General features: G+C 38.0%; 802 protein-coding genes, 8 tRNA genes, 1 other RNA gene, 76 pseudogenes, 2 riboswitches and 5 other annotated features (2 of these 894 cut by a window edge). Of the genes and pseudogenes, 431 read left to right on the top strand and 456 right to left on the bottom strand.

The window, feature by feature from the left end; genetic code table 11:
• A protein-coding gene (locus R2H34_RS11550; RefSeq protein ID WP_004912398.1) for an alpha/beta hydrolase crosses the window boundary here: on the top strand, positions 1–400 show its final stretch. Its footprint begins 473 nt before the window's first position; 400 of the gene's 873 nt are visible here — the last part of the coding sequence; its start codon lies beyond the left edge, outside the window; its stop codon occupies positions 398–400.
• Positions 401–417: 17 nt separating this feature from the next.
• Here R2H34_RS11550 and nudC read toward each other — a convergent pair.
• Positions 418–972 (bottom strand): annotated as a pseudogene (gene nudC, locus R2H34_RS11545) (NAD(+) diphosphatase); the annotation flags it as partial.
• Between the two features lie 52 nt (positions 973–1024).
• On the opposite strand from nudC, the gene R2H34_RS11540 reads away from it, so the two are divergent.
• Positions 1025–2244, top strand: a protein-coding gene (locus R2H34_RS11540) for an IS3-like element ISAba29 family transposase (protein ID WP_318342272.1) whose coding sequence is annotated in 2 segments (ribosomal slippage) — positions 1025–1301 and positions 1301–2244 — 1221 coding nt in all. Because the reading frame shifts where the segments join, the coding sequence is not laid out codon by codon here.
• Positions 1300–1416 (top strand) — a sequence feature (AL1L pseudoknot). It overlaps the preceding gene by 117 nt.
• Positions 2245–2287: 43 nt before the next feature.
• Here R2H34_RS11540 and R2H34_RS11535 read toward each other — a convergent pair.
• From R2H34_RS11535 to dnaQ, 3 genes and pseudogenes are all read right to left on the bottom strand, one after another.
• Positions 2288–2482 (bottom strand): annotated as a pseudogene (locus tag R2H34_RS11535) (NADH pyrophosphatase); the annotation flags it as partial.
• Complete coding sequence (locus R2H34_RS11530) at positions 2482–4128, bottom strand: chemotaxis protein (RefSeq protein WP_087540537.1); 1647 nt, start codon at positions 4126–4128, stop codon at positions 2482–2484. The pseudogene R2H34_RS11535 and the gene R2H34_RS11530, both read right to left, overlap by 1 nt.
• A 126-nt stretch (positions 4129–4254) precedes the next feature.
• Positions 4255–5601, bottom strand: a complete 1347-nt coding sequence (gene dnaQ, locus R2H34_RS11525) for a DNA polymerase III subunit epsilon (RefSeq protein WP_004912389.1) — start codon at positions 5599–5601, stop codon at positions 4255–4257.
• A gap of 280 nt (positions 5602–5881) precedes the next feature.
• Between dnaQ and R2H34_RS11520 the strand changes: the two genes are divergently transcribed.
• From R2H34_RS11520 to R2H34_RS11495, 6 genes are all read left to right on the top strand, one after another.
• Complete coding sequence (locus R2H34_RS11520; RefSeq protein WP_087540539.1) at positions 5882–9127, top strand: lytic transglycosylase; 3246 nt, start codon at positions 5882–5884, stop codon at positions 9125–9127.
• Positions 9128–9133: 6 nt separating this feature from the next.
• Entirely contained in the window at positions 9134–10972 is a 1839-nt protein-coding gene (locus tag R2H34_RS11515; protein ID WP_087540541.1) for an extracellular solute-binding protein, read from the top strand.
• A 24-nt stretch (positions 10973–10996) separates the two neighbouring features.
• On the top strand, positions 10997–12067 hold the full coding sequence (yejB, locus tag R2H34_RS11510; protein WP_087540543.1) for a microcin C ABC transporter permease YejB: 1071 nt from the start codon (positions 10997–10999) through the stop codon (positions 12065–12067).
• Positions 12067–13077 carry an ABC transporter permease gene (locus tag R2H34_RS11505; protein WP_318342271.1) on the top strand — a complete coding sequence of 337 codons (1011 nt, stop codon included), beginning with the start codon at positions 12067–12069 and terminating at the stop codon, positions 13075–13077. The genes yejB and R2H34_RS11505 overlap by 1 nt, the downstream gene beginning before the upstream one ends.
• Complete coding sequence (locus R2H34_RS11500) at positions 13052–14638, top strand: dipeptide ABC transporter ATP-binding protein (protein WP_087540547.1); 1587 nt, start codon at positions 13052–13054, stop codon at positions 14636–14638. The genes R2H34_RS11505 and R2H34_RS11500 overlap by 26 nt, the downstream gene beginning before the upstream one ends.
• A gap of 112 nt (positions 14639–14750) precedes the next feature.
• Positions 14751–15995: an NADH:flavin oxidoreductase/NADH oxidase family protein gene (locus tag R2H34_RS11495; RefSeq protein WP_318342270.1), complete on the top strand. Its 1245-nt coding sequence runs from the start codon at positions 14751–14753 to the stop codon at positions 15993–15995.
• 5 nt (positions 15996–16000) lie between these two features.
• Here the strand turns inward: R2H34_RS11495 and R2H34_RS11490 are convergent, their stop codons facing one another.
• From R2H34_RS11490 to pyrC, 4 genes are all read right to left on the bottom strand, one after another.
• The gene (locus R2H34_RS11490; protein WP_087540550.1) at positions 16001–16684 is read right to left on the bottom strand and encodes a glutathione binding-like protein; all 684 of its coding nucleotides are present in this window, start codon (positions 16682–16684) and stop codon (positions 16001–16003) included.
• 163 nt (positions 16685–16847) lie between these two features.
• Positions 16848–16923 (bottom strand) — tRNA-Glu (locus R2H34_RS11485).
• A 19-nt stretch (positions 16924–16942) separates the two neighbouring features.
• Complete coding sequence (gene rnt, locus R2H34_RS11480; protein ID WP_004912370.1) at positions 16943–17608, bottom strand: ribonuclease T; 666 nt, start codon at positions 17606–17608, stop codon at positions 16943–16945.
• Positions 17593–18627, bottom strand: a complete 1035-nt coding sequence (pyrC, locus tag R2H34_RS11475; RefSeq protein ID WP_005402315.1) for a dihydroorotase — start codon at positions 18625–18627, stop codon at positions 17593–17595. The genes rnt and pyrC overlap by 16 nt, the downstream gene beginning before the upstream one ends.
• A gap of 162 nt (positions 18628–18789) precedes the next feature.
• On the opposite strand from pyrC, the gene R2H34_RS11470 reads away from it, so the two are divergent.
• A complete protein-coding gene (locus tag R2H34_RS11470; protein ID WP_087540552.1) occupies positions 18790–20052 on the top strand; it encodes a GGDEF domain-containing protein in 1263 nt (420 codons plus the stop codon).
• A gap of 62 nt (positions 20053–20114) precedes the next feature.
• Here the strand turns inward: R2H34_RS11470 and R2H34_RS11465 are convergent, their stop codons facing one another.
• Positions 20115–21314: a L,D-transpeptidase family protein gene (locus R2H34_RS11465; protein WP_087540554.1), complete on the bottom strand. Its 1200-nt coding sequence runs from the start codon at positions 21312–21314 to the stop codon at positions 20115–20117.
• Between the two features lie 202 nt (positions 21315–21516).
• Between R2H34_RS11465 and hemE the strand changes: the two genes are divergently transcribed.
• The 4 genes from hemE to R2H34_RS11445 all read left to right on the top strand — a co-directional run bounded on the left by hemE (position 21517) and on the right by R2H34_RS11445 (position 26047).
• On the top strand, positions 21517–22590 hold the full coding sequence (gene hemE, locus R2H34_RS11460) for a uroporphyrinogen decarboxylase (protein ID WP_004912363.1): 1074 nt from the start codon (positions 21517–21519) through the stop codon (positions 22588–22590).
• Between the two features lie 42 nt (positions 22591–22632).
• Positions 22633–23427 carry a DUF817 family protein gene (locus R2H34_RS11455; protein ID WP_004955231.1) on the top strand — a complete coding sequence of 265 codons (795 nt, stop codon included), beginning with the start codon at positions 22633–22635 and terminating at the stop codon, positions 23425–23427.
• A gap of 184 nt (positions 23428–23611) precedes the next feature.
• Entirely contained in the window at positions 23612–24082 is a 471-nt protein-coding gene (locus tag R2H34_RS11450) for a DUF3015 family protein (RefSeq protein ID WP_004912357.1), read from the top strand.
• An 84-nt stretch (positions 24083–24166) separates the two neighbouring features.
• Complete coding sequence (locus R2H34_RS11445; protein WP_087540556.1) at positions 24167–26047, top strand: DUF4105 domain-containing protein; 1881 nt, start codon at positions 24167–24169, stop codon at positions 26045–26047.
• Positions 26048–26084: 37 nt separating this feature from the next.
• Here R2H34_RS11445 and R2H34_RS11440 read toward each other — a convergent pair whose 3' ends face one another.
• The 4 genes from R2H34_RS11440 to R2H34_RS11425 all read right to left on the bottom strand — a co-directional run bounded on the left by R2H34_RS11440 (position 26085) and on the right by R2H34_RS11425 (position 28418).
• On the bottom strand, positions 26085–26447 hold the full coding sequence (locus tag R2H34_RS11440) for a cupin domain-containing protein (protein WP_087540557.1): 363 nt from the start codon (positions 26445–26447) through the stop codon (positions 26085–26087).
• A 13-nt stretch (positions 26448–26460) separates the two neighbouring features.
• Positions 26461–27009 (bottom strand): GTP cyclohydrolase I FolE, encoded by a 549-nt coding sequence (gene folE / locus R2H34_RS11435; RefSeq protein WP_017397502.1) that lies wholly within the window; start codon positions 27007–27009, stop codon positions 26461–26463.
• A gap of 90 nt (positions 27010–27099) precedes the next feature.
• The gene (locus R2H34_RS11430) at positions 27100–27789 is read right to left on the bottom strand and encodes a Smr/MutS family protein (protein WP_004955223.1); all 690 of its coding nucleotides are present in this window, start codon (positions 27787–27789) and stop codon (positions 27100–27102) included.
• Positions 27790–27932: 143 nt separating this feature from the next.
• On the bottom strand, positions 27933–28418 hold the full coding sequence (locus tag R2H34_RS11425; RefSeq protein ID WP_087540559.1) for a GNAT family N-acetyltransferase: 486 nt from the start codon (positions 28416–28418) through the stop codon (positions 27933–27935).
• Between the two features lie 129 nt (positions 28419–28547).
• Between R2H34_RS11425 and R2H34_RS11420 the strand changes: the two genes are divergently transcribed.
• Positions 28548–29294, top strand: coding sequence for an IS5 family transposase (locus tag R2H34_RS11420; RefSeq protein WP_004912080.1), 747 nt, complete (start codon positions 28548–28550; stop codon positions 29292–29294).
• A gap of 119 nt (positions 29295–29413) precedes the next feature.
• On the opposite strand, the gene trpC is transcribed toward R2H34_RS11420, so the two are convergent.
• A complete protein-coding gene (trpC, locus tag R2H34_RS11415) occupies positions 29414–30220 on the bottom strand; it encodes an indole-3-glycerol phosphate synthase TrpC (protein WP_087540446.1) in 807 nt (268 codons plus the stop codon).
• 9 nt (positions 30221–30229) lie between these two features.
• Positions 30230–31279, bottom strand: coding sequence for an anthranilate phosphoribosyltransferase (trpD, locus tag R2H34_RS11410; RefSeq protein WP_087540444.1), 1050 nt, complete (start codon positions 31277–31279; stop codon positions 30230–30232).
• A gap of 258 nt (positions 31280–31537) precedes the next feature.
• On the opposite strand from trpD, the gene R2H34_RS11405 reads away from it, so the two are divergent.
• Entirely contained in the window at positions 31538–32329 is a 792-nt protein-coding gene (locus R2H34_RS11405; protein ID WP_087540443.1) for an MOSC domain-containing protein, read from the top strand.
• Between the two features lie 81 nt (positions 32330–32410).
• Here R2H34_RS11405 and R2H34_RS11400 read toward each other — a convergent pair whose 3' ends face one another.
• Together R2H34_RS11400 and R2H34_RS11395 are read right to left on the bottom strand one after the other, a co-directional pair.
• Positions 32411–33769, bottom strand: a complete 1359-nt coding sequence (locus R2H34_RS11400; protein ID WP_087540441.1) for an L-cystine transporter — start codon at positions 33767–33769, stop codon at positions 32411–32413.
• A gap of 357 nt (positions 33770–34126) precedes the next feature.
• A complete protein-coding gene (locus R2H34_RS11395) occupies positions 34127–34711 on the bottom strand; it encodes an anthranilate synthase component II (protein WP_004912335.1) in 585 nt (194 codons plus the stop codon).
• A gap of 621 nt (positions 34712–35332) precedes the next feature.
• Here R2H34_RS11395 and glnA point away from each other — a divergent pair.
• From glnA to R2H34_RS11370, 5 genes are all read left to right on the top strand, one after another.
• The gene (glnA, locus tag R2H34_RS11390; RefSeq protein WP_005402324.1) at positions 35333–36748 is read left to right on the top strand and encodes a type I glutamate--ammonia ligase; all 1416 of its coding nucleotides are present in this window, start codon (positions 35333–35335) and stop codon (positions 36746–36748) included.
• Between the two features lie 124 nt (positions 36749–36872).
• Positions 36873–37364: a chorismate--pyruvate lyase family protein gene (locus R2H34_RS11385; protein WP_004912332.1), complete on the top strand. Its 492-nt coding sequence runs from the start codon at positions 36873–36875 to the stop codon at positions 37362–37364.
• A 15-nt stretch (positions 37365–37379) separates the two neighbouring features.
• The gene (ubiA, locus tag R2H34_RS11380; RefSeq protein ID WP_087540440.1) at positions 37380–38261 is read left to right on the top strand and encodes a 4-hydroxybenzoate octaprenyltransferase; all 882 of its coding nucleotides are present in this window, start codon (positions 37380–37382) and stop codon (positions 38259–38261) included.
• Positions 38262–38367: 106 nt separating this feature from the next.
• Positions 38368–39708 (top strand): prolyl oligopeptidase family serine peptidase, encoded by a 1341-nt coding sequence (locus R2H34_RS11375; protein ID WP_087540438.1) that lies wholly within the window; start codon positions 38368–38370, stop codon positions 39706–39708.
• Between the two features lie 116 nt (positions 39709–39824).
• The gene (locus R2H34_RS11370) at positions 39825–40031 is read left to right on the top strand and encodes a hypothetical protein (RefSeq protein ID WP_004912325.1); all 207 of its coding nucleotides are present in this window, start codon (positions 39825–39827) and stop codon (positions 40029–40031) included.
• An 18-nt stretch (positions 40032–40049) separates the two neighbouring features.
• On the opposite strand, the gene R2H34_RS11365 is transcribed toward R2H34_RS11370, so the two are convergent.
• The 6 genes from R2H34_RS11365 to R2H34_RS11340 form a co-directional block, all read right to left on the bottom strand.
• Positions 40050–40493 (bottom strand): DUF2726 domain-containing protein, encoded by a 444-nt coding sequence (locus R2H34_RS11365; RefSeq protein WP_004912322.1) that lies wholly within the window; start codon positions 40491–40493, stop codon positions 40050–40052.
• Positions 40494–40549: 56 nt separating this feature from the next.
• Positions 40550–40625 (bottom strand) — tRNA-Asn (locus R2H34_RS11360).
• A gap of 197 nt (positions 40626–40822) precedes the next feature.
• Positions 40823–40898: transfer RNA gene (locus tag R2H34_RS11355), tRNA-Asn, on the bottom strand.
• An 8-nt stretch (positions 40899–40906) separates the two neighbouring features.
• Positions 40907–40982 (bottom strand) — tRNA-Asn (locus tag R2H34_RS11350).
• A 146-nt stretch (positions 40983–41128) separates the two neighbouring features.
• Positions 41129–41755, bottom strand: a complete 627-nt coding sequence (locus tag R2H34_RS11345) for a superoxide dismutase (RefSeq protein WP_004963006.1) — start codon at positions 41753–41755, stop codon at positions 41129–41131.
• Positions 41756–41899: 144 nt separating this feature from the next.
• A complete protein-coding gene (locus R2H34_RS11340) occupies positions 41900–42658 on the bottom strand; it encodes a Nif3-like dinuclear metal center hexameric protein (RefSeq protein WP_087540436.1) in 759 nt (252 codons plus the stop codon).
• Positions 42659–42847: 189 nt separating this feature from the next.
• On the opposite strand from R2H34_RS11340, the gene R2H34_RS11335 reads away from it, so the two are divergent.
• Entirely contained in the window at positions 42848–44026 is a 1179-nt protein-coding gene (locus R2H34_RS11335; protein ID WP_039047493.1) for a trypsin-like peptidase domain-containing protein, read from the top strand.
• Positions 44027–44259: 233 nt separating this feature from the next.
• Here the strand turns inward: R2H34_RS11335 and R2H34_RS11330 are convergent, their stop codons facing one another.
• The 4 genes from R2H34_RS11330 to map (R2H34_RS11315) all read right to left on the bottom strand — a co-directional run bounded on the left by R2H34_RS11330 (position 44260) and on the right by map (R2H34_RS11315) (position 49367).
• The gene (locus R2H34_RS11330) at positions 44260–45474 is read right to left on the bottom strand and encodes an alginate export family protein (protein ID WP_318342269.1); all 1215 of its coding nucleotides are present in this window, start codon (positions 45472–45474) and stop codon (positions 44260–44262) included.
• 75 nt (positions 45475–45549) lie between these two features.
• On the bottom strand, positions 45550–46896 hold the full coding sequence (locus R2H34_RS11325) for an MFS transporter (protein WP_004682636.1): 1347 nt from the start codon (positions 46894–46896) through the stop codon (positions 45550–45552).
• 391 nt (positions 46897–47287) lie between these two features.
• Entirely contained in the window at positions 47288–48349 is a 1062-nt protein-coding gene (locus tag R2H34_RS11320) for an OmpW/AlkL family protein (protein ID WP_087540432.1), read from the bottom strand.
• Between the two features lie 193 nt (positions 48350–48542).
• Positions 48543–49367, bottom strand: coding sequence for a type I methionyl aminopeptidase (gene map / locus R2H34_RS11315; RefSeq protein WP_004912307.1), 825 nt, complete (start codon positions 49365–49367; stop codon positions 48543–48545).
• A gap of 223 nt (positions 49368–49590) precedes the next feature.
• On the opposite strand from map (R2H34_RS11315), the gene rpsB reads away from it, so the two are divergent.
• Both rpsB and tsf read left to right on the top strand, forming a co-directional pair.
• The gene (gene rpsB, locus R2H34_RS11310; protein ID WP_004912304.1) at positions 49591–50343 is read left to right on the top strand and encodes a 30S ribosomal protein S2; all 753 of its coding nucleotides are present in this window, start codon (positions 49591–49593) and stop codon (positions 50341–50343) included.
• Positions 50344–50480: 137 nt separating this feature from the next.
• Positions 50481–51359, top strand: a complete 879-nt coding sequence (gene tsf / locus R2H34_RS11305) for a translation elongation factor Ts (protein ID WP_004955180.1) — start codon at positions 50481–50483, stop codon at positions 51357–51359.
• A 65-nt stretch (positions 51360–51424) separates the two neighbouring features.
• Here tsf and R2H34_RS11300 read toward each other — a convergent pair whose 3' ends face one another.
• The 8 genes and pseudogenes from R2H34_RS11300 to gloB all read right to left on the bottom strand — a co-directional run bounded on the left by R2H34_RS11300 (position 51425) and on the right by gloB (position 62725).
• Complete coding sequence (locus tag R2H34_RS11300) at positions 51425–52666, bottom strand: multifunctional CCA addition/repair protein (RefSeq protein ID WP_087540428.1); 1242 nt, start codon at positions 52664–52666, stop codon at positions 51425–51427.
• 94 nt (positions 52667–52760) lie between these two features.
• Positions 52761–55031, bottom strand: coding sequence for an NADP-dependent malic enzyme (locus R2H34_RS11295; RefSeq protein WP_087540426.1), 2271 nt, complete (start codon positions 55029–55031; stop codon positions 52761–52763).
• Between the two features lie 189 nt (positions 55032–55220).
• Positions 55221–58095, bottom strand: a pseudogene (locus R2H34_RS11290) (EAL domain-containing protein).
• A gap of 116 nt (positions 58096–58211) precedes the next feature.
• Complete coding sequence (locus R2H34_RS11285; protein ID WP_004962992.1) at positions 58212–58931, bottom strand: 16S rRNA (uracil(1498)-N(3))-methyltransferase; 720 nt, start codon at positions 58929–58931, stop codon at positions 58212–58214.
• A 22-nt stretch (positions 58932–58953) separates the two neighbouring features.
• The gene (metF, locus tag R2H34_RS11280) at positions 58954–59790 is read right to left on the bottom strand and encodes a methylenetetrahydrofolate reductase [NAD(P)H] (RefSeq protein ID WP_004912291.1); all 837 of its coding nucleotides are present in this window, start codon (positions 59788–59790) and stop codon (positions 58954–58956) included.
• Between the two features lie 74 nt (positions 59791–59864).
• Positions 59865–61247: an adenosylhomocysteinase gene (gene ahcY, locus R2H34_RS11275; protein ID WP_004912289.1), complete on the bottom strand. Its 1383-nt coding sequence runs from the start codon at positions 61245–61247 to the stop codon at positions 59865–59867.
• 298 nt (positions 61248–61545) lie between these two features.
• On the bottom strand, positions 61546–61752 hold the full coding sequence (locus R2H34_RS11270) for a hypothetical protein (RefSeq protein WP_004676939.1): 207 nt from the start codon (positions 61750–61752) through the stop codon (positions 61546–61548).
• A gap of 241 nt (positions 61753–61993) precedes the next feature.
• On the bottom strand, positions 61994–62725 hold the full coding sequence (gene gloB, locus R2H34_RS11265; RefSeq protein WP_004912285.1) for a hydroxyacylglutathione hydrolase: 732 nt from the start codon (positions 62723–62725) through the stop codon (positions 61994–61996).
• Between the two features lie 369 nt (positions 62726–63094).
• Between gloB and R2H34_RS11260 the strand changes: the two are divergent.
• Both R2H34_RS11260 and R2H34_RS11255 read left to right on the top strand, forming a co-directional pair.
• Positions 63095–64080 (top strand): annotated as a pseudogene (locus tag R2H34_RS11260) (hypothetical protein).
• Positions 64074–64943, top strand: coding sequence for a histone deacetylase (locus tag R2H34_RS11255; RefSeq protein ID WP_318342268.1), 870 nt, complete (start codon positions 64074–64076; stop codon positions 64941–64943). The pseudogene R2H34_RS11260 and the gene R2H34_RS11255 overlap by 7 nt, the downstream one beginning before the upstream one ends.
• A 55-nt stretch (positions 64944–64998) precedes the next feature.
• Here the strand turns inward: R2H34_RS11255 and R2H34_RS11250 are convergent, their stop codons facing one another.
• The 9 genes from R2H34_RS11250 to R2H34_RS11210 form a co-directional block, all read right to left on the bottom strand.
• Entirely contained in the window at positions 64999–65694 is a 696-nt protein-coding gene (locus tag R2H34_RS11250; protein WP_004912277.1) for a methionine ABC transporter permease, read from the bottom strand.
• On the bottom strand, positions 65691–66716 hold the full coding sequence (locus R2H34_RS11245) for a methionine ABC transporter ATP-binding protein (protein WP_004912274.1): 1026 nt from the start codon (positions 66714–66716) through the stop codon (positions 65691–65693). The genes R2H34_RS11250 and R2H34_RS11245 overlap by 4 nt, the downstream gene beginning before the upstream one ends.
• A 68-nt stretch (positions 66717–66784) precedes the next feature.
• Entirely contained in the window at positions 66785–67657 is an 873-nt protein-coding gene (locus R2H34_RS11240) for a MetQ/NlpA family ABC transporter substrate-binding protein (protein WP_004955163.1), read from the bottom strand.
• Positions 67658–68238: 581 nt separating this feature from the next.
• The gene (gene purD, locus R2H34_RS11235; protein WP_087540422.1) at positions 68239–69525 is read right to left on the bottom strand and encodes a phosphoribosylamine--glycine ligase; all 1287 of its coding nucleotides are present in this window, start codon (positions 69523–69525) and stop codon (positions 68239–68241) included.
• A gap of 105 nt (positions 69526–69630) precedes the next feature.
• On the bottom strand, positions 69631–71205 hold the full coding sequence (gene purH / locus R2H34_RS11230) for a bifunctional phosphoribosylaminoimidazolecarboxamide formyltransferase/IMP cyclohydrolase (RefSeq protein WP_318342267.1): 1575 nt from the start codon (positions 71203–71205) through the stop codon (positions 69631–69633).
• A gap of 83 nt (positions 71206–71288) precedes the next feature.
• Entirely contained in the window at positions 71289–71558 is a 270-nt protein-coding gene (fis, locus tag R2H34_RS11225) for a DNA-binding transcriptional regulator Fis (RefSeq protein WP_001086304.1), read from the bottom strand.
• A 375-nt stretch (positions 71559–71933) separates the two neighbouring features.
• Positions 71934–72797, bottom strand: a complete 864-nt coding sequence (locus R2H34_RS11220) for a DUF3426 domain-containing protein (RefSeq protein ID WP_087540420.1) — start codon at positions 72795–72797, stop codon at positions 71934–71936.
• Positions 72798–72811: 14 nt separating this feature from the next.
• Entirely contained in the window at positions 72812–73717 is a 906-nt protein-coding gene (gene prmA, locus R2H34_RS11215) for a 50S ribosomal protein L11 methyltransferase (RefSeq protein ID WP_004955154.1), read from the bottom strand.
• Positions 73718–73901: 184 nt separating this feature from the next.
• On the bottom strand, positions 73902–74276 hold the full coding sequence (locus tag R2H34_RS11210; protein WP_087540418.1) for a hypothetical protein: 375 nt from the start codon (positions 74274–74276) through the stop codon (positions 73902–73904).
• Positions 74277–74527: 251 nt separating this feature from the next.
• Here R2H34_RS11210 and mnmG point away from each other — a divergent pair, with 251 nt between their 5' ends.
• On the top strand, positions 74528–76408 hold the full coding sequence (gene mnmG / locus R2H34_RS11205) for a tRNA uridine-5-carboxymethylaminomethyl(34) synthesis enzyme MnmG (RefSeq protein ID WP_125272011.1): 1881 nt from the start codon (positions 74528–74530) through the stop codon (positions 76406–76408).
• Between the two features lie 118 nt (positions 76409–76526).
• A pseudogene (locus R2H34_RS11200) lies at positions 76527–76858 on the top strand (DMT family transporter).
• Between the two features lie 65 nt (positions 76859–76923).
• On the opposite strand, the gene R2H34_RS11195 reads toward R2H34_RS11200, so the two are convergent.
• From R2H34_RS11195 to R2H34_RS11185, 3 genes and pseudogenes are all read right to left on the bottom strand, one after another.
• Entirely contained in the window at positions 76924–77547 is a 624-nt protein-coding gene (locus tag R2H34_RS11195; protein WP_125272010.1) for a hypothetical protein, read from the bottom strand.
• Positions 77548–77628: 81 nt separating this feature from the next.
• Positions 77629–78639: pseudogene (locus R2H34_RS11190) on the bottom strand (AraC family transcriptional regulator).
• Positions 78640–78838: 199 nt separating this feature from the next.
• Entirely contained in the window at positions 78839–80911 is a 2073-nt protein-coding gene (locus R2H34_RS11185) for a TonB-dependent receptor plug domain-containing protein (RefSeq protein WP_004962957.1), read from the bottom strand.
• A 271-nt stretch (positions 80912–81182) separates the two neighbouring features.
• On the opposite strand from R2H34_RS11185, the gene R2H34_RS11180 reads away from it, so the two are divergent.
• The 4 genes from R2H34_RS11180 to R2H34_RS11165 all read left to right on the top strand — a co-directional run bounded on the left by R2H34_RS11180 (position 81183) and on the right by R2H34_RS11165 (position 86599).
• Entirely contained in the window at positions 81183–83387 is a 2205-nt protein-coding gene (locus tag R2H34_RS11180; protein WP_151760570.1) for a TonB-dependent receptor, read from the top strand.
• A gap of 319 nt (positions 83388–83706) precedes the next feature.
• Positions 83707–83901, top strand: coding sequence for a hypothetical protein (locus R2H34_RS11175; protein WP_004912232.1), 195 nt, complete (start codon positions 83707–83709; stop codon positions 83899–83901).
• 297 nt (positions 83902–84198) lie between these two features.
• The gene (locus R2H34_RS11170) at positions 84199–85518 is read left to right on the top strand and encodes an NCS2 family permease (protein ID WP_004912229.1); all 1320 of its coding nucleotides are present in this window, start codon (positions 84199–84201) and stop codon (positions 85516–85518) included.
• An 82-nt stretch (positions 85519–85600) separates the two neighbouring features.
• A complete protein-coding gene (locus R2H34_RS11165) occupies positions 85601–86599 on the top strand; it encodes an adenosine deaminase (protein WP_005402349.1) in 999 nt (332 codons plus the stop codon).
• Between the two features lie 42 nt (positions 86600–86641).
• Here the strand turns inward: R2H34_RS11165 and R2H34_RS11160 are convergent, their stop codons facing one another.
• Positions 86642–87196 (bottom strand): cytochrome b, encoded by a 555-nt coding sequence (locus tag R2H34_RS11160; protein WP_042892535.1) that lies wholly within the window; start codon positions 87194–87196, stop codon positions 86642–86644.
• Positions 87197–87409: 213 nt separating this feature from the next.
• Between R2H34_RS11160 and R2H34_RS11155 the strand changes: the two genes are divergently transcribed.
• The 3 genes from R2H34_RS11155 to rnhB all read left to right on the top strand — a co-directional run bounded on the left by R2H34_RS11155 (position 87410) and on the right by rnhB (position 88923).
• Positions 87410–87787 (top strand): hypothetical protein, encoded by a 378-nt coding sequence (locus R2H34_RS11155; RefSeq protein WP_004955128.1) that lies wholly within the window; start codon positions 87410–87412, stop codon positions 87785–87787.
• A gap of 139 nt (positions 87788–87926) precedes the next feature.
• Positions 87927–88229, top strand: coding sequence for a hypothetical protein (locus tag R2H34_RS11150; protein WP_227556711.1), 303 nt, complete (start codon positions 87927–87929; stop codon positions 88227–88229).
• A gap of 127 nt (positions 88230–88356) precedes the next feature.
• Entirely contained in the window at positions 88357–88923 is a 567-nt protein-coding gene (rnhB, locus tag R2H34_RS11145; protein ID WP_004962936.1) for a ribonuclease HII, read from the top strand.
• A gap of 80 nt (positions 88924–89003) precedes the next feature.
• On the opposite strand, the gene csrA is transcribed toward rnhB, so the two are convergent.
• The 3 genes from csrA to alaS form a co-directional block, all read right to left on the bottom strand.
• Entirely contained in the window at positions 89004–89267 is a 264-nt protein-coding gene (gene csrA, locus R2H34_RS11140) for a carbon storage regulator CsrA (protein ID WP_004912217.1), read from the bottom strand.
• Between the two features lie 240 nt (positions 89268–89507).
• The gene (locus R2H34_RS11135) at positions 89508–90788 is read right to left on the bottom strand and encodes an aspartate kinase (RefSeq protein WP_004955120.1); all 1281 of its coding nucleotides are present in this window, start codon (positions 90786–90788) and stop codon (positions 89508–89510) included.
• Between the two features lie 63 nt (positions 90789–90851).
• Positions 90852–93500, bottom strand: coding sequence for an alanine--tRNA ligase (gene alaS, locus R2H34_RS11130; protein WP_171425400.1), 2649 nt, complete (start codon positions 93498–93500; stop codon positions 90852–90854).
• Between the two features lie 261 nt (positions 93501–93761).
• On the opposite strand from alaS, the gene R2H34_RS11125 reads away from it, so the two are divergent.
• The 4 genes from R2H34_RS11125 (at position 93762) to R2H34_RS11110 (ending at position 98091) form a co-directional block, all read left to right on the top strand.
• Complete coding sequence (locus R2H34_RS11125; RefSeq protein WP_004962928.1) at positions 93762–94781, top strand: type I glyceraldehyde-3-phosphate dehydrogenase; 1020 nt, start codon at positions 93762–93764, stop codon at positions 94779–94781.
• Positions 94782–94819: 38 nt separating this feature from the next.
• Entirely contained in the window at positions 94820–95134 is a 315-nt protein-coding gene (locus tag R2H34_RS11120; protein WP_087540449.1) for a hypothetical protein, read from the top strand.
• Positions 95135–95549: 415 nt separating this feature from the next.
• On the top strand, positions 95550–96716 hold the full coding sequence (locus R2H34_RS11115) for an ATP phosphoribosyltransferase regulatory subunit (protein ID WP_087540451.1): 1167 nt from the start codon (positions 95550–95552) through the stop codon (positions 96714–96716).
• A 55-nt stretch (positions 96717–96771) separates the two neighbouring features.
• Positions 96772–98091 (top strand): adenylosuccinate synthase, encoded by a 1320-nt coding sequence (locus R2H34_RS11110; RefSeq protein WP_004912203.1) that lies wholly within the window; start codon positions 96772–96774, stop codon positions 98089–98091.
• Positions 98092–98462: 371 nt separating this feature from the next.
• Here R2H34_RS11110 and R2H34_RS11105 read toward each other — a convergent pair whose 3' ends face one another.
• Positions 98463–99470, bottom strand: coding sequence for a helix-turn-helix transcriptional regulator (locus tag R2H34_RS11105; RefSeq protein ID WP_004912201.1), 1008 nt, complete (start codon positions 99468–99470; stop codon positions 98463–98465).
• 212 nt (positions 99471–99682) lie between these two features.
• On the opposite strand from R2H34_RS11105, the gene R2H34_RS11100 reads away from it, so the two are divergent.
• The 4 genes from R2H34_RS11100 to R2H34_RS11085 all read left to right on the top strand — a co-directional run bounded on the left by R2H34_RS11100 (position 99683) and on the right by R2H34_RS11085 (position 103448).
• Complete coding sequence (locus R2H34_RS11100) at positions 99683–101233, top strand: circularly permuted type 2 ATP-grasp protein (RefSeq protein WP_125297981.1); 1551 nt, start codon at positions 99683–99685, stop codon at positions 101231–101233.
• Between the two features lie 86 nt (positions 101234–101319).
• Entirely contained in the window at positions 101320–101922 is a 603-nt protein-coding gene (locus tag R2H34_RS11095) for an alpha-E domain-containing protein (RefSeq protein ID WP_125272006.1), read from the top strand.
• The gene (locus tag R2H34_RS11090; RefSeq protein ID WP_004955099.1) at positions 101919–102698 is read left to right on the top strand and encodes a transglutaminase family protein; all 780 of its coding nucleotides are present in this window, start codon (positions 101919–101921) and stop codon (positions 102696–102698) included. The genes R2H34_RS11095 and R2H34_RS11090 overlap by 4 nt, the downstream gene beginning before the upstream one ends.
• A gap of 15 nt (positions 102699–102713) precedes the next feature.
• Positions 102714–103448 carry a proteasome-type protease gene (locus tag R2H34_RS11085; protein WP_125272005.1) on the top strand — a complete coding sequence of 245 codons (735 nt, stop codon included), beginning with the start codon at positions 102714–102716 and terminating at the stop codon, positions 103446–103448.
• A 36-nt stretch (positions 103449–103484) separates the two neighbouring features.
• On the opposite strand, the gene alr is transcribed toward R2H34_RS11085, so the two are convergent.
• The 14 genes from alr to ppsA all read right to left on the bottom strand — a co-directional run bounded on the left by alr (position 103485) and on the right by ppsA (position 118796).
• Positions 103485–104555, bottom strand: a complete 1071-nt coding sequence (gene alr / locus R2H34_RS11080; protein WP_125272004.1) for an alanine racemase — start codon at positions 104553–104555, stop codon at positions 103485–103487.
• A gap of 56 nt (positions 104556–104611) precedes the next feature.
• Positions 104612–106057 carry a replicative DNA helicase gene (dnaB, locus tag R2H34_RS11075; RefSeq protein WP_004912188.1) on the bottom strand — a complete coding sequence of 482 codons (1446 nt, stop codon included), beginning with the start codon at positions 106055–106057 and terminating at the stop codon, positions 104612–104614.
• Positions 106058–106240: 183 nt separating this feature from the next.
• Complete coding sequence (gene rplI, locus R2H34_RS11070) at positions 106241–106687, bottom strand: 50S ribosomal protein L9 (RefSeq protein ID WP_004912185.1); 447 nt, start codon at positions 106685–106687, stop codon at positions 106241–106243.
• A gap of 12 nt (positions 106688–106699) precedes the next feature.
• On the bottom strand, positions 106700–106927 hold the full coding sequence (gene rpsR / locus R2H34_RS11065) for a 30S ribosomal protein S18 (protein ID WP_000090661.1): 228 nt from the start codon (positions 106925–106927) through the stop codon (positions 106700–106702).
• Between the two features lie 11 nt (positions 106928–106938).
• A complete protein-coding gene (gene rpsF, locus R2H34_RS11060) occupies positions 106939–107322 on the bottom strand; it encodes a 30S ribosomal protein S6 (RefSeq protein WP_004912183.1) in 384 nt (127 codons plus the stop codon).
• Between the two features lie 132 nt (positions 107323–107454).
• On the bottom strand, positions 107455–108186 hold the full coding sequence (locus R2H34_RS11055) for a DUF3142 domain-containing protein (protein ID WP_087540459.1): 732 nt from the start codon (positions 108184–108186) through the stop codon (positions 107455–107457).
• 12 nt (positions 108187–108198) lie between these two features.
• Positions 108199–110313, bottom strand: a complete 2115-nt coding sequence (locus R2H34_RS11050; RefSeq protein ID WP_087540461.1) for a hypothetical protein — start codon at positions 110311–110313, stop codon at positions 108199–108201.
• Positions 110314–110399: 86 nt separating this feature from the next.
• Complete coding sequence (cyoE, locus tag R2H34_RS11045; protein ID WP_087540462.1) at positions 110400–111278, bottom strand: heme o synthase; 879 nt, start codon at positions 111276–111278, stop codon at positions 110400–110402.
• 10 nt (positions 111279–111288) lie between these two features.
• Positions 111289–111618 (bottom strand): cytochrome o ubiquinol oxidase subunit IV, encoded by a 330-nt coding sequence (locus R2H34_RS11040; protein WP_004912170.1) that lies wholly within the window; start codon positions 111616–111618, stop codon positions 111289–111291.
• Positions 111618–112238: a cytochrome o ubiquinol oxidase subunit III gene (gene cyoC, locus R2H34_RS11035; protein ID WP_004962899.1), complete on the bottom strand. Its 621-nt coding sequence runs from the start codon at positions 112236–112238 to the stop codon at positions 111618–111620. Before cyoC ends, R2H34_RS11040 begins: the two co-directional genes overlap by 1 nt.
• Positions 112239–112242: 4 nt before the next feature.
• Positions 112243–114225: a cytochrome o ubiquinol oxidase subunit I gene (cyoB, locus tag R2H34_RS11030; protein WP_004962896.1), complete on the bottom strand. Its 1983-nt coding sequence runs from the start codon at positions 114223–114225 to the stop codon at positions 112243–112245.
• A 3-nt stretch (positions 114226–114228) separates the two neighbouring features.
• Complete coding sequence (cyoA, locus tag R2H34_RS11025; protein WP_005402364.1) at positions 114229–115284, bottom strand: ubiquinol oxidase subunit II; 1056 nt, start codon at positions 115282–115284, stop codon at positions 114229–114231.
• A 297-nt stretch (positions 115285–115581) separates the two neighbouring features.
• The gene (locus tag R2H34_RS11020) at positions 115582–116349 is read right to left on the bottom strand and encodes an RDD family protein (protein WP_039047564.1); all 768 of its coding nucleotides are present in this window, start codon (positions 116347–116349) and stop codon (positions 115582–115584) included.
• A gap of 68 nt (positions 116350–116417) precedes the next feature.
• Complete coding sequence (ppsA, locus tag R2H34_RS11015; RefSeq protein ID WP_318342266.1) at positions 116418–118796, bottom strand: phosphoenolpyruvate synthase; 2379 nt, start codon at positions 118794–118796, stop codon at positions 116418–116420.
• 158 nt (positions 118797–118954) lie between these two features.
• Between ppsA and R2H34_RS11010 the strand changes: the two genes are divergently transcribed.
• Together R2H34_RS11010 and R2H34_RS11005 are read left to right on the top strand one after the other, a co-directional pair.
• On the top strand, positions 118955–119791 hold the full coding sequence (locus tag R2H34_RS11010; protein WP_087540464.1) for a pyruvate, water dikinase regulatory protein: 837 nt from the start codon (positions 118955–118957) through the stop codon (positions 119789–119791).
• 70 nt (positions 119792–119861) lie between these two features.
• On the top strand, positions 119862–120578 hold the full coding sequence (locus R2H34_RS11005; RefSeq protein ID WP_087540466.1) for a hypothetical protein: 717 nt from the start codon (positions 119862–119864) through the stop codon (positions 120576–120578).
• A gap of 40 nt (positions 120579–120618) precedes the next feature.
• On the opposite strand, the gene R2H34_RS11000 is transcribed toward R2H34_RS11005, so the two are convergent.
• Both R2H34_RS11000 and R2H34_RS10995 read right to left on the bottom strand, forming a co-directional pair.
• Positions 120619–121620 carry an LLM class flavin-dependent oxidoreductase gene (locus R2H34_RS11000; protein WP_087540468.1) on the bottom strand — a complete coding sequence of 334 codons (1002 nt, stop codon included), beginning with the start codon at positions 121618–121620 and terminating at the stop codon, positions 120619–120621.
• Between the two features lie 126 nt (positions 121621–121746).
• Positions 121747–122247: a hypothetical protein gene (locus R2H34_RS10995; protein ID WP_004955072.1), complete on the bottom strand. Its 501-nt coding sequence runs from the start codon at positions 122245–122247 to the stop codon at positions 121747–121749.
• 246 nt (positions 122248–122493) lie between these two features.
• Between R2H34_RS10995 and R2H34_RS10990 the strand changes: the two genes are divergently transcribed.
• Positions 122494–123207, top strand: coding sequence for a pseudouridine synthase (locus R2H34_RS10990; RefSeq protein WP_087540470.1), 714 nt, complete (start codon positions 122494–122496; stop codon positions 123205–123207).
• On the opposite strand, the gene R2H34_RS10985 is transcribed toward R2H34_RS10990, so the two are convergent.
• The 4 genes from R2H34_RS10985 to R2H34_RS10970 all read right to left on the bottom strand — a co-directional run bounded on the left by R2H34_RS10985 (position 123208) and on the right by R2H34_RS10970 (position 125388).
• Positions 123208–123651, bottom strand: coding sequence for a GNAT family N-acetyltransferase (locus R2H34_RS10985; protein WP_004912141.1), 444 nt, complete (start codon positions 123649–123651; stop codon positions 123208–123210).
• Positions 123652–123746: 95 nt separating this feature from the next.
• Positions 123747–124055, bottom strand: a complete 309-nt coding sequence (locus tag R2H34_RS10980; protein ID WP_004955067.1) for a type II toxin-antitoxin system RelB/DinJ family antitoxin — start codon at positions 124053–124055, stop codon at positions 123747–123749.
• A 110-nt stretch (positions 124056–124165) separates the two neighbouring features.
• Entirely contained in the window at positions 124166–125080 is a 915-nt protein-coding gene (locus tag R2H34_RS10975) for a pseudouridine synthase (protein WP_087540472.1), read from the bottom strand.
• A gap of 20 nt (positions 125081–125100) precedes the next feature.
• Positions 125101–125388 (bottom strand): hypothetical protein, encoded by a 288-nt coding sequence (locus R2H34_RS10970; RefSeq protein ID WP_004962871.1) that lies wholly within the window; start codon positions 125386–125388, stop codon positions 125101–125103.
• A 121-nt stretch (positions 125389–125509) separates the two neighbouring features.
• Here R2H34_RS10970 and tsaE point away from each other — a divergent pair, with 121 nt between their 5' ends.
• The 5 genes from tsaE (at position 125510) to R2H34_RS10945 (ending at position 130441) form a co-directional block, all read left to right on the top strand.
• Positions 125510–125986, top strand: coding sequence for a tRNA (adenosine(37)-N6)-threonylcarbamoyltransferase complex ATPase subunit type 1 TsaE (gene tsaE / locus R2H34_RS10965; RefSeq protein WP_004912134.1), 477 nt, complete (start codon positions 125510–125512; stop codon positions 125984–125986).
• Positions 125976–127949, top strand: a complete 1974-nt coding sequence (gene mutL, locus R2H34_RS10960; RefSeq protein ID WP_087540474.1) for a DNA mismatch repair endonuclease MutL — start codon at positions 125976–125978, stop codon at positions 127947–127949. Before tsaE ends, mutL begins: the two co-directional genes overlap by 11 nt.
• Positions 127950–127955: 6 nt before the next feature.
• Positions 127956–128900 carry a tRNA (adenosine(37)-N6)-dimethylallyltransferase MiaA gene (miaA, locus tag R2H34_RS10955; protein WP_004912131.1) on the top strand — a complete coding sequence of 315 codons (945 nt, stop codon included), beginning with the start codon at positions 127956–127958 and terminating at the stop codon, positions 128898–128900.
• Between the two features lie 91 nt (positions 128901–128991).
• A complete protein-coding gene (gene hfq / locus R2H34_RS10950; RefSeq protein ID WP_005160898.1) occupies positions 128992–129501 on the top strand; it encodes an RNA chaperone Hfq in 510 nt (169 codons plus the stop codon).
• Positions 129502–129580: 79 nt separating this feature from the next.
• Positions 129581–130441 carry a DMT family transporter gene (locus R2H34_RS10945; protein WP_005402375.1) on the top strand — a complete coding sequence of 287 codons (861 nt, stop codon included), beginning with the start codon at positions 129581–129583 and terminating at the stop codon, positions 130439–130441.
• A gap of 27 nt (positions 130442–130468) precedes the next feature.
• Here the strand turns inward: R2H34_RS10945 and R2H34_RS10940 are convergent, their stop codons facing one another.
• From R2H34_RS10940 to R2H34_RS10930, 3 genes are all read right to left on the bottom strand, one after another.
• Positions 130469–131122, bottom strand: a complete 654-nt coding sequence (locus R2H34_RS10940; RefSeq protein WP_004962856.1) for an oxygen-insensitive NAD(P)H-dependent nitroreductase NfsB — start codon at positions 131120–131122, stop codon at positions 130469–130471.
• Positions 131123–131264: 142 nt separating this feature from the next.
• Positions 131265–131981 (bottom strand): UDP-2,3-diacylglucosamine diphosphatase, encoded by a 717-nt coding sequence (locus R2H34_RS10935; RefSeq protein ID WP_004955030.1) that lies wholly within the window; start codon positions 131979–131981, stop codon positions 131265–131267.
• Between the two features lie 21 nt (positions 131982–132002).
• On the bottom strand, positions 132003–132512 hold the full coding sequence (locus R2H34_RS10930) for a peptidylprolyl isomerase (protein ID WP_004912121.1): 510 nt from the start codon (positions 132510–132512) through the stop codon (positions 132003–132005).
• Positions 132513–132681: 169 nt separating this feature from the next.
• On the opposite strand from R2H34_RS10930, the gene R2H34_RS10925 reads away from it, so the two are divergent.
• Positions 132682–134406, top strand: a complete 1725-nt coding sequence (locus R2H34_RS10925) for a glutamine--tRNA ligase/YqeY domain fusion protein (RefSeq protein ID WP_004962850.1) — start codon at positions 132682–132684, stop codon at positions 134404–134406.
• Positions 134407–134448: 42 nt separating this feature from the next.
• Here the strand turns inward: R2H34_RS10925 and R2H34_RS10920 are convergent, their stop codons facing one another.
• The 5 genes and pseudogenes from R2H34_RS10920 to R2H34_RS10905 form a co-directional block, all read right to left on the bottom strand.
• Positions 134449–135603: an IS4 family transposase gene (locus R2H34_RS10920; protein ID WP_201897687.1), complete on the bottom strand. Its 1155-nt coding sequence runs from the start codon at positions 135601–135603 to the stop codon at positions 134449–134451.
• 171 nt (positions 135604–135774) lie between these two features.
• Positions 135775–135891, bottom strand: coding sequence for a hypothetical protein (locus R2H34_RS17960; protein ID WP_371863846.1), 117 nt, complete (start codon positions 135889–135891; stop codon positions 135775–135777).
• Between the two features lie 196 nt (positions 135892–136087).
• On the bottom strand, positions 136088–136798 hold the full coding sequence (locus R2H34_RS10915; RefSeq protein WP_087540346.1) for a glutamine amidotransferase: 711 nt from the start codon (positions 136796–136798) through the stop codon (positions 136088–136090).
• 43 nt (positions 136799–136841) lie between these two features.
• Positions 136842–137886 (bottom strand): annotated as a pseudogene (gene eat / locus R2H34_RS10910) (ethanolamine permease).
• A gap of 472 nt (positions 137887–138358) precedes the next feature.
• Complete coding sequence (locus R2H34_RS10905) at positions 138359–139324, bottom strand: alpha/beta hydrolase (RefSeq protein WP_004912105.1); 966 nt, start codon at positions 139322–139324, stop codon at positions 138359–138361.
• A 159-nt stretch (positions 139325–139483) separates the two neighbouring features.
• Here R2H34_RS10905 and R2H34_RS10900 point away from each other — a divergent pair, with 159 nt between their 5' ends.
• The 5 genes and pseudogenes from R2H34_RS10900 to R2H34_RS10880 all read left to right on the top strand — a co-directional run bounded on the left by R2H34_RS10900 (position 139484) and on the right by R2H34_RS10880 (position 146256).
• On the top strand, positions 139484–141196 hold the full coding sequence (locus R2H34_RS10900) for an AAA family ATPase (protein ID WP_039048083.1): 1713 nt from the start codon (positions 139484–139486) through the stop codon (positions 141194–141196).
• A 9-nt stretch (positions 141197–141205) separates the two neighbouring features.
• The gene (locus tag R2H34_RS10895) at positions 141206–141568 is read left to right on the top strand and encodes a 5-carboxymethyl-2-hydroxymuconate Delta-isomerase (RefSeq protein ID WP_087540340.1); all 363 of its coding nucleotides are present in this window, start codon (positions 141206–141208) and stop codon (positions 141566–141568) included.
• 136 nt (positions 141569–141704) lie between these two features.
• Positions 141705–144485, top strand: a pseudogene (locus tag R2H34_RS10890) (type VI secretion system Vgr family protein).
• A 9-nt stretch (positions 144486–144494) separates the two neighbouring features.
• On the top strand, positions 144495–145772 hold the full coding sequence (locus R2H34_RS10885; RefSeq protein ID WP_227556710.1) for a hypothetical protein: 1278 nt from the start codon (positions 144495–144497) through the stop codon (positions 145770–145772).
• A 154-nt stretch (positions 145773–145926) separates the two neighbouring features.
• Positions 145927–146256 carry a hypothetical protein gene (locus tag R2H34_RS10880; RefSeq protein WP_087540338.1) on the top strand — a complete coding sequence of 110 codons (330 nt, stop codon included), beginning with the start codon at positions 145927–145929 and terminating at the stop codon, positions 146254–146256.
• Between the two features lie 108 nt (positions 146257–146364).
• Here R2H34_RS10880 and R2H34_RS10875 read toward each other — a convergent pair.
• The 3 genes and pseudogenes from R2H34_RS10875 to R2H34_RS10865 form a co-directional block, all read right to left on the bottom strand.
• Positions 146365–147126, bottom strand: a pseudogene (locus tag R2H34_RS10875) (IS5 family transposase); the annotation flags it as partial.
• A gap of 116 nt (positions 147127–147242) precedes the next feature.
• Positions 147243–148058, bottom strand: coding sequence for a hydroxyethylthiazole kinase (gene thiM / locus R2H34_RS10870; RefSeq protein ID WP_087540336.1), 816 nt, complete (start codon positions 148056–148058; stop codon positions 147243–147245).
• Between the two features lie 36 nt (positions 148059–148094).
• The gene (locus R2H34_RS10865) at positions 148095–149255 is read right to left on the bottom strand and encodes a hypothetical protein (RefSeq protein WP_087540334.1); all 1161 of its coding nucleotides are present in this window, start codon (positions 149253–149255) and stop codon (positions 148095–148097) included.
• Between the two features lie 337 nt (positions 149256–149592).
• Between R2H34_RS10865 and R2H34_RS10860 the strand changes: the two genes are divergently transcribed.
• A complete protein-coding gene (locus tag R2H34_RS10860) occupies positions 149593–150066 on the top strand; it encodes a DUF2147 domain-containing protein (RefSeq protein ID WP_318342265.1) in 474 nt (157 codons plus the stop codon).
• Between the two features lie 210 nt (positions 150067–150276).
• Positions 150277–150750 (top strand): DUF2147 domain-containing protein, encoded by a 474-nt coding sequence (locus tag R2H34_RS10855; protein WP_004955003.1) that lies wholly within the window; start codon positions 150277–150279, stop codon positions 150748–150750.
• Between the two features lie 59 nt (positions 150751–150809).
• Here R2H34_RS10855 and R2H34_RS10850 read toward each other — a convergent pair whose 3' ends face one another.
• Entirely contained in the window at positions 150810–151067 is a 258-nt protein-coding gene (locus R2H34_RS10850; RefSeq protein ID WP_087540331.1) for a hypothetical protein, read from the bottom strand.
• A gap of 346 nt (positions 151068–151413) precedes the next feature.
• Here R2H34_RS10850 and pepN point away from each other — a divergent pair, with 346 nt between their 5' ends.
• From pepN to R2H34_RS10825, 5 genes and pseudogenes are all read left to right on the top strand, one after another.
• Positions 151414–154020: an aminopeptidase N gene (pepN, locus tag R2H34_RS10845; protein ID WP_087540329.1), complete on the top strand. Its 2607-nt coding sequence runs from the start codon at positions 151414–151416 to the stop codon at positions 154018–154020.
• Between the two features lie 129 nt (positions 154021–154149).
• Positions 154150–155530, top strand: a pseudogene (locus tag R2H34_RS10840) (L-serine ammonia-lyase).
• A gap of 134 nt (positions 155531–155664) precedes the next feature.
• Positions 155665–156339, top strand: coding sequence for a dienelactone hydrolase family protein (locus R2H34_RS10835; RefSeq protein WP_087540328.1), 675 nt, complete (start codon positions 155665–155667; stop codon positions 156337–156339).
• 81 nt (positions 156340–156420) lie between these two features.
• The gene (locus R2H34_RS10830; RefSeq protein WP_004912070.1) at positions 156421–156840 is read left to right on the top strand and encodes an RDD family protein; all 420 of its coding nucleotides are present in this window, start codon (positions 156421–156423) and stop codon (positions 156838–156840) included.
• Positions 156841–157005: 165 nt separating this feature from the next.
• Entirely contained in the window at positions 157006–158838 is a 1833-nt protein-coding gene (locus R2H34_RS10825; protein WP_318342264.1) for a monovalent cation:proton antiporter-2 (CPA2) family protein, read from the top strand.
• A gap of 38 nt (positions 158839–158876) precedes the next feature.
• Here R2H34_RS10825 and R2H34_RS10820 read toward each other — a convergent pair whose 3' ends face one another.
• The 4 genes from R2H34_RS10820 to R2H34_RS10805 form a co-directional block, all read right to left on the bottom strand.
• A complete protein-coding gene (locus R2H34_RS10820; protein ID WP_039048074.1) occupies positions 158877–160055 on the bottom strand; it encodes a benzoate/H(+) symporter BenE family transporter in 1179 nt (392 codons plus the stop codon).
• A 108-nt stretch (positions 160056–160163) separates the two neighbouring features.
• A complete protein-coding gene (leuE, locus tag R2H34_RS10815) occupies positions 160164–160814 on the bottom strand; it encodes a leucine efflux protein LeuE (RefSeq protein WP_004962781.1) in 651 nt (216 codons plus the stop codon).
• A gap of 73 nt (positions 160815–160887) precedes the next feature.
• Positions 160888–161877 (bottom strand): transaldolase, encoded by a 990-nt coding sequence (gene tal, locus R2H34_RS10810; protein ID WP_004962779.1) that lies wholly within the window; start codon positions 161875–161877, stop codon positions 160888–160890.
• Between the two features lie 113 nt (positions 161878–161990).
• On the bottom strand, positions 161991–162884 hold the full coding sequence (locus tag R2H34_RS10805; protein ID WP_004962775.1) for a LysR family transcriptional regulator: 894 nt from the start codon (positions 162882–162884) through the stop codon (positions 161991–161993).
• Positions 162885–162972: 88 nt separating this feature from the next.
• Between R2H34_RS10805 and aceI the strand changes: the two genes are divergently transcribed.
• From aceI to R2H34_RS10785, 4 genes are all read left to right on the top strand, one after another.
• The gene (gene aceI / locus R2H34_RS10800; protein WP_004912058.1) at positions 162973–163401 is read left to right on the top strand and encodes a chlorhexidine efflux PACE transporter AceI; all 429 of its coding nucleotides are present in this window, start codon (positions 162973–162975) and stop codon (positions 163399–163401) included.
• Positions 163402–163666: 265 nt separating this feature from the next.
• Positions 163667–167128: a transcription-repair coupling factor gene (gene mfd, locus R2H34_RS10795; RefSeq protein ID WP_318342263.1), complete on the top strand. Its 3462-nt coding sequence runs from the start codon at positions 163667–163669 to the stop codon at positions 167126–167128.
• 181 nt (positions 167129–167309) lie between these two features.
• Positions 167310–167744 (top strand): HIT domain-containing protein, encoded by a 435-nt coding sequence (locus R2H34_RS10790; protein WP_004912054.1) that lies wholly within the window; start codon positions 167310–167312, stop codon positions 167742–167744.
• A 48-nt stretch (positions 167745–167792) separates the two neighbouring features.
• Positions 167793–169232, top strand: a complete 1440-nt coding sequence (locus tag R2H34_RS10785) for an adenylate/guanylate cyclase domain-containing protein (RefSeq protein ID WP_004962768.1) — start codon at positions 167793–167795, stop codon at positions 169230–169232.
• An 89-nt stretch (positions 169233–169321) separates the two neighbouring features.
• Here R2H34_RS10785 and fdx read toward each other — a convergent pair whose 3' ends face one another.
• From fdx to R2H34_RS10745, 8 genes are all read right to left on the bottom strand, one after another.
• The gene (fdx, locus tag R2H34_RS10780; RefSeq protein WP_318342262.1) at positions 169322–169660 is read right to left on the bottom strand and encodes an ISC system 2Fe-2S type ferredoxin; all 339 of its coding nucleotides are present in this window, start codon (positions 169658–169660) and stop codon (positions 169322–169324) included.
• Between the two features lie 17 nt (positions 169661–169677).
• On the bottom strand, positions 169678–171537 hold the full coding sequence (hscA, locus tag R2H34_RS10775) for a Fe-S protein assembly chaperone HscA (RefSeq protein ID WP_042891976.1): 1860 nt from the start codon (positions 171535–171537) through the stop codon (positions 169678–169680).
• A 38-nt stretch (positions 171538–171575) separates the two neighbouring features.
• Positions 171576–172094 (bottom strand): Fe-S protein assembly co-chaperone HscB, encoded by a 519-nt coding sequence (hscB, locus tag R2H34_RS10770; protein ID WP_004912040.1) that lies wholly within the window; start codon positions 172092–172094, stop codon positions 171576–171578.
• 84 nt (positions 172095–172178) lie between these two features.
• On the bottom strand, positions 172179–172499 hold the full coding sequence (gene iscA / locus R2H34_RS10765) for an iron-sulfur cluster assembly protein IscA (protein ID WP_087540324.1): 321 nt from the start codon (positions 172497–172499) through the stop codon (positions 172179–172181).
• Between the two features lie 31 nt (positions 172500–172530).
• A complete protein-coding gene (iscU, locus tag R2H34_RS10760) occupies positions 172531–172917 on the bottom strand; it encodes a Fe-S cluster assembly scaffold IscU (protein WP_004639432.1) in 387 nt (128 codons plus the stop codon).
• 78 nt (positions 172918–172995) lie between these two features.
• Positions 172996–174213, bottom strand: coding sequence for an IscS subfamily cysteine desulfurase (locus R2H34_RS10755; protein ID WP_004954960.1), 1218 nt, complete (start codon positions 174211–174213; stop codon positions 172996–172998).
• Between the two features lies 1 nt (position 174214).
• Positions 174215–174688: an Rrf2 family transcriptional regulator gene (locus tag R2H34_RS10750; RefSeq protein WP_004912027.1), complete on the bottom strand. Its 474-nt coding sequence runs from the start codon at positions 174686–174688 to the stop codon at positions 174215–174217.
• 108 nt (positions 174689–174796) lie between these two features.
• Positions 174797–175444 (bottom strand): hypothetical protein, encoded by a 648-nt coding sequence (locus R2H34_RS10745; RefSeq protein WP_087540322.1) that lies wholly within the window; start codon positions 175442–175444, stop codon positions 174797–174799.
• A 209-nt stretch (positions 175445–175653) separates the two neighbouring features.
• Here R2H34_RS10745 and R2H34_RS10740 point away from each other — a divergent pair, with 209 nt between their 5' ends.
• From R2H34_RS10740 to R2H34_RS10730, 3 genes are all read left to right on the top strand, one after another.
• Positions 175654–176109 carry a phasin family protein gene (locus tag R2H34_RS10740; protein WP_004912022.1) on the top strand — a complete coding sequence of 152 codons (456 nt, stop codon included), beginning with the start codon at positions 175654–175656 and terminating at the stop codon, positions 176107–176109.
• Positions 176110–176276: 167 nt separating this feature from the next.
• The gene (locus R2H34_RS10735; RefSeq protein ID WP_004878739.1) at positions 176277–176549 is read left to right on the top strand and encodes an HU family DNA-binding protein; all 273 of its coding nucleotides are present in this window, start codon (positions 176277–176279) and stop codon (positions 176547–176549) included.
• A 139-nt stretch (positions 176550–176688) separates the two neighbouring features.
• Positions 176689–178560: a SurA N-terminal domain-containing protein gene (locus tag R2H34_RS10730; RefSeq protein ID WP_087540320.1), complete on the top strand. Its 1872-nt coding sequence runs from the start codon at positions 176689–176691 to the stop codon at positions 178558–178560.
• 61 nt (positions 178561–178621) lie between these two features.
• Here the strand turns inward: R2H34_RS10730 and R2H34_RS17955 are convergent.
• Positions 178622–179041 (bottom strand): annotated as a pseudogene (locus tag R2H34_RS17955) (tetratricopeptide repeat protein); the annotation flags it as partial.
• A gap of 119 nt (positions 179042–179160) precedes the next feature.
• Positions 179161–179485: pseudogene (locus R2H34_RS17950) on the bottom strand (YbgF trimerization domain-containing protein); the annotation flags it as partial.
• A 325-nt stretch (positions 179486–179810) separates the two neighbouring features.
• Between R2H34_RS17950 and ffs the strand changes: the two are divergent.
• An RNA gene (gene ffs / locus R2H34_RS10720) (signal recognition particle sRNA small type) lies at positions 179811–179907 on the top strand.
• 10 nt (positions 179908–179917) lie between these two features.
• On the opposite strand, the gene R2H34_RS10715 is transcribed toward ffs, so the two are convergent.
• The 4 genes from R2H34_RS10715 to R2H34_RS10700 all read right to left on the bottom strand — a co-directional run bounded on the left by R2H34_RS10715 (position 179918) and on the right by R2H34_RS10700 (position 182770).
• Positions 179918–180400, bottom strand: coding sequence for a regulatory protein RecX (locus R2H34_RS10715; RefSeq protein WP_005402405.1), 483 nt, complete (start codon positions 180398–180400; stop codon positions 179918–179920).
• Between the two features lie 46 nt (positions 180401–180446).
• Positions 180447–181493: a recombinase RecA gene (gene recA, locus R2H34_RS10710; protein WP_004912011.1), complete on the bottom strand. Its 1047-nt coding sequence runs from the start codon at positions 181491–181493 to the stop codon at positions 180447–180449.
• A 160-nt stretch (positions 181494–181653) separates the two neighbouring features.
• The gene (locus R2H34_RS10705) at positions 181654–182082 is read right to left on the bottom strand and encodes an RNA-binding S4 domain-containing protein (RefSeq protein ID WP_004912009.1); all 429 of its coding nucleotides are present in this window, start codon (positions 182080–182082) and stop codon (positions 181654–181656) included.
• Positions 182066–182770, bottom strand: a complete 705-nt coding sequence (locus tag R2H34_RS10700; protein ID WP_005402406.1) for an HAD-IA family hydrolase — start codon at positions 182768–182770, stop codon at positions 182066–182068. Before R2H34_RS10700 ends, R2H34_RS10705 begins: the two co-directional genes overlap by 17 nt.
• An 11-nt stretch (positions 182771–182781) precedes the next feature.
• On the opposite strand from R2H34_RS10700, the gene R2H34_RS10695 reads away from it, so the two are divergent.
• From R2H34_RS10695 to R2H34_RS10685, 3 genes and pseudogenes are all read left to right on the top strand, one after another.
• Positions 182782–183639 carry a 3'(2'),5'-bisphosphate nucleotidase CysQ gene (locus R2H34_RS10695; protein ID WP_005402407.1) on the top strand — a complete coding sequence of 286 codons (858 nt, stop codon included), beginning with the start codon at positions 182782–182784 and terminating at the stop codon, positions 183637–183639.
• A gap of 53 nt (positions 183640–183692) precedes the next feature.
• Positions 183693–184424 carry a histidine phosphatase family protein gene (locus R2H34_RS10690; protein WP_004912000.1) on the top strand — a complete coding sequence of 244 codons (732 nt, stop codon included), beginning with the start codon at positions 183693–183695 and terminating at the stop codon, positions 184422–184424.
• A gap of 187 nt (positions 184425–184611) precedes the next feature.
• Positions 184612–187311: pseudogene (locus R2H34_RS10685) on the top strand (M66 family metalloprotease).
• Positions 187312–187421: 110 nt separating this feature from the next.
• On the opposite strand, the gene rpsT reads toward R2H34_RS10685, so the two are convergent.
• The gene (gene rpsT, locus R2H34_RS10680) at positions 187422–187688 is read right to left on the bottom strand and encodes a 30S ribosomal protein S20 (RefSeq protein WP_004639414.1); all 267 of its coding nucleotides are present in this window, start codon (positions 187686–187688) and stop codon (positions 187422–187424) included.
• Positions 187689–187901: 213 nt separating this feature from the next.
• Here rpsT and R2H34_RS10675 point away from each other — a divergent pair, with 213 nt between their 5' ends.
• From R2H34_RS10675 to R2H34_RS10660, 4 genes are all read left to right on the top strand, one after another.
• A complete protein-coding gene (locus R2H34_RS10675) occupies positions 187902–188567 on the top strand; it encodes an NAD(P)H-binding protein (protein ID WP_004962725.1) in 666 nt (221 codons plus the stop codon).
• A gap of 12 nt (positions 188568–188579) precedes the next feature.
• Positions 188580–189092 (top strand): ribonuclease E activity regulator RraA, encoded by a 513-nt coding sequence (gene rraA / locus R2H34_RS10670; protein WP_004962721.1) that lies wholly within the window; start codon positions 188580–188582, stop codon positions 189090–189092.
• 12 nt (positions 189093–189104) lie between these two features.
• A complete protein-coding gene (locus tag R2H34_RS10665; protein ID WP_004911986.1) occupies positions 189105–189893 on the top strand; it encodes a glutathione S-transferase N-terminal domain-containing protein in 789 nt (262 codons plus the stop codon).
• Positions 189894–190002: 109 nt separating this feature from the next.
• The gene (locus R2H34_RS10660) at positions 190003–190356 is read left to right on the top strand and encodes a hypothetical protein (RefSeq protein ID WP_004962718.1); all 354 of its coding nucleotides are present in this window, start codon (positions 190003–190005) and stop codon (positions 190354–190356) included.
• Between the two features lie 77 nt (positions 190357–190433).
• On the opposite strand, the gene R2H34_RS10655 is transcribed toward R2H34_RS10660, so the two are convergent.
• Positions 190434–191960, bottom strand: coding sequence for an acetyl-CoA C-acetyltransferase (locus tag R2H34_RS10655; RefSeq protein WP_004962714.1), 1527 nt, complete (start codon positions 191958–191960; stop codon positions 190434–190436).
• 224 nt (positions 191961–192184) lie between these two features.
• Between R2H34_RS10655 and R2H34_RS10650 the strand changes: the two genes are divergently transcribed.
• The 5 genes and pseudogenes from R2H34_RS10650 to R2H34_RS10630 form a co-directional block, all read left to right on the top strand.
• Positions 192185–193576, top strand: a complete 1392-nt coding sequence (locus tag R2H34_RS10650; RefSeq protein WP_005402414.1) for a 3-oxoacyl-ACP reductase — start codon at positions 192185–192187, stop codon at positions 193574–193576.
• Between the two features lie 68 nt (positions 193577–193644).
• Positions 193645–194499 (top strand): MaoC family dehydratase, encoded by an 855-nt coding sequence (locus R2H34_RS10645; protein ID WP_004962709.1) that lies wholly within the window; start codon positions 193645–193647, stop codon positions 194497–194499.
• 79 nt (positions 194500–194578) lie between these two features.
• Complete coding sequence (locus R2H34_RS10640) at positions 194579–195832, top strand: serine hydrolase domain-containing protein (protein WP_042891992.1); 1254 nt, start codon at positions 194579–194581, stop codon at positions 195830–195832.
• 100 nt (positions 195833–195932) lie between these two features.
• Entirely contained in the window at positions 195933–197087 is a 1155-nt protein-coding gene (locus R2H34_RS10635) for an IS4 family transposase (RefSeq protein WP_151762501.1), read from the top strand.
• Between the two features lie 392 nt (positions 197088–197479).
• A pseudogene (locus R2H34_RS10630) lies at positions 197480–198460 on the top strand (metallopeptidase); the annotation flags it as partial.
• Between the two features lie 34 nt (positions 198461–198494).
• On the opposite strand, the pseudogene R2H34_RS10625 reads toward R2H34_RS10630, so the two are convergent.
• A pseudogene (locus R2H34_RS10625) lies at positions 198495–199034 on the bottom strand (IS3 family transposase); the annotation flags it as partial.
• Between the two features lie 124 nt (positions 199035–199158).
• Here R2H34_RS10625 and R2H34_RS10620 point away from each other — a divergent pair.
• A complete protein-coding gene (locus tag R2H34_RS10620) occupies positions 199159–200127 on the top strand; it encodes an IS30 family transposase (RefSeq protein WP_014538385.1) in 969 nt (322 codons plus the stop codon).
• A 9-nt stretch (positions 200128–200136) separates the two neighbouring features.
• On the opposite strand, the pseudogene R2H34_RS10615 reads toward R2H34_RS10620, so the two are convergent.
• Positions 200137–200723: pseudogene (locus R2H34_RS10615) on the bottom strand (transposase); the annotation flags it as partial.
• A gap of 61 nt (positions 200724–200784) precedes the next feature.
• Here R2H34_RS10615 and R2H34_RS10610 point away from each other — a divergent pair.
• Positions 200785–201087 (top strand): annotated as a pseudogene (locus R2H34_RS10610) (MFS transporter); the annotation flags it as partial.
• Positions 201088–201127: 40 nt separating this feature from the next.
• Here R2H34_RS10610 and R2H34_RS10605 read toward each other — a convergent pair.
• The gene (locus R2H34_RS10605) at positions 201128–201721 is read right to left on the bottom strand and encodes a Maf family protein (RefSeq protein ID WP_004962694.1); all 594 of its coding nucleotides are present in this window, start codon (positions 201719–201721) and stop codon (positions 201128–201130) included.
• Positions 201721–202104 (bottom strand): DUF2237 family protein, encoded by a 384-nt coding sequence (locus R2H34_RS10600; RefSeq protein ID WP_004911941.1) that lies wholly within the window; start codon positions 202102–202104, stop codon positions 201721–201723. The genes R2H34_RS10605 and R2H34_RS10600 overlap by 1 nt, the downstream gene beginning before the upstream one ends.
• A gap of 140 nt (positions 202105–202244) precedes the next feature.
• Between R2H34_RS10600 and R2H34_RS10595 the strand changes: the two genes are divergently transcribed.
• Positions 202245–203432, top strand: coding sequence for a phosphoglycerate kinase (locus R2H34_RS10595; protein ID WP_004911938.1), 1188 nt, complete (start codon positions 202245–202247; stop codon positions 203430–203432).
• 154 nt (positions 203433–203586) lie between these two features.
• Complete coding sequence (locus R2H34_RS10590; RefSeq protein WP_004911935.1) at positions 203587–203829, top strand: hypothetical protein; 243 nt, start codon at positions 203587–203589, stop codon at positions 203827–203829.
• Positions 203830–203878: 49 nt separating this feature from the next.
• On the opposite strand, the gene R2H34_RS10585 is transcribed toward R2H34_RS10590, so the two are convergent.
• Complete coding sequence (locus tag R2H34_RS10585) at positions 203879–204262, bottom strand: hypothetical protein (protein WP_005402421.1); 384 nt, start codon at positions 204260–204262, stop codon at positions 203879–203881.
• Positions 204263–204457: 195 nt separating this feature from the next.
• On the opposite strand from R2H34_RS10585, the gene R2H34_RS10580 reads away from it, so the two are divergent.
• The 18 genes and pseudogenes from R2H34_RS10580 (at position 204458) to ahpF (R2H34_RS10495) (ending at position 222905) form a co-directional block, all read left to right on the top strand.
• A complete protein-coding gene (locus R2H34_RS10580) occupies positions 204458–205036 on the top strand; it encodes a nitroreductase (protein WP_004962686.1) in 579 nt (192 codons plus the stop codon).
• 51 nt (positions 205037–205087) lie between these two features.
• The gene (locus tag R2H34_RS10575; protein ID WP_004954899.1) at positions 205088–206161 is read left to right on the top strand and encodes an NAD(P)H-dependent glycerol-3-phosphate dehydrogenase; all 1074 of its coding nucleotides are present in this window, start codon (positions 205088–205090) and stop codon (positions 206159–206161) included.
• A gap of 56 nt (positions 206162–206217) precedes the next feature.
• A complete protein-coding gene (sixA, locus tag R2H34_RS10570; RefSeq protein ID WP_087540994.1) occupies positions 206218–206673 on the top strand; it encodes a phosphohistidine phosphatase SixA in 456 nt (151 codons plus the stop codon).
• A gap of 44 nt (positions 206674–206717) precedes the next feature.
• Positions 206718–207857, top strand: a complete 1140-nt coding sequence (gene gspL / locus R2H34_RS10565) for a type II secretion system protein GspL (RefSeq protein ID WP_087540992.1) — start codon at positions 206718–206720, stop codon at positions 207855–207857.
• Positions 207857–208336 carry a type II secretion system protein GspM gene (gspM, locus tag R2H34_RS10560; RefSeq protein ID WP_004911921.1) on the top strand — a complete coding sequence of 160 codons (480 nt, stop codon included), beginning with the start codon at positions 207857–207859 and terminating at the stop codon, positions 208334–208336. The genes gspL and gspM overlap by 1 nt, the downstream gene beginning before the upstream one ends.
• Before the next feature lie 79 nt (positions 208337–208415).
• A pseudogene (locus tag R2H34_RS10555) lies at positions 208416–209446 on the top strand (transposase).
• Between the two features lie 246 nt (positions 209447–209692).
• Positions 209693–210700, top strand: coding sequence for a quinone-dependent dihydroorotate dehydrogenase (locus R2H34_RS10550; protein ID WP_039047123.1), 1008 nt, complete (start codon positions 209693–209695; stop codon positions 210698–210700).
• Position 210701: 1 nt separating this feature from the next.
• Complete coding sequence (locus R2H34_RS10545; protein ID WP_004911917.1) at positions 210702–211295, top strand: CvpA family protein; 594 nt, start codon at positions 210702–210704, stop codon at positions 211293–211295.
• A gap of 40 nt (positions 211296–211335) precedes the next feature.
• Complete coding sequence (purF, locus tag R2H34_RS10540) at positions 211336–212874, top strand: amidophosphoribosyltransferase (RefSeq protein ID WP_087540976.1); 1539 nt, start codon at positions 211336–211338, stop codon at positions 212872–212874.
• A gap of 104 nt (positions 212875–212978) precedes the next feature.
• Complete coding sequence (locus R2H34_RS10535; protein ID WP_087540974.1) at positions 212979–214868, top strand: M48 family metalloprotease; 1890 nt, start codon at positions 212979–212981, stop codon at positions 214866–214868.
• A 124-nt stretch (positions 214869–214992) separates the two neighbouring features.
• Positions 214993–215793, top strand: a complete 801-nt coding sequence (locus tag R2H34_RS10530; protein WP_004911912.1) for an undecaprenyl-diphosphate phosphatase — start codon at positions 214993–214995, stop codon at positions 215791–215793.
• A 104-nt stretch (positions 215794–215897) separates the two neighbouring features.
• Positions 215898–216695, top strand: coding sequence for a PaaX family transcriptional regulator C-terminal domain-containing protein (locus R2H34_RS10525; protein WP_020899868.1), 798 nt, complete (start codon positions 215898–215900; stop codon positions 216693–216695).
• Positions 216696–216812: 117 nt separating this feature from the next.
• A complete protein-coding gene (locus R2H34_RS10520) occupies positions 216813–217796 on the top strand; it encodes a fatty acid desaturase family protein (RefSeq protein WP_042893046.1) in 984 nt (327 codons plus the stop codon).
• Between the two features lie 21 nt (positions 217797–217817).
• Positions 217818–218231 carry a PaaI family thioesterase gene (locus R2H34_RS10515; protein WP_004911902.1) on the top strand — a complete coding sequence of 138 codons (414 nt, stop codon included), beginning with the start codon at positions 217818–217820 and terminating at the stop codon, positions 218229–218231.
• Between the two features lie 123 nt (positions 218232–218354).
• Entirely contained in the window at positions 218355–219131 is a 777-nt protein-coding gene (locus R2H34_RS10510) for a tellurium resistance protein (RefSeq protein ID WP_075696626.1), read from the top strand.
• A gap of 12 nt (positions 219132–219143) precedes the next feature.
• Positions 219144–220271 carry a toxic anion resistance protein gene (locus R2H34_RS10505; RefSeq protein WP_004962654.1) on the top strand — a complete coding sequence of 376 codons (1128 nt, stop codon included), beginning with the start codon at positions 219144–219146 and terminating at the stop codon, positions 220269–220271.
• Positions 220272–220295: 24 nt separating this feature from the next.
• Positions 220296–221210 carry a hypothetical protein gene (locus tag R2H34_RS10500; protein WP_004911883.1) on the top strand — a complete coding sequence of 305 codons (915 nt, stop codon included), beginning with the start codon at positions 220296–220298 and terminating at the stop codon, positions 221208–221210.
• 129 nt (positions 221211–221339) lie between these two features.
• Positions 221340–222905 carry an alkyl hydroperoxide reductase subunit F gene (gene ahpF, locus R2H34_RS10495; protein WP_151730581.1) on the top strand — a complete coding sequence of 522 codons (1566 nt, stop codon included), beginning with the start codon at positions 221340–221342 and terminating at the stop codon, positions 222903–222905.
• A gap of 47 nt (positions 222906–222952) precedes the next feature.
• On the opposite strand, the gene R2H34_RS10490 is transcribed toward ahpF (R2H34_RS10495), so the two are convergent.
• From R2H34_RS10490 to R2H34_RS10465, 6 genes and pseudogenes are all read right to left on the bottom strand, one after another.
• Positions 222953–224971 (bottom strand): esterase/lipase family protein, encoded by a 2019-nt coding sequence (locus R2H34_RS10490; RefSeq protein ID WP_151730580.1) that lies wholly within the window; start codon positions 224969–224971, stop codon positions 222953–222955.
• 120 nt (positions 224972–225091) lie between these two features.
• Positions 225092–225991, bottom strand: coding sequence for an ABUW_2363 family tetratricopeptide repeat lipoprotein (locus tag R2H34_RS10485; protein WP_087540892.1), 900 nt, complete (start codon positions 225989–225991; stop codon positions 225092–225094).
• A gap of 113 nt (positions 225992–226104) precedes the next feature.
• Complete coding sequence (gene cysE, locus R2H34_RS10480; RefSeq protein ID WP_087540890.1) at positions 226105–226917, bottom strand: serine O-acetyltransferase; 813 nt, start codon at positions 226915–226917, stop codon at positions 226105–226107.
• Positions 226910–227755: an RNA methyltransferase gene (locus tag R2H34_RS10475; RefSeq protein WP_087540889.1), complete on the bottom strand. Its 846-nt coding sequence runs from the start codon at positions 227753–227755 to the stop codon at positions 226910–226912. The genes cysE and R2H34_RS10475 overlap by 8 nt, the downstream gene beginning before the upstream one ends.
• A gap of 14 nt (positions 227756–227769) precedes the next feature.
• Complete coding sequence (dnaE, locus tag R2H34_RS10470; protein WP_087540887.1) at positions 227770–231333, bottom strand: DNA polymerase III subunit alpha; 3564 nt, start codon at positions 231331–231333, stop codon at positions 227770–227772.
• 169 nt (positions 231334–231502) lie between these two features.
• Positions 231503–232570: pseudogene (locus R2H34_RS10465) on the bottom strand (type II asparaginase).
• A 553-nt stretch (positions 232571–233123) separates the two neighbouring features.
• Between R2H34_RS10465 and R2H34_RS10460 the strand changes: the two are divergent.
• Positions 233124–234026 (top strand): SEL1-like repeat protein, encoded by a 903-nt coding sequence (locus tag R2H34_RS10460; RefSeq protein ID WP_039048233.1) that lies wholly within the window; start codon positions 233124–233126, stop codon positions 234024–234026.
• Between the two features lie 40 nt (positions 234027–234066).
• Here the strand turns inward: R2H34_RS10460 and R2H34_RS10455 are convergent, their stop codons facing one another.
• On the bottom strand, positions 234067–235497 hold the full coding sequence (locus R2H34_RS10455) for a pyridoxal phosphate-dependent aminotransferase (protein WP_075696621.1): 1431 nt from the start codon (positions 235495–235497) through the stop codon (positions 234067–234069).
• A gap of 240 nt (positions 235498–235737) precedes the next feature.
• On the opposite strand from R2H34_RS10455, the gene msrB reads away from it, so the two are divergent.
• Together msrB and R2H34_RS10445 are read left to right on the top strand one after the other, a co-directional pair.
• Entirely contained in the window at positions 235738–236157 is a 420-nt protein-coding gene (gene msrB / locus R2H34_RS10450) for a peptide-methionine (R)-S-oxide reductase MsrB (protein WP_039048235.1), read from the top strand.
• The gene (locus tag R2H34_RS10445) at positions 236154–236642 is read left to right on the top strand and encodes a glutathione peroxidase (protein ID WP_004954840.1); all 489 of its coding nucleotides are present in this window, start codon (positions 236154–236156) and stop codon (positions 236640–236642) included. Before msrB ends, R2H34_RS10445 begins: the two co-directional genes overlap by 4 nt.
• A 56-nt stretch (positions 236643–236698) precedes the next feature.
• On the opposite strand, the gene R2H34_RS10440 is transcribed toward R2H34_RS10445, so the two are convergent.
• Both R2H34_RS10440 and R2H34_RS10435 read right to left on the bottom strand, forming a co-directional pair.
• A complete protein-coding gene (locus R2H34_RS10440; protein ID WP_039048236.1) occupies positions 236699–239848 on the bottom strand; it encodes an efflux RND transporter permease subunit in 3150 nt (1049 codons plus the stop codon).
• Between the two features lies 1 nt (position 239849).
• Entirely contained in the window at positions 239850–241040 is a 1191-nt protein-coding gene (locus R2H34_RS10435) for an efflux RND transporter periplasmic adaptor subunit (protein WP_087540884.1), read from the bottom strand.
• A gap of 137 nt (positions 241041–241177) precedes the next feature.
• On the opposite strand from R2H34_RS10435, the gene R2H34_RS10430 reads away from it, so the two are divergent.
• Positions 241178–241855, top strand: coding sequence for an IS1595-like element ISAju1 family transposase (locus R2H34_RS10430; RefSeq protein ID WP_108565305.1), 678 nt, complete (start codon positions 241178–241180; stop codon positions 241853–241855).
• Positions 241856–241930: 75 nt separating this feature from the next.
• On the opposite strand, the gene R2H34_RS10425 is transcribed toward R2H34_RS10430, so the two are convergent.
• A complete protein-coding gene (locus R2H34_RS10425; RefSeq protein WP_004962624.1) occupies positions 241931–242383 on the bottom strand; it encodes an Lrp/AsnC family transcriptional regulator in 453 nt (150 codons plus the stop codon).
• 155 nt (positions 242384–242538) lie between these two features.
• On the opposite strand from R2H34_RS10425, the pseudogene R2H34_RS10420 reads away from it, so the two are divergent.
• Positions 242539–242805 (top strand): annotated as a pseudogene (locus R2H34_RS10420) (LysE family transporter); the annotation flags it as partial.
• Between the two features lie 28 nt (positions 242806–242833).
• Here the strand turns inward: R2H34_RS10420 and tnpC (R2H34_RS10415) are convergent.
• The 3 genes from tnpC (R2H34_RS10415) to tnpA (R2H34_RS10405) form a co-directional block, all read right to left on the bottom strand.
• Positions 242834–244438, bottom strand: coding sequence for an IS66 family transposase (gene tnpC, locus R2H34_RS10415; RefSeq protein WP_004684361.1), 1605 nt, complete (start codon positions 244436–244438; stop codon positions 242834–242836).
• Between the two features lie 74 nt (positions 244439–244512).
• The gene (gene tnpB / locus R2H34_RS10410; protein ID WP_318342261.1) at positions 244513–244848 is read right to left on the bottom strand and encodes an IS66 family insertion sequence element accessory protein TnpB; all 336 of its coding nucleotides are present in this window, start codon (positions 244846–244848) and stop codon (positions 244513–244515) included.
• The gene (gene tnpA / locus R2H34_RS10405) at positions 244845–245228 is read right to left on the bottom strand and encodes an IS66-like element accessory protein TnpA (RefSeq protein WP_004684363.1); all 384 of its coding nucleotides are present in this window, start codon (positions 245226–245228) and stop codon (positions 244845–244847) included. The genes tnpB (R2H34_RS10410) and tnpA (R2H34_RS10405) overlap by 4 nt, the downstream gene beginning before the upstream one ends.
• A gap of 85 nt (positions 245229–245313) precedes the next feature.
• Between tnpA (R2H34_RS10405) and R2H34_RS10400 the strand changes: the two are divergent.
• Positions 245314–245529: pseudogene (locus tag R2H34_RS10400) on the top strand (LysE family translocator); the annotation flags it as partial.
• A gap of 55 nt (positions 245530–245584) precedes the next feature.
• On the opposite strand, the gene dapC reads toward R2H34_RS10400, so the two are convergent.
• Genes dapC through purT form a run of 3 tightly spaced genes read right to left on the bottom strand, consistent with a single transcriptional unit; the run spans position 245585 to position 250688 of the window.
• Entirely contained in the window at positions 245585–246754 is a 1170-nt protein-coding gene (gene dapC, locus R2H34_RS10395; protein WP_087540779.1) for a succinyldiaminopimelate transaminase, read from the bottom strand.
• Positions 246755–246779: 25 nt separating this feature from the next.
• Positions 246780–249446: a [protein-PII] uridylyltransferase gene (gene glnD, locus R2H34_RS10390; RefSeq protein ID WP_004911835.1), complete on the bottom strand. Its 2667-nt coding sequence runs from the start codon at positions 249444–249446 to the stop codon at positions 246780–246782.
• A 24-nt stretch (positions 249447–249470) separates the two neighbouring features.
• Positions 249471–250688: a formate-dependent phosphoribosylglycinamide formyltransferase gene (purT, locus tag R2H34_RS10385; RefSeq protein ID WP_171293847.1), complete on the bottom strand. Its 1218-nt coding sequence runs from the start codon at positions 250686–250688 to the stop codon at positions 249471–249473.
• A gap of 268 nt (positions 250689–250956) precedes the next feature.
• Between purT and R2H34_RS10380 the strand changes: the two genes are divergently transcribed.
• Positions 250957–251418 carry a hypothetical protein gene (locus R2H34_RS10380; protein ID WP_004911833.1) on the top strand — a complete coding sequence of 154 codons (462 nt, stop codon included), beginning with the start codon at positions 250957–250959 and terminating at the stop codon, positions 251416–251418.
• A 143-nt stretch (positions 251419–251561) separates the two neighbouring features.
• Here R2H34_RS10380 and R2H34_RS10375 read toward each other — a convergent pair whose 3' ends face one another.
• The gene (locus R2H34_RS10375) at positions 251562–252266 is read right to left on the bottom strand and encodes a Crp/Fnr family transcriptional regulator (protein ID WP_004911831.1); all 705 of its coding nucleotides are present in this window, start codon (positions 252264–252266) and stop codon (positions 251562–251564) included.
• A gap of 106 nt (positions 252267–252372) precedes the next feature.
• Between R2H34_RS10375 and R2H34_RS10370 the strand changes: the two genes are divergently transcribed.
• Together R2H34_RS10370 and R2H34_RS10365 are read left to right on the top strand one after the other, a co-directional pair.
• Complete coding sequence (locus tag R2H34_RS10370; RefSeq protein WP_087540782.1) at positions 252373–252903, top strand: DUF962 domain-containing protein; 531 nt, start codon at positions 252373–252375, stop codon at positions 252901–252903.
• A 128-nt stretch (positions 252904–253031) separates the two neighbouring features.
• Positions 253032–253601: pseudogene (locus tag R2H34_RS10365) on the top strand (hypothetical protein).
• A gap of 85 nt (positions 253602–253686) precedes the next feature.
• Here R2H34_RS10365 and ychF read toward each other — a convergent pair.
• The 7 genes from ychF to R2H34_RS10330 form a co-directional block, all read right to left on the bottom strand.
• Positions 253687–254778, bottom strand: coding sequence for a redox-regulated ATPase YchF (gene ychF, locus R2H34_RS10360; RefSeq protein ID WP_042892112.1), 1092 nt, complete (start codon positions 254776–254778; stop codon positions 253687–253689).
• Positions 254779–254877: 99 nt separating this feature from the next.
• A complete protein-coding gene (locus R2H34_RS10355; RefSeq protein ID WP_087540784.1) occupies positions 254878–255537 on the bottom strand; it encodes a methionine ABC transporter permease in 660 nt (219 codons plus the stop codon).
• Complete coding sequence (locus R2H34_RS10350) at positions 255518–256588, bottom strand: methionine ABC transporter ATP-binding protein (RefSeq protein WP_087540786.1); 1071 nt, start codon at positions 256586–256588, stop codon at positions 255518–255520. Before R2H34_RS10350 ends, R2H34_RS10355 begins: the two co-directional genes overlap by 20 nt.
• 11 nt (positions 256589–256599) lie before the next feature.
• Positions 256600–257430, bottom strand: coding sequence for a MetQ/NlpA family ABC transporter substrate-binding protein (locus tag R2H34_RS10345; RefSeq protein WP_087540788.1), 831 nt, complete (start codon positions 257428–257430; stop codon positions 256600–256602).
• Positions 257431–257457: 27 nt separating this feature from the next.
• Complete coding sequence (locus R2H34_RS10340; protein ID WP_087540790.1) at positions 257458–258870, bottom strand: LLM class flavin-dependent oxidoreductase; 1413 nt, start codon at positions 258868–258870, stop codon at positions 257458–257460.
• Positions 258870–260093, bottom strand: coding sequence for an SfnB family sulfur acquisition oxidoreductase (locus R2H34_RS10335; protein ID WP_087540792.1), 1224 nt, complete (start codon positions 260091–260093; stop codon positions 258870–258872). Before R2H34_RS10335 ends, R2H34_RS10340 begins: the two co-directional genes overlap by 1 nt.
• 13 nt (positions 260094–260106) lie before the next feature.
• Positions 260107–261318: an SfnB family sulfur acquisition oxidoreductase gene (locus R2H34_RS10330; RefSeq protein WP_087540794.1), complete on the bottom strand. Its 1212-nt coding sequence runs from the start codon at positions 261316–261318 to the stop codon at positions 260107–260109.
• Between the two features lie 357 nt (positions 261319–261675).
• Between R2H34_RS10330 and R2H34_RS10325 the strand changes: the two genes are divergently transcribed.
• Positions 261676–262446: a glutathione S-transferase family protein gene (locus R2H34_RS10325; RefSeq protein ID WP_087540796.1), complete on the top strand. Its 771-nt coding sequence runs from the start codon at positions 261676–261678 to the stop codon at positions 262444–262446.
• A gap of 459 nt (positions 262447–262905) precedes the next feature.
• Entirely contained in the window at positions 262906–263376 is a 471-nt protein-coding gene (locus tag R2H34_RS10320; RefSeq protein WP_087540798.1) for an Lrp/AsnC family transcriptional regulator, read from the top strand.
• Between the two features lie 43 nt (positions 263377–263419).
• Here the strand turns inward: R2H34_RS10320 and R2H34_RS10315 are convergent, their stop codons facing one another.
• Positions 263420–264169 (bottom strand): YebC/PmpR family DNA-binding transcriptional regulator, encoded by a 750-nt coding sequence (locus R2H34_RS10315; protein ID WP_004954784.1) that lies wholly within the window; start codon positions 264167–264169, stop codon positions 263420–263422.
• A gap of 142 nt (positions 264170–264311) precedes the next feature.
• Positions 264312–264866 (bottom strand): 1-acyl-sn-glycerol-3-phosphate acyltransferase, encoded by a 555-nt coding sequence (locus R2H34_RS10310; protein ID WP_004962575.1) that lies wholly within the window; start codon positions 264864–264866, stop codon positions 264312–264314.
• Between the two features lie 222 nt (positions 264867–265088).
• On the opposite strand from R2H34_RS10310, the gene R2H34_RS10305 reads away from it, so the two are divergent.
• Positions 265089–265655 (top strand): lysozyme, encoded by a 567-nt coding sequence (locus R2H34_RS10305; RefSeq protein WP_004962571.1) that lies wholly within the window; start codon positions 265089–265091, stop codon positions 265653–265655.
• 76 nt (positions 265656–265731) lie between these two features.
• Here the strand turns inward: R2H34_RS10305 and R2H34_RS10300 are convergent, their stop codons facing one another.
• The 4 genes from R2H34_RS10300 to R2H34_RS10285 all read right to left on the bottom strand — a co-directional run bounded on the left by R2H34_RS10300 (position 265732) and on the right by R2H34_RS10285 (position 267862).
• Complete coding sequence (locus R2H34_RS10300; RefSeq protein ID WP_004962567.1) at positions 265732–265965, bottom strand: hypothetical protein; 234 nt, start codon at positions 265963–265965, stop codon at positions 265732–265734.
• 277 nt (positions 265966–266242) lie between these two features.
• Positions 266243–266464 (bottom strand): cold-shock protein, encoded by a 222-nt coding sequence (locus R2H34_RS10295; RefSeq protein WP_004911781.1) that lies wholly within the window; start codon positions 266462–266464, stop codon positions 266243–266245.
• A 274-nt stretch (positions 266465–266738) separates the two neighbouring features.
• A tRNA-Met gene (locus tag R2H34_RS10290) sits at positions 266739–266815 on the bottom strand.
• A gap of 117 nt (positions 266816–266932) precedes the next feature.
• Positions 266933–267862 carry a lauroyl acyltransferase gene (locus tag R2H34_RS10285; protein WP_087540799.1) on the bottom strand — a complete coding sequence of 310 codons (930 nt, stop codon included), beginning with the start codon at positions 267860–267862 and terminating at the stop codon, positions 266933–266935.
• 196 nt (positions 267863–268058) lie between these two features.
• On the opposite strand from R2H34_RS10285, the gene R2H34_RS10280 reads away from it, so the two are divergent.
• The 5 genes and pseudogenes from R2H34_RS10280 (at position 268059) to R2H34_RS10260 (ending at position 272970) form a co-directional block, all read left to right on the top strand.
• A protein-coding gene (locus R2H34_RS10280; RefSeq protein WP_108565306.1) for an IS3 family transposase occupies positions 268059–269281 on the top strand; the annotation gives its coding sequence in 2 pieces (ribosomal slippage) (positions 268059–268335 and positions 268335–269281; 1224 coding nt in all).
• Positions 268334–268450: a sequence feature (AL1L pseudoknot), on the top strand. (Overlaps the previous gene by 117 nt.)
• A gap of 202 nt (positions 269282–269483) precedes the next feature.
• A pseudogene (locus R2H34_RS10275) lies at positions 269484–270418 on the top strand (IS3 family transposase).
• A gap of 234 nt (positions 270419–270652) precedes the next feature.
• A complete protein-coding gene (locus tag R2H34_RS10270; protein WP_017395466.1) occupies positions 270653–271330 on the top strand; it encodes an IS1595-like element ISAju1 family transposase in 678 nt (225 codons plus the stop codon).
• Positions 271331–271716: 386 nt separating this feature from the next.
• Positions 271717–272685: an IS30 family transposase gene (locus tag R2H34_RS10265; protein ID WP_014538385.1), complete on the top strand. Its 969-nt coding sequence runs from the start codon at positions 271717–271719 to the stop codon at positions 272683–272685.
• A gap of 208 nt (positions 272686–272893) precedes the next feature.
• Positions 272894–272970: transfer RNA gene (locus R2H34_RS10260), tRNA-Ile, on the top strand.
• Positions 272971–273122: 152 nt separating this feature from the next.
• On the opposite strand, the pseudogene R2H34_RS10255 reads toward R2H34_RS10260, so the two are convergent.
• Positions 273123–273287, bottom strand: a pseudogene (locus R2H34_RS10255) (IS5/IS1182 family transposase); the annotation flags it as partial.
• Between the two features lie 807 nt (positions 273288–274094).
• Positions 274095–275024, bottom strand: a complete 930-nt coding sequence (locus R2H34_RS10250) for an IS5-like element ISAba10 family transposase (RefSeq protein WP_036801691.1) — start codon at positions 275022–275024, stop codon at positions 274095–274097.
• 317 nt (positions 275025–275341) lie between these two features.
• Between R2H34_RS10250 and R2H34_RS10245 the strand changes: the two genes are divergently transcribed.
• From R2H34_RS10245 to R2H34_RS10225, 5 genes are read left to right on the top strand one after another with little or no spacing between them, the layout of a single operon-like run.
• The gene (locus R2H34_RS10245) at positions 275342–275824 is read left to right on the top strand and encodes a hypothetical protein (protein WP_087541022.1); all 483 of its coding nucleotides are present in this window, start codon (positions 275342–275344) and stop codon (positions 275822–275824) included.
• A gap of 42 nt (positions 275825–275866) precedes the next feature.
• On the top strand, positions 275867–277585 hold the full coding sequence (locus R2H34_RS10240) for a hypothetical protein (protein ID WP_004962478.1): 1719 nt from the start codon (positions 275867–275869) through the stop codon (positions 277583–277585).
• Positions 277586–277618: 33 nt separating this feature from the next.
• On the top strand, positions 277619–277852 hold the full coding sequence (locus tag R2H34_RS10235; protein ID WP_004962476.1) for a hypothetical protein: 234 nt from the start codon (positions 277619–277621) through the stop codon (positions 277850–277852).
• Positions 277849–278463, top strand: coding sequence for a hypothetical protein (locus R2H34_RS10230; RefSeq protein WP_087541024.1), 615 nt, complete (start codon positions 277849–277851; stop codon positions 278461–278463). The genes R2H34_RS10235 and R2H34_RS10230 overlap by 4 nt, the downstream gene beginning before the upstream one ends.
• Positions 278464–278505: 42 nt before the next feature.
• The gene (locus R2H34_RS10225; RefSeq protein WP_004962472.1) at positions 278506–280062 is read left to right on the top strand and encodes an AAA family ATPase; all 1557 of its coding nucleotides are present in this window, start codon (positions 278506–278508) and stop codon (positions 280060–280062) included.
• A gap of 415 nt (positions 280063–280477) precedes the next feature.
• Here R2H34_RS10225 and R2H34_RS10220 read toward each other — a convergent pair.
• Positions 280478–281572, bottom strand: a pseudogene (locus R2H34_RS10220) (IS3 family transposase).
• A 407-nt stretch (positions 281573–281979) separates the two neighbouring features.
• Here R2H34_RS10220 and R2H34_RS10215 point away from each other — a divergent pair.
• Positions 281980–283145, top strand: a protein-coding gene (locus R2H34_RS10215) for an IS3 family transposase (RefSeq protein WP_318342260.1) whose coding sequence is annotated in 2 segments (ribosomal slippage) — positions 281980–282226 and positions 282226–283145 — 1167 coding nt in all. Because the reading frame shifts where the segments join, the coding sequence is not laid out codon by codon here.
• A 217-nt stretch (positions 283146–283362) separates the two neighbouring features.
• Here R2H34_RS10215 and R2H34_RS10210 read toward each other — a convergent pair.
• The 3 genes from R2H34_RS10210 to R2H34_RS10200 all read right to left on the bottom strand — a co-directional run bounded on the left by R2H34_RS10210 (position 283363) and on the right by R2H34_RS10200 (position 284956).
• A tRNA-Arg gene (locus R2H34_RS10210) sits at positions 283363–283438 on the bottom strand.
• Between the two features lie 120 nt (positions 283439–283558).
• Positions 283559–284122 carry a hypothetical protein gene (locus R2H34_RS10205; RefSeq protein WP_004962465.1) on the bottom strand — a complete coding sequence of 188 codons (564 nt, stop codon included), beginning with the start codon at positions 284120–284122 and terminating at the stop codon, positions 283559–283561.
• Positions 284123–284266: 144 nt separating this feature from the next.
• On the bottom strand, positions 284267–284956 hold the full coding sequence (locus R2H34_RS10200) for a putative quorum-sensing-regulated virulence factor (RefSeq protein ID WP_039048314.1): 690 nt from the start codon (positions 284954–284956) through the stop codon (positions 284267–284269).
• Positions 284957–285204: 248 nt separating this feature from the next.
• On the opposite strand from R2H34_RS10200, the gene R2H34_RS10195 reads away from it, so the two are divergent.
• Positions 285205–286437 (top strand): alpha/beta hydrolase, encoded by a 1233-nt coding sequence (locus R2H34_RS10195; RefSeq protein ID WP_004962461.1) that lies wholly within the window; start codon positions 285205–285207, stop codon positions 286435–286437.
• A gap of 58 nt (positions 286438–286495) precedes the next feature.
• Here the strand turns inward: R2H34_RS10195 and R2H34_RS10190 are convergent, their stop codons facing one another.
• Positions 286496–287284, bottom strand: a complete 789-nt coding sequence (locus R2H34_RS10190) for a DUF695 domain-containing protein (protein ID WP_087540995.1) — start codon at positions 287282–287284, stop codon at positions 286496–286498.
• 194 nt (positions 287285–287478) lie between these two features.
• Here R2H34_RS10190 and glyA point away from each other — a divergent pair, with 194 nt between their 5' ends.
• A complete protein-coding gene (gene glyA / locus R2H34_RS10185; RefSeq protein ID WP_318342259.1) occupies positions 287479–288732 on the top strand; it encodes a serine hydroxymethyltransferase in 1254 nt (417 codons plus the stop codon).
• Positions 288733–288780: 48 nt separating this feature from the next.
• Here glyA and R2H34_RS10180 read toward each other — a convergent pair whose 3' ends face one another.
• The 5 genes from R2H34_RS10180 to yiaA all read right to left on the bottom strand — a co-directional run bounded on the left by R2H34_RS10180 (position 288781) and on the right by yiaA (position 292922).
• Positions 288781–289029 (bottom strand): YfhL family 4Fe-4S dicluster ferredoxin, encoded by a 249-nt coding sequence (locus R2H34_RS10180; RefSeq protein ID WP_004915219.1) that lies wholly within the window; start codon positions 289027–289029, stop codon positions 288781–288783.
• 3 nt (positions 289030–289032) lie between these two features.
• Positions 289033–290400, bottom strand: coding sequence for a tRNA 5-hydroxyuridine modification protein YegQ (yegQ, locus tag R2H34_RS10175; protein WP_042892633.1), 1368 nt, complete (start codon positions 290398–290400; stop codon positions 289033–289035).
• 152 nt (positions 290401–290552) lie between these two features.
• A complete protein-coding gene (locus tag R2H34_RS10170) occupies positions 290553–291707 on the bottom strand; it encodes an IS4 family transposase (protein WP_318342258.1) in 1155 nt (384 codons plus the stop codon).
• 115 nt (positions 291708–291822) lie between these two features.
• Positions 291823–292251, bottom strand: a complete 429-nt coding sequence (locus tag R2H34_RS10165; RefSeq protein WP_004953900.1) for a hypothetical protein — start codon at positions 292249–292251, stop codon at positions 291823–291825.
• A 212-nt stretch (positions 292252–292463) separates the two neighbouring features.
• On the bottom strand, positions 292464–292922 hold the full coding sequence (gene yiaA, locus R2H34_RS10160; protein ID WP_004915237.1) for an inner membrane protein YiaA: 459 nt from the start codon (positions 292920–292922) through the stop codon (positions 292464–292466).
• 247 nt (positions 292923–293169) lie between these two features.
• Between yiaA and prfA the strand changes: the two genes are divergently transcribed.
• Positions 293170–294258, top strand: coding sequence for a peptide chain release factor 1 (gene prfA / locus R2H34_RS10155; protein WP_004953903.1), 1089 nt, complete (start codon positions 293170–293172; stop codon positions 294256–294258).
• Complete coding sequence (gene prmC / locus R2H34_RS10150; RefSeq protein ID WP_042893660.1) at positions 294258–295076, top strand: peptide chain release factor N(5)-glutamine methyltransferase; 819 nt, start codon at positions 294258–294260, stop codon at positions 295074–295076. Before prfA ends, prmC begins: the two co-directional genes overlap by 1 nt.
• Here prmC and R2H34_RS10145 read toward each other — a convergent pair.
• Together R2H34_RS10145 and R2H34_RS10140 are read right to left on the bottom strand one after the other, a co-directional pair.
• Positions 295073–295705: an FMN-binding negative transcriptional regulator gene (locus R2H34_RS10145; protein WP_042893662.1), complete on the bottom strand. Its 633-nt coding sequence runs from the start codon at positions 295703–295705 to the stop codon at positions 295073–295075. The genes prmC and R2H34_RS10145 overlap by 4 nt on opposite strands.
• A 12-nt stretch (positions 295706–295717) precedes the next feature.
• Entirely contained in the window at positions 295718–296779 is a 1062-nt protein-coding gene (locus tag R2H34_RS10140; protein ID WP_042893664.1) for an AraC family transcriptional regulator, read from the bottom strand.
• A gap of 142 nt (positions 296780–296921) precedes the next feature.
• Between R2H34_RS10140 and R2H34_RS10135 the strand changes: the two genes are divergently transcribed.
• The 3 genes from R2H34_RS10135 (at position 296922) to R2H34_RS10125 (ending at position 299619) form a co-directional block, all read left to right on the top strand.
• Positions 296922–297692 carry a 3-hydroxyacyl-CoA dehydrogenase gene (locus tag R2H34_RS10135; protein ID WP_004953914.1) on the top strand — a complete coding sequence of 257 codons (771 nt, stop codon included), beginning with the start codon at positions 296922–296924 and terminating at the stop codon, positions 297690–297692.
• Positions 297693–297848: 156 nt separating this feature from the next.
• The gene (locus R2H34_RS10130; RefSeq protein WP_042893666.1) at positions 297849–298532 is read left to right on the top strand and encodes a superoxide dismutase; all 684 of its coding nucleotides are present in this window, start codon (positions 297849–297851) and stop codon (positions 298530–298532) included.
• A gap of 58 nt (positions 298533–298590) precedes the next feature.
• Positions 298591–299619, top strand: a complete 1029-nt coding sequence (locus tag R2H34_RS10125; protein WP_080632252.1) for a transposase — start codon at positions 298591–298593, stop codon at positions 299617–299619.
• Between the two features lie 74 nt (positions 299620–299693).
• Here the strand turns inward: R2H34_RS10125 and R2H34_RS10120 are convergent, their stop codons facing one another.
• Both R2H34_RS10120 and R2H34_RS10115 read right to left on the bottom strand, forming a co-directional pair.
• Positions 299694–300266 (bottom strand): flavin reductase family protein, encoded by a 573-nt coding sequence (locus tag R2H34_RS10120; RefSeq protein WP_042893821.1) that lies wholly within the window; start codon positions 300264–300266, stop codon positions 299694–299696.
• A gap of 58 nt (positions 300267–300324) precedes the next feature.
• Positions 300325–300693, bottom strand: a pseudogene (locus tag R2H34_RS10115) (helix-turn-helix transcriptional regulator); the annotation flags it as partial.
• A 99-nt stretch (positions 300694–300792) separates the two neighbouring features.
• Between R2H34_RS10115 and R2H34_RS10110 the strand changes: the two are divergent.
• From R2H34_RS10110 to R2H34_RS10080, 7 genes are all read left to right on the top strand, one after another.
• A protein-coding gene (locus R2H34_RS10110) for an IS3 family transposase (protein ID WP_100223103.1) occupies positions 300793–301931 on the top strand; the annotation gives its coding sequence in 2 pieces (ribosomal slippage) (positions 300793–301051 and positions 301051–301931; 1140 coding nt in all).
• Between the two features lie 312 nt (positions 301932–302243).
• Positions 302244–302972, top strand: coding sequence for a HesA/MoeB/ThiF family protein (locus R2H34_RS10105; RefSeq protein ID WP_153569912.1), 729 nt, complete (start codon positions 302244–302246; stop codon positions 302970–302972).
• 57 nt (positions 302973–303029) lie between these two features.
• A complete protein-coding gene (locus tag R2H34_RS10100; RefSeq protein ID WP_042892714.1) occupies positions 303030–304328 on the top strand; it encodes an ABC1 kinase family protein in 1299 nt (432 codons plus the stop codon).
• A gap of 26 nt (positions 304329–304354) precedes the next feature.
• On the top strand, positions 304355–304735 hold the full coding sequence (gene folB, locus R2H34_RS10095; RefSeq protein WP_004911755.1) for a dihydroneopterin aldolase: 381 nt from the start codon (positions 304355–304357) through the stop codon (positions 304733–304735).
• Complete coding sequence (locus tag R2H34_RS10090) at positions 304692–305126, top strand: 2-amino-4-hydroxy-6-hydroxymethyldihydropteridine diphosphokinase (RefSeq protein WP_004911752.1); 435 nt, start codon at positions 304692–304694, stop codon at positions 305124–305126. Before folB ends, R2H34_RS10090 begins: the two co-directional genes overlap by 44 nt.
• Positions 305127–305159: 33 nt before the next feature.
• On the top strand, positions 305160–305711 hold the full coding sequence (locus R2H34_RS10085; protein ID WP_042892711.1) for a DUF2799 domain-containing protein: 552 nt from the start codon (positions 305160–305162) through the stop codon (positions 305709–305711).
• A gap of 140 nt (positions 305712–305851) precedes the next feature.
• On the top strand, positions 305852–306316 hold the full coding sequence (locus tag R2H34_RS10080; protein WP_042892707.1) for a hypothetical protein: 465 nt from the start codon (positions 305852–305854) through the stop codon (positions 306314–306316).
• Positions 306317–306379: 63 nt separating this feature from the next.
• Here the strand turns inward: R2H34_RS10080 and coq7 are convergent, their stop codons facing one another.
• Positions 306380–307015, bottom strand: coding sequence for a 2-polyprenyl-3-methyl-6-methoxy-1,4-benzoquinone monooxygenase (gene coq7, locus R2H34_RS10075; RefSeq protein WP_042892706.1), 636 nt, complete (start codon positions 307013–307015; stop codon positions 306380–306382).
• 3 nt (positions 307016–307018) lie between these two features.
• Positions 307019–308341 (bottom strand): MFS transporter, encoded by a 1323-nt coding sequence (locus tag R2H34_RS10070; protein ID WP_004962381.1) that lies wholly within the window; start codon positions 308339–308341, stop codon positions 307019–307021.
• Between the two features lie 162 nt (positions 308342–308503).
• On the opposite strand from R2H34_RS10070, the gene R2H34_RS10065 reads away from it, so the two are divergent.
• From R2H34_RS10065 to R2H34_RS10040, 6 genes are all read left to right on the top strand, one after another.
• Positions 308504–311218, top strand: a complete 2715-nt coding sequence (locus R2H34_RS10065) for an autotransporter assembly complex protein TamA (RefSeq protein WP_151711520.1) — start codon at positions 308504–308506, stop codon at positions 311216–311218.
• A 46-nt stretch (positions 311219–311264) separates the two neighbouring features.
• Positions 311265–315770, top strand: a complete 4506-nt coding sequence (locus R2H34_RS10060) for a translocation/assembly module TamB domain-containing protein (RefSeq protein ID WP_318342257.1) — start codon at positions 311265–311267, stop codon at positions 315768–315770.
• Positions 315771–315901: 131 nt separating this feature from the next.
• Positions 315902–316351 (top strand): DUF4124 domain-containing protein, encoded by a 450-nt coding sequence (locus tag R2H34_RS10055; RefSeq protein ID WP_087540828.1) that lies wholly within the window; start codon positions 315902–315904, stop codon positions 316349–316351.
• A 102-nt stretch (positions 316352–316453) separates the two neighbouring features.
• Complete coding sequence (locus R2H34_RS10050; RefSeq protein WP_004911726.1) at positions 316454–316813, top strand: hypothetical protein; 360 nt, start codon at positions 316454–316456, stop codon at positions 316811–316813.
• Between the two features lie 259 nt (positions 316814–317072).
• Entirely contained in the window at positions 317073–319712 is a 2640-nt protein-coding gene (locus R2H34_RS10045; protein ID WP_318342256.1) for a bifunctional aconitate hydratase 2/2-methylisocitrate dehydratase, read from the top strand.
• Between the two features lie 73 nt (positions 319713–319785).
• Complete coding sequence (locus R2H34_RS10040) at positions 319786–320511, top strand: hypothetical protein (RefSeq protein ID WP_087540826.1); 726 nt, start codon at positions 319786–319788, stop codon at positions 320509–320511.
• Positions 320512–320570: 59 nt separating this feature from the next.
• Here R2H34_RS10040 and R2H34_RS10035 read toward each other — a convergent pair.
• A pseudogene (locus R2H34_RS10035) lies at positions 320571–322028 on the bottom strand (DASS family sodium-coupled anion symporter).
• A 253-nt stretch (positions 322029–322281) separates the two neighbouring features.
• Between R2H34_RS10035 and R2H34_RS10030 the strand changes: the two are divergent.
• Complete coding sequence (locus R2H34_RS10030) at positions 322282–323265, top strand: ion transporter (RefSeq protein ID WP_004962361.1); 984 nt, start codon at positions 322282–322284, stop codon at positions 323263–323265.
• 112 nt (positions 323266–323377) lie between these two features.
• Here R2H34_RS10030 and R2H34_RS10025 read toward each other — a convergent pair whose 3' ends face one another.
• A complete protein-coding gene (locus tag R2H34_RS10025) occupies positions 323378–324406 on the bottom strand; it encodes a transposase (protein ID WP_080632252.1) in 1029 nt (342 codons plus the stop codon).
• A gap of 54 nt (positions 324407–324460) precedes the next feature.
• Between R2H34_RS10025 and R2H34_RS10020 the strand changes: the two genes are divergently transcribed.
• Both R2H34_RS10020 and R2H34_RS10015 read left to right on the top strand, forming a co-directional pair.
• Positions 324461–325072 (top strand): LysE family translocator, encoded by a 612-nt coding sequence (locus R2H34_RS10020; RefSeq protein WP_087541030.1) that lies wholly within the window; start codon positions 324461–324463, stop codon positions 325070–325072.
• Between the two features lie 61 nt (positions 325073–325133).
• Complete coding sequence (locus tag R2H34_RS10015; protein ID WP_087541029.1) at positions 325134–325745, top strand: DUF2238 domain-containing protein; 612 nt, start codon at positions 325134–325136, stop codon at positions 325743–325745.
• 20 nt (positions 325746–325765) lie between these two features.
• Here the strand turns inward: R2H34_RS10015 and R2H34_RS10010 are convergent, their stop codons facing one another.
• The gene (locus tag R2H34_RS10010) at positions 325766–326980 is read right to left on the bottom strand and encodes an MFS transporter (protein WP_004953971.1); all 1215 of its coding nucleotides are present in this window, start codon (positions 326978–326980) and stop codon (positions 325766–325768) included.
• A gap of 246 nt (positions 326981–327226) precedes the next feature.
• On the opposite strand from R2H34_RS10010, the gene R2H34_RS10005 reads away from it, so the two are divergent.
• On the top strand, positions 327227–328147 hold the full coding sequence (locus R2H34_RS10005) for a LysR family transcriptional regulator (RefSeq protein WP_005402501.1): 921 nt from the start codon (positions 327227–327229) through the stop codon (positions 328145–328147).
• A gap of 73 nt (positions 328148–328220) precedes the next feature.
• Here R2H34_RS10005 and R2H34_RS10000 read toward each other — a convergent pair whose 3' ends face one another.
• From R2H34_RS10000 to R2H34_RS09990, 3 genes are all read right to left on the bottom strand, one after another.
• Positions 328221–328676 (bottom strand): DUF441 domain-containing protein, encoded by a 456-nt coding sequence (locus tag R2H34_RS10000; protein WP_042892691.1) that lies wholly within the window; start codon positions 328674–328676, stop codon positions 328221–328223.
• 211 nt (positions 328677–328887) lie between these two features.
• The gene (locus R2H34_RS09995; RefSeq protein WP_201897680.1) at positions 328888–329634 is read right to left on the bottom strand and encodes an IS5 family transposase; all 747 of its coding nucleotides are present in this window, start codon (positions 329632–329634) and stop codon (positions 328888–328890) included.
• Between the two features lie 147 nt (positions 329635–329781).
• Entirely contained in the window at positions 329782–330642 is an 861-nt protein-coding gene (locus R2H34_RS09990) for a hypothetical protein (RefSeq protein WP_004911677.1), read from the bottom strand.
• 447 nt (positions 330643–331089) lie between these two features.
• Here R2H34_RS09990 and R2H34_RS09985 point away from each other — a divergent pair, with 447 nt between their 5' ends.
• A complete protein-coding gene (locus R2H34_RS09985) occupies positions 331090–331650 on the top strand; it encodes a TetR/AcrR family transcriptional regulator (protein ID WP_004953978.1) in 561 nt (186 codons plus the stop codon).
• 118 nt (positions 331651–331768) lie between these two features.
• On the opposite strand, the gene R2H34_RS09980 is transcribed toward R2H34_RS09985, so the two are convergent.
• The gene (locus tag R2H34_RS09980) at positions 331769–332548 is read right to left on the bottom strand and encodes a ferredoxin--NADP reductase (RefSeq protein ID WP_004911671.1); all 780 of its coding nucleotides are present in this window, start codon (positions 332546–332548) and stop codon (positions 331769–331771) included.
• Between the two features lie 100 nt (positions 332549–332648).
• Between R2H34_RS09980 and tsaA the strand changes: the two genes are divergently transcribed.
• Entirely contained in the window at positions 332649–333371 is a 723-nt protein-coding gene (gene tsaA, locus R2H34_RS09975; protein ID WP_042890955.1) for a tRNA (N6-threonylcarbamoyladenosine(37)-N6)-methyltransferase TrmO, read from the top strand.
• A 24-nt stretch (positions 333372–333395) separates the two neighbouring features.
• On the opposite strand, the gene R2H34_RS09970 is transcribed toward tsaA, so the two are convergent.
• Positions 333396–334661, bottom strand: a complete 1266-nt coding sequence (locus tag R2H34_RS09970) for an MgtC/SapB family protein (protein ID WP_042890956.1) — start codon at positions 334659–334661, stop codon at positions 333396–333398.
• Positions 334662–334894: 233 nt separating this feature from the next.
• Between R2H34_RS09970 and R2H34_RS09965 the strand changes: the two genes are divergently transcribed.
• The 4 genes from R2H34_RS09965 to R2H34_RS09950 all read left to right on the top strand — a co-directional run bounded on the left by R2H34_RS09965 (position 334895) and on the right by R2H34_RS09950 (position 339208).
• Positions 334895–336652: a GspE/PulE family protein gene (locus R2H34_RS09965; protein ID WP_004962328.1), complete on the top strand. Its 1758-nt coding sequence runs from the start codon at positions 334895–334897 to the stop codon at positions 336650–336652.
• A gap of 85 nt (positions 336653–336737) precedes the next feature.
• Positions 336738–337103, top strand: coding sequence for a NirD/YgiW/YdeI family stress tolerance protein (locus R2H34_RS09960; protein ID WP_004953988.1), 366 nt, complete (start codon positions 336738–336740; stop codon positions 337101–337103).
• Between the two features lie 103 nt (positions 337104–337206).
• Positions 337207–337866 carry a response regulator transcription factor gene (locus tag R2H34_RS09955; RefSeq protein ID WP_042890959.1) on the top strand — a complete coding sequence of 220 codons (660 nt, stop codon included), beginning with the start codon at positions 337207–337209 and terminating at the stop codon, positions 337864–337866.
• Between the two features lie 4 nt (positions 337867–337870).
• The gene (locus R2H34_RS09950; RefSeq protein ID WP_087539659.1) at positions 337871–339208 is read left to right on the top strand and encodes a sensor histidine kinase; all 1338 of its coding nucleotides are present in this window, start codon (positions 337871–337873) and stop codon (positions 339206–339208) included.
• 79 nt (positions 339209–339287) lie between these two features.
• Here the strand turns inward: R2H34_RS09950 and hemP are convergent, their stop codons facing one another.
• On the bottom strand, positions 339288–339458 hold the full coding sequence (hemP, locus tag R2H34_RS09945; RefSeq protein WP_004638676.1) for a hemin uptake protein HemP: 171 nt from the start codon (positions 339456–339458) through the stop codon (positions 339288–339290).
• A gap of 176 nt (positions 339459–339634) precedes the next feature.
• Between hemP and R2H34_RS09940 the strand changes: the two genes are divergently transcribed.
• On the top strand, positions 339635–340543 hold the full coding sequence (locus R2H34_RS09940) for a thiamine phosphate synthase (protein ID WP_171488071.1): 909 nt from the start codon (positions 339635–339637) through the stop codon (positions 340541–340543).
• 4 nt (positions 340544–340547) lie between these two features.
• On the opposite strand, the gene R2H34_RS09935 is transcribed toward R2H34_RS09940, so the two are convergent.
• The gene (locus tag R2H34_RS09935) at positions 340548–341108 is read right to left on the bottom strand and encodes a tetratricopeptide repeat protein (protein ID WP_087539662.1); all 561 of its coding nucleotides are present in this window, start codon (positions 341106–341108) and stop codon (positions 340548–340550) included.
• A gap of 20 nt (positions 341109–341128) precedes the next feature.
• Entirely contained in the window at positions 341129–343534 is a 2406-nt protein-coding gene (gene mrcB / locus R2H34_RS09930) for a penicillin-binding protein 1B (protein ID WP_087539663.1), read from the bottom strand.
• 234 nt (positions 343535–343768) lie between these two features.
• Here mrcB and R2H34_RS09925 point away from each other — a divergent pair, with 234 nt between their 5' ends.
• From R2H34_RS09925 to R2H34_RS09890, 8 genes and pseudogenes are all read left to right on the top strand, one after another.
• Positions 343769–344677: an NAD(+) kinase gene (locus tag R2H34_RS09925; protein WP_005402512.1), complete on the top strand. Its 909-nt coding sequence runs from the start codon at positions 343769–343771 to the stop codon at positions 344675–344677.
• Positions 344674–344946 carry a YeaC family protein gene (locus tag R2H34_RS09920; protein ID WP_004911635.1) on the top strand — a complete coding sequence of 91 codons (273 nt, stop codon included), beginning with the start codon at positions 344674–344676 and terminating at the stop codon, positions 344944–344946. Before R2H34_RS09925 ends, R2H34_RS09920 begins: the two co-directional genes overlap by 4 nt.
• A 225-nt stretch (positions 344947–345171) precedes the next feature.
• Positions 345172–347932: pseudogene (locus R2H34_RS09915) on the top strand (type VI secretion system Vgr family protein).
• A gap of 1 nt (position 347933) precedes the next feature.
• On the top strand, positions 347934–349436 hold the full coding sequence (locus R2H34_RS09910) for a hypothetical protein (protein ID WP_052417813.1): 1503 nt from the start codon (positions 347934–347936) through the stop codon (positions 349434–349436).
• Complete coding sequence (locus tag R2H34_RS09905) at positions 349433–349852, top strand: hypothetical protein (protein ID WP_042890968.1); 420 nt, start codon at positions 349433–349435, stop codon at positions 349850–349852. Before R2H34_RS09910 ends, R2H34_RS09905 begins: the two co-directional genes overlap by 4 nt.
• A 139-nt stretch (positions 349853–349991) precedes the next feature.
• Positions 349992–350312, top strand: coding sequence for a hypothetical protein (locus R2H34_RS09900; RefSeq protein WP_227556706.1), 321 nt, complete (start codon positions 349992–349994; stop codon positions 350310–350312).
• Between the two features lie 25 nt (positions 350313–350337).
• Positions 350338–350586, top strand: coding sequence for a hypothetical protein (locus R2H34_RS09895; RefSeq protein WP_227556704.1), 249 nt, complete (start codon positions 350338–350340; stop codon positions 350584–350586).
• A complete protein-coding gene (locus R2H34_RS09890) occupies positions 350586–351044 on the top strand; it encodes a hypothetical protein (RefSeq protein WP_042890970.1) in 459 nt (152 codons plus the stop codon). The genes R2H34_RS09895 and R2H34_RS09890 overlap by 1 nt, the downstream gene beginning before the upstream one ends.
• 169 nt (positions 351045–351213) lie before the next feature.
• Here the strand turns inward: R2H34_RS09890 and R2H34_RS09885 are convergent, their stop codons facing one another.
• A complete protein-coding gene (locus R2H34_RS09885; protein WP_042891048.1) occupies positions 351214–352212 on the bottom strand; it encodes a glycosyl transferase family protein in 999 nt (332 codons plus the stop codon).
• Positions 352213–352455: 243 nt separating this feature from the next.
• On the opposite strand from R2H34_RS09885, the gene R2H34_RS09880 reads away from it, so the two are divergent.
• On the top strand, positions 352456–353601 hold the full coding sequence (locus R2H34_RS09880; RefSeq protein ID WP_087539665.1) for an acyl-CoA dehydrogenase family protein: 1146 nt from the start codon (positions 352456–352458) through the stop codon (positions 353599–353601).
• 40 nt (positions 353602–353641) lie between these two features.
• Here R2H34_RS09880 and R2H34_RS09875 read toward each other — a convergent pair whose 3' ends face one another.
• Positions 353642–354268 (bottom strand): hypothetical protein, encoded by a 627-nt coding sequence (locus tag R2H34_RS09875; RefSeq protein ID WP_087539706.1) that lies wholly within the window; start codon positions 354266–354268, stop codon positions 353642–353644.
• Positions 354269–354572: 304 nt separating this feature from the next.
• On the opposite strand from R2H34_RS09875, the gene pheA reads away from it, so the two are divergent.
• The 5 genes from pheA to R2H34_RS09850 all read left to right on the top strand — a co-directional run bounded on the left by pheA (position 354573) and on the right by R2H34_RS09850 (position 361988).
• Positions 354573–355682 carry a prephenate dehydratase gene (gene pheA / locus R2H34_RS09870; RefSeq protein ID WP_004911627.1) on the top strand — a complete coding sequence of 370 codons (1110 nt, stop codon included), beginning with the start codon at positions 354573–354575 and terminating at the stop codon, positions 355680–355682.
• Positions 355683–355789: 107 nt separating this feature from the next.
• Entirely contained in the window at positions 355790–358039 is a 2250-nt protein-coding gene (locus R2H34_RS09865; protein ID WP_151769488.1) for a bifunctional prephenate dehydrogenase/3-phosphoshikimate 1-carboxyvinyltransferase, read from the top strand.
• 268 nt (positions 358040–358307) lie between these two features.
• On the top strand, positions 358308–358691 hold the full coding sequence (locus R2H34_RS09860) for a hypothetical protein (protein WP_075696570.1): 384 nt from the start codon (positions 358308–358310) through the stop codon (positions 358689–358691).
• Positions 358692–358931: 240 nt separating this feature from the next.
• The gene (locus R2H34_RS09855) at positions 358932–360362 is read left to right on the top strand and encodes a formylglycine-generating enzyme family protein (protein ID WP_171133336.1); all 1431 of its coding nucleotides are present in this window, start codon (positions 358932–358934) and stop codon (positions 360360–360362) included.
• A gap of 165 nt (positions 360363–360527) precedes the next feature.
• Positions 360528–361988, top strand: a complete 1461-nt coding sequence (locus R2H34_RS09850) for an aminoacyl-histidine dipeptidase (protein ID WP_042890977.1) — start codon at positions 360528–360530, stop codon at positions 361986–361988.
• Between the two features lie 33 nt (positions 361989–362021).
• Here R2H34_RS09850 and rtcA read toward each other — a convergent pair whose 3' ends face one another.
• The 6 genes and pseudogenes from rtcA to R2H34_RS09820 all read right to left on the bottom strand — a co-directional run bounded on the left by rtcA (position 362022) and on the right by R2H34_RS09820 (position 368213).
• Complete coding sequence (gene rtcA, locus R2H34_RS09845) at positions 362022–363068, bottom strand: RNA 3'-terminal phosphate cyclase (protein WP_042890980.1); 1047 nt, start codon at positions 363066–363068, stop codon at positions 362022–362024.
• 258 nt (positions 363069–363326) lie between these two features.
• On the bottom strand, positions 363327–363785 hold the full coding sequence (locus R2H34_RS09840) for a DIP1984 family protein (protein WP_042890982.1): 459 nt from the start codon (positions 363783–363785) through the stop codon (positions 363327–363329).
• 26 nt (positions 363786–363811) lie between these two features.
• Positions 363812–364369 (bottom strand): annotated as a pseudogene (locus R2H34_RS09835) (hypothetical protein).
• 59 nt (positions 364370–364428) lie between these two features.
• Positions 364429–365573, bottom strand: a protein-coding gene (locus tag R2H34_RS09830) for an IS3 family transposase (protein ID WP_115613877.1) whose coding sequence is annotated in 2 segments (ribosomal slippage) — positions 364429–365309 and positions 365309–365573 — 1146 coding nt in all. Because the reading frame shifts where the segments join, the coding sequence is not laid out codon by codon here.
• Between the two features lie 110 nt (positions 365574–365683).
• On the bottom strand, positions 365684–366952 hold the full coding sequence (locus tag R2H34_RS09825; RefSeq protein ID WP_042890985.1) for an RtcB family protein: 1269 nt from the start codon (positions 366950–366952) through the stop codon (positions 365684–365686).
• A 298-nt stretch (positions 366953–367250) separates the two neighbouring features.
• Positions 367251–368213, bottom strand: a complete 963-nt coding sequence (locus R2H34_RS09820; protein WP_087539669.1) for a ribonuclease Z — start codon at positions 368211–368213, stop codon at positions 367251–367253.
• 240 nt (positions 368214–368453) lie between these two features.
• Here R2H34_RS09820 and R2H34_RS09815 point away from each other — a divergent pair, with 240 nt between their 5' ends.
• The 5 genes from R2H34_RS09815 (at position 368454) to rtcR (ending at position 372641) form a co-directional block, all read left to right on the top strand.
• Entirely contained in the window at positions 368454–369035 is a 582-nt protein-coding gene (locus R2H34_RS09815) for a hypothetical protein (RefSeq protein WP_318342255.1), read from the top strand.
• A 69-nt stretch (positions 369036–369104) separates the two neighbouring features.
• Complete coding sequence (locus R2H34_RS09810; RefSeq protein WP_014538385.1) at positions 369105–370073, top strand: IS30 family transposase; 969 nt, start codon at positions 369105–369107, stop codon at positions 370071–370073.
• A complete protein-coding gene (locus R2H34_RS09805; RefSeq protein ID WP_318342254.1) occupies positions 370066–370338 on the top strand; it encodes a hypothetical protein in 273 nt (90 codons plus the stop codon). Before R2H34_RS09810 ends, R2H34_RS09805 begins: the two co-directional genes overlap by 8 nt.
• A 123-nt stretch (positions 370339–370461) precedes the next feature.
• A complete protein-coding gene (locus R2H34_RS09800) occupies positions 370462–371043 on the top strand; it encodes a hypothetical protein (RefSeq protein ID WP_318342253.1) in 582 nt (193 codons plus the stop codon).
• 2 nt (positions 371044–371045) lie between these two features.
• Positions 371046–372641 carry an RNA repair transcriptional activator RtcR gene (gene rtcR, locus R2H34_RS09795; protein ID WP_042890996.1) on the top strand — a complete coding sequence of 532 codons (1596 nt, stop codon included), beginning with the start codon at positions 371046–371048 and terminating at the stop codon, positions 372639–372641.
• Here rtcR and R2H34_RS09790 read toward each other — a convergent pair whose 3' ends face one another.
• The gene (locus R2H34_RS09790) at positions 372642–373712 is read right to left on the bottom strand and encodes a membrane protein (RefSeq protein ID WP_042890999.1); all 1071 of its coding nucleotides are present in this window, start codon (positions 373710–373712) and stop codon (positions 372642–372644) included.
• A 93-nt stretch (positions 373713–373805) separates the two neighbouring features.
• The gene (locus R2H34_RS09785) at positions 373806–374435 is read right to left on the bottom strand and encodes an alpha/beta hydrolase (RefSeq protein WP_042891001.1); all 630 of its coding nucleotides are present in this window, start codon (positions 374433–374435) and stop codon (positions 373806–373808) included.
• Positions 374436–374559: 124 nt separating this feature from the next.
• Between R2H34_RS09785 and yaaA the strand changes: the two genes are divergently transcribed.
• The 4 genes and pseudogenes from yaaA to R2H34_RS09765 form a co-directional block, all read left to right on the top strand.
• A complete protein-coding gene (gene yaaA, locus R2H34_RS09780) occupies positions 374560–375342 on the top strand; it encodes a peroxide stress protein YaaA (protein ID WP_005402524.1) in 783 nt (260 codons plus the stop codon).
• Positions 375343–375363: 21 nt separating this feature from the next.
• Complete coding sequence (locus tag R2H34_RS09775; protein ID WP_004962254.1) at positions 375364–375627, top strand: hypothetical protein; 264 nt, start codon at positions 375364–375366, stop codon at positions 375625–375627.
• 9 nt (positions 375628–375636) lie between these two features.
• Positions 375637–376254 carry a metal-dependent hydrolase gene (locus R2H34_RS09770; protein ID WP_042891004.1) on the top strand — a complete coding sequence of 206 codons (618 nt, stop codon included), beginning with the start codon at positions 375637–375639 and terminating at the stop codon, positions 376252–376254.
• A gap of 50 nt (positions 376255–376304) precedes the next feature.
• Positions 376305–376559, top strand: a pseudogene (locus R2H34_RS09765) (NUDIX domain-containing protein); the annotation flags it as partial.
• Between the two features lie 30 nt (positions 376560–376589).
• Here the strand turns inward: R2H34_RS09765 and tnpC (R2H34_RS09760) are convergent.
• The 8 genes from tnpC (R2H34_RS09760) to R2H34_RS09720 all read right to left on the bottom strand — a co-directional run bounded on the left by tnpC (R2H34_RS09760) (position 376590) and on the right by R2H34_RS09720 (position 382044).
• On the bottom strand, positions 376590–378194 hold the full coding sequence (tnpC, locus tag R2H34_RS09760; protein WP_004684361.1) for an IS66 family transposase: 1605 nt from the start codon (positions 378192–378194) through the stop codon (positions 376590–376592).
• Positions 378195–378268: 74 nt separating this feature from the next.
• Positions 378269–378604: an IS66 family insertion sequence element accessory protein TnpB gene (tnpB, locus tag R2H34_RS09755; RefSeq protein ID WP_004642106.1), complete on the bottom strand. Its 336-nt coding sequence runs from the start codon at positions 378602–378604 to the stop codon at positions 378269–378271.
• Complete coding sequence (tnpA, locus tag R2H34_RS09750; RefSeq protein ID WP_004684363.1) at positions 378601–378984, bottom strand: IS66-like element accessory protein TnpA; 384 nt, start codon at positions 378982–378984, stop codon at positions 378601–378603. Before tnpA (R2H34_RS09750) ends, tnpB (R2H34_RS09755) begins: the two co-directional genes overlap by 4 nt.
• A gap of 330 nt (positions 378985–379314) precedes the next feature.
• A complete protein-coding gene (locus tag R2H34_RS09740; RefSeq protein ID WP_004639328.1) occupies positions 379315–380100 on the bottom strand; it encodes a thiazole synthase in 786 nt (261 codons plus the stop codon).
• Positions 380101–380123: 23 nt separating this feature from the next.
• A complete protein-coding gene (gene thiS, locus R2H34_RS09735) occupies positions 380124–380321 on the bottom strand; it encodes a sulfur carrier protein ThiS (RefSeq protein ID WP_004962247.1) in 198 nt (65 codons plus the stop codon).
• Between the two features lie 9 nt (positions 380322–380330).
• Complete coding sequence (locus tag R2H34_RS09730) at positions 380331–380696, bottom strand: DUF423 domain-containing protein (RefSeq protein ID WP_004954058.1); 366 nt, start codon at positions 380694–380696, stop codon at positions 380331–380333.
• A 107-nt stretch (positions 380697–380803) separates the two neighbouring features.
• Complete coding sequence (rpoH, locus tag R2H34_RS09725) at positions 380804–381673, bottom strand: RNA polymerase sigma factor RpoH (RefSeq protein WP_004911572.1); 870 nt, start codon at positions 381671–381673, stop codon at positions 380804–380806.
• A 131-nt stretch (positions 381674–381804) separates the two neighbouring features.
• Positions 381805–382044: a sulfurtransferase TusA family protein gene (locus R2H34_RS09720; protein ID WP_004962240.1), complete on the bottom strand. Its 240-nt coding sequence runs from the start codon at positions 382042–382044 to the stop codon at positions 381805–381807.
• A 354-nt stretch (positions 382045–382398) separates the two neighbouring features.
• On the opposite strand from R2H34_RS09720, the gene R2H34_RS09715 reads away from it, so the two are divergent.
• The 3 genes from R2H34_RS09715 to fba all read left to right on the top strand — a co-directional run bounded on the left by R2H34_RS09715 (position 382399) and on the right by fba (position 385107).
• Positions 382399–382611 (top strand): cold-shock protein, encoded by a 213-nt coding sequence (locus R2H34_RS09715; protein WP_004911569.1) that lies wholly within the window; start codon positions 382399–382401, stop codon positions 382609–382611.
• A gap of 99 nt (positions 382612–382710) precedes the next feature.
• Complete coding sequence (gene rhlB, locus R2H34_RS09710) at positions 382711–383862, top strand: ATP-dependent RNA helicase RhlB (RefSeq protein WP_004911568.1); 1152 nt, start codon at positions 382711–382713, stop codon at positions 383860–383862.
• A 207-nt stretch (positions 383863–384069) separates the two neighbouring features.
• The gene (fba, locus tag R2H34_RS09705; protein ID WP_318342252.1) at positions 384070–385107 is read left to right on the top strand and encodes a class II fructose-bisphosphate aldolase; all 1038 of its coding nucleotides are present in this window, start codon (positions 384070–384072) and stop codon (positions 385105–385107) included.
• A gap of 96 nt (positions 385108–385203) precedes the next feature.
• Here fba and R2H34_RS09700 read toward each other — a convergent pair whose 3' ends face one another.
• Both R2H34_RS09700 and R2H34_RS09695 read right to left on the bottom strand, forming a co-directional pair.
• A complete protein-coding gene (locus R2H34_RS09700; RefSeq protein WP_087539673.1) occupies positions 385204–386517 on the bottom strand; it encodes a peptidylprolyl isomerase in 1314 nt (437 codons plus the stop codon).
• Complete coding sequence (locus R2H34_RS09695; RefSeq protein WP_087539675.1) at positions 386517–388979, bottom strand: LPS-assembly protein LptD; 2463 nt, start codon at positions 388977–388979, stop codon at positions 386517–386519. The genes R2H34_RS09700 and R2H34_RS09695 overlap by 1 nt, the downstream gene beginning before the upstream one ends.
• Before the next feature lie 118 nt (positions 388980–389097).
• Here R2H34_RS09695 and R2H34_RS09690 point away from each other — a divergent pair, with 118 nt between their 5' ends.
• The 27 genes from R2H34_RS09690 to R2H34_RS09560 all read left to right on the top strand — a co-directional run bounded on the left by R2H34_RS09690 (position 389098) and on the right by R2H34_RS09560 (position 410582).
• Positions 389098–390111 carry an aminoglycoside phosphotransferase family protein gene (locus tag R2H34_RS09690; protein WP_004911562.1) on the top strand — a complete coding sequence of 338 codons (1014 nt, stop codon included), beginning with the start codon at positions 389098–389100 and terminating at the stop codon, positions 390109–390111.
• On the top strand, positions 390111–390800 hold the full coding sequence (gene murU, locus R2H34_RS09685; RefSeq protein ID WP_042891008.1) for an N-acetylmuramate alpha-1-phosphate uridylyltransferase MurU: 690 nt from the start codon (positions 390111–390113) through the stop codon (positions 390798–390800). Before R2H34_RS09690 ends, murU begins: the two co-directional genes overlap by 1 nt.
• A 172-nt stretch (positions 390801–390972) precedes the next feature.
• Positions 390973–391605, top strand: coding sequence for a 16S rRNA (guanine(527)-N(7))-methyltransferase RsmG (gene rsmG, locus R2H34_RS09680; protein ID WP_004911557.1), 633 nt, complete (start codon positions 390973–390975; stop codon positions 391603–391605).
• Positions 391606–391626: 21 nt separating this feature from the next.
• A complete protein-coding gene (locus tag R2H34_RS09675) occupies positions 391627–392409 on the top strand; it encodes a ParA family protein (protein ID WP_042891010.1) in 783 nt (260 codons plus the stop codon).
• On the top strand, positions 392406–393293 hold the full coding sequence (locus tag R2H34_RS09670) for a ParB/RepB/Spo0J family partition protein (protein ID WP_318342251.1): 888 nt from the start codon (positions 392406–392408) through the stop codon (positions 393291–393293). Before R2H34_RS09675 ends, R2H34_RS09670 begins: the two co-directional genes overlap by 4 nt.
• 46 nt (positions 393294–393339) lie before the next feature.
• Positions 393340–393969 carry a MotA/TolQ/ExbB proton channel family protein gene (locus R2H34_RS09665; RefSeq protein ID WP_042891015.1) on the top strand — a complete coding sequence of 210 codons (630 nt, stop codon included), beginning with the start codon at positions 393340–393342 and terminating at the stop codon, positions 393967–393969.
• 14 nt (positions 393970–393983) lie between these two features.
• Entirely contained in the window at positions 393984–394412 is a 429-nt protein-coding gene (locus R2H34_RS09660; RefSeq protein WP_039047961.1) for an ExbD/TolR family protein, read from the top strand.
• On the top strand, positions 394409–396136 hold the full coding sequence (gene msbA / locus R2H34_RS09655; protein WP_042891017.1) for a lipid A export permease/ATP-binding protein MsbA: 1728 nt from the start codon (positions 394409–394411) through the stop codon (positions 396134–396136). Before R2H34_RS09660 ends, msbA begins: the two co-directional genes overlap by 4 nt.
• A gap of 2 nt (positions 396137–396138) precedes the next feature.
• The gene (lpxK, locus tag R2H34_RS09650; RefSeq protein WP_005402537.1) at positions 396139–397146 is read left to right on the top strand and encodes a tetraacyldisaccharide 4'-kinase; all 1008 of its coding nucleotides are present in this window, start codon (positions 396139–396141) and stop codon (positions 397144–397146) included.
• Between the two features lie 9 nt (positions 397147–397155).
• Positions 397156–397917: a 3-deoxy-manno-octulosonate cytidylyltransferase gene (kdsB, locus tag R2H34_RS09645; RefSeq protein WP_039047964.1), complete on the top strand. Its 762-nt coding sequence runs from the start codon at positions 397156–397158 to the stop codon at positions 397915–397917.
• A gap of 1 nt (position 397918) precedes the next feature.
• Positions 397919–398905, top strand: coding sequence for a DNA polymerase III subunit delta' (locus tag R2H34_RS09640; protein ID WP_282896507.1), 987 nt, complete (start codon positions 397919–397921; stop codon positions 398903–398905).
• A gap of 226 nt (positions 398906–399131) precedes the next feature.
• Positions 399132–399476: a PilZ domain-containing protein gene (locus R2H34_RS09635; protein WP_005402539.1), complete on the top strand. Its 345-nt coding sequence runs from the start codon at positions 399132–399134 to the stop codon at positions 399474–399476.
• A 22-nt stretch (positions 399477–399498) separates the two neighbouring features.
• Complete coding sequence (locus tag R2H34_RS09630; RefSeq protein WP_005402540.1) at positions 399499–400272, top strand: TatD family hydrolase; 774 nt, start codon at positions 399499–399501, stop codon at positions 400270–400272.
• 38 nt (positions 400273–400310) lie between these two features.
• On the top strand, positions 400311–400919 hold the full coding sequence (locus tag R2H34_RS09625; RefSeq protein WP_020899852.1) for a TetR/AcrR family transcriptional regulator: 609 nt from the start codon (positions 400311–400313) through the stop codon (positions 400917–400919).
• Between the two features lie 12 nt (positions 400920–400931).
• A complete protein-coding gene (locus R2H34_RS09620) occupies positions 400932–401480 on the top strand; it encodes a Tfp pilus assembly protein FimT/FimU (protein ID WP_282896508.1) in 549 nt (182 codons plus the stop codon).
• A gap of 133 nt (positions 401481–401613) precedes the next feature.
• On the top strand, positions 401614–401967 hold the full coding sequence (locus R2H34_RS09615; protein WP_042106585.1) for a type II secretion system protein: 354 nt from the start codon (positions 401614–401616) through the stop codon (positions 401965–401967).
• Entirely contained in the window at positions 401964–402692 is a 729-nt protein-coding gene (gspJ, locus tag R2H34_RS09610; protein WP_227545354.1) for a type II secretion system minor pseudopilin GspJ, read from the top strand. The genes R2H34_RS09615 and gspJ overlap by 4 nt, the downstream gene beginning before the upstream one ends.
• Positions 402689–403648, top strand: coding sequence for a type II secretion system minor pseudopilin GspK (gspK, locus tag R2H34_RS09605; protein WP_282896509.1), 960 nt, complete (start codon positions 402689–402691; stop codon positions 403646–403648). The genes gspJ and gspK overlap by 4 nt, the downstream gene beginning before the upstream one ends.
• A 106-nt stretch (positions 403649–403754) precedes the next feature.
• Positions 403755–404351 (top strand): 6-pyruvoyl trahydropterin synthase family protein, encoded by a 597-nt coding sequence (locus R2H34_RS09600; RefSeq protein ID WP_004954093.1) that lies wholly within the window; start codon positions 403755–403757, stop codon positions 404349–404351.
• Between the two features lie 38 nt (positions 404352–404389).
• The gene (ung, locus tag R2H34_RS09595; protein WP_004911491.1) at positions 404390–405103 is read left to right on the top strand and encodes a uracil-DNA glycosylase; all 714 of its coding nucleotides are present in this window, start codon (positions 404390–404392) and stop codon (positions 405101–405103) included.
• Positions 405100–406224: an enoyl-CoA hydratase/isomerase family protein gene (locus R2H34_RS09590; RefSeq protein ID WP_171053792.1), complete on the top strand. Its 1125-nt coding sequence runs from the start codon at positions 405100–405102 to the stop codon at positions 406222–406224. The genes ung and R2H34_RS09590 overlap by 4 nt, the downstream gene beginning before the upstream one ends.
• Positions 406225–406230: 6 nt before the next feature.
• Positions 406231–406734, top strand: a complete 504-nt coding sequence (tadA, locus tag R2H34_RS09585; protein WP_282896510.1) for a tRNA adenosine(34) deaminase TadA — start codon at positions 406231–406233, stop codon at positions 406732–406734.
• 66 nt (positions 406735–406800) lie between these two features.
• On the top strand, positions 406801–407241 hold the full coding sequence (locus R2H34_RS09580) for an SRPBCC family protein (RefSeq protein WP_075696895.1): 441 nt from the start codon (positions 406801–406803) through the stop codon (positions 407239–407241).
• 10 nt (positions 407242–407251) lie between these two features.
• Positions 407252–407932, top strand: a complete 681-nt coding sequence (cmk, locus tag R2H34_RS09575; RefSeq protein ID WP_099948597.1) for a (d)CMP kinase — start codon at positions 407252–407254, stop codon at positions 407930–407932.
• A gap of 114 nt (positions 407933–408046) precedes the next feature.
• On the top strand, positions 408047–409729 hold the full coding sequence (rpsA, locus tag R2H34_RS09570; protein ID WP_004954100.1) for a 30S ribosomal protein S1: 1683 nt from the start codon (positions 408047–408049) through the stop codon (positions 409727–409729).
• Between the two features lie 157 nt (positions 409730–409886).
• Positions 409887–410189, top strand: coding sequence for an integration host factor subunit beta (locus R2H34_RS09565; protein WP_004911476.1), 303 nt, complete (start codon positions 409887–409889; stop codon positions 410187–410189).
• 30 nt (positions 410190–410219) lie between these two features.
• A complete protein-coding gene (locus R2H34_RS09560) occupies positions 410220–410582 on the top strand; it encodes a lipopolysaccharide assembly protein LapA domain-containing protein (protein ID WP_004954101.1) in 363 nt (120 codons plus the stop codon).
• An 80-nt stretch (positions 410583–410662) separates the two neighbouring features.
• On the opposite strand, the gene R2H34_RS09555 is transcribed toward R2H34_RS09560, so the two are convergent.
• The gene (locus R2H34_RS09555) at positions 410663–411328 is read right to left on the bottom strand and encodes a hypothetical protein (protein WP_075696549.1); all 666 of its coding nucleotides are present in this window, start codon (positions 411326–411328) and stop codon (positions 410663–410665) included.
• Between the two features lie 162 nt (positions 411329–411490).
• Here R2H34_RS09555 and pyrF point away from each other — a divergent pair, with 162 nt between their 5' ends.
• Positions 411491–412186, top strand: coding sequence for an orotidine-5'-phosphate decarboxylase (pyrF, locus tag R2H34_RS09550; RefSeq protein ID WP_099948600.1), 696 nt, complete (start codon positions 411491–411493; stop codon positions 412184–412186).
• A 9-nt stretch (positions 412187–412195) separates the two neighbouring features.
• Here pyrF and R2H34_RS09545 read toward each other — a convergent pair whose 3' ends face one another.
• Positions 412196–413113, bottom strand: a complete 918-nt coding sequence (locus R2H34_RS09545) for a lysine exporter LysO family protein (RefSeq protein ID WP_075696548.1) — start codon at positions 413111–413113, stop codon at positions 412196–412198.
• 47 nt (positions 413114–413160) lie between these two features.
• A complete protein-coding gene (locus tag R2H34_RS09540; protein WP_004911459.1) occupies positions 413161–414675 on the bottom strand; it encodes a flavin-containing monooxygenase in 1515 nt (504 codons plus the stop codon).
• 155 nt (positions 414676–414830) lie between these two features.
• Between R2H34_RS09540 and R2H34_RS09535 the strand changes: the two genes are divergently transcribed.
• From R2H34_RS09535 to R2H34_RS09520, 4 genes are all read left to right on the top strand, one after another.
• Positions 414831–415850, top strand: a complete 1020-nt coding sequence (locus R2H34_RS09535) for an AraC family transcriptional regulator (RefSeq protein WP_075696547.1) — start codon at positions 414831–414833, stop codon at positions 415848–415850.
• 118 nt (positions 415851–415968) lie between these two features.
• Positions 415969–417114: a cell division protein ZapE gene (gene zapE / locus R2H34_RS09530; RefSeq protein ID WP_004911455.1), complete on the top strand. Its 1146-nt coding sequence runs from the start codon at positions 415969–415971 to the stop codon at positions 417112–417114.
• 293 nt (positions 417115–417407) lie between these two features.
• A complete protein-coding gene (locus R2H34_RS09525) occupies positions 417408–419570 on the top strand; it encodes a malate synthase G (RefSeq protein ID WP_075696546.1) in 2163 nt (720 codons plus the stop codon).
• 56 nt (positions 419571–419626) lie between these two features.
• Positions 419627–420295, top strand: a complete 669-nt coding sequence (locus R2H34_RS09520) for an SOS response-associated peptidase family protein (protein ID WP_075696545.1) — start codon at positions 419627–419629, stop codon at positions 420293–420295.
• 53 nt (positions 420296–420348) lie between these two features.
• Here R2H34_RS09520 and R2H34_RS09515 read toward each other — a convergent pair whose 3' ends face one another.
• Both R2H34_RS09515 and R2H34_RS09510 read right to left on the bottom strand, forming a co-directional pair.
• Entirely contained in the window at positions 420349–420813 is a 465-nt protein-coding gene (locus R2H34_RS09515) for a MarR family winged helix-turn-helix transcriptional regulator (RefSeq protein ID WP_004911447.1), read from the bottom strand.
• A 654-nt stretch (positions 420814–421467) separates the two neighbouring features.
• On the bottom strand, positions 421468–422325 hold the full coding sequence (locus tag R2H34_RS09510) for an alpha/beta fold hydrolase (protein ID WP_075696544.1): 858 nt from the start codon (positions 422323–422325) through the stop codon (positions 421468–421470).
• 119 nt (positions 422326–422444) lie between these two features.
• Between R2H34_RS09510 and R2H34_RS09505 the strand changes: the two genes are divergently transcribed.
• Complete coding sequence (locus tag R2H34_RS09505) at positions 422445–422906, top strand: hypothetical protein (RefSeq protein WP_075696543.1); 462 nt, start codon at positions 422445–422447, stop codon at positions 422904–422906.
• A gap of 32 nt (positions 422907–422938) precedes the next feature.
• Here the strand turns inward: R2H34_RS09505 and R2H34_RS09500 are convergent, their stop codons facing one another.
• The 3 genes from R2H34_RS09500 to brnQ form a co-directional block, all read right to left on the bottom strand.
• Positions 422939–423178, bottom strand: a complete 240-nt coding sequence (locus tag R2H34_RS09500; protein WP_004911434.1) for a hypothetical protein — start codon at positions 423176–423178, stop codon at positions 422939–422941.
• Positions 423179–423437: 259 nt separating this feature from the next.
• Positions 423438–424184, bottom strand: a complete 747-nt coding sequence (locus tag R2H34_RS09495) for an IS5 family transposase (protein ID WP_004912080.1) — start codon at positions 424182–424184, stop codon at positions 423438–423440.
• 212 nt (positions 424185–424396) lie between these two features.
• Complete coding sequence (gene brnQ / locus R2H34_RS09490; RefSeq protein WP_004962146.1) at positions 424397–425698, bottom strand: branched-chain amino acid transport system II carrier protein; 1302 nt, start codon at positions 425696–425698, stop codon at positions 424397–424399.
• Between the two features lie 344 nt (positions 425699–426042).
• Here brnQ and map (R2H34_RS09485) point away from each other — a divergent pair, with 344 nt between their 5' ends.
• Positions 426043–426837: a type I methionyl aminopeptidase gene (gene map, locus R2H34_RS09485; RefSeq protein ID WP_318342250.1), complete on the top strand. Its 795-nt coding sequence runs from the start codon at positions 426043–426045 to the stop codon at positions 426835–426837.
• Between the two features lie 25 nt (positions 426838–426862).
• Here the strand turns inward: map (R2H34_RS09485) and R2H34_RS09480 are convergent, their stop codons facing one another.
• On the bottom strand, positions 426863–427786 hold the full coding sequence (locus R2H34_RS09480) for a LysR family transcriptional regulator (protein ID WP_004962142.1): 924 nt from the start codon (positions 427784–427786) through the stop codon (positions 426863–426865).
• Positions 427787–427838: 52 nt separating this feature from the next.
• Positions 427839–428264, bottom strand: a complete 426-nt coding sequence (locus R2H34_RS09475; RefSeq protein ID WP_004962139.1) for an HD domain-containing protein — start codon at positions 428262–428264, stop codon at positions 427839–427841.
• 79 nt (positions 428265–428343) lie between these two features.
• Here R2H34_RS09475 and R2H34_RS09470 point away from each other — a divergent pair, with 79 nt between their 5' ends.
• The gene (locus R2H34_RS09470; RefSeq protein WP_004911419.1) at positions 428344–428667 is read left to right on the top strand and encodes a hypothetical protein; all 324 of its coding nucleotides are present in this window, start codon (positions 428344–428346) and stop codon (positions 428665–428667) included.
• A gap of 34 nt (positions 428668–428701) precedes the next feature.
• Here the strand turns inward: R2H34_RS09470 and grxD are convergent, their stop codons facing one another.
• The gene (gene grxD / locus R2H34_RS09465) at positions 428702–429043 is read right to left on the bottom strand and encodes a Grx4 family monothiol glutaredoxin (protein WP_004772459.1); all 342 of its coding nucleotides are present in this window, start codon (positions 429041–429043) and stop codon (positions 428702–428704) included.
• Between the two features lie 163 nt (positions 429044–429206).
• On the opposite strand from grxD, the gene R2H34_RS09460 reads away from it, so the two are divergent.
• Positions 429207–430421: an aspartate aminotransferase family protein gene (locus tag R2H34_RS09460; RefSeq protein ID WP_099948607.1), complete on the top strand. Its 1215-nt coding sequence runs from the start codon at positions 429207–429209 to the stop codon at positions 430419–430421.
• Positions 430422–430473: 52 nt separating this feature from the next.
• Here the strand turns inward: R2H34_RS09460 and R2H34_RS09455 are convergent, their stop codons facing one another.
• From R2H34_RS09455 to R2H34_RS09445, 3 genes are all read right to left on the bottom strand, one after another.
• On the bottom strand, positions 430474–430905 hold the full coding sequence (locus R2H34_RS09455) for a CBS domain-containing protein (protein ID WP_004911413.1): 432 nt from the start codon (positions 430903–430905) through the stop codon (positions 430474–430476).
• A gap of 133 nt (positions 430906–431038) precedes the next feature.
• A complete protein-coding gene (locus R2H34_RS09450; RefSeq protein WP_004911409.1) occupies positions 431039–431419 on the bottom strand; it encodes a DUF2750 domain-containing protein in 381 nt (126 codons plus the stop codon).
• A 257-nt stretch (positions 431420–431676) separates the two neighbouring features.
• Positions 431677–431910 (bottom strand): hypothetical protein, encoded by a 234-nt coding sequence (locus tag R2H34_RS09445; RefSeq protein ID WP_004911406.1) that lies wholly within the window; start codon positions 431908–431910, stop codon positions 431677–431679.
• 226 nt (positions 431911–432136) lie between these two features.
• Between R2H34_RS09445 and R2H34_RS09440 the strand changes: the two genes are divergently transcribed.
• From R2H34_RS09440 to R2H34_RS09425, 4 genes are all read left to right on the top strand, one after another.
• Positions 432137–432496, top strand: a complete 360-nt coding sequence (locus tag R2H34_RS09440) for a hypothetical protein (RefSeq protein WP_004954146.1) — start codon at positions 432137–432139, stop codon at positions 432494–432496.
• A 106-nt stretch (positions 432497–432602) separates the two neighbouring features.
• Entirely contained in the window at positions 432603–432932 is a 330-nt protein-coding gene (locus R2H34_RS09435; RefSeq protein WP_004962130.1) for a hypothetical protein, read from the top strand.
• Positions 432933–433050: 118 nt separating this feature from the next.
• Complete coding sequence (gene ftsY / locus R2H34_RS09430; RefSeq protein WP_004911397.1) at positions 433051–434190, top strand: signal recognition particle-docking protein FtsY; 1140 nt, start codon at positions 433051–433053, stop codon at positions 434188–434190.
• Between the two features lie 245 nt (positions 434191–434435).
• Positions 434436–435032, top strand: a complete 597-nt coding sequence (locus R2H34_RS09425; RefSeq protein ID WP_004962126.1) for a nitroreductase family protein — start codon at positions 434436–434438, stop codon at positions 435030–435032.
• 55 nt (positions 435033–435087) lie between these two features.
• On the opposite strand, the gene R2H34_RS09420 is transcribed toward R2H34_RS09425, so the two are convergent.
• Entirely contained in the window at positions 435088–436242 is a 1155-nt protein-coding gene (locus R2H34_RS09420; RefSeq protein ID WP_075696541.1) for an IS4 family transposase, read from the bottom strand.
• 292 nt (positions 436243–436534) lie between these two features.
• Here R2H34_RS09420 and R2H34_RS09415 point away from each other — a divergent pair, with 292 nt between their 5' ends.
• Together R2H34_RS09415 and R2H34_RS09410 are read left to right on the top strand one after the other, a co-directional pair.
• Entirely contained in the window at positions 436535–437212 is a 678-nt protein-coding gene (locus R2H34_RS09415) for a DUF2057 family protein (RefSeq protein ID WP_004962118.1), read from the top strand.
• A 53-nt stretch (positions 437213–437265) separates the two neighbouring features.
• Positions 437266–437796, top strand: coding sequence for a GNAT family N-acetyltransferase (locus R2H34_RS09410; RefSeq protein WP_026057441.1), 531 nt, complete (start codon positions 437266–437268; stop codon positions 437794–437796).
• Positions 437797–437881: 85 nt separating this feature from the next.
• On the opposite strand, the gene R2H34_RS09405 is transcribed toward R2H34_RS09410, so the two are convergent.
• The 8 genes from R2H34_RS09405 to R2H34_RS09370 all read right to left on the bottom strand — a co-directional run bounded on the left by R2H34_RS09405 (position 437882) and on the right by R2H34_RS09370 (position 443720).
• Positions 437882–438178 carry a cyd operon YbgE family protein gene (locus R2H34_RS09405; protein WP_004911382.1) on the bottom strand — a complete coding sequence of 99 codons (297 nt, stop codon included), beginning with the start codon at positions 438176–438178 and terminating at the stop codon, positions 437882–437884.
• 4 nt (positions 438179–438182) lie between these two features.
• Positions 438183–438284, bottom strand: a complete 102-nt coding sequence (cydX, locus tag R2H34_RS09400; RefSeq protein WP_004653762.1) for a cytochrome bd-I oxidase subunit CydX — start codon at positions 438282–438284, stop codon at positions 438183–438185.
• Positions 438285–438298: 14 nt separating this feature from the next.
• Complete coding sequence (gene cydB, locus R2H34_RS09395) at positions 438299–439444, bottom strand: cytochrome d ubiquinol oxidase subunit II (RefSeq protein ID WP_004962111.1); 1146 nt, start codon at positions 439442–439444, stop codon at positions 438299–438301.
• The gene (locus tag R2H34_RS09390) at positions 439441–441018 is read right to left on the bottom strand and encodes a cytochrome ubiquinol oxidase subunit I (protein ID WP_004962109.1); all 1578 of its coding nucleotides are present in this window, start codon (positions 441016–441018) and stop codon (positions 439441–439443) included. The genes cydB and R2H34_RS09390 overlap by 4 nt, the downstream gene beginning before the upstream one ends.
• On the bottom strand, positions 441018–441209 hold the full coding sequence (cydP, locus tag R2H34_RS09385; RefSeq protein ID WP_004911375.1) for a cytochrome oxidase putative small subunit CydP: 192 nt from the start codon (positions 441207–441209) through the stop codon (positions 441018–441020). The genes R2H34_RS09390 and cydP overlap by 1 nt, the downstream gene beginning before the upstream one ends.
• A gap of 543 nt (positions 441210–441752) precedes the next feature.
• Complete coding sequence (locus tag R2H34_RS09380) at positions 441753–442364, bottom strand: OB-fold-containig protein (protein WP_004962107.1); 612 nt, start codon at positions 442362–442364, stop codon at positions 441753–441755.
• Positions 442365–442384: 20 nt separating this feature from the next.
• Positions 442385–442690 carry a Rieske (2Fe-2S) protein gene (locus R2H34_RS09375; protein ID WP_017397586.1) on the bottom strand — a complete coding sequence of 102 codons (306 nt, stop codon included), beginning with the start codon at positions 442688–442690 and terminating at the stop codon, positions 442385–442387.
• A 16-nt stretch (positions 442691–442706) separates the two neighbouring features.
• Positions 442707–443720: an adenosine kinase gene (locus R2H34_RS09370; RefSeq protein ID WP_004962104.1), complete on the bottom strand. Its 1014-nt coding sequence runs from the start codon at positions 443718–443720 to the stop codon at positions 442707–442709.
• A gap of 278 nt (positions 443721–443998) precedes the next feature.
• Here R2H34_RS09370 and R2H34_RS09365 point away from each other — a divergent pair, with 278 nt between their 5' ends.
• Genes R2H34_RS09365 through R2H34_RS09355 form a run of 3 tightly spaced genes read left to right on the top strand, consistent with a single transcriptional unit; the run spans position 443999 to position 448650 of the window.
• Positions 443999–446938 (top strand): insulinase family protein, encoded by a 2940-nt coding sequence (locus tag R2H34_RS09365; protein ID WP_004962102.1) that lies wholly within the window; start codon positions 443999–444001, stop codon positions 446936–446938.
• Positions 446939–446958: 20 nt separating this feature from the next.
• Positions 446959–448122, top strand: a complete 1164-nt coding sequence (locus R2H34_RS09360) for a phospholipase A (RefSeq protein WP_318342249.1) — start codon at positions 446959–446961, stop codon at positions 448120–448122.
• Entirely contained in the window at positions 448123–448650 is a 528-nt protein-coding gene (locus R2H34_RS09355; protein ID WP_004962096.1) for a cysteine peptidase family C39 domain-containing protein, read from the top strand.
• Here the strand turns inward: R2H34_RS09355 and R2H34_RS09350 are convergent.
• From R2H34_RS09350 to ilvA, 3 genes are all read right to left on the bottom strand, one after another.
• Entirely contained in the window at positions 448638–449975 is a 1338-nt protein-coding gene (locus tag R2H34_RS09350) for a TrkH family potassium uptake protein (RefSeq protein ID WP_318342248.1), read from the bottom strand. The two genes, R2H34_RS09355 and R2H34_RS09350, sit on opposite strands and share 13 nt — an antisense overlap.
• A complete protein-coding gene (locus tag R2H34_RS09345) occupies positions 449976–450626 on the bottom strand; it encodes a potassium channel family protein (protein WP_004911349.1) in 651 nt (216 codons plus the stop codon).
• Between the two features lie 162 nt (positions 450627–450788).
• Positions 450789–452333, bottom strand: coding sequence for a threonine ammonia-lyase, biosynthetic (gene ilvA / locus R2H34_RS09340; RefSeq protein WP_171065564.1), 1545 nt, complete (start codon positions 452331–452333; stop codon positions 450789–450791).
• A gap of 98 nt (positions 452334–452431) precedes the next feature.
• Here ilvA and rpiA point away from each other — a divergent pair, with 98 nt between their 5' ends.
• Together rpiA and R2H34_RS09330 are read left to right on the top strand one after the other, a co-directional pair.
• The gene (gene rpiA / locus R2H34_RS09335) at positions 452432–453103 is read left to right on the top strand and encodes a ribose-5-phosphate isomerase RpiA (RefSeq protein WP_039047349.1); all 672 of its coding nucleotides are present in this window, start codon (positions 452432–452434) and stop codon (positions 453101–453103) included.
• Positions 453103–453795 carry a M48 family metallopeptidase gene (locus R2H34_RS09330; protein ID WP_004962085.1) on the top strand — a complete coding sequence of 231 codons (693 nt, stop codon included), beginning with the start codon at positions 453103–453105 and terminating at the stop codon, positions 453793–453795. Before rpiA ends, R2H34_RS09330 begins: the two co-directional genes overlap by 1 nt.
• Here R2H34_RS09330 and R2H34_RS09325 read toward each other — a convergent pair.
• Positions 453788–455305, bottom strand: a complete 1518-nt coding sequence (locus tag R2H34_RS09325; protein ID WP_004962082.1) for a hypothetical protein — start codon at positions 455303–455305, stop codon at positions 453788–453790. The genes R2H34_RS09330 and R2H34_RS09325 overlap by 8 nt on opposite strands.
• 297 nt (positions 455306–455602) lie before the next feature.
• Between R2H34_RS09325 and argC the strand changes: the two genes are divergently transcribed.
• From argC to clpS, 3 genes are all read left to right on the top strand, one after another.
• Positions 455603–456658 carry an N-acetyl-gamma-glutamyl-phosphate reductase gene (gene argC, locus R2H34_RS09320; protein WP_171057558.1) on the top strand — a complete coding sequence of 352 codons (1056 nt, stop codon included), beginning with the start codon at positions 455603–455605 and terminating at the stop codon, positions 456656–456658.
• A gap of 81 nt (positions 456659–456739) precedes the next feature.
• Positions 456740–457489: a DUF6776 family protein gene (locus R2H34_RS09315; RefSeq protein WP_004911333.1), complete on the top strand. Its 750-nt coding sequence runs from the start codon at positions 456740–456742 to the stop codon at positions 457487–457489.
• 22 nt (positions 457490–457511) lie between these two features.
• Positions 457512–457922, top strand: coding sequence for an ATP-dependent Clp protease adapter ClpS (gene clpS, locus R2H34_RS09310; protein ID WP_005402579.1), 411 nt, complete (start codon positions 457512–457514; stop codon positions 457920–457922).
• 61 nt (positions 457923–457983) lie between these two features.
• On the opposite strand, the gene R2H34_RS17945 is transcribed toward clpS, so the two are convergent.
• Complete coding sequence (locus R2H34_RS17945; protein ID WP_017397588.1) at positions 457984–458151, bottom strand: hypothetical protein; 168 nt, start codon at positions 458149–458151, stop codon at positions 457984–457986.
• Positions 458152–458201: 50 nt separating this feature from the next.
• On the opposite strand from R2H34_RS17945, the gene clpA reads away from it, so the two are divergent.
• A complete protein-coding gene (clpA, locus tag R2H34_RS09300) occupies positions 458202–460487 on the top strand; it encodes an ATP-dependent Clp protease ATP-binding subunit ClpA (RefSeq protein ID WP_004962073.1) in 2286 nt (761 codons plus the stop codon).
• Positions 460487–460849, top strand: a complete 363-nt coding sequence (locus R2H34_RS09295; RefSeq protein WP_004962070.1) for a YnfA family protein — start codon at positions 460487–460489, stop codon at positions 460847–460849. Before clpA ends, R2H34_RS09295 begins: the two co-directional genes overlap by 1 nt.
• Positions 460850–460889: 40 nt before the next feature.
• On the opposite strand, the pseudogene R2H34_RS09290 reads toward R2H34_RS09295, so the two are convergent.
• Positions 460890–462460, bottom strand: a pseudogene (locus R2H34_RS09290) (ATP-binding cassette domain-containing protein).
• 608 nt (positions 462461–463068) lie between these two features.
• On the opposite strand from R2H34_RS09290, the gene R2H34_RS09285 reads away from it, so the two are divergent.
• Positions 463069–464109, top strand: a complete 1041-nt coding sequence (locus R2H34_RS09285; RefSeq protein ID WP_039047343.1) for a 3-deoxy-7-phosphoheptulonate synthase — start codon at positions 463069–463071, stop codon at positions 464107–464109.
• A gap of 48 nt (positions 464110–464157) precedes the next feature.
• On the opposite strand, the gene R2H34_RS09280 is transcribed toward R2H34_RS09285, so the two are convergent.
• Positions 464158–465078 (bottom strand): alpha/beta fold hydrolase, encoded by a 921-nt coding sequence (locus tag R2H34_RS09280; RefSeq protein WP_039047342.1) that lies wholly within the window; start codon positions 465076–465078, stop codon positions 464158–464160.
• The gene (locus R2H34_RS09275; RefSeq protein WP_004962055.1) at positions 465078–465638 is read right to left on the bottom strand and encodes a PadR family transcriptional regulator; all 561 of its coding nucleotides are present in this window, start codon (positions 465636–465638) and stop codon (positions 465078–465080) included. Before R2H34_RS09275 ends, R2H34_RS09280 begins: the two co-directional genes overlap by 1 nt.
• A gap of 124 nt (positions 465639–465762) precedes the next feature.
• Between R2H34_RS09275 and R2H34_RS09270 the strand changes: the two genes are divergently transcribed.
• The 4 genes from R2H34_RS09270 to R2H34_RS09255 all read left to right on the top strand — a co-directional run bounded on the left by R2H34_RS09270 (position 465763) and on the right by R2H34_RS09255 (position 470132).
• Positions 465763–467787, top strand: coding sequence for an NADPH-dependent 2,4-dienoyl-CoA reductase (locus R2H34_RS09270; RefSeq protein WP_213075448.1), 2025 nt, complete (start codon positions 465763–465765; stop codon positions 467785–467787).
• A gap of 73 nt (positions 467788–467860) precedes the next feature.
• A complete protein-coding gene (locus R2H34_RS09265; RefSeq protein WP_004962049.1) occupies positions 467861–468268 on the top strand; it encodes a nuclear transport factor 2 family protein in 408 nt (135 codons plus the stop codon).
• A 33-nt stretch (positions 468269–468301) separates the two neighbouring features.
• Positions 468302–469018, top strand: a complete 717-nt coding sequence (locus R2H34_RS09260) for an SGNH/GDSL hydrolase family protein (RefSeq protein WP_136695222.1) — start codon at positions 468302–468304, stop codon at positions 469016–469018.
• A 19-nt stretch (positions 469019–469037) separates the two neighbouring features.
• A complete protein-coding gene (locus R2H34_RS09255; protein WP_004962042.1) occupies positions 469038–470132 on the top strand; it encodes a YheT family hydrolase in 1095 nt (364 codons plus the stop codon).
• Positions 470133–470177: 45 nt separating this feature from the next.
• Here the strand turns inward: R2H34_RS09255 and R2H34_RS09250 are convergent.
• A pseudogene (locus tag R2H34_RS09250) lies at positions 470178–471020 on the bottom strand (metal-dependent hydrolase).
• Between the two features lie 230 nt (positions 471021–471250).
• Complete coding sequence (locus R2H34_RS09245) at positions 471251–471694, bottom strand: internalin (RefSeq protein WP_136695360.1); 444 nt, start codon at positions 471692–471694, stop codon at positions 471251–471253.
• A gap of 368 nt (positions 471695–472062) precedes the next feature.
• On the opposite strand from R2H34_RS09245, the gene R2H34_RS09240 reads away from it, so the two are divergent.
• From R2H34_RS09240 to R2H34_RS09170, 15 genes and pseudogenes are all read left to right on the top strand, one after another.
• Positions 472063–473700, top strand: coding sequence for a CTP synthase (locus tag R2H34_RS09240; protein ID WP_004911289.1), 1638 nt, complete (start codon positions 472063–472065; stop codon positions 473698–473700).
• Positions 473701–473732: 32 nt separating this feature from the next.
• Positions 473733–474590, top strand: a complete 858-nt coding sequence (gene kdsA, locus R2H34_RS09235; RefSeq protein WP_004954227.1) for a 3-deoxy-8-phosphooctulonate synthase — start codon at positions 473733–473735, stop codon at positions 474588–474590.
• A gap of 45 nt (positions 474591–474635) precedes the next feature.
• Positions 474636–475925, top strand: coding sequence for a phosphopyruvate hydratase (gene eno, locus R2H34_RS09230; RefSeq protein WP_004911285.1), 1290 nt, complete (start codon positions 474636–474638; stop codon positions 475923–475925).
• A 10-nt stretch (positions 475926–475935) separates the two neighbouring features.
• Positions 475936–476307 carry a cell division protein FtsB gene (ftsB, locus tag R2H34_RS09225; protein ID WP_004911282.1) on the top strand — a complete coding sequence of 124 codons (372 nt, stop codon included), beginning with the start codon at positions 475936–475938 and terminating at the stop codon, positions 476305–476307.
• Positions 476291–476995, top strand: a complete 705-nt coding sequence (gene ispD, locus R2H34_RS09220) for a 2-C-methyl-D-erythritol 4-phosphate cytidylyltransferase (protein WP_125318648.1) — start codon at positions 476291–476293, stop codon at positions 476993–476995. The genes ftsB and ispD overlap by 17 nt, the downstream gene beginning before the upstream one ends.
• A 118-nt stretch (positions 476996–477113) precedes the next feature.
• Positions 477114–477587, top strand: coding sequence for a DUF6438 domain-containing protein (locus R2H34_RS09215; RefSeq protein ID WP_136695359.1), 474 nt, complete (start codon positions 477114–477116; stop codon positions 477585–477587).
• A gap of 570 nt (positions 477588–478157) precedes the next feature.
• Entirely contained in the window at positions 478158–478577 is a 420-nt protein-coding gene (locus R2H34_RS09210) for a YeeE/YedE family protein (protein WP_136695358.1), read from the top strand.
• Positions 478574–478984, top strand: a complete 411-nt coding sequence (locus R2H34_RS09205; protein WP_004911272.1) for a DUF6691 family protein — start codon at positions 478574–478576, stop codon at positions 478982–478984. The genes R2H34_RS09210 and R2H34_RS09205 overlap by 4 nt, the downstream gene beginning before the upstream one ends.
• Positions 478985–478998: 14 nt before the next feature.
• Positions 478999–479871, top strand: coding sequence for an MBL fold metallo-hydrolase (locus R2H34_RS09200; RefSeq protein ID WP_004962018.1), 873 nt, complete (start codon positions 478999–479001; stop codon positions 479869–479871).
• A 129-nt stretch (positions 479872–480000) separates the two neighbouring features.
• Positions 480001–480590 (top strand): annotated as a pseudogene (locus tag R2H34_RS09195) (uracil-DNA glycosylase family protein).
• A 73-nt stretch (positions 480591–480663) separates the two neighbouring features.
• Positions 480664–481499, top strand: a pseudogene (locus tag R2H34_RS09190) (IS3 family transposase); the annotation flags it as partial.
• Between the two features lie 358 nt (positions 481500–481857).
• Positions 481858–483684 carry an allophanate hydrolase gene (gene atzF, locus R2H34_RS09185; RefSeq protein WP_318342247.1) on the top strand — a complete coding sequence of 609 codons (1827 nt, stop codon included), beginning with the start codon at positions 481858–481860 and terminating at the stop codon, positions 483682–483684.
• 16 nt (positions 483685–483700) lie between these two features.
• A complete protein-coding gene (uca, locus tag R2H34_RS09180; RefSeq protein WP_318342246.1) occupies positions 483701–487306 on the top strand; it encodes an urea carboxylase in 3606 nt (1201 codons plus the stop codon).
• Positions 487307–487317: 11 nt separating this feature from the next.
• Positions 487318–488013 (top strand): GntR family transcriptional regulator, encoded by a 696-nt coding sequence (locus tag R2H34_RS09175; protein ID WP_004639207.1) that lies wholly within the window; start codon positions 487318–487320, stop codon positions 488011–488013.
• A gap of 31 nt (positions 488014–488044) precedes the next feature.
• On the top strand, positions 488045–488353 hold the full coding sequence (locus R2H34_RS09170; protein WP_075696518.1) for a hypothetical protein: 309 nt from the start codon (positions 488045–488047) through the stop codon (positions 488351–488353).
• A 235-nt stretch (positions 488354–488588) separates the two neighbouring features.
• On the opposite strand, the gene tnpC (R2H34_RS09165) is transcribed toward R2H34_RS09170, so the two are convergent.
• The 3 genes from tnpC (R2H34_RS09165) to tnpA (R2H34_RS09155) form a co-directional block, all read right to left on the bottom strand.
• Positions 488589–490193 (bottom strand): IS66 family transposase, encoded by a 1605-nt coding sequence (gene tnpC / locus R2H34_RS09165; RefSeq protein WP_004684361.1) that lies wholly within the window; start codon positions 490191–490193, stop codon positions 488589–488591.
• Between the two features lie 74 nt (positions 490194–490267).
• Positions 490268–490603: an IS66 family insertion sequence element accessory protein TnpB gene (gene tnpB / locus R2H34_RS09160; protein ID WP_004642106.1), complete on the bottom strand. Its 336-nt coding sequence runs from the start codon at positions 490601–490603 to the stop codon at positions 490268–490270.
• A complete protein-coding gene (gene tnpA / locus R2H34_RS09155; protein WP_004684363.1) occupies positions 490600–490983 on the bottom strand; it encodes an IS66-like element accessory protein TnpA in 384 nt (127 codons plus the stop codon). Before tnpA (R2H34_RS09155) ends, tnpB (R2H34_RS09160) begins: the two co-directional genes overlap by 4 nt.
• Positions 490984–491048: 65 nt before the next feature.
• Here tnpA (R2H34_RS09155) and R2H34_RS09150 point away from each other — a divergent pair, with 65 nt between their 5' ends.
• From R2H34_RS09150 to R2H34_RS09135, 4 genes and pseudogenes are all read left to right on the top strand, one after another.
• Positions 491049–491906, top strand: a complete 858-nt coding sequence (locus R2H34_RS09150) for an AraC family transcriptional regulator (RefSeq protein ID WP_318342245.1) — start codon at positions 491049–491051, stop codon at positions 491904–491906.
• A gap of 7 nt (positions 491907–491913) precedes the next feature.
• Positions 491914–492918: an NAD(P)H-quinone oxidoreductase gene (locus tag R2H34_RS09145; RefSeq protein ID WP_005402600.1), complete on the top strand. Its 1005-nt coding sequence runs from the start codon at positions 491914–491916 to the stop codon at positions 492916–492918.
• 106 nt (positions 492919–493024) lie between these two features.
• Positions 493025–493904 (top strand): annotated as a pseudogene (gene hchA / locus R2H34_RS09140) (glyoxalase III HchA).
• A 145-nt stretch (positions 493905–494049) separates the two neighbouring features.
• Positions 494050–495051 (top strand): annotated as a pseudogene (locus R2H34_RS09135) (2-dehydropantoate 2-reductase).
• A 63-nt stretch (positions 495052–495114) separates the two neighbouring features.
• On the opposite strand, the gene R2H34_RS09130 reads toward R2H34_RS09135, so the two are convergent.
• Together R2H34_RS09130 and R2H34_RS09125 are read right to left on the bottom strand one after the other, a co-directional pair.
• A complete protein-coding gene (locus tag R2H34_RS09130) occupies positions 495115–495990 on the bottom strand; it encodes a bile acid:sodium symporter family protein (protein WP_252665979.1) in 876 nt (291 codons plus the stop codon).
• A 250-nt stretch (positions 495991–496240) separates the two neighbouring features.
• A complete protein-coding gene (locus R2H34_RS09125; RefSeq protein WP_004911212.1) occupies positions 496241–497752 on the bottom strand; it encodes an aldehyde dehydrogenase family protein in 1512 nt (503 codons plus the stop codon).
• Positions 497753–497891: 139 nt separating this feature from the next.
• Here R2H34_RS09125 and R2H34_RS09120 point away from each other — a divergent pair, with 139 nt between their 5' ends.
• Positions 497892–499073: a hypothetical protein gene (locus tag R2H34_RS09120; protein ID WP_004911210.1), complete on the top strand. Its 1182-nt coding sequence runs from the start codon at positions 497892–497894 to the stop codon at positions 499071–499073.
• Between the two features lie 222 nt (positions 499074–499295).
• On the opposite strand, the gene mdh is transcribed toward R2H34_RS09120, so the two are convergent.
• The 15 genes from mdh to R2H34_RS09045 all read right to left on the bottom strand — a co-directional run bounded on the left by mdh (position 499296) and on the right by R2H34_RS09045 (position 514512).
• The gene (gene mdh, locus R2H34_RS09115; RefSeq protein WP_004911209.1) at positions 499296–500468 is read right to left on the bottom strand and encodes an iron-dependent methanol dehydrogenase; all 1173 of its coding nucleotides are present in this window, start codon (positions 500466–500468) and stop codon (positions 499296–499298) included.
• A gap of 176 nt (positions 500469–500644) precedes the next feature.
• Positions 500645–501898 carry an OprD family outer membrane porin gene (locus R2H34_RS09110; protein ID WP_318342244.1) on the bottom strand — a complete coding sequence of 418 codons (1254 nt, stop codon included), beginning with the start codon at positions 501896–501898 and terminating at the stop codon, positions 500645–500647.
• 52 nt (positions 501899–501950) lie between these two features.
• On the bottom strand, positions 501951–503315 hold the full coding sequence (locus R2H34_RS09105; RefSeq protein WP_087540120.1) for an aromatic acid/H+ symport family MFS transporter: 1365 nt from the start codon (positions 503313–503315) through the stop codon (positions 501951–501953).
• Positions 503316–503503: 188 nt separating this feature from the next.
• Positions 503504–504277, bottom strand: a complete 774-nt coding sequence (pcaD, locus tag R2H34_RS09100; protein WP_087540119.1) for a 3-oxoadipate enol-lactonase — start codon at positions 504275–504277, stop codon at positions 503504–503506.
• On the bottom strand, positions 504277–505509 hold the full coding sequence (pcaF, locus tag R2H34_RS09095; RefSeq protein WP_171425349.1) for a 3-oxoadipyl-CoA thiolase: 1233 nt from the start codon (positions 505507–505509) through the stop codon (positions 504277–504279). The genes pcaD and pcaF overlap by 1 nt, the downstream gene beginning before the upstream one ends.
• 11 nt (positions 505510–505520) lie before the next feature.
• Positions 505521–506180, bottom strand: a complete 660-nt coding sequence (locus R2H34_RS09090) for a 3-oxoacid CoA-transferase subunit B (protein WP_087540115.1) — start codon at positions 506178–506180, stop codon at positions 505521–505523.
• An 11-nt stretch (positions 506181–506191) separates the two neighbouring features.
• The gene (locus R2H34_RS09085) at positions 506192–506878 is read right to left on the bottom strand and encodes a 3-oxoacid CoA-transferase subunit A (protein WP_087540114.1); all 687 of its coding nucleotides are present in this window, start codon (positions 506876–506878) and stop codon (positions 506192–506194) included.
• 18 nt (positions 506879–506896) lie between these two features.
• Positions 506897–508129: a benzoate/H(+) symporter BenE gene (benE, locus tag R2H34_RS09080; protein WP_075696515.1), complete on the bottom strand. Its 1233-nt coding sequence runs from the start codon at positions 508127–508129 to the stop codon at positions 506897–506899.
• Positions 508130–508168: 39 nt separating this feature from the next.
• The gene (gene benD, locus R2H34_RS09075) at positions 508169–508954 is read right to left on the bottom strand and encodes a benzoate diol dehydrogenase BenD (protein ID WP_318342243.1); all 786 of its coding nucleotides are present in this window, start codon (positions 508952–508954) and stop codon (positions 508169–508171) included.
• A 17-nt stretch (positions 508955–508971) separates the two neighbouring features.
• Entirely contained in the window at positions 508972–509988 is a 1017-nt protein-coding gene (benC, locus tag R2H34_RS09070; protein WP_004954308.1) for a benzoate 1,2-dioxygenase electron transfer component BenC, read from the bottom strand.
• A gap of 70 nt (positions 509989–510058) precedes the next feature.
• Entirely contained in the window at positions 510059–510559 is a 501-nt protein-coding gene (benB, locus tag R2H34_RS09065) for a benzoate 1,2-dioxygenase small subunit (RefSeq protein ID WP_318342242.1), read from the bottom strand.
• Positions 510560–510570: 11 nt separating this feature from the next.
• Complete coding sequence (benA, locus tag R2H34_RS09060; protein ID WP_004911181.1) at positions 510571–511947, bottom strand: benzoate 1,2-dioxygenase large subunit; 1377 nt, start codon at positions 511945–511947, stop codon at positions 510571–510573.
• An 82-nt stretch (positions 511948–512029) separates the two neighbouring features.
• Positions 512030–512950, bottom strand: a complete 921-nt coding sequence (catA, locus tag R2H34_RS09055) for a catechol 1,2-dioxygenase (RefSeq protein WP_243484847.1) — start codon at positions 512948–512950, stop codon at positions 512030–512032.
• 143 nt (positions 512951–513093) lie between these two features.
• Positions 513094–513384, bottom strand: coding sequence for a muconolactone Delta-isomerase (catC, locus tag R2H34_RS09050; RefSeq protein WP_318342241.1), 291 nt, complete (start codon positions 513382–513384; stop codon positions 513094–513096).
• 12 nt (positions 513385–513396) lie between these two features.
• Positions 513397–514512: a muconate/chloromuconate family cycloisomerase gene (locus R2H34_RS09045; protein ID WP_151958985.1), complete on the bottom strand. Its 1116-nt coding sequence runs from the start codon at positions 514510–514512 to the stop codon at positions 513397–513399.
• Between the two features lie 111 nt (positions 514513–514623).
• On the opposite strand from R2H34_RS09045, the gene R2H34_RS09040 reads away from it, so the two are divergent.
• The 3 genes from R2H34_RS09040 to R2H34_RS09030 all read left to right on the top strand — a co-directional run bounded on the left by R2H34_RS09040 (position 514624) and on the right by R2H34_RS09030 (position 519294).
• A complete protein-coding gene (locus R2H34_RS09040; RefSeq protein ID WP_318342240.1) occupies positions 514624–515556 on the top strand; it encodes a LysR substrate-binding domain-containing protein in 933 nt (310 codons plus the stop codon).
• A gap of 198 nt (positions 515557–515754) precedes the next feature.
• Positions 515755–516828, top strand: a complete 1074-nt coding sequence (locus tag R2H34_RS09035; protein WP_004961937.1) for an amidohydrolase family protein — start codon at positions 515755–515757, stop codon at positions 516826–516828.
• A gap of 261 nt (positions 516829–517089) precedes the next feature.
• Positions 517090–519294: an OsmC domain/YcaO domain-containing protein gene (locus R2H34_RS09030; protein WP_004961935.1), complete on the top strand. Its 2205-nt coding sequence runs from the start codon at positions 517090–517092 to the stop codon at positions 519292–519294.
• Positions 519295–519429: 135 nt separating this feature from the next.
• Here R2H34_RS09030 and R2H34_RS09025 read toward each other — a convergent pair.
• A pseudogene (locus R2H34_RS09025) lies at positions 519430–520460 on the bottom strand (transposase).
• Between the two features lie 284 nt (positions 520461–520744).
• On the opposite strand from R2H34_RS09025, the pseudogene R2H34_RS09020 reads away from it, so the two are divergent.
• A pseudogene (locus tag R2H34_RS09020) lies at positions 520745–521817 on the top strand (amidohydrolase family protein).
• Between the two features lie 15 nt (positions 521818–521832).
• Positions 521833–522663, top strand: a complete 831-nt coding sequence (locus R2H34_RS09015; RefSeq protein WP_004961928.1) for an SDR family NAD(P)-dependent oxidoreductase — start codon at positions 521833–521835, stop codon at positions 522661–522663.
• 75 nt (positions 522664–522738) lie between these two features.
• Here the strand turns inward: R2H34_RS09015 and R2H34_RS09010 are convergent, their stop codons facing one another.
• Entirely contained in the window at positions 522739–523377 is a 639-nt protein-coding gene (locus R2H34_RS09010; protein ID WP_004961925.1) for a LysE family translocator, read from the bottom strand.
• A 130-nt stretch (positions 523378–523507) separates the two neighbouring features.
• Between R2H34_RS09010 and R2H34_RS09005 the strand changes: the two genes are divergently transcribed.
• From R2H34_RS09005 to R2H34_RS08980, 6 genes are all read left to right on the top strand, one after another.
• Entirely contained in the window at positions 523508–523987 is a 480-nt protein-coding gene (locus R2H34_RS09005; RefSeq protein WP_004961922.1) for an Lrp/AsnC family transcriptional regulator, read from the top strand.
• 131 nt (positions 523988–524118) lie between these two features.
• A riboswitch (guanidine-I (ykkC/yxkD leader) is annotated at positions 524119–524227 on the top strand.
• A gap of 24 nt (positions 524228–524251) precedes the next feature.
• Positions 524252–524995: an urea amidolyase associated protein UAAP1 gene (locus R2H34_RS09000; RefSeq protein WP_412176802.1), complete on the top strand. Its 744-nt coding sequence runs from the start codon at positions 524252–524254 to the stop codon at positions 524993–524995.
• A 17-nt stretch (positions 524996–525012) separates the two neighbouring features.
• Entirely contained in the window at positions 525013–525666 is a 654-nt protein-coding gene (locus R2H34_RS08995; RefSeq protein WP_004961917.1) for an urea amidolyase associated protein UAAP2, read from the top strand.
• Positions 525667–525669: 3 nt separating this feature from the next.
• The gene (gene uca, locus R2H34_RS08990) at positions 525670–529275 is read left to right on the top strand and encodes an urea carboxylase (protein ID WP_004961915.1); all 3606 of its coding nucleotides are present in this window, start codon (positions 525670–525672) and stop codon (positions 529273–529275) included.
• 740 nt (positions 529276–530015) lie between these two features.
• The gene (locus tag R2H34_RS08985) at positions 530016–530450 is read left to right on the top strand and encodes a CopG family ribbon-helix-helix protein (protein ID WP_004961909.1); all 435 of its coding nucleotides are present in this window, start codon (positions 530016–530018) and stop codon (positions 530448–530450) included.
• A gap of 64 nt (positions 530451–530514) precedes the next feature.
• On the top strand, positions 530515–531537 hold the full coding sequence (locus R2H34_RS08980; RefSeq protein ID WP_004961905.1) for an ABC transporter substrate-binding protein: 1023 nt from the start codon (positions 530515–530517) through the stop codon (positions 531535–531537).
• Positions 531538–531708: 171 nt separating this feature from the next.
• Here the strand turns inward: R2H34_RS08980 and R2H34_RS08975 are convergent, their stop codons facing one another.
• Entirely contained in the window at positions 531709–532587 is an 879-nt protein-coding gene (locus tag R2H34_RS08975) for an ABC transporter ATP-binding protein (RefSeq protein WP_004639185.1), read from the bottom strand.
• Positions 532587–533532 (bottom strand): annotated as a pseudogene (locus tag R2H34_RS08970) (ABC transporter permease). The gene R2H34_RS08975 and the pseudogene R2H34_RS08970 overlap by 1 nt, the downstream one beginning before the upstream one ends.
• A 214-nt stretch (positions 533533–533746) precedes the next feature.
• Here R2H34_RS08970 and R2H34_RS08965 point away from each other — a divergent pair.
• The 3 genes from R2H34_RS08965 to R2H34_RS08955 are packed head-to-tail and all read left to right on the top strand — an operon-like array spanning position 533747 to position 536396.
• Positions 533747–534013 carry a hypothetical protein gene (locus tag R2H34_RS08965; protein ID WP_228144191.1) on the top strand — a complete coding sequence of 89 codons (267 nt, stop codon included), beginning with the start codon at positions 533747–533749 and terminating at the stop codon, positions 534011–534013.
• A 9-nt stretch (positions 534014–534022) separates the two neighbouring features.
• Positions 534023–535333: a DUF2306 domain-containing protein gene (locus R2H34_RS08960; protein ID WP_228128836.1), complete on the top strand. Its 1311-nt coding sequence runs from the start codon at positions 534023–534025 to the stop codon at positions 535331–535333.
• A gap of 25 nt (positions 535334–535358) precedes the next feature.
• Entirely contained in the window at positions 535359–536396 is a 1038-nt protein-coding gene (locus R2H34_RS08955; protein ID WP_004961892.1) for an AraC family transcriptional regulator, read from the top strand.
• A gap of 90 nt (positions 536397–536486) precedes the next feature.
• Here R2H34_RS08955 and R2H34_RS08950 read toward each other — a convergent pair whose 3' ends face one another.
• On the bottom strand, positions 536487–539960 hold the full coding sequence (locus tag R2H34_RS08950; RefSeq protein WP_004961890.1) for an indolepyruvate ferredoxin oxidoreductase family protein: 3474 nt from the start codon (positions 539958–539960) through the stop codon (positions 536487–536489).
• A gap of 200 nt (positions 539961–540160) precedes the next feature.
• Between R2H34_RS08950 and R2H34_RS08945 the strand changes: the two genes are divergently transcribed.
• Entirely contained in the window at positions 540161–541117 is a 957-nt protein-coding gene (locus tag R2H34_RS08945; protein ID WP_026057409.1) for a LysR family transcriptional regulator, read from the top strand.
• 100 nt (positions 541118–541217) lie between these two features.
• Here the strand turns inward: R2H34_RS08945 and R2H34_RS08940 are convergent, their stop codons facing one another.
• The 5 genes from R2H34_RS08940 to R2H34_RS08920 are packed head-to-tail and all read right to left on the bottom strand — an operon-like array spanning position 541218 to position 547731.
• The gene (locus R2H34_RS08940; protein WP_004961885.1) at positions 541218–542120 is read right to left on the bottom strand and encodes a hydroxymethylglutaryl-CoA lyase; all 903 of its coding nucleotides are present in this window, start codon (positions 542118–542120) and stop codon (positions 541218–541220) included.
• Complete coding sequence (locus tag R2H34_RS08935) at positions 542117–544108, bottom strand: acetyl/propionyl/methylcrotonyl-CoA carboxylase subunit alpha (protein ID WP_004961882.1); 1992 nt, start codon at positions 544106–544108, stop codon at positions 542117–542119. The genes R2H34_RS08940 and R2H34_RS08935 overlap by 4 nt, the downstream gene beginning before the upstream one ends.
• Positions 544109–544119: 11 nt before the next feature.
• Positions 544120–544923: an enoyl-CoA hydratase/isomerase family protein gene (locus R2H34_RS08930; RefSeq protein WP_075696509.1), complete on the bottom strand. Its 804-nt coding sequence runs from the start codon at positions 544921–544923 to the stop codon at positions 544120–544122.
• 9 nt (positions 544924–544932) lie between these two features.
• A complete protein-coding gene (locus tag R2H34_RS08925) occupies positions 544933–546534 on the bottom strand; it encodes a carboxyl transferase domain-containing protein (RefSeq protein WP_151708112.1) in 1602 nt (533 codons plus the stop codon).
• A 24-nt stretch (positions 546535–546558) separates the two neighbouring features.
• Complete coding sequence (locus tag R2H34_RS08920) at positions 546559–547731, bottom strand: isovaleryl-CoA dehydrogenase (protein WP_004961873.1); 1173 nt, start codon at positions 547729–547731, stop codon at positions 546559–546561.
• 145 nt (positions 547732–547876) lie between these two features.
• Here R2H34_RS08920 and R2H34_RS08915 point away from each other — a divergent pair, with 145 nt between their 5' ends.
• The 5 genes from R2H34_RS08915 to R2H34_RS08895 all read left to right on the top strand — a co-directional run bounded on the left by R2H34_RS08915 (position 547877) and on the right by R2H34_RS08895 (position 554094).
• Entirely contained in the window at positions 547877–548494 is a 618-nt protein-coding gene (locus R2H34_RS08915; RefSeq protein ID WP_004961872.1) for a TetR/AcrR family transcriptional regulator, read from the top strand.
• 108 nt (positions 548495–548602) lie between these two features.
• Complete coding sequence (locus R2H34_RS08910; RefSeq protein ID WP_004961870.1) at positions 548603–550297, top strand: AMP-binding protein; 1695 nt, start codon at positions 548603–548605, stop codon at positions 550295–550297.
• A 65-nt stretch (positions 550298–550362) separates the two neighbouring features.
• Positions 550363–551064, top strand: a complete 702-nt coding sequence (locus R2H34_RS08905; RefSeq protein WP_004961867.1) for a class I SAM-dependent methyltransferase — start codon at positions 550363–550365, stop codon at positions 551062–551064.
• Positions 551065–551347: 283 nt separating this feature from the next.
• Positions 551348–552634, top strand: coding sequence for a DcaP family trimeric outer membrane transporter (locus R2H34_RS08900; RefSeq protein ID WP_318342238.1), 1287 nt, complete (start codon positions 551348–551350; stop codon positions 552632–552634).
• Positions 552635–552729: 95 nt separating this feature from the next.
• Positions 552730–554094 carry an MFS transporter gene (locus R2H34_RS08895; RefSeq protein ID WP_151708113.1) on the top strand — a complete coding sequence of 455 codons (1365 nt, stop codon included), beginning with the start codon at positions 552730–552732 and terminating at the stop codon, positions 554092–554094.
• A 291-nt stretch (positions 554095–554385) separates the two neighbouring features.
• Here R2H34_RS08895 and R2H34_RS08890 read toward each other — a convergent pair whose 3' ends face one another.
• The 5 genes from R2H34_RS08890 to R2H34_RS08870 all read right to left on the bottom strand — a co-directional run bounded on the left by R2H34_RS08890 (position 554386) and on the right by R2H34_RS08870 (position 558707).
• The gene (locus R2H34_RS08890; RefSeq protein ID WP_125318749.1) at positions 554386–555558 is read right to left on the bottom strand and encodes a thiolase family protein; all 1173 of its coding nucleotides are present in this window, start codon (positions 555556–555558) and stop codon (positions 554386–554388) included.
• 76 nt (positions 555559–555634) lie between these two features.
• Positions 555635–556282: a CoA transferase subunit B gene (locus tag R2H34_RS08885; protein WP_004911117.1), complete on the bottom strand. Its 648-nt coding sequence runs from the start codon at positions 556280–556282 to the stop codon at positions 555635–555637.
• Between the two features lies 1 nt (position 556283).
• Positions 556284–556988 (bottom strand): CoA transferase subunit A, encoded by a 705-nt coding sequence (locus tag R2H34_RS08880; protein ID WP_039048228.1) that lies wholly within the window; start codon positions 556986–556988, stop codon positions 556284–556286.
• A 230-nt stretch (positions 556989–557218) separates the two neighbouring features.
• Positions 557219–558100, bottom strand: a complete 882-nt coding sequence (locus R2H34_RS08875; RefSeq protein WP_075696506.1) for a LysR family transcriptional regulator — start codon at positions 558098–558100, stop codon at positions 557219–557221.
• A 175-nt stretch (positions 558101–558275) separates the two neighbouring features.
• Positions 558276–558707, bottom strand: coding sequence for an SRPBCC family protein (locus tag R2H34_RS08870; protein ID WP_004911109.1), 432 nt, complete (start codon positions 558705–558707; stop codon positions 558276–558278).
• 217 nt (positions 558708–558924) lie between these two features.
• On the opposite strand from R2H34_RS08870, the gene R2H34_RS08865 reads away from it, so the two are divergent.
• The 5 genes from R2H34_RS08865 to R2H34_RS08845 all read left to right on the top strand — a co-directional run bounded on the left by R2H34_RS08865 (position 558925) and on the right by R2H34_RS08845 (position 565102).
• A complete protein-coding gene (locus R2H34_RS08865; RefSeq protein ID WP_318342237.1) occupies positions 558925–561147 on the top strand; it encodes a TonB-dependent siderophore receptor in 2223 nt (740 codons plus the stop codon).
• Positions 561148–561534: 387 nt separating this feature from the next.
• A complete protein-coding gene (locus tag R2H34_RS08860; protein WP_279979369.1) occupies positions 561535–562530 on the top strand; it encodes a DUF1852 domain-containing protein in 996 nt (331 codons plus the stop codon).
• 23 nt (positions 562531–562553) lie between these two features.
• The gene (locus R2H34_RS08855) at positions 562554–563582 is read left to right on the top strand and encodes a methionine synthase (RefSeq protein ID WP_004911103.1); all 1029 of its coding nucleotides are present in this window, start codon (positions 562554–562556) and stop codon (positions 563580–563582) included.
• 186 nt (positions 563583–563768) lie between these two features.
• Positions 563769–564263: a flavin reductase gene (locus R2H34_RS08850; RefSeq protein ID WP_004961839.1), complete on the top strand. Its 495-nt coding sequence runs from the start codon at positions 563769–563771 to the stop codon at positions 564261–564263.
• Between the two features lie 41 nt (positions 564264–564304).
• Positions 564305–565102, top strand: a complete 798-nt coding sequence (locus R2H34_RS08845; protein WP_004961834.1) for a sulfite exporter TauE/SafE family protein — start codon at positions 564305–564307, stop codon at positions 565100–565102.
• A gap of 59 nt (positions 565103–565161) precedes the next feature.
• On the opposite strand, the gene R2H34_RS08840 is transcribed toward R2H34_RS08845, so the two are convergent.
• Positions 565162–565860 carry a DUF1826 domain-containing protein gene (locus R2H34_RS08840; RefSeq protein WP_004961833.1) on the bottom strand — a complete coding sequence of 233 codons (699 nt, stop codon included), beginning with the start codon at positions 565858–565860 and terminating at the stop codon, positions 565162–565164.
• Between the two features lie 277 nt (positions 565861–566137).
• On the opposite strand from R2H34_RS08840, the gene R2H34_RS08835 reads away from it, so the two are divergent.
• The 3 genes from R2H34_RS08835 (at position 566138) to R2H34_RS08825 (ending at position 568521) form a co-directional block, all read left to right on the top strand.
• Positions 566138–567469, top strand: a complete 1332-nt coding sequence (locus R2H34_RS08835) for a type II toxin-antitoxin system HipA family toxin (RefSeq protein WP_004961830.1) — start codon at positions 566138–566140, stop codon at positions 567467–567469.
• Positions 567466–567774, top strand: coding sequence for a helix-turn-helix domain-containing protein (locus tag R2H34_RS08830; protein ID WP_004954417.1), 309 nt, complete (start codon positions 567466–567468; stop codon positions 567772–567774). Before R2H34_RS08835 ends, R2H34_RS08830 begins: the two co-directional genes overlap by 4 nt.
• Before the next feature lie 72 nt (positions 567775–567846).
• Positions 567847–568521, top strand: a complete 675-nt coding sequence (locus R2H34_RS08825) for a HEPN domain-containing protein (protein WP_004961827.1) — start codon at positions 567847–567849, stop codon at positions 568519–568521.
• Positions 568522–568643: 122 nt separating this feature from the next.
• Here the strand turns inward: R2H34_RS08825 and R2H34_RS08820 are convergent, their stop codons facing one another.
• The gene (locus tag R2H34_RS08820) at positions 568644–568880 is read right to left on the bottom strand and encodes a VF530 family DNA-binding protein (RefSeq protein WP_004961824.1); all 237 of its coding nucleotides are present in this window, start codon (positions 568878–568880) and stop codon (positions 568644–568646) included.
• Between the two features lie 228 nt (positions 568881–569108).
• Entirely contained in the window at positions 569109–570107 is a 999-nt protein-coding gene (locus tag R2H34_RS08815; RefSeq protein ID WP_004915828.1) for an AraC family transcriptional regulator, read from the bottom strand.
• 123 nt (positions 570108–570230) lie between these two features.
• Here R2H34_RS08815 and R2H34_RS08810 point away from each other — a divergent pair, with 123 nt between their 5' ends.
• Positions 570231–570929: an NAD(P)H-dependent oxidoreductase gene (locus tag R2H34_RS08810; RefSeq protein ID WP_087539328.1), complete on the top strand. Its 699-nt coding sequence runs from the start codon at positions 570231–570233 to the stop codon at positions 570927–570929.
• 66 nt (positions 570930–570995) lie between these two features.
• Here the strand turns inward: R2H34_RS08810 and R2H34_RS08805 are convergent, their stop codons facing one another.
• Positions 570996–571742 (bottom strand): TenA family transcriptional regulator, encoded by a 747-nt coding sequence (locus tag R2H34_RS08805; protein ID WP_004954430.1) that lies wholly within the window; start codon positions 571740–571742, stop codon positions 570996–570998.
• A 343-nt stretch (positions 571743–572085) separates the two neighbouring features.
• Between R2H34_RS08805 and R2H34_RS08800 the strand changes: the two are divergent.
• Positions 572086–572214 (top strand): annotated as a pseudogene (locus R2H34_RS08800) (GGDEF domain-containing protein); the annotation flags it as partial.
• 8 nt (positions 572215–572222) lie between these two features.
• Here R2H34_RS08800 and R2H34_RS08795 read toward each other — a convergent pair.
• Positions 572223–573191: an IS30 family transposase gene (locus tag R2H34_RS08795; protein ID WP_014538385.1), complete on the bottom strand. Its 969-nt coding sequence runs from the start codon at positions 573189–573191 to the stop codon at positions 572223–572225.
• Positions 573192–573304: 113 nt separating this feature from the next.
• Here R2H34_RS08795 and R2H34_RS08790 point away from each other — a divergent pair.
• Positions 573305–574405 (top strand): annotated as a pseudogene (locus R2H34_RS08790) (GGDEF domain-containing protein); the annotation flags it as partial.
• A gap of 99 nt (positions 574406–574504) precedes the next feature.
• Here the strand turns inward: R2H34_RS08790 and aroC are convergent.
• The 11 genes from aroC to R2H34_RS08735 form a co-directional block, all read right to left on the bottom strand.
• Entirely contained in the window at positions 574505–575596 is a 1092-nt protein-coding gene (aroC, locus tag R2H34_RS08785) for a chorismate synthase (protein ID WP_004954434.1), read from the bottom strand.
• A gap of 11 nt (positions 575597–575607) precedes the next feature.
• Positions 575608–576618 carry a 50S ribosomal protein L3 N(5)-glutamine methyltransferase gene (prmB, locus tag R2H34_RS08780; RefSeq protein WP_042893544.1) on the bottom strand — a complete coding sequence of 337 codons (1011 nt, stop codon included), beginning with the start codon at positions 576616–576618 and terminating at the stop codon, positions 575608–575610.
• Between the two features lie 125 nt (positions 576619–576743).
• Positions 576744–577949 (bottom strand): tryptophan synthase subunit beta, encoded by a 1206-nt coding sequence (trpB, locus tag R2H34_RS08775; protein ID WP_151974673.1) that lies wholly within the window; start codon positions 577947–577949, stop codon positions 576744–576746.
• Between the two features lie 37 nt (positions 577950–577986).
• Positions 577987–579174, bottom strand: coding sequence for a vWA domain-containing protein (locus tag R2H34_RS08770; RefSeq protein ID WP_004915807.1), 1188 nt, complete (start codon positions 579172–579174; stop codon positions 577987–577989).
• Positions 579175–579186: 12 nt separating this feature from the next.
• Positions 579187–580038, bottom strand: a complete 852-nt coding sequence (locus R2H34_RS08765; RefSeq protein ID WP_004915804.1) for an AAA family ATPase — start codon at positions 580036–580038, stop codon at positions 579187–579189.
• 39 nt (positions 580039–580077) lie between these two features.
• Positions 580078–580464 carry a hypothetical protein gene (locus tag R2H34_RS08760; RefSeq protein ID WP_125298695.1) on the bottom strand — a complete coding sequence of 129 codons (387 nt, stop codon included), beginning with the start codon at positions 580462–580464 and terminating at the stop codon, positions 580078–580080.
• Entirely contained in the window at positions 580457–580717 is a 261-nt protein-coding gene (locus tag R2H34_RS08755; protein WP_236763253.1) for a YcgL domain-containing protein, read from the bottom strand. The genes R2H34_RS08760 and R2H34_RS08755 overlap by 8 nt, the downstream gene beginning before the upstream one ends.
• A gap of 147 nt (positions 580718–580864) precedes the next feature.
• Positions 580865–582007, bottom strand: coding sequence for a ribonuclease D (locus R2H34_RS08750; protein WP_125272451.1), 1143 nt, complete (start codon positions 582005–582007; stop codon positions 580865–580867).
• Positions 582008–582294: 287 nt separating this feature from the next.
• Positions 582295–582891 carry a recombination mediator RecR gene (gene recR, locus R2H34_RS08745; RefSeq protein ID WP_318342236.1) on the bottom strand — a complete coding sequence of 199 codons (597 nt, stop codon included), beginning with the start codon at positions 582889–582891 and terminating at the stop codon, positions 582295–582297.
• Positions 582892–582958: 67 nt separating this feature from the next.
• Complete coding sequence (locus R2H34_RS08740; protein ID WP_004915785.1) at positions 582959–583288, bottom strand: YbaB/EbfC family nucleoid-associated protein; 330 nt, start codon at positions 583286–583288, stop codon at positions 582959–582961.
• A 12-nt stretch (positions 583289–583300) separates the two neighbouring features.
• Entirely contained in the window at positions 583301–584488 is a 1188-nt protein-coding gene (locus R2H34_RS08735; RefSeq protein WP_087539322.1) for an O-succinylhomoserine sulfhydrylase, read from the bottom strand.
• 345 nt (positions 584489–584833) lie between these two features.
• On the opposite strand from R2H34_RS08735, the gene R2H34_RS08730 reads away from it, so the two are divergent.
• The 5 genes from R2H34_RS08730 to R2H34_RS08710 all read left to right on the top strand — a co-directional run bounded on the left by R2H34_RS08730 (position 584834) and on the right by R2H34_RS08710 (position 589313).
• Positions 584834–585919 (top strand): alpha/beta fold hydrolase, encoded by a 1086-nt coding sequence (locus R2H34_RS08730; RefSeq protein WP_004915776.1) that lies wholly within the window; start codon positions 584834–584836, stop codon positions 585917–585919.
• A gap of 3 nt (positions 585920–585922) precedes the next feature.
• Positions 585923–586795: an NAD(P)-dependent oxidoreductase gene (locus R2H34_RS08725; RefSeq protein ID WP_151707773.1), complete on the top strand. Its 873-nt coding sequence runs from the start codon at positions 585923–585925 to the stop codon at positions 586793–586795.
• 351 nt (positions 586796–587146) lie between these two features.
• Positions 587147–587416, top strand: coding sequence for a YARHG domain-containing protein (locus tag R2H34_RS08720; protein ID WP_004954451.1), 270 nt, complete (start codon positions 587147–587149; stop codon positions 587414–587416).
• Between the two features lie 89 nt (positions 587417–587505).
• Positions 587506–587919, top strand: coding sequence for an HIT family protein (locus tag R2H34_RS08715; protein WP_004954452.1), 414 nt, complete (start codon positions 587506–587508; stop codon positions 587917–587919).
• Between the two features lie 248 nt (positions 587920–588167).
• Positions 588168–589313, top strand: a complete 1146-nt coding sequence (locus tag R2H34_RS08710; RefSeq protein WP_282896455.1) for a porin — start codon at positions 588168–588170, stop codon at positions 589311–589313.
• Between the two features lie 61 nt (positions 589314–589374).
• Here R2H34_RS08710 and R2H34_RS08705 read toward each other — a convergent pair whose 3' ends face one another.
• Positions 589375–589998 (bottom strand): YidB family protein, encoded by a 624-nt coding sequence (locus R2H34_RS08705; protein ID WP_087539317.1) that lies wholly within the window; start codon positions 589996–589998, stop codon positions 589375–589377.
• A gap of 166 nt (positions 589999–590164) precedes the next feature.
• The gene (locus tag R2H34_RS08700; RefSeq protein ID WP_087539315.1) at positions 590165–590626 is read right to left on the bottom strand and encodes a DUF6231 family protein; all 462 of its coding nucleotides are present in this window, start codon (positions 590624–590626) and stop codon (positions 590165–590167) included.
• A 37-nt stretch (positions 590627–590663) separates the two neighbouring features.
• Between R2H34_RS08700 and R2H34_RS08695 the strand changes: the two genes are divergently transcribed.
• A complete protein-coding gene (locus R2H34_RS08695) occupies positions 590664–591533 on the top strand; it encodes a DUF2797 domain-containing protein (RefSeq protein WP_087539314.1) in 870 nt (289 codons plus the stop codon).
• Positions 591534–591575: 42 nt separating this feature from the next.
• Here R2H34_RS08695 and lpxB read toward each other — a convergent pair whose 3' ends face one another.
• The gene (lpxB, locus tag R2H34_RS08690; protein ID WP_168153921.1) at positions 591576–592751 is read right to left on the bottom strand and encodes a lipid-A-disaccharide synthase; all 1176 of its coding nucleotides are present in this window, start codon (positions 592749–592751) and stop codon (positions 591576–591578) included.
• A gap of 244 nt (positions 592752–592995) precedes the next feature.
• Between lpxB and R2H34_RS08685 the strand changes: the two genes are divergently transcribed.
• The 8 genes and pseudogenes from R2H34_RS08685 to R2H34_RS08650 all read left to right on the top strand — a co-directional run bounded on the left by R2H34_RS08685 (position 592996) and on the right by R2H34_RS08650 (position 601143).
• Positions 592996–593289, top strand: a complete 294-nt coding sequence (locus R2H34_RS08685; protein WP_087539310.1) for a hypothetical protein — start codon at positions 592996–592998, stop codon at positions 593287–593289.
• Positions 593290–593292: 3 nt separating this feature from the next.
• A complete protein-coding gene (locus tag R2H34_RS08680; protein ID WP_087539309.1) occupies positions 593293–594849 on the top strand; it encodes a PepSY-associated TM helix domain-containing protein in 1557 nt (518 codons plus the stop codon).
• The gene (locus tag R2H34_RS08675) at positions 594846–595136 is read left to right on the top strand and encodes a hypothetical protein (protein ID WP_005402619.1); all 291 of its coding nucleotides are present in this window, start codon (positions 594846–594848) and stop codon (positions 595134–595136) included. The genes R2H34_RS08680 and R2H34_RS08675 overlap by 4 nt, the downstream gene beginning before the upstream one ends.
• Positions 595137–595252: 116 nt before the next feature.
• On the top strand, positions 595253–596140 hold the full coding sequence (locus R2H34_RS08670; protein ID WP_039047918.1) for a sulfite exporter TauE/SafE family protein: 888 nt from the start codon (positions 595253–595255) through the stop codon (positions 596138–596140).
• Between the two features lie 118 nt (positions 596141–596258).
• Positions 596259–597350, top strand: coding sequence for a 3-deoxy-7-phosphoheptulonate synthase (locus tag R2H34_RS08665; RefSeq protein WP_318342235.1), 1092 nt, complete (start codon positions 596259–596261; stop codon positions 597348–597350).
• Positions 597351–597526: 176 nt separating this feature from the next.
• Positions 597527–598033 carry a hypothetical protein gene (locus tag R2H34_RS08660; protein WP_039047935.1) on the top strand — a complete coding sequence of 169 codons (507 nt, stop codon included), beginning with the start codon at positions 597527–597529 and terminating at the stop codon, positions 598031–598033.
• Between the two features lie 76 nt (positions 598034–598109).
• Positions 598110–599648: pseudogene (locus R2H34_RS08655) on the top strand (TonB-dependent receptor); the annotation flags it as partial.
• A gap of 32 nt (positions 599649–599680) precedes the next feature.
• Positions 599681–601143: pseudogene (locus R2H34_RS08650) on the top strand (PepSY domain-containing protein).
• 51 nt (positions 601144–601194) lie between these two features.
• Here R2H34_RS08650 and R2H34_RS08645 read toward each other — a convergent pair.
• The 15 genes from R2H34_RS08645 to ybaK form a co-directional block, all read right to left on the bottom strand.
• A complete protein-coding gene (locus R2H34_RS08645; RefSeq protein ID WP_039047916.1) occupies positions 601195–601935 on the bottom strand; it encodes an adenosylcobinamide-GDP ribazoletransferase in 741 nt (246 codons plus the stop codon).
• On the bottom strand, positions 601932–602531 hold the full coding sequence (locus R2H34_RS08640; RefSeq protein ID WP_039047915.1) for a histidine phosphatase family protein: 600 nt from the start codon (positions 602529–602531) through the stop codon (positions 601932–601934). Before R2H34_RS08640 ends, R2H34_RS08645 begins: the two co-directional genes overlap by 4 nt.
• Positions 602521–603591, bottom strand: a complete 1071-nt coding sequence (gene cobT, locus R2H34_RS08635; RefSeq protein ID WP_282896454.1) for a nicotinate-nucleotide--dimethylbenzimidazole phosphoribosyltransferase — start codon at positions 603589–603591, stop codon at positions 602521–602523. Before cobT ends, R2H34_RS08640 begins: the two co-directional genes overlap by 11 nt.
• Before the next feature lies 1 nt (position 603592).
• A complete protein-coding gene (gene cobU, locus R2H34_RS08630; protein WP_004961751.1) occupies positions 603593–604111 on the bottom strand; it encodes a bifunctional adenosylcobinamide kinase/adenosylcobinamide-phosphate guanylyltransferase in 519 nt (172 codons plus the stop codon).
• Position 604112: 1 nt separating this feature from the next.
• Entirely contained in the window at positions 604113–604736 is a 624-nt protein-coding gene (locus R2H34_RS08625) for a 2'-5' RNA ligase family protein (protein WP_039047913.1), read from the bottom strand.
• A 75-nt stretch (positions 604737–604811) separates the two neighbouring features.
• Complete coding sequence (gene mtlD, locus R2H34_RS08620) at positions 604812–606941, bottom strand: bifunctional mannitol-1-phosphate dehydrogenase/phosphatase (RefSeq protein WP_039047912.1); 2130 nt, start codon at positions 606939–606941, stop codon at positions 604812–604814.
• A gap of 197 nt (positions 606942–607138) precedes the next feature.
• Positions 607139–608398 carry an MFS transporter gene (locus R2H34_RS08615; RefSeq protein WP_039047911.1) on the bottom strand — a complete coding sequence of 420 codons (1260 nt, stop codon included), beginning with the start codon at positions 608396–608398 and terminating at the stop codon, positions 607139–607141.
• Between the two features lie 24 nt (positions 608399–608422).
• Positions 608423–610693, bottom strand: a complete 2271-nt coding sequence (locus R2H34_RS08610) for a TonB-dependent receptor (protein WP_318342234.1) — start codon at positions 610691–610693, stop codon at positions 608423–608425.
• Positions 610694–610702: 9 nt separating this feature from the next.
• Positions 610703–611938, bottom strand: a complete 1236-nt coding sequence (locus R2H34_RS08605) for an MFS transporter (protein ID WP_039047909.1) — start codon at positions 611936–611938, stop codon at positions 610703–610705.
• The gene (gene actB, locus R2H34_RS08600; RefSeq protein ID WP_004281762.1) at positions 611935–612306 is read right to left on the bottom strand and encodes a protein ActB; all 372 of its coding nucleotides are present in this window, start codon (positions 612304–612306) and stop codon (positions 611935–611937) included. Before actB ends, R2H34_RS08605 begins: the two co-directional genes overlap by 4 nt.
• On the bottom strand, positions 612303–612941 hold the full coding sequence (acbD, locus tag R2H34_RS08595; protein WP_004915699.1) for an acinetoferrin biosynthesis acetyltransferase AcbD: 639 nt from the start codon (positions 612939–612941) through the stop codon (positions 612303–612305). The genes actB and acbD overlap by 4 nt, the downstream gene beginning before the upstream one ends.
• A 27-nt stretch (positions 612942–612968) precedes the next feature.
• Positions 612969–614786 (bottom strand): acinetoferrin biosynthesis protein AcbC, encoded by a 1818-nt coding sequence (acbC, locus tag R2H34_RS08590; protein ID WP_282896452.1) that lies wholly within the window; start codon positions 614784–614786, stop codon positions 612969–612971.
• Positions 614783–616264, bottom strand: a complete 1482-nt coding sequence (acbB, locus tag R2H34_RS08585) for an acinetoferrin biosynthesis monooxygenase AcbB (protein ID WP_039047907.1) — start codon at positions 616262–616264, stop codon at positions 614783–614785. The genes acbC and acbB overlap by 4 nt, the downstream gene beginning before the upstream one ends.
• Complete coding sequence (locus R2H34_RS08580; protein ID WP_151730831.1) at positions 616257–618041, bottom strand: IucA/IucC family protein; 1785 nt, start codon at positions 618039–618041, stop codon at positions 616257–616259. Before R2H34_RS08580 ends, acbB begins: the two co-directional genes overlap by 8 nt.
• A 316-nt stretch (positions 618042–618357) precedes the next feature.
• Positions 618358–618825, bottom strand: coding sequence for a Cys-tRNA(Pro) deacylase (gene ybaK / locus R2H34_RS08575; protein WP_004954520.1), 468 nt, complete (start codon positions 618823–618825; stop codon positions 618358–618360).
• Between the two features lie 161 nt (positions 618826–618986).
• Here ybaK and R2H34_RS08570 point away from each other — a divergent pair, with 161 nt between their 5' ends.
• From R2H34_RS08570 to R2H34_RS08555, 4 genes are all read left to right on the top strand, one after another.
• On the top strand, positions 618987–619292 hold the full coding sequence (locus R2H34_RS08570) for a hypothetical protein (protein WP_004915688.1): 306 nt from the start codon (positions 618987–618989) through the stop codon (positions 619290–619292).
• 196 nt (positions 619293–619488) lie between these two features.
• On the top strand, positions 619489–620862 hold the full coding sequence (locus R2H34_RS08565) for an ABC1 kinase family protein (RefSeq protein ID WP_151730832.1): 1374 nt from the start codon (positions 619489–619491) through the stop codon (positions 620860–620862).
• Between the two features lie 236 nt (positions 620863–621098).
• On the top strand, positions 621099–622385 hold the full coding sequence (locus tag R2H34_RS08560; RefSeq protein WP_318342562.1) for an acyl-CoA dehydrogenase family protein: 1287 nt from the start codon (positions 621099–621101) through the stop codon (positions 622383–622385).
• A 22-nt stretch (positions 622386–622407) separates the two neighbouring features.
• The gene (locus R2H34_RS08555; protein WP_039047903.1) at positions 622408–623607 is read left to right on the top strand and encodes an acyl-CoA dehydrogenase family protein; all 1200 of its coding nucleotides are present in this window, start codon (positions 622408–622410) and stop codon (positions 623605–623607) included.
• 69 nt (positions 623608–623676) lie between these two features.
• Here the strand turns inward: R2H34_RS08555 and gorA are convergent, their stop codons facing one another.
• Positions 623677–625029, bottom strand: coding sequence for a glutathione-disulfide reductase (gene gorA, locus R2H34_RS08550; protein WP_318342233.1), 1353 nt, complete (start codon positions 625027–625029; stop codon positions 623677–623679).
• Positions 625030–625195: 166 nt separating this feature from the next.
• A complete protein-coding gene (locus tag R2H34_RS08545) occupies positions 625196–626434 on the bottom strand; it encodes an alkane 1-monooxygenase (RefSeq protein ID WP_087539290.1) in 1239 nt (412 codons plus the stop codon).
• 187 nt (positions 626435–626621) lie between these two features.
• Here R2H34_RS08545 and R2H34_RS08540 point away from each other — a divergent pair, with 187 nt between their 5' ends.
• Positions 626622–627548: an AraC family transcriptional regulator gene (locus tag R2H34_RS08540; protein ID WP_318342232.1), complete on the top strand. Its 927-nt coding sequence runs from the start codon at positions 626622–626624 to the stop codon at positions 627546–627548.
• A 57-nt stretch (positions 627549–627605) separates the two neighbouring features.
• Here the strand turns inward: R2H34_RS08540 and lpxA are convergent, their stop codons facing one another.
• From lpxA to rimO, 12 genes are all read right to left on the bottom strand, one after another.
• Positions 627606–628394 (bottom strand): acyl-ACP--UDP-N-acetylglucosamine O-acyltransferase, encoded by a 789-nt coding sequence (lpxA, locus tag R2H34_RS08535; RefSeq protein ID WP_042890730.1) that lies wholly within the window; start codon positions 628392–628394, stop codon positions 627606–627608.
• Positions 628391–628876 (bottom strand): 3-hydroxyacyl-ACP dehydratase FabZ, encoded by a 486-nt coding sequence (fabZ, locus tag R2H34_RS08530; RefSeq protein ID WP_004915652.1) that lies wholly within the window; start codon positions 628874–628876, stop codon positions 628391–628393. Before fabZ ends, lpxA begins: the two co-directional genes overlap by 4 nt.
• A 6-nt stretch (positions 628877–628882) precedes the next feature.
• A complete protein-coding gene (gene lpxD / locus R2H34_RS08525) occupies positions 628883–629953 on the bottom strand; it encodes a UDP-3-O-(3-hydroxymyristoyl)glucosamine N-acyltransferase (protein ID WP_042890727.1) in 1071 nt (356 codons plus the stop codon).
• Between the two features lie 3 nt (positions 629954–629956).
• A complete protein-coding gene (locus R2H34_RS08520; RefSeq protein ID WP_004961701.1) occupies positions 629957–630439 on the bottom strand; it encodes an OmpH family outer membrane protein in 483 nt (160 codons plus the stop codon).
• Between the two features lie 43 nt (positions 630440–630482).
• On the bottom strand, positions 630483–633014 hold the full coding sequence (bamA, locus tag R2H34_RS08515; RefSeq protein WP_318342231.1) for an outer membrane protein assembly factor BamA: 2532 nt from the start codon (positions 633012–633014) through the stop codon (positions 630483–630485).
• 32 nt (positions 633015–633046) lie between these two features.
• Positions 633047–634402, bottom strand: a complete 1356-nt coding sequence (gene rseP / locus R2H34_RS08510; RefSeq protein ID WP_126131958.1) for an RIP metalloprotease RseP — start codon at positions 634400–634402, stop codon at positions 633047–633049.
• 5 nt (positions 634403–634407) lie between these two features.
• On the bottom strand, positions 634408–635604 hold the full coding sequence (ispC, locus tag R2H34_RS08505) for a 1-deoxy-D-xylulose-5-phosphate reductoisomerase (protein ID WP_126131959.1): 1197 nt from the start codon (positions 635602–635604) through the stop codon (positions 634408–634410).
• On the bottom strand, positions 635605–636429 hold the full coding sequence (locus R2H34_RS08500; RefSeq protein WP_004954552.1) for a phosphatidate cytidylyltransferase: 825 nt from the start codon (positions 636427–636429) through the stop codon (positions 635605–635607).
• Between the two features lie 2 nt (positions 636430–636431).
• Positions 636432–637181: a polyprenyl diphosphate synthase gene (gene uppS / locus R2H34_RS08495; protein WP_004915632.1), complete on the bottom strand. Its 750-nt coding sequence runs from the start codon at positions 637179–637181 to the stop codon at positions 636432–636434.
• A gap of 5 nt (positions 637182–637186) precedes the next feature.
• Positions 637187–637741, bottom strand: a complete 555-nt coding sequence (frr, locus tag R2H34_RS08490) for a ribosome recycling factor (protein WP_004915629.1) — start codon at positions 637739–637741, stop codon at positions 637187–637189.
• Between the two features lie 77 nt (positions 637742–637818).
• Complete coding sequence (gene pyrH, locus R2H34_RS08485; RefSeq protein WP_004662027.1) at positions 637819–638547, bottom strand: UMP kinase; 729 nt, start codon at positions 638545–638547, stop codon at positions 637819–637821.
• A gap of 51 nt (positions 638548–638598) precedes the next feature.
• On the bottom strand, positions 638599–639942 hold the full coding sequence (rimO, locus tag R2H34_RS08480; protein ID WP_004915625.1) for a 30S ribosomal protein S12 methylthiotransferase RimO: 1344 nt from the start codon (positions 639940–639942) through the stop codon (positions 638599–638601).
• Between the two features lie 328 nt (positions 639943–640270).
• Here rimO and glnL point away from each other — a divergent pair, with 328 nt between their 5' ends.
• The 5 genes from glnL (at position 640271) to R2H34_RS08455 (ending at position 645337) form a co-directional block, all read left to right on the top strand.
• On the top strand, positions 640271–641380 hold the full coding sequence (glnL, locus tag R2H34_RS08475) for a nitrogen regulation protein NR(II) (RefSeq protein WP_004954561.1): 1110 nt from the start codon (positions 640271–640273) through the stop codon (positions 641378–641380).
• On the top strand, positions 641367–642866 hold the full coding sequence (glnG, locus tag R2H34_RS08470; RefSeq protein WP_087539284.1) for a nitrogen regulation protein NR(I): 1500 nt from the start codon (positions 641367–641369) through the stop codon (positions 642864–642866). Before glnL ends, glnG begins: the two co-directional genes overlap by 14 nt.
• A gap of 132 nt (positions 642867–642998) precedes the next feature.
• Positions 642999–643640 (top strand): TetR/AcrR family transcriptional regulator, encoded by a 642-nt coding sequence (locus R2H34_RS08465; RefSeq protein WP_004954566.1) that lies wholly within the window; start codon positions 642999–643001, stop codon positions 643638–643640.
• Between the two features lie 113 nt (positions 643641–643753).
• A complete protein-coding gene (gene argF / locus R2H34_RS08460) occupies positions 643754–644674 on the top strand; it encodes an ornithine carbamoyltransferase (protein WP_004915611.1) in 921 nt (306 codons plus the stop codon).
• 138 nt (positions 644675–644812) lie between these two features.
• A complete protein-coding gene (locus tag R2H34_RS08455; RefSeq protein WP_087539282.1) occupies positions 644813–645337 on the top strand; it encodes a fused DSP-PTPase phosphatase/NAD kinase-like protein in 525 nt (174 codons plus the stop codon).
• On the opposite strand, the gene ispF is transcribed toward R2H34_RS08455, so the two are convergent.
• Positions 645325–645816, bottom strand: a complete 492-nt coding sequence (gene ispF / locus R2H34_RS08450; RefSeq protein WP_004915605.1) for a 2-C-methyl-D-erythritol 2,4-cyclodiphosphate synthase — start codon at positions 645814–645816, stop codon at positions 645325–645327. The two genes, R2H34_RS08455 and ispF, sit on opposite strands and share 13 nt — an antisense overlap.
• Before the next feature lie 98 nt (positions 645817–645914).
• Between ispF and R2H34_RS08445 the strand changes: the two genes are divergently transcribed.
• The gene (locus tag R2H34_RS08445; RefSeq protein ID WP_151730765.1) at positions 645915–646562 is read left to right on the top strand and encodes a hypothetical protein; all 648 of its coding nucleotides are present in this window, start codon (positions 645915–645917) and stop codon (positions 646560–646562) included.
• A gap of 47 nt (positions 646563–646609) precedes the next feature.
• Here the strand turns inward: R2H34_RS08445 and R2H34_RS08440 are convergent, their stop codons facing one another.
• From R2H34_RS08440 to R2H34_RS08425, 4 genes are all read right to left on the bottom strand, one after another.
• Positions 646610–647854 carry a D-amino acid dehydrogenase gene (locus R2H34_RS08440; protein WP_087539278.1) on the bottom strand — a complete coding sequence of 415 codons (1245 nt, stop codon included), beginning with the start codon at positions 647852–647854 and terminating at the stop codon, positions 646610–646612.
• A 179-nt stretch (positions 647855–648033) separates the two neighbouring features.
• Positions 648034–648123: riboswitch (glycine riboswitch) on the bottom strand.
• Positions 648124–648260: 137 nt separating this feature from the next.
• The gene (locus R2H34_RS08435) at positions 648261–648752 is read right to left on the bottom strand and encodes a hypothetical protein (RefSeq protein ID WP_042890791.1); all 492 of its coding nucleotides are present in this window, start codon (positions 648750–648752) and stop codon (positions 648261–648263) included.
• Positions 648753–648871: 119 nt separating this feature from the next.
• On the bottom strand, positions 648872–650266 hold the full coding sequence (fumC, locus tag R2H34_RS08430; protein ID WP_087539276.1) for a class II fumarate hydratase: 1395 nt from the start codon (positions 650264–650266) through the stop codon (positions 648872–648874).
• 117 nt (positions 650267–650383) lie between these two features.
• The gene (locus R2H34_RS08425) at positions 650384–651391 is read right to left on the bottom strand and encodes an SDR family NAD(P)-dependent oxidoreductase (RefSeq protein ID WP_318342555.1); all 1008 of its coding nucleotides are present in this window, start codon (positions 651389–651391) and stop codon (positions 650384–650386) included.
• A gap of 63 nt (positions 651392–651454) precedes the next feature.
• Here R2H34_RS08425 and tusD point away from each other — a divergent pair, with 63 nt between their 5' ends.
• The 4 genes from tusD to R2H34_RS08405 are packed head-to-tail and all read left to right on the top strand — an operon-like array spanning position 651455 to position 652857.
• On the top strand, positions 651455–651823 hold the full coding sequence (gene tusD / locus R2H34_RS08420; RefSeq protein WP_004954585.1) for a sulfurtransferase complex subunit TusD: 369 nt from the start codon (positions 651455–651457) through the stop codon (positions 651821–651823).
• A gap of 44 nt (positions 651824–651867) precedes the next feature.
• Positions 651868–652218, top strand: coding sequence for a hypothetical protein (locus tag R2H34_RS08415; protein ID WP_004915593.1), 351 nt, complete (start codon positions 651868–651870; stop codon positions 652216–652218).
• 13 nt (positions 652219–652231) lie between these two features.
• Positions 652232–652516 carry a hypothetical protein gene (locus R2H34_RS08410; protein ID WP_004915591.1) on the top strand — a complete coding sequence of 95 codons (285 nt, stop codon included), beginning with the start codon at positions 652232–652234 and terminating at the stop codon, positions 652514–652516.
• Positions 652517–652545: 29 nt separating this feature from the next.
• Positions 652546–652857 (top strand): TusE/DsrC/DsvC family sulfur relay protein, encoded by a 312-nt coding sequence (locus tag R2H34_RS08405; protein WP_004915588.1) that lies wholly within the window; start codon positions 652546–652548, stop codon positions 652855–652857.
• A gap of 110 nt (positions 652858–652967) precedes the next feature.
• Here the strand turns inward: R2H34_RS08405 and R2H34_RS08400 are convergent, their stop codons facing one another.
• The 7 genes and pseudogenes from R2H34_RS08400 to R2H34_RS08370 form a co-directional block, all read right to left on the bottom strand.
• Positions 652968–653450, bottom strand: coding sequence for a winged helix-turn-helix transcriptional regulator (locus R2H34_RS08400; protein ID WP_151730309.1), 483 nt, complete (start codon positions 653448–653450; stop codon positions 652968–652970).
• A gap of 177 nt (positions 653451–653627) precedes the next feature.
• Positions 653628–654857 (bottom strand): molybdopterin molybdotransferase MoeA, encoded by a 1230-nt coding sequence (locus R2H34_RS08395; protein ID WP_042890701.1) that lies wholly within the window; start codon positions 654855–654857, stop codon positions 653628–653630.
• Positions 654857–655780 carry a bifunctional molybdenum cofactor biosynthesis protein MoaC/MoaB gene (moaCB, locus tag R2H34_RS08390; RefSeq protein WP_039047881.1) on the bottom strand — a complete coding sequence of 308 codons (924 nt, stop codon included), beginning with the start codon at positions 655778–655780 and terminating at the stop codon, positions 654857–654859. Before moaCB ends, R2H34_RS08395 begins: the two co-directional genes overlap by 1 nt.
• Before the next feature lie 15 nt (positions 655781–655795).
• A complete protein-coding gene (locus R2H34_RS08385; RefSeq protein ID WP_282896443.1) occupies positions 655796–656338 on the bottom strand; it encodes a molybdenum cofactor biosynthesis protein MoaE in 543 nt (180 codons plus the stop codon).
• A gap of 2 nt (positions 656339–656340) precedes the next feature.
• On the bottom strand, positions 656341–656592 hold the full coding sequence (locus tag R2H34_RS08380; RefSeq protein ID WP_004638937.1) for a MoaD/ThiS family protein: 252 nt from the start codon (positions 656590–656592) through the stop codon (positions 656341–656343).
• Positions 656593–656613: 21 nt separating this feature from the next.
• Positions 656614–657651, bottom strand: coding sequence for a GTP 3',8-cyclase MoaA (gene moaA, locus R2H34_RS08375; RefSeq protein ID WP_373865843.1), 1038 nt, complete (start codon positions 657649–657651; stop codon positions 656614–656616).
• A gap of 271 nt (positions 657652–657922) precedes the next feature.
• Positions 657923–660204 (bottom strand): annotated as a pseudogene (locus R2H34_RS08370) (molybdopterin-dependent oxidoreductase).
• 404 nt (positions 660205–660608) lie between these two features.
• Here R2H34_RS08370 and R2H34_RS08365 point away from each other — a divergent pair.
• Positions 660609–661940, top strand: coding sequence for a D-serine ammonia-lyase (locus R2H34_RS08365; protein WP_151730316.1), 1332 nt, complete (start codon positions 660609–660611; stop codon positions 661938–661940).
• Between the two features lie 42 nt (positions 661941–661982).
• Here the strand turns inward: R2H34_RS08365 and R2H34_RS08360 are convergent, their stop codons facing one another.
• The 5 genes from R2H34_RS08360 to R2H34_RS08340 all read right to left on the bottom strand — a co-directional run bounded on the left by R2H34_RS08360 (position 661983) and on the right by R2H34_RS08340 (position 671264).
• On the bottom strand, positions 661983–662612 hold the full coding sequence (locus R2H34_RS08360; protein WP_087539257.1) for a molybdenum cofactor guanylyltransferase: 630 nt from the start codon (positions 662610–662612) through the stop codon (positions 661983–661985).
• A complete protein-coding gene (locus R2H34_RS08355; protein WP_151730312.1) occupies positions 662609–665389 on the bottom strand; it encodes a nitrate reductase in 2781 nt (926 codons plus the stop codon). Before R2H34_RS08355 ends, R2H34_RS08360 begins: the two co-directional genes overlap by 4 nt.
• Positions 665390–665705: 316 nt before the next feature.
• Positions 665706–667325 (bottom strand): nitrite reductase small subunit NirD, encoded by a 1620-nt coding sequence (gene nirD / locus R2H34_RS08350; protein WP_004761324.1) that lies wholly within the window; start codon positions 667323–667325, stop codon positions 665706–665708.
• A gap of 11 nt (positions 667326–667336) precedes the next feature.
• Positions 667337–669883 carry a nitrite reductase large subunit NirB gene (gene nirB, locus R2H34_RS08345; protein ID WP_318342554.1) on the bottom strand — a complete coding sequence of 849 codons (2547 nt, stop codon included), beginning with the start codon at positions 669881–669883 and terminating at the stop codon, positions 667337–667339.
• Between the two features lie 28 nt (positions 669884–669911).
• Positions 669912–671264 carry an MFS transporter gene (locus R2H34_RS08340; protein WP_075696440.1) on the bottom strand — a complete coding sequence of 451 codons (1353 nt, stop codon included), beginning with the start codon at positions 671262–671264 and terminating at the stop codon, positions 669912–669914.
• 528 nt (positions 671265–671792) lie between these two features.
• Between R2H34_RS08340 and R2H34_RS08335 the strand changes: the two genes are divergently transcribed.
• The 5 genes from R2H34_RS08335 to accC all read left to right on the top strand — a co-directional run bounded on the left by R2H34_RS08335 (position 671793) and on the right by accC (position 676380).
• Positions 671793–672383 (top strand): ANTAR domain-containing response regulator, encoded by a 591-nt coding sequence (locus tag R2H34_RS08335; protein ID WP_004915545.1) that lies wholly within the window; start codon positions 671793–671795, stop codon positions 672381–672383.
• A complete protein-coding gene (locus tag R2H34_RS08330; RefSeq protein ID WP_151730314.1) occupies positions 672384–673397 on the top strand; it encodes an ABC transporter substrate-binding protein in 1014 nt (337 codons plus the stop codon). It abuts the gene before it with no gap.
• A gap of 703 nt (positions 673398–674100) precedes the next feature.
• The gene (gene aroQ, locus R2H34_RS08325; RefSeq protein ID WP_004954622.1) at positions 674101–674550 is read left to right on the top strand and encodes a type II 3-dehydroquinate dehydratase; all 450 of its coding nucleotides are present in this window, start codon (positions 674101–674103) and stop codon (positions 674548–674550) included.
• 26 nt (positions 674551–674576) lie between these two features.
• The gene (gene accB / locus R2H34_RS08320; protein WP_004915532.1) at positions 674577–674999 is read left to right on the top strand and encodes an acetyl-CoA carboxylase biotin carboxyl carrier protein; all 423 of its coding nucleotides are present in this window, start codon (positions 674577–674579) and stop codon (positions 674997–674999) included.
• Between the two features lie 16 nt (positions 675000–675015).
• Positions 675016–676380, top strand: coding sequence for an acetyl-CoA carboxylase biotin carboxylase subunit (gene accC, locus R2H34_RS08315; RefSeq protein ID WP_004915529.1), 1365 nt, complete (start codon positions 675016–675018; stop codon positions 676378–676380).
• A 49-nt stretch (positions 676381–676429) separates the two neighbouring features.
• Here the strand turns inward: accC and R2H34_RS08310 are convergent, their stop codons facing one another.
• A complete protein-coding gene (locus R2H34_RS08310) occupies positions 676430–676906 on the bottom strand; it encodes a hypothetical protein (RefSeq protein WP_004915526.1) in 477 nt (158 codons plus the stop codon).
• 204 nt (positions 676907–677110) lie between these two features.
• On the opposite strand from R2H34_RS08310, the gene R2H34_RS08305 reads away from it, so the two are divergent.
• Positions 677111–678601, top strand: a complete 1491-nt coding sequence (locus tag R2H34_RS08305; protein WP_087539245.1) for an amidase — start codon at positions 677111–677113, stop codon at positions 678599–678601.
• A 1-nt stretch (position 678602) separates the two neighbouring features.
• Here R2H34_RS08305 and R2H34_RS08300 read toward each other — a convergent pair whose 3' ends face one another.
• On the bottom strand, positions 678603–679775 hold the full coding sequence (locus tag R2H34_RS08300; RefSeq protein WP_087539243.1) for an MFS transporter: 1173 nt from the start codon (positions 679773–679775) through the stop codon (positions 678603–678605).
• Positions 679776–679955: 180 nt separating this feature from the next.
• Positions 679956–681344, bottom strand: coding sequence for an amino acid permease (locus tag R2H34_RS08295; protein ID WP_004954630.1), 1389 nt, complete (start codon positions 681342–681344; stop codon positions 679956–679958).
• 355 nt (positions 681345–681699) lie between these two features.
• Here R2H34_RS08295 and fahA point away from each other — a divergent pair, with 355 nt between their 5' ends.
• The 4 genes from fahA to R2H34_RS08275 all read left to right on the top strand — a co-directional run bounded on the left by fahA (position 681700) and on the right by R2H34_RS08275 (position 685292).
• Positions 681700–683007 (top strand): fumarylacetoacetase, encoded by a 1308-nt coding sequence (gene fahA, locus R2H34_RS08290; RefSeq protein WP_087539241.1) that lies wholly within the window; start codon positions 681700–681702, stop codon positions 683005–683007.
• Positions 682994–683620, top strand: a complete 627-nt coding sequence (gene maiA / locus R2H34_RS08285) for a maleylacetoacetate isomerase (RefSeq protein WP_087539239.1) — start codon at positions 682994–682996, stop codon at positions 683618–683620. The genes fahA and maiA overlap by 14 nt, the downstream gene beginning before the upstream one ends.
• A 25-nt stretch (positions 683621–683645) precedes the next feature.
• Positions 683646–684194: a VOC family protein gene (locus tag R2H34_RS08280; protein WP_004954640.1), complete on the top strand. Its 549-nt coding sequence runs from the start codon at positions 683646–683648 to the stop codon at positions 684192–684194.
• 318 nt (positions 684195–684512) lie between these two features.
• On the top strand, positions 684513–685292 hold the full coding sequence (locus R2H34_RS08275) for an IclR family transcriptional regulator (protein ID WP_004915500.1): 780 nt from the start codon (positions 684513–684515) through the stop codon (positions 685290–685292).
• A 52-nt stretch (positions 685293–685344) separates the two neighbouring features.
• Here R2H34_RS08275 and hppD read toward each other — a convergent pair whose 3' ends face one another.
• Positions 685345–686400 carry a 4-hydroxyphenylpyruvate dioxygenase gene (hppD, locus tag R2H34_RS08270; RefSeq protein ID WP_004954650.1) on the bottom strand — a complete coding sequence of 352 codons (1056 nt, stop codon included), beginning with the start codon at positions 686398–686400 and terminating at the stop codon, positions 685345–685347.
• 514 nt (positions 686401–686914) lie between these two features.
• Here hppD and R2H34_RS08265 point away from each other — a divergent pair.
• Positions 686915–688583 (top strand): annotated as a pseudogene (locus tag R2H34_RS08265) (FMN-binding glutamate synthase family protein).
• Positions 688584–688640: 57 nt separating this feature from the next.
• On the opposite strand, the gene R2H34_RS17940 reads toward R2H34_RS08265, so the two are convergent.
• The 8 genes from R2H34_RS17940 to R2H34_RS08220 all read right to left on the bottom strand — a co-directional run bounded on the left by R2H34_RS17940 (position 688641) and on the right by R2H34_RS08220 (position 695325).
• A protein-coding gene (locus R2H34_RS17940) for an IS5 family transposase (RefSeq protein WP_410487167.1) occupies positions 688641–689460 on the bottom strand; the annotation gives its coding sequence in 2 pieces (ribosomal slippage) (positions 688641–689076 and positions 689075–689460; 822 coding nt in all).
• Positions 689461–689554: 94 nt separating this feature from the next.
• Positions 689555–690193 carry a hypothetical protein gene (locus R2H34_RS08250; protein WP_004954654.1) on the bottom strand — a complete coding sequence of 213 codons (639 nt, stop codon included), beginning with the start codon at positions 690191–690193 and terminating at the stop codon, positions 689555–689557.
• Positions 690194–690210: 17 nt separating this feature from the next.
• Positions 690211–690939: a hypothetical protein gene (locus tag R2H34_RS08245; RefSeq protein ID WP_017397306.1), complete on the bottom strand. Its 729-nt coding sequence runs from the start codon at positions 690937–690939 to the stop codon at positions 690211–690213.
• 46 nt (positions 690940–690985) lie between these two features.
• Complete coding sequence (locus R2H34_RS08240; RefSeq protein WP_075696434.1) at positions 690986–691510, bottom strand: DUF4124 domain-containing protein; 525 nt, start codon at positions 691508–691510, stop codon at positions 690986–690988.
• Positions 691511–691589: 79 nt separating this feature from the next.
• The gene (locus R2H34_RS08235; protein ID WP_004954660.1) at positions 691590–692618 is read right to left on the bottom strand and encodes an alpha/beta hydrolase; all 1029 of its coding nucleotides are present in this window, start codon (positions 692616–692618) and stop codon (positions 691590–691592) included.
• Positions 692618–693754 carry a YdcF family protein gene (locus R2H34_RS08230; protein WP_318342553.1) on the bottom strand — a complete coding sequence of 379 codons (1137 nt, stop codon included), beginning with the start codon at positions 693752–693754 and terminating at the stop codon, positions 692618–692620. Before R2H34_RS08230 ends, R2H34_RS08235 begins: the two co-directional genes overlap by 1 nt.
• Positions 693755–693761: 7 nt before the next feature.
• On the bottom strand, positions 693762–694796 hold the full coding sequence (murB, locus tag R2H34_RS08225; protein ID WP_004954664.1) for a UDP-N-acetylmuramate dehydrogenase: 1035 nt from the start codon (positions 694794–694796) through the stop codon (positions 693762–693764).
• 16 nt (positions 694797–694812) lie between these two features.
• Positions 694813–695325, bottom strand: coding sequence for a low molecular weight protein-tyrosine-phosphatase (locus R2H34_RS08220; protein WP_004915470.1), 513 nt, complete (start codon positions 695323–695325; stop codon positions 694813–694815).
• Between the two features lie 117 nt (positions 695326–695442).
• On the opposite strand from R2H34_RS08220, the gene R2H34_RS08215 reads away from it, so the two are divergent.
• On the top strand, positions 695443–696603 hold the full coding sequence (locus tag R2H34_RS08215) for an iron-containing alcohol dehydrogenase (protein WP_004954669.1): 1161 nt from the start codon (positions 695443–695445) through the stop codon (positions 696601–696603).
• Entirely contained in the window at positions 696600–697040 is a 441-nt protein-coding gene (locus R2H34_RS08210; protein ID WP_039047860.1) for an acyl-CoA thioesterase, read from the top strand. Before R2H34_RS08215 ends, R2H34_RS08210 begins: the two co-directional genes overlap by 4 nt.
• A gap of 39 nt (positions 697041–697079) precedes the next feature.
• Here the strand turns inward: R2H34_RS08210 and dnaX are convergent, their stop codons facing one another.
• Positions 697080–699149 (bottom strand): DNA polymerase III subunit gamma/tau, encoded by a 2070-nt coding sequence (dnaX, locus tag R2H34_RS08205; protein WP_151830559.1) that lies wholly within the window; start codon positions 699147–699149, stop codon positions 697080–697082.
• A gap of 197 nt (positions 699150–699346) precedes the next feature.
• On the opposite strand from dnaX, the gene R2H34_RS08200 reads away from it, so the two are divergent.
• Entirely contained in the window at positions 699347–700507 is a 1161-nt protein-coding gene (locus R2H34_RS08200; protein ID WP_125272223.1) for a cupin domain-containing protein, read from the top strand.
• Between the two features lie 119 nt (positions 700508–700626).
• Here R2H34_RS08200 and R2H34_RS17935 read toward each other — a convergent pair.
• Positions 700627–701446 (bottom strand): IS5 family transposase gene (locus R2H34_RS17935; RefSeq protein ID WP_378222793.1). Its coding sequence is split into 2 segments (ribosomal slippage): positions 700627–701062 and positions 701061–701446, totalling 822 coding nucleotides; the frame shifts between segments, so codons are not numbered across the junction.
• A gap of 325 nt (positions 701447–701771) precedes the next feature.
• Here R2H34_RS17935 and R2H34_RS08185 point away from each other — a divergent pair.
• From R2H34_RS08185 to R2H34_RS08155, 7 genes are all read left to right on the top strand, one after another.
• Positions 701772–702338: a TetR/AcrR family transcriptional regulator gene (locus R2H34_RS08185; protein WP_318342550.1), complete on the top strand. Its 567-nt coding sequence runs from the start codon at positions 701772–701774 to the stop codon at positions 702336–702338.
• 498 nt (positions 702339–702836) lie between these two features.
• The gene (locus tag R2H34_RS08180; protein WP_004915442.1) at positions 702837–703148 is read left to right on the top strand and encodes an ArsR/SmtB family transcription factor; all 312 of its coding nucleotides are present in this window, start codon (positions 702837–702839) and stop codon (positions 703146–703148) included.
• 81 nt (positions 703149–703229) lie between these two features.
• A complete protein-coding gene (locus R2H34_RS08175) occupies positions 703230–704927 on the top strand; it encodes a SulP family inorganic anion transporter (RefSeq protein WP_318342549.1) in 1698 nt (565 codons plus the stop codon).
• 201 nt (positions 704928–705128) lie between these two features.
• Positions 705129–706325, top strand: coding sequence for a serine/threonine transporter SstT (gene sstT / locus R2H34_RS08170; RefSeq protein ID WP_004915436.1), 1197 nt, complete (start codon positions 705129–705131; stop codon positions 706323–706325).
• A gap of 12 nt (positions 706326–706337) precedes the next feature.
• Positions 706338–707018 carry a YoaK family protein gene (locus R2H34_RS08165; RefSeq protein ID WP_004954688.1) on the top strand — a complete coding sequence of 227 codons (681 nt, stop codon included), beginning with the start codon at positions 706338–706340 and terminating at the stop codon, positions 707016–707018.
• 3 nt (positions 707019–707021) lie between these two features.
• Complete coding sequence (locus R2H34_RS08160) at positions 707022–707561, top strand: DUF2058 domain-containing protein (RefSeq protein ID WP_004915432.1); 540 nt, start codon at positions 707022–707024, stop codon at positions 707559–707561.
• 109 nt (positions 707562–707670) lie between these two features.
• A complete protein-coding gene (locus R2H34_RS08155; RefSeq protein ID WP_004961559.1) occupies positions 707671–708933 on the top strand; it encodes a mechanosensitive ion channel family protein in 1263 nt (420 codons plus the stop codon).
• Between the two features lie 88 nt (positions 708934–709021).
• Here R2H34_RS08155 and R2H34_RS08150 read toward each other — a convergent pair whose 3' ends face one another.
• Positions 709022–709216, bottom strand: a complete 195-nt coding sequence (locus tag R2H34_RS08150; protein WP_005402717.1) for a hypothetical protein — start codon at positions 709214–709216, stop codon at positions 709022–709024.
• Between the two features lie 271 nt (positions 709217–709487).
• Here R2H34_RS08150 and R2H34_RS08145 point away from each other — a divergent pair, with 271 nt between their 5' ends.
• The 6 genes from R2H34_RS08145 to putP all read left to right on the top strand — a co-directional run bounded on the left by R2H34_RS08145 (position 709488) and on the right by putP (position 716704).
• Complete coding sequence (locus R2H34_RS08145) at positions 709488–710423, top strand: metal-dependent hydrolase (protein WP_075696425.1); 936 nt, start codon at positions 709488–709490, stop codon at positions 710421–710423.
• Positions 710424–710645: 222 nt separating this feature from the next.
• Positions 710646–712496, top strand: coding sequence for an ABC transporter ATP-binding protein (locus R2H34_RS08140; protein ID WP_075696424.1), 1851 nt, complete (start codon positions 710646–710648; stop codon positions 712494–712496).
• Positions 712496–712936 (top strand): MaoC family dehydratase, encoded by a 441-nt coding sequence (locus tag R2H34_RS08135; RefSeq protein WP_075696423.1) that lies wholly within the window; start codon positions 712496–712498, stop codon positions 712934–712936. Before R2H34_RS08140 ends, R2H34_RS08135 begins: the two co-directional genes overlap by 1 nt.
• Positions 712937–713065: 129 nt before the next feature.
• Positions 713066–714091, top strand: coding sequence for an AraC family transcriptional regulator (locus tag R2H34_RS08130; protein ID WP_318342548.1), 1026 nt, complete (start codon positions 713066–713068; stop codon positions 714089–714091).
• Positions 714092–714187: 96 nt separating this feature from the next.
• Positions 714188–714562, top strand: a complete 375-nt coding sequence (gcvH, locus tag R2H34_RS08125) for a glycine cleavage system protein GcvH (RefSeq protein WP_004915409.1) — start codon at positions 714188–714190, stop codon at positions 714560–714562.
• Positions 714563–715207: 645 nt separating this feature from the next.
• Entirely contained in the window at positions 715208–716704 is a 1497-nt protein-coding gene (putP, locus tag R2H34_RS08120; protein ID WP_004954704.1) for a sodium/proline symporter PutP, read from the top strand.
• Positions 716705–716746: 42 nt separating this feature from the next.
• On the opposite strand, the gene R2H34_RS08115 is transcribed toward putP, so the two are convergent.
• Positions 716747–717238, bottom strand: a complete 492-nt coding sequence (locus R2H34_RS08115) for an Lrp/AsnC ligand binding domain-containing protein (RefSeq protein ID WP_004915403.1) — start codon at positions 717236–717238, stop codon at positions 716747–716749.
• A 120-nt stretch (positions 717239–717358) separates the two neighbouring features.
• Here R2H34_RS08115 and putA point away from each other — a divergent pair, with 120 nt between their 5' ends.
• From putA to R2H34_RS08100, 3 genes are all read left to right on the top strand, one after another.
• The gene (gene putA / locus R2H34_RS08110) at positions 717359–721123 is read left to right on the top strand and encodes a trifunctional transcriptional regulator/proline dehydrogenase/L-glutamate gamma-semialdehyde dehydrogenase (RefSeq protein ID WP_087540710.1); all 3765 of its coding nucleotides are present in this window, start codon (positions 717359–717361) and stop codon (positions 721121–721123) included.
• 214 nt (positions 721124–721337) lie between these two features.
• On the top strand, positions 721338–722423 hold the full coding sequence (gene trmA, locus R2H34_RS08105) for a tRNA (uridine(54)-C5)-methyltransferase TrmA (protein ID WP_129262646.1): 1086 nt from the start codon (positions 721338–721340) through the stop codon (positions 722421–722423).
• A 249-nt stretch (positions 722424–722672) separates the two neighbouring features.
• Positions 722673–722900 (top strand): hypothetical protein, encoded by a 228-nt coding sequence (locus R2H34_RS08100; RefSeq protein WP_004954718.1) that lies wholly within the window; start codon positions 722673–722675, stop codon positions 722898–722900.
• A 41-nt stretch (positions 722901–722941) separates the two neighbouring features.
• Here the strand turns inward: R2H34_RS08100 and R2H34_RS08095 are convergent, their stop codons facing one another.
• The gene (locus R2H34_RS08095; protein WP_318342547.1) at positions 722942–723703 is read right to left on the bottom strand and encodes a phosphodiester glycosidase family protein; all 762 of its coding nucleotides are present in this window, start codon (positions 723701–723703) and stop codon (positions 722942–722944) included.
• Between the two features lie 151 nt (positions 723704–723854).
• Between R2H34_RS08095 and R2H34_RS08090 the strand changes: the two genes are divergently transcribed.
• Complete coding sequence (locus tag R2H34_RS08090; RefSeq protein ID WP_004954724.1) at positions 723855–724388, top strand: lecithin retinol acyltransferase family protein; 534 nt, start codon at positions 723855–723857, stop codon at positions 724386–724388.
• 51 nt (positions 724389–724439) lie between these two features.
• On the opposite strand, the pseudogene R2H34_RS08085 reads toward R2H34_RS08090, so the two are convergent.
• Positions 724440–724895 (bottom strand): annotated as a pseudogene (locus R2H34_RS08085) (nucleoside deaminase).
• Positions 724896–725228: 333 nt separating this feature from the next.
• On the opposite strand from R2H34_RS08085, the gene R2H34_RS08080 reads away from it, so the two are divergent.
• Together R2H34_RS08080 and R2H34_RS08075 are read left to right on the top strand one after the other, a co-directional pair.
• Positions 725229–725486, top strand: a complete 258-nt coding sequence (locus tag R2H34_RS08080) for a YjhX family toxin (protein ID WP_151723305.1) — start codon at positions 725229–725231, stop codon at positions 725484–725486.
• Between the two features lie 78 nt (positions 725487–725564).
• Complete coding sequence (locus R2H34_RS08075) at positions 725565–726071, top strand: GNAT family N-acetyltransferase (protein ID WP_087540714.1); 507 nt, start codon at positions 725565–725567, stop codon at positions 726069–726071.
• Between the two features lie 81 nt (positions 726072–726152).
• On the opposite strand, the gene R2H34_RS08070 is transcribed toward R2H34_RS08075, so the two are convergent.
• The gene (locus tag R2H34_RS08070; RefSeq protein WP_004915385.1) at positions 726153–726731 is read right to left on the bottom strand and encodes a YceI family protein; all 579 of its coding nucleotides are present in this window, start codon (positions 726729–726731) and stop codon (positions 726153–726155) included.
• 227 nt (positions 726732–726958) lie between these two features.
• Here R2H34_RS08070 and R2H34_RS08065 point away from each other — a divergent pair, with 227 nt between their 5' ends.
• Positions 726959–727366, top strand: coding sequence for an OsmC family protein (locus R2H34_RS08065; RefSeq protein WP_087540716.1), 408 nt, complete (start codon positions 726959–726961; stop codon positions 727364–727366).
• A 54-nt stretch (positions 727367–727420) separates the two neighbouring features.
• Here the strand turns inward: R2H34_RS08065 and tkt are convergent, their stop codons facing one another.
• Positions 727421–729409 (bottom strand): transketolase, encoded by a 1989-nt coding sequence (gene tkt / locus R2H34_RS08060; RefSeq protein ID WP_004961512.1) that lies wholly within the window; start codon positions 729407–729409, stop codon positions 727421–727423.
• A gap of 384 nt (positions 729410–729793) precedes the next feature.
• On the opposite strand from tkt, the gene metK reads away from it, so the two are divergent.
• Positions 729794–730960, top strand: coding sequence for a methionine adenosyltransferase (metK, locus tag R2H34_RS08055; protein ID WP_087540718.1), 1167 nt, complete (start codon positions 729794–729796; stop codon positions 730958–730960).
• Between the two features lie 50 nt (positions 730961–731010).
• Here metK and R2H34_RS08050 read toward each other — a convergent pair whose 3' ends face one another.
• Complete coding sequence (locus tag R2H34_RS08050) at positions 731011–731268, bottom strand: hypothetical protein (RefSeq protein WP_004915370.1); 258 nt, start codon at positions 731266–731268, stop codon at positions 731011–731013.
• A gap of 243 nt (positions 731269–731511) precedes the next feature.
• Between R2H34_RS08050 and R2H34_RS08045 the strand changes: the two genes are divergently transcribed.
• Positions 731512–731694: a hypothetical protein gene (locus R2H34_RS08045; RefSeq protein WP_087541038.1), complete on the top strand. Its 183-nt coding sequence runs from the start codon at positions 731512–731514 to the stop codon at positions 731692–731694.
• Between the two features lie 43 nt (positions 731695–731737).
• On the opposite strand, the gene R2H34_RS08040 is transcribed toward R2H34_RS08045, so the two are convergent.
• The 8 genes from R2H34_RS08040 to R2H34_RS08005 form a co-directional block, all read right to left on the bottom strand.
• Positions 731738–732301, bottom strand: a complete 564-nt coding sequence (locus R2H34_RS08040; RefSeq protein ID WP_318342546.1) for an FxsA family protein — start codon at positions 732299–732301, stop codon at positions 731738–731740.
• A 188-nt stretch (positions 732302–732489) separates the two neighbouring features.
• The gene (locus R2H34_RS08035) at positions 732490–732924 is read right to left on the bottom strand and encodes an I78 family peptidase inhibitor (protein WP_042892400.1); all 435 of its coding nucleotides are present in this window, start codon (positions 732922–732924) and stop codon (positions 732490–732492) included.
• A gap of 151 nt (positions 732925–733075) precedes the next feature.
• A protein-coding gene (locus R2H34_RS08030; RefSeq protein ID WP_100222571.1) for an IS4-like element ISAba1 family transposase occupies positions 733076–734166 on the bottom strand; the annotation gives its coding sequence in 2 pieces (ribosomal slippage) (positions 733076–733626 and positions 733626–734166; 1092 coding nt in all).
• Positions 734167–734318: 152 nt separating this feature from the next.
• Positions 734319–734588: a hypothetical protein gene (locus tag R2H34_RS08025; protein ID WP_087541041.1), complete on the bottom strand. Its 270-nt coding sequence runs from the start codon at positions 734586–734588 to the stop codon at positions 734319–734321.
• A 16-nt stretch (positions 734589–734604) separates the two neighbouring features.
• Positions 734605–735759, bottom strand: a complete 1155-nt coding sequence (locus R2H34_RS08020; protein WP_318342545.1) for an IS4 family transposase — start codon at positions 735757–735759, stop codon at positions 734605–734607.
• Between the two features lie 439 nt (positions 735760–736198).
• Positions 736199–736417 (bottom strand): cold-shock protein, encoded by a 219-nt coding sequence (locus tag R2H34_RS08015; protein WP_004915353.1) that lies wholly within the window; start codon positions 736415–736417, stop codon positions 736199–736201.
• Between the two features lie 375 nt (positions 736418–736792).
• On the bottom strand, positions 736793–737011 hold the full coding sequence (locus tag R2H34_RS08010; protein ID WP_087540801.1) for a transposase: 219 nt from the start codon (positions 737009–737011) through the stop codon (positions 736793–736795).
• 177 nt (positions 737012–737188) lie between these two features.
• Positions 737189–737265, bottom strand: a tRNA-Met gene (locus R2H34_RS08005).
• Positions 737266–737541: 276 nt separating this feature from the next.
• Between R2H34_RS08005 and ruvC the strand changes: the two genes are divergently transcribed.
• Entirely contained in the window at positions 737542–738087 is a 546-nt protein-coding gene (gene ruvC / locus R2H34_RS08000) for a crossover junction endodeoxyribonuclease RuvC (protein WP_039046964.1), read from the top strand.
• A gap of 3 nt (positions 738088–738090) precedes the next feature.
• Here the strand turns inward: ruvC and R2H34_RS07995 are convergent, their stop codons facing one another.
• Complete coding sequence (locus tag R2H34_RS07995) at positions 738091–739593, bottom strand: NAD(P)H-hydrate dehydratase (RefSeq protein WP_087540803.1); 1503 nt, start codon at positions 739591–739593, stop codon at positions 738091–738093.
• 23 nt (positions 739594–739616) lie between these two features.
• Here R2H34_RS07995 and queG point away from each other — a divergent pair, with 23 nt between their 5' ends.
• Both queG and bioB read left to right on the top strand, forming a co-directional pair.
• Positions 739617–740741 (top strand): tRNA epoxyqueuosine(34) reductase QueG, encoded by a 1125-nt coding sequence (gene queG / locus R2H34_RS07990; RefSeq protein ID WP_039046965.1) that lies wholly within the window; start codon positions 739617–739619, stop codon positions 740739–740741.
• Between the two features lie 79 nt (positions 740742–740820).
• Complete coding sequence (gene bioB, locus R2H34_RS07985) at positions 740821–741810, top strand: biotin synthase BioB (protein ID WP_087540806.1); 990 nt, start codon at positions 740821–740823, stop codon at positions 741808–741810.
• 49 nt (positions 741811–741859) lie between these two features.
• On the opposite strand, the gene R2H34_RS07980 is transcribed toward bioB, so the two are convergent.
• Together R2H34_RS07980 and R2H34_RS07975 are read right to left on the bottom strand one after the other, a co-directional pair.
• Positions 741860–742072 carry a hypothetical protein gene (locus tag R2H34_RS07980; RefSeq protein WP_004915346.1) on the bottom strand — a complete coding sequence of 71 codons (213 nt, stop codon included), beginning with the start codon at positions 742070–742072 and terminating at the stop codon, positions 741860–741862.
• Positions 742073–742196: 124 nt separating this feature from the next.
• Positions 742197–742544: a hypothetical protein gene (locus tag R2H34_RS07975; RefSeq protein ID WP_004954754.1), complete on the bottom strand. Its 348-nt coding sequence runs from the start codon at positions 742542–742544 to the stop codon at positions 742197–742199.
• A gap of 474 nt (positions 742545–743018) precedes the next feature.
• Between R2H34_RS07975 and R2H34_RS07970 the strand changes: the two genes are divergently transcribed.
• Complete coding sequence (locus R2H34_RS07970; protein ID WP_004961480.1) at positions 743019–743552, top strand: fimbrial protein; 534 nt, start codon at positions 743019–743021, stop codon at positions 743550–743552.
• 84 nt (positions 743553–743636) lie between these two features.
• Positions 743637–743990, top strand: a pseudogene (locus tag R2H34_RS07965) (fimbria/pilus periplasmic chaperone); the annotation flags it as partial.
• 181 nt (positions 743991–744171) lie between these two features.
• Here the strand turns inward: R2H34_RS07965 and R2H34_RS07960 are convergent.
• On the bottom strand, positions 744172–744810 hold the full coding sequence (locus R2H34_RS07960) for a glutathione S-transferase family protein (protein WP_042892980.1): 639 nt from the start codon (positions 744808–744810) through the stop codon (positions 744172–744174).
• A gap of 15 nt (positions 744811–744825) precedes the next feature.
• Positions 744826–745844: pseudogene (locus tag R2H34_RS07955) on the bottom strand (NADP-dependent oxidoreductase).
• A gap of 143 nt (positions 745845–745987) precedes the next feature.
• On the opposite strand from R2H34_RS07955, the gene R2H34_RS07950 reads away from it, so the two are divergent.
• Positions 745988–746596 (top strand): TetR/AcrR family transcriptional regulator, encoded by a 609-nt coding sequence (locus R2H34_RS07950; protein ID WP_039046972.1) that lies wholly within the window; start codon positions 745988–745990, stop codon positions 746594–746596.
• Between the two features lie 221 nt (positions 746597–746817).
• Here the strand turns inward: R2H34_RS07950 and R2H34_RS07945 are convergent, their stop codons facing one another.
• From R2H34_RS07945 to R2H34_RS07935, 3 genes are all read right to left on the bottom strand, one after another.
• Entirely contained in the window at positions 746818–747117 is a 300-nt protein-coding gene (locus R2H34_RS07945) for a DUF1330 domain-containing protein (protein WP_004961451.1), read from the bottom strand.
• 3 nt (positions 747118–747120) lie between these two features.
• Positions 747121–747804: a type 1 glutamine amidotransferase domain-containing protein gene (locus R2H34_RS07940; protein ID WP_087540810.1), complete on the bottom strand. Its 684-nt coding sequence runs from the start codon at positions 747802–747804 to the stop codon at positions 747121–747123.
• 85 nt (positions 747805–747889) lie between these two features.
• Positions 747890–749047: an iron-containing alcohol dehydrogenase gene (locus tag R2H34_RS07935; protein WP_039046974.1), complete on the bottom strand. Its 1158-nt coding sequence runs from the start codon at positions 749045–749047 to the stop codon at positions 747890–747892.
• 186 nt (positions 749048–749233) lie between these two features.
• On the opposite strand from R2H34_RS07935, the pseudogene R2H34_RS07930 reads away from it, so the two are divergent.
• Positions 749234–749568, top strand: a pseudogene (locus R2H34_RS07930) (IS3 family transposase); the annotation flags it as partial.
• Between the two features lie 85 nt (positions 749569–749653).
• On the opposite strand, the gene R2H34_RS07925 reads toward R2H34_RS07930, so the two are convergent.
• The 4 genes from R2H34_RS07925 to R2H34_RS07910 form a co-directional block, all read right to left on the bottom strand.
• Complete coding sequence (locus tag R2H34_RS07925; protein WP_136695447.1) at positions 749654–749956, bottom strand: putative quinol monooxygenase; 303 nt, start codon at positions 749954–749956, stop codon at positions 749654–749656.
• A 240-nt stretch (positions 749957–750196) separates the two neighbouring features.
• Entirely contained in the window at positions 750197–751027 is an 831-nt protein-coding gene (fghA, locus tag R2H34_RS07920; protein ID WP_125318858.1) for an S-formylglutathione hydrolase, read from the bottom strand.
• Between the two features lie 228 nt (positions 751028–751255).
• Positions 751256–752368, bottom strand: a complete 1113-nt coding sequence (locus tag R2H34_RS07915) for an S-(hydroxymethyl)glutathione dehydrogenase/class III alcohol dehydrogenase (RefSeq protein ID WP_004682263.1) — start codon at positions 752366–752368, stop codon at positions 751256–751258.
• A 21-nt stretch (positions 752369–752389) separates the two neighbouring features.
• Positions 752390–752665 carry a metal/formaldehyde-sensitive transcriptional repressor gene (locus R2H34_RS07910; RefSeq protein WP_001133624.1) on the bottom strand — a complete coding sequence of 92 codons (276 nt, stop codon included), beginning with the start codon at positions 752663–752665 and terminating at the stop codon, positions 752390–752392.
• Between the two features lie 468 nt (positions 752666–753133).
• Between R2H34_RS07910 and R2H34_RS07905 the strand changes: the two genes are divergently transcribed.
• Positions 753134–754129: a zinc-dependent alcohol dehydrogenase family protein gene (locus R2H34_RS07905; RefSeq protein ID WP_151730932.1), complete on the top strand. Its 996-nt coding sequence runs from the start codon at positions 753134–753136 to the stop codon at positions 754127–754129.
• A complete protein-coding gene (locus tag R2H34_RS07900) occupies positions 754119–755135 on the top strand; it encodes a zinc-dependent alcohol dehydrogenase family protein (protein ID WP_151730931.1) in 1017 nt (338 codons plus the stop codon). Before R2H34_RS07905 ends, R2H34_RS07900 begins: the two co-directional genes overlap by 11 nt.
• A 50-nt stretch (positions 755136–755185) precedes the next feature.
• Here R2H34_RS07900 and R2H34_RS07895 read toward each other — a convergent pair whose 3' ends face one another.
• The gene (locus R2H34_RS07895) at positions 755186–756085 is read right to left on the bottom strand and encodes a LysR family transcriptional regulator (protein ID WP_136695443.1); all 900 of its coding nucleotides are present in this window, start codon (positions 756083–756085) and stop codon (positions 755186–755188) included.
• A 135-nt stretch (positions 756086–756220) separates the two neighbouring features.
• On the opposite strand from R2H34_RS07895, the gene R2H34_RS07890 reads away from it, so the two are divergent.
• From R2H34_RS07890 to R2H34_RS07880, 3 genes are all read left to right on the top strand, one after another.
• Positions 756221–756961 carry an SDR family oxidoreductase gene (locus R2H34_RS07890; RefSeq protein WP_042892996.1) on the top strand — a complete coding sequence of 247 codons (741 nt, stop codon included), beginning with the start codon at positions 756221–756223 and terminating at the stop codon, positions 756959–756961.
• Between the two features lie 71 nt (positions 756962–757032).
• Complete coding sequence (locus R2H34_RS07885; protein WP_151730930.1) at positions 757033–758031, top strand: zinc-binding alcohol dehydrogenase family protein; 999 nt, start codon at positions 757033–757035, stop codon at positions 758029–758031.
• Between the two features lie 20 nt (positions 758032–758051).
• Positions 758052–758336 (top strand): putative quinol monooxygenase, encoded by a 285-nt coding sequence (locus tag R2H34_RS07880; RefSeq protein WP_087540822.1) that lies wholly within the window; start codon positions 758052–758054, stop codon positions 758334–758336.
• Positions 758337–758437: 101 nt separating this feature from the next.
• Here the strand turns inward: R2H34_RS07880 and R2H34_RS07875 are convergent, their stop codons facing one another.
• Complete coding sequence (locus tag R2H34_RS07875; RefSeq protein ID WP_108565311.1) at positions 758438–759592, bottom strand: IS4 family transposase; 1155 nt, start codon at positions 759590–759592, stop codon at positions 758438–758440.
• Between the two features lie 398 nt (positions 759593–759990).
• On the opposite strand from R2H34_RS07875, the pseudogene R2H34_RS07870 reads away from it, so the two are divergent.
• A pseudogene (locus R2H34_RS07870) lies at positions 759991–760176 on the top strand (ATP-binding protein); the annotation flags it as partial.
• Positions 760177–760633: 457 nt separating this feature from the next.
• Here the strand turns inward: R2H34_RS07870 and dld are convergent.
• The 4 genes from dld to lldP form a co-directional block, all read right to left on the bottom strand.
• Entirely contained in the window at positions 760634–762334 is a 1701-nt protein-coding gene (gene dld / locus R2H34_RS07855) for a D-lactate dehydrogenase (RefSeq protein ID WP_042893003.1), read from the bottom strand.
• A 230-nt stretch (positions 762335–762564) separates the two neighbouring features.
• Positions 762565–763710, bottom strand: a complete 1146-nt coding sequence (gene lldD, locus R2H34_RS07850) for an FMN-dependent L-lactate dehydrogenase LldD (protein ID WP_004961411.1) — start codon at positions 763708–763710, stop codon at positions 762565–762567.
• A gap of 3 nt (positions 763711–763713) precedes the next feature.
• Complete coding sequence (gene lldR, locus R2H34_RS07845; RefSeq protein WP_087540999.1) at positions 763714–764457, bottom strand: transcriptional regulator LldR; 744 nt, start codon at positions 764455–764457, stop codon at positions 763714–763716.
• Between the two features lie 17 nt (positions 764458–764474).
• Positions 764475–766139, bottom strand: a complete 1665-nt coding sequence (gene lldP, locus R2H34_RS07840; protein WP_087541001.1) for an L-lactate permease — start codon at positions 766137–766139, stop codon at positions 764475–764477.
• 423 nt (positions 766140–766562) lie between these two features.
• On the opposite strand from lldP, the gene R2H34_RS07835 reads away from it, so the two are divergent.
• From R2H34_RS07835 to R2H34_RS07825, 3 genes and pseudogenes are all read left to right on the top strand, one after another.
• Complete coding sequence (locus R2H34_RS07835; protein ID WP_004915280.1) at positions 766563–767294, top strand: Fic family protein; 732 nt, start codon at positions 766563–766565, stop codon at positions 767292–767294.
• Positions 767295–767570: 276 nt separating this feature from the next.
• A pseudogene (locus R2H34_RS07830) lies at positions 767571–767783 on the top strand (helix-turn-helix domain-containing protein); the annotation flags it as partial.
• Between the two features lie 48 nt (positions 767784–767831).
• A pseudogene (locus R2H34_RS07825) lies at positions 767832–768912 on the top strand (IS3 family transposase); the annotation flags it as partial.
• Positions 768107–768223 (top strand) — a sequence feature (AL1L pseudoknot). It overlaps the preceding pseudogene by 117 nt.
• Positions 768913–768928: 16 nt before the next feature.
• Here the strand turns inward: R2H34_RS07825 and R2H34_RS07820 are convergent.
• Positions 768929–769340 (bottom strand): annotated as a pseudogene (locus R2H34_RS07820) (metallophosphoesterase); the annotation flags it as partial.
• A gap of 32 nt (positions 769341–769372) precedes the next feature.
• Positions 769373–770356, bottom strand: a complete 984-nt coding sequence (locus tag R2H34_RS07815; RefSeq protein WP_087540948.1) for a hypothetical protein — start codon at positions 770354–770356, stop codon at positions 769373–769375.
• Positions 770357–770458: 102 nt separating this feature from the next.
• Between R2H34_RS07815 and R2H34_RS07810 the strand changes: the two genes are divergently transcribed.
• The gene (locus R2H34_RS07810; RefSeq protein ID WP_087540946.1) at positions 770459–771331 is read left to right on the top strand and encodes a competence protein CoiA family protein; all 873 of its coding nucleotides are present in this window, start codon (positions 770459–770461) and stop codon (positions 771329–771331) included.
• A gap of 122 nt (positions 771332–771453) precedes the next feature.
• Here the strand turns inward: R2H34_RS07810 and R2H34_RS07805 are convergent.
• Positions 771454–772146 (bottom strand): annotated as a pseudogene (locus R2H34_RS07805) (5-methylcytosine restriction system specificity protein McrC); the annotation flags it as partial.
• 96 nt (positions 772147–772242) lie between these two features.
• Between R2H34_RS07805 and R2H34_RS07800 the strand changes: the two are divergent.
• From R2H34_RS07800 to R2H34_RS07765, 8 genes are all read left to right on the top strand, one after another.
• A complete protein-coding gene (locus tag R2H34_RS07800) occupies positions 772243–773178 on the top strand; it encodes an ABC transporter ATP-binding protein (protein ID WP_087540944.1) in 936 nt (311 codons plus the stop codon).
• On the top strand, positions 773175–773948 hold the full coding sequence (locus R2H34_RS07795; RefSeq protein ID WP_087540942.1) for an ABC transporter permease: 774 nt from the start codon (positions 773175–773177) through the stop codon (positions 773946–773948). Before R2H34_RS07800 ends, R2H34_RS07795 begins: the two co-directional genes overlap by 4 nt.
• On the top strand, positions 773945–774760 hold the full coding sequence (gene queF, locus R2H34_RS07790; protein ID WP_087540940.1) for an NADPH-dependent 7-cyano-7-deazaguanine reductase QueF: 816 nt from the start codon (positions 773945–773947) through the stop codon (positions 774758–774760). The genes R2H34_RS07795 and queF overlap by 4 nt, the downstream gene beginning before the upstream one ends.
• A 33-nt stretch (positions 774761–774793) precedes the next feature.
• Positions 774794–775453, top strand: a complete 660-nt coding sequence (locus R2H34_RS07785) for a hypothetical protein (protein ID WP_004915166.1) — start codon at positions 774794–774796, stop codon at positions 775451–775453.
• Positions 775454–775618: 165 nt separating this feature from the next.
• Positions 775619–776761 (top strand): rod shape-determining protein RodA, encoded by a 1143-nt coding sequence (gene rodA / locus R2H34_RS07780; RefSeq protein ID WP_004915164.1) that lies wholly within the window; start codon positions 775619–775621, stop codon positions 776759–776761.
• 19 nt (positions 776762–776780) lie between these two features.
• Positions 776781–777782 carry a lytic murein transglycosylase B gene (gene mltB, locus R2H34_RS07775; protein ID WP_151708303.1) on the top strand — a complete coding sequence of 334 codons (1002 nt, stop codon included), beginning with the start codon at positions 776781–776783 and terminating at the stop codon, positions 777780–777782.
• A 287-nt stretch (positions 777783–778069) separates the two neighbouring features.
• Positions 778070–778681: a septal ring lytic transglycosylase RlpA family protein gene (locus R2H34_RS07770; protein ID WP_039046986.1), complete on the top strand. Its 612-nt coding sequence runs from the start codon at positions 778070–778072 to the stop codon at positions 778679–778681.
• A gap of 144 nt (positions 778682–778825) precedes the next feature.
• A complete protein-coding gene (locus R2H34_RS07765; RefSeq protein WP_004915160.1) occupies positions 778826–779278 on the top strand; it encodes a DUF962 domain-containing protein in 453 nt (150 codons plus the stop codon).
• Between the two features lie 39 nt (positions 779279–779317).
• Here R2H34_RS07765 and R2H34_RS07760 read toward each other — a convergent pair whose 3' ends face one another.
• Entirely contained in the window at positions 779318–779791 is a 474-nt protein-coding gene (locus tag R2H34_RS07760; RefSeq protein WP_042893512.1) for a DUF3465 domain-containing protein, read from the bottom strand.
• 80 nt (positions 779792–779871) lie between these two features.
• Positions 779872–781287 carry a Si-specific NAD(P)(+) transhydrogenase gene (sthA, locus tag R2H34_RS07755; protein ID WP_004915155.1) on the bottom strand — a complete coding sequence of 472 codons (1416 nt, stop codon included), beginning with the start codon at positions 781285–781287 and terminating at the stop codon, positions 779872–779874.
• A 191-nt stretch (positions 781288–781478) separates the two neighbouring features.
• On the opposite strand from sthA, the gene lipA reads away from it, so the two are divergent.
• Complete coding sequence (gene lipA / locus R2H34_RS07750) at positions 781479–782492, top strand: lipoyl synthase (RefSeq protein WP_004682327.1); 1014 nt, start codon at positions 781479–781481, stop codon at positions 782490–782492.
• 56 nt (positions 782493–782548) lie between these two features.
• Here the strand turns inward: lipA and R2H34_RS07745 are convergent, their stop codons facing one another.
• A complete protein-coding gene (locus R2H34_RS07745) occupies positions 782549–783703 on the bottom strand; it encodes an IS4 family transposase (protein WP_318342544.1) in 1155 nt (384 codons plus the stop codon).
• 457 nt (positions 783704–784160) lie between these two features.
• Between R2H34_RS07745 and R2H34_RS07740 the strand changes: the two genes are divergently transcribed.
• Positions 784161–785864, top strand: coding sequence for a DUF4394 domain-containing protein (locus R2H34_RS07740; RefSeq protein ID WP_042893378.1), 1704 nt, complete (start codon positions 784161–784163; stop codon positions 785862–785864).
• A gap of 55 nt (positions 785865–785919) precedes the next feature.
• Here R2H34_RS07740 and R2H34_RS07735 read toward each other — a convergent pair whose 3' ends face one another.
• The 3 genes from R2H34_RS07735 to R2H34_RS07725 form a co-directional block, all read right to left on the bottom strand.
• Positions 785920–787026 (bottom strand): beta-ketoacyl-ACP synthase III, encoded by a 1107-nt coding sequence (locus R2H34_RS07735; RefSeq protein ID WP_004953654.1) that lies wholly within the window; start codon positions 787024–787026, stop codon positions 785920–785922.
• A gap of 46 nt (positions 787027–787072) precedes the next feature.
• Positions 787073–790927, bottom strand: coding sequence for an ATP-dependent RNA helicase HrpA (gene hrpA, locus R2H34_RS07730; protein ID WP_042893381.1), 3855 nt, complete (start codon positions 790925–790927; stop codon positions 787073–787075).
• A 112-nt stretch (positions 790928–791039) separates the two neighbouring features.
• The gene (locus R2H34_RS07725) at positions 791040–792200 is read right to left on the bottom strand and encodes a sterol desaturase family protein (protein WP_004915145.1); all 1161 of its coding nucleotides are present in this window, start codon (positions 792198–792200) and stop codon (positions 791040–791042) included.
• Positions 792201–792671: 471 nt separating this feature from the next.
• Here R2H34_RS07725 and ahpC point away from each other — a divergent pair, with 471 nt between their 5' ends.
• Both ahpC and R2H34_RS07715 read left to right on the top strand, forming a co-directional pair.
• Positions 792672–793235, top strand: a complete 564-nt coding sequence (gene ahpC / locus R2H34_RS07720; protein ID WP_004662563.1) for an alkyl hydroperoxide reductase subunit C — start codon at positions 792672–792674, stop codon at positions 793233–793235.
• Between the two features lie 230 nt (positions 793236–793465).
• Complete coding sequence (locus tag R2H34_RS07715; RefSeq protein ID WP_020899936.1) at positions 793466–793681, top strand: KTSC domain-containing protein; 216 nt, start codon at positions 793466–793468, stop codon at positions 793679–793681.
• A 24-nt stretch (positions 793682–793705) separates the two neighbouring features.
• Here the strand turns inward: R2H34_RS07715 and R2H34_RS07710 are convergent, their stop codons facing one another.
• Complete coding sequence (locus R2H34_RS07710) at positions 793706–794899, bottom strand: alkane 1-monooxygenase (RefSeq protein WP_004915142.1); 1194 nt, start codon at positions 794897–794899, stop codon at positions 793706–793708.
• Positions 794900–795021: 122 nt separating this feature from the next.
• Between R2H34_RS07710 and R2H34_RS07705 the strand changes: the two genes are divergently transcribed.
• Positions 795022–796068: an AraC family transcriptional regulator gene (locus tag R2H34_RS07705; protein ID WP_004953637.1), complete on the top strand. Its 1047-nt coding sequence runs from the start codon at positions 795022–795024 to the stop codon at positions 796066–796068.
• Here the strand turns inward: R2H34_RS07705 and R2H34_RS07700 are convergent.
• Positions 796045–796632, bottom strand: coding sequence for an O-methyltransferase (locus R2H34_RS07700; protein WP_042893386.1), 588 nt, complete (start codon positions 796630–796632; stop codon positions 796045–796047). The genes R2H34_RS07705 and R2H34_RS07700 overlap by 24 nt on opposite strands.
• A 37-nt stretch (positions 796633–796669) precedes the next feature.
• Complete coding sequence (locus tag R2H34_RS07695) at positions 796670–796888, bottom strand: DUF1653 domain-containing protein (protein WP_042893382.1); 219 nt, start codon at positions 796886–796888, stop codon at positions 796670–796672.
• A gap of 223 nt (positions 796889–797111) precedes the next feature.
• On the opposite strand from R2H34_RS07695, the gene ahpF (R2H34_RS07690) reads away from it, so the two are divergent.
• Entirely contained in the window at positions 797112–798677 is a 1566-nt protein-coding gene (ahpF, locus tag R2H34_RS07690) for an alkyl hydroperoxide reductase subunit F (RefSeq protein ID WP_108565313.1), read from the top strand.
• Positions 798678–798835: 158 nt separating this feature from the next.
• On the top strand, positions 798836–799180 hold the full coding sequence (locus tag R2H34_RS07685) for a hypothetical protein (protein WP_004966800.1): 345 nt from the start codon (positions 798836–798838) through the stop codon (positions 799178–799180).
• Between the two features lie 52 nt (positions 799181–799232).
• Here the strand turns inward: R2H34_RS07685 and R2H34_RS07680 are convergent, their stop codons facing one another.
• Complete coding sequence (locus R2H34_RS07680; RefSeq protein ID WP_004915125.1) at positions 799233–799844, bottom strand: glutathione binding-like protein; 612 nt, start codon at positions 799842–799844, stop codon at positions 799233–799235.
• 205 nt (positions 799845–800049) lie between these two features.
• Entirely contained in the window at positions 800050–802488 is a 2439-nt protein-coding gene (locus tag R2H34_RS07675; protein ID WP_318342543.1) for an ExeM/NucH family extracellular endonuclease, read from the bottom strand.
• A 184-nt stretch (positions 802489–802672) separates the two neighbouring features.
• On the opposite strand from R2H34_RS07675, the gene trmB reads away from it, so the two are divergent.
• Together trmB and R2H34_RS07665 are read left to right on the top strand one after the other, a co-directional pair.
• Positions 802673–803389 carry a tRNA (guanosine(46)-N7)-methyltransferase TrmB gene (gene trmB, locus R2H34_RS07670; protein ID WP_004662584.1) on the top strand — a complete coding sequence of 239 codons (717 nt, stop codon included), beginning with the start codon at positions 802673–802675 and terminating at the stop codon, positions 803387–803389.
• A gap of 347 nt (positions 803390–803736) precedes the next feature.
• Positions 803737–804096 (top strand): hypothetical protein, encoded by a 360-nt coding sequence (locus R2H34_RS07665; RefSeq protein WP_004915115.1) that lies wholly within the window; start codon positions 803737–803739, stop codon positions 804094–804096.
• A gap of 201 nt (positions 804097–804297) precedes the next feature.
• Here the strand turns inward: R2H34_RS07665 and R2H34_RS07660 are convergent, their stop codons facing one another.
• From R2H34_RS07660 to R2H34_RS07640, 5 genes are all read right to left on the bottom strand, one after another.
• Complete coding sequence (locus R2H34_RS07660; protein WP_004915112.1) at positions 804298–805080, bottom strand: Rossmann-like and DUF2520 domain-containing protein; 783 nt, start codon at positions 805078–805080, stop codon at positions 804298–804300.
• Between the two features lie 132 nt (positions 805081–805212).
• The gene (locus R2H34_RS07655) at positions 805213–806445 is read right to left on the bottom strand and encodes a dihydroorotase (RefSeq protein WP_004915109.1); all 1233 of its coding nucleotides are present in this window, start codon (positions 806443–806445) and stop codon (positions 805213–805215) included.
• An 11-nt stretch (positions 806446–806456) separates the two neighbouring features.
• On the bottom strand, positions 806457–807473 hold the full coding sequence (locus R2H34_RS07650; protein WP_004915106.1) for an aspartate carbamoyltransferase catalytic subunit: 1017 nt from the start codon (positions 807471–807473) through the stop codon (positions 806457–806459).
• 235 nt (positions 807474–807708) lie between these two features.
• Positions 807709–808065 carry a hypothetical protein gene (locus R2H34_RS07645; RefSeq protein ID WP_004915099.1) on the bottom strand — a complete coding sequence of 119 codons (357 nt, stop codon included), beginning with the start codon at positions 808063–808065 and terminating at the stop codon, positions 807709–807711.
• 119 nt (positions 808066–808184) lie between these two features.
• Complete coding sequence (locus tag R2H34_RS07640) at positions 808185–809213, bottom strand: transposase (RefSeq protein WP_151730688.1); 1029 nt, start codon at positions 809211–809213, stop codon at positions 808185–808187.
• A gap of 191 nt (positions 809214–809404) precedes the next feature.
• On the opposite strand from R2H34_RS07640, the gene rlmKL reads away from it, so the two are divergent.
• On the top strand, positions 809405–811609 hold the full coding sequence (gene rlmKL / locus R2H34_RS07635; protein WP_004915096.1) for a bifunctional 23S rRNA (guanine(2069)-N(7))-methyltransferase RlmK/23S rRNA (guanine(2445)-N(2))-methyltransferase RlmL: 2205 nt from the start codon (positions 809405–809407) through the stop codon (positions 811607–811609).
• 22 nt (positions 811610–811631) lie between these two features.
• On the opposite strand, the gene R2H34_RS07630 is transcribed toward rlmKL, so the two are convergent.
• Both R2H34_RS07630 and clpB read right to left on the bottom strand, forming a co-directional pair.
• The gene (locus R2H34_RS07630) at positions 811632–812054 is read right to left on the bottom strand and encodes a hypothetical protein (RefSeq protein ID WP_004915093.1); all 423 of its coding nucleotides are present in this window, start codon (positions 812052–812054) and stop codon (positions 811632–811634) included.
• Between the two features lie 164 nt (positions 812055–812218).
• On the bottom strand, positions 812219–814798 hold the full coding sequence (gene clpB, locus R2H34_RS07625) for an ATP-dependent chaperone ClpB (RefSeq protein ID WP_004915091.1): 2580 nt from the start codon (positions 814796–814798) through the stop codon (positions 812219–812221).
• A 261-nt stretch (positions 814799–815059) separates the two neighbouring features.
• Between clpB and R2H34_RS07620 the strand changes: the two are divergent.
• Positions 815060–815860, top strand: a pseudogene (locus R2H34_RS07620) (peptidoglycan DD-metalloendopeptidase family protein).
• Between the two features lie 45 nt (positions 815861–815905).
• Here the strand turns inward: R2H34_RS07620 and R2H34_RS07615 are convergent.
• Complete coding sequence (locus tag R2H34_RS07615) at positions 815906–816334, bottom strand: OsmC family protein (RefSeq protein ID WP_004953612.1); 429 nt, start codon at positions 816332–816334, stop codon at positions 815906–815908.
• A 147-nt stretch (positions 816335–816481) separates the two neighbouring features.
• Here R2H34_RS07615 and crp point away from each other — a divergent pair, with 147 nt between their 5' ends.
• Together crp and R2H34_RS07605 are read left to right on the top strand one after the other, a co-directional pair.
• Positions 816482–817189, top strand: a complete 708-nt coding sequence (gene crp / locus R2H34_RS07610) for a cAMP-activated global transcriptional regulator CRP (RefSeq protein ID WP_004915082.1) — start codon at positions 816482–816484, stop codon at positions 817187–817189.
• 205 nt (positions 817190–817394) lie between these two features.
• Positions 817395–818174: a M48 family metallopeptidase gene (locus R2H34_RS07605; RefSeq protein ID WP_004915079.1), complete on the top strand. Its 780-nt coding sequence runs from the start codon at positions 817395–817397 to the stop codon at positions 818172–818174.
• Positions 818175–818226: 52 nt separating this feature from the next.
• On the opposite strand, the gene R2H34_RS07600 is transcribed toward R2H34_RS07605, so the two are convergent.
• From R2H34_RS07600 to R2H34_RS07565, 8 genes are all read right to left on the bottom strand, one after another.
• On the bottom strand, positions 818227–819960 hold the full coding sequence (locus R2H34_RS07600; protein ID WP_042892513.1) for an acetyl/propionyl/methylcrotonyl-CoA carboxylase subunit alpha: 1734 nt from the start codon (positions 819958–819960) through the stop codon (positions 818227–818229).
• Entirely contained in the window at positions 819961–821535 is a 1575-nt protein-coding gene (locus R2H34_RS07595) for an urea amidolyase family protein (protein ID WP_087540704.1), read from the bottom strand.
• A 30-nt stretch (positions 821536–821565) separates the two neighbouring features.
• Complete coding sequence (locus tag R2H34_RS07590) at positions 821566–822324, bottom strand: 5-oxoprolinase subunit PxpA (protein WP_318342542.1); 759 nt, start codon at positions 822322–822324, stop codon at positions 821566–821568.
• A gap of 186 nt (positions 822325–822510) precedes the next feature.
• A complete protein-coding gene (locus R2H34_RS07585; protein WP_042892507.1) occupies positions 822511–823386 on the bottom strand; it encodes a class I SAM-dependent methyltransferase in 876 nt (291 codons plus the stop codon).
• Between the two features lie 95 nt (positions 823387–823481).
• Positions 823482–825002, bottom strand: a complete 1521-nt coding sequence (locus R2H34_RS07580; RefSeq protein ID WP_004953594.1) for a flavin-containing monooxygenase — start codon at positions 825000–825002, stop codon at positions 823482–823484.
• 94 nt (positions 825003–825096) lie between these two features.
• Entirely contained in the window at positions 825097–825921 is an 825-nt protein-coding gene (locus tag R2H34_RS07575) for an SDR family NAD(P)-dependent oxidoreductase (RefSeq protein ID WP_004639500.1), read from the bottom strand.
• A gap of 36 nt (positions 825922–825957) precedes the next feature.
• Positions 825958–826932 carry a metal-dependent hydrolase gene (locus tag R2H34_RS07570; RefSeq protein ID WP_042892505.1) on the bottom strand — a complete coding sequence of 325 codons (975 nt, stop codon included), beginning with the start codon at positions 826930–826932 and terminating at the stop codon, positions 825958–825960.
• A 300-nt stretch (positions 826933–827232) separates the two neighbouring features.
• A complete protein-coding gene (locus R2H34_RS07565; protein WP_042892503.1) occupies positions 827233–828192 on the bottom strand; it encodes a metal-dependent hydrolase in 960 nt (319 codons plus the stop codon).
• Positions 828193–828681: 489 nt separating this feature from the next.
• On the opposite strand from R2H34_RS07565, the gene R2H34_RS07560 reads away from it, so the two are divergent.
• Positions 828682–829299: a TetR/AcrR family transcriptional regulator gene (locus tag R2H34_RS07560; protein WP_042892500.1), complete on the top strand. Its 618-nt coding sequence runs from the start codon at positions 828682–828684 to the stop codon at positions 829297–829299.
• A gap of 1 nt (position 829300) precedes the next feature.
• On the opposite strand, the gene R2H34_RS07555 is transcribed toward R2H34_RS07560, so the two are convergent.
• Entirely contained in the window at positions 829301–829489 is a 189-nt protein-coding gene (locus tag R2H34_RS07555; protein WP_318342541.1) for a hypothetical protein, read from the bottom strand.
• A gap of 44 nt (positions 829490–829533) precedes the next feature.
• Positions 829534–830352, bottom strand: coding sequence for a hypothetical protein (locus R2H34_RS07550; protein WP_318342540.1), 819 nt, complete (start codon positions 830350–830352; stop codon positions 829534–829536).
• 230 nt (positions 830353–830582) lie between these two features.
• Between R2H34_RS07550 and R2H34_RS07545 the strand changes: the two genes are divergently transcribed.
• Positions 830583–831995 (top strand): PLP-dependent aminotransferase family protein, encoded by a 1413-nt coding sequence (locus tag R2H34_RS07545; protein ID WP_042893759.1) that lies wholly within the window; start codon positions 830583–830585, stop codon positions 831993–831995.
• Here the strand turns inward: R2H34_RS07545 and R2H34_RS07540 are convergent.
• Entirely contained in the window at positions 831992–833056 is a 1065-nt protein-coding gene (locus tag R2H34_RS07540; RefSeq protein WP_087540737.1) for an AraC family transcriptional regulator, read from the bottom strand. The genes R2H34_RS07545 and R2H34_RS07540 overlap by 4 nt on opposite strands.
• A gap of 117 nt (positions 833057–833173) precedes the next feature.
• On the opposite strand from R2H34_RS07540, the gene R2H34_RS07535 reads away from it, so the two are divergent.
• Together R2H34_RS07535 and R2H34_RS07530 are read left to right on the top strand one after the other, a co-directional pair.
• Positions 833174–833890: an enoyl-CoA hydratase/isomerase family protein gene (locus R2H34_RS07535; RefSeq protein WP_087540735.1), complete on the top strand. Its 717-nt coding sequence runs from the start codon at positions 833174–833176 to the stop codon at positions 833888–833890.
• Between the two features lie 37 nt (positions 833891–833927).
• The gene (locus R2H34_RS07530) at positions 833928–834755 is read left to right on the top strand and encodes an SDR family oxidoreductase (protein ID WP_042892901.1); all 828 of its coding nucleotides are present in this window, start codon (positions 833928–833930) and stop codon (positions 834753–834755) included.
• 64 nt (positions 834756–834819) lie between these two features.
• Here the strand turns inward: R2H34_RS07530 and R2H34_RS07525 are convergent, their stop codons facing one another.
• From R2H34_RS07525 to R2H34_RS07485, 9 genes and pseudogenes are all read right to left on the bottom strand, one after another.
• On the bottom strand, positions 834820–836091 hold the full coding sequence (locus tag R2H34_RS07525; RefSeq protein WP_042892898.1) for a Glu/Leu/Phe/Val family dehydrogenase: 1272 nt from the start codon (positions 836089–836091) through the stop codon (positions 834820–834822).
• A 49-nt stretch (positions 836092–836140) separates the two neighbouring features.
• The gene (gene hutG / locus R2H34_RS07520; protein ID WP_042892896.1) at positions 836141–837061 is read right to left on the bottom strand and encodes a formimidoylglutamase; all 921 of its coding nucleotides are present in this window, start codon (positions 837059–837061) and stop codon (positions 836141–836143) included.
• A 30-nt stretch (positions 837062–837091) separates the two neighbouring features.
• Positions 837092–838297, bottom strand: coding sequence for an imidazolonepropionase (hutI, locus tag R2H34_RS07515; RefSeq protein ID WP_042892894.1), 1206 nt, complete (start codon positions 838295–838297; stop codon positions 837092–837094).
• A gap of 51 nt (positions 838298–838348) precedes the next feature.
• The gene (locus tag R2H34_RS07510; protein WP_042892891.1) at positions 838349–839761 is read right to left on the bottom strand and encodes an amino acid permease; all 1413 of its coding nucleotides are present in this window, start codon (positions 839759–839761) and stop codon (positions 838349–838351) included.
• Between the two features lie 64 nt (positions 839762–839825).
• Positions 839826–841364: a histidine ammonia-lyase gene (gene hutH, locus R2H34_RS07505; protein WP_087540731.1), complete on the bottom strand. Its 1539-nt coding sequence runs from the start codon at positions 841362–841364 to the stop codon at positions 839826–839828.
• A gap of 84 nt (positions 841365–841448) precedes the next feature.
• On the bottom strand, positions 841449–843116 hold the full coding sequence (gene hutU / locus R2H34_RS07500) for a urocanate hydratase (RefSeq protein WP_087540730.1): 1668 nt from the start codon (positions 843114–843116) through the stop codon (positions 841449–841451).
• Between the two features lie 248 nt (positions 843117–843364).
• Positions 843365–843946: pseudogene (locus R2H34_RS07495) on the bottom strand (HutD family protein).
• Positions 843943–844695 (bottom strand): histidine utilization repressor, encoded by a 753-nt coding sequence (hutC, locus tag R2H34_RS07490; protein ID WP_042892885.1) that lies wholly within the window; start codon positions 844693–844695, stop codon positions 843943–843945. Before hutC ends, R2H34_RS07495 begins: the two are co-directional and overlap by 4 nt.
• 148 nt (positions 844696–844843) lie before the next feature.
• Positions 844844–845899 (bottom strand): aromatic ring-hydroxylating oxygenase subunit alpha, encoded by a 1056-nt coding sequence (locus R2H34_RS07485; RefSeq protein ID WP_087540728.1) that lies wholly within the window; start codon positions 845897–845899, stop codon positions 844844–844846.
• A gap of 176 nt (positions 845900–846075) precedes the next feature.
• On the opposite strand from R2H34_RS07485, the pseudogene R2H34_RS07480 reads away from it, so the two are divergent.
• Positions 846076–847000, top strand: a pseudogene (locus R2H34_RS07480) (LysR family transcriptional regulator).
• A gap of 131 nt (positions 847001–847131) precedes the next feature.
• The gene (gene puuE / locus R2H34_RS07475; RefSeq protein WP_087540726.1) at positions 847132–848082 is read left to right on the top strand and encodes an allantoinase PuuE; all 951 of its coding nucleotides are present in this window, start codon (positions 847132–847134) and stop codon (positions 848080–848082) included.
• A 118-nt stretch (positions 848083–848200) separates the two neighbouring features.
• Here the strand turns inward: puuE and R2H34_RS07470 are convergent, their stop codons facing one another.
• From R2H34_RS07470 to R2H34_RS07455, 4 genes and pseudogenes are all read right to left on the bottom strand, one after another.
• Positions 848201–849643 (bottom strand): amidohydrolase family protein, encoded by a 1443-nt coding sequence (locus R2H34_RS07470; protein ID WP_042892879.1) that lies wholly within the window; start codon positions 849641–849643, stop codon positions 848201–848203.
• Positions 849640–850433: pseudogene (locus R2H34_RS07465) on the bottom strand (ABC transporter permease). Before R2H34_RS07465 ends, R2H34_RS07470 begins: the two are co-directional and overlap by 4 nt.
• Positions 850426–851247 carry an ABC transporter ATP-binding protein gene (locus R2H34_RS07460; protein WP_042892877.1) on the bottom strand — a complete coding sequence of 274 codons (822 nt, stop codon included), beginning with the start codon at positions 851245–851247 and terminating at the stop codon, positions 850426–850428. Before R2H34_RS07460 ends, R2H34_RS07465 begins: the two are co-directional and overlap by 8 nt.
• Before the next feature lie 52 nt (positions 851248–851299).
• The gene (locus tag R2H34_RS07455; protein WP_042892876.1) at positions 851300–852280 is read right to left on the bottom strand and encodes an ABC transporter substrate-binding protein; all 981 of its coding nucleotides are present in this window, start codon (positions 852278–852280) and stop codon (positions 851300–851302) included.
• 672 nt (positions 852281–852952) lie between these two features.
• On the opposite strand from R2H34_RS07455, the gene R2H34_RS07450 reads away from it, so the two are divergent.
• Positions 852953–853966 (top strand): isopenicillin N synthase family dioxygenase, encoded by a 1014-nt coding sequence (locus R2H34_RS07450; RefSeq protein WP_087540722.1) that lies wholly within the window; start codon positions 852953–852955, stop codon positions 853964–853966.
• 33 nt (positions 853967–853999) lie between these two features.
• On the opposite strand, the pseudogene R2H34_RS07445 reads toward R2H34_RS07450, so the two are convergent.
• Both R2H34_RS07445 and alc read right to left on the bottom strand, forming a co-directional pair.
• Positions 854000–854512, bottom strand: a pseudogene (locus R2H34_RS07445) (ureidoglycolate lyase).
• Between the two features lie 250 nt (positions 854513–854762).
• On the bottom strand, positions 854763–855767 hold the full coding sequence (gene alc, locus R2H34_RS07440; RefSeq protein ID WP_087540720.1) for an allantoicase: 1005 nt from the start codon (positions 855765–855767) through the stop codon (positions 854763–854765).
• A 165-nt stretch (positions 855768–855932) separates the two neighbouring features.
• On the opposite strand from alc, the gene R2H34_RS07435 reads away from it, so the two are divergent.
• The 3 genes from R2H34_RS07435 (at position 855933) to hpxO (ending at position 859405) form a co-directional block, all read left to right on the top strand.
• Entirely contained in the window at positions 855933–856646 is a 714-nt protein-coding gene (locus R2H34_RS07435; protein WP_042892870.1) for a FadR/GntR family transcriptional regulator, read from the top strand.
• Between the two features lie 157 nt (positions 856647–856803).
• Entirely contained in the window at positions 856804–857958 is a 1155-nt protein-coding gene (locus tag R2H34_RS07430) for an IS4 family transposase (protein WP_252665764.1), read from the top strand.
• 289 nt (positions 857959–858247) lie between these two features.
• A complete protein-coding gene (gene hpxO, locus R2H34_RS07425) occupies positions 858248–859405 on the top strand; it encodes an FAD-dependent urate hydroxylase HpxO (protein WP_042893797.1) in 1158 nt (385 codons plus the stop codon).
• A gap of 72 nt (positions 859406–859477) precedes the next feature.
• Here hpxO and R2H34_RS07420 read toward each other — a convergent pair whose 3' ends face one another.
• Positions 859478–859825 carry a lysozyme inhibitor LprI family protein gene (locus tag R2H34_RS07420; protein ID WP_005402800.1) on the bottom strand — a complete coding sequence of 116 codons (348 nt, stop codon included), beginning with the start codon at positions 859823–859825 and terminating at the stop codon, positions 859478–859480.
• Between the two features lie 146 nt (positions 859826–859971).
• Here R2H34_RS07420 and R2H34_RS07415 point away from each other — a divergent pair, with 146 nt between their 5' ends.
• Positions 859972–860718, top strand: coding sequence for an IS5 family transposase (locus R2H34_RS07415; RefSeq protein WP_201897680.1), 747 nt, complete (start codon positions 859972–859974; stop codon positions 860716–860718).
• A 276-nt stretch (positions 860719–860994) separates the two neighbouring features.
• Here the strand turns inward: R2H34_RS07415 and R2H34_RS07410 are convergent.
• Positions 860995–861906 (bottom strand): annotated as a pseudogene (locus R2H34_RS07410) (solute carrier family 23 protein); the annotation flags it as partial.
• 53 nt (positions 861907–861959) lie between these two features.
• On the opposite strand from R2H34_RS07410, the gene R2H34_RS07405 reads away from it, so the two are divergent.
• The gene (locus R2H34_RS07405) at positions 861960–862637 is read left to right on the top strand and encodes an IS1595-like element ISAju1 family transposase (RefSeq protein WP_004960139.1); all 678 of its coding nucleotides are present in this window, start codon (positions 861960–861962) and stop codon (positions 862635–862637) included.
• Positions 862638–862650: 13 nt separating this feature from the next.
• On the opposite strand, the pseudogene R2H34_RS07400 reads toward R2H34_RS07405, so the two are convergent.
• The 3 genes and pseudogenes from R2H34_RS07400 to uraD form a co-directional block, all read right to left on the bottom strand.
• Positions 862651–863117 (bottom strand): annotated as a pseudogene (locus R2H34_RS07400) (solute carrier family 23 protein); the annotation flags it as partial.
• A 43-nt stretch (positions 863118–863160) separates the two neighbouring features.
• Positions 863161–863496 (bottom strand): hydroxyisourate hydrolase, encoded by a 336-nt coding sequence (gene uraH, locus R2H34_RS07395; protein ID WP_042893107.1) that lies wholly within the window; start codon positions 863494–863496, stop codon positions 863161–863163.
• A complete protein-coding gene (gene uraD, locus R2H34_RS07390; protein WP_042893108.1) occupies positions 863496–863996 on the bottom strand; it encodes a 2-oxo-4-hydroxy-4-carboxy-5-ureidoimidazoline decarboxylase in 501 nt (166 codons plus the stop codon). The genes uraH and uraD overlap by 1 nt, the downstream gene beginning before the upstream one ends.
• Before the next feature lie 261 nt (positions 863997–864257).
• Between uraD and R2H34_RS07385 the strand changes: the two genes are divergently transcribed.
• The 4 genes from R2H34_RS07385 to R2H34_RS07370 are packed head-to-tail and all read left to right on the top strand — an operon-like array spanning position 864258 to position 866479.
• On the top strand, positions 864258–864824 hold the full coding sequence (locus R2H34_RS07385; protein WP_042893111.1) for a nuclear transport factor 2 family protein: 567 nt from the start codon (positions 864258–864260) through the stop codon (positions 864822–864824).
• A gap of 36 nt (positions 864825–864860) precedes the next feature.
• The gene (locus R2H34_RS07380) at positions 864861–865229 is read left to right on the top strand and encodes a hypothetical protein (protein WP_042893113.1); all 369 of its coding nucleotides are present in this window, start codon (positions 864861–864863) and stop codon (positions 865227–865229) included.
• Positions 865230–865278: 49 nt separating this feature from the next.
• Positions 865279–865776, top strand: a complete 498-nt coding sequence (locus R2H34_RS07375; protein ID WP_042893116.1) for a chalcone isomerase family protein — start codon at positions 865279–865281, stop codon at positions 865774–865776.
• 13 nt (positions 865777–865789) lie between these two features.
• Entirely contained in the window at positions 865790–866479 is a 690-nt protein-coding gene (locus tag R2H34_RS07370; protein WP_004959303.1) for a response regulator transcription factor, read from the top strand.
• A gap of 2 nt (positions 866480–866481) precedes the next feature.
• Here R2H34_RS07370 and R2H34_RS07365 read toward each other — a convergent pair whose 3' ends face one another.
• From R2H34_RS07365 to R2H34_RS07320, 10 genes are all read right to left on the bottom strand, one after another.
• Positions 866482–867810, bottom strand: a complete 1329-nt coding sequence (locus R2H34_RS07365) for a sensor histidine kinase (protein WP_039047254.1) — start codon at positions 867808–867810, stop codon at positions 866482–866484.
• A 28-nt stretch (positions 867811–867838) separates the two neighbouring features.
• Entirely contained in the window at positions 867839–868888 is a 1050-nt protein-coding gene (locus R2H34_RS07360) for an SAM-dependent methyltransferase (RefSeq protein WP_282896783.1), read from the bottom strand.
• Between the two features lie 9 nt (positions 868889–868897).
• Positions 868898–869677, bottom strand: a complete 780-nt coding sequence (locus R2H34_RS07355) for a DUF1295 domain-containing protein (RefSeq protein WP_042893117.1) — start codon at positions 869675–869677, stop codon at positions 868898–868900.
• A gap of 33 nt (positions 869678–869710) precedes the next feature.
• A complete protein-coding gene (locus tag R2H34_RS07350) occupies positions 869711–870910 on the bottom strand; it encodes a cyclopropane-fatty-acyl-phospholipid synthase family protein (RefSeq protein WP_318342539.1) in 1200 nt (399 codons plus the stop codon).
• Complete coding sequence (locus tag R2H34_RS07345) at positions 870885–871700, bottom strand: DUF1365 domain-containing protein (protein ID WP_075696384.1); 816 nt, start codon at positions 871698–871700, stop codon at positions 870885–870887. Before R2H34_RS07345 ends, R2H34_RS07350 begins: the two co-directional genes overlap by 26 nt.
• Before the next feature lie 15 nt (positions 871701–871715).
• Positions 871716–872990 carry an NAD(P)/FAD-dependent oxidoreductase gene (locus tag R2H34_RS07340; RefSeq protein ID WP_087540872.1) on the bottom strand — a complete coding sequence of 425 codons (1275 nt, stop codon included), beginning with the start codon at positions 872988–872990 and terminating at the stop codon, positions 871716–871718.
• The gene (locus R2H34_RS07335; RefSeq protein ID WP_004959315.1) at positions 872990–873976 is read right to left on the bottom strand and encodes an acyl-CoA desaturase; all 987 of its coding nucleotides are present in this window, start codon (positions 873974–873976) and stop codon (positions 872990–872992) included. The genes R2H34_RS07340 and R2H34_RS07335 overlap by 1 nt, the downstream gene beginning before the upstream one ends.
• 200 nt (positions 873977–874176) lie before the next feature.
• Positions 874177–874974 (bottom strand): sulfite exporter TauE/SafE family protein, encoded by a 798-nt coding sequence (locus tag R2H34_RS07330; protein ID WP_004959321.1) that lies wholly within the window; start codon positions 874972–874974, stop codon positions 874177–874179.
• Between the two features lie 105 nt (positions 874975–875079).
• A complete protein-coding gene (locus R2H34_RS07325; RefSeq protein WP_004959324.1) occupies positions 875080–876735 on the bottom strand; it encodes a bifunctional protein tyrosine phosphatase family protein/NAD(P)/FAD-dependent oxidoreductase in 1656 nt (551 codons plus the stop codon).
• 14 nt (positions 876736–876749) lie between these two features.
• Entirely contained in the window at positions 876750–877433 is a 684-nt protein-coding gene (locus R2H34_RS07320; RefSeq protein WP_087540870.1) for an MBL fold metallo-hydrolase, read from the bottom strand.
• 194 nt (positions 877434–877627) lie between these two features.
• On the opposite strand from R2H34_RS07320, the gene R2H34_RS07315 reads away from it, so the two are divergent.
• Entirely contained in the window at positions 877628–878926 is a 1299-nt protein-coding gene (locus R2H34_RS07315) for a sigma-54 interaction domain-containing protein (protein WP_004959328.1), read from the top strand.
• A 56-nt stretch (positions 878927–878982) separates the two neighbouring features.
• Here R2H34_RS07315 and R2H34_RS07310 read toward each other — a convergent pair whose 3' ends face one another.
• Both R2H34_RS07310 and R2H34_RS07305 read right to left on the bottom strand, forming a co-directional pair.
• Positions 878983–881448, bottom strand: coding sequence for an acyl-CoA dehydrogenase (locus R2H34_RS07310; RefSeq protein WP_075696382.1), 2466 nt, complete (start codon positions 881446–881448; stop codon positions 878983–878985).
• Positions 881449–881793: 345 nt separating this feature from the next.
• Positions 881794–882851: pseudogene (locus tag R2H34_RS07305) on the bottom strand (IS4 family transposase); the annotation flags it as partial.
• A gap of 61 nt (positions 882852–882912) precedes the next feature.
• On the opposite strand from R2H34_RS07305, the pseudogene R2H34_RS07300 reads away from it, so the two are divergent.
• The 9 genes and pseudogenes from R2H34_RS07300 to R2H34_RS07260 form a co-directional block, all read left to right on the top strand.
• Positions 882913–883074: pseudogene (locus R2H34_RS07300) on the top strand (dihydroorotase); the annotation flags it as partial.
• 318 nt (positions 883075–883392) lie between these two features.
• Positions 883393–884886 carry a DUF4331 domain-containing protein gene (locus tag R2H34_RS07295; protein ID WP_042893740.1) on the top strand — a complete coding sequence of 498 codons (1494 nt, stop codon included), beginning with the start codon at positions 883393–883395 and terminating at the stop codon, positions 884884–884886.
• 15 nt (positions 884887–884901) lie between these two features.
• Positions 884902–885141, top strand: coding sequence for a hypothetical protein (locus R2H34_RS07290; RefSeq protein ID WP_318342538.1), 240 nt, complete (start codon positions 884902–884904; stop codon positions 885139–885141).
• Positions 885142–885197: 56 nt separating this feature from the next.
• Entirely contained in the window at positions 885198–886313 is a 1116-nt protein-coding gene (locus R2H34_RS07285; RefSeq protein WP_042893738.1) for a tetratricopeptide repeat protein, read from the top strand.
• Positions 886314–886410: 97 nt separating this feature from the next.
• Positions 886411–887856, top strand: a pseudogene (locus tag R2H34_RS07280) (TonB-dependent receptor); the annotation flags it as partial.
• Positions 887857–887905: 49 nt separating this feature from the next.
• A protein-coding gene (locus R2H34_RS07275; RefSeq protein ID WP_318342272.1) for an IS3-like element ISAba29 family transposase occupies positions 887906–889125 on the top strand; the annotation gives its coding sequence in 2 pieces (ribosomal slippage) (positions 887906–888182 and positions 888182–889125; 1221 coding nt in all).
• Positions 888181–888297, top strand: a sequence feature (AL1L pseudoknot). It overlaps the preceding gene by 117 nt.
• Positions 889126–889165: 40 nt before the next feature.
• Positions 889166–889839: pseudogene (locus R2H34_RS07270) on the top strand (TonB-dependent receptor domain-containing protein); the annotation flags it as partial.
• A gap of 30 nt (positions 889840–889869) precedes the next feature.
• Positions 889870–890718 carry a hypothetical protein gene (locus R2H34_RS07265; RefSeq protein WP_042893393.1) on the top strand — a complete coding sequence of 283 codons (849 nt, stop codon included), beginning with the start codon at positions 889870–889872 and terminating at the stop codon, positions 890716–890718.
• A 668-nt stretch (positions 890719–891386) separates the two neighbouring features.
• Positions 891387–891671, top strand: a pseudogene (locus tag R2H34_RS07260) (integrase); the annotation flags it as partial.
• Between the two features lie 112 nt (positions 891672–891783).
• Here R2H34_RS07260 and R2H34_RS07255 read toward each other — a convergent pair.
• From R2H34_RS07255 to R2H34_RS07220, 8 genes are all read right to left on the bottom strand, one after another.
• Positions 891784–892149, bottom strand: coding sequence for a copper-binding protein (locus tag R2H34_RS07255; RefSeq protein ID WP_004912811.1), 366 nt, complete (start codon positions 892147–892149; stop codon positions 891784–891786).
• Between the two features lie 33 nt (positions 892150–892182).
• Positions 892183–895329, bottom strand: a complete 3147-nt coding sequence (locus R2H34_RS07250; RefSeq protein WP_087540645.1) for an efflux RND transporter permease subunit — start codon at positions 895327–895329, stop codon at positions 892183–892185.
• A 14-nt stretch (positions 895330–895343) separates the two neighbouring features.
• Positions 895344–896843 carry an efflux RND transporter periplasmic adaptor subunit gene (locus R2H34_RS07245; RefSeq protein WP_042893403.1) on the bottom strand — a complete coding sequence of 500 codons (1500 nt, stop codon included), beginning with the start codon at positions 896841–896843 and terminating at the stop codon, positions 895344–895346.
• The gene (locus tag R2H34_RS07240; protein ID WP_075696214.1) at positions 896843–898147 is read right to left on the bottom strand and encodes a TolC family protein; all 1305 of its coding nucleotides are present in this window, start codon (positions 898145–898147) and stop codon (positions 896843–896845) included. Before R2H34_RS07240 ends, R2H34_RS07245 begins: the two co-directional genes overlap by 1 nt.
• Positions 898148–898226: 79 nt before the next feature.
• The gene (locus R2H34_RS07235; protein WP_042893404.1) at positions 898227–898688 is read right to left on the bottom strand and encodes a hypothetical protein; all 462 of its coding nucleotides are present in this window, start codon (positions 898686–898688) and stop codon (positions 898227–898229) included.
• Positions 898689–898733: 45 nt separating this feature from the next.
• Entirely contained in the window at positions 898734–899654 is a 921-nt protein-coding gene (locus R2H34_RS07230) for a copper resistance protein B (RefSeq protein WP_042893405.1), read from the bottom strand.
• Positions 899641–901560, bottom strand: coding sequence for a copper resistance system multicopper oxidase (locus R2H34_RS07225; RefSeq protein WP_087540643.1), 1920 nt, complete (start codon positions 901558–901560; stop codon positions 899641–899643). The genes R2H34_RS07230 and R2H34_RS07225 overlap by 14 nt, the downstream gene beginning before the upstream one ends.
• A gap of 88 nt (positions 901561–901648) precedes the next feature.
• Positions 901649–901999: a hypothetical protein gene (locus R2H34_RS07220; protein ID WP_002058521.1), complete on the bottom strand. Its 351-nt coding sequence runs from the start codon at positions 901997–901999 to the stop codon at positions 901649–901651.
• Between the two features lie 150 nt (positions 902000–902149).
• Between R2H34_RS07220 and R2H34_RS07215 the strand changes: the two genes are divergently transcribed.
• Both R2H34_RS07215 and R2H34_RS07210 read left to right on the top strand, forming a co-directional pair.
• Positions 902150–902833 carry a heavy metal response regulator transcription factor gene (locus tag R2H34_RS07215; RefSeq protein WP_002058525.1) on the top strand — a complete coding sequence of 228 codons (684 nt, stop codon included), beginning with the start codon at positions 902150–902152 and terminating at the stop codon, positions 902831–902833.
• A complete protein-coding gene (locus tag R2H34_RS07210) occupies positions 902823–904199 on the top strand; it encodes a heavy metal sensor histidine kinase (protein ID WP_042893650.1) in 1377 nt (458 codons plus the stop codon). The genes R2H34_RS07215 and R2H34_RS07210 overlap by 11 nt, the downstream gene beginning before the upstream one ends.
• A gap of 73 nt (positions 904200–904272) precedes the next feature.
• Here R2H34_RS07210 and R2H34_RS07205 read toward each other — a convergent pair.
• Positions 904273–906381: pseudogene (locus R2H34_RS07205) on the bottom strand (copper-transporting P-type ATPase); the annotation flags it as partial.
• Between the two features lie 62 nt (positions 906382–906443).
• Positions 906444–906640: pseudogene (locus R2H34_RS17930) on the bottom strand (YHS domain-containing protein); the annotation flags it as partial.
• Positions 906641–906899: 259 nt separating this feature from the next.
• Here R2H34_RS17930 and R2H34_RS07200 point away from each other — a divergent pair.
• The 3 genes from R2H34_RS07200 to R2H34_RS07190 all read left to right on the top strand — a co-directional run bounded on the left by R2H34_RS07200 (position 906900) and on the right by R2H34_RS07190 (position 908515).
• Positions 906900–907280 carry a copper resistance protein CopC gene (locus R2H34_RS07200; RefSeq protein WP_002058523.1) on the top strand — a complete coding sequence of 127 codons (381 nt, stop codon included), beginning with the start codon at positions 906900–906902 and terminating at the stop codon, positions 907278–907280.
• Between the two features lie 66 nt (positions 907281–907346).
• Positions 907347–908228, top strand: a complete 882-nt coding sequence (locus R2H34_RS07195; protein WP_318342537.1) for a copper resistance D family protein — start codon at positions 907347–907349, stop codon at positions 908226–908228.
• A 14-nt stretch (positions 908229–908242) separates the two neighbouring features.
• Positions 908243–908515 (top strand): hypothetical protein, encoded by a 273-nt coding sequence (locus tag R2H34_RS07190; RefSeq protein WP_004880446.1) that lies wholly within the window; start codon positions 908243–908245, stop codon positions 908513–908515.
• Between the two features lie 212 nt (positions 908516–908727).
• Here the strand turns inward: R2H34_RS07190 and R2H34_RS07185 are convergent, their stop codons facing one another.
• From R2H34_RS07185 to R2H34_RS17915, 8 genes and pseudogenes are all read right to left on the bottom strand, one after another.
• Positions 908728–909516 (bottom strand): hydrolase or metal-binding protein, encoded by a 789-nt coding sequence (locus R2H34_RS07185; protein ID WP_371863832.1) that lies wholly within the window; start codon positions 909514–909516, stop codon positions 908728–908730.
• 138 nt (positions 909517–909654) lie between these two features.
• Positions 909655–910834 (bottom strand): annotated as a pseudogene (locus R2H34_RS07180) (YqaJ viral recombinase family protein).
• A 32-nt stretch (positions 910835–910866) separates the two neighbouring features.
• Positions 910867–911787, bottom strand: a pseudogene (locus R2H34_RS07175) (type I restriction endonuclease subunit R); the annotation flags it as partial.
• Positions 911788–911823: 36 nt separating this feature from the next.
• A protein-coding gene (locus R2H34_RS07170) for an IS3-like element ISAba29 family transposase (RefSeq protein ID WP_318342272.1) occupies positions 911824–913043 on the bottom strand; the annotation gives its coding sequence in 2 pieces (ribosomal slippage) (positions 911824–912767 and positions 912767–913043; 1221 coding nt in all).
• Positions 912652–912768: a sequence feature (AL1L pseudoknot), on the bottom strand. (Overlaps the previous gene by 117 nt.)
• 50 nt (positions 913044–913093) lie before the next feature.
• Positions 913094–915430, bottom strand: a pseudogene (locus R2H34_RS07165) (type I restriction endonuclease subunit R); the annotation flags it as partial.
• Positions 915427–915540, bottom strand: a pseudogene (locus tag R2H34_RS17925) (type I restriction endonuclease subunit S); the annotation flags it as partial. The pseudogenes R2H34_RS17925 and R2H34_RS07165, both read right to left, overlap by 4 nt.
• 117 nt (positions 915541–915657) lie before the next feature.
• Positions 915658–916032: pseudogene (locus R2H34_RS17920) on the bottom strand (restriction endonuclease subunit S); the annotation flags it as partial.
• Between the two features lie 41 nt (positions 916033–916073).
• A pseudogene (locus tag R2H34_RS17915) lies at positions 916074–916518 on the bottom strand (restriction endonuclease subunit S); the annotation flags it as partial.
• A gap of 181 nt (positions 916519–916699) precedes the next feature.
• On the opposite strand from R2H34_RS17915, the gene R2H34_RS07155 reads away from it, so the two are divergent.
• Entirely contained in the window at positions 916700–917668 is a 969-nt protein-coding gene (locus R2H34_RS07155) for an IS30 family transposase (protein WP_014538385.1), read from the top strand.
• Positions 917669–917844: 176 nt separating this feature from the next.
• Here R2H34_RS07155 and R2H34_RS07150 read toward each other — a convergent pair whose 3' ends face one another.
• Positions 917845–920130 carry a type I restriction-modification system subunit M gene (locus R2H34_RS07150; protein ID WP_151814531.1) on the bottom strand — a complete coding sequence of 762 codons (2286 nt, stop codon included), beginning with the start codon at positions 920128–920130 and terminating at the stop codon, positions 917845–917847.
• A gap of 301 nt (positions 920131–920431) precedes the next feature.
• On the opposite strand from R2H34_RS07150, the gene R2H34_RS07145 reads away from it, so the two are divergent.
• Together R2H34_RS07145 and R2H34_RS07140 are read left to right on the top strand one after the other, a co-directional pair.
• Positions 920432–920602 carry a YhfG family protein gene (locus tag R2H34_RS07145; protein ID WP_000935322.1) on the top strand — a complete coding sequence of 57 codons (171 nt, stop codon included), beginning with the start codon at positions 920432–920434 and terminating at the stop codon, positions 920600–920602.
• Between the two features lie 12 nt (positions 920603–920614).
• Positions 920615–921211 carry a putative adenosine monophosphate-protein transferase Fic gene (locus R2H34_RS07140; RefSeq protein WP_042893590.1) on the top strand — a complete coding sequence of 199 codons (597 nt, stop codon included), beginning with the start codon at positions 920615–920617 and terminating at the stop codon, positions 921209–921211.
• Positions 921212–921278: 67 nt separating this feature from the next.
• On the opposite strand, the pseudogene R2H34_RS07135 reads toward R2H34_RS07140, so the two are convergent.
• From R2H34_RS07135 to merA, 4 genes and pseudogenes are all read right to left on the bottom strand, one after another.
• A pseudogene (locus tag R2H34_RS07135) lies at positions 921279–921854 on the bottom strand (ISL3-like element ISPpu12 family transposase); the annotation flags it as partial.
• Positions 921854–921934: pseudogene (locus R2H34_RS07130) on the bottom strand (mercury resistance protein); the annotation flags it as partial. The pseudogenes R2H34_RS07135 and R2H34_RS07130, both read right to left, overlap by 1 nt.
• On the bottom strand, positions 921931–922293 hold the full coding sequence (gene merD / locus R2H34_RS07125) for a mercury resistance co-regulator MerD (RefSeq protein WP_025467726.1): 363 nt from the start codon (positions 922291–922293) through the stop codon (positions 921931–921933). The gene merD and the pseudogene R2H34_RS07130, both read right to left, overlap by 4 nt.
• A gap of 16 nt (positions 922294–922309) precedes the next feature.
• Positions 922310–922746, bottom strand: partial view of a mercury(II) reductase gene (gene merA / locus R2H34_RS07120; RefSeq protein WP_042893591.1) — the final stretch only. Its footprint extends 1249 nt past the window's final position; only the last 437 of its 1686 coding nucleotides appear in the window; the start codon falls outside the window, past its right edge — the gene reads right to left on this strand; the stop codon is at positions 922310–922312.

The following is a 922746-nucleotide window of genomic DNA, read 5'->3' as shown; positions in this document are numbered from 1 at the left end:
AGTTTATTCTCCGTACGCTCAGAACTTCAAATATACTGATAAGATCAAAGCAATCGTGGGAATGGCTGGTCCATATCATTTTGATTATAAAGATGATCCTCTTTCTGAACATGCCTTTGATCAGCATGTACCGTATAAGCAAGTGATGCCATATTATTTTGTCAATCCGAACAAGATTAAGCACTATTTGTTGATGGCGGAAAACGATCAGTTAGTAGGTAGTCATAATACATTTGATCTGGATAAAGCACTAAGAGAAAAAGGCAATCATAGCCATGTGATGGTGATTCCAAAAACTGGACATATTACCATCGTGGCAACACTTGCAAGTTTTGTCAGTCATTACTTCAAAACGAAACGCACCATTATGCATTTCTTGGAAGAGGCTTTAGAAGACTAAATAAAAAAGCATCTTAATTAAGATGCTTTTTTTTGACCTATGATTTGAGTAATCATACTGTGGGCAATACTGCCTTTGAATGGGATTTCAGGTAATTCATTAAACTTGAAGAACTGAGCGTCACTAATTTCTTCTACTTGCAATTCAATGTCACCCGATTCGTATTCAGCATGAAACGCTATCATTAAGTTACTAGGGAATGGCCAAGGTTGGCTAGACATGTAACGAATATTTTTGAGCTTTAAACCAACTTCTTCAAGCGTCTCACGTTGTACAGCTTCTTCGAGAGTTTCACCGACTTCAACAAAGCCTGCAATCAAACCATACATATTTGATTTGTTATGAGCGGATTTTGCTAGAAGAATCTCGTCAGACCCTTTTGTGATCACTGTGATAATACAAGGTTGAACTCGAGGATATTGGTGGTACCCACAAGCAGGGCAAACCATCGCATATTCTCTCGAATGCACTTCGGTCATATGACCACAATGACTACAGAATTTATGGTTACGACGCCACTCAAGTAATTGGACAGCACGGCTTGCTTGTAAGAAATCCGAAGTATCCCATGATTTGAACCGTACCAGGTTTGTCGGAGACTCAATATTCTGAGAGACTATTCCGATGAAAAAACCAAACTATACCCCCGAAATTAGAGAAAGAGCGGTTCAATTACTAATTGAATCTGAAAAAGATTATCCTTCTACTTGGGCAGCAATCACAGCTATTGCTCCTAAAATCGGTTGTACTCCTGAAACATTGCGTGTTTGGTATTTAAAGCATATGGATCAACTAAATCCTGCCAAAGTACAACAGAAATCTGACCAAGAAAAAATGAAGCAAATGGAACGTGAAATTAAAGAATTAAAGCGTGCCAATGAAATTCTACGCAAAGCAGCCGCTTTTTTCGCCCAGGCGGAGCTCGACCGCCCACACAAATAATGGTGGATTTTATCCAGAACAATAAAGATCGATATGGTGTTGAAGCGATTTGTAGAATTTTACCGATTGCAGCTTCGACCTATTATCGGGCTTTAGATCTCGTTGATAACCCAGAACATCGAGCGAAACGTGCTCTGCATGATTTACATCATGCAGAGCAAATCAAACGTATTTGGAAAGAAAGTTTAGGTCGATATGGTGTGCGTAAGGTCTGGCAACAATTGAAACGTGAAGGTTATGTTATCGCACGTTGTACAGTTGCTCGATTGATGCAGAAGCTAGGTATACAAGGTGTTTGGCGTGGTAAGAATAAACAAACCACCCGTAGCCGAGATGATCAAAAACGAGCAGATGACTTAGTAAAACGCAATTTTAATGCAGATCATCCTGACCAGCTGTGGGTCGCTGACTTCACGTATATTCAAACTCATTCAGGCTGGGTCTACACCGCATTTATTATTGATGTGTTCTCGCGAACAATTGTTGGATGGAAAGTATCAACACGGATGAATACAGATATGGTACTTGATGCACTGGAGCAAGCATTGCATGATCGAGGCATGCCAAAGAATGTGATTCATCATTCCGACAGAGGTGTGCAATATCTTTCCATTCGCTATACCAATCGTTTAGAAGCAGCAAATTTACGAGCATCAGTCGGTACAACGGGTGATTCATACGATAATGCTCTGGCTGAAACGGTGAATGGCTTATACAAAACAGAGGTGATTGAATATTTAAAAGCAGATTGGCAAGGTTTAGCGGATGTACAACTTGCGACATTAAATTGGGTAGATTGGTTCAACAAAAAGCGTGTACACAGTGCACTGGGTTATGTATCGCCTTTTGAGTTTGAAGCAATGTACTATGATAAGATTAATCCGTTAGGTCAGGTGGCCTAACTTAAATAAAAAAGTCTCCGATAAACCCGGTACGGTTCAATTGTATGAGTTCTCTGATCGGAACTAATTGATAGCCCTCTGGAATTGGCTCGTCATCAAGAAGATCACGTGCAATTACTTGATCATCGTGATGAATAGGCAAATCACTTGCTAACTTTTCAACTTGAGGTAACTGTAAATTTTCATCTACTAAGAGCTTTTGATGTTGAAAAATATAAGCAAGTGATAGTTGGGTCATTATGCCGCTGCGCTTTGTAACTGTTGACTGTTTGATAATGCCACATCAAACATAGATTGCAACACAGGTTGTTTGTTCTTTAAGTTATCAACTAATAGATCAAGTCCTGCGACAACATTTAAAATACAGTTAATGTGTTCAGCCTCAAAAGTTTCATTTTGAGTAAGTCGATGTTCTGCAAATTGAACTGCACCTAACAAAGCGGTTTGTTGTGCAGTACTTCCCAAGAATAGGGCAGCACCTGATAGTTCTTTGAGATAAATAGGCAGAGACTCTAAATTGTGTGCTGTAGAGTCTTGAGCGTAAAGACTAAGTGTTTGGGTAAGCGTTTCAATGAGAGTTTTGGTTTCGCTTAATAAAGCTTTGTGCGCCTCATCTAAACGATCCAAAGAGATTTGCATGTTATTCACACGTAATTGTAAACGACTTGAAGTATAGTTACGCTCAAGAATCCCGATAGAATTCATCGAAGCCAAGATACTATTCATTAAATGTTGTACTGATGCTGCATCAGTCAATGTATTTGTTTGGCTGAGTTTTTCTGCTTGCTGCGTCAGTTCTTTTGCCGCTTCATTTAGATTGAGAATTTTAAATACATTTGAGAGCTGATGAAGTTTTTGCTGAAGTTCTTGAGTTTTTTCAGCAGACATATTTTCATGGTTATATTCAATCTCGTTGCGGATTTGAGCCATCTCATCCGTCATTAGTTGGCTAATGGTATGAATGGTTTCGTAGTCTGGTCCGTACAAATGGCGACTCAAAACTTGTAGCTGAGTATCACTGAGTAACTCATCACCAATATTAAGCTGTTCACGAATATGATGAGAAAGATCATCTTCTTGACTGATACAAATACTCAAGATATCTGCTAAATCATTTAAGTCAGTTTGAAATGCATTTGGATTAGCAAGAAATTGACCAATATTGGTTTCAATCTTAATAAATGTACGTAAGCGTGCTTCGGTAATTAGTAGATCTTCAATATGTCCTAAACCTACATTCACAAGTTGCCAATATTGTTGACTTGGCAAACCCGATGCTAAACCAGCCATATAAACCGCAACAAGTTTTAAGCCCTGTAAATCCAAAGGTGTTTCTGCTTGTTTTATCAGTTTATTTAAGCACAATTTATATAACTGATGGACATACTGTGATTTTTCTAAATCAGGGGCCTTTGGCAAATCAAAATTTGGCGTAAAGCAATCCAATAAAGGTTGAATCGTTTGACCTTCTTTAGTGATTGGCTTGCCTAATGCTTTTTCTAAACGATTGAGTGTATCTAATAGGAACTGTGGAACTTTAACTTCACGTAAACAAATGAATTCGATATAACGTTTCAGCATGGTTGTGCCTTCGCTCAAAGCCACAACATCACTGGTTTTAATTTGTTCAGGTTGAGCCATGATTTTACGCATAAGCTCAGCAGAGTATTGCGTAATCTGCGATAGGTGTGGGATATCAATCAACGCTAGAACATTCGTGCATTGTTCAAACTGATTGAGAGCATCATCAATCCCAAATGGCAAGGCTTGTTCTTCGGCAAGAGTATTGACTGCAGTCTCTACCAATTTAATCGAATTATCGATCTCATTTTTTATTATTAATAATGCCGTTGGGTCGAAATGAATCGAGGTTTGGTAAGACATATGACCTACACCTTTCCTAAGTTGTTATATCCATGAACCCTCTATGGAGAGGGTTTAAATCTTTAAGAGTTAATATAACTTAACTTTGAAAGCTTGAAACAAAAAAACCTGAACTTATAAGCAAATTTATTTTGCAAAAAAGCATGGTTTTCCATGTTTTTCTTCGAATTGTTTGACCCAAGTCTCATGTTGCTGAAGTTCATCATCAGTCGGGTAAATAATTGGCAAATCAATTTGTACGCGTTGGCGAGTGGTTTTATTCTGTTGTTGTTCTGTTTGGGATAAGGCATCCATATCAAATGAGACTTGTCCACCTGTCATCGCCAAGTAAACATCAGCCAAAATTTCAGCATCGAGTAATGCACCGTGGAAGGTACGATCGCGAGCAGGAATTTCATAACGACGGACTAAGGCATCAAGTGAATTTTTTTGACCAGGATGCTTGTTTTTAGCAAGGGCGAGTGTATCCGTAACTTCACAAACTTCTGATAATGCTGGAAGCCCCGCGCGTTTAAACTCCATATCTAAGAAGTTCATATCGAAGGTCGCATTATGTGCAATAATTTCAGCACCTTTTAAAAATTCGAAAAGTACATCTGCGATTTCAGCATATTTAGGTTTGTCCGCTAAGAATTCATCAGTGATACCGTGTACATCGACTGAGTCGCCAACTGGTTTTTCTGGGTTAATATAAATATGAATTGAACTACCAGTAAGCTTACGATTAATCATTTCGATTGCACCCACCTCAATGATTCGATCGTTGTCTTGATAATAGAAACCTGTCGTTTCTGTATCTAGAATCAATTGGCGAGGGCCTTGTAGATTTAATTTTGCATCTGTAATTACAATGTATGAGTTTGAAGATTCATTTACAGATTTAACCTCTATATTTTCTTCGATTTGCTCTGTAACTTGTAAATCAATTTCAATCTCTTCAATCAACTCATCTGCTTCTGCATCAAGGTCCAAACCGAAGGGATCATCAAGCAGCCAATCAGATTCAGGCTTTTTTGTATCAGCGTTAGCCTGCGTCATTTTTGAGCTTTGTTTTGCAGTTTGTTCAGCACCCATGTTTGCTAGTTGATCAGCCATTTCATTTCCTCGATGGCCCGCATGACCTTTGATCCAGTTCCACTCGATATTTCTATTTGCGCACACGGCGTCTAATTTTTTCCACAAATCAGGATTTTTGACATCTTTCCAATTTTTCTTTTTCCAACCATGTATCCATTCAGTGATACCTTGTTTTACATAGTTTGAATCTGTCCAGATAATGAGGTGAGCATCGACTGGGCAAAAAGAAACACCTTCTATCGCTGCAGTTAATTCCATTCGATTATTGGTTGTTTCTAGCTCACCACCATAAATTTTATGTTCTTCGGTTTCTGTAATGATATAAGCCCCCCAACCACCTAATCCTGGATTGCCTTTACATGCGCCATCTACATAAAGTGTGATTGTTTGAGACATAGTTGAACCTAAAAGTTTAAACGAGAATGGTAAAGCGGATCATCATCAAAATAAGCAGAGTACTTTTAAAAAGTACAAGCGAAAACAGTGTATCACCCCTTGATTACGGGCGGTATTGTAAAGCTAAATTGCATTGATGAACGTTACAAAACTCATCTTTTTTAATTTCTTGTAACATTTCGATGCGAATCACGTTAAATTATTGCCTTGTCTAAGTGACATGCTTTACTACAATGGCAAATCGAAGAAATAAACTAGCGTGAGTTGACTGGAAGTTTTTATGTATAAATCGACCACATTGGTGTGGCAACAATCTGCAACATCATTATTTAAAATTACTGTACTGACTTCTGCTTTAGCTGCGCTAGGAATCACGACAGGGTGTTCAACTACACCTCAGTCTTCTAAAGTCTCATCATCAAAACAATTAGGTTCTGGCTATTTGGATGCTAGTAGTTTGGATTCGCTTGAGGATTTACTATCAGCAACCGATATGCGTGCAGTAGAGGGTGATCGATTACTTGTTTTAAAACACGGTGATGTGTGGAAACGTATGACTGTTGGATTCAAAATGGATTTAAACCATTGGGATTCACGTATTGAAGCACAGCGTGGTTGGTTTATTTCTCGTCAACCTTACTTAGATCGTTTGAGTGCGCGTGCCAGTCGATATCTATATCACACTGTGAAAGAGGCTGAACGCCGTGGTATGCCAACTGAATTGGCTTTGCTACCAGTTATCGAAAGTTCATACGATCCAGCAGCAACGAGTAGTGCAGCAGCAGCAGGATTATGGCAATTTATTCCTAGTACTGGACGTATTTATGGTTTACAGCAAACCAGTCTTTATGATGGTCGTCGTGACGTAGTTGAATCTACGCGTGCTGCATATGAGTTTTTAGGTAGCTTGTACAACCAGTTTGGATCATGGGAGTTAGCATTAGCTGCTTACAACGCAGGTCCTGGACGTATTCAACAAGCGATTAACCGTAATAAGGCAGCTGGCTTACCAACTGATTATTGGTCATTAAAATTGCCACAAGAAACAATGAACTATGTACCTCGTTTCTTAGCAGTTGCTCAAATTATCAAAAATCCAAGTGCTTATGGCGTGGCTTTACCTCCAATTGCCAATCGTCCTCACTTCCGTGAAGTCAGTTTGTCAGCACCTTTAGATCTGAATCAAATTTCATCTATTACAGGTCTAAGTCGTGCAGAGTTATATGCGCTCAACCCTGCATATCGTGGTGAAACGGTTGATCCAACAAGTCCGATGCGTATTTTGATTCCTGCAGATTTGAGCCCATCGATCGATGCAAAACTTCGTTCGGGTAAATCAAGTTCTAGTGGCTTCTGGGCAAGCAATCAGACTCCACCTGCTATGAATAATACATTGAGTACTTCAACGACAACGCGTACAAGTACTGGACAGGCCATTAGTCCTTCGACAAAAACACCTCCGCCATTAACGGCAAGCACTACAACGCGTCCAACATCTACCACAACGACGAAGATGAGTACGCCTAAAGGTGCTGATGCATTGGCATCTTTTGCTGCTGCTGCTGATGTACCAAGTGCACCTCGTATTCCAGTGGCGATTACACCTGCGCCTAATGTCAAACCTGTGAATATTGAACCACCAATTTCACTAAAAGAGCGTGAGCAAATCGTTGCAGCGGTAAAAGACGAAGGTGAGAAGAAAACTGTTGCTCAAGTTTTAGAGCCTCAACCTACGCAGGCTGAAAAAGACCAAGTTGTTGCTGAAATTAAAGCAATTGCACCGAAAGGAACTGAAATTGTTGATCCTTTTGATGGCAAGATTAAGCTCACTGCGATCCAAACTAGCCAATCAGTTGCTGATGAAAAAGGTCAAGAAGTCACTAAAGGATTCGCTTATCCAAAAAACTTGGTTGAAGACGAAACGACTGCGAACAGTGATGATGCTAAACGAAACCAAGGTAAACCTTATATTAAAACGGACACCGATGTTGTTGTTGTAGCACCAAAAGGCAAACGTAGTACTTATGTCGTATTACCTGGTGACACATTGGCTGTGATTGCACAGAAAAATGGAGTGAACTGGCGTGATATCGCGCAGTGGAACCAAATTGATCCAAATGGAACCTTGTTTGTAGGTACTAGCTTGTATCTCTATGATGCAAAACCACAAGCTGAAGTTGTGAAAGCAACAGAAAATAAGCCTGATAGCTATGTCGTTCAATCAGGTGATAGTCTTACCAATCTTGCTGCTCGTTTTGATTTGAGTATCAAACAACTAGCCGATTTTAATAATTTATCAGTTACTGATGGATTATTTGTAGGGCAAAAACTGAGCTTAAAAGAGCCAAAAAATTCAATACGTAGTTCTCAACAAAGTAGTCGTGAGATTGATAAAGTTTCCACTAATAAAAAAGTGGCAACAAAATCATATACTGTGAAACGCGGTGAATATCTCAAATTAATTGCTGATCGTTATGCATTATCAAATCAAGAGTTGGCTGACCTAACTTCAGGTTTAACGGCTACGAGCAATTTGATGGTTGGTCAAAAAATCAATGTACCTCTACATGAGGTATCTAAAGTAGATGAGCCTACTGAATCAAATGCTAAGGTTAACTATAGCAATGTGACAGCTTCAACAAGTTATAAAACTGAAAATTATACGGTTCAACGTGGTGATACCTTATCCAGTATTGCCAGTAAATCGAAAATAACATTGAGTGAACTGGCTGATCTAAATAACTTGAAGTCCAACAGTGGTGTGCGTTTAGGTCAAACCTTGAAGATACCAGCAGGTTCATCTGTTCCAGAGCAGTACGTCGTTCAATCAGGTGATAGTTTAAATGCAATCGCTGGCAAATATGATTTAAGTGTAAATTATATTGCTGATTTGAATGGATTGGAGCGTACTGCTGGATTACGTGTAGGACAACGTTTAAAACTTGCTGGCGATGCACCTTCCAAGTCATCAAATGTCACAGCGACAAAAGTCAAAGATAAAGATGAAACGGCACCTGATATTTACACCGTAAAATCAGGAGATACTTTAAGTAATATTGCTAGTCGTTATTATCTACAGCTCGATTATGTAGCTGCATTAAACGGCTTGTCACGTAACAGTACAGTTCGCATTGGTCAGAAGCTCAAACTTTCTGGTGATGTACCAAAAACAGAAACAGCAAAAGTTGAGTCAAGTAAAACGAGCTCGAAATCTGTTTCTAGTAAAAATACGGAAAAATATACTGTAAAAGCTGGTGAATCCCTCAACAGTATTGCAAATCGTTTTGGTATGTCGACTCGTGAATTAGCTGATCTTAATGACTTGAAAGCAAATGCTGGCTTGCAGCGAGGTCAAACGATTTCTGTTCCTAAAGTTGTCACTGAATACAAGGTGAAGCGTGGTGATACCTTAATTGGTTTAGCAAGTAAATATGGTATGGAAACTAGCGCTTTGGCTGAGATGAATGATTTAACGCCAAGTACACAATTGCGTATAGGTGATGTTATTAAAGTGCCAAACCTTTAAGTACTGATGCTTTCATTATCTACAACTCAAAAGCTTAGTCTATTCGGACTAAGCTTTTTTGCTCAAACCGCATTTGCAGCCCTTCAAACCACTCCATACTTAGCGATGCATGTGCAGCCTAAATATGCCAATTTTTCAGTCATGCCATATGCGGATGTTAAAGCACCTAAAGGTGGTTTATTTAGCCAATCCACATTAGGCACTTTCGATAATTTAAATAGTATGAATGGAAAAGGGAGTGCAACAGAGGGCGTGAACTATCTTTTTGATAGTTTAATGGATCGTTCTTTGGATGAGCCACGAGTGATGTATCCACTACTGGCTGAAAAAGTAACTTACGATCCTGACAATCTGAAGTTCGTAATTTTTCACCTGAATCCTAAAGCACGATTTAATAACGGGCAGGCATTAACATCGGATGATGTGAAATTTACTTTTGATACATATCAAACCAAAGCAAATTTTGGTTTGCAGATGTATTTATCAGATTTGGCAAAAACCGAAATTCTATCAAAGCACCAAATCAAATTTATATTTAAATCCAACAAAAATGTTGAAATGCCATTAATTGTGGCGAGTCTTCCAATTTACTCAAAAGCAGATTGGAAAAACAGAGATTTTACTCGCATTACGCTGCAACCTATTATTGGCTCAGGGCCTTATATAGTTGATCGTATCGATGCGGGTCGTAGTATTACTTATAAAAGCAGTCCAAATTACTGGGCGAAAGACCTCGCTGTTAACCAAGGGCGTTATAACTTTGATCGACTAAAATATGTGTATTATCGAAACTTAGAAGTGAGTTTCGAGGGATTTAAATCTCAACAATTTTATTTCTATGAAGAAAAAAATATCCGTAATTGGGTGATGGGGTATAATTTTCCATCTTACCGATCAGGTTGGGTTAAAAAGTATAAGGCTCAATTAAGCACCCCACTGGATATACAAAGTTTAGTATTTAATACACGACGATCACCATTTCAAGATATTTATTTCAGACAGGCATTAACTTACGCCTATGATTTTGAATGGCAAAATAAAGCACTTTTTTTTAATCAAAATAGACGACTACAGAGTTTTTTTGATAATACTGACTTAGCCGCAGTTTCTAAACCGAGTTCTGCTGAGCTGAAGATTTTAAAACCTTATCTAGCGAAGCTTCACCCGATCATCCAACAAGGTGTAGTCGCAGATTGGCGTTATCCTAAGTCGGACGCTAGTGGATTTAATCGTAATAACTTACTACACGCACAAACAATCCTGAAACAAGCAGGATATAAGATCGTTAATGGTAAATTGCATGATCCTCAAGGTCGATTGATTCAAATAGAATTATTACTTCAACAAGAGAATCCACAACGTGAGCTGATGCCATTCGTGCGTAATTTAAAGCGACTTGGAATACAGGTCAATTTGCGTCAAGTGGATGTCCCGCAGTATATGGAGCGGATACGTCGTCAAGATTTCGATATGATGGTTTTTAAAATGCCGCAGACTTTGACCCCTGGAAAAGAGCAGGCACAGTTTTGGGGAAGTAGGGCTGCAAATGAAGCAAATAATTATAACTATGCAGGAATACAATCTCCTGTAATTGATCAAATTATTGGAAAAATAATTGCAGCTAAAAGTCGAGATGAAGTTGTACTCTATACTCGAATTCTAGATCGCTTACTGCGTGCGGGCTATTACCATATTTTGACATATGGTAAACCAGATCGTTGGTTTGCTTATTGGGATATTTATCAGCAACCAAAAACTAAACCAAAACTTTCTGTCGGGTGGGAATATTGGTGGGTTGATGCAAAGAAAGCCAAGATGCTCAATCAATCTTCGATTAAACATTAAATCAAATAATGAAGGATTAAGTTTATGCTTCACTATATTCTGAAAAGAATGATTTTGATGATTCCGACATTATTTTTTATTCTGTTAATCAATTTTATCATCGTACAAATCGCACCTGGCGGCCCAGTTGAGCAAGCCATACAACAAATACAAAATGCTCAAGGATTGGGTGTAAACCCAAATAATTCAAATACGCTGGGTGAATTGGCTCAGTATGAAGGCGCTCGCGGCTTAAGCCCTGAGATGATCGAAAAAATTAAAGCGCAATATGGGTTTGATCAGCCTGCTTATGAACGGTTTTGGATCATGCTCAAAGCATATTTAACCCTTGATTTTGGAACAAGCTTTTTCAAGGATAAAACAGTTGTACAATTACTGTATGAAAAACTTCCTGTTACCTTGTCCTTAGGTATATGGAGTACTTTCCTGATCTATATGATTGCAATTTCGCTAGGGATCAGCAAAGCCAAAAAGAATGGTTTGCTTTTTGACCGTGCGACCTCATTGTTATTGGCAATTAGTTACGCCGTCCCATCATTTGTATTTGCTATTGTACTTGTGGTTTTTTTTGCAGGTGGAAGTTATTGGCAGTGGTTTCCTTTACAAGGATTAGTGTCGGAAAATTTCGAGCATTTAAGCTTTATAGGAAAAGTTAAAGATTATCTTTGGCATATGTGCTTGCCGATTATCAGTATGGTATTGGGAAGTTTTGCTGCTTTGACGTATTTGACGAAATATTCTTTTGTTGAAGAACTTAATAAGCCTTATGTGCTGACAGCAAGATCAAAGGGATTGAATGAAAATCAGGTACTTTTTCGACATGTATTCCGCAATGCGATATTGATTGTTGTTGCTGCTTTACCTGAAACCTTGGTTGGTATTTTCTTTGTTGGTAATTTATTTATCGAAATCATTTTTAATTTGGATGGCGTAGGATTATTGGGTTTTGAAGCGATTACGCAACGTGATTATCCTGTGATTTTTGGTACTTTATTTCTATTTACATTCTTCGGTTTAATTCTTCGCCTTATAGGGGACGTACTTTATCACTGGATAGACCCTCGCATTGATTTTGAATCACGAGGTGGGCGTTGATGTCACCTTTAATGAGAAATCGACTATATCGTTTTAAGCAAAATAAATTGGGATTTTTCAGTTTAATCTTATTTTTGATTATTTTTAGTCTTTCTATCTGCGCTGAGTTTATAGCAAATGATAAACCTCTGCTTGTTAGTTATAAGCAGTCACTCTATTTTCCCATATTCAAAGATTATCCTGAAACAACATTTGGTGGCGTATTTGAAACTTCGACTGATTATCAGGATCCTGCTGTAAAACAATTGATCCAACATCATGGCTGGATGATTTCACCAACTGTAGCTTTTTCATATCAAACTCCAAATTTATCTCTCACTGTTCCTGTACCATCTCAGCCGACATTACAAAATTGGTTAGGGACAGATGATCAAGGTCGTGACGTATTTGCTCGCATCTTGTATGGTCTAAGGGTTTCACTTTTATTTGGAATCGGGCTAACTATAGCGGCAGCTTGCATCGGAATAGTTGTAGGTGCAGTACAAGGGTATTATGGTGGTTGGATTGATCTAATTGGACAGCGACTCTTGGAGGTGTGGGGGGGCTTACCCATGCTGTTTATTGTGATGATATTGGTCAGTATGTTTAGCCCAAATGTATATTGGCTCTTTTTAATTATGTTGTTATTTGGATGGACTGAATTAGTAGGATTAGTAAGAGCTGAGTTTTTGAGAGCACGAAATTTTGATTATGTATGCGCTGCTCAGGCTTTAGGTGTCAAAGACCATAATATTATTTTTAAACATATTTTACCAAATGCAATCAGTTCAAGTTTGTCGCAAATACCATTTATGCTTACAGCAAATATTATTGCTTTAACGGCATTAGATTTTCTTGGGTACGGATTACCTGCGGATGCAGCATCGTTAGGCGAGCTGTTGTTGCAAGGGAAAAATAATTTAGATGCACCATGGCTAGTATTGTCTGGCTTTTTTACTTTGGCAATTGTGCTATCACTTTTGATTTTTATTGGGGAGGCTGCTCGTGAAGCATTTGACCCAAAACAATAATATTGCCTTATTGAAAGTTCAGAAATTAAGTATTGAAAATCAATCAGGCACTAAGCTTGTTGATAACTTCAACTTTGAACTTCATCATTCACAGACTTTGGCAATCGTTGGTGAAAGCGGTTCAGGAAAATCAATAACTTGCCTTGCGATTTTGGGATTGTTATCTGATAGCCTTAAAGTAAAAGGTGAGATCCTGTTTGATGGTGTGGATTTGCTTAAAATGAATCAGCATCAATGGCAGCAAACTCGTGGCAAAAAAATTGGGATGATTTTTCAGGAGCCGATGACAGCACTTAATCCATTGCATTGTGTAGAAAAAATCGTTGGAGAGAATTTGTTGTTGCAAGGATTGTGTAAATCTGAAGTCAAAGAAAGGACTCTCGAGTTGTTGAATGAAGTCGGTTTAGAAGAAGCTACTCATCTCTTGAAACGATTTCCACACGAGCTTTCTGGTGGTCAACGGCAGAGAGTCATGATTGCTATGGCATTAGCATTGGAACCTGAAATTTTAATCGCTGATGAACCGACTACAGCTTTGGATGTTGTTTTACAAAGACAAATTCTTGATTTGCTCAAACAATTACAACACCATCATAAAATGGCAATTTTATTGATTAGTCATGATTTAAGTGTTGTTAAACAGTATGCAGATCAAGTGTTAGTTGTTAATCAAGGACGAATTGAACAGCAGGGTGATATAAATGAAATTTTTCAACATCCCAAAAACGAATATACCAAAAGCCTGTTGCACCATGATTTTGGGATTGCACTAGAACAAAATAGTGGAAAAACATTGCTTGAAATTCAAAATCTGTCAGTACGTTATCCGATTAGAAAAGGATTATTCAATCAAATAAAACAATATAAAACAGCTGTTAGTAATATTAGTTTCTCATTAATGTCAGGTGAGGCGTTAGGTATTGTGGGGCAAAGTGCCTCAGGCAAAACATCGCTAGCACTAGCAATTGCTCGACTTATTCCTAGTGAGGGAGAAATAAATTTTGAGACACATAATTTAAATCAACTAAATCAAAAACAGTTAAGACCTTTGCGTCAGCAATTTCAAATTGTCTTTCAAGATCCTCTAAGTAGTTTGAATCCTCGACTATCAGTTTTTCAAATCATCGCAGAAGGGCTTGAACTGAGTGCAGTAAAATCAAACCTGATCGAAAATATGATCGATGAGGTGTTAATGAAAGTTGAATTAACACCTTCTGAAAAATTTAAATACCCACATGAGCTTTCTGGTGGGCAAAGGCAACGAGTCGCTCTAGCGAGAGCCTTGGTTTTGAAACCAAAGTTGCTGATCTTAGATGAACCGACCTCAGCTCTTGACCGTATTACACAACAAGCAATTATTTTGCTTTTACGAAGGTTGCAACACCAAGAGCAGATCAGCTATTTAGTGATCAGTCATGACTTACAAGTCATAAAATCCCTCTGCCAAAATGTTTTGGTAATGCATGAAGGTAAAGCTTTGGAATATCAAGCTTCACAAGATTTATTTCGTGATCCTCAAAATGAATACACAAAATTATTGATTGAGGCGAGTTGTATATAGCATTGTAATTAAACTGACATATGTTATTGTCAACTTATCGGAAGATATCTTGACATCAACAATAATCAGATTAAATTAGAGTAATTACTCTAATTTGTAGCAGAGGATGACCATGAGTCAGATTGCAGACAGTATCCAAATTCGCAACACAACATTCAAAAATCGTATTATCAAAGGTGCTATGAGTGAAGCTTTAGCTAATCACGAAGGTCAGCCGAATGATTTACATATTGGATTGTATGAAGCTTGGGCTAAAGGTGGCTTGGGTTGTGCAATTACAGGAAATGTAATGGTTAACATTGCGGCTAAAAATGAGCCAGGTGTCGTTGCGATCGAAACTGAACGTGATTTGGCGAAGTTGCAACAATGGGCTGCGGTAGGCAAAAAATACGGTATGGTACAATTAATTCAGTTGTCACATCCGGGTCGTCAATGTCCAAAAGGATTAAACAAAGAAACAGTAGCACCGTCTGCTGTACCTTTTAGCCCGATGTTAGCAACGATGTTTGGTACTCCACGTGAGTTACGACATGAAGAAATTCTAGATATCATCCAACGTTTCGCTACAGCTGCTGCAGTTTGTGAAAAAGCTGGATTTGAAGGTGTACAGTTACATGGTGCTCATGGTTATTTGATTAGCCAATTTTTATCACCACTAACCAATAAGCGTACTGATGAATGGGGTGGTTCAATTGAGAACCGTATGCGTTTCTTAATTGAAATTTATAAAGCCGTTCGTGCTGCGACTTCAGAAAACTTTATTATTTCGGTAAAACTCAATTCAGCTGATTTCCAACGTGGTGGTATTACTGAAGAAGATGTGATTGCAGTATTTAAAGCAATTGATGCTGCAGGAATTGATATCATCGAGATTTCTGGTGGTACTTATGAAGCACCTGCAATGGCTGGTGCAAAGGCAGAATCACACAAAGCAAGCACTATTGCACGTGAAGCATATTTCTTAGAGTTCGCTGAAAAGATTCGTCAGCATGTCACATGTAAGTTAATGGTGACAGGTGGTTTCCGTACAGTCGCAGGTATGAATGCTGCACTGGAAAGTGGTGCATGTGATTTTATCGGGATTGCACGACCATTAGCGGTTGAAACAGATTTAACAAATAGCCTAATTGCAGGTAATGATGTGCGTTATGCTGTAAACCAAATTAAAACAGGCATTCCTTTTGTTGATAAAATGGCAATTATGGAAATCATTTGGTATGCGGCACAATTCAAAGCAATTGGTCAGGGTAAAAAACCAAATCCTAAATTATCACCATTACTTGTTTTCTTGAATTATGCCAAAGGCAATATTAAAGCGGTTGTTAAAGGTCGAGTGAATTCGCGTAAATCGGCATAACTGAATTACCACGCAATCGTCCAATAGGACTGAAACGTAGAAGCAGACCATTGTCCTTTGATTAAAGATTTTTTAAAGGCGGGTCTGTTTTCTATTTGGGCTAAATAACGCTGTATATGTTTAAATTGATGGTCATTTGCCGAGCAAGCCAATAATGGAAACCACATCAAAATATCTGCAACCGTAAATTGATTCCCAGCAAACCATAAATGATCTTTTAAATGCTTATCAATCATGGTCATTTGTTGCTGTAACGATGGATTTAAATAGCTTTGATCAAATCCATATTTTAAAAACTTTGAAACGAAGCGAACAGGAAATGGTGTACGTTGTACAATCTGGTGAAAAATTTGTTTGAGTAATAGGTCTGGAATAAATGTGGCTTCACAATAATTTTTCCAATAATAAAAACTTTGAAGTTGCGATCCTAATAATTTACTTTGCCCTAATTGAGGGTATAGATAAGATAAGTAATCAATAATCGCTGAAGTTTCGGCTAAGATAAAAATTTGTTCTTGATTTATTATTTCAACGGCAGAAAATTTCGATAATTGATGCGGTGAATTTTTCTTTTCATCTAAGTCCGAATGATGGTTGATGACTAATTCGTAGGGAAGTCCTAATTCTTCTAAAAACCAAACGATGCGTTGAGAACGTGAATTTTGTAAGTGGAATAAACGGATTTGCATATTAGGTTTAAATTTATAGTTTTGATCAGTTTTCAGTATAGGGTAGAAAATATGCTAAGGATAATAAAATAGATTTTTCAAAATAATTATTTTTTAGCAGCTCTACGTATAAAAAACTAATAAAAAAGCCACTGTCTGAATGATACAGTGGCTTTTTTGAATTTGGCGTCCCTACGGGGATTCGAACCCCGGTTACCGCCGTGAAAGGGCGATGTCCTAGGCCTCTAGACGATAGGGACTTCTTGAGGTGGATGTATATTAGGGCTCTGTCACCAAACTGTCAAGAAGGTGGGGTGATAGTTTGTTCAAAATATAGCAAAACAGTTCTGCTGTCTTTTGCGTATCGTATAAAGCAGAGTGAGCTTCTTTACCATCAAACTCAATTCCAGCTTGAATACATGCTCTTGCCAATACAGTTTGTCCAAACATCACCGCGCTAAGCGTGACCGTGTCAAAAACTGAAAAACTATGAAAAGGATTTTGGTTTTTAGTTCCTGAACGTGCGATAGCTGCTTGTAAAAAACCTAAATCAAAGTGTGCATTGTGTCCAACCAGTACAGCATGTGTGCAATGCTGTGCTTTTCGGACTTCATTCAATGATTTAAAAATACGGCGTAAAGCACCGCGTTCATCTTCAGCCATTGCAACACGCATAGGATTGAAAGGATCAATTCCAATAAAGTCTAAAGAACGACGATCGAGATTAGCACCTTCAAATGGATTAATGTGTGCATGAAAAGCAGGACCAGGTATAAATTGTCCCTGTTGATCATAGACAATTGGGATACATGCTATTTCAAGCAAAGCATCCGTTTGTGAGTTAAAACCTGCTGTCTCAACATCGACTACAACAGGTAAGAATCCACGGAAACGTTGACCAATGACAGGAGCTTGGTTTTCTTCGTGTGTCACACTTTTCTCCATTGCAGTGTCTTACCTGCATGAAGTGGGATAATTTTTTGACCATCAAGATAATCAAATGATTCTGCAACGGTATTTTCTTCTTTCACCAACGTAATGGTTGATGTATTTCTTGGCAAGCCATAGAAATCAGCACCGAACATACTTGCAAAACCTTCCAAGCGCTCTAACTTGCCAACTTGATCAAATGCTTGTGCGTAAAGCTCAATCGCATTTGGTGCACTATAGCAGCCTGCACAACCACAAGCATTTTCCTTGGCATTTTGAGCGTGTGGCGCACTATCAGTACCTAAGAAGAATTTTGGACTACCGCTTGTTGCCACTTCTAATAAAGTTGTTTGGTGTGTTTGACGTTTTAAAATCGGCAAGCAATAGAAATGAGGCTTCACACCACCAACCAACATATCATTTCGATTAAAAAGTAAATGTTGAGGTGTAATTGTTGCAGCTACATTACGATCTTGTTCAAGAACAAAATTTGCTGCATCACTGGTCGTGATATGTTCAAGTACGACTTTGAGCTTAGGGAATTGTTTCAATAAAGGAGAAAGAATTTCATCCAAAAAACGTTTTTCACGATCGAAAATATCTACATGGTTATGAGTTACTTCACCGTGAAGTAATAAAGGGACTTGGTGTTCTTCAAGTTGTTCAATGACAGCATAAACTTTGCGAATATCACTAACGCCATTATCAGAGTTTGTCGTTGCACCAGCAGGGTAAAGCTTGATTGCATTTACAAATTCTGATTCTTTGATTTTTCTAACTTCATCAGGCGATGTAAAGTCAGTAAAATAAAGCACCATGCGAGGATCAAAATTTAAGCCTTCAGGTACATGAGCAAGAATACGTTCACGATACGCTACAGCTTCTTCTACAGTTTTGACGGGTGGAACAAGGTTCGGCATACAAATCGCACGTGCGAATTGTTTAGCCAAATCGGGTACTGTGCGTTTTAATGCTAAGCCATCACGTAAATGAGCATGCCAATCATCGGGTTGTAAAAGCGTAATAGTATTCAAGGTGAACTTCAAACTTAAAAATAATACAAATAATAATGCATAAAGTGTGAAAATGGTAACTACATTTACGGATAAGTGGTTAAGCAAAGTGCATGACAAAATGAGAAATTGTGTTATTTTTATCCAGCACAAAAATACATCACCATAAGAAGAGTAAAAAGGATGGAAAATCAATATGATCTTGATGAATTACAGAGGTCTAAAGAGGATCTAGAGCAGCTTGTTGCTCGACACTATAAAGGTCAAAAAAAACAAAAAACTTTACCAGCAAAACTAGAAGAAGATTTCTGGAAATTTAACATTGATCGCACACGTATTAATGCGATTCAGTTTTTTGGACAAGGTGTCATTACTTACACGATTTTTGTCTTATTAATCTTACCTTCTAACTATTTGGTTATTCGTTCCAGTCCTCATTTTATTGTTGATTTTGTTTATAGCATTTTAAGTTTACTCATCATTGGTGCAGCATTATTTTTATTTTGGACTTTTTCTAGATTTAGAAAATTGAGCCGACTTTTTTATCCAGTTGCTTGCGTTATTGTCTTTTGCACAATTTTCTTTCCATCTTTATTGATGATGAGTGTGTCTAACGTTGTATTACAGAATCAGGCAATGGTACTGATTGCATTTTTGTATATGTTAGGCTTTATTCTGAGTGGAATAAAACCCAATCATATGCTGTGGATTGGAACACTGGCTGCAGTATGTATTTTATTATCCCTCTATTATTTTAATATACCGTGTGATTTTTTGATGCTTGGGCGCACGTTTATAGGAAGCTTGCTCTTAGGTTTTTCTATCAGCATCATGTTGACCTCAAAAGAAAGAAAACTATTTTTAAAAACTAAAATTTCGGAAATAAATGAGAGAATTCTCCGTTTACAAGCATCAGAACTTTTACATTTAAGCCAGCATGATGAATTAACAAAGGTTTCCAATCGACGAACTTTCGAGGAAATGTTTAGTTATTACTATGACATCGCTTGTAAAGAAAATAAGTCGATGTCAGTTCTGTTTATCGATATTGATTATTTTAAAAATTATAATGATTTTTATGGCCACCAAATGGGAGATCAGGTTATTTCGTCTATAGCGAAGACCATTAAAAGTTCAATTCGGCACATGGACTTTATCGCGCGCTATGGGGGGGAGGAATTTGTTGTATTACTTCCTGAAACATCGGCTCAAGGTGCTTATGCCGTCGCAACGAATATTTATAAAGCAATTGATCGGCAAATGATTCCTCATGAAAAATCATTAGTTTCAAATCATGTCACGATCAGCTTAGGAATTACGGTATTTAATGGTAATCCTAAAATTAGCCAAGAATTATTGATTCATACTGCTGATAAAGCACTTTATAGAGCCAAACAATTAGGTCGAAATCAAATCTATTATCAGCCACTGCCTGTTGTTGAATAATTATAGAATCAAAAAAAGCCAAATCATAAAATTCGGCTTTTTCAATTATGAAATGATTGGAATTATTCAAGGAATTTTACAGTCACACCTGAGCGAACTTTGTTACCCAAATCATTTGCATCCCAGTTCGTTAAACGAATACAGCCATGTGAAGCTGTTTTAGAGATTAATGAAGGACTTGGAGTACCGTGAATACCAAATGATTTTTTACTTAAACCAATCCAAATATTACCCACTGGCGCATTAGGACCTGGTGGTAAAGAAAGAGGTTTAAGGTTATTACCTTGAACAAAGTTAGACGGTGAATAGCTATACCAAGGATTTTTTGCAACGCCGACTACTTTATACGTACCAGTCGGAGAAGGCGTGTCAGTACTACCAATTGTTGCAGGAAATGAAGCAATCATTTGGTTGCGACTGTTGAAAAGATAAAGCTGACGAGCACCTTTATGTGCAACGATCAAGTGAATATCTTCTGGTAAATCATTACGCACATTGGCAACAATAATTTTTTCACCAGCTTTTTTGAAAGTTGCTGTTGGGTTGATCTTTTTCAAGAAGTTTTCATCCATATGAAACTTCTCACCCAACATTTCTGTTACACGTGTGTAATACAAACCTTTCATTTTTGCTTGTAAAGCATAATCAGAAGGAATTGATTCGGCATATGGACCTTTCAAATCTGCTTCTGTAATTGTGTATTCTACATAAGCTGGTTTAGTTTGTTTCGCAACTAATGCATCCCAAGTTTCCTTGGTAAGTTCACCTGTCGGTGTTAAACCATTCATCTGTTGGAAAGATGCAATTGCTTTTAAAGTGTTTTTACCATTTGAGCCATCAATTGCACCAGGTGAAGCATGTGCATTGTTTAGCATTACATGAGCACGCGCATATACCGGAAATTGACCCTTACCAATATTTTCATACCATTCTGAATTGTTCAGACTGTCTAAAGTCCAAGTAACTTTTGGTGCTGGGTTTGTATTGGTTGTATCAGGAGTATTTTCTAGTTTTGAAGAAACTGCTGAAGCAACACCTGTGTTTACTTGAGGATCAGAAACTGCATTATCAGCGACACTAGATGCTGGTTGAGCAACAACGCTTGAAGCAGCTGAACGATCTACTGCTAAAGGATCAATCGGATCTTGAACAGGTGCCGAGATTTTTTTTGGATTTAAAGGTTGCTCAGTTGTTGGGGCAGCAAAAGCAACATTGGCAATAATACAACTTAAACTCATAGCGAGTAATGAGCGAACGAACATGTAATTCAACCTTAAGAATTATTCATATTGAGATATAAGATGTTGCAAGTATTACAGAAAATCAGTGAGCTTGCAGTAGCAGTTTTGTGTCTAAGTAAAAAAATAATGTAGGAAGTCTGAATTTTTGTATGGATTTGGAATTATAAAAATTGGATTAACTTTGATATCATGCGTTTCACATGAAAAAATTTAGAGATTGGTAATGACAACGTTGAAAAATGATCGTTTTTTACGAGCTTTGCTACGTGAGCCTGTAGACACCACACCAGTGTGGATGATGCGTCAAGCAGGGCGTTATTTACCAGAATATAGAGCAACTCGTTCACAAGCGGGTGATTTCTTATCTCTTTGTAAAAACACTGAATTTGCTTGTGAAGTTACTTTGCAACCGTTGCGCCGCTATGAGTTGGATGCTGCGATTTTATTTTCTGATATTTTGACGGTTCCAGATGCGCTTGGATTAGGGCTGTATTTTGAAACAGGTGAAGGCCCAAAGTTTCATAAAACAGTACGGACAGAGCAAGATGTTGCTAACTTGCCGAAATTAAATTCAAAGTCTGATTTAGCCTATGTGATGAATGCTGTGTCCACGATTCGTTCTGCATTAGGTGGTCAGGTCCCTTTAATTGGGTTCTCTGGAAGTCCTTGGACTTTAGCAACTTATATGGTTGAAGGTGGCTCAAGTAAAGAGTTTCGTTTCACTAAAAATATGATGTACGCGCAACCAGAAGTGTTACATGCATTACTTGATCATCTTGCAGATTCAGTAATTGATTATTTGAATGCACAGATCGATGCAGGTGCGCAAGCGATTCAAATCTTTGATAGCTGGGGCGGAGCACTTGCACATCGAGAATATGTGGAATTCTCATTGAATTATATGACAAAGATTATTGCAGGGCTTCAACGAGAAAAAGATGGTCGCCGAATTCCGATTATTGTCTTTACCAAAGGTGGTGGACAATGGTTAGAGACGATGTTAACTACAGGTGCAGATGCATTTGGCTTAGATTGGACGACACCTCTTTATACTGCACGCGAAGTTGTAAATGGTCGTGCAGCATTACAAGGAAATCTAGATCCAGCGGTACTTTATGGATCAGCAGCATCAATTGAAAAATCTGTAAAAGCGATGCTCGATGACGCTTATAAAAATGGTGAAAAAACAGGATATATTGCAAATCTTGGTCATGGTATTACTCAATGGGTTGATCCAGCTCAGCCGAAGATCTTTGTAGATACTGTCCATGCATACAGCCAGAAATATTTAGGTTAATCCCTTCGAATTTTTCATGATTAAATTGATTAGGATCATTTCGTGCATTTGATTGGATTAGCTTTAAATTTTGGAACTAAGGCAGCTTCGGCTGCCTTATTTGGATTGTTACTTTTAATCGCTTTTGCAGTAACAGCACCGATGGGAAGCCAAGAATATTATGGTTTCTTCCGTTATGATTATCTATTGTTTTATGCATTGAGCATTCAAGTCTGCCTAATCTATTTAAAGTTAGAATCTTGGGCAGAGGCAAAAGTGATTGCTTTGTTTCATATCATGGCGATGGGGATGGAAATTTTCCTAACCCATCCAGCAATTGCTTCTTGGCAATATCCACAACCTGCAGTATTCAAACTATTAACTGTGCCTCTATTTGCGGGTTTTATGTATTCAGCTGTAGGTAGTTTTTTTGCTCGTTCATTGAGATTATACAAAGTTTCTTTTGAGAACTTGCCAAGATTTGCAAATATGTTGTGTTTGGCAGTTTTATCCTATTTAAACTTTATGACTAAGTTTTTTATTCCAGATTATCGGTTGGTTCTATTTGCATGGAGTATCATTATTTTCTGGAAAACAAAATTATATTTTCAGTTAAGCGATTCACGGTTCAAAGTGCCGATGCTTCCAATCTTACTTTTACTTGCATTTTTGATTTGGATTGCTGAAAACATTAGTACATTTTATAAAATTTGGCTGTATCCAAGCCAAGTCGATGCTTGGCATATGGTGGGATGGGGGAAATTGGGGTCTTGGTATTTATTATTACTCTTAAGTTTGGTTTTGGTATTAAAAATCTTAGGAAAACGAGATAAAAAAGGTACTTGGCAGTTAAACTAGCTCAAGAGTTAAGTTTAAAATGAAGTGATTATTAACTTCTATATAAATATTTCAACTTTATTTCAAATTTTATTTGCTAAAAAAAGCTAACCTCGTTATTTTAATTCACGTGCGTATAGATTTAATGCTAAGCACGATAGTGATAACAAATACCAATAAATAATTGATACTGGAGATCTTTCCTATGTTAAAAAAAATTGCATTAGCAGCTTTGTTAGCAGCTGGTTCAAGTGTAGCTATGGCAGACAATGATGTTGGTTGTGGTGCTGGTACACAAATTTGGGCAGGACAAAAAGGTATTGCACCTAAAATCCTTGCTGCAACTACAAATGGTATTTTTACTAACCAGTTATTAGGTATTACTTTCGGTACTTTAGGATGCCGTCAAGGTGGAACTGTTACAGCTCAAGTCGTTACATTTACAAATGAAAATGCTGAATCTTTAGCGCGTGATATGGCGGTAGGTCAAGGTGAAAGCTTAAACGTACTTGCTGAACTTATGCAGATCAAAGCAACAGATAAAGCGCGTTTCTTTGCTGTTTCTAAAGCAAATTTTGCTGAAATTTACTCAAGCAAAAATAAAAATACGCTTCAAGTTTTAGATTCTTTACAAAGTGTAATGGCGAAAGACGCTGTACTCAAAGCTTACGTTTAATACGTTTGAACATAAAACCCTGTCTTAATGGCAGGGTTTTCTTATAGATAATTTATTCTTAATAATCTTAAAATTTGCGACTGAATGAAATTAATAACTTGCACCATTACTACTTTAATGTGCCATTTTGCACATGCTTCAGTTGAAACCGATATACAAAATTATTTGAAGATTGCCGAGCAGAAACAACTGCATCAAGACATCACATGGCAACGCCTAATGTATGCTGACCAATCGCAAAAAAGTGAGGTTACTTATGATGGATATTTTTATGCAAAAGATGGAAAAAATAATTTAAAAAATGAATTAGAAGCCGATGTAAAAGCTTTATTTATTAATTCAGCTGAGAATCAATCGATTCGTTGTAAACTTCCTGCTCGTAGTCGTTGGTTGATCCAACAACTCAATATTGATACCGAAAAGCTTCCAATCGTGAAGTGTCCTGAGTTTGATCAATGGATTAATCAAATTAAACCTTATAAAGCCACGTTGATTTACGCAACTGACTTTATGGGGAATCCAAGTTCGATGTTTGGACATACCTTACTGCGTTTAGACCCTAAAGATCAGAAACAACTGAACTTAGTTTCATACGCAGTAAACTATGCAGCGACAGTCAGTGGTGAAGATAATTGGTCATATGCTTGGAAAGGTCTAACAGGGCAGTACCCTGGTGAATATTCTTTAATGCCTTACTATCGTAAAGTAAAAGAGTATGGTGACTTTGAAAGCCGTGATTTGTGGGAGTATGAGCTCAATTTAACGCCTGAAGAGACTCGTTTCTTAGTCGAACATATTTGGGAAATGCAACATGTGAGTTTTCCTTATTATTTCGTAAGTGATAATTGTGCATATCGTTTGCTTGGATTAATTGATTTAGTTCGTCCGAACTTAGATTTAAAAAAACAATTTAATTATGCTGCAATTCCGATTGAAACGTTAAAGGCAGTTGATCAACAAGACTTAGTCAAAGAGGTTGTCTACCGTCCAGCCTTGGAAACTCAATTATTATCACAAGCAAAACAACACGGTACACCGCTGGCTAAAGTTGCCCATCAAATTGCATTTCAAGATATTGAAAAGGCTCAACCTTTATTAGAGAAATATAATCAGCACGATCAAGCAAAAATCTTAGAAATGGCATATGACGATTTGTATCTGCAATATATCAGTCGTCAGGTTGATGTAGACTTTGCACAGCCGCAGTTAAGACAACTTCTTGCCGAAAGAAGCCAAATTGATGTTGAAAAGCAACGTCAAGAGCCTGAGCGTCCTAAAATGCAACCTGTTGAAGGACACCATGCGCGAAATCTATCTGTAAATGTCGGTGAACTACAAGGAAAGAAGTTTATCGAGTTAGGACATCGTCAGGCTTACCATGATCTGATTGATCCTCAAGGTGGTTATCGTTTAGGTACTCAATTATTGTTTTTAGACGGCAATATTCAATATCGTGATGATCAACTCAAGCTCGAACATTTAGATTTATTGACCGTGAATTCCTATAACCCTATTCAGCCATTTAAATCACCCATTACTTGGGGATTTAATTTAGGTTGGAAACAAGAAGCTCTAGATCAAGGAAATTTTAGTGATGATCAGCAGCATGGTGTTATGAACCTAAATATGCAGGTGGGCTACAGCTTAGCTGATTATGATCGTCGACATTTGTGTTATGCCCAAATGCAAAGTCATTTTCAAGGTGGTCGTTCGCTCGATAAAGGCTGGAGAGTTGGTTTTGGGCCAACGGTTGGTTGTATGAATATCTGGACGGATAAGATTAATAGTGTTGTGCAAATTGAATTGCCGTATTGGGAAGATCAAAGTCAGTGGAATCTAAGAGTAGGTTCTCAACTCCAATATAGTTTAAATTCAAATAATGCTTTAAGGTTGAATTGGGACTTCGAACAGCAAGATCATAAAGACTGGAATAAAGTCGGTTTGGGTTATGTTTGGTTCTTCTAGTATTAAATTTTAAAGAGTTTGATAGATTAAAAATCTATCAAACTTCAACAATAACAAAGTATTTTTTTACAGCTTCAATCACTTCAAATGTACCCACAAATGCAGGTGGGATAATACCTGCATGACCCGCAGAAACTTCAATATATGAATCTGTTTTGGGATCATGAATACGAACAACACCTTCAATGACTTGAAAGAACTCTTGTTTATTGTCTGCAAATTGAATGTTCCAAGCACCCACTTCACATTGCCAAATTCCACATCCCATATGTGGGTGTGTATATAAGTCATAGGTAAGACGTTGTGGATTGCCCTTAACCAAACGATCAGGCCGAGGATAATCAATGCTGGCTTCAGATTGAATTAACTCACCAAAGCCTGCTAATTGGATTGAAGACATGACAATGCTCTGATTAATAACTTTCAGGGACAGCGCTTAAAAACTCACGACGTGCATCTTTGTCCGTTTTAAAATCACCCACAAAAGAAACAGTACGAGTGGTAGATTCTTGCTTACCAACACCGCGCATCATCATACACATATGTGCAGAATCGATCACTACAGCCACACCACGTGCTTGTGTCACCTCGGCAACAGCTTCAGCAATTTGTTGTGTTAAGTTTTCTTGAATTTGCAAACGGCGCGCAAACATTTCTGTAATACGTGCAAACTTAGATAAACCTAAAACCTGACCTTCAGGCAAATATGCAATGTGGACACGACCGTAAAAAGGGAGTAGGTGATGTTCACAAAGTGAATAAAATTCAATATTTTTAACCAATACCATTTCATGGTTATCGGATGGAAAAACCGCACTATTTGTAACTTCTTCAAGTGTTTTACTATAACCAGAAGTTAAAAAAGAAAAAGCTTTAGCCGCACGCATAGGCGTATCTTTGAGGCCAGGACGATTCAAATCTTCGCCAACGGCAGTTAAGATATTTGCGTACGATTGCTGCATAGACATAACAATGTTCACTTAGGTGGGTTGAACAAAACGGGAATTGTATCAGAAAACGATTCAAAAACTTAATTTTGAGTCAAATGCCGATTATTGTTTGTACTTTGGATTCTTTTCTGCACGTTTTAGTAGCACGAGAACAGCACCCGTACCACCTTGATTTTCAGGTGCACTGACAAAGGCAAGTACATCACGATGTTGTCTAAGCCAGCCATTTACATAGGTTTTTAAAATCGCTTCTGGACCTTTACCATGAACAATTTTGATGACATTTTGATTTTCGTCTTTAGCCATCTGAATGATTTGTAAAACTGCGGCACGTGCTTGCTCGACAGTACAACCATGTAAATCTACAGCTTCAAACCAACGAATTTTACCTGCTTTTAAGTCTTCGAATACTTTGTGCTGTAAAGTTGCAATTCGATAGCTTAATGCAGCTTGGCTTGCCACAGGATTTAAAATCGCTTGAGTATCTGAAATCTCAGTGAGTTCCTGTTCGGCGCTACCTTCAGCTGCTGCACGTTTTGCAAGGGTTTGCGCATCAATTTTTTTTACGCGTTTTGGTTTGATTTGTGCAATGTTACCATTATCAATTGGCTTTACGCCTGTTAAGGCTTTTTTAAAAAGCTCAGTATCTTCCATTTCTTCTTCAACAGCTTGAGATTTTTTCATCTCTGCTTGTTTAACAAGATTGCTGGATTGAGGATTTGAGATTTGCTTTTTAAAAGCTTTCAGTAAATTAAACTGATCTTTAGAAAGCGAAGAATCATTTTTACTCATAATTTTAAGAAAATATGTAAGATACGAGAGGGATGGAAAATTATAGTCTGAAACCGTGTTGATTTGAACTGAATCAGATTCACATAATTTTTTGATCAATGAAAGCTTGGTAGTGGTCTATTCTAAAAACAATGATTGATTATCTAAATCATCTTATTTGATATTGATGGTTTATATAGCCTATATTTTATAAAAAGTTCTCCACTAAGCATAATTTCACTTTCAAACTCAAATCCTAATAAATAAATTCTTTTTAATTTATTTCTTGTAGGGGGTAATAAGATCGTGATTGATTCCATCCCCATTTCATTAAATGCTCTTCTTATAATTTGATTAAAGATTTTCTTGCCGAATCCCCAGTATTGAGGATGTAACACGAGTGCTAAATCAGCATCTCCATTTTCATATTGTAAGCCACCCCAACCTGCAAATTTATTGTCAACTAGAAATGCCCAAGGACCATAACCATGGTCTTGCCATTGTTTTTCTTTAACCCAATCGAGACATTGTTTTTCATCAAATAGGCTATCTTTAGCCAAAGGCATATGTTTGAGCACTCGGTCGTTAGTTAGTAACGAAATAATGTCAGCGATTTCAATATGACTTAGATGACAAAACTCAATATTCAATGTTTATTCCTAAAAATATGAATGGTTCTTTATTATAAAATTTAAATGATTAGGGTGTGTTGACACTTTTAGCTTAAAAAATAGCGAAGTAGTAAAATCAAATCGCCAAACCCAATTTTACTATTCGCTATGCCTCGTACCATGCTGACAGATCAACACTGGCAAAAGTTGAAAACTATTTTGCGTAATTTATCTATTCATCACAACTCAAATTTACGTAATTTTATTGAAGCTATTCTCTATAGAATTAGAACAGGCTGTCCGTGGCGAGATATTCCTTCCTATTTCGGTCAATCAAACTCTATTTTCAAACGTTTTAATCGTTGGTCAAGCAGCGGTAAGTTGCTTAGATTATTCAAATTATTAGCATCATGCCCCGATATGGAGTGGATTTTTATTGATGGCTCTCACGTACGTGCTCATCAACATTCTGCCGGTATAGCGAATCAATCCATTTCTAAAAGTGTAGGAGGAAACTCCTCAAAAATACATTTGATTGTTGATTCACATGGCAATCCTATTGATTTCATGATTACCGATGGCACTACACATGACATCAAAGTTGCACCTGATTTAATAGCAACATTAGATTTAAAAGAGACAGAAGTGGTATGCGCAGATAAAGGCTATGATTCAGAACCACTGCGTGAGCAGATCAGAAAAACAGGAACAAAAGCGAATATACCAAAGAAAATAAATAGCCAATCGAACAATGATCATATGGACTGGTATTTATATAAAATCAGGCATTTAGTTGAAAATATGTTTTGTAGATTAAAACAATTTAGAGGGATAGCTACTCGATATGACAAGCTCAAAAGAAATTATCAAAGTGCTGTTGCCTTAGCCTGTATATTTTTATGGCTACCTTTATAGGTTTAATTATGAACAGTAAATGTCAACAGACCCTATTCATAATTATTCTTTTTCAAAATAAGATTGAGATATGAAAAAAGCCCAATCATAAGAATTGGGCTTTGCATTGAGCTATGAATTTAAATTTGCTCAGGCTTTCCAAACAATGCTGCAAATGCTTGATCTGGTTTAGGTTGTTTCATAAAGCTCTCACCAACTAGGAAAGTATGAATATCATTTTCCTGCATCATTTGGACATCAGCAGGAGTGGCGATACCACTTTCAGTGACTAACACACGAGAAGTAGGTAACAACTTCTTCAAACGGATAGATGTATTCAAATCTACATCAAAGGTTTTAAGGTTGCGATTGTTCACACCTAAAATGCATTGTTCAGAGAGTTTTAATGCACGCTCTAACTCATGTTCATCATGTACTTCAACGAGTACATCAAGCTGATGTTCAAATGCGGTCTTTGACATTTCTTCAAGTTGTTGATCAGATAAACATGCCACGATTAACAAAATACAATCTGCATGTAAGGCACGTGCTTCAACAACATTATAAGGTTCAATCAAGAAATCTTTACGTAATGCTGGTAGGGCACAATGCTGACGCGCAATTGCAATATTCTCATCAGCACCTTGGAAAAAGTCTACATCTGTTAAAACAGAGAGACATGCTGCACCTGCTTGTTCATATTGCTGTGCAATTTCCGCAGGATTAAAGTCTGCACGAATCACGCCCTTTGACGGTGATGCTTTCTTGATTTCAGCGATTACAGCGGGGCGTTTGTGTTTTAAAGCATTCGCAAAACCACGAACAGGTGTTGCTTCTTTTGCCCACTGTTCTACATCATGCAAACTACGTTGTTTTAAACGTGCAGTAAGCTCCTCATGTTTGCGGTCAACAATTTTACCTAAAATGGTATTTTGAATATCGATCATGAGAAGTCCTTAGTCAGCCTGATATTGTTTCAATGTTTTAGTAAATTCAGCCAAGATACTCATTTTTTCCAAGGCTTGACCGCCATAAAGAATATCTTGAGCGAGTTCAACTGCTTGTTTATATGTTTTAGTCATGCCAGCCACGTAAATACCAGCACCAGCGTTCAAAGCAATCATATTTGCTGCTTTTTCACCAATTTCAGACTTATCTCGACTCAAAGCATCCTTGATCAACTTTAAACTTTCTTCTGAGCTATTCACCACTAAACCTGTAAGGGTTTGCGATGGGATACCTATTTCATCAGGTGTAAGTGTCCATTCAGTGATTTCACCATCTTTAAGTTCAGCCACAGTAGTTGGCGCAGCAAGACTGATTTCATCTAAACCATCTTTAGAATGTACAACCATTACGTGCACAGCACCGAGTTGTTTTAAAACCTCTGCGATTGGTCGGCAAAGTTCATCTGAGAACACACCTATGACGAAACGATTGACACCAGCCGGATTGGTAAGAGGGCCGAGTAAATTAAAAATACTGCGAATACCTAGCTCACGACGTGGAGCAACCGCATAACGCATTGCTTTATGATGATTTGGCGCAAATAGAAAACCTACACCAATTTCACGGATGCAACGTTCAGTTTGCTGCATATCCAAATCAAGTTGGATACCCATCTGTTCAAGTACATCAGAGGAACCAGATTTACTCGATACACCACGATTGCCATGTTTCGCAATGGTTGCACCAGCGGCAGCAATTACAAAACTAGATGCTGTAGAGACGTTAAATAAATTTTGACCATCGCCACCTGTACCAACAATATCAACCAAATGTGGAATATCACTGACATCAATTTTAATCGCAAACTCACGCATGATACGCGCAGCCGCAGTTATTTCATCAATACTTTCACCCTTCATACGCAAGCCCATCATCAATGCGCCAATTTGTGCATCAGTTGCTTCACCTTGCATGATACTGCGCATTACATCTTCCATTTGAGGTTGGGTAAGATGAATATTTTTAGTAATGTGATTCAGTGCCTGTTGGATATTCATAGTCATGAGTTACAGTATTAGGATTGATTAAAATTTGAAAATAACCTGATTTGGTCGCAATTGGTTCGGTATGACGAAAGAGTAATACTTGAGCTAAAAGCTAGAGAGTTATGTTATCAGAAAATAAAGTGGATTTTATATGCTTTGAATAAAAAGCTGATGTGCTCTAAATATAGACATATTGCTATAATTTTCCACTATTATACTTGGTTGATAAAAATTGAATTTATAAATTACTGTCTTGATGAGAATATCGATATGTACGTCAGTCAACTTTTAAATTATCCAGTGAAATCTTGTAAAGGAAATCAACTATCTGAAATGGAGATTGATAGTTTTGGACCAAAGTGGGATCGTAGGTGGATGCTAGTTGATTGCGATGGTCGTTTTGTGACTCAGCGACAAATTGCTGAAATGGGACAAATAGGAGTTGCTATTTCATCAGAAATCATTCGCTTTTATTATCACTCTGAACATATGGAACTCAGTTTAATTGAGGCTCAGGGGCATAAAGACGAACGCCTTGTAACTGTTTGGCAAGATCAGGTAAAAGGAAATCGTATTGATCATCCCGTGAATGATTGGATCAGTGATAAATTAGGCAAAAAAGTACAGTTGGTTTATATGCCACAGGAAACGATTCGCCAAGTCGATCTTGAATACGCACAATTTGGAGATCGTGTAGGTTTTGCAGATGGTTTTCCCTTTTTGATTTTAAGTGAAGCATCTGTCCAATTTCTTTCCGAAAAAGTTGGATATTCATTGGATGTACGACGTTTTAGACCGAATATTGTCATCTCTGGTTGTGAGGCTTTTACAGAAGACACATGGCAGCAGATACAAATTGGTGAAATTGTATTTGATCTAGTTAAACCATGCTCACGCTGTGTCATTCCAACGATTGATCTTAATACTAGTCAAAAGCAACCTGAAGTCATGCAGGCGATGTTGGCTTATCGAAAACAAGGTAATAAAGTCATGATGGGGCAAAATGCATTACATCGTGGAGAAGGTATTATCAGAGTTGGAGAAGAGGTTAAAACTCTCTGATAGAAATGATTGAATTAAAAAAATTTGTACTAAAAAAGCCAATCACAAATAGCATGATTGGCTTTTATGACCTGACAAATCTTAATCCTTAGTCACGGTATCTCTAACACCGAGTAGTTGACTTGTTGCTACACCAGCTGTCATAGATCCATTTACGTTTAGCGCAGTGCGTCCCATATCAATTAATGGCTCAATTGAGATAAGTAAAGCGACTAATGTTACGGGTAAACCCATAGCTGGCAATACGATTAAAGCTGCGAAGGTTGCTCCACCACCGACACCAGCAACCCCAATCGAGCTTAAAGTTACAATTACGATAAGTTGAGCAATCCATAAAGGGTCTAAAGGGTTGATACCAACTGTTGGTGCCACCATAACTGCAAGCATAGCAGGATATAGTCCTGCACATCCATTTTGACCAATGGTCGCTCCGAAAGAAGCTGAAAAACTAGCAATACCTTCTGGTACGCCCAGTTGTTTTGTTTGAGCTTCAATATTCAGAGGAATACTTGCAGCACTGGATCGGCTGGTAAAAGCAAACGTTAAAACAGGAAAAACCTTTTTGAAAAACTCGATGGGATTGACACGGACAAATAGCAAAATCAACGCATGGATGATGAACATAATCGCAAGACCCAGATAGGACGCGATAAGAAATTCACCTAGTTTCACGATATCAGCAACATTTGCCGTAGCAACCATTTTTGCCATTAATGCGAATACACCATACGGTGTAAATAGCATGACTAAACGAACTAAGCTAATGATTAATGCTTGTAGAGCTTCAATTCCATTTCGAATTCTCTCACCATTGAGTGAATCTTTATCCATCAGCTTAAGTGCTGCAACCCCTAAAAAAGCAGAGAAAATTACAACACTAATAATTGCGGTTGGACGAACTCCAGTCAGATCAGCAAAAGGATTTTGAGGAAGTAGCGAAAGTAATAACTTGGGAATATCAAGGTTGGTGACTTGACCGATATAATCAGTTTGAATTGCAGCAAGTCGGGCTGTTTCTTGAGTGCCTTGAACTAAGCCCTCGGCAGTTAAACCAAATAAATTGGTTACACTAATTCCGACAAAAGCAGCAATCGCCGTGGTAAACAATAAAATACCGATAACGAAACTACTTATTTTACCGAGCGAAGTCGTTTGATGAAGTTTAACAACAGCACTCAAAATCGAGATGAAAATAAGAGGCATGATCACCATTTGTAACAGTTGAACATAACCATTACCAACTAAATTAAACCATGTCACCGACTCTGCAATAATCGGACTGTCTGCATAAATCGTTTTTAATCCTAGACCATAAACGATACCGACACCCATACCGATGAGCACTTTTTTTGCAAGGCTCCAATCTGGTCGATAAGTAAAAAACAATCCTGCCATGAGCAAGAAAAATACAATAATATTCAATAAAACCAAGGTATTCACAATAAGGCTATCCTGATTGGTAATTCAGGGGGAGATAAATAAAAAATAATATTCAGATTCTATCATCCAGTAACCCTGAAGCTTAATCATTCCTATGACTATAGTTAATCTAAAAAATTAAAAAGGAGTCTAAATTGTCAGAAACCTATGTTTTAATTTTCTTCTGAAAATGCATGAAAAGTTGATTAATTATTGAAAAAGAATGAATTGTTTTAAATAAATGTTTCTTTCTTGATTTTAATGCTGAAAATTTAACTAGTGTGTATAAGTTCTATATTGATTTTATATGTTCAAAATAAAAACAGCCTATTCATAAAATAGGCTGTTTAAAGAATGAGAATTTGTTAATTCTTGCGATTATGCATAAATATCCAAGAAGTTTTTAAAAATTTGATGACCATGTTCGCTTAAAATTGACTCAGGATGAAATTGAACACCTTCAACAGGTAAGGTTTTATGCTTTACACCCATAATTTCTTCAATCGTGCCATCTGGTTGATTCGTCCAGCAGGTAACTTCTAAGCAATCAGGCAGTGTTTCTTGTTCAATCACTAGAGAGTGGTAGCGAGTAGCAGCAAAAGGAGAGGGTAAATTACTAAAAATACCTTTATCACTATGGTGCATATCAGATAAACGACCATGCATGACTGTTTTAGCACGGATAATATTGCCACCAAAAGCTTGTCCAATCGCTTGATGCCCTAAACAAACGCCTAGTAATGGAATTTTTCCAGCAAAATGATTGATTGCAGGTATCGAAATCCCTGCTTCAGTTGGTGAACAAGGACCAGGGCCAATCACTAGGTATTTAGGCTGCCATCGTTCGATGTCCTCTAATGTCACTTGATCATTACGAACAACTTTTACTTCTTGATTCAACTCGCCAAAGTATTGAACGATGTTGTAAGTAAAACTGTCATAATTGTCAATCATTAGAAGCATGATTATAACCTTTTGAAAATATGCACTTTATTGTGCTTTTAGGATTCAATTGACCGACCAAAACAATTCAATATCCGTTACTAAGAATATATAAAAATATGTTCAAGATCGTTAGGGTAAATAATCATAGCATAAACAGAAGCTCAATGTTCAATATTTCTAATTTGGTCGAGTAAGTCGTCAGTTCAAAATGAGCTTATGACACACAAATAATTATCAATATTATTTTAAAATTTAAAGGTTTGATAAAAAAACATGTCGGTGAATCGAAAGTCCAGTGGAATTGATTGGAATGTACTCCAAAAGAATGATATAAAAAGCCAATTTATGCTAGTAAATGATGGCGTAATTTAGCACTACAATAGTTCTTTGTTGCATATATTGCACTATTTTGGTTCATTATGTCTTTTTTGGGGACGGGCTGGAATGGAAATGTGTGAATATGGTGCATTTGCGATTGCAAACATTATAGAAGACATAGGACATGGAGCTTAAAGCATTTTTTCTGCAAAGAATTTCAATGTTTTAGGTATGCTTTAAAATTGTTGGTATGATAATTGCTAATTGTACACCAACAACTAACACGCACTTAACAAGTGCATATAAATTTCATTGGAGCAAATGAGCATGGCGAACAAGGTCCTTCAACTCATCAAAGAAAGTGGCGCAAAATGGGTCGATTTTCGCTTTACTGATACTAAGGGTAAAGAGCAACACGTAACTTACCCAGCTGACACGATTGATGAAGATACATTTGAAGATGGTAAAATGTTCGATGGTTCTTCAATCGCTGGTTGGAAAGGCATTGAAGCTTCTGACATGATCTTACGTCCAGATGCTGAAACAGGTTTTCTTGACCCGTTCTTTGCTGAGCCAACTGTTGTTGTGACTTGTGACGTTATTGAGCCATCTACTGGTCAAGGTTACGAGCGTGACCCACGTTCGATTGCTCGTCGTGCTGAAGAATATTTAAAATCTACAGGTATCGGTGATACAGCATTCTTTGGTCCAGAACCAGAATTCTTCGTTTTTGACGAAGTTAAATGGGATATCGATATGTCTGGCGCTCGCCATACACTAATCGCTGAAGAAGCTGCATGGTCTACTGGTAAAGATTACGAAGCTGGTAACTCTGGTCACCGTCCACGTGTAAAAGGTGGTTACTTTCCAGTTCCTCCAGTTGACTCACATCAAGACATGCGTGCTGAAATGTGTGCACGTATTGAAGACATCATGGGTCCAGGTCGTGTAGAAGTACATCACCATGAAGTTGCTTCTTGCCAATTAGAAATTGGTGTGAGCTTCAATACATTAGTTCGTAAAGCGGACGAAGTTCAACAATTCAAATATGCAGTTTGGAACGTTGCTCACCAATATGGCAAAACAGCGACTTTCATGCCTAAGCCAATGGTAGGTGATAACGGTTCTGGTATGCATGTTCACATGTCTATCTCTAAAGATGGCAAGAACTTATTTGCTGGTGATGAATATGCTGGTTTATCAGAAATGGCATTGTTCTTCATCGGTGGTGTAATCAAACACGCTCGTGCATTGAATGCAATTACTAACCCAGGTACAAACTCTTATAAGCGTTTAGTTCCACACTACGAAGCTCCGATTATGCTTGCTTACTCGGCACGTAACCGTTCTGCTTCTATCCGTATTCCTTACGTTTCTAGCCCTAAAGGCAAGCGTATCGAAGCACGTTTCCCAGATCCATTAATGAACCCATACTTAGGTTTTGCGGCATTGTTAATGGCTGGTCTTGATGGTATCCAAAACAAGATTCATCCAGGTGAAGCTGCTGACAAGAACTTGTATGACCTTCCTCCTGAAGAAGAAGCAAAAATCCCTACAGTTGCTCACAACTTAGAAATGGCGATTGATGCTCTTAAAGCGGATCACGAGTTCTTATTAAAAGGCGGTGTATTCACTAAAGAAATGTTAGATGCTTACATTGAACTTAAAACTGAAGATGTACGTCGTCTAAACACGACTACTCACCCAGTTGAATTTGATATGTACTACAGCTTGTAATACATCCCAAATAAAAAAGCTCGCTTCGGCGAGCTTTTTTTATGCTTTTGATTCAATTGAAAGTCATACGCTTTTTATTAAAAAATTCATGTAAACTAGATGCGATGTTTTTAGTGAGCCAAGCATGCGAAATTTACGACCAAACACAATAAATTCAAAGCAGATTCCTAAAGAATTAAAAAAATGGTTGTACGCATCAGGTTCATTAACTCAACAACTTACTGATCTTGCTCGTGGTGATTTCCATGTTGAGCGGATTAGAGAGCATTATCAACGTTTAACATTTGCTGACAGTAAATGGATGTTAATGCCTTACCATCATGTTGCTTGGGTACGTGAAACTCATTTATATGGTAGCGAGCGAGAGCCTTGGGTGAAGGCAAAAAGTATTTTCCCGATTCTTAGTCTACAAAAAAAAGCAAGAATATTTAAATATATACGCAATAAGCCAATCGGTTGGTTCTTATTTCAAAGAACTGATCCTCAGTGTGAACGACGTGTTATTCAACTTGATGAGGGCTGGACTAGGCAAAGTTGTTATACATGGCATGGGTGTAAATTTATTGTGCAGGAAACTTTTTTACCTGCTTTTGAACAGTTTATTCGACAGCATTGACTCTCAGGATTACTCATGGAAACAGTGCAACATATAACATGGCGACAACGTTTAGAAGCCTATTATTATCTATGTAGATTTGATAAACCGATTGGTACGGAATTGGTTTTTTGGCCAACCATGTGGGCGTTATGGATTGCATCTAAGGGCATACCTGATCTTAAGATATTACTAATCATGGCTTTGGGATGCTTATTTATGCGTGCTGCGGGTTGTGCAATTAATGATTTTGCTGATCGTAAAGTAGATGCACATGTAGAACGAACGAAAAATCGTCCTTTAACCACAGGTGTGATCAAAGCCAAGGAAGCAGTGTTTGTTTTTTTAGCCTTGGTAGTGCTTAGTGCAAGTTTGTTGTTGTTCTTGCCTATAGAAGCATTTTATTGGTCATTTGGAGCGTTATTGTTAGCGTTCATATATCCATTTATGAAACGTTATACGCATCTACCACAAGTTTTTCTCGGTGCTGCATTTTCTTGGTCAATTCCAATGGCATATGCCGCTGTTGGACAAACCCCAGATTTGACTTGTTGGTTGCTTTATTTTGGCAATTTGGCATGGACTGTAGCATATGACACCCAGTACGCAATCACAGATCGTGAATATGATTTAAAGATTGGGGTCAAATCGACGGCTATTCTATTTGGTCGCTACGATATACAAATTATTAGTGTGTTGCAGCTTGTGAGTTTGGTATTGATCGGTTTTGCATTGTATATCGAAAGTCTGCTTGCACCTTTTGGAATAGCTGGATTGATTGTTGTTGCTGGAGATTTTATTTATCAAACATTTAAGACTCTAGATAGGGATCCGCAACTTTGTTTTTGGGCATTTCGTCACAATAGATGGGTTGGAATGATAATTTTTCTAGGAATCTTTTTACAATTAGTGGTTTAAAATGACCAATTAGTTGAAAAGTGTTCTATGCAGAGCACTTTTTTTATGCCTTAATAAAGTCGCATGTAGTTTCGTGCACACAAAAACAAGACTAAAAGAAAATTTTATGAAACGGTCTAAAATTGGATTAGCAATTAGCTTTTCAATCTCTGCTTTATTTCTATTTGCGTGTAATGACAGTAATGATGGTTATTCAAGCAGCAATAAAGATAAAACATATATTTCAGAAAGTAGCTATTCAAAAGATAATTTGACTTTTGCAGCATCGATCAAAGTTATGACCTATAACATGACTAATGTTCAGGGTAAAACAGCAAAAGCGACTGCGATGGTTATGTTTCCTAAGGTTGCTGCACCAAGCGATGGTTATCGTGTAGTGGTATGGGAACATGGAACAGTGGGAGTCGCAAATAGCTGTGCTCCTAGTAATAATGTGCTTAATCCGCGTTTTAGAATTTTAGCTGAAACTCTACTTGCTGCTGGTTATGTGGTGGTTGCACCTGATTACGAGGGTTTGGGAACGGCTGGTATCCATCCTTATCTTAATTTGGCAAGTGAAGCAAAATCTGCTATATCAGCGATGCAAGCGGTTAAAGACCGTTATGGCACCCAATTAAATGGTGCATGGATGTCAGTAGGGCAGTCACAAGGTGGGCAAGCTTCTATTGGTACGGCTGAATATGCAAATGCTGATGTATCTTATAAAGGGGCGGTTGCTGGAGCACCAGCTTCAAGTTTAGGTAAGATTATTCTTGAAGTCGCTCCAGCTGCATTGGCAAACATCGAACAGGCAGAAGTAGCCAATAATGTTCCGTTAGTCAATCGTGTATCTGTAGATTCTTACGCGACGCTACTGGCATACGCTGCTTTAACGGGTGTTGGTATCAAAGCATATGAACCAAGATTTGATTATCGAGATATTTTCCAAGATCGCGCTAAATCATTAGCAGAGTTTGCTGAAGGTACAACAGGTGAAAATGGTTTATGTCTTGATAATGAAAGTGACCCAAGTGCAAGCCTCATCGAGAAGTTTAAAGCAGATATCATCAAATTTATGACGGATAATCCAGATAAAAAAGTGATGGATTACCCTGGATTAGATACAAACAATTTTAAAACCAATCCAACTGTTCAGAAGTTTTTGGTAGAAAATCAGCCTGGAACTAAGCGAATTGATAAGCCTGTCTTAGTTGTACAAGGTACAGCTGACACTAACGTTCCTTTCCCTGTGACTCAGGCATTGGTAGCTAATTTACAGGCATTAGGTTCTGATGAGGTGGAATTAAAACCTGTGCTTAATGCAACACATACCCAAGCGATTGTATGTAAAAACTTAGATATTTATAACTTTATTCAAGCGAAAATGCCTGCTAAGACAAATGTGGTGATTGATCCTGCAAAAATTGATGCAAGCAAAGACCCGCAGTGTACAGGGGTGAGTTCTTAATTATTCAACGATATGGTGATTAGATTGTAGAACTTGTAAATCAAAAAAGAGTCTCATCAGTGAGGCTCTTTTTTGTTATATTGTTGCATCGATTTTGATAGCGCATTTTGAATACTATGAGTCAGAATTCAGTTGAAAAAAAGCAAATCCCATGGGGTTTAATGGCTTTAGGTTTATTGATACCAATATTTATTGTTGGTATGGCTTTTATTGCAGCAAGAAGTGATGCAGAAACAAAACGTAAATATGATCAACAACGTGCTGAGATTGCAAAGAAGTTTGAAGATCAAAAAAATGCTGAACAAGCTAAGAATGCTGAATAAATGCTTGTACCATTGTTTTTAAGAACGAATATCCATCTGTAATTGTTTTATGGATGGAATTTCAGTATAGCGAATGACATCATAGCCAGCCTCTTGTAACATTTGATCTCTTTGTTTGTCTTCCTGCTCTTTTCCGAGATGACTCGGATCATCTAATTCAATAATCACAACAACTTTCATATCTTTATTGAGTAGCACGAAGTCTGTAACTTTACGATTAAATTTGCTTCGAATTTTATAATGATCACTAGTAATTAATGCACTAAAAGCCACTTGAGTCAGAACGTGGTAGTGGGGGAAGGCTTGTTTTAATCGAAGGAACATTTGAGTTTCAAATGAACTAATGACTGATCTAGGAAAGAATTTTTGTTTAGGTAGAAAAAAAGGAACAAAGCTAACAAGAAGAATAATACTACTTATGCATCCAATAACTAGGAAAATAGTTTGAAGTAAGTCCAGCATATTCAAATCAAATAGTTAACAAAAAACCCACTCAAAGTGAGCGGGTTTTTAGAATTTGGCTCTCCCACCTGGGCTCGAACCAGGGACCTGCGGATTAACAGTCCGTCGCTCTACCGACTGAGCTATGGGAGAATCTAGGTAGGCATTCTATGCATGAAGCAGATGTAGGTCAAGTGAGTTTAAGCTAAAAAATTTAAATATTGATTTAATTGTATTTTTTATCATCATTTTCTAGATTTTAGCGATAAAAAATGAAAACTGATTATACTTGACAGATTTTGGGGAAATAAAAAAGCCTACATCAATGATATAGGCTTTTTTTTGAATCTTGGCTCTCCCACCTGGGCTCGAACCAGGGACCTGCGGATTAACAGTCCGTCGCTCTACCGACTGAGCTATGGGAGAATAGTAGATGGCTCTCCAACCTGGGCTCGAACCAGGGACCTGCGGATTAACAGTCCGTCGCTCTACCGACTGAGCTATTGGAGAATCTGATGCGCATTTTAGGGATGAATTTCAGATGCGTCAACAAGAATAGTAAATAAAATGAATTGTTTGCTTGATAATTATTCTTTTATGATTGGATAAATAAAAAAACTGCCCGAGATGGGCAGTTTTTACGCAAGAAATAAAAATTATTTCTCTACACCAGCTGGCTGACCAGCTAATTTAGCGTTAGCGTAGTCCCAGTTCACTAAGCTTTCTAAGAAAGTAGCGATGTATTTTGGACGTAGGTTACGGAAATCGATGTAGTACGCATGTTCCCATACGTCAATTGTTAATACTGCAACTTGACCGTGTGCAAGTGGAGTATCTGCGTTTGAAGTTTTAGTAATTGATAATTTACCGTTAACTTCATCAGCAACTAACCAAGCCCAACCTGAACCGAATTGAGTTGTTGCAGCAGCAGTGAATTCTTCTGCAAATTTTTCATAGCTACCAAAAGCTTCTTCGATTTTTGCAGCGATCGCGCCAGTTGGTTTACCACCACCGTTTGGCTTCATGCTGTTCCAGTAGAATGTATGGTTCCATACTTGAGCAGCATTGTTGAAAATTCCTGCTTTAGAAGCATCACCAGCAGATGCTTTGATGATCTCTTCTAAAGATTTACCTTCAAGGTCTGTGCCTTTGATCAAGTTGTTTAAGTTAACAACATAAGTATTGTGATGTTTATCGTGATGGTATTCTAAAGTTTCGCGAGTAATATGCGGAGCTAAATCATCATAGCCATATGGAAGTGCAGGTAAAGTAATGGTTGTCATGTTCCAATCCTTGCAATTGCTGGGTTTTACGTTAAGTCGCTCTATTGTAAATGATTCCAAACACAATAGGGCAGTCTTTTAAAGAACGATATACAATAAAGGTTCAATTAAAAACGATAAATGAAATCGGATTATTCAATTTAATTAAATCGGGTTGTTTAACTCAAAATAATCTGTTTCTACTGAAAATTGTGTTGCGATTGCCTTAGCTAAACGTTGAACGCCATAACGTTCTGTTGCATGGTGACCACATGCAAAATAATGGACATTTTGCTCTTTTGCTTCGTAGAAAGTGCGTTCGCTGACTTCACCAGATATGTATGCATCACAATTAGCTTCAGCTGCTTTTGCAATGAAGTCTTGAGCGCCTCCAGTACAAAAACCTACCTTGTGAATAGTGTTCTTGCTGCAAGGTAAATGGAGAATATTAAAATCAAAAATATTTTTTAACTTTTCTTGGAACTGTTCAGTGCTTAATGGACTTTCTAGGTAGCCAATATTGCCAATTGGATGCTTTTCAAATGGATCCAAAGCTTCCAAATGGTTTAAACCAATTAAATCTGCAATTGCGGCATTATTACCAAGCGTGGGATGTGAATCCAAAGGTAAATGGTAAGCCACTAAAGAGATATTATTTTGGATTAATTTTTTAATTCGATTTCCACGCATTCCTGTGATTGGATACGGTTCGCCTTTCCAAAAGTAACCATGATGTACGAGCAAAACATCAGCATTTTGCTCAATTGCTGCATCAATTGCATCTTCAGATGCTGTGACAGCGCAAAGAATTTTATTAACTTCAGTTCGACCTTCAATTTGTAAGCCGTTAGGAGCATAGTCTTTAAATTCGTTGGTTTTTAAAGTTTGATTACACCATTGCACAATTTCATGCAAATTAGCCATGCTTATCCTCAGATTGTTAACACTCTCATTGTGAATAATAAAAACATATTTTTAAATGTAACTAAAGCTAGACAAAACTTTTTTAACTTTTGCATTGATTTTAAGGTATTTACTTTACAATGATAGAAATTTCTAGTTCATCAATATTTTACTTACTCATAAACTAATTTCGCCTAGAGGATAATAGACGTGCGCCGTGCATTTACATGGTTACCTTGGGTATTACTCATTCTTGTTATATTTAGTTTTCTGGCTTGGCAGAGATTTCATCAACCTAAACCAACAGTTGCAGCTGATGGTGTAAAAATGCCTGCTGAAAAAGTTGAACCTCTGATTGATACGACACGAGCTGGTGGCGTTGTTTCATATAGTGCTGCAGTTAAAGTTGCTGCACCTGCTGTAGTCAATATTTTTACTACACAAAAAGTGAAACAGTTGAATCATCCATTGCTCAATGATCCTGTATTTCGTGAGTTTTTTGGTAATCAGGTGCCACAACAACCACAGAATGAAAATAGTTTAGGTTCTGGAGTAATCGTTCGTGCAGATGGTTATATTCTGACGAATAATCATGTGATCGCTCAGGCTGAACATATTGTGGTTGCTTTGCATGATGGTCGTCGTGCAGAAGCGAAAGTGATCGGCACTGACCCTGATACTGATCTAGCTGTGATCAAGATTGAGTTGGATAAGCTTCCTGTATTGCCATTCAAATTGAGTGGTAATGAAGTTGGTGATGTCGTTCTCGCAATTGGCAATCCATTTGGTGTAGGGCAAACCGTGACTCAAGGGATTATCTCTGCCACTGGTCGTTCTGATCTTGGTATTAATACTTACGAAGACTTTATTCAAACAGATGCTGCAATTAACCCAGGTAACTCTGGCGGTGCATTAATTGATGTCGCTGGTAATTTAATCGGTGTAAATACCGCTATTTTCTCGCAATCAGGTGGATCACTTGGAATTGGTTTTGCGATTCCTGCAAATGTCTGCCAACAGGTTCTAAATTCAATTTTGAAAGATGGACGTGTTGTGCGTGGTTGGTTAGGTATTAGCTTAATTCCGAACACGGTCGAGCAAGATGTATTAGCAGCCAAATCTGTGGGTGTTGTTGTTGCAGATGTTTTACGTGGTGGACCTGCGGATGAAGCAGGGGTGAAGCGTAATGATAAAATTATTCAAGTGAATAATGAGCAGATTACATCCGCATCTCACTTAATTAATTATGTAGCATTACAAGCACCTGAAAGCATCATTAATGTGATCGTTGAGCGTGATGGAAAACAACAAACGCTGCAAGTGAAAGTTGGTGAGCGAAAAGTTCAACAAAATGCTCAGTCACAGTACATACCATTACCAAAACGTTAATCAAAGAAAAAAGCTTGCTGAAGGTCAATCAGCAAGCTTTTTAGTTTTTTTTAAGCTTTTTTATTTTTCATTTAACCAGTCAATTCTTATGTTTTGATGACAGTTTTATGATGCTTTGATGACATTTCATCGCAACTTAACCTTTTCAATTTCTGCAACTTGGTTAATAAAGTGAATCAAATGAAATGATTAAGTGCATTCAATTTCACTGGATTAAAGTGAATGGTTGTTGATCAATATTTATAATCGACCTGTAACCATAATTTTTGTGTATCAGCACCAAAATCATTTGCTTGATAGTCTGAATATTTTGCTAGAGCAGATAAACCTTTGATTGGTAGGGTATGGCTATAAGAAATTGAATATTCTTGACCGTAATCTATATTCTTTTCCTCGCTTCGATATTGATGCAATTCCGTACCCAGTTTTCCTTTGCTGAAAATATTAAAGTTAGATGTGATGTACAAGTCTTTCAAACCATTGGCAGGTGTCGTTAAGAACATATCCGTCCAACCATTAAATTTATGTTTGGTTGCTAATGGTGTTTGGAATGCAATTTTTCCATCATCACTACCAAGAACTTCATAACCAATCGAAATGTCCCCAATAGTTGTTGATTGACTCGATATATTGTAACCCAGCTCAAGAGCATAGTAGTCAGCATCATAATCGGTTGGTTGGTCTGCATATTCTGTTTGATTTGCATATTCTGCTGAATATTTGAAGTCATTTTTCTTACCTGTCACTCTCAAACCATAGGTTTGATTTGACCATGCAGCAAGATCTTCAAAGTCCATCAAATAACCATAAACCACAGCATTTAAAAGAGGGTCGTAATTCATTTTGGCTTGAATCAAATGAATTTTACTTTCTTGTTTACTCGCTTGGGCTTGAATGAACTTAGGCTCAGGTTCTTCACTACCAAAAATTGTATTGACTTGATCAATATATGAATAAAATAATCCAAATTCTTTGCAAGGTTTATAGTTCAAACTTACAGCGTCAAAGGTTTGATCATTCTGTCTCCAAGCAACTGCACCTACAAAACGTTGATTATCTAAATTAATTGTTTGACGACCTACGGTTAAATCAAAATTAGGGTTGTAAACATATTTTAAATAGGCTTGATTGAGTTGCAAGTTTTCAGCATCAGGAACAGTGCTGTATTGAGTTTGACTATTTCGAGTGCTATTAAATTCATCATTAATCTCGACTGTACCTTCACCTTGAACGAATGCACTTAGACCATACCATGAACCCGTTTGGATCGCAGGACGAATACGTAATGTCCATGCATCAGCATTTTTGAGCGTATTATCTTGATCAACAAGATCATAACGTAAGCGAGTATCTAAGCTAAGTTTTGTTTGAGAGAAAAAATTATCTGATGCTGAAGTAAGGGTAGATAAACATGCAAGCGTGATTAATGAATACGAAAATTTATTCATCGCAGTATCCTTAATAAAGTATTTGAATTTGGAGAGAGGGAGGATGAGAAAGCCCCATCCTCTAAAAGTACGCATTTAGGTTGTTAAATTACGCTCAAGCAAAGCTTGTTCATATAATTCTTTTTCTTTGTCTTTGTGTTCAACTGAGAAGCGAATGAGAACGACAGTGAATGCAGCTACAGTCACAAGGCATCCCAAAATCATCAGACAAGTTTGAACATCAAGTAAGCCTTTTAATAAGAAACCTGCTGCGACTGCACCCACATTTCCGCCTGCACCAATAATACCTGCCACGCCACCAAGTGCATTACGATCAATAAATGGTACTAAGGCATATGTCGCACCGCATGACATGTGTGTAAATAATGCAAACACAGTCATCGTGATGATTGCCAAACCAATTGTATTCATTTGAGAGAATAAAATGAGGAATAAGCCTTCAAGTAAAATCAGGATGAATAAAACTTTTGTACGACCATCTAATCCTTTAGTAAGTGCCACTTTATCCGATACGATACCACCAAGTGCACGAGCGAATAGTGCGAGAAGACCAAAGATACCCGCAGTTAAACCTGCTTCTTTTAAACCCATGTTGAAGTGGTCGACGTAGTACATTGCTGCAATATTATGAATGAAGATTTCGATACCGAAACATGCTGCATAAGAGACAAATAGGATCCATACGCGGTAGTTACGTGCTGCCTGCATTAAAATCGCCATTCCACCTTTTTTACCGCTACCAACTTCGACACCGTTCGCACGTAATTCTTTGAAATCACCTTGTGGACAGTCTTGAGTGAGTTTCCAATAAAGTACACCGACAATCACCATCATAATGCCAGGTACAAGCAGTGCAATTCTCCAGCCCATTGCTTGTTCTACACCAAACATCACAATTGCACCGAGAATTAACGGCATGATTGCTTGTGTTGCACCACCACCTGCATTTCCCCAACCTGCAGATGCTGCATTTGCTGTACCGACAACGTTAGGCGCAAACATAACGCTGGTATGGTATTGAGTAATAACGAAGCTCGCACCAATTGCACCAATTAAAAGGCGGAAGAAAAGGAACGACTCATAGGTATTTGCTGCTGCAACACCGAATACTGGGATACTCCCCAAGATTAATAATGCGGTGTATGTTTTACGAGGTCCGTACTTATCGCAAAGTGGACCAACGATTAGGCGAATCAGAATAGTGATGGCAACAGCCGCAATATTGATATTTGCAATCTGATCTTTGGTTAAATTAAATTCCCCTTTAATAACTGGCATTAATGGCGCACATGCAAACCATGCGAAGAAACACACGAAAAATGCAAGCCATGTCATATGGAAGGCGCGCATCGCAGGAGTGGAAAAGCTGAATAATTTTATTTCAGTCGCTTTTTTTGCATCTAAATTCATATTTGAAGACATAGCCTTCTCCTGAACTGAACGTTATTAATTTTGCTTCGCAATATTTGCGAGAGCACATCGAACAGAACGGACATCGTTGGCCGTCAACAAAAAAGTTTGTGAATCTACGTTGATTCATCATGAAGGATATATAGCAAGTGTCATGCCAGAAATTATTTTCAACCAAATGAATAATTTAAAGTTCTAATTAATAAAATTTTTATAATTAAAATCTATTGTGTTTTTTGTTTAAGTAAAAAATAGCGCAATCTTATGTATGAGTTATGTTTAATTCTATTATCAGAAATTGCACTGAAATGGCTTTTTTTGTGTGCGCAATTATTCTTCATAATGTTTTAAAACATGGCGAAAATAAAAAAGCAGCCGAAGCTGCTCTTATACGTAACTCATCTTAGAATCGATAACCGACTCCGACATAAGTGATAAGTGGGTCAATATCAATTTTGGTATTAGCTCGAATAAGCTCTTTACCTGTATTTTTATCAGTTACGTAAATTTTGGCTTCATTATTCATTTTTGAATATGAAACAGAACCAACAGCAAACCAATTTGGATTAAAGTCATACGTTGCTCCTAAAGTTACGATGGGGGCGAAAGTATCTGTTGCTTCGAGTTTAACAATAGGATCGGCTGAGGATGTTTTTCCATCCAATGCTGCACCCGCTTGTCCATCGTGAATGTTTTGGATCATGTGACCCGCTTTGATGAGATCAGACTCAATACCAGAATTCATTTTTAAGTCATTAAAATATGCATACATCACGCCTGCACCGACATAAGGACGAAATTTATTTACTCCAGATTTTCCAAACTGATAGTGCAGTTCAACGGCAGGTAACCACGCCCGTGCTGTTGCTGCTTTACCACCTTGTGTCAGATCAGTGATATGAATATCTTGCTTTAAATCGATTGACCCAAGTGATGTATTGGCTGAACCTGATAATGGGGCATAAATATTTCCTTTGCCTTGTATATCAACTTTGGGCGGAATTCCTGCTTTAATTTCCAGTGATAAATTATCAGTGAAATGGTAATTGGCCATAATACCTAAGGTATCAACATCATCAGCTTCTAGTCCAGTGCCTTGAGCCTGCCAATTAGATAAACCATTAATCGTTGCAGTTCCTGTTAGTAATGAAGGAAGAGTATCAGTAGGTAAAATTTTGATGGCGTCGTATAAAAGTGGGTTTGAACTACGATCTGCAGCATCCAATACAGATTGTTTAGATACAGAACCTACCTTAGATGACGTTCCTTCAGCTACGCTGGTATTGATATTAACTGGATTGGCACTTCCTTGAGGCATAGCATGTAACCAACCTGCTGAAATGGAAAAGCGTTTAAAACCATCACCATCTTTTAAACTAAAATAAGATGATTCAGCAAAACTAATAGTCGGTAATAGGCTAGCAACTCCTAAACTTAGGGAAAGGTAAAGCTTGTGTTTTTTCATCAGAAGGACTCCATGTCCGATTTATTGAAACTTTTTATTCTCAAAAGATAGCGTTTTTTACTAAATAGTTTGTTTAGTTAAAATTTATAATTGTTATTCTTATGAATGTTTTTTGTTTAATTCAATTAACTAATAAATTTTTTTAAGCATAAAAAAAGCTACCGAAGTAGCTTAAATGAAACAAAGAAATCGCTTACATGAAGCGAGATAAATCTTCTTCTGGACGAGCGGTAAGGACTTCAATACCAGTTTGAGTTACTAAAATAGTATGTTCATATTGTGCGGACAACTTATGATCTTTTGTGACAACAGTCCATTTATCACCTAATAATTTTGTTTGCCAAACACCAGCGTTCACCATTGGTTCAATAGTAAAGGTCATGCCAGCCTCTAAACGCATTCCTGTACCTTTTTGGCCGTAGTGTAGAACTTGTGGTTCATCATGGAACACATTTCCAATACCATGACCACAATATTCTCGAACTACGCTAAAACGCTCAGACTCAACATATTGTTGAATAGCATGTCCGATATCACCTAAATAAGAACCATCACGTACAGTCGCCATACCACGATACATGGCTTCTTGTGCAACCTGACACAAACGGTTTGCCAAAATAGACGTCTCACCACCTACGATATACATCATATTGGTATCGCCGTGATAACCGTCTTTGATTACTGTGACATCAATATTTAGAATATCGCCGTTTTTTAAAATTTTATTTTCAGATGGAATACCATGACAAACGACATGGTTAACAGATGTGCAAATTGAATGTTGAAATGCAGGTCGACCTGGAGCTGCACCATAACCTACACAAGCAGGAATAGCATCTTGTACATTTTCAATATGATTGCGACAGATTGTATCGAGTTCTAAAGTACTCACTCCCGCTTTAATATGCGGTTTAATCATGTCTAAAACTTCAGCCGCCAATTTCCCCGCGATGCGCATTTTTTCAATTTCATCGGGAGTTTTGATTAATCGACGAGGAGCTGTATAAGTCGTGTTCATGATCTCTAAAAACTTTTGGTAATTCGCAAGCGTCTATGGTATAAATAGCCGCCTATTTTATCAAATGCTTTTCGTGACTATTTTCTAAATAAGAAGTGGTTCGAAAAAATGATAAGTAGTTATACAAAATCCGCACATATATCGTCACATTACTCTGGGTGCCTAGCAATAGGTGGAGAATGCGGATATATGGAGGCCTAACCCAAACTTTAAGGTAAAGAAAATGGCAGATTACAACGTAAGCATGCGCGACCTTCTTCAAGCAGGCGCACACTTTGGTCACCAAACTCGTTTCTGGAACCCAAAAATGCGTCAATACATTTTTGGCGCGCGTAACAAAATTCACATCATCAACCTTGAGCACACTGTTCCTGCGTTAAATGATGCATTGAACTTCGTTAACAACTTGGCGAGCAAAAAGAACAAAGTATTATTCGTTGGTACGAAACGTGCTGCTTCTAACATCATCCGTGAACAAGCTCAACGTGCTGGTCAACCATATGTAGATCACCGTTGGTTAGGTGGTATGTTGACGAACTGGAAAACTCTTCGCCAATCTATCAACCGTTTAAAAGATCTTCAAACTCAATCTCAAGATGGTACTTTTGCTAAGCTTACTAAACGTGAAGCTTTAGAGCGTACTCGTGAGATGGACAAGCTTGAACGTGCTTTAGGCGGCGTTAAGAACATGGGTGGTTTACCTGACGCATTATTTGTAATCGATGTTGACCACGAAGCGATTGCAATCAAAGAAGCTAAAAACTTAGGTATTCCTGTAATCGGTATCGTTGATACAAACTCAAACCCAGATAACGTAGATTACGTTATTCCTGGTAATGATGATGCGATCCGTGCAGTAACGTTATACGCTTCAGCTATGGCTGACGCTATCATTGCTGGTAAAGAATACGCTCAATCACAAGCGAACGCTCAAGCAAAAGGCGATGACGCTGCGAAAGACGCTTCTGAGGCTTAATGCGTTTTGACGCAAGCTTGTCATTTTTGCGACATGTAATGGTGGCAAATTAAAGCGTCGAGATTGCAAACGGTCCAGAGTTTCTTTGGGCCGTTTTTGTTGAACAGATTTATTTTCTACCGATTTAGGAGATCAACATGACTGCAATTACTGCAAGCATGGTAAAAGAATTACGTGACCGTACTGGTCTTGCAATGATGGAATGCAAAAAAGCATTAACAGAAGCAAACGGCGACATCGAACTTGCAATTGATAACCTTCGTAAATCAGGTCAAGCAAAAGCAGCTAAAAAAGCTGGTAACATTGCTGCTGATGGTGCGATCACGATCATTCAAAACGGTAACAAAGCGATTCTTGTTGAAGTTAACTGTCAAACTGACTTCGTTGCTAAAGACGACAACTTCAAAAACTTCTCTGACAAAGTTGCTACAGCTGCTCTTGCTGCTGGCGAAACTGATGCAGCAAAAATTGCTGAACTTAAGCTTGAAGACGGTGCTACTGTAGAAGAAGCTCGTGTTGCGCTTGTTCAAAAAATCGGTGAAAACATCCAAGTTCGTCGTGCACAAATCGTTGAAGGCGAAAACTTAGCTGTTTACAAGCACGGTTTAAAAATCGGTGTTGTTGTTTCTTATACAGGTGATGCAGACACTGGTAAAGGTATTGCAATGCACGTTGCTGCGTTCAACCCAGTTGCAGTTAATGCTGAAGCTGTTCCAGCTGACTTAATCGCTAAAGAGAAAGAAATTGCTGAAGCGAAAGCGTTAGAATCTGGCAAGCCAGCAAACATCGTTGAGAAAATGGTAACTGGTTCAGTAGAAAAGTACTTGAACGAAGTTGCTCTTGATCGTCAAATGTATGTTATCGACAACGACAAGAAAGTTGCTGATGTATTAAAAGCAACTGGTACAGTTGTAGCTCAATTCGTTCGTTTCGAAGTAGGCGAAGGTATTGAGAAGAAAGCTGAAATGAGCTTTGCTGATGAAGTTGCTGCTGCTCAAGCTGCTGCTGCTCAATAATTTTTATTGAATCAGTAAAATAAAAAAACCCAGTCACTTTTGACTGGGTTTTTTTTATGCAAAAATTATGATGCAGATGATGGCTCATCATGCTGTTCTTTAAATTTAGCCAAAGCATCAATGCGATATTGAATCAACATTTCACCTATTTCAACACCTTGAATATCTGGCGGTAAATCTTGAGCGCGTATTTTTCTCACAATTTCCATCGCATCTAAGATGTATTGTGCTTGTGGATAGGGGCGATTCTCTAAACCTAAACGACCTTTGGCATCACATTCACATGCCTGAACAAATGCCTGAACTTTCTCAGGTTTGCGTAATACATCTAAACGTTGTAATAAGCGCCATAGCGTGCCAGGTTTAAGATTTTTGGCTTGGTGACATTTTAAATGCTCTTTACAAACGATAAGCGCCAAATTCTTGAGTTGTGTAGGAACTTTTAAGCGATCAGAAATATCACCAACAGGTTTTAAACCTCTTTCTTCATGCATAATATGCTTCGGTAATTCCTCAGCAGGTGTGAGCGCCTTTCCTAAATCATGTACAAGTACTGCATAACGAACGTCTAGGGCGTAATTTGCTAAACAAGCTTGTCTTAATGACATTAATGTATGAATACCACAGTCAATTTCTGGGTGGAATTCGGGGCGTTGTGGAACACCAAATAATGCATCAATCTCAGGAAACAAAACTTTGAGACCATTACAGTCTTTGAGTGTTTGAAAGTACACATCGGCATGATCTTCCATCAATGCACGAGAGGTTTCTTTCCAAACCCGTTCAGGTGTTAGTGCATCTAATTCACCAGAACTTGCGATTTCGCTCATTAGGTTTAATGTTTCTTCAGCAATCTTAAATCCGTAAGCTGTATAACGTGCAGCAAATCTTGCAACGCGTAAAACACGGAGTGGATCTTCAATAAAAGCATCTGAGACATGACGAAGAATTTTTTGGTTAAGATCATTTTGACCACCATATGGGTCATAAATATTTCCATTTTCATCCATTGCCATTGCATTGATGGTGAGATCACGACGTATTAAGTCTTCTTCTAATTTGACTGTTTTATCGGTATGAAATTGAAATCCATGATATCCCACGCCAGACTTACGTTCTCTACGCGCGAGAGCATATTCTTCTTTTGTTTTTGGATGAAGAAATACAGGGAAGTCTTTACCTACAGGTTGAAATCCATCTGCGAGTAATTGTTCGGGTGTTGCTCCGACCACCACGTAATCTTTTTCGTGATAGGGGTGCCCAAGTAAATGATCTCTGACAGCACCGCCTACTAAATAAACTTGCATAAAAAACCTCTATTCTTCACACAATCATGCAACAGAATAGAGGTTTTCTCAAGCATTAAGCGAAGCTTTTCTCGAAAAGCTCTGCTTAAGATAATCAGTTTTGACTTTGCTGAATTTCTGCAACCGTCAATGCTGTCATATTAACTAAACGACGTGTTGTTGCCGTTGGGGTTAAGATATGAACTGGCTTAGCAGCACCTAATAAAATAGGACCAATAGTAACGTTGTTACCAGAAGTTGCTTTTAAGAGGTTAAATGAAATATTCGCTGCATCAAGATTAGGCATGATCAAAAGATTTGCTGAACCTTTAAAGCGTGAGTTCGGGAATGCAAAATGACGAATATTGTCGTCTAATGCTGCATCACCATGCATTTCACCTTCAACTTCAAGCTCAGGAGCTTGTTCTGAAAGTAAACGGAAGACTTCACGCATCTTTTGAGCACTTGGGTCAAACTGATCACTACCAAAACTAGAATGAGAAAGCAGAGCAACACGAGGTGTCATACCAAAGCGACGAACTTCTTCAGCAGCTAAAATTGTCATTTCAGCAAGCTGTTCAGCAGTAGGGTTAGTATTTACATAGGTGTCTGCAATAAATAAGTTGCGATCTTCAAGCATCAGCGCATTTAAAGTAAAGAATGTACTGCGACCTTCTTTTAGTCCAATGACATTTTTAACGAAATCTAAATGGATATCGTAGCTTGAATAAGTACCACACAACATACCATCAGCTTTGCCAAACTTCACCATCAATGCTGCGATTAGTGTTGAGCGACGACGTGCTTCACGCTGAGCATACTCAACTGTTACACCTTTGCGCTGCATCGTTTGATAATAGTCTTTCCAGAACTCATCATATAAAGGGTTTTGTTCTTGATCTGCGATTTCAATGTTTACGCCATGTTGTAAGCGTAAGCCTAATTTCTTGATATTCGCTTCGATCACAGTTGTACGACCAATCAGGATTGGTTTAGCAAGACCTTCATCAACAACGATTTGTACTGCACGCAACACGCGTTCGTCTTCGCCTTCAGCATAAGCAATACGTTTAGGATCAGATTTAGCTTGAGAGAAAATAGGCTTCATCAAGAATGCTGAGTTGTATACAAATTCAGAAAGACGCTGACGGTAAGCTGAGAAATCTTCGATAGGACGAGTTGCTACACCTGAATCCATCGCTGCTTTAGCAACTGCTGGTGCAATTTCAAGAATCAAGCGTTGATCAAGTGGGCGAGGAATTAAATAATTACGACCAAATGAAGCTGATTTCTCGCCATACGTTGCAGCATCTGCTTCAATATGAGCCATGCGAGCGATTGCATGTACACATGCGATCTTCATTTCTTCATTAATTGTAGTTGCACCGACGTCTAGTGCACCACGGAAGATATATGGGAAACAAAGCGCATTATTAACTTGGTTCGGATAGTCTGAACGACCAGTCGCCATAATAACATCAGGACGAACTTCGTGAGCATGCTCTGGTAAGATTTCTGGATCTGGGTTGGCTAAAGCAAAGATAATTGGGTTTTCAGCCATTTCTTTAACCATTTCTTTGGTTAAAATGCCAGCTGCTGAAAGACCTAAGAACATATCAGCGCCAGCCATTACTTCATGTAATTGCGTTGCTTGAATGTCTTGTACATAACGTTTCTTTGATTCATCTAGACCATCACGTGAAGTTGTGAGTAAACCACGAGAGTCAGCCACGATGATATTTTGTTTATTTACACCGAGTGCACACAATAAATCTAAACAAGAGAGGGCAGCTGCACCCGCACCTGAAGCGACAATTTTAATATCTTCGATTTTTTTATTTACGATTTGCAATGCATTTAGAAGTGCAGAACCAACAATAATACTTGTACCGTGTTGGTCATCATGGAACACAGGAATTTTCATGCGTTCGCGTAATTTTTTTTCGATATAGAAACATTCAGGTGCTTTGATATCTTCTAGATTGATACCACCAAATGTTGGTTCAAGAGATGCCACGATATCGACGATTTTATCTGGATCATTTTCAGCGATTTCAATGTCGAAAACATCAACGCCAGCAAACTTCTTGAATAAAACGCCTTTACCTTCCATTACAGGTTTAGAGGCAAGAGGACCAATATTACCCAAACCAAGCACGGCGGTACCATTACTCACGACTGCGACTAGGTTTCCGCGAGCTGTGTATTTCGCAGCAGCAGAAGGGTCACGTTCGATTTCCAAACATGGAGCAGCAACACCAGGAGAATATGCAAGCGCTAAATCTCGTTGGTTAACGAGCTGCTTGCTAGGTGTCACACTGATTTTTCCTGGGGTTGGAAATTCATGGTAATACAAAGCGGCTTGTTTTAAAGATTGATCGTCCATCTGAGTCTCGATTGTTCCGATAATAATCAGGATATATGTCTGATTATTATATTAAGATAAGTGCACAAGAATATAGCACTAGTTCACGCATTCGCCCAGTCAAAATAACTTATTTTCACTGAACGTATGTGCTTATTGACAATTTATTTTTTGATCAAAATAAACATTCAAAAAGCTCGAATTGTAATGTTATATGGAATATCTCGCGGTTGACATTCTCATGTGTTGTTGCAAGTAGTCTGTAGCATCCGAAGCAGTTAAAGGTTTCGCAAATAAGTAACCCTGTAATATGTCACAATTTTGTCGCTTCAAGTAGTCACGTTGCTGTTCAGTTTCTACACCTTCAGCAACAACTTTTAAGCCAATGGTTTTACCCATGGCAATCATGGCATTAACTATCGCATCTTGCTTTGGATCACCAATTTTTGAAATGAATGCACGGTCAATTTTTAAAATGTCAATTGGATATTCGGTTAGGTAGGCGAGTGAAGAATAACCAGTCCCGAAGTCATCTAATGCAATTGAAATATTGCGTTCTTTGAGTGCACAAAGCACCATTTTTACGTTTTCAGTATTTTCTAAAAACGCAGATTCAGTGATTTCTAATTCAAGATTTTCCCCACCAATTGAGTATTGATCTAACACAGCATCAATATCTTGAAGCAATTGTCCCCGCAAGATTTGTTGAGCAACAATGTTTACAGCAACGTGTATGTGTACAAAGCCAAGTTTTTGCCAAACTTGAAGTTGACGAGCTGCCTCATAAAGTACAAAACGACCAATATCAGAAATTAGACTTGTACTTTCAGCAAGTGGAATAAAGATATCAGGCATGATTAAGCCTTTTGTTGGATGCTTCCAACGAATCAGGGCTTCAAAACCTGTAATATTGGAATTTTGAGTATTTATTTTTGGTTGGTAATACACCACAAGTTCTTTATTTTGAATTGCTTTTCTTAGATCAAGTTCCAAATCCGTATGTTTAGCCACAAAGTTTGTGCGTTCGCTTGAGTAATAACGGATGGTATTTCCACCTAAACGTTTGGCTTCTGTGAGTGCTTGTTCTGCATGAGTATTTAAATTATCTACTTGGCGTCCATGTTCAGGGTAAATTGCAACACCAATCGAAATACTAACCACATGTTCTTGATCTGCAATGTAGAAAGGTTTGCTAAAGGCTTCCACGATATTATTGCAAATTTGATGAATTGGAGGGTGCAAAGGGGACATTTCATAGATGATTGCAAAATCATCAGCACTTAAATGAGCGACCAATAATGCATCTATATTGCTGATTCGTAGGCGTTGTTCAACTTGTTTTAAAAGCTCATTACCAGCTTGATTACTTAATAATTCATTTAATGCACGGAATCGATCTATATTTAAGCGAATGACGGCTAGATGCTGAATCGATGCTTCATTTACCAAGTATTGATGGAGTTGTTGATGGTAATAAAAGCGATTTGGTAGATCAGTTAAAGTGTCATAATTGGTTAAATATGATAAGCGTTGTTCTTGGTGTTTACGTTCACTTTGATCTGAAACGATACCGATATAATTTAATACTCGATCAGACTCATCTTTAACTGCATTGATATGTATCCAAAGAAAACAAGATTTTTCAGATAGATAGGTTTCTTGGAACTCTCCTTCATATTCAAATTCTTCATGTAAAGTATCGAGAATAGAGAGATGAAAATTTAAGTGATGTTGTTTAGTCTGTTTTGTGATTTCGAATAAATGTTTATTCAAAATATATTGTTTGTCTAAACCAGTAAGTTGTTCATATTTTGGATTGACTTCAAGATAGTTAAAGTTTTCATCTAGAATAAAAATACCTTCAGATGCTTGTTCAAAAACACTTGCGGCTAATTTTAGTCGTTCTTGATCTTTCTTTTCTTGATTAATGTCTCGATGAATACCAACCATTCTTAGTGGAGTACCGTCTTTTGGATTTCGCTGAATCACCTGACCAACATCATGAATCCAACTCCAATCACCATTCGAACGTTTTATTCTGAAGGTTTCTTCATAACGTTTGGTTTGACCACACAAATGACTATATATCGTATTTTTTACACGTTCAGCATCATCAGGATGAACGATTTTAATCAATAGTTCGTAATGATTCTCTGAATTGCGTGTCACTTCTTTTTGGTGAGAATTTGTTACACCAACCGTATTCTCTTCAAGATTCCATTCCCATGGACGGATTCCAGCAGTTTCATGCGCAAATGCTAAATTTTGACGATGCTCTTCGAGTCGCTCATTCATCTTAGTAAGATCCTATGTCCGTTCACGTACTTTCTGTTCCAATAAATGGTTATTGAATTGCAGTTGTGCCTCGATATCTTTAGATTTATTTACTTCTCGCTGCAATTGTTGGCATAGTTCTTCAGTCCATTGGTTATGTTGTTCTGCAACATCTATCAGTTGCTTATTTTTTTCAAGGATCAAAGAAACGTTTATGAATTTTGAACGTTGCATGTGCACATAATAAAGTTGCAACAAAAGAAAAATAATAGGCTACATAAAACAAAGTATGTTCTTGGTCTCTATTTATAATTTGAGAAAGAACAAGAGGGAGAACACTAGGAATAAAAAACAAGAAAAAATAGCGAATATGCTGTGTTAAAAAGGTCAGCGAAATAATGTGTGATGATGTGAGGAGTAGTGCAGTTAATCTGAGAATATGAGAGTGTGAGAGATGGGGAACATCTTTAATAAGCATTTGGCTAATTACCACACTGCCTACACCCAGTAAGCTACCTATACAAAGACAAATCAGTTGAAAAGTCAGATTGGTTTTTTTTGCATGACGAACGGATGTGTAATGTTTAAGCGAGAAGTTGCAGATAATTAAAAAAATACTTAATAGAATTAGTGAACTTATCGTCCAAATAGAGAAGATGTTTAAATCAAATGAATAGAAAAAACCGAATAAAAAATAATCGATTAAAATAATGAAGATTACGCTTACAACAAATAGACGTATATGGTTAGGATAATTAATCTGATCCGTATATATAAATTGTGGCAAATTTTTTTCCAGAACCCCTGACATATAAAGAATAATCCTTTTCGTTTTTTATCAGTGTTCACAGTCTTTATTTTTTTGTAAACACTATAGAGTTTTGTTTTAAATTAACGCTAAACACAACTGAAAGCAAATGAAATGTATCAATTGCTAGCAAAGTGATAATTTAAAATTGATAAAGCCACGACCGGAGCTGTTTCTGTCCTTAGAACACGATCTCCGATACACCAATTTACAAATCCATGTTGATTCGATAGCCCAATTTCTGATTCACTCAGACCACCTTCTGGGCCAATCAATAAAGCGAGTTCTGGTTGTGCATCTAGTAATACATTTTTCTGATCTTTGTTCGGCGCCATTACAAAACGTGATATCGGCAGATCTGTTTGAATCCATTCTTCGATTGAAATTGGAGCTAAAACTTTGGGCACAATATTCATCCCACATTGTTCACAAGCTGCGACTGCAACTGATTGCCAATGGTCTAATTTCTTTTGATCACGGTCATATTTAAGACGCATTTCACAACGATCACTGGTTAATAATTGAATCGTTGTCACACCAAGTTCAGTTGCTTTTTGAATCGCATAATCCATGCGATCACCTTTGCTCATCACTTGACCCAAAATCACCTTGAATGGTGCAGTTCGATCGATTGCTTCAAAATGATCAACAGATACGAAAGCATTTTTCTTGTTAATTTCAGTTAGCGTTACACGATATTCACCACCTTTTCCATTAAAAAAGATGGCTTTTTCTTGTACTTTCGCACGAAGTACACGAACCCAATGATGAAATACTGACTCAGTTAATTCAATCGTGTTGCCAGTATTTAATTCAGTTTCGATATAAAAACGATTCATGCTTGGGTCGTGCTCGTAGAAATTAGTTTAAACCTAAATCAACAACAAGTTGTCGGGTTGGTTCAGTTTGGTTCATTGAGTAAAAATGTAGCGTAGGTGCTCCACCAGCAATTAAGCGTTCACAAAGGTTAACGATGACTTCGTGACCAAATGCTTTAATGCTTGCGCTGTCATCACCATAAGCTGCAAGTTGCTTGCGAATCCAACGTGGGATTTCTGCACCTGTACCATCCGCAAAACGAATCAAGTTGCTTGCATTTGTGATCGGCATAATACCCGGTGCGATAGGAATATTAATTCCTGATTTCGCTAAGCGTTCGATGAAATAGAAATATGCATCAGGATTAAAGAAGAATTGGGTAATTCCTGCATTTGCGCCAGCTTGTACTTTTTCGACGAACCGTTGGATGTCTGCATCAAAACTTTCAGCTTGTGGATGCATTTCAGGATACGCAGCAACTTCGATATGGAAATGATCACCTGAATGTTCGCGTATGAATCGAACTAAGTCTTGAGCATACGGAAGTTCACCTAAGCCAACCTGACCAGAAGGCAAGTCACCTCTTAGTGCAACGATGCGGTCAATTCCTTGTGATTTGTAAAGATCAAGAAGTTCAGCAATACGTGCTTTGTCATCACCAATACAAGAAAGGTGAGGTGCAACTGGTGTGCCCTTACCATTAAAATCATTAATCGCTGCCAAAGTGCGTTCACGGGTTGAGCCACCAGCACCGTAAGTAATAGAAAAAAACTCAGGGTTGAGAAGTTGTAACTCTTGATGAACAACACGTAATTTTTCTGCACCAGCATCAGTTTTCGGTGGGAAAAACTCGAAAGAAATAGGCACTCGTTTCGTCATTTCAAATCCTTTTATAAATTACTGAGAAGATTTTATAAAAAAGGGCAGTCCGTGAAACGTCTGCCCTAATTGTCTTAGTATTTATAAGCGTCAGATTTGAATGGGCCTTCAACAGGTACACCTAGATAGTCCGCTTGAACTTGAGTTAATTGAGTTACTACACCACCAAAGCCTGCAACCATTGCCGCTGCAACTTCTTCATCTAATTTCTTAGGAAGAACTTCAACACGAATAGCCGCTTGCTTTTGATCAGCTGGTAAATCTGCAAATTTCTCAGCGAAAAGATGCATTTGTGCGAGCACTTGGTTTGCAAAAGAACCATCCATAACGCGTGATGGGTGACCTGTTGCATTTCCAAGGTTCACTAAACGACCTTCAGATAAAAGGATGAGATAGTTATTTTCATCTTCTGAGCGGTACACTTGGTGAACTTGAGGCTTCACTTCAACCCATTTATAACCACGTAAGTATGCCGTGTCGATTTCAGTATCAAAGTGACCAATGTTACATACCACAGCACCAGCTTTTAAGCTGTCTAACATTGCTGAATCACACACGTGGTAGTTACCAGTAGTTGTGACAACAAGGTCGGTATTTGATAACAAGTCTTGATTAATATCTTCTTTCTTGCCAGTTTGAACGCCATTTTTATATGGAGAAACAACCTCGTAACCATCCATACATGCTTGCATTGCACAGATAGGATCTATTTCTGTCACACGAACAATCATGCCTTCTTGACGTAAAGACTGAGCTGAACCTTTACCCACATCGCCATAACCAATCACTAAAGCACGGCGACCAGAAAGTAACATATCAGTTGCACGTTTGATTGCATCATTTAATGAGTGACGGCAACCATATTTATTGTCGTTTTTAGACTTAGTAATCGAGTCATTAACGTTGATTGCAGGAACTTTAAGAGAACCATCTTTCCACATTTCCAACAAACGTTGTACACCTGTTGTGGTCTCTTCAGTAATACCGTGGATGCGCTCTAAAAGAGCAGGGTATTTGTCATGAACAAGTGCAGTCAAGTCACCGCCATCGTCCAAAATCATGTTGGCATCCCAAGGTTTGCCGTTCACATTGATTTGTTGCTCTAAGCACCACACATATTCTTCTTCAGTTTCGCCTTTCCAAGCAAAAACAGGAATACCACGAGCTGCAATTGCAGCAGCAGCATGGTCTTGTGTTGAGAAGATGTTACATGAAGTCCAACGAACTTCTGCACCGAGTTCAATCAAAGTTTCAATAAGAACTGCTGTTTGGATTGTCATATGAATACAACCCAAAATTTTAGCGCCAGCAAGTGGTTTAGCAGCTGCATAACGCTTACGTAAGCCGATCAAAGCTGGCATTTCTGCTTCAGCAAGTTTGATCTCTTTACGACCGTAGTCAGCAAGGGAAATATCAGCAACTTTATAATCTGTAAATGAAGCATTCACCGCGTTCATCAGGATCTCCTAGAAAAAATAGTATTGATCATTCAGTTCGCGGATGCCGTTGTTGGTTAAAACGAATGTTTAACCGATCGTCGAGCCTGGCATGTGATTTATAGTCATAAATCAAATGTCGCAGCATCCCTCGACTAGGACATTATAATACTTGGAAAACTGTTTTGTTCCAATGTTATTTTTTCGAGAGATGGTTATTAAGTGAGAGATTGAAATTAAAAAAGCAAAGTTTGATTAGGTCTCTTTTATGTTTTAGGGCTTCATGTCCGTTTGAAACCCTAAATAATTAGCATGAACATTATGCTTTTAAATGGTCTTCAAATTCTTCACCGAGTTGCATTGCTAAAGCATTTCCTGATAAGTCACCTGTAACCAAGCCGTATTCTTTTTTAAAACTGAAAGTGAACCCGCGATTGTCTGCTAAATTTTTCACCGAATAACCTAATTTTTCTAACCAAATACGGAAAGCCAATAAATTTTTTGCTTTAACAACTCTGTTTTTCATAACCAGTACTCCTTGTGAATCATTATTCATTAATAGGGGTTGATGAATTTTTTTTAAAGGGGGATTGCATATATTTATTTTTCTAGATGTAAATAATGTAAAACTAGAGTAAATTTTTAATACTAATTTTTGAGAATTAAAAAAATAACTAATTGTATTATATTGAAAAATAAATTATTAAAGTGATATTTGATAAGCTGAAAAGCAATAAATCTGTGAAATTATTGATTAACCTAAAATTTTAAAATTGATCTTTCAGACTGCGAATGCGAGCAAACTCTTCAGCATTTTCTGTGCGTAAAAATGGATTGGTTTCTAGCTCAAGTTCTATCGTAGAGGGTAGGGTGATTTGATCTGATTCTCTTAGCATTTTTACTTGCTCGAAACGTTCTTGAAGAAGAACATTGTGAGGTTCTATGGTTAACGCAAATTCAGCATTCGAAAGTGTATATTCATGAGTACAATATACTTTTGTCTGAATAGGCAAAGCTGCCAATCTATTCAATGAATGATACATTTGCTCAGCAGTACCTTCAAATAAGCGACCGCATCCCATTGCAAACAAAGTATCTCCACAAAACAAAGAATCTATTTCTTCAATAAAATAAGTGATATGACCTAAAGTATGCCCAGGAGTTGCAATTACTTCAATTTTTAAATCATTAAAGAAAAAATGGTAATCATGCTGTAAAGGGTTTGAAAGGTAGGGAATTTTGCTGAGTTCATCACGCGGACCATAAACCAGAATGTTTTGCTCAGCCAACAAGCCTTCTACGCCATTTGTATGATCAGGATGCCAATGCGTCAGCCAAATTTGTTTAAGGTGTAATTGATGTGTTTCACAAAAATCCGTGACTAGTTTCGCTTCTGTTGGATCTACAACAATCACTTCATTTGTACGTGTATCTTCTAACAACCAAATGTAATTTTTTAGGTTGTTTTTAACATCGATAACGTGGATTTTGTATTGCATAAACTATCCCTAAAACAGTTATTAAAATAACTTTTGTAGATCAATCAGAAAATCATTACTTAACAGTGTAAGTCCAAATTGTGACAAGTGCAAAAGCATGAACAGCTTATCAAGTGACTTATTGACCTTTCACGTCATTATATGACCTATCTAATCTAGGGTTGTATTTAAGGTTGACAAGTGTAGTAAATTGCATGAATATGAAATCAGAAGTCCTTATAAGATTATGATTTTTATGGGGCTTTGACAAAGAGTGGAAACTCGATATTTGAATAATAAACTCGAGCTAATATATCTAAATAAATAATTATGAATAAATGAAAGGGATGAAGTGGTGCTTGTGGGATATAAGAAGAATGAGGAGGGATTATGTCTGAATTAGTTGATCATGAAGTTGTCACTATTTTTAAAAAATATTTGCATCCCTTATCAGCAAAACTCACTGAAATGTTGAATGAACATTTCAGCCATCAAACTGAAAGACGGGGATGTGGTTATACACAAGCCACACGGGTAATAGCGGAGTTTGTTTCACAACCACGTGATTTAATTGGCTTTCAAGACTTACGCATTTTTGATGACTACGATACCAAAGCACTAAGAAATATTTTAAATCAATCTTCGTCATATGGTTTGGAGTTATCTACATGGCGCAATTTGGATCAAAATCCACAAGTGATTGAGAGTTTAACTCGTTTGAATCCCCAAGAAACATTTACCCAAAACCTGCAACAAGAATATGATTTTCAATCGAAATTAAGAACACTACATCAATATGCAGAGTTAGAAGAAAGTATACTGATATGTCAGTTACTTGCAGATATTATTCTTCCACAAGATTCAACAGCCTTAGATATGATTGAATGTCTTGCGCTGACCGAGAAGCCTAAAGTAGGTTCCTGTCCTATGGCGGAGAAGTTCTTTTTAAGAATTGCACATCATCGACTTCTTAGACAAGGCGAGATAAATATTTTTGTAGATGAACATGATCAACCGATAATGATGGAAAAATGAATATGGGTGATAATCATTCCTGTATCAGTTTAGTTCCTTTGATCATGAATGGTGTACGGTTACCAGCAGGGAGTCTGTTTTCTGCACAATATGAGATAGAGAACTTAGAGAAATCAAAAAATAAACAATATAAAGGTTATGTGATTCCGATTTCTCAGATGAATGGTTTTTGGTTTTTAAGATTGACGACATTAGCTGTATCTCCTCAAAATCGAGCGCGCGCTTTTGGTTATCATTTCAAGCAACAAGTCGATAACGGGCTATTTAGACCTGATTCAACTGAATTGAGTCAATTGATGGAAATTGCTCGAGATCAGTTATGCGTAGAGCATCCATGCTAAAAGCTTGTTATTCACCTCGATATTACGCAAAGACACATACCAACAGTATGGAGAAGCTTTCAGCTGTGGCGGAGGTCTTGCACCAGCAACAAATGGTAGAATTTGTTGATCCCGGAATAATAGATGTTGAGATTTTAAAAAAGTTACACAACCCTCAGTTTGTTGACGCCTTTGTAACAGGTGAAAGTTCTTTCGCAACTATCCAAGGATTTAAACCGTGGAATGAACAATTACGTGATGCAATTTTGTCAGTACAAGCAGGACAGTTGGTTGCTGCTGAGATCGCTTTTAAAGAGGGTGTGGCAGCCAATATTGCCCAAGGTTTTCATCATGCTAGTTATGAGTCGGGTGCTGCATATTGTACTTTTAATGGCCTAGCATTGGTGGCAAAACAATATCCAGAAAAGCGAATTTTTATTTTGGATTGTGACCAACACGGTGGTGATGGTACTGCCATTTTTACTAACCGCCTGAGTAATCTTGTGAATTTTGGAATTTTTGGGATTCGATTTGGTTGTAAAGCTGGTGAGCGTAGTCTGACGCGCTATATACATCCTAAACAAGGGAATTTTGATTTATATCGGGAAGCTGTATATGAGGCATTTCAATACGCTTCTCGTTGGGAAGCAGACTTAATTATTTATCAAGCAGGGATGGATTGCCATCAGCATGATAAGTATGGGTCTAAATGGTTTACGACAGAATTGTTATATGCTCGAGACTATTTGGTTTTTGATATGGCAAAAAAAATGAAAATTCCAATTTTGTTTGTTTTAGCTGGTGGATATCAACAATTAGAGGATTTGGTACCATTACATGTAAATACCTTCAAAGCTGCAAATGAGATTTACTATTCTATGTAAATAAAAACTCTCAAAATAAACAAAGATCATTTTGAGAGTTTTTTTATGTTTTAACTTATCGAAGTTTAGCTAACCAGTCACCAAAAGATTGAACGAATTGAACTAAAAGCAATAGCACGATCACGGTTAAGATGACCACACTAGTATCAAAGCGTTGATAACCGTATGAAATCGCTAAATCACCAATACCGCCCGCACCAACTGCACCTGCCATCGCCGTTGCGCCAATTAAAGAAATTGTGCCAGTGGTTAAATTAAGGATAAGGGAGCTACGTGCTTCAGGAATGATAAACTTGAAAATAATTTGCCAAGGTGAAGCTCCCATTGCTTGTGCAGATTCAACAATCCCTTCGTTAACTTCAAGCAAAGATGTTTCGATGAGACGACCTAAATATGGTCCTACATAAATCGTTAGAGGTACGATCGCAGCCCATGTCCCAATTGATGTACCGACTAACAGTTTAGTCAAGGGGATAACAGCAATCAGTAAAATAATAAAGGGCAAAGAGCGGAGTGCGTTTACGATGGGGTTTATGGCATAGTAAATTGCTTTATTCTGTAAAATACCACCTGTACGCGTAACAACTAAAGTTATGCCTTGAATGAATCCCCAAATGCAGCCGAACAATAAGGCGAAGAAAACCATTTGAAATGTTTCTTGCAATGCTGTAACAAACTGGTCGATTGTTAAAGCACTTTTCCAAAAAGGAGCTGTCACTTCAGTGAGCCACTGTACAATTAAATCTCTCATTGACTGACTCCTGATTGCTCAACTTTTACACCTTGACCCTCAAGAAATTTGATTGCTTCCTGAATGATGAGTTGATCGCCCAAAAGTTGAATAAACATTTGTCCGATTACAGTGCCATTAATTTCAGTCATGTTTGCAAAAAGAATATTTAAGCTGATATCGAATTTTTTAATGACGGCTTGAATAACAGTTTCTTGGGCTGACGTGCCGAGAAATTGCAAGCTATAGATACTATTGTGATTTTGGTGTTCTAAATTATCTAAAATATTAATCGGCAATTGCTGTTGTAAAACAGTTTGAATAAAGGTTTTGGTTGTGGGATGTTGAGGCTGACTGAAAATATCTAAAGTTGGACCAGTTTCAATCACTTTGCCCGCTTCCATGACCGCAACATAATCGCAAACAGATTCAATTACATCCATTTCATGGGTCACCATAACAATCGTAATATTCTGCTCTTTATTAATCTTCTTTAATAATGCTAGTACTGATTTTGTGGTTTGAGGATCTAGAGCGGAAGTTGCCTCATCGCAAAGCAGGATTTTAGGATGATTGGCAAGTGCACGTGCAATACCCACGCGTTGCTTTTGACCGCCAGACAACTCATCTGGATATGCATCTTTCTTATGTTTTAGATCAATAAAGTCTAACAGCTCATTCAAACGCTTTTCACGTTCAACTTTGCTATGACCCAGTAATTTTAGTGGCATCTCGATATTTTCAGATACCGTCTTGGTCTGTAATAAATTGAAATGCTGGAAGATCATGCCAATATTTGCACGTTCTTGACGAAGGCTACGGGCATCTAAAGCCGTAAAATCAGTCTGATTGATAATGACTTGACCTTGAGTAGGGCGTTCAAGCAGATTAATCAAACGTATTAGCGTACTTTTCCCCGCACCACTATACCCAATAATGCCAAATATACTGCCTTCTGGAATCTCTAAATTAATTTGATCCAGAGCGTTGATCGTTTGACCTTTTAGCTGGTAATGCTTTGAAATATTTTTAAATTGGATCATATCGTCAATACTAAGCAAAAATGAAAAAAACAGGCAAAGTGATTTGCCTGTTTCCTATACAGATTATATTACGAATTTGTTTCTGTGAGATAACTAACAGGTTTATTCACGTCAACTTTCGTACCAGCAAAATGTTCTTGAACATATTTTTTCACCGCTTCAGTGTGATAAAGAGTTCCAAGCTTTTGTAATACAGGATCATTTTTTCTTGAATCAGCTACAGCTAAAATGTTGACATTCAGCTTCGTGCTTTGGTCAATTGGTTCATAAAAGATAGAATCTTTTAGAACATTTAAACCGCCTTCCATTGCAAGGGTATTCCCCAATACAATCGCATCAACTTCATCTTTAACGCGTACAGCAGTTGCCATTTGAATTGGTTTAATATCGAGTTTTTTCGTATTTTCGATAATATCGCTTGGTGTGCCTTTTGCTGGATCAAAGTCAGCTTTTAATTTGATCAAACCCGCACTTTGTAATAACAATAACGCACGAGCTTCGTTTGCAGCATCGTTTGGAATTGCGATTGAAGCACCTTCAGCAAACTCTTCAACTTTTTTGACTTTGCTTGAATAGATGCCCATAGGCTCTAAGTACGTCGTTGAAACTGGTGCAATCTTATCTTGATTTGAAGCATTAAAAGCAACAAGGTAAGCATATGATTGGAATGCATTCACATCGACTTCTTTATTTGCTACAGCTGTATTCATAGCTACATAGTCTGTAAAGTTTTTCACTTCAAGCTTGATACCAGCAGCTTTAGTTTCTGGCAAGGTCGCAATAAAACGCCAAATATCTGCATCTGAACCTGTTGATGCCATTACAACGGTTTGTAATCCACCCGCTTCATTTTTTTGTTCTGCTTTGGTGTCAGGTTGTTTACTGCACGCTGCAAGTAATAACACAGACACACTTAAAAAAAGACTAATTAGCTTTTTCATGTGTAAATCCTAATCGGAATAATGCTTAGTAAATAATCCGCTAATGCATTACTAAAGAGCTATAGGGTTCTTGTTACAAAGAGGTGAGTCGGTTCAAAATTTAGTGTTATGAACAGGCGACTGATCGGATTATTTGCAACAACAGAAAATCAAGAACGTTGATCTTAAGGGTTTGACTTAAGCATACTGGTTCAATAATTTTCATATCAAATCGAGATTAGCTGATACTTTTCTAGTTAAATTTCATATTCTTATTCATATATAAAAGAATATGTATAAAACTAAAAGTACTCGCCGAAAATTTTGGCAATCATAACAATAATTCGGGTTCTGTTATAGTGTTCTATTTTGTACTTGTGGGTATAAATATATGATTATTAGAAAAATAGTTTAATTTTGGTAAAAGTAAATAAATGATACTTTTGTAGTTTTTTCTAATGGTGGAAATGTCAGATTTTATTGAATTAGTGATATATATTTTTCTGAATTTAATATTTAAATAATGAATAAGGAAATGATTTTTATGCTCATTAAAGAATAAAAAAGCCTTCCGAAGAAGGCTTTTGTTAATTAACCAAAGCTTATTCTGCTTTTTCACGTGCAATTGCGCGATAACCAATATCACTACGATACTGCATACCTGTAAATGTCACTTGACCACATACTTCTAGTGCATTGATTTGAGCTTCTAGAACGGTGTCTCCAAGCGCAGTCACGCAAAGCACGCGACCGCCTGCAGTAATCACATGACCATCTTCAGTCGTTGCAGTACCTGCATGGAAAATTTTTGTATCTTCTGGAGATTGACCAATACCTGATATCACATCACCTTTGCGTACAGTTTCAGGATATCCTTCAGCTGCAAGTACAATGCCGATTGATTTGCGATCATCCCATTCGGCTTCACTTGGCAAGTTACCAGCAATACCAGCTTCTACTAAATCAACTAAAGATGATTTTAAACGCATCATGATTGGTTGAGTTTCAGGATCACCAAAACGACAGTTAAACTCGATCACGCGTGGTTGACCTTGTTCATCAATCATTAAACCAGCATACAAGAAACCAGTATAAACATGACCATCTGCTGCCATACCATCAACAGTAGGACGCATAACTTCGTTCATTACGCGTTCAAATACTTCCGGTGTAACAACTGGAGCAGGAGAGTACGCACCCATACCACCTGTATTTGGACCTTTGTCACCTTCAAAAATACGCTTATGGTCTTGTGAAGTTGCCATCGGTAAAATGTTTTTACCGTCGATCATGCAAATGAAGCTTGCTTCTTCACCTTCGAGGAATTGTTCAATCACAACACGTGATCCAGCATCACCGAATTTGTTGCCCGCTAACATATCATCAATGGCATCAAATGCTTCTTGGTTTGTCATCGCAACGATAACGCCTTTACCTGCAGCTAAACCATCAGCTTTAATTACAATAGGGGCGCCATTCTGCTCGACATAAGCCTTAGCAGCATCCACTTCAGTAAATACATCATAAAAAGCAGTTGGAATGTTATGACGTTTTAAGAAATGTTTAGCGAATGCTTTTGAACCTTCAAGTTGAGCTGCATATTGAGTTGGACCCCAAATTTTTAGACCAGCTTCGCGTGCTGCATCCACAACACCATTTACTAATGGAGCTTCAGGTCCTACGATCACTAAAGCAACATCATTTGCTTTGGCAAAAGCGATAATTGCTGGATTATCTAGAATATCAAGTTCAACGTTTTCACATTTGTCTTCAGTTGCAGTACCAGCATTGCCTGGCGCAACAAAAACTTTAGTCACTTGTGCATCTTGTGCGATTTTCCATGCAAGTGCATGTTCACGGCCACCGCTACCCAAAACTAAAATATTCATTATTAATTTATTTCCTTTTTAAGTATCTCAAGTACATCCACTAAAAATAGAAAATTCCCCCTTGAGATGCAACTAAAACATCGCAAGAGGGATTTTTTAAATCTATTAGTGACGGAAGTGGCGCATACCAGTGAAGACCATTGCAATACCAGCTTCATCTGCTGCAGCAATCGTTTCTTCGTCGCGCATAGAACCGCCTGGTTGGATGATACATTTGATACCTGCTTTTGCAGCGTTATCAATACCATCACGGAATGGGAAGAATGCATCTGATGCCATAACTGCACCTTCGACCACTAAACCAGCATGTTCAGCTTTGATCGCAGCAATACGAGCAGAGTTCACGCGGCTCATTTGACCTGCACCTACACCAATGGTTTGACGGTTTTTGGCATAAACAATTGCGTTTGATTTCACATATTTTGCAACTTTCCAAGCAAAAATCATGTCATCAATTTCTTGTTCAGTTGGCGCTCGTTTAGTCACAACTTTAAGATCATCTTTAGTGATCATGCCTAAGTCTTGATCTTGAACTAACAAACCACCATTGACACGTTTATAATCAAGTTGCGGTGCACGTGCATCAATCGCTGGAAGCTCACCGCAAACCATGACACGGACATTTTTCTTCGCACCAGTGACTTCAAGTACACCTTCTGCAATGCTTGGAGCAATAATCACTTCAACAAACTGACGATCAACAATCGCTTGAGCAGTCTCTACATCTAATTCACGGTTTAATGCGATGATGCCACCGAATGCTGATTCTGGATCTGTAGCATATGCAAGATCATAAGCTGCCTTAATGCCATCTAAAGAAACAGCAACACCACATGGGTTTGCATGTTTAACGATGACACAAGCTGGTTTTGCAAATGATTTTACACATTCAAGTGCAGCATCAGTATCAGCGATGTTGTTATAAGAAAGTTCTTTACCTTGTAATTGCTTTGCAGTTGAAACTGATGCTTCTTTAGCATTTGCTTCAACATAGAACGCTGCATTTTGGTGTGGATTTTCACCATAACGTAAATCTTGTGCTTTATTTAACTGCGTATTGAACGTGCGAGGGAATAAATCTGCTTCACCCTCAGCTTTACCAACACGTGCTCCTAAATAAGATGCGATCATGCCATCATATTGAGCAGTATGTTCAAATGCTTTAACTGCTAAATCAAAACGAGTCTCGTAAGAAAGAGCTCCATTTGTCTTTAACTCTGCTATTACAGCATCATAGTCAGATGCATTCACAATGATACCAACTGAAGCATGGTTTTTCGCAGCGGCGCGAACCATAGTTGGACCGCCGATATCGATATTTTCAATCGCATCTGCAAGAGAGCAGTTTGGTTTTGCAACTGTAGCTGCAAATGGATAAAGGTTTACAATCACCAAATCAATCGGATCGATGTTGTGTTCTTGCATTACAGCTTCGTCCAGACCACGACGAGCTAAAATACCACCATGAATTTTAGGATGTAGTGTTTTTACACGACCATCCATCATTTCAGGGAAACCTGTATGCTCAGAAACTTCTACGACAGCGATGTTGTTGTCTTTCAGCAACTTATAAGTACCGCCAGTAGATAAGATCTCTACCCCTAGAGCAGCAAGGTTTTGAGCGAATTCAACGATTCCAGTTTTGTCGGAAACAGAGATTAAAGCACGTTTGATAGTCATGATTTTGGTCAACAGTTTGAAGTCTACAGATTAAAACAATTAAGCATAAAAAAATGCCCACGAGAACGTGAGCATTTTATCAATTATTCACTCATTAAACCGTGAGCTTTTAACTTTTTACGCAAAGTACCACGGTTAAGGCCTAAAATCTCGGCAGCACGAGTTTGATTGCCACGAGTATATTCTAAGACCACAGATAAAAGAGGTTTCTCCATTTCTGCTAAAACCATGTCATATACTTGAGATGGTTGCTCACCTTGCAACTGTGCAAAATAATGACGAACTGCGCGATCTACATGGATGCGAAGAGCGACATCAGATTGAGCCGTAAAAATAGGAGATTTGCTATTCATGCGTGTTAATCCGAAAAATCAAATATCACTTGGGTAAAGTGATATATAAATGTGGTCTAAATTACTGAGCCCTGTTTTAGATCCTAAAACAGTGACTCTAAAACAAAAGGACTATTAGCTTGCCACAAATCCTCGAATTGTGTAAAAAATAAGCGTAACAATAGTTAAATATTTGTTACAGCCTACTTTCAAAAACAAAAAAACCAACAATGCGCTTATAGTATTAAAGCACAGTTCGTTTAACGATTTTATTGTTTATAAATAACGAGGAGTAAGTAGGTCAAAGCATTCGTGGCGCGTATCATACCACTGTCTGCGAAAAAGTGAGCAAATTAACTGCACTTTTTTTTATTTTTTTGTCACTTTTTTATGCTTTTAGGGCTGTACAATTTCTAAACTATAGTTATCGAAGCTATTTTTACTTTGTTCAACGGTAAATTCGAATTTAAATGGGCTGTTTGAAGGGATGCGTTGAATCGGTTTTAGACTGTCTACTAAATAGTCTTGGGGTTTGAGTGTGATATCCGTAACGGTCTTACCTTTGTCTTTAAGGATGAGTCTAATCGAAGGAATCAAGACACTATCTTTATGATGATTGATCAGCACACCCGAAAACATTGTTTCGTTTTTACTGTAGCGTTTAACTTTAACTTTCTCAAAACTTAGATATTTGTATTGTTCATCTAGTGTTTTGCAAGTCAAAACACCACATGCATAGTTAAAGATACGGTTTAAAGCAGGGCTTTCATGCATAAGCTTTGGGTTAAACCATAAGATTTGAAAAGCGAAAACCAAAATGAGGACAATATTACCGATCCCCCAAAGACTGTAATATAGCCACCCGTGTTGTTTCGATGTTGGTTCATGATCAACCAATAAAGCATCTTCGGATAAATTTAAATTTGGTAAAGCCGTGACAGGCTCAGTATTAAAATAATTTAAATTGTTTAGATAGGTCAAAAGATCGATATTTGAGTTTTCAATTTTTTGATCGAAAATACTTAAAATTTGCATTTGCTTTTCAGCAAAGCTGCTATCAGGTTGAATAGAGGAGAATAGCGAACGATTGGTTTGTGTAGGAATCGTTTCGTTTGTCTCTGTATTTAAAAGATTGGTCAGAGCATTAAAGTTAATAACGCACTTAGGACAACAAACCATGCCCTGAGCAACACTGAGTTGTGAAGGGGTCACTTTATACACGGTTGAGCATTTAGGGCAGCGGGTTTGTTTTTCACTCATGAGGAACAATATTCTCAAATTGTTGTTTTGCGTTTTCCTGAAATGCGACACCAGTTCTCTTCGCGCTTTTCGATCTCTAATATATCAAAAAACTCAGAGTAAACACTAGAAACATCAGCAACTTGCTCTTCTATTACACCAGCAAGTGCGAACTCTCCCTCATTTTTAATTAAAGTTGAGAATTCTGGCGCTAAAGCCATTAGAGGTGCAGCTAGAATATTTGCAACTAGTATGTCCGATTGTTGACCTTTAAACTCGTTATTGAATTCTTCTGGTAAGCCAACGTACAGACGCTCAAGTACACCATTCAACTCTGCATTTTGTTTTGTTGCTAGAACAGCCTGTGGATCAATGTCTGTGGCATATACTTTTTTAGCACCTAATAGAAGAGCAGCAACACCCAAGATGCCTGACCCACAGCCGTAATCAATCACGATTTTATCTTTTACATCAGTCTTACCTAGCCATTGTAAGCATAGGAATGTACTGGCATGGTTACCTGTACCGAATGCTAAGCCTGGATCCAGTTTAATGTTGGTTGCATCCGCTTCAGGTGGCTCTAACCATTCTGGTACGATCCAATATTTTTCACCAATTTGAATTGGTTCGTAATAATCCATCCATGCGCGTTCCCAAACTTGGTTTTCTAAATACTCATGGCGCATTGGAACATCAGGGAGTTGTGCTTTTAAAAATGCTTCTAAAGTATCAACATCAATTGGGTCATCTTCTTCTTGTTGATAAATGCCCGTTACAATGACTTTATTCCAAAGAGGGGTTTCACCTGGTAATGGCTCAAGCAGTGCTTGATCTTCGGCATCATCTAGCGTAACGCTTACAGCACCCAAAGAAAGGAGCAAAGTTTCAGTTAGTTCAACTTGTTCTTGATCGACAGTAATATGAATTTGTAGCCAGTTCACAGGAAAACCTAAGTTAATGTATTTTGGTTATTGTAATAGATTCAGACCATGCAGAGGGATTATAAAATAGACTGATTACAATTTTAAGATGTTTTTTCAAACATAATTCTTTTGATATAGCCTGAACAAAAAATAAGGATGCTGAACAGCATCCTTATATAACTATATATAGGTGTCCAATTTCTTATGGAGCGGTTTGTTCAATTTGTGGAGCTGATTGTTCTATTGGAGGAGGTGTCATTTCCATAGGCTGAACAGGCGCACTCACTGGTCGAGGTTCTGATTGTGTTTCTGAAATCTTAGTTTGAGTTTCAGGCATTGCATTATTTGCAGGCATTGGAGGTTGGAATGCTAATTTACCAGCTTCATTTGGCTCACATGTACCATTAAAGACAACACCTTTGTAGGCAAATGAAATCATATCACCTTGTTTTTTGCCCTTACATACTTGTTGATACTTTTGAGTTTGTGCATCAACTGTGGTTTTTGCGTTGGTTTGTGCTGTTACAGCAAAACACAGGCTACAAATAAGCGTCGAAAATAAAAGCTTAGTGTTCATATCATTTTCCTAAAGTATTTGTTATGCACTAATAATGATAAGAATTTTTTGAATCGGAACAGTGGATATCAGGTTAATAGTTATAAGTCCATGTGTTAACAATGCATGAAAAGTGCAACATTAAGTTTTATTTTGTATATATTTAAATCAAGCTAAGCAGATAGGGATTACAAGAATATTGACGGATTTTGTCAACTTAATAGAAAACTTCTGTATAATACTCTGTCATTTTTTAAATACACATTACCACTATGCACTATCCTAAAGTTTACGACGTTATCGTAATTGGTGGCGGTCACGCTGGTACGGAAGCTGCGCTTGCGGCGGCTCGTATGGGAAGACAAACATTATTGTTGACGCATAATATTGAGACTTTGGGGCAGATGAGCTGTAACCCAGCGATTGGTGGTATTGGTAAATCGCACTTAGTTCGTGAGATAGATGCGCTTGGCGGTGCAATGGCGCTTGCTGCTGATAAGGGCGGTATTCAATTCCGTATTTTAAACTCGCGCAAAGGTGCTGCTGTGCGTGCGACGCGTGCTCAAGCAGACCGTGTCCGTTATAAAGCTGCCATTCGTCATACTTTAGAAAACCAAACGAACTTGGATATTTTCCAACAAGCTGCTGATGATTTAATTGTTGAAGGCGATACCGTTAAAGGTGTTGTGACCCAAATGGGTATTCGTTTTGATACCAAAACCGTTGTACTCACCACGGGTACTTTCTTAGGGGGTGTCATTCATATCGGGTTGCAAAATTCGAGCGGTGGTCGTGCAGGTGATCCTCCTTCGATTGCTTTGGCGCATCGTTTACGTGAGTTAAAACTTCCAGTAGGTCGTTTAAAAACGGGTACACCACCGCGTATTGACGCGCGTACCGTTGATTTCTCTGTGATGACACCACAACCAGGTGATTTCCCATCTCCAGTGATGTCATTTATGGGTGATGTATCGATGCACCCTGAACAAGTGAACTGCTACATCACTCATACCAGTGAAAAAACACATGAAATTATTCGTGGTGGTTTAGATCGTTCACCTATGTATACAGGTGTGATTGAAGGGGTTGGTCCTCGTTACTGTCCTTCGATTGAAGATAAAATTCATCGTTTTGCTGATAAAGATTCGCATCAGGTATTTCTAGAGCCTGAAGGTTTAGATACGCATGAGCTTTATCCAAATGGCATCTCAACTTCATTGCCATTTGACGTTCAGTTCAATCTAGTGCGTTCGATTCGCGGTATGGAAAATGCTCATATCTTGCGTCCAGGTTATGCAATTGAATATGACTATTTCAACCCGCAAGCATTGAAATTTACGCTTGAAACTAAAGCAATTCAAAACTTGTATTTTGCTGGTCAGATTAATGGTACCACTGGTTATGAAGAAGCAGGTGCTCAAGGTTTACTTGCTGGTTTGAATGCAGCACGTCGTGCTTGGGAACAAGAAGAGTGGACACCAAAACGTGATCAAGCATATATGGGCGTACTTGTAGATGACCTGATTACATTAGGGACTAAAGAACCATATCGCATGTTTACCTCACGTGCAGAATATCGTTTGATGCTTCGTGAAGATAATGCAGATCAACGTTTAACTCCAATTGGTCGTGAACTTGGTTTGGTTGATGACGAACGTTGGGCTGCATATAGCGAAAAAATGGAAGCTGTTGAACGCGAGACATCACGTTTACAACACTTATGGGCAGCACCGAATAACCCGATGGGTAAAAAGTTTGTTGAAATGACTGGTGCGGACCTAAGCAAAGAGTGCAGCGCGATTGATTTATTGAAACGTCCAAATATTAATTTTGGTCAAATTGCTGAACTTACAGGCTCAGAGGTTTCTGAACAGGTCGGTGAGCAAATTGAAATTGCTGTGAAATATGAAGGTTATATCAACCGTCAACATGATGATGTTGCTCAGATGAAACGCCTTGAAGAAACGAAGATTCCAGCTGACTTTGAATATGATGGTGTTTCAGGTTTATCTCGCGAGATCACTCAAAAGCTTAAAACAGTTCGCCCTGAAACTTTAGCGCAAGCAAGCCGTATCCCAGGTGTCACTCCTGCAGCAGTTCAGTTGGTGATGATTACGATTCGTAAAAATAATATGGCGAAGAAATCTGCTTAAATATTATTAATAGATTCTTGATCTTAGAACTAGAAAACACCCTTTTTATTAAAGGGTGTTTTTTTATGATTCAATTAATAGATGTGAAATGTTTGTTTGGATAGAGCAGGTGTGGTAAATGAAAAGTTGGATATTTTTATTTGTAGCGATCACAGCAGAAGTGATTGCGACATCTGCACTGAAAAGTAGCGAAGGGTTTACAAAGCCATTTGCCTCTATCGTTGTGATTTTAGGTTACATCATTGCATTTTATTGCTTATCTTTGACACTGAAAACAATTCCAGTTGGTATTGCTTATGCGATATGGTCTGGGGTGGGAATTGTATTGATCACGACCTTTGCTTGGTTTTTCTATGATCAAAAATTGGATCTATGGGAATTATCGGCATAGCATTAATTATGTGTGGTGTGTTGATTCTAAACCTTTTATCAAAATCTAGTCCGCATTGATTTATTTTCGAATAATAATTAAAACCGAACGAAGCGTTTGGTTTTAATTTCATGTTTAATCATTTTTATAAAGTAACTTCGATACCTAGACGCAGATTTTTCTGATCAGATTGAGTATTTGCATCAATTTCCGCATAAGCTTTTGGCAATAAACGACGAGCTAATTTATTGACCCTGTTTTCCATCCATTTAGGCATACTGATTGCCAAAGGGTTGGTCTCTGTTTCAGAAGCATCAGTCATCACTCGTGTACCCATAATGTAATCAAACCAAGGTTTAGTCACACACCAATTCGCGTTTTGATTGCTGGTCATGTGATGATCATAATGCCAAGGGATACGTTTCTTTGCATACTCAGGATCGAGATGGGATTTGGCGTGGACTTTCCAATAATTCCAAATCCCATAATACAAACCTGCCGTAAAAAATGGAGCAACAGGTAGAAAAACCGTTGCAGCGGCTGTTAAACCAAGCAATGCCGTTTTCTCATTATAGATTTCAGCATTTTTAAACATCGATTCAGCGTAACCTTCATCATGAAAAGCATTTAAACGTGCACGTTTATGGTGAGCAATATGTGTGAAAAAAGGGCTATTTCTGTTTTTACTTGGAAACTCATGAAGCCAAACTTTGTAAAAATACCATTCCATCCCATTTGCTACAAAAACACCGACAGGAAAACCGATCATGTTAGATTACCTCTAAAAGCAATGATCGAAGTGTATAAATATTAAATATTTTGACTGCACTGACACTATTTTTATGCCTGATCAATCAAATCCATTTCTCTTATGTTGTCGATATGCGGTCGGGATTTCCTTAGTCCAGCGTTTAAATGCTCTCGAAAAAGCAGAAGGTTCAGAAAAACCTGTTAGGTAGACAATTTGATCAATCGACTCATCGGTTTGGGAAAGTAGGCGTCGTGCTAATCTTTCGCGATATAGAGCAATCACTTTTTCATAGGTGGTATTCAGTAATTGTAAATCTGCTCTTAAACTACGTGTGCTTTTGTTGAGATGCTCCAGCCACAACATTCTGATCAAATTTTCCTGATTCTAATAAACCATTAGCAAGAATTTTCTCAATTTCTCCAATCAGTTGATGCTTAATCAAGAGATCAAGTTGAGATTCTGCATGATGTTAATGCATTTTTAATAGTTCGGGTTCATGTGCAGGCGAAGGATAATTAAGAATTTTAGATTCAAATAAAATAGCACCATGTCTTTGACCAAGCAGAACATTGCAATTCCAAACTTTTTCATATTCTTCTTGATCAGCAGCATTTTCATATGGAAGCAAAACTTGAAATGGGATGAATGCATCATTCGTAATGTATTTGAAAAAATTAAGTAAAATACCAATCGCACATTCCAGACAATGTCGTACAGGATGCTCTAATCCATATAATCCAACAGTATTCTGATCAACTACTTCTAACTGAAAAGACATCGCATTGGTGAGAAGAGCTTGGTATCGTAGTGTTCGTTTTAGTCCTTCGCCAAATGTGGGACTACTAAGAAAAAGATATTCTATAACTTGACCACGAAATGGAGGTACATTTCCTCCGACATGAAGTCCGATATCTGAATCTGCACTAATTTTCTCAGCAGCATCCCAGAAACGTCTTTGTGTAGAATTATCTCTTCTCACTGACTTGTCAGGAGGTTGATCAGGTAAATGAACACTTGCAAAAATGTTTGCGGCATCTAAATCCATTTTTTGCATGGTTTGATACACCATACATAAAAAATGCCAGCATCGCTTGCTTTATTTGTGATCATGTTTGAAGGTTAAATGAACTTTTAAAACAATATACTATGTTCTTTTATCATAGAAATGAAATGTTTGTTAGAAGCTTCTTACAGGCTTCTATTAAATAAACTTTATATCTCATTAAAAATTTTTCTCTGTCATACAATCAAAGAAATAGCCATCAACTGGAATAAAAAAGCCAGTTGTAATAACTGGCTTTCTTGAATATTAAAACTTCTTTTCAAGACTAAATTGAAGAGAAGGGATTGATTCATTAATTCGTGCTTGAAATAAGCGCCCATCGTATTGATTGGTTAATCTTTCTTTATAATTTGTTCCTAAAATATTGTTAGCATTTACACTAGCAGACCAACCATTTTTGAATCGTTTAGTTGCACTGAGGTCTAAACTGATACGAGCATTTGTAGTTCGATCATAAGGTTGATTATTTAAAGCACGAGTATATTCAGGGGTATAACTGATATTTGCACTTGTAGAAAGTTGCCAAGGTTTAAAACTATATGAAACACCAGTGCTTGCATTGTATGGCGCAATGTCACTGACCAGTCGCTCAGATTTTTGCTCATCCTGAATTTTTGCACGGACAGTTGAGATCTGACCATTTAGCATGAATGAATGTCCAGCATTAGTTTGTTTTAATGCATAGCGGCCACTTAGTTCAACTCCATACGTTGTTGCCTTATTTTGGTTTTGAGGGCGTTCAACATAGCGTTCGCCTTCGAGCATAATCACTTTTTCGATATAATCTTTAATTTCTCTATGGTAAGCGGTTAGGCTCATACCACCGCTCGCAGAATCATAAGCAAGCGTGGACTCAGCGGCACGAATCTTTTCAGGTTTTAAATTTGGATTCCCACCACGGTCAGGATTATTTAAGCTACCTGCATCACTGTCAGTGGAAATGGTCACATTAGAAATTAGGCGGTCTGCATTCGGATTCCGAAATGCTTGGCTGATATTGGTTTGTAGTGACCATTGATCAGTTAAATCATACCGATATGCAAAAACAGGACTCAGGTGCTGGTCTTGATAATCGACTAAACCCGAACGTTTTAACCATTCTTGGCGAGCGCCTAAAGTAAACGTGTGTCGATCAATAAAGCGCCAACTTCCTTCGCCATAAACGGCATATCGCTGTTCATCTAGACTTTTACTAATATTGCTATCTAATTGATTATTTCGTGCATCAAACCCAAATTTAATTTGACGATCTTGATCTAACTTTCTTGTTCCATCGTATGCAAGACCATACTCATCAATGGTTTCATCTGTGTATGTCTTCGTTTCAGGTGTAAGGGTAAGTTGGCTTTCCGTTTGATATTCTACCGAGAGTCGTAACTTATCACTTAGATCTTGATCTTTACGTTCGTAACGAGTGTTGAGTTTGATACTGTCATTTTTATCATCTTGAATTTGATTTCCTGAAGTGCCTTCCATCTTGATATTGCGATAAAATAATTCAGCGATTAATTTTTGTTGATCATCAAGTTCGTATTGTAAGCGTGGAGCAAACATTTGCATGTTGCGATTTACGGTACGTGACTGTTCTCGCGTTCCGATTAAATTTTCAGTTTTAGTCACAGACGTATTGTCAAACCACATTTGGTTAGCTGAAAGGCTGTATGACCATTGGTTTTCACGACCATCTGCTTGAACATTAATTTGTTTACGTTCAGCTTCTTGTTGCTCACTTTCTCTCAAGCCATAGCCGATTTTTACTGATCCATTTATACGTGTATCCAATGGTTCTTTTAGAATGATATTAATGACAGCTGAGGATGCAACAGAACCCTGAGCAACACTCGGTTGTTTAGTTACTTCGATTCTTTCAATCATTTCAGGGCTAATGGTATCTATGACAGACATCCCACCACGTGGGCCACTTTGAATAGGTTCACCATTTACGAGAAAAGTTGGTGCACCTCCACCACGAAAACGCATGCCTGAAGCACCACCTCCACCACGAGGTCCTTGTCCAAATACTGGAATTTGAAATCCTGCGGCACGGCGTAAAGCATCCATGACTGTTTGATCACCGTATTGAAGCATTTCTTCTCGTGTAATAATTGTTTTTGCAACTGCGCTGATATCTTGGTCTTTTTGTTTTTGAGTCTCAGATGTGGCTTTGAAAGAAAGCGTTGGCAGGACTTGAGTAGGTAACTCTGCGACTGCTGACGAATTTGTATTAGTTAGTGTATCAGTCGCAAATAGTGAGCTACTTATACTCAGTAGAGTAGAGCCGAGCACACTTAATTTTCCATAATTATGTGAGATTTGCATTGAAAATGCCCCAAAAGAAAGATCAAATTTTTATGGGCGTAGATTAATGTAAAATCATGAAGAAAAATCGAATTTATGCATGAACAGAATTAGAAATGGAAAAAATAATCTTTAATTTTGAGAATCATATTGTTATGAATAAGTTGTGTGTTTAATAAATAGACGTTAGTGTCGTATTGTTGCGAAATATGATGAAAATGAGAATTGCTTTTATTAAAATTGTATCGTTTTAATATTTTATGTTTCTCCTATTTTTGTCTTTCGGAACGTTATGATTTATCCATCTTTGAAATCAAATTCTAAGCCTGTATTTAGGCTTAGTATGCTTAGTTTAATGCTTATACAAGTTCAATATGCAGTTGCAAATCAAGATAATCTGCAAACAGCAGTTATGCCGACTATTAAAATTGAGGCAATGAGTGAGTTAGATCCAATCAAAAGTTATATTGATTATGATCAAGCAAATGTGACACGTAATGGTCTCAAGAAAAAAGATATTCCTCAGACTATCGACACAATCGATGTACAAAAATATAAGATTTATGGGGCAAATGATTTAAGCGTTATGCTTCAAGGAACCCCAGGTGTATCAACAAATTACGATACTCGTGGTGATGGAATTTCGCTTCGTGGGTTCAAAGCGGACGAGGGTGATATCTATCGTGATGGCGTCCGAGAAAGTGGTCAACTACGCCGTAGCACTGCAAATGTTGAGCGAATTGAAATATTAAAAGGTCCTGCTTCAGTACTTTATGGACGTGGTGCGGGTGGTGGTGTCATCAACATGGTGACTAAGTTTGCCAACTTTGATTCTAAAAGCTCAATAGGTATGTATGCTGGCTCATACGAAAATATTGGTGCAACTTTAGATCTTAATCAAATCATCAATGATAACTGGGCTATACGCTTAACTGGTGAAAAAGCTGATTCCAATAGTTTTCGTAAGGGGATTGGTTCGCAGATCGAAATGCTTTCTCCAAGCATAAGCTATCGCAGTGACGATGAAAAAATACTTTGGACTACCCAATATACCTACGATAAATTGGAACGTACTCCAGATCGTGGTCCATCATATCAAAATCTTCCAAACAACGTTTCTATCAAAAATGCATTTGCTCGTAGTACTGATTTTATTGATGATGAATTGCAAACTGTGCGAACTGATTTGAAATATGAGTTTGCATCAAATTGGAATTTTCATTGGGCTGCAAGTTATCGTCAAGCTTATCAAAATTTTGATAATTTCTTTGGCGGAACATATTGTGAAAATGATTTAACCTTAGAGGCTAAGCCAAAAAGTTGTGATTGGAATGGTTATTTGCGTCAAAGTTACGCATGGCAGGAAACCATGAATAAAACCGTCATGAATACATTCGATATCACTGGGAAATTTGATACAGGGATATTTGAACACAATTTTATGATTGGAGCTGATTGGTCACACGAAAATCGTGATCCTAAGTTAGGTAACTATTCAAGTGGTCAATTTGCTGGAAAATATTATGGTTATATGAACCCATACCATCCAAATGATCATTATGAATCTTTTGATTTAGCGGATGGTCGTCCGCCAATTACATCTTATAGCCAACATAAATCTGAAAATAAAGGTATTTTTATTCAAGATTTAATCAGTTTGCTGCCTAGTTTAAAGATGATGTTGGGTGCTCGATATGATCACTTCGAATTCAAAACGCAAAATATGCTAACCGACAAAAAGCAATCTTATGATGGCGAGAGTTTTAGTCCAAATATAGGATTTGTATGGCAACCAAATGAGAGTCACAGTTTCTATACATCATATAGTAAGAGTTTTGCTCCATATGGTGGGCGAGGGATGATTAGTATTGATCCGACTTTGAACCCAAGTGTTTATGATGCTGAGCCTCAATACAACGAACAATATGAAATAGGAATTAAGAGTGATTGGTTGGATAACCGTTTAAATACTCAGATTTCTGTTTATGATATTCGAAAAAATAACATTCGTTATCAACCTGATGCACAAAATAATCCTGATGAATGGGTAGTCGGTGGCCAACATCGATCGAAAGGTCTTGAATTTAGCTTTATCGGTAAAGCTTTAGAGAATGTTTTTGTTCGTGGTGGATATGGTTATACAGATGCAACGGTTACCCGTGATGATGTAACGCCTCAAAATATTGGCAAACCGCTCAACAATACACCTATGCATACAGGAAATTTGTTTATTCGATATTTGCCGACAGATCAAATCTATACTGAGCTAGGTGCTACATATGTGGGTGATGCGAAAGTTTATCCAAATGGTAATCTCAATAGTACAGCCACTGATTTAAAAGGTTTTACAAGACTTGATGCTGCGATTGGTTATAGTGCAAATCCTTGGAATATTACGCTTGCCGTGAATAATTTAACCAACAAAGAATATTGGCGTTCGGACTCTATGCCTGGAACACCACGTAACTTCTTAGTAAGAATTAACTATCAGTTCTAAAAGCGATTTTTAGCAATATCAAATAGTACCTTTTAGCGATAAAGGTACTATTTAAGCTTAATTTATTACTGATTTAATAAATATTAATTAATCAATTGATAAAATATTAAAATTATCTAATTGAATTTATGTAAAAGTTGTTGATTAAAATACTTTATTATTCTAGTATTTAAGTGTGTAAAAAATGTTCAAATTCAGCTTTTATCGGAAAAATTTATTGTGACATTACATTTGTTTTTGATTTAAAAGTGTTAATTGATATACATTTTTGTACACATTTGTTAGTATTTAAGAAAAGCATACATCAGAGATAATAATAATGAAGATAGTACTTTCAATACTTATTCTCTGTTCTGTTTTTATTTTGGGTTATGCGGTTTATGTTGATTCGCAGAACAAAAAAAGACAAGAGCTGATGAAGATTGTGAACGATGCAGAACATAGCCTAAATTCGATTCAACACAATCCAAATTATGTGAAGCATTCTCGATTAGCGACCTACCGAAGCGAATAATTAAGTTCTCAGGTGAAATGTCACAGGATTTAGCTTTTTTTATCGGGTTGTGTCCAAGTTTTTATTAGAATCTGTTAAAATATTTACCATTAAATAAAAAAGCTGCATCTTGTTATGCGGCTTTTTATATTTTGAAATCGGAACCAAATTTATACATCTCCTCTGTATAGCAAGCGTGAAACTGGCATGTAGATTGCTTTTAGCCTTGTATACCATTTTGTGTACATTCAAAAAATTATTTGAAACACAAGCGTATAGATTTCATATTCTACGATCTTAGATTTTAACAGGTGCTATATGACAACGCCTAATGCTTCAGTTGGACTGTTAGAACGCTTATTTAAATTAAGTGATAACAAAACCAACTTTAGAACAGAAGTTCTAGCAGGTGTAACCACATTTTTGACCATGTGTTACATCATCATTGTAAATCCACTCATTCTTTCTGAAACCGGAATGGATCATGGTGCTGTGTTTGTTGCAACCTGTTTGGCTGCTGCAATCGGGTGTTTGGTCATGGGGATTGTGGCGAATTATCCGATCGCACTCGCACCAGGTATGGGTTTAAATGCATATTTTACCTATTCTGTGTGTTTGGGCATGGGGGTGCCTTGGCAAACTGCTCTAGCAGCGGTATTTGTCTCAGGTCTTGTTTTCCTTGCTATCAGTTTCTTTAAAATTCGTGAGGCAATCGTCAATGCAATTCCGATGTCTTTAAAGTTTGCGATTGGTGGGGGAATTGGTCTTTTCCTTGCATTGATTGCGCTTAAAAATGCAGGAATTATTGTAGATAATCCAGCGACATTGGTTGGATTGGGTGATATTAAACAGCCAACAGTATTGTTAGCATTATTCGGATTTTTAATGATTGTTGTTTTGCATCAATTAAAAGTTCGTGGTGCAATCATCATCAGTATTTTAGTTGTCACTGCAATAGCGACTGTTTTGGGTTTGAATGAATTCAAAGGTGTTGTAGGACATATCCCATCAATCGCACCTACTTTTATGCAAATGGATTTTGAAGGTCTATTTACTGCAAGTATGGTCGGGGTTATTTTTGTATTCTTTATCGTTGACTTGTTTGATAGTACCGGGACTTTGGTTGGTGTTTCACATCGTGCTGGATTGCTTCAAGATGGTAAATTACCACGCTTAAAGAAAGCCCTATTTGCTGACTCAACTGCAATTGTAGCGGGAGCTGCATTAGGTACATCATCTACCACCCCGTATATTGAATCAGCTTCTGGTGTAGCAGCTGGTGGTCGCACAGGTTTAACTGCGGTTGTGGTTGCTTTACTTTTCATCGGCTGCTTATTCTTGGCTCCTTTGGCACAATCCGTACCAGGTTTTGCAACTGCACCAGCACTATTATTTATCGGTGTGCTAATGATTCAAGGAATTACGCACATTGATTGGGATGATATTACTGAAGCTGTACCTGCATTTTTAACGATCGTATTTATGCCATTTACCTATTCAATTGCCGATGGTATTGCAATGGGTTTCATTAGTTATGCATTGGTTAAGCTGTTTACGGGTAAGGCAAAAACAGTACCTTATATGGTGTGGATTATTGCTGCACTTTGGGTATTTAAATTTGTTGCATTTGGTGGCTAAGCCACTTAAAACTAAGTGATAAAACCTTTAAAGGGTGTACCGTGTTAGGCAGCACCCTTTTTTATTTAGACGTGGAGTTTATATGGATCAAATCGAGCTGATTCGTGCTTTGCCCAAAGCCGAATTACATGTGCATATTGAAGGGACATTTGAGCCAGAGTTGATGTTCGCTATTGCACAGCGCAATCAGATTCAGATTCCTTATCAATCTGTTGAAGAAGTGAAACAGGCTTATAACTTTCATAACCTTCAATCTTTTTTAGATATTTATTATGCTGGCGCCAATGTGTTAGTGCATGAGCAAGACTTCTACGATTTGGCTTGGGCATACTTTGAAAAATGCGCAGAAGATCGAGTGGTACATACAGAAATGTTCTTTGATCCACAAACACACACTGAGCGTGGTGTTAAGTTTGTTACCGTTTTAAATGGTTTAAAACGTGCATGCACCGATGCAAAAGAAAAGTTGGGTATTAGCTCTCAATTGATTATGTGTTTCTTACGCCATTTAAGTGAAGAAAAAGCGTTTGAAACGTTAGAACAAGCCTTGCCATTCAAAGATGACATTATTGCGATAGGTTTGGATTCAAGTGAAGTTGGGCACCCACCATCAAAATTTGAACGTGTTTTTGCCAAAGCACGAGAAGCTGGTTTCTTGATCGTCGCACATGCTGGAGAAGAAGGTCCTCCAGAGTATATATGGGAAGCTTTAGATTTACTTAAGGTGAATCGTATTGATCACGGTGTTCGTTCAGAAGAAGACGAGCAACTGATGACGCGCCTAATTGCAGAGAAAATGCCATTAACAGTGTGCCCGTTAAGTAACTTAAAGCTCTGTGTCGTGAAAGATATGACTGAGCATAACATTCGTCGTTTGCTACAAAAAGGTGTGCATGTCACTGTAAACTCGGATGATCCTTCATATTTCGGTGGATACATGAATGATAACTTTATTGCGATTCAACAAGCTTTGAATTTATCAAATGAAGAATTAAAGCAGCTTGCGATTAACTCTTTTGAAGCTTCGTTTATTTCTGATGATGATAAGCAGAAATGGATTACCGAAGTTAGAAAAATCTAATGCATAAAAAAACCGCGATAAGCGGTTTTTTTATATCAATTTTTATTTGGGTTGTCTTAGCATGCTGAGCAATACATTATCTTTGTCGATGAGATGATGTTTAATCGCTGCGAGAATATGACCTGCAATGAGTAAGCCCGCAAACCACGATATATAAATGTGTAGGGGTTTAACGATTGCTAATAAATCTGGATTGTCTTGAACTAGACGAGGAATTTCAAATAAGTATAAAACAGGGGCAGGGTGACCAGCGCTCCAACTGAATAAACAGCCTGTAATGGGTAGGGCTAATAACATTAAATATAATAAGAAATGACCAATATGTGCCAAGGTTTTCATCATTGGTGACATGGTATTTGGTAGTTGTGGGGCTGGATGGGTATAACGCCAAAAAATTCTTATAACGACTAAAAAGATAATGGTTGTTGCAATATTCTTATGAAGTGTAATAACAGTGCCTTTAAACGTTCCATCAACTTCATAACTTAAAAAATTTCCACTGTAAAATCCAATAAGCCATGCAACGATAAAAATAGCGGCCATGAGCCAATGTAATACTTGTGCTGTGCGAGTGTAGTACTGTGCTGAGGTTGACATCGCAACATCCTAGCTGTGATATGATTTTGTAGATTTTAAATAGCGTTATTTATTCCTCATACGGTGTATATGTAACAGAGCGTCTTGTCCTTGCAACGATTATTAATCGAACTCGTTATGTTTAAATATGTAATAAGTCGGTAGTTACAATTGCTTAATAAAATGCTTTGTGCAAAATACGACTGCAAATAAGTCGCTATAAGGTTAAAAGTTGTGAAAAAATTATTGTTGGCTCTGCCAGTATTATTTGTTTTAAATGGATGTGTTGCGCCAAATACAAATACTTCTACAACACCATCTACATCTCAACAGTTAGGTGTAACGGCATTAAAGGTTGCGGTTAATGCTAAATGTATGAGTGAAATCAATACATTACCTGCATGGAAAACAGCAACACGTTTGATGACCACTGAACAGCGTGAAAATATTCAGATGGATGTTTGTGGGTGTGTAAGTGAAAAAGCGCCCAATAGTGTAACGACTTTGGAGTTGGCTACAGCTGCAATTGATCCAACTGCAAGAGCAACGATCGTGAATCAAGTGGTTGCTGAAACTGTTAATGCCTGCGTGTCTGAAGCATTAAAGAAATAGAAATAAAAGTAAGAAATTAGACAAAGCTGGATGATTTTCAGCTTTGTTTCTTAGAAGATATTCTTATAATTTCAAATCATTTTTAGTTTCTTAGAGTGCTAGATTAATCATGATATTATTCAACTAAAATGATAGTTACATGTATAAGAATAAATTTGTTTTGGCAATTTCAATGGTCTTTGCTTTGGCGGCTTGTACTACTGTGCAAAGTGGCGAGCAAAGTAATTTAAAATTAGGAACATCTGCAATTCAGTTTGCTGCACAGACTAAGTGTAATCATGATATTGATGATTTTGCAGCTTGGAAAATTGCAAGTAAATTAATGACAAAGACCCAGAAGAAAGAGAAGAAAACCCAAATTTGTAAATGCGTTGGCAAAAATGCATCTACTGTTTTATCACCTTCAGAATTGGCACTTGCTGCAGTGGATTCTAAAGCGTGAACAGCTTTAACAGGTGTAGCAGTAGCTAAAACTATGAATGCTTGTGTATCAGAAGTGGTAAAATAGTTCTGTATTCAATTGACTTTGATTGGCTGCTAAAATGCAGCCAATTTTTTGCGAGTAAATTATGTTTGTTGCTGGTGTAGATGAAGCAGGGCGCGGTCCTCTAGTGGGTTCAGTTGTTGCAGCTGCGGTGATCCTAGATCCTAATAATCCAATCGAAGGATTAAATGATTCTAAGAAATTAACTGAAAAGAAACGCGAAAAGTTGTTTATAGAGATTAAAGAAAAGGCATTAGCTTGGTCGATTGCTGAAGCGACACACACTGAAATTGATGAAATGAATATTTTGCAAGCCACATTTCTTGCAATGCGCCGTGCGGTCGAAAATTTAAAAACCACGCCACATAAAGTAATTGTAGATGGTAATCAAATTCCAAAAGGGATTGAGATTGCATGTGAAGCAATTGTGGGAGGTGATGCGACTCATGCTGAGATTAGTGCAGCCAGTATTTTAGCTAAAGTTACACGTGATCATCAAATGAAGACCTTAGATGAATTATATCCTGATTATGGGTTCGCAAAGCACAAAGGTTATCCTACAAAAGCGCATTTTGAAGCTATTACAGCACACGGCGTGATTGATCAACATCGTCGTAGTTACGCGCCTGTAAAAAAAGCTTTAGGTTTATAATTTCTTATAAATTGAGGTTTTAAATACAATTAAAGCGACCATCTTGTGTCGCTTTAATTATGTGGGGAGAATTCTGAAAATTAACGATTAAAGTTATTATGTCGCGGAAAATCGCTATTATCTTCTTCATACGAAAGTTGATAATCCTGATCAAGATGTTGTAAATGCTCATGCATGGCACGTTCATGTTGGATGCGTTGGTAAATTTCCTCACGATGCACAGAAACTTCTTTTGGAGCATTAACACCAATACGCACCTGATTGCCTTTTACGCCAAGCACAGTAACACTGACTTGATCCCCAATCATTAATGTTTCTCCGACACGACGGGTCAGAATCAGCATGTTTATCTCCTTGCTAAACGCTTAAACTTGCGACAGGGAATTCATTGTTCGAAAGCACAGCCTTAATATACAGAAAATTCCAACAGAAATATGTAAAAAACATTATTTTTCGTACGTTCTGTTGAGAATCACTGAAAAACCTCAAAGGTTAATATAACAGAGCCACTGTAGTAAAAACTATAGTGGCTCTGTTTTTTTTTGCTATTTACTTGAAAGTAAATATGTTTAACAAGCTATTAATTAAGCACGTGCACTGCTTTCGCCGTGTTCACGATCTAGACCAAAAGCTGTGTGTAAACAACGTACGGCAAGTTCTAAATAGTTTTCTTCGATAAGTACAGAAATTTTGATTTCTGATGTTGAAATCATCAAAATATTAATGCTTTCATCAGCTAATGCAGTAAACATTTTGCTTGCAACACCTGCATGAGAACGCATACCCACACCTACGATTGATACTTTAACGATATCATCACGAGTAACAACTTCGCATCCTTCAATGCTGCTTGCTGTTTGCTCTAAAATCGCTTTAGCTTTAGCTAAATCATTGCGATTTACAGTGAATGTGAAATCAGTTGTACCATCTTCTTCAACGTTTTGGATAATCATATCCACTTCGATGTTGGCATTGCTGATAGGTGACAAGATTTTAGATGCAATACCTGGTTCATCAGGAACACCTAAGATCGTTAATTTTGCTTCGTCACGGTTAAATGCAATACCTGCGATGATTGGTTGTTCCATATCGTCTTCAGCCTCAGTCGTAATTAGTGTGCCTACATTTTGTTTGAATTCTTCATCGAATGCGCCGTCATCGTCATTATCAAAACTTGATAATACACGCAATGGAACTTGATATTTACCTGCGAATTCAACAGAGCGAATTTGTAAAACTTTTGAACCCAACGATGCCATTTCTAGCATTTCTTCAAAAGAAATACGATCAACCTTTTTCGCTTTAGGTGCGACACGTGGATCAGTTGTATAAACACCATCAACATCAGTGTAAATCTGACATTCATCAGCTTTTAATGCAGCTGCAATTGCAACACCAGAGGTATCAGAACCACCACGACCTAAAGTTGTGGTATTTCCTTCGGCATCAAAGCCTTGGAAACCTGCAACAACGAGAACACGACCTGCATCTAAATCTTTGGTCATGACATCAGTATCAATAGATTCAATACGCGCTTTGGTAAAAGCACTGTCCGTTTTGATACCAACTTGACGACCAGTATATGACTTAGCTTCTACACCAATTGAATTCAGTGCCATAGCTAACATGGAAATCGTTACTTGTTCACCCGTTGACACCATTTGATCTAATTCACGTGGGTCAGGGGTGTTGGTAATGGCTTTTGCAAGCGCAAGTAAGCGGTTCGTTTCACCACTCATTGCAGACACAACAACGACCACTTTGTGACCGTGATCATGCCAGCGCTTGACACGACGAGCAACATTTAAAATGCGCTCAGGAGTACCCATAGAAGTACCGCCATATTTTTGAACGATTAATGCCATAGTTGTTCCATATAAGCCATGACCCTGAGAGGCATCAGGGTCAGTTACACAAAAGTGAAGTTCTTATTGCTCAAGCCAAGCAGGCAATGCTGCAAAAACTTGGTCAAACTTCTCGTTTAGTGGCGCGCCACCTTGTGCTAAGTCAGGTTTACCACCACCTTTACCACCTAGCTCTTGAGCCAAGTGTTTGATGATGTCACCCGCTTTTAGATTTGCAGCATATTGTTTAGCGACGGACGCGATTAAACTCACTTTATCGCCTTCAACGCCAGCTAAAATAATGACTGCATCTTCCAATTTTGATTTTACGCTGTCATGCAAATTGCGTAATGACTTGGCATCTAAACCTTTTACGGTTGTGATTAATGTTTGACGACCAGCAATTTCTTTAACTTGGTCTAATAAATCAGCAGCTTGGAAACTTGCTAATTTTTGATTTAACTGTTCAATTTGTTTTTGCAAACTTGATGCAGTCTCAACAATTGCTTCAACTTTTTCTACAGTTTGGTCTTTCTGAGCTTTCAACAAACCATTAATTGTTTGGATATCGCTGTCAGCTTTTTGAACAGCTTCTAAAGCTTTAGTTCCTGTTACAGCTTCAATACGACGAACGCCAGCTGCTACACCACCTTCAGAAGTGATCTTGAATAAGCCGATATCACCTGTACGTTTAACGTGGATACCACCGCAAAGTTCGATTGAGAAGTTTTTCTCTTCGATAATTGAACCCATCGACAGAACGCGAACCTCTTCGCCATACTTCTCACCAAACAGCATCATCGCACCTTTGGCTTTAGCAGACTCGATGTCAAGCAATTCAGTTGTCACAGGAGTGTTTGCAATAACTTCAGCATTCACTAGACGTTCGATTTGTTGAAGCTGTTCAAATGTCACTGGCTGGTCGTTAGCAAAGTCGAAACGTAAAATATCGCTAGCAACCAATGAGCCTTTTTGCTGAACATGATCACCTAAGATTTGACGTAAAGCTGCATGTAGAAGGTGAGTGGCAGAGTGATTACGCGCTGTTGCAGCACGAATATCTGCTTTAACTGTTGCTTCAACATTTTGAGTTGCTTTTAAGCTACCCATCGTCACGATACCTTGATGCACAAAAGCACCACCAGATTTCTTGGTATCTTGTACTTCGAAAATACCTGTATCGTTTTTGAATATACCTGTATCGCCGATTTGACCACCGCTTTCTGCATAGAAAGGTGTTTGGTTTAAAACGATAAGCGCTTCATCGCCCTCATTGATTTCATCAACTTGAGTACCGTCTTTGTAGATTGCAACGATTTGACCTTGACCTTGAGTTGCATCGTAGCCATCAAATTGAGTTTCACCTTCGACTTTGACAATACTATTGTAGTCAACTGCGAATTTACCTGCGTCACGTGCACGTTGACGTTGTGCAGCCATTTCAACTTCAAAGCCAGCTTCGTCGATGGTAAAACCACGTTCACGTGCAATATCGGCAGTTAAGTCAGTTGGGAAGCCATAAGTGTCGTAAAGTTTAAATACAGTTGCACCTGGAATCACAGTATCTTTCAATTGTGCAAGCTCAGCTTCTAAAAGCTTCAAACCTTGTTCAAGTGTTTTTGCAAATTGTTCTTCTTCACGTAGTAAAGTCGCTTCAATCACATCTTTACGTGATGCAAGCTCTGGATAAGCTTCACCCATAACTTCGACTAATGGTTGTAGCATCTTGTAGAAGAATGTACCTGTAGCGCCTAGCTTATTACCATGACGTACTGCACGACGGATAATACGACGTAGAACATAACCACGACCTTCATTTGATGGGTTTACGCCATCAGCAATCAAGAAGCAGCAAGAACGAGCATGGTCAGCCAGTACACGTAATGATGGTTGTCCTTCATCTTGAATGCCGATGATATTTGCAGCAGCTTTTAGCAAGTGTTGGAACAAGTCGATTTCGTAGTTAGAATTAACATGTTGTAGAACAGCAGAAATACGTTCCAAGCCCATACCTGTATCTACAGATGGAGCTGGGAGAGGGTGCATCACACCATCAGCAGTACGATTGAACTGCATAAATACGTTGTTCCAGATCTCGATAAAGCGATCGCCATCTTCTTCTGGAGAACCAGGTAATCCACCCCAAATGTGATCACCATGATCATAGAAAATTTCAGAACAAGGACCACACGGACCAGTATCACCCATAGCCCAGAAATTATCTGATGCGTACTGACCACCTTTGTTGTCACCGATACGAATGATACGGCTTGCATCTAAACCAATTTCTTTGTTCCAAATATCAAATGCTTCATCATCAGTATGGTAAACAGTGACATATAAACGATCTTTAGGTAATGCTAGCCATTGCTCGTTCGTTAAAAAATCCCAAGCAAATTTTAATGCATCACGTTTGAAGTAATCACCAAATGAGAAGTTACCTAACATTTCAAAGAAAGTATGGTGACGTGCTGTGTAACCTACATTGTCTAGGTCATTATGTTTACCACCTGCACGTACACATTTTTGAGAAGAAACAGCACGTACATAGTCACGCTTTTCTAACCCAAGAAAACAGTCTTTAAACTGGTTCATACCAGCATTTGTGAATAATAAAGTAGGGTCGTTGGCGGGAACGAGTGAACTCGAAGCGACACGTGTATGCCCTTGCGATTCAAAGTAACGCAAAAATGCTTCACGAATTTCAGCTGATGTCATAAAACGAGTACTCACAACCAAGACACTCCATAATTTTGAATTTGGCTATATGTAAAATAGGCGAGTTGTTTTTGAATTTTTGCAAACAAAGCGCATTTACATGGCGTAGATTTTAAAAGTGCTAAATTATAACGGAAAATGTGTGCCCGACCAACGATTTTGCAAGCAATATCATATAAAACTGTGTTTCAGCTAAAAATCTATATTCAACAAGGCTGATCATGTTTTACCATATAGCAAGAAAATATGATGTTTTGATGAATATAAGGGCTTTGCATGCAACGTGTCGCTATCAATGGATTTGGTCGAATTGGTCGAAATGTATTACGTGCATGGTTTGAAAGCCCTAAGCAATTTCAATTTGATATTGTAGCGATTAATGATATTGCTGATGTTCAAACTTTAGTTCATCTCTTTAAATATGATACAACGCATGGTCGTTTTGCTGGTCAAGTCGATATTGAGATTGAGAACGAACAAATTTTTTTAAATATTCATTCAAATCAAAGACAATTAAGACTGCAAGTATTTAAACAGGCTCAGCCTGAACTATTGTCTTGGGCTGGTTTGGTTGTAGATGTTGTGCTCGAATGTACAGGTTTATTTCGATCGAGAGCTGATGCAACACGTCATATAGATGCAGGTGCAAAGCGAGTAATTATTGGTGCAGCACCATTTGATTCTGTTGATGCAGCTATCGTCTATGGTGTTAATCATGCTGATGTCAAACCTACTGATCAAATTATTTCTAGCGTTTCTTGTACGACACAGGCCTTAGTGCCTTTGGTCAAAATTATTGATGATGCTTTTGGCATTGATACTGCTCTCATGACCGAGATCCATGCAGTGACTGCAGATCAATCAGTTTTGGATCATGCTCATCGTGATCTACGAAGAGCCAGAGCGTCTGGACAAAATATTATTCCTACTACTTCAAGTGCTTTGGGCGCATTAAAACGCGTGATGCCAAAAATGGATGGTCGTATAGATGGGTACTCTATTCGTGTACCGACTATCAATGTTGCAGCGATAGATCTTTCATTTGTTTCACATTCACCGATCACAGTTCATAAAATTAATGAAGTTCTAAGTAAAGCTGCTAAGTTTGACTATGCTCAAATTATGCAAGTGACCGATGAAGATTTGGTATCAAGCGATTTTAATCATTCGCCATATTCATTAATTGTTGACCTGACGCAAACGATGGTCGTGGGGCATCAAGCAAAAGTTTTTGCATGGTATGATAATGAGTGGGGTTATGCGAATCGCTTATTAGATTTGTGTGAATCTTTTTAATATTTAAATAATAAAAAAACAATTTATTGGGGAATGTAATGGGCTTAATGATGGTTTGGGGATTTATTGTATTATTGCTATTCGCAGTTTTATTTTTGTTTTGGTTCTTGTTTAAAAATAATCAACCTACTGATACTGCAAAAGATATCGTTAGGCTAGAGGAAAAAGTCTTGCATTTAGAGCTGCACCTCAAAAAAGGTCTTGAAATTATGCAAGATATGGCAAAAAAAATGCATGTCCAACAAGAAGTATTAGACAAGACGATTGCGAATGTTGCTGCTTTAGAAAAGCAGAATGCTGAATTGGTGGGGGTTCTAGAAATCGTGGTAAAGGGCACAAAAGGCAAAAGCTAAGTTCATTTGTTTATTTGAGTTATTTTATAAATCTACTGCTTAGTCCAGCAGTTTCTTATTTGGGAAAATACTATAAGCATATTTTACTTTAATTGTTTAAGTAACATTCACCATCAAAAAGTAATATCTCACCAATCGAGAACAGTCCAATAGTACAGATGTTGGGCACTTCTTTTCATGGAACATAAGTGTTGTTTGTATTGATGAGTGATCTTAATGTATTGAATCTATTTGTTAAATTTAAAATAACAAGTTGGTGGCTTTCTAGTTAAATGGTAAAGAATTATTCAAATTCGAAGGTGCATCACATAAATCTTCATGCTACACTACGCTGAATCGGGCATTCACCCGATTTTTTTATGTGGTTGCTTTTTATGTGGATGCCTCCACGTTAAACAGATTTTAGGTTTGGAACATGACCATTTCAGAGACATGGTTGCTCCCTGACGGGGTGGCAGATGTATTACCCGAACAAGCGCAAGTTGTCGAAACATTGCGCCGAGAAGCTCTAGATTTCCTCGCAGTTCGAGGTTATCAATTGGTGTATACGCCATTTATTGAATACATCGAATCGTTGTCTTCACTTTCAGAATCAAATCAAGATTTAGATTTAGTTACTTTCAAAGTTATAGATCAACTTTCTGGTCGCTTGTTGGGTGTTCGTGCTGATATGACACCTCAAGTAGCGCGTATTGATGCACATGTACGACCAATTGAAGGCGTCGCTCGTTATTGCTACGCAGGCACTGTGCTTCATACTAAACCACAGAATTTCAATGCAACGCGTGCGCCTTTACAATTAGGTGCTGAGCTATATGGTCATGATAGCATCGAAGCTGATGTTGAAATGATTGATGTGATGTTGGGTCTAATTGAACAAGCGCATACTTTAGAAGGCGCTCATTTAGACTTAGGTCATGTAGGTTTATTCCGTAGCTTAGTTAAGCGCGCTGGTTTAAATAAAAATACAGAGAATCAACTTTCTGATCTTTATCAGCGTAAAGCTTTACCAGAATTAGCTGATTTTACCCAAGACTTATCAATGGGCTCTGATTTTTATGCATTAGGTCGTTACGCAAGTGATTTGGGTGCATTAAAAGCGAATCTTAGCCAAGATATTTTAAATGATGCTGACTTCAAAGCTGCATTTGAGGCTTTAGAAAGCACATTTACACAAATTCAGTCTAAATGGTCGAATTTAAACATCGGTATTGATGTGATTGAGCTTCGTAGTTATCACTATCACACTGGTTTAATGTATGCCATTTACGCACCTAATCGCGCAGCACCACTAGCTCAAGGTGGTCGTTATGATGGAATTGGTGAACACTTTGGTCGTTCACGTCCTGCGACTGGTTTTAGCTGTGATTTATATGCATTAGGATCTACTCAGTTTACTGAAATTGAAACGATAGTAGCTCCTTGTGGAAATGATCAAAATTTATTGAAAGCAATTGCAGATGCACGTCATCAAGGTATGCGTGTAGTGCAACTGTTAGGTAAAGATGATTTAAACTCTGTTCCTTATGCGACGCATCAAATGGTGTCACAGAATGGGCAATGGGTAATTGAAAAAATTTAATTGCTAAGTTTTGACTTAGTTTCCAATTTTAACAGCATGATGTAATGAGGCTATTATGGGCAAAAATGTTGTGGTACTTGGTACCCAATGGGGCGACGAAGGTAAAGGTAAAATCGTCGACCTGCTCACAGACCAAGCGGCTGCGGTAGTTCGCTATCAAGGTGGACATAACGCGGGTCATACTCTAGTGGTCGGTGGTAAAAAGACTGTATTACACCTCATTCCATCTGGTATTTTACGTGAAAACGTATTGTGCTTAATTGGTAATGGTGTTGTGCTTTCACCTGAAGCATTAATCAAAGAAATGGCGATTTTGGAAGCTGAAGGCGTACCTGTTAAAGAGCGTCTTCGTATTTCTCCAAACTGTCCATTGATTTTGCCAAATCATATTGCACTTGACCAAGCACGTGAGAAAAAGCGTGGCAATGCTAAGATTGGCACGACTGGTCGTGGTATTGGTCCTGCTTATGAAGATAAAGTTGCTCGTCGTGCTGTACGCGTAGCTGATCTTGTTCGTGGTGGTGCAGTACTTGAAGAAAAACTCAAGGAAATGCTTGAGCTTCACAACTTCCAACTTTCTCAATTTTATGGTGTTGAAGAAGTTAAGTTTGAAGATGTGATTGCACTTTGCAATGAATGGCGTGAGGTTCTTGCACCATTAGTGATCGATGTAACTAAAGTGTTACATGATTATCGTAAAGAAGGCAAAGCAATCATGTTCGAAGGTGCACAAGGTTCATTACTTGATATCGATCATGGTACTTATCCTTATGTAACTAGTTCGAACACAACTGCTGGTGGTGTGAGTTCTGGTTCGGGTATGGGTCCATTACATTTAGATTATGTACTCGGGATTACTAAAGCATACACAACACGTGTAGGTGCAGGTCCATTCCCTACAGAGTTGCACTATGATGCAGCAACAGATACAGGTGATGCAATTGGTCGTCATTTAGGTACAGTGGGTCATGAGTTTGGTGCTTCTACTGGACGTCAACGTCGTTGTGGTTGGTTTGATGCCGAGATTCTTCGCCGTTCTGTTGAAGTGAACTCTTTATCTGGTATTTGCTTAACTAAGCTAGATGTACTTGATGGCTTAGAAGAAATTAAAATCTGTGTAGGCTATGAAGATGTTGATTCAGGCTGTGCAGGTTCTTCTGACGCGATCTCATTTGAAAGCTTGAAGCCTATCTATGAAACTATGCCAGGTTGGAGCGAATCTACAGTAGGTTTAACTCAGGTTGATCAACTTCCTGCAAACGCTTTGGCATATGTTAAACGCCTTGAGCAGTTGATCGAATGTCCAATTGATATCATTTCAACTGGTCCTGATCGTGCGGAAACAATTATTTTACGTCATCCATTTTCAGCTTAAGCTGAGTGAATGATTAAAAGCTCCCTTATAGGGAGCTTTTTTATTTTAAAAGCTTTATATATTTAAAATCCCTAGCAGATAATTAGATTTTCATTGCGATCTTTCTTATTTCACAGCTTGAAAAATCTTGATTATATTGATTGTACGTTCAAACAAAGAGGGCTTTAACTATGACGAAAAAGACGATTCGCTATAATGGATACGAACTTGCGTGCCGATGTTAATTCATTATCAGCTTTTCATCGTTGGAGGGACTTATTTTGATCTGGCGGGCGAAAAAATAAGTCCTATACAATATGTATAAAAATAAAAACCTTATCTTTAAGTATAAAAATTTTAATAAGTCTAAGAGAACCAAAAGGTTCTCTTTTTTATTCATTATTTTCAATCTCTCTCACTGCATTATAAACAGCCGCAGGTTCGATATTGAGTAATTTTTTACCAAAACTTCTCAGCCACCAAACGAGTTGTGATGTAAATGGAACTGTTGCCACAACTTCTACAATATTTTCTTCTAGAGATGTAATCGTTTGATCTTTGCTAAGTTGGCTTTCATAAAAGCTTTGAGCTGTGCTTTCGCTCATTGTGAGTTTTAGCTCAATTTGTTCGGTTGGTTTGCTGTAGTCCACTCTAAAACCAAGAGCACCCGAATCAATATAGTGATCAATATCAAAGTTAACGGGATGTAGAGCACGACTTTCAAGAACAGTCGCTGCTTTAAAACGGTGCAAGGCAAATGTTTGAACTTCTGTTTTATCATTACGTGTACAAATAAGATAAATCACAGCACCTTTTTGAACCAATGCTAGGGGATTTAAGATATAGGTTTTATCTTCGCCTTGATTAATTCTGGCACGATAAACACATTCGATTTGTTTATCTTGCAACAAGCCTTCATAAATGGCTTGTTGTGCATTTTTATCGACCATTGGCGGTATTAAAGGTTGGTTCGCTGGCACGATACGAACTCGATTAATCCATTGGCGCACGTTATTTTGTGTTGAAAGACTACGTTTCGCTAAATCAAACCAAGGCGTCATCTCTTCGAGTAGACTCGGCGGTAGTAAATGGCGTAGGTGTTCTTCTACCATCATAAAAGTTACTGCTTGTGAACTAGTCATATGCGGTAAGCTTTGGATCGGTGCATCTGAACGCCAGCGCCAACCTTGTGGTACGGTTTTGTTGCTCTCAATCGGGAAGCGTTGTGCAATTTGATTTAGATCTCTTTGAATGGTGCGCAAACTTATATCAATGCCTTCGCGTTCCAATATTTCTTGTAGTTCACGTGTACCCATCCATTTACCAGTAGATAGGCGAGACAATATTTGCCATTGGCGATAAAGGCTATTTGAAGTTTCTTTTTCTTGTATGGATGACATAAGTTCTGAATTTAACTCAATGCTCTAAAGTGTACACAATAAAAAAACTCACTTGATTTAGCAAGTTCATAACACAGAGATTACGCATTTACGACTGAAACATGGCTAAGTTTAATAGAGCATATAAATCTTGGTTAAAAAATATACATATATTATAAGTGGCATTGAAATTGCTTATTAGAGATATAAATAAATGATGAGACGAGGTTTCTATGTCAGAACAAGAACACGATCTATTTATCACGACTGATTACTATGCGACGGAGCAAACAACAGCAGTAAATTTACAATCGTCTACATTTATTTCACAGCTCAAAGTTAATACAAATTTGTTTGAGCAGCTTAAATCAAAATTCTTTAATGAGATGCTGGATGATAAAAGTTTTAACGGTGAAGCTTCTAAGAAGATCGAGGAATGGTTAAGTCAGCGAAGTCTTGATGAATTAAAAAATCTAGGTGCAGCCGCTAAACAGCATTTTCTATATGAAGGGATTACGTTTAATGTTTATGGAGATCAAGAGGGCACGGAACGTACCATTCCTTTTGATTTGATTCCACGTGTTATTGAAAAAAAACAATGGGAAAAAATTTCTTCAGGCTGTGAGCAGCGTGTTAAAGCTTTGAATTACTTCTTGGATGATATTTATCACGGTCAAAATATCTTAAAAGAAGGCATTATTCCTGCGCAACAAATTATGACTCATGAAGCTTTTCAGCCTCATATGCTGAAGCACCACCTCAAAGGAAAGATATATTCACAAATTAGTGGTATCGATATTATCAGAGATGATCAGGGTGATTTTTTTGTACTAGAGGATAATTTGAGAACACCTTCAGGTGTGTCATATATGCTTGAGAGTAGAAAAATTAGTCAAAAATTGATGCCTGATTTATGTGTGAGTAATAATTTACAAGGTATCGAACACTATCCGAGTCTGTTGAAGCAAGTGCTGACGGAGAATGCTTATGTGGATCAACCTTTAATCGTGGTGTTAACACCAGGGCGTTTTAATAGTGCTTATTATGAACATGCATTTTTGGCACGGGAAATGGATGTACCCTTGGTTACGAGTCGAGACCTATTTGTTGAGAATGATAAAGTATTCGTAAAAACAATTCGTGGACGTCAACAAGTGGATGTAATTTATCGTCGTGTTGATGATGATTTCTTAGATCCTTTAGTCTTTAGACCAGATAGTACTTTGGGTGTTGCAGGATTAATGTCAGCATATTTGCAACATAATGTTGTGATTGCAAATGCACCAGGTACAGGTGTTGCTGATGATAAATCTGTTTATCCTTATGTTAGTCAAATGATTGAATATTATCTAGGTGAAAAACCAATTCTAAATAACGTACCAACATATCAATGTCGCGAAGATGATCAATTAGATTATGTATTAAATCATTTAGAAAAATTAGTGGTAAAAGAGGCCCAAGGCTCTGGTGGATATGGAATGCTGATCGGACCACAAGCAGATCAGGCACAGATAGAAGCATTTAAATTAAAGATTATGGCGACGCCACATTTATATATTGCTCAGCCTACTTTAGCGTTGTCTGTGGCGCCAACACTAACTGTCGATGGGCTAGCTGAACGACATATTGATTTACGACCATTTGTATTAAGTTCTCCTTATCGTACTGAAATAGTACCGGGAGGATTAACGCGAGTTGCGATGCAAGCAGGTTCGCTTGTTGTAAATTCCTCACAGGGTGGGGGTATTAAAGATACTTGGGTGGTAGAAACGTTACGTTCCTAATTTTCCTTCTCATTGTTCAATCGACTCACTCATTTAATTGACTTGGATGGGTGATTTGGAAATTTTAAAAATAAAGGAGGATATCTATGACGTTACTCATTTCAAGTGCTCAACATGTATATTGGTTAGGTCGTTATTTATTTAGAATCGGTTATGTTGCGGAGCAACTCCCTTTTGTGGATGCTCAAAAAGCAGAAGTGTTTGCTCAAGGTTTATGTTTGCATATTGAAGATGCAGAAAATTTGAATCAATTTATGCTAGATGAGAAACAACCTTACTCATTAATTAATCAACTCGAAATTGCTCGTAATAATATCCAAGAACTTAGAGCTTTGTTTTCAGCAACTGCATATGCTGAATTAAACACGTTGATAAAAAATGCGACCAATACACCTGACATGATTTTAGAGCTAGTTCAAGATTGTCGAGAGATTTTAAAAAATGAGAAAGAGGAGATTTTTCTATTTTTTCATCTAGGTCAGTCTGTTGAACAAATCGACACACATTTTAGATTCCATAAAAATATACATTCTGTTATTGATTCAATTGATCCGATGATAGTTCAGCTTTCTAATTTGGGTTGGAGTGATCTTCAACACAGCTGGAATGGATTGAAAGATCAACCATATCTGAATCAGTTTTATGAATTTACTTATAAATTGGAAAATCAATTTGAGGTGTATGCATGAAACTTATGGTAAATCATCAAACACACTATCGATATACACAAAATGCACGTAATAGCGTGCAGTCAATTAAGATGATGCCGCAAAGTTCTAAGCATCAGATTATTGAGAATTGGCATATCAGTGTACCAGGCGAATATCGTTGCCAACGCGATGCCTTTAATAATCTCTGGTTAACTGCAACACAGCGTCATGATTACCGATATTTGACGATCATGGCTCAAGGAATTGTAGACCTATTTGAAACTGAAATCGGGCATTTCGAAAATGAAATTTCGCCTTATATTTTTCTGCAAAGAACCAGTCTGACTCATTGTGATCAGGAGATGTTGCATTTCGCACAAGATATCGTTCGTGCCAAAGATCGACAGCATTTAATTCTTTTATCTGAGAAGATATTAGAAAAAATGCCATACCAACCTGAGAGCACATCTGTCACAACATTGGCTACAGATGCATTTTATGCTGCTAAAGGTGTTTGCCAAGACCATGCACATGTCATGATTGCAATGTGTAAAGCATTACATTTACCTGCACGCTATGTTTCTGGTTATTTGTATGATCAGAATCAACCGCACCTTGCCAGTCATGCATGGGCAGAAGTATTTGTTGACAATCAATGGTATTGTTTCGATGTTAGTAACCAGATATTTAGCCCTCAAAATCACATCTATGTTGCAGTTGGTCGAGATTATCTTGATGTTGCTCCTATTCGTGGGGTTCGTGAACAGGGTGGTGTGGAGAGTATGATGTCGGTTGTTCAGGTTTTAGCGTGTTGAAGAAAAGAGAGCAAGATGACCTATTGTTGTGCATTAAGATTGGAGCAAGGTTTAGTACTCATCAGTGATACTAGAACAAATGCAGGGGTCGATCATATTTCAGTATTTCGTAAATTACATACTTTTGGTACTGAGGGTGAGCGTTTCATCGCACTTCAAACCGCTGGTAATTTAGCGACAACACAAGCGGTTTTAGGACATCTACAAAACTCTTTAACACTGCATCAAGAGCCAAATCTATACACTGTAAATACAATGTTTGAGGTAGCTGAACTTGTTGGTAAAACTTTGCGCAGAGTTTTAGAAGACATCACAAGTAATACGCAAGAACAGATGAATTATTCATGTAGTATCTTGGTGGGTGGACAGATTAAAGGTGAGGAAATGCAGCTTTATAATGTTTATCCTCAAGGAAACTTTATTTGTGCGACTACGGATACACCTTATTTTCAGATTGGTGAAAGCAAGTATGGTAAACCTATACTAGATCGTGCTTTGCACTATACGATGCCACTTGATGATGCTTTACGCTGTTCTTTGATTTCATTTGACTCAACGCTACGCTCAAATGTATCTGTAGGTTTACCTTTGGACGCTTTGGTATATTACAAAGATAGTTTCGTTATTCCTGAAGGTAAACGAATCAGTGAGGAAGATCCATATTTTACTCAAATTAGTAAACAGTGGTCAGAGACGTTACGTCGAGGTTTACAAGAGTTGCCAAAACCTACAGCGGATTACGGTTTATAAGAAAAAAATCCAAGCTTTTGCTTGGATTTTTATTGATTAGATACGTTGTCTTTGTGGTCTATTACTTAGTCTGCATAAAAGTTCATAACCGATCGTACCATTTGCATTTGCGACATCATCAACCAATCGTGTTTTACCCCAAAGTTCAACTTTGGTGCCGACTTTAACTTGAAGTTTAGTCGTGTCGATCGCAATCATGTCCATACTTACTCGACCAATAACAGGAGTTAGTTGCTTATCAATCGCTACGTAATTAGGTTTTACATATGCACGTGGATAGCCATCACCATAGCCAATAGAAACAATTGCAATTTGCATACTATTCGTTGCTGTAAAAGTAGAACCATAACCAACGCTTTCGCCTGCATGTATTTGATTTAATGCAATAATTTCTGCTTCAAAACTCATTACAGGTTTCAAATCAAGTTCATTAACATCTTTATCTGCAAAAGGTGTTGCACCATAAAGCATAATCCCAGGACGTACATAATCAAAATGTAAGTTTGGATATTTATAGATAGCAGCAGAATTACAACAAGAGGCTAATATTGGTTTGCATGCATTTTTTACGTCTAAAAATTGTTGAATCTGTTGCTCATTTAACGGGTGATCTACATCCGCATTTGCAAAATGCATAGTGAGTACACAGTTAAAATTCAATGATTTTAGTTGATGAATAACGGCTATAATTTCATTACTCTTAAAACCTAAGCGATTCATCCCGCTATTTAGTTTTACCCAAACCTTAAGTCCTAAGGCATTATAGGCTTCTTTATTTTGGATTAACCATTCTACTTGCTCATGTCGATGTACAACGCATTCAAGTTTCTGTTGAATAACATCTTCCATCTCATCTTCAGTAAATACACCTTCAATTAAGGTAATGGGTTGCGTATACCCCAGTCGCCTAATCTCTAAAGCTTCTTCCAAACAAGCTACACCAAAAGCATCCGTTGCATTTAAGGCGGCTAAACAATCCTGTACTCCATGCCCATATGCATTGGCTTTCACCATACTTACAATTTGGGAATGTGGTGCAAGTTGTTTAACACGGTTTAAATTATATTGTAGTGCTTTACTATCAATATAAATTGTTGCTTGGCGCACCCTGAGTACTCCTTTGGGACGGCTAGAAAATAAGTCAGATTACAAAATATTATGCGTTATTCTTCATCATCAAATTGTGCGTAGAATTCAGGTGAAAGATTACTAAAGCGAGTATATTGTCCTTCAAAGGCGAGACGGACAGTACCAATAGGTCCATTACGCTGTTTACCAATGATGATTTCTGCTGTGCCAGCTTCTTTAGATTCTTTGTTATAAACCTCATCACGGTAAATAAACATAATCAAATCGGCATCTTGCTCGATCGCTCCAGATTCACGCAAGTCAGACATTACTGGTCGTTTATTTGGGCGATTTTCCAGACTTCGGTTGAGCTGAGATAATGCAATTACAGGACAGTTCATTTCTTTTGCTAATGCTTTTAAGCTTCGCGAAATTTCAGAAATCTCACCAACACGGTTATCACCCATACCTGGAACTTTCATCAACTGTAAATAGTCGACCATGATGCAACCGATTTTTCCATCATGCATTTTGGCAATACGCCTTGCACGTGCACGAACTTCAGTTGGAGGTAATGCAGATGAATCATCAATATAAAGATGTTTTTCCTGTAATTGTAAAATCGTACCAGTTACTTTTGACCATTCGTCGCCGTCCAATTTACCTGAACGTAGATGCCCTTGATGAACCTTCCCATAAGAGGAAATCAAACGCATTGCGATTGAATCTGCTGGCATTTCCATAGAGTAAACAAGAGCAGGGAGGTTACAATTAAACAGTACACTCTCGACTAAATTCATGGCAAACGTGGTTTTACCCATCGAAGGACGTGCAGCAACAATAATTAAATCGCCCGCCTGCATACCATAGGTTTTATTGTCTAATTCAAGAAAACCTGTAGAAAGTCCTGTGATGTTGCCATCCATTTTGGAAAGCTCATCTAATTTGCTAATTACGTCAGCTGTTACTGAGCTGATCGACTTTGGACCTGAATCTTTTTTATTGTTGTTGTGCTGTTCCGCTAAAGAGAAAATATTAGTTTCAGCTAAGTCTAGAATTTCACTAACAGGACGACCTTTGGTGTCGTAAGCATTTTGTAAAATATCAGTACTGACTTTGATCATACTGCGTAAGGTTGAAAATTCCTTAATTTTGCTGGCATAGATCTCAAGGTTATAGAAGCTCGATGGTGAATCCGCCATCAATTGCATTAAGTATTCTTCACCGCCAATCGCATCGAGTAGATTCTGCTTAAGTAACCAGTCATTGACTAACACTGCATCATAAGGTGAGTTTTCTTGCGCTAATTTTTCAATAGCTCGATAAATATATTTATGTCGAGTTGCGTAAAAATCATTTTCCTTGAGTAAGTCACCCACTTGTTCAAATGATTCTGCTACCGTCATTAATGCAGCTAAAACAGCTTGCTCAATCGCAAGATTATGAGGAGGCGTTCTAAACTCTTTTAGTTGACTTGAGTCATTCACTTTACTCTCAGCGTTGGGAGTATTTTTTGCAAAATTGGCATTTGCCTGTGACATAACAAGACCTAATAAAAAGATGAAACCGTAAATGAATGACTATCTTAATCCAAATGGATACCAACAGGATAAGTTTATTAAAGAAAATTGTTTAAGTGATGAAAAAGTAGAATCAAAGCTTAAATCTAAATTATGGACATAAAAAAAGAGCATGTAAAAACATGCTCTTTTTTTTTGCAGAAATTACTCAGATACGATAGTAACGAGAACTTCAGCAACAACATCATGATGCAATTGGATTGCGATGTTGAATTCACCAGTGTGACGAAGCGCACCGTTTGGTAAACGAACTTCTGCACGATCTACTGCTAGACCAGCGTTCGTTAAAGCGTCAGCGATGTCACGAGTACCGATAGAACCGAAAAGTTTACCTTCATCACCAGCTTTAGCAGTGATAACGATATTTACTTCGTTCAATTGTTCAGCACGTGCATTCGCAGCAGCTAAAATAGCAGCTTCTTGTTTCTCAAGTTCAGCACGACGAGCTTCAAATGCAGCAGTGTTTGCTTCAGTTGCAGCTACAGCTTTACCTTGAGGGATCAAGAAGTTACGACCGTAACCAGCTTTTACTGATACTTTGTCGCCTAATTTACCAAGGTTCTTAATGCGTTGTAATAAGATAACGTCCACAGCTCACCTCACTTACTTATGGTTGTCAGTGTACGGAATCAAAGACAAATAGCGAGCTTGTTTAATAGCTAACGCTAATTGACGTTGATAACGAGCTTTAGTACCTGTAATACGGCTAGGAACAATCTTGCCGTTTTCAGTGATGTACTGTTTTAAAGTGTCGATATCTTTGTAGTCGATGTACGCAACATTCTCAGCTGTAAAGCGGCAGAACTTGCGACGACGGTAAAAACGTGCCATTGATGTTCTCCTTATTCAGCTTCTTGAATTGCTTGTTGTGCTTCTTCACGTTGAGCTTTACGCGCACGTTTTTCTTCAGCACTCTTAGCAAGTAAAGATTCTTCAGTAATTGCGTGTTCACGACGGATGATGATGTTACGAATGATTGCATCGTTATAACGGAACAATTCTTCTAATTCATCAAGAGTCGTTTGACCACATTCAACATTCATAAGAATGTAGTGTGCTTTGTGAATCTTGTTAATCGGGTAAGCCAATTGGCGGCGGCCCCAATCTTCTAAACGGTGAATTTGACCATCAGCTTCTTTGATCTGAGAGATATAGCGTTCAACCATACCTACAACTTGATCGCTTTGGTCTGGGTGTACCAATAGTACGATTTCGTAGTGACGCATTGTCAGCTCCTTACGGTTTAAGCAGCCCCTAACTTAAAATGAGTCAGAAGCAAGGAGTCATAACTTAAAAAGTTATGTCGCAAATTGCGAAGCTGCGATTTTAGACACCTTTCACCCAAATCGCAAGTAAATTCACGGTTTTTCACGCAGTAAAAAGATCACATAGCCTTTAAAATGCGGATCATGAATTGTCTTTAAGTCACTATATAATTTTCCATATTGCACAAAACCAATTTTATAAGGCAGTTTAAGATTTGCTATACGTTTTAAATATTCAGGGTAATTGGGAATAGAGGTGGTGCCTTGATAGGTTTGGATCACTAGTTCATCAATATTTTGTCTAAGAAGTTTTAGGGTGTCTTGCTCTTTAAAATTTGTCCAATCAAGTAATCCTGTAATACTTAGTTTATATTGAGCGGGAAGTTGACTTCTGAATTGACTTAAAAAATATGCGTATTCATTTAGATTGCGGGTTTTACTGTCAAAATCAATTTGAATCCCTTCAATCTGATTGCCTAGATTTTTCCAATGGTTTAAGCGAGTTAAGATGGTTTGGTAATTTTGTGAACTCCAATCTAAGTGGTGGGTTCGAAAAACGAGCCAAATTTTTTGATTGGGTAGTTTTAAAGTACCAATACCTTGCGGTATCAAAATTGAAGTCTGTTTTTGTTTTGAATAACGAATTTCACCTTGCAGAATATAAAGCTCTTTAGCCTTTGAGAGATAGGGGGCAGATTTTATCTCACCCCAAATCCAAAAGGATTGAAATTGATTGGCATCGATAGTTGGAGTTGCTGGTCGACTCGGTTGGTTTAGCCCCAATATCAACAGCAACATACTAAAAAGAATACACCTTAACCACATTAAAGGATAAACCTACCAATAATATTTCAGTGATTTAGCCCATGCACTTGTTGGATAATCTCTTTTGATTTGATCGTACCATTGCTTACGCGTGTTTTTAGCCACTTCGGTACCCCCGCAATCATTTATTCCACTCGGTGCATAACATTGAATTGCCCTATACAGTGCATAAGCATGTAAATCATCTTTTCGAGAAGATTTGATAATGTCTTTATAAATTTCACCGCGTGCGAAAATTTTTCCACTTATAGTTGGTTTTTGTTGCTCGTCATAGCTGAGTTGTTGCAGGCTATAACCTTGCTCACTTCGCATAAACTCTCCCAAACAAATGTTGAGTAGGGGATCATTTGGCAATTTACTGAGTTGTTGGGTCAATGTTAAGAGATTATCGCATTTGAGTTGAGCCGTGATCTTTGATCCATTCCAAATAAAACTAGCAAACTCAGGTTTGTTTTTTAAGTGTTCTTTTGCGCTTGAATATCCTTTGTATTCACTCGCATTTTTAGGCAAATATGAATATTTCTGTTGAAATAAATTGAATCTCTGGTGAACTAAACTTTTGCTTAATAAGGTATGAATAGCAGCTTGCTTTTGATCGACTGTGCTTTGATTTGATTGAATAATCTTGTCTAAACTATCTATATTTGCTTGTTGAGTTATAAATTGTTTTTGTAGATTTGGTTGGCTTATTTTGGCTTGCTTTCCTATAAAAGCTGAATAATCTTGTTTGATATTCAAATGTTTAGATAATGCGGTTTCAAATAAACCCTTCTGATAAAGTGTATGTGCTTGAGCAAGCTGGTTAGTCCAGTATTCTTCAGCAGTTTGGTTTTGACCGAGTTTTTCCAATATTTGACCTTTTAAAAAAGTTTGGCTTAGTTGTAAATAATTAGTATTTTTAATATTTGACTTTGGTAAATAATTTAAAGCATCTTGGGGTTTATTCTGAATAAAAAATAAATGAATCGCTCTTAAATAGTTAAATAATTCAGGTTGAGTTTTAAAGAAATCTTTTTGTGCATTAAGTTGAGACCACGTAATAGGTTGGTAATGTTCAGTTTTGTAGTCACGCATATTCATTAAATTATATATCGTCAAGAAAAAAGGGTCCTTGAGATTTTTGAGTTCAAATGAATTGCTACTAAAAATACGTCTATCAATTTCAGCAGGAAGTTGTCCCATATCTAAATTGTAAAATTTAGATTTAGGATTTTGAATTTGCCATACGATCTCATTGACTAAAAGATCTTGGCGTTTAGATAACCAAAAACCACGACGTAAAAATCCACGCGCACTTGCTACATAACGACCATTAGGGTAAGCATTTAGATAGTTCGTGATATGACCTAAGAACTGTTTTAGTAAGTTTTGATTAATATTATCAAGGTATACATCACCGTATTGATCAACACCTGTTGCATAAGCTGAATTGAGTGACGTCCGAATCAACATATATTGAGCTGTTTCTTTCAACCATGCATCTTCAACCGAAGTTAATACCGTAAAAATTTTCGTAGAAGATGAATAGTTAGCGTTATAAAACAAAATACTCGCATTTAAATAAGATGCGTATTGACGCGTGGTTGTTGACCAATTTGGATCGATAGAGATCAATGCAATTTTATTGTCACATTGATTCATCTTCTTGCGTTCGTTGATCAGAACAAGCTTTTCATTTGCTGGAATTAGTTTATGGGTTTTAACTTGATTAATAAAAGCATAGTTGCCTGAATTAAAACTATAACAACGTTCATCAAATATGATTTCATCTTTTACTGTTAATTCATTTCTCTGATTCTGAATTTTATTTTTTGTTGCCAACGATACATTTGCAGCATCAAAAGGCACATAACCAAAAGTCGCATCCCATAAGTTTTGATCTATCTGCATTGGTTCGATTTCAGCTAGACCCAAATCGCTTAGTAATAAGGCAGTATTAGTTTGACTATCGTTTGAAGGATATAAAACAGGTAAATTACTGCAACCATTTAGATCGCGATCATCTAAGTGTAGATTTGGTTCACAGATATTTTCAGCTCCAGCATAAATACTTTGAGCTTGAATAGAAATTGCTGTGATAAAAGTATAAAAAATGGGTTTTAAAATCGATATATTTTGAAGTTTCATTTAGGCAATAAAGTATGAATGTTTTTATTGCACGAAATGATAACAATTGAAGCAGAGAATAAAAAGATAGAGGTTCCTCTATCTTTTTAGAAAATAGGGAAGGTGGGTGCAGGACTATTAAAAGTAAAACTGAAACTTAAACTAATTACAGTAATCAAAATCACTGAAAATAAGAAAAAGCGTTTTGCCCAAAGTTGGTCATTTTCAGCTTTAAAACCTAAAATACCAATGTAGAACCAGTAAGCACACAGTAAATTACAGATCACCAAGAATACAATATTGGTATATCCATAGACATATAAACCATTCATCGCAATAGTAAATAAAATCACATAAATTAAGGATTCTATTTTTGTGCGTAGAATAGAGCGTGCTACAGGTAAAATTGGTACTCCTGCGTTTTTATAATCATCAAAACGATAGATAGCAATCGCCCAAGAATGTGGCATTTGCCATAAAGCATATGCAACAAAAATTAATAGGGCAGCCATATCGAATTGTTGAGTTACAGCCGTATAACCAATAACAGGAGGACTCGCTCCAGAAATACTACCAATTACAGTTTGATGGATTGTAGTACGTTTAGTCCACAAACTATAAAAACCGACATAGACAACAAAACCAATGACAGCAAACAAGAATGCATATGCATTTACAAAGAACCATAAAATGCCAAATCCAATAACTCCTAAGACCAATGCATAGAGCATTGCAATTGTTGGAGAGATTGTCTTTTTAACAAGAGCACGATTCATCGTACGCTGCATTTTTTGATCGATATCTTGGTCAATCACATTATTCACGACACAACCAGAAGCAACTACAAAAGTTGTACCCAGTAAGGTCAATAATAATAAGAGGATATCTATAGCGCCTTGGGCGGCTAAAAAGAAGCCGCCCAAGGTGGTAATAAAATTACCGAAGAGAATTCCTGGTTTAGTCAGGAATAAATACTTTTTCCACATGACAATCAGTTTAGATCATCATGTTGTAGTGTAGGTAATTCATAATCCACACTGAACCAACAAGAAGAACAGCGATACATAGGATTGTGTAGATGAATGCAATCAAGTTCCAGCGTTGTTCTGATGATGTATTCATGTGTAGGAAATACACAAGCTGTACCAGCACCTGAGCAACCGCTGTAATTGCGATTACAGTCATTAAAATACCACGACTAAAACCACCCGCCATCACCATTCCAAAAGGAATGATGGTGAGGACAACAGACAGGATGAAACCGACCGTGTACTGTTTGAAGTTACCGTGTGATGCACCTGCAGCATTATGGTCATGACCACTCATTAGAGAACTCCCATTAAGTAAACGACGCTGAATACACAGATCCAAACGATGTCAAGGAAGTGCCAGAACAAGCTTAAGCAAGCAAGACGACGTGTATTCGGTAGTGTCAAACCATTCTTTTTAATTTGATACATAAGTACCAGCATCCAAACTAAACCAGAAGTTACGTGAATACCGTGTGTACCAACTAAAGTAAAGAATGCTGATAAGAACGCACTATGAGTTGGACCATGGCCAGCATGTACAAGGTGCTGGAATTCATAAATTTCCATCCCAATGAACGTTGCACCAAATAAGAAAGTAACAAACAACCAAGCAATCACTTGATTAACGTTCTTTTTATAAGATGCAAGAACAGCGAATCCAAATGTTACCGAAGAGATCAAAAGGGCAAAGGTCTCAGTTAAAACAAAACCTAAAGAATCACCAAAAAGATCTTTCGCACTTGGAGTACCAGGCGGAATATGACTGCTTAATACAGCGAACGCAATGAAGAGTGATCCGAAAAGAATCAAGTCACTCATCAAATATGTCCAGAAACCAAAGACCGTTAAGTCTGTGTCATCGTGTTCGTGATGACCGTCATGACCGTGGTTGTCGTGATGAAGTACTTCAGCCATTTCCTTAGTCCTTCTTCAAGTGTTTTTCAAGTAACGCATAGCGTTCATTTTCAATACGTTCAACTTCTGCAGCAGGTACGTAGTAATCAACATTCTTAGTGAATGAGCTTACGATCAAGCTAACAACTGAAGCAACGAAAGAAACAACTACAAGCCACCAAATATGCCAGATCAATGCAAAACCAAGAACAGTAATGAACATTGCAATGATGAAACCAGCTGCACGATTAGTCGGCATATGGATATCTTCATATTTAGTATCGCGAGCGTAAGCTACACCATTTTCTTTATCTGTCCAGAAGCGGTCGATACCGTCAGCTGCTGGTAGATGTGCAAAGTTATAGAATGGAGCAGGAGATGAGGTAGCCCATTCAAATGTACGACCATCCCATGGATCGCCTGTGTAGTCCATATTTTGATGACGTTGTAAGAAACCAACGATAATCTGCATAAGGAAACAAGCAATACCGATAGCAATCAATACTGCACCGAACAATGCAATTGCTAAGTATGGATCCCATTCAGGGTTGTCATATGTATTCAAACGACGTGTCATACCCATGAAGCCAAGGATATAAAGAGGCATGAATGCAAAGTAGAAACCAATAAACCAGAACCAGAACGCAGCTTTACCCCAAGCTTCATTGAGTTTCCAACCAAACATTTTTGGCCAGTAGAAGATGATGCCGGCAAACATACCAAACACCACACCACCGATAATTACGTTATGGAAGTGAGCAATCAAGAAGAGTGAGTTGTGTACAAGGAAGTCCGCAGGTGGAACAGCCATAAGTACACCAGTTAAACCACCGATACCAAAAGTCACAAGGAAGCCAAGTGTCCAAAGCATCGGGGTAGTATAAGTAATGCGTCCCTTATACATTGTGAATAACCAAGAGAAGATTTTCACACCTGTAGGAATCGCAATAACCATCGTCATAATACCGAAGAATGCGTTAACGTTTGCACCCGCACCCATGGTAAAGAAGTGGTGAAGCCATACAACGAACGCAAGTACAGTAATTGCGATAGTTGCATATACCATTGATTTGTAACCGAACAACGTCTTACGAGAGAAAGTTGCAACGATTTCTGAGTATAGACCAAATGCTGGTAATACTAAGATGTAAACTTCTGGGTGACCCCAAGTCCAAATCAAGTTCACATAAAGCATTGGGCTACCGCCAAGCTCATTTGTGAAGAAGTGGAAACCGAAGTAACGGTCTAATGTCAACATTGCAAGCGTACCTGTTAATACAGGGAAAGATGCAATGATTAACACAGCTGTGCAGAGTGATGTCCAAGTAAAAATTGGCATGTCCATTAATTTCATGCCAGGTGCACGCATTTTAATAATGGTAACGAAGAAGTTAACACCAGATAAAAGCGTACCTAAACCTGAAACTTGCAGTGCCCAAATGTAGTAGTCAACACCTACACCAGGAGAATATTCGATGCCAGATAGAGGTGGATAAGCCATCCAACCTGTCGCAGCGAATTCACCTAACGCTAGTGAAGCCATCATCAACCCAGCAGCACCAGCAAATAACCAGAAACTTAGTGAGTTCAATAATGGGAATGCAACGTCACGAGCACCAATTTGTAGCGGTACTGAGATGTTCATCATACCTACAACAAGACCCATTGCCACGAAGAAGATCATGATTACACCATGTGCGGTAAAAATCTGATCGTAGTGTTCTGGGTGTAGGTAACCTTCACCACCGCCTTTAGCGAGGAAAAGTTGTAAACGCATCATGATTGCATCAGCGAAACCACGCAATAGCATGATTACAGATACAATGATATACATAATACCGATTTTTTTATGGTCTACAGATGTGAACCATTCGTTCCACAGATAGCCCCATTTTTTGAAATAAGTAATACCAGCAACAAGCGCGATACCACCTAAAACCATCATTGCAACTGTGACCAACACGATCGGATCGTGCGGAATTGCATCAAGTCCTAACTTTCCAAACATGTCTTATTCCTCTGCAGAAGCTGTGGCATGTTCATCATTGGTATGAGTTTCTTCAGTTGCATGCTCAGCAGGAGCTGAGTGGTCTGCACCATGATAGTTGCTCATATAATGATTGATAACAGATTCGAATAATTTAGGCTCAACTGAAGAATAATAAGTCACAGGATGTGGCTCTGTAGGGTAAGGCTTCATTTCTTCAGCCTCTTGCTTTTCTTCTGGAGTCTTTGCTTTTGCTACAAGTGCTTCGATCTGATATTTAGAACGATTGCCATCTTTAAGAGTCGCTAATTCAGCTTGGTCAAGTGTACCTTTTTGAATTGCTTCAGCATTGATACTTGTACCATTACCCGCTTTAACAGCTTCTACCCACTGTGCAAACTCTGGTTCAGTTACACTATGTGCCTTGAAGCGCATTTGTGAGAAACCATAACCTGAATAGTTAGCTGAGAAACCACGGAATACACCTGGTTCGTCTGCTAAAAGGTGAAGATGAGTCTGCATACCCGCCATAGCGTAGATCTGACCACCTAACTGTGGGATGAAGAACGAGTTCATCGTAAAGTTAGAAGTAATCTTAAAGCTTACAGGCGTTTTTTCTGGGAAGCGTACTTCGTTTACCGTTGCAATATTTTGCTCAGGATAGATAAAAATCCATTTGAATTGTTCAGCGATGGCTTGAACAGTTAAAGGCGCTTTATCTGACTCTAACGGACGGTAAGGGTCGTACTTGTGGGAACCCCACCAAGTTAACCAAGCTAAAATACCAATAATAATGACAGGAACACCCCAAACAACGATCTCAATTGTCGTAGAGTGTGCCCAAGTAGGTTTATAGTCTGCATCTTTATTCGATGCGCGATATTGCCAACCAAACCATAATGCCATGATAATTGATGGAATTACCACCAAAAGCATTAGATAGATCGCAGTCATCATGAGGTCACTTTGACCTTGACCAACTGGACCTTTATTGTTTAGTAGTACCATATCACCACCACACCCAGTCAAGAGTGCAGCCATCGTTGATAAAGACAATACAGCTAAAATCGTTTGTCTCATTTTACAACCTCGGTGAAGAGTCCCATTCCCTAATTAAATTATGGGATAGCGATTAAAGTGTCGCATGATTGATAAGAATTTTTTGTGAAATGCTTGTCAATTATCCGACACCGCTACGTTGTAGGGCATTATGCCTCATATTGAAAAACTAAGCTACTGATAAAGTACGCTGAAATGTTTGTTTTCAAACCCGATTTATCTTGTAGGGATTCGGGTTCAGTTGTTATTTTTCTCTATAGATATCAATTTAATATACAAAAAAGAGGAGTAAATCCTCTTTTTTATATCTTCACTTATTTATCGCTTTACGACTTTCGTTTTGGCTAATTTATCATGCAAAGTTTGACGTTTTTTGTTCAACATGAAGAATCCATAATCAATAATTGTGATAAAAGGCATAAATAGTAGATTCAGAATGATGAAAAGTATGCTTCTCACCCAGAAAGCACGAATTGTACTTACATTTGTGGTTGTCTCAGCATCTACGATTTTGATTTTGGCAATTTTCTTTCCAAGACTTTGACCTGATTTTGCAATCATGAATGCTTGTAACATCAACATGATAATAAGATATGCAAAAATACTGATCCATGCTTCATTTGGAATTAATTGAATAAGTTGTTGTTGCAGTTCAACAGCTTTACTAGATGCTACGTCTGTAGCCTGTAATTGTTTTTGAATTTCAAACAATTGAGTGTATTGGCTTTGATCAAAAAAGAAAGAGGGAATTGCTGCCATCGGTAGCCATAGCATTAGATCAAATATTTTTGCCAACGCACGCGACGCAAATGACGCCAGTTCAAAATTATCAGACTTCGTTTCAAGTTTAATTTTGAAGCTTGAATTTTCAGCTTCATTTTTAATTGGTGTATTAAAAGTTGAATAACCTACAGGTTCGTATACAAGTTTGCCTTGAGTTAATTCTCCAAGAGTTTTCCATTCAGTCATACCTTCATGCCATGCTAAGTCAGTAAGTAAAACTTGTTGACTTGCGAGCATTTGGTTTACTTGTTCTAAACTGTAAGGTCCAGCTTGTTGATTGTTACGAGCCAAGTAAATTTGCATAATTTTAAAATCTCAAGAACTAAAGATGAAAAAAGACCCTACGAAAGAGGGTCTTTTTCTAATAAAGATTAAGCCTTTTTGATCTGCTCTTCTGCAAGGAAGAACCAAGTATCAAGTACTGAGTCTGGGTTCAATGACACCGATTCAATACCTTGTTCCATTAACCATTTAGCAAGATCAGGATGGTCAGATGGGCCTTGACCACAAATACCAACGTATTTGCCTGCTTTGCGACAAGCATGAATTGCCATTGAAAGAAGCGCTTTAACTGCTGCATCACGTTCATCAAACAAGTGAGAAACAATACCCGAATCACGATCTAAACCTAGTGTTAACTGCGTTAAATCGTTTGAACCTATAGAGAAACCATCGAAATGTTCAAGGAATTGTTCAGCCAATAAAGCATTGGTTGGTAATTCACACATCATGATGATTTTTAAACCATTCTCACCACGTTTTAAGCCGTTTTGAGCAAGTAATTCGATAACACGTTTTGCTTCAGAAACTGTACGAACAAATGGAATCATGATTTGTACGTTAGTTAAGCCCATTTCGTCACGCACTTTTTTCAATGCGCGGCATTCAAGCTCGAAACAATCGCGGAAGTTATCTGATACATAACGACTTGCACCACGGAAGCCCAACATCGGGTTTTCTTCCTCTGGTTCGTATAATTTACCACCAATTAAGTTTGCGTATTCATTTGATTTGAAATCAGACATACGAACAATGACTGGTTTTTCCGCAAATGCAGCAGCAAGAGTCGAAATACCCTCAACTAATTTTTCAACATAGAACTCAATCGGAGAGGTGTAGCCAGCAGTTCGTGTCATCACTGCTGCACGTGTTTCGCGTGGCAAACTTTCAATATTTAATAAAGCTTTAGGGTGGACGCCAATCATTCGGTTAATAATGAACTCAAGACGTGCAAGACCGATACCTTCATTTGGAATTTGTGCAAAGTCAAATGCACGGTCTGGATTACCAACGTTCATCATAATTTTGAACGGTAGTTTTGGCATGGAATGAATAGAGTTACGTTGAACTTCAAAGTCTAACGCACCTTCATAAATAAAGCCTGTATCACCTTCAGCACAAGAAACAGTGACTTCTTGACCATCAGTTAATACTTCCGTTGCATTACCACATCCAACAATTGCAGGTACACCAAGTTCACGAGCAATAATGGCTGCGTGACATGTACGACCACCACGGTTAGTTACAATCGCAGCAGCACGTTTCATTACTGGTTCCCAGTCTGGGTCAGTCATGTCAGATACAAGTACATCACCGTCTTGTACTTTATCCATTTCTTTAATCGAAGTTACGACGCGAACTTTACCTGAACCGATGCGTTGACCAATAGAACGTCCTTCACAGATAACTGTACCGCGTTGCTTTAACAGGTAACGTTCCATTGTGCCGACATTTTGGCGACTTTTTACGGTTTCTGGACGTGCTTGAACGATGTAGATTTGACCATCATCACCATCTTTTGCCCACTCGATATCCATCGGTGAACCGTAGTGTTGTTCAATGATTAATGCTTGTTTTGCAAGTTCATGAAGCTCATGATCATTTAATGCGAATTGTTGGCGTTCAGGTTTTTCTACATCAACCACAACAACAGATTTACCCGCAGAACCTTCTTCACCATAAATCATTTTTTGGTGTTTAGAACCAAGATTACGACGTAATACTGCATGTTTGCCATTGTTTAAAAGGGGCTTAGATAAGTAGAACTCGTCAGGGTTAACTGCACCCTGTACAACCATTTCACCCAAACCATAAGAGGCTGTAATGAATACAACATCACGGAAACCAGATTCTGTATCAAGTGTAAACATAACACCAGCAGCACCAGTTTCAGAACGAATCATACGTTGAACACCAGCTGAAAGCGCAACAACACTGTGTTCAAAGCCTTGGTGTACACGATATGCAATCGCACGATCGTTATATAAAGATGCAAAAACTTCTTTAATCGCGATCAGGATATTATCGATACCACGAATATTTAAGAAAGTTTCTTGTTGACCTGCAAATGATGCGTCAGGTAAATCTTCTGCAGTTGCAGAAGAGCGTACAGCTACAGCGATGTCTGGATTACCGTTTGAAAGTACTGCAAATGCCTCGCGGATTTCTTTTTCTAATGCGGCGGTCAGTGGAGTATCAACAATCCATTTACGGATTTTTGCACCAGTCTCAGCAAGTGCGATTACATCATCTACATTAAGTTGTGCAAGTTCAGCCTGAATACGAGCGTTTAAACCGCTTTGATCCAAGAACTCACGATAGGCAGCAGCAGTTGTTGCGAAACCACCAGGTACCGATACACCAGCATTGGATAAATGGCTGATCATTTCACCCAAAGATGAGTTTTTCCCACCTACGAGTTCGACATCGTGTTTCCCTAATTTTTCCAGACCGATTACGCGCGCTTCCAAAGTATTTACTCCACTTTTTTTGCAGTATGAATGACCATCATTGGTATGAAATTATACGAAAGTGCCTAGATTAACCGTTTTACTAAGCGACAGTCATGTTAGATGAGTTTACTATAAAGATTATAGAGCACTAAGACAAATGTTTAAGGAGAATTTTGATGCCCGTAAGTAAAGAAATTAAACGGAGCGTATATTTTATTTCAGACGGTACAGCGATTACAGCTGAAACCCTTGGGCATTCACTACTTGCTCAATTTCCGAACGTTGATTTTGACATTCATATTATGCCTTATATCACCACTGAAGAAGCTGCGATGAACGTTGTTGCTGAGATCAATGCTTGTCAAAATAGAGACGGTTCTTTGCCCCTTGTTTTTGACACTTTGGTTGATCCACATGTTCGTGAAATCATCAACACAGCAAAAGCTGTAAATTTGGATGTTTTTGAAGGCTTAATCAGTAAATTATCTGATGAGCTTGGGACACCACCAACGACTTTAGTTGGTCAAACACATGCAGTAACGGATTCTGAATATTATAAGGCTCGTATTGATGCGGTTCACTTTTCGCTAGACAATGATGATGGTGCAAGAACTCGACATTACGATAAAGCAGATATTATTTTGATCGGAGTATCTCGTTCAGGGAAAACACCGACTTCAATTTACCTTTCTCTGCAATTTGGTATTCGTGTTGCGAATTATCCTCTCACAGAAGAAGATTTGGATGACAATCGTTTGCCTAAAATTCTCAAAGAACATAAGAATAAATTGTTTGGCTTAATGATCGATGCTGAGCGTTTGGTTGCGATTCGCAATGAACGTAAAGCGAATAGTCGTTATTCGAGTTTTAGTCAATGCCAAATGGAGTTGCGTGCGATTGAAGGTATTTATATTTCTGAAGGGATTAAATACTTAAATGTGACTGAAATGTCGATTGAGGAAATTTCAACGCGTGTTTTACAGATGACGGGTTTAAAACGTCGTATTGGATAAAATGAATGTTTATTGAGTATAGATAAAAAATCTATACTCAAATTTCTAATAAGAAAAACGGATAGATAAAATGAAAAACATCTTCATTTTTATTGCATTAATATTTAGCTCAATTATTCATGCCGAGACTTTAGCCCAGTTTGAAAGTAGGGTAGTTAAAAATTATAAAGACAAATCTTTTTATGATGTGAATCAGTCAATAGAGACTGAGATAGTGGCTAAAATTCAAAACGATAAAACAAGCTTTAGTTACTCTTTTCCTGCATTTCAAGATCACTATAATTTGAGAACACATTATTCTCCTGACAAAAAAATAAAATTTTATACCTTCGATATCGGTGGAGGAGGAACAATGGGGGAGTTTTCTTTTTATTCACAAACACTTATTTACGGAAAGAATGTAGTTACTCCCATTGAGACTGGTTTCATTTTGGATGTTAAACAAAGTTTGTTGAACAAACAGCCAATTTATTTGATTGAGAGTTATTATAAAGGAAGCAGTTGTGTTGGAACATATGTTATTCAAGGCTTTAAATTGTTAGCATCAGGGGAGTTGGAGCTTACAAAGATTTTTCAAACCAAGAAATCGTTGTTGGATCAAATTACAGTTGATTATGATTGTAATCATCATATGGGCAGCAGTGACACACCTGAATATATTCGTATCAGTAAAGATTTGATTACCATAGATATTCTTTTATTAAACCAAAATTTCAAACCACTACATAAGTATTTAAGATATGTCAAAAAAGATGCAGCTTATCAATATTTGGGTACAGTGAAGTAAGTATTTTTCTAAGTCATACTTACTTCATAATCTAAAGTACTTAACTGTGTTTAATTTCCATCAGTAGGCTAAAGTTGTCTAAACGTTTTTGGGTATCGTATATATCACACGTGAAAATAAACTCATCAACATCATATTGTTGGATAATTTTACTTAAGCCTACTTGAACAGTATCTTTCGAACCAATTTGAGCCATCGCATAAAAGTTTTGTATAGCTATTTGTTCAGCGCTACTTGCAAGACCTTCAGTCGATTTAACAGGAGGTTTAAGTTTTAAACTATCACCACGAATCAAGTTTAAAATACGTTGATAAGAACTAGTTGCTAAATATTGAGCCTCCTCATCCGTAGATGCAACAACAGTTGGAATACCCATTGATACATATGGTTGATCAAGATATTCAGAAGCTTGGAAATTGTCGCGATAAAGTTGAATAGCTTGTCCTAGCATGCGTGGAGCAAAATGTGATGCGAAAGAATAAGGAAGCCCAAGTTTCGCTGCTAACTGAGCACTAAATAGACTCGAACCCAATAACCAAACGGGCACATGAGTATTTTGTCCAGGTGTGGCAATAATTTTTTGATTGGGTTGAGGCGCTTTGAAATATTGCAGTATTTCTAATACATCCTGAGGGAATTGGTCTTCAGTCTCTTGGCGACCACGTCGAAGTGCTCGCATAGTTAAAGGGTCTGTGCCAGGCGCACGACCTAAGCCTAAATCAAATCGATTGGGGTAAAGTGTTGCTAGGGTACCAAACTGTTCAGCCACAACGAGTGGTGCATGATTAGGCAGCATAATGCCACCAGAGCCTAAACGAATATGTTGCGTGTGTGCGGCGATAAAACCTAAAAGAACAGCGGTAGCGGAACTTGCGATACCATCCATATTATGGTGCTCAGCTAGCCAAAAACGTTCATAATTTAGTTGCTCTACATGTTGTGCGAGTTCAAGTGCATGGTGAAGTGAAAACTCAATACTTTTATCTTCGCGAACAGGTGCCAGCTCCAAAACTGAAAACTTTATCTCTTGTAATGATTTCATCGATATAACCTAAAACAATATATCGAAATAATACGATATATTGTTTTTGATGTATATTGAAATTTTTCGATATATTACCTCAATAATAAAAAAGCACCCGAAGGTGCTCATATTAAATATTTAAAATCAACGATTTTTGTACCAACCACGGTGTAAACCATTGTCGTGACGGTATTTGTAACGAGAGTTGTAATAACGTCTATCATCGTATGAGCGACGATTTTCATAGCGGTCATCATATCTACGATTGTCTAGATCACGATCTTGACCTACTTTTTGACCTAAAACAGCACCACCTGCAGCACCTAGAGCAGCACCTACATAACCGCCATTGGTTCCTGCAACATTACGTCCTACAGTATAACCACCTACACCACCTAATCCTCCACCAATAGCAGCTTCAGTTCGATCGCGTTTATTACTTGACGCGGCTGCACCACCTGCACCACCAATCGCTGAACCAATCATAGCTCCAGTATTGCCACCGAGTTGTTGACCGATTGCAGTTCCAACAACACTACCCAGTGCTGAAGTCGCGGCAACACGAGTTGAATTATCCGCATGAGCAACAGACAGCATAGATGAGGTTGCAATAATAGTACTGTATAACCAAATTTTAGATTTCATACTGAAACTCCTTGTCCATTTTTTGGGACAATATTTTTGCTTGAAACAAATGTAACAAGAATTTTGAGCCAAAATATGGAGTGCAAGCCTCAGAGTTTGATTCTTTTAGAAGGGTTTTGTATTGCTTGTATTACAAATGGAGAAATTGTGAAGATTGCCTATATCGGATATACATACAGTTCAACATACAGCAGTATGGGTAAGGAATAGAGTACAATAAACGGAGTTTTTGATCGGATTTAAAAGATGTTGTTGGAAAAAATTTTGCAATCGCAAGGGTTTGGTTCTCGAAAATACTGTCAACAAATTATCAAAAATGGTTCAGTGACGATTGAAAACCAAATTTGTGATAATCCGAAGCAAAATTTCCCAACAGAACATTTAAGTTTTGAAGTTTTTGGCGAAGAGTATTTATTTCGCGAGAATGTTTATATCGTGTTAAATAAACCTAAAGGTTATGAGTGTTCTCACCAAGCAACGCATCATAAAAGCGTATTCAGTTTATTTCCCGAAATTCTTCTACATCGTGGTATTCAATGTGTTGGGCGGTTAGATCAGGATACAACAGGATTATTATTATTAACTGATGATGGTCAATATTTGCAAGCTTTGACCAATCCGCGTAAACATGTTCCAAAAGTTTATCATGTCACAACAGCAGACCCTATTACACAAGAGCAAAAACAGGCTTTAGAACAAGGTGTTGAGCTGAGAAATGAAAAAGGAATTTACGCTGCTACGGATGTTCATTTATTTTCTGAACATCAGCTTTCTATGACGATTCACCAAGGCGTCTATCATCAAGTTAAGCGAATGTTAGCTGCAGTTGGGAATAAGGTGGAAGATTTACATCGTCATCAAGTTGGTTTATTTGAATTGCCAAAAATTCCAGAGGGTGAGTGGCTGTATTTATCTGCTACACAAAAACAGCTTAGTCATAATATTGCACTGGAAAAGTAATTATTTGAGGAAGCAATGAAAGGTGTTGAACTCATCATCCCGCATAAAACCCATTTGCTCATAAAGTCTATGAGATTCAATATTATTTTTTTGAGTTTCTAAACTAATGCGTAAAGCATTTTCGTGTCTTGCAAATAAAATAGCGGTGTCGATGAGTTGTTTTGCCGAACCTTGTTTACGGTAGGATGGGGTTACATAGACATCATCCAAAATATAGTAGGTTTCACAAGCAACTGATGAGAACGCAAGATAAAGTAAGACAAATCCTGTAAAGACATTATCTTTTACGTGAATAAAGATAACACTTTCCTTATTGTCAAATCGGTGCTTCAAAAATTGGTAGGATTGCTTAATGTTTGCAGAGGCACCATAAAATTGACGATATTCATCAAATAAAACAGCAAGTTGCTCTAGGTCTTCACGTGTTGCTCTCTTGACAATCATTCCTAAATCCATGAGTTATAATTTTATTTGGATTGTCAGAATATCTAAAAAGATTCAGCTTAAAAATTAAAAACTTGTTTAAAAATGCAACATTGTTAACTTTTGTCACTTTCACCAAGCAAAGCATTTAGTTCTTCAAACAAATCTTCATGGTCATCTTCTAAGTCTGTAGATGTTGAATGATCAGCGGTTGTAGCATTTTTTGATTTTCTTAATTTGAGTAACTGTTCCATGTTGATGTTTTGGTTTTCAATCGCAAACGGGATAGATTTTGTCAAAACTACTTGTTTGAAGAAAAGTCGAACTGCTTGAGCAGGGGAGATACCTAACTGCTTAAAAACAGCAAAAGCTTGTTTCTTTTCCTGTGAATCAAGACGAACCTGATAAACTTCTGTTTTTCTCATGAAAAATATGACCAAATATTTTTTAATTATCGCTAGGTATTTTAAACGATCAAAAGCTAATTTCAATCGTTTTGAGTTGAAATAATGCTTTTTTTGTCATTACGTCATACTTACAATGTCAATTCATGGTTGGATCTAAAAATTCTTTGTAAATTACTGATCGGATCAATAAAACTAATTTCTTTTGCTAACAGTTGAAGTGGATGATTAAAGTCATCGTCTGCTTTATGTAGTACGGTTGGATAAAAAGGATCATTTAGAATAGGAATATTTAGATGATTGAGATGCACCCGAAGTTGGTGTTGTTTTCCAGTTTTGGGTGAAAGTTGATATTTAGCATGTTGGAAATTGTGTTCAAGTAATTCTATAAATGTTTCAGTATTTGCTGTTTTGTCATAGTTCACTCGCATGGTATAGAAAGGATGACCTTTTTCCATGTGTAATTCCAAAGACATTGGAAATTTGATTTCTGGTCGATATGCAGCGATAGCATGATAAGTTTTTTGTACTTTTCGTTCGGCAAAAAGTTGCTGATAGATTCCACGTGATTCTGCTTTCTTACAGAAAAGCACTATGCCTGCAGTTTCACGATCAAGTCGATGTATTGGTGTTAGTTCAGCATATCCCATTTGTTTTTTTAGTCTTACCAATAATGTTTCTTGAACGTATTGACCTGTTGGAGACATCGTCAGGAAATGTGGTTTATCTACGACAAGCAAATGTTCATCTTCAAATAGAATTTGATGCTCAAATGGCACATGTATTTCATGCGCCAGAAAACGATAATAGAAAATAAAAGTATTGGGCGTATAGCTATCTCGAATACTTAATTTCATACCGTCTGAGGCATAAATTAATCCATCCTCAAAGCGTTGTTGCCACTCTATTGCTTGTATATGAGGGAATTGAACACATAAGTATTCAAAAATAGTCAATTCAGAGACATCATTGGGTAGAAAGACTTTACTGGCACTAACACCATTTATTAACGGAGGAGTAAATAGTGATTTTGCTGCTTTCATCATAAGATATTAAAGTAGGTAATTTAAACTGAAGGATGTGGGTAGATATTGTGTTTATTTTTAATGCTGTCATAGCATTCAATACACACTACTGCCATTTGGTTGAAATTACGAAATACATCAGTCATTTCTTGTTCTTGTGTAAAAACATATTCACATGCTAAACACCAACCTTGAGGATTGGTTCGATCTGAAACGTTTTCAATAAATCCTAATGGATGTCCATGATTTTGAACTAAATGCCCACATATGACAGCAGCATAGTTTTGACCGTGGCATGCACAGTCAATTAATAAAGCTTCAGAAGACATATTGATCCTTTAATTTTTGAGATCATAATTGCATTAAAATGTAGCAGCTTTTCTTTACGGATTAGGCTTTAAAGCAGGGCAATGTTATCATAGCTGCCATCCCAATTTTGTTTTATTTGCCATGTCGTATTCAGTGAAATTTACCCTAAATCATGAACAAGACACTCAACGTTTTGCACAAGTCTTATCTCAGCAGATTCGTTCAGGCATTATTTATTTGATTGGTGATTTAGGTGCTGGTAAAACGACTTTCACACGCTATTTTCTTCAGAGTTTGGGGCATCAAGGTTCTGTAAAAAGTCCGACATATACATTGGTTGAGCCTTATACCATCAATGGTCAAGAAGTTTTCCATTTTGATTTATACCGATTAGATGATCCATATGAATTGGAGTTAATGGGTATTAGAGATTATCTTGAAACGCCAAATGGATTATTTTTATTTGAATGGCCATCAAAAGGTGGTGATGAAATTCCACAAGCTGATGTTGTTATTGATATACAAAAATCAGATGATGAATTAACTCGTTTTGTGACATTAGATGTAAATTCACAACAGCTAGCCGATACTTTGCAGGAACAATTGCATGGTGCATGATTCAATACGTCGTATTCATACTCTTGATGCCGCACTAGCGAACCAAATTGCTGCGGGTGAGGTGATTGAACGTCCCTCATCAGTGGTCAAAGAATTATTAGAAAACTCGATTGATGCTGGTGCGACTGAGTTGATTATTCGCGTAGCTCAAGGTGGCTCAACACTGATAGAAATCATAGATAATGGTCATGGTATTCATTCAGATGATTTACCTTTGGCTGTAATGCGCCATGCTACGAGTAAAATAAAAACTTCTGAAGATCTTCATGCAATTGTCAGTTTAGGTTTTCGTGGGGAGGCGCTTGCGTCGATTGCTGCGGTGTCACGTTTAACATTAACCAGTAGTCAAGATGAACAAGGAATTGGCTATCAGGTCGAAGTGAATGGTACTGCGTTTGATCATCAACAAGTTCAAGCTGTCGCTGCACAGAAAGGAACACATATTCGTGTGCAAGATTTATTTTTTAATGTACCTGCGCGCCGTAAGTTTTTAAAGAAACCAAGTACTGAATTTGGTCATATTGAAGAAATAGTTCGCCGTTTGGCTCTGACTCATTTTGATATTCGTTTTGTTTTAGAACACAACGACAATATTCGCCTGAATTTACCCGTCGCAGATAGTGGAGAGTTACGCTATCAACGTGTTCAACAACTATTAGGTCAACAATTCATTCAAAATGCGTATTGGATAGATGCTGAAAGTATCAATATGCGTTTGTCAGGTTGGTTGGGTCATCCATCTGATGCACGCGCTCAAGCAGACTTGCAATATGTGTATGTAAATGGTCGTATTGTAAAAGATAAAACAATTTCACATGCTTTAAGAATGGCTTATGATGGAATTCTGCATGGTCATCAGCATTCTTCGTACTTACTTTTTTTGGAAGTTGATCCAGAAAATATTGATGTAAATGTACATCCAACGAAGCACGAAATACGGTTTTTGAATCAGCGTGAAGTTCACGAGTTTGTGCGACACTATGCAAAAGAAACCTTGTCACAATTTCAAACTGCAAGTGCTGATTTAGCCCAAGCGATGAAAGTGGAAGAATCCACAACAAATTTTAATTATCAATCGCAACCTAAGTACCAAGAACAATTTAATTTACATCGTAATCATGTTGAAACTGAATCCTCAATAAATGATCAAAATCAGATTTCAACTGATTTACTCACAGAGTTTAATCAAAGTCGTCCACAGGCTGTGCAATATAATTCAGTACCGCAAGAACCTCGTTACAATGGTTCAGTTCAACTCAATAATGCACTAAAAACTTATCTAGCTCCTTTACGAGATGAGAAAACATCATTTGAGCGTGAAGATACTTCATCTGTGAAAAATGGTGACCTAGAGGGATTTAAAACTCGAGTAGACGAATTTCCACTCGGTATCGCAATTGCACAGCTTCATGGAATCTATATATTAGCTCAGAATACTGAGGGTTTAATTATTGTTGATATGCATGCCGCGCATGAACGTATTTTGCTGCAACAAATGAAATCAGCATGGGATAAACCTGAATTTTGGACATCACAGCAACTCTTAATTCCAAAAGTTGTTTCTATAACCCGTATGCAAGCCGTGCGAATTGAAGAATTACAATCTCAATTACAGCGTTTGGGTTTAGAAATTAATCAATATGGTGATGAGCAAGTGATTGTGCGTGGCGTACCTGCCATTTTACAAAAAGCTGACTTTGATCGTCTGATTCCAGAGCTGTTAAATGATCTTGATCCAAATGATGAAGCAAGAGGCTTATTGCAAAAACGTGATGAACTTTTAGCAGGAATGGCATGTCATGGTGCTGTTCGTGCACATCGTCAATTGAGTTTATCTGAGATGAATGCTTTATTACGTCAAATGGAACAAACTGAATTTGCCAGTCAATGCAACCATGGTCGTCCAACGTGGCGTGCATTTCCACTTCACCAACTAGATAAATTATTTGCTCGAGGAGAGTAGTTCTACATGTCAAATCAATTGCCCGTCATCAATTTAATGGGGCCTACCGCAAGTGGTAAAACAGCATTGGCATGTGAACTTTATGAGCGTGGAAATTTTGAACTTATTTCAGTCGATTCAGCTTTAGTTTATAAAGACATGGATATTGGTACTGCAAAACCAACTAAAGAAGAGCAGGAACAATATCCTCATCATTTGATTGATATTATTACACCATTAGAAGTTTATTCTGCAGCGCAATTCGTCGAGGATGTATGTCCACTGATTGATGATATGCACAAGAGAGGCAAGACCCCGATTTTAGTGGGTGGCACGATGCTTTATTTCAAAGCATTGCTGGAAGGGCTTGCAGATAACTTACCTAATGCAGATGCTAAAACGCGGGAAGAAATCGTAGCAAAAGCGGAACAAGAAGGCTGGCAAGCAGTTTATGATGAATTAGTAGCGGTTGATCCCATTGCTGGGCAGAAATTTAAAGTCTCGGATAAACAACGCATTATTCGTGCGCTCGAGGTGTATAGATTAACTGGCGAGCCGATAACAAAACTACAAGCAGAACAACCTAAAAATCAACCATACCGTTACACTTTTCATAACTACGCTTTGATGCCTGATCGGTTAGAATTACATAAACGCATTGAGCAAAGATTGAGCAAAATGTGGGATATTGGTTTTTTGAATGAAGTGGAGGAGCTAATTGTTAAATACGATTTAAATGACAATTTACCATCCATGCGGTCTGTTGGTTATCGTCAAGCTTTAGATTTTTTATTAAAAAGTGACTTAAGTCTCAAAAATAAAGTAGAAATGGAGAACAAAGCGCTATTTGCGACACGGCAACTTGCCAAACGTCAATACACTTGGTTACGTTCTTTGCAAGAAATACACGATTTTAAAACTTACGTGACGATAAAGCAGGCGAAAGAAGACTTGCGAAACTTCTTTGGATAAAGCAAAATTCGCAGGCTGTCTTTTTATAATTTTTAGTTGAAAAATAAAGATAGTTTTTTTGCGCTGATTTAAAATTTTTTTGGAGTTAAAAATGTCTAAAGGTCAAACTTTACAAGATCCGTTCTTAAATTCTCTCCGTAAAGAACGTATTCCAGTTTCTATTTTCCTTGTGAACGGTATTAAATTGCAGGGGCATATTGAGTCTTTTGACCAATATGTTGTTTTGTTAAAGAACACTGTAAGCCAAATGGTTTACAAACACGCTATTTCTACAGTTGTTCCTGCGCGTAACCCTCGTCCAGCTGGTGCTCAAGGTACTGGTGGCTTCCCAGCTCAAGGTGCTACAGGTGGCTTCGGTGGTCAAGGTGCTGCTGGTGGCTTCGGTGGTCAAGGTGGCGGCTTCGGCGGTCAAGGTGGCTTCGGTGGTCAAGGTGGCTTCGGTGGTCAAGGTGGCTTCGGTGGTCAAGGTGGCTTCGGTGGTCAAGGTGGCTTCGGTGGTCAAGGCGGCTTTGGTAGCCAAGGTGGCTTCGGTGGTCATCAAGGTGGCTTCGACAGCGAAACTAAATTCGAAGATGGTCAAGAAGACGAAAATAATCGTTAATTGATCATGATCGTTAAGAAAATGCCAGTCTAATTTCAGACTGGCATTTTTTTGTGTTTAAAAAGTCAGAATAAATATTATGGAAATGATTATTGCTGCTGCGTGTTGCAGTGTACTGGTATCGATTTTATTAAAGTTTTTAAAAACAAAAGGGTTTGATGTCTTTCAAATGATCGCATGGAACTATTTGAGTGCAAGCATCTTGTGTTTTTATTGGTTTAAAACTGACATCACGCATATCTCAATTCAGAATACTCCTTGGTGGCTTATTTTTCTTTTAGCTATTTTACTCCCTAGCATTTTCTTATGCTTAGCTAAATCATTGCAATTTGCTGGAATTCTTAAAACTGAAATAGCCCAAAGATTATCAGTTATACTTTCTTTACTTGCGGCCTACTTTATATTTTCAGAACAATTTAGCCAGTTAAAATTAATTGGTGTCGGTGTTGGGATAATCGCAGTCTTCGCTATTATTTTTGGACAGGCGACTGAGAAATCGCTTAAAGGCACCAGTGTAAGATCAGTGCTTTTCCTGTTAAGTGTTTGGGCTGGATATGCTGCAATTGATGTATTGCTTAAATATAGCAGTACTTTAGGGCTGCAGTTTGCAGTGACATTAAATTTAACATTTATAGCTGCATTTATTTTATCAATAGGCTATCTCGCATTTGCGCAACCAAATTGGCAACCTAAAAATATATTTATGGGTCTACTTCTTGGTGGGGTAAATTTCGCGAATATTGCCTTGTATGTAAAAGCACATATGATTTTTAAAGAGTCACCTGCAATCGTATTTGCTGGAATGAATATTCTTGTCGTCATGTTAGGTGTAGTTAGTGGCGTAGTGTTTTTTAAAGAAAAACTAACTACTTACACATGGATTGGTTTATTTGCTGGAATACTTGCGGTGCTGTGTTTAGCTAAATCAATGATGAATTAAGGGAGCTTTGACTCCCTTAAATAAAAATTATAAGCGAGTGAATACGACTTGATCTGGCAGTCGAGATTTAGGCAATTTTGCATTAAAGTCATTTTCACTACGATAACCTAGAGAAACAACAACGGATGCCTTTAAACCTTTTTCAGCTAATCCAAATTCTTGATTGATAGTATCTCGATCAAAGCCTTCCATTGGGGTTGCATCAATTCCTTCTAATCCTGCAGCGAATAGTAGTTGCCCAAGTGCAAGATAAGTTTGATTTTCCATCCAAGCAGAGAGATTTTTGAGTTCATTACGATAAAACTCAACATAGCCTTTACGAGTATCTCGTTGCCCTTGTTTTGCGGTTTCATCTTTGAAGCGACCATTTAGTTCATCTTGTTGTAGTAATTGTTCTAAGTATTCAGCGCTGATATCAGTACGAGTACAAAATACAAGAGTATGCGAAGAATTTAAAACTTTTGCTGAATTATAAATATAATTACCAGTTAGGGCCTTCGCAATTCTTTGTTTCGCCTCATCGGTTTCAGCAATTAAAAAGTGCCAAGGCTGAATATTTACTGAAGAAGGGCTAAAACGCAGAACTTCGAGTAGTTTTTCAAATTGTTGTTGTGGAATTTTTTTCTCTGCATTATATGCCTTTGTTGCATAGCGTGTTTTGGCAGTAACTAGAACATCCATCCGTCTTTCACTCAATTAGAAATTTTAATGATTTTACTTGATATTAATTACATCGAAAGTAGCTAAATGTGATTTTTTATATAGATTTAAGTTTTACGAACGGTGAATAAGTTAGTCAAAAATATTCTACGTATTTACTCGATTAATATGACCATTTTTTGAAATCTAGCTTAAAGTTTTCTTGCTCATTAATCTCAAGTATCCAAGCCGTATCTTCACGCCAATCACCAAGGACAATACGCTTTTTATTGATAACTTCGTGAATTTCAGGGCGATGGGTATGACCGTGGATTAAGAAATCTACTTGATGAATTGCATTTTCAACGGCATGTAGATTCACATCCATAATGTCATAACTTTTTAGTTGTTTAGTTTCACTACTTTTTTTACGAAAACCATTGGCAAGTTTTTGTCTAAAATTTAAAGGTGTACGCTTTAGAATGCCCAATAAGATTGGATTACGTATCACTTTGCGAAAACGTTGATAAGCAACGTCATCAGTACATAAAGCATCACCATGTTCGAGGCGAAACCTTTTATGATTAATTTCTAGAATATAAACATCAGGTAAAAGCGTAGCATTAAATAATGCTAAAAACTTCTTGCCCAAAACAAAATCTCGATTTCCAACTTGGAAATAAACATGATTATTCGCAGCTGTGAATTCTTGTAAGGCTGTAATAATTTCATCTAGCCATGGGGCACTATAATCATCACCAATCCAAGCATTAAACCAATCACCTAAAATATAGAGCTGAGTGTTATTATTTTTATATTCTTTTAATAAAGCCAAAAACCCTCGAACGAGTCGAGGGTGATCAGGTGACAAGTGTAAATCTGAAATAAACAGATAAGTCACAAAGAATCCTGTTGGATAAAACTATTCAGAGATAATTTTAGCAGATTCGATAACTACATTCTCTAAAGGAACATCAGCATGGTAACCACGGTTACCAGTACGCACACCTTTAATTGTAGCTACAACATCCATACCTTCTACAACTTTACCAAATACTGCGTAACCCCAACCTTGTGCTGTTTTACCAGTGTGGTTTAAGAAAGAGTTATTTTTTACGTTGATAAAGAATTGAGCTGACGCAGAATGAGGAGCTTGCGTACGTGCCATAGCAATTGTGCCTTCATCGTTGCTTAAGCCGTTGTCAGCTTCATTTTCGATAGAATCACGAGTAGCTTTTTCTTTGAAGTTTTCGTCCATGCCACCGCCTTGGATCATGAAACCATCAATCACACGGTGGAAAATTACGCCGTCATAGAAACCGTCACGTACATATTCTAAGAAATTTGCAACCGTTTTTGGTGCTTTTTCAGCGTTAAGCTCAAGAACAATACGACCTTTGTTGGTGTTTAATTCGACTTGAGGAAAACTCATTACATTAATCTCCTAAACATGGGCAAATTGACCATGGGTTTTTGGTTGAGAGAAGCATAAGCAAACTGTAAACTACAAGGCAAGTAAAAAACGTTAAAATCTTTGATAAAAACCAAAGTTTGCGTTTTAATTTTCTATTTTTTAACAAGCAAGAAGTGATTTACACCTTATGAAGCCAAATGATGTTGTTTCAGAACTGCCAAAGACCCCGACGAATACTCATGCCTCTGTCGATGCTGCGCAGCAAGAACAACAGGCAGGCTTAGATTTCATTCGCCAAGTAATCACTGATGATTTAAAAGAAGGTCGTACTCAGAAAGTTGTGACACGTTTTCCACCTGAACCAAATGGTTATTTGCACATTGGTCACGTGAAAGCGATTTGTCTAAATTTCGGTATTGCCGAGGAATTTGACGGCTTATGTAATCTGCGTTTTGACGATACAAATCCTGATGCCGAAGATCAAGAATATGTAGATGGTATCGCCAATGATGTAAAATGGTTAGGTTTCGACTGGAATGGTGAACCTCGTTATGCTTCTGGCTATTTTGATCAACTTTATACATGGGCGGTTCAGCTCATTAAGCAAGGCGATGCTTATGTCGATCTGCAAACGCCTGAAGAAATTAGACTTAATCGCGGTAACTTTGTAGAGCCAGGTAAGAACTCACCTTATCGTGATGCGACCGTAGAAGAAAACTTAGCGCGTTTTGAACAAATGCGTAACGGTGAAATTCAGGAAGGTGGTGCTGTTTTACGTGCCAAAATTGATATGGCTAGCCCAAATGTTCACATGCGTGATCCGATCCTTTACCGTGTATTACATTCAGAACATCATCAAACAGGGGATAAATGGAAAATTTATCCGATGTATGATTACGCTCATCCATTATCAGATGCTATCGAAGGAATTACGCATTCTTTATGTACATTAGAGTTCCAAGATCATCGTCCATTCTATGACTGGATTATCGAAAAAGTTCACTCTGATGCAGTTCCTCGTCAGTATGAGTCTTCGCGTCTAAATGTGGATTATACGATCACCTCTAAACGTAAACTACGTAAATTGGTTGAGGGTGGTTATGTGAATGGGTGGGACGACCCACGTATGCCTACTGTTGTTGGTATGCGTCGTCGTGGTTTTACTCCAGAAGGTTTACGTGATTTCTGTAAGCGTGTAGGTGTGTCTAAAACGGATGGTATTGTTGATGTAGCAATGCTTGAATTCTGTATTCGTCAGTCATTAGAAAATACCGCAGCACGTGGAATGGCTGTATTGAATCCTCTTAAAGTGACTCTGACGAATTTAGCTGAAGAGTTAGATCTAACGCATGCCCGTCATCCAAACGTAGATATGGGTGAGCGAATTATCCCTTTAACTCGTGAAATCTATATTGATCGTAAGGATTTTGAAGAAGTCCCACCTAAAGGTTTTAAACGTTTAATTCCTGATGGCGAAGTACGCTTACGTCATGCTTATGTGATTAAATGTGATGAAGTGATTAAGGATGCGAACGGTGAAGTTATTGAACTTAAATGTTCAATTGATCCTGAAACTTTAGGTAAAAACCCTGAGGGGCGTAAAGTTAAGGGGGTTATTCATTGGGTATCAGCAACTAAAGGTGTACCTGCAGAAGTTCGAATCTATGATCGTTTGTTTACTGAAGCGGCACCTGATGCAGATGATGATTTCTTGGCAAATCTTAATCCTGAATCATTAAAAGTTGTGCAAGCTGTGATTGAACCTGCTTTAGCTCAAGCAAAGCCTGAAGATCGTTTCCAATTTGAACGAGAAGGGTATTTTGTTGCAGATCAGCATGATCATAATGCTGATAAATCTGTATTCAACCGCATTCTTGATTTGAAAGATAGTTTTAAAGTCGATAAGAAATAAGACAGCAAAAAGGGGGAATATCCCACTGCTGTCCCACAAATATCACAAGAAGAACCTCAATTGAGGTTCTTCTTGTTTTCGCCATTTTTTATCAGGCACAAAGAGTGACCTTAAAAGTTTCCTTTCAAATAAATTGACCTGAATAATTCTCAGTAAACGCTGAACACTCCATCCTTCTTGTGCCATGTGTTTAGCGAAGTTCACCAGCAAATAGGCAATTAATGCAATCCATATTTGCGTTTGTATCGCATTGCGGCTTCGACCTAGAAATGACTTCAGTTTTAAATTCTGCTTGATGGCTTTAAAGAATAACTCAATCTTCCAGCGGTCTTTATAAATTGCAGCAATGGTGGATGCTGCCAGATGAAAGTTGTTGCTCAGAAATTCGAATGTTCTTTTCTTATCTGTATCATAAAACTCTATACGTCTTAATAATTCAGGTGCGCCTCTTTTCTTGGCATACTCACTGCTCAATTCAATACATTCATCCGCAATAATCCCTTTAGTCGCTAATACGCTGCGGCTTGATTTAACTTGATAAACTGTCTTTGGGCGTAGCCGGGTTACAAAGCTGACGTTCTGAAGTGTCAACTGAGCAAACCATTGATAATCAATATATCCTTTATCAAAGACGATAATGCTACCAGCAGGAAATTTAAATGCTCTGCCTTGCACCATATCATTTTCAATACCATCCCCAAGCGCTACAAATTCAGGAATGGTATTGCTGTGATTTAAGCCAACACTGAGTTTAATACTGGCTTTGGATTCATGTACTTTTGCCCATGCGCACAATGACAGTGAAAGATCAATATGACTGGCATCTAGTGAATACAGCGGATTTTTGAATCTAAATTTATGTGCAGTTTTAGAGTTTTCACAGCGCTGAAGCAGCTGTGTGAACAATTGCTGATACAGGCTGGCGGGCTGTTCTTCGTTGAGTCTTGCTAAGGTGCTTCGCGCAATTCTCTTCGTGCCAAGATGATAGAGCTTTTCCTGCTGGGATTCGAGATTGGATTGAATGTCTCTTAAGCTTTGCCGACAAGAAAGTTGGGACATCAATATGGCAACAAACTGATCCCAGCGGGTGGCTGATCTTAATTTTTGCCCAGAGTGGTGCAGTTTAGCCAGACGTTCAAAATCTTGTCTTAAGATGGGTTTGAGTAATTGATGAAATACGGTATTCTGATGTGACAAAACCTGAGTCCTTTATAGTTAAAGTGTTTGTTTGCACTCATATTTTAACTATTTAGACTCAGGTTTTTTTATTTAAAGCAAACTATGGGACAGCAGTGGGAATATCCCCCTTTTTTAACTTTAATAACTATAAAGTTTATTTAGTTACTCTACTTACACAGTAATTCTTACTTAGTTATTTGGATTTAGATGATAAAAATAAATAACTAATGTACAAAGCAAAAAAATTGCTAATGTTAAGTATGTGTTAACCGTATTGAAACTTTTGATAAATTTTAAGATGTCCATTTCACTACCACAAAAATATTAAATAAAAATGTATTTTCATAACATTTAGGTAACAATTGTAACTGCATACGATATTTTTGCAATAATTCTAATCAGTTCAATAAATTTTTTCTTTGTATTAAATTGTTAATATTAATAATAGTTCTTATTTGTTAGATAAAATTAATATCTAATCAATAAACAACGTAATCATGATTTAGCAAATTTGAGATAAATATTGCTGAATAGCCATAGAGCAACTTTGTTCTAACTTATCAGCATATAATTGATTATCTGTTCTTAGTTGTGAAATCGAAACGCCTGTTTGTCTTATTTCACAAGTATGACCGATTAACCATCGTTCGAAATTATCTTTATTAATTTCGATATGAAATTGTAATCCCAAAATATTCTTTCCAATTTGGAATGCTTGATTTGGGTAAAGTTCAGAGCTTGCGAGTAGCGTAGCTTCGTCTGGCAAATCAAAAGTATCTCCATGCCAATGTAAAACATGAATATTTTCAATAGGATTTAAAAGATTATGCTCTTTCTGATTTATTTTTAATTTATCCCAACCGATCTCTTTAGTATGACCAGCATAAACTTTTGCACCTAGAGCATAAGCAATCAATTGCGCGCCTAAACAAATCCCTATAGTAGGTTTGTTGTCTTTTAAGCGTTGTTTTAGTCCTTCGATTTCATGAATTAAAAATGGGTAATCTTCTGATTCATATACGCCAATTGGACCACCAAGGATAATCGTTAATCCTTCATAGTTTAGTGCTTGAGTTAGATCATCTACACCAGCCTCAAAATACCTTACTCTAAAACCTAATTGATAGAATACATCTTCAAGAGAGCCGAGGTCTTCAAACGCAAGATGTTGAATTGCATAAATTGTCTTTGGAAATGAAGTTTGAAGATTCATAAATTTGATTAAACTCTTTTATTAATTTTGATTGAATTTTTATTCAACAAGCTGAGCTTGTGATATTAACTGGTACACCAATCGGAACGCAGTAAGCTGTATTGTAGCAAATCATGAAACTGATGTGACCAATGACCACCTTCTCTAAGACAACCTTTAAAATCAGTGCATCACCTTGTTTGGTCAATGACAGGAAAAAACCGATGATACCTGGGATAATAATTGCCAAATAAGGCGCTTTGTTTTTATTGGTCAATGATAAGGATGTAGGAAGATAACCAGCGCGTGATAATGCAAAAAATTGGCGAGAATAAGCATAAATAATGGAAAAGAAGCTTGCAATCAGTCCAGCTAAACCAACGAAATTAACAAAAGTTGCTAACCAAGAATCCTTACCATACACAGTAATGAGTGCATCAACTAAAGGGGCTCCAGAATTTTTTAATGTATCTTCACCTGCGGCACCAACACCTAAGATCAAAATCAGTAATGCGAAAGTCGTCAGGATCAACATTGCACCAATTAGTCCACGAGGGAGAGATTTCTGAGGTTCTTTTGCTTCTTCAGCTGCTAGAGGGACACCTTCAACGGCGAGAAAAAACCAGATGGCAAAAGGTACTGCTGCCCATATGCCTATATAGCCATTCGGTAAGAAGGCGTTTGCACCTGCTGCTGAAGTGGTAGATATATTAAAAAGATTATAAAATTGGAAATGTGGCAGCATTGCTGCAATAAAAACAATCAATGCTAGAACTGCAATCGAAGTGATTGCAAAAATAATGCTTAGCGCTTCACCAGCACCCTTTAAATGAATCTCCATAAAAATGAGATAACAGGCTAGATAAATCATCCACCCATTGATACCAAATAATGATTCACAATAAGCGCCAATAAACACAGCAATTGCAGCAGGAGCGATTGCATATTCAATCAATATCGCTGTGCCTGTCAGGTATCCGCCGAAAGGTCCAAATGCTACGTGCAAAACTATATCCGCCACCTGCAGTTGGCATCATAGTCGACATTTCTGACATTGATAGGCATAAGCACAAATACATAATCGCAACTAAAATGGTGGCAATAAACATTCCGCCCCAACCACCTTGAGCGAGTCCAAAATTCCAACCAGCGAAATCCCCTGAAATGACATAAGCTACACCGAGTCCAATCAATAATATCCAACCAACAGATCCTTGTTTAAGTTGGCGTTGTGAAAAGTATTCATCTGAGTTAATAGACGTATCATTTGCAGTAAATGAGGGAGATTTTGAGTGATTCATAAAACACTCCAATAAGATTTATTCATCTTATGAGGTGCAAACTGATGCCTAAAATGTCGTCAGATGGGTTAGAAGAGTGTTTTTTATTCCATTTGGTAAAATATTTGGGGTTTTTATAAATTTATGACTATTTTTTATGCACTGAATTTGTTTGTTTTTAGCGTTGATGGCTTGGCTTTTTTTAGAAAATGCTAAAATTTGGTGCATTTTTAAATTGAAGCTGACCAAATCAGAACTAGTTCATAACTGCTCTGATTCAATCAGCCAAATATAAATATGATTATTGAATTTTTTGTTCTAACCATTGGAACAATTGTTGGTAAACGTTTTCACGAACAGGTGGCGCCGACAGAACAAGATCATGTAAACCATTATGAATTGCTAAAGTTTGTACATCACCTTTCATTTTCTTAGCATTGTGAATCATATCTTTCACATCAAGAATCACATCGCTTTGCTGCGCATCTATACCCCATTTTTTAGGATATTTAGATTGATGGGAATGCATGATCAGCGTTGGAATTTTCAAACTTACACCACGATGAATTTCTTTTTGCGCTTCATGAATCGCGTGAACGAAACACAAATGTACAAATGGCATAGATTTAGGTTTCCAATCTAAATTGAAATCCCACTCTCCATAAAAGTCTTTATGCAAACTTGGGGTATACCAAGGGTTTAGTCCACTTGGAAATTTGGCATTGGGTAAATGTTTACCTGCTTCACTTAATAGAGGAATACCGACTTTTTTCTCAATCACACTTTTATAAAAGTCATAAAATGGGCTATTTGCCCATAATGCTTTAATTAAACGATGATCAGGATAATGCGCAGCATATAAGGTTGAGATGAGTCCACCCGTTGAATGTCCTGCCAATAGAACTTGATTATGATTTTCTTTAGCTATGATCTCGAGTGCTTTACTGATTTCAGCATCATATTCTCTTAAATCAAGTACATAATACAATTTCTGATGCGGAAGCTTTGAACGACCATATTTTCTTAGGTCGAGCGCATAAAAGTCATAACCATGTTGATTAAATTTTTCAGCCATTTCAGTTTGAAAAAAATAATCAGCAAAACCATGAATATACAAAACAGCTTTTTTTGTTGGGTTGTGGGCTTTTTTTCGAATTAATGTTGCCACGACTTTGCCATCGTAATCATCAGCAAAATTTAAAGTCAGTTGCTGATAATCCTCACCTAATATATCTGTTTGATATGTATGAAGGTTTGAAGTATTCATTGTTATAGATCGAGTCAAAATTCATTAGCAAACACATTAAATGAAAACCATAAGTTGTCAATCCAAATCTGCGACATTGGCAGTTCTCTAAACAGCTAGATTTTTATTTTTATTAAAAAATCGTTAAGCTATGTGCTGTTGTTTTTGACTGACGAAATTATGAAACAAGAAACTGCACTGAATATACTCAAAGCTGGGGAAAATGTTTTCCTAACAGGTTCAGCTGGTGCAGGTAAAACCTATACGCTCAATCAATACATCATGTACCTCAAGGCGCGTAAAGTTCCAGTAGCGATCACTGCATCCACTGGAATTGCCGCGACGCATATGAATGGTATGACTATTCATACTTGGGCAGGGATTGGAATTAAAGATAGCTTGAGTGATGATGATCTTAAGCGTATGAAAGAGCGTAAGTATTTAAAAGAACATTTAGAAAATGCTCAGGTTCTTATCATAGATGAAATTTCAATGCTGCACGCTAAGCAGCTAAATCTTGTTAATCAAGTCTTAAAATATTTTAAAGAAAGCGATGAGGCTTTTGGTGGCATACAAGTGATTGTTGCGGGAGATTTTTTCCAGTTACCACCCGTAGGTCGAAACGGTGAAGCCAACCGTGATAAATTTTGCTTTATGTCTGATGCATGGGTTGAAGCTAAATTTCGAGTTTGCTATTTAACCGAACAACATCGTCAAGACGATGAAATTCTTAACCAAATTTTAAACGCTATTCGTGCTCAAAGTATTGAAAATCACCATATCTCAGCTTTGCAGCAGTCTAAACATCACGATATAGGTGAGACGTTTACACGTCTTTACACACACAATATGGATGTTGATAACATCAATTATCAGCATTTGAATGAAATTGATAACGAGAGTCATCAATTCAATGCGGTTGTTGATGGGAATGAAAAACTGATTGAAACCTTGAAATCATCTGTTCGCGCTCCAGAAGAACTTACCTTGAAAAAGCATGCCAAAGTTATGTTTGTAAAAAACAATTTTGATATGGGATATATCAATGGAAGCTTGGGAGAGGTGATTGGCTTCGAGGAAGATGATACACAAGGGATCTTGCCAAAAGTTAAATTGACGGATGGAACAACATTATTGGTTGAGCCAGAAACATGGTCAATTGAAAATGAAGCAGGCAAAGTGATTGCAAGTTTTCAACAAATTCCATTACGTCTAGCATGGGCGATTACGATTCATAAAAGCCAAGGAATGACTTTAGAAGCTGCCGAAATCAATCTTACCCATACTTTTGAAAAAGGTCAGGGGTATGTGGCTCTTTCGCGTTTAAAATCACTAACAGGTCTAAAACTTCTTGGATTTAATGAGCAAGCTTTAGAGTTGGATAGTTTAGCAATAAAAGCTGATCGTCGTTTTCAAGAGCTTTCGAGTGAGGCGGAAATCAACTTTGAACAGATGGATTTGACAACTCAACATAATGCCTTTATTCGACACTGTGGGGGAACTTTGAACCCGACTGAAATTAGTCGAAATGAGAAAAAATTAAGCAAAGGAGCTAAGCAAAATTATGCGGCTGCTACTTTGGATGAAACGAAGGCATTGTTTGAGGGTGGTTATGAAATTGAAGATATTGCTCACGAGAGAGGTTTGACTCCAGCTACCATCATCAATCATTTATCGCGCCTTCACAAAGAGCAAGGTTTGGATATTTCAGTTGCACATCCTGGTGATGAAGTTGTTGAGGAAGTTCGAAAAATCTATAAACGATTGAGCAAGCGTAAAAATCCAGAACATTTTACGGATGATGGCTCTATTAAATTACGCCCGATTGTTGAAGCAACTAGTCCGAGAATGGCTTATGATCAGGTGCGTTTGGCATTGTTATTTATAGAATAGGATGATTGTATGCCTCATATCATAGTGAACTATTCAGCAAACTTGATTGATTTAGATGAAGTTCAATTATTAGAGCGAATTAATTCAACATTACTTGACTCGAAGCAATTTGTCGAACAGGACATTAAGTCACGAATTTTCAAAGATCAGAGTTTTTTAATTGGAATAAATCTGCCTTTAGAAGCATATATTCATCTCAAGTTATATCTGTTAAGTGGTCGAACTGCAGAACAGAAAAAGCAACTTAGTGAAGCACTTTTACAGGCACTTAAGATAAAAAAATATTTACAATCTGAATCAGATTTTAAAACACAAATTTGTGTTGAAGTTGTTGATATACCTAAAGAAAATTATTTTAAGTCTACCGTATGATTGAAATTACGAGATTAATTTTGAGAATTCAACAGATTAGTTAATTTGTTGCAATAAATTAACATTAAAAATATAGACAGATTAGTCTATCGTTTATAGAATGCGCGAAATTTAAGTCAATATTAAATAACAAGAGATGTTGAATAATATATTTCGCGCATTAGATCAATTAGGCATCACTTCACAAAAACGTGCCCTCCATATTCAATTTTCCAATCCTATATTAAATGCCGAAGTCTTTTTACAACGCATAGATGGGCAACATGAAATCAATCAAGGCATCCGTGCGGAACTGATTTGCTTATCCACTGATGCTACGATTTCATTAAAACAATTCATTGGTAGCCAAGTCGCGGTTGATCAAGTCACTGACTCAGGACAATTGTTTCGCACTACAGGTCTTATTACTCAGGCCTTTCAGGGCCAATCCGACGGCAGTTTAAGCCTCTATAAACTTACACTTGAAGATCCTACTGCACTGTGGAAAAAACGTCGCAATAGCCGTGTGTTTATCAATAAAACTGTGGTTGATGTTATAGAGATTGTATTTAAAGAATGGCAACAAAAAAGCCCACTCTTCGTTGCGAGCCTAAGCCTTGATTTAAATGGACTACAACAAGACGATGGTGTCCGTCCATTTATCATGCAACACAACGAAACGGACTATGAGTTCTTAACTCGATTATTACGTAGTGAAGGCATCAACTGGCTTATTGATGAAGCACTGCTGATCGTGCCAAACAGCAGTGCAGCCATCCAACCCCAAAAACTCCGTCTGATTGATGACAACAGTCAATACCGAACTTTAGCGCGTCGACAGATTCGATACCATCGCAGTAACGCCACAGAACAATATGACAGTATGACTAGTTTGATAGGACAACGCTCACTGCAACCCAATAGTGTGTATATCCAACGCTGGCAAGCTGATGTACTGAAACAAGAACAGGGTGCAGGACGTGTACAAAGTACCCATCAACATAGTGCACACTACGACAATGCCAGTCTCAGCTTAGAGGATGCATGGCACTTTAGCCCAGCATGGATGCAAGACCTCAACGGAGAAGATGGAGCGACCGCATCAGGCAACTCACAAATCGAAAAGTTTAACCAAATCTTAGGACACTATCACGACCTACAATCCAAATACTTCACCGCTCAAACTACGGTACGTGATACACAAGTAGGCTACTGGTTTCAACTGACTGAACATCCTGAAATAGACCAACACAGTGGATCAGATCAAGAATTTCTGATTACAGGCAAAAGCTACTATAATCAAAACAACCTTCCCAAAGATCTGAACCAGCAAATTAACCAATTGCTGCAACAAAGCAATTGGCAAAATGCCAATATCCAAACCAATAAAGAAGAACGCCAAGCCAATACACTGACCTTACAACGCCGTAACATCAAAACAATCCCTGAATATCAACCAGAGCAACACCGACCCACAGTACACCCACAACGCGCTAAAGTGGTAGGGCCAAGCGGTGAAGAAATCCATGTGGATGAATGGGGCCGTGTCAAAGTCCGTTTCTAGTTTACCCGTAGTGAAGACCATAACCACGATGGTGGTGCGGGGGCCAATGACAACGATACCGATTCAGCCTGGGTCGATGTACTGACCCCTTGGGCTGGTGAAGGCTATGGTGCACGCTTCCTGCCACGTATCGATGAAATCGTGGTAATTGACTTCTTTGATGGCAACATTGACCGTCCATTTGTGGTCGGACGCATTCACGAAGCCCATCGCAGTCCAACCAAGTTCGACAATGCCGGCAAGCTGCCAGACACCAAAAAACTGGCAGGGATTAAGTCCAGAGAATATCAGGGCGAAGGTTTTAACCAACTGCGTTTTGATGACACTACAGGTCAGATCAGTGCGCAACTGCAAAGCAGTCATGCTGCCAGCCAGTTGAATCTTGGTAAACTGAGCCACCCAAAAGCTACAGCGGAAAGCGAAGACCGCGGTGAAGGCTTTGAATTGCGTACAGATCAATGGGGTGCAGTACGTGCATGTGAAGGTTTACTCGTTTCCACGCATAAACAGGATAAGGCGCAAGGTGAACATCTTGATGTACAGCCTGCCAAGCAGCAGCTGGAAGGCAATCAAAACAATGCCAAAGCCTTAAGTGAAGTGGCCAAGAACCAGCAGACCGATGAAATTGAATCCGTTGATCAACTCAAAGAATTCGCTGAGCAGATTCAAGATAAAATTGCTCAATTTAAAAAATCACTATTATTGCTGAACTCACGTGCGGGTATTGGTTTAAGTACCAATGAAGATATTCATTTATCTGCGGATGGGCAGATCAACCAGTTTGCAGGTGATAGTATCAATTTAAGTACACAGAAGAACCTGATTACGCATGCACAAAACAGGATTAGCCTGTTTGCCGCAGAGAGTGGGATTAAGCAGGTTGCTGCCAAAGGTAAGTTTGAGGTTCAGGCTCAATCGGATGGCATGGACTTACTGGCCAAGCAAGGCATTCAGATTATTTCAACCGAAGACCGCATTGAGATCACTAGCCCCAAAGAAATTGTGATTACTGCCGGTGGTTCTCAGATCAAACTGAATGGTTCAGGTATTTTCCCTGTGACCAGTGGCAAGTTTGAAGCAAAAGCAGGGCAGCATTTGTTTATAGATGGGGCAACTATATCACCACAAATGCCTGTTTTGCCTGAAATGGATAACCCCTATATTCTTCAATATTTAGTTAAAAATAAAGAAAATCAGGCATTAATGAAAAGACCTTATCTTCTTATTGATGAAAGTGGGAATATCCAAAAGGGTGTAACGGATAGAAATGGGTTTATGAATTTAAAAACCACGGCTTCAGCTCAATCCCTGACAACAAGGGTCATGGTCAATGAGATTGAAGAAGCTGAAGAAGATGGAAATGCGGAAGAATAAGGAGCAGATATGCATCACAGTCGATTAAAGCTTAATGTACAAGCTCCTTTAAAGTTAAAAGATTTGACATATAAGTTTGTTGTTCATAACAAAAGTACGAATAAACAAACAATTTTTGAAGGCCGTTTTGATGAACAAGGTTTTACTCAATGGTATGAAATTCATAATATAAATACTGTTTTGATTTATGAGGTTTATATTCGGGGAGAGCTACTGCAAAAAATTTCTGCCAAAGCCTATTCAACAAAAAGTAATTGGAGTGCTTTTAGCATAAAAACGACAAGTGCAATTACTAAAAAAGCTACTGAAAACATTAAAGAAATTTATTTAAACGATGGTAAAGTCGGTTGGTATTTGGTTAAACAAAAAGAAACAATGATGGATTGGTCTAAACGAGTATTTAAACGTCCATTAACAAGTTCTGATTGGGATGTTTTAAGAAGTAACAATGCACACATTGAAAATATCGCGCCTATAAAAATTTTAATACCAGGCCAAATTCTTATTTTGTCTAACAGTACTACTGCAAAGGACTTAGCTGATTATCGTGTAAAAGCAAGTCAAGCTGAGTCTAAATTAAAATCGCTGTTAAAAGACTCGAGTTTTGATCCTTTATATTTTGCTAACACATACGATCAATTACAAGAAATAAAGAAACAGAGTGATCTAGTTTGTTTTGTAAAGGAACCGATAACTCCTGATTTTCATGAACTTTTTGCAGAAAATTTAAAAAAAGATCCATTTGTTTTTGCTGCAAAAGAAGGGGTGGATAGTGCCGTTAATTTAATAGGACATGCAAATAAGGAAGCTGCTAGTAGCTATACTGCTTTACTTAAATATATGGACTATGAAAAAAGTATAAAAAGTAAAATATCGACAAGGAGACACTTTGCTGGCTTTGAAAGGCAATATGCCAGTGATATAAAAAGAATGAACCAAGCTGCAGGCCAAAAATTTTTTTCATGGAATCATGGAATTAATTATAAGAATGATAGAGATGCAATAAGACGTACTGTTTTTGTTCGAGCTAAAAATAATAGTAGTATTGATGAATATATTAAAAATATGGATGAAACCTCGAAAGTTAGTAAAGGTTTAAAATATGGTGGTCGTTTAGTTTTTGCTTGGGATATTATTAGCAGCGGGCAATCTGTTGCAGATGTTTATAAGACTGGTGATTCAGAGGCTACTAGAAAAGAAATTATTAAGCAAACTGGAAAAATTGAGGGGGGCTTATTGGTGGAGTTCTGGGAGCTAAAGCTGGAGCTGCAGTTGGTGCTATTGTAATAGGTGTTGCTGGAGGAACTGTTGGACTTCCAGTCCTTGTTGTATTAGGAGTAGCTGGTGTTGTATTTACTTTGGGTGGAGGATATTTGGGTGGAGTTACTGGTGCGACAATTGCAGAATATAGCTATGAAAGACTTAAATAATTGGGATTTATATGTTGCTTAAAGATTTATTAGTAATTTATTTATTATTATCTGTTGTGTTGTGGGCGATTTTTCACCAATTGGCTGCAAGATACGTGAATAGTAATGAAGGTTTGAAGAGTATATTTTATGGTAACTTGTATAAAAACAAATCAATGGATGTTGCTAATATTGAGGCAGTAATTTTAGGTGTTACTTTTATCAATATAATTTTCTTTATTTCGGAAAAAAGCTTAGAAAACTTTTTTGAAAAAAGAAAACTATTCTATGGGTTGAATTTTAACTCGGCAATAGAAGTAATAGATCAACATAAAAAAATATGGTTTTATATTAAGTCGTGAATTTTTTTTGGTTTTGCAATAGTAATAAGTTCCATTTTGTTCTTTTGGTTGTAAACGGCTTTGTTGCACAAAGGTTTGAAAGATAATGCTACCCTAATTGAGCTAAATTCAAGTGACAACTTCGGTATGAGGGCGACCTAATTCTGTGAATTTATTCAAAACTGCTACATGTGCATGAATCTCATTCACATGAATAGGAAAACTCCTTGCTGTTAATTTATCGTCTAATAATTTGATGCAATGCATTTTGGTTTCCGCTAAACTTCGACGATGATAACCAGACCATTTTTTCCAAAGTAACCTACCTAGTCGTTTGACTGTTTTTAATAATTCATTCCTCTCTAAAGATCTCAAGTTCTTATCTTTCCCAAGGCTTTGCATTCTTCCTAGGTGGAATGGCTGCATGTGCATCTCGATCTAAAATGACTTGTCGGCAGTGCTTTGTGTCATAAGCACCATCTGTGTAGACTGAATCAATTTGTTCATCCAACGGAATTTGATCAAGCAAATCACCAAGCACCTGTGAATCACTCACATTGTTTGTTGTGAGCTGAACTGCTCGTATTTGAAGGGTCTTAGCATCTATACCAATATGAAGTTTGCGCCATTGGCGACGATATTCATGCTGATGTTTCTTACGCTTCCATTCGCCTTCATCTAAAAATTTTAACCCTGTAAAGTCGACGAGTAGATGTAACCCGTCACGACTTTTCTGATAGCTTATCGCAATATCAATATGCTTTTGTCGTCTACAGAGGGTGGAGTAATCTGGTGTGTCCACTTCAAACCACAGAGTTTAATCAGGCTTTGAGCAAAGCCAGTGACCATATGTTTAAAAAGACAGAATAGAGATTTAATCATTAAACAGCATTAAATCGCTGTATCGAAGCCTTCAAGAATAGCTTTGTGCAACAATGCCGTTTGAACTCAACTGATAGCCTTAATATTTATTTTTTTAAAATTCTATGGCTCATCCATAATTCGGATTATAACAATTCAATATCGACATATTGCCGAATCAAATTATCATCCAACATATGTACATAATCTAAAAATGCGACATTGAAACTACCCACAGTTTGAGCATGTTCATACGCCAATTTTCCAGCTATAGCTAAATGTATATGTGAAGCAAGTGCAGCAATTGTAGGCGTGCTAACAGCGTGATACGCAGCAGTCAATGCACCTAATGCACAGCCTGTTGCCGTTATTTTAGGTTGAAGATAGCAACCACCATTCACCTGAATCACTGTATTTAGTTGTTTTGAAATGATGAAATCGGATTCACCAGAAATCGCAATACACTCTGAATATTGCAATAAGCTTTTTGCTTGTTCATAAACATCTTGGCTGTTTAATGTGCTGTCTACACCTTTCGATTCTGTTTGATTACCAGCTAGGGTGCTAATTTCAGAAGCATTTGCCCGAATAATATTGGGTTTAAAGTTTAATAACTGGTCTACTGTCTCGCTCCGCCATCGCAAAACTGCTCCATAACCTACTGGATCAAGTACCCAAGGCGTTTGCTGCTGCTGTGCTGTCCGTGCAGAAATGAGCATCGCTTGCGTTTGTTCCGTCGTGGGGGTCCCAGTATTGATACTAAGCGCGGAACTAATTTTAGTGAATGCTTCAGTTTCAAAAGGATTGTCGATCATGGCTGGAGAAGCACCAGCAGCAAGCAAGATATTCGCAGTGTAATTCGTTGCAACGCTATTGGTGATACATTGAACAAGAGGAACTTTGTCTTGTAAGGAATGCCAAGCCTCAATCACTTGATCAATAAGCTGTTGTTTTAAAGACATATCGAATCCTTACTTTATGAAACTAGTTGCTAAATTTTAGCGTGTAAAATAGTGGTCTTGATGTTTACATTGGCGACAAATCAACGAAACATAATCTTTTGCATCATAATCAACCGCAAGATCATTCGAACCACAATACATACAACGCTTTACTGAATAAAAATTTAAACGTGGTTCAATCTTACGCCATGACTTCCAAATTGGTTGGAAAAAAATACTTTCATCATAACCAAGAAATTTAAATAACAAGACTTCACTCATTTTACTCAACGGAATGTTATGAGGTCTTGGTAAAGTGCTTGTTTCCCAACGCTCAGTTGTTGCTCGTTCTCGATACTGCTCTAAGGTTTTTTTCAAGAGATTGGTGTTAATAAACTTTTCATTTTTAACTTGTAGCGCTTTTTGCTTATACAAATATTCCAATGCAGTTTGAATCAAATAAAAGAGTTGACCAACAGCTAGATTTTCCATTAATCGATAGCAAAAGCCTTGAAAAGAGCGATTACCTGCAATTTGGATACCCCACGTACGACAGTAAAATTGCATAAACTGGACAATTTCTTGATATAAAACAAGATAAAGTGCATCTTTTACTTCATCTACTGTTTTAAATGGAATGCCTAAACTTAAATTTTCGTAAAACCAATATCGAAGTTGCTGAGCAACACTGAATAAACTCGGATCAGAATAGCCATCAAGTCTTATATTTAAGTAAAAACTTTCTGTCTCGATACTTGAATCCGGAGATTTTAAGATTCCACTATTTAATAGCTCTTTAACAATTTGATTTTGAAATAAATAGTTTGGAGTAATCTCATGATACTTAATATTTTTCCAATGAATGAGTTCATCATGTTGAACATCTTCACGGGCATATCCATCAAGTAGACTTAATAAGAACAACTTATGAATAAAGCTGAGCTGATTCAAGCTGTAGATGACTTCGTCTTTGACTTTGTATTTACGTTGTTCTTGAATTTTTGTTTGTTGTGTTTGTTTCTTACGCTGAGCTGTACATTGATCACAATGGCAATTTAACTTACTGCTACTTGTAAAGACTCGATGTTGGCAATGGCTACATTCGTGAAATTGAATTTCTTGTGAATATTGTTCAGCCTCAACCCAATACATTGAAGCTTGGCATAAAGGGCAATGGCTACTTTCATCTAACTGTTTTTGTAGAATCTGTAATTCCATTGAATTATTACCTCTGAACCTCAAAACGGTAATTATACATGTAGAGCATATTCTATGATGTAAAGATTAAAATAGATTTACAACGATGGGAGGAGTTGGATATGTGGCAATAGTTTTGAGGTGAAATTGAAGATATTTAGATTGGATAGAATCTCAAATGGTGTTGTTGAATAATGCTAAAATGTGAAGTGGTTAATATTAGTTTTTCAATATGTGATTTTATTAAGAAATATTTTGATTTTAAGTAATTAAATATGCTCAAGTCTGATTGACTGCCAGTCAGCATTGTAATACATATGTATCTTAGATGGATCTATTTTGCATTACGGAGCGATTTATGCAAAAAAACTCACTCATGAAAGGACTCATGAGCATGTCATTAGCCTTATCTAGTTTGATGACTTTTGCAGCTACATCTGAAGGTTTTTGGAAAAGTATTGACGATCGAACAGGCGAACAACTTTCAATTATCGAATTAAAAAAGAAACCTGATAATACGTATACTGGAACGATTGTGTATCGCTATCCAGTGCCAGGTGGAGCAGTATTGACGAACTGTGTTAAATGTCCTGAACCTTTTAAAAATAAACCAATCTTAGGACTGCAAATCGCTTGGGGTTTGAAAGAAGATCCTAAGAAACCGAATCAGTATATTGATGGTCGGGTCTTAGAGCCTAAAACTGGTAATATTTACAAAGGTAAAGCTCAGTTAAGTGCAGATGGTAAGCGTATGCGTATGCGAGGCTATATGGGCATCTCTGCACTAGGTCGTACCCAGGTATGGATTCGTACTGATAGCGCAAATCCATAATTTATACTTATTAGGAAAGCCCGAACAAAAATGTCAGGCTTTTTTATTTGAATAAAATATTGAAATTATGTGAACAATAACGATTAATCATGTTGCTTTTATAGTCAAAAGAACTCATGCGTACAGTGTAAATTATTTAAAACTATGTTAGTTTTCGCGCATTAAATCTATAAAGATGAATAATTTAGTTTTTAAAATGACGGGGTTAATATGTTGAATCAAATGCTCATGAAAGGAATCATGGGGCTTAGTTTATCGTTTGTGAGTGCGTTAGGTTTTTCTGCGTCTATCGAAGGTTACTGGAAAAGTATAGAAGAGCGTACAGGTGAGCAGCTTTCAATTGTTGAGATCCGTAAAGGAAATGATGGGCGTTATCACGGGAAAATTGTCTATCGTTATCCAAATTCACATGGTATTGCCTTAACAAACTGTTCAAAATGTCCTGCACCTTTTACCAATAAGCCGATATTGGGACTGCAAATTCTTTCAGGATTTAGAGAAGATCCAAATAAACCTGACTCATATATAGATGGTCGTGTGTTGGAACCGACTTCGGGTCGCATCTACAAAGGCAAGGGTGTTGTAACTGGCGAAGGAAAGCGTCTTCGTATGCGTGGTTATATGGGTGTTTCTGCTCTTGGGCGAACGGTTGTTTGGCTAAGAACGGATAGTGCTAATCCATAACTTCTAAATGAATAAAAAAACCTCGATTAATTCGAGGTTTTTTGTTGGGTTGAATTTGATTAAACAGGGCATGGTAAATTTTCGTCCTCCTGACAGATTTTTTTAGCAGTGAGTAAGGCTTGTACCTTTTTGGTTGGGACTTTTTCTTTACCTAAGGCATCGTAAGTATTCACAATATTTGTTACTTCAATTGGTGTAATACAAATGCCTTCTGCTGATAAAAAGACTGAAATAACTTGATGATCAATTCCAGCCGTTGCGAGATCGTGAATTGCTTTAATGTTTTCTAAACGATATAGATGCGCTTTTAATTCCATAATAAAACCCTCACTTGTTATTTTTACATACCTACTTTGGCATATATGATTAAGCAATAACCGTGCACAAAATGTTAAACACAGCAAAAAAATGTAAGTTAGTCGATGAGTGACATTTGCTTTTGTATTTTTGATTTAAGAATGGAAAACAGTGTTGTAATTTTGTCTAAACGATAAGTTGATTCAACGTTTAAATTTGAAATTCGTTTATACAAACCCAATAAAACTAATCAAAGTGATACTGTGGTTCTAAAGACAGGATTTATAAGTTGGCGTATGATTTGCAAATCAAGAAGTCTTGCCAACAAGACCATCTAACGACATGATGAAAGATTAAGGATTACTGATGAATATTGCGGCGCAACCTCCTGTACAAGCAGATCAAACCATTTATTTGAAAGACTATCAAAAACCATCTTTTTTAGTTGAATCAATCAACTTAGATATACAAGTCTATGATGATCATACGATTGTTGATTCAACATTAGTGATGAAGAGACAAGCGGCAGGTGCTTTAATCTTATTAGGACGTGATTTAGAACTTAAATCTATTCAACTCAACGGTGAATTATTAACTGCCGATCAATATGAGTTAGATACAGAGCAATTAAAGATCACCGATGCACCAGATGAGGTCATTATTCAAACTCAGGTGATCATTCACCCAGAGTCTAATACCCAACTGGAAGGTTTATATAAGGCAGGTGATTTATTTGTTACCCAAAATGAACCTGAAGGTTTCCGCAAAATTACCTTTTATCCAGATCGTCCTGATGTATTGTCTGTCTTCACAACGCGTGTAGAAGCAGACAAAAAATATCCTGTTTTATTGGCAAACGGTAACTTACTGGAAACGGGTGAGGCAGGTGAAGATCGTCATTTTGCAATTTGGCAAGATCCAACCAAGAAACCAAGTTACTTATTCGCCTGTGTCATTGGTGATTTAGCGGTATTGAGAGATCGTTATACAACTTCTGAAGGTCGTGATGTTGCCTTAGAAATTTACGCGATCGAGAAAGATATTCCAAAATGTCATATTGCGATGGAAGCATTAAAGCATTCGATGCGTTGGGATGAGGAACATTATGGTCGTCCTTATGATCTCGACAACTATATGATTGTGGCTGTCAGCCAATTCAATATGGGTGCGATGGAGAATAAAGGCTTAAATATCTTTAATACCTCTTGTGTACTTGCTGATGAAGAATATACGACTGATGCTGCAATCATGCGTGTTCAATCGGTGATTGCACATGAATATTTCCATAACTGGACTGGTAACCGTATTACCTGTCGTGATTGGTTTCAGCTTTGCTTAAAAGAAGGCTTAACTGTATTCCGAGATCAGTCTTTCTCTGAGGATTTACAGTCGGCAGCAGTACAGCGTATCGATGATGTTGCTGTATTAAAAGCACATCAATTCCCTGAAGATGCAGGTCCTTTATCTCATCCTCCTCGTCCAGATCATTTTGTGGAAATCAATAATTTCTACACAGCGACAGTTTATGAAAAAGGTGCGGAAATTAACCGCATGATGGCAACACTTTTAGGTAAAGAAAAATATCGTAAAGGCACAGATGAATATTTCCTTCGTCATGATGGTCAAGCGGTTACTGTTGAAGATTGGGTTGCTGCTCTCAGTGCAGGTTCAGGTGTGGATTTATCAAATTTCCTCACGTGGTATAACCAACCTGGTACACCTAAGCTAGAAGCAAAAGGTGAATACGATGTGGCTGCAAAGACCTATCGTTTGAACTTGAAACAAAGCCTAAAAGCACATCCTAAATATCCAAACTTGAAAGCTGTGCCAATCCCAGTTGCTTTAGCATTGTTCAATGCAAAAACAGGTGAGCAGTACACTTTGCATAGTGCTGATCTGTTTGTAAATGATGTAAAAGATGGCGTTTACCTATTTGATCAAGATGAAGCTACTATTGAATTCACAGATGTGACCGAACAACCAGTCGCTTCATTACTACGTAATTTCTCTGCACCAGTGAATTTAAGCTTTGATTATTCAAATGATGATCTGGCTTTCTTGATTCAACATGAAACCAATGGTTTTAACCAATGGCAAGCGACACAAACGTTGCTAGAACGTATTTTATTAGAAGATCATCAAGCAGATACCTACATCCAAGCAATTAAAAATACTTTGCCTGATTTGGTTAATAAAGATCCTTTACTTGCATCACGTTTGTTTGATGTTCCAAGTGAAAGTTACTTAGGTAGCCGTATCGATCAAGATTATGAACCAGAATTAGTACGTGAAAAACGTGAAGCAGTTATAAATCGTTTGGCACGTGAACTTGGCTCGTTCTGGAAGGAAACCTATTTAGCGCTTGATCCTGACTTGCAGAAAGAGTTTTCTTTGGCTATGGGTGTACGTGCACTGAAAAACATCATGTTAAATATGTTGGCACGTCAAGGTGATGAATCTGCTTTCGATTTGGCTTATCAGCAGTATCAGCAAACAGGAAATATGACTGAGCGTTTAGGTGCTTTGCGGGTTCTTGTTTGGAATGATGCACCTCAAGCCCAGTCGGTATTGGATGATTTCTATAATCGTTTTAAAGATGAAGCTTTATCTTTAGATCAATGGTTTACGATTCAGTCATCTAACCCTAATGCGACAGCTGAAACCATTGAATACCTCACTAAGCATCCTGATTATGATCTAGCTACACCGAATCGTATTCGCTCTGTGAGTGGTGGATTATCTAATAGTCCCGTGAATACATGGAGTTTTGGCGTTGAACATTTCATTAATCTTGCGACTTATCTAGATGAGAAAAATCCAATTTTAGGTTCTCGTTTATTACAAGTGTTGTCACGTTGGTACACCTTAGCCGAACCTCAGCGTTCTCAGGTACAGCAAGCACTTAAAGCAATGCAGCCGAAAGTTAAATCTAAGAATGTTTCTGAAACACTAAATTCTTTACTCAGTATTTAATCTAAAGTAAGTTTTACCTTTAACCACAATCGTTTACGGTTGTGGTTATTGTTTTTATCATTTATAGAATTTCCCTCAATTAAAAAATTATAAAAAATAGAAATGGGAGCATTATAGGAATAATCACACATGGCTTTGAGTGTATTTGATCTTTTTAAAATCGGTGTAGGTCCTTCAAGTTCACATACTGTCGCACCGATGCGAGCAGCATATCGTTTTGTCGAGGTATTGCAACAACGCCGTGATTTAGAAAAGGTCAAACAGATTAAAATTTACTTATACGGTTCATTATCTTCAACAGGAATTGGTCATGCTACAGACAAAGCAACTTTACTGGGGCTAATTGGTAATGATCCTGAAACAATCAATATTTTAGAAAGTCATTTAACTCTAGAACACGATTTAAACTCTAAAATTTTAAAAATTGCAGGGACTCACTCCATTCCATTTGATGCGAATCAAGATATCCTCTTTATAGATGAAGCTTTGCCTTATCACCCGAATGCAATGAAAATTATTGCATTTGATCAGCAAAACAATGAAGTCTATGCCAATACTTATTATTCGATAGGGGGCGGTTTTATCTTAGATGAGAGTCATATAGACCAAGGAAGTTTTATTGAAGATAAAACTCGGATTCCTTATCCATTTCAAAGCGCAAAGGAACTTTTAGCACTTTGCAAAAAGTATCAGTGCAGCATTAGTTATTTGATGCTAGAAAATGAAAAAAGCTGGCGAACTGAAACTGAGATACGTGAAAAAATCATGGCAATTTGGCATGTGATGCAATCTTGTATTCAAAGTGGTTTACAGCATGATGGCATTTTGGCAGGTGGATTAAATGTAAAACGTCGCGCGAAAAGTATTCACCAACGTTTATTAAGAAAAGAACATAGCAATCTGATCGCGACCACTTTTAATGCAATGGAATGGGTGAATTTATTTGCACTTGCAGTAAATGAGGAAAATGCAGCAGGTGGTCGAGTCGTGACTGCACCGACCAATGGTGCGGCTGGCATTATCCCCGCAGTTTTATCTTATTACGTGAATTTTTCCGAAGATGAATCTGAGGATACGATTGTAAAATTCTTTTTAAGTGCCGCAGCAGTTGGGATTTTATGTAAATTGAATGCTTCTATTTCTGGTGCTGAGGTTGGCTGTCAGGGTGAGGTCGGTTCAGCATGTGCAATGGCCTCTGCGGGTTTAGCTGAAATTCTAAATGGAACACCTGAACAAGTTGAACATGCTGCCGAAATTGGATTAGAACATAATCTAGGACTGACTTGTGATCCTGTGGGGGGGCTTAGTACAAATTCCATGTATTGAGCGTAATGCTATTGCTGCTGTAAAAGCCATTAACGCAGCACAGATGGCGCTCAATGGTGATGGTGAGCATTATGTTTCTTTGGATAAAGTCATTCAAACCATGAAAGAGACAGGCAAAGACATGTCCGATAAATATAAAGAAACCTCAAAAGGTGGTTTAGCTGTAAATTCGATAGAGTGTTAAGCATCATTTAAATGATTGAAAAACAGAAATTGGAAATCTCATAGAAAGGATGTTTATAGCATCCTTTTTTATTTGACAATTAATATTGTCATAAATAGTATGTGATTAATTTTAATACAAGATGGATCATTAAGATGGAAATAAAAACAATCACATTACCCACACGTGACATAGAAGTAGAAGTTTATGCACCTGCTGAAAAATCAGAAAAAGTACCTGCTATTTTATTGCTACATGAGTTGTTTGGCGTACTTGATGTCTATCGTGAAGATGCTCAAGATTTAGCAGACCGCGGTTATTTGGTTTATGTACCCAATTTATTTAGTGGAGGTGCAGTTAAATACTGTATTCGTGCAATGGTCAGTAAGGCTGGGCGTATCAATGCCACTGATAGTGATGTTAATCAAGAGATTCATGTATTACTTGATGCATTAAAGGCTGACCCACGCTCAAATGGTCGACTTGGTATGCTTGGTCAATGCTTAACAGGTGGTTACGTTATCCAAATGGCAAAACGTGAGGATATGCTTGCACCTGTGGTTTATCATCATTCTTTGGGTATTCAGGGTGCAGGTGTACCGAAAAAAGAATCCTTGGATGATATCCGAATTCTACAAGGTCATTGGTCAACTGTAGACCCATTTTGCCCAGCAACGAAACGTAACAAACTCATCAATCAGTTAGGTGATCGTGTAGAAGCTTATACTTATAATATGCCGCATGGTTTCCGCAGTGTGAGTCGAGGTTTACCCGAGGCGAAAGTCGTTTGGCAGCGAACCTTAGATTTCTTTGAAAGAGAACTAAAATAAAATTCAATATAAATAAAATTAAGAGAAGTTTATTATTCTTCAATGTTTATGAATATTTACAAAGAAAAAGGAGAGGGGTAAATGTCTTATAAATACGAATATGCTGGTTTTTGGATTCGTTTAGTTGCTTCCATTATCGACTCAATCATTGTCGTTGTTGCTTTGCTACCAATTACGCTTTTATTTGGTAGGGAAGCAACGAGCTATTCATTTCAAATGACTACAGCATCAGATTGGTTTTGGCAAATTTTGATGGCAGTGTTCTATATTTTTTGTTGGGTTAAATTTGCAGGTACACCTGGAAAACGGTTATTACGTTTAAAGGTACTGGATGAAAAAACAGGTGAAAACCTGACGGTTGGGCAAGCCATTCTTCGTTATATCGGTTATTTCCCATCTACGCTGGTTTTCTTTCTAGGTTTTATCTGGATTGCATTCGATAGCAAAAAACAAGGTTGGCATGACAAAATCGCAAAAAGCGTAGTGGTGCGTGAGCTATAACTTTAGATTTTCAAGATGAACACAAAAAAGTCGTCATGGTTGACGGCTTTTTTGTTTCTATCCGCATGAAAATAAATGAATTGATAGGTTATGTCTCATAAATGATATATCAGTCTTTTAAGCTTTCACATAGAATAAAATCGCATTGATAAAAATGAGAACAACATGAGTTCAGAGGCACATTCAATTAGCTTAATTGCACCCGTGGTTTTATTGGCCGCGGCTGTGATTGCAGTCCTTATTTTTAAACGAATAGGTTTGGGGTCGGTATTGGGTTACTTAATTGCAGGCTTGATCATTGGACCATTTGGCTTTGCTTTTTTCCACGACTCCACATCAATTTTACATATTGCAGAATTAGGGATTGTCATGTACCTGTTTGTGATTGGTCTAGAAATGCAGCCTTCACATTTATGGGGACTCAGACGCGAAATCTTTGGCCTGGGGACATTGCAGATAGTAGTCTGTGCGACCGCATTAACAGGTGTGGGGCTATTATTTGGCTTCACATGGCAGGTGGCTTTTATTGGGGCGGCTGGTTTTGTACTCACTTCAACAGCAATTGTGATGCAGTCACTGGGAGATCGGGGTGATATTGCCCAGCCACAGGGCCAGAAGATTGTTGCCATTTTATTGTTTGAAGATTTATTGATTGTACCTTTATTGGCTATCGTAGCATTTATGGCGCCCAACCATGTGGTTGAAAGTACCTCGGCGCGTTTAGAAAATATTGGTATTGGTTTAATTGCAATTGCAGGTTTGATTGCAGCAGGTTACTGGTTGCTGAATCCTCTGTTTAGATTGCTGGCGGCTGCAAAGGCGCGGGAAGTCATGACCGCAGCAGCGCTGCTGGTTGTGCTGGGTGCTGCATTGCTGATGCAAGTCAGTGGTTTGTCTATGGCGATGGGTGCTTTTCTTGCAGGTGTGTTGTTATCTGAATCAACATTCAGGCATCAAATCGAGGCGGATATTGAACCATTCCGAGGGCTGTTACTGGGCCTGTTTTTCCTCGGGGTCGGGATGTCGCTTGACTTGTCCGTGGTTGCCCAAAACTGGCAGCTTATTCTAAGTGGTGTGTTGGCGATGATGTTTGCCAAGGCACTGATGATCTATATTGTTGCTCGCCTGACCAAAAGTAGGCATACGGAAGCTTTGGATCGTGCTTTATTGATGGCTCAAGGTGGTGAGTTTGCCTTTGCTCTGTTTTCTACTGCTGTCTCCGCTCAAGTCATTGATAATACCGTTAAGTCGAATCTAACAGCAATTATTGTACTGTCTATGGTATTGACTCCAATCTTAGGCATTGTGTTTAAACGTTTTACCGAAACCAAAGATCAGATCAATTTAGACAATGTCAATATTGCTGAAGGCTTGAGTGGCAGTATTCTAATGATTGGTTTTGGCCGTTTTGGACAGGTGACCAGTCAATTATTACTGGCAAGAGGCGTTGATGTCACCATTATTGATAATGACATTGACATGATTCAAAACGCGGAAAAATTCGGTTTTAAAATCTATTATGGTGATGGTTGCCGTCTGGATATTCTGCATGCTTCAGGGGCGGCTACGGCGCAGGCAATCGTGGTGTGTGTCGATAGTAAAGAAACCACCAATCGAATTGTGAAGCTGGTGACGCACGAATTTCCACTGGCCAAGCTGCTGGTACGTTCCTATGACCGCGAACACTCACTTTATTTAGTCAAGCAAAAAGTGGATTATATGATTCGTGAAACCTTTGAATCTGCAATCAAGTTTGGCGGCGTGATTTTGCAAGAACTGGGTGTCGATGAAGATGAGGTTCAGCGCATCACCGATGAAATTCGTGAGCGTGATGATGAGCGTTTTGAAACAGAAATCGCTGCGGATGACGTTTATGCAGGTGTGGGTCTGCAATATACCAATGCACATCCACGTCCAACTGCACCATTAATTCGACCTAAACAGGCTGGACGCATTTTAAATGATGAAGAGGCGCAGAAAGATTTGGATGAAAAATAACGGTTAGCCAATTATATTCTTAAATAAGCCTTAGGATACTAAGGCTTATTTTTGAGTTTAAACTTGAATAAGATTAAAACAAAAATACCTAAGATCAATCCCCAAAAAGCAGAACCAATCCCCCAGAACTGCACACCAGAAGCGCTACATAAAAAAGTCAGCAAGGCGGCTTCACGTTCTTCGACATCGGCAAAAGCAAGTGCAACGTTATGGCTAATGGTTGCAAACAGGGCAATTCCAGCCAACGCCACAATAAAGATTTGTGGAAATGACATTAGCAGGCTAACCAGCGTTGCTGCAAACAGTCCCATCAAAATATAGAAAACGCCGCAACTGATGCCAGCAATGTAACGTTTGGCGGGGTCAGGGTGAACTTGATCATCCAGACTGACAGCCGCACTAATCGCAGCCAAATTTATCGAAAAACAGCCAAACGGGGCAAAGATGGTATGGGCAACACCCGTCCAGCCGACCAGTTGATTGACATGCGGTTGATAGCCATAACTCTTGATCATGGCAATCCCAGGCAAGTTTTGTGAGGTCATATTAATCACAAACAGCGGTAAAGCCAGACCGAGTAAGGCAGACCATGAAAATGCAGGTTGCATCCAGACAGGTTGTGCCAAAGACCATGTGATGGAATGCAATTGAAACTCGATAAAGAATGGGCAAATCATCGCTCCTAAAATCACGGTGAGTACGATGCTGTAACGCGGAAACAGTCTTTTTGAGAGCAGATAAATCAGCAGCATACTCAGGATAAACCCCAGATGAGTTTGCATACTGCTAAAAATCTGTATGCCAAATTTTAATAAAATTCCTGCAAGCATCGCACAGGTGAGGCTTTGCGGAATATGCGCCAATAGTTTTAGAAAAATTCCAGAAAATCCGACTATTGCAATCGCAATCCCACAAACCAGAAAAGCACCAATGGCTTCATACAGATCATAATGGCCTGTAGAAGCGATAATCAACGCAATCCCAGGGGTCGACCATGCTGTTGCAACGGGATATTTATATTTCCATGACAGGATTAAGCCTGATAGACCAATTGCCAAACCCAGTGCCCAAAACCAAGAGCTGATTTGTGCTGTATTTGCCCCTAAAGATTGTGCGCCTTGGATCACCAAGACCGCAGAAACGCTAATCCCGATTAAAAAGGTGATAAAACCAGCAAATACCGCAGGAATGGAAAAATCTTGAATAAGGCGTTGCATCTATGCATCTATAGTTGATTAAAATTTGTTGAAAAGTATATCGTTAATATCCGCTAAATCGTAGTTCTAAAATGATTGGATAAATTGATCATTCGATCAAAAGTAGCATTAAGCCAGCGTTGAGCTTGCGAGTTTAAGACCGAAACCAAAAAACAGGATACCGACCAGACAAATACCACTTGCTGCCAGTTTAAGGTTATGTTTAAAGAAAGCTGCCAATTTAATACCAGAAAAGATCAAGGCGGTTAAATAACTAAAGCTAATCAATTGCAGAATAATCGCCAGAATTAAAAAACTTAATGCAGGATAGGCATAGTCTGGCTTGACGAACTGCACAAAGAAAGACAGAAAAAATAGGATGGCTTTGGGATTAAGCAAGCTGATACTCAATGCTGTACGGTAAGGATGAACTTGATCTAATTGAGGTAAATCAGGCAGTTCAGCATGCTGTTGTGGTGTGTTCCATGTTTGATAAGCGCCCTGTAATAATTTAAAACCTAAATAGGCTAAGTAGGCACCCCCGATTATTTTTAAAATCACAAATAAAATTGGAAAAGCTTGTAACAGGGATGCTGCTCCAAAAATAGTCAGCAGGATTAAAATAGAATCACCTGTTAATACGCCTAATGCACCCCAAAAACCTGTTCGGATCCCATAACGTGAGGCAACCGACATTACATATAACGAGTTGGGGCCAGGTAATAAGATGATCAACACTGTACCAATGATGTAAGCGGTTAAATCTGTGATACCAAACACAATCAACTCATTAAAAAACCGATTCTTGCTATAGTAACAAAAATCGGTTTTTTATAGTTGAAAAATCGACTAATTAAGGCTTGATTTCAGCATCAATACCAAAAGATTGGCGCAGTAATAAACTGAGCTGGTCACGCGCCTTGATAAAGCCATCAATACCGCTTTGCAGTAACTGGAAAGCCATCAAGTCGTGTTCAAGTTCTGCCTTAAAGCTTTCTTTGCTTTGGGCAGGACGTTCAATTTTTTCTGCCTGTTGTGCTGCTTCGGTACTGAGTTGAGCTGTAACCGTTTGCTGATCCTGTTCCAGTTGCGCCAATAAATTTGGCGCAATGGTCAATAAATCACAACCTGCCAAGCCTAAAACTTGCGCTGTGCTGCGGAAGCTTGCACCCATGACCTGTGTTGGAATGCCGTGTTGTTTGTAGTAGTTATAGATTTTCTTAACCGACAGCACTCCAGGGTCTTTTTCAATAGGATATTGATCAACACCCTCAGCTTTTTTATACCAATCCAGAATACGACCTACAAATGGGGAAATCAGCGTGACTTTGGCATCTGCGCAAGCTTGTGCCTGATGCAAACCAAACAATAATGTTAGGTTACATGGAATCCCTTCAGCCTCTAAAACTTTAGCTGCTTGAATGCCTTCCCATGTTGACGCAATCTTGATCAGGATGCGTGACTGTTCAATGCCATAGCCCTGATAAAGCTTGGAGAGTTCACGTGCCTTGGCAATCGTCGCTTCGGTATCATAAGACAGTGAGGCATCTACCTCAGTTGATACACGGCCATCAATCAGCTTTAAAATTTCAACACCAAATTTCACAGTTAAAATATCAATGGTGCGTTCAATCAGTTCATCACTTTGATAACCTTCTTGTTTTGCCTGTGCATAGGCATCTTCAATCAGTTCTTTACTTTCTGGTTGTTCAGCAGCAGCCGTGATCAGAGATGGATTGGTAGTCGCGTCCAAAGGGCGGAATTTTTCAATCGCTTCCAGATCGCTACTATCAGCAACCACAGTGGTTAATTTTTTTAATTGATGTAATGCAGATTCAGTCATTGCTATAGGTTTCTTGCTAAACAATATTATTGGTAACTTCTGTTATAGCATAATCTCCGTGAAAGCAAAGCCCTGCTTTCATTACAGATTAAGATTTATCTATTCGCTTTTGATTATTTGTGGTCAAGCTGACGTTTTTGGCGAACATGTTCAATTAAGAAACGTGCTGCTGCACCCAGATCACTTTCACGGCTCCAGACCAAGTCTACATAATATTCAAACTTTGGCGTAAAATCATAAAGTTCCATGATTTTTAACTTTTTCTTCAATTCTGGATTTTCATTAAACATTTCAAGAGGCAATACTCCCCAGCCAAGATTTCGCACAATCATCATGCAGGCGGAATGATGGTTATCGGTGCGCCAGTAATCTTTGGAAAATAACAGTTCAGGCTTGATGGTATGGTCTCGACTCGCCACCACAATCTGACGGGTTTGCACCATTTGCTCAAATGACACTTGTTTGAGTTGAGCAAGAGGATGATGTTTTGCAATAACAGGAACCAAAGCCTCTCTTTTTAATTCAACAAACTGTTCCCGACTATCTAAATGCTCCCGTTCAAACATCAGTGCTAACTGGGCGGTTTGATCAAGTAGCATTTGCAGGGCATCTTCCTGTGGGGCAGAGACAATATTGATTGCTAAACTCGGAAAGTTTTGTTCGAGCAATGTGATGTAATCTGTCCAATTGGTGTGCAATAGTTCTGATACCACGACAATATTTAATGTGGATTCCAGACCATTACTCAACGCGTGAGCATGCTGTTTCCATTGATTCATTTCAATCAAAAGCAAATGAGTTTTTTCATACAGCATTTTTGCTGCATCAGTAGGAATAGGTTCTCGTCCGATACGGTCAAATAAATTGAGGTTTAAATCAATTTCTAAGTTTGCAATCGACATGCTTATCGCAGATGGGACTTTACCTAACTTTCGTGCTGCTGCTGAAAATGAACCTGTTTCCATGACGGTTTGGAACATGAGTAGTTGTTCTTGATTTATATTCATCTGTCAATAAAACTGAAAGAATCTGATTGGATTGATCAAAATTATAAAAATAAAATGAGCCATATCCAAACAAAAGAGTGTTTTAAAAATGTTGATTTCCAAAAGAAGGCTCATTCATGCGATCAGTTATGAAGTGATTTTATTGGTCATCATCGCTATCGCGTTAAGTTTTATTTTTAGTATGCCACTTGAGGTCACAGGTGTTTTAGGTGTGATCATGGCTGTTATTTCAGTGATCTGGAATATGATATTTAATCACTATTTCGAGAAAATTGAGTTTAAATATCAGTGGGAAAGAACGATACCTGTTCGTATTATGCATGCTATTGGGTTTGAGGGCGGTTTGATGCTCGCAACTATTCCAATTATTGCTTATATGATGAATATGTCATTTATCGAAGCATTGATTCTAGATTTTGCTTTGACCATGTGTATTCTGGTTTATACATTTATTTTCCAATGGTGCTATGACACGATTGAAAACCGTTTCTTTCCAAATGCAAAATTTGCTTCTTAAAAGTAAATGAGTTTATAAAAAGCACTTTTCTGAGTGAGTTGAAGAGTGCTTTTTTTATGCAAAGAGATTCAATTTAGTGAGCATAAAGCTTGGATTATAAATTTAGATTTTAAAATTGAACTATCAAAATGCGATCTTTTTATTAATCTTCAAAAATAGCCTAAGTGAAATTCAATGATAATTATCAAATATAGAATTTCTTATTTATCTAAAAAACATCATGCTAAACTAAGCCACTTGTCCTTTAAATTGCACGATTTTCTCTATGTTTCAACAAGAAATCTCTCAATTAAACTTACAACAATTCAAAGCTGGCGAAAAACGCTGGATTGGTTCGCTTCTTGGGTCATCTGCTGCACTACTATTCAAAGAAATTGCCACTCAGAATTCTAATTTATATGTAATTGTTGCACGAAATAATCAACATCTTGCACAGCTTGAAAGTGAGCTTGAATTTTATGGCATAAAACCAACAATCTTTCCTGACTGGGAAATTTTGCCATATGATCGCTTATCTCCGCACCAAGATATCGTCTCCGAGCGTTTGGCTATTTTATCTAATATGCCACAAAAGGGGATTTTATTAATTTCTGCTAGTACTTTGGCTCAACGTGTTGCACCTTACTCATGGGTTGTTGGTGAGCATTTTGATATTAAAGTTGGTCAAAAACTTGATTTAGAAGCACAGAAAAAACAATTAGTCCAAGCAGGCTATCGCTTAGTTGATACTGTTTATGATCATGGTGAGTTTGCAGTTCGTGGCAGTATTATGGACATATATGCATCAGGACAAGATCAACCTATTCGTATCGACTTATTTGATGACGAAATTGAAAGCCTGAAGTTTTTCGATTCTGAAACTCAAAGAACAACTGAATCATTAAAGAATTTTACTGTATTACCTGCCAAAGAGTTCCCTCTCAAAGAAGGTAGATCAACATTCCGAGATCGCTATGCGGAAAGTTTTCCTACCGCAAATCCCAAGAAAAATCCTATCTATCAAGATGTACTCGAAGGTATAGCAACACCGGGGTTAGAGTTTTATTTTCCTTTATTTTTTGATAAAAAGTTAATGGAAGCGCAAAGTATGTTAATGACATACTTACCAAAGAATTGCGTTGTCATTACAAATAATGAAGTTGAAGATGAATTAATTAGTTTTTGGAAGGAAGTCGTTCGTCGTTACGAAGATCGTCGACACAATATTGATCAACCGATCCTACCTCCTGAAGATCTATTTTTAATGCCTAATCATGTTTTGCAGGCATTAAATCAATTTCCAAGAATTCTTGCTTCGGCAGATACTTTCGACGAGAAAGCTGGTGTTCTAAATTTATCAGCAGAGCAACCTCCAAAACTCGCTGTAGAACCTAAAAAAGAGCAGCCTTTTCAAGCTGTTAAAAATTATATCGATCAAATTAAATTTCCTGTGCTTTTAGTCGCTGAAAGTGCAGGACGACGCGAAACTTTAAAAGATGCGCTGCGCTCAGTTTTAGGAGAAATTCAAACAGTCGATAGCTTTGCTCAATTCCAAAAGGATAAGCTAAAAGTTGCGATTACCAGTGCTCCTTTAGACCGTGGTTTACTTCTCACAGATCAATTATCAGTTATATCTGAAAATCAACTTTACGAACACAGAGTTGTTCAACGTAGACGAAAACGTCAGCAAGAAGTTTCCGAAGAGTTTTTAATTCGGAGTTTAACCGAACTGAGTATAGGTGCGCCTGTCGTACATATTGATCATGGTGTTGGACGTTATGCTGGATTAGTCACTTTAGAGATTGATCAGCAAGATCATGAGTTTTTACAACTTGATTATGCTGATGGGGCTAAGGTCTATGTTCCTGTCACCAATTTACATTTGATCAGTCGCTATAGTGGTGGAGATCCTGATCTTGCACCTTTGCACAAGTTGGGTACAGATACATGGAGTAAAGCTAAGCGCAAAGCCTTAGAGCAAATTCATGATGTAGCGGCTGAGTTATTGCATATACAAGCTCGTCGACAATCAAAACCAGGTTTTGCATTTGAGCTAGATCACACGGCATATATGCAATTCGCAAGTGGCTTCGCTTATGAGGAGACACTAGACCAAGCCAATGCGATTGAATCAACTCTTCATGACATGCAACTTGCGAAACCTATGGATCGTTTGGTTTGTGGTGATGTTGGTTTTGGAAAAACTGAAGTTGCGATGCGAGCAGCCTTTGTAGCAGTACAAAACAATAAACAAGTTGCAGTTTTGGTACCGACGACCTTACTTGCGCAACAACATTATGAGTCATTCAAAGATCGCTTTGCGGATACAGCAGTTCGTATCGAAGTTTTATCACGTTTCGGAAGCAACAAAACGCATCTAAAAATCATTGAAGATTTGGCTGATGGCAAAGTTGATATCGTGGTCGGAACCCATAAAATTCTGCAAGAAAATGTACAGTTTAAAAATTTAGGTTTAATGATCGTCGATGAAGAACATCGTTTTGGTGTGCGTGATAAAGAGCGTATCAAAGCACTTCGTGCCGATGTGGATATGCTTACGCTCACAGCAACCCCAATTCCTCGTACCTTGAATATGGCATTCTCTGGAATGCGTGATTTATCTATTATTGCGACGCCACCAGCACGCCGTTTAGCCGTAAAAACTTTTGTTCAAGAGCATACGGATGACTCTGTGAAAGAGGCAATTCTGCGTGAATTATTGCGTGGTGGACAAGTCTACTTCTTACATAATGAAGTCGATACAATAGAACGAGCTGCAGAAAGTATTCGAACCTTGGTTCCAGAAGCTCGTGTAGCAGTTGCTCATGGACAAATGCGTGAGCGTGAACTTGAACAAGTCATGCAGCAGTTCTACCACAAAGAATACAACGTACTGGTTTGCTCTACGATTATAGAAACGGGTATTGATGTACCGAATGCCAATACAATCATTATAGAACGTGCCGATAAACTAGGTTTGGCCCAGTTGCATCAACTTCGCGGTCGTGTTGGGCGTTCACATCACCAAGCCTATGCTTATTTGCTCGTACCATCACTCAAACATTTGAAAGGTGATGCCGAAAAACGTTTAGATGCAATTCAAAGAGCTTCAACACTTGGTGCTGGTTTTATGCTGGCGACAGAAGATTTAGAGATTCGCGGTGCTGGTGAGCTCTTAGGTGAGCAGCAAAGTGGTTCAATGCAAGCAATTGGCTACAGCTTGTATATGGAGATGCTTGAAAAGGCAACCAAGGCGATTCAAAAAGGTAAAACTCCTAATTTCGATGCTCCGCTTTCACTTACCGCTGAAATTAACTTACATATGCCAGCATTGATTCCAGATGATTATTTGGGCGATGTTCATCAACGCTTATTGTTCTACAAGCGTATTAGTAATACAGACACACAAGAGAAACTGGATAATATCCGAATGGAGTTGATTGACCGTTTTGGTATTCCACCTCAAGCAGTTAAACAGTTGTTCAGCGTTCATCAAGTGCGCCTTAAAGCGGAACAACTTGGAATTACAAAAGTCGATGTGAATACAAACGGTGGGTATATCGAGTTTTCTCCTGATACACCTGTACAAGCAATCAGTATCATTCAGTTGATGCAGAAGAATCCAACTCACTATCGTATGGAGGGTGGTCAGCGATTGAAATTGACAGTTCATTTGTCAGAATATGAAGAGCGTATCCAGTTTATTGTGACCTTGTTGAACAAGTTGTTAAGTGAGTTGAATGGCTAATTAGAAAATCAGATTTGAGGGGAGAAGTATCATTCGATACAGAATCATTTTTTGGTCAGATGATGCATCAATAACTGAGGAAAATCATTGTTATTTGTAATCAAACAGGTTACTAATAATATTCACATCACAACTGATGTGATAGTATTGACCATTATTATTTTGCATCATTTATAAAGATATGTTTAGTTTGCATCCACAACTTGCTCAAGATACATTTTTTGTAGGCGACTTTCCGCTTTCAACATGTCGTTTAATGAATGATATGCAATTTCCTTGGCTAATTCTTATACCACGTGTTCCTGGAATCACTGAGTTATATGAACTCAGTCAAGCTGATCAGGAACAATTTTTACGTGAATCGAGTTGGTTGTCTAGTCAGCTTTCTCGCGTATTCCGTGCTGACAAGATGAATGTAGCGGCACTTGGTAATGTCGTACCACAGCTTCATTTTCATCATGTTGTACGTTATCAAAATGATGTTGCGTGGCCTAAACCAGTTTGGGGTACTCCAGCTGTACCATACAGCAGCGATGTTCTTGCTCATATGCGTCAAACCCTTATGCTTGCATTACGTGGTCAGGGTGATATGCCTTTTGATTGGCGCATGGACTGATTTAGTCAAGAGGATTGTAGGTCTTCTTAGATAAGGAAGGAGTAGAGGGTGCTACTAGATAGGTTAATCGATAAAGAACCTAGACAGTTCGCTTATTTCCATCGTTTGATGGGATATTCGATTTTGTCATTAATTTTGGTTATTTATACTTTTACTTCTTCTAGCGCTAATCACCAACTCTATATTCTTCCAATTTTATTAGTTTTCTTTTTACTGTCTCCTAAGCTTGAAAAATGGCTTCAATACAAATTTGATCGTGATACAGAGAAGAATGTCTTATTTGGCATAGAAGCTGTTATCGTTGCCATTGTTTTAGCTGGATTACATTTAAGTCTAGTACCTACATTTACAATCCTATTTGCACTACTTTATGTAGGTTTAAACAATAAAATTACTTTACCAGTAGCATCATTAATTATTTTGATTGGTGTGCTGACCTTTTATTTTTCAACATTTTTTATATTTGGTGCGGAAGAATATTTTGAACCGACGAATCCTGAACTTACAGTGGTGAGTTTACTTGGATTGATGATGTTCATTGTGATTGGTAACTACTATCAACATCGTCGTTTGAATATTCTAGGTCAGCAACGTCAGCATTATCATAATCAGATGACTCGTTATATTGCCTTTGCAAATCAACTAAGTCGTTATGCTCCATTACAGTTGTGGCAGTCGATTATGCGTGGCGAGGCTGAAGCAAAAATCGAATATAAACGTAAAAAATTAACGATCTTCTTCTCTGATATTCAAGGTTTTACAGAGCTTTCTGAAAGCTTAATTCCAGATGATTTAGCTTTCTTATTAAATGATTATTTAAGTCATATGACGGAAATTGCAAAACAGTATGAAGCAACCGTCGATAAGTTTATGGGTGATGCGATCCTGATTTTCTTTGGTGATCCAAACTCTCAAGGTGTAGAACAAGATGCGAAGTCTTGTGTTGAAATGGCCATCGCAATGCGCCAACAGATGAAATTGCTACGCGAACGCTGGAAAAAAATGGGTTATCCAGCATTACATATTCGCATGGGAATAAGTACAGGATATTGTCACGTTGGGAATTATGGTGCTTCACATCGTATGGCATATACGATTGTAGGTCGTGATGTAAATCTGGCAGCCCGTTTGCAATCAGCTGCTGAAGTTGATGAAATTTTGATTGCAGATGATACGCATCAGTTAATTAAAAATGAATTTCTGTGTGTTCCTAAAGTGCCGATCTATTTGAAAGGGATTCAAGGTCCTGTGAAAACATGGCAAGTCATGGAGAAATTCACAGGCAAAAAATCAGATACACAAAAATGGTTTGATTTTGAATATAAGGGTTTTCATTTGGTGCTGAATTTTGAAGAAGTACAAAATTATGAATACCCTGAGCTGGTAGAAATTCTAGAGAAAATGATTCAGAGAATCAAAACACAGCAAAAAATTACTAATGCACAAGGCATTCCACGTTTAAATCTCGATGATGAGGTTAAACAATAGATTATTTTTTTCTTCTGTATTGCAAATACTCTACCACATAAAAAACTCCTCATTTAGAGGAGTTTTTTATGTCACTAATTTTTGAAAATTTAGCGATTTTCTGAAGCATGGTTGATTGTGTATTTAGGAATTTCAATTTCTAAATCTTCATCAACAATTTCAACTTGACACGAAAGGCGAGAGTCTGGCTCCAAACCCCATGCACGGTCAAGTAAATCGGCTTCCACGTCATTCATTTCTTCGAGGCTGTCAAAACCTTTACGGACAATGACGTGACATGTGGTACATGCGCATGACATATCGCATGCATGTTCAATTTTGATGCCTTGCTTAAGTAAGCTTTGGCATAAATTTGCATTTTTTTCCACTTCGAATTCTGCACCTTCAGGACAGAATTGAGCATGAGGGAGAACTTTAATACGTGGCATATTGATCACCTATACCTTTAGTTTGAGTTTGACCAATCTTCGAGTTTTGTACCCTTTAAGGCATGGTCAATATGTCGATTCATACGAAGTGCTGCAAACGCATCGCTGTGGGTTTTAAGTTGTTGAACAGCATTTTCAATTGCTTCTAACTCATTAGTTTTTAAGCGAGCTTTAAGTGCTTCAGCAGCGAGAATTAAATCACGAGCTTGTTGCTGAGAAAGTAAATCTTTATCAGCTTTTAAAGCTTGTTCTAGAGCTTCTAATTCACGTTCTGCTTCAACTTTTGTTTCTTGCAAATGGCGAAGTTGTTTATCTTCTTCAGCATGCTGGAAACCTTCAATTAATAAACGTTCCGTATCTGCAGCTGATAAACCATAAGAAGGTTTGATATCAATTTGTGCTTGAACACCAGAGGTTGTTTCTTTTGCAGAGACTGTTAATAAACCATCAGCATCAACTTGGAATGTAACTTCAATACGCGCTTGACCAGCTGTCATCGGTGGAATGCCATGCAAAACAAAGCGACCTAGTGAACGACAATGTTCAACTAAATCTCGTTCACCTTGTACGACATGAATCAGCATGGCAGTTTGTCCATCTTGATAAGTCGTGAATTCTTGACGGCGAGCTACAGGAATTGCTGTATTGCGCGAAATCAAACGCTCTACCAGACCGCCCATAGTTTCTAAACCTAATGAGAGTGGAGTAACATCAAGCAATAAAGAGCCATCTTGGCTGTTACCGATGAGCTGATTTGCTGTGATTGATGCACCAATTGCAACTACTTCATCTGGATTAATTGTACATAAAGGTTCACGTTTAAATATATCGCGAACTGCTTTTTGTACTGCATAAGAACGAGTAGAACCGCCAACTAAAACAACATGTTCAATTTCATCTAATTCAAGTTTTGCATCGCGTAATACGCGTTTACATACACTGATTGTTTTATCGAGTGCGACCTGAATGATTGATTCAAATGTTGGGCGATCTAAAACTAGACGATCATCGAATAATTTTAATTCAGCAGATTCATGATCAGTGAGTTGCTCTTTAGCTTGGCGTGCAGCAACGACAAAAACTGCGTATTCTTCATCACTTAGAGTTTCAATGCTAAGCTGTTTTTTTGCCCATTTCACGATTAAGCGGTCGAGGTCATCACCACCTAATGCAGTATGACCACCTGTGGCTAATACTTCAAACACACCTTGTGAGAACCGCAAGATAGATACGTCAAACGTACCACCACCTAGATCATAAATTACATAATTACGATCTGTACTGAGATTGGTATCCTGATCTAAACCATAAGCAACAGCAGCAGCTGTTGGTTCATTAAGTAAGCGCAGTACATTTAAGCCAGCTAATTGAGCAGCATCACGAGTTGCTTGACGTTGTGCTTCATCAAAATATGCAGGAACCGTAATAACTGCACCATTAACTGGATTTTTTAAGCTTGCCTCAGCACGTTCTTTTAATTCTTTTAAAATCTCAGAGGAAATCTCAACAGGTGTTTTTCGACCTGCAGCAGTTTCAAATGCTGGCATTTCATTTTCAGCACCAACAAGCACATAAGGATGTTGGAATTTAATATCTGCTTGAGAACGTCCCATGAAACGCTTAACAGAAACAATTGTATTTTTAGGATCAGTCAACATGAACGGCTTAGCTTCATAGCCGAATGTAGTTGTATCCTTTGCATAATGAACGATAGAAGGGAGTAAAACTCGGTCTTTATCGTCTTGTAGAACTTTCGGTTTTCCCGATAGCACTGTCGCCACTAAAGAGTGGGTTGTTCCTAAGTCTATACCGATCGCAATTCGATGTTCGTGCGGCGCAGTAGATTGACCAGGTTCAGCAATTTGCAAAAGTGCCATGCGTGAGGTATCCCTTGAAAATAATTGGTAACGGCAGACTAAAAATCATCATCTAAGTCGAAGCTATCTTCTTCGTCTAACATGCGATCTTCGGCTTTATCAATATCGTTCATTACGCGTTGGAAAAAGCGTAATTTACGTACCGTATCACGAGCTTCAGCCCAATCTTCGTCAGCATAATCAATTTTGAATTCGCGGACTAATCCATCAATCCATTGTTGAACGTCTACTTTTAATGTACGTAATTGATCTGTTGATCTAGCCTCATCAAGTTGCTCGCGCATCTCAAGTGCTGATTGTAGAAATTCAAAATCATTGATGGATTGATCAAGATGGTGATCTTGCTTTTTTAAGGCAAGTAAATATGCAGCACGACTATCAACTTGTGAAAGTACTTTAAACGCTTGATTGATTTCACTTGACTTAATTAACGCCTGATCTTTGTCAGCAGCTTTATCTGGATGATATTGCTGTTGCAAATTCAAAAACTGTTTTTTTAAAGCTGCCAAATCTATATCGAGTGCTTCGGGTAATTGGAACAACTCAAAATGATTCATGGGAGATGAATTCCGCTATTGATAAATACATTAAAACAGTGCGGAACACACTGTTTTAATGGATAAAAAGAGGGTGATATAGTTTTAGACTGTAAATGATTCACCACAGCCACATTCACCTTTTTGATTTGGGTTGTTGAACTCAAAGCCTTCATTGAGACCATTTTTAACATAGTCCATCTCTAAACCATCGAGATAAACCAAGCTTTTAGGATCCACAAAAACTTTAACACCGAACTGCTCAAATACTTGATCATGTGTGTCAACATCGTCAACAAATTCAAGTACATAAGCTAATCCAGAGCAACCCGAAGTTTTCACACCAACACGAATGCCTTCACCCTTACCACGATTCTGTAGGTAATTGCTGATGTGAGTCGCAGCATTTTCAGTTAAATGGATCATGAAAACTCCAATGTGTTACGTCGTTAAACTATTAAGCTTTGGCTTTTTTGCCACGATAATCTTCAATCGCAGCTTTAATCGCATCTTCAGCCAATACAGAGCAGTGTACTTTTACTGGTGGAAGGGCAAGCTCTGTTGCAATATCAATGTTTTTGATTGCTTGAGCTTCATCAAGAGTTTTACCTTTTAACCATTCAGTTACAAGGGAGCTTGATGCGATTGCAGAACCGCAACCATAAGTTTTGAAGCGAGCTTCTTCAATTACGCCATTATCATCGACTTGGATTTGTAAGCGCATTACATCACCACAAGCTGGTGCACCGACCATGCCTGTGCCAACGTTTTCAGCATTTTTATCCAAAACACCCACATTACGAGGATTTTCGTAATGATCAATTACCTTTTCACTATAAGCCATTTCGCTTCTCCAAACCTCGGGGTCAGCCTAATATTAATATGAGGGTTAAAACACGTTTTTCAATTCAAGTTGAATGAATTAGTGTTCAGCCCATTCAACTGTTGAAAGGTCGATACCTTCTTTGTACATATCCCAAAGCGGAGAAAGTTCACGAAGTTTCTCAACAGCAGCTTTGGTAATTGTCAATACGTGATCGATATCAGCTTCAGTGGTGTACTTACCAAAGCTAAAGCGAATTGAACTATGTGCCAATTCATCAGATAAACCTAGAGCACGTAATACATATGATGGTTCTAGTGTTGCAGAAGTACATGCAGAACCACTTGAAACGGCTGCATCTTTCAATGCCATCATTAAAGATTCACCTTCAACAAAGTTGAAGCTGACATTTAAATAATTTGCAACGTTTTGAGTAGGGTGGCCATTTAAGAAAACTTGTTCTAAGTCTTGTAAGCCATTCCAAAGTTTGTCGCGTAATTGGCGTAGACGTTCTTGTTCAGCATGCATGGTTTTACCAGCAATTTCGAACGCTTCACCTAAACCAACGATTTGATGTGTTGGTAAAGTACCAGAGCGCATACCACGTTCATGACCACCACCATGCATTTGCGCTTTTAAGCGAACGCGCGGATTACGGCGAACATATAATGCACCGATACCTTTAGGACCATAAATTTTATGACCAGAGAAACTCATTAAATCGATTTTCATAGTTGAAAGATCGATATCTACTTTTCCAGCAGCTTGAGCGGCATCTACGTGGAAGAATGTTTTATTCGCACGTGTTAATTCACCGATTGCAGCAACATCAGTAATTGTACCAATCTCATTATTCACCATCATAAGTGAAACAAGGATCGTATCTGGACGTAAAGCAGCTTTTACCATTTCAGGTGTAATTAGACCTGTACGTGGTTCTGGCTCGAGATAGGTGATTTCAAAGCCTTCTTCTTCAAGCTCACGACATGGGTCTAAAACAGCTTTATGTTCAATTTTACTTGTAATAATGTGCTTGCCTTTTGAACCATAAAACTGAGCGATACCTTTGAGTGCTAAGTTATCAGATTCAGTCGCACCAGAAGTCCACACAATTTCACGTGGATCAGCTTTGATAAGATTAGCGACTTGTTCACGCGCGTATTCAACTTTTTCTTCGGCTTGCCAACCATAAGCATGCGAGCGAGATGCAGGATTACCAAAAGTCCCTTCGAAGGTTAAGCATTCCATCATACGTTCTGCAACTTCAGGAAGGACAGGAGTGGTTGCTGCGTAATCAAGATAAATTGGACGTTTCATGTCAAATACCTGTAACCGATAAAAGAGCTGAGTCAAAGCTTGTAGAGTTTTGGCGCAGAGCGACAGTTTGTACATTATCGCGTGCAATTAAATCTGCAAGTGTGATTTTGGCGAGATAATCGGCAATATGGTGGGAGAGTTCTTGCCATAAGTCATGCGTTAAACACATTGCACCATTTTGGCAGTTTCCTTTATGGTCGCAACGAGTCGCATCAACAGTTTCATTTACAGCTTCGATGATTTCTAGCACTGTGATCTCACTTGCAATACGCGCAAGATGATATCCGCCATTTGCACCACGAACGCTTGAAACTAACCCATGGCGCTTAAGCTTTGCGAATAATTGTTCGAGATAAGCGACAGAGATGGATTGGCGTGCTGCTATTTCCGCAAGCGTGATCGTTTGTTCAGTTGGCTGCAAAGCTAAATCAAGTAGAGCAGTCACTGCGTAACGACCGCGAGTTGTAAGACGCATGATTCGGTACACATGGTTAGACTAGATGTCTAAATTTTATGAATTCCGACTAAAATAGTCAAGTTTTTTAATTGCCAATATGTGTGTGAAAAGTGAAATATAAAGTTTTTATTGTATCCACATATTATATACAAAAAAACCAATCAAAATAAAGCTAAATACAGCAAAGCTGATATTGATCAAGCGTTGGCGCTTTTGGAGTCTATGGATTCGATTTTGATATTGTTTAACTTCCACGAGTAATGAGTTTATTTCAGAGCGTTGTTGATCAATTTTATCTAGCAAGGGTGCAATTCTTTGCTGTGAAGCTAAGGTTTCAGCATCATCATCGAATGCACTAAACCACTGTTTCCAGTTAGCAAATATGCTTGGGAGTGTCAAATGCGGTGATAAATCTAAAAACTCTTCGGCAAGTGAGGTTTCACCTAAAAGTCGCATGTTGTGAATGCTGCGCTGATTATTAAACACAAATATTTTAGTAAGATCGATCAGCGTACTATTGATTTCAAGATCAATTTTTCGATCTAAAGACTGCATATCAAATAGCAATCCTTTGTCTGTGAACTGAATATAAAAATCAAAGAAAGGGATATAGCTATTGATACGTAAAGTCACACGCTGGTCAATAAATCGTTTCGCCTGTAGACGAAGTGCTGAATCATGAGTCAGGATAAATGAGAAAAAAGTTTCTAAAACAATGATAACAAAGTTTAGCAACAAATGAGGATGTCTATGTCTTTGTTGCGTTTCACTCATGAGTCTCTTTTTCCTTACCAGTCAATAGATATAGCCATAAAGCATATAAACTTGAGCATCCTTGCTCAATGATTAATATTAATTTACATGACTTTGTAGCTTTGTAGAACAGTTTTTTAAAACGATCAAGTCTTAACTTTGATATTATAAAAACATTTTTATGGTTAAATACGACATACTGTTTGTAAAGTGCTTAGGAGCATTGGTCTATGGATAACACTAACCTTGAAAATTCAGGTGAAGAAGCCGAGGTAAAAACCAAATTAAAATCAAAGAGTTCTAAAAAATCTGCTTTGGATTTCAAAAAATATACACAACAAATTTGGCTGGCAGGTTTAGGTGCATTTTCACGTGCTGAAGAAGAAGGAAATAAATTATTTGACTCGCTTGTAAAAGTTGGTGAAGAGCTTGAGTCAAAAACTGTTGATTTTGCAGATAACACCGTTGGGAAAGTCACTGAAAAGGCAAAAGAGTCTGTGACTGACACTAAAGACAAAGTAGAAAAAATTTTAGATACAGGTGTAAATCACTCTTTAAATCGAATCGGTTTGGTTACTCCTAAAGATCTACAGCATATTGAACAGCTTTTGGTGCAGCTTCATATCAAAGTTGATGCTTTAATTGAAGAAAATAACCAATTAAAGGCCAAATTGAATAAAAAGTAAAAAAACTCCTGACGCTCGTCCGTTTATGTCGTATTTCAGTATTTATTTTGGTTAAAACGCCTTTCTAGTATTGCGTTCTCCCCTAAAGCATTGCTATAAAGGCGGCATGGCCTTTTAAACTATAGCCTTGGATCTTAACAAACGATATTAAGAGGATATTTTTTATCATGAATAAATCAGAATTAATTGATGCGATTGCTGAAAAAGGGGGAGTATCTAAGTCGGATGCTGGTAAGGCACTTGACGCAACAATTGCATCGATCACTGAAGCACTAAAAAAGGGTGATACGGTTACTTTAGTCGGTTTTGGTACTTTTAGTGTTAAAGAGCGTGCTGCTCGTACTGGTCGTAATCCTAAAACTGGTGAAGAGCTACAAATTAAAGCTAGTAAAGTACCAAGTTTTAAACCAGGTAAAGGTTTGAAAGATTCAGTTGCGTAATCTTTTTAAATCAATAAACGCACCATCTCGGGTGCGTTTTTTATTTATCGAATGAAAAAGTTGATTTGAGCTTTATTCTGCATTCATTCGCTTTTATTTTTCAGTTAAAATTGCCCCGAAATAAAATATTGGAATTCTCATGGAATCTTTTCGTACACTCATTAAGGGTTGGCTTGGCAAAGTCCTTCTAGTTTTGTTTTTGACCCCTTTAGCGCTTGTAGGTATTGAAGGATATTTTAGTGGAGGCAATAAAGCAGATGTTGCAAAATCTGTAAATGGCCAAGATATTTCTAATAAAGAATTAGAAACAGCAACTAAAAATTATAAAGATCAATATTTATCCTTAGTAAAGGGTGATGAGTCTCTTTTGAACCTCTCTCTTATTCAAGAAAAAGCATTAGATGCACTGATTGCTCGTAGCTTGTTACAACAACAAGCAGAAAAACTAGGGATTTCCCTAAGTGATACGCAACTTGAGCAAATGTTGGCTCAACAACCTAGCTTTCAAGAAAACGGACAATTTTCACAAAAGCTCTATGAAAATTATCTACGCTCTGTTGGTATGACCAATCAAGGCTTGGTTGCTAGTCTGCGTCAAGACCATGCTTTAAAAATGATTTCATCGACATTGATGGATTATGCTTTGGTGAGTAAATCTGATTTACAGCAACTTGCTAATTTACAAACAGAACAACGTACTTTGCATTTAGCTAGCATTAAGTTAGATGATTACAAAAAGGGTATTACTGTTTCTAATCAAGAAATTGCAGATTATTACAACAAGCATAAAAACCAATTTAAACAGGTTGCTAATGTTGATGTGGATTATGTGGTTTTAACACCAGCATTATTGCCACAAGCAAATGTAGCTCCTTCTGAAGCTGAGTTACAGCAGGCATATAAAGCATTCATTGATAAACAACAGAAAGATGTGAAGCGAGAAGTTAAACATATTCTGATTACAACGGATTCAAGAGATGCAGCGACAGCTCAGAAATTGGCAAATGATGTATACGCTAAAATTCAGTCAGGCATGTCATTTGCTGATGCTGCAGCGCAATTTTCAGAAGACCCTTCTTCTAAAACACAAGGTGGTTTAGTTGAAGCTTATGCTCCTGGTGTGTTTTCAGCAGACTTTGATAACGCTGTTAATTCTTTGAAGAATGGTCAGATTTCTAAACCAGTTAAGACACAGTACGGTTATCATATTATCGCTGCAAACGCTCCTGCAATTGATATCCCATCGTATGAAGCTGAAAAACCGCGCTTAATTGCTGAAGTGCAGAAAACAAAACAAGCCAATTTATTTAGCGATACAGTGAATAGTCTAAATGAAATGGTTGTGGGGAATGATTCATTAGATGCCGTGGCTCAAGAAGTTAAAGGCGTTCGTGTTGAATCTGCTAAAGGTGTGACTTTAACAACGCAAAATCCTTATTTAAGCGATTTAAATGTAAAAGCAAAATTGTTTAATGATGATGTAAAAAATGGTGATCGCAATGCATCATCAAGTATTCAATTAGCAAATGGTGATGTGATCTGGATCAAGGTGCGTGATTATCGTGCTGCTGGAGTCAAGACACTTGCTCAAGCAACTGCTGAAGTAAAAGCTAAGGTGATTGAGGAAAAAGCATATAAGGCTGCCCAAGCGAAAATCGCATCAACTTTAGCTGAATTTAAGACTCAACCTGCTGCACAAGTTGTTGCAAAGTCAAAAATTATTTTTGAGGATGCAGGTACTTATGCTCGTTCACAAGGTTTAAAGCGTGCTATCGAGCGCGCAGCATTTAGTATCCCTGCGCCAACTAAAGAAGGTATGTGGTCAGTTACAACGACTCAACTACCTAATGAGTTGGTAATTGTGGCGGTCTCTACGGTGAATACAAATGCCGCAAGTGCTTTACAACCAGAACAGTTGAATGAGTTAACCAAGTTATATCAGCAGTTCCGTGGTCAGCAAATTTTAGAGGACTATACTGAGTATCTAAAATCACAAGCAAAGATTAAGTAAGACTTAAGCAAAAAAAACCAGTTCAAATGAACTGGTTTTTTTTATAGGTAAAAGTTTTGAATTACTTTTTTTGAATAAATTTTGCTTCTTCTGTTTGTGGGTATTGGCTTATCAGCTTGTTTTTATACTGATTGGCTAGAGCTGTGTTTTTGTCCACTTCTTTAGCAATGCTGTACAGTTGGTAAATTGCTCTTGGTGCTTTAGCAGAGTTTGGATAACGTGTAGCCACGATATTGTAATTCTGTTTTGCAGCTTTATAGTCAACAGGCTCTACAGCTAGATAAAATTCAGCTAACCAAAAATATGCATTTCCAACATAAATACCATTCGGATGATTTTTAATAAAGTTTTGCATCGGTTGGATCGCTTTTTTTGCTCCACCTTGTTTGTAAGCATCTAAAGCAACGGTATATGCAGCTTTTTCTAATTCAATTTGAGCGTTTGTTGTATTCGTGGTTGCAGTATTTTGTGTTGCCTGTACCACAGGTGTAGATGTTGAATTAGTGGTGTTTTTAGGGGAGTCTGGTTGTATTGTATTGGCTGGAGAAGGAGGTTCTGATTTTGGTGCTGCTGCAGCTTCTGCTGTTGACTCTGTTGTAGCTTCCGTTGTTTCTTCAGGTGGATCAATTTTTTGTGATAAAAGTTCTAAGCGTTGATCTAAGTCTGTATATCGATTAGCTAATTCTTTCTTTAATAGTTCAATAGAGTTTTCATGCTCTTCCAATTGACCACGTAATCTACGAACTTCTTCTTCGAGCTTCTGATTTTTCTGAATCAAATCCCAGTTTAGATTTGTGCTTACGGGTGCTGAAGTTGTGTTGTCATTAAATTGTTGGCTTAACGCACGAGATTCAATAGGAATATTTGCATACAAATGTGTACTGCTAAGTAGTGCAATAAAAATTGCAGAATGCTTTTTTAGCATGAAAATTCATCCATAAAGTTGAAAATAAAGCTGTGGGGTGAATAAGCTTTGTTTTTTACTTGAGACACACCAAACAAACATTTTTAGATTTAGCCATTAAAACAGCAACACATTTAAATGCAATACGTGTTTACAATCTTCAAGCACTTTTGGAGAAAATACGTTTTGTTTTGTATAAACATTAAACAAATTATAATGTTCTCAACGAGCCAAAAAACATAGTTGGTGTTGATTTAAGCAGTTGAATCAAAAACTGAATTAAAAATGGAGACAAGCCTTGCAACTCCAATAAAAATCTCTATACTTTGTCAGGCAATGGTAGCCCTGCTGGTAGCTTCGCAATTGTACTCTATGAACCCCGCCAGGACCGGAAGGTAGCAACGGTAGTAGATCTATGATGTGCCGGAGTCTTGCTGGTAGGGTTGCCACCAATTATTCTTCATCGCTCGTTCGAGCAATCGCTTTCATAATTACACTCATATCAAACCCTCTATACTGTAAAAATCGAATTTGTTTTGCCTTGATCTTTTGATCTTTTGAAACCTCAGTACCAAATTTTTTGACCTTTAGTTGATATGCTTGTTCTAACCAATCAACTTCTTTTAACTCTTCTGTAATAAGCTCTTCATCTAATTGTTTTGCTTTCAAAGCTTGTTTTATGCGTTGTAGACCTTTCCCTTTGCGTATTTGACTTGCTAAGGTTTGCTCAGCAACACGTTGATCGCTTTGATAGTTATTTACTGCTAGCTCTTCGACGAGTTTTGCAACTTCATCAGGATTAATCGCATATAGATTTAGTTTTGCTATAAGTTCAGCTTGCGAATAATCGCGACGAGTCAGGAGTGCAAATGCATAAGAACGAAGTCTTTGACCTGTGAGTGTTTTAGGTTTCTCTGTTTTCTCATAATTAAACAAGTTTTATATCCTCATGAAAGAAAAACGCCCCGAAGGGCGTTTCAGTTTAACTTTCTAAAAAATCTGGTTCTTCTACATCTTCTGTAGGGGCTGCTTCAGGATTGTTTTTAGTGAGTAATTGCTCGCGAACAACCTTCTCAATTTCAGCAGCGATTTTCGAATTCTCTTCAAAATAACGAATTACGTTGTTTTTACCTTGTCCGATTTTGTTGCCTTGGTATGAGTACCATGCACCCGCTTTTTGAACAATATCTTGTTGTACGGCGAGGTCAACTAATTCACCTAGTTGATTAGTTCCTTTACCGTACATGATTTGGAATACTGCTTCGCGGAAAGGAGGTGCCATTTTGTTTTTTACAACTTTGACTTTAGTTTCAGAACCAACGATTTCATCGCCTTCTTTAACTTGTCCAATACGACGGATATCTAAGCGCACTGACGCATAGAATTTAAGTGCATTACCACCTGTGGTTGTTTCTGGACTACCAAACATCACACCAATTTTCATACGAATTTGGTTGATGAAGATCACCATACAGTTAGAGCGTTTTGCGTTACCAGTGATTTTACGCAATGCTTGGCTCATCAAACGAGCTTGTAAGCCCATATGAGAGTCACCCATTTCGCCTTCAATTTCAGCTTTTGGTGTTAATGCTGCAACTGAGTCGACAACGATTAAATCAATTGCACCTGAACGAACGAGCATATCTGCGATTTCAAGCGCTTGTTCACCATTGTCGGGTTGAGAGACTAGTAGGTTGTCAATATCAACGCCTAATTTGCGTGCATATTGTGGGTCAAGCGCATGTTCAGCATCGATGAATGCACAAGTACCACCATTTTTTTGACATTGAGCAATTGCTTGCAATGTCATTGTTGTTTTACCAGATGATTCAGGACCATAAATCTCAATAATACGACCTTTCGGTAATCCACCAATACCTAAAGCGATATCTAGTGTTAATGACCCTGTAGATACAGCTTCAACTGCTTGTACAGTATTGTCACCTAAGCGCATCACAGTGTTTTTGCCAAATTGTTTTTCAATCTGGCTTAACGCAGCTTGTAACGCTTTACTTTTATTATCATCCATCTCAAAACCTCAAAACTTTATATTCTTAACGACTAACCCAAGTGGATGTATTGAATCTCAACTTGTTGGGACTTGAGTATAGTGGCAGATTCTAGTTGTTTATTCTACATCTGACCTGCGTCAATACGACACAAGATGACGCACCTTAAATTAGAAAAAATTACTCATCATGATAAGACCATGATTGAACATTTTCTTGTTTAAAACGATTGATATCACGACGATCTTTTTTGCTTGGTCGATGATCAGGTCGGGCTAGATTATGCAATTTTCGTTGCGATGCATGCAACTCTCTACGCTCAATACTTTCAGTTGTTTCTTCATAGAGTAACTGAGCCATAGGAGCACCGCCACGTATAGACGATAGGGCTTTGACGATGACAGTTTTCTTGTCAAATCCTTGTTGAATGGTCAGTTCCATTCCAACCCGAACATCTTTGGATACTTTGACGCGTTCATTATTGTGATGAACTTTACCACCTTCAATGGCTGCTTTTGCGATGGAGCGTGTTTTGAAGAAACGAGCAGCCCAAAGCCATTTATCAATTCGCATGGCTTCCATGCTTTCTGGTTCATGCTGTTTTGGCATCTGTTACCTGTAAATGGGTTTCTAGACAATCAAATAAATCAGTGAGTTCATCAAGTGCGGGGTAAGGAAGTTCATTGGAATTCCTTGCAGCTTTGCTACTTGATGGTTGTACTATGCTAAATAGTTTTGAAATTCCAAAACTTTCTGCGCCTTTCAATACGGCAACTGTATCATCAATAAAAATTGCTTTCGTTGGATCAAATGGATGCAGTTGCTGAAGTTCACGCCAAAAAGAAACATCTTCTTTTGCGTATCCTAATTCTTCACTACTAATCATAAGTTCAAAGTAAGGGCTCAGTGCAACATTTTCAAGTTTTAGCTGTAATCCTGCTTTATCCGCGTTAGTAAGTAACCAACAACGATAGCCCTTTTGTTTGAGTTGTTCTAATAATTCAAAGCAACCGGAACGCGCTTTGATTTTATTTCGATGCTCGTATTGGAGTTGCAAAACATCGACTCCAACTTTTGTAGTCCAGTACGCAGAAGAATACCAAGATAGTGTATGCTTATGTTGTTGGTAAAATTGAAATAGTGTCTGTTTACTCTGTTCTAGAGTGCATTGATGTACTTGAGCATGGCGTTCAGGTAGACACTCATTCCAAATAAAATCATCAAAGGCTAAATCGAGTAATGTGCCATCCATGTCGAACATGGCAATAGGCTTTTGCTGTAAATCTGAATATGACATAAGGTTGGTCTATGTTTATAAAAACGCTCGCTCCACAAGATGACTTGATTATGCAACTTGTTCCAATTATGGCGCAGGCTAGTCAAATATTGTTGGAAGAATACCAAAGTTATTGTGCTGGTTGCGAGTTTAATATTCAGGAAAAAAGTGATGATTCTCCTGTGACTCAAGCTGATCTAAAGGTAAATCATTTTCTACTCAAGCATTTGGCAACGATAACACCGCAATTACCTGTCTTATCTGAAGAGAGTGATTATTCTGAGCGTAAGTCATGGAAAAAATGTTGGATGCTTGATCCACTAGATGGAACGAAAGAGTTTATACATGAGCGTGATGAATTTACGACTAATTTAAGTTTGATCGAAGACCATCAGACAACTTTTGCGATTATTGCAGTGCCTTGTGAACAGGTCATGTATATCGGTTATCGCAATCAACTTCCTTATAAATACAGTTTTAGCCGTAATGAATGGTTTCAATACAAAATAGAAGAACATGACTTAAATACGCCTCTCCAAATTGGATTAAGTCACAACAGTAAAAATCCTAAATATCAAAATTTTATTCAACCATTACTCAAGCATCGTGCTGTTGAGCGACGTGAAGCTGGTAGTGCTTATAAGTTTTGTATGATGCTTGAAGGTGATATAGATATTTATCCACGGTTTCATCCAACATCGGAATGGGATACGAGTTCAGGTCAATCATTATTAGAAAGTATTGGCGGTGGTCTACTGACTCTAGAAGCTAAGCCATTTTTGTATAATCAGCGAGAAACTGTTCTTAATGGTGGCTTTATCGCATTTAAAGATCAGTACTGCAAAAAAATTGCATATGAAGCATTAAAGCATTCTGGGATTTTAGATTGAGAGTTATATTACCCATGTTATAGTGAGTTAAATTTTTATATTACATAAATATTATGGCGCTACATTTATTGCCTAAAAGTATGTTTGAAGCTGTGGATTTATTGCCAGACACTTCAACTCCAGTCACCTTATTTACACGTCATTCATTGCGAGAACTTGTCAATGGGCAGGGATTTGCTGGTTATGATTTGCAGTTGACTGAGCAGGGGCGAGAGCTTGCATATGCTTGGGGGCAATATCTCATACAAAATACAGATCGAGCCATACATCACTGTATTTCTAGTCCTATCCAACGATGTGTTGATACTGCAGCCTTAATGATTGAAGGTGCTGATCAGTTACGTAAGGGTGAAAACACTCATACGATAGAGATTGTTGAACAGCGATTATTGGTTGAGCCAGGTAGTTTTGTATTAGACATTCAACAAGCTGCACCATATTTTCGTAAACAAGGTGCATTGGGGTTTATCAACAGTTTTGTGAATAATGCTTTGCCTGGCATGAAACACCCTATTACAGGTGTATTTGATGTACTTGAGTTGCTTTATCACACACATCCAACACATCAAAATGGTTTAAGTATTGCTGTTAGTCATGACACTATTTTGGCTGCAATTGTAGCTGTCATTTCAGGTCAAACAGAAATTCAACAATCAGACTGGCCAGATATGATGGAGGGATTATTTGTTTGGTTTGAGGGTGAGGATTTTGCAAATAGCAAGTTAAAATGGATTTGGCGTGGTCAAAAACAAGAATTATTAATTAAAGATTTTAAAGAAAAATAACTAACCCTTAGAGCTGACCAGATCACGATAACTAAATCTTTAGATATTTTACGATATCCTAAATTTATATTTTTTATCTTTTAGTAAAGATGATATTATTTTTAAATGCATGATTTTATTAATATTAATTAATAATCGTAAACTTATCTTTATTGATAATTTATTACGGTTTATTGGGGGAAATGTGATGTGTTTAAAACTTAAATATTTGTCATTATCTGTTCTTGCAGCAATGTTAAGTGCTTGTGGCGGCGGAAGTGGTGGTGCTTCATCAACAGAAAGTAATATGGGGTCAGGAAGTTCGGGTGATTCTCATCCATCTTTTTCTGAAAAATACCCTGAGCCAGCAAAAGATGTTATCGATGATACGGTTCTTGGTTTTTATGATTACGATAAATTAGGTTTAGCTCGTACTTTGAGGAATGATTTGAATGGAAGCTTTTCAGCTATGATTCAATTTGCTCAAAGTCATGTGGTTAATCCAAAAAATAATGAAAAAGATTACATGCCTCGTTTAACCTCTGAGAAAGAGGCACTTTTATTAGTGACACCATTAATCGAGATGGGGAATATTCAATCTTTAAAAGCTGAAATTTATCAGGGTAATCAATTGCTGAGAACGGTAGATTTAGATGATCCATCTCGTTTGGCTGCATCTGATCAATCAAATAATGATGGACGACCACAGGTGAACTATTCAAAACGTGCTTGGAGCACTGCTTTGAATTGGAATGAAGTTAAAGCTGGTTTGCATATTCGAATTATTGATCCCTTAACTAATCGTAGTGGTGACTTAGCAGAGATAGATATTGACTTTGCCGCTCCAGGTGAGTTGGTTGTGCAAAATATTCGTTTGGGATTACTTACCGATCCACCTCAGTCTAACGGTCACTATATGCTGTTAGAACCAACAAAAGCAGGAACAGATTATTTTCAGACTATTCCAGCTGCTCGAATGATTGTCACCTAATATGACGATTTAAAACTCGATAAAGTCATGGTTGCTAGTGGGGTAATTTATGATGCTGCCAGTGTAACGACTGGTGATGTCTATAGTGGTGATATGCGCGAAAATACGGCAAAGTCAACATTTGGGGTAGGTATTAATCTAGCAAATTGGGGAATTACCAGTGCCTCTATGGCGAGTCAAGAACAGCCTCAACTGACACAAAGTGTAGTTACACATCATGCTCGCGGTAAATACAGTAATGGTGACGTCACGCATGGTTTGAGTGGTGGTAATCGAATGCTAACACTGATTGACTCTGTAGGTAATGAGTTTAGTCATGAGATTGGACATCACTATGGTTTGGGACATTATCCTGGTTCCGTGAATAATAATATGTTTTGGGCTGCACATCATGCAGATAGTGGCTGGGGATATATCGCCTTTAGAAATAAAATGCGTGGTAATCTCAATTGGACATCGACAAATCTTGGAGATGGTAGTAATGGCGTTCCAAACTTTTTAAATAAGTATGCTTATGGTTGGGATGCGATGTCTGGTGGTTCGACTGCGAGTTCGATTTCGAAATATACACATTACACAGGCTATAGCACGTATCTCAAGATTCAACCTGCCTTTGATCGTTATGTCTGGGATAAAAACTCACCAACTGGTTATAAAAAGTGGAATGCTACAACACGAGCTATGGAAGTTGCACAGCCCAAAGTACCGAACTCTGGAAATGTTTGGTATGACTCAGCTGATGGAAATTACTTAAAGCCAAGATTATTCGGTGTTCCTGTTTATACGATTCTGGGTGGATATGATCCTGTAAATCAAGTGGGTTTAATTTATCCAGCTGCAAGAGGGAATTGGGGTAATGTGTTTAACTTGCCTCAAATCAATCCAAATGATTCTACGGCAAGTTGTTGGTTAAATATTCGATTTGCATCAAATGAGCAAAATATTGCTCTAGCACCTCAACGTATGAATACGAATAGTAATGCCAATAAGTTCCATATTAATGTGGCTCAAAGTGAATCACCACAGCAAGTAGATTTGTATTGTAGAAAAGCCAATCAAAAAGCAGTTTTACTTTCAACAATAATGATTCCAGCAAACAATGTACAAATTTCACCTTATGCAGAAATTGGTAAAAATGTTGGGTATTCAGCATTAAAACAAATTGAACTTCCAGTACTTGAGCAAGCTCTTTTGGAAAATGCTACAAGACCCGTGGTGAATTTGTCAGCTGATAATAAATTGTTGTTCGATTCATATCAAAAATTCAAAGATCAGCTTTCGATTGCAGCGCAGAACGAAATGAATCGTTATACCCAACAGCAAAACACGCTGTATCGTTTGAATCGCTGGATGAATGTATATCGCTCTGATTTAGTGAATCTAAATGCTGATGCAGTTAACGCTTTTCATGTTTTCCTAGATAAGCTCGAACTGAAAAGTGATTTTAATTTGGGTTCTGCGATGAGTTTAATGAATCGAACAAATTGTTTAAAAGCTGAAAAACTTGAAAATGGTCAATTCAATGCATTTATTAGTGGTGCTTCTGGTTGTATAGGCGATGACTCAGAAAAATGGGTTTACGATGCATTAGGAAAAATTCACAGCAAAAAATATATAGATCAATGCTTAGCAACTACTTCGGGTAATGTAATTAATTTACAGCCTTGTAATAACAATCAAACTAATCAAGTTTGGACTACCGACATGAGTGCTCAAGCGATTAAGCAGGCTAATCAATGCTTTGATTTGGAGGGTGGTTATCTGACGAATAATCGTGCACGCTTAATTCGCTATCGTTGCACAGGAGGAGCTAACCAGAAATGGACGATTCCAACTGCTAATAATAGTTTGATTCTTTCAGGTCTAACGGCTAAGAATTTAGTATTAACGACAAAAGTATTTGGATTAAACGAATAGCTTATACATAAGAAAGGGGTGGTAGCTCTGCCTCTTTCTATTATGATAAAATTTGAAAATCAAGAGACAATAAAAAAGCCCGAAAATCGGGCTTTTTTATGTGCAACAAATTAGTTAGCTAATGCTTTAATTTGAGCGTTTAAGCGGCTCTTGTGACGAGCAGCTTTATTTTTGTGGATGATGCCTTTGTCAGCCATACGGTCGATTACAGGTACAGCTGTTTTGTAAGCTTCAGAAGCTACAGCATAATCACCAGCAGCGATCGCATTTACAGTACGTTTGATGTAAGTACGAACCATAGAACGCAAGCTTGCGTTGTGTTTACGTGCTTTAACGTTTTGACGAGCACGTTTTTTAGCTTGAGCAGAGTTTGCCACTCGTGCACTCCTTGAAAATAAGTTGGTCTGGGCGGGCTGAAGTTAAAACCAATAAAATATTAGCAACATTCACCAGCCCGTAAACAAGTGCCATATTTTGAGGAAACTACGCCCCGAAGTCAAGCCTTGTGATACTTTTAAGTACATTTAACAGGTGATTATCTTGCAAGAAAACGTTACATTAGTCCAAGTGATAACTTGAGCGAAATAAAAATGAAAATAGGTGCGAAGAAGGCAATTATTATTGGTGCGACAGGTTTAGTCGGTTTGGCTTTGATTGAACAATTACAATCGTCTGATGACTTTGAATCAATCACGGTGGTTGTTCGTAAAAAAACTGATAAATTAGATGCTTATACTAAAGTGACGCAGTTCGTTCTTGAAGATTTTTTATTACTTAATGACGAAGATGTAAATGGTTTTACCCATGCTTTTAGCTGTTTGGGAAGTACGATCAAACAGGCTGGTTCTAAAGATAAATTTTATGCAATTGATTATGAAATTAATGCGCATTTTGCAGATTTAATTCAAGATAAAAACATTCATCTGTTAATTGTTAGTGCGCTTGGAGCGAATGCTAATTCGCCGATTTTTTACAATAAGGTAAAAGGTCAGTTAGAAGATTATTTGAAAAAATTGTCAATTTATAAGTTATCGATCTTTCAGCCTTCTTTGTTGATTGGAAAACGCAGCGAAGTTCGTTTATTGGAAGATACAGCGCAAACACTGTTTAAGCTTGTAGAAAAAACGTGGACTAAACCGTTTAAATATAAGCCTATCAGTGCAGAACAATTGGCGCATACTATGGTGATTGCAGCTCAAACACAATCAGCAGCATTTAAATTATATGATAATTTAGCGATTCAGCAGACCCAATAAAGGAGAACTTTTGTGACAACAGTATCTTTCGTTACCTGTGACCTATTAGATGATAATCCAGATAAAGAGTTGCAAGTTGTAACACCTTGCATGGATGGTAAATTTTTTAAGAGCTACGGCGCACGTAAGACGTTTGGTGGTCAGATCGTTACCGTTAAATGTTATGAAGATAACTCTCGTGTTAAAGAACTTTTAGCGACCGATGGTACGGGTAAAGTCTTGGTTGTTGATGGTGGTGCATCAATGCGTTGTGCTTTGATGGGGGACTTAATTGCTGATTCGGCTGTAAAAAACCATTGGAATGGGGTGGTAATTTATGGTTGTGTACGTGATGTCGATGCAATTGCGGAATTAGACTTGGGTGTGCATGCATTGGCTGCAATACCGCAAAAAAGTAATCGTAAAGGCATAGGAGAAGTAGACATCACATTGTATTTTGGTGGTGTGACCATCAATTCTGGCGATTATATCTATGCAGATAATAACGGAATTGTGATTGCCAAAGAAAAACTAGTCGACTGCTAAAAGGATAACAGTATGCTTAAAATGGTGAGCCATCAGTTTAAAGTTTTACAATCAGTAGCTGCAACACTTATCGAAGGTGGGCGTGGTGTGTCAGGAACACCATTTCCGAATCAGCCTGAAAAACCAATCAAGCTATATGAATTTGAAGGTTCACCATTTTGCCGACGTGTTCGTGAAGTTATTACGCTTCTGAATTTGGATGTTGAAATCTATCCATGTCCGAAAGGTGGTGAAAAATACCGTCAAATCGTAAAGCAAAAAGGTGGGAAAAAGCAGTTTCCATTTTTAATTGATGAAAATACAGGTGATCAGTTATACGAATCACAAGACATTATTCATCATTTATTTAAGCATTATGGAAAAACGGGACAAACTCCAAAAAAATATAGTCATTATCCTAAATTACCGTATGTTTCGACTTTGGCTACTGTTGCAAATGCAGCTCGTGGTGTTTGGATTAATAAGAAAATTATTAATCGCCCAGCGCCAACGGAGCTTTTAGAGCTATGGAGTTTTGAGGCTAGTCCGTATACGCGTTTAGTCCGTGAAGTATTATGTGAATTAGAATTACCTTATGTGTTGCACAATGTGCCGAAAGAGCGTTGGCAAGATATGGGTCCTGCGATTTTGCGTTTAAAACCAGGAAAATATATTCCACTACCAAATGGTAAGCGTGAAAAGACTGTTGAAATCATGGGGCGTGATATTCAGGTTCCATATTTGGTTGATCCGAACACGGGTGTGAAAATGTTTGAGTCAGCTAAAATTGTTGAGTATCTAAAGAAACAGTACGGACAATAAATATTGAAAAAGCACCTTCAAGAAGGTGCTTTTTTTATCATTTGGTTGTTGCACTCATGATTGTTTTGCAGGTTAAATACTTTAGTTAATATTGTGATGTGATCAACTAATGTTCAGTCAGTTATCTAGTTTATTCAAAAGCTCAAAAGAGACACCAGAACAATTGTTTTTGAAAGAGCATGCTTTAGCCTTTGATAAGGAGCATGGTGTTATATTGAAGGGTATAAAACTGAATGAATTGGGTTTTCGTCTGGAGTATTTTTCAAATCGAAAATTAGATCACTTTGATGATTTGGCAAAGTTGTTTGAAATCAGTCCACAGATAAATGAAAAAATTGATTTAGAAATTTATTCGCAACGTTTTGTAGAACGCTTGGGGAATACAGAAGAAAATCTCAAAGAGTTCAAAGAAATGATTAAAGTTTTGAATGATTATTATGTGAAATTTCAAAGATCAAGATAAGCCAATATGTCCTTATGAATAGTAGTATAAAAAAAGCTGAATCAGATGATTCAGCTTTTTTGTGGGTAATCTAGCAATTATTTTTCAATAATAGCAGTTACACCTTGACCACCAGCAGCACAGATCGAAACTAAGATACGACCTGAACCTTTTTGGTTTAAGATTTTCGCAGCAGTGGCGATGATACGACCACCAGTTGCAGCGAATGGGTGACCCGCAGCTAAAGAAGAACCTTTAACGTTTAATTTGCTACGATCAATTGAACCTAAAGGTGCATCTAAACCTAAACGCTCTTTACAGAATTTCTCATCTTCCCAAGCTTTCAAAGTAGAAAGTACTTGTGATGCAAACGCTTCGTGGATTTCATAGTAGTCGAAGTCTTGAAGTTTAAGACCAGCACGCTCAAGCATACGTGGAACTGCATAAGCAGGAGCCATTAATAAGCCTTCTTTCTTGCCAACGAAATCAACCGCAGCAGTTTCAGTGAAAGTTAGGTAAGCAAGAACTTCATGACCATTTGCTTTAGCCCACTCTTCAGAAGCTAAAAGTACGCATGAAGCACCGTCAGTCAGTGGAGTAGAGTTACCCGCTGTCATGGTTGCAGCTTCGCCCTTGCCAAAAACTGGTTTTAGTTTTGCTAATTTTTCAGCAGTAGAGTCAGCACGTAAGTTGTTGTCACGGTTTAAACCCAAGAATGGCGTGATTAAGTCATCGAAGAAACCTTCTTCGTATGCTTTTGCCATTTTTTGATGAGAAGAAGCTGCTAAAGCATCTTGATCTTCACGGCTAATGCCCCACTCAAGAGCAGTAATTGCCTGATGGTCACCCATTGAAAGACCTGTACGTGGCTCACCATTTTTCGGTGCATCCATCAAATCTTTAACATTGATTTTTTTCAATGCTTTAAGGCGGTCTTTACCTGTTTTAGCGATGTTCAGCTCAAGCAAAGCTTTACGTAAACCGTCACCTAAAGCGATCGGAGCGTCAGATGTAGTATCAACACCACCAGCGATACCTACTTCAATTTGACCTAGAGCGATTTTGTTCGCCACAAGGAAAGCTGCCTGTAAACCAGTACCACACGCTTGCTGAATGTCATAAGCTGGCGTTTCTGGTGCAAGTTGAGTGTTTAAAACACACTCACGAGTCATGTTGAAGTCACGGCTGTGTTTTAATACTGCACCTGCAACCACTTCACCTAAACGTTGGCCTTGTAGGTTAAAACGCTCAACTAAGCCGTTTAATGCCGCGGTGAACATATCCATGTTTGAAGCAGTGAAATATGCGCCGTTTGAACGTGCGAAAGGAATACGGTTACCGCCAATAATGGCAACACGGCGAACAGTGTTTTGGCTCATGCTTTTATCCTGTTGAACAGAAGGTTTGGTTGTTTTAGCTGGTGCTACTTTTGTAGATGTAGAAGAAGCAGTGCTTTTTGTACTACGACTGGTAGAACGAGGGCGAGTCGTTTTAGTTGTCGTACTTGCTGCTTTAGGAGTTGCGTCAGCACTTTTACTTGGAGTAGAAGTTGCTTTTGATGTATTTGACACAGTCTCTTGAGCAGAATTCTCGACTGCTGGATTTTCTTGAGTTGTTTTGCTCATAAGGCTTTTCCAAGCATAATTGCGATATTCTTGCTATAACCATAGCATATTTCCAATACTGCTGTATTGACTAGAATGACGCTTTAGACCACATTCAGGTCAAGACATCCAGACATGAAGTCAAGTATGATTTATTGTGAGTCAATCAAACATTGGTTTCATGTTATTTTGCTGACATGGTTTAGATGTTTGTAAAAAATTCATTTGTATGAGAGATAATAATCATGACCGATCAATACCAAGCATTTACACAATCACCTTTGGGTAAATTTGTTGTAAAAAATTTAGGTTTACCATCGCCAGCTGCTCTAGATCGTTTTGAAAGTGGCCAACCTGTTGTAAATGGTGCCGTATTGCTTGGCGCAGCACCTTCAAGCACGATTTCCGCTTCTATTGCACAGGTTCTTAGTAATATCCATGCAGATAGCTACGTAGGCAATAACGTTGAATTACAGCAAACTGCTGCAAAAGTAGGTTTAAACCTTCGTCCTTTGAATGCAGATGATAAAGAATCTAAGTTTAAAGCAGTTGTATTCGACGCTTCTGGTATCCAAAATTCAGAACAATTAAAAGAGTTGTACAACTTCTTTAATCCAATCGCTCGTCAAATCTCAAGTTCTGGCCGTGTAATTGTAATTGGTACAACACCTGAAACAGCTAAAACAGTAAAACAAGCGATTGCTCAACGTGCGCTTGAAGGTTTTGTGAAGTCTGTTGGTAAAGAATTCAAAAAGGGTATCACTGCTCAAGTGGTTTATGTAGATCAAGGCGCTGAAGCAAACTTGGAATCTACTTTACGTTTCTTAATTTCACCACGCTCTGCTTATGTATCTGGTCAAGTGATTCGCGTATCTAAAGCAGATAATGTTGACCTAGATTGGGCTAAACCTTTAGCGGGTAAAACTGCTTTAGTTACTGGTGCAAGCCGTGGTATCGGTGAAGCGATTGCAAATGTATTGGCACGTGACGGCGCGCATGTAATTTGTTTAGATGTTCCACAACAACAAGCTGACTTAGAGCGTGTTGCTGGTTCTATTGGTGGTTCAGTATTAGCAATCGATATTACTGCTGCTGATGCAGGTGAAAAAATCAAAACTGCTGCTGCGAAGCAGGGCGGTTTGGACGTGATTGTTCACAATGCTGGTATTACACGTGACAAAACTTTGGCGAATATGAAGCCTGAGCTTTGGGATTTAGTGATTAACATTAACTTATCTGCTATCGAGCGTGTTAATGATTACTTACTATCTAATGATGGTTTAAATGCAAATGGTCGTATCGTTTGTGTATCATCTATCAGTGGTATCGCTGGTAACCTAGGTCAAACGAACTATGCTGTTTCTAAAGCAGGTGTAATTGGCTTGGTTAAATTTACTGCACCAACTTTGAAGAACGGTATTACAATCAATGCTGTAGCACCAGGCTTCATTGAAACTCAAATGACAGCTGCGATTCCATTTGCGATTCGTGAAGCGGGTCGTCGTATGAACTCAATGAACCAAGGTGGTCAACCAGTCGATGTAGCTGAAGCGATTGCATGGTTTGCTTCAACGGGTTCAACAGGCGTAACGGGTAATGTTGTGCGTGTATGTGGTCAAAGTTTACTAGGTGCTTAAGCATTAGGGTTTTGAAGAGGGGGTGCGATAGCATCCCTTTTTTATAGAAGAATATCAAAAGGTTAACTATGAATACTCGTCATTTTAGTGAATTACCAAAGCCTTACTTAGCTTATCCAAAAGTTATTCAAGGTCTTATCTTTAAAAAGCCAAAAGGCGAAAAAGTATTACCACAAGTTGAATACGTGGTTGATACTCTTAAAATTGATACGAAACATTTAGAAAGCTATAACGAAATTTGTGGTTTCAAAAATGATGGTTTCGTGCCAGCAATTTACTTAGCTGTGTTATCTCAAAGCTTACAAATGCATATGATGACCAGTGAAGCATTTCCATTTGCAATTTTGGGTTTGGTGCATATTCGTAACCAAATTAAACAAACTCGTAAAATTGGTGTGAATGAGCAAATTACGCTTTCTTGCAAATTTGGTGAGCTTAAACCACATGATAAAGGTTTGCAGTTTGATTTTATCACGACTGCAAAAGTAGGTAGCGAAGTGGTGATGGAAAGCTTAACGACTTATTTGTCTCGTCAAAAGGTTGAGAAAAAAGCTGCTGAAAAATCTAAAGAAGCTCAAGAACCTTCATATCAACCTCAAGCTGAATGGAATATCTCTGAGAATACTGGTCGTCGTTATGCGATGATTTCTGGCGATTTTAACTTGATCCATATCCATGCTGTTACAGCAAAAGCATTTGGTTTTAAACAAGCGATTGCACACGGGATGTGGAGTAAAGCAAAAGCTTTGGCGAACGTTCAACTTCCAGATGCTTATGAAGCGGATGTATGGTTTAAATTGCCTATGTTCTTACCATCTACAGTTGAATTTTTAACTGCTACAGATGCTAAGCAAACTGATTTCCTGATCCGTAACGTGAAATCGAAAAAACCTCATGTCGCTGGGACTGTAAAAGCAATTTAAGATGTAATTTTCATTGAGATCTATCTTTTCTGTTCGCAGGAGAGATTTTCTTAAAAATAATATTATAAGGATGTGTGCTTTGATTAAAGAATTTCTTTTTGCCAATACTGAAAACTACCATGGCACTGTTGATGAACGATTCAAAGATTTAGCGACTCAATTTAGCCGATTCCAAGATGCTCGAAGCCATGAAGGCGGAGCTGCTTTGGTTGTGTATTTCCAAGGTCAAAAAGTTGTTGATATTTTTACTGGTAAGAAATCACAAAATGAAGCTTGGCAAGCTGATACTTTAGCAATGTGTTATTCAACGGGAAAAGGGATTCTAGCGACTCTTGCACATATCTTGGTCAGTGAAGGTCTATTAGACTATGATAAGCCAATTGCAAAATATTGGCCTGAGTTTGCTCAAAACAATAAAGAAAATATTACCTTGCGTCATGTCCTTTCACATCAAACTGGTTTATTTGATATTCGTAATCTCATCGAGACCGCAACAGAAATGCTCGATTGGCAACATATGTTAGATGTTGTAGCTGCTGCGACACCGAGATTTGCAGCAGGACAAAGTTATGCTTATCAACCATTAACCTATGGATGGATTCTTGGTGGTGTAATAGAGAAAGCAGCCAAGCAACCTTTAAGTTGGTTGATGCAACGTTATCTAGTCCAACCTCTTGAATTAGATGGTGCTTATTTTGGAACTCCGACTAGTGAATTAAGTCGAGTGGCTCGCTTATTGGAAAGACCGAAACCTGCAACATCAGCTAAACCTCATTCCAAAAAAGACAAGCAACCACGTAAAGCCTCATTGTCTGAAAAATTATTAGAATTATCTGGTCAAAGCCCGCAAGATTTTCAGGATGCCATGATTCCAAAAGGTATGCGGAATTTTAGTTTTTATAGTGATGAAGGATTGCAAGCTGTTATTCCAGCAGCAAATGGCGTATTCACAGCGAATAGCCTTGCTAGAGTCTATGCAATGCTTGCAAATAAAGGACAATGGAAAAATCAGCAACTGATTCGCCCAGGTGTATTTGAGCAGTTAAGTTCAGTTCAAACCACTTCACGAGATCGTGTTATGCCAATTCCGATGCACTGGCGTTTAGGTTATCATCGTATTTTGACGATGGGTAAACGCGCACCACATGGCTTTGGACATGTCGGCTTTAATGGTTCTGGTGCTTGGTGTGATTCAGATCGAGAGCTTAGTTTTGCTTATACACATAATTTTAATATTACCTCCGCAACAGGAGATTATCGTTTGTGGGGGCTAAGTCAAGAAGCTTTACGCTGTGCAGATGCAGTGATTAAAGGAAGAAAAGGGTGGTTTTAACCCACTACTGTCCCATAGTTTGCTTTAAATAAAAAAACCTGAGTCTAAATAGTTAAAATATGAGTGCAAACAAACACTTTAACTATAAAGGACTCAGGTTTTGTCACATCAGAATACCGTATTTCATCAATTACTCAAACCCATCTTAAGACAAGATTTTGAACGTCTGGCTAAACTGCACCACTCTGGGCAAAAATTAAGATCAGCCACCCGCTGGGATCAGTTTGTTGCCATATTGATGTCCCAACTTTCTTGTCGGCAAAGCTTAAGAGACATTCAATCCAATCTCGAATCCCAGCAGGAAAAGCTCTATCATCTTGGCGCGAAGAGAATTGCGCGAAGCACCTTAGCAAGACTCAACGAAGAACAGCCCGCCAGCCTGTATCAGCAATTGTTCACACAGCTGCTTCAGCGCTGTGAAAACTCTAAAACTGCACATAAATTTAGATTCAAAAATCCGCTGTATTCACTAGATGCCAGTCATATTGATCTTTCACTGTCATTGTGCGCATGGGCAAAAGTGCATGAATCCAAAGCCAGTATTAAACTCAGTGTTGGCTTAAATCACAGCAATACCATTCCTGAATTTGTAGCGCTTGGGGATGGTATTGAAAATGATATGGTGCAAGGCAGAGCATTTAAATTTCCTGCTGGCAGCATTATCGTCTTTGATAAAGGATATGTTGATTATCAATGGTTTGCTCAGTTGACACTTCAGAACGTCAGCTTTGTAACCCGGCTACGCCCAAAGACAGTTTATCAAGTTAAATCAAGCCACAGCGTATTAGCGACTAAAGGGATTATTGCGGATGAATGTATTGAATTGAGCAGTGCGCATGCCAAGAAAAGAGGCGCACCTAAATTATTAAGACGTATAGAGTTTTATGATACAGATAAGAAAAGAACATTCGAATTTCTGAGCAACAACTTTCATCTGGCAGCATCCACCATTGCTGCAATTTATAAAGACCGCTGGAAGATTGAGTTATTCTTTAAAGCCATCAAGCAGAATTTAAAACTGAAGTCATTTCTAGGTCGAAGCCGCAATGCGATACAAACGCAAATATGGATTGCATTAATTGCCTATTTGCTGGTGAACTTCGCTAAACACATGGCACAAGAAGGATGGAGTGTTCAGCGTTTACTGAGAATTATTCAGGTCAATTTATTTGAAAGGAAACTTTTAAGGTCACTCTTTGTGCCTGATAAAAAATGGCGAAAACAAGAAGAACCTCAATTGAGGTTCTTCTTGTGATATTTGTGGGACAGCAGTGGGTTTTAACCACCTTTTTTTATTATTAGAACATTAAGTTACTTGTAGTTTCTCTTTGAAAACATCTCATTTTCAATCATAAAGTATGGCTGCTTATAATTAATAATTGTTAAATAAAACTTAATAAATAACTGCATCGTGTGCGCTATTAGACATTGTTTTTATCATTTTAGATTTAGTCCTAATTAATCAAGTTATGCCTGCATTAATTGAAGGTTTTTAAATTAAATTTGAACGTATATGCAAAAAATATAAAAATATATTCAAAAATAAGTTTATGATATATATATTTATATAGTGAAAAATAAACTTGATTGCTATGGTTGGTTTTTGATATTGTTGATCGTGCAAAAAAACACAAAAAGAATTATTATATGAAATTTGGATTAAAAGCCATCTGTTTTGCTGGGATGATAGCTGCTTCTGCCGTGTATGCATCAACAATTTTATCTCCAAATCAGATTAACAATACAGGTAATATCCCAAGCGGATACAGTGACTTAACTTTTGTATTGTCGAATGGAAATTGGGTAAAAATGTTTATTTGCCGACGACTGCTAACCATCTTGATAAAGTGACGATTCAATCAAGTGCAGCTTATAAAAGTTATTTAGATACATCGAATACCAATTTGCCGATTGAAGTATTAGAAATCCAAAGTGGTGATAGTTTTCAATTTGTATGCGATGCAAACTTAAAGAAGTGGTTAGTCCAGCTCACCACAGTTAGCCCAGTGAGTGGTTCACAATATGAGCAAGTTGCACTCTCAACAGCAAAAATTCAGCATGTGCTTATTGCTGATGGTAAGTGGGCAGGCACAGTTGCATTACCTTCGAACGTAAATAATGGCACTTTGGTTCAAATTACTTCAACTGCTGGCTATCCATCACAGTTAGCAAAAGATAATTTACTTTTCCCGAGCAGTTTTAACTTAAATAAAGGCACTGAATATTGGTTTAAGTACAATTCAGCATTACAAAAGTGGGTGCCTGAATATATTAAATCATTGAAATTAAATGTGAAGAATATTGGTAGTTCGCTTAGTAGTGTAATTAACTGAAGTAAGTTTTGGTGATGCAAATTGGGTTCCAAACTTCACGCTACCATCAACTGCAAATGATCGAGATCGTGTAGTCATTAAGTCCTCAGCGACTTGGTCAGCAAAAATCGCAAATACTCATGTAAATACTGCAGCTACCTTAACTTTGAAAAAAGAGGATCAGTATGAATTTATGTACGTAAGTGATCGTGCGCACTGGGTATTAATGTCATCTCCGATCAAAACAATCGATGCAAATACAACTATTCCTTCAATTTTACCTAGTATGAGTGAGCCAACTTTAAAGGTAAAAATTGGACTGCTCCCAGTATCCTAGACATGAGACCGCCTCATTTTGAAGCTGTCTCAAATGCTTCTGGGCTCATCCCATCGAGATGCGAATGACGCCTGATTCGATTGTAAAACATCTCGATATAATCAAACACATCCGCACGGGCCATTTCTCGTGTTTTATAGATCCTCTTTTTAATTCTTTCCTTCTTTAAACTACTAAAAAAGGATTCAGCAACAGCATTGTCCCAACAGTTTCCACGACGACTCATACTCGGAACTAAATTATGCTTTTGACAGAATTTCTGCCAGTCTCCGCTACTGTATTGTGAGCCTTGGTCTGAGTGTATGATCACAGGTTCATTGGGTCTGCGTCGCCATACCGCCATTAAAAGTGCATCCAAAACGATATCCTTGGCAAGCGTAGGTTTCATTGACCAACCGATGACTTTCCTTGAATATAAATCGAGAACCACAGCCAGATATAACCAGCCTTGCCAAGTACGGATGTAGGTAATATCAGTCACCCAGGAAGTATCAGGGGTGCTCACAGCGAACTCTCGATTTAAGTGATTTGGTGGCACAATCGGGGGACGGCCACAACCATAACTTGGCAGAGTAAAACTTGAAGTGCGACATAAACCACCTAATTAATTTAAAGGGTTTATGGAGTATATAAAATTGTCATACCATCATCTTAACTTTGAAGATCGTACTGCATTAATGCTTGAGTCAAGAAAAGAAGGCTTTTCAGCCAGAAAATTTGCTGAACTTATTAAAAGACATCCTAGTACGATCTATCGTGAGCTTAAAAGAAATAGCATCAATGACGTTTATCAAGCTCGATATGCTTCTGATAACACTTTTGCTAGACGTAGACGTGGTCACAGAAAACTCAAAATCGATTCAATCCTCTGGAAATTTATTGTTGAAGCGATCCGTTGTTTATGGTCTCCTCAGCAAATAGCAAAGCGTTTAAAGACATTTCCTGATTTGGATCAAACAATGAATGTAAGCCATACAACGATTTATTCAACGATACGAGCATTACCCAAGGGTGAGTTGAAAAAAGACTTATTATCCTGTCTACGTCATGAAAATAAAAAGCGAAAAGCTAACGGTGAACCTAAAAAAGATTCTATATTACAGGATATTAAAACTATTCATGAGCGCCCAGCCGAAGTTCAAGAAAGAAAAATACCGGGTCATTGGGAAGCTGATTTAATTAAAGGTAAAGACAATAAAAGTTCGATAGCAACACTTATTGAACGAAATACACGGCTCTGTATCTTGGCAACATTACCTGATGCAAAGGCAGAATCAGTGCGCAAGGCTTTAACTGAAGCTCTGAAATATTTACCTGCAGAACTGCGTAAAACGTTGACCTATGACCGTGGACGCGAGATGGCAGAACATAAAATACTTGAAGAAGATTTAGGCATAGATGTATATTTCTGTGACCCACATTCACCCTGGCAAAAAGGCACATGCGAAAATATGAATGGTTTAATTAGGCAATATTTACCTAAAGGGATTGATTTAAATCAGGCAGATCAGCATTATTTAAATCAAGTTGCCATGTCACTGAATACTCGTCCTAGAAAAGCGTTAGATTGGCTTACACCATTAGAGAAATTTGCTCAGCTTGTTGATTATCATAAGACTTTTCAAACTGTCGCACCTCATGTTTGAATTCGCCCTTTTATGCTTTTTATATCCTCGAACAGCGGCAATGCCATTGTTCTTCATGATCTTCAGCACACGATTGGGGCCACAGCTTTCACCTAGCTCTTTAAGATCCAGCGTGATGCGACGATAACCATAGATGCCATAACTGGCATCATAAGAAGAGCGGATCAGTTGTAATAACCGTTTGTTTTCAATTGTTCTGCCTGATTCGGGTTCATGTAGCCAGGCGTAATAGCCAGCACGAGCAATCTTAAGAACCCGACACATCGTTTTAATCTTAAATTGATGGCTGTACTCAAGGATAAACTGATACTTTACTCGGGCAGGCTTGCAAAGTACCTTGCGGCCTTTTTTAAGATATCTCGCTCTTCTTCAGTTTGCTTAAGCTGACTTTTAAGACGAAGGATCTCTTTCTTTGCTTCGAGTAGTTCATGTTCATCAGGGTTGTTGCGTAAAGGCTGTACGGCCTTTAGCCATTTATAAATGCTGTGCTGTGATACACCTAAACGTTCAGCCACATCAGTGACAGAATATCCACGTTCGGTAATCAATTTAACAGCTTCATCTTTAAATTCTGGGGTGTATCGTTGTCCACTCATAATGTTCTCTCCTATGCAAAAAGAATAGACGAAATTTGTCTAGGAGAGTGGTGGCAGTCCAGGTGCAGGTCTAGGCATTGCCTTTTTCGGTTTGATGTTGTCATGGTTCTACGCAAACTCGATTATGCTACCAACTAATGTACCGCATAGCATGATTGAACAGTTGAGCAGTTCGATTGGTGAGGCAGTTCAAGCTGCTAAGCAATTAGATCCTACGATTGCTCATCATGTAATTACAGCTGCGAAGCAGGCATTCAGTCAATCGCATCGTTCAGTATTGAATGTCGCTGCTTTATTGTTTTTGATTTTATCGATTTTTATTTTGTTTACATTGCCAAAGAAAGTAATCGCAATTGATGAGTAGCAATCACCCTTATCCAAAGCAAGCTTGGGTAAGGGAACTCTTAAGGAACATTGATTCTAAACTCTCGTAATATCTTACAAAGTTGAATCATTGGTAGTCCCATTAAAGTGGTTTGATCATCACCAATCATTTTTTCAAATAGGCTGATACCCAAGCTTTCACATTTAAAACTACCAGCGCAATTTAAAGGCTGATCAATTTCAATATACCGTTTTATTTCGTTTAATGTGAGCTCTCGAAATTTAACTTGATAATGTTCAACTAGTGTCGTCTCAAAACCTGAATCTAGGTGTTGAACACTAAGCGCCGTACTGAAAAAAACAGTTTTTCCTGAGTTTAATTGGAGCTGTTGAATTGCTTTTTCAATTGATAGCGGCTTGCCAATAAAATCCGATGGGGTATGTTCACGCCATGCGACTTGATCAGAACCAATCACAATCGCATTGGGATGTTGCTGTGAAATAACTTTTGCTTTTTCATAAGCTAAACGTTTTGCTAAATCATCAGCATGAAGTTCATCTTTAGCCGATTCATCAATATCAGGTGAAATGCTACGATAATCCAAGCGTAAACGATCCATTAAATCTTTACGTGTTTGGCTGCTTGATGCCAATATTAATTCAATATTGCTCATCAAACTGCGTATTCCACTAAAACATTCAGTGGTACGTAATGCAGAACGGCATTGTGGCAGGCATTTAACTTAATAGGTGGAGCATGCCCAGCTTGATAAGCTTCAACCCAACGAGTCACACATATACACCAAAAATCACCAGGTTTTAGCCCAGGAAAGCCTACTTCAGGTAATGGTGTAATTAAATCATTACCAACTTTTTGAGAGAAGTTCAAAAAATCTGAGGTCATTTGAGCACACATGGTATGTTGACCTAGATCGGTGATCGCTGTGTGGCAGAAACCATTGCGAAAATATCCAGTTATCGGATCGTAACAGCAACTCGCTAAAGGCTCACCAAGTACATTTAAACGATTAATTTTAGGATCTGGATGTATAGACATAATATGTATATAGATTTAATGACGATGTTTATCATAATCAAAAGTGACGCTTTCGCCAGCTTTTCTGCAAAAAAACTCACCTTTATTTTTGAGAATCATTTAAAATTGTGCCGTTTTTAAAATCAACTAGAGAGCCATCCATGAATTTTCAGCGCATGACTGACCTTGATTTAGCAGGTAAACGTGTTCTTATTCGTGAAGACTTAAACGTACCTGTAAAAAATGGGGAAATTACCAGCGATGCACGTTTACGTGCTGCATTGCCAACCATCAAAGCGGCTGTAGAAAAAGGCGCAGCAGTTATGGTGTTTTCTCATCTTGGTCGTCCTGTAGAGGGTGAGCCAAAACCAGAACAATCTCTTGCACCTGTAGCAGCGTATTTAACGAAAGCTTTAGGTCAAGAAGTAAAATTATTTACTGATTACTTAGATGGTGTGGAAGTTGCTGCGGGTCAAGTTGTTTTGCTTGAAAACGTGCGTTTCAACCATGGTGAAAAGAAAAATAACGAAGAGCTTGCAAAAAAATATGCAGCACTTTGTGATGTATTTGTTATGGATGCATTTGGTACGGCACACCGTGCTGAAGCATCAACTGAGGGTGCAGCACGTTTTGCTCCAATCGCAGCAGCAGGACCTTTATTAGCGGCTGAATTAGACGCTTTAGGTCGTGCAATGCAAACACCAGAAAAACCAATGGTTGCAATTGTTGCTGGTTCTAAAGTTTCAACTAAATTAGATGTATTGAACTCACTTTCTACAATCTGCGATCAATTAATCGTAGGTGGTGGTATTGCGAATACTTTCCTTGCAGCAGCGGGCTTCAATGTAGGTAAATCACTTTACGAAGCTGATTTGGTAGAAACTGCAAAACAAATCGCTGCTAAAGTAAGCGTTCCATTACCAACAGATGTCGTTGTGGCTGATGCAAGTCAAATTGATTTTGGTGACTTCCTAGGTTCTTTAGCAAATGCACAAGCAATTGTTAAAAAAGTAGAAGATGTTGCTGATACTGACATGATTTTAGATGTTGGTCCTGAAACAGCGAAAGCATTTGCTGAGATCTTAAAAACATCTAAAACAATCCTTTGGAATGGTCCAGTAGGTGTGTTTGAGGTAGATCAGTTTGGTGAAGGTACTAAAGCGCTTTCATTAGCAATAGCTGAATCTGCAGGTTTTTCAATTGCAGGCGGTGGTGACACACTTGCTGCGATTGATAAATACGAAGTTGCAGATCAAATCGGTTATATCTCGACAGGTGGTGGAGCTTTCTTAGAGTTTGTGGAAGGTAAAACTTTACCAGCTGTTGCCGTTTTACTTGAGCGTGCATAGTTGTTACTAATCTTTTGATTTATATACAAAGATAGAAAAGAAGAGCCGATGTAAATCGGCTCTTTTACTTTTATATTACAAATCAGTCATAAAACTGTCACATATTTGAAATATGCTTGTCATCAACTTAACCAAGTAACTGTGGAAAGCCGTGATGAAATTTAAATTAACTCTTGCCGCTTTAATTATTGCTCCAATCATGTTAACTGCATGTGCAAAAAAAGAAGAAGCGAACAACGCTGAACAGCAAGAACAAGCAGCTTCAACTGTATCTACACAGACTACTCCAGAACAACAAGCTGCGATTGATGCAATCGACAAACCGAATTTAGATGAGAAAAATACTGATGTTGTCGAAAGTGCAGCATCAGAAGTTGCAGCGAGCGAAGTTCAATAAGCTCCTCGCTAATGAAGAAAGCCGATGTGATAACATCGGCTTTTTTTATTTAAGTATTTGCTTTGCAGTAGAAGGTCAATGTTGTTTGATAATCATCATCTTTGGCTAAAGAGGCATTCTTGCCTGTTAACGTACCAATTACGCCAGCAGCAGCTTCAACTAATCTTCCAGTTTCTTCATCCACAACATCTTTTAATACACCTTGATATGCTGTTTTTTCGTCCACAACAACAGGGCTAGTATTTCGCGTACAGGTCTTTTGAGCTGCGCTAATCGCATTATTTTTAGAGATTAGGTTGGTTTTACCAATCCCAGTGACTTCATATTGATTATTTTCTTTTTGTATTGCCAAAGTGTTGTTTGGGGTAGATGCACAAGCTGTTAAACCGATTGCCAAGCCGCCAATTAAACTCATTACTAATGCTTTATTCATTGCTTATTCTCAGGTCGTTAGATAGTTGTATTATTTGAACATATAATTTTTGAACGCTTTTGCAGGTTATGTACAGTTTGTAGTGAGGCTCTGTTAAATTTCTCAAATTGATGATTAAGCAGGGATTAAACGTGGTGGAAAATAGTGAGATTATGCTAATCTAGCAAAATCCATGTGTTAGTTAGATTCATTTAAATGACGGACTCAAATATAGAGACAATTCATCAAAATATTCATCAACGTCAATCTATTGGGCAATTAATTGAGCCAGCACCAAATACACAACAACTTGAAAAAGCAGTGCAAGCTGCACTTACTGCTCCTGACCATCATCGTTTGAAGCCTACTAGATTCGTTGTAGTAACACCTGAATTGCGTGCCGCTTTTGGTGAGCATTTAGCTAAAGCTTTAGCTGATTTAGGTGAAACTGATTCAGCTCAGTTAGAGCGTGTAAAGCAGCATCCTTTTCGTGCACCGTTATTGGTATTAGCATTAACAACTATCCAAGATCATCCAAAAGTTCCGCATTTTGAACAGATTCTAAGTACTGGTGCTGCTGTTCAAAACTTCTTACTCTCTTTGCAAGCTCAAGGTTTTGCTACGATGTGGCGATCTGGTGCTGTCGTGGAGTCTACATGGCTCAAGCATCAATTGGGTTTAAACGACCAAGATCTTATTTCGGGTATTATTTATATTGGAACTGCTGCTAAAGCGATTGCTCCACGCGCAGAGATTGCTACTCAAGATTTCTTAAAAAATTGGCAAGCAAGCTAACTTTTAGATTGAATGATGAACTAAACGAATAAATGAATTTCAGGATAAAAAATGGCAGAGTTAAAATTTAGTGATTTAGTTGAACCAGTTGCAGTAGATCAAAAAACAGCATTAAGAATTACCGTGTTAGGTGGTGGCAGCTTTGGTACAGCAATGGCGAATTTGGCTGTACGTAATGGTTGTGACACGATGATTTGGATTCGTGATGCAGCTGCAGCTGAAGAGATCAACCAAACACATATTAATAAACGTTATTTACCTGATTACACCTTAGAAACAGGTTTACGTGCGGTTTCTGATTTGGAAGTGGCTGTGCGAGATCGTGATATTATCTTAGTCGCGATTCCAAGTCATTCATTCCGAGATGTGCTCAAGCAAATCGCACCATTTATCACTGCTCAAGCGGTTGTTTCGCTTACTAAAGGAATTGAAGCAAAAACTTTTAGTTTCATGAGTGACATTATTCGCGCAGAGTTACCTGAAGTACCTTATGGGGTTTTATCAGGGCCAAATTTGGCAAAAGAGATTATGGCGGGTATGCCATCTGGTACAGTGATTGCGAGCGAATCAGAACTAGTGCGATATGCAGTTCAGCATGCATTACACAGTGCGCTATTTCGTGTATTTGGTAGCGATGATGTACATGGTGTTGAGCTGGGCGGTGCATTGAAAAATATTTACGCAGTCGCAATGGGGATGGGGGCTGCTTATAATATTGGTGAAAATACTAAGAGTATGATTTTAACTCGTGCTTTAGCAGAAATGAGTCGTTTTGCTGTCAAGCAAGGTGCTAATCCATTGACGTTCTTAGGACTGTCAGGTGTTGGAGATTTGTTTGCCACCTGTAATAGCCCATTGAGTCGTAATTATCAAATTGGTTATGCACTTGGTTCTGGAAAAACACTTGATGAAGCAACTAAAGCATTAGGTCAGACTGCTGAAGGGATTAACACGATTGTACAAGTGCGTGCTAAAGCTCAAGAATTAGATGTATACATGCCAATTACCAATGCATTGTATGAAGTTATTTTTGAGAATGCACCACCGATGACGATTGCGCTTTCTCTAATGAAAAATGGTCATCGCAGTGATGTTGAATTTGTTTTGCCTCACCATGAAGTCTAATCAAAAAAATGTCATCATATTTGGTTAAACTCAAGCATTAATAATAAGGTATTTATATGCAATTAACATTAGTACGACATGGTGAAGCGTCTCCTGCGATTAATGGTGATGATATGCAACGTCCTCTGACAGAGCGTGGACATCAGCAAGCTGAAGAAACAGGAAACTTCTTAAAAGATATTATTCAACCAGAAGTTTTTGTAGTTAGTCCATTGCTACGTGCACAAGAAACTTTGGCACATATCAAAGCGCATTTTGAAGGCGTTCCTGTTTTAATTTGCGATAAAATTAAACCAGATGATGATGCTAAAGATGCGATAGAATGGCTATCAAAATTATCATATGAATCAATTGCAGTTGTATGCCATATGAATGTAGTAGGGCATATTGCGGAGCAATTAACGTATGAGAATTTTAATCCATTTGCATTAGCTGAAGCTCGAATTTATGATCAGACTGTGATTGCAAATGGCTTATCAACACAGAAAAAAAGTTTTACGCCAACAATATAAAATCTTATATCCTATATTTGGATAAAAAAGGGTACTAAACACCGATGCTGTATTTATGGATGCCTGAAACCAATGGAACATGGTATTGGTCGACTGGGGAAAATTGGTTGCAGGCCAACAGCCTAGAACAATTAATTCAAGACTTACATGAGCACAACGGAAAAGAAACAGTTGTTTATTTTCCAAGTCGAAATGCTCAATTAATGCAGCAAACTATGACGAAGTTGCATTTCAAGCAATTAGGTCAGGAAGGCGTTAAGTTTTTGCTTGAAGAGTTTGTTACGCTTCCGATTGATCAAATGAAAATAGTACATCATTTTCAGAGTGATCAGCTCAGTGTGCTCGGTGTTGCTCAATCTACTATTGAAACTTGGCAACATGCTTTAAGCCTATTACCAATACAAATTATCGCTTTTTTACCTGATTTTTTAATATTGCCAGAACCTGAGCCGAATCAAATCATCATTGCAAATTTGTACGGTAATCTACTTGCAAGAGAAAATGAATGGTCAGGTAATTCAATAGATGATTTGGCACTATTCTTAGAATTTCAAAATCCTGCTACTGAATACAAATTTGCAAATTTAAGTCCTGCACAATTGGACTGTTTAGCTGCAGCATCAACACAAGATCAAGTAACAGAATTTAGTTATCAATTTCATAGCCTAAATCGTCCTAAGCAACATCCATTGAATGTCTTACCAAAAGCAAAAAATAAAGAAGTTGAATGGTCAGGTTACTGGAAAGCTGCTGCATGTGTATTGGTTGCAGTCATTTCTGTTCAGTTGGTTTATGATGGTTTACGCTGGTCTAAATTAAAACGCGTTGCTGATCAAACTGCGGTTCAGGCGATTGATCAATATAAATATTGGTTTGGTGAAAATAGTCGAGTAACTGAGCAAAATATTAAAAGCCAGTTTGAAAGCCAGTTAAGAATGAGTCAGCTTGGAGATACACAGGCTTTATCTTTATTGAGTCGAGTTGGTCCTATTCTTATGCAAAAGCAAATTGTGGCTCAGCAAGTGAGTTATGATGCATCTGTGTTAGCGATGTCGCTCAAGGCAAAATCAGCGGATGATCTTCAAGGTTTAACGCAACAACTAAATCAACAAGGATTTCAGGCTGAACTTGGTAATGTTCAAGCTGATACAGTCGGCGCAATTGGCTTGGTTAAGATTAAATAATGAAAGCATTGAATAATATACAAAACCGTATTGATCAAAATATTGAAAGATTAAATCACTATCTTCAAGGACTATCGGTTCGTGAACGAGTCATGGTTGTTTTTACAGCAGTGTTTTTAACTGTTGTCATTATAGGTTTTGCATTGTGGAAAATGCATTCTCTTGCCGATCAGCAGCAAAATCGTTTAAATGAGCTGAAAGATTTAACGGTTTGGATGCAAAGTAACGCAGCAACAATGAAACCAGCAAATGATTTGGATCTTTCTCCTGCAGATAAGATACAGCGTACTGCTCAGCAACAGGGTTTAGCAGTATCATCTCAGCAAAATGGCGATCAAATACAATTGATTGCAGAACATCAAAATTATGCGGTACTTGCGAATTTCTTGATGCAACTCTCTCAAATGGGTTTAAGTATTCAAAAAATGGATATGATTTCTACCAATAATCAGATCAAATTAACGGCAACGGTGCAATAAATCATTTCTAATTTCTAGATATTTAGGACTTACGCATTGACGGATTCAAAAAAGTACTAAAATACTTTATAAAGTATCTGTGATCAGACGAATTAAACATGCTTCTACAGCAACTTGTACTCTACCCATTTATATGGGCTTTCTCATGACAGAACCGAACTCTATTAGCTGCACACAACTTGCCGAGACTTATAATATCTCGCATGATAGTGTAAATCGCTTTCTAGAGCGTGAAGATTACACACCTCACGACCTATATCAAGAATCAATTCAACATATTGATAATAACAAACTTATAGTCAGTATTGATGATACTGTTTTAGATAAACCATATAGTCAACATATGGACTTAGTTAGCTATTTTTGGTCAGGCAAACACCACCGATCCGTCAAGGGTATTAATCTGATTACCTTGTATGCGACAGATCAAAATGGTCAAAATATTCCAATTAATTTCCGAATTTATGACAAATCTGAAAGTAAAACCAAGAATGATTACTTTATGGATATGTTAAGTGAAGTACTCAGTTGGGGTGCAAAGATTCAATTTATTACAGGTGATAGTTGGTATTCATCGACTGGAAATCTAAAAACCATAAGAAAATATGGTATTCGATTTATGTTTGGTATCGACTGTAACCGTAAGGTTTCCCCAGAAAAAGGACAATGGTTTCAACTGCGTTTATTGCCAGATTTCCATCAGGGTCAAGTAGTCTGGCTCAAAGATTTTGGCTTTGTACAATTATTTAAGAGACTCAGTTAAAAGAACAGCAGAGGTTTTATATTGTGCATCAAGATGAAGATGATTTATTGTCCTTTGAGGGTTTTCATGAATTACATTCAAGTCATTGGAAAATAGAGCAATATCACCGGGTGATTAAACAGGTTTGTCATATTGAAAAGTTTCAAGTAAGACGATCTAAACTGATTTTGAATCATATTTTTTCAGCCTTGATGGCCTACGTTGAGATACAAAAGAACCATTTTGAGCGGATCTTTGAAAATATATATCGTTGGCAGAAGAAATTATTTAGACCAATGATCAAAAACTTCATTGATGACTTTATTCTCGATAAAAATCATCTGCTACCACAGAGAATCTATAAATAATAGTGCGTAAGTCCTAATATTTATTATTACTAAAAATTGAGATATGGCAGCATTTAGTTTTTTTTAAGGCTTTTACATTAAGTACAGCCATATTTTTAAATCTAGATTTCCAATTACTGTTTTAAGTATTGATTCAAGGAGCATTAAAGCAACGACTCTACAAAATAAGCGCCTGTCAAGCATGGTGTTTTGTTTAGCCTAAGCCTATAATACGCATACTTGAAAAATCAGTAGACTGTGATTGGTATGTTATATTCATTGGCCCGCCCTCTGTTGTTTACTTTAGCACCAGAGCGTGCACATGAACTCACACTTTCTATGCTCGACAAAGCTTATAAGCTAGGTTTTATGCATCAAAAAGTTGCAAATAAACCTGTAACTTGTATGGGAATTGAATTTCCAAATCCAGTAGGTTTAGCTGCTGGTTTAGATAAGAACGGTGCACACATTGATGCATTGGCAGCACTAGGTTTTGGTTTTATTGAAATTGGTACAATCACACCACGACCTCAAGCAGGAAATCCTCAACCACGTTTATTCCGTATTCCAGAAGCCAAAGCAATTATTAACCGTATGGGATTTAATAATGATGGGGTGGACAAGCTTGTTGAGAATGTCAAAGCTTCAAAATTCAAAGGTATTCTAGGCATTAATATCGGTAAAAATGCGGATACTCCTGTCGAAGATGCAGTATCAGATTATCTAATTTGTTTAGAAAAAGTTTATAACTACGCATCATACATCACTGTGAATATTTCATCTCCAAATACAAAAAACTTACGCAGTTTGCAAAGTGGCGATGCATTAACAGAGTTGTTACAAACATTGAAAGATAGACAACTAGAACTTGCTGAACAATATAATCATTATGTTCCTTTGGTTCTTAAAGTTGCACCAGATTTAACGATTGAAGATATTAATTTTATTTCTACACAATTACTGAAATTTAAAATTGATGGGTTAATTGTAACCAACACTACGCTTGGAAGAGAAGGTGTTGAAAATCTCCCGAATGGAAATGAAGCTGGTGGATTATCAGGTGCGCCAGTGTTTGAAAAAAGTACTGAATGTTTACGCCAATTTTCTAAGATCCTAGATGGGCGTATGCCTTTAATCGGTGTTGGTGGAATCGTTTCTGGTGATCAAGCCGTTATTAAACAGCAAGCTGGCGCAAGCTTAATACAAGTCTACAGTGGATTGATTTATACAGGTCCAACACTTGTTAAAGATTGTGTTGATGCGATGACAGTGTGAAATGAACACGCTTGATATCATTATTCTGATCATTTTGCTCATTGGAGGGCTAAACGGTTTGCGTCAAGGATTTATCAAAGCCTTTGCGAACTTGATCGGATGGATATTTGCATTGATCATTGGGGCAAAATACGCAGTCATACTGGCACCTGCCATGAGCAGTTTAAGCCAAGACCCTGTAGTGCAAAAGATTGCAGCATTTGCATTTATTGTGCTCATCATTGTTGTTTGTACATGGGTTATTACCGCACTTTTAAATGGTCTCTTGAAAAGTTTGAAATTGGGCCCATTAAATCGTTTAGCAGGTGGTGCTTTTGGTTCTTTAAAAGGTCTACTTATTGTTTTGATTGCTATGCAAGGTGTGGGACCATGGGTTGACAGTTCTCCGCATTGGAAACAATCAAAATTTGTACAAATCTTATTGCCATATGCTCCTTTAGCGACAGAGTTGTCTAAAGATGCTGCAAATCAAGCGATACACGAAATGACATCTGAAGGTGCTTTGTTACATCGCCCTTCTTCAGAAATGGACGAATCGGAGCGTGCTTCCACAGAGCAAGCTGCTGATCATTCGACAAAAAACCCTTTTTATTAAGTGGGGTTGAACCCCATTCCAAGCTTGTCGCGAGGTTATTATGTGTGGAGTTGTTGGGATAGCCGGTAAATCACCAGTGAACCAAATGTTATTTGATGCCTTGACGATGTTACAACATCGCGGACAAGATGCAGCAGGTATAGTAACTTGTCATCAAGGGCGTTTATTCCTTCGCAAAGATAATGGTATGGTACGTGATGTATTCCATACTCGTCATATGCGAGCTTTACTTGGCAACTATGGTATTGGGCATGTGCGTTACCCTACAGCAGGCTCTTCAAGTAGTGCAGAAGCTCAACCATTTTATGTGAATTCACCATATGGTATTACCCTTGCACACAATGGTAACTTGACCAACGCCGCAGAAATTCATGATGATCTGTTTAAAACAGATTTACGTCACATGAATACTGATTCTGATTCTGAAGTTTTACTCAACGTGTTTGCACATGAGTTACAGAAGATCGGTACACTCAACCCAACGCCAGAAAATATCTTTCACACCGTATCTCGTGTTCATGAGCGTTGTAAAGGTGCTTATGGGGTTGTTGCGATGATCACAGGTCATGGGCTTGTTGGTTTTCGTGATCCAAACGGGATTCGTCCTTTGGTTTATGGTTCTCGTGAAACTGAGCAAGGCACTGAATATATTATTGCCTCTGAATCCGTTGCGATTACAGCGCTAGGTTTTAAAGTTGAGCGTGATATTGCACCAGGTGAGGCAATTTTCATTAATTCAAATGGTGAATTGTTTACCAAACAATGTGCAGTAAATCCTGTATATCGTCCATGTATTTTTGAATATGTGTACTTTGCTCGTCCAGATGCAACAATTGATGGCATTTCAGTTTATAAAGCTCGTTTAAAAATGGGTGAAAAGCTGGCTTATAAAATTTTGAAGGAATGGGGTGAAGAGCACGATATTGATGTGGTCATTCCAATTCCAGATACCAGTCGTACTTCAGCATTAGAATTGGCTAATATTTTAGGCGTGAAATTCCGTGAAGGTTTTATGAAAAACCGTTACATCGGACGTACCTTCATTATGCCAGGTCAACAGCAGCGCAAAAAATCAGTTCGTCAAAAGCTAAACCCAGTTGAGCTTGAATTTAAAGATAAAAATGTACTGTTAGTGGATGATTCGATTGTACGTGGTACAACCTGTAATGAGATTATTCAAATGGCACGTGATTCTGGCGCGAAGAAAGTATTCTTTGCTTCGGCTGCACCTATGGTGAAATATCCAAACGTGTATGGCATTGATATGCCAGCAAAATCTGAATTGATTGCTTCAGATCGTACAGTTGAAGAAATTCGTGAAATTATTGGTGCAGACCGTTTGATTTTTCAGGATCTTGAAGATTTGAAAAATGCGGTTCGTACCAGTAAAGTGCCTGATCTGAGAGAGTTTGAATGCTCTGTTTTTGATGGAGTCTATGTGGCTGGTGGGATTGATAGTGATTATTTGATCAATCTTGAACAAAAACGTAATGATAGTGCGAAGAAAAAAGCTGATGGCTATATCGATGTGAATATTGATGCTGCTTCAGTGGATTTAACTGGTATTCGAGAAGAGTAAAATTACTTTAATATCGAGAAAAGCGGGAATTTCCCGCTTTTTTATTTTATGATACTCAAGGCATAAAGCCTCTTACCCAAACAATGTAATAAGGAAAATTTACATTGAAAGAAATAAGCCATTATTTAATTGAAAATAAGAATATTGCTTGGTCAGTAAGCTTTTGTATTCTTGCAATGTTACTTACATTATTTATTCTCAATTGGATTTTGGGTTTAGTTGTTCATTTCTTTGATTATACTCAGCCGATTTGGTGGCATTTTTTAAGTCCTTATTTTATTTGTTTATTATTTTTAGTATTAGTATGGTCAGTAGGAGCTGAGCTGTATGTCCTGCGTGAAGGGGGGCACTCTCTAGCAAAGCAATTAAAAGCACGTCGATTGGTTTTTGATGAAAGTACTCCTGAAGAAAATACTGCTCTGAGAGTCGTTGAACAAGTTGCAAAAAGTTTTTCGATAGATACACCTGCAGTGTATGTACTACCAGATGAGATTGGCGTAAATGCGCTAACAGCTGGTTTTAAGTCGCAAGATATCGCAATTATTTTGACGTGGGGTGCATTGCAGAACTTGGATGAGCTTGAGCTATATGGATTGCTGAGTTATGAGTTTAATCAAATTCTATCAGGCGAAGCTGTTGAAAACACGAAGTTAAAAATCTTATACAGTGGTCTAACAACATTTAGTCAGTGGGGCAGTAAATTAGCTCAAGCGGGGTACAGCCCGTATGCCACATCATATAGAAATAAATTTGAAACTATTTTTGTCGCGATTGGTGGTGTGATTTGGTTGATTGGGAGTTTGGGAATTTTAATTACCCGTCTAATCAAATATTTAACTTTAAGTGGTCGTACATTTAGAAATGATCTGAAAACCATGAAACTAATGAATAATAATGCCAACGTTCAAACATTGTTGCGTATTTATGTTCATCACTCAGGTTCACAAATTCATAGTGCATATTCAGAATCAATTTCTCATATGTGTTTTGCAAACTCATTAAGTCCACAAAGCTGGATGAATATTCATCCAAGTATTAAAGATCGAATCTTTGAATTAAATCCAACATTATTGCAAGACCTACAATTAGAAAACCTGAGAAAATTGCGTAATCGTCCTTTATTTAGTCTGTTTCGTTCTTTAGAAGAAGAGCTGACAGATATGACAGTTCCTTGGAGTTCACCTCAGCCTTTACCTTTACTTAGATTGTCACCCATTAGTTTTGCCTTAAATGATGCAATTAAACCACTCAATCCAGAGCTTCGAAAAAATAAAAAACGTCCTGAGCTGATTCAGCGTGCGATGCAAACAGCTACGGGTTCTAGAGAAGTCATGGTTGCGATTTTAATGATTCGTCAATATCGTGAATTTATTCCACAAGAAGCGGCAGTGAGTCATGCAATCGTAGATGCGTTACTCAATTTAGATGGTCGTATCCATGTTCAGATTTTTCATGATGCTTGTAAAAACATTGGGCACATGCCGACAAGTATTGCACGTCAGTTTCTCACTAAGCTTGCTTGTATTATTCAAGAAGATGGAGAGGTTGGTTTATTAGATGCGTTGCTTTTAGAGAAAGTGAAGCATGAATTGAATTTGATGCCAGCCCATCTGCCTACAGCATTTGAAGATGTAAAATCACAAATTGTTCATTTAATTGATGCGCTGTTGCACGTCCAGCAAATTAATAGTCCAAACCAATTAGAAGTTCGTGAACGAATTTTACAGCAAATTTTGACAGTTGAAGAAATGCAAATTTATGCGGATATTTCTGATGAACCTTTAGATCTAGCGGAAATTCTAAATGATGTTTCAGGTTTGCTATTACGAGATCGACTCAATATCTTGGCAATTGCAGAAAGATGCTTATGGAGTGATCGCATCATCACTCAAGATGAATTAGATGTTTTGGAACTTTTATATTGGCGCTTGGGTTTTGATACTCAGGATGTTGTTGAACAAATGCTGAAGAAAAATAGTTTGATGATTATTTGATGCTGCTATCAAAAATTGACTATTTATTTGATCAAAGGTTACGTGACAAACACATAATTTGGTCTGATTTCAGAGTAAGCTTGCCATTTATTTTTATTTTGTATTGTGTGTTTTTGAGTAAGTTATGGAACATATTGAAATTTTAAAAGCTTTGTTTCTAGGTTTTATTGAGGGTCTCACCGAATTTCTACCGATTTCAAGTACAGGACATTTAATCCTGTTCGGTCATTTAATTGATTTCCATTCAGATGATGGTCGAGTATTTGAAGTCGTTATTCAGCTAGGTGCAATTTTGGCGGTATGTTGGTTATATCGCCAAAAAATCTTTAATTTACTCAAAGGTTTTTTTAGTGGTGATGCAGAGGCTCGACACTTTGCATTTAGTGTTTTGATTGCATTTTTCCCTGCTGTGATTATTGGGGTTTTCGCTGTTGATTTCATTAAGAGTGTGCTTTTTAGTCCTTTAGTGGTCGCGATTGCCCTAATCGTTGGTGGTCTTATTATTTTCTGGGTTGAAGCAAAGAATTTTGATCATAAAACAACTGAAGCGACAAAAATCACCTATAAACAGGCGTTATTAGTGGGTTGTGCGCAATGTGTGGCGATGATTCCAGGAACATCTCGTTCAGGTGCAACCATTGTTGGTGGTATGTTTGCAGGCCTATCGCGTAAAGCAGCAACAGAGTTTTCTTTCTTCTTGGCGATGCCAACGATGTTAGGTGCTGCGACATTTGATTTAATTCGTAATGCTGATGTTCTCACACAAGACAATATGCTGAATATTGGTGTTGGTTTTGTGGCTGCGTTTATTTCTGCATTGTTGGTAGTTAGTGCTTTAGTTAAATTTGTTGAACGTCATACTTTGCGTGTATTTGCTTGGTACCGCATTGTTTTGGGTGTAATTTTACTTTTCGTATTCTTATAAATATAAATCAGCCTCTTTTTTTTGATTAGAAAAGAGGCTTTTTTACTAATTTTTGGATCTTATTTTTTTTATATTCACTAGTTATGTATTGGTTAAAACATACTATGACAATAGCAAAACTGAATGCCCGTGATTTGATTGTTGATCTCCTTTTGGGGTTACAAGGACGAGAAATTTCAATCAAGCAGATCATCATTGCAGCTCGACTTTTTGAGATTAGTGAAAATAGCATCAGGGTTGCTGTGACTCGATTATCGAGTGAAGGAGTCATTGAGGCGATTGAGCGCGGCGTCTATCAGTTTACCAATCAGTCACGTGAGTGGGCTGATGTGATGTTAAATCGAAAAAATGGTATTAAACAAACCAAACCATGGAATCAGCAATTTATCGGTGTATTTACAGGGGCTTTGGGAAGAGTCGATCGAACGGCTTTGCATAGAAGAGAACGCGCTTTGAAACATTTGGGATTCAAAGAGTTAGAGCAAGGCATTTATATTCGCCCAGACAATTTAGCAATTTCTTTCGAGCAGCTTGTTAACGAACTACATGCTACGGGTCTGGAGCAAACTGCAAAAGTCTGTTTGATCCAGTTTTTCGATGCTCAAACTATAAAAATAATAACTGAACTATGGTCCACCAAGACATTAAATCAAAATTATCAAAAATACGCTCAAATGATTGAACAATGGTTAGAAACAGCGAATGAGTTGGATTTAGATATCGCAACGAAAGAATCTTTATTACTTGGTCGGCAAACAATTTCACAATTAATGAATGATCCATTGTTACCAGAAGATTTTGTTGACGTAAAATTACGCGATCAATTTGCTCAAAGTGTTCAGAGGCTAGATCAAATTGGTTTAGAACTATGGCGAAGATTTTATGAACAGCATGATGAATAGTTAATTTAAAATATTACTAAAAATTTAATTATATTTTGTTGACAGAAATATTACATGTTTTAAAATAAAAATATAAGTTGTGTAGTTTTAAAATTAAAAAAAATATGGGATAAGGATATGAATACGCGTGTTGCTATCAGTGATCTATTCACAAGAGATGAAATCAGTGAGCTAACTAGTAAATCAGATTTACATGGGGGCTGGGCTGTTTTTTCAACTTGGGCTGTGATTGGCGGTACCTTTGCTGCCGTTGCTAGCTTTTGGGACTATGTGCCAGCTTGGGGAAAATTATTATTGTGTATCGTAGCGCTAATCATTCTTGCTGGTAGGCAATTAGCGCTTGCTATTCTTATGCATGATGCTTCGCATCAAAGTTTATTTAAAACTAAGTGGTTGAATGACACATTAACTGATTGGTTATGTGCTCGTCCGATTTGGAATGATTTACATAAATATCGCGCTCATCATATCCGTCATCACAGTAAAACCTCTACTGTTGATGACCCTGATCTAACATTGGTTTCGGGCTTTCCAACTTCCAAAAAATCATTAATGCGCAAATTTATTCGGGATTTATCTGGTTTAACGGGAATTAAATTTGCGATTGGGCGAGTGTTGATGGATATTGAGAAGATGGAATGGACAGTTTCAAATGATCGCCGTTGGATTCCTCAAGATGGACGTCATTGGAGCGATTATGCAAAAACATTTATAAAAAATAGTGGCGGAGCGATAGCCACTAATGCAGCTATTTTCGGAGCATTGTGGGCTTCAGGTCATCCTAAGTTGTATGCATTGTGGATCTTGGCATATCTCACCCCATTTCCTTTGTTTCTCCGTGTCCGTTCAATGGCTGAACATGCAGGAATGCCAACAAGTAATAGTGCTTTAACAAATACTCGTACAACTAAAGCAGGATATTTAGCACGTGCATTAGTCGCGCCAATACATGTTAATTATCATAAAGAACATCATCTTATGGCTGCTGTTCCATATTTCAAATTACCGAAAATGCATCAGATGTTACGTGAGCGCGGACATGTAGAAGAACCGCCAACGTATTGGCAAGTTTTACATGAACTATCTAACCAAGCTGATTAATTCAAGAATAGAGGAATAGATATGCTATTAGCAAAAGAACAGATCATTAGTTTTTTAGCTCAAGAGTTTCCACAAGCACTGGAAAAAACATCAATTGTTGAGATTACCCCAAAAGGTGCAGAGCTATTATATCGTGTCGATCAAAGTGACTTACGCCCCGGACAAACCGTGTCAGGGCCAACATTGATGCTTGTAGCTGATTTTGCATTGTATGTTGCAATTTTAGGTGACTTGGGATTGGTGGCCATGGCAGTCACAACCAATATGACGATTAACTTTTTCCGCAAACCAAACGGAATGCAAAATATTAAAGCTGTTTGTAAATTGATTAAAGTCGGTAAAACCTTGGTGACTGGTGAGGTATGGTTGTATTCAGTTGGAGACGATGAACCTGTTGCTCATGTTATCGGTACATATGCAATTCCAAAGCAATAAAAAATTTTAGAAATAACAACGAATAGAGCAGCAAAACATAACAACAATTCAGTATGAGAATTGGTAAGAACATGCTAAAACTAAGTTTGTTCAAATTTATTTGTTCTTACCATTTTTACTTATATGCCCATAGAACTCGACTTAATACCTCTATCTCAGATTTCGTTTGATCACGAGCAACTTTTAGCGATTAAGCGAAATGATCTATTGCCTTTGATGGATGATCCGCATCGTTTGAATGCCTATGCCGATCATTTAGTTCAAGCTCAAAGTGTTTTACTGAATGGTATTGACCCAAAATTAAATCAACAGTTAAGTGCGGTTATCTCACAGATTATTCAACAGCTGTCACTCTCAAAAAAGTATCTACGTGGTCGTCGATTCAATGCATTGCAAAAATGGCTCGGCATTGATGTGGAGTATGATGCAGGTCAGGTAAAATATTTAAAAGACCTTGATCGCTTAATTGATGAAGCAAATCATTTAAGTCAAAAACTGCAAATAGAAATACAGAAGTCACAATCACGAATACAGCAGGTATTGGGCTTACGAGAACAAATGGCAGCCTATATTGGCGCAGCTCAAGAGTTTTTGAATGAATATCCTGAGTTTAGTCGCCAAAAAACTTTAGATCATTTTCTTGAGCGATTGTCTAAAAAAGTGAATACCTTACAAACTTTACAAACGAGTAATGATATTGCGATCAAACAAATGCAGTTATCTCAGCATTTATCTTTTAGTTTATTAGATCGATTTAAAGAAGCTCAGCAAGTTTTGATTCCAGCATGGCAATATCATTTACAGCAAAGTCGTCACTCAAATTCAAGCATCACTCTTGAAAAATTGGATAAAAGTCGAGAAGATTTGATTCAAAATCTTAAAAAATCATTAGAGAAATAAGAGGGGAAAAGTATGTCTGGTTCAGAATTGACTCAAGCGTCAACTCAAGTCGAATTAAAACAAGAGGAACGCTTTGAACAATTGAATTTAAAAGAGCTAGGATTGCAACCGCATGATTTTGCGGAGGTGATGGATGCACATAAGGAACTCGCTGAGATAAGCACAACTGTTGTAGCTGAATATGGGAAAAATATTGCCAATAAAACATCGACTTATACAGATGAGTTACTTGATCTCGTTCAAAATAAAGATTTAGATGCAACAGGGCAAAAATTAAATCAGGTCGTTCAGGTTGCTCAGCAATTAAATACTTCGAGTATTTTGAATAAGTCTAAAAGTTCAGGATTTTTTGGTGGTTTACTTAGTAAATTTAAAAGCGCAAAGCATAGTTTTGATCAGCATTTTAATACAACCAAAGAACAGATTGATGCTTTAGTTAAAGAAATTGAGAGTTCACAATCTGGTTTGAAAGCACGTGTTGGAACTCTAGACAAAATGTTTGATGCTGTGCAGGAAGAGTATAAACAATTGGGTGTATATATCGCAGCAGGACAATTGAAGCAACAAGATATTCAACAGCAAATTGTGGCCTTAACTAATCAAGAGCAAGATCAGCAGACCACGCAACAAATTTATGATCTCAATCATTTAGCGAATAATCTTGAAAAAAGGGTGAGTGATTTACAAGTACTTCAACAATCTGCAATGCAAACCCTACCTATGATTCGTATTATTCAATCTAATAATTTGATGTTGGTTGATAAGTTCTATGCAATAAAAAATATTACATTACCAGCTTGGAAGAATCAGATTAGTTTAGCGATTTCACTACAAGAACAGAAAAATAGTGTGCAATTAGCGAAAGCGATTGATGACACGACCAATGATTTACTTCGTCGAAATGCGGAATTATTGCATCAAAACTCAGTTGATACTGCAAAAGCGAATCAACGTTCAGTGATTGATGTTGAAACACTTGAACATGTTCAAAACACCCTCATTAAAACAGTAAATGATGTAATTCAAATCCAGAAAGAGGGAATGCAAAAAAGAGCTGAAGCAACAACGCGTTTGCGTGCATTGCAAGAAAGTCTTAATCATCTCGTTCTGGAAAATAGTGGGCAAACGCCTAAATCTTAAAATTTATTATGAAAGGAAAGATCATTGTCACCCATAAATGATTTAAGTGTGGAACCTATTGATCAGCGTTTGCAGGTGTTGAAAAAACGCCAACGCAATATAGTCATTGGGCTTGCTGTAAGTATAGTCTTGATGGTTTTAACTATTGCGGCATTCTTTCTACAAAAAGAATTTATTTATCGGTTTTTTGATCTTTCATTGCATGTTCAGAGTTTAGATTTACCATATCAAGTACAAGATTTGGTACCTTTTAAACAACCTGTGGATTATTTTTTTAATCTTCTTTCTTGGTTTGGTTGGCTGTTTCTGAAAGTCCTTGTTTCCTTTGTTGGTGCATTTCTAATTGTGCGTTGGGTGAAGAAATTTAAGTTCTTCCAACAACGATTTCAAGCTTGGACGCAGCGATTTTTGGCATGGATCATTTCGTTTATATTGCTATGGTCGGGATTAAGCTATATTCAATATGACTGGAAAAACGAAACAGAAGAAGCTTATCAGCGTTGGATGAGCTATCAAACAAATATTGTCGAAAGCCAAATTGCTCAAGATTTACAAGATATAAATATTTCTCAAACAGAAAAAGCTTATGTCTTAGCTCAGGTTGCTTTGTTACATGATCCGATTGATCGCAAAACTGCGAATATTTATGTCAATCAATTGATCGAAGCTGAGAAAAAGGTTCCCACTGAATTTCGTAAATATGATTTTAAGCCTGAACAATTGTGGGTGATGCAACAACAGCTGTATGGGAAAAGTATTACTTTGATTACTCAACCGCTAGATATCCAAGCGCAGCAAGCAGAAAAAATTTCAAAGTACGTGAATTTCTTTTTGTTGGTCTTTCTAATTATCAATCTCGCAATGAGTGTGGTTTTGTACATGCTAGCTAAGCATTTTAAAAACCGTCGATATCGAATTACGCAGAAACTTGATCTATAAGTTTGTTATGTTCGGTTTGTTCGATTGATATTATGAAAACAACCTGTTTTACCTATTTAAATAATTTGCGTACTATAGCCCCATTGAAAGAATTTAGCTGATTGAATTGCTGAGAATTTGGAGAAAGACATGTTAGATCAAAATATTAAAACTCAATTAAAAGCTTACTTAGAACGTTTAGAAAGTCCAATCGAGTTGGTGGCTGCTTTAGATGAATCCGATAAAGCTGCAAAAATCAAAGAACTCGTGACCGAAATTGCTGAACTTTCTGATCAAGTTACGGCGCGTTTTGACGGTTCAAACGCTCGCCGTCCTAGTTTCGGTGTGGCTAAAGCAGGTGAGCAACCTCGTGTGTTCTTCGCTGGTCTACCAATGGGACATGAGTTCACCTCTTTGATCTTGGCATTGTTACAAGTTTCAGGTTATGCACCGAAGGTATCTGATGAGGTTTTAAACCAGATTAAAGGCTTGAACTTAAAATCAAACTTTGATGTGTTTGTTTCGTTGAGTTGTCACAACTGTCCAGATGTGGTTCAGGCTTTGAACCTGATTGCGATCTATAACCCAAATGCAACTGCGACCATGATTGATGGTGGTTTCTTCCAAGAAGAAGTTGAAGAACGCAAAATCTTAGCAGTCCCAATGTTGTTCCAAGACAATCAACATATTGGTCAGGGTCGTATGACTTTGGAAGAAATCATCGCGAAGTTAGATAGTAACTCAGCGGAAAAAGATGCAGCACTTCTCAATGCGAAAGATGCTTTTGATGTATTGGTGATTGGTGGTGGTCCTGCAGGTGGTACAGCAGCGATCTATGCAGCGCGTAAAGGGATCAAAACTGGGATTGTGGCTGAACGTTTTGGTGGTCAAGTCATGGATACCATGGATATTGAAAACTTTACTACGATTCAAAAAACAGTTGGTCCTAAGTTTGCTCAAGACATGGAAGCCCATGTCCGTGAATACGGTGTGGACATCATGAACTTGCAACGTGTCAGCAAGATCACAGGTGCAGATCAAACAGCCAATGGTTTGGTTGAAGTTGAACTAGAAAATGGTGCTAAGCTTGAGTCTAAGACCATCATTCTTTCAACTGGTGCTCGTTGGAGAGAAATGAATGTTCCAGGTGAAGCTGAATACCGTACACGTGGTGTTGCGTACTGCCCACACTGTGATGGTCCATTATTTAAAGGTAAACGAGTTGCAGTGATTGGTGGAGGTAACTCGGGTGTAGAAGCTGCGATTGATTTAGCAGGGATTGTTGAGCATGTGACTTTGGTTGAGTTTGATACCAAACTTCGTGCTGACCAAGTCTTACAGGATAAGTTGAATAGCTTGCCAAATACCACAGTTATTACCAATGCATTAAGTACTGAAGTGGTTGGTGATGGTTCACAAGTGACAGCATTGAAGTATAAAGATCGTGCGACTGATGTAGAAAACACAGTAGAACTTGCGGGAATCTTTGTACAAATTGGTTTATTGCCAAATACGGATTTCCTAAAGAACAGTGCAGTCGAACTCAGCAATCGTGGTGAGATTATGATTAACGATCGTAATGAAACCAATGTACAGGGTGTATTTGCTGCAGGTGACTGTACGACAGTACCATACAAGCAAATCATCATCGCAACAGGCGAAGGTGCGAAAGCAGCATTATCTGCCTTTGATTACATGATTCGTTCTACGAATTAATTAGAACTAGTAATAAAAAAGCCCAAAGTTAACTTTGGGCTTTTTGTTTAGTTTTGCGGTTTATATAAACCGTGTTCCACAAGATGTTGTCGTAAAATTCGTCTTAATTCCAAGACTGCTTCGGGAGTTTGTTGAATTGAATGACCACCTGTAATAATTTTTTCAGAAACAGCTCCATCTAGGTGAGCACTTTTATAGGGAACTATTCCATCTGTCATGACGTTAGGGTCTTGGCTCTTTGTGATATTTCCCATGATGGAATGAAACAGTAGACCTTTCTGTGGAGGAATATCAGCCGTTAACTCCATAAATTTGGATTTTTTACTTAGATCACTTGGACCATTCTGAATAACATCATTAGTAAGTGTTTTTACAAAATCTTTAAGCTCAACATCATTACTTGTTAAAGTATCTGCCAGTGTTGTGAGAAATGTGGTCGGTAGTTTAATGATTTTTCGTGCTGCGAGAGTAAACCAACGATCAGCGTAATCTGTACCTTTATGCGGTGCTGCAAGAAAAATCGCACGATCAAAATTAGATATAGGTTGCATTTTTAGTCGCTCACCAATTACGGGATGCTTGCGTAAACGAGTTTGCTGACGACTACTCATCATCACTAATGCTTCTTTTGATATATCAGCATTGCTCACTAAAAGACGACTGATAATACCACCCATACTATGTCCAATGAGAACAGCATCTTTTGCTGCAGCATCTTGCAAATTCACCGAGCCAAATGCTTGTTTAAGTAGAGCATATATTTGAAAACGACTTTCTAAGATTGGCATATTGGTTGAATAAAAAACTTGCCAAACTTGATAATGTTCACGAAGTACAGGATCACCCATAATATCGTTTGTTACCGCAATCCATGCTTCAGGACTACTCGCTAAACCATGAACCAATACGATTACTTTTTTATTAGGATTGTAAGGTTCCAGCATATATAGATGCGGCATGGTTAGGTGTTGATCACGATCAATTAAAGTTAAGTAAGCTGCTGCTCCTAAATTATTTTCAGACAACCATAAACCATATGGTGCAGAGAAATTTGCAGCCAATGAATAAGGTTTTCCAGCGATATTAACTTTTTCAACGCTATATGGATCATAAACTTTAATCTCAAATTCTGGGCTATTTAACACTTCATCTGCTGTTGCAGCGGCGCGTTTAGGTTGAGCAATAATAGTCGCAGCTAAATAACGAGCTTTATGAATATTCGGATTTGTACCTCTAGGGTAGTTGTAGTTGAGAGGGTCTAAAATATATTTATTCTCAAACTTATTGGCATTGTCAGCAGGGAATACTGCTACAAAATCAGAACCAAAACCATCGCGTCGGTTAATTGCTCTTAATCCTGAGAAGTTCATGTTATAGCTAGAGACAAATTTTTCTAGCTTCATATTCTGTAAACGTTGATAAGCTTGGATATCAATCGTATACGTACTTTTCCCAATTTTAATAGTCGGTGTGAGGTCTTTGGATGGATTTCTTAGACTAAGAATATTGACCAGTTGAGTTAATGCTTGGTTGTAAAAGTCACGAATTTGTACTTGGCGGTTATCAAAAAGTCGTTCTTGTGGTGCGCGACTGGTTTTAAATAGATAAGCATAGCTATAGCGAATACTTTTATCTAAAGCTTCTAATTGTTGATCTAAGCACTGCTCATAATTTTTCTGAATATTCTTTTGTTCTTCCTCAGATTTGTGTTTGCTTAGTTTACTTATTTTGCATTCTGATGAGTCCGCTAGAGCTTTGGATTTCGCTAGAAATAATTCACTGCTAGTCGATAAGAGCTGTTCATCTAAGATTTGAGGAATCTTATGTAAATCCGCAATGCACTCATCAGCAGATTGCATGCAATACTTTGCTTCTTTACCTGACATCGATAAAACATTGAGACTTGCTTCGCTGAGTCTTTTTTGAGTCAGGATACTATTTCTCTCATTAGCAATTGTGACATCAATGGCTTGCTGTTTTAGACTTACAACTTGGCAACCACTCATGACGACTGTACTGAGTAGCGTTATTGCAAATAGGCGATGTGAAGAATTAAATGCACGCATTAGGGTTTCAGTAAATTGAGAGCAGGATTACCGCTATAATACGAAAAAAGGATGCATTTTCAATCAACATAAAAAAATAGACCGTATAAAACGGCCTATTTTTACAAAAAAGAGAGTAATTTAGTTAAGAACTTGCCACATGTTCCAACGTTTTCCTGATTCAACTTCTTGAATCAAACGGTCAACTACTTCTGCTTCATCAGGATAATTAATTTTGTAATTTTTGAGCGTTTGAAGCGCATTTTTCTTCTGTTCAAGCCATAAGAAATTGTTTGCAGCAGAAAGATAAGCCTCTTGCACTCCACCTTTAATCGCTTTATCTAGGTATGGAATCGCTTCACGTTGTCCACCACCTTCTGATAATCCAAAACCGAACCAAAAATTGGTTTCAGGATCGTTAGGGTTAATCTCTAAAATTCGTTGAGCATAAGTTAAAGACTTAGATGTGTAAGCTGTACCCAAGTCAAGGTTGCGAGCCATCACACTGGCTTTAAATGCACGGGTCAAAATATCCATAGATGCATTTGGTTTCTCAGCGAGAGCATCTAGTTTGTGTGTGATTTCTTTTAACTTTACTTCATATCCTTTGCGTTCTTGGCGTTCAGTAAATCGAGGAGGGTAATGGCGTGCTTTTCCTTCAACTAGTTGTAAGAAGTCATCAATTTCCGTTACATCAATTTCATTTTCGCCTGCAAGAACCGCATATTTCATCCGTCTTTCAGAGCTATCAATTGTTGGGACAATCAATTTATTAATATCTAAAGTTGCAGATTTTGTTGGGTCATTTTGCAAAGAAACAACCATCTTTGTCACTGGTTGTGTAGAGGCATCTTTGATGGCAACTTCAAAGCTTGGTGGTGCATCATATTTGATTGGATTTAAAGCATAGAATGGTGGTGTCGGATCTGGTTCTTTGAACACAAATGGTTCAACAATCTTCTCTTTTTTGGTCGGCGCAATACCACATGCGGTTAAAAATGTGGTTGAAATTACAAGTAATGCCAAAGGCTTAAAATTCATGCTTTACATCCATTAATTTTAGTAAAATGAGAAGTAGTTCGTTGGTTTTACCAGTCTAGGAAAAGCAAAACCAACTTGCAATGAAAAGCTTGTTACATTTCTTATAAATTATATTATGTTGTTGATGTTTTGCTTTGTGCTTCACACTCTCTTCTAACTTCTTCAATAATCTTAAGTTCTTCTTTACTCAATGATTGATTTTTACCACCTTGAGGTTTGAATGTTGGGTCAAGCTCAGATAGACGCTGACATAGAATATTCATACGCTTTTCATTTTTCTGCATACGATCTAATAACACGCGTATGCCTTCTAAAATAGGGTCTGATTGATCCTGAGTTGTTGCATAAGGTTGGAAACCGATGCTTTCTGCATAATCGCGACGGTTTGCTTCATCTTGCTCAACTTGATTTTTATCTTTAAAGATATAACGTGCTGGGTTACCTACAGCGGTAACTCCTTCCGGAACTTCTTTGGTCACAACAGCATTTGAACCAACTTTCGCCCCTTTATGGACAGTAAATGGTCCTAATATCTTTGCTCCAGCGCCAACAATAACACCATCTTCTAGAGTTGGGTGACGTTTACCTTTATTCCAAGTAGTACCACCAAGCGTAACACCATGGTATAGGGTGACATCATCACCAATTTCAGCTGTTTCTCCAATCACAACGCCCATGCCGTGATCAATAAAAAAACGTTTTCCAATTTTTGCACCTGGATGGATTTCTATCCCAGTTGCAAATCGACTAAATGACGAGAGCAGGCGAGCTGTACCTTTGTGATCTTTTTTCCAGAGTTCATGTGCTACACGATGCATAATTAATGCATGAATACCAGGATAAGTGGTTAAAACCTCAAGTGTATTTCGAGCCGCAGGGTCACGTGCAAATACAGCTTCAATGTCTTCTTTTAGCTGTTTAATCATGAGAGTGATCCTCCGTCTGTGTTTTTTTCCATGAACCATTGGCTAAAGCTTGTACTCGACTGAAAATACCGCGCAATAAATGATATTCCATACGATCTAATTGTATTCTTCCAAATAAACGACGCAAACGCAAAGGCAATAAACGTGGATTATTTGGATCTAAGAATTCAATTTCAGTTAGCATTTTTTCTAAATGAGGATAGAACTCTTCCATTTGTTTCTGTGTCACCAATGGCTCATCCCATTGCATACTTTGATTTTGCTTTAGCTGCATATGTTCTTGCGGGTCAGTCTGATCAGTGTTTTGCTGATTGAGCTCAAGTGCTGCCATCCTTAATTCATAGCATACCACTTGAATTGCTTGAGCTACATTTAAAACGCCATAACTTGGATTGACTGGAATAGTTAAATGGTAGTTTGCTAATGATAACTCTTCATTGGTCAGACCACGATCTTCGCGACCAAAGACGATTGCAATATTTTGATCTAAATTGGCTGCTTTTAAACTTTCTTGAGCTGCAGGGCGAACATCAAGCAGAGGCCAATGAATAGTACGGCTGCGAGCACTGGTTCCAAACACCAGATGGCAGTCTTCAATTGCTTGTTCCAAAGTATCAACGATTTGTATTTTTTCGATTAAATCTTGGGCGCCAGCGGCTAAAGCATCAATATCAGGATGAGGATAGGTTTTAGGTGCTACCAATGTTAATTTAGACAATCCCATCGTTTTCATGGCACGAAGTGCACTACCGATATTGGCAGGGAGAGTCGTATTTACCATAACAATACGAACATGATCCAATTGTTTGGACACGTCATTTTGGTCAAACAGGTTCATAAATGATCCAATTTTTAAGAATATTGAGAAACTTCGGCTTGATACAGATCTAAAGCATCATCTATAGACATATTTGCAGGTGGAGGAGGAACCACACTTACTTTGGGTGTTTCAATGACTTTTGCTGCTTTGGATTTTACTTGATATTCAATATATATCGCATCTTTGCCAAAGTAGTCACGTAATTTACCAAGCAGTTCATCTAAAGGAGCAACTTTCCACTGAGCACCTAAATGCAACTCAGCTGTCGCAAAACTTTGATCGATAAGAAGCTGTATACCGATATGCTGACACATATCTACATTGCAATATGGTAAGAGAATGTTTTGCATATCTTTTGCTAAAGATTTAGTCATGAGATCGTGTGGCATACGTATTTGAATGGATTGAGCACGTTTTTGACGAATTTCATTCAAACTAAATGCTTTACTTAAACGCGCCATTGGGCGGTCAAAGCCTTCACGCTCATAAATCTCGCCTTCGATCACGACGACTTGTTCTAAGCGCACAATATCATTATATCGTTGAAAACGTTCATGATTGCAACTAACTTCAATTCGTGCAGTACCATCGTCTAAAGTGATCATGATACGGTTTGGAAAGTTTGCTACATCGAGTACCAAACCAGCAAATACGGTGGTTACACCACGACGTGTCGGGGTAACTTCATTCAGTTTTGCAGGAATGAATGCTTTTAATTCTGAACGATAGACATCGATTGGATGTCCTGTTAAGTAAAGTCCAAGTGTATCTTTTTCACCTTTTAAACGAACTTCATCTGACCATGGTTTAACAGGTTTAGCTGGTTTACGCTGAACTTCTTCAACTTCACCAAATAAATCCATAATTCCTGTTTCACGATTGCTTCGTGCTTGTTCCGCAGCTTGAACGGCTTCAGGAAGCTGAGCCATAAGACTAGAACGTTCTATTCCTAAACAGTCGAGTGCACCAGCACGAATAAGCGCTTCGAGTGTACGTTTGTTAATTTTTTTCAGATCAATACGATGGCAAAAATCAAACAAATCTTTATATGGTCCATCTTTAATACGTGAATCGATCACAGACTGCATTGCCTGCTCACCAACACCTTTGATTGCACCTAAACCATAGACGATTGTACGCTCATCAATGGCATGGAAATGATACAAGGACATATTTACAGAAGGGGGAAGAACTTCGAGTTTGTTATTACGACAGTCATCAATTAAGAATACGACACTATCCGTATTCTGCATTTCTGATGACATTACCGCTGCCATAAATTCAGCTGGATAATGCGCCTTTAACCATGCAGTATGGTAAGCAACTAAAGCATAAGCGGCCGCATGTGATTTGTTAAAACCGTAACCCGCGAATTTTTCCATGTAATCGAAGATATGATTCGCTGTTGCTTCATTAATGTCTTTTTCTGCCGCACCTTTAATAAAGATTTGGCGTTGTTTTACCATTTCTTCAGGTTTTTTCTTACCCATTGCACGGCGCAATAAGTCGGCTCCGCCAAGCGTATAGCCAGCGCAGAACTGTGCTGCCTGCATTACTTGTTCTTGATAAACCATAATCCCATAGGTAGGTTCTAAGACACTTTCAAGCAAAGGATGCAAATATTCAAATTCTCCACCGTGCATACGATGGATAAAGTCTGGAATGAGGTCCATCGGACCAGGACGATACAAGGAAACGAAAGCAATAATCTCTTCGAATTTGCTTGGTCTAGCTTCCTTCAACATCTTTTTCATGCCGACGGATTCAAACTGGAAAACCGCAGTCGTATTTGCCTCAGCAAATACGAGATAAGCATCTTTATCATCTAATGGTACATTAGCGATATTTAGTGGGACATCTGATTGAATTCTTTTATTAATATTTTGAACAGCATCTTCAATTACTGTTAAATTTCGCAGTCCTAAGAAGTCGAATTTAACCAAACCTGCTGCTTCAACATCATCTTTATCATATTGAGCTACACGGTTTGTGCCATCAGGATCACAGATAACGGCCGAGTAATCTGTAATTTTTCCAGGTGCGATGACAACACCACCTGCATGTTTACCTGTGTTACGTGTAATGCCTTCTAATTTGAGCGCCATTTCCCAAATTTCAGCAGCATCATCATGATCAGGGTTTGCAGGGTTGGTGACGATATCTTTCAGTTGTGGTTCAAGCTCTATGGCTTGTTTTAAGTCTACACCCAATGGTTTTGTTGGAACCATTTTGGAGATACGGTCAGCTAAACCATAAGATTTACCTAAGACACGTGCCACGTCACGAATTGCACCTTTTGCAGCCATTGTTCCAAAGGTTGCAATCTGTGAAACTGCTTCACGTCCGTAATTTTGTGCAACATATTCAATAACACGGTCACGACCTGCGATACAGAAATCGACATCAAAGTCAGGCATTGAGACACGTTCAGGATTTAGAAAGCGCTCAAATAATAGGTCGTATCGTAAAGGATCAAGGTCAGTAATTTTTAAACTATATGCAACTAATGAACCTGCACCCGAACCACGCCCTGGTCCTACAGGTACACCATTGTTTTTTGCCCATTGGATAAAGTCCATGACGATAAGGAAGTAACCTGGGAATCCCATCTTAAGGATGATATCGACTTCATATTTGATTCGTTCATCATACGGCTTTCGAATATCAGGCCAATCTTCATCGCGTTCATCAATTGGATATAGATGATTTAAACGTTCTTCTAAACCTTCTCGTGATAAATGTTCGAAATAGGTATCAATGGTATAACCATCAGGAATAGGGAAATCAGGCAAGAAATAGGTACCAAGCTGCAAGGCAACGTTGCAACGTTTAGCAATTTGGTAAGTATTTTCAATCGCACTAGGAATGTCAGAGAATAACTCAGACATTTGTTCTGCTGTTTTAAAGTATTGTTCAGGACTATAAGGTTTAGGACGCTTATCATCACCTAATACGTATCCGTCTGCGATACAAACACGCGCTTCATGAGCATAAAAATCGTCTTGCTCGATAAAGTGGATATCGTTATGAGCCACTACACCGATTTGGTACTTAGCAGCAAGTTTTACCGCCTCAACAATAAAATCTTCTTCCCCAACACGATCTGTGCGCGTCAAACTAAGGTAGACACGATTTCCAAATTTACTAATCCAGTCTTCAAGAAGAGGTTCTGCTTTCTGAGGGTTGGAAGAGCAGAGCATTTTGCCTACATCACTGTGTTGCCCCAATAGAATGATTAAATCTTCTGCTTGTTCTAATACCCATTCTTTTTGAACACAAGGAACACTAAGTTGCTGACCTTCGATGAATCCTCTAGACACTATTTCCGTTAAATTTCGCCAACCTGTATTGCTCATCGCAAGTAAAGTTGCACGATGTTCAGCATCATTCAATCGAATAACACTGCCCATAATAGGCTTAATCCCTTTACCTAAGCATGCACCATAGAATTTAACAGCAGCATGTAGGTTCGAAAGATCAGTAATTGCTAAAGCTGGCATTTCTTCAGCAACAGCAGCTTTGACCAAATCAGGTATGCGAACTATCGATTCTGTAATCGAAAACTCTGTGTGAATACCAAGATGAACAAACTGCATAAATCTATCCTAAACGCGATTGAAGAATATTCTAACACGCTCTGTTTAGGACAGTTGTCTAATATTTTTGCAATAGAATGCTGTTCGGAATGATCTAACCAAGAATAAATAAAAAAACGATGCTAATCAGATCAATTGATTAACATCGATTTGGATTTCAGCTTAGCAATTAGTATTGCCAAAAGATTCGCTGAATTTCTTTTGCATCATTAGTTTTTGTCAGTGCTAAAGCAGTCAAAATACGAGCTTTTTGTGGGTTTAGATCATGTCCAGCCACCCAACCGTATTGATCATCAGGTTGTTCTGCATTTCGTAATACAAAACCTTGGCCTACGCGAGATGAACGGACAATTTGAATGCCTTGTTCATCATGTAGTTGCTTCAATGTCGGAACAAGATATTTTGCTACCAAACCATTCCCTGTTCCTGCATGAATAATCGCTTTCGTTCCAGCTTTTGCATAAGCAAGATAAGCTTCTTGTGTCATTGAACCTGAACCATATGCGATTTGAACCAATGGAAGTTGATCACCTTTGATGTTTTCAATATTAAATTCAGAGTTGTTAGTATGACGTTTGATACTATTTCTGAACCAATAAGGTTTGCCCTCAACGATTGTACCTAATGCGCCCCATTGGCTTATAAATGCATTGGTATGAATGTTAATCCCTTTGGTTGCATCACGCGCAGCAAAAATTGAATCATTCATCACAATGAAAACACCTTTATTTTTTGCTTCGCCAGATGCAGCGATTGCAACGGCACTATAAAGGTTGTGTGGGCCATCTGCTGAAAGAGCAGTTGATGGACGCATAAAACCAACAAGAACGATAGGTTTTTCAGTGTGAATAACTAGATTTAGAAAGAATGCCGTTTCTTCTAGCGTATCGGAACCGTGAGTAATCACAACGCCATTTACAGATGGTTTTTTAACTAAATCATTGACTTGGCGGGCAAGGGAGAGTAACTCTTTGTCAGTGATATTTTCAGAAGCGATTTAAAGGGCTTGAATACCACTTACATTTGCTAGATCTTTGATTTGAGGAACAGCATTAATTAAACCATCGACTGGAACTTTGGCTGCGGTATATGTCGCACTGTTCGTTGAACTTGCACCCGCACCAGCAATTGTTCCGCCTGTTGCTACAACTACGACATTGTTTTTCGCATGTAACGCAACTGATGAAGCAATCAGTGTTAAAGCTAATCCAAATGATTTAACCGTTTTAGTAATCATTAATCACAATCCTGTATTTTAATTTTCCATAGATGTGCTATGTCTACACACGATATGACACTGGAATATTATTCAAATTTTTATGGATCAAAATCATTGGCATTATATTTTTTTCGACTACATCTAATTTATGTCGAAACAATGAGAAGTTGGGTTTTAAATTTATAATATTTAATTGCTATTTTAAGGTGTGAAAATCATGAATTTCATAAGGTATTTATGATCAAATGGTCAATTTTTTATTTTTCATATGAGGACTTTATGCTTTAGTCGTATTGTAAGAACCATAATTTTCAATACTTGTGCTATGGCAAAAAGCAAACATTGATATTTTTTAACACATTTATCCATTTCCCATTATTTTATTTTTCATGTGATATTAGGTGGTGAAAAAACTTGTTCTGAATCATTCACCTCAAAGTGCTACGGATATAGTGAGCTTTTAAAAGATGGGTTTATTTCATCTAATTGGTAAATTTAAATTTAAGTTTACTTGGATGTTTTTGACGTTAAAATAGAGACCAATAAAAAATTTATCCATGAGAAATTTATAATGAAATTAAAGAATATTGTTCTTTCAATACTATTAAGTAGCAGTGTCACTATTTCGAGTACTGTTTATGCCGAAGATGTTCCGTTTAGCCAAGAACTCGTAGAGCAGGCAAAATCAGGTAATGCTGAAGCACAAAATAATTTAGGTGATGCTTATTACTACGGAAATGATGTTGATCAAGATTTTGGTAAGGCTTTAGAGTGGTTCAAAAAGTCAGCTGCGAAAGGAAATGCAGATGCACTTTTTTCGGTCGGTTACATGTACGACTATGGTGAGGGAACAGAAGAAGATAATCCAACTGCATTGAAGTGGTACACTCAAGCTGCACAAAAGGGGCAACTTTATGCTCAATACTACCTTGGTTTTCTCTATTTGTATGGAGATGAAGGAGTTGGGGTGAATAGTAAAAAAGGCTTGGAGTGGATGACTAAATCTGCTGATGGAGGATTAGATTTAGCTCAGGCTGAATTAGGTCACTTATATAATGATGGGAGTGATGGAGTCACTCAGGATTTCAAAAAGGCTCTCCATTATTATCAGCTAGCGGTAAAACAAGATGAGCCAACAGCGATCAATAATCTTGGGATTTTCTATCTAGAAGGTAAGGGTGGTATAAAGCAGGATTATAAAGAAGCGCTAAGATTGTTTACCCTTGCTTCTGAGGCAGATAACGGTTTGGGGTCATCAAATATTGCTTATATATATGAAGAAGGCAAAGGCGTCGTAAAAAACTATAAAAAAGCGGCTGAATATTACGAGCTTGCAGTTGATCAGGGTGAGAACGAGTGTTTGTTGGATTTAGCTCGTATCTATGAAAAAGGTGGTTTTGGTCTGAAACAAGATCTAAAAAAATCAAAAGAATACGAAGCTCAGTGGGATGAAACTCAAAGTTCAGAATACTAATAAAAAATCCCCCTTTAGATAGGGGGATTTTTTTAGATGCTTAGCGCATTTTTGCCAAGAAACGGCTTAAACGATTGATTGCTTCACGTAATTCATTTTCAGCTGGTAAAAATACAACACGGAAGTGGTCTGGTGTTGGCCAGTTAAATCCTGTGCCTTGTACTAAAAGTACTTTTTCAGCTTTCAGTAAATCAAGCATGAGCTTTTCATCATCTTCAACTGGATAAATCTCAGGATCAAGTTTAGGGAAACAATACATCGCCCCATCAGGTTTCACACAACTTACACCTGGAATTTCATTTAACATTTCCCATGCAATATTGCGTTGTTCATATAAACGACCACCAGGACGAATCAAGTCATTAATTGATTGATAGCCGCCTAATGCTGTTTGAATCGCATACTGAGCTTGATGGTTTGAACACAAGCGCATTGACGCTAGCATATCTAAACCTTCGATATAATCAGCAGCTCGTGCCTTGTCACCTGTAATCGCCATCCACCCAGCACGATAACCTGCGATTCGGTATGCTTTAGACAAACCATTAAATGAAATACACAATTGATCACCAGCTAATGCTGCTAGAGCAACGTGTTCAATTCCGTCATAAACGATTTTGTCGTAGATTTCATCTGCAAATAAAATGAGATCGTATTTCTTCGCTAAAGCAACGATCTGTTCTAAAACGTGTCTAGGGTAAACAGAACCAGTTGGGTTGTTTGGATTAATTACAACAATACCACGAGTATTTGGTGTAATTTTGCTTTCCATATCTGCGAGATCTGGATACCAATAATTTTCTTCATCACACTTATAGTGGATCGCTGTGCCGCCTGACAGATTTACCGCAGCTGTCCATAAAGGATAGTCTGGCATTGGAACAAGCATTTCATCGCCATCATCTAGCAAACCTTGCATTGCCATTACGATTAATTCTGAAACACCATTACCTACATAGACATCGTTGACATGCATGTCAAAGACGCCTTTTTGCTGATAGTACTGACAAATGGCTTTACGAGCAGGGAAAATCCCCTTTGAGTCTGTATATCCAATTGCATTCGGTAGGTTTAATGCTACGTCATTAATAATTTCTTGTGGTGCTTCAAAACCAAAAGGTGCAGGGTTGCCAATATTTAGCTTAATAATTTTATGCCCTTGCTCCTCCATTTCATTGGCGGCGCGTAATACTGGTCCACGAATGTCATAACATACATGCTCAAGCTTTGAAGACTTTTTGATTTGTCGAGGCATTTGAGCTGAGTGGGGTGTAGCAGTATTTTTAGGCATAGCGGGATTCACTTTTGCATATCGATATAGATAACTTTTAAATGTTTCAACTGTAACCAGATCAAGATCATGTTGATCTCTCAGTAATTCAACAATTTTTTCATGCGTAAAACCAGATTGTTGATACTGTCTGATGGTTGGTAATAGATTTTTAAAAACCACACTTTTTTTCTGTGACATTTTTTGTCCAATACAACCGCGCTGAACAAGAATACCACTATGACTGCTTACTTGAAAGGTGTTTTAAATGAAAATTGCTTACTTGTGTAAAAATATTTTGCTTACTATTTGCTATTTTAATATAAGTGCTTAAATTACGATAAATTACACATTGAAAGACTAGAGTTTTTTTTTTGAATGGCGTAAATATAAAGCATGATCATCAAGATATTTTTTACAACAAAATAATAGGTGCTGGCTATGGGAAAAGTGAATAAAACAGATCGAGAATGGCAAAGAGAGTTGTCACCAGAAGAATATCGTATCACTCGTAAAAAAGGCACAGAACCCGCATTTACAGGTCAATATTGGAATAGCAAACAACATGGCATTTATGTATGTCGTTGCTGTGGTGCTGAGTTGTTTTCTTCAGAAACGAAATACGACAGTGGTTCGGGCTGGCCAAGTTTCTATCGACCGATTGATAATAGTGCAATAGAAGAGCACGAAGACATATCACATGATATGGTCAGAACAGAAATTGTCTGCCATGATTGCGATGCACATTTGGGCCATGTGTTTGAGGATGGTCCACAGCCGACAGGACTGCGTTATTGCGTGAATTCGGCATCATTACAACTTAAAACAGAAGAAAAGAATGACGAGGAAACGTATCCATGAGTAACATTTATCAGTTTGAAGCTGAATTGTTAGAGGGAGAAACAAAGGCGCTCGCTGATTATAAAGGCAAGGTCATGCTGATTGTGAACACCGCAAGTAAATGCGGTTTCACTCCGCAATTTGCAGGACTTGAGAAGCTTTACGAAAAATATAAATCTCAAGGATTAGAAATTTTAGGGTTTCCTTGCAATCAATTTGGAGGGCAAGATCCAGGGACAAATAAGGAAATTGGAAATTTTTGTCAAAGGAACTATGGTGTAACTTTTCCAATGTTTGCAAAGGTTGATGTGAAAGGGCCGGAAGCACACGTTATTTTTAGATTTTTGACACGTGAGGCAAAAGGTATTTTGGGTAGTCAAAATATCAAATGGAACTTCACAAAGTTCTTGGTTGGTCGTAATGGTGAAGTTCTGGGGCGTTATGCACCGACTACTAAACCTGAAGCTTTAGAAGCTGATATTGAGAAAGCTTTGGCGAAAAAGTAACAATAATATAAGTATTAAAAAAAGACGGTCATAAGACCGTCTTTTTCACATACAGATCAAAGCTGTTCAACCGCTTGATCTTTGGTTTTTCTAAAGCTATGCAGCTTGCGATTAATATCATCAATAAAGGTATACACCACTGGAATAACCAATAAAGATAAGAAAGTGCTCGTGATTAAACCACCAATTACTGAAATTGCCATTGGTGCACGGAAGCTTGGATCTGTTCCGATACCCAAAGCGATAGGTAGCATACCTGCACCCATAGCAAGGGTTGTCATAATAATCGGGCGTGCACGTTTATGACAGGCATCAAGCAAAGCATTAAATCGTGAATAATCTTTCTCTTTTCTTGCGATGATCGCGTAATCGACTAAAAGAATAGAGTTCTTACTTGCAATCCCCATCAGCATAATTAGTCCAATCAAACTTGGCATTGAAAAGCTGCTTTTTGCCAAAAGCAACAATACAAATGCACCGCCCAAAGACAATGGTAATGCGACCAAAATAGTAATAGGTTGTAAGAAGTCTTTGAATAAGAGCACTAAAACGACATAGATACATAGTACCCCTGTGAGCATTGCCAATCCAAAGCTTGAGAAAAGCTCCTGCATTACCTCAGCATCACCAATATTGGTACGTTTCACGGTAGGTGGTAAGTTTTTCATCGTTGGTAATTGATCAACTTTTGCTGCTACATCACCAAGCGGTTGGTTATTCAACTCAATATTAAAATTAATATTACGCAGGCGATTGAAACGATCGATTTGTGATGGACCGCTTTCAATATTGACATCAGCAATTGTGCCTAACATTACTGGACCATGACTTCCTTTGATCATTAAGCGTTTAATTAATTCCTGATCTTGACGTGCAGAAAGCGGAAGTTTGATCACGACAGGAACTTGTCGTTGCGATAAATTTAATTTTGCTAGGTTTTGGTCGAAATCACCTGCAGTGGCAATTCTCAGTGTTTCTGCGATATCAAAAGTTGTAACCCCAAGATCAGCTGCTTTAGCAAAATCTGGGCGGATAACCAATTCTGGACGAATGAGTGCTGCACTGGAAGTAATACTGCCGATGTTTGGAATTGTGCGTAATTCGCGTTCCAGCTTACGTGCTGTTGAAATAAGAGCTTCAGGGTCATCACCTGATAAGGCGAGTTGATATTGGCTATTGTTCCCTGCGATACCGACTTGAATACGAGCACCGGGTAAAGGAGCGAGTAGTTGACGTATTTCACTTTCGATTTCTTGCAAACTTAAACTACGATCTGAGCGCTCTGAGGTTTGGATTGTCAGAGTTGCTTTTCGAGGCTCACTGGATGCACCACCAGAAAAAGGATCTGAACCTGCTGCACCACCGCCGATGGTTGTATAGATGCTTTTGATTTCTGGATGATCTTTAATAAGATTTCGTGCGTATTCGGCAGTTTTTAAGGTGTCTGCGAATTGTGAGCCTGGAGTGAGTTCTAATCTTACTTGAGTTTGTCCTGTGTCAGGTGGTGGAACAAAACCTGTAGGCAGAAGCGGAATCAGCATAATGGAGCCGATGAAAAACAGAATAGCACCACCAAGCGTAACCCAACGATGATGTAGACACCACGTTACTAAACGCATATAGCCACGCATAACACGACCATCTTTTTCTCGGTCACGTGCGAGTTTTGATGTCCCTTGATCATTTAATCTATCTGCATCTGAGTTTTCTGCCGTGTTTTCAACTTTACCAATCCAAGGCTTCAGAATATAAGCTGACATCATAGGTGTTAATAATCGAGCGACTAAAAGCGAGGCAAATATCGCTAGCGCTGCTGTCCATCCAAATTGAACAAAGAATTTTCCTGCGATGCCGCTCATGAATGCGGTGGGAAGGAATACAGCAATCAATGTAAATGTAGTTGCAATAACAGCTAGTCCAATCTCATCGGCTGCTTCCATAGCAGCTTCATAAGGTGTTTTACCCATCCGTAGATGCCGAATGATATTTTCAATTTCAACAATTGCATCATCCACCAAGATACCCACGACGAGTGACATAGCGAGTAGTGTTACGGTGTTTAAGGTAAATCCAAAATAATACATGCCGATTAAAGCAGGCAAAATAGAAAGAGGTAAAGCAGTTGCTGCAATAATCGTAGCTCGCCAATCGCGTAGAAATAGCCAAACCACTAAAATTGCAAGAATTGCACCTTCATAAAGTAGTGACATGGAACCTTTATAGTTGTCAGCAACAGGCTTAACGAAGTTAAAGGCTTCTGTGATTTTGATATCTGGGTGAGATGCCTTAAGCTTATCTAATGCTTCAATAACGCCTTTTTCAACATCAACTTCACTTGCACCTTTACTTCGTGTGATCTCAAAACCGATTACTGGCTGTCCATTCAGTAATGCTGCAGAACGTCGTTCCGCTATTCCATCTCGAATTGTAGCCACTTGATCAAGTCTGATATGTCGACCATCACTTAAAGCGATATCCATGGCACCAATTTCAGCAGCTGTTTTTACAGTTGCAATCGTACGAATGGATTGTTCACTGCCACCAATCTTGGTTTGTCCACCTGAAGCATCTTGTTGAACCAAACGAAGCTGGCGAGTGATATCAGTTGCAGTCGCATTGAGTGCCAATAATTTTTCAGGATCGAGTTCGACTTCAACTTGGCGGGTGACACCACCAACACGTGCAACAGCACCCACACCTTTAACCTGTAACATAGCACGAGCAATATCGTAATCCACGAACCACGAAAGAGCTTCTTCATCCATTTTAGGGGATTGGATGGTATAGGTGAGGATAGGTGAACCAGATAGATTAATTTTACTAACAATCGGGTCTCTTAAATCAGCAGGTAGGTCTGAACGTACTTGTGAAACAGCATTACGCACGTCATCAACAGCTTCTTGTAGTGGCTTTTCCAGCTGAAATTCTGCTGTGACTGTCACAACACCATCTTGAATGTTGGTGTACTGATTTCTCAGACCTTGTAGCGTTGCAATTGAGTTTTCAATTTTTCGAGCAACTTCTGTTTCTAACTGTGGTGGAGCTGCACCTGGTAATGCGGCGGAAACAGTCACCATCGGTAATTCAATATCGGGAAATTGTTGTATTTTCATCCAGTGAAAACACAACAGACCTGCCAATCCAAGCATGATGAATAAAAGAATTCCTGGAATTGGATTTCGGATTGACCACGCTGAGAAATTCATTTTATTTCTCCTGCGATTTCACAAGTTTTTGAGTAAGTGGCGTTTCAGGAATTGCTTGCGCAACATTCACTAAATCACCATCAGTCAAGAAACCTGTACCAGAAGAAACCACTTTTACATTTAACGGGAGGTCTAAGATTTCAACTCGATCATTTTGTCGACGTCCTGTTGTTACTTTTTTCTGTGTTACACGGTTGTTTTGATCAAGTACAAAAACATAGGAAAATCCATCACGTAGCAGTAGAGCGGTCTGAGGAATGGTGATCGCTGTTTTTTCACCTAGATCAAACTCTCCCTTTACAAACATTCCCATACGAATTGCTTGAGTTGTTGGCAAATCAACATATACCAAACCATAACGTGTTTGAGGATCAATTACTGGTGCAATCATTCTAACTTGACCTGTCACTTTGGGTTGTGAAGGATCAGGTGAAATAACGTGAGCAGTCATACCTTGTTGAAGTTTGTATAAATCTGTTGTTGTAACTTCAGCTCTCCACTCCAAGCGATGATCTCTAATCAAGCGGAATAATTCTTGACCTGTTTGTGCTAAAGAGCCAACGGTTGCAGTTCTAGCAGAAATGACACCGTTGTCAGGAGAAACGACTTGTGTTTGGGCTAAGCGCAGTTGATTACTTTCAATTTGTGCTTTTGCTGCATCTAAACGTGCTTGAGCTGTTGCTTGTGATGTTTGATATTGTGTTGATTCTTGAGCTGAAATAGCACCAGTATTTTTTAACTGCTGAATGCGCTTATTATTGGTAATTGCATCAGCCAAGACAGCTTGAGCTTCTGCATAGCTTGCTTTTGCTGCCGCTAAATCAGCACGAATAGTTTCACTATTAATTTCAGCTAAAATTTGACCACGTTTTACTTCATCACCGACATTTACATTCACGCGTGTCAATCTCTGTCCAGATAGCTCACTGCTAATTACAACTTCTTGCCAAGCTGCAATATTTCCATTCGCAGTAAAAACTTGTTTCCAGTTTTGTTGTTCTGGTGAAACTACTGTTACGGTCAGTGCAGCTTTTTGAGTGTTTGTTTGAGCATTTTTTTGCTTATCATCTGTATCTGAGTTTTTACTTGAACTCGTTTTCCACATAAAAAATGCAACAGTCATAAGTACAATAATGATTGCAGCAATCAACCAAACCTTTTTCTTTGTATTTTGTGAAGTTTGAAGAGCCATCTTTCCATAGTCACCAAATTTTGATGCCTAAGTATAGACGAACATTTCAACAGATGGTCAATAGTTAATAGACAGATGAATAGCTTTTAAGGGGCTTAGGAAGTTAAGCATATCAAAAAGTATGGTAACTTCCTTATATGAAAGCAAAAAATAGATACTATTCCCGTTCAAGAATCACAGAGGCAAAATTCAGACAGATCATTCGCTTTTTTGCCATGGATTTAACTGCTTCAGATACAGCTAAACTCACCAATATTTCTGTACGTTCCATCAATACAATTTACATCAGGTTGCGTAAAAAGATTGCGGCTCAATGTGAGGAAATATCTCCTTTCAACGGTATCGTTGAACTTGATGAATCCTACTTTGGTGCTCGTCGTATTCGAGGAAAACGTGGACGTGGTGCATCAGGAAAAACCATTGTATTTGGACTACTCAAAAGAGATGGAAACGTATACACAGAAATTGTGCCTGATTGCTCCAAAGCTACGCTACAGGGTATTATTCGAGGGCATATAGAGCTTGATTCTGTGATCAATACAGATGGATGGAGAGGCTATGATGGTTTAGTTGATATTGGTTTTGACAAACATTTAAGAGTGAATCATGGGGACAACGAATTTGCATGCGGGGAGCGTCTTATTAACGGCATAGAATCATTCTGGGGATATGCTAAAAAGCGACTCGTCAAGTTTAATGGAATTGACAAAAAGATGTTTTATTTGCATCTTAAAGAAACGGAGTATCGCTTCAATCATCGGAACGGTAATTTATATCTCGATTTGCTTAAATTACTCCGTAACAATCCTCTTTAACTTCCTAATCCCCCTTTTAAATGCACTATATGTCGGGAGACAAATGAATAGAAAGCGGCTACATATTATGAATATTTAAAGAGGTAATAAGCGGTTGATCACCACATTTTTCATCACAATTGTTGATGTGAGTCGTTGCACATTTGGTAATGCCGATAAACTATCATCATAGAGTTTTTGAAAACTAGCTAGATCTTTGGCAACCACATGGAGAAGATAATCAGGATTACCAAACAGACGTTGTGCTTGAATAACGTTGGCTATTTCACTGACTTTTTCTTCAAATTGAGATAGTGCGCTTTTATCTCCATCTTTAAGTGTCACAAAAATGATAGCTGAGAAATTAAATCCAATTTGAGATGCTTCCAAATCCGCATGATAGCCTTTGATTACACCTGATTCTTCCAGAGCCTTTACTCTACGATGGCAAGGAGACAAGCTTAGACCTACTTTTTCAGCGAGTTCTGTGATAGATAGTCGCCCATTTTTTTGTAATTCAGCAAGAATTTTCTTATCTGTGCGATCCATTTAGAAGAATCTCCTGAATAAATAGAAATAAAAGAAATTAATTAGGAAAACATTTTAACCATTTAAGCATATTCTCTCCAATAGATTTTTCAACACATGGTTGAAATAAAAATTCATTTCAATCGTAGTGTATTGAAATAAATAGAGTTATGGATATGGATTTAAATGTAATTATTGCCTTTTGGTGTGTTTCAATCTTGTTTGTTTTAACACCTGGTGCTGACTGGGCGTATGCAATATTGGCGGGAATAAAAGGGAAGTTTATTGTTACAGCTGTTTCAGGGCTTGTACTGGGGCATTTTTTAGCGATTTTGTGTGTTGCGGCTGGAGTAGGTGCTTTAGTTAGTCATTATCCAATTTTATTGACATCTTTAACGATTGTTGGCGCATGTTATTTACTGTGGATGGGAATAAGCTTGGTAAGCGTCCGCTGAACCCCATGCCTATTTTTTAATTTGAGTTGGATTTCCAGCGATGTGGTAGTAATTCTTCTATTTGGGTCGCTTTATGCGTCGGCAGCCTTTTCAGCACATCACTGAGATAGGCATACGGATCCAACCCATTCAGCTTTGCTGACTGGATTAAAGTCATGATATTTGCCGCTCGCTGTCCACTGCGCAGCGAACCTGCAAACAACCAGTTCTTACGGCCCAATGCCCAGGGACGCATTGAGTTCTCTGCCCAGTTATTGTCAATGGGTAGATTGCCATCATCCAGATAGCGGCTTAAGGCTGGCCAACGCTTCAGACTGTAATTGATGGCCTTGGCGGTTGGAGAACTCGATGGCACCGTCAGATAATGTTGGTTGAGCCATTCACACAGTTGTTGCATCACCGGTTGGCTGTGCTGTTGTCGGTATTCGCGGCGGTGTTCTGCTGTACCATCGGTCTTTTTCCTGAGTTCTGCTTCTATCGCATACAGTTTCTGAATCATCAGTAATGCCTGTTCAGCGATCTGACTTTTCCCGGTCACATGTAGCTCATGGAATTTACGACGTGCATGCGCCATGCAGCCCACCTCTATGACATCGCCTGATTTAAAGCGTGCTTTATAACCACTGTAATCATCACAGACCAGATGGCCCTGCCAGCCATTCAGGAACTCTTCTGCATGCTGACCTGAACGGCTATCCTGAAAGTCATAGATCACCGCTTGAACTGGATTGTACTGTGTAGTGGCATAGGCCCAGACATAACCTTTCTTCGGTTTTTTCTCATCATCACCCATCCGCATGATGGTGACCGGCGTTTCATCGGCATGGATCACCCGCTGTTGCAGCACCACCTGTTTTAAGGCATTGGCCAGAGGTTCCAGTTCCACACCGCAGCGACCTATCCAGTCAGATAACGTTGATCTAGAAAGCTCGATTCCCGCCCGCTGATAGATCAGACGTTGACGGTACAGCGGTAAATGATCGGCATACTTCGATACCAGCACATGGCTGAGCAGTTCAGGTGAAGCAATGCCTTTATCAATCACATAGGCAGGCATCGCTTGCTGAGTCAGGGTGTCACACTGATCACAGACCCATTTGCCACGCACATGCTGTTCCTTATAGAACTGTGCCGGTCTGAAATGTAGTTTTTCACTGATATCTTCGCCGATACGACGCAAGGTGCAGCCACAAGCACATTGGGTTGATGTTGGTTCATGCTCGATACGGATGGTGTGTAGATGATCGGGCAGCAGTCGACGTTTAGGTTTGTTGACTGTGGCTTTGTGTGTCGCTGCATCAGTTTTATCTGCATTCAGCCGTTCCAGTTCCAGATCAACAGCGGCAATATCTTCTTCGACCGCTTCATCCCACAGATGGATTTGTTTTGCGGTGAGATGTTCGTTTTTACTGCCAAATTTGTGCTGTTTAAATAGTGCGAGCTCATGCTCGTATTTTTGCGTGAGAATGGAAAGATGTTGAACTTTGGCATCCAATTGCTGGTTTGATTTTTCTAATTCTTGATTTGATTGTGCCAAAGACTGATGCTGCATTGCCAACTGCCGGGTAAATTCCAGCAGTTGTTCATGGGTCAGTTGGCTTAAATCAGGCAGCGTATTCATGACCGCAGTATGCCTGAGGTCATGACGCAGAGGAAATAGAACGTTTGGAGAATAGCAGAATGGACCAAGCTAGTTTAGAGCATCGTCACCACCTGCTGTCGTCCAATGCGCTGCCAAGGCAAACCCTGGATCAGTGCCTGTAACTGTTCTGGGCTGAGGGCTACGCTTTCACCCTGGTGAACTTTAGCCCAGTGAAATTTTCCCTGTTCCAACCGCCGGGCACACAGCCAGATGCCCAGTCCATCATGTACCAGCACTTTCATGTGATGGCCACGTTTATTACAGAACAGGTAAGCACAATGCGGTTTGATGTAGCCAAAGGCTCTCACCACCTGAGCCATGGCCGTATCCATACCTGCACGCATGTCCATGGGCTGAGTAGACAACCAGATTTCATCGATACGGATCATGTTGTAAGTGCCTTGAGTAATTCTGCTAAAGCAGATATTTCTGATACTTGCCATTTCAAGCCAATTTCTGCTTTTGAGTGGGGTAAAGTAATTTGAACCGTTAACATGCCAGTAGGGATAGGATCTAATGGTGCGGAGCAAGATAAGGTAATAAATGCAGGTTTATTCGGTAGTAGTGAGCGATCATTCCCTGGCTTAGCATCAATTAAGCGAATCCATTTGGATACAAGATTTGTATTCAATCCATGTTGCAAAGCGACCGAAGCAATTGAAACCTCCGATGCTTTACACGCCTGAACGATCTGCTGTTTAAATTCAGCACTATATGTTCTTCGTTTTATCGTAAGAGATGCGATGGATGTCTGGTTATTTGTAGTCATAAATTTAAGTTCCCACTTGTTTTTAAGTCAGGACTAAATTAAGGCTTATAGGACGAATTCATAAGGTGTGTTCAGCGGACGCTTACCATTTATTCACCCAAACTTGCAGTTTTCAGCTACAGCTCAGATCCTTTCTTTAGGTATTATTCATTTAATTAGTTGCGCGATTGTTTATGTATTGGTTGGATTGGCAGCAAAGAAACTATTAAGTACTAGACCCTATGCGGTTAGGGTGGTAAGTCGAATTTCAGGTACGTTGATGGTTTTGATAGCCACAATTCTAATTATTGGTCAGGTTTAAGTTTTATTTCGGAATCTGTAATAGAAATCACTTACAGATTCCGAACTCATTGTATTTAAAGAATTGCTTTTAAGCGTTTAACCACTTCTTCACATTGAGCGAGATCAGCAACTAGAGCCATGCGCACGTGACCTTCGCCTGGATTGCCTTGTTCAGTATCACGAGATAAATAGCGACCTGGAAGAACTTTGATATGTGCTTTTTCCATAAGCATTTGAGCAAAAGTTTCATCATTGTCAACTTTTAACCAATAGTAGAATCCAGCATCTGGCTTTTGTAGTGGTAATAAATGACCAAGTTCGCTTTGGAATAATTCAAATTTCGCACGATATTGTTGGCGGTTTTCTTCCACATGTGCTTCATCATTCCATGCTGAAATAGATGCAAGCTGATGTTGAACAGGCATTGCTGCGCCATGATAGGTACGATACTGTAAATAAGGTTTTAATAATGCTGCGTCGCCTGCAACGAAACCAGAACGCATACCTGGAAGGTTTGAACGTTTTGAAAGTGAATGAAATACGATGCAATTCTTATAGTCATCACGTCCAATTTCAGCGCAGACTTCTAAAAGGCCAATTGGTGCTTGGTCAAACCAAAGTTCTGAATAACATTCATCAGAAGCAATAACAAAACCATATTGATCAGACAGTGCGATTAGCTTCTTAAATTGTTCTTTTGAGAGTACGGTTCCAGTTGGATTTCCTGGTGTACATACAAACAATAAAGCTGTTTTTTCCCAAACTTCTGCAGGTACAGCATCAAAATCGCCTAAATAACCATTTTCTTCTGTACAGTTGATGAAATATGGTTTTGCACCAGCAAGTAACGCAGCACCCTCATAAATCTGATAAAAAGGGTTTGGCATCACAATATAAGGTGCATCTTCTCTTTTAATTAAAGCTTGTACAAAAGAAAAGATTCCTTCACGTGTGCCAGAAACAGGCAAAATATGTTCTTCTGCACTGATTTGATTCAGTGAAAAGCGATTTGTAAGCCATTGTGCAATACTTTGGCGCAGCTCAGGTAAGCCCTTACTGTTTGGATAGGTTGATAAATGTGCAAAGTTTTCAATAATTGCTTGTTTAACGAACTCAGGTGCAGGATGTTTCGGTTCACCAATAGACAATGGAATCAAAGGTAAATTGGCTGGTTGCACATTTTTAAAAAGTTGATTTAACTTTTCAAAAGGATACGGATGCAATAAAGACAAGCTAGAGTTCATTTAAACAGTTACCGAACAATAAAAATTAAGAGGGTGGATTACAAATTTGGTTTGATGCTTCATCAAGAGCCGCTTTCAGTGTCTCAGCAAAGAGTTTGACCTCTTCATCAGTTAACAACACACCATTTTTTTTGGTCACAAAGAAAATATCTTCAGCACGTTCACCTAGGGTAGCAATCCTCGCTGAGTGGATATCTAAACCTTGTAGCATGAAGAGAGCGCCAATACGTGCAAGTAAACCGGGTTGGTCAAGTGTCGATATTTCAACCATATGCTGTTGTAAAGCAGGGTTTAGTGCGATATCGACAGTGTTCTGAACATCGAAATGGCGCAAATGTCTTGGTATACGACGTTGCATGATACCAGGGTATTGGTCAGGATGGCTGAGCGCTTCAACCAATGCCAATTTCACTTTTCGTTCCCGTTCTGGGTCAGTCAGTAAGGTACCAAAACGATCTAAGACTAAATATGTGTCTAAACTAAACGCAGTACTTGCCGTAATAATTCGGGCGTCTTGAACATCAAGGTTCATACGATCTAGTACGGCTACTGTTGTGGCAAATAAGTTTGGCTGATCACGGGTATAAATAAAAATTTGTACTGCATCTTGCGCAGCATTGCGGTGAGCACGTAACAATACCAACGGAGCAGGGTTATCGCCGTGTTGTAATATGGCTTGAGTATGCCAAGCGATTTCATTTGCAGATTCTTTTACAAAGTATTCATCACCAAGTTCTTGCCAAACCTTTTCTACTTCAGCGAGTGAAAAATCATTCACTAACAATTCACTTGCAGCGAACTTGGTATCTTCAATCAGCATTTGATAATCAACTGGTCGACCTAGACCTGATCGAATCACATCACGTGCATAGGTATACAACTGACGCATTAATGAAGCACGCCACGTATTCCACAGTTTTGGATTTGTCGCATTGATATCTGCAACCGTAAGCGTGTATAGATAATCAAGATGCTCCATATCACCAACTTTTTCAGCGAATTCTTTCACTTCATCAGGGTCAGAAATATCTTTTTTCTGAGCAGTGAGTGACATCAGTAAGTGATTGTTGATTAACCATGCAACAAGTTTACATTCACGTTCAGTAAATCCGTGTGTGCGACAGAATTCAATCGCATCCAAAGCACCGAGTTCACTGTGATCACCGCCACGACCCTTGGCAATATCATGGAAGATTGCAGCAAGATAAACGATGTCATGACGTGAAATACGTTGAAACACTGAACTCACGACAGGAAATTCTTTCGCAAATTCAGGCTCTTTGAAACGACTTAGGTTGCGTAGCAATAATAAAGTGTGAGCATCGACTGTATAAATATGGAAAAGATCATATTGCATCAGCCCAGTAATTTGACCGAAAGCAGGGATGTAATTACCTAATACGCCATAACGTTTCATCGCGACCATAGTGTCATATAAATCGGGTGAACGAATAATCGACATAAATAGTGCTTGATGCTCTGGATTATCGCGGAAGCGTTGATCGATTCGTTTAGCTGCGAGCACAAGTAGTCGTAATGTACGCGCACGAATCCCTTTTATTTCAGGACGATTGGCGAGTAAATAGAATAACTCTAATATTGCACTTGGCTCTTCAGAGAAAACTTTGTGGTGCTGTACTGCAAGTTTACCATCTACGATTTTGAAACGTTCATTGATGTCTTCGATTTGACGTTCATAGTCTGGTAAGCGAGGGGTAATCACTGACTCGTTAAAATATGCTAAAAGCATTTCGTTCAGTGTTGAAACTTGCTGTGCTGTTCGATAGTAACGTTTCATAAATTGTTCAACGCCATAGTTGGCAGGTTGACCTTCTTCACGAACATAGCCAAATTTAGCAGCTATCTCTCTTTGATGATCGAATAAAAGTCTATTTTCATCACGTTTAGCTAAACGATGTAAATGGCTACGAATTTCCCATAAGAAGCTTTCTGCTTCTTCTAAAACTGCAAGTTCAAATTCTGTAATAAAGCCTAAATGCACAAGATCATAAATACGATTTACACGAAAATGGCGTTTAGCAATCCAACCAATTTGATTGATGTCACGGATACCGCCAGGCGCATTTTTAATATCTGGTTCGAGATTGCTTTCAGTATTATTGTGTTGAGCATAACGCTTAGCTTGCTCTTCCATTTTCGCATCATAGAAGGTTTTATCCGTCCATGTCTGTGCGACAATTCGACGTGGCCATTTTGCTAAGTTTTCATTGCCTGTGATCAAGCGTGCTTCAATCAAGGTAGTAGCGACTGTTAAATCATTTGATGCTTGATCTACACAGTTTTGAATCGTGCGTACACTGGTACCTGGTTTAAAATTACCAACATCCCACAAAGAGGAAATGAAAGAAGAAATCAGCTTTTCATGTTCTTCACTGATCTCATCTTCAGACAAGATCATAATATCTGTATCTGAATATGGCAGCATTTCACGGCGACCATATCCACCTACAGCGAACAACCCTAAATTCGTTTGATCTAAACCTGCATGATTCCATAAAAAAATCAGTGCTTCATCAATAGAGTTTGATCTAGCTTTAATTACTTCACGAATAGATTGCCCATTTTCATAACTCTCTTGTAATTGCTTTTCTACATCGGTTCGCCATTGGTTAATAGCTTTAATATCATGATGGCTGGTGACATAGTTCAGCAATGGAGATGTATTGATCATGAAAATGGGTCTACTCAATTTAGGTTAAACGTTGGTTTGAACATTCACTTGATCTGCGGCTTGTTTTGCCAGTTCACGAGCCAAGTCTGTATTTTCAGCACGTGCCGTAGCAACACCCATACGGCGGCGTTTGAAACCTTCAGGCTTACCAAACAAACGCAAGTCAGTGTTCGGGTTTGCTAAAGCAAAATTCAAGCCAGAAAAGTTAAGATTTTTTGCATCAACACCCGCATAAATCACTGCGCTTGCAGCAACACTATGGCGTTCAGTATTGACTGGTAATCCTAGAATCGCACGTGCATGAAGTTCAAATTCACTTTGGAACTGAGAAGCGAGGGTAACTAATCCAGTATCATGAGGACGAGGTGATACCTCACTGAACCAAACTTTATCGCCTTTAATAAATAACTCTACACCGAAAATACCACAACCACCCAAAGCAGTCGTAACTTTATTAGCAATTCGTTTTGCTTCTTGTAAAGCTGCAGCAGTCATTGCTTGAGGTTGCCAGCTTTCTACGTAATCACCAGCATCTTGGCGATGCCCAATTGGATCACAGTAATGTGTTTCAATCTCACCAGTTTGAGGATTTTTAGCACGAACTGTAAGTAGGGTAATTTCGAAATCAAAATCAATTTGTGACTCAATGATCACCGTGCCTTGATTAACTCGACCACCTTGCATTGCATAATCCCAAGCTGCATCAACTTCATCAAAGTTTTTTACTCGAGATTGACCTTTGCCAGAAGATGACATTACAGGTTTTACAAAGTTTGGATAACCAATATCATCGCATGCAGCACGGAAGCTTTCCAAAGTACTCGCGAAACGATATGCAGAAGTTGGTAAACCAAGTTCTTCAGCAGCTAAACGGCGAATACCTTCACGATTCATCGTAAGGTTTACAGCTTTTGCTGATGGGATCACCGTTGCCGTTTGAGACTGTTCGATTTCGACGAGAACTTCAGTCGCAATTGCTTCAATTTCTGGGACGATTAGATTAGGTTTGATTGTTTCAATCAGTTGTTTTAATTCGGTAGGATCAGCCATATTCAAAGTATATGAATAATGAGCAACTTGCATAGCAGGTGCATCGTCGTAACGATCAGCAGCATGAACTTCGACACCTAAACGTTGTAAAGATATAACAACTTCTTTACCTAGCTCTCCAGAACCTAACAGTAAAACCTTAAATGCAGAAGATTGAAGTGGAGTTCCAAGAGTGACGCTCATGCGCATAATCCTATCCTGAGTAATTTGTGTTTAAGCATAGCAGAACTTTTTGTTGAATTAAGCTCGCTAGGAACAAAAATAATAGGTTTTTGTTAGACAAATAATGGCTTTAAGTTTCTTTATCCAAGATGGAAAGACAACTATTTATATAAATTAAATGATTTTATTGAGTCTAAAACGATTAATGTCATAGCTGCATGATAATGTGTCAACAGCCGTTGAGAATTATGACTAAATTGACTAGCATAAAGACCAAATTTTTCATCGGCGAATTGATATGTTAAATGCAAGAGTTCATCTTTTAGCAGCACTGATGATTTGTCCTTTTTTAGCTGCATGTGGTAACTCAAACAGTGAAAGCGAGAAAAAGGTTGAAATCAAACCAGCTCCAAAATTAACGAATGACGCTACAACATATGCAAATGCTGCTTGGAAGTTAATTAATGAGATAGATGTACTTGTATATAACAAGCAAGTTACTGATATCGAAGAGAAGGTGAGAAAGCCTATCCGTCAGTTGAGTACAGATTGGCGTATTAATGTCAAAATGACTGATTCTGTGACGGAAGGGAAATATGCTTTATGTCGTAAAGCGCTCACAAGCCTAGATAGTTGGGCTAGAGATGTTAAAGACAATGCAAATAACTCAGGTCAGAAGCAATCAGATTATGAGCGCGATAAAGCCCAGTGTAAGGATGCAATTGACAATCCAGCATTAGGTAATACTTCACCGAAGTAAATTTAAATTTGCGCCTAAAGCGAGAATACGATTTTCGCTTTAGGTTTTATGTAGCTTCTATTTTTTTAATTTTTTATTTTCAGGTTCTTAGATTGCTCATTATTAGAAAAATAAATCTGGGATATCAAACAAACATTTTACTTTTATTGATTCAGATTATTCACCGCAGCTAAATGTCTCAACCCATCTAAATTTATAACGATGATTTTTTTAAATCCTAATTGAATGATTCCTTGTTTTTCGAAAGCATTCAATTCTTGATTTACAGTCTGCCTAGAGACTGTCAGCATATTGGCAAGTTGATCTTGTGAGATTTGAATATTTAGATCTTGAATGGATGAGCGGTTACCGTAACCTTCTAATATAAATAACAAGCGTTGAGCAAGACGCTGACTGATCGTTTGAGTTTGAATTGCAATTTGCTCTAAAAAGACATAGCGAAGTTTTTGACTGGTCAGTAGGGCAAAGAAATACCAATAATAGGGATTTTTAGATAAAAACTCGTTCAGAGGTTGAGCTGGGATTTGAAGCACAACACTTTTTTTCAATGCAATAGCATCATGAGAGCGTGGTTGTTTGTCTATGAGAGAAATCTCGCCAAACCACATGATTGGTTCAGCGATAGCAGCAATTGCTTCATTACCGTTAACGTCTATGTAACCCAAACTAATTGAGCCATCGAGAACACCATACACACCATCGAATTGATCTTGAGCATTAAACACAGCGGCATTTTTTTCAATTATAAGTTTCTTACCATGATCCAAAATGAACTGCTTGAAAGGCTCTGCAAGATGACTAAACCACGAATTTTGCTGTAAATGGTGAATATGAATGGGATCTAACACTCTATTTCCTTTAAAAAATATAAATCCATTTGTCAGCTACATGACAATTTTATTTGCTGATTTGTAATAGATTAATAACATACAGAAATAATATGAGGAATTAAAAATGACAAATTTGGAGCGTCTACTCAGTCAGTATGCTGCATATCATTTGGATCAGAAAAATATTGTGACCCATTTTGTGGGTATTCCACTGATTGTTTTTTCAATTTTATGCTTAACTGCGCGTGTGGGAGTAGAAATATCAGGAGTTTCAGTGACTTTGGCATCGATACTGATTGTATTGAGTGCGATTTACTATATATCACTAGATATATTTGGCATTCTAATGTTGATTATATTCATCGCAGCATATCCACTTGCAGTAAAAATAGCCGTATTACCGATGTGGAGCTGGTTAGGAGCGAGTATCGGTATTTTTGTAGTAGGTTGGGTATTTCAATTTGTAGGGCATTATTTCGAGAAGAAAAAACCTGCATTTGTTGATGATTTGATTGGTTTAGCAATAGGACCTCTATTTGTATTGGCAGAGTTCGTTTTTCTACTTGGATTCCGTAAGCCATTACATCAACGTATTTTAAAAGAAGCACAAATGAAACGTGCAGAAATGGATATGAAACCGCAAACAGCGTCTTAATTGATCTATTGCAAGTTAAAAAGCCAAGCTCATAACGACTTGGCTTTTTCATTTACTGATTCTAAAAGCTTGATCTAATTGCTAAGCTTATTTTCAGTTTAGGTTGATGATTTATTATTAAAGAGCAAATGACAGGAATTTATGAATATTGGTCCTTACCTGAAAAATTAGAAATTAAATGTCCATGTTGTGTCGATAAAGCTAATTTCGAATTTGCCAGAATAGCCAAGATAACACTCAAGAAAGATGTCGAGTATTTCCAACAACATGCTGATTTTGAATATGAGCGCTTTCAGGATAGTTGCGGAGCTTATTGGCATGCGGCATTTTATTATCCAAATCTATCAATTCCGATTTAACAAATTCAAGACTTACCTAAAGGCTATGATGCAAAAGTTTGGCATGCACGTTATTCCAGACTAAGTCATGGAGGAGTCGTTTGCGAATCATGTAATTGTCAACAAAAGCATCATTTAAACTGGCCGAATGATGCTTATTACACTGTGACGTATAAACAGCAAGTTTTATGGGCGTTTCATCGTGAGGCTGCTTTGGATCTGTATCATTATCTAAATGAAAACCTAAGAGACCACAAAAATTATCGACATTCTTTCTTTTTATTACATATCCCAACTATCTTTAAGCAGAAAAAAGCGAGATTGCATGTAACGCAACAATTGAAAAAGTTATTGTTATAAGTTGTTTTTAAATTTAAGTGGTAATAAATAAATAAAAAAACCGCCAATCAGGTCAAATTGGCGGTTTGGAAATCAAAACTTTGATTTATACGTTGAAACGGAAGTGAAGGACATCACCGTCTTGAACGACATAAGTTTTACCTTCTAGACGCCATTTTCCTGCTTCTTTCGCGCCGTTTTCACCGTTGTATTGAATAAAGTCATCGTAAGAAATACATTCTGCACGAATAAAACCTTTTTCAAAATCAGTGTGAATCACACCAGCCGCTTGTGGTGCAGTCGCACCCACTTTAACTGTCCAAGCACGAACTTCTTGTACGCCTGCAGTAAAGTATGTTTGTAAGCCAAGTAAGCTATAGCCTGCACGAATCACTACGTTTAGACCTGGCTCTTCCATGCCCATTGCTTCTAAGAATTCAGCACGGTCTTCATCTTCTAATAATGAAATTTCAGCTTCGATTTGGTTACAAAGTGGTACAACAATCGCATTTTCTTGAGCAGCAAGTTTTTTTACTGCGTCAAGATGTGGATTATTTTCAAAACCATCTTCTGCAACGTTAGCAATATACATAGTTGGTTTAAGTGTCATTAAACCAAAACCACGAACAGCTTTACGTTCATCATCTGATAGATCAGCGGCACGTGCTGGTTTACCTTCATCGAGTAAAGGTTGGATTTTTTCTAAGGCTGCTTTAGTAGCAATTGCATCTTTGTCACCACCTTTAGCTGCTTTAGTTAAGCGTAGTAATGCTTTTGCAACAGTATCAAGGTCAGCAAGTGCAAGTTCAGTATTGATGGTCGCGATGTCATCTAATGGGTCAATTTTACCATTTACATGAATCACGTTTTCATCTTCAAAACAACGAACCACGTGTGCAATTGCATCTGTTTCACGGATATTGGCAAGGAATTGGTTACCCAAACCTTCACCTTTTGAAGCACCAGCAACCAAACCTGCGATATCAACGAATTCCATCGTAGTTGGAATAACACGTTGTGGTTTAACAATTGCTGTAAGTTTGTCTAAACGTGGATCTGGAACAGGAACAATGCCTGTGTTTGGTTCAATGGTACAGAACGGAAAGTTTTCAGCTGCAATCGCTGCCTTTGTTAATGCATTGAACAATGTAGATTTACCTACGTTTGGCAGACCAACAATACCGCAATTAAAACCCATGAAACCACTCACAAATGTGTTATTTAAAAATTGCTGCTGATTTTACATGAAAGCCATGACAAAGTCAGGTCATGGCGAGTGTGGATTTTTATTTCAAGCTTAAACTTTTCGTTTATCGAGTTGTTTGGCAATATTATCACCTGTCGTTTGTACCAACATGACCAAAACAATCAGGACTAAAATAACCGCCAGCATGACTTGCATATCAAAACGCTGATAGCCATAACGATAGGCAATATCACCGAGCCCACCTGCACCAATCGCACCTGCAATGGCAGAGGAACTGATCATGGTGACAATAGTCACGGTAAAACCTGCAATAATTCCGGGTAATGCTTCCGGAAGCAGCACGTGCCAAAGAATCTGCTTGCGGTTACAGCCCATTGCTTGTGCTGCTTCAATCAACCCTTGATCGACTTCACGTAGACTGACCTCCGCAATACGGGCGAAGAACGGAATCGCAGCAATGGTTAAGGGCACAATTGCAGCCAAGACGCCGTAACTGGTGCCGACGATCCATCGGGTAAATGGAATCAAAGCCACCATCAAAATCAGGAAGGGGACTGATCGAGTGATGTTAATGATCCAGCCTAAGGATTGATTGATTTTCTTGGAAGGATAAATGCCAAAATCAGCAGTACTCACCAAAATTAAGGCAATGGGCAGACCAATCAAAAAGGCGAGAATTGCAGAAACACCGACCATGATTAAAGTATCGGTAGTGCCTGTCAGTAATAGATCAATGAGTTGATTGTACATAACCGATCACCTCAAGTTGTGTTATAGCAGGATGTTTTTCAGATTGTGAGTGGTTTAGATCAAAGTCGAGATTGCGAATCCCGATGATTAGTGAACCGATGGTACGTTGCTGAATGGTATCTATCTGACTGTAATACACCTGAACGGGGCTATTAAAGCCATCCAATAGTTCATATAAATCAGGCACCGATTTCGACTCACTGACATATTTCAATTTTAAAATCTGATGCGTACTCTGAGGCAGAATGGTTTGGCTCAACTCAAAGGGTAAATTCACCTGTTCAAAGTTGAGTAATTCCTGCGTGATCTGTTGTTGTGGATTGGAAAATACCGACCAGACTTGCCCGGCTTCAACAATTTCACCCTGATCAATTACGATCACTTGATCGCAAATCTCTTGGATAACTTGCATTTCATGGGTGATCAAGACAATGGTTAAATCAAGGTCCTGATTGATCTGTTTTAATAAGGACAGAATATTTGCGGTACTTTCAGGGTCTAGTGCTGAGGTGGCTTCATCACAGAGTAGGATCTCGGGCTGAGAAACCAAGGCCCGTGCGATCCCCACACGTTGTTTTTGTCCACCAGACAGTTGAGCAGGGTAATCATTTCGCTTTGCCTCTAAGCCAACCAGCGTCAGTACCTCACTGACGCGTTGTTCAATCTCAGCTTTGTCATAACCCGCTATACGTAGCGGTAAAGCTACGTTTTCCCACACCGTTTTGGCAGACATTAAATTAAAATGCTGAAAAATCATGCCAATTTTCTGCCGGGTCTTGATCAACTCGGCATGTTTGAGTTCAGCAATATTTTGTTGATGAATCAGGATGCTGCCAGTATCAATCGACTCCAGTCCATTGAGGGTGCGGAGTAGGGAGGATTTACCCGCACCGCTTTTTCCAATAATCCCAACAATCTGTCCTTTGGGAATATCGAGATGAATGTCTTTTAAGGCATGTAAGCGTTGGCCCTGTACATCATAAAACTTATTTAAACCACGTATTTTTAGATGTGGAACTGAAAAATCGACCTGTGAACCAAAACTCACCATGATTGTTCTCCTTATTTCCAACCTGGGAACCACAACGTTGGACCGAAATCGCTATCCAAGGCTGTTTTAACTTTTGTTGAGTTTTGATAAATCTCGACAAATTTCTGTAGTTTGTTGTCTTTGTCCTGATAATCATCACGCACCACAAATAAAATCGCATAACGTTTATTGGTGTTGTCATCAAACAACAAGGCACTTTCAGGATCAGCCGTTTTGGCTAAACGTAAGTAATGTGGATAGCCAAAAGCGAGATCAACATCATCAATGGCACGTGCAGTTTGAGGGCCTTCAACTTCGGTAAATTTCAGGTTCTTCGGATTCGCTGTAATGTCCTTCAGTGCAGAAAGGTGATTATTGCTGTCTTTCAGCTCAATCAACTTAGCTTGTTGCAATAGCAATAAAGCACGCCCTTGATTGACAGGATCATTCGGAATCGCAACAGTTGCACCATTCGGAAGTTCATCAAAACTTTTATATTTTTTTGAATACAGTCCAACATGTGAAGCCGCACCCGCAGCAAATGACTTTAATTTAAAGCCAGTTTCTTTAATGACATTATCCAAAAAAGGTTGATGCTGGAAAAAGTTCGCATCAATATCGCCATGATTCAAAGTGATGTTTGGGGTATTCCAGTCTGAAAACTCGACCAATTTGACATTCAAACCTTGTTGTTTGGCTTCATCTGCTGCAACTTGCAGTGGATGAGCAAAAGAAGGACTGATCCCAATCACCAGTTCAGTGCTATGGTTCTGTCTTTGTTTATTCCAAATCAATAAGGCAATAATCGCAACAACGACGACAAGGCCAATACCAAGCCATTTTTTAGAGGCTGTTTGAGCCATATATTTCTCCAATTCTTTTCTTAAATGTTAAGCACTAATTTCTTCAATTATTTTTAGGTAATCTACGTTGTTATGCTGTCTACATCGGAACTGATCGGCAGGATGGCTGGCAGCTAAATGGTCCCCTTGGGTAAACAGTTTGTTCCGCAGTGAACCCGTTGCATATTCAGTTTTATAACGTCCACGTTGCTGTAACTCAGGGATCACCAGTCGAATGAAGTCATGGTGTGATTCAGGTACAACCGTACGCGTTAGGTTAAAACCATCCATGCCAGTTTGATCGAGTAGTTCAATGAGATATTCAGCAACTTCAGCACCACTGCCTACAATGAGCGGATAACGTCCACCCAAAACATGCTGTGCTTTCAGATCATTTTTGCTGATGCGCTGTTCTTTAAACTTCTCATTGACGGAAGCAATGCTATTGCTCTTTTGATAAGGAATCACTTCTTCATCTGCAAACTTAGAAAGATCAATTCCGACTGAACTAGCATAATGCGCTAGACCTGCTTCAGGGCTGGCATATTGACGATATTCAGCCAGTTTTTGCTGGGCAAGTTCATGTGTTTCCGCGACGACAACGGTAATGCCGACAAAGATTTTAATCGCATCTTCATCTCGCCCTTGTTGCTGTGCTTGTAGTCGTATCTTATCGACTTGCTGACGAATCTTTTCAGGCTGATCACCACCAATAAAAATACATTCCGCATGACGTGTAGCAAACTGTAAACCTTTCGGTGATGCACCAGCTTGGAATAAAGTTGGAGTACGTTGCACCGAAGGTGCAACCTGAAATACACCTTGGCTTTGGTAATATTGACCTTGATGATTGATCGTGTGGACTTTATTGGGATCAGTAAAAACGCGCTGTTGCTTATCTTTTTTTAAGGCATCATTTTCCCAAGAACCTTCCCAATATTGATAGCAAAGTTGTAAAAACTCCTCGGCCTGATCATAACGAGCATCATGATCTTTTAAACCTTTTTGCCCAATTAAGCGTTCGGCACTATCCAGATAGCCTGTGACAATATTCCAGCCGAGACGACCTTGGGTTAAATGATCAAGACTGGCAAAACGCCGTGCAAATTGATAGGGCTGCTCATAACTGAGATTGACGGTCACACCAAAACTTAAATTCTGTGTCACCAAAGCCATTGCCGAAATCAAGGTGGAAGGATCATGACTTGGTAGTTGAATTGATTCTTTTAAAGTCAGCTCAATCCCATTTTGATAAACATCATAAACACCTGTAATATCTGCAAGGAATAAGCCATCAAACAAACCTTGTTCTAAAGTTTGTGCCAGTTCAGTCCAATAACTCAGTTCATTAAAGCGATGTGATTGATCCCGCGGATGTGCCCATAAGCCATGATTGATATGACCGACACAGTTCATATCAAAGGCATTTAATAAAATTTTTTTAGCAGTCGTTTGACTCATTACAAAGTCCCCCGACGTGGCGGCAGAATGCCATTCAACACATAATTACCGATAAAGTAATATTTCCAGCGTGCAGCATCATGCAAGGTATGTACACGTGCATTACGCCAATGTCGATCCAGACCGTCAGCACGTTGACTGCCACGACTACCTGCCAATTCAATCAGTTTCGATGATGCCTTTAATGCTGTTTCAGTACTATGTGCACGTATTTTTGCAACATCAATCGAGGCTTTGGCTAAGCTCTCAGCATTCAACTCATATTTAGCAGCATCAACAGATCGAGCTGCTTGTTTGAGGAGTAATTCGCTGGCTTTGACATCGGTTGCCACACGACCCAGCGCAGACAGGGTTAAAGGATCTTGAGTGGCGGAATCAATATTGGCATCAATCCAAGGACGCGCCACACGTACACGCTCCAGTGTTTCTTCAAAAGCTGCACGGGCAATGCCGACTTCAATCGCGGCATGCATGATTTGAGCAAAGGGGCCAACCAAAGACAGTTGCTTAAAGGCGGTATCAAAAGGAATCACATCCTCTTTGGCAACGAAGACCTGATTAAATTTGACTGTACCGCTGCCCGTGGTGCGTTGCCCAAAGCCAGACCAGTCATCAATCAACTCTAAGCCTTGACTGTCTCTTTTTACAAAAGCCAGAAATTCATTACCCGCTTCATCCACCACTAAGGTTGGAATACGATGGGCGAATAGGCTACCTGTGCAATAAAACTTTTCCCCTTGAATCAAATAGCCGTTTTCACTGGGAATCAATGTGGTTTGCTTATGTGCAGAGGTGCGTGTTTTAAATTCAGCCAGTGCATTACCAAAGCGCGCACCTTGTAACACTTCTTGATAGAGACGTTTCTTTTGCGCTTCCGTACCAGTATTGCGCAATACTTCCAATGCATAAAAATGGTTTTGTGGAATCTGACCGATTGAACCATCCGCGCCGCTAAACAGCGCAATCACTTTGGCAACGGTAAGACTTGAAACCTCTGCACCGCCGTATTGCTTAGGTACGGTAATTGCCCATAAACCTGACTGACTATAGGTTTCGATTTCAGTAAACGGCAAGTTTCGATTGGCATCACGTTCAACCGCATTTTGTTTAAACTGTTGACTGAGTTGAGTTGCAATTTCCAGTGCTTCGCTATCGCTCTGAATAACATGCGCTGCTTTAAAATTGGTTTTGGCAAAACCTTGTAGTTCTTGATAAGAGGTCATGATGATGTGCTCCTTAAATCCAAGCATGGCGGGCAGGCTGTGTACCATTGAGGTAATAGTCACCGATGGCATGGAATTTCCAACGCACAGGATCGTGTAAGGTATGTACGCGAGCATTGCGCCAATGCTGATCAAGATTATGTTGGCTCAGGCTGGCACGGCTTCCACCAAGTTCCAGTAGTTTTTCTGAGATATGCAGGGCAGCATCATTGGCATAGATCTTTGCTTCCGCTACTAAAATAGAGGCATGTGCAGCTTGCTCAGCAGAAATTGCAGCGATTTGATCAAGTTCGTCTAGATATTCAGCAGCATCATCCAGTAATAAAATGGCTGCATCGAGCAGGATATTGAGCTTGCCAACTTCTTGTAAGGTGTAATGTTCTTCACTGGCTTTTTCTACACCTGCATCAATAATGGGACGTGCTTTACGAATGCTAGATAAAGTGTCATCAAAAGCTGCTTCGGCGATTCCAACATCAATCGCGACTTGCAGCAGTTGAGAATAGGCACCACGAACATTTGGAGTATCTGCAATAATGCGTTCATCAAAGAATAATGTGGGATCAGCGATGACATTGTGGAGTTTTATTGTTCCGCTGGCTGTGGTGCGTTGACCAAAGCCATTCCAGTCATTAATCACTTCAACACCAGCAGCATGTCGGTCAACGATCGCCAAGACGGTGTAGCCATCTGGATGCAAGGCACGAATCGCTAACCAATCTGCAAAGCTGGTCCCAGTCGAGTAAAACTTTTCCCCGTTTAAAAAGTATTGACCATTTTCCAAGCTTAAAGTGGTTTGAATGGCTTTGGTATCTTTGGAATTTTTTTCAGGTCCACCATTTGCAATGCGTTTACCTGCAAGAATTTCAGTGTAGATAAACTGTTTTTGTGCATCTGAACCCGTGATATTAATAAAATTTAAAAGACCGAATTGGTTTTGTGGAATTTGCCCAACATTGGCGTCTGCTTTACTCAAAATACGAAACACATGGGCCAAAGTTTTATTGGAGACAAAAGCACCACCATATTGTTTTGGAATACGGATACCGCCTAAACCCTTTTGACTAAACTGATTGATTTGTTCCGTTGGCAAAATACGATTTTGGTCTCGTTTATTTCGTTCTTCTAATGCAAAGTCAGCAACTTGATAGGCAGCATTAATGGCCTGCTGATCATTTAAAATCAGTTGTACTGGAGCTTGGATCACTGATAGATTACTGGACATGTAGACACCTCTAATAGATAAGAGGAACTTTACAAAAGTTTTACTTTTCCACTAAACCATCAGTTTTGGCTTGTATATCACAATAATTGTTAAGCATTTTTTATGAGAAAAATGAAATAAAAAGTGATATTTAAATTTTAGTGAAAACAATTGTTTATCACTTTTGATGTAAACCTAAAGCTACAAAAATAGTTTTTTTATGACTAAATAGAATAACTTCATCTAAAAAATGTATAGCAAGCTTTAGCCAAAATTAAAAAAGATAGAGCAAAAACGACATTGTAATCATTCACTTTTACTTCTAAAGTAGGGAAAAGTTTATGTTTGATCGAATAGAAAAATAAATTTGGAGTGTCTATGCGGGTTTTATACCAATTTCCTTTATCTCACTATTGTGAAAAAGCTCGCTGGTTGTTAGATCATAAGGAATTGGACTATGTTGCACATAATTTAATTCCAGGTTTTCATCGCGCGTTTACCTATCTCAAATCAGGGCAATTTTTTTTGCCAATGTTGAAAGATGACAAACGCTGGGTTGCAGATTCAACCAAGATCGCCCTCTATCTTGATGCGACTTATCCCGAACATGCATTACTTAGACGTGACGAAAGTTTACGCAAACAGGCTCTTGATATTGATGAGTTTGTGGGTGAATTAGGGATTCATGTACGCCGTTGGACATTAGCACAGGCACTTTCTATTGGTGATCATCCACTTGAAATTATGATGGGTGAACAGGGTTACTTACGCCAATTTGAGAAAATCTCAAAACCTATTTTGAAGAGTTTAGTTTCAACGAATTACAAACTGAATCCAGAAAAAGTTGAAAAATCGAAAATACGAATGACGGAATTGATTGCAGATTTAAATCAGCGTTTGATCGATAATCAAGGACGTTATTTGGTTGGAGATCGTTTGGGATTAGCCGATATTGCAGTCTGTTCTATGCTGGCACCGCTGCTTGTGATCAAGGGTACTCCTTGGGAACTTGAAAATGATGATCTTGAGCAATTTTCAGGTGAATTGAAACAATATCATGACGATTTACTTGATCTACCATTAGGACAATATGTACAGCGTATTTATGCAACTGAACGTAACGCGCGAGTGGATTGGCGTGGAATGTGATCGCTAATCCACACCAATATTAGCCTTGATACAAAATATCAGGGCTTTTTTATGAGAAATTAAATGGGGTAACTATCAAAAATCTAAGAAATTATTAATGAATAACATGATTTATTAAAAGAAAATTCGTTTTAAGCTAAAAATATTAGAAATATTTTCCAAATTTACTTTAAAAAAAGTTAAAAGAGGGAAATAATTGTAAGAAGGCTTTGTTATCTTATGTTTCAGGGTGTGATGGGGATCGAAACGAGTTGTTTGACTATTGGGAGATGAGTCGAACATTTACTCAAAAGGTTTTGTTTCGGCTTTGAGACAAAGATAAACCAAAAGTTTATCGGAATAATGTTCGTGTTATCCATACAACATTGTCAAAAGTTAAACGTATGTTTTCCCTTGACCCTTAAAAATTTGTTTTAAGCAGTTCCGATAAAATAAGTTAGAAATCATATGGACTGTACTATGGAATTAGATCGATTTGATAAGCAAATTCTTGAAATTTTGACTCATGAAGACGTAAATCTGAATGAATTGTCAGAGCGTATTAATCTATCTGTAAGTTCAGTGCATCGCCGTATTAAAAATTTAATTGAATCCCAAGTAATGGGGCAACTTAAACGAGAAATTAACTTTAATAAGCTTGGTTTTAGTCTGCACATTCTTTTGCAAGTGTCGCTTAGTAAGCATGACAGCGAAACTTTTGATAAGTTTTTAGAAGAAATTGAAGATATTCCAGAAGTGATCAATGCATTTCTGGTAACAGGGCAGAGTGCAGATTTTATTTTAGAACTGGTAGCGAGAAATATGGATGACTACAGTGAAATTTTATTACGCCGTATTGGTAAGATCGACAGTGTAGTCGCACTTCATTCGAGTTTTGTGATCAAAGAATATAATGTTTTCAACTGTTATAAGCTTTTAAATAAGCTATAAAAAATGCATCTAAAAAGATGCATTTTTTACTCATTTGAATCAGTTAAGCATCGAGTTGAGCTAAAACTTCTTCTGTAAATTCCACGTTTGTATAAACGTTTTGAACATCATCAAGATCTTCAAGCATATCAATCATTTTCATGATCTGTTTAGCTTGATCGATATCGTTGATTTCAGCTTTAGTCGATGGGCTCATGACCACTTCGGCATTGTCAGATTTTAATCCTGCTGCTGTAAGCGCATCTTGAACATCACCAAAACTTTCTGGACTAGTGATAACTAAGATACTGTCTTCATCGATCTCGATGTCATCAGCACCAGCTTCTAAGGCAACTTCCATCACTTTGTCTTCTAATGAAACATCATCAAAAGAAATTTCGCCGCGCTTAGTGAATAGGTACGCTACTGAACCGTTGGTACCCAAGTTGCCATTGGTTTTACTAAAGCAATGACGAACATCTGGAACAGTACGGTTTAAGTTATCAGTCATGGTTTCAACGATAACTGCAACACCACCAACACCATAACCTTCATAGGTTACTTCTTTTAAATCATCATTATCTTCGCCACCAGCACCACGTTGGATCGCACGGTTGATGGTGTCACGTGTCATATTCACAGAAAGTGCTTTTTCAACAACGGCACGTAAACGAGGGTTACTCGCTGCATCTGGCCCGCCTAAACGTGAAGCTGTTACGATTTCACGGATGTATTTAGTAAAAACTTTACCGCGACTTGCATCTTGTTTAGCTTTACGATGCTTAATATTGGCCCATTTAGAATGACCCGCCATGGAAGTAACTCCAAAAAATTAAAACTCAAAAAAGTGCGTGAATATTAGCATAGCGATAGTTTTGTTGAAAACCACCGCATTAAGCATTCAAAATTTAAATTCCTGATCATGTATTAAAGATTGATCAGAAAGAATGCAAAAATTAGTTAATCTTTACGTCAATATCGTATTCAGCATAAAGAGCTTTGATTTGTTCCAAATCTTTTTGTAAATCTGTAGGATAAATTTTTCCTAAAATACCACCTTGTTTTGTACGTGCATTGGCATACATCAAAATAATAGGTACGTTGGCTGCTTTAGCAATATGCCAAAATCCTGTACGAATTGGTTTGCGATCTTCACCATTTTTTGCGCGTGTTGCCTCTGGAGCTATGACTAAATTAAAGCGCTCATTACGCTTAAATAAGTCGACCATTTGCGTCACTATGTCTTTATTTGCTTTACGATCAACAGGAATGCCACCTAGCTTTTCTAAAATAGGTTTAAGAGGACCTTTGAAGAGTTCCTTTTTAATCAATGTATGAACTTTGAGTTGTAAAATTTCAAACAAAGCGAGTGAAAGAATAGTATCTAGATTTGATGTATGTTCAAATCCAATAATCACTTGTTTTTGTTCCAAAATTGCGGGATCAACTTGATATGTCCAGCCTGCTGCCTTAAAGATTGATTTTCCAATAATTTTTTTCATAGCAGTCATTCATCGTTCAAAAGAATCACAGCAGTTTAATATGACTTATTGTGAAAATATATATCCTTAACAACCACAACTTCATGATTTCGGCAAATTGAATATTTTTCAAGGAATAGCAAATAATTCTGATCTGTTGATTCAGTGATATGTAAGGTTGTTACCATAACAAACTCGTAATCACAGCATGAATATGCTGAACTCACTTAATTTAGATTCGAGAAAAACTTGGTGAAAAGCTTTAAGAAGTGGCTAAAACAAATGATCAATCAATACCAAGTGAGTTCTAGATCAGAGACATCGAACTCTAATATAGCAACTGCATATGATGAAACTGAAGTTGAAGCCATAGTGCCTATGCAAATAAGCCATGCTGGAATGCGCTTCATCATGGAGTTTGAAGATCTGAGATTAAAATCTTATGATGATGGAGCAGGCACTTGGACTATTGGATATGGAACAACGATTTATCCAAATGGAGTGATAGTTAAAAGAGGTGAAACCTGCACTGAAAGTGAAGCAAAAGCTTATTTTCAACATGATTTATTAAGGTTTCAGCGTACAGTAAATCAGCTTGTTAATGTTTCATTAAAGCAAAATCAGTTCGATGCCCTTGTATCATTGACTTATAACATTGGTGAAAATGCATTTAGAACATCAACATTATTAAAGTATCTAAATATGGGTGAATATTCAGCAGCAGCCGAACAATTTGGGGTTTGGAATAAGGCTGGAGGGAATGTGATGCGTGGATTGGTGAGACGTCGACATGCTGAAAAAGAACTATTTCTAAAATAATTATTGGAATTCTATTCAATAAATTAAGATTGAAACAGTAAATACGTTAAGGGGGACTTTCTAATAACGAATAGAGCTATCGTAACTCTAACTGGTGATCATCTTGAGTTAGCTTAATTTTAATTTTTCTGTACTTACGCTTATTAGGTTCTATAGCAGAATGTTTTAATTCGTCTGAAAATTTCTTTTGATGCATAAGTTCAGTATAGGTTTTATAACCTAAAATAATTCGACTTGGATATTGTCCATTTCTATTTAAATAGTACTCAATAGATTGGTTTAATTCTTCTAATATACTAATATTGCACATATTTATAAGATGATCTTAGATTCGATCTTATCCTAACATAAAAATTAAGCTTTGTAATGTAAATGCAATATTTAAATTCTATGAAAATTTTATTCGAGAGATTTTAATTTTATATTCTATTTAATGGTTTATCTAATAAGAAATAAGCCCACTTCTATAAGTAGGCTTGCTGAGCAAATTTAGTAATATTCTAAGACCGTAAGATGAAAAGTTTATGGTATTTTCAGCTATAAGTTTTGATATTTTTGACTGGAATTAACTAAATTAGCAAATGGAGTTAAGAGTTCAATGCAAGAACAGAAATATTACTTGCTTGTAAACCTTTTTTACCTTGCATTACGTCAAATTTAACGCGTTGACCTTCAAAAAGTGTTTTAAATCCGTTGTTTGCAATTTCGCTGTAGTGAGCGAAAACATCTTGACCATTATCTGACTGAATAAAACCAAAACCTTTAGTTTCGTTAAACCATTTAACTGTACCATTCATACCATTTGACATAATAATAATATCCTTTCTCTTGATGAGAATAAATTTATAAAAGACTGATTTTAAAATAATAAACTTGAAACTAAAATATCAAATAAGCGGGAAGTATTCATGCAAAATGAGAATTTTAATGAGACAAAAATATATTTTCTTATCGTGTATATTCACTATACGCTTTATATGTGAATTAGCAATCTTTATTTTTAGATTAAAAAATGAACCAATATTAATGTTATGAATTACATAAGATTAATACAGAATATTTTTCTAAAAAAACTTAAATAATTGGATGCGGGGGTTGGATTTGAACCAACGACCTTCGGGTTATGAGCCCGACGAGCTACCAGACTGCTCCACCCCGCACCAGTGAGTTGACGTTATACGCGGTATAATTGATAAGGTCAAATAAATCTTCAATAAATAATGCTATCTGAAGTATTTTTAACCTTTATTGAGGTTTTAACATGATTTTATCTATAATTAATAGATCTTATCTTGACCTACTAATCGTGTTTTAAAGCGGCGATGGAACCACATATATTGTGTTGGTTGAGTACGAATTTGATTTTCTAATATTAAATTTACACGAGTCGCATCATTAATTTCATCATTTGTGGGAAAATTCTCAAGCTGCTTCTCTAATAAAATATGATACTGAGGATTTTTAATATCACCAGTTCGATAGAAAAATAAAGGAATCGCTACAGCATTTGCAATTTTAATTAGACGCCTATGTGCGGTTAATGTTGCTGCCTGTACACCGAAAAAGGGGGCCATCACACCTTGTTTCAGTCCAAAATCTTGATCGGGACTATACCAGATAGCTCGTCCAGCTTTTAGACTGCTAATTAACCCTTTCATATCATCTTTTGAGATTTGATGTTTATAGCTAGATGCTCTGCATCTTGTAATCATCATATCAAGTAGAGGATTGTTTTGAGGGCGATAAACTACATCTAGATCAAAGAAGCGACTACTGATAAATCCTCCAGCATCCAGTAGCGTGGTATGACTTCCTAATAGTAATATTCCATGTCCTTTTGCTGATTTAATGTGTTCGATACCATGAATATGAATTCTATTTTCATACCATTTAGGGCAATACCATGCATTTAATGCTTCAAATACCCCAAGCATGGTATTGAAAAAGACCTCTTGACCATCTTTGTATAATGATTCAGCATCTTTTTCGGGAAAACATATCATTAAGTTTTTAAGTGTAGTTTTTCTTCTTGAATGAAGATATTTCCATGCAAATTTTGCTAAACAATTTGCAACTCTGTGCTGAATAGACCAAGGTAATATTGCACCGATCATAAGTAAGGATATTGCAATCCAAATACCCCAGTATTTGGGCAGTAAAAAAGCCCACTGAAACTTTCCTGCCTCATAATGTTTGTTGGTTTTCATAGCAGTCTGTTTCGTTTAAAAAACTCACCAGCCTAGCATATTTTAGATTTATTTGTTTTAGAGAAATCTTTACTTCTAGAAAAGCATATTCACTATATTCTTAAGTTATTATTTTACATTAGATTAATGTATCTAGAATTGAGATGTGAACCGTACCGGGTTTGTCGGAGAGTCAATATTCTGAGAGACTATCCCGATGACAAAATTAAAATATACCCCTGAAATCAGAGAAAGAGCGGTTCAATTATTGATTGAATCTGAAAAAGATTATCCTTCTACTTGGGCTGCAATCACAGCAATTGCGCCTAAGATCGGTTGTACTCCTGAAACACTTCGTGCCTGGCATCAAAAGCATTTAGATCAGCAAAATCCTATTAAAGTACAACAGATATCTGATCAAGAAAAAATGAAGCAAATGGAACGTGAAATTAAAGAATTAAAGCGTGCCAATGAAATTCTATGTAAAGCAGCCGCTTTTTTCGCCCAGGCGGAGCTCGACCGCCCATACAAATAATGGTGGATTTTATCCATAACAATAAAGATCGATATGGTGTTGATGCGATTTGTAGGATTTTACCGATCGCAGCTTCAACCTATTACCGAACTTTAGATCTCGCTGACAATCCAGAACATCGAGCGAAACGAGATCTACATGATGAGCATCATGCTGAACAAATTAAACGAATTTGGAAGGAAAGTTCAGGTCGATATGGTGTACGTAAAGTCTGGCAAAAATTAAAACGTGAGGGTTATGTTATTGCACGTTGTACAGTTGCTCGATTGATGCAAAAGCTAGGTATACAAGGTCTTTGGCGTGGTAATAAGAATAAACAAACCACCCGTAACCGAGATGACCAAAAACGGGCAGATGATTTAGTGAAACGTAATTTTAATGCTGATCATCCAAACCAACTATGGGTGGGTGACTTTACCTATATTCAAACTCATTCAGGCTGGGTATATACCGCATTTGTTATTGATGTGTTCTCACGAGCCATTGTTGGATGGAAAGTATCTACACGGATGAATACAGATATGGTGCTCGATGCATTGGAGCAAGCATTGCATGATCGAGGCATGCCAAAGAATGTGATTCATCATTCCGACAGGGGTGTGCAATATCTTTCGATTCGCTATACCAATCGTTTAGAAGCAGCAAATTTAAGAGCATCAGTCGGTACGACTGGTGATTCATACGATAATGCTTTGGCTGAAACAGTGAATGGCTTATACAAAACAGAGGTGATTGAATATTTAAAAGCAGATTGGCAAGGTTTAGCGGATGTACAGCTTGCGACACTAAACTGGGTAGATTGGTTCAACAAAAAGCGTGTACACAGTGCACTGGGTTATGTATCGCCTTTTGAGTTTGAAGCAATGTACTATGATAAGATTAACCCGTTAGGTCAGGTGGCCTAACTTAAATAAAAAGTCTCCGACAAACCCGGTACGGTTCAATGTTATTCACGGCTCAATTCTTTGGGTAACGTTCATCTGATGGCGAACAGTACTTATATTTTCGTAAATGATTTTACGCATACGATTGATAGGGTAATCCCCCCTAAAAATAATAGGATCTAAAAGTAGAATTTTCTCTTAAGATACGAGCAGGAGATTCTGCATGAAAACATCTAAATTTACTGACAGTCAGATCATGTCCATCTTGAAACAGGCAGAATCTGGCACACCTGTAGCGACCCTTTGCCGTGAACACGGCATGAGTAATGCTACCTTTTATAAATGGTGTGCCAAATATGGTGGTATGGATACATCATTAATGGCTCGACTGAAAGAGCTAGAAGCCGAAAATACCAGACTTAAAAAGATGTATGCGGAAGAGCGATTAAAGGCCGAAATCATCCAGGAAGCGATGACAATGCACTCATTGCTGAACAGCTCATTGAACTCACTGAGGAAAATTCCGATTGGGGCTTTGGTTTGTGCTTCTCGTATTTACGGCATGTTGAGAGTTGCTGCTGGAATCACAAGCGGGTTTACCGCATTTACTGTGAGTTGGCACTGAATCTGCGTATTAAACCGAGAAGAAGACTAAAACGGCATGCGCCTGAACCATTGAAAGAACCAATCCGAGAAAATCAGATTTGGTCATTAGATTTTATGCATGATCAGCTTTCCGATGGTCGCAAGTTTCGATTATTGAATGTGATTGATGATTACCGCCGCGAAGGCCTAGCCATTGAAGCAGGGTTCTCATTGCCCACAATCAGGGTTATTCGTACGTTGAATCAATTGCTGGAGTGGAGAGAAAAACCGTTAGTGATCCGATGCGATAATGGTCCCGAATTTATCAGTCACGAATTTGTGCGCTGGGCTACTGAGCACGGTATTCGTATTGAATATATTCAACCGGGTAAGCCACAGCAGAATGCGTATATTGAACGCTATAATCGGACCATACGTTATAGTTGGCTGAGCAAGCATTTATTTGATACTTTGGATGAAGTACAAGATTATGCAACAAACTGGTTGTGGCATTACAACCATGAAAGACCACATCAAGCTAACAAAGGAAAGCCACCTCTAATGGCTGCTTAACCTCTACTTTTAACTTCGGTTATTTATGGGAGGATTACCGTAGAAGAAGGAGCTTTAGCTGATTTACTGTTAGTAAATGTGAATCCACTTGAAAATATAAACTTAGTTTCCAATCCCGAAACTAACTTTGTGGTAATCATGAAAGATGGTGTGTTTTATAAGAATACGGTTGCTAAGTAATTTATAAGGGGCTTAGGAAGTTAAGCATATCAAAAAGTATGGTAACTTCCTTATATGAAAGCAAAAAATAGATACTATTCCCGTTCAAGAATCACAGAGGCAAAATTCAGACAGATCATTCGCTTTTTTGCCATGGATTTAACTGCTTCAGATACAGCTAAACTCACCAATATTTCTGTACGTTCCATCAATACAATTTACATCAGGTTGCGTAAAAAGATTGCGGCACAATGTGAGGAAATATCTCCTTTCAACGGTATCGTTGAACTTGATGAATCCTACTTTGGTGCTCGTCGTATTCGAGGAAAACGTGGACGTGGTGCATCAGGAAAAACCATTGTATTTGGACTACTCAAAAGAGATGGAAACGTATACACAGAAATTGTGCCTGATTGCTCCAAAGCTACGCTACAGGGCATTATTCGGGGGCATATAGAGCTTGATTCTGTGATCAATACAGATGGATGGAGAGGCTATGATGGTTTAGTTGATATTGGTTTTGACAAACATTTAAGAGTGAATCATGGGGACAACGAATTTGCATGCGGGGAGCGTCATATTAACGGCATAGAATCATTCTGGGGATATGCTAAAAAGCGACTCGTCAAGTTTAATGGAATTGACAAAAAGATGTTTTATTTGCATCTTAAAGAAACGGAGTATCGCTTCAATCATCGGAACGGTAATTTATATCTCGATTTGCTTAAATTACTCCGTAACAATCCTCTTTAACTTCCTAAGCCCCTTTATAATTATTGGCTGCTGACTTATTCAAGCTAAAGTATTCAATACATACTTTAGCTTATTTATTTTATGATCTTTAAATTATAAATAGAATTAAAAGCTTCATGTTTTAAAGTCTTCCAATTTATTAGAGCAATCGATTGTATAATTTGTTGATTTTAATGCTTATGAGTTTTGAACCATTTAAATAAAAAATATTAATGTATACTTTTACTATGTATTGAAGAGAAGCAGATTTGGTTTTACGATTCTCCATGAAGATAGGCAGAGTAAAACTTGAAGTGCGACATAAACCACCTAATTAATTTAAAGGGTTTATGGAGTATATAAAATTGTCATACCATCATCTTAACTTTGAAGATCGTACTGCATTAATGCTTGAGTCAAGAAAAGAAGGCTTTTCAGCCAGAAAATTTGCTGAACTTATTAAAAGACATCCTAGTACGATCTATCGTGAGCTTAAAAGAAATAGCATCAATGACGTTTATCAAGCTCGATATGCTTCTGATAACACTTTTGCTAGACGTAGACGTGGTCACAGAAAACTCAAAATCGATTCAATCCTCTGGAAATTTATTGTTGAAGCGATCCGTTGTTTATGGTCTCCTCAGCAAATAGCAAAGCGTTTAAAGACATTTCCTGATTTGGATCAAACAATGAATGTAAGCCATACAACGATTTATTCAACGATACGAGCATTACCCAAGGGTGAGTTGAAAAAAGACTTATTATCCTGTCTACGTCATGAAAATAAAAAGCGAAAAGCTAACGGTGAACCTAAAAAAGATTCTATATTACAGGATATTAAAACTATTCATGAGCGCCCAGCCGAAGTTCAAGAAAGAAAAATACCGGGTCATTGGGAAGCTGATTTAATTAAAGGTAAAGACAATAAAAGTTCGATAGCAACACTTATTGAACGAAATACACGGCTCTGTATCTTGGCAACATTACCTGATGCAAAGGCAGAATCAGTGCGCAAGGCTTTAACTGAAGCTCTGAAATATTTACCTGCAGAACTGCGTAAAACGTTGACCTATGACCGTGGACGCGAGATGGCAGAACATAAAATACTTGAAGAAGATTTAGGCATAGATGTATATTTCTGTGACCCACATTCACCCTGGCAAAAAGGCACATGCGAAAATATGAATGGTTTAATTAGGCAATATTTACCTAAAGGGATTGATTTAAATCAGGCAGATCAGCATTATTTAAATCAAGTTGCCATGTCACTGAATACTCGTCCTAGAAAAGCGTTAGATTGGCTTACACCATTAGAGAAATTTGCTCAGCTTGTTGATTATCATAAGACTTTTCAAACTGTCGCACCTCATGTTTGAATTCGCCATATTTTGGTTGAATAATAATCTAAGGATTTTTTAGGCTTTGTTCTTGCCAGTATCATTATGAATGATCCTGATCAAGTAAAATGATGTATTAATGTACAATAGAGCTAAACGTCTGCACAAAAATTATTGCATTGCAAAACTGAATTATGTAGAATCTGCCACAAGTTAAATTATTGTATTCAATCATTTTAACGTTTTAGGGCCTATAGCTCAGTTGGTTAGAGCAGCGGACTCATAATCCGTTGGTCGACAGTTCAAGTCTGTCTGGGCCCACCATATAAAACAACCACTTACGTGCACTAATCGTAAGTGGTTTTTTGTTTTTAGATTCTGGTAAGCAAATGGTAAGCAGCTTAAATCAACATTATTTTTAATTGGCTTTATGGCATAAAGATTTTAAAGATAGAGTTGTCTGTAGTTATTAAAATTCAAGTGACAACGTGGGTATGAAGTCGGTCTAATATCGTAAACTTTTTTAAGACTGCCACACGTGCATGAATCTCTTTGACTTGACTGTCAAAATTCCTAGCACTGAGTTTATCGCCTAATAATTTGCTGTAATGCTTTCTTGTTTCGACCAACTTATCGCCATGGATATCTTAACCATTCTTCCAAATGCTTCTCCGCAGACAATTAAGCACCCACTGAAATCCACTTTTTTATCCGCGCAACATCCCCATATAATTTTCTTTAGTAAGTAAACCAAAATGTTTTTTTGCGATAAAGCACTCTATTCTAGAATCTGTTTACATAGACGCGGATTTAAAAGGCTCTCATCTATGCAAGGAATTAAATGATTAAGTTTAGAATGAGCATGAAGATCTACTTCAGCTTTTATAGATATATTTTTAATTTCATTAGACCAATTACTATTTCTATATTGTCTCCAATTTAATTTAATTTTGATTGGTCTATTATAACCATTTAATTCCATAATAAAAATTTGATTGAATAATTCATCAAATAACAAGACATGTGAACGATGGAGGTGAGGATTTTTTTTAAGTAGTAGCTCTAATGAATTTATGAGGAGTGAACAGCAATCATTAGACAGAGCAGTACTATTAATGGTTACTCCCCAGTGATGTAATAAATACAATGTACAAAAGCTGTCGAGTGAGCCATAATTTGCTATATATTCCAAGTCAATCTTATCAAAATCTCTTATACGTCGATTAGATAAGATAATGTCTACGATATATTTAGGTAAATCATTTAAATCTAATAAAATAAGGTTTTCATCAAATGTTTGGTATTTTAAAATTTTCCAAATGGGATGATTAATAATATTAGATTAACCAATACATTTAGATGGCTTTGTTGCATAAATAAATTTCATCCCCATACAGGCTTTGTTGCACAAATAGACGAAAGGTAGAGTTGTTCTAATCTTCAGATATTTATGCAACAGCCACCGTTTTAGCTGTACCAAGTTGAGTAAATTTATTCAAAATATCGACTCTTATTTGCAAGTCAACCACCTGACGATTAAAGCATCGACTAGATACACCTTGTCCAAGTCGTTTCAAGGCAAACATTTTAGCCTCTATTCGGGATCGTCGATGATAACCAATATCTCGTTTCCACTGCTTTTGACCCTTGTCCCAACAGCCTTGTACTGCATGATTCCTTGCTTTACCAATTTCATTTTCCGCCCATAAAGCAGCATTGGAACGAGGAGGGATAATTACATTTGCTTGCCGTTTCAAAATCGCATCATAACAATTCACTGTGTCATAAGCACCATCAGCCGTGACAGATGCAATGGGTTCATCAATTTGATCTAAAAGAGGTTGGAGCATTTCAGCATCACCATATTGGCAGGTGGTGACTTCAACCGCTTGTATTTCTCCACTGTTTGCATCTGTCGCAAGATGTAATTTCAGCCATTGACGATGTTGGTTTACGCCATGTTTTTTACGCACCCATTCCCCATCACCTGTAACTTTGATCCCTGTGCTATCAACTAAAATATGCAAGTCTTCCTGTGGATTTTTTGCTGATTTATGTAGAAGTGGCTGGAGCTTATCTGCTCGCCGACTCAATGTTGAGAAGTCTGGAACATTCCAGTCGAGGTGAGCCATTTGAAAAAGGCTTTGAATGAAACCTTGTGTTTGGCGTAAAGCCAGTTGGAACAGGTTTCGTATCGTCAGGGCAAATTGAATTGCTATATCAGTGTAGGTAGGTTGACGTCCTTTTTTTCCAGTAGGTGTTGCAGACCATTGCATTTGGGGATCAAACCAAATGGTGAAAGCACCCCGTTGACGTAAAGCCTGATTGTACTCAGACCAGTTCGTTGTTTTGTATCGGCTTTTTGATTCTGTATTCATCTAACATGTATGGGGGGCTTTGTTGCATAAATATGTAAGCATCTGATTTAAATAAATTTAATTTTGGATCAAAAAATAATCAAAACTTTTAAAATCATATAGTTATGAAATCTTTGTGCAACAAAGCCGTAAAAACTATAAAATTAAAGAATTATAAATTTTTTGATTCATCTATTCATGCTCATAATTATTGTGTAAATTACTAATTATACAAGTTTTTTATTATTAAGAATGTATTAACAATAGAGTATATCAAATAGATTTATATAGTTTTTTAGTATTCTATTTAAGAATTGAAGGTTCACAAGGAAAAGTATATGAGGAAACTGTTAACTGCAGAGTCTGCTAAAAAACAAGATACAGATTTGCGGCTTTCATCTAACTCTATCTTAACAGGTACAAAGGTAAGCTCACCTGTTGAGTTGGAGAGGGCTTTAAGAATGCCAAGAAGTAAAAAGTATCTTGAATATATAAAAATATTGGATACTGGAACTCACCATAGTAACAAAACTTCATTGCAAGAACTGAAGGAGAATATACAAAAAGAATTGCCTGAAGCGGCAATGGGCTTACTTATAGGGATCGTTTCTAAGTGTTATTTAGGAGCTCCTTACGAAGTTCATACCTTAGACTTTTTTGGTCAGATCATTGAACACTATAAAGTAGGGGAAAGTATGAAATCAGAATTAGAAAGAGCTCGTACTTTAGCCAAACATCACAACTATATGTGCATTGAAGTTTATTCTGACAGAATGGTGGCGATTTCAGATGATGGTACGGCGGCAATAATAAACAAATAAATTTTTTAACTTAGCAATAACTCAATATAAAAGGGGTGAAATATGGCTGAACGTATTATACAGACGGCGGATTTGTCAAATATTAATAGAAGTCTATCAGCATTAGGAAACAGCCTAGATCAGATCTCAGGTCAAATTGACGTAGTTGATCAAAATTTAAATGCTACACAGCAGGACTTAGTTAATCTTTGGCAAGAGTTCCGTGATTTTGTAGCGGCTGATGTTAGGGCTAAAGAAATTAGCTTGGCTGAAACTCGTCAAGTTAAAATCAGACAAGAGCTTGATACAAGTTATGGTCACTATGGGCAAGTAAGGCGTATTGCAACAGGTATCTTGCAGGCGGCTGATATTAAGATTGTTCGTCAAGAAACAATGCAAAATGCTACTGAAGAATTAATGTTATTGACGCCTAAATATTGGTTAGCACCAGCATTAGTCGCTTTAGGTGCTTGGTTAAACGATAATAAGGACCTTGCACAAAAAGCATTGAGCGAAGCGTTAAAGCGTGATGATGAAAAAACGACACTCTTTTTTGCATTGGTGTCACGTCGTGCACAGCGATTAGCTGCATGCCAGACATGGTTAGATCGTTATTTAGGACAACAAGATCCATTTAATTTAGATCGTCAAACTGTAGTATTAGTGGATGCATTGGTAAATGGAGTTTTTGGTGCCAGTGTAAGAATGCAATGTTCATCTAGAATTGAACAATGGGTAACTGAGTTAGAAGCTCAAGCAGGTTTTGTCGAAGAACAGCGTTCCCAATGGGAAGATGCAATTAAAACAAAATATCCAAATCAGGATTTTTCTAAAAATTATCCTAGATTGTATAAAGCAGTTCCAAGTAGTGATTGGCAACAAATCAGTGAGTCATTGAATCACACACAAATTCATTCAATTCTTCATAAATATTTTAGCGATATATTTGAGGGGGAAATTAAACCATCCCCTAGTTTGAATGATGAAGTGGATTTGCTCTTAGATAAGCTTGTGCAAAACTTTGATGATGAAGAATTGCCTCTTAGACAGCAAGAACATCTATGCCAGCTGATTATTGATGAAATGGGCGATCGTTCTGTCGCTGAAGAGAAATATCGCTTAGAAGAGAAAACATTAAGCGACATGGTAAGCTTTACGCAGTTACTTACCAACGCTGCTATGCATCCGCAACTTTCACATGCCTCTGTAGCGACACAGCGTTATGCTATTGCACTTTCTAAACAATGGATTGTAGATGCCCATCAAGATTTGACAGCTAGTATCAGAGCAGAATTTCCACAAAAGTTGACCTTGAACTTAGCCGAGTGTAATTGGACCGGTGAAACTAACAATGGAAGTAATGAAGCATTATTGCTGCAAGATTTAGAAAGACATATCGAAGCGCAAAAACAACAGGCAATTGCAAATGTCAAACTTCAAATGCCAACTTATATTAAAGCGGTTATTGGTGGTGCATTAATTTTACTCACCGGTTTTGCTGTTTGGGCAATTGTAATAGGTGCTGCTTTATTATGGTGGGCGTTCATGGATTATAAGAATTTAGATAACCAGAAGAAAAATGTTGCTCAGCATTATGAATATCTTAAAGAACAGAGTGCCAATGAGCTTAAAGCTATCTTAGCTGAAGTTGTAGATATGCGGAAACAGTTAATGCACCAAGACAGTGAATCAAGTCTAGTTTCAGATTTCTTTAATGAACTCTCATCGAAAGAATATCTGATGTCTGCTCATGATAAAGGCCGAAATTTAATGGCTGGCTAACACAAATACTAATTAAGATAGAGGGGATAAAACATGGAAAATCATGAGAATGCAACAGATACAAATATTTCTTCCAAAACTAGAGTGTTTCTACATGAGGCAACTCAGAATGACGCACCTCAAGCACAAGTGAAGGAAGCAACTGTGAATATTGCGCAATCACAGCTGAATACAGGCAATACTCAATTCTTTGTGGGAGAGTTTCCTGAATGGGATTTGTTGCCTCAAACTGGATTTGTACGTCGATTTAAAAAGAGCAAAATATGAGTCGAAAATTGACTTGGGCCGGTACATCGGAGAAACACAACCCTGATGTACATGTGCAGGTGCCACATACATATTCAGAGTGGTGTGATTGTTTGGGCTATTTGAAAGACAGCCAATATGACAAAGATATTAAAGTGCTCCTGTCAAAAGGTAGCTTAAGCTGGACTTCCGGTGTCGCTGAGCGTTTTTCAGAGCGTTTGGCACTGGTTTTTAACATGCGTCTGCAAGAGTGTGCTCAGCGCCTAGATCGTAATATCTCATACAGTAATGACGAGTCGGGGCTGATCACGGGATTGCTTAGTGCACGAAGAACATTAAGCTTTCTTCATGAAATTGCAACCTTAGAGTGTTTTCCAGAACTATTGCAAAAACACTTGACTACTGAGCTTGAAAATTATGCTAAAAGGACGCAAAGCAGTTTGGAAAATAGTGCATCCCGAGATAGAACAGGCCGTTTACTTAGTATTATTAAGCATAATTCGATATTGAATTTTACGAAAGTAAATGTGCCATCTAAGGATATGCCGTATATATCTCAAAAGAACCAGCCACTAACTGACACTGCTATTTCTGAGACTTCTACAAAATTTAAAAGACGTAATTTTCTGTAATTAATTTCAATAATTTATTCGAATGAATGAGAAATCAAAATCATGAGTGATACAAAGGAATTTAAACAAACTCTAACTCGATATTTAAAAGCACGTATACCGTTTATCTCTATACGTAGCGCAGAGCGAGCTCGTGTTCTTGATATTTGCAAAGAAATTATTTCTGAGCTTAATGCTAGCTTCTATGTACATACCTTATCTCAAGGTACTCGAGAGATTATAAGCAATCGAGGTGTAAATGATGATCGTTCAGTTATTGGAGCTTTGGACTTTGCAAGTAGTCAAATGATGCAGCGTCAGCAGTTATCTTTTTTGTTAACGGAAGTAACTGATTTAGAAGATGATACTAATTTTGCTCGTCAAATGCAGGACGTTGTGATGTTGGCGGCTGAAAATGGTGGAAGTGTAATAGTCATTACTTCAAAACCAGTCTGGAGTCAGCTTCAGCGTTTAGGTATGTCCTTAACGTTGTCAATGCCGACAGAAGATGAAATGGCTGAGCTTATTCATGAACAAATTACGGCATATCGCGAGCATTTCCCAATTGAATGGGATCTCAACGATGAGAAACAAGCAGCAGCAATTTTAACTGGTATTTCCCGTATTGAAGCTGAAAATATTATTGCAACTTTTTTAGCAAATGGGAGAGTTACAAAAGCAGACCTTAAGGAGTTAATGCATGTTAAGGATCGTATTTTTGCTGATATCTCAGGCGTAGAGCGAGTGGTAGTCCGAGAGGACAGTCTTAGTGTAGGCGGTTTAGCTGGACTACAAGCTTGGCTGGATAAAGAAAGACCTTTATTAACAGCAGATTTGCGTGAACGTGGTATCAGACCGCCACGAGGGGTTCTGCTAGTTGGAGTACCAGGGTGTGGAAAATCCTTATCAGCGAAAGCAATTGCGGCCAGCTGGGGACTCCCATTGTACCGCTTGGATTTATCGACTATCCATGGACAATACTTAGGTCAAAGTGAAGGCAGGTTAAAAGATGCATTAACCACAGCAGATCATGTTGCTCCTTGTGTGCTGTGGATTGATGAAATTGAAAAAGGATTGGCTGGTGCCGGTCAATCCAGTGATGGCGGAACCGCAACGCGTCTAGTAGGACAGTTTTTATATTGGTTGCAGGAAGCAACATCGAGAGTATTTGTTGTAGCTACGGCGAATGATGTTTCGATGCTCCCTCCAGAGTTATTACGCCGTGGCCGATTTGATGAATTATTTTTTGTTGATTTGCCTACACCGATAGAGCGTAAAGAAATTATTGAAATTTATATCAGACGTGGTTTGAAGAGAGATATTGATCCTACACTCATGGATGAATTAGTTCAATTGTCGGAAGGTTTCGCTGGATCTGATTTGGAAGCAGCTGTAAGAGAAGTAGTTAAAGAAGCATATCTTAATGGGGATGATGTCATTAATACGGATTTATTCAGACAAAGTTTTGAAAATGTGGTGCCTCTCTCTCAAACAAGTCCTGAACAGATAGAAGCTATACGTAATTGGGGAAGAGAAAGGGCTGTACCTGCTTCAGGACACATGCAGATGAATAAAATTGATAAGAGTACAGTGAAGATGCGCAGGGCTGTATTACAGTAAATTATTGATGTATTCGTCCTAAATAGAATTCATTTATAAAAAATGCATTCTATTGATATAAACAGTGAGGCCTAGAAAAAATAGGGTTTAATTCACGTCAAAAGTGATATTGGCCTGCTCAAGCATCCAATTCTCATATTCTGTATGCCATTTTCTTAGTAGATCAATTAGCCGAACAGTGTAATGCTTCTCTTCGGTACCGCTAGGTTTGTGTCCCGCAATTTGGGCAACGATACCGCTAGGTAAAGATAACTATTCTGAAAAGAGTTTTGAGTGAACGCCGTGGTCGATACTATTCCTAATCCTCTGAATCTGGATCATCTTTTAAAACTCGTGGCTGTTTTATTATCAAAAAATTGTAGAATGGCATAGGAAGGGTAATCCTCCCATAAATAACCGAAGTTAAAAGTAGAGGTTAAGCAGCCATTAGAGGTGGCTTTCCTTTGTTAGCTTGATGTGGTCTTTCATGGTTGTAATGCCACAACCAGTTTGTTGCATAATCTTGTACTTCATCCAAAGTATCAAATAAATGCTTGCTCAGCCAACTATAACGTATGGTCCGATTATAGCGAGCGTTCAATATACGCATTCTGCTGTGGCTTACCCGGTTGAATATATTCAATACGAATACCGTGCTCAGTAGCCCAGCGCACAAATTCGTGACTGATAAATTCGGGACCATTATCGCATCGGATCACTAACGGTTTTTCTCTCCACTCCAGCAATTGATTCAACGTACGAATAACCCTGATTGTGGGCAATGAGAACCCTGCTTCAATGGCTAGGCCTTCGCGGCGGTAATCATCAATCACATTCAATAATCGAAACTTGCGACCATCGGAAAGCTGATCATGCATAAAATCTAATGACCAAACCTGATTTTCTCGGATTGGTTCTTTCAATGGTTCAGGCGCATGCCGTTTTAGTCTTCTTCTCGGTTTAATACGCAGATTCAGTGCCAACTCACAGTAAATGCGGTAAACCCGCTTGTGATTCCAGCAGCAACTCTCAACATGCCGTAAATACGAGAAGCACAAACCAAAGCCCCAATCGGAATTTTCCTCAGTGAGTTCAATGAGCTGTTCAGCAATGAGTGCATTGTCATCGCTGAGTTTGGCTTGATAGCGGTAGCAGGTTTCACTAATGCCAAATGCTTTACAAGCCAAACGAATACTAATGGCATGCTGGGCAACTGCCTGTTGTGCCATCTTACGCCGGCAAGATGGCTTTACCCTTGCGCAGCAGTGCTGCTCATTGCCATCGCTTCCTGGATGATTTCGGCCTTTAATCGCTCTTCCGCATACATCTTTTTAAGTCTGGTATTTTCGGCTTCTAGCTCTTTCAGTCGAGCCATTAATGATGTATCCATACCACCATATTTGGCACGCCATTTATAAAAGGTAGCATTACTCATGCCGTGTTCACGGCAAAGGGTCGCTACAGGTGTGCCAGATTCTGCCTGTTTCAAGATGGACATGATCTGACTGTCAGTAAATTTAGATGTTTTCATGCAGAATCTCCTGCTCGTATCTTAAGAGAAAATTCTACTTTTAGATCCTATTTTTTTTAGGGGGGATTACCATTCTGATTAGAAAAGATAAAGTTTTCATTGATGTAACTTGTTGCACATAAAAGAATGGTGTGTAACTCAAGTAACTTGTAGCCTCTGACTTCCATGTAATACCCACATAAATAAAATGCTTTAAAAGTAATAAATAATTACTTTAATTATCGTGTGAATTTTATATTGGAAACTTATCTTTATGCGTCAAAATGAAAAATACTTTAGTCTAAAGAGAATCATCATTTTTATTTAAATACTTTCTTTGCTTAGTCGTAAAATATTGAACCTAGCCAAAATAATGGACAGATAGTCCCTCTAAAGCTAACGTAAAGTTAACTTTGGAGATACAAGAAATGGCGAAACGCTTTAGTCCTGAATTTAAACAACAATCGATAGAGTACGCACTAGCAAACACACATGAACCATTAGCTGTCATAGCCAGGAAGTTAGGTGTGGGTTATTCAACACTAGATAAATGGGTACGTGCAATGAATCTGGCTGGAACCAGTATACGACAACTTACACCAGAACAACAACGTATTGTTGAACTTGAGAAGGAAAACAGACAACTCAAGGAAGCCAATGATATTCTAAAAAAGGCGCATGTGTACTTTCTGACCGCCGATCAAACCAAGAAAAGTACACGGTAATAGCGGATTTAACGATGAAAAAGGCAGTCACTATATCTTCCGCCTGTAAATACTTAGCCGTCAGCCCTTCTGGTTATTATGCTTGGCGTAAGCGACGAGTTGATACTGCTCAGAAATATAAGGATTTAAAAGCAGTGTATTGGTACCATCATGCTCGCTTAGGTGCCCCATCACTAGTTCATGATATGCATGATTTGGGTTATAACCTGAGCGAACGTACGGTAGGAAGAATGCTCAAGCATCTCGGGTTACGCAGTAAAATTTCCCGTAAATATAAACATACGACAGATTCAAATCATCGTTTGCCTACAGCTCCCAATCTATTGGATCGCCAATTTACCGTCACAAAGCCGAATCGGGTATGGACGACAGACATTACATACATTCGAACCAAAGAAGGCTGGTTATATTTATGCGTGATGTTAGATCTGTTTAGCCGTCGTATTGTGGGTTGGCAAACCAGCTATCGAATAGACCGTCAATTGGTGTGTGACGCATTTAATTATGCAATGGCACGTCAGGGTTATCCAAAGGGGGTGATGGTTCACTCAGATCAAGGATCACAGTACTGTAGTCGTGATTTTAGAGCGATACTATTGACGAATGGGTGTATTCAAAGCATGTCTCGCAAGGGGAACTGTTGGGATAATGCTGTTACAGAAAGCTTCTTTCATACATTGAAAGGTCATGTGGTACACGGTAGTGTGTTTACTACTAGAAAAGAAGCCAATGCTGTCTTGTTTGAATATATTGAGATTTACTACAATCGAATGAGGCGACATTCTGCCAATGGTTGGTTAAGTCCAGAAGCCTTTGAACAGAAATATTTTAAGAATTTAGAGGGATCGATTGTTCACAATTCTGTCTAGGATCATATTTATATTAAAGAAATTATGATAGCGATTTAATACAGTAAACTTTTATATAAGTTAGATAACTAATTGGTCAGAATGAAATATGAGAAAGACTTATCACTTACCGTAATCTATACGGTAATTATTGAGAATGCATCAGAAGAGGTAATAATAAGCTCAATCAAAAAATTGTTATATTGAAATAGTTTTGAAATGATTTGAGATAAGATTGTGGTGCGCTCAGCGGGACTCGAACCCACGCCACAGGCTTCGGAGACCTGTACTCTATCCTGTTGAGCTATGAGCGCATGCGAGCCACATGATAGGCAAAAAAATCATATAGGTAAATATAAACATGAACACCAAGTGATTTCTTGCTTATTAAAAGAGCAATTATTCAAATTATGTTCTTATTTATAAGGTCAAATTTATAAATGTTGAACTGAATAATTAATTAGCTTAAGTGTTTGATTCAGTTGAGTCGGTGGAATGCGGCTTTCTTGTAAGGAGGTAATCCACTGCATTTGACATGCTTTTAATTGTTGCACGGTTTTTATTGTTTGAATCTTTTGGATTAAAGGACGAGCCATCAAACCGCAATAGGTGGTTAGTGTTTGGATCATCACTTGTTGAATCTCTACAAAAGGTAATTTTTCAAGTTCAATATTTTCAAATGTTTCTTCATCAGAGCTTGGTGTTGTTGAATGATTATTTTCAAGCGGTTCTGTAATTGCTGATTGAATGATAGGAGCAGTTTGTTCCAAAGGTATTTCTTTTATATTTGTTGGCTCTGCCTGTTGGGCGAGTAAACCCATGTCAATCAGTTGTTGAACAAGCTCAGATGGTGCAATTTTTTCTTTGTAGTTATGGTCTAGTTCTTGAAAGTCTTCGTGATCAATAAGTAATAGTAGTCGTCGTTGTTTTGCAGTCAAAGCGATATTGCGTTGTTGCAATGCATTTTGTCCAAGTTCCGTTTTAAAAAAATGTGACATCTCTTAATCTCCCCCAGTCAAGATCTAGATGGAGATTAAGATATAGTTGAAAAGTGACAGAAATGTTAACAAATTATTAAATATCATCTATTTGCATAAAGTAAATAGAAAATAATTGAACTTATTGAAAATTAACGTGCTTTTTTAGACGATATTTTTTTCTAGTGCCTTTCTTAAGTACGGATCGAGATCATCTTGTCGCATTAACCATTGCACATAATCTGTTGGTAAATCAGAGATCGAAGTGCCTTTGTGTTTACCGAAGCTAATTGATTTTGGAATGCGTGCCTCTTCTGAAGCTACATAGAGTTGTTCAATTGTTTGGATATTTAAATGATGGATGATATGCATCAAAATATTGGCTGTTAAAATAATATCTGCATCAGCTCTATGTGCGCCTTTCAGCATTTCACGAGCTTTATCACTTCCTTTCGAAATTAAATAAATTAATGCAGAAATATTATGCGCTTCTGCATTTTCCCATACGCGACGAGCAAGCGCTAGCGTACAAATAGGCTTTAATTTGGAAACATCAACACCACATTTCGCAATTGCTGAAATATCGTAATCAACATTGTGACCAATGATATACGCAGTTTGTTCTGGTAATTCGAATTCATTATAAAAAGGTTGATCTATCAAATCCGATTCAAGAATATGATGAACTGCCATAGCGGCGTATGAGATCGGTTGACCGACTTGATAGAGTTGATCAAAAATTTTGGTTTTATCTAAACTTAATTTACCACTCTCTATCTCGATTGGTGCATATGCAATTTCTATCGGTAAGCCATTCAATGTATGGGTTTCAGTATCTAAAATGATAGCTTGCATTGGGTCATGACCTAAGTGAAGTAGAGTGGATTTGATATCTTACTCGAAATTATGCCTCAACCAAGATGTGTTCGATTCGCAATCGCTATATTCCTCTGGTAATTCGATTTTTTGATTAAAAATAAATCTTATTTTGCTGATGAAAAGACTTGAAACGCATTTCGAATAAGCGTAATTGTTGACAGTGAAATGCTTTAGAAAAGATCTAAAGATGCATCAAAAATAAAATAGTTAAGGAAAAACTATATATGAAAATGAAATTATTAACGGTTGTTATGCTGAGTTCAAGCCTTGTTCTAACGGCTTGTGGTGGAAGTGACGATTCAAGCTATACATCGAAACCAAGCATTCCTGAAAACAACTTTAAAAATCCAGTAGTTGGAATGCCCGTTGCTTACACAAAAACTGATTTCTCGGCATTTGCTTCTGAAAGCTCTGTCATGACATATAAAATGTTGGGACAAAATGGCAAAGAAACATTAGCGACTAGTTTGATATTCGTTCCAAAGGGAACGATGCCATCAGGTGGTTGGAAAGTTGTCGTTTGGGCACATGGAACAACGGGAGTTGCTGATCAATGTGCGCCTAGTCGAAATGCAACGAATATCTATATACAAGACATGATTAATAAATTTCTTGCAGCTGGCTATGTTGTTGTAGCTCCAGATTACGAAGGTTTAGGTGAACCAAGTGGGAGAGAATTACATCCATTTTTAAATGTTAAGAGTGAAGCATACTCAATTACGGATGCTGTTGTTGCAGCAAGATCTTATTTGGCGAGTCAGGGGAAAGTGCTTTCACGTCAATGGGTGACTGTAGGGCATTCTCAAGGTGGGCAGGCAGCACTGGGTGCAGCGCAATATGCGAGTCGCGCTAAATTGGATTATAGAGGCACGGTCGCAGTAGCTCCAGCATCGAACTTAGGAGCAATTCTAGTTAAAGGTGAGCAATCTGTTGAAAATGCACCTATCGCTCAGCAAATTCAAATGTATGCTCAACTTGATACTTTTACTGCATTAATCACAGCAGGGATAAGAAATCTGCAACCTACTTTTAATTATATTAATGTCTTTAAATCACCAACGGATGAGATTGCAAGTCGAGCAGAATTAGATTGTTACGATCAGGTTGGTCAGAAGTTCGGTGCGGCAATGCAAACGTATGCATTCACAAATGGTAGCCTAGCTAACTATCCAAGAACTCAAATTAATTTTATGGCAATTCCATTGGTTAAGACTTTCTTGGAGAATGATTCACAGCCTGCACAAGTTAAACTGAGCCAACCTGCGCTAATTTATCAGGGCGGTAAAGATACAACGGTTCCTCGTGAAGCAACGGACGGTCTTGTCTTGTTAGCACGAAGTAAAGGATCGAAAATTCAATATTTTACTGATGCGGAATGGGATCATGGCACTGCTTATGTGCTAAATATCTCAAATATTGTTAACGATGTGAAAACATTGATGCCTGCGAGCAATTAATTTAAAAATCGCGTTTATTCGCCCAGTATTTCAGCTAAAAGAAATACTGGGCTTGCTGTTAATTAATAACTACTTCCGTTTCCCAACCATCATATTCAGCATTGTAAAGCTTGCATAACTCGAATAATTCTAAAGTACAACGATCTATTGAATATTGATCAACGTGATCTATACGAGAAATTTGTAGAGAAAACTTCATATGTTCATCATCAAGCTGATCGATTTGTACAACTTCAAAACCTAAAGCTTGAGTCTTGAGTACACATTCAGCTAAGTCTGTTTCATTTTGGAAGAAAAGCCAATGACATACAGGTCGTGCTATCTGTAGACGATCACCATGATGAAGAAGATTCTCAACAACAGCTCGATTAGATATAGTCTGTAATATTTCTGGAGTAGGGTACATGCATTTAAAATATGAAGACCAATCTGGTTCATCGCGGTGACCAGTTTGATAGGAATATTGAGAGAATTTTTGCATGATAAGTTGAATTTTATGTTTTAAGACAGTCGCATCCTCACAATAAAAATAGAATTCTCTGATTTTATTATGTGTCAATCTCCCTACATATATGCTCTGACTTCCATTAATTAGGCTAGGTATGATTTCATCCTCAAAAACCATTAAATGGTCAAATTCTTCACTTAAAGATAAGCCATCTTCTCGAGGTTGATTCATTTTAATTTCTAGCCAAATTAATTGTAATCTTTGTGATATAGGTGCGATTTCAGCTAAGGCTAAATTAACAAAATAGCTTGCAGGCATCTCATCAATTTGACACATGTAGTAATTCCAGTTTTCTGGAAGTTGGAATTCATGATTGTTCAGAGTATTTTCGAAGTCCATTTTTTATACCAAATTTTAATTATTTAAAAGCTTGTTAGATTCTTCATCATTTTCATTGATATCGGAACATTCAGAATGAATAAAATTCACGAATAATTAAATAAATATCAATCTGTGAAAAGGCAAACTTCATGCTACAATACGCACCAATCTTTAGCACGGCTTAAAAGCCCTAATTTATAGGACCCCCGCTAATGTTTGCCAATATTTCTATTGCTCAATTTGATCCAGAATTAGCTCAAGCGATTGCTTCTGAAGGCGAACGCCAAGAAGCTCACATTGAGTTAATTGCATCAGAAAACTATTGCTCTCCAGCAGTTATGGAAGCTCAAGGATCAAAACTTACGAACAAATATGCAGAAGGTTATCCTGGCAAACGCTATTATGGCGGTTGTGAATATGTTGACGTAATTGAACAACTTGCAATCGACCGTGCGAAAGCATTGTTCGGTGCTGATTATGCAAACGTTCAACCACATGCAGGTTCACAAGCAAACTCGGCTGTGTATTTAGCGCTTCTCAACCCAGGTGATACAGTACTTGGTATGAGCTTAGCTCACGGTGGTCACTTGACTCACGGTGCTAAAGTAAGTTTTTCTGGTAAAACATACAACGCTGTTCAATACGGTTTAAACCCTGAAACGGGTGAGATCGATTATGAAGAAGTTGAACGTTTAGCTTTGGAACACAAGCCGCGTATGATCGTTGCTGGTTTCTCTGCGTATAGCCAAGTTGTTGATTGGCAGCGTTTCCGTGAAATCGCTGATAAAGTTGGTGCTTATCTTTTTGTTGATATGGCTCACGTTGCAGGTTTAGTTGCTGCTGGTGTTTACCCGAACCCAGTTCAAATTGCTGATGTAACAACGACTACTACTCATAAAACGCTTCGCGGTCCACGTTCTGGCTTAATCCTTGCAAAAGCAAATGAAGAAATCGAGAAGAAACTTCAATCTGCAGTATTCCCTGGTAACCAAGGTGGTCCTTTGATGCACGCAATTGCTGCTAAAGCAATTTGTTTCAAAGAAGCGATGTCTGATGAGTTTAAAACTTACCAACAACAAGTCGTGAAAAATGCTCAAGCTATGGCTGAAGTATTAATTTCACGTGGTTATGATGTTGTTTCAGGTGGTACAGAAAATCATTTATTCTTATTGTCTTTAATCAAACAAGACGTAACGGGTAAAGATGCTGATGCATGGTTAGGTGCAGCACACATTACTGTAAACAAAAATGCAGTTCCAAATGATCCACGTTCGCCATTCGTTACTTCTGGTATCCGTATCGGTACTCCAGCTGTTACAACTCGTGGTTTTGGTGAATCTGAAGTTCGTGAACTTGCAGGTTGGATTGCTGACATCATCGACAGTAAAGGTGATGAAAAAGTTATCGCTGAAGTGAAAGCTAAAGTAGAAGCTGTTTGTGCAAAATTCCCAGTATATGTAAACTAATTTGTATATCTAAAAAAAGCGCCGTAAGGCGCTTTTTTTATTTGTAACTTACTGTGATTTTAATCTTCGAAACTTTTCTAAAAGTTCTGAATGTGATTCATTATGTTGTGGATCAGGTTTAACGCAATCTATCGGGCAAACTGCAATACAAGTCGGTGCATCATAAAAACCGACACATTCTGTGCAACGTTCGGTATCGATTTCATAAATTTTAGCACCTTCATATATTGCTTCGTTTGGACATTCTGGTAAGCACATATCACAGTTGATACATGCGGTAGTAATCATAAGAGCCATGAATTAATGTGCTGAGTATGCTAAAGAGGCTGATGATAATTGCTGTTTTGCTTGAGGTAAGTTCCGAATCAGCAATGCGTAACGAATATCAATTTCTTGTGGAAATTGTATTTCAACCGTATGACCTGAACCTTTGGCATTATCGATAAGATTACCTTTGAGATCACGCATTTGTTCGAGCACAAAGTGGACATTGCCTTTCGGTGTCATTAATTCAAGTGAGTCCCCGACAATAAATTTATTTTTGACTTCAACTCGGATGAAGTCACCATTCCTTTCTAATACTTCTCCGCAGAATTGTTGAAAGTCAAAATGTGATGATCCATCTTCATAATTTTGATATTCACTGTGAGTATGGCGACGTAAAAAACCTTCTGTGTAGCCACGGTTAGCTAAACCTTCAAGTTGTGTCATTAGACTTTGATCAAAAGATTTACCCGATAATGCATCATCAATTGCTTTTCGATAAATTTGTGCGGTGCGGGCACAATAAAAGTAAGATTTGGTTCGACCTTCAATTTTTAGTGAAGCGACGCCCATTTGACTCAGTCTCTCGACATGTTGCACCGCGCGAAGATCTTTAGAATTCATGAAATAAGTACCATGCTCATCTTCTTCGGCAGCAAACATATCCTCATCGTTGCGTTGTACTAATACTGGATTGATAGTATTACGCTCATGTGATGATTTAGAACAACATGATTTTGAATTTTCGAAATGTTGAACAGGGATAACATCTCCATTTGAATCTTCTTGTGCGTCATGGATTTTATATTCCCAACGACAAGCATTGGTACATGCTCCTTGATTGGCATCACGTTTATTCATGTAACCCGATAGTAGACATCGACCAGAATAGGCCATACATAAGGCGCCATGTACAAATACTTCTAACTCAATATCTGGCACGTTATTTTTAATTTCTTCAATTTCGTCTAAAGATAACTCACGTGAAAGAATTACACGGCTTAAGCCATAGTCTTTCCAAAACTTAACTGTAGCCCAATTGATGGCATTTGCTTGTACTGATAGGTGAATTGGCATATCAGGAAAATGCTCACGAACCATCATGATTAACCCTGGGTCGGACATGATTAATGCATCTGGTTTCATTTCAATAATTGGGGATAGATCACGTATGAAATTTTTTAATTTACTATTATGTGGCTGGATATTGACGACGACATAAAATTTTTTACCAAGAGAGTGAGCTTCTTCTATGCCAATTTTAAGATTGTCATGATCAAACTCATTATTTCTGACACGTAAACTATAACGTGGTTGCCCTGCATAGACAGCATCTGCTCCGTAAGCAAAAGCATAACGCATATTTTTTAGTGAACCAGCAGGAGAGAGTAATTCAGTATTCATGATGCAATAAAGGCATATTTAAAATAAGGGATTATTTTAAGAAGTTCAAACTATAGATTCAACCAAGTAATTTACTCAGGATTTTTAATGTGTTAGACCCAATTTAAGTGTCAATAAAAAAGCACCCGAAGGTCACTGCTGTCCCACAAATATCACAAGAAGAACCTCAATTGAGGTTCTTCTTGTTTTCGCCATTTTTTATCAGGCACAAAGAGTGACCTTAAAAGTTTCCTTTCAAATAAATTGACCTGAATAATTCTCAGTAAACGCTGAACACTCCATCCTTCTTGTGCCATGTGTTTAGCGAAGTTCACCAGCAAATAGGCAATTAATGCAATCCATATTTGCGTTTGTATCGCATTGCGGCTTCGACCTAGAAATGACTTCAGTTTTAAATTCTGCTTGATGGCTTTAAAGAATAACTCAATCTTCCAGCGGTCTTTATAAATTGCAGCAATGGTGGATGCTGCCAGATGAAAGTTGTTGCTCAGAAATTCGAATGTTCTTTTCTTATCTGTATCATAAAACTCTATACGTCTTAATAATTCAGGTGCGCCTCTTTTCTTGGCATGCGCACTGCTCAATTCAATACATTCATCCGCAATAATCCCTTTAGTCTCTAATACGCTGCGGCTTGATTTAACTTGATAAACTGTCTTTGGGCGTAGCCGGGTTACAAAGCTGACGTTCTGGAGTGTCAACTGAGCAAACCATTGATAATCAACATATCCTTTATCAAAGACGATAATGCTGCCAGCAGGAAATTTAAATGCTCTGCCTTGCACCATATCATTTTCAATACCATCCCCAAGCGCTACAAATTCAGGAATGGTATTGCTGTGATTTAAGCCAACACTGAGTTTAATACTGGCTTTGGATTCATGTACTTTTGCCCATGCGCACAATGACAGTGAAAGATCAATATGACTGGCATCTAGTGAATACAGCGGATTTTTGAATCTAAATTTATGTGCAGTTTTAGAGTTTTCACAGCGCTGAAGCAGCTGTGTGAACAATTGCTGATACAGGCTGGCGGGCTGTTCTTCGTTGAGTCTTGCTAAGGTGCTTCGCGCAATTCTCTTCGCGCCAAGATGATAGAGCTTTTCCTGCTGGGATTCGAGATTGGATTGAATGTTTCTTAAGCTTTGCCGACAAGAAAGTTGGGACATCAATATGGCAACAAACTGATCCCAGCGGGTGGCTGATCTTAATTTTTGCCCAGAGTGATGCAGTTTAGCCAGACGTTCAAAATCTTGTCTTAGAATGGGTTTGAGTAATTGATGAAATACGGTATTCTGATGTGACAAAACCTGAGTCCTTTATAGTTAAAGTGTTTGTTTGCACTCATATTTTAACTATTTAGACTCAGGTTTTTTTATTTAAAGCAAACTATGGGACAGTAGTGCCCGAAGGTGCTTTTTATCAATGATGACGATGTTTGCGTTTTTTCTTATATTTTTTTGACTGATAGTTGTCGTAGTCTCGGTCTTGACCTACTTTACGACCCAAAGCGGCACCACCTGCTGCACCCGCAGCTGCGCCAATATAACCACCAGTTGTACCAGCAATATTGCGACCAACAGTATAACCACCTACACCACCTAAACCACCACCAATTGCAGCTTCGGTACGCGTACGTTTACTGCTAGCAGCAGCTGCACCACCAGCACCACCAACAGCTGAACCAATCATGGCACCACTATGACCACCAATCTCTTTACCTATTGCTGTACCAACAACACTACCTAAAGCTGAAGTGGCTGCAACACGTGTTGCATTATCTGCATATGCAGTGCTTGCAATAGTAGAACCTGCAAGGATTGCACTCAGTAACATAAAATGCGCTTTCATTTTGACTCCATGTGCCCGCTGTTCAGGCATCTTTTGTAATGGAAGCAAATGTAACAAAGCTTGTGGAGTGAAATTGTGGAGATGCATCCTGTTATTATTGTGATTTGGTAAGTTGATTGTATGGTTTTGTTTAAATCAGTATTAAGATTAATCAAATAAATTCAATTTTCATTAATGATTAAGCCAATATGAAATTATAGTGCTGATGTCATTTATGAATCTTGATGAGAAGAATCTTCAAGTTTTAATTGATTTGTAGACTCTCGCTTCTGTAAACGTAAATGTTCGAGATCACGAATATTTTTCTGGGTAGCCGTAACACCAAATAAGCTCAATAAAAAGGACATAATGTAATAACCTTTTTCGCTCAGGCTAAGTGTCGCATTCGATAAACTAAATAATAGTAACCCAATACAAATACCGACTGAGGTCCAACAAAGTGCAACGTAGATTGCAGTCACAGGTATATCTTCTAACTTATCACGCAATGTTTTTTGTAGGGATACAGCAGAGAAAAGACCGTAAAGTAAAATAACGAGATAAAAACCTTTTTCATGTAAAGGCATTGAAGCATTCCATAAGCCAATCATAAAACCAACAGCACCGATCACGACTGCAAGCCAACTTGCCCCAATAAATGCCAATGTTGGGCGGTTAATTAAATTACTCATATTGATTATCCTGTTGTTTTATCATTTTATTTGTCTCTCATATTTATATAGAACGGCAAAAAAGAGAACAAGAGCCTACAACTAAAAATGAACAATTTATGATGAAACGAAACTTGATCACGCAGTAGTGAAGTTTCACTATGTCATTTAAGCGGTAGAATCTGTAAACTATGCGCAATTTTTTGATTTTACTCATGCTTCAACTTTGTAATGGCATTGAGTCTTTGGATTTCGAGATATTCCGCCCATGAAAGCATCACTCCGCTTAAGACTAGATCAACTCTGTGATCGTCATGAAGAGCTGACGGCATTACTTGCTGATGTAGAAGTTATTTCTGACAACAAACGTTTTCGTAAATTGTCACGAGAACATAATGATTTAACTGAAATTACAGAAGTTTGGGGTAAATATCGTCAAGCTGAAGAGGATATTGAAACAGCTGAAATGATGAAATCTGATCCAGATTTCAAAGATATGGCAGAAGAAGAGATTAAAGAAAACAAGGCACTTTTAGTTGAGCTTGAAGAACAACTCAATGTGTTAATGATCCCTAAAGATCCTAATGATGCGAATGCTGCTTATTTAGAAATTCGTGCAGGGACGGGTGGTGATGAAGCTGCTATTTTCTCTGGCGATTTATTCCGTATGTATAGTAAATATGCTGAAACTCAGGGTTGGCGAATTGAAGTCCTGTCTGAAAATGAAGGTGAACACGGTGGTTACAAAGAAGTAATCTGTCGTGTTGATGGCGAAGGTGTATATGGTCGCTTAAAGTTTGAAAGTGGTGCGCACCGCGTACAGCGCGTACCTGCCACTGAATCACAAGGTCGTGTTCATACATCTGCATGTACAGTCGCTATTTTGCCTGAAGTAGATGTAGATACAACAGTCGAAATCAATCCAGCTGATCTCCGAATTGACACTTACCGAGCATCAGGTGCAGGTGGTCAGCACATTAACAAAACCGATTCTGCTGTTCGTATTACTCATATTCCATCGGGTGTGGTTGTGGAATGTCAGGAAGAACGTTCTCAGCACAAAAACAAAGCCAAAGCGATGGCATTACTTGTATCTCGTTTAGAAAATGCAAAACGTGCAGCAGCGGATGCAGCTACTTCTGAAATGCGCCGTGACTTAGTTGGTTCTGGTGACCGTTCTGAGCGTATTCGTACGTATAACTATCCTCAAGGTCGTATGACGGATCATCGTATCAATTTAACGTTATATAAATTAGACGCGATCATGGAGGGTGATTTAACCGAATTGCTGGATAGTTTGCATCGTGAATATCAAGCGGATCAATTAGCGATGCTTGCTCAGGAAAATGGCGGCTAATGAATATTGCTCAGGCATTAGAAATTAAGGGTGAAATTGATAGCTATGAACGTCAAGAAGCTGCGTGGCTGCTTGAACATATACTGGGTATCAATTCATTAGAGTTAAAACTAAGACTTGAGCAAGAGTTAACTGAAATTCAAGAGCAAGCTTATTTGAATGGGCTTGCTCGTATTGATCATGGTGAACCACTAGCTTACGTAACAGGTTCACAACCGTTTTGGACTCTGGACTTAAAAGTCACACATGACACATTGGTCCCACGTCCAGATACAGAAATATTGATTGAAACTGTGTTAAAGCTTGAACTTGATTCAACATCTAATGTCGTTGATTTAGGTACTGGAACGGGTGCTATTGCATTAGCTCTAGCAAGTGAGCGTCCTCAGTGGAAAGTTACGGCAACAGATATTTATCAACCTACGCTCGAAGTCGCACAGGAAAATGCCATTCGTCATGGTTTAACGCATGTTAAGTTTGCTTGTGGTGCTTGGTTTGATGCGTTAGAAAAACAATTTTTTGATCTAATTGTTTCAAATCCGCCGTATATCGATCCAGAAGATGTGCATATGCAAATGCTTAAATCAGAACCTGAACGAGCACTTATTGCTGATAAGCAAGGATTGGCGGATATAGAAACTATTATTGTACAAGGTAAAAATTGGTTAAATCCAAATGGATGGATTGTGCTTGAACATGGTTATGATCAAGGTGAAGCAGTCCGTACCATTTTTGAGAAAGAAGGTTTTAGCCAAATTCAAACCATCAAAGATTATGGTGGTAATGATCGTGTTAGCCTTGGACAGAAGTTGAATTAATCTTCAATATATTGTTTGACTGCTTCAGCTAATTGAATCTGACCCTGTTTTTCTAAATTATTTACCACGTTTACAGCATCAGCTTGGTCTCTATTTTGGCTAAGTTTGAATTTTCCAATCATGTGCTGGATTTCAATCTCTATACCAATTATTTCTTTGAGTTCTGCTGCGATGTAATCGCTAGGTGCATCAGACATTTTCCATGGTTTTTCTTGCTTGGCTTCATGTGTCCGAGTAAGTTTGGCGAGTATGCCCCGTAAGGATTTTTCATCTTCTAAAAATTTAATTTTCCCTTTTACGTGTACGACTTGATAATTCCATGTTGGTACATGACGGTGATGCAATTGTTTGCTTGGATACCAGTTGGGGGAAATATAGCCTTGTTCACCTTGGAAAATAACTAAAACATCAGTACCACTCTCAATCAAAGTATGCAATTCATTATTTCGTGCAATATGAGCGATAAGAATGGCGTGATTAGATTTAGGCTCGTGTAAAAGTTTAAAGGGTAAGTGATTTGCTTCTATACCATTCGTGCTGTGAGTGACTAATGTACCTAATGGATATTTTTCAATAAGTTGAAATAGTTTCTCAGTATTTTTTTCTTCAAAAATTTCAGGTAAATACATTTTTCAAACCATTCAGTCTTCAAATTGGTTAACAAGTAGTTTTTTGCTTGGGGATGTTTTTCGATAGCTACCAGGGCTTACACCACTCCATTTTTTAAAAGCACGATGGAAAGCACTTGGATCGTGAAAATTAAGATCATCACTAATACTTTGAATTGAATCATTCGTTTTGCTCAGACGTTCAATTGCAATATCACATCGAATATTATTTTTAAGCTGTTGATAGCTGACACCTTCTTGTTTTAGTCGACGTTGAATAGTTGCTGTGGACATATTCATTTGTTGTGCAATATCTTTTAACTCAGCCCATTCAGAAGGTGGTTGGAGAATCAATTGTCTGCGGATTTGTAGGCTTAATGAGTTTTCATTTTTAAAGCGCACAATTAAATTATATGGGGCATGTTTTAGAAACTCATTTAATGCCTGTTTGTCTTTCTTGATCTTATGCTTGAGATAGTGAGCATCGAATTCAATTTTATTCTGTTCAGCATTAAATTCTATATTTTCACAAAAGCGTACTCGATAATCTTGTATCTCAACAGGTTGGTGGCATCTAAATGACATTCGGTGAAAACTGATACGCTGATCGCTCAACCAACACATCAAACTATGTACGAGCATTAAAAAAGTCGAATAGGTAAACATTCGTTTGGGTTGATCACGGTCATGCAGGATAAGAAATGCTTTCGAACCTTCCTGAACTAATTCCCCATGAATGTCATCTAAAATCAAAGCTAAAAATTTTAAGATATCTTGTATAGCCTGTTCTAATGTATTCGCACCAAAAGCAAGTTTCGCCAATACTTTATAACTTCCTCGGCGCATTGGATGAGTATCCATGCCGAGAAATTCATCATTCATACTTTTTGCCAGTTCAACCCAAAGCTGTGCAGATTGGTTAACAGGGACTCGTGCTTTGGTTGAAGTTAATAATTCAGCTGAAATACCCGCTTTGTTAGCGATATTGACGATATTTAAGCCGCGGCTAGCTGCAACACTCAATGCTTCACGAATAAGTGCATTTGAAATCGTATCCTTTGCAGAATTGATATCTTGATTTGGAAGTTTGCTCATAAAAGATGAAATACAGGAGAGTGAATGAAATAAATGCTCAAAAATCGCATTAAATTTGCTACTTTTTGAAATTGTATCGGAAAAAAGTTGCCTTTACTCTTTGTTATAAAAATTTATCACTTTAATTTGATAGGAAACGTAAATGAAAATTCAGGGAAAACACTTTGTTATTACTGGCGGTGGTTCTGGTTTAGGCGCAGCGACAGCTGAATATTTGGTTCAGAAAGGTGCATCCGTCACTTTAGTTGATATGAATGCTGAAGTTGGAACTCAGCAGGCACAAGCATTGGGTGAAAAAGCTGAATTTGTCCAACTCGATGTTACGGATGAGCAAGCTGCTGAGCAATTTTTTAAAGATGTATTAGTCAAGCATGGTGCAGTGCATGGTTTAGTTAACTGTGCTGGGATCGGACCATCAGCGAAAGTTGTTGGTAAAGATGGTGTACACGATTTAGGTATGTTCTCTAAAACGCTTCAGATTAATGTCACTGGTACATTTAATATGCTGCGTTTAGCAGCGGAAGCCATGAGTAAAAATGAAGTTGCAGAAGGTGATGAAGATCGTGGAGTAATCGTCAATACAGCTTCGGTTGCTGCGTTTGATGGTCAAATTGGTCAAGCTGCATATTCTGCTTCAAAAGGGGCAGTAGTTGCCATGACTTTGCCGATTGCAAGAGAGTTAGCACGTCATGCAATTCGTATTATGGTGATTGCACCAGGTATCATGGAAACACCGATGCTTAAAGGTCTACCACAAAATGTACAAGATGCATTAGGTCAAATGGTTCCGTATCCATCGCGTTTAGGTCGTCCTGAAGAATTTGCGCGCTTGGTTGCACATATTGCTGAAAACTCATATTTAAATGGTGAAGTAATTCGCTTAGACGGCTCGATTCGTATGGCTGCAAAATAAAAATATCTTTATATAAATAAAAGCGATGATTGGTTCATCGCTTTTATGTTTTTAATAAGTAGTAAAATGTATCTTTGGTATATAGTTATTTGACCTGCTTTGGATTTGCTTATATTTTTGATAATGAAAATGATTATCAATTTATGGGATCTAATGATGCGTATGTTAAATAAAAGCCTATTTTCATTGATGTTATGTGCAGGATTAAGTTTGCCTGCCTATGCGGAATTTAAGCAAGCACCATTGCCTTACAAAAGTGATGCACTAGAACCTGCGATTGATCAAAAAACGATGGAAATACATTACGCAAAGCATCACAAAGCCTATGTTGATAATTTAAATGCTCAGATTAAATCCTATCCAGAGCTAGATAAATTAAGTATTGAACAAGTCCAAGCACAAATTTCTAAATATAATTCAGCAGTACGAAACAATGGTGGTGGGCATTTTAACCATGCTTTCTTTTGGGAAAGTTTAGCACCGACTAATAAAACTGGTAAGGTTAGTGCAAAGCTACTAAAACAAATCAATCAAGATTTCGGCTCATTTGAAGCCTTCCAAGATAAATTCAATCAGGCTGCAACAGGTCGTTTTGGCTCGGGTTGGGCATGGTTAATCTTGAATGATGCAGGTCAATTGGAGATTGTTTCAACGCCAAATCAAGATAATCCTTTGATGGATATTGTGGAGAAGAAAGGACAGCCACTTTTAGGTTTGGATGTTTGGGAACATGCTTATTATCTTAAATATCAAAATCGCAGAGCAGACTACACCAAAGCTTTTTGGTCTGTTGTAAACTGGAATACTGTAAACCAGCGTTATGATGCTGCAATTAAATAGTCTAGGACTTACGCATTGACGGATTCAAAAAAGTACTAAAATACTTTATAAAGTATCTGTGATCAGACGAATTAAACATGCTTCTACAGCAACTTGTACTCTACCCATTTATATGGGCTTTCTCATGACAGAACCGAACTCTATTAGCTGCACACAACTTGCCGAGACTTATAATATCTCGCATGATAGTGTAAATCGCTTTCTAGAGCGTGAAGATTACACACCTCACGACCTATATCAAGAATCAATTCAACATATTGATAATAACAAACTTATAGTCAGTATTGATGATACTGTTTTAGATAAACCATATAGTCAACATATGGACTTAGTTAGTTATTTTTGGTCAGGCAAACACCACCGATCCGTCAAGGGTATTAATCTCATTACCTTGTATGCGACAGATCAAAATGGTCAAAATATTCCAATTAATTTCCGAATTTATGACAAATCTGAAAGTAAAACCAAGAATGATTACTTTATGGATATGTTAAGTGAAGTACTCAGTTGGGGTGCAAAGATTCAATTTATTACAGGTGATAGTTGGTATTCATCGACTGGAAATTTAAAAACCATAAGAAAATATGGTATTCGATTTATGTTTGGTATCGACTGTAACCGTAAGGTTTCCCCAGAAAAAGGACAATGGTTTCAACTGCGTTTATTGCCAGATTTCCATCAGGGTCAAGTAGTCTGGCTCAAAGATTTTGGCTTTGTACAATTATTTAAGACTCAGTTAAAAGAACAGCAGAGGTTTTATATTGTGCATCAAGATGAAGATGATTTATTGTCCTTTGAGGGTTTTCATGAATTACATTCAAGTCATTGGAAAATAGAGCAATATCACCGGGTGATTAAACAGGTTTGTCATATTGAAAAGTTTCAAGTAAGACGATCTAAACTGATTTTGAATCATATTTTTTCAGCCTTGATGGCCTACGTTGAGATACAAAAGAACCAGTTTGAGCGGATCTTTGAAAATATATATCGTTGGCAGAAGAAATTATTTAGACCAATGATCAAAAACTTCATTGATGACTTTATTCTCGATAAAAATCATCTGCTACCACAGAGAATCTATAAATAATAGTGCGTAAGTCCTATAGTCTTTATATTATTCATGTGAGAAGCGATGCTGAGTGCATCGCTTCTGTGTTTGATTTACTCTGCTTTCACTTCTTCGCCAATTAAATAAAACGTACCACCAGCAATATAGTGTAGGCTTTTCAGGTTTTTATGCTCTTCCGAAAAATGCCAGTGACCATCGCGGAAAACACGCGTATCAGCCCAAGCAGCGATAACAGAGCCGATAAATAAATCATGGGTTTGCTGATTGTGTGCTTCTGGTATCAGCTTGCATATTAACCAACCAATACTTCCACTGACTAATGGTACAGAATAGTTTTCTTGATAAAAGACTTCAGTTTTACAGGTTTGTAATTTCTCAGGATCATCAAATTGACTGATGTTTCCAAGCTGATGAACCATGTTGAGTTGTTCATAACACGGAACCTGTAATGCAAAATAGCCACTTTTCTCCACGAGTTCTCTCGTCTTCGTGGTTTTGTCTAAAACCACAGTAACTTTTGCTGGTGAAAATTCTAAAGCACATGCCCATGCTGCCGCCATAACATTGACTTCATCATTATGCTGAGCAGAAACAAGTACAGTTGGACCATGATTAAGTAAGCGATAAGATTTAGATAACTCGACGGGGGCGATGTGTTGATTCATTACTTCATGTCCTAAAACAGCAATTCAAATGTATCTATATTTGATTTTAAGCGAAGGCTTATTCAAGCGCCCAGCGTTTAACTGCGCGATTAAAACTTGAAGTTGAAGCATAACCTAACTGTTTTGCGATTTGATCTTTTGAGGCGAAGGGACTTAACATCAATTTTTGTGCCTTTGTTTTGCGTACATCATCGTATAAGCTCTGAAAACTTACAGATTTTTCTTGAAGCATTCGTTGTAAAGTTCTTTTGGTAAGGTTTAATTTTTGAGCAACTTGATCAATTCCAAGTAAGCCCTCGATTGGATCATCGATTAGCTGTTTAACCCTATATAAAATATCCTGTGTGGCAACTAATTCATCGAGTTCTTTTTGACAAAGTTGTTTAAACTTTTCTGAAGTTAAAGGGTCTGAAAGACTCAATGGCTGAATAGCCACCAAAATTCTAGACACACATAACCATCTTTTGGACTGCCACCACTCTCCTAGACAAATTTCGTCTATTCTTTTTGCATAGGAGAGAACATTATGAGTGGACAACGATACACCCCAGAATTTAAAGATGAAGCTGTTAAATTGATTACCGAACGTGGATATTCTGTCACTGATGTGGCTGAACGTTTAGGTGTATCACAGCACAGCATTTATAAATGGCTAAAGGCCGTACAGCCTTTACGCAACAACCCTGATGAACATGAACTACTCGAAGCAAAGAAAGAGATCCTTCGTCTTAAAAGTCAGCTTAAGCAAACTGAAGAAGAGCGAGATATCTTAAAAAAGGCCGCAAGGTACTTTGCAAGCCTGCCCGAGTAAAGTATCAGTTTATCCTTGAGTACAGCCATCAATTTAAGATTAAAACGATGTGTCGGGTTCTTAAGATTGCTCGTGCTGGCTATTACGCCTGGCTACATGAACCCGAATCAGGCAGAACAATTGAAGACAAACGGTTATTACAACTGATCCGCTCTTCTTATGATGCCAGTTATGGCATCTATGGTTATCGTCGCATCACGCTGGATCTTAAAGAGCTAGGTGAAAGCTGTGGCCCCAATCGTGTGCTGAAGATCATGAAGAACAATGGCATTGCCGCTGTTCGAGGATATAAAAAGCATAAAAGTTATGGTTGTGGCCGTCCTCCGATTGTGCCACCAAATCACTTAAATCGAGAGTTCGCTGTGAGCACCCCTGATACTTCCTGGGTGACTGATATTACCTACATCCGTACTTGGCAAGGCTGGTTATATCTGGCTGTGGTTCTCGATTTATATTCAAGGAAAGTCATCGGTTGGTCAATGAAACCTACGCTTGCCAAGGATATCGTTTTGGATGCACTTTTAATGGCGGTATGGCGACGCAGACCCAATGAACCTGTGATCATACACTCAGACCAAGGCTCACAATACAGTAGCGGAGACTGGCAGAAATTCTGTCAAAAGCATAATTTAGTTCCGAGTATGAGTCGTCGTGGAAACTGTTGGGACAATGCTGTTGCTGAATCCTTTTTTAGTAGTTTAAAGAAGGAAAGAATTAAAAAGAGGATCTATAAAACACGAGAAATGGCCCGTGCGGATGTGTTTGATTATATCGAGATGTTTTACAATCGAATCAGGCGTCATTCGCATCTCGATGGGATGAGCCCAGAAGCATTTGAGACAGCTTCAAAATGAGGCGGTCTCATGTCTAGGATACTGGGAGCAGTCCAGTTAAAATTTCAAAATAAAACATAGAGTTATTTCTAAAAAAATAAAATAACCAAAGTTTTAATCTTAATTCATAAGTAATTGATTTTATTATGCTGTTAAAGAGTGCCTACAATATTGGGTTAAAACCTAGATATAGTCAAAGTTAAAATGTATGTATGGAAAAAATTATCTTCCATTAGCACATTCATATACTTAAAATCTAAAGTCTTTAGTGCTAGCAAGAGAATCAGTGTGTCAATTCATCCAGAAAACGAATTTGAATTAACTAATGATGAAATGCATCTTTATAGTCGTCAAATCTTACTTGATGGTTGGGATATTGAAGCTCAAGAAAAATTAAAATTAGCAAATGTACTGATTATTGGAGCTGGTGGAATAGGGTGTACTAGTGCGGAGCTACTCGCACGAGCAGGCGTTGGAAAAATTACGATTGTAGATGCTGATACAATTGAAATGAGTAATTTACAACGTCAAATTGCATTCACTCCAAATGATATCGGTCGCTACAAAGCCGAAATACTTGCAAAACACTTACAAGTGATTAATCCGCACATACATGTTAGCTATAAAAACATACGATTTGATGAAACGAATGCTGATGATTTAATACAGCATCAAGATGTAGTGTTGGATGGGTGTGATAACTTTACGACACGTTATTTAGCCAATGCGATCTGTAAGAAATATCAAGTCCCTCTAATTAGCGCTTCTGCAATCGGATTTGAAGGACAAATGTTCATGGTGGAGTCAGATTCTGCTTGTTATGAATGTCTATTTCCTAAAGAAGATCACGCAAATGAGGGTATGCGTTGTGCAGAGTCAGGCGTGTTAGCAACAACTCCTGTAATGATAGCGTCATTACAAGCACATCACACATTGCTATTTCTAGGCTTGGGATTAACACCACTGAAGCAAAAGCTATTACTCTGGAATGGTTTAAATTTATCGCAACGTATTCTTAAATTTGAAAAAGATGCAAATTGTCCAGTTTGTCGGGCAACTTAAACAGTAAAGTTTCTGAAATTTGCTAAACTAATGCCATCTATGAGGCAATGAAAGATTATGAAAAGAAATATCTTATTTGATGGATTGCGTTCTGTTGCACGGATAGGTGAAACAGTGATTGTTGCTGCCCAGGCAGGTGTGAAATATGCAACTGAGAAGCCAAGCAATGCAAAACTAATGCGTGAGACATTTGAGTCGCTAGGTTCTACATATATTAAATTGGGTCAGTTTATTGCAAGTACACCATCACTATTTCCTCGTGAATATGTCGAGGAATTCCAAGGGTGCTTAGACCAAACACCAACTTTACCGTTTAGCTATATCCAAGAAGTACTTGCACAAGAGTTTGAAGGTAAAAACTTGAATGAAATTTTTAGTTTCATTGATGAAAAACCATTAGCTTCAGCTTCTATTGCTCAGGTGCATGCTGCAAAACTTGTGACAGGTGAAGATGTTGTACTAAAAGTACAAAAACCAGGTGTTGAAACCATTCTTTATACTGACTTAAACGTCGTACATTGGGCGACTAAGCTATTAGAGCGTGCAGTTCCAAAAATTAAATTTGCGTCATTATCTGAAATAGTAGATGAAATCAAAACACGCATGGTGCGTGAAGTGGATTTTATTGAAGAAGCACAAAACTTGGATGACTTTGTACAGTATCTCAATGTTTCGGGCAATCAAGCTGCAACAGCGCCAAAAGTTTATCATCAGTTTTCAACGCGCCGTGTTTTAACGATGCAACGTTTATATGGCGTATCTTTGACTGATTTTGATGTGGTAAAAAAATACGCTAAAGATCCAACTCAAGTATTAATTACAGCGATGAATACGTGGTTTGGTAGTCTAATGCTATGTAAGAGTTTCCATGCTGATTTACATGCTGGAAATTTAATGCTCCTTGAAGATGGTCGTGTTGGTTTCATCGATTTTGGGATTGTAGGTCAACTAAAGCCTGAAGTATGGACGGCTTGCATGGCATTTATGGATGCTTTACAGCATACCAATTACGCTGCGATGGCAGAAAATATGCTTAAGATGGGGATGACGCATCATAAGATCGATACTCAAGTCTTAGCAGATGATTTAGAACGGTTATTTAGTGGTGTGCTACTAGCAGACCCTCAAGAAATTTTAAGTTCCAACCCTGCTGATTTGAATGACATCATGATGGACATGATTGGGGTTGGTGAGCGTCATGGCATCAAATTCCCGCGTGACTTCGCTTTGTTATTCAAACAAATGCTATATTTTGATCGTTTCATGCGAGTTTTAGCGCCTTATACTGATATTTATGCTGACCAACGTTTGAAAATGGTTCACAATATTGAACCTGCTTCATTTCTAAAGCATTAATTAAATTATCAGTTTATTGGGTCATTATGGATGCCATTATTATAGAAGGATTAAAAGTTGATACGGTGATAGGGTGTTTCAATTGGGAGCGCCAAATCATTCAACCTTTAATGTTAGATCTAACCATTCATAATGATCTTAATCAGGCTGCACAATCTGATGAGCTAGACGATACATTAAACTATGCACAAATATGTGAACTAGCTGCTCAAGTGATTCAACAAGCAAAACCTAAGTTAATAGAGCATGCAGCACAGTTAGTTCTTGAAAAATTATTTTTAGTATTTCCCTCGATTGAGTCAATTATTATAACAATTCGTAAACCCGCAATTATTGCACAAGCAAATGCAGTAGGAATTCGCCTTGAACGCAACAGAAACGATTTTTGCGCTCGCACTGGCGAGTAATGTTCAACAGCAGCAGAATTTCACTTTTGCATATGCTCAGCTTGCGCAATTAGGAAAAGTGGAATTTTCAGCGATTTATCAAATTCCTTGTAGAGATGCCGTAGGTGCAGACTATTGGAATTCAGCATGCTTATTAAAAAGTGAGCTGACCGTGGATGAAGTCTTGGATATTCTAAAGAATCTTGAAACTCAATCAGGTCGTGTTCGTCCATCTCATTATATTAGCTTGGACATAGACGTTATTGCTTGGGGGAAAGATTTAGAGCATATGCAATTCAATCCTAAAAAATTACCATTAGCAAATGATGTTAAAATTCCATTGCTTGAATTGTGGCAGCATGAAGCATTAAATTATGATGACAAGCTACAATATCCAGTCATCAAAATATAATTTTAAAGATTACGATAATAAAAGGACTCATTTATGAAAGTCATTTTCCTGCTTACAACATTGTCATTTTTGCTTTCTGGCTGCGCAGCAATGAGTGTTGAGCAATGTAAAACTGCAAATTGGTTTAATGTTGGTGAGAAAGACGGTTCGGCAGGTCGTGAATCTAGACTTGATCAATATTATTCTTCGTGCCAAAAAGCAAACATTACTCCTAATCAGAACTTATATGAAAAGGGTTATCAGAAAGGATTGAATTTTTATTGCCGTCCAGAGACAATCTTTGATGAAGCTTTGGAAGGACGTGGTGATTATCGTGTTTGTCCGATTGAAAAACGTGATTCATTACGTACATATTATCAAGTCGCGCATGAATACTACCAAGCTAATTCTGAGTTTGAACGTTCACAGACAGATATTAGTTATTATTTAAAAGAATTAGAGCGTAAAGATTTATCCGTAAAAGATCGGGATGATTACAAAAAGCGTTTATATGATTTGCGTTTAAATAGCAGTAGAGTCCAGTATCGTTATCAAGATGCTGTAAGAAATCTCGAGCGATTCAAAGCAGAGCGCGGATTACAGTAATTCATTCAAGAAAACTTGGTATATATAAATAGAACCCATTGAATAAATGGGTTTTATTTTTTGATTCAACAATTGTGATACATACATGTTGAGTTTATCAGTGTTTGAATAACTCTTATAAGCTTTTAAACGGTAATAATATGAGAAATATACTTCTTGTTTTGTCAATTCTTCCGAGTATCTTGATCACCAATCAAGCTTTTGCAATTGATGAAAAATATAGACACCAATTAGAACAATCAGGTTGTACTCAGCTGAGTGAATTGCAAGGTTGTGATATAAGAAAATCTAAATCTAAACAAGAGAATATAAAAGCAGGATTTGTAGAAAATAATACACAGGATGCACTGGAAGGTAAAAGAAGTATTGAACCACACTGGATCGCTGAAAGAACGGATGGGAAGATACTTGCTCGTATCAAAATTGATGATAAAGAGCGAGTATGGGTGAATGATTATCGAGTCATTGCAATTAAGAAAAAAGGTCAATTAACTTTTAGGCAGGGAAAAATTAATTACACGATTTTCACGGATCTGGAAAAAGGATCTGAAAGTTTCTGGTATGACCGTTACTCAAAAGATAAAGGAAAAATTGTTTTGCAATAATTAGTACTATTTTAATGAAGTGTAGGGAGTTACATCATCGCAACTCCCAGTATTACACAAATTTTAAAGGTAATAACTTGTTTTAGTCATCAATTTTGAGATGGCCGTCATCGTGATTCTAACAGGCACAGGAAGTTCTACGCCGCCAGCATTTAATGCTGTTTCGCGATGATGCAATTCATCTTCATTCATTTGTTCTAAAATTTTACGTGAACGTTCATCATGAGCTGGAAGCTGCTGTATATGCTCTTGTAAGTGTTGGCTGACTTGACGTTCTGTTTCAGCAACAAACCCCAAGCTATATTTATCACCTGCAATGCCTGCAATTGCACCCATACCATAAGATAAACCATACCATATCGGATTTAAAATGCTGGTATGACTGTCTAATTCTTTTAAACGATCTTCACACCATGCTAAGTGGTCTTGCTCTTCAAGTGCTGCTTGTTGCATTTCTTGTTTAACATGTGGAAGCTTTGCGGTCAGTGCTTGTCCATGATAAAGCGCTTGAGCGCAGACTTCTCCGCTATGATTAACTCGCATTAATCCCGCAACATGACGAGCATCGCTAACACATAACTGCGAAGGGGTTTCTTCTGCAGGATTGTTGCGTTGTGATGTCGTAGCACCAGGAACTAAGCTGCGTAATGCTTGGTCAAATGAATTGATCATCTTATCGAGACCTGTGTAATGACGCATATATTAATCCTCTAGAGTATGGGGAGCTTTTGCTAACAGAGGTTGTAAGCGCTTCAATAACCAAATTGAGAAAAAAGCACTTAAAACGGCTGTGATGATAAATAAGATTTTAATATCAATTTTTAAAATGCTTAAGATTAAAATTGAAAAAATTGCTGAACTGACCATGAAAACAGCGTTTAGAATATTGTTTGCAGCAACGACACGAGCACGATGTGAACGTGGTGAATATGCTTGCATCATGGCATATAGAGGAACGATATAAAATCCACCACTAATTCCAAGTAGCGTTACAGCGATCATGACATGGTAGTAAACCAAACCTTGCGTAAACATATCTTTTAAATTAAGAAGTTCACCAGTGCGTTCAGGTACAAATGCAAGACTTGCAGCTAAGTAAAGTGCAAATACAGTCAAACCAATTGCGCCATAAGGAACCATCTTGATATTGATGTCACTGCCACCGATCTTACGGCATAGTAATGAGCCGACACCGATCCCAACCGAAAAGAAAGTGAGTAATAAGCTTACGACATTTTCAGATGCATGAAGATTTTGTTGAGTGAGTTGGGGGATTTGAGTGAGGTACGTCGCACCATAAAACCAATACCAAGAGTTTCCAAGTAGAATCATGAATACAACAGGAATTTTTTTTACATAACTCAATGTCTGAAAACTGGTTCTAATAAAATTCCAATCAATTTTTAAATCAGGAGATGCAATCTTTTGCGGAAGAATAAAGCGACTGCTTAAATAGCCTAAGCAGGCAATGGTAACAACTGTGACACTAATCCACAATAAATTACCTTCTGAAGATGCAATAACAGCACCTCCTAAGATCATGCCAAGTAAAATTGCGATAGAGGTTCCAGATTGAAACAGTGCGTTTCCTGACATTAACTCATTAGGTTTTAATATTTCAGGCAAAATAGCATATTTGATGGGACCGAAACAGGTCGAATGTGTGCCCATTAAAAATAAAGCAAAAAGCAAAAGCCATAAGTTTCCGAGTAAGAAACCTGCTGTACCAATCAACATGATCACGATTTCAAGGATTTTAATAAAACGAATTAGTTGTGAACGTTCGTATTTATCCGCGATTTGTCCTGCTGTAGCAGAGAAGAAGAAATAGGGTAAGATGAATAGCAAGGCAGCTAAATTATTTAAAGTGCTAATCGGTGCGCTTTGTTGTTGGATCCACCCATAAGTTATGACCAAAAGAAGTGCTTGTTTATATACATTATCATTCAGTGCCCCAAAAAATTGAGTGAAAAACATCGGGACAAACCGACGTGATGTCATTAAGTGGTCATCTTGTTTCATCATGTGTTCACTTCATTGTGTTTTATAAAAAAATGTGACTTACTGTAAAAATACTAGAAAATGCATGTATGATACTTTCAATGTTTGATTGGATGAAAATCAAAGATTTGAAGAAATTTTCACCCATCAAAAAAAGATAAATTAAAAATAAGTTTAGAGTTTCACATGCCATCTAAAGATAAGTTTAAACAGTCAACACTGGTTCATTCTATGCATTTAATATTTAAAATGCAGGGATTTCCTAAACTTATTTGTAGTAGTTTTATAATTAGTTCTTTTATATCAGTTGCTTGTGCTCAAGAGCAAATTGCTGATATGTCTAAAATTAATTCAATAGAGACACCATCATCTTCTGATCAAACATTACAAACTCTAGCATCGGCTGATGTGAATGTGTCGGCAAAAGTAGAGCCATCGACTGTAACTGTTTCAGAATTAGATAGTCTCGCTGCATTAAAACAACAAGAACAAACAATCAATCAAATTGAAGAATTAAAACCTATACAGTTCGATGAAAATCTAGAGGATTTGCCAGTAGTTTCAGTTGATCAGAACATGGCAAACGAAATCTATCGTGTTGCAGAAGAAGCTAAAAATGAAGCTAAAAACTATCGAGCAAATGCCACACAAACCACAGTCAATGATGTTTCTCAAGCAGAACTGACAGAAATAACAAAAGCACCTGTAAACATCAATCAATTAATGCAGGAAATTCAGGCTGATAGTAAGATTGTTGTAGAAGCAAATGAAACTGGGAGAACATTAGCTGACTTCCAAGCTAAATCTGAACCAGCACCTGAAAAAGTTGGATTTTTTAAGAAAATTATTAATCGATTCAAACCCGAAAATATTTTAAATACGGACAAAGTTCCTCGTATTAGTGCAGATGTATCTGGTGCGCCACCTGAATTAGCAGCAAATATCAAAGCGAAACTTTCGAGTTTTACGCAAGAATCATTTGATGATTTTGCAGCAGCTTTACCTCAATTACGTGCATTATCAAATCAAGCAGCTCAAGCTGTAGGATATTACAATGCAGAGTTTAAGTTTGAAAAAGTCAGTGAAAGTAAAGTTAAAGTCAATGTTACACCAAATGAACCTGTAATTATCAACAAGCAAAATATAGACTTTACTGGAGCAGGTGAAAATTTACCTCAGTTTCAAGTTATTCGCTTAGTTCCGATCCAAGATGAAAAAGATATTTTTAATCATGGAAAATATGAAGAGACAAAAAGCAAAATTGTTAATACTGCTACAGATAATGGCTTCTTCGATGCATACTGGCGACTCCATGATGTGAAGATTAGTCAACCAAAAAAAATTGCAGATATTAATTTAAAATATGAAACAGGCGAGCGATATAAACTGAAGAAAGTTGAATATCGAATGAGTGATCCAAGTAAGCCTTTACCACTCACTCAAAAAGTTTTAGACAGTTTGGCACCTTGGAAAGAGGGTGATGATTATGCTTTTTGGCGTGTGAATCTATTAGCAAATAACTTAACGAATACACGATATTTTAACTATACCTTGGTTGACACAATTAAGCCTGATCCAATTCAACCACCTTTAGAGCTTCCTCCTGATTTGCAAGCTTTAGTCGATCAGCAACGTATTCAAGAATCTCAGTTATTAAATAGTCAACAAAAAGCAGATTTAGCTAGGCAGAAAGTCACATCCTCTCAAGAGGTTACACAAGATGTAGTTGATGAATCCCAGTTCTCTGGGGGGCAAGCTGCTCAGCCATATGCTTTGGCTAGAGCGATGCCACTTGCTCATGACCATGATGATGAAGAGGAAGAACGTCAAAAATTAGAACAACAAACTCGTATTGAGAAAAAAATTCCTGTAGTCGTGACTTTAAATGCAGATCGATTGAATAGCTTAGAGACAGGTATTGGTTACGGAACTGATACGGGTGCCCGTATTCGTAGTCAATACAGACGTGCAATCGTAAATAAATATGGCCATGCATTTGATGCCAATATTGAACTTTCACAAATTCGTCAATCAATCGATGGTCGTTATAGTATTCCATATAAACATCCACTCAACGATTACATTAACTTAGTTGGTGGTTATGAGCGTGAAGAACGTGATGATATTGGTCCTGATATAAATCTATTGGTTGAATCAGCAGTTATAGGTGGAGAGCGAATCATTAAGAATCCTCTTGGTGATTGGCAACATACGATGGGTTTTCGTTATCGTCTAGATCGATTAACAAAAAAAGGTGATGTCAATGTTGACGAATTACCTGATGCATTTAAAGTTTCAGGTATTGATTCAGAACAAGAGTCATTGTTATTCGGTTATGAGGCATCGAAAACGAATGCAAACTCTCGGTTAAATCCGACAAAAGGATTTAAGCAAACTTATAAAGTCGAATTGGGATCAGAATCCTTATTATCTGATGCTAACATGGCTATTTTAACTGCTGGATGGCGATTTATTTATTCATTAGGTGAAAATGAAGACCATCAGTTTGTAGGTCGTGGCGATGCTAGTTATATTTTTACCGATGATTTCAATAAAGTTCCTTATAATTTAAGATTCTTTACAGGTGGTGATCAATCATTACGTGGTTTTGACTATAAAAGCTTATCACCTGAAGAAGATGGCTATAAAATTGGTGGTCAAGCCCTAGCTGTTAGCTCATTTGAATATAATTATCAATTTAAAGATGGTTGGCGAGCAGCCATATTTTCCGATTTTGGTAATGCTTATGATAAACAATTTAGCAACCCTACAGAATATAGTATAGGTGTTGGTATACGTTGGCGCTCACCAATTGGTCCAATTCGACTGGATGTCGCTTCTGGTATATCCAACGACAATAATCCAATTCGTTTACACTTTTTTATTGGTCCACAACTTTAATAATCTTAAACAAAACCTATTCAAAGGTTAAAAAATCAGGTTGATTATGTCGGAAGTAGAACAGCAATTAACGCCTTCAAATGGACCGAAAAAACAGCGTCATACGATAAGAACTATTGTTTTAGTCCTGTTAATGACGCTTGTAGTACTTATCAGTTCATTACTTGTCATGATGTCTACGGATAAAGGCAGCCGTTTTCTACTTGATCGTGTTTTGCAAAGTCAAAAGATGATTCGTTATGAATATGAAAGTGGTAATTTACTTTCAGGAATCATTTTAAAAAATGTTCTTGTCCAACTGAAAGCTGTAGATGTTTCACTTGATCGTGCTGATGTATCTTTGGGTTGGCGTGCAGTATTCAAAAAAGAAATACATTTAAGCCATGCTGATGTTCAAAATTTCAAAGTTATTAATAAAAAGCCACCATCAGGAAAACCATTTGCATTTGATGCAATCAAGCTTCCTTTTGTATTAAGAGTTGATGAGGCGAATTTAGATCATTTGGTCATTAAGACAACAACATCTGAAGTGAAGTTTAATGATATTTATTTGAAAGATGCCCTATGGTCAGGTACCAAATTAGAGTTTGAAGACTCACATATGGACATGGGATATTTGGCTGTAAAGAATGCGACAGGTCAGATGGATTTTAGTGGTAAATATCCGATTGATGCAAAAGCTGATCTTATTATTCCATCTCTTAAAAGTTTAGATATCAATGTCATAAAGGTAGTTGCTTCAGGTACATTAGATACGCTAAAAGCAGGTGTAGCAACGCAAACACCAGATTTGGTCACAGGCTGGACTGTTTTACATCCAGTACGTGATGGTGTGCCAATGCAGGGCGAGCTTTTATTCAAAAACTATCATTTGCCTTTATTAAAAGAACAAAAATTATTTGCTAAAGATGGTGTTGCACGTTTTAACGGTAACATCAAAAAACTTATTTTAAGTTTAGATACCGATCTTAAAGGTGAGCAAATTCCTGAAGGAAAATATAATGCTTTGATGGAAACGGACCTTAGAAACCAGTTAAATATTCAGGATTTTAACGGTCAGGTGATGAATGGTAGCGTTTCACTAAAAGGGATTGTAAGTTGGAAAGATCATGTTGCATGGGACATTAAAGGTCGACTTGATCGACTTAATCCTAAAAATAAAATCATCCCTCAGGTAGCTCAAGACTTTTTGCCACCAACGTTGGACGCAAATCTGAGTTCAATTGGTTCTATGGAAAAAGGGTTGGCATTGAATGCACAGCTGGCTTTTGATCAATACGAGACTTGGAATGTAAAACTTAATCAAGCAAAAGCGATATCCAATAAACCTCAACCGATGCTACTTGATATTGCTTGGCAAGGAATTGATCGAGCAGTGCCATATATCGGATGGTTAAGTAGTGATAATGGTCAAACCAACATTACACTTAAAGAAGGTCAGCAAGATATCTTTGTTTCGACTACTGTAAAGCCACATGAAAAAACAGTATTGCCAACGGGTAAATATGATGCTCGCTTAGATGTTAAAGGTAGTTTGTTAGATATCGAAAATTTTCGTTATCAGGCAGAAAATGGAAGCTTATCGGGTCTAGCAAAAATTAAACTTCCAACTGAAAAACAGCAACTCTCATGGAATGCAACGCTTAAAGCAGATAATTTCAATCCGCAAACTGTAGCTACAGCGGCACCAGTAAATTTATTAAATGGACAAATTGTTGCTAAAGGTTTTGCTAAACCAAATCAGCAGATTATTCAATTTGATAATATTGATTTAAATGGTCAGTTAGCCCAATCAAATACATCTGAAAAAATTGCAATTAAAGGGAAAAGTACAGTAGCTTTAATTTTCCATGATCAAAAAAATGGTGGTGGATTTAAGAGTTATGCGGTTCAGTATGATGGTTCATTAAATGCTTTAAATCAGGCAAATGGATTATTAAAAATTGATGTTGCTGGCACACCAGATTACGTCAAAATTAATGAGTTAAAGCATGATGGTGTGGCTGGTAAATTATTTGCAACAGGTTCAGTCAATTTAAAAGATAAATTAGGTTGGAATATCGAAACTTCATTAGTTCGTTTCAAGCCCCAATATTTTGTTTCTAGTGTCAAAGGTGAAATTTCAGGACATGTCAAATCACAGGGTGTGTGGTCTGATGACCTAAAACGAGTTGATATACGTCAACTCAATGCCGCAGGTTTTATTAACAATAAACCAGTTCGAGGACGAGGTAATTTAACACTTTTGCTTGATTCAAATCAAAAAGGGTTCTTACCACAACAGTTTGAAGCAAATGATTTATTTTTTGCATATGCACAAAACCAATTACAAGCAACAGGTAATGCACAAAGCTTAAAAGTTAAATTAAACGCACCAGCTTTGTATGAAATCTATCCGGGATTGCAAGGTCGAGCGTATGGTAATTTAAATATACAATCTCAACCGAAACTGAAAGCAACAGCAAACATCGCTGTAGATAATTTTGCATTTAACAACCTAGTTAGTATTAAGTCATTACGTGTGCAAGGCGAACTACCAACTTCAGAGACGACACCAACGATTTTGACTGCGAAGGTAAATCAAGTACGCAATGGAAATCGTGAAATTGAAAATGCAGTTGTGAATCTCGCTGGTACTCGCAAAGCGCATTTGTTAAAAGTCGAAAGTAAAAATAAGCAGTCTAATTTTTATGTTCAACTCGCAGGTGGATTTAATCAAAACAACGATTGGTTAGGTCAGTTGCAAAAAGGTAATTTCACTTCGCGTAGAATTAGTCTAGTACAAAATCAAAGTGCGCCGATTATATATACCTCATCTGCTGCTGAACTGTTTGTGGGGCAGCATTGTTGGTCAAGCTCTCATAGCCAGTTATGCCTTGATCAGGCTGCACGTATAAGTAAAACTAAAGGAAATGTTTCTTTTCTCACAAAAAATCTTGATTTAAATGATTTTGCCGCATTTATGCCAGAAGGTTTAGCTGTTACAGGACAGTTAAATGGTTATGCACGTGCATCATGGGCAAATGGTACGCGACCAAAATTAGATGCGACATTAGTAACTCGTAAAGGTGAAATTGGTCTTGCTGCTGCTGATCCCCAAGATCCTGCGACAACAGTCACTTATGATGAACTTAGTTTGATAGCAAAAAGCGTTGGCGAAGGATTGTTATTCAGAGTGGATATGAAAACACCTGATATTGGAACAGGTTATGCCAATGTGATTATTAATCCATTCCAAACAAATATGCCAATGCGCGGTGAAATTGCTTTTGATGAAGTTCAGCTCAAAGTATTTAAGCCATTTATTAAAGATGTACGTTCTATGGCTGGCACCTTATCGCTTGCTGGAAAAGTGGACGGAACTTTAACACAACCACAATTTACAGGTGAAATGCGTTTGAAAAATGGCGCTATTAGCATGATTTCATTACCTGTGAATTTAAATAATATTCAGCTTTACTCTTCGATTCGACAAGATTCAGCAAGCATAGATGGTGCATTTAATAGTGGACAAGGTGTAGGTCGTTTAAAAGGGAGCTTTGACTGGAAAAATGATCCTCATTTAGCATTAACACTTAAAGGCGATAATCTATTAGTTCGCCAAGCACCAATGATTACAGCGATTGTTAAACCCGATTTAAGCCTGGATGTTTATCCATTTGCTCAACGTTTAAGTTTAAAAGGTACGATTGATGTTCCTCGTGCTCGTATTTCCATGCCAGAAAGTTCAGCAACGGTGGTGAATGTTTCTCCTGATGTACGCGTTGTGCATCAAGGACAAGATTTACTCGCTACTTTAAAAGCAGCGAAACCATGGGATATCCGAGCTGATATGACGGTAAATCTAGGTAATCAAGTTATTTTCCAAGGCTTTGAAAGTAATATCCCATTGGTCGGACGTCTACATCTGTCACAACGTGGTTTAGAAACAGCCATGCGAGCAAATGGTGCAATTGGTGTAAGCCAGAAAGTGAAGATCGAAGCTTATGGTCAGAGTCTCGACTTGAATCGTGCAATTGCTCGTTTTAATGGACCTCTTGCAAACCCAACCTTAGATATTGATGCAAATAAACCTGTACAAGGAAGCATGGTTGGTGTGCGTGTTACGGGTACAGCGACCGTCCCTAATGTTCAAGTGTACAATGATGCAGGTCTGTCTGAGCAAGAAGCACTCAATGCATTATTAACAGGACGTATTAATGAAGGTGGTAGTGGTTTAAGTAACACTGAAGGATTCAAATCTGATGTTAATAATACAATCGCTGCCGCTGGGATCAGCATGGGTTTAGGTGGAACTAGAGCTTTAACGAATCAAATTGGACGAACTTTTGGCTTAAGTGGATTGGCATTAGATGCTCAGGGAACTGGCGACGATTCCCAAGTGAGTTTAACGGGTTATATTACCCCAGACTTATTTATTCGTTATGGTATTGGTGTATTTACACCTGTCAATAAATTGACTTTGCGATATCAAATGAATCGTCGACTTTATCTGGAAGCAAGTCAGTCCTTAGAACGAGCTATCGACTTATTCTACAACTGGCGCTTCTAGATAAACATTATAAAACCTGCCTTGTTTAGATAAGGCAGGTTTTTTTATAGTACTTTTACAATATAAATGTGATATTGTTATATATAAGTAATTGAAAAATATAGATAAATGACATTTTTGGGAGGAAGGGGATGAAATGTGTCACTTTTAGTCAGCTTTTGGCAATCGTTAGTATTGGTTTGATGAGTAGTTCATTTCAACTTAATGCGAAAGAATACTACAAATGGGTAGATGCGAAGGGTGTAACTACATATTCAGCGACACCGCCACCCACCAAGAAACAAGAGCCTCAACTTCAAAATATGACGGTTGGAAATACAGCCAATCATGCTGTACCAACTCAAGCACAGGCTCAAGTGGTTAAAGAAACAAAAACAGCAGCAGTTGCAACAACACCTCAAACTAAAAATGTAGCACTTGCAGCAAAAACAGATGTTTTAATTCCGATCAAGAATTGTAATGGGGTTCGTTGTTGGGACACTAAAGGTAAAGCTTACAATCTAGTACAAGGCAATACATATCTCTCTTCGACTGGTGGCAAATGTCTCAAAACAGCAAACAACATGTCGTGTACAAAATGATATGTAATTTTTTAGCGATAGCTAATTTTTTTAAATGCATCTTTTTTGCAAAATGCTAGAGTTTGAGTATGATGTCTACATCTAATTAGCTGCAGTATGAAGATGAAAAAGGTTGTATTGATTGCACTCGGTTTGATTTTGATGGGTTGTGGTAAGAAAGAGCCTTTAACACCAGAACAACAGTGGCATGGCTATTGCGTAAGTATTGGCAATGCAGCGCGTTCTATTGCACTAGATCGTCAGAATGGAATTGAAGAAAAGCAAGCAAAAGAACATGCGAGCAAGATTGAAGATGAGATGACGAGTAAATTTATTTTCGAAATTATTGAAACGGTTTATAGACTTCCAGTAGATCAGTTGAAGTCTGATCCTGATGCGATCCGTGAGGATTTAAAGAAGAAATTTACGGATCAATGTTTGGTAACACCACATGATAAGTTACCGAACTATAAATCATTTTAATTTAACCATTGAAAAGACAACAAGAGTTGTCTTTTTTTATGTACCTAATTCGTTGTTTTATTAGGCTTTGATCTAAGACCAAAGCGGTATTCAAAAGTGACAAACATTTCGCTATAAAATAATGGGCATCACGTAGAAATACGGTAGTTCCATTAACTTTTAAGTCGAAGTCTAGTAAAATTTTGCTGTCCATATTACTTGTAGAGCTTGAAAAAAGCTGGAACTTACAAGTAATTTTTTAAAAAAGAGGAATAACACTGTGCTAGAAGCTTACCGCCAACACGTTGAAGAACGTGCCGCACTCGGAGTCCCACCGAAGCCGCTTGATGATGCTCAAACTGCTGAACTTGTAACTTTATTAAAAAATCCACCAGCAGGCGAAGAAGCATATTTAGTAGATTTGCTTGAAAATCGTGTTCCAGCGGGTGTTGACCAAGCTGCATACGTTAAAGCTGCTTTCTTATCTGCGGTTGCGAAAGGTGAAGCGACTTCTCCACTTGTAACTAAAGAACGCGCAGTTTACTTACTAGGCACGATGCTTGGTGGTTACAACGTAGCTCCTCTTGTTGATCTTTTAGATAATGCTGAGCTTGCTGAATTAGCAGCTGAAGCATTGAAAAAAACACTTCTTGTATTTGATGCATTCCATGATGTAGCAGACAAAGCTAAAGCAGGTAATGTTGCTGCTAAAGCTGTATTGCAATCTTGGGCTGAAGCAGAATGGTTCACAAGCCGTCCTGACGTTCCAGAAGAAATCAAAATCACTGTGTTCAAAGTAACAGGTGAGACGAATACTGATGACTTGTCTCCAGCTCAAGATGCTTGGAGCCGTCCAGATATTCCGTTACACGCTAACGCAATGTTGAAAAATGAACGTGATGGTATCAACCCTGAAAAACCAGGTGAAGTTGGTCCATTAAGCCAAATCAAAGAATTGATCGCGAAAGGCAACCAAGTTGCTTACGTGGGTGACGTTGTTGGTACAGGTTCTTCTCGTAAATCTGCAACTAACTCTGTACTTTGGTTCTTCGGTGACGAACTTCCACACATTCCAAACAAAAAAGATGGTGGTGTGTGCTTAGGTTCTAAGATCGCTCCAATTTTCTTCAATACAATGGAAGATGCAGGTGCATTACCTGTTGAAATCGACGTTGCGAACATGAACATGGGCGACGAAGTTGTATTGAAAATCGATCACGCTGCTGCAAAAGTTACAGCGTTTAAAGATGGCGTACAAATTTCTGAAGCTGAACTTAAAACTCCAGTACTTTTAGACGAAGTACGTGCTGGTGGTCGTATTAACCTGATCATTGGTCGTGGTTTAACAGCTAAAGCGCGTGAAGAATTAGGTCTTGAGCCTTCTACTTTATTCCGCACTCCAGTACAACCTGCTGACACTGGTAAAGGTTTTACTCAAGCTCAGAAGATGGTAGGTCGCGCATGTGGTCTTCCTGAAGGTCAAGGTATCCGTCCAGGAACTTACTGTGAACCTAAGATGACGACTGTTGGTTCTCAAGATACAACTGGTCCTATGACTCGTGACGAGTTAAAAGACTTAGCGTGCTTGGGCTTCTCATCTGATCTAGTGATGCAGTCTTTCTGTCACACCGCTGCATATCCAAAACCAGTTGACGTAACAACTCACCACACATTACCTGACTTCATCATGAACCGTGGTGGTGTATCTTTACGTCCTGGTGACGGTATTATCCACTCTTGGTTAAACCGTATGTTACTTCCAGATACAGTAGGTACTGGTGGTGACTCACATACTCGTTTCCCAATCGGTATTTCATTCCCAGCGGGTTCAGGTCTTGTTGCGTTCGCAGCTGCAACTGGTGTTATGCCACTTGACATGCCTGAGTCTGTACTTGTTAAGTTCAAAGGTAAAATGCAGCCTGGTATCACTTTACGTGACCTTGTACATGCGATTCCTTACTATGCGATCAAAGCTGGTGACTTAACTGTAGAGAAGAAAGGTAAGAAAAACATCTTCTCTGGTCGTATCCTTGAGATCGACTTAACAGAAATGGAAAATGACTTGACTGTTGAGCAAGCATTCGAACTTTCTGATGCATCTGCTGAACGTTCTGCTGCGGGCTGTTCAATCACTCTTTCTGAAGAGAAAGTTGCTGAATACTTACGTTCTAACATCACAATGTTGAAGTGGATGATCGCTGAAGGTTATGGCGATGCTCGTACACTTGCTCGTCGTGCTGAAAACATGCAGAAGTGGTTAGATAACCCAAGCTTGTTAAAAGCTGATGCTGATGCTGAATATACGAAAGTATATGAAATCGATCTTGCTGACATCAAAGAACCAATTCTTTGCTGCCCGAACGATCCAGATGACGCTAAACTTCTTTCTGAAGTTCAAGGCGACAAAATTGATGAAGTATTCATCGGTTCTTGTATGACAAACATCGGTCACTTCCGTGCTGCAGGTAAATTGCTTGAGCAAGTACCAGGTGGTTCTTTATCAACTCGTCTTTGGATTGCGCCACCAACGCGTATGGATGAGCATCAGTTGATGGAAGAAGGCTTCTATAACATCTATGGTAAATCAGGCGCACGTACTGAAATGCCAGGTTGTTCACTCTGTATGGGTAACCAAGCACGCGTAGCACCGAACACAACATGTGTATCAACTTCTACTCGTAACTTCCCGAACCGTTTAGGTCAAGGTACAAACGTTTACTTAGCTTCTGCTGAGCTTGCATCTGTAGCTGCGGTACTTGGTAAATTACCAAGTCCAGAAGAATATCAACAGTACGCGTCGCAAATCGACAGCGCTTCTGCTGACATCTACAAATACTTAAACTTCGACAAGATGAGCGAATATACAAAAGAAGCTGATCAAGTTGATACTAAGAAAATCCAAGCTGCTCAGTTAACTTAATTTATTGATAATTAAGTTTTAATGAGTTAAAAATAAGGGCTGAGTAATCAGCCCTTATTTTTGAGCAATTAGAATGAAAAACTTTTATGACTTAGAACAAAAATACTTAAAAATACTTTCTAAAGTTGACGAGTCTTTTTTTAATACACTACATGATTATAGTAAGTATAAAGAAGGATTATCTGGTCTTTTTCTTGCTAGTGAGCCAGATCATTACTGGAATGCTAAGAATAAAATTATGATTGTGGGTGCTGAAACTAGGGGATGGAACATCACGTTAGATCAAGTGTATTCTTTAGACCACTACATAGTTAAATCAATTGAAAAGAATAAGAGCTTTTTCCAAAAAATGATGCTTGAACCTAGAACTAAGAAAGTTACCTTTCATGATTTCACGCGAGCTATTGCGGACAAATCTGGTGTTGAAGGATTAATTTACTATAATTTATTTTGTTTTGCATGGAAGGAAAAAAGTCCAATAAAATCAAAATATTTCGAACAGATAAAAAGTATTTCATTTGAACTACTAAATGCACAAATTGAGTATTTTGAACCTAATATCATTATTTTAGCAAATGGAAGCCAGAATACTATTTATAGAAGGGAGTTTTTTGATCCAAAATTATATTCCCAAGGGCAGGATTATAAAGGTGAAAACATAGCAAAAAATCAACTCTATAAATTTATATATGATCAAAAATACTTGTGTTACAGAATACAGCATCCATCTACGATTAGAGGAAAAGTAGCGGCTTTGGGTGCACGGAAAAAATTAATATCGTTACTTCCTGAAATATAAATAGTATTTTTTAGTTATACGGGCATTTCAATTGGAGTGAAATACCCGTGTAAATCAAATCACCAATAACCCAACACTTTCCACCAAAGTCCACCAATCACTACAAAAATGATGATATTGACGACACTCATGACAAAGCCCGCTTTCCACCATTCACCCAGTGTGGTGTAGCCTGAGCCAAATACCACAGGTGAAGTTCACGTTGCATAATGGGTTAAAGTCATCATGATACTGGAAGCGGCTGCCATCATTAAGGCAAACAACATCGGTGGCGCACCTAATGCAAGTCCAGCCGTATAAAAAGCTGCAAACATAGCTGTGATATGTGCTGTAGTACTGGCAAACATATAATGTGCATACAAATAGGCAAGCATTAACAATAAACAGGCAGGCATCCAGACTAGCCCTAATGAACCGATGCTGCTTTCCAAGACAGCTGAAAACCAAGTGATTAACCCCAGTTTATTTAAATAAGTTGCCATCATCACTAAAGCTGCGAACCAAGTGATGGTATCCCACGCACTTTTTTGCGTCAGGATATCTTCCCAAGTTAAAACACCAGTGAGCAATAACAAAGTCAAACCAATAAATGCTGTGGTAGTTGGATCAACAGCCCAAGCTGAACCCAAGATCACGGCAGGAATACCTGCCCACAACAGCAATAATATTCCGAAAACACCAAGCATAATGATTTCATCTTTACTCACTGCACCCATTTCTTTAAGTTTTGTTTTTGCAAATTGAGCTGCATTAGGAGTTTCCTTCACTTCAGGGGGGTACATCCAGTACATGATCAATGGCATGACGATCAATGCAACTAAACCAGGGAGTAACATTGCAATTGCCCAAGTGCTCCAGCTCAATGAAATTTCACTATTTGTCGCTTTAGCAACAAGATCAACCACCAATGGGTTTGGGGCGGTTGCTGTTATAAACATTGCTGAGGTAATCGGATTGGCTTGATAATTGACGAGAGATAAAAATTTCCCCATACGACCCTCAGTGCCTTTGGCTGGATCAGAGTCATAACTGGTAGAAATTGCACGTACAATCGGATGGATAATTCCTCCACCGCGTGCTGTATTACTTGGCGTTACAGGAGCAAGGATCAATTCAGACAGTACCATACTGTATCCGATACCGATGGTCTTTTTGCCCCAAACAGCGATAAATAAATAGCCTAAGCGAACACCTAATCCAGTTTTCTGCAATCCTTTGGAGATCATGATAGAAATACCGATCAGCCAAATGAGCGGATTAGCAAAACTACTCAAAGCGTCTTTTATAGCATCACTGGGATTGTTGCTAGTGACACCTGTAACGGCAACCAAACTGATAGCAAGTATTGCAATAGCCCCGATCGGCATAGCTTTACCGATAATAGCGGCAATTACACCGATAAACATAGCGAGCAGATGCCATGCCTGAGGGCTAACACCTGACGGCACAGGAATAATGAACCATATGATTAAAGCGATACCAATTGAAATCAAAGTGTGAATAGGTTTAAAGCCCATATAAATTTCTCGTTCTGTTCATGTGTAAGATGGAATTTGTTTTTATAAAAGTGATAGGTTCAAATCATTTTTGAGATATGAACTTGATTAAATGATAATTTATAAGCAAGCAAACTACTGTTGCTGCAAAGTTATTTTTTTATTCTTAGCAATGTGATTTATCGAAATAATTCAGGAAATGCTCAAATAACGTATCCAGTGCTTGATCAACATGATACATTTTTGTCTTGGTTGAGATAACTATAAGTATGGTATGGCAAAGCTTTCAATAAAACGGTTAAGACTTTTTGTTTATAACAATTTACAAAATGATGATCATCAAAGCACCTTTAGTTTGTGCGTAAACTATTTTTTGATTTTTTTAATCGTTGGAAACGTTGCGGCAGTTATTTTGGAGTCAATCACTGAACTGTATTTGGCGTACCAAGTCTATTTTGATATGTTTGAAAATATATCAATCGCACTATTTTCCATCGAGTACGTACTAAGACTTTGGAGTATTGTTGAAAAGGAACCTAGTCTTCCAGCAAGCCAACAGCGTTTGAAATGGATGCGTAGCGGGGGAGCTATTATCGACTTGGTTGCAATCTTACCTGCTTATCTTAATTTCTTCGTGCCAATTGATTTACGCGTGCTGCGAATCTTACGCTTGTTGAGACTACTTAAATTAACCCGCTATTTTGTGTCATTACAGATTTTACTCAGGGTCATCAAGCGTGAAAAAGGATCATTCCAAGCTGTCATTTTTATCTTAGTGATTCTTATCGTGATGGCTGCCTCTGGTATTTATGTAGTCGAAAACAAAGCACAGCCTGAAGCATTTAGTTCAATTCCTCACGCGATGTGGTGGGCAGTCGTTACGCTTACAACAGTAGGGTATGGTGATGTTACGCCTATCACAAATATGGGTAAGTTTTTAGGTGCAATTATTACGATTTTAGGTGTGGGGATTGCAGCTTTACCTGCGGGTATTTTGGCTTCTGGTTTGGCTAATGAACTCAATCAACGAAATCAGCGTCTGGAACAAGAGTTCCGTGAGCTTGTTCAAGCGCATGGTTTTGAGGTAGTTCACAATACGATCGAATTAGAAAAGTTAAGACAGCGAGTAGGATTACCCAAAGAGCAAATGCATGAAATTATTATCCAACTTTTGCGAGAGCATGTTTTAGAAGAACAAGAGCAACAAAACTCAAAGAAACACTATTGTCCTTATTGCGGCGAAAAGCTACCAGAATAAAAAGTTTTATTGTTTGAAATAAACTGACTTAATTGGCTGTTATAGTAAGTGTAAATTTGAACAATTGTTTTGATTTTGTATATGAGTTTACTGACCTAGGACTTACGCACTATTATTTATAGATTCTCTGTGGTAGCAGATGATTTTTATCGAGAATAAAGTCATCAATGAAGTTTTTGATCATTGGTCTAAATAATTTCTTCTGCCAACGATATATATTTTCAAAGATCCGCTCAAACTGGTTCTTTTGTATCTCAACGTAGGCCATCAAGGCTGAAAAAATATGATTCAAAATCAGTTTAGATCGTCTTACTTGAAACTTTTCAATATGACAAACCTGTTTAATCACCCGGTGATATTGCTCTATTTTCCAATGACTTGAATGTAATTCATGAAAACCCTCAAAGGACAATAAATCATCTTCATCTTGATGCACAATATAAAACCTCTGCTGTTCTTTTAACTGAGTCTTAAATAATTGTACAAAGCCAAAATCTTTGAGCCAGACTACTTGACCCTGATGGAAATCTGGCAATAAACGCAGTTGAAACCATTGTCCTTTTTCTGGGGAAACCTTACGGTTACAGTCGATACCAAACATAAATCGAATACCATATTTTCTTATGGTTTTTAAATTTCCAGTCGATGAATACCAACTATCACCTGTAATAAATTGAATCTTTGCACCCCAACTGAGTACTTCACTTAACATATCCATAAAGTAATCATTCTTGGTTTTACTTTCAGATTTGTCATAAATTCGGAAATTAATTGGAATATTTTGACCATTTTGATCTGTCGCATACAAGGTAATGAGATTAATACCCTTGACGGATCGGTGGTGTTTGCCTGACCAAAAATAACTAACTAAGTCCATATGTTGACTATATGGTTTATCTAAAACAGTATCATCAATACTGACTATAAGTTTGTTATTATCAATATGTTGAATTGATTCTTGATATAGGTCGTGAGGTGTGTAATCTTCACGCTCTAGAAAGCGATTTACACTATCATGCGAGATATTATAAGTCTCGGCAAGTTGTGTGCAGCTAATAGAGTTCGGTTCTGTCATGAGAAAGCCCATATAAATGGGTAGAGTACAAGTTGCTGTAGAAGCATGTTTAATTCGTCTGATCACAGATACTTTAAAAGTATTTTAGTACTTTTTTGAATCCGTCAATGCGTAAGTCCTATGACCTTTTTTTCTTTTGTTGTTTATTCGATTGTCACGTCTATAACACCTGGACCCAATAAAATTATGTTGGCAGCATCAGGTTTGAATTTTGGATTTAAGCGAAGTATTCCGCATATTTTAGGCATCGGATTTGGCTTTGGTGTGATGGTTATGCTTGTTGGGTTCGGCATAGGAGCCACACTTGGACAATCTCCTTTGATGTATGAAATATTGAAAATAGTTGGGATCGTATATTTACTTTATCTAGCTTATAAAATTTATGGTGCAGGACGAGTAGATGGAGAAGAAAAGCCTGAAAAGCCATTAAGTTTTATGGGGGCTGCCTTATTTCAGTGGGTTAATCCTAAGGCTTGGATTATGGCATTGGGTGCGATTGCAACCTATAGCTCTGTAAATAGCCATTTAGCTGAGTTTGTTTTTATTGGCGCGATTTTCGGATTGGTTAGCATTCCTTGTGTTGGAATTTGGGCTTATATGGGACAACGCTTGCAAAGCATTGTGAATGATCAGAAGAAGGTTCAGTATTTTAATACAGCTATGGCATTATTATTGGTTATCTCTGTGGTATCGCCGATTGTTGAATCATTTAAATTTTTCTTTTCGATCTAAATACAGATTAATATGGACATGAAGAATGTCCTTATAAAAATTAAAGAATTGAGAGGCGACGATGAATCAAAAATTAGTGTTGTTGTTTGCGATGCTCTTTTTAGTTTTGAGTTTAATTATTTCGGGAATTGATCCTTTTGACCGTGGTACATGGTTTATGGAAGTATTACCTGTATTAATTGTCGTTCCACTATTGATTCACACTTATAAAAGATTTCCTCTGACTAATCTTCTCTATGTATTAATTTTTATTCATTGCATGGTATTGATTGTTGGTGGAACATATACCTATGCACGTGTGCCATTTGGATTTGAAATGGCTGAATGGTTTGGTTTAGACCGAAATCCTTACGATAAAATTGGGCATTTTATGCAAGGTTTTGTTCCAGCAATTGCAGCACGTGAAATTTTGCTGAGAAATGACATCTTAAAGCATGGAAAAATGCTGATTTTTATTGTCATTTCTATTGTGCTTGCGATAAGTGCTAGTTATGAGTTAATAGAATGGGCTGCAGCACTTGCGCTTGGTGAAGGTGCAGAAGAGTTTTTAGGAACACAAGGTTATGAGTGGGATACCCAGTCAGATATGTTTTTCGCCTTGATAGGATCGGTCAGTGCTTTGTTGTTATTGTCTAAATGGCATGACCGACAGTTTTATAAGTTAGTACACTAACGAAAAAATTCGTCAGTCTGTCATTGAAGAATAACAGACTGTTTATTTGCTGAATATTTAGCGTAGGCAAGGGCAATTAATAAAATAATTAATCCACCTAAACTTAGAACAAAGCCAACCCATATTGGCGCTAACCATCCCATATTGTGACTCAATACCCATCCACCTAGAAATGCACCTAAGGCATTTGCTAAATTGAATGCTGAATGATTCAAAGATGCTGCTAAAGTTTGTGCATCACCCGCAATATCCATCAAATGTGTTTGTAAGGCACCGCCTAAACCAATTACGGTGAATCCAATTAAAAATAAAGCAAGGATGGCAGTATAAAGATTTGTCATCATAAAGCTTGCAAATACAAAGGCCAATGCTGAACTTATAAGAATACCAATCATGGTTTTGAATAGGCTTTTGTCAGCCAACCAACCAGCTACTAAGCCTCCGATGACCATGCCTGTTCCCCATATTGCTAAAGCGATTGGCACAATGCTGATATCTGCATGTGTATATTCAGTCAGTATCGGAGACACATAGCTATATACAGAGAACATACCACCAAAACCAATTGCTCCAACTGCCAATGTCAGCCACATATTAATATTTTTTAGCCCAGCTAATTCAGCTTTAATACTAGCTGTTTTTTGCAAAGGGATATTGGGTACAAATAAACTTACGCCTATCAGTGTAATGAAAGCGATTGTCGCAGAAAATTCAAATCCAGCCTTCCAACCAAACTGTTGTCCTAACCAAGTGGCTATAGGAACACCGATCACATTCGCAATAGTTAAGCCCATCATAACTTGTGCAATCGCTGTTGCACGACGATGTTTACCCGCTAACTCTGCCGCGACTAATGCTGCTACTCCAAAGTATGCGCCGTGAGGAAATCCTGCAATGAATCGAGAAATAAGCATTGCATCTGAAGACGTGGCAAAAGCAGTAGCAGCATTTGCGAGACCGTAAAACAGCATTAGTGATAATAATAAAGTTTTTCTAGGCACTTTAGCACCTAAGATCGCAATGATAGGAGCACCCACCATCACACCTAATGCATAAGCACTGATGAAATAACCTGCATGTGGGACACTGACATGAAGATCAGTTGCAATTTCTTGAATAAGCCCCATTGCGACAAATTCAGTAGTACCAATACAGAAACTACCAACAGCCAAGGAGAAAATTACAAGAAATAAGGAATATTGTTTTGTTTGATTCAATTCTGAGGGAGATGACATAACATATTAAGGAAAAAGTGACGCTACTATTATATTCAAGACAGTTGCAAAAATGTGAAAAGGAACGTAAATGAACTCAAGGCATTTGTTAATTCAAAGAAATAGTGTCGTGTGTTCACATGAATTTGACACATGATGTATATGATGTAAGTCGTTTTTTAGACATTTGGAATAGCAGGAATATATAGTGAGGTTAACTCATTAATTTTGTGCTAAGATGAAATAAATTCAATAATGGTTGATGCTGTGTTAGAGCTTAGACATTTAAAAACACTACTCGCTTTAAGAGAGCATGGCTCTTTAGTTGCCGCAGCGGCAGATTTATGTCTGACTCCATCTGCTATTTCTCATCAGTTAAAAGAATTAGACCATTGGTATGGTGTAGAAGTTGTCAATCGACGTAGCCGTCCTGTGAGTTTTTCTAATGTGGGTGAGCGTCTCCTCAAATTAGCTGATGATGTGTTACCACAAGTTCAAATTGCACAGACGGATATCACTCGAATCGTACATGGGCAAACAGGTCGCATAATTTTTTCTTCTGAATGTCATAGCTGTTTCGATTGGCTAATGCCTTTGTTAAATCAATATCGTCAACAATATCCTGACGTAGATTTAGACTTTGCAGCAGGTTTTGAGTCAAACCCGCATGAACTTCTTCAAAACGCTGAATTTGACTTACTGATCACGGCAGATCCAATTGCGCTAAAAGGTATAGAATACTTCCCAATCTTTGAGTATGAATCACGTCTAGTTTTATCAAATACACATCATTTGGTGAGAGCAGAACATATTACCGTTCAAGATCTGGCTGAAGAGACTTTGATTACCTATCCAGTCGATAAGCATCGTTTGGATATTATGGCTCATCTGTTTTTACCCGCGAATATTTTGCCAAAACACATTCGTACTACTGATTTGACTCAGATGTTAATTCAACTGGTAGCGAGTGGGCGCGGTATTGCAGCTTTGCCTGATTGGGTTGTGAATGAATACGAGCAAAAAGGATGGGTGGTGAGTCGTCGCTTAGATTGTGTTTCACCAAAAGGTTTGAGAAGAACGCTCTATGCGGGTTATCGTACTGACGAAAAAGAGAAAAGCTATTTTGAAGGCTTTTTAAAGCAATTAGAAAAATTCTCACAAAAGCGTGTGATGTATTACGAACGTTAATTTGATCGTTTTAAAGTCTGCGTTATAGATTTGGTACATTTATAACTGCATGTTATCTGATTGGTTTGAGATATTAACTCTTACCAATCAATATCGATAATATGCCTGCTGCAATTAGGGGACCGACAGGTACTCCACGTAATAATGCAACACCCGCGACTGTTCCAATCAATAATCCTGCCACAACGTCCGGTTGATGACTCATCAATTTCACACCTCGTCCACCTAACCACGCCACGAATATGCCAACAGCAATAGCCAAAAGAGATTTGTAACTTAGGAATGATTTTAAAATACTTTCACCACTGAGTTTTCCACTTGCGATTGGGGAAAGAACACCAATGGTTAATATGATAATTCCGATGTTTAAACCATGTTGCTGAATGTAAGGAAAAAGCTGATTGAGCGGAGTGATTTTCACGATGATTAGTACAGCTGTTGCAATCATAACAGCCGTATTTTGACTGAAAACACCAAATCCTAATAAGATCAGCAAAACTAGAAGATTGAAATCGAAGTGTGCAAACATTGGATTGAAAGGTAATAAAACTTGAATTGTAACGCAATTGGCTACAAGTTTGACAGCTTATGTAAACTTCGCTGTTAAAAGGCAGAATCATTCAGAAACACTAAAAAGATTCGCTTCAAGCTCACTATGATTGGCGAAAGTTTTTAGCAGTTGATCTTATTTACATCAGTATTGATTAGGGTCTGTTGACATTTACTGTTCATAATTAAACCTATAAAGGTAGCCATAAAAATATACAGGCTAAGGCAACAGCACTTTGATAATTTCTTTTGAGCTTGTCATATCGAGTAGCTATCCCTCTAAATTGTTTTAATCTACAAAACATATTTTCAACTAAATGCCTGATTTTATATAAATACCAGTCCATATGATCATTGTTCGATTGGCTATTTATTTTCTTTGGTATATTCGCTTTTGTTCCTGTTTTTCTGATCTGCTCACGCAGTGGTTCTGAATCATAGCCTTTATCTGCGCATACCACTTCTGTCTCTTTTAAATCTAATGTTGCTATTAAATCAGGTGCAACTTTGATGTCATGTGTAGTGCCATCGGTAATCATGAAATCAATAGGATTGCCATGTGAATCAACAATCAAATGTATTTTTGAGGAGTTTCCTCCTACACTTTTAGAAATGGATTGATTCGCTATACCGGCAGAATGTTGATGAGCACGTACGTGAGAGCCATCAATAAAAATCCACTCCATATCGGGGCATGATGCTAATAATTTGAATAATCTAAGCAACTTACCGCTGCTTGACAAACGATTAAAACGTTTGAAAATAGAGTTTGATTGACCGAAATAGGAAGGAATATCTCGCCACGGACAGCCTGTTCTAATTCTATAGAGAATAGCTTCAATAAAATTACGTAAATTTGAGTTGTGATGAATAGATAAATTACGCAAAATAGTTTTCAACTTTTGCCAGTGTTGATCTGTCAGCATGGTACGAGGCATAGCGAATAGTAAAATTGGGTTTGGCGATTTGATTTTACTACTTCGCTATTTTTTTAAGCTAAAAGTGTCAACACACCCTAATCGAACGAAAATTTTAAGGTCATCTTAATCCTTGATTTGGAGATGACCTTATTATTAAGAAGAAAATTATGCAAGTTTTCTAAACGATTCAAATTGATAAGTTGCAATTTGTTCATCCCAGAATTGTTGCCATAAATCACAATATTCTAAACAAATTTGTCGGATATAAGGATAGTCAGATTCTACACAGGCTTGAGCTAGAACAAACCAGAGATCATCTTCATGGTCATCGTCAGCAGCTTCAGCAGTTTCATCTTGTGAAACACCATGTACATAGTAGTAACCACTATCTACATTAAAGCCTACAGCTTTAGTTGCTTGACGCAAGGCAGGACTAAAAAGAATAACTTCTTCTTCTGCAACAGCCAATAACGCTGTTACGGCTTCATAACGATCGAAAGCATATTCAAGATAGTTCTTCACTTGTTGAGCAATAATCGAGGGCTGATAATTGTTGCGCTCTGCTTGTGTTAATTCGAAATCATCGAGTACATCTTCAAATAAAGGATAATGTGCATAATCAGGATTACCAGCATAGTATCCATTGATATCTAAGGCCGGACGATAGCCATACTCATCTAAGACATTGAGGTTGAGTAAGAAGCGGGCATACATCTTTGAACCTGATTTCAGGCGAGGTTCGAGTTGTTTGGTTTGGAATTGAGCCATCAATAAAGCATCTGTAAATACTTGCACTATGGCATGTCGGTATTCTAGATGAATATGCTTTAAGGTTTCTTTATCAATTGAGCCATCATTTAATAGCTGAATTGCAGGGTGTTTAGACACAGGATGTTGTGAAATCTCTTCGCGCAAAGTTTTGAGAAACTGTACGTTTTTACTCCATAAATCCTCAGAAATACTATTTTTCATTCCGTCTATAGCTTTCTGTCTTGGGTTATCAAAATCTTCAAATTTTTTTGGCATAGTCTTCTACTCAATGAATTAATATTATTGCTTTTTCCAATTATATATTGCCGATTTCTTTTGGTCGCTTATAAATATATCTTTTAGTTCAACCAAAAATCTTTTTATTGGATTAATAAAATATAAGACGATTTTTTTTTGAAAGCAATTGATTCTCGTTTTTGAAAATTAAGAGATGTACTTAAATAGCTAATTTGTTATTGTAAAAAAGTGATTTAATGCACACAATAATGACTGTTTTATTTATAAGAAAAATTTTTTTACAAATTATCTTGTGTATTCCTACTTTTTTGCTTAACTTAATCATGAGTTGTTTAAGAAAAGTTTCCATATTTTCGATAATGCTCTTAAAATAATATGAATAAGCATAGTAGCCAGAATTATCCAGCATTTACTATGTCTAAATAATACATTAAGTTTTTTGATAAAATTCTAAAGGATAATAAAATGTCAAAAAAAGAAGATATTATTACAACGGCACTGAATTTATTTAACCGTCATAACTATAGTTCTATAGGAATTGATCGAATTATCAGTGAGTCAGGCGTCGCTAAGATGACTTTCTACAAGTATTTCCCATCTAAAGAGAGTCTAATCGAAGAGTGTTTATCTAGAAGAAATAAAAGCATTCAGCAAGCGATTGAGCAACAATTAAATCAGATTGATGAGGGTGATTATTTAGGAAAAATTAAAGCAGTATATTTTTGGCATGTGTCATGGTTTAACTCGGATGATTTCCATGGTTGTATGTTTCAAAAGGCTTCATTGGAAATTTTACAACAATACCCATCTATTATTGGTCCAATTGTCGACTATAGAAATTGGTTAATGAATTTAGTTGAAGATCTATTTGAAAAGGCAAAAGTATTTCAACCTCATGTGTTAACTACGATGTATATCAATATTCTTGATGGGATGACGACACTTGCAAAGGTAAATCAAGATCATGTTCAAATTGAAGAGTGTTGGTATTATATTGAGCGATTAATTTCTTTAGAAGCTGCTTAATAAATAGTTTTATTGCTCTAAATAATATTATTAAAGATCACTAAATAAGCTATTAATAAGATTTAATAATAAAAAAGCCGAGGATATCTTTCTCGGCTTTTTTATTAATGCATAGGTATTATTTTTCTACGAAAGCACGTTCGATTACATAATCACCCATTACACCCATACGTGGTGATTCAACGAGACCATGTTCATCTAAAAGTGCAGCTACATCTTTCAAGAAAGCAGGGCTACCACATAACATTGCACGGTCAGTTTCACGATTGAAACGTGGTAAACCAATTTTTTCAAATAATTGACCTGTTTCAATAGCAGTAGTCACACGACCTTGTGTATGGAATGGTTCACGCGTAACTGTAGGGTAGTATACGAGTTTATCTTTAATTCCTAACTCTTCGAAAAACTCATGATTTGGAAGCTCATTAAGAATCAAATCTTGATATGCAAGTTCAGAAATATAACGTGTACCGTGTACAACGATCACTTTCTCAAACTTTTCATAAGTTTCAGGATCACGAATAAGTGAAAGGAAAGGTGCTAAACCAGTACCAGAAGATAAAAGGTATAAATTTTTACCAGGCAATAGATCATCATGTACTAAAGTACCTGTTGGTTTTTTTGAAATAAGGATTTCGTCACCAACCTGAACTTTTTGTAAAATAGAAGTTAAAGGACCATCAGGTACTTTAATCGAGAAGAATTCTAATTCTTCTTCATAATTCGCACTCGCAATCGAATAAGCACGCATTAAAGGCTTACCATTCACTTCAAGTCCGATCATTACAAACTGACCATTTTTAAAACGTAAGCTTGTGTCGCGTGTAGTTTTAAAACTGAAAAGCGTGTCATTCCAGTGGTGAACATGAGTAATGCGTTCAACGTTAAAAGCAGCCATTAAAGGTCTCGATCACAGTTAAAAGAAACAGATTGCTATTCTAATCTAAAATCATTCTCTATAAACTGAATATATTTAATTGTCTTTATAAGAAAAAGTGATGAATCCCGTTGTTACAATTCCGATCATTGGTTATATGCATTCACCTTATTGTGAAAAATTTGGCATTCCACGACAACCAAATTTAGTTCAGGTGGAGTCATATATCGAAATGATCGAGCCTTATAACGATATATTGGCTTTTGAAGGGATAGATGAATTTAGTCATTTATGGCTACTTTGGCAGTTCCATGACAATAAGCATCAAGCAAAAAACACTGATGCTGGACATAAATTTCGAGCACAAGTTCGACCACCTAGATTAGGTGGTAATCAAAAAATTGGTGTTTTTGCCACAAGAAGTATGTACAGACCATCTCCGATTGGACTATCTGTAGTGCAATTCTTGCGTATTGAAAAGTTATCAGATCGTGTTCGAATTTATGTTACAGGTGCTGATTTGCTAGATGGTACGCCGATTGTAGACATTAAACCTTATATTCAATATTCGGATTCTATTGCAAATGCATTAAGTGGATATGCTCAAGAAGAGCCTCAGCGTAAGCAAGTTATTTGGAGTGAGATGGCATTGCATCAACGACAACAATTTATCCAAAAAGACCAAATACCTATTCGCATATTTAATGAAATGGAGCAAGTATTGGCTTTAGACCCAAGACCTGCATATCATGAGGATGCTGAACGGATTTATAAAATGAAGTTTTCCCAATTCGATGTAAATTTCAAAGTCATAGCGAATACCATCGAAATTGTGAAACTTTAATGTCAGCTTTGGCTATTCTATTTATCAACGGGATACCCAAACTAAAATAACTAAAATAGCCATATGAAGAATCTGTGCTGGAACGAATGCAAATGCATATTTATAACCGCCTGTAAGTCCAGCATTAATACTTTTTGACATCGCGTGGGCACATAGACCAACCATTAAAGCAATTAGCAATGGTGTTGCCTGAGCCGTATTTGGATCGCCTTGGACAACTATTGCGGCAATTGCCGCATGAATTTCAAATAAAGAGGCGATGAATGTTCCAATAATAAGTCCGCTATTACCTAACCATAAATTTAAGCCATAAACGGCTGCTTGTATGGTGGATAATGCTACTGTAATGACAATCGCATTTTTAAAACTAAACATTCGACTTTCATCAGTTTTTTGACTTAGCTCATTTTTAGTAGATTTACGCAACAGATAAATAGACCATGCAAATAGTAATAAGGTCGAAATTAAACTGGGTATTAAAAGCAGCTCTAACCATGCCATGCTGATACTAGCGACGATAATCAGCATTTGAACTAAAGTTGCAACGCATGACATCAGCGCAGCACCTGCATTGATTTTAGGGTCGGCATGATTATTACGAACTTCCATACCTAAGTTTGCGACAGTTGCAGTACTTGATACAAAGCCTGAAGCTAAGGAGGAAAAAACGATCGCATTTCTAGAAGATAACAAGCGTTTGGCAAAATGAGCTAACGCTTGAACCAACAAAATCAAGCTGAGTAACTTGAGAATCGTATAAGGATTTAAAACGGGTCCCCAATACGCTTTATCAGGTGCTAAAGGTAATCCAATAAGAATAAGTGCCAATAATAAAACACCATCCCTTAATTCTGTCTCGCTAATCCATTGATTAGCCAATCCATGTAATGTTTCTTTGGCAAAGAGCAGTATGGTCAAAGTGACAGCAAGACCTGCCGCTAAATTGATATTCCAAATACATACTGCACCTATAAAATAAGTCATGATAAAGGCAAGTTCTGTTGTAACCCCTGGATCATCTTGTTGATTACGTAGCGATGCGATACTAATGGCACCGACTAGAATTGCCCCCGTGATTCCAATTTCTAAGTTAAATAAAAAACACAACGTACCTAAAAGTGAGGTGATTGCAAAAGTTCGAAAACCTGCAAATGTTTTAGTTTTATGTCTACTTTTACTGCGTTCACGTTCTAAACCAATCAATAATCCACAGCCCAAAGACACTGCAAAAATCATCATAAGTTGGCTGAATGATGTATTTTGTATCGAATAATTCATGAGTTCAGCCATAGTTTATCTCTGTTGTTATATGTTCATCATGCAGCATTGATATGGAAGGATGAAACATTTCAAATATTTAATCGTTTCTAAAACTTATATCACAATTTTACAAAGTTTATAGTCAAATTATTGAACTTATGTCTATGTTTTCAAGGCGTATTTACTGAGTTGGAATCTACAAAATGATCTGACAGATTCTGCTGGTTCTCTGTTATATTATAGAAATTAGTTGGGGTATAACAATGACGTTTAACTTTGAAATCGATATTTTTTGGTGTTTAGAACAATTACAAAAAGACGGAAGAATTAATGAGCGTGATAAATTATTGGTACAAACTACACATCGCCAAAAAGAACAATTGAAATGGCATCCTCTTCAATGGATAGCAAACTTTAATTTAAAAGACCAGCTAAATGCTGGGCAAACCTTAACACTAAATCGCTTATGTCTATGGTTGGCTGAAAAGTCTCAAGTTCCTTTGTTTGTTATTGATCCATTAAAAGCTGACGTAGCAGTTTTAACTGGGGTTATGTCGCAGGAGTTTGCTGTACGGAACCATATTCTTGCTGTTGAAGTACATGCAGATCGTATTCTGATCGGTACAGATCAACCATTTTCTTTGGAGTGGAAAAATAATTTAGAGAGGAGCCTCAGCCCTAAAAAAGTTGAACCCGTTCTCCTCAATCCTGAACAGCTTCGTCGCTATTTGGTTGAGTATTATCAAGTCAGTCGAGCTGTAAATTCCTCTCAAAACTCTAGTCCTTTCGATCGAGATAATAAGGGTGTTGAAGCTCTATTACAGCTTGGTGATACCCAAAATCCTGATGCTAATGATCAGCACATTGTTAAATTGGTGGATTGGGTGTTGCAATTTGCTTTCGAGCAAGGTGCAAGCGATATCCATCTAGAACCTCGCAAGGAAAAGGGTAAGGTGCGTTTTCGTATCGATGGTGTATTACATACAATTTATAATATGCCTGCAAATACTCTCACAGCAGTGATTTCACGGATTAAAATTCTTGGTCGAATGAATGTCGCTGAAAAACGTAAACCACAAGATGGTCGTTTGAAAACACGAACACCTAAAGGACAAGAAACAGAGTTACGTTTATCAACTTTGCCTACAGCATTTGGTGAAAAGTTGGTAATGCGTATTTTTGATCCGGAAGTGTTGGTTAGAAGTTTTCAACAACTGGGATTCGAAGGACATTTATTACATAGTTGGCAGCAATTAACGCAACATAGTCATGGGATTATTTTAGTAACAGGTCCAACAGGCTCTGGTAAAACCACAACTCTATATTCCTCATTGAAGCAGTTAGCTACTGAACAAGTGAATGTATGTACGATTGAAGATCCAATCGAAATGTTGGAGCCAAGTTTTAACCAAATGCAGGTTAATCCAACGATTGAATTGGGATTCGCAGATGGTGTACGAGCTTTGATGCGTCAAGACCCCGATATCATCATGGTGGGTGAGATTCGTGATCACGATACTGCAAATATGGCAATTCAAGCCGCACTCACAGGACATTTGGTACTCTCAACTTTACATACCAATGATGCACCTTCAAGTTTAACTCGTCTGCATGATTTGGGTGTTCAACCATTTTTAACAGCTGCTACCATTCTTGGTGTGTTGGCACAACGGTTGGTCCGTCGTTTATGTCCACAATGTAAACAAGAAACCTCAATGAATGAACAAGAGTGGGAACACCTGACTTTTGATTACATTATGGAAATGCCTGAAACGATGTATAAGGCGGTTGGATGTGAAACCTGTCGTCATACAGGTTATAAAGGTCGTGTAGGAATTTATGAGTTTATGCCAGTGAGTCTCGAACTCAAATCTTTGATTAGTGCACATGGAACTTTGAATGATTTAAAAGTACAGGCAAAAAAAGAGGGTGTTGAACCTTTGAGAATTGCAGGTGCACGTAAAGTGATTGAAGGCGTAACGACTTTGGAAGAAGTTCTACGTGTCGTACCATTGAGTTAAGCATCATAGAAATCTTAAGATTCACCTCATCTAGCTTTGTTTAAATAGCTTTATCAAAAGTGAATACATAAACAAGGGTTAATAGATGAATATGTTCTCTAAAATTGCTGTAATTTCAGGCTTAGTTGCTACAACAACATTTGCTGTAGCGAATACAGGTGCAGTTAATCAACAGGCTTTAGCACCAACACAAACGACATCAGTTAAACAAGCTTTGACACTTAAAGATGATTCACCTGTTATGCTTAAAGGTTATATTGTGAAAGCAACCGGTGATGAAAAATACCAGTTTAGTGACCAAACAGGTTCTATGACTGTCGATATTGATGATGATTTATGGAAAGGTAAACCAGTATCTGCTAAAACTCCTGTGACTTTGATCGGTGAGATTGATATCGATTATAAGCCGATGAAACGCGTTGAAGTTGATGTCGATCAAGTACAGTTTTAACTGATTGAATTAAACAAGCCATATGAGAAATCATGTGGCTTTTTGCTAGTTTGATCTTTTCAAGGCATCATAGATTGTAGTCATTCATTATGAGAACCTTATAATGCGAATTTTATTAGCAGAAGATGATGCTTCTCAGGCTGAAAGTATTAAAGACTGGCTGGAAATGGATGGTTATAGTGTTGATTGGGTTGAACGAGGCGACCACGCTATCTTGGCAGTAAAACAGCATCACTATGATTGTATTTTGCTGGACAGAGGTTTACCTAATGCATCAGGTGATGACATTCTGAAGCGTATTTGTGAACAACATTTGTTGATTCCAGTGATTTTTATCACTGCAAAGGATCATATTCATGATCGTGTGGCGGGATTAGATTTAGGAGCAAACGACTATTTAGTTAAGCCTTTTAACTTAGAGGAACTTTCTGCAAGAATCCGCGCACAACTAAGACAATCTCAGAAGCAGACAGGAGCATATCTTTGTTTTGCTGATTTAAAACTCGATCTTAATGCGAAGACCGTTTTGAAAGCAGGTGAAACGGTAAATTTAACTGCTAAAGAGTTTCAAATTTTATATAAGTTAATGCAAAATCCAAATCATATTGTCACCCGTGAGCAACTCGAAGAATCATTATATGCTTGGGGAGAGGAGATTGAGAGTAATGCGATAGAGGTCTTCATATATCAAATTCGAAAAAAAATTGGTAGCCAACTAATCAAAACTATTCGTGGTTTAGGTTATAGAATGAACTTGGGTTGAACCAATGAAAACCGTCTCATTGCAAAATCAATTAATTAAGACCTCCTTAATCAGCTCAGTCATGGTAGGCAGCTTAGCGCTACTCATATTTGTAGTTGTCTCTGTTTATCAAACCATGCATGTGCAAGATGAAATCATGGATGAGATATCAGATATGCTGCTTCTTTCTGATCTAACCACCAGCTCAGGGAAGCAAATTGATGAGTTAAGTGAACAATTTGATATTCAATACAGATTGAAAAATTCACAACTTGTTTTAACACAATCAGAAGGTTTTCCATTAGATCAAGAACCTCACATTTTTCCTAATGATCATCAGTACGGATTCTTTTGGCAGAATCATCAATTGTGGCGGAGTTATGTTGCGAAAGATCATCAAGCAAATATGAATGTATTGGTGATACAACCGTTAGAGGAAAGATTTGAAGAATTATTGCACAGTTTCGCAGCTTACATCTTGATTTTACTTATGGTGTGGTCATTACAATGGATGATCTTATATTTTTTAATTAAGCGACAGTTCAAAGCAGTACATAAACTTTCTAAGCAAATTTCAGCAAAAAATGCAGAAGACTTAAGTTCCATTAAGTTTGCTGAATTTGAGGTGAAGGAATTACAACCAATCCTAGCTCAATTGAATTATTTGCTTAAACGTTTAGATAATTCATTAAAAGCAGAACAACGCTTTACTGCTGATGCTTCCCATGAGCTAAGATCACCGCTCTCTGCGATTCAGTTGCGCCTACAATTATTACAACGAAAATATCCAGAACGTGCGAAAGAGCTAGATAGCATACAATTAGATGTCTCTCGTGGAATTCAAACACTGGAAAATTTACTTTTACTCGCGCGTTTAGATCCTGAACATCCAGAACATTTGCCAAAGACATATTTTGATTTAAATGAGATGGTGAAACTTCTTTTATCTGACTTTTCAACTGTGATCGAAACAAAAAATTTGGAAATTGTTTATAAAAATATCTTAATTGATAAGAAGTTAGATATTTTTGCTAATGAACAATTAATTTATACCTGCCTGCGAAATATTTTAGATAATGCAATTCGATATTCAGAAGTGAATCATCTAATTCATATAAAACTCGATGATGATTCAGATTACATTAATTTAACAATCGAAAATCAAGGTGCTGGACTCGATACAGAAGTGTTAGAAGGTTTAGGTGAGCGATTCTTTAGGGTGTTGGGAACGAAAACACAAGGTTCAGGTTTAGGGTTATCAATTTGTAAAAAAATAATAGAACTTCATCGTGGTAGGATCACTTTTGCACAATCATCAATTGGTGGATTAAAGGTACAAATACAATTGCCTAAAACTATTTAACGAACAAAAAGAGCAGTACGCGCTGACATACTGCTATTCCCACGTTTATTGTTCTTATACGTTTATTCTTCTATTAATCTTATTTAGTTAAAATTAATCGATTGTTACGAGTAAGGCGTAGGCGATACTCTTCACCTGCATGCATGATACGAATTTCACGTCCTAAGGCAAACAAGTTGTTTGAATGTAACATTGGCAAAGATTGAGCTGAATCTGTACTGCGAGTAAAAAGATTAAAAGGTGCGTTCATTTGTTATGCTCCGTGGTGTGTTTTTTAATGTTTTAAATGATAATCATTATCGAATAGGCCTGTCAATGCAAATTTCATTATTTTACAAAATGATCAAATTATTTATTCTTTGACATGTGAATTGGGTTACAAACTCATTAGAATGAATTTTAAAATATCAAGGATTTTAGATGGTTATGGCAAAAGCTACTGTTGATGTTGCAATCGCAATTCTATTACATAAATCTAAAGTGCTAGTTGGATGGCGACAAGCAAACCAACATCAAGGTAATAAGCATGAATTTCCTGGCGGGAAAATTGAGGAAGGTGAAATACCTGAGCAAGCTTGCCGCAGAGAGGTCTATGAGGAGGTAGGAATCGGATTAAAGGAGTGGCATCAGTTCGATGTTATTCGACATGAATATGAAGATATTATTGTTACTTTACATCTATTCCATGCGTATGTTCCTGATGAGCTTTTAAATTTAATCCATCAACCATGGTCTTGGTTTAGTAGAGATCAACTCGCGGACTTAAACTTTCCAAAAGCAAATTCAACGATTATAGAGCGATTGATCTGGTCTCACTTGATCAAAATTAGTGATCAAGTTGATGAATTACCGAAAACTAATTCACAAATGTATTTACGTATAGAAAGTAAAGACATTGAAAGACTTCAACAGCAATTAATTAAATTGTCTGAACAGCAATTATTGAAGCTGATTGTTAATGTGGATGTTTGGCAACAATTAAATACAGTGTTGCAAGAAAAAATTAAGACAGTCCACCTTAAACAATCTCAGTTAATGCAACTGAAAAAGGGTGATTTGGTTGTAGCTAAACGTTATATCGCAGCTTGCCATGATGCTGTTTCAGTACAACATGCGCATCAGATTGGTTGTGATGCGATTTTTTTAAGCCCTGTAAATCCTACAGCAACTCATCCAAATAGCAAAGTACTTGGTTGGGATGGATTTGCAGCATTAGCTCAAAATAGTGATATTCCAGTTTTTGCTCTAGGAGGCGTTGCGCCAGCAGATTTAGAACAAGCCCAAAAACACAATGCTTATGGGCTTGCTGGAATACGACAATTCAGTTCAATTTAACCAATTAAAGAGCTTGAATTGCTCGACGTGCTTCTTGAGCTTTGACAGGATGATTTCGTGCTTCGCTGGCTTTAAGTACGATCATCCAGAGTTGTTTTTTCATTGAGTTGCTTTGTGCATAACTTAACCCACGACGTGCTAAAGCTTCAGCATTTGCATACTGTTTGCGTTGATCTGCAATTAAGGCTAGATAAAGGTAAGTTTCAGACGCTTGAGGTGCAATACGCTGAGCCTGCAAAGCATATCGTTCAGCTTCAGCGAGTTGCTTCTGTTTATATGCCGCTTGAGTCTTCTGCATTAATGTTCTAAATGCAGGTAACTGACTCCCGTCATTAAATTTCTGCTGTACTTTTTGTTGTGGGACAACAACCTCCACATTTTTACGTTTTATTTCTTTTTGCTCATAAGGTGTAATTTTTACACCCGAAGAAGGTGGTGTAACCTTCTTCTTTTGAGTTGTGGTGGTTGATGGCTGATTCGTCGGTTTTGAAGTGCTCTTTTCAGGTGTTAGGGTACAGCCACCCATAACTAGCATAGCAGTAAGTACTGTTACTTTTTTCATCATTTCAAATCATTCCTTTGAGTTTAATTCTCGCCGTAGTAGCTACCGCTAGAAATAATTCTTGTAGAAGAGTGATTTGATAAATCATTGTCCATTTCTGTTTCACTTTCTCGAATGTAGTTACTAATACCATCGCTTTCATTGCCTTGATTGTCTTCAGTCGATGGGTTGTAAGTCGGTTCAACTTCATAGTGCGATAAACCACAAGTAGTAGCTCGACGGGGAACTGTTTGGCGAAGCAAAGGAATATACATTGCACCATCACAACCTTGAGCAGATAAATCACCGCTAGCACTATCAATCCATTGCCATTGAACATTATCTGTTTGACGTAAATTCACGGGTTCTTGGCGAAGTTGCTTCATGACATTCGTCCAAACAGGTAAAGCGCCTGATGAACCTGTTAAACCTGTTATTTTATTGTCGTCTAAACCCAACCAAACTACCGCAACATGATTACCAGAATATCCTGCGAACCAAGAGTCACGCGTATCATTTGTTGTGCCTGACTTACCAGCTAAATTTAGAGACTGAGGTAAACTGCTATATGCTGAACGACCTGTACCTGAACGCATTACTTGTTGTAAACCATAATTCAAAATATATGCCGCAGCAGGGTCAATCGTTTGTTGTACGTTTAGACCATATCGTTCTAATAAACGACCTTTAGCATCAACAACAGTGCGTATTGTGCGAGGTGGATATTTGAAACCACCAGTAGCGAAGTTTCCATAAATACTTAATACCTCCATCGGTGACATATTGACTGCACCTAGATAGATTGAAGGATAAGCTGGAATGTCTGAAGTTACTCCAAATTGCTTTAATTTATTACTAAAGGTTGATAAGCCAAACTCATTGGCAAGACGTACTGTAGATAAGTTGTATGAATTTGCTAATGCCTGTTGCATTGGTACTACGCCATGTTCGCCACCACTATAGTTTTTAGGCGTCCAACTTTTATCTCCATCAATAGGGATATTGACAGCAGTATCTTCAATAGGGGTAGCCCATGTGTAGCGACCAGATTCTATTGCATTCAAATAGATAATTGGTTTGAGTAATGAACCAACCTGACGTTTAGCATCAAGTGCGCGGTTAAATCCAGTAAAATCTTGAGTAGAACCAACAGCTGCGATTAACTCACCATTTTCAGGATGGGCAACAAGAACAGCACCTTGAAGGTTCTTTAAACGAGAAGGGTTGCTACCTGCTAAGCGTTCTACAGAGCTTTTAAAAGCACTTTGAACTTGAGTTTGAGCTATTGGATCAAGTGTCGTAAAGATTTTTAAGCCTTGATTGGTAATATCACTTTCTTGATATTCTGTGCGTAGTTGGCGACGAACAATATCAAGAAAATCTGGGAATTTAGCAGGTCCTAAAGTTGGTTTACTGACAACATTTAAAGGACGTGCAATTTCATCATGATATTCAGCTTCTGTTAAATAGCCCATGACCAACATGTTATTCAATACGATGTCACGACGTTTTTTAGCTGATTCTGGATTGCGCCAAGGATTGTATAATGATGGACCTTGAACCAAGCCTACTAGGAATGCTTGCTGAGAAATATTAAGTTCACGTAATGGTAAACCAAAATAAAATTGTGAAGCTAAACCGTAACCATTAATTGAGTAGTTGCCATTTTGTCCAAGATTAACTTCATTTAGATACGCTTCAAGAATTTCATCTTTGCTGTAATGAAGTTCAATCAATAAAGCCATTAACGCTTCATTTACTTTTCTTTTGAGCGTTTTTTCAGGAGAAAGGTAGAAGTTCTTGACCAATTGTTGTGTTAGTGTTGAACCACCTTGTCGTTTTCCGCCAGTTGCGTTACTCACTAAAGCACGAGCTGTACCACGAATCGAGACACCATGATGTTGATAAAAATTTCGATCCTCTGTTGAAATGAGTGCTTCAATCAACGGTTTTGGTACTTTATTTAATTTTATGAGTACGCGATCTTCATTATGTTGAGGGTAAATACCACCAATCAATAAAGGCTCTAAACGAGCAACACCCGTATTTGATGGTTTAGTTGATCTAATTTCACTCACTTGACCGTCGATAAATGCAACTTCAAGCACTTGCTCTGGTTCAGTTGTATCACCGTAATCAAAACCACGAGTGTGGACATACATTTGATTACCTTGAATAACATAGCTTCCAGATTTATCGTAATTAGAAGTGTTTTTATAGCCCAAGAGTTTTAACTCTTGAGTAAAATTCTCTTGAGTAATCGGCGCGTTCGCATAGATTTCTAAAGGACGAGCAAATACTTTGGCAGGAATATCCCAACGCTGCCCCTCAAACTTATTGCGGATAATATTATCTAAACGGATCAAATAGATACTAAAAGCAATAAATACACCGATCACTAAAATTGAAAAAATTAGTGCTAGAAAACCGATACCACGTTCACACTTCATAGATTTGCGATAAAACCAAAACAATGAGGGTAATGATGCGATAGCTTATAAGCAATTTGCAATCATAAAACTGTCAATAAATAGCAACATGAAATAAAAACTTTAAGAAAGTGTTGACATTATTCGTATAAAAAAACAACGAATATACATTTTTATACTTTTTAATCAATCATCAACGAAATTTGCACTGTTAATGATATGATAGGCAGGAATCGCGACGGAGCTGAATTATTCGTGCAAATTTCACATAAATCCTTTCGAAATATTGGTCTAATTGGGCGACCAGACAAGTATTCTGTTGTAGAAACGTTATGTTTAATCCATGATCATTTGATCACTTTAGGTTTAAACCCTGTATTCGACCAAGAAACTGCACAACTAGTTCCGTATAGTCATGGACAAACGGTTAGCCGAAATTTACTTGGTGAAGTTGTAGATCTTGTGATTGTTGTAGGAGGGGATGGTTCTTTACTCCATGCAGCACGTGCTTTAGTTCGTTACAACACACCAGTGATTGGGATTAACCGAGGTCGATTAGGATTTTTAACCGATATCAAACCTGCTGAAGCAATTTTTAAACTTGATCAAGTTTTGCAAGGACATTTTCAGTTAGATCGCCGTTTCTTATTAGAAATGGAGGTAAGAACTAACAATGAAACGATTTATGATGCAATTGCATTAAATGATGTAGTTTTGCACTCAGGAAAATCAGTTCATATGATTGATTTTGAGCTGAGCATCGATGGCCAGTATGTTTATCGTCAGCATAGTGATGGTTTAATTGTTTCAACTCCAACAGGATCAACAGCATATGCTTTATCTGGTGGTGGACCTATTTTACATCCAAGCATGGATGCGATCGCTTTAGTTCCGATGCACCCACATACGCTTTCATCAAGACCAATCGTCGTTGGTGGGCACAGTGAAGTTAAAATTACGATACGAGAAAATCGCGTATTACCAATGGTGAGTGCAGATGGACAACACAGTGTGGCATTAAATGTTGGCGACACAGTGCATATTCGTAAACATCCGTTTAAACTAAGCTTATTACATCCACCTGGTTATGATTTTTATATGGCTTGCCGTACTAAACTGGGTTGGAATCAAGATTTTGAATCTTTTCAACAGGATGAATCATGAATATTGAACAAATGCTCGCTATTTTAAATCCTGAAATCGTTGAGCGTCTTAAAACAGCTGTTGAAATTGGTAAATGGCCAAATGGTATTGCATTGACTAAAGAGCAGCGCGAGATTTGTATGCAAGCTGTATACGCTTGGGAAATGGAAAATTTACCTGAAGAACAGCGTAGCGGTTATATCGATCGTGGTACAAAAGAAGAAGGTGAGGAATGTGATGATGATCATCATAAGAATGAGCCTGAATTTAAACCGATTCGTTTCGTTTAAGAAAAATTGAATTAAAAATGCCCTAGATTGCTAGGGCTTTTTTATTGTTATTACTAGTTTAAAATTTAATTATCAGAATTTAGTCTGCTAAATTGTGGTTATAGATACCAAAAGACTTATTAGAAACTATATTTCCACAAAGAATAACGATAGCTATACAAATTAGACAAACCGTTCTGTTTTGTTTATGATCGCCGAAATTTGAGTGATTTTTAATAACAAGAGATGTTAGATCATATATTTCGTGTCTTAGAAAGCCTAGGTATAACTTCACAAAAACGTGCCTTACATATTCAATTTTCTAATCAATATTTAAATTCCCAAGTCTTTTTACAACGCATTGATGGTGAACATCGAATCAATGATGGGCTAATCGCTGAGCTACTATGCTTGTCAACTAATGTAATGATTCCATTAAAACAATTTATTGGTTGTCATGTTGCGATTGATCAGGTGACTGATGCAGGAAAATTATTTCGTACTACAGGGATAATTACCCAAGCACTTCAAGGGCAATCTGATGGAAGTCTCACACTCTATAAACTCACCCTAGAAGACCCAACTGCATTGTGGAAAAAACGCCGCAATAGCCGTGTATTTATGAATAAAACTGCGATTGATGTAGTGGAAATCTTATTTAAAGAATGGCAACAAAAAAGTCCTTTGTTTGCATCAACACTAGTGCTTGATCTCAATGGGTTAAATCAAGAATATGATGTCCGTCCGTTTGTTATGCAACACAATGAAACGGATTATGACTTTCTAACTCGGTTGTTACGTAGTGAAGGTATCAATTGGCTTGTTGATGAAGTAGAACTTATTGTTACAAATAACTTGAGCCCAATCCTAGCCCAAAAGTTACGATTAATTGATGATAATAGTCATTACCAAGCCTTAGAAAGAGGGTCAATTCGTTATCATCGTAGTAGTGCAACAGAACAATACGATAGTATGACCAGCCTTATCGCTGGACGTTCGCTACAACCGACAGCGGTACATATTCAACGCTGGCAAGCCGATGCTCTTGAACAAGAACAAGGTGCAGGTAGTGTCCAAAGTACACATCAACACAGTAATCAATATAATAATGCCAGCCTACAATTAGAAGATGCATGGCATTTCAGTCCTGCATGGATTCAAGATTTGAATGGTGAAGATGGAGCTACAACCTCAGGTAATTCACAAATAGAGAAATTCAACCAAAACTTAGGACAGTACCATAACCTAAAATCTAAATACTTTACGGCAAAGACGACTGTACGCGATACACAAATTGGATACTGGTTTGCATTAGTTGATCACCCTGAAATCGACCAACATATCAGTTCAGACAAAGAATTTCTAATTACAGGTAAAAACTTTTATAACCAAAACAATTTACCCAAAGAACTAAATCAACAAATCGAGCAATTACTTGAACAAAGTCATTGGAAAAGCTCTATTACTAAGATAAATACAGAAGAGCGGCAAGGAAATACACTGTCTTTACAACGACGAAGTATTAAAACTGTGCCCGAATATCATCCACTACAACATCGCCCAGCAGTATCACCACAACGTGCTCAAGTAGTAGGGCCGAGTGGAGATGAAATCCATGTTGATGAATGGGGACGTATAAAAGTTCGTTTTCTATTTACTAGACAAGAAGACCATAATCATGATGGTGGTGCTGGTGCCAATCATAATGACACCGATTCAGCATGGGTAGATGTACTAACCCCTTGGGCTGGTGAAGGTTATGGAGCTCGGTTCTTACCACGTATTGATGAAATCGTAGTTATTGATTTTTTTGATGGCAATATTGATCGCCCTTTTGTAGTGGGAAGAATCCACGAAGCACAACGCTATCCAACAAAATTTGATAATGCAGGTCAGTTACCTGATACCAAGAAATTATCAGGGATTAAATCCAAAGAATATCAAGGTGAAGGATTTAACCAACTACGTTTTGATGATACTACAGGACAGATCAGTGCTCAGTTACAAAGTAGTCACGGCATAAGTCAACTTAACCTAGGTAAGTTGAGTCATCCGAAAAATCAGGCAGAAAGTGAAGAACGTGGTGAAGGTTTTGAATTACGTACTGATCAATGGGGTGCGCTTAGAGCTGACGAGGGTCTGCTCATCACAACTCTTTCACAAGACCAAGCAGAAGGTGAACACCTTGATGCTCAATCAGCTAAACAACAATTTGAAGTTAATCAAAGTAATGCAAAAGCTTTAAGTGAAGTCGCAAAGAATCAACAAACCGATGAAATAGAATCAGTTGAACAATTGAAAGCGTTTGCTAGTCAGATTGAAGAAAAAATTGCCAAATTTAATAAAGCTTTATTGCTACTGAGCTCGCCTGCAGGAATTGGTTTGAGTAGCAGTGATGATATTCATTTATCTGCTGATGGACAGATTAATCAGTTTGCGGGTGATAGTATCAATTTGAGTACGCAGAGAAATTTGGTTGCGCATGTGAGTGGCAAGGTTAGTTTATTCGCTGCTCAGAATGGAATCAAACAAGTAGCTGCTAAAGGTAAGTTTGACATGCATGCTCAAGGCAATGGCATGGATTTACTTGCTAAGCAAGGTATCAAGATTATCTCTACTGAAGATCGAATTGAGATCACTAGTCCCAATGAGATTGTGATTACGGCGGGCGGTTCACAAATTAAAATTAACAGCTCCGGTATTTTTCCTGTTACTGGAGGCAAGTTTGAAGTTAAGGCAGGGCAACATTTGTTTATGGGGGGCAAATGCTCAGGCTGAAATTCCTTTAATACCGACCCTAGGTCAATATAATATCCAATTCGAACTACGTGATAAAGAAACGCAAGACTTAATGCCTTTCACTTCTTACATGTTAATGAACGATCAAGGGCATGTAAGCTATGGAAAAACAGATGCGAATGGTTTGACTCAGGCATTTGTCACCGATAAACAGGAGAATTATTATCTACATGCAATCAATGACAAAATAAAGAAATTGGATAACTAAGATGGCAAAGTATTCTCAACCTAAGTTCGCACAAGCTGTATTAAAGAATTTGCCAAAACATATTGCTTTGTCACGTTTGAAATATGTTATTACAGCAAAAACATCCGAAGCTAAATCTACCTATGTATCTAAACTGACACCTTTTAATAAGTTTATGAAAACCCATAAAATTGAGGTGAACTATGATACTGCGGTTGTTCAAGTTGATATTTTCTTAGATGATAAATGGTATCAGGGGGCAATTCTTCCACATTTAGCACAATCTGAAAGCGGAAAGTTTACCGAGATCAAGTTTAAATACCATCACTCGAAAAGTTCCCCGATAGAAGAAAATAAAATCCAAAAAGTTTATATAAAAGAAGGTATGGAAGTTGGTTGGTTATTGATTCGAGAAGATGAGACTGTCGATGCATTATTAAAACGTATCTATGCATACCATCCTACGGTAAAGGAATTTTCGATTTTTAAAAATAACAATGCCCATTTACCAGAATTATCAACTAATGGACCAATGACTGTGCTTAAACCGTGTCAGGTGGTCATTTTGTCGAATAAATATGGGAACGATCCTAAGTTGAGTGAATATAAGCAGTTAGCAAGTAGTGTTGAGAGCAAATTAAAACTTTTAAGAAAAATAGATAAATTTGATGCAAAGTTTTTAGCCCATAATTATGAGCTTTTATATGATTATTGGAACATGGCACAAGAAATGGTTTTGGCGAACGAAGTCCCCAAAGATAAAGTTGCTGAATTCAAAAAAGTATATTGTGATTCTGATAGAGAAAACACAACTTTGGAGAAAGTAGAAGACAAGGCAGGAGCAATCGTCGGTTATCGAGAGGAAAAAGATAGAGATTTGCGTACTTTAAAGGCAAATGAGGTAAAAGAACTCAAAGAAGAAGCTATTAAAAAGGCAAATAATATTGCAAAGAAAATTGATCAGGCCTATGTCTATGAGGAAAGTATTAGATCACCGTTAGCAAGAGCTGTAAATAGACAGAAGTTTAGAAAAAAATATATCAAGTTATTTAATGAGCTGGATGCTGTAGCAAAGAAAGACTTCCAAGCGGTGAAACAAGTAAATTATTCTCCAGCATTAAAGAGGTTTTTAAAAACTGATATTTTGTTAAGAGATGAAGCATTTAAAGATGGTCTTAAAGCATTTGACCAAAAAATATTAGATTTAGGAAAAATTAGTGCTGGTTTAAAAGATGCTAAACGTTTAGTCATCGGTTTAGGGGTAGCAGTTGGAGTTGTACAAGTTCTGGAAGCATATGCAACTGGTGAAAAAGAGCTTGCCAAAAAAGTGGCATATGTTGAAACAGCAAAATTTGCTGGAGGGATGGCTGGAGGGGCTTTAGGTGGATTTATTGCTGGTATAGTGGTTGGAACATCAGGGGGTGGTGCTATAGTAATTATTGCTATTGCTGCTTATTACGGTGGAAAACAAACTAGTGATTTAATTCAAGAGAAAGCATCAAGATATTTAGAGATTTGTAAATGATTAGTTTAGAAAATATACCAACCGAAGACGTTGTTTTCTTTAGTGTAATTGTTTTTGGAGGACTATATACCATTTTTTTCTATATTATGGTTGGATTCTTCATTAAGAAAAAGAAAGATAATTTTGCTGAAAAATTATTTGGGGATAAAACACACAATTTAAGTTTAGATTTTGAAAATAAATTTATTATATCCACTACATTTGGTCGTTTATATATTTTTTACTTATTCGAAGTGGTTTTGATGAGACGTAAATATATACATATTTTTAAGCAGAAAAAAAATTATATTTTCCCAAATTTGACAAATGAAATTTTTATGTTGGTAATAAATGAAAATAAATTTTTCCTAAATTTTATTTTGGTCTACTTTATTTTCTGTGTATCTTTTTTTGTGTATCTTTTTTTTGTTAATTGAAAAATAATTTTTATATCATTGGGGATGGAGCGTGACAAAAAGTTAACAAAAATTAATTAAAGTTCCAGAAAGAACAGTCTTTAGAAAAAGTCACTTAAGCCAATAATTCAATCATGTTGATGTATGCAATGAACGGTAAATGGGCTCAAGACCTGCCAACCCTAAACACTTTTCAGATTTTAAGAAAAAACATGCCTCACTTTATAGCCAGTTGGGTACAGCACTCAAGGATATGCATATTGTTGAGCCTCAGACTCAAATCCCTTTAATGAGAAAGTATATGAAAACGGATTCTCTTATTCGCTCTGATGCTGTAAGAGGTGGTTTGAAGCATTACGATAAAATGATTGTAGATTTGGGGAAAATCAGTGTTGGCTTAAGAATGGGTAAACAATTGGTTGTGGGTTTAGGCGCTTCAATATTTTTAAAAAAATACAATGGATGCCTACAACACGGGTAATATGGAGCTTACAAAGAAGGTAGCTGTGATAGAAGGTAGTAAGATTGCTGGTGGTATTATCGGAGGAACTGTTGGTAACTTTGGCGGAAAAGTTGTAGCAAGAGGGGTAATTTATATTATTGGTGTTGTGGCTGGGGCAGCTGGATATACAATTTCCTTACCTGTTTCCTTGACTATTACAGCTGTAGTTATTGGTGCAGGTGTGATTGGAGGGGTTAAATATGGTGCAGATTTGGCTGAAGATGAACTCAAAAAAAGGACAGGAGTATGCTAATGGAAAGTCAATTAGTTGATTTTCATGGTAGCATTTTAATTGGCTTACTTGTTATTGGGTTAATGTTACTATTATGTATATATATATATAATCTATTATTTATCAAAAAAAATAGTAAAGAACTTTCTGAAAAAATATATGGTATTGAAGAATATTTAGATGAGGTAGGTATCTCTTTTGAAAAAGTATTACAACTTAATTTTATATTCTCCACGATGTGGTTTTCATATTTTATATCATACAAACGTAATAAAAAGATGCCGTATTTTGCAAAACGTGGAGAAAAGAGTCCAAGGTTATATCCAAATCTGTATCAGGATAATGTTATTTATTTATGTGAAAAATTTAAAAAACAAATTATTATAAATGAGGTTTTATCTTTGTTAACGTTTATTTTTGGAATCGCATTTTTTTTCTATGAGTCTATTGCTGATTTTTTAATATATTTAGGTTTTTAATACTTCTAAAAATAAGTTGGAGATTTTAGCAAATATATGGCTAAAAAATCACAGGAATATGTAAATTGTACTAGCTTAAATTTAGCCTGACAGTCTTAAGCAAATATCGGTAACTGTCAGATCAGGTTTGAGCTAATACATTTCTATTTTATTTTATAATAAGTCTCATTTAACTCAAACGAGATTCCCAAAGTTCTTTCGCTTTAGCCATAGCTTCAACATAACTATTTACAGTACCCATCGTATATAAAGCAATTCCCATTGTTTCAATCACAGCCATTTCACCATATTCATGTGTTTGCTCACCCAACCAAACTGCTTTAAAGACTGCTAAATCAAGTTCTTCTTCAATAGGACTACGATCTGGTGTCAGTTTAGGTAGTTCATGCTCGTACAATTCACCGTTTTTAATCCCACAAATTAAAGTCTTGGCATCAGGATTACGCTCAAATTCACCACCTTCACCTTTTATCACAGCACTATTTTTATAACCTAATCGAAAAGCTGTTTGTTGATGTGATGATCTGTAAGCAGGATGGAAAATTGCCTGTAAAGTTGCCTTTGCATTAAATGGATTAATTAAACGTGCCAGTGTATGAATTGGTGAGCGAAGACCCATTACATTTCTGAGTGATATTAGATCACTTAAAATAGGTGATATTGCTTCAAGTGGTAAGTAAGCAAAATGATGTTGTTCAAGTTGCTGTTTTACCTCTTGTTGATTATGGCAAATTGGGTAGCCTAAATATTCTAATACCTGTTCAGTATAAACACGGTTAATTGTGTGACCTGATGCTCCATGCATTACAATTTTATAACCATGATGAGCCAATGTTAAAGCTGCAAGAATGAACCATGGATAATGCTTACGTTTTCCAGCATATGAAGACCAATCTAGATCAACATCTAAAGATTCAAAGTTGAGTTGATCTCGTGTTGCTTGAACAAAACCTGCAAGTTCATCAACAGATTCCTCTTTGACACGCAAAAGCATTAAAAATGCGCCAAGTTGAACATCTAGCACTTCATCTTTCAAAATCATGCTAAATGCTTGATATGCTTCTTCATAGCTTAAAGAGCGCGATCCTGTTTTACCTTTACCTAAAATACGAACATATTGAGCAAACGGATGTTCTGCGGTTTTATAAATATTTCGTTTGGTATTCATGATAATTCTGATGTGATCGATAACTAGAAAATAATATGACATAAAGTTGGCTATGTTGAGTAATAAACGCTGAGATAAATTCGGTTTAATTTGTTTTGGCGAAATATTAAACATTACAAGCGAAATTATTGACCGAATCAGTCTAGTGAATTGATGCAAACGGACCATGACATCAACTTGAAAAATCATTAGCATGACTGCGAAACAAACTTTTAAGAACAAAGAAAGCGAAAGGAAATAGCGATGTTAGCTTACGATGCAGATTTGGAACTCTTCCGTGATAATTTCAAACGTTTTATGAGTGAGCATGTTGCTCCACATTACGATCAATGGGAACGTGAAGGCATTATGCCGCGCTCAGTTTGGAATTTACTGGGTGAAAATGGTTTTTTATGTGTAGATGTACCTGAAGAGTACGGTGGCTATGGTGTGCCAACACATTATTCATTGATGTTGGTTGAAGAATCTGCTCGTGCGGGATATTGTGCTTTATCGACAGCAATTTCATGTCACTCTGAAATTGCTGCTCCTTATATTCAACATATTGGTACAGAAGAGCAAAAACAATATTGGTTACCAAAAATGGTATCAGGTGAGGCAGTTGGTGCAATAGGTATGACCGAGCCAGGTGCGGGTTCTGATTTGCAGGCGATGCGTAGTAGTGCAATCCTACAAGGTGATCACTACATTCTAAATGGATCAAAAACATTTATTTCAAATGGTCAACATGCAGATGTTGTTGTTCTTGCAGTAAAAACTGATCCACAAGCACGTGCTAAGGGTGTATCGTTACTACTGGTCGATACACATCTCGAAGGTTTCAAGAAAGGTACTAACCTCGATAAAATTGGCTTGCACTCGCAAGATACATCTGAATTGTTCTTTGATAATGTCAAAGTACCTAAAGATCAATTGCTTGGAAATGCTGGATCTGGTTTTGCTTATTTGATGCAAGAATTGCCTCGTGAACGTACAGCAATTGCATCTACCGCTTTAGGGGCAATTCGTGGTGCAATTGATTTAGCTACTGCTTATGTAAAAGAGCGTCAAGCATTTGGTCAGGCAATTTCGCAGTTCCAAAATACGCGTTTTGTATTGGCTCAAGCGAAGATTGATGAGTTGGCAACAGCAGCTTTCTACAATCAGAACGTAGAGCTTTATATGGAAGGTAAGTTAGATGTTGAAACGGCTGCTGCACTGAAGAGTTTCAGTACAGATATGCAAATGAAGGTATCTGATAACTTACTTCAGTTATTTGGTGGTTATGGTTATATGACTGAATATCCAATCTCACGTTTCTTTGTTGATGCTCGTATTCAGCGTATTTATGGTGGTACCAACGAGATTATGAAAGAAATCGTAGCTCGTGGATTGATTGGTAAATCATAAGCCGACTTTGATATCCTAAGCCTGCTTTTAGCAGGCTTTTTTATTGTTCTTCTGTTGAATATTGAATCACTGGATAAGTTTTCTGTTTAGGGAGCTTTTGTAAAGCACGATTGATATCAAGCAGAAATTTATCTGCTTCATCTTGATTTGGCCAATGATTATTATATTGGCTTCTTTTTTGAATATTCACACTACATCCTGTAACTTCCATATTCTCTGGATTAAATGACCAATCATTTGGATTTTTCAAAGTAACGTCCAATGCACTATCACAACTTTTCCAGAGCTTTACGAATGAATTTTCTGTTTGAGGTTTCAGCTCTTTAACAGGATAAATAGAATAGCCTTTCATTTCTGAATTAAAAAATTTGATAAATAGATAAGAGGGCATTCCTCCCCAATTGATCGCAGTATTTGGTGGAAGTTCAATGCTTGTTAAATCTTTTTCATTTAATGGATGTTGCTGTTGGTCTTTTTGAAATGAATTTTTTGATTTGTATTTGAGTTTGGTTGCGTTAGGAACAGTTATTCCTCTGATTTGAGTTGTTGTCGTTGTAACATAATAGGGTGAAGAATCTTTATTACATCCTGTTGGATTATAGCAGCCTATGCATCCTGTTAGACTTGTGGCGATTAAGCTAATCAGTAAAGGTGTTTTTATATTCATTATCATCATGGATGGCATCAATTTTTATTTATTACAGATTTTATCAAATTCGATTGAATTTTGTCTGTAGTGATTGAATAAAGCGGAATCTGATGCTTGATAAATAATTTTAAAAACAAAGGTCGGGATTGTAATGATTTGCGAAAAACCATTTATAAAAATGCGCAAGGGCTTTGACCTAAGCAAAAAGAGTTAAATCTTCGCGTGTTTAAAGCGTTAAAGTCTTGTTATACTAGCTTCGCATAACAGTTCATAGATGAATTGTAACCCATTTATATAGATGATTTTGCTGAGGCTGCATTCAATGGTAAACGATGGACAAAACACATCGACGTCACTTAATTTAGAACAAATTCGTAATGATATAGATAGTGTTGATCAACAAATCCAAGAATTACTTAACCGTCGAGCTACGCTGGCTGAAGCTGTAGCAAAAGCGAAATTTGCAGCTGAAGAAAACCCATTATTTTATCGTCCTGAACGTGAGGCTCAAGTTCTCCGTAAGGTGATGGAACGTAATCAAGGTCCATTGTCTGATGCGACGATGGCACGTTTATTTCGTGAAATCATGTCCGCTTGTTTAGCACTTGAAGCACCTCAAAGCATTGCATTTCTAGGTCCTGAAGGTACATATACGCATTCAGCTGTGCTAAAACATTTTGGTAAAGATGCAGTTGTGCGCCCATTGCCAACGATTGATGAAGTGTTCCGTGAAGTTGAAGCTGGTGGTGCGCATTATGGTGTTGTTCCAGTTGAGAATTCATCAGAAGGTATCGTAAACCACACTTTAGATTGCTTTAAATCATCTACTTTAAATGTGATTGGTGAAGTAGAACTTCGCATTCATCATCAATTTCTCGTATCTGAAAATACTCGTAAAGACAGCATCAAACAGATTTATGCACATCAACAAACCCTTGCTCAATGTCGCAAATGGTTAGATGCGCATTATCCAGGTGTAGAGCGTGTAGCGCTTAATTCAAATGCGGAAGCTGCTCGCCGTATTCGTAATGAGTGGCATTCTGCCGCTATTGCTTCAGATATTGCTGCAAGTATGTATAACTTAGAGATATTACATAGCAACATTGAAGATAACCCTGAAAATACGACTCGTTTCCTTGTGATTGGTCGCGAGAAAATTCCACAAAGTGGTAATGATAAAACGTCTTTACTAATCTCTGCACATGATCGTGCGGGTGCTTTATTGGAAATCCTTGCGCCATTTGCCAAACATAAAATTAGTTTGACTAGTATTGAAACTCGTCCAGCGCTTCCTGAGAAATGGGCTTATGTTTTCTTCATTGATTTGGAAGGGCATATTGATCAAGAAAATGTAGCTGCAGCATTAGATGAAATTCGACCTAATGTAAAAGAATTGCGAGTATTGGGTTCATATCCTATCGCTGTTTTATAGTTCAATTTATTTTAAATCCGTTCCAGTCTCCCTTTTTAAAGGGAGATACTTTCCGATCTTTTTTTAAAGAGAGGTTAGAGAGATTTTCAGATAGGCAAAAATGTTTTATGTCTCAACCATTATTTAAGAAAGTTGCATTTATTGGGCTTGGGCTGATAGGGTCGAGTCTTGCTCGTGTGATTGTGGCAGAACAGCTTGCTGGTCAAATTGTTGCGTCAACACGCTCAAAAAAAACATTAGAAGATGCCAAAACACTAGGGCTTATTCAATACGGTTATGCAACACCTGAAGAAGCTGTTCAAGATGCAGATTTAATTGTTTTAGCCTTACCTGTCAGAGCGACGCAAAAAGTACTTGAACAGATCAAACCTTACCTAACTGAAAATGTCATTATCACAGATGTTGGTAGTACTAAAGGTAATGTGGTTGAAGCTGCTAAAGCGGTCTTTGGTGAAAATTTACCTATAGGTTTTGTACCAGGACATCCAATTGCAGGTGCAGAACATACAGGTGTGCATGCGGGTAAAGTTGATTTATTTGCCAATCATAAAGTGATTTTGACGCCACTGCCGACTAGTGCAGATTGGGCTATTGAGAAGTTGATTCAACTATGGTCTGCTGCAAAAGCAGAAGTTATATGCATGGATGTGAAGAAGCATGATGAAGTGCTTGCACATACAAGCCACTTACCACATTTGATGGCATTTAATTTAGTTGAGCAGCTTGCAAACCGTGAAGATAATTTAGACATTTTTCGCTATGCTGCAGGTGGTTTTCGTGATTTCTCACGTATCGCAGCAAGCGATCCTCAGATGTGGCATGACATTTTCTTTGCCAATAAAACTGCAATCTTGAATGCTGTAGAGGGTTTTGAACAGCAGTTATCAGTTTTGAAGAAACTGATTGAACAAGAAGATTCACAAGCATTGATGGGTTTGCTTGGCCATGCGCAAGCTGCACGCCAACACTTTAATCATATGTTAGCCAAAAAACCTTTGATGGAGAAAAACAAGGTGACACAGCAATTTACCATTTTGCCCGGAAAGAAAACATTTACAGGTAAATTCACCGTACCAGGTGACAAGTCTGTGTCACATCGCTCAATCATGTTTGGTGCGATTGCAGAAGGCACAACTCATGTAACAGGTTTTTTGGAAGGCGAAGATGCTTTAGCAACTCTCCAAGCTTTTCGTGATATGGGAGTGAGCATCGAAGGTCCAAAGAATGGTGAAGTGACGATTCATGGCGTTGGAATGCAAGGTCTAAAAGCACCTGCTGGTGCTTTATACATGGGTAACTCAGGCACAAGTATGCGCTTGTTGTCTGGAATGCTTTCTGCTCAAAGATTTGATTCAGTCATGACAGGTGATGCGTCGCTGTCTAAGCGTCCAATGGAGCGTATTGCAAAACCATTGCGTTTGATGGGAGCGCAAATTCAAACCACAGGTGAGAAAGGTACACCACCAGTCAGCATTACGGGTAGCCAAGTTTTAAAGGGTATTGATTACGACTTACCAATGGCTTCTGCTCAAGTTAAATCAGGTATTTTACTAGCAGGTTTATGGGCTGAAGGTGAAACTTCGGTAACAGAACCAGAGCCAACGCGTGATCACACAGAACGTATGTTGCGTGCTTTTGGTTATGATGTGAAAACCGAAGGCAATAAAATCTCACTTGTGGGTGGTGGTAAGTTAGTCGGTACTGATATTCAAGTTCCTTCTGATATCTCATCGGCTGCATTCTTCATGGTGGGTGCCGCAATCACAGAAGGTGCTGATGTAATTCTTGAAGCTGTTGGAATCAATCCAACACGTACTGGTGTGATTGAAATTCTTAAACAGATGGGTGCTGATTTGACGGTAGAAAATGAGCGTATTGCAGGTGGTGAACCTATCGCAGATATTCATATCAAAGGTTCTCGTACACTCAAGGGTATTCACATGCCTGAAGATCAAGTACCTTTGGCAATTGATGAGTTCCCAGCATTATTCATTGCTGCAGCATGTGCGGAAGGTCAAACAGTATTAACTGGTGCTGCTGAATTACGTGTCAAAGAATCTGATCGTATCCAAGTGATGGCAGATGGTTTGAAAATCATGGGCATCGATTGTACGCCAACAGAAGACGGTATCATTATCGAAGGTAAAGGCAAATCAGGTGATTGGTCTGCAATCTTTAATGGTGGCGAGATTGAATCACACCATGACCATCGCATAGCTATGAGTTTCAGTATTGCTGGTTTAAGAACCGCTGGTGCGATTACAATTCATGGTACAGAGACGGTTGCGACTAGTTTCCCAACTTTTACTGAACTAGCAAATGCTGCTGGTTTGGATTTACAAGTTGTGAACCAATAATGTGTAGGATAGCAGCATTTAATTCAATAAATGCTGCTATCTCAAGCTGATTTATAACAATAAAGTTTCAAATCTCTCATCTCGATTGAAAAATAATTAAGTTTTGCTTTGTACATATCTAATCGGGTCGAAATTCCTAAAATTTGAACAAGAAGTAAGACAATCGGCTAATCAATTAAAGACAATTGTATATATAATAATTCATACCGCTGCAGTAGGCTTTACTCTGCGATCCAGAGTTAAAAAACATAAAAATAGAGGGAATACCATGAGAACGTTGCAATTCATAGCAGATTGCCCAAAACATGGATTGATCGATCATTCACCGAATGAATGTTACATTACTCAAGAGTATGTAGCAGCGTTATTGTATAAGCAATTAGAACAATATGGTTTTGATGCTCAACACATTCGACATGAACATCAAAAAATTGAAGTTCGTATAGATAACCATCATTTGCCACTCTCTATTTTATGTTCTCAGCAAGATGTGGAAGGACATATCTTGTGTCAAATTTCAGCCAATCCACAGCAAGAACAAGCATGGTTTGAACGTATAGAGACACAAAGCATCATTCGTCAATTAGCTCAAGCTGTTGAAAATAGTTTAAAAGCTGAACATAGTTTTTCTGATTTTGTTTGGAAATCTTAATTACATATTTTTTAGCTCTATATATCTAAAGTGGATAACAAATCTGTTGATCCACTTTTTTTATTAATATTAATTAGAAATATTTATTTTTATAGTGACATTATTTAATAAAAATTAACAAATGAAAAAAATAATAGTGTTTGGATTTTGAACTACTTTTCAATTAATTTAAAAATGTTTTTTAACAAAGAATTACTCAATCTCCTCCTTTTATTCATAATACTTTTCCAGAGAATTAATATGACCACTATATCTAGTAATTATCTTAAAGGCTTTAGTGTATTGTTCGTTTCTTTACTTGCGGCATGTAATAGCGATGATAAAAATACAACTAACAATGCTTTTAACCAAAAACTAGTCGATGGAACAATTTCGTCACTACAAACACTTAGTCAAAATTTAGTATGGCAAGAAAATCAATGTGATAGTGTTTATTCAAAGGTGATAAATGATGCAGAGATTGCTGGGAAATCAGCTTTAGAATTAAGAACAAAACTTAATAGTACAAATAACTTAAGTTTGTTATTGGAACAGCAAATTATTCCAAAACTTATCCAGCTTACTGAAGAGTCCACTACTTTAAGAGCTAGATGTAATGCTCCAGATTATGACGGCACAGGGGTAAGTAGTGAAAGACCAGCGATGTTAAGAGAGATGTTAAGCGAATGGCAAGGGACTATAAATTTATTGATTCGTCAAATAAATAACACTCCTAATATGAATCCTAAAATTAAATTAGCAGCTTTAACACATACAAACATTAATGAAGCAACACCAGAAAAAACAAAGTTTAAAGACTGTTCGGATAGTTTTTGTCCAGAAATGACGGTTATTCCTTCTGGTAGTTTTTTGATGGGTGGAAATCTGCAAGAGCAACAACAACAAAATGTTCCCACTCAATCGCGACCCTATGAATTACCTCAACACATGGTGAGAATCGAAAAGCCATTTGCTATGTCTACATATGAAACAACCATTGCGGAGTTTCAAGCATTTCAAAAGGAGACTGGCTGGCAGGTACAAGGCTGTCGTAATTGGGAAGCACGTGATGGGATTTTTAATATGTGGTATCGAGATGATTTAAACCCAACTAACGCAGGTATGAACCAAACGCCGCAAGATCCTGTTGTATGTGTACGCCGTGAAGATGGGAGAGCATTTGCAGAGTGGTTATCCAAAAAAACAGGGCAAACCTACCGTTTACCTACAGAGGCCGAATGGGAATATGCTGCTCGTGCAGGAACTTCGACTGCATTTTACTGGGGTGATGATTTGAATCGAGATCAAGCTTGTAAATATGCAAATGTGTTAGATCCAACCACAGTTTTTGCATTGCCACAAACAAGCTCGTGGAACTTATTTAATTGTACTGATGGCTATGCTTATACCTCACCTGTTGGGAAGTTTATACCAAACAACTTTGGTTTATACGATATGACAGCAAATGCACGGGAGTGGGTAGATGATTGTTGGCACTCAAATTATGAGAATGCACCTGTAACTAATCATATTTGGGGTGAGGAGAATAACGGACAATGTAATTTCCCTGTGTTACGTGGAGGTGCGTGGATATACAACACTTATAATGCTCGAACAGCCTATCGAAATGCTTATGTAACTTCTCAAGCACGTTCGATCATGTGGGGATTCCGCTTAGTTCGTGAAATTTAGTTATCACTTTTAGTTTACTAAGGAATGATTGATCATTTTTATTAAAAATCGACGTAAGTTTTAAGCTAAGAAATAAACTAAATTTACGTTGATTGAATATTTACTTTTTAATGATTTAAGTATATTTAAATCCATCATATACATTATTTTTGTGAGTATAACTGTATGATACAGTTTGATTTTTCTAAACTATCTCCCCAAGTGGTTTGGCGACATTTTGAGACTTTGTGTACGATTCCACGACCATCAAAACACGAACAACAGTTAAGACAACATCTAAAAGATTGGGCGGAACAGCGCAACCTAGAAACCTATGTTGATGACATTGGCAATTTAATTATTCGAAAAGCTGCTACAGCGGGTAGAGAGCAAGTTGCAGGTGTGATTTTGCAGGGACACTTAGATATGGTGACTCAGGCAAATCGTGGTACTCAACATGATTTCTTTAAAGATTCCATTCAACCTGTATTAAAAGATGGCTGGCTTATTGCTGAAAACACAACATTGGGCGCAGATAATGGTATCGGAGTAGCGCTTGCACTTGCTGTATTAGAATCAAATGATGTTGCGCATGGTCCGATTGAAGTCCTACTCACTATTGATGAAGAAGCAGGAATGAGCGGTGCTTGTTTGCTTGAGTCGGGTGTTTTAACAGGGCAATGGCTATTTAATATTGATACCGAAGAATGGGGTGAGCTCTATCTTGGCTGTGCAGGCAGTATTGATCTAGAAGTAGGACAGTCACTTCAATATGAACCAGCACCTGAAAATTTGATTTTTGTTGATCTTTTGGTATCTGGATTGAAAGGTGGTCACTCAGGTGTTGATATTCATTTGGGGCGTGGAAATGCCAATGTGATTTTAGCCAATTTCCTGAATGATTATTTATCGCAAACAAATGGACGATTGGTTGAGTTTATCGGTGGAACCGCACGCAATGCTATACCACGTGAAGCTGTAGCAACAATTGCAATTAAATCGGGACAATTACCTGAGCTAGAAAAAGCAGTTGCTGTGATACAAGCTGAATGGCAAAAAAAGTTACAAGGTATTGATGATCAGTTGCAAATCATCGTGCAGCAAAATTCCAATCAGATTGATGAAGTTATTACATTGCCGCAGCAACAAGCTTGGTTGCAGGCATTGGCAACGTGTCCATATGGTATTTCACAGTGGAGTCGTGCTTTACCTGATGTGGTTGAAACCTCGAATAATATTGGTGTGGTCAAACTGACTAAAGATGAGGCGAAGACTTTAATTATGGTTCGTTCTATGGTGAACCAAGAAGCACTAACATTTGCCCAGAATATCCAACTGCACTTTGCAAAGTTTAGTATTCAATCCGAGTTAACACCTTTAGTTTCAGGTTGGACACCAAATCCCGATTCAGCTGCGTTGAAATGTCTGCAACAAGCTTATCAATCTGCATTTGAAATTGAGCCGAATTTAAAAGTCATACATGCAGGTTTGGAGTGTGGAATTATTGCTGAACACTATCCAGATTTACAGATGGTATCGTTTGGTCCTGATATTCAAGGTGCGCATGCACCAGGTGAACGAGTTAAGGTAGATACGGTAGAGAAGTGCTGGAAGTTACTGGTCACGGCTTTGGAATCTGTAAGATAAATTTCATAGAAAAGAAGCTCATTCATGAGCTTCTTAAACTTTGACAATGACCTGAAACAGATTTTTGTCTAGTTCAATAAATTCAATTTCACAATCAATAAATTTTTCAATCATCACGGCTTGTGTGCGGGTATGTTCGCTAATACATTGTGCGGTAAATTCACCACCTTGCCCCAATGCCAAAGGTAATAGTAACTGATCCGCTAAATATTCATCTACTACAGCTTGAGAAGCAATATATCGCTTCACCTGTTCCGCCAAATGATTGGCTATTTGTTCTGCACTTTTGCGCATTTCACCTAAAGTAGTAAATAGCTGAACGTGATTTTGATGTGCAACTTTGACGTACGCTGTATTGCCTTGACTGATGCCATTTAAATGGAATTGCTGCTGAGTATCTAATTTCAATCTTTTATTTAACGTTGCCAGTTCACGTTGTGCAATTTGTGCTTCTTCGGAAAGGTTGAGTACTGCTGCGAAAGCCTCTGTGCTTTGCAAAGTACCACGATCTAATAAATTTAGTTTGTTCCGATGTTGCCACGGTTGAATCTTGATTTGAATTTCACCAGCACCAATCGGGAAGAAACCTGCTTTATTTAATTTAAATTCGACTTTTATTCCAAGTTTTTCTAATGCTGGTAAAAAGCAATGCTCGATAAAATCTGCAGTTGGTGCAAGCGGGTTATGTGTACCTCCGAAAATTGTGAGTTCACTGGCTTCATTTTGTAATAACAAAGCAGGTAAAAGAGTTTGTAAAACCAGTGTTGTGCTTCCAGCTGAACCAATCTGGAATTGGTATTTTCCATTTTGTACATGCTGTGGCGCAAAATATAAATGCTGGCTATGGAGTTCAGCACCTTCTACATAAGCTTGGCTGATGTGTTGAGATGCCTGTACACAGACTAAATGCTGACGCATTAAGCCTGGTTTTTTACGCCCAGCACGAATGTTGATTAATTCAAATGCTTGACCTGTAATCATCGAAAGAGCGAGGGCAGTTCTTAAAATCTGCCCACCACCTTCACCTTGTGAACCATCAATTTGGATGGTTGCTGGCATATTTGCCAAAGCCTTATTCACGTCTATTTTCCTTATTTTCTAATTTAATGAACATACTGTCAGTACATGGTAATGCGAAGTAACGCGTGACTTTGCTTTTGGCAAAGTTTTGCTAAGTACATGGTGCTGAGCCTAATCAGTGAAGATTGATGCACGGCTCACATGCTGCCATAGCCGCCTGAATTATTTTCAATCCCTCAGATCGGAGTAAAGCAGGATCTTGTACTCGCCCAGTATGTCCAAACTGTGCTTGTGAACTAAATTCACAAAATCTGTTGTCTATTCAACTAAATCAATCTGCCAATTTACAGCTTGAATCTTGATGTTTATATCACGCAGTTTGGCACTGATATCATCAGCTTTTTTTTGTAAAATAGAAACTGGGATAACTTTCTGCCACTTGATTTCACGAGCGCTATAACGGTCGGGTTCACGATGTGTGTTGGCAATCGCATCAATGAGAATCTTATGCTGTTCGGCATAACTATCACGTAAGCTTAATAGGGACAGCAATATTTTGTCATCCTCTAATTTTGCTTGCGCATTGGTTAAATGAATACGGCAAATCAACTGATTGCTTTCTTGGGTTAAAGCAAATACCTGTTTGATCAGTTCATTTGGATCTTCACTCGGTTCATCACCATCTTGTACCAATACATTGGCGTTGATCCGTTGTTTTAATGAAGCGAGCTTTTTTTGTTGATCGCTTCGAAGTAAAAGTGCTTCTGCGAGTTTCATCTTTTATTTTCCTAAAAATTTATTCTTTAATCTGTTGAGCTTGCAAGTAGTAAACAGCCTTTCTTTAGCTGTGGTGAGTAGACAGTTAGGCACCAATTCCCCCACCATTCTCGGCCGGGTTCAAAATAATCATTCCATTCGGAATCGTTATCTCGACCACTACCTGGCTAGCCAACCCAATCATATATTTCACAGTCTTTTTCAGTTAAAAGACATAATTGCGTGAATGTTTTGAAGAATGCTACTCGATGAGACTGGGCAAGGGTTGTTTCATAGGGTGGATCAATGATTGCCTCTAACAAGCTTAAAAACCAATTGTGTCCAAAAAATAGATTAGGTTTGTCCAAACAATTAAGATTTACTAGGCTGCGATCTAATTCCTCTATGGCTAGTGAGTTCAAGTCTGACGTTCTTTCTAAGGCTAAACTTTCACAATTCAATAGCATCTGTTGATGAATAGTCAGCGTATTTGAAGATTCTGTTTGATGTGTGACATCAAACAATAAAACTTCAAATACGGCTTGTATGGCATCAAGATTAGATTGTAAATCTTTGGTCTTCAAATGATCTAATTGGACAAACAGAGGTGGTCCCACATGTTTGAACAACTAAAAGCTTATTTATAAGTGATACTCTGCTCTAGTTAAGCTACCTTATTTTGTTGTGGTAGCTGGTCATAGTAAAACTCATCTGGAGTCATTTTGTCCAGACTCGAATGAGGTCGTTTCAAATTATAAAATTCAAAATATGCGTTTAATTGCTTCTTCGCATCCAAAACATTGCTGTAGGCTTTGAGATACACCTCTTCATATTTAACGCTCCGCCATAATCGTTCAACCATCACATTATCAACCCATCGACCTTTACCATCCATACTGATTTGAATGCCATTTGATTTCAATACATCAATAAATGCATCACTGGTAAACTGACTGCCTTGGTCTGTATTAAATATTTCAGGTCGACCATATTTTTCAATAGCTTCATTTAATGTTTCTATGCAAAATGTAACCTCCATACTAATCGATACTCTATGCGCAAGTACCTTGCGGCTATGCCAATCAATCACAGCACATAAATAAACAAAGCCTTTTGCCATAGGGATATACGTTATATCCGTAGACCACACTTGATTACTGCGCTGAATAGCCAATCCTTTGAGCAGATATGGATATTTGCGGTGAGCTTGATTAGCCTGGCTTAAATTTGGTTTGCAATATAACGCATTAATGCCCATTTTCTTCATTAAAGTACGTGTATGACGTCGTCCTATATGATGTCCTTGACGATTCAACAAATCACGCATCATACGGCTACCTGCAAAAGGATATTGCATATGTAATTCATCCATACACCGCATCAGCTTCAGATCTGATGCACTCGCAGGTTTTGGGCGATAATAATAACAACCACGGGAGACTTTCAGCAGCTTAGCTTGCTTAGATACTGAAATCTGAAGTGAGTCGTCGATTAACTTTTGTGGTTGAAGCGGCCCAGTTTCTTCAACACACCTTCTAAAAAATCAATTTCTAATGCTTGCTCACCAATTTTTGCATGTAGTTTTTTTAGATCGATGGGTGGTTCTGTTGGAGCTTTTGATTGATCGAAAGCTTGCGAGGAAGCTGAAATTAATTGATTTTTCCAGTCGATAATTTGGTTTTGATGAACATCAAATTCAGCACTCAATTCAGCAAGTGTTTTTTCTGCTTTAATCGCAGCAAGTGCTACCTTAGCTTTAAAATCATTTGAATGATTTCTTCTTGGTCTACGTGCCATAAAATACTCCATATATTGATGTTTATAACATCATTTGGGGAGCAAAATATCACTTATAAGTGTTGTTCAAATTTCCTGATCCACCTCTAACATATGCTCACCTTCTGGTTGTGCTCAGGTATCTATCCCTTAACACAAACTACTTGTCGTAATGTATAAACCACTTCAACCAAATCTTTTTGTGCATTCATCACATCTTCAATCGGTTTATACGCCGATGGAATTTCATCAATCACAGCCGCATCTTTACGGCATTCCACACCTTCAGTCTGGGCAATCTGATCTTCGACAGTAAAACGGCGTTTGGCTTCCGCACGGCTCATCACACGACCTGCACCATGCGAACATGAACAAAAGGATTCCTGATTTCCAAGACCACGAACAATAAAGGACTTAGCACCCATTGAACCTGGGATAATTCCATATTGTCCAAGTTTGGCACTTACAGCGCCTTTACGTGTCACCATTACTTCTTCGCCGTAATGTTCTTCCTTTTCCACATAGTTGTGGTGGCAGTTTACTGCTTCCAATTTGGCATTAAATGGTTTTGGAATAATCGTTGCTAAAGCTTTAATCGCTGATTGCATCATGATTTCACGGTTTTTCATGGCAAAGCGTTGTGCCCAACCCACAGCAAACCAGTAATCATCAAAATGTTCAGTTCCTTCAACTAAATACGCCAAATCTTTATTGGGTAAGTTAATAAAGTGTTTCTGCATATCTTTGCGTGCCAGTTCGATAAAATGGTTACCGATGGCATTACCGACACCACGAGAACCTGAGTGCAACATAATCCAGACATGATCATGTTCATCTAAACAGATTTCTACAAAGTGATTTCCTGTACCTAAAGTTCCCAACTGCTTGCGGTTGTTGGTATTTTTTAGGCGAGGGTGTTTAGCACAAATCAACTCAAAGTCTGCAACCAAACCTCCCCAAGCTTGATCTACCATTTCAGGTGGTGTTTCCCAAGAACCTTTATCTCGTCCACGTTTGGTCATTCCATGTGGAATCAAGCGTTCAAGTTCGGTTCGTAAAGCATGTAAATTATCTGGTAAATCCGATGCTGTTAAGCTGGTACGAGTCGCCATCATTCCACACCCAATATCCACACCGACGGCAGCAGGGATAATGGCACCTTTGGTTGGAATTACGCTTCCAATCGTTGCACCTAAACCAAAGTGAACGTCTGGCATCACAGCCATCCATTTATAAATAAAAGGCATTTGAGCTGTTTGTAATAACTGCTGTTTTGAGTTGTCATCAACAATTACGCCATTGGTCCACATTTTTACAGGCATGCCTTTTTCATTCTGTAGAACTTGATAAGTACGTTTTTGTTGTTCTTGTTCAAATTGAGCTTGTTGGTTAATTTGTTCAACGACAGACATTTTCATTTTTCCTTTCAAAGCCTGCCTGCCAAGCGTTTGCAGGCAGGTGATATTCACAATATCCCAGTGATGTTGTGTACTTATGCTATTGCAGTGACTATGCCAACTTTTTTAAATTTAATTTGAACCCTATGTAAATATTTGATAATTAATTAAAATAAATTTTTAAATATTTTTAAAAAGCATGTTTGTAGATGATTTTTTCGATATTTGTATATCTAGAAAGATATTTGAGTATCTTAATGGATAGATTATCTATCCTTGGATGTTATTGATAGATCAAATATAAGGTGATCTATTAAGATTTATCAATTTTTGTAAGTTGACCTGTCATATCTAAGCTAAATTGATCGAAATCATCAGCTAAATAAAAGTTGCCTTGATAGTATTGGTGAACTTCATCTGCAATTGCTCTTTGTCCAATTTGGTCCTGATGAGGTGGACTGAAATGCGTCAGAATGAGATTGTCTAAATTATGTTTTTGTGCAAATTCAGCCACCTTTTTGGCGGAACTATGCATTGGGCCTGAACCCACTTTATCTAAAATAGCTTGAGTGTAAGTGCTTTCGTGAATTAGGAGTTGAGCATCTTGGCAAGCTTGTGCCAACAACTCAGGGCTATCATTATCTCCACCGACAATCGCATGTACACGTTGCGTTTGGGTTTGAATAAAATCAACTGCTTTTAAGGTTTGCTCATTTAACTGGACGTCTAAGCCTTGCTGTAAATCGCCCCAAACTTTGCCTTTTGCTACGCCGAGTTGAATTAAAGCCTGAGTATCTAATTTCTTTTGGGTGTATTGCGCAATAATACTAAATGCAAAACTGGGTACACGATGACTGAGTGGATGGGCTTGAATTGAAAGTTCATCTGTTATCTGTAGTATTTGAGCGGCTTCATTCACATTGATAAAATTGAGTGAATAGGGCAAGTGTAAATCCGTTAATTGGGCTGTAACTTCAATCCATTGTTGAATTTCTTTTGGGGCAATAATGGTTAAAGGTGCAGTACGGGCATTCATACCTGCACTGGCCAATAAACCAACTAATCCATAACAGTGATCACCATGAACATGGGTAATGCAGATCGCAACTAAGTTCTGTAATGAAAGTTTAGCCTGTTGAATGCGATGCTGTGTGCCTTCACCAGCATCGACCAATATCCAGTCTTTATTCTTGCTATTGCGGATTGCTAGGGCAGAAACGTTACGTGTGAGTGTAGGTACACCTGAAGATGTACCTAAAAAAGTAAAATGAAGCATATTGTTGGAATTTTTCATCGAATTGCGTATTGTAAATTATAGGCCTTTATAAAATATTATAGAAATCATGGCATTTGAAATGAGTATAATTAACGGATGTTACTACCTACACTCTATATTTTGATTTACATGAAATCGTGAACATAATATTTTGTATTACCCATTCATAAATATAGGGTTGCTGCGTAAAAAACCTTTTTAACTTCTTAAGCCCCAAGATAAATATATGATTTAATAAATATGAATAAAATAACTCAATTTTTTGCAATTTTTGCTCTTGTTCTTTACTTGAGTTCGATATTTCTGCCATTTACAGACGACTTTTCGGGTTGGGCTCTATTTTTGGGAGCAATGCTCTCACAGTTTACAATTATTTATATACCTGTAACTTTTCCTGTTTGGGCAAATTTTACTTTGATCTATGCACTATCGATATTAAAGGAAGATAAATCAATAGCTTTGGGTCTAGCGACTGCTACAACAATATTAATGGCGTTGGGATTGATTTTGATGTTTGGTAGTGATGGGTTTGGTTGGGGTGCTGTGATCTGGTTTTTATCAGGAGTGATGTTGTTGGTAAGTACATTAGTCCAGAATTATGGCTATAAAAACTTAATAACGTTTTCTGCCCTAAGTTTATTTGTGTTGGTTATATATTCGGCATATGCCTTGAGTGAAGAACAGAAGAAATATGCAACATCAAATTTATGGCATGATATGTCAAATGGTATCTTATTATCAGGTCGTATCAATCATTATAATAAAAGTAAAAAAATAGTTGGCAGAGTAAAACTTGAAGTGCGACATAAACCACCTAATTAATTTAAAGGGTTTATGGAGTATATAAAATTGTCATACCATCATCTTAACTTTGAAGATCGTACTGCATTAATGCTTGAGTCAAGAAAAGAAGGCTTTTCAGCCAGAAAATTTGCTGAACTTATTAAAAGACATCCTAGTACGATCTATCGTGAGCTTAAAAGAAATAGCATCAATGACGTTTATCAAGCTCGATATGCTTCTGATAACACTTTTGCTAGACGTAGACGTGGTCACAGAAAACTCAAAATCGATTCAATCCTCTGGAAATTTATTGTTGAAGCGATCCGTTGTTTATGGTCTCCTCAGCAAATAGCAAAGCGTTTAAAGACATTTCCTGATTTGGATCAAACAATGAATGTAAGCCATACAACGATTTATTCAACGATACGAGCATTACCCAAGGGTGAGTTGAAAAAAGACTTATTATCCTGTCTACGTCATGAAAATAAAAAGCGAAAAGCTAACGGTGAACCTAAAAAAGATTCTATATTACAGGATATTAAAACTATTCATGAGCGCCCAGCCGAAGTTCAAGAAAGAAAAATACCGGGTCATTGGGAAGCTGATTTAATTAAAGGTAAAGACAATAAAAGTTCGATAGCAACACTTATTGAACGAAATACACGGCTCTGTATCTTGGCAACATTACCTGATGCAAAGGCAGAATCAGTGCGCAAGGCTTTAACTGAAGCTCTGAAATATTTACCTGCAGAACTGCGTAAAACGTTGACCTATGACCGTGGACGCGAGATGGCAGAACATAAAATACTTGAAGAAGATTTAGGCATAGATGTATATTTCTGTGACCCACATTCACCCTGGCAAAAAGGCACATGCGAAAATATGAATGGTTTAATTAGGCAATATTTACCTAAAGGGATTGATTTAAATCAGGCAGATCAGCATTATTTAAATCAAGTTGCCATGTCACTGAATACTCGTCCTAGAAAAGCGTTAGATTGGCTTACACCATTAGAGAAATTTGCTCAGCTTGTTGATTATCATAAGACTTTTCAAACTGTCGCACCTCATGTTTGAATTCGCCGTTCCTCCATTAAATCAAGTGAAATCTAATGATCATAATCGCGTGCATTTTGGTGATAAGAGGGTAGTTAAAAAATACAGTTTTACTATTTCTGAAAATGATCTCATTGAGATAGATGATTATGATGTGAATTATCATTTGAAAAAATATAATGGGAATTTAAAATATTCGCAGGATTCATGTGAATTAATAGGTAAGAAAGTATTGCCTTTTCAAAAATCATTATTTTATTTAAAAGATGGATACTACTGGAGGTAATATTCTTATCATTATTCAATAGATAGTCAATTCTCAGTAGGTGTTAAGAGTGATAAAAAACCTAATTATATTTACTCGATTAAGAATGAAGATCGAAAATATTCTCATATTTCTTTGAAAAGGGTGAAAGATAATTCTATTTTATATGAGCAAATGTTGTTGTCAAATGAAACGGTTTTGAAATGTCAATATGAACCAGCAGTTTATGCAAATGAAATAAATTCTATTTTTTTATCAATGTCAAAAAGTTTAGACGATGATGATCATCTACATCTAAAATTTGAAGATGAGCAATGGAAAACAGATATCTTGAGTCAAAGTTGTGATTTTCAGGCTTTAACCCAAGAAAATGTATATCAATGGGAGGATAAAAGAATAGACTTTCAAGAGCTTGATTTAGTTCATTTGAAAACATTATGTTCTGATCATTATTTGGCATTTATTCATTTAACTAAAGATGATTATTATTCTAAAGAGTTGGGTTTATCTAGTAGAGTGCAGTTAAAAATATTGAGGAAAAATGACTTTACTCCTCTGGGTTGTAGTCATTTTTCATTTGATATTAGTCGTGATTTATTGAAAGGTTATTATGAAGGAAAAGTTCATATTAGAAATGTATATGTACATCCCATACCTAATAATTGTGCTATAGCAAAGATCGAGTTGGATAATGGAATGGTTTTTAATCAAGATGAGAGATATTGAAAATGAATAAAAAAACCATCGTTATCGGCTTCGTCGGTTCTACTTTAGATCAAGGAAAGCGTCCTGACCGATGGCAACGCTGGCGTCCGACGCTAAGTCTTATGATGCATGAAGATTTGATTGTAGATGAGCTGGTACTATTGCATGATCGGCAACATCATAATTTAGTCAAATTTATTGCTGAAGATGCTCAAAATGTGTCGCCATCGACTACTGTGTCGGGTCAGCGAGTGAGTATCCGAGATCCTTGGGATTTTGCTGAGGTTTATGGTGCGCTATATGACTTTGTGAAAAGTTATCCCTTTGATACTGAAAAGAACAACTATCTTTTACATATCACCACAGGTACACACGTTGCACAAATCTGTTGGTATCTACTAGTCGATGCCAATTATTTACCTGCCAAGCTGATTCAAAGTGCACCCAATCAACAGAAAACGCCAGAAGGTGAATATCGCATTATTGATCTAGATTTATCCCGATATGATGTTTTAAAGCAACGCTTTGAAGATGAGCAACAACAAAACTGGCAACAGTTGAAAGCCAATATTTCAACCTATAACCCTGAATTCAATCAACTAATCACAGAAGTTGAGTTGGTAGCAACGCGCTCTAGTGCGCCGATTTTGATTATGGGGGCGACAGGTGTAGGTAAATCGCATTTAGCCAAACAAATTTTTCAGTTAAAAAAAGACAACTTTCATTTAAGTGGGCGTTTTGTTGATGTGAACTGTGCGACGCTGCGTGGTGATAGTGCCATGTCCAGTTTATTTGGACATATCAAAGGCGCTTTTACAGGGGCAGCGGCTTCAAGAACAGGCTTATTAAAAAGTGCTGATCAAGGTATTTTATTTCTGGATGAAATTGGGGAGCTTGGGTTAGATGAACAAGCGATGCTGCTCAAGGCGCTTGAAGATAAATCTTTTTTTCCCGTTGGAAGTGATAAAGAGGTTCAGGCAGATTTTCAGTTGATTGCAGGGACTAATAGAGATTTAAGAGCCGAAGTGCAAGCTGGGCGTTTCCGTGAGGATCTGTGGGCACGACTGAATACATGGACATTCTTTTTACCCAATCTTAAAGATCGAATAGAAGATATTGCCCCGAATATTGAATTTGAGTTGCAACGTTTTGCTGTAAATCATCAGCGTCAATTACGATTTCAACGTGATGCCCTTGATGCATATTTGAAATTTGCCAAGTCTAAACAAGCATCTTGGCAGGGGAATTTCCGAGATTTAACCGCCAGTGTGACGCGGTTAGCGACATTATCCAGTGGTGAGTTGATTCGTTCGGAAACGGTAGAAAAAGAGATTCAGCGTTTAAAGCAACTTTGGTCTATTCAAGCCAAACAAAATCATTCTAAAGATATCGATATTCTCCTTAAATATTTAGATCAAACACAGTTGAGTGAGATTGATGAGTTTGATCAGATTCAGCTGCGTGGCGTACTCCTAGTTTGTGAAAATGCCAAAACGATGGCTGATGCTGGACGGCAGCTATTTGCTGCTTCACGCCAGCAACGGAACACCACAAATGATAGCGACCGAGTCAAAAAGTATTTGGCTCGGTTTGGCTTGAGTTGGAGTGATTTTCAGTAATTATTCAACGGGATGGTCTTTCTTTATTTGTGATTGAGTTGGTAGAAACTCTAAATTCCAAAGTTTTTCGGCGTGTCGGCCAATCCACCAGAAAGATGCAGCGAGCAAGATAAAGAAAATGGCTTTGTGCATGCCATTCCAAAAGAACTCAAAATACTTGGTGTAGAGATTAATAAATAAGAAGGTGATACCAAAACCACGTGAGGTAGCATCATCATGTTTTAAACCATAAACAATCGCGATGATGGCAATAAATGCGAAAAGCACACCCCAATGCAAGAGTTCATATTGTTTAACGTTATACCAGCTATTCAAATCACCGTAATTACCAAAGATCGAGAGAATCCATAAAGCAATAAACAGATAAAGTAGTCCCATGACATAAGTTGAATGGGCGAAATCTCTAAAATGCGCATAGCGTTGAAACAGCAAGCTTAAACCAATCAATACGCCGCCAAAAAAGACAAAACGTAAAGGAAAGTTCATGCCTAGGTAATATGCTCCCCAACCTGACATATAGCCAGTTTCCGTCCCAAACCATGAACCGAGTGAAAGTAAGGAAAATACCCAAATCAGTTTAGAGGGGAACCAGAAGGCAAGTGCTGCATAAATAATGGTGGAGAGCAGGAATAGCAAAGAGAAATGCCCACTGCCTGTATCAATCACTTGACCGAAATAGGCGATGGATGCTGCCGTAGAAAGCACGCCTGCAAAAATAATCGCTTCATTGCTAAATTGATGTAAGGGTTTGGTTTTACGTCGACGATAGGCAAAGCCATAAAAAGCTAGAGCAACAGCAGCAAAAACTAGACAAGGAATAATTTTGGAATCTATAAAGATTCTTTCAATCAACTTCATCAAATAATCATCAAGTGTGATAACGGCTATTGCGATCACTGTACAAATCATCGAGATCCAGAATGAATATTTTGCGAGTCGTTCCCAGTCAAAAGGCCGAATCGAAAAACTCTGATTTAATTCATTGGCAACATCAGGTGTAATCGTACCTTGTAGTTGCCAATGCTCAATGGTTTGCTTTAAAAAAAGTCCCTGTTTTTTATTTAATTTCATTATTTAAGAACCTAAATGCCTGTACATCTAAACTGATATAATAGACATTGGATTCAAAAGGCGTATATTTTTCTTAGTAATTTGTTGTTAAGTCTAAATTTTTAAAAAACGAGTGATAATTTGACGCAACTGTTTTAGATAACCAGTAAAAAAATGATTGGCACCTGGCAGAATCGTGATTGGATGCTTTTGTGGCTTTGCCCACGCGATCATATCTGAGAGCAGGGTAATATCATCTTGCTCGCCGTGTACGAATAAAATATCGCCGTCAATTGCAGGGGTTTTATAATGACGTAAATCCACTACTGAGCCTGTTGGTAGTCCGCAGAGCACTAATTGTTTTGGACGTAACTCTTCACTGAGCTGTGCTTGGCATTTAGCTAATACATGAGAACCGAAACTAAAACCACCGGCATAAAAAGTTAAACCCGCATGTTTTGCACGGGCATATTCAATCACAGCCATAATATCATCAGTTTCGCCATGACCTTGATCATGAGTACCTTCACTGCCAGCCAAACCACGGAAGCTAGGGCGATAAACGACACAACCCATTTCATTAAAAATCTGAGCCAGTAAAACAGGGACTTTATGATGTGGTGTACCACCTTGCAAAGGATGTGGATGGCAGACGACAGCAAAACCTGTGATTTCACCTTGGGGTTGATCTACAAACATTTCAATTTGACCAACAGGACCTTGGATGAATACTTGCTCAGACATAAGATACGCAATGGATAATGGAAGAATCCACTATTTTACCGATAAAACTGAACGAGAACACGAATTGGCATTAAAAATTATCAACTGATATAGTTTCACCAAGATAAATTTATTCTGATTGATTATGCTTGCTTTAATTTCTCCAGCGAAAACACTAGATTATGAAACTGCTTTACCGACTGACACATATACACAGCCTCGTTTATTAGAGCAATCACAACAATTGATAGATGTATGTCGCAAACTTTCGGCAACAGAAATTGCATCGTTAATGACCGTGAGTGAAAAAATCGCCAATTTAAATGTAGAGCGTTTTCGTGATTGGAATGCGGAATTTGATTTTTCTAATGCACGCCAAGCTTTATTTGCATTTAAAGGTGACGTGTATACAGGTCTAGATGCTTATCACTTAAAAGATCATGATATTGATTTTGCCCAACAGCATTTGCGCATGTTGTCTGGTCTTTATGGTTTGTTACGCCCATTGGATTTGATGATGCCGTATCGTTTAGAAATGGGTACTAAATTAAAGAATAGCCGTGGAAATAATTTATATGAGTTTTGGGGCAGCATTATCACTGATCAAATTAACCAAGATTTAGCTGAAATTGATGCAAAATTATTGGTAAATTTAGCCTCTGACGAATATTATAAATCTGTGAATGAAAAGAAAATTCAGGCAGAAATTATCAAGCCTGTATTCTTGGATCAGAAGAACGGGAAATATAAAGTCATTAGTTTCTATGCGAAAAAAGCGCGTGGTCTAATGGCAAGATACTTGATTGAAAATAAATTAAGCCAAGTAGAACAATTAAAAGCATTTGATAGTGAAGGGTATTACTTTGATGCTGAAAGTTCATCGGATAAAGAGTTGGTCTTTAAGCGAGATGAACAGCACGCAGCTTAGATTTGCCTTGGGCGGGATGGGATGTTAACCAAAGAACATTTGTTGAAAAATGCTATATCGCTTGATCAAGTCCGAATCAAAGGGCATCTGACAGAACCTCGGAGTTATGGCGTGTATGCACTGCCTTTAGATCGTGATGGTACTCGGCGCTTTCGATTTGGTAATCACCCTGTACGTCAGCAAGAACTAAAACATGAGTTTGGTTCTTGCACTTTGTATCAGCTCTTTCTTGAGCGTAAGGATGCAGAGTCTTTAGCAAAGTGGCTTAATAAGGAAATCCAATAAGGATGAGTAATGCAGCAATATTTAACTATATTGGAAAAATCATGGTTTGAGCTGCATAGGCATTATCATTTTTCTGAACCGCAGAAAATTTTTAACAAGTTGATTGCTGCCTATAGTGAAAAGCAGCGGGCTTATCATACGCTACAACATTTGTATGAATGTTTGGTTTTACTTGAATCGATTCGACCTGATTTAAAAGATGCTTATTCAGTTGAGTTAGCACTGTGGTTTCATGATGCGATCTATGATCCCCAAGCAAAAGACAACGAACTAAAAAGTGCTGAGCTATTCGAGCAGTATTTGGCTCAAGATTTATCAGCGGATGACGTTCAAAAGATAATCCGATGGATTCTTGCAACCCAAAGGCATGAAGCAACGGATGAATTAGATTTGCAGTTTTTACTGGATATTGACTTAGCGATTCTAGCGGCTTCGCCAGAGCGTTTTGCGGAATATGAGCAGCAGATTCAACAGGAGTATGCTTGGGTTGATCCCGATGTCTATTCGATTAAAAGAAAAGAAGTTCTAACGCATTTTTATCAGACTGAACCACTGTATCAAACGGAATACTTTCAACAGAATTTTGAACAAAGGGCGAAAATGAATTTAAAGAATATAATAGAATAAATGATTAAAATGAAGCCATTGAGTTATAAGTGAAAGATTAAACATTAGATATTGCAGAGGGAAAACTTAATATTCGTGTGGCTGCTTGGATAGAGCATGAAGATCAGATTTTGGTTTCTACATTTCCTGATGGAAGTATTTCTTTAGTGGGTGGTCGATTAAAATTTTCAGAAACAACCCTAGAGGGAATTCAACGAGAAGTGCTTGAAGAAACAGGAGAGTATTTTAATTCGCCTGTGCTTTTTGCGATTGTTGAAAATTTTTTCTATGATCCCGTTGTAGGGCGAAATTTTCATGAATTTCTGTAAGCGTCCGCTGAACCCCATGCCTATTTTTTAATTTGAGTTGGATTTCCAGCGATGTGGTAGTAATTCTTCTATTTGGGTCGCTTTATGCGTCGGCAGCCTTTTCAGCACATCACTGAGATAGGCATACGGATCCAACCCATTCAGCTTTGCTGACTGGATTAAAGTCATGATATTTGCCGCTCGCTGTCCACTGCGCAGCGAACCTGCAAACAACCAGTTCTTACGGCCCAATGCCCAGGGACGCATTGAGTTCTCTGCCCAGTTATTGTCAATGGGTAGATTGCCATCATCCAGATAGCGGCTTAAGGCTGGCCAACGCTTCAGACTGTAATTGATGGCCTTGGCGGTTGGAGAACTCGATGGCACCGTCAGATAATGTTGGTTGAGCCATTCACACAGTTGTTGCATCACCGGTTGGCTGTGCTGTTGTCGGTATTCGCGGCGGTGTTCTGCTGTACCATCGGTCTTTTTCCTGAGTTCTGCTTCTATCGCATACAGTTTCTGAATCATCAGTAATGCCTGTTCAGCGATCTGACTTTTCCCGGTCACATGTAGCTCATGGAATTTACGACGTGCATGCGCCATGCAGCCCACCTCTATGACATCGCCTGATTTAAAGCGTGCTTTATAACCACTGTAATCATCACAGACCAGATGGCCCTGCCAGCCATTCAGGAACTCTTCTGCATGCTGACCTGAACGGCTATCCTGAAAGTCATAGATCACCGCTTGAACTGGATTGTACTGTGTAGTGGCATAGGCCCAGACATAACCTTTCTTCGGTTTTTTCTCATCATCACCCATCCGCATGATGGTGACCGGCGTTTCATCGGCATGGATCACCCGCTGTTGCAGCACCACCTGTTTTAAGGCATTGGCCAGAGGTTCCAGTTCCACACCGCAGCGACCTATCCAGTCAGATAACGTTGATCTAGAAAGCTCGATTCCCGCCCGCTGATAGATCAGACGTTGACGGTACAGCGGTAAATGATCGGCATACTTCGATACCAGCACATGGCTGAGCAGTTCAGGTGAAGCAATGCCTTTATCAATCACATAGGCAGGCATCGCTTGCTGAGTCAGGGTGTCACACTGATCACAGACCCATTTGCCACGCACATGCTGTTCCTTATAGAACTGTGCCGGTCTGAAATGTAGTTTTTCACTGATATCTTCGCCGATACGACGCAAGGTGCAGCCACAAGCACATTGGGTTGATGTTGGTTCATGCTCGATACGGATGGTGTGTAGATGATCGGGCAGCAGTCGACGTTTAGGTTTGTTGACTGTGGCTTTGTGTGTCGCTGCATCAGTTTTATCTGCATTCAGCCGTTCCAGTTCCAGATCAACAGCGGCAATATCTTCTTCGACCGCTTCATCCCACAGATGGATTTGTTTTGCGGTGAGATGTTCGTTTTTACTGCCAAATTTGTGCTGTTTAAATAGTGCGAGCTCATGCTCGTATTTTTGCGTGAGAATGGAAAGATGTTGAACTTTGGCATCCAATTGCTGGTTTGATTTTTCTAATTCTTGATTTGATTGTGCCAAAGACTGATGCTGCATTGCCAACTGCCGGGTAAATTCCAGCAGTTGTTCATGGGTCAGTTGGCTTAAATCAGGCAGCGTATTCATGACCGCAGTATGCCTGAGGTCATGACGCAGAGGAAATAGAACGTTTGGAGAATAGCAGAATGGACCAAGCTAGTTTAGAGCATCGTCACCACCTGCTGTCGTCCAATGCGCTGCCAAGGCAAACCCTGGATCAGTGCCTGTAACTGTTCTGGGCTGAGGGCTACGCTTTCACCCTGGTGAACTTTAGCCCAGTGAAATTTTCCCTGTTCCAACCGCCGGGCACACAGCCAGATGCCCAGTCCATCATGTACCAGCACTTTCATGCGATGGCCACGTTTATTACAGAACAGGTAAGCACAATGCGGTTTGATGTAGCCAAAGGCTCTCACCACCTGAGCCATGGCCGTATCCATACCTGCACGCATGTCCATGGGCTGAGTAGACAACCAGATTTCATCGATACGGATCATGTTGTAAGTGCCTTGAGTAATTCTGCTAAAGCAGATATTTCTGATACTTGCCATTTCAAGCCAATTTCTGCTTTTGAGTGGGGTAAAGTAATTTGAACCGTTAACATGCCAGTAGGGATAGGATCTAATGGTGCGGAGCAAGATAAGGTAATAAATGCAGGTTTATTCGGTAGTAGTGAGCGATCATTCCCTGGCTTAGCATCAATTAAGCGAATCCATTTGGATACAAGATTTGTATTCAATCCATGTTGCAAAGCGACCGAAGCAATTGAAACCTCCGATGCTTTACACGCCTGAACGATCTGCTGTTTAAATTCAGCACTATATGTTCTTCGTTTTATCGTAAGAGATGCGATGGATGTCTGGTTATTTGTAGTCATAAATTTAAGTTCCCACTTGTTTTTAAGTCAGGACTAAATTAAGGCTTATAGGACGAATTCATAAGGTGTGTTCAGCGGACGCTTACGAATTTCTTTATATTTATAAAGGCGATATTCAAATAAAAGCTTCTTATCTTGATGATGCGACTGAAGCTCAAGTGATTTCATGGATGCCAAAGTGTGAGATCAAATTGCTAAAGCCAGATGTTTTACATGATCTTGCTTTGCGATCAACTGAGCAAGTTATACATCTTGTTAATCTGGAATCAAGATAAATCATAATTGCATTAAAAAAGGGAGCAAAAAAAGCTCCCTTTTATCATTCTTTTCTTATTTAAAGAAATACCCCGTCTCAGGCGAGCTCGCATTTGCCATACGTTTACGTGGCATACGACCCGCTAAGAATGCCTCACGACCTGCTTCAACTGCTTTTTTCATAGCAGAAGCCATCAAAATTGGATTTTGAGCAGCAGCAATTGCCGTGTTCATCAGTACGCCGTCACAACCGAGTTCCATCGCAATCGCAGCATCACTGGCAGTACCCACACCAGCATCCACCAGCACAGGAACTTTAGCGTTTTCTTTGATGATAGAAATGGTGTGTGGATTCAGAATACCGAGACCAGAACCAATTAAGCTGCCTAAAGGCATGATCGCAACACAACCCATGCTCTCAAGTTCTTGCGCAACAATCGGATCATCCGAGGTGTAGACCATGATCTCAAAACCATCATCAATCAGGGTTTGCGCTGCTTTCAGTGTTGCAGTGACATTTGGGTATAAGGTTTTTTCATCGCCGAGTACTTCTAGCTTTACCAGATTGTGGCCATCAAGCAGTTCACGAGCCAGCATACAGGTACGAATTGCGCTATCTGCATCAAAACAGCCAGCAGTATTCGGCAAAATTGTATATTTCTCAGGTGGAATGACTGAGAGTAAATTTGGTTGATCGGCATGTTGACCAATGTTTACGCGACGAATTGCAACGGTCACAATTTCAGCGCCACTTGCTTGAATTGCTAAATCGGTTTCATTGAGATCTTTATATTTACCAGTTCCGACAAGTAAACGAGATTGGAAAGTACGTGAACCAATAATTAAAGGGGAATCTTGCATAGGCTTACTCCATTTTTAGCCGATTAGCCGCCACCAACAGCTTGAATAATTTCAATACGATCTTCTGGAGCAATTGTTGTTTGCTCAAGTCTACTTTTCGGAATAATCTGTTGGTTCTTCTCTACAGCAAAGCGTTTGCCTTCAAGTGCCAAGCTTTGAACCAATTGCTGTAGATTTTCACATGACGTGTCTGTTGACTCGCCGTTTAAATAGATATGCATGATAAATCCTTATTTCGCATGTTTGATCGCATACCATGCGAGTAACAGCCAACCTGCAATCATAAATGCACCACCAATCGGAGTGATTGCACCTAATATTCGAGGTAAACCAAGCGACATAATGTATAACGAACCGCAGAAAAATATTATGCCAATTTGAATCAAAATAAAAGGAATTTTTATTGGGAATGTTGGTGTGGTTTTTTTGAGTACAGCTAAAATGAGTAAACCTAGAGCATGGTAGAAAAAATATTGCGTTGCAGTGCTCCACCAAGCGAGTTGCTCTACTGTAGCAATAGATTTAAGCCCATGAGCACCAAAAGCACCTAACATAACTGCAAGTGCAAGATTAAGCGCAGAAATTGCTATCCACATAATGAAAATGGAACTGGAAAATTGATGAACAAAGTTAACATATTCGAAGCTTTTAACAAAGCTGGATAAAACAAAAGGGCATTGTCGCCCTTGTGTTTGTGCTGAATTTAACTTGCTGACATCGCAATTTTAATTTTTTCCATTGCATTCTTTTCAAGCTGGCGAATACGTTCAGCAGAAACATTATATTCAGCAGCCAATTCATGCAAAGTTGATTTGTCATCATCTAACCAACGACGCTGTAAAATATTACGAGAACGATCATCGAGTTGATCCATGGCCTCATGCAATGCAGAAGTACTTTGTTCTTCGTAATCTTCTTCTTCAATTAGGCGTGCAGGGTCGTAACGATTATCTTCTAGATAAAGTGCAGGTGCGGTGTGCGGTGTATCATCGTCATCATCACCTTGCGCTTCAAAAGCAGCATCGTAAGCGGTTAAACGACCTTCCATTTCAAGCACTTGCTCAGGAGTCACATTCAAATCATTTGCAATTGATTGAGCTTCTTCCAAAGTCAAACGTTTACTTGATTTTTTTAGACTACGCAAATTGAAAAATAATTTACGTTGAGCTTTCGTAGTAGCAATTTTAACAATTCGCCAGTTACGAATAACATATTCATGAATTTCGGCTTTAATCCAATGCACAGCAAAAGAAACTAAGCGCACACCCATATTAGGATCGAAGCGCTTAACAGCTTTCATCAATCCGAGGTTACCTTCTTGGATGAGATCACCTTGTGGTAATCCGTAACCTGCATAGCTGCGTGCAATATGTACGACAAATCGTAAGTGTGACATTACCAAAAGTTTGGCAGCATCCAGATCTTGATCATAATAATAACGTTCAGCAAGTTCTTTCTCTTGCTCTGCCGTTAAAATAGGAATTTGATTGACAGTACTGATATATGCACCAAGGTTAACGCCTGGCGCAGACAATGACAGGGGCATCAATTGATTGCTGCTGTCAGTAGTCATGGAGTCTCCTTATAGGATGGTATTAAAGTCAATAATTTCATCTTAATGCGAATGTTCTTCATCACTAAGGAAATTTGAGTATAGAAATGTAAATATTTCAATTTTATCTTTACCGAGAGTTTAGCAAAGAATCAAATAGATTCAATTAAATAGTGAAATTCTCGGTCTGAAATTTTCTGTGTTTGACATTGAAGTTGTTGAATTTGGCAATATCGTGTTACATCAATTTCACTATGCGGGTCTGATGATTTTAAAAGATATTGCTTTGATCCTGACGATTTCTTAATAGCGCGTTTCAACATCAAAAGTGGCATAGGGCAAGGTTGTCCTAGCGCATCAATTATTTCGGGCGAGCCTTCAATTTTAGACATAGTAATAAACAAAGCTTAATTGAAAATTATCTTAACAAACTTTCACTATTTTACACGGAAAATTTTTAGCAAAAAAAGCGCTAAATGGTTGAATAAAACAGATAGAGTGCTAGGAAATTACTAAAAATAAATCTATTAATTGGAATAAACCCGTGTTAAGCTCGATGCGTTTTAGAAAGTGTTTAATATAAATTTCTTGTATTAAACCCTATAACAAATGGATGTAACCGGAAATTGTTGATAGTTTTACAGAATGATTACAAGCTTTAAAATTATAAATATTTTAAAACCTTGTTGGCTCTGCTGTTTGCAACACCGGAAGGTCCTTATCTTTCAATATCTGAGGATTGACTTATGACAGCTCGTGAACAAGGCGTAGTAAAGTGGTTTAACGACACTAAAGGCTTTGGTTTTATTCAGCGTAATGGTGGTGATGACGTATTTGTTCATTTCCGCGCAATTGTAGGCGAAGGTCACCGTTCATTACGTGACGGCCAACGCGTAGAATTCAGCGTAGTTCAAGGACAAAAAGGTTTCCAAGCTGAAAACGTTCAGCCTTTAGACTAATTTGTTGCTTTAACGCAATAAAAGGCGCTCCAATGTTATTTGGGGCGTTTTTGTTTATAATAGCCACTTTCTTTAGTCATTGATGGTTCGAGAGCATATATGACGTCTGGTTTTGAAACCTTAAATTTACATCCGCAGTTGAAAAAAGCCATTGATGCTTTGGGGTTCACACAAATGACTCCTATTCAACAAAAGGTTTTAAAATATACATTAGCAGGGCATGATGCCATTGGTCGAGCACAGACAGGGACAGGTAAAACAGCTGCCTTTCTAATCAGTGTGATTAATGATTTATTAACCAATCCAGTACAAGAGCAACGTTTTCGTGGTGAACCACGAGCATTAATCTTAGCTCCTACTCGTGAGCTTGCATTACAGATTGAAAGTGATGCCCAGCATTTGACAAAGTTCACTGATCTACATCTTGTCACTCTATTAGGTGGTGTAGACTTTGAAAAACAAAAGAAAATGTTGGATCGCAACTTTGTTGATATTATTGTTGCTACGCCAGGGCGTTTAATTGATTTTGTTGAACAAAAAGAAGTTTGGTTAGATAAAATTGAATTTTTAGTGATTGATGAAGCTGATCGCCTGCTTGATATGGGATTTATCCCATCCGTAAAACGAATTGTTCGTTTTTCTCCATTCAAAGAGCAACGCCAAACTTTGATGTTTTCAGCAACATTTAGCTACGATGTATTGAATTTGGCAAGACAATGGTTATTTGAACCTGTTACGGTAGAAATTGAACCTGAACAGAAAACCAATAATGATGTCGAGCAACGAGTTTACGTTGTAGAAAACAAAGATAAATATAAATTGCTTCAAGAAATTCTTCGTGAAGAACCTATTGATAAGGTCATGATCTTTGCAAACCGTAGAGATCAAGTTCGTCGTTTATATGATCACTTAAAGCGTGATGGTTATAAAGTAGGAATGTTGTCTGGTGAAATTGCGCAAGACAAAAGGTTGAAGATGCTCGATCAGTTTAAACAAGGCAAAAACAATATTATGATTGCGACTGACGTTGCTGGTCGTGGTATTCATGTTGATGGTGTATCGCACGTCATTAACTTTACCTTGCCTGAGCAATCAGATGATTATGTTCATCGTATTGGTCGTACTGGACGTGCAGGTGCTCAAGGTGTAAGTATTAGCTTCTTATCAGAAGATGATGCGTTCTATTTGCCTGAGATTGAAAAGGCGATTGGGAAGAAATTACCCCTTACGCGAATCGAAGGATATTGTTGATTTGATTGAAGCAATTTCAAATTAGAATTTGTTTATTAAATCATTTAAAAAGCTAAATCATGCGACGATTTAGCTTTTTTTATTTTTTAGTATGTTTTGCTACCCAAATGATACAAAAGATTAAGAATTTTTTTGAAATCCTGTGATTAGTTGCTGAATTGAAACAAATCAACATGTAGAATATGGCGCATTACCTGGGAGGATATTATGGCTCTAATCTCAATGCGCCAGCTCTTGGATCACGCTGCAGAACATAACTACGGCGTACCAGCGTTTAACGTAAACAACTTAGAACAAATGCGTGCAATTATGCTCGCAGCTGATGCAACGAATTCACCTGTAATCGTACAAGCTTCTGCTGGTGCGCGTAAATATGCAGGTGCACCTTTCTTACGTCATCTTATTTTAGCTGCGATTGAAGAATGGCCACATATTCCAGTGGTAATGCATCAAGATCACGGTACAAGCCCTGATGTCTGCCAGCGCTCTATCCAGTTGGGTTTTAGCTCAGTGATGATGGATGGTTCTTTGGGAGCTGATGGTAAGACACCAACTTCATATGATTACAATGTTGATGTTACTCGTCGTGTTGTAGCTATGGCTCACGCATGTGGCGTTTCTGTTGAAGGTGAGATTGGTTGCTTAGGTAGCCTTGAAACTGGTATGGCTGGTGAAGAAGATGGTGTTGGCGCTGAGGGCGTACTAGACCATTCTCAATTGCTAACTTCTGTAGAAGAAGCAACACAATTCGTTGCTGATACTGATGTTGACGCTTTAGCGATTGCTGTTGGTACTTCTCATGGTGCATACAAGTTTACTCGTCCACCTACAGGCGATATCTTGGCAATTGATCGAATTAAAGAAATTCATGCTGCACTACCAAACACGCATCTTGTAATGCATGGTTCAAGCTCTGTACCACAAGAGTGGTTGGCGATTATTAACCAATATGGTGGTGATATTAAAGAAACTTATGGTGTACCGGTAGATCAGCTTGTAGAAGCGATTAAACATGGTGTTCGTAAAATTAATATTGATACTGATTTACGTTTGGCATCTACTGGCGCGATGCGTCGTATGATGGCTGAGAAGCCAAGTGAATTTGATCCACGTAAATTCTTTGGTGAAACAATTGAAGCAATGAAAGACATTTGTATTGTACGTTATGAAGCATTTGGTACAGCTGGTAATGCAGATAAGATTCGCCCAATTTCTTTAGAGAAGATGGTTGATCGTTACAAGTGATTAACTTGTAATTTAAAAAATAGCGGCATTTGCCGCTATTTTTATATTTGTATGAAAAAAATGCCAGCATATAGCTGGCATTTTTTGAGGCAGAATTTATTTTTGCTGCGCTTTTGAGTCTAAATTGACATCTTTAATTTCAACGTAGGCATTGGCGCGAAGCTCACGCATCCAAGTATCTACTTCTGTATCAAATTGACGTTCACCGAGAATCTGACGTGCCATACGTTCTTGTACTTCTTTGGTCATGTCTTGTTGGCGAGTATCCATCACTTGCAGGATATGCCATCCGAATTGTGTTTGGAATGGTTTGCTAATTTGACCTACAGGAGTATCTTTCATTGTTTGTTCAAATTCAGCAACCATAACGCCTGGGCTAACCCAACCCAAGCTACCTCCATCACGAGCTGAGCCTGTATCATTTGAATATGTTGCAGCAAGTGTTGCAAAATCTTCGCCAGCTTTAGCACGATTGTATAGACTATCAATCATTTGTTTAGCACGGTCTAAAGATACAACTTCAGAAGGTTGGATTAAAATATGACGTGTTTGGTACTGATCCACTAAAGCCTTTTGATCATTCTGCTTACGTTCAAGTAATTTGAGAACGTGGATACCATCACGAACATTAATTAGTTCGGTTGTTTGACCTACTTTCAATGGGGTGATTCGCGCTGCGAGTTCAGTTGGAATTTCAGAAAGTGATCTGAATCCCATGTCTGCACCATCAACTTTCACAGAAGAAGTTGATAATTTAGAGCTGATTGCTTTTGGATCATCACTATTCGTAAGCGCATTTTTTACTTCTAAGGCAACTTTTTGTGCTTCTGCTGCATTATCTCCTGAGATACGCATATGAATCACATGAGCTTGAGTGCCTAATGCGGCTTGACCTTCAGGTGAATTTAGGAAATTTTCAACATCTAAGTCGCTGATTTTAATTCGCGACATTACTTGTTGTTGACGTAAGCGTCCGATTGCTAAATCTTCAGCAATACGGTTTCTTAAGTTTTCATATGTACCTGGCGCAATTGCGTCTAGTTTTTGTTGGAACGCTTCTAAGGTAGTAGCGCCAGATTGATTTGCTACTTTCATAACAGCAGCATTTAAACTTTTTTCGTCTGCTTTAATACCGTAACGTTTAACTTGTTCTAATTGAGCTTGTCGGATGATCAACTGATCTAAAACTTGCATCTGTAAGTATTGTTGTGGTGGCACAATTTTATTTTGTGCTTTAAGTTGATGCTCAGTTTCAGCAATTCCTTGTTCTAAATCACTTTTAAGAATGACACTACTATCCACAATTGCTACAACCTCATCCGTAGGTTGAGCAAAGCTATGCATTGATGAAGAAATTAGGGCGGCTAGAACAGTAGCTCTAAAGATATGTTGAATAGAATTTATCTTCATTAACGTTGTGTCCAAGATTGATTAATTTTGTTGAAACCTAAAACTCTGCTTTCTAAAAGTGAGGCAAGCTTATTATTTAAGGCGCCTAAACCTTTAAGTGTAAACTCAGCCATTACAGCACGCTTTCTACGTACATCAGGAGAATTAGGATCATCTAAATCGTTGTAGTACGAGCGTCCATATACAGAGACAGCCCAACAACAAGACTCATAATTGACGCCAAGTAAATACTCGCGCATCAAATTATTGTCTAAGTCATATTGAGCATGTCCCATAATACGCCAATTATCTTTTACAGGTTGTATAAAGGATGCAACAGCTTGATCATAAGAATCTTGACGGTCTGGAATGTCTTTACGATAAAAATAGCCTACATTGTAGAGATTACCTTTATCGCCGACGTAATATGCTTGAAAATCACGTTGTGCATTTTCACCATTAGACATCCATGCAGAATTGGCAGCTAAGGTGAAGTTCTGATTCAATTGACTCGCTAGGCTAATAATCGGACCTGTTCTTTTTTGCGTGTCGAACTCATCAGGCTCTTCGTTCAGGGTTACACGTCTGTCATTAAAATAATAACTTTGACCTAGACTCGCTCTAATACGCTCTAAGCCTTCTGTATCTAGTAAGCTGTATGTAACACCCAAAGATAAGAAATTATTATCCTCTAAGCGGTCGTGCCCATAAAAGCGGTAAGGGTTAAATAATTGATCATAACTAATAGATGCAGTTGTAGAGTCAAAGTTTGGATGATCATCTTGCTTTTTATAAGGTGAGTAAGCATAGAACGCTCTTGGTGAGATGCTTTGAAGATATTTGCCATCTTTCTCAAAAGTGACACCAGTTGCGAACGTAAATTGCGGCACAACGACAGACTTCTCTAAATCATCGGAAGCCGATAAGCCTAAACCCTCTTTAGTATCTTGATCGTAGAATGTATTAATTGTACGTACGGATAATTCTGGAATAGCGTAGAACCATGATGGTGTTATGTAGTTATAACGAACAGCAAATTGGTTATAGATACGAGTACCACTTGATTCTAAAGCTGAGCCATCATTTATAGACTTTTTAAAATAAGCTGTATCATTATTAAACTCGTATTGTAAACCTTGAGGATTACCTGTTACATAATTGAGAAGGAACTGAGGTAAGCGAGCATAGGGTTTGTCTTTATCCTCAATCGTTTCATCTAGGGTTTGGAAATCTTCGACTTTTAACTGAGCTTTTAAGCCAGGAATGCCATTTTTGTAATTCAATTCCCATGCACGGCGTAGGTTTAAATCAGTTTTTGAATTTGGGCTTGAGTTAAAATCAGAGAAATAATCTTTATCTGATGCATGGTTAAATTCTAGGTTCGTAGACCATTGATCTGTGATGTTCCAATTGTGTTCAAAATGTAAGTCATCACGATCTTTGTTGTCGTATTCGTTGTCATTTGGTAGATAGCCACCCCAAATACGTCCTGAACCAAAATTCTCAGTCATATATCTAAATTCTGCATCCAACTTTGCTCCACGTTTGCTCATAAAGCTTGGTGCGAGTGTTAGATCATAGTTAGGTGCAAGATTAAGATAAACAGGAACGGTAAGTTGAGCACCACCATCATTGCTATAGCCAAAATTTGGACTTAAAAGACCAGTGGTGCGTCTATCATCAATTGGGAAATTAAAATAAGGAACAGCTAAGACAGGAACATCTTTTACATATAGTTTAGTTCCTCTAGTCACACCACGACCAGTTTCTTGATTCAGTTCAATTTGTTTAGCCTGAATTTTCCATGCAGGTTTTTGTTCAGGTGGGCAGGCTGTATAACTAGCATCCTTAAGAATAACTAAATTTTCATTTTGGCGTTTGATTTGGCTTGCATGGCCATGAGCATGTTGTTGTTCAGAAATATAAAAACTGTTATTTAAGTCGCCAGTTTGGGTTTTTAAGTTGTAATTGATTTGATCGCTTTGGGTGAGTAAACCTGATTGAGCGAGTTGAACTCGACCTTTCGCATTTGCATATGTTTGAGATGAATCTAAAGTAACCTCATCTGCACGAATATTGCGACCTTCTTGGTCAATAATTACGTCACCTCGTAAAACCGAATCACCATTTGGATTGTAGTGACCATAGTCTGCCGTAATAACAGAGGTGGTGCTATTCGCATCTTTGGGTCTGCTTTCAGGGTTGATAGGCGTAATCCATGTACCTTGGCAAAAAGATGAGCTTAGATAGCGATTGTCACGCAATTGAGCTTCTGGTGCCGATTTGTCTACATAGTATTGCTGAAAAAAACTTTCGCCAGGGTAGGTTTCTTGATCTTTCTGAATTTTGGCTTTGAGTTGAGCATTGTCTAGTGTAGAGACATGAGACGTGTTGGTTGCTGCGAAACCTGATTGAATCGAGCCGCCACACAAGAGTGTCAAAATAGCAGTTGCTAAAGGATTAAATTTAAACTGATGTTTCATTGTCTCATTAACCAGTATGCTAATTCACAATTAATTATTGTCGCATCATAGAGAAAAAGTTGATAAGTGGCTACACTTAAGCTTTCAAAATCTCAGCTAGTTTTAGATTTTATTGCAAATGAATACACAACGTGAACAATTGATACAAACTTGGCTTGAAGCCGTTCTCAAATCTGATCAGTTTGAAATCAACTTTCTTGCTGGAGATGCGAGTTTCCGCCGCTATGCACGAGTTGGGTTACAAAACAAAACATATATGCTCATGGATGCGCCTCCTGAAAAAGAAGATTGCGTTCCGTTTGTGACGATTGATGAGTTCTTTGATGCGAATGGGGTGAGAGTTCCTCATATCGTTGCTAAAGATTTGGAGCAAGGATTATTATTGTTGGAAGATTTTGGTGATGTAGTGTTGTCAACATTGTTAAATGATAAAACAGTTGATCAATATTATGCCCAGAGCTTTAAACAACTTATTGAATTGCAGCAAATTGACGGGAAATCTCATTTGCCGGCATATTCATATGAGAAATTAATGACAGAGATGCGTCTGTTAACAGAATGGATGCTACCTTCATTAAATATTCAACCAACAGAACAGCAATTAGAAACAATTGAGCAAGCTTTCGATTTTCTTGCGATTGAAGCCACTAATCAACCTCAAGTAATCGTTCATCGTGATTTTCACAGTCGTAATCTGATGAAAATTGAAAATGAGCAAGAACTCGGTGTTATTGATTTCCAAGATGCGGTAATTGGTGCTGATACTTATGATTTAATCTCGATTACACGAGATGCCTATGTACAGTGGAATGCCGAGCGCGTTTATGAATGGTTTGAAGTCTTTTATAACTTGTTGCCAGCAAAAGCGAAAGAAAATCGGAGTTTTGAGCAGTTTAAGCGTGATGCTGATCTTATGGCGATTCAGCGCCATCTTAAAATTTTAGGTATTTTTGTTCGTTTATTCGAGCGTGATGGAAAATCAGGTTATCTAAAAGATCTGCCAAGAGTGATGTGGTATCTGCTTGAAGAAAGTCAAGGTTATGATGAATTGAATGACTTTATGCAATTTATGCGTGAAATCGTTATGCCAAAGTTCATTGCAAAATATGGTGATTATGAGGTTGCTGCATAATGAGAGCTATGATTCTTGCCGCAGGTCTTGGAAATCGTATGCGACCGCTAACGTTGCATACACCAAAACCTTTGCTTGAAGTTGGTGGAAAGCCTTTAATTGTTTGGCATATCGAAAAATTGCAAAAGATAGGTGTCTCTGAAATTGTGATCAATACTGCTTGGTTGGGAGACAAACTTGCGGCTGCTCTTGGAGATGGTTCTCAATTTGGTGTAACTATTTTGTGGTCGCATGAGGGTGAGGGGCTTGAGACGGCAGGTGGTATTATCAATGCATTGCCTTTATTGGGCGATAAGCCTTTCATTCTAGTCAATGGTGATGTCTGGACAACTATGGATTTCTCTTCATTGCTGAATGTTCATTTAGGTGACAAGCAAGCGCATTTAGTATTGGTTGACAATCCTCCTCAGCATTTGAAAGGTGATTTCATTTTATCCAATGATTTGGCTTATACATTTGAGCAGGAGCCATTGGGTGAAGCATTAACCTATAGTGGTATTGCGGTATTATCACCGAATATGTTTAAAGGTCTGGAGAATGGTAAGAGACCATTAGCACCTTTACTTAAACAGGCAATGTCACAAGAATTAGTTTCAGCTGAGAAAATGCAGGGTATTTGGGTTGATGTTGGTACGCCTGAGCGGTTAGAAGAGCTTGATAATAAAATTAAACAAGGTGAATTTGCCTAAGAAGATATTTGTCGTGCTTTGATGTTGTTGAACCAAGGCAGAAAATTTGATGGATTGTGCAGTTTATCATGAACATAGATGATTAACTGCATAATCGTTCAACAAGTCCTACTGTGTCTTGTATCAGAAATCGGTATACTGCACAGCAAATTTATCGAGATGTTACACTGTCATGCATCATTTTTTTCAAGAATTAAAGCAAGGTAGTCAAGCTTTAGGATTAAACCTCAGCGAAGAGGCTTTAACACTCTTATTAAAATATCAAGATGCGCTAGTATTGTGGAATAAGGCATATAACCTAACAGCAATACGCGACCCTAAAGAAATGCTGGTTAAACATTTATTAGATAGTTTAAGTATCTTGAATGATCTACCAAAAGGGCGTTTATTAGATGTAGGTACAGGTGGTGGAATGCCTGGAATGATTATTGCTTTATGTCAACCAGAACGTGATTGTGTTTTGCTTGATTCAAATGGTAAGAAAATTCGTTTTCTGAAACAGTTTATTGCTGATTTAAAACTGAAAAATGTAATTGCAGTGCAAACACGTGTTGAAAATGAAGACAGTATCAATGAACTTGGTCAGTTCGATGTAATTACAAGTCGAGCATTCGCTTCACTAACTGACTTTGTAGATGCTGCACAGCCATATATGCATGAAAAAAGTATTATTGCAGCAATGAAAGGTTTGATTCCAACTGATGAACTTGATCAATTAAAAGGTCAATATCAGTCTCAGATTGTCGAATTGAAAGTACCAAGATTAGATGAACAACGTCATTTGCTTTTGCTTCAACGAATTTAATAAAAAATATTAAGGGTAATCATGGCACAAATTATTGCAATTGCTAACCAAAAAGGTGGCGTAGGGAAAACAACAACCGCAGTTAATCTTGCTGCTTCTTTGGCGATTTTAAAGAAGCGTGTCTTGTTAGTTGATATGGACTCACAAGGTAATGCAACAATGGGGTCTGGCGTACAAAAGAATGATCTTTTGTATTCTGTTACTGATGTCTTATTAGGTGAAGTGCCGATCGAAACTGCAATTCAAAAAGCAGAAGTAGGATATAAAGTTTTGGGTGCAAACCGTGAGCTTGCAGGAGTAGAGCTAGCAATCGCTGAGCAAGAAGGTCGTGAATTTATCCTCAAAAAAGCATTAGAAGAGGTAGATTCAGCTTTTGATTATATTATTGTGGATTGTGCTCCAAGTCTAAGCTTGATTACTGTAAATGCCCTTGCAGCAGTGAATGGTGTGATCATTCCGATGCAATGTGAGTACTATGCTTTAGAAGGCCTTGCAGATCTAACGCAAACCATCGACCGTATACAAAAAGCACTCAATCCAAACTTGGAAATCATTGGTGTGTTACGTACCATGTATGATGCAAGAAATGCGTTAACACGTGATGTATCTTCTGAGCTTGAGCAATATTTTGGTAAAAAGCTCTATGATACGGTTATACCTCGTAATATTCGTTTGGCTGAAGCGCCAGCACATGGTTTACCTGTGATCTATTTTGAAAAGAGTTCTAAAGGTGCCGTTGCATATTTAAATTTGGCTGCGGAAATGCTTAAAAAAAGTAAAGTGAAAAAAGGAAGTGCTGTATGAGCATCAAAAAACGCGGATTGGCTAAAGGTCGTGGTTTAGATGCGTTGCTAGGTTCGATTCAAAAAGAAAAACTGCAACTAGAAGCACAAGCCTTGGATCATGGTCAACTCAAGCAAATTGATGTTAACTCGTTAAAGCGTGGAGAATATCAACCACGTCGTTTTATTCAAGAACAGGATTTACAAGAGCTTGCATCATCGATTGAAAAACATGGTGTAATGCAGCCTATCGTGATTCGTCCTGTGGATGATGAACAACATCCATATGAAATTATTGCGGGTGAGCGACGTTGGCGTGCTGCAATTATGGCGGGATTAACTGAAATTCCTGCAATTGTAAGAGAGTTGAATGATCAGGTCGCGATAGCATTAGCCTTAATTGAAAATATTCAACGCCAGGATTTAAATCCTATTGATCAAGCACTTGCTTTGCAACGTTTTCATGATGAATTTGGTTTAAGTCACCAAGAAATTGCAGATACTGTTGGTAAAGCACGTACTACAGTTAGTAATTTGTTGCGCTTATTAAGTTTAGCAGACCCAATTAAAGATTATATGCAACAAGGTCAGATTGATATGGGGCATGCCCGTGCAATTTTGACTTTAAAGACTAAAGAACAAATTGAAATTGCAAAAATCGTGATTGAAAAAGGTTTGTCAGTGCGTCAAACTGAACAATTGGTTCGTGAGTGGAGTGAACCAAAACCAGAAAAGGAGAAAGTAAAAATTTCTCCAGATATTGAACAATTAACTCAAAAGCTATCTGAACGCTTTGGTGCGAACGTCAAAATTGACCATAACCAACAAGGAAAAGGGAAAATGGTCATTCACTATCACTCATTGGATGAGTTGGATGGGATTCTAAATATTTGTTTGCCTAACTAATATTTAGGATTCGTCCTAATTATTTGAAATATTATTGGGGAATAATATGTGGGAACTGGTAAAAGCGGGCGGTTGGTTAATGCTGCCGCTTATTCTCTCATCAATTTTTACGGTTGCAATCACAATTGAACGCTACATTCGTTTGAAGCGTTCTCAAGTATTACCTAGAGATTTATTTGTAAATGGTTCTAATGCTGAGACTGTAATTTCAAATTTACAGCAAGAGCAAGCAAAGAAATCACCTTTAGGACGTATTCTACTTGCTGGATACGAACACAAAGAACAGGGTGAACAATTTGCGCGTGCGCAAATGGAGGCGGCAGCTTCACAAGAAATTTCATTCTTAGAGAAGAACATCAATTTCTTGGGCACATTGAGCGCAATAGCCCCTTTATTGGGTTTGCTTGGTACGGTTTTAGGTATTATTGAATCTTTCTTGGTGATTGATGTGGGATCAGCAGGAAATGCAAGTATGATGATGCCTGGTATTTCTAAAGCCTTAATCACAACGGCTGTTGGTATGTTAATTGCTATTCCAGCGATGATTGCTTATCGATACTTTCAACGTGTTGTACACGAATATACTGCTGAGTTAGAACAGCAATCTACCTTGTTCCATGCTGCACTTTTCTACAAAAAAGTACCACATGTACAAGAACATCGCCTTGCAAGCTAAGCATAGGTGATCAAATGAAATTCAAACGCTCTCAAGTTGAAGATATTCATATCAATTTGACACCAATGATTGACTGTATGTTATTTATTTTGGTGTTTTTATTACTTTCGACGACATTTAGTCAGCAAAGCCGTATAAATCTAACTTTGCCCGATGCTCAAGGTGTACCGCCTAAACAATTCGATCAAAAAATTGAAATCATGGTAGACTCCGCAGGCCATTATTCCGTGAATGGTCAAGCATTATCGACAAAAGATACAGCTGATCTCAGTACAGCCATTAAGCAAGTTGCACAAGAACGTCGCGACTTTATGTTTATCATCGCTGCTGATGCTAAAGCCGCCCATCAGGATGTAATACGCGTGATGGATGTTGCAGGTCAGCTTGGGTTTGTAAACGTTAACATTAGCACTAAAGTTCCAACTAGAGGTTTTACCGAGTGAATCAAGATTTTAAGGTTTATTTGCGCCTTTTAGCTTATTTAAAATCTTATTGGGGTATTGCCTTATTTGTATTACTTGGTTTTGGTATCAATGCGGCTACCGAAGTCTCGGTAGCCAAATTGCTGAAGTTTATTATTGATGCAATTCAAAATGGAAGCAGAGAAAACCTAAATCTATTTCCTGCATTGATCGTGTTGTTAATGTTCTTTAGAGGTGTTGGATTATTCTTAGGTGGATATTTTACCGCTGTAATCTCAAGACGTTTGGTTTTTAGTATTCGCCAAGAGGTTTATGCGAAGCTGCTTAGATTGCCTGCACAATATTATTTAGATAATACCTCTGGTCATATTAGTGCAAAATTAATGTATAACGTGCAGCAATTAACAGCTGCATCCTCTGATTCTTTACAGACATTAGTCAAAGATGGCCTGATTGTCATAGGTTTATTAAGTTATTTGTTTTATACCAACTGGCGCTTAACGATGTGTATTATCGTTTTTATGCCAGTGATTGGTATTTTAGTTCGTGTAGCAGCAAAGCGCATGAGAAAGCTTTCGATACAAGTACAAAATACCATGGGTGATGTCAATCATGTGGTTCAAGAAACCATCAATGGTAATTCTGTAGTTAAAAGTTTCACTGGTGAAGCTTTTGAGCAACAACGCTTCTATAAGTCATCTGAAGAAAACCTTCGTCGTGGTTTGAAGATGGTGGTTGTTCAGAATATCAATAGTCCAGTGGTGCAACTGATTTTGTCTTGTGCAATGGCAATCATTTTATGGTTAGCTTTGCGCCCGCAGGTTTTTGGTGACACATCCGCTGGCGAATTCGTCTCTTATATCACCGCTGCTGGTTTAATATCTAAGCCCGTAAAAAACTTAACTGACATCAATGAAAAACTTCAGCGCGGTTTAGCTGCAGCACATTCGGTTTTTGAATTATTGGATTTACCTGAAGAAGAAAATAAAGGGCAATTGAAGCCTCAATTGAAAGGTAATATTCGATTTGATCAAGCTTGCTTGGAATATTCTGATGGTACCAAAGCCATTAAAGATTTCTCTTTAAATATTCAAGCTGGTCAAACTATTGCACTCGTGGGGCGGTCAGGGGCTGGTAAAACCTCATTGGTAAACATGTTGCCGCGTTTCCAAGAGTTAAGTAGTGGCGGTATATATTTTGATGATATTCCTGTTCAAGAAATCGAGTTGCTGTGTTTAAGATCGCAAATTGCAATGGTGAACCAACAAGTCGTTCTGTTTAATCGTTCAGTGCGTGACAATATCGCCTACGGACAATTGCAAAATGCTAGTGATGAGCAAGTGATTGCTGCTGCTAAAGCTGCCTATGCACATGATTTCATCATGAGTTTGCCTCAAGGTTATGACACTATACTTGGTGCTCAAGGTCTGAATTTATCTGGTGGACAACGTCAACGTATTGCGATTGCGAGAGCAATTCTGAAAGATTCGCCAATTCTAATTTTAGATGAGGCAACAAGCGCGCTTGATAACGAATCAGAATACTTTATACAACAAGCCTTTGATGAAGCGATGCAAGGTCGTACCACGATTGTAATTGCTCATCGATTATCTACTGTTGAAAATGCCGATTTGATTGTTGTGATGGATAAAGGACAAATTATCGAGCAAGGAACTCACTTAGAATTGATCGCTAAACAAGGAATGTATTATCAGTTGCATCAGCGCAATTTTGAGGAAAATTAATCATGTCACTGGCACAGACGATTCAGACTGCTTGGAATAACCAAGAGAAATGGCTGATCGTTTTAAGACCTTTGTCATGGCTTTATCGCTTTGCATTTTTGATGAATAAAGCGATGTACACATACAGGCTGAAGAAAATCTATACGGCACCAATCCCAGTTATGGTGATTGGAAATATTACAGTTGGCGGAAGTGGAAAAACTCCTTTGCTAATTCAACTAGTAAAATATTTGCAAAGCAAAGGGTTGTCGGTAGGTGTAATTAGTCGTGGTTATGGAGGGGTTGGTCCATTTCCAGCGCTGGTACATAAAGAGTCATCGCCTGAGATTATTGGTGATGAACCCGCTTTAATTGTTCAATCGACTGGTGTTGCAATGGCAGTTGGTCCAAATAGACAATCTTCTATAGAGTTATTATTGCAGAACTATTCATTGGATTTGATTATTAGTGATGATGGTCTTCAGCACTGGGCTTTAGATCGTCAAATTGAATGGATTGTTTTAGATCAAAATCGTGGTTTAGGTAATGAAAAGCTTTTGCCTGAAGGTTATTTGCGAGAGCCAAAATCACGTCTACAAAATAGTAGTGTGATTGTACATAGCAAACAGCCTCAATCATTGCTCAATATGCATTTACAAGTGGGTAAGCCTTATTTGCTCAGATCTGATAATTTATCTAATCAATTCGATTCAAAGCAAAGCTATCATGCTGTGGTTGGTATCGGTTTTCCACAGCGTTTTTATCAGACTTTGCAAAATTTAGGAATTGAGCAATTTCAAGCTCATGAGTTTCCGGATCATCATGAATATAAACTGAGTGATCTAAGTTTTCAGAATCAGAATGCGATTATCACAACAGAAAAAGATGCTGTTAAATTAAAAGAAATTTTAATTCAACATCCAGAATTCAATATCCCTATTTGGGTTGTACCCGTAGAAGCCGTTTTATCATCCGATTGTTATGACTTGTTGGAGCAACAATTACAACAAGTTGGTATTCATTTGTCTTAGAGATATACCATGAAACACATTGTCATTCCTGCACGTTTTGCAAGTTCGAGATTACCAGCTAAACCATTATTGCTGATACATGGTCGTCCAATGATTTTACGGGTGGTTGATCAGGCAAAAAAAGTTGAGGGCTTTGATGATTTATGTGTTGCGACAGATGATGAGCGAATTGCCGAGATATGCCGTGCAGAAGGCGTTGATGTAGTATTGACAAGCCCTGATCATCCATCCGGTACGGATCGTTTGAGTGAAGTAGCTCGTTTAAAAGGATGGGCTGAAGATGACATTATTGTGAATGTTCAGGGTGATGAACCTTTATTACCTGCAAAATTAGTTAAACAGGTTTCACAACTTCTAGTTGATAATCCAAACTGCTCAATGTCTACGTTGTGCGAGCCAATCAGCGCTTTGGATGAATTTCAGCGGGATAGTATTGTCAAAGTTGTCATGTCAAAACATAATGAAGCATTGTATTTTAGCCGCGCAACTATCCCTTACGATCGTGATGGGGCGAAACAAAAACAGCAATCAATGCATAGCAGTGCCTACCGCCATCTAGGTTTGTATGCCTATCGAGTTAAACTATTACAAGAATATGTAACTTGGGATCAAGGTGTGCTTGAAAAATTAGAAAGTCTTGAGCAACTTAGGGTGCTTGAAAATGGTCATCGCATTGCCATAGCTATTGCTGAAGCAAACCTTCCGCCTGGAGTTGATACTCAGGAAGATTTAGATCGATTAAATTCAATGTCTATCAGTTTCTTTGAATAATATGACAAAAGAAGTTCAAGTCTATGAACATTACCCTTGGCATCAGCAAACGTGGGATCTTTTAACTTCGCGTTTTCCTGATGTTGGGCATGGTTTATTGTTTTATGGAAAGAAAGGATGTGCTAAACAAGAGTTTACCGATAGATTTGTAGCATGGGTGTTATGTTTAAATAAACAATCTGAAAATGCCTGTGGCGAATGTAGTAGCTGTCAATGGTTAAAGTCGGATACACATCCTAACTATGTTCACATCACAACAGATGAAGATAATAAAAAGCAAAATGCAAAAATTAAGATTGAAAAAATTCGAGATCTTTTACCTTTTGTTCAGCAAACTGGTGAAGGCTGGCGTGTTGTAGTCATTGAACCTGCTGAAGCTTTAAATATAGCTTCATCAAATGCTTTATTAAAAACTTTAGAAGAACCTGGTGAGAAAGTTGTTTTGATCTTGGTTGCAGATCATTATTTGAAATTACCTGCAACTATTCGGAGTCGATTGCAACACTTTGCATTAGATCGCTTAAAAGATGAGGATGCTCAGAATTTTTTGAAAGAAAGAATTTCTGACCTGAAACCACTACAACTGTCTTTGCTACTCAATCTTGCTAATGGAATGCCATTAACTGCAATCGAAATACAAAACAGTGAGTGGTTAGATAAACGAGCATCATTTTTAAAAGATTGGTCTAAGCTTTGTTCTGAAAAGAGTATGCCTTTGCATTATGCTAATAAATGGTCGAAAGAGCTAAGTTTTGCAGATTTTATGGTTATGTTTGAATACTTGTTTGCGGATGTTATTCGTCTAAAGCTAAATCAGCAATTAAAAAATCAAGATTTAGTTTTTGATGATTTGGCTCAAATATATAACTTAGAAACTCTGTTCTCAATTTATTCGGATTTCCAGCAGAAAAAACTAATGTTGGAGCAAAATGTTCAGTCGCAATTAGTTATGGATGAGCTATTTATTCAGCTAATGAATGTTAATTAGTGACGATATTTTTTAAATGCTTATAAATAGATAAGTTATTTGAAACATTATTTGTTGTTTCTATTAATGTTTCTTATAATTCAAAAAATGAAAGTTGATTGGGTTCAGCTAAGTAGATTGACGGTGTTTATTGCACTTGTATTTGAAACCATGAGCGTTCATGCTTTATTACGGTTAATCAGCATCATATAAGAAACTTTAAGTAAATTAATAACAGGGGAATGTAATGCAACCACAAATGATGGGCGGGATTATACAAGTCAATATTCCTGACAAGGCTACCTTGCAAGCGAGTTATATGCCTTTTGTACAAGGTGGTGGTTTATTTGTTCCGACTAAGCAAGCGGTAAAAATGGGACAAGAAGTTTTTATCCTTGCGACTCTGCCTGATCAATCACAGAAAATTCCTTTAACTGGTAAGGTGATTTGGATTTCGCACAAGCAAACCCATTTTAAACCACAAGGTTTTGCGATTCAGCTTGCCGGTGATAAAGGTGTTTATTATCGAACAGAGGCAGAAAGAATTTTAGCAGGTGCTAAAAGCCTTGATCGTCCAAGTTATACTATGTAATTAAATTTTTTAGGAACAAAGCGTGTTTGTTGATACCCATTGCCATTTAACCATGTTAGATCTTACGCCATACGGTGGAGATCTAGATCAAGCGCTCGATGCTGCACGTCAGGCAGGCGTAACTAAGTTCATGGGGATATCTGTGGATTTAGAAGATCATATAAAATTGGCAGAAATTGCATCACGACACGATGATGTTGGTTACACAGTAGGGGTTCATCCATGTGAAGATCAATATGTCATGGCCCGAGCTACAACAGATTTTTTGGTCGAGTTGGCTCAATCAGAAAAAGTCTGGGCTTTAGGTGAAACAGGTTTGGATTATTATCACAGTACTGATTTTGTTGAAGATCAGAAGCAATGCTTTGCTAGGCATATACAAGCATCAAAAATTGTAAAAAAACCTGTGGTTGTACATACGCGCTCGGCAAAACATGACACTGTAGATATTATTCGAGCTGAACAATCAACACACGGCATATTACATTGTTTCACAGAAGATTGGGAAACAGCGAAAGCGGTCTTAGATTGTGGTTACTATATTTCTTTTTCAGGAATCATTTCTTTCAAAAATGCTCAATCCCTTAGAGATGTTGCTAAGCAAGTACCACTTGATCGTGTATTAATCGAAACAGATAGTCCGTATCTAGCACCTGTGCCATATCGTGGTAAAACAAATGAACCAAAATATGTGCCCTATGTAGCAAAAGCTCTTAGTGAAGTATATGATAAATCGCTTGAAGAGATTGGCATGATTACCATGCAAAATTTTGAAAATCTCTTAAATTTTAAATAACGGTTTGTAGTACTTGAAAAGAGAGTTATCACGTGAAGATGGATCGTCAAGCTCAGTTTAGAGCACGAGAAGCGTTAATTTTTCAAATCGCTGAACAACTCTTATTAGAAAATGGTGAAGCGGGCATGACGCTTGATGCCCTTGCAGCAGAATTGGATTTAGCTAAAGGCACTTTATATAAGCATTTTCAAAGCAAAGATGAGCTGTATATGTTGCTGATCATTCGCAATGAAAAAATGCTGTTGGAAATGATCCAGGATACTGAAAAATCATTTCCGGAGCATTTAGCTTTTTTTATGCTTCATCATTTACATCATCCTGAACGTACCGCATTATTTCATCAAATAGAAGAGCGTCTTTCAACAACTGGACAAGGAATACAGCTACTATTCAGTGAATTATATAAAATTCGACGTCAAAGATTGCGCATTATTATTCGTATGACTGAGAGTTACCTGATTGATATCAATAGTAAGATGACGACACGAGATTATTTAGCCTCGATATGGTCTTTAACCTATGGCGCTGCGGTTATACTAAATTCAAGTTTCTATCAGCGTTACTTGGGTTCAAGAGATACACTACGTGTAGCTTATATAGAACAGGCTTTGGCGATGCCCAAACAGCTTGAACATGCATTAACATAGTTGATTATGATCATGAAATCATCACTTCGATTACAGCAAGGTTTTACCCTAATTGAGATCATGGTGGTGATTGTAATCATGACGGTCATGGCATCACTTGTTGTTCTGAATATTGGTGGTATAGATCAGCGTAAAGCAATGCAAGCCAGAGAGCTATTTATACTTGATATTAAAAGAATAAATAAACAATCTGCTGATCAATCAAAAGTATTTGCATTGAATTTTCAAAATGCAACGGATGTTTCGCCATTTATCTATAATTTATTTGAATATCACGACCAGAGTCTACAGCTCGTTCAGCAAGCTGATAAAACATGGCAGGAATATAAGGAATTTAAGTCTCGCCAATTACCAGATAACGTGTCCTTCAGCTTACAAGTTGTTGATGCTGAGCGGTACTCTAAAGCAAACAACGAGGATCTATTGGGTGGTAAATCTCCTCAACTAGTTTGGTTTGGCAATGGTGAAGTTAAACCTGTGAGAATTCAATTTTATTATCAGCAGCAACCGATTGGTAATGAATTGGAATTAGATTACTTGGGGAAAATACATGAAAATTAACACCTCAAATAAGATGACTAATCGACAATTCAGTTTGCTTTATAAAAAATCAGATAGTCTTAATTTTCAAACAATTGCTGAGGTTAAACTACATTCTCTCAAAATACAGAAAGGTTTTACGCTGTTAGAGGTGATGGTTGCTTTAGCTATTTTTGCGGTCGCTGCAATCGCGTTAACTAAAGTAGCTATGCAGTATACCCAATCAACTTCAAATGCAATTTTACGTACTAAAGCCCAATTTGTGGCAATGAATGAAATTGCAACCATGGAAATAAATCAAGAGTGGCTTGAGGGAACACAATCTAAACAAGTGACTGCGCAGGGAGAAACTTGGCAAATCGATAAAAAAGCACAATCAACATTAAGCCCCAAAATCCAACGTATCGAGTTACAAGTAAGTTTATATAACACTGAACAAGGCAAAGTTGAGGCAGGAATTACCAATCTTGTATTCTTTAATTATCCTGCTAAAGTCAAAACATCATGAAAATCAAGAATGTTGTAATGAGGTTGGGTTTCAGATTTAATGTTGTCTCAGAATGTCAGCAAAGTTCAACTAAGTCTTATTTACCTAAAAAAATTAAGAGTAATTTAGGTTTTACTTTAGTTGAGTTGCTTGTTGCGATTGCGATATTTGCAGTGCTTTCAATGTTGGGGTGGAAAGTTTTTGATTATCTCATCAAAGTGAAAGATAGAAATGCAGAACATGAAACACACTTATTTGAATTACAGGATGCTTATCAGCAATTTTTAAAAGATAGCATGCAGATAATTCCATTGACTGCAAATGATGGGCGACAATTACAAGCAGCTATGGTTTTGAATGATCGAAGTTTTAGTTTTAGTAAGGCTGGGGTATCTGATCCATTGAAGCAAGATCTTTCACCATATGAGCGAATAGAATACAGATATGATGCGCAACAAAAAAAAGTTTACCGTTTGAAATATACAAATTTAAATATTCCAAATCGTGTGCAACCAGTATCAAGCACTTTACTTGAAAATGTAGATCAATTTAGAATTTTGATTTTAAATCCACAAGAAATTAGCCAATGGCCTGAAAATATTAATGATCCAAATAATGTAAATGAATTAAAGAAGTTACCATTAGGTTTTAAAGTTCAATTGACGATTGCTGGTTCAGATTATGAGTGGATTTATAGTTTATTAAATGCCAATCAGTTATTGGTCAATCTGGAAACTCCACCATGATCAAGATTAAATCTTCTGAACAAGGTATAGCACTTCTTACAATATTGATCATGGTCGCATTGGCTACTATTTTGGCTGCAACAATTGCAAAACGTCAAAGCAATACTGCTGAAAATACGGGCTATTTGATGCGCCAAAATCAGTCTTTACTTTATGCAAAAAGCGCAGAGGCATTTTTTTCTGAATTATTGATTCAAGATAGTGAAAATGCAGGTAATCTTGATCATTTACAGGAAAGTTGGGCGAAACCTATGCCTCCGTTTCCAGTTGAAGATGGTGCAGTTTCTGGACGTTTAATTGATGATTCGGGAAAATTTAATTTAAATAATTTAGTTAAGCCAGACGGAAAAGTGGATGATTCGGCTCGTCGCTGGTTTGAAAAACTATTAGTCAGAGTTGGATTGCCAGCGGAGTTGAGTCAAGCTGTCATTGATTGGCAAGATGTGGATGATGAAACTTCGGGTGCAATGGGAGCTGAAAGTAGTATTTATCAAGGAAAGGAACCTGCATATTTGGCATCAAATACAAAGTTCCATAATGTTGAAGAATTAAAGTTGGTTAGAGGTTTCGAAGGTAAAAAAATTGATTTGATTCGTCCCTATGTTTCGGCCTTACCTGAACCAACAAAAATAAATATAAATACTGCACCTGCTTTATTGCTAGCAAGTATAGACCCTAAGGTGGATATGAAAGCGGTAGAGCAGGAGATCAAAGCAAACCAGGCAAACTTGACTTATTTTAATAATCTAGATGATTTATGGAAATTGAATGCATTTTCTGGCATTGATGAGCAGAGTAAAACTGATGCAGGTAGCTTAATGGATGTGCAATCGAATTATTTTACTGCACAGATTGATGTGCTTTTAAGTGAGCGTAAGCGTCAATTCACAAGTTCTATGACTAGAAAAGATAATCATGTAATTGTTTACTCACGAAGTCTTGCACCTTTCAATTGATTTGATAATTGAATTATCAAATATCGACAAGGTTTAAAATCAATCCCAATGCTTGTTTTTTTGCTTTATAATAAAACTCGTTCGCAGATAAAGATTAGCTTGGTGCATGTTAATTCGTAAATTATTTAAGTTTGAAAATGCTCATATTGTACGCAATTGTACATCGGATCGCTGTAAGCGTTCGATTCATGGGCATAGTTATAAAGTTGAATTATTACTCAAAGCGTCAAAGTTAGATCATGGTCAGATGGTTTACGATTTTGGTTTGCTCAAAGGTGTTATAAAAGAACTTTTTGACAGTTTTGATCATGCCATTTGTTTTTGGCAAAAAGATGATGCTGCTTATATTGATGCATGTAAGACATTTAGCGCAAGATGGATTTCTTTGCCTGTTTCGCCTTCTGCCGAACAATTTTCACGTATTTTTTTCTATTTAGCTCAACAAGTCCTTCGCTCAACTACAACACAAAATGGTGAGGGTGATGTTCAAGTATATTCTGTGATTGTTCATGAAACTGATACGGGGTACGCTCAAAGTTTTCAGGAAGACATTGAAAATGAGCAAATGGGTATATTGAGCTTGGATCAAATAGTTTTTTCAGAGCAAGTCGTATCAGAGTGGAGTGATCCACAGATATATGAGAACTTGAAAAAAGGAATTAAGTTCGAAAATCCAGAAGTAGAATTACAAGTAACACTTTGAGTTTACTTGATTAAGTGAACTCAAATTAAGGAAAGTTGATGCAATTTACGGAACAACAGCTCAATAAATTAAATAAAATTCAGATTGATGAATCTTGGAAATATTCACTTTCTGAATTTTTACTTGGGCAAAAAATGGATAATTTACGCGAGTTTTTGCAACAAGAGAAACTTGCCCAAAAAACGATTTATCCGCCAAGCAAACAAATTTTTAATGCATTTAACACCACTCCACTTAACCATGTGAAAGTCGTCATACTTGGTCAGGATCCTTATCATGGACCGAATCAGGCGAATGGTTTAAGTTTTTCGGTACAAAGAGGGGTTGCATTACCTCCATCTTTACGTAATATTTTTCATGAATTGAATACTGATTTAGGCATACCTGTTTCTCGACATGGTGATTTGAGTAAATGGGCTGAGCAAGGTGTGTTATTGCTGAACAGTGTGCTGACGGTTGAAGCTGGTCAACCCACCTCACATCAGAAACAAGGTTGGGAAGATTTTACTGATAATGTGATTGATGTGTTGAATGAACATCGTGAACGTATCGTATTTATATTATGGGGAGCTTATGCTCAACGTAAAGGACAGCGCATAGACCGTAACAAACATTTAGTTTTAAGTGCAGCCCACCCGTCACCTTTATCAGCAAACCGTGGTGGTTTTTTTGGCTGTAAAGTGTTTTCTAAAACAAATCAATATTTGAAACAACATGGCATTGAGCCTATAGACTGGCAATTGGACGCATAATGAATTCTCCCGATTTAAATAGCTATCATCCTGATTTGATTGTCGAGCACGCTAAAAATGGTTGGCGTATTGTTCGTTTGAACCGACCTAAATCATTACACGCATTGGATGAATCGATCGTAAGTGCTTTACTCAAAGTGTTCGAACATTTCCATGATGATGAAAGTGTAAAAGCGATTTGGTTTGATTCGACTACACCAAAAGCATTTTGCGCGGGTGGTGATGTTCGTAAATTGCGCCAATTGGTTATCAATAATGAAGTTGATACGGCTAATAAATTCTTTGAGCAAGAATATGCACTAGATTTACTGCTGCATAACTATGCTAAGCCTATTGTGGTTTGGGGTGAAGGTTATGTCATGGGTGGCGGACTAGGCTTATTTATGGCTGCACCATTTCGTTTGGTCACACCATATTCTCGTTTGGCTATGCCTGAGATTAATATTGGATTGTATCCTGATGTTGGTGGTAGTCGCTTCCTTGCTGATCGTGGTCAAATTGGTCTATTTACTGGTTTAACGGGTTCAATCATGACAGCTGCTGGAGCTTTCAGTATTGGTTGGGCGACACATATTTGTGAAGCTCAGCGTGATAATGTGCTTCAAAAAGTATTGAATGTTGATTGGAATCATTATCCAGCTGGCGCATTTAGAGCAATCGATGACACCCTGAATAGCCTGCATCGTCCAGTTGCTTCTGGACCATTACAAAATTCTATTGATGTTATCCATAGTGTTTGTCGTGGACAAAGCTTTGAGTATGATTACCAAGCTATTATAGGTTTGAGTGATGCAAGTAGTGACTGGTTACGTCAAGCTAGTGAGAATTTACAGAAGGGTTCTCCGAGCACTGCTGCGATTACTTGGTTGCTTTGGCAATGGGGTAAACAAGGTCATGCATGGGATGAGGTTTTTGCTTTAGAGTCACAAATTTCTGATTGGAAGATTCGTCATCCTGATTTCGTTGAGGGTGTGCGAGCACGTTTGGTTGATAAAGATCTTTCACCTGAATGGAAGTCTGCTGAAAAAATCACTTTGAAAGATATATTGTCTGATTGTCCACCAATTACAACAATTGATAGTTGGAATGCGTTATTAAGACAATATGGTGTAATTTCTTAAGTAGATATGACTGTTAATAAAGATGAATATTGGATGCAGTTTGCCTACGAGCAGGCTGCAATCGCAGCATCACAAGGTGAAATACCTGTTGGCGCTGTAATCGTGAGTCAAGATAAAATCATTGGCTCGGGTTACAATGGACCTATCCAATTGTCTGATCCTACGGCACATGCAGAGATTCAAGCGCTGCGCTCAGCTTGCCGAGCGATTGAAAATTATCGATTACCAGATGATGCTGTTTTATATGTGACGCTTGAACCTTGTACCATGTGTGTTGGTGCATTGATTCATGCAAGAGTTCAAAAAGTGATTTTTGCAACGACTGAGCCTAAAGCTGGTTCTGTTGTTAGCGCTCGTCAATTGTTAGATAATGGCTACTACAACCATAAATTTGTATTTGAACAAGGTTGTTTACAACAACAATGTTCAGCTCAACTAAGTGATTTTTTTAAGCAAAGAAGAAAAGAAAAGAAGCAAGCCCATTTATCTAAAACGTCCTTAAATGATTAAACATGTCTTTTGAGTTGTGGCAAACTAAGCCGCGATGATTTTGGTCAAATTAAAAAAGGCAAAGCTATGCGTAATGCAATCACTGTAAAAAAAGAGTTTCATGCACCTCTTTCAGAAGTGTTTGATTTATTGTCAAAACACGCAACTTATAATAAAGCTTTTGCTCCATTACAAGTGGTACGAGTTAAAGATTCGGCTGATCCAAAACGTCCAGATGGAATTGGGTCGGTTCGTCGAATGGGATTTGGTCCTGTAAAACCATTGCAAGAAGAAATTACATTATTGGAAGAAAATAAACGTATTGAGTATAAGTTGATTAACAATCCACTTGTAAAGCATCATTTGGGTCAAATTGATTTCAAAGAAATTACACCCTACGTAACATTGGTAACTTACAAGATTGAATTTACAGCAAAAGCACCTTTTGTGAGTAAATTAATTCTTGCACAACTTAAAGCAGCAATTACACTAGGTTTCTCAAAACTAGCGAAATCAGTTGCTCCATAAAGAGAAGAGAATGACAGTTCATATTATTACGATTGATGGTCCAAGCGGATCTGGAAAAGGTACGTTAGCTGCTAAGATTGCTGCACATTACCAATATAATTTATTAGATTCTGGTGCGTTATATCGTTTACTTGGACTGTCTTTGGCTCAAAAAAACTTATTAGAGCAACTTGAAACTAAGTTGGATGAATGTGTCGAAATTGCAACTCATTTAAATATCGAATTTAAATCAACAGAATCTTCCACGATTATTCTACTCGATGGTGCTGATGTGACGAATGTGATACGTACTGAGGAAGTGGGGGAATATGCTTCTAAAGTTGCAGCAATTCCAGCATTACGTAAAGCGTTATTTGATCGTCAAAGAGCTTTTATCCAGTCTCCAGGATTGGTTGCTGATGGTCGTGATATGGCAACTTCTATTTTTCCCGAAGCTCAGGCAAAGATTTATCTCACCGCATCTGCACAATCACGAGCGGAGCGACGTGTAAAACAGTTGCAGGGTATGGGTCTTGATGCTAAAATAAGCGACATTTTATCTAACATACAGGCTAGAGATAAGCGAGATATGGAGCGTACAGTTGCTCCACTCAAGCCGGCCGAAGATGCTTATATCGTTGATAGCTCTGAGATAGGTATCGATGAAGTATTTAAGCTCATGGTTGACTATATCGACAGTCGTATAAAATAGATATTGATTTAACTTTCAGTTGAAGCATTGCTTGATCAGATCTTTTGGACAATGTAACAACTTAACTTAACCGGCCTTGTCTGATCCAAGACCGCTGACTTTATCAGGTATATCATGACCGAATCTTTTGCAGCCCTCTTTGAAGAAAGTGAATTAAACCTCAACGTTGAAAAGGGTGCAGTCATCCAAGGTACTGTTGTTAGTATCGATTCTGACTGGGTTACTGTCGACACTGGCCTTAAATCTGAAGGCGTTGTTGATCGTGCTGAATTTTTAAATGAACAACGTGAACTTGAAGTTCAAGTTGGCGATACTGTTGACGTAGTTGTTGAAGCGCTTGACAACGGTATGGGTCAAACTGTTTTGTCACGTGAAAAAGCGAAACGTGCTGAAACTTGGACTAAACTTGAGAAAATCTTTGAAGACGGAGAAATCGTTACTGGTGTTATCTCTGGTAAGGTTAAAGGCGGTTTCACTGTTGACATCGGTCCTGTACGTGCATTCTTACCAGGTTCTTTAGTTGACACTCGTCCTATTCGTGACACAACTCACCTTGAAGGTAAAGAGTTAGAGTTCAAAGTAATCAAGCTTGATGCTAAACGTAACAACGTTGTTGTATCTCGTCGTGCTGTTATGGAAGCTGAATCTTCTGCTGACCGTGAAGCATTACTTGCTCAACTTGAAGAAGGTCAAACAGTTACTGGTACTATTAAGAACCTTACTGACTACGGTGCATTCGTTGATCTTGGTGGTATTGATGGTCTTCTTCATATCACAGATATGGCTTGGAAACGCATCAAACACCCTTCAGAAGTTGTTGAAGTTGGTCAAGAAGTTACAGTTAAAGTACTTAAATTTGACCGCGAGCGTAATCGTGTATCTTTAGGTCTTAAGCAATTAGGCGAAGATCCATGGTTAGCGATCATGAGCCGTTACCCTAAAGGTTCTATCGTTAAAGCGCGCGTTACTAACTTAACTGACTACGGTTGCTTTGCTGAAATCGCAGAAGGCGTTGAAGGTTTAGTACACGTTTCTGAAATGGACCACACAAACAAAAACATCCACCCATCTAAAGTAGTTCAGATTGGTGATGAAGTTGATGTTATGGTTCTTGAAGTTGACGAAGAACGTCGTCGTATTTCTTTAGGTATCAAACAAACTCGTGCTAACCCATGGGAAGAGTTTGCTAAATCTCATGAGAAAGGCGAAAAAGTTTCTGGTACGATCAAGTCTATTACTGACTTCGGTATCTTCATCGGTTTATCTGGTGGTATCGACGGTTTAGTTCACTTGTCTGATATTTCTTGGAACGAACAAGGCGAAGAAGCTATCCGTCGTTACAAGAAAGGTGACACAGTTGAAGCAGTTATCTTATCTGTAGATGCTGAAGGTAACCGTATCAGCCTTGGTATCAAGCAATTAAACAGCGATCCATTCAATGACTTCTTAGCTGCGAATGAACGCGGTGCTTTAGTTAAAGGTACTGTTACAGCTGTTGATGCTAAAGGTGCTACAGTTAAATTAGCTGATGACATCGAAGCAACTCTTAAAGCTTCTGAAATCAATCGCGACCGCGTTGAAGATGCAACTAAGTTCTTAGAAGTTGGTCAAGAAGTTGAAGCTAAGATCATCAACGTTGATCGTAAGTCTCGTTCTATCAACTTGTCTATCAAAGCGAAAGACGAAGCTGAAGAGAAAGAAGCTGTAAACAACGCTCGCCAAGCTGCTGCAACTCAAGCTGCAGAAAGCAATGGTCCTAAGACTATTGGTGACTTAATTAAAGCTCAAATGAAGTAATTTGTTAAAAAGTACATTTCTTGTAACAGAGATGTACTTTTTTATACAAAAATACTGTAAACGGTAGCGTAGTATTTATGTACTGCGCTACCGTTTTGTATTTAAACAGGTTATTATTAAAAACATTGAAAAGTAGCGATAATTAAAGAGGTCATCAATGACGACTGAAGCACTTAATAAATCTGATTTAATTGAACGGATTGCACTTAAAAACCCACACTTAGCTGAGCCTTTGGTTGAGGATGCAGTTAAGATCATGATTGATCAAATGATTGAAGCGCTCTCGAGTGGTGATCGTATTGAGATTCGTGGTTTTGGTAGCTTTGCATTACATCATCGTGAACCACGTCTAGGCCGTAATCCTAAAACTGGTAAGGCAGTTGATGTTGCAGCAAAAGCAGTACCACACTTCAAACCAGGTAAAGCTCTTCGTGATGCAGTAAACGAGTCAATTAAATAAAAAATAAATTAAATAAGTGAGGTGCCAATTATGCGCTATGTATTAATTGCATTACTTGTTGCTATATTTGGTTACGCATTAGCATTAGTTTTACAGAATCCAGCTGAATTGCAAGTAGATTTATTATTTACTCAAGTTCCAGCGATGCGATTAGGTTTATTGCTTTTGTTAACACTTGCTTTAGGTGTCGTGGTTGGATTATTACTGGGTGTACAAGTTTTCCGAGTTTTTCAAAATAGTTGGGAAATTAAGCGCTTGCGTAAAGATATTGATCATTTGAGAAAAGAACAGATTCAGCTTGCTCAGCAAGCTGCAGCTGAAGCTGCTGCGAGTGTTCGGCATGAGAAAACTGTTTTAGATGTTCATGCCAATGATAAAACGACAACGTTCTAATATTCGAAAGGCTATTTCATTAGTGAAATAGCTTTTTTATATTTTTAGACACTTTTAATTTTAAATCTTCAACCAAAGACCTATTCTTTTAATTTATTTTCTAGCTGATCCATAAATTTGGCAAAAGCATTAAAGCTTTTTTCAATCACGATAATCGATTTTAATTTTATATCTGTAGACGTTGGATAATCATCAAAAACATCTGTTCCAGCACCAATAGTATGCCCAGTCTCATGTGATAAATGTATTTCACTACAAAATTTTAGATTTAGATGTGTCTCTTTAGTTATCTCATTAAGAACATTGAATACAACATTTCCTGTAGCCTCCATCACTTCAATAGCAACATATCGAATAAAAGGACATTGATTTGAGGTTAGTGAAACTAACTCATACGATAATTTTCTACTAGGGGACATTTCATCTCCCCATAAATATTTTAATGTATCGCTCAATAATTGAGACTGATCTAAATTTAGTTTTTTTAGATCATATAGATACCAAGGCCAATGGTTTGCATCTTCCTTGCAATGTAGGTTTATTGCCTCTTCGTATTTATTCTGTGGGTTTGCATAAGGTAAGACATATTTATTAAGATCTGAAAAACTCATAATAAAGTGAGCTAAATCTGGTAAAAATTTTAACCTTTGATCAATTGTCAGATCTTCATTTTTAAGAATATGAAAGAAGTGATGATTGCTAAACTGTATTTTTTTGTGCTGTACTGTCGATTTGATAGCTTGCATTATTATTCCTTATTGTCGTTATTTTAGGATTAAAATATAACTTATTTTACCATTTGTTTTATTTTTAAATTGTAGCGGTTATGCACATACATCAACCAAAGACCTGCTAATCATATTTTACACTTCTGCAAAAACCTATTTATAATAGCGCTTTTAACTGACTTGGAAGAAAAGCTCTTGAGTATCATTGTTGCATTAGATGCAAAAAGCCAATACGAAGCTATGACTATTGTTGAACAACTTGATCCAACACTTTGTCGAGTAAAAGTGGGCAAAGAGCTTTTCACGCATGAAGGTCCATCGATTGTAAAAAAATTACAAGATACAGGTTTTGAAGTTTTTCTCGATCTTAAGTTTCACGATATTCCAAATACGACAGCGCAAGCTGTTTGTGCTGCTGCTGATCTAGGAGTATGGATGGTAAATGTTCATGCTTCAGGTGGTCGTAAGATGATGGAAACTTGTGTAGAACGTCTTAAAGCAGGTAAGTACAAAACTCAACTCATTGCTGTGACAGTCCTTACATCTATGGCAAGAGAAGATTTGTTTGATATCGGTTTAGATGTCGAACCTGTTGATCATGTAAAACGTCTAGCAAAGCTTACTAAAGATAGTGGTTTGGATGGAGTGGTTTGTTCAGCTCAAGAAGCTAAAATTCTTCGTGAAATGCTGGGTCAAGATTTTGCTTTAGTTACACCTGGTATTCGACCTGAAGGTACAAATGCAGATGATCAAAAACGAATCGTAACACCTAAACAAGCGATGCTTGATGGATCTACTCATTTAGTAATTGGCCGCCCAATTACCAAGGCGGCTCAACCAACTGAAATGTTAAAATCTATTTTAGCTTCCATCTAATTCAATAAATTAGATTTTTAGATTCAGAAATAAGCTGATCAAGAGTGGAGCTAATAAAGATAATATTAGCCCGCTCATCATTGCGTGTGGTACGTAATGAGTCCCGCATGATTGCTTGACTATAGCCAAAGTGACATCCATAGATGTTGCACCTGCACTCGATATCGCGGAACGAGGAAAACGCCAACCTAAGCAATACATTAATAAAATTGCAAAAATTTCACGAAATAAATCAGTGAGTAAGGCAATCCCTCCGTACTTTGCAGAATGCAATTCAGTAAATAGAATGCCAGACATTGAATACCAGCCATAACCCTGTGATAAAGCTAAAACTTCATTTAACTTAAAGGCTTTAGGTAAAAGATAATAATTTAATATAGACGCCAAGCATGAACCTACAAATGCAGCAAATGGTACTAAGAGTATTTTCCAACTTAACCAACTACGATCAAACGGTGTATGTGCGAGTTCGATACCGATTAAAAAGATAAAAACTAAAAGTAGATACCAGTTATTAAATGTAAACTGTATATTGCTATGGTTAATTATTAGTCCTAATAGAATACCAATTCCTAATGCTAAAAAAGCTTTCGCTATATTTTTTAAAGCGTTAAAAAAAAGATTAAATGAAATTTTGCCTTGTACGCTTTGCCGATCAATAAGCTTATATGTAATTAAACAAATACCAAATGCGAAAATAGAGGTGGTAAAAGCTATTAAAAGTGCAGGAGGGAGGATTGTGGTCGGGTTGTCAATATGGTTGAGTGCTTGTGTCAATTCAAAAGCAACACTGACCAATAACACATATGAAAAATATGGAAGAATTTTAAAAATGAGATTGTTCAAATTTTTAGAAAGTCTTGGTGCAATAAAATAGCCTAAGCTAATTGCAATAAAAATTTGAAAAATTAAAATGACAGATTGCATAAAAAAAGCAGGTTACGAATAACCTGCTTATTATGAAGAATTATTGACTACGCTGCATTTGTTTTCGTAATTGCTGAGTTATTAAGGAAATTATAGTCAGCAACATTTACTTTGCGAGTCTCTAACCAATATTTCCAAGTGTACGTCGGCCATAATGAGAAATTCTTTCCATCAGCAGCTTGATACCAACTACTGCATCCGCCGGCTTGCCAAACAGTGCCTTTTAACTGCTCTTGTACGCGATCGTTAAATTGATCTTGAACAGCATGCTTAACTTCAACAGCTTGAGTTTTAGTGCTATCAACAGTTTGAATTAACTGTAAAATATAATTTACTTGTGACTCAATCATAAAAATTACAGAGTTGTGACCAAGGATCGTATTCGGACCTAATAATTGGAATAAATTAGGGAAATTCTTGGTTGCAATACCATAATAGCTTTCTGCACCATCTTTCCAAGCTTGTTTCAGCTCAATACCGTTACGACCAAAGCAATCAAAGTGTTTGAGATAGATACGTGGATCAGTAATAAATCCAGTACCATAAATCAGACAGTCGATTTGACGTTCTTTGCCATCTTTAGTCACGATTCCATTCGCTGTAATTTCTTGAACGCCATCAGTGACTAGTTCAACATTTTTACGATTGAATGTAGGGAAATATTTATTTGAGATTAGAATTCGCTTACAGCCCATTACGAAATCTGGAGTAAGTTTTTTAGCGAGTTCTTTATCTTTTACTTGGAAGCGGATAAAGGCTTCAGCAAGCTTTTGACCATATTTCATGATTTGTGGTTGTACAATTGGCACAACTCGTGACTCATTTGTCCAATACAAACGACTACGATGAATTTGACGATAGATATTTGATGCTTTGAATAAAGATTTGCTTAGTTGAGAGTATTTACGTTCATCACGTGGAATCACCCAAGCTGCTGTACGTTGGAACACATAAAGTTGTTTAACATCTTTTGCAATTTCAGGAATATACTGAATCGCACTTCCACCAGTACCAATTGAAGCTACAGATTTACCATTCAAATCATAATTGTGATCCCACTGAGAAGAGTGGAAAACTTTACCTTTGAAGTTTTCAATTCCTTTTAAATGTGGAATTTGTGGAACATGTAATGGGCCAGATGCGAAAATTACAAATTGAGCTTCAAGTGTAGGTTGGTCTTTAAATTTTAAAGTCCAAACATTACGATTTTCATCAAATGTAGCATTGGTAACTTCATGATTGAACTTACAATAGTCTCTTAGCTTGTATTGAGTTGTGATTTCTTGAATATAATCAAAAATCTCATCAGCCTCAGCATAACGCTTTGACCAATCTGTTTTAGGCGCAAACGATAGAGAATACATGTGTGATTGAACATCACAAGCTGCCCCTGGATATTGGTTCTCTCTCCATGTACCACCAACATCGTTGGTTTTTTCTAATATTACAAAATCATTGATTTGGCTTTGTAATAGTCGAATACTCATTGCTAAACCACCAAAACCTGCACCGATAATTGCAACTTTTGTTTTTTGAATGGCATCTTTGGTTTGATCACGCATAGTCCACGCCCTACACATCTAAATTTTGTGCAAGTTTAAAGGTTTTGGTGAGATTAAATATGATTGTACAGACGCAAAACTTGATCATTTCGGCAATACACTTATTTGTATATTTTGAGTAAAACATTAAAGTTTAGTGAATAGTAATTGGGATTATGAAGCGATCTATCCTCGGATTGATGTATTTAATTCAAGGCATGCGACATGTTGGGATAGATGTAGACGCACGTTTGGCAAATATGGGGATACATGCTGACGCTTTAGATCCAAGTACCATAATTCCAGACGAAATCGAATGGGATATCTTAAAACATATTAGCGAGGATATATCTCCAGAACAAGGTCTCGAAATAGGTCAGCACTATGCATTAGCTGGTTACGGTCCTTTTTTGATGTTACTAGTCACCAGTGAAAGCTTACATAAAGCACTTTTGAACGGTATACGTTTTCAGAAACTTACACATTTGTTTGGTTCACTACAGCTAAATATTACCGATAATAAAATTTATTTGTTTTACACTCCAATAGATTTGAATACTCATTTGGGGCAGTTGCGTGCTCAATGTGAGATTTCTGGTACATATAAATTCCTGCAAGATATTTTTAAAATGATGGGATTAGACATCCCTAAAATCCAGATTGAATTACCTTTTGAACATCCTAAAGATCTGCGATGGACTGAGGCTTACCAAGCTTATTATGGACATGATGTTAAGTTTGGATGTCATCAAGCGGCATTTATTATGCATGGCGTAGAAATTCTAGACATAAAAGTACCTTCAGCAGATGTATTAACTTATCGAATTTATGAAGAAAAGTGCCTACAAGATATCGAGAAATTCGAAAAAAGCTCTGATGGTATTTTAACAATCGTAGAGTACGTAGAAGGGTATCTTGAAATGCAAAATGGGGTAATTCCCACGATGTCAGAAACAGCATGCGCACTCAATATTCCTGAACGAACATTAAGGCATCAACTGCAACAGCTACAAACCAGTTATAAAGAAATTAGAGAGCGATTAATTAAACAAAAAGCCATTAAATTTATAGAAAATAGTGCCTATTCGATCGAGCAGGTTGCAGAAATGTTGGGATATTCAGAGCCAGCAGCCTTTAACCATGCATTTAAACGTTGGTTTGGACGAAGTCCTCGACAATATCATCGAAAAAACTAAATGCTTAAAAATGATACATTATGATGTTTAAACTCTATGATAATTAAGCCTAAAATCTAATGTCTTTGAACTCAATGTTCGATATAATTTTCACCAATTAAAATTGCAATAACGCCTTATGTTAAATTCTAAACCAGACTCACATAGCACTGCATATACACCAACATCGCCTGCTGAGCGCTATGCTCAAGCTCTTGAGTCAGGGCAATTTATGCCTGATGAAGCTCAAGCGCAGGCAGTGCAAGAGTTAGATCGAGTATGGAAAGAGTTACTCACTCGCTATAAAGCTTCAAAAAAAGCATTTCGACGTTTCCGCAGACAAACATACCCAAAAGGTGTTTATATGTGGGGAGGTGTTGGTCGTGGTAAGACATGGTTGATGGATCAATTCTATGAATCTGTGCCTTTCCGCCGCAAGATACGTCTGCATTTTCATCACTTTATGCAGCACGTGCATAAAGAGTTAAATAAACTTTCTGGTCAGCGCAATCCTTTGGATATGGTTGCAGATCAGATTTATAAAGATGCTGTTGTAATTTGTTTTGATGAGTTTTTTGTATCGAATGTTACGGATGCCATGATCCTGAGTGATTTGTTTCAAAAACTATTTGAACGTGGTATCACACTGGTTGCAACTTCAAACATTGCACCCGAAGGCTTATATAAAAATGGTATCCATCGTGACCGTTTCATGCCAACGATTGAATGTGTACAAAAAAATTGCACAGTATTAAATGTTGATGCAGGAATTGATTACAGACTACGTGTATTGAAGCAAGCTCAATTGTTTAAATATCCATTGAGTGCTGATGCTCAAGTATGGATGTTAGAGCGTTTCAATGCATTAACTCAGACTCAAGTGAAGTCAAACTCACCGATTATGATTAATAATCGTGTAGTTGAAACACTCGGGCATACAGAAGATGTTTTATGGTGTGAATTCTCAGAATTATGTTTTAAACCGAGAAGCCCCGCTGATTTTATTGAAATCGCAAATATCTACAACACTGTGTTAGTTAGTAATGTTCCACATTTAACAGATTTCCTTTCGGAAGGAACTCGTCGCTTTATTTATTTGGTCGATGAATTCTATGACAGAGGCGTTAAATTATTGATTAATTCAGAAGATTCGATTATTGAGTTATATGAAGGATCTAAATTAGCATTTGAAATTGAACGTACACGTTCCAGATTGTTAGAAATGCAATCAGATGCATATCTGCACTCTGAACATCGCCAAATTGATATGGCTAAAACTTCATAATTTATAAAGGCATTCTTCGGAATGCTTTTTTTTATATTTTGATACTGAGAAAGCTTTATTCTTGGTTGATTTTTGTTATAACTAAATGTGTTTTTAAGACTGTGAGATCATTACATCCTCATAGAATAAGTAAAATTTTAATTTAAAGTTTTGATTTACTAAATCTCGTAGTTGTCAATACTTCTAATTGAGAAAATGCTTACTATTTAGGAATGTGATATTACTATTCAGGCTAGTATAAATCAGTATACTAGGATTCTTGTTATAAAAAGTTAGCACCATCAGGAAAGACAATGACTGTACGTATTCAAAAAGGCAAGCTAGCGATTGCTAAAGAACTTTACGATTTCATCGAAAATGAAGCTTTACCAGGTTCTGGTTTAGATAGTGAAACTTACTGGAAAAATTTCGAGCAAGTCGTTGTCGATCTTAGCCCTAAGAACAAAGCATTATTAGCGAAGCGTGAAGAGCTACAAGCTAAAATTGATGAATGGCACCGCAATAATAAATTTGAGTTAAATGCTTATAAGGCATTCTTAACTGAAATTGGTTATCTTGTTCCTGAAGTTGAAGACTTCAAAGTTACAACTGAAAATGTTGATGAAGAAATCGCATTATTAGCTGGTCCACAGCTTGTTGTACCTGTACGTAATGCACGTTATTGCTTAAATGCTGCAAATGCACGTTGGGGTTCATTATACGATGCACTTTATGGTACTGATGTAATTTCTGAAGAAAACGGCGCTGAAAAAGGCAAGGGTTATAACCCTGTTCGTGGCGACAAAGTTATTGCTTTTGCTAAAGATTTCTTAAATCAAACTTTCCCATTGGCACAAAGTTCACATGCTGATGCGACTAAATACGCAATCGAACATAACCGTTTAGTTGTTACGTTGAAAGATGGTTCTACTACTTCTTTAGCTCATGAGTCACAATTCGTTGGCTTTAATGGTGAAGCAGAAAACCCTACAGAGGTTGTTTTATTAAACAATGGCTTGCATGTAATTATCGATATCGATGCGAATAGCCCAATTGGTAAAACTGATGCAGCAGGCGTTAAAGATTTAACACTTGAAGCGGCAATCACAACCATTCAGGATTTGGAAGATTCTGTTGCGGCTGTTGATGCAGAAGAGAAAGTTGAAGGCTACCGTAACTGGTTAGGTTTAATGAAAGGTGATTTGCAGGAGTCAATCGAGAAAAATGGTAAAACCATTACTCGTTCTCTAAACAAAGATCGTACAATTCAGAACTTAATCGGTGGTACTACAACGTTACATGGTCGTTCGTTGATGCTTCTTCGTAATGTTGGTCATTTAATGACTAACCCAGCGATCCTTGTGGATGGTGAGGAAGTGTTTGAAGGTATTATGGATGCATTAGTTACTCCATTACTTACAATTTCAGATATTCGTGGCGAAAACGAAAATAAGAACTCTCGTAAAGGTTCTATGTATATCGTTAAGCCAAAAATGCATGGCCCAGAAGAAGTTGCATTCGCAGTTGAATTGTTTGAGCGTGCGGAACAGGCACTTGGCTTACCTGCGAAAACACTCAAAATCGGTATCATGGATGAAGAACGTCGTACTTCAGTTAATTTGAAAAACTGTATTGCTGCTGCAAAAGACCGTACGATTTTCATTAACACTGGTTTTATGGATCGTACGGGTGATGAAATCCATACCTCTATGGAAGCAGCGCCAATGGTCCGTAAAGAAGCTATTAAAGCTCAGAAATGGATTGCTGCTTACGAAAATCGTAACGTTGCGATTGGTTTGGCATGTGGCCTACAAGGTAAGGCACAAATTGGTAAAGGCATGTGGCCAAAACCAGACAGCATGAAAGATATGTTGGCGACTAAAACTGCACATCCAAATGCAGGTGCATCTTGTGCATGGGTTCCATCTCCAACAGGTGCGGTACTTCATGCATTGCATTACCATCAAATCAACGTGAAAGTACGTCAGGATGAGTTGGCTAATGAAGATATGTTGTCTCTGGATGACTTGTTAACACCTCCTTTTGCTCCAGAAACCAACTGGACTGCTGAAGAAATTAACAACGAACTTGAAAATAACTGTCAAGGTATTCTGGGTTATGTTGTTCGTTGGGTTGACCTAGGCGTAGGTTGTTCTAAAGTTCCAGACATCAACAACGTTGGTTTAATGGAAGATCGTGCAACTTTACGTATTTCTTCTCAGCATGTTGCAAACTGGTTGCGTCACGGTATCGTAACGCGTGAACAAGTTGAAGAGGTATTGAAACGTATGGCTGTAATTGTAGATCAACAAAATGCGAATGATCCACTTTATACGCCAATGGCACCAAACTTTGATGGCATCGCTTTCCAAGCTGCTTCTGATTTAATTTTCAAAGGCGCTAAGCAACCATCTGGTTATACAGAGCCATTGTTACATGCTGCACGTTTAAAACTTAAAGGTTATACAGGTGATTAATTTCATCTAAAATAAAAGCCTCTTCGGAGGCTTTTATTATTTTGAAGATCATTTTTATGTGTGCTAACTTTAAACCCATCACATTGGAACAAGTAAAGCAACTTGAATTGCCGCTTGTATCTTTTGCCTATGAAGAAGAGGTTTATCCAAGTTATAAAACTCCATTATTGTTTAAATCTGAACAAGGTTTGGTGTGGAGGGAGGTTCTGTTTGGTTTAGTACCCAAATGGGCAGAAGATATTAATATTTCAAAACATACTTATAATGCACGTCACGAAACTATTTTTCAGAAACCAAGTTTTCAAGAATCTGCCTACAAATGTAAGTTTGGCGTAATCCCTGTAACTGAGTTTTATGAAAGCAAATATACAAATAACAAACCACAACGCTGGGCTGTAAAGCGTAAAGATGGACGGGCATTTTATATTGCTGCACTTTATGAGATTAGAAAATTAAATGACAAAATAATTCGTTCATCAGCGATGTTAACCATGGACGCTATAGATCATCCGATGATGAAGGATTTCCATGAACCTGGTGATGTTAAAAGATCAGTTGTAGTTATTCCTCATGAACAATTAGATGAGTGGTTAACATTAAAACAGCCATATCAATTAATTAATTTTATGAATGGTTTTCCTGTAGAGGAGTTTGAATGTTTACATGTACCAAAACTCAAAATTGAGAAAATCACACCCCAGCTCAATATGTTTGATTTATTTTAGATTCGAAAATAAAAAAGCTTCTTTTATAGGAAGCTTTTTTAAATTTGATTAAATCAACGTGATAAATTCTTAAACATATGTTTTAAGATTTCCATTGTTTTTTCTATTTGCAATGGAGTTAAACCATCGAAAGATTGTTCTAAAATGACTGAAGTCAGGTCATTAATTTTAACAATCATTTCTTTACCTTTGTCTGTCAGAAAAACTCGCGTAATACGACCATCTTCTTTGCAAGAGTAAGTTTCGATATAGCCTTCATCTTTCAGGCGATAAACGATTTTAGTGGTCGTAGACATCTTTGAAATGACCATATCTGATAGTTCTGATACGCTGGCATGAGGTTTTACATTCAATGCAAGTAAAATACGACGGCGAGAATTGTCTAAACCATACTTTTTAAGTACGTTGTCGATGTTTTGAACGTACTGAGCATTTACTTGAGAAATCCAGTAATATGGAAAGTCTTCTAAGTTAAATGATTCGGCTGTAGGTAAAAAACGCGCATATTTTTTAGGCATTTACTTATTTCCTATGCTTGTTACTGTGAATTGGTTAACCAACTCTTGAATTCCATGAAGTGTCTTCACGACTTGCTGAAAAATCCAAGATTGATTGAATTTTCCACCATTTCATTTATAACAAATCTTCCTTAAAGAAGCTCTACAGCTATCTTTATTTTGAATAAAAAATCATCGAAAAAACATATAAAAATGTTATTTATGATGGTTTTATCTATTCTACACACTCTTTCAGATAGACAGTTTTTCTATAAATCAGTCTATCTCAAGAACATTGCTATTGTAGAAAATAAATACAATATTTGACGTGACTTTAAAGGCAAAAACTTCTGTCTCAAATGTCATAAAATATAGAAATCAATATATTTATATAATAAATACTATCAAATACAGATAATTGGGTTAAACATATGGTTAAAAAATAACTAGAATAAATAATCTAAAAAGATGAATTAATACATTCTTTATCACATTTTTATGCTGTTTTTTGATCAATAAAATATACAGATGTAGAAAATTTAATAAATTTGGCGGTCAATTTAGTTTGATTAATTAATTTTGGAATGATGAAAGGTGGAATTTGATGTTATTAAAAAGACGCATCTAAACAGGATTACATATTTAAATGCGTAAAGTGAAGAGGGTACTTATTTATTAGACGTTGATTTCTTTTTCAATGATTGACCATAGTTGCTTATGGCTCTTTTTAAACATCGACATATGTCCGATCTCATTAAAACCATGTTTCTGTGGATCAAGTTGAACTAGTTTGGTTTCAGCGTTTGGATACAGTCGTAATAAATCTTTGACATTCGCTTCTGTGGCGATTTCATCGTCTGTAGCCCAAAACGAAACGATAGGGCACTTAATCTGCTGATGATAGTCATTAAAAATAGTTTTACCAATCGTATTCATTACATAACCAGGTTTACTACAAAACTCAGCCCATTGTCTTGCAACATTTTTCGGTAGGTTTTCACCCATGCCGATGAATTGTGTCGCACCGTATCCTTTAAATAAACTTGAAACAGGGAAAATAATGTTGAACATAACAGGAGCTAATAACTTAGTTTTTCCCTTTAGACCTTTGATGTGACCTGTAGAACCCGCAATAGCTAATACCTTGGCAACTTTTTCATAAGAAGGGTTGATACCAAGCAACTGCCCGCCAGCACTATGACCAATAATAATCACCTGTTGTGCGTGGGTTTTGTTGATTAGTGAGTCAATTGCAGCTGGTATATCCAATAAACCCCAATCATCAATACTTGCTGTAGAATCTTTTAATTTGCCATGTAATGATTCACCAATTCCTCTGAAATCAAAGGTGAGAACTTGATAACCTTGTTGATTCAGCCATTGTGCAAATGAATTGTAAAAGTTCTGAGTAATGCCAGTTGCTGGACAAACCAGAATTGGAAACTGTTTTGTATTATTTTCAGAAGCGTAGTATCGAGCTGAAAGTTGATAACCATCTTTACAGCTGATCCAAAAAGATTCATAGGTATTCATAACGGAGAACTCAATACTATCTCTAATTACTTTACACAAGTTCTAAAAAGAAACTTATATAAAAAATGACTAAAAAGTCAAATAAAGGTAGAATCAAGATTATTAATTAAACAAATCAAATGGATATAGTTGTGGAATTTAACCAAGCAATGGAATTAGCAATAATTTTCAGTGGAATTTTTCTTTGGGTAGGAATGTTAACAGGCGTTTGGAAATATTATCAAATTCGAAGATCTCAACAATCAAGAGCTCATTATTATGTAGATATTGCGCATCGTAGTAGTTTGTTATATGCGAGTGCCAGTTTAATTTTGGCATGTTTAAGTTATTTCAGTATGTTAAGTGAAACTACAAAATTATTTTGCGTTGTTGCGAATCTGTTCTTTTTCTCGATGTCGATCCTAACTTACATAATCCATGGCTTTTTAAAAGACACAACCAACCAATTTAAACAACCTCATCAATTGGGACGTTGGACACTACCAACTTGGTGTATGAGTTTTATAATGTTTAGTTTGATAGTGGTTGAGCTGGGTGCAACAGCTATATTGCTTTACGGAACAATTATTTATTTCCAATAAAAAATGGATGATGACTCATCCATTTTTGTAAATTAGTTTTTTTGACGCTCAGCGCTCATCTGTCGAAACTTTCGGTCCACAATACCCCACGTACAAAAGGCTAGTGAAACGATCAATGCATAGGCAAAATATTCAGGTTTCAAATTACCTTTAATTGTGCCTTGTAATAACAACGTAGCCATAAGTGCCAGTGTTGTGATTGCATATACGATCGAATCGTTTGCCTTCAGAGTGTTAATGAAGACTTGCTTGTTGAAATGTAATGATAACATCTCCATCCCTCCTTGAGTCGTGATGACAGAAACCTAATCGTTTTTGTCAGAATTGAATTTAAAGTTGTACTGCTTATTTTTAGGGATTTCAATAGGTAAAAAGACTATTTTGAAAATAAATTTTAGAATGTATTGATTTATATATGAAAATATTATTTTATTTGGTGATTGTTGGTATTTTTAATTATGATATTGTTGGTTTTTTTACATTTAGAAATAGAAAATAGGGTCTGTTGACATTTACTGTTCATAATTAAACCTATAAAGGTAGCCATAAAAATATACAGGCTAAGGCAACAGCACTTTGATAATTTCTTTTGAGCTTGTCATATCGAGTAGCTATCCCTCTAAATTGTTTTAATCTACAAAACATATTTTCAACTAAATGCCTGATTTTATATAAATACCAGTCCATATGATCATTGTTCGATTGGCTATTTATTTTCTTTGGTATATTCGCTTTTGTTCCTGTTTTTCTGATCTGCTCACGCAGTGGTTCTGAATCATAGCCTTTATCTGCGCATACCACTTCTGTCTCTTTTAAATCTAATGTTGCTATTAAATCAGGTGCAACTTTGATGTCATGTGTAGTGCCATCGGTAATCATGAAATCAATAGGATTGCCATGTGAATCAACAATCAAATGTATTTTTGAGGAGTTTCCTCCTACACTTTTAGAAATGGATTGATTCGCTATACCGGCAGAATGTTGATGAGCACGTACGTGAGAGCCATCAATAAAAATCCACTCCATATCGGGGCATGATGCTAATAATTTGAATAATCTAAGCAACTTACCGCTGCTTGACCAACGATTAAAACGTTTGAAAATAGAGTTTGATTGACCGAAATAGGAAGGAATATCTCGCCACGGACAGCCTGTTCTAATTCTATAGAGAATAGCTTCAATAAAATTACGTAAATTTGAGTTGTGATGAATAGATAAATTACGCAAAATAGTTTTCAACTTTTGCCAGTGTTGATCTGTCAGCATGGTACGAGGCATAGCGAATAGTAAAATTGGGTTTGGCGATTTGATTTTACTACTTCGCTATTTTTTAAGCTAAAAGTGTCAACACACCCTAATAAAACCATAAATTATTAATTTAACAGCTAAAAAGATTTGTCGTAAACAAAAAATGAACGTTGGATAAAAGAACATTTTCTGTATAGCTAAAATCATGTCTGGGTAAAACATCATTTTAACGACAAATCATTTTAAATTTTTTCTTTACGCATTTGATCAATAGCAGTAGTTACCACCAGTACAATAAGAGACGGAAGTAGCCATGCCAAATTTTGTTGATTCAAAGGTAGATGTTGAATGAAAACTGGTAAATATTCGTTGAATCCCGCAGCTTTTACCGCTTCTATAATTCCGAAAATAAAAGCAACCGTAGTAACTGATCCAACAACTAATGATGGTTTATTCCAAAATTTCCAGAAAAAACTCAACATAATAACCACTATAGCTGGTGGATAAATAGCACTAAGCACTGGTACTGAAAATGCAATAAGTTTTGTTAAGCCTAGATTCGAAATGACCAATGAAAAACCGATCAAGATAAAAACAAGTAATTTATATGGTAGGCCAGTCAATTCTGTAAAGTATTCAGCACAAGCACAGGTTAGCCCAATAGCAGTCACCATACATGCTAAAAAAATTAATCCAGTCAGAAAGATAGAACCCAAGTCGCCAAATGCGTGTTGAACATATGCATGCAAAATAATAGCACCATTGTCAGCATTTGCAGCAACTTCATGACTACCCAAACCAAGTTTGAATAGGCTGATATATACGAGTGTAAGTCCAACACCTGCAATTAAACTTGCAATAATTGCATATTTAGTTATCAGTTTTGAGTCTGTCACACCACGTGATTGTATTGCTTGAATAATTACGATACCAAAGACCAATGCACCAAGCGTGTCCATGGTGAGATAACCATTAACAAAGCCTTCAGATACTGGACTACTCACATAGTTGTTGATCGGCGGTGAGATATAACCAGTCGGAATAACAATTGCTGCAATACCTAAAATTGCCAGTGCAATAATTTTTAAAGGCGCAAGAACATGCCCTACAGTGTCTAACAGCTTATTTGGGTAGAGTGATACAGCAGTCACTAGAGCAAAATAAATCACACTATATATAAATAAACTACTACTCGAAGTTCCAAAATAAGGAGCAAAACCAATTTCATATGAAACTGTCGCAGTCCGTGGAGTAGCGAATAATGGACCAACAGAGAGATAACAAACAATTGTTAATAAAAGGCTAGCAAATCGACCTAAAGGAGAACTAATAATCTCGATTGAGCCTTGCATTCGCGATAAAGCCATAATGGTAAGCACTGGTAAACCAACTGCAGTGATTAAAAAACCAAAAGCAGCAAGCCAAACATGTTCACCTGCTTGTTGTGCGACAATAGGTGGGAAAATAATATTACCTGCACCAATAAACAGTGCGAAGGTCATAAAACCTAAGGCAATAATATCTCCTGTACGAAGATGATTCATAAAATGGGAGGTTTAAAATAAAAGTGCGAATTCTAGACCAAAAATGTTCTCTTTTGAAACTAATTTTATGTGAAAATTGATTGATTTTTGACTAAAAAGAAAGCTTGTAAATCATATAATTAGGATTGGTAAACATAATTGTTTGAAATGATTTTAAAAGTGAAAAAATGGGTTAAACATGATGATATTATGATAAAAATCTAAATTAAATGTACAATTAATTGGTGTTAGTCCATAAAAGGATTGAACATTTGAAAGCTAAGGCGTAAAACTATAGAAATGATGAATGCAACGCCTATGCATTATTTTTTGATTTTATTATTTTTTAATAAGGAATATCTCGAATGAGAGCTTCTACTATGACCATCAAAACGGAACAAGATATTGAGAAGTTAAGAATCTCAGGACGTTTAGCGGCACAAGTTTTAGAAATGATAGGCGAGTATATTAAGCCTGGCGTAAGTACAGAATACCTAGATGATATCTGTAATGATTACATTGTAAATACGCTGCAAGTGATACCTGCCAATGTTGGCTACCATGGTTTTACGAAGACTACGTGTATCTCCGTCAATGAAGAGGTTTGTCATGCAATTCCTTCTGCAAAGAAGATTTTAAAAGACGGTGATATTTTAAACATTGATGTAGCTGTCATCAAAGATGGTTACTTTGGTGATACCAGTAGAATGTACTTTGTGGGTGAACCTACTCCTGAAGCAAAAAAATTAGTAGAAACTACCTACGAAGCGATGCTTGCTGGTATTCATACTGTGAGGCCTGGTGCGACTTTAGGTGATATTGGTCATGCAATTCAATCTGTAGCACAGCGTGAAGGCTATAGTATTGTCCGAGAGTATTGCGGTCATGGAATTGGGCGCGTATATCATGAACAGCCAAACATTTTGCACTACGGGCAAAAAGGTCAGGGTATGGTGCTGAAAAAAGGCATGGTATTTACGATTGAACCCATGGTTAATGCTGGGAAACCATTTGTTAAAGAGTTGAGTGATGGTTGGACGGTTGTTACTCAGGACAAATCTTGGTCAGCGCAATGGGAGCACATGGTTGCTGTGACTGATGATGGATTTGAGCTATTGACGCCATGGCCAAATGGAACTGGACATTATCCTTCAATTTAAAGGGTTTCGAATCATCAAGGCTTGATTAAAAATCAGGCCTTTTTCTTGTAGAGCACATCGTTAGTTGTTCAACCAGATAATCAATAAATACACGTACGGCAGGTAGCAAACCTCTTCTCGATGGATATACAGCGTGAAAAATACCATGAGGTGCAGTCCACTCTGGTAATACTTTTACTAATTGTCCTGATTTTACAAAATCTTGAGCAATACTATCTGGTAATAAAGCGATACCGCAATTTTGGCTTGCAAGTTGTGCCAACATTAAAAGATTGGAAGCCATAATCACTGGGTTAACTTTAATTTTTTGTTGTTGATTATTTGGGCCACTTAATAAGAATTGTTGATCGAGATGATCTTCTGACATACTAATAATACGGTGTTTGCTCAGTTCTTCAGGTGTATTTAGGTGTCCAAATTCATTAAGATATGCTTGACTGGCAAAAAGACGTTGTTCTATTGCTTCAAACTCTCTTAATACGAGATTGGGGTCATCATCTAATTTAGAACGAACCCTTAAAGCTAGATCAATACCTTCATTAATAACATCAACACGACGGTTACTGACCATCATTTGTACGCGTACTTCGGGATATTTCTTCAAAAAAGCGGGTAGTATTTTGGCCATTTGGTTTTGGGCGATGTCGACAGGAACGCTCACTTTGATCACGCCACGAGGTTCGCTACTTAAGTGATTAACCACATCATGTGCTGCTTGCGCGGCATTCATCATGACTTGTGCGTGTCTATAGACATCCATACCGATATCAGTGACAGCAAAATGTCGTGAACTGCGTTGAATGAGGCGAACGCCTAGTTGTTCTTCTAAATTATAGACCCTACGGCTAAGCTTAGATTTTGGGATGTCAGTTGCACGTTCGGCTGCGCTAAAACCACCATGTTCTACAACCAGTGCAAAGCAGTAAAAATCATCTAAATCCGTTAGCATTCCGCCATAAACTCCAACTTTTACAAGTTCTAGGTTAGTATAAACCGGTTGATTAAATACTTTGTGTCAAAATATCGCGAACCAGTTGATATTCTTTAATTCGTTCAAAATCTTTATCTGTAGGTGAGTGAATCCTCGATAAGTCCATATTGTCAGTGATATCTGCAATTTTCACAACACGTGCTATAGGGTTTTGAAGGGTGCGTTTTGCAGCCTCAGTTCTAGATTCACCCTTTAGTTTAGTCAATGCCAGAATTGCTTCAACAATATCGTTATCACATCCTAATTCATATAGTTCATCTACAGTAGTATTAGTATCTTCGAGAACATCATGCAACACGGCTACAATTTTTTGCTGAATCGTTGAGACGTTCATCATGACGCGTAAAGGATGTAATATATAAGGGGCATTCGCCTTATCGACTTGTCCCATATGCTTTGTAGCGGCAAAAGCGATAGCTTGTTCTATAGAGACCATGTGCTAAATACTCCTGAGCGGAATAGCTTTGATTACGATATTCTTTTAAACTGTTTTTAATTTCTTAAGCTTTATCATCATGTCTTATCAACTTATTAATATTGCCGATTCAACTCAAAATATTGTCTGCCCATATTGTCAACAAGCTGTACTAGATTGGGAACAAGAGCAATATATCCAACCATGTGATCATACGTTATTTATCGCTATGGACTTGGGATTTGAATATATAGCAGATCGTTTTGAAGAAACTTTGTCACAATCTGTTGATGAAATTCATGAAGATGCCAATATGAATATCTTTTCTAGTATTTCAAAGTCAACATATGAAGATGTAATTATTTTAAAATCAGATTTGGGCGTCGAAGGGATGTTTCGTTATATCGGTTTAAGTTGTAAGTAATAAAAAAGCCAATCAAGAGATTGGCTTTTTAAACTTATGCTTCAGGTGCTGGGCTATATTGCTCAACTAATGGTTTTAATTCACCATTTTGGAACATCTCAAGCATGATATCGCTACCACCAATAAGCTCACCATTTACCCATAACTGTGGGAAAGTAGGCCAGTTTGCAATTTGAGGTAATGTTGCACGAATATCTTGGTTTTCTAAGATATTTACATAGGCAAATGGACGACCAATTTGACTAAGTGCTTCAACTGCACGAGCTGAAAAACCACATTGCGGGAATTGTGGAGTGCCTTTCATGTAAAGTAAAACAGGGTGTTTCGCAATTTGATCACGAATTAACGCTACTGTATCACGCGCTTGTTCCGTCATAGATAGATCCTCAACTAATCTTCCCAAATTATATACCGAAAAATTAGTTGCGGGCTATTGCTAAAGATTTTTCTTGTATAAATGTGAGTTTAAGCTTTCAATCTACACAGGTTTTTGCTTATATAACCCTTTTCAACACAACTAACGATAGATTGAGTTTGTTATGACTAATATCACTCTTGCTCCTGTGCAACCTGATCAACCTTCACATCTTATGGCTACTTATGGTCGCCAAGCGATCAGTTTTGTTCGAGGACGAGGGGCGTATCTGTATACAGCAGATGGTACTGAATATTTGGATGCTTTGACAGGTATTGCTGTATGTGGTTTAGGTCATGCTCATCCTGTGATTGCAGAAGCAATTGCAGAGCAAGCTGCAACATTAGTACACACCAGTAACTTATTTGAAATTCCTTGGCAGACAGCTGCTGCGCAGAAACTTGCTGAAGTTTCAGGAATGGAAGAAATCTTTTTTTCAAATAGCGGTGCTGAGTCAAATGAAGGTGCAATTAAAATTGCTCGTAAATTTGGTGCGCAGCAAGGTGTGAGTAATCCTAAAATTATCGTTGCTGAACAATCTTTTCATGGTCGTACTTTGGCAACCTTGTCTGCAACAGGGAATAAAAAAGTTCAGGAAGGTTTTGCGCCATTAGTTGAAGGGTTTATTCGAGTTCCATTTGGTGATGTTGAGGCAATCCAAGAAGCTGCGATCAATCATCCAGACATTGTTGCTATCTTGATTGAGCCAATTCAAGGTGAAGGTGGTGTCAATACCGCTCCACAAGGCTTCAGCTATTTAGAAGAAGTTCGCGCACTTTGTAATCAGCACAATTGGTTGATGATGCTTGATGAAATCCAAACTGGTAATGGTCGTACAGGTAAATATTTTGCATACCAACACACCAATATAGTTCCTGATGTGATGACAACTGCAAAAGGTTTAGGAAATGGTTTTCCTGTTGGTGCGGTTATGACTCAAGGTAAAGCAGTTGGACTATTGGGTGCTGGTAGTCATGGTTCTACTTATGGTGGAACTGTTTTAGGTTCACGTGTTGTTTACACAGTGATTGACACACTTCAAAATGAAAATGCAGTAGAAAATGCGGCTAAAGTAGGCGCATACATAGTTGAGCAGCTCAAAGTGCATTTAAATGATTTGAATGTTCAAGTTCGTGGTTTTGGTATGATGATTGGTATTCAATTACCTAAAGATTGTGCTGAAATTGTTGCAATCGCTCGTGATGAATACAAATTAATTGTTAACGTAACCGCAGGTTCAGTGGTTCGTTTACTTCCTCCATTAAACATGACACAAGAACAAGCAGACGATCTTCTTAAGCGTCTTGTACCAACCATTCAGAGTTTCTTGAAAGGTTGATCTTTGTAAATAAAAAAAGGGCAATTAAATTGCCCTTTTTTATATTAATCAATTAGCCAGAAATATACTGTTGTAACTGTTCAATTAAAACACGCTGATCTTCCATGGCAGCTTTGACTAAATCACCAATTGAAATAAAACCAACTAATTTTTCATTCTCAAGAACAGGTAAATGGCGTAAATGACGATCTGTCATTAAGTTTAAGCATTCTTCAACTGTATTGTTTAAGCTTACAGAAATCACTTTTGAAGTCATAATGTCCGAAACAAGCGTATTATTTGAAGAGCGCTCCATCAAGGCGATTTTACGTGTATAGTCACGCTCAGAGAAAATTCCAACCACTTTTTCATCTTCTGCAACGACTAAAGCACCAACACCTTTATCTGCCATGATTTTAATTGCTTCAAGTACAGTCGCATTTGGTGAAATCGTAAAAATAGATTGTACAGCTTTATTCTTGATGACTTGAGCAACGATTGTCATTATTTATCCACCTGTGTTGTATTGTCATTTTCATTTAACTTAACGGTATTTTTTTTAAATGCAAAGCCCTAATTTATCTTCGATGATGACTTTTTAATGTAAGTGCTTAAAAAGTCATCATTGATTAGATGCTTTATACTGCTGGCATTACAGTGTCTTTTGGCATAAAGAAAAAGTGCTGCATTTGTTGAGTAGAAAGTTTGAATTTTCTGTGCGAAGAATTAAATAAAGCAGGTTCAACTTGTAATCGGGTCAAAGTAGGAAGCAACGATTCGTGAAAGTCTTTGGGTGTGATTTTACGTGGTTGGTAATGTTTCCAATGTGATTTTGCATAACGGTGTGCTTGGACGCCATTTAGCCAAAAAGGGAATACGTGACCATCTTGATCAGATTTGATTGCCCAACCTTGATGATAAAGACCCCAAAGTACACCGCAATACATCATTGTTTTTAGGATTGAAATTTTAATCATCAACTCACGAGAAACAGGTTGAAAATGGTTAAACCGATACATATTCTTAAACTTATATAGTTATAAACTCATGTTTTATTATAAGAAATATACTTTGCATTTATGTTTAATCAATTCATCAAAATGGTAAGCAAATATTCTAATTATTTCAATAAATCGTAATCTGCATCACATTTATTGAAAAAAGTAAGCTCTAATTAAATTTTAGATGCTAAAGAAATTACATTTTTTAACTCAGATAAAGATAACTTTTTATCTTTGTTGCAGGCATAAAAAAACGCCACCTAGGTGACGTCTCTTTATGCTTGTAAGGTTGCCATCTTTTGCCAGTATTGAGCTTTAAGTGAATCACGCTCTACTCGGAAACCTTGATAATACAATTCTGCTAGAAATAATGCTGCTTTACCATGACCTGCTTTTGCTACTTCTTCAAGTTCTTTCACTGCATCTTGAAAGTTTTTTTGCGATTGAATGGTATTAACCGCATTTGCATACACATGCTCTAGTTCGTGTTGTGTGAAATGTTGAATCATATATAACTCCTTATTTTAATTATGATTACCGCAAATTCTATCCAAAGACACTTTACTTTGAATATAAGCTAATTTAACTTTGAATTGTTAAATTATTATGACAAAAATAATGGAATTGTCAAATATATCGAGTGTCTTTCTGTAAATAAAAGCTTACACGATTAAACATTTCTAGCAAATAATTTTAAGTAAAATCAAAGTGAAAATAATAGAAAAGGAGAATAACATGTCAAACGTAATCGATGGTTTAACCTTTGATGTTCCACCATCTGAAAATCAAATTATTGAATTGGCACATCATCATCGAAAATTACTTGATGAGGCTATTTTCCATCAAGAAATTCATTTGGGTGATTATTGTTTAGCTCAGCGTAAAAGGGTTTATGATTTTGCGAGTACGCTTAGCCCAGAGCAAAAAGATCGTTTTTATGAAATTTATAACGGAGAGCTGCGCCGTATAGCAGATGATGATGATTTACATCCAGCAGATGCAGAAAGTGGTGTGGGAATGTTTGCTGTATTTGTTAGTTTAGTGATTATTGCATTTATCCTTTACTTCGCCTTTGTACGTACATTAGTGAGTTGACCTATAACCATCACGTTCAATAAACGATATTTTGGCGGCTTATTGAACGTGAGTCTTGTACTGAGTTACGTAGGCACATACACTACTTCTAATATTGAGGTTAGTCATGCTGTCTAAACATTTAAAACATAAAATCTTAGAGCTAAAATTAGGGCATAAATTAGATCAGTTTAATGTCTATTTAGTGATATTTATTCTAATAGCCATTTTTATTCTTGCATTTAATGCTCTACTACGACCAGTGAATCAGGATCAATATCTGAAGGTTATGCAATTGGCTGAACAAGCTAGTCATCCCAAAACGCAGGCTATGGCTTTGAATGTTTTACAAGCTCAAAAAATTCGTCGGGTCGAATATTTAAAACTATTAAATGCGTTTCAATTTGAATCTACACGTATCCAAGAATATCCTGCACTTTCGCTCGATGATGAATGAGTTTTAATCAAAGTAATTTATTTATAAATGAGGGATTTGTAGCAGTCGGGAAAATAAAATCTATTTATGCTAGACTGACCATCTTTTTAAAAAGCTGCTTTATTCTCAAGGAATTGACATGCAACAGCAATCGAATATGCAAAATAAATTCTTGATAGATGCTGATATCGGCGATGATGATGTCACATTACCGAGTTTACCTGCTGTCGATGTTCCCATTATTGAGCCAGCTGTAAAAACAACAGTTGAAACAACACCTGCGCCAGCTACTAACGTCGAAATAACTGAGCAACATCAATCAGTATCTTCAGAAGAGGAAGAAGAAACCAAATCAACAGGTTTCTTTGGACGTATGAAGGATGGATTAATCAAAACTCGTCGTAGTTTTACCGATGGTATGGTCAATATTTTGATCGGTGGTAAAGAAATCGATGATGAGCTATTAGAAGAAGTTGAAGAACAACTTTTGATTGCAGATATCGGTGTTGAGGCAACAAAAACAATTATCGCAAATCTGACAGAGCGTACAGCACGTGGAGATTTGATCTATTCGCATGCTTTGTATAAAGCATTGCAAGAGGAGTTGGTAGCATTATTGGCTCCTCGTGTGAAGCCACTACATATTGATCCTAACAAGTCTCCTTATGTCATTTTAATGGTAGGTGTAAATGGTGTTGGTAAGACAACAACCATTGGTAAGCTTGCAAAACGTTTACAGGCTGAAGGAAAGAAGGTCATGCTTGCCGCTGGTGATACTTTCCGTGCCGCAGCGACTGAACAACTGCAGATCTGGGGCGAGCGTAACGATATCCCAGTTGTTGCACAGGGTCATGGTGCAGACAGTGCTTCTGTGATTTTTGATGCATTCGAAAGTGCCCGTGCAAAAGGCATCGATGTTCTCATTGCCGACACGGCAGGGCGTTTGCAAAACAAATCTAACTTAATGGAAGAGTTAAAAAAAGTTAAGCGCGTAATGCAAAAGATAGATGCGACTGCACCACATGAAATTATGCTTATTGTGGATGCTGGTACAGGGCAGAATGCGATCAATCAAGTACAGCTTTTTGATGAGGCTGTTGGCTTGACTGGTATTACAATTACTAAGTTAGATGGTACTGCTAAAGGTGGTGTCTTATTCAATATCGCAAGTCGTACTCATGTGCCGATTCGTTATATCGGTGTTGGGGAAAAGATTGACGATTTGCGTCCTTTCTCTGCTAAATCATTTGTTGCTGCTTTGTTCGAGACTGAGAAATAATTTTTAATTATTTAGCTCATTCTTTTAAAAAGAGGTTCTTAGAGCCTCTTTTTTATATTCAAAGCAATCAAAGGAAATTAAGGTAAATCTACAGTTTTATTGTGATCTAAAAATAGGCAACCATTTACGGTCGTTTCAAAAATAAAACGATCTGTTATATTTTTTGGTCTACTAATAAAAAATAAGCCGTTATACACTACATTCAATCCAAGATAACACCCAAAGGGTAAAAGAGGAATAACAACATGAGTAACTTTTTAAACAGCATCAAAGCTCGTCGTACGATTTATGCAATTGGCAAAAACGTGACAGTAGATCAAGCGAAAATTGAAGAAACGATTCGCGAAGCAGTAAAACAAAGCCCTTCAGCATTTAACTCACAAACATCTCGAGTTGTGACGCTTTATGGTGAATCACATACAAATTTCTGGAACATCGTTCGTGAGACTTTACGTAAAATCGTACCAGCTGAAGCATTTGAAGGCACAAATCAAAAAATTGATAGCTTCGCAGCAGGTTTCGGGACTGTATTATTTTATGAAGATCAAGATGTTGTAAAAGGTTTACAAGAACAGTTTGCTTTATATGCTGATAATTTCCCAGTATGGTCTGAACATTCAAGTGCGATTGCTCAGTTTGCAACTTGGACGGCGCTTTCTGAAATTGGTATCGGTGCATCATTACAGCACTATAATCCGATTGTAGATGCGGAAGTTGCTGAGACTTATGATATTCCTGCAAATTGGAAATTACGTGCTCAGTTAGTATTTGGTTCAATTGAAGCGCCAGCAGGCGATAAACCATTTATGGATGACGCTGCACGTTTCAAAACTTTTAACTAAGTTTTTCAAGATTATTAAAAAAGGGCACTTTCAAGTCACTGCTGTCCCACAAATATCACAAGAAGAACCTCAATTGAGGTTCTTCTTGTTTTCGCCATTTTTTATCAGGCACAAAGAGTGACCTTAAAAGTTTCCTTTCAAATAAATTGACCTGAATAATTCTCAGTAAACGCTGAACACTCCATCCTTCTTGTGCCATGTGTTTAGCGAAGTTCACCAGCAAATAGGCAATTAATGCAATCCATATTTGCGTTTGTATCGCATTGCGGCTTCGACCTAGAAATGACTTCAGTTTTAAATTCTGCTTGATGGCTTTAAAGAATAACTCAATCTTCCAGCGGTCTTTATAAATTGCAGCAATGGTGGATGCTGCCAGATGAAAGTTGTTGCTCAGAAATTCGAATGTTCTTTTCTTATCTGTATCATAAAACTCTATACGTCTTAATAATTCAGGTGCGCCTCTTTTCTTGGCATACGCACTGCTCAATTCAATACATTCATCCGCAATAATCCCTTTAGTCGCTAATACGCTGCGGCTTGATTTAACTTGATAAACCATCTTTGGGCGTAGCCGGGTTACAAAGCTGACGTTCTGAAGTGTCAACTGAGCAAACCATTGATAATCAACATATCCTTTATCAAAGACGATAATGCTGCCAGCAGGAAATTTAAATGCTCTGCCTTGCACCATATCATTTTCAATACTATCCCCAAGCGCTACAAATTCAGGAATGGTATTGCTGTGATTTAAGCCAACACTGAGTTTAATACTGGCTTTGGATTCATGTACTTTTGCCCATGCGCACAATGACAGTGAAAGATCAATATGACTGGCATCTAGTGAATACAGTGGATTCTTGAATCTAAATTTATGTGCAGTTTTAGAGTTTTCACAGCGCTGAAGCAGCTGTGTGAACAATTGCTGATACAGGCTGGCGGGCTGTTCTTCGTTGAGTCTTGCTAAGGTGCTTCGCGCAATTCTCTTCGCGCCAAGATGATAGAGCTTTTCCTGCTGGGATTCGAGATTGGATTGAATGTCTCTTAAGCTTTGCCGACAAGAAAGTTGGGACATCAATATGGCAACAAACTGATCCCAGCGGGTGGCTGATCTTAATTTTTGCCCAGAGTGGTGCAGTTTAGCCAGACGTTCAAAATCTTGTCTTAGAATGGGTTTGAGTAATTGATGAAATACGGTATTCTGATGTGACAAAACCTGAGTCCTTTATAGTTAAAGTGTTTGTTTGCACTCATATTTTAACTATTTAGACTCAGGTTTTTTTATTTAAAGCAAACTATGGGACAGTAGTGCTTTCAAGTGCTCTTTTTTGTTTTGAAGTAATGGGTTCGTCTAAAGTTCTATTTTTTATATCACTAAAAAAGATGTATATCTAATAAAAGCCGAATTGTAAGCACTGTCGGTTTGGTTTATTGTCATAAAATAGTCACAATCTCGTAGCATAGTGCATACGGTTTCATAAATAGTTTATATCGAGAAGAGTCTAATGTCTTTAAGAGTTGGTGTTGCTGCTTTAGGTTTATTTTTAAGTAGTTCAGTTTTTTCAGCAGTTACAATCACTGCACCAGAAGAAATTGTCATTCTTGCTGTAAACGGTCAAGAAGTGAATAATGGTCTTCTCGCATCAAAAAAGAATAACTATCAAGTTGATCCTGGTAATTTGACGGTCAATGTACGCTATCGTGAATATTTTGAGCATTTAAATGGTGAGCATGACATCGTTAAATCTGGCGTTGTAACTTTACAAGCTACAGAACTTAAGGATAACCAGTCTTACGTACTTGGATTAGTGAATGCGCCTAAAAGTTTTGAAGCTGCAAAGAAATACGCTGAACAACCAACAGTTGCTTTGTATGATCAAAACAAAAAATTAGTTGTACAGCAAACAGGTGCGAATAATGAAGCTCAACCATGGTTTACTGGTAGTAATTTAATCAGTCGTACTCTAGATTTAACTAGTAAGAATAAAAATAATGCAGTAAATCAACCAGCACCAGTTTATGGTGCAGCAGCAACAAATCAAGTTATCGAAGCACCGATTGCAACTGTTGCGAGTACAAATTCGATCAAATCTACAGATCAGCAATTAGTGGATTTATGGCAGAAAGCATCTAAAGCTGAACGACAAAAGTTTATGGCTTGGTTAGCAGGTCAAACTAATTAATTTTTTAGTATCTGCTTAAAAAACCGATGTTATCATCGGTTTTTTATGGGCTAATGATTATTAAAATGTACTTAGATATAAGAAAAGCAAGAATTGAAGATATAAATCGTTTGGTTGAAGTCATTAATGCAGCTTATCGAAATCAATTTGGTCGAAGTTGGACAACAGAAAAAGACTACGTAAAGGGTGCACGTATATCTAAGCAGCAATTAATTTCTGATCTTAATAATAAAAATTTTGAGTTGTATATAGCCCAATTTGAAGAAAAAATAATTGCTTGCATTGGGCTGACCCTCATGCGTGAATTTGTAGAAATAGGGACATTTGCAATTGATCCCGATCTACAAAATTTAGGCATAGGGCATCGAATGTTGAGTTTTGCTGAAAAATATATACGTGACACTTATACCGATGTTTTGAATATTAATCTATATGTACTTAGTGTACGTAAAGAACTTATTGAATATTATGAACGTAGAGGATTTAATCGCACTGGTGTTGTTGATGATTATCCAATAACTGCGGAGGTGGGAATATCATTAATCCCAGTAAGTCTAGTTGAAATGACTAAAAAAATTAGGTGATTGTTTTGTGTGTAAAGTAATTTAATTGTAATTACATTATGTGGAAAAAGAGGAAGTATTAACTTCCTCTTTTATTATTGATTAGTTAATTACCTAACCAAATAAAATATCCCAAAAGCATTAAAGGCCATGCGATAAAAGGGCTAAATAACCACTTCCATAACCAAAATCTAGGTACAAATCCTACACCATGAATAAAACCACCTGAAATCCCAATCATGACTAACATGAGTATGCTGTGATTATAGTGACCATTTTCATCTAGCATGAGTGCAGGATGAACTAATAAAATTGCAGCAAGAGGCAATGCCAACAAAAAGGAAACGGTCATTGCAACAATTTGCGCTTTACTATTCTTTGGTGTTGACATGACTTGAGCCATTTTATTATTCCTCATCTAAGTCTTGGTGATGTTCAATATAGAGTGCACTAAGTACCCCAGCAAAACATGCCATCAGAACGCCTAGAATCCATGCAAAATACCACATTTCACATCTCCTGATTAATACAAACTATGAGAGTTTTCTTCAATATGTTTGTTGGTGATGACACCCCACATTTTGTAGTAAGACCAAGAGGTATAGATCAAAATGATAGGTACGAAAATACAAGCAGCTACTGTCATCACACCCAGTGTTTTATGACTAGAAACAGCATCCCACATGGTTAAGCTTGATGTTGGATCAATACTTGACGGTAATAAGAATGGGAACAATGAAAAACCTGCTGTTAAAATTGCACCAACAATCATGAGGCTTGTACCTGTAAAACTAGCTGCTGCTTTATGTTTTGCTGCGCTAATAATGACCAGTAAGGCTCCAAGAATTGCGGCAATAGGTGCTGCCATCGTGATTGGGTAAGTTGAATAATTATTTAACCAACCATGATTTGCATTTGTAACTACATTTTTTGCAAGTGGGTTTAATGCCGCATTTGTATCAACTGCCACTGCATAACTATAGCCTGAGATATTTCCAAAGAATAACCATGCACCTGCAGCCAAAAAGCATACTAGGAATACAATTGCCATGATTTGAGTTGCTTTGGCTGAGCGATTATGGAGATCACCATCTGTGCGCAACATTAACCATGCGCCACCATGTGCAGACAGCATACTTAAACTCACCAAACCACAAATAAGTGCAAATGGATTCAATAATGCAAAGAAACTACCTGTATATTGAGAGCGTAGAGTTTCATCTAGTGTGAATGGTACACCTAAGAATAAATTACCAAATGCAACGCCAAATACTAGAGCAGGAACAGCGCCACCAATACAAAGCCCCCAGTCCCAAGAGTTACGCCATTGGGTATTTTCTAGCTTAGAGCGATAATCAAATCCAACTGGTCTGAGGAACAAGGCAAAAAGTACCAATAATAGAGCCCAATACATTCCTGAGAATGCAACTGCATATACCATCGGCCATGCTGCAAAGAGTGCACCACCAGCAGTAATAAACCAAACCTGATTGCCATCCCAGTGTGGCGCAATCGTATTGATCGCAGCACGACGTTCTGAATCAGTTTTTCCTACAAATGGCATCAATGCCATAGAGCCCATATCGAAACCATCGGTGAGGGCAAAGCCAATGAGTAGTACACCAACTAAAACCCACCAAATAATTTTTAGGAGTTCATATTCGATCATGATTGAGCCTCCTTAGTGTTTGCAGCTAGTTTCTCAAAGTGATATTTACCAGTATGCAAAGAACTTGGACCTAAACGTGCAAATTTGATCATTAAGTACATCTCGATAATGAGCAATACTGTATAGAAAGCAGCTAGGGCGATAATTGAACCCCATACATCACCAGCACTCACACTAGAAGCAGAAAGATGTGTAGGTAAGATTTCACCAATTGACCACGGTTGACGACCACCTTCTGCGACATACCAACCCGTTTGTGCTGCAATCCAAGGTAGTGGTAAAGCAAATAATGCAAATTTAAGTAACCAAGGTTTATTCTCTGCATTACGTTTAGCCACAGCCCAAGTTGCAAGAATGAAGAGCAAGAGCATTAGGAAGCCTGAAGCAACCATTGCACGGAATGAGAAGAACAGTGCTGCTACGTTTGGAATAGTGTCTTTTGTTGCTGCCTGAATATGAGCTTCAGTTGCATCAACAACGTTTGGTGTATATTTTTTCAATAATAGACCGTAGCCAAGATCTTTTTGATTTTGCTCAAAAGATGCTAGCAATTCTGGAGAGCGATCACCAGCACGTAACTTTTCCAACTCGCTGTAAGCAATCATACCATTACGGATACGGACTTCATGTTCTTTCATGAGGTCATGTAAGCCTGTAACCTGTTTATCCGTAGAACGAGTAGCGATGATACCCATCACATAAGGGATTTTAATCGCATAGTCTGTACGCATCTCTGCTTGGTTCGGGATACCAAATAGAGTGAAAGCAGCAGGTGCAGGTTCTGTATGCCATTCAGCCTCAATCGCAGCGAGTTTAGTTTTTTGGACGTCACCTAACTCATAGCCTGACTCATCACCAAGTAAGATGACTGAAAGTGTAGATGCTAGACCGAAGATCGCAGCAATAGCGAATGAACGACGTGCAAATGGTAAATCACGTTTCTTTAACAGGTAATAGCTTGAGATTGCCAATACAAAGATTGCGCCAGTGACATAACCAGCAGAAACAGTATGTACAAATTTTACTTGAGCAACTGGGTTGAAAATCAAAGCGCCGAAATCAACCAACTCCATACGCATGGTTTCGTAGTTAAACGCTGCACCAACAGGGTTTTGCATCCAACCGTTTGCGATCAGAATCCATAGCGCAGACATATTCGAACCGATTGCCACTAACCAAGTTACACCTAAATGCTGGACTTTAGATAAACGATCCCATCCAAAGAAAAACAGACCGATAAAAGTGGATTCGAGGAAGAAAGCCATTAAGCCTTCGATGGCAAGTGGTGCACCAAAGATGTCACCTACATAGTGAGAGTAATATGCCCAGTTTGTACCAAACTGAAACTCCATTGTTAAACCAGTGGTAACACCTAAGGCAAAGTTAATCCCGAAGAGTTTTCCCCAGAATTTGGTCATATCTTTATAAATCTCTTTGCCTGAAATCACATATGTGGTTTCCATGATGGCAAGAATAAACGCAAGACCTAAAGTTAGAGGGACGAAAAGAAAGTGATACATTGCGGTCATTGCGAATTGGAACCGCGAAAGATCGACCACGCTTTCAGAAATCATCAACGTGTCTCCTGATTGTTGGACATGTCGCCAGCAATACGCTCAGCGACTTCATTGTTAAAATCTTTGGGAATTGTTGGGGCATCAAACCAGATGTTTTTAATCACAAGTAAAATCACAACTTTAATAATAAGAATGATTGTGATTTCACGGATTAATTTCCGATTAGGATCTTGAGAACTCGTGTTCATAGAACTTAGCCTCATATTAAAAGATATAAAACATTATTAAATAAAATTTATTAAAAATAAACCTTTAGAATAGTTTAAATAAATATAAGCAATAAAAATTATCAAAAACAACTATTTATGAGTATTGTTGATTAATTTTAATTCTAATTATTATCCAACTAAATTAATTGGTTTTTATCATTTTAAACTTGATTAAAACAGTTGTGATTTAATAATATTTTTCCGATTAAAAAGGTTTGATTTAATGTTAATTAATTTAATCTAAAACCAAGTAAAATAGTATGATAATAAAATATCTAGTATTTACATATGCTTATAGAGTTACTTACATAAATAAATAAAATTAATGATGAAGCAGTACTAAAACCTAGTGTAATTGTAGAGTTTATTGTTGAAATTGTGATGCAATTCGCTATATGAGCTTTTAGCTAAAGTAGAGTGATAGGAGGGCTGATCTAAATGACAAATATTGTTGCTCTTTTTGTAACTGTTTGTAATTTTTGATCGTTTGGTGAGCGTTTTGCTTTTGATAAGAATGAAAAATTAATCAGGCGTAAAAAGTTTGTTCGAAATAGATATTTTTTTTGCCAAATAATGAGAGTTGGATCTTCGGCTAATGAGTAGAACCTGAGACTGTAACTCCAGTTCACCGTATTCTGGCTCAACCTGAACATAATAAAGTTGTCCAAATTCATCTCTTACACGCGCTTGTGCTGAAAAACCAGGACGCGCGTTCCCTGTTGAAATGGTTGCTAAGCGACCAACAAGATTTGAATGAGTGTGGGTAACCTTGGGTTTAATGACCTGATCCAGACAGTGAATCATAAAAACGGTAAAGAATATGTCGATGACTAAAGCTGGAATGAATAAATAGTAAGGTGAAATAAAATAGTGTTGAAGTGCAAAAAAGGATAGTTCAAGAAAGTAGCCGGCAAAACTAAAGTTAATCAGTAGGAACACTACGATTAAATATTTTGAGAATTTAACATCTAAAAGGGGTGAGTTCAGTAACCATTCTGGTGTTAATTTCTTAACTAAAGAACTTGGACGTAAACCTATAAAAATCCCAATAGTTTCCGCTATGCTGAGAAAAATCAGAGCCACAACACTCATGTGAAATGGCATAAGATAATAATTAAGAAAAAACTCAGTCATAGCAGAAGTCTTATTGCGTATTAATCAATATAAATACCACCATCAGAGTGGACTTCCAAATTTACCTTCTGAAGATGTTCACCTAGGCATGGACCTGAAATACATTCGCCAGTTTCGACTGAAAACAAAGCCCCATGAGTTGAGCATTGAATGTATTCACGATCTTGATCCAAGAATTGATTTTCTAAGTATTCCAGTTCAGTTTGTAAATGTGGACAAATGTTTTGATATGCATAAAAACTTCCATCTTTTTGTGTAATAAAAATGGTTGTTCCCTTCATGGTGTCAAATGCACGTGACTCACGTTCTGGGACTTCCTCAGTCATGCAAATTTTTTCCATCTTAAGCACATTCCTGTTGAGCATTTTTAAATTGTTCAAAAAGTTTAGCGTAATTTTCTACACTTAAACGAGGACCAAATTGAGCGACAACTTCACTTGATATCAAGATTGCGAGCTGTGCTGCTGCATCCAGTGAAAGTCCAGCGTTAATTGCATATAAAAACGCACCCGCAAAGGCATCACCAGCACCATTTGTGTCTACAGCATTCACATGGCGACCTGCAACATGAAATTGCTTTGCAGGATCAATAATGACTGCGCCATTTGCCCCTTGAGTAATCACGATATGTTGGTTGTTAGATTTTAAAACCTCAATTGCTGCATCGAGCGTTTCAGTATTCGTGAACATAAGTGCTTCTTGTTCATTACAGAATAATAAATCTACACCATCATCCATTAACTCTTCGAGACCTTGACGTGCATATTGCACCATCGCAGGATCTGAAAGAGAAAGGGCGATTTTAACACCATGTTCTTTAGCAAGAGCACGAGCTTGTTTGACAGCAGCTCTTGCTGTGTCGCTCGTAGATAAATAACCTTCGATATATAGCCATTTAGCAGTTTTTAATGGTTCGAAATCTATTTGCTCAGCAGTCAATTCTGCTGTGATGCCGAGAAAAGTGTGCATTGTACGTTCAGAATCAGGGCTAATCAGTACCATGCAGGTACCTGTAACACCATTGCTGATTGACTTACTTGTTGTTGTAATCCCAGCTTCATTTAGTCCATTTAAATAAATGGAACCTAATTCATCGTTACCTACACGGCAGCCATAAAAAGCTGAACCACCCAATGCACTGAAGGCTACAGTTGTATTTGCTGCAGAACCACCACTTGCCTGACCTTTATAAGTTTGCGTTTTTTGTAGCTGTTGAAAAAGAGCTGTTTGTGTTTCACCATCGGTCAACTGCATCGTACCTTTTTGCAAAGCATGTTCTGTTAAGAACTCATACGAAACTTTAAATTCTTGGTCAATGAGTGCATTACCAATTGAAAAAAGATCAACAGTTGCCATGTTTGTCATCACAGTTAAAAATCAAAACATAAAGTTTACACGAATGCTCAAGATTACAGTAGTTTGTTGAAGAAAATTCACTTCATTTACGGTGAGCTTTCTATGCTTATTATTTTGAATGTTCAAGGACTGGAATTAAAAAATATCAAACATCAATTTTGTGTCACTCGCTGCATTTTTCTACAAAAACATAGTAATTTACATGGATATCTGTAGGGATTGTTCGGTAGACTCAGTATCATAAATTGTAATCATTTTATTAGATAATTGGAGAACTCATGACTGTCGATGTTTCTGAAAGCATTAAACAAACTATTCATCCTGCGTTTCAGCTATTACGTCAACACCATGTAGAAGCACTTGATATTCAAGTATCTGAATATAAACACAAAGTGACAGGCGCAATTCATTACCATTTGGCGACTTCTCACGACGAAAATGTCTTTTTAGTTGCGTTTAGAACTCAGCCAATGGATTCCAAAGGCGCTGCACATATTCTTGAACATACTGCATTATGTGGCTCAGAAAAATTTCCTGTACGTGACCCATTCTTTTTAATGATCCGTCGCTCATTAAATACATTTATGAATGCATTTACAGCCGCAGATTGGACAGCATATCCATTCGCCACTCAGAATAAAAAGGACTTCCAAAACTTATTGTCTGTTTATTTGGATGCTACATTTGCTGCAAATTTAAATCCTTTAGATTTTGCGCAAGAGGGTATTCGTATTGAGTTGGAAAATGATCAGGCAGTTTACAAAGGTGTAGTTTTTAATGAAATGAAAGGTGCAATGAGCTCACCTATAGATCAACTTTACCATCAACTTGCTCATCATTTATTCCCTGAAACTACCTATCATTACAACTCTGGTGGTGATCCAAAGGATATTCCTGATCTGACGTATGATCAGTTAGTTGATTTCTACAAAACTCATTATCACCCAAGTAATGCCGTATTTATGACCTTTGGTAATCAAAGTGCTTATGATTTACAAGAGCAATTTGAAACTTTAGCGCTTCATAAATTTTCTAAAGGTACTACTTTATATTCAAAACCAGAAAAGCGACTCACAGCTCCACTTGAGGTGATTGAGAATTACGCGGTTGATAGTGAAGATTTGAAAGATAAAACTTATCATGTTTTATCTTGGTTACTGCCTGAAACAAGTGATATTAAATTACGTTTAGGTATGCGTTTGGTTGAAGGTATTCTTCTTGAAAACTCTGCTTCACCATTACGCCACTATTTGGAAACTTGCGGATATGCACAATCAACTGGTCCGTTAATGGGGGTTGATGATAGTAATTTTGAAATGACTTTCTATTGTGGTGTTCAAGGCTCAAATCCAGAACACGCAAATGAATTCCGTGATGGTGTGTTAAAAGTTTTGAATGATGTTGCTGCTAAACCAGTTGATACGGATTTAGTCGACGCGATATTGCATCAAATCGAATTGCATCAACGTGAAATTAATGGCGATGGAACACCATACGGACTTAGCTTGATCTTAAATGGTTTAGGTAGCGTTATTCACCATAATGATCCTGTTCACGTTTGGGATGTTGATTCTGCGATAGAACAAGTCAAAGAAGAACTCAAAGATCCAATGTGGCTATCTAATCTAATTCAAACGCATTTGTTAGATAATCCACATCGTGTACAAATGACGCTGGTACCAGATGCCACTAAATCAATCAAAGAACAACAAGCTGAACAAGCACGTTTAGCTGAAATCACTGCAAATCTAAATGATGAACAGAAGATTGAGATACAAAAGCAGACTGAAGCTTTAAAGCAGCGTCAGGATACACCTGATGATTTAGATTTATTACCAAAAGTTGGTTTGGAAGATATTCCAGCAGAGTTGCAAATTGTACAAGGTCAATTACGTGAGATCATTTCAAATGGATTAGACACTCCATTGAATCTCTATCACGCTGGAACTAATGGTATTTACTATCAACAAGTTTTAATCCAAATCCCAAATGAAATTGTGCAATCGCCATATTTTAATCTGCTTTCAATTTTGATGGGCGAGGTTGGTGCAGGAGAATATGATTATTTAGAACTTCAACAAATTCAAACAGCCGTCAGTGGAGGTTTGGGTATGGGAGCTTCATTACGAAGCAAAGTTGATGATAAAGATCGTATCAGCGCATGGTTAACTTTAACGACCAAATCACTTACACAAAAATTAGATGCGATTCAATTGTTGAAGTTAGCATTTGAGAAACTAAGATTTGATGAAAAAGATCGAATCATAGAGCTGTTACAACAACGTAAAACACGCTGGCAATCTCGTTTATCAGGTTCTGGGCATAGTTATGCTATGCAGACCGCTTCACGTCAAATGAGCGCATTGGCACGCCGTGATTATCACAATACGGGTTTAGGTGCATTAAACTGGTTAAGTGATTTAGTGGCTAAAATCGATAATGATGAAGCAGCTTATCAGGCATTAATCGATGAGCTTAAGACAATTCACCGAAAGCTTTTACAAGCACCAAAACAGTTCTTATTGGTTTGTGAAGAACATCATTCAGACCGTTTAGTGGAAGAAATCCAAAATGTCTGGGATAAGTTAGATGTCAGCAAAGAACCCGTAACATTAACTACTGTGGACCACGTAGATACAAATTATGATGAAGCTTGGTTAATTCAGTCAAATGTTCAGTTCTGTGCATCCGCTTATCAAGCTGTAGATGTTGCACATGTTGATGCGGCTCCACTTATGGTATTAGCGGCATATTTGCGTAATGGTTATTTGCATAGTGCTATTCGTGAAAAAGGTGGGGCGTATGGTGGTGGAGCAAGCTATGATGGTAATGCCTGTGCTTTCCGTTTCTATAGCTATCGTGATCCTCGTTTAGCAGAAACCTTTAATGATTTTGAAGCGAGTATCCAGTGGCTATTAAATGCTGAACAAAAAGAACATCAACTTGAAGAAGCAATTCTTGGACTGGTGTCTGGTATGGATAAGCCTGGGTCACCTGCTGGAGAGGCAATAACGGCATGTTATGCATTACTACATGCACGCACACCAAAGTTCCGTAAACTTCTACGTGAACGATTATTGAATGTTACTTTAGCTGATTTACAAAGAGTTGCAAAAGAATATCTATTGGAGCAAAAACCTGTGAGAGCAGTAGTGGCTCCATTTGCTAAACGTGAGGAGTTACAAAACTTAGGTTTTGAAATTCAGCAAGTCAATTAAAAGAAAAATTGGAGACCGCTATGACGTTCAAAAAAATTGAACGTGCTCAATTGGAGCTAAGTATACTCGCTATACTTAGTTCTTTTGCTGCATCAAACACCTTTGCACAAGTCGCAGAACCTGCCACTCCAGCTACTGTCGAAGCATGTGTTGCATTAAGTTCGAGTGCAGACCGCTTGGCTTGCTATGACAGCATGTTTAAAGCTCCAACCGTCACTGAGCCACAGGTTGCAGAACCAATGGTAGCGGCTGCACCTCCCGTTAAATCAAAAGAGTTAGAAAAAAGCCCGCCTGAAAGTTTAAAAGATAAAGTGGTTCAAAAGGTCAGCGATTTGAATCTGATTGGCGCTGCTCCGAAATTTGATCCAAATGTATCTTTACTAGATCGACGTTGGGAGTTGTCTGAAGAGAGTAAACTGGGTGTTTGGAATATTCGTGCGTATCAGCCTGTTTATTTACTGCCAGTTTTTTGGACAAGTGATAAAAACGAATATCCAGAGAGTCCGAATCCAAATAACACAGTAACAGATAAGCAAAATTTGACTTCTTCTGAAGCTAAATTCCAGATTTCCTTAAAAACCAAAGCTTGGGAAAATATTTTCGGAAATAATGGTGATCTATGGTTGGATTATACGCAATCATCACGCTGGCAAGTTTATAACTCAGAGGAGTCTCGTCCATTTCGAGAAACCAACTATGAGCCAGAAGCGAGTTTAATGTTTAGAACAAATTATGAACTTCTAGGGTTAAATGCACGCTTATTAGGTGTGACGCTGAATCACCAATCAAATGGTCGTTCAGATCCATTATCAAGAAGTTGGAATCGAGTTATCTTCAATCTTGGTTTTGAGAAAGATAATTTTGCTTTGATGCTGCGTCCTTGGTATCGAATTGAAGAAGATGTGAAAGATGATAACAACCCTGATATTAAAGATTATATTGGGCGCGGAGATTTGACAGCTTTCTACCGACACAAGGAAAATGATTTTTCACTTATGTTGCGCCATTCACTGAAAGGTGGTGATAAGTCACATGGGGCTGTGCAGTTTGATTGGGCATTTCCAATCAAAGGTAAGTTACGTGGTCATCTACAACTGTTTGAAGGCTATGGTGAGAGCTTGATCGACTATAATCATCGAGCAACATATGTCGGACTTGGCGTTTCTTTGATGAACTGGTACTAAATGAGTTTAGACATTCCTGATCCATTATTGCAGCTTGAGGCAAATTGTGGGGTTTTTGCAGTATGGTTGATTCTAAAGCAATATCAATCAAATATTGATATTGCTGAGCTTATTCAATTATGTCGGCATGATTACAACGAAGGAACCTTTACAATTGCTTTGGCTGTGGCATTGAAAAAGTTAGGATTTGAAGTCTCATTCTATACCGCTCCTGACCCTGATATTGATGAAATTGAAAAGAAAATTTACTTAGAGGCGAAGCAACTTCAGATCCCAATTAGACCTGCTTTGACGTATGAGAAGATTCAGCAAGCCTATGAAGATGGCAAATTCGTTATTGTGTTTTATGACACATTAGATGGGGCGGGAAATCAGTCGTTGATCTATTCTATTGATGAGCAAGAAATTAGTTTTTGTGATCATTTTGAGGTTATGTCAAAGGCTGTATTCGAGCAACAATACCAAGCTGATGAAATTTGTCAGCAAGCTATCGTGGTCGAGCAGCCTTTAAACTTTTATCCAATCTGAATATTCGCATTTGCATGTTTCAAGCGGCTCTTTTTAGGGGTTGCTATGAGATATGCAAGGGTGAGTGGACCTAGTCGTCCTGTATACATAAGCAAGCTTAATACAAATAAACTACCGTCATGTAATTCGCCTGTCACACCACGAGAAAGTCCAACCGTACAAGCAGCTGAGACGACTTCAAACATCAAATCTAAAACATCTAATTTTGGTTCAAGCAGAAAAAGCGTAAAACACCCAATAAATACTAACATGCCTGTAATCGCAGTTACGGCTAAAGCTTTATAGGTCGTTTCATGAGAAACAGAGTGATTAAAAATACGAATTTCTTCGTTACGTCGTAAAAATGAAACAACAGTAAGTAATAAGATCACAAATGTTCCAACTTTTATACCGCCTGCAGTACTTAAAGAACCACCACCAATAAACATCAATAGCATAGTAAGTAGCGCGGTACTATGCTCCATTGCACTGGTATTGATGGTATTAAAACCTGATGAACGAGGAACAGTAGCCTGAAACCAAGAGTTCATCGCTTGTTCACCTAATGTCATTGGACCAAGTGTTAATGGGTTATTTGATTCTAAAAGCCAAATAAGAATAAAAGCGATAAGATTTAAAACAAGAATAGTGCTTAGTATAAGTTTGCTATTCGGTGTTAATTTACTCCATTTCTTATTCTGTTTTATATCAATTAGTACTAGAAAACCGATACCACCCAGCGTATAAAGCATACTAATCGTTAAGCAGATCAAATAATGACTTTGAAAGTTGATTAAACTATTGTCAAATAAAGAAAAGCCTGCATTGTTAAAAGCGGAAATACTGTAGAAAATCGAATAATACAATCCTCGCCCTACACCATACATTGGAATAAATGATGTACTCAGGATGATTACACCAATCAATTCAAATAATAAGGTATAAAGTACAACGCCTTTTGCTACGAATGTAACTTTAGATAAGCTTGTTTGCCCTAGGCTGTCTTGAGCCATCATTTGTTGTTTAAGACCTAATTTGGGTGCCAAACTGAGAGCAGCCAAAATCGCGAAGGTCATAAAACCTAAACCACCAGATTGAATCAATAATAAAATTATAACTTGTCCGAGATGGTTAAATGATTCATTTAAATTCACTACAGATAGACCAGTAATCGTGACCGCTGAAGTTGCAGTAAACAAAGCATCCATCCAGCTTAAGTTTCCTTTGTTTGCAATCGGAAGTTTAAGCAGTAATGTTCCAATAATGATAAAGCTTAAGAAGCCAATCGCGAGCAATGTCGGTGGGCTAAGATTAAATATCTTTTGCGAATTTATTTTTATGGTCATTTAGAGGAAGCATCCCGATAATTTTTTTAGATGGGTGAGTAATCCTTCTAATATGAGTACGTCACCTGTTTGTAAGGTAAAACTAGAGTCGATTTCATAAATAATTTGTTCATCACGTTTAAGTAGTAAAAGTTTGATATGAGGTTCTTGTTTGAGAATGCCTGATAGATTTACCTTGTTTAGTTTCTCATGCACAGGCACTTTAATGATGTAATGATCATGATCAAGTGCCATGTAACGGCTAACCATAGGATAGTTAAGCGCTTGCGCAACTCGAACACCCATGTCTTCTTCAGGATGAATAATTTTAGTAATATTTAAGTGAGAAAGAATTGTGTGATGAGCTTTGGTTTTAGCTTTTACTAAAATTTTTTCTACACCCAAATTTTTGAGGTTTAAAACACACAAAATACTTGCTTCAATATCTTCACCAATTGCAACAACAACGGCATCACAATTTTGAATATTCAATTCTTCTAGTACGTGCTCATCTGTAGCGTCAGCAATAACGGCATGAGTGATTTGATCAGCCAAATTTTCCACATTGCGCTTGATCGTATCAATTCCAATAACATCATGATTCAGTTTAGTGAGTTCTAATGCAACAGTCGCCCCAAAACTTCCTAAACCAATGACTGCAAACTGTGCCATAACAATCCTTAACTAAATGAAAAAAATATCTTTTTAACTATTTTAAGACGGAATAATTTGAGCGTGTGTAATCATTTGTGTGCAAAGAAAATCAACTTATAAAAAGACAATATTCAAAATAAAACCGACATATTTGTCGGTTTTAAATCAGATCAGATTTACTTATTTGAGGAAACGTTTATATCCAATATTATCGCTAATTTCAGCATATGGATATGTGATTTGCTCTAAAGTTTCAATCAGACCATCTGGATTTTGCTTCGCATCAGTTGCCTCTAAACCAACCAAAACACGACCTTCAGCTGCACCATGATTACGATAATGGAATAAAGTGATGTTGTGGGTTGGGCCGAGACGCTCAAGGAAGGTTAATAGTGCTCCAGGTCGCTCAGGGAATTCAACACGGAATAGACGTTCATTTTCAATGTTAGCGTGTCCACCGATCAAATAACGGATGTGAAGTTTAGCTACTTCATCATCAGATAAATCATCTACTTCATATTGCTGTTTGAGCATTTCATGAATTTCATGGCGTTCAGTTTCACCACCTTTCAAGCTAATTCCGACAAACACTTGAGCTTGATTGCTATCACTTGCACGATAGTTGAACTCAGTAATGTTGCGTCCTTGCAATGAACGGCAGAAATTCAAAAAAGCACCTTTCTGTTCTGGAATCGTAACAGCGTAAATTGCTTCACGACGTTCACCGAGTTCGGTGCGCTCAGCAATATAGCGTAAGCGATCAAAGTTCATATTCGCGCCACACACAATTGAAACCATGTTCTTATTATTTAATTGGTGTTCAGCTACATACTTTTTGATACCAGCTAATGCCATTGCACCAGATGGTTCAACAATACTACGGTTTTCATCAAAAGTATCTTTAATGGCAGCGCAAATTTCATCTGTATTTACTGTCACGATATCAGGTTCTACGATAGGTCCGGAATTATCAGATTTGCGTAGACGAACCATTTCGAAAGGTAATTCGCCTATTTGTGCTACTGCTGTACCATCCGCAAATAAGCCAACATGAGGTAGAATTACACGTTCATTTGATTCTAGTGCTGCTTTTAAACAAGCTGATTCTTCGTATTCAACACCAACAACTTTAACATGTGGTGCAACTTCACCTAGATATGCTGCAACTCCAGCAATCAAGCCACCACCACCAACAGCAACAAAAACATATTCAACATCACGCCATTGACGCAATATTTCATTTGCTATGGTTCCTTGACCTGCAATGACCAATTCATCATCGTAAGGCGGAATGAAAACTAAACCTTCATCTTCTGCGCGCTGTTTGGCATATTTGTTCGCAACATCAAAGCTATCGCCGTGTAAAACGACCTGACCACCAAGATTTTTAACAGCCTGAACTTTAATATCAGGTGTTGTACTAGGCATAACAATGATCGCATGAATTCCTAGTTTTTTTCCTGACAGTGCAACACCTTGAGCATGATTACCCGCAGATGCGCAGATAACACCACGTTCCAATTGATCTTTTGGTAATTGACTAATTCTGTTATAAGCACCGCGTAATTTGAAAGAGAATACAGGCTGTAAATCTTCACGTTTAAATCGAATATTATTATTAATTTTTTGACTAATTCGTGGAGCTGCTTCAAGCGGTGTTTCAATCGCAACATCATAAACCGTTGCTTGTAAAATTTGTCGTACCACACGAGACAGCATGTTCATCTTCCCTATAACAGTTTAAAATAGTCAGTCATTGTAGCAAACCCCTGTGCATTTGCGCTGTTTTCTTGCAGCAAATGTCAAAATAGTTGAGTGAAGTCATGAGTCTATATGCAACCCAAGATGAAAAAAAACAAGCTGCGGCAAAAGCAGCTTTAAAGCATTTGCCTAAAGGCGGCATTTTGGGCGTAGGAACAGGAAGTACCGTTAATTTTTTAATTGATTTATTACCTGAATTGCAATTAGAAGCTGCAGTTGCGAGTTCAAATGCGACAGCAGAGCGCTTAGAAAAACTTGGCATCGAAGTTGTAGATATGAATTCAGTAGGTGGTCTAGATGCTTATGTTGATGGTGCAGATGAAATTGATCGTCATATGCACATGATCAAAGGTGGCGGTGCTGCTTTAACTCGTGAGAAAATTGTTGCTTCAATTGCGAAAAAATTTGTATGTATTGTTGATGACTCAAAGTGGGTTGAGCAATTAGGTCGTGAATTTCCTTTACCTGTTGAAGTCATTCCGATGGCGCGATCAGCTGTTGCACGTAAAATTGTAGCTTTAGGCGGTGATCCTGTTTATCGTGAAGGTGTTGTGACAGATAATGGAAATGTAATTTTGGATGTTTATAACTTAAATATTTTAAATGCGATTGAGTTAGAGAAAACACTCAATAATATTCCTGGTGTTGTGACAAATGGAATTTTTGCTTTAAATGCAGCTTCTATTGCAATCGTAGCTACCAATAATGGTATCGAAGAACGTACTGCTCAATAATGCAATCTGTAAAATCAGACGAGAAACTACCAGAAATTAAAATGGTTCGACACGCAAGAGCTAAGAATTTACGCCTGCGTGTGGATCCAACTGGAATTCGTCTGACCGTGCCTTTATTTTGTTCACAGCGACAAATTCAGATGTTTCTCAATCAATCAGAACAATGGTTGATTGAGACATGGGAAAAACAACAAAAGCAAAATCCCAAGTATTCAGAATTTCCTGAGCACTTACAATTGTTTTATCATTCAAAACCATTTTCTGTAATTCAACAATCTCAACGTATGATTTTTAAATTTGATTGGGAAAATAACATATTGCATGTTAAAAATGATCAGATTGAAAGAGCACTACAATCTGCTGTTTTATCTTACAGTAAAGAATTTTTACCCATATTCCTAAATGAGATCAGTAGAGAAATTGGGTTGAGTTTTAGGGACTGTTCAATTCGAAAACCAAAAACACGATGGGGTAGTTGTAGTTCGCAGCATGACATCATGCTAAATGCGGGTCTAGTACTTATGCCTGAATATTTAGTTCGATCTGTATGTATACATGAATTGGTTCATACGGTTCACTTTGACCATAGTGCAGTTTTTTGGGCTGAAGTTGAAAAACATGACCCAAATTATTTGGAGAACCGCAGGCAACTGAAAAATAATCAATTACCTGCGTGGTGGTATGTTAAATAAACTTACATTCAAGTTGTGTTTTTGATAATTGATCAGGTGCCTTTCGCACATCTAAACCATAACTAGCACTTTGAACTTGATTTTCCTTAATTTTTACTTGAAGGAAAGCATATTCTAATGAAACATTATTTGGTTCAGTTGAGCTACTATTTAGAATATATTCTCTTGTCGTTTTGTTGACTTGTAAAAGATTATCTGTACTGTCTGCATCAAGTACTGAACGATAAATTTGAGTTCCTTTGATAAGTTCAACCGCACCATTAGCACGTATATTGAGTGTGCAGTTATTCGTATTGTCTTTATAACTACCAATTAAATATTCAATAGATGGCAAGTTGGGGTTTAGATTGTTAATGCCAGTTATTCCTTGTTTGCAGGCAAATAATGACCCATTACAAGTCTCAGTACTATCTATGAAACCAACAGCTCGGCGATAGTCTCCAGCACCAGACACTCTGAATACTTGTGAGGAGTTAAATCTAGGTTCCTCACCAGCATACAATTTATCCTCTAATTGACGATAGCCATCAGGATTAACAGTCGCTTGTTGGTAATTGTTTGCAAGTTTCAAAACCGCTTGTTTTAAAGAAGATGCGAATAAATTTCTGGTGTTCTCTTGATTCTTGGCAATATCAATAAGATTGTTTTTTGCAGGATCAACATTATCGGGTGGGGTTACCACTAATGTTTTTAAGACACTATTGTCCCCGCGAATAAGTTTTGCATCTAAATAGCCATCTTTTAAATCCAGTGCAATGTTCTTGGTAAATTCATCATATGAATTTGTTGGATATACATTTGCCCATTGTTGAATATAACCAAAACTAAAGTAAGTGTTTATATATAGTGCAAGTCGAGAAACAATATCCTGTTGTGTGAACACATTAAGTTGGTTAGAAGTATTTAAATTAGGAAAGTCATTGCGGTGAAATGCTCTTAGAAGTGCTGTGTTTACATCTTGAGTGGCTAAAGATAAATGTAGCTCACTAATTTGAGTTGGATCTACTGTCTCATTTGGTAAATGACCAGACCGGATTAACGCACGCTGGTAGATAGCCTCAGAACTTGGATTGATGAAGATTGGTTGTGTTAAATTGCTAGTATCTACTTCGATCAATGCATGTTGTGTAATATTCAACGGTTTGTATAGACCACTTAGAAAATCAAAAACTAAAGAACTAGGTTTTGTTGATAATTCGATTCTATAAAGACGTTTCGTGTTTAAAACTGAAGGAAGTGTAACTGTAAGATTAGATGTCGTGCTCGCTTGTTGCTCTAAGACAAGTGTGTTGTCAAAGTTATCATATAACTTAACGACTACATCACGCATCTCAACAGGAACTTTGATATCGAAATTCTTTGGTTTAGGAACAGTTACTATAGGTGCTGGGTCATTTTTTGCTTCACTTTCACCACTACCACAACCAACCAAGGCTGTACTGATTAGTAAAGTGCTAACACCAAGACATAAAAATTGATTTAATCTTTGTTTTGTTCTCAAAGAAGGCATTCCAGCTCTCCAAAATTCTGCATCCATGAAAATTATTATTTCCGCTTGGGTTTTATTCTATGCGAATATCCTATTCATTCAATAGAAATTCATGATCAATGGTCGTTTGGTATCATTTTTTATAAATTAGATGCTTAAGTTTGACTTGTTCTGTGCAATTAAGCCATCCCATGACAATTATTTAATGATACTTGAATTTAGTTTTCTTATAGAAATCTTCATACGTGGTGCAGACTTATAGATTGAGAAATATGAGTCAAACTGCCATACTAGCCAACAAATTCAAGTATTGAGGTGCTGCACGTGATTTCTGTTGGTATTGTTGGGGGAACTGGATATACAGGCGTTGAATTATTACGTCTTTTATTAAGACATCCGCAAGCCCGAGTTGATGTTTTAACATCACGTACAGAAGCAGGAAAACGTGTAGCTGATATGTTTCCAAGTCTTCGTGGACACACTGAATTAGAGTTTTCTGATCTTGATCTAGATCGTCTCAAACAATGTGATGTTGTTTTTTTTGCAACGCCACACGGTGTAGCAATGCAACATGCTCAAGAATTGATTGATTCCGATACTAAAGTTATTGATCTAGCAGCTGACTTTCGTTTGCAAAATCTTGCTGAATTTGAAAAATGGTATGGCATGCAACACAGCTGTCCAACTGTTTTAACTGAATCGGTTTATGGTTTGACAGAGCTTAATCGTGAAAAAATCAAAAATGCGAGAGTAATTGGTAATCCAGGATGCTACCCGACAACAGTTCAATTGGGTTTGGCTCCGCTTCTAAAAAATGATACAACCCTTATCAATACTCAAAATATCATTATTGATGCGAAATCAGGTGTATCGGGTGCTGGACGAAAAGCAAATCTTGGCATGATTTATAGTGAAAATGCAGATAACTTCAAAGCATACGGAGTTGCAGGTCACCGACATCATCCAGAGATAGTTGAGGCGCTTGAAAATATTTCTGGGCAAAAAGGGCAATTCAATCAAATTTTATTTGTGCCACATTTAGTGCCGATGATTCGTGGCATGCTAAGCACTATATATGTAGATTTAACAGCGCAAGGTCAGAAGTTGGATATTCAAGCTCTGTATGAAGATTTTTATAAAAATGAAAGATTTGTTGATGTTATGCCTGCTAATAGTTCACCTGAAACTCGTAGCGTACGCGGAGCGAACGAATTACGTATCGCTTTATATCGTTTGCAAGAAAATAAGCTGATTATACTTGTCGCTCAAGATAACTTGGTTAAAGGTGCCGCTGGTCAAGCGATTCAAAATATGAACTTAATGTTTAATTTTGATGAAGCTGCTGGCTTAGAAGGTATTGGTTTATTACCATAAAAAACGGTTTTGTACTTCACACACATTTAAATTTCGATTTAAATGTGTGTTTTGATGTAAGTCATAACGATAGAGATGATGATGGATAACGTTGATCCGACTATTTCACCAGATAGTTCCGCTAACAAAAATAACTTTCTCAAAACGAATTTACCTTTAGTGATTGCTGCTACAGTATTAATCGGTGGCAGTTTTATGCTTGGTTATACCGTAGGTCATCGTCAAGGATTAACAGTTGTTGGTTATGATGCAGATGCAGAGCAGTTAGTTGAAGTTGTACAAAAGCAAAAGACTGCTTTAGATTCTGTTAGCAAAAGCTTAAATGCAGCTGTTCAAGAAAGAGATATGGCTGTAGGAAATGCTGATGAGCTGTTTAAAGCGATAAATCAAGCAAATGCTGATAAAACTCAATTTGAAACAATGAATGCAATTTATCGTGAGACATTGAGACAGCGTGGCGGCGTTAGTTTAACAATTCAGAATCTAGCAGTTAAATCACTTCCTGAAAATGCTTATGAGTATCAAATTGATTTAATCCAAGTAAGTCCAAGCAAGCGTCGTGCTGTAGGTACAGTTGAGTTGCGATTGATTAAAGATACAGAAATACTTGTAGTGCCATTAGAAGACAAGAACTTTAATTTTGATGATTTTGAACGATTGACTGGCCGTTGGACAATGCCAAAAGGTTTTGTCCCTCAGTTTATTGAAGTAAGATTATCAAGTGGTGCTACACCTGTGATTAAGAGATTTAGTTGGCAGCGTGGTCAACCAGTAGATGTAAGCTCTGCATTTGTTTCTGAAATTCCACAAGCCGAAGCAAATGCCCAATAATTTAGTAGATCAAGTAACCAATATGCGAAGATATAAACGTCAGATGAGTTTAAGTGAAGTGAAAAGTTCTTTTCAGCAGTCAGGATTAATTGATTGGCACTTAGGTCCACGTTTGAGTGACTCGCATGAGGATCATGAAGGAGAGGTTGTTGTGCAAACAGCTCCTCCTGAATTAAAACGCCCACCTTTATACGCAGTTGTTTTATTGAATGATGATTACACGCCAATGGACTTTGTCATTGAGATTTTACAAAGTTATTTTGGGATGGATTTTGATCAAGCGAGTCAAGTGATGTTGACCGTTCATTACGAAGGTAAAGGCACTGCGGGTGTATACCCAAGAGATATTGCTGAAACCAAGGCGAATCAGGTAAATAATTATGCTCGATCGCAGGGTCATCCATTACTTTGTCAAATTGAGCCAAAAGCATAATTTTCTATAAATTTAGAATTAAAAAATAGATTTGCTGTCAATTTAAACAGTTGATTGACTTTTATGCTGTTTGTAATTGAATTTTTACAACAATATGTTGTTTTGAATCTTGACCAAGATGCTCAACTAATGCTAACAGTAGATTATGAAGCAAAGAGTATAGTAGCCGCCAAATTTCATTGCGATTACAGCAGCTCAAGCGGATTAAATCCATAATTAGCTCTTTCATGAAAATTCATATATTTCGGAATGAAAGAGCCCAAGAGATAAGGGGGTTACATGCTCAGTCGTCAATTAGAAGTATCGTTACGTTTGGCTGTTAGCATGGCTCGTCAAAAGAGACATGAGTTTTTGACAGTTGAACATTTGTTGCTTGCCTTGCTAGATAATGACTCTGCCGTAAATGCTTTAAAAGCATGCGGTGCAGATATCGTTACTTTGCGTAAAGAATTAGAGGAATATGTAGAGCAACATACCCCAAAACTTGGTGATAATAACGAACAAGCTCCTCATCCAACAGAGAGCTTTGATCGTATTCTACAAAGAGCGATTTTCCACGTGCAATCGAGTGGCGGTGATCGTACTGTAGAGGGCGCTGATGTACTCGTTGCGATGTATTCTGAACGAGACTCTTTTGCGGTTTATTTATTAAAACGCCATCAAATCAATCGTCTTACTTTAACTCAGTACTTGTCTCATGGAACTCGCAAAGATGAGATTCAAGTTGAAGAAGAAGTGGAAGATATTGAAGGTGAAAATGCAGCCTCTGCGAATGCTGGCCCTTTAGAACAATATACGCTTAATCTTAATATTGAAGCACAAAAGGGTAAAACAGATCCATTAATTGGGCGTGAGAAAGAAATTGAGCGCGCTGCACAAATTTTATGCCGTCGCCGTAAAAACAATCCGCTGTTAGTTGGTGATCCAGGTGTTGGTAAAACATCTATTGCAGAAGGTTTGGCATGGTTGATTGTGAATGGTAAAGCACCAAAACCACTTGCTAATGCTGAAGTTTATAGCTTAGACATCGGTGCTTTGGTTGCAGGCACGAAGTATCGTGGTGACTTTGAAAAACGTTTAAAACAATTGTTAAATGCTTTGAAAAAGAATCCGAACGCGATTTTATTCATTGATGAAATTCATATGATTATTGGTGCAGGCTCAAGTATGGGTAGCACTATGGATGCATCGAACTTAATCAAACCAGCTTTGGCAAATGGTAGTTTACGTTGTATTGGTTCAACTACTTTCCAAGAATACCGTCAAGTATTTGAAAAAGATCATGCATTATCACGCCGATTCCAAAAAATTGATGTGAATGAGCCGAGTGTGGGTGAAACAATCGAAATACTTCGTGGCTTAAAAAGTAAGTTTGAGGATTTCCATCACGTTGAATACGAAGACAAAGCACTTGTTGCAGCAGTAGAGTTGTCAGCTAAGTTTATTCATGATCGTTTCTTACCAGACAAAGCAATTGACGTAATTGATGAAGCTGGTGCTCAACGTCGTCTTAAAGCTGAAGCTGATGGATCAATGATTTCAGTAGAAAACATTGAAGATATTGTTTCCAAGATTGCGCGTATCCCACCTAAGACTGTTTCTAAAGATGATAAGACTGTTTTAGAGAACTTAGAGCGAGATTTAAAACGCGTTGTATTTGGTCAAGATGAGGCGATTACAGCACTTGCTTCAGCAATTAAATTGTCGCGCGCAGGTTTAAAAGCACCTGATAAACCTGTCGGTAGTTTTGTATTTGCTGGGCCTACAGGTGTAGGTAAAACAGAGGTCACTAAACAACTTGCTAAATTACTAGGTGTTGAGTTAGTACGCTTTGATATGTCTGAATATATGGAGCGTCATGCTGTATCGCGTTTGATCGGTGCGCCTCCAGGTTATGTTGGTTATGATCAAGGGGGGTTACTGACTGATGCGATTCATAAAAATCCACATTGTGTACTGTTGCTTGACGAAATTGAGAAAGCACATCCAGATGTATTCAACTTGTTATTACAAGTAATGGATCATGGGGCTTTAACCGATAATAATGGTCGTAAGTCTGATTTCAGAAACGTTATTATTGTGCTCACGACAAATATTGGTGCAGAAAGCATTTCTCGCGCAAGTATTGGTTTTACAGAGCAAGATCATAGTGCAGACAACCAAGACGCAATGAAACGAGCATTCTCTCCCGAGTTCCGTAACCGTTTAGATGGTGTGATCCAGTTTAAAGCACTTCCTACGACTGTGATTGAATCAGTAGTTGATAAATTCTTAACTGAGTTACAAGCACAGTTGGATGAAAAGCAAGTTGTTCTTGAAGTTGATCAAAGTGCGCGAGATTGGTTGTCAACCAATGGTTATGACCGTCTGATGGGTGCTCGCCCAATGCAACGTTTAATTCAAGAGCATCTGAAAAAGCCGCTTGCTGAGATGATCTTGTTCGGAGAGCTTGCTGAGCATGGTGGAAATGTTGCCGTTTCTGTGAAAACTGAAGATGGTAAAGATGTTGGTCTGAAACTAGAGGTATTTGAAGATCATATTAATCCGAGTGCTGAACCTGCTTAATGTTTGAATTGTCATCTTCTATAACCCAAATACTCAAAGTGTTTGGGTTATTTTTCATTACAGCTATTGCTGAAATTTTAGGTTGCTATTTTCCATACTTGATTTTGAATCAAGGGAAGTCACATTGGTTGTGGATACCCACAGCATTAAGTTTAGCTATTTTTGTATGGCTGCTTACATTACATCCAGTAGCTTCAGGTCGTATTTATGCGGCATATGGCGGGATATATATTTTTACAGCACTGTTGTGGTTACGTTACATCGATCAAGTGATGTTATCCCGTTGGGATATTTTAGGTGTACTTATCGTGTTATGTGGTGCGGCAATTATTATTTTACAACCACAAGGTTTAGTTCGCTAATCATCAGCATGACAAATTCATTTGCCATGCTGATTTAAGATTAATTCAATAAATAACTTTCTTCTATGCTGCATTCTTTTACAAAGAGCTCATCATGAGAAACTAAGATGACGGAACCATGAAATGAACGGATAGCATGAGCTAAAAGTTCTCGTGATTCTATATCTAAATGGTTGTCTGGCTCATCTAAGAGTAATAGTTCAACTGTTTGGAATTTCAAAGCAACTAAAGCGACCTTTAAACGCTCTCCACCACTCAGAGTACTTATCGGAGCAAGCGATTTATCTCTACGAATTTGTAGATTTCCTAAAGCTGTTCGTATTTGTTGCTCAGATAGATTTGAGTCAATACTTTTAAGAAATGCATAAGCGGATATATTTTGATTGAGTAAACAAAGATTCTGATCTAAATATAATAATTTCGCATTTGAATAGATTTCTCCAGCTATAGGTTTGATTAAACCTTGAATAGTTTTAAAAAAGTCGATTTACCGCAACCATTTACACCCTTCAAATGTATTTTTTCTCCTGCTTTAATCGCAAGCTGAATTGGATTTGTACTGGCGTAAGCTATTTTTAATTCATAACAGCGTAATATTTTTCCTGATATTTTTGTAGGATGTGTAAACTCAAATGATTGTGATTTGTAATATTCCAGTTGATGTTGTTTATGCTGTAATTCATCTTTTGCTTGAGTAAGCTGTTTGATCTGTTGTTTTTTTAGTTGAGAGAGTGATTGTTCAGATTGCTCCTTTTTTGCATCAAGTAAGATTGTCGCTTGAGATCCTGAAGCTCTTAATTTCTCACCTGTTTTCTTTCTTTTTTGTGCTTTCTTTTGGCTTTGATGTTGTTGCTCTTTGAGTTGTTTCAAATCACGCTTTTCTTGTAGAACTGAATGAGATAATGCTTGTATTTGCAACTGATGCTGTCGGTGATAAAGATCATAATTTCCTCCATAGTAGTGCAAACCTAAGTGGTTTAAATTGAAAATACCTTCTACATGAGCGAGTAGTAGGCGGTCATGACTAATAATGAGTCCGCCTGTTGGATGTAGTTCCATTTGCTGAGCGAGCCATTTTCTTCCTTGCGTATCCAAATGATTGCTCGGTTCATCCAGTAATAGATAATGATCTTTAAGTAAGAATAAACGACAAAGTGCAAGTTTAGTCTTTTGTCCTTCACTTAATTGATTTGTACTTTTACCTAGATCAGTGGGTAAGTCTGCACTTTCTAATAGTTGTTGCCATTCAGAAGGTAAATGCCAAAGATGTTCAACTTGATCAAAATCAGTCAATGTTGCAGTTCCATTACTAATGCGTTCAAAACAAAAATATAAGTCTTCTATTTCCAGTGTCTCAGCAATAGTCGCTGATTGGATACGTTGAAGCTGGTGAAGATCTTGATGTGGGCGTAACCAAGATATTTGACCTGAATAGGGTAGAGTTGTTTTTTCTCCATGAAGAATAGACATCAGAAGAGATTTGCCTTGTCCATTTCTTCCAATTAAACCAGTGAATTGTCCAATTGGAAGTTGGAAAGATAAATTAGTAAATAGTTTGTTTTGTGCTAGTTCGAGCGATAAATTTGAAACGACACATGCCTGTTGAGTCATAAGAAACCTCATAAACAGGATATGCAAAAATAGATCGAAATCAGTTTTAGAATATGAGTGGTCCAACCATAGATAAGTCTATTTTGCACATCAAAAAAGAAATTGAATTTGATGATGAAAAATAGGACTTACTTCATTGGCGTATACTCGTGGTGATGTATTTTTGTGCTATTTTATTGAAGCTTGGTTAAAAGATCAATTACTGTCTATTTTTTAGGTAAAATTAAAAAAACATAAAAAGTGCTTGTCAAATACAGAAATAGTGCGTAACTTAGAACTAAGCAACAGTTTTTAAGATATTTGAAATAAACATGTTAAAGCATACTGTAAACACGAACGCATACTTTTACTTTTGGCAATATATCTAGTTGCCTGATGCGTTTCGGGCAGCGAAAGGGTTGCCCAACCAGTTAATACCTGATCGGCAACACCGATCAGGTTTTTTTATGCTTTAAGATTCATTAATTTAGGAGAAATATTATGTATACATCAAACATTTCATATTTTAGCAAGATTTCTTGGTTTTACTTTGCAAAAAAATCAACATCACTTAGATCACTCTTGCTCAAATAAATACTCGGGCTGATTTCAGTCCAAAGGAAATGAAAATGAATGCTTTAAATACGGCTTTGAAACAATCATCACAAACGCAAATAAAAGAATCAATGCTTAGCTTGCCATCACAACTCAAAGCGCAGTATCCATTGTCTGCAAATTTAGTGCAGCAAATTTCAAAACATCGTCAAACGATTCAGAATATTTTATCTGGTCATGATCCTCGACTTATGGTGATTACAGGTCCATGCTCGATTCATGATCCTATCGCAGTACTTGAATATGCTGATCGCCTACAAAAACTCCAAGAAAAAGTTAAAGATCAAATATTTCTTGTAATGCGTGCTTATATTGAAAAACCACGTACAACAGTTGGCTGGAAGGGTTTTTTATATGATCCAAACCTAGATGGATCATCAGATTTACAATTGGGATTGGAAAAATCTCGTGAGCTATATATTCAACTTATTGAAAAAGGTTTGCCGATCGCGAGTGAAATTTTAAGTCCGATGGCAACAGGTTATTTTGATGACTTGTTGGCTTGGGGAGCGATTGGGGCACGTACAAGTGAATCTCAGATTCATCGTGAGATCGCAAGCCATATGCCATATAGTATTGGTTTTAAAAATGGTACTGATGGTTCGATTCAGATTGCTTTGGATGCAATTCAATCTGCTTTAAATGGTCATCAATTCCTTGGAATGACTCAGCAAGGTTTACCTGCTATTTTGCATAGCAATGGCAACCCTTTACCGCATTTAATTTTGCGTGGTTCAAACCATGGTACAAATTATGATTTGGCTTCAATTCAAGCGATGCACTTCAAACATAAACATTTACCTGCATTAGTAATTGATTGTAGTCATGGCAATAGTGGTAAAGACCCATTACAGCAACCAAATGTACTAAAACAAATTATTGCAGAACGTGCAGAATCCAAAGTACGTGGTGTGATGATCGAAAGCCACTTGGTTGATGGAAATCAAAAGATTTCATGTAATATGACTTACGGTCAGTCGGTAACGGATGGTTGTTTAGGTTGGGATAAAACTGAACAAGTTCTCTTGGAAATCGCTGAGCAAATGAGATCCTGATTGATCATAAAAAGCCAATCTTGTTGATTGGCTTTTTTATTGTATTTTTTATGCAGCATCCAATGAATTACTACTAAGAAAACGCCCAATTTCTTGAGAGAATTTTCTTGGTTCGGTAATTAAGGGAGTATGCCCTGAACGTTCAAAATAGATTGTTTGAGCATTTGCTAGACTATTAGCAACTAAAGTTTGTCCAGTTTCTGGATAAAGCGTAGAGTCTCGGCCAATAAAGAACGTTGTTGGACACTCTAATTGACTGATGGCATCACGGTAATCTTCATCATGATTCAGATAATTTTCAACATACCAAAGTAAATAGTCTAGTCGTTGAATAGGTAGTAAATACTTTTGTAAAACTGGTCGATTTAATGCCAGTTTAAAGATTTTTGGACTATAAGCATTATTGCTTTGTAACTCAATAAATGCACTCCAAAGACTTACAAGTTGATATCGAATGTCTTTAGGTAAATCTTCAAGCCTTTTTGCAGACTTATAATCCAATAAAAGTGTTTGAATATCGAGAAGTAAACTTTTGAATTGAGAATACTTTGTTCCAAATAGACCATATTGCCAAGTATCATCAACAGCAATTTTTGGTGTTTGATCAATATGAAGGTAGGCTTTAATTTTTTTAGCTAAATCACCATGTTTCATTCCATGCATAGCAGTCGTTGCACCCATAGAATATCCCATCAGGATAAACTGGTCTAAATTAAGCAGTTTGATGAGTGCATCTACATCATTCCAATGGCTTGAGATAGCATCCATTGATGGAATTACACAATTTTTAGAGCCGCCGAATCCTCTCCAATCTGGGATAATAAATTCATATTGATTGCGATTGGAAAATAAAAAAGGTAGCCATTGCCAGCTTTGCATACCAAGTCCTGATAAGACGAGTACAGGTTCTCCTTCGCCAACACGTCGTACAAATAATTTTTCTTGATCAGGCATGGTGTAAAACGGCATTATTTTTCTCCAATCTTGTCCGCTTCCTCAAACTTTTTGAGCTGAGGGATCATTTTCTGTAACCATTTTATCCATTCATTTTCTTTAATAATACCGAGTTCAAGAATCATTTTATGGATAAATAAAATACGATTTGTTGGCTCGTTATTTTTAAAGTCTTTGTCATGAATGGCTTGGTACAATTTTAACTTCTCTTTGTGTAACTCTAAGTGGCGAATCAACTCAGGTAATATCGTATTGCCACCTAATTGTGCTTCAGCCCTCAACCTAACCATCAAATCATCTCTTAGTTGCGCAGGTTCACTTTGTTGCTCGATCCATGCAGCTAATTGTATGCGACCTAATTGTTCGACTTGATATGTTTTTTTACGACTGTTTGTTGTTTCTTCTTCAATGGTTGATATCCAACCTTTTTTGAGCATTCCATTGAGTTCACGATAAATTTGTTGATGTGTCGCGTTCCAAAAGAAGCCCATAGAGCGATCAAAACGACGAGCAAGTTCGAAACCAGTGCTTGGTTTTTCTAATAAACTCGTCAATAAAACATGGGCAAGAGACATAAACATCCAAAAATAAAATGTGACTATGAAGATTATGCAAAATGTTGCATAAAAATCAAATATTGTTTATAACTTTATGCAACAAGTTGCATTAGCAAGCAGATTGCTAGCCATAGGAGAATTTATGTCAGCTTATCCACATTTACTTCAGCCACTTGATTTAGGCTTTACGACTTTAAAAAACCGTGTGCTTATGGGGTCTATGCATATTGGTTTAGAAGAAGCGCCACAAGGCTATGAACGCATGGCAGTATTCTATGCTGAACGTGCGAAAGGTGAGGTTGGATTAATTGTTACAGGTGGTGTATCTCCAAACGATGATGGTGTTGTTTTTGCGCATGGAACAAAATTAGATTCAATCGAAGAAGCAGAAAAACATAAAGTGATTACCCAAGCTGTACATGATGCAGGTGGTAAGATTGCTATGCAAATTCTTCATACTGGTCGCTATTCTTATCAAGCAAATAACGTTGCACCTTCTGCAATTCAGGCTCCAATCAACCCAATTAAGCCAAAAGCATTAAGTTCTGCAGAAGTTCAACAAACCATTGATGACTTTGCGAATTGTGCAAAATTAGCACAATATGCAGGTTATGATGGCGTAGAAATCATGGGCTCAGAAGGCTACCTGATTAATGAGTTTATTGCCGCACGTACCAACCATCGTGATGATGAGTGGGGTGGTAGCTACGAAAATCGTATCCGTTTTCCAATCGAAATTGTTAAACGTACGCGTGATTTAGTGGGCGAGAACTTTATTATTATTTATCGTTTATCTATGCTCGATTTGGTAGAAGGTGGTTCTAGCTTAGAAGAAGTGATTCACCTTGCTAAAGAAATTGAAAAAGCGGGTGCAACAATTATTAATACAGGGATCGGCTGGCATGAAGCACGTATTCCAACGATTGCTACAAAAGTACCTCGTGCTGCATTCACTTGGGTAACGGAAAAACTTAAAGGAAGTGTATCTATTCCATTAATCACTTCGAATCGTATTAACACACCTGAAATGGCTGAGCATGTTTTAGCATCAGGTCATGCTGATATGATTTCAATGGCTCGTCCTATGTTGGCGGATGCAGAATTTGTATTAAAAGCTAAAGAAAATCGCAGTGATGAAATCAATACCTGTATTGGTTGTAACCAAGCATGTTTAGACCATATTTTCTCTATGAAGATTGCGACATGTTTAGTCAATCCGCGTGCATGTTATGAAACTGAACTAATTTTCAAGGAAACAAATGCCGTAAAAAATATTGCAGTAATTGGTGCAGGGCCTGCAGGGTTGAGTTTTGCAACTTATGCAGCTAGCCGTGGTCATAAAGTTAAAATCTTTGATTCAAGTAATCAGATTGGTGGACAGTTTAATATCGCTAAAACGATTCCCGGTAAAGAAGAGTTTTACGAGACACTGCGCTACTTCAAGCGTCAAATCGAATTACAACCAAATATTGAGTTGGTGCTGAACCATACAGTAACTTATGAAGAGTTAAGCAAAGCAAACTATGATGAAATTGTTGTAGCTACTGGTGTAACACCACGTCAATTACAATTTGAAGGCATTCATCATCCAAAAGTTCTAAGTTATATCCAAGTACTTAAAGAGCGTGTACCAGTAGGAAAACGTGTGGCGATTATTGGTGCTGGTGGTATTGGTTTTGATACTGCTGAGTATTTAAGTCACGAAGGTGAAAGCGGTAGCTTAAACCCTGAAAAATTCTATGCAGAATGGGGTATTGATACAGCGTACGAGCATGTTGGTGGTCTGAAACAACCTGAACTTGAAAAATCTGAACGAGAAATTTATTTATTACAACGTAAAGCTTCGGCAGTAGGTGCAGGTCTGGGTAAAACAACTGGCTGGATTCACCGCACAGGCTTAAAACACCGCGATGTAAAAATGATCGCAGGTGCAAGTTATGACAAAGTAGATGATCTAGGTTTACATATTACTGTTGATGGAAAAACAACAGTATTAGAAGTTGATAACGTTGTAATTTGTGCGGGCCAAGAATCATATACAGCGATGTATGATCAACTCAAAGCTGATGGTAAAAATGTTCATCTTATCGGTGGTGCAAAAGAAGCAGGCGAGTTAGATGCGAAGCGTGCAATTCGTCAAGGTGCTGAACTAGCGGCAATTCTATAATAAATAAAAGGGTGTTTTCTATTTTAAGAAAATGCCCTTTTCAAGACCATATAAATTTAATAGGACAATAAAAATGACACTTGCAACAACTCAAATATCAATCAAAAAATGGCATCAAATGTTAGAAACCAATGATATGTCCATCTTAAATGATTTATTAGCAGATGAAGTGGTATTTAGATCACCTGTCGCTTATAAACCGTATGAAGGGAAACAGGTTGTTTTCTTTATTTTGACCAATGTTATCCAAGTTTTTCAGGACTTTACTTATCATCGTGAGTTCTTTACGGAAGATGGTGAAAATGTAGTGCTAGAATTTAGTGCGAATGTGAGTGGTAAATCATTAAAAGGTATCGATATGATTCGCTTCAATGATCGAGGGCAAATTATTGATTTTGAAGTGATGATTCGGCCAATGAGTGGTTTGGCTGCCTTAGCAGAGCAAATGGGTCAAAGAATCTCCCAATATCAAGCTACTTAATATTAAAAATAGCCTAAGTAAATTTGAATTAAGATGTGGTTAAAAATATCGACATTATTTCTACTACCAGTCATAGTTGCTCAAGGAATTGTTGTTAAACAACGTACACCAAAACTTATAGAGCCAATTGGAGAACGTCAAGGAATTGTAGGTCTTGGTCGACCATTATCATTGCTTATTTTAGGTGATTCTGCTGCTGCAGGAGTTGGTGTTGAATATCAGCATCAAGCTCTTTCAGGCGTATTACTTTCACAGCTTATGAATGAATATAAACTGACATGGGCTTTACATGCTAAAACTGGTAATAATACTAGACAAGTCATTGATGCAATTAATGCTTTAAAGCCGCAAGTTTATGATGTGATCGTCACTTCAATTGGGGTAAATGACGTGACTAAACTTACCTCAACTCGCTTGTGGATAAAGCAGCAAAAACAATTGTTTACCGAATTACGAAAGAAATTTGATCCAAAATTGATTATTGTAACTGGTGTTCCACCTATGCAGCATTTTCCAGCTTTACCTCATCCACTTGCTTGGATATTTGGAAAACATGCTCAACAAATGAATAAAAAATTACAAGGCTATTTATCAACTGAACCAATATTTAAGTTTATTGAATTTGATCTTGAACATTTTCAAGAGATGAATCTACCCATGGCTATAGATGGGTTTCATCCAAGTAAAGAAATTTACGAGATCTGGGGGAAACAGGTCGCGTCGTTAGTGCGAGAATTCTTCACCTCATAATTTAAGGCTATTGTCATCTATGGGTATTTCTAATTTAAATAAAATTAAAGTTTTGGGCTTAGAGTTATTTGATCTTGTGGTTGGTGCAGAGAAACCAAAGACATATTATTCACCAAATGGAAAGATTAAAAATATCTTAGAGAAATTGCCTCAGCTAAAACAAAAGTACCGCCCAACACCTTGGTTGTCTAACAATCACATGCATCTGTTGTATTTTGATGTTATTAGAAAAAAAACGATAAAGCTTCAATATGATCGTATTGAACAACTCACTATGCAGGATGGTGGTGTTACAGGAATAGCATGGTATGGATACGACTTGCCTAAGCAAACACCGACGATTGTTATTATGCATACCATTACGGGTTCACCTGAAAGTATGCGAGAACTAGTAAAAGATTTGCATCAATACACAGGATGGAGAATCGCGCTATGTTTACGTCGTGGACACGCTGGTTTACCAATGCCTGTACCTCGCATTTCACTTTTTGGATCGACAGATGATTTGAAAGAACAACTTACGCATATTCAACATATATTTCCTGAGTCTGATTTGTATGCTGTTGGTTCTTCTGCTGGAACTGGACTATTAGTGCGTTATTTGGGTGAACAAGGTCTAGACACACCTTTTAAAGCTGCATTTGCGATGTGTCCTGGTTATAACACCGAAATTGGATTCAAAAATGTTCATCCGTTTTACACAAAGTTAATGACGAAAAAATTGTTTAAACATTTTATTTATCCTTACCAATCTACATGGAAACAGCTTGATTCATTAGAAAAGGTTTTAGCATCAACAACTCTTGAAGAGTTTGAAAAAGTCTATTTTGAAATGGCAGGTTTTAGAGATTATGAGAGCTACTGTAAAGCGATTAATCCGATATATGTTTTTCAAAATATAAAAATTCCATTGATGATTCTAAACTCTGAAGATGATCCTGTGTGCTCGATCAAAAACTTTCATCCATATAAATCTGCTATAGAGCAAATGGATAATATTGCTGTGATTACAACGAAAAAAGGAAGCCACTGTGGATTTTATGAAGGCTGGCAAACTTCATCTTGGTCAGCACGACTTATTTCAGATTATTTTCTTATTCAGCGTTCAAGCTAAGTAATTTAAGGAATAAAGCCCATGTGTGAATGGGCTTTTTTTATTTTAAGATACCAAAGCAGGTGTATCTTTTATTCCAAGTTTTATTTTCGTGGTTGCAACTAAATTTTTTTCATTAGTCTGGTTAGGGTGAAAGTCATATCTATAGTATTCAAAGAATTTGGGAATAAATGTTTTATATTGCTTAGCTGCAAAATTAAAGAAGTTTTGCCTTTTAAGATTTGATAATTGTTTATCTCGTTTCATTAAAACTATTTGGTAGATTGTTGAAAGTCCAGTAATAAGAATCAGGCTTAAAGTGAAAATTGTGACCCGAGGAAGGTAAGCATTTAATCCATTTCCATATAAATATTCATATAAATCAAAAGCTACCGCTTTATGCTCGGTTTCTTCAACACTATGCCATAACCATAAATCTCGTATAGTTTTATCCGTCATATACTCATTTACAGTTTCCATCATACTTACGACAAGTACAGCTGTGTAATGCTCTAAACCTACAGTAACAAGTAAATTCCACTTTTTACTAAATACTTTTTCAAGACCTTTGAGAACAATACCAATAACTTTTTCCAAAGATTCAGGATTCATGCCATGTTGTTGAGCGCTAATATGAAAAGCATGATGTTATTTTGAATGCATAGCCTCTTGGCCGATGAAAGCACTAATTTCTCTATCTAATGCTTCATTCAGTTTTGCATGTTCTCGTAATGCTCTTACTGATCGCACGAAATAAGATTCACCTTCTGGAAATAAGGTTGAGAGTCCGGTGAAATAATGCGTCATTGCTGGATCATTAGCACACCAGTATTTAGGTGTATTTTCGAAATTGTAATCCATGCGACGTACAGGAAATGAGGCAGGTAAACGGGTTGAGTTAGTTTTCATTATTTACTCCATTTATTATGGGTTCTAAAATAGAACTTATGAGGTGGAAGCTAGTTCTATATTCTTTTCCTGTCAATTAATTTTGAAGAAGATAGATAATATTGTCCCTAACTGATAGATAGAGAATCGTTTCTGACATGTGTTTCAGAGTAAAAGGATAAAAGAAGATAAAATTTTTTATGAATTAAATACCCAAACCATAAGTTTGATTTGGGTATTCATAAGATAACTTAATTATTAAGCGCAGGTGTAGCTGCCGCAATTGCTGCTGCAACAGCATCTTCTTCAGATTGAGCTGGAGTAGCTGGCTTCTGTGGTTCCGTCTTTACTGGTTTTGGCTCAGTTTGAGTCGGTTTAGGTTGTTCTGTTGTAGAAGATTGAGTTTGGCTGCTAGTAGTTGTTTCAGCAGGGCGAATCTCACGACGAACTTCAGTTGTCGTATTTGGAGTTTCTTCACGAATAGTTTCGGTAACAGGAGCTGTAGTTTCTTGATTATCTACGCTTTCAAGCGTTTCAAACTCACTGTTCTTAAGCTCAGTTTGTGCTTGACTCGTTTCAGTTTCAGCAGTTTGTTCTTGCTGATCTTCGTTTTTAGGCTCTTCTTTTTTGACGCACGCAGTTAATAAAAGACCAGTAGCAATCGCTGCACAAAGTAAAAGTTTTTTATTCGCCATTGTTAAAACAACATATTAAAAAAGGACAGGGGGAATTATATCAGCAAATTAAAAGAATAAATCACTTACATCAAACAGCTTTGTTGATATTTTATAGTTGCTTGCACCGGCTATACTAATTTTTTAAAGTGATAAAAACTAAAAAATCATAATCTAAACTTGAAAATGATTACTGTCAGCCAAGCAAAAAGAATTTATGTATGAAATATCCACAATTCCGATAAATTTTTATCGAAAATGCTGATAGAATAGCCAGTTGTTTATAGTTCTTTGAATTGATGCGGTTTGACTTTGCTTTATTAGGGCAGAGTACAGTAAAATTGCACAACATTGTAGGCCGATTTCGGCTCGATTGTACGAGAAACTCAATGACCCATTTTATTTTTGTCACTGGTGGTGTAGTTTCATCACTAGGTAAAGGTATTTCTGCTGCTTCTGTTGCTGCACTTTTGGAAGCCCGTGGCTTAAAAGTCACTATGGTGAAAATGGATCCATACATTAATGTCGATCCAGGTACCATGAGTCCATTCCAGCACGGTGAGGTTTTCGTCACAGAGGATGGTGCTGAAACTGACTTAGATTTGGGCTATTACGAACGTTTCTTACGTCGTGCGAAAATGACCAAATTAAACAACTTTACAAGTGGTCGTGTTTATCAAGATGTTTTGAATAAAGAACGTCGTGGTGATTACTTAGGCGGTACAGTTCAAGTAATTCCGCATATTACTGACAATATTAAAGAGCGTGTTCTTCGTGCAGGTGAAGGTTACGACGTTGCTATTGTAGAAATTGGCGGGACTGTTGGTGATATCGAATCACTTCCATTTATGGAGTCGGTTCGTCAACTTATGGTTGAGTTGGGTCATAAACGTACAATGCTCATGCATTTGACTTTGTTGCCGTATATCAAATCAGCTGCTGAGTTAAAAACAAAGCCTACTCAACACTCAGTTAAAGAATTACTTTCAATCGGTATTCAACCTGACATTTTAATCTGTCGTACTGAATATGATGTTGATGCTGATACTAAACGTAAAATTGCTCTTTTCACTAACGTAGAAGCGCGTGCAGTTGTTGTTTGTAAAGATGCGAAAACAATTTACCAAATCCCACGTAATTTTTATGAACAGAATGTTGACGATTTAATTTGTGAACGTTTTGGTTTTAATGATCTTCCTGAAGCAAATCTTGAAGATTGGGATAATGTTGTTGAAGCATTACTCAATCCAGAGTACACGGTACGTGTAGCTATGGTTGGTAAATATGTTGAATTGCCAGATGCATATAAATCTGTCAATGAAGCACTTTTACATGCTGGTATCCAAAATCGCGTAAAAGTTCAGATTGATTATGTAAATGCTGAAGATCTTGAACAACAAGATATTAGTGTTTTAAATACTGCTGATGCGATCCTTGTGCCAGGTGGTTTTGGTGAGCGCGGTACTGAAGGTAAAATGCGTGCGATCCAGTATGCACGTGAAAATAAAATACCTTTCTTGGGTATTTGTTTAGGTATGCAACTCGCTGTAATTGAATATGCTCGCAATGTAGCAGGTATTCCAGAAGCAAGCTCTACAGAGTTTAATCGTTCAACTAAATATCCATTAATTGGCTTAATTACTGAATGGTTAGACGAGCGTGGCGAATTACAACAGCGCAGTCTTGAATCAGACTTAGGCGGAACAATGCGTCTTGGTGCTCAAAAGTCAGAATTGGTTGAAGGCACGAAAACTCGCGAAGTTTATGGTAAAGCTGAAATTACTGAGCGTCATCGCCATCGTTATGAAATGAATGATCGTTTCATTCCTACGCTTGAAGAAGCTGGTATGAAAATTTCAGGTTATTCTTCTGTACAACATTTAGTTGAAACTGTAGAAATTCCTGAACATCCTTGGTTTATTGCTGTACAATTCCACCCAGAATTTACAAGTTCACCACGTGATGGACATCCATTATTTGCTGGTTTTATTGATGCTGCGAAAAAACAGCACCAACAAGGTAAATAATGCAGTTCTTTAAATAAACTGGGAAAGTTTAAATGTCACAATTAAAACCACAAGAAGTTGTACGTTTAGGCGATATACAAATGGCAAATCATTTGCCATTTGTATTATTTGGCGGAATGAACGTATTAGAATCAAAAGATTTAGCTTTCGAAATTGCTGAAACTTATATTGACATCTGCAAGCGCTTAGATATTCCTTACGTGTTCAAAGCGAGCTTTGACAAAGCGAATCGTTCAAGTTTGAATTCTTTTCGCGGCCCTGGTTTAGAAAAAGGGATTGAATGGCTTGCTGACATTAAGAAACAATTTAATGTCCCTATCATTACTGATGTACATGAACCATATCAAGCAGCTCCAGTTGCTGAAGTTGCTGACATTATCCAATTACCTGCTTTTTTAAGTCGTCAAACTGATCTAGTTGAGGCGATGGCTAAGACTCAGGCCATTATCAATATTAAAAAAGCACAATTCTTAGCTCCACATGAAATGCGCCATATTTTGCATAAATGTCTTGAAGCTGGAAATGACAAACTAATTCTTTGTGAACGTGGCTCAGCATTCGGTTATAACAACTTAGTTGTTGATATGCTTGGTTTTGACATCATGAAAGAAATGAATGTCCCTGTGTTCTTTGATGTGACGCACTCATTGCAAACACCTGGTGGACGTGCTGATTCAGCTGGTGGTCGTCGTGCCCAAATTACGACGTTAGCACGTGCAGGCATGGCGACTGGTTTAGCTGGTTTGTTCTTAGAAGCACATCCAGAGCCTGAAGTAGCGAAATGTGATGGACCATGTGCATTACGCTTATCTCAATTAGAGCCATTCTTGGCACAGTTAAAAGAATTGGATACTTTAGTTAAAGGATTCAAAAAGTTAGATACCCATTGATGTATGAAAATACATCTTTTTATTCATTAAACAGAGGAATTGTTCATGAGCCAAATCGTTGACATCCGTGCACGCGAAATTTTGGACTCTCGTGGTAACCCAACCATCGAAGCAGACGTAATTTTAGAATCTGGGGTTGTTGGTCGTGCATGTGCACCATCTGGTGCTTCAACTGGTTCTCGTGAAGCTTTAGAACTTCGTGACGGAGATAAATCTCGTTACTTAGGTAAAGGTGTTCGTACAGCAGTTAACAATGTTAACACATTGATTCGTGACGCTTTGTTGGGTAAATCAGTTTTTGAGCAAAAAGACATTGATAATACAATGATCGCGCTTGATGGCACTGAAAACAAAGAAAAATTAGGTGCAAACGCAACTTTAGCAGTTTCTTTAGCTGCTGCGCGTGCTGCTGCTGAAGAAAAGAAACTTCCTCTTTTTCAATATATCGCAGACCTTCGTGGTCAAACTATCTTGACTATGCCTGTACCGATGATGAACATCCTCAACGGTGGTGAGCATGCAGATAACACTGTTGATATTCAAGAGTTCATGATTGAGCCAGTTGGATTCACTTCATTTGCTGAAGCGTTACGTGCTGGTGCTGAAGTATTCCATTCTTTAAAATCAGTTTTAAAGAAACAAGGTTTAAATACTGCAGTTGGTGATGAAGGTGGTTTTGCACCTAACTTACGCTCTAATGAAGAAGCGATCCAAGTTATTTTACAAGCAATTGAGTTAACTGGTTATAAAGCTGGTTCTGACATGATGCTTGCTTTAGACTGCGCATCTTCTGAGTTCTACAAAAACGGTCAATACGTTTTAGAAGGCGAAGGTAACCGTGCTTTCACAAGCCATCAATTTGCTGATTATTTAGCTGGTCTTGCAAATCAATATCCTATCATCTCGATCGAAGATGGTTTGGATGAATCTGATTGGGAAGGTTGGAGCTACTTAACATCAATTCTTGGTGACAAAATCCAATTGGTTGGTGACGATTTATTCGTAACAAACCCTAAGATTTTACAACGTGGTATTGATGAGAAAGTAGGTAACTCTATTCTGATCAAATATAACCAAATCGGTACTTTGACTGAAACATTAGATGCTATCTATCTAGCTAAAGCAAATGGCTATTCAACTGTTATTTCACATCGTTCTGGTGAAACAGAAGATTCGACTATTGCTGATTTGGCAGTAGGTACAGCAGCTGGTCAAATTAAGACTGGTTCTCTATGCCGTTCTGACCGCGTTGCAAAATATAACCAATTACTTCGTATTGAAGAATTGACTAAAGCAGCTTACCGCGGTAAAGCTGAATTCAAAGGTTTAAAATAATCTCTGAATTATGCTAGAAGTCTTTCGATCAACTTCGAGTAAATTGATTCTGTTGCTTGCAATCGTTCTGATTGCAAGCTTACAGTACCAATTTTGGTTAGGTGAGGGAGGATATTTCCCTCATCAAGCTTTAGCTCAACAAATCACGCAGCAAGCTGAAATCAATGAAGAGCTAAAAGAGCGTAATCGCATTTTAGCGGCTGAAGTTTTTGACTTAAAAAATGGAACTGAAGCGATTGAAGAACATGCACGTCTCGATCTAGGTTTAATCAAACCAAATGAGACCTTTGTGCAAATGAGTACGATCAGTACCCATTACAAACCGATCTATATCGATCCAAATGCAAAATTAGATGCCCCAACCAATGAAAATCCAGACTAAATTATGGGCTGTTGTACCAGCAGCAGGCTCAGGTAGTCGTTTTTCAAAATCTGAATTAAAACAATATCAATATATTGCTCAGCGTACAGTAATTGAGCATACGGTCAACAGGCTCAATACTTTGCAGTTAGCTGGATGTGTTATCGCTATAGGTGAGAGCGATAACTTTGCCCAGACATTAGCTTTTGAGCACTTAGATAGGCTTCACTTTTGTAAGGGGGGAGCTGAGCGTGTTCATTCGGTATTAAATGCTTTGATGTATTTATTAAATATTGCAGATGAAAATGATTGGGTTCTCGTACATGACGCAGCACGCCCTTGCGTTACAACAGATTGTCTCGAAAAATTGATAATTACTGCTATAGAGTCAGATCAGAGTTCCATTTTAGCTATACCTGTTCGAGATACATTAAAACAAGTAGTTGAAGACCATCAAATAGAGAAAACAGTGAGTCGTGATCTATTGTGGCAAGCTCAAACACCACAAGTGGCAAAGATAAGCATATTAAAAAATGCAATAGAGACAGCACTGAAAGATCAAATTGTAATTACTGATGAGGCAAGTGCACTTGAATATGTAAATGAACCCGTACAAGTTGTACAAGGTCGTTCAGATAATATCAAAATCACTTATCCAGATGATTTAGAACTCGCTCGTTTAATATTGCAATCACAAGCCATAAATTAATTTTTTATAAAAATAGCCTAAGCATAATTGAACATTTAATCATTGTAACACCAATATAAATGACAACTATTTCACTATTTGATAAATTTATTGACTAAACTTTACAACGGATTAACAAATGAAAAAATTATTACTTTCAGGTTTTTTTACATTGGCATTAGTTGGTTGTGCTTCAACACCTGAGCAATCTCAAAATGTAGCTCAAGAAACGATCCGTTATTCAACAAGCCCATGTTTTGGTGCATGTCCAATTTATTCAGTTGAAGTTTCACCTAATGGAACAGTTCATTTCGAGGGCAAACAATACACTAAAGTAACGGGCACACGCGATCTTCAAGTAGATCCAGCTGTGTATAAGAAATTACAAAGTGAATTAAAAACGTATCGTCCAGAAACTGGTTCTAATGTAAAAACAACAGGTTGTGTGCAAACTGCAACAGATAAACCTAGTTCTTATTTTTGGTGGAAACAAGCAGATGGTACTACAACACGTTTGAGTCATTACACTGGTTGTATTTCTCCTGCAAATGATGAATTAAACAAATTAATTGATAAGTTACCTACATTAATAGGAATTGAAGAACTGATATAAGTGTTGTCTTATGCCAAGAGCATACTGCTTGTAGAAATTTCTTAGATTGTAAAAAACTATCTGTCGTATAACTGTGTACGGCAGCTTAGATAGAAAACTATTGAGAATTAGTCTGTAAAAAACCATATAAAATTAATAAATTAAAATCAGCTCAAACTTGAGAATCGCTTGATTAAAAACTTTATGTTTTAGTTAACAACCCAACCATTATTTATGCTAATGATAGTTAAACTAGAAAAGACGATATCAAATTTTCTAAGCATTATTACCTAGTTTTTTAACTTTAGATAACATCAACTTATGTCTCTAACGGTTGTTTAAATTAAAAGGACGAGGTTTTAAAGTGTAAATAGAGCAGAGCGTTGAATTTTTTCCAATGGTCAAAAAATATTTTTTGTTAAAAATTAAATTAAATAAATTATTAAATTAAATCATATGTTTGATTTAATACACATAGAGAATTGTTGAAAAAAGGTACAAAAAGATTTGTATAGTTTTTGAATAATTACTTCATTAAATATGCAAAATAATATATTATAAAAACATATAATGTTTTAAAAGAGTAAAACAATGTCTAGCATTATTTTAGCTTTGATTGGCGGTGCTATCCTTGGAATTGCAGTAGTGGGCTATTTGTATGTAAATGGTCGTATTGCAGGGATTAGTGGCTTGCTTGCGCAGGTTTTACAACCTAAATCACTTTTGAATAATCCTGCATTTTGGTTCTTGTCTGGCTTATTCATCATTCCTTTCATATACCAATTATTTGTTGAACCTGAGGTTGTGATTAAATCCTCACCAATTGGATTAATCATTGCTGGAATCTTGGTGGGTTTTGGCACGCGATTAGGTTCGGGATGTACTAGTGGTCATGGTATCTGTGGTATGAGTCGCTTATCAGTGCGTTCGATCGTTGCAACGGTCACATTTATGCTAGCTGGAATCGTGACTGTATTCGTTATTCGCCATATTTTAGGAGTTGCGATATGAAAAATGTATTTGCGTTCATATTTGGCGGATTATTTGCACTAGGACTAATGGTCTCAGGTATGTCAAATCCTGAAAAAGTTTTAGGATTTTTAGACATTTTTGGTGAGTGGGATATTAGCCTAATGTTTGTGATGATTGGGGCTATTGCGATTGCCATCATTCCATTCCAAAAAGCGATCCGAAATCCAAAAACATTATTCGGTGAAGTAATTTCATTACCCACTAATAAGCAGATCGATAAAAAATTGATCGTTGGTTCGATGCTGTTCGGTATAGGTTGGGGGATAGCTGGTGTATGTCCTGCACCTGCAATTACTCTGATTGGGTTAGGCTATGCTGAAGCATGGTATTTTATCGGAGCAATGTTCCTCGGTATCTTTATTCATCGCATATGGGCAGAACGATAAGTAGGAGAGATTAGATGCAACATCCTAAAGTCAAAGCATTTTTTGATGAAAATACAAATACATTTAGTTATGTGGTGACTGATCCAGAAACTAAAGTATGTGCCGTAATTGACAGTGTTCTAGATTATGATGCTGCATCTGCTACTACATCAACTCATAGTGCAGATCAAATTATTGATTTCGTAAAGACTCATCAGTTAAAGGTTGAGTGGATACTAGAAACACATGTCCATGCAGATCATTTAACTGCATCTCAGTATCTCAAAGAACATTTGGGTGGAAAGACTGCGATGAGTGAAAAGATCGGTATTGTGCAAGAAACATTTAGCTCAATATACAATCTTGATGTGAAAATGTTTAATTCACACCAAACCTTTGATTATCTCTTTAAAGATGATGAGCATTTTAAGATTGGTCATCTAGATGCTTATAATATTCCAACGCCTGGACACACGCCAGCGTGCTTGAGTTATGTCATTGGTGATTCTGTCTTTGTTGGTGATACTTTATTCATGCCAGATTATGGTACGGCGAGATGTGATTTTCCTAAAGGAAGTGCGGATATACTTTTTGATTCTGTTCAAAAGTTATATGAACTACCTGATGATACGCGTGTTTATCTATGCCATGATTATAAGCCTGAAGGTAGAAATGAGTATTTCTATGAGACAACAATTGCTGCACAGAAACAAAGTAATATTCATTTGAAATCTGATACCGATCGACAAGATTTTGTAAAGATGCGTCAGGCACGTGATGCGACTTTGGCGATGCCAAAGTTGATTCTGCCATCTATACAAATCAATATGGATGCAGGTCGTTTTCCAGAACCAGAAAGTAATGGTGTGCGGTATTTAAAGTTACCATTCAATTTTTTTAAACGCTGATTAAAAAACTGATAAAAAAGGAAGATACACGTTATCTTCTTTTTTTATTTTCTATTAGAAATGTGAAAGCTATTTTGATACAGAATAATTGATTAAACTGTTTTAAATTTTTCATGTTTTTAGATTTTAATGACTATTTTTGAAATTGAAACACATCCACTGAAGCCATTCTTACCATATAATGCTAAGTTGCTAATGTTGGGAAGTTTTCCTCCTCCTCAAAACAGATGGAAGATGAATTTTTACTATCCAAATTATCAAAATGACATGTGGCGAATATTCGGATTGATATTTTTCAAAGATAAAAACTATTTTCTTGATTTATCAAACAAAAACTTTAAAGAACAAAAAATTCGTGAATTTTTGATAGAAATTGGCGTAGGAATATTCGATACCGCATTTCAAATTAAAAGATTACAAGGCAATGCATCTGATAAATTTCTAGAAATAGTTACGCCTACAGATTTGTCAGAATTACTCATCCAAATTCCTGCATGTCACACCATTATGACGACCGGTGATAAAGCGACAGATACACTGATGCAACATTTTCCTGAGAACCCCATTAACCGATGATTGGACAATCTGTGCAAGTAAACTATATGGAGCGAGAGTTAAGTTTATATCGTTTACCTTCATCGTCACGTGCTTATCCTTTAGCTCTAGATAAGAAGGCAGAAGCATATAAGCTATTTTTTGAAGAAATTGGCTTGGTTTAGTTAAATACAGAGTGGACTGCCACCACTCTCCTAGACAAATTTCGTCTATTCTTTTTGCATAGGAGAGAACATTATGAGTGGACAACGATACCCTGAAGAATTTAAAATTGAAGCAGTAAAACAGGTCACTGAGAAAGGTCATAGTGTGGCTGAAGTTGCTGCACGTTTAGGAACCACCACTCATAGTCTGTATGCATGGATTAAACGTTATGATCCACAGCAGCCCAAGATAATAGAATCTAATGATCCAAGCGCAGAATTAGCAAAGTTAAAAAAAGAACTGCAACGGGTTACTGAAGAAAGGGACATATTAAAAAAGGCCGCGGTGTACTTCGCAAGCCAGTCCAAATGAGGTACGCCTTTATTCAGGACAATCAGCACATATGGCCTGTTCGTCGTTTATGTTCAACGTTAGATGTTCATCACAGTGGTTATTACGCATGGTTAAAGCAACCCACCAGTAAAACTGCAAGGAAACGGCAACAGCTTTCAGGACTGATTAAACAGTTCTGGCTGGAATCTGGCGGAGTCTATGGCTATCGCAAAATTCACTGTGATTTGAAAGATGTTGGCGAAAGTTGCGGGATCAATCGAGTACATCGGCTGATGAAAGCAGATGGTCTTAAATCACAGCGTGGTTATCGTAAGCCTAGAGCTTGCGCTGGTACTCCGGCTGTCATTGCCGCAAATAGCTTAAATCGACAGTTTAATCCAACTCAGCCGAACCAATTATGGGTGACGGACATTACCTATATCCGTACACATGAAGGGTGGTTATATCTTGCGGTGGTGATTGACCTGTTTTCACGTCTTGTTGTTGGCTGGTCTATGAAATCAAGAATCACGACAGATTTGGTTTTAGATGCGTTATTGATGGCTTTGTGGCGAAGAAATCCAAAGAACAAAATTAAGCATCTCAAAGCCACATATCAAAAAATACCTAAAATATAGAGTTCTAACGATCAAGATTTTTGTTCTGCTCAAAACTGAACTGACAATGATCAAATTCATAGCTTCAATTTCTCAAATTGCAAAATTCAAGAAAAACTTTGCTCTAAAACTAAGCTTAAGCCCTTAAATAAAATCGCATCTTGCTGAATTGTGGCGCAAGCGCATTAAAACAAAGCCTTTTTAGCACCATTAGTTAATCTACAAGTTTAAAATTTCATGGTGAATAAGTTAATTAATTGAATTTTATGTAAAAAATAAACTGGCACACTTTCTGCATTTATTTATCCAAACTTGTATACAAGATGGGATTCATAAAATGAATGAGATAAAAACTTTAGGTTGGACAATTTCAGAGTGGCAAACAGCTTATTCAAAAAATGAAATCCAACTTGATACTTTAAAAGATTTAGTTGCATCAATTGATCCTCAAGATAATGCGTGGATTTCAATTGCGACCGTAGAACAGATTGAACAGCAAATTCAATTTCTCAATGAATTAACTAAAGAAGCTGAGAGTTTAGCAAAACAATTTCCACTCTACGGCGTTCCGTTTGCAGTTAAAGATAATATTGATGTTGCAGGGTTTGTAACTACCGCAGCTTGTAAGGCATTAAATACAATTGCAGTACAAGATGCCGAAACAGTGCGTTTGTTGAAGCAAGCGGGTGCAATCGTAGTTGGTAAAACTAATCTTGATCAGTTTGCAACGGGTTTAGTGGGAACGCGTTCACCTTTTGGTATTGTTGCAAATACATTTAACTCTAAATATGTCAGTGGTGGCTCAAGTTCTGGTTCAGCAAGTGTGGTTGCTCGTGGATTTGTCCCATTTGCATTAGGCACAGATACCGCAGGTTCTGGACGTGTACCAGCGGCATTTAACAATATTGTTGGGCTAAAACCAACCAAAGGGCGATTTTCAAATCGTGGTTTATTGCCTGCATGTAAAAGTCTAGATTGTATTTCGATCTTTGCTTTAACTGTTGCAGATGCAGACTTAGTTGCAAATGTTTTAGAAGCATATGATCCATTGGACAGCTATTCACGTAAGCATCCAAAGAATGTGCCAGCGCATTTCTCTAGCAAATTAAAATTTTCCATTCCAGAAAAACTAAATTTCTTTGGAGATGAACAGGCTGAAAAAGCGTTTCAGCAAACAATCCAATTACTTGAGTCATTAAATGCTGAAATCACTAAAATTGATTTTTCAGATTTTGAGCAATTGGCAGCGCAACTATATCAAGGTTCATGGGTGGCAGAACGTACCGCAGCCGTTGAAGATTTACTGAAAGCTAATCCTGATGCATTTGATCCAACGGTATTAGAAATTATTAAAAACGGCGAAAAATATTCAGCGGTGGATGCTTACAATGCAGAATATTTAAAACAAGATTTAGCTCGAAAAATCCAACAAAGACTGGCTGACTTTGATGCCTTAATTGTTCCAACCGCACCTACAATTTATACCATTGAGCAGCTTGAACAAAATCCGATTGAATATAACGCTCATTTAGGAACCTACACTAACTTTACCAACTTGGCAGATTTGAGTGCTTTAGCTTTACCAGCAGGATTTAGAGCTGATCATTTACCATTCGGGATCACTCTAATTGCACCAGCTTGGCATGATGCAGCATTAGTTCATTTTGGCAAAGCTTGGCAAAACTATCTTGCACTGAAATTAGGGGCATTGGATAAAGCTCTGCCTTTAAGTTCTTCTACACCTATTTCACAACATCATATTCGCGTTGCAGTCGTCGGTGCTCATTTGACAGGTATGCCGCTAAATTTTCAGCTCACCACACGTGATGCCGTACATATCGAAACCACAACGACCTCTAAAAACTATGCGCTTTATGCTTTGAATGGCACCGTTCCACCGAAACCCGGCTTAGTACGTCAGCAAGATGGTCAAAGCATAATTGTTGAATTGTGGGATGTCCCAACTGCTCGATTTGGTGAATTTGTGGCTGAAATTCCGACACCTTTAGGCATGGGTAATGTCGAGTTAGAAGATGGACGTTGGGTGAAAGGATTTATCTGTGAGCCTTATGGCATAGATGATGCAGAGAATATTAGTCATTTTGGTGGATGGAGAGCCTATATCCAGCATCGTAACAGCCAAGCAGCAAACACAGCGAATTAATTGGGGGGAAATCATCATGTTTAAAACTGTACTTATTGCAAACCGTGGTGAAATTGCTGTTCGAGCGATTCGCACACTTAAAAAATTAGGTATAACCAGTGTTGCTGTGTATTCGGATAGTGATCGTTATGCGCAACATGTCGAAGATGCTGATATTGCGATTGGATTAGAGGGTTTAAAACCAGCCGATACTTATTTGAGTATCGAAAAATTGATTCAGGCAGCTAAACAAACTGGCGCAGAAGCAATCTTTCCTGGGTATGGCTTTCTTTCTGAAAGTGCAGATTTTGCTCGTGCTTGCGAAGAAAATAATATTGCTTTCATGGGACCAACGGCTGAGCAAATTCTAGAATTTGGTCTAAAGCATCGTGCTCGTGAATTAGCTGCTGCTGCCAATGTACCAATGACACCGGGAACTGGATTGTTGGATAGCTTAGAAGAAGCACTGATTGCCGCAGATCGTATTGGCTATCCAATTATGTTGAAAAGTACTGCTGGCGGTGGTGGTATTGGTTTGACTCGTTGTGATTCGCCACAAGTCTTGACCGATGCATATGAAAGTGTAAAACGTTTGGGCGAACAATTCTTTAAGGATGCAGGCGTATTTATTGAATGCTTTATTGATAAGGCTCGTCATGTTGAAGTACAAATTTTTGGTGATGGAAAAGGGCAAGTTGTTGCATTCGGTGAGCGTGATTGCTCTTTGCAACGTCGTAACCAGAAAGTGGTCGAAGAAACGCCTGCGGCAAACTTACCTGAGGCGACACGTAAAAAACTGCATCAAGCAGCGGTAGAACTGGGTAAATCGGTTAATTATCGTAGTGCAGGAACAGTAGAGTTTATTTACGATGCCAATCGAGATGAGTTTTATTTTCTAGAAGTGAATACACGCTTACAGGTTGAGCATCCAGTCACTGAGATGGTGACAGGTTTAGACTTAATTGAATGTATGCTCAAAGTGGCTGCTGGTGATGAACTTGATTGGACATATCTCAACAATATTCAGCCGAAAGGTGCAGCGATTGAGGTTCGTGTTTATGCCGAAGATCCTGTGAAAAATTTCCAGCCTAGTCCCGGTGTACTGACAGAAGTTGCCTTTCCTGAGGGTACACGTGTTGATACTTGGGTCAAAACAGGCACAGAGATTTCTCAATACTTCGATCCAATGATTGCCAAGATTATTGTGCATGCTGACGATCGTGCTAGTGCTATTGAAAAATTAAAGCATGTATTGGCTGAAACTCGATTGAATGGCATTAGTACCAACTTGGATTATGCACGTGCTATTGTTTCAGATCAGCGCTTTGAATCTATGCAAATTTGGACAAGAATGCTGGATGATTTCAATTACACGCCAAACGTGATTGAAGTTGTTCAAGCAGGAACTTTAAGTTCAATTCAAGATTATCCGGGTCGTACAGGCTACTGGGATATTGGTGTTCCGCCATCTGGTCCAATGGATGATTATGCATTTCAGCTTGCTAATCGTATTGTTGGAAATGATGCTAAAGCCGCAGGTTTCGAGTTTACCTTAGTTGGGCCAACATTAAAGTTCCATACAAATACGATTATTGCTTTGGCGGGCGCAAGCTGTAATGCTTTGTTAGATGATCAGGAAATTGATTTTTGGAAACCTGTTGAAGTTAAAGCAGGACAAATTTTAAAAATCGGTCAAGTTGGATCAGGGTGTCGCACATATTTAGCGGTACGAAATGGTTTGGATGTCCCTTTATATTTAGGCAGTCGTTCTACTTTTGCGCTTGGTAATTTTGGTGGTCATGCAGGTCGTACCTTACGTGTCGGTGACATGATTAAAATGGTTGATCCAGCATTTGCTAGTGCAGAATTGCCACTTGCACATGATGAACCTCAAGCGTTATCGGCTGAATTGATTCCTGAATATAGTAATGAATGGGAAATTGCGGTGTTATATGGCCCGCACGGCGCACCAGATTTCTTTAAACCTGAATATGTAGAAGAGTTTTTTGCATCAGTGTGGACAGTTCACTTTAACTCAAATCGTTTAGGCGTTCGTTTATCAGGACCAACGCCAAGCTGGGCACGAGAAAATGGTGGTGAAGCAGGTTTACATCCATCAAATGTCCATGACTGTGAATATGCGATCGGAGCAATTAACTTCACAGGCGATTTCCCTGTAATTCTGGCTAAAGATGGTCCAAGTTTAGGAGGGTTCGTTTGTCCTGTGACGATTGCCAAAGCCGAACTTTGGAAAGTGGGACAACTTAAAGCCGATGATAAAATTCGTTTCTATCCGATTAGTGTTGAACAAGCCAATGAACTTGAACGTCAGCAAATTGAAAATATCCAAAACTTTGCGGAAGCAAGTAAAGTTGTAGAAACGATTGAGCCAATTCAAGAAGTTGTCAGTACGATTTTGGCACAACGTGAACCAACGGAATTGTCGCCAAAAACAGTGTATCGTCAAGCAGGTGATAGTTATATTCTCTTAGAATACGGCGAAAATGTTTTAGATTTAGCTTTACGGTTACGTGTGCATCAACTTATTCAAATGATTCGTGATGCAAAAATTGCAGGCGTATTGGAACTGTCACCGGGTGTTCGTTCACTACAGATTAAATACGATGGCTTAGTAATTCCACAATCACAATTGATTGCTCAATTACTTCAACTCGAAAAAGAGATGGGTGATTTGAGCCAATTAAAAATCCCATCTCGTATCGTACATTTGCCGATGGCATTTGAAGATAGTGCGACTTTAGGAGCTGTAGAACGCTATCAAGAAAGTGTTTGCTCTAAAGCACCGTGGTTGCCAAATAACGTTGATTTTATCCAACGCATTAATGGCTTGGCAGATCGAAATGAAGTTAAAGATATTATTTTTGATGCGAACTATTTAATTCTTGGCTTGGGTGATGTGTATTTAACAGCACCTTGTGCCGTACCGATTGACCCACGCCATCGTTTACTCAGTTCTAAATATAATCCAGCTCGTACCTTTACCGCAGAGGGAACGGTTGGGATTGGTGGTATGTACATGTGTATCTACGGCATGGATTCACCAGGCGGATATCAATTGATTGGGCGTACTCTGCCAATTTGGAATAAGTTTAAGAAAAACAAACAATTTGGCGATAAACAATGGTTCTTACAGTTCTTCGATCAAATTAAATATTTTGAAGTGACAGAAGAGGAATTGAATCAATGGCGTGCAGACTTTGAAAATGGTCGTGCTGAGATCAAGATTGAAGAAACAGAATTTGATTATGCAGATTATGTAAAATTCTTGGAGAATGAAGCTGAAAGTATTGCCGAGTTTAAAGCTAAGCAACAACAAGCATTCACAACTGAAGTGGATCGCTGGAAAGAGGAGTTTTCAGCTCAACCTGAAGAACAAATTCAAGAAAATAACCATGCTGATTACAGTCATTTAGCATCATTAAATGCATCGATGACAGGTAATATCTGGAAAATTTTTGTTGAACATGGTCAAGAGGTTAAAAAAGGTGAAACTGTTGCTATTATTGAAGCAATGAAAATGGAACTTCCTGTTTATGCAGAAGAAGATGGCATTGTAAAAGCCATTATTTGTAGAGCAGGGCAAACCGTACATAGTGGTGAACCACTGGTTTATATGGAATAAGGCAAAGTTGCATGAAAGAAACCAAAATAAAAACAACAAAAAGCTCAGACAATTTGTCTGAGCTGGTTTACCAACGCATCAAGAATGATATCTTTGATTTCAAACTGATGCCAGGTGAACGTTTCACTGAATCTGAAGTTGCTAAAGCTTATGATGTAAGTCGCACCCCAATCCGACAAGCACTATATCGTTTGCAACAAGAGGGTTATGTTGATGTGAGTTTTCGTAGCGGTTGGCAAATCCGACCGCTCAATTTTCGGTATTATGAAGAACTTTATGATGTGCGGATCGTATTAGAAAAAGATTCGATTCGTAAACTTTGCCAGATGGATCATCAAAACTCGGTTGAATTATCCGTTCTAAAAGATTTATGGTTGATTGAACCTCATCAATATCTAAAAGACATTAAACAATTGTCACAACAAGATGAGGATTTCCATTGCGCTTTAGTTCGTGCCTCTGGAAATAATGAAATGGCGAGAATTCATCGTGATTTGAGCGAGCGAATCCGTATTATTCGTCGTTTAGACTTCTCTAAAGATTATCGCGTTGAAGCGACTTATCAGGAGCATCAGAAAATACTGGGTTATATTTTTAATCGTAAAGTAGATGAAGCCATTCAAGCGATTGAAGCACATATTATGCAAAGTCGTGATGAAGTGAAAAAAATTACTTTACAGATGTTGGATTCAAGTCAGTTTTATTAAGATTAGAGTATGGTGAGCAATAAGGATTTTTATGGATAACTGGCATTATGCCGTTGTAGCTTCAATTGTGACTATACTTGGAATGAGTTTAATTTCATTTCTCAAACTTTTTAAACTATGGAAGGCTTCCTTAAGTATTTTTTTTATTTCTAGTATAGGGTTTTGTATCATTGGAGGATTAGGTAGGAAATCTGAAAATCATGGCTTTGATGGTGCGTGGGGAAAACATGGTATATTGATGGAGTTTATGAATCTAGAAATAATTATGGTTAGTTTAGGTGTGGGTGCTTTCATAACACTATTATTTTTCTTAGCTATTGTTTTTTCTGATAATAAATAAGATTTAGTTTGCTAGATCATTTTTATAAATCTATATCACATGTTCAAATGAAATTCACAAAACTCTATTTTCTATGCCTAATCCTGCATAAAACTAACATCTTTTATTCATTTTCTATTTAATAATAAAAATCAAATTTAGAATCATCAGATGACACATGATGAATAACCAAATACTTAGCTCACTGTTTTTAAAACTTGTTGCGTAAGCGTCCGCTGAACCCCATGCCTATTTTTTAATTTGAGTTGGATTTCCAGCGATGTGGTAGTAATTCTTCTATTTGGGTCGCTTTATGCGTCGGCAGCCTTTTCAGCACATCACTGAGATAGGCATACGGATCCAACCCATTCAGCTTTGCTGACTGGATTAAAGTCATGATATTTGCCGCTCGCTGTCCACTGCGCAGCGAACCTGCAAACAACCAGTTCTTACGGCCCAATGCCCAGGGACGCATTGAGTTCTCTGCCCAGTTATTGTCAATGGGTAGATTGCCATCATCCAGATAGCGGCTTAAGGCTGGCCAACGCTTCAGACTGTAATTGATGGCCTTGGCGGTTGGAGAACTCGATGGCACCGTCAGATAATGTTGGTTGAGCCATTCACACAGTTGTTGCATCACCGGTTGGCTGTGCTGTTGTCGGTATTCGCGGCGGTGTTCTGCTGTACCATCGGTCTTTTTCCTGAGTTCTGCTTCTATCGCATACAGTTTCTGAATCATCAGTAATGCCTGTTCAGCGATCTGACTTTTCCCGGTCACATGTAGCTCATGGAATTTACGACGTGCATGCGCCATGCAGCCCACCTCTATGACATCGCCTGATTTAAAGCGTGCTTTATAACCACTGTAATCATCACAGACCAGATGGCCCTGCCAGCCATTCAGGAACTCTTCTGCATGCTGACCTGAACGGCTATCCTGAAAGTCATAGATCACCGCTTGAACTGGATTGTACTGTGTAGTGGCATAGGCCCAGACATAACCTTTCTTCGGTTTTTTCTCATCATCACCCATCCGCATGATGGTGACCGGCGTTTCATCGGCATGGATCACCCGCTGTTGCAGCACCACCTGTTTTAAGGCATTGGCCAGAGGTTCCAGTTCCACACCGCAGCGACCTATCCAGTCAGATAACGTTGATCTAGAAAGCTCGATTCCCGCCCGCTGATAGATCAGACGTTGACGGTACAGCGGTAAATGATCGGCATACTTCGATACCAGCACATGGCTGAGCAGTTCAGGTGAAGCAATGCCTTTATCAATCACATAGGCAGGCATCGCTTGCTGAGTCAGGGTGTCACACTGATCACAGACCCATTTGCCACGCACATGCTGTTCCTTATAGAACTGTGCCGGTCTGAAATGTAGTTTTTCACTGATATCTTCGCCGATACGACGCAAGGTGCAGCCACAAGCACATTGGGTTGATGTTGGTTCATGCTCGATACGGATGGTGTGTAGATGATCGGGCAGCAGTCGACGTTTAGGTTTGTTGACTGTGGCTTTGTGTGTCGCTGCATCAGTTTTATCTGCATTCAGCCGTTCCAGTTCCAGATCAACAGCGGCAATATCTTCTTCGACCGCTTCATCCCACAGATGGATTTGTTTTGCGGTGAGATGTTCGTTTTTACTGCCAAATTTGTGCTGTTTAAATAGTGCGAGCTCATGCTCGTATTTTTGCGTGAGAATGGAAAGATGTTGAACTTTGGCATCCAATTGCTGGTTTGATTTTTCTAATTCTTGATTTGATTGTGCCAAAGACTGATGCTGCATTGCCAACTGCCGGGTAAATTCCAGCAGTTGTTCATGGGTCAGTTGGCTTAAATCAGGCAGCGTATTCATGACCGCAGTATGCCTGAGGTCATGACGCAGAGGAAATAGAACGTTTGGAGAATAGCAGAATGGACCAAGCTAGTTTAGAGCATCGTCACCACCTGCTGTCGTCCAATGCGCTGCCAAGGCAAACCCTGGATCAGTGCCTGTAACTGTTCTGGGCTGAGGGCTACGCTTTCACCCTGGTGAACTTTAGCCCAGTGAAATTTTCCCTGTTCCAACCGCCGGGCACACAGCCAGATGCCCAGTCCATCATGTACCAGCACTTTCATGCGATGGCCACGTTTATTACAGAACAGGTAAGCACAATGCGGTTTGATGTAGCCAAAGGCTCTCACCACCTGAGCCATGGCCGTATCCATACCTGCACGCATGTCCATGGGCTGAGTAGACAACCAGATTTCATCGATACGGATCATGTTGTAAGTGCCTTGAGTAATTCTGCTAAAGCAGATATTTCTGATACTTGCCATTTCAAGCCAATTTCTGCTTTTGAGTGGGGTAAAGTAATTTGAACCGTTAACATGCCAGTAGGGATAGGATCTAATGGTGCGGAGCAAGATAAGGTAATAAATGCAGGTTTATTCGGTAGTAGTGAGCGATCATTCCCTGGCTTAGCATCAATTAAGCGAATCCATTTGGATACAAGATTTGTATTCAATCCATGTTGCAAAGCGACCGAAGCAATTGAAACCTCCGATGCTTTACACGCCTGAACGATCTGCTGTTTAAATTCAGCACTATATGTTCTTCGTTTTATCGTAAGAGATGCGATGGATGTCTGGTTATTTGTAGTCATAAATTTAAGTTCCCACTTGTTTTTAAGTCAGGACTAAATTAAGGCTTATAGGACGAATTCATAAGGTGTGTTCAGCGGACGCTTACCTTGTTGCTAAAGAAGGCTTCTTTGCTACGGCAATAGATGGCATCACTTTGATGCGTGTAGATCACAACACACCACCATTAGCCGTATTGCAAGAACCGACCTTAGTTTTTGTTTTACAAGGTAGTAAACGTGGTTATATCGGAACTGAAACCTATGCATTTCAGCAAGGTGAATGCCTTATCGTCTCTGTGTCTATGCCATTTGATTGTGATACGTTTGCGAGTCCTGAATTACCTATGATTGCGGCCAGCATGAAACTAGAGGCGAATACGGTAAATGAGTTATTAGCAAAAATATATTTTGAAAATGATAAATTTAAAGCACTCACTACAGGCATGAGTGTCATTCAATATGATGAAACCATTTCGAATGTATTGATACGATTATTAAAAACTTTAAGTTCTGAACAAGACAGCTTGATTTTAGGTGAACAAATTAAACGAGAGTTATTGTATCGAGTTATTCAACATTCGGGTGCTGATGCTTTAACAGGATTAGTAGTTCAAGGCAATTTACGACAGATTTATAAGATTTGTGAATATATTCAACATCATTTTACAGAGAAATTAACAGTGGAAATGTTTGCTGAGCAAGCCAATATGAGTATTTCTGCGTTTCATAAAGCATTCAAACAAGTCACATTACATTCACCTTTGCAGTATCTCAAAGTCACGCGGTTGCATAAGGCAAAACAAATGTTGCAAAACGAAAACCAAAGCGTTGCTCAAGCAGCTTATGCTGTTGGTTATCAAAGCTCATCTCAATTTAGTCGAGAGTTTAAAAAGCAGTTTGGTTTTTCTCCTAATCAAACTGAAGTAAATATACATAAGGAATGAGTAAATCATGAATCAAAATAGTAGCGAACAAATGAAATATATCGAAATTACTCAAGCTGGCGGTCCTGAAGTTCTAAAAGTTGTACAAGGTAAGAAACCTGAGATTAAAGAAGATGAAGTATTAATTGAAGTCTATGCCACAGGCATCAATCGCCCTGATATTTTGCAACGACAAGGGTTGTATCCGATGCCGAAAGGTGTAACGCAGATTCCAGGATTGGAAGTTGCTGGGATCATTTCACAAATTGGTTCAAAAGTAGAAAAATTTAAAGTCGGTGATAAGGTCTGTGCGCTGACCAACGGTGGAGGGTATGCAGAATACTGTGCTGTCCCAGCAAATCAAACTTTAGTGATTCCAAAAAATCTGAGCTTTATTGAAGCAGCAGCTATTCCAGAAACTTATTTCACAGTATGGGCAAATCTATTTCAGATCGGACAGTTAAAAAAGAATGAAACCGTGTTAATTCATGGAGGAGCGAGTGGAATTGGTTCTACAGCGTTGAGCTTATGTCATGCGATGGGTATTCAAACTTTTTCCACAGTGGGAAGTGAAGAAAAAGTAGAAAAATTAAGCTCAATTTCGACGGTTATTAATTACAAGACACAAAATTTTGAGCAAGAAATCTTATCACTCACAGATCAGCAAGGTGTAGATGTGATCTTAGATATTATCGGTGCTGCTTACTTTAATCAGAATCTGAGATTGCTAAAAAGAGATGGGCGACTGGTAATTATCGGATTTATGGGCGGTCGAAAAGTAGATGGCTTTGATATTCAAGAACTCATGCTCAAACGCGCTGTGGTGACTGGCTCAACGATGCGTGCTCGAACCAATGATGAAAAAGCAAAAATTACCCAAGAATTGGAGCAGTTTGTTTGGCCACTAATCGAAACAGGTCAATGTAAACCGATTATTTATAAGACTTTTGCTTTTGAAGAGGTTGCTGCAGCACACCAATGTTTGGAAAGCAGTGAACATATTGGAAAAGTAGTACTCGAAATTAAATCGTAATTGTGCCTAATCGTATTCATTCTATGCCTATTTATAGATCAAGCTTGAGAATGATCACTTGGAAAAGCAATATGTAAATCAAACATATCCTACGAGGAATTTGAACATGACAACAAATACAGATGATCGTAACCCAACCTCAGATTTAGCTGAAGATAATGCTTTTTTTCCATCACCTTATTCTCTAAGTCAGTATACGGCTCCAAAAACTGACTATGACGGAACTACATATCCAAATCCATATCAGGGCGATAAAAAGATCCTCATGATTGCAACGGATGAACGCTATATCCTGATGCAAAATGAGAAATTCTTTTCTACAGAGAATCATCCAGTAGAAATGTTGTTACCGATGTTCCATTTGGACAATGCTGGTTTTGCCTTTTGATGTTGCAACACTTTCAGGTAATCCAGTTAAACTGGAAATGTGGGCGATCCCAAAAGAAGAGCAAGTGGTTTTGGATACCTATCATAAGTACGAGAAACAACTTAAATCTCCACTTAAATTAGCTGATATTTTAGATCAAGCTTTAAGCGCTGACTCACCATATGCAGGTATTTTTATCCCTGGCGGACATGGTGTTTTAGCTAAAATTCCTGAGAGTAAAGAAGTTAAGGCTTTATTAAAATGGGCAGTGGATCATGATAAATATGTGATTACCTTATGTCATGGCCCAGCTTCTTTATTAGCAGCCGCAGTTGGTGAAAGCCCAAATGATTATATTTTTAAAGGCTATCAAGTCTGTGTTTTCCCAGATTCATTAGATAAAGGTGCCAATATTGATATTGGATATATGCCTGGACAATTGCCGTGGCTCGTCGGCGAAAAGCTTGAAAAGCTTGGTGTAGAAATCCTAAATAAGGGAATCACAAGGCAAGTTCATCAAGATCGAAAACTGTTAACGGGTGATAGTCCCTTAGCCTCTAATAATTTGGGGAAACTTGCTGCTGAAATTTTATTAGCTGATCCAAGTCTTAACGCATAATCTTTTTTAAACTTAAAGCCCAATCTTAGATTGGGCTTTTTCTTGAGAAAAATTTAAAACCTGTAAGCTAGCTGACAAATCATGTCCGCAATCTTGATTATGTTAGAAAAGTAGCAAGATATAATTAAATAGTTAGAGATCATCAATGAAAATATGTATTTATGGTGCAGGCACTATTGGATGCTATCTTGGCGGTAGATTGGTTGCAGCTGACTATGACATAGATTTTATTGTTCGTCCTAGAGTTCAGCAAGAACTTCAAACTTACGGTTTAACTGTTTCAGATTACACAGGATTCAAGCAAACTATTTCTGTAAATCAATTACAAATGAGCATTGATCCCAATGGTGCAGCTCATGCTGATATTGTCTTTGTTTGCGTAAAATCAACATCTACTGAACAAGTAGCCCTTGAATTAAAAGATATTTTAAAGAAAAAGACCATTATTATTAGTTTTCAAAATGGCTTAAGTAATGTGGGAATTCTAAAACGAATTTTAACAGACCACACTATACTCGAAGGAATGGTACCTTTTAATGTCGCAGCTTTGGGGAATGGTCGATTCCACCAAGGAACAGATGGTGCTTTGTATGTAAAAAACCATGAGCAATTAGCTGAACTCGTGCTTGCATTTCAAGAAGCAAAGTTAGAATTTCAGTTAGAACAAGATATGCAAGCTGTGCAATAGGCAAAATTATTATTGAACTTAAATAATTCAATCAATGCGCTATCCCAACTTCCACTGAAACAAGAATTATCTATTCGAGAATATCGTCAGTGTTTGGCACTTGCTCAATTAGAAACATTAAATCTATTAAAAATAGCCAAAATCAAACCAGCAAAACTTACTCCAATTCCAGCACAATTTATTCCTAAAATTTTAAAACTACCCAATCCTATATTTAAGATTATCAGTAAAAAAATGCTCGCGATTGATCCACTTGCGCGTTCTTCGATGGCTGATGATTTAATGGTTGGAAGAAAAACTGAAATCGATTGGATTAATGGTGAAGTTGTTAATTTAGCTAGACAGTTGAATCTTACAGCACCAATTAACCAAAAATTAATTGAGCTAGTCAAACAGGCAGAATCAGAACCGAAAGTATGGTCTGGATCAAAACTTAAAGCACAGTTAATGCAATTGTGATTCGATTATGCATAAAAAAAGCGTATAGCATCTCTATACGCTTTTTTTGATAAAAATCTTAGATCAGACTGTTTTTACAGCATCTTGAGGGGCAAATTTCGTAATTAATACGCCGAATATAGTCGCGAAGATATACATGAAAATGGAATATACCGCGGCAGGCATCGCGATGGTGGTACTTGCCATAATGGTGAGAGCAATCGTCATGGCTAAAGTGCTGTTATGAATCCCGATCTCAAATGCACATGCACGTGCTTGATATGAACTAATGCCTAACATTCGTGGCACGAAATATCCAACCATTAAACTAATAGCACAGAATAGTGCGGTTGCTAAACCAATCTGTCCCAAATAATCTATCAAGTTGCTTCGCTCTTTAATAATTGCGCCTAGAATGATAATCAGCAGAAAAACCACGGCAAAGATTCGTACAGGACGATTCAGTTTTTCAGCAATATGCGGTGCATAATGACGAATAAGCATTCCAATGCATACAGGTACTAAAATAATCAGAAAAACTTGTAAAACTTTGGTAAATTGCAGACCGACTTGCTGTCCTTCATTCATAAAATGCAGAATCGAGAAATTTACAATTAAGGGTAGGAACACCGCTGCGATAATAGCGTTAATGGCAGTTAACGTAATATTGAGTGCGATATCACCTTTATATAAATAGCTAAATAAATTGGCTGTCGTACCACCAGGTGATGCAGCCAATAGCATCAAACCGACTGCTAAAAGCGGTGGTAAAGCAAGTATTTTACAGATTAAAAACGCTATCCCTACTAATAAAATGAGTTGGCAGAATAAAGCAATTAAAACAGCTTTAGGGTGTTTGCTGACTCGCGCAAAGTCTTTAAGTGTTAGTTCTAGCCCCATACCTGCCATAACAATGGCTAAGGCGATAGGCAAAAATATTGTGATCAGTCCTGAATCCATAAACCGTGCTTTCCTAAATGAATTTTATTTTGATAAATAATTGATATCGTTTTAAAAGTGACCATCATCGTGTACAAATCAAAGATGATCTAAGTTTCGATCTAGCACTTTAAACATATATTTATTTGAAAATCTGTCAACTACACGACAACTGATATTTTTATGTGAATTTCTAATAACTAAAAAAGGCAAGTACAACTCGTGTACTTGCCTTTACTTTAAACTGACTTATCGAGATAAATAAGCTTTTTTAAAAGAAACCCGCTGGTTTAGTTGAGTAGCTCACCAATAGGTTCTTGGTTTGTTGGTAATGGTCTAACATCATGCGATGGTTTTCACGACCAATACCTGATTTTTTGTAACCACCAAACGCTGCATGAGCAGGGTAAATGTGATAACAATTTGTCCATACACGACCTGCTTCTATTGCACGACCTGCACGATATGAAGTATGTGCAGAACGTGACCAAACCCCAGCTCCTAGGCCATAAATGGTTTCATTGGCAATTTTGATTGCTTCATCAAAATCTTTGAAAGTAGTCACTGACAACACAGGTCCAAAAATTTCTTCTTGGAAAATTTGCATACTGTTGTGTCCTTTGAACACCGTCGGTTCAATATAGAAACCTTCACCAACTTCTTGACGAGCACCACCACCTACAAGTACTTCAGCACCTTCCTCGCGACCTGTGCTGATACAACGTAGAATTTTCTCTTGCTGTTCTAAGGAAGCCTGAGCGCCAACCATGGTTTCAGTATCTAATGGATGACCCAACTTAATTCGTTTAACTCGCTCGATTGCTTTTTCTAAAAACTTATCTGCGATACTTTCTTGAATTAAGGCACGAGAAGGACAAGTACATACTTCACCTTGATTCAATGCAAACATTGCAAAGCCTTCTAGCGCTTTATCAAGATAATCATCATCTTTGTCCATCACATCTTCAAAGAAGACATTTGGTGATTTACCCCCAAGCTCCAAGGTGACTGGAATAATATTCTCAGTTGCATATTGCATGATGAGCTGACCGACTTGAGTAGAACCAGTAAATGCAATCTTCGCAATACGGGGACTAGTTGCTAATGGTCGACCCACTTCAGCACCAAAACCATTAACAACGTTGAGAACACCTGGTGGAAGTATGTCTTGGATAAGTTCTAAGACCAGTAAAATACCCACAGGTGTCTGTTCTGCTGGTTTTAAAACAATACAGTTACCCGCCGCGAGTGCTGGTGCGAGTTTCCAAGCCGCCATCAAAATCGGAAAGTTCCAAGGAATGATTTGACCTACAACGCCTAAAGGCTCGTGAAAGTGGTAGGCAATCGTATCTTCATCAATCTCTGAAATTCCGCCTTCTTGTGCACGAATACATCCAGCAAAATAGCGGAAGTGATCTATCGCTAACGGGATGTCCGCGGCTAAAGTTTCACGTACTGGTTTACCATTGTCCCAAGTTTCTGCAACTGCAAGAAACTCAAGGTTTTGTTCCATACGATCCGCTATTTTTAATAAAATATTTGAACGCGTTGTAGCAGAGCTTTTATTCCATTCAGCTTTTGCTTTATGTGCTGCATCGAGAGCAAGTTCAATGTCTTCAACTGAAGAACGAGGGATCTTTGTAAACACTTTGCCATCGACAGGTGAAACATTATCGAAGTATTCTCCTCTTACAGGAGCTACCCATTGACCGCCAATAAAGTTCTCATATTGAGATTTAAATTGGACTTTTGAACCAGGTTGGTTAGGATCGATGTAACGCATATATAAATTCCTTTGCTTATAATTGATTTAACGATCTACAGCTTTGGTATAAGGTACTTTTGTACGTTATTTCTTTAGGATATAAGTGCGAAGGTTGGAGAAAGGTTGGAAACCATGATCAAGTGTGAGGGATACACAAATGTTTACAAAACAAGAGTTATTGCAACATCGTTCGTCCGTTGATCAGCTAAAAAAACAAAGTAGTCTGTCGCCACAAAATGCTGAAAAACTTGGTCAAAGTATTGCGAGTTCATGGCAGCGATCTGTTTCGTCCTCGATTCCTAAAGAACGCTTAGCAGCACCACTATTAAGTCAAAATAAAAAGAACAAAAGCAGTTTGGACCTAGCACTTGAGACCTGTTCCGATGAACTAAGTCATATTGCAGAACAATCCTCAATGGTTATCGCGGTAGGTGACGTTGGAAGTACGATTATTTGGACTGCATCTAGTAATCAAATGCAAAGTGCAGCTGAAAAAGTGCATTTTATTGCAGGTGGGCAGTGGGCTGAAGATATGGTCGGAACCAATGCTCTAGCACTTTCTTTAAAAACTCAACAATCAAGTTGTGTGTTCTCAAATGAACATTACATGGAGTCTATTCATGATTGGGTGTGCTATGCAGCACCAATTTTAGACCCGTATTCAAAACAGGTATTGGGTGTCGTTGATTTATCTACGACATGGAAAAAACACAATACACTTGGTGTATTAGCTGCTGAACGATGTGCATCTATTATTCAAACTGCTTTAATCGAACAACAGCGCCAACGTTTATATATTCGTGCCTTTGCCACGCCTCAAATTATTTTTAACCATAAATCATTGGTATTAACTCCAAGACAGGTCGAGATATTAGTCATTTTAGCCTTATGTCCAAATGGCTTGAATTTAGAAAATTTACATCAAGCATTATATGGTGAGCGTAAGGTGAGTATCGGTACGCTCAAAGCAGAAATGTCTCAACTACGGGATATTTTAGGTGGTATGTTGGGTTCTCGCCCATATCGTCTACTGGCTGATGTTGAAGCTGATTTTCTGTCAGCAGAGCAGGCTTTAGATGCAGGTTATGTCGCGTCTGCACTTCAATTATATAAAGGTGTTTTCCTCGCTAAAACTGAAAGTCCATTTTTATGTGCATGGCGTGATTGTCTTGAGTCTCGTTTAAGTGATGCGATTTTCAAAACTAAAGAAACAGACCTACTCCTTAAACATGTGGCCCATTTCCCAGAAGCAATCGATGCTGTAGAACGTCTAATGGAATTGTTCCCTAGCGAACATCCTGCACGCTTATCTTTGAGTAAGTTTAAAGACGTATATTGATTGAATATTTGAGATTAGAATTATCTAGCGTTAATTAAAAAATGAAATTTGCTTTGCCTGAAAAAGAACTCGATGTTCTGTAGAAAGATCAAAAAAATAAATAAATCATTGTTTACTTTGAATTTTAATTTATACAAAAAAGTGGGAATATAACCATTTTAATATTCCCACAAAAAAATAAGCCAAGTCTCGGAGTTCTGGCTTACTTTTGAGAGGAAAGCGTTATAAAGCAGCTTTAAAAATTTCTACAACTTGAGCATGTGTTGCTTTACGTGGGTTGGTCAGCATACATGCATCTTTTTGAGCATTTTCAGCCATTATTGCCAAGTCTTCAGTTTTCACACCAAGTTCAGTTAATCCTGATGGGATGCCAATTGATGATGAGAGTTCACGAATCGCATCAATTGCGGCAAATGCAGCTTCTGTTTCAGTGAAACCTTCAACATTAACGCCCATTAACTCTGCAATTTTTGCATAACGATCTTGGCAAGCGATTAAATTAAATTCGCATACATGTGGTAAAAGCACCGCATTACATACGCCATGAGGAAGATTGTAGAACCCACCAAGCTGATGTGCCATTGCATGGACATAACCTAGAGATGCATTATTAAATGCCATACCCGCTAGATATTGTGCATAGCTCATTGCATCGCGTGCTTCGATATTTTCACCATTGGCTACAGCAGGGCGTAACCATTGACTGATCATAGTAATGGCTTTCTCAGCACAGGCATCTGTAATTGGATTTGCGGCTGTAGAGACATAAGCTTCGACGGCATGGGTTAATGCATCCATTCCTGTAGCTGCCGTTAAACCAGCAGGTTTTGCAACCATAAGCTTAGGGTCATCAATTGCAATCAGAGGTGTACAACGCCAGTCTACAATTGCCATTTTGACATGAGTATCCGTGTTGGTAATGATGCAGAAACGCGTCATTTCTGAGGCTGTACCTGCTGTAGTATTGATTGCAATCAAGGGAGTCATCGGAACTGTACTTTTATCAATTCCTTCATAATCACGAATATGTCCGCCGCCAGCAGTTACAAGACCAATCCCTTTTGCACAATCGTGTGATGAACCGCCACCTAATGAAACGATAAAATCACATCCATTGTCGTTGTAGGCTTTAACACCGTTGTGAACATTAATATCTGTTGGGTTAGGCTCTGCACCTGGAAAGATGTGGCTATCTACACCAGCTTCTTTCAAATATCCTGAAATAGTATCTGCTACACCAAATTTAAATAGACCTTCGTCTGTAACGATTAATGCTTTTTTTGCACCGAGATTTTGTGCTTTCGTTCCAATCTCTTTTGCACAGCCTGGACCAAAGAGAGAAACGCAAGGGATATAAAAACCGTTTGTTTGATCTGCAATATTTTTAAAAGCCATGGAGTGATTCCTTCTTCCATTTTCCATTGTTTGTTATTCAGGTGAGTTACACCTTGAACTTAGTATGGAGTGCTTAAAAAAATTTCCTACCTACCAAATACCTACCAAAATATTGTTTTAAAAATAAAAGGGATACGCTACATAAAGTTGAGTATCCCTATACAAAGTTTAAGTCTTTAGAATTTATGAGTGTAGTTTACAAACATGCGATCCTCACCAAAATCATTTCCATGCTTCACATCATAATCAATTCGAATATATTGCAATGCCAAACCTTTGAGATAGGGCTGTTGAAAAGCATAGTTCAAGATAATATTAGACTCACTTTCATGATTTTTTTTACCATCAGCCGTTTCGAAATCCTCACCATAAACATATTTTACGGCTGCATTAAAACCAGGGGTATAATCTTTAAAATTATAACCATAAATAAAATGATATGACTTTTCATCTTTCTTAAAGAAACCTGTAGCATTCCAATTAATGAAATATGTTTCAGGAAGAAAACCATCTGGTAATGGATAGGCAGATTCACCAATAATTTGCTGATAGCCTAAACCGAAAGTATGATTATTTACTTTCAATGTTTCTAATAAACCAATATTTTGTGCATCAATATTAAAATTATTTCCATCTTCTTGAGCATTAAAATATTTAAATTTTGAATTAAGCACATAATTTTTACCTTTCAAATTATGCTCTAAACCCAAATAATGTTTATTGTATAAATCCTCCATGTTGCCATAATAATATTCTCCCTTTAAATCAGGGGAGAACTGATAGCGTAAATCAATATAATTTAAGCCATCTGAGTATTCTGTCTTTCCATTTGAAGTAAAAGAGAATTTACGAAAATCTTCTTCATTACGAGGGGATACTTTTTCAACATGACCTATTTCTGCGTAAAGTTGATCAGTTAATTGTGACTTAAGGTTTGCACCCCAATAAGATGTTAAGAGCTGACGACTGGTATCTACGGCAGTAACAGGTAAGTCTAACCAAAGCTCACCAACACTCAACAAGGTTTGGTCATAACCTAATTTTAAAGTGGCGCCGTGTTTTAAATAATCGGAAGCCTGTGATTGAGTCGCTTTATCAAATGGTAATACCGTATCAGCCACATGTTTATCTGAACTTAATCTAACAGCATATTGAACGGAAGCATCCACACCGATTGTCAAAGGTTTTTCGGCAATACTTAATGGTGTCTCAAGCATTCGTGAGTTATAAAACAAAGAGGCAGCTTGAGACCAACTTCCAGTATCCTTCAGTGCTTCATTCTCAAAATTACGATTGATGTAGGCATTTTTTAAGGTAAATTTCCATTCTTCTTTAGCGCTTACATTATCAGCCCAAAGTGAAGTTGAAACTAATCCACTTAGGAGTGAAATAGAGGACAAAATAAGCTTATTACATTTAAATATATGCATTTTTTAATTTCCATTTTGAGTTGAGTTGCGCCAATCCTCGGCGCAACATTACTTATTGCTGGTTGACTGAAGCTTGTGTTTGAAGAGTTGATTTTGAACTTTCAGGTACATTGACCGCGACTTTTAGATTGACGAGGAAGATCGCAAATGCAGCAATCACACCAGGAATTGCAATTGCTAAGAAGTTCATTTGATGAGGTAGTTCAAAAGTGAGCAATGCACCTGTAAGTACAGGCCCAATGATTGCACCTATACGACCGATACCTGATGCCCAGCCCATACCTGTTGAGCGAACAGTAGTTGGATAAAATTGTGCGACGAAAGTATATAGAAGAATTTGTGAACCGATTGTTGCTGCACCTGCCAAAGCAATTAAGCTATAGAGAACAATTTGAGGACTGTTGAATCCCAATAGTATTAAGGCAGCAGCTCCGATTACAAACATTGAGGTAATGACTGGTTTTAAATGGAATCGATCAGCTAAAGCACCGCCTCCAATTGCACCAACCATACCACCAATGTTCAATGCAAATAAGAACAGCATACTTGCGCCTAAAGAATATCCTGCTTGCAACATCAATTTAGGTAACCAACTTCCCAATGCGTACACCATTAATAGGCACATAAAGAAAGCGATCCAAAACATGAATGTACTAAATGCACGACCATCTTGGAAAAGGGCTTTTACTGGTGCTTCATGATGAATATTTTCATTGAAAACCAATTGAGTATTTTGATGAATGTCTCGTGTAGGTAGCAGCTTATTGATGATCTGTTTAGCTTGTTCTTCCTTTCCAGATTTGATCAGAAATGCCAATGACTCAGGTAGAAATCTCCAAATGATAGGCAACATCAATAATGGAATCCCTGCAATCAGGAACATGATTTGCCATCCCATATCTTTTACCAACCAAGCACCTAACAATGCTGAAGTCATACCGCCAATAGCATAGCCACTAAACATAATTGCGACTAAAGTACTTCGAATTTTTTTAGGTGCATATTCCGTCATTAATGCAACAACGTTTGGCATTACACCGCCTATACCTAATCCTGCTATGAATCTTAAAATTGCAAATTCAACGGGATTGGTTGCAAAAGCCCCTAGAAATGTAAAACCACTAAACAAGGTGACACAGATCATGATGGTTTTCTTTCTTCCTAAACGATCTGATAATGTACCGAATATCATTGCACCAAACATCATTCCAAATAGGGCAGCACTTGCTAATAATCCTGCTTGAACAGCCGTTAATGACCATTGCTGCATTAATAATGGTAATGCGACACCGTAAATAACCAAATCATAGCCGTCGAAAATAATAATTAGTAAGCACCAAACTAAAACCTTCCAATGAAATAAACTAAATTTGGCATTATCAATTGTTTCATTGATATTGACTTTTTCCATATACATCCTTCACCTCCAATTTGTGAAGCTTTGTTTTATTAATGTTTAAACTATTTTGTTATGTGGATTCAGTCAAAAACTAAATTGATATATCTTTATGTCTTTAAGGTATTGAATTTACTATTTTCTATCTAAATTTTAGACGGCAAAAAGCAGAGTATTTTATACTCTGCTTTTTTATAACAATAGGTATATTAAATAAATTGATTTATATACTGATTAAACTCAACAGGTGCTTCAACGTTTGAAATATGTGAAGCATTAATTTCAACCAACTGAGCCTTTGGTATGTGTTGCAACATCCATTCAGCATCTGTAACTGTGGTCACTGGATCAAGAGTTCCTGCAATAATTAAAACAGGTATCGTGATTTGTTTTAGTTCACCACGAAGATCCGCTTTAGCCAAAGCCTCACAACAATTGGCATAGCCCAGTGCACTGCCAGCACTTAAGTCGTTACATAGGTGGCTAACAACTGAAGGATGACTTTGGATAAAAGGATCAGTAAACCAACGAGATGCTGCGGTTGCAGCAATTGGTTCTAAACCTTGCTTTCGTACCAGTTCGGCACGATCTTGCCATGCTTGTTCCTGTCCAATCTTCGCTGCGGTATTGGCAATAATCACATGACTAAAACGCGATGGATAATGAATCGCTAACCATTGTCCAGTTAGACCGCCCATTGAAATTCCACAAAAGGCGGCTTTTTCAATCTTCAAATGATCTAGTAAAGCAATCACATCTTCACCTAACTGTTGCAAAGTGTAAGGACCAGTTGGAGTAGAAGATGAACCATGACCACGAGTGTCATAACAAATCACAAAAAAACGATCTTTAAAAAAATTAAACTGCTGTTGCCACATCCCAAAATTCGTACCTAGGGAGTTGGAGAACACCAGAGCAGGGGCATTTGCATCACCAAAGGTCTGATAATGAATCATGACATCTGCGGATTGAAACATCGGCATTACTGTACTCCTGTATCTAGATCAACACGCTGAATAATCAAAGCAATCCCTTGACCCACACCGATACACATTGAACACAAAGCATATTGTCCCTTGATCTGTTCAAGTTGGTTCAGCGCTGTGGTCACTAATCTCGCACCCGATGCACCGAGTGGATGACCTAAAGCGATTGCTCCACCATTTGGATTGATACGCGCATCATCATCTGTTAATCCTAAATCACGAGTCACCGCTAGAGCTTGAGCTGCAAAGGCTTCGTTTAACTCAATCACATCCATTTGTTCTAAGGTCAGATTGGCTTGTTTCAGTAACTTTTTGATTGCAGGCGCAGGGGCAAAGCCCATAATGCGGGGTTCAACACCCACCGTAGTGGCTGCAATGATTTTGGCACGAGGCTTAAGTTGGTATTGAGCAACCGCATCATCTGAAGCGATCAATAGTGCTGCTGCACCATCGTTAATACCTGAAGCGTTACCCGCAGTCACTGTACCTTCTGCTTTCACCACGCCTTTGAGTTTCGTCAATGCTTCAATCGTGGTCGATGCACGTGGGTGTTCATCGGTATCGATAACGACCGCATCACCTTTACGTTGTGGGATCGTGACTGGAACGATTTCTTGTTTAAAAAAGCCTTTGGCTTGTGCTGCTGCAGTCCGTTGTTGGCTGTTTAGGGCAAAATGGTCTTGATCGATCCGATTAATCTTGAATTGTTCTGCGACGTTTTCTGCAGTTTGTGGCATGGTGTCTACACCATACATTTCTTTGAGCTTTGGATTGATAAAACGCCAACCCATTGTGGTGTCTTCAATCTTTTGACTACGACCAAAAGCACTGTCCGATTTACCCATCACATAGGGTGCACGGCTCATGCTCTCGACACCACCTGCAATAATGAGATTTGCTTCACCTGCTTTAATCGCACGTGCAGCCATGGCAATCGCATCTAAAGATGAACCACATAAACGGTTCACTGTGGTTGCAGGGACTTGATAAGGCAAGCCAGCCAATAATGCGGACATACGCCCCACATTACGGTTGTCTTCACCCGCTTGATTGGCACAGCCGTAAATCACATCATCCACCTGTTGCCAATCGACCGTTGGATTACGTTGCATTAAGGCTTGAATTGGAACTGCACCAAGGTCATCTGCACGTACAGGGGCTAAACCACCTGCATAACGTCCAAAGGGGGTACGAATGGCATCAATGATGTATGCATTTTTTAAAATCATGGTCATGTCGCTTATCCTTTAGCCTGTGTTGCATCAATCAACTGAGCACCCGTCAACGCCTGTAGTTCTTCAAAACTCAGACCATCCACTTTCTCAATCACTTTTAAACCTTCTGTGGTCACATCAATCACACACAGATCGGTATAGATACGATCAACACATTTCAGACCTGTTGCAGGATAAGAAAGCTCCTCAACAATCTTCGGTTCACCTTGTTTGGTGACATGATCGGTGGTGATAAACACTTTCTTTGCACCTACAGCCAAATCCATTGCACCACCCACAGCAGGAATCGCATCAGCTGCACCTGTATGCCAATTGGCAAGATCACCGTTGGCTGCGACTTGGAATGCACCCAGTACTGCAATATCTAAATGACCCCCACGCATCATGGCAAAGGAATCCCCGTGATGGAAAAAGCATCCCCCTGTGAGCATGGTCACATACTCTTTGCCTGCATTAATCAGCTCAGGATCTTCTTCGCCTGTGGCTGGTGGTGGGCCAAATGCCAATAAACCATTTTCAGAATGCAGAAAAACATCTTTATCCGCAGGTAAGTAATTTGAAATCTTAGTGGGTAAGCCAATACCTAAATTGACATAGGCACCATCAGGAATATCTTGTGCAACACGTTCTGCAATTTGGTCACGGCTGAGTTTTTGATAGCTCATTGTTATTCTCCTTATTGTGCAGCGACAGGTGATGTTGCTTTAACAGCAACCACATGCTGAACAAAAATCCCTGGGGTAATAATGTGTTCAGGATCAAGCTGACCGAGTTCTACTACTTCAGAAACTTGAGCGATGGTGACATCTGCAGCCATGGCCATGATCGGTCCAAAGTTACGTGCCGATTTATTAAAAACTAAATTTCCCCAACGATCGCCTTTGTGAGCTTTGATTAAGGCAAAGTCAGCTTTGATTGGATATTCCAATACATAGTCTTTGCCATCGATATGACGGGTTTCTTTGCCTTCTGCCAATAATGTTCCGAAGCCAGTTGGGGTGAATACTGCCCCTAAACCCATCCCAGCAGCTTGGATACGGCAAGCGAGATTACCTTGTGGGACGAGTTCTAATTCGATCTTGCCTGCATGGTAGAGTTCATCGAACACCCATGAATCCGCCTGACGAGGGAAAGAGCAGATGATTTTACGGACTGCACCTGTTTTTAGGAGTTTGGCAAGACCATAATCGCCATTGCCTGCATTGTTATTGACGATGACAAGGTCTTTAACCCCGAGTTCAATCAGAGCATCGATGAGTTCAGCAGGTTGTCCTGCGGTTCCAAAACCACCAATCATGATGGTTGAGCCATCTTGGATTTGGGAGAGTGCTTCAACCAGTGAAGCTTGTGATTTGTCGATCATAATAAATTCATCCTACAATCAAGTCTTGCTGATCTGTTTTTCAGAAGATGACTGGGTCATCACAGTATTTGGGTGGGCGTGAGGATTTAAAAGAATCTGGGCAATAACACCGATACAGATGCCCCAAAAAACTGAGCTAAGTCCAAGAAAGTGCATTCCTGAAACCGTTGCAAGAAATGTGATTAATGCTGCATCGCGCTGATGATCATCTTTCATCGCAATCATGACATTTGTCCCAATCGCCCCAAGCAGAGCTAATCCTGCTAAAGCTGCGATGAGTTCTTTGGGAAGAAGGCTGAAGAGCATGACAATACTGCCAGCAAATAAGCCACCTAAAATATAGAAAATACCATTGGCAACACCTGCGATATAACGCTTCTCTTTGAGTTCATGAGCATCTTTACCCATACATAGAGCAGCAGTAATTGCAGCAAGTACAATCGTAATTCCACCTACACATGCGACTGCGAGTGAAGCGATGCTTGATGCTGTAATAATCGGTTTAGCAGGGATGTCATAGCCACTCAGTTTCATAATTGCCATACCTGGCAAAAACTGTCCTGTCAGACTCACAAGAATTAAAGGTAAAGCCAAGTTAAATGTAGAGTGCCAAGTCCATTCTGGATAAATGAAATGAGGAATAGCAAAACTAAACTGCATTTCAACGGGATTCATTTTTCCCAAAATTAAGCTGAGTGAAACACCACACAACAAAACCCACAGCATGGTATAACGAGGTGAATATCGTTTTGCTAATAAATAACAAAGCAACATGCTGAAAACGATCAAAGGCATGGAATCCGTTGCTACAAATAATCCGAGCCCAAATTGAAATAAAATCCCTGCCATCATGCCTGCTGCGATTCCTTGAGGAATCCATTTCAGCAATTTGTCAAAATATCCTGTCGCTCCAACTATAAAAATGACAATCGCTGAAGTGATATAAGCTGCAACAACTTCATTCAAAGAGATATTTGGAAACAGTGAAACCAATAATGCCGTACCAGGAGCTGACCATGCTGTGATGACAGGGGTTTTATAACGAATTGAAAGATAGATTCCAGCAACAGCAGCACCAATTGATATGCCCCAAATCCATGAAATCATCATTTCTGTTGAGATATTGGCTTTTTGTGCTGCTTGGAAAAAGATAATAAGCGGACCAGAATATGAAATCAGAACCGCTAAAAATCCTGCAATAGTTGCTGAAATAGACCAATCATTTTTTAAACTCGTCAACAGGTTAGTCATAGCGCCTCCTTGCAAGATTTCCTGCTGTTTAGATCAGAATTACCCCTGATCACCACCACCAACTGCAATTACACTGCCAGTCATATAAGACGACTCTTCAGATGCTAGAAAAAGAATGGCATTTACCTGTTCATCGATAGTTCCATATCGTCCCATCAGACTTCTTTCTTTGGTTTGATCTACAACCTGTTGCATCCAAACTTTTTCATCTTCGCTAAGTGGAGTTGAATTACGAGGTACTTTACGTGGTGGAGCGTCTGTTCCACCCGTAGCAATCGCATTCACTCTGATGCCATTTTTGGCATGCTCAAAAGCCAACGATGCGGTAAGTGCATTTACACCACCTTTAGCTGCCGAATATGGAATGCGATTGATACCACGGGTAGCGATAGACGATACGTTGACAATGACCCCATATTGATGCTTCAACATTTCAGGGAGAACTGCACGACAACACCATAAAGTTGGAAACAGAGAACGATTGATTTCCTTGATAATTTGCTCTTCTCTAAATTCATCAAAGGGTTTCATCCAGATCGCACCGCCAACATTATTGATGAGTACATCTACTCGGCCAAACTCCTGAATCGCTTTGTATACAACAGCTTGTGCACCGTCATAGCGCTCTAAATCAGCTTGTACTGTGATTGCATGACCACCTGTGCTACGGATTTCTGAAGCAACTTCATCGACCAACTCTGAACGATCGGCTAAAACCACATATCCATTTTCAGCGGCTACCCGAATTGCAACGCTACGTCCAATCCCTTGAGCAGCACCCGTTACGATGACGATTTTGTTCTTAAATCTATCTTGAAATATCATGCTGATCTCCGATTTGATTAATTTGCAGAAAATTTTTCAAATAAGAAATTGGCAGGTTTAATTCCTTCTTGATCTAACCAACTACGAACAGCTTCAACCATTGGTACTGGCCCACAGAGGTATACGTCAACATCCCCATTGTTAAGCCAATCATTTTCAATATGACCTGTTACATAGCCTTTGCGCTCATGTTGACTTTCAGGATGTGCAACAACCGTTCGATATTCAAACCAAGGATACTTACTTTGCAATTCATCTAACTTTTCTATTGCGACAAGATCAAAGTCATTTGTCACACCGAAAACTAAACGAATAGGGTGGTCTGAACCCTTTTCTTCAAGTACTTGAAGCATTGACATAAAAGGGGCAATACCAGTTCCACCTGCGAGCATCAAAACGGGTCTAGTGACATGACGTAAGTAGAAGCTTCCAAATGGACCTGTGAAGTGCATTTTGTCACCAGCTTTTGCATTCTTACTCAAAAATTCGCTCATTTGACCATTTGGGACATTACGTACCACAAAACCCGTTAAACGATTGCCTGGTTTTGAACTAAATGAATATGAACGTGTTTCAGATGTTCCTGGAATACCGACATTTACATATTGACCAGCTAAGAAGTGAATTTCAGGTTGACCATCATCTAGTTGAATATCAAATGTAATTGTTGAGTCAGATAGGTTTTCGACACGTGATAAAGTGCCTTGAAAGCTATGAATTTCTGTCTTACAAACATCAGATGATGCTTGAATTTGGAAAACTGCATCCGAAGTAGGACGACACTGGCAAGCAAGTATGTAGCCTTGTTCAGCCTCTTCTGGTGTTAAAGCATCTTCGATATAAGTTTCTTCTGGCATGTTATAACTACCAGATTCACAGAATGCACGACATGTACCACATGCACCATCTCGGCAATCCAAAGGGATATTGATCTTCTGACGATAGGCTGCGTCAGATAAAGTTTCACCTTGTGTAACTGTAATAAAACGGGTCACACCATCTTCAAATTGAAGTGCTACATTATGGTTAGACATGGCAATCATCCTATTTAAAAATTTTGATCTCGCTTACCCAACCAAAATTCCATTTGGCTGGGCTTACTGGTTAGAGATGATAGATATCAATCACTTGATTGATATAATCGTTCTTTAACACCACATATTTGCTCATGATTTTTGGTTGTTCCTTAGAAAAATCGATCACATAACGAGACATACCAAAATAGCTGTAGTTGGTTTTGTAGCGAAAACTCAATGTGTTCCAATTAAACCGCACAGTGACTTTGTCTCCATCGCGTTCGAGCACCTCAATATTGCTAATATTGTGGCTGGTCCGTGTATCTGGCATCGTTGCTGATGAACGTTCAGTTTTAATACGAAATACACGATCTTCTAAACCTTGACGGTTTGGGTAATAAATCAGTGAAATTTCAGACTGTGGATCTTCAGTTAAATGATCGTCGTCATCCCATGCAGGCATCCAAAAAGAAGCCTCTGGTGAATAACAACTTAACCATTCATCCCATTGTTCATCGTCTAGAAAACGTGCTTCACGATAAAGAAACTGAGCAATATTTTCTAAAGTTGCTTGAGTTGTTGTGTTCATTTGGCATCTTCCTAAATTTGGCTTTCAGCTAACTTTTTCTCAGTTGCGATAGCATTCTTCATCGACTTTAACCAATACTGATGTTGAGCTAGATATAAGCCTTCATCTTCAGTTTTGATGCCACTTAATTTAGGTTTTAAACCAATTTCATTTGCTGCATCATCGGGTCCATGTATCCAATGTTTTGAACCACGGCACATATCATTCCATTCCAGCTCTAAGCCTGCATAACCTGCTTGGCATGCGCGGAACTCTTCCAAATCATCAGGTGTCGCCATTCCAGAAGCATTAAAGAAATCTTCATATTGACGAATACGACGAGCACGCGCTTCAGGCTCTTCACCAACTGGTGCGATACAGTAAATGGTCACTTCGGTCTTATTGACACTGAGTGGGCGAAGCACACGAATCTGTGAACCGAACTGATCCATCAAATAAACATTTGGGTAAAGACATAAATTGCGCGAACGCTCAATCATCCATTTAGACATTGCAGCACCAAATTTCTCGGTGTATTCATCTGCTTTTGGATAGTTTGGACGATCTTCTGGATTTGCCCACTGAGTCCACAACAACATATGACCATGTTCGAAACCATATGATCCACCGCCTTGTTTACCCCAAGAACCAGCGCTCATTGCACGGATGTTATCTCCAGCTTCAGTTTCTTTACGATGTTGTGTAGTAGCTGCATAGTTCCAATGCACAGCAGATACGTGGTAACCATCAGCACCATTTTCAGCGGTGAGCTTCCAGTTACCCTCATAGGTATAGGTTGAAGAGCCGCGTAATACTTCTAAACCTTGTTCTGACTGACCAACGATCATGTCAATAATCTTGGTTGTTTCCCCAAGAAACTCTTCTAGAGATGGAACATCAGGATTCAAACTACCGAATAAGAAACCTTTATAACTTTCAAACTTCGCAACTTTCTTTAAATCGTGTGAACCATCTTGGTTAAAACAGTCAGAATAACCCGCATCGGTAGGATCTTTAACTTTGAGCAATTTACCGGAGTTGTTAAATGTCCAACCATGGAAAGGGCACGTATAAGTCGCTTTATTGCCACGTTTATGGCGACAGAGTTGTGCACCACGATGTGAACAAGCATTAATCATGGCATTTAATTCGCCATTACGATTGCGAGCAATAATGATTGGTTGACGACCAATATAAGTCGTATAAAAGTCATTATTTTTTGGAATTTGGCTTTCGTGAGCTAGGTAGACCCAATTGCCTTCAAAAATATATTTCATTTCAAGATCAAACATCGCTTGATCTGTAAATACTGAACGATGAAGTTTGTATTCACCTGTTTCTTCATTATCAACAAGCAATTCATCAATTCGATCAAGATGCGTCGTGTTGATTACTGGAATTTTTGGCATGTCCGTTCTCCGACTTTCCTAAGGAGGAAGCCCCGAGTTATTTGATTAAATCTCAATAACTCGGTTCCTAAATTACGCTTGCTTATGCAGATGCACGACGACGATCAACTTCAGTAGAAGGTGCAGAAGCCGCTTCTTTGACTAACTCGATGTTGAAAGTGATGTGTTTGAATGGTTTATCTAAACCACGACGCTGAATCTCAGCCTCATCAGTGACATCGACAGCAGTCGCTACAAGACCATCACGTGTTGCAAAAGCAAAGTCATCCCACAGGTATTTGTCGCCTTCGATATTGAACTGTGTCGTTAACTTACGGAAACCCGGTGCAGAAACAAAATAATGAACATGCGAAGGGCGGTTACCATGACGACCTAACTTATTCAGAACAAACTGAGTCGTTCCTTCAGGTGGGCAACCATAACCTACAGGCATGGTGGTCAAAGCCACATATTTACCGTTCACATCAGAAAGAATGGTGCGACGTAAATTGAAATCAGATTGAGACTTATCAAAGAAAGAATAGTTCCCCAAACTATTCGCATGCCACATTTCAACTTTGGCACCTTCGATGATATTGCCGTCTGTATCCGTCACTGTACCTTCGATAATTAAAGTATCGATTTTGTCTGATTCAGAACCATCATCCATACGGGCGAAACCTACAGACTCAGGTGCACCCGCAACATACAGTGGACCTTCAATCGTACGTGGCGTACCACCAGAAACACCTGCTTTGGCATCGGCTTCATCAGCACGCAAATCTAAATAATGCTCTAGACCTAAGCCCGCAGCGAGTAAGCCCAATTCATTGGCTTGACCTGCATCTGTAAAATACTCTAGACCTTTCCATACTTCTGAAGCTTGGATATCCAAATCCTCAATTGCTTGGAATAAATCTCCCAATAAACGTACCACGATGCTTTGAACACGTTGATCGACTGCACCTGTAGCAGTATCAACATTCATTTGTTTCACTAATGCATCAATATCCTGACGATTCATATGATTTCTCCTTAACTATGCATCTCGCGTAGGTAGTGGGGAAACGGAGAGTCATTCAATCCGTTATGCCGTACCACTGTCCTTATCTCTACGACACTCTGAGCATGTGATGACGCTGTCGAGTGACGATGGGGTGTTGTGAATTAACGATCATCCTCATGGATCGAAGAGGGATGACGATTCAATGCCATCACTTCAATGTCCATGTAGGGGTACAAGGGCAAGCCCTGTAAAATGTTGTGTAGCTCTTCGTTGCTTTCGACATCAAAAATACTGATGTTTGAATACTGTCCTGTAATCCGCCAAATATGACGCCACTTACCTTGACGCTGTAGATCTTGCGAATAAGCTTTCTCAACCGCTTTAATCTGATTGGCTTGTTCAGCAGGCATCTCCACAGGAAGATGCACATCCATACGAACCTGAAATAACATGTGCTTTCTCCCTTAAGCCTTACGACGCAACTGCTCGATTTTGTCTTCGTCAATATCGATACCTAGACCTGCAGTATTTGGCACCACCAATTCAAAATTTTCATAACGCAATGGTGTTTTTAAAATGTCTTGAGTCAGTAAGAGAGGACCAAATAACTCTGTACCAAAGGCAAGGCTGTCAAAAGTACTAAAGGCATGCGCCGAAGCGATGCTGCCGATCGGACCTTCCAACATAGTGCCGCCATAAAGATCAATTCCCGCCAACTTAGCGATTTTGGCTACTTCACAAGCCTCAATCAGACCACCTGATTGTTCGACTTTCACAGCAAAAACATCTGCCGCATGCTGTTTCGCTAAACGATAAGCACTGTCAGGACCTGTCAAAGCTTCATCTGCCATGATGGCTACATCAAAACGCTGCGTAAGGCGAGCCAACACTTGAGTTTGTTCAATCGCACAAGGCTGTTCGATCAAATCAATGCCGCCATCCTGCAACTGTTGAATGCCTTGGATACATTCCAATTCTGACCAAGCACGATTTACATCAACACGAATACTGATTTCTGGTCCTAAAGCTTTTTTGATAGCAATCACATGATCAACATCGTGTTGTACAGGATTGGAACCGATTTTTAACTTGAAAATATTGTGGCGTTTGAGCTCAATCATTTTCTTTGCTTCAGCGATGTCTTTTTCAGTATCACCCGAAGCCAAAGTCCAAAGTACAGGGAGACGATCACGTAGACGACCACCCAATACTTCGCTCAGTGGCAAATTGAGTTGTTTAGCTTGAATATCCAAGAGCGCAGTTTGAATGGCACATTTTGCAAAGCGATTGCCATTGATACTTTTACGAACCAATTTGAGTGTTTGAGCCACATTTATTGAAGATTTGATCGACAATAAGAGCGGGGCAAAATAAGTATCGATATTTGCTTTGACACTTTCAGGGCTTTCCTCACCATAATTAAGTCCACCAATCGTGGTCGCTTCGCCCCAACCCACAAGACCATCCGTTGTTGTGATTTTGACCAATACCAAGGTTTGGGTTTGCATGGTCGTCACAGATAGCTTATGTGGACGTATCGTTGGGATATCGACTAATATGGTTTCGATTGTTTTGTACATTTCACACCATCACTGGTTCTTTATGCTCTTCCTATACCTTAAAAGAATGATTAAACTGTGTCTAAGACTGAATATGTATTTTTTTATACCTATTAGGTATGGAGATAAAGAATGGAACTCAGATATTTACGCTATTTTGTCGCAGTGGTGGAAGAGCAAAGCTTTACCAAAGCAGCAGAACGGCTGTTCATCGCACAGCCACCTTTAAGTCGGCAAATTCAAAACCTTGAAAATGAACTAGGTGTGCAGCTTTTTGAACGAGGAAGTAGACCACTTCAAACCACAACCGCAGGTCAATTTTTGTACCAACATGCCTTAAAACTTTTGTCTAATGCGGAAGAGGTTAAGAGTATGACGAAGCGAATTGGTTTGATTGAGCGAACCTTAACCATTGGTTTTGTAGGTTCATTATTATTTGGTTTATTACCTAGAATTATTTATCTCTACCGCCAACAACACCCACATTTAAATATTCAGTTGATAGAACTCAGTACCAATGAACAACTTCAATCACTCAAAGAAGGGCGAATAGATGTTGGTTTTGGTCGGTTGAGAATCAGCGATCCTGCTGTAAAAAGAGTACTTTTGCGCAAAGAAAGACTAGTTGTTGCAGCCCATTCAAGTCATCCAATTGCTCAACGCGTCGAGGGAGTGCATTTAGCAGATTTGGTTGATGAAAAATTATTTGTTTATCCCAATACACCAAAACCTAATTTTTCAAGCCAACTTTTAAATATTTTTGCTGAGCATAGTTTGGTGCCGAAAAATGTCCGTGAATTACGAGAAATTCAATTGGCTTTAGGTTTGGTGGCTGCAGGAGAAGGCTTATGTGTCATTCCTGCTAGTGCCGATACCATTCGATTCTCACATTTACTTTATATTCCAATCCTAGATAGTGGTGCAGTCAGTCCGATTTTTATTACAGCAAGAGCCATGGATAACAGTGAAGATATCCAGTCTTTATACGATACGATTTATCAGGTTTATGATTTAGAAGGGATAGAATACAAGAGAACGACTTTTCAATGGGGTCAAACAGTATAGCCGTATATTTAAAGATACTTACTTGTGGTAAGTGTCTTTATTTGAGTTATAAATAATGAATCTATTTCATATGGATAGATTCATATAAATCATTTGGTTGTAATCAAACGATCTAGTAACTTCAAAATAATTATAAATATGATAGGCCACTTCAAGTTAAATAAAACTTGAGAAAAGGATTTTAGAGAGATTATAAAAATGAACCAATTAAACTTCCCAATTCTTGATGCCCATATTCATCAGTGGAATCCATACACTACGCCACACTCAGCAGCGAGATTGGTCAAGGCATTTGGTAAATATCCTAAATTGATGGACAAAATTGTACGCGTTGTTAAACCTAAAGACTTAATCGAAACTTTAGGCATCACTCAATATGCTTTATCACCATATCTACCTTTTGATTATCGAGTTGATAGTGCAGGATGTTCGATTGATAGTGTTATTCATGTTGAGGCGAATTGGCATCACCAAAAAAACTTTGGTGTGGTTGAAGAAACAAAATGGATTCATCATTTACCTTTTAATCAGCAACAACTAAAACTTGCGGGTATCGTGGCTACAGCAGATCCAAGAAATAAAAGATTTTTGGATATTCTCAAAGCTCATCAAGATGCCAGTCCACATTTTTGTGGTATTCGTAAAATGGCAGCATGGTATCCAGATGATGGTATTCATCGCTGGTGTGATCAGCCACATTTATACACCCAGAAAAAATTCCTGAAGGGCTTTGAGCATCTAGCAAAGATGAATTTGTCATTCGATGCTTGGGGATATTCCACTCAAATTAAAGAAATCAAATCACTCGCACAAAATTTCCCTGATACAAAGATCATGGTAGATCATCTTGCAACACCAGTCGGATTATTTGGAAAAGTCGGAAAAAGAACGGGGCGAACACCAACTGAGCGTGAGCTTATATTTGCAAAATGGAAAGAGGATATTTCAGAACTAGCTGAACAAAAAAATGTTTATACCAAAATTTCAGGATTAATGATGCCAGTACTGGGACATCAATTTTATAAACAACAAATAACGGCGAATGTACTGCAAATACAAGATTTACTTTCACCACTCATTGAACATGCGATTCAGAGTTTTGGTACCCAACGCATTGTATTTGCATCCAACTTTCCAATGGATAAACCAAACACCACCTTAAAAGATCTCATTCAAGCGTATATTGAAATGACAGCACCACTAGGTGAAGAGGCGCAGCGAGCAATTTTTAGAAGTAATGCGGAAACCTTTTATCAAATAAATAAACATTAGTTGTCATTGGAATTCCAATGTATTTGTTTTGACCAAATCCAATAAATAATTTGCAAAGTTCAATAAAATTACTCAATTTCAGCGCATAATTCTGTAAAATTAGCCGTCCTTATTAGCATTCCTGATTTAAAAGTGATTTTAAATGAAGTAATGCTAATTAATCCTTTCTAAGTCAGTCTCTTATCTTCGATTTGGCTTATTTATTCATTTTTAAACTTATATTTCTTGCAATAGAACTATAAGCATATTTTAGGTGCCAGCATGGAAATCAAGGTAAATTACCTCGACAACCTTCGACAAGAAGCCAAATTCGATGACTTCACAGTAATTGCAGATCAACCGATCCGATATAAAGGGGATGGTTCTGCACCTGGTCCATTTGACTATTTCTTGGCATCATCAGCACTTTGTGCAGCATATTTTGTGAAAGTCTATTGCGCTGCACGTGATATCCCAACGGACAACATTCGATTATCTCAAAACAATATTGTTGATCCAGAAAACCGCTATAAACAGATTTTTAAAATTCAGGTTGAACTTCCAGCTGATATTTCTGAAAAAGATCGTCAGGGGATTTTACGTTCAATTGACCGTTGTACCGTAAAGAAAGTTATTCAAACGGGCCCTGAATTTGTCATCGAAGAAGTAGAAAGTATCGATGCAGATGCTCAAGCTTTATTGATGCCAAATCTTGCATCTGAAAGTACTACTTATATTCAAGGCAAAGATTTACCTTTAGAAGAAACCATTGCCAATATGTCAGCAATCTTGGCTGGTCTAGGCATGAAAATTGAAATTGCATCATGGCGTAATATCGTACCAAATGTTTGGTCACTGCATATTCGTGATGCACAGTCGCCTATGTGTTTTACCAATGGTAAAGGCTCAACCAAAGAAAGCGCATTAGCATCTGCATTAGGCGAGTTTATTGAGCGTCTTAATTGTAATTTCTTCTATAACGATCAATTTTGGGGCGAAGAAATTGCAAACGCAGAGTTTGTGCATTACCCAGATGAGAAATGGTTTAAACCAGGACCAAATGGTGAGCTACCAAAAGAAATCTTAGATGAATACTGTCTTGAGATTTACGATCCTGAAAAAGAGTTACTAGGTACGCATTTATACGATACTAACTCTGGGAATATTGAACGTGGTATTTGTTCACTGCCTTTTGTGCGCCAATCTGATGGCGAAACAGTTTACTTCCCATCAAACTTGATCGAAAACTTGTATCTGAGTAATGGTATGAGTGCAGGGAATACATTAGAAGAAGCTCAAGTTCAGTGCTTATCTGAAATTTTCGAACGTGCAGTAAAACGTGAAATTATCGAAGGTGAAATTGCACTACCTGATGTTCCTGAAGAAGTTTTGGCTAAGTATCCAAGTATTGTTGCAGGTATCCAAGGCTTAGAAGAACAAGGTTTTCCAGTATTGGTTAAAGACGCCTCTCTGGGCGGTCAATTCCCTGTGATGTGTGTCACTTTGATGAACCCACGCACAGGTGGTGTGTTTGCTTCATTTGGTGCGCATCCAAGTTTTGAAGTCGCTTTAGAGCGTAGTTTGACTGAGTTATTGCAGGGTCGTAGTTTTGAAGGTCTCAATGACTTACCTCAGCCAACCTTCCAAAGTGAAGCCGTGACTGAACCGAATAATTTTGTGGAACACTTTATTGATTCAAGTGGTTTGGTATCTTGGCGTTTCTTCAGCTCAAAATCTGATTATGATTTTGTAGAATGGGATTTCACCAATGAGGGTGAAAACTCGAATGCAGATGAGGCTGCTGAATTATTTGGCATTCTTGAAGAAATGGGCAAAGAAGTCTACATGGCTGTCTATGAACATTTAGGTGCTACAGCTTGTCGTATCCTCGTGCCAGATTATTCTGAGATTTATTTAGTTGAAGATTTGATTTGGGACAATACCAATAAAGCATTGGCATTCCGTGAAGATATTCTAAATATTCATCGTTTAGATGACACACGTCTTGAAGCACTGGTTGAACGTTTAGAAGAATGCGAACTTGATGACTATACTGAAATCACAACCTTAATCGGCATAGAGTTTGATGACAATACGGTTTGGGGACAATTGACACTACTGGAATTAAAACTTCTTATTTATATTGCTCTGAAGCAATTTGAAGAAGCTAAAGATTTAGTTGAGCAATTCCTCCAATACAACACCAACACTGTAGAACGTGGTTTGTTTTATCAATGTATGAACGTCGTGCTAGAAGTTATTCTTGATGACGAGATGGAATTGCAAGATTACGAAAAGAACTTCCGTCGTATGTTTGGTGATGAACGAATGGACGCTGTTATTGGTTCAGTAGAAGGTAGTGTTCGTTTTTATGGTTTAACGCCAACTAGTATGAAACTAGAAGGTTTGGATCGTCATTTACGTTTGATTGAAAGCTACAAAAAATTGCATGCGGCTCGTGCAAAAGCAGTCGGTTTAAATAAATAATTAACAGCATGAGTTTTTAAATTCATACTGAATACACTTGACTATCCACGATATAGGCGTTTTTAGTCAAGTGTATTTTTTTATTAAAATCAGAAAAATAAATTAAAATTATATTTTATTAGGACTTACGCACTATTATTTATAGATTCTCTGTGGTAGCAGATGATTTTTATCGAGAATAAAGTCATCAATGAAGTTTTTGATCATTGGTCTAAATAATTTCTTCTGCCAACGATATATATTTTCAAAGATCCGCTCAAAATGGTTCTTTTGTATCTCAACGTAGGCCATCAAGGCTGAAAAAATATGATTCAAAATCAGTTTAGATCGTCTTACTTGAAACTTTTCAATATGACAAACCTGTTTAATCACCCGGTGATATTGCTCTATTTTCCAATGACTTGAATGTAATTCATGAAAACCCTCAAAGGACAATAAATCATCTTCATCTTGATGCACAATATAAAACCTCTGCTGTTCTTTTAACTGAGTCTCTTAAATAATTGTACAAAGCCAAAATCTTTGAGCCAGACTACTTGACCCTGATGGAAATCTGGCAACAAACGCAGTTGAAACCATTGTCCTTTTTCTGGGGAAACCTTACGGTTACAGTCGATACCAAACATAAATCGAATACCATATTTTCTTATGGTTTTTAGATTTCCAGTCGATGAATACCAACTATCACCTGTAATAAATTGAATCTTTGCACCCCAACTGAGTACTTCACTTAACATATCCATAAAGTAATCATTCTTGGTTTTACTTTCAGATTTGTCATAAATTCGGAAATTAATTGGAATATTTTGACCATTTTGATCTGTCGCATACAAGGTAATCAGATTAATACCCTTGACGGATCGGTGGTGTTTGCCTGACCAAAAATAGCTAACTAAGTCCATATGTTGACTATATGGTTTATCTAAAACAGTATCATCAATACTGACTATAAGTTTGTTATTATCAATATGTTGAATTGATTCTTGATATAGGTCGTGAGGTGTGTAATCTTCACGCTCTAGAAAGCGATTTACACTATCATGCGAGATATTATAAGTCTCGGCAAGTTGTGTGCAGCTAATAGAGTTCGGTTCTGTCATGAGAAAGCCCATATAAATGGGTAGAGTACAAGTTGCTGTAGAAGCATGTTTAATTCGTCTGATCACAGATACTTTATAAAGTATTTTAGTACTTTTTTGAATCCGTCAATGCGTAAGTCCTATTTTATTATGAATAGAACTCATAATTTAAGATTATAAAAAATCATTTCATGCATATTTAGATTTTTTGTAGGCTATTGAAATCAAGGGAATAGAATTAGGTACGGAGCGACCAATGAGAACCTATATAAATAGCTTATCGGTTCTATAAGATTTCAACAGAGTTTCTGAACTGTTATGAAAAAATTAATTTTCAAAAAAAAGATATTACAACGCTAAAGAGTAGAACAATGAAACAGCTCGATTTTTCTATTATTGATCCGCACATACACCAATGGGCTCCTTACCATACTCCGCATTCAGCTACTTTATTGGTTAAGACATTGGGGAAATATCCATTGCTTATGGATAAGATTCTTCGCATAGTAAAACCAAAAGCGTTGTTGGACACTCTAGGGCATACGCAACATGTATTAAGCTCTTATTTACCGATACATTATCATCAAGATTTAGATGAGATACAGGTTAAAAGCGTTGTTCATGTCGAAGCCGATTGGCATCATCATAAAGGGTTTGGCGTTGTTGAAGAAACGAGATGGCTAAGCCAGTTAGATTTTTCAAAATATGATTTAAAGCTTGCTGCAATTGTTGCTACGGCAGATCCAAGTCACCGCAAATTCGTCGATATTTTAAAAGCTCATCGAGATGCAAGTCCTTTGTTTAGAGGAATTCGAAAGATGTCTTCTTGGCATGAAGATGACGGCATCTATCGCTGGTCTAAAACACCTCATTTATATCAGTCTAAAAAATTCTTAAAGGGATTTGAGCAACTCGCCAAAATGAATCTGTCTTTTGATGCTTGGGGCTATTCAACTCAATTAAATGAGATCACTGCCTTGGCCAAGCAGTTTCCAGAAACAAGGATCGTGGTAGATCATCTTGCAACACCTGTTAGTTTGTTTGGTGCAGTAGGGAAGAAGACAGGGAAAACGCTGCGCAACGTGATGCAATATTTCAGCAATGGCAAAACGACCTAAGTGCTTTAGCGAAGCAGCAGAATGTGCATGCAAAAATATCAGGGCTTATGATGCCAGTATTGGGACACACATTTTACAAAGAAAATCGGACGGCGACTGTAGATGAAATTATTCAATTATTAACCCCATTGATACAGCATGCGATTCGTGTTTTTGGTACAGATCGAATCATGTTCGCTTCAAACTATCCAATGGATAAACCTAATGCGCGTTTAACCGACTTAATACAGGCTTATATCAAAATGATTGAGCCTTATGGTTCTGAAGCTTTGCAAGCGATTTTTAGACAAAACGCAATCCATTTTTATCAATTAGACATCAACTAAACAAAGAGCTATGCTATGAAAAATTTTAATCAAAAAGTTGCCGCGATTACAGGTGCGGGTTCTGGAATCGGCCAACAACTCGCTATCTTATTGGCACAACAAGGTGCACATTTAGCCCTAAGTGATGTCAACGAGCAAGGCTTAGCTGAAACATTGGAACTTGTTAAATCCTATCCAGTTAAAGTCACGCTTAGCACCTTAAATGTGGTTGATCGCACTGCTGTAGAGGAATGGGCTGCGAATACCGCCCAAGAACATGGAAAAATTAACCTCATTTTTAATAATGCAGGCGTGGCATTGGCAAGCACGGTTGAAGGAATGAGTTATGAGGAAATGGAATGGGTATTTGATATTAATTTTTGGGGTGTTGTACATGGTACCAAAGCATTTTTACCCTATTTAAAACAAAGTGGTGAAGGGCATATTATCAATATTTCCAGTCTATTTGGCTTAACAGCACAACCTACGCAAAGTGCATACAATGCGACTAAATTTGCAGTACGTGGTTTTACCGAATCACTTCGTCAAGAGCTTGACTTACAAGCCAACGGTGTAAGTGCAACTTGTGTCCATCCAGGGGGGATTCGCACCAACATTGCGAATAGCGCACGCATGAGTGATAGTATTCGTGCCTTAGGATTGAATCCTGCAAAAGCCAGTAAAGCTTTTAACAAGGTACTTAAAACCCCACCTGAAGAAGCTGCAAAAGTAATTTTAAATGCGGTTAAAAAAGATCAGCGCCGAGTTTTAATTGGCAATGATGCCAAAATTTTAGATCTAATTCAGCGTGTAGCACCATCACATTATGCGCAAGCATTGAATTTGTTCACCAAAAAGAAAAAGTAAGATTTGAGTTCATCCTCTATTTGATTCACAAAGCTCTAAAGTAAAATGTAATTTAGGGCTTTGTGAATCAATAGTTTATGCTAAATATTGAATGTTAAATTCTCTATAAAACATTCCCAAAGCCAATATACCCATCATGACAGACAGCGTTGTTAATAAAATGGTTTGTACTTTTATATCACTGAGTACTTTCTTTAGATTCAACAAAAAAAAGACATAAAGACCACCAATGATGGCAAGCGTGAAGATGGTAATAGACACTAAAAACCAGCTTTGCTTTTGCAATGACTGCGCGCCGAAGATAGCAGGTACAATCGCAAGATAAAATGAAATGGTTTTAGGATTACTCAAAGTAATTAACAGCCCATCTTTATAGGAAAAAAGCGTGTTTTTGAGATTTTCAGGTGCTTCATTTTCCAAAAGATTACCTTTAAAAAACCAAAACTTATAAGCTAAGTAAAGCAGATACGAACTTGATAGTAGTATCAAATAAAAAACCAAATGTGGACTGAAATGATGAAGAGAAGAAAAAAGAAAAATTGAAATCAATAAAAAAGTGATATCTCCCGTGATGAGACCACATAGCATCATCAGTCCATTTTTATATCCCTGTACTAAAGTCTTAAACATAAGACCAGTCATGCCTGGTCCAGGGAGGATTGCGGCTAATCCTAAAGTTAAAACATAGGTCATTGTCTGTGTGAGATGTTCCATGTCAATTAAAACCCAATGAAATCGGATCTCTATTTTTTAATAAATACATAGGTAAATTTGATCTATATGTTCTAGCAAATATAAAAAATAGGATATAAATAACCCTATATTTAAATTTAATAGAAATTTTATGCCTAAATTAAAAATTGATAAAACTGATGCAAGAATTTTAGAGTTGTTGCAAAAAGACTCAAGAACCACAAATGCTGACTTATCAGAACAGTTAGGTCTTTCAACCTCGCCCTGTTGGCGAAGAGTCAAACATTTAGAAGACACCAAAGTCATCAAAGGATACGGCGTTTTACTTGATCGCAAAAAACTTGGCTTAGGTGTGATGGTGTTTGTCCGTGTATCGATTGATAGTCATAGTGAAAGAGAGGCAAAGAAATTTGAGGAAGAAGTCACTGCTTTAGATTATGTCGTTGCATGTTATAGCATTGGAGGCGATGCAGACTTTTTGTTGCAAGTCGTATCACCAGATCTCGATACCTATGCTGAATTTTCAATGACGACCATTCGAAGATTGCCCGGAATCAAAGAAATGCAAAGTATGTTTGTGCTGAAGGAAATAAAGCCCTTTTTATGTTTTCCAGTAAAGCCTCAGAAATAAACACTAGTGCACTGATTTTGATTGATCACAGTGCATAAAAATAAAAATGCCTTGTTTTGAGTCAAAAAAGTATGACGAAATCAAAAAAACGTATTACTAAACTGGCATGCCATTTGCTTTATTAGTTCCATCATAAAGTGATCTAGGGTTCCGATAGCCAACGGATAAAAGTTGACTATGACTGAGACCGAGAGTTCACGGTTCGCAAGAACTACACGGAGGGATAAAAGCCCGGGAGGTTGGACTTAAACCTTATAAGAGGTCATGCGAATGGGCGAATATCATAATAATCAGAGTCTTTGGACTGAAAAACTACCAGGTGGCCATCATTGGTCTGGACGAGTTCAGAAAGGGAGCGTTCTTCAGTATAAAGCTCTGGCTTCAAACGCCAATGTTTCACTGTTTTGTGTGAATGCTGAAGATAAACTCGAACGTTACAACATGCCAGACACCTTAAAAGGACAACATACTGCATTTTTAACGACGGGCAATGTTTTATATTCAGATTTAGGGCGTGTCATGGCATCTATAGTTAAAGATGACCATGGTTGGAATGATACTTTCTGTGGGGCGAGTCGTCCTGAGCAAATCAGCAAACAATTTGGTCAACGTCGTTTTCAAGATGCACGAAATGAAATGTACCAAAACGGTGTCGATGGCTTATTGGTAGAGATGGCGAAATTTTCACTGTCACAAACTGATTTAAGTGCAACCGTAAACCTTTTCTCAAAAGTGAGTCCCAATGATCAAGGTGCTCTAAGCTATACCCAATCAGACAATACCAGCCAAATCATTGAATTACGTTTTGAAATGGATTGTCTGGTTTTCCTTTCTGCTGCTCCACATGGTTTAGATAACAGATCGCTCTATCAACCAAGCGATATTCAATTGTCTTTGTATAAAGCCAACTCTTTAGCCGACCATGATATTTGTCGTGATGCCTGTTCACAAAATCAACGTGCTTTTCAAAACAACGCACGTTACTACGCATTGAGTTCAGCATATTAAGCTATAGGAGAAGCATCATGACGGTTTTACATACTTTTGAAAAAGCTACATTAAGTGAAGTTTGTCCTGCGGGTGAAGCATGGATGTGCGAAGTCAAAAAAGGTCAATACTTTCGGATTATCGATTTAGAGGGCAACCAAGCTGTTGATACGTTGTTTATCTCAGCAGAAAATCCTGAAGAGCGTTATAGCGCTACAGATACGCTTGCCATGAATCAATATATCTATTTAGAAAAAGGCACACCTTTATACAGTAACTTTGGACGGTTAATTGCAGTCATTCATGATGATAACTGTGGTCGTCATGATACGTTAGGTGGCGCATGTTCTTGCGAAAGTAATACTGTGCGCTATGCACATGAAACTTATCCTATGCATAGTTGCCGTAACAACTTCATGTATGCCTTAGCTAAACATCCCATCGCGAAAAAGCACAATTTGAATGTGCGTCACATTGGTCCAAATATCAATTTCTTTATGAATGTTCCTGTTACATCTGATGGACATTTGAAATTTGATGATGGTATTTCTGCACCGGGTAAATTTGTCGAGATTAAAGCAGAAATGGATTTAATCGTACTGATCTCTAATTGCCCGCAACTGAATAATCCATGTAATGCCTATAACCCGACACCGATCCAATTAGTGATTCGTGATGGAGAGGAGGCTTAGTCTATGTTTAATAAAGTTTTAATTGCCAATCGTGGGGCGATTGCATGTCGTGTTATTCGAACACTAAAAAAATTAGGTGTCCAATCCATTGCTGTCTACTCTGAGGCAGACCGAGATTCATTGCATGTGACTTTAGCAGATGAAGCGATTTATATCGGTGATGCACCCGCGAGTCAGAGTTACCTCAATGTTGATAAAATTTTAGAAGTCGCCAAACAAACAGGTGCGAATGCCATTCATCCGGGTTACGGTTTTCTATCTGAAAATGCTGATTTTTGTGATTTGTGTGAATCACAAGGAATTGCATTTATCGGCCCAAACTCAGCTCAAATGCGTGCATTTGGCTTGAAACATACCGCTAGAGAGCTTGCAATCGAAGCAAATGTGCCACTATTGCCGGGTAGCCAACTTTTGGCTGATGAAGCAGAGGCATTGGTTGAAGCAGAGCGCATTGGTTATCCTGTGATGCTAAAAAGTACCGCAGGCGGTGGTGGTATCGGCATGCGCTTGGTATGGAATGCTGATGAACTAAAAGATGCTTTCGCAACAGTTTCTTATCTTGCGCAGGCAAACTTTAAAGATGCAGGACTGTATTTAGAAAAATTTGTACAGAATGCTCGCCATATCGAGGTGCAAATATTTGGTGATGGTCAAGGACAAGTTTTAGCGTTAGGTGAGCGAGATTGTTCTGTTCAACGTCGCAATCAAAAAGTTATTGAGGAAACCCCAGCACCACATTTAAATGATCAACAACGTTCATATATTCAGACTGTTGCAATTCAACTCATGCAATCCGTGAATTATCGTTCAGCGGGTACTGTTGAATTTGTGATGGATACGGACACGCAAGACTTTTACTTTTTGGAAGTAAATACCCGCCTACAAGTTGAACATGGTGTCACAGAACAAGTATACAGCGTGGATTTGGTAGAATGGATGGTCACACTTGCGAGTGGCGACTGGACAGCACCAACACAATCTTTGAAATCAGTAGGGCATTCGATACAAGTTCGTTTGTATGCAGAAGACCCGATCAAAAACTTCCAACCGAGTGCAGGTTTACTGACCTTTGTTGAATTTGATGATCAAGCACGTAATGAAACATGGGTAGAAACTGGCTCGACTGTTTCCTCATTTTACGATCCTATGATTGCTAAAATTATCGTCACGGCAAATGATCGCGATGCGGCTATTCAAGCAATGAATCATAGCTTAGCCAAAACTCAGGTGGCAGGTATCGAAACCAATCTTGAATATTTACAGAATATTATTGATTGTGAAGTGTTTAAAGCAGGTACTCAAACCACTCGTTTCCTCAATACTTTTGAGTGGAAAACTCAAAAAATCGAAGTATTGCAAGCTGGCATTCAAACTTCCATACAAGATGTTACTGGGCGTTTAGGTTACTGGGATGTGGGTGTACCACCGTCTGGAGCGATTGACCCTTTATCTTTAAACGTGGCAAACCAACTACTTGGCAATGCATCCAATAGTGCAGGTTTAGAATGTACATTGCATGGACCTACTTTAAAGTTTCACTGTGATAGCCAAATCGTGCTTGCAGGTGGTGACATGCCGTCAACCTTAGATGGTGTGCACATTCCAATGTGGCAAACGGTGAATGTCAAGAAAGGGCAAATCCTTAAATGCGGTAAAATCATCACAGGATGTAGAACTTATATTGGCATCAAAGGTGGTTTGAATGTTCCTGAATACTTGGGTTCACAAGCGACTTTTACCTTAGGTCAATTTGGTGGTCACGCAGGACGTAATTTGCTAATTGGTGATATGTTGCCAATCACTTCTTTTAGTTCAGACCAACAAACAAGTTTAAATGCAGAACTAGTCCCGACATTCTCAAACAGTTGGGAAATTGCAGTGATGTATGGTCCGCATGGTGCGCCTGATTTTTTCACCAAACAAGATATTGATGCCTTCTTTGAACATTCCTTCGAAGTACATTTCAATTCAAGCCGTACAGGAATTCGATTGATCGGACCAAAGCCAGAATGGGCGCGTGAAGATGGTGGTGAAGCAGGTTTACATCCTTCCAATATTCATGACAATGCCTACGCTATTGGAGCAATCGACTTTACTGGAGACATGCCAATCATTTTAGGTCCTGATGGTCCGAGTCTTGGTGGTTTTGTTTGCCCAGCGGTCGTTGTTCATTCTGAACTTTGGAAATTAGGTCAATTAAAAGCAGGAGACAAAGTCAAATTTGTTCCTATTCGATATGAACAAGCAGCCGAATTAAATCAAACCTATCATCATATGCTTAGTACTGAGCATCTTAATGATGTGCAATTTGGTCAAAGCTTTTATGCTGAGTTTGATAGCTTAAATGATGCTGTATTAGATCGTTTAGATGGTCAAGATCATACTCCAAATGTAGTGTATCGCCCCGCTGGTAATAACTACATGTTGGTTGAGTATGGTGAATTGGTTTTAGACCTGAATTTGAGATTCCGCATACATGCATTAATGCAGTGGGTTAAAGATCAAAACATCATAGGTATCATTGATCTAACACCGGGAATACGTTCACTTCAAATTCATTATGACTCACTCAAACTGGATCAACAGAATTTATTGAACCTACTCAAACAAGCAGAAACAGAATTGCCTGATGTGACTGAAATGCAAGTTCCTTCACGTACTGTCTATTTACCTTTGGCTTGGGAAGATTCACAAACGCAGTTGGCAACTGATCGTTATATGCAAACGGTGCGTCCTGATGCACCGTGGTGTCCAGACAATATCGAATTTATCCGTCGCATTAATGGTCTAAAAGATAAGCAAGCCGTAAAAGACGTGGTATATAACGCAAATTATTTGGTGATGGGCTTAGGTGATGTATATCTAGGTGCACCAGTTGCAACACCGCTTGATCCACGTCAACGACTCGTAACGACTAAATATAATCCTGCACGAACTTGGACACCTGAAAATGCTGTTGGAATCGGCGGTGCTTATATGTGTGTCTATGGAATGGAAGGACCGGGTGGCTATCAATTTGTGGGTAGAACGACTCAAATGTGGTCTCGCTATCGTAGAAATGCAGACTTTGAGCAAGGTAAACCGTGGTTATTGCGCTTCTTTGATCAGATTAAATTCTATGAAGTTTCTGAAACAGAACTCATGCAGATGCGTGAGGATTTTAAGGCAGGACGACTCAAACTCAGAATTGAGGAAGGTGTTTTAAACCTCAAAGAATATAATCAATTCTTATCAGACAATGCTGAAACCATTTCAAGTTTTAAAGCAACTCAACAAGCTAACTTTGATGCTGAACGTCGTCGTTGGCATGAGGCAGGTCTTGCAGAATATGTCTCAGAGAGTTTGGATGCTGTTGATGAGGGTGAAACCGTCATCATTCCTGATGGTGGTTGTGCAGTTGAATCACATATGCCGGGTTCGATTTGGAAAATTGAATGTCAATCTGGCGATATTGTCGAGGAAGGAGCAACGCTAGCAGTCATTGAAGCCATGAAAATTGAAATCCCGATTGTTGCGCCCGAACGCATGAAAGTTGAAAGCATTACGATCGAAAAAGGACAAACTGTTAAAACAGGGCAGGTGTTATTTACACTAGCGCCAGTGGCTTAATGAGATTGAAATAAAAAAGACCGCTTAAGCGGTCTTTTTAAATTTAAGAATTACATTTTTGAATGTGTTTATATTCGACGGCTTTTTTTCTTAAATGCTCTTGTTCCACACAAAATAAGAGTTGACCCAACCTGAGTAAAATATAGCCACACTTTGATGCATTCAGCGTAACTAAATGGTGCGAGTTGATACATTTTTTAGGCATTTTTAAGATTGGGAAATCAGCTTCATACTTGCTTTCAATACTTATGTAGCTTATTTATCTTACGTTTTGATCGAATGCAAACTATCTAATATTTTGGCATGCTTTCTGCTTTTATTTATATACAGCATAAATAGAGGAGAGCAACCAACTTGATCACTAAATCACAAACATCGGTTCATTCCAACATGTATAAAAAGAATAACCAGAACATGAGTAATAACAACGGAATAAACTGATGCCATACAGTACTTTAAACAAGCCCCACCTCAGCGTAGTGGGGCTTTTTTTATTATTTAATTTAACTTTATTCAACAAATCTCAATCACTAAAAATTGGCACATATCCTGCATTCTAAACAAGTAATACAAAAACTAATTTTAGTAATACCCTTGTAGGAGCTGCGATATGAGTGAAGTCAAAACTAACGCTGTAGAAAGACATCCTATTAAGAAATTTCTAGTCGAATTATTTAGTGCTAGGGCAGGTTTGTATATCAAACAAAATCACCAAGAACGCAAAATAAAGGTATGAGACTGTGGCCAAGCAAAAGTTAGCTCGAATCAGTATTACTGTGCCCGAAACCACATTGAATGCACTTGATCAAAAAATTGTAGATCAACATTACGAAAGTCGTTCACAAGCAATCTTGGACATGATCAATCGGCACTTAATCGATGATCTAGCTAAAAACGATGAGGTTATGGTTGGCACTTTGACATTGTTGTATGACGTGAGTTTAAAACCACTTCGAACACAACTTGTTGACCTTCAGCAACAACACTTAGCTCAGGTAATTAGTTCATTACATATTCAATTGGATGATGACAAGGTTCTACAAGTCATGTTGATGCAAGGTGTCAGTAGTGATTTGAAAGCCATTACTCAGCAGTTCATTGCATTAAAAGGGGTAATTAAAGGGCATTTGGAATTGATGGATGCCGTCATGCCGCCAATTGCACAAAACACTTAGACACATAAGCATTCATAGTGACAAAAAGTTCTAAATATCAAAGCATAATAGGAGCAAGCATAAGATGATCAAAAAAACTCTGATTTCAGCATCTGTGCTGACAGCGATTTTTTTAGGGGGCTGTGACAACACAGCAAAACTACCAGAATCAAAGGCAAAAACTGAAGGCAGTACTAATAGTAAGCCAATTACAATTGGCTATAGTGATTGGCCAGGTTGGGTGGCATGGCAAGTTGCTATTGAAAAGGGATGGTTTAAAGAAGCGGGGGTAAATGTCGAATTCAAATGGTTCGATTATTCTGCATCAATCAATGCATTTTCTGCCAATCAGCTCGATGCTGTTTCTGTATCCAATGGTGATAACTTGGTGATCGCTTCAGGAGGCACCAAAGGCATCATGATTTTGGCAACTGATTATTCCGCAGGAAATGATGTCATTATTGCCAAAAGTGGAATTAATAATATTGCTGATTTGAAAGGTAAAAAAATTGCAGTTGAGAAAGGATTGGTTGATCATCATTTACTCAATACAGCTTTAGATGATGCCAAAGTAGCAAACTCTGAAGTGACATTAGTGAATGCAGTCACCAATGAATTACCTCAAGTGTTTGCAAGTCCTGATGTGTCAGCAATTGCAGTTTGGCAACCTGTAGCCAATCAAGCATTAAAAGCGGTTGCTGGTTCTAAAATCATCTACTCATCCAAAGATAAGCCGGGACTGATTTATGATACTTTGACCGTCAATATGACACACCTTGCTGCAAATAAGGAAGATTGGAAAAAAATCATTCAGGTATGGGATAAAACTGTTAAATATATCAATGATCCAGCAACACGAGACGATGCTGTAGCAATCATGGCAAAACGAGTCGGTTTAGATTCTGCTCAGTATGCTCAATTTATTGACGGAACTCATTTACTTGATCTGCAAGCAAATAAGAAGGTATTTACCAAGTCCAACAGCTTTGACTCTATCTATGGCTCAAGTTATCACGTCAACGAATTTAATTTTAAAAATGGAGTCTACACCACTAAAGTGGATGTTGATGGCGTGATATTCCCAACGCTTATTGAAGAGGTGAAATAGTTTTAATATATTGAGTAATAATACTTTTAAATTTAATCATTAGCTCTTAAAAATCTCCCTTTCATGAGGGAGTTTTTTTATCTATCAGATATATCAATGAATACTTCAATATAAAAAACCCACTCTTATAAGTGGGCTGTAAATTTTTTACTTTATTGACGTATCGGCGTTTCAATCTTCGCTTACCTTAGTCATACGAGGAATCAACGGCAAATCCTCAAGTGCTGGATCGAGTTGATCTTCATCGGCATGAACGAGTTGATCCACACGTTGACGCAATGCTTTAAATTCAGGGCAAAGCATTTGATCTGGATGACGTGGGCGAGGTAAATCTACTTCGATAATTTCTTTTATTTCACCAGGATTGGCTTTCAGTGCGACGATACGGTCAGCAAGTAAGATCGCTTCATCCATATCATGAGTGACAAAAATAATGGTGATATCAATATTTTGCCATAAATCCATCAAGTGCCGTTGCATCTTCTGACGGGTATGTGGATCAAGTGCACCAAATGGTTCATCCATCAATAAAATTTTGGGTTCATTCACCAATGCTCTAGCAATCGCAACACGCTGTTTCATTCCACCAGAGAGTTGATGAGGATACTGATTTTCATATTTTTCTAAGCCGATAATATTAATCCATTCCCGTGCTTGAGCCTCGGCCGTACTATCACTTTGTCCCTTCATTTTTGGGCCGAACATCACGTTTTCTTTGACTGTTTTCCACGGAAACAGTGTATATCCTTGAAACACCATACCGCGCTCAGGACTAGGACCCATGATCGGTTGTCCATCAATCAAAATCTCTCCACCCGAATAAGAATCAAGTCCAGCGACAATCCGACTGAATGTTGACTTTCCACAGCCAGAAGGACCGATCACACAAATAAACTCACGTTTATGAATCTTTAAATCAATTTGGTTTAAAACAGTTCGTTCAGTTTTACCGTGTTTGAAGCTTTGCGTGAGTTGTTTTGCTTCTAAGATGACAGCACGCTCATAAATATGATCAAAATATTCACGAGCATTGAAATGGGTATTTGTCATTAGTGTGCTCCTGATTTCCATTTTAAAAAGCTGCTGCCCAAGTTTCATTAAAATGACATCACAAATCAGACCAATCACACCAATGATGAGAATGGCTGCATAAACATTGTCAAAATTTTGGTAACGTGCTTGTTGGGTAATAAACCACGTAATACCTGATGTGCTCCCAATCAATTCAGCAACGATCAAGTAAGTCCACGCCCAGCCTAATAAAACTCTCAAATCTCGATAAATCTCAGGCAAAGCAGCAGGAATCACCACATGAATTAAGCTTTTGGTTTTGTTCGTTCCAAGTGTAAAACCCGCTTCAATTAAACTGCGATCAACTAATCGAGTTGTATTGGCAATAATTAAAATCTGTTGAAATAACGTACCTATGATAATAATGGCTATTTTTGGTGCATCGTTGATACCTAATATGGCAACTGCCAAAGCACCAAAAGCAGGGGCTGGTAGATAACGAAAAAACTCAACAAAGGGTTCGGTAAGTTGAGAAATTGTTCTAGAAAAACCACACAAAATACCTAAGGGCACCCCGACCAAAGAAGAAATAAAAAAGGCGGTAAATACGAGTTTAATACTCTGCCAAAGACTTTCATGAAACCACGGATCATTAGCTTGCGCGGGTGGTGTTGTAAAAGCGGTTACTAATGCAATAGCAACTTCATGCGGTGCTGGCAAATAGATAGGATTAACAAGAACACCTTGTGGCGGTGTGTTGCCTTGGTCTAAAGCACTTTGTGCTTCGGTATAGAAAATATCTTTAGCAATTCGACTATCGACCTGTAAATAGGTCACGCTGCCAGAATCTGTAATCTTTACTTGTGGATGCCAAATAAATGGAAAGTAACTCACAGCACACCACAGTAAAATCGGTATTAGAAATGACCCGAAACCAAATAACATTTTGCTTTTTTGGCTGAGCTCGCGTGCAACGTAACTCATATCTACTGCCTCTTAATATTACAATTTTTATAAAACGTAATACTGTTTAAGCAAAATAGATGCCAAGCAGGCTTATTTTCAGTTTGAGACTGAAGTTAGAGCAGAATAAATCTGTTTTATAATAAAAAATGGCTGATTTTGATAAGTATTGGCTGAAAATAAAACAAAAAACTTGTTTGAATGCCCATTATCACTTTTTGCGCGGACTGAAACGATGACGGATAGTTCAAATCCATTATTTCCAATGAAAAATAAAACTGTTTGGCGTAATTGGATATTAAAGTTCCTCGTAATTTTTGTTGCATCTTTATTAAGTCTATACGCTATTTTTGCAATTGATATGGGACGGGTAAATATTGCACCAGCAATCTTTGGTTCAGAACAAATTTTAGAGCAACGTCACCAAACCAACAAAGCTGCTAATACTGATCATTCTGATGATCCTGCATTGAATCAAGCTTGGCAACACTCTGGGGTATAGTTATATGCAATGAGTAAAGTTACATCTGATCAACACTCGTATGGTACAGATAGTTATTTTACCTATTCGATGTACCATTATGCAGAAATGCCAATAAAGAACATGGTCTTACTGTCATTTCATAATGTAATGGGAGGAATCTGTATGCTGTTTGGTGCCTTACAGTTTTGGCCAGCCTTTCGACATAGATATCCACGTTGGCATCGAGGCTTTGGTGCTTTATACATGGTGACTGCACAGCTTGCGATGATTGCAGCTGCAATTTATCTCACGATTACACCTGTTCAGACCATTTACGATTCGTTTTCATTTTATGTAGGTCTATGGATTTTAGTAATCATTGTAACTATTAGTTTATGGTTATCTATTTATCATTTAAAACGCAAAGAATACGCGCAACATCAAGCTTACATGGCGATTAATTTCGGCGCTTTGTTAACTGCACCAATCCTGCGCTATAACTGGGTTTTAGGAGGTATATTATTTCCTGATGTAAGCTTTAATACTTCAAATTATTGGGGCGCGGGGATTTTATTACCGCAGTGTTTTGTTATGGGGTACTTATTGTTGTGTTTATCTCGTAGCTTTCAAAAAGATCGACCATTTAGTTTGGTAGCAGCTCAACAAATCATTTCAAAAACTCAATATCTTATTGTGAGTGGACTAATTGGCATAATGCTCCTGTGTTTATTAACCAATATCTATTATTTGTCTATCACAACAGATCTTTCATTATTTTCAAATGCTGAACGATACATACCTTTAGGTCTTATCGAGGTCTACAATCAAGCTGTTTTGCAACACCAAGGATTACGTTATTGGTTTATAGCCGCATCTATCGGCTTAATTGGCGTTGGTATTTGCTTTATCAATGCGAGTTTCTTGAAAATTGAAGTAAATCATAGTCGTGTAAGATTACTTGCAGTTTGGCTAATACTATTTGGACTAATTCTTGGAACTATCTTAATGATCTGGGCTAAGTATATGGGAGCACCAAGTATCACGACGCTTAGTGGTGGTACGCATATGGGGTTATTTGCTGTCCTAAACTTTTTATTTGTAGCACTATTGGCGTATGCTGTGATTCAGAATAAGCCTTATTTGATACGTGAATGGGGATTATTCCTCATATTGTGTAGTGTCAGTCTGCCAATGTCATATCTCATCTTACACTTTTTAATGTTGCTTCCAATTCCTGAGATATTTATTCAGCAAGGGCATGTCTATCGTTTAGCCGCAGATGCAGGTCCTATTTTGCTAGTTTTTGGATTGTTTTACGCTGCTTATAGTCAAGCGACATTAAGTAAGTTTGCTCGTTAATCATTTGGATAAAGAGTAGGGAACAATGGCTTATACACCTCTTAGCAACTTACATTTTCCAATCCAATATATTGAAGTTTGCGACAACCTAATCAGGGCTAAAGGAGGTGATTTAGCCTTGTTTCATACACAATGTGGATTAAATACATCTGACTTACTTGACCCATTATTGATGATCAATGGTGAGCAATTACTTCGAGCGTATAGTCTAGTTCAAGAGTATTGTACTGATGATCGTCCAGAATCATTACAAGTTCTTGAGCATTTCCCACTCACGTCACATGGGATGTTAGGCATGTTAGCTTTGGCAGCACGCTCAATAGGCGAAGCTTTACAAGCTGCTTTGGAGTTTTTCCCATTGATGATGCCTGCATTTAAAGTTCATAAATCAAACCAAAACGAGCATGTTTATTTGTCTTTTGAACGAGTATGTGATTTTGGTGAGCAAAATAGATTCTTCACAGAGTTAGTGATGATGGTTCTTTATAAAATAGAACCATTTACTTTACATCCTTTAAAGAACATTGTGATTGAGTTTGAACATCCAATTAGTGATGCTTATCAAGCATTTATTAAAGAAATCAACGCTGAATTCATTATTCATGATTCAAGCCATAGAAATGTACTTTATTTTCCGCAAGAAAATTTAGATATTCCTTTGATTACCCAAAGCCCAACCATGTTTCAGCTTTTACAAGACAACTTAAGACAAAGAATGCAGATGTCTCAGCAGTTAAAACCTGTTTCTATGCAAGTGAAACGTCTGATTGAACTCTTATTGGATGAGAATCGATTAATAAATGCGGAAGTCATAGCCAATCATTTGCATCTATCAAGCCGAACTCTAACAAGGCGTTTGGCAAATGAGGGGAATAATCTCGCTCAACTACATCGTGAGGTTGCAGTTGAATATGCAGGATGGTTATTAATAAATTCCACAAAAACCATCGCCCAAGTGGCACAAAAATCAGGATTTAGTAATGAATCTAATTTTTCCAGAGCCTTCAAGAGTGTAATGGGCTACACACCTAGAGAACATAGAGAAAAACAAAATAAAATTTGATGAAATAAAAGGAAGATGATCAGTTCATATCAGATTTTAAATAAAAAAGGCTGAACATTAAAATGCCAGCCTTACAAGTTGAATAAAATTTTAGGATTTCTTGAGTGATGTTGTAAGCTCATCCCAACGCTGTATCGCACTGTTCATCGCTTGCGCTTTCACATGCCCAAAACCTCGCACCTCAACAGGAAGTTTGGCAATTTCCTCCGCAACGACCAGATTGTATTTTTCAGGTGATTCAATTAAAGCCTCGACAAAGCTGATATAACGGTCACGCCACGCTTGTTCGTGCTGACGTTCTGTTTGACGAGAAAACGGGTCTAGGAAAGTTTCACGTAGCCATTGTAAACGTACCAATAGCATCAAAGGGAAACGGATCCAATATCCAAAAGCACGTTTACGAATATTTTGATGTGCGCCCAGTACAGGTGGAGCTAGGTGATAGGTTAGACGTAAGCCTTCTCCAAACTGTGAGGCTATAGACTGTTTGAATTTTTTAGCTGTAAGTAAACGTGCAACTTCATACTCATCTTTATAAGCCATCACTCGATAAAGTTGAGTTGCAATTGTTCCAGCTAATGATTCAGGTAATTTTTCCGCAGCGCTCTCTACTAAGTTTTTATACTTCAAGGCGTAAGCTTCATTCCAATATTCACGCAGACGAGTAGTACGATCTTCAATTAGTTCCGACATGGTCTGAGGTTTATTAAGTTTTGGCATCGCTGCGACTAAACGCTGAATTAAACTAGGATCACTGCTCAGATGACAACCGATGCGGAAAGCCTCGATATTCTTATCAACCGCCGTACCATTTAATTGAATTGCTTTCTCTATACTTTCTCTTAGTAGCGGTATTTTTCCTGATTGCCAAGCCATACCTAAAAGAATCTGGTTGGTATAGATCGAATCTCCGAGTACTTGAGTGGCAATACTAGCTGCTGGTAATGTAACTAGTTTTCCGTGATGTACACGTCCTTTCAAACGAGTAATTAAGTCTGTAATCGGAGCATACCAGTCCCGAGATTCAATAAAACTTAACGTTGGAGAGGCATCTTCATTCACGATCACCACTGCTTCATCTCTTAGGCGTGATAACGCAGCTTTGCTACCTGCTACGATTGCATCAGCGCCGATTAAAATATCACATTGACCAGCAGGAATTTTTGTTGCTGAAATTTGCTCGTCGTCTGAAGCAAGTTGTACATAGGAATATACTGTTCCTCCTTTCTGTGCTAATCCTGCCATATCCATAACACGTGTTGCTTTACCTTCTAGATGCGCAGCCATTCCTAACAATGCACCTAAAGTAACCACACCTGTACCACCAACACCACCCACCATGATTCGGCTCGGTGTATTTTCCAAGCTAGGAATGATTGGTTTTTCTGGCCAGCCAGCAGGAAATCCTTCAAATTTTTCAAGGCGTTTCATATCACGTGTATGTACAGTGACAAAACTTGGGCAAAAGCCTTCGACGCAAGTAAAGTCTTTATTACAGGTACTCTGGTTAATTTGACGCTTAGTACCTAATTCTGTTTCTACAGGTTCGACAGATAAACAGTTCGATTGTTTTGAACAGTCACCACAGCCTTCACAAATATCAGTATTAATAAGTAAACGTTCAGCAGGGTCAGGGTAGGCATTACGTTTACGACGACGACGTTTTTCACTGGCACAAGTTTGAACATAAATTAGGGCTGTTACTCCCGAAATATCACGTAATTGACGTTGGATTGCATCTAATTCATTACGGTGATGAATTTCTACATCAGGTGCTATACCTTCTTCGGCATGTATCAGCTCAGGTTCATCTGTGACAATAACCTGTTTTTTTATCCCTTCAGCGGCTAACTGACGCGTTAGTTGAGCAACACTCAAATGTCCATCCACATGTTGTCCGCCCGTCATTGCAACAGCATCGTTGTAGAGGATTTTGTAAGTAATATTAATTTTTGCAGCGATGGCTTGGCGAATAGCAAGATAACCTGAATGGAAATAAGTTCCATCGCCTAGATTAGCGAAAATGTGTTTTTCATTATTAAAATGCGATGCACCAGCCCAACTCACACCTTCACCACCCATTTGTGAATAGGTTTCTGTACCACGATCAAGTGAAACTGCAATGTAATGACATCCAATGCCACCTAATGCACGACTGCCTTCGGGTAATTTAGTCGAAGTATTATGAGGACATCCGCTACAGAAAAAAGGCTTGCGATCAGCAATATCTAAAATACGTTGAGATTCTTGTTCAGCTGTTTTTAATAAGCCAACTCGGTTTTGAATTTGTTCTTTTATATGTACTGGAATATCCAAGTCAAGAAAACGAGCTGCCAACATTTTTGCAATCGGTTCAGGCTGAAACTCGTAATATCCGATTAAGGGAGCTTCCTCAGTAGATGTACTCCATTCGCCCTTACCATCACAAGCTTTACCAATAATATGAGGGCGTTGATGATCAGGTAGTGAATACAACTCATCTTTAATTTGAGATTCAAGAATCGGGCGTTTTTCTTCAACAACGATCAGCTCTTTTAAACCTTCTGCAAACTCATGTAATCCTTGTGGTTCCAAAGGCCAAATAAGACCGACTTGATAAACTTTTAAGCCAATTTGTTCAGCAATATCGTTATCAATCCCTAATATACGCAAAGCTTCAATCGTATCGAGATAACCTTTGCCACTCGCAACGATACCGATACGGGCATTTTCAGATGACCAAGTGACTTTATTGAGTTGGTTAGCACGTGCATATGCTAAGACAGCAGGTAAGCGGTATTTGTAAAGTCGTTCTTCTTGTTGGATACCATGATCTGGCCAGCGAATATTAACGCCATCATCAGGAAATTTAACATCTTTAGGCAAGACTGGAATGACACGATCCTCATCAACATGCACAGATGCTGATGTCTCTACGATTTCACTCACGAGTTTTATGGAAGTCCATACACCCGCGAATCGTGACATTGCGACCGCATGGATACCAAGATCAAGAATGTGTTGTACTGAGGTTGGATAAAAAATAGGAATGCCGCAACCCATCATCACATGTTCAGACTGGTGCGGAACAGTAGAAGACTTACAAGAATGATCATCACCAAATAGAGCAACAACACCACCGTGTTCGGCTGTGCCTGCGAGGTTAGCATGACGTAGTACATCACCTGAGCGATCTACACCTGGACCTTTGCCATACCACCAAGAAGTAACACCATCAAATTTACCTTGACCTGCTAAATTGGCTTGTTGGGTACCCCAAATCGCGGTAGCAGCTAAATCTTCATTAACACCAGGTTGAAAGACCACATCATGATCTTTCAAAATTCCTTCAATTTGCCAAAGAAAATTATCATAATTACCAACAGGTGATCCGCGATAACCTGAAATAAATCCAGCGGTATGGTAACCATTTTTACTATCACGGCGGGTTTGAGCGAGTGGTAAACGCACCAAAGCTTGAATACCTGTCATATAAGCCGTGCCGTTATCGCTTATGTATTTATCATCAAGGGATACATCTTTAGTCGGTATCTTTTTAGGTGTAAATGTCGTAGCGATATTCATTTATGTCTCCTTTGTATTATGTAGTTCGAGCTACTTTCTTTTCTCAACATCCGAGTTGACTTTTGGAGTTATAGACATACAACGATCAAATCATGCGCTGAACCGTCAAAAAAATACGCATGGATGTATGTACATATTTACCATTGTGGTTGATCTAAACTGGTGCAACAATGCGTAATTTAGGAAAAGATATTTACGTTATGCGCAAAAATCTCGATGGTGGACTGTTGCATGCAATGCATGCTTTCCTGAAAGTGATTGACAGTGGAAGTTTTACAGCAGCTGCTGAACAGATGGATTTGACCACAGCTCAGGTATCACGTCTGATCAGCGAGTTAGAGTCACGGCTTGGTGTTAAACTGATGCAACGCTCTACACGGCAGCATGCATTGACAGATATTGGTGCGCTTTATGCTGAGCGTTGTCGACAAGTTCTATCGATCATAGATGAAGCAGAGTCTGAAGCGACAGGAACGGCAACAAAGCCAAAAGGACGGTTGCGTATTTTGAGTATGGCAAGCTTTGGGCATTATTATATATCGCCTGTAATGGCTAAATTCTGCCAAAGTTATCCAGATTTGACGGTTGAATATCGAACTTCGCAGAACACACCAGATCTTTTAGGTAAGGGAATTGATGTCAGCTTATATTTAACTGAATCACTGACTGACTCCAGATTCGTATCGCGTCGTATCGGCACAATATTTTCAGTGTTGTGCGCATCTCCTGCATATTTAGAAAAGCATGGCATACCAAACTCACCTGAAGATTTGTACAACCATGCATGTCTACGTTTGGTCAATCCATCAATTACACCTGAATGGCATTTGATTAATGAAAAGGGGGGTTTTCATGAGATCAGTACGAGCGGTCAAATTGTGGCTGATACTCCTGAGTTATTATTAGATGTCGTACAACAAGATATGGGAATCGCATTATTACCGATGTTTTCAGTGATTGAAGCTGTTCGGGCAGGTCGATTGTGTCATGTCTTACCCGATTGGCGTTCACCTGATATTGGTGTTTATACCTTATTACCGTCAAGAGATTATATTGATGCAAAAACTCGTGCTTGGTTGGATTGGGTAGAACAATATATTTCACCGAAAATTAAATCAGATACTTCTTATTTTTATCAATTAACACATACTGAATGATCTATATTTAAGTCAAAAATAAGTGATTAAAACAAAAAACATGAATGCTCCTTCAAATTTATTTTTAGTGGAGCATTTATCAATGATCGCTGAGATTTATTTATGCACATGACTGTTGAAGATAAGTATTTGCATAATTTGATAAGTTTTTTCGGTTCAATGTTTGATTGATATTTTGACTAGCCAACATCAGTTTTTCTAGATTAATGCCTGTTTCATAACCAATGTGAGACAGTAAATAATATAAATCCTCTGTTGCAACATTCCCTGATGAACCTTTGGCATAAGGACAACCACCCAGTCCAGCAAGTGAGGAATCAAAAACTCGAATACCTTGCTGTAAGGATTGATAGATATTGGCGATTGCCATACCATAGGTATTATGAAAGTGTCCAGCCAAAATCTTGCTATCCAATTCTGCTAAGCATGCTTGCCAAACTTTTTGCACTCGATCTGGTGTCGCTGTCCCAATAGTTTCACCCAATGAAATCTCATAACATCCCATGTCATGCAGCTGTTTCACGACATTCACGACTTGTTTGGGATCAATTGCACCTTCGTAAGGACAGTCCACCATACAAGAGACATAACCACGTACACGAACATTGTTTGCCTGCGCCGCTTTGAAAATTTCAGAGAATCGTTCTAAGCTTTCATCGATCGAGCAATTGATATTCTTTCGAGTAAAACTCTCAGAAGCTGCGGTAAAGACAGCAACCTCTTTACATCCAACTGCTAGAGCGGCTTCGAAGCCTTTAAGATTAGGCGTGAGCAAGCTCAAATTTAAATCATTGCGTTGTGGCAACAATTTAAATAACTCATCGCTCTGCGCCATTTGTGGTACCCATTTGGCTGATACACATGAACCCACTTCAATTGACTTTAAACCTGCATTAATTAAATCATTGATAAAACGCAATCGCTGCTCAATGCTTAAAGCTTGTTTCTCGTTTTGCAAACCATCACGAGGCCCAACTTCTACAATCTTTACATAGTCACTCATGCAACTTCCTCCTCAGCAGCTTGGAAGTCCACAAGCTCATCACCAGCTTTGACTTGATCTCCCACTTGGAAATAGGCATCCAAAATCACACCATCTTTTGGAGCGCGAATGGTATATTCCATTTTCATCGCTTCAAGCGTCAAAAGCACATCATCTTTCTTCACGGTGTGATTTGCGCCCACAAGTAATTGTGTCACCACGCCTGGCATTGGGGCTTTGAGATGTCCTTGCTCAGATTGACCATCAGTTTGATTATAATCCTGACGTAAGTAGCTAAACTTATAGCTTTGTCCAGCCTTGAACAGGGTAATACCTTGCACACCTCGATTAAAGGCAAGTTTTTGCTGGATTCCACCAATTTGAATATTTGCACTGTGTTGATCAGTCAATTGACCTGTGATGTGATACTGCTGACCATTAAATTCTGCATTAAACCCTTGTTCAGCAGCAGAAAACTTAATTTGAATATTTTGATTTAAATAATTCAATTTAATGCTGTGCTGATAAGACACATTACTACGCCATAAGGGTTGTGCTAGCCACAGTTGTTTTTGAGTTGATTGATTGCTTTGCATTTGGCTTAGAAATTCAATAAATGCAGTCGCAACAACAAACTCAGGTTTTGTATTCGCTGGGCTAAACAAGAACTGCTCTTCACGTTGGATTAGATTCGTATCCAACTTTGCTTGTTTGAATGAATCACAACGTACAATCTTTTCCAAAAAGGCAATGTTATTGCCTAAACCATCGACATGGAATTGACTAAGCGCGTGTTGCATTTGAATCAAAGCAGCTTCACGGTTTTTCCCCCATACGATCAATTTGGCAATCATTGGGTCATAGAAAGTGGTAATTTCATCACCTTCAACGATGCCACTATCTACACGAACATATTGGTTTTGCGCTGGGTAGCGTAAATAGTCAATTTTACCGATTGCAGGTAAAAAGCCTTTTTCTGGTTCTTCGGCATAAATACGTGCTTCGAGCGCATGCCCATGAATTTGTAATTCATGTTGGAGTTTTGGTAATGGCTCACCATACGCAACTCGTAATTGCCATTCTACTAAGTCCTCTCCAGTAATCATTTCAGTCACAGGATGTTCGACTTGTAAGCGTGTGTTCATTTCCATGAAATACGCCGTACCATCTTGTTCAACGATAAACTCAACCGTACCTGCACCGACATAATTTACCGCACGCGCAGCATCGATTGCAGCTTGACGCATAGCATCGAGCTTTTCGCTTGGCATTTGCGGAGCAGGGGCTTCCTCTAATACTTTTTGATGACGACGTTGAACAGAACAATCCCGTTCAAATAAATGTACATAGTTGCCATGTGTGTCGCCAAATACCTGTACTTCGATATGACGTGGTTGAATCACATAACGTTCAATCAGTACGTCATCATTACCAAAACTCGATTTGGCTTCACGCTTACACGACGCAAGAGAATGTAGGAAATCTTCGCTACGTTCCACTAGACTCATGCCTTTACCGCCACCACCAGCACTTGCTTTAATCAATACAGGATAGCCAATCCGATCTGCTTGTTGTTTTAAAAATTCAGCATCTTGATTTGTTCCGTGATAGCCCGGTGTTAGAGGTACACCGGCTTTTTCCATCAACGCTTTAGAGGTTGCTTTCAAGCCCATCGCTAAAATGGCATCGACTGGAGGTCCAATGAAGCAAATATTATGCTGCTGGCAAGCTAAGGCAAATTGATCGTTTTCCGAAAGAAAACCATAACCAGGATGAATCGCTTGGCTTCCTGTATCAATCGCCGCTTGAATAATACGATCAACTTGTAAATAACTTTGTGTTGCAGGAGATTGACCAATATAAATCGCTTCATCAGCAAGTTTAACGTGTTGTGCATGTGCATCTGCATCTGAGTAAACCGCAACCGTCGCAATACCTAATTTTTTGGCGGTACGAATCACACGGCAAGCGATCTCACCACGGTTCGCAATTAAAATCTTTTCAAACATCTTAATCATCCTTAATTGTTGTTATTAGAATTTGAAGTCCACGCAGGGGCTTGCTTATTTAAGAAAGCGGTTAAACCTTCTTTTGCCTCACTGCCTTGACGGACTTGTGCTATGTGTTGAGCAGTTTGTCGAAGTAACTCATCGTTCATACTTTGATTGCTAACCATTTGAATCAGTTGCTTAGATGCTGCTTGGGCATGTGGTCCACCCAGCAGTAAAGCATCAATAATCTCTTGAACTTTTTTATCTAAATCTTCTGCATCCGCAATTTCATGTGCCAAGCCGATTTGTTTTGCTTCGTGCGCTGAGATACGTTCAGCAGTTAAAAAATAGCGTGAAGCTTGTCTAGCGCCAATCGCACGAATCACATATGGACTAATCGTAGAAGGGGCAAGACCTAGTCGAACTTCAGAGGTTGCAAACTTTGCATCGGTACTGGCAATGCAAATATCACATGCAGATGCCAAACCCATACCACCACCAAAAGCAATGCCATGAACACGTGCAATCGTCGGCTGTTTTAAGGTTGCGAGTGCTTCAAGCATCTGTGCGAGTTTTAAAGCATCGGCTTCATTTTCTTCTGCAGAAGCTTGCCCCGCTTGTTTCATCCAATTCAGATCTGCACCTGCTGAAAAGCTTTTACCACGACCTGCTAAAACTACAACTCGAATATCGTCACGGATAGCAATTTGCTTAAAGCAAGTATGCAATTCTTCAATCACCGTTGTATTGAAGGCATTGTGTAGCTCAGGGCGATTCAGCCACACATATGCCACCTGATCATGCTGTTCCAGTTGTAAAAATTGATAGCTCATAAACACCTCTTACATGCGGAACACGCCAAATTTAGTTGGTTGAATCGGTGCATTTAAAGCTGCAGCAAGACTCAATCCTAATACTTGACGCGTTTGCGCTGGATCAATCACACCGTCATCCCACAAACGGGCAGAAGCATAGTAAGGATGACCTTGACGTTCATACTGATCACGAATCGGTTGTTTAAATTCATCTTCTTCTTGTGCTGACCATTCTGCGCCTTTTTGCTCGATCTGATCATGCTTCAAAGTCGAAAGTACGCTGGCTGCTTGCTCACCACCCATGACTGAAATACGCGAGTTTGGCCAAGTCCATAAGAAACGTGGAGAATAAGCACGTCCACACATACCGTAGTTACCTGCACCAAAAGAACCGCCAATGATGAGTGTAAGTTTTGGTACATTTGCAGTTGCAACCGCCATCACCAGTTTAGCACCGTGCTTGGCAATGCCTTCATTTTCGTATTGGCGACCGACCATAAAGCCCGTGATATTTTGAATAAATAACAACGGAATATTGCGTTGGGTACATAGCTCAATAAAGTGTGCGCCTTTTTGAGCTGACTCAGAAAATAGAATGCCATTATTGGCAATAATTCCGACTGGCATCCCATAAAGTGATGCAAACCCTGTGATCAAGGTTGAACCAAAACGAGCTTTAAATTCATCAAAACGAGAACCATCGACGATACGTGCAATCACTTCTCGTACATCAAATGGCTTGCGCGCATCGGTTGGGACTACACCATACAACTCTTTCGCATCAAACAATGGTTCATCAATCTGTTTATTGAGTTCATTTGGTTTTTTATTCAAATTGGCAACGATATTACGTGCAATCGCAATCGCATGTTCATCATTTTCAGCGAGGTGATCGGCAACACCTGAAAGACGCGTATGTACATCACCACCACCCAAATCTTCGCTACTTACAACTTCACCTGTTGCAGCTTTAACCAAAGGAGGACCACCTAAGAAAATAGTCCCTTGATTACGCACGATGATGGTTTCATCTGACATCGCAGGAACATAAGCACCACCAGCGGTACAGCTACCCATCACGACCGCAATTTGGGCTATACCTTGGCTCGACATACGTGCTTGATTGTAGAAGATACGTCCGAAGTGATCACGATCAGGGAATACCTGATCCTGCATAGGTAAATACGCACCACCTGAATCTACAAGATAAATACAAGGTAAGTGATTTTGTTCTGCAATTTCTTGAGCACGTAAATGCTTTTTAACCGTAAGTGGATAATAGGTACCACCTTTAACCGTTGCATCATTGGCAACGATCATGCATGTCACACCATTAACCTGTCCAATACCCGCAATCACACCCGCAGCAGGAATATCATCCTCATAAACCTTATACGCAGCAAGTTGTCCGATTTCTAAAAAAGCTGTGCCAACGTCAATCAATTGATCTATACGTTCACGTGGAAGCAATTTTCCACGTGCTAAATGCTTTTGACGTGCGTTTTCTCCGCCGCCTAATGCAATATTTTGGGCAACTTGTGTTAAATCATTAACCAACGTCTGCATAGCTTGTTGGTTTGTTTTGAAGTCTTCACTTCGCACATTAATTTTGCTTTGTAATTGATTCATATGATGCATCCTGATTTATCGTTATTATTTGGTTTCATTAAACAATTCACGTCCGATCAACATACGACGAATTTCAGATGTGCCTGCACCAATTTCATAAAGTTTTGCATCACGCCATAAACGCCCCGTAGGGAATTCATTGATATAGCCATTGCCACCTAAAGTTTGAATCGCTTCACCCGCCATCCATGTCGCTTTTTCTGCTGCATATAAAATGGCACTGGCTGCATCTTTACGTAAGCTACGGTCATGATCTCCTTTATCACACGCTGTACCAACGGCATATACAAGCGCTTTACAAGCCAGCCAAGTTGAATACATATCAGCAAGTTTGCCTTGCATTAATTGGAATTCACCTAAAGCTTGTCCAAATTGTTCACGTTGATGTAAATACGGAATCACGACATCCATGCAGGCATCCATAATGCCAAGTGGACCTGCGCTAAGAACTGCACGCTCATAGTCCAAGCCACTCATCAGGACTTTAGCGCCGTTACCGACACCACCCAACACGTTTTCAACAGGTACTTCTACATTGTCAAAAAACAATGGATAGGTATTTGAGCCACGCATACCAAGTTTGTCTAAGTGATGACCATGACTAAAACCTTTCATGTCCTTTTCAATTAAAAAAGCGGTCATGCCTTTTGCGCCTGCATGTGGATCAGTTTTTGCGTATACCACTAGGACATCAGCATCACCGCCATTGGTAATCCACATCTTGGAACCATTCAAAACGAAATGATCACCTTTTTGTTCAGCACGTAATTTCATACTGACTACATCAGAACCCGCATTCGGTTCAGACATCGCTAGGGCACCGACATATTCTCCAGAAATTAATTTAGGCAGATATTTCTGCTTTTGTTGCTCATTACCGTTGCGATTAATTTGGTTAATACATAGGTTTGAGTGTGCGCCGTATGAAAGTGCAATTGCTGCAGAAGCACGAGAAATTTCTTGCATAACAATAATATGAGCAAGATAACCAAGGTTGGTGCCGCCGTATTCTTCAGAAACCGTTAGGCCTAATAAGCCCATATCACCGAACTTTTTCCATAGATGGCTCGGGAATTTATTGTCTTGATCTACTTGCTGAGCAATTGGTGCAATTTCTTTTGCACAAAATGCGGCAACTGAATCTTGAAGGGCAATCAATGTTTCATCCAGACCAAAATTCAAGCTACGTAGGTTCATTGTGTTCATCCTATTGGTTATATTTGTTGTTCCATAAGCATTCTTGTTTGTGCTTAGGAAGTACCATACAATGAATTTTTGAAAAAGTGAATATAGATTCATAAAATGATTTACAATTCACTTTATTTGTTAGAGAATAAATTTCATGAGTTATAAACGATCATCTTTAATGCAAGAACGGATGGAACAAAATCGTAAGTCGATTTTGAGTTCAGCCAGAAAATTAATTTCAGAAGGAGGGTTTAAAGACGCACAGATACAAACAATTGCTGAGCAAGCAGGTGTTTCAAGTGGGTTGGTTTATCGCTACTTTGACAATAAAAGTCAGGTACTTATTGAAGTTCTGTCAGAAGCGATCAATACCGAACTTTTAGTGATTGATGCGATTACGGAAAGTGATCTAACGGCGGAACAGAAGTTACATAAAGCGGTAACAACCTTTGTAAAAAGGGCACTAAACAGCCCTCAGCTTGCATATTCACTCATGTTTGAACCTGTTGATTCATTGGTAGAGCATGAGCGTTTTCGTGTTAAGCAGTTGATTAAACAAAGTATTATTAAAATACTCGCAGATGGAAATGCAAGTGGCGAGTTTATGTTAGAGAATTTAAATACCACTGCACTTTGTGTGGTTGGCGCGATGACTTTTGTAGTCGTAGAACCTCTAGACCCAGCTCAAAATACAAAGTTTGATCAGCAACACAAAGACTATTTTTCAAAGCAGATTGCTGATTTTTGTGTGGATGCCGTGAGGAAAAAATAGGCATAAACAACAATAAAAATCAAAACAAGGCAGTTTGAAGAATAGTTGCAGTAATAACAATGAGATGAAATCAGAACAGAATTAGAAAGAATCAAGGAGAATGATTCAATGCAACAACAACGGTTAAGCTATGCCTCTGGACCAAGTGCACAACCCTTATTGGGGATGACGATTGGAGAAAAATTTGATCAAGCTTGTCAGCAATATGCTGATCAAGAAGCGATTGTAAGTTCACATCAGAACAGACGGTTGACCTATAAACAACTACAAGATGAAGTGAATACTTTTGCCTGTAGTTTGCTCAAACTCGGTTTAAAGAAAGGCGATCGACTAGGCATCTGGTCACCAAACTGCGTGGAATGGACGATCACTCAATTTGCTGCTTTTAAAGCAGGGATTATCCTAGTGAACTTAAATCCTGCCTACAAAAGCCATGAGTTAGAGTATGTATTGAATAAAGTTTCCTGCAAAGGATTGATCATCGCCTCACAATTCAAAACGACTGATTATCAAGAGCTTTTGACACGAATTGCACCAGAAATTGTTTTCTGTACAGACAAAATTATTCATTCAGAACGTCTGCCTTTCTTAAAGTTTGTGATCAAAATTGATGAAAAACAGCATACAGGTATTCATCGTTTCAGTGATCTAGTCGTTCCTCCAACTCAAGAACAACTCGATCAATTACAATTGGCTACGCAGCAATTGCAATTTGATGAAACCATTAATATTCAATTTACGTCAGGAACGACTGGTAATCCGAAAGGCACAATGCTCACCCATCATAACATTCTGAATAATGGTTATTTTGTAGGAGAGGGTATTCGTTTAACGCCACAAGATAAAGTATGCATCTCTGTGCCTTTATTCCACTGTTTCGGTATGGTCATGGGAAATCTAGCTTGTATCACACATGGTTCTACTATGGTGTATCCATCAGCTGTATTTAATCCATTAGAAACACTAAAGACAATTCACAACGAACGTTGTACGGCAGCATACGGCGTACCAACCATGTTCATCGCCACTTTAGAGCATGAACAATTTAATGAATTTGACTTATCTAGTTTACGTACAGGGATCATGGCGGGAAGCCCATGCCCACGTGAAATTATGCAGCGTGTGATTGATCGTATGCATATGTCAGAAATCACGATTTGTTATGGCATGACTGAGACTTCACCTGTCAGCGTACAAAGCTCAGTGAGTGACACCATTGATAAACGCGTCAGTACGGTTGGACATGTTCATCCACATGTCGAAATCAAAATTGTCGATCCTGAAGGGCAACTCGTACCACAAGGAACCTTAGGCGAGCTATGCGTCAGAGGTTACTCGGTAATGGCAGGCTATTGGGGTGAAGAAGAAAAAACCCGTGAAGTAATTGATGCCGCAGGTTGGATGCATACAGGTGACATTGCGGAGATGGATGCTGAAGGCTTTGTCAAAATCAAAGGTCGCATCAAAGATGTCGTCATTCGTGGTGGAGAAAATCTCTTTCCTAAAGAAATCGAAGACTTCTTATATACCCATCCTGCGATCTGTGATGTGCAAGTGATTGGTCTACCTGATACGCGTTACGGTGAAGAACTATGTGCTTGTATTATTTTGCATGAACATCATCAGACCAATGAAGACAACATCCGTAGTTTCTGTAAGGAACACATTTCACATAATAAAGTGCCTCGTTACGTAAAATTCTTTAATGAATTTCCTATGACTGCATCAGGCAAAGCGCAGAAGTTTAAGTTACAGGAAATTATGCGTGCTGAACTGAATTTAACTGGAAACGTATTCGACTAAATGATGTCTTACATCGCATAGAAAAAAACAGCATTTTAAAGTCATAAGGAAAAGGATCACAGTGAATGGCAAAAGATTTTAATAGTCCAAAGATCGTTGAAGAATATGATCAGCATATCCGTAAGTTAATTCCTGGATATGAAATCATTCATCAACAAGTGGATGCCATTTTACAGTCTGTACTTCAACCAATTGCACACATACTTATTGTTGGATGTGGAACAGGTTATGAGTTGGAATATCTGCTAAATAGACATCCTAATTGGAAATTTACTGCCCTTGATCCTTCCTTAGCTATGCTTGAAAAAGCAGAAATACGTGTCAAACAAATGGGGAAGTCTGCACAGGTACAATTTGTACATGGTGATCACTTTGCTTTAACTGAAGGTGCTGGTTTTGATGCTGCACTTTCTATTTTAGTCGCGCACTTTATAGCAGATGAACAAAAAACTGACTTCTACAGCAGTATTCATCGTTGTTTGAAAAATAGTGGACTGCTATTGACCTATGATTTGATGCCTTGCAGCAATCCTCAGCATCTACAAGCTTTACGTTATTTATGTATGGCTCAAGGTTTAACTGAATTGCAATGCCAAAAAATGTTAGATCGCATGGAAAATGACTTTTTCACTATTTCATTCAGTGAATATCAGCAACGACTTCAAGGCATTGGTTTTGAAGACGTGCACTCATATAGTCAAATCTTAATTTATCAGGGTTTGATTGCGAAAAAGGCAGAAATTGCCGAGTTTGCTCAAGCCTCATAACCCAAGGGACTCATTCATAATGGAATAAATGATTAGAAGAATAATTTAGCTTTTATTTTTACCAAATGTTCAATTAACAGTGACTTTTATAGTTATTGTGAGGTTCTTTTTGTCTAAATAAAGCGTTAAACAAAACAATGAAAGGAGGTAAAACCAAATAAAATCAGAACATTAGGTTTTAAAACAAGAAATGCGATGCAGTCATCAAGTACTGCAAAGGATACAACGCAAACAAAAAATGAACTTGAAAAGTAAAGTTCATGAAACAAGGAAATTGATTTTAATGAAAAGATTCATCTTAACGGTTCAACAAAGTGTTTTAGCACTATCTGTACTCACTGCCATGTCTGGAAGTTATGCAGGCTCAGAAAATGCAGAAATAGAACAACTTCGTCAAGAAGTAAAAGAGTTGCGTGCAATGCTGCAAAATTATGTCCAGCAAACTCCGCCTGCTCAGCCCACTACTCAGGTCATGGTTGCACAGACATCTGAACCTGTTCAAACAACAACGCCGAAATTATCACTCACCAAATCTGGTGCAGAGGTTAATTTATATGGTTATTTGCGTGCGGATGCATCTTATCAAGCCAAAGGCGCATCTACGATGTACAACAACATTAGCGGTGTACCATTAGAAGAGACAGCTGAAGAAGCGCAACAAAAAGATCGTTTGCATAGCACTGCAAGTGTTTCTCGGATAGGTCTAAATTTTAAAACACCGACTGCTATGGGCGATGTCGGTGGAAAATTAGAAATGGACTTCTTTGGTAGCGCATCACGCGATCAATTCCGTATCCGTCATGCCTATTTAACCTTTGATAAATGGTTATTAGGTCAGACATGGTCTACATTTATCGCACCTGAATATTATCCAGAAACGATTGATGCTGCGACCTATGTAGGCGGAGCATTACAACGCTCACCATTGGTTCGTTATAGTGACAATATTACGGCAAATACCAGCTTTGCTTTAGCAGTAGAAGATCCTAAATATACAGCAAGCTCTGATCCTGATAATGAAATGCGTTTACCTGCCTTTGTTGGACGTGTAAATCATAAGTTTGCCAATGGCTCTATGCTTTCAGGACGTAGTTTTGTCGCTGAAAAGAAAACTAGTCAAGATGAAGAATGGGCTTGGGGTGTCGGCATCGGTGGAAAATATCATTTAACACCAAAAACTTTTCTCAAAGCAGACTATAACCATATCAAAGGCGACGGACGCTTCCTGATGTGGACCAATAGCAGTTATGCAATTGATGATCAAAAGCATATTCAAAGCAATGAGTTTGATTCGATTTCAACAGGGATTACCCATCAATTTAACACTCAATTTCGTTCAACATTGGGTTATGGCTATATGAAAGCCAAAGACAACAATGCATTTGCACGAATCAATAAAGACAACACAGCTCAAAATAAAGAACTATGGCAAGGCTGGATCAATGGCATGTACAACCCTTACAAGCCAATTACCTTAGGGATGGAATATGTCTACGGTGAACGTGAAACCTTCGATGGTCGCACAGGGACGGATAACCGCATCAACATGATGGCGAGTTATGACTTTTAATACTAATAAAGCCTTGAATAATAATATTTTTCTTTAAGGTGCATTATGTCGTTTTAAATAATGATTAGGAATTTATCTCATTGAGGAGATGCAGAATGACAACATCTACGGTTAATGTAAATGCAGTAATTGATCAAGCAAAATTTACACCTTTTCACTGGAGTATTTTACTTTGGTGCTTATTGATTATTATTTTTGATGGTTACGATCTCGTCATTTTTGGCGTTGTTCTACCTTTACTTATGCAAGAGTGGTCTCTCACTTCTGTACAAGCAGGCATGCTTGCCAGTACTGCTTTGTGCGGGATGATGTTTGGAGCCATGTTATTCGGTGCTTTGGCAGATAAAATCGGACGAAAAAATGTAATTTTAATCTGTGTGACCTTCTTTAGTGGTTTTACTTTTTTAGGTGCGTTTGCATCAAATCCTTTTGAATTTGGTATTTTACGCTTTTTAGCAGGTTTAGGGATAGGCGGGGTTATGCCAAATCTCGTCGCACTCACATCAGAGTACGCACCCAAACGTATTCGCAGTACCTTAGTTGGCACGATGTTTAGTGGTTATGCAATCGGTGGAATTCTATCTGCGCTTATCGGAAGTTATTTAGTTGAGAGTCAAGGTTGGCAAATCATGTTCTTGATTGCTGGTATTCCTTTAATTTTATTACCTGTTATCTGGAAATTCCTACCTGAATCTTTAACCTTTTTGGTTAAAACTGGCAAAACTGATCAAGCACATAGCATCATTCAAAAAATTTCACCTGAACAAAGCATTGGTATTAATACGCGTTTAGTGTTGAATGAAGATAATGTTCCAACAGGTAGTTCTGTAAAAGGCTTATTTCAACAAGGACGTGCATTCAATACGCTTATGTTTTGGGTATTGTTCTTTATGTGCTTATTAATGGTTTACGCACTAAGCAGTTGGTTACCAAAACTTATGCTTGCAGCAGGTTATTCACTCGGCAAGAGTATCTTATTCTTATTTGCTTTGAATGTTGGTGCAATGATTGGTTCGATTGGTGGTGGCATTCTCTCAGACAAATTCCATTTGAAACCTGTGATCATGGGAATGCTGATGGCAGGTGTAGTGGCACTGATCGGCTTAGGATTTAACTCTCCAGCTTATGTTTTATATGGTTTAGTAACTATTGCTGGCGCAGCGACGATTGGTACTTCAATCCTTCTTTATAGCTATGTTGCGCAATACTATCCATTAAGTGTTCGCTCGACTGGAATTGGTTGTGCTTCTGGTGTAGGTCGAATTGGTGCGATTGTCGGTCCGATTTTAACAGGCTTGTTATTAACCTTGAACTTACCGCATACCATGAATTTTGTGATGATTTCTGTCCCTGCAATGTTAGCAATTTGCGCGATATTGAGTTTGAAACGTCATAAATTTGATGATGAGCAACAAGTAGAAGAAGTAAAAACTAGCTTGACCGAATCAAGTAATGCTTAACTTAATATGACTTGATCTTTCTTTAAAACATGAAAAGCACATCAGATAGGCTGATGTGCTTTTTTATTTCAGACAGAACCTAAAATCAAAAGGATAAGAATAGAGGTGAATTGGCTCAATTCCTGACTACCCTTAATTCTTTAAAACACTTGGATTTACATGAAACTGGTATTTGTTTTTTCATTCAATCTAGAAAGAAAAATGAATCTAAATTAGATCAAACCTTTTCCACACATCATTTTTATGCAAAAAAAGCATCTCGATTGAGATGCTTTATTGATATTTGATAATTTAGATTTCAATTGCAACAGCCGTTGCTTCACCGCCACCAATACATAATGCAGCGACGCCTTTCTTCTTGCCTAGACGTTTTAATGCATAGATCAATGAAAGAATAATACGTGAACCTGTGGCACCAATCGGATGACCTAAGGCACATGCGCCACCGTGAATATTGACTTTGGCTTCATCAATACCTAACTCATGAATCGGAGCCATAGCAACCATCGCGAAAGCTTCATTGATTTCCCATGCATCGACATCTTCAACCGACCAGCCAGCACGATCAAGTACTTTTTGAATCGCACTAATTGGAGCAATCGTAAACTCACTTGGATGTTGCGAATGACTCGAAGTAGCTACAATCTTAGCCAATACATTTAGATCATTTGCTTGTGCATAATCTTCTGTAGAAAGTACTAAAGCCGCAGCACCATCGGAAATCGAACTCGAATTGGCTGCCGTAATCGTACCGTCTTTGCTAAAAGCAGGGCGTAGTGTCGGAATCTTATCAAGATTTGCTTTCAGAGGTTGCTCATCTTGGTCAATCACCTCAACACCTTTACGTGTTTTAACTTCTACAGCGACGATTTCATCTTTGAAATATCCTTCTGTAATCGCTGTTTGAGCTTTTTTGAGTGAAGAAATCGCAAAGTTATCCATTTGCTCACGGGTGAAGCCCTTGGTATTTGCCATATCCTGAGCAAATGAACCCATTAAACGACCCGTTTCAGCATCTTCTAAACCATCCAAGAACATATGATCTTTGATTTCACCATGTCCCATACGATAGCCACCACGTGCTTTAGGTAAGATATATGGTGCATTGGTCATTGATTCCATACCGCCCGCAACCACAATATTTGCACTACCAGCTTTTAAAGCATCTGATGCCATCAATACTGCTTTCATCGCAGAACCACATAGTTTATTGATGGTCACTGCGCCAACATGATCTGGAACTCCAGCTTTACGCATTGCTTGACGAGCAGGACCTTGACCAATGCCTGCACTCAATACACAACCAAAAATCACTTCATTGACTTGCTCTGGTGCAATACCAGCACGCTGGATAGACTCACGGATTACAGCAGCACCTAATTCTGGAGCAGTTAAACTAGCAAGGCTACCTTGAAAACCGCCCATCGCGGTACGACTACCTGACACAATAACAATAGAACTCATTTTTATATCTCTTTAAATGTATGCTGTCATAAAACTGCTCCAGTTCAACAGACTAGAGCAGAATATCTCATCTCATTTATGCCACTAAAGATTTATCAAAAGTTAGCGGCACACCTGTTACTGCCCGAATTTGTTCCAGCGTCACATCTTTTGCGAGTTCAATCAGCTCAACACCTCCAGACGTAATATCCATGACACCTAAATCCGTTATTACACGATGAACAACGGCTTGACCTGTCAGTGGTAAGCTACAGTTTTTCACAATTTTAGGCGTACCATCTTTCGCACAGTGTTCCATCAGAACCACAACTTTTTGAACACCTGCAACCAAGTCCATCGCACCGCCCATGCCTTTGACTTTCTTACCTGGAATCATCCAATTGGCTAAGTCGCCTTGTTCAGAAACTTCCATAGCGCCTAAAATCGCAATATTGACATGACCGCCACGGATCATTGCGAAAGATTCTGAACTTGAGAAAAATGCCGCACCTGCACGTGCAGTAATCGTTTGCTTTCCAGCATTGATCAAATCTGCATCTAAGGTTTCTTCAGTAGGAAATGCGCCGATACCAAGCAGCCCATTTTCAGACTGCAACCATACATTCATGTTTTTTGGAATATAGTTGGCAACAAGTGTAGGTAAGCCAATACCCAAGTTCACATAGAAGCCATCTTCGAGTTCTTGTGCAGCACGCTGTGCCATTTCATTACGTGACCAAGCCATTTTAAACTGCCTCCATGCTTAAAGTTTTTTGTTCGATACGTTTTTCTGGTGATGCATTTAAAATAATGCGATTCACATAAATCCCTGGTAAATGGATTTCATCTGGATCTAATTCACCAATCTCAACGATTTGTTCCACTTCAGCAATGGTGATTTTCCCAGCCATTGCACATTCAGGATTAAAATTCTGAGCCGTCTTACGGAATATTAAATTTCCAGCTTTATCTGCTTTGTAAGCTTTAATAAGAGAAACATCAGCAGTAAGCGATTCTTCTAAAATGTATTTTTTACCATGAAAATTACGTTCTTCTTTGCCTTCAGCAATCAGAGTTCCTACACCAGTTTTCGTATAAAAAGCTGGAATACCAGCACCACCAGCACGTAATTTTTCAGCTAATGTTCCTTGTGGAGTTAATTCAACTTCAAGCTCGCCATTTAGATATTGACGTTCAAATTCTTTATTTTCACCCACATAAGATGAGATCATTTTTTTGATCTGTTTGGTATGCAATAAAATACCTAAGCCAAAATCATCAACACCTGCATTATTTGAAATACAAGTCAGACCTGTTACACCACTTTCTTTAACCGCCACAATAAGCTGTTCAGGAATTCCACATAACCCAAAACCGCCCACGGCAAGGGTTTGGTTATTAGCAACCACATCTTTGATTGCAGCCTCAGCACTGGCATATACCTTATTCATTCTATTATTGTCCCATCGTCCCTTAGTGATTTAGTTTTAGCATTAGGACTAGGTAGATAGAAGTTGATTTTTCTCAAGGATTAATGAGTTTAATTAATAAATTGATTTATTTGGACAGATTTTAATCTAAAAAAACAATAAACTTAAGATTATAAATTATTGAAATTATTAATAATAAATATATTTATTTACAAGTGAAAAATATAAGACCAATTGCAATAATGAGTTATTTAAAATTTATACCTTTTCAATGACTGAATAAATTGTGCCGAAATATGTGATATTTCAAAATTCTTTTTATAGACGATACCAACCGTTTTATGGATGGTTCCATCTTCCAGTTCGAGTAATACATTCTCTGTTAAGTCTATATGCTTGGCAAAATGACGTGGAATCGCGCTTACCCCAATACCATGTGCAACAAAACTAGATAATGAAGAAATCTGATGACACTCAATTTTCAAATCCAAAGTCATATTGTTGCGCAAACAGTTTTGCTCAACCAAGTGACGAACAATCGATGGCTTTTGTAGGGTAATAAAAGGATTAGCAAACAATTGTTGCCACGAAATACGTGCTTTGTCTGCTAAGAGATGATTTTTAGGAAGTAAGGCGAGAAAGTCTTCATCAAACAAAGACACAAACTCTAAGCCTTCGGTCAGTTCTGGTTCAAAACAAATACCTAGCTCAAAGATGCCATCTTGAACTTTTTCTATAATGGTTTCATTTGGAATATCATGGATCGAAAAATTAAGGTTTGGATGCTCAGATAAAAAAGAATGAATCACATCAGGCAAGATCGCATGGGTAAAAAAGGGCATCGAGGCGATACTGAGTGTGCCGCGATTTAATTTAAAGCGTTGTTTAACGTCATTTTCCATTTCATCCCAATTTGCCAATAATTTTTTTGCGTAGGGAATGAGAGATTTGCCTTCTTGAGTCAGTTCAACACGACGTGTATTTCGATTAAACAACTTACCGCCGAGTTCATCTTCTAAACTTTTTATACTTAGACTTAAAGCAGATTGACTTAAGTGCAGTTCCAGCGAAGCATTGGCATAATTTAAAGTACGCGCAAGTGCTAAAAATGCCTTTAGCTGCTTAAGAGTCATCGCTTTTCCTAAGTAAATTATTGAATAGATCTAATTTATCGTAAAAATAAGCTGAATGTTATTTTAGAAATTAATTTTGAAAGAAAAGTTGATCTATACAGCAAATAAAAACTCCCACAATCAGAAATTATGGGAGTTAAGATTCAAATTAGAGAATACGAAATTTCTCTAAAACTTATACTTTTAGTTTTTTAAGTCCACGGCTCACACCATTTTGTAATGCCAATTTGATAATTGGCCCAATAAAAGGCACACGACCCTTAAAGCTAATCGTATAGTCCAAACGACTACGATTATTTCCCAAATCAGTAAACTTCATTACGCCGCGATGCGCTTTAATTGGTGCAATACCACTGGTAATCGCGTATTCAATCAATTCATTTTCTCTATAGACTAAATTTGTTTCAACAAATGAAGGTGTGAGTGGTATAGATAACTTACGCGCTGAACCAACCCCATTACGTGCATCTTGACCATCACTCAAACGAGTCACTTTTGCTGGAGCGAAGAGCTTATTCAAATTTTCATGTTCGCTGAGGATCGCAAATACCTTTTCGACAGGGGCATTGAATTCTTGAGTGATGTTGATTTGTTGCATTTTTAGCATAGCAATTCCTTTCTTTTTAATTTGACATGATGAATTGTCATTTTCAAATACTAACACGGTTTGGCTGAACTGGTCATTTTGTTTGTCGGATTATCGGAGTAGCTAAAAATTCAGATATATGTAAGCAAAGGCGCTTGTTCAAGCATCAAAAATTGTGAATACTCAGCCTCGAAAATTCAGGTTATACCATTATCTTTTTTGGGGTTAGGCAACTACTGTGAAAACTTATCCATTTTCATTTTCTCGTTTACAAAAAGCGCTTCTAACCGTTGGTTCATTTTCGTGTATGGGACTAAGCTCAGTCGTCGCAAATGCAGAAGATGAAAACACTGTTTCGCAACTTCCAACTATCACTTTAGCAGCACAATCCATTCAAAGTGTGTACTACCAACCTCAAATCAATTTATCAGGTTTTAATCAACAAACCGTTGCCAAAATTCCTGCTTCAGTGAGCACGATTACTGCCGAACGCATTGCTGATCAGCATGCTAAAACACTGGCTGACGTTGTGAAAAATGATGCTGCTGTAGGGGATGGTTATGCGCCTATTGGCTATTACTCAAACTTTATTATGCGTGGTTTCGCGCTCAATCTAGGTTCAAGTTATCTACTGAATGGCAACTTACTTAGAGGCGAACAAAATGTTGCGCTAGAAAATAAAGAACAAGTCGAGATCTTAAAGGGTATCAGCGCAATCCAAAGTGGTATGTCTACGCCAGGTGGAATAGTTAACTACGTGACTAAACGTCCAAAGGATATTCGTTCAGTTACCTTAGAAACAGATAGTCAGGGTGGTTATCGTATCGCAACAGATATAGGCGATATCGTGGGTGAAAATCAACAATTTGGCTATCGAATCAATTTAGCTCACGAAGAGATTCATCCGTATGTAGAGCATACAAATGGGAAGCGACTTTTTGGTTCAGTTGCTTTGGACTGGAAGATTTCTGATGATTCAAAACTTGAGTTTGATATTGAATCACAACGCCAAGGTCAGCGCTCGGTACCAGGCTATCAATTATTAGATGGAAAAATTGTACCGACTAATGTGGAATGGGATCGTTTACTGGGTTATCAAAGTTGGAGTAAACCCGTTACTAATGAAAGTCTGAATACGAGTTTAAAATATACGCATCGTCTCAATGATGATTGGACAGCAAACTTATCCGCTTCGCAAAGCCGTGTAGTCGTTGATGACTATTCAGCATTCCCGTGGGGTTGTTATAGTGAGATTTGTGAATTTACAGGTTTAGGCAATACCTTTGATCAAAAAGGTAACTACGATATTTATGATTTCCGTAGTCCAGATGATAGTTATTTAACAAATCAATTTAAAACAGGATTAAACGGCAAGTTCGCAACAGGGACATGGCAGCATAGCTTAAATGTCGAGTTATCTCATACCTATAAACGACGTGCTCAATATGATGCAATCTTCCAATTAGTAAATGATGTACCTAAAGAATCTATAGGAAACATATATAATGACCCAATCACATATAAGCCAAGTACAAAAAACCTAGGTAATCATTACAAATCTCTTGATAGTCAGCAAACCGCATTAAATCTACTAGACCAAATCCGTTTCAATGACGCATGGTCAGTTCATATGGGTGGAAAAATCCTTTCTTTAGATGAGAAAGCTTATGATGCGGCAGCGAATAAGATTCGTGATACAGATTTAAACCGATTCTTGCCACAATTTGCAGTGATGTACCAACCTTGGGAAAATACGCAAGTTTACACATCATTTAGCAAAGGTCTAAGTGATGGCGGACAAGCGCCATGGTATGCCTTCGGTAATGAAGAAAAAGGGATTGTCGGTAATGCATTTGAAACACTTGCTCCAATCAAATCCACCCAATATGAACTGGGATTCAAGCATCAATTACCATCTATGTTATTTACAGCGGCAATATTTGATCTAGAACAAGATCATCAATATACGAATGCTGATAACTATTACTTAACTGATGGTAAACAACATAACTTAGGTTTAGAACTTGGTTTGCAAGGACGTTTGACACAGAATTTAGATATGGTCTCGACTTTGGCGCTGACTCGTTCACGCTTAAAAGAGATCGATGTCGCTGAATATCAAGGCCATCAAACTCAGAATGTTCCTAAAGTACGCTTTGCAACTTACTTATCGTATCAATTGCCACAAGTAGAAGGCTTAAGACTACTGGCTAGTACACAATACAGTTCAAGTAAATATGCCAATAAAATAGGCAGCGTAAAAGTTCCAAGCTACACAGTTTTTAATGCTGGTGCAGCTTATAACTTTAAAGCTAATGGCTATGAAAACACGTTAAGATTCAATGTAGATAATCTATTTAATAAAAAATATTGGAGAGATGCGGGAAGCCTCTTTGGAGATGATTATTTGTTCCTAGGCGCTCCACGCATCGCACAATTCTCTTGGTCGGTGAATTTTTAAATCCAATTCACTGATATGAATAAAGACGATCTAACTTAAAATTAGATCGTCTTTTTTACGAGATTCTGCTATTGGATTAATAAAATTCAAGTTTTTATATCGTTGTAAACAAAAAATAGAAACGAAACATTGTATGTCATCATCTAAAGAATAATTCCAAATTACAAACACGCCCTTATAGCAATAATTCAATCAATATCCTGATAGTTTTTCAGCTCATGATGAAGCTCGTTCAGGTTAGAGCACTGAAACCCATAAAAACACACAACAATGAATTTTATTCATCTTTTGGTTAGATTAAATCATTTTTACTCATGTGAACATTCATGTATAAATTCTTTCATACAGAAATTCAGGTTTTATCTTAGAGATTAGGGTAGTAGTACAATGAGTAAAAAATTTACATGTTCTATTAAAAGTATTCGTTTTGATGAAAATTATCATCCTTCAGAAAGCACACGTCTTACAACTAACTTTGCAAATTTAGCAAGAGGTGAGAGCCGTCAAGAAAATCTACGTAAAACCTTACAAATGATCAATAATCGTTTCAATGGCTTAGCACATTGGGATAATCCAAAAGCGGATCGTTATTCGGTTGAAATCGATATTATTTCAGCAAATATGGATATCGAAGGTAATGGTCATGCATTTCCAGTTATTGAAATGCTAAAAACAACAATTGTTGATCATCAGACAAATAAGCGTATTGATGGCATGGTAGGTAATAGTTTTTCATCTTATGTGCGTGATTATGATTTTAGTGTCTTATTACTAGAACACAGTAAAAATCAAGCAAAATTTAGTGCGCCAGATAACTTTGGTGTATTACACGGCAAGCTTTTTAAACACCTAATCAACTCAGCGGCATACAAAGCGAATTTTGATAAAGCACCTGTGATATGCCTGAGTGTATCGAGCACAAAAACATATTATCAAACTGCAAATGTACATCCTGTATTGGGCGTTGAATATCAACAAGATGAATATTCTCTAACTGATGAATACTTCAAGAAAATGGGGTTAAAAGTACGTTATTTCATGCCTGCTAACAGTGTAGCGCCATTAGCTTTTTATTTTTCAGGTGATTTGCTAAGTGATTACAGTAACCTAGAACTGATTAGTGCAATCAGCACAATGGAAACATTCCAAAAGATTTACCGACCTGAAATTTATAATGCTAACTCTGTAGCGGGCAAATGTTATCAACCAAGTTTGAAATACCAAGATTACTCTTTAACGCAAATCGTATACGACCGTGAAGAGCGTAGTCAGTTAGCTGTAAAACAAGGCAAATTCACTGAAGAGCAATTTATCAAACCTTATCGAGAGATTCTCGAACAGTGGGCTGAGAACTACACCGAACAAAATTATGCTGCTGTGTAAACCGATATAGAAGATTACTGATTATGAAACGATTATTACCGACATCAACTGCTGGCAGCTTACCAAAACCTTCTTGGTTAGCTGAACCTGAAAAGCTTTGGTCGCCATGGAAACTCCAAGATGAACAACTTTATGAGGCTAAGCAAGATGCTTTAAGACTGTCACTGCACGAGCAATTACACTCCGGCATCGATATCGTAAGTGATGGTGAACAAACACGCCAACATTTCGTCACAACGTTTATTGAACACTTAGATGGCGTTGATTTCCAGAAGCGTGAAACGGTTCGAATTCGAAATCGTTACGATGCAAGTGTTCCATCCGTTGTGGGTGCTGTCAGTCGTCAAAAACCTGTATTCGTTGAAGATGCTAAATTTTTACGTCAACAAACCAATCAACCGATCAAATGGGCATTACCAGGTCCTATGACCATGATTGATACCTTATATGACGGACATTATAAAAGCCGTGAAAAACTAGCATGGGAATTCGCAAAAATTTTAAATCAGGAGGCGAGAGAACTCGAAGCGGCTGGTGTTGATATTATCCAGTTTGATGAACCTGCATTTAATGTATTTTTTGATGAGGTCAATGATTGGGGGGTTGCAACTTTAGAAAGAGCGCTAGAGGGTCTGAAATGTGAAACAGCCGTACATATTTGCTATGGCTACGGTATTAAAGCCAATACAGATTGGAAAAAGACATTAGGTTCAGAATGGCGTCAATATGAAGAAGCCTTTCCTAAGCTTCAACAATCTAAAATTGATATCGTTTCGCTAGAATGCCAAAACTCTCGTGTACCAATGGATCTAATTGAACTAATTCGCGGTAAAAAAGTGATGGTAGGCGCGATCGATGTTGCTACTAATAATATCGAAACACCTGAAGAAGTTGCCGATACCTTAAGAAAAGCTTTGCAATTTGTTGATGCTGACAAACTTTATCCATCAACCAATTGTGGCATGGCGCCATTGTCTCGCCATGTAGCGAGAGGCAAACTTAATGCCTTAAGCGCAGGTGCAGAAATCGTTCGAAAAGAACTATCTAACTAATATTTTGAGCTAAATAGGATTTATGGTTTGCAATCAAAATGATGATCAAGCCATGAGTCTCTTTTAGCGTCAATCTTGATCAAAGATCGCATCTATTTAAAAACACATGCAGATGGTGTGCCTAAGAAATGGAATAGCATGATATTGCTAAATCTAAAAGGTACGGTTCAATTGAGGAACAAGTTAATGATTGAAGCAATAGACTTTAGAAATGCAATGTCTTTACTAACAAGTGCAGTGAGTGTTGTAACAACGATTGGCTCTACAGGTCGATATGGATTTACGGCATCAGCTGTGTGCAGCGTGACAGATTCACCACCAACACTTTTGGTATGTATGAATATCGCTTCTAGCTCACATACACACTTTGTTGAAAATAAAATTCTCACTGTGAATGTCTTGGCAGCACATCATCAGCATATGTCTAAAGTGTTTTCATCAAAGATGAGTCCTGAAGAACGTTTTAAATATGGCAGTTGGACAGAATTAGAAACTGGCGCACCTGTGTTAAAAGATGCTTTGGTTAGTTTTGATTGTCAAATTGAGCAGATTCAGGAAGTTGGAACACATACCATTTTTATTTGTCGTATCGTAGCTATCCAACAAGGTCAGCATGATCAAGGGTTAGTCTATTTTAACCGTACTTATCATCAAGTTGGGCAGATTGCAGAAATTGCCTGAGCCAACTATCTATTCATCCCTTTATTTTAAGAAAATATCTCGTGGAATTAATCATTTTTTTAGCCATCGGGGCTTTAGCTGGTTTCGCTGCTGGACTCTTTGGTGTCGGTGGTGGGCTCATTATCGTTCCACTTTTATACATCGTATTCACTCAAATGGGATACCAACCAGATGTCATCATGCATATGGCTTTGGGAACCTCATTGGCAACAATCATTGTGACTTCTATTAGTTCATTGATCGCCCACAATAAAAACAGCGCCGTGATTTGGCCTGTATTTAAAAATCTAACACCAGGACTAATCCTTGGTTCATTTTTAGGAGCTGGTATTGCGGGATTACTTTCTGGGGCAAATTTACAATTGATCATCGGGATATTTGTGATCTGGGTTGCTTACAAAATGTTCTTTGGGGCGAAAAATGTAATCGATCAGGGTAAGGTATTACCATCAACAACTCGACAAATATTTGCAGGTACAGGCATCGGAGTTGCTTCCGCAATTTTTGGTATTGGGGGAGGGAGTTTAACCGTTCCTTATCTAAATCATTATGGTGTAGTCATGCAAAAAGCCGTCGGAACCTCGGCAGCATGTGGCTTACCAATTGCCATCGCAGGTGCTTTAGGATTTATTTTTTTTGGTATGAAACAGCATATAAATGTGCCTAACACTATTGGTTTTGTACATATCTATGCATTTTTATGTATTAGCATTATGAGTTTTATGACGGCTAAGCTTGGAGCTAAAACAGCACATATTTTATCGCCAATCGTACTTAAAAAATGCTTTGCTTTAATGTTATTGATCGTTGGATGTTTCTTTCTTTACAAAGGCATGTGATAAAAATCTTCTCCGTATAGCTCACTTTTCTGTGAGCTTTTAAAATCTTTTTCTAGTATTTAACAAATCAACAGCAATCTATATTCTCCATCTATCTCTATCGGTGCTCTATGCACACAGGGTAAAACTTGTTGTGTTGGATGGTCGACTGCCAAACGCCAAAGATGACCTAAACCTAAATTAACAGGTTTACTCTCAGGTTTTGCTCGGTAGTGCAAATCAAAGAAATATTCTTCTAAAAAATTCTCAAATTCGGCTTCTGGTCCATCATGTAGATTTTTTAGTTTTTCTCTAATTTCAGGAACTAGAATCTTTTGCTCAACTTGATCGTTTGGCAGAATCTCACTTGCCGCACCGTGATAGGTACATAAAAAAGTATCTGTTGGAATAGGCGAGCGATCAACATGAAATGAATAAACATCTGTCGAAATAAAATCTAACTCATCATCACGTTCGTAGTTTTGAATTAAGTTAAGCGTAGGTGATGCGCCAAGCTCTGTTAATTGCTGAATATCCGCAATTATGATTTCTCTTGCTAAACGACCATATTCAGAAAGTTGTAAAGCCAATAAATCATCAACTGAAATCTCAGTGATATTTTCCTTTAGCTGAAGTTTTTTGACGATTTCTTGAAAATCCCCATTAAGATTTCTATACCAACAAATCGCATTTCTATCTCCTTGAAAATTAGAACTGACAAGTTCGGAGAAACTAGAAACCACGCTAATTTGCTTGTGGTTAGAAAATGCATTCTTCATAAAAAGAAGTTTATCAAAAAGAAAATATGTTTAATGATACACAGTTCGATCACGTTAACAACGATAGATGGAATAGTATTTTTCAAACATTTAATTTTTCATACCTTATAACAATGAAATAAAGGGTTTTAAATAAACACTGAGTAAGTTATTTTCCACAGATCGTTATGAGCAAATTTATGCTCAAAAACTTACATAAAAAATAATTATGCGCAAATATATTCACAAATATAAAAAAAAAGAGTATTTTTGAGAAAATAATTGCTCATTTACATCAATGAAAAAATTAACAATACAGGCGTTACTTGATCAAAGTTGGTTTGATATTGCTGAACTAACATTATTAGAACCTAAACTAGGCTCAGCAAGTGCCAGTGAATTAGCTTACGATTTAGAATACGCAATCCACAATTTGGACAAGCGAGATGAGCATGCCTGTAGTTTGTCGCTACCTGTACAACTACTAATAAAACATGAATCTAGTTCATGGTTTGGTTTTTTAGATGATATTGTTCCATCAGGTGCTGCACGCCGTTATTGGGTGAATTTTCTAGGTCTACAAAGACTAACGCATGCTGAGCAAGATAGTATTTTATTAGAAAAAGGTGGCATCGCACCCGTAGGCAATTTGAGAATAAAAGAAGCTCTTCCACCAATCAATCCTGAATCAACTCTGCATTTACGTTATTTTAGTCAAAGTGATGTTGCTGACCGAAATGTAGATTTTCTTGAATATGCACAGCAAATGGGTGCAATTAGTGGTGGTGCAACAGGAGCGGGTGGTGAAGCTCCTAAATTATTGATTCGTGCTACAAAAGATCAAAATATTTGGATTGATACTTATCAACAAAACTTTGATCAACCTGATCAACACTATCTAGTTAAATTCCCTAGAAATAATCGTAGTGAGATCGACTGTAATATTCTCAGAGCAGAATACTATTACTATCAAGAGCTAAAAGAGTTGGGTTTCAATACCATTGAAACTACAGAAATGAAGCTGATCGAAGGTGAAAAATATCCATCATTATGGCTACCAAGATTTGATGTTGAATGGCACAACCAAAAATGGCATCGTCATGGGCTTGAATCTGTCTATTCCGTATTAAATAAAGCTTCGGGTAGCCATCTCAATCACTTTGAAGTGATTGAAAATCTATGCAATTTACTGAAATCTATTGATTCAGAGTTTGATTCAGAACAATTCGTTTGTGAGTGGTTACAGCGAGATTTACTCAATATTATTTTTGGTAATTCTGATAATCATGGGCGAAATACTTCATTTCTAAAACAATCTGGAAAAATTTCGCTTGCTCCAATTTATGATTTTGCTCCAATGAAAGCTGATCCAGAAGTTGTTACAAGATCAATAACTTGGGGAAGTCCTTATGAGGAAGGAGGAGAATATCGATGGGAGCAAATTACACAAAAGCTTGCACATTTATGCGATCCGAATTTATCTCTAACTACATTGAAATCTTTAGCAAGTCATCTTGTTGGGCTAAAACAAAGATTAATAGATAAAGGTGTACCAAAACAAATTATGGAGATGCCAGCGCTTTCATTTGACTATGTTGAAGCTAAATTAGAAAGATGGGAACTATTATGAATACAAAAAATCAGACTCAAGATCGTCAACAAGTTCTTATTGATCTATATATGCAGTACTTATTGAATGAAATCACATTAGGGCAATTATTGGCGTATTTGCGAAAAAATATTCTTGGTATGTCTCAGGAACAATATGCAAATTTAGTCGGTGTAAGTCGTAGGACGTTAACTGATATTGAACAAGATAAAGGAAAACTTACGCAATCTGTTTTAGACAAGGTATTTAAACCACTTGGATTGAAAGCAGGACTTGTACCGACTCATGAGCATATTGTGAGAAAGATCATTAAACCATCAGAGTGAAATGAACCAAATACCTAAAGAAAAGTTTGTTCCAGTATTTGTTCAAAAATCAATAAAAATTAGAGGAATATTATGAGCCAAAAAATACTAAATCGATTTGAACAATTAATTGATGAAGCAGAAATTATAAAATCTTTCATAAAGAAAAAATATTCTGAATATTCTGGAGAATATTATGACCTTGACGAAGATAAGAATGCTCAATATTTACAATGGAAAGTAAAGGTGAAAAATTTACTTAATTTATCTTGTGGTGAAAATTCTGTTCATTGCAAAGAGTTTTCTTTAGCAGAAGAGGTTCAAAGTTTTGATACAAATGCTAGAGTCCTTATACGGTTATTTCCTATTTTGGTAGCTACTTACGATGATTTTAAAAATGGTTTTTTAGTTTCTTTTAAACAGATAATTCAAGCTGAAGTTTTTGATAGTGAACTTGAACAATCAAGATCTCTTTTAGAAAATGGTTACAAGAATGCTGCGGCTGTAATTGCAGGCGTAGTCTTAGAAACCGCTATAAAAGAGGTATGTTTGAACAATAATATTGAAATCGAAAGAAAAAAATTAACTCAGTTAAATGACGATCTAGCCAAAGCTGGAGTTTATAACAAGCTTCAGCAAAAACAAATTACAGCCTTAGCTGATATAAGGAATAGCGCAGCTCATGGAAATTATGAGCAATTCACGAAAGAAGATGTAGAACGAATGATTGATGACATAGAGAGATTTTTACTGAATCATTCATCCTGATTCAATCTTGTGTAGAATCGACAGATACGCAAGTAGAGTAGCGAATTATGTAACTTTTGAATACTCAACAACGAGGTGATAGTCCACCACCAATTAAAATGCTGAGACTAGTGTTTTGATGGCTACGATTTCTGTTTGGCTTTCTGGCGTAAAACATACAAATATAAGTTTTCTACTTTTTCACGTGCCCATGGTGTGGTACGCAAGAATCGCAATGATGATTTAACACTTGGATCTATGCAAAAACATCTAATTTCAATTTTACGACTTAAGCCTTCAAAGCCACCGTAGTAATCCAATAATTCATCCAAAATGTCAGCAAGTTTTTTGCCGTGTAGAGGGTCATTGGAGGCGTTCATAATAGAGCAACAATATTTTGGAAGACCATCATTATAACCTAGGCTAGTTAAAAATGAGAGGGTTGGAATTTGAACGTAATTAAAACAGAAATCACTTAAGTTATTGAATAGTGGTTATGGAATAGAAAAGATGAAGTTATTGCCAGGTGTAAGTCATTTAACATAATATACATTATGCGAAATTTAATTAATACGTTTGAAAAATCTACACTACATATCTATTCATACTTACTTCCTAAATGCTTTTGGCGTAACCCTAGTCCAATTTTTAAAAGCTCTTGAGAAATGAGAAACGTCTGCATAACCTAAAGACTCAGATATTTCTTGTATAGATAGTTCGTTTTGAATTAGCATGGCTTCTGCATATTGTTTTCTAACTTCAGCAATCAAAGCCTTGAATGTTGTGTCTTCAATTTCCAAATAACGCTGCAACGTTCTTGAAGACATATTTAACTGCTTGGCAACCTCAGATAAGTTCAATTGACCAATATTCTTTTGGATCAGACTTGTTTCTATGAGCTCAATGATTTGCGATCGCATAATAGATTTTGTTTGTCTACTTTTTATATGTTTCTCCGTATCACGAATACACTGTTTCTTTGCAAGTTTAAAAACAATCTCGTCTGCAGTCTTTAAATGTATATTTAATAGCTCTCTGTCAAAGCAAACAGCATCAGTTACTTGCTCAAATTTATAAGCAAAATTATTATTAATAAATGATTGTTTTTGTTTAAGAAAAATAAGAATATCTGATTCGGTTTTTATCAACTTACTTATGATATTCGCAAAACTTGCCACAAGAAATGCTATAAATTTATTTGTACTCTCAGATTCAACTAGTATATGAGTAAGATATAAAAATGCTGTTTCACCTTCAATTTCCAATCTCAGCTTGAATACACTACAGTATAGACCAATAAATTCTTCTAACACTCTCAATGCCTGCTCAAGGTTTTTTGAGGACATTGCAGCAATACCAACATTTCCATAATGAGATACTTTCATTTTGTTTGCCATAAGGATTGGAAATGCAGCATTACCAGTTAAACGTACTGATTTTTCAAGTAATTGAATAAAAACTTCCGAATCAACATACCAATACGTTTTTTGTAAATCTTCAAATGTAATATGTGTGTCAACAAGAACTTCCTCTGATGAAATCCCCCATTCTTCTATAGTTTCAATCAATAGATTTACATACGTACCTGGTAACTTAGAAAGTAACATTGACACTCCATTAATCATTTACATTGGCGTGAAATGGTAAATATTGTCGGGTCATGAACTATGACAGCTTTTTTATTTACGGCATAGTAAAAAGATGAAATTCTTCATCAAGGCAAATATTAAATGCATATTTTGATTGTTCATGCACATCCTGAACCCAAGTCATTCACATCATCTTTAAAAAATACTGCTAAAGAAAATCTTGAAAAACAAGGACATTATGTAGAAATCTCTGATTTATATGAGATGAATTTCAATCCAGTTGCTTCACAATTAGATTTTGAATCACTCAACCAAACTGATTACTTTAATTATGCACTTGAACAACGTCATGCACAAAAGAATCAAACACTTGCGCAAGATATTCAGATAGAAATCGATAAAGTTAAACGTGCAGATCTCGTTATATTCAGCTTTCCACTATATTGGACTTCTGTTCCTGCAATCTTAAAAGGATGGATTGATCGAGTATTTGTTGCTGGTCTCTTTTATGGTGGAAAACGCTTTTACAATCATGGCGGAATGACTGGAAAAAAAGCGATGCTGTGTCTGACTCTGGGCGGTCGTGAGCATATGTTTGGTGATAAATCAATTCACGGCTATTTAGAGACTTACCTATCTTCAATCCAACGAGGGAGTTTGGCTTATGTAGGTTTTGAGGTACTTCCGCCATTTATTGCTTATCATGTTCCTTATATTAAAGATGAAGATAGAATGAATATCATGGAAAATTTTGAAGATTATTTAAACAATATAGATCAATTAACGCCTTTAGAGTTTCCAAAATTAGAAAACTTTGATGAGAAACTTTATCCGCTTTAACAAAATCAAACTTATAAAAAAACAGTCACACTTTTATAAAAATGTGACTGTTTCTATCATTAGAACTTAGTTTTTATGTTGAATTTTATAGCACTCATCCAAAGCCAACTCATAATAAGCCAAACCATCTTGAGCTGCCTGAAAAGCTTTTTTCTGTAAAACAGGATCTTTGTCACATAATCTTTTGATTAATTCCATCGCTTCATATGGATGTAAATCATCATAATGCGCATGAGCTCTCAACCAAGCCAATGATCTTTTATTGATATTGACTTCAGGATGTGAAGTATAAGTTTGAATCCCTTTGTAGACTTGGATTGTCCAATCACCTGTCGCCCACTCAATGGCTAAATTTGTTGCAGCAATACTTTCAGCCAAGCCACCTCTAAAATTTACATCCCACAAATAATGATTCACAGCATTCATCGCCGCAGGAGGTCTAACGTTATTTAACATCTCAACAGTCAAACCGAATCCACCTGCCCAATCTTGATACCAATTTAAATGTCTTTCTTCAACTTTGATATTTTGGATTAACCAGTCTCGGGTTTCGGTTACACCATCTAGAGCAAAGTTAGTCGCTTTAGCTAATGCACCTGCCATGTATGACGGAAAATGAGCAACCAATGGATAAAAATTTAATAATGCAGAACGAAAGCACTCAAGGCTTAAATCCCCATTTGCCATGTCCACAAATAATGGATGTTTACTCACTCTTTCTTTAGCAGGTACAAGCTCATCCCAGAACTTTTGCGCCCAATCAGAATGAGGAGTGATTTCTAATTTTGTGCTGTATTGATTCATGGCAGTCATTGCGATGCATCCTATTTCGTATGACTTAATTCAATCACTCTGTATGTGATTGATGCTTTTTTCTAAATTGTATCTTATTGCTCCAAATATACAATCATTCTTGGTAAATTTGTAACAGTTTTTAAGGGTTTGATATTTTATTCCTCTGAATCATTATATTATTTAATAGATTTTAATAAATTCGATCAATGGATGATGCGTGGGGACTAATTAAAGTTGAATTTTGCACTAATTATTTTTTTATTATCGAATAAAAATTTTTAATTTAATTCGATGCAACATAGTTTTTTAAATAATCCCTATTTTACATGTATAAAAATATTTGGGAGTGGTGAGAGATAAGATGAAGTTGAAGGCTTCCAATATTTTGGGACAAGAACAAATCGACTTGTTAATTTCTCGCGGGCTAAATTTAGTTTGGTTTCCTAAAGAATTAGAATCGATCTACAAAGATCAGTATAGAAATGAAGCAGGGCGAATTCAAACATGAGGTGCGACAGTTTGAAAAGTCTTATGATAATCAACAAGCTGAGCAAATTTCTCTAATGGTGTAAGCCAATCTAACGCTTTTCTAGGACGAGTATTCAGTGACATGGCAACTTGATTTAAATAATGCTGATCTGCCTGATTTAAATCAATCCCTTTAGGTAAATATTGCCTAATTAAACCATTCATATTTTCGCATGTGCCTTTTTGCCAGGGTGAATGTGGGTCACAGAAATATACATCTATGCCTAAATCTTCTTCAAGTATTTTATGTTCTGCCATCTCGCGTCCACGGTCATAGGTCAACGTTTTACGCAGTTCTGCAGGTAAATATTTCAGAGCTTCAGTTAAAGCCTTGCGCACTGATTCTGCCTTTGCATCAGGTAATGTTGCCAAGATACAGAGCCGTGTATTTCGTTCAATAAGTGTTGCTATCGAACTTTTATTGTCTTTACCTTTAATTAAATCAGCTTCCCAATGACCCGGTATTTTTCTTTCTTGAACTTCGGCTGGGCGCTCATGAATAGTTTTAATATCCTGTAATATAGAATCTTTTTTAGGTTCACCGTTAGCTTTTCGCTTTTTATTTTCATGACGTAGACAGGATAATAAGTCTTTTTTCAACTCACCCTTGGGTAATGCTCGTATCGTTGAATAAATCGTTGTATGGCTTACATTCATTGTTTGATCCAAATCAGGAAATGTCTTTAAACGCTTTGCTATTTGCTGAGGAGACCATAAACAACGGATCGCTTCAACAATAAATTTCCAGAGGATTGAATCGATTTTGAGTTTTCTGTGACCACGTCTACGTCTAGCAAAAGTGTTATCAGAAGCATATCGAGCTTGATAAACGTCATTGATGCTATTTCTTTTAAGCTCACGATAGATCGTACTAGGATGTCTTTTAATAAGTTCAGCAAATTTTCTGGCTGAAAAGCCTTCTTTTCTTGACTCAAGCATTAATGCAGTACGATCTTCAAAGTTAAGATGATGGTATGACAATTTTATATACTCCATAAACCCTTTAAATTAATTAGGTGGTTTATGTCGCACTTCAAGTTTTACTCTGCCCAGCTTATGAGTTTCGTTATAGAGCTCCTATTATTTTAGGGTTATATGCATTTCTAAGCTTTGGTATCTATCAAGTTCTTCCTTCAGGCATGCGTTTTGAATGGTTTGCTTATTATGGCTGGGTCGGCATTATCATTATGTTTGCTTGGCTACTTTCTTTTGTGCCAAATCTTAATAAATGGTTTGATCATTACGTTTGTTTAGGTTCAATGGGTGCCGTTGCAATCACATTTACCCTCATTAACGTACTTGAGCAAGGTCAAAATAACGTTTTATTCCATGCATCAATGATGTATGCCGTTGTAATTATTTATGGCTTCGTTGGAATGCGTTTTTACACAGCCATTATTGCTGGTTGGGCTGGTGGATTGATTGGCGTAGCTGCAAGTACTTGGCTAAATGGTTCTATTGATTGGACTTATTTACATCGCACATATACTTTCAGTAGTTTTTTAGGCATGGCTTTAGCTTATGCAACTGATCGACAACATCGAGAAAACTATCTACAAAATTGCATGATTGAACTGAATCGTCTTGAGTTGATGCGTCAAGCACAGCAATTATCAATTTTATCTCAACAAGATGCTTTAACGGGCTTAGCAAATCGTCGCTATCTAGATGAAGTACTAGAGAACGAATGGAAAAGAGCCACTCGACATGAGATGCCACTTACCATCATGATGATTGATATTGATTTCTTCAAACTCTATAACGATACACTAGGTCATATTCAAGGTGATCAATGCCTTAGACGTATCGCAATTATGTTGGGTTCGATTGCATCAAGAAGTGGAGATTTAGCTGCTCGGTATGGCGGTGAAGAGTTTTTGCTATTGTTCTCTATGACTGATCGAGATCAAGCTATTATTCAAGTTCAGCGCTTAATGGAACTAATCAGAAATATTGGTATTGTGCATCCTCGAAGCAATATATCTAAGCACGTTACGATCAGTGTTGGTGTGGCAACCATTACACCAACATTAAATGACAGTCTTTCAGAGTTTGTATCTCAAGCAGATCACGCATTATATATTGCTAAAAGTAATGGTCGAAACCAATATCACATTGCAACATCGAATAATAAAGTTTCAGAGTTATTATAACTACTAAAATGTAATTTAAATTTATTTAAATAATTTTATATTATTTTAACCACTGATAAAAAAGACACCTATTAATTTAATAATAGGTATCTTTATATTTTATGGTTCTATAGGTTTAAATGGTGGAACTACATCTGCATTTTGAGCACGATGTCTTAAAAAATGATCCATCAATACTATTGCCAACATTGCTTCTGCAATAGGTGTAGCACGCACACCTACACACGGGTCATGTCGCCCTTTCGTTAATACATCTGTATTTTCACGATCAATCGTGATTGTTTTACCCGGTGTTGTAATACTAGCAGTCGGTTTTAGAGCGATTGCAACACGGATTGTTTGTCCACTTGAAATACCACCTAGAATTCCACCAGCATGATTTGCAAGAAAACCATCTGTAGTGAGTTCATCACGAGTTTCGTGACCAAATTGACCCGCAACAGCGAAACCATCTCCAATCTCAACGCCTTTTACAGCATTAATGCTCATCATCGCATGTGCAATATCAGCATCTAATCGATCAAAAACAGGTTCACCCCAACCCACAGGAACCTTCTCAGCGAGGATTTCCAGTTTAGCACCACAACTTGTTCCTTGCTCACGTAATGAAGTCACAAGTTGTTCAAAACGAGGGACAGCATCAACATCACCACAAAAGAATGGATTATTTGGCACTTCATTCCAATCTAATTTCTCAGCAACCTCATTACCTATTTGAGTGACATGACCACGAATATCGATTCCAAATTTCTCAGCTAGGTATTTTTTTGCAATAGCACCTGCAGCAACACGCATAGCTGTTTCTCGAGCGCTTGAACGACCACCACCACGATAATCACGGAAACCGTATTTTTGCGTGTAAGTATAGTCAGCATGACCAGGGCGGAAAGTTTGAGCAATATTACCGTAATCTTTTGATTTTTGATCTGTATTACGAATTAGTAAACCGATCGAAGTTCCGGTTGTTTTTCCTTCGAAAACACCTGATATGATTTCAACTTCATCAGGCTCTTTACGTTGTGTTGCGAACTTAGAGGTACCTGGCTTACGGCGATCTAAATCACGTTGTAAATCTGCTTCGCACAGTTCAAGACCTGGTGGCACTCCATCGACAATTGCCATTAAGCCAGCACCATGCGATTCACCACAAGTTGTTACCTTAAAGAGTTGCCCAATACTATTCCCTGCCATGTTTTAGCCCCTTAACTTTGAACTGATTGCTGAAATATTTCTTTATAACGGCGGCATTGTTCAGCAGTTAATGCAAAAATACCAGAACCGCCTTTTTGGAAAGTGAGCCAATGGAAGTCAACTGTATTGAAGTTTTGGCGCATTGCCCATTCTGAGTTACCCACTTCGATGACGATTAGACCATCTTCAGTCAAATAATCAGCAGCTTGAGCTAACATTTTGCGCACTAAATCCAAACCATCCTGACCCGCAGCAAGTGCCAATTCAGGTTCATGCAAAAATTCTTCTGGTAAATCGGCCATATCTTCTGCATCCACATATGGTGGATTGCTGACAATAAGGTCATATTGATTTTCAGCTGGGATTTTTGCAAACAAATCAGATTCCAGTAATGCAACTTGATATTGTTTGTTGTGATGTTCTGTATTAATGGAAGCAACTTCTAAAGCTTCTTTAGAAATATCAGTAGCATCTACTTCAGAATCAGGAAATGCATAGGCTAATGCAACTGCAATACAACCAGAACCTGTACACATATCTAAAATACGTTGCGGTGTTTTTGGATTTGGATTAACAGGTAAGCTATTTAAAGCTTCAAGCATTTGTCCATTTTCATCTAAGCAGTATGGTGCAAAACGCTGTTCAATTAATTCAGCAATTGGTGAACGCGGAATCAAAACACGCTCATCGACATAGAATGGCTTATTAAAGAAATATGCCAAATTCAATAAGTATGAGGTTGGAACTCGTTCGTTGATTCGACGTTCTAACAAACTGAGGAATTCAGCCTTTTCACTCGGCAAAAGTTTCGCATCTAGAATTTCTGAATCTGCATTCCACTCTAGTGATAAAGTTTGTAAAACCAAAGCTGAACTTTCTGCAAAATAATCTTCAGTACCTTGTCCTAAGTGTGCGTCATATTGACGAAGTGCGGTTACACCAAAACGAATAAAATCTCGAATGGTTACTAAATTTTCAGCCGCTTCTTGTAAATGTTCAGGGCTGATTGTAGGTCGCTCCACTTAGGCGTCTCCAAAATGCAAATAGCAAAAACGCTTTATTCTAACGGGATTCAAGCCTATTTAACAGTAAAAAACCGCTTCTACAGACTAGAAACGGTTTATGAAATTTAAATCAAGGTAGAAAATTACAAACCCAACTTTTGAGCAACATAGTCTGAATCCTTATCTCCGCGACCAGAAAGATTCACGACGATCTTCGTATTTTTATCCATTTTAGGTGCTTCACGTAATGCCCAAGCCACCGCATGGGAGCTTTCTAGAGCAGGCACAATACCTTCGACACGCGAAAGCGTCATAAATGCATCTAAACACTCTTGATCTGTTGCTGTTTCATATTGAACACGTCCCAACTCTTTAAGAAAACTATGTTGTGGTCCTACACCAGGATAATCCAAACCTGATGCAATAGAATGTACAGGTAGGGGTTCTCCTTGATCATCCTCAAGCACATAACACGCCATACCATGAATTTGACCTGGTTTACCTAATGTGAGTGTAGCTGAGTGTCTATCCGTATCTAAGCCATGACCTGCTGGCTCAACCCCAACAAGTTTTACTTCAGGGGTATTTAAGAATGCAGTGAAAGCACCAATTGCATTTGACCCACCGCCTACACATGCAACTACATAATCAGGGTTTTGTCCAAAACGTTCGTTTGCTTGAGTTTTAATTTCATTTCCAATAATCGACTGAAAGTCACGTACCATTTTTGGAAATGGATGCGGACCAACTACAGAACCAATCGCGTAAATATAATTTTTAGGATCTTTTAAATATTCTTCAAAAGCACTATCAACTGCATCTTTTAAAGTTGCAGTCCCCTGAGTAACTGAAACCAAATTTGCACCCAAAATTTTCATCTTAACGACGTTTGGATGTTCTTTTTCGATATCTACTTGTCCCATATGAATTTCACAGGGAATACCGACTAATGCACAAGCAGTTGCTAGAGCAACACCATGCTGTCCTGCACCAGTTTCAGCTATGACCTTGCTTTTGCCCATATATTTAGCAAGCAAAGCCTCACCTAAACAGTGATTAATTTTATGTGCACCAGTATGATTAAGATCTTCTCGTTTTAAATAAATCTGTGCCCCACCTAGTTGATCAGATAGACGTTTCGCATGAAATAAAGGGCTTGGGCGACCAACGTAATTTTTAAACAAATCATTAAGTTCATCTTGAAATTCAGCTGTATGACGAATTTCTTCATAAGCATTGTTAATTTCGTCCATTGCCTCTTTTAAATGAGGAGGGATAAATTGACCGCCAAAATTACCAAAAAAGCCTAATTCGTTAGGCATAGCAATGCCGTTAATTTGATGTTCCATGTCTTTTCCTGTTCTTATAAAGTATTAATGTCAATTTTTAGCGTGATAAATATCGTGTCATATCCTCAATCCCCTTGAGGGTCATCGGATACATATGATTTTCAAAAATCTCTTTAATCCAGCCAATAGTCTGTGTGTAATGCCAATAGCCTTCTACTTCAGGATTTAACCAAGCTGTTTTATCAAAATGTTGGCGTAATCGTCTTAACCAAACCTCACCAGCTTCATCATTCATATATTCAACTGAGCCACCCGCTGACTTTAGCTCATAAGGCGCCATACTCGCGTCACCTACGATGATGACACGGTAGTCACGTCCATATGTATGAAATAAATCCCATGTATTCATACGCGTTGAACTACGACGATGATTATCTTTCCAAACATAGTCATAGAGACAGTTATGGAAATAGAAATACTCTAATGTCTTAAATTCTGACTTGGCAGCACTAAACAACTTCTCACATTCAGCAATATAAGCATCCATGGAGCCACCAACATCAAATAGCATCAAAACCTTAATACGGTTACGGCGCTCTGGAACCAGTTGTACGTCTAAGATACCCTGTTTTGCAGTCTCTCGGATCGTACCATCTACATCTAACTCTTCTGCTGCGCCTTGTCGCGCAAATTTACGTAAGCGACGTAAAGCAATTTGCATTTGTCGTGTACCTAAAACTTGATCATCATCAAGGTTTTGGTATTTACGTTGCTCCCATACTTTTACAGCCGAACGTTTGCGTCCTGGCCCACCAATACGCACACCTTCAGGATGATCACCAAAGGCGCCAAAAGGTGAAGTTCCACCCGTACCAATCATCCGATTGCCACCTTGATGCTTTTTATGTTGTTCGCGCAAACGCTCTTCCAACATTTTCATCAATTCTTCGAGGGAACCAGCCTTTTGTAGTTCTTCACGTTGCTCTGGTGTTAGATGTTTCTCTAAAAGCTCAAGATCAAACCAATCTTTAGGTAGTTTATGAACCTGTTTAAGCAATTCATCTAAATCGAAAGTTTCGATGCCATCAAAATAATCTTTCATAGCACGATCAAACTTATCAAAATATCGTTCATCTTTGACTAAGACAGTTTTAGCCAATTGATAGAACTCGTCTTGATCTGCGAAAACAAGACCTGAAGCCACAGCCTGATTAAGATCAATCAATTCACGGGTGGTAACAGGAACGCCATATTTACGTAAGGTGTAAAACAGTCTCACAAACATTGGTAGACACTCTTAACGGCGTGACATAAAAGCTAAACGCTCGAGTAACTGCACATCTTGTTCATTTTTAATCAAAGCACCATACAGTGGCGGAATTGCTTTTGATTTATCATGATTGCGCAATACATCTTCAGGCATATCATCAGCCATAAGTAAGCTCAACCAATCAATCAATTCAGATGTTGACGGTGGTTTTTTCAGGTTTGGGACTTGGCGTAACTTGAAGAATATTTGTAATGCTTCGCTCACCAATGTATTAGAAATACTTGGGAAATGAACAGCAATAATGTCGCGCATAGTTGCTTCATCAGGGAATTCAATATAATGGAAGAAGCAACGACGCAAGAATGCATCTGGAAGTTCTTTTTCATTATTTGAAGTGATGATAACGATAGGTCGTTGAGTTGCAGTAATTGTTTCCCCTGTCTCATAAACATAGAACGACATTTTATCGAGTTCATGCAACAAATCATTTGGGAACTCAATATCTGCCTTGTCAATTTCATCAATTAACAATACACAACGTTCTTCGCTGGTAAATGCTTCCCACAACTTACCTGGTTTAATATAGTTTTTAATGTCATATACACGATCATCGCCTAACTGGCTATCACGTAAGCGAGATACAGCATCATACTCATACAAACCTTGTTGTGCTTTAGTCGTTGACTTGATATGCCAAGTAATCAATTTCAAACCTAAGCTTTCAGCAACCTGCTCAGCAAGTAAAGTTTTACCGGTCCCTGGCTCACCTTTAACTAATAAAGGCTTTTGTAAAGCTCGTGCAGCTTTGACAGCAAGTTTGAGGCTATCGGTTGCGATATATTGATCTGTACCAGTAAAGTGTTGTGTATCAGCAGACATTTTAAAACCTTATTTTTCTATATTTAACTGTGTGTAGATTTAAACCGTGTGTCCTGTTTTATTTGCAGTGTATTTAGACCAGCAAAACCCAACCAGTAATCCTAATCCAATTACAAATAAAATTAAGGATAAATTTGACCAAATAAGAACATGCTCTTTGGTAAGTACACCGAAGATCAGTCCAAAGATTGCTGGGGCTAATGCAGAATTAGGCCCCTCAGAGATGGTTGGTGTGACTAAAATTGCAAAAACAATAATCCAAAGTATTCCACCTACTGGATTAGGTAAACGCGACATCAAACGATACCAGCACCATAATGCAATCAATGTTCCAGTCACATAAACAATAATGGCTACATTTTCTTCTGGAAATTGATCAAAGATCGAAAGAATTTGTGACCATATTGCCGTTAGAGTCTCAAGCACCGCGTAATCCCTCAGGTTCTACAGCATTCGGGTTGATAAGACCTTCTGGTGGCATTTGAATAAAAAAGCCTTTGGTTTGCAAAGAGTCTAATACATGTAAGACATTTACACGTGCAAGCTTACGCTCAGCATGCAACTCTAAGTGCATTATAAATGTTGCTTTACCAAAAGCTTGCAAGACATTTTCAGGAACGACTTCTAGAGGATTCTCTTGATCTTTATCCTCAGGATAGTTTGGACGAGCAATATAAATATACATTTCGTCTTTTTTACTCGATCTATAAATATCGCAGTGCATGTTTACTCACAACCATTATCAATCAAAAACAGCATACATGAAAAAAACTGTAGGTACATTAAGGAATGTTAACGCTACAGTCGTATTTTATACTGTTCTTATTTACCTAGAAATCTTCATTTGAGTTGTTAAAAACTCAATATCTTCTTTGAAAAGTGCAATTAACGGCTCTGTCAAAAGATCATAGCGCCAACCTAATAAATAGCTGGGTAAATCTTGCTCATCGAGATGAAAGACCACATGCTCATAAATCGCATTTAACCACTTCTTACGTAACAACACCTCCTTTGGAATACCTGTTTTATTGACCACCATTTCGATCAATAGATCAACACGAGGTGCAATTTCTTTGGAGTTGTTTTTGACAGGACGCGCCAAACGCAATGGCCATTCATCTTCTGGGGGTAAAAACTTCAGTAGATCTAAAATTGTTTTACCATGCTCACGCACAATATTTGGTCGCATGTCTTTAACTTGTGCCAACTGGAAAGTATTTCGCGGATTCTTTTCCACTAGATCAATCATTGTGGCATTTTTAAGTATGAAACTACGCGGTTGATTCATCGCTTTGGTAATTTGTTCACGCCAGATGCTTAATTGTTGCAATTGCATCAACTCACGCCTAGAGTGACGATAATTACCAATATCCGTATAAAGTTCAGATAATGGTGTCTCTAATGCGATTTCTTTAGTTAGATTTTGGCAATCCTCTAAAACATAGGAATATAAACCCTTTGTTTGAAGATCAAACTTCAGTCTTTCTGCCAGCTTATTTAAATATAGTACGTCATTTGCAGCGTAACTCATTTGCTCTTGACTAAGTGGACGTGCTAACCAGTCCGAACGTGTTTGGTCTTTATCGATATCAATATTCAAACAAGTTTTTAATGCATTTTGATAGCTGACCTGCAAACCATGACCAAGAAAAGCCATCGCGACTTGCGTATCAAATACATTTTTTAATGGCTTTTGATCTGCGTAATGATAAATCAGATCAATATCCTCACCGCATGCATGAAAGATATTCTGCTGAGCTTCAAAAAGCTTACGCCAAAAATCAGATAAATCTAGCGCAGCGCCATCTAACAACGAAACCTGATCATTTACATTGATTTGGCAAACGCCTAATTTCGGATATAAGGTATCAACCTTAATAAACTCAGTATCAAGTGCGTATGTGGAACAATATTCCATTTGATTGAGGAGAACAGCTAGATCTTTTTGCTGTTGGATAAACTGAAACATAATTGCTCAAGTAAAAAAATTAAAAACATAGCGATGCAACGATTTCATTGCAGTTATTGCTCAAGCGAGATCAGATGCAAAAATTTACTCAGTATTCCACATGCAAAACATGAAATTACTCCCTATTCCATTTGTAAATCAGCGAAAGTCCATTTCGCCAGCCAATAGTGCCACAAATTTAAATAATTATAGCTATGATAATGTAAGACAAAATGTAAAATTTAATTACTTGTTTAAATTAACAGCATGAATTTAAAATAAATATATAAATTATATCGACCTTAGTCTTATTTCATACGCATTCGATTATGTACAGCCTGACTCAAAGTGTGACTGTCTACATATTCCAATTCACTACCCTGAGGTACGCCTTGTGCAATTCGAGTCATATGTATTGGCAAGTGTTTTGTCGCTTCAACCAAATAATGTGCCGTTGCTTGCCCCTCAACTGTTGCATTAGTTGCTAGGATCACTTCTTCAATTTGACCTTCACTTAAACGCTGCACTAAATATGGGATGCCTATTTCCTCAGGTCCAATACCATCAAGTGGTGATAGATGCCCACCTAAAACATGATATTTACCTCTAAAGCTTCCACTTTGTTCAATTGCCATAACATCAGCGGGTGACTCAACCACACACAGTAAATTTGAATCACGCTCTGTCGACGCACAAATATCACAAATCTCATTTTCAGTGAGTGAATGACAAATTCTGCATTCGTGAATATGACTCGAGGCCTCATGCAATGCATACGAGAGTGCAAAAGCACCTTCACGGTTCTTCATCAATAAATGTAATGCCATACGCTGTGCAGACTTAGGACCTACACTCGGCAAAATACGCAATGCTTGAACCAATTGTTCAAATCGTTCACTAAACACAAATTAACTCGAATATTTGTAGAAAGAATCCCCCTAAGCTTATTTTTCAAACTTAGGGAGTAATTAATTAGAACAAGCCAGATAAGCCCGGTGGTAAACCCATACCAGAGTTTGCACCTTGCAATTTCTCTTCTGAAATCGCTTCAGCTTGACGAGCAGCATCATTCATCGCAGCTGCGATCAAGTCTTCAATCATGTCCGCTTCATCTTGCAATAAATCAGGACTGATCTCGATGCGTTTTACAACATGGCGACAAGTCATGGTTACTTTAACTAATCCACCACCTGCTTCAGCATGAACTTCAGTTTTCGCAAGCTCTTCTTTGGCCTTTTTAAGATTTGTTTCCATGTCTTTTTGCATGCGCTGAGCTTGCTGCATGAGCATATTAATGTTCATATCTTTCTCTCGTTAAATTAAATCTAAACCACGTGACAGATCACGAATAATATCATTGATATCTTCTAAACCAACAGATACACGGATTAAACCTTCCTCAATACCTGCTGCTTGTTTGGCTTCAGCCGACATTCTACCATGTGAGGTCGTCGCAGGATGTGTAATTGTTGATTTGACATCACCAAGATTACTTGTAATGGATAAGAATCTTGTATTATCAATTACAGTCCAAGCACCTTGACGCTCTCCCTTCACAACAAATGAGACAACCCCACCAAAACCTTTTTGCTGTTTCTTAGCCAATCCATGGCCTGGGTGATCTGGCAATCCAGCATAATATACCTTTTCAACTTTATCATGCTGCTTGAGCCATTCAGCTAATATCTGAGCACTCGCACAATGTGCCTTCATACGTAAGCTCAATGTTTCTAAGCCTTTTAAGAATATCCACGCATTAAAAGGACTCATTGAATTGCCTAGTGTACGGATCACACCATTCACTTCTTCGAGTAAATCATTTTTACCAACAACGGCACCACCCAGTGCACGCCCCTGACCATCAATATATTTAGTTGCAGAATATAGAACTAAATCTGCTCCGAATTTGATGGGTTGCTGTAATGCTGGAGTACAGAAACAGTTATCTACAGCGAAAAGAGCACCATGTGCATGTGCAATATCTGCAATCGCCTGCATATCACCAACTTGCGCTAGAGGGTTTGACGGTGTTTCTATAAATAACAAACGTGTATTTGGCTGTAAGGCATTTTTCCAACCTTCAAGATCGTCTAAATCGACAAAAGTGACTTCAACCGCGAATTTAGCTACATATTTTTCAAATAAGGCAATAATTGAACCGAATACAGCACGTGAACAAATGACGTGGTCACCCGCTTTCAAATACGCCATACAAATTGCATGTACAGCAGCCATACCAGAACTTGTTGCAACTGCACGCTCAGCACCATCAAGCGTAGCTAATCGTTTCTCAAAGGCTTGTACTGTTGGATTGGTATATCGAGAATAAGTATTGCCTGCGACTTGACCTGAAAATTTCGCAGCAGCATCAGCAGCGCTTTCACATACAAACGATGAGGTTAAAAAAATAGGTTCACTATGCTCACCTTCAAAAGTACGGTTATGACCAGTACGAATTGCAAGCGTATCTAGTTGATATTCTAAATCATCATTTGGATTCATCGTTTTGTATGCCTTATGATTAATGGGTTCAGGAACACTCTATTCTATACTCTGGACAGTTTTGCAAATTGCAAAGAATGAACCCATAGGTTTCTGCCCATTTTAACTGTGGCTAAAATTTTCTCACATTTGAATATAAAACCAAGCAATAAGATCACTATTGCTCTCTTCTAGAATCCTATCTGATTAATTTACGCACAAAAATTAAATTCATATTACAAAGTGTTATTAAATCCGCCTAAATGTGCCAACATTTTGAGCGCCTAAGGTATTTAAGGTCAAGGCGAAAGATACAATAATCGCTTAGACTTCGTGCAATCTTGACTCATGATGAGACTTAAAAAGATGAAATCGCTTGTGGAACAGCAAAAAATAAATTTTAAACATCTCGCTATGCGTGTATTTGAAGCAGACAAATTAGTCTTATCCCAATCTACACCTTATCAAGTTATTGCCGAATTTAAACAAACACGTGTCAGATTCTATGCTTCTGAAAACAAGCGTTATAAGGAGCCTCTTGTCTTCGTAGCACCACTTGCGATTAATATGGATATATACGATTTATATCCATACCGTTCTTTAGTTAAACACTTTCAAGAAAGCGGTTTTGACGTTTACCTGATTGATTGGGGTAAATTAACTTATAAAAATTATCATATTGATTTCTTATCATTCATCGATAAGTTCATTCCACGTTGCATTGAAGCAATTCAAAAGCATTCGAAATCTAAAGAAATCTCGTTACATGGTTGGAGTATGGCTGGCATCTTTGTCACACTATATACAGCACGCCATCAACCAGATGCAGTAAAAAATTTAATCGTATTGGGTAGTCCAATTGATAGTTATGCATCAGGTTATATTGGTAAGCTATATAAAACGCTCGCTTATGTGACAACACGTAATGCGACGATTAAAGACTATATTTACAATCGTCTCCCAAAACTCATGATTCATTCACCAGGTTTTTTAAATTCTTTGGGCTTTAAGTTACTCGATCCTAAAGGTTGGATCGACGGCAATATCCAACTGCTTAAAAATCTGGATAATCTAAAACTGGTTCAGGAAGATGCAACTTTAAGTCATTTTCTTAACAATATGATTGATTATCCTGGTGGCATTAATCAAGACATGCTGTTTAATGTTTGGATGCAGAACCCATTAAAAAATGGTGCAATCACACTAAAAAACAAAACCATTGAATTAAAAGGTATCAACTGCTCTCTATTAGTTGGCGCTGGGAAAAGTGATCAACTGGTAACGGCTGATGCTGCTTTTCCATTAACTCAGTTGACAAATAGCCAAGATGTCACGTTTACTCTTATACCTGGCGGACACTTAGGTTTAATGTCTAGTCAAAATAGCTCAATCGAGTTTTGGCCGACACTTACAAAATGGCTAGAAGAACGTTCAACACATTTAAAAAGGTAAACTATGACTCAATCTGTTGCATTTATCGGTTTAGGTGCCATGGGATATCGCATGGCTGCTCATTTACCAAAATATTTCGACACCGTTTATGTTTGGAATCGAAATTTTAGTAAAGCCGAACAACATGCAACAGAATTTGGAACAATTGCTGTTGAACTCGAACAAGCAGCGCAAGCCGATGTGATTTTTTCTTGCTTACCGACCAGCCAAGATGTTGAAAACCTAATAAGCAGTATCAAAATCAAATCAGGTGCAATTTGGATTGACTGTACCAGTGGTGTCCCTGATGCAGCGCGTCGTCTAGCTGAACAGCTCAAAGCTCAAGATGTAGCATTTTTGGATGCACCCGTCAGTGGTCAAACTATAGGTGCAGAAAATGCAACCTTAACATTTATGGTAGGTGGTGATATTGATGCATTTGAACGAGCCTATCCTGCTATGTCTGCTTTAGGAAAACTTATTCAACACGTAGGCGAGTCTGGCGCAGGCTTTGCAGTAAAAGCCATTAATAACATGTTGCTCGCTGTAAATTTATGGTCAGTAGCTGAAGGTTTTACAACATTAAAAGCGCATGGCGTAAATCTAGATGCCGCCTTGAATTGTATTAATGCTTCTAGTGGTAAAAGCCTAGTCACTGAGAATATTTTCCCTCAACGTGTTTTAAGTCGAGAGTTTCCTGTTACTTTTGCCCTGCCTTTATTAGCAAAAGATACGGGAATTGCCCTAGATTTGGTACACGATGCAAAATTACCTGCACCTATACTATCTTTGGCACAAAGTCTCATTCAAGCTGCAAACTTAACTGCTGAATCCAATAGTGACTTCTCAGCTGCAATTAAAATGTATGAATCTTGGACTAAAATCACGCTTAAATAAGACCCTTTATTTATGCAATATTCTATTCATCGACACTTTTGATATCTGAAATTTATGAGATAGCATTGCATAAATATGTGGTGCTTTAAATATTACATTTATTTCAATGCTTATAACTTGAGATTATTAAATTACATTTAAAACCAATTAACTTACTTTAAGTCAATGAAAAATATATTTTTTATTTTTGAATATGAATAAATCATGAAGTAAAAATTACACTCAAACAATACACATTGATTGAAATTTCATGAATAAGCCTTATATTGGTAAGTACGTAGGGATCAAATGCCATATGAATATCGTTTCATAAAGCCTTGATTTATACCTTTTTGAATAGAGGAACACCTCATGAATAAGTTTACGGTTGCAGTTATTGCAGGATTAATCTCTTTTACTGGTTTTAATCTCCAAGCTGCCACACCAGAACAAGAATGTAAAAAGTTGCAAGATGACTACAACCTCATCTATGCATCAAAAGGATTCTGTTTTAAAGACGCTGATGCGAAAGCTAAATATGGTAATGAAAACTGCCATACGACTAAGCCAAAATTTTCAGATAAAGAGCAACAACGTCTCGATCAAATCAAAGCTCGGCAAAAAGAGCTTAATTGCAAATAAAACGACTTAAATAGTTCATTTATAGCTCTCTTATTGAAATCAATAAGGGAGCAATTTTTTAACTTAGTACATCATATAAAGGATTAATCATGGCATACGATGACCAAAATATTTTCGCGAGAATTTTACGTGGCGAATTACCTGCGATTAAGGTCTATGAAGATGATCAAGTACTCGCATTTATGGATATTATGCCCCAAGCGGAAGGTCATACGCTTGTTATCCCAAAAACACCTGCAGTAACTCTACTCGATTTACCTGCGGATGCTGCTGCATACACCATTCAAATTGTGCAAAAAATTGCTAGAGCGATTGAAACTGCATTAGATGCAAAAGGTATTGTTTTAATGCAATTGTCTGGTGCTTCTGCTGGGCAAACTGTTCCTCACGTGCATTTTCACTTAATTCCAAGTTCGGTACATGAATTGGGGCGTCATGCTGCCAAGATGGGCGATCAAGAAAAAATTAAAGAATTAGCAGAAAAAATTAAAGCTGCGCTGTAATTTTTCACATAATAAAAAGCGAAGTTATAACTTCGTTTTTTATTATTACTATAAAAATCAATAATAAATATAATTATTACTAAATATAAATCGTCATCAAACTGTCATCTTTCCTTCACTTCTCTGTCACAAAGTTTACCGATACTGCATACAAGTCAGTGAGCTGTGTAACTTTTTGTACATAAGCAAGCTTATTACAGTAACTAAGGCAACTGCCATTTACAAAAAAGTGTTTTGGAGAAATCTCAATGAAAAAATTGCTTCTTGCTGCTACTGTAGCAACTTTAGCCATGAATGCAGCGCAAGCAGCACCAACATTGTATGGTAAGCTCAACGTAACTTTAGACAATATTGACAACAACGGTTTTAAAGACGAAAGCGTAATTAAAGTGAACTCTAACGCTTCACGTATTGGCGTGAAAGGCGAAGAAAAATTAACAGATAACCTTTCAGCAGTTTACTTAGCGGAATGGCAAGTTAATACTGATGGCGACGGTACAGATACGGGTAGTGGTACAGATTTAACTCAGCGTAACCGTTTTGTCGGTATTAAATCTAACGGCGTTGCAACTTTAAAAGTAGGTCGTTTTGACTCTTACTTTAAAACTGCTGCGGGCAACAACCAAGATATTTTTAACGATTACAACGAATTGGATATGACTGCTATCTTGGCAGGTGAAGATCGTCTAGGTAATGTTATTGGTTTTGAGACTGATAAAAAATTACTTGCTGGTTTAGCATTTAATATTATGTTCCAACAAGGCGAACAATCGTCAACGAATGACAATACCTTGAAAGGACAAAAAGGCAGTCGTGATGGTTTCGGCGATGGTATCTCAACATCACTAACTTATGAAAATAAAGATTTGGGTTTAGCTGCTGCGGTTGCTGGTAACTTTGCTGTTCCAATGAGCTATAAAGCCTATGGTAGTGCATTAAATGGCACTTATTCAGATGCTGTTCGTGTAACAGGTTCATTAGACTTAACTCCAGCTGGTGTTGATGGTTTAGTATTCGGTGCTTTATGGCAAACTGCAAAACCATCTGATGATACTGTTGCAGTGGTTACTGGTTCTGGTACAACGGCAACCACGAAATCTTATAAAGGTTTGCAAGAAAATGCTTATGGTGTGACTGCTGCATACGCCATTCCATCTACACCAATCAAGTTAAAAGCACAATATATTTCTGCTAAAAGTGAAACAGATGCAGCTATTATCGCGGGGAAAAAGGAACTTAAACAAGACCTTTACGGTGTAGGTGCTGACTATCAAATCAATAAACAAGCGAAATTCTTCGGTATTGTTGCTCAGCAAAAACGTGACTGGACAACTAGCTCTCAACCTGAAACAAAGAAAACTACTATAGGTTTAGGTATGGAATATAACTTCTAATTTGAAGTTCAGTTCTAAATAAAGAAACAAAAGGGCGATATGCCCTTTTGTTTTATCCATTTTATTTCTTTAAGAAACCACTGAGCAAGTTTAAAACTTGTTGAATATCATTGTTGGCTTCCTGTGGATTAGTGTTTCCACCTTGTGGAGTTAAGGAATCAATCACTTGGGGCAAGACTGAAGCAATTGCGCCATAAATTGCTGACTTTGGTGTTTGGGTTTGCTGGGCAACCTGCTCCACATCCTGGTCATCGAATAGGCTTTGAATATTTTGTGCTGGAATATCCTGTGCATTTTGCTGGTGTGGATCGACCCAGCTTTGCACCTGATTGGCTAAACCTGCATTTTTCAGCTTATCCAATGCCCCCTGCAAACCGCCCTGTTTTTGAATCCATGCAAGAATTAAAGGCAAAACGGCGATTAATAAGGTTTGTGCCGTGTTGCCACCTGCTGTCGCATTAGTTTGTGTTGAAGTATTGCCACCACCTAATTGGCCTAGCACAGAACCAAGAATTCCACCTAGACCACCTTGTTGCTGGTTCTGGTTATTTTGTTGCTGTTGTCCACCAAGTTGTCCCAATACCGAACCTAAAATTCCGCCTAAACCACCACCCTGACCTGATTGCTGCTGACTGCCTAAAGCCTGTTTTGCTAAAATTTCAACAATGTTGGTTAAATCTGTCATAACTTATATGTTCCTTTTGGAATTATTTATCCAAAAAGAATACGCTGCTTTGAATACACAAAACAAAATTGAATTGTTAAATTTTGCAAGAGCTTGCGATAAATCTCTATTCAATCTTGCCTGTTGAATGGTTGAAGTTCCACAGAAATTAAATCATTGCTGAGATTTACCAGCGGAATTTATTCCAGTTTTCAGGATTGGCCCAGAACTTGGAGTTAAACCAGTCTGGTACATGCTTATAGGTCAAAATATTAAACTGCCATAAAGCAAAATTACTGTCATGAGTCGTTTTATCAATCAATTGGGTAAAACCCAGCGAACGCAGTAACTTTTCATCAGTTAATTTACTCACGACAACGATACGTTTTGCCATCAAATCTCGAAGCTTGACTAATAGTTGAGATTTTTGAGAATCACTGATAGTTTGCATTTCTTCTGTATCAAATAATACAAAACCTAAATCATATCGCTGTGTAAAAGGCAGATTTAAAAAGTCAGTTACGTTAAAATAATTCCATTGAATAGAAGCATTTTGGTCAATTTTCTGACCTATACAAAGTGCAGTATGAATCGGCTGTTCTTTAGATAAATCGTCTAGCATAGAAGTGATGACATTTTGTTCAGCCATACTGCAACCCTTGATTGAGAAAGATGAGAGTTTATTAATGGAACTACAGGGCATTTGCCATAAAATGCATGCAGCACTCAAAACGCATAGTGTAACTGATCAATCAACACGCAAGGCAAATGTTGAATATAAATTTATCCTAGATCGTTCAGAAACTGATCTACCGTTTGTGTTGGGTCAAGAGTTAGAGATTGAATGGACTGGAAATATTTTTTGTACATCTTGTGGTGCAAAAACACCTAAATCATATTCGCAAGGACATTGCTTTAAATGCTTTAAAACAAAAGCTGAATGTGACTTGTGTATTATGAAACCTGAAACCTGTCATTATCATTTAGGTACATGCCGTGAAAATGATTTTGCACACAATGTCTGCTTCCAACCACATATTATTTATTTAGCGAACTCTAGTGCCTTAAAAATCGGAATCACCCGTATCGTGAATATGCCAACACGTTGGTTAGATCAAGGTGCGACACAAGCTCTCCCAATCATGAAAGTGGGTTCACGCCGTTTATCAGGACATTTAGAAACATTATTTGGCACTCAAATCGCTGATAAAACTGATTGGCGTAAATTGCTTAAAGGCGAAGCTGAGCCACTAAATTTAATTGAACAGCGCGATCAGATTATTGAAGAATTTGCACCTAAGATTCAAAGTATTCGTGATGAGTTCAGTCAAAATCTAGAGTTTAATGAAAATCTAGAATTACTAGAAAACGAAATACCACATGAGTTTATATACCCTGTGGAACAATATCCTGAAAAAATAAAATCACTAAATTTGGATAAGACTCCCAAAATACGTGGTGTATTACAAGGGATTAAAGGTCAATACCTGATACTAGATATTGGAGTGATCAATATTCGAAAATATACAGGCTATGAACTAATTCTTAGAGCTTGAATGACTTGAATAAAGGTGGCTACGTTGCCACCTTTTTATTTATCAAGAGCTCAAACAGTTCAATATCGCTTGGACTGGATCATCAGTATTCCCTGAGATGAGCTGCTTATGCATACTAAGATGTTGCATCATTTGAATATGTGCAGTTTCGTGATCCATCAATTTCTCAATTGCAGTTGCTAAATGCTGTGGCGTTGCATCTGCTTGTATTAATTCTTCAATTACCTTTTTGCCAGCAATAATATTGGGCAAAGAATAATATGGTATTTTGACTAAAAATTTCGCAATTAGATAGGTTAACCAGTTTAATTTATAGAATGTCACCATCGGACGGTGCAATAACATCGCTTCAAGTGTCGCTGTGCCAGATGCTAAAGCAACTATGTCACTCGCATTCATCACCATACGTCCAATTTTTGATTCAGCATCTGAATTTTCTAAAACATGAATTTTAGCCTTTAAACTAGTCCCTACATTCTGTAAACCCTGCTCTATCTGTTGCTTACGAGCATCATTGATTGCAGGTATCAGAAACTCAAGCTCTGGATATTTTCGATGTAAAATCTCGGCAGCATCCGTCAATAATGGCAATAATCGTTCGATTTCACCGCGACGACTGCCAGGAAGTAATGCAATATGAGTTTTATTTGCTGCTAAACCTAATTGATGTTTCGCTTCAATAATCGGATTCTTGAGAGGTAATTGTTTTGCTAAAGGGTGTCCTACAAATGCTGCTGGCACCTCATAATTTTCATAGAATGTTTTTTCAAATGGAAACAAACAAAGGACTAAATCTATACTTCGTTTAATGCCATGAACTCGTCCTTGACGCCAAGCCCAAACTGAAGGACTCACATATTGAACTGTTTTGATTGGTAAATTGTTTTCTTTAATCGTTTTAGATAGACGTAGATTGAAATCTGGCGCATCTATTCCTATAAAAATATCTACGGGACGTTCAGTCCATCTTTCAACTAGACCATCACGTACAGCAAATAATTTTTTTAGGTCTTTTAAGACTTCCACAATTCCCATCACAGATAGTATTTCCATAGGATAATAACTATGAAAACCTTCAGCGATCATTTGCGGGCCACCAATACCCTCAAATTCAACATCTATGCCTTGTTCGCGAAAACTACGCATGAGTTTAACTCCTAGCGTATCACCAGAAACTTCACCCACGACGATCCCAATTTTTAGTTTTTGCTTTAACAAGACAACTGCCCCATTCAAATGTTTGAAATATTTTAACAAAATGATTTTACATTGAATCGCATCAAAGATGACAATTTGTTCTTGATTAGTGAATATTATGAATCATCTGTATTAGCATTAATTATTTATATATCCATTTATATTTACGATCAAAGTCAAATTGAATAGAATTGATTAGCACATTAATATAAACAAGAATCATTTTCATATGTAATTTATTCTATTTAATATCGTTGTGAACTTCATGCCTAAGACTTCTTTAAATACATATAGCGATAAATTAAATGTTTTATTTCGCTTCTTTTTAACATTTGTGATCGGGTATGTATGTACAGCATTTTTATGTATGAATCTTACTCAAGTTTTTCAGGCCTTTTTAGCTAATGCTGAAGCGATTTATCTAGCCGCATTCATTTCCATATTTTTTTATCTCAGTTTTATCATTGTTGGATTTTGTTTTTCTTCTTTATCTAAGCTCGCCCTAACAAGTTTCGCACTCACCATATTTCTATTTGGCTTATCAGCAGGTTTGAATTAAAAAATGCAGAATAAAAGTGTTCGCCAGTCAATGGCTTGGCTTCATACTTGGACGGGCTTAATTTTCGGATGGCTGCTATTTGCTATTTTTTTGATGGGTACAAGCTCCTACTATCGGCATCAAATCACTTTATGGATGCAGCCACAACTTGCGCAATATCAAATCAATCAGGATACGGCAATCCTAACTGCAACTCATTACCTATCCCAAAATGCTAGTGATGCTAAAACGTGGTATTTAAAAGTTGCTAATTCTGAAGAACCTGTAAACAAAATTTATTGGGAAAAAGCTAGTGGTGGTTACGAAAGTAAAAGCTTAGACGCTAATACTGGCAAAGAACTTCAATTATCTCATACTCAAGGCGGCGACTTTTTTTACAATTTTCATTTTCAGTTATACGGCATGCCTGTGTTTATTGGCAGGCTCATCGCAAGCCTTGCAGCATTCATCATGTTAATTGCACTGGTATCTGGCATTATTACCCACAAAAAGATATTTACCGACTTCTTTACACTCAGAACATTTAAATCACAACGGTCTTGGCTTGATTTTCATAATGTGACATCAGTTTTAGCTCTTCCTTTTTTTCTGACGATAACGTTTACAGGCTTAGCCATTTTCTTTTATTTATATCTCCCTTGGGGAATGAAAAAACTCTATCCAGAAAATCCTTATCAATATTTCACTGAAATACGAACCGTAGCTACGAATTCAAATACGATAACATCCCCTCAAATAAGCAACATGATATCGACAGAGGATCTTTTGACTCGAATCAAACAACAATGGGGAGATCGATCACTTGCTACTTTTGAGGTTAAAAATCCAAATACGGATCAAGCCGTAATAACGATCAAACAACTTGAAGATCGTTCAATCACGCTGAATCAACCGCAAATCGTATTTGATGGAACTGGGAAGATATTAAGTAATACAAGAAATAATAGTGCTATAGCTACTTTAAATGCTGGAGTTTATGGACTTCACATGGCAACTTTTGCCCAACCTTTTTTAAGATTTGCCTTTTTTTGCTCAGGAGTTCTTGGCTGTCTGATGATTGCGTCAGGGCTATTGCTGTGGAGTCTTAAACGACAAATTCAGTATAAGTCCCCAAAATTCCATTTTGGTTACTACCTTGTTGATCGCTTAAATATTGCAAGTTTTATTGGTCTTCCGATTGCTATGTTGAGCTATTTTTTAGTGAATCGGTTGATTTCAAGTCGTAGCGCTGATCTTAATTATGAAATTTATACATTTTTTAGCGTTTGGATGCTTAGTTTTGTATTGGCTTTATTCACACCTAAGCAATATTTATGGAAATCTCAGATTGTGATCTTTGCTCTGCTCGCTTTCAGTTTGCCCTTATATAACCTGTTCTATTTGCTTAATCATGACCTTATAGCAAACTTGGAAAGTTACTGGTTATTTCTACGTGTTGATCTATTCTTTGTTGCCTGTGCTTGTTTTGCAGCATTCATTTATAAAAACATTCAGCCAATACAAATCAAGTCAACTCAGAAAATTAAAAGCAAACTGATTAAAAATGGAGTGAATGTGTGATTTTCTTTAGTTTATTACTGACTTTAATCGGTATGTTCATCTTGTATCGTTGTAGTTCTAAACAACAGTCTAAAGTTCATTTGAAATATCAAAAAATAATGACGACCTATCAAGTGCAATTTCGAATCTTGGCTTTTCTTTTATTCCTAATTTCAGGAAGTTTATTATGTTGGATTGAGGGAATATCGATCGGATTCGTCAGTTGGTGGATATTTGCAACACCCATCACCTTCCTATTGGTTTTAAAAATCAATCATGTCTTAACTCCTAGAGTCAAACACAAATGACGTTAAAAAATCTTCCTTTAGCTTTTTTTTGCATAAGTAAATCATTATTCATCACAACGAGTTATCTCAAAAAAGCATAAGATATGCCTGTTTTTGCATAATTAGGCATATTGGTAATGTTTGGTCCTATTGAATTTATCATGGCTGGGGTTTTGGTTGGCTTCTGTGTAGGTATCACAGGTGTTGGCGGTGGTTCTTTGATGACTCCTATTCTTATTAGCCTTTTCAAAATTGAACCACATATCGCAATTGGTACTGATTTGCTTTATGCATCAATCTCTAAATTCTGTGGCTCAGTTGTTCATGCAAAGAAACTCAATATCGTTTGGCCAATCGTTATTTGGCTAGCAATCGGTAGTATTCCTGCGTCATTCGCAACCTCATGGGTTTTAGAACATTATTTAAGTCAATCAACGCACTACAAAGCTGTATTAACGATGGTACTTGGTTTTATGCTGACTTTGACAGGTATCTCGATTGTGTTTCGTGCGCAAATTGAAAAGTTCTTTGACCGTTTCCGTAATCGTGAACAAGCAAATATGGAAAGCGAGCAACATGCTTTACAACATAAACGCCATTATATCGTCATCATGGGGATCATCTTAGGTGTGTTCGTTACACTATCATCTGTAGGTGCTGGTGCTTTTGGCATCATGGCTTTAGTAATTATGTTCCCAAATCTACCTATGATTCGTATTATTGGTTCTGATGTTGTACACGCAGTATTATTGACAGCAGTTGCTGGCCTAAGCCATATGTCTTCAGGCAACGTCGATTTTACATTATTGATGTGGTTATTGGTTGGGTCTATTCCAGCAATTATTGCAGGCACATTGATCAGCTCGCATATGCCAGAACGTGTGATTCGTAAAATTCTAGGTATCACATTATTTGCGCTAGGGATTAATTTTATGGTTAACCCGATCAAAGCGAAACCAAAGCCAGTAGAAACTCATCAAGCTGTCGTGATTCAGCAAACAACAACTTCTACAAGCGCAGTTTAAGTAGCAAAATGCCGATTGTTTCTACATAAAATATGATTATAACTAGTTAATCAGTCGGCTTTTCGTGCTATATTCGTAGACAAAATAACCTCTTCTTTTGATTAAATTTGTGACAGCAATGAATACTCTACAGTCAAATCCAGTTTCTCAGCCAGATATCGACGACGTTAACATTAAAAGCATTCAAACTTTAATTACCCCTGCGGAACTGAAAGCTGATCTTCCTTTATCTGAGGCTGCGTCGCAAACTGTATTACAAGGACGTGCAACTGTACGTAATATTTTAGATGGTAAAGACAAGCGCTTGTTTGTCGTTATTGGCCCTTGTTCGATCCACGATCCTAAAGCTGCAAATGAGTATGCTGATCGCTTGAAAGAGCTGAGCGAAAAAGTAAAAGATACGCTTTATTTAGTTATGCGTGTTTATTTTGAAAAACCACGTACAACAGTAGGTTGGAAAGGTTTAATTAATGACCCAGATATGAATGACTCTTTCAATATTGAAAAAGGGTTACATATTGGTCGTGGTCTTTTACTAGAATTAAATGAAAAAGGTTTGCCTTGTGCAACTGAAGCACTTGATCCTAACTCACCTCAGTACTACCAAGATTTAATTTCTTGGTCAGCGATTGGTGCTCGTACAACAGAAAGTCAAACACACCGTGAAATGTCTTCTGGATTATCTTCACCTGTTGGCTTTAAAAATGGTACAGATGGCGGTTTAACAGTTGCAACGAATGCAATGCAATCAGTAAAACACGGTCATAGCTTCTTAGGCTTAAATGAAAACGGTCAAGTTGCAATTATTAATACTAAGGGCAATCCTTACGCACACGTAGTTTTACGTGGTGGTAACGGTAAGCCAAATTATGATGCAACTTCTGTTGCTGAAGCTGAAGCTGCTTTAGCAAAAGCTAAAGTAAGCAATAAAATCATGATCGATACCAGTCATGCTAACTCAAACAAAGATCCATACTTACAACCTTTAGTTCTTAAAAACATCACAGAGCAAATTCTTGATGGTAATAAGTCAATCGTAGGCATCATGGTTGAAAGTCATTTGAAAGGTGGTCGTCAAGATATTCCTGAAAACTTATGTGATCTTGTTTATGGTCAATCAGTAACTGATGGCTGCATCGACTGGGAAACAACAGAAAAAGTACTATTAGAGATGCATGAAGCGTTAAAAGACGTTTTACCAAATCGTTAATAAATAGTTGATATAAAAAACAGACTCTTATGAGTCTGTTTTTTTTACGTAAAAAGCTCGATAAATCCCAAATAAGGTGATCTTGAATACTGATTCATCTGTTTAAGATATGTTTTGTAGTGCAAAGTTTTTTTAAATATACTGCTGCCACATTTCCACTGTGTCGTATCATTGATATGAAGTCCAGTTTCCGTCAACATTTGCTAAAGTGGCGTGCCTGTCTTGGCGCGATAACTTTGCTTTGTTTACTCTGGCATATTTTCTTACCCACGATGGTTCATAGTGGCGTTGTACCTGCACTGTATGCAATGCCGAGTCACTGCCAAGTTACAAATATTCAAAATAGCTTAATAGATTCAGATAGCCATTCAAGTCATCACCATCATGCTATGCACGATAAAACGCAGCATGAACAGCATCTTCAACAGCAAAAACATAATCTACTTAGTGATCATGCTAAAGAAGTTTTTGCGCTTGCAAGCAAGATCATGAAGCATTGTCCTTTATGTACTTATGGTGTTGACGCTGCTGCAATTGTTCCTTTTATTGCAATTATTTTTGTATTTTTATTGGCATGGTTTACTCGTGTACGATGCCTATGCTATGCGTGGACAGAAAATCTGCATATACCACGTATCTATTATATTTTCCCGATAAAACAAGCACCTCCACTCGCCCTATAAAACGCAATTCCGTAAATATCGTATCCAGTGAGAACTGCGGTACCGCCTTGTTTATTGCTTTTTTATAGAGTTTGATATGAATACTCAATTTCGTTTGTCAGTATTAGCTGCTGCGTGCATTTCTGCTACTTATAGTTCAATTGCTTTAGCTGAAACTTCATCAAAAGATGAAACACAAACTTTAGCGACCATTGTTGTCACTGCAAGCCGTGAGGGAGAATCGATTAGCAATACTCCTGCTGCAATTAGCAAAATCAGCAAGCAAGATATAGAAGATAAACATGCCACATTTATTGGTCAGTTAGTGAATCAAACACCAGGTGTTTTGATGAATGACTTGGGTAATGAACAGCACATGATGTCTATACGCCAACCAATCACGACTGCGGCTGTTTATCAGTATTTAGAAGATGGTATATCTGTACGTCCTGTAGGTGTGTTTAATCATAATGCATTATATGAAGTTAATATGGCCGGGATTGGTAGTATTGAAATTCTGCGTGGTCCAGCGAGTAGTTTATATGGAAGTAATGCAATTGGCGGCACGATTAACTTTCTTACAAAAGCTCCTAGTTTAAATCCAACAGTTGAGTTAGGTCTAAGTGCTAGTTCTGAAGGTTATCGCCGTCTAGACCTAGGTGCATCCAATACCTTTGATACTGAATTTGGGGAGCATGGTCTAAGAATATCGGGCTATGCCAGTGAGCGTGGTGATAGTTGGCAAGATCATGCCGAAAGTAATAAGCAAAGTATAACTTTAAGACATGATTGGCGCATATCTGATGCCACCCAAATTAAAAACATCGTCAGCTATAATCATCTCAAAGCAGATATGACAGGTAGTTTAAATGCTGATGATTTCAATAAACGACCTGGTTACAGTTATCAAACCTTTACTTATCGTGAAGTTGATGCGACAAGACTTTCATCTCAATTGAGCCACAGTTGGAATGATCAAAATCAAAGTCAAGCGACACTGTATTATCGTGATAACACCACTGAACAGAATCCAAGTTATAACATCCGTACTGATGTTAAGAATGGCAAACCTACTGGAACATATACAGGCCAAACTACATATAACGCCTTTCAGTCTTATGGTTTAAATTTACAACATTCCATTAATTTTCACCCTGTGAAATTAATTGTTGGTGCGATGTCAGAACATTCGCCGAACCAAGCAAAAACCAATGATATTGAGGTGTTTCGCGATCCTCAAACACGTGTTTATACAGGGTTTAAACAACGCCAATTACTGCGTGATTTTAATGTGGATGTGAATAACCAAGCGATTTACACACAAGCAAATTGGCAAGCATTACCAAACTTAAATTTAGTCGGTGGCGCTCGCTATGACTGGATCAGTTATGACTTTGACAATAAGCTTATTCCTTCTAAAGTGACAGGTGCTCCAGATGAAAAACGTAATTTCCATAAAGCCAGTCCACAACTCGGTTTTGTTTGGAATATTACGCCTGAATTAGATCTTTACAGCAATTGGTCACAAGGCTTTGTTCCGCCTGAAGTGAGTAGCCTTTATGGAGCAAATTTAGTCACACCTGACCTGAAAGAAGCAACCTTTGATAACATTGATCTAGGTTTGCGTTTCAAGTTATAGGTTTACGTTATCATTTTGGGAAATAAGTCATGAATGCCAACCAATTGAAAAAGCTACTAAAGTTTCATCGTGGCTTTGGAATGGTACTTGGCATCCTCGTTTTGATGTGGTCTTTAACTGGTGTGTTGCATCCAATTATGAGTGCAACCCAACCACAACCAGCAAAACGTATGCCTCCATCCCAACAGCTTGATTTGAGGGATGGATTGTCCGTTCCTCAAATGTTAGAAATGCAGAAAATTACCGAATTTTCTGCAATACAAGTGATTGAACTTAATAAAGATCTTATCGCTTATCGAGTTTTAAAACCTAATCAAAATATTGCTGAATATTTTGATCTTCATACTGGGCAACTTATTGAAGATGCCGAATTAAAAGATGCAAAACGTCTTGCAGTTTGGTACACCAGCTTAAGCCAACAACAGATTATTTCTGCTGAACTAGTGACTCAATTTAGCGATGATTATCCAAGCGTCAATCGTTTATTACCTTTTGGCGTGTAGATTTTGATACTGGTTTAAGAGCTTATGTCGATCCAGCACAATCTCGATTAGCAACGATTTCCAATGATCAGAAAATGTGGATGGCACGGATCTTCCGCTTAGGACATACATGGACTTGGGGAGATCAACCGTGGACAGGACAAAATCTCTTGATGCAAATTGCTTTAATTGGCATTCTTGCTTTGACCTTGATGGGAATCGGGTTGTTCTTCAAAATTCACAATCGTAAAAATCACCGTTTAGGTAAAAAACCAATTCGATTTTTTCATCGTTATCTGGCCATCAGTTCAAGTGTTTTTATCTTGTTATGGGTGTTTAGTGGTTTTTATCATGTTTGGCATAAAAAATCTGAACTTGTGAATATTCAGCCCATCTTCCATACGCAAGATTTAAATCCTGAAGCATGGCAATTGGCAGTTCAACACCCGATTCAGCGACTCAATTTAGTACCGATCGCTTTTGATCAGAATCAAGCTCATGCAGGCTGGATGATTCAATTGACTAGAAAACCACAGTTACAAGGGAGCATGACCGCAGCGAAAGAACATGATCACCATCATCATGCAAAAGATGCTGCACCAGCGATTGAGTTAATCGATGCACGACATGCTAGAAAATTGAATCCTCTTGAGCAGAGCAAATATTTGGCAGCGTTTTATTTAAACTTACCCTTAAAGAATTTTACTCAAAGTTCGTGGGTAACTCGTTTTGGCGGTGAATATGGTTTTATCAATAAACGTTTACCTGTGATCAAAGTTGACACTAATTTAAATGATCAGCTTAGACTTTATATGGAACCAAGTAGTGGTGTCATTGCAGCGCAAGTAAATCAGCAAGATGCTATAGAGGGCTTTAGTTTTGCATATTTGCATAAGTGGACATGGTTACCGATCGATAAAACGCTTAGAGACATTCTGTTGGCAACAATTGCGGGACTGATTACAGTATTGGTAATCTTAGGAAGTGTATTGGCAATTCGAAAACGTTAAAGCGGAATTGATCCTTCTTATTTGAGAAGGATCAAGCCTATAAAAATTCACTTAGATATAAAAGGAAGCGATCACAAAAGTTAATATTAAACCTGTCTCACTCAACTCTATGGCAGCACCTACCGTATCGCCAGTGATGCCACCGATTCTCTTAATAAATAAAAATCTTAAGTAAACCAATAATAATAGACAGCTGATTAAAGCAACTAATCCCATCCATCTAAATGCACAAAGTAATGCTAATGTAATGACAAAAACCATCCATGCTAGTGTTTTAGGAATAGAATCCGTTATTGACCGCCCTAATCCATTTGCTCGAACATATCGTGTTGTGAGAAATAAAAATAAAGGAACACTGCGACCCAGCATGGGTATTAAGATTAAAAATGCAGAGAGCCGTTGTTCTAGCAAGACATATAAAGCTGAAAACTTCATCAAGCAAACAATAACTAAACTTAGAACACCGATAGGACCACAACTTGGGTCTTTCATGATTTTTAAGGTCCGTTCCCGATCACCAAAACCACCTACCCAAGCATCTGCTGTATCCGCTAGACCATCTAAATGAAGTCCACCTGTAAGCCAAATCCAAATCACTAAAATAATGATTGCAACAAGAATAATCGGTAATTTTACGAGAAGGATTGAAAGTCCAAATAGAATTAATCCTATTAGCAACCCTACAAGTGGATAAAAAAGTAAAGATTGACCATTTTGCTTTGCAGTTGGTATCCGTTTTAGTTCGATGGGTAAAACAGTCAAGAATTGCAAAGCGATCCAAAATGGTGTCATTCTTTGATTTCCTCAAAACTGAGACTATCGTTTTTATACATTTTTACTGAATACAATTGCCCAAGCTCAGCAGACATTTTTAATAAATCATTGAGATGTTTATGTCGTGCTAAACAAGTGAGTAATTTAATCACACCACCATGCGTAACAACTAATGCTCTATTCCATTGGTGTATTTTCATTTGAGTGTGGATTTCATCAAAGCCAACTTCAACACGCTGTAAAAATTGCTCTAAAGACTCACCATTTGGTGCATGGTATTTTATTGGAAATTGCCAAAAATTTGCCAATAACTCGGGCTCATTTTCATAAATGCTTTGAGTCGAAATACCTTCCCAATCACCAAAATACATTTCTTTGATATGCATATTTAATTGCAGAGGTATTTCGAGTCGCTCTGCTAAATTGATTGCAAAGGCATGACAACGCTGTAAAGGTGAACTAAAAATAACATCCCAATTAGTACCTCCAGCGACATATTGCTGTATGGTTGATTGCATCTGCAACCAACCATTTTCTGTTAGTTCATCATCAGTATGCCCACGTAAAGTATGGCTTAAAGTTGTTTCACCATGTCGCAGTAAATCAAGGCGCAACTTTATCTCCTGTCACTGCAGCTTCGGCAAAGGTTGCCATTTGATTATGTAAAACACATGCCAATTGCAGCACTGACAATGCTGCACCTGCACCACTTCCTTCACCCAATCTTAGATTCATTTTTAGAATTGGCTGCGCTTTTAATTCTTTAAGAATACGAACATGACCATATTCTGCTGATTGATGTCCAAATAGCATCCAGTCACGACAACTCGGCTGTATGCGAACAGCACATAAAGCTGCAACGGAACTAATAAAACCATCCACCACAATAGGCAAACCAATTTGAGCACAACGTAAATATGCTCCTGTCATGGCAGCAATCTCTAAACCACCTACTGCAGCTAGAATTTTCAAAGCATCATTCTTAACACTAGATTGGTGGAGTTCAATTGCCTGATTGATGACTACAATTTTATGTTGTAGTTGTTGATTATTAATTCCCGTTCCAACACCTGTTAGTTGTGCTGCATCTTCATTCAATAACAAACATGCGATGGCTGAAGCAGAACAAGTATTGCCAATCCCCATTTCACCAGCGATAAAGATATCAGCCTGTTCTGACTGAGCTAACTCCACACTAGTTTTACCTAATGCTAATGCAGCAAAACATTCTTGTTCAGTCATTGCAACATATTGAGCAAAGTTGGCTGTTCCTGCACGAATACAATGTCGCACTACACCGACATAATCATAGGGATCGCCTACCGTTCCACAGTCAATCACTTGTAACTGTGCCTGATGATGTTTTGCAATAACACTGATTGCTGCACCGCCAGACGCGAAATTTTGAAGCATTTGACGTGTCACGGCTTGAGGATAAGCTGAGATATTTTCTTCAACTACACCATGATCACCTGCGAAAATCGTGATCCATGGTTTTTGAATTTGGGGATGAACTGTACCTTGTAAACTTGCTAGCTGAATCGCAAGCTGCTCTAACTCTCCTAAAGCCCCTGTTGGTTTAGTGAGTTGTTGTTGTCGTTGTTCGGCTAGATGTTTTGCTTCCAAATCAATGTGTTTTGCCGATTCTGTGTACCAAGCATTTTGTTCAGTCATGTTAATTCTCATCTTTTAAAATCATTGGAAAGCCTGCAACACAAAACATCACTTTATGAGCAAGCTGTCCTAATGCTTGGTGCAATCGACCAGCTTCATCCACAAATCGACGGCTAATTTCACCCATTGGCACGACGCCTAGCCCTGTTTCATTACTGACTAAAATAATTTCAGATTTAAGTTTGGGTAATATTTCTAATAACTTGTCTGTCTGTTGTTGCTGCAAATCTTGATCTTCAACTAACAAAAGATTGGTCAACCATAAAGTAAGGCAATCAACCAAAATGATTTGATGTTCTTGATCTAGTTTTAATAATTGATCCGCCAGAAAAATAGGCTCTTCACAAAGTTTCCATTGCTTAGGTCTTTGCTGCTGATGATGTTGAATTCTTTGCTGCATTTCATCATCTAAAGCTTGCGCCGTGGCGACATAAATCACAGGGATTCCACGCTGCTGAGCTATATTTTCAGCCAATCGGCTCTTACCCGAACGTGCACCACCCAAAATTAATTGCAACATATTAACCTAATACCATTTGATGATAAGGATATAGTAATCCTTGTAAAATCTGAGCCTTATAATAACCGAAAGTCAATTGATTCACTTGAATTTTAATTCTTTTGGCTTCAAAGCTTTTTATTCGCTCTAAAACAAGATCACTACTCCATGCATCGCTATAAAGTCCAATCGTAATATGTGGACAATATTGCAGTGCCGCTATTTCATTCGAGACAAGCGACAGCTGAGAACGGATTTTTTCTAAAATTTTTTCTCGATCGATGATTTGAATAAATAAAGCACTACTAAAACTATCGATCGCTGTGAGTTCTAATTCAAAGGGTTCAAGTTGTAATTGATTGATAGATTTTAGATGTTGTAAGAATTGTTCATGTGAAAAATCATCATTGTATGGAGAAAGATGGGTATTTAGAAAACCGCACACAAATAACGTAATGTGATACTGACGTTGATTCGACCTAAGTAGGAAATCTGAGAAATGTGTTTTGATCGCATCTAGATATTCAACTAACTCTGGTTGATCAATTTCGATATACCACAAAGCATAATCTGTACGACCATGATGCCATTCTGAATAGTCACGAATTTCAGTTTTTACGAGTTGACTAGATGTTTGTAATAACACAACGACAATAACGATCTGACAGTTGTGTTATTCAAACATAATTTACTGGCAAGATTAAATAATTTTAAAAATCATTTAGGCTGTTTCAAACTCTGCATTTTTAACACGAAAAGATTGCCCTAGCTCTGAAATCTTTAATTCAGCAGACATTGCTGTATAAATCGAGTCAAACAAGTCTTTCTTTTCATGCTCAGTAATGTCCATTTGCTCAATAGAGTTTTGTAAATGCATAATCACATCATCAACAGGAATTTCTAAAAGCTTAACCGAGTACACATAACCCGAAACAGCACCTTGTAATAAGTACTTATATGGCAATTGTTGCACGATATGATTTTCAATACTGCCGAGTACGCGTTCGTTGTAACCCAGTTTTCTCAATGGATCACGAGCAACACGCTCACATGGATCTTTATAAGCAGAACGGCATGAGCTCATAAAACTTTCAGCCATGCGATCAAGTTGTTTGGCTTGATTCGGAACGATATTTACCAATCCAGCTTTCACCTCACTCACCAATTGCTCAGCAAATTTCTTGATCTTGTGATCTGCTAAAGCAATTCCAATCATTTCATGATCAATAAGACGCGCCTGCCAAGCGATCATGGCATGGCAGCCATTCCAGAGGCGATTTTTAATGATTTGAATATCTGAGATTTGATCAACTAAGATCATTTGGCGCATTTTATTTAACAGCGGACTTCGATTTTCAACATAGATCGGCATATCTGTTTCGCTATGGAATAAAATTAAATCCATATTTTGTAAAAACTGCCCCGCTTGGAACTGTTCGCGCATTTCCACTAATGATTGGCTGAGCTGACGTTCCTGTTTTTCAGTTAATGCTGTTTCATCTGATAACTCAATCGTTTCTTCATTTAAATCAGCTTGATACTGTTTAAATAAACGATGCTTAATATTGAGTTGGCGATACAAAGCCTGATCACTCAATTTTGAGACCATACGATTGACCACCGTATCACAGAAATAATGCTCACTTAGAATATGCTCAGCAACATCTTCATCCGTGATCTCAAGCAAAGCTTCACGAATATATTTGAGCACCAAATATTTCGCACAGACCTTGTTTAAAATAATTAGAAAAGTGATTGGTTCATGATTATTCAAGTCTTGTGACATGAAACGAGCCAATAAACCTTTGGCAATTATTTTTGATTCAGATGCTATCGCATGTTCAGGCAAACATAACGCTATAAGACTAGATTGCGCGTACATTTCAAGCATCTGTTTGTCATTATCAGCATCAATAACGGTCAAGTTATCAATTCGTTCATCAAAAGATGATTGCCCATATCGAATACTGTAGCTACCAAAACTGTTCACTGATTCCAAATACAATTTATTTCGCGTGGAAGCCAAAATACGTTTTGGACGCGTATATCCATCCCAATGCGAAAGGATTTGAGCAATATACCCACCGCCAATTGCACCAAAACCATGAATCCCAACGGTTAATTGATTCAAACTTTGCGGAAATGGTTCTTGTAGTTGTGGCATATCCATTTCAGGAATGTACTGATCTAAAGCATTTAAATATTCATACAGATCCTGATAATAAAAATTTGCTTTCGCTAACATGCGATCATTTGGTTCTTTAATATCTTTAAATAAAATCGTAATACCACCTGATTCATGAGCCGAACAGATTCCATTTTCTGAATCTTCAAACATCAAACACTGACTTGGTTGTAAATTTAATTTTTGCGCAGCCGTAATAAAGATTTCTGGATGAGGTTTACCCTTTTCGACTTCATCCCCACACACTAACAGATCAAAAAATTTATAAACATTGGCATTAATTAAGTATTCTTCTGCTATCGCACGTCGACTAGATGTCGCAACTGCCATTCTTAAACCTGATTTGCGTAAGCGCTCTAAAACTTGAATTAAACCTTTTTTGATTGGAACACCATTGTGACGCACAGATTCCAACTCAAGCTCATCAGCACGTTTTCTAATTGCTTGATATGGAACATCTTCCCCATAAAATTTCTTTGCAAGTTGCTCTGCAGTTTTTGCGCTCAGACCTAAGCACTGCATTAAATATTCATCTGAAAATTCCTGTCCAATAAGCTCTTCTGAAGCTTGTTTCAATGTTTCAAAGCGTAATCGCTCTGTATCAAACATTGTTCCATCCATATCAAAAAGTGCCCCTTGAACAGGAAAATCATGAAAAATCAACATCTTTACTCCTCTTATATTGTTTTACTTCTAATAGGCTAACCCAGAAATGAGCTTAAATTTCGACCGTTAAATAAATGAAATAAATTTGATCAATAAATAATCAAACAGCCATCTATGTTTACGTCCTAAGATGTAGTTATGTAAGTTTCCTTGCTTTTTAAAAGAATATATGAGTGATTTTTGATCATATTAAGCGTTTAATCTTCGACAAAAGAACTCATTTCTTCTTCCTTTCTGACTAAAACCCACCCTATACATATCCCGACTAATATCATTAAAGCGAATAAAAAATAGAAAGGTAGATTTTGATCAAATTGATATAAATAAGTGCTAACTAGAGGACCAAAAATCAAACCAAAAGCTTGAGTTGCAGTGCAATATCCTGCCATTTTAACTTGAGAATCTTGTGTAACTGCTTGTGCTGCCCCTGTTGTAAATGCAGGTAATAAGCAAGCGACTGAAATACCATAGAAAATATAACTAGCTTGAAATACCACAATACTTTGTGCATAAAGAGATAGTAGCAACCCAAAGCACATGGTCAAAATGCCGATTAATACAAGACTATGTAGTTGTAGCTTAATCATTTTTACAATCAGCAACTGTGTCACCACCAGACAGATACCAACAACAACCATACATTGAGAGAAATACACTGCGCTTTGCTGACTACTCAGAAAGAATTTATCTTGGATATAAAATCCAGCAGTCATGTTCAATGTCACGATTGCAACATAAGTAGAAAAACCTAAAGCCAACCAAATTAAACTATGTTTGATAATATTTTGCTGATTCAAAACTGTATTTGAACTTTGTTCTGATGCCTTATCTGCATCTGACCGTATATCACTCTTTTTCTTAAAAATCATGAAGAGTGCCAAACTGACTAATGCCAGTAAAGCAACCGCGAACCACATTGGAAATAATAGTCCACCATACAATAACAACGAAGTCGCCAAAGGTCCGACAATAATACCAAAGCTGTTCATCGCACCAAACAATGTCATATTCTTGCTACGAGTCGTTGTTTCAGTTGATTCTGTCATGACATAACTTTGTAGACCGATTTGTGGCATTGCCATAAAAATGCCAGTCGAAGCACGACTTAAAACCAACAAAATGAAAATCAATACTGAAGGCAAAATCGCCTCTAAGCCCAAAGCCAGTATGAAAGTAAAAAGCGCCCATGTTACGGTCATTCCCATAAAACCATAATTCACTAGATTTTGTGGAGATTGATTACTTTTATTTTTAGCAACCCATATTGAAGCGATAGCCATACAGATCGCTCCTGCTGAAACGATCACTCCACCTTGGAATTCGGATAAATGTAGCTGTCGAGTCAAAGGTGCCAGTAAAGGAAGAATCATGGAAAAACACGTTCCATTGATTAACGCAGCCAAAGCTAAAAATTTTAAATGATTGTTCATCATGGAATTCATCAAAAGAAAAGGCATCTAAAAGATGCCTTTTGGATAAGATTAGTACTTGAGAGTGTAGCTCAAACCATAGGTACGACCTTGAGCAGCCAAGCTCGAAATATCGCCGTAAACCGTTGAAACTGCTTGGCTATAAACAGACTTATAGTCCGTATTCCACACGTTATATACACCAAAACCTAAAGTTCCTGGACCTGCTTTTGCATTGGCAATCACATCCATCACTGCAAAACCTTTGATTTCTGCTGGTGGACGAGTACTACCATTCGCAATCGCATCTTTACGTGCTTCATCCGTACCATCAATAGCCAAAGCTTGTACTCGTAAACCTAAACCATCATTGAATTGCCAGTCTGAATAAACCGTTGCTTTCAAAGGTGCTACACGAATTGCATCTAACTCTTGCCATTTACCATTTGAGTTTTTGAACTGACCACGTGTATAAGCTAAAGTCCCACCTACATTCCAATCATCTGAAACGGTATATTTGATATTACCTTCAACACCATACACACGTTCATCTGTATCAATAACTTCAATTGCAAAACTTGGAGGACCAAATTTTAATGACTTATCAGATTTGTTATAGAACGCCGTGATCCCTGTGCTTAATGCATCATCTTGTAGACGCCAGCCCAACTCAAAACTATTTACTTTGATTGGATCAATTGTTTGGTTACTTACGACAAAGTTTGCAGGAACATCTCTTAGCATACGTTGTACATCAGGTAAATTTGCACCTTGCGAGAAATTTGCGAACACCTGTTGTGCATCAGTTAAATGATAAAGTGCGCCCACATTGAAAAGTGTTGCATCATGCTTAACTGAACCACCTTTTAAGGTTTTAGCTTGGTATGTTGGAACGAAATCGGCAACCATTGCTTCAGAATATGGAACTGAGTTTTTAACATCACTATCGATGCGCTCATGACGAATACCTGCTTGTAGATTTAAGCGATCAGTTGCTTCAAATTGACTTTGTAAGAAGAAACCAAGCTTTTCAGTATCTACCTCAGGACCAAAAGCATAATTATTTAAAGGCTTAAACTTAAGACCATTACTACTCATAAAAGTATTTAGATCATAAAGTTGTGCTGTTTGTTTGCCATTTTCCTTATCGTAATCCACACCATAAGTTAGATTTAATGCACGTTCTGCCAGATTGAGCTTGCTTTGAAGTGCTAAACGAGCACCAAAAACATCAATATCTGTTTCTGATTGGGTAACAATAAATGTTCTTCCACCTGGAATGGATGCATGTGCTAAAGCATTTGCACTTGGGAAGAATCGCCCTTTTTCAGTACGATAATAGGCCTCTGCATTTAAAGTCTGACCAAGAAAATCCTGATTTTCATATTGTGCATTTACTGCACTGCGCTTAGTACGTGGTTGAGTATCAAGCTCTAAACCTTTTACAGCTTTTTGACTAGGTTTTGCGCCTCGAAGTAAAACAGATAAGCCTGGACCATAATCAGCGCCATATTCACTGTCCTGCTCATCATTATAGTATTGCGCACCGATACTTAATTTTTGCTTATCTGCCAACTGCCAGCTTAAACGACCATTCACATCTACAGTTTCAGTATCTTGACGATCTGTTTGTGCAACTTCTGGACCTACACGATCACCTCGACTATCTTGAATTTCACCGCGTTGTGTATAGCTAGCACCTAAGAAACCACTCCAATCCCCTTGGTTAAATGATGCAGACTGAAACGCTTCATAAGCTAAAGCATCACTTTTGAAATTATCACCTGAAGTAACGCCGAGTTTGGTTTCAAAATTTACACCATCACCCGAACCTCTTTTGGTGATGATATTGATGATCCCACCTGTAGCACCTGCACCATAAATACTACTTGCACCTGACACGACTTCAACACGTTCGATCATGTCTGGGCTAATGCTATTTAATTGGCGTGAACTATCGCGTGATCCCGTTTGCGGAACACCATCAATCATATATTGCACTGTACGACCACGCATGGTCATCCCATAGTTACTGGTCGTACCTGAACTTGGTGTTAAAGATGGAACCAACAGTCCTAAAATATCGGCGGTACTTTTACCAGCAGCAGCTTGTTTTGCAATGTCTTCTTGGCTAATACTGTAAACAGTTCCCGCAATCTCAGCGATACTTTGAGCTGAGCGAGTTGCTGTCATAACAATTGGTGCCAGTTGAGTTGGCTTCTCAGCCTCAACCGTTGCACTTTGATTTACGGTTGAAGTCTGCTCGACATTTTGAGCATAAAGTTGCGTACTGATCGCCAAGCTGAGCAGTGTTAATGATGTCGAAAGTGAACGAACTTTCATAAATGACCCCTAGATGAGTTGTTGCGTTTGTTTTGCTTTGCGAATAAGCAGTTGACTAAGCAACACGCTTAAAACGGATGAAACTGCGAGAATGAGATAGAAGTTTCCATAACCAAATGCTTTGGCTAAGAAACCTGAGACTGCACCGCCAATGAAATAAACCAATAGTTCGAAGCAAACTAAAATCGTAAAATCAGTACCAGCTTGTTCTTTGGAGCTGGTCTGCATGAAATGTGCATACAAGGCTGTCATCGCGATGTAGCGAATGGCAAGAATGACAATGACAAAACCACCAAGAAGTAAATGCCATTGATTCAACCAACTGAGCAAAACGGCTACACCCAACAAGGCGTAAACCAAACTACGTGCCCAACCAGCCCAGATCAGCAATTGTGTTGCGGCTATTTTTTTTAATAAAAATGCAGCTGAAACAGCGGCTAATAATCCAATCCCTGCACCTATTACAGACATCAGCACGCCGATTTGTGACAACGACCATTTCTGATCAATCAGCATCGGATTCAGCATCGCCATAGCCGGTGCTTCGACAATTCGATAACATACGATCAAGGCTAATGCCCATAACATTTCTGGACGTTTAAATGCACGGATCAGACTTGGCGGCTGTTTTGAGATTTTCTCTACATTTGATTTTTCTTTAATCTGGAAAATAGCCAACATCGTCAATGCTGTCATAGCGGCTAAGGAAATCAGTGCAGTTTGCCAACCATAAAGCTCATACAGCCATAAAGTTGCTGCTCCACCAACCATACTGCCAAGCGCAACACCTATACTTTGCGCCATACTGCCTAGTCGATACTCAGATTCTGAAAAGGTTTCGACCGTATAGCCATCAATTGCGATATCTTGAGTTGCAGCAAAAGTTGAAATCCATAAACCGACAATAACAAATACACCAAGACCGTAATCGAATTGGGTAAGTGCCAAAGCAACGACCCCCAACACCAAAGCTATTTGCGTAAACAAAAGCCAAGTTTTACGTTTACCGAGTTTTTTGAAATAAAAACGATCAATTAGTGGTGCCCAAAAAAACTTGAATGCCCAAGGAATATAGAGCAGCGACAACATGCCAATCCAACGTAAATCTACGCCTTGATGACGCAGAATCGCAGGTAAGGCCACATTATAAAAATACAGTGGTAAGGCATGCGCGAGATATAAAACCACCACGATACTCAGGCTCAAGGCTGAGACTTTCTGAATATTTAATGAATTTTGATTCATAAATACCTCTGCAAAGCCCATTGTGTGGCTTCAGCTTTATCTACGCTCACAAAATATGGAACATGCCAAGCTTTGTGCAGAGCTGGTGTATCCAATCGAATACGATCTTCTTCATCTTGAGCAATACGAGCAAAACCCAAGCAATATTGGTAAAAATCTTGTTTATATTGTTTATACCACTTGCCTTGGATTGCTCTATATTCCTCCGGAAATTCTGTATTTGCATCGGTTTGCATGATCAACACAAAATTTCGCTGATGTTCGAAATAGTGCTGAATTCGTGCTAACCATTGTTCAAATTCTGCAACAGAGACATTCGCCGCAAAGCGCATGTCTAAGATATGCATTTCATTGATATATAAGCTCATGTAACACTCAGGAGTTTGGCTGGCTGATCTGCTAGCTGTTGTTGTGATGTTTGGTAATAATCCCCAAACTTGTTATAGAAAGTTTCTCTGAAGCAGTAGTACAACATCGCTGTTTTTTCGGGCATCGGTATTAAACGTTGGCTTTCATAACAAAGCTCTGCCACTACTGCTGCATATGGTTTAACGGTATGATCTGGCTCACCCACAATTTTTTTAGCTTTTGAATGTTCAAAAATGTAAAAGCTGAGTAAACGAATGGTTGGGCGCAAGAAGCCTTTGCCAAACACGGATTTGTCACCAAACAGGAGATGCCAACCGAGATCATTGTCATCACCATCGTAATAACGGCCTAAACGATCTCGTTTACCCTCATAAATTTCGGTATAGCCCACATCTTTGCCATCAATTCCGACGATTAATAAACGGTGATGGTCATCTGCTAACATTTTGTCGAAGTAAACTTGTAACTCTAGTTCCGATTTATTTAACTGCCACTGAGGAATTACATGTGGCTCATGCATCCATTGATGTAATAAAGGGATATCCTGAGGATATTGCACTTGGCGTAAGTAGTACTGTGTACCATCTTCAAAGTATTCAAAATAATCTGGTAATTGCTGAGAGATTGTTTTCATATCGAACCTATAAAATGATGATTAAAATTAGCCCGCTTTTGCTTGGCGAGGTTGTTCTGCCCATGTTTTCAATGTTTCTGGGCTAACTGGATTTGCAATAGGATCAAGGAAGACAGGAACAGGACGTTCTGCTTCATCGTTATAACTTGTGGTAAATAGACGTACACGGTTTAGACAAATTTTGGTGTAACTTGGACGCAGCATGGCGAATTTATCAGCACGTTCAGCCAATTCTGGATGTCTTTGGTTAAACTCAACAATCGTGTTGGAAATGGTCTGCCAAAAATCAAGCTCAGAATATTCAGGATAGTCTTGCAAGAACACATTACAGATATAGCGGTAATGCACCATGAACAGACCTGTGAAAATAAAATGGCTTAGATCAGTCGCTTCATGACGGAGTAATAAGTCTGATTCAGATGGTAATTGAGTTAACTCAGGAAAATCCTCATCCACTAAATTGATGTCGTCAATGAAGTCTTTTAATACCATGGCTTTCGGCACACCATTTTCATGTACCAACATCGTGTTTTCACCGTGTGGTGAAAATGCCAAACCATAGCGATACAAGCAAAGTAACAATGGACTCATGCACACTTGAGCAAATTGAGCTAACCAAGCTAAAGGACTTAATCCTGATGCTTTGATCAGCACGCTCAGGATCGATTGACCAGAAATATCACGATGTAATAAAGCTGCTTGCGAGAGAACTTGTTGTGATGAATCAACATAACGATCAACACTTTCACGCCACAAACAACCGAACAGTTCTTTAAATTGGTATGGTGCGCCGTCAATGCGGTCAAAACATGGCTGGTGAATGGTTAAAGTTGCAACCTCACCCAAGAAAATCACACCTGTATTTTGTAAGTCTTGATCTTGTTGATGAATCTGTTTTAACCATGCGGTCACTGCTGGAGCAGCAAGATTACGTTTTGAGGGTAATCCACGATAAACAGCAGTATTAAAAATACTGACTGGCAGTTTAATGTAATGACGTTGTAGATTTGATGTATTATATAATGTGCGAATGGACTGCATTGGCACATAACTATCTTGACTGATATTCAGTTCAATAATTTTCTGATCCACAATCTCATTGGCATAAGTCGGAACAAGCCATTGATGCCATTGCCAAGCATGTACGGGAATCAAAAAGTAATTTTGAGGATCTAGGTTTTTTTCTTGGAGAATATTGATGAACTGCTGTAGTTCATTGGCATCAAATTCATGTTGATATAAACCGCAGGCACTCCAATCTTCAGTACTTCGATACTCTGCTAAATCACGATGAACGGCTAACCACAACACTTTAACTTCAGGTGAAAGCTCTGGTGCAGCGCTTAAATAATCATCATAACCAAAACCCATACGCCCTTTACTCATGATGAGCCAAGGATGACCACGTAGCATGCCTTCAACTTTGTAATGTGGCTCTGTCAAAACCGCTATACTTGGCAAACGTGTTTCATTGAACAAATGTGCTTCTGCCAGCCAAGTATTATTCATTTCTTTGATCAAATACGCTTTGGTAAATGGCTTAACATTAGAACTGTCAGACATTGCGACAATGAACTCATGTAAGTTCCAAGCAGGTTGATCATTTTCCTGACTATGAGTCACATCACGTACCGAAGCTTCCTGAATATTCCAGTGTCCGAGTAGATATTGATTTCCTTGAAACTCATACTGACGATTGCCTAAATCTAAACGATAACGACCTGCTGACAATGATTTAACTTCAATAATTTCTTCGTATAGAAACTCTGCAATCGCCATTTCAATAAGACGTTGTCCTGCGGCACGCCATTGCTGCTGATTAATTTTTAAAGTTGCAAAGTTCATATCAGTTTCTCATATGTTGAATGTACAGAAGCAGTTTGTGTACGTGTGTTTGCACCACGACGATTAGGATGCGCCGTCATCACGTTCTGTTCTGTTTTCTTGAAAATTGAATGGTTTTTATTGGGAGAATTTTCGCAAAGGCACTCGTTTGATTGTGCTTTGTCATCTGCCATACAAATTTTTGGATTTTGAGAGAGATTAAAGTGTTGGAAGGTTTGCGCTTGATTGCCTAATTCATAAAGAGGCTCAGCAAGCAGTTGATTAATGATCGTTGCTGCACGATAAGCACCAAGACCTAAATCAGGCGTGCCGACACCATGACTATGCATTTCTTGATTTTGAACAAAGATATGGCCATTCAACCTGTGTACAACTCGATAGTCTTCTGTAATCTGCCAACGCTGTTTATGATCAAGTTCGATGTATGGCTTGAGTGACTGCATAAAACCAAAATCAGGTGTGAAATAACCCGTTGCGGCTACAAGAAAATCACAGTCGAGATGAAAAGACTGAGCTGTAGCACGATGTTCGAAATGCAATCGGATTTTTTGTGTATCCAATGCTTCTGCATCTTTCAAATCACATTGACTATGCAAATGTGTCTGTATGCTTTGGCCTGCAATGCTACGGTGATAAAGTCTTTGATAAATTTCCCGAATGGTTTTTGCACTAATCCCCTTGTATAACAAGGCTTGTTGCTTTAACTGCTGCTCTTTCTGCTGTGCAGACAAATCATAAAAATGTTGTGCATAATCAGGGCTAAAATGTTCTAAACCTAATGGCGCATACTCCATTGGGAAGAAACCTTGAGAACGGGTAAACCAATGCAAATCAAACTGATGATTGTCGGTATCTTGCTGTTCGTCAAACAAGTCGATAAACACTTCAGCTGCGGATTGCCCCGAACCTAGTACAACAACATCGCCATGTAAATCTGTATCTACATGCGTCATATACTGTGCTGAATGCAGACATTGTTGCGGACGGACTTTCTGAATCTTTGCCAAACATTCAGGCAAATATGGCACATTACCACTTCCAATCAATAAATGACGGCATAAATAACTTTGCTGAACACCATTTGATTCAACGACTACTTTAAAACCTATCGTTTGGGGTTCAATCCTCAAGACACGAGATTGGTATTCGATACAATCAAGTTGTTCTGCAACCCATTGGCAATAATGGTTATATTCACAGCGCGGAATAGGTGGCTGCTCTAGAAAGTAAAACTTATACAAACGTTGCTGATGACGCAGATAATTTAAAAAGCTAAATGGACTGGTTGGATCAACCATTGAGACCAAATCAGCCATAAACGGTACTTGCAATACCGTATTAGGTAGTTGCATACCTGCATGCCAATCAAATTGTGCCTTTTGCTCAAAAAACACGTAGTTGAGTGAGCTTTTGTTTTGTAACAAACTAGCAAGACTTAAATTAAAAGGTCCTAGACCAATTCCAATAAAATCAAGCATAACTGACATCCTTCTGTGAAATACGCAGTGGATTTGGCAGTTGCACGTAAACAGACTGATTTTCGACAGGCGCGATCAATTCGTCTAACTCATGCAAACGTGTCAGCAAGTTACCCTTATAAGGCAGAGTTGAATTGAACAGTAATCCTTGCAATAAGGTGCTATCAGGATATTGTTGTAATTGTTCTTCTAAAAATTCAGTTAAATGCGATAACAATTCATCTTCAGTGATATAGCCTGTCGCACCGATGGCATTAATAATCCCAAACAAAGTATTGCCGAAGAAATAATAACTAAAACGTTCATCAACAAAATCTTTCGGACCTACCGCAAAGGCTTTTTCTTTTAGTTCAGGTAGCGCTTGTAGAATTTCAGTCGCAAACTCTTCAATATAATAAAAACCTTGGTTATCACGTAGCCATAAAGTTTTTGGGAAATGATTTTCGAGTTCCAATAATACATTTTGTTGATGTGACTCAAATGCCATACCAAAACGATGGTATAGATACATCAAGGGTTGCAAACTGACTTCGAGGAAACGAGTAAACCAATCTAAAGCAATTTCTGAAAAATCCATCTCAGGATGAGCTTTTGAAATCTTGGCAAATAATGCGTTAAAACGATTTAAAGATTTGCTTGGATGATCCTGACACAAGGAAGCAATACAAGTGACTTGCTGTTGAGGATGGAAAGGCTGATCTCTAAAAATGCAGATACTTTCATTAATCACTTCATCATCAATTTTCAAGGCGATCCAAGCTGGGTCATTGACTGCCTTTAAACTTGGACATTTTTTTAGAATATTCTGACCAAACTCACTGTGCCACAGACGATGTGTCAATTCACCACGATGACATTCTTTGGCTAAATTGACTCGAATAGAATTGGTAATCATCACCGAAAGAGATGGCTTCACCATCCACGGAGCGTTGAAGCTCGCCAATGTACGAATGGATGTTGTTGGAGAGAATTGCCAGCCACGTAAACCTAAATCAATCAATTGCCCTGTTTGCTTCAAACGTTCAAACCAAGCTTTACCCTGTAAATAACGAGCTTGCCAAGGATGCAATGGGAGTAATTTATACTCGCTATGTGTTTTAACTAGATTGAGATCATTTTCAGATAAATACCACTGTAATGCCGTTTTTAATTGCGCTGAAATAGGTTCATCAGTCGCACTACCTTCCGCAATGTAATCTTGGTGCACTAGCCAATAATGAAGTTGTGTCTTGCCTTTGTGTTCAGGTGAAAACTTTAGCCAATCCTCATGCACAAAACCTGTTCTACTTTTCGGCGCTGGGTGCATGCTATGCCCCAAAATCAATGCCTGTTCAGTTTCAATAAAGCTTTGACCAGCTTTAACCAAGTCATCAAAATCAGCTTCACGTTGTATTAAAAACTGTTGCAGTGCATCACGGCTTTGAATCCACTTTTCTAGTAAAGAAGCAGCATCCAAAGGTAAAGATGATTCAGAAACTAGTTCTTCAAGTAATAAGCCAACGATTGCAACTGGACTGAATGATTTTGGCTGACCTGAAATTACGATTTGAGGAAGATTAGCTAACCGATGTCTACCAACACGGCTGACATAAGATAATGGGAAATCACATTGAGCATGAATTGAATTAATCGGAATAGATAACAGCGTCAAACCTTGACTAAACGCTTGTTGTTGCGGACTTTGCTGTGTTTTATTAAGCAAGTGACCTTTGCCAGTTTCTTGCGTATATGCGTTGACGAAATGTTGTATCGCCAACCGATTGGCAAGTGATTGCATCTGTCGGTATCCTCTATAAAGAGAGAGTTAGTTTTTTTTCGAATGTTTGAGCTCAAAACACTTCTCAAATACAGCAACGACTGCATATAAGATTAAAGTAATGATAATAATTATCATTTATAATAGCAATTATAATACTTCCCTTGAAATTAACAGCACAAAGCATTGATTAATATAGATTAAATAAAAAAATAGATGATTATTGATACAAAAGATAATAATTCTCATTATTATATATTCTAATGAAAATCTGAAATTTTATTGTTTTAGTAGATTGAAACATTAAAGCATAAGCAATAGATGTCAGATAAAGTCCCTAACTATCCAATAGATCAGAGAAAGTTGCATTTAATAACTTTGCTAGATCATTAGGATCTAAACCAATATCCAGCCCTCTTTTCCCACCACTGACATATATTTTATTAAATGTCTGAGCCGTCGCATCAATGACGGTTTTTAGACGTTTCTTCTGCCCTAATGGACTAATTCCACCAACTAAATAACCAGTCAAACGTTCAGCATCTTTAGGATTTGCCATTTGTAATTTCTTACATCCCACCGCTGCTGCAACTTTTTTTAAATTGAGTTGATGGTTTACAGGTAAGATCGCAATAAAATAGTTTTTTTCATCTGTGACCATTAATGTTTTGAAGACTTCTTCTACACGTAAATTGAGTTTTTCAGCAGCTTCTAAACCAAAACTCTTCGCGTTAGCATCATGTTCATATTCATGAATAGAGAATGCTATTTTATTTTTTTCCAATAACTTACAAGCTGGTGTCATTTGATATCTGGGTTATTTCGATGATACTTAAGTTTGATAAGTGTAGCATTTTAAAAAAAATATTTTCAATTTGCTTAGGCTATTTTGAATAGTGTTCTTGATAATTATTTTTCAAACCTTATATAAAGACTGAATGCAATTGTGAAAGGCGCAAAAACTTCATGAGTTATAAACATAATAATCTGATGGCGATGCGTCAAAGCTACTGGGATGATGAATCTTCTTCTACCGTTCAAGCTGAAAAGCAATTTCTCCGTGATACTTTGGTTGAAGAAGGTATTTTCGAGAATGCGACTTTAGACGACACCAAGTACTTTTTCTTCACATTACCCAGTATTATTATCGTGAAAGCTCATGCTTTAGGTTTTCATCATAGTATTGTCAAACGTATGTTGATTAAGCATATACATACAAACCGAGCAGCTCTAATGCGTAAATCAGCCCTTAAAATTCAGTTTAAAATTTAGTACATATGTATAAATAGCTGACTTAAGCGATCTCCAATTTGCTTAGGCTATTTAGATATTGTTGACTTAAATCACAAATTTAGACTGATAATTCAAGCGATTGAACTATTTTAATACGTTCAAACGCTGTAATATCTACTACAATTTAACTCTCGGCTTTCCTCCCCCTCCGATTTCAGCATAGGATTTTTCTTTCATGTCAGATCAGAACGATAAGCTCAAGAATCTAAAAACCTCGTCTGTGGATCGTCGCTTATCTATTGCAAAAGCTTCTTTACTTGCTGGAACTCGTTGGGCAACTGCAAGTGCTACCTCTATGTTTTCTAGTGAGGGAGAAAAAGAGAAAAAACGTAAAAAAGCGATGGCTGATCAAGCCCATTATTTGGTCTCTGAAATTGGAAAATTAAAAGGTTCAATTGTTAAAATTGGACAAATGATGGCTTTATATGGTGAACATTTCTTACCAGAAGAAATCACTCAAGCACTCAATACGCTGAATAATCAAACTGTTGCTTTAGCATGGCCTGCAATCAAAGCGCACTTACATGAGCAACTAGGTTCGAAACTCAATGATCTAACGATTGATCATGAGCCAATCGGTACTGCATCATTGGCACAAGTTCACCGTGCAATTCGTAAATCTGATGGTTTAGAAGTTGTATTGAAGATTCAATACCCTGGTGTTGCAGAAGCGATTGATTCTGACATGAATCTTTTCAAAAACATGCTGAAACTCACACGAATGGTTCCTCAAACACGTGAGTTCGACCAGTGGTTTGATGAAGTTCGTGAAATGATGCACCGTGAAGTGAATTATGACATTGAGGCAGCGACAACTCGACGTTTCGCAGAACGCTTGAAAGATGACCCGCGTTATATTGTTCCACAAATTGTTGATGAGTTCTGTGCTGACAAAGTTCTGTGTATGACATTTGAGCGTGGAGTACCTATCAACAGCCCTGTTATGCTTTCTTTACCTCAAGAGCGCCGTAATCAACTTGGTGAAGCTTCACTAGAAATTGCAGTACGTGAGCTGTTCGAATGGGGTGAGATGCAAACTGATCCTAATTTTGGTAATTACCTTGTCCGCTTAGGCAATGGTGATGATGTAAAGGATAAGATTGTATTGCTCGACTTTGGTGCAATTCGCCAATTTGATGACAATCTACTTTCTGTCGCACGTAATCTTATCCATGCAGGATATGATCATGACAAAACTGCTATGGTTAAAGCGATGACAGGTTATGAATTTTTTGATTCGATGCCTGAAAGTGTAAAACCAGGTATGGCGGATGTGTTTTTAATTGCGACCGAAGCTTTTAGTAACCCAAGCAATAATCCTGATATGCCTGCTGGTGTGATGGATGAACAAGATCGTTATGATTGGAAAAAAAGCCAACTACATAGTCGCGTAATGCAGCAAGCTGCTCAGTCTATGGCTTCTCGTTATTTCTCAGTCCCTCCTAAAGAATTTATGTTTATTAGCCGTAAGTTCATTGGTGCTTATACCTTCATGACAGTGATCGAGGCTAAGACAAATGTTCGCAAAATGATTCGTCAATTTGCATAAACTAAATTAATTCAGTCATATTGACCAATCTGCTCTGTCAGTTTGGTCAATTTTTTTTTGCTATAATTTTTTTTAATTTTTTTAAATTATTTAAAAACATAAACTTATTTATCTTTATTCACTTAATTAACCCTTTATCCTTCTAATATTGACACGTCAAAGAAGACATAGTTTTTTTAGCTTTAGCATGCGAGCATAAATTCACAATCATCCTCTAGGATAAAATCATGTCAAATATGATGAATAAGGCTCAAGGTCTCGGGCTATCATTGATCACTAAAATCGCAGGAAGCGAAGTGCTCGATCAACTCAAATTAAGAAAGTTTGTAGAAAAGTCTCTATACCAAGGTTCAAAAACTGGTTTTAAAGTTCTAACAAAAACTCAGAAAGCTTTTAAGCCGCAATCAATTGACAAACAACGTTTACCAAATCAAGTTAATAAAACTCTATTTGATTTAGGATTGACTGAAGAGCAACAAATGACATCAGATGCGATGTCACAATTTGCTCAGGAAGTGCTTTACAATTTAGCGCATGATGCAGATCACCATGCACAATTCCCAGAAGAACTTTGGCAGCATTTGGTTGATTTAGGCTTGAACTACTATGCATTACCTGAGGCTTTAGGTGGTGTTGCCGCAGAACAAAATATTGTCAGTAATATCCTAATTGCTGAAAACCTAGCTAAAGGTGATTTCAGTCTTACAGCTGGATTATTAAGCACATTCAGCGTGATCAATGCCATCACTCGTTGGGGATCAACACAAGTACAAAGTATGTATTTGTCTTGCTTTGCTGAAGACACAGATATTACAGCGACATTTGCATTTCAAGAAGCGACCCCTGCATTTAATCCATACCAATTAAAAACGAAAGCCACTGAACAAAATGGTCAGTTCTATATCACAGGTGAAAAGACTTTAGTCGTTTTAGGTGATACTGCTGATGTCTTCCTTGTCAGTGCAGAATATAACGGTCAACCTGATATTTTTGTCGTGCAATGTGATGAAAGCATTGCCATCAAATCAAATCCAGCGATGGGTCTAAAAGCTGCTGAAACTGCTATCTTACAGTTCAATCGAACTCCAGCTTTACGCTTATGTGATGCTGATTTCGATTACACAGCATTTGTAGATCTTGGTAACTTGATGTGGTGTGCGATGGCTGTAGGTACATGCGAGGCGATAAAAGCATACTGCATCAAATATGCAAATGAACGTACAGCTTTCGGTGAGCCTATTTCTCACCGCCAAAGTGTTGCTTTCATGATTGCTGATATGGCTATTGAAATTGATGCTATGCGCATGTTGGTACTTAATGCAGCGAGTTTAGCTGAAGCGGGTCAACCATTTCATCGTGAAGCTTACCTTGCAAGACTTTTGTGCGCTGAAAAATCCATGAAAATCGGTACGGATGGTGTACAGATCCTAGGTGGTCATGGTTTTACCAAAGAACACCCTGTTGAACGTTGGTATCGTGATTTGCGTGCTACCGCAATCTTACATTCTGGCTTACATGCTTAATTGATCATTCGAGGATATTACAATGAATTTACAAAATCCTAAAAAATTCAAAATGATGGTTGATCAGGCACATGAAGTTGCTTTGAATGTACTGCGCCCAATTTCAAGAAAATATGACAAAGCCGAACATGCCTATCCAAAAGAATTGGATATGTTGGCATCATTAATTGATGGCATGAATGAAGGTGGTGAAGGAATAAATGCAGGTGCTGCTGTTGGCAAACGTGGAGAAACTGAGTCAGGTAACAAAAACGGCAATAATATGTCGACTGCACTCGGTATTATCGAAATGTGCTATGGCGATACGGGTTTATTATTAAGTATGCCTCGCCAAGGCTTGGGTAACTCTGCTATAGCGGCAGTAGCAAATGACGAGCAACTTGAACGTTTTAAAGGAACTTGGGCAGCCATGGCAATTACTGAACCGGGTTGCGGTTCGGATTCAGCTGCTATTCGTACAACTGCAACTCAAGATGGTGATGAATACATCTTAAATGGTGAAAAAATCTTTGTTACTTCAGGTGATCGTGCCGATTCAGTTGTAGTTTGGGCAACACTTGATAAAAAGCTTGGTCGTGCCGCTATCAAATCCTTTGTTGTACCCAAAGGTACTCCAGGAATGAAAGTTGAGCGTTTGGAGCACAAACTAGGAATTAAAGCATCTGATACTGCTGTCATTAGTTTCATTGACTGTCGTGTTCCTGCTGCCAATCTATTAGGTAATCCTGAGATAGATGTCGCAAAAGGTTTTGCTGGAGTTATGGAAACCTTTGATAATACACGCCCTCTCGTTGCAGCAATGGCGATTGGTTGTGCCAAAGCATCACTCGAACGTATCAAAGAAATCTTCAAAGATCAGCTTGATCCAGACTATAAAACACCTTATTTACAAACCTCAAACTTAGCTGCGCAGATCTATCGGATGGAAGCTGAATGGGAAGCTGCTCGCCTGCTTATGGTTAAATCCACATGGATGGCAGACAACAAAAAACCAAACTCAAAAGAAGCTTCTATTGCCAAAGCTAAAGCTGGTCGTGTTGGTAATGAAATCACGCTTAAATGTGTAGAACTTGCTGCAAGTGTAGGTTATAGTGAAGATGAATTACTGGAAAAATGGGCACGTGACTCAAAAATTCTAGATATTTTTGAAGGTACTCAACAGATTCAGCAATTGATCATCGCACGTCGAGAATTGGGTAAATCATCGAGCGAATTGAAATAATTTGGCTTAATTCGAAAACTAATAAAAAGGACGTTAAATTAACGTCCTTTTTTGAAATATAATTCTCGTTTATCTCATCGTCACAAACTCTTCCGCAGAAGTCGGATGAATTGCAACGGTATTATCAAAATCTCTTTTTGTTGCCCCCATTTTCAAAGCGACTGCAAAACCTTGTAGTATTTCATCCATGCCAAAACCTATACCATGGATACCCACAATTTTTTCCTCTTCACCAACACAAACCAATTTCATTTTGGTTGGCTGGCGATGCTGTGTAATTGCACTATACATAGCGGTAAAAGAAGAATTATAAACTTTTACTGACTGCTCTCCGTACTGCTCAATCGCTTCTTGTTCTGTAATACCAACAGTTCCTATCGGTGGATGGCTAAACACCACTGTTGGGATATTTACATAATCTAGATATTCATTTGGTTTATTGTTAAATAATCGTTCAGATAGTCTCCGACCTGCAGCAACAGCAACAGGTGTGAGTTCCATTTTCCCAGTAATATCACCAACAGCATAAATCCCTTTCTGAGTTGTATTTTGGAATTTATCAACTTCAATATAACCACGATCGTTCAACTGAACATTTGCTTTATCTAAATTTAGATTTGCTGTATGTGGCTCGCGTCCAGTCGCCCAAATTAGGCAATCGACTTTATGCACCTCACCATTTTCGAGATGTAAATTAACTGAACCATCAATATTTTTAGTCACTTTTTGAGGGATAGCTTGTGTATGAATTTTCACGCCATCAGCTTGCATTACCTCAACCAAAGTTTCACTTAAGAACTGATCAAATCTTCTGACAGGCAAATCTTTTCTAATGAACAATCCAACTTGTGAACCTAATGCATTTAATACCCCTGCAAGCTCAACAGCAATATATCCAGAACCAATAACTGCTGTTGTTTTTGGTAAAGCACTCAGTTCAAAAAAGCCATTGGAATCAATTCCATATTCAACACCTTCAATCTTAGGCAATGATGGCTGTGTACCTGTTGCAATCAATATATGATCAGCAGTGAAAATTTCACCATTCACTTCAATTGTATTTTGATTTACAAATTGGGCAGCACCTTGTATCAAATCCACATTATTTTTACTTAGGCTATTTTCATATGACTGATGAATTCGATCTATATAGGCTTGTCTGTTTTTAACTAAAGCTTGCCAATTAAAAGATTCTATTTGGGCATTAAATCCATAATCTTCAGCATATTTATGGATTGATTCAGCGATATGTGCTGCATACCACATTACTTTCTTGGGTACACAACCGACATTTACGCATGTTCCACCAATTTCAGACTTTTCAATCAAAGCACATTTCATTCCATACATTGCCGCTCGATTGACTGATGCAATACCACCACTCCCACCACCTATAGCAATAAAATCATAATGTTTTGTCATGTTTGCCTCTTAAATAGTCAGAAATTCTTCTTAAAGTTAAATATCTAAATAGATATACAGCAAAAAAAATATAAAGTCTTTGTTTTTAATGGTTTTAATACAAGAAAATAAAAAAAGCACCAATCATCTCTGATTGGTGCTTCTGCTTTGGGAGCAGCTTTTCAGCTTATTCCGTAGTTACAGTCTCTAAAGATGCTTGCTCAAGCGATTGATCAACGACACCAAACTTCTTGAAGATTTTCGCACGACGTTTAGGATAAATGTTCGCTTTGTTTAAATCACCTTTGTAGTGTTCAACAACTCGTTTATCCATCATTTTAAACCATAGAGGTGGAATGAGTGCTGGTAATAGCATACTTGCATAACCACTTGGCAATTCTGGCGCTTCGTCGAAATGACGCAATGCTTGGAATGGACGTGTTGGATACGCGTGATGGTCTGAATGACGCTGTAATTGATACAAGAATAAGTTCGTTACGATATTATTGTTGTTCCAGCTATGCTCTGGCATAGTACGTTGATACTTACCATTTGCATCTTTTTGACGTTTCAAACCATAGTGTTCGATATAGTTAATCACTTCAAACAAACTAATTCCGTAGAATGCTTGAGTCGCTAAATAAGGAATCACGCCTTTGCCGAATATACCAACCATAGAACCATGGAAAGCTGCGCTCATTCCCCAACCTTGAAGCAACTCATTGTCTAATGACCAGAACTCTTTGCCTTTACGTTTTAGACGAGTCGTTTCGATCTCAATCGCAGATTTCAAAGAACCGAAAACTGTACGTGGCCAAAACTCATAGAACGTTTCGCCCATTTGAGAAGATGCTGGATCTTCTGGTGTAGCAGCACGTTTATGGTGACCATAAGGATGTTCAACGCGGAAATGGTTATAGCCAGTTGGTACAAGCGCTAAGTGCGATAAAATATGATCAAGACGATCATGCTTATGGCTAAGCTCATGCGCAGTATTGATTGCAATACCGTTGATCGCACCCATTGAGATACCAAGTAAAATTTTATCTAGGAAAGAAGTATCTTTACGACTAGTTAAATAACACGCATAAATGTTTGCAGCATACTGTAAAGGAATGAAAGTTTTAACAAGACGCGCATAGTATGGATCTTGTTCTAGTAACTTCACTTGCTCTGATGTTGGGTTATTTGCATCTTTCCCTACGATAGTATCAATTGCAGGAATCACAATATGAAGTAAGATAGGACCACCTAAGGCAAAGATCTTTTTTAGTGGACGTGGTGCAAGTTGGTAACCACCTAATATCCCAATACCAATCACTGGTAATGCAGGACTAATTGCCCATAAATAACGTTTACGATCCAACTCTAACTTTGATTTTACTAGAGGCGCAAGTGGCTGCTCTACATTTACTGGCGCATTCATAATCATATCCATGTCTTTGTATATATACATATTTTGATTGAAAATGATTGACATGACAGTAGCAAACGTCCAAAAAACCTATGTCAGCGTCTTTGGCATAATCCACCCTGTTTTTGTCCCTTAAACACATATTGAATTATTAACCCTACTTCCTATAATCTAACTGAAATATAAAATTATTGTTCTTATGGATGCTTTAAGTAAAATTTTTGATGATATACATCTCAATCGTACCGAATATATCTACTTGAAAACACAAGGAGAATGGTCATTTTTATGTCATGAGCAACCTGCTCTTATCGTCCACATCGTTTTGGTTGGATCTGTTTATATTCAATTAAATTCACAAAATAGTTTAACTGCGAACGCAGGTGAAATTGTCATTATAACCTCTGGAAAGCAACATACTGGAGCTAATAATGCGGTCAGAAAGTTAGTTAATGCTTTAGATATTTCTAATTTGTTTGATGGACATAAAAATGAAGCTATCGAGTTTGGTACAGAATCAGTAGAAAAAAATCTGATTCTAACCGTCCGTTGTGAAATGGATACCATCATGGCTCGTCCGTTCATGCAAGCCTTGCCAGAAGTCATTCATGTACAACATGGCGAAACAACTGCGCCTGAATGGCTACAAATCGGTTTGCATTTTCTAGCCCTTGAAACACAAAATATTCAAGCAGGTCGAGATATCATTATCGATCATCTTGTAAGTATTTTACTGATCAAATGTATTAGAGACCATATTCAAAATATTTCAACTAAACATGGCTGGCTGAGTGCGCTTAATCATCCAGAACTGAGCTATGCTTTAGCATCAATTCATAATCAACCTGAATTAGCATGGACTGTTGAGAGCCTTGCAGAACAATGCTGTATGTCTCGCTCAAAGTTTGCAAGCCTGTTTCATGAGGTGATTGGAGAATCACCCCTTGCTTATCTACAGCAACACCGTATGAGACTCGCAAGCAAGTATTTACGTAAAAGTAACTACTCTATTCAACAAATTGCCAATTTGGTGGGATACACGTCTGAAACAGCATTTAGCCAAGCTTTTAAACGTACATATGAATTATCACCTAAACCGTATCGCCAACAATTTGTAGAAAGTTAAGATATAAAAAACAAAAAAGACACCTAAGTGTCTTTTTCGAATTCAATCAGATATAAATCAACGAACAATGCCGCGAGTTGATTTTTCTAATGAATCAATAAAGAGTTGTGCTTCAGGCGTATTTTCAAGAATTTCATCTCGAATTTGCGCAATCGCTTGTTCAGTCGTCAAACCTGATTTATAGATCAACTTATACGCTTCTCTTAAACCTTGTATCGTATTTCTTGACCATCCTTTACGACGCATACCTTCAATATTCATTCCGTATGCATGTGCAGGATTACCTGAAGCCATCACATAAGCAGGCACATCTTTAAGAATAAGCGCCGCACCACCAATCATGCTATACGAATCGATTCGGCAGAACTGATGAATACCAGCATTTCCACCTACGATCACATGATCACCTACATGTACGTGACCCGCTACGCCAACATTATTAGCAAAAATATTATGATTACCAATAACACAATCGTGGGCAATATGGGTATTTACCATTAATAAATTGTGGCTACCAATTTTGGTAAAACTTTGATCCTGAACAGTACCTCTGTGTAAGGTACAATGTTCACGAATAGCATTGTGATCGCCTATCTCTAACCATGTCTCTTCGCCTTGATATTTCAAATCTTGGCAAATTTCCCCGATACTCGAAAATTGGAAAATATCATTATTTTTTCCAATTTTAGTAAATCCCCCGACCACAACATGCGAACGTAATTTTGTGCCTGCATCAATAGTTACATTTGGACCAATAATACAATACGGTCCAATTTGTACATCAGATGCAATTTCTGCAGATGCGTCAATAATTGCGGTTGGATGAATTAAATTTTGACTACTCATGTCTGCTCAATTTTCTGATGGGAAATAATAATCTCAGCCGTCGCGGCAATCTTACCGTCAACACTGGCACTACAATTGTACTTGTAAATGCCACGTTTTTGCATAACTAGCTCTGATTTTAAGATAAGCTGATCACCCGCGACAACTTGTTTCTTAAATCTTATTTTCTCCGCACCTGCAAAAAGGAACAATGAACCTGCTTTTGGCTTCTGATTGGTTAAGACAAAACCTAAAATTCCAGACACTTGAGCAAGAGCCTCAATGATCAAAACACCAGGCATAATTGGATATGTCGGGAAATGCCCTTGCAGAAACTCTTCATTAATAGATACGTTCTTATAACCAACGATACTATTCTCAGTAACTTCCGTAACTCGATCAACTAATAAAAATGGGTAACGATGAGGTAAATATTCACGAATTGTAAGAATATCCATCGGTAATTCAGGCATAGTAAATGCTGGAGATGTTGACTCAGTCATAATAAATTATTTACGTAACTTAAGGGTTGATTCAAGGGACTCTAATTGAGCTTGCATATGATCAAGCCTTTTAGTGATTTGGGTCAATGGCACATCTGCTAATTGTCTTAGGCGTACAACCGTTCTTTTCCAATGGTTATTTTCAAAAAGACCAATTCCAGAAGAAAACGTTCCAGCTTCAGAAATATTTTTTGTGACCATTGACATTCCAGTCAACGTCACATTATCCGCAATATTTAAATGTCCCGCAACCGCACTTCCACCACCTATGATACAGTTTTTGCCAATTCTCACACTTCCTGCAATTGCACAATTCGCAGCTATCGCTGTGTTTTGACCAATTTGTACGTTATGGGCGATTTGCACAAGATTATCAATAATGACACCATCATCGAGAATAGTATTATCTAATGCGCCACGATCAATACAACAATTTGAACCGATTCGAACATCATTACCGATTAAAACCGAACCTAATTGAGCGATACGATGCCATTTACCTTGATATGGTGCAAAACCAAATCCCTCTGAACCAATCGTCGTATTAGCATGAATGCGTACACGATCTTTGAGTTTAGCTTCACCAGTGATGGTCACATGAGAGTCAATGAAGCAATCCTTTCCTATTTCCACATCATCATCTAGATGGACTTGGGATTGAATAACGGTATTACTTCCGACAACACAATTTTCTCCAATCACAACATAATGACCAATATAGGCATCATCAGCAATGATCGCAGAAGGATGAATTTGAGCAGTACTTTCGATTCCTCTTTGCACATTCTTTTTATCAAATACATGTGTGAGCATAGCGAAAGCTAAATAAGGATTTGAAACAACGATAAAGTTGTGTTTTGAGCTTAATTGTTCTTTTAATGCTTCAGTGACAATGTATGCTCCCGCCTGACTAGCCTGAGCTTGTGCTAAGTATTTTTCACCATTTACAAAGCAAATGTGATAATTCTGTGCGTGTTCTAAACTTGCTAAATTATGAATCTGAAAATCTTTTTGACCGATATACTCACCTTGTACAAGGTGAGCAATCTCTTCTAAACGATAACTACGTCTATTCATTGATTATTTCATTGCATTGACCTTTTGGATCATTTTATCAGTTAAATCATACTGAGCGTCAGAGGCAATCGTAGAATTTTTATTTAAAATAAAGTCTAAGTTATTCTCTTTTCTCAATTGTTCAGCAGCTTGCTTTACACGATTTTCAAAAGTTGTATTCATCGTTTGTAGAGATGACTGTACTTTAGTTTGTAAACTTTGTTGAGTTGTATTGAACTCATTAACTTTGGCTTGGTATTGAGCAGAAAGTTTTTGTAAATCAGCTTGATTCGCTGATTGAGCTTTCTGTTGAAGACCTTCAATTTCCTTACCTAACTGCTCTAGTTTAGTCGAAGTAGGTTTTACCGATTGACCTAAACTAGCATTTTGCTGCTTTAGATATGTACTACTTTCAACAACTTTAGCTAAGTCTACAACCGCAATACCACCGGCATTTGCTGTAACCGTTAAACCTAAAGCAACCATCAATATTGATAATTTTTTCATTATTTCTTACTTCCTTTTCTATATTTTTAGGGAAAAGTCGTACTTAGAAAGTACGACCGATTTCAAATTGAATAGATTTTGTATCATCGCCTTTCTTATCATTAAGCGGATATGCATAGCTTAGAGATAAAGGACCGATGATCGTAATCCAAGTAAAACCAACACCAACACTGTAACGCATGTTGCCAAAATCAAACTTATAGTTATCTTTACAATATTGTTTGATATCAACACTATTACCATCAACTAAAAGATCGCCTTTAGGCACATCACATTGTGTATCGAAGACTTGTGCACCTTCAGCAAACACTACAGGTCTTACTTGACGAGTCCAATCACCTTTGAATGGCAAAGGTATCGCAAGCTCAGTACCAAATTGTACTAAGGCGTTACCACCAACTTCTTCTGGATTCGGGTCATTTTTTCCTGTTTCTTGGAAAATGACACTCGGATATTTTGGACCTAAAGTACTGTTTTCATAACCACGTACAGAGCCATAACCACCTGCATAGAAGTTTTTGTAGAACGGCAAGTCATTACCATAGCCCAACTTACCATAGCCACGTAGTACAAAATTATTACCTAATGGCATAAATGCTTGCGCATCATAAGTCACTTTTTGGTATTCAACATCACTGCCTGGTAAACCAACTTCTAAACCAACTCGATGTGACATACCCGAAGTTGGGAAAATCGGACGGTTTAATGTATTATAAGACCAACCCAAATTAAGCATATAGGTTAAGAATTCGCCTTCAAATGCACTTTCGTAGTCTTCATAACCACCCTTACATTTTGGTAAGCCAGTTATAGGATCAATTTCAACATTACCATCTGCATCTTCTTCAAACTCGCCACTAGGACACCAAGTAGACTTGCCCGTAGCTTTACCACCATTCGCTAATAAATAGTCACGAATATAAGTTGAAACACTTGGACCCGTTCTCACTTTGGTCTTATCAATACCCAAAGAAGCACTTAGACTTTGATTTTCATCGATAGGATAACCAAAGCTTAAACTACCGCCATAACTGTCAGTTACATAGTTATTAACGTTATAATCTTCATTTAACTTGGTTTTACGATAGTAAACATTGTAACCACGGCTTACACCATCAATTGTAAAGTATGGGTCAGTTACGCTAAGGTTGTAGTAATCTTGAGTTTGAGAACGAGATAAATCAACAGATACTCGATTTCCTGTACCCATAAAGTTAGTTTGGCTCAGACCCGCTTGGAATGTAATACCACCATTCTGAGAATAACCCACAGCAAGAGTTGTTGTACCTGAATGTTGTTCTTCAACATTCACATTTAAATCAACTTGGTCAGGAGAATTTGGAACACGAACTGGTTTGACATCTACAGTTTTGAAGAAACCTGTACGTTCTAAACGAACTTTAGAGAGATCAATTTTCTCGTTACTCGCCAACGCACCTTCCATTTGGCGCATTTCACGACGTAAAACTTCATCAGCTGTTTTACTATTACCAGTAAAATTGATACGACGAACTGTAACTTGCTGACCTGGATTGATATAGTAATTTAAATTAACAATACCAGTCTGATTATTAATCTCAGGAACTACGTTTACTTCAGCGTAGTAATAACCAGCATTACCATACTTGCGAAGCAATAATTGTTTTACAGCATTCACTTTTTCTTGTGAATAAGTTTCACCATCTTTATAAAGTTTTAATGCCTGTAATTCTTCTGGCTTATATAAAGCATCGCCTAGGAATTTTGTTTCGCCGAATTTAAACTGGCTACCCTCATCAACTGATACTTCAATAAAGATATTCTTTTTATCTTCACTGATATTCAATTGCGAGTTAATAATATTAAAGTTGATATAACCTTTGTTTAGATATAATGCACGCAAAGCCTCTAAACTCGCAGCCATTTTCTCACGTGCATAACGGTCATTACGTGTAACGACAGATGCCCAACCACTTTCTTTAACAGCGAAAGCCTGTTTAATATCACTGTCACTAAATACCGTATTACCAATAATATTGATATCAAAAACTTTTGCTGGAGTACCTTCGTTGAAATTCAATTTTAATTCAACGCGGTTATTCGGTCGAGCAACAGTTTCTACCGTTACATCAGCATCATAACGACCTTGTTGTGTATATTGCTGCTCAAGTTCTGTTTCAATAATTTGCAAAGCAGATTTTTTGAAAACTTCGCCCTCAGCAATTCCCATCTTTTTCAAACCTTGTTCCAAGGCTTCTTTCGGAATAAGTTTATTGCCTTTAAATTCCAATTTTGAAATTACAGGGCGTTCAATCACTTTGAAAACAAGGACATTATTTTCTTTAAATGCCTTAATATCATCAAAAAGACCCGAAGCATAAAGAGTACGAATCGATTCGGCAATCATTGGATCGCTGACTCTGTCGCCACTATTTACTGGTAACATCGAATAGATACTCGCAGGTGTTAAACGCACAAGGCCATCAATTCGTATATCTTGTGCAAGAAACTCATCTGCTGCGTATACTTGTTGTACCGCTGCCATCGCACTAACCAGTGCCAAAGGCATTAATAAATGTGTGTGACGCATGCCCATATATTTTCCAGTAAGTTAAATTCCATTTGCGCTTATAAGCGCATGAAGTCGTTAAATAAAGCCAAAAGCATCATGCTACCGAGCAGTACCATACCAACTTTTAGACCAAATATCTGTATTTGTTCAGAAACAGGTTTACCACGAATTGCTTCGATAAAGTAATAAACTAAATGACCACCATCGAGCATAGGAATAGGCAATAGATTTAAAATACCCAAACTTACACTCATCAATGCCATAAAGGATATAAATGTTTGCCATCCCATTTCAGCACTCTGACCCGCAACTTTTGCAATCGTAATTGGACCAGATAAATTATCCAAACCAATTAAACCACGTACCATTTTAACAATTGAGTTAAAAATCATGTTAGAGAGCTGAACAGTTTTATCAACTGCAACACCTAAAGCTTCTAGTGGTGAATATTGGATTGTTTGCTTGTATTCATTCGGGATAGTGATCTTACTCACATCACTTTTCACACCAAGCACGCCCGATACATTCCCCATATTATCGCGCTGACCTTGAGGCATAACCTGTAAGTTAACAATTTGCCCTTTACGATCAACAGCAATATTGAGTAATTTTTCAGGAGATTTTTGCACTACATCAACAACATCGAACCAATCTTTCATGGCGACACCATTGATCGAAACTATACGATCACCAACTTTCATGCCTTGACGAATCGCTGCACCATCTTCACTTAGCTCTTTAACAGTTGCAGGAATCACTGGACGGTATGGAAGAAAGCCTAAAACATCTAATGGTGATTGGCTCTGATCCTTTAAAAAATCTTTAATCGGTAAACTAAATTGCTTTTCAGTACCATTTCGATCAACAACAACTGAAACTTGTCCAGTTTCGCCAACTCTGTCAACAAGCGTATAGTTTAATTTTTCCCATGTTGGTGTTGTTTGCCCATCCACCTCTATGACTTTATCACCAACTTTTAAATCAACTTGAGCAGCTGGTGTGTTCGGCATAATTTTACCAATACGCGTGTTAAGCTGTTCTTGAGCAGGTAAAAATAGAATCCAAAAAAGGAAAATAGCAAAGATCAAATTGATTAAAGGACCTGCTGCAACAATGGCTATACGCTTCCAAGGAGACTGACGATTAAAAGCATAAGGCAAATCTTCAGAGGCAACATTTCCCTCTCGTTCATCTAGCATTTTTACGTAGCCACCAAGTGGTAATGCTGACAATTGATATTGAATACCTGATTTTTTAGACTGCCATTTTAATAAAGTAGGACCAAAACCAATTGAATATACTAGAACTTTTACGCCGAGTTTACGTGCCACCCAATAATGACCAAATTCATGAATCGCAATTAATGGACCAAGCAACAAAATCGCTGCAACAATCATAAATAGTGCATTCATACGATTTAGCCTCCTATATCCACAATGTGTTTTTCAGCAATTTGTCTTGCGATCATATCAGTATGCAAAATGATGTCTATATTTTCTGCTTTAGCATTTTGTACATTTTGCAAAGCATAATCGACAACTTCTGGTATTTGTGTGAAACCTATCTGCTGTTTTAAAAATGCTGCTACTGCAACTTCATTTGCAGCATTGAGTACAGTTGGTGCCAACCCACCAGCACGCATGGCTTGACGAGCAAGATCTAATGCTGGAAAACGAATGGTGTCAGGAGATTGGAAATTTAAGTGAGCTACATCAAATAGGTTTAATGCAGGAACATCTGTTTTTAAACGTTTTGGCCAAGCCAACGCATGTGCAATTGGAGTACACATGTCAGGATTTCCCATTTGTGCCAAAGTTGAACCATCCACATATTGCACCATTGAATGAATGATACTTTGTGGATGAACCACGACTGTAACAAAATGTTCTGAAATTGAAAACAAATGACAAGCCTCGATAAGCTCAAGGCCTTTATTCATTAAAGTGGCAGAATCGACTGAGATTTTTTGTCCCATTGACCAATTCGGATGTTTACAAGCTTGTTGAGGTGTCACATCTTTTAATTGATCAAGTGTATGATTTAAAAAAGGTCCACCTGAAGCCGTTAATAAGATTTGAGAAACACCTAACTGAGGCTGTCCTGTTCTTTCTGCATCCAAATAATCATGCGGTAAAGACTGGAAAATCGCATTATGCTCAGAATCAACAGGTAATAATAATGCACCATGCTGACGTGCAGCCTGCATCATAATATCACCTGACATCACTAATGATTCTTTATTTGCTAGGAGTACTCTTTTGCCTGCTTTTACAGCTGCCAAAGTAGGAAGTAATCCTGCAGCACCCACAATTGCTGCCATGACAATATCAACATCGTTATGTTCAGCGATTGCAATCAAGCCAGATTGATCAGTGAGTATCTCTATATTTATTAAATTTTCTTGATTAAAAAGTTCTTTTAACTCAAGTGCTTTTTCATTGGGCACAACAACAACTTTTGGACGATGTTGCTTACATATTTTTAAAAGTTCATCTAAACGACTATATGCAGAAACTGCAAACACATTGTACTGGTCTGGATGCTGCTCCAATACTTTTAATGTACTTTGACCAATTGAACCAGTGACACCCAATATACATACAGCTTGCGTCATTTAAAGATCTACACCAATGAGTTTCAAAATATACATACCTGCAGCAAAAATTGGTGCTGCCGCAAGCAAAGAATCAATTCGGTCAAGTACACCACCATGTCCAGGCAAAACGCGACCAGAATCTTTGATTCCAGCACGACGTTTAATCATTGACTCAAACAAGTCACCTAGAACAGATGCAAAGACTGTGATGATTGATAGAACTAAAAACAGGATAAGTTGAATAGCAGTTAAATTTAAATATGAATATTGTACAACCAACATAATAATTACTGTCGTCGCAACACCACCATATAATCCTTCAACTGATTTATTCGGGCTAACTGTTGGAGCAAGTTTTTTCTTACCAAATTTACGACCGACAAAATATGCACCACTATCCGCGCCCCAAACAAGAAGGAACAAATACATTAACCACCATGGCGAACTATGCCAAACTGAATATAATGCAGTGACCGCAGCAGAAATTAGGATAAAACCTATGGCATACAAAGATACATTGTACCAGTTATCAGATTCAGGGAAGTTTTTGACCCAGTAAATACTACCTAGCCAAGTTAAAATAGATGCAGCCCACAGTAATAAAGCAACATCATCAAAAAACAACGCAAGAGTTGAAACTGCTGCTACGCATCCACCATAAATCCAAGCTTTAGGCTTTGAAACCAGTGCTTCGCCATGAGGCATAAGTTTAAACCACTCATATCCAGCTACCCCCGCAGCTAAGATCATAAGAATAAACATTGGATAATGTGATTGCGTTGCAAACATGCAACTTAAAACAACAGCAACTAATACCAATGCGGTTATAATCCGCTCTAACATTATTAATTCTCTATTTTCGCTTGTTGAATCTGTTCAGATGTTTTACCAAAACGTCTTTCTCGCCCTGAAAATACATCAAAAGCGTGGTCTAATTCTTTTACTGTAAACTCAGGCCATAATGTATCTGTAAAATACAATTCTGCATATGCCGCTTGCCAAAGTAAGAAGTTAGATAAACGATAATCCCCACCTGTACGTATTAATAAATCTACGGCAGGTAAGTCATTTAGACTGACATATTTATCGAATAAATCAACATTTATCTGATCTACTTGAACTTTTCCATCTACAACATCTTGAGCGATACACTTGGCTGCATGCGCCATATCCCACATTCCGCCATAACTGATTGCAATCGTTAGAGTCATAGAATTGAAAGATGCCGTTTTTTGTTCTGCATATAACATTAAATCTTTTAATTCATTTGATAATTTAGAACGATCACCAATGAAACGTAATGCTATATTGAATTTTTCCATTCGAGGTAGTTGTTCATGAATTGTGTCTTCTAACAATTTCATTAACAAATCAACTTCGAACTGAGGTCTATTCCAATTTTCACTTGAAAATGCAAAAACAGTTAAAGCTTGAACACCCACTCTTTTACAATGTTCAACGATCGGATCAAGGACATTCTTACCTTCACGATGCCCATCACCTTTTTGCAATTTATTTTTTTTTGCAAAACGATTGTTGCCATCCATAATGATGGCAACATGTTTTGGAAGAAGCGGTTCTTCTTGTAAGGTCATAAAAATTAGACCTTCATTAATTCTGCTTCTTTTGCAGCTAGACGTTTATCTACTTCTGCAACATATTTATCTGTGATCTTTTGAATATCTTCACCAGCACGGCGTTCATCATCCTCAGAAATTTCTTTTTCTTTCAATAATGCTTTGATATCACCTAAAACATCACGACGAATGTTTCGAATAGCAACTTTTGCATTTTCAGCTTCATTACGAGCAACTTTTTGCATGTCACGACGAGTTTCTTCAGTCAACGCAGGTAAAGGTACACGAATTGAATCAGCTGTAATTGGGTTTAAACCCAAATCACTTTCACGAATTGCTTTATCAATTGCAGAAACCATTGTACGTTCAAATGGCTGAACAATAAGCGTACGAGAATCTTCAACACCTACGTTAGCAACTTGATTCAAAGGAACGTCAGAACCATAGTAAGGAACCATCACACCATTTAAAATTGATGGGTGAGCACGTCCAGTACGAACTTTAGCAAAACCTTGTTCTAAAGAATCAAGTGTTTTCTGCATGCGCTGTTCGCTATCTTTTTTGAGATCGTTAATCATATGATCTTCCTTACTTATTCATTAGGTATTACAAAATATTTAAACATTAGTATAAAGAGCTTTCGGTCTCACGTACATTAGTTCGTAACGTGAGTACCCTCTTTTTCGCCCATTACTACAGAAAGCAATGCACCAGATTTGTTCATATCAAAAACTTGCAATGGAACATTATGGTCACGACACAAGCAAATCGCAGTTAAGTCCATTACACCAAGTTTTTCATCAAGTACTTGATCAAAAGTTAAGTTATCGTACTTCACAGCATCGTCATATTTGCTTGGATCTTTGTTATAGACACCGTCAACTTTCGTCGCTTTCAAAATAAGGTTTGCCTCAATCTCGATACCACGCAAACAAGCCGCAGTATCAGTTGTAAAGAACGGATTTCCCGTTCCTGCTACAAACACACAAACTTCACCTTGGCTTAAATGACGAATCGCATCACGACTTGAATAAGATTCAACAACTGTTCCGATCGGAAGAGCAGACATTAAACGTGTTTTAATGTTGCGACGCACTAATGCATCACGCATTGCTAAACCATTCATAACTGTAGCCAGCATCCCCATTTGGTCACCAGTTACACGCCCAACCAAACCGTCTTTTTGTAACTGACTTCCACGATATAAGTTACCGCCACCAACTACAATTCCGACTTGTACTCCTAAACCAACCAAGTGAGCAATCGAAAGCGACATTTGATCAAGGACTTGGGCATCAATACCCATATCTTTATTACCCGCTAAAGCTTCACCAGAAAGCTTTAACAAAATACGTGCATAACGTGGATTTTTAGAAGCTGACATACTTTTACTCCAAACCGACCAATCTCATAAATTCTTTTTTCGCATTTAATATTAAGCAGACTTAATCTGAATTAACTTTGCAAATAAATCATATTCATCCGCATCAGTAATTTCGACTTCAAGCAGATCACCTGCTTTAATCACACTTTTATCAATATCTTCTACAAAAACATTACCGTCAATTTCAGGTGCATCCGCGTAAGAACGCGCTACCGCTACTGGAAATTCATCTTCCAAGCTATCTACAAGCACAGTCATCTTTTGACCGATACGCTTTTGTAGTTTTGCAGCAGAAATTTCCTGTTGGACTTCCATAAAACGTTCATAACGTTCTTGCTTAATTTCTTCAGGTACGTGATCAGGAAGATCATTTGCCGTTGCACCCTCTACAGGTGAATAAGTAAAGCAACCTACGCGATCCAACTGAGCTTCTTTTAACCAATCAAGTAATATTTGGAAGTCTTCTTCTGTTTCGCCAGGGAAACCAACCACGAAGGTAGAACGAATCACCAATTCAGGGCATTTTTCACGCCACAACTTCAAACGCTCTAACGTATTTTCACTATGAGCTGGTCGCTTCATCAATTTTAAGATGCGCGGACTGGCATGCTGAAAAGGAATATCTAAATATGGCAGGATTTTCCCTTGAGCCATTAGATCGATTACTGCATCAACATGTGGATATGGGTAGACATAATGTAGGCGCACCCAAATACCAAGTTGCCCTAACGCTTCGCACATGTCGTAAAACTTGGTTTTAACAGGCTGACCATTCCAAAAATCTAATTTGTATTTGGTGTCCACACCATAAGCTGAAGTATCTTGAGAAATCACAAGAACTTCTTTGACACCAGCGCGCTTTAATGCTGCTGCTTCATCTAATACACTGCCTACTGGACGAGATACTAGATCACCTCGCATACTTGGAATAATGCAGAATGTACAACGGTGATTACACCCTTCTGATATTTTCAAATAAGCGTAGTGTTTAGGTGTCAAACGCACACCTTGTTCAGGGACTAAATCAATAAAAGGATTGTGTTTTGGCGGTGCAGGTACATACTCATGTACTGCTTCCATTACATCCTGATATGCTGCCGCACCTGTTACTTTAAGTACATTTGGGTGCATTTGGCGAATTTTGTCTTCGTCTTTACCTAAACAACCTGTTACGATAACTCGACCGTTTTCGCTCATGGCTTCGCCAATCGCGTCTAAAGACTCTTGTACTGCAGATTCAATAAAACCACAGGTGTTAACAACAACCAAATCTGCACCGTCATAATCTGATGCAACTTGATAACCTTCAGTCTTTAACTGAGTTAAAATTCGTTCAGAATCTACCAATGCCTTAGGACAACCTAAAGATACAAAACCGACTTTGGGGGTCTTCATGAATCTGCGCTCCACTTGAATCGGCGTATTGTATGTCTTTTCTCGCCTTCCGCATAGCTGCAAAGCCATCTCTTTGTGTAATGCACCAAAATACAACCAGTATTTTTAACAAAAACCAACATTGCACCAATTTAGAACACTATAAAATTTCAAAATAACTTAATGTATGTGAAAAATAACGTATAAATAGAACATTAACGAAATAAGTTATTGAAATTCCGCTAATACAAAGTTGGCTTGTATTTTGCATTATTAAGATTCATTACGTTAATGGCTATTCTTTTATATTGATATTAATTGCGCCATTTTAATACAGGACGATTCACAAATGGATCAACACACCACTATCGACTATCGACTTCTAGTAGATAATCTGACGACTGCCATCTTATTGGTCGATAGTAAGCTAAATATTTTTTATCTGAATTCAGCTTGTGAAGCATTGTTTGATATCAGTTTATTGCGCGCATCAGGTCAACCTGTCTTAAATTTGCTCCATGCACATGATGATACTTTTAATACTTACGAAGCCTTGCTTAATACTTTAAACAGTGGTCAGCATTACACCCGACGTGAAGCGGTAATTAATGTCAACTTCAAACCGATTCATGTTGACTATACCGTTTCCCAATTAAATTCAGGTAAAAGCTATCACCCATTATTATTAATCGAACTCAACCCTATCGATCGAATGCTTAAAATTTCGAAAGAGGAAAATTTAGTGCAGCAACATCAAGTTGCTCGTCAACTTGTTCGTGGTGTTGCTCATGAAATTAAGAATCCATTGGCAGGCATTCGTGGAGCAACACAATTACTTGCACGAAGCTTAAGTGATGATAGTTATCGAGAATTTACAGATATCATTATTAATGAAGTTGATCGATTAACCAATCTCGCTGATACCATGTTAGGTTCGCGCCAATTACCAAGTTATGAACATGTTAATGTCCATGAGCCATTAGAAAGAGTTAGATCATTAATCGCGAACCAGACCAAGAAAAAAATTAAGATCACACGTGATTATGACTTATCTCTGCCAGATGTTATGGCCGACCGAGATCAACTTATTCAAGTCATGCTGAATATCAGTGTAAATGCTGTGCAAGCGATGACTGAAAATAAAGAATTTTTCGTAGATTCTGAACCAGAGCTTACCCTTCGCACTCGTATCCAACGCCTCGTCACCATCAATGGTGTTTTAAACCGTTCAACGGTAAGAGTAGATATTGAGGACAATGGACCAGGTGTACCAGAAAGTATTTTAGAATCAGTATTTTACCCTTTAGTCACTGGGCGAGCAAAAGGTACAGGCTTAGGCCTCAGTATCGCGCAAAATATTATGCATCAACATAACGGAATGATTGAATGTCAATCCATTCCTGGAAAAACCATATTTAGCTTATATCTACCTTGGGAGTCAGACCGTGTCACGAAATAAAATTTGGGTAATTGATGACGATCGTGCCATGCGTTGGGTACTTGAAAAAACATTCAAAGAAGAAGGTTTTGACGTTACCAATTTTGAAGAAGCACAAACAGCGCTTGAACGTTTACACGATGAAGCTCCTGATGTCATTCTAACTGATATCAGGATGCCAGGAATTGATGGTTTAACTTTCTTATCTAAAGTTAAAAATACTCATCCAGAACTTCCAGTCATCATTATGACTGCACACTCAGATTTGGAGTCTGCTGTCTCAAGTTATCAGACGGGTGCTTTTGAGTATTTACCAAAACCATTTGATATTGATGAAGCACTCGCTTTAGTTAATCGTGCGATTCTACATCTCAATAAGCTGCAGCAACAAGAAGCAACCAAAGCAGCAGCACCTCTGCAATCTACAGAAATCATTGGTGAATCTCCTGCAATGCAAGAGGTTTTCCGTGCAATTGGTCGCTTATCACAATCTCATATCACCGTATTAATTAACGGTGAATCTGGTACAGGCAAAGAGTTAGTTGCACATGCACTGCACAAACACTCACCACGTCGTGCAAAACCTTTCATTGCATTAAACATGGCTGCTATTCCAAAAGACTTGATTGAAACTGAGTTATTTGGACATGAGAAAGGTGCTTTCACAGGTGCTAACACTCAACATCAAGGACGTTTTGAACAAGCAAATGGCGGTACACTATTTTTAGATGAAATTGGTGATATGCCATTTGAGACTCAAACTAGATTACTCCGCGTACTTGCTGATGGTGAGTTCTATCGTGTAGGCGGGCATGTTCCAGTAAAAGTCGATGTGCGTATTGTTGCTGCAACGCACCAAGACCTTGAAAAATTAGTGAATGAAGGTCGCTTCCGTGAAGACTTATATCATCGTCTAAATGTTATTCGCATTCATATTCCAAAGCTTGCTCATCGCAGCGAAGATATTCCGATGCTTGCTCAACACTTCCTTGCTCGTGCAGGCAAAGAACTTGGTGTAAGCCCTAAAATTCTTAGATCTGAAACCACAGATTACATGCAGCAGTTACCTTGGCCGGGCAACGTCCGTCAATTAGAAAATACCTGCCGTTGGTTAACTGTCATGATCACAGGTCGTGAAGTCTATCCTGAAGATCTGCCTGCTGAATTGAAGCAAGTTCCTCTCCAAAAATCGAACAATGATCCAACTGCATCTGTTGCAACGACTAGTCCTGCAATCGTAGACCGAATTGCTGTTCATCACTGGGATGAGTTATTGGGTCAATGGGCAATTCAAAAACTTAAAAATGGCGAAATGAAACTTTTAGACATCGCTACTCCAATGTTTGAGAAAACATTGATTAATGCAGCACTTCAACAAACTCGTGGTCGTAAACGTCATGCGGCTGAACTTTTAGGTTGGGGACGTAATACCTTGACCAGAAAGTTAAAGGAGCTTGGTATGGACTCTGCTGATGACGAGGATGATGACGAAGTGCGCAGTGCATAAACCATAAAAAGCGAGTCAATGTGACTCGCTTTTTATTTGAGACGTTTTGAAACATTGATCTAGCTCATAACCATACTTTACATAGGGTTTTTGATATACTATTAAAAATCCCGCTATATCTAAGCCAGAGTAATGACTGATCTTTGTTATCCAAGTTGTGAACAACCTCAAACTCGTCGTGGGCAAGAGCGTCGACTTGCACTGCTGATTTGTGCAACTGATCTGTTCTTAGAACGCGGTTATGACGCTGTTTCTTTAGATGATATTGTTCATCATGCCGGCGGTTCAAAAACATCAATTTATAAGTATTTTGGCAATAAAGAAGGGCTTTTCACTGCGATCTGCGATTACCGCCGCGAAGTCTTCTTCAAAGATATATGCTTACCATACATTTGTAATGTTACAAACTTAAGAAATTACCTTGTACAAACGCTGCAAAGATTTTATCAGCACATCATACAGCCTAAAAATATTGCATTCATGCGTATGTTTCTTGAGCAATCACAGAACAATACCGACCTTGCCCACTATCTTTATAATAAATGTGCGATGAACATTCAAAATAGTGTATCACTTGCGCTAGAACAAGCTCATCATTCAGGTGAAATTTTTTGCGAAAAGCCACAATTTTCAGCCACGATGTATTTTGGAATTCTTCGGGATGTTGAATGGCGTATTTTGATGGGTCTAGATGTACCCGCTGAAGACAAAGAAATATTTGATTATATTGATTTTTCTGTTGATTTGTTTCTAAAAGCTCATCAAAAAGTCTAATTCTTTTGCTTTTTCTTGAGCGTATAGTATAGTAGTCAATTCGTTTTTTGTTCACCACCCATTAAACAACAATTAATTATTGTTTTTATTCAATAATTATTGTGGGAGTAATTATGGCGCTTCGGCATTTCCTGACTTTAAGAGACCTGTCTTCTTTAGAATTGCAACGCATTTTAGATCGTGCTCATGAACTTAAACGCATGCAACATAGCAATACGGTATTCCAGCCTTTTGTTGGTAAAGTTTTGGGAATGATCTTCGAAAAATCAAGTACACGTACTCGTATTTCATTCGAAGCTGGAATTTGCCAATTCGGTGGTAGTGCCATTTTCCTATCTCCGCGCGATACTCAGCTTGGTCGTGGCGAACCAATTGAAGATTCAGCTCGTGTAATTTCAAGCATGCTAGATATCGTTATGATTCGTACATTCGGTCATGACATCGTAGAGCGCTTTGCGTCTTATTCTACTGTACCTGTAATCAACGGTCTCACTGACGATCATCACCCTTGCCAACTTCTTGCAGATCTGCAAACTTATGAAGAGCATCGAGGTAGTATCAAAGGTCGAACAGTTGCATGGATTGGTGATGGCAATAACATGTGTAATTCGTATATCGAAGCTGCTCACATGATGGGTTTCAAACTCAAAATTGCATCTCCAGAAGGTTACGAACCGAAACCTGAATTTTTAGCTGAATTTGCTGACTGTGTTGAAGTTTTCAATAAAGCTGAAGATGCCGCGGTGAATGCTGATCTGATCGTGACAGACGTTTGGGCAAGCATGGGGCAAGAAGAAGAACAAAAATTAAGAGAAAAAGCATTTGCTGACTTCCAAGTAAATGAAAAACTCATGGATTTAGCACATCCAGACTGTTTGTTTATGCATTGCTTACCAGCTCATCGTGGCGAAGAGATTTCAGAAAATATGCTTGATCACAAAAACTCTGTGGTTTGGTCTGAAGCAGAAAACCGTTTGCATGCACAAAAAGCATTAATGGAATTCTTGCTTAATGAAAATTTAAAGAAAGACTAACTAAAAAAACAGCATCAATTGATGCTGTTTTTTTTTGACAAAAATTGAAGACTTGAAGTAAAAGACGTATATTAGATTAAATACTTTAGTGTAAATTTCTCATATTTTGAGAAGCAAACTAATTAAATAGTAGATATTATGACTTCCTTAGAACAAGCTTTATCACAAGTACCACACTTTTCCTTTGTCCATGAGCACTTATTTAACTCGGCGCAACCCACCATAGATCAACTTCATCATATTAAAGAATATGGGTGCAGTACTGTTATTAATTTATCTACTAGTAAATCTGCAGATCATCTCAATCACCAAGATCAAATTTGCTTAGATATCGGGCTAAATTACATACACATTCCAATTAACTGGGAAATTCCAAGCTCTGATCAATGCTTACTTGTTTTAGATTTAATCGACCATCTTGTTAAAAATGAAATTGTCTGGCTACACTGCACGGAAAATATGCGTGCGAGTTGTTTGATCTATTTATACCGTCAGTATTATATGAATATGGATATGCCAACTGCCCAAGAGTTACTTCATCAGGTATGGGAACCTAATGAAACTTGGACTGGTCTAATTCACAGTGTTTCATTACAGCTACAAGGAAGAAAATCAACATTAGAACTAGAGCAGTCACTGATTAACACAAATCATTTTACTTGATGAGAAATTAAAACCGTCGCTGTCGCTAAGATACCCTCTTGACGACCAGTAAATCCAAGCTGTTCTGTTGTTGTTGCCTTAATACTAATTTGCGTCACATCCACATCTAATACATCCGCGATAGATTGGCGCATTTCTAAATTATGCTTAGCAAGCTTTGGACGTTCACATGCAACTGTAATATCTGCATTATTTAGATGATAACCTCGATCTAAGATTAACTGATACACATGCTTGAGCAAAACTCGACTATCAGCACCTTTGTATCGTGGATCAGTATCTGGGAAATGCTGCCCTATATCACCTAATGCTAATGCACCTAATAACGCATCGCAAAGCGCATGCAATACAACGTCACCATCTGAATGTGCTTTTAAACCCTGAGTATGTGGAATTTTAATACCTGCGAGAGTTACAAAGTCACCTTCTTCAAACGCATGTACATCGATCCCTTGTCCAATACGAATTTGAGCAACCATATGATTTTCCTTTTACAATATACCGAACAAATCTTGTATTCAGGCTTTCTATTTCGCTATAGTACGTTGAGCAAATTAGACTGAAAGTATAAGTGATTATGCTGTTTAACACTGTAAGAAATCAATTAAAGAAAACGGGTTACATTATTACATTGAGTTGTTTTTGCTCAACATTTGTGTACGCGAAATCTATTGATTGCACTAATAGCAAATTTCAAGGAAAGAAAATTTGCTCACAGCAACATTCGGATAATGTTCAAAAGCTAAATAATAAGTTTTTAACAGCTTATCTTGTTACAGATGCACCTTTGCAACTTTTACACGACACGCAAAAACTCTGGCTTAATCAAATTCAACAATGCAAATCAAAGACATGTTTTCAGCAACAATTTGATTTGCGTTTTGATGATTTGAACTTTTATACATCGATGAATCAAACGCTCACGCAACATTATTTAAAATTTGAGAATGGTAGATTGTCTGAACTTCCTGTGCATTTACAGATTCATCAACTTGATAAAGATAAGCTAAAAATTGAAGGTATAGCCTACCGAAATCCAAACAATCGCATTGAAACTCAAACTATGTCTCTGCTTGCATACAGCACACCCGAAAAAAAGAACCAAATTATTGATAATGAAAAGAAATGCCAATATCAGTTTGATTTTCAAAAAGCTCTACTTGTTATTAAAAGTGATCAAAAAGGATGTGAGCGTTTTACAGGAATATATCGTTTATACGATTAAGAAGAATTATGAAAAAATGCCGATGTATAAACATCGGCATTTTAAATTTAGTTTGGAAATTTTTGTGAGATTTCTTGACTAATAATCACAGCAGTAGCTGCTGATAATGTCCACCCTAAATGTCCATGTCCCGTATTGTAGAAAACACGTGATTGTCGACCTTGCTTAACCACAGGCAGCATATTAGGCATCATTGGACGCAACCCAGCCCAAGGTACTGAATGCTCTGTAGAAATATCAAAATTTTGGTTAACCCAATTGATTAATGGTTGAATCCGATCAGCACGTATATCACGATTATAGCCATTAAATTCAGCTGTACCAGCCACACGGAACCTGTCTGCACCCAATCGTGATGTCACAATTTTTGCACTTTCATCTAACAGACTGACCCAAGGTGCATTCTTTATACTACGTTCATCTTTGAGTTGCACTGTGATTGAGTATCCTTTCACTGGATATACATTAACGCTATCTCCAAGCATATCTGCTAACTGATAACTTCCCACACCACCACACACAACAATCAAATCCGCTTCAATTTCAGTGCGCTCTTCAGATTCAGCATCCATATTTTCAGAGCTTTTTTTACATTGAATAATCACTTTGTCTTGTAAACATTTTACGTCTACAACATCTAATCCAAAGCGATAATTAACACCATATTCTTCAGTTTTTTGTGCTAAGCCTACTGAATATTTATGGATATCTCCAGTTGCATCTCCAGCTGTGTAATATCCACCATAATAATCTCCAGTCAATGTAGGCTCTATTGCTCTCATTTCCTCTGGAGTAATTGCATTACGCTCAAGTTTTCCTTCTACTAAGATATCATTCACTTTTTTTGCAATTTCGAAATCTTCTTTTGTATGGTACATGTGCAAAATACCACGCTTTTCAAGATCAAATGACAGATTCTCTTTTTCAGCCACCTCAAAAAGACGTTGTCTAGCCATCAGTGCTAAACCCACTGTTTCAATGGTATTTGCTTTATAGTTTTTAATATGTGTTAAGAATTCAACCAGCCAACGATATTTATGCACACTGAAAGAAGGATTGAGCAACAATGGTGCATCTTTTTTACTCATCCATTTAATGCCCTTTAGCACTGTAGCTTTTTGATTCCATACTTCAGCATTACAAGCGGATAACTGCCCCCCATTCGCAAAAGAGGTTTCCATCGCTGGAAATAGATGACGATCGATTACCGTCACTTTATAACCTAATTTTATTAATTCATATGCAGACGTTACACCCGTAATCCCCGCACCAATAACAACAACATGAGGCATAGCTAACTCCTAGAAATGCAAAGCATTCCTTTTTTGTATAGCCCCATCTGTCATGGTACCTGAGAGTTTCGGCAGATGATTACCAATTAATCATTAAGCCTTCCCCTTCGGTGAGTGTTTTGTGTAGAAAATAAATTGTGTTGTTTCTACATTAAGAGCACTGCTCTCCAGATTGTATTTATATTATTACAGTCCTTTTGCCTGAGAGTTTCCGGGGTCGTTGCTCCTTCGGCGAGTTCATTGAAGAACTTCTCTCCCGCAATAATATTTATATCCCTATAAGCAATATATATGCCGTAGTGAAATACAGACATGAATATGTTGTAATTCTTTGTAGGTCGTTCTTTATTCTACTCTAAATTTGCTCAAGAATAAAAAAAGCAGACGACTTGTCTGCTTTAGATTTTTAGAATTTACATTGCAAAATTTGTTCAGAGAAATTTCCTTTCCAAAGTTCTCTTAACTTAGGTAAATAAAATTTTTCTCCAATCATTACTAATTCAGCATCAATCAAAGCATGGATTTCGTGCATTAAAATATAATCAAGCTCAATCAATGATAACTGAGGATGCTTTTGGGAAATTTGCTTACGTCTGATCTGCGCTTTCTTCACTAAATCATTCGCAAAATTCTTATCTTTATATGTTGTGATTGCACTTAGGCGTAGCTCAATAACCCCCCAACCTTCAACAAGCTTTTTAAATACATCAAAATCACTCGATGTAGCTTCCCATGTTACGTTTTCTAAATTGTTGTCTTCAGGTAGTACAGGCAATAATAAATCGGCTGTACTAGGAAATATTTTTTTTAAATTTAACAGAAACTTAACAGGATTTTCATTTGGAATATCTGAAAATTGGATATGGGTTTGAGTATCTGTTAAATATATTTTGAGCATAACAAAGCAACAGTCAAATAAATCAAAAGCGTATTGTACGCAGTTCACTTTATAAAAACTACTCATAAAAAAACCCTCAGCAAAGGTAAAGGTTTTTTTATTGATATATTTAAAGCACTTTATTTAGTGTTTGGAGAGACCATATTTTCTGGCTTAACCACCTCATCAAATTGCGCTTCGGAGACTAAACCAAGTTCTACAGCCACCTGCTTAAGGGTTTTATTTTCTTTATATGCTGTTTTAGCTACTTTGGCTGAATTTTCATAACCAATCACAGGATTAAGTGCTGTGACTAACATTAATGAATTATGCAAGAAATAATCAATTTTTTCTCGATTTGGTTCAATTCCTATTGCACAATGATCGTTAAAACTATTACAAGCATCGCCAAGCAATTGAATAGATTGTAAAAGATTATAGGCAATCACAGGCATAAAAACATTTAGCTCAAAATTACCCGATGCACCTGCGACATTGATCGTCGTATCATTCCCTAACACTTGAGCAACAACCATCGTCATAGATTCACTTTGAGTTGGATTGACTTTACCAGGCATAATGCTAGAGCCAGGTTCATTTTCAGGAATCCGCAACTCCCCAAAACTACAGCGTGGTCCACTGGCTAACCATCGAATATCATTCGCGATCTTATTTAGGCTGACAGCAAGCGTTTTTAGAGCACCTGAGGCAAATACGGCAGCATCTCTTCCTGCCAATGCTTCAAACTTATTAGGTGCTGTTATAAAAGGTAGTCCCGTCAAACCACTTAATTGTTCAGCTGCTTTAACTGCATAATCTGGATGAGCATTCAGTCCAGTGCCAACAGCCGTTCCACCAAGTGGCAATTCATACAAACCAGCTAATGCTTGGTTTAAACGCTTAAGTCCATGTTCAAGCTGTGAGACATACCCACTAAATTCTTGACCCAATGTAAGCGGCGTTGCATCTTGTAGATGTGTACGTCCAATCTTCACGATGTCATTAAACTCTTGTGATTTAGCGTGCAGAGTATCTTTTAACTTCTCAACGGCAGGGATTAATAATTCATTAATTTGAAGTGCGGCAGCAACATGAATTGCTGTAGGAAAAGAATCATTTGTAGATTGAGCTCGATTTACATGATCATTTGGATGTACAGGATTTTGGGCACCTAAAGCATGACCAAGCTTCTGATTCGCAATATTTGCAATCACTTCATTGCAATTCATATTACTTTGCGTACCCGAGCCCGTTTGCCACACTACAAGTGGAAATTGATCATCCCACTTGCCTTCAATCACCTCTTCAGCAGCATCTACGATATATTGGCTTAACTCTTGAGGCAGTTGTTTTAACTCAGCATTAGTTATTGCTGCGGCTTTCTTTACAAGCCCCATTGCACGAATCATTGCTCTTGGTAATCTTTCATGTCCTATTTTGAAGTTTTGCAAACTTCTTTGAGTTTGCGCCCCCCATAAAGCATTGTTTGGAACTGCAACCTCACCCATCGTGTCATGTTCAATTCGCATTTGCATAAAACACCTCAAATTCAATCAATAAACTTTTATAAATGGGCTAGAGCGGATGGTGCTTTGGCTTATATTTCTATCCTAATGAAAGTAGCTATAAATATAAATAAGAATCATTATTTATTAGTTACCCTTCAAAATATTGAGATAAAATCTCCATTCATCCTCAATCATCTGGGTTAAAGAACGCTTAGGAGTCCAATTCAATATTTTCACAGCCTTATCGATATTCGCCCCAAGCTGACTAAGCTCCTCATGTTGATAAACAGCCGGCTGCACGCGTATCTCCATTTTGGTTACTTTACTAATTTCTTCAATTAATTTGCTTATTGAAGTTAAATCATTATGGGCGATATTAAAACTCTCTAAACATCCTTGTTGAGTTGATAACCAATGTAAAGATGCTAATACAGCATCACAAGCATCCAATACATGTAAAAAGCTTCGCTCAACAGTACCATCAGTAGTATTTGCCTGATTTTGGAGTTCAATGCACTCTCTTTGCATCGCGGCAACCTGCAAAGCGAGTGGTACGATATTTTTGGGCAATTGCGGAACGTATTCCCCTAAAACCCCATGTTCAAATGCACCAACAATATTAGACAATCTTAGATTTACCATTTTCCAATCATGGTCGACTTTGTAAGTATCAGCGATGATGTCTTCAACCATTTGTTGCGAACGGATATAAGGATTTGAATAGGTATAATTAAATTCCGTATCCTCAATCAATTGATCATCTGATTTACCATAAACGGCTAAACTGGAAATATTAACTAGTTGCCGAACACCCATCCGTTGCATCGCACGGAGTAAACTCATAATACTACTGACATTATCGTTATAATATTCAAGTGGTTTTAACACGGATTCTTCTAAAGATTTAAAACTTGCCGTGTGAATAACAGTGTCTATTGAGTATTGTTCAAAGACTTTATTTAATGCAGGTGTATTTCGGACATCGAGCTTGGCAAATGGTATATACATACCTGAGATATACTCTAGGCGTTCCAAAGTTTGCAATGTAGAATTAGCTAAGTTATCAACAATGACGATCTCATGACCTCGAGCCAATAAACTCAAGGCAATGTGGGAACCAATAAAGCCTAAACCACCTGTCACCAAAATCATTGTATACTTGCCTTCTTTTTAATATGTCCATCATTTGCCGACTATAGCTATAGTGAATGTTCAATGAGTACACTACTATTAATTACCTCAGCACCAACGTCTATCATCGCTTGGCATGCTTTTGGTTTAGCTCAAGCATTGCAAGACAAGCATGAAGAGTTTCGTGTTTTCTTTTACCAAGATGGTGTTCAAGTCGCGAATGATTTTCAGTGGTTTCCTGATGATCAACGTAATTTGAAACATGAATGGCAAAAACTTGGTATTCGACTCCCTGTCTGTGTCAGTGCTGCTCTCGCTAGAGGAATCACTGATGCGGACAATGCGCAACGTCATTCGCTACAACATCACAACTTAGCTCAAGGATTTGAGTTAGTCGGTCTCGGTGAATTAGCTGATGCTGTGCAAAGCTGTTCGCGGTTAATTCAATTTTAATTCTAAGTTCTTTATTAGAGTGTTGCTTTTAAAAGGTAAATTGTGTGAAAACTGTACTCGTCATCCTAACGCAGCCCAATTTGACCAGTTTGCAAATCAACGAAAGTTTATCTGCTACTATGGTTTTAGCAACCTTTGGCATATCTGTCAAAGTATTATTCAAAGACGCTGCAATTAGCCTACTAAACAATAAGCTACAATTTAATCAATTCCGTGATGCTTTTAAAATTGCATCCAATATGGTGGAAAGTTTTGAATTTTATGATTTGACACCAATTCTGATTGAAGAAAAAAATAAAGATCGTCATGAGGTTCAAAATTCTGATCAAGATATAGAACTGGTTAACCTGCTTCCTGAATTCGTTCGATCATTTGATCATGTCTTATATTGGTGATTGAGATTTCCCCATGAACAAAAAAACATTAATTATCATTCAGGCGCCATATAGCAATCTGGCGAAAGTTTGGAGCGAACTATATCAATTTGCATTAGTTGACGACCCGATCGTGATCATGGGTGAAGCTTTGTTAACTGTACCTGATGAAATTTTTAATAATTATCGGAACATATATTGTTTAGATTCAGATGTTAATTTACTAAATCAGACTAATCACACCCAAATCAAAATTTTGCAATACTCTGATTTTGCTGATTTAATTTTAGAGTTTAATCATTGTATTACACTTAAATAAGATATTTTTAATTTTGCTTAGGCTATTTTATGCAATTAGAGCTAGATCAAGACGGACATTTAGTTGACTATACCGTTTGGAACCATGAAGTTGCTAAGGAGCTTGCTAAATCATTAGATTTGGAGCTCACAGAATGGCATTTTGAGGTTTTAAATGCTGTACGTCAGTTTTATCAACAGTTTGGACATTCTCCAGCTACCCGACCACTAATAAAATTTTTAATGAAAACGGTAAGCCCTGAGATTAACAATGCTGAACTACAGCAGAAGTTCAATACAGGTTTAGTTGCACGCCACCTAAGCCGATTGGCGGGCGTTCCCAAACCTGCAAATTGTTTGTAAACACTTATGATTAAAGTTTTTTTTTAACATAGATAACAGATTAAACCCTAAAATTTTTGAAGTTCTATCTCATGTAATAAAACATGAGATAGAACAAGAAGAAACTTGAATTAAGCTGTCTTCTTCTTTTGCTCCACGAAAGCGAAATACCCTGGTCCAGCTGCAACTCTTACATCTTTTACATGAATAGGCTCTTCGCATTCAGAACAAAATACTTTGGGGCTTATTTTCTTGCCACAACTTTTATGTGTAAATTCTATCGGCTTACCTAACCCTTTATCCATCCACTTATCAGCCCACTGTACCATCGAAAGAATGATTGGATACAAGTCTAGTCCTTTTTCTGTAAGTTGATATTCAAACCGTTCTTGACGCTCGACATAAGGAACTTTAACTAAAATTTCATGTTCTACAAGTCGTTTTAAACGTTCTGATAACACATGACGTGTTAGCCCTAAGCTGCGCTGGAAATCATCAAAACGGCGTATACCCATAAAAGCATTTCGTAGAATCAACATTGTCCAACGATCACCTAGAACCGAAAGTGTTCTAGCAACAGAACATGGTTGCTCACCGATTTCTTCCCATTTCATTATTATCACCTAATTATTTTTAAAGTATTAAAAGACACCATCCATGTCTTGAACCGTATTATTTATAAGAACAACAATACTGACATTACACTAAACCAGTTTATTCATTAGATGCAATATCAGAACTCGTCAACAGTACCTAAAAAACAAATCTAGTTACATAATGTAATCAAAAAATTAAGTCGCTATAAATACACCTGTTAATTCTTGTCCAATCTCAAGTTTAATACTTGCAGGAACTCGAACCAAACAATTTGCTTGCATTAAATTACTGAGCATATGTGATTGTTGCTTAGCTAGACTTTTTAATTTTAATTGTCCATGTTCGTAATAAGCCTGCATTCTTAAAAAACGCTCACGTGCATCAGATTTAAGTTCGTGTGTTAATGTTCCACTAAACCAATTTATTGATTGATCTTGATTTTGCAATGCATCTAATAAAACCTTGCCATAGATTTGCATGCAAACATAAACTGCAGCTGGATTTCCAGGCAATCCAAGTAAAAAACAGCGATGCTCATCTTCAATATATTGGGCGAAGAAAAGTGGTTTACCTGGTTTTTGTTTAACTTTCCAAAATATTTGTTCGAAACCTGCGTCAAATGAACAAGGACGGACAAAATCATAGTCCCCAACAGATACACCACCTGTGGTGATGATCACATCATATTGTTGTTTTAATTGGTTAAAACATTGAGTAACACGTTGAGACTCATCTGCAATGTGCAGAATATTTACCTCTATGCCGTAATCTTCAAACCATGCTTTCAATAAAGGCCCATTTGCGTCAAAAACTTTGCCAGCTTTTAAATCTTCTGGTGTTTCAGCAACTTCATCACCAGTGACAAGCACAGCGACTTTAGGTAGTCGATATACAGCAATACTTCGTACACCGATCATACTCAATGCTGCAAGCGCACCAATATTAATTTTCTGACCACATTCAGCGATCTTCTGACCTAATTGAATTTCCTCGCCTGCAAAACGAATATCTGCTTGTTGCTGAATATGTTCAACTAAACGAATTTTATTATTTGATTCGATCTTTACAATTTCTTGTCTAGCGACATGTGTTGTACCAATTGGAATCTTACCCCCAGTAAAAATACGTATGGCTTGTCCCTGCAGAAGTTGATGATCAAGTTCACTTCCTGCTTTTATCTCTCCAATAACTTCAAATACTGAATCTTGAAGATTTTCAGAGGATGAACATATTGCATACCCATCCACAGCACTTTGTGAAAAAGTGGGTAAATCGACCCCAGAATACACATCTTGAGCCAAATAACGATTCAGACATTCGGTTAATGGCAGTTGCTCAACCGTCAATGCGCTAGGCGTTGACTGAATCAACGCCAAAGCATCATCAATACTGATCAACCCTTTCTCAGCACCACATCCTGACATTACTCATATCCCCCTGGATGTGGCAAATCACGGCAAACATCAAAAATATGCACCAAGGCTGGCAAAATTGCAGCCATTGATTCACTTGCGCCGCCACGACTACCAGGTAAGGTCACTACTAGCGAACGATCAATAAAACCAGCCACCCCACGCGACATAGCCGCATATGGCGTACGTTTCTGTCCAAAAGAACGTGCCGCTTCCATCAAACCATCCAATTTTCTTTCTAACAATGGCTCAAGCGTATCTACCGTTATGTCACGCTTCCCGATTCCTGTACCACCAACAGTCATAATGCATGCATAAGATTTGGTCAGTTCTAACACTAGATCCTTTAATTGATCAGATTCATCAGGCAGAATTTGATAATGAATTGGATCAAAACCAGCTTCTGTCAAAGTATCAACAACTGACTTTCCTGCCGTATCAGGTTTGCGACCAGCTGCCACAGTATCTGAGAGAACAATCACTGCAGCAGAAACAGGTTGACGTAAGGTACGTTTGAAATGTGATTTTCCGCCTTTTTTCTTGAGTAATTTACATTGATCTAAACAAAGCTCTTCAGGCTCACAATGCGGTTTTAACATGTCATATAACGTTAAACCTGCAAGACTGGCAGCTGTGAGTGCCTCCATCTCAACACCTGTAGGACCAATGGTTTCTACAGTGGTTAAAATTACGACATGATCATCATTTAATTCATATTCAACATCGGCGCGATAAATCGGTAATGGATGGCAAAGTGGAATCAGCTCATCCGTTCGTTTCGCTGCCAATATACCTGCAATACGTGCAGTTTTCAGCGCATCGCCCTTTTCAGTATTTCCGTCACGTAGGAGTTGAATACAATGTGCAGGTGCATGTAAGACAGCTTGTGCTTCAGCTACACGATAACTTTCGGGTTTCATCCCAACATTTTTCATTTTTACGTCCTACATTTAATCGTGTGTATGGTCATGTGCACAATCTTCATGGTGCTGATGCGTTGTTGATTCTGCTTTTGATAAAGGAGAACTCAAGTTCTTTTTCGATTGAAGATTATCAGTAGTATCTTTTCGAATACAACAGCCTTCAACGTAATGGCTTGTTCCATCTGTGAAAAATTCCTCTTTCCAAATTGGAACTTCATGCTTGACGCGTTCAACAGCCTCTTCGCAAGCTTGAAATGCTTCACGGCGATGCGCAGCATACGCAATTGCGATAATTGCGGTATCACCCACATCCAAATAACCAATACGGTGAATCACTCGAACATAAGAAACTTGATATTTATCTTTAATTTCTTGTTCTATCTCACGAATCATCTTTTCTGCGACAGGCGTATAAGAGGTATATTTAAGTGCTTTTACAGATTTTCCTTCATGATGGTTTCGCACAGTTCCTATAAAAACATCAATCCCTCCACATTCAGGAAATGACTGAATAGGATCAAAAATATCTAAACTTAATGCTTGATCTTGGACTCTTGAAAACTCACGCATTTCTAACCTCCAGCAACAGGTGACAAAAGCACCACTGTGCATGATGAATTGAGTACGGTCTGACGTGTCACAATATCTTCACCTATCGCGCAAGCACATTTATCCATCGCCTTTGTAGCATCTGGATAACGATCTACAATATGATTTAAAACATCTAAAATTAAACTTTCTTTAGCAAACTCAAATTGAAGTGGTTTGGGTAGTAATCTTTCTATCTCTCCAAAAGCTTCTATTTTAATTTCTATGGTTTGCATACCCTCTCCATATTTTTCAATCTAACCTCCAAGCATGTGCATACTAATTTTACGTACTTGTTGGTTTTGTATCGCGTGATAACCTTTGGCCTTATGCCAGATATAAGGTTTAATTTTTTGATCTAACATTTGATATGACACTTCAGATAAACCAATATGTTCTTTAATCGTGTTCAACAAATCGTTTTTGATATTCAAACCTTGTTGAGCAAATAAACAATTGAATAGTTCACCTTGTGCAGTTAGACGAATACGATCGCACTCACCACAAAATGAGTGGGTAATCGTCGAAATGATGCCAATTCGATAATCATCATCTAATCGATATTGGCGTGCTGGTTCATGATTTTGTTGAAGTAGCTCAATAGCATAATGCGGTTTTAATCGCGCTAATATTTCTGCTTCGCTCACTACAGCATCTTTTGTCCAATGTTGATCACCGTCTAGCGGCATAAACTCAATAAAACGTAATGGAATATTTTGATCTTTTGCCCATTTCACCATCGGTAGAATTTGATCATCATTGTGATCTTTCATTAAAACACAATTAATTTTAAAAGGGATTTCAGCTTTTTGAGCGGCTTTTATTCCTTCTAGTACAGGATTAAGTTCTTTCTTGGTTAGTGCTTTGAATTGTTTTGCATCAAGACTATCGAGGCTGATATTTAAATCATCCAAACCAGCAGCTTTTAATTGATCAGCGTACTTCGCTAGGTAATGACCATTAGTCGTCATTGAAATACGTTTTAAACCAATTTTTTTTAGTTGTTGCAAATCACGGATGAAATGAACAACTCCTTGTCGCATTAAAGGTTCCCCACCTGTAATACGAATATTCTCAATGCCTTGTTTCACCATATAAGTACAAAAAACCAAAAGGGATTCGAAACTTAATAAATCTTGCTTTTTCATCCATTCAGGATGTTCAGGCATACAATACACACATTTAAAATTACAACGATCCGTCACCGAAATACGTAACTTACGCTTAATACGACCATACTGATCTTGTAAGATCGGTAAATTCGTTTCAGGTATTTCATGCTTCATCATATGCACTCATATTGTGAATTTTCTCATCTTGTTCAGCACAAGTTGTGTGCGTATCTATTTTCCTGAACATATGAGAATTTTACTTAAGCAATTATTATTCCAATTTCTAAAATTCATCAATCATATAGTCTGTGTTTAGTTGAATGAACTTATCATTTTAATACTAGAGCAAAATCTGATGATTTATAGCTGATTATGGTTAAATGAAATTGCACCATTTCAAAACATATATAAATTTAAACGCAATAAAATAGTGCAAATCAACTCAATCTATCAACTATGCCGCAGGCTTCTGTAGTCGTACCGGCACATATTTATGATATGGGGTTTTCGATAGAGGATCGCAATGCTTTAACGAAGTTAATCGATTCAATTCAGGTCCGATCGCCTGACCTCCGTTATAACGTAAACCATAGCCATGCGGCAGCGAAACGCCCCCTTTTCGCATTCCCTCATCGATCTCCACAACCACATCAATCTGCCCATGTTCCGAAATACACTGCAATGAGTGACCAGTCTCTACGCCAAAATGAATTGCATCTTCAGGATTCATTCTCAAGCGACCTTCTGCATCAACCTTACGCCATGCTGGATCACGGTAGATTTGGTTTGCGTTATAGCTACGGCGCTCACCTGCCGATAACACAAATGGAAACTGATCACTTGTACCTTGAGTTTGTTGATTCAGTTGTGCTAACTCAATCAACATTTCAGGGATTGCTAAATGAATCTTTTTATCTTTATAAGCAACCAAATCCCAGACATCATCATAGTTGTGTTTAGAGAGAATTACGCCTGAACGTTTTTGCAATATCGCTTGGAATAAGTTTACGCCTAGTGTTAAACGATTCCCTTTATAACCTGCTTGTTTGACTGCTTTATAGTGTTGAGCCGAATACTGCATACACAAAGGCAATAATAAAGCCGTTGATGCGGCGTCATTTGGTAATGTCTGCCCAAGTGTTCGATAAACAATAGATGCCGAAAATGGGACTAACTTTTTATTTTTCACAAAACTGGCAGCAAGTGCAGCAAAATAACCTAGATATGCTGTTTTAGCGGAATCCTTTTGCGCGATCTTATTCAGTAAAGGAAACTGTTTTGGAATAGCACCCATGGCTTCAAGTAGGCGAGTATAGATTTCCGATTCAGGCAGCGTATTGCCTTGAGCTTTAAAAAGCGGATGAAGTAAATGGAAACCATTTTGTGGGAATTCCAAATTAAAGCCCGTAAATTCCCACTTTTCAAATTGACTATGCGCTGGCAATACATAATGGGCTAATCGCGCTGTTTCTGTCATCGCAACATCAACCACAACTAGCAACTCCAATGACTGGAATGCCTGTTCATAAGCTGCGGTGTCTGGATAGGTGAGCAATGGATTGCAACTATCTACAAAGACTGCACGTACTCGCTTATCACCTGCTTTTAAAATTTCGTCGGGTAAAATATTTGGTGGGAAAAAACCTGATATTGGAAACATCTTATGATGAACCGTACGACGATATTTAGGATTACGCTCATCAGTATTGGTCAAGATCGGAATAAACATAGTATGTAAGTTATTCGTTCCCTGTTTACCAAAATGCCCTACGAGTAAATAAAGTAGTTTTTCCAAATATCCGTTTAAGGTTGTGTTTAAAGTATGCTGAATCCCTAAATCAATACGAACACAACCACGCTTAGCTTTGGCAAAATCACGGACAATTTGATAGATCAATTCAACTGAAACATCTGCCTTCTCAATATATTACTCAATTGGGACGACTGAAAATGCTTGTTTAACTTGCTCAAACCCATGCGTATGCTTTTGAATAAATGCTTGATCATACAAATCTTCACGCAACATGATTGCAATCATTGCAGACATCAAATAGGAATCTGTACCAGGTTTTAATTGCACATGGATATCAGCTTGCTTAGCCGTTTCACTAACACGCGGATCAAATACCACTATTGTTCGGTTTGGATCTTTCTTGATATGTTTTAAAGTATCACGAGCATTTGGAATACCATGTGCTTGAAACGGATTGGTTCCAATAAATAAAACATAATCCGCATTTTCCACATCTTCAGTGGTATGACATGCTTGACTGCCAAACAAACGACCATTCACCCAGAAATCACCAGTTTTCTCTTGAGCAAGTGAGTTATAGGCATAAAAGCTTTTCATTGCATACAATAGTTGACGACCATAAGCCGCTCCTAGATGATTGCCTTGTCCACCACCACCAACCGATGCAAATGCTGTTCCGCCATGTGCATCACGAATTTCAACCAATTGATCTGCGATTTCTTGGATCGCTTGATCCCAAGAAATTTCTTGAAATGAACCATCAGCTTGTCGCTTCAAGGGATGAGTTAAACGATCTGCGTGTTGTTGATAATGCTGTAAACGCGCTGCTTTTTGACAAATGTAACCTTGTAAAACGGATGCTGATCATCACCTTTAATTTTCTTAAATTGGTTGTTTTCAACTTCAACACTTAAACCACAGTTTCTCGAACATAAAATACAAGCAGTCACATCCTGTCTTGCAGCGCTAGTCGACATTGGCATTTTATTCTCCCTATGATTTGCAGTCTCATTCACTAAAGGTCTTTTGATTTTTAAAAGCGAATAAGGTCCAAATTACAAATGATGAAATAAGCAAGACAAGCACTTATCTCGATTATTTTTCTGAATTCTAATTGCCCAAACATGATCTTAAATCCTAATAAATTTTTGGACAATCACTTAAAATCTTATAAGTTCTAAAATAGAACTTATTTAATAAAAGATCAAGTACAATCAATCGAAATAAAGCTAAGACTTGACTTAGCAGAGTTCTGATAAATGAATAAGATTATTGTCATAAAATATAATTTTTATTGATCCAATCCCTTTAATACATGAATATCTAAAAAGAATGGAATTTCTTTAACGATTCCTCACCATAATAGAAAGATCTTATGAATAATCCAATGAACTCGAAACAAATTGAAGCCCTTGTTGCACAACACCCTGTTGTTGTTGATCTCATTCAGCTTAAAGAAACAATTTGGTTGAATCCAAGTTTTACGACCCTTGAAATGGGGCTACCTTTTGTTGGCCTTAATCAAAATGATATTGATGATGCCCGTGATCGTTTAACTCGCTTCGCTCCTTATCTGATGTCTGTATTTCCTGAGACTAAGATAAGCAAAGGAATTATTGAGTCTGAACTGGTTTCTATTCCAAAGATGCAGCAAACGCTTGAAGCTCATTTCAAACAAGATATCACTGGAAAATTATGGCTCAAAAAAGACAGTCATTTACCAATCTCAGGATCGATCAAAGCACGTGGCGGTATTTACGAGGTGCTCTATCAGGCTGAAAAACTTGCCATTCAAGCAGGCTTATTAACAGTTGAAGATGATTATTCAAAATTAGATAGTCCAGAATTTAGAGATTTTTTTAGTCAATACAGTATTGCCGTTGGCTCTACAGGAAATTTGGGACTTTCGATTGGGATCATGAGTGCAAAACTTGGCTTTGATGTCACTGTGCATATGTCAGCAGATGCACGCCAATGGAAAAAAGATAAATTAAGATCACATGGTGTTACCGTTATTGAATACGCACAGGATTATGGTGTTGCAGTTGAAGAAGGTCGTAAAGCAGCATTAAAAAACCCAAATCGCTTTTTTATTGATGACGAAAATTCAAAAACTTTATTCTTAGGATATGCCGTTGCAGGTGAACGCTTAAAAGCACAATTAGAATCTCAAAATATTACGGTTGATCAAGACCATCCTTTATTTGTTTATTTACCATGTGGGGTTGGTGGTGGCCCTGGTGGCGTTGCATTTGGACTAAAAATGGCTTTGGGTGATCACGTACATTGTATTTTTGCAGAGCCAACTCATTCACCATGCATGTTGCTAGGTATAGCAACAGGCTTACAAGATCAAATCTCAGTACAAGACCTAGGCATTGATAACATTACCGCAGCAGATGGTTTAGCTGTAGGACGCGCATCTGGATTTGTGGGTCGAGCGATGGAAAGACTACTCGATGCTTTCTACACACTGGATGATCAAAGCATGTATAAATTATTGGGTCTACTCAATCAATCAGAAGATTTAAAACTGGAACCATCTGCCTTAGCTGGAATGTTAGGTCCAATCTTAATCAGTCAGCACCAAGAATATGCTGCTATGCATCAACTGACTGCACAACAAATGAATAATGCTAATCACATTGTTTGGGCAACTGGTGGTGGTATGGTTCCCACCGAAGAAATGGAAATTTATTTGCAAAAATCCAAAATCTAAACATCCATATCAACATCTAAATAAGAAAGCTTTTTTAACCGATCAGTTTGAAACAAACATCTGTTTAAAAGCTTTCATCTGCTTGTATTGTTGAAGCTCATCCAATGAATTGATGCTATGACAAAACAGGCTTTGCTTTTGAAAGACAACGTGTTGAGCGTGTAGTTGCCTAAAAGTTTCTCTTAAACTTAATTTATTTGCAGCGAGCTGGTGTTCTAATATCGATAAACTCGCTCTTTTTAACAAGCAAAATGGATACAAGGCATCGCCATTGATATTTACATACGCCACGGATGCTTGCGGATTTTTCTCTAAAGCTCTATGCAGCTTTGCAAGCACTTGATTTGGGATATAAGTCACATCACAAGGAATAAATAATGCATATTCTGCTTGTACACGCGACCATGCACTTTTCATTCCCATCAACGGCCCTAAAAACCCTTGTTGATCATCAGAAAAACATTCAACAGTCGGCTCTATACTTTTATAGATCGAGCTATCACGATGACTATTGACCCATATCTGTTGCACTTCCAATTTAAAGTGCTGGCAAATTTTTGACAATTGAATCTGATCATCAAACTGTTGCAATAGTTTGTTCATCCCATTCATTCGTCGTGCCTGTCCTCCCGCCAAGATCACGAGATCTGTAGCGGGAAAATCTGTATTCATGCTTCCGCCTCCAACTGGCAGGTTTTAATCAAACCTCTGATCTCAGGTAAACAAGAACCACAATTACCACCCGCTTTTAGGCAAGCTGTCACTTGTTTTTCATGAGTAATATTCTGCGTTTTAATTGCTTCAATGATCTTATTTTTACCTACTTTAAAGCAGCTACAAACCAATGGTCCATCATTATTTGCGGCTGACATCGGCATACCTGCAAGCAGTGCTTTACGATGTAATGCACTTAAACGCTCACGTTTGAATAAACTCGCAACCCAATCACGGTCAGGCAACATATCCGATGGCGCAATATAAAGACTGGCAATCAAAATCCCATCTTTCAGAACGATGCTATGACTCATTTGCGCTGAAACATCTTCAATACTCAACCATTCATAAGTTTCATCTACAAAAGGCAAGAAACTTTTTAAATTCTTCTGCGTTTGATCAAAGTTGTGACGATCTGCAATTTCAAAACGAACTGCTTTGGCTATTTTAACTTTTGCCCACCATGCACATGTTTGTAATGAGGTTTTGATTTGTTGTTCAAACCCATCTCGAACATACAAAACACCTTGCCATGTCGTATGGAATGGCTGAATTGCAACAGGTGTATGTTTAAACTCAGGTTCGCCTGATATTGCATCTACAACTGGATTAACTACTTTTCCGACACGAGCATCAGAGGCAACTTGCTCAGTCCAATGAATCGGTGCAAAAATTTGACCACGGCGAACACCTTGAGCCAAAGTGACACGCAGAACACAACTGCCCCATTGCGACTTCACTTCAACCAATGCTTTATCACGAATACCAAATTTTAAAGCATCATTCGGGTGAATTTCACAGAAAGGTTCAGCTCGGTGAGTGGTCAGATTTGCTGATAAACCTGTTCGCGTCATAGTGTGCCATTGATCACGAATACGTCCTGTATTCAACACCAATGGATAATCTTCAGAAATTGCATGCACAGGATCAATTGCCACTGTCGGGATCAGTTTTGCTTTTTTGCTTTTATGGCTAAACAAGCCTTGATCAAATAAATGCTCAACCGCAGTACTTTGACCTTTTTCCCAAACGGGCCATTGGATCGGACGTAAATGATCATATTCATCCAAAGACAAATTCATTAGTCCTTTTAGGTTGAAATAACGAAAGTTTTCAACTTGATCACGTTGATCCAAACTTGCATTGTGATACGCAGATAAGGCTGCGTGCTCATTAAAGATGTCACATGCATTGTTAAAATCAAAACCAGAAAAACCTAATTTTTTCGCAACTTCAGCAACGGCCCACCAGTCTGCTTTTGCTTGCTTTGGAGCAGGTAAAAAAGCTCTTTGACGTGAAATACGGCGCTCTGAGTTGGTCACCGTTCCATCTTTTTCACCCCAACCTAACGCAGGAAGCAACACATCCGCATAAGCTGTAGTATCTGTATCAGCACAAATATCTGAAACCACGACAAACTCACATTTGTTCAATGCGCGTTTTACTTGATCCGCATCAGGTAAACTCACCACAGGATTGGTTGCCATAATCCATATGGCTTTAATTTTCCCAGACTCTACAGCTTGGAATAAGTCAACTGCTTTCAGTCCCGCTTGATTGGCAATCACAGGACTGTTCCAAAAGTTTTGTACAAGTGTTTGGTGTGATGGATTATCGATGTCCATATGTGCTGCCAACATATTGGCTAAACCACCCACTTCACGGCCACCCATGGCATTCGGTTGACCTGTCATTGAGAATGGTGCAGCACCTAACTTACCAATTTTCCCTGTCAAAAGATGGCAATTGATAATGCTGTTGGCTTTATTCACCCCTTGAGAAGATTGATTCACACCCATTGAAAATAAGCTCACAACTTTTTCAGTTGATGCAAATTTTTCGAAGAAGAATTTTAGCTTTTCTGCTGAAATTCCCGTACGTTTCACGACTGAGTCAAAATCAGCTTCAGTCTGACTAGATTCTAGTAAAGTGTCTAAACCTTCTGTATGTGTATCGACAAAATGTTGATCAATAAAGTTATTCTTATATAAATACTGTAATAAACCATTGAACAAAGCGACATCTTGTCCTGGTAAAATTGGAAGGTGCAAATCTGCTTGTTCACATGTACTGGTAAAACGGGGATCAACCACAACAACGAATAAATCTGGATTTTTACTTTTAGCCTGCATGATGCGTTGGTAAAGTACAGGATGACACCATGCCGTATTTGAACCCACCAACACCACCATATCGGTAAATTCAAAGTCTTCGTAACTTGCTGGCACGATATCCTCACCAAAAGCACGTTTATGCGCTGCAACTGCCGAAGACATACACAGACGTGAATTGGTGTCGATATTGGCTGTACCTAGATAGCCTTTCACAAACTTATTGACGACGTAATAATCCTCAGTCAATAGCTGCCCTGATACATAAAATGCCACACTGTCACGACCGTGTTGATCGATACACGCTTGGAATTGATCTGCGATTTTTTCTATGGCTGCATCCCATGTCGTTACCTTACGATGGTTCTTACGACCAAACATCGGATGCAAAACGCGAGTCTCTAATCCTAGAGTATCCGCCAAATTACTGCCTTTAATACAAAGGCGTCCAAAATTAGATGGATGTTCAAAATCACCAGCAACCTGAACCGTTGTTCCTTGTGCTTTATGATTTACCGTTACATCAACACCACATCCAACCCCACAATAGGGACACGTTGTTTTTGTAATGATTGTTTCTGCTTGATCGGAGCGACTGTGTTCTAAATTTTGAATACTGTTCATGACTGCCCCTTTTACCTAGTTAATCCGCTGAACTCTACACTTAACTAAAAAATCATTCTGAGTTCTTCCCCAGTTTTAGCTTAGACCACAATTCTAATACTGGAATTTTCTCCTCAAACACTACCGTGACAGGCGGCATGGATGCCGCCTTGTTGGGCTGCGGTAGCAAGGACGTACCGTCAGCTCAACAAAGGATTTTTGTTACTTTTCATCCCTGAAAAGTAAGGCAATGCATTTGCAAAAAACATCTGCTCCTACACAACATATGTGGCAATGCCTTTAACGCTTAACCTAATCTTTACGAAAGGATTAGCTTTCATCCTGCTTTCTTCATTGCAAAATCCTTACCAAATAACAATTTATTTCTAAATGTTGAAATTGGTGTTTGATCTGCAATCAATTCCGCATACCACATGCCATCTTCAGTATCACCGAACAGTACCGCACCGATGACTTTATCTTTCTGAATAATGATACGCTTGTATATTTGTCGTTTTTCATCATTCAGGATAATGTCTTCGTAATCTTCTTTCGGTTCAAAATTTCCAGCCGAGAATACATCAACACCACTAACTTTAAGCTGAGTCGGAACGGTTGGTGATTTGAAAGTTAAACTACCGTGTTCTGCCAAGTGTGTTGCACAGATAAATGCTTGTCCCCACAATGGTTCGACGAGACCAAAAGTCTGATTACGATGCTCAATACATTCACCTACTGCATAAATACTTGGGTCAAATGTTTGCATCGTATCATTGACCAAAATACCACGATTACAACGTAAACCAGCACTTTGAGCCAAAGCAATATTTGGACGAATACCTACAGCAAATACGACAAGGTCGGCATCCAACACTGTGCCATCTTTCAGACGTACTTGGTTAACATGGCCATCTTTACCAATCAATGCTTCAGTATTTGCCTCAGTGATAATATTAATCCCTTTTTCTTCAATACTTTGACGCAACATACGACTCGCACGACCATCAAGCTGACGCTCCATAATGCGATCCATCAAATGAAGAACAGTGACATTCATGCCACGTTGCTTGAGACCGTAAGCTGCTTCTAAGCCAAGCAGACCACCACCAATCACCACAGCATTTTTCTTCGTTTCGCAATATTTAATCATGGTATTGACATCATAAATATCACGGAAGCTGATCACACCTTTCAAATCTACGCCTTGTACAGGTGGGATAAATGGAGATGAACCTGTTGCAATAATCAAACGATCGTAATCGACACTTTCGCCTTTTTGTGTATGCACTACTTTACGAGTACGATCGATTTTAATAGCAGGATCGTCAGCAATAAATTTGATGCCCTTATCGCTGTACCATGCATGTGGATGCAACATAATGTCATCAATGGTTTTCTCACCAGAAAGCACGGGTGAAAGCATGATACGGTTATAGTTACCCCAAGGCTCTTCACCAATCACCGTCACATCATAACGATCAGGTGCCATGTCGAGTAAATCCTCTAGACAGCGCATTCCAGCCAAACCATTACCAATCAAAACGAGCTTCAGTTTTTCTTGAGAAACACCATTATTGGTAATATAAGTTTTTTGCGGAACAGTACCTACCCAAACTCGACCATTTTCGATTTTGGTTGGAAAAACAGAAAGCTTTTGATCTTTATCTTCTAGGCATCGACCTGTTGCTAAACTGAAGTGTTGTTTGTAAATCGGTGAGGCAATAACACGCTCACCTTGCAAATCACCAATAATACCGCGCGCCATTACATTTGCTTGGCTAAACGGATCTTTATTACTTAATGCATAAATACGTTTTTCGTTCCCTACGCGGAATAAAGCAACGGATTGACCCGCAATAAGTGCACCTACACCTGTATTTGGCGTGATGTCATCAAGATGACACACATCAATCCATTGATTTTCTGGAAGCATATTCATGTCTTTTAGATTTGTCATTTTGATTCTCCTTATGCTTCTACCATCGGGATACGATCAACTGAACGTTCAGCTTCATTTAATGGACGGATCTGATCACGCACTTCAGTAAATTGAATATATGGATCAGCTTGCTCTTCAGCGCTTGCGTTAATGTAAGTTTGGAAGCGTTTACGAATCTCAGGATTCTCTACCGCAGTACGCCATTCGTCTTGATAAGTTCCAATGATATGTGCCATGCGATTTTCAAGTTCTTCTGCAAGACCAAGCGAATCATCGACAATTACAGCTTTGAGATAATCTAAACCACCTTCCATGTTGTCACGCCATACACTCGTACGTTGTAAACGATCAGCAGTTTGGATATAGAACATAAAGAAGCGGTCGATATAACGAATCAAAGTTTCAGTATCTAGATCAGAAGCTAAAAGCTCTGCATGGCGTGGTTTCATTCCACCATTACCACACACATATAGATTCCAGCCTTTTTCTGTCGCAATTACACCAACATCTTTACCTTGTGCTTCAGCACACTCACGCGTACAACCCGAGACTGCCATTTTTAGTTTGTGCGGTGAGCGTAAGCCTTTGTAGCGGTTTTCTAATTCAATCGCTAAACCAACAGAATCATCTACGCCATAACGGCACCACGTGCTACCTACACATGATTTCACTGTACGTAATGATTTACCGTAAGCATGACCTGACTCGAAGCCTGCTGCATTCAACTCTTCCCAAATAAATGGTAGCTCGTGCAGCTGCGCACCAAATAAGTCAACACGTTGACCACCTGTAATTTTGGTATACAGGTTATATTTTTTAGCAATTTGACCTACAGCAATCAAACCATCTGGCGTGACTTCACCACCTGCCATTCGTGGTACAACTGAGTATGAACCATCCTTTTGGATATTTCCTAAGTAGTAGTCATTACTGTCTTGTAGACCTGCATGCGTTGGTTCCAATACAAAGTCATTCCAGCACGATGCCAAAATGTTTGCTGTCATTGGTTTACAGATATCACAACCTAAACCATGACCATGTTGTTGAATCAAATCATCAAACGTTTTGATTTCATTTACACGGACTAAGTGATAAATCTCTTGGCGTGAGTATGGGAAGTGCTCACAAACATGGTTATTAACCGTTACACCTTGACGTTGTAACTCAGACTTTAAAACTTGAGTAACTAATGGCGCACAACCACCACATGCTGTTGCTGCTTTAGTACATTTCTTTAAAGCACCTAAAGAGGTCGAACCATCACAAATCGCTTGGCAAATATCTGCTTTCGACACGTTGTTACATGAACAAATCGTTGCACTGTCAGGCAGTAAATCCACACCGCTACCGCCCGCTTTCGCACCAGAATCAGCAAATCCTGGCATGATTAAGCTTTCAGGTGTTTTTGGCAATGCGATACCATTCAACATCATTTGTAAAAGATCGTTATATTCTTTTGCATCACCAACCAGTACTGCACCCAGTAATTTGGTTTTATCTGCATCTACGACGATTTTCTTATAAACCAATGCATCTTCATCAGCATAGAAATAGCTAAGCGAATTCGGTGTCATGCCATGAGCATCACCAACCGATGCCACATCTACACCCATCAATTTCAACTTAGTGCTCATATCAGCACCAGCGAAACAATGTGTTTCTTCAGCTAAGATATGCTTGGCTGCAATACGCGCCATGTCATAGCCCGGCGCAACGAGACCATAGATTTTATTGTCCCAAAGCGCACATTCACCAATTGCGTAAATATTTTCATCAGAGGTTTGGCAGTAATCATTAATCTTGATACCCCCACGCTCACCTAATGCCAACCCGCTGCTGCGTGCAAGTTCATCACGTGGGCGAATACCTGCAGAGAATAGAATAATGTCTGTTTCAAGCTCGCTACCATCCGCAAACTTCATCACATGCGTTGCGCTTTCTCCCGCTTCAATAGATGACGTTGCTTTTTGAGTATGAACTTTTACACCCAGATTCTCGATTTTACGGCGTAAAACTTTACCACCTAAGTCATCAATTTGAACCGCCATTAAGCGTGGTGCAAATTCAACAACGTGCGTTTCTAGGTTTAAATCACGTAAAGCTTTTGCAGCCTCTAAACCTAATAAACCGCCACCAATCACCACACCCGACTTTGAATTTAAGCTTGCAGCGCGGATCGCATCTAAATCTTCAATGGTTCGATAAACAAAACAGTTCTCACGGTCATTGCCTGAAATTGGTGGAACAAATGCATATGATCCTGTTGCCAATACCAATTTGTCGTAGCGAATCACATCACCAAAACTTGTTGTCACTGTTTTTTCGACAGCATCGATTGCAATGGCTTTGGTATTCAAGCGTAAGTCAATACCATGTGCATCTGCAAAATCAAAACGTGCAAGTGATAAGTCTTTTGCTGATTTTCCTGAAAAATATTCAGTTAAATGTACACGATCATATGCAATGCGTGGTTCTTCAGCAAGAATCGTAATTTCTAATTCATCATCAGCTTTCTCTAAGATGGCTTCGATGAATTTATGACCCACCATACCGTGACCAATCATCACTAATTTCATTGTGTTTCTCCTAAAATCTAATCTGAGATTAAGCTGCGCTGTTTTGTTCTGAGCCACGTTCTAAAATTGCTTGTTCAAATAAACGTTGTTCTTTTTCTTTATGCTCTACCGAAAATCGGATAAGCATGACCGAACTCGCAGCAATGACCACTAAGCCACCTAGAACCATTAAACAAGTTTGAATATCCAACATACCTTTCAGTAAGAAACCTGCCGCCACTGCACCAACGTTTCCACCTGCACCGATGATGCCTGCAACACCACCTAGCGCTTCACGATCAATAAATGGAACAAGCGCATAAGTCGCACCACATGCCATGTGTGTGAATAATGCAAATACCGTCATTACGAGAATAGCGAGTACAGGTCCATTCATTTGCGAGAACAACATTAAGAAAAGCCCTTCGCCAAGGATCAATCCAAACAATACTTTAGTACGACCATCCAAGCCTTTTTTGAGTGCAACTTTGTCTGAAAGAATCCCACCCAATGCACGGGCAAATAATGCGAGCAAACCAAAGATACCTGCTGCTAAACCAGCTTCTTTTAATCCGAAACTAAAGTGTTCGACGTAGTACATCGCAATGATGTTATGGATAAAGATTTCGATACCGAAACAAGCTGCATATGAGAAAAAGAGAATCCATACGCGATAGTTACGAGCAGCATGCATTAAGATTGCTAGACCACCTTTTTTATCGCTGCCAACAACCACACCTTGAGCACGTAACTCTTTGAAATCACCTTGAGGACAATCTTGAGTAAACTTCCAGTAAAGGAAACCTACGATCACCATCATGAAACCTGGGACGATTAGTGCGAGTCTCCAACCAAATGCTTGCTCAACACCAAACATCACCAATGCAGATAGTAATAACGGCATGAGTGCTTGTGTTGCCCCACCACCAGCATTACCCCAACCAGCTGAGGCTGCGTTTGCAGTTCCCACGACATTTGGAGCAAACATGATGCTAGTGTGGTATTGCGTAATCACAAAACTCGCACCAATTGCACCAATTAATAAGCGAAAGAACAGAAATGATTCATAACTATTTGCAGAAGCGACACCAAAAACGGGGATACTGCCGATAATCAACAAAGCGGTATATGTTTTACGTGGTCCGTACTTGTCACATAAAGGACCAACGATCAAACGGACTAAGATGGTGATTGCGACTGCTGCGATATTGATATTTGCGATTTGATCTTTAGTCAGATGAAATTCACCTGCAATGACTGGCATTAAAGGTGCACATGCAAACCAAGCAAAGAAACAAACGAAGAAAGCAAGCCAACTCATGTGGAATGCCCGCATCGCTGGTGCAGAAAAGTTAAATAACTTTATTGATGTGGCTTTTTTTGCCGATAAATCTAAAGACATTGCCATCTCCCATACTGAACGTATATTGCTTTGTTGACACAGCACTCTGTGTGAACAAACCGATCAGATCGGACATCGTTGGCCGTCTTACAATTTTTTGGAAAGTCGTCTTTGACTCAATAAATATTTAGCAAATGCTATGCCAACTTTAATAAAGCAAAGCAAGAAATTATATTAATTATTGTTTTTTAATGATTTTTATAAATAAAAATAGCTTAAGCACTACATTTTACCCCTATACAAAATAGGGCTTTATGAGGATGACCCGTTTTAAAGCACAATTCTTTCTGCTTCAAAAGAACTCTTTTTACGCACCAAAACAATACATTTTATGGTTTTAAAACATAGTTCTAAATTTTCTTTGGTTCTGAAATCAATGAACGATACAATAAAGCGCATAATTTAGATGCTAAAGGAGCGATTGCACCGAATAAGAATAACTCCAATGGCACCAATTTTGCTTTGAAAACAACATTCATCGTGCACCGTCTTAAATGCACACACACTTATCGTTTGATCTTTATACTTATGCCGAAACTCAGAATTGCACTTATTGATGATGATCAAGCCCGAGCTGAATACATCAAAACTTGTTTAATTGAACATGATTTTGATGTTGTTGCTTGCTTTACTCTTGATCACCTGAATATTTTCAAATTGGAACATCTTCAAGCAGATGTCATTTTGCTCGATATGGATCATCCACATCGTGACGTTATTGAAAGCTGTGTAAGTAACTTTGACCTACCCACTGTACTCTTTACTAAAAACACTGACAAAGACACCATCAAACAAGCAATTGATGCAGGCATCACTGCCTATATTGTTGATGGTATCGATCCAAGTCGTTTACATACCATTTTGGACATTTCGATTGAGCAATATAAAAAGCATAAAAAACTTGAATGTGATCTAAAGGATGCGAAAACAAAACTCGCAGATCGAAAAGATATTGAAAAAGCAAAAGTTTTACTGATGCAACTTCACGGTCTCACTGAAGATACAGCATTCCAATTATTAAGAAAAAATGCGATGAGTCATCGTATGACCATCGGTGAAATGGCACGTCGTCTACTCGATGCACAAGAGCTCTTAAACAATCAACTAAAGGATGAATAAATGAGCAGTTTAGAAAAAACAGAATTGCAACTTGGTTATATTCCTTTACTTGATTGCGTAGCACTGCTTTGGGCTAAACAACGCGGTTTTTTTGATAAAGAAGGATTAGATGTTCGGCTGATCAAAGAAGCTTCCTGGGCAAGTTTACGCGATCGACTGGCATTTGGTTTACTCGATGCTGCACATTGCTTATCTGCTATGTTACCTGCTGCTGCAATTGGCAATGATCAGATTGGTATTCCCTTACAAACACCATTGGTCTTAAGCGAGAGTCGTGCTTTTATTAGCCTGAGTCAGAAACTGTGTTATCAATTACAGATTCAAAAAGACGATACTGCGGAACAATCTGCTCAAAAGTTAGTAGATCATCTTAAACAAAATCATCCTGTTTCACTCGCGCATGTGTTTCAACATTCTATCCATCATTATTGTTTAAAAGAATGGCTTGCTTTGGCAGATAGGGAACTTGCAAAAAACATTCAAGTAAAAACCTTACCGCCATCGTATATGGTAGAAGCACTAAGCACTCATTTAGTCGATGGTTTCTGTGTAGGTGAGCCTTGGAATACCCAAGCTGAACTCGCAGGATTAGGACAAATTGTATGTTCAAGTCAGCAAATTATCCCAAATGTCGCAGATAAAGTGCTTGCTGTGACACATGATTGGGCAGAACAGCATCCGAGTACATTAATCGCACTCACTCGAGCTTTAATCAAAGCACAGCAAGAGCTTAAATCGATTGAAGACTTTGCGCCAATTTGGGACCTTTTAGTCGAATTCGATATTATTCAGTTTGAATGTTCTGAAGAAGTGCATGTGGAGAAATATCATGCCATACAAAATATAGTTCGCCATCTGATTGAAAATGATGCACAACCCAAAGTGACTGACTTTGAATGGTTGTTTGAGCAAATGCAGCAATGGAATGCCTTAGAATCATCATCCGAAATATCTACTGAGCTCGCTCAAAATTGTCTACTGCCTCAGATTTATAAAACAGCAGCAGTAAATTAAAGACAAAAAAAAGCTGTCTTCAATCGAAAGACAGCTTTGAAAGACCCATAAGAGATACTACGCCAATCGAAAGTTGTCTCTTAAGTACGAAGTATATTATCGAAGCAATAGATATCTTTTTCGGACATTTTCATGTCATTAACTGCCATAACAAATGTGAAAATTCATCATTTTTGCCAACTTACAATTTATACGAATCTGCTTAATTGTCTAAGAGAAATACTATTTTCAAAGTGAACACTTTATAAGCTTTCATAATTTTCTAATATCAAAAAGTATTTTTCTCATACTCGATTGTAGTAGACAAAAGCACAATACAACTCCCATTAAAACAATGCTTTAATCTTAAGAGATGTTTAACTATCGCCTCAACCAAGTTTAAAAAACCAACACTTTCACTCACTTAAGTTATGATCAAAATAAGACTTATAAGTGATTGACTCATCAGTTACACAATTCTCATGAACGATTCGGGTGAGTTCGGTTTAAAATGTTTTAAAAATAAATAAACCTATTTTTTTGTCATATTTTAACATTGCGATTTCCTTGCAAAGTTTTCATTATATGCACCATGCTTGGCATGCAACTTTCTTCACTCAGTAAAAGAAATTATAAAAAAATTGCAGAATTTTGTGCCATAATAAGCAAACTTTGCAGACATCTTGCAAATTAAATTTGCAATTTTAAAATTGGAGCAGGCTAAATGAGCTCAACCATTTTGGTGATTCACGGACCGAATTTGAACTTGCTAGGTAAGCGAGAACCAGAAGTATATGGTTATCTCACGCTAGACGATATTAACCAACAATTAATTGCTCAAGCCAAAGATTCATCTCTTACATTAGAAACATTCCAAAGCAACTGGGAAGGTGCAATTGTTGATCGTATTCATCAAGCACAAACTGAAGGTGTAAAGTTTATCATCATTAACCCAGCTGCACTCACCCACACTTCTGTCGCTTTGCGAGATGCATTATTGGGTGTTGCAATCCCTTTTGTTGAAGTTCATTTGTCCAATGTTCACGCTCGTGAAGCATTCAGACATCACTCTTTTCTATCCGATAAAGCCATTGGTGTAATTTGTGGCCTAGGTGCTAAGGGTTATTCCTTCGCACTCGATTACGCTATTGAAAAAATTCAATCTTCTAACTAATTTAGACATTGTAGGAACATGCACTCATGGATATCCGTAAAATCAAGAAACTCATCGATTTGATGATTGAATCTGACTTACAAGCCATTGAAGTTAAGGAAGGAGATCAATCTATTTCATTGACTCGCCCTACTCCAGTGTATGCTGCTGCACCTGTGGCGGCTGCGCCTACAACGGCAGCTCCAGCGGCTCCAGCAGCAAAAACTCCTCGTGGTGCTGTTGAAACATCACCAATGGTTGGTGTGTTCTATGCCGCTGCAAGCCCTGGTGAAGCACCATTTGTTAATGTCGGTCAAACCGTTTCTGCTGGTGAAACACTCGGAATCATCGAAGCAATGAAAATCATGAACCCGATCGAAGCAACCAAGAGCGGTGTGATTGAAGAAATTCTTGTAAAAAATGGTGAAGTCATCCAATTCGGCCAACCGCTTTTCCGCTACCGCGCTTAATAAGTTGGGGATTTCTATGTTGCAGAAAGTATTAATTGCAAACCGTGGTGAAATCGCCTTACGAATAACTCGGGCTTGTAAAACACTTGGTATTAAAACTGTCGGTATCTATTCAGACGCAGATAAAGATTTAATGCATTTACGCTTTGTCGATGAAGCTGTATGTATTGGACCAGGTACAAGTAGCGAAAGCTATCTGAATATTCCTGCAATTATTACTGCCGCAGAAATTACAGGTGCTGATGCGATTCACCCTGGTTATGGCTTCTTGTCAGAAAATGCTGAATTCGCAGAAATTGTTGAAAACTCAGGCTTCATTTTCATTGGTCCTCGACCTGAGCATATTCGTTTGATGGGGAATAAAGTCTCCGCAATTATTGCAATGAAAAAAGCTGGCGTACCTACTGTTCCTGGCTGTGATCACGCTGTTACCATTCACAATGCATTGGCTGAAGCACGCGAGATCGGTTTCCCATTGATCGTGAAAGCGGCAGCTGGCGGTGGTGGTCGTGGTATGCGTATTGTTGAACGTGTCGACACATTACTTGAGTCTGTTCAAGCTGCTCAACGTGATGCTGAGATGTGGTTTGGCGACGATACAGTTTATATGGAACGTTTCCTGCAAAAGCCTCGTCATGTTGAAGTACAAGTACTAGGTGATGGTAATGGTCATGCGATTCATCTATATGATCGTGACTGTTCATTGCAACGTCGCCATCAGAAGGTTCTAGAAGAAGCACCTGCTCCAAACTTACCTGAACAAGCGCGTGCGGATATTCTTGAAGCTTGTGTAAATGCTTGTAAGTTAATGCAATATCGTGGTGCTGGGACATTTGAGTTCTTGTTTGAAGATGGTGAATTCTTCTTTATCGAGATGAATACACGCGTTCAAGTGGAACATCCTGTTACTGAAATGGTGACTGGAATTGATATCATTGAACAACAACTTCGAATTGCTGCAGGTCTTGGCCTAGATATCGAACAGCATGAAGTTGAAGTGAAAGGTCATGCGATCGAATGCCGTATCAATGCAGAGGATCCAACGACATTCTTACCATCACCAGGTAAAATTGAAAGTTTTTATGCACCAGGCGGCGCAGGAATTCGCTTAGATTCTCATATTTATCAGGGTTATAGCATTCCACCATACTATGACTCGATGATTGCAAAACTAATTTCATATGGCAAAGACCGTGAAACATCTTTAGCTCGTATGCGTCAAGCACTTGATGAAATGATTTTGACAGGCATCAAAACCAATATTCCATTACACAAAGATTTAATCTTAAAAGATAAAAACTTTTGTGAACAAGCAATGGATATTCACTATTTAGAAAAACATTTGTTAAAGCAGCTTGAACCGCAAGCTGAGAAAGCATAATAAAAAAGCCTCTTAGGAAATTAAGAGGCTTTTTTATATCAACTACAAATTATGGCAACACACGACGCAAGGTCGCAAAACACTTCTCACCTTTCTCATTAGCACAGAAATCAATCGTATGTTCGTTTGACCATTTCACGAAGTATTGAGAAACCTCACCTGTCTGATCCTGTTTTTGTCCTGAGCAATCAGTTTCGTTATTGTCATATTTAATTTGCAAAATTAAAGCAGGTAATCGTTCTTTGTGATCTTCTGAAGGTTGATAATCATATAAGCCATATGACCACTCATTACCGCTTTTAATCACAACATCGCTCATTCCTCGAAAATTGTAGTATTCGGTACACTTCTTATTATTTGGAATTTCCATTCCCCACAACCCCATAATTTCAGGGCGTGTAGTTACACGGATCGCATTTGCTTTCGCTGCTTGTTGTACCGTTGTTGCTTTATCAGTTACGACTGTATCCGCCATAGTCCATGTCGAGCAAGCCCATAATAATCCAATAATATAAATATTTTTCATAGATTTAATAAAGTCGTCATCTTAACGTCGCATAGGCTTAACTTAGCATATTTTTATTTAAAATCACCCAATCATAACCATATAAACACAATATTTTTTATATGGATTTTATTTGATTGTTATCCGATTTATTTCGGGTATTCTAGATATTTAAAAAATAGATATTGTTTACTTTATAAAGAGTTAGCTTTAGGGATAAAAGCCATGAATTTTTCTGAATATATACAATATGATGGTCTCGGACTAGCCGCATTAGTCAAAAATAAAGAGATCCATGCTTCTGAACTTTTGAAGATTGCATTAGAGCGTAATGAAAAGGTAAATCCTAAACTTAATGCCATTATCATTCCAATGTATGAACAAGCCAAACAACGCGCTCAGCAAGAGCGTCATGGGGCGTTTGCTGGTGTTCCCTTTTTAGTTAAAGACCTATTTCAAGAATACCAAGGTGTTCCAACGTCATATGGAAGCAATTCACTAAAGAAGTTCAACTATACGCCTGACTTTAATGCAGAAATTGTCAATCGTTGGGAAAATGCGGGGATTATCACTTTTGGTCGCACGAATACCCCAGAGTTCGGAATCAAAGGAATTACTGAACCTGAAGCTTGGGGTGCATGCCGAAATCCATGGAACTTAAAACATAATAGCGGCGGCTCATCGGGAGGGTCTGCTTCTGCTGTAGCAGCTGGAATCGTTCCTATTGCTGGTGCTGGTGATGGTGGTGGATCTATTCGCATTCCTGCATCCTATTGTGGACTATTTGGATTAAAACCGAGCCGAGGACGAACTCCTTGGGGACCTCAATACAGTGAAGCGATGCATGGTGCTGCAATGCAGCATGTTTTGTCTAAATCAGTCCGAGATAGCGCAGCAATGCTTGATGCTGTACATGGGCCAGAACAAAGCTCTCTGTTTAGGATTCAATCACCTGAACAAAAATATATAGATATTATTCAACAAGCTCCTAAGAAATTAAGAATTGCTTTTAATACCCAATCCGCAATCGGAACCAAGGTATCGAAAGATGCGATTCAAGCCGTCGAACATACAGCAAAACTATTAGAATCACTTGGGCATATTGTTGTTGAAGATCAACCACAAATTAATGGACTTGAACTCGCAAAAGATTTTATTACTACATGGTTCAGTCAATTCTCATACATGCAAGCACAGATCAAATTAATGTCAGACACGACCGATGATGATTTCGAACTTGATTCGGTGGCTTTAGCAGCGTTTGGAGCAAAAACGAGTGCAACCGAATATATTCATACTTTAAATAATTGGGGAAGCTACAGTACACAGATGAACTTGTTCTTTGAGCAATATGATCTGTATCTAACCCCCTCAACAGCATCTGTTGCTCCTAAAAATGGTGAAATTGTTACTCCTGCTTGGCAGAAGCCGATTTTAAAAGCTTTGCTCAAAGTCGGGAAAGCACATTATTTAGCTCAAGGAAAACTCGTCGATAAAATGGTTCAGGATAATTTGAGCTGGGTCCCATTTACTCAATTAGCAAATGTCACGGGCTTACCTGCTATGTCCGTACCGCTATATTGGAATAAAAATGGTTTGCCTTTAGGGAGTCAATTTATTGCGCCTTTCGGACGTGAAGATCAATTACTGCAACTAGCAGCACAATTAGAACAAGCACAACCTTGGATGCCTCAGTATCAAAATATTAAAATTTAAATTAACTTTTGGCTGCTGCTTCCACCCGATTCGGCAGCCAATAGATCAGCAATAATCCGAATAACACCACTACACTTGCATATAAAAAAATTGTTGCGCCAGTTAATTGTTGCCAATAATGCCCTGCCAGTAAACTTCCTGAAGCTACTCCAAGTCCCCACATCGTACTGTATAGTGCCTGCCCGCGACCTTGTTGCTCAGGTGAAAAGTTTTGGAAAATCACTTTCATAGCAATTAAATGGAATAAACCAAAACTAAATGCATGAAGACATTGAGCTAGAAACTGCCCGAAATAATTGGTTGTGAGAATTCCAACCAAAAACCAGCGCAAACTAGTCAAAATTAGACACAGTGCCACTAATGAACGCCATGAAAACCGTGTGAAAAACAACTTTTGCGCTACAGCAAACATCACTATCTCAGCGATCACACCTGCTGCCCATAAACTGCCAATTTGAGTCGTGCTAAATCCTATTTCTTTCAAGAAATTACTGTAAAAGCTATAAAAAGGTGCCTGAGAAAATAGTAAGATAAACTCAATCGTAAAAAATGCTGCAACAGTCGGCTTTTTTAATACAGGAATGAGAGATTCTAATTTCTTTTGTGAGCTCGGCGCATGTATAGGCTCTTTAATACTAAAAGACCATAAAAATGCAAGAAATGAAACAGCTAAAAGCAAAATCGGCAACATAGAAATTGGAATAATTTCCAACAACGCACCAATCACAAAAACACCTACAATAAAACCGACAGAGCCCCACTTCCTTACTTTTCCATATAGTTCCGCTCTTTTTTCACCCAACCAAAATAAAGTTACACCCTCAAATTGAGCCAAGATCGCATTTTGAAAAAAACTAAAGATCAACATCAGCAAAGCAACGGATTGAAAACTGTTTGGAATCACAAAAATTGCAAACCAAATACAAGCTTCCATCCAAGTTGCAATGCGAACCAATAGCATTCGCTTACCAGACTTATCAGCAATCCATCCCCAGATTAATGGCGCAAAAAAACGCGTAATAATTGCGATAGAAGACAAAATCCCAATTTCTTGATAATTAAAGCCTTGGTCTTGTAAATACAAGTTCCAATACGGCATGAATGTTCCAACTATCGAATAGTAAAACAGATAGAAACCACCCAGTCGGGTTTGAATGTTTAAAGACTGGAACAATGCAAATGCCTTTTGCTATTTAACGATTGAAATGAACAACTAACATGTTCATTTTATAAGGCTCAAATTTTAACGTATTTCTGCTCAATAGATGTAACAACTCTAACTGGAAAATACACAAATAAAAAAAGGACCGAAACTTCATTCAGTCCTTTTTTAATTCATTATGAAACGTACTATTTAAACATCTGGATTCAAAACCACATTTGGTTCAGCATTGCGCAATTTACGCAACTTCACTGCATACGCAAGCATTAGACATAAAATCCATGCAGGTATCATCATCACTGCAATACGCATATCTGCTGTCAGTGACATGACCACCAAGATACCCAACATAAATACGATGCACAAATAGTTACTGAATGGATATGCAATACTTGGGAATTTAGTTGTTTCACCTTGCGCCAGCATAGCTTTACGGAATTTTAAATGTGTCCATGAAATAACAATCCAGTTAATCACAATCGCTGCAACCACAAGCATCATCAATAAACCAAATGCTTTTTCAGGGAAAATATAATTCAAGATCACGCATAATACTGTTACGAATGCTGAAACCAATACGGCATTTGTTGGAATACCATTTTTATTAATTTTCTTTAAGAACTTCGGTGCATTACCTTGCTGAGCCAAACCCAATAACATACGGCTGCTGCAATAGCTTGTACCGTTATAAACAGACACTGCTGCAGTCAAAATAACGAAATTGAGCATCGTAGCTACGCCTTGACTATCCAATGACGCGAATACCATGACGAATGGGCTACCGCCTTCTGCCATTTGGTTCCAAGGGAATAATGCAAAAAGTACAAAAAGCGTCGCAATATAGAAAATCAGAATTCGATAGATAATTTGATTCACCGCTTTTGGCAATGTTTTATCTGGATCACGAGCTTCAGCAGCTGTGATACCGAACAATTCAATTCCACCGAATGCGAAGATAATCACAGCCATTGCCATTACTAAACCTTCAACGCCAAATGGGAAAAATCCACCCAGAGCCCAAAGGTTACTAATGCCAGCTTGAGGTCCTGCTGTACCTGTGGCTAACAAATAAGATCCAAAGCCAATCATTGCTAAAATAGCTAGAATTTTGACGATAGAGAACCAGAACTCCATTTCACCAAAAAGCTTAACATGCAATAAATTGATACCGTTAATTAAAAGGAAAAACACCAGTGCGGATGCCCATGTCGGAATTTCTGGCCACCAATATTGGATATAAAGTCCAATCGCACTTAATTCAGCCATACAAACTAAAATATTGAGTACCCAATAGTTCCATCCCGACATAAAGCCAGCAAATGAACCCCAGTACTTATAAGCAAAATGACTGAATGAACCACTTACAGGTTCTTGTACAACCATTTCACCTAATTGTCGCATCATCAAAAAAGCAATAAATCCAGCAATTGCATACCCCAGGATGACTGATGGTCCTGCTAGCTTGATTGATTGTGAGATCCCAAGAAACAATCCTGTACCAATTGCACCACCAAGTGCAATAAGTTGGATATGCCGATTGCTTAAACCGTGTTTCAGGTTTCCTTGCTCAAGTTTTGACATATGATTATTCTCATCCTTGTCACGTAATTTTCTTGTATTAAATTACGTATATCATAAATTAATCACTATTGCCTATATGAAATCGAAAAATATTTAATCCACTTTTCTCGTAAGTGCGCATCTAAGCAGAAAATCAAAGAAATAACAAATAATTATGCTATATGTAATTAAATTATGTATTGCGTAATTATATTTTTTGAGTATGATGGAAGATATTCAGCAAACTTTAGTGGTTTGATTAAGACTCAAAATTCATTAAAAACACTTCTATACCTATGTTTTTAATAATATTAATCAAACTCAAATGCATTTTTTAGCGACGACATAGCAAAATTAAAGACAAGGAAAGTAGATGATGGCTCAAAAACTTACTTCATTTATTGAAATTGACCCTCAATCAGATTTCACAATTCATAATTTACCTTACGGTATTTTTAGTAAAACACCTGAGGGTGAAAAGCATGTCGGTGTAGCAATCGGTGATTGGGTACTTGATTTGGCAGAGCTTGCTGAACAAGGGCTATTAGAAATTAATGGAAAAGAAAATTATTTTAATCAACCAACTTTGAATAAGTTTATCGAATCAGGTAAAAGTTCGTGGCAATCCGTACGTAAAGCTTTACAAGCTCTTTTATCTGCTGCGAATCCATTATTACGAGATAATGCTGAACTTAAAGAACGTGTCTTAATCAAACAAGATAACGTTATTTTACATTTACCTATTCATGTACCAGGTTATACAGATTTCTACTCATCTAAAGAACATGCAACCAATGTAGGTACCATGTTCCGTGATCCTAAAAATGCACTACTACCTAATTGGAGCGAGCTTCCAGTCGGTTACAATGGCCGTGCAAGCTCAGTGATTGTGAGTGGTACGGATATCGTTCGCCCTTCAGGACAAATCAAGTTACCTAATGACGAACGCCCTATTTTTTCTGCGACTCGTAAACTTGATTTCGAATTAGAAACGGCATTTATCGTCGGAAAACCTACACAGCTCGGTCAACCGATTGCAATTGAAAATGCTTGGGATCATATCTTTGGTATGGTTTTACTCAATGACTGGTCTGCACGAGATATCCAACAATGGGAATATGTGCCATTAGGACCTTTTAATGCAAAGACCTTTGCAAGTGCGATTTCACCATGGGTTGTGACGATGGAAGCTCTTGAACCGTTTAAAGTCAAAGGACCTGTTCAAGAACCAAAACCGCTTTGCTATTTACAAGAGAATGTTGCAAATAGTTTTGACATCAAACTCAGTGTAGAAGTTCAAAGTCCCCGCTCAAAAGAAACAGACCTCATCTGTGAGACTAACTTTAAATACATGTATTGGTCGATGGCTCAACAACTGACACATCACACCATTGCAGGGTGTAATGTTCAAGTTGGTGATTTGATGGGTTCTGGCACAATCTCTGGACCGACTGAAAATTCATATGGCAGTTTGCTCGAATTAACATGGAATACAACTAAGCCTCTGACGCTTTCAAACGGAGAAAAACGCGGATTCCTTGAAGATGGTGATCGCGTCATCATGAAAGGTTACTGTGAGAAAGATGGCATTCGTGTTGGTTTTGGTCATGTTGAGAATACGATATTAGCCGCACATACATTTGCGTTTGCTGAGCATGAGGCTGAACAGTATGAAACTGTATAGTTATTTTCGTAGTTCAGCAGCGTTCAGAGTCCGTATTGCATTGAATCTAAAAGGTTTGAGCTACGAGACTGAAGCAATTCATTTAGTTAAAAATGAACAACGTAGTACTGAATATCAAGCTTTAAATCCAAGCTGTCTTGTACCTACACTTGTAGACGAAGACCAAGCATTTTTACAATCTTTGAGTATTTTGGAATATTTGGAAGAGCGCTATCCAGATACTAGCTTACTTCCAAAAAACTTAATTGAACGCGCAAAAGTTCGTGCTTTTTCACAAGCCATTGCATCGGATATTCACCCGTTAAATAACTTAAGGGTTTTGAAATATTTACAAAATGAGCTTGATTTAAACGATGAACAAAAAAGTCATTGGTATAAGCACTGGATTCTAGAGGGCTTCCATAGTCTAGAAGCACAGTTGCAAGCTTCCAATGGAAAGTTCTGCTTTGGTGAGCGTCCTAGCTTTGCAGATTGCTGCTTAATACCACAAGTTTACAATGCCAAGCGTTTTAAAGTTGATCTTACGGCATTTCCAAAAATCGAATCAATTTATCAATATTGCCTGACACTACCAGCTTTTCTTCATGCTGCGCCAGAACAACAAGCAGATTGAGAATAAGGATAAAAGGAGTTTAATGATGACATTCCAAATTAAAAAAATTCATCACGTTGCTTATCGTTGTAAAGATGCAAAAGAAACCGTGGATTGGTATAAACAGATGCTCAATATGGACTTCATCCTAGCATTCGCAGAAGACCACGTCCCTTCGACTAAAGCTTTTGATCCTTATATGCATTTATTTTTGGATGCTGGACAAGGCAACGTATTAGCATTTTTTGAATTGCCTACTCAACCTGAAATGGGACGTGATGAAAATACGCCACAATGGGTTCAACATATCGCATTCGAAGTTGAAGACCAAGCAACTTTACTACGTGCTAAAGAGCACTTAGAAGCAAATGGTGTCAAAGTTTTAGGTGTAACGAATCATGGTATTTTCCATTCGATCTATTTCTTTGATCCAAACGGACATCGTTTAGAGTTAACTTATAACGATGTACACGCCGATGCAAAAATTGCCCGTATCACAGAAGAAATGAAAGTCGAGATGCTTGAGGAATGGAGTCGTACTAAACGTGCGCCACACCATACACATTTCTTACATGAGGAAGAATTAGGCGCATAAAAATTTGATAGGTATATTCTGATCAAACTCTGAATGACTTAAATAGACATCTAATCGGTATTGAGAGAAGTGCTCAATGCCGATTTTTAATGCATAAAATGAGTAAATTTAATTCATTTAATGTCATGCTATCATCTTGAAAATCAAATATGATCTACGTTCAAACCACTGTATGCTTATACAATTCTTTAATTTGAGTCATTTAAAAAGATGATTTCAATTTTGCATCATGCTCAGGCATTATTTAATCGAAATTCTGATGTATTTATACAGATTTGACCATTACTGCTAGATAAAATTTAAATGAAGGGTTGTTGAATGATTGAAGAAAAATTATCTGGTGGGGTTCAATCGCTTGAAGTCGGTTTATCCGTATTAAACGCGCTGTTAGAACATAATAAACCGATTATTTTAAAGGATTTATCAACTAAGCTTGATATGCATCCTGCTAAAGTTCACCGCTATTTAGTAAGCTTAATTCGTATGAATTATGCGAAACAGCTTGAAGATGGTCAATACGCTCTAGGCGATCAAGCATGGCGTTTAGGTTTGAGTTGCATTCAACATACTGATGTTTTGCAATTAGTTCAGCACTTGATCTATAACCTTCAAAGTAAAATTGGTTGTGGTATCCAAATCAGTAAATGGTCGCCTCAAGGGCCACTGGTTGTACAGTCAATTGAATCTAACCATCCCATTTCAATCGTAACCAAAGTCGGTTCAATCATGCCATTAGTCAATTCGGCAGCGGGTCGAGTTTTTGCTTCATATTTACCTGAAGCTGTGGTGAAACCATTAATGGATGCAGAATGGACTAAAGCTGCACTCAACCACTATGCAATCAAACCACAAACATGGGATGATTTTTTAGTTATGAAAGACAAGATTTTACATCATGGAATGGCGATCGCTCAAGGAGATCTACTTGTTGGGATTAATGCCGTTGGCTTACCTATTTTCAATGCTCAACGAGCGATGGAATTTTGTATTGTGGCACTAGACAGTGAAATGTTTCTACCGCTACACGAAGGCAGTGAAAAACTTGAACTGTTTAAGAATGAAGTCGCAGCAATTAATCAATTCATTCAAACTAGATAGTAAAAAAAAAGCCAAGAATTTGATTCTTGGCTTTTTTGTTCATAGCAGCAAATTACTTCGCTTCTAATACACCACGGCGAATTTGATCACGCTCAATCGATTCAAATAAAGCCTTGAAGTTACCCTCACCAAAGCCATCATCATCTTTACGTTGAATAAATTCAAAGAATACTGGCCCAAGCATATTTTGCGAGAAAATCTGAAGAAGTAGTTTCTTCTGACCGTCTTTGGTATTGCCATCGAGCAAAATACCACGCTTTTTCAACTCTTCAGTTGGCTCACCATGCTCTGGTAAACGCTCTTTCAACATCTCGTAATACGTTTCAGGTGGAGGAGTCATGAACTCAAGACCAAGCCCTTTCAACTTATCCCACGTAGAAAGTAAATCATCTGTAATAAATGCGATGTGTTGAATGCCTTCACCATTAAAATCAGCGAGGAATTCAGCGATTTGACCATTACCTTTATCTGAATCTTCATTTAAAGGGATACGAATCATACCATCTGGTGCTGTCAATGCTTTAGAAGTAAGACCTGTGTATTCGCCTTTAATATCAAAATAACGAATCTCTTGGAAGTTGAAAATCTTTTCATAGAAATTCGCCCAATACTCCATACGTCCTTTATAAACATTATGAGTTAAATGGTCGATTTCATTTAGACCCGCACCCTTTGGATTTTTCTCAACATCATCAAAGAATACAAAATCGTTTTCGTAAATATCACGATCTACAAGAAAGATTGGCATACCACCAATTCCTTTAATCGCAGGAATATTGAGTTCCATTGGACCAGCTTGTGAATACATCGGTTCTGCACCAAGTTCGATTGCTTTCTTGAAAGCTTTCGCTGCATCACGAGTTCTGAAACCCATCGCACATGCTGATGGTCCATGCTCTTTATAAAAGAACGAAGCATAAGATTCAGGCTGATAATTCAAAATAATATTGATATTACCTTGGCGCCATAAATAAACTTTTTTAGATTTATGCTTTGCGACTTTGGAAAAGCCTATTGTTTCAAAGATTTGATCTAATCCATTTTCCGTCGAAACAAACTCAATAAAAGCAAATCCACATAGCTCTAATGGGTTATCTAAAATGTCCATCTAGTTTCCCTTATTTAGATAAATTCATCCGTTTTTAATACTGTACAACATGTTTTGTTAATTTTCGGTTGCAATAACTACCTTTAACAAATCATGTGAACTATCGATCAAAGAGTTGGATAGATAGAATTCTTTTCAATCATCCATGTTCTTTTCACGGTCCTAAAACCAGCCAGAACAACACAAAATTGTTTTGGTTTTCTACGATGAATTAATGCTACAAGAAAGCTCAAATTTATGCAATACATAATTAAATTATGTTATATGTAATTTTTATGCTTTTTTCACCTCTAATAAGTGATTAAAACCATTATTAATCCTATTAAAACGCGACAATGTAGTGATACTTTTTTTCACATCAAAACATCCTTAAGAAGTTTCAAAGCGTAAAAGTTGATGGAATATTAAAACATTCTAGAGAACAATTCTCATATCTAACAATTCATTACTTGAGGTCATAATCAGTTCTTGGCATGGTGCTATTATCAAAAATGATTAAAAGGTATGATTGTTTATGGCTAGCCCAGCCCAAGCGATAAGACATAAATTACTCAATACATTCTTCTCTAGACATTCGATTTGGTTTCTTTGCATATTTATTGCACTTAGCATTACGTGGTTTAAAACAATCTACACGCCACATAGTATTTACTACTTCATTTCTGACACTTTATTAAATGGTTTGTGGCTGGTTACGAGCCTGTTAAGTGTGGTTGGATTGTATGATTTACTTCAAAAAAAACATGCCATTTTAAGAAACTACCCAATTATTGGTCATTTTCGTTTTTTTTGAAGATGTCCGTCCTGAAATTCGCCAATACTTTATAGAAGCGGATCAGGATGCCTTACCTTTTTCTCGTATGCAGCGAAGTTTGGTTTATCAACGTGCAAAAAATGAAAATGCTGATAAGCCATTTGGTTCAATTATCGATGTATATGAGCCAAACTATAGATTTATTGTGCATTCGATTGCGCCGTGCCCACCTGCAGATACAGAAACATTTCGTGTACTGATTGGAAACCACCAATGTAAACAGCCATATAGTGCTTCCATCATGAATATTTCCGCCATGAGTTTTGGTAGCTTAAGCGCAAATGCCATTAGAGCTTTAAACAAAGGTGCCAAATTGGGTAACTTTTATCATGATACAGGTGAAGGCAGTCTCAGCCCTTATCATCTAGAACATGGTGGTGATATCGTTTGGCAAATTGCTAGCGGTTATTTCGGTTGTAGAACAGCGGAAGGACTTTTCGATCCTGAAAAATTTGCTCAACAAGCTAAAAATCCTAAAATCAAAATGATCGAGTTGAAACTATCTCAAGGTGCTAAGCCTGGGCATGTTGGGATATTACCCAAACATAAAATTACAGAAGAAATTGCACAAATACGTGGAGTTTCAAGAGAACATGATTGTATCTCGCCTGCAAAGCATCCTAGTTTTAATACGCCTATTGAGATGATGCATTTCATACAAAAGTTAAGAGATTTATCAGGTGGTAAACCTGTCGGTTTTAAACTTTGTATCGGTCAACCATGGCAGTTCATGGGTATTGTTAAGGCCATGTTGGAAACTAAAATTGTTCCTGATTTTATAGTAGTTGATGGTTCAGAAGGCGGAACAGGTGCAGCACCGATTGAATTTAGTGATTATATTGGCACCCCCTTAAGAGAAGGATTGCGATTTGTTCATAATACCCTTGTAGGCGCAGGTCTACGCAGCCAAGTTAAAGTTGGTGCCAGTGGAAAAATCATTAGTGCTTTTGACATTGCAAGTACATTTGCTTTAGGTGCAGACTGGGTCAATTCTGCACGCGGTTTTATGTTCGCTGTTGGTTGTATTCAAGCTCAAAGTTGCCATACCAACCAATGTCCAGTCGGCGTTGCAACGCAAGATAAAGATCGCCAGAAGGCAATTGATGTTCCAAGTAAAGCTGAACGAGTGTTTAACTTCCACAAAAATACATTGCATGCATTATCAGAAATGATCGCTGCAGCAGGACTCAAACATCCATCAGATATCAAAGCGCATCATCTCGCTCAGCGTATGAATGATCGTGAAATCAAAAATTATGCACAGATTCATTTCTTCTTAAAAGAAAATGAATTGCTACAAGCTGATTTAAACGATGATGAGAATTTCTATTATCGTATGTGGAAATTGGCTAATGCAAAAAGTTTCTAACGAAATTGAGCCACTCTTTGAGTGGCTCTAGTTTAAAGAATAGACCTCTTGCAAAAATCATTTTTTAACCAACTCCATGTTGTAAATTGCAGCAATTAAATTCAGACGTAAACCCATGCGTTTACGCCTATTTCGATAACGTGTAGCCAGAATTCTAAAGGTCTTTAATTTTCCATTGACGTGTTCAATTCGAATACGACGTTTACTAATTTCCCGATTTATTTGCTTCTGTAATAAAGTTAACGGCTTCTTTTTACTTGCCTTGAATGGCATCAGGCATTTTATCCCCAAACGATTTAAACCTAAATAACCTTTATCAATCAGCATAAAGGCTTGATATCTCTGCTTTTTACGTTGAGCCTTAAACAACTGGAAATCATGTGTACTCCCATGTGTAAGACCTAATGAAATAATCTGCATCGTTTCATAATGAATGATGAGTTGAGCTTTGATCGTATGTCGTTTTTTCTTACCACTGTAGAATCTTTTCTGTTTTTTTGGGACGCTCAATTGTCATTTCAGTTGCATCGACAATAACAACATTCCAATCTATCCATGCACCATGCGGTAGTTTCTTAGGTAAATGAAATTTATCAGATTTTATTAAAATATTTTCTATTTTATGAATAATTCTGGACGCAGTTGATTCGTGGATTCCATAACTCATAGCAACATGAAAGAGCGTGCGATATTCACGCCAATAACTTAGCGTCATTAACAGTTGGTCTTCAAGTGAAAGACTCGAAGGCCTACCTCGTTGAGTATTGACTTGGCTTGACTCTAATACTTCAAGCATTTCTAAAAAGGTTGAGGGTTGTATTCCAATCAGTCGTTTAAACTGACTATTTGATAGCATCTTTACTTTTTCATATTTCATGTACTCATGATAGTAGAACATGACTTTTTAATGTGGATAAAAAACAAACAAAACGTTGATCGTTTTTTGATTTTTGCAAGAAGTCTAATATAGTTTAGCGGCTAACTAATCGATATATGGCAAAAATTGGAATCATCAAAATCACAAGGAATTTTAAATAATACGTCCAACTATAAAGACTACCCTTACCCTGCCAAATTTGAACTTCTACAGATTGAAACTGAATATTCGATGCCTCCATCAATTCAGCATGAACATCGTAGTGAACACCATTACTCTGTTCACTGATGGAAAATGGATCTGAACTAGCAATTAACAGTACAGGTTCATTCATCTCATACTTATGTTTATCATCTGATTGAAAGATTTGCGGTTGATATCCATTAGAGGTTTCACTCTGGACTCCTCCTATCCACTTTAAATTGACCTCACCTTCATTTGGTGCAATACCTTTAGCAACTATCACAAACCGATAAGGATTCTTATTCGATTCCCCAAGAAAACCAATAGCAACACTTGGACGATCAAACGTATCTTTGGGTTTATTAATAACAGCTTGATTTAGCTGCTCTAATTCACTAGATGTCAGACGCACTGAATTAACCAATGCTTCACCATATTCCCCCACCTTTGGTTCATGCGTTGTTTTACCACATGCCACCAATCCTACAAGAATAAATACAACAGCTAGAAACTTTAAACTTGTCTGTTTAAGAAATAAATTTTTAATCATTTTTATCTACAATCTTATTAAAAAATGCCTACAGAAATATGCTTATCTAAAAACCAGCGTATCACAGGACCTTGTTGTTCTTGCGGTAGTGAAAGAATGTATTCAAAAGTCCTCACCACAACTTCACATTGTTTATTCTTATCCTCAGCAGTTTCACCTGAATTGATTAAATCTGCTTCAGCACCGTAGTCTTGTCTAAGTTTATCAGCAACCTGAGACCATGCCTCTGGCGCTTGCATACGATCAACAACTGAACGCTTTCCATTATGAGTCAATATATAAGTTAATGCTTCACTAGACTGCTGCTGAGTGTTCTGACTTAATAAAGCTCTGCGTTGTTGCGGTGAAGTTTTACTATATAAAGGGAATGAAATTGGGAAACAATCACCTTTCCGTTTGGCATCATACAGTTGTTGAAGATAAGCATTCGCCCATAAACGTTGCCCCTCATCATCTGCTTTTTTCTCTATTATTTCTCTAAGCTTCCACCACAATGTACTGCTCACGCTTGTTTCAATCTCATTTACATTTACGACACCATTTGCCGTTTGTTGTATAGATTCATAATCTTTGCTGGCATATTGTTTGAGTGGTTGCAACAAAACGATTTGGTCTAGAATATTCTGTCGTTGCGCAATTGGATTATTTGCATCTTGAGTATTTGCAGGTAGCTCCTGATGAGAGCAACGATTAAGCATAAAAAAAATTATAAAAATAAACCCTATAACAATAAAAACAACTTTCATTGCATATCCCCATATTCTTAGTATCAAAAAATTTGTTGCTAAATATTTAAGTTCGCTTGAATGGACACGTTGAACTTTTTTGGGTGAGTAATGTGTTTGTGATTGCATTACAACTCATATAGATACTACCTTCAGCCGTACATATTCTTGCTGCATACATCTGCCGACTATTCTCGATGATCTGCATCTGTCTACCAGCATAACGCGCTAAGCGTTGTAAGGTCTCTATTCGCTGTTTACATTCAGGAAATTGCACAATGCCTCGTTGAAACTCAGAAGACTGATCTATAGCTATCTTAGTTTTATTTAGTGCAGAATCTTGAGTGTAGGCATTTCTTTCATTCTCAGTTGTGCGTTGCCGCTGAAGCTCGCTCTTTCTACAATCATGCTCAAAGCCATTTGAAATCGAGCCCATACACGCAGTTTTTTGAGTAGTTTTCGCAGCACAAGGATGACTTTGATAAGTTGTGCCCTGTGGAGAAACACACTTGTATAGATCTTGAGCAAAAACAGACGTAGAAAAACATAAAAGAATAGAGCTAAAGAAGCTCCAAGATGCACCCCTTATCATGCACACCCCTATGATTTAAATTTTCATTTTTTATATTGTTAAAAATTGTATCATCTAAATCATTGGTAAAAAAGAAATATTAGTAATAATAATGATTTGGCTTAGCATGTAAAAAAGCTGGAATTAAACCTGTTAGTGCAGCACGAATATCTGCACGTTCATTGATTAATTGATGTGAACCTTCTTCTAGCATCAACAAGGTTTGTAGTCTAAATTTACGACGTATATATTCAATGTTATAGCGCCAATCTACAGTTTGATCGAGCGCACCCTGTGCTAGCCAAACAGGAATACGACAAGCTGGACGTTGTTCCATTTCCAACATCCATTTCGACATCGCAAGAATCCAATCCATTCCCATCATTCTTGGTTGCAATGGATCTTTTAAACGCACAAATCGCAAAAATTCAGGATTATGATTATTGCGACGGAAGTGTCGAGGTACTTGGCTTTTTATACGGCGTATAATCCCTAACCCAACAGAATTATGCCACCAAGCCGTTTTCGCTGGACGTATTAATGGTGATAATAACAATACACGATCAACTATTGGATCTTCACGTCGCTCGGCAAATTCTAATAGATGATGCATCCATATTGCACCGCCAGTACTTTGCCCGATTCCCAACCACGGACGTGGCAATTGTTTTGCATGATGAACTGCGTCATAAACAGCATTAAGAACCTGTTGGTAATGATCAAAGTTCTGAATACTAGCAGGTGAACCATTACTTAAACCGTGACCAGGAAGATCATAGGTAATTACACTAAATCCTTGATCCAAGATTTCTTTGATAATCGGTTGGTAAATCCCGCTATGTTCCAGATAACCATGTAATAAACACACAGTACCCTGAATTTTTTCTATTTTGGGTTGAAAGACCTGTACATGTAAACGAAACAATGGCATTTCTACATAACCTTGCCAATGCTCACATTCCAACAAATGCAAACCATACAGCTTACGATATGCTTGTAATGGCTTAGTTGGTTCAAAACTTACTGTCAAATCTAGTGGTTCAAGAACTTGAGGAGTGGTTTCTCGATTTGGAATAGGTAAATCAAGTTGCTTTAAGATCGTGGGATTTAGAAATGGAATATTTGACATTATGGTATCTCCCGACAATCACTAGAGCCAAACAACATATCACGAATTGTAGCTAACATCTCATAGTTTGCTCGTCGACTATGATCATAATTTTGCTCACTAGGACGCCATTTCGTTAATTGCGTCGGCATAGGCGCAATCACTGGAACAGTCTCAATACCATTTAATGCAAATAAACGACGTGTGCGAGGCATGTGGTATTCATCCGTGATCAAAAGTACCGTTGGTGCCCCGCCTTTTTTTTGTAATAACAAAGAACTAAACCGAGAGTTTTCGCAGGTATTCATACTTCTTTTTTCAAGTAATTTTGCTTCAATGCCTCGTTCCTTTAACCAAGCTTGCATATACGGTGCTTCAACACCACTCAGCACAATCGGCAAATCATATTTTTTCTCTATTTCTAATGTCTTTTCCAAGCGCAGGCGTGTGTAATTATTTACCACAATATCTTTGCCATTTGCGCCTAGTGTCAATCCACCACCCAATACAACAATCGCATAAGGCTCAGAGCTATTTCTTGAAGTCTTTGTCTCAACTTTATTTTTTTTCAACTCGAGCAAATCTGTATTTGTTTGCTCAGCTGAATCCTCAGAAGCAGATAAATCAATAGGATAGCTTTGTAAAAAGTCTAAATACTTTTCCATTTGTATTTTGGTATTAGCTGTATCCGATTGCAAAAAATCGAAAGGTGTACTTGCTGCGCTTGCAGAACTTTCTCGCTCTTGAACCGATGATGCTGCCTGAGCTAACAGAGGAATTTCCTGCTTGGGTTCTTCAGCATTTTCTTTTTCTTGCTCTTCTAATATTAACTGTTGCAATACTTTGTAACGCGCTTGAATTAGACCCAAATCCTCAGGTTTTTCTGATTGAAAGGTCTTTTCCATAAGCTTTAAATAAGCTTGTCTTGCAATCCATAGATCTGAACCAGGCTCTAAAGTTTCATGCTCACTCAACGCAGCAGATTTTTGGCTTTGTGCTGCAACTTGATTAACTTCTACAGGAACAAAGTAATTTAATCCTTTGACAATTAACTGAGAATAAAATGGTGAATATAAAAAAAGTACAAAACAGCCTAATAGTACAAAAAGTATTGTAAATACTCGTACTAAACTCACCATCCAATGTACTTTCGCCATATTCTCCTCATTCACCGTGTGGTTGGATCAAACCTTGCTCGTCATACAGCACTGGTTCAGGTTCTAAACTGATACTGAATTTTTGCTTTACGTCATGTTGCACGGCTTTATATGTATTTTTCACATCAGTCAAAGTTGCATCAGCATAATTGACTAAAACTAAGGCTTGTTTGTGAAACATTCCAACAGAACCTAATTGTTTACCTTTCCAACCTGTTTGATCGATCAACCATCCAGCGGCAACTTTAACACTACCATTTGCTTGTGGATAATGAGGAATGTTTGGAAATTGTTGTGCAATTTTGTCAAAGCTCATTTGACTGAGAACAGGATTCTTAAAAAAGCTCCCCACATTTGGATACTCTTTAGGATCAGGCAACTTACTTTGTCGAATCAAGATAACTTGCTTTTGCAAGTTTTCAGCGCTTTGTTCATCACCAACAGCTTGTTTTAGATCACCATAATTCAGTTTTAAATCAGCTTGCTTCAATAGCTTAAAGGTGACAGCAACGATGATATAACGATTCGGAAAATCTTTAAAAATACTATGTCGATATGCGAATTTACAATCTTCAGAGGAAATAGAGGTGAATTGCTCTAACTCACGATCATAGACTTGAACAGACTCAATAAATTCACCAACTTCAACACCATAAGCACCAATATTTTGTACAGGTGAGGCCCCAACTAACCCAGGAATTAATGCAAGATTTTGTAAACCAAACCATTGCTGCTTTGTTGTATATAAAACGAAATCATGCCAAGACTGCCCTGCACCAACATTTACAGTAACTGTGTGATTATCTTCACGAACAACCTCAACACCTTGAATATTTAAGTGCAGCACAAGAGCTTGAATATACTGAGGCAACAACATATTGCTCCCTCCAGATAACACTAAAACATTGAGATTATTCTGTTTAGCAAAATCTAAAGCTTCAACGACTTCATTGGCATGATTGATTTGCACATAGTGTGATGCTGTAGAATCTAAGTTCAGGGTATTCAATGATTTAAGCTGAATGTGCTCTTGTATATGCATATTGTGTTGAATCCTATTACCCTGCACTGATTTGATTTTTTAAAATATTGACCCAAGCCAAACTACTTGATTCGCACTGATTAAGTACGCGATCAAAGCCTTCCGCTCCCCCATAATAGGGATCAGGTATAGCTTGCCGTGTAAATTCAGGATCATGCTCACTCATTAATGCAATTTTTGAACGTACTTGATTGGAACCAAACTGATAAATTGCATGAGTCTTCAAATGTTGCACATCCTTGAAATTCTCATGATCCATTGCCAAGATCAAATCGAAATCAAGAAAATCATTCAATGTAATTTGTCTAGCACGTATAGTCGATAGATCGTAACCGCGTTTACTTGCATGCTGTTGGCTGCGTAAATCTGGAGCTTTATTTGGATGGTAATTGCTAGTTCCAGCAGAATCGACAATCACATCTAAACCATGCACATCACAATAATGTCTGAGAATCGCTTCTGCTGTTGGAGAGCGGCAAATATTTCCTAAACAGACACACAACACCTTATATGGCGTTTTGGATGGCATAATCACCTCATTGGTACACTTTAACAGGCGTCTTATGTTAATTTATTTAAGTCCTGAAACCTATAGCCACCACATATAAAAATGTTGTATTTATTATGAAAAAATAAGGATATATGTATGAACCATTTCCAATTTCAAACTGTCCCAAACATCATTGCAGGGCTAGGTTCAATACAAGAGCTAAAAAATGTTCTATCTCAACATCAGTACCATAAAGTTTTATTGGTTACTGATGCTGGCATGTTACAGCATAAACTTCATTTACCGATATTAACCATTTTAGATCAACTTGGTCTGGACTTTGTCATCTATTCAGATATTCAAGCAGATCCCCCTGAACATATCGTGTTAGAAGCTGTGGATTTTGCTCGACAAGAAAAAGTAGATGTTGTGATCGGATTTGGTGGCGGTAGCTCCATGGATGTCGCAAAAATCATCGCTTTACTTGCACATCCGAATCAACAACAGAATTTAGGTGAGATATATGGTATTAACCAAGCAAAATCACCACGTTTAGCACTAATTCTTGTACCTACCACTGCTGGAACAGGCTCTGAAGTCACACCTATTTCTATTGTGACCACTGGCGCTACCACAAAAATGGGCGTTGTTTCCCCAATCCTATACGCAGATGTTGCCATTCTAGATGCAACATTCACTCAAGGTTTACCTGCGCACATCACGGCGGCGACGGGTATCGATGCAATGGTACATGCGATAGAGGCTTATACATCAAATATTAAGAAAAACTTCTACGCAGATATGCTGGCAAAGAACGCATTAAAACTCCTCAATCAAAATTTAGCCAAAGTCCTAAAAAACGGTTCAGATATGGAAGCACGCCAAAACATGTTGGTTGGCTCGATGCTTGCGGGACAAGCATTTGCAAACGCACCAGTCGGTGCAGTTCATGCACTTGCCTACCCATTAGGTGGACATTTTCATTTATCACACGGGCATACAAATGCTTTAGTTTTGGTTGAAGTACTTAAATTCAATGCACCTAATGCGAAGCAACACTATGCTGAATTAATGCAATTGCTCGACCCTCGCAGTACAGGTTGTACGGATGGCCTATGTGATCTGTTTATCGATCATATGCAAAACCATCTTGACCAAAGCGGTTTAACTTTAAAACTTAATGAATTGAACATTCCAGAAGCTAAACTTCCACAACTTGCCAAGGATGCGATGCTTCAAACAAGACTCTTGCAGAACAATCCAAGAGAAATGACCGAACAAGATGCACTCAATATTTATCAGGCGATTTATGCATGAGCAAACCGACTTTAAAACGACGTGACCAATTCAAGTTCTTTTTCCCAATACAAACCCGTTGGGCGGACAATGATATTTATGGACACGTCAATAACGTGACTTATTACAGTTATTTTGACACCGCTGCTAATTCATTACTGATTCAAAAAACAGGTTTCGATATCCATAACAGTGAAATCATAGGTTTAGTGGTGGATTCAGCCTGTAGCTTTCAACAGGAACTTTCTTTCCCAGAAATTATAGAAGTCGGTGTTGCGATTGGCAAAATCGGTAATTCATCGCTCAGATATGAACTCGCAATTTTTAAACAAAATCAGGATGAAGCAGCAGCCCAAGGACATTTTGTGCATGTATTCGTTGACCGTAAAAGCAGAAAAAGTACGGCTATTTCAGTAGAAATGAGAAACGTACTTGAACAATATCAACTTATTAGTTAATAACTAAAGCGATTTTTACTTTAGTTATTACTTTCTGAATTAGGGCTTGAGCTGAACATTGGCTAACTCTGCATCAAAAGTTTCTATCAAACTTTTAATTGTAGGCTCTTGATTGAGTAGTTCCACGGCCCGATCAAATGCTTTTTGTTTCCGTGTCGCTTGCATAACGAAAGGTGTCACGGAATCCATCTTCCTATATTGCACAGAAAATTGCGTATTGATCCATTGCGATTTCAAAGCATCTTCTAGTGCATGTTGAAGCTGAGTTAGCATTCCCTCGTATTCTTGAGGAATATGAAATACAGACTTGCCATTAATCTCACCAGTCATTAATCCATGCTGTGCAAGTTCTTGGACAGCAGGTGACAATTCACTATTTCTAAACCAATATTCCCACTTTTCTAAATTCCATTCTCCCTCTAGAGATTGTTCTTTAAGTTTTAAAATGTCTTGAGGAGATAAATTAGATATTGGCTCATTTTCATGGGACTGCTTTGTTGTGGCAATTACTGTGTTGTAAGGCTCAACATCTTCAACAACCGGTGTATTTTCAAACAATTCTAAATCATGAGTTATTTGAGTATTTATATCCAAATCTGAAACTGAAGAATCTTGTGCTGCTTCATCTGGTGATACTGGAAATACAAGAAAATCTTCAGCTTCACTTAAGCCTGAATTTGATACAGGTTTTTCTAAAGGCGATGTCGTTTCTAACCCTATCAACTGACCTTCAGCAGCATCAAATACCATGACACCACTCTCTGCAACTGGTTCAGATTCAGGTTCAGGTTCAGGTTCAGGTTCAGGTTCAGGTTCAGGTTCAGGTTCAGGTTCAGGTTCAGGTTCAGGTTCAGGTTCAGGTTCAGGTTCAGGTTCAGGTTCAGGTTCAGGTTCAGGTTCAACATTAACCACTTCTGACCGAACAGCAAGCAGGTTCTCTACTTTTACATTTTCTGAGAACTGTTGAGTTTCATTTATCGAAATTGGCGTGACAGAGGTTGTCTTGACTGTCACTTCGTTTAACTGCATCGGTCTAAATGCGAGCAACCGTAGAACAATCATTTCGAAACCTTGCTCTTGTGTAACAGCAAGTTGAATATCTGAACGACCTTTACATGCAATTTGATAATAAAGTTGTAAATCTTGCGCCGAAATTAATTTTGAAAGTTGCAAAATCTTTCGATTGATTTCTTCACTATATTTCAGAGCCAAATCAGGCAGATATTGTAATAAAGCCAACTCATGCAAGGTAGAAACCAATTGATCTAAGACCAATGATACATCTAAAGCTTGCTGTCTAAATTGCAATAATAGCTGACTAACACGAGCTTGTTGATTCTGATGAATGGCTAAAATCAGATCATAGATAATCGTACGATCAATTAGACCAAGCATTTCTTTAACATCTTGATGATGGACAGCACCCTGACCATAAGCAATCGCTTGATCTGTCAAAGATAATGCGTCACGTAAAGAACCTTGAGCAGACTCAGCAATTTGCCAAATTGCATCACGATCAGCATTGATGCTTTCTTTATCTAAAATTGTTGTTAAATGCGTTGTAATCTCATCGACAGCCAAAGGTCTGAGCGTAAACTGAAGACAACGAGAAATAACGGTAATTGGTAATTTTTGCGGATCAGTGGTCGCAAAAAGAAATTTTACATGTTCTGGCGGCTCTTCTAATGTTTTTAACAATGCATTAAACGAATGCGTCGAAAGCATATGCACTTCATCGATAAGATAAACTTTAAAACGACCTTGTGTTGGTGCATAAGGAACGTTATCAAGCAACTCACGTGTATCTTCAACTTTCGTTCTTGATGCCGCATCAATTTCAATTAAATCAATAAAACGACCCTCGTTCACAGCTCGACATGTTGCGCAGACTTCACAAGGGGTTGAAGTCACACCTGTCTCACAATTCAAACACTTGGCTAAAATACGTGCAATCGTGGTTTTACCGACACCACGAGTACCTGTAAATAAATAAGCATGATGCAAACGACCACGTTCTAATGCACTTGTTAAAGCGCGAGAAACATGGTTTTGCCCCACTAACTCATTGAAATTACGTGGACGGTATTTTCTTGCCAGTACTTGATACATGTATGCTCCTTATTGCGTCTTTAGCATACTTTGTTTTTGAAACGCTGTGAATGAATACAAAACTGTTTGATCAAGATTAAATAGTTTGATCATGCACCATTCCTTACAGAGTTAAAACAATCTTGCGCATCAAAGCTTGCAACCAAAATCAACTCAAAGGACAATATACATCTTTTGTAGATTTGGCTTTTAATCCTATGTCACACGCTTTAGATGTTTTAGGTGGTATCACCGCAGAACAATTTTTAACTGAATATTGGCAAAAAAAACCGTTATTGGTACGTAATGCCTTACCAGAAATCATAGGATTATTAGAACCAGATGATGTTAAAGAGTTAGCGCTTGAAGAGGATGTGAGTGCTCGACTCATTCGACAAAAAAATAAAGATCCAAATGAATGGCATGTCAAATCATCTCCCCTAACCAAAGGTGATTTTCAAAAGCTACCTAATCTTTGGACGATCTTAGTACAAGCTGTAGATCACTATTCTTTTGATGTTGCTGAATTATGGAAAAAATTTCCATTTATTCCACAATGGCGCCGCGATGACATCATGGTGTCTTATGCACCCAAAGGTGGATCTGTAGGTAAACATTTCGATTTTTATGACGTTTTTCTCGTTCAAGGCTATGGACATCGTCGTTGGCAGCTTGGTCAAATGTGTGATGAATCAACTCAATTTATTCCTGATCAACCGTTAAAGTTATTGGCTGACATGGATGTTCAGTTTGATGAAATCCTATCTCCTGGTGACTTACTTTACGTTCCACCTGGTCTCGCACACTATGGTGTCGCAGAAGATGACTGTTTAACGTATTCTTTTGGCTTTCGCATGCCAAATCTCTCTGAAATGATTGATCAGGTGAGTGATAAATTTGCTGAAAATGCACTATTAAAAAATCCTTTAGAGGATATAGCTCGCCAACAAACCGCGAATATCGGTGAAATAAATTCGACTGAATTTTCTTATTTAAAAGCTGAATTATTGAACTACCTCTCTCAAGCACCTGAGTTTGATGCGGCGATTATGTCGTATATGAGTCAGTCAAATTATCCAAATAGCATTCCTGAACCTGATGAAATCGCAGCAGAAGATTTAATTGAAATTATCGGTACAGGTTATCAACTCATGCTTGAACCAGCCTCAAAGCTACTCTACAGAACTCAAGCTGATGGTTTAGATTTTTGGGCAAATGGTGAAAATGTTTGTATTTCCAAGTCATTTGAAAACCAGCTAAAACAAATTGCTGATGGGCAAAGCATTTCATTTGATGAAAATCTAAATCAACCAGAATATTTAGAAGATATTGCTGAACTTTTAAATAATGCTGTTGTGATGTTGCTCCCTCCAAATTAATCTCATCAGCGCCTCTAGATGAGATTATATTGATCGGAAAAATTCCAAAAGTTTAAATACTTGATTACGATCATATAATTTCTTCTAGAAGGTAAAAATTATTAGACCTCTTGCAAAAATCATTTTTCAACCAACTCCATGTTGTAAATTGCAGCAATTAAATTCAGACGTAAACCCATGCGTTTACGCCTATTTCGATAACGTGTAGCCAGAATTCTAAAGGTCTTTAATTTTCCATTGACGTGTTCAATTCGAATACGACGTTTACTAATTTCCCGATTTATTTGCTTCTGTAATAAAGTTAACGGCTTCTTTTTACTTGCCTTGAATGGCATCAGGCATTTTATCCCCAAACGATTTAAACCTAAATAACCTTTATCAATCAGCATAAAGGCTTGATATCTCTGCTTTTTACGTTGAGCCTTAAACAACTGGAAATCATGTGTACTCCCATGTGTAAGACCTAATGAAATAATCTGCATCGTTTCATAATGAATGATGAGTTGAGCTTTGATCGTATGTCGTTTTTTCTTACCACTGTAGAATCTTTTCTGTTTTTTTGGGACGCTCAATTGTCATTTCAGTTGCATCGACAATAACAACATTCCAATCTATCCATGCACCATGCGGTAGTTTCTTAGGTAAATGAAATTTATCAGATTTTATTAAAATATTTTCTATTTTATGAATAATTCTGGACGCAGTTGATTCGTGGATTCCATAACTCATAGCAACATGAAAGAGCGTGCGATATTCACGCCAATAACTTAGCGTCATTAACAGTTGGTCTTCAAGTGAAAGACTCGAAGGCCTACCTCGTTGAGTATTGACTTGGCTTGACTCTAATACTTCAAGCATTTCTAAAAAGGTTGAGGGTTGTATTCCAATCAGTCGTTTAAACTGACTATTTGATAGCATCTTTACTTTTTCATATTTCATGTACTCATGATAGTAGAACATGACTTTTTAATGTGGATAAAAAACAAACAAAACGTTGATCGTTTTTTGATTTTTGCAAGAAGTCTAATATATAAAAATTAAAAAAAGAAATATATGCAATAATTTGATTATTATAAATATTTCCATATTTTCAACTCCTTATTTTTTATCATATATTTACAGTTGTTAATAAAAAAACAGTTAAATAAATAAAGCCATTTTTCCCTATGATAATTGACCAATACCATGTAAAATTCCGCCAAAATTGCATAACAGGATGCAAAAACAATGCTCTGTGTGGCAATGAGCAAACTTGAGGCTATGTATGTCAAAAAAAGAAGATATTATTAACACTGCTTTAAAACTCTTTAATTCGCATAGCTATAATACGATTGGGGTTGATCGTATTATTAGTGAATCTGGCGTAGCCAAAATGACATTCTATAAATACTTCCCATCAAAGGAAAAATTAATCGAAGAATGTCTACAGCAACGTAATATCAATTTGCAAACATCATTAAATGCCTCACTATCCGCTTGTGATCCAAATGATTACATGAGTCAACTCAAAACTATTTTTAAATGGTATGAAGCTTGGTTCAACAGTGAAGATTTTAATGGCTGTATGTTTCAGAAAGCTTTGGAAGAAGTGATTAAGATTTACCCATCAACGTTAGAACCAGCAACAAAATACAAAATTTGGTTAACCACACTTGTTCAAGGTTTGCTGACCAATATTGGTATCCGAAACCCATCTCATCTTGCGACATTAATCGTAAGTATCTTGGATGGGATGACCATTCAAGCACATATTAATAGACATTCTGTTGATATGGATGAATATTGGATGCGAGTTGAGCATTTAATTGCTTTCGAAAAAGCGTTGCCTTAAGTCAGCGCTTTTTATAAAAATGAGTAAAAGAGAAGAAAAAAGTAAAGCGTGATTTATAGTTATTAGAATATCTCACGCTTGCGTCTGAGTCGGAAAGAATAATAAATATTATTACCCTCTGGCGGTCGTACAAATTGCACATCCCGATCCTTTTTATGCAGACAGATCATTCTGTCTTGTTTAAAAGTATACACCCATAAGTAACTTTCGCAATCTTTTTTTAAATTTTTTTATATTCTTTATTTAAATTAATTACATATTTTTATTGTTTAGTTTATTTAAAAGAAAATCAGTTTTTAGAATCAGAATCAAAAACAAGAAAAGCAAACCAAATCTCCTTTTAATCCAAAATTGCCAACTCACGATTAAAATTGAGTTAACTTATCATTTTTTCTTATATGCATCTTCACTAAAAACCATTGCATTTATCCACTTTTACTACATTTTTACCTTTTAGTCATTTTATACTAAACTTTAGTACAGTTAGATGAGGTGAATATGCAAACAAGTCTTGAGATTGAAGCAATGAGAGAATCAGCAAGTTCAATAGTAAATGTGCTTAAATCTCTAGCAAACACAGATCGTCTAATTATTTTGTGCCATTTAGCTAAACAAGAGTTAAATGTATCTCAGATTGAAGAACAAACTCAGATTTTCCAGCCGACCTTATCTCAGCAGCTGATGATGCTAAGAAAAAGCAAAGTTGTCTCAACACGTCGTGAAGGAAAGCAAATTTTCTACTCCATTAGTGATCCTAAGTTACAAGTTGTGTTAACAACATTGTATGAGAACTACTGTCCAAATATTTAACGTTCATAAAGTTAGATTTAAATTTTAAGCTATTGGCTTTTCCTGCATAATATCGTTATAACGATATAAACTTTGATATGCATGAAAAAAATAGATTTGAGTATAAGCACTCTTTTTCCAGCTTTTAAATGGCTAAAAACGTATCAAATATCGAGCTTTAAATCCGATTTGATTGCTGCTTTTATCGTTCTCGCAATGTTAGTACCACAAGGTATGGCTTATGCGATGCTTGCTGGTTTGCCACCTGTTATGGGTATTTATGCAAGCATATTGCCGATGATTGTTTATGCTTTCACTGGCAGCAGCACTACGCTATCGATTGGTCCTGTTGCAATCATTTCGATGATGGTCTTTGCAACACTAAATCCATTATTCCCTGTCGGTAGTCAGCAATACATCGAAGCGGCTTATCTATTGAGCATGATGGTAGGAGTAATCTCGCTAGTTCTAGGATTATTGCGCTTTGGTTTTTTAATACAATTGATTAGCCATCCAGTTATTCAAAGTTTTATCATTGCTTCTGCATTACTGATTGCTCTCGGGCAACTTAAGTTTTTATTAGATATACCTCTTCAGTCAAATAATATTCCTGAATTTATTTCTAGCTTAGTCAAACATATACAAGAACTTAGCTTAATCAGTTTAATTTTCAGTTGTGCCGCCATATTAATTTTAGTTCTTTTACCAAAATTTGTGCACTCAGTTTTCCTGGCTCGAATTATCCCATTAATCGTTGTTATCTCATCAATCATTATCGTGGCAATATTTGATCTGGAACAAAATAGTTTAAAAACCGTCGGCACTATCCCGAGTGGTTTACCACATTTTTATTTTCCGTCATGGGATTCTGAGCTTGCTTTTAAGCTCTTACCTAGCGCGTTTATGATTGCCATGATTAGCTTTGTAGAATCTCTTGCAATCGCTCAAGCCACTGCTCTACAGAAACGTGATGACTTAAATATTAGTCAAGAACTCATTGCTTTAGGATTCGCAAACATCGCAGCAAGTATTAATAATGGCTTTGCGGTTTCAGGTAGCTTGTCACGCACTGTGGTAAATAGTGATGCAGGTGCAAAAACACCGATTTCAGGCATCCTCTCCTCTCTCACTATGATTTTAGTCTGCTTGTATTTTACAGGTATCTTTGAAACTCTTCCCCTAACTGTATTAGCCGCTACAATTTTAGTCTCCATTTGGAAACTCATCACTATCGCTCCCTTTATCGAAACATGGAAATATTCAAAGGCAGATGGTTTTGCGATGTTAATAACCTTCCTCGGTGTAACATTTATTGATATTTCTACAGGTCTGATTATTGGTATTGGTCTTACTTTTATCATGTTGCTATGGCGTGTCAGCCGTCCACATATAGCTGTGATCGGTCTGATAGAAGGAACTCAACACTTTAGAAATGTATCACGCTATGATGTCATTACTGTTCCGACTATTGCCTCTTTTCGTATTGATGAAAATCTAAGCTTCTTAAATGCACATGTATTAAAAGGCTATGTGATTACTGAACTTAGTCAAAATGCAGAAATCCGACATGTGATTATAAATTGTTCAAGTATCAGCAATATCGATCTTAGTGCATTAGAAATGTTGGAAGAGTTAAATAAGGAACTCGCGCGTCTTAATATTAAACTACACCTGTCTGAAGTGAAGAGTCCTGTGATGGATCGTTTAAGAAAATCAAAGCTCGTGGATGAATTAACAGGTGAAATTTTTCTTTCGCATTATCAGGCAGTTCAAAGCATATCTCCTATTGAAAAAAATTAAGAGGACAGTAATAAATGCTGTTTTTTTATGCAAAAAGATAAAATGCTTTCTGATAAAACATTTGCAAAAACATTATGTTAATTTTTACGCAATTTTTTAATTAATTCATCATCAAAAAAAATTTTATTATTCAGGGTGGTTAGGTATAGAATACGGCGCTTGTTTAACCTTAAACCGCACATGGGTTTGTAAGGCCTTTATATGTTTAGTGTACTGTCTCGCTTAAGTTTAGTTACCAAAATTATTATCGCTATTTTTTTAGGAATTGGCGTGGCAATGCTGTTTCCTAACTTTACACCTTATTTAAGTTTATTGGGTGAATTGTTTATTAAAGCTTTGAAGTCTGTTGCACCCATTTTAGTTTTCGTGCTTGTGTTATCTTCAATTGCGAATTTTAAAGTTGGACAGCATTCAAACTTAAAACCTGTCATGACCCTCTATGTAGTCGGTATGCTACTCGCTGCATTTAGTGCAGTGATTGCAAGTATTGTTTTCCCGAGTCAGTTGTTTCTTCATCTAACTACACAATCAGAACTACAAGCACCTGGTAGTTTAGCTGAAATCTTAAAAAATCTTCTTTTAAGCTTTATTGCAAACCCAGTACAAGCAATTAGTGAAGCAAACTTCATTGGAATTTTAGCTTGGGCAATTGGTTTAGGCATCGCATTGCGTCATAGTTCTGATACAACCAAAAAAGTACTTACAGATGTTGCAGATGCGGTCAATAAAATCATTCATGTTGTTATTGGATTCGCTCCAATCGGTATTTTCGGTTTAGTCGCTGTTACTTTTGCTGATGCAGGTTTGGCTACTCTTTCAAGTTATGCCCATTTACTTGCGGTACTTCTTGGTACGATGTTCTTCGTTGCTCTTGTAATTAATCCAATTCTTGTTGGAGTTACAATGCGCTCGAATCCTTATCCATTAGTTTTCAAATGTTTGAAAGAAAGTGGTATTACTGCTTTTTTCACGCGCAGCTCAGCAGCGAATATTCCTGTGAATTTAGATTTAGCTCATCGTTTAGGTGTCAATGAAGCAACTGCGAGTGTTTCGATTCCTCTAGGCGCAACAGTAAATATGGCGGGTGCAGCTGTAACCATCACTGTATTAACATTAGCTGCAGTACATACGTTGGGTATTCACGTTGATTTAAGCACAATGCTTATTTTATCAGTTGTTGCCACAGTATCCGCTTGTGGTGCATCTGGTGTTGCTGGTGGTTCTTTATTGCTAATCCCTGTTGCATGTAGCCTATTTGGTATATCATCAGAAGTCGCAATGCAAGTGGTTGCTATTGGTATGATTATTAGTGTTTTGCAGGACTCAACTGAAACTGCATTAAACTCATCAACTGATGTTTTATTCACTGCTGCAGTAGATTTTCGTAACCGTCAATAATCGTAGGTTATTATGCCTTTACAACGTTTACCAAACTGGATTCAAATCGGTGCTTTTTTATTGGCATTGAATGCAGGAATGGTAAACGTTTTAGGCTTATTTACCGTTCTTCATCAATCTGTTTCTCATATGACTGGAAATGTCAGTATGCTTGCAATGAGCTTACTGGACTGGCAACCTGACCACTTTATTTACTTAGCTTTAGTTGTTATTTGTTTCGTTATTGGTTCCTTTTATAGTGGACTGATTTTAGGAAATAGTAATGTGACTTTTGGTCACCATTATGGATTTCCGCTCAGCCTTGTTGCTATATTTTTATTCCTCACATGGCTGCTCCTCCCTTACTTCCCTCGTTATGGTCTTCTTTGGGCTTGCGTTGCAATGGGTGTTCAAAATGCAATGGTTAGCCATTACAAAGGAGCAATCATTCGCACCACACATCTGTCTGGAGTTTTGACAGATATTGGTTTGACAATTGGCTACAAAGTTCGAGGTTTAAAAATTGAAAATAGGCGTATTTTTTTACATTTTCTAATTTTTACGGGTTTTTTAGTGGGTGGATTGATTGCCAGTTTGCTTTATCCTTATTTAAAATTACAAACTTTTCTCATACCTGCAGGACTGAGTCTTGTATTAAGTATGACTTATTGGATCGTTTATTTTCGCTCTTCATCACACTCAGATTTGGATTGAATTATGGTAAAAAATGCATTACAAGCTCAATTGCTTAAAGCGGGCTTAGTTGATAATAAAAAAGCGAAGAAACTAACCAAACAAGCTCAGCACGAACAGCGCACTGGACAAAATGATGATGCTGAATTAAAAGCTGAAATTGATCGTGCAAAACAAGAGAAATTAGCAAAAGATCAGGCATTAAATTTAGAAAAGCAAAAAATTCTTGAAGAAAAAGCGTTGAAAGCCTCGATCATTCAAATGATCAAACAACATAAAGTTGAAAATACAGAGGGTGATATTGCTTATCAATTTATTGATGAGAACAAGATCAAAAAAGTTTACATCAATCAACAAATTTATAATGCGCTGGTATCAGGTTCTCTTGTTGTCGCAAAAGATCAGGAACAATACGCATATCTACCAAAGGCTTTAGCCGAGAAAATTGATCAAAAAATGCAAGGCTTCATTTTGGTTAATAATAAAGATGAGAAAAATGACCAAACTACAGATGAAGAAGATCCTTACGCAGCATATGTGATCCCTGATGATCTGATGTGGTAATTGAATGTAATAACACCTTACAGTTCGTATATAAACTGTCAGCAAATTATCAGAATTCAATTCAACACCTTACAATTCTCGCATTAAAGAATTTTAAGGTGTTTTTATTTTGAATTATTTTAATTTTATTAGCGATATTCGAACTGAATTGAGCCAATACCCTTGGCTAGAAATGTTAGTCGCTTTATCAATTCTGATTTTCTTTGCCGCTTTGGCAAACTTTATTGCTAAAAGAATTATCGTTCGTGGTATTAGACATTTAATCACCAAATTAAAATCACCAAATCAATCAATCTTTGCGCAACACAGTATTACTCGTCGCTTTGCAAATATCGTCCCTGCTATTGTGATTATGAATGGTATTACGACCATTCCGCATCTCCCAGCCAAAGTGATTACATTTGTACAAATGGGTGCTCAGGCATTTATTTTCCTGACTCTAGCCTTAACGGTTAGTGAAGCACTCAATATTTTTAACTTACTTTATCAACGTAACCCAAAATCCAGAAACAAACCCATCAAAGGTTATCTTCAACTCATCAAGTTAATCCTATTTGTCGTTTGTGGTCTGATGATCCTAGGCACCTTCCTTAAAAAAGATGTATTTACTTTATTGGCTGGATTTGGTGCGATGGCAGCGGTGTTAATGTTGGTTTTCCAAAACACGATTCTGTCGTTAGTTGCAAGTATTCAAATATCTTCTTATGACATGGTACGCATTGGTGACTGGATAGAAATGCCATCACTAAACGCTGATGGTGACGTAATTGATATGTCATTACATACTGTGACGGTACAAAACTTTGATAAGACATTTACAACCATCCCAACCAACAAACTTGTGACTGATACATTTAGAAACTGGCGCGGGATGAGTAACTCGGGTTGTCGTCGCATAAAGCGTTCGATTTTTCTTGATCAAAGCACTGTTCACTTTATGACAGATACAGAACAACAGAAGTTAAAAGAGTTTTTATTATTAGATCAATATTTAGATGCAAAACAGTCTGAAATTGATGAGTTTAACAAACAACTCAGCAATCAATCGCAATACAACAAGCGACGTTTGACAAATGTTGGTACATTTAGAGCATATGTTGAATTTTACTTACGTCAACATCAAGGTATCGCACAGCATCAAACTATTCTGGTGCGTCAGTTACAACCTACAAGCGAAGGACTACCTTTAGAAATTTATGCATTCACCAATACAATTGCATGGGCTTCTTATGAGGCAATCCAATCTGATATTTTTGATCACTTAATTGCAATTATCCCAGAGTTTGGACTGAGAATTTATCAAGCTCCATCAGGACATGATTTTCAAGCTTTGAATCATCAAAATACTAATAACGTTGAGCAAATAATTTAAGGTGCCCATATAAAAATAGCCTGAAAGGTGTAGTAACTATATCTCTCGGGCTATTAAGTATTTTAAAGTCAGTTTAAGCTCTTTTAAACTAAGACAAATTTAACTCTTCATCTTTAGTAAGCGTAATTGCTGTGAGCATAGGTATACCTAAAATTACAGGAACGACAATAATCCATAAATCCGTAACGATTTTCTCGGAAAAGAAAAAGTGAATTGAAAGTGCTGTAATAATTAAGACTGAAAATAAAACAGCGACAAATCGAACCGTAAACTTTAACAACATATTCTTTATCCTATTCAGTTTTTGTATTTCACTCTCAGTATATACCCCTCTGATGAATAAATTTTGGTTTTTATCGCATAGTTTTAATAAAACAAAAGTTAGATTCAATAAAATCTTGATTTTGAGTTGATCCATCTCCTTGGCTGCCTATTTTTATTATTAGACACTAGAAAATGATGCTTATTCGTCCTCAAAGCACATGGAATGCAACTTGATGCAATGCTAAAAATGATGCATCAAAATAATTCGTAATTTCATTTGGGTGACATATATGATTTTAGAAAGCCACCAAATCAAAGCTAGAAAAGTGCATTTCGACTTCTCAGAATCTTCAGTGTGCTGGATGAAAAACGATCCACTTTGTTCTCATGTGGCAAATGGAATCAACATGCTTTTACCTGCTGGTGAATTTTGGTTTTGTCGCGTATTTAATAAAACCCTCCCTCTGATAACAGATGAAAAATTAAAAGAAGATGTTATTGGATTTATTCGCCAAGAAACTACCCATGCTCGCGCTCATGAAAATGTACAAGATTTTTTACGGGAGAATGGCTACGACGTTCAAGATCAACTAAATCGTGCCCACTTCTTATTTAATATACTTTTAGGTGATAAGCCTTTGGGACTTCCAATACTTAGAAATAAAGCGCTTGAAGAATATTGGTTATTATTCCGTGTCGGTATTATCGCTGCGATTGAACATTTCACTGGAACTATTGGTCAATGGACACTAGAAAGTAAGTCTTGGGATTCAGCAGACCCAGCGATGGCTGATTTGTTTCGTTGGCATCTAGCTGAAGAAGTAGAACATCGTTGTGTAGCCTATGATTTATTTGAGCATCTTGTAAAAAATAAATTTGGCTTCTATCTATCTCGTCAAGCGATCATGATGGTGATCTTTCCTCTGTTCATTTATCTACTTGCTGATTTTGCCCGTGGTTTAGCAACTCAAGATTTAGAGAATGAGAAAATGCAAAAGCTCGTTCGCCAAAGTTTCTTTAATTTCATTCGCGAGTTTGAAAAAACTGCAACTCAGACAGACCATCTTCCTACAATTAAATATTTGTGGAAAGCAACGCTACGCTGGGTTTCGCCAAAGTTTAATCCTGTCGATGAAGGCAATACGGAACAAGCATTGGCATATATGGCTCAATCTCCTGCCGTCAAGTTCTTTGAGCAACAAGACCATCGCTCAAAAGTCAGTTAAGATTTAAGTTTAGATCAAAACAAAAAAGATAATTTAAAGTAGACTTTAAATTATCTTTCCTCACTTGCAATGGTAAATTTAGTTTCACTTAATTACGGGCTATAATTTTATCAATTTTTACCATTGGTTATCATTTTTACCTTTTGTGATTTTCTATACATTTTTTCTGATATGCTACAGGTTGAAGTTAAGTTAGTACTTTGGGCCAAGGGGAAAGTTTAGATGTTGCAATGGTTTGAGAAATTAGTTGATCCTTATCCAACAAAAGACTTAAACAAACCATTACCAACCACTTTTTTTGCTTTTGTTTGGCAAGCCACTGAGGGCGTTCGACCTTTTTTATTTTTACTGATTTTATGTGCTGCAGCTGCTGCTTGTTTTGAAGCTTTATTTTTTTCATATATCGGAAAACTAGTTGATTGGCTCAGTAAAAGTCAACCTGATACCTTTATAGCAACGAATCAACAGAATCTGACTATCCTTATTAGCATTTTATTTGCGAATATATTTTTTGTAAGTATTCAATCAATTATTAAACATCAGGTGTTATTTAGTAATTTCCCAATGCGTATGCGTTGGCGCTTTCACAATTTACTCTTACAACAAAGTTTAGATTTCTTCCATACGGATTTTGCAGGTCGACTCTCTGCCAAAGTTATGCAAACAGCTTTAGCTGTGCGTGAATTTTGGATGATTTTAGGCGACATGTTGGTCTATGTACTTATCTATTTCATTACGATTAGTCTTGTACTTGGCTCAATTTCGCCTGTACTTATTGTTCCATTACTTTTATGGTTGGCATTGTTTATCGGTATCGCGAGCTACTTTATTCCTCGACTAGGTCGCGTCTCTCAAGAGCAAGCCGATGCACGAGCTGTGATGACAGGACGTGTTACTGATGCATACACCAATATTCAAACAGTGAAATTGTTTGCACATGCTGGTCGTGAAAGCCAATATGCAAAAGAATCCATGAAAGAATTCATGGTGACTGTTTATAAGCAAATGCGATTGGCTGTCAAATATCAAATCTGTATTCGTCTTCTTAGCGCATTTCTCTTTATTAGTGTTATTGGTACATCTGTTTGGCTTTGGACCGAAGGCCAAGCTGCACTAGGCGTAATCGCGGCCACAACCGCAATGGTACTTAAACTTGATAGCTTAGCTGAGTTTATCATGTGGCATGTCACCATGCTTTTTGAGAATGTAGGTACGATTCAAGATGGTATGAAAACCCTAGGTAAGCCAATCGAGATTCAAGACAAACCTGATGCCACTGAACTCAAAGTCCCTCATGGTGAAATTAGTTTTGAAAATGTCAGTTTTGCTTATAACGACAAAAACGTTATTGATCACTTTAATCTAACCATCAAACCTGGTGAGAAAATTGGCATTGTAGGTCGATCAGGAGCAGGAAAATCAACGTTAATCCAACTGCTTCTACATTTTTATTCGATTCATCAGGGTCGTATTCTTATCGATGGTCAAGATATCCATCAAGTGACTCAAGATAGTCTCCGTGCAAATATCGCACTGGTCACCCAAGACACCTCTCTACTACATCGCACTGTTGCGGAAAATATTAAATATGGTCGACCAAACGCTACCCTTGATGAAGTATATCAAGCAGTTAAAAAAGCAAAGGCTGATGAGTTTATTCCTCAACTAAGTGATCAAAAAGGTCGTGTAGGCTTCGATGCATATGTGGGTGAACGTGGTGTCAAACTATCAGGTGGACAACGCCAACGTATTGCAATATCGAGAGTTTTCCTCAAAGATGCCCCTATTTTAATACTTGATGAAGCAACCAGCGCTTTAGATTCTGAAGTTGAAGCCGCAATTCAAAGCAGTTTAAATGACTTGATGGTAGGCAAAACGGTTATTGCAATTGCACACCGATTATCTACTATTGCACAAATGGATCGTCTCATTGTTCTTGATCAAGGCAAAATTGTCGAGCAAGGCACACATGAGCAACTCATTGCAAATGATGGCTTGTATGCCCAACTATGGAAACGTCAAACAGGCGGTTTTCTTGTTGAGCAACGAGTAACTCAGCAGGATAAAGAATAATGTTGTATTTAGAAGATTTGAAAGTTGGAGATCGTTTCATCAGTCGTGAGTATGAAATGACACTTGAAGAAGTTAAACAGTTTGCAAGTCAATACGACCCTCAACCCTTTCATCTCGATGAACAAGCAGCAGCTCAACATCCAATTTTTCAAGGCTTAGCTGCAAGTGGTTGGCATACATCAGCCGTAACGATGCGTCTTTGGACTGAGTGTTTCCCTATTGCAGGCGGTTTACTGGGTTCAGAGTCAAGTTTACGTTGGCCAAGGCCAACACGGGTTGGCGATAAAATCCATGTGGAAGTTGAAATTACTGCAATTGTGCCATCAAAAACTAAAAATGATCGTGGTATCGTCAGCTACGTAACACAGGCTTTGAACCAACACGGTGATGTGTTATTAATATCTAATACCAAAATTATGGTTTTTAGAAAACCTTCTTGATTTTTGAACATTTGGTGACTCTCTTGTCCAACAATTTTTATGATTCAATCTTTTATTTCATGCAAATATGTTCGAGACCTAGATGTTTAAAAGATATGGGCAAAAATTGATGAGCGCCACGGAAAGCACATGAAAACAACCTCAACTCGTCAAGATCAAGGAATACCAGGCGTTTACGGCTTATTGCTATTAGATGTCGTTTCACGTTGGGGATACAACGATGAAACTTTATTTGCTCCATTTCATTTCACTAACGAACTTCTAGCAGATCCTAACTATAGAATTCCAACACCTGTAGCAAACGAATTAGTAAAACATGCATTACGCCTGACAGGTGAAAGTACACTTGGCTTTCACTTAGGCACACAGATGCGTATTTCAATTCACGGTTTTATTGGCTATGCCATTATGACCGCACATGAAATTACTGATGCGATAGCCCTTGCGAGTCGTTTCATCCAATTACGCTTACCTTTTTTACAACTTTATTTCTCGACTTTTGGTCCCAAAGCCACCCTACAACTGCAATGTGATATTGATGTAGAGCCACTCAGAACGGAGATTATTCTAGGGCTGACGATTGGCATCATGACCATGGCAAAGGCATTAACTGGTATTGAAGATCTTCAAAGTGAAGTGGATCTAGATTTTCCAGAACCCGAAGGTTTTGATAAATATAAAGACAAGTTGAATAGTACGATCCGTTTTAACCAGCCACATTTAATATCGAGTTTTGATAAAAAATATCTTGGTTTAAAAATGGTGAATGCTGATCCAATCGCAAGCCAAATCGCAATTAACCAATGTGAATCTGAATTATCAGCATTGGGTGAGCGTCGTCGTCTAGCGATGCGTGTTCGTGATATTTTAACCAATTCTGAGCAACACTATTTAAGTATTGAGAGTGTTGCAGAACGCCTTCATATGTCTGACCGTACCCTCAAACGACAATTGGCTGCTGAAGGAACATCTTTTTCAACACTAGTCGATGAAGTTCGATATCGTCATGCGACTTCACTACTCTCCCGAACAGATTATAGTTTGGAACAAATTGCAGATGAATTAGGTTATTCTGACGTTGCCAACTTCAGTCGTGCATTCAAACGTTGGAGTGGACGTAGTCCGAGTAATTGGCGTAAAGACCCATATTTGTAATATTTTCAGTGCATCATTTATTGATGCTTTTGTTTTTATTGAAAAACCTGTATAAAGCCAAACAAAAATGATGAGACAGATTTTTAAGGAGTTGTCATGAATCATCCAGAAGATTTGAAATATGCGCGCACGCATGAATGGGTAAGAATCGAGGGTGACCTTGTTGTTACAGGTATTACTGATCATGCTCAAGATGAGTTAGGTGATTTAGTATATGTAGAAACTCCAGAAGTTGGCAGCCAAGTTACGGCTACTGAACAAGCTGGTATTGTTGAATCTGTAAAAACAGCTTCTGACATCCATGCTCCTATTTCAGGAACTGTGGTTGAAGTAAATACTGCACTTGAAGATGATCCTGACTTTGTCAATGAAGAGCCATATGGAAAAGGTTGGATATACAAAATCAAACCAGACAATATGGCTGATGTTGAAAAATTACTTTCAAATACAGAGTATGAATCAGGTTTGTAATTTTCGATTCTATTTTAAAAAACCCAGTGTTTGATCACTGGGTTTTTTATTAGATAAATATAAAAAGTTTGATATGGCTAAGCCCTTTTACTAAAGCTAACAATTGATGAATAAATATCGTTCTAAAATAACTATAAATAGCTAAGCTATCACAAGCAAAACCATGATGTTTAGCATCTAAAACTTTATAAAAACTTATGCATAAGCATTTTGATTATCTTAAAAACTCAGAATATTAGTCATAAACCTTAATTTTCAGTTCAAAATATAAGCATTTTGAGATAATAAACTGCAAAACTTGGACTCAAATTAGCCACTAAAGCCGATGCTTCTCGTATATTTTTTTAATTTTAAAAGTAAATGTTTCAGATTTGTAACAGATATGAATATTTTGAATATTTTTCACCCAAATAAAATACATTTGTTATGATAAAAAAGTCTAATTTATTTAATAAAGAAATTAAGATTCATACACTTAATTTAAATTACACAAACAATACAATTTAGATACATAATTATAACAGTTTTTTAAAAATCATTCGTGATTGAATCTGTGACCTTATCAGTCTTATTAGAATAGTAAATCATTTTTGGCTATTCAGATGTGATTGCAAAATTATGGATATGTAAGGACAAGCATCCATTATGAATTTTTCAAATCCCACCGTTGTTGTGTTCGTAGTATATATTCTTGCCATGCTCGGTATAGGTTTATACGCCTATTTCTCCACCAAAAACCTAGATGATTATATTCTCGGAGGACGTAGTCTAGGTAGTTTTGTCACCGCTTTATCTGCTGGTGCATCGGATATGAGTGGTTGGTTACTCATGGGTTTACCTGGTGCCATTTACTTGACTGGATTATCAGAATCATGGATTGCGATCGGGCTAATCATCGGTGCATGGCTTAACTGGTATTTGGTTGCTGGACGTCTACGCGTTCATACCGAAGTACAGAATAATGCACTAACATTACCAGATTATTTCACTGGTCGTTTTGATGATCAGAAGAAAATTTTGCGTGTCACATCTGCGTTGATCATTCTGGTTTTCTTTGCAATTTACTGTGCTTCAGGCATGGTTGCTGGTGCTCGATTGTTTGAAACACTATTCCATATGCCTTATGAAACTGCCTTATGGTTAGGTGCTTTTGCAACAATTGGCTATGTGTGTGTTGGTGGCTTCTTAGCAATCAGCTGGACGGATACTTTCCAAGCAGGTTTAATGATCTTCGCTTTATTGCTTCTTCCAATTGTGACATACATGTCATTAGGAATTGGCGCAGAAGAATTTACTGCTTTGGTAGAAACTGCTCGCCCACATGCTTACGACTTTGTCTCGAATCTAAGTTTTGTTGCGATCCTCTCAGCAGCAGCATGGGGCTTAGGCTATTTTGGTCAACCTCACATTCTTGTACGCTTCATGGCAGCTGACTCAGTAAAATCTATTCCAGCAGCTCGTCGCATCGGTATGACTTGGATGATTCTATGTTTAGCTGGTGCTGTTGGTTCAGGTTTCGTTGGTATCGCTTACTTCCAGCAACACCCAGAACTTGCTGCCGCGGTAGCAGGTAACCATGAAACAGTATTCATGGAACTCACAAAAATCTTATTCAACCCTTGGGTTGTAGGTGTAATCTTAGCTGCAATTCTATCTGCAATTATGAGTACGCTAAGTTGTCAGTTACTAGTATGTTCAAGTGCTTTGACTGAAGATTTATACAAAGGCTTTATCCGTAAAAATGCGTCTCAAAAAGAACTCGTTTGGATTGGTCGTGCAATGGTACTTGCAGTTGCATTACTTGCGCTGGTGTTAGCTCAAAACCCTGACAGTAAAGTTTTAGGTTTGGTTGCTTATGCTTGGGCTGGTTTCGGTGCAGCATTCGGTCCTTTGATTATTCTTTCATTGTTCTGGAAGCGTATGACATTGAACGGTGCACTTGTGGGTATGGTTGTCGGTGCAGTTACCGTGATTGTTTGGAAAAACTTCTTCGGTGAAACAGGCATCTACGAGATTATTCCAGGTTTCGCATTCGCATTTGTCAGCATCGTGGTTGTAAGTTTGCTTGGTAAAGCACCAAATGCAAATGTTACTAGCCGCTTTGAACAAGCTGAAGAAATCTATGCTAGAGACATGAAATAATTCTTCAAAAATTTAAGGGGCTTTAAAGCCCCTTTTTTTGATTCAAAATTTTGTCCTCGATTTGATTTTTATCTTCGAGCTATCCTTCACAACCTGCATCACGGGATAACTCCGTGTTTCTTTGACACCAGGTAACTGCCACAAAATCTGCCCTGCAATGCGACGAAACTCCTCCATCCCGGCACTGCGCAATTTGATTAGAAAATCAAAGCCTCCACTCACCATATGGCATTCCACGATTTCAGGGTATTGCGTTACTGCATCAATAAAATCATCAAGTACGTTTGGGGTCGTTTTATCTAACAGTACCTCAACAAATACTAAAAAATTCGCATTAAGCTTCGCTGGATTAAGCTTTGCTTCATAGCCTAGAATAAATTCATCCTTTGTAAGCTTCTGCACACGAGCCATGACGGCTGTGGGAGATAGGTTCACTAATTCAGCTAATTTGCTGTTAGAAATTCTTCCATCTGTTTGAAGAATATCCAGAATTTTTAGATCTGTTCGATCTAATGTAGAAATAGGGCCATTCAACTGAATTTTCCTCTAAAAAATGGACTAAATATAGTGAGTTACTCGGGTTTTATTCTGTAATCATAAATTATCTAAACCTCTCTACTCAATATGTTCTAGAGATTGTTATTGGAATTTAGTATGAATACTTTGGATACTCCCGCACAAATGGACACAGCTCACAACGATGGTGGTTATATCACCGAATTTAAAGAAAAAAGTGAGTTTGAGCAACGCATTAATACAGCTTGGCGACGTGCTGAACCTGAAGCTGTCGCTGAACTTGCTGAAGCTGCAAATATCTCTCCAGATCTCGATCAAAAAATTTATGAACTTGCATTCGATCTAGCGAACAATCTACGTGAACGCAAAAGTTCTGCTGGTAAAGCAGGTATCGTGCAAGGTTTACTTCAAGAGTTCTCACTTTCTTCTCAAGAAGGTGTGGCACTCATGTGTTTAGCAGAAGCATTGCTTCGTATTCCAGATACTGCGACACGTGATCTTTTGATTCGTGACAAAATCAATCAAGGCAACTGGAAAGAGCACGTAGGTCAAAGTAGCCTCATGTTCGTAAACGCTGCTGCTTGGGGTTTGATGTTAACTGGAAAGTTAATGGAAACTCCAAAACAAACAAGTTTATCGAGTGTATTAACGGGCTTATTGGCACGTAGTGGTCGCGGTATTATTCGTAAAGCGGTTGACGTCGCTATGCGTATGATGGGTGAACAGTTTGTTACTGGTGAAACTATTGAAGAAGCACTTGAACATGCTAAGCCACTTGAACATAAAGGTTTCCGTTACTCTTATGACATGTTAGGTGAAGCTGCACTCACAGATCACGATGCTGAACGCTATTACAACGACTATACCCAAGCGATTCATGCGATTGGTAAAGCATCTAATGGTCGTGGCGTATATGATGGTCCTGGTATTTCTATCAAGCTTTCAGCATTGCATCCTCGTTACCAACGCTCGCAAATCAGTCGTGTTCACCATGAACTTTATAACAAAGTTTTCGAACTCGCATGTTTAGCTAAGCATTATGATATTGGTTTAAACATCGATGCTGAAGAATCAGAACGTTTAGAAATTTCTTTGGAAATGTTAGAGCGTCTATGCTTCGAACCTAAACTTGCAAACTGGAAAGGCATTGGCTTTGTTATCCAAGCCTACCAAAAGCGTTGTTTCTTCGTTGTCGATTACATCATTGATCTTGCAAAACGCAGCAACAAACGTCTCATGATTCGCCTAGTGAAAGGTGCATATTGGGATAGTGAAATCAAAAAAGCTCAAATTGAAGGTATGACTGACTACCCTGTGTTCACACGTAAAGTACATACAGATTTGTCATATATTGCTTGTGCGAAGAAACTTCTTGCTGCACCTGATCAAGTGTATCCGCAATTTGCAACACACAATGCACAGTCACTTGCAACGATCTACAATCTAGCTGATCCAAGCAAATACTATCCTGGTCAATATGAATTCCAATGCTTGCATGGCATGGGTGAACCACTTTATGAACAAGTTGTGGGTTCAAAAGAAGACGGTAAACTTGGTATTCCATGTCGCGTGTATGCGCCAGTTGGTAATCATGAAACCCTATTGGCTTACTTAGTTCGTCGTTTACTTGAAAATGGTGCAAACACTTCATTTGTAAACCGCATTGCAGACAAAACATTAAAAGTAGATGATTTAATTCAATCACCTATTAAAGATATTCAAACTGCTGCAAAAGAAGAAGGTCAGCTTGGTTTAAAACATCCTGCTATTCCTCTTCCGCATGATTTATATCCGTTGCGTCCAAACTCAAATGGTTTCGATTTAAACAACGACACACCGCTTGCAGACTTAGATGCTACAGCCCAAAAACTTCGTAATCACGTCTGGAAAAGTGCGCCATTACTTGGATTTGAATCAACAGTCCATGATCAAAGTAATGCTCTTGCAATTACAAACCCTGCACAAAATAGTGAAATCGTAGGCTATGTAAACGAGGCAACTAGCGCTGATGTACAAATTGCACTAGAAGCAGCTGTACAAGCAGAGCAAAGTTGGGCTGCGACAAACAAAACTGAACGAGCAGCTTGCTTAAAACGCGCTGCGGATTTGATGGAAGCTCGCATCAAAGAATTGATGGTATTACTTTGCCGTGAAAGTGGTAAAACCTATGCCAATGCGATTGCAGAAGTGCGTGAAGCAGTAGACTTCTTACGTTACTACGCAACTCAAATTGAAAACTTACCTGCAAATGCACAAGTGAAGCCATTAGGTACAGTTTTATGTATCAGCCCATGGAACTTCCCTCTTGCGATTTTCTCGGGTCAGATTGCAGCTGCGTTAGTAAGCGGCAACTGTGTGATTGCAAAACCAGCTGAGCAAACTCCATTGATTGCAGCTCAAGCAGTTCAAATGCTTTGGGAAGCTGGTGTACCACGTGGTGCGGTTCAACTTTTACCTGGTCGCGGTGAAACAGTTGGCGCGCAATTGAGCCAAGATGATCGTATCCAAGGCATCATGTTTACAGGTTCTACAGAAGTTGCAAAAATCTTGCAAAAAACTGTGGCAAAACGCTTATCTCCGAATGGTCAACCAATTCCGTTAATCGCGGAAACAGGTGGTCAAAATGCCATGATCGTTGATTCATCTGCATTAACCGAACAAGTCGTATTGGATGTGGTAAGTTCTGCATTTGATAGTGCAGGTCAACGTTGTTCTGCTCTTCGTATCTTATGTGTTCAAGAAGATAGTGCTGCAACAGTTGTGAAAATGTTGAAAGGTGCAATGAAACAGTTGATCGTAGGTAATCCTGCTATCTTAAAAACTGATATTGGACCAGTAATTGATACTGAAGCAAAACAAACCATTGATAATCACATTCAAAAGATGAAATCAAAGGGCTACCCTGTTCATCAATTGATGTTTAACGATGCTGTAAGCCAACAAGCACTTGCTCAAGGCACATTTGTTCCACCAACTGCGATCGAATTACCAAACCTTGATGATTTAGAGCGTGAAGTATTTGGTCCTGTATTGCATATCATCACATATAAGTATGGTGAACTTGAGCAATTGATCGATCGCATCAATGCAAAAGGTTACGGCTTAACGATGGGTCTACACACACGTATTGATGAAACGATTAATACTGTCATTCAACGCGCAGAAGTAGGCAACTTATATATCAACCGTAATATCGTTGGTGCAGTTGTTGGCGTGCAACCATTTGGTGGTGAAGGCTTATCTGGTACAGGTCCTAAAGCAGGCGGTCCATTATATATGTATCGTTTGATGGAACATTGTTCTGAAAAAGTCTTAGCAACACCATTTGCTGTTAAATCAGAAGTTTCAACATTTGAAGCAGTTTCAAATGTTGCTTACCAAAACTTATTAAATTGGGCTAAGCAAAATATGCCTCAAGCAATTCCAACGATTCCTGCATTTGGCGTTGGTAAATTCTATGAGTTGCAAGGTCCTACTGGTGAAAGTAACCAATACATTATCTTACCTCGTCATCGTGTGCTTTCTATCGCAAATGATGAAGCGAGCCAGTTACAGCAGTTACTAGCGATTTTCGCAGTAAGCAGTACTGCTGCTGTTACTAAAGATAATGCTTTCTTGGCTAAGCATCAGAAATCTTTACCAAAAGATGTGTTAGCAGCAATTAAAGTGATTTCAGACATCGAAAAAGATGCTTTTGATGCTGTTTTACATCATGGTTCAGTTGAACAATTAACTGAACTGCAAACGAAAATTGCGAACCGTTCTGGAGCAATCGTGGGCATTACTCATCTCAAGACAGATGAGCAGATTCCTCTAGAACGTCTAGTCATTGAGCGAGCTATTAGTGTAAATACCGCTGCTGCCGGCGGTAATGCGAGTTTAATGACTTTATCTGAAGACTAATTTAAGTCTTCAAATCTCCCAGCCCGAACCATGTTCTACATGGTTCGGGTTTTTATTTTCTAATTTTAAGACAAATGGTTTTTACAAAAATTTCCACACCATCATGTAATGAAACCAATTCGTTTAAATCAGGGATAATCATAATTTCCCTGCACCTTTTACTGCTTTTTTTGATACCATTCCCCTTTAGTTTTTACCTACAGTTTTCTTTTTTATGACCGTATCTTACCAACAGCAACTTCAAGAGAAAGTTGAACGAATCACCGCACAATTTGCACCGTTCAATCCCCCTGCTTTAGAAGTATTTCAATCACCTGAGCAACATTTTCGTATGCGTGCAGAATTCCGTATTTGGCACACTGAAGATGATTTGTTTTATGCCATGTTTGAACGTGCTGAAGATGGTAAGCAAAAAACTGTTATTCGTATCGATGATTTCCCGATTGCTGATATCAGTATCAATAATTTAATGCCACTACTACTAGAAGAATTAAAAGCAACTCCGATTCTTTCGCAACGTATTTTTGAAGCAGATTTCCTATCCACTTTAAGTGGCGAAATGTTGGTAACGCTGATTTACCATCGCCGTTTGGATGCAGAATGGGAAAGTGCAGCAAAAGCACTTGCTGATAAATTAAATATTAAAATTATGGGACGTAGCCGCGGTCAAAAGGTCATTATTGGAGATGATTACGTTGTTGAGCAACTTAATGTTCATGGACGTACTTTCAAATACAAACAAATTGAAAGCAGCTTTACCCAGCCTAATGCTCAAGTCTGCCAACATATGCTTGAATGGGCTTGTGATGCTGCGGAAGGTGCTCAAAAAGATTTACTAGAACTGTATTGCGGTAATGGTAACTTTACTCTACCACTGTCTCTGAAATTTAAACGCGTTCTTGCAACTGAACTTGCTAAATCATCAGTTCATGCAGCGCAATGGAATATTGAGCAGAATCAAATTGATAATATTCAAGTAGCACGTTTATCAGCTGAAGAATTTACCCAAGCATATCAAGGTGAACGTACATTTAGACGTTTATTAGAAGCTGAAATTGATATTCAAAGCTATGACTTTGACACTGTATTTGTTGATCCACCACGCGCAGGCATTGATGACGAAACGCTCAAGCTGTTACAAGGTTTTGAACGTATTATCTACATATCTTGCAACCCAGACACGCTACACGATAACTTAAAAATATTGACACAAACACACCGCATTCAGAAGTTTGCTATGTTTGATCAATTCCCTTTTACGCATCATGTTGAGTCTGGTGTATTACTTGAAAAAATTTAAACAAACTATTTCAATGTAAGCATTTTTAATAGAGAGTTTTTATAACTCTCTATTTTTCATTTGAGTTTTTTATAAAAAAACTTTGAAATATCAACGGTCAAGTCATTAAGTTGTCATAATTTCGTTAATAACATTAAAAATCATCGAAAAAATTGAAGTTCAACTGCTGCTTTTATCACTTATGCTGACTTGTATTTTATTTTAAAGTGACTATATTTCGATCTATGTTAGGTTGTATATGAAGGCTCTATGAGTTTTTGGCAAAAATTGTTGAATGCTGATCAACAATATAACGAACACAAGAATCAAACCTCTTGTGTTGAAAATGATTGCTCTTGCAAATCAAATGAACAACTTCTTGAGGCTTTAGTAAAAGCTACAGATGAAGATGTGATTAAAGGCATCAAAAAAGTCCTGATTTCTCGTGGTTATAGTCGTAAAGAATTACTTGCGATGATCAACCCACCAATCCAATAAAAATAATACCCTAATCTTTTCTGAACGAGAGGATTAGGGTTCTATAACTTACAATTCATTTGATGTGTTAATCCAACAATTGGTCCCAAATTATATTTTCTATCATTACGTTGAATGTCTTTTAAATACAAGCTAGAAATCGATCCATCTAAATACAAAGCTTCATCTACTCTCAACTGCTGTTTAAAGAACTTTGCAAACTGATAAAAATTTATACGCTGTTCTGAAATCACGAAATATAAATGATCATCCCGTACCCCAACACCATTACGAATTTTTAAAGAATTTGAATCCTTTATAAATTGAGAATTTATTAGTCCTTTATGCACCAACATTGGTCCTGATTGTGTCGCGAAATTTGCTGTAAAGTTTGCTCTCTTATAGTCTGCTGTTGAATGAATGACAGCACCATGATCATTCCACGCTACGACACCATTTGGTTGCATAAAAAAATTACCAAAACCAGCTGATTCATTTAATTCAGAAAGCTTTTTCTTTTTTTCTATATACAACCCCACAGGCTCAAAGTTGGGATGATATATCCCAGCATTCATCGCAAAACGTAATTCTTTACATGCAGCTAAGTCGCTTTGAATATTCGAAAACTTTTGATAGAAATCACCTGTTCGAGGATTTTTTAAAAATAATTGCAAATCCTTTAAGTCATCGACCTTTATCACTTCAAATTGAACATCCTCGAATTTCATACTTTGATATTCAAATGCAAAAACTGTGGTAGCTTGAAATACCATACTTGATAGTAATAGACATCGATTCAACAACAATTTCAAATTCCTCAACATCACAAAAGCACCTACTTTAGAATATAACCTCAATTTAGATGACAGATACAAACTCAACACATATTCACATGATTGATTGATGAAATATGCTCGATAGATTCATCTTTTTTCACTAAAATAGCTAGGTAAAATGCAATATTCTTGAATAGGCATGCAGCAAAAACATCAACGTTTTTATCTTGGCGCTCATCTCATCGTCAAACACTTTGGTTATAGCCATCATGGCATCTATGCAGGTCGTGGAAGAGTTATTCACTACTCAGGCTTTGCACATATTTTCAAAAAACATCCTATTGAAATAACGACACTAGAGCGTTTTGCTCGTGATAAGCCTATTCATATTCGTTATTATGAATCACCGAAATATAAAGCTAAGGCTGTTGTACGTCGCATGCGATCACGTATGCATGAAAATCACTACCATTTGATTATCAATAATTGTGAACACCTTTGCACATGGGCGATTACAGGTATTGAATCCAGTACGCAAGTTGAAAGGATGCAACGGCGTATTGCTACGATTGGTTATGTTAGCTCTTTAATGAGTTATATGAATAGCCTGATGCTTACAATTGCAACAGCCTGCTTTGCGATCGTTTTATACATAAAAATCATGATTCGCCGTCAAGCGAAAAAATCTCTTCCCGCATACTTACTTTTAAAAGAAAAGCATGCAAAAAAGTAACATAGATTTTCAATAAGTTACTAATCTAAAAGTAACTCTTCGCAATCCAATCTACTGTTGTCTTTGCCAAATTGCATACAAATCTGAGCAGTGATTCGATTTTAATTGAGTAAACTCTAAACCCTCTTGAAACTGAGGTTCAACTCTCAATAATTCGGCAATTTTCGCAGTTCATAAACCAAATGGTTCAGCATCCGTATTGGAGAATGCAAAAAATACTTTTGAAATACCAGCCATTCTTATTGCAGCTAGACACATTGGACAAGGTTACCCACTTGCATAAACCGTACAATCTTCTAAATTTGGAGTAGATAATAAACGACCTGCTTCTCGTAATGCGAGCAGTTCAGCATGTGCTGTCGGATCATTCGTCAACTTAATCTGATTTATACCTGTTGAAATGATCTCATTATTTTTTACAACCAAAGCAGCAAATGGTCGACCGCCTCGTTTTACATTTTCTAGTGCTAAATCGACGGCCTGCTGTATGAATTTCTGATTATCCATCCTATCCTACCTTGAAAATAATATTTGTGCTGTACATACAAATATTAGAAATACAGCGATACTTGCATCTTAAGTTAATCATAAATATAAGGCTATACACCTTAACTCTCGCACCCAAAATACAGTATATTTCACATAATATTTTACTTTTTATATCACAAGCTATATATTGATTAGCAAATTTCATATCCAATCTACATCGAGGATTTTATGTTGGAGATAGCAGTAATCTGATAACCATATTTCAATAAAAATTTGAAATGGGTTATCAACGCGAATTTTCAGGCTTCATGCCTATCTTTGCTTTTGATTACTTAATATCTGGATTCCAACATGAACCTATCCAAGTCTGAACAAAGGACTTTACACGTCTTAGCAAAAGGCGGAAAAATCGTAAAACTCAAAAATGAATCAGGACAAATCATTGCTGTAGAATGTTATAGCCGTGAAGGTTTTGTATTATCTGATTGCTCACTCGATGTTTTTCGAAAACTTAAAAAGAAAAGATTGATCAAATCACAGGAAGGTCAACCCTATCAAATCAATTTGAATGGGCTTAGAAACGTACGGCCTCAACTCGATAATCAATAAACATCCTTAATCATCATCTGATGAAGCAATAACATGATTTTGCTTCATCAGTGATTTAAAAAGTACTAGGTAACTAAAATGAACATTCAAATCCGTAATGAACAGAACACTGACATCCAAGCCATTTTTGATTTAACACAATCAGCATTCTCACAAGTTGAATATTCAAGCCACACTGAACAATTCTTTGTAAATGCGCTGAGAGAAAACAATCAGTTAACCCTTTCTTTAATCGCTGAAATTAACAATCAAGTTGTTGGGCATATTGCCTTTTCACCCGTCTCTATTTCAGATGGTGCGACAGATTGGTATGGTTTAGGTCCTATTTCAGTTCTACCAGAATATCAAGCAAATGGTATAGGCTCTCAACTTATCAAAGAAGGTTTGAATAAGATCAAGGTACTGAATGCAAAAGGATGCGTATTACTCGGCGATCCTAATTATTATGGAAAATTTGGCTTTAAGGCTGATGCTAGATTGATCCTAGAAGATGTTCCAGCAGACTATTTTCAAATTCTTGCTTTTACCGACCACATACCAAGTGGTTGTGTCACTTATTCAGAAGCATTTAATGCTACCACATAGTCATTTTCTCTAGATAATGAGCAAATAAAAAAGCTCACGGCTATTGAGCGTGAGCTTTTTTGAAGTTTGAGTACTTCGATATTACTTAGCAGCAGTTGCTTCAGTTGTAATATTTACAGTGATCTTATCACCTACATTCGGAACATAGTTTCCGATACCAAATGCAGAACGATCAAATGAAGTCGTTGCATTAAATCCAATTGCAGGTACTTTTGCCATTGGATGCTCACCTTGTTTATTCAGCACAGCATCTAAAACCACAGGCTTTGTCACACCTTTAACGGTTAAATCACCCGTAATTTTGAAGTGTTTCTTGTCTTTAGTTTCTACTTTAGTACTTTTAAAAGTGATATTCGGATACTTAGCTGCGTTAAACCAAGCTTCTTCTTGGAACTCTTTATCCAAAGCAGGAACATTTGTATTCACACTGCTGATTGGAATAATCACATCTACAGAAGAGTTTGATGGTTTAGCATTATCAACTTTAATCACGCCTTGAATATCAGTGAAATTCGCGCTCGGAGTTGAAAAACCAAAGTGATTCCAGCTAAACACTGTTGCTGTATGTGTTGGATCAATTTTATAGTCCACAGGCGCAGCTAAAGTTACAGAACTTGCGATGGCAACGGCTAAACCTAAGCTTAATGTTTTAAATTGCATTTTTCGTATCCTTGTTTGATATAGTGATTAGTGTATACATCAAGTATTTTTATTCATTATTCTTTATAAAACGATATGTTTCATCAGTGCAACAATAAAAGGGTTACAGCGTGTATTAAACTCAATATGATTATACAGATTCGATACTAGACAATTGGATAGTTCATTCGTATTCTCGATTGATCTATGATTTTTTTAATTTAAAAAGATTCACAACAAGGTAAATCATGACTTATTCTACCCAAGCACTCAGCACATCAACTCCCTATCGCGTTACACTGACGAACTCTTCTGGGCACACTTGGTATTCTGATGAACCTGCAGATAAAGGCGGTCAAGATACTGCACCAAATCCAATACAATTATTATTATCTGCTCTGGGCGCGTGTACGACGATCACCTTAGAAATGTACGCCAATCACAAAGGAATTAAACTTGAACAAGTTCAAGTAGATCTTTCATTGAATCCAAATGGTCAACCAGAGTCTGCTCAAAACAACATTGAGCGTAAGATTGTGCTTAAAGGTGAATTTACCGAAGATCAGCACAAACGTCTGTTAAAGGTAGCAGAAAGCTGCCCTGTTCATAAATTTTTGACGTCGAATATTTCAATTCAAACTGAACTTAGCATTTAATTTCATTCACAAAAAAAGCGCCCTATTCAGGACGCTTTTTAACTCTTAATTCAATTAAGCAGTCAATTCTTTAACAGCAGCGACAACTGCTTCCGTCGTGATACCAAAGAATTGGAACAAATCTTTCGCTGGTGCAGATTCGCCATAAGTGGTCATACCAATCACTTTGCCATCTAAACCAACAAATTTCCACCAGTAATCCACATGGGCAGCTTCAACTGCTACACGTCCACGGATATGTGCTGGTAATACCTCTTCACGGTAAGCAGCATCTTGCTTCATGAATTCTTCAGCACATGGCATAGACACAACACGCACACCTTCAAGCTGCGCATATGCTTCCATCGCCAATGAAACTTCTGAACCAGTCGCAATGATGATTGCTTTCAACTCGCCTTTTTCTTCAGCAAGTACATAACCACCTTTTGCAACGTTTTGAATTTGAGCTTCATTACGTGCTTGGAATGGCAAGTTTTGACGAGAGAAGATTAATGCTGTTGGACCTTCTTTACGCTGAAGAGCAGATTTCCAAGAAACAGCCGCTTCAACCGTATCACATGGACGCCATGTATTTAAATTAGGCGTACCACGTAATGATGCAATTTGCTCAATTGGCTGATGTGTTGGACCATCTTCACCTAAACCGATTGAATCATGTGTATATACATGAATCACGCGTTGCTTCATTAATGCAGACATACGTACCGCATTACGCGCATACTCCATAAACATTAAGAATGTTGCAACGTAAGGAACAAAACCACCGTGTAAAGCTACACCGTTTGCAATTGCGGTCATACCGAATTCACGAACGCCGTAATAAACGTAGTTACCCGCAGGATTATCTTGTACGCCTTGGCAACCTTTCCAAAGTGTTAAGTTAGAACCAGCCAAGTCAGCCGAACCACCTAATAATTCAGGCAGTAATGGACCAAACGCTTGTAACGTATTTTGGCTTGCTTTACGAGTTGCAATTGTTTCAGCTTTTGCATTTGTTTCAGCGATGAATGCATCGGCTTGTGCAGCAAATTCTGCAGGTAAGTCACCGTTGATGCGACGTAACAATTCAGCTGCTTCAGTTGGATATTTTGCTTGGTATTGTGCAAACAATTCATTCCAAGCGGCTTCAGAAGTTTGACCCTTAGCTTTTGCATCCCAAGCTGCATACACATCTTCTGGAATAACAAACGCTTCTTCTTTCCAACCTAATGCTTCACGTGTTAAAGCGATTTCGTCTTTACCAAGTGGAGCGCCGTGGCAATCTTCTTTACCTTGCTTATTTGGAGAACCTAAACCAATAATCGTTTTACAGATAATGATCGTTGGTTTATTGCTTTCAGCTTTCGCTTCAACAGTTGCTTGACGAATCGCATCAGCGTCATGCCCGTCTACACGAAGCACTTGCCAGCCATAAGCTTTGAAACGTTGCTCAGTATCATCACTAAACCAACCTTCTACTTCACCATCAATTGAAATCCCGTTGTCATCGTAGTAAGCAATCAACTTACCAAGACCTAAAGTACCTGCAAGTGAACATACTTCGTGCGAAATACCTTCCATCAAGCAGCCATCACCAAGGAAACAGTACGTGAAGTGATCAACAACATCTAAACCGTCTTTGTTGAACTGAGCAGCTAACGTTTTTTCAGCTAAAGCAAAACCTACTGCATTCGCAATACCCTGACCTAATGGGCCAGTTGTTGTTTCAATACCTGGTGCATAGCCATATTCAGGATGACCAGGAGTTTTAGAGTGTAATTGGCGGAATTGTTTTAAATCTTCAATAGACAAATCATAACCAGTCAAATGCAATAATGCATATTGCAACATTGAGCCATGACCATTAGACAATACAAAACGGTCACGGTTCGCCCATTGTGGGTTTGTTGGGTTATGATTTAAAAATTCGCGCCAAACTACGTCAGCGATATCTGCCATCCCCATTGGAGCACCAGGATGCCCTGAGTTTGCTTGTTGCACAGCATCCATAGCCAAGACACGAATTGCATTTGCAATACGACGTTCATTTAAAGGGGTTGTCATAAGTCAGAATCCGATTAAATCAATAAGATGAGAGAAGATGAGAAATCATCTTTCAAAAACTGCGACTATTGTCTTAAAAAAACAAGATGGGGTAAAGTGCAATACACGATATTTCTTATATTTTGATCATTCAAATACAATTCTTTATGTAAATGTTCACCGTGTAAACAACATGTAAAATACAATCAGTCAAATATGAAAATTTACAATTCAGAAAAACTTTATTAATTAAAGCATTAATATTAGTTTTACTTATACACATATCAATAAAAACATGATGAAAATGAAATAATTTCATGCTTTTTAGTCAGCTTGTGCTAGTCCTATACGCCAAGTCGATGTAACATACTCTGTCTTTTTGAAAATAACCATGATAGGACGTTCATGCGCGAGTATGCTGTTTTTACTTCAGAATCTGTAAGCGAAGGTCATCCAGACAAAATGGCTGACCAAATTAGTGATGCTATTTTAGATGCAATCCTAAAAGAAGACCCGTATGCGCGTGTCGCTTGTGAAACATTAGTAAAAACAGGCGCTGTTGTTCTTGCTGGTGAAATTACGACTACAGCAAACGTGGACTTTGAAGCGATTGTACGTCAAACAGTTAACGGAATCGGTTATCATCATTCTGATTTAGGTTTTGATGGCTCTACATGTGCTGTCATCAACATGATTGGTAATCAGTCACCTGAGATTGCTCAAGGTGTTGACCGTCAAAAACCAGAAGATCAAGGTGCTGGCGACCAAGGCTTGATGTTCGGTTACGCAAGCCGTGAGACAGATGTTCTTATGCCTGCACCTATTTCATACGCTCATCGCCTCATGGAACGTCAAGCAGAATTACGTCGTTCAGGTGCTTTACCTTGGTTACGTCCAGATGCAAAAAGCCAAGTTACATTTGCTTATGAAAATGGTATGCCAGTTCGTTTAGATGCAGTTGTCTTATCAACTCAGCACGATCCTGAAATCAGCCAAGCTCAGTTAAAAGAAGCAATTATCGAAGAAATTATTAAACCAATTATTCCTGCTGAAATGTTTCATGCTGAAACCAAGTTCCACATCAATCCTACAGGTATGTTTGTGATTGGTGGTCCTGTAGGTGACTGTGGTTTAACTGGTCGTAAAATTATTGTTGATACATACGGTGGTATGGCTCGTCATGGTGGTGGTGCTTTCTCTGGTAAAGACCCATCAAAAGTAGACCGCTCTGCAGCTTATGCTGGACGTTATGTTGCGAAAAATATCGTTGCTGCAGGTCTTGCTGACAAATGTGAAATTCAAGTCAGTTATGCAATTGGTGTTGCAGAACCTACTTCTATTTCAATTAATACATTTAATACAGGCAAAGTATCAGATGAGCTTATTGTTCAGCTAGTACGTGAACATTTTGACTTACGTCCGTATGGTATTACGCGTATGTTGAATCTAATTCAACCGATGTATAAGCAAACTGCAGCATATGGTCACTTCGGTCGCGAAGGTTCTGACACTGCATTTACATGGGAAAAGACAGATAAAGTTCAGATCCTTAAGGATGCTGCTGGACTTTAAACCCACACATAAAAAAGCTCGCATGATGCGAGCTTTTTTATTCCCCCCTTTTAATTTCCCGAATTCATATTGTCTTGCTTTAAAACTTCAAAAATAGAAGTATTTTGAACAGGCTGCTCTTCTTGATGATGTTGCGAATACATATGCGCAAGCTTCACAATAACAACTACAGCCAAACATGCTGCCACACAGAACATCCAAAGCCCATATGGACTCCTAATGTGTTGCGAACCGCAATGTGGACATTCTTTATCAGTTGAAGCAACAACCTTGTCACAGCATGCACAATGATATTGATATAACATCATTTTTCCTCCCGATTGTTATTTTTTATTTTCTTTTTACAACAATTTTTACCGTCGCACTTTTATCCTATGAGAAATAAATCAAGATTTCAATCTTGATTTATGACCGTACCAGCTCATTTAACAAAAAAAATATGTCATTTTTATGAAATCATTACAATCGAGGTAAATTCAGTAATTAGGTATTATTTTGATCTTTCACATAATTTTGCTAAAATATTGGGCTAGGATCAAAGAGTAAATATCATGACTCAATTAATTACTAAAGGTGGATTTCGCGAACGAGCAAATCGCAGTAGAAAATACAAACAATCAGAAAATCAAGTTACGACATTAGCTCCGATACTATATAAAAAAACTGCTGAAACACAAAATCTATCTGAAAATTTAGAACAAAGCACAGATACAGATACAAGCAAACAAAAATAAAAAGCACGCTTTAGAAGAGCGTGCTTTTTTAAAAAATTACAACTTAGTTTACATCTTTAAATTCGATTTTCTTTTGATCTGATTTCACTTCTCTCGCTTCACCATCAATAATGGTTGAATCACGGTATTGACTACCGCCCTGTTGATTTTGCATTTCTTGCATTTGGCGCATCAAATCAGCAAAAGGATTTTGTCCAGCAGCTCCGCCGCCTCCCATACCACCCATCATTTGATCCATCATCGCTTGCTGACGTTTGGCCATTGTTTTCATCAAAGCATTACGAAAAGCTGTTTGTACAGAAGGAAACAACACCAATAAAGCAAGTACATCAGAAATAAATCCTGGAATCATTAAAAAGAAACCAGACATTGCTAATGCAAGTTTCTTAGTAACAGCAGGATCTGAGCCTAATTGCCCTGTCATTTGCATCTGCTGCAATTGAGGCATGATATTAGCAGTGCTAGAGCGAACAAGGTTTAAACCAATAAAGAAAGCAAACACAAACCAGAAGAAGACATACCACATACTTCCAACGAGGTCACCCACGCCAATCCATACTAAAACCTCAGCAATAGTACCTAAAACCACGATAAGAAGTAGATTCATCTCAAATCTCAAAAAATAAAAAACTTGTGTCAGCTCAATTGATCATTCTTACATATTAATCAATACGAACTCAATAAATTAAGATATGGGTACAATTTCGAATTTATCAAGTTTTACGGCTTACTCTATTTTCAGAAACACTCTCATCTGAAGACATTCAAGATGAGAGCTTATATTTTTTATAAATATTAGCCGCAGCTCGCATTTAAGATTTTCTTAGAGCTTGGGTCTATCGTAACAGTAACTCGATTTTCACGATAATCCATTGTTACAGGCTGATTTGGTGCAACTGTGCGAACAATTTCTGATTGAGTTTTTTGTTTAATTTGTTGATCACTTAACCCAGACTGACCAATTAATTTTTGAACCTCTTCCGCATCGCATTTAGGTTGATTTGCTCTAAAAAGCTCCCACTCTTCTACAACTTTACCATTCGGTAATTTACAGTATCCGACCTGACCATTCGCTTCATTTCTAATTTCTAATTGCCCACCTTGCTCAATACAATATTGGCTGGCTGGATTAGGCATACCAATTTTAGGAGGAGACACATCTTTATTTGGAGTAGATGAGCATGCTGATATTGAAAGGAATACCGTACAGATGATGAATAACTTTTTCATAAAATTAAATTCTTATGTGTAAAAAATTAAAGATATCAAAAAAATTTAGAAATTATGTCGATGATTTGAAACAGAAAAATAGTTTGAATATTTGTAGGATTTTAGCTCAGCAATACAACTTATTAAAAAAAATCTTTGTACACGACAAATTTCACAGAACCCTTATCCTATCAGGATTCTGCTTTCTTAAAATTGCCAAAATTTCCTTAAACTCTTCTTTTTTCCCAAAACCAATTAAACGCTGAATCGCCATTTGAACATAGTCTAAACCATAGCGAAATAAACTCATTGAGAGTCGTCCATGCTTCTTTATTATTATCGCTTTTTTTTGATTATGTTGCCATTCACCCGTTAAGTAACACCAACAGAAGCTTATAGCTAACACCGCAATCAATTTTTTCACTCGTCTAGGGTCTGTCAAGCGCGTATTTTCAAGATTAAACCCGCGTCCTTTGAGACAACTGAATAAGGTTTCAATTTCCCAGCGTAATGCATAATCCTGAATAGCATTGGCATTAAACTGAGGAGAAACGACGAGTAAAAGCTCTCCATTTTCTAACTGTAGTGCACTTATATATAGTTTCACCCGACCAACCAAAATCCGTCGTTTACGACATTCAATTTGACCAACTTTAAGATGGCGAAATAAATCACTAATTTTATGATTCTTTCCTAAATGATTGGTGACAATGAAGTTTTTTTAACACGAATGCAGAAGTTGATGTCTTGTTCAATTAACCATGTAAACCACTGCTCACCGATAAACTCTCTGTCTGCGAACACATTCACAATACGGTCTTTACCAAAAATGGCTATAAAGCGTTGAATCAAAGCAATACGCTCTTTCGTATCTGAATTTCCACGTTTATTAAGCAATGTCCAAAGGATAGGTATCGCTATTCCACGATAAACGATTGCGAGCATCAGGATATTAATATTTCGTTTTCCCCATTTCCAATTGGTTCTATCTAAAGTCAGTTGCACTTGGTCGAATGAAAACATATTGAAAATCAACTGAGAAATTTGACGATAATCAAAATACTGACCTGCAAAGAAGCGCTGCATACGTCGATAAAATGATTGTGGTAAGCACTTGATGGGCAAGGCTTTAGATGCAGAAGAAAGATTACATGTTTGCTTTAAAATGATCACAAGCATGATGAGCGCAAAGCACTTTAAATGTGACTTGTTCCATTTTAGAGATTTGTTTAAGATAAGATATAACTCATTGAGATGTGTCATAGTATTCGTCGTTAGAAAACAATTATTGTGACATTATTTCAATGAGTTATCTATTTTTGTCGTGTACAGAGAAAAAAAATATACTTTAGATGTATTTATGATCTATGCCATTCAAAGTTCATTCTTACCAGGCTAAAGTTTCTAAATTATCTCTACTGGATAATGATGTATTCAAGCCTAATCGCTTGATCAACCAAATAATGCGTCTTTATTTGATAAAAAAAAGGCCGAGTATTAATCCACTCATCCATCTCTAGAAGTGCAAGCGTGTAACCAGCAATAGCAGAAAAATCTTTTGTTTCTATGGCATCCATAGGCTTATCCTTTTTTATAAAGCCTATCACATAGCAAACACGGTCAGGAAGATAAAATTTTTCCTCAACAGTCACTTTCATAACGCATAAAAAAGCACCCTTAGGCACTGCTGTCCCACAAATATCACAAGAAGAACCTCAATTGAGGTTCTTCTTGTTTTCGCCATTTTTTATCAGGCACAAAGAGTGACCTTAAAAGTTTCCTTTCAAATAAATTGACCTGAATAATTCTCAGTAAACGCTGAACACTCCATCCTTCTTGTGCCATGTGTTTAGCAAAGTTCACCAGCAAATAGGCAATTAATGCAATCCATATTTGCGTTTGTATCGCATTGCGGCTTCGACCTAGAAATGACTTCAGTTTTAAATTCTGCTTGATGGCTTTAAAGAATAACTCAATCTTCCAGCGGTCTTTATAAATTGCAGCAATGGTGGATGCTGCCAGATGAAAGTTGTTGCTCAGAAATTCGAATGTTCTTTTCTTATCTGTATCATAAAACTCTATACGTCTTAATAATTCAGGTGCGCCTCTTTTCTTGGCATGCGCACTGCTCAATTCAATACATTCATCCGCAATAATCCCTTTAGTCTCTAATACGCTGCGGCTTGATTTAACTTGATAAACTGTCTTTGGGCGTAGCCGGGTTACAAAGCTGACGTTCTGAAGTGTCAACTGAGCAAACCATTGATAATCAACATATCCTTTATCAAAGACGATAATGCTGCCAGCAGGAAATTTAAATGCTCCGCCTTGCACCATATCATTTTCAATACCATCCCCAAGCGCTACAAATTCAGGAATGGTATTGCTGTGATTTAAGCCAACACTGAGTTTAATACTGGCTTTGGATTCATGCACTTTTGCCCATTCGCACAATGACAGTGAAAGATCAATATGACTGGCATCTAGTGAATACAGCGGATTTTTGAATCTAAATTTATGTGCAGTTTTAGAGTTTTCACAGCGCTGAAGCAGCTGTGTGAACAATTGCTGATACAGGCTGGCGGGCTGTTCTTCGTTGAGTCTTGCTAAGGTGCTTCGCGCAATTCTCTTCGCGCCAAGATGATAGAGCTTTTCCTGCTGGGATTCGAGATTGGATTGAATGTCTCTTAAGCTTTGCCGACAAGAAAGTTGGGACATCAATATGGCAACAAACTGATCCCAGCGGGTGGCTGATCTTAATTTTTGCCCAGAGTGGTGCAGTTTAGCCAGACGTTCAAAATCTTGTCTTAAAATGGGTTTAAGTAATTGATGAAATACGGTATTCTGATGTGACAAAACCTGAGTCCTTTATAGTTAAAGTGTTTGTTTGCACTCATATTTTAACTATTTAGACTCAGGTTTTTTTATTTAAAGCAAACTATGGGACAGTAGTGACCCTTAGGTGCTTTTTAATTACAAACTTGTTACTAGCAAGACAACAAAGCTAAATAACAATGTCCCTAATGATCTTTTACACTGCACGTGAACTTCATGTTCAAACCCTTGAGTGTATTGCTCTATGTTATCCATAACCGCATACTCATCAAATGTACGCTACTCTTTAATCTGCCGAAATAATCGTCGAATTGAAATTAGCAAAAAGTCGTAGAGCATGCAATACTTTTTACCATTGGGCTTAAACAATTAATTTAGCAGAAGAAGAAATTTGATAGATTTATGGTTTTTTTACCATAAAAAAAGCCCACCAAAGTGAGCTTTTTTCTGCGGCATACTATTAGTTTTGAGCAACTACAGTAATACCAGTTGCTTGTGGGCCTTTTTTGCCTTGAGCAACAGTAAATGACACGCGTTGTCCTTCATGAAGAACTTTGAAACCATTGCTTTGGATTTCGCTAAAATGAGCAAAAACATCTTGTCCAGAATCAGCATGGATGAAACCAAAACCTTTAGTTTCGTTGAACCATTTAACTGTACCAGTCGCAGTGTTAGACATATCTTTAACCTATTTAAAAAATTCGGGATGCTTAGCAGCAAATAACTTGGAGTAATAAAACTTTGAGACTAAAATCTGATAAAACGAGAGGTTTAACTAAACTACGAAATTAAAGATTTGCTGAATCAACAGTGTTATTCTTCTAGTTAAGAACCACTATACACGAGTTTGCTTTTTACAAGCAATAAATATCTGCTTATTTATATAGATAATTTTCAATTATTATTTATAAAATTAGATTTTTTATATTTAACTATTGAATTATAAGGATTTTATATTAATAAAAAACTAAAAAAACAATTGTAACTAAGGGGATAATCCAATAAAGCCCAACCTAAAAATGTAACAATATTTCTATGTTAGGCTCAAATATGACTAATTTAGTCGATACAACTGGTTTGGTGATGTATAAAAACTTCTACCATCAAGATTAAAGTCAATTTCTTGACCAGATTGTAAAAGGATTTTTTTTCCTACCTCAACCCATTTAAAGCCATTAAGCGTGCTTTGCTGACGTTTGAGGGGAATAATTTGTACATTAATTTCATTGCCATTTGTGGCAGTGGCAATATGCCATTCATTGATAATTTTCAAAACTTAAATACTCATGACTGAGCTCAAGTGACAACTTGGATTTACTACAACACTAGGTAAGGAAACAGAGCATAACTAGGATTTAATAATAATTTTAGCTTTTTAGGTTTATTTCAGCTAACTCGTTACTGTTTAAGAAAACAACAACGTTTTTATAGATCACAGAGCAAAATAAATTGGATGCGGGGGTTGGATTTGAACCAACGACCTTCGGGTTATGAGCCCGACGAGCTACCAGACTGCTCCACCCCGCATCAGCGAGTTAGCTTTATACGCCCTTAGCTAATTTAATGCAAACTTTTTCTCCATAAATCTTTAAAAACTAAAATACTTGCTCATATTTAATACAAAAAAGGAAATTCTTTACGTCATTCAAATAATTCAAACAAATTTTTTAAATCACACTCCTACTAGTCAAAATCTTTTAAATCGACTCTTTAAATGACTGAAATTTTTATCCAACAAAAAATTGTACAAGGCAAAAGGCTATATGTAACAATATCAACATTCTTTTATTTTTATAGTGCTGCATGTCACTCATTATTGGTATTGATCCTGGTTCACGCTTAACAGGTTACGGAATTATTGAAAAGGACGGTAATATGCTACGCTTTGTCGATGCGGGCACCATTCGTACAGAAACACAAGAAATGCCTGAGCGTTTAAAAAGAATTTTCGCTGGTATTGAGCGTATCGTTAAATTTCACGGTCCTACCGAAGCTGCTGTTGAACAAGTATTTATGGCTCAAAATCCTGATTCAGCTTTGAAACTCGGTCAGGCACGCGGTGCTGCGATTGCCGCCTTGGTGAATTTAGACTTACAAGTAGCTGAATACACAGCACGTCAGATTAAACAGTCTGTGGTTGGTTATGGTGCAGCCGAAAAAGAACAAGTCCAAATGATGGTGATGAAACTACTTAACCTTACTATTCAACCGCAAGCCGATGCAGCCGATGCTCTAGCTGCTGCTATTTGCCATGCCCACGCTTCGGGAAGTATGAGCAAAATGGCTGTTTTAAATGCATTAGGCGGGATGGCTCGTGGACGCAGTCGTTCGAGTAGTAGAAGACGTTAAGATTTACTGATTTACAACTTGATAAATTACCTTCCCCATTTCATGTGCTTGCAAGCCTCTAATCCCTTGTTCAGCGAGTAAATCTCCTGCTTGTGCATGTAAGCTGACAATTTCATGTAATGCGACTTGCTCATGAAATTGCGCTTTTAGACTCGCAATCATGCCTGCCAGTACATCCCCCATTCCACCCGTTCCCATCCCCGCATTACCTTGAGTGCAAATCCATAATTGATCATCTAATGTCAGACTCCCTGCACCTTTAAGCACCCATTGTCCTGCATATTTTTGTTGTAGCTGATAAATCGCGGCAATTCGATCTTGTTCAATATCTGCTGCTTTACAACCCAACAAAGTTGCTGCCTCACCTGAATGTGGAGTTGCATAAACATGTGCACTTAATTGCTGCGGATATCGTGCCAAAAACCATAATCCATCAGCATCCAATACAACTTCTAAATGTGAATTTTTATTAAGTAAATCAAACCATAATTGATAGATATTTTCAGCCCATTCATCTCGTCCTAAACCCATTCCAAAACAGACTGCGTCGACTTGTGCTAATAAATGTTGAATAAGCCCTTGATCAAGCCCATTAATATCTCTCACCATAATATTAGGTGAACGCGCTAGAATTGCTTGATGATGTTTAGAATGGCAAACCACTGTAACTTTGCCTGCACCAGCATGAAAAGCAGCTTCAGCAGACATAATGACTGCCCCCCCCATATCGGCGTGTCCACCGACGACTAGCACATGTCCATAACTTCCTTTATGACCAAAGGCTTTGCGCTTCGGTAAAGCAATTCGTTCAGGAGATAAATAAGCAAGTGGTTTTAATTCTGCATCAATTGGGATCAAGCTGACTAAATGCAGTTTTCCCACATACTCCTTGCCTTGACCTGTAAACAATCCAGCTTTATATCCCAATAGGGTAAAAGTTTGATCTGCTTCTGTTGAACAAGGTAAAGCCTGACCAGTATCAGCATGAATTCCACTAGGAATATCAACTGACACTTTGAAACCTGTTTGCAGATTATAGAGGTGAATAATATTTTGCCATTTTTGATCCAGCATTCGATTTAATCCGATCCCAAATAAAGCATCTATATGACAATCGAATATGGGTAAGTCTTGGTTTATCTCATGTTCAGACAATAAATAGTCAATTGTTTGTGTATCAACTTGTTGGCTTTGTGCGTAATGAAATGCCTGTTGTAAATCCTCAGAATGACCTAGCTCTGTAGCAAACATGGTTACTTTAAATCCCTGCTGCTTTAAAAATGCAGCTATATAATAGCCATCACCTGCATTATTGCCCTGACCACACCAGACCGCGATATGGTTAATTTTTTTAGCTAGAAATTGTTTATTTAAGTTTTGCGCTATTGTCCAAGCTGCTTGCTGCATTAAACCTAAAGAAGAATTCCGTTGAGCAAACCATCGACGCTCCCATGCTTGTATACTTTGACTATCATAAACTTTGCTATGGTAAACTGATCGGTGCATGATTTTCTCCTTATTATTGGTTTATGGCTTCCACTTCCTCATCTCACAACACTTCTCAAAAGATTGAGATTCAGCAGCTTGATCCTCAAGAACTTAAAACATGGATAAAAGCACAAGCTTTGGAATTGGGTTTTTCTGATTGTGTCATTGCCAAACCAGATGCTCAAGATCAAATGCCGAGATTTAAAGAATATTTAAAACGCGGCTATCATGCTGACATGCACTATTTAGAGGAAAACCTAGATAAACGAGCCGACCCAACTTTGCTCGTGCCAGGCACAAAAAGTATTATCTGTGTGCGTATGAACTATCTTGTAGCATCGCCAAAGCCCCGTTATGTACCATTTGAACCAAATTCAGCCATTATCGCACGTTATGCACGTGGTCGTGATTATCACAAAGTTATGCGTGGTCGACTTAAAACTTTAGCTACACGCATCAAAGAAAAAGTTGGAGATTTCGAATCACGTCCATTTGCTGATTCAGCACCAATTTTTGAAAAATCCCTTGCAGAAAGTGCAGGTATGGGTTGGACAGGGAAACATACTTTACTCATTCATAAAAAATCAGGTTCCTTTTTTGTTTTAGGTGAGTTATTTACTTCACTCGATCTACCTTTTGATCAACCTGCGACAGCACATTGTGGCTCATGTACAGCGTGTATTGATATCTGCCCTACACAAGCGATTGTTGAACCTTATATGTTAGATGCTCGAAAATGTATTGCATATCTAACCATTGAATATAAAGGCATAATCCCAGAAGAATACCGCGCTGGAATTGGTAATCGAATTTTTGGTTGTGATGATTGTCAGTTAATTTGCCCCTGGAATGGCTTTGCTAAAACAGCCACAATTCCTGATTTTGATCCAAGACATAGTTTAGACAATATTAGCTTGCTCGATATTTGGCAGTGGGATGAAGCTACATTTTTAGCCAATACTGAAGGCAGCCCTATACGTCGCACAGGGTATCAATCATTTAAACGTAATATTGCAATCGGACTTGGAAATGCGCCATACTCGAATGAAATCGTTGCTAAGTTGCAAGAGGCAAAACCTTGGCACGATGAGATTGTAAACGTACATATTGATTGGGCAATTCAACAACAATTGCGACAACCAATTGTCCATCACATAGAAAAATGATGTTTTTTGCCCTTTGGCTTTGGCATGATTTCTGTATGATTAATCTCAATCTTTGTAATCAATCATCATGGATATAACAATGACCCTACGTAATGACTGGACTCGTGATGAAATCCAAGCCTTATATGATCAACCTTTTTTAGATTTAGTATTTGAAGCACAACGCGTTCATCGTCAACATTTCCAACCAAATACCATTCAAGTAAGCACACTACTTTCAATCAAAACAGGTAAATGTCCTGAAGACTGTAAGTATTGCTCTCAATCTGCTCATTACGATTCTAAATTAGAAGCGGAAAAACGCATTGCTGTTGATAAAGTTATTCGTGAAGCTATTTCAGCAAAAGAATCTGGTTCTTCACGTTTTTGTATGGGTGCTGCTTGGCGTAATCCACATGAACGTGATATGCCTTATGTTCTCGAAATGGTTCGTGAAGTAAAAGCATTAGGTTTAGAAACTTGCATGACTTTGGGGATGTTAAACCAATCTCAAGCAGAGCGCTTAAAAGATGCTGGTTTAGATTACTACAACCACAACCTTGATACTTCTCGTGAATATTATTCACACATCATCAGTACACGTAGTTTTGATGACCGTTTAAATACACTTGATCACGTGCGTCAGGCTGGGATGAAAGTTTGTAGTGGTGGGATTGTTGGTCTAGGTGAAACTCGTAATGACCGTATTGGTTTATTACATGAGCTTTCTACTATGCCCGTTCACCCTGAATCAGTACCAATTAACATGCTTGTTCCAATTGAAGGTACTCCGCTTGCAGATGTAGAAAAGTTAGATGTTACTGAATGGATTCGTACTATTGCTGTTGCACGTATTATTATGCCTCACAGTTATATCCGTTTATCTGCTGGACGTGAATCCCTCAGTGATTCTGATCAAGCCTTAGCATTTATGGCTGGAGCAAACTCTTTGTTCTCTGGTGATAAATTACTAACAACACCAAACGCTGGTGAAGGTAAAGATCAAGTCTTATTTGCTAAATTAGGTTTAACTGCTGAAAAACCTAAACCAACGGTGGCAGAACTCTCTATAGATGCAATGAGTGCATAAAATATAAAAACCTTGTCAATCGACAAGGTTTTTTTCTGTACTGTTGAGATTAGATCGAAGTAACTAAAATTCCATATTTTGCATTTAGAAACATACCTTGACGAATAATGTCTACGCCAGCAGCATGCGTTACGGATAATTCCTGTGTATGTACATCAAAATGAAATGAATCAAAAATATCTTGATGTTGCATAAGCCAAAAAATTGTATTGGCAATATTTTCATCAACCGTATAAGTGTCAGAATTGAAGTCTTTATTCATGAGATTCAATATTTTCAACAAAATTAAAAATATCATAACGAATAAATTTACTTAAAACAGCTATATAAAAAAACACTTAACCGAAGGAGATTCATGGTTAAGTGTATCAAGAGGAATTTCTAGATTATGCAGCTTGAGGACTAATAAGACTTTGTCCTGACTTCAAGCTGATCATCGCTTTAGCATTAAACTCTAAGGTTAAAACATGGTTATCAAGATGAACATGATATGCGTGAATTAATGGCTGCTGCCCTTCATCTGTCTCAAGCATGTATTCATCGGCGATATTTAAAATACCTTCAAGATTTGTTGTACTCGAAGCTCGGTCATGACTGAACAAGTCATAAATCGTTTGTAAGTTAAAGCTTGTGATCAATTCTTGAGGATGATTTTTAATATAACTTTCAAGAAATAAAACAAATTTATGAGCAAAAAAATAGTAGTTCGGTTTATGAGTATAAAGCATATTCATTGAAAACTCCTTAGCTGATTTTTCATCTAATCATGACTAAAACACTAAGAATTGAATCTTAAAAAATTCTTAAAACAAGTTAGGTGTTTTTGTAATCTATGTATTTTCCCCACCTATATTTAGATTTTTTAAAAATAAGCTGAACTGATTTTTTATAGTTATTGATAAGAAAAAATGAACAATGCGATCAAAAAAAAATCAAACAATCTGATTTTAATCACAAAACTTAACAGTCACCCCAAGATTATTTAAATAAAATTCACTTAATAATGAAAGTTTATTAATAAAAACTAATAAATAAACAATAGGTTATTCAAATTATAACAATTGATAAATTTAAGTATTTAATTTATGTGACGAAGTTTGCATTTTTATAATGAATGGTATATTTCGCGCATTACTTGTTCAGCGCAAGAATTTAACTGGAAAAGTAATCTAATTCAAACTTTTAGCTGATGTATTAGAGAAATCATTATGAAAAAACTTGCTTTGATCGCTGCACTTTCAGTTGTAGGCATCGCAAACGCTCAAGCTGCTGACGGCACAATTACAATCAATGGTCTAGTAACTGACAAAACTTGTACTATCAATACTCCTGCTGGTAAAGACTTTACTGTTACACTTCCAACAGTTTCTAGACAAACTTTAGCAAATGCTGGCGATGTTGCAGGTCGTACTCCATTCCAAATCAACTTAAAAGATTGTTCAGAAGGTAAAGTTGCAACTTACTTCGAACCAGGTGCAACTGTTGACTTCAACACTGGTCGTTTAATCAACCAAGCTACTGCTGGTGCTCAAAACGTTGATGTTCAATTATTAGGTAGTAACAACCAAGTGATTCCAGTTTTAGCTGCTGGCGCTAGCGGTGCTCAAGCTAATTCTCAATGGGTTGATGTTGTTGACGGCGGTACTGCCGACTTGAACTACTATGCTGAATACTACGCAACTGGTGCATCTACAGCTGGTGAAGTAACGACAAACGTTCAATATACAATTATTTATCAATAATTATTGATCGCTGAGTTTCTATGTTTCAGAACATAGAAACTCTTTCATTTTTATAATCTTCCGCTTTTTCAGAGAATGTAAAACATGTCATTTCACGGTTGTAATTTTTTGTCTGGCTTAGCACTCTGTTCGATGATTGCCACAGCTTCGCACGCAGAAATTGTTATTCATGGTACACGTGTCATTTATCCTTCTGATGCCCGTGAAGTAACATTACAACTTAGTAACAATGGCTCTAAACCTGCTCTGGTCCAAGCTTGGATTGATGAAGGTGATCCTAAAAGTACTCCTGATCAATCAAAAGTACCTTTCATGATTACACCACCTATTTCACGTGTTGAAGCGACAAAAAGTCAGACGCTCAGAATTACAGCTCTGCCAAATGCCTCTACGTTAAATCAACAACAAGAATCTGTACTCTGGTTAAACGTACTAGAATAGACGAAATTTGTCTAGGAGAGTGGTGGCAGTCCAAATGGTAATTCCTTATCTTTAAAATAGAGAACGCCCGATGAAATTCATTAGGCGTTTACTTAAATATATGTCAGCTTATTTTTTAACTAGATGTACTTGTCAAGCACGATTCTTTTTCTAAATTGCCTTTAAAAAATCAATCTTGCTATTTTTGACTTTTCACACCATTTTGTTCAATTTGTACTGCGGCTTGCCAGCTAGGTAGTTGGCTTAAACCTGCTACATAACGTTGGATATGCGGATAATTTTCACCTTGTCCCATATGATGAACTAAAGCATGTAGTCCAAAGCCCATCATAAAGTCAGCACCGGTTAAACGGTCTGCCACTAGAAATTCTTTATCTTTTAAATATTCATTTAAATAGCTAAATACTTTATCGAACTCAACTTGAGTATAATTTTCTAGAAATACCAACTTCGTACCCTGCTTGGTTTCTATCGCATTAAACGTTTTTAACAAAAATGGCAGCATGGCAGAGCTTTCTGAGAAATGAATCCACTGTAGATAATCGACATAGGTAGGTTCATCCATATCTGGTGCTAAATGCGGCGCAAGTTGCTGAATTAATAACTCAACGATTGCGCCTGACTCTGCAATAACTTTGCCATCCCATTCCAATACTGGAGATTTCCCTAAAGGATGGATGGTTTTTAAAGATTCAGGGGCCAAATGCGTGCTTGAGTCACGATAATAGCGTTTCAGCTCATAGGGCTGCTTGATTTCTTCAAGTAACCACAAGATACGAAAAGAACGTGATTGATCTAAATGATGTAGTGTAATCATGATAATTCCTATTTTTTAAATCTTTACAAAGACTTTGCCAAAGTTTTCGCCTTTCAACATACCATTGAAAGCATTGATTGTGTTATCTAAACCTTGCACCATATGCTCTTTATATTTGATTTTTCCGTCTTTCAACCATTCAGACATTTGCTGATTAAATTGCGGATACTGACTGCCATAATCATCAAAAATAATAAAGCCTTGCATGCGAATACGCTTTTTTAAAAGGGTGGAAATAAAGCCCGGTAAACGGTCTGGCCCTTGTGCCTGCTCGGTAGCGTTATACTGGGAAACCACACCACACACCGGTACACGTGCCGCAGAGTTAAGCAATCGCCATACCGCATCAAACACTTTACCCCCCACATTCTCATAATAAATATCAATACCGTTGGGAGCTGCTTGTTGTAATTGTTCTGCAAAATTTTCATCATGATGATTGATACAAGCATCGAAGCCGAGTTTTTCTACTGCATAACGGCATTTTTCAGCCCCACCTGCGACGCCAACCACGCGACAACCTTTAAGTTTGCCAATCAGTCCAACCGTAGCACCAACAGGTCCCGTTGCAGCTGCAACGACTAAAGTTTCACCGGCTTTAGGCTGACCAATGTCCAACAACCCCATATAAGCAGTAAATCCTGGCATTCCCAAAATACCCAATGCCCAAGATGGATGTTCAGGTTGCATACCTAAGCTTTGACAGGCAGACCCTTAGAAATTGCGTAGCCCTGCTAGCCATTTCCGGAAAGAACCCACTCGCCTTCTTTAAATTTTGGGTTTTTAGAGGCCACCACTTGACTGACTGTTCCACCGACCATCACTTCGCCAATTTCAACCAGTGCTGCATATGAAGGAGCATCACTCATGCGACCACGCATATAAGGATCGAGTGACAAGTAAATGGTTTTTAACAATATCTCGCCTTATTTAAGTTCATTGAGCTCAACTTGTTCAATACGAAAATCGCTGTGTTTTGGCTCACCCACTGGCCGTTTAGCTAAAACGATGCGTTGATTAATAACTGTTTTCACACATATAACTCCATGTTTTATTTAAAAGTATTTCGCTTCACAACCAAAAACTATGATTAAAATTTCTTTACATCCATTGTAGATGAGTTATAATAAAAAACAATACGACTGGTCTATTTTTTACAATAGAGTAAATAATTAATATGAAGCCTACTCCTATTAAAAAGTCTGAAGCAAAACGCTTACACATTCTTAACACCAGTTCTGACCTGATTTTGCATAAAGGTTTTAGCGGTTTGGGATTACAAGAAATTTTACAAAGCTGCGAGATCCCTAAAGGTTCATTTTATCATTACTTCAAATCTAAAGAGTCTTTCGGCTGTGAGTTGGTAAAGTATTATGTAGATAATTACCAACGCCGTTTAGATGAACTATGGCGTAGCGACCAATCCGCTTATCAAAAACTAATCGGGTATTTTAACCTATGGATTGAAGATCCTGATGCGCCGTGTAGTTGGGCAGATAGCTGTCTAATTGTAAAACTTGCTGCAGAAGTCGCTGACCTATCTGAAGATATGCGCGCTATTATGTCCGCTGGCGTCGATAAGGTAATCAAGCGGATTGCTGAAATCATCGTTTTGGGCAAACAAGATGGGTCTATCCAAGCAGAGACTGATGCCTTGACGGTAGCCCAAGTGACTTACCAAATGTGGATGGGCGCGGCGTTACTAAGTAAGCTGCAAAAAGATAAAACACCATTACATCAAGCGCTAAAAGCGACAGCGTTTTTATTAAAAAGTGGAAAGTCTTAAAAGTTAGCTTTGCTGGCTTAATCTCACTAACTTAACCTTAGTAACTTAGCTTCACTATCTTGGCTTCACGACAATGATGGCCGCAAAAATTGTCATAGCAGCCCAATCATGATGTATGACTGGGCTACTATGACATTAATTAGATAACAATGCGTATCGCTCATGTACTAACTTGTAGGTTGGCACATCTGATAGCGATGCTTTTTCTTAAAGTGCTTTTTTTAAATAGCGTCTTCAACACCTTCAATGATAAAGGCACGATAATTTGCCCCTTTTAGGCGATGTTGTAATGCTTCTTGATAGATGGGACTGTGATACCAGTCTCGCGCGGCTGCCATATCAGGAAAGCGTAGAATAACAGCGCCTTCAATTTCATTGCCTTCAAGCACTTCTAATTGACCATAAAAAGCCAAGGGTGTTAGCTCACGACCTTCACGAGCAAGCGGCGCCTTTTGTGCATATTGCGCCAGTTCCTCAGCGTCCGTAGTTTGCTCACGGGTAAATACCACATACGCAGACATGGGCTACTCCTTATTTAACAATTCAAGGAGTGCACTGGCGGTTGCAGCAGAAGAAGCAGGATTTTGTCCAGTAATGAGTAAGCCATCTACTTGGACATACACTTGCCAGTCACCCGCTTTAGAATAATGACCACCTTTTTCTTTGAGCATATCTTCGACTAAAAACGGTACAACTTCGGTCAATCCTACCGCTTCTTCTTCAGTATTGCTAAAACCTGTCACAGATTTACCGCTGACCAAAGGCTTGCCATCACTGGTTTTTACATGACGAAGAACACCTGGGGCGTGACAAACTGTCGCAACAGGTTTTCCTGACTCAATCGCTTGTTCAATCAGAGCAATTGAAATCGGATCTTCTGCTAAATCCCACAATGGGCCATGCCCGCCTGGATAAAACACTGCATCATAATCAGCGATAGAAATTTCGCTAAGTTTATGGGTCTGTGCCAATGCTTGCATTGCCACGGGATCTGCTTCAAAGCGATGCGTGGTTTCAGTTTGTGCTTCTGCTAAATTACTTTTTGGGTCTAGCGGTGGCTGCCCACCTTGAGGCGACGCTAGGGTAACTTCAACACCCGCATCAATAAAGGTGTAATACGGCGCCGCAAGTTCTTCCAACCAAAAACCTGTTTTCTTACCAGTATTGCCGAGTTGATCATGTGAGGTTAAAACGATTAAAATTTTCATGTTATTTCTCCGATAATTTTCAGGATTGAGGAGCATTGTTGCATGATCACTTGCCGTGTGGCGTGAGCATGCCAGATCAGCTTATTTAGATGCTCGTCGTGAGAATTTCACGACTGATCTCTAATGAAACATTTTTATGTTCGCCTAGCTGTGTAAGATTGTGTGATTTAAGTTGCGTAATGATGATCTCAATATCTGTCTCCCCCAGTCCATAATCGCTAAGACGAGTCGGCAATCCAAGTTGCTCAAAGAAGGCTCGAGTACGAGCAATAACAGTATCAATACGTTGTTCTTCATCACCTTCGACAATCTGCCAGACACGAGCTGCATACTGTAGTAATTTTTCTCGTTTCTCTTGACGACGCACTTGTAGATTGGCGGGCAACACAATGGCCAAGGTACGAGCATGATCAATACCATGTAAAGCCGTGAGCTCATGCCCAATCAAATGGGTTGACCAATCTTGTGGTACACCAGCTCCAATTAGCCCATTCAGTGCCATGCTAGCAGCCCACATCAAATTTGCACGCGTGTCATAATCTGCTGAATCGTCCAAGATTTTCGGTCCAATCTCAATCAGAGTTTGCAATAGACCTTCGGCAAAACGATCTTGTACTTGTGCATTCACAGGGTAAGTTAAGTACTGTTCCATGACATGAACAAATGCATCGACCACGCCATTTGCTAACTGGCGCGTCGGCAAGCTAAAAGTTTTATTCGGATCCAATACGGAAAATTGCGGAAAAACATAGGGGCTGCTAAATGACAATTTGGCTTGGGTCGATTTTCTGGTGACTACCCCACCGCTATTCATTTCTGAACCAGTTGCCGGAAGGGTGAGTACACTCGCAAAAGGCAAAGCTTGAGTAATCTTAGTACCATGAGTTTCTAAAATCTCCCATGTATCCCCTGTATAATTGACTGCTGCTGCAATAAATTTAGTACCATCAATTACCGATCCACCACCGACAGCCATCAAGAAATCTATCTTTTGTTCTCGAATCAGCTCTACAGCTTTCATGAGGGTTTCATAACTCGGATTCGGCTCAATTCCGCCAAATTCATGAATTTCTCTTGCACCTAATGCTTCACGCACTTCAGCTAAAGTACCATTCTTACGTGCACTTTCACCACCAAATAACATTAATACTTTTGCATCTGTAGGCACATAGTCATTGATTTTAGCTATTGTATCGCCACCAAAAATAATGCGGGTCGGATTATAAAAGTTAAAATTCAGCATATTTTTATCCTAGGATGATCAGCTAATTGATTTGAAAAACCACCGTTATTCATCAAATAAACTTTAAAAAATTGGACAATACTGCGGCTTTTGACTGCACCATGTGCTAACTATACATAAAAATAGACCAGTCGTCTATTTTTTATAAAAAAATTATTTTAGCTTGCCGACTTGAGTGATGGTTAAACACATTCAGGCTTGTTCTATACCACTTTGATTATTGATTTATTTTCACGAGCGATTGTTGGATGGAAGGTATCAACACGTATGACTATTGACATGGTCGTGAACGCATTGGCTGAAACAGTGAATGGCTCATACAAAATAGCAATGATTAAATATTTTAAAAGCAGATTGGCACGGTTTAGCAGATGTACAAATGCGACAGTAAATTAGATAGATTGGTTCAATATAAAGCATGTAAATAGTTGCATTCGTTTATTTACCCTGCCCTGTTTTGGATATTGACCCATTTAAATGATGAGATTAAGCCATTAAATAAAGTAGCCCAACTTGAATAAAAAGCCTCTGACAAACCCCACAGGGTTGAAGTGCTGCCTTTCATTCAAAATTTCAGGCAGCACCCTCATACATTTAAGCGTCGGTTTAACCTGGTAGTTTACTCGCCAAAACATCTACTTTCTCAATAGACGGTGGCGCTGAAAATAGATCATCGGCCTGAGCCATCAAAGCAGCTGCAACCTTGCCAGATAAATGTGCTTGGCGACCCGCCTCATCAGGAAATGCATCAAAAATACCAAATGTTGTAGGTCCAAGACGTAGGCCAAACCACGCAACTGTCGCAGGTTCTTCCATTACAATAGGTAAACCGCCTTTAAGGAAAGCTTCCACTTCGTCTTCTTTACCTGGTTTAGCTTCAAGACGGACATATAAAGCTGTTTTAAGCATGACTAAAACTCCATTATTGATTAAAATTAAAACTCATTCTGACATTGCTAATGTATGCATGTCAGAAAGTTTTGTTGTACAAAGGTTAAAAACAATTTTCCATAGCTGAGCCAAAATCTGAGTTTTCATTTCGACATAATGCTATGAATTTATTCAAGTTAATATCATTAACATTTGAATCAAAAAATATTGCTCAAGTAGCATTCAAGAACAACATGTACATCCTTATAACTATGAAAGTTATTTAGCTAGGAATTTGCTGTGAAACTCTATATGTTTCTCTATAAAGCTCGCAATGAAGTAATAGCTATGGTCATACCCTTCTCTTAGGTTAAGTGTAAGAGGATATTCTTGTTCCAAACAAATATCACTAAGAAGCTTTGGTCTTAACTGTTCTTCAAGAAAATCATCAGCTGTTCCCTGATCGACTAAAATAGGTAAATGAAATTCAGCGTTTTTGATTAATTCAATCGCATCATAGCTTTTCCATAAAGTTTCGGTTTCACCTAGGTAGTGTGTAAAAGCCTTTTTCCCCCAAGGTACTTGGCTAGGTGCAACAATTGGTGCAAAAGCAGAAATACTTTTATACAGCTCAGGGTTTTTTAACCCAATGACTAATGCACCATGACCACCCATGCTATGCCCCATAATGCTTTGGACTTGGTTGGTCGGAAAATTCAGGTCAATCAGATTTCTAAGCTCTTCCACAATATAATCATACATTTTGAAATGCTGTGACCACGGTGCTTGTGTTGCATTCACATAGAATCCTGCGCCTTGGCCTAAATCATAATCTGCATGATCTGGTACATCCTCTCCACGTGGGCTGGTATCTGGTGCAACAATAATGACTTTATGTTCAGCCGCATATTTTTGTGCTCCGGCTTTAGTAATAAAGTTCTGTTCGTTGCAAGTCAGTCCTGATAACCAATATAAAACTGGCAACCGCTCATCTTTGTCATGAGGTGGCAGATATATTGAGAATTTCATTGAACAGTTTAATGCTATTGACTGATGGCGATACACTTCTTGCGATCCACCAAAAGAAGCATGTTTCTCAATTATTTCCATAATCAATTACCTATGTTGAGCAAGATTTCATGAGAAATCGAGTAAACAAAGAGTCTGACATTCTCCACAGAGAATAGTGATAAAGATTTAAAATGTAGGCAGGTTTGTTGAACCTATACACGATGCCTACACAGATAGATCGGTTTTACAGATAATGTGCCGTTTTAGAGGATTCCATGCATGTCATTCATGATGCACATGCATGGAAAACTATAAGGTCTGACGCAATTATTCGTAGTGAATTACAGTACGAATTGACTTACCTTCATGCATTAGATCAAAGGCTTCATTGATCTGATCCAAGCCCATCGTATGTGTCACAAATGGTTCTAATTGAATTTTACCTTTCATGGCATCTTCAACCATTCCTGGAAGTTGCGTACGACCTTTTACGCCACCAAAGGCAGAACCTAGCCATTTACGACCAGTAACCAGTTGGAATGGACGGGTAGAGATTTCCTGACCCGCGCCAGCTACACCAATAATTACGGATTGTCCCCAGCCACGGTGTGCACTTTCAAGGGCTGCACGCATCACATTCACGTTACCAATACATTCAAATGAATGATCTACACCCCAACCAGTCATTTCGACAATGACTTGCTGGATTGGTTTATCGTAGTCTTTAGGGTTCAAGAAGTCCGTTGCACCAAACTCTTTTGCCAGCGCAAATTTATCTGGATTCATGTCAACCACAATAATACGTCCTGCTTTAGCTTGACGTGCGGCTTGTACGACTGCCAGACCAATACCACCTAAACCAAAGACCGCAACACTATCACCTTCTTGTACTTTAGCCGTGTTATGTACTGCACCGATACCCGTTGTTACCCCACAACCCAGTAAGCAGACATGTTCGTGATTGGCTTCAGGATTGATTTTAGCCAATGATACTTCTGCCACTACAGTGTATTCACTGAACGTTGAGCAGCCCATATAGTGGTAAATCGGTTGACCATTGTAGGAAAAACGAGTGGTACCATCTGGCATTACACCTCTACCTTGAGTTTCGCGAACGGAAATACACAAGTTCGATTTTCCAGATTTACAGAATAGGCACTCGCCACATTCAGCAGTGTAAAGTGGAATTACGTGATCACCTGGTTTGACGCTAGTCACGCCTTCACCAACCTCAACGACAACGCCAGCACCTTCATGCCCGAGAATAGCAGGAAAAACACCTTCAGGATCATCGCCAGACAAAGTAAATGCATCTGTATGACACACACCGGTATGGGAGATCTTAATTAATACTTCACCTTTCTTTGGTGGTGCAACATCAACTTCAACAATTTGAAGAGGTTGACCAGGACCAAACGCAACAGCAGCACGTGACTTCATGGAATAATTCCTTATACAGATCTATTTTAAATATGATTTTAGAATCTTGGCGATTTCAGCCAATTCTTCTTTTCGTTGTTGTTCTGTGGTTTCACCTGATACTAAAGTGTCCTTTAAATGAACCTCTAACATCTCATTCATTAAACCATTAATAGCACCACGCACAGAGCATATTTGTTGCAGAATTGCACCACATTCCACATTGTCTTCTAACGCTTTTTCAATCGCTTGCGTCTGACCTTTGATCTTTCTGACGCGTAGAAGAATCTTTTTTTTGTCTTCAACCTGATTAGGCATCAGACCTCCTTATTTGCTAGCATTAATACTATACTACCCCATAGTATAAAAAAAGCAATATTTTTTATAAATCGAAAATCAAAAAGATCTTTAGCGAAAATTTTCTATGCCTGTTTTTAGTTTTTTTTTAAATTAACATCGTAGAGCTGATGCTAAAGTCACAAAGAATGGGACTTTAGCTCCCATTTTTTTTATTTTGGCTCATGTTCTTTGTGATGCTGTGACCTTTTAGAATTATGTTTCAAATTTTAGCCACTTTGTAGATATTTTGAACATTTCAAGCCTTGAAAATACTGCCGACAGTTTAGATTAAACTGCCTTTACAGACTGTACTAGAATATTTTTAGTGAGCGGATGATATTTATTATTCATTATTTAGGAATTATTAAATCCTATAAATATCATTTATTGGATTATTTTACTTTGGTACTGTGCACATCATCCCCCATTTAAGAATAAGGAACAACTATGAATAAGATGATGAATGCTCTTATCCTAGAAAATTTTGGTGATCATGAATTTAACCGTGTAGAACTGCCTATACCTCAACCAAAGGCTGGGCAAGTTCTAGTACGTGTTCATGCCAGTGGTGTAAACCCTATTGATTATAAAATTCGTCTTGGTGAAGCACCATATGCTATGCCAGAGCTTCCTGCCGTGTTGGGAACAGATATGGCTGGGGTTGTCACTGCCGTTGGTGAAGGTGTCACCCACTTCAGCGTCGGAGATGAAGTTTACGGTCTGATTGGTGGCGTTCGTGGTCTTCAAGGATCTTTAGCAGAATATGTTGTAGCAGATGCTGATCTAATCGCATTAAAGCCACGCAATATCTCTATGCGCGAGGCAGCAGTACTACCATTGACGTTCCTCACCGCTTGGGAAGGTTTAGTGGATAATGCGAAGGTCCAACCAGGGCAAACTGTACTGGTTCAGGGTGGTGCTGGTGGCGTTGGCTATATGGTGGTTCAGCTTGCAAAAGCACTTGATGCAAATGTTTGGGCGACTGGTCGTACAGCTGATCAATCACTGATTTCAGAACTCGGTGCAACACCTCTCGATTACACCACAGCATCTTCCGATGACATTATTGCTGCAAGCCCTGAGGGTCAAGGTTTTAACATTGTTTACGACACTGTGGGTGGTCCAGTACTCGATGCTTCACTTTCCATGACAACTCACTATGGCCACATTACCAGCTGTGCTGCATTTGGTCATCATAATTTAGCGAGTTCATCTCTACGGTGTGCCACAGTGTCTGGCGTATTCGTCCTCATGCCGATGTTAACAGGCAATCGCCGTGCTCATCATGGTGATATCCTTAAGATCGCGACTCGTCTTGTTGAGGAAGGTAAACTGCGTCCTATTGTTGATCCTCGTCATTTTACTCTAGATCAAGCGATTGAGGCTCATGATGCTGTTCAAGATCGCTCTGCCAATATTAAGGTCGTGATTGATGTCATTTAACGCACTTCAGGCCAAGACTTGGCGCTTCAATTCTATTGGAGATACAGATGTTCTGACATTAGAAACACTTCCTGTGGCTTTACCAGCCGCAGGAGAAGTTCTAATCCAGATGAAAACGATCGGACTCAACCGGGCTGATGTAATGTTTCGGCGTGGTACTTATATTCAAAAGGCAGTATTCCCTTCTCGTCTGGGATATGAGGGAGCAGGCATAGTTCTGGCAATAGGTGAAGGTGTACGCCAATTTTCTCCAGGAGATGCAGTATCGATTCTTCCGACTGACAATCTAGCCAAATATGGGACATATGCGGACAAGCTTCTGATTCCAGAAACTTTTTTAGTTCACAAACCCGATAGTTTAAGCTGGGAAGAAGCTTCTTCAATCTGGATGCAGTATTTGACGGCTTGGGGTGGTGTAATCCATGCTGGTGGAGTTTCGAAAGGAAAAACGATCTTGATCACAGCAGCTTCAAGTAGCGTAGGACTAGCTGCGATACAAATAGCTGAAGCAGCGGGTGCTAAGGTCATTGCAAGTGCACAGACAATAGAGAAAAAGCAACGTTTACTGGATCTCGGTGTTAAAAATGTTATAGCCACTGAAGATGAACCAGATTTGTATGAGGCGCTTGTTTTACGTTTAGGTGGAGAACATCTTGATGTCGCCTTCGATGCTGTAGGAGGGCCTCATATTGAACAGATTGCAAAAGCGATGTCTGTAGGAGGAACGATGGTTATGCATGGTGCGCTTAGCCCGGAGATCACACCATTCCCCCTTAAAGTTGCATTACGCAAGAGCTTAACTATGCGAGGTTTTTTGTTCCTTGAGGTCCTCCATGATCCTGTTCTAAGGGAGCAAGCCAGACGATTTATTCTTAGCAGTATAGGTGCAGGATATCTTCGTCCAGTGATCGACCGTTGCTTTAACTTTGAGGACATGCATGACGCTCAGCGCTATCTTGAATCAAATCAGCAAATAGGAAAAATTGTAGTTACTCTAGATACATGATGGACTTATCTGATTTCTACTTTCTAGAAAAAAGGTTAGTTCCATCTGATTCAGGTTTCTATATGGCCCAACACTTCCGCTAAGTAATCAAACAATGCTCGGATTCGCAAAGGTGTTGGGCCCCGCTGTGGACGATATAAATACAGGCGCCAAACGGGAGAGGTTTCCTCATGAAGTATCTGAATGAGCTTACCACTCCTAAGCCACGGCAAAACTAGAAATCCAGGCATGTGTCCGAATCCAACTCCAGCGAGAATAGCTTGAAATTCAGCTTCTAGATCATCTGTAATAAAACGAGGCTTTGATGGCGTAAAGCTTCGACTTTCGGTGAATGTCCATGGCCAGTAACGTCCTGTTTTATGATCGACTAGTGCTGTTAGAGGGTATTTATCAAGGTCAATAATTTTTTTAGGCATTCCAACCTTATCAATTAACTCTGGCGTACCCACAGAATAAAAATTCACTTTAGCCAATTCCCTTGCCACATATCGATTGTCCGGCAAAAATCCAAATCTGATCCCGATATCTATCCGCTCATCGATCACATCCGAGTGTGAATCTGTTAGCACACAATCTACGACAATATCTGGATAACGTGTGGCAAATTCTGCTAGTGCGGGTACTACCAATTTGCGCCCTAACACAGACGACACAGTAAGACGGACAGTCCCACGCATTTCATCTCGTTTTTCCTTGGTGTCTTTTACAAACAAAGCATCGATCGTTCCCACCGCAAAACGTGCTTGCTTTGCCAGACGCTCACCATCAGCGGTAATTTTAATTTGTCGAGTACTCCTGTAAAACAGAATCTCTCCGCGCTGCTCTTCTAGCTCTTTTATTGCCCGTGTCACTGCCTGTGGGGAAATACCCAGCTGAGTTGCTGCCTCTTTAAAATTTCGAGACTCTGCTGCGACACAAAAGATACGCATCATTTCCAATTTGTTATGCATGTCCTATCCTGTGTTATGGCAATTATTCCGTAAATAGGAATTCTGAAAGATAATATTATTCATTTATTATACCTAACAGGGCTGTAATACTTAACCCATCAAATATGATTGACAGATAGGTTGAAGGTTACTTGTATGAATAATATAGAAAATAAAGTTGTTGTTATCACTGGTGCAAGTAGTGGTTTAGGTGAAGCTACTGCTCGCTTACTTGCTAAAAAAGGTGCAAAGGTTGTAATTGGTGCTAGACGTACTGAAAAATTAGAGGCTATTGTTCACGACATTCGTGCTGAAGGTGGTCAAGCTGAATTTATTGGTATGGATATAACCAAACCACAGGAAGTACAAGCACTTATTGAAAAGGCATTAAGCGCATTTGGTCAAATCGATGTATTGGTAAACAATGCTGGATTAATGTCTATTGCACCATTAAGTGAGCTAAAAGTTGATGAATGGGATCGTATGATCGACATTAATATTAAAGGTGTTCTTTATGGTATAGCAGCTACCCTACCTGTTTTCCAAAAACAAAACTTTGGACACTTTATTAATCTCGCATCTGTTGCAGGGATAAAAGTATTTAGTCCAGGAGGTACTGTTTATAGCGGTACTAAGTTTGCTGTAAGAGCCATCTCTGAAGGCCTTCGTCATGAAGTTGGGGGAACAATTAGAACGACGACTATTGAGCCTGGTGCAGTTGAGTCAGAACTAAAATTCGGTTCTTCTCATAAAGAAAGTTCAGAGTTTGTTACTGATTTCTACAAACAAGCCATACCAGCTGACTCAGTCGCTCGAGCAATTGCTTATGCAATTGAACAGCCTGCGGATGTAGATATTAATGAAATTGTTTTACGCCCAACGAGCCAAGAGTTTTAATTATTGAATAACAAAAAATGGGAGCACCTCGCTCCCATTTTTACTATATTTTTAAAGTTAAGGACAAATCTATGAAAGCCGTATCGTATGTTATAAATCACCATGATGATTTTAAAAATTCATTGGTAGATATTGAAAAAGCGAAGCCTACGCTTAAGGAGCGTGATGTACTGGTAAAAGTTCAGGCAATCTCTGTAAATCCAGTTGATACCAAAGTGAGAAAAAATTCGTCAGAAGCAAATAATCGTATTTTAGGTTGGGATGCCGTTGGTGAAATTATTGAAGTTGGCTCAAAAGTTACCTCTTTTAAAGTAGGAGATTCTGTTTGGTATGCTGGTGATTTAACCCGAGATGGTAGTAATGCTGAGTTTCAAGCAGTCGATGAACGAATTATCAGTCTTAAACCAATTACAGTATCTAATGCAGAAGCAGCAGCATTGCCATTAACTGCTATCACGGCATGGGAAATGCTGTTTGATCGGTTTCAAATTTCAGAAACAGAAGTTGGCAGTATTTTAATTATTGGTGGTGCAGGTGGTGTAGGATCAATCGCTATCCAACTCCTAAAAGCAAAAACAAATCTGACCGTTATAGCAACAGCTTCACGTGAAGAAACGAAATCTTGGGTGGAATCACTTGGTGCCGATCATGTTATTGATCATAGCAAAGATTTAAACGAACAAATCGAAGCACTAGGTATTGAAAAACCAAAATACGTATTCTCTACCAATCATACAGAAACGTATATCAAGCAAATAGTTTCTCTGATTGCACCACAAGGCAAGCTTGGATTGATCGATGATCCAAAAACATTTGATATTATGCCGTTTAAGACTAAATCTATTTCTATCCACTGGGAGTTGATGTTCACTCGTTCAATGTATGAAACCGATGATATTGAAAAGCAAGGTGAACTGTTGCAACAGGTTGCCCAATTAGTTGACCAGCAAAAAATTAGAAGTACGCTTAACCAAAATCTAGGCAAGATTAACGCTGCAAACTTGGAGAAGGCGCATAAGTTGCTTGAATCAGGCAAGTCAAAAGGCAAAATTGTTCTAGAAAACTTCTAAAACAAATTCAAGGTGAAATAATGACTATTTCAGTAATTGCGAACATTAAGGCAAAATCAGATCAAAAAGAAACGTTAGAAGCGCTTTTAAAAAGTGTAATAGAGCCTACGCTTCAAGAAGAAGGATGCTTGAAATATGAGCTTTATATTAGCGAAAATGACTCGAGTAGATATTTCTTCTTAGAAGAATGGCGTAGCAGAGAGGATTTAGATCTCCATCTAGCCTCTGATTATATTCAAAGTTTATTTGGTAATATCCAATCGCTCATTGAATCAAGTGATATTGTAGAAATCAAAAAAATATAGCTGTATTCGGACGTTATGATGAAGTATTCTTCAAATTAACATAGAGACTTAGAAAGTTAATATAAAAATGGGAGCTCTAAGCCACTGCTGTCCCACAAATATCACAAGAAGAACCTCAATTGAGGTTCTTCTTGTTTTCGCCATTTTTTATCAGGCACAAAGAGTGACCTTAAAAGTTTCCTTTCAAATAAATTGACCTGAATAATTCTCAGTAAACGCTGAACACTCCATCCTTCTTGTGCCATGTGTTTAGCGAAGTTCGCCAGCAAATAGGCAATTAATGCAATCCATATTTGCGTTTGTATCGCATTGCGGCTTCGACCTAGAAATGACTTCAGTTTTAAATTCTGCTTGATGGCTTTAAAGAATAACTCAATCTTCCAGCGGTCTTTATAAATTGCAGCAATGGTGGATGCTGCCAGATGAAAGTTGTTGCTCAGAAATTCGAATGTTCTTTTCTTATCTGTATCATAAAACTCTATACGTCTTAATAATTCAGGTGCGCCTCTTTTCTTGGCATACGCACTGCTCAATTCAATACATTCATCCGCAATAATCCCTTTAGTCTCTAATACGCTGCGGCTTGATTTAACTTGATAAACTGTCTTTGGGCGTAGCCGGGTTACAAAGCTGACGTTCTGAAGTGTCAACTGAGCAAACCATTGATAATCAACATATCCTTTATCAAAGACGATAATGCTGCCAGCAGGAAATTTAAATGCTCTGCCTTGCACCATATCATTTTCAATACCATCCCCAAGCGCTACAAATTCAGGAATGGTATTGCTGTGATTTAAGCCAACACTGAGTTTAATACTGGCTTTGGATTCATGCACTTTTGCCCATGCGCACAATGACAGTGAAAGATCAATATGACTGGCATCTAGTGAATACAGCGGATTTTTGAATCTAAATTTATGTGCAGTTTTAGAGTTTTCACAGCGCTGAAGCAGCTGTGTGAACAATTGCTGATACAGGCTGGCGGGCTGTTCTTCGTTGAGTCTTGCTAAGGTGCTTCGCGCAATTCTCTTCGCGCCAAGATGATAGAGCTTTTCCTGCTGGGATTCGAGATTGGATTGAATGTCTCTTAAGCTTTGCCGACAAGAAAGTTGGGACATCAATATGGCAACAAACTGATCCCAGCGGGTGGCTGATCTTAATTTTTGCCCAGAGTGGTGCAGTTTAGCCAGACGTTCAAAATCTTGTCTTAAAATGGGTTTAAGTAATTGATGAAATACGGTATTCTGATGTGACAAAACCTGAGTCCTTTATAGTTAAAGTGTTTGTTTGCACTCATATTTTAACTATTTAGACTCAGGTTTTTTTATTTAAAGCAAACTATGGGACAGTAGTGGCTCTAAGCTCCTATTTTTTTGAGTGAACCGTACCGGGTTTGTCTGAGACTTTTTTTATTTAAGTTAAGCCACCTGACCTAACGGATTAATCTTATCATAGTACATTGGGCAATCCCCCCCTAAAAATAATAGGGTCTAAGAAGAGGTTTTCGCTCTGTGGACTTTTGCCACAGTTGGATCGTACGTGTAGAAACATTGAAATGCTTTGCTGTTTTTCACACAGACATTTTATTTCTAGTCAAAATCTCAATGACTTTGTCTTTAAAATCTTTTGAATATCCCATTTAGAACTTGGCTATAGTACTATATTGACGAGTAACTTACCATTTAGCCAATGGTCCAAATCCTTTGCGGATGATGTCACGTTGACCGCTGTGATGTTAGATCGGTTATTGCATCACTGTCATGTGGTACAAATATCGGGTGAGAGTTATCGCTTGAAGGGTAAAAAAAGAATAGGGATTCAGCCACAGGTTGAAACTTAATACGAGGTCAAAGGGGGCAATTTTAGAATGCCGTTGACAACCGAAGCAATTGAAAGGTCCGGTGCATTACAAGCCTGAACGATCTGCTGTTTAAATTCAGCACTGTATGTTCTTCGTTTTTTCTCAAGAGATGCGATGGATGAACCGTACCGGGTTTGTCGGTGATCCTAGACATATACAGGGACAAGGCAATGTTTGAAATCATTGATGATTTAAAAAATAAATTAGATCAATATCATTCAGTTTATTAAAAGGGTAATACAATTTAATGACGAGTAGAGTCCGTAGTATGAAGGGCTTTTTAAGCGGTATCTGTGCATCTCTATATGCTCTCACAATAAGCCAACCATTCAGATTAAGAAATCATTGGCTTAAATGGGTTTAGGGTTATAGATCCTAGATATCGTTATTTTAGGCTGTTTATTACCAATATACGATGCATTAAAAATATTTTCTGTTACTTCCAATTTTTAAGCTTAGATGTCTGTCCAATACCGACATTAAAACTGTTGGTTGGATCAAGTTTTTCATAATGATTTTTCAGCGCAGGTTTAGCCACATATAAATGTCCAACATTATGCTCTGCTGGATACTCAGCGCCACGGCTATCTAACAAACGCCACATTGCATGTTCCATAGCTAAAGGATCAACATCTTTTTTAACAATGTAATCTTGGTGGAATACATGACATAAAAAATGTCCATAATACAATTTATGTAAAATCTGCTCATCCATTTCTTTAGGTAAAGTTTCTACCCATTCACGATCATTACGGCGAAGTGCGATATCCAATGCAACAATATCTTCAACTTCTGATCGGTGCGTATCTCGATAACGAATTGCAGCACCTGCGACCGCAAAACGATGTAAAAATGCTTTTCGCCCTTCATCTTCATCACAAAGGAAATAATCACCAGTTTCGTGATGATCAAAGTAGCTTTCTAAAAATGCCTCTACCGCAGCAACATCTTGATCTTCAATACGTAGTACCAAATGATGCTCATATAAATTTCGAAATGCATTCATACGCTTCGGCAAGTGTGACGGTAGAAATTTTGTCAGCAATTGCAGAAATTTATCAGAAAGACCTCGCATTTTCATTTTTTCAAGATAACCATCTATTTTATCTTTCATCGCAAACGCAGCAGGCACTTTGGCTGTACCGAACTTCTCGATAAACATAAAAGTATCCTTACCATATTCAGCACCAATGTCATAAGCAACACGATGAATATACTCACCAGCAATAGGAATACGCGGCAAATCTTTCAGTAAAAAACGACGGATTTTGGTTAAATCTTCTTGGTGATTACTCCCCACATAAAACACTTGGCTTGAAATTCTCTCAAACGTATCTAAACGCACTGCAAACACACAGACTTTACCCGCTGAGCCCGATGCTTCGAATAAACGGGATGGATCAGCATTAAAACGTGCCGGCGTGTTTTCATCAATTTTCGCCACATCTTTAATATAACGATGGTCTGATGCACAGCACTGACTCTCATTTTCGATGTCGGCAATTTGATATTTTTGTTGTTCCAAATTCGATAAGATTTCCTCAGAAGAATGACCCAAATTCACACCTAAATGATTGACTAATTCAAGCGAGCCTTGATCATTCACTCTCGCATATAATGCAAGTTCTGTGTACGCAGGCCCACGACGCACCAATGCTCCACCAGAATTATTACATACGCCGCCTAAAACTGAAGCACCGATACAAGATGAACCAATGACTGAATGAGGTTCACGATTAAAAACTGCTAATTCTTTTTCTAAACGATCCAAAGTCGCACCTGGTAAACAAATGACTTGCTTACCTTCATTGATTACTTGAATGCCCCTTAGACGACGGGTACTCATTAATAATACTGGACGATCATAATCATCGCCAAATGGAGTTGAGCCACCTGTGAGTCCTGTATTAGCGGCTTGCATGATTACGATACAACCAGCATCTACCGCTATTTCAAGCACTTTCCATTGTTCGACCAATGTCCCAGGAACAACGACAGCTAAGACGTTTCCTGTACCGTAACGGCGGCCTTGGCGATACAAACGAGTATCTTTCTCATCAGTCAGCACATTGTTTTTACCAACAATATCTATTAGTTTTTGAATAGTCTGTCGAGAAGAGGATTGAGTGTTTATCATTTTTAAGTCTTCTATTGTATAAATGCCCAAATAATATAATTCTCTCTCCTAGGTATCTTTTAAAACACGGCTTTAAAATTCAGCACAAGTGAAGATTAGAAGAGATTCTTTCTAAACTATCGAAGCCCCTTTTTCAAAAGAAAGCTTTGTTTACCTAAATTATTCGGATAAGAATCTCTTTTTTCAAAGGAAAGTTGGCAGAAATTTACTAATGTGAGTAATTAAATCGCTTACTCTTTCTCTAACTTGACCAAGCAATCCGATGTAATATCTGCAATGGTTCTTGCACCAGTCAATGTCATTGCCACACGCATTTCTTTCTCAATCAAATCTAGTAAATTACTTACCCCAGCACCGCCGGCAGCACCAAGTGCGTATACAAATGCACGACCAAGCATGCAAATATCTGCACCCATAGCCAACATACGTACTACATCAAGACCGTTACGAATCCCTGAATCTGCTAAAATTTTGATGTCACCTTTGACCGCACTTGCAATTGAAGGAAGCGCACGAGCAGAAGACAAAACACCATCAAGCTGGCGACCACCGTGATTGGAGACCACAATTCCATCTGCGCCAAAACGTACTGCATCCTTGGCATCTTCAGGATCTAAAATCCCCTTAATAACCATGGGACCCTCCCAATAATCACGAATCCACTCAAGATCTTTCCAAGAAATTGAAGGGTCAAAGTTATTGCCCAGCCAACCGATATAATCTTCCAGACCTGTCGGCTTACCTAAATATTTCGAAATGTTACCTAAATCATGCGGACGACCCAATAAACCGACATTCCAAGCCCAGTGTGGGTGCATACACGATTGCATATAACGACGCATTGCAGCATTTTTACCACTCATTCCTGAATGTGCATCACGGTAACGCGCACCTGGAACAGGCATATCGACTGTGAATACTAAGGTAGAACAGCCTGCGGCTTTAGCACGTTCCAAGGCATTTTTCATAAATCCACGGTCACGTAGTACATACAGTTGAAACCACATTGGACGTTGAATCGCAGGTGCCACTTCTTCAATCGGACAAACTGAAACTGTTGATAAGGTAAATGGAATGCCCTTTTTATCTGCGGCAACTGCGGCTTGAACTTCACCACGACGCGCATACATACCCGTTAGACCTACAGGTGACAATGCCACTGGCAACGCCAAATTTTCACCAAACAATTGCGTTTCTAAGCTCAGCTCAGACATGTCATTTAACACACGTTGACGTAAAGCGATTTTTGATAAATCTTCTACATTACGCTTTAAGGTATATTCCGCATAGGCGCCACCATCGATGTATTCAAATAAAAATGGCGGTAAACGACGTTTCGCAGCTTCACGATAGTCATTTGCAGAAGAAATAATCATAACTTATGTCCTATTTAATCGACTCGAACGTTGACGACGAGCTTCTTCTTCATCGATCATACGTACGCGTTGAACAACAAATTCAATATGCCCACAAGCTGCTTTACGTGCAGTCTCTGAGTCTTGACGTTCAATTGCGTCCATCACTTCAAAGTGCTGGTCATGCAATTGTTCAAAATGTTGTGGTGTAGTGTAGACTTTACGTCGCCCTAACATCACGTTGTCTTGCAATAAATCAAACAAACTACGCATCATTTGGATCAGTACTAAATTGTGGGATGCTTCTGCAATCGCTAGATGAAACTTCGCATCTGCTATTGCTGCGTGGGCATCATCACCTAAAGCCTGAAAATGGCTAATCTGCTCAAAACAATGACGAATATTGATCAAATCACTGGGTGTGGCACGTTGTGCGGCATACCATGCTGTACCACCTTCAAGCACCATACGAGCTTCTTGTACATCAAAACGATATTCAGGATCTTGATCTATCAAACCGAATAATGGCTCAACGATTTGATGCTGTGACCAATGTGCAGGCAACTGCTTTAAATAGGTGCCTGCACCCGCTTTGCTCTGAATAATCCCTGCGGTAATCAGCTGTTGAATCGCCTCACGTAAAGAGCTACGAGACACACCCAACTGTTCACAGAGTTGCCGTTCAGCAGGCAATCGCTCTCCGACTTGCACATTATTTTTTTCAATCAATAGACGTAAACGCTGTACCACTTTGTCGGAGACTTTCATTTTTTTCCTTGACCCGTTTATGGAATCATCCACGGGAAAACATAAGCTTGTAAGGCCACAATAATACCAATCATCACCGTAAAGATAATGCTGTGTTTTACTGTAAATCTAAATAAATCAGATTCTTTACCAACTAAACCCACTGCCGCACAAGCAATCGCAATTGATTGTGGGGAAATCATCTTACCTGTTACCCCACCACTGGTATTGGCAGCAACTAACAAGACTTCAGGCACACCGATTTGCTGTGCTGTAGTGGCTTGTAACGCTGAAAACAATGCGTTAGCTGAAGTATCTGAACCTGTAAGAAACACCCCAACCCAACCCAAGAATGGTGAGAAGAAGGTAAAAGCCTGACCCGTATGTGCCAGTGCTAAAGCAAGCGTTGCTGACAGACCTGAATAGTTTGCAATGAAGGCAAAAGCGAGCACCATACCAATCGAATAAATTGGTGTTTTTAGTTCATTCACGGTTTCAAAGAATGTCGAAACTGCCTCTTTAGGTTTCATTTTTAAATAAATGATCGTGATCAATGCCGCCAACATAATCGCCGTACCCGTTGCCGATAACCAATCAAACTTATAAATCGCATCATAATCTTTAATTTCAGGCACGACAGGCGGTAGCTTTTGAATCAATTGATGCAAATACGGCACTTTAATTGAAACTACTAAATCACTTAGTGCACCGTCCTTAACAAATAAATCTTTAAAAGGTTTGATGCTCCAGACCGTCACCATTGCTGTAAGTATCAAAAATGGAGACCAAGCTTTAGCTATCTGCCCCACACTGTATTGCTTACGAACTTGCTCAATAATAGTTTCATCTACTTGTAAATCTTTATCCTGAAAACGAAAAATATGTTTTGGCTTCCAGTACTTAAGTAAGATTGTCAAACTGACCAATGCTGCAATTGCAGCAGTAATATCGGGTAATTCAGGACCAACAAAATTTGATGTTAAATATTGCGCTAAAGAAAAAGATAAGCTGGCGACTAAAATAGCAGGCCAAGTTTCTTTAACCCCACGCCAGCCATCCATAATTGCCATGATCCAGATCAATACAATTGGCACTATAAAGGGTAACTGACGACCCACCATTTGACTGATTTCCATAGTGTCAACACCTGAAACCTGCCCAGCGACAATGATCGGAATTCCCATTGCACCAAAAGCAACAGGTGCAGTGTTAACTATCAGGCATAGCCCAGCCGCATATAAAGGCTTAAAACCGAGTCCCACCAACAGTGCCGCAGTAATTGCGACTGGCGCACCAAAACCTGCCGCACCTTCTAAAAACGTACCAAAAGCAAACCCAACTAATAGCATTTGCAGACGCTGATCTTCTGTAATTGACAGAATAGAGGAGCGAATAATATCGAACTGTCCTGTTTTTACTGAAATCTTATATATAAAAACTGCACCGATAATAATCCATGCAATTGGCCACAGTCCGTAGAAGAATCCATAGACCATTGATGCCAATGCCATTCCGATTGGCATTTTGTATAAAAATAATGAGACCAGAAAGGCTAAAAAAACGGTAATTGTCGCGGCTACACTCCCCTTCATACGAAAAATAGCCAATGCCAAAAAAAAGAAAACAATAGGAACTAGCGCTATTACACTCGAAATCCAAATATTGCCCATGGGATCATAAATTTGTTGCCACTGTTGAAGCATTGTCTACTCCTTGAAATGCTAAACTACTAGATTGAATAGTTTATTACACTTATATACTAAACTGGTATGACCAATTTAGTATATAAGAGATAAAATGTACATTTTATATTAGAAATATTAGCCGAAAAACGCAATAGACAAGCTTTAATTTATTTTTTGGTGTGACCAATTTTAGAATCTATTAAAATCTTATACATTATTAAAAACTTAAGTAATACATGGTTTTGTTGCACAAACCTATTCTTGAAAGCTTATTCAGCAATATAATTCCCAAATGAATAAGCCTATACCTAAAATCTACCGGACAACGAAAGGCTAACCTACTACTTTTACAGTCAATACAAAATGTAATGATATATCACTACATTTCTGATATTTCTTTTTTCATGTATGATCGACTAAGACAAATTCAGGGATAAGGTTATGTTTGAAACTATTGATGATTTAAAGAAAAAATTAGATCAACATCGCCCTCTCTCTCCGTCAATTGTCAAAAATTTACAAGAAGATCTTATTGTCCGCTGGACCTATCATTCCAATGCAATTGAAGGTAATACCCTCACCCTGCTAGAAACAAAAGTAGTACTCGAAGGTATTACTGTTGGTGGAAAGGCATTAAGAGAACACTTCGAAGCGATCAACCATAGAAATGCAATTTACTATGTTGAAGATATAATTCGGAAAGAGGAGCCTTTTTCTGAATGGCAAATTCGTAATATCCATCAGCTTATCTTAAAGAATATTGATGATGATAATGCTGGCCGCTATCGCCAGCAAAACGTATTGATCTCTGGTGCTACATCTACCCCGCCTGATTACACGTTATTAAATGACAAGATGGCTCAATTAGTAGACTGGTATAATAGTGAAGCACATAAGCTACATCCAATTGAACGTGCAGCCAAAGTACATGCTGATTTTGTTGGCATTCATCCATTCATTGATGGCAATGGTCGCACGTCACGTCTTTTGATGAATCTTGAACTATTAAAAGCAGGCTATCCGCCTTGTGTGATTACAGTAGAAAATCGTTTGGCTTACTATGAAGCTCTTGATCAATGGATGGCATATGAAAAGACTGAAGCTTTTATTCAATTGGTTTCGGATGCAGTAATCGAAGGATTTAAACCGTATCAGGTGGTTTTAGGAATATAGTTATTCTATAGCTATTTATTTAATAGACCTCTTGCGAAAGTATCGTTTTACCTAATTTTTGAATTGGCTAAAACCTTATAAAATGTAGCTTTGGGCTGTTTAAATTTTGACTAACGCAAGAAGTATAATAATAATATTATAACCCTCATGACTTAATGATGAATATGGGCTTAAAATTCTTCTAGTAAAGAAATTTATACTTTATCTCTAATTTTCGTAGAACTAATTATTTTAGGTTTTTCCTGCATATGCACTTGATTATACTAGGTTTTCGATATGAATAAGAAAGGCTCATCAATTACCAGAGTTTTAGATATTATTGAGGCGATCTCAACCGCAAAGCATCCTCCTACACCTTTGGATCTTTCTATTGAGCTAGATATTCCAAAACCAAGTATCCATCGTTTACTTCAAACTTTGGAGCAAGAAAAATTCATTAAATTAGATATTTACGGTGGTTATATTGTAGGTGATAGGACTTACAAGTTGAACCGTACCGGGTTTGTCGGAGAGTCAATATTCTGAGAGACTATCCCGATGACAAAATTAAAATATACCCCTGAAATCAGAGAAAGAGCGGTTCAATTATTGATTGAATCTGAAAAAGATTATCCTTCTACTTGGGCTGCAATCACAGCAATTGCGCCTAAGATCGGTTGTACTCCTGAAACACTTCGTGCCTGGCATCAAAAGCATTTAGATCAGCAAAATCCTATTAAAGTACAATAGATATCTGATCAAGAAAAAATGAAGCAAATGGAACGTGAAATTAAAGAATTAAAGCGTGCCAATGAAATTCTACGTAAAGCAGCCGCTTTTTTCGCCGAGGCGGAGCTCGACCGCCCATACAAATAATGGTGGATTTTATCCATAACAATAAAGATCGATATGGTGTTGATGCGATTTGTAGGATTTTACCGATCGCAGCTTCAACCTATTACCGAACTTTAGATCTCGCTGACAATCCAGAACATCGAGCGAAACGAGATCTACATGATGAGCATCATGCTGAACAAATTAAACGAATTTGGAAGGAAAGTTCAGGTCGATATGGTGTACGTAAAGTCTGGCAAAAATTAAAACGTGAGGGTTATGTTATTGCACGTTGTACAGTTGCTCGATTGATGCAAAAGCTAGGTATACAAGGTGTTTGGCGTGGTAAGAATAAACAAACCACCCGTAACCGAGATGACCAAAAACGGGCAGATGATTTAGTGAAACGTAATTTTAATGCTGATCATCCTGCCCCTTGCGAAGCAATGCTTCTCAGGTCGCTGACTTCACGTATATTCAAACCAAGTCAGGTTGGGTCTATACCGCATTTATTATTGATGTGTTTTCACGAGCAATTGTTGGGTGGAAAGTATCAACACGTATGAATACAGATATAGTGCTTGATGCATTAGAACAAGCTTTGCATGATCGAGGTATGCCAAAGCATGTAATTCATCATTCCGATAGAGGTGTGCAATATCTTTCCATTCGCTATACTAATCGTCTAGAAGCAGCAAATTTACGAGCGTCAGTCGGTACAACTGGTGATTCATACGATAATGCTTTGGCTGAAACAGTGAATGGCTTATACAAAACAGAGGTGATTGAATATTTAAAAGCAGATTAGCAAGGTTTAGCGGATGTACAACACCAATCTTTTTATTTTTCAATTGGACTTCGATCACTAAAGGCAATTGCTTAAAACGTTCAATAATTTCTAGCCGCTGTATTTGAGATAACTGATAAAACCATTCACCTCCATTACGTGCGTGAATCTCTTTTATTTTAGGATCATGAGCTGACTTGATACACATTTCTTCATGATTACCACGCACGGTATAAAACCAAGCTTCATCCAATAAGGAAATACAGACTAAATTTTCTGCGCCTCGATCTACAAGATCACCTGTACAAATAAGCACATCATTTTGAAAATCAAAATGAATATTTTGGAGTTCTTGCATCAAAAGGCTATAACAGCCATGCAAATCACCAACCATATATATGATTCGTTTGATTTGTATTGATTGTCAAAATAGGAGAATAGCTCATTGTCTTAAATGTGCCCCTTAATTTCAATATGATTACCGACTTAACAGCTTTCCACTCATTAACACCCGATCAAAGCTATACACATGCGCAAAAGGACTTTCTACACAACGTCCAACTAATGGCAAATTATGATCAGGTTGACCAATTCTAAGTACAACCTCTGCTGAACAAATCGGACATATCCCTTTAAACCGAGTTATACGTGTTAATTGATTACGCTCTCTATCACGATACATCTCAATATCAGCATGATCCTCATTAAGTGAAATAAACGTCATAGGTGCCTTAATGACTCGATGCTCTGGTAAATTCCATAACGGAGTGAACCAATATTTGAATGATAGGTAAGAAAATCCAATTAAACAGGCTATAAACAACAAATCAAGTGTCGTGAAGTTTTGTCCTTCACGTACTAAAACCAATGAAAATGCACAAACATATAAAGCCCACGAAATAAAACCGCCTAAAAGAACGATCAGCATCATCAAACCTCTTAAGCTTTTATTTCTAATCTCTCCTTTTTTAAATATAAATCGGTAAAACCAAGACAATTTAATTTCAGAAGGATCAACCCGCTCATAAGAAATTTCATTCTCATCAAGCTTTTGATCTTCTTCATTTTGGGTCTGAGCGTATTCTGTAATATCCAACCAATAACGGCGCTCATTTCCTTTTCCTCCAATTGTATCGTTGGTTTTTACAACAGGAATATAACCAATCTCTTTAAATTTTTTAGTATGTTTTGTGATGACACGATCAAGGAATGCACTTAATTTTTTGTCACTCATCCACTTCCCTAGATCTTTTGAATCCATCGATGCAACAGATTGCTGACCATCAAGAATGAGTTTTAGTTGATACCTGGTATACGTTATTAGCTCTTCATTTTGAGTATTTAAAGCATCAATCGATGCGCTACAGATTACTTTTAAGCAATCGTATGCTCTGTTATCTGCTAAGTCCTTCTTTAAAATATCATCTAACACAACAAAAACTTTTAATTTTAATTCAGACACTTAAACCCCCATTTTACCCGTATTTCCCCTTTATACGGTGTTAGGACAATTAGATCACAAGCATAGTGAATGAGTAAATCAACTTCCTAAAGGATTTTAATCATGACGATGTATATTGCATTAAACGAAAATAATAAATTGGTTAATATTGAGCAGGTTGAACGTGGACTCGCATGCCAATGCACTTGCTTTGAATGTGGTGAAGCTGTGATCGCTCGTAAAGGGGAAATTAAAGAACATCATTTTGCACACGCAAGCAATAAAGAAAGCTGTACGATTAACCCTGAATCTGTACTCCATAAATATGCCAAAGAAGTTATTCTTGAATCTATGGGACTTATGCTTCCTGCCCTACCTGATTCAGATAGTGAAGCTGCATGGTGGACCTTCGAAAAATTATTACCTGAATTTTCTCTCGGTTTAATTCGCCCTGACCTTATTGGTTATTTTGATGGCGAACCTATTTTAATTGAGATCGCAGTCACTCATTTTATTGATGCTGAAAAACTAAAACGCATTGAGGCATTTAAATCAAAATGTATTGAAATCGATTTATCACCACTTCTTAACAGTGATATTGCAATTCCAAGTACAGAAGCCACACAGCAAATCCTCGAGAACCTGGACAATAGAAGATGGATTTACCCATTTCCTCAAAAACAATCCACTGGGCAACAAATAACATCTACTTCCTACAAAATCACAACCACTCTACCCGTAACGTCTGAACTACAGAACACCAGTCCGAATTGGCAGGACTATAAATTTAAAGTGAAAGGCATGCATCTTAATGTTCGCCATTTTGCGAGTGGTATGGTTTCAGTGAATAGCGCATATAACCCTGAAATCATTGCAATGCTCAAAGAATGGAAACGTGAAGGGATTGGCTCCTATAATCCTAAATATAAATCTTGGAACTATTGGCTACCATTTTCGGAACAGGTTTTACAAAGACTAAAAGAACTTAATGAATAAAACCACATTACCCATAAATACTTGCCTATTTCTGCCAAACGAAAATTACCTAAACTGGGACTGATCTAGCTAAAAAGTAGATTTTAGTCCCAAATATGGGACTGACCTCACAAGATAAAAGACTAAATAATTTTGAAGTTTTTTGGATCATCTACATTGAAAGGTACTACACGTAGTTTTGCATTAGAGGGAAGCCTAAACTTAAAGTCATCCAATGGCTGCGTGAACTTGTCCTTCCGATATGGATAGACAAGTACAACATCACTGTCATGCTTGAGGTAATAGTGGCTATATGCAAACATTTGCTGAATATCACTATCTTTCAAACCATAACGCCCAGCTCGATCACTTTGATCAATCAACTTCCACTTGGTATCCATCACAATCGGTTTTGCATTCAGAAATTCAATGAAAATATCAGGCTTAAGCTTAAAAATACGACGTTCTTGATGCTGACAAATATACTCCGTCGCATACTGTGTCTTCACAGTATATTCAGGTAAGTTACGGCGTAGATGATAAGCAACATAGTGCTCAAATAGCTTCTCGATTGGGAAGAGTAAACTCATGCCACGCCACTCCCCCTGAGTAGATACAGGCATATATTCACCTAAGATTAACTCCGTCCAAGGTTTAATCTCAGCATACAAAGCGAGTAAACGTCCTGACTGCCATTGTCTAAAATCCTGCTTAATCTTTTGGCTTCGAGGGATCTCATTGGTCATGAGTCTCAGCTCTTGCGCCAATTTCCAATTACTTGCGTCTTTGCTCTTTTTACACACCACTTCTAAGGCTGTACGTATCAATCTATATGCTGTTCTATATATAGAACAAGATAAACCACTTTTACACTTGGTTTATTTTTTTATATCGCTCAAAATACGCGTTCAATCTAACAATGAGAGACGTTCATGACTGATGCTTTGGTGTTGAGCGATTTGTCCAAAACTTATCGTAATGGTTTTCAGGCATTAAAAGGTATTAATTTAACCGTACCTGAAGGAGAGTTTTATGCATTATTAGGCCCTAATGGTGCAGGTAAATCGACGACGATCAGTATCATTAGTTCTTTAACTAAAAAAACATCAGGTACAGTTGAAATTTTTGGCCATAACCTTGATACCCATCCATCATTGGCAAAACAGTGTTTAGGTGTTGTGCCTCAAGAGTTTAACTTTGGTCAATTCGAGAAAACTTTTGATATTTTGGTCACTCAAGCTGGTTACTATGGAATTCCCAAAAAACTCGCTGAACAGCGTGCTGAACATTATTTAGAGAAACTTGGTCTTTGGGAAAAGCGTAACATTCAATCTCGAATGCTTTCAGGTGGTATGAAACGTCGCCTAATGATTGCACGCGCGATGATGCATGAACCAAAACTTTTGATTCTCGATGAACCTACTGCAGGCGTTGATATTGAATTACGCCGTTCAATGTGGGATTTCTTGACTGAAATGAATGAAAAAGGTACTTCAATCATTTTAACGACACATTATTTAGAAGAAGCTGAAATGTTGTGTCGTCGCATCGCCATTATTGACCGTGGTGTGATCAAAGAAGATACCACTATGAAAGGTTTCCTAAATCAACTTAATGAAGAATCGTTTATTTGTGATTTAGCAGAACCGATCGAAAACCTGCAACTCAATATTATTGGATTTAAATTCGAATTAATCGATCCAGTGACTTTAGAAGTTACGATGGATAAAGCGCATAGCATGAATGATTTATTTTTGATTTTACAATCACAAAATATTCAAGTCAGTAGTATGCGTAACAAATCAAACCGCTTAGAAGAATTGTTCGTAAAAATGGTTGAGAAAAATCTTACAGGAGCGGATCAATGAACTTTAATCAGTTACAAACCGCACTTTGGACCTTAGTCGTTAAAGAAATTCGTCGTTTTATGCGAATTTGGCCTCAGACCTTGCTGCCACCAGCGATTACCATGAGCCTATATTTCGTGATTTTCGGTAATTTAGTCGGATCACGTATTGGTGAAATGGGTGGTTTTAGCTATATGCAATTTATTGTGCCAGGTTTAATTATGATGGCAGTGATTACCAATAGTTATGCGAACGTTTCTTCAAGCTTTTTTAGTGCAAAATTCCAAAAAAGCATTGAAGAATTGATTATGAGCCCTGTGCCATTACATTTAATTCTTTGGGGTTATGTGATTGGTGGTGTATGTCGTGGTGTATTAGTCGGCTTAATCGTTACTCTGATGAGTTTGTTTTTCACTCACTTGGAAATCTATAATTTCTTTGTAACTATATATACAGTAATTATCACCTCGTTATTATTTTCACTTGGTGGTTTCATTAATGCCGTATATGCAAAATCTTTTGATGATATTTCGATTATCCCAACTTTCGTTTTGACTCCACTCACTTACTTGGGTGGTGTATTTTATGCGATTAGTGCTTTAAATCCATTTTGGCAAAATCTCTCTTTAATTAACCCAATTGTTTACATGGTCAACGCTTTCCGTTTTGGTATCTTGGGACATAGTGATGTCAATGTTTCATTCTCTCTCACTGTTGTCACATTATGTTGTGTTGCCCTTTATGCAGTTGCATATCATTTATTAGCTCGCGGTTCAGGAATGCGTGAATGAGTGTAGAACATTCTTTATTGGGTAAAGACACCCAGTACCCTACTCAATATCAACCAGAAGTCTTATTTCCGATTGCTCGTGCTGAATCTCGCAAACTTTATGCAGATATTGAAGGCATAGCGCAAGGCAAAGACTGGTGGCATGTATTTGAGATTTCATGGTTAAACCAACTTGGTTTACCACAAGTGGCTATAGGACGTTTAACCTTACTAGCCAACTCTCCGAATTTAATTGAATCAAAATCACTTAAACTATATTTCAATAGCATGAATTTCACGCAATTTGCATCGCAACAATCATTTGTTGAGACCGTTGAGCGTGATTTATCAGATGCTGCTGGTGCTAAAGTTGAACTGCAGCTATTTCAAGTGAATGATTTACAGATTTCTAAACCCCAAGGAATCTGTATAGATGATCTGATCCCTGAACGTCTTTCAGAACATCCTGATTCAAGTTTATTGCGGTACGATGCTGTCAGTGAAGAAAATATTGAAGTTGAACTTTACTCTCATCTTTTGAGAAGTAATTGCCCAGTGACGGGACAACCAGACTGGGGTACTGTTTTTATTCGTTTTCAAGGTAAAAAACCTTGTTATCGCAGTATATTAGCCTATATTATTTCCTACCGTCAGCATAATGGTTTTCATGAACAATGTGTGGAACAAATATTCGCAGATATTTGGCAACACTTAAAACCAGAAAAACTGATGGTCTATGCAACCTATACTCGTCGTGGTGGATTGGATATCAACCCTTGTCGAGTATCTGACTTGTCATGGATGCCCAAGCCGATCCGCTTGGCACGACAATAAAACGAATAAATTTGATATAGAGGACGTTCTTCAATGACCAGTTATTTCGGTATTCTTCCATCTGCAACGTTGAGTCAGGATATTCAACTTGCACAAGCCAACCGTAACAGCAAAGAACCACAATACCCTTTGCGTGACAAGATTTCTCTTCAACTTACTGATGAGCTGATTGACACGATGTTGGTGCATTTGGTACAGCAGTTCCCACCAAGTGACAAACGAGATACAACTGAAGAACTCGCTCAAAAGATTCGTAGTATTGTCTCTACTTTGATGAAGCAATTATTAGGCAAAGCATCGAATGAACAAGTCCTTGAATCTTTAGCTTTCATGGAAAAGAGCTTGTTTATTGATAATGAAGGTAAACAACGTATCGGTACTCAACTACCAGATGCTTTAGTTTCTGACATGAAAAAAAGCTTTGCTGAAGTTGCTGCGGGCAACGGTAAAGAACAACGTGATGCATTAACACAACAGTTCAAATCTTTTGCTGACGCGCTTATTCAACACTTCATGACTGAATACAACAAAACATTGGGTTTAGGCATGGTAAAACGTGGTGTTGCAAGTGTTGCGACTAGCGGTGTTGAAACTGCTGTACATATTGTAATCAAAAAACTTATTCCTAGCTTAAGCCAAGCTGAGTTAGATGTATTCACTAAGCATTTCGATCAGTTGCTCGTTCAGAAATAAGCTTCGAATATTCAAAAAAAAGCGACTATATATAGTCGCTTTTTTTATAGAAAAAGATGAGTCATTTTCAAACTTATATAATGTCACAATTTCTAAATTTGCATTGTCTAAATCAGTGTTTATGTTAGCATTCGCGAAGCATTGATTTACTTGATTTATAAGCGCATGTCTCCAAGCTCACAGTACAAATTTTTACGTCAAGCACCGCGTGATGGCTTGAGTACTGCCACTCACCCTTCACGGTGGCAACAACTCCATATAGACCCATGGCTTTGCCTATTTCTGGTACTAAATGCATTTTTAGGACTTACCGTCTTATATAGTGCTTCAGCCCAAGATGTTGGTCTTGTCAGTAAACAAGCAATGAGTTTTGGCATTGGTTTTACCGTCATGATTATTCTGGCGCAAATTCCTCCAAAAGTTTATCAAGCATTCTCACCATATTTTTATGTCTTCGGTGTTTTGTCCTTAGTTGCAGTAGTCGTGTTTGGTGAAGTACGCATGGGAGCACAAAGATGGATTGATATTCCAGGCTTTGGTAGTGTTCAACCGAGTGAATTCATGAAGATTGGCATGCCAATGATGATCGCATGGTTCCTATCTCGCAAAGCATTACCTCCTAGTTTGTCTCAAGTCATACTATCTTTGCTGCTCATCCTCGTACCCTTTCTTTTAATTGCAGAGCAACCAGACTTAGGTACTTCATTACTTGTGCTTGCTAGTGGCATTTTTGTACTTTTCTTGAGTGGATTATCATGGAGATTGATTGCTGCCGCTGCTGGAGTTGCTGCAGTAATCATTCCAATTGCTTGGGAGTTCTTACTACACGATTACCAACGACAAAGGGTACTTACCTTGTTAGATCCTGAGGCTGATGCATTGGGTACAGGTTGGAATATTATTCAATCTAAAACTGCGATAGGTTCAGGCGGTTTTTCAGGAAAAGGCTTTTTAGAAGGTACTCAATCTCACTTACATTTTTTACCAGAAGGTCATACCGACTTTATTATTGCAGCCTATTCTGAAGAATTTGGCTTGATCGGCGTTACCCTACTTATTTTCTTATATTGCGCGATTATTTTTAGAACATTTCAGATTGGCTTACAAAGCTTCCATAACTATGGGCGTTTAGTTGCAGGAGCCTTTGGTTTGTCATTTTTTGTTTATGTATTTGTAAATGCAGGCATGGTCAGTGGTATTTTACCTGTAGTGGGTGTGCCGTTACCGTTTATGAGCTATGGTGGAACTGCAATTATTACACTTATGTCAACATTTGGACTTGTGATGTCAATTCATACACATCGATAACGAGGAATTCATAAAACACATGTTTCATCCTAAACTAAATAATACTTTTAAATTTTTAACATTAAGTGCCAGTCTATTTCTGAGTAGTAATTGGGCGCAAGCAAATGAATTTTACACTCATCCAAATTATTTTGCTTTTAAACAAAAAACGATGACTACTTATGGTTTAAGTAGTGAACAAATTGATATTGCAATGAGTGGCGCACGTAATTTATCCAACATTTTAAACATTATGACGCGTCCAGGTGAAAGTAAGCCTTGGTATGAATATCGCTCTATGTTCTTGGTGGAAGGTACAATTCAACGTGGTGTCCGCTTTAAAAATCACTATGAAGATGTTCTGAATCGTGCGGAACAACAATTTGGTGTACCAAAATCTGTAATTTTAGGCATTTTAGGTGTTGAGACAGGTTATGGTGCAAATAAGGGCTCTTTCATCACCCGTGACGCTCTAGCAACATTAGCGTTTGGTTACCCTCGTCGTGCTGATTACTTCAGTGATGAACTCGCAGCGTTGATCTCATGGACATATAAAGAAGGCTATCCAACCAACAGTATCGTTGGTTCATATGCTGGGGCTATTGGCTATCCACAATTTATGCCGAGTAACATCCAAAAGCTAGGTGTGGATTATGATGGTAATGGACATATTGATTTAAGAAACTCCGCAGTTGATGCAATTGGTTCAATCGCGAATTATTTAGCTCAATATGGTTGGCAACGTGATCGTCCAATTGGCTTCCCTGCTCGTTATTTAGGTAACGATCCTGAAAGTATTATTGCTAAGGATTTAACTCAACCAACTCCTTATGGTGAACTAAAAAGATTAGGTATCGCACCTATTGACCCTTTGGTAAAAATAGATGATCTTGATTTAGTAAATGTTATTCAATTACAAGACCAATTTGGACCTATTTATTACATCACCTATCCAAATTTCCAAGTAATCACGACTTATAATAAGAGTCGAATGTATGCCACAGCGGTGTGGTTATTAGGCACTGAAGTCGCAGGAAGATAACCCGATTTTTTAAACAAAATCTGAAAGTCAATAAATTTATGGTTCAAAAAGGGTGTTAAATAATCAAATTTCATATTTTGTTACAATATTGATTATTTTTTGAGCTAAAACTGTAAGTTTTTACCCTTTTTGTAACTATTTATCGTTAAAGACTAGACACACTTCGTAAGCGCTGAATATTATCCACCCAAGAAAAGTAATTGCAAAAGTGAATAATTAGACATGTGCACTGTATTTCAATGCTGTTTTGTTGAGATAGAAAAGCATGTTCTCTAGGAGTTTATACAATGCAGTTTTCGCTAAAATATATTCTAGCGCTGACGGCAGGCTTAAGTTTAAGCCCGTTACATGCTGAAATGGTACAATCATCATCATTAACAAATGATGTTGAAGGTTCTAATTTAGCAGCCCGCGTTTTGAGCAAAGATTCTCAAAATTTTAATTCTCGTTTTTCTAACGTCAATAGTCTTTCAATCACTGAGAGTTCTGGTGACAAAGTACGTCGCCAAACAATTGCTGCTAAAATTGATATCCCTGCAGAAGAGCCTTCAGTGATTGAAAAACTTAACACTGTTGCGTCTAATACCGTACGTAAGTTTAGCCAAACTGGCGTAGCATCATGGTATGGTCGTCAATTTCATGGTCGTAAGACTGCAAGCGGTGAAACATTCGACATGAATGGTTTAACTGCTGCTCATCGTAGCCTGCCATTGAACTGTTACATTCGTGTGACCAATAAAGACAACGGTAAAAGCGTTGTAGTTAAGGTTAACGATCGTGGTCCATTCCATGGTAACCGTGTATTAGATTTATCTTATGGCGCAGCTAAACAACTTGGTGTTACCAATGCTGGCACTGCGAAAGTAAGTATCGAACGCGTTGATGGTCCAAATTCTTAATATTTAGACTTCCAACTAATAATAAAGCCACGTTTATACGTGGCTTTATTATTTATATTATTTTTTGATTCATTTTTGACCCTCACTACTTTCTTCGCTATAGTAATGACATTATAAATTGTCAATTTAGCAAGGAGTGCAGTTGTGAAATCGATAGATGAATGGTTCGATGAATACAGCGATAGTCACCAAAACCAAACCAATAAAAAAATACATTGGGTATGTGTCCCAGCAATTCTTTTTTCAATAATTGGTATTCTTGCGCATTTTAGTACTCTACTCACCGCTTTATTGCTTGTACTTACACTCGTTTTCTATGCTCGCTTGGATATCGTGTTAGCTGTGGCTATGGCTGCTTTGTTGGTGGTAATGGCTTGGCTTATTATTATTCTACCTGTAGGGGTAGGATTTTATATCGGCGTGTTTGTAATCGCATGGATTGGTCAGTTTTATGGTCATAAAGTTGAAGGAAAGAAACCTTCTTTCTTCAAAGATCTGCAATTCCTTCTGATTGGCCCTGTATGGTGCATGGATGCCTATTTAGCTAAGATACTACCTAAATGGAAATCTCGTCAAAATTTAGGGCTTTCAAGCTAATTTAGAGCATATTATGGATGGCTAATTAGCGAAAAGAGATTATTGATAGCTTTTCCCTTGATATTTTAGCCATCCATCCACATGTTTTGCTTGTGGATCATGATGAGTCCAATGAATCACTCCACCTTTAGGGCTATATTCATATTCTCCATAAAATTCGACTATTTCACCTTTTCTAAGTCCCTCCACCCGAGGTGCCAAATCAATGTTATGCGCCACTAGAACGGTTAAACCATTCTCCAGTTTTAGAATCATTTTTTGGTGTCTTGAACCATCATTATCATCAGCTAAAATTGCTTTTACTTCACCCTTGGATTGAACTTGAATGTTACTTATCTGTTGTTTATAAGCTTTCATAATCTTATGCTGATCATCAACCGCCGCTTCCTCAACAATTGAAGTCTGAACAACATTATCGTTCAGGTTGTTTTGCTTTAAATCTATACCGACATAAGCAGCAATTAGCACAACAATAATCGTTACGATCACTAAATTATTTTTCTGGATTTTCATATTTAACCTTTTTATTTCAATTTAAATAACAAAATGCCAATCATATTGATTGGCATTTTGTTCATACAACTCTATTAAAGTTAGAATAGACGATTCATACCATTCAAAGCTGCAACACGATATGCTTCTGCCATTGTTGGGTAGTTGAATGTCGTTTCAACAAAATACTTTAATGTATTATTAGGGCTATGCATTACAACCTGTCCAATGTGGATAATCTCTGCGGCATTGTTACCAAAACAATGAATACCTAAAACTTCCAAACTATCGCGGTGGAAGAGGATTTTTAACTCACCTACGGTATCACCAGTAATTTGAGCACGAGCTAGATGACGGAAAGATGCTTGCCCTACTTCATAAGGTACTTTTTCTTCAGTCAATTCTTGTTCAGTTTTTCCAATCGAAGAAATTTCTGGAATGGTATAAATGCCTGTTGGTACGTCTTTAATCGGTTTAACATTTTTCTCACCGACCATGTTTGCACCTGCACAACGACCTTGGTCATATGCAGCAGATGCAAGTGATGGCCAACCAATCACATCACCAGCAGCATAAATGTTCTCAACTTCAGTTTGATATTGATCATTTACCATCAACTGACCACGATTGTTTGGTACAAGACCTACATTCTCGAGTCCTAAACCGTCAGTATTACCTGAGCGACCATTACACCATAAGATGGCATCAGCTTTGATTTTCTTGCCACTAAGCAAATGTAAAACCACATGATCATCAAAGGTTTCTAGGCGATCGATTTGTTCATTGTGACGAATCAATACTCCTTGCTCACGCAAGTGATATGACAATGCATCAGCGATTTCATCATCAAGGTAGCTTAAAAGCTTTTGCTGAGTGTTGATCAAATCAACTTTATGATCTAGACCAATAAAAATCGATGCGTATTCGCAACCAATAACACCAGCACCGTAAATAATGATTTTTTGAATTGAATAATCCAAATCAAGAATTTTGTCAGAATCAAAAACACGAGGATGGTTAAAGTCCAAACCTTGTGGCTGATAAGGACGGCTACCCGTTGCAATCACAATTTGTTTACAGATAATGGTATCTTTTATGCCATCTTGACCAAAAATGAGTACGGTATTTTTATCTTGGATATATGCACGTCCATGAAAAACATCAATCTTATTGCGATCATAAAAACGTGTATGAGTATCAACTTGCTGTTGAATCACTTTATGCGCGTTGCGTAACACTTGTTTCATGGTGAATTGTTTCCATTCACCTACTTTTTGAAACATTGGATCACGCTGATAACGGATGATACTTGAAACTGTTTGACGTAAGGCTTTACTTGGAATGGTACCTACATGTGCACAGTTACCACCGAGTTGATCACGTACATCGACGATTGCTACTTTTCTACCTGCTTTAGCTAGCTTCATTGCCGCGCCTTCACCAGCTGGGCCAGAACCGAGAATGACTGCATCAAATTTTACAACATTCCCACCAACGACCTCTTTCTTACGTGGCATTCAAAGCTCCTTTATCTCTTAGCTGTTTACTTCTATATATATGATAACTAATATGCTATGGGTTGATGTATTTCTCAACCATATATTTTTATATATTCACATTTTCAAAATGAATACCTATTTCATCCTATAAACCTATAAATTTGACTATAATAATCGAATATCTCAAGCAATAGGTTGTAGAAAATAAGATGTCTGAACACCGTAAACCTGAACAGGGCATAAAACTTCGTGGCGCTGAAAAAGTCGCTAGAATTCCTGTAAAAGTTATACCTACGGTTGAAGTACCTCGTAAACCAGACTGGATTCGCGTCAAAATGACTGCACCTGAAGAGGTTCAGCGTATAAAAACAACTCTACGTTCGCAAAAACTCCATACTGTTTGTGAAGAAGCTGCCTGCCCTAACCTTCCAGAGTGTTTTGGTGGTGGTACTGCGACTTTTATGATTATGGGCGATATTTGTACTCGTCGCTGTCCTTTCTGTGACGTTGCTCATGGTCGACCAAATGCACTTGACCCTGATGAACCTCGTCATATGGCGGAAACTATTTCAAACTTGGGTTTGAAATATGCGGTTATCACCTCTGTAGATCGTGATGATCTTTTAGATGGCGGCGCTCAACATTTTGTGGATTGTATTAAAGAAGCTCGCGCTTTGAGTCCAAAAACGCTACTTGAAATCTTAGTTCCTGATTTCCGTGGTCGCATGGATATTGCTTTACGCATTATGACTGAATGTCCACCTGACGTTTTTAACCACAATATCGAGACAGTACCTCGCTTATATAAAGCAATGCGTCCAGGCTCAGACTATCAACATTCTTTGAATCTTTTAAAAATGTTTAAAGAATACTGCCCAGATGTCCCAACCAAATGTGGTTTGATGGTAGGTATTGGTGAAACTGAAGAAGAAGTGATTTCTTTACTTGATGATCTTCGTGCTCATGATGTGGACTACGTAACAATTGGTCAATACTTACAACCATCTAAGCAACACGCGCCAATAGATCGCTTTGTAACGCCAGAAGAATTTGAACGTTACGCAGAACATGGTCGTAAATTAGGCTTCAGAAATATTTGGTCTGCACCCATGGTTCGTTCAAGCTACTTTGCAGATCGTCAGTATCATGGTGAACCTGTTCCTGCGGTTCGTCGCAAAGTAGATCCTGCTAAGAAAATTGCTGTACAAACTGTAGAAGCTTAATCAAGTTTCTATGAAGTAAAAAAGAGAACAATCATGTCACTGCTGTCCCACAAATATCACAAGAAGAACCTCAATTGAGGTTCTTCTTGTTTTCGCCATTTTTTATCAGGCACAAAGAGTGACCTTAAAAGTTTCCTTTCAAATAAATTGACCTGAATAATTCTCAGTAAACGCTGAACACTCCATCCTTCTTGTGCCATGTGTTTAGCGAAGTTCACCAGCAAATAGGCAATTAATGCAATCCATATTTGCGTTTGTATCGCATTGCGGCTTCGACCTAGAAATGACTTCAGTTTTAAATTCTGCTTGATGGCTTTAAAGAATAACTCAATCTTCCAGCGATCCTTATAAATTGCAGCAATGGTGGATGCTGCCAGATGAAAGTTATTGCTCAGAAATTCGAATGTTCTTTTCTTATCTGTATCATAAAACTCTATACGTCTTAATAATTCAGGTGCGCCTCTTTTCTTGGCATGCGCACTGCTCAATTCAATACATTCATCCGCAATAATCCCTTTAGTCGCTAATACGCTGCGGCTTGATTTAACTTGATAAACTGTCTTTGGGCGTAGCCGGGTTACAAAGCTGACGTTCTGAAGTGTCAACTGAGCAAACCATTGATAATCAACATATGCTTTATCAAAGACGATAATGCTGCCAGCAGGAAATTTAAATACTCTGCCTTGCACCATATCATTTTCAATACCATCCCCAAGCGCTACAAATTCAGGAATGGTATTGCTGTGATTTAAGCCAACACTGAGTTTAATACTGGCTTTGGATTCATGCACTTTTGCCCATGCGCACAATGACAGTGAAAGATCAATATGACTGGCATCTAGTGAATACAGCGGATTTTTGAATCTAAATTTATGTGCAGTTTTAGAGTTTTCACAGCGCTGAAGCAGCTGTGTGAACAATTGCTGATACAGGCTGGCGGGCTGTTCTTCGTTGAGTCTTGCTAAGGTGCTTCGCGCAATTCTCTTCGCGCCAAGATGATAAAGCTTTTCCTGCTGGGATTCGAGATTGGATTGAATGTCTCTTAAGCTTTGCCGACAAGAAAGTTGGGACATCAATATGGCAACAAACTGATCCCAGCGGGTGGCTGATCTTAATTTTTGCCCAGAGTGGTGCAGTTTAGCCAGACGTTCAAAATCTTGTCTTAGAATGGGTTTGAGTAATTGATGAAATACGGTATTCTGATGTGACAAAACCTGAGTCCTTTATAGTTAAAGTGTTTGTTTGCACTCATATTTTAACTATTTAGACTCAGGTTTTTTTATTTAAAGCAAACTATGGGACAGTAGTGACAATCATGTTCTCTTTTTTATTTTTTGATATGAGATAATCCAATTTTAAAAAATAATTTCTGTGCACTAATTAACGTTTCTTAACGAGCGTGAATTCCTCGTGAATAATTACCAATCGACACGCTACTACCAAAAAATCACTTAAAAACATTAATTTACTTTATACCCTAGTCCGCATAACCTGATTCAAGTAGAAGTGAATTTCAAAAAATTGTGATTTGTATTTTTTAACTTAATACATCCCTCTTTTTTGGAATTTCCTCCAAACAAAAATGAATATCAAGAAGCTTTGTCAATTTAAACCGTTCATTGGAAGACGACTTCTTATTATAAATAACTTTGAGATCAGGATAGACACATGAATAAGAAAATTACAGCTTTGACTGTTACTGCATTAGCAAGCTTTGCATTGTTAGGTTGTAATAGTGATTCAGACAGCGATACCGAGTCGTCAAATGTGAATACTGGCGATACTTTAATTCTAACTGCCAATGGAATGATTAGTTCAGTCGATAGATCAATGCCTGACAAGGTTGTGTCTAACCGCAAGATTAAAGGATTAATGTCTGGAGATGAACTGGTAGGTATTGATTACCGCCCTAAAGACGGCAAACTTTATGCTGTTGGTCTACAGGCGAACTTATACACTTTAAATCCAAACAATGGCGAAGCAACTTTCCTGAGAAAACTAATCGCCGACCCGAGCGATACTACAGATGGAAATGCATCTTTCACACAAATTATGGGTGATGCCAACCTTATCACTGTCAATTTTAACCCTGCTGCAGATCGCCTACGTGTAATTTCTAACACAGGACAAAACTTACGTATCAATGTTGATACTGGTGCAACCATTACAGATGGTACGATTAATTTAGCCACAGGTACTGCAGCAGTTGTTGCAGGTGCTTATACCAATGCCTTTGCTGGCACAGGTTCAACAAAACTATATAGCATTGACCAAAATTCTGATCGCATTTATCTTCAAAATGCGAACGTAGGTACATTAGGTAATTCTACGGCTTTGGGTGCAGACATTAATACAAACGGCGGTGGTGGTTTTGATATAGACCCTGTCAGCAATGTAGGTTTTGCCGCACTCAAACTCGCATCAGGCAATTATAAATTTTTTAAACTTAATCTTGCTAATGTCGGCACCTCAAGCGATGCTGTTTTTGAATCACATGACTTGAATAATAGTTTTAATAGCATGGGGATTCGTGGTATTGCATTAAAACGTTCAACCGATGCCACAGCTCAAGGCTATGGTTTAACAGCAAACAATAAACTGCTTAGCTTCGCTATTACCAATCCAAATACTGTAATTGAAAAGAGCCTCACTGGATTGCTTGTAGATGAGAAATTTATCGGTATCGATTATCGTTTTAGGACCTCAACTGACAATTCTGGCAAGCTATATGGATTAACCAATAAAGGGAATTTGTATACGATCAATACAGACACTGGTTTAGCAAGCCTCATCACTGCACTCAAACCAGCTACTGGCAGCACTTTCACAAACCTAGATGGTACAAGTTTCGCAGTTGATTTTAACCCTACAGCAGATCGACTCCGCGTAATCAGCAATACTGGACAGAACTTAAGAATTAACGTCGATACTGGCGATACTATAAAAGATGGCGATATTAACGGAATTTCTGAGGCTAAAGTTACTGCAGCTGCATATACCAATAGTTTCGCTACACCTGTTGCGATGTTAGCTACAGAACTATTTGATCTCGATCAAACAGGCAAAACTCTCACTAAACAGAATCCACCAAACGCAGGCACATTAAACCTAATCGGTAATTTAGGAATCAACTTAGGTATAGACAATGGCTTTGATATTGCTGGTGGTGACAATGGCTTAGCTTTAGCGACTGTGGCAGGTGAAACTGGACCATCTGTACTTTATCGAGTCGACTTAAATAGCGATACAACAATTACAACACCTAGAGCACGTTTAGCTATCAGTGTAGATGGAACACCAAATTTAGCAGCTTCAACTATTGGTGGTAACACCACTCCGCAAGTCATCGACCTAGCGATCTTACTTAAATAAGCTAAAATCAAAAAAACCGCATCATTGATGCGGTTTTTTATTTTGCCTATAAATTTTAAGCAATATGTTTTTGTACGATAATCGAACCAACCGAATACCCTGCACCGAATGATGAAATTACAGCATATTCACCATTATTTACCTGCTCGCCTGTGCGGTGCATTGCAATAATTACGCCCGCAGAAGAAGTGTTAGCAAACTCATCCAAAATAATTGGTGCACGATCTAAATCAGCATCTTTACCAACAACGAGTTTTAAAATTAACTCATTCATATTGGCATTCGCTTGATGCAACCAGAAGCGTTTAACTTGTTCAGGTGTTAATTGTAATTTTTCCAACTGTGCTGTAATGATTTTTGCGACAAGTGGACAAACTTCTTTAAACACTTTGCGCCCATCTTGACGGAACAATTTGTCATCAACAACCGCATCTTCACTACGGTTTAAGAAACCGAAGTTATTACGGATGTTATTTGAAAATTGAGTAAACAAATGAATATCTAAGATTTCATAACCTGATTTGGTTTCAGTTTCTTCGATAATTGAAGCAGTTGCAACGTCACCAAAGATAAAATGCGCATCACGTGTACGATAATCCAAATGACCTGAGGTAATTTCAACATTCAAAAGTAAAACACGACGAGCACCACATTTCACAGCGTCATAAGCTTGCTTTAAACCAAATGTTGCAGCTGAACACGCGACATTCATATCATAAGCATAGCCTTTAATACCTAATGCTGACTGAATTTCAATCGCAACAGCAGGATAAGCACGTTGCATATTTGAGCATGCTAAAATCACAACATCGATATCTTCAGCAGTGACACCTGCATTTTCCATCGCTTGTTTAGCAGCTATTACACCCCACTCGGCTTGGAGCGAAAGTTCATCATTACTACGTTCTTGTAAGCGCGGACGTAAACGTGTTGGATCTAAAATACCTGACTTCTCAACCACGTAACGGCTTTTAATACCAGATGCTTTTTCAATAAACTCAGGACTTGAACCACGTAGAGCTTCGATCTCACCTGCTGCAATTTTGTCAGCATTTTGTTGATTAAATTGTTCTACATAAGCATTTAAACTTTCAACCAACTCTTCATTAGAAATTGTTTCAGTTGGGTGAAACAAACCTGTACCTGTTATACGGATGCCCATGTAAAACTCCTGTAAAGAATGGTTCTAACTTTCATTATTGCTCAGTTTAACCGATTGCTAATCGATCCCATAGTTTTTGTAATCTAGTTGGTGAAATTGGCATCTTTGTTTTCATTGGTTGAGAAAACAAGGAAATTCTCAATTCCTCTAACATAAAATACATTTCTTTGATTTTAGGATCATTTTTAAACTTAAATACTTTGTCCATCCATGGATCGACATCATCAATTGCAGCAAGGTCACGTTGTAGATTATTTGGCAAACGATCTAAACGCAATAGCAATGCTTTTAAATAACGTGGATATTCCTGCCAAATCTCACTTGGTTTGCTATAAACAAAGTCCGCCAATGACATTAAATCCAACTGATCCTCTATATCGTCAATACTACGACCGAATATATCTTGATCTAAAACCAACAACTCACGACGGACTTGCTGCCATTGAGTAAAAATTTCAGTGATGTCCGTTAGTACTTTTTGACCATTGCTCAAAAAGTGTTTTTTTACATCAAGTGCTAAGGTATTAAATTCTTCAGCATTTTGTGGAAGTTGTTGGATTGATACTTGTAGGGTTGCATAAACCAACATTTGTTCGAGTTTAGCGCGCTCACCCAATGGAGAATATGCCAAAGCCAAAGGTTTAGAAATCTGCTTTTTCAGTTGGCGAATCAAATCTCCAAGCTGCATATGAATCAGACGAATGACACCTTCACGATGCTGTTTGATGGCTTCTTGCTGATCATTAAACGTTTGTACAACCACACCTGATTCATCTTTTGCTTCAAGTGCAAAAAATATCTTTGTGGGAACAAGCGCTTGATACTGTTTAACTATCACTCCTGTAACCTTTTGAGAAGCTTCAAAGATAAAGCTCTCAGGGAAGGCTTGGAACTCGCCTTGCTGTTGTTTTACTGGACGATGAGTTTCAACTCGGCATCTCGCCTTTAATTCATCTAAGTCACGACCTTGTGCAATTAATTTTCCTTTTTCATCAATCACTTTGATAAAAGGAACAAGGTATTGATCGATACGTTCAAACGAGAAATCTTTTTCAGTAATCTGCTCTCCACGTAGAGCAAAAGCGAGATAGTTAAATAGATGCTCACGTAAATGAACAGCATCGACACCCTGCATTAACTTTTTGGCTGTATCAGGAATTGGAACTAAATTGCGGCGTTTATCTTTAGGTAGTGCTTTTAATAAAGCCTCGATCAAATCTTGCCGCCAGCCAGGTATTCCCCATGACCATTGCTTTTCATCCACTTGAGGCAATGCTTGCACAGGAATTTTAACCGTAGCCCCATCTTCATCATGACTTGGATCAAAACGATAACTTGCTGCTAAACGTAATTGGCCGTTGTGCAAATAATCTGGAAATTGTTGCGTGGTTGGACGATCACTCATCCAGAGTGCATCATCCTCAACAAACAAATAACGAGGATTTTTTGCTTCTACGGTCGCTCGCCAATCTTCAAAACTATGTCGACTCGCCACTTCAACTGGTACACGTTCTGCATAAAACTGATAAATCGTTTCTTCATCGACCACTAAATCACGGCGGCGTAACTTATCCTCAACTCGCTCCACTTCTTCAAGTTTAAGCAAGTTATGTTTTAAAAATGCAGGTGTAATGCCTAAATTGCCAGTCGTGAGCGCATCACGCAGAAAGATTTCATGTGCAGCTGCCTGATCAACTTTCTCAAAGTTCACTAAACGTTTAGGTTCGATAATCAAACCAAATAAGGAAATTTGAGCATACGCATTTACAATGCCACCTTTTTTTGACCAATGTGGTTCAAAATAGTGATATTTCAATAGGTCTCGAGCAGCTAACAATATCCATTCGGGATCTATTTTGGCCAAAGTACGCAGATAAACTTGGGATGTTTCTACCATCTCAAATGCCATGACCCACGCTGTATTGGTTTTATGCAATGTGCTGGCTGGGAAAACTTTGGCTTTTTGCTGACGAACAGCCATAAAGGTATTACGTTCATCAGTTTTGTTGGCAATAAATGAAAGTAAACCAGTTAATAAAGCTCGATGTAAATTTTCATAATTTGCACCCTTTTCATTAAAACTAAGTTTTAAACCTTCTGCCAACTCTACTAATTGTTGATGTGTTTGTTTCCATTCACGCAAACGCAACCAACTCAAAAAATGTTGGCGTGCAAACTGACGGCGTTTATTTTCAGATTGAGCATCAGGGCTTGTTTGCAATGTATTCCATAATTTTAAATAGAACAAAAAGTCAGAATCAGCTTCTTTAAATAAAGCATGCTTTTGATCTGCCTGCATTTGTTTATCTGCTGGTCTCTCACGAGGGTCTTGAATCGCTAAAGCACTGACAATAACAAGGGTTTCTTTGAGTACCCCAAAATGTGCTCCACCGATAATCATACGTGCTAAACGAGGATCAATCGGCATACGTGCCATCATTTGACCAACTTTAGTCAGTTCATTCTTGCGTTCGTTCAAGGCACCCAATTCAATAAGCAACTTACGACCGTCATTTACCAAACGGAAATCAGGTGGCTCAATAAAATCGAAATCTTCCAAATTGCCCAGACCGAGACTTTGCATTTGCAAAATAACCGAAGCTAGATTGGTTCGTTTAATTTCTGGTTCAGTAAATTCTGGGCGACTTAAAAAGTCTTCTTCGCTATATAGACGAATACACACACCCGCTGCTATACGCCCACAACGCCCTTTACGTTGATTGGCTGCTGCTTGCGAAATCGCTTCAATTGGCAAGCGCTGAACACGCGATCGATAGTTATAACGTGAGATACGTGCAAATCCACCATCAATCACATAGCGGATATTTGGAACGGTCAATGCCGTTTCTGCTACGTTCGTGGCAATAATGATGCGGCGACCTTTACCACCAGGATTAAAGATTTTTTGTTGTTCTGCGAGTGCTAGGCGTGCATATAAAGGTAATACCTCTGTATGACGTGGCCCATATTTTTGTAATGTTTCTTGTAGTTCTCGAATTTCTTGCTCTGTACTGGCAAAAATTAGAATATCAGCATGTTCAGGATGACCTTTTGCTTCAGCATCAGCAAAACACTCTTCAACAGCTTGAACAACGGCTCTAGGTAGATTTTCCTCAAAATCATCGAACTCATCATCATCACTACCAACAATACTCAATTCAGAAATAGGACGATAACGAACTTCAACAGGATAACTGCGACCTTCGACTTCAAAAATTGGTGCATTATTAAAATATTGACTGAACCGATTTACATCTAAGGTTGCAGATGTAACAATCACTTTTAAATCAGGACGCTTCGGCAATAATTGCTTCAGATAGCCCATGATAAAGTCGATATTGAGAGAGCGTTCATGCGCTTCATCAATGATAATGGTGTCGTATTTTGATAAGAATCGATCATTAGTCAATTCAGCTAACAGAATACCGTCCGTCATCAACCGAACGATCGAGTCTTGAGAACCTTGCTCATTAAAGCGAACTTTAAAACCAATTGACTCACCAAGCTTTTCACCAACTTCTTCCGCAATACGTTGCGAAACGCTACGTGCAGCCAAACGACGTGGTTGTGTATGTCCAATCATGCCAGTAAGACCACGACCTGCAAGCATTGCTATTTGAGGAAGCTGTGTGGTTTTACCAGAACCAGTTTCACCTGCAACAATAATCACCTGATGCTTTTGAATAGCCTCGATCAAACGATCGGCGTATTGCGTAACAGGCAAATCTTGGTTGAGTTTGATTTTAGGCAAGCGAGCTAAACGCTGTTTCACCTTTTCGTTTGATTGTTCAAATAGTTTTTCGATTTCTGCTGTTTCTGTTTTTTTATCTTTGCGCAGTCGATTTAAACGGTGACGGTCACGTGCCATAACCAATTGATCTACATTTAAATGACTCTGCACTGAACAGCTTTCCTGAAAATTAAATAATCGGCTATTTTACGCCTTAAAATCTTGCTATGCAAAGGAACTACAGCAATCTATTGATGATATTGCTGTAGTTCTAGTTTGGTTTTTATGATTTAGATGAATGATCAAAACGATTACGTAACTGTTTCACGTATTTTTTAAATGGCCACGCAAATTGCTTTACAAAACTATTGGGGATCTTATACCCCACAGTTCCATATACACTTGCCAAATGGTTTGGCATATACACTGTTTTAAAAATGACATCATACAATGGGATGAATGCCGCATAGTTTTTATCAATCGCAGGTTTCTCTGAAGAGTGATGCCAATGATGAAACTCAGGGGTAGCTATCAGCCAGCGTAAATACGGAAATCTAAAACGTACATTTGAGTGGATGAATATCGCATGAAAAGAAATAAATACGAGATAAGCAAAAACGGCTGAGGTATGAAAACCTAATAAAAATATCGGTAAGGTTGCAATAAATCGCGTCATCAATACTTCGACAATATGTAAACGTGAAGATGCTAACCAATCCATATGTTCCGTTGAATGATGGATCGCATGAAAACGCCACAAGAAAGTCACCTCGTGCATCGCGCGATGCAACCAATACACAACGAAATCAACAACAATCAACAATTCTATAAATTGCAACCAAATCGGCTGTGCTTGTACAAAAGGAACGATTGGATTATTCGGAAGATGAGTAATCCAATACTGAATCGGCATGACTGTTAGAAAGGTAAAGAGTTGAATGCCAATGTGACTAAACATGAAATATTTCATATCCGTCACCCATCCAACTCTAAGTATCTTTTGATGGGGATTTTTAGCAAAAAAACCTTCTAAAGGGATAAAAACTAAAGCTAAGATCACCAGTGTCAGTACGAAATAATCAATACCTGCATAGAAAGGAATGTTCGGCAATGTTGGAGCTTTAATTAACCCACATCCCAAAACAGCCGCAAATAATGCGAAACACAAACCATAAAACCCATATCGATTTTGTCTAAAAATCGCACTAAACGCACCAAAACCTACACTAAGCACAATCGCGATCATCAAACTAAAATAAAAAGCATCATAATGTTTAACGTATAGCGGACGTAGTTCTGGCATGGTGAGAACTGAAGGAAATAAAAAGCATAAAGCACTGAAAATGCTTAATAATCCTAGAGACATAGATATAAAAGCGCTGATCTTGCCTAAACCCGCATTGAGTTCAAGATTCTCAAATTTTTCTCTTAATTGATCTGTCATTTGTTGTATTAATTCTCTTTGAATACGAGTAATCTCGCTCGCTGTTAACTTTAATCCTGCTTAATACTTCACAGTATTTCTACCCTATCTCAAATTCTAAACATCCCAAACATTTGAAACAAGAAACATTTTGTCCAATATTTGAGCATAAACAATAATATCTCCAACATGCATGAACTTCGTGCAGATTATGGTTTTTTATATAATTTTATTTTTTTCAATTTTACCCTTGAATTTTAAGGCGATCGGCTTCATGTTGTAGAGCACGATCATTTTCGATATTTGTCATTTTTGCTTCATGTGAATGGAGTCAAATGGAAATATCTTTTTTTGGGTGAAAGCTATCGATCTCGGATCATTTAATTTTCCGATTTTAGTCATGTAAAAATACTATTTCCCCAATAACTAGAAATTATTTATTCTAGACCTCGCAAACAAGTTTAAAGATAAACCTCAATCATGGAGACAATGATGAGCTTGATTAATACTGAAGTTAAACCATTTAAAGCTGATGCATTCCGCAACGGTGAATTCATTCAAGTAACTGATGCTGATCTTAAAGGCAAATGGTCTGTTCTTATTTTTATGCCAGCTGCATTCACATTTAACTGCCCAACAGAAGTTGAAGATGCTGCTGAAAACTATGAAGAGTTCAAAAAAGCTGGTGCAGAAGTTTATATCGTAACAACTGACACTCACTTCTCTCATAAAGTATGGCACGAAACTTCTCCTGCTGTAGGTAAAGCTCAATTCCCATTAGTTGGCGATCCTACACATCAATTAACACGTGCTTTTGATGTGCATATCGAAGAAGCTGGTTTAGCTTTACGTGGTACGTTCATCATCAACCCAGAAGGCGTAATTAAAACTGCTGAAATTCATGACAATGCAATTGCACGTGATGTTTCAGAAACTTTACGTAAGCTTAAAGCTGCTCAATTCGTAGCAAGCCACCCAGGCGAAGTTTGCCCTGCTAAATGGAAAGAAGGTGAAGCGACTCTTGCTCCATCGATTGACCTAGTGGGTAAAATCTAATTTCTAGATATAGTGATTAGTTAAAAACCACTCTTTTTAGAGTGGTTTTTTTATGCAGGTTACTCTCATATAAGCAATCATATTTTTCAATGATTCTTATCATTTTTTATTCACTAGAAAACTTCATTTTCTGATTGTCAGTTGTACAAAGTTGGAGTACTGTCAAAAGATGAGCACTTAAAAGAGTTTTTTATATGTAATAAACGATGATCACTGCGGGGGTGCAAGGTATGGAAAAATCTGTAGTCGTAACATCTTGGAAATATGATGTTTCTTCACGTTATTTAAAAATTTTCTATAACAATGGTTCAGGCGAACTTTACCACCCAGTACCAGAGTTTATTTACGATAATTTACTTCGCTCAACAGATAAAACAGCTTTTGTGCAGAAATATCTTGAGTTTGATTTACACTTTAAACGTCTTCAAATTTCTGCTTCATCATAAAAAAAGCCCTTTTCAGGGCTTTCTTCATATCATATCTATCTCTTCTGCATATTTTTCATATATTCGTGCTTCGGCATCAGGGTGTAAATTTACTTTACTCAAGTCACCGTTGTAATGCTCTACTACTCGATCATCCATAATTTTTGACCACCATGTTGGAATAAAGGCTGGTAAAAGCATGGCACCATAACCTGCTGGTAATTGAGGTGCATTTTCAAAATGACGTAAGGTTTGGAAACTGCGTGTTGGATAAGCATGATGATCTGAATGACGTTGTAACTGGTACAGAAATAGATTCGTCACTAAATTATTATTGTTCCAGCTATGTTCTGGCAAAGTACGCTCATACTGCCCATTTTCTTTCTTCTCACGTTTTAAACCATAATGTTCAATATAGTTAACGGCTTCAAATAGAGTCACCGCATATGTAGCTTGAGTGAGTTGAAATGGAACTGAACGCATACCAAATTTCTTAAACATCAAGCCATGATAAATTGCTGACATGGCCCAACCATGAATCAGTTCATTTTCCTTGCAGAAAAATGGTAGTTTTTTGCGTTCTAAACGTTTCTTTTCTATCTCAATTGCAGATTTAAAACTTCCAATTACTGTACGTGGTAAGAACTTCCAAAAGGTCTCACCCAAACGTGATGATGCAGGATCTTCAGGCGTTGCTACTCGACGATGATGCCCATATGGATGTTCAATTCTGAAGTGGTTATACCCTGATGGCGCTAATGCAAGATGTGATAAATAATGTTCTAAACGACCATTTTTATGGCTTAATTCATGTGCAGTATTAATTGCAATACCATTCACCATACCAACTAAAGTTCCTAATAGAACTTGATCAGCTACAGATGTGCCTTTTCGACTTGCTAAGTAGGCTCCATAAACGTTAGTTGCATATTGGAGTGGTATAAAAAGCTTCACAATGCGAGAGTAATATGGGTCAGCTTCTAAGTCCGCAATCGCATCTAGTGGTGGATTTTCAGTATCCTCACCAATTAATTTGTCTAGAGTTGGGATCACACCATGGATAAATAATGGTCCAAATGAGGCAAAAAACTTTTTCGATTTTTTAGGTCCAAATTGATAGCCAGCAAGTCCACTCATCGCGATAGCTGGTACTGCAAGACCAAGTAACCACAAATGACGCTTTTTATCCTTAAATGGTGTAGTTGTTTGTTCTACATCTAATTGCGCATGCATATTCATTCTAAACTCCTCAATCAAGCGTTTAATGTTTTGCTTGAATTGATTGTGTTCTTCTGAACAGTTGCTATATTATCATTTTAAGACTTCATATTATCATTTTAAGACTTTAGTGGAGATTTATTGTGCATAAACAACAAATCCCTGTTATTCCAGCTCGCTATTATTTACGTTTGATTGAGATATTGATCAGTACCAATCAATACGATAATTCAGTTTTAAACCAATTTAAGGATCAATTATCACAAACTGAGTTTTTATCAATTCAGCAAATCGAACAATTTATTGAGTTAGGATTAAGTTTACCGAATACAGAAGATTTAGCCTTTCAGTTAGGCAGAAATTTGAAACTAAGTTCACATAGCTTGGTCGGTTATGCACTTATGACCAGTCCCAATCTGGATCATGCATTAAAATTAATTGCACAATATTTCAAGCTGATTATGCCGAGCTTTAAGCTTTCCATTCAGTTTTCACAAGCGCAGCAAAAGGTCGAATTATTATTTGAACCAATTTTGCAGATGAATAAACGTTGTTTAAGCTTCCATATCGAAGCAATTGCAGTCGGATTTTATTACAGTCTATTTGAGCTTGCAGGTCAGCAATTACAACGCTATCAAATTTATTTAAGTATTCCTGAGCCTGCCTACAGTGATAGATACATACACCTTGTCAAAGCTCAGTTTCATTTCAATTACACTTGGTTTACAGGGATCAGAGTTGTACTTGATCAGCAGCAATTAGCACTTCCCTTGCCTTTAGCAGATGCACATAGCTTAAAAGTTGTAGAACAACGTTGTCAGGAACAGATTCAAAAAATTTATCATCAGGGTGAAATTGTAGAGTGGATCAGTACAATGTTAAGGCAAGCGAATCAAGTTCCGACACTGACTGAATGCGCGAAAGTATTAAATATTTCAACCAAAACCCTACAACGATATTTGCAACAACAAGGAGTAGAATTTAATCGCCTAAAACAAAAGATCAGTACTGAGCGTGCAATTGAATTACTTGAAAATACATCCTTTACCATTACACATATTGCATATGAGTTAGGTTATTCCAACCCTGCCAATTTCACTCGTGCATTTAATAAAATCATGGGGTGTAGCCCTCAAGATTATCGTTTGGCACATACCAAAACCAACTCACTTCGTGACGACCATACATAAGCCTGCACCTATAGGTAATATAGTACTCATATAAAGTTCGTCATTTTTTATCGAATCTAATAATGGCTTCACTTCTGCTGGGTGAGAAATTACATTATCAATAATTAAAGTCCCACCTTTAGTTGACATCAGTCTCTTGAGATCATTCCAATAACCAGCATAGCTTCCGCGTTCGGCATCTAAGAGTATGAGATCATATTGCTCGACGGATGCTGCCAAATAATCAGCGGCATCTCCCACCCAAAAATCAATATACGCTTCTAGACTAAATTCTTCTGCATATTTCTTCGCTTGTGCACTACGAAACGCATTGATTTCAAGTGTTTGAACATGACCGCCAACTGTCTTTGCAGCCTCAGCTAACCAAAGTGTTGAATATCCAGTGGAAGTGCCTATTTCTAAAATACGTTGGGATTGCTGTGTTCTTACCAGCATGGACAATAATTTAGCGGACTCAGCTTCAATGTTCCGAAAACGTCTTAAACGATCAGCCTGTCGAGCATCATGTTGTTTAAACTCATCATATAAATCAGCAATTCGTTTTAAAAACACCGTGCTGGTCATATTTCGCTCCCGATGATGCTCAGACATTTGCTATCAATTATGTTGGTTGAATCAACTTAAAACGCGGAACAATTTCACCACTATCGAGTGCAACAGTTTCAATAAACATGCTTAAAGGTCGAACCCACATGGAATAATCACCATACAAGCATTGATATACAACCAACTCTTCTTCTGTTTCGCTATGTCTTGCAACATTAAATACCTGATAAAGCTGACCTTTATAGTGTTGATAAATACCACGCTGTAAAGCCATTTCACTTTCCCTTAGTTATGCCATGTAAAGATTGCAGTTATATAACAAGTTCAGAAGTATTCAAGTATTATCTTTGAACGCATTTAATTAACATAGGCCTATGGATTCAAAAATACGATCAAAATAATAAAAACAACCTGTTTTACCTATTTAAATAATTTGCGTACTATAGCCCCATTGAAAGAATTTAGCTGATTGAATTGCTGAGAATTTGGAGAAAGACATGTTAGATCAAAATATTAAAACTCAATTAAAAGCTTACTTAGAACGTTTAGAAAGTCCAATCGAGTTAGTGGCTGCTTTAGATGAATCCGATAAAGCTGCAAAAATCAAAGAACTCGTGACTGAAATTGCTGAACTTTCTGATCAAGTTACGGCGCGTTTTGACGGTTCAAACGCTCGCCGTCCTAGTTTCGGTGTGGCTAAAGCAGGTGAACAACCGCGTGTGTTCTTCGCTGGTCTACCGATGGGACATGAGTTCACCTCTTTGATCTTGGCATTGTTACAAGTTTCAGGTTATGCACCGAAGGTATCTGATGAGGTTTTAAATCAGATTAAAGGCTTGAACTTAAAATCAAACTTTGATGTGTTTGTATCGTTGAGTTGTCACAACTGTCCAGATGTAGTTCAAGCGTTGAACCTGATTGCGATCTATAACCCCGATGCAACTGCGACCATGATTGATGGTGGTTTCTTCCAAGAAGAAGTTGAAGAACGCAAAATCTTAGCAGTCCCAATGTTATTCCAAGACAATCAACATATTGGTCAGGGTCGTATGACTTTGGAAGAAATCATCGCGAAGTTAGATAGTAACTCAGCTGAAAAAGATGCAGCACTTCTCAATGCGAAAGATGCTTTTGATGTATTGGTGATTGGTGGTGGTCCTGCAGGTGGTACAGCAGCGATCTATGCAGCGCGTAAAGGGATCAAAACAGGGATTGTGGCTGAACGTTTTGGCGGTCAAGTCATGGATACCATGGATATTGAAAACTTTACTACGATTCAAAAAACAGTTGGTCCTAAGTTTGCTCAAGATATGGAAGCCCATGTCCGTGAATACGGCGTGGATATCATGAACTTACAAAGAGTCAGCAAAATCATAGGTGCAGATCAAACGGCGAATGGTTTGGTTGAAGTTGAACTAGAAAATGGTGCTAAGCTTGAGTCTAAGACCATCATTCTTTCAACAGGTGCTCGTTGGAGAGAAATGAATGTTCCAGGTGAAGCTGAATACCGTACACGTGGTGTTGCGTACTGCCCACACTGTGATGGTCCATTATTCAAAGGTAAACGAGTTGCAGTGATTGGTGGAGGTAACTCGGGTGTAGAAGCTGCGATTGATCTAGCAGGGATTGTTGAGCATGTAACTTTAGTTGAGTTTGATACCAAACTTCGTGCTGACCAAGTCTTACAGGATAAGTTGAATAGTTTGCCGAATACCACAGTTATCACCAATGCCTTGAGTACTGAAGTGGTTGGTGATGGTTCACAAGTGACAGCATTGAAGTATAAAGATCGTGCGACCGATGTAGAACACACAGTAGAACTTGCGGGAATCTTTGTACAAATTGGTTTATTGCCAAATACGGATTTCCTAAAGAACAGTGCAGTCGAACTCAGCAATCGTGGTGAGATTGTGATTAATGATCGTAATGAGACCAATGTACAGGGTGTATTTGCAGCAGGTGACTGTACGACAGTACCATACAAGCAAATCATCATCGCAACAGGCGAAGGTGCGAAAGCTGCATTATCTGCCTTTGATTACATGATTCGTTCTACGAATTAAGTCAATATCTTGTTTTGTGACCACACTTACATTTAACAATGTAAGTGTGTGTTTTTACAAGTTATCAACAAATTTGTAACTTTCTTATTCACTCGCTTTGTGTTTATATTTTCGATATCCATACTTGTTGGATGCCACAACGAAAAGGAAATATGAAAATGAATAAATTACTTGTTGCGTTAGGTCTAGCTGCTACTGTTGCTCTTGTAGGCTGTAACAAAGATAAAGCACCTGAAACTGGTGCAACAACGGGTGAACATTTAGAAAACGCTGCTGAACAAGCTGGCGCTGATGTGAAAGATGCTGCTGATGCTGCAACAACCAATGTAGCTACAGCGGTTGATACTGCTGCTGATCAAATCGACGCTGCTGCTGATCATACTGCTCATGCAACTGCTGAAGCTGCTGCTAAAACTGAAGCTGCTGCACGTGATGCGACTGCCAATGTTGCTGGTGCTGTAGAATCAGGTGCTGCGAACGTTAAAGAAAAAGCTCAACAATAATTTGTTGATAATAAAAAAGCCTCTGTATAGAGGCTTTTTTATTTGTAGATTTTTAATTAAACAAACCTTCATCACGCATAGCAATTTGTACAGACTGACGTTCAGCTACTTTATTACGAAGCGCGATAATATTGGTATAAGGCGTTAAATCATGCTCAATATGATTTGACCAGTTTGTCAGTACAAATAAATATGCATCCGCTGGACCAAAATTATCATCAACTAGATAATCATATTCAGATTCAGCTAAATAATTATCGATATATTTAAGTAAACGATCTACTTCTGCATATGCTTTGGTCTTTTCATCATCTGTAAGTTTACCACCAAAGAAAACAGCATATGCATCATGAAGTTCTGAGTTCAAATAACCCAACCATTCCAATACTTTAGCTCGCCCCATCCCTGATGGTGGAATCAAATCTTGCTTTGGATCGTGTTGTGCTAAGAATGGTAATATCGCTACATTTTCAGTCAAAATTAGACCTGGATTAATTTCTAGTGCTGGGACATAACCCTTAGGATTAATCTCGTAATAATCTGCACCTTTAGAAGTTTTATGCGTTTTTAAATCAACTCGTTCTAAATCAAAATCAACATTTATTTCATTTAAAATAATGTGTGCCGCTAACGAACATGCGCCTGGTGAATAATACAACTTCATCTCTAATCCTTGTTATCTAACTACTTATGCTCTTGAACTTCGAATAAACATCGAGAACAGATATAGATTTAAATTTATAATAGCTCTAATGCTAAAAACATCTACCCATCTACTATTAATGAATTTTTTTCTAGCTTGCAAGTTATATTCCGTGACGATTGATTAATTTATGAAAAAACAAACTGCACAATGTCACGAAATGTAGTTAAGCTCGACCAAAAAGCTTTCCTAACCACTCAAATAGAGAATTTAAGAACTCGACAATGATATTTTTCTGATTCGATTCTAGCTGAGCATCTGATGTTTTTAAGTCTAAGTCTACAATGACAGGGTCATGGTCAGATGAACGATATGGGTCTGCAGCAAAGAAAAGTTCTTTTTGCTCATCAGTTTTATATTCTTCATTGTAATCAAGTACTGTCGGCTCATCAGCATTGATATGCCAAGCAAAAGCTTTAACTACACGTTTATAAAGATTTGCATCAGCAATCGCATGATCAAGATTGCCTGCTCCACCATAACCATCACTATTACTGGAAACCCCAAAGACATAACTATAAGTGTTCGTACCCTCTCCGATTTTGCTGTCATTGAGTAGAACTTTGTAGTTGGCTTTTTCAAAAGCTAAAATTGGGTCTTCTTTGGCATAGCTATTCATATCACCAAGCAACAAAATATTTGGATTTTTGACTTGGGTAGGATTCTTTGCAATCCACTGAGTGAGCTGTTCAACGGCTTTAACACGAGTCGGATTCCAGCAGCCTTGACCATCTTTTTGATCAGCATCAAGCGAGTTCAAGTCAACGCCCGAACAACTTTTAGATTTAAGATGATTTGGAATTACTGTGAAAATTTGTCCACCATGCACTGGTTTGAATGATTGTGCGATAGTTGAACGATTCTTTTCACCCAGATCTAGAACAGCTGTTTTATTCACTGGTTGAACACGTTTGCTATTATAAATAATCGCCACAGCAATCACATCTGTGCCTAATTGATTTAAATCTTCAGGAATTACATATTTCCAATCTGGCCCTAAAGCTTTGGTTAAATAAGCAACCGCACTATCACTACCATAACCATTATTGGCAATCTCCATCAAACCATACACATCAGCATCAATAGATTTTAATGCACTTATGATTTTGGCATGTTGCTTATCAAATTCAGCCTGACTGTTCGCACCACGTTCAGTTGGGAAACCATTCTTGCCATTGTCATAGTTCAACACGTTAAACGCTGCAGCACGAATATGTTTCGTTTGTTTCACAGCAATTGTCGTTCGTGGATTAGTTGTGGTAACGACTTCAGGCAAGTTTGCACCTGCAATCGGTTGTACACGCCAAGCATTAAAGCGATATTCCAAAATACCTTGTGCATTCTTTAATTGATATCCAGAACGTAGAGTGTTTAAAACACTAAAATTTTGTGGCAACCATGGTGCTCGATTTTGATTATTATAGCCATCATCAAAAATGATCTTAGAAAGCAGGTTTTGCTGTGCCAATGCCTTCGCTTCATTCGATAAAGCTGGATATAGATTGGTAGGAATAAATAGGCGACCAAGACTCAGGGACAACTCACCATAACGCCCAAAATTATAGTTCTCGCTGATAGTTAAAGTTTGCGGTAATTTCACCAACATCCCTTGATAGCGTTTTGGTGTATTACCTGTATTGTCAATAAGACTCGTAAATGGTAAATTAAGATCAAGTGGTTGAATTAGCGATGCCATATTTTGATTACAGGTTTGTATGTCTTGCTGTAATTGATCAATTTGAAGTTGGTTTTGATAGTTAGTGAGACGACCGCGTAAAATCACCTCATCACCGATTTGTCCGCCTTTGACAGCACTACTCGCAGGAATATAAACAAAAATAGCATTACTCACATTAGGTGTTGCCTTGCTATCAGGTGTTTGTATATAGAAACCTGAAAATCCATTGCTATAGCGATAGTCCGCCGTGATCACCCCACGAATCGTATAATTTTGATTTTGGGTTGACTGTGCTAAGTTCGCAATTGGAGTATCCGCACTGCTACAGCTGACTGATTCATTGACTGGAGGCGTTGTTGTTGAACCTGTCAAATTCGAAAAATCATTTCGATCTGACCAAGCCTGCCAAGACTGATCTAAATCAAATGGACTAGTCGGATCAACACTGATCACAGGATTATGAGTTTGAATACGTTTAAAACTATTAGCAACACTATAAACTGTAGTGCCCCAACCTGAAGTTGGACGCTCACCTATCCGTCCAAAACGATCTACAGGCGTACCGCGATAAAGTAATACAATCGCATCATCTCCATTGAATGATAGACCTGCTACTTGATTCACTTTGTTGCCTAATTGTGTTTGTAATTCTGAACGCCCGATTAGATATTTCTGTTTGCTGGCTAAAGCCCCCTGTAAAGGAAATGCTGCTGTTTTGACTGTTCCGCCATTATTAAATTGTTGGATTTCATAATCTGCTAAATTTACTGTTGTCGCATCTGGATTATAGATCTCTAAACCTTTACGGTTGCTACTGCCATCAACATATTGGCTAAACATGAGTTGCGCATGTGCAATAGAAAATGTAGAAGAAGCTCCCAACATACCTAAGCAAATCGCAAGCGAATGGTAATTAAAATTTTTCATAGTTTTTTACTAAGTGTTTTAAATTGCAATTAGGCTATGCAACTTCTATGACAACTCTATGAAGCTTTTTTGACAAATTTTAATCACTACTAAAAAGTTTCAAGAAAATAAAACGATTTAAAAGTTTGACTTGAACACCTGAACACTTAAAATACGGCATTTCTATATTTATATCTCCAGAATCATGTCAAACGATCAGTTAGAAACGCAAATTACGGAACTCGACAATTTGCCTGAGCACCGTGAAATTGTGACGTTTATGCGTCGTTCAGCTCCGCTCAATACGTCACAACGTACTGCTTTAGAAGATTATCGTGATTTAATTTTGGAATACCCTGTTGGTGATTTACGTCAGCACTTTGAGCATCCCGAACGTCCATTAACCGTTGAAATCGGTTTTGGTATGGGACGTTCTTTAGTACTCATGGCTAAAGCAAACCCTGAGCGCAACTTTGTCGGCATTGAAGTGCATGTTCCTGGTATCGCACAATGTGTCTATGAAGCAGGCATGGCAGGTTTAAAGAACTTATTTGTATTGGATGCTGATGCAATCCAAGTATTACGTGAAATGCCAGACAACAGTATTAACTGTGTACAACTTTATTTCCCAGATCCATGGCAGAAGAAGCGTCATTTTAAACGCCGCTTCGTGATACATGAGCGTATGCAATTAGTTGAACAGAAGTTGGAACTTGGTGGGACTTTCCACGCAGCTACTGACTGGGAACCATACGCAGAATGGATGCTTGATATTTTGGACAATCGTCCTGATATGGAAAATTTAGCAGGTAAAGGTAATAGCTACCCTCGCCCTGAATGGCGTCCAGTGACCAAATTCGAACGTCGTGGGCTTGAATCTGGTCATAAGATCAATGACTTTATTTTCAAAAAAATAAAGTAGCAATTCATCAAAATTAAAAAATAGCATTAAATATCAACATTTAATGCTATTTCAACCTATTAAAAACCAACTCAATTTTAAATTTCAAATATAAAAGACAAAAAGTGAATTATTAAAACAACTTATAAAAGCTGTACCTATCAAACCTATATGCTTACTTTGTAAAATCAAATGTGTTCAAATTTACAGCCCTCTATTTACATGATCTATAAATATTTTTTGTTCATGTTTAGCTAAAATAAAAAATGAATCATTTTGATCTCAAATGAAGAAATTATTGCTTCATAAACAATGAGTGCTCTATCCAGTGCAATGATTTAGCCCAAAGATGAAGATAGGTTGGTTTTATGGAAAAAACTCTGCAATGCCCCAAATGTGGTTCTACAGAAATCGAAGTACGTGATCATGACAAATTACTGAAAACTACAGGTGGCGTTTTAATGACTGCTGCTGGCACAACTGCTGGTACAGTAGGTGGTGCAGCAACTGGTGCATCAGTTGGAGCAGCTATCGGAACTGTAGCAGGTCCATTAGGTGTAATTGTTGGTGGAACTATTGGAACTTTCGTGGGTGCAATTAGTGTCGGGATTACAGGTGGCGTCGTTGGTAATATTTTCGGAAAAAAAGCAGGTGTCGTGATCGACAAGAATATTTTCCAAGATTATTTATGTCTAAAATGCAAACATCGTTTTAAACAAAAGAATTGATTAAGCTCAAGACACATTTACCTAATTTCTAAGCTGATATTTAAACAACTCATATCAGCTAAATGTGTTTATAAACAATACTTATGTTTTCTAATACAGGCATTATTCAACCTGCCGCTCTTATTATTAATTATAAAAAAATGCAAACACGACCGAGCTTAGTTTAGATAAAAAAAGATTATACAATTCATACATTTATGGTTATTTACCATGTAAATGACGGGTCTTAATACCTTCACTTAAGAGCTGATAAACATCAACAAGATCATTTCTTGCATCTTTTTTTAATAAGTTATGATGCATTTTTAAAATATTTTCATCACCACGCATGGCTGGACCTGTCTGCATTTCTTTAGGGTCATTGATCGTTGCTTTTTGTGCAGTCTCCAATATCAATGGGTGAAGTAAAGAAAAATCGACCTGTTGTTCATCAACAATTTGTTTAGCAATATCATAACAGTAGTTACTAAAATTACATGCAAAAACAGCAGCCATGTGCAATGTCTGACGCTGTTGAGAGCTGTATTGGTAAACCTTCTGAGTCAAACTACCTGCTAATGAGGTGAGTAAATCCAAATCATGATTGTTTACAGCCTCGACAAACACAGGCGTTGTAGTCCAGTCAATCTCTCGTTCATAACTAAATGTTTGTAAAGGATAAAATACACCTGATTTGTCGTGAACTACTGAAAGAACTTCTAAACTTGTACTTCCTGAAGTATGTACAATTAATACTTGCTGCAAAGAAGCGCTAATTTTTTGAATAACTTGAGCTATTGCTTGATCTGAAATAGCGATGATCACTAGATCAATATCAGAACTTAATTGCTCAAAATCACTGATGGCAACAGCATCCACTAACGATGCTAAACGATTGGCTTTTTCTAAATCACGACTAAAAACTTGTACAATCTGGTGATCAGGATGGAGTACTTTTGCTAAATGATAGGCAACACGCCCTGCACCAATGAATGTAATTCTCATTTTTATAGAACCTTTTTAGAAGCGAAATAATCTACCAATAAACTCTTTAAGAAAAGATCACAATAATGAATTAACTAATTGAAATAATTAAGCAGAATAAGTAACTTGACCTATTCTGCTTAGAAATAAAGTTTAGATAAATGTCTGAAGCACTTTGCCTTTCAAGGTTTGACCTAATAGCGGTGTATTTTTACCTTGAGATAAAATTGTTTCTTTTGAAACAGTCCACTCTAGCTCTGGATCAATCAGTACCCAACCTGCTTCTTGTTTCCAACGTTCAGTCATATTGGCAACTTTAGCAGGATTTAAGGTAACTTTTTCGACCCATTCTAAAGCATCAAAAACACCTTCTTGGATAAGCTGAACACCCAAACCGACATAGGTATCGAACGCTGTAATACCTGGCTGAGTTTCAGCAAATGGAGCCATTTTTGCTGAACTACTTAATGGTTCGTGATGGGTACAGATAGCGTCAATCACGCCCTCTTTTAAACCCTGACGCAACAAAGCTTTATCTTGTTCAGAGCGCAGTGGCGGACGAACATGTGCTAGAGAATTAAATCCATCCGTCAATTGTTCAGTTAAATGAAGTTGATGCATTGCTACATCCGCAGTTACTGGCAAACCTTTGGCTTTCGCAGCACGAATCAAATCAGTAGACGCGCCACATGACAATAAACCAAAATGGGCTTTTACACCTGTTGCTTCGATCATGAGTAAATATTTAGCAATCGCAACAGTTTCAGCAATCGCAGGAATCATTGGCAAACCCTGACGCGATGCAATAAAGCCTTCGTGTGCACAACCATCTTTCGCGATTTGCGGCTCTTCTGCGTAAAATACTACTGTTAAATCTAGACCAGCAGCATATTCAAGCGTACGAATCACAACATCATCATTTTCAAAGGCGGCATTAGCATTTGAAACCGCAGTACAGCCACCTTTTTTTAGACCAGCCATATTAGAAGGTTGCTTGCCATTTAAACCTTGAGTTTGAGCACCAATAATTTGAAGATAAATACCACCATCTAGTTGAGCTTTCTCAATTAGACCATGGATTAACGCACCATTATCTTGCACGATCGGCTTTGAGTCAGGAGGTGTAATTACATGCAAAATACCGTTTGCTCGCGCAGCTCTCCCCTCAGATTTTAATGTGCCGTGCTGTTGTTGTCCTGGTTCACGCAAACGCGCGCAGAGATCAACCATAGTTGGCATTAACCATTTACCTTGACCATCAATCGTCTGATCAACTTGAGATGCTGCATCAACAATTTTACCGTTCTCTACATAAACAGTTTTAACTTGATCTGTTTTTTGAATTGGATCGAGTACACGAACATTTTCAATTTTTACAATACTCATGTGTAGCACCCTTATACAGCAATCGCTTCAATTAAACCTTGTTCTTGGAGCTGACCTTGCATCGCAAGTGCCAATACTGCCATGCGAACCGCAATACCATTCGTGACCTGTTTTAAAATCACTGATTGATCGCCATCAGCGACACTCGAATCAATTTCAACGCCACGGTTCATCGGTCCAGGATGCATCACAATACAATCTGGTTTAGCTAAAGCAAGACGTTCTTTATTTAAACCATACATCTTGTAAAACTCAGATTGAGATGATAATGCTGGAGAGTCGATACGTTCATTCTGAATACGTAATGCAATAATGACATCACAGTCAGTCACACCTGCATCCATTTGATTGAACAAGCGAACATGTTCACCGTATTCATTAAAACCCACAGGTAACAAAGTATTCGGTGCAATCACTCGAATGTCTTTACAGCCCAATGTCTGCAAAGCAGCGACATTTGAACGTGCAACACGTGAATGTTTGATGTCACCAATAATTGCAACGCTTAATTGCTCAAAAGGCTTTTTAGTTTCACGGCGAATGGTCAGCATATCTAGCATCGCTTGCGTTGGGTGCGCATGACGACCATCACCTGCATTAATAATTGCGACCTTAGGACATACATCTTTTGCTATGAAGTGCGCTGCACCTGAAGAGGAATGACGCACGACGAATACGTCCGCAGCCATAGCTTCTAAATTCCACAGCGTGTCACGCAAAGTTTCACCTTTAGATGTACTTGAGCGTGCAATATCAATATTTAATACATTTGCGGATAAACGCTTAGCTGCTGCTTCAAAGGTAGTACGTGTACGAGTAGAGTTTTCAAAAAATAGATTCATTACCGTGCGCCCTTCTAGAAGCGGACGATTAATCAAATTATTATTATCATCTAAAAAGCTTTGTGCTGTATCCAAAATCTTAGTCAGACTTTCTTTTGAAAGCCCCTCAATCGTTAAAAAATGCTTGAGATTTCCTTGTTGATTGAGCTGTATCTGACTCAAAGTATGCAATGCTGCCACGTGCATAAGAGATTCCTTATACGTTAAGTTAACGCATTATACAGATTTTATATTTCTTTCGTCGTTGAAGTTTTCAGCACTCAGCAAAACTTTTTATTGGTGATCTACAATAACGATTTAATATTTTCTCTGCATGGTAATTTGATGAAAAGAAAATCAAAAAAATAAGGATGTAGAAAAAGCTCTACACCCTTGTAACGCTGTAATTATTTTTCACTTATTGTTTTTTTATTATTATCACTTATCGCAATGCACCAATATAATGGTGAGCGACTTGAGCTTTATAAATTTCTTCTTCTGTAACTTCCATAAAATAGCTTTCTTCTGTTTCTTCTAGCTTTTTATTTTCAACTATGGCTAACGTAGGCTCTGGATATAAATCTATTAATGGACGTAAACGATCAACATAGTGAGCCAACTCTTGGTCACTTGTTTCCAACGCAATTTCTATAATGTGTTTTGCATATTCTTTATTGTTAACTAAGTACATCACATCAATTACACGACTGGATACACGTCTTAAACGAACATACATTTGTGTTGCGATAGCAAAAGCTTCAGCATTTACCTTAATTTCACTATTCATGCTTTCTTTCATAAAGTCCTCACGTCGTTGGGAGAAATGTATATTCTTGATTCATCACATAGAAAGCAAAATATGTACCAATAATTAAATACATATTTAACTTAAATAATATTTTTAGGACTTACGCACTATTATTTATAGATTCTCTGTGGTAGCAGATGATTTTTATCGAGAATAAAGTCATCAATGAAGTTTTTGATCATTGGTCTAAATAATTTCTTCTGCCAACGATATATATTTTCAAAGATCCGCTCAAACTGGTTCTTTTGTATCTCAACGTAGGCCATCAAGGCTGAAAAAATATGATTCAAAATCAGTTTAGATCGTCTTACTTGAAACTTTTCAATATGACAAACCTGTTTAATCACCCGGTGATATTGCTCTATTTTCCAATGACTTGAATGTAATTCATGAAAACCCTCAAAGGACAATAAATCATCTTCATCTTGATGCACAATATAAAACCTCTGCTGTTCTTTTAACTGAGTCTTAAATAATTGTACAAAGCCAAAATCTTTGAGCCAGACTACTTGACCCTGATGGAAATCTGGCAATAAACGCAGTTGAAACCATTGTCCTTTTTCTGGGGAAACCTTACGGTTACAGTCGATACCAAACATAAATCGAATACCATATTTTCTTATGGTTTTTAAATTTCCAGTCGATGAATACCAACTATCACCTGTAATAAATTGAATCTTTGCACCCCAACTGAGTACTTCACTTAACATATCCATAAAGTAATCATTCTTGGTTTTACTTTCAGATTTGTCATAAATTCGGAAATTAATTGGAATATTTTGACCATTTTGATCTGTCGCATACAAGGTAATGAGATTAATACCCTTGACGGATCGGTGGTGTTTGCCTGACCAAAAATAACTAACTAAGTCCATATGTTGACTATATGGTTTATCTAAAACAGTATCATCAATACTGACTATAAGTTTGTTATTATCAATATGTTGAATTGATTCTTGATATAGGTCGTGAGGTGTGTAATCTTCACGCTCTAGAAAGCGATTTACACTATCATGCGAGATATTATAAGTCTCGGCAAGTTGTGTGCAGCTAATAGAGTTCGGTTCTGTCATGAGAAAGCCCATATAAATGGGTAGAGTACAAGTTGCTGTAGAAGCATGTTTAATTTGTCTGATCACAGATACTTTATAAAGTATTTTAGTACTTTTTTGAATCCGTCAATGCGTAAGTCCTAATTTTTATGAAAATTGATTAAAAAATACTAAAAATAATAGTCAATAATGCGGTCGATCACACAAATTTGCACCGACAGTTTCATTAAAAATCAGTTAAAATAGCCGATTGCTGAACTGCTTTTTTGGAAATGTGCATGAATTCTACACAACGTCTGACAAACTATTGGGTGACCTGTGCGGATGGACTTGAAACCTTATTACAACAAGAACTTGAAAATTTAGGTATTCAAAACATTCAACGCTTTGCTGGACGTTTGGTATTTAAAGGTACACTAGAAAATGCTTATCGTGTTTGTATGTGGTCTAGACTTGCTTCCCGCGTGTTGTTACCGATCCACACTCACGAATTAGAACATACTCACGATGCTCGTGATGTCGCAGAAGAACTCTATGAAGGTGCAATCAGCTTTGATTGGTCTCTCATTTTTGCACCGCAAAGCACCTTCGCAGTGCGTTTACATGTTGAACGAGACATTAAAGTAAACACTCAATTTGCAACTTTACGTGTGAAAGATGGTGTTGTCGATTCGTTTATGGAAGCTGTTGGTAAGCGTCCAAGTATCGATATTAAACAGCCTGAAATTACCCTTTATGCTTTGGCTGGCAAAACTGAACATACTTATTGCTTAGATTTATCGGGTGACTCATTGCACAAGCGTGGCTATCGCCGCTTTATGACTGACGCTCCGATCAAAGAAAACCTTGCAGCTGCGATATTACTAAAAGCAGATTTAGCAAATTATCGACCTGATATTATTTTAGATCCAATGTGTGGTTCAGGAACATTTATCATTGAGTCACTCATGATACTCACTGATCGTGCACCAGGATTAGTGAGACGTTTTGGATTCAATGGTTGGCATGGGCATGATCGTGATTTATGGTTATCTCTCAAAGCCGAAGCTGCTGAACGCCATGAAAAAGCGCTAGAACAAGATTTACCAAAATTTTATGCTTACGATGCTGATTGGGAAGCTGTTAAAGCGACGCGTCAAAATATTATTGCTGCTGGCTTCGAAAAACTATTGGATCAAATCCAGATTGAAGAACGTACTTTAGCAGATTGGGATGATTTCCATGCTGAAGGTAAAAAAGCATTTATCGTAACGAATCCTCCTTATGGTGAACGTTTAGGTGATAAAGCATCTAACCGCTCACTTTATCTAGGTTTATCTAGCTTATTACAGAAAAATTTTCCAAATCAACGTGCTGCAATCATCGCTGCGCAAATTGAACAAGCGGATGTTTTGGCATTTAATGATCCACAAACTTTACGTTTGATGAATGGTAAATTACCGATCTACACTCGATTCGGGACAATTAAACCAGCAACAGTTACTCAACCATATCTAGCGACATGGCAACCTCAACAATTCGAAAAAATTGAAGGTGCAGAAGATTTTACAAACCGTTTGCAAAAAAATATGCAAAACCTAAAAAAATGGGCTGTAAAAGAAAACGTATTCTGTTTACGTATTTATGATGCAGATTTGCCTGATTTTAATGTTGCTGTCGATCTTTATGGTGATCGATTACACGTACAAGAATATGCCCCACCAAAAAGTATTGATCCTGAAAAAGCTAAAAAACGTTTCAATTTGGCTTTAGCTGCTATTCGTGCAGTTACAGGTCTAAATCGTGATGCGATTTTTATCAAAACACGTGCTAGACAAACGGGTACAAATCAATATACCAAGCAAAGTACAGCATCAAAACGCTTTATCGTACAAGAAGGTAAAGCACGTATCTTAGTAAACTTGACTGATTATTTGGATACAGGTCTATTCCTAGACCATCGTCAAATGCGTTTACGAATTGCAAAAGAAGCACGTGGAAAACACTTCCTTAATTTGTATAGTTATACTTCAACAGCAAGCTTACATGCCGCTTTAGGTGGTGCAGCAAGCACAACGAGTGTGGATTTATCTAATACTTACTTGAGCTGGTCTAAAGAAAACTTTGTATTGAACGGATTAACTGTTGATCATGCCGATGAACAACATATGTTCTTTGCGAGTGATTGCTTTGAGTGGTTAAAAGAAGGTCATGAACAATATGATTTAATCTTTATTGATCCACCTACTTTCTCAAACTCAAAGAAATTCTACGGGACTTTTGACGTTCAGCGAGATCATGTTTCATTAATTAAACGTGCAATGAATCGCCTAACAAGTGATGGTACCTTGTATTTCTCAAACAACTATCGTGGGTTTGAGTTAGATGAAGAAATTGAAGCGATGTATCAGATTGAGGAAATCACGTCTGAAACCATCGGTTTAGATTTCAAACGAAATCACAAAATCCATCGTGCTTGGAAAATCCAACATCAACAAATCTAAGTAAATCATCCAAGAGATCGGGTTACTTGACAGTAATCCGAATCTCACCTTTGATATTTGATGATTCAAACTCATATATCGTAAAGCGATCTGGATCTTGTGCATGAGGCTTGATCGTTGCCTTTTTCTTTTCTCGCAAGTCAGCGACATTATTTTTCTTTTGTTCTTCGTATGGCGACAGAACACCATCTAAAAGCGTTTCAATACGAATTTCTCGCAAATAATTATCACTTAAAATTCGCTGAGCACGCCACCGCTCTTCCTCAGGCTTCTGAGCATCTTGTTCAGCTTTCTGAATAATATAAGGTAAGGTATTGTTTAATATAGCTGTTTGTTGAGCAAGAATCCTTTCTGATAGTGGCTGAACAGCCCAACCTTTCAAAGGCAGAGCGGTTATGAACAAAATTACACCGATATTGGTGTAATAGTGCTGCTTTTTTTCCATTGCAATTCATCCTGAATTTTTTTCTTATTTGCTCAGAAAGTATCAAGTTTTTCATAATGTCGCAATGTCATTGGTAATATTCATTGAAAAATCTGATAAATTGCTTAATACAAAAAAAGATGGTGACTTATGTCACCATCTTTTTTACTTGAAGATTTTAAAATTTAACTGAGTTTGATTTTATCAAATACCAGTTGTCCACCCTCAGCTTTAATCAAAATATTATCTCCTGGTTGGAACTCACCTGATAATATTTTTTGAGCAAGACTATTTTCAACTTGCTGTTGTATCGCACGTTTCAAAGGTCGAGCTCCATAGATCGGGTCAAAACCAGCATCAATTAACAGATCAAACGCTGTATCATCAACAGTTAAGCCCATATCACGATCACTCAAACGAGAACGTAAACGATCTAACTGAATATCTGCGATACCACGTATCTGAGCTTTTTGTAGTGAGTGGAAGATCACTAGCTCATCAATACGGTTGATAAACTCTGGACGGAAATGCTGACTTACAGCACTCATCACAACAGTTCTCACTTCATCATCAGTTGCGCCTTCTCCTAATTCACGAACATCTTGTGAACCAAGGTTAGATGTCATTACGATAACCGTATTTTTGAAGTCAACCACACGACCTTGCGAATCCGTTAAACGACCATCATCCAACACTTGTAATAAGATATTGAATACATCTGGATGTGCTTTTTCCACCTCATCAAACAGTACAACGCTATAAGGTTTACGGCGTACAGCTTCAGTTAAAACACCGCCCTCTTCATAACCAACATAACCTGGAGGGGCACCGACTAAACGGCTAACTGAGTGCTTCTCCATAAATTCAGACATATCAATACGAATCATCGCATCATCACTATCAAACAAAAAGTTTGCTAATGCTTTAGTCAACTCAGTTTTACCAACCCCAGTTGGACCAAGGAATAAAAATGACCCACTTGGACGATTTGGATCTGACAAACCTGCACGTGAACGACGAACTGCATTCGATACGGCGACGACTGCTTCATCTTGCCCAACTACACGATTATGTAAAAACTCTTCCATATTAAGAAGTTTCTCACGCTCGCCTTGAAGCATTTTTGAAACAGGGATTCCTGTTGCTGCACTTACCACTTCAGCAATTTCATTTTCAGTCACTTTAGTACGAATGAGTTTTGGTTCCTCATTTTCTTCAGCGACTTCAGCTTGTTCCAAACGTTTTTGTAACTCTGGAATCACACCATATTGCAAACGTGCAGCCTCAGCTAAATCACCTTCACGCTTTGCTTTTTCTAAAGCAACACGTGCTTGATCAAGTTCAACTTGAGCTTTTTTATCACCTTCGACCAGTGTTTTTTCAGCTTTCCAAATTTCCTCTAGATCATTGTACTCTTTTTGCTTTTCAGCAATCTGTTGCTCTAAATGATTAACTTCAGCTTTACTACCCGCATCTTCATCTTTTTTCACCGCTTCTAGTTGCATTTTTAACTGAATTAAGCGGCGATCCAATTTATCTAAAGCTTCAGGTTTAGAGTCGATCTCCATTTTGATGCGCGATGCAGCTTCATCAATCAAGTCAATCGCCTTATCTGGTAACTGACGATCGGTAATATATCGATGAGACATTTTAGCAGCAGCAATAATCGCTGAGTCTAGAATTTGTACACCGTGATGTGTTGCATATTTCTCTTTAAGACCACGTAAAATTGCAATCGTATCTTCCACACTCGGTTCATCTACCAAGACTTTTTGGAAGCGGCGCTCAAGTGCAGCATCTTTTTCAATGTATTGACGATATTCATCTAAAGTCGTTGCACCTACACAACGCAACTCACCGCGAGCCAAAGCAGGTTTTAACATATTACCTGCATCCATCGCACCATCACCCTTACCAGCACCAACAAGTGTATGCAACTCATCGATGAAGAGAATGATTTCACCCTCATGCTTCGCAAGGTCTTTTAGAACGGCTTTTAAGCGCTCCTCAAACTCACCTCGATATTTTGCACCCGCAAGTAATGAGCCCAAATCCAAAGAGAGTACACGCTTATTCTTCAAGCTTTCAGGTACTTCACCATTGATGATCCGTTGTGCCAACCCCTCAACAATTGCGGTTTTACCCACACCAGGCTCACCAATTAACACTGGGTTATTCTTGGTACGGCGCGACAACACTTGAATGGTACGGCGAATTTCATCATCACGCCCAATCACAGGGTCTAACTTACCTGCCAATGCACGCTCAGTTAAATCAATCGTATATTTATTTAATGAGTCACGTTGATCTTCGTGATTATTACTCATAACTTTGTCATTTCCTCTAATATTTTCAATGACTTTACGTAAATTCTCTGCTGTAACACCAACACCATTCAAAATAGTTTTGGTTTCGCCTGTCTCAGCTAAACCCAACAATACCCAATCTGTTGATAAAAACTCATCACCAACTTTCTGTGCATAGCGATCCGCAAGATTCAATGCCTTTACCGCTTCAGGATTAAGATTAATATCACCTGTTGGGTTTGCTAATGTTGGAGCATTTTTTAAAGCTTGCTCTAATTTCTGCTTTAACTCAGGTAAGCGAGCGCCAGCCTGTTGTAATAAGCTTAAATTAGCAGGCTCTTCTAACAAGGTTGTCAGAATATGAATTCCTGCTATCGCTGTATGATCCTTACCTATTGCTAACGATTGAGCATCTGAAAGAGCTTGCTGTAAACGGTTTGTAAATTTTTCAAAACGCATTCTTGTTATTCCTCACAACAAATTTTCAACTTGTAATTAAGATGGGAACTAATTTTTAAATTTCAAATAAAATTAATATATATTTCAAAAATTTATATTAATCATCATTGATAAAACTCAGTAATAATATGGGACTATAAACTCCCTATTTCAAGTGTAATTTTATAAATTTTTAATGTGTTGAAATATCACAAATGGACTATTGCTTATAATTTCAATCTGACCTACTTTGACATAAATAATTTCATGTCATTAAAAGCAATGTATTTTAATAAGTTTGTTATTTCTTCAGTTCTTATTACACTTTCATCAGTCTCAGTAGCTTAATTACCTAAAGACTCGCGTCGAGCGGGAGGAATTGCGGTAATACCATTATCAGACCAAATAACGCAGGTGTTTTATAACCATAAACCTGTTTTAATTTCTCGTGAAAATTCTAAACGATATGCTGTTTTCGGTATTCCATTATCTGCTCCTGTTGGAATATTGAACCTTGAAACGAATATCGCCCCAATTCAAATTGAGATCAAAGCATTCTCATATGCTGAGCAACGTTTAAACGTAAAAAATCAGGATTATGTAAATCCAACTCAAGCGCAACTTGACCGCTATGCTCGCGAAGCCAAAGAACAGAATGATATTTACGACTCTTTTATAAATAGTACTTGGACTCAATTTCCCAATTTTATCAGTCCAACTAAATGTAAATTCAGTAATTCATTTGGTCGGAAGCGTTTTTTTAATGGAGAAGAACGTGCTCCGCATTCTGGATTAGATATTCCTGCACCTGTAGGACAAAAAGTAATTGCACCTGCTGATGGTATTGTCGTTCAGACTGGAAACTACTTTTTCAATGGTAATACCATCATGATTGATCATGGTCAGGGCTTAATCAGCATGTTTTGCCACTTAAGTAAAATTGATGTTGAAAAAGGTCAAGCAATTCGTCAAGGTCAACTTATCGGTCTTGTAGGAAAAACTGGACGAGTGACAGGCGCACATTTGCATTGGGGTATGAGTTTAAATAATGCACGAGTTGATCCACAATTATTTTTAAAATAAAAAAGGTGATCGATATAGATCACCTTTTAGAAAATCTAAACAATCTTAAGCTTCGGCAGTTTCAACAATTTCAAAATCATGCGTGATTTCGACACCACCATCAGATAACATTTTACTTGCCGAACAATATTTTTCAGCTGAAAGTTCAACTGCCTTCTCAACTTGCTTTTCTTTGACAGCTTTTCCAGTCACAATAAAGTGCAAATGGATTTTGGTAAAAACTGCTGGAATCGCGTCAGCACGTTCAGCTTTTAGCTGACACACGACATTCGTCACATCTTGACGAGATTTCTTTAAAATGGTCACAATATCAAACGAAGCACACCCACCAAGTCCCATTAAAATCAACTCCATAGGACGTGGACCACGGTTTTCACCACCATATTCAGCGGAACCATCCATCAGCACAGTGTGACCACTTTCTGATTTCGCTTCAAAAGCAACATTCTCTAACCAATGTACACTTGTTTGCATTGCAACTACCCAAAAAACGTTATAAATTTACTCTGTTCTTGTACACTAACATAAAATGAGTTGATAAGGAATTTCATCTCTTCTGTGTAGAAAAGGCTCTAACAAGGCCTGTGCGATCGGTTTTATCCAAATTCGGAAATTTTAAGCATGACTTCAAATTTTTCACAGCTTAGCACTGATGCTTTATCACCAGGTCAATTACCTGAATCTGTTAAAGCCTTGCTAAAACGTGCTCATATTAACAGATACCCTAAACGCACCACGATTGTTGACGCTGGAACGGAATCAAAATCACTGTATTTAATATTAAAAGGTTCGGTGTCAATTATTTTACGTGAAGATGATGAACGTGAGATTGTCGTTGCATATTTAAACCCTGGGGATTTCTTTGGCGAAATGGGTCTTTTTGAGAAGAACCCACAACGTACTGCGGAAGTAAGAACTCGTGATGTTTGTGAAATCGCTGAGATTTCATATGACAACTTCCACGAATTAAGCAAACAATATCCTGATTTGAGCTACGCAGTATTTGCTCAATTAGTTCGCCGCTTAAAAAATACAACACGTAAAGTAACTGACCTTGCATTTATTGATGTATCTGGTCGTATTGCACGTTGTTTAATTGATTTATCTTCGCAACCAGAAGCAATGATCTTACCAAATGGTCGTCAAATCCGTATTACTCGCCAAGAGATAGGTCGTATTGTCGGTTGTTCACGTGAAATGGTTGGACGTGTTCTTAAGACGCTTGAAGATCAGGGCATGATTCAAACTGATGGTAAAGCAATTTTAATTTTTGATACATCATTAGAAGAAAATGCATTTACTGAAGAAGAGTTTGACGACGAAGAATAATCGTTACACGCTTCAAGTGACTCTTAACAAAGCCAGTGCCTCACACTGGCTTTAATTTTTTGATTTATCTCAAATATCATTTTTTCAGTTTGATTACATAATTACAATGATTATAGAGAGATTCAGAATGTTATGCGCTTCAAACATTTTTTATAATTCTAATGAAAGATTAAACCAATAAGATACTGATTTGGAGAGAATAAGTATGAAGAAGCTGGCTTTAAGCCTTTGTGCAGCATCAGTGATGACCATTTCTGGTTGTGCTTCTTTTGCTGATATGGCTGGTGCAGATAGTGCAACTTTGAATGCTCAATCAGCACAAAGTTTCTCTAAAATGACTCAAGAAGCTCGTGCTAAAAACCAACTTGATACTAGTTCTAGCACTTATCAACGTATCAATACGGTTTTCTTACGTTTAAAACCTTACGCAGATCGAATGAATCAAACTGGACAACGCTTTGATTGGCAGCTTGCAGTGTTGAAATCTGACAACGTGAATGCTTATGTCGCACCTGGCGGTAAAGTTGTTTTCTACACAGGTATCGTAAATAAGCTTAATTTAACCAATGATGAAATCGCTGCAATTATGGGACATGAAATGACCCATGCCCTCGAAGAGCATGCTAAAAGCAAAATTGGGGCTCAAGCACTGACTAGCCTAGCCATTGGTATTGGTACCAGCTACGCAGGCGCTAATATTGGTGAAGCTGGAAATGCAGCAATTAACTTAGGTAGCCAAATTGGTATTGGTTTACCTTATTCTCGTAATCTCGAAAGTCGTGCCGATTACGGCGGTTTGATGTTAATGGCGCGCGCTGGATACAATCCTAACGCGGCAATTAGCTTATGGGAAAAAATGAATCGTCTTGATGGTCCTGGCGGCGCATCATTCTTATCAACACACCCGTCAAATACTCAACGTATTGGCGATATGCGTAAAAACCTACCAGCAGCTATGGCTGTGTACAATCAAAGCCGTCGTTAAGCCATACAAAGCCACTAGATAATGATCTAGTGGCTTTTTTATTATCATGGTCTCAAACTGCATGAATCTCAGCTATCTTTTCATCGTTTGAATAATTTTGATGGATCTGTGCTAATTGCTTGATCTGTCCACTACGATGAGCAGTTACCTGAACTTCCATTTTCATTGCCTCCATCACTGCAACTACATCACCTTTTTCTACCATTTGATTGTCTTCTACTTTCCAAGCTGTAATTACACCTGAGATTGGAGCAAGCAGTGTTTTTTCATCAAATACTTTAACTTCTTCTATAGGTTTTACATGCTGTTGAACGGTTTGAAAATTTAAAAACTCCTTCGGCAATCCAATTTGTTGTAACTTCCCATCTATTTCAATCATGAAACGTGCAAACTGATGATCATCCTGAATCATACTTCGCTGTTGAACCTCATATTCGTGAGAAAAATCTTGCTCAATCCATCGCGTATGTACTTTAAATTCGTCAACAAAATCTGGATGTTGCAATACTGCTTTATGAAAAGGTAAAACAGTGGCTACACCTTCTATTTCAAAAGCAGCTAAAGCCCTTTTAGCTCGTTGAATGGCAATCTCACGTGTTGGTCCCGTCACGATTAATTTTGCAAGTAAAGAATCAAAATGTCGGGAGACTTCACTTCCTTGCATAACGCCTGTGTCTAGACGAATTCCAATACCAGATGGCGCCATAAATTTGGATATTTGACCAAATGAGGGAATAAATCCACGTGCAGGATCTTCGGCATTGATACGAAACTCAATTGCATGAGTTTGGGTTTTCGGCGTAGCTTGGATTGAAAGCGGTTCACCTAATGCAATTTTTATTTGTTCCACGACAATATCTAATCCCGAAGTTTGTTCAGACACGGGATGTTCAACTTGTAATCGTGTATTAACTTCCAAAAATGACAGCTTGCTATTTTGTTGGCTCAATAAATATTCGACTGTACCAGCCCCGACATAATCAACTGCACGACATAGCTTGATCGATGAACTTACAATTTGCTGATAAATATCATCGGATATAAATGGTGCTGGCGCTTCCTCTACAAGCTTTTGATTACGTCTTTGCAAAGAGCAATCTCGTGTTCCAACAACAACGATATGACCTAACTGATCTGCAAGAATCTGAGCTTCAATATGTCTAGGCTTATCCAAATATTGTTCAACATAACATTCGCCTCGTCCAAAGGCTGCTATAGCTTCTCTTACGGCAGACTCATACAGGCTCGCAACTTCCTCGAGCTCCCAAGCGACCTTTAAACCGCGTCCGCCGCCCCCATAAGCGGCCTTGATAGCTATCGGAAGGCCATATTGTTTAGCAAACTTTAGTGCTTCTTCTGCAGACTGTAGTGGTTGTGCTGTGCCCTGTACCAATGGAGCACCAACTGATTGAGCAATTTTTCTTGCTTGAATCTTGTCACCAAGTTGTTGAATTGCATTAGGCGGTGGCCCAACCCAGATAAACCCTGCATCTAATACGGCTTGCGCAAAATCATCACGTTCTGAAAGGAAACCATATCCTGGATGAATCATCGTGACTTGAGCTTTTTTGGCAATTGCCAAAATTTTATTAATATCGAGATAAGTTTCTTTTGCAGTTAAACCCGATAGCGCCCAAGCTTCATCCGCCATTTTGACATGTAAACTCGCCATGTCATCATCTGCATAGATTGCAACCGATCTAATCGCTAAATCTTTGCAAGCTTGAATCACTCGAACTGCAATCTCACCCCGATTTGCAATTAAAAGCTTATGTGAACTGTACATTTATTTTAAGTCCATAAAATCTGAAATTTGTCTAAATTTAATCAAACACCCCGTTGGAATCTGCGCGATTAGGTCAAGATGATATGCTGCAACACTCGCGATGACTGGATATCCACCTGTAATTGGGTGATCATTCATAAATAAGACAGGCTGACCATTTGGGGGTACTTGTATCGCACCAGTACAACATCCTTCACTCGGTAACTCTTTGTCGATCTCTCTCACTAGCGGTTTTTCACCACTTAATCTCAATCCGATTCGGTTACTTTCGGTACTGATTTGCCAACGCTGATTGAAGAATAATTTCAGACTATCTTTAGAAAACCAATCCGTTCGAGGACCTAAACACACATCTATAATTATTTCATCGCCTACTTTTGGTTTTGTTTGGGCAAAATGATTTAACTCAACAGGATAAGTTTTTAACTGAGCAGAATAAATCTGATCACCGACCTGAATAGGCGATGTACCCAATTCTGCAAGAGAATCATAACTGACACTACCTAGAACTTGCTCCGCATAGATTCCACCCTGAACTGCAAGATAGTTACGCAATCCTTCTTTAGGCCGTGTTAGATAGATCTCATCACCTTCATCTAAAGCGATTGGTTGGGATAAACTGGCTTGTCTTTTACCTGTCTCTTTATAAGTAATCCAAAGCTCACTCAATGCACCCGTCACTGCGATTACAGATGGCTGAATGACTTTAAGTTTTAGCCCACCATTTAAAATTTCTAACATTGCTGCGTGTTTAGGATTACCAACGATTAGGTTCGCTTCAACAAAAGAACTCTGATCTAACGCGCCTGCTCTTCCAACTCCAAGAGATGCTACATGATGTCGACCTTGATCTTGGACTAAGACTTGTAATCCAGTATTTAATACTTCAAATAGAACGGGTTTATGGGTTGCTAAATTTGAATGAACTAGGGTTGTTGAAACAGAGGTTTGTGTTGGGTTTCGACTAATATCTTTAAAAATCACTTGATCAGAAGGCTGTAACAAAGCTGGATTTTCTCGGTGAATATCCCACATGATTTCATCCGTTCTCCCAATCAGTTGCCAACCACCAGGACTCTCCTTAGGATAAATTCCGCTATATTCTCCTGCTAAACCGACCGACCCTGCTATTACTTTTTTACGGGGTGAGGATCGGCGTGGGACGCTACCAAATGGCTGGTCATGGCTCATCAAATAAGCAAATCCCGGTGCAAAACCAATGAATGCAACTTGCCAGCAGCTTTCGGTATGTTTTCGAATCAATTGTTGAGTTGTTAGCCCTAAATGATCGGCTATTTCTGCTAAATCACAACCATCATAATGAACACCAATAACAATTTCTTTAGTTGAATTAAATCGTTTTAATTCAATTTTTTGGGAACGAATCCATTTGATCAAGCTAAGTTGATCAATCCAAATTGGATCGAAATACACCAAGACTGTTCGAGCAGCAGGAATTAATTCTTGAATATAAGGATGATTCGCTTGATTGAGTGATTGATATACTGCAATTGTTGTTTCTAAAGCATCTAATTCAATTAAAAATGCATTTTCATTAACCGATAAAAATCTCATTCCAGCACTCAACGATATGATCTATAAGTTTTAAGATACAAAGCTATGTATAGCAATTTGGTGATCAGCTAAGGTTTGGCGAATCACTTTTGCCATCTGTAATGCTCCTAACGAATCTCCATGCAAACAGATTGTATCGGCTTTAAGCGGGGTAAATTCGCCTTCTATAGACATGACACCCTTTTTTTTGATCATATCTAATATACGCTCAGCAATCATTTCTACATCATGCAAAACCGCACCCTCTTGACGTCGAGAAACCAAAGTTCCATCACGATGGTAAGCACGATCAGCAAATGCTTCTGATACGACTCTTAAACCTTGCTTTCTTGCAAATTCGATTAAGGGTGAACCAGCTAAAGCGACTAATACCAAAGACGAGTCGTAAGCCAAGATCGCATCTATAACTGCTTTTGCTTGAACTAAATTGGTAGCGATAGTGTTGTACAAAGCACCATGAGGTTTTACATACCGAACACTAGTGCCTGCGACTTGTGCTAGACCTTGTAAAGCTGAAATTTGGTACAAGACGTCTGCATATAACTCATCATATGCCACATCCATATTACGACGGCCAAAACCCACTAAGTCTGGATAGGAGACATGCGCACCTACACTCACTTTTAAATGAGCAGCTTGCTTCAATGTTTGTAGAATACTTTTGGGATCACCTGCATGAAAACCACAAGCAATATTGGTACTGCTAACAATCGGAAGTATTTGTTCGTCATTACCCATAGACCATGAGCCATAGCTCTCGCCTAAATCACTGTTTAGATCAATGTACATACGCTTCCCAATTGCTACTCTTTCTTTTATTGATTTATTTTAGCAATATACTCCAACGCTTTGCTTTACCAATATTTATTTTTATTAATTTCCGAATGGGATTTTATACAGAATTTATTTTAATTAAGCATCTTTTTATTTAGACACTTAGCCCCGAAACTCTTAGGAGCTAAGTCATATATATGCCTATTTAGCTAAAAGTAAATGCAACATATGCGTTGCTATCGTATGTCGAATATGATCAGGACGCTGATAAAAATAGCGCTCACTTAGACCATCACCTGATAAATCCTCTATAACTTGATAGCCAATTTCATTTACAGCTTGATGCAAATCTTTCGGTCGAAACTGACCTTTTAATGGTTCTTTCAAGAAACGAGTAAATTGTGAAACAAATAAACTTCCGAAACGTTCAGCACCATTCAACTCACGATAGTCAATTGAATAATCTAAAACCACTTCACTTCCCTCTCTAGCGATTTGAGCAATACTCGATAAAGTATGTAATGTGGTTTGTGGTTCAAGATAGTGTGTTGTACCCAACCAAGAAAAAAATGCTTTTTCATCTTGTTGAAATGAACTTCTTGCCAATGCATCTGCAATCGACTCTTTTTCAAAATCAATCGACACAAACTCAACATTAGCTGGAATGTCACCAAATTCTTTGAGTTTCAACTGTTTTGCCGCTTGGGTATCAGGATGATCAACTTCAAAAATTTTTAAATTAGGATAGCGCTGTGCTTGTCTCAACGTGAACGAATCTAAACCTGCACCCACCAAGACATATTGCTGAGTTCCTTGCTGAATCGCCTTTTGCAATAAGTCTTCTGCATATCGAGAACGACCAACAACTTGCCCTGTCAGTAAACCTAAAGTTCGGTTAAATACAGTTGAGTTCATCACTTTAACGGTGAGCGATGTTTTCAATAATTTTTGCCAACCTTTACTGGTTAGCTCAAATGCAAATGGGTCAGAAAAAACTGGATTTTGAGCATTTTGAAAATGATTCGCACGTAATGCCGCAGCCGCCTCAGCCGTTCGGCTTGATTGTCCATCTTTCATATTTATTTCCTAATTTATTTCTATCTTGCAAAAAATAAGCAGCAAACTCCATCCTAAGATAAAATTTACTGCCCTAATATCACTCGACTAAAAAATTAGTTGGTCTTTTCAGTTTGATACGTCACTTGGTAATCATTTAAATCCATCTGTTTTAAACGTTGCTTTAACTTTTTCAACGACCAAGGCCAAGCAGCAAAGTTTCGACCATTTGCATCTAAATAGTAGCTCTTACATCCACCAGCATTGAAAACAGTTGTTTTAAGATGCTTTTGTACTAACTCATTGTGCTTTTTAATCACTTCAGGTTTGATGTTTAACTTGGCAATACCTTGATCTCTAATTTTCAATAAGCCATCAACGATATAATCAAGTTGAGCTTCTGCTAGACCAATAAAAGAGTCATATACCAGAACATTCGGACCCAAAACTAAGAAGGCATTTGGTACGTTTTCAATGCTTGTACCTAAATACGCTTCTGGAGAACTGCTTTTCCAAAGGTCATTTAAAATCTCACCTTTTTCATTCGCAACACGCTTGCCAATCGGTGGATGAGAGACTTCAAAACCTGTACCCCAAATGATCACATCAACTTCATGACGCTCACCATTTGCAGCAACAACAGTATTACCTTCAACCTTGACTAAACCATGAGGGATGAGTTTAGTATTTGGTTGCTGTAAAGCTGGATAATAATTGTTTGCGAACAATAAACGCTTACAACCAATGGTGAAGTTTGGCGTTACATTTTTACGTAACTCTGCGTCTTCAATTTGGAAACGTAGAATCAGCTTAGCCAACTCACCTACTGGTTTTAACACAGCAGGATTACGTAAACCAAAGTTAATTGCATTCAATGATTGAGCAACCGCTTGGCGCCAAGTTTTTTGAATTAATGGATATTTTTCGATTAATTTTTTACTTACATCACCCAAATCCGTATCAGGTTTTGGAACAACCCACGGCGCGGTACGCTGGAATACATATAATTCTTTAGCTTTTGGTTGAATTTGTGGCACAAACTGAATTGCTGATGCGCCCGTTCCGATGACCGCAATACGTTTACCAGTCAAATCATAATCATGATTCCATCTTGCTGAATGGAACATTTCGCCAGTAAAGGTCTCTAGACCATCTAATTTTGGAATTTGAGCTTCGGTAATTGGGCCTGTTGCGAAAATCGCTGAGCGTGACAAGAATTGCCCTTTATTGGTATCCATCACCCATAAATTACGCTCATTATCCCATTTTGCACTGAGTAACTCTGTACCAAATTCAATTTTTGAACTTACGCCAAAATTTTCACTCACTTCTTCTAAATAGTTCAAAATTTCAGGTTGACGAGCAAACAAGTGACTCCATTTTGCGCTTGGAGCAAATGAGTATGAATACAAAGCTGACGGTACATCACAACCACAGCCTGGATAAGTGTTTTCACGCCATGTACCACCAACTCGTGTTGCCTTTTCAATGATTTTGTAGTTGCTATAACCAACTTGATCAAGACGGATTGCTGTTGCAATACCTGAAATCCCTGCGCCTACGATAAACGTATCGTAAATATGCTGAGGGAGTGCTTTTTTGTCAGCAGAATTTAATTTTTTTGCTTGAGCTGTCATTCAAAATATCCTTTCATTTATTTAACTGAAATAAGCATTGATTAACCTAAAGAAAGCCTATTTCAGTAATTAAAATCTTTTTCCTAAACAGGTTTTATTTCATTAATCGGTATGATGTACCCAAGAATTTTGCATATAAATTCGGAGCAGTACGTTTCATTAACCAGAATAGTTTTGCGTCAATCTGAGGGATGGTATAAAGCTGATCTTTATCCAAACGGTCTAATGTCAGCTTGGCAACTTTGTCACTGGTCGTGAAGGCCAAGTTTGTCAGTGCATAGTCCAAGATACCCTTGTGCGGTACTTTTCCGTTTTTGATGATATTGGTCGGCACCAATGTTGGACATAACACATTGACTTTGATGTTATGTTTTCTCAATTCAGCTGAAAGCGTTTCAGACAAAGCACGTACCCCAGCTTTAGTCACGTTATACGCTGTCATTTCAGGTGCCGCAGTATAAGACGCTGCGGAAGCAACATTGATTATTGCACCGCGACCAAGTTGTTTAAACTTTGGTACGAAATAGTGACAACCATGAATCACGCCCCATAAGTTAATATCTGAAACCCATTTCCAATCTTCCAGAGAGGTTTCATCAAACTTACCACCCAATCCAACACCTGCATTGTTGATCACAAGTGTTGTTGGATGTTGCATAAGTTGTTCTGCTTGGTCAGCAAGCTTTTCAACTTGTTTAGCATTTCCAACATCACACTTTACTGCAAAAGCTTTTGAACCCAATTGCTCGATTAACGCAACCGTTTCTTTTGCTGCTTCCAAGTTAATATCGGAGCAAACCACAGTCCCGCCACGCTTTGCCAGTTCAAGTGCAAAACTACGACCAATCCCACTTCCCGCACCAGTTACCACTGCATATGCGTTTTGGCTTGGTTTGGCTTTCTTTCCAAATAATTTCATATTTGTATTCCAAATTATTGTTTCGGCTTGACCAAGTTATGCAGATGCTGCACGAACAGGTGGTACAAATTCTTTTAAGAAATAAGGTGATAACAAACCTGTTTCTGGATTTAATAAACGCTCTTTGTAATATTCCATGTATTTTGTAGTGTCATGGTCGTTTGGATGGAAGCTTGGACGTAAATATTCCAAGATATGCATAAAGCTACTACCAAATACGCCTCGTTCACTACCAAATAATAATGAGGTACTTTCTAATACATCTTTCATATAACGTGGATTGATCAAATTACTTGGCTTACGAATAAATGGCATCAAGTAACCGCCTAAAGAAACACCACCTAAAATGGTCAAACTTGCAAGTAAGAATCCCGTGATACGAACCCAGTAATCCCCCGATAACTCTAGAAAAACATCATAAGCAATATCTTTATGCTCTGATTCTTCGAGCATGTGCCACATCCACATCGCTCGTTGTCTTTCATCTTGTGAACCAAGTAAATATTCTTCATGCTGCATCATAAATTCAGCGAGTACAGCGGTGTAATGCTCAATACCTGCCATTAAAGATAGCTGCATAGAGTGCGGTAGTTTATAAATTCCGTACTCAAACACTTTATCTGCAATGGCGCGGAGCAATTCGACTGGATAACCATTCTCTTTGAGAACTTCATCATTGAATTGATTATGAATTTTTGAGTGAATTGCTTCTTGACCAATTAATGAAGTCAATCTTTGTTTCAAAATCGGATCATTAATAAATTCACGATGGTGACGAGCTGTCTCAATGACCACATCCTCACCAAAGGTTAAGAAAATCGATAAAGCATGAAAATAAGAAGTCGCCAACTCTTTATTTAAGAAGAACTTCTGATCCAACTCAGCTGGATTAAATTTGAAATCAAAATGACGAATAGGAATTGGAGCCTTGTTCGCTAAATTTTGGACAATGCCTTGATATTTAGTACTAAGTTTGTCTGAAAATACATTTCGAATAACTTGAGCGACCATCGCTTGTCCCCCACAGAGAGAGTAATATAAAAATTAATAGCGGCACATCCAATGAAATGATCAAATTGTCTTTAAGATTATTTCTGCAATTTGAAACATCTCAGCTCTTAAAAAAATTTCTAAGAATGTTTGTGCCAAACATTATCTCGATAAAATCTAATCCTGGTCTTTATCAAGATATTCGATGCATAGTGCACTAGCAAAATATGACCAACAAGAACCAAATTGCTCATAACGAATTGATCATTTTTGCCACTCGAAAACGATAATTCACTCGTGCACTGCATCGCTTTAAATCAATCAAGCTGCCTGAACTTTAGGTGTAAACTCCTTCACAAAGAAAGGATGTAAAGCACCGCCTTCTGATAACAATTTTTTCTCATAGTGTTTAAAATATTCTGACGCATCATGATCGTTAGGATGGAAATCTCTGCGCAAATAATCAAAGATTCGAGCCTGAGTACTACCAAACACACCATCTTTAGGGCTAAAGATTAATTTCACACCACGTCGAGCATCTTTCCAAAACTTCGCCGTTAACATTTCTTGCGGTTTACGCAAGACTGGAACTAATGTTGCTGAGAATGGAATCAACCCAAGAATCGTGAAATATGCAAGGAAAAATCCTGTAACACGTAACGCATAATTACCATTCAATGTTTGATAAACATCATAAGCAACATCCTTATGTTCAGACTCTTCAAGCATATGCCACATCCACAGAGCACGTGTCTTTGCATCATCAGAAAAATAGAAGTTCTGCTCATGCGCCATCATGTATTCTGCTAACACGGCCGTGAAATGTTCGATTCCAGCCATTAGAGAAAGTTTTAATGGTTGTGGGAATTTCAAGAAAATATGATCAAAAAACTTTTCACCAAGAAAACGATACAAGCGCACTGGATAATCAAGTTCAACAATTGCGTCATTAAATTCATTGTGTAATTTAGAATGTATCGCCTCTTGACCAATCAAAGAGGTTACACGTTGTTTTAAAATAGGATCTTTGAGCAAATCACGATGGTGACGTGCTGTTTCAATCACTAAGTCTTCACCATAAGTCAAGAAAACAGAAAGCGTTGCAAAGAAAATCGTTGCAAACTGGTTATTCATATAGAATGATAAATCAATCTGTTTACCTTCAAATCCGATTGCCAAGTGTCGAATGGGTATGCTCTTTTTACTCGCAAAATCGATTTGCTCAGTTATTGGGTTGGATTTAAATAAACTCAAACCTTTGTTCAACGTGCTGCTAATCATGGCTACACCTACCTACTTCACTTGAGCGTCATTTGCCCTATAATATTCTTTGGATTAGGTTCATCTCTTTTCGCCACACTCATTCTTTTCTAAGTTACGAAAAAAGATTCGGGAGATTTTATTGAACCTAGTTCCCTACTAGAACCAATGTAAACCGATCTTATGTTCGGATTCAATTCGGGTAAAAATGAAGATTTTTTATCCTATATTTTTCTAATATTGATACGACTCAACAAGTAATCTCAATCATAAAAATTCACAGCAATTAAAATTAAAAACAATAATTATCATTAATTTAAATAAAACATAATTAAGAAAAAAATAATGAAATAATTTTATTTATCTTATCTAAACTGGTGTTTATTACAAATTCAAAAGTATAATTTAAAAATTAGTAATTATTTTTGTTCGGATTAATTTAATAGAACTTTCATGAGATATCAGGGCATGCTAATCTGACAATATGTTCGGATTTTATTTTTCACTGAAATGGCTACTCGTAAACCTCGTCAAAATCGCTCAAAAGTTACTGTTGATACTATTATCGAAGCAGGTTTTATCGCTGTTGCTGTCAATGGAACCAGTGGAACAACGACCCGTCATATTGCTGATATTGCTGGAGTGAGTGTAGGTTCACTTTATGAATACTTTAAGAATAAAGAAGAAATTTATGATGCGATGGCCAAATCTTTTGTAAAAGAAGTATTAGATATGGTGAAAGAACTTACTCCTATCATCGTGGAAATGGAGCTTGAACCATTGTTTCAGATGATCTTTTATACGTTCCGAGATTTGCTCACACGCGATAATGATCGTTATCTTATATGTCTACGCTATGCCACAGAACTTAAATATGAACGCTATATTGGACAAATTGAAATGGCGTTGATGGAAGTGCTCATGAAATATATGATGCGCCATCCTCGATATCTAAAAGTTAATAATTTGAGTGTTACAGCTTATATCAGTATCAACAGCAGTATCTTTAACGTCGCTCGTCATCTCATCTTACCTAACCCTCAAATTAGCTTTGATGAAATGGTTAAAGGTTTAAGTACGATGATTATTAGCTATATCGAAACAGAGCTAGCAAAAGCTGAGGCATAAATTATTGATTGCCTTTAAAAATTCTAGATGAATGTGCTGGTTGAATCTTTTGAATATTCTGCTTCTGTTGTGACGGCATATAATCTGGTTGATTACTGACCGCAAGGAAGAAGAAAACTAAAAATAAGCAACCAAGTAAAATACTGATACCAACTGTTAAGTATGGAAACTTAGATTGTTGCTGAGACATATTGTCTACTCCTATTTAAATACAAGTATTCGGTTCTAAAATCTTTAAATCATGGATAAAGTTTTATAACTTGATCCATTTTGGATATGAGTCTGCATGTATTCGGCATAGACTGATAATTTTTCAAAAATATGTTCCGAATAAAACATGTCTTCAATCAAATGAGCTGCTTGTACTTCACTAAGTTGACTTATTTGTGCAATAAGTTTTGCGTTTAAAGATGAAAACAATGTACAAATATTTCGATGGAAATCATCTTTGTTTTTAAACAACAATTTCCGAGTATTTAACATTTCATCCTTTACAATACTTTCTTCATAAACTGTCTGAATGACACTAATCTTTACACTTAAGAAATCCTGCAACTGTTGAAGTTGCTGATGATTCATCGCTGATGATGTGATCAAAAAAATTTGCGAAATATCTGATCGACAGAGTGCTTTAACCAAGTTTCTAAATAGAAAGTCTTCTTGGTTTTTGGGTTGATCGACAACATCTACATAAACTTTCAGACTTTGCAGCAAATCTATGACATTCAACTTCACTCTTTTTTCTGCCTGATAATATTGATTTAATATCTTTAAAATCGAAGATGAATTGAGCGTGGTATAAATCACAGGCTGATTTAAATTGGCAAGCACAAACGGCGCAATTAAATATGCTAGATTTTGGTCATTCTCATAAATTTGAGTTTTCACAATGTAAGTCACTTTCTCTTTAGCAAAATTTCTCAAGACTTTTGCTCTTAATAAAGTCGCTTCAAGATTCACATATTCAAGTTGTAATTCTTCCTTAATCAGTGATGAAGGCATACTGCCTTCAAAAACTGCTGTCATCGCATTAAGTTCTTTAGTCACAAACATCGAATACGCCCTGTCAAATCGAAACACTCTTTAGAACCAAATAAACCCAAATTTTGTGTTTGGAGTTTTAATCGTTCATGGTGTTATTTTGAGCGTTACTTAAAGTATTGAATAGCTACAGAGCATGCTTAAAAAAATATAACAGATGATTCGATTGGACTAAATCTGTTATAAAATCCTGATAGATTTTCTTTAAAATAAAAGCAGATATCATTAGGGCTGCAAACTTCATGTATAAGTCTGAACAGTTAGCACACAATCTAAAATTACTGATCGAAAATGGCACTTGGAAGGCACATAGCAAACTTCCATCTCTACGTGAACAAGTACAACGTTCAGGTTTTAGCTTGATCACAGTGATGAATGCTTACCAAGAATTAGAGGCACAAGGATTAATTTATTCAAAAGAAAAATCTGGTTATTTTGTTGCTGAGCAAGTATCGACCCAAATTCCACAAACACACTCAATTGTTGCATTGAATCCCAAAATTGAAATTAACTCTCTGGTATTTAAATATCTAAAATCGATTCAATCTAAACATATCAGTCCGCTGGGCTCGGCATTTCCTGATAGTCAGTTGCTCTATCCACCCAAGCTGATTCAAATCATGGGACAACTCTCCCGTAACCGACATAGTTACGACCAAACCACCAATCTTCCACCTGGGAATTTGGAACTTCGGAAACTGATCGCCCAACGTTATTGTATGCAAGGTATTCCAACCGATGCGGATGATATTGTTATCACCTCTGGAGGCTTGGAAGCACTCAATCTGTCTTTGCAAGCGATCACACAACCTGGTGATTATATTTTATTGCAGCAAACTATTTTTTATGGCGCTTGGCAGGCAGCCGAACGTTTAGGATTGAAAGTCATTACACTTCCTGAACATCCACAGCATGGTTTTGATATTGAAGCTTTTGAACAAGTGATTAAGACGTATCCAATCAAAGTCTGCTGGTTTATGCTCAATGCACACAATCCAATTGGCTTTACAGTCAGCGATGAAATCAAATTTAAAATTGCTCAACTTTTGCATGAACATCAAATTCATTTAATTGAAGATGATGTCTATGAAGAATTGTTTTATGGCAGTCAGAAACCACTTCCAATGAAGTATTTTGATCAACAAAATTTAGTATTACACTGCTCTTCTTTCTCGAAAACTTTAGGTTCTGGTTTTCGTATGGGCTGGGTCTATGCAGGTAAATTCTCAGAGCACATTCAACATTTACAACTGATGAGCACGATTTCTGCGAATGCGCTCATACAAAATACCCTTGTTGAATTTTTAACCCATCATCATTATGAAAAGCATTTAAGAACGCTTAGACGTTCATTAGAAAAGAATAAAAAACAATTTTTCCAATATCTAAAACAACATTTACCCGAAAACTGCAAGGTATATAATTATCCAAGTGGTTATTTTCTTTGGATTCAATTGCCTGAAAAAGTCAGTAGCATGCAAATCTATGAACTACTGATTCAACAACAGATTGGTATAGCACCCAGTCCGCTATTTAATGTATTGCCTTCACATCAACACTTTATTCGAATGAATTGTTCTTTTGAATGGACTGAAAAAATTCAACATGCCGTGGATCAATTTATTCTAGCTATTGAGAAAGAAATCTCAATTTAACTAGATTTGGCTACGCTACGCTTTCGATATTGGCTTGGTGTTTCTCCAAAGGCCTTTTTAAAAGCACGGATAAAATTGGTCGCTTCTTCATAACCAACAATGCTTGCAATATCTTGGATGCTATATTGTTTGTGTTGCAGCATTTTTTTAGCCTCCGTAAATCGTACATCAGCTAGAATCTGTAAGAAAGTCGTCCCTTGCGCCTGTAAATGTCTTTTTAGAGTTCGTTCAGACATATTCAAACGTTCAGCAATCATGGGCAATGTGGGATAACCATTGCTTGAGTTATACAATAATTCTGAGCGAATACTTTTCTGTAAATCCCTTATATTTTCTTTAACTAACCGCCATTTATCATTTTCACAATACAAAAGTGCCTGCTGAAAAGAAACTTGATCAGCATTTTTATTTTTGCAGTTAAGGAAGAATTTAGGAAAACGAAGCCCATTTCTTTTTTGACTAAAATGTATCTTAACTTTTGAAAGCTCAATACACTGGTAATCATTGCTTTCTTCCCAATCAAGAAAGACTTCACTCTGCTCAATCAGCTCTTTTGAAAATAAACTTAAAAAATGAATTGCACCAAAGATCAAACATTCGACTAGAAATGATCGTAATTGCGCTGATTGTTGCTCATCACCAAATCTAACAGGATGTACATCATCTAAATAAACATAGACAAAATCCTGATCAATAGTCCATTCAGGTGTGAAATTTTGAATCCGAGTACAGAAATATTGCTGACAGAGTGTCAAAGCAGTTTCAACATCAGCACAACTTAAAAATGCAAAGCCCAATGCCCCATGTGAAGTAGGACGAAGTTTGAGTCCATACTCAATACCCAAGCGATGATTGCCTGTGAGTTGTAATGCATTCACCACCAGCTTAGACCACTGATGAGCACTCATTTTGGCATCAGCATGTTTCATAGCTGATAGAACCAACCCAGTATTATGTAAAACAGTTTGATTCTCTATGCCATAGGCTTCAGTAATTTCTAATAATACATGAGCATAAGAAACAGAAATGTTTTCTTGAAACAGCCCAAAAGGATCACGCATAGCACATCCAATGTCCTAAAATGATCATTAATATGGCATAGTCTACCCTATTGGGCGAGCAGTTTATTCTGAATAATCAGTCATAGATAAATGAATAAACTTAGAGGAATTGCTTAAATGGCAAGCCTACATCTCGATAAACAACAATCCATTTATGTGCTGACATTAATCAACGGCGATCAGGAAAATGCGCTCAACAAAGACGTTTTAGATGAATATATTTCGGTTTTTGATGAAATTGAAAACGATAAAAATAACGCGAGCCTGATTATTCGAAGTGATCATCACAAAACGTTTTGTAATGGTTTAGATCTCGCGTGGTTGATGCAACAATCTATCGAAGATAAAAAAGCATTTACTATTCAACTAGAAGATATGTTACTTCGCTTAGCATTATTGAATCTCCCTGTAATTGCTGAAATCAATGGCAATGCTTATGCAGGCGGTGCGATCTTAGCATCAGCTTGTGACTTTAGATTTATGCGGTCAGATAAAGGTCGATTCTGTTTTCCTGAAATAAAACTTACCATTCCTTTTACCGATATCATTGCAGAAATTGTCCAACTGCTACCTAATCAATATGCAACTTGGGAAATGTCGTTGACAGGCAAATCGATGACAGGCGTTGAATGTTTACAAGCTCAAGTAGTGAGCCAGATACATTCTGTTGAATCCTTACAGACTGAAACTTTACGATTTGCAGAAGATATGTCACAGAAACATCGCCTGACCTATGCCGTAATTAAACGTCAATTGCGCCATCGAATTGTAGAAATTGCCAAACAACGACAGTTGTATAATCCTGAAAAATTTGCACATCCTTTTATTCTTTAACTTAATTTTTAGCATGAATTAGAAATAGGAAATTACAATGAAAACTATGCAAGGAAGAACTGTTTTTATCACAGGTGGAAGTCGTGGTATTGGTCGATCAATTGCAATAAAGGTCGCCCAAGCAGGTGCTAATGTCGTGATTGCTGCGAAGACTGCTGTCGAAACACCTAAATTATCAGGCACGATATACAGTGTTGCAGAAGAAATTAAAGCTGCGGGTGGTAAGGCACTTCCTCTCATTTTAGATGTACGAGATGAGCAACAAATTCATTCTGCTATACAACAAACAGTTGAAACCTTCGGCGGGTTAGATGTGCTCATCAATAATGCAGGCGCAATCGCTCTCACTGGTGTTGAGTCAACTTCCCTAAAACAATATGACTTGATCCAGACCATTAATCACAGAGCGACATTTATCTGTGCTCAAGCAGCATTGCCCTACTTAAAAAAATCTTCAAACCCACATATTTTGAGTTTGTCTCCACCAGTCAATATGTCACCGAAATGGTTAGGAATGCTTTCTCCCTATGCATTATCTAAATATGGAATGAGTATTCTCACACTAGGTATGGCGGAAGAGTTTCGGCAATATGGAATTTCTTGTAATACCTTATGGCCAGAAACTTATATTGCGACTGCTGCGGTTTCAAAAAATTTGGGAGAAGAAAATACCCTACAACTAAGTCGCAAACCCGAAATTATGGCAGATGCAGCTTATGCAATTTATACAACTAATCGTGGTGAACTCACAGGACAAAGTTTAACTGATGAGCAAGCGCTTGCAAGAATTGGGATCACTGAACTAGGCGGCTATGCTTGTATTGAAGGAAAGACAGAATTACAAAAAGATTTCTTTTTAGATTAACTTCTAAGACAAAAGCGACCTTAAAACTATGGTCTTAAGGTCGCTTATTGTTATTTCACCCGTATTAACCTGGGAAAATACCACGCTCTTTACGTGCTTTTAAGATACGCTCACAACCAAGAATAAATGCTGCGGTTCTTAGCGTACATACTTTCTCGTTGGCAGTATTCCAAACATCATGGATTGCTTGAATCATCAGATTATCAAGACGTTCGTTAATCTCTTCTTCTGACCAGAAGTAGCTCGACATATCTTGAACCCATTCAAAGTAAGAAACAGTTACACCACCCGCATTACAGATAACGTCTGGGACAACCGTAATACCTCGTTGAACTAGAATATCATCAGCTTCAGGATATGTTGGTCCGTTTGCACCTTCTAAAACCAACTTCGCAGTTAATTTTTGTGCACGTTCAACTGTGATTTGACCTTCTAAAGCTGCTGGAATCAAAATATCCATTTCCACATCCCAGAATGCTTCATCACTGATCGCTTGCGCACCAGCAAAACCGCCCACACCTTGATTTGTTTGAAGATAAACTTTTAACTCTTCAAGGTTAATACCTTCTGGATTATAAATCGTACCTGTATGGTCTTGAATAGTTACGACTTTAGATTTTGACTCAGCGAATAAATACGCAGCTTCACTACCTACGTTACCAAAACCTTGAACTGCGATTTTCGCACCATCTAAAGGTAATTTGATCTTCTCAGCAACTTGTTGACCTGTGATAAACACACCACGACCCGTTGCTTTGATACGACCTAATGAACCACCTAAATGTACAGGTTTACCAGTTACAACACCTGTCACAGTATGACCTTGACCAGATGAATATGTATCCATGATCCAACCCATGACATTTGGGTTTGTACCCACATCAGGTGCTGGGATATCTTTTTGTGGTCCAATGATGTGACTAATTTCACTGGTATAACGACGTGTCAAACGTTCTAACTCACGAGGTGAAAGTTTACGCGGATCAACACGTACACCACCTTTTGCACCACCAAATGGAAGATTTAAAACTGCAGTTTTAATCGTCATCCACGCAGAGAGTGCCATCACTTCATTTAAGTCAACATCTGGATGAAAACGAATACCACCTTTACCTGGACCACGTGATAAATTGTGTTGAACACGATAGCCTTCAAAGTGCTGGATCGTACCGTCATCCATTACAATCGGCACATCCACAATCAAGGCACGTTTAGGGCGCTTCAATGTGTCGATGTAATCTTTTAAATGCTCTAAGTAAGGCGCAACGCGATCGATTTGTTCGAGGTAAGTTGACCATGGACCGTTATTTTGAGAGATATAAGATAAATTAGACATTGTCTATCCTTATAAAATGAAAATAGATGGGTCAGCTCACGCCGAGCCATCAGTCAAAAATGTAGTTAAAAATAATATAAGCGGCTAATTTGGCTGTTCGATTATCCAAATCAAACCGTGGATTGCATTCAGCCACATCGAAAACTCGAATTTTTCCAGATTTCTTTATGGCTTGAAACAATGGATCAAAGACCGAAAGATCAATTCCTTTGACCGCAGGTGCACTCACACCGGGAGCAATGCTGGCATTAAATACATCGAGATCTACTGTAATGTATAACGCGTCAATTTTTTCTATAAAACCGTTAATTTTCGATATCAAATGGTCAATTTCTGAAAGCTGAAGTTGCTGATCGTATATATATTGACAGTTCAGGCGATCTGCCGTGTCAAACAAAGCTTTCGTGTTTGAATGCTTTGCGACACCGATGCATAAATAATGAAATTCTTTTTGATTCTGTTCTGATAATTTTGCAGCATTTAAAAATGGTGTACCTGAAGTCACCTGCTCTGCTTCACGCAAATCAAAGTGTGCATCAAAATTAATGATTCCAATTTTTTGCTGCGGCTCATGATGTTGGATGTATTGGAATAGTCCTGAAAAACTTCCAAAAGCAACCTCATGACCACCACCTAGAACAATCGGTTTCATTCCCTGTTGCAAACTTCGTTCAACTTGATCTGCTAACTCAGCTTGTGCCTTTTCTAATTGACCTTGCTCACATACGACTGTACCAATATCAACAATTGATACAGATTGGTGTACAGGTAAATTTGCCAATTGTGCTCGAATCATATCAGGTGCATCCGCTGCGCCTAAACGACCTTTATTTCGTTTTACACCTTCATCCGAACCAAAACCAATTAAGGCAAATGAAGCATGTTGTGTGGTATTTACCACATGATGGATACGTCGATGTTCTTCACCATCGCCATCATGTCGTCCTTGCCATGTAAATGAATGATTCATATTAAATATCGCTAATTAAAACTGTTTGCACTACACACAAATTTCATTGCCATGCTGAATAATACGTTTAGGCAAATCTCCACCTAACCAGTACACAATCTCAGATGGATGTTCAATTTCCCAAGCAATAAAGTTAGCAACTTTGCCTACTTCTAGACTGCCATGTGAATCTTGTAGTCCCAAAGCATGTGCAGCATGAATAGTCACTCCTGCTAATGTTTGTTCAGGTGTTAAGCGAAATAAGGTGCTTCCCATGTTCATCATCAAACGTAATGACAATGCTGGAGAAGTTCCAGGATTTAAGTCGCTCGACAAAGCAATACGGACACCATGTTTATGCAAACTCTCTAGTGGAGGAAGTTGTGTTTCCCTCAAGAAATAGAATGCACCAGGTAGTAACACTGCAACGGTTCCTGAAGCAGCCATTGCTTTGACATCATCTTCAGTCATAAATTCCAAATGATCTGCAGACAATGCGTGGTAACGAGCAGCAAGACTAGAGCCACCAAGAGAAGACAGTTGTTCAGCATGCAATTTAACTGGGAGATTGAGTGCATGTGCTGTGTTAAATATACGTTCAACTTGTGCAGGTGAAAATGCTAAATACTCACAAAATGCATCGACCGCATCCACGAGTCCTTCTTGATGTAGTTTTGGCAACATTTCTGTACAAATATGATCAACATACGCATCACTTTGATCTTTATATTCAGGAGGTAAAGCGTGCGCTGCTAAGCATGTACTGCGTACAGTCATTGGCAAAATATCTGCAATTTGACGAATCACACGCAACATTTTACGTTCATTCAGATAGTCCAAACCGTATCCCGATTTAATCTCGATGGTGGTAACCCCATCTTTGAGTAAACAGCGAATACGTTTTAGTGCTGAAGCAAGTAACTCATCTTCGCTCGCTTCACGAGTTGCACGAACAGTACTGGCAATACCACCACCATTTGCCGCGATCTCAGCATAGCTAACGCCTTGCAAACGCTGCTCAAACTCAACACTACGATTGCCACCGAATACGCTATGGGTATGACAATCAATTAAACCGGGCGTTAACCATGATCCATTTAAATTAATGGTTTCAGCATAATTGTCATTGGGTATATCACTTTCACGACCAATCCAGTGGATGCAATTTCCAGATGTCACTAAAGCAGCATGTTCAATACTGTTGTATTTCCCATCCTGCATAGTAGCGATATGACAGTTTTTCCAAAGCTTTTTCATTTTAGATCCTCTCCCTGTTCAAGAGCTATACGCTCTTGAACAGTTAGGTTATTAGCTTTCCATTTTGAAATTTTGTGGTAAATCCTGATCAACCTTGATCGCATCTTGTTTTGGTTTAACCCAAATGTTGTATGCAATACACAGTAAAACCAACCATGTAATACCGACATATAATGCAGGTCTTGAGTCAGGGAAATAACCCATCATTGCCAAGATAAACAACATGAATGCAATAGCAAATGCAGGAGCATACGGCCAACCAATCACAGGGAAATCTAGTGCTTTAATCTGTTCTTTCGACATCTTACGACGCATCGCAACTTGTGAAAGTAAGATCATCAACCATACCCAAACTGTTGCAAATGTTGCGATTGATGCAATGATAAGGAATACATTTTCTGGAATTAAATAGTTGAGAAGCACACCGATAAGTAAGACTCCAGCCATAACAACAACAGTCATCCATGGCACACCATTTTTAGAGATTTTTTGAAACACTTGCGGTGCTTGTCCACGACTCGACATACCAAACAGCATACGTCCCGCACCAAATACATCACTATTAATCGCTGATACCGCAGCAGTGATGACAACAATATTCAAAATTGTTGCAGCCGATCCGATTCCTAGATTCTCAAAAATTTGTACAAATGGACTACCTTGGCTACCTATTTGATTCCAAGGGAAAATCGACATCAAAACAAAAATTGTTAGCACATAAAATAATAAGATACGTACTGGAACAGCGTTAATTGCTTTAGGAATAGAGGTCTTTGGATCTTTAGATTCACCCGCAGTGATCCCAATAATTTCAATACCACCGAAAGCAAATACAACGACAGATAAACAAGCAATCAAACCCGCAATACCATTTGGCATAAAGCCTTCATGAATCCATAAGTTTTGAATACCTGTTGTGAAACCTGCTTGATCGGCATTGAAACCATAAATCATCAGCCCTAAGCCACCCAAAATCATGGCAACAATCGCGGTCACTTTTACGATTGAAAGCCAGAACTCTAGCTCGCCAAAAACTTTGACATGAATGAGGTTAATTGCACCTAAGAACATGATCAGTGACAGAATCCAAATCCATCGAGGAACATCTGGATACCAGAATCCCATATAGATTCCAAAAGCAGTCACATCAGCCAGCGCAACAATGATCATTTCAAATACATAAGTCCAACCTGTGGTAAAACCTGCAAGTGGTCCAATGTACTGTGAAGCATAGTGACTGAAAGAGCCTGAAACTGGATTTTGAACAGCCATCTCTCCTAATGCGCGCATCACGATATATATTGCGATCCCTGCAACAATATATGCGAGCAAAACTGATGGACCTGCCATTTTAATGGCTGTTGCTGAACCGTAAAAAAGTCCCGTTCCTATCGCTGAACCTAATGCTAAGAAACGGATGTGACGGGTGTTTAATCCCCGCTGTAAAGTGGAGTGTTGTGACATTATTATCTCCAATCCTTGAGGAAATATAGTTAGAGTCGGTCACTCCATGTGACCGTTATCTTGATTAAGCGTTTGATAGACTAGGCAAAAGATTTGGGAGGATGAGCTCATTCAAACAGCCACTTGCGAGTAATTCACTTGCCTGTTCAATATCAGGAGCGAAGAAACGATCTTCACTGTAGTAAGGAACTTGGTTACGTAATACTTTTCGAGCACGTTCAAGTTTTGGAGAGCTTTTTAAACCTTCACGGAAATCAAGCCCCTGACATGCACCTAACCATTCCACTGCAAGAATGCCACGAACGTTATCTGCCATATACCACAAGCGCTTACCAGCATTTGGTGCCATAGAAACATGGTCTTCTTGGTTTGCTGAAGTTGGCAAACTATCCACACTTGCAGGATGTGCTAAAGCTTTGTTGTCACTTGCCAATGCTGCGGCAGTCACTTGAGCGATCATAAATCCAGAATTGACACCACCATTAGCGACTAAAAATGGTGGAAGTTGTGACATATGACGATCCATCATCATCGAAATACGGCGTTCAGACAGTGAACCCATTTCTGCAATTGCCAGTGCCAAATTATCTGCCGCCATCGCCACAGGCTCAGCATGGAAATTACCACCTGAGATCACATCGCCTTCAGCTGCGAAAACCAGTGGATTATCTGATACAGCATTTGATTCAATTTCTAATACTTCCGCTGCCTGACGAATTTGAGTCAAACAGGCACCCATCACTTGCGGTTGGCAACGTAATGAATATGGGTCTTGAACTTTGCTGCAATCTTCATGCGAATGTGCAATTTCACTTGAATCAGTGAGTAAGTCACGATAAGCCGCAGCAACATCTATTTGACCACGTTGACCACGCACCTCATGGATACGAGCATCAAATGGCGCACGTGAACCCAACATCGCTTCTACACTTAGACCACCACAAACCGTAGCAGCAGCAAATAAATCTTCTGCTTCAAATAAACCGCGAAGTGCATATGCTGTTGAAACTTGTGTACCATTTAACAGCGCCAAGCCTTCTTTAGCCGCTAGGGAAATTGGTTCTAAGCCAGCAACTTTCAATGCATCAACTGCTGAAAGCCACTCACCTTTATGGCGAGCTTTACCCTCACCTAATAACACTAAAGACATATGTGCTAATGGTGCTAAATCTCCAGATGCACCTACCGATCCTTTAAGTGGAATATGTGGATACACTTCAGCGTTGATCAACGCAAGAATGGCATCAATCACTTTACGGCGAATGCCTGAGAAACCACGTGCCAAGCTGTTTGCTTTGAGCAACATAATTAAACGAACCATCGCATCATCTAATGGTTCACCAACACCTGCTGCATGAGAAAGTACCAGTGAACGTTGTAATTTTTCTAAATCTTTAGGCGCAATTTTAGTTGAAGCGAGCAAGCCAAAACCAGTATTGATCCCGTAAGCGGTACGGCCTTCATTCACTATTTTTTCGACACATGCAACACTGGCATTAATCCCTGCTGATGCACTGTCATCAAGTTTGACTTTAATTGGATTTAGGTAGGCATGACGAAGATCTGCTAAGGTAAGTTTGCCGGGTTGAATTAAAAGTTCCATCGTTGGCGTCCTGTTTTGCATTCTATTGTTCGCTTACGATGCTGCTTACACAATTGCAAAAAGCATCGTAATGTTGTTGTCTGTTTACTGCGTAATCATAGGCAAGTTCAAACCTTGCTCTTTAGCGCACTCGATCGCAATGTCATAGCCTGCGTCAGCGTGACGCATCACTCCTGTTGCAGGATCATTGGTTAATACACGAGCAATACGTGCTGCCGCTTCATCTGTACCATCACATACAATCACAACACCTGAATGTTGAGAGAAGCCCATACCAACACCACCACCATGATGTAAAGAAACCCAAGTTGCACCACCTGCTGTATTTAAGAGCGCATTTAATAATGGCCAATCAGATACTGCATCTGAACCATCTTGCATCGCTTCTGTTTCACGATTCGGACTTGATACTGAACCTGAATCTAAATGATCACGACCAATGACGATCGGAGCTGAAAGCTCACCACTGCGAACCATTTCATTAAAAGCTAAACCAAGTTTGGCACGTAGACCTAATCCCACCCAACAAATACGCGCTGGTAGACCCTGGAAGCTAATACGTTCACGTGCCATATCCAACCAACGATGCAAATGTTCATCATCAGGGATTAATTCTTTTACTTTTGCATCTGTTTTATAGATATCTTCTGGATCACCTGAAAGTGCAACCCAACGGAATGGTCCTACACCGCGACAGAACAATGGGCGAATATAAGCAGGTACGAAACCTGGGAAATCAAAAGCGTTCGCAACACCTTCTTCTTGTGTCATTTGACGAATGTTGTTGCCATAGTCAAATGTTGGCACACCCATTTTTTGGAAATCAAGCATCGCTTGAACATGCTTTGCCATAGATTGTTTAGCGGCTTTCACCACAACTTCTGGTTCAGTTTTAGCACGCTCACGGTATTCTTCCCATGTCCAACCCACTGGCAAATAACCATTAAGTGGATCATGTGCGCTGGTTTGGTCAGTGACCATATCAGGACGTACACCGCGACGAACTAATTCAGGTAAAATTTCTGCTGCATTACCATGTAAAGCGATCGAAACTGCTTTACCTTCTTTGGTGTATTTTTCAATACGTGCTAATGCATCATCCAAATCAGTCGCTTGTTCATCAACATAACGTGTGCGTAAACGGAAATCGATACTGGTTTGTTGGCATTCGATATTCAATGAACATGCACCAGCCAATGTTGCTGCTAATGGTTGAGCACCGCCCATACCACCTAAGCCAGCAGTCAGTACCCAACGACCTGTTAAATCACCGTTGTAATGTTGACGACCTGCTTCAACAAAAGTTTCATATGTACCTTGTACAATGCCTTGGCTACCAATGTAGATCCAAGAACCTGCTGTCATTTGACCGTACATAGCCAAACCTTTTGCATCTAGCTCATTGAAGTGTTCCCAATTCGCCCAATGTGGAACTAAGTTCGAGTTTGCAATCAAAACACGTGGCGCATCTTTATGGGTTTTGAACACGCCAACAGGTTTACCTGATTGAACCAACAAGGTTTCATCCGCTTCTAAGTTTTTTAAAGTTTCAACAATTTTATCAAAGCATTCCCAGTTACGTGCAGCACGACCGATCCCACCATAAACAACGAGTTCTTTTGGATTTTCTGCCACATCAGGGTCAAGATTATTCATTAGCATGCGTAACGGCGCTTCAGTTAACCAACTTTTTGCATTCAGTTGTGTACCACGTGGTGCGCGAATTTCTACGTCACGAAATTTTGTTGTCATTGTAGTCACAATCGGACTCCTTCCTTTGAGATTTGAACCGCAAATTAAACTGCTTTTAACGTATAGCAATGTATTAACTTGTATATACATCTATATACTACACAAATCTTTTATCTTGAAAAGATGCATTTCATTCCATTTATGAAAATAAATTTTAAACATATGAAATAAATTGATTTATTTTTATTAAGACCATAAAAAACCCATACAACTAAAAATTGTATGGGTTTTAAAAAAGTGTGAATTATTTAAATTTTCGTGAGTCGAATCGCACAAACTTGCTTTTTATCCTGCTTACCAAAAGAAATACTTTTCATGTAATTCCGATCTTTTATAATTAAACTTTATTGATGTTCAAGATAGAAAATAGATTCATTTATTTTAATTTCTAAAGGTTCTAAACTTTGATTAAAAACAAAAAACAAATCAGCAGAACTCGTTATTTCAGAAGCAGCAGACTCGAACATCCATTCATAATCTGCATGAAATTTTTTAGCATCATATATCAGATTAAAGTCTCGAATCTTTCCATTGGGCAATTCACAACTAACCTGACTGTCTCTACTGAACTTTATCGATTCCAGATATTGTAAATGCTTCACTTGATGATCAATATTCAGCAAAATATCTTGACCTTCCAAAACCGTCAAATAGCGTTGCATACCATCAAATTTGGAAAGCGAACCAGACGTTTTCACGTCCGCCATGGAAATACGCCAATCAAATAACTCAAGGCTACTCCCTTCACTCCGAGCAAGTTCAATTGTATAGCCTGCACCATTTTTCCACAGCATGCGTTTATAATCTGCTGAGCTTAGATGCTGAATCATTGCGTAAATTTACCTTCCAAATAATAACGACTACCTGGATAAATCAAACGTGCACTAGAAATCAGTTGTTTATTTGACCATGTGCGACGGCGAATCAATAGGCAAGGTTCTGTCTTATTAATCTTCAACCATTTACATTCTTGAGCCGAAGCTAAAATCGCCGTAACCACATGCTCACCCTCAGTCACAGGTGCTTTTGACATCAAATAAGCATTTGGCGTAATCGCTGTAAAATCTTGCGCTAAATAATCAGGTATCAGCACTGGATCAACTAAACGATCTTCTATTTGTACAGGCACATCATTTTCATAATGCACAATAATCGAATGAAATAGCTTTTGCTCTTCACGCATCTGCATTAATACGCTTTGTTCTGTGTTGGCTTGAACTTGTTCCAACACCAATACTTCTGCACGATGTTTATGATTTCGGGCGATAATCTCTTCGGCAATATTATTCACATGAAATAAAGCTGTGCGTCCTTGTCCTTCTGCAACAAATGAACCTACACCTTGTATGCGTACTAGCAAGCCCTCACTGGTCAACTCGCGCAACGCACGATTAACTGTCATACGACTACAACCAAGCAAATTTACTAATTCACTTTCGGATGGAATCTTTTTATTGACTGTCCATGTGCCTTCGTAGATTTTCTGTGAAATCATTTGTTTCACTCGCAAGTACAAAGGTACAGGACTGTCTTCCCCGAGTGATAAATCCAAATCAGTTTGCTTGGATGTTCTTGACATTGATTAAAACTCATACACAATACTTTGAGCTATTGTATATAGATTATCGCCAATTTGTATATACAAGCTTATACAATCAAACGTCTAAAATTAAATTAATGTTGAATTTCATTTGCTTGGTTTTTCAAAATTCTAAACTTGTATAACCCTAAACTGTATAACGCTTACTCAAACCCCAATCTGCCAATATACGGCGATACATGGTCGAAGAACGATCCGCTTCAAAATGTGCTTCCATGGTAATATCTACAGGTAATTCTTCAGGTTTTTGAGACTCTACCATCTCTTGATCTTCTGCAAAAATTTGTGCATTAAAGTCATAAACAGCTTGCAAATCCCCAGTGGTATCAAAGTTACGTGTCAGTGGTACAAACAATCGAGTTTTGTTATGCGAGATTGGGCAACAAGCATTTAAAATCTTTAACACACCATCATTCGGAAAATGAATCGTCAATACTGCTGAGAATGGTGGATAAACATCAAAAATCCGCTCCCAAAGAAAATCATCAGGCGCTAAATGTTGCATCCCATGCTGGTAATTACTGACGTTACTGACATATTCCGTATGTAACCCATAATCGGTGCGTTCAGTTAAATATTTCGGAACAACTGGATTTTCACGGTCAGCAAAGGCTTCATGATGCACCCAAGCAAAATGTGCCACATCAATAAAGCCCTCTAATTGACGACCACTCGAACCAGCAATATCCACATATGGAGGTAGAATTACTTGGTGTTCTTCTGAATCCCATGTATCCAGTACTGGGAAATTTGCCAAGCTTTCATCTCTGCCTAAAATACTCGTCCATACCAAACCATATTTTATAACTACTGGAAATTTGGTTAAGGAAAAACGATCAGAAATTTTGGTTAAATCCGGCTGCGCAGGAATTTTTGTGCATTTACCTTGCTCATTGAAATGCAAACCATGATAAGGGCAAATAATCGTTTCACCTTCGACCCAACCTTTGCTTAACGGTACACCTCGATGTGGGCAAATATCACGAACTAAATGAATGTTGCCTGACTCCGTTTTATAAATCGCCATATTCATATCAAGCAACGTGACTTGCTGTGGCTTAGTCGTTACGTCTTCAACTCGTGCTACGGGATACCAATGTTGAGCCAATATATGCCAATCCTGATCGTCAAACTGACTGTGACAAGGTTTATTTGGAAGATTGATTGAAGGAATTGCATTCATGCTTTGCTCTCATTTTCTGCTAAAGATCACGGATCTATATGGCTTAAATGCAGTGTGGAACAGAATGTTTTTTTCGTCTATTAGAATGAATTTGATCAATCATTCTAAAAATTAGAACAGTAACGGCACTAAAATTGCTTTTGTATAAATACTTATTTTTATAAAACGTACATGTAATGGCATTACCCTTTTCTCGCTTCGCTGAATATTTTATTGCAGTCGCCAAAACAGGTAGTTTAAGAAAAGCAGCGGATCAGCTTTTTATTTCTGTTTCAGCAGTACATCGTCAGATCGTTTTGGCTGAAGAAGAACTTGGTGTAGCTCTATTTGAACGTTTGCCGAATGGCTTAAAACTGACCTTGGCTGGTGAGTTGCTATATGCAGATTTGCGAAGTTGGCAAAAAGACTTTCAAATAACACAAAAGCGCTTGAATGAAATCCAAGGCTTACAGCGTGGTTCAATTGATTTTGGTGTCATTTCCGCACTCAGTGAAAGTTTTATCACGGATGTGATTCAAACCATTCATCAAGATTATCCTTGGATTAATTTCAATATTCGCGTCTTAGATAGCGACTATGTTGCCGATCTCGTAATTAATGCAGAACTCGATTTTGGTTTAATCCTCAATCCAAAACATCAGCATCAATTGCAAGTCAGCTCATTAAATGCCACTTGGTTTTGTCATTCCCAAACAACATCCCTTAGCAAATAAAGAAAAAATCTATTTCTCCGATACATTGGAGTTCAACCATATCATCGCCGCTGCACCGCTGATTATTCATGATCATGTAATGGCTTTATATAAGAAGCACGATTTTAATCCACCCCATCGAATTGAATGCAACGATATTCGTATGATGCTTTCATTGCTTAGAAATAATCTAGGCATTGGGATCATGAGTTATCTAGATGCCTATGCTTTTATTGAAAATGGTGAATTTGAGTTCAAAACTATTAACGAAAATGGACTACATCCGATTACCCTTGCCTTGTGTGTTGCACCAAAACGGCAACTCTCACGAATATCACAAATTATGATGAATCAAATCATTGAACACATGGAAGCACTAAAATTGCGCATGATTGAGATTATTCAGTAAATAAACTCGATTAACGCACCAAAACAAACCACACAAACATTTGATTTATATTACTTTATTGTTTGACACCCAAACAATTCATCAAGTAATTTAATGAGAAGTTTCACATTTCCATCTTCTTAGGCAAACCCATGACACTCATAGATCAAACTAACCATGTCACCCATGATTACCCTCGAGATATGCTAGGTTATGCCAATCTTCCTCCACATGCTCAGTGGCCAAATCAAGCCAAAATAGCCGTTCAGTTTGTCTTGAATTATGAAGAAGGTGGAGAAAAACACATTTTGCATGGTGATGATGGTTCAGAGCAGTTCCTCTCTGAAATCAGTGGAGCTGATAGTTATCCTGCTCGTCATCTCTCGATGGATTCCATCTACGAGTATGGTTCACGTGTCGGGTTTTGGCGAATTCAACAGGAGTTTGCTAAACGTCATTTACCTATGACGATTTTTGCTGTTGCGATGGCATTACAAAGAAATCCTTTAGTGGTTGAAGCAATCAAACAAAATCACTATGACGTTGTTTCGCATGGTTTACGTTGGATACATTATCAAAATGTAGATATTGAAACTGAGAAAGCACATATGGCTGAAGCCATGCAAATTTTAAAAGATTTATTTGGGAAATATCCAACAGGTTGGTATACAGGGCGTGATAGCCCCAATACGCGTCAACTCTTGGCTGATTATGATCAGATTCAATATGACAGTGATTATTATGGAGATGATCTACCTTTTTGGACAACACTATCGAAAAAGAATGGTGAAACTCGTCCACATCTCATTATTCCATATACGCTTGATACGAATGATATGAAGTTCGCTTCACCAACAGGTTTTAATCGTAGTGAAGATTTTTTTGAGTATTTAAAAGATGCTTTTGATGTGTTGTATGCTGAAGGAACGACTTCACCGAAAATGCTATCAATCGGGATGCATTGTCGAATTTTAGGTCGCCCTGCTCGTTTTAAAGCACTACAGCGCTTTTTGGATTATGTGCAAAATCATGATCGTGTATGGATTTGTACTCGTCAACAGATTGCGGAGCACTGGTATAAATATCATCCTTATCAGTGGTAAACCTATCGTTAGACTGGCGGTATCCTTGCCGCCCTACACGATAGTAATCATCAATATAAATTCAAAAAGCTTAAGCCCTACTAAAGTAAATCATAGCCTAATAATATTACGTAACTGCTTAGGCTATTTTCGCCATTTCCACACTCCTCTGTTGCAAGAGTTTTACCGCATCCTTAGCTTGCGAAGCCAGCTCCATCATATCAACATCAGGAATTTGGTCATTTTCTACCACCATTTTCCCTGCGATAAACATTGCATGGATATGTGCCCGACCACCACTCGCGACAGGGGCAATTGCCATATCATGTAAGCCAAAATAACGAGGATCATCTAAACGATACAGCACTAAATCAGCTTGTTGACCTACTTCAATCGTACCCACTTGATCTAAGCCTAAAATTTTAGCGCCTCCAACTGTGCCCCAACGTATAATATCTTCAATAGTCGCAGCATCAGCCCCGCCTTCAAATTGCCCGCCCTCGTACTGTGGGACAGCCAACATCCCTTTTCGAGCACGTTGCAATAACCATGCGGCATGTGTTTCTGACAACATATCGGCAGCCTCATTTGACGCCGCACCATCCACACCAATCGAAATGGTCATGCCAGCTTTTTCTAAAGTCACTAAATCAGCAATACCGCTGCCCAAACGCGCATTACTTTGTGGGCAATGTGCAATACCTGTATGGGTTTGCCCCAAGATTTGAATTTCTTCAGGTAATAGCTTCACGAGATGCGCAAACCAAACATCATGTCCCACCCAATCATTTTCGGCACAATATTGCACAGGTGTCATGTTAAATTTGGCTTTTGCCGCATCCAAATAATCTACCGTTTCAGATAAATGACTATGCATTCGGATACCTAGTTGACGCGCGATCTTGGCACTTTCCCGAAACTGTTGCGCTGCCGTTGAGTGCAAAGTCGATGTCGGCGCCATCACGATTTTGCGAAAAGCATGGCTATCTGGTTGATGATATAAATGCACTAAGCGCTCAATATCCGCCATATAGTCATCGAACTTTTCAGGGCGCAATGCCTGTGGTAATTCACTTTCTAAACCACGCGTGAGCGTTGCACCACCTCGACACAACACAAAACGCATGCCTAGCTTTTCTGCTTCATCAAATAATATCGCAGCGCCATCAAACGGCATTTTTGGCCAATATAAATAATGATGATCGGCGAGTGTTGCACAACCTGAACGTAATAGTTCAATTAAGCCAATACGAACCGCAACTCTAAATGTTTCTTCATCAAATGCACCACGAAAACGATATGGGGTGCTGGCAAGCCAAGCTGTTAAGCTTTGATTTAAGCCTTGCGGCTCACCTTTCAGTAAAGATTGAAACAAATGATGGTGTGTATTGACCCACGCTGGATAAATAACGCAATTTTTTGCACTCACCACCTGTTCATGTGGTTGTTGCGTAAGCTGACCTATTTCCTTAATTTTGCCATCTTGAATACGAATATCAGTGGCAGAAGACCGCGCGGCATTCGCTGATAACCCTGTCAAAATCGCATGGGCATTTTTAATCAAATAACTGTGGTTCATCATACTTGTTCACTCTCATGCCATTTATTTAAGAAAATACGACTCAACAAAGACATGGCGACAAATAAACCCAGACCTGTACAAGTAATTAAAAATAAAGCCGCAAACATTAATGGTAAATCTAACTGGAAACCCGCTTGTAAGATTTGATAAGCCAAGCCAGCACTAGTACCACCTGCTCCTGCAACAAACTCAGATACCACTGCACCGATCAAAGCCAAACCACAGGAAATTCGTAAACCACCAAAGAAATAAGGCAATGCATTTGGTACACGTAAGCGCATTAAAATTTGCCAACGGCTTGCTCTATTAATCTGAAATAAATTGAGCAAGCCTTTATTTACGCTGCGTAAACCGAGAGTTGTATTGGTTAAAATTGGAAAAATTGCCACTAACATGGCGCACACAACCAGTGCTAGAGTTGTATTTTGAATCCAAATAATTACTAGCGGTGCAATTGCAACAATCGGTGTGACCTGAAATAAAATTGCATACGGCATAAAACATGCCTCAAGCACACGACTTTGTACAAATACAAAAGCAACCAAAGTTCCAATGATGACTGCACACGCAAACGCCAACATAGTAATTTTCAAAGTGACCCATAAACTACCAAATAGCAAACCCGATTGATTGATCATGCTCATTGCAATATCACTCGGCTTCGGCACGATATAAACAGGAATATTCATCTGTTGAAAACTCAGTTGCAAACTAGAAGTAGCAACAAACCTAAACTCAGTGGTGCCGCAATACGCTGGATCGCAGGATTTTGCAATAAAGGTTTAATCATGATCATGGCCTCCACTTGCTTCTGCTAATAATTCAGAAAGATGAGAGCATTGTTTGATAAAGCCTTCAGAGGTTCTAAAGGATTCATCGCGTTGATACGGTCCATCCACAGGTAGATCTGCAACCACACGCCCTGGGCGTGCACCCATCACAATCACACGTGAAGACAAATAAACCGCTTTATAAATACTATGGGTAACGAACACAACCGTTAGATCACGCTCTGACCAAAGTTTGCGAATGTCACTATCTAATTTATGCCGCGTAAACTCATCTAATGCGCCAAAGGGTCCATCCATCAGTAATAAATCAGGTTCTGTAACCAATGCTCTTGCAAGTGAAGCACGCATTTGCATACCGCCTGACAACTCTCTTGGATAGGCTTTGGCAAATTTATCCAAACCAACGGCTTTTAAAGCTTCGTGGACTTTTGGCGTACTTTCTGACTTGGCAACATGCCTTAAATCCAAAGGTAAACGTACATTATCTTCAATATTTGAACACGGCATTAAGGTGGCTTCATGAAATACCATTGCCATTTTGCATTGCGACTGAATATCAGCCTTGCCGTTCCAACGCACATGCCCAGCAGAAGGCTGCTCAAGGTCGGCAAACATTTTTAATAATGTACTTTTGCCACACCCCGATGGTCCAAGCAAAGAGACGATTTCACCACGCAAAATATTGAGGTCTAAACGTTGTAATGCATGTGTACCATTTGGATAAGTTTTTTCTGCGCCTCTGACCATAATCATAGGCGTTAAGAAATTTGATGATTCTTTGACTGGAATATCAACAGATAAAGCTGAATTCATATGGTTTCCCCTTCGTGCAAATGCCCTATTTTCTTAACCGATTCAAAACAGCTTATTTCTTCGCAGTATTAACGAACTGTGTTGTATAAGCCGATTTCCAATTGGTTTTGGCATTGAGTAAACCTGCACCCACCATAAAGTCACGCGTTGCTTTCCAACGGGCATCGGTCATCACACCAACACCCATTTTTTTCGCATCCCCTCCATCAATTAAGTTACGTTTACGCATTTGATCTACTGCAAAAGCCAGTAGCTCATCATTCATATTTGGATTTTCTTTTTTAATCACTGCATTTCCTAATTTCGGATCTGCTAAATAATTTTTCCAACCCTCCATCGAGGCTTGAACAAAACGGCGAAGTACATCTGGCTTTGCTTGAATCACATCATTGCGTGTAACCAAAATACCACCATAAGCAGGATAACCAGCATCGGCAAATAAGAAGAAATTACTTGAAGGTTCAGCTTTTTTTGCTTGTAACACTTCTGAAGTCGCATAAGCTTGTTGCGCAACATTTTTCCCTGCAAGGAATGGCTGCATGTTAAATGTATATGGACGTGCTTGAGCTGCATTTAAATGATATTTGCCTTTCAACCAAGGCCACCAACTTGCTTGACCGCTCGTCGAGACAAGAATCGTTTTTCCTTTTAGATCAGCCAAAGACTTTACATCGCTATGTGTAAGTATGCCTTGTGGATCAAATTGAAATGGTGCAGCAATGGCTTTGATTGGGAAATTGCTTTCAATTCCTTTTAGAACTTGTAAATCGTAATTAATAATAATGTCTGCACGTTTTGAGAGTAATAACGTCATATTGTTGACTTGCGCCCCGCCGATTTTAATATCGACATCTAGACCATATTTTTTATAAATCCCTTGTGCTAAAGCTTGATAGTAACCACCTTGTTCAGCTTGCGCATACCATGTCGTTTGTAGAACCAATTTATCGGCAGCTTGAGTAAATGAACTGAATAATAGTGTGCTTGCAATGACAGTTAATCGTCCTTTGCCTACATAATGCTGAATTTTCATAAGTAAGACCCCTAAATATGTATGAACTCATTTCGCTATTCTTTTAGGGGAATCAAAACCAAATGTATAAAAGCACACAGATTCTCTCAAAGCCAAATCATGACTTTGTCCCCAAAAGAGGAACAGCTAACGCTGTAGAGCAATGTCCCATGTGTAATACACACTAACCGCTTATACTCACTCATGATTTAGCAAACACCATGCCAGTATTTATTTAATAGATATTTTTCATATAGATAGATTAAAAACTAGATTTCATATTGATGTCAGCTATTCATTCTTCACTAACATTTGCGCTTTATTCTGAATTATTTTGGATAAAAAAATAAAATGCACCATTTTAAGACCACACCATGCGCAAAAAAGAATCAAATATTAAATTAACCACCAAACCTATTGATTTATTTTCATCTAATCAGCATTAAATCTAGCATTTTACAGACACTAATCCAGTTCGTAGCTTATTTTTAAACATTGGTATAGAAAATGCTTATATAGATTTGTTAGAGTAGAAGCGTTCAGCATATATCTAAAAATATATGTGGGTCATTGCTCAGAAATAAGCTCACTTTCTATTGATTTAGAAGGTATTGCTCTTTTTTGAAATAATGACCCAGTCGCCTTTCATTCAATTTGATTGGGTCATGGTCTATCCAAAAATTGAGGTGAAATATGAATGCAAACATGACCAACTTAGCTGAGGAAAATAACTACAGCCTCGAAGAACTCCAGAAAGAATCTCGCATGGGCGCTTTAGGTCAAGAAACATTTGAACGTGAAGTTCGCGTGATTGATTTATCTGACTTTGAACAACGTAAGTATGACATAGCAGATCACCTCTGGTCAGCAGCAACCGATATTGGTTTTTTTCAAGTTTCAAATCATGGCATTGATTTAGATCAAATCAAAAATGCCTTTGAAATGACTGAAAACTTTTTCAATCTTCCTGAACACATCAAAGCACAATACCCATTGAACCGTAATGCGGGCTGGGAAAGTAAAGCGCAAATTCGACCATCCACCAGTACGCCTGATCAAAAAGAATCTTATCAAATCACTCGTCCACGTATGGCTGGCTTATATCCCAGTGAACAGGAATTACCGACATTTAAAGCAACCATGCTTGAGTTTGAAAAATCTTGCTGGCAAGTCGGTATGAAAATATTATCTTGCTTCGCCTACAAACTTGACTTTGCAGATAATTTCTTTGCCCTTGCACATGACCCCGACCAAGAAACCTATCAAAGCACGCTTCGGATGTTGCACTACTATGCAATCGACCCAGCCATTAAAGATCAACTTGGTTTATGGCGTGCAGGTGCACACACTGATTTTGATTGCTTAACTTTATTGTTCCAGCGCAAAGGTCAAGGTGGCTTGCAAGTCTGTCCTGGTAAAGATATGGCGCAACAACAATGGACTAGCATTGAACCAAGAGACGATGTGATCACCTGTAATATTGGCGATATGTTGATGCGCTGGAGCGATGATCAATTACCATCGAATTTCCATCGTGTCAAAAATCCTGAAGCTCATGAATATCAGGGTGCACGATATAGTTTGGCATTCTTTTGCCAAGCCAATGAAGATGTTGTGATTGAAAGTCCTAAAAAGAAATATCCTGCGATTACGGCTAAGGAATATTTAAAACAGCGGATTAGTGCCAATTTTGAAGGGAAATACTGAGTAAATTTGCGGTCAGAGACTCACTATCTCTGACTACGGTTGTTGCTCAACAATCCAATATGACTGAGTCAAATGGTGTACATCACAATTTTTGCCCTCACCGATACGATCCACCACTAAAAAATCACTTTTAGCTTCTAAAGTAATAAGTGGATGATGCCAAACCCCTTGGTGATAATTCACACCTTGCCGACCATTGGATAAAAAGGCATAAATCTGTTGTTCATCAGGTCGTGTTTCATCAAATGCTAATGCCACGATGATGATAAATTTCTGTTGTTGTAATGGGATAAAAGACTATGAACCATAAGGATGACGCTCCAGCATATCGATTTTAAATGGAATCTCTGTTGCTGATAAATTATGGAAAACACTGATACCCACAGCAACATTGTCGCCAGACACTTGCGCGATAGATAATGAATGATAGCGCTCTGTTAAACCTTGATTAATCGGAAAAAAATCATGGTTTTCTTTTTCAATAACATCACCAAAGGCTGCGAAGTTGGCTTGAGTTAATGGCTGAATCTGGATGCTTTTCTTCATAGATTGATTTTCACTTTAATACCTTGAATTTAATTTAAAAGTGATCTAATTATTAAAAAATGATTAGCAGAGTCATTCTGAGTTATCATCAAATCTCAGGATAAACCTGCGGTTCGCCCTACTTTTCTTTCGGGAAAAGTAGGCAAAACCATTTGTTAGACTGACATTACGTCCATGTAATGCAGTCCAACAGGCGGCATCCATGCCGCCTCCACGATAGTAAATAAATACCTAAATTTCATATCTAATACTATTTAATAATTTGTCCCCATAAACGAATGCGACTGATTCCACCATCAGGAATCATATTGACACGAATATAGTTCACTTTTTGATGCTGCAAGATTTCAGCAATATATGTGTGAATCGCGTCCATTGATAAAGGCTGCTGTTCTAATAAGTAAGACCAAAACATACTTTGAGGAATCAACTGTGCATCTGTTGCATCCTCAACATAAGCGGCTTGGATCGAACAAAATGCAGGAAAATTACCTTTAAAATGTGCTGTATCAACTTCTATTTTTTCTACGTGCCCAGTTTGTCCTAACGCAATAACACACCAATCAAAACCAGGCTCACGGCGGCGCTTGGTTTCCCAACCATCGCCCATATTAATGCCACGATCTGGGCTGAGTAGGTTATTCGGATGCCCGTAATGTGCATCACTAAATGCAACAATACGCCCACCATTTTTCAAACCAATCAGATCAATTTGTTGGGTTGAATCTATATTTTCCAGTAGGACATTTCCGTAAACACGTAAACGAGCAACACCACCATCAGGGAAAATGTTAAGTCGAATATGGGTGATTTTATGTACTTCACAACTAAAAAAATGATGATGATCAGGAGACAAAACCGAGTTTTCTAACAGTGGGATCCAAGTAATATTTTCCAGTTGATCATCAGGTGCATAACACCCTTCTATTGAGGCAGAAGCAGGATAATTCCCTGTGAAAAAAGAAGTATCGAGATCAAAGCCTGAAACTTTTCCAGTTACACCTAAGCGAACAATACACCAATCATAACCAGCTTCGCGCTTACGGCATGTTTCCCAGCCATCCATCCATTTGCCATGATCATCAAACTTACCTTCAATAAATTTTGCAGGTTCTGGTTGTAGCATTCGTTCCGCACTTGCAAAAAACTCATCTGAACAAGACATAATGCTCGCGCCGATGCGCGCACCAGCTAAATTGGTTAAACCCTGTAAGTTATCTGGCAAAGTTACTACTTTGGCAATATGCACCGTCATTGATCAATCCTAAAAACATTTTCATATGGTTCATTCTATGCAAAATCCAGTCCAACTGGTCTGACCTGTTGCAAATAATTATCTAATTTTAGCTTTGAAGCAATTTAAATTTATGAATTTTGTGTAGAATCAAATTGTTCATTTTATTTCTAGGAAACGATGTATATGAGTCCACAAGCTATGCTCAACGGAAAATCATCTCAAGTGACTGAGCAAGCGGTGGAAGTCATTCATCAACGTATTCAAGAAGGTACTTATGCAATTGACTCTACATTACCTTCCCAACGTGATCTTGCTACCCAGTTAGGAATCAGTCGCGCTTCTCTACGTGAAGCTTTAACTCGTCTTGCTGCTTTAGGCTTGTTAGAAATTAAGGCTGGTAAAGGTGTTTATGTCATTTCAAAGCATAGTAAAGCAGCCGAACAATGGGAAGGTGAACATCGCATTTCTTTAAAAGATTTCTATCAACTACGCTATGTGCTTGAAGGATTTTGCGCCTTGCTGGCATGTGAATATCTAACTGAACAAGATAAATCAACTTTAAAACTACACTATGAAACGCTCTCAAATGCAATTTTGGAACAAAATTGGCAAGCTGCTTCTGAATGTGATTATGCATTTCACCAACATATCATTGAATTAAGTCATAATCAGTCAATCATTCAAACACTTAAAATGCATAATGAATGGATTAAGAAAAGTCAGATTCTTCCCTTCGTTCAACCTAATCTAGCATTCAAAACCATTCAAGAACATGATGCGATTTTACAGGCGCTATTTAAACAAGATGCTATAGCGGCTGAAAAAGCGATGCAGGCACACATTATTGGCGCTGCACAACGTGCTGGTGTTTATTTTTCTCGTCATGAGCAATCATAAAGCTCAGTCTTAATTCTCATTTTTGATTCATTTATCTAGGATCAGATATCCATACACATCACTACTGTCCCATAGTTTGCTTTAAATAAAAAAACCTGAGTCTAAATAGTTAAAATATAAGTGCAAACAAACACTTTAACTATAAAGGACTCAGGTTTTGTCACATCAGAATACCGTATTTCATCAATTACTCAAACCCATTCTAAGACAAGATTTTGAACGTCTGGCTAAACTGCATCACTCTGGGCAAAAATTAAGATCAGCCACCCGCTGGGATCAGTTTGTTGCCATATTGATGTCCCAACTTTCTTGTCGGCAAAGCTTAAGAGACATTCAATCCAATCTCGAATCCCAGCAGGAAAAGCTCTATCATCTTGGTGCGAAGAGAATTGCGCGAAGCACCTTAGCAAGACTCAACGAAGAACAGCCCGCCAGCCTGTATCAGCAATTGTTCACACAGCTGCTTCAGCGCTGTGAAAACTCTAAAACTGCACATAAATTTAGATTCAAAAATCCGCTGTATTCACTAGATGCCAGTCATATTGATCTTTCACTGTCATTGTGCGCATGGGCAAAAGTGCATGAATCCAAAGCCAGTATTAAACTCAGTGTTGGCTTAAATCACAGCAATACCATTCCTGAATTTGTAGCGCTTGGGGATGGTATTGAAAATGATATGGTGCAAGGCAGAGCATTTAAATTTCCTGCTGGCAGCATTATCGTCTTTGATAAAGGATATGTTGATTATCAATGGTTTGCTCAGTTGACACTTCAGAACGTCAGCTTTGTAACCCGGCTACGCCCAAAGACAGTTTATCAAGTTAAATCAAGCCGCAGCGTATTAGAGACTAAAGGGATTATTGCGGATGAATGTATTGAATTGAGCAGTGCGTATGCCAAGAAAAGAGGCGCACCTAAATTATTAAGACGTATAGAGTTTTATGATACAGATAAGAAAAGAACATTCGAATTTCTGAGCAACAACTTTCATCTGGCAGCATCCACCATTGCTGCAATTTATAAAGACCGCTGGAAGATTGAGTTATTCTTTAAAGCGATCAAGCAGAATTTAAAACTGAAGTCATTTCTAGGTCGAAGCCGCAATGCGATACAAACGCAAATATGGATTGCATTAATTGCCTATTTGCTGGTGAACTTCGCTAAACACATGGCACAAGAAGGATGGAGTGTTCAGCGTTTACTGAGAATTATTCAGGTCAATTTATTTGAAAGGAAACTTTTAAGGTCACTCTTTGTGCCTGATAAAAAATGGCGAAAACAAGAAGAACCTCAATTGAGGTTCTTCTTGTGATATTTGTGGGACAGCAGTGCCATACACATACTTCTTTTTTTATTTTATAGATTGATGATATGTAAATAACTTTCTCAGAGAAGCATGTTCTAGATAAAAATTTTACCCACCAAAATACCAATGCACTACTTTAATCCAAACTTTGAACTACATTAAAACACCCAACCTATTCTTGCATTTTAATAATGCAAATTTACTGGTATGACCTGTTCAACCACAGGTTAAAATTGGCACAATTCTCGCTTAAGACTTATTAGAAATTTATAGTTCTAAAATTAGGGTCTAAAAGATGAATATTGCGATTGTAGGTGCAGGTATGGGCGGTTTAACTGCTGGTATCGCTTTAAAAAAATTTGGGCATCAAGTCACGATTTATGAGCAAGCAGCTGAAATATTACCTGTAGGAGCAGCGATATCACTCTGGTCGAACGGCGTAAAATGCCTAAATTATCTTGGTTTGACTGAGCAAATTCAAACTTTAGGCGGACAAATGGAATCATTAGCCTACATCGATGGCCTGAATAATCAAACCATGACTCAGTTTGATTTAACTCCTTTGTATAAAGAAGTTGGACAACGTGCCTACCCTGTTGCGCGTGCAGATTTACAACAACTTCTCATGGAAACATTTGGCTTAGAAAATATTAAACTAGGCATGAGAATGACCGAGATTGAAGATCAGTCTGAATATGTCAATATTCATTTTTCCGATGGTTCCGAGATTCAAGTTGATCTATTAATTGGTGCGGATGGAACCCACTCCATCACACGCAAGTTTGTACTCGGCCATCAAGTTGAACGACGTTATGCTGGTTATGTCAATTGGAATGGACTCGTTGAAATTGATGAAAAAATTGCACCAGCACAACAATGGACAACCTATGTCGGTGAAGGAAAACGTGTCTCACTTATGCCTATAGCACAAAATCGTTTCTATTTCTTTTTTGATGTGCCTATAGAAGCAGGTCTACCCAATCAACGTGATCAATATAGAACTGAGCTGAAAAAAAATTTCAAAGATTGGTGTTCACCTGTGCATCAACTGATTGATCGTTTAGATGAGCAAAAAACCAATCGCGTTGAAATCCATGATATTGAACCTTTTATGAGTTTTTATAAAGGTCGTGTCGTTTTACTTGGCGATGCAGCACACAGTACAACCCCAGACATTGGGCAAGGTGGTTGCCAAGCAATGGAAGATGCTATTTACTTGGCACGTGCTTTGCAAATAAATACTTTTGGGCTAAGTGATGCACTAGAACGATACCAGAACAAACGTAATGACCGAACCAAAGAAATGGTATTACGTGCTCGTAAGCGTTGTGATGTAACGCATATGAAAGATCAAAAAGTGACTGAAGAATGGTATCAATCACTCTATACAGAACAAGGTTCGCACATCATGCAAGGAATTATTAGCAATATTGTGGGAAATCCTTTAGATTAATAACATAAAGTTTTAACTCCCCCCTTCAATGGGGGCTTTTTTTGTCTAATTTTAATTTTCAGAATTATAAAATTAAAGTGACTTCAAAAATTCTATACGCTGTTTCAACAGCGTGACCTGACAATCAAGATTAAAAATCATCGTTGAGGGACTATAGCCACTATCAACACTAACAAAATCACCACACTGCTGATCTTTATAATTAGACCAAGACTTCTGAGCTGTATCTAGCTCTTTTCTAGCTTCAGTCTGTTTATAAACTTTTTTATAGATTGTATTTAGCTCAGTCCTCAACCTTTTTACTTCTTTATCTAAACATTCTGTAGCTTCAAAAGAATTAGCTGATTTAGCACAAATCTGAGCAGCGTAAATTTCTGAAGACATGGCTAACGTTAAAATTAATAGGCTTTTTTTCATCATTATTTTTTCAATCAAGATAGTTGTTTATAAATTCAGATAAAGTCTAACCTAATTTTAGAAATTATTTAGGGTGTGTTGACACTTTTAGCTTAAAAAAATAGCGAAGTAGTAAAATCAAATCGCCAAACCCAATTTTACTATTCGCTATGCCTCGTACCATGCTGACAGATCAACACTGGCAAAAGTTGAAAACTATTTTGCGTAATTTATCTATTCATCACAACTCAAATTTACGTAATTTTATTGAAGCTATTCTCTATAGAATTAGAACAGGCTGTCCGTGGCGAGATATTCCTTCCTATTTCGGTCAATCAAACTCTATTTTCAAACGTTTTAATCGTTTGTCAAGCAGCGGTAAGTTGCTTAGATTATTCAAATTATTAGCATCATGCCCCGATATGGAGTGGATTTTTATTGATGGCTCTCACGTACGTGCTCATCAACATTCTGCCGGTATAGCGAATCAATCCATTTCTAAAAGTGTAGGAGGAAACTCCTCAAAAATACATTTGATTGTTGATTCACATGGCAATCCTATTGATTTCATGATTACCGATGGCACTACACATGACATCAAAGTTGCACCTGATTTAATAGCAACATTAGATTTAAAAGAGACAGAAGTGGTATGCGCAGATAAAGGCTATGATTCAGAACCACTGCGTGAGCAGATCAGAAAAACAGGAACAAAAGCGAATATACCAAAGAAAATAAATAGCCAATCGAACAATGATCATATGGACTGGTATTTATATAAAATCAGGCATTTAGTTGAAAATATGTTTTGTAGATTAAAACAATTTAGAGGGATAGCTACTCGATATGACAAGCTCAAAAGAAATTATCAAAGTGCTGTTGCCTTAGCCTGTATATTTTTATGGCTACCTTTATAGGTTTAATTATGAACAGTAAATGTCAACAGACCCTAGAAATAAAATTAACTTAACATACATTTACTCTCTTTTTAGACAATCGAAAGCACTCTAATTGTGTTTTTCTAAATTTTTAAGAGCCCAACAACAAATCACTTCTAAATTATTTAGAATACTGTTTTATCTTTTCTCAAATCAAAGCTCCCCTAGACCTATTCAAAAATGAATAAGAAATTTTTTAATGGTTGATGATTAAAACGTGTGATGGATTTAGAAAATCAAGCCACTTCAGTACCGTTATGAGTGGCCAGAATTAATAGGTAATGTTATTGTTTCCACCGATTTTTTGGCGAAAGGTAAATGATTAAATAAAATATTGAGCAAAATGGCAGTGATACATGCTGAGCTAATTCCAGAATGTAATAGTGTACTAACCCATTTTGGAAACTGTGCGTAGAACTTATTGTTTGCAATCGGAATCATTCCAATTGCCAATGAGGTTGCGACAATAATCAAATTTTTATGATCGTTATAATCTACTTTTGCCAATGTGCGGATACCACTTGCGGCCACTGTGCCAAACAATACAATACCTGCCCCACCTAATACTGGCATTGGAATAGCAGCGACTAACCGCCCAACAATTGGTAATAAGCCAAGTACTACCAGAATCCCTCCAGCAGTAGCTACAACAAAACGACTTTTGATTCCTGTAATTGCAACCAAGCCTACATTTTGTGCAAATGCGGTTTGCATAAACGAACCAAAAATTGGGGCAACCGCACTAGATAACATATCAGCGCGTAAACCGTCTCCAATCCGTTTAGAATCAACTTTGCTTCCAACAATTTCACCAATTGCGATAATGTCTGCTGTAGTTTCAGTCATAATAACTAAAGTTACAATCACCATAGAAAGTATGGCGGTGAATTCAAATACTGGCATTCCAAAATGAAAGATATGAGGAAAAGCGAACATTGAACCGTTAGCAACTTTGGAAAAATCTGCAAACCCAGCCAATGAAGCGATAATCGTTCCTAATACAATCGCCATTAAAATTGCCAGACGACGCATTAACTGACTTTTTAGCATACTGAAAATAATGACAATCGTTAAAGTCATCGCAGCTAGGCCAATGTTTGCTGGATCGCCCCAGTTTTCAGCTTTTGGATTACCCCCCATCATCCAACGAATCGCAACAGGCAATATAAAGAAGGGGCTTAGGAAGTTAAGCATATCAAAAAGTATGGTAACTTCCTTATATGAAAGCAAAAAATAGATACTATTCCCGTTCAAGAATCACAGAGGCAAAATTCAGACAGATCATTCGCTTTTTTGCCATGGATTTAACTGCTTCAGATACAGCTAAACTCACCAATATTTCTGTACGTTCCATCAATACAATTTACATCAGGTTGCGTAAAAAGATTGCGGCACAATGTGAGGAAATATCTCCTTTCAACGGTATCGTTGAACTTGATGAATCCTACTTTGGTGCTCGTCGTATTCGAGGAAAACGTGGACGTGGTGCATCAGGAAAAACCATTGTATTTGGACTACTCAAAAGAGATGGAAACGTATACACAGAAATTGTGCCTGATTGCTCCAAAGCTACGCTACAGGGCATTATTCGGGGGCATATAGAGCTTGATTCTGTGATCAATACAGATGGATGGAGAGGCTATGATGGTTTAGTTGATATTGGTTTTGACAAACATTTAAGAGTGAATCATGGGAACAACGAATTTGCATGCGGGGAGCGTCATATTAACGGCATAGAATCATTCTGGGGATATGCTAAAAAGCGACTCGTCAAGTTTAATGGAATTGACAAAAAGATGTTTTATTTGCATCTTAAAGAAACGGAGTATCGCTTCAATCATCGGAACGGTAATTTATATCTCGATTTGCTTAAATTACTCCGTAACAATCCTCTTTAACTTCCTAAGCCCCTAAAGAAATACCAATCATGGTAATCACACAACCAGTCACCACTGGTGGGAAAAAACGAATAATTTTTGAAAAGAATGGTGCGAGTAATAAACCAATCAATGACGCAACGATGACTGCGCCAAATGCTGAAGCTAATCCTCCACCTGTGGTGACAATTGCCAAAATTGTTGCAACACCAGCAAAAGATACCCCTTGAACAATCGGCAGTTTTGCACCGAAATGCTTAAAGCCCAATGTTTGTAACATTGTTGCTATGCCTCTAACAAAAAGCGCAGCAGCAACCAACAAACCTATTTCCGAGGCTTCTAAACCTGCGGCAGCTCCAATAATGATAGGTGGTGCAATAATTCCACCATACATCGTCAGCACATGTTGCAGTCCATAAATGATGTTTTATTCATTCCTAAATATTGATGTTCTGCAGATACGCTTGCACGAGCTTCACTGTGCATTTTATCGTTGTGCATGTAATTTTCCTCTATAAAAATTCTTTGTTAATGCATGGTGTACCTAGCTACCGCGATAGGTTGAATAGGAAAATGGACTAATTAATAAGGGCACGTGATAGTGCTGATGGATATCTGATATTTTAAAATCGATACAAACCTTTGGATAAAAGCATTCAACATCTATAGATTTAAAATAATTCTCCACATAGAAAACTAGTTGATAATTTCCTTGTATAAATGAATCGAGATTAAATGCTTTAATACGACCATCTATATCAGTTAACTGTTTATCTATAGAAAAATAGCCTTGTGACGTTTCCTTTAATAATTCAACAGAAACCCCTACAGCAGGTTTACCTAATGCAGCATTTAGAATATGTGTACTTATACCTGCCATTATTGAATCTCCTGCTTTAAGCGAATTAATGCAATTTCACTGAGTTGTTGTTTAACTTCTTGCTGCTCTTGTTCAGCTGAATTTTCTAAACGTCGATTGAGTTCTGTTAACATTTCTGTACCTGAACGCCCTGCTGCTCGAATCAAAAAAATATGACTAAATTTGTGCTCGTAAGCTAAATTGCCCTGAAAGAGTGCTTGTTGAATATCTTGATCTACACCGAGCTGAGCCTGTTCTTTTTGTGAAAACTGCTGCTCTCTTTCCGATAAAGTCATGGCAGCTTTTTTTTCACCAATTCGTGGATGTTGTGCCAGTGCTTCTAATATTTCTGACCATTGCCATATTCGAGCTTGTAAAGCAGCCGCTTGATATAATTCTTCAGCTGAACCAAAAGGTCTTTGCAGAACAATACTTTCAATCCATGATGGAATATGAACGCATGGTTTTAATGCTTCAAATGCTTGCTCATCATTTAAAAGATTAAATCTTTCTAAATTCATTGTTGCTCCAAATTATTTCATTGTCAGACTGGTCTGACCAGATAATTTATATTTAAGCAATGAACATGCCAAGACTGAATTTTATGGATTAATTAATTTTTGAATTAAATAAAATTAACAGTTAGAAAAATCTTAAATCACTGTTCAATAATTTAAAAAATTGTGATGTTTCATCGCTATAAAAGCATGCTTTTTCAAGTTCACGTCATATTCACACCTTCACGTGTAACATCAAAATATAGATGTAATTGGATGATAAATATGACACTCTTAAAAACTCTAGCAATATCAACACTTACCGTGATTTCGCTCGTCGGATGTAAAAGCGTGCCAAGTTATACATCTGATTATCGTGAAGCAGATAAAAATATTACAGGTGTGACTCTTGATCAAGAAAGGGCACAAATGATTGGTAATCGTTTTGTGAATGCCTTTAACACTTTAGGTACACCAGATTTTGTTAAGAATGCCAGTGAATTATATGCAGATCGTCTATTTATCAATGACACACTTTCTCAATTTTCAAATAAACCAGACCTAATCAAACACTTTGAAGGCATGAATAAACGTGTGAGTAATGTCACGGTTAAACTTGTAAGCGCTACACATCAACGTGACTCTGCTTATATTCATTGGTATATGGCATATGACTTTAAAATGTTTGGTCGAACCAAATCTATGGCTTCATACGGTGTCACTCAGATGAAAATAAACGGTTCAAATCAAATCATTTTCCAACAAGACTATTGGGACCCAGCAAATGGTTTATATCGCTCATTACCATATGTCGGAAGTGGTTATTCTATGATTTTACCGTTCAAAAAATAGTTTAAAATTCAGCCCCCTTTAAGCAGAAAATAAATTATGGAAATCAATTTATTATCAAAACAATTAAAACGGATTAAAGGTTTAATTGTTCTAGCGCTGATCGATGCCTATGATGGTTCGATTCTCGAATACTTTGGTGATGAATTTTTCAATATTGATTTAGCTGCTGCTGAAGGGGTAAATTTACTCAGCTATCAACGACAACTGATGACCGAGCTTGATTCAAATGATTACTTAGAAGGAGTCTTGGTCACGATGCGCGATCAATATCATATCGTGACGCCATTGGAAACCAATCATACGCTTTTCCTTTATGCTGTTTTAGATCGTACCGACACAAATCTTGCTTTCGCACGGTATGAGATACAGCAAGTTGAACGAAACCTTAATTTCTATACCTATTAAGCTCGGTCTATATAAGGCTAGATCTACATTTGAAAACTGAGGATTTGTTATGTTTTACCACAGAAAAATCATAGTGCTCTCAAGTGTACTATTTCTCTCTCTCGCAACAAATCTTAGTCATGCAAGCACTCAATTTTGTAAAAATGCGCCGATTATCGTGACTAAAAAGAATGTTGGTACCGTCAGTTATTATGCTAGTGACTGTAGTCAAAAATGGGATAGTCAAGATATACAGCTCGATTTCATGTACACACGTGATATTCCAGAATGGGCTTTTAAAAGAGCAGCCACTCATTTCCTCAAAAAAAATGTCAGCAATTTTACGGATAATTCTGCATTGAATAAAATTACATCTTTATATAAGCCTGTCCGTAAAGGCGATCTGTACTCATTAAAATATAGTCATTCCAATCAAACACTTTCGCTGTCTTTAAATCAAAAACCACTTGGGAAAATCACGGATACTGAAGCCAATCAGTATTTTAAAATTTGGTTTGGAAGCCAGCCATTTAATGCTAAATTAAAGCAACAATTACTAAATCAATAACTTGACTATTATTATGAGCAATCAATTTATTCTGATGGTTGAAGATCACTATGAACTTGCAGCAACAGTGTGTGAGTTCCTAGAAGAGCATGGCTTTGTGATCGATCATGCACGCAACCTCGATGCGGCACGAAATTTTCTAAAGAACCAACCCTACCATTTGCTACTTTTAGATATCAATCTTCCCGATGGTTCAGGCTACGACTTATGTGAATGGCTTAGAAATGATCAAGGTAAAGATATTCCTATCCTGATGTTAACCGCGAGAGATACCTTAGATGACAAATTAAAAGGTTTTACTGCTGGAACAGATGACTATTTAGTTAAACCTTTTGATTTTAATGAATTAGTGATGCGTATTCGTGCGTTGATTAAACGATCTCTTGGAGAGGTTTCTTCTAGTAAAATTCAAATCCATGATCTTATTTTAGATAGTTCTACCCAAACAGTTACCCGTGCAGGTCAACATATTGAGCTGCCAAGAATTCAGTTTAAATTACTCAAAATTTTGATGCGCAATTCACCTAAAGTGATCACTAAACAAGAAATTATCATCGAACTATGGGGAGATGAAGAACCTGAAAGTGATGCTTTACGCAGCCATATCTATAACTTACGCAAAATGGTCGACAAACCATTTGACCAAAAGTTAATTCATACCGTCTCAGGTGTTGGCTTAAAAGTCGCTTTTGAAGATTATTAAACTCAATTCATATACACCACAACGATTAAACCCGTTGTGTTTTCCAGTTTGAGATATTTGCGTGTGCTCAAATAATATTGTCGATCAAATAGCTCAACACGCCAGCCTAATTGATTACAGAGTTTTTGCACCAACTGTAATCCGATACCATGCCCTTTTGCTTTAAGTTGCAGTTGAGTCGTATTTAATTCTTGAACTTTGGAATCATTCGGCATCGTGATTCCAATCCCATTATCCGCAATCACAATACTATTTTTACGTTGAATAATATGAATGTTTGAGCCTTGGGAATAATTCAGAGCGTTACGCAGGATATTGCTCAGAACCATTTTAGTCATAGATGGATAAATCATACGAGGAAATTCTTGAGGATCATATTGAACCAGAATCTCCATTCCTTTGCTTTGACTCACTGGATCTAAGTCACTTACCAAATCACGAATGATCGTTGATAGAGTCATTTGTTCAGCGGTTAGCGTGTTCGTAGTGTTTCGAGCAATAGCCAATAGCGTATCAACCAATAACTGCATATCTTCGATGGTATTCGAAATTCGATTTAGTGATTTATCTTCACCATATTTCGCCTGACAAAGTTGCACATTGCCTTTCAAAATCGTTAGCGGAGTACGCAATTCATGGCTCACATCACCCGTAAACTCTCTTTCTCGATAAATAAATTCAGTTAAAACTTGATGATATTTTTCCAGCGCTTGTTTTAGATATTCCGCTTCTAAATTGCCATTGGTGCTAATGCCTTGGAACGGCGATGCTTCTTTATTTTGATGCGCCCAATCAATATGTTCTAAAGCATTGGCTAATCGGGTTATCGGTGAAAAATAGCGTTTAGCACGACGATTAGACCACCATAAAATACTGTAAAGCACAATAAGGCTAAACATTAATGGTGCAAGTCCGAACATCCATACAATTTTATTAACGTTACTTTCGCCAAAAACCAATAAAACGTGCTGACCATTTCGCTCTCCGTAAACAGTCATACGTTCTTTTCCATCCACAAAGATGCGGTGTACACCTTGTTCTAAACGTTGTCCTTTAAAAGCAGCGGGCGGCATTGCAGTGTTCCAACGATAGCCGTACAAATTCTTTGTGTCTGGTAAATCTGCATTTGGATTACGATCGACTCGAAGCCAATAATGTTCCATCTCTTGCTCGAGTGCAGTTTTAAGTAAAGAACCCTTAATTACCCATGCACTACACGCAATACCAATAATGATTGAAAGTGCGATCAGACCTATTTGCAACCAATAATGACGATTAAACATCTTGCTCAATGGATGTGTATTCACGCCATGATTTTTCGGTTTTAACATAAGCTGATCTGCAATAAACAATAATTAATTATACGACTTTCTTATTGAACAGGAAGTGACCAATCACCCACTCTTGTCCTTGTTCAAATCCAAATAACTCTGCACAAGCCATAAAGAATATACGCCAACGTTGCCACCATGCATCTGCATCTTGTGCATAGACTTGCTCAAACAAAGGTCTTAACTCTTCAGCATGACGATCCATATTTTCTAGCCAAGCATTAGATGTTTTTTCATAATGTGTGCCTGACCTCTGCCAATGCTGCGCAAGCTCTAAATGATCTTGGAAATGTAAGAATGTAGAGGTAGATGGCATCAGACCACCCGTAAAAAAGTAACGTGACATCCAGTCATATTCACTTTTGATTTCAAAAGGATAATGTAAGAAACGATGACAGAAAATATGACACCACAACTTACCGTCTTCTTTAAGCCAAGACTGAATTTTCTCAAAGAGTTTCTGATAGTTTCTAACGTGTTCAAACATTTCAACCGAAACTACACGATCGAACGTATTGGTCTTTAATTCAAGCACATTGACATCGCAAGTGATGATTTGAATATTATTCAAATTACGTTTTTCAGCTTCAGCTAAAATATGCTGGCGTTGAGTTGCAGAATTTGAAACACCTGTGATCTTCGCATTTGGATAACGCTCAGCCATCCATAGGGTAAATGATCCCCAACCACAGCCCAATTCTAAAATCTCTTGACCATCCTGCAACTGTGCACGATCACTATATATTTGCAGTGCAAACTCTTCGGCTTCATCTAATGTAGTGTGGTCATGTGGAAAGAAACAGGCACTATATTTCAAACGTTTGCCTAAGACAGCCTGAAAGAAAGCAGTCGGCAACTCATAATGTTGCTCATTGGCTTTGTCTGTTTCAATCGCAATCTCACTGTGCTTCAACATATTGAGCACGTCCATATAACGCTGTGCACCTTGCTCAGGATCATAGCGCCCTTCTTGAATCAAACGCTTTTTACTCAATGCACGGATTGCTGCACGAATTGCCTGATCTGGAACTAAACCGCTTTCAACGAGTTTTAAAGATTTTTGAATAATAAAGTCCATGTGCAGTACCTACTGTTTGGGTTTCCACGGAATAAACATTGAAGTTCGTTTTTGATAATCGAGATAATTTTGACCTCGATTTTTTAATGCTTGTTGCTCACTGAATGGAATACCCGTGATGTAATACAAGAATAACCACATCAAAATTGGATAGATCCACAAGCTTAATAATCCTGCCGCTAATCCTATGATGGGATAAGCAAACCAATGCAGCCATTCAAAGAAGTAGTTTGGATGCCTTGAATACTTCCATAGACCTTGATCCATTGTTTTGCCATGATTTTTAGGATTTTGCTTGAAACGATATAATTGTTGATCTGCAACCGTCTCACCGACGAATGCAACAAACATAATTAGACCTGCAATAATCAGATAATCATTGGTATCCATGCTCCAAGACATGCTTGGCACATTGAGCAAGCTCCACATCGGAATGCTGAATAAAATGGCTAATCCAGCCTGAAACATGAAAAATAGAAAGAAACCAAAATGTTGATATTTGCCCATTGCTCTACGCATGTTGGCATATCGACGGTCTTCTTCATGCTCAGCTAAATAACGACGGAATAGATGCAAAGTTAGACGCAAGAACCATATTGAACTGAATACGCCGAGAAACAATCTGACATTTAACGGAGCGATCTCAACAAACAATGCTGTAATGGCAATATTGAGAACAATACAGAAACTCCATGCGACATCTACGATACCAGCACGATGGTTTACTGTTGCCCACAACCAACAAAGCGTCATCACAAGGGCATCAAGTAAAAACAATTGCCATATCATAACTGCCTCCTTGATGCTTAAAATAATTAGAAATTAATAAGGACTTGCTTTAAATAATAGGTGTACATCGCTGATCACCCCTTCTTTAAAGCCACCTTCGCAATAGCAAAGATAGAAATCCCACATCCGAATAAAGTTCTCATCAAATCCTAAAGCCAAAACGCGTTCTTTGGCATTTAAGAAACGCTCACGCCATTGATGAATCGTTTCTGCATAGCTCAAGCCAATATCTTCAAGATGTTTTAAGCGTAACTGTTGTTCAGATGCCGCTTGTGTTAAAACGCTGATACAAGGGATAAAACTTCCTGGGAAAATATAGCGTTTAATATAATCCACGGTATTCAAAGCTTTTTTATAACGTGCATCTTCAATTGTGATAGCTTGAATCAAGCCCAAACCATTCGGTTTTAATAAGGATCGGCATTTATTAAAGTAAGTCGATAAATATTGCTCACCCACCGCTTCAATCATTTCGATCGAAACCAACTTGTCGAATTTACCTTCTAACAATCGGTAATCTTTGAGCTGAACATTGACACGATGACTGAGACCCGCATCGGCAATACGTTTGGTTGCTTCATCGTATTGTGCTTGAGAAATAGTGATCGTAGTCACTTTACAGCCATAATGCTGAGCAGCGTAGATCGCAAATCCGCCCCAACCACTACCGATCTCAACCAAGTGATCCATTGGTTTGAGTTGTAATTTCTGACAAATCAGTTCTTTTTTATAATCCGAAGCTTCTTCTAGAGTCATATCTTTGTGCTTATATACTGCACTGGAATACATCATTGAAGAATCAAGAAAGAGTTTGAAAAAGTCATTGCTCAGGTCGTAATGCTCTGCAATATTTTTTCGACTTCCTGACAATGAATTTTTACGTGTTTTGTACCAAGCTTTTAATACAAGTTGGCTGGCTTGAGAAATCACATTCTGATTAATCTTATCAAGCACATGACGATTTCTCGCCAAAATTTGAATGACTTCAACGAGGTGTTCACTGCTCCAATAGCCGCGAATATAACCTTCTGCCGCACCAAGTACACCGTTTTTAAAAATGAGATCGATCAATTCTTTATTATGAATATCTATCGTAGCTTCTAAATCTGAAAGCTCTCCCACGGTACCATTCCATTCTCCACGAAAATGAATTTGACCATGACGAAGTTTGAGCAAGCTCCGAAGAACCAAAGGCAGTGAATCGTGTTCACCGAAAATAAGCGTTTTCATCATGTTGTTTTAAATCCTTATCTTTTTTAGGGTGCCGATAAAATGGAACTTTCTTTCGCCACAGATGAAAAGCTTGAAGGTAGATCGAAGCTAACATCTTGAAAGGTTCAAAAATATGATAAATAGCATAACGATTCAGTTGTGAAGGAACTGTGATGCTGGTTAAAGTGAAACGCATCGTTGCATCAAAGATAAATTTATCTGATTGATAAAGCTGCATATGAATCACATTTTGTTCATCTGAAAAGTTAAAGCACCATTTATAGTGAATATCCATCGGCATAAATGGAGACACATGAAAACTCTTTTCAAATTCGAACTCATAACTTTTGAAATGACTGTGCTCTTTTAATTTTTGACGGCAGTCATGCACATAAACTTTACGTTCATTCCAAGGGGTATTGGTGATTTCACTCAATATGAAAACAGGTTGTTTTTGAGGATTAAGTACAAAATAAAAGATGACTGAATTAAAACTAAATCCTAAAGTTCTTGGCAATGCGAGCACACGAATTTCTGATTGAGTCGATAAAATCGTGTCCACTTGCTGCAAAAGGATTTTCTTAATTCGCTCTCTGATCGAACCTGTATAGCCTTTTAGAAAATCATTTTCATAAAGATTTAAGATATTCCAACGCGAAGTTGAACAAAGCCATGAACGATCTAGGTTTTGATCGATACGATCTGGATCAAAGCATAAATAGCTCAAACTAGACTGAAAATCGTGTGCTTTGGGATGAAAGCGCCGATGTCTAATCTGAGCTTTGGCTATGGAAAGTGAATCTTCAAACATGTGATCACCTCCAAATTAGTCTTTAAGTTCTAATAGCTTATCTACTACACGCTGAGCACTTCTCGCCCCATCTTCATGAAAGCCCCACCCCCAATATGCTCCACAAAATGAACTGCGGTTTTGACCATTAATCAGTTCCCAACGCGCTTGTGACTCAATTGCTTTTTTATCAAAAACAGGATGTCGATAATAACGTTCGACATAAATCTTATCATTCGCGATCGGCATATTCGGATTCAATGTAGAAAATACCTGCGTTTTACAAGGTAGATTCTGCAAGCTGTTCATCCAATAGGTAAATCCATAGTGTACTTGATGAACTTTACTATTTTTTTCAGGTTTTTCTTGAGCAGTGACATGCACATGCCAACTCGCCCATTGAGATTGACGCTTCGGCATAATCGAAGTATCGCGATGTACCACCATAAAGTTATCTTGATAATCAAAACAACCTAATACATCTCGCTCATCTGCCGAAGGATTTTGAATAAGCTTTAACGTATCATCAGCATGACTCGCAAACACAACCCAGTCAAAAGTTTCTTGTTCTTGATTTGTGACAATATGAACTAAATCATTTTCACGAATCACTTGTTGAACTTGCGCTTTCTTCCAAATAATCGATGGGCAAGTTTTTTGAATCGCTCGTATATAAGAAGCTGAACCACCTTTTACTGTCTGCCATTGTGGTCGATCAGCCAACTGCAACATACGATGATGTTGAAAGAAACTGACCACAAATTTGTAGGGTATCTTCCCAACTTGATCAACTGGACTTGACCACAGTGCGCCACACATTGGATAGAGATGTTCTTCTCTAAAAACCTGGGAGTAGTCATTTCGATTTAGATAATCTTCAATACTTAACTCAGCATCACATTGATCCACGACAACATCTTTATTCTCCTGATAAAACCTGATCAAATCAGACAGCATCAATCGAAAGTTCTTATTTAAAAAATTTTTCGGACGAGTCAATAATGACCATTTTTTAGATGGATTGTACTGTAGACCAGTGACCTGATTATTCACAGAAAAACTCATATCACTATTCTGTGCTTGGACACCAAGTTCAGCAATCATTGCACTGAATAAAGGATAGTTATAGTCATTAAATACAATAAACCCACTATCTACTGCAACATTCTGTTCATCAATCCAAAGATCGTGGGTGTCAGTGTGTCCTCCGAAATAATTTTCTTTTTCAAAGATCGTGACTTGATGCTGCTGTGATAATTTCCATGCGGCATACATGCCTGAAATACCTGAACCTACAATTGCAATCTTCATCAAGACTTCTCACTTTGAATTTTATTCGCGTTCATTTTTAAATTTTGTATTTGAGTTTTGTACGCATCATAAACGCGCTCAGGTACTGGTTTGATCGCCCAAATGAGACCTAAAAAAGACATCATTTTTAAAATGTAATAAGTAATATCGATTTGCCACCAGAAAAAACCTTGTCGCGTGCTACCTGCATAATAGTGATGATTATTATGCCAACCCTCGCCCAATGTAATAATCGAAAGGAATAAGTTATTTCGACTATTGTCATTAGTCTCAAAATCTCGGCTTCCATACAAGTGAGCAAGCGAGTTAATACATAAAGTTGCGTGAATCAACAAAACTGTTGAAACCACAAAACCCCAAACCAGCAATTGCAAACCTGATGTACCTAAACTTGGATAAGCAACTGCTAACCACTCACCCAAACCATAGATTGATAAAGCAGTCAGTAACACAACGGGTAAACTAAATCGGTCTAACCAAACTAATTCTGGAAATTTGATCCAATCTTTGATGACCTCCTTTCGCGTTGTGAAATTCTGTTCATTTAGGAACCAGCCGATATGGCTATACCAAAAACCATGCTCTGATGAGTGTGGATCATGCTCTGTATCGGTAAAACGATGATGATAGCGATGATGAGCAGCCCACCATAAAGGACCACGTTGCGCACTCATCGTTCCAATCAAGACAAATATAAATTGCACAGGACGAGAAGTCTGAAATGTTTTATGTGACAAATAACGATGAAAGAATGCTGTAATCGCAAACATACGAATAAAATAAAAAAACAGCATAAACGCGACTGCAAACCAAGATACACCGACCCAGAAAACGGCTAAACATGCGATATGCAAAAAAATAAATGGAAGGATTCGCAACCATTGAATTTTAGTATCTTTATATGTTTTAAACGTATCAGACTCATTTGTCTCAGAAGTTTGTGTAGTTGACCAACTGTCTATCCATCGCAGAAAAAATTTAAACATTGATTCTTCCTGACCCATTTCTCTTGTAATTTTGATTTTATAAAATTTGGTATGAAATTTATGTGAAGATCAATTGTATAAAAAAATATTAGCAAAATGATCGTGTAAAATCATTTAAAAACAAAAATTTATTTATACTCATCAGCCTATTCCTAAAAATAAGCTAATCATAGAATTTCATTTTTTAAATATGACACTTTCTATAAAAATAGTACAGAAAGACTTGTCCAAATTAGGTAAACAGCGACACCAATTACCACAGTTGCAAATATCTTTTGCACTGTTTTTAGATCAATCAAATTAATGAGTCGTCGTCCGACCAACATCCCTAAAATGCAAGCAACCACAAAACTGATCGTTACTGAAACTGGATATTGGAAGCCATCGAGTACGTGGATAGAAATGCTCACACCGCCAATCAGAAAAATGATCATTAACGACGTTGCAACTATACTACGCATATCGAGATCCGTTGCTTTACGCAGCGCTGGAACAATGACAAATCCACCACCAACACCAAGCAATCCAGTCAACAAACCCGCAACCACACCAATAAGACCCAATACACTGGCTGTTTTCACATTCCAAATAAGTTTTCCAGTAGACTGATTGACCTTACATGGTGGATCTTCAAAATCATGAACTTTATTGAAGAAAATTCGATAGGCAACAACCATCATCACTAAACTAAAAGCTAGGCTTAACCATGTAGGAGAGATGATGTTAGATAAATGCACGCCATATCGAGCCGATGGAATACTAATCAAAGCAATCCATATTGCAGCTTTATAGCGTACGATTTTTTTCAATAAGCCTTGTACACTCCCTACAAACGCAGAAAGTGTAATTGCAAGTAGTCCGACAGGTGCAGCTTGTGAGACAGTCCATCCTTGACTCGCCATCAGTGCGGGAACGGCTAAAATTCCTCCTCCTGCACCTGTTAATCCAAGCAAGCATCCAATTGCTAAACCTTCCAAGACTAATAACCACATATCCATAAAGGACCTCATGAAAAATGAGATACACTTTTTCAAGTGTGAAAAAACCTAACCCAGCTCTAAAATTAGAGCTAAGCTAATGATCTATAGGATCTAATGAATAAATTACAGTTTAGGTTTTACCAGCCACTCATGCCCTTTTAACATGCCATCCCAATACATCGGGGGTAGGATTTGTTCTTTTAATAGCCATGCCATACGTGAAGGTTTTTGACCATCCAAGAACCACTTTGGAAAACTCGGTAGCAGTTTCCCACCATAGCCAAATTCTGCAAGAACGATCTTGCCTCGCTCAACAGTCAAAGGACATGAACCATAACCATCGTACTGAGCAAATTGATCACTACCTTTTAAGTACTGCAAAACATTCACTGCAACAATTGGCGCTTGTTTACGTGCTGCAGCAGCAGTTTTCGCATTCGGAGCATTCATGACATCTCCAAGTGCAAAAATGTAAGGATATTTACTGTGCTGCAAAGTATTTTGATCAACGCTCACCCAACCTGCTGCATCAACTAAATTACTTGCACGAATAAAATCAGGTGCTTGTTGCGGTGGAACGACATGAATCATGTCAAAATCAGTTTCTAACAGTGATGTACTTTCACCTTGATTGACCTTGAACCATGCACGTTTGTTTGCACCATCAACTTTTACCAGCTGATGGTTGAAGTGCAGATTGGCGTTATAGCGTTTCACATATTCCATCAATGCTGGCACATAAGCCTCAACACCAAATAACACCGCACCCGTATTGAAAAAATCAACTTGAATATCTTTCAATACGCCTTGTTTTTGCCAATAATCGGCAGATAGATACATCGCTTTTTGTGGCGCACCCGCACATTTGATCGGCATAGGTGGTTGAGTGAAAATTGCCTTACCACGTTTCATTTGGCTGACTAACTGCCATGTATACGGCGCTAGATCATAACGATAATTCGAGGTCACACCATTTTTGCCCAATGTTTCAACTAAACCTTCAATACCGTGCCAGTTAAGCTTCAAACCTGGGCAAACCACCAATACTTCATAGTTGATCGGCTTACAGCCCTCTAACAACACCTGTTTATTGTCTGGATCAAAGGCCGCCACAGCAGCTTTTATCCACTGTACTTGCTTAGGTATCAAACTCGCCATGGTTCGAACTGTTTTTTCTGGTGCAAAAATTCCACCACCGACCATCGTCCAACCGGGTTGATAGTAATGAATTTCTGCTGGATCAATCACAGCAATATCTAGATTTGGCTCTCGTGAAAGTAAGCTTGAAGCAACTGAAATCCCAGCAGCTCCACCACCTACGATCACCACCGAAAATTTAGGCACATTATTTAATTGTGTTGGGTGTTGATTGAGGATTCTTGGAACTAAACCTTGTAAGTCATAACCCAGAGTTTTAGACACCAATAGCATTTGATCCAGACTTAATCCTGAAACCTGAGATAATCCCCAAAGCGTGATTGAGCGTGTACCTGTGCGGCAAAACGCCAAGATTGGCTTTTGAGCTGCTTGATAAACTGATTTAAACTCTTCAGCCTGCTCATCAGTTACACGACCACTCACCACAGGTAAATACTCAACTTGAATCCCGTGAGTAGATGCTACTTCTTGTATTTCAATGATATTGGGTTGATCAGCACCCTCACCATCAGGACGATTACAAATAATTGTTTTGATACCTTTATTTGCAAGTTCAGCCACATCTCGTTGAGAAATTTGATCTGCAACATAAAATTCTTGATTCACTTGTTTTAATTGCATGCCACTCTCTCGTATTACTGACCGCAGGCTTTATTCGCAGGTAAAGCAATATCAATTTTCTTTGGATAAGGAAGATTGAGGTTTTCCATCAAAATAATGAAGTCTTGCTTACTTTTGCCTTCCCCCAATCGAGAGTTATGTAGTCGCTCTTGTCCAACCGTAGATGACACGCGCCCCTTGTAGTCATGACCTGGATAAACAATAGTTTTATCAGCTAAAGTGAATATCTGTTGATGAATACTGTCATACAAAGTTGCAGCATCACCTTCTTGGAAATCAGTACGCCCGCAACCGTCTATAAGCAATGCGTCACCCGTAAATACCATACCATCCAATACATAACTGGTACATGCATTGGTATGTCCAGGCGTATAGCGAGCTTCAATTAAAATCTCTCCTACGCGAATTGCACTGCGGTCAGATATAAAAATGTCACCACATGCAACTTCGGAGTTGCGATGTAACACTGTTTTACATCCAAAACGTTCACGTAACAGATTTGCTGCCGTTACATGATCTGCATGCACATGCGTATCAAGGCTATAAACCAGCTTCAAATTGTTTTGTTCAAGCATGTCCGCATAACGCTCAATTTCCGATGCAACAGGATCAATCAGTACCGCTTCATGTGTCTGTTCAGATGCGATGAGATAGGTATATGTTGAACTTTCATTTTCAAAAAACTGATGAAATATCATGTGGATCAATCTCGATGTAATTATTTATATATTCTTAAATTGCAAACAAGATGCCAATTCTATGCACAAATTATTATATTCAAATAAAACAATATATTATTACATATTATTTAATGATTTCTTAAATTCATGTTTCACCATCAGTTCATTTTATGTTTCAATGAAACATTCAAAGAAATAACACCTGAAACAATATGAATCAATCCATTGATTTTATAAAACAAGTAGATTTGGAAAACTTCTTAGGGTATTTACAACAACTCATTACAGACTGCGCCCTGTTTATTGTTGATCAATCAAACTCAGCTATAGTTTATGAGTTCAAATCAACACGTTTTAATCCCTCTATTGCTCAACTGACTAAACAAAAAATACTAAACAACCTATTAGAAACTGGGAAAATTCATCTGCAATCTGCCACAGCTTCAATTGAGCTTTTATGTCACCAACACAATATCCAAGTTTCAGATCAGGATTTCTCTGGAAAGTTGTACATAGTTCAACCATTGCAACAGGCTGAAACATCAAAAAAAGAAAATAGTGGTCAGAGTTTGTCTGAAACATTTCATAGCCAATCTCCTGAAATGCAACGTATGTTTTCAATTATTGAACGTGTGGCAATTACAGAATTTCCAGTCTTAGTTCGTGGAGAGTCTGGAAGTGGCAAAGAACTGGTCGCACAAGCCATCCATGACCATAGTCAGCGAAAAAGCAAAGTTTTTATCGCAATCAACTGCGCTGCTTTAAATGCAAACATCTTAGAAAGTGAATTGTTTGGGCATGTCAAAGGTGCTTTCACAGGTGCTATTCGTGAACATAAAGGAGTTTTCGAGCGAGCTGCTGGCGGAACGCTATTTTTAGATGAAATTGCTGAAATCCCACTAGAGTTACAAGCCAAACTTTTGCGTGTACTCGAGACAGGTGAATTTACGCCTTTGGGTGGTGAAAAATCTATTAAAGCCAATGTTCGAATCATCACCGCGACCCACCGAGCTTTGCGCGAAGAAGCGAAACAAGGACGTTTCCGTCAGGATTTATTGTATCGCCTGAGAGTTATCCCTATTTTTATTCCGCCTTTACGTGATCGTAAAGAGGATATTCCGTTGATTGCTGAATTTATTTTGAGTCAACAGCAATCTGTATTTCACACACAACCGCATCTATCCGATGAAGCATTAAAAACATTGATTGCTTATGATTGGCCAGGAAATGTCCGTGAGCTAAAAAACACTCTTTTATATGCATTGACCATGGCAAATGAAAAATCAGAAATTGAAGTTGCTGATCTACCAGATGAAATCATAGATATTCATTTGCATTCATCACTAATACAGAATGAGGTATCAGAGAAGCCTGTTTATCCAGAAAAAATCAATAAAAATAAAATTAGAGATGTTTTGATTAAGCATCAAAATGACCTGAATCTTGCTGCAAAAGAACTCAATATGAGTCGAACAACTTTATGGCGATATAGAAAAAAATTTAATCTCTAATAAAAAAGCGAGCTATTTAAAATAACTCGCTTTTACTTATGATGGATGACAAATCCTTATCTTGGCAGATGCGGATTTGCTAAAGGTCGTTCTTGTTTCAATTCACGATCAAATACATCCGTTAACATACTGTCATAACGCTTAGCATTATATTTCAGTAGTTTATCTGCCTCTGTGGGAGTAATAAAATCAATCGCCACAGCATCATGGATTCTTTCTTCAAAGCTGAGTCCTTTGAACTTATCTTTTGATTCTGCGCGTTTGAACTTATCCCACAACGGTTGAATAGTGAGCAACATCTGGAATGTAGATTCCATACGCCCCATCACATCTGTTACTTCAGTGGTGTAATACACATGCTTCTTCAATTCTTCACGGAAAGCATTTTCCTGTAAGAGCAATTGAGCTACTTCTTGTTTCAAATGATCTGTTGGTTTTGCGACTGGACGTCCAAATGGGAAACAGATCAATTTCACTAATTTAGCTGCAACTTTTACTGGGAAGTTTTCATAGAATCCAAAGAAAGCTTCTTGTGCATTAAATAAAGCTTTGTTTAATGCCAATTCTGCATGTTTTTGCTCAGCTTCCGTCCGTTTACCACTTTCATAATATTTAAGAATCGAGGTTGCGATAAATAAGTATGAATGGATATCCGCCAAGCGTCCTGAGAGCATTTCTTTACGTTTTAAATCTCCAGCCAAAAGGCCTAAAGCCATATCCGCGGTTAGAGCAAAATCAGTGCTCATGCGATTGATAATCACATAATACGGTTTGGTGAAAGCATCAGATTGCTTGGATGCATGACTAGGTCCACCCGTAATACCATACGCTAAAGCTCTCGCACCACGGTTAAAGGTATAAGCCAAATGCTTAAACAACAACGTGTTAAATTGTTTCAAAGCAGCTGATTTATCTTCTGCTTGCAGAAGTTGTAATTCTTCAAACAAATACGGATGGCAACGCATAGAACCTTGACCAAAAATCATCAATGATCGAGTTAAAATGTTTGCACCTTCAACCGTAATCGCAACTGGGATTGATTGATAAGTCAATGCTAAGAAGTTACGAGGACCAAGCTGAATCGCACGTCCACCGACTACATCCATCCCGTGATTGATCACAGTTCTCATCGTTTCGGTTGCATAATACTTCGCCATAGCGGTCATAACTGATGGTGTACCACCTTGATTCAAACCACAAGTGACCATATATCTGAATGCTTCTAACATATAAGCATCACTGGCAATATCACTGGTCGCTTCTTGTACACCTTCAAAGTTACCGACAGAAACTTTGAACTGTTGCCGTACACTCGCAAATGCACCAACCAATAAGTAACTCATCTCACCTGCGGCTGTAGCTAATGCTGGTAATGAAATACCACGTCCGACGCCGAGACATTCCATCAACATACGCCAGCCCTTACCAGCATTTTTTTGTCCACCGATGATCCAATCAATTGGAATAAATACATCTGTTCCTTCGACTGTACCATTCATAAACGGCGCACCTGGATTATGACGTGCACCAATTTTAATTCCGTCATGATTTGCAGGAATTAATGCACAGGTGATGCCATATTCGGTTTTGGATTTATCACCCAGTAAACCATCAGGATCATACAGTTTAAAAGCCAATCCAATCACAGTCGCAATTGGTGCTAGTGTGATCCAGCGCTTAGAAAAATTCATTTTTAATCCAAGCACATCCTGACCTTGATACTGACCATAACAAACCACGCCCGTATCAGGAATTGCACCAGCATCTGACCCTGCTTCAGGACTTGTTAAACCAAAACATGGAATTTCTGTACCATCCGCAAGACCTGGTAAGTAACGTTGTTTCTGTTCAGTCGTTCCATAATGCAATAAAAGCTCTCCTGGTCCTAAAGAGTTAGGAACCATACAACTCACAGCTGCAGTTAAAGAGCGTGATGCAATCTTGCTCATAATACGACTTTGCGCAAATGGGCTAAATTCTTTGCCACCAAAAGATTTTGGAATAATAAGACCTAAGAAACCTTTATCCTTGATGAATTGCCATACTTCAGGAGGTAAATCTTTATCTTGATGATGAATTTTCCATTCATCGAGCATGGCGCATAGCTGCTGAACTTCGTTGTCTAAAAAGGACTGTTCTTCAGCTGACAATGTCGAATAAGGATAATCATCAAATTTACTCCAATCAGGAGAACCCATAAACAGTTCTTTTTCCCACCAACTGGTTCCTGCTTCTAGGGCTTCTCTTTCTGTCGTACTCATCGACGGCATTGCTTTTGACAATGCTTTATATGCTGGACGACTGATGAATGCTTCACGTAATGGAGGGAGGAGAAGAATCACACTCGCGAGAATAATTGGTAAGCCAATCAATAAACTCCAAGGTGTGATAAATACACTACATAAAATAGCGATAGTAATTGATAAAATACTACCAATCGTGCGATTTAGTTCGAAATAAAATACAGCCCACAACAAAACAAACTGAATAAACAAGCTAAGCAATATCAATAATAGAGTCATGGTTACTCCTTTGCCTTCAACTTGAACTGAGAAAATTGATTTATTTGAATTACTTCATGTTTGAACTTAGATGGCGATAAGTGAAAAAAGAGTGAATTTTGATTGTACTGATTAAAGACTGATTTGCTTAAATAACTACCATTCATTACACAAGCACATCACAAAAAAACTTTTTTAAAATAGGAAAAAAATAATTTACAGATACTTAAAATTACCAAAAGATAAATTAAAAGCCAAATCGGTATATGATGATTTATTCAAATCATTGCAATCGGTTTAAATTATATTGAACGCTACAGTCAACTTATAATATTTTGCTCTGTACACGACAAATTTCATAGGGCCTGTCCTATCAGGCTTTTTCTTTCTTAAAATTGCGAGCACTTTCTTAAATTCTTCTTTTTTCCAAAACAAATCAAACGTAGAATAACCATTTGAACATAGTCCAAACCGTAGCGAAATAAACTTATTGAAAGTCGTCCATGCTTCTTTATTTTTATCGCTTTTTTTCGATCATGTTGCCATTCACCTGTTAAATAGCACCAACAGAAACCGATAGCTAGACTCGTCTAGGGTCTGTTAAACGAGTATTTTCAAGATTGAATCCACGTCCTTTGAGACAACTAAATAAGGTTTCGATTTCCCAGCGTAATGCATAATCACCAATAGCAGAAGCATTAAACATAGGAGAAACAAGAAGTAAAAGTTCTCCATCTTCTAATCGTAGCGCACTAATATACAGTTTCACTCGACCAACCCAAATACGTCGTTTACGACATTCTGTTTGACCAACTTGAAGATGACGAAATAAATCACTAATTTTATGATTCTTGGCTAAGTGATTGGTCACAATAAAGTTTTTTTAACACGTATACAGAAGTGAATGTCATTTTCAATTAACCATGTAAACCATTTCTCACCGATAAATTCTCTGTCTGCGAACACATTCACAATACGATCTTTACCAAAAATGGAGATAAAGCGTTGAATCAAAGCAATACGCTCTTTTGTATCTGAATTGCCACGTTTATTGAGCAATGTCCAAACAATAGGTATCGCTATTCCACGATAGACGATGGCTAACATCAAGATATTGATATCTCGTTTTCCCCATTTCCAGTTGGTTCTATCCAAAGTTAATTGGACTTTATCGAATGAAAATATATTGAAAATTAACTGAGAAATTTGACGATAATCGAAATACTGATCTGCAAAGAAGCGTTGTATACGTCGATAAAATGATTGTGGTAAGCACTTGATGGGTAAGGCTTTAGATGCAGAAGAAAGATAACATGTCTGTTTTACAATTAATGCAAGCATAATCAGTGTAAACATTTTGCATGTGACTTGTTCCACTTTAGATATTTGTTTAAGATGAGATGTAACTCATTGAAATGTTTCATCATATTCGTCGTCAGAAAACAAGTATTATGCCATTATTTCAATGAGTTATCTTTTTTTGTCGTGTACAAAGAAAAAAATTATATGCAATGTGGTTGGACTCCATTCCAAGATAAAACCTTTCGTTATGAAGTTGATACCACCATTGTTTCTGGGCAACTGGCGTGGCATCAAAATCAGTTATTCTTAAATTGTCGTCGACAAGCATTAGAAATTAATCGTTAAACAAGGGATGATTTTATATTTTTAGAGATCAATGAAACTAAAATTTACTGATCTCATTTCATAGATTCAATATTTTCCTGCCTGATTTGATCATCAACTTAGGCTATTAACGTATAAACTAAAAAACTATTTAAAATATAAAAATCAATCACATAAGAAAATATGTTAAGTGCATCACACAAAATTCACAAGCTGATCTGTAAAACTAAAATGTCTAATGCATATAACTACTTTTCAAATTAGGGAAAAGCATAAGACCCATAACAACTTATCAAAAATTAAAACCTAAGATCAAAAAAGTGATCAAGGAGATACTCTATGGACTCTCGCCTACTTATTGCAATCTTGCTAAGTAGCTTTAGTGCAACCACATTTGCTTCAAGTCACCGAGAAGCACCCTCAATCACTAAGCTACCAAAAGTAGATGCTACAGATTTTTATATGTTTAAAAGCTATGAATCTGGGCGCAGTAACTACGTTACATTATTAGCCAATTATCAACCACTTCAAGATGCCTATGGCGGCCCGAACTACTTTTCTCTTGATTCAAAAGCATTATACGAAATCCATATAGACAATAATGGCGATGCTCAAGAAGATATCACCTTTCAATTCAAATTCAACCAAGAATTAAAAGACCTTCAAGTTCCAGTGGGCGGCAAAAATATTTCTGTACCATTATCTAATATCGGCAAGATTACCAATGACGGTAGTTCAGCCCAAAATACTGCTGAAACCTACACAGTGACGATGATTAAAGGAGATCGTCGCAAAGGTGATCGTAATGTACTCGGCACTTTCAAAAAACCATTTGATAATGTAGGAACAAAATCTATTCCTAACTATCAAGCTTATGCAGATACTTTTGTTCAAAACGTGAATTTCGGAAGCTGTGGTTCAGGTAAAGTTTTCGTTGGTCAACGCCAAGAATCTTTTGCGGTGAACTTGGGAGAAGTATTTGACTTAGTCAATATCAAAATTCCAGCCACTCAACTTGCACCTTCTGGTGTCAATGCTGAAGATCAAGGCTTAAATACAATTGCTGATAAAAACGTCACGACGATCGCTCTTGAAGTTCCACAATCATGTTTAGTGTCAACAAACGATACTGTGATTGGTGGTTGGACGACTGCGAGCTTACCTCAAGCAACCTTATTAAATCCAAATCCTGATAGCAACTTGAACAGCGCATCAAAAGTTGGTGGTGCATGGACTCAAGTTTCACGTTTGGGTATGCCGTTAGTCAATGAGGTTGTGATCGGCTTAAAAGACAAAGACAAATTCAATGCTAGCAAGCCAGCCAATGATGGTCAATTTGCTGATTATGTTACTAATCCAGCACTACCAACTTTAATTGAAGTTCTGTTTAAAGATGCCACAGGCGGCGCTGTTGTAGCACCAACCAACTTCCCACGTACAGACTTAGTGAATGCATTCTTATTGGGTATTCCTGGTCTCAATCAACCAAAAAATGTGAAAGCGTCTGAGATGCTACGTTTGAATACAGCAATCGCACCGACAACAAAAGACAAGCAAAGTCGTTTAGGCGTCATTGGTGGTGATACTGCTGGTTTCCCAAATGGTCGTCGCCCTGGTGATGATGTTGTAGATATTGAGCTTCGAGTTGCTATGGGCTTGTTGTGTACGATTGATGGTGTAAATACTGCCGTAGGTTGTAAAGCAACTGATGCCAAAGCTGGCGGAATTAGTTTCACTGATGGCGCGTTACAATCACCGCAACAGTTCGGTACAACATTCCCTTATTTAAATACTCCAGTATCGGGCTCACCGTTTAATACAGCTAGCAAATAATCAGGAGTAAACACCATGAAAAAATATATGCTGTTGTTCATGGTTGCAATTGGATTAAGCGGATGTGGTGGCGATGATAATAAATCTAAACCCAACAATAACAACCAATCTCAAGGTGATGCTGTACTGAAAGAAACGTTGATATTGGCCAACCAATCGCAAAGCAACTTTGAACAAGCTGAACCAAAAACTCTGACTGCGATATCAGAAACAACCATAGATAACAAAGCTGAACCTGTAGCAGTTAAATTTTAAAACGAAAGCCCTTGGTTAGATTAACTAACTAAGGGCTTTTTTAGGAGTTTTTCTAAATGTTAATCCGCCAACTTACCCTTGCTGTTTTAGTACTTAGTTACTTTGGTCCTGTGCATGCACATCCTAAACATCAACATAAAAATACAAGCTCAGAACTTACAAACAATCAAAGCAGTTTGAATAATCATTATAACGATACAGTGAGAAACCAAATTGTGACCGTATTACTCGAAAAAGCATATGCTCGTGGCGATGGTGATTTATTGGAACAAGCTGAAAACCTAATGAAAACCAGTAAAAATCCTTCCGATGTGGAAAATAAATTATTGGCAACTCGATTAGCGCAGGCTAACCATGATTTTAGTACAGCAGAAAAAACTCTAAAAGAAATACTGAAATCCCAGCCAAACCAATATGATGCTATTTTACAGCTCGCAAATATTTACAGACTTCAAGGTCAATTCGATCAATCGCTTAGCTTATGCAATCAACTAAATGATTCCGAAGTCAAATGGTATCAAGCTGGCTGTATCCTCCAAGTTGAGGCAATGACCAAGAGTTATTCAGATTTAAAACCTAAAGCAGATGAGCTTTTAAAAGCGACTTCACGACTTAGTAAAAATGACAAACAGTGGTTTGGAAATATTTTTCTTGAAGTTGCCACACGATTTAATGACCAACAAGTTGCGACGCAAGCTATTCCCTTACTTGCAACAGATAACCTACCTAATACTCTCGCCAAAGCAAATTGGTATATCGCTCAACAACAATATCAAACGGCATTAAAGATCTTAGAACCCTATCGTTATCATGATGGTGCTCTTTATCGAATTATTTTAGCGAAACAGAAACTAGGTGATCACTCAACAAATAAAGACCTGAGTGAGTTAAGCTTGCGTGTTCAAACCTTATTAAAAGAGCAAGATCACATCCATTTAAGAGAACAAGCACAATATCTTTGGGTATCAAAACAATACCAAGAAGGTCTCAAGATCGCTGCGAAAAACTGGGATATGCAAAGAGAAAATGAGGATTTTGAGGTTTATGCAGAACTTGCACTCGCAAGCCAAGACCGTATAAGCGCTGAAAAACTGTTGCGTTGGAGCACGATCACAGGTTATCAAAATCCAACTTATCTTCCACGTTTAAAACAAATGGTTGCTGTGCTTTGATTTTTTTTTAATATAAATGATTTTAATCGTTACGATTCACAGTGATTTCACAGCAAAAAAATTAAGCTAAACCATAAAATTATATAAGTGAAAAAAAATGAAAAAAAAGATCATTTCTTTACTTTTGATGAGTAGTAGCCACTTTTACTTGAGTCAAATGACTTATGCAGGTGGTGAACTTATTCTAGGTCTTCCGACGATCAAGCTCTCAGCTTCATCTTCTACAGATGAGTCATTTGGTATCGCTACGACTGCTTCTCAAGGTACGATCTCTCAAGAACAAATTCAAACTCGCCCACTCTCTAGACCTGGTGAAGTACTAGAAACGATACCAGGAGTCATCGTAACGCAACACAGCGGTACAGGTAAGGCAAATCAGTTTTTCCTACGTGGATTTAACTTAGATCATGGTACCGACTTTGCCACTTCATTTGATGAGATCCCTATCAATATGGTCAGTCATGCACATGGACAAGGCTATACCGATTTAAATTTTCTGATTCCAGAACTGATTGAAACGATCCAATATCATAAAGGTGCAACATCAATTGATGATGGTGATTTCGCTTCGGCTGGTACTGCGAAAATTTCAAGTATTCATTCATTAGATCGTCCATATGTACAAATGACGCTAGGAAAAAATGATTTACTTAGAGTTTTAGGTGTTGGCAATCTGCAACTGCAGAATGGTGAAATTATTGCTGCGATTGAAAATTTAAATAACGATGGACCATGGATAAATCCTGAGAATTTATCCAAACAAAATGTATTTCTAAAATACTTTAGCGGAGACCACAGTAAAAATAAGTCCATTGCTTTTCAACATTACCAGTCTAAATGGGATGCAACTGATCAAATCCCCGAGCGTTTAATTGACAGTGGGGATATTGATCGATTTGGCAGCCTAAATACCAGCGACGGTGGAAAATCCTCAAGAACTGCACTCTGGTACAATTCAAAGAATCATGATGAAAAACAATTCTCTGAACTTTCATCATATGCCGTTTATAACAAGCTGAACTTATTTTCTGATTTTAGTTATTTTCTTAATGATCCAATACGAGGGAATCAATTTGAACAAGCGGAGGAACGCACAACGCTCGGTGCAAAGTATCAGAAAGGTTGGGCTACGGTTTGGCAAGATAGAGACGTTTTAAATACATATGGCAGCTCTTTTAGATATGACTACATCGCGGATATCGGGCTTTATCAAACTGAAAACCGTCAACGCTTCCGCACAATTCGCCAAGATGATATTCAAGAGTTCTCTTTTGGTATTTGGGGGCAGAATCAAACCAGTTGGCAACCTTGGTTAAAGACCATTTTCGGTGTACGTGGTGATTTTTATTCTTTTGATGTTAATTCAGATCGCAAAGAAAATATGGGTAATGAAACTGACCACATTCTTAGCCCTAAACTGAGCATGGTTTTAGGTCCTTGGAAAAATGTTGAATATTATCTGAATTATGCTTATGGATTTCATAGCAATGATGCTAGAGGCACCACAACTCGCTTAAATATCGATCCAAGAGACAGTAACTATGAACCGTACCAGGTTTGTCGGAGACTCAATATTCTGAGAGACTATTCCGATGAAAAAACCAAACTATACCCCCGAAATTAGAGAAAGAGCGGTTCAATTACTAATTGAATCTGAAAAAGATTATCCTTCTACTTGGGCAGCAATCACAGCTATTGCTCCTAAAATCGGTTGTACTCCTGAAACATTGCGTGTTTGGTATTTAAAGCATATGGATCAACTAAATCCTGCCAAAGTACAACAGAAATCTGACCAAGAAAAAATGAAGCAAATGGAACGTGAAATTAAAGAATTAAAGCGTGCCAATGAAATTCTACGCAAAGCAGCCGCTTTTTTCGCCCAGGCGGAGCTCGACCGCCCACACAAATAATGGTGGATTTTATCCAGAACAATAAAGATCGATATGGTGTTGAAGCGATTTGTAGAATTTTACCGATTGCAGCTTCGACCTATTATCGGGCTTTAGATCTCGTTGATAACCCAGAACATCGAGCGAAACGTGCTCTGCATGATTTACATCATGCAGAGCAAATCAAACGTATTTGGAAAGAAAGTTTAGGTCGATATGGTGTGCGTAAGGTCTGGCAACAATTGAAACGTGAAGGTTATGTTATCGCACGTTGTACAGTTGCTCGATTGATGCAGAAGCTAGGTATACAAGGTGTTTGGCGTGGTAAGAATAAACAAACCACCCGTAGCCGAGATGATCAAAAACGAGCAGATGACTTAGTAAAACGCAATTTTAATGCAGATCATCCTGACCAGCTGTGGGTCGCTGACTTCACGTATATTCAAACTCATTCAGGCTGGGTCTACACCGCATTTATTATTGATGTGTTCTCGCGAACAATTGTTGGATGGAAAGTATCAACACGGATGAATACAGATATGGTACTTGATGCACTGGAGCAAGCATTGCATGATCGAGGCATGCCAAAGAATGTGATTCATCATTCCGACAGAGGTGTGCAATATCTTTCCATTCGCTATACCAATCGTTTAGAAGCAGCAAATTTACGAGCATCAGTCGGTACAACGGGTGATTCATACGATAATGCTCTGGCTGAAACGGTGAATGGCTTATACAAAACAGAGGTGATTGAATATTTAAAAGCAGATTGGCAAGGTTTAGCGGATGTACAACTTGCGACATTAAATTGGGTAGATTGGTTCAACAAAAAGCGTGTACACAGTGCACTGGGTTATGTATCGCCTTTTGAGTTTGAAGCAATGTACTATGATAAGATTAATCCGTTAGGTCAGGTGGCCTAACTTAAATAAAAAAGTCTCCGATAAACCCGGTACGGTTCACTATTTAAATAAAATTGATTCTGTTTCGCCATTAGTCAGAACCATCAATTCTGAAATTGGACTCAGAGCTAATTTTATTCCAGAACTTACGAGTACGATTGCTTTATGGCAACTTGAATCTGATTCAGAACTGGTATTTCTTGGCGATGCAGGTACAACGGAGGCTAGTCGACCAAGTAACGCCAAGGGATTGAAATTTCACAGTTCTATCAACCTACTGATGCGTGGATCATCGATTTAGATGCGGCATGGTCAAAAGCAAGATTTAAAAATCATAGTATTGAAGGAAACCACATACCAGGTACGATCGAAAAGACTGTCGCTGCTGGTTTTACATACCATTTTAATGACCAATTAAACTTTGGTGGTCGTTTACGTTATTTTGGTTCACGCCCACTGATTGAGGATAATTCAGTTCGTTCAGACTCTTCAACTTTGGTGAACTTGCAAGGCAGTTATCAATTTAATAAGAACTTCCAAGCACAACTTGAATTGTTCAACGTATTTGATCAAAAAATTAATGATATTGAATACTACTATGCTTCATGCGCCCGACAGGATTTAGGAGATTCGGCATGTTCGCCTAACTCAACTGAACGTGAAGGTATTCTAGATAAGCATGTCCATCCAACTGAGGGAAGAAACCTCAGAATGACCTTACGTTATTTATTCTGATTTTCAACATGAATGCTCAGGAGAAAAGTTATGTGGTCTCAAAACAAACTAAATGTTTCACAGAGCGCATTTCTCTTTAGCATCATCGCGCATGTTGCGATCCTCATCGTACTTTTAAAACCTGATGCTGAAAATAGTTCTGATATTACTTCGACTATGAAAGTAACTTTTGTTTCTGCATCAATTAAAACAAATAATGATACAGTGCGAATATCTTCTGAGCCCTCCCCATCAACGGTCAATCAACTTCAGACTCAGAATTCAAAAAGATTGGATGCCTCCTCGACTGACAGCACCAATTTAGCAAATCAAGTCCCCGATTTTTTTGATCTCACTCAAGATACACAAATGATAGAGGCTAATAATTTATATGATCCATTATTAGATGCACAAAACAGAGCTAAAAAAGCCATCAAAGATGCAAAGGATGTGTCTAATCTGTATCAAGCAAATATCAAACCGATGGATACAAATTTTTTGGAAGATAATCAATCTCCCATCTCGGAGTCTGAAACTGCGTCATTAGGTTTATACAAGGTCGATGTCATTGATGATCCTAAAGATTTAGAGCTTTACTCTACTTTGATTGAGCTTAGTACGACATCGCTTTCAAAAGATGATGAATTACAAATAAATCAGCTCACTCAACAAATCACAAAACTTTTACATGAAAATGATTTGAGTCTTATCAAAACTAAACCGACAACGATTGAATTTATGATAGATCCCGTCAATCTGATTGTGCTTATTAAACTTTCTGCTGACTCAATCAAAACACATCACAACCTCAAAACATTATTAGAAAACATGTCATTTGACGCGATTTTTATAAATAGCAATCTGAATGAAAGACCTTATTCTTTTACGGTCGAAGTTTAAAAACCTAAATTCTCAACGATCTGAATTTGATTAAAAATAATAACCATACGAAAATGGTGAAAGTATTAAGAAATTTTCAAAAAGCGCTTAGCTGAAGTCGAAACCCATAGAAAGAACAAAGCGACTACTATTAAATTAGTAGCCGCTTTTCCACCAATATTATCTTGATGTGTGCTGATAAAAATGGATTAGATTTTAAAACACCGAATCAAATGGCAGAGAACTTTTACAAATTATTTGCATAGAAACTTCCAAGTGAAAGTTTCCTGTAGTTTCGATACACATCATCAATTACGAAGCACATTACAGATTCCTTGTACTGCAAGAAATCGTTAAATTCAACGAGTATCTGAACCTTTTTGAATTATTCTTATTTAGATTTTTACAATCCAAAATTTTATGTGGGGTAAGTTGAGGGGTAAAAGCATAGATAAAAAAAAGCCCTTGTAAAAACAAGGGCTTTTAGATATTTGGCGGAAGCGGTGACAGTCAAATTCAGATCTCAAATTATTGATAAATATTAATAAAAAAATTTTAATTTAATTTTTTACTGCAATTTTTACTACAAGAAATTCAACCAATGCTTTTTTGCGTTTAGTGATTAAAAGTAATTTAATTCATTGACTTGATCATTCTACCTCAATAATCATCACTTCCCGTAAAATACTTCTAACATGCCTTTAACTACGCTGGTCAGACATAAATTCATCTTAGAATTACTTAGGCATATTGATCCTAAACAGAATCGTATTGTTACAACACATGGTTTCCGCTCTATATTTCGTGACTGGTCAGCCGATAAAACTGATTACCCACGTGAAGTTTGTGAGCATGTACTTGCCCATAAACTTCCCGATGAAGTTGAAGCTTTTTACTTACGTGGAGGGTACCTTGAAAAACGTAAAGGTTTAATGGCTGATTGGACTGAATTCTGTTGTACACACTTTAACTAGACATCATAAAACGAATGCTTCAGCCTTAGATGGCTGAAGCATTCGTTTTAAAGGGAATTACACAGATTTTTTTACAGGCTCTGTACTCTTGATATTAGTTATACTTTTGACATTACTTGTTTTCTGGTTTAACACTTACGATTGTGTAAATTTCACCATCTGCTTTTAATTCAAAATCAACTTTTTGCCCTACTGCAAGCCCATTTAACAACTTAGGATCTGCAACCTTAAAACCCATTGTCATTGCTGGCCATTTAATCGCTGCAATTGCCTCATGATTGAGTGTCAAAATATTTTCTTTCGTATTAATAGCCGTAATAACGCCAACAGCTTGAGCTGTCATTGCTGTAGATGATTCTTTACTCATCTGCTCCATAGGTGCTTCCGCTTTCTTTTGCTCTGATGCCTCATTTTTACTACAAGCGCTTAACGTAGCAATAGTTGCAACAAGAGCTACAATTTTCATAAATTTAAACATAATAAAACCTCTTTGAACGAAATAATAAAACTATCAAGATTTTGATAGTTTCCTTTTGATTAGAAGTTGGTAGGCAGCGGGGATAACAAACATTGATAAAAACGGAGCTGAAATCATGCCTCCAACCATCGGTAAAGCAATACGGCTCATCAATTCAGAACCTGTCCCAGTCCCTAAAAGTATAGGAATTAAGCCTGCCAAAATGACGGCAACCGTCATGGCTTTAGGACGAACGCGTAGTACAGCTCCTGTTCGGATTGCATCATTGAGTTGTTGCTCCGTTAAGGATGTCGTTGAAGAAGATAGGTTTTGCTGTGCATGTTCAACTGCTTGCTTCAAATAGAACAACATGACTACACCAAACTCAGCAGCAACACCTGCAAGTGCGATAAAACCAACTGCAATCGCAACTGAAAAGTGAAAACCGCTCAAATACATGGCCCATATACCACCAATCAAAGCAAAAGGTAGCGTTGCCATAATCAGAACTGCATCTTGTACTTGTCTAAAAATCAAATAGAGCAGTAGAAAAATAATCATCAATGTAATTGGAATGATGACTTTTAAACGCGCATTAGCACGTTCCATAAACTCAAATTGCCCTGTATAGCTAATGCTCATGGCAGAGGAGCGTTTTACTTTTTGATCAATAGACTGCTTCAAATCTTGCACAACCGAAGCTAAGTCACGTCCCTGTACGTCTACATAAACCCAACCGCTTGGGCGAGCATTCTCACTTTTTAGCATTGGAGGGCCATCTGTAATTTGAATATTGGCAACACTACTTAATACAATTTGTTGTCCAGATTCAGTTACAATCGGTAAATTTCTCAAAGCTTCCAATGAGTCTCGAATCTCTCGTGGATAACGTACATTAATAGGATATCTTGCTAATCCCTCAACAGTTTCACCAATATTTTCCCCGCCAATCGCAGATGATACAATTTGCTGCACATCGTTGATATTGAGGCCATATCGTGCAGCCTGCATACGGTTAATATCGACATCAACATATCGACCACCTGTGAGTCGTTCAGCCAAAGCCGAGCTAACTCCGGGCACCTGTTTAGCCACTTGTTCAATTTGCTGTGCTACCCGATCAATATCTTGCAGATCATTTGCTGAAATCTTAATCCCGATTGGACTTTTCACCCCAGTTGCCAACATATCAATCCGGTTACGAATAGGTGGCACCCAAATATTCGTTAAACCCGGTACTTGAACTGCTTTATCCAGTTCTTTTACTAATTTGTCAGGTGTCATACCTGAGCGCCATTCAGACCGTGGTTTGAACTGAATCGTGGTTTCAAACATTTCTAAAGGCGCAGGGTCTGTTGCTGACTCAGCTCTCCCTGCTTTACCAAATACTGTCGCAACTTCTGGAACCGTTTTAATCATTCGATCTGTTTGCTGTAACAGTTCTGAGGCCTTAGCTGCGGACAATCCTGGTAAAGCTGAAGGCATATACAGTAAATCACCTTCATCCATATTCGGTAGAAATTCTCCACCTAATCGAGTTAAAGGTAAAAGACTAATAAGGAAAATTAGCAACGCACCAAATAAAGTGGTCTTTGGATGAGCTAAAACCTGATCCAACATAGGTCGGTATATTTTGATGAGGAAACGGTTCAATGGATTACGCTGTTCTGAGGGTAATTTCCCGCGGATCCAATAACCCATCAAAACAGGAATCAGGGTAATGGATAAACCAGCTGCCGCTGCCATGGCATAGGTTTTGGTAAACGCCAGAGGCGAGAACAAACGTCCTTCTTGCGCCTGTAAAGTAAAAACAGGAATAAAAGATAAGGTAATGATAAGTAAGCAGAAAAATAAAGCAGGACCAACTTCACTGGCGGAACGGGCAATAATATTCCAGCGTGCTTGAGTTTCTAATACTTGATTGGGATGTTCATGCTGCCAAGTCTCTATATGCTTATGTGCATTTTCAACCATCACAACCGCTGCATCAACCATAGCGCCAATAGCAATGGCAATCCCCCCCAGTGACATGATATTGGCATTTAGGCCCTGATAGTACATGACTAAGAAAGCCGACAAAATCCCAAGTGGTAAAGAAACAATAGCTACCATTGCTGATCGTAAATGCCAGAGGAAAAGTCCACAGACTAAAGCCACGACAATAAATTCTTCAATTAATTTATGACTGAGATTCTCGACTGCCCGATCAATCAGTTTACTGCGATCATATACAGGAACAACTTGCACTCCTTTAGGTAAACTTTGTTGCAATTCAGCCAGTTTTGCTTTCACAGCAGTAATCGTTTCACGTGCATTCTTACCGGCCCGTAAAATCACAACACCGCCAACAGTTTCACCTTGTCCATTCAGCTCAGTGATACCACGACGCATTTCCGGTCCGAGTTGAATTGTTGCAACATCACCTAAAGAAACAGGAACACCCAAACTATTTGTTCGTAGTGGAATCAGGCGAAAATCATCTAAAGTTTTTAAATAACCAGAAGCTCGTACCATATATTCAGTTTCAGCCATTTCAAGGACTGAACCACCAGTTTCCTGATTAGCCTTTTGAATCGCTTCAATGACATTGTTTTGTGTAACACCTAAAGCCGCCATTTTGCTTGGGTCTAAGACAACCTGATATTGCTTCACCATTCCCCCAATCGTGGCAACTTCAGCCACATTGGGTAATGTCTTTAGTTCATACTTTAAAAACCAGTCTTGTATGCTTCTCAGTTGTGCAAGGTCATGTTGTCCTGTTGGATCAACTAACGCATATTCATAAACCCAGCCAACGCCTGTGGCATCTGGCCCTAATGAAGATTTCGCATTTGCAGGAATTCTTCCCTGAATCTGATTTAGATATTCCAATACACGCGAACGGGCCCAATAAAGATCGGTATGTTCATCAAAAATGACATATACAAATGAATCACCAAAAAAAGAATAACCGCGAACAGTTTTAACACCGGGCACCGATAACATGGTTGTTGTTAAAGGATAGGTCACCTGATTTTCAACAATTTGTGGTGCCTGACCGGGAAAATTAGTTCGGACAATCACTTGTACATCAGACAAATCTGGCAAAGCATCAACCGGTGTATTCTTTACAGCCCAAGTTCCCCAAGCTGCCAAAACTAAAGCTGCCAACAAAACAAATATGCGATTCGCAATTGAAAAACGAATAATACGAGCGATCATAATGGTTCTCCCGTTTAGTTCTTCATAGATGTCATGGACATCTTGGAAATGTCAGAAATAACGTAAGCATCTCCAGTATGTGTAAACCCAAAACGGACCTGGTCACCTTGCTGAATTCGGGTAAATGGTTGTACGGGCTGTTTAAAGCTCATGGTCATAGCACCCCAGCCCAACTCAGGAATAGCTTGGTGTGAAATGGTAATATCTTGATTTGTGACTTTTTCAACTTTACCAAGACCTTGATATGTTGACCTCTTAATCGTTTGAGATGATGCAATTGGTTGCCCAGTGTTGAGCTTATCCAATACGCCTTGCAAATTTGCTTCAGAATCAATCAGAAATTGTCCTGAAATCACTACTTTCTGACCAGCTTTCAACCCTTGCAGGACTGCAATTTTATTGCCATCACTTTGACCTAACTGTACAACAACAGGTTCAAAACGTCCTTGCTCATGCCCTACAATGACAACATTCCGAGTACCTGTCCGTATAACAGCTTGCTCTGGTATAACCAAACTGCTTTGGGGATTATTTATTATATTGACAGAAGCAAACATCCCTGGCTTAAGTTGACCACTAGGATTTGGTAATTCAATCCGAACTTTAATAGTTCTTGATGTTGTATCTAAGGTAGGCAAAATGTCGATAACTTTGCCAGTTACTTTTTGAGAAAAAGCAGCAAAATTGGCTTCTACACTCATACCTCGTTTGATTCCAGCAATTTGTTTTTCAGGAACGGCTGCCTCTAGCCAAATCGGGTTGATACCTTTAATTGTGGCCAAGGTTTGTCCCATAGCCAAAGCCATACCATTGCGGACTTCTAGTGAATCAATAAATCCACTAATGGGAGCTTGCAAAGTTATATTAGATTGCACTCGACGAGTTCGCTCAACTTGATGAATCACATTTTGTGGTATTCCTAAAAGCTGCAAACGTTGACGGCTTGCTTGAATAAGGGAACGATCTCCAGTACGGAGCACAGCTAAAAATTCAGTTTGCTCTCCAGTCCATTCGGGTATTGAAATATCAGCTATAGGGCTTCCTTCGGTCACCATATCTCCAACAGCATGCCCATACACTCGCTGAACAAAGCCACTTGCTCTAGTTTGTAAAATAGCTGTTTGCCGTTCATTTGCTTGTAATATGCCATTAGTAAACATGGCATTTCCAATTACAGCCTGTTCAACAGTGTCGTAACGGATGGCTAAATTTTGTTGAAGAGATGGATCTATTTTGACTGTAGGACGACTTTCATCCGTCATCGCAGTATTTTCGTCTGCATATTTAGGTACCAGTTGCATGTCCATAAATGGAGACTTGCCTGGCTTATCAAAATGATGTTCTGGTTTCATTGGATCGTACCAATAAAGCACTTTAGCATCCTGCTTCTGGCTTACCAATGCCGATTGAGAACCCTCTTCCTGATGAGCAAACCAATATCCGGCACCGCCACCTACGACAAGACTAATTGTGGCAACTCCCATGACAGTCATTGCCAATTTATTTCTTAACATTATAGCTGCTCCTCAGCATGGTTTAAGGTCGGCTCTTCAAAGGCAAAATAAAGTTGTGCTGTTGTAATTGCTTGTTGTTGTTGAAGATCAATAAGTCGCAGCTGTTGTTCTAAAAGAGCTTGCCGGGCAGTAATGACATTGGACAAATTGCTTTTACCAGCTTGGTAGCTTGCCAACTGTAAACCCACTTTTTGTTTAGCGAGTGGAATACTTATTTGCATTGCACGTCTAATTTGCTGATCAAGCGCATCAAGATCAGATAACCCATCATCCAGCATGGTGAGATATTCACGGTATTGAACTTCTTGATCGGCAATGATCCGGTTTTGTTCGGCTAAAGCTGCCTGAATGAGGGGACCACTACGTTTTTTTGAAAATACAGGAAGCTCAGTTGTCAGTTGTACACCGATCATATCGCCAAACTCTGGGGCACGATGCTGGTATGCAAGCTCAATCCCCCAATCAGGCTTTTGTAAAGCTTGAGCTTGTTTCAATTTTGCTTCAGCAGTTTTCTTTTCAGCCTGAAAAGCTTTTAATTCAGGATGCTGATGCAAGTGATGATACAGCTTTGATGTATCAAGATGGATGGATGGAGCTTGGTCAGGTAAGGTTTCAATTTGAGTAAGGTTTTCGGTAGGCTCTGCACTGATCAAGCGATGCAACTCTAGCTTGGCTTTATTTAAATCACGAAGCAAATCATCCTTCTGGTCAAGCAATACCGTGGCTTCTTGTTTTGGATCAAGTGCATCAGCAACTATTGTCCGACCAGAGGTGACCTGTGTTTGGGTCATCTGAGAAAGTAATCGATTCTCTGAAAACAGTTCATCGTATAGCGCCAATTTACGCTCAAGATAAAAACGTTTAAACCAAGCAGATGCAACTTTTTGACGTAACTCAATACGTAGAATCTCAGTTTGAGCAGTGACTGAACCCAATTCAGCTTTTGCTAACTCGACCTCGGCTTGTCTTTTGGCGCGGTTTGGAAAATCTTGCATAACGCCAATTTTCTGCATGGTCATGCCATCTTGTGTGACTGACCATGACGCATCACCGGATACAGGGTAATTCTCTAAACCTACAAATAGTTTAGGGTTGGGTAAAATCCCTGAAGCTGAAACCATATCCTTAGCCCCTTCAATCCGGGCACTATTTGCTCTTAAGGTAGGCGCATATTGCTCAGCAAGCTTCAAAGCTGTATCCAGAGTCATTGGCTGAGCATAGACTTGGCCATAGACCAGAGAAAAACAGATCACACCTATCGGCCATCTCACCCTGCGAGATAGCTTTTCTTTATAAAGTTTCATATTTTTAGCTCTAAAATGATATACACGCGCACGCGCAGAACATCCATAAAAATGCTATGAATGACGATGAATCATTAAATTAGATAGAGCGTGGGGGTTTCCAGAGAACAGAAGGAAAAGGAGCAGGAAGGTTTTGATCCAGAGAATAAAAAGCCGATCGCTCTATAGGAAGGAACACCTTTGCGTACAGAAAATCTTGCGGAGAAGGGGTATACGCAATCTTGGCAAAAGACATAATGCACTCCTGCTCAGACATACAGGATGGATCATGTAAAGATTTTTTGGCCTTTGTCTCTACTTTCATACAATCAGTGTGCATTGTATCCTGATTTTGAGATGCTTCCATTGGTATAGGTTGCATCTGTTCAGATGGCATTAAACATCGCTTATGTACAGACGAAGCAACAGCAGCCGATCCGACGAACAGGATAGCAAACGATAAAAACAGCGATAGGCATGTCTTTAACCACTGCATAGATTTAGACCAAAATTTAAGCTTTTTTAGTTTTACAGATTTGAAATTAAATAGCAATAATTTCATGAATGATAGCCAAAGCTATCATTCATGATACTAAGTCATATTACCTTAAAAAACTAATTCGATACCTGCACCATATTTCCAACCTTTTTCAGACTCAGTAGCTTCTTGCATAGTGGTAGCTTTTTGTCCTTTTTCATATTGATAAGCCACATCAATAAAAGGCCTGATTCTTTTAGTTATCTCATACCGCGTTTTAATACCAGTTTTTAATTCTGATAAACCTGATTTTGCAGCATAGTTAGAATCATCACTAAATACAGCATCTACTTCTAGGTAAGGTTGGGTAATCAATTTCTGGGTTAACAAGAAATCACGTTCGACTTCAAAACTTGCTCCCCAAAAGTTATTTTCCCCACCATATAAATAAGCTTGGGTTTCAAAGAAATAAGGAGCTAGCCCTAATACCCCAATAACACCATCAACTCGATCGCTGTTGCTGTTATTTTTATCTTCACTGTATCTCACCCCAGCTTGTAAATCCCAAAAAGGTGCTACATTGCGGCTATAAAGTGCTGACACATCATATTTGGGGTCATGGCTTTCTGACTTATCCGAATTCGCTTCAATAAATAGGCGATTTTCATCTGTACCTATTAAAGTTTCAATTTTTGAACCTAAGGCACCTTTACCATCTTCATCCACAGTCCATTCATTCTCAAACTTTGTTGTTTGAAAAATTTGTCCACCATGTTCTTTAAGATGCTTATCATGGTTCTGACCATTGGAAATTACAGTTTCAAACCCTGTACTATTATCTCCATCATTACCAGAAGTTGTTTTTTGATAAGTATTCCTTTCAGCATAACCTAACCCACCTGGTTCTTTTAACAGCACTCTCATACTTTGTGATTGAGAGCTATTTACTAGATTTCCGGTAGATGGATCATTGGCAAAGGCAACACTTGTTAATCCTAACAAGGCTAAAGATACAAGTGTTTTAGAATAGAGTTTTTTAGTGGTGTGCATGTTGATTTACCCCCTTATCATTATTAATAGGTTGAGCAACAACATCTTTTGAATCAGAACTATTGCTATCGACATTTGCAACAATAAGCTTATTCATCATCCCAGCAGACATGTGATAGAGCAAATGACAATGGATAGCCCATTCACCTAACTCATCTGCCGTTAATAAGGTTGTAACTGTTTTACCTGGTGGGACAATTACAGTATGTTTATTTGGCATATTACTAGCATCCTGGCCATTTTCTAGTTGCATAAACATACCGTGCAAGTGCATTGGGTGAGCCATCATACTGTCATTCACAAATTTCAAGCGTATACGTTCCCCATATTTCACTTTGAATGGTTCTGTTTCATTAAACTTCTTACCATTAATTGTCCAAATGTAGCGCTCCATATTCCCACCAAGACGGATTTCAATTTCACGTTCAGGGGCACGAGTATCTGGTTGAGGGTTTAAAGATTGTAAATCACTATACTGGAGTGCTTTTTGACCAACGGGTGTTGAAGCATTTGCCCATCCAAATACGGTATTATCATTCTTGTCTGAAGCCGACTTAACAGTAGCGCTATTCATCGGCATATCATGATCCATACTTTTCATAGAAGACATATCATGATCCATACCTTTCATAGAAGACATATCGTGATTCATGCCTTTCATAGAAGACATATCATGATTCATATCTTTCATAGAAGACATATCATGATCCATACCTTTCATAGAAGACATATCGTGATTCATGCCTTTCATAGAAGACATATCATGATCCATACCTTTCATAGAAGACATATCATGATCCATACCTTTCATAGATGACATATCATGATTCATTCCCATATCTTCCATAGTCAATAAAGAACGAGGACGAGGCTTAGGCATCTCAATTTGTTTGACTGCTGGGCTGCTTTCTTCATGTAATGTTCCCACTGAAAAACCGGTACGATCAATAGATTCAGCTTCAATTTGGTAATGTGCTTGTTTTGGTTCCACAATGACATCATAGGTTTCAGCAGTACCAATACGGAACTCATCTACAGGAACGGGCTTTACAGGTTGACCATCAGCACTGACTACAGTCATTTTTAGGTTTGGAATGCGTACATCAAAGAATGACATAGCGGAAGCATTAATAAAACGAAGGCGAACTTTTTCACCAGCTTTGAAGTTACCGGTCCAGTTTTGCTGAGGTGTTTTGCCATTCATTAAAAATGTATAACCAGTCACATCGGACATATCTGTTTTCAGCATTCGCATCTGATTCCACATAGAACGGTCTTGCCAAGTCGCTTTTAGCCCATCACGTTTAACTTGTTTTAATACATCGAATACTGTTTCGCGGCGGTTCTGATAGTAGTCTGCTTCTTTTTTAATATTTTTCATAATTTGATCACTTGTCGAATTATGAAAATCAGAAAGCAAAACAACGTAATCTTTATCGGTTTTTTCAGCAGCTGTTAGTGGAGTTTTATCTTTAGGATAAATAACAAAAGCACCATATAAACCGTCTTGTTCTTGTCCTTTACTATGTGAATGATACCAATAAGTACCATTTTGGCGGACTTTAAACTTATATTCATAAGTTTTATTAGGGGCAATGCCATGAAATTTGTTAAATCCAGGTACACCATCCATAATTCCAGGTAGTAATAAGCCATGCCAATGGATTGAAGAGTCCTGATTTTTTAACTTATTGTGAACACGGATAACGGCCTCATCACCTTCTTCAAATTCAAGAAGTGGTGCAACGAATTTACCATTTACAGTAATTCTCTCAACTGGTTTTCCTGTGATATTTACAGTTTGTTCAGCGATTGTTAAATCATATTCTTTAACTGCCGCCATTACCCAAGTTGATGAAAATAAACCAACTCCTATTAAAAGGACATGACTTAATTTTTTAGACATTTATTTCACCTATCTAATATAAAGATGGGGAGCTCAAGCAAACCAATTATTCGCTTTAATCTCCCCAATCTTTCATTTATCGTATTTGTTATTTATTTGATGTATTTGACATGTTCATCTTTGAGTGGTCCATGTTCATCATATTTGAATGATCCATATTACCCATTTTAGACTGATCCATATTCATCATCTTAGAGTGATCCATCTGAGACATATCAGCCATATTGCCATGCTCATGCTGACTATGATCCTGTTGGGTTTTCTCATCATTCTTCATATTACAAGGTTTTTGGCATTTCTCTGACATTTTTGAGTCCGCTTTAGTTTCAGTGACTACAGTGGTTCCCTGTTTAGCATCGGCTGCCCAAGACTGAGTTCCTGCAATTAAAGTTCCAATACACATAAGTGTAGTTAAGCTACGACGGAATAGAGTTTTCATGTTTTGCTCCAAAAATTAACTTTATACAAATACCTTAAAGGCTACCACCAAACATCTATATGACATGAAAATGACATTTTTGTAATCTACAAAGAATCACGTATTTATAACGTTATTATATTCTTAATGAGTGATATTGGATTTTTATCAATGAGAATCTTACTAGTTGAAGATGAACAAAAAACTGGTGACTACCTTAAACAAGGTCTATCTGAAGCTGGGTATATTACGGATTGGGTCACAGATGGATTATCAGGTAAACATCAAGCACTTTCCGAAGAATATGACCTCATCATTTTGGACGTTATGTTACCAAAATTAGATGGCTGGAATATCATTTATGATATTCGCAAAAGCGGAAAGACAATGCCTATTCTATTTCTTTCAGCGCGTGATCAAATTGAAGATCGAGTTAAGGGATTAGATTTGGGAGCTGATGACTACCTCGTAAAACCTTTTGCTTTTGCTGAGTTATTAGCACGCATTAAAAGCTTACTCCGACGGGGACAACAAAAAGAAGATAGTAACCTTATTACAATTGCTGATCTTGAACTTGATCTTCGTAAACGCCGCGTCACTCGCGCTGGGCAACGTATTGACTTAACAGCTAAAGAATTCGCGCTGATGGAATTATTTATGCGTAGACGTGGTGAAATTTTACCTCGCGCACTCATAGCTTCTCAAATTTGGGATATGAATTTTGATAGTGATACCAACGTCGTAGAAGTCGCTATTAAACGTTTGAGAAGTAAAATTGACAGTAACTTTAGCCCTAAGCTAATCCAGAACATACGGGGAATGGGTTATGTTCTAGAGGTTGAAGATGACTCGTAAATTGTTTAATGCAATCAGCTTTCGTATAGCTATTATTTTTTCTCTATCTACCGTAATCATTCTAATGATTATGGGACTAGTTATTCATCAACTCGTAATGCATCATTTCGAAGCTCAAGACCGAACTCAATTAGAAGGTAAAATTCAACTTATAGAGAATCTATTAGAACAGAATCCTTCTAATTCTCAAGAATTGAATTTATATTTAAAAGATGCCTTAGTTGGTCATCATGATCTAATTGTTCAAATTGAACGACCAACGGGTCAAATTATTTTTAGTTCAGCACCATCCACCATTCATACCAAAACACTCAATAAATCAAAACGAAAGCCTTGGGTTGAATGGAGCATTCAAAATAAAACCTACCGTGGTTTAATTTATACAAAGTCTTTTAATCATCAAGACTCAATTATGTCAGCTCAAATTGTCGTTGGCATCGATACTTCTGAGCATCTACATTTCTTAAATGACTTTAGACGTCAACTTCTATACATTGGATTTGTGGGTACAATTTGTTTAATGTTCTTAGGGTGGTTCGCAGCATGGCGAGGGTTACGCCCAGTTCAAAAAATGGCAAAAGTGGCAGAAGGTATATCTGCTCAACATCTTTCTGAACGCTTAGAAGTCGAAAACACGCCAACAGAGCTTAGATCCTTAGCCATAGCTTTTAACGATATGTTAGATAGACTGGAATCTGCTGTAGAGAAATTATCAGACTTCTCATCTGATCTTGCTCATGAAATTCGCACACCTATTAATAATTTGATGACTCAAACCCAAGTATGTTTATCCCGTAGTAGAGATATCAATACTTATCAGGAAGTTCTCTTTTCTAACTTAGAAGAGTTTGAACGTTTAGCTCGGATGGTTTCAGATATGTTATTCCTTGCCAAAGCCGAACACGGTTTGCATTTACCAAACTTACAAAGAATTGATTTGGTCAAAGAAATTTCAGCTTTATTTGACTTTTATGATGCTATTGCTTCTGAAAAGAAAATGACTTTAGAACAAACTGGTCTAGGTTATGTAAATGGCGATCCTTCAATGTTACGTCGAGCACTCAGTAATCTATTATCAAATGCGATCAAATATGGAAAAACAGATTCAGTGATCAAAATCAATTGCCAACAAAGCTTTGATAAAACTGTTTTTACAATTGAGAATGAAAGCTCACCTTTATCATCAGACCAGCTAAATCGATTATTTGACCGTTTTTATAGAACAGATGCTTCCAGACAGCGAGTTGAGGAAGGTACTGGCTTAGGGCTAGCAATTACCAAATCCATTCTTGATGTACATGGCGCAACAATTAGAGCAGACTATCATAATGGCCGCATAACTTTTAAAATTATTTTTAAAAATTAATCACTTATATAAAAATAAACAACTACTGACTACTCATCTTTAATAGTTAAAAATAATGAGTAGTCAGAAAAACTTAGTTTTGGCTACGTAGTCGTAAAGCATTACCAATGACTGATGCTGAACTTAGACTCATTGCTAAGGCTGCGATCATAGGAGAAAGTAACCAGCCAGTAAATGGATATAAAATACCCGCTGCTAAAGGAATACCTAAAGCATTATAAAGAAATGCGAACATAAGGTTCTGCTTCATGTTTTTAATGGTTGCTTCTGATAATGAACGAGCAATCTCTATACCGCGTAAATCACCTTTTACCAAAGTAACTTGTGCACTATTCATTGCTACATCTGTTCCTGTACCCATTGCAATTCCGATATCAGCCTGAGCTAAAGCTGGGGCATCATTGATCCCATCACCAGCCATCGCAACCACTCTTCCTTCTTTTTGCAATTTCTTAACCAATTCTAATTTATCTGCGGGTTTAACCTCACCATAAACCTCATCAATACCTAATCTAGCGCCAACAGACTTAGCTGTTGTTAATCCATCACCAGTAGCCATTACGATTCTTAGACCGGAATCTTTTAATGAAAGAACAGCCTCAGGTGTACTTGCTTTGATTGGATCTGAAACAGCTATTAACCCTATCAGTTTTCCATCCACAGCTAAATGCATGACACTTGCACCTTCGGCTCTTAACTTTTCAGCTTCGGGAACAAATGCTTTAACTGATATTCCCAGCTGTTCCATTAATGCTGTATTACCAAGAGATAATTGTTGTCCATTTAACTCTCCTTTAACACCAATCCCAGAGCCAGATTCAAAAGATGTTGGTCTAGACAGTACAAGATCTCTTTCACGGGCAGCACGTACGATTGCATCAGCTAAAGGGTGTTCACTCCCCTGATCCAGACTAGCTGCTAACCGAAGTACCTCATTTTCTTCATAGCCCGAAAGAGCGATAACCTTATCGAATGAGGGTTGGCCTTCAGTTAAAGTACCTGTCTTATCAATAATTAAAGTATCAATCTTACGTAAATTTTCTATTGCAGCTGCATCACGAAAAAGTACACCATTCGATGCACCACGACCTGTTGCCACCATAATTGACATAGGTGTCGCTAAGCCTAAAGCACATGGGCAAGCAATAATTAACACTGCGACAGCATTAATTAACCCGTAAACCCAACTAGGCTCTGGGCCAAATACCCCCCAACCAAAAAATGTAAGCACAGAAATAGCAATAACTACCATAACAAACCAACCTGCAACATGATCTGCCATTCTTTGCATCGGCGCTTTAGAACGTTGAGCTTGCGATACCATTTGTACGATCTGAGACAGTACCGTTGAAGATCCAACCTTTTCTGAACGCATTACTAATGAACCATTCATATTTATTGTTGCACCTATTACTTGATCGCCTTCACGTTTTGTAACGGGAACAGGTTCTCCTGTTAACATTGATTCATCAATAGAACTTGACCCTTCAGTAACAACTCCATCAACAGGGACCTTTTCACCTGGTCGTACTCGGAGCAAATCTCCAACATGTACATGGGAAAGAGGAATATCTTCTTCTTTACCATCGTCATTTATTTTTCTTGCAGTCTTAGGTGCTAACCCAAGTAAAGATTTAATTGCTGCCGAGGTCTGTGATCGAGCTTTCAACTCAAGAACTTGGCCTAATAAGGTCAGCGAAATAATGGCTGCTGTGGCTTCGAAATATACAGCGACACGTCCCATAGAAACAAAAAAGTCTGGAAATACTTGTGGAGCCAAAGTTCCAATGAGGCTGTATATAAATGCGGCACCAGTACCAATTCCAATTAAGGTCCACATATTCGGACTACGATTTAAAACTGATTGCCAACATCTAACAAAAAATGGCCACCCTGCCCAAAAAACGATAGGTAATGTAAGAATGAGTTCAATCCAACTCTGTATCTTCATATCAAATAAATTCAGCTGATGCCCAAACATGGCTAAAAATACAACGATAAGAGTTAAAGGTAAGGTATACCAAAATCGTCTTTTAAAATCTTTTAGTTCAGGGTTTTCGTCAGCTTCATCCAGATTTGGAAGTAAAGGCTCTAAAGTCATACCACATTTAGGACAATTCCCAGGGTGATTTTGTTGAATTTCGGGATGCATCGGACAAGTGTAAATAGTAGAAGTACTCACATTTATCGGCTGATCAACCACAATTGAATTTATCCCAATCTCTTTTGGATTAGTCGCTTTTGCTAGTTTATTAATATAAAAAGCAGGATCATTCTTAAACTTTAACCAGCAATTTTCACTGCAAAAATAGAAAGTTTTACTGTCAACTTTTTCATAAAATTGAGATGTTTCTTTTACTGCCATGCCACAGACAGGATCAGTAAGTGTATTTTTATCTTCGTGATGATGATGGTCCATAAAAGCCTCCTTCATATTTAATTTTTTAAATTAATAATTTCATTAAGATGGAAATAGACTCCCTCTTATTAGTTTGTTTAGTGATCATTGTTTTCTTTAAAGCCAGTGTACCACTTGTGGTTTTTTAATTTTTAAAATGACAAAAATGTAATTTTGAAGTCATCGGGATGTTTCTCTCATCCTTTAATAATAAGCATGAGAAAGGTGATGACCAAGCAACCAATTGATGCATTTCATTCGGTCATTACTGAGCCCAAGATTAGTTTAAAGAGGATGAAGAAATGAAAATTTTTCAAAATAAAATGTCTACTCTACGTAACGTACTCGTAGGCACGACTATGGTTGTAGCTACTTCAAGTGCATTCGCACATGTGAAACTTGAAAGTGCAACACCTGCTATTAATGCATCTGTAGCTAGCCAACCGAAAAATATAACTTTGAATTTTGGTGAAGAAGTTATGTTAATGAACGTCAAGTTGCTTGATGCACAACGTAAGGACATTCCTTTAAATTATAAAATAACTCATGATATGAAAAAATCATTTGACGTCGCTGCACCTAAACTAAAAAAAGGAAAATATACAGTCGTGTGGACCACAATGGGAGCGGATGGCCACAACATGAATGGGGAATATAATTTCACCATTAAATCAGCAAAATAAAAATCAAGTGCTAATAGCAACATGCCAGCGAACTGCTGGCATGTTGCTATTACGATGGAGAAAATTATGATTCTTGAATCTTGGATATATGCATCATGGCTTGTTAAAGTCATTTTATATTTAGGTATTGCATTTGTTGTTGGTGGTACTTTCTCCTACTTCTTACTTGGACGTTATGTAGAAATAAAGGAAACTATTCTGAAATACATAACTCTTGGCACAGCATTAGGACTAATTTCCAGTATTCTAGGATTCTTCCTTCTCATCGGAAGTTTTGCCAATACTGGACTATCTGGTATGTGGGATACTAACTATATAAATCTAGTAATTAACACTCCAATTGGCCATACCCATATCATACGATCAGTGGGTTTTCTGCTTTTATTTTTATTTATGCTCGTGAAATTAAGCAGAAGAACTAATCAGTTTTCTAAAGTTGAAGGGTTAATCTTTACCATCTTACTCTTACCTATTGTTTTTAGTTTTTCCCAATTAGGTCATGTCACGAATTTACCCTTATTCGCTCAAGCTTTATTATCAATACATGTACTTGTAATGTCCTTATGGATGGGGTCGCTTTATCCATTATGGAAAACAAGCAAAAAAATTAATGGCTTACCACTTAAAGAACGTATGCATCTATTTGGGCAAATAGCAGCCTTTATTGTAGGAATACTCATCGCTTGTGGTCTTAGTATTGCTTTATTACTCTTTAAAGATTTTAATACTCTAATCAATACACCTTATGGGCATGGATTTATTATTAAAATATTATTTGTCCTAAGTATTTTATTGTTAGCAGCCTTTAACAAATGGTATTTCACACCTCGCTTACAAGACCCGAAATTTGCGAAACAATTGGGCTATGCCATTTTATTTGAGATGTCATTAGGTCTATCAATTCTTTTAGCCACTGGTTATATCACCACTGTAGTCGGTATTGAGTAAAAAAGGATCACGCTATGACTTCATGGATGAAGTACAATTTATTATTTCTCATATTTTTAAATACAATATCTTGGGCTGAACCTAGCACTTCAAAAACGATTCGCTCCTTAGATGATACTGATTTACGTAATATTACTGATCATAACCATGGCGATACCAAAGTTGATGAGAATAAAGATGACCATCATTCCAAAGATAAACAACTACGTAATGAGGATAGTAGACAACAAAAAGTTATAAATGGATTAATGTTACAAAAGCCTAACGTACTACCGCCCTCCAAATAAACGATACTTAAGTAATGTTTATTGATTCAATAAGTAGTTCAAATTTTTTAATAAAAAATAGTAGCAATATTACTGTTGGGGGCTTCTTAGCCCCCAACAGTATTTAATTCAGAGCTTGAACCGACTGCTGCAAACCTTTTTTGAATATCTTGAACATGAGTAAAATTATGAAATTGTTCATGTTGTTGTGGCTTAGATTCATCATTGTAAAACTACTCAACAATATCCAACCCTTCCTCACCTCCTACCTCAAACTTGGCATTGGCAAATCCCTGACGCGCCACATGATCTAATGCTTCCTGATAAAACCCTGCTGCCTTGCTTTGTTCACTGATTTGCTTGGCATTGCTAATCGCTTCCTGCAAATTGGTTCCATCCCGCAAAGTTAAATCCACGTAATAAATCGGAGTGCGGTAGCTTTGCGTGGTGCTTTTACCTCGTAAAGTCAGTTGCAATGGCAAACATGAAAGTAAATCACCTGACGCTGAACTGTAATAACGTAAGCGTGCTGCCAGAGTACGGATGCTGTTAAAACCTGTGGTTCTAAAGATGAATGTCCCTAATTCGTCCGATTCATCTAAATTCACATACAGTCTGCCATAAGGTTTACATAGTCCACCTTGTGCCATCGGACATAAATCAGGCGATGGACATGGATGTTGTTCTATGCCGTTTTTCCCAAGTCGCTGACAGGTTTCTCCGTTCCCTGAACAGATTAAGCGTCCAGTTTGTCGGTCAAACAGACTGTACTCTGCCCTTAAATTTAGTTCAGGATCGTTAAAGATCATACGCACTGGAATGCTTCTGAGTTTTTGGTTCGGTGCTTTGGCTCGTAGTTGTTCATCCAAGGGGTGCTTGAACCATCCATCTTTACCTTGAATTTGGCTGGTAATGGTAAACTGATCATCACTTTCAGGCAGATGTTTGCCGTTCTTTTCCACAACTTTACCAATGCTGATTCGCCCTAGAATAGGCGGTGTGATGGCTAAACCTTTAATCATGATGATTTCCTCTATACTTTAAATGTGTTGTGTGGTTAAAAATGAAATGGACATAAAAAAATCCCATGCGCTGAGGCATGGGATGTTTAGGTGGGACTTGTATTTTTGCTTGTGAATTTTACTTAGGCTAAATTCATTTCAATCATCATTGCTGTAGATATTGAAGCGCCGTGAACCTGTTTTACTTTGTGGAAATTGCTTCAGATATTCAGGGTGCTGTTTCAATAAAGTCTTGCTGTCCAAGTTGATTGAGTCTTTAGACTTTTTCCACGTCACCGAACCTGTTAAGAATGTTGCTCGTTCTACGTTTTGCATCTTGGCTTGCAGTTGGTGTTTGAGTAGATCGAATTGCTCTGATGCTTTTCAATTTGGTTACGCGCTTGAATCAGTTGTTCAAACTGTTGATTGGCTTGCGTATCTTCAGTGAAGTCTGTGGTACTGAGTGGTACATGTTCGGGATATAAAAGCTGCAAAGCTTTGGCTGCCGATTCACTGGCATCCGCTTCAGGTGGGGTATCATTTTCTACACATTCCCAGAAATATCGTTCAGCATTAATGATGTGTTGAATCACCGATTCAGAACGGGTCACTTTAAAAATTCGGGTTTCATGCCCACAAATCAATACACAAATATGTGCTGCTTTTTTACCTGTCACTGCCAATTGATGTTGTACCTGACACAGCACGTATAAAGGCACACCGTCTCGCCACAATTTGGCGCCATATTCCCCTGCGGTTTTGCATTCTAGAATTTGTACATCTGCATCACCTGCTACCGAATAATCCAAGTTGGCTAACATAAAGTGTTTATCAGCTTCGGGATGTTGTAGCACAGCATTGACTCTACGGACTTTATAATTGGTGTGCATGCTGTAGTATTCATCGACCAAGGGTTCAAGGGTTCAAGGCGTTTGCCCCAGTACAACGGTGCATGTCCTTCACTCTCATCTTCAATGCTTTGTTGAATCCGCCCTGTCTTGATCATCCACAGTTCCAGCATCGACATATAGGGATTCAGCCCACAAGGGGCAGCACAGTCACTACTGCCAATGCCTTGGCGTCGGAGGCTTAACCATTCAGCTTGGCTCATATGTTTGGTTTCTGCCAAACGTTTGGGACACAGTGTTCCGACTCGGCTTTGTCTTTGTCCTTGCTGGGTTTTAGGATAATGCTGTTGTCGTGTTCTGCTTGGCCGTTGCGAGGTTTCCGATGTTGAATCGGGTGATGTAGGTAAAGGCAATGGCATCGGCAAGGGTGGTATGGAACTGGGGATAACGGGTGTTGTTAGCGGCAGTGTAAAAATGCCCCCTAACCGCATTTAAAAACTGCCCCCCTTTGTTAATTTAGCGGTCATCTTGGACTGCTCAACATATCAAAGATCACCCGTGCAAATATGCTGGCCTTCGCCGGATCAGACAGCAACTGCATCATCTGTTCCTGATGTGCCGCACTACTGCCAAGAATGGCATCATCCATCGCTTTCGGGAAATCACCCAGCATGGCCTGTTCACGGGTATTGTTGGAGATCTGCTTCATCACAATCTCATTTTCCGCCAGCTTGTCACGTACCGTATAGGCATAGTTGAGCATATCTTTATCAGTCAGGTTATCAGTGATAAAGACATCATTCAGACGCTCAATGATCTGTGACAGGAATTCTTCTTTCTTATCACGTGGCTTGGCTGCACCCAGGTCATTGCCCGGCTCAAGCTGATTGTCTTCGGCATCTTCTTTCAGCTTGATGTCCTGCTGACGGATCTTGGACAAGCGGTAATGGCTCATGCTGACATTACTTAGATCCACCTCATCGTCTTTCGTTGCGGTTTCACGCAGCAATGGACGCAGGTTACGCGCATACAGACTGAGCTTCTCCAGTTCTTTGTCATCGTAGTCCACGATCTGTGACATAAACTCGTAGAAACGGGTAAAGCTGCCCAAGTCTTTTTTAAAGATTTCCAGCTTGTCTTTTTCGAGCTTGGCTTCTTTAAAGGCATTGTCGGCATTAGCAATCAGCACCGCATCATTGGTTTTCTTGCAGCGTTCCAGCATGTCACGGGTGGTGTTATAGGCTTCGATGGCCTGACTATAACGTTTCTGCCAGCGTTCAACCGCGGGTTTGCAGATATTACTAATCGCAGCATTGGATTTGTTCTTGGTAAAGAAGGCTTCTACAAACTGTTCAACTTCCGTCCACAGAAAAATCTTGGTAGCTTTCAGCTTTTCAAACAGGTCAAAGATCTGATCCGGATTCGATACATCAGCCAGTTCTGAACCGTACCGGGTTTATCGGAGACTTTTTTATTTAAGTTAGGCCACCTGACCTAACGGATTAATCTTATCATAGTACATTGCTTCAAACTCAAAAGGCGATACATAACCCAGTGCACTGTGTACACGCTTTTTGTTGAACCAATCTACCCAATTTAATGTCGCAAGTTGTACATCCGCTAAACCTTGCCAATCTGCTTTTAAATATTCAATCACCTCTGTTTTGTATAAGCCATTCACCGTTTCAGCCAGAGCATTATCGTATGAATCACCCGTTGTACCGACTGATGCTCGTAAATTTGCTGCTTCTAAACGATTGGTATAGCGAATGGAAAGATATTGCACACCTCTGTCGGAATGATGAATCACATTCTTTGGCATGCCTCGATCATGCAATGCTTGCTCCAGTGCATCAAGTACCATATCTGTATTCATCCGTGTTGATACTTTCCATCCAACAATTGTTCGCGAGAACACATCAATAATAAATGCGGTGTAGACCCAGCCTGAATGAGTTTGAATATACGTGAAGTCAGCGACCCACAGCTGGTCAGGATGATCTGCATTAAAATTGCGTTTTACTAAGTCATCTGCTCGTTTTTGATCATCTCGGCTACGGGTGGTTTGTTTATTCTTACCACGCCAAACACCTTGTATACCTAGCTTCTGCATCAATCGAGCAACTGTACAACGTGCGATAACATAACCTTCACGTTTCAATTGTTGCCAGACCTTACGCACACCATATCGACCTAAACTTTCTTTCCAAATACGTTTGATTTGCTCTGCATGATGTAAATCATGCAGAGCACGTTTCGCTCGATGTTCTGGGTTATCAACGAGATCTAAAGCCCGATAATAGGTCGAAGCTGCAATCGGTAAAATTCTACAAATCGCTTCAACACCATATCGATCTTTATTGTTCTGGATAAAATCCACCATTATTTGTGTGGGCGGTCGAGCTCCGCCTGGGCGAAAAAAGCGGCTGCTTTGCGTAGAATTTCATTGGCACGCTTTAATTCTTTAATTTCACGTTCCATTTGCTTCATTTTTTCTTGGTCAGATTTCTGTTGTACTTTGGCAGGATTTAGTTGATCCATATGCTTTAAATACCAAACACGCAATGTTTCAGGAGTACAACCGATTTTAGGAGCAATAGCTGTGATTGCTGCCCAAGTAGAAGGATAATCTTTTTCAGATTCAATTAGTAATTGAACCGCTCTTTCTCTAATTTCGGGGGTATAGTTTGGTTTTTTCATCGGAATAGTCTCTCAGAATATTGAGTCTCCGACAAACCTGGTACGGTTCATTCTGCGGTTTGGTAGTAAGGCTGGAAGGCCCCAAGAATGTCTTCGGGATCGTTAAAGAAATCCAAGACAAAGGTGCCAGATTCCGCTTTGCCTGGATAGGTACGGTTCAAGCGTGACAAGGTTTGTACGCACTCAACACCACCCAGCTTTTTGTCTACGTACATGGCACACAGTTTCGGTTGGTCAAAGCCAGTCTGGAATTTGTTGGCCACCAACATCACCTGATAGTCATCACTATCAAAGGCCTTGCGCATTTCCCGTCCTTTTAGCCCCGGGTTCATGTTGCGTTCATTAAAGGTCTGCCCGACTAAACCACTGCTGTCGGTATCCTTGTCATTAAACTCAACCTCACCCGAGAATGCGACCATAGCCTGAATGGACTTATAGCCCTGATCCGTCACGTATTTATCAAAAGCGAGCTTGTAACGCACCGCTTCTTTACGTGAACTGGTCACCACCATGGCTTTAGCCTGCCCACCCAATAAGCCCATCACGTTATTTTTGAAATGTTCGACAATGACTTTCACTTTCTGAGAAATGTTGTGGTCATGCAGGCGCACCCACTGATTCAGTCTGATCTTGGCTTTTTTGGCATCGACCTGTTTGTCGGCTTCTTCAATTTTCTGTTTGAGCTTATACACCACTTTATAGTTGGTATAGTTTTTCAGCACATCCAGAATAAAGCCTTCTTCAATGGCTTGGCGCATGGAGTAGACATGGAAGGCTTCCGGCTTGTTCTGCTTGGATGGCGGGAGCTCAGGATTGGGTACACGGCCAAACAGTTGCAGGGTTTTGTCTTTCGGTGTCGCGGTAAAGGCATAGTAACTGAGGTTATTACTGCCCTTACGTGCTGCAACCACGGCATCCAGAATATCTTCCCAAGACAGTTCAGCATCCTCTTCGCGCTCTTCCAGCATCAACACTTCTTTGAGTTGTCGTGCCGTAGAGCCACTTTGCGAAGAATGCGCTTCATCGGCAATCACCGCATAGCGTCGCTGTTTCAGGTTGGTACTGTTTTCAATCGCACGCAGCACAAAGGGGAAAGTCTGGATGGTCACAATGATAATCGGCTGTGAGGTTTCGAGTGCCTTGGCCAGTTTTTCCGATTTGGAGCCATCGCCTTCTTTGTTATTGATGCGTCCGACCACGCCATCGGCATGTTCAAACTGGTAGATGGTGTCCTGTAGCTGGGCATCCAGAATGGTACGGTCAGTGACCACAATCACCGAATCAAACAGTTTCTGATTGTGTTGATCGTACAGGGTCGATAGCTGATGTGCTGTCCAGGCAATCGAGTTGGACTTACCTGAACCTGCACTGTGCTGAATCAGATATTTCTGTCCAGTGCCCTCCTCTAAGGCGGCATTGATCAGTTTGGTCACCACATTCCACTGGTGGTAACGTGGGAAGATCAGCAGTTCTTTTTTGTACTTGCGTCCTTCCCAGTCTTCTTTTTCTTCAATTTGCAGATGGACAAAACATCCAATGATATTCAGCAAATTGTCCGGTGTGAGGACTTCATTCCACAGATAGGCGGTGGCGTACTGATTCTGGTCTTCTGGCACATCATTGCCTGCGCCACCGTCATGCGTGCCTTTATTGAATGGCAGGAAGAAAGTATCTTCTCCAGCCAGTTGGGTCGCCATATAGACTTCGTATTGACTCACGGCAAAATGTACCAATGCGCCACGCTTAAACATCAGCAAGGGTTCAGGCTTGTTGGTTTCTGGATCTTTCGGCAAGCGGGTGCGTTTGTACTGCAACATGGCATTCTGCACCGCCTGTTTAAACTCGGACTTGAGTTCCAGAGTCGCAACAGGAAAGCCGTTAATGAACAATACCAAGTCAATACGCCATTTCTTGGCCTGTTTGCCCATGTCCTGTAACTCGGCAGCGGTAGCATACGGGCTATAGACCAATTCCGGTACAATGCGGCAGATGTTCTTTTTGTAATTGGCTAAGGTATCGGGATTCAGCGCATGTTCTGGTTTAAATTGACAGAGGAAAAATCGTGCGCTGCGGGTTTTCACTCCGTGACGCAGCACACCTAAAGTGCCAAAGCTACGTGACTGTTCATCAGTGGCATTGATGTCGGCTTTCTTCAGCTGGGCAACCACGGCTTCTAGAAAATGCCGTTCGGTATCTTGCGGAAAGATGCGCTGAAACTTCAGCCAGTCTTGTGCTTGGGTCTGTTGCACAAAATCCAGTACGTCCTGCTCATACAAGGCGGTTTCACGGTTGTAGCCTTGTGGCGTACCGAGTTGCCAACCCTGTGCCAGCATTTGGGAAATAATATCGTTCTGGAAAATACTTTCACGGGTGGCGTCTAGACTCATGCGCTTAACTCCGTCTGTGCCTCAGCAACCATTGGCGCTTGCCAATTACGAACATCAATTTTTCCAGTGACTGCGGCTGAGATTAAGGCGGTTCGGCGTTCTATAAAAAGACTAATCATTTTATTAGATTCGAAAATTAAACCGTCAATTTGCTTAAGTTGTTCATTAATGTTCTCTGCTATTTCTATTTGTTCATTTATTGAAGGAAAAGCAATTTTAACTTTTCTTAAATTCCCAACCAAAATACTAGGTTGAGCATCTGATGTATTAAGAAATAATGCACTTTCTAAACAAATTAAACTATTTAAAAAGAAAACCAAATACAAAGGATGAATTTTTAAATTTGGTGTAAGTTTAGCTATATTCTGATTAATATGATATTTGTCAGACTCGTTGATTAGTACAGCATTACCTATAGTCCCTACACAAGGAAATGCAATATCATTTTTATATAGTCTGGACCTTTTTAGCCTCATAGAAAGTTTATTTGTGATACGTTCTGCTGTATCTAGATTAACAAGTTTATTAAATCTTATATTTTGACCTCTAATTGCAATAATCTCTCCGTCATCATCACTTTGCCAATATTCTGTATATTCATATCCTGCTAAACGAGTTATATCAGCAATAGCCGACAATTTTAAAATATCCCAATGCTCCGGAACTTCCCCTAACCATTCCACACCCGAATCTTTCATCGGAACATTTGGATTTAAGCCTTTGGTCACGGCATGGCTAATCACCGCCTGACGTTTTTCTTTCAGCAGTTCAATCAGTTGTTGTTGTTTTTCAATTAGGTGGTCGATTTTGGTGGTTTCATGGTCGAGGAAATTAGCAATTATTTGTTGCTCATTTAAACTTGGTTTGAGTACAACCACATCCCCTAAATTTTCTCTAGAAAGCTTCGGTTGTGCTGAGCCAGTAATATAGATTGTGAAATCTAAGCTCTGTAAAAAGTAAGTCCAAAAGTTAAATTGTAAATTTTTAGGTTTTAAAATATGAGCATGATTATTAACCCAGTATTTACCTTGTGCAATAAAAGCTAAAGGAGTTGATCGACTTAATAAATTCGCCCCATCCTCGGCTATTAAAATGGTTTTTTCATTAAGAATATATTCATCAACATAATCAATAATTCCACTTGCACCATAATAAGTGGGCAGAGTAAAACTTGAAGTGCGACATAAACCACCTAATTAATTTAAAGGGTTTATGGAGTATATAAAATTGTCATACCATCATCTTAACTTTGAAGATCGTACTGCATTAATGCTTGAGTCAAGAAAAGAAGGCTTTTCAGCCAGAAAATTTGCTGAACTTATTAAAAGACATCCTAGTACGATCTATCGTGAGCTTAAAAGAAATAGCATCAATGACGTTTATCAAGCTCGATATGCTTCTGATAACACTTTTGCTAGACGTAGACGTGGTCACAGAAAACTCAAAATCGATTCAATCCTCTGGAAATTTATTGTTGAAGCGATCCGTTGTTTATGGTCTCCTCAGCAAATAGCAAAGCGTTTAAAGACATTTCCTGATTTGGATCAAACAATGAATGTAAGCCATACAACGATTTATTCAACGATACGAGCATTACCCAAGGGTGAGTTGAAAAAAGACTTATTATCCTGTCTACGTCATGAAAATAAAAAGCGAAAAGCTAACGGTGAACCTAAAAAAGATTCTATATTACAGGATATTAAAACTATTCATGAGCGCCCAGCCGAAGTTCAAGAAAGAAAAATACCGGGTCATTGGGAAGCTGATTTAATTAAAGGTAAAGACAATAAAAGTTCGATAGCAACACTTATTGAACGAAATACACGGCTCTGTATCTTGGCAACATTACCTGATGCAAAGGCAGAATCAGTGCGCAAGGCTTTAACTGAAGCTCTGAAATATTTACCTGCAGAACTGCGTAAAACGTTGACCTATGACCGTGGACGCGAGATGGCAGAACATAAAATACTTGAAGAAGATTTAGGCATAGATGTATATTTCTGTGACCCACATTCACCCTGGCAAAAAGGCACATGCGAAAATATGAATGGTTTAATTAGGCAATATTTACCTAAAGGGATTGATTTAAATCAGGCAGATCAGCATTATTTAAATCAAGTTGCCATGTCACTGAATACTCGTCCTAGAAAAGCGTTAGATTGGCTTACACCATTAGAGAAATTTGCTCAGCTTGTTGATTATCATAAGACTTTTCAAACTGTCGCACCTCATGTTTGAATTCGCCGGATATTGACCTTTCTTTTCCGCTCTCTCCAAAGAACTCAAAGGAAATCTTTTTTCATTTAAGAAGTCAAAAACATAACGTAAATTCAATACATCCCAATGATTTGGTATTTGTCCAAAAGCCTTAAACCCTGAAGCTTTATATTCAGCATATTTTTGATACTTTGCCATTAAGAATGCACCTCTTGAAGAAGTGTCATAATTTCACGACTGACCGCATCCAAATCCGCATCAATTTCCGCTAAGTCACGTGGTGGTTCATACACATAAAAATGACGGTTAAACGGAATCTCATAACCCACAATGCCAATCTCACCATCTTTCTCATCGCGCTTGTCAGCATTGATCCAGGCATCCGGCACGTGTGGCTGTACTTCACGTTTAAAGTAATTTTCTATCAGTTCTGTGGTGCTGACTTTTGGATTCAGTGCAATGTTCTCCGCATCACGCAAGTCCCCATCCTGCACAAACTCCACCACTTTGCCTTGATAGCTAAACTGACCATACAGTGGGTTTTCCGCCTGTTTCAGCACCTTGTTAATCACCGGTTCCGCTTCCGGATTCTTCCAAGTAATGGCATCTAACAGTTGTTTCTTCTCTTTCGCATCCAGCTTGATGTCGGTTTGCTTGAGGGCTTTTTTCAGCACTTCATCAAACTGGTTAAAGTCATCAAACTGCTCAGTGCCAATCACGGCCTGTAAGGCTTGGGCTTTTTCCATCAAGGCTTTCTGGAACAGCCAGATTTTGCTGTCCAGTACCTCTTTAATGTCTTTTTCTTTTAGCTCAGGGAATTCGGCTTTAATCAGGGCACGCACCTCAAGCGCCACGTCCTGCAACTGACCATAAGTTTCTGCTGTCCACGCTGTAGCAAAGGCTGTGCCCAATTGTGCATCGATACTTTGCATCACGGCATTAAACGGTTTTGGGGCAAAACGTAATGCGGCAATCGCGCTATCCGTGATCTGTGCCGATAAACGTATTGGACGTTCAATGGTCACGCGACGATAGCCAAATTCATGACTGTCAAAGATTTTGCTGGCGAATGGTTTTTGCTGTTCGGTTTCGCCATCCTGCGCCAAGGTGTCTACCGCCACAAAGTCACCGTAGTTCTGGGTAATGGTCGCAATTTCAGCTTCAGTCAGATAGTTACGTTTTGAACCCAGCGACTTACGCATTTTGGTACTAAGGTTTGAGGCATTGATCAGCTGTACCTTACCTTTACGTTCAGCGGCTTTTTTATTGCTGAGTACCCAGATATAAGTGGCAATCCCGGTGTTGTAGAACATATCGTTCGGTAAGGCAATAATGGCTTCCAGCAAATCGGCTTCTAAAATATAGCGACGGATCTCGCTTTCGCCACTGCCTGCACTACCAGTAAACAATGGTGAACCATTCAGGATAATCCCGATGCGGCTACCGCTCTCGGTGCTACTGGCATCACGCATCTTGCTGATCAGGTGCATCAGGAACAGGAGTGAACCATCGGAAACCCGTGGCAAGCCTGCACCAAAACGGCCATCAAAGCCTTTTTGTTCATGCTCGTCCTTGATGTCCTGTTCTATCTTTTTCCAGTCCACGCCAAAGGGTGGATTCGACAGCATGTAGTCAAACTGATCGACAGAGAGTTGATCATTCGACAGCGTGTTGCCGAGTTTAATCCGGCTCACGTCTTGGCCTTTGATCAACATGTCGGCTTTACAGATTGCGTAGGATTCCGGATTGAGTTCCTGACCGAAAGCGCGCATCACGGCATTCGGATTCAGCTCATGCAGATATTCCATGCCTGAAGACAGGAAGCCGCCTGTTCCCGCAGTCGGGTCATAAATGGTACGGATAATGCCGTCTTTGGTCAGCACGTCATCATCTTCCATAAACACCAGTGCCGTGGTCAGACGCACGATGTCACGCGGGGTAAAGTGTTCCCCGGCCGTTTCATTCGAACCTTCGGCAAAACGACGGATCAGTTCTTCAAACACCAAGCCCATGTCATGGTTGGATACGTTCTTTGGACTCAGATCCGTGGTAGCAAACTTTTGCACGACTTTATACAAAAGGTTGGCATCATCGAGTAAGCCCGCAAATTCGATGAAGTTAAAGTATTCAAAAATCTCACGGGCATCTTTAGAGAAACTTTGCACATAGGTGCTTAAGTTGGCCTTGATATCACTCTGCCCCATTTTGCTGAGATCCATTGGGGAGGTGTTAAAGAAGGCTAGACCGTTGGTGGCACGCAGCAATAACTTTTCTTGAGCTTCTTCTGGCAGATTCAGCTTGGAGACTTTTTCATGTTCTGCCAGTACCGCAGCCTTGCTTTCTTCCAGTACACATTCCAGACGACGTAACAAGGTAAATGGCAGAATGATGCGGCCATATTGCGATTGTTTGAAGTCACCACGCAGCAGGTCGGCAACCGACCAGATGAAAGAAGCGATTTGTGAAAAGTTATTGTTGGTCATAGTAGCGAATCAATTCCTGAATTCTTATCTGTGATCAGTATCTGGCGACACTTCGGTTGCTAGAGATAATACTGATAATTTTTTAACTGTTGGATAATATTATATTATTTAAAAAGCAGATTGTTGATTATTCATTTATTGCATGACAGTTAAGCGACAAATTTTGTCGTCTGGTTTCAGATTTTTCTCATAGAAGGTTCATCCACCATAACGCTACAACCCTGCTTTTGAAAGCCGTGCCTATTTATAAGCCCATCTGCTAAACTAGGCTTACATCACCTTTGTTCAAGGAAATTCCAGAATGCTAAACACTCTCGAACAGAAAAAAAAATATATCCAAGCTACGCGCTTGCAGAATTATCAAGCCAGTTTAAAGCTGGAAGGCATTAACCCGTCCTCAACCGCACCGGCATTAAGTAAAGCTCAGATTCTACAGAAATATAAGAAATTCTCACAGACCTCGGAATCGTGATCAGGCTTCCTTATGGATAAATATGGTGAAATGGGTGACAGCATTTACTGTTACCCCGACTCGGACGTCCTCAAAAACAAACTGAACATTCAGGATGCTAAAATTCTGCAACAAGCAGAACTGGAGTTGACTGAGTATGCCAGCACACGAATTGAGTATGCGGAGCCACCTTACGATCTCAAATACCTGCAATCCATTCACTTTCAGCTCTTTTCAGACCTGTATGCCTGGGCAGGTGAACTAAGACAAGTGGATATTGCCAAAGGCGATACCCGCTTTTGTACCTTCCCGCGTATTGAAATTGAAGCCAATAAGCTCTTCAAGCAACTTGAGCAGCAGCACTATTTTCAAGGTTTAGCCAAACCAGTACTTATCCAAAAAATCGCTGATTTTTATTGTGAAGTCAACGTGATTCACCCATTTCGTGAAGGCAATGGACGCACCCAGCGTATCTTCTTTGAACACCTACTTGCTCACTGCGGCTATGGGGTACAGTGGAGTAAAATTAACAATAAGGAAGTCTGGATTCAGGCCAATATTGATGGATTCAACTGCCGGCTAGATGGACTGATCGCTATTTTTGAAGCCTGCATTATCACTCCTGAATAACAAAAAAATGGGTATACGGATTTAATGGTTGATGGGGCACCTTCACCCCATCAATCTGATACCACCCTCAGATGGTTGATAGATCGACTCCGTAGTTGAGTTCCTCTGCGAAGTCCGGCAGTCCGTAACCGATGGTTTTCTTGTAGAAAGGAGAGACCTTCGCAGTCGGTGCCTTCTTCTTGTGCTTCGTGGTGTAGAGCATTCGTGCCCGCATCACCTCGAAGGAGTAACCGCGCCCTTCACGGTTCTTGTCCTTGGCCAGTCGGTTGATGGACTCCGTGTAAGCGTTGGTGACGGGCATGTCCGTCTCGAAGTAGGTCATGGTCTCTTCGCGCCAGTTTCCCACTGCCCTGACCAGATCGCTCCAGACTTCCTTTTGGCCCTTCGGGATGGTGGCTATCCACTCGTCCAGGGCGGCTTCTGCCTGGAGCCGTGTGGTGGCGTCCCAGATGCCGTAGAAGCGCTCCTTGTGCTCGTAGGCGGCCAGCAGTTGCGGGAACGCGCCTGTCCAGGTCTCCATGATGAGGCGCTCCCGGTCTGAGACTTCGTGAGCGCGTTTCAGCAGGATTTTCCGGTCTCCCTTGAGAGTCCGGCTCTGGGACGGTTTCAGCTCCTTTCTGAGGCCCTTGCGCACTCTCTCTAGGTCAACACGGCCAGCGCACCCCACAGGTAGCCGGAAACGGGTTGGCGCGTCTCGGGCGGCAGTTTGTCAGGGGCGTTCACGGCAATGCCTCCTCGTGCGCCCGCTCGGCTGGCATGGAGGCCAGTTGCGCGTCCAGATGGGCCAACGCTTCGCGCCGACGCTCGACGAACTGGCGCAGAACGGCAAGCTGCGCGGCCGCTTCATCGCCGTCCGCAGCATCCAGCGCCCGGCACAGCCGCGCCAGCGCGTCCAGGCCGATGCCCGCCTCGAAGGCCGCCCGCACGAAGCACAGCCGTTGCAAGGCGGCATCATCGAACAGGCCATAGCCGCCCGGGGTGCACGCCACCGGACGCAGCAATCCGCGCAGCAGGTAGTCGCGCACGATATGCACGCTCACCCCGGCATCAAGGGCCAGCCGGGACACGGTGTAGGCGCTCATTGAAAACCTCCTTTTTTTATCCAGCGCAGCAGGAAAGCTGCTTCACGTCCTTGTTGAAGGTCTGCGCCGCAAGCTTCAACCCCTCGACCATTGTCAGGTAGGGGAACAACTGGTCAGCCAGTTCCTGCACCGTCATGCGGTTGCGGATGGCGAGCACCGCCGTCTGGATCAGTTCGCCCGCTTCCGGGGCCACCGCCTGCACGCCGATGAGCCGTCCGCTACCTTCCTCGATGACCAGCTTGATGAAGCCGCGTGTGTCGAAGTTGGCAAGCGCTCGCGGAACGTTGTCGAGTGTCAGCGTGCGACTGTCGGTCTCGATGCCATCGTGGTGCGCTTCCGCCTCGCTGTAGCCCACGGTGGCGACTTGCGGGTCGGTGAACACCACTGCCGGCATCGCGGTCAGATTGAGGGCTGCGTCGCCGCCGGTCATGTTGATCGCGGCACGGGTGCCGG

The sequence above is a fragment of the Acinetobacter sp. 16 genome, from assembly GCF_033439925.1.
GTDB lineage: Bacteria > Pseudomonadota > Gammaproteobacteria > Pseudomonadales > Moraxellaceae > Acinetobacter > Acinetobacter junii.
The sequence above is the reverse complement of the archived record's forward strand: the minus strand, read 5'-3'. Positions and strand labels throughout refer to the sequence as shown.

What these genes read in the sequence shown, in the direction of transcription:
- R2H34_RS11530 (WP_087540537.1), bottom strand. Translation starts at nt 4,128, where the DNA reads ATGTCTTACCAAACCTCGATTCATTTCGACCCAACGGCATTATTAATA.
- dnaQ (WP_004912389.1), bottom strand. Translation starts at nt 5,601, where the DNA reads ATGTCTCAAACAATCACACTTTATGTAGATGGCGCATGTAAAGGCAAT.
- R2H34_RS11520 (WP_087540539.1), top strand. Translation starts at nt 5,882, where the DNA reads ATGTATAAATCGACCACATTGGTGTGGCAACAATCTGCAACATCATTA.
- R2H34_RS11515 (WP_087540541.1), top strand. Translation starts at nt 9,134, where the DNA reads ATGCTTTCATTATCTACAACTCAAAAGCTTAGTCTATTCGGACTAAGC.
- yejB (WP_087540543.1), top strand. Translation starts at nt 10,997, where the DNA reads ATGCTTCACTATATTCTGAAAAGAATGATTTTGATGATTCCGACATTA.
- R2H34_RS11505 (WP_318342271.1), top strand. Translation starts at nt 12,067, where the DNA reads ATGTCACCTTTAATGAGAAATCGACTATATCGTTTTAAGCAAAATAAA.
- R2H34_RS11495 (WP_318342270.1), top strand. Translation starts at nt 14,751, where the DNA reads ATGAGTCAGATTGCAGACAGTATCCAAATTCGCAACACAACATTCAAA.
- R2H34_RS11490 (WP_087540550.1), bottom strand. Translation starts at nt 16,684, where the DNA reads ATGCAAATCCGTTTATTCCACTTACAAAATTCACGTTCTCAACGCATC.
- rnt (WP_004912370.1), bottom strand. Translation starts at nt 17,608, where the DNA reads ATGGAGAAAAGTGTGACACACGAAGAAAACCAAGCTCCTGTCATTGGT.
- R2H34_RS11470 (WP_087540552.1), top strand. Translation starts at nt 18,790, where the DNA reads ATGGAAAATCAATATGATCTTGATGAATTACAGAGGTCTAAAGAGGAT.
- R2H34_RS11465 (WP_087540554.1), bottom strand. Translation starts at nt 21,314, where the DNA reads ATGTTCGTTCGCTCATTACTCGCTATGAGTTTAAGTTGTATTATTGCC.
- hemE (WP_004912363.1), top strand. Translation starts at nt 21,517, where the DNA reads ATGACAACGTTGAAAAATGATCGTTTTTTACGAGCTTTGCTACGTGAG.
- R2H34_RS11450 (WP_004912357.1), top strand. Translation starts at nt 23,612, where the DNA reads ATGTTAAAAAAAATTGCATTAGCAGCTTTGTTAGCAGCTGGTTCAAGT.
- R2H34_RS11445 (WP_087540556.1), top strand. Translation starts at nt 24,167, where the DNA reads ATGAAATTAATAACTTGCACCATTACTACTTTAATGTGCCATTTTGCA.
- R2H34_RS11440 (WP_087540557.1), bottom strand. Translation starts at nt 26,447, where the DNA reads ATGTCTTCAATCCAATTAGCAGGCTTTGGTGAGTTAATTCAATCTGAA.
- folE (WP_017397502.1), bottom strand. Translation starts at nt 27,009, where the DNA reads ATGCAGCAATCGTACGCAAATATCTTAACTGCCGTTGGCGAAGATTTG.
- R2H34_RS11430 (WP_004955223.1), bottom strand. Translation starts at nt 27,789, where the DNA reads ATGAGTAAAAATGATTCTTCGCTTTCTAAAGATCAGTTTAATTTACTG.
- R2H34_RS11420 (WP_004912080.1), top strand. Translation starts at nt 28,548, where the DNA reads ATGCCTCGTACCATGCTGACAGATCAACACTGGCAAAAGTTGAAAACT.
- trpC (WP_087540446.1), bottom strand. Translation starts at nt 30,220, where the DNA reads ATGATCGATATTCAAAATACCATTTTAGGTAAAATTGTTGACCGCAAA.
- trpD (WP_087540444.1), bottom strand. Translation starts at nt 31,279, where the DNA reads ATGAATATCCAACAGGCACTGAATCACATTACTAAAAATATTCATCTT.
- R2H34_RS11405 (WP_087540443.1), top strand. Translation starts at nt 31,538, where the DNA reads ATGTACGTCAGTCAACTTTTAAATTATCCAGTGAAATCTTGTAAAGGA.
- R2H34_RS11395 (WP_004912335.1), bottom strand. Translation starts at nt 34,711, where the DNA reads ATGCTTCTAATGATTGACAATTATGACAGTTTTACTTACAACATCGTT.
- glnA (WP_005402324.1), top strand. Translation starts at nt 35,333, where the DNA reads ATGAGCATGGCGAACAAGGTCCTTCAACTCATCAAAGAAAGTGGCGCA.
- R2H34_RS11385 (WP_004912332.1), top strand. Translation starts at nt 36,873, where the DNA reads ATGCGAAATTTACGACCAAACACAATAAATTCAAAGCAGATTCCTAAA.
- ubiA (WP_087540440.1), top strand. Translation starts at nt 37,380, where the DNA reads ATGGAAACAGTGCAACATATAACATGGCGACAACGTTTAGAAGCCTAT.
- R2H34_RS11375 (WP_087540438.1), top strand. Translation starts at nt 38,368, where the DNA reads ATGAAACGGTCTAAAATTGGATTAGCAATTAGCTTTTCAATCTCTGCT.
- R2H34_RS11370 (WP_004912325.1), top strand. Translation starts at nt 39,825, where the DNA reads ATGAGTCAGAATTCAGTTGAAAAAAAGCAAATCCCATGGGGTTTAATG.
- R2H34_RS11365 (WP_004912322.1), bottom strand. Translation starts at nt 40,493, where the DNA reads ATGCTGGACTTACTTCAAACTATTTTCCTAGTTATTGGATGCATAAGT.
- R2H34_RS11345 (WP_004963006.1), bottom strand. Translation starts at nt 41,755, where the DNA reads ATGACAACCATTACTTTACCTGCACTTCCATATGGCTATGATGATTTA.
- R2H34_RS11340 (WP_087540436.1), bottom strand. Translation starts at nt 42,658, where the DNA reads ATGGCTAATTTGCATGAAATTGTGCAATGGTGTAATCAAACTTTAAAA.
- R2H34_RS11330 (WP_318342269.1), bottom strand. Translation starts at nt 45,474, where the DNA reads ATGAATAAATTTTCGTATTCATTAATCACGCTTGCATGTTTATCTACC.
- R2H34_RS11325 (WP_004682636.1), bottom strand. Translation starts at nt 46,896, where the DNA reads ATGTCTTCAAATATGAATTTAGATGCAAAAAAAGCGACTGAAATAAAA.
- R2H34_RS11320 (WP_087540432.1), bottom strand. Translation starts at nt 48,349, where the DNA reads ATGAAAAAACACAAGCTTTACCTTTCCCTAAGTTTAGGAGTTGCTAGC.
- map (WP_004912307.1), bottom strand. Translation starts at nt 49,367, where the DNA reads ATGAACACGACTTATACAGCTCCTCGTCGATTAATCAAAACTCCCGAT.
- rpsB (WP_004912304.1), top strand. Translation starts at nt 49,591, where the DNA reads ATGGCAGATTACAACGTAAGCATGCGCGACCTTCTTCAAGCAGGCGCA.
- tsf (WP_004955180.1), top strand. Translation starts at nt 50,481, where the DNA reads ATGACTGCAATTACTGCAAGCATGGTAAAAGAATTACGTGACCGTACT.
- R2H34_RS11300 (WP_087540428.1), bottom strand. Translation starts at nt 52,666, where the DNA reads ATGCAAGTTTATTTAGTAGGCGGTGCTGTCAGAGATCATTTACTTGGG.
- R2H34_RS11295 (WP_087540426.1), bottom strand. Translation starts at nt 55,031, where the DNA reads ATGGACGATCAATCTTTAAAACAAGCCGCTTTGTATTACCATGAATTT.
- R2H34_RS11285 (WP_004962992.1), bottom strand. Translation starts at nt 58,931, where the DNA reads ATGAATCGTTTTTATATCGAAACTGAATTAAATACTGGCAACACGATT.
- metF (WP_004912291.1), bottom strand. Translation starts at nt 59,790, where the DNA reads ATGACGAAACGAGTGCCTATTTCTTTCGAGTTTTTCCCACCGAAAACT.
- ahcY (WP_004912289.1), bottom strand. Translation starts at nt 61,247, where the DNA reads ATGAACGCGGTGAATGCTTCATTTACAGATTATAAAGTTGCTGATATT.
- R2H34_RS11270 (WP_004676939.1), bottom strand. Translation starts at nt 61,752, where the DNA reads ATGAAAAACAGAGTTGTTAAAGCAAAAAATTTATTGGCTTTCCGTATT.
- gloB (WP_004912285.1), bottom strand. Translation starts at nt 62,725, where the DNA reads ATGCAATACAAAATCCACGTTATCGATGTTAAAAACAACCTAAAAAAT.
- R2H34_RS11255 (WP_318342268.1), top strand. Translation starts at nt 64,074, where the DNA reads ATGCTAAAAGCTTGTTATTCACCTCGATATTACGCAAAGACACATACC.
- R2H34_RS11250 (WP_004912277.1), bottom strand. Translation starts at nt 65,694, where the DNA reads ATGAGAGATTTAATTGTACAGTGGCTCACTGAAGTGACAGCTCCTTTT.
- R2H34_RS11245 (WP_004912274.1), bottom strand. Translation starts at nt 66,716, where the DNA reads ATGATCCAATTTAAAAATATTTCAAAGCATTACCAGCTAAAAGGTCAA.
- R2H34_RS11240 (WP_004955163.1), bottom strand. Translation starts at nt 67,657, where the DNA reads ATGAAAAAGCTAATTAGTCTTTTTTTAAGTGTGTCTGTGTTATTACTT.
- purD (WP_087540422.1), bottom strand. Translation starts at nt 69,525, where the DNA reads ATGAATATTTTAGTTTTGGGTAGCGGTGGCCGTGAACATGCACTTGCA.
- purH (WP_318342267.1), bottom strand. Translation starts at nt 71,205, where the DNA reads ATGACTATCAAACGTGCTTTAATCTCTGTTTCCGACAAAACTGGAATC.
- fis (WP_001086304.1), bottom strand. Translation starts at nt 71,558, where the DNA reads ATGAATAGCAAATCTCCTATTTTTACGGCTCAATCTGATGTCGCTCTT.
- R2H34_RS11220 (WP_087540420.1), bottom strand. Translation starts at nt 72,797, where the DNA reads ATGAGTGAAAAACAAACCCGCTGCCCTAAATGCTCAACCGTGTATAAA.
- R2H34_RS11210 (WP_087540418.1), bottom strand. Translation starts at nt 74,276, where the DNA reads ATGAACACTAAGCTTTTATTTTCGACGCTTATTTGTAGCCTGTGTTTT.
- mnmG (WP_125272011.1), top strand. Translation starts at nt 74,528, where the DNA reads ATGCACTATCCTAAAGTTTACGACGTTATCGTAATTGGTGGCGGTCAC.
- R2H34_RS11195 (WP_125272010.1), bottom strand. Translation starts at nt 77,547, where the DNA reads ATGATCGGTTTTCCTGTCGGTGTTTTTGTAGCAAATGGGATGGAATGG.
- R2H34_RS11185 (WP_004962957.1), bottom strand. Translation starts at nt 80,911, where the DNA reads ATGCAAATCTCACATAATTATGGAAAATTAAGTGTGCTCGGCTCTACT.
- R2H34_RS11180 (WP_151760570.1), top strand. Translation starts at nt 81,183, where the DNA reads ATGATTTATCCATCTTTGAAATCAAATTCTAAGCCTGTATTTAGGCTT.
- R2H34_RS11175 (WP_004912232.1), top strand. Translation starts at nt 83,707, where the DNA reads ATGAAGATAGTACTTTCAATACTTATTCTCTGTTCTGTTTTTATTTTG.
- R2H34_RS11170 (WP_004912229.1), top strand. Translation starts at nt 84,199, where the DNA reads ATGACAACGCCTAATGCTTCAGTTGGACTGTTAGAACGCTTATTTAAA.
- R2H34_RS11165 (WP_005402349.1), top strand. Translation starts at nt 85,601, where the DNA reads ATGGATCAAATCGAGCTGATTCGTGCTTTGCCCAAAGCCGAATTACAT.
- R2H34_RS11160 (WP_042892535.1), bottom strand. Translation starts at nt 87,196, where the DNA reads ATGTCAACCTCAGCACAGTACTACACTCGCACAGCACAAGTATTACAT.
- R2H34_RS11150 (WP_227556711.1), top strand. Translation starts at nt 87,927, where the DNA reads ATGTATAAGAATAAATTTGTTTTGGCAATTTCAATGGTCTTTGCTTTG.
- rnhB (WP_004962936.1), top strand. Translation starts at nt 88,357, where the DNA reads ATGTTTGTTGCTGGTGTAGATGAAGCAGGGCGCGGTCCTCTAGTGGGT.
- csrA (WP_004912217.1), bottom strand. Translation starts at nt 89,267, where the DNA reads ATGCTGATTCTGACCCGTCGTGTCGGAGAAACATTAATGATTGGGGAT.
- R2H34_RS11135 (WP_004955120.1), bottom strand. Translation starts at nt 90,788, where the DNA reads ATGGCATTAATCGTTCAAAAATATGGCGGTACTTCTATGGGTACTCCT.
- R2H34_RS11125 (WP_004962928.1), top strand. Translation starts at nt 93,762, where the DNA reads ATGCAACGTGTCGCTATCAATGGATTTGGTCGAATTGGTCGAAATGTA.
- R2H34_RS11120 (WP_087540449.1), top strand. Translation starts at nt 94,820, where the DNA reads ATGGGCTTAATGATGGTTTGGGGATTTATTGTATTATTGCTATTCGCA.
- R2H34_RS11115 (WP_087540451.1), top strand. Translation starts at nt 95,550, where the DNA reads ATGACCATTTCAGAGACATGGTTGCTCCCTGACGGGGTGGCAGATGTA.
- R2H34_RS11110 (WP_004912203.1), top strand. Translation starts at nt 96,772, where the DNA reads ATGGGCAAAAATGTTGTGGTACTTGGTACCCAATGGGGCGACGAAGGT.
- R2H34_RS11105 (WP_004912201.1), bottom strand. Translation starts at nt 99,470, where the DNA reads ATGTCATCCATACAAGAAAAAGAAACTTCAAATAGCCTTTATCGCCAA.
- R2H34_RS11100 (WP_125297981.1), top strand. Translation starts at nt 99,683, where the DNA reads ATGTCAGAACAAGAACACGATCTATTTATCACGACTGATTACTATGCG.
- R2H34_RS11095 (WP_125272006.1), top strand. Translation starts at nt 101,320, where the DNA reads ATGACGTTACTCATTTCAAGTGCTCAACATGTATATTGGTTAGGTCGT.
- R2H34_RS11090 (WP_004955099.1), top strand. Translation starts at nt 101,919, where the DNA reads ATGAAACTTATGGTAAATCATCAAACACACTATCGATATACACAAAAT.
- R2H34_RS11085 (WP_125272005.1), top strand. Translation starts at nt 102,714, where the DNA reads ATGACCTATTGTTGTGCATTAAGATTGGAGCAAGGTTTAGTACTCATC.
- dnaB (WP_004912188.1), bottom strand. Translation starts at nt 106,057, where the DNA reads ATGTCACAGGCAAATGCCAATTTTGCAAAAAATACTCCCAACGCTGAG.
- rpsR (WP_000090661.1), bottom strand. Translation starts at nt 106,927, where the DNA reads ATGGCACGTTTTTACCGTCGTCGCAAGTTCTGCCGCTTTACAGCTGAG.
- rpsF (WP_004912183.1), bottom strand. Translation starts at nt 107,322, where the DNA reads ATGCGTCACTACGAAATCGTACTATTGGTACACCCAGACCAAAGCGAT.
- R2H34_RS11055 (WP_087540459.1), bottom strand. Translation starts at nt 108,186, where the DNA reads ATGTGGTTAAGGTGTATTCTTTTTAGTATGTTGCTGTTGATATTGGGG.
- R2H34_RS11050 (WP_087540461.1), bottom strand. Translation starts at nt 110,313, where the DNA reads ATGAAACTTCAAAATATATCGATTTTAAAACCCATTTTTTATACTTTT.
- cyoE (WP_087540462.1), bottom strand. Translation starts at nt 111,278, where the DNA reads ATGTGGAAAAAGTATTTATTCCTGACTAAACCAGGAATTCTCTTCGGT.
- R2H34_RS11040 (WP_004912170.1), bottom strand. Translation starts at nt 111,618, where the DNA reads ATGAGTGGTCATGACCATAATGCTGCAGGTGCATCACACGGTAACTTC.
- cyoC (WP_004962899.1), bottom strand. Translation starts at nt 112,238, where the DNA reads ATGGCTGAAGTACTTCATCACGACAACCACGGTCATGACGGTCATCAC.
- cyoB (WP_004962896.1), bottom strand. Translation starts at nt 114,225, where the DNA reads ATGTTTGGAAAGTTAGGACTTGATGCAATTCCGCACGATCCGATCGTG.
- cyoA (WP_005402364.1), bottom strand. Translation starts at nt 115,284, where the DNA reads ATGAGACAAACGATTTTAGCTGTATTGTCTTTATCAACGATGGCTGCA.
- R2H34_RS11020 (WP_039047564.1), bottom strand. Translation starts at nt 116,349, where the DNA reads ATGCAAATTTACTTGGCTCGTAACAATCAACAAGCTGGACCTTACAGT.
- R2H34_RS11010 (WP_087540464.1), top strand. Translation starts at nt 118,955, where the DNA reads ATGCCCGTAAGTAAAGAAATTAAACGGAGCGTATATTTTATTTCAGAC.
- R2H34_RS11005 (WP_087540466.1), top strand. Translation starts at nt 119,862, where the DNA reads ATGAAAAACATCTTCATTTTTATTGCATTAATATTTAGCTCAATTATT.
- R2H34_RS11000 (WP_087540468.1), bottom strand. Translation starts at nt 121,620, where the DNA reads ATGAAATCATTACAAGAGATAAAGTTTTCAGTTTTGGAGCTGGCACCT.
- R2H34_RS10995 (WP_004955072.1), bottom strand. Translation starts at nt 122,247, where the DNA reads ATGAAATCTAAAATTTGGTTATACAGTACTATTATTGCAACCTCATCT.
- R2H34_RS10990 (WP_087540470.1), top strand. Translation starts at nt 122,494, where the DNA reads ATGTTGTTGGAAAAAATTTTGCAATCGCAAGGGTTTGGTTCTCGAAAA.
- R2H34_RS10985 (WP_004912141.1), bottom strand. Translation starts at nt 123,651, where the DNA reads ATGATTGTCAAGAGAGCAACACGTGAAGACCTAGAGCAACTTGCTGTT.
- R2H34_RS10980 (WP_004955067.1), bottom strand. Translation starts at nt 124,055, where the DNA reads ATGAGAAAAACAGAAGTTTATCAGGTTCGTCTTGATTCACAGGAAAAG.
- R2H34_RS10975 (WP_087540472.1), bottom strand. Translation starts at nt 125,080, where the DNA reads ATGATGAAAGCAGCAAAATCACTATTTACTCCTCCGTTAATAAATGGT.
- R2H34_RS10970 (WP_004962871.1), bottom strand. Translation starts at nt 125,388, where the DNA reads ATGTCTTCTGAAGCTTTATTAATTGACTGTGCATGCCACGGTCAAAAC.
- tsaE (WP_004912134.1), top strand. Translation starts at nt 125,510, where the DNA reads ATGTCGTATTCAGTGAAATTTACCCTAAATCATGAACAAGACACTCAA.
- mutL (WP_087540474.1), top strand. Translation starts at nt 125,976, where the DNA reads ATGGTGCATGATTCAATACGTCGTATTCATACTCTTGATGCCGCACTA.
- miaA (WP_004912131.1), top strand. Translation starts at nt 127,956, where the DNA reads ATGTCAAATCAATTGCCCGTCATCAATTTAATGGGGCCTACCGCAAGT.
- hfq (WP_005160898.1), top strand. Translation starts at nt 128,992, where the DNA reads ATGTCTAAAGGTCAAACTTTACAAGATCCGTTCTTAAATTCTCTCCGT.
- R2H34_RS10945 (WP_005402375.1), top strand. Translation starts at nt 129,581, where the DNA reads ATGGAAATGATTATTGCTGCTGCGTGTTGCAGTGTACTGGTATCGATT.
- R2H34_RS10940 (WP_004962856.1), bottom strand. Translation starts at nt 131,122, where the DNA reads ATGGATGTTCTAGTTACTGCCAAAACACGCTATGCAACAAAGGCATAT.
- R2H34_RS10930 (WP_004912121.1), bottom strand. Translation starts at nt 132,512, where the DNA reads ATGAGTTTTCCTCAAGTCGAATTAAACACCAACAAAGGTCGTATTGTT.
- R2H34_RS10925 (WP_004962850.1), top strand. Translation starts at nt 132,682, where the DNA reads ATGAAGCCAAATGATGTTGTTTCAGAACTGCCAAAGACCCCGACGAAT.
- R2H34_RS17960 (WP_371863846.1), bottom strand. Translation starts at nt 135,891, where the DNA reads ATGGACATCTTAAAATTTATCAAAAGTTTCAATACGGTTAACACATAC.
- R2H34_RS10915 (WP_087540346.1), bottom strand. Translation starts at nt 136,798, where the DNA reads ATGAATCTTCAAACTTCATTTCCAAAGACAATTTATGCAATTCAACAT.
- R2H34_RS10905 (WP_004912105.1), bottom strand. Translation starts at nt 139,324, where the DNA reads ATGAATACTTCAAACCTTCATACATATCAAACAGATATATTAGGTGAG.
- R2H34_RS10900 (WP_039048083.1), top strand. Translation starts at nt 139,484, where the DNA reads ATGAAACAAGAAACTGCACTGAATATACTCAAAGCTGGGGAAAATGTT.
- R2H34_RS10895 (WP_087540340.1), top strand. Translation starts at nt 141,206, where the DNA reads ATGCCTCATATCATAGTGAACTATTCAGCAAACTTGATTGATTTAGAT.
- R2H34_RS10885 (WP_227556710.1), top strand. Translation starts at nt 144,495, where the DNA reads ATGCATCACAGTCGATTAAAGCTTAATGTACAAGCTCCTTTAAAGTTA.
- R2H34_RS10880 (WP_087540338.1), top strand. Translation starts at nt 145,927, where the DNA reads ATGTTGCTTAAAGATTTATTAGTAATTTATTTATTATTATCTGTTGTG.
- thiM (WP_087540336.1), bottom strand. Translation starts at nt 148,058, where the DNA reads ATGTCTTTAAAACAACAGCTTATTGATCAAGTGATTGAGGCTTGGCAT.
- R2H34_RS10865 (WP_087540334.1), bottom strand. Translation starts at nt 149,255, where the DNA reads ATGGAATTACAGATTCTACAAAAACAGTTAGATGAAAGTAGCCATTGC.
- R2H34_RS10860 (WP_318342265.1), top strand. Translation starts at nt 149,593, where the DNA reads ATGCAAAAAAACTCACTCATGAAAGGACTCATGAGCATGTCATTAGCC.
- R2H34_RS10855 (WP_004955003.1), top strand. Translation starts at nt 150,277, where the DNA reads ATGTTGAATCAAATGCTCATGAAAGGAATCATGGGGCTTAGTTTATCG.
- R2H34_RS10850 (WP_087540331.1), bottom strand. Translation starts at nt 151,067, where the DNA reads ATGGAATTAAAAGCGCATCTATATCGTTTAGAAAACATTAAAGCAATT.
- pepN (WP_087540329.1), top strand. Translation starts at nt 151,414, where the DNA reads ATGAATATTGCGGCGCAACCTCCTGTACAAGCAGATCAAACCATTTAT.
- R2H34_RS10835 (WP_087540328.1), top strand. Translation starts at nt 155,665, where the DNA reads ATGGAAATAAAAACAATCACATTACCCACACGTGACATAGAAGTAGAA.
- R2H34_RS10830 (WP_004912070.1), top strand. Translation starts at nt 156,421, where the DNA reads ATGTCTTATAAATACGAATATGCTGGTTTTTGGATTCGTTTAGTTGCT.
- R2H34_RS10825 (WP_318342264.1), top strand. Translation starts at nt 157,006, where the DNA reads ATGAGTTCAGAGGCACATTCAATTAGCTTAATTGCACCCGTGGTTTTA.
- R2H34_RS10820 (WP_039048074.1), bottom strand. Translation starts at nt 160,055, where the DNA reads ATGCAACGCCTTATTCAAGATTTTTCCATTCCTGCGGTATTTGCTGGT.
- tal (WP_004962779.1), bottom strand. Translation starts at nt 161,877, where the DNA reads ATGACTGAATCTGCATTACATCAATTAAAAAAATTAACCACTGTGGTT.
- R2H34_RS10805 (WP_004962775.1), bottom strand. Translation starts at nt 162,884, where the DNA reads ATGAATATAAATCAAGAACAACTACTCATGTTCCAAACCGTCATGGAA.
- aceI (WP_004912058.1), top strand. Translation starts at nt 162,973, where the DNA reads ATGTTGATTTCCAAAAGAAGGCTCATTCATGCGATCAGTTATGAAGTG.
- mfd (WP_318342263.1), top strand. Translation starts at nt 163,667, where the DNA reads ATGTTTCAACAAGAAATCTCTCAATTAAACTTACAACAATTCAAAGCT.
- R2H34_RS10790 (WP_004912054.1), top strand. Translation starts at nt 167,310, where the DNA reads ATGTTTAGTTTGCATCCACAACTTGCTCAAGATACATTTTTTGTAGGC.
- fdx (WP_318342262.1), bottom strand. Translation starts at nt 169,660, where the DNA reads ATGCCACGTATTAAAGTTCTCCCTCATGCTCAATTCTGTCCTGAAGGT.
- hscA (WP_042891976.1), bottom strand. Translation starts at nt 171,537, where the DNA reads ATGGCACTTTTGCAAATTGCTGAACCTGGTCAATCTACTGCGCCGCAC.
- hscB (WP_004912040.1), bottom strand. Translation starts at nt 172,094, where the DNA reads ATGAATCATTTTGAGTTGTTCCAATTACCCGAAGCACTCGATATAGAT.
- iscA (WP_087540324.1), bottom strand. Translation starts at nt 172,499, where the DNA reads ATGATCCATTTAACTGAAAATGCTGCGACTCACATCAGCAATTACCTA.
- iscU (WP_004639432.1), bottom strand. Translation starts at nt 172,917, where the DNA reads ATGGCTTATAGTGAAAAGGTAATTGATCATTACGAAAATCCTCGTAAT.
- R2H34_RS10755 (WP_004954960.1), bottom strand. Translation starts at nt 174,213, where the DNA reads ATGAAACGTCCAATTTATCTTGATTACGCAGCAACCACTCCTGTCCTT.
- R2H34_RS10750 (WP_004912027.1), bottom strand. Translation starts at nt 174,688, where the DNA reads ATGCGTCTTACAACTCGCGGTCGTTACGCAGTGACTGCTCTACTTGAT.
- R2H34_RS10745 (WP_087540322.1), bottom strand. Translation starts at nt 175,444, where the DNA reads ATGAGTGAAACGCAACAAAGACATAGACATCCTCATTTGTTGCTAAAC.
- R2H34_RS10740 (WP_004912022.1), top strand. Translation starts at nt 175,654, where the DNA reads ATGGATAACACTAACCTTGAAAATTCAGGTGAAGAAGCCGAGGTAAAA.
- R2H34_RS10735 (WP_004878739.1), top strand. Translation starts at nt 176,277, where the DNA reads ATGAATAAATCAGAATTAATTGATGCGATTGCTGAAAAAGGGGGAGTA.
- R2H34_RS10730 (WP_087540320.1), top strand. Translation starts at nt 176,689, where the DNA reads ATGGAATCTTTTCGTACACTCATTAAGGGTTGGCTTGGCAAAGTCCTT.
- recA (WP_004912011.1), bottom strand. Translation starts at nt 181,493, where the DNA reads ATGGATGATAATAAAAGTAAAGCGTTACAAGCTGCGTTAAGCCAGATT.
- R2H34_RS10705 (WP_004912009.1), bottom strand. Translation starts at nt 182,082, where the DNA reads ATGCCAAAACAGCATGAACCAGAAAGCATGGAAGCCATGCGAATTGAT.
- R2H34_RS10700 (WP_005402406.1), bottom strand. Translation starts at nt 182,770, where the DNA reads ATGTCATATTCAGATTTACAGCAAAAGCCTATTGCCATGTTCGACATG.
- R2H34_RS10695 (WP_005402407.1), top strand. Translation starts at nt 182,782, where the DNA reads ATGTTTATAAAAACGCTCGCTCCACAAGATGACTTGATTATGCAACTT.
- R2H34_RS10690 (WP_004912000.1), top strand. Translation starts at nt 183,693, where the DNA reads ATGGCGCTACATTTATTGCCTAAAAGTATGTTTGAAGCTGTGGATTTA.
- R2H34_RS10675 (WP_004962725.1), top strand. Translation starts at nt 187,902, where the DNA reads ATGAAAATAGGTGCGAAGAAGGCAATTATTATTGGTGCGACAGGTTTA.
- R2H34_RS10665 (WP_004911986.1), top strand. Translation starts at nt 189,105, where the DNA reads ATGCTTAAAATGGTGAGCCATCAGTTTAAAGTTTTACAATCAGTAGCT.
- R2H34_RS10660 (WP_004962718.1), top strand. Translation starts at nt 190,003, where the DNA reads ATGTTCAGTCAGTTATCTAGTTTATTCAAAAGCTCAAAAGAGACACCA.
- R2H34_RS10655 (WP_004962714.1), bottom strand. Translation starts at nt 191,960, where the DNA reads ATGAGCAAAACAACTCAAGAAAATCCAGCAGTCGAGAATTCTGCTCAA.
- R2H34_RS10650 (WP_005402414.1), top strand. Translation starts at nt 192,185, where the DNA reads ATGACCGATCAATACCAAGCATTTACACAATCACCTTTGGGTAAATTT.
- R2H34_RS10645 (WP_004962709.1), top strand. Translation starts at nt 193,645, where the DNA reads ATGAATACTCGTCATTTTAGTGAATTACCAAAGCCTTACTTAGCTTAT.
- R2H34_RS10620 (WP_014538385.1), top strand. Translation starts at nt 199,159, where the DNA reads ATGCTTGAGTCAAGAAAAGAAGGCTTTTCAGCCAGAAAATTTGCTGAA.
- R2H34_RS10605 (WP_004962694.1), bottom strand. Translation starts at nt 201,721, where the DNA reads ATGAGCAATATTGAATTAATATTGGCATCAAGCAGCCAAACACGTAAA.
- R2H34_RS10600 (WP_004911941.1), bottom strand. Translation starts at nt 202,104, where the DNA reads ATGTCTATACATCCAGATCCTAAAATTAATCGTTTAAATGTACTTGGT.
- R2H34_RS10595 (WP_004911938.1), top strand. Translation starts at nt 202,245, where the DNA reads ATGAATTTTCAGCGCATGACTGACCTTGATTTAGCAGGTAAACGTGTT.
- R2H34_RS10590 (WP_004911935.1), top strand. Translation starts at nt 203,587, where the DNA reads ATGAAATTTAAATTAACTCTTGCCGCTTTAATTATTGCTCCAATCATG.
- R2H34_RS10585 (WP_005402421.1), bottom strand. Translation starts at nt 204,262, where the DNA reads ATGAATAAAGCATTAGTAATGAGTTTAATTGGCGGCTTGGCAATCGGT.
- R2H34_RS10580 (WP_004962686.1), top strand. Translation starts at nt 204,458, where the DNA reads ATGACGGACTCAAATATAGAGACAATTCATCAAAATATTCATCAACGT.
- R2H34_RS10575 (WP_004954899.1), top strand. Translation starts at nt 205,088, where the DNA reads ATGGCAGAGTTAAAATTTAGTGATTTAGTTGAACCAGTTGCAGTAGAT.
- sixA (WP_087540994.1), top strand. Translation starts at nt 206,218, where the DNA reads ATGCAATTAACATTAGTACGACATGGTGAAGCGTCTCCTGCGATTAAT.
- gspL (WP_087540992.1), top strand. Translation starts at nt 206,718, where the DNA reads ATGCTGTATTTATGGATGCCTGAAACCAATGGAACATGGTATTGGTCG.
- gspM (WP_004911921.1), top strand. Translation starts at nt 207,857, where the DNA reads ATGAAAGCATTGAATAATATACAAAACCGTATTGATCAAAATATTGAA.
- R2H34_RS10550 (WP_039047123.1), top strand. Translation starts at nt 209,693, where the DNA reads ATGTTATATTCATTGGCCCGCCCTCTGTTGTTTACTTTAGCACCAGAG.
- R2H34_RS10545 (WP_004911917.1), top strand. Translation starts at nt 210,702, where the DNA reads ATGAACACGCTTGATATCATTATTCTGATCATTTTGCTCATTGGAGGG.
- purF (WP_087540976.1), top strand. Translation starts at nt 211,336, where the DNA reads ATGTGTGGAGTTGTTGGGATAGCCGGTAAATCACCAGTGAACCAAATG.
- R2H34_RS10530 (WP_004911912.1), top strand. Translation starts at nt 214,993, where the DNA reads ATGGAACATATTGAAATTTTAAAAGCTTTGTTTCTAGGTTTTATTGAG.
- R2H34_RS10525 (WP_020899868.1), top strand. Translation starts at nt 215,898, where the DNA reads ATGACAATAGCAAAACTGAATGCCCGTGATTTGATTGTTGATCTCCTT.
- R2H34_RS10520 (WP_042893046.1), top strand. Translation starts at nt 216,813, where the DNA reads ATGAATACGCGTGTTGCTATCAGTGATCTATTCACAAGAGATGAAATC.
- R2H34_RS10515 (WP_004911902.1), top strand. Translation starts at nt 217,818, where the DNA reads ATGCTATTAGCAAAAGAACAGATCATTAGTTTTTTAGCTCAAGAGTTT.
- R2H34_RS10510 (WP_075696626.1), top strand. Translation starts at nt 218,355, where the DNA reads ATGCCCATAGAACTCGACTTAATACCTCTATCTCAGATTTCGTTTGAT.
- R2H34_RS10505 (WP_004962654.1), top strand. Translation starts at nt 219,144, where the DNA reads ATGTCTGGTTCAGAATTGACTCAAGCGTCAACTCAAGTCGAATTAAAA.
- ahpF (WP_151730581.1), top strand. Translation starts at nt 221,340, where the DNA reads ATGTTAGATCAAAATATTAAAACTCAATTAAAAGCTTACTTAGAACGT.
- R2H34_RS10490 (WP_151730580.1), bottom strand. Translation starts at nt 224,971, where the DNA reads ATGCGTGCATTTAATTCTTCACATCGCCTATTTGCAATAACGCTACTC.
- R2H34_RS10485 (WP_087540892.1), bottom strand. Translation starts at nt 225,991, where the DNA reads ATGAATTTTAAGCCTTTGGCATTACTTGTAATTTCAACCACATTTTTA.
- cysE (WP_087540890.1), bottom strand. Translation starts at nt 226,917, where the DNA reads ATGATTAAACAGCTAAAAGAAGACATTGAAGCTGTATTTGCACGTGAC.
- R2H34_RS10475 (WP_087540889.1), bottom strand. Translation starts at nt 227,755, where the DNA reads ATGAACCTGTTTGACCAAAATGACGTGTCCAAACAATTGGATCATGTT.
- dnaE (WP_087540887.1), bottom strand. Translation starts at nt 231,333, where the DNA reads ATGCAGTTTGTTCATCTTGGTATTCACACAGAGTTTTCGATTACAGAA.
- R2H34_RS10460 (WP_039048233.1), top strand. Translation starts at nt 233,124, where the DNA reads ATGAAATTAAAGAATATTGTTCTTTCAATACTATTAAGTAGCAGTGTC.
- R2H34_RS10455 (WP_075696621.1), bottom strand. Translation starts at nt 235,497, where the DNA reads ATGTCACAGAAAAAAAGTGTGGTTTTTAAAAATCTATTACCAACCATC.
- msrB (WP_039048235.1), top strand. Translation starts at nt 235,738, where the DNA reads ATGGGAAAAGTGAATAAAACAGATCGAGAATGGCAAAGAGAGTTGTCA.
- R2H34_RS10445 (WP_004954840.1), top strand. Translation starts at nt 236,154, where the DNA reads ATGAGTAACATTTATCAGTTTGAAGCTGAATTGTTAGAGGGAGAAACA.
- R2H34_RS10440 (WP_039048236.1), bottom strand. Translation starts at nt 239,848, where the DNA reads ATGAATTTCTCAGCGTGGTCAATCCGAAATCCAATTCCAGGAATTCTT.
- R2H34_RS10435 (WP_087540884.1), bottom strand. Translation starts at nt 241,040, where the DNA reads ATGGCTCTTCAAACTTCACAAAATACAAAGAAAAAGGTTTGGTTGATT.
- R2H34_RS10430 (WP_108565305.1), top strand. Translation starts at nt 241,178, where the DNA reads ATGAAAGCAAAAAATAGATACTATTCCCGTTCAAGAATCACAGAGGCA.
- R2H34_RS10425 (WP_004962624.1), bottom strand. Translation starts at nt 242,383, where the DNA reads ATGGATCGCACAGATAAGAAAATTCTTGCTGAATTACAAAAAAATGGG.
- tnpC (WP_004684361.1), bottom strand. Translation starts at nt 244,438, where the DNA reads ATGAATACGCTGCCTGATTTAAGCCAACTGACCCATGAACAACTGCTG.
- tnpB (WP_318342261.1), bottom strand. Translation starts at nt 244,848, where the DNA reads ATGATCCGTATCGATGAAATCTGGTTGTCTACTCAGCCCATGGACATG.
- tnpA (WP_004684363.1), bottom strand. Translation starts at nt 245,228, where the DNA reads ATGACTACAAATAACCAGACATCCATCGCATCTCTTACGATAAAACGA.
- dapC (WP_087540779.1), bottom strand. Translation starts at nt 246,754, where the DNA reads ATGAACTCTAGCTTGTCTTTATTGCATCCGTATCCTTTTGAAAAGTTA.
- glnD (WP_004911835.1), bottom strand. Translation starts at nt 249,446, where the DNA reads ATGATCAATACATCTCCATTGCTGAACTATGTCACCAGCCATCATGAT.
- R2H34_RS10380 (WP_004911833.1), top strand. Translation starts at nt 250,957, where the DNA reads ATGTTAAATGCAAGAGTTCATCTTTTAGCAGCACTGATGATTTGTCCT.
- R2H34_RS10370 (WP_087540782.1), top strand. Translation starts at nt 252,373, where the DNA reads ATGACAAATTTGGAGCGTCTACTCAGTCAGTATGCTGCATATCATTTG.
- ychF (WP_042892112.1), bottom strand. Translation starts at nt 254,778, where the DNA reads ATGGGTTTTAATTGCGGTATTGTTGGTCTGCCAAACGTAGGTAAATCT.
- R2H34_RS10355 (WP_087540784.1), bottom strand. Translation starts at nt 255,537, where the DNA reads ATGTACAATCAACTCATTGATCTATTACTGACAGGCACTACCGATACT.
- R2H34_RS10350 (WP_087540786.1), bottom strand. Translation starts at nt 256,588, where the DNA reads ATGGTGAGTTTTGGTTCACAGGTCGATTTTTCAGTTCCACATCTAAAA.
- R2H34_RS10345 (WP_087540788.1), bottom strand. Translation starts at nt 257,430, where the DNA reads ATGGCTCAAACAGCCTCTAAAAAATGGCTTGGTATTGGCCTTGTCGTC.
- R2H34_RS10340 (WP_087540790.1), bottom strand. Translation starts at nt 258,870, where the DNA reads ATGAGTCAAACGACTGCTAAAAAAATTTTATTAAATGCCTTTGATATG.
- R2H34_RS10335 (WP_087540792.1), bottom strand. Translation starts at nt 260,093, where the DNA reads ATGACCTCTTATCAAGAACTACAAGGTTTTGCCAAAACCAATTTTAAA.
- R2H34_RS10330 (WP_087540794.1), bottom strand. Translation starts at nt 261,318, where the DNA reads ATGTCCAGTAATCTATCAGTGATCCAAGCTCCAGTACAACTGATTTTA.
- R2H34_RS10325 (WP_087540796.1), top strand. Translation starts at nt 261,676, where the DNA reads ATGCGGGTTTTATACCAATTTCCTTTATCTCACTATTGTGAAAAAGCT.
- R2H34_RS10320 (WP_087540798.1), top strand. Translation starts at nt 262,906, where the DNA reads ATGGAATTAGATCGATTTGATAAGCAAATTCTTGAAATTTTGACTCAT.
- R2H34_RS10315 (WP_004954784.1), bottom strand. Translation starts at nt 264,169, where the DNA reads ATGGCGGGTCATTCTAAATGGGCCAATATTAAGCATCGTAAAGCTAAA.
- R2H34_RS10310 (WP_004962575.1), bottom strand. Translation starts at nt 264,866, where the DNA reads ATGACTGCTATGAAAAAAATTATTGGAAAATCAATCTTTAAGGCAGCA.
- R2H34_RS10300 (WP_004962567.1), bottom strand. Translation starts at nt 265,965, where the DNA reads ATGTGCAATATTAGTATATTAGAAGAATTAAACCAATCTATTGAGTAC.
- R2H34_RS10295 (WP_004911781.1), bottom strand. Translation starts at nt 266,464, where the DNA reads ATGTCAAATGGTATGAATGGTACAGTTAAATGGTTTAACGAAACTAAA.
- R2H34_RS10285 (WP_087540799.1), bottom strand. Translation starts at nt 267,862, where the DNA reads ATGAAAACCAACAAACATTATGAGGCAGGAAAGTTTCAGTGGGCTTTT.
- R2H34_RS10270 (WP_017395466.1), top strand. Translation starts at nt 270,653, where the DNA reads ATGAAAGCAAAAAATAGATACTATTCCCGTTCAAGAATCACAGAGGCA.
- R2H34_RS10265 (WP_014538385.1), top strand. Translation starts at nt 271,717, where the DNA reads ATGCTTGAGTCAAGAAAAGAAGGCTTTTCAGCCAGAAAATTTGCTGAA.
- R2H34_RS10250 (WP_036801691.1), bottom strand. Translation starts at nt 275,024, where the DNA reads ATGAATACAGAATCAAAAAGCCGATACAAAACAACGAACTGGTCTGAG.
- R2H34_RS10245 (WP_087541022.1), top strand. Translation starts at nt 275,342, where the DNA reads ATGAGGAAACTGTTAACTGCAGAGTCTGCTAAAAAACAAGATACAGAT.
- R2H34_RS10240 (WP_004962478.1), top strand. Translation starts at nt 275,867, where the DNA reads ATGGCTGAACGTATTATACAGACGGCGGATTTGTCAAATATTAATAGA.
- R2H34_RS10235 (WP_004962476.1), top strand. Translation starts at nt 277,619, where the DNA reads ATGGAAAATCATGAGAATGCAACAGATACAAATATTTCTTCCAAAACT.
- R2H34_RS10230 (WP_087541024.1), top strand. Translation starts at nt 277,849, where the DNA reads ATGAGTCGAAAATTGACTTGGGCCGGTACATCGGAGAAACACAACCCT.
- R2H34_RS10225 (WP_004962472.1), top strand. Translation starts at nt 278,506, where the DNA reads ATGAGTGATACAAAGGAATTTAAACAAACTCTAACTCGATATTTAAAA.
- R2H34_RS10205 (WP_004962465.1), bottom strand. Translation starts at nt 284,122, where the DNA reads ATGTCACATTTTTTTAAAACGGAACTTGGACAAAATGCATTGCAACAA.
- R2H34_RS10200 (WP_039048314.1), bottom strand. Translation starts at nt 284,956, where the DNA reads ATGCAAGCTATCATTTTAGATACTGAAACCCATACATTGAATGGCTTA.
- R2H34_RS10195 (WP_004962461.1), top strand. Translation starts at nt 285,205, where the DNA reads ATGAAAATGAAATTATTAACGGTTGTTATGCTGAGTTCAAGCCTTGTT.
- R2H34_RS10190 (WP_087540995.1), bottom strand. Translation starts at nt 287,284, where the DNA reads ATGGACTTCGAAAATACTCTGAACAATCATGAATTCCAACTTCCAGAA.
- glyA (WP_318342259.1), top strand. Translation starts at nt 287,479, where the DNA reads ATGTTTGCCAATATTTCTATTGCTCAATTTGATCCAGAATTAGCTCAA.
- R2H34_RS10180 (WP_004915219.1), bottom strand. Translation starts at nt 289,029, where the DNA reads ATGGCTCTTATGATTACTACCGCATGTATCAACTGTGATATGTGCTTA.
- yegQ (WP_042892633.1), bottom strand. Translation starts at nt 290,400, where the DNA reads ATGAATACTGAATTACTCTCTCCTGCTGGTTCACTAAAAAATATGCGT.
- R2H34_RS10165 (WP_004953900.1), bottom strand. Translation starts at nt 292,251, where the DNA reads ATGAAAGCGCATTTTATGTTACTGAGTGCAATCCTTGCAGGTTCTACT.
- yiaA (WP_004915237.1), bottom strand. Translation starts at nt 292,922, where the DNA reads ATGAGTAATTTAATTAACCGCCCAACATTGGCATTTATTGGGGCAAGT.
- prfA (WP_004953903.1), top strand. Translation starts at nt 293,170, where the DNA reads ATGAAAGCATCACTCCGCTTAAGACTAGATCAACTCTGTGATCGTCAT.
- prmC (WP_042893660.1), top strand. Translation starts at nt 294,258, where the DNA reads ATGAATATTGCTCAGGCATTAGAAATTAAGGGTGAAATTGATAGCTAT.
- R2H34_RS10145 (WP_042893662.1), bottom strand. Translation starts at nt 295,705, where the DNA reads ATGTATTTACCTGAAATTTTTGAAGAAAAAAATACTGAGAAACTATTT.
- R2H34_RS10140 (WP_042893664.1), bottom strand. Translation starts at nt 296,779, where the DNA reads ATGAGCAAACTTCCAAATCAAGATATCAATTCTGCAAAGGATACGATT.
- R2H34_RS10135 (WP_004953914.1), top strand. Translation starts at nt 296,922, where the DNA reads ATGAAAATTCAGGGAAAACACTTTGTTATTACTGGCGGTGGTTCTGGT.
- R2H34_RS10130 (WP_042893666.1), top strand. Translation starts at nt 297,849, where the DNA reads ATGCGTATGTTAAATAAAAGCCTATTTTCATTGATGTTATGTGCAGGA.
- R2H34_RS10120 (WP_042893821.1), bottom strand. Translation starts at nt 300,266, where the DNA reads ATGAATCAACACATCGCCCCCGTCGAGTTATCTAAATCTTATCGCTTA.
- R2H34_RS10105 (WP_153569912.1), top strand. Translation starts at nt 302,244, where the DNA reads ATGCATCTTTATAGTCGTCAAATCTTACTTGATGGTTGGGATATTGAA.
- R2H34_RS10100 (WP_042892714.1), top strand. Translation starts at nt 303,030, where the DNA reads ATGAAAAGAAATATCTTATTTGATGGATTGCGTTCTGTTGCACGGATA.
- folB (WP_004911755.1), top strand. Translation starts at nt 304,355, where the DNA reads ATGGATGCCATTATTATAGAAGGATTAAAAGTTGATACGGTGATAGGG.
- R2H34_RS10085 (WP_042892711.1), top strand. Translation starts at nt 305,160, where the DNA reads ATGAAAGTCATTTTCCTGCTTACAACATTGTCATTTTTGCTTTCTGGC.
- R2H34_RS10080 (WP_042892707.1), top strand. Translation starts at nt 305,852, where the DNA reads ATGAGAAATATACTTCTTGTTTTGTCAATTCTTCCGAGTATCTTGATC.
- coq7 (WP_042892706.1), bottom strand. Translation starts at nt 307,015, where the DNA reads ATGCGTCATTACACAGGTCTCGATAAGATGATCAATTCATTTGACCAA.
- R2H34_RS10070 (WP_004962381.1), bottom strand. Translation starts at nt 308,341, where the DNA reads ATGATGAAACAAGATGACCACTTAATGACATCACGTCGGTTTGTCCCG.
- R2H34_RS10065 (WP_151711520.1), top strand. Translation starts at nt 308,504, where the DNA reads ATGCCATCTAAAGATAAGTTTAAACAGTCAACACTGGTTCATTCTATG.
- R2H34_RS10060 (WP_318342257.1), top strand. Translation starts at nt 311,265, where the DNA reads ATGTCGGAAGTAGAACAGCAATTAACGCCTTCAAATGGACCGAAAAAA.
- R2H34_RS10055 (WP_087540828.1), top strand. Translation starts at nt 315,902, where the DNA reads ATGAAATGTGTCACTTTTAGTCAGCTTTTGGCAATCGTTAGTATTGGT.
- R2H34_RS10050 (WP_004911726.1), top strand. Translation starts at nt 316,454, where the DNA reads ATGAAAAAGGTTGTATTGATTGCACTCGGTTTGATTTTGATGGGTTGT.
- R2H34_RS10040 (WP_087540826.1), top strand. Translation starts at nt 319,786, where the DNA reads ATGAAAAACTTTTATGACTTAGAACAAAAATACTTAAAAATACTTTCT.
- R2H34_RS10030 (WP_004962361.1), top strand. Translation starts at nt 322,282, where the DNA reads ATGGCAAAGCTTTCAATAAAACGGTTAAGACTTTTTGTTTATAACAAT.
- R2H34_RS10020 (WP_087541030.1), top strand. Translation starts at nt 324,461, where the DNA reads ATGACCTTTTTTTCTTTTGTTGTTTATTCGATTGTCACGTCTATAACA.
- R2H34_RS10015 (WP_087541029.1), top strand. Translation starts at nt 325,134, where the DNA reads ATGAATCAAAAATTAGTGTTGTTGTTTGCGATGCTCTTTTTAGTTTTG.
- R2H34_RS10010 (WP_004953971.1), bottom strand. Translation starts at nt 326,980, where the DNA reads ATGTCATCTCCCTCAGAATTGAATCAAACAAAACAATATTCCTTATTT.
- R2H34_RS10000 (WP_042892691.1), bottom strand. Translation starts at nt 328,676, where the DNA reads ATGTTTGCACACTTCGATTTCAATCTTCTAGTTTTGCTGATCTTATTA.
- R2H34_RS09995 (WP_201897680.1), bottom strand. Translation starts at nt 329,634, where the DNA reads ATGCCTCGTACCATGCTGACAGATCAACACTGGCAAAAGTTGAAAACT.
- R2H34_RS09990 (WP_004911677.1), bottom strand. Translation starts at nt 330,642, where the DNA reads ATGCCAAAAAAATTTGAAGATTTTGATAACCCAAGACAGAAAGCTATA.
- R2H34_RS09985 (WP_004953978.1), top strand. Translation starts at nt 331,090, where the DNA reads ATGTCAAAAAAAGAAGATATTATTACAACGGCACTGAATTTATTTAAC.
- R2H34_RS09980 (WP_004911671.1), bottom strand. Translation starts at nt 332,548, where the DNA reads ATGGCTGCTTTTAACGTTGAACGCATTACTCATGTTCACCACTGGAAT.
- tsaA (WP_042890955.1), top strand. Translation starts at nt 332,649, where the DNA reads ATGAATCCCGTTGTTACAATTCCGATCATTGGTTATATGCATTCACCT.
- R2H34_RS09970 (WP_042890956.1), bottom strand. Translation starts at nt 334,661, where the DNA reads ATGGCTGAACTCATGAATTATTCGATACAAAATACATCATTCAGCCAA.
- R2H34_RS09965 (WP_004962328.1), top strand. Translation starts at nt 334,895, where the DNA reads ATGACGTTTAACTTTGAAATCGATATTTTTTGGTGTTTAGAACAATTA.
- R2H34_RS09960 (WP_004953988.1), top strand. Translation starts at nt 336,738, where the DNA reads ATGAATATGTTCTCTAAAATTGCTGTAATTTCAGGCTTAGTTGCTACA.
- R2H34_RS09955 (WP_042890959.1), top strand. Translation starts at nt 337,207, where the DNA reads ATGCGAATTTTATTAGCAGAAGATGATGCTTCTCAGGCTGAAAGTATT.
- R2H34_RS09950 (WP_087539659.1), top strand. Translation starts at nt 337,871, where the DNA reads ATGAAAACCGTCTCATTGCAAAATCAATTAATTAAGACCTCCTTAATC.
- hemP (WP_004638676.1), bottom strand. Translation starts at nt 339,458, where the DNA reads ATGAACGCACCTTTTAATCTTTTTACTCGCAGTACAGATTCAGCTCAA.
- R2H34_RS09940 (WP_171488071.1), top strand. Translation starts at nt 339,635, where the DNA reads ATGGCAAAAGCTACTGTTGATGTTGCAATCGCAATTCTATTACATAAA.
- R2H34_RS09935 (WP_087539662.1), bottom strand. Translation starts at nt 341,108, where the DNA reads ATGATGAAAAAAGTAACAGTACTTACTGCTATGCTAGTTATGGGTGGC.
- mrcB (WP_087539663.1), bottom strand. Translation starts at nt 343,534, where the DNA reads ATGAAGTGTGAACGTGGTATCGGTTTTCTAGCACTAATTTTTTCAATT.
- R2H34_RS09920 (WP_004911635.1), top strand. Translation starts at nt 344,674, where the DNA reads ATGAATATTGAACAAATGCTCGCTATTTTAAATCCTGAAATCGTTGAG.
- R2H34_RS09910 (WP_052417813.1), top strand. Translation starts at nt 347,934, where the DNA reads ATGGCAAAGTATTCTCAACCTAAGTTCGCACAAGCTGTATTAAAGAAT.
- R2H34_RS09905 (WP_042890968.1), top strand. Translation starts at nt 349,433, where the DNA reads ATGATTAGTTTAGAAAATATACCAACCGAAGACGTTGTTTTCTTTAGT.
- R2H34_RS09900 (WP_227556706.1), top strand. Translation starts at nt 349,992, where the DNA reads ATGGGCTCAAGACCTGCCAACCCTAAACACTTTTCAGATTTTAAGAAA.
- R2H34_RS09890 (WP_042890970.1), top strand. Translation starts at nt 350,586, where the DNA reads ATGGAAAGTCAATTAGTTGATTTTCATGGTAGCATTTTAATTGGCTTA.
- R2H34_RS09885 (WP_042891048.1), bottom strand. Translation starts at nt 352,212, where the DNA reads ATGAATACCAAACGAAATATTTATAAAACCGCAGAACATCCGTTTGCT.
- R2H34_RS09880 (WP_087539665.1), top strand. Translation starts at nt 352,456, where the DNA reads ATGTTAGCTTACGATGCAGATTTGGAACTCTTCCGTGATAATTTCAAA.
- R2H34_RS09875 (WP_087539706.1), bottom strand. Translation starts at nt 354,268, where the DNA reads ATGAATATAAAAACACCTTTACTGATTAGCTTAATCGCCACAAGTCTA.
- pheA (WP_004911627.1), top strand. Translation starts at nt 354,573, where the DNA reads ATGGTAAACGATGGACAAAACACATCGACGTCACTTAATTTAGAACAA.
- R2H34_RS09865 (WP_151769488.1), top strand. Translation starts at nt 355,790, where the DNA reads ATGTCTCAACCATTATTTAAGAAAGTTGCATTTATTGGGCTTGGGCTG.
- R2H34_RS09860 (WP_075696570.1), top strand. Translation starts at nt 358,308, where the DNA reads ATGAGAACGTTGCAATTCATAGCAGATTGCCCAAAACATGGATTGATC.
- R2H34_RS09855 (WP_171133336.1), top strand. Translation starts at nt 358,932, where the DNA reads ATGACCACTATATCTAGTAATTATCTTAAAGGCTTTAGTGTATTGTTC.
- R2H34_RS09850 (WP_042890977.1), top strand. Translation starts at nt 360,528, where the DNA reads ATGATACAGTTTGATTTTTCTAAACTATCTCCCCAAGTGGTTTGGCGA.
- R2H34_RS09840 (WP_042890982.1), bottom strand. Translation starts at nt 363,785, where the DNA reads ATGAAACTCGCAGAAGCACTTTTACTTCGAAGCGATCAACAAAAAAAG.
- R2H34_RS09825 (WP_042890985.1), bottom strand. Translation starts at nt 366,952, where the DNA reads ATGTCTGTCGTTGAACAAATTAACCAACAAGCTCAATTTGAACAAGAA.
- R2H34_RS09820 (WP_087539669.1), bottom strand. Translation starts at nt 368,213, where the DNA reads ATGCTTCATTTTACTTTTTTAGGTACATCTTCAGGTGTACCTACACTC.
- R2H34_RS09815 (WP_318342255.1), top strand. Translation starts at nt 368,454, where the DNA reads ATGAATAAAATAACTCAATTTTTTGCAATTTTTGCTCTTGTTCTTTAC.
- R2H34_RS09810 (WP_014538385.1), top strand. Translation starts at nt 369,105, where the DNA reads ATGCTTGAGTCAAGAAAAGAAGGCTTTTCAGCCAGAAAATTTGCTGAA.
- R2H34_RS09805 (WP_318342254.1), top strand. Translation starts at nt 370,066, where the DNA reads ATGTTTGAATTCGCCGTTCCTCCATTAAATCAAGTGAAATCTAATGAT.
- rtcR (WP_042890996.1), top strand. Translation starts at nt 371,046, where the DNA reads ATGAATAAAAAAACCATCGTTATCGGCTTCGTCGGTTCTACTTTAGAT.
- R2H34_RS09790 (WP_042890999.1), bottom strand. Translation starts at nt 373,712, where the DNA reads ATGAAATTAAATAAAAAACAGGGACTTTTTTTAAAGCAAACCATTGAG.
- R2H34_RS09785 (WP_042891001.1), bottom strand. Translation starts at nt 374,435, where the DNA reads ATGTCTGAGCAAGTATTCATCCAAGGTCCTGTTGGTCAAATTGAAATG.
- yaaA (WP_005402524.1), top strand. Translation starts at nt 374,560, where the DNA reads ATGCTTGCTTTAATTTCTCCAGCGAAAACACTAGATTATGAAACTGCT.
- R2H34_RS09775 (WP_004962254.1), top strand. Translation starts at nt 375,364, where the DNA reads ATGTTAACCAAAGAACATTTGTTGAAAAATGCTATATCGCTTGATCAA.
- R2H34_RS09770 (WP_042891004.1), top strand. Translation starts at nt 375,637, where the DNA reads ATGCAGCAATATTTAACTATATTGGAAAAATCATGGTTTGAGCTGCAT.
- tnpC (WP_004684361.1), bottom strand. Translation starts at nt 378,194, where the DNA reads ATGAATACGCTGCCTGATTTAAGCCAACTGACCCATGAACAACTGCTG.
- tnpB (WP_004642106.1), bottom strand. Translation starts at nt 378,604, where the DNA reads ATGATCCGTATCGATGAAATCTGGTTGTCTACTCAGCCCATGGACATG.
- tnpA (WP_004684363.1), bottom strand. Translation starts at nt 378,984, where the DNA reads ATGACTACAAATAACCAGACATCCATCGCATCTCTTACGATAAAACGA.
- R2H34_RS09740 (WP_004639328.1), bottom strand. Translation starts at nt 380,100, where the DNA reads ATGCAAGATTCCCCTTTAATTATTGGTTCACGTACTTTCCAATCTCGT.
- thiS (WP_004962247.1), bottom strand. Translation starts at nt 380,321, where the DNA reads ATGCATATCTATTTAAACGGCGAGTCAACAGACACGTCATGTGAAAAT.
- R2H34_RS09730 (WP_004954058.1), bottom strand. Translation starts at nt 380,696, where the DNA reads ATGTGGATAGCAATTTCTGCGCTTAATCTTGCACTTGCAGTTATGTTA.
- rpoH (WP_004911572.1), bottom strand. Translation starts at nt 381,673, where the DNA reads ATGACTACTGACAGCAGCAATCAATTGATGCCCCTGTCATTGTCTGCG.
- R2H34_RS09720 (WP_004962240.1), bottom strand. Translation starts at nt 382,044, where the DNA reads ATGTCTAAAATTGAAGGCTCGCCCGAAATAATTGATGCGCTAGGACAA.
- R2H34_RS09715 (WP_004911569.1), top strand. Translation starts at nt 382,399, where the DNA reads ATGACAGCTCGTGAACAAGGCGTAGTAAAGTGGTTTAACGACACTAAA.
- rhlB (WP_004911568.1), top strand. Translation starts at nt 382,711, where the DNA reads ATGACGTCTGGTTTTGAAACCTTAAATTTACATCCGCAGTTGAAAAAA.
- fba (WP_318342252.1), top strand. Translation starts at nt 384,070, where the DNA reads ATGGCTCTAATCTCAATGCGCCAGCTCTTGGATCACGCTGCAGAACAT.
- R2H34_RS09700 (WP_087539673.1), bottom strand. Translation starts at nt 386,517, where the DNA reads ATGAAGATAAATTCTATTCAACATATCTTTAGAGCTACTGTTCTAGCC.
- R2H34_RS09695 (WP_087539675.1), bottom strand. Translation starts at nt 388,979, where the DNA reads ATGAAACATCAGTTTAAATTTAATCCTTTAGCAACTGCTATTTTGACA.
- R2H34_RS09690 (WP_004911562.1), top strand. Translation starts at nt 389,098, where the DNA reads ATGAATACACAACGTGAACAATTGATACAAACTTGGCTTGAAGCCGTT.
- murU (WP_042891008.1), top strand. Translation starts at nt 390,111, where the DNA reads ATGAGAGCTATGATTCTTGCCGCAGGTCTTGGAAATCGTATGCGACCG.
- rsmG (WP_004911557.1), top strand. Translation starts at nt 390,973, where the DNA reads ATGCATCATTTTTTTCAAGAATTAAAGCAAGGTAGTCAAGCTTTAGGA.
- R2H34_RS09675 (WP_042891010.1), top strand. Translation starts at nt 391,627, where the DNA reads ATGGCACAAATTATTGCAATTGCTAACCAAAAAGGTGGCGTAGGGAAA.
- R2H34_RS09670 (WP_318342251.1), top strand. Translation starts at nt 392,406, where the DNA reads ATGAGCATCAAAAAACGCGGATTGGCTAAAGGTCGTGGTTTAGATGCG.
- R2H34_RS09665 (WP_042891015.1), top strand. Translation starts at nt 393,340, where the DNA reads ATGTGGGAACTGGTAAAAGCGGGCGGTTGGTTAATGCTGCCGCTTATT.
- R2H34_RS09660 (WP_039047961.1), top strand. Translation starts at nt 393,984, where the DNA reads ATGAAATTCAAACGCTCTCAAGTTGAAGATATTCATATCAATTTGACA.
- lpxK (WP_005402537.1), top strand. Translation starts at nt 396,139, where the DNA reads ATGTCACTGGCACAGACGATTCAGACTGCTTGGAATAACCAAGAGAAA.
- kdsB (WP_039047964.1), top strand. Translation starts at nt 397,156, where the DNA reads ATGAAACACATTGTCATTCCTGCACGTTTTGCAAGTTCGAGATTACCA.
- R2H34_RS09640 (WP_282896507.1), top strand. Translation starts at nt 397,919, where the DNA reads ATGACAAAAGAAGTTCAAGTCTATGAACATTACCCTTGGCATCAGCAA.
- R2H34_RS09635 (WP_005402539.1), top strand. Translation starts at nt 399,132, where the DNA reads ATGCAACCACAAATGATGGGCGGGATTATACAAGTCAATATTCCTGAC.
- R2H34_RS09625 (WP_020899852.1), top strand. Translation starts at nt 400,311, where the DNA reads ATGGATCGTCAAGCTCAGTTTAGAGCACGAGAAGCGTTAATTTTTCAA.
- R2H34_RS09620 (WP_282896508.1), top strand. Translation starts at nt 400,932, where the DNA reads ATGAAATCATCACTTCGATTACAGCAAGGTTTTACCCTAATTGAGATC.
- R2H34_RS09615 (WP_042106585.1), top strand. Translation starts at nt 401,614, where the DNA reads ATGGTTGCTTTAGCTATTTTTGCGGTCGCTGCAATCGCGTTAACTAAA.
- gspJ (WP_227545354.1), top strand. Translation starts at nt 401,964, where the DNA reads ATGAAAATCAAGAATGTTGTAATGAGGTTGGGTTTCAGATTTAATGTT.
- gspK (WP_282896509.1), top strand. Translation starts at nt 402,689, where the DNA reads ATGATCAAGATTAAATCTTCTGAACAAGGTATAGCACTTCTTACAATA.
- R2H34_RS09600 (WP_004954093.1), top strand. Translation starts at nt 403,755, where the DNA reads ATGTTAATTCGTAAATTATTTAAGTTTGAAAATGCTCATATTGTACGC.
- ung (WP_004911491.1), top strand. Translation starts at nt 404,390, where the DNA reads ATGCAATTTACGGAACAACAGCTCAATAAATTAAATAAAATTCAGATT.
- tadA (WP_282896510.1), top strand. Translation starts at nt 406,231, where the DNA reads ATGACTGTTAATAAAGATGAATATTGGATGCAGTTTGCCTACGAGCAG.
- R2H34_RS09580 (WP_075696895.1), top strand. Translation starts at nt 406,801, where the DNA reads ATGCGTAATGCAATCACTGTAAAAAAAGAGTTTCATGCACCTCTTTCA.
- cmk (WP_099948597.1), top strand. Translation starts at nt 407,252, where the DNA reads ATGACAGTTCATATTATTACGATTGATGGTCCAAGCGGATCTGGAAAA.
- rpsA (WP_004954100.1), top strand. Translation starts at nt 408,047, where the DNA reads ATGACCGAATCTTTTGCAGCCCTCTTTGAAGAAAGTGAATTAAACCTC.
- R2H34_RS09565 (WP_004911476.1), top strand. Translation starts at nt 409,887, where the DNA reads ATGACGACTGAAGCACTTAATAAATCTGATTTAATTGAACGGATTGCA.
- R2H34_RS09560 (WP_004954101.1), top strand. Translation starts at nt 410,220, where the DNA reads ATGCGCTATGTATTAATTGCATTACTTGTTGCTATATTTGGTTACGCA.
- R2H34_RS09555 (WP_075696549.1), bottom strand. Translation starts at nt 411,328, where the DNA reads ATGCAAGCTATCAAATCGACAGTACAGCACAAAAAAATACAGTTTAGC.
- R2H34_RS09545 (WP_075696548.1), bottom strand. Translation starts at nt 413,113, where the DNA reads ATGCAATCTGTCATTTTAATTTTTCAAATTTTTATTGCAATTAGCTTA.
- R2H34_RS09540 (WP_004911459.1), bottom strand. Translation starts at nt 414,675, where the DNA reads ATGCGTGATCAAACCAAAGATGCCATTCAAAAAACAAAAGTTGCAATT.
- R2H34_RS09535 (WP_075696547.1), top strand. Translation starts at nt 414,831, where the DNA reads ATGAAGCGATCTATCCTCGGATTGATGTATTTAATTCAAGGCATGCGA.
- zapE (WP_004911455.1), top strand. Translation starts at nt 415,969, where the DNA reads ATGTTAAATTCTAAACCAGACTCACATAGCACTGCATATACACCAACA.
- R2H34_RS09525 (WP_075696546.1), top strand. Translation starts at nt 417,408, where the DNA reads ATGACTGTACGTATTCAAAAAGGCAAGCTAGCGATTGCTAAAGAACTT.
- R2H34_RS09520 (WP_075696545.1), top strand. Translation starts at nt 419,627, where the DNA reads ATGTGTGCTAACTTTAAACCCATCACATTGGAACAAGTAAAGCAACTT.
- R2H34_RS09515 (WP_004911447.1), bottom strand. Translation starts at nt 420,813, where the DNA reads ATGCCTAAAAAATATGCGCGTTTTTTACCTACAGCCGAATCATTTAAC.
- R2H34_RS09510 (WP_075696544.1), bottom strand. Translation starts at nt 422,325, where the DNA reads ATGAATACCTATGAATCTTTTTGGATCAGCTGTAAAGATGGTTATCAA.
- R2H34_RS09505 (WP_075696543.1), top strand. Translation starts at nt 422,445, where the DNA reads ATGGATATAGTTGTGGAATTTAACCAAGCAATGGAATTAGCAATAATT.
- R2H34_RS09500 (WP_004911434.1), bottom strand. Translation starts at nt 423,178, where the DNA reads ATGTTATCATTACATTTCAACAAGCAAGTCTTCATTAACACTCTGAAG.
- R2H34_RS09495 (WP_004912080.1), bottom strand. Translation starts at nt 424,184, where the DNA reads ATGCCTCGTACCATGCTGACAGATCAACACTGGCAAAAGTTGAAAACT.
- brnQ (WP_004962146.1), bottom strand. Translation starts at nt 425,698, where the DNA reads ATGAATCATCTTCGTACAGGAGATATTATTGCCTTAGGTTTTATGACC.
- map (WP_318342250.1), top strand. Translation starts at nt 426,043, where the DNA reads ATGAGAGCTTCTACTATGACCATCAAAACGGAACAAGATATTGAGAAG.
- R2H34_RS09480 (WP_004962142.1), bottom strand. Translation starts at nt 427,786, where the DNA reads ATGCTAACGGATTTAGATGATTTTTACTGCTTTGCACTGGTTGTAGAA.
- R2H34_RS09475 (WP_004962139.1), bottom strand. Translation starts at nt 428,264, where the DNA reads ATGGTCTCTATAGAACAAGCTATCGCTTTTGCCGCTACAAAGCATATG.
- R2H34_RS09470 (WP_004911419.1), top strand. Translation starts at nt 428,344, where the DNA reads ATGTCTTATCAACTTATTAATATTGCCGATTCAACTCAAAATATTGTC.
- grxD (WP_004772459.1), bottom strand. Translation starts at nt 429,043, where the DNA reads ATGACGGAACAAGCGCGTGATACAGTAGCGTTAATTCGTGATCAAATT.
- R2H34_RS09460 (WP_099948607.1), top strand. Translation starts at nt 429,207, where the DNA reads ATGACTAATATCACTCTTGCTCCTGTGCAACCTGATCAACCTTCACAT.
- R2H34_RS09455 (WP_004911413.1), bottom strand. Translation starts at nt 430,905, where the DNA reads ATGACAATCGTTGCTCAAGTCATCAAGAATAAAGCTGTACAATCTATT.
- R2H34_RS09450 (WP_004911409.1), bottom strand. Translation starts at nt 431,419, where the DNA reads ATGTATCGGTTTAACCATTTTCAACCTGTTTCTCGTGAGTTGATGATT.
- R2H34_RS09445 (WP_004911406.1), bottom strand. Translation starts at nt 431,910, where the DNA reads ATGATTCAACATTTCACACAACACGAACTAGAGCATGTGTATGCAAAT.
- R2H34_RS09440 (WP_004954146.1), top strand. Translation starts at nt 432,137, where the DNA reads ATGTCAAACGTAATCGATGGTTTAACCTTTGATGTTCCACCATCTGAA.
- R2H34_RS09435 (WP_004962130.1), top strand. Translation starts at nt 432,603, where the DNA reads ATGCTGTCTAAACATTTAAAACATAAAATCTTAGAGCTAAAATTAGGG.
- ftsY (WP_004911397.1), top strand. Translation starts at nt 433,051, where the DNA reads ATGCAACAGCAATCGAATATGCAAAATAAATTCTTGATAGATGCTGAT.
- R2H34_RS09425 (WP_004962126.1), top strand. Translation starts at nt 434,436, where the DNA reads ATGAGTAACTTTTTAAACAGCATCAAAGCTCGTCGTACGATTTATGCA.
- R2H34_RS09415 (WP_004962118.1), top strand. Translation starts at nt 436,535, where the DNA reads ATGTCTTTAAGAGTTGGTGTTGCTGCTTTAGGTTTATTTTTAAGTAGT.
- R2H34_RS09410 (WP_026057441.1), top strand. Translation starts at nt 437,266, where the DNA reads ATGATTATTAAAATGTACTTAGATATAAGAAAAGCAAGAATTGAAGAT.
- R2H34_RS09405 (WP_004911382.1), bottom strand. Translation starts at nt 438,178, where the DNA reads ATGGCTCAAGTCATGTCAACACCAAAGAATAGTAAAGCGCAAATTGTT.
- cydX (WP_004653762.1), bottom strand. Translation starts at nt 438,284, where the DNA reads ATGTGGTATTTTGCATGGATTCTAGGCGTTCTGATGGCATGTTTTGCT.
- cydB (WP_004962111.1), bottom strand. Translation starts at nt 439,444, where the DNA reads ATGATCGAATATGAACTCCTAAAAATTATTTGGTGGGTTTTAGTTGGT.
- R2H34_RS09390 (WP_004962109.1), bottom strand. Translation starts at nt 441,018, where the DNA reads ATGATTTCTGAAAGCGTGGTCGATCTTTCGCGGTTCCAATTCGCAATG.
- cydP (WP_004911375.1), bottom strand. Translation starts at nt 441,209, where the DNA reads ATGAACACGAGTTCTCAAGATCCTAATCGGAAATTAATCCGTGAAATC.
- R2H34_RS09380 (WP_004962107.1), bottom strand. Translation starts at nt 442,364, where the DNA reads ATGACTGAGTTTTTTCTTAATTATTATCTTATGCCATTTCACATGAGT.
- R2H34_RS09375 (WP_017397586.1), bottom strand. Translation starts at nt 442,690, where the DNA reads ATGACTGAGGAAGTCCCAGAACGTGAGTCACGTGCATTTGACACCATG.
- R2H34_RS09370 (WP_004962104.1), bottom strand. Translation starts at nt 443,720, where the DNA reads ATGGCAACTGTTGATCTTTTTTCAATTGGTAATGCACTCATTGACCAA.
- R2H34_RS09365 (WP_004962102.1), top strand. Translation starts at nt 443,999, where the DNA reads ATGACTGTCGATGTTTCTGAAAGCATTAAACAAACTATTCATCCTGCG.
- R2H34_RS09360 (WP_318342249.1), top strand. Translation starts at nt 446,959, where the DNA reads ATGACGTTCAAAAAAATTGAACGTGCTCAATTGGAGCTAAGTATACTC.
- R2H34_RS09355 (WP_004962096.1), top strand. Translation starts at nt 448,123, where the DNA reads ATGAGTTTAGACATTCCTGATCCATTATTGCAGCTTGAGGCAAATTGT.
- R2H34_RS09350 (WP_318342248.1), bottom strand. Translation starts at nt 449,975, where the DNA reads ATGACCATAAAAATAAATTCGCAAAAGATATTTAATCTTAGCCCACCG.
- R2H34_RS09345 (WP_004911349.1), bottom strand. Translation starts at nt 450,626, where the DNA reads ATGGCACAGTTTGCAGTCATTGGTTTAGGAAGTTTTGGGGCGACTGTT.
- ilvA (WP_171065564.1), bottom strand. Translation starts at nt 452,333, where the DNA reads ATGAACATGCTGTCTCGTGTGGTACGACAAATTTTACAAGCAACGGTT.
- rpiA (WP_039047349.1), top strand. Translation starts at nt 452,432, where the DNA reads ATGAGTCTATATGCAACCCAAGATGAAAAAAAACAAGCTGCGGCAAAA.
- R2H34_RS09330 (WP_004962085.1), top strand. Translation starts at nt 453,103, where the DNA reads ATGCAATCTGTAAAATCAGACGAGAAACTACCAGAAATTAAAATGGTT.
- R2H34_RS09325 (WP_004962082.1), bottom strand. Translation starts at nt 455,305, where the DNA reads ATGCCTTCTTTGAGAACAAAACAAAGATTAAATCAATTTTTATGTCTT.
- R2H34_RS09315 (WP_004911333.1), top strand. Translation starts at nt 456,740, where the DNA reads ATGGATAACGTTGATCCGACTATTTCACCAGATAGTTCCGCTAACAAA.
- clpS (WP_005402579.1), top strand. Translation starts at nt 457,512, where the DNA reads ATGCGAAGATATAAACGTCAGATGAGTTTAAGTGAAGTGAAAAGTTCT.
- R2H34_RS17945 (WP_017397588.1), bottom strand. Translation starts at nt 458,151, where the DNA reads ATGAAAGAGCTAATTATGGATTTAATCCGCTTGAGCTGCTGTAATCGC.
- clpA (WP_004962073.1), top strand. Translation starts at nt 458,202, where the DNA reads ATGCTCAGTCGTCAATTAGAAGTATCGTTACGTTTGGCTGTTAGCATG.
- R2H34_RS09295 (WP_004962070.1), top strand. Translation starts at nt 460,487, where the DNA reads ATGTTTGAATTGTCATCTTCTATAACCCAAATACTCAAAGTGTTTGGG.
- R2H34_RS09285 (WP_039047343.1), top strand. Translation starts at nt 463,069, where the DNA reads ATGAATGCTTTAAATACGGCTTTGAAACAATCATCACAAACGCAAATA.
- R2H34_RS09280 (WP_039047342.1), bottom strand. Translation starts at nt 465,078, where the DNA reads ATGCCGTTTTACACCATGCCTGATCAAGAAAAATTATTTGTACGACGT.
- R2H34_RS09275 (WP_004962055.1), bottom strand. Translation starts at nt 465,638, where the DNA reads ATGTCTCTTGCCCATGTTTTATTGACGAGTTTATTAGAAAAACCAAGC.
- R2H34_RS09270 (WP_213075448.1), top strand. Translation starts at nt 465,763, where the DNA reads ATGTCAGCTTATCCACATTTACTTCAGCCACTTGATTTAGGCTTTACG.
- R2H34_RS09265 (WP_004962049.1), top strand. Translation starts at nt 467,861, where the DNA reads ATGACACTTGCAACAACTCAAATATCAATCAAAAAATGGCATCAAATG.
- R2H34_RS09260 (WP_136695222.1), top strand. Translation starts at nt 468,302, where the DNA reads ATGTGGTTAAAAATATCGACATTATTTCTACTACCAGTCATAGTTGCT.
- R2H34_RS09255 (WP_004962042.1), top strand. Translation starts at nt 469,038, where the DNA reads ATGGGTATTTCTAATTTAAATAAAATTAAAGTTTTGGGCTTAGAGTTA.
- R2H34_RS09245 (WP_136695360.1), bottom strand. Translation starts at nt 471,694, where the DNA reads ATGGCGAATAAAAAACTTTTACTTTGTGCAGCGATTGCTACTGGTCTT.
- R2H34_RS09240 (WP_004911289.1), top strand. Translation starts at nt 472,063, where the DNA reads ATGACCCATTTTATTTTTGTCACTGGTGGTGTAGTTTCATCACTAGGT.
- kdsA (WP_004954227.1), top strand. Translation starts at nt 473,733, where the DNA reads ATGTCACAATTAAAACCACAAGAAGTTGTACGTTTAGGCGATATACAA.
- eno (WP_004911285.1), top strand. Translation starts at nt 474,636, where the DNA reads ATGAGCCAAATCGTTGACATCCGTGCACGCGAAATTTTGGACTCTCGT.
- ftsB (WP_004911282.1), top strand. Translation starts at nt 475,936, where the DNA reads ATGCTAGAAGTCTTTCGATCAACTTCGAGTAAATTGATTCTGTTGCTT.
- ispD (WP_125318648.1), top strand. Translation starts at nt 476,291, where the DNA reads ATGAAAATCCAGACTAAATTATGGGCTGTTGTACCAGCAGCAGGCTCA.
- R2H34_RS09215 (WP_136695359.1), top strand. Translation starts at nt 477,114, where the DNA reads ATGAAAAAATTATTACTTTCAGGTTTTTTTACATTGGCATTAGTTGGT.
- R2H34_RS09210 (WP_136695358.1), top strand. Translation starts at nt 478,158, where the DNA reads ATGTCTAGCATTATTTTAGCTTTGATTGGCGGTGCTATCCTTGGAATT.
- R2H34_RS09205 (WP_004911272.1), top strand. Translation starts at nt 478,574, where the DNA reads ATGAAAAATGTATTTGCGTTCATATTTGGCGGATTATTTGCACTAGGA.
- R2H34_RS09200 (WP_004962018.1), top strand. Translation starts at nt 478,999, where the DNA reads ATGCAACATCCTAAAGTCAAAGCATTTTTTGATGAAAATACAAATACA.
- atzF (WP_318342247.1), top strand. Translation starts at nt 481,858, where the DNA reads ATGAATGAGATAAAAACTTTAGGTTGGACAATTTCAGAGTGGCAAACA.
- uca (WP_318342246.1), top strand. Translation starts at nt 483,701, where the DNA reads ATGTTTAAAACTGTACTTATTGCAAACCGTGGTGAAATTGCTGTTCGA.
- R2H34_RS09175 (WP_004639207.1), top strand. Translation starts at nt 487,318, where the DNA reads ATGAAAGAAACCAAAATAAAAACAACAAAAAGCTCAGACAATTTGTCT.
- R2H34_RS09170 (WP_075696518.1), top strand. Translation starts at nt 488,045, where the DNA reads ATGGATAACTGGCATTATGCCGTTGTAGCTTCAATTGTGACTATACTT.
- tnpC (WP_004684361.1), bottom strand. Translation starts at nt 490,193, where the DNA reads ATGAATACGCTGCCTGATTTAAGCCAACTGACCCATGAACAACTGCTG.
- tnpB (WP_004642106.1), bottom strand. Translation starts at nt 490,603, where the DNA reads ATGATCCGTATCGATGAAATCTGGTTGTCTACTCAGCCCATGGACATG.
- tnpA (WP_004684363.1), bottom strand. Translation starts at nt 490,983, where the DNA reads ATGACTACAAATAACCAGACATCCATCGCATCTCTTACGATAAAACGA.
- R2H34_RS09145 (WP_005402600.1), top strand. Translation starts at nt 491,914, where the DNA reads ATGAATCAAAATAGTAGCGAACAAATGAAATATATCGAAATTACTCAA.
- R2H34_RS09130 (WP_252665979.1), bottom strand. Translation starts at nt 495,990, where the DNA reads ATGGATTCAGGACTGATCACAATATTTTTGCCTATCGCCTTAGCCATT.
- R2H34_RS09125 (WP_004911212.1), bottom strand. Translation starts at nt 497,752, where the DNA reads ATGCGTTACATCGATCCTAACCAACCTGGTTCAAAAGTCCAATTTAAA.
- R2H34_RS09120 (WP_004911210.1), top strand. Translation starts at nt 497,892, where the DNA reads ATGTTTACAAAACAAGAGTTATTGCAACATCGTTCGTCCGTTGATCAG.
- mdh (WP_004911209.1), bottom strand. Translation starts at nt 500,468, where the DNA reads ATGGCTTTTAAAAATATTGCAGATCAAACAAACGGTTTTTATATCCCT.
- R2H34_RS09110 (WP_318342244.1), bottom strand. Translation starts at nt 501,898, where the DNA reads ATGCATATATTTAAATGTAATAAGCTTATTTTGTCCTCTATTTCACTC.
- R2H34_RS09105 (WP_087540120.1), bottom strand. Translation starts at nt 503,315, where the DNA reads ATGTATATGGAAAAAGTCAATATCAATGAAACAATTGATAATGCCAAA.
- pcaD (WP_087540119.1), bottom strand. Translation starts at nt 504,277, where the DNA reads ATGCCGATGTTTCAATCCGCAGATGTCATGATTCATTATCAGACCTTT.
- pcaF (WP_171425349.1), bottom strand. Translation starts at nt 505,509, where the DNA reads ATGATTTTAAAAAATGCATACATCATTGATGCCATTCGTACCCCCTTT.
- R2H34_RS09090 (WP_087540115.1), bottom strand. Translation starts at nt 506,180, where the DNA reads ATGAGCTATCAAAAACTCAGCCGTGACCAAATTGCAGAACGTGTTGCA.
- R2H34_RS09085 (WP_087540114.1), bottom strand. Translation starts at nt 506,878, where the DNA reads ATGATCGACAAATCACAAGCTTCACTGGTTGAAGCACTCTCCCAAATC.
- benE (WP_075696515.1), bottom strand. Translation starts at nt 508,129, where the DNA reads ATGACTAACCTGTTGACGAGTTTAAAAAATGATTGGTCTATTTCAGCA.
- benD (WP_318342243.1), bottom strand. Translation starts at nt 508,954, where the DNA reads ATGATATTTCAAGATAGATTTAAGAACAAAATCGTCATCGTAACGGGT.
- benC (WP_004954308.1), bottom strand. Translation starts at nt 509,988, where the DNA reads ATGTCTAACCATAATGTAGCACTTCAATTTGAAGATGGTGTGACCCGT.
- benB (WP_318342242.1), bottom strand. Translation starts at nt 510,559, where the DNA reads ATGAACACAACAACTCAAGCAACTTTAGAAAATATTGCTCAGTTTCTT.
- benA (WP_004911181.1), bottom strand. Translation starts at nt 511,947, where the DNA reads ATGCCAAAAATTCCAGTAATCAACACGACGCATCTTGATCGAATTGAT.
- catA (WP_243484847.1), bottom strand. Translation starts at nt 512,950, where the DNA reads ATGAATCGTCAGGATATTGATGCATTAGTGAAACAAATGAATGTTGAT.
- catC (WP_318342241.1), bottom strand. Translation starts at nt 513,384, where the DNA reads ATGTTATTTCAGGTTCGTATGGATGTGCATCTTCCTGTGGAGATGCCT.
- R2H34_RS09045 (WP_151958985.1), bottom strand. Translation starts at nt 514,512, where the DNA reads ATGTACAAAACAATCGAAACCATATTAGTCGATATCCCAACGATACGT.
- R2H34_RS09040 (WP_318342240.1), top strand. Translation starts at nt 514,624, where the DNA reads ATGGAACTCAGATATTTACGCTATTTTGTCGCAGTGGTGGAAGAGCAA.
- R2H34_RS09035 (WP_004961937.1), top strand. Translation starts at nt 515,755, where the DNA reads ATGAACCAATTAAACTTCCCAATTCTTGATGCCCATATTCATCAGTGG.
- R2H34_RS09030 (WP_004961935.1), top strand. Translation starts at nt 517,090, where the DNA reads ATGGAAATCAAGGTAAATTACCTCGACAACCTTCGACAAGAAGCCAAA.
- R2H34_RS09015 (WP_004961928.1), top strand. Translation starts at nt 521,833, where the DNA reads ATGAAAAATTTTAATCAAAAAGTTGCCGCGATTACAGGTGCGGGTTCT.
- R2H34_RS09010 (WP_004961925.1), bottom strand. Translation starts at nt 523,377, where the DNA reads ATGGAACATCTCACACAGACAATGACCTATGTTTTAACTTTAGGATTA.
- R2H34_RS09005 (WP_004961922.1), top strand. Translation starts at nt 523,508, where the DNA reads ATGCCTAAATTAAAAATTGATAAAACTGATGCAAGAATTTTAGAGTTG.
- R2H34_RS09000 (WP_412176802.1), top strand. Translation starts at nt 524,252, where the DNA reads ATGCGAATGGGCGAATATCATAATAATCAGAGTCTTTGGACTGAAAAA.
- R2H34_RS08995 (WP_004961917.1), top strand. Translation starts at nt 525,013, where the DNA reads ATGACGGTTTTACATACTTTTGAAAAAGCTACATTAAGTGAAGTTTGT.
- uca (WP_004961915.1), top strand. Translation starts at nt 525,670, where the DNA reads ATGTTTAATAAAGTTTTAATTGCCAATCGTGGGGCGATTGCATGTCGT.
- R2H34_RS08980 (WP_004961905.1), top strand. Translation starts at nt 530,515, where the DNA reads ATGATCAAAAAAACTCTGATTTCAGCATCTGTGCTGACAGCGATTTTT.
- R2H34_RS08975 (WP_004639185.1), bottom strand. Translation starts at nt 532,587, where the DNA reads ATGACAAATACCCATTTCAATGCTCGTGAATATTTTGATCATATTTAT.
- R2H34_RS08965 (WP_228144191.1), top strand. Translation starts at nt 533,747, where the DNA reads ATGACGGATAGTTCAAATCCATTATTTCCAATGAAAAATAAAACTGTT.
- R2H34_RS08960 (WP_228128836.1), top strand. Translation starts at nt 534,023, where the DNA reads ATGAGTAAAGTTACATCTGATCAACACTCGTATGGTACAGATAGTTAT.
- R2H34_RS08955 (WP_004961892.1), top strand. Translation starts at nt 535,359, where the DNA reads ATGGCTTATACACCTCTTAGCAACTTACATTTTCCAATCCAATATATT.
- R2H34_RS08950 (WP_004961890.1), bottom strand. Translation starts at nt 539,960, where the DNA reads ATGAATATCGCTACGACATTTACACCTAAAAAGATACCGACTAAAGAT.
- R2H34_RS08945 (WP_026057409.1), top strand. Translation starts at nt 540,161, where the DNA reads ATGCGCAAAAATCTCGATGGTGGACTGTTGCATGCAATGCATGCTTTC.
- R2H34_RS08940 (WP_004961885.1), bottom strand. Translation starts at nt 542,120, where the DNA reads ATGAGTGACTATGTAAAGATTGTAGAAGTTGGGCCTCGTGATGGTTTG.
- R2H34_RS08935 (WP_004961882.1), bottom strand. Translation starts at nt 544,108, where the DNA reads ATGTTTGAAAAGATTTTAATTGCGAACCGTGGTGAGATCGCTTGCCGT.
- R2H34_RS08930 (WP_075696509.1), bottom strand. Translation starts at nt 544,923, where the DNA reads ATGAGCTATCAATTTTTACAACTGGAACAGCATGATCAGGTGGCATAT.
- R2H34_RS08925 (WP_151708112.1), bottom strand. Translation starts at nt 546,534, where the DNA reads ATGAATCAATTACAAAGCAAAATTAATGTGCGAAGTGAAGACTTCAAA.
- R2H34_RS08920 (WP_004961873.1), bottom strand. Translation starts at nt 547,731, where the DNA reads ATGAACCTACGTAGCTTGAATTTTGGTCTGGATGAAACATTGATTGCC.
- R2H34_RS08915 (WP_004961872.1), top strand. Translation starts at nt 547,877, where the DNA reads ATGAGTTATAAACGATCATCTTTAATGCAAGAACGGATGGAACAAAAT.
- R2H34_RS08910 (WP_004961870.1), top strand. Translation starts at nt 548,603, where the DNA reads ATGCAACAACAACGGTTAAGCTATGCCTCTGGACCAAGTGCACAACCC.
- R2H34_RS08905 (WP_004961867.1), top strand. Translation starts at nt 550,363, where the DNA reads ATGGCAAAAGATTTTAATAGTCCAAAGATCGTTGAAGAATATGATCAG.
- R2H34_RS08900 (WP_318342238.1), top strand. Translation starts at nt 551,348, where the DNA reads ATGAAAAGATTCATCTTAACGGTTCAACAAAGTGTTTTAGCACTATCT.
- R2H34_RS08895 (WP_151708113.1), top strand. Translation starts at nt 552,730, where the DNA reads ATGACAACATCTACGGTTAATGTAAATGCAGTAATTGATCAAGCAAAA.
- R2H34_RS08890 (WP_125318749.1), bottom strand. Translation starts at nt 555,558, where the DNA reads ATGAGTTCTATTGTTATTGTGTCAGGTAGTCGTACCGCGATGGGCGGT.
- R2H34_RS08885 (WP_004911117.1), bottom strand. Translation starts at nt 556,282, where the DNA reads ATGGCTTGGTCACGTAATGAAATGGCACAGCGTGCTGCACAAGAACTC.
- R2H34_RS08880 (WP_039048228.1), bottom strand. Translation starts at nt 556,988, where the DNA reads ATGAATAAGGTATATGCCAGTGCTGAGGCTGCAATCAAAGATGTGGTT.
- R2H34_RS08875 (WP_075696506.1), bottom strand. Translation starts at nt 558,100, where the DNA reads ATGACTCTTAAGCAGCTAAAGGCATTTTTAGCACTTGCGCGTACTTTA.
- R2H34_RS08870 (WP_004911109.1), bottom strand. Translation starts at nt 558,707, where the DNA reads ATGCTAAAAATGCAACAAATCAACATCACTCAAGAATTCAATGCCCCT.
- R2H34_RS08860 (WP_279979369.1), top strand. Translation starts at nt 561,535, where the DNA reads ATGAGTAAAAAATTTACATGTTCTATTAAAAGTATTCGTTTTGATGAA.
- R2H34_RS08855 (WP_004911103.1), top strand. Translation starts at nt 562,554, where the DNA reads ATGAAACGATTATTACCGACATCAACTGCTGGCAGCTTACCAAAACCT.
- R2H34_RS08850 (WP_004961839.1), top strand. Translation starts at nt 563,769, where the DNA reads ATGATTGAAGCAATAGACTTTAGAAATGCAATGTCTTTACTAACAAGT.
- R2H34_RS08840 (WP_004961833.1), bottom strand. Translation starts at nt 565,860, where the DNA reads ATGAAGAATGCATTTTCTAACCACAAGCAAATTAGCGTGGTTTCTAGT.
- R2H34_RS08835 (WP_004961830.1), top strand. Translation starts at nt 566,138, where the DNA reads ATGAAAAAATTAACAATACAGGCGTTACTTGATCAAAGTTGGTTTGAT.
- R2H34_RS08830 (WP_004954417.1), top strand. Translation starts at nt 567,466, where the DNA reads ATGAATACAAAAAATCAGACTCAAGATCGTCAACAAGTTCTTATTGAT.
- R2H34_RS08825 (WP_004961827.1), top strand. Translation starts at nt 567,847, where the DNA reads ATGAGCCAAAAAATACTAAATCGATTTGAACAATTAATTGATGAAGCA.
- R2H34_RS08820 (WP_004961824.1), bottom strand. Translation starts at nt 568,880, where the DNA reads ATGAACGCCTCCAATGACCCTCTACACGGCAAAAAACTTGCTGACATT.
- R2H34_RS08815 (WP_004915828.1), bottom strand. Translation starts at nt 570,107, where the DNA reads ATGTTACTTTCTAAGTTACCAGGTACGTATGTAAATCTATTGATTGAA.
- R2H34_RS08810 (WP_087539328.1), top strand. Translation starts at nt 570,231, where the DNA reads ATGCATATTTTGATTGTTCATGCACATCCTGAACCCAAGTCATTCACA.
- R2H34_RS08805 (WP_004954430.1), bottom strand. Translation starts at nt 571,742, where the DNA reads ATGACTGCCATGAATCAATACAGCACAAAATTAGAAATCACTCCTCAT.
- R2H34_RS08795 (WP_014538385.1), bottom strand. Translation starts at nt 573,191, where the DNA reads ATGCTTGAGTCAAGAAAAGAAGGCTTTTCAGCCAGAAAATTTGCTGAA.
- aroC (WP_004954434.1), bottom strand. Translation starts at nt 575,596, where the DNA reads ATGGCAGGGAATAGTATTGGGCAACTCTTTAAGGTAACAACTTGTGGT.
- trpB (WP_151974673.1), bottom strand. Translation starts at nt 577,949, where the DNA reads ATGGAACATCAAATTAACGGCATTGCTATGCCTAACGAATTAGGCTTT.
- R2H34_RS08770 (WP_004915807.1), bottom strand. Translation starts at nt 579,174, where the DNA reads ATGTTTGTGAGACTGTTTTACACCTTACGTAAATATGGCGTTCCTGTT.
- R2H34_RS08765 (WP_004915804.1), bottom strand. Translation starts at nt 580,038, where the DNA reads ATGTCTGCTGATACACAACACTTTACTGGTACAGATCAATATATCGCA.
- R2H34_RS08750 (WP_125272451.1), bottom strand. Translation starts at nt 582,007, where the DNA reads ATGTTTCAGTTTATCCAACAGCAAAAAGATCTAGCTGTTCTCCTCAAT.
- R2H34_RS08740 (WP_004915785.1), bottom strand. Translation starts at nt 583,288, where the DNA reads ATGAACATTAATATGCTCATGCAGCAAGCTCAGCGCATGCAAAAAGAC.
- R2H34_RS08735 (WP_087539322.1), bottom strand. Translation starts at nt 584,488, where the DNA reads ATGAATCCAAATGATGATTTAGAATATCAACTAGATACGCTTGCAATT.
- R2H34_RS08730 (WP_004915776.1), top strand. Translation starts at nt 584,834, where the DNA reads ATGAAATCGCTTGTGGAACAGCAAAAAATAAATTTTAAACATCTCGCT.
- R2H34_RS08725 (WP_151707773.1), top strand. Translation starts at nt 585,923, where the DNA reads ATGACTCAATCTGTTGCATTTATCGGTTTAGGTGCCATGGGATATCGC.
- R2H34_RS08720 (WP_004954451.1), top strand. Translation starts at nt 587,147, where the DNA reads ATGAATAAGTTTACGGTTGCAGTTATTGCAGGATTAATCTCTTTTACT.
- R2H34_RS08715 (WP_004954452.1), top strand. Translation starts at nt 587,506, where the DNA reads ATGGCATACGATGACCAAAATATTTTCGCGAGAATTTTACGTGGCGAA.
- R2H34_RS08710 (WP_282896455.1), top strand. Translation starts at nt 588,168, where the DNA reads ATGAAAAAATTGCTTCTTGCTGCTACTGTAGCAACTTTAGCCATGAAT.
- R2H34_RS08705 (WP_087539317.1), bottom strand. Translation starts at nt 589,998, where the DNA reads ATGACAGATTTAACCAACATTGTTGAAATTTTAGCAAAACAGGCTTTA.
- R2H34_RS08700 (WP_087539315.1), bottom strand. Translation starts at nt 590,626, where the DNA reads ATGGCTGAACAAAATGTCATCACTTCTATGCTAGACGATTTATCTAAA.
- R2H34_RS08695 (WP_087539314.1), top strand. Translation starts at nt 590,664, where the DNA reads ATGGAACTACAGGGCATTTGCCATAAAATGCATGCAGCACTCAAAACG.
- R2H34_RS08685 (WP_087539310.1), top strand. Translation starts at nt 592,996, where the DNA reads ATGCCTAAGACTTCTTTAAATACATATAGCGATAAATTAAATGTTTTA.
- R2H34_RS08680 (WP_087539309.1), top strand. Translation starts at nt 593,293, where the DNA reads ATGCAGAATAAAAGTGTTCGCCAGTCAATGGCTTGGCTTCATACTTGG.
- R2H34_RS08670 (WP_039047918.1), top strand. Translation starts at nt 595,253, where the DNA reads ATGTTTGGTCCTATTGAATTTATCATGGCTGGGGTTTTGGTTGGCTTC.
- R2H34_RS08665 (WP_318342235.1), top strand. Translation starts at nt 596,259, where the DNA reads ATGAATACTCTACAGTCAAATCCAGTTTCTCAGCCAGATATCGACGAC.
- R2H34_RS08660 (WP_039047935.1), top strand. Translation starts at nt 597,527, where the DNA reads ATGAAGTCCAGTTTCCGTCAACATTTGCTAAAGTGGCGTGCCTGTCTT.
- R2H34_RS08645 (WP_039047916.1), bottom strand. Translation starts at nt 601,935, where the DNA reads ATGACACCATTTTGGATCGCTTTGCAATTCTTGACTGTTTTACCCATC.
- cobT (WP_282896454.1), bottom strand. Translation starts at nt 603,591, where the DNA reads ATGACTGAACAAAATGCTTGGTACACAGAATCGGCAAAACACATTGAT.
- cobU (WP_004961751.1), bottom strand. Translation starts at nt 604,111, where the DNA reads ATGTTGCAATTAATTTTGGGTGGTGCACGTTCGGGTAAGAGCCGATTG.
- mtlD (WP_039047912.1), bottom strand. Translation starts at nt 606,941, where the DNA reads ATGTTGATTTTTCATGATTTTCCTGTTCAAGGGGCACTTTTTGATATG.
- R2H34_RS08615 (WP_039047911.1), bottom strand. Translation starts at nt 608,398, where the DNA reads ATGCCTTTTCTTTTGATGAATTCCATGATGAACAATCATTTAAAATTT.
- R2H34_RS08610 (WP_318342234.1), bottom strand. Translation starts at nt 610,693, where the DNA reads ATGAAAGTTCGTTCACTTTCGACATCATTAACACTGCTCAGCTTGGCG.
- R2H34_RS08605 (WP_039047909.1), bottom strand. Translation starts at nt 611,938, where the DNA reads ATGAATCAAAATTCATTAAATATTCAGAAAGTCTCAGCCTTGAGCCTG.
- actB (WP_004281762.1), bottom strand. Translation starts at nt 612,306, where the DNA reads ATGAGCTTATATATCAATGAAATGCATATCTTAGACATGCGCTTTGCG.
- acbD (WP_004915699.1), bottom strand. Translation starts at nt 612,941, where the DNA reads ATGAAAACAATCTCTCAGCAATTACCAGATTATTTTGAATACTTTGAA.
- acbC (WP_282896452.1), bottom strand. Translation starts at nt 614,786, where the DNA reads ATGAACTTTGCAACTTTAAAAATTAATCAGCAGCAATGGCGTGCCGCA.
- acbB (WP_039047907.1), bottom strand. Translation starts at nt 616,264, where the DNA reads ATGCTTGATTTTATTGGAATTGGTCTAGGACCTTTTAATTTAAGTCTT.
- R2H34_RS08580 (WP_151730831.1), bottom strand. Translation starts at nt 618,041, where the DNA reads ATGCAATCACTTGCCAATCGGTTGGCGATACAACATTTCGTCAACGCA.
- ybaK (WP_004954520.1), bottom strand. Translation starts at nt 618,825, where the DNA reads ATGACACCAGCTTGTAAGTTATTGGAAAAAAATAAAATAGCATTCTCT.
- R2H34_RS08570 (WP_004915688.1), top strand. Translation starts at nt 618,987, where the DNA reads ATGAGTTATAAACATAATAATCTGATGGCGATGCGTCAAAGCTACTGG.
- R2H34_RS08565 (WP_151730832.1), top strand. Translation starts at nt 619,489, where the DNA reads ATGTCAGATCAGAACGATAAGCTCAAGAATCTAAAAACCTCGTCTGTG.
- R2H34_RS08560 (WP_318342562.1), top strand. Translation starts at nt 621,099, where the DNA reads ATGATGAATAAGGCTCAAGGTCTCGGGCTATCATTGATCACTAAAATC.
- R2H34_RS08555 (WP_039047903.1), top strand. Translation starts at nt 622,408, where the DNA reads ATGAATTTACAAAATCCTAAAAAATTCAAAATGATGGTTGATCAGGCA.
- gorA (WP_318342233.1), bottom strand. Translation starts at nt 625,029, where the DNA reads ATGACAAAACATTATGATTTTATTGCTATAGGTGGTGGGAGTGGTGGT.
- R2H34_RS08545 (WP_087539290.1), bottom strand. Translation starts at nt 626,434, where the DNA reads ATGAATGCGCCAGTAAATGTAGAGCAGCCACTTGCGCCTCTAGTAAAA.
- R2H34_RS08540 (WP_318342232.1), top strand. Translation starts at nt 626,622, where the DNA reads ATGGATGCTTTAAGTAAAATTTTTGATGATATACATCTCAATCGTACC.
- lpxA (WP_042890730.1), bottom strand. Translation starts at nt 628,394, where the DNA reads ATGAGTAGTCAAAATTTAATTCATCCAACCGCAATTATTGACGCATCT.
- fabZ (WP_004915652.1), bottom strand. Translation starts at nt 628,876, where the DNA reads ATGACTGAGTCAACATCTCCAGCATTTACTATGCCTGAATTACCGATG.
- lpxD (WP_042890727.1), bottom strand. Translation starts at nt 629,953, where the DNA reads ATGAATAGACGTAGTTATCGTTTAGAAGAGATTGCTCACCTTGTACAA.
- R2H34_RS08520 (WP_004961701.1), bottom strand. Translation starts at nt 630,439, where the DNA reads ATGAAAAAATTATCAATATTGATGGTTGCTTTAGGTTTAACGGTTACA.
- bamA (WP_318342231.1), bottom strand. Translation starts at nt 633,014, where the DNA reads ATGGGCATGCGTCACACACATTTATTAATGCCTTTGGCACTGGTTAGT.
- rseP (WP_126131958.1), bottom strand. Translation starts at nt 634,402, where the DNA reads ATGAATGCACTATTTATGATTGTTGCAGCGATTTTGTTGCTTGGTCCA.
- ispC (WP_126131959.1), bottom strand. Translation starts at nt 635,604, where the DNA reads ATGACGCAAGCTGTATGTATATTGGGTGTCACTGGTTCAATTGGTCAA.
- R2H34_RS08500 (WP_004954552.1), bottom strand. Translation starts at nt 636,429, where the DNA reads ATGTTAGAGCGGATTATAACCGCATTGGTATTAGTTGCTGTTGTTTTA.
- uppS (WP_004915632.1), bottom strand. Translation starts at nt 637,181, where the DNA reads ATGACCTTACAAGAAGAACCGCTTCTTCCAAAACATGTTGCCATCATT.
- frr (WP_004915629.1), bottom strand. Translation starts at nt 637,741, where the DNA reads ATGATTAACGATCTCAAAAAAGATAGCGAACAGCGCATGCAGAAAACA.
- pyrH (WP_004662027.1), bottom strand. Translation starts at nt 638,547, where the DNA reads ATGTCAGCTTCTAAAAATCCACGTTATGCACGTATTTTGTTAAAGCTT.
- rimO (WP_004915625.1), bottom strand. Translation starts at nt 639,942, where the DNA reads ATGAAGACCCCCAAAGTCGGTTTTGTATCTTTAGGTTGTCCTAAGGCA.
- glnL (WP_004954561.1), top strand. Translation starts at nt 640,271, where the DNA reads ATGGATCAACACACCACTATCGACTATCGACTTCTAGTAGATAATCTG.
- R2H34_RS08465 (WP_004954566.1), top strand. Translation starts at nt 642,999, where the DNA reads ATGACTGATCTTTGTTATCCAAGTTGTGAACAACCTCAAACTCGTCGT.
- argF (WP_004915611.1), top strand. Translation starts at nt 643,754, where the DNA reads ATGGCGCTTCGGCATTTCCTGACTTTAAGAGACCTGTCTTCTTTAGAA.
- R2H34_RS08455 (WP_087539282.1), top strand. Translation starts at nt 644,813, where the DNA reads ATGACTTCCTTAGAACAAGCTTTATCACAAGTACCACACTTTTCCTTT.
- ispF (WP_004915605.1), bottom strand. Translation starts at nt 645,816, where the DNA reads ATGGTTGCTCAAATTCGTATTGGACAAGGGATCGATGTACATGCGTTT.
- R2H34_RS08445 (WP_151730765.1), top strand. Translation starts at nt 645,915, where the DNA reads ATGCTGTTTAACACTGTAAGAAATCAATTAAAGAAAACGGGTTACATT.
- R2H34_RS08440 (WP_087539278.1), bottom strand. Translation starts at nt 647,854, where the DNA reads ATGCCTCATGTTGTTGTTATTGGTGCGGGGATTACGGGTGTAACGTCT.
- R2H34_RS08435 (WP_042890791.1), bottom strand. Translation starts at nt 648,752, where the DNA reads ATGCTCAAAATATATTTAACAGATACTCAAACCCATATCCAATTTTCA.
- fumC (WP_087539276.1), bottom strand. Translation starts at nt 650,266, where the DNA reads ATGCAAATGCGAATTGAACATGACACGATGGGTGAGGTTGCAGTTCCA.
- R2H34_RS08425 (WP_318342555.1), bottom strand. Translation starts at nt 651,391, where the DNA reads ATGATTTTGGTGACAGGTGGTTTAGGCTTTATTGGTTCCCACATTGCC.
- tusD (WP_004954585.1), top strand. Translation starts at nt 651,455, where the DNA reads ATGAGTACACTACTATTAATTACCTCAGCACCAACGTCTATCATCGCT.
- R2H34_RS08410 (WP_004915591.1), top strand. Translation starts at nt 652,232, where the DNA reads ATGAACAAAAAAACATTAATTATCATTCAGGCGCCATATAGCAATCTG.
- R2H34_RS08405 (WP_004915588.1), top strand. Translation starts at nt 652,546, where the DNA reads ATGCAATTAGAGCTAGATCAAGACGGACATTTAGTTGACTATACCGTT.
- R2H34_RS08400 (WP_151730309.1), bottom strand. Translation starts at nt 653,450, where the DNA reads ATGAAATGGGAAGAAATCGGTGAGCAACCATGTTCTGTTGCTAGAACA.
- R2H34_RS08395 (WP_042890701.1), bottom strand. Translation starts at nt 654,857, where the DNA reads ATGTCAGGATGTGGTGCTGAGAAAGGGTTGATCAGTATTGATGATGCT.
- moaCB (WP_039047881.1), bottom strand. Translation starts at nt 655,780, where the DNA reads ATGAAAAATGTTGGGATGAAACCCGAAAGTTATCGTGTAGCTGAAGCA.
- R2H34_RS08385 (WP_282896443.1), bottom strand. Translation starts at nt 656,338, where the DNA reads ATGCGTGAGTTTTCAAGAGTCCAAGATCAAGCATTAAGTTTAGATATT.
- R2H34_RS08380 (WP_004638937.1), bottom strand. Translation starts at nt 656,592, where the DNA reads ATGCAAACCATAGAAATTAAAATAGAAGCTTTTGGAGAGATAGAAAGA.
- R2H34_RS08365 (WP_151730316.1), top strand. Translation starts at nt 660,609, where the DNA reads ATGAACTCGAAACAAATTGAAGCCCTTGTTGCACAACACCCTGTTGTT.
- R2H34_RS08360 (WP_087539257.1), bottom strand. Translation starts at nt 662,612, where the DNA reads ATGAATACAGATTTTCCCGCTACAGATCTCGTGATCTTGGCGGGAGGA.
- R2H34_RS08355 (WP_151730312.1), bottom strand. Translation starts at nt 665,389, where the DNA reads ATGAACAGTATTCAAAATTTAGAACACAGTCGCTCCGATCAAGCAGAA.
- nirD (WP_004761324.1), bottom strand. Translation starts at nt 667,325, where the DNA reads ATGACAAATCTAAAAGACATGAATATGCTTCCAGAAAATCAATGGATT.
- nirB (WP_318342554.1), bottom strand. Translation starts at nt 669,883, where the DNA reads ATGAAATTAGTGATGATTGGTCACGGTATGGTGGGTCATAAATTCATC.
- R2H34_RS08340 (WP_075696440.1), bottom strand. Translation starts at nt 671,264, where the DNA reads ATGTCTTTAGATTTATCGGCAAAAAAAGCCACATCAATAAAGTTATTT.
- R2H34_RS08335 (WP_004915545.1), top strand. Translation starts at nt 671,793, where the DNA reads ATGCCGAAACTCAGAATTGCACTTATTGATGATGATCAAGCCCGAGCT.
- R2H34_RS08330 (WP_151730314.1), top strand. Translation starts at nt 672,384, where the DNA reads ATGAGCAGTTTAGAAAAAACAGAATTGCAACTTGGTTATATTCCTTTA.
- aroQ (WP_004954622.1), top strand. Translation starts at nt 674,101, where the DNA reads ATGAGCTCAACCATTTTGGTGATTCACGGACCGAATTTGAACTTGCTA.
- accB (WP_004915532.1), top strand. Translation starts at nt 674,577, where the DNA reads ATGGATATCCGTAAAATCAAGAAACTCATCGATTTGATGATTGAATCT.
- accC (WP_004915529.1), top strand. Translation starts at nt 675,016, where the DNA reads ATGTTGCAGAAAGTATTAATTGCAAACCGTGGTGAAATCGCCTTACGA.
- R2H34_RS08310 (WP_004915526.1), bottom strand. Translation starts at nt 676,906, where the DNA reads ATGAAAAATATTTATATTATTGGATTATTATGGGCTTGCTCGACATGG.
- R2H34_RS08305 (WP_087539245.1), top strand. Translation starts at nt 677,111, where the DNA reads ATGAATTTTTCTGAATATATACAATATGATGGTCTCGGACTAGCCGCA.
- R2H34_RS08295 (WP_004954630.1), bottom strand. Translation starts at nt 681,344, where the DNA reads ATGTCAAAACTTGAGCAAGGAAACCTGAAACACGGTTTAAGCAATCGG.
- fahA (WP_087539241.1), top strand. Translation starts at nt 681,700, where the DNA reads ATGGCTCAAAAACTTACTTCATTTATTGAAATTGACCCTCAATCAGAT.
- maiA (WP_087539239.1), top strand. Translation starts at nt 682,994, where the DNA reads ATGAAACTGTATAGTTATTTTCGTAGTTCAGCAGCGTTCAGAGTCCGT.
- R2H34_RS08280 (WP_004954640.1), top strand. Translation starts at nt 683,646, where the DNA reads ATGACATTCCAAATTAAAAAAATTCATCACGTTGCTTATCGTTGTAAA.
- R2H34_RS08275 (WP_004915500.1), top strand. Translation starts at nt 684,513, where the DNA reads ATGATTGAAGAAAAATTATCTGGTGGGGTTCAATCGCTTGAAGTCGGT.
- hppD (WP_004954650.1), bottom strand. Translation starts at nt 686,400, where the DNA reads ATGGACATTTTAGATAACCCATTAGAGCTATGTGGATTTGCTTTTATT.
- R2H34_RS08250 (WP_004954654.1), bottom strand. Translation starts at nt 690,193, where the DNA reads ATGATTAAAAATTTATTTCTTAAACAGACAAGTTTAAAGTTTCTAGCT.
- R2H34_RS08245 (WP_017397306.1), bottom strand. Translation starts at nt 690,939, where the DNA reads ATGAAAGTTGTTTTTATTGTTATAGGGTTTATTTTTATAATTTTTTTT.
- R2H34_RS08240 (WP_075696434.1), bottom strand. Translation starts at nt 691,510, where the DNA reads ATGATAAGGGGTGCATCTTGGAGCTTCTTTAGCTCTATTCTTTTATGT.
- R2H34_RS08235 (WP_004954660.1), bottom strand. Translation starts at nt 692,618, where the DNA reads ATGTCAAATATTCCATTTCTAAATCCCACGATCTTAAAGCAACTTGAT.
- R2H34_RS08230 (WP_318342553.1), bottom strand. Translation starts at nt 693,754, where the DNA reads ATGGCGAAAGTACATTGGATGGTGAGTTTAGTACGAGTATTTACAATA.
- murB (WP_004954664.1), bottom strand. Translation starts at nt 694,796, where the DNA reads ATGCATATACAAGAGCACATTCAGCTTAAATCATTGAATACCCTGAAC.
- R2H34_RS08220 (WP_004915470.1), bottom strand. Translation starts at nt 695,325, where the DNA reads ATGCCATCCAAAACGCCATATAAGGTGTTGTGTGTCTGTTTAGGAAAT.
- R2H34_RS08215 (WP_004954669.1), top strand. Translation starts at nt 695,443, where the DNA reads ATGAACCATTTCCAATTTCAAACTGTCCCAAACATCATTGCAGGGCTA.
- R2H34_RS08210 (WP_039047860.1), top strand. Translation starts at nt 696,600, where the DNA reads ATGAGCAAACCGACTTTAAAACGACGTGACCAATTCAAGTTCTTTTTC.
- dnaX (WP_151830559.1), bottom strand. Translation starts at nt 699,149, where the DNA reads ATGTATCAAGTACTGGCAAGAAAATACCGTCCACGTAATTTCAATGAG.
- R2H34_RS08200 (WP_125272223.1), top strand. Translation starts at nt 699,347, where the DNA reads ATGTCACACGCTTTAGATGTTTTAGGTGGTATCACCGCAGAACAATTT.
- R2H34_RS08185 (WP_318342550.1), top strand. Translation starts at nt 701,772, where the DNA reads ATGTCAAAAAAAGAAGATATTATTAACACTGCTTTAAAACTCTTTAAT.
- R2H34_RS08180 (WP_004915442.1), top strand. Translation starts at nt 702,837, where the DNA reads ATGCAAACAAGTCTTGAGATTGAAGCAATGAGAGAATCAGCAAGTTCA.
- R2H34_RS08175 (WP_318342549.1), top strand. Translation starts at nt 703,230, where the DNA reads ATGAAAAAAATAGATTTGAGTATAAGCACTCTTTTTCCAGCTTTTAAA.
- sstT (WP_004915436.1), top strand. Translation starts at nt 705,129, where the DNA reads ATGTTTAGTGTACTGTCTCGCTTAAGTTTAGTTACCAAAATTATTATC.
- R2H34_RS08165 (WP_004954688.1), top strand. Translation starts at nt 706,338, where the DNA reads ATGCCTTTACAACGTTTACCAAACTGGATTCAAATCGGTGCTTTTTTA.
- R2H34_RS08160 (WP_004915432.1), top strand. Translation starts at nt 707,022, where the DNA reads ATGGTAAAAAATGCATTACAAGCTCAATTGCTTAAAGCGGGCTTAGTT.
- R2H34_RS08150 (WP_005402717.1), bottom strand. Translation starts at nt 709,216, where the DNA reads ATGTTGTTAAAGTTTACGGTTCGATTTGTCGCTGTTTTATTTTCAGTC.
- R2H34_RS08145 (WP_075696425.1), top strand. Translation starts at nt 709,488, where the DNA reads ATGATTTTAGAAAGCCACCAAATCAAAGCTAGAAAAGTGCATTTCGAC.
- R2H34_RS08140 (WP_075696424.1), top strand. Translation starts at nt 710,646, where the DNA reads ATGTTGCAATGGTTTGAGAAATTAGTTGATCCTTATCCAACAAAAGAC.
- R2H34_RS08135 (WP_075696423.1), top strand. Translation starts at nt 712,496, where the DNA reads ATGTTGTATTTAGAAGATTTGAAAGTTGGAGATCGTTTCATCAGTCGT.
- R2H34_RS08130 (WP_318342548.1), top strand. Translation starts at nt 713,066, where the DNA reads ATGAAAACAACCTCAACTCGTCAAGATCAAGGAATACCAGGCGTTTAC.
- gcvH (WP_004915409.1), top strand. Translation starts at nt 714,188, where the DNA reads ATGAATCATCCAGAAGATTTGAAATATGCGCGCACGCATGAATGGGTA.
- putP (WP_004954704.1), top strand. Translation starts at nt 715,208, where the DNA reads ATGAATTTTTCAAATCCCACCGTTGTTGTGTTCGTAGTATATATTCTT.
- putA (WP_087540710.1), top strand. Translation starts at nt 717,359, where the DNA reads ATGAATACTTTGGATACTCCCGCACAAATGGACACAGCTCACAACGAT.
- trmA (WP_129262646.1), top strand. Translation starts at nt 721,338, where the DNA reads ATGACCGTATCTTACCAACAGCAACTTCAAGAGAAAGTTGAACGAATC.
- R2H34_RS08100 (WP_004954718.1), top strand. Translation starts at nt 722,673, where the DNA reads ATGAGTTTTTGGCAAAAATTGTTGAATGCTGATCAACAATATAACGAA.
- R2H34_RS08095 (WP_318342547.1), bottom strand. Translation starts at nt 723,703, where the DNA reads ATGTTGAGGAATTTGAAATTGTTGTTGAATCGATGTCTATTACTATCA.
- R2H34_RS08090 (WP_004954724.1), top strand. Translation starts at nt 723,855, where the DNA reads ATGCAGCAAAAACATCAACGTTTTTATCTTGGCGCTCATCTCATCGTC.
- R2H34_RS08080 (WP_151723305.1), top strand. Translation starts at nt 725,229, where the DNA reads ATGAACCTATCCAAGTCTGAACAAAGGACTTTACACGTCTTAGCAAAA.
- R2H34_RS08075 (WP_087540714.1), top strand. Translation starts at nt 725,565, where the DNA reads ATGAACATTCAAATCCGTAATGAACAGAACACTGACATCCAAGCCATT.
- R2H34_RS08070 (WP_004915385.1), bottom strand. Translation starts at nt 726,731, where the DNA reads ATGCAATTTAAAACATTAAGCTTAGGTTTAGCCGTTGCCATCGCAAGT.
- R2H34_RS08065 (WP_087540716.1), top strand. Translation starts at nt 726,959, where the DNA reads ATGACTTATTCTACCCAAGCACTCAGCACATCAACTCCCTATCGCGTT.
- tkt (WP_004961512.1), bottom strand. Translation starts at nt 729,409, where the DNA reads ATGACAACCCCTTTAAATGAACGTCGTATTGCAAATGCAATTCGTGTC.
- metK (WP_087540718.1), top strand. Translation starts at nt 729,794, where the DNA reads ATGCGCGAGTATGCTGTTTTTACTTCAGAATCTGTAAGCGAAGGTCAT.
- R2H34_RS08050 (WP_004915370.1), bottom strand. Translation starts at nt 731,268, where the DNA reads ATGATGTTATATCAATATCATTGTGCATGCTGTGACAAGGTTGTTGCT.
- R2H34_RS08045 (WP_087541038.1), top strand. Translation starts at nt 731,512, where the DNA reads ATGACTCAATTAATTACTAAAGGTGGATTTCGCGAACGAGCAAATCGC.
- R2H34_RS08040 (WP_318342546.1), bottom strand. Translation starts at nt 732,301, where the DNA reads ATGAATCTACTTCTTATCGTGGTTTTAGGTACTATTGCTGAGGTTTTA.
- R2H34_RS08035 (WP_042892400.1), bottom strand. Translation starts at nt 732,924, where the DNA reads ATGAAAAAGTTATTCATCATCTGTACGGTATTCCTTTCAATATCAGCA.
- R2H34_RS08015 (WP_004915353.1), bottom strand. Translation starts at nt 736,417, where the DNA reads ATGTCTAACACTGCGACTGGTACAGTTAAATGGTTCAACGAAACTAAA.
- ruvC (WP_039046964.1), top strand. Translation starts at nt 737,542, where the DNA reads ATGTCACTCATTATTGGTATTGATCCTGGTTCACGCTTAACAGGTTAC.
- R2H34_RS07995 (WP_087540803.1), bottom strand. Translation starts at nt 739,593, where the DNA reads ATGCACCGATCAGTTTACCATAGCAAAGTTTATGATAGTCAAAGTATA.
- queG (WP_039046965.1), top strand. Translation starts at nt 739,617, where the DNA reads ATGGCTTCCACTTCCTCATCTCACAACACTTCTCAAAAGATTGAGATT.
- bioB (WP_087540806.1), top strand. Translation starts at nt 740,821, where the DNA reads ATGACCCTACGTAATGACTGGACTCGTGATGAAATCCAAGCCTTATAT.
- R2H34_RS07980 (WP_004915346.1), bottom strand. Translation starts at nt 742,072, where the DNA reads ATGAATAAAGACTTCAATTCTGACACTTATACGGTTGATGAAAATATT.
- R2H34_RS07975 (WP_004954754.1), bottom strand. Translation starts at nt 742,544, where the DNA reads ATGAATATGCTTTATACTCATAAACCGAACTACTATTTTTTTGCTCAT.
- R2H34_RS07970 (WP_004961480.1), top strand. Translation starts at nt 743,019, where the DNA reads ATGAAAAAACTTGCTTTGATCGCTGCACTTTCAGTTGTAGGCATCGCA.
- R2H34_RS07960 (WP_042892980.1), bottom strand. Translation starts at nt 744,810, where the DNA reads ATGATTACACTACATCATTTAGATCAATCACGTTCTTTTCGTATCTTG.
- R2H34_RS07950 (WP_039046972.1), top strand. Translation starts at nt 745,988, where the DNA reads ATGAAGCCTACTCCTATTAAAAAGTCTGAAGCAAAACGCTTACACATT.
- R2H34_RS07945 (WP_004961451.1), bottom strand. Translation starts at nt 747,117, where the DNA reads ATGTCTGCGTATGTGGTATTTACCCGTGAGCAAACTACGGACGCTGAG.
- R2H34_RS07940 (WP_087540810.1), bottom strand. Translation starts at nt 747,804, where the DNA reads ATGAAAATTTTAATCGTTTTAACCTCACATGATCAACTCGGCAATACT.
- R2H34_RS07935 (WP_039046974.1), bottom strand. Translation starts at nt 749,047, where the DNA reads ATGCTGAATTTTAACTTTTATAATCCGACCCGCATTATTTTTGGTGGC.
- R2H34_RS07925 (WP_136695447.1), bottom strand. Translation starts at nt 749,956, where the DNA reads ATGCTTAAAACAGCTTTATATGTCCGTCTTGAAGCTAAACCAGGTAAA.
- fghA (WP_125318858.1), bottom strand. Translation starts at nt 751,027, where the DNA reads ATGGAAATAATTGAGAAACATGCTTCTTTTGGTGGATCGCAAGAAGTG.
- R2H34_RS07915 (WP_004682263.1), bottom strand. Translation starts at nt 752,368, where the DNA reads ATGAAGTCACGTGCTGCTGTTGCGTTTGGTCCTGGTCAACCTCTTCAA.
- R2H34_RS07910 (WP_001133624.1), bottom strand. Translation starts at nt 752,665, where the DNA reads ATGCCTAATCAGGTTGAAGACAAAAAAAAGATTCTTCTACGCGTCAGA.
- R2H34_RS07905 (WP_151730932.1), top strand. Translation starts at nt 753,134, where the DNA reads ATGAATAAGATGATGAATGCTCTTATCCTAGAAAATTTTGGTGATCAT.
- R2H34_RS07900 (WP_151730931.1), top strand. Translation starts at nt 754,119, where the DNA reads ATGTCATTTAACGCACTTCAGGCCAAGACTTGGCGCTTCAATTCTATT.
- R2H34_RS07895 (WP_136695443.1), bottom strand. Translation starts at nt 756,085, where the DNA reads ATGCATAACAAATTGGAAATGATGCGTATCTTTTGTGTCGCAGCAGAG.
- R2H34_RS07890 (WP_042892996.1), top strand. Translation starts at nt 756,221, where the DNA reads ATGAATAATATAGAAAATAAAGTTGTTGTTATCACTGGTGCAAGTAGT.
- R2H34_RS07885 (WP_151730930.1), top strand. Translation starts at nt 757,033, where the DNA reads ATGAAAGCCGTATCGTATGTTATAAATCACCATGATGATTTTAAAAAT.
- R2H34_RS07880 (WP_087540822.1), top strand. Translation starts at nt 758,052, where the DNA reads ATGACTATTTCAGTAATTGCGAACATTAAGGCAAAATCAGATCAAAAA.
- dld (WP_042893003.1), bottom strand. Translation starts at nt 762,334, where the DNA reads ATGATAAACACTCAATCCTCTTCTCGACAGACTATTCAAAAACTAATA.
- lldD (WP_004961411.1), bottom strand. Translation starts at nt 763,710, where the DNA reads ATGATTATTTCTTCTGCAAATGACTATCGTGAAGCTGCGAAACGTCGT.
- lldR (WP_087540999.1), bottom strand. Translation starts at nt 764,457, where the DNA reads ATGAAAGTCTCCGACAAAGTGGTACAGCGTTTACGTCTATTGATTGAA.
- lldP (WP_087541001.1), bottom strand. Translation starts at nt 766,139, where the DNA reads ATGCTTCAACAGTGGCAACAAATTTATGATCCCATGGGCAATATTTGG.
- R2H34_RS07835 (WP_004915280.1), top strand. Translation starts at nt 766,563, where the DNA reads ATGTTTGAAACTATTGATGATTTAAAGAAAAAATTAGATCAACATCGC.
- R2H34_RS07810 (WP_087540946.1), top strand. Translation starts at nt 770,459, where the DNA reads ATGACGATGTATATTGCATTAAACGAAAATAATAAATTGGTTAATATT.
- R2H34_RS07800 (WP_087540944.1), top strand. Translation starts at nt 772,243, where the DNA reads ATGACTGATGCTTTGGTGTTGAGCGATTTGTCCAAAACTTATCGTAAT.
- R2H34_RS07795 (WP_087540942.1), top strand. Translation starts at nt 773,175, where the DNA reads ATGAACTTTAATCAGTTACAAACCGCACTTTGGACCTTAGTCGTTAAA.
- queF (WP_087540940.1), top strand. Translation starts at nt 773,945, where the DNA reads ATGAGTGTAGAACATTCTTTATTGGGTAAAGACACCCAGTACCCTACT.
- R2H34_RS07785 (WP_004915166.1), top strand. Translation starts at nt 774,794, where the DNA reads ATGACCAGTTATTTCGGTATTCTTCCATCTGCAACGTTGAGTCAGGAT.
- rodA (WP_004915164.1), top strand. Translation starts at nt 775,619, where the DNA reads ATGTCTCCAAGCTCACAGTACAAATTTTTACGTCAAGCACCGCGTGAT.
- mltB (WP_151708303.1), top strand. Translation starts at nt 776,781, where the DNA reads ATGTTTCATCCTAAACTAAATAATACTTTTAAATTTTTAACATTAAGT.
- R2H34_RS07770 (WP_039046986.1), top strand. Translation starts at nt 778,070, where the DNA reads ATGCAGTTTTCGCTAAAATATATTCTAGCGCTGACGGCAGGCTTAAGT.
- R2H34_RS07760 (WP_042893512.1), bottom strand. Translation starts at nt 779,791, where the DNA reads ATGAAAATCCAGAAAAATAATTTAGTGATCGTAACGATTATTGTTGTG.
- sthA (WP_004915155.1), bottom strand. Translation starts at nt 781,287, where the DNA reads ATGCCACGTAAGAAAGAGGTCGTTGGTGGGAATGTTGTAAAATTTGAT.
- lipA (WP_004682327.1), top strand. Translation starts at nt 781,479, where the DNA reads ATGTCTGAACACCGTAAACCTGAACAGGGCATAAAACTTCGTGGCGCT.
- R2H34_RS07740 (WP_042893378.1), top strand. Translation starts at nt 784,161, where the DNA reads ATGAATAAGAAAATTACAGCTTTGACTGTTACTGCATTAGCAAGCTTT.
- R2H34_RS07735 (WP_004953654.1), bottom strand. Translation starts at nt 787,026, where the DNA reads ATGGGCATCCGTATAACAGGTACAGGTTTGTTTCACCCAACTGAAACA.
- R2H34_RS07725 (WP_004915145.1), bottom strand. Translation starts at nt 792,200, where the DNA reads ATGACAGATCAATTAAGAGAAAAATTTGAGAATCTTGAACTCAATGCG.
- ahpC (WP_004662563.1), top strand. Translation starts at nt 792,672, where the DNA reads ATGAGCTTGATTAATACTGAAGTTAAACCATTTAAAGCTGATGCATTC.
- R2H34_RS07715 (WP_020899936.1), top strand. Translation starts at nt 793,466, where the DNA reads ATGGAAAAATCTGTAGTCGTAACATCTTGGAAATATGATGTTTCTTCA.
- R2H34_RS07710 (WP_004915142.1), bottom strand. Translation starts at nt 794,899, where the DNA reads ATGAATATGCATGCGCAATTAGATGTAGAACAAACAACTACACCATTT.
- R2H34_RS07700 (WP_042893386.1), bottom strand. Translation starts at nt 796,632, where the DNA reads ATGACCAGCACGGTGTTTTTAAAACGAATTGCTGATTTATATGATGAG.
- R2H34_RS07695 (WP_042893382.1), bottom strand. Translation starts at nt 796,888, where the DNA reads ATGGCTTTACAGCGTGGTATTTATCAACACTATAAAGGTCAGCTTTAT.
- ahpF (WP_108565313.1), top strand. Translation starts at nt 797,112, where the DNA reads ATGTTAGATCAAAATATTAAAACTCAATTAAAAGCTTACTTAGAACGT.
- R2H34_RS07685 (WP_004966800.1), top strand. Translation starts at nt 798,836, where the DNA reads ATGAATAAATTACTTGTTGCGTTAGGTCTAGCTGCTACTGTTGCTCTT.
- R2H34_RS07680 (WP_004915125.1), bottom strand. Translation starts at nt 799,844, where the DNA reads ATGAAGTTGTATTATTCACCAGGCGCATGTTCGTTAGCGGCACACATT.
- R2H34_RS07675 (WP_318342543.1), bottom strand. Translation starts at nt 802,488, where the DNA reads ATGAAAAATTTTAATTACCATTCGCTTGCGATTTGCTTAGGTATGTTG.
- trmB (WP_004662584.1), top strand. Translation starts at nt 802,673, where the DNA reads ATGTCAAACGATCAGTTAGAAACGCAAATTACGGAACTCGACAATTTG.
- R2H34_RS07665 (WP_004915115.1), top strand. Translation starts at nt 803,737, where the DNA reads ATGGAAAAAACTCTGCAATGCCCCAAATGTGGTTCTACAGAAATCGAA.
- R2H34_RS07660 (WP_004915112.1), bottom strand. Translation starts at nt 805,080, where the DNA reads ATGAGAATTACATTCATTGGTGCAGGGCGTGTTGCCTATCATTTAGCA.
- R2H34_RS07655 (WP_004915109.1), bottom strand. Translation starts at nt 806,445, where the DNA reads ATGAGTATTGTAAAAATTGAAAATGTTCGTGTACTCGATCCAATTCAA.
- R2H34_RS07650 (WP_004915106.1), bottom strand. Translation starts at nt 807,473, where the DNA reads ATGCACGTGGCAGCATTGCATACTTTGAGTCAGATACAGCTCAATCAA.
- R2H34_RS07645 (WP_004915099.1), bottom strand. Translation starts at nt 808,065, where the DNA reads ATGAAAGAAAGCATGAATAGTGAAATTAAGGTAAATGCTGAAGCTTTT.
- rlmKL (WP_004915096.1), top strand. Translation starts at nt 809,405, where the DNA reads ATGAATTCTACACAACGTCTGACAAACTATTGGGTGACCTGTGCGGAT.
- R2H34_RS07630 (WP_004915093.1), bottom strand. Translation starts at nt 812,054, where the DNA reads ATGGAAAAAAAGCAGCACTATTACACCAATATCGGTGTAATTTTGTTC.
- clpB (WP_004915091.1), bottom strand. Translation starts at nt 814,798, where the DNA reads ATGCGTTTTGAAAAATTTACAAACCGTTTACAGCAAGCTCTTTCAGAT.
- R2H34_RS07615 (WP_004953612.1), bottom strand. Translation starts at nt 816,334, where the DNA reads ATGCAAACAAGTGTACATTGGTTAGAGAATGTTGCTTTTGAAGCGAAA.
- crp (WP_004915082.1), top strand. Translation starts at nt 816,482, where the DNA reads ATGACTTCAAATTTTTCACAGCTTAGCACTGATGCTTTATCACCAGGT.
- R2H34_RS07605 (WP_004915079.1), top strand. Translation starts at nt 817,395, where the DNA reads ATGAAGAAGCTGGCTTTAAGCCTTTGTGCAGCATCAGTGATGACCATT.
- R2H34_RS07600 (WP_042892513.1), bottom strand. Translation starts at nt 819,960, where the DNA reads ATGTACAGTTCACATAAGCTTTTAATTGCAAATCGGGGTGAGATTGCA.
- R2H34_RS07595 (WP_087540704.1), bottom strand. Translation starts at nt 821,535, where the DNA reads ATGAGATTTTTATCGGTTAATGAAAATGCATTTTTAATTGAATTAGAT.
- R2H34_RS07590 (WP_318342542.1), bottom strand. Translation starts at nt 822,324, where the DNA reads ATGTACATTGATCTAAACAGTGATTTAGGCGAGAGCTATGGCTCATGG.
- R2H34_RS07585 (WP_042892507.1), bottom strand. Translation starts at nt 823,386, where the DNA reads ATGAAAGATGGACAATCAAGCCGAACGGCTGAGGCGGCTGCGGCATTA.
- R2H34_RS07580 (WP_004953594.1), bottom strand. Translation starts at nt 825,002, where the DNA reads ATGACAGCTCAAGCAAAAAAATTAAATTCTGCTGACAAAAAAGCACTC.
- R2H34_RS07575 (WP_004639500.1), bottom strand. Translation starts at nt 825,921, where the DNA reads ATGAAATTATTTGGAAAGAAAGCCAAACCAAGCCAAAACGCATATGCA.
- R2H34_RS07570 (WP_042892505.1), bottom strand. Translation starts at nt 826,932, where the DNA reads ATGGTCGCTCAAGTTATTCGAAATGTATTTTCAGACAAACTTAGTACT.
- R2H34_RS07565 (WP_042892503.1), bottom strand. Translation starts at nt 828,192, where the DNA reads ATGATTAGCAGCACGTTGAACAAAGGTTTGAGTTTATTTAAATCCAAC.
- R2H34_RS07560 (WP_042892500.1), top strand. Translation starts at nt 828,682, where the DNA reads ATGGCTACTCGTAAACCTCGTCAAAATCGCTCAAAAGTTACTGTTGAT.
- R2H34_RS07555 (WP_318342541.1), bottom strand. Translation starts at nt 829,489, where the DNA reads ATGTCTCAGCAACAATCTAAGTTTCCATACTTAACAGTTGGTATCAGT.
- R2H34_RS07550 (WP_318342540.1), bottom strand. Translation starts at nt 830,352, where the DNA reads ATGTTTGTGACTAAAGAACTTAATGCGATGACAGCAGTTTTTGAAGGC.
- R2H34_RS07545 (WP_042893759.1), top strand. Translation starts at nt 830,583, where the DNA reads ATGTATAAGTCTGAACAGTTAGCACACAATCTAAAATTACTGATCGAA.
- R2H34_RS07540 (WP_087540737.1), bottom strand. Translation starts at nt 833,056, where the DNA reads ATGCGTGATCCTTTTGGGCTGTTTCAAGAAAACATTTCTGTTTCTTAT.
- R2H34_RS07535 (WP_087540735.1), top strand. Translation starts at nt 833,174, where the DNA reads ATGGCAAGCCTACATCTCGATAAACAACAATCCATTTATGTGCTGACA.
- R2H34_RS07530 (WP_042892901.1), top strand. Translation starts at nt 833,928, where the DNA reads ATGAAAACTATGCAAGGAAGAACTGTTTTTATCACAGGTGGAAGTCGT.
- R2H34_RS07525 (WP_042892898.1), bottom strand. Translation starts at nt 836,091, where the DNA reads ATGTCTAATTTATCTTATATCTCTCAAAATAACGGTCCATGGTCAACT.
- hutG (WP_042892896.1), bottom strand. Translation starts at nt 837,061, where the DNA reads ATGAATCATTCATTTACATGGCAAGGACGACATGATGGCGATGGTGAA.
- hutI (WP_042892894.1), bottom strand. Translation starts at nt 838,297, where the DNA reads ATGAAAAAGCTTTGGAAAAACTGTCATATCGCTACTATGCAGGATGGG.
- R2H34_RS07510 (WP_042892891.1), bottom strand. Translation starts at nt 839,761, where the DNA reads ATGTCACAACACTCCACTTTACAGCGGGGATTAAACACCCGTCACATC.
- hutH (WP_087540731.1), bottom strand. Translation starts at nt 841,364, where the DNA reads ATGGAACTTTTAATTCAACCCGGCAAACTTACCTTAGCAGATCTTCGT.
- hutU (WP_087540730.1), bottom strand. Translation starts at nt 843,116, where the DNA reads ATGACAACAAAATTTCGTGACGTAGAAATTCGCGCACCACGTGGTACA.
- hutC (WP_042892885.1), bottom strand. Translation starts at nt 844,695, where the DNA reads ATGTCAAGAACATCCAAGCAAACTGATTTGGATTTATCACTCGGGGAA.
- R2H34_RS07485 (WP_087540728.1), bottom strand. Translation starts at nt 845,899, where the DNA reads ATGAATGCAATTCCTTCAATCAATCTTCCAAATAAACCTTGTCACAGT.
- puuE (WP_087540726.1), top strand. Translation starts at nt 847,132, where the DNA reads ATGACACTCATAGATCAAACTAACCATGTCACCCATGATTACCCTCGA.
- R2H34_RS07470 (WP_042892879.1), bottom strand. Translation starts at nt 849,643, where the DNA reads ATGATGAACCACAGTTATTTGATTAAAAATGCCCATGCGATTTTGACA.
- R2H34_RS07460 (WP_042892877.1), bottom strand. Translation starts at nt 851,247, where the DNA reads ATGAATTCAGCTTTATCTGTTGATATTCCAGTCAAAGAATCATCAAAT.
- R2H34_RS07455 (WP_042892876.1), bottom strand. Translation starts at nt 852,280, where the DNA reads ATGAAAATTCAGCATTATGTAGGCAAAGGACGATTAACTGTCATTGCA.
- R2H34_RS07450 (WP_087540722.1), top strand. Translation starts at nt 852,953, where the DNA reads ATGAATGCAAACATGACCAACTTAGCTGAGGAAAATAACTACAGCCTC.
- alc (WP_087540720.1), bottom strand. Translation starts at nt 855,767, where the DNA reads ATGACGGTGCATATTGCCAAAGTAGTAACTTTGCCAGATAACTTACAG.
- R2H34_RS07435 (WP_042892870.1), top strand. Translation starts at nt 855,933, where the DNA reads ATGAGTCCACAAGCTATGCTCAACGGAAAATCATCTCAAGTGACTGAG.
- hpxO (WP_042893797.1), top strand. Translation starts at nt 858,248, where the DNA reads ATGAATATTGCGATTGTAGGTGCAGGTATGGGCGGTTTAACTGCTGGT.
- R2H34_RS07420 (WP_005402800.1), bottom strand. Translation starts at nt 859,825, where the DNA reads ATGATGAAAAAAAGCCTATTAATTTTAACGTTAGCCATGTCTTCAGAA.
- R2H34_RS07415 (WP_201897680.1), top strand. Translation starts at nt 859,972, where the DNA reads ATGCCTCGTACCATGCTGACAGATCAACACTGGCAAAAGTTGAAAACT.
- R2H34_RS07405 (WP_004960139.1), top strand. Translation starts at nt 861,960, where the DNA reads ATGAAAGCAAAAAATAGATACTATTCCCGTTCAAGAATCACAGAGGCA.
- uraH (WP_042893107.1), bottom strand. Translation starts at nt 863,496, where the DNA reads ATGGCAGGTATAAGTACACATATTCTAAATGCTGCATTAGGTAAACCT.
- uraD (WP_042893108.1), bottom strand. Translation starts at nt 863,996, where the DNA reads ATGAATTTAGAAAGATTTAATCTTTTAAATGATGAGCAAGCATTTGAA.
- R2H34_RS07385 (WP_042893111.1), top strand. Translation starts at nt 864,258, where the DNA reads ATGACACTCTTAAAAACTCTAGCAATATCAACACTTACCGTGATTTCG.
- R2H34_RS07380 (WP_042893113.1), top strand. Translation starts at nt 864,861, where the DNA reads ATGGAAATCAATTTATTATCAAAACAATTAAAACGGATTAAAGGTTTA.
- R2H34_RS07375 (WP_042893116.1), top strand. Translation starts at nt 865,279, where the DNA reads ATGTTTTACCACAGAAAAATCATAGTGCTCTCAAGTGTACTATTTCTC.
- R2H34_RS07370 (WP_004959303.1), top strand. Translation starts at nt 865,790, where the DNA reads ATGAGCAATCAATTTATTCTGATGGTTGAAGATCACTATGAACTTGCA.
- R2H34_RS07365 (WP_039047254.1), bottom strand. Translation starts at nt 867,810, where the DNA reads ATGTTAAAACCGAAAAATCATGGCGTGAATACACATCCATTGAGCAAG.
- R2H34_RS07360 (WP_282896783.1), bottom strand. Translation starts at nt 868,888, where the DNA reads ATGGACTTTATTATTCAAAAATCTTTAAAACTCGTTGAAAGCGGTTTA.
- R2H34_RS07355 (WP_042893117.1), bottom strand. Translation starts at nt 869,677, where the DNA reads ATGATATGGCAATTGTTTTTACTTGATGCCCTTGTGATGACGCTTTGT.
- R2H34_RS07350 (WP_318342539.1), bottom strand. Translation starts at nt 870,910, where the DNA reads ATGATGAAAACGCTTATTTTCGGTGAACACGATTCACTGCCTTTGGTT.
- R2H34_RS07345 (WP_075696384.1), bottom strand. Translation starts at nt 871,700, where the DNA reads ATGTTTGAAGATTCACTTTCCATAGCCAAAGCTCAGATTAGACATCGG.
- R2H34_RS07340 (WP_087540872.1), bottom strand. Translation starts at nt 872,990, where the DNA reads ATGAAGATTGCAATTGTAGGTTCAGGTATTTCAGGCATGTATGCCGCA.
- R2H34_RS07335 (WP_004959315.1), bottom strand. Translation starts at nt 873,976, where the DNA reads ATGTTTAAATTTTTTCTGCGATGGATAGACAGTTGGTCAACTACACAA.
- R2H34_RS07330 (WP_004959321.1), bottom strand. Translation starts at nt 874,974, where the DNA reads ATGGATATGTGGTTATTAGTCTTGGAAGGTTTAGCAATTGGATGCTTG.
- R2H34_RS07325 (WP_004959324.1), bottom strand. Translation starts at nt 876,735, where the DNA reads ATGCAATTAAAACAAGTGAATCAAGAATTTTATGTTGCAGATCAAATT.
- R2H34_RS07320 (WP_087540870.1), bottom strand. Translation starts at nt 877,433, where the DNA reads ATGATATTTCATCAGTTTTTTGAAAATGAAAGTTCAACATATACCTAT.
- R2H34_RS07315 (WP_004959328.1), top strand. Translation starts at nt 877,628, where the DNA reads ATGAATCAATCCATTGATTTTATAAAACAAGTAGATTTGGAAAACTTC.
- R2H34_RS07310 (WP_075696382.1), bottom strand. Translation starts at nt 881,448, where the DNA reads ATGACTCTATTATTGATATTGCTTAGCTTGTTTATTCAGTTTGTTTTG.
- R2H34_RS07295 (WP_042893740.1), top strand. Translation starts at nt 883,393, where the DNA reads ATGGACTCTCGCCTACTTATTGCAATCTTGCTAAGTAGCTTTAGTGCA.
- R2H34_RS07290 (WP_318342538.1), top strand. Translation starts at nt 884,902, where the DNA reads ATGAAAAAATATATGCTGTTGTTCATGGTTGCAATTGGATTAAGCGGA.
- R2H34_RS07285 (WP_042893738.1), top strand. Translation starts at nt 885,198, where the DNA reads ATGTTAATCCGCCAACTTACCCTTGCTGTTTTAGTACTTAGTTACTTT.
- R2H34_RS07265 (WP_042893393.1), top strand. Translation starts at nt 889,870, where the DNA reads ATGTGGTCTCAAAACAAACTAAATGTTTCACAGAGCGCATTTCTCTTT.
- R2H34_RS07255 (WP_004912811.1), bottom strand. Translation starts at nt 892,149, where the DNA reads ATGTTTAAATTTATGAAAATTGTAGCTCTTGTTGCAACTATTGCTACG.
- R2H34_RS07250 (WP_087540645.1), bottom strand. Translation starts at nt 895,329, where the DNA reads ATGATCGCTCGTATTATTCGTTTTTCAATTGCGAATCGCATATTTGTT.
- R2H34_RS07245 (WP_042893403.1), bottom strand. Translation starts at nt 896,843, where the DNA reads ATGTTAAGAAATAAATTGGCAATGACTGTCATGGGAGTTGCCACAATT.
- R2H34_RS07240 (WP_075696214.1), bottom strand. Translation starts at nt 898,147, where the DNA reads ATGAAACTTTATAAAGAAAAGCTATCTCGCAGGGTGAGATGGCCGATA.
- R2H34_RS07235 (WP_042893404.1), bottom strand. Translation starts at nt 898,688, where the DNA reads ATGAAATTATTGCTATTTAATTTCAAATCTGTAAAACTAAAAAAGCTT.
- R2H34_RS07230 (WP_042893405.1), bottom strand. Translation starts at nt 899,654, where the DNA reads ATGCACACCACTAAAAAACTCTATTCTAAAACACTTGTATCTTTAGCC.
- R2H34_RS07225 (WP_087540643.1), bottom strand. Translation starts at nt 901,560, where the DNA reads ATGTCTAAAAAATTAAGTCATGTCCTTTTAATAGGAGTTGGTTTATTT.
- R2H34_RS07220 (WP_002058521.1), bottom strand. Translation starts at nt 901,999, where the DNA reads ATGAAAACTCTATTCCGTCGTAGCTTAACTACACTTATGTGTATTGGA.
- R2H34_RS07215 (WP_002058525.1), top strand. Translation starts at nt 902,150, where the DNA reads ATGAGAATCTTACTAGTTGAAGATGAACAAAAAACTGGTGACTACCTT.
- R2H34_RS07210 (WP_042893650.1), top strand. Translation starts at nt 902,823, where the DNA reads ATGACTCGTAAATTGTTTAATGCAATCAGCTTTCGTATAGCTATTATT.
- R2H34_RS07200 (WP_002058523.1), top strand. Translation starts at nt 906,900, where the DNA reads ATGAAAATTTTTCAAAATAAAATGTCTACTCTACGTAACGTACTCGTA.
- R2H34_RS07195 (WP_318342537.1), top strand. Translation starts at nt 907,347, where the DNA reads ATGATTCTTGAATCTTGGATATATGCATCATGGCTTGTTAAAGTCATT.
- R2H34_RS07190 (WP_004880446.1), top strand. Translation starts at nt 908,243, where the DNA reads ATGACTTCATGGATGAAGTACAATTTATTATTTCTCATATTTTTAAAT.
- R2H34_RS07185 (WP_371863832.1), bottom strand. Translation starts at nt 909,516, where the DNA reads ATGATTAAAGGTTTAGCCATCACACCGCCTATTCTAGGGCGAATCAGC.
- R2H34_RS07155 (WP_014538385.1), top strand. Translation starts at nt 916,700, where the DNA reads ATGCTTGAGTCAAGAAAAGAAGGCTTTTCAGCCAGAAAATTTGCTGAA.
- R2H34_RS07150 (WP_151814531.1), bottom strand. Translation starts at nt 920,130, where the DNA reads ATGACCAACAATAACTTTTCACAAATCGCTTCTTTCATCTGGTCGGTT.
- R2H34_RS07145 (WP_000935322.1), top strand. Translation starts at nt 920,432, where the DNA reads ATGCTAAACACTCTCGAACAGAAAAAAAAATATATCCAAGCTACGCGC.
- R2H34_RS07140 (WP_042893590.1), top strand. Translation starts at nt 920,615, where the DNA reads ATGGATAAATATGGTGAAATGGGTGACAGCATTTACTGTTACCCCGAC.
- merD (WP_025467726.1), bottom strand. Translation starts at nt 922,293, where the DNA reads ATGAGCGCCTACACCGTGTCCCGGCTGGCCCTTGATGCCGGGGTGAGC.